This window comes from Leisingera sp. NJS204, from assembly GCF_004123675.1.
Classification (GTDB): Bacteria; Pseudomonadota; Alphaproteobacteria; order Rhodobacterales; family Rhodobacteraceae; genus Leisingera.
The window spans coordinates 2,292,729-3,194,544 of record NZ_CP035417.1; the positions used below are offsets into that span (position 1 = coordinate 2,292,729).

Here is a 901,816-nt window from a genome sequence, read left to right on the forward strand (position 1 = left end):
CACCTCCGGGTCGGTCACCGATTTGGTGGCGTCCAGCGCGTTACGCAAGAGGTTGACCATGACCTGTTCCAGCCGCATCCGGTCGCCCATCACCATAACAGGTTCTTCGGGCAAAATCCGGGTGATTTTCACATGCCGCTGACGCAGCTGCGGTTCCATCATCGACAGGCTGGAGGCCAGCGCATCGCCCACGTTTACAGGGCTGAACGTATCGCCGCCCTTGCGCGCGTAGGATTTCAGCTGACGGGTGATCGCCCCCATCCGTTCGATCAAGTCATCGATCCGGCCAAAGGAGGCCAGCGCCTCATCCGGGCGGTTGCGGTTAAGCAGCAGACGGGCGCCGGCCAGATAGGTTTTCATCGCTGCCAGCGGCTGGTTCAGCTCGTGGCTGACGGCAGCCGACATCTCACCCAAGGCGGCCAGTTTCGAGCTTTGCGCCAGGCTCTGTTCCGCCACTGCAAGGGTCTTTTGCATCCGCTCCCGCTCGGCAATTTCCCGCTGCAAGCGGGCGTTCAATACGCGAAGCTCTGCCGACTCGCGCTGGAACAAGGCCATCCGCAGCGCGGTTTTCCGGCTGAGCGCATAAAACGCCAGCGCCAGCAGGATGGCGAATCCCATAATTTCCAGCGCCAGCACTGCGTTAACCCGCTCGCGCACCGAGGAATAAGTGGTGAAGGACGCCATCCGCCAGCCCTGGAACGGCACCCGGGTTTCCAGCCGCATCACCGCCTCACCCTGAAGATAGGCGTCCGGCGGCAGCGCGGTCCAGTCGGTGGTGGCGCGGATCGCCCGCTGGATGGCGCCCTCGGGTGTCTGCAGGGTCAGCGCGTCGCCTTCCTGCAGCCCGCGCCAGCGCGCCTCGGTGGCCAGGATGATATTGCCGGTGCTGTCGGTGACCAGCACCGCATCGGAAATCCCGGCCCAGGCCCGCTCGAACTTCTGCAAGTCCACCTCGACCACAATCGCGCCCAGCACGCCGGTCGCATCAATCATCCGCCGGGAATAGGTGAAACGGTAGCCGCCCACTTCCCGCGGGATCACCGAAAAAACTGTCGATTTGGCCCGGATCGCATCGACAAAATAGGCAGCATTGCGATGGGTCTCGCCCAACCGGTTGCGGTCGGTTGCGGCCACCGTGCGGCCATCCTGCGCCAGCAGCATGATCGACGCCGCGCCAATCTCATCCACAAACGAGATCAGCCGCTGGGTGGACAGGGAAAAGTCATTGGATTGCAGTGCCGAAATCAGCGTCTGGTCGCGCGCCAGCAGCTGCGGCACAATTGCATGCTGGCGCAGCTCGCTCAGCAGGTTGCCCGAATACAGCGCCAGCCGCAGCTCGGCCCGGTTGCGGGTGCTTTCGGTAAAACGGTGGGTCAGCGCCCGGTTTGTGGTCCACACGGTGACAGCCGCCACCAGCATGAACAGCACAAGCGACAGCCGTGCGCGCCACGAAATCGTGCGCGAGCCGGTCTTCCGCTTGGGTTTGGTCACATCAAAGCGCGGGGCGGTCATAAACTATACCTATTGCGGCCGCCCCGCATCCTCAAGTCACGCCGCAGTGACCATGCCCGCCAATGCGCGGAACACTGCCGTGCCATCGGTGCCGCCGTGCCCTTCATCCGCGGCCCGTTCCGGGTGCGGCATCATGCCGAGCACGCGGCGGTTGTCCGACAGGATACCGGCAATATCAGCAACCGAACCATTGGGGTTGTCTGCATAGGTGAAGGCCACCCGGTCCTGGTCCTGCAACGCCTTGACGGTCTCGGCATCGGCAAAATAATTGCCATCATGGTGGGCAATCGGCACCCCGATCACGTCGCCCGCATTGTACCCTTGGGTAAAGACGCTCTCAGACGTCGCCACCTTCAGGTCCACAGTGCGGCAGATGTATTTCAGACCTGCGTTGCGCAGCAGTGCGCCCGGCAGCACGCCGGTTTCGGTCAGAATCTGGAAACCGTTGCAGACGCCAATGGCATAGCCGCCTCGATCTGCGTGCGCGACCACGGCCTTGCAGATCGGCGATTGCGCCGCGATAGCACCGCAGCGCAGGTAGTCGCCGTAGGAGAAACCGCCAGGAACGCCAACGATATCGACACCTTCCGGCAGCGCGCTGTCCTTATGCCAGACCATCGACACGTCGAAACCAGCCTGCTCAAACGCTACCGCCAAATCGCGATCACAGTTTGAACCCGGGAAGACTACTACCGCCGCCTTCATCACTGCAGCTCGATGCTGTAGGATTCGATCACGGTGTTGGCCAGCAGCTTTTCGCACATTGCGGTCACGTCAGCTTCGGTGGCGCCGTCTGTCAAATCCAGATCGATCACCTTGCCCTGCCGCACACCTTCAACCTTGTCAAAGCCCAGGGCCCCCAGCGCGTGGCGCACCGCCTCGCCCTGCGGATCCAGAACCCCGTTCTTCAGCATCACATGCACCCGTGCCTTCATCGCATCATCCCTCAGGTTTCGGTGGCAAAGCCCCATCCAGGCTTCATCTTTTAAAAATACTCAAAATCCCGCCCTATCCGCAGGGCGGGACCGGCTTAGTTCACCAGCGTCGGTTTGCCCGGCGCCGGCGGGTTGTTCGGCATCACGCCCAGTCGGCGCGCCACTTCCGAATATGCATCGGTCAGACTGCCCAGGTCGCGGCGGAACACGTCCTTGTCCAGCTTCTGGCCGGTCTTCACGTCCCACAGGCGGCAGCTGTCCGGGCTGATCTCGTCCGCAATCACCAGACGCTGGAAATCGCCCTCATAAACGCGGCCGATCTCGATCTTGAAGTCGACCAGACGGATGCCCACGGCCAGGAACACCCCGGACAGGAAGTCATTGACCCGCAGCGCCAGGCTCAGGATATCGTCCATGTCCTGCTGGCTGGCCCAGCCAAAGGCGGCGATGTGCTCTTCGGTGACCAGCGGATCGCCCAGACCGTCGTCCTTGTAGCAGTATTCCACAATCGGGCGCGGCAGCTGAGTGCCCTCGTCAATGCCCAGACGCTTGGAGATACTGCCGGCCGCATAGTTCCGCACGATCACTTCCAGCGGAATGATCTCGCAGCTGCGCACCAGCTGCTCGCGCATATTCAAACGCTTCAGAAAATGGGTCGGCACACCGATCTGACCCAAGCCCAGCATGAAAAACTCGCTCAGGATGTTGTTCAGAACGCCCTTGCCCTCGATCACGTCGTGCTTTTCAGCATTGAAGGCGGTGGCGTCGTCTTTGAAATACTGCACGATGGTTCCCGGCTCGGGGCCTTCATACAGTGTTTTGGCCTTGCCTTCGTAGATTTTCTTGCGACGCGCCATTGGGAGCCTTTCGGGTCAATGCCGGGAATCCGGCCCTGCGATGTGCCGCCCTCATAGTGCAAGGGGGCCTCAGCCGCAAGCTTGCTGCATGGGATCGCGCCCCTGCAGATGCAGCCCCCGTAAGCGGCAGCCGCCGCCCGGTGCAGCCCGCCCGCCTTGCAGCAGGCACAAAGGCTTTATCAAGAACAGTTTTTTCTTGCCCTCTGCAGGGATCATGCTCCTATCATTAGACAGGTGCAATCGGTTAATGAGGATCAGTCATGACTACATTTGACGAACGCGAACAGGCGTTTGAGGCCAAATTCGCGCATGATGAGGAAATGCAGTTCAAAGCCCGCGCGCGGCGCAACAAGCTGGTCGGCCTTTGGGCGGCAGAGCTGCTGGGGAAAAGCGGCTCATCTGCCGCCGATTACGCCCAGTCCGTCGTTGCTGCCGATCTTGAGGAAGCCGGCCATGAGGATGTCGTGCGCAAGCTGTCAGGCGACCTCGGCTCTCAGGCAAGCGAAACACAGATCCGCAGCAAACTGCAGGAACTGATGCCGCAGGCGCAGGAAGAAATTCTGAACGAAGCCGGCTGATCATCCAGCCGGACCGCCAAACCAGCCCGGCGTCTTCCGCCGCTTCCCGGCACGGTGCCCGCCGGCAGCGTTGCCATGCGGCTGCCGCAACAACCTGCCTGCCTTACCTATCCAATGATGGAAAGGCCGCTACGGCAATCAGCACAGTTTTAGCGGTTAACTGATCTGCAAACAGCACCCGGTACACTGGCAGCAAAGGGCCTTTTACGCTGCCTTTCAAGGATTGCCATGCTGTTATCAAAATCCACCGCCCCCAGGCCGGTTGTGCGGCTTATCCGGCTGACCGTTCCTTTTCTGGTCATGGGGGGCTGTCTTTGGCTGCTGCAAACACAGACCGAATTGCCGCCGATGCGGGAACTTGGCGCCATCCTGGGCAGTCTGCCCGCCTGGAAATGGGCTGCTGCTGTATTGGCCACCGGCCTCAGCTTTTGGGCGCTGGGGCGTTATGATTCCGTGGCCCACCGCCATCTTGGCACCGGCATGGATGGTCCCGCAGCGCGGCGCGCAGGCATGGCTGCCATCGCTTTTTCGCAGACCGCCGGGTTCGGCCTGATCACCGGCAGCTATGCCCGCTGGCGCCTGCTGCCCGGCCTGTCCCCGCTGCAGGCGGGCCAACTGACAGCATTGGTGGCCGTCACATTTTTGGCAGCACTTTCGGTAATCTGCGGTGCCGCGCTGATCCTGGCGCCGCCGTCGCCGGGCCTGGCCTGGGCTGGCAGTGTGATCCTGGCTGCCGCCGCTTGCGTTTCGGTCTTCAGCTTTCTGCATCCGCAAACACCGCTGTTCCGGCTGAGGCTGCGCTGGCCCTCCTTGACCGCGATGACCGCTTTGGGGTTCTGGGCGACCGCCGATGTCGCCGCCGCCGGCACCGCGTTATGGCTGCTGCTGCCGGGTGGAATTGATACATCCTGGGCGCAGCTCCTTACGGCCTATGCGATTGCGCTGGGGTTTGCAGTTGTGTCTTCGGCACCCGGCGGGGCCGGCCCGTTTGAACTGACTCTCTGCGCGCTGCTGCCTGCGGTCCCCGACCACAGTCTGATCGCCGGGCTGCTGGCCTTCCGTTTGGTCTATTATGCAGTGCCGGCGGTTCTGGCCGCCTTGCTGATGGTCTTTCCCGGACTGCTGCCGGCAAGGGTTCCAGCCGCCGGCGATACAGACCTGCTGGGCAGCCGCAGCCTGCCGCCAGCCGCCCTGTCCGGCAGCCGGGCATGCTCTGAAACCGGAATTATCCGGCAGAACGGCGGCCATGTGCAAGCGTTCGGCCTTAACCAGATTGCGCTGCTGGACAGCCCGCAGGCATCGATTGCGCTGTTTGACCCCCTGTCGGGCCTTGCAGCCGAGACCTTTGCTCCGCTGGCCCGCCACGCCCAAACCCGCAACGCCGCCGCCTGCTATTACAAATGCAGCGGACGCAGTGCGCTGCATGCCCGCAAGTCCGGCTGGCGCGTCCTGCGGATCGCCGAGGACGCGGTATTGAACCCGCTTAAGTTCTCCGAGGGCGGTTCCTCCCGCCGCCAGTTGCGCCGCAAACTGCGTCATGCCGAGAAAGCAGGCATTGAGGTCTGCCGCGCCGCGGCCCGTCTGCCCTTTGATCAGATGCGGGACGCCGACGCAGCCTGGCAATCGGCCCATGGCACCGCCTATGGCACCACGATGGGACGGTTTGAACCCGGCTATCTGGCCGCCCAGGAGGTGATCCTGGCGTTCCGGGACGGACAGCTGATCGGCTTTGCCAGCTTTCACACATCCGCCCGCGAATGGTGCCTGGATCTGATCCGGATGCGCCCTGATGTTCCGGACGGGACCGGCCATGCGCTGGTGCGGGCCGGCATAGCTGCCGCTGCAGCCGAAGAAATCCCGCGCTTGTCGCTGGCAGCCGTGCCCGGCCACCGCCTGGCCAAGGGCGTGGACCGGGGCCTGCGCCGGTTCAAGGCCTGCTTTGCACCAAGGTGGGAGCCGCGCTATATCGCAGCCCCCAGCTGGCTGCAAATGGCGCTTTGCATTGGGGAGCTGCTGCGCCTGGTGCACCGCCCGCCCGCCGTGCAGCCCGCAGCCGCCGTAGCGCCCGCTCATAATGAAGATGAAGAAAATGAAATTGCCCTTGCCCGCCCGGCATGAGACAGGGGACACAGACCGATTTGCCGCCCTGCCCGCCCGGACGGCCTGCTGACACGGGATGAAACCGATGACAAACACTTTCAAACAGCTGCTGGAAACCAAAGACGCCCTGCTGGCGGATGGTGCAACCGGCACCAATCTGTTCGCCATGGGTCTGCAGCCCGGCGATGCGCCGGAATTGTGGAACGTGGACGAACCGCAGAAAATTCTGGCACTGTACAAGGGCTCGGTCGATGCGGGCAGCGACCTGTTCCTGACCAACAGCTTCGGCGGCACCGCCGCGCGGCTGAAACTGCATGACGCTCAAAACCGCGTGCGCGAGTTGAACCGCATTGCGGCCGAACTGGGCCGCGAGGTGGCAGACAAGGCGGAACGCAAGATCGCCGTGGCCGGTTCCGTCGGCCCGACCGGAGAAATCTTTGAGCCTATCGGTGACATGTCCCATGCTCTGGCGGTTGAAATGTTCCATGAACAGGCCGATGCCCTGAAGGAGGGCGGCGCCGACGTTTTGTGGCTGGAAACCATTTCTGCACCGGAAGAATTCCGAGCCGCGGCTGAGGCCTTCAAGCTGGCAGACATGCCCTGGTGCGGCACCATGAGCTTTGATACCGCAGGGCGGACCATGATGGGTGTGACCTCAGCGGATCTCGCCCAGCTGGTGGAAGAATTCGACAATGCACCGCTGGCTTTTGGCGCCAATTGCGGCACCGGTGCGTCGGACATCCTGCGCACTGTGCTTGGCTTTGCGGCGCAGGGCACGGAACGCCCGATCATCTCCAAGGGCAATGCCGGAATTCCGAAATATGTCGACGGCCACATCCATTACGACGGCACGCCCGAGCTGATGGGGGAATACGCAGTGATGGCCCGCGACTCGGGTGCCAGGATCATTGGCGGCTGCTGCGGCACCATGCCGGATCATCTGCGCGCAATGCGCGACGCCCTGGACAGCCGCCCGCGCGGCGACCGCCCGGCTCTTGAGAAAATCGTCGAAGTGCTTGGCCCTTTCACCTCCGACAGCGACGGCACCGGTGAAGACGCAAACGCAGGCGGTGAGCGCCGCTCGCGCCGCCGCCGCCGCGCCTGATCTGCCGGGCCACCGCAACCGTGGACTTTCGGGCGGCCAGTGGAAGCACCGGAATGCAAATTAAGGGCGCCGCAATTGCCTTGCGGCGCCCTTAATTATGGCTCAGCCTGTTTTTTTGCCTCCAATGTGCCTTGCAAACCGTCAGGCCGGCCTGGCGATGCGCGCGTATTATTTGCGCGAACGCCCGTATCACTTTCGCCGCTAGCCCCGGCAAATGACGCCAGCCGATTGTTCACGCCGACCTAGCGGACGATTGTAAAGCCGCTCACTTCAGGGTCGGGAACTGTCCGTTCAGTCAGCACATCCTTCACCGCGGCGGCGCCAGGCCCGTGGCCCATCCGGCGCACCATATCAGCGACGCCGGCGGCCGGGCCCATCAGCAACGCCCGCACCGAGCCGTCCGGCTCATTCCGGATCCAGCCGGACAGGCCGTGGCGCAACGCCTCTGCCCTGGCCCAGGTGCGGAACGCCACACCCTGCACGCGGCCGGTGACACGTGCCTTCACTGCGACAGCAGTCATAGCACACCTTCCTTTCAATCATGAATGATCACAGCCTAGCACAAAAAGCCGCTCCGCAGGATCAAGGGCGGATCAAAACAACGCCAGCTGGTCGCCCGGCTGCGGCGGCCTGGCAAACAGATCGCATCGCAGATCCGGTGTTCGCTCCTTCAGCCCGAGCCGCCGGCAGGCTGCCTTAAACCGCTGCGCAATCATTTCGGCATAACGCCCCTCGCCGCGCATCCTGTGGCCCCAGCGCGGGTCATAGTCGCGCCCGCCATGCATTTCCCGCAACCGCGCCATCACCTTGGCCGCTCGGCCAGGCTCGTGCTTGCCCAGCCATTCCTGCCACAAACCCGACACCTCCCGCGGCAGCCGCAGCATGATCCAGCTGGCGGCATCCGCACCCGCCTCCGCCCCGGCTGCCAGCAGCGCCTCCAGCTCATGATCGGTCAGCCCCGGCACAACAGGGGAGGTCATCACCCGCACCGGCACACCCGCCTGCGTCAGCCGCCGGATCGCGGCCAGCCGCCGGGCCGGCAAAGGGGCCCGCGGCTCCATCCGGCGGGACAGTTCCGGGTCCAGCGTGGTAACGGAAACCCCCACCCGCACCAGACCTTTGGCTGCCATCGGCGCCAGGATATCCAGGTCCCGTTCCACCATCGCACCCTTGGTGACGATCGCCACAGGATGATTGAAATCCCGCAAAACCGCCAAGCAGCTGCGAGTGATACGATGGTCCCGCTCGCACGGCTGGTACGGGTCGGTGTTGGTGCCTAGCGCCAGCACGGCCGTCTTGTAACGCGGCGCCGACAGTTCGTTGCGCAGCACCGCGGCCGCATTGGGGCGTGCGACCAGCCGTGTCTCAAAGTCCAAACCCGGTGACAGGCCAAGATAAGCATGGCTGGGCCGTGCAAAGCAGTAGATGCAGCCATGCTCGCATCCCCGGTAAGGGTTGATGGACCGGTCAAACGGCAGATCCGGCGACCGGTTGTAACTGATCAGCGACCGTGCCGTTTCTTGCCGCACTTCGGTGGGAATCACTTCCGCTTCCGGCTCCTGAAACCAGCCGTCATCCGCTTGGCTGCGGTCCAAATCGAACCGTCCTGCCGCATTGCTGAGACTGGCGCGCCCTTTGCGGCGTGTGGCATGCTGGGTGTTTTCCTGCGGCATGGACGCAACGTAACCACCCGGTTAGAACAAATAAAGAACAAATGGGCAATTTCGAAGATTTCCATGTGAAATCTTCATTATTCTTGCGCCGAAATTGTCTCTATACGTCGGTTAGAAACGCGGCAATGTCGCAAATAATGCAGTTCACCGGCTGTATTCTGTCACAAAAGCCTCAGAAACAGGCCAACACCGGGGACTCCCCCGTCAGCAAGGATTAGGCGCATGTCGGACGAAGAAGACATCATCCTCTCGGAACTCGATGACGAGGAACTTGTTCAGCAGATGTTTGACGACCTCTATGACGGTCTCAAAGAGGAAATCGAAGAAGGCGTTGGCATTCTTCTCTCGCGCGACTGGGCGCCGTATGATGTTCTGACCAAGGCCCTGGTGGGCGGCATGACCATCGTTGGCGCCGACTTCCGCGACGGCATCCTGTTCGTGCCCGAGGTTCTGCTGGCCGCCAACGCGATGAAGGGCGGCATGGCCATCCTGAAACCGCTGCTGGCTGCAACCGGCGCACCGCAGGTCGGCTCAATGGTAATCGGCACCGTCAAAGGCGACATCCACGACATCGGCAAAAACCTGGTTTCGATGATGATGGAAGGCGCAGGCTTTGAAGTTGTCGATCTGGGTATCAACAACCCGGTTGAAAACTATCTGGAAGCCCTGGGCGAGCATAAGCCGGACATCCTTGGCATGTCGGCTCTGCTGACCACCACCATGCCCTACATGAAAGTCGTTATCGACACCATGGTCGAGCAAGGCCTGCGTGATGACTACATCGTGCTGGTTGGCGGCGCGCCGCTGAACGAAGAGTTCGGCAAGGCCATCGGCGCCGATGGCTATTGCCGTGACGCCGCCGTGGCTGTGGAAATGGCCAAGGATATGGTGGCGCGCAAGCACAACTCGATGAGCGCCTGATTTGGCACGCAAAGGACGCGCAGCCCGCTTGACCGAGCGGGCTGCCTTCCGCCCGCCGACAGGGCGGACACTTGAGGAAAGCTCCCTCACCGAACAGGGCCTGGCTGCCCCTGAAAAGAAGACCGGCCGTATCCTGCTGATTGCCTGCGGCGCCCTTGCGCGCGAGATCCTTGCCATTAAGGACGCAAACGGCATGGATCACATCGACCTCACTTGCCTGCCCGCAAAACTGCACCTTTACCCGGAGCAGATTGTCGATGCCGTGGACGGCGCCGTAGCCAAACACTCAGCCGTTTATGACAAGATCTTCGTGGTCTATGCTGATTGCGGAACCGGCGGTGCGCTGGAACGCAAATGCGCAGAGCTGGGCGTTGAAATGGTGGCAGGCCCGCATTGCTATTCCTTTTTTGAGGGCAATGAGGCCTTCGCCGCCCATGCGGATGCAGGCGAGATCACTGCCTTTTACTTGACCGATTTCCTGGTCAAGCAGTTCGACGCCTTTATCTGGCGCCCAATGGGCATAGACAAGAACCCCGAACTCAGGGACATGGTGTTCGGCAATTACACCAAACTGGTCTATCAGTCGCAGATCAGCGACCCCAAGCTGGTGGAAAAGGCGCGCGAATGCGCGGACCGCATGGGTCTGGAATTCGAACACCGCCACACCGGCTATGGCGATCTGGAAACCACCCTTTCAGGCTGGGCAGGCTAGACTTTCATCTTTTCTAAAATACTCCGGGGAGCGCGAGGGGCCGGCCCCTCGCCCTGCTGCCTCAGGCCTGGGCCATCGCGGTTTCGCGGATCCGCTCGATCATCGACCGCAGCCCGTTTGAGCGTTGCGAAGACAAATGTTCGTTCAGCCCCAGCCGTCCCAGCTCAGCCTTGGCATCCACGGCCACCACGTCCTTATGCCCCAGACCATTGTACAGGCAGCGCAGCACCGCAATCAGACCGCGCACAATCATCGCGTCGCTGTCGCCGTCGAACCGGAACTCTCCGCCGTCGATCGTGGCATGCAGCCAGACCTGGCTGGCACAGCCGTCGACCTTGGTTGCCGGCACTTTCAGCGCGTCGTCCAGCGGCTGCATCGCCTTGCCCAGATCAATGACATGGCGGTAGCGGTCCTCCCAGTCCTCCATGAACTCAAAGTCTTCCACGATCTCTTCAAAGGCGGCAGTGGCCATTATCGTCCATCCTCAAAACCCGCATCCGGTGCAGATCAGCACCTAAGCCCCTGCCCGCCCCATTTCAACCGCTTTTCAAGCCGCAGCCAATCGGGTAATCCGTTGCAAAGACATTTTGAATGGGCGGGGACAGATGCATAAACCATTGGCTCTTACATTGGCCTGCGCGCTGATGCTGGCAGGCTGCGGCGGCTGGAAACAGTCGCGGATCAACCCCTCCAACTGGTTCGGCAGCTCCGCGCCTGCGGAAGCGCCGGTGGCGGACAACACCAACCCGCTGCTGCCGCAAGACAGCAATGCCCGCGGTATCTTTGCCCGGCCTGAGCCCAAGGACACCACTGTCCTGGCCGGCCGGATCACCGAAATGCGGATCGAACGCACCGCATCCGGCGCCATCATCTATGCAACGGCCATTGCCAGCCGCCAGGGCGCCTATGACGTTGTTCTGCGGCCGGCCGACGGCAGTGAAGAGGGCGTCCTGAGCTTGGATTTCCGGGTGGTCTACCCGGAAACCAGCACCGCCACCGGCAGTGAATTCAGCCGCACCATCCATGCCGCCCGCACGGTCACAAACCAGGACTTGGCCGGTATCCGCACCGTGCGTGTGAATGGCGCGCAGAATGCCCGCGAAAGCCGCCGGCGCTGACTTCAAGACCGACCGATAAGAAAAACGCCCGCAGGATTTGCGGGCGTTTTTCTTTGTGAGGATTGCTTACAGCGGCTGGGGCGTCTTACAGCTCCACAACCTTTACGTCCTGACCCTTGGCAGCAAGACCGATCTTGCCGTCACACAGCCGCAGCGCATCGGCGCCGAACACCTCATGCCGCCAGCCGTTAAGGGCCGGGACATCGCGCAGCCCCGCTGCAATTGCGTCCAGGTCCGCGCTGGGTGCGATCAGCTTGGCCGCCACGCCCTCCGCTTCGGTCTTGGCCTTCAGCAGCACCCGCAAAAGATCTGCCAGCGCCGGGTTTACCTGCAGCTTTTCCTTGCTGCGGTCCATCTTGGGGTGGTCTTCGGGCGGGCAGTCAGCCCCCTTGGCCACGGCCGCCAGGATGCCTTCGGCAATCGCACCTTTGCGCGCCTCGCGCAGCAGCAGACGGGATCCGCCCAGATCGCCGGGATTGCGCGGTTTGGTCGAGGCCAGCTCCACCAGCGCGTCATCCTTGAACACCCGGTTGCGCGGCACATTGTTGGATTGCGCATAGGTTTCACGGAACGCCGCCAATTCGCGCACAACCGCCAGAAACTTGCCCGAGGAGGTCCGGGTTTTGACCCGTTTCCAAGCGTCCTGGGGCTGAATGTCATAGGTCGCCGGATCGGTCAGCACCTGCAGTTCCTCGGTCACCCAATGGGCGCGTCCGCTCTTTTGCAATTCCGCGGCCAGGAACTCATAAATCTTGCGCAGATGGGTCACATCGGCCAGCGCATAGGTCTTTTGCGCCTCGCTCAGGGGGCGGCGCGACCAGTCGGTAAAGCGCGATGTCTTGTCGACGCCCAGCTTGACGATCTTGCGCACCAGAGTTTCATAGCCCGCCTGATCGCCAAAGCCGCAGACCATCGCCGCCACCTGAGTGTCGAACAGCGGCTTGGGAAAGACGTTCGCATCGACCCAGAAGATTTCCAGATCCTGACGGGCAGCGTGGAACACCTTGACCACGTTCTCGTCACGGAACAGCGTATAAAGCGGCTCCAGAGAAATACCATCGGCCAGCGGATCAACCAGAACCGCATCATTTTCGCCGTCGCCGGCAAAGGCCAGCTGGATCAGGCAGAGCTTGGAATAATAGGTCCGTTCCCGCAAAAACTCGGTATCCACCGTGACATAAGGATACTGTGCGGCGGTTTCGCAAAAGGCCTGCAGGTCTTCGGTGGTGGTCAGAGTTTTCATAAATTCCGGCTTTTCAATCTCATGTGGGCCGGGACGTGATACGCGCTTGTCCCGGGCAATGCAATCAGCCGGGCTTCAGCCCAGCTGAACCGGCGTCTTATCTCCCGCGGCGAAGCGGCGCAGCACGGCCGGATACAGAAGATGCTCCTGCACCAGAACCCGGGCCGCCAGCGCATCCGGCGTGTCGTTTTCCAGAACCGGCACCCGTGCCTGGCCCAGAATGGGGCCGTCATCCAGGCGCGGCGTCACCTCATGAACGGTGCAGCCGTGCGCAACATCGCCGGCCTCCAGCGCGCGGGCATGGGTATGCAGGCCCTTGTACTTCGGCAGCAAGGAGGGGTGGATGTTCAGCATCCGGCCTTCGAACTGCGACACGAACCCGGCGGTCAGCACCCGCATGAAACCTGCGAGGCAGACGATATCGGCACCAGCCTCCAGAATCGGCTTCACCAGCTCCGCCTCAAAGGCAGCACGGTCGCCATCGAAAGGCCTATGATCCACAGCTGCGATGGCAATTCCGGCGGCGGCGGCCTTTTTAAGACCGCCCGCTTCGGCATCATTGGACAGCACCAGACAGGGCCGGGCCGGATGATCGCCAGTCATGCTTGCAACCAGGGACACCATGTTGGAGCCCCCGCCCGAAACCAGTATGGCGACCTTTTTATGGCTCACAGCAGCTTGCCGGTATAACGCATGCCGGCACCAGCGGTGACCGTTCCCAGGCGCGCAACGGTCTCGCCTTCGCCTTCCAGAATTTCTGTCAGCGCGTCAGCACGGTCGGCAGAAACCGACAGGATCATGCCGATGCCGCAGTTGAAGGTCTTCAGCATTTCCGCTTCGGCGATATTGCCGGTCTCTGCCATCCACTTGAACACGGGCGGCAGCTCCCAGGCGTTCAGGTCGATGTCGGCGCCCAGATCTTCGGGCAGAACCCGCGGCAGGTTTTCGGTCAGGCCGCCGCCGGTGATATGGGCCAGCGCATGCACGCCCCCTGCTCGCACCGCGGCCAGGCATTGTTTGACATAGAGCCGGGTCGGGGTCAGCAGTGCGGCGCCCAGGGTGCCTTCGCCAAACGGGCAGTCCGCATCCCAGCCGAGGCCGGAAACGTCTACCAGCTTGCGCACCAATGAGTAGCCGTTGGAATGCACCCCGTCAGAGGCCAGGCCCAGCAGCACGTCGCCCTCGGCCACGCCTTCGGGCAGCGCCGTGCCGCGCTCCATCGCGCCGACAGCAAAGCCTGCGAGGTCGAAATCGCCTTCCGGGTACATGCCGGGCATCTCAGCCGTCTCACCGCCAATCAGCGCGCAGCCCGAGCGCACGCAGCCCTCGGCAATGCCTTCGATGATGCGGGCGGCGGTTTCCGTTTCCAGCTTGCCAGTGGCAAAATAGTCGAGGAAGAACAGCGGCTCGGCGCCCTGGCAGACCAGATCATTGACGCACATCGCCACCAGGTCGATGCCAACGCCGTCCACCACGCCGGTGTCGATGGCGATCCGCAGCTTGGTGCCGACACCATCGGTGGCGCCGACCAGGATCGGGTCATTGTATCCAGCAGCCTTCAGGTCGAACAGCGCGCCAAAGCCGCCCAGCCCGCTGGCAACGCCAGAGCGGTTGGTGCGCTTGGCGGCCGGCTTGATCCGGTCAACCAGGGCGTTGCCCGCATCAATGTCCACACCTGCGTCTGCATAGGTCAAGCCTTTCTTGCCGCTGGTCATCACTTGGCTCCTTCAAATCGGTTGCGCAGCCTTTAGCGCAAGGCGCATCAGAAGGGAACTAGGGAATCTGCTGCGCCATCCCGGACGGCGCAGCGGGGTGGTTTTCACGACAGTACCGCCAATCTCAGATACCAAACTGCCAGGGTGCCGCCTGATAGGCATAGGCATCGCCTTGGCGCAGCACCCGGCCCAGCGCCGGGAAATCCAGATGCGCGCCGGTGACCAGCAGATTATCCGCTGCCGCCCGGTCCAGCATCTGCCGGCGGGTCGCCGCCGTCTGCGCGGGATCGGTGTCAAATGCGACGGTCCAGTCCGGCAGGGCAAATTGCAGCGCGGCGCTGTGAATCAGGTCACCCCAGAACAGCAGCCCCTCGCCGCCCGCATCCAGCATGAAGCCAGTGTGGCCCGGCGTGTGGCCCGGCAGCTCCAGCGCGGTGAAACCGGGGGCGGCCTCCTCCTCGCCCCGCAGCAATTTCAGCCGGCCGGCATAAGGCGCCACGGAATTGCGGGCCATGTCAAAGAAGCCGCGGTTGGCCTCGGGCACCCCGGCCAGGATCCCGTCATCATGCCAGAAATCCCATTCCCGCTGCGCGACCACCAGTTCGGCATTGGCAAAAACCCCGGCTCCGTCCGCGGTGATCAGCCCGCCGGAATGGTCCGGGTGGATATGGGTCAGCAGCACCGTGTTGATGCTCTCGGGCGCCACGCCCGCTGCCGCCAGCCCGGCGCCCAGCGCGCCAAGCCCCGGCCCCATCAACTCGGCTGTGCCGGTGTCGATCAGCAGCTTTTGCCCGCCGCGCTCCACCAGATAGCCGTTGACCGGGATCTGCAGCGCGCCGTCCTGCAACCGGTGCAGCCCCTGCGCCAGAACGGGTTCGGCTGCAGCAGCATCGTAATCGTTGAACAGCTGCGTCCCCAGGGGAAGATGCCCGTCCAGAAGAACCGTGATCCGGGCGTCCCCCAGGGTAAAGGAATGAATGACCGGCGCCGCTTCTGCTGCACTTTCTGCAGCCATGGCAGCGCCGCCGCCCCAAAACCCGCCTACCAGTGCCGCCGCCGGAGCCGCCGCCAGCCCGTTCAAAAATGCCCTGCGATTGATTGTCATAAGAAACTCCGATATCCAATTGAGGAGAATTTTCCTGTGAGCCGGAAATAGCCCTGATGGTCCGGTACTTACAGCCCAGCAGTTCCGATAGCAGTTATAAGCAACACTGATAGGCATCCGATGGACCGGTTCACTCTTCTTGAGACATTTACCATCGCCCTGGACGAAGGCAGCCTGAACCGGGCCGCCCAGCGCCGCGGTATCAGCCAATCCGCAGTCAGCCAGCAGATCAAGCAGCTTGAAACCCTGACAGGCCAGCAATTGCTGCACCGCACCGCCAAGGGCATTCACGCCACCCGTGCAGGCGATCTGGTCTACAGCCACGCGCAGGCGCTGCTGTCCGGCTACAACCGGATGACGGCAGAACTCGACGCGCTGGAGGGCAGTGTATCGGGCACCTTCCGCATCAGCGTGAATTCTTTTCTGGGCCGCAGCGTGATCGGCCCGATGCTGCTGGAGCTGAACCAGCAGCACCCCGACCTGAACATCGTGATGCGGCTCGAGGACCGGCTGGTCGATGTGGTACGCGAAGGCTACGATCTGGCGATCCGCACCGGGCGGCTGGGGGATACCGACGGGTTCGGTCGCAAGATCTCGACCTTGGAAACGGTGCTGTTTGCCACACCGGAATATCTGGACCGCGAAACCCGCCCGCAGAAACCGGAAGACCTGCAGCGGCTCAAGTTCATCCAGCACCACGAGGATCAGACCCGCGGTTTCTTTCCGCTGCGCCGCGGCGGGCAGGAATTTCCGGCGCCGGTGCGGGTCGGCTTTACCGCCGATGACCCGGATCTGATCATGCGGGCCGTCAGCAGCGGTACCGGATATACCCGCGCGCCCCGCTTCATGATCGAGGCGCAGCTTGCCTCTGGCGAATACGAACTGGTGCTGCCCGACTATGAGGCGCCGCTCAAAGAAGTCTTTGCCGTCTACCCCTCCCGCCGCACCCCGGACCGGCGCCGGGATCTGACCATCGAGAACACGGTGGCGCGGCTGGAGGCACTGCTCCAGCCGCGCACGGCAAATTCACCGGTGCGCCCTGCAATCACCGCTTGACCTCGCCCGCCCCATTTCCTAACCACAAACCCATGGCGGGCCTGTAGCTCAACGGTTAGAGCAGAGCGCTCATAACGCTTTGGTTGCAGGTTCGAATCCTGCCGGGCCTACCATCCTCCCCGCCCTGCCTCCGGTTCGGCTGCGCTGTTTTTGACCCTTCCCGATCCACTGATTTGCGTCCGGAATCGGCCGATGCCATTCCAATCCCCGGTCTGGCCAGAAGCTTTTGCTTTTTTCTAACCGCCTGAAGGCTAAAGTGGCCACTGAGCAGGCCGGCTTTATTCATTCCGTTGTGTTTCCAAGCTGTTTTTTGGCATTCGTCCGGCCACTAGACCTGTAGAGGCACGAGAGAGCACAATGGCAACCGAAAAACTCACAATCATCAAAGCAGACGTCAAGAACGAGGTGACCAAGGCTGTGAAGCCGAAGTTTGTTCAGCTCGGCAATATGAATTTTGCAGCCACCGTCGAAATCGACAAGAAAGTGGCTGCCGAACTGGATACCGACGCCCGTTTTGTCGCCAAGCTTTATGATGACGCCACCAAGGAATACAAAAAGCTTCTGGCCGAATGCAGCCTGCGGATCAGCCAGGCAAACGATCTGGGTTCGGTGCTGCCGCTGACTGAAAAGGAATGCAAAGAGCTGGACGCCGACATCAAGAAGATCTTTGCCAAATACGAAAAGTCGATTGAGCAGGTCGCGACCAAACATTTCGACAAGTGGAAGCAGGCCAACAAGGACCGCAAGAAATACCGGATCAAAGTTGTCAGCGCGATTGTCCTGGGCAGCGCCTGCGCCATCGGCAGCACGGCGTCATTGGCGGCTGGTGCGGTGACCGGCGGCGTGTCGATTGCCGCCAGCATCTACGGTATTGCGCAAAGCATCGTCTCGGTGGCGCGCGCTGTGCAAAAGGTGACGTCCGACATCGTCAAGATCCATGGCGAGCTGGAGAAGGCGCTGAAGCAGCTGGTGACCTCCTATGAGAAACAGTCCAAGGCCAAGGTTAAGGCCAAGGAGATCGGCAAGGAATTCCTGGCAGATTTTCTGATGATCGAAACCGCGGGCTTCAACCGGGTGGATAAGCATCTGGAGACCTATAAGGCGAAGCTCAAAAACATCGATCTGGAGATTGCGGGCCTCGGCAAGGAGCTGAACAAGCTGCTGGATAAGCAGGGCAAGCTCGACAAGGAGATCGAGAAGAAGCTGGGCAAAATGGCCAAGGACCGGGGCTACAAGAGCAAGAAACTGGATGGGCTGTTTACAGCCATGGAAGCGGCCCGCAAGGCCACGGCCAAGCTGATCAAGGATATCGAGGCTTATCATGTCAGCATCAAACCGGCCGAGAAATTCCGCGACAATGCACAGAAGGCCGTTGATGCCTTGCGCCACAAGGACCCGGTCTGGACCAAATGGGCAATCTGGATCGGCAGCCTCGGCCTTACAACCGCAGTGACCAGCATCGCATCGGGCGGCGAAAACCTGATCAAGGCAGCCTCGGCCATTGAACAGGGTTTCACCGCACTGTCCAAGGAACTTGCCTGAACCTGGAAGCACGCTTGCGGGCCGCTGAAGACAGCGGGCCGCAAGCAGCCTGTCCGGACCAGCCCTGGCAAGATATTGCACCCCCAGCCTCGCCCACGGTCATACCCCGCGCTTGCTATTGAGCCAGGCAGTCAGGCCTGCCGTCTCCGCTGCCGTCAGCGCCCTGTTGACCACACCATAGGCGTAAAGCTTTTGGCTGACCGGCAAATCCCGCAGCCCCGCGGCGATGGTCAGACCGCCGCTGATCACCACACCGGTTTCATCTGCGCGCCATTCTGTGGCCTGCGTTCCCAGATCCGGCAGCGGTACCGTCAAACGATCGTCAACCAGGTCGTGTGACAGATACCAGGCGCTGCTGGAGGGCTCCTGCATCAGCAGCGGCCTGAAACTGTCCCCTCCCTCCTGCAACGCATGGAGGCCGGGGACATTGCGCACCGAAACATTGCGCACCGATCCTTGGGTCGCGGGTGTGCCCTCGATCCAGAAGTTGCCGCCGGAGCCGTCGCCGCGCAGCAGAACCTCAACCGTGCCATTGGCGACCTGCCAGGGGCCAATCCCTGTATCATCCGCACTGGTCCCCACCCTGGCGCGGAAGCCCCCCGACAGAAAGCCGAAGGCTTCGTAAGAGACGAGATACCAGTCCCCCACCGTGATCCCGGCCCCATCCTTGTAGACATAGGACGTGCCGGAACCATCACCGGTGCAAGTAAAGCTGCCGTCGCCGTTGTCCGCGAATTTCCTGGTGGTTGAGAACGGTGCCGCGAACAGCTCCGTCCCCTGCCCGCTGAGGCGCTGCGCCAGCGGCCCGGCGCCCGCAGCGGCCATTACACCCTGTGCGCCATCCAGTATCAGCGCCACCGGATCGCCCGGGCCGCCCACCGGCACCCGGCCTTTGAGGTCCTGGAACATCCCGCCGGTGCTGGACGGATCCCAATAGCCGCCAAGCGCGCCGGGCGCGGCAAACAAGGCAGCGGGCGTGAACGGGTGCTGTGCAGCCGCCAGACCGGTCAGCCTGGTGGCGGAATGCCCCAGCCCCAGCATCAGTACCACCCAGCCACGGATGCGGTCGTACCGGTCGCTTCAATGCCCGCGGCGGAAAACCCGATGGTTTCACCGGCGGCAACCACATAGGTGATGATTGTGCCCGCCTCATCGCGCAGCACCAGATCCCCCGAGGCCAGCACCCGCAGCACCCGCGGCCGGACCGGCAGGTCGGTGCCGTCCTGCGGCGTGATCACCATGTGATGAGCAGCAGGGCTTTCCAGCCCGCGGCGGTGGTTGGAAAACGGATCAATCTGAGGCATGAGAGCTCTCCCAACAGTGTTTCTTTCCCGGACAAGCTGCCCGGGGCCCGATTGATAGCTGCAAAGAAAGAAGATTGGGAAAAGCAGGCGTGCGCTGCAGGCCGCCGCCGCGCAACACCTGACGGCATTCAGGCGCCCGCCCCGTGCGCCCGCCCCGCGCGGCGGCCAGTTCGTCTTAGCGGTCAGCGCGCGATTACGATGTCAGCCTTCAGCCCGCCCAGATCCGTGCTTTCGCCCAGCCGCAATGTGCCGCCATGGGCACGTGCTATGTCCGCCACAATCGCCAGCCCCAGACCAACACCAGACCCGCGGTCCTGGTTGCGGGCCGGATCCAGCCGGGTGAAGGGGCGGATGGCATCGCCGCGCTGGCTGGCTGGGATGCCGGGGCCGTCATCCTCGACCCGGATCCGCATGGAGCGTTCGGTCATCGCCACAGAAACCCGCGCTTGGGAGCCATAGCGCACGGCATTGGATATCAGGTTCTCCACTGCCCGCCGCAGCGGCTGGCGGCGCAGCATCACCTCTCCTTCGCCGGACATCTCTCCCAGCGCCACCTGTTTTTCCTGGCGCTGCCAATCGCTGATGATGGTGCGGACCAGCTCTTGCGGGTCCACCGGCTCCGGTTCGCTTATCGTCGCCCCCCGGGAAAAATCCAGAAATGCGTCCAGCAGTGCCTGCATTTCATCCACATCCCGCAGCATCGGTGCGGCGTCCTCCTCGTCCAGCATCGCCAGCTCCAGCTTCATCCGCGTCAGCGGCGTGCGCAGATCATGGCTAACCCCCGACAGCATCAGCGTGCGCTGCTCGATCTGGCGCTCCAGCCGGGCCCGCATGTCCAGAAAGGCGCTCCCGGCTGCCCGCACCTCCAGCGCGCCGGCGGGCGAATAGGGCACTGCCCGGCCGCGCCCGAAAGCCTCAGCCGCATTGGCCAGCCGCTTGATCGGGCGCAGCTGGTTGCGCATGTAAAGGAAGGAAATCAGCATCATCAGAAAGCCGAACAACAGCATGGTGACAATCAGCTGATGCGGAGCTGCCGCAGTCACCCGGCGGCGGTCAAAGCTGAGTTCCATCAGCCCATGCGCCGAGCCGAAATAGACCTGCACCCTGCGGTCCGCCGGGAACCGCGCCGCGAGAAACCCCGGAAACGTCTTTTCCAGCTCTTCGCGCACCACCCGGCCGGAAAACTCAATCAGGCTGAACTGATCCTCCGGCAGCGGCGCACCGGGCGGCAGAAACCGCGCCTGCATTTTCAGCGGCTGCAGCAGCGGCCCCATCTGCGCCAATGCGGCCTCCTGATCCGGTGCCGTATCCGCCACCTGGCGCAGCAGCTCGAACTCACGCTGGAGGGTGGCCGTCATCTGCACGGTCACATCCTCCAGGTCGCGTTTGATGAACACGACGGACACCACTATTTGCAATGCCACAATGGGCACCACCAGGATCAAAGCCGCACGGGCATAAAGACTGCGCGGCATATATCGTTTGAGCCATTTGAAGAACATGGGCTAAGCCTATAGGGCGGTTGGAAAAGAGGAAAGACGATCCAGGCGCGCACCGGCCAGGAAAACAGCAGCGGAGCAAGACCATGCAGGCACCGGATGAATTCAACCCGCAGGCAGGCCCGGCCGAGGAGCTGGAGCCAGGCCTGCGCCGCATCCTGGCGCCGAATCCCTCGCCGATGACTTATCGCGGCACCAATACCTATATGATCGGGACCGGCGGCCTGGCCGTCATTGATCCGGGGCCGGACTCTGCGCCGCATCTTGCCGCGATCCTGGCCGCCGTGCAGCCGGGCCAAATGATCACCCACATCATCGTGACCCACAGCCATCTGGACCACTCCCCGCTGTCCCGGGCGCTGGCCCGGGCAACCGGCGCGCCGGTCTATGCCTTTGGCGGCCCCGCAGCCGGGCGCAGCGCCGTCATGCACCAGCTGGCCGCCGACGGGTTGGCCGGCGGCGGCGAGGGCATCGACAGCGGATTCTCTCCAGACATCACCGTCGGTGACGGCGAAATGATCCGCGGCGACGGCTGGGAACTAGAAGTCATCCACACACCCGGCCACCTTGGCAATCACATTGCGCTGGCTTGGGGCGACGCCTGTTTCACCGCCGATCATGTGATGGGCTGGGCCAGTTCGCTGGTGTCGCCGCCGGATGGCGACCTGACGGAATTCATGGCCTCCTGCCGCCGCCTGCGCCAGCGCGGCTGGCGTGTTTTCCACCCAGGCCACGGCGCCCCGGTCCACGATCCTGCCGGAAGGCTCGACTGGCTGACCGCCCACCGCGAATCCCGCGAGGCCGCAATTCTGGACGCGCTTCAAATTGCGCCGGCCAGCGCAACCTCCTTAGCTCGGCAGATTTATACCGAGACCCCGTCGGCTTTGCTAAAGGCTGCTGAGCGCAACGTTTTTGCCCACCTTGTTGACCTCACCGGCCGCAAGTTGGCCGCGCCGCAGGGCGTCCTTTCTGCCACCGCTGTATTCGAACAGCGCGGCGGTTGATTTTTTTCGAAAAAGTCCTCCGAAGCCTCTGGACGCCTGATCCCGAGGGCGCTATACGGCACGGACCGTTCCGGCGTAGCTCAGCGGTAGAGCAGTTGACTGTTAATCAATTGGTCGTAGGTTCGATCCCTACCGCCGGAGCCAAAGAATTCAAGGACTTAGCGATTGCCCGCTAGGTCCTTTTTCTTTTCAAGCACAGAATAAGCACAGAAAACACTGCCCGGATCGGTGACATCGGATCTTTTGTCATCCATTTGCACATGTACGTCCTAACCATTGGCCTGCAAACGCTTTTTCTCCTCCGCCGCATATTGAAGGAGAGGCTTGCCCTTTTCCTTAGCTGTGGCAAGCACGCATGGTTTCGGCACCATCGGCAAAGACCTTGGTGGCTGCACCTCTGGGCCGCACGAACGTGTTTTTTGACGAATGCTCAGTCATCAGATGCTCCCCCAGCCTCCCGTGGCGTCCCCTGGACTGCTTCGGCATCAATCGTGTCGTGTCGCATAGACCATGTAGTCGGGTGATTGTTCGATGGGATGCGCCGTTAGATCATAGACCAATAATGCGAGTTGATCGCCGAGATCAGAGGCGTTCTCGACTTTGAGGTTTGCCGTGCTGTTCAAAACCGTGACTGTGACGGTTGCGGTCGCCCCGCCGGTAGAGGCGGAGAACGTCATGGCGTTCCTTTCATGGTGTTGCGCGCCCAAGAGCCAAGCCAGTCGAACCCGCCTTGAGTTTGATCTTCTCAATGCTCCGGCTCCCGCAGGGTGGGGGTAATCGGATGTGACCGAGGGTGTGCCCAGAACGACAAAAGCGCCCCGGCATGGAGCGCTTTGTCGTTTAATTCCAACTCCTTAAGGGGAAGTTGGCTCCGGCGGTAGGGATCGAACCTACGACCAATTGATTAACAGTCAACTGCTCTACCGCTGAGCTACGCCGGAATACGAGATGCGGTATAGGAATAACTCCAATGGACGTCCAGAGGGAATTTGCGGTTTTGAACAACTTTTTTCGCCCCCGCTTGAGGGGCCGTTTTTGCCGGGAAGAACCGCAAGTCCTCCAAGGCCTGCCAACCTCCAATCAGCCGCCGGGCAGGCCCCCGAATTGCACGCGCAAGACTGATGCCTGCGGTACGGCTAGTGCGTATCTTCAGGTGCATCCTTCGGGAACAATTCCTCCAAAAACGCCTGCAGCGGCGGGTTCTTTTCAGCCGCACCGGTTTGCTGAGCAGCAGAATGCGGCACGATAGCAAAATAAGCGTACGGCAGCGGCAGGCCAGGTTCACCAACCACGACGCCAAGATTGGCGGGATTTTTTGCCTGCGCCAGCATCTTTGGCACCAATGCAATCCCTGCCCCCTGTCTGGCGAGTTCCAGGGCAACCGCAGCGCCGCCGACACGCAGGCCTTTGCGCATGTTCGGGTTTCTGGCCAGACCAGCGGCCCGGAACCAGTTTGCCCAGGTCGGATGCGACGCATACTGCTCTCCCCAATCAGTATGTATCAGCAAAACGTCCGGCACTGCGGCAATCCCGGATCCTGCCACATGGCTGTCGTAAAACGCTTGTGTGCAATACGGATGGGCGACGTCTTTGAACAATGGCAGCTGGGTGTGCTGCGGATAAAGATGGCTCTCATACGTAATCCTAAGATCGGTACGCGTATTCAACAGGTCGACCGGATCAGCTTCGATCCGCAGCTCGATCCCGGTGCCGGGAAACGCCTCCCGAAAGCGCGAAATGGCGGGGGCAACCCAGTTTTCTGCCAAAGACTGGATTGTGCTGACTGCAAGGCCGGAGCGGGCCTCAGCTTCAATGAGGTTCTCCGTGGCCGTCGATATGGCCGTCAATGCTTCGGAAATTGCCGGGTAATAGGTCCGCCCGGCATCGGTCAGCAGCAGACGGTTATTCAAACGGTGAAACAGCGTTTTCCCAAGAAACGCTTCTGCATTCTTGACCTGCATACTGACTGCGGCAGGCGACACGCCAAGTTCGGACGCCGCAGGCGTGAACCCGCCCAAACGCACTGCAGCCTCGAATGCTTTGAGTGCATTCAATGGAGGAAGGAGCATGGAAGCGGCCCTTTCTGAATCAGAAAAACTTAGGCCAGCCTCACATTTTTCGATCTGTAAAGACATCACACAAACGCCATCATGCCCAAAACGGGAGTGACAGACATGGCGCGCATAGAGATCGAATACCTGGGACAGCCGGAAGTGGACCGGGTGGCTCTCAGCAATGACGACATACTGGATGCGGTTGAGCAGACTTTGGCTGCAGCCGGCCGGAACAAAACCGTCATCGAACCGCGGATGCATCTGACGCCGGATCCGGCGTTCAACGGGCACTTCAATGTGCTGCGCGGGTATGTGGCGCCGCTGGACTATGCAGGGGTCAAGATCGTGGGGGATTACGTCGACAATTACAAACAGGGCCTGCCGTCAGAGCTGGCGCTTTTGAACCTGTTTTGCCCCAGAACCGGGGCACCGCGCGCCGTGATCGACGCCGCCGGCATTACCGATATGCGCACTGGTGCGCTGACGGCCCTGGGTGCCAAATGGCTGGGGCCGAAGACCCCGAAGATCCTGGGCCATGTCGGCGCGCGCGGCACCTCGTACTGGAATGTGCGGCTGCTGGACCATCTGTTCGATTTCGAGGAAATCCGCATCCATTCGCGGCGCCCCGAAAGCCGGGAGGCCTTTGCCGAACGGCTGCGCCAGGATCTGGGCAAAGACGTGACCGTGACCACCAGCTGGCAAAGCTGCCTGGAGGGCGCTGATATTCTGGTCGAGGCAACGCGGCTTAGCACCCCAGCCCCGATTTTTAACCAGGCCTGGGTCAAGCCGGGTGCCTTTGTGGTGCCTTACGGAACCATGAGCACCCTGCCGTTGGATTTCATCGAGGGTTTTGACAAGCTTGTCATGGATGATCTGGGGCAGATGCGCGCCGGGCACCTTGGGGCGCTGAGACCGCACATCGATGCGGGCCTGGTCAGCGAAGAGACGTTTTATGCCGAGATCGGCGAAATCGCTGCAGGATTGAAACCGGGGCGCGAGGCGGACAGCGAAACAATTCTGTTCTGGCACCGCGGCATGTCCACAAGCGATATCGCCCTTGGGGCAAAGATACTGGAGCGCGCCAGGGAACTGGGGATCGTTCAGAACCTGCTGTACCGGGATGCCTGACATGAAAACGCTAAGACTGGATGGCACGTCGCTGACGGTTGCGGATCTTGACCGGGCCGCGCATGGGAACTGGCAGCTGGACCTCGCCCCGGAAGGGCTTGCCAGAATGAGCCGGACACATGCGCTGGTCGCGCGGGCCATCGCAGGAAAAATCCCGGTTTACGGCGTGACAACCGGATTGGGCGCGCGGGCGACCGAGGTATTAGGTGCAGACGCACTTGCTGATTTTTCACTGCAGACGCTGCGGGGACGTGCCCATGCCATCGGCCCATTGGCCGCGCCCGAAGTGGTGCGGGCAGGTTTGATCGTCCGGCTGAACACGATGCTCGGCGGTTACAGCGCAGCCCGGCCCGAGGTCGCCCGGCATATTGCCACCTGCCTGAATGCGGGTCTTGTCCCGGTGACCGGCTCCCTTGGGTCAATTGGTGCGGCGGATCTGGTGCTGAATGCCGCAACCGGGCTGGCGCTGATCGGCGAAGGCGAGATGTATGCCGGCGATGGCAGCATCGGCCCCAGCGCCGAACTGATGCAAGCTCATGGGATTACGCCCTTAAAGCTGGCACCGCGCGACGGGCTGGCGCTGGCCAATCACTCCTGTGCAACCGCCGCCAGGGCCGCGCTGACCGTGTCCAAAGCCGCAACCGCCTTTGAAGCGGTGCAGACTTCTGCCGCGATGTCGATGGAAGGGTTCCGGGCGAATACCGGTCCTTTGGACGAAACCATTTTGTCCATTAAACCCCATCCCGGCCATCTGAAGGCAGCATCGGGCCTGCGCAACCGGCTGGCTGGCAGTGCGCTGTTTGAAACCGGCCAGGCCCGGCGCCTGCAGGATCCGCTGTCGTTTCGCAATGTTGCGCAGATCCATGGCACCGCCAAAACTGCGCTGGACCGGGCCATGGACTGCGTGCAAATCGAGATCAGCAGTGCCAGCGACAATCCGGTTGCCCTGGCCGAACGCGAGAAATTGGTGTCTTGCGGCGCCTATTTCACATCCGAGATTACCAGTGCTGCCGAAACCCTAAGCCGGTCGTTTGTCCCATTGGCCATGGCACAGCTTGCCCGCGCCGCCAAACTTCTGAACCCCGAATTCAGCGGCTTGCCCAGTTTTCTGGCAATGCCGGACAGCGCCTCCAACGGGTTCGCCCCGGTCATGAAGGTGGCCGAATCCCTGGTCGCCGAGATCGCGCATGCCGCCCAATCGATACCGGTTTGGCCCAGCGTGAATGCAAATGGAGTGGAAGATTGCCTGACAGGTTCCCCGGCAGCCGTCAGCGCGCTGGACAGGATCGCTGACAATGTCTTTCACCTGACGTCGATTGAATTACTGATTGCCTGCCAAGCGATAGAGCTTCGCAAGCTCAGCAGCAATTGCGGTGGGTTTCTCGCTGGTATGAACTATCAGGTCCGAAAGATCTCGCCCGCGCTGCGCGACGACCGGCCGCTTGCCAAAGATATCGAAAACCTGTCAGCCACCCTGAAAGAAAATCGCATCGCTTTCTGCCCCCCTGACGCAAGCGAATGAACACTTCAGATGCGGCGACCTGATTGCAAAGGCACGATCCGGCCGGCAATCAGCCCCGCCCAGGCGACACAGGTTTTTGGAGTGGTGACTTAAAACATGGCTGAAATCTGCGGGGGCCGCTTTTGCAATTACCCTCGCCGCGGCTGCGTGCAGCAAACGGTATAGTTGTTTTTTGAAGCCTGAAGCGCGGTAAGGAGTTATTGCCGCGCCTCATTTTTGATCAAGCCCCTACGCGAAAGTAAGGTCGATATTTTCGATATTTGCGATATCCAGTGCGATTGTCGAGAAGCTGTAGCTTGATACAACACCATTGGTGTCATCCGCATTTGCAGCCAGCGACATCAGATAAGCATCAACTTCGACTTGCATCGCAGCAAAGTCCGCAGCAGCCACCTGCACCTCAAGCGTATCGATACCTGACTGCCCGTCGATCAGATCGCGCACGCCATCCGCCTGGAAGTCGCGCCAGACAAAAACGTCATCGCCATCACCGCCAAAGGCCCTGTCTGCACCCTCACCGATACGGTTGATTTCATCATCGCCTTGGCCTGCAAAGATCAGCTCGTTTCCAACATTGCCGTCGATCGTGTCATTGCCGGCGCCCGCGAAAATGAAGTCGTCGCCCGGATTGGCACTGATGTCGTCATCACCGTCGCCGCCCAGAATCTGGTCATTGTCACCGCTGCCCGCGATCGTGTCATTGCCGCCGCCGCCGGAAATGAGGTCATTGCCGCGGTTGCCCGACAGATCGTCATCCCCTTCTCCGCCGATGATCGTGTCATCGCCAGCCGAACCTTGGATCGAGTCGTTGCCGCCCGCCCCGTTGATGCCATCATTGCCGCCGCGGCCAGCGATGGTGTCGCCGCCGCTGCCGCCGATGATGATGTCATCAAGGCCTGAGCCTTCGAAGGTTTCGCCCCCGTCGCCCAATATCACGGCGCCCGGCGCTGACGCGTCCGGAGCCGCAATATCGCCCAACAGAAGCTCGGCTGTCGCCATCCGGCCCTGGCTGTCAACAACGGTATAGCTCACAACGTCAAACCCGCCGGTTGCTTCCGCAGTGGCGGTGTAGGTGATCTGGCCGTCCGGCTCGACTGACGCCGTGCCAAACTGCCCGTCTGTAACAGACATGACAACCGGCGTGCCGGGGGCCTGACCCGGATTGTCGTTGGCCAGCACGTCAACACTCACGCTGCCGTTCAGTGCTGGCAGATCAGCGGTATCATCACTGGCCGAAAGGATCAGGGAGGAGATCAGAACGTCCTGATCGTCAAACTGCAGCAGTTCCACATCAATCAACAGGTCTTCACCATCCGGCCCCGTCACTGTGAGCGAACTTCCGTCCAGTGCATTCAGTGTGATCGTGTAATCCGCAGCCGCACCGCCGAAGATTGCGGTGTCGAAATCGAAACTGCCGTCGATCGTGTCATTGCCGGCGCCTCCGATGGCTGTGTCATTGCCCCGGCCCAGGTCGATGAAGTCATCGCCGCCGCGCGCATCAACCAGATCATTGCCGGAGAACCCGCGGAAATTGTCATCCGTGTCGCAGCCGATGAGCACATCATCTACCCCCGACTCGCCGAAGATGTTTCCGCAGGGGCGGATACCGGCATCGACATCGCTGGCAGCCTCGCCTTTGCCGATTTCGATTATCTCGACCTTGCCAGCGGCAGTAACATCGGAGTCGATTGTATCATCGCCTCCCTGATCCTGAGCGACGAAGCCGAAGCCGTCGACCTCAGCAAACAAGACTTCATAAGTGCCCGGCTCCAGGTCAGTGAACGCATAGAAGCCATCGGCATCCGTCGTCGTGGTGGAAACCTCGCCCGTATCAAGGTTCGTCAAAGTGACTTCTGCGTTGGCCACACCTGGTTCGCCATTGTCAGTATCACTGCCATCCGTGTCTTCGAAATACCGGCCTGAGAGCGAGCCGGGCTGCGGGTCGACAACACCCAGGTCGATATCAGTTTCCGTGTTCGCACCAACAGTGATCACACCCGACATGCCGTTTTCATCAACATCTGAATCGACCGCATCGTCCGAGCCGGCGTCCTGAATGGTGAATTCGGTGCCGTCAGGCGCCACACCCATGATCTTGTAATCACCGGCTTCAATTCCGTCGAACCGGTAGTTCCCATCGGCATCGGTGGTGGTGGTTGCCACGACAACGCCGCCGGCATCAAGCAGCTTGATCGTGACATCAGCCTTGCCAGGCTCCGGGACCACTTCTTGCTGGTCCTGGCCTTCAAGAACGATGTTATCGATGCGCACATATTCGTAGCCATCGCCCTTGGTCTTGATCGTGATGTCTTCCCCATTGCTGATGGCAACATCCTTGATGACATAGGTTGAAAAGCCGCCATCATTCGACCCGCCGCCGTCTGAATCGGCATCCAGCCGGATTGCTTCGACTAACTGACCATCCACTTTCAGCTTGATCTTGCTTTGGCCGTCGTTTTCATCCTGCACGCGTATCTTTACGTCGTAGACACCGGTTTTGCCGTCAAAGGTGGTGCACAGCGTGCCGTAGCACCCTGGATAAGCCAGCTTGACAAGCTCACCGCCGGACGCCTGGTTGCCGTCCACCGTCTTAAAGCCGCTCTTGTGCATATTCTCGGCTTCGATCTTGTAATCGCAACCTGGGATGGTGGTCACCTCCCCGTTAATGCCGTCGCAATCCAAATCGCAGAAAACGGTGCCTGAAATGGATCCCGTTTCAATTTTGTCACCCGCGCCAAGGCATTTGTAGTCAACCCAGTTACCTTTGACGCCGCAGGTCTTGACCACAGTCAATTCAACCCCGGCCGGGGGAACATCATTGTAGAAGGTGAAATAGTCTTCGCCCTGTCCCGGGGCGTCATGGCCTTCAATCTCGATTTCGATCAGGTAATAGGTATTGCCGTCCGAGCCTTTCAGGACGTGATAGCTTTCGGCATACATCTTCCCGCCTGCCGGTTCACCATCGACATAAGCGTTTTGGCCGTACCTGTCATCCGCGCGTTCGTTACTGTAATAGTCGCCTGACAAAAAATAGTCGTTGTCTTTTGTAGACAGGCATACCGTGGCGCTTGCCGGCATGCTGAAGGTGTCACCGTACCCAAAGCTGGATCCATTTCCTCCTTGATCCAAAAGATCTGCTTCGGTAAATGCAGTCCATTCGTAATTCCGGTAATTGTAGGTCACTTTCACTTCCCCCGATCAGGCGCAACTCGTTACAAAAAACGCCCCGGGGAAAGGCCCGGCTTCCAGGCCGTTTAAACGCATTCCGCAACACAGACTGCCCGCAAAACCGGGTTCGACGAAACCGGCTGCGGCTCTCACTGAGTAATGGAATTTGTTCATTTCGGCCAAGTACGGCTCGGTCTGTCCCCCGGCAGCGTGTTTTCCCAATTCTTGACCACCGGAAACAACACTTCGCTTCTGGCAGCCACCTTCTAAACTAAAGCGCAAATTTTTTTGTCAATGGGAGAAAGCACCCAACCGGTTGCGCAAAACAATGGAGCGTGCCTCCAAATGCGGCCGGAGCCTTGTCAAACATGCTTTAAAAACAACCTCTATCGCCGTAACAGACCGGTCTTCCAATCGCTGCCAAAGGTCAAAAAAAGAACACCGTAAAAGCGGATCCCAATCTGTTTTCCAGATTAAACTGGAATGGGAGAGGCGCGCCCGGCGGTTTCTGCCCCAGCAGCCGCTGGCAAGGAAACCGGTTTATACGTGCAAATGAGGGGCCAGAACCAGTGCTGCGCTGGCCCAGGCCTGCTGAAACGGCGCAACCGGAGGCGTTCCCCCTTCTTCCGCCGTCTCGATCGCCAGCATCGCCGCGCGCAGGCCGGACAGGCCCAGAACTGCCGCCGACCCTGCCAGCCGGTGCGCCTCTTTGCGCTGGTCATCGTCTAGAACCGCGCAATCCTGCAGCCCGTCCTGGAGCTGATTTACCTCGTCGCAAAAGGAAGCCAGAAAGCTGCGTGCCCGGTCTTGCCCAAGGGCTTCAAAAAACTGGTGGATGTCCGACTGCGTTCCGGGCAGCACCTTGACCCCGCTGCCTGCCCGGCGGTCTATCACTTCAGCCAGCTCAGCCTTGTTGGCCGGTTTGGTAAGAACTTCGGCAAACCCGGCATCCAGAATGCGGGCGTGGTCCTCCGCGGCGGCATGCGCGGTGAGCGCCACAATGTCGGTGCCCTCGGCCAGCTGCTGGGCGCGGATCCGGCGCAGCGCCTCGATCCCGTCCACCTGCGGCATGCTGATGTCCATCAGAATCAGATCGAACCGCCCCTCTTCTGCGGCCTGCACAGCCTCGGCACCGCCCGGCACAGCCGTCACCTGATGTCCCTCCTGGCGCAGCATCGTGGCCAGAAGCTCCCGGTTGATGTCGTTATCCTCGGCGATCAGCAGACGGCAGGCGCCGTTCCGGCAGGGTTTGTCCTGTGCTGCCTGGCGCGGCGGCGCCTTGGCCGCCGGTAACGCCAGTGAGATGGTGAAAAGGCTGCCCTCACCCAGCTCGCTTTCGCATGCAATCGTACCGCCCATGGCCTGCACCAGGCGCTTGGTGATTGCCAGTCCCAGTCCCGTGCCCTCGCTGCCACGGCCATAGCTGGAATCCAGAGTGATAAAATCTTCGAAAATCCGGTCAAGGTCGCCAGGCGAGATGCCTTGGCCGGTGTCCGCGACATGGAATTCCACCGTTTCCCCGTCCGGCAGCCGCATTACATCCACACTCACCGCGCCATCGCTGGTGAACTTCAAAGCATTGCCAATCAGGTTCAAAAGCACCTGCTGCACAGCCCGCGGCCGCCCGGCCACCACCGGCTTGCCGCCCAGGCTGCAGTGCAGAGACAGATCGATCCCCCTGCCCTTGGCGCTGGCCTGCTGGCTTTCAATCAGACCGCTGATCAGCTCCTCCAGATCAAAGATCCGCCGTTTCTCAGTTTCGGCGCCGGCCTCCAGCCGCGACAGCTCCAGCACGTCATTCACATGCTGCAGCAGCAAGCCGCCCGAAACCCGCATCGCCTGCAAGTAGCGGCGCTGCTCCGGTGTCGGTCCGGTTCCCTCGATCAGATCGATAGCCCCCAGAACCCCGGTCAGCGGGGTGCGCATCTCGTGGCTCATCACCGTCAGCAGGTTTTGCTTGGCGCGCTCGCCGGCCAGTGCGTCGTCCCGCGCCCGCCGCAATTCCTCTTCCGCAGCGATCCGCTCGGAGATGTCGCGCAGGAAGCCAACAAAGACCAGTTCGTTTCCCGACTGGCTGACCGACACAGACAGCTCTACCGGGAACAGCTCGCCGGACTTACGCCGCGCTTCCAGCTGCAGCCGGCCTTTGCCGGCCACCTGCGCCTCACCGGTTTGCAGAAACCGTTTCATGCCGGCCTGATGCGCCTCCTGCAGGTGGTCCGGCACAATCAGGCTGACCATCTGCTGGCCCATGGCCTCAGCCTTGCTGTAGCCGAACACCGTTTCCGCCGCCCCGTTGAAGGCAAGAATGCTGCCGTCCGCACCAACCACCAGGATCGCATCCAGCGAGGAGGCAATCATCGCCTCCATCCGCGCGGCAGAGCGGCTGCGCTCCGCTGCCAGCCTGCGGCCTTTGCGGTAGAGCCGCCCAAGCAGCAGCGCCGCCAGCGCCAGCGCCAGCACCAGGGCCAGCACCACCCAGCCCAGACGCGTCAGGATGGTGAACAGTTTCAGCCGCTTATCCTTGGAATCCTCCACCTGCAGCACGACACCAAACAACGCAAGTTCACGCACATCACCGCTGTTTTGCGCCAGCTCGGCGGCAAGCTCCGGCAGGCTGTCCAGCAACGGCCGGCTGCCACTGTCAATAACCGCCGCCATGCGGTCCAGCCGGTCCTGCATCTGCTGCAGCAGGGCTGCACCTGCCGGGCTTTGGCGCAAATCCTCAAACAGCGGGCTTTCGCGGAACGTGGCAATCCGGCTGTAGTAAACATCGAACTGGCGCCGCAGGCGGCGCAGATCCCCAGGCGCGCTGGCCGTCAGAACCGCCGCCTCCAGCTTGAGATGCTCAACTTCGGCCTGGGACAGGTTCCATTGCATATTGTCTGTTGCCGCGGTCGACAGCCCGCCCAGCTGCTGCAGCACCTGATGCCCGAGCCGCACAGACTGCGCAGCCAGCGCTGCTGCAATTGCCAGCACCAGCGCTAAAACCCAGCGCGGCATCGTTGGAAATCCGCGCAGCATCACCTGACTGCTCCCTGCCTGCCATTCACGGCTGAATTACGATCCGGTCCAGTTGCCAAATACTGCGCGAAAAGACTTCTTCGGTGCGGTAGGCCGGGTTGCTGTCATAAGGATACACCACCCATAGCGGCCCCTTGTTGCGCAAGGACATTTCCGCGCCGTTACGCTCAAAGGCGACAATCGGGCCACCGTCAACCGCATCCGCAACAGGGATTTCCACCGCATAGTCATTCACCGCATACGCTACAAGCCGCCCGCTGCTGACATCCATCCGCCCGACCAGAACAGCCAGCGGCACGCCGGTGAACTGCTGCGGCCCGGTGGTCCAGATGGTCTCCGTCTCAAAGGTGACCGGAGCCAGCGCACGCAGATCCTCAATCGTGTACTGCGCTGCAGGTTCCGCCGCGCCCTCCACTCCGACCGACAGCAGCACCGGTTGCGCTTCATCCGCAAAAACTGCGGCTGCGCACGCCATGACTGCAAGCGAAGCCAAGGCCGCGACCTGCGAAATCAATCCTCTCATTCCAGCACTCCTCATTTGATGCCGTTTCCGTAACAGCCAGGCTAAGCATGGCACATCCGCTCCGCCCGAAAACCGGCACCTGAGGATAGGTTCATGACCTTTCGTATAGGGTGCACAACCGCCAGAGTAGCGCCATCAACCCTAATGTTGGCTTACCAGAGGCCGTCGGAACGTCGTAATATCGGTAAAATTTCCAGTACTCGCACAGGAGCAGCAGCAGATGTTCACACCCCAGACCAGTCCGCAATCCAAGGTTGACAGTTTTGAAACCCTTGTCGCTGTAGACTGGGACCGGGAAATAAAGAACAGGTCTAGTGGCTACATGCGCATTTTGCTGGCAGACGATCATGATATGGTCCGCGAAACAATCTCCGCCTACCTCAAATCCGAGGGCGGTGCTGAGGTCGCTTTGGCGACTGATCTGCCTGGTGCGATCGCGCAGATTTGCGAACTGGGCCCCTACGACCTGGTGCTTCTTGACTTCAATATGCCCGGCATGATGGGGCTCGACGGCCTGGCCAAGGCGCTGGAGGCCAATGGCGGCAAGGGCGTGGCCATACTGTCCGGCAGCGCGCCCGCCCGCACCGCGCAGGAGGCCCTGGATGCCGGCGCCATCGGCTTCATCCCCAAGACCATGGGCGCGCAGTCACTGCTCAATGCCGTGCGCTTCATGAGCGCGGGAGAGATCTATGTGCCTGTAGATCTGATGCGCGAAGACGCCTCGGCAAAAACCCATCCGCTGGCCGAAAAACTCAGCCCGCGTGAACTGGAAGTGCTGAACGGGTTATGCCGCGGCCTGTCGAACAAGGAAATCGCCCGCGAGCTGGAGCTGCAGGAAGTGACGATCAAACTGCATGTGCGCACGCTTTGCCGCAAGCTGGAGGCCAAAAACCGGACCCAGGCCGCGCTGACCGCCAAGGCGGCCGGGCTGTTCTGAGCCGGCCTGCCTGACAGCGCCCCTGTCGACCCTTATTCACTCCATTTCCGCCGGCAGTGCCGCATAGCCGCGAAAGCGGATTCGCCCGCCCGGCACCCGGCCGGGCAACAGGCGATAGCCCGGGAAACGGTGCAGCAGGCGTTCAATGGCGATCCTCCCCTCCAGCCGCGCCAGCGTCAGCCCGACGCAGACATGCGGCCCGCCGGCAAAGGCCAGATGCCGGTTCGGCGTCCGGTTAACATCAAAGACACCCGGCTTTTCAAACACCTCCGGATCGCGGTTCGCCGCCCCGATCAGCAGATGCAAGTTGGTCCCCGCAGAGACTTTCAGTCCGCCGAATTCCACATCCGCTGTGGTTTCCCGGTTGCCCAGCTGATTGGGCGACCGAAAGCGCAGAACCTCCTCGATGGCAGGTTTGATCAGCTCCGGCTGCTCCAGCAGCCGCTGCTTTTGGTCCGGATGGTCATTCAGCAGCGCCAACCCGTTGCCGATCAGATTGGTGGTGGTCTCGTGACCTGCATTCAGTATAAAGATGCAATTCTGGATCAGCTCAACCTCGCTGAGGGCGCTATCCGCCCCCTCGCCGTTGATCAGCCGTGTCAGCACGTCGGTGTCAATGTCCCCTGGTTTGGCCCGCCGCCGGGCGATCAAATCCTGCAGGTAGGCCTTGAACTCCTCCACCGCCCGGTGCCCTGCGGCCAGCTGATCAGCATTCAGCGCTGGCTCCAGCGCGCCCAGGATGGCCAGCGACCAGTCACGTAGCGGCGCCCGCTCCGCCATCGGCACGTCCAGCAGATTGCCGATAATCTGGATCGGAATGGAGGCGGCAAAATCCTCGATCAGGTCCACATTGGCTGCGCCCGCCATTCTGTCCAGCAAGCGGTCAACCGTCTCAACCAGCCCCGGTTCCATCCTGGCAATTGCCCGCGGCGTCAGCGCCGAGGTCATGATCCTGCGCACCCGCGTATGCAGCGGCGGATCGGAAAACACTAGCGAAGTGGTGTGATGCTCAAACAATGGCGAACCCGCGCCGAATTTTGGCGCAAAAGCTTTCTTCTTGTCCGAGGAAAACAGCGTGGTGTCCCGGTAAACCCTGTCCAGATCGGCATGGCGGCAGACCAGCAGTGACCCATCCGGCTGCGGCAGCACCGGCGCCTCGCGCAGCAAAGCATCGTAAATGGGAAAGGGATCCTCCAGAAAACCCTCAGGCGGGTTCGCCAGATTAAACTCCTCAATATTCACAGATACTTGCTCTCCGCTGCTCATCCGACACCCTCCCGCTGGCCATTCCGGTCAGGGTTTCTGCAGGAAATGCGACTGTCAATCCGCCATTGCGGCAAGAAACCCAGCGTCAGTACGATGCCCCGCAATATACGGCGACGCCCGATTACAGCGTGACAACGGCACCGGGAACAGGTAGAAACAAAACATGAACACACCAATTTCTTCCATCCGAAACCTTGGCCCCGCGTATGAGGAAGCCTGCCACCGGGCCGGCATTTCGTCCGCCGAGGATTTGCGTGCCATCGGCGCTGACGCGGCCTATGCCAAACTTCTGAAAACCGGTACCCGGCCGCATTTCATCGGCTACTACGTGCTGGTGATGGCGCTGCAGGGGCGGCCTTGGAATGATTGCAAAGGCAAGGAAAAAGAAGAGCTTCGCCAGCGCTTTGACGAGATCAAGGCCAGCAGCATTGACACCCATCAAGCAGCATTCGAGGCAACCTTGGACATGATCGGCGTTGTCGCGCGCAAATAGCTGGATGGAACCAAATGGGGTATCCGGGGGTTGGTTCATCAACGGGACATTAACCAAAGGAGATCCTCGATGGACCTGATCCGGATTATTTTTGCAGTCATTCTGCCGCCGCTTGGCGTGTTTCTGCAGGTCGGCCTGGGCAAGCATTTCTGGCTCAACATCCTGCTGACGATCCTCGGCTATATTCCGGGCATCGTGCACGCTGTGTGGATTATCGCGAAGACGCCTGAACATGCCTGACACCGCGCATCACGAAGACCGCCTACAATCATTGCAGCGCCTGGCACACCGCATGGACCGGGCATTCCGCATTCCCTTAATCGGAACGCGGATCGGCTGGGACAGCATTCTGGGTCTCATCCCGGGCGTGGGCGACGCGGTGGCGCTGCTGCCTGCGGGCTATATCCTGCTCTCGGGACACCGCATGGGTGCTTCAAAAGGAACGCTGGCGCGCATGGCCGCCAACATCGGCATTGATGCGCTTGTTGGCACGATCCCGCTGGCCGGCGATCTTTTCGACATTGGCTGGAAGGCCAATACCCGCAACGTCGCCCTGCTGCGCCGCCACTTGGAACAATCAGCCGCGCAGGATGAGCCGTTGGCGAAACGTCTTGCGCGGCGCGGCTTTTCCACCCTGGTTGCGCCCAAGGACTTGGCTGCCTTCAGCCGCTTCGCCACGCGGAAACGGCCCCGCAGACCGCGCAACCGGCAGCACAGCGGGCTTAGAACCGCTTTCTCCAACTCATAAAAAAACCGCGCCAGTCGCCCGGCGCGGCCTTCAGTCATCGCTAAGCCTGCGGCTTAGCCGACCAGCTCGAGGCCGGAGAAGAAATAGGCGATCTCGACAGCGGCGGTTTCCGGTGCGTCGGAACCGTGCACGGAGTTTTCGCCAACCGATTCAGCAAATTCGGCGCGAATGGTGCCGGCCGCGGCGTCCGCCGGGTTGGTGGCGCCCATCACTTCGCGGTTTTTGGCAATGGCGTTTTCGCCTTCCAGAACCTGCGCGACGATCGGAGCGGAGGCCATGAATTCGCACAGTTCGTCGTAGAAGGGACGCTCGGCGTGCACTTTGTAGAACTCGCCTGCCTGGGCTTTGGTCAGGTGAATGCGCTTTTGCGCCACAACGCGCAGGCCGGCTTCTTCGAATTTGGCGTTGATTGCGCCGGTCAGATTGCGGCGGGTTGCGTCGGGCTTGATGATCGAGAAAGTGCGTTCCAGTGCCATGGGGCAGACTCCTGTGCTGAAAAGCCGGACATCATGCCCGGCCCGTTACGAATTGCCGCCCCGATAGCATGGCTCTGTGACAGGATAAAGAGGGGATTACGCAGCTTTGACGCAGCAGCAAGGGCGGCGCGCAGCCCGTTGGCTTTGCCTCCTGAGCCTGCGCCGGTCTTGCCGCGCATCTGCAATAAGCCGGCCACAGCCAGCCACGTCCGGCACCCGCACATGGCCTGCCCCATTGACAAGGGCCAGACAGTACCCCAGTGCAAGGCCCATGTTACGTATCAGCGATATATCCTATGCGGTCGAAGGCCGTCTTTTGTTCGATGGCGCCAGCGCCACGATCCCCACTGGCCACAAGGTTGGATTGGTCGGCCGCAACGGCACCGGCAAAACCACGCTGTTCCGGCTGATCCGCAATGAGCTGTCGCTGGAATCCGGCGCCATTTCACTGCCCAGCAAAGCGCGGATCGGCGGCATTGCCCAGGAAGCGCCATCCTCCAACGTGTCGCTGATCGATACGGTGCTTGCCGCGGACACTGAACGCGCCGAATTGATGGCCGAGTCCGAGACCGCGCAGGATCCCGGACGGATTGCCGAAATTCAAACCCGGCTTTCAGATATCGACGCATGGTCGGCCGAGGCACGTGCCGCTGCCATCCTCAAAGGTCTCGGGTTTGATTTTGCCGCCCAGCAACGCCCTTGCTCCGACTATTCGGGCGGCTGGCGGATGCGGGTGGCCCTGGCTGCGGTGCTGTTTTCACAGCCTGACCTCTTGCTGCTGGACGAACCTACCAACTACCTGGACCTTGAGGGCGCGCTGTGGCTTGAGGCCTATCTGGTCAAATACCCGCACACCGTGATCATCATCAGCCACGACCGCGAGCTGCTGAACCGCTCGGTGAACGGCATTCTGCACCTCGAAGAGCTGGGCCTGACCTATTACTCCGGCAACTATGACCAGTTCGCCCGTCAGCGCGCCGCCAACCGGGCCAATCAGGCCGCACAGGCCAAGAAACAGGACGCCCGCCGCGCCCATCTGCAGGCCTTTGTCGACCGGTTCAAGGCCAAGGCGAGCAAAGCCAAACAGGCGCAAAGCCGGGTCAAGATGCTGGAGAAGATGGAGACCATCCGCGCACCCGAAGACGCCGCGCGCACCGTTTTCACCTTCCCCGAACCCGAGGAGCTGTCGCCGCCGATCATCGCGACCGAGGGCGCCTCGGTCGGCTATGACGGCACCCCGATCCTCAGTCGGCTGGATCTGCGCATTGATCAGGACGACCGTATCGCGCTGCTTGGCAAGAACGGAGAGGGCAAATCCACCCTGTCCAAAATGCTGTCAGGCCGTCTGGATGTGATGGCCGGCAAGATGACCCAGTCCGGCAAGCTGCGGATCGGTTTTTTTGCCCAGCACCAGGTGGATGAGCTGCACATTGACGAAACGCCGCTGCAGCATTTGCAGCGCGAACGCCCGAACGAAGGCCAGGCCCGCCTGCGCGCCCGGCTGGCCGGGTTCGGACTGGGGTCGGATCAGGCTGATACCGAGGTCGGCCGTCTCTCCGGCGGGCAGAAGGCGCGGCTGTCGCTGCTGCTGGCCACCCTGCCCGCTCCGCATCTGCTGATCCTCGATGAACCGACCAACCACCTGGACATCGAAAGCCGCGAGGCGCTGGTCGAAGCGCTGACCGCCTATTCCGGCGCGGTCATTCTGGTCAGCCATGACATGCACCTCCTTAGCCTGGTCGCGGACCGGCTGTGGCTGGTGTCCGGCGGCACAGTGAAACCGTTTGAGGGCGATCTGCCGGCCTACCGCGATCTGCTGCTGACGCGCGACAAACCCGCAGGCAAATCCAAGACCAAGGCCAAGGCCGAAAAACCAAAGCGCCCCAGCCGCGAAGCCATTCAGGCCCTGCGCGCCGAGGTCCGCAAAGGTGAGGCGCGCCTGGAAAAAGTCAGCGAAATGCGCGACAAGCTGGCCAAAAAACTGGCAGACCCTGCTCTTTATGACGATGGACGCAAAGACGAAGCCATTGTCTGGCAGCGCAAATATGCCGAAGTCATGGAAGCCCAGGACCGCGCCGAGGAGCTGTGGCTGAAAGCGGTGGAGAAACTGGAAAAAGCAGAGGCGCAATGATCGACACGGCCTTTCTGATCACCTCATTTGTCACGTTGTTTGTCATCGTTGACCCGATTGGGCTGACACCGATCTTTCTGGCGCTGACACAGGGCATGACGCCCGCACAGCGGCGTGCGATTGCCCTGCGTTCGACCATCACCGCAGCAATTCTGCTTGCGCTGTTTACGGCACTTGGCGAAGCGGTGCTTGGCTTTGCAGGCATTTCCATGGCTGCCTTCCGCATTGCCGGGGGTGTGCTGTTGTTCCTCACTGCGCTTGATATGCTGTTTGAACGCCGCAACAAGCGGCGCGAAGACCGCAGCGAAGAGGATGATTTTGACGACCCGTCCATCTTCCCGCTGGCGATCCCGCTGATTGCAGGCCCCGGCTCCATCGCCACTGTCATCCTGCTGGCGGGGCAGCAGCCTGGCATTGCAGGCTTTGCCATGGTGATGGGCGTGGTGGTCGCAGTGCTGGCGATCCTCTTGGTGATGTGCCTGTTTTCCGGCCTGTTCGAACGCTTGCTGGGCAAGACCGGCATCACCGTTGTGACCCGCCTTCTGGGCATGCTGCTGGCGGCGCTTTCTGTCCAGTTCGTGCTCGACGGACTGCGCGCTTTTGGATTTGCAGGCTAGCATAACGCCCCGGCCCGCCTACATTATATTCAGGAGGTGCGCAGATGGGCGAGTTTGAGATCGGGCGGGTTATCTATCTGGTTGTCCTGCTGGTTGCAGTGGGATCCTGGGTCTTTGTGCAGAACCGCCAATCCATCGGCAAGACACTGCAGATGTTTGCGGTCTGGGGATTTATCTTCCTTGGTGTGATCGCCTCTTACGGGCTGTGGGAGGACATTCGCCAAACCGTGCGCCCGCAGCAAAGCGTGGCGGTGGAGGCCGGACGGGTCGAAGTGCCGCGCGCGCCGGACGGGCATTATTATCTGACCCTTGAGGTGAACGGCGCTGCCGTCCCGTTCCTGGTAGACACCGGCGCCAGCGAAGTCGTGCTGAACGCGCGCGATGCAGAGCGTGCCGGCATTGACACCGGCAGCCTCGCCTATCTCGGCCGCGCCCGCACCGCCAATGGTGAGGTGCGCACAGCCTCGGTCTGGATCGAAGAAATGTCGCTGGGCGGCATCACCGACACGGATGTGCGTGTTTGGGTTAACCAGGGCGAGCTGGAGCAATCCCTTTTGGGCATGGGCTATCTGCAGCGCTGGTCCAGCATCGAAATCCGCAATGGCGCATTGGTGCTGACCCGCTGATCATGCGCCTTGCGGCGCAGGCCTCCGGCAGGGGTATTTCGAACCAGAAAGAAGCCAAGGCACCTTTCTTCCTTTGGCCAAGAGGGGCAGCGCCGCTGCGCTGCGATCACCCTTTGTCCGGAACCGGCAGAATGAAGCCGTTGATCGGATAGACCCGCCCGTAGGCCCCCGGATTGCTTTCCAAGCGAACGGCGGACCAGTCGTTTGCTGCAGACACGTCAATTACCGCCATGCCCAGCGACACCTTGTTGCGGCGCCAGTTGGCGTGATTGATCCGGATCCGGCGCGAATCCTCCACCTTGGAGACCACTGCCACATGGCCCAGCGGATTGGAGCGGGTCGCCCGGAACGCCATCACCGCGCCGGTTTGCGGCTGCTGGCCGCGGCTGAACTGTCCTTTGGCCTGTGCCCACCAGGTTTTGGCATTGCCGAAAATCTCAATCCCGCTGGCATTGCGGGCAAAGGGCACGCACCAGACACGGCTCCCTCTGGATTGCAAAGACTGGACTTCCTGAACCGCGTATTCCAGACGCGCGGCCTCAGCCTCGGCCCGGGCCACCGATCCGCCTTGAATATCACCGCAATTGGCAAGGAACAGCAGCCCAGCCCCAACAATCGGCAGCAGCCGCGCCCGACGGAACGCATGTGATACTTTCATCTGTCCCCCAGTGTCCTGGTCTTTTGTTCTGATCTTTTGACCCGGAGGATTACTGCGGCAGCGCCTTTTGCGCGAGCATTTCCTGCCAAGCTGAAACAAATCTGAAGGATATTGGCAAAATCCCGCCGATACCGCGGGTTAACAGGCCGGTTTCCCGGCCTATTTCTCGGCCTTCTTCTCCCAACGCCCGCCCTCTTCGGACCAGTATTGGGCGGAACAGCCAGCATCTGTCAGTGACTTCCACTGGCTGCGGGCGTGCTGCACAGCTTGCGGATCTGTGCCGTCGAACAGAATACAGACACGGCTCAGCGCCTGCACCTCATCGGCGCTGACTGCGGCGCCCTCCACCGCCATCACACAGTCCGGGGTATTGGCGGCCTCAGGCCCGGCGGTAAGCAGAACCGGCTGCAGCGCGTCGTGGGGGCCGCCCGCCAGGCCATGGGGCAGAAAGCTGTCCTCTGCCCCCAGCCACAGACGGTCATCCAGCCAGGCCATGCGCTCGGGGTCGCGCCCGCGCACCGCAATGCGCCAGCCCGCCCCGCGCGCCTTGTCCAGAAGGACCGGCAAGGTCTCCTCCAGCGGCCTGCGCGTCAGATGATAGAAATAGGCAGCCCCCATGAACGCTTATTCCGCCTCGAACTTATCCGCGACCAGACGGTTCAGCGCCATCACGCCCCAACCGGTGGCGCCTTTGGGCGCATAGTCCGTGTCCGCCTTGACCGAGGCCACACCGGCAATGTCCAGATGGATCCAGGGCATATCGTCCTTGATGAACCGCTGCAGGAACTGCGCTGCGGTGATGGAGCCCGCCGGGCGTCCGCCGATGTTTTTCATATCGGCAATCCGCGATTTCAGTTGTTCGTCATAGGCCTTGCCCAACGGCATCCGCCAGGCGCCTTCATCCTCGGAGCGCGCGGCCTTCAGGAAGGCATTGCACAGATCGTCATCGTTGGAGAATACGCCGGCATTTTCATGCCCGAGGCCAATAATGATCGCGCCGGTCAGGGTCGCCAGATCGATAACACCCGCAGGTTTGAACCGCTCCTGCGCGTACCACAGCACATCACACAGAACCAGACGGCCCTCGGCGTCGGTGTTGATGATCTCAACCGTGTCGCCCTTCATCGACTTCACCACATCGCCCGGACGGGTGGCATTGCCCGAGGGCATGTTTTCCACAAGGCCGACCAGCCCGACCACATTGGCCTGGGCTTTGCGCAGCGCCAAGGCCTTCATCGTGCCGGCTACAACGCCCGCGCCGCCCATGTCCATGGTCATGTCTTCCATGCCGCCCGCAGGCTTCAGCGAGATGCCGCCGGTATCAAACACCACGCCCTTGCCGACCAGCGCCAGCGGGGCTGCGTCCTTGGCGCCGCCTTTCCAGTGCATCACCGCCACTTTGGAGGGGCTGTCAGAACCTTGGCCAACACACAACAGCGTGCGCATGCCCAGCTTTTCCAGGTCCGCCTCTTCCAGGACCTCAACCTCAAGGCCGATCTCACTCATTTCTTCGATGCGGCGGGCGAATTCGGTGGTGGTCAGCACATTGGCAGGCTCATTGACCAGATCCCGGGTCATGTGAACGCCTTCGGCCACCGCCAGCAACGGTGCGCAGGCGGTCTCCAGATCGGACGGCATCTTGGAAGCGATCACCACCTCGCCTTCAGGCTTGTCTTCGGCGGGGGTCTTATGGTCATCAAAGCCATAGTCGCGCAGCGCCAGCCCCATGGTGAGGTCAGCAGCCTTGTTCATGCTGCCGGCCATCACCGTCAGCCGCTTGCCCGCTGCCGCCTTGGCCAGTTTTGCACCCGCTTGGCGTGCCTCTACCGGAGTCAGCTTGCGCGGCAGAACCAGCACATCCAGTGCCTCGGCCTGCATGCCTGCGGGCCAGCGGAGCGACACCACATCCCCCGCCTTGGCCTTCTTGAAGCCATCCGATTCGATCAGCCGGGCAATTGCGCCCTTGCTCAGCCGGTTGGCGGTGCGCGCGGCCTGATCCATGCTGCCCTCGGGCGTGACCATCACCGCCACACGGCCGGTCATTTCCGGCAGCGCCTTGGGGTCGTATTCGGCAAATCGGATCGGGGTAAGGCTGCTCATTCTCGCGCGCTCCTGCTGGTTTCATATGGTTCTTGGCATAAGAGGTATCCTGCGCAGGGGCGCTTGGCCAGACCCGGCTTTGCGCCCGCTGCGGCCGCGATCTGCCGCCGAATGAGGCGCCTTGCGAGAATGCAGTTTTCCCCGCCCGGCAAATCCACTAATGTCGCGCAAAATCACAATGGTCTGGGGGGATCGGGTGTCACGCTACGACAGATACGTGCTGTCACAATATCTGCTCTTCTTCGGCTTTTTTGCGCTGATTCTGGTGGCCGTGTTCTGGGTCAACCGGGCTGTCGTGCTGTTTGACCGGCTGATCGGCAACGGGCAGTCTGCTTTGGTATTCCTTGAGTTCACCGCGCTCACCCTGCCGAACCTCATCCGCATGGTGCTGCCGATTGCCGCCTTTGGCGCCTCGGTTTGGGTCACCAACCGGCTGAACAGCGAAAGCGAGCTGACAGTGCTGCGCGCCACCGGCACCAGCCCCTGGCAGATGGCGCGGCCGGCCCTCGCATTCGGCGTCATCACGGCACTGATGATGTCGGCGCTGACCCACTATCTGCTGCCGGCGTCGATCAGCCAGTTGGAAGTCCGTGAAAGCGAAGTCTCCCGCAACATCACCGCCAAGCTGCTGAGCGAGGGCGATTTCCTGCACCCGGCAGACGGTGTTACCTTCTATATCCGCCAGATCGACCCGGACGGCACCCTGCACGACGTCTTCCTGTCTGACCGCCGCGACCCGGCGACCACGGTGACCTATACCGGCGCCCGCGCCTTTCTGGTACGCGACGAAGGCAGCGCGCATCTGATCATGGTAGAAGGCATGGCGCAGCGGCTGGACAATCAGACGCAACGGCTTTCGACCACGTTCTTCTCGGATTTTTCGTATGATATCAGCGCACTGGCCCGGAAGTCTGAAAACCAGTCGCGCAACATCCGTGCGATCCCAAGCCTGGAGCTGATGACAAGCACCCAGGCCATCACCCGCAGCGATGGCTACTCCGCAGGCGCCCAGGCCGAGGAACTGCACCTGCGCTTTGCCCGTGCCCTGGTCTGTGTGGCCGTCGCCCTGATCGGGTTTTCCGCGCTGATGCTAGGAACATTCTCGCGGTTCGGCGTGTGGCGGCAAGCTTTCCTCGCCTTTGTTGTACTGATCTTTGTCGAGGGCTTGCGCGGAGTTGTCTCGGAGCCGGTTTTGCAAAACCCCAGCCTGTGGCCGCTGATTTACCTGCCGACCTTGCTGGGGCTTTTGGTGGCGCTGATCTTCCTGATTTTGTCAGTCCGGCCCAAACGGACCCGGGCGGAGGCGCCCGCATGAAGCTTGATCTCTATTATGCGCGCCGCTTTCTGCAGTGGTTCCTGGTGATTGTTGCGGTGCTGATGACACTGGTGGTGCTGATCGACCTGAACGAACAGGTCCGCCGGTTTGAGGCGATCGACCTCAGCCTGCCGCAATTGCTTGGCCTGACCCTGCTGAACGTTCCGGCCGCCCTCAGCGAGTTCCTGCCGCTGATCATGATCCTGTCGACCATCGTGCTGTTTGTCGGCCTTGCCCGCAGCAGCGAGCTGGTGGTGACCCGCGCCATCGGCCGGTCCGGCATCCGCGCGCTGGCGGCACCGGTGCTGGTGGCCGCGGCAATCGGCGCCTTGGCGGTCACCATGCTCAACCCGATCGCCTCGGCCACCGCCAACCGCTATCAGGACCTGGCCGAGACCTATCACAACGGCGGGCCGTCGGCGCTGTCGCTGTCCGGCGAAGGCCTGTGGCTGCGCCAGGGCGGCGCCAGGGGCCAGTCGGTCATCCACGCCAAAGGCTACAGCGGCGACGCGGCGGATATCACTTTGCTTGACGTGTCGATCCACGCCTATACCAGTGCCGGCGGCCTGGTCCGCCGCATCATTGCCGACAGCGCCCGGCTGGAGGGCAGCAACTGGATCCTGTCCAATGCCAAAACCTGGCCGCTGGCAGCCGGCATCAACCCCGATTCCAACGCCGCCCGGCATGACGAGCTGCATTTGCCCACAACACTGACCACCGACCGGATCCGCGATACCCTGGGCACGGCCAGCGGCATCTCGATCTACGATCTGCCCTCCACAATCCGCGAATTGTCTGCCGCAGGTTTTACCACCAAACGCTACGAGGTCCGCTATCAGGCGGAACTGGCCCGCCCCCTGTTTCTTATCGCCATGGTTCTGGTCGGTGCCTCCTTCACCATGCGGCACGCGCGCTTTGGCGGCACCGGCCTGGCGGTGCTGATGGCGGTCCTTTTGGGATTCGGGCTTTATTTCATCCGCAATTTCGCGCAAATCCTTGGCGAGAACGGGCAAATCCCTGTGGCCCTGGCCGCTTGGGCGCCGCCCGCCGCCGCGATACTTTTGACCTTGGGACTGCTTCTCCATGCCGAAGACGGGTAAATTGCGCCGCGCACTGCTTCTTTCGGCTGTGCTGCCCTGGCTCGCCCTGACAGCCCCGGCGCCGCAGGCGCAGACCGCGGCGCTGCCTGATCCGGCGCAGCCCGCGATGCTGGTTGCAGATCAGGTCTTCATCACCCCTGACCGCACCCTGGTGGCCGAAGGCAATGTCGAGGCGTTTCAAGGCGATATCCGGCTGCGCGCGCAAAAGATAACGTTTGATCAGACCACCGGCACCCTGCAGATCGAAGGCCCGATCCGCATCGACCAGCAAGGCGATATCACCATACTGGCCACCGCTGGCGAGCTGGACCGAGACCTGCGCAACGGATTGCTGACCGGCGCCCGCATGGTGTTCCAGCAGCAGCTGCAGCTGGCCTCGCTTCAAATGACCCGGGTCAGCGGCCGCTACACACAGCTGTACAAGACCGCCGTCACCTCCTGCCACGTCTGCGAGGATGGACGCCCGCCGCTCTGGCAGATCCGGGCTGAGCGGGTGACCCACGACCAGCAGGCACGCCAGCTCTATTTCGAAAGCGCCCAGCTGCGGGTGCTGGACGTGCCGGTGTTCTATTTTCCGGCGATCCGCCTGCCTGATCCTTCACTGGAGCGGGCCAGCGGATTTCTGGTGCCTTCGATACGCTCCACGTCGAATCTCGGCACCGGGGTCAAGGCGCCCTATTTCTTCACGCTTGGCCCGCACCGCGACCTGACGCTGGCGCCCTATATCTCGTCCAGCACCCAGACGCTGGACGTCCGCTACCGCCAGGCCTTCCGCCGCGGCAGGATCGAATTCAACGGGGCCTACACCCGCGACGATCTGTTTTCCGGCGAAGACCGCGGCTACATCTTTGGCGAAGGCCAGTTCGATCTGCCGCGGGACTTCCGCTTCACCTTTGATGTCAAAGCGGTCTCGGACGACGCCTATCTCGAGGACTACGGCCTGCCGGAACTGGACCGTTTGCGGTCGGAGGCGGTGCTGTCCCGCGCCAAACGCGACAGCCTGTTCCGCGCCTCCCTGACCCATTACAAAACCCTGCGTACCAGCGAAGAGCAGGCAAACATTCCTTCTGGAATCGCGGAAGCCTTCTATCAGACCCGCCATCATCCCGCCCTCACCGGCGGCGAGCTGCGGCTGACCCTGCAGGGCCATGGCCACCGCCGCAGCTCCAGCATCGACGGCACCGCCACTGACAGCAACGGGCGTGACCTTGCGCGGCTCACTGCCGACATCGACTGGCGCCGCAGCTGGCGCCTGGGCTATGGCATCCTGGCGGAATGGGAGCTCGGCGCCGCAGCAGACGCCTTCCGCGCTTATGACGACAGTTTCTTCAACGAAGAGGTCACCCGCCTGACGCCGCGCACCGCGCTGACCCTGCGTCTGCCGATGAGCCGCCGCGAGGCTGGCGGCGCCACCCAGTACCTGGAGCCGATCCTGCAGCTGGGCTGGCGCGACGAGGGCGGCGGCAGCGTGGTCACCGAGGAAAGTCGCTTTGTAGAGTTTGACCAGGGCAATCTGTTGTCACTGTCGCGGTTTCCCTCCACCGACGCCCGCGAGGACGGCCTGACACTGGTCTACGGCGCCAACTGGGCGCGTTATGCGCCCACTGGCTGGCAGGCCTATGCCACCGTCGGCCAGGTGCTGCGCAGCGACGGCGATGACCGGTTCACCAAAAGCTCCGGCCTCAGCGGCACCTCCTCGGATTTCCTGCTGGCAGGCCAAATCAAATTCGGCGACGGGCTGGCCCTCTCCACCCGCGGCTTGCTGAACGGTTCACTGAACTTCTCCAAGGCAGAACTGCGCGGCGACTGGCGCACCAGCCGCTCCAGCCTTTCCGGCACCTATCTGTGGCTCGGCACCGACCCCGATGAAGACCGGGCCGAGGAAAGTTCGGAGCTGTGGGTCGACGGCAGCTATGATTTCACCCCCAGCTGGTCCGCCAGTGCCCGGCTGCGCTATGATATTTCCGACGCCCGCGCCACCCGTGCAGGTCTCGGCGTGGCCTACAGCAACGAATGCGTGACGGTCGACCTTTCAGTCAACCGCCGCTATACCTCAACAACAAGTGTTGAGCCGACAACCGATTTCGGCTTTACCATCTCGCTCAGCGGATTTTCCGTAAAGAGCGGCAGCAAACAGTACAGGCGGTCATGCAGCAAGACGTGAATACCCGGTTCCCGGCTCCTTTCCTTTCCCGTGCTCTCAAAACCGCAGCCGCGCTGGCGCTGGCCGCGGGGCTGTCCTGGACCGGCCTGCCGGCAGGAGCACAAAACCTCTTTGCCCCGGCCATCACCGTGAATGACGAGGTCATCACCCGGTATGAGCTGGAACAGCGCGCCCGCTTCCAATCGGCGCTGCGGGTGCCCGGCGATCCTCTGGCCACCGCCCGCGAAGAGCTGATCAACGACCGGCTCAAACTCGCTGAACTGGAGCAGGCCGGGATCGAACTGGCCGAAGAAGATATCACCGCCGGCATGGAAGAGCTGGCCGCACGCGCCAACCTGTCGCTGAACGAATTTCTCACCGCCTTGCAGCAAAGCGGCGTGGAGCCGCAAACCCTGCGCGATTTCACCAAGGTCGGGCTGGGCTGGCGGGAATACACCCGCGCCCGCTTCCTGTCCCGCGCCCGCCCCACTCCGGAGGAGATTGACCGCGCCATGGGCTCGGCCGGCACCGGCAGCGTCCAGGTTCTGCTCAGCGAATTCATCGTTCCGATCAACGAACAGAACGCAGCGCAGGTCGAAGAGCTGATCGAACAGGTCGCCCGGCTGAAAGGCTACGACAGCTTCTCAGCTGCCGCTGCCCAGTATTCTGCTGCCGCCAGCCGCAACGAGGGCGGACGCCTGCCCTGGATGCCGCTGACCCAGCTGCCGCCGCAGCTGCAAGAAGTTGCGCTGGCGCTGAAACCCGGCGAGATTTCCGAACCGCTGCCGCTGCAAAGCGCTGTAGCCCTGTTCCAGATGCGCGGCGTGCGCGAGGTTGAGGGCGCAGCACCGCGCTTCACCGCGATCGAATACGCTGCCTATCATGTGCCCGGCGGCCGCACGCCCGAAGGGCTTGCCGCGGCGCAAAAGGTGGTGGACAGCGTCGACACCTGCGAAGATTTCTATGGGCTGGCCCAGGGTCAGGACCCCTCGGTGCTGGATGTGCAAAGCCTGCAGCCGTCAGAAATCCCCCGCGATATCGCGCTGGAACTGGCCAAACTGGACCCGGGTGAGACCTCCACTACGCTGACCCGCAACAACGGCCAGACACTGATGGTGCTGATGCTCTGCGGCCGCACTGCCGACCTGGGCGAGGACAGCTCGCGCGAGACCGTGGCCAATGCGCTGACGGCACAGCGGATGGCCTCTCTGGCCGGCAGCTACCTTGAACAGCTGCGCGCCGACGCCCGGATCAACATCAAATGAGCTTATCCGGGCCGATTGCCCTTAGCTGCGGCGAACCCGCAGGCATCGGCCCGGAAATTGCCGTCAAGGCTTGGGACGCACTGCGCAGCTCTTGCCCGTTCTTCTGGATCGGCGACCCGCGCCACCTGCCTGCGGGCACCCCGGTCAAGGAAATCACCGCCCCGGCCGAAGCCGCCACAACAAGTACAGACAGCTTCCCGGTACTGCCTCTCGCCTTCGGCGGCAGCGCAGCCAAGGGCGCTGCCGACCCGGCCAACGCCGCTGGCGTCATCCGGTCCATTGAGACCGCAGTCCAATTGGTCCAGACCGGCAAAGCCGCCGCAGTCTGCACCGCCCCGATCCACAAAAAGGCGCTGATTGACGGCGCCGGCTTTGCCTATCCCGGCCATACTGAATTTCTGGCGTCCCTCGCCGGCCGCAATCGCGTGGTAATGATGCTGGCCAGCGAGCAGCTGCGGGTTGTGCCCGCCACAATCCACATCGCTTTGTCCGAAGTCCCTAAGGCCTTGACCCAGGAGCTGCTGCGCGAAACCCTTGAGATCACCGCTGCCGGCCTTAGCGGTCAGTTCGGCATCGCAGCGCCCCGCATTGCGGTCGCCGGGCTCAACCCGCATGCAGGCGAAGGCGGCGCCATGGGCCATGAGGAATTGGATTGGATCAACGCCCTGATCCGTCAGATGCAGTCGGAAGGCCTGAATGTCACCGGCCCGCACCCGGCGGACACACTGTTCCATGCGGCCGCCCGCACCCGCTATGACGCGGCGGTCTGCATGTATCACGACCAGGCGCTGATCCCCATCAAGACGCTGGATTTCGACCGCGGCGTCAATGTAACCTTGGGCCTGCCCTTCATCCGCACCTCGCCCGATCACGGCACCGCCTTTGACATCGCAGGCACCGGCCAAGCCAACCCAACCAGCCTGATCGAAGCCCTGAAGCTGGCGCAGCGGATGGCTGCCAGCCCTTGATTCTTCCTCGGACGGCAAATATCCCCGCCGGAGGCATGAAATCTCTGGCGCGCCGCCCGCGCCATGTCCCAAGGTACAGATGATATGAGCGCTATCGATAGCCTTCCTCCCCTGCGTGACGTGATCGCAACGCATCAATTGTCGGCGCGCAAATCACTGGGCCAGAATTTCCTGCTGGACCTGAATCTCACCGCCAAGATCGCCCGCCAAGCCGGTGATCTGACGGGCTGTGATGTGCTGGAAATCGGCCCCGGCCCTGGCGGGTTGACACGCGGCTTGCTGGCCGAAGGCGCCCGGCGGGTGCTGGCAGTAGAGAAAGACAGCCGCTGCCTGCCCGCATTGCAGGAAATCGCAGATGCCTATCCGGGCCGGTTTGACGTCATCAACGGCGACGCGCTGGAGATAGACCCGCTGGCGCATTTGACCCCGCCGATCCGCATCGCCGCCAACCTGCCCTATAACGTCGGCACCGAACTGCTGGTGCGCTGGCTCACTCCCAAGGAGTGGCCGCCGTTCTGGCAGAGCCTCACCCTGATGTTCCAGCGCGAGGTGGCCGAGCGTATCGTGGCCCTGCCCGGCTCCAAGGCCTATGGCCGGCTGGCAATCCTGGCGCAATGGCGGGCCGATGCACGCATTGTGCTGTCGTTGCCGCCCGGCGCCTTCACCCCGCCGCCCAAAGTCTCCAGCGCAGTGGTGCATCTGGATGCCCTGCCCGAGCCGCGCTTCCCGGCTGATGCAGCCATCCTGTCGCGTGTCGTGGCCACGGCCTTCAACCAGCGCCGCAAAATGCTGCGCTCCTCGCTCAAAGGCGTCTCACCGGTGATCGAGGACCACCTCAACGCTGCCGGCATCCCGCCCACCGAACGCGCTGAACAGGTGAGTCTTGAGGCCTTCTGCGCGCTTGCCCGCGAACTGGCCAAAGCCTGAACAGAAACGGAAAAGACCCCCGGGCAGTCAGCGCCGGGGGTCTTTTTGATTGCCGGAGCTGGCGCTGATTACTCAGCCGCCTCTGCCGGGCCTTCTTCGGCCTTCGGCTTGGGCTTGGCGCGCGGACGGGCCGGTTTCTTCGGCGCCGGTGCCTCGCCGCCTTCACTTGCTGCAGGCGCATCGGCAGCCTTGGCCGCGGGTTTGCGCGGGCGGGGCTTGCGGGCCGGAGCCTTTTTGGCGGGTGCTTCAGCCGGCGCTTCAGCAGATGCTGCCGACTGGCTTTCCGGTGTTTCCACCAGGCCGCTGTCGCCGCCGTTGCCATTGTCGCCGCGCGGGTCGATCACCTCGGGCTGCGGGGCCGCTGCCGGATCAGCTGCGGGGGATGCCGCTGCGGCAGCCGCAGCTTCCCGCTCCTGGCGTTCCAGCCGCTCGGTGCGTTCGCGGTCGCGCTCGGCCTGGCGTTCGCGGTTCTGCCGCTCCTGCTCATCGCGGCGCGCATCGATTTCGCGCTGTGCTTCATTGAGCAGCCGCAGATAATGCTCTGCATGCTGCTGGAAATTCTCTGCCGCAACCCGGTCATTGCTCAGCTGCGCGTCCCGCGCCAGCTGATTGTATTTGTCAATGATCTGCTGCGGGGTTCCGCGCACCTTGCCTTCGGGACCGGAGCTGTCGAACACCCGGTTGACAACATTGACGCCATTCGGGCGATTCCGGTTGTTCGACTTGGAACGTGAACGTGATTTTGACGATCTCATATGCCTAGCGTAAGCCTTGAGTTAATGCGCCGTAGACCCTGTTCTACGCGTCTTAGCGCCGGATCATTAGCTTTTTTGGGCTTGATGCCGCGGGAAGGCTTGGAAAGCGTTCTCCTGAAGCGGCTCCTCTTGAGTAACCATGTTACGAAGCCCCAGACAAGGGGCACAACAGTGTTTTCTTTGATTTTTCTTCCGAAATTGTGAATCTTCGCGTTAAAAGCGGTGTTTTGCGCCGGAATGCGCCCGTACCACCCGGTCCCGGCCGTCCAAGTCCGGCAGCACAGCAATGCCGCTTAACCCTGCCATTTCCAGCAGCGCGCCGACCGCCTGCGCCTGCGTCGGGCCGATTTCCAACAGCACCCGCCCGCCCGGCGCCAGATGCGCCGCAGCCTGCGCAGCTATCCGCCGGTAGGCGCCCAGCCCGTCGCCGCCATCTGTCAGTGCAATGCCCGGCTCATGCCCGCGCACCTCTGCGGACAGCCCGTCCATCTCGTCCAGCGCAATATAGGGCGGGTTGGATACGATCAGATCAAACGTCCCCTCGACACTCTCAAACCAGTCCGACTGCTGAATATCCGCCCGCGCTTCAACCCGGTGCAAAACGGCATTGGCGCTGGCCTGCAGGCAGGCCGCCTCGCTGATGTCCACCCCCAGGCCTGTGGCCTCCTGCCGCTCAGCCAGCAGCGTCACCAGAATACAGCCCGAGCCAACGCCTAAGTCCAGCACCCGCGCGTATGGTTCCGCCAGTGCGGCCTCTATCAGGATCTCTGTTTCGGGGCGCGGATCCAGAACATCGCGCGACACTTTGAAACGGCGGCCATAGAATTCCCGCTCGCCGATCAGATGCGAGACCGGCACCCGCACCGCCCTAAGCGAAATCAGCTGCTCATACCGTTCTGCCACTTCCTGCGCCAGCTCCTCGGGCGCGATCAGCGTCACCCGGCTGGCTTCGATCCGCGCCGCATGGGCCAGCAGCACCCGCGCATCCCGCGCCGGGTCATGAACCCCGGCCGCGCGCAGCCGGGACGCCGCTGCTGCCATCGCCTGTGCCGCGGTTTCTGCCATGCTCACTGCCCCATCTCGGCCAGAAGCCGCGCCTGATTGTCTGCAGTCAGCGCATCGACAATCTCATCCAGATCGCCTCCCATCACCTGATCCAGCTTGTAAAGCGTCAGGTTGATGCGGTGATCGGTCATCCGCCCTTGCGGAAAATTATAGGTGCGGATGCGTTCCGACCGGTCGCCCGAGCCCACCTGACTTGCCCGGTCCGCAGACCGCTCATTGTCGATCCGCTGCCGTTCCAGATCATAGAGCCGGGTTTTCAGCACCTGCATGGCAATTTCGCGGTTTCGGTGCTGGGATTTCTCTGACGACGTCACGATCAGCCCGGTCGGCAGGTGGGTGATACGGACAGCCGAGTCGGTGGTGTTCACATGCTGCCCGCCCGCACCCGAGGCCCGCATGGTATCAATACGGATGTCGTTGGCATCAATATGAATGTCCACATCCTCGGCCTCCGGCAGCACCGCCACGGTGGCCGCCGAGGTATGTATGCGCCCTCCGCTTTCTGTGGTTGGCACCCGCTGCACCCGGTGGACGCCGGATTCATATTTCAGCCGGGCAAAGACATTCTCGCCCTTGATATGCGCCACCACTTCCTTGATGCCGCCCAGCTCGGTCGCCTGTTCCTCGATGATCTCGACTTTCCAGCCCTGCGCCTCGGCATAGCGCTGGTACATCCGCAGCAGATCGCCCGCAAACAGCGCCGCCTCGTCACCGCCGGTGCCGGGCCGGATTTCCAGCATCGCAGGGCGGCCATCGGCGGCGTCCTTGGGCAGCAAGGCCAGCTGCAGCGCCTGCTCAGCTTCGGGGATCGCCGCCTTCAGCGCCGGGATCTCTTCCTCGGCCAGATCCTTCATGTCCGGATCACCCAGCATCAGCTCGGCTTCCTCCAGATCGCTCAGCAGCTTGCGGTAGGCCGTCACCTGCTCCGCCACCGGGCGCAGGCCGGAATATTCCTTGGCCAGCGCCGCAATGTCCCCGCCCCCGGCACCATCCGCCATTGCGGCTTCAAGATACTGAAACCGCTGCAGGATCTGTTCCAGCCGCTCTTCGGGGACCATGGGCGCGCCTATTCTTGTTCATGTTTTGGCCAAATCTTGCCTCTGTGATATGCTAGAGCCATGAAACATGCCAGTGCCCTTGTCGTTTCCATTCTAATGGCTGCCTCCGGCAGTGCCTGGGCTGATGTGACCGGGCCGGGCGGCAAAACCATCGACTGCTACTGCACCGACAAGTCCGGCAGCCGCGTCGAGCTGGGCGAGCTGCGCTGCCTGCAGGTCGACGGGCGCATGTTCATGGCGCAATGCCAAATGTCGCTGAACGTGCCGATGTGGCGCGAGGTCCAAAGCAGCTGCCTGTCGGCGTCGCTGGGGGCAAACTCCGGTTCTTCGGACGCGCCATCAGACCTGCCGCGGCTCTGAGCCGCCCCGCCGGCTGTTCCGCTGCCCCTGCAACGTGAATACAGATGTCCGGCAAAGACGTCTTCATTGAGCTGGGCAGCCCGGGCATTCGCTAACCTTCACCCGGTCTGCAGCCACGCTTGATCAAGTAGTTACGCGACAGCTCATCTTTGTTGAGTTCACGGCAGAGCGTCTTATGACCGCCCCCCACGCTCAGCCCCTGCCGCGTTGAACGCGGAAGGGATGCCTGCGCCATCAATCCACAAACGGGGTGGAGCCGTCCCAAGCCGAACTGCTCGCCACTGGCGCCACTGCCGCCGCCGGGGCGGGCTGCGCGGTGACGATGTAGTCTTGCCCCACGCCTGCGACGGGGAAGCCATCGCCTCCGGATGCGCAAGAGCCGGAGAAAATCTTGTAGTCCGGTGCAGTTGGCAACACCCTCACATTGATGTCCGCAACAGATCCATTACCGCATATCTGGCCAGAGACCTGTGTTCTGATCTCTTGCGCCGTCCAACTGGCACCGGCACTGCCGCTGAAGCGGCCATTTCCATCCTTGTCGAATCGCAATTCATTGCTGGCAGGCGCGCCGCCGCAGGCCGCCAGCAGCGCACAACAGGCAAAGTACAGAACAGGTTTGGAAAAACTTAAGGCCACGAAATATTCTCCTTATTTTAATAAAACAGCGCTTTAGGTCAGAGCATGCGAATAACATCTGCTTTGGAAGATGCCACGAAGCACACCCAACAAACACCCTGCCGGGTCAAGGGTGGCGCAGCCACCGCGCGCCAGCGCGGCTTGCCCTTGACGCGGCAGAAACAAACACAATCGAAAGGGCGTCTTCAGGGGCAGTCCGGCCCCTGAAGCGCTTCTCAGCAAAAACCGTGGCTCATCGGCCATGGGCCGATGAGCCTGCGCCGCGCTTTGCGCGGCGCCCGGCCCAACTGTGAGGGGCTTTTCCCAAAAGCCCGCGAACAGGCGGGAGCCGCCGCTTACTCTCCGGCCGCAGCGGCCTGCGGCGCCGCTTCCATCTCGGCGAGCCAGCCGTTGATCCGCTCCTTGTTGGCGCCCAGATCCGACCGCCCGAACCGCAGCCGCGCATAGACCTTCAGCAGATCCCCGTCCTGCGCGGCGGTAGTATAATCCGGAAACCCCAGCACCTGGGTGCGGGTGATATAGGTCACCATTCCATCTGCCGGCCCGCCTGCCAGCACGCTGGTGCGCGGGGCGTGGCTGGCGATGCGATGGAACCGCTCCAGCCCGTCCGGGCCGCTGCGCACCACCCGGAACACGCCGCCTCGGAACTCCTTGTCTTCAGTGAACTCCGGCTGAGTGTTCCAATCCAGCGGATCGCTTGGCGCCAGCCGGACAAAGCCCAAGACAGCAATGCCTGCCGCCAATACCAGCCAAGCAAACAGCATCAGCCGCCTCATTGCGGTTTCAAGGTCAACCCTTGCCTCCTCCCTTTGCGGCCCTCCCCCGGCCTGACGTGCAGGCCGGACCGCTTATTTTGTCGTCACCCCCGGCAGCACGCACAGCAGCTCATAGAGCAGATTGGCACCCACCAAAGCCGTGTTGCCCGAGGGATCATACGGCGGCGACACCTCCACCAGGTCGCAGCCCACGATGTTCACCCCCTTCAGCGACCGGATCAGCTCCAGCGCCTGCGGCGTGGTCAGCCCGCCGATTTCCGGCGTGCCGGTTCCCGGTGCATAAGCCGGGTCCAGACTATCGATATCATAAGACACATAAACCGGCCTATTGCCGATATCGCGGCGAATTTCCGCACCCATCTGATGCAGCTGCCGCCCCCACAGCTCCGCCGCGGGAAAATGCTGAAAACCCCAGCTTTGCGCCTCGGTAAAATCGCTGGCGGCGTAACCTGTGCCGCGGATACCGATCTGATAAGTCTTGTCGGGGACAATCAGCCCTTCTTCAAAGGCGCGGCGGAACACGGTGCCATGGGTTTCGCGCTCACCGAACATCTCGTCGTTCACATCCGCATGGGCATCCACATGCACCAGCGCCACGGGGCCGTATTTCTTGGCAATCGCCCGCAGAATCGGCAGGGTGATCGAATGATCGCCGCCCATTGCCACCGGGATCACCCCGCCGGACAGGATCGCCTCATAGCTTTCCTGAATGATGCGCAGCGATTCCGGCAGCGAAAACGTGTTGATCGCCAGATCACCGATATCGCCAATGTTCAGACTGTCAAAGGGTGCTGCCCCCGTGGCCATGTTATAGGGCCGCAGCATCGCGCTTTCAGCACGGATCTGCTTGGGGCCGAAACGGGTGCCCGACCGCCAGGAGGTGCCAATGTCCATTGGAACCCCCAGAACGGCCACATCCAGGCCCTCCAGAGAGGTTGCCTGCGGCAGCCGCATAAAAGTGTTCGGCCCGGAGAACCGGGCCAGGTCATTGCCGCTGATCGGTTGATTGAAGTCAGTCATTGTCTCTCATGTTCCAGCCCAGTAGGCAGATGATTTCCGTCGCCACATGTGCCCCGGCAATAGCAGTTGCGCCAGTTGTGTCAAAGGGGGGAGAGACCTCCACCACGTCACCGCCCTTGATATTGATGCCGGCAATCTCCCGCAGAATGCGCGCCGCCTGCGCCGAGGTCAGCCCGCCCCAGACCGGCGTGCCGGTGCCGGGCGCATAAGCCGGGTCCAGGCAGTCGATGTCAAATGTCAGGTAAGCCGGCCGGTCGCCCAGGATCGCCTTGATCCGCTTCGCGGTCTTCACCGGGCCGATCTCATGCACTGTGGGGGCGTCAATGATGTTGACGCCCAGCGTATCGTCATTTGTGGTGCGGATCCCCACCTGAACGGATGTTGCAGGGTCAACGATCCCCAATTTCACCGCCTTATAGAACATGGTGCCGTGATCCACCCGGTCCATGTTGTCATCCGGCCAGGTGTCGGTATGGGCATCAAACTGCAGCAGCGAGATCGGCCCGTATTTCTCGGCATAGGCTTTCAGGATGGGAAAACTGATGTAGTGATCGCCGCCCAGCACAACCGATGCCGTGTCCTGTGCCAGAATGCCCCGGATATGCTCCGTCAGGGCGGTGGGAAATCCCGGCACATTGGCATGATCAAATGCCAGGTCGCCATAGTCGGCAATCGCCAGAGTGCTTAAGGGTTTATGCGGCCAGCCATAAGGTTCATCCGGGCTTTGCAACGTAGAGGCCTCGCGGATCGCCCGCGGCCCCAGCCGCGTGCCGGGCCGGTTGGTCACCGCCTGGTCAAACGGCACGCCGGTGACGGCAATATCCACGCCGGTCAGGTCCTTGGTGTATTTACGGCGCAAAAATGACACCGCCCCGCCAAAGGTGATCTCAAAACTCAAACCCTTCATGTCCTCGCGGGTGAAGGCGTGATCGATCATGTGTTTTGCGTCTTCCAGTGCCATGGCGATGCATCCCTGTCCTTCGGCTTCAGATTTTGATCAAATACCCGCTTTGCAGGCCCCTGTCATCTGCGCAGGCTTTAGCCGCCCACCGGCTGCGCCCGCTCCACCAGCCGGGCAAAGAACGACGCCCCGACCGGTGCGATCGCGTCGTTGAAATCATACTTGGGGTGGTGCAGCCCCGCACTGCTGCCCTGACCCAGAAACAGGTAGGAGCCGGGCCGCGCCTGCAGCATATAGGCAAAATCCTCCGCCCCCATCTCGCGGCCGCCATCAGGCACAACATTGCCCTCGCCCGCGATCTCCTTGGCAACCTCCACCGCAAATGCGGTCTTCTCCGCATCGTTGAATGTGGCCGGATACCCGATCTCATAGTCCAGTTCCGCCTCAACACCGTAACTGGCAGCCTGCCCCGCCACGATCTCCTTCATCCGCCGCCTCACCATCTTCTGCACCTCCGGGTTAAAGGTGCGCACGGTGCCGTTGATATAGGCGGTATCCGGGATCACATTATCGACAGTGCCGGTATGGATCTGAGTAACCGAGACCACCAGATCCTCCAGCGTGTGATGGTTCCGCGACACGATGGTCTGGATCGCCTGCGCCATACCGCAGGCCGCCATCACCGGATCACGGGTTTCATGCGGCATCGCACCATGGCCGCCCTGCCCCTGAATGTGAATGTGAAAGGTGTCCACCGCCGCCATCAGCGCCCCGGGCGTGGTCAGGAAATGCCCCGCCGGCAGCCCCGGCGCATTGTGCAGCGCATAGACCTCGCCGATATTAAACCGCTCCATGATGCCTTCTTCAACCATGATGCGCGCGCCGCCGATCGCCTCCTCGGCGGGTTGAAAGATCAGCGCCGCCCGGCCCATGAAGTTACGCGTCTCCGCCAGGTATTTCGCCGCCCCCAGCAGCATGGCGGTATGCCCGTCATGGCCGCAGGCATGCATATTGCCCGCATGACCCGAAACATACCCAACCCCGGTCTCCTCCGGGATCGGCAATGCGTCCATATCAGCCCGCAAGCCGATGGTCGGACCATCCCCACGCCCGTTGATGATCGCCACCATGCCGGTCTGCGCGATCCCCTCATGCAGCTCATCAACCCCGATTTCCCGCAACCGCTCCGCCACAAAGGCGGCGGTCTTGGGCAGGTCCAGCGCCAGCTCGGGGATCTGATGCAGATGCCGCCGCCAGGCCTTCATCTCCTCGGCGTAATCGGCAATACGGTTCACAACGGGCATTGGGGTGGACTCCTGCAGCAGACTCGGGATTGATGCATCAGACACTGGAACAAGAGCCGCCGCAATGCCCCAAACAGACCTGATTCACGATGAGACCGCAGGCATCGAACGCCTGCTTGAAATCATGGCGCGCCTGCGCGATCCCCAGACCGGCTGCCCCTGGGACGTCGAACAGGATTTTGCCAGCATCGCCCCCTATACCATTGAAGAGGCTTACGAAGTTGCCGATGCAATCGACCGCGGAGCCTGGGATGAGCTGAAGGGCGAACTCGGTGATCTGCTGTTCCAATCCGTCTTCCACGCCCAGATGGCGCAGGAGGCAGGTCACTTCACCTTTCAGGACGTGGTCCGGACCATGTCGGACAAGATGGTCTCACGCCATCCGCATGTGTTCGGGGATGAAAACCGCGAGAAATCCGCCGAACAGCAAACCCGGGATTGGGAAGCGATCAAGGCAGCGGAACGCGCCGGAAAGGAACAGAAAGGCACACTGGATGGCGTCGCCGTGGGCCTGCCTGCCCTCTTGCGTGCCTACAAGTTGCAAAAACGCGCCGCGCGCGTCGGCTTTGACTGGCCCTCCGCCGACAATGTCATCGCCAAGATCACCGAGGAATGCGCCGAACTGGTCGAGGCCCGCGACACCCTCACTCAGACAGAAGTCGAAGAAGAATTCGGCGACCTGATGTTTGTGATGGCCAATCTGGGCCGCCATCTGGGGGTTGAGCCCGAAGCCGCCCTGCGCGCCGCCAACGCCAAATTCACCCGCCGGTTCGAAGGCGTCGAAGCCAAGCTAACCGCCCGCGGCAAACGCCCCGAGGACAGCGATCTGGCCGAAATGGACGACCTCTGGGACGCGGTCAAGGCAGATGAACGTGCCTGAGCGCGCATCTTTCATTCATCTTTCTCCAAATACTCATATCCCGGCGGCGCAGCCGCCGGGCAGCCAAAGGCTTCAGGCCAGGCCGGCCTTCTTCAGGTTTCCCATGATGGTCTTGAAGTCCTGAATGATCTTTTCCTTCTTCATCAGATCTTTCCACAGCTTCTCGCCGGTCTTCTTGTCGCCAACAGCGATATTGACCATCACATCCTTCAGCTTTTTCACATCGGTGATGCCCAGCAGCTTGGCCGCCTTCTTGGGATCGCCCATCCGGTTTTCGGCCACGTATTTCTTGTATTCATCGCTGCCGGTGAAGCCCATCACATCCTTGTTCAGCATCAGGACGACTTCTTTTTTGCCGGTCTCGATGATCTTCTTCCAATCGCCGCTCTTGAAGTCCTTCTTCTCCGCCAGAAGCTTGGCCGCATTGTAGGTCTTCGAGGTGATATTGACCGGCTCCTTGCCCTTTTTCTGATCCATATAGCGGGCCCACAGCGATTCCGGGTTGCCCTTGTTCTGCGTGAACATGAACTCATTCAGACAGTAACGCCGCTTGCAGTACTCCATGTAAGAAGCGGTCATCTTCTTGTCCTTCAGAATGTCGCCGACAACTTTGGGATCATTGCTCATGTCTCTTATTCCTCATGAAAATCAAAATACATCTTCCGGCAAAACACCGCAGAACCAATACTTCCCGTCTCCGGGCTTCAAAAGCCGCTGCGCATCCGGGACCATCCCGCCCCGCCTGACGCTGCGTCAAGCAACCATAGAAAGCAAACGCCGCAACGGCAAACTTCCGTCGCAGAAAATGTCCGGAAATTTGCACCGCCGGTGCGGCAGCGGTTCAATCCCGGCTAAACTGCGCGTAGTCTCATGGCTCACCAGCAGCGGAGAGTGCCATGGCACCGAGAAAAATCATCATCGACACCGATCCCGGACAGGATGATGCAGTGGCCATCCTGCTGGCGCTGGCCAGCCCCGAAGACCTGGATCTGCTTGGCATCACCTGTGTCGCAGGCAATGTGCCGCTTGCGCTTACCAGCAAGAACGCCCGAATTGCCTGCGAAGCTGCAGGCAAGACGCATGTGCCGGTTTACGCGGGCAGCAAGGCGCCGCTTTGCCGGCCGCTGATCACCGCCGAACATGTGCACGGCCAAACCGGCCTCGACGGGCCAACGCTGTGGGAGCCGGACATGCCGCTTGCCGAAGGGCACGGCGTCGATTTCATCATCGACACCCTGCGCCGGGAGCCTGCAGGCACTGTCACCCTCTGCACGCTGGGGCCGCTCACGAACATTGCCGCCGCCTTCAACCGGGCGCCCGACATCATTGAACGGGTGCAGGACGTCGTGATGATGGGCGGCGCTTATTTCGAGGTCGGCAACATAACCCCGGCGGCTGAATTCAACATTTACGTCGACCCGGAAGCCGCTGAAATCCTGTTCAGATCCGGCGCGCCGATCACCGTGATGCCGCTGGACGTGACGCATAAGGTGCTGGCCACCAGACCCCGCATCGAAGCAATCCGCGCCCTGAATTCCCGCGTGGGCAGCTTCACCGCAGATATGCTCGATTTTTTCGAACGCTTCGATGTGGAAAAATACGGCTCCGAAGGCGGCCCGCTGCATGACCCCTGTGTCATTGCCTGGCTGTTGCAGCCCGGCCTGTTCGCCGGCCGTCATGTGAATGTCGAGATCGAAACACGTTCCGAACTCACCCTTGGCATGACCGTCGCCGACTGGTGGGGCGTCACCGGCCGAAAACCCAATGCCCTGTTTATCGGCGATGCCGACGCGGACGGTTTCTTTAAACTTCTGACCGAAAGGCTCGCCCGACTATGAGCGCCGCCCTGCATCTTGCCAAGCCTGAACACCTGGACCGGGTGCTGGCGCTGGTTGCCGCTTTCCATGCCGAATCCGGCCTGGAGACAACCGAGGACCACCGCCGCGCCGGGGTTGAGCCGCTGCTGAACGGGCACCCTTACGGCGCGGTCTACCTGATCGGCCCGACCCGCGCGCCGATCGGCTATATCGTCATCACCTTTGGCTGGTCGGTGGAATTCGGCGGCATGGACGGCTTTGTGGATGAACTGTACATCCGCCCCGCGGTGCGCGGCCGCGGCGTTGCCACCGAGGTGCTGACCGAACTGCCGAAAACCCTGGCCACGGCTGGATTGCGTGCCCTGCATCTGGAGGTGGACCGTGAAAACGAGACCGCCCGGCGGCTCTATCTGCGCACCCGGTTTAAGCCGCGCGACAGCTACATGCTGATGACCAAGGAGATGTAAGCCAAAAGGCACAGCCGTCAAGCTGCGCCTTCTGACCAGCTCTCCCCCCAAAGAGCCTGTTCTATCGCTGCCGAAATGGCAGTTGGAGCTGCGGCAGGCACGGTGGCAATTCAAAACAGCCAGACAAAACAATGTGCCAGTTCGCGCGGTGATGGAACCTCACGCACCGCGGCGGACTAAATGTGCCGCCGCACTCTCCTTAGGTCTGACGCTCCGCCCCCCGGCCAGGGCGCCAGCCATCCGGTCCTGAATTCCCGGATGGTAGATGAAACCGGCCGTTGCACTCACAACTTCTGACCGGATCCGGCGGTGCAGCGGCATCCCCGCCAAGCGGGGAGTATTCCGGGCTGCTGCACCCTGGTAGTATTGAAAGACCCGCTGGAATTGCCAATTTGCGAAAACCTTGTTTTGGCATGCTGGTCTCTCCTCTCCCGCGGTAACACCCGGACCGCGTAAGACTAAGGTAACATGTCCGTGAAAGCCCGTCTGTGAACCGGGCCACACAACCGCGGGCCCTGTTTTCCGTTCACCTTCTGCATCCTGCCCTGCCTGCGGGCGGAGCTAGAGAAAAGCAAAGTCGCGGAACGTCGCCGCCTCACCCAGTTTACTCCCATCCGCCCCCAGCAAGGGCCAGATGATAGCATTGCGGATCTCGAACCGCCGCCCCAGGGCACTGATCCGCACGCCTGTGTAATTGCTGATAAAGCCCTTTGCGCGCATCTCAGCGAACATCGCGTCCCGCTGGCCGCGGTGTGCAGGCTCCGCCGTCAGCCGCGACGGCATGGCTGTCAGCTTCTCCCAGCCCATCTCCCACAAGCGCTGCGCCGCCAGATTGCCATAGGTCAGCACCGGATCGGCGGCAGTGTTGTGCGACAGCACCGGGAAAGGCGCACGGTACAGCGCCTCGGCATCCGCCCCCTCCAGCAGCGGGCGGTCGGTGGCCTGGGCAAAGGACGTCAGCAGCAGGTCCGCGTGGGCGGTTTGATAGCTGTTTTTCGGAGAGGGTGTCTGCATCATTTATTTTTGACCTCTGCCGGTTCCGTCGTCGCTGCATGCGGGAAAGCCAATCACGCGGCTGTGTATCTGACCAATGGCAATTGAGCAGAAGCGGTGTTCTTTTCCTGCATCACCCGCAGCTGCCGCAAAGACACCGGGCGCTGGCTCGCAAAGTTGGTGTTCTCATTCAAATGGGTACGGACACACGCCTCCGGCCCGTTGTAAACGATTTCGGCCTTCAGCTTTTTATAGTCAAGCAACAGGACAATAAGAAAATCGGCACCAGTGTTATGCGGTCGAAAATGTGCCGCTCCTTTAGGGTCCCCAGTTGCCTTGATCTGAACAGTCCTTCCGTCGGCTATCGTCGCATCGATACCCGGACTATTGTTGGCCGTGATTTTGAGACCAAAGGCGCGGGAGGCGATTGCTTCTCCGATGTCGCCTACAAGCTTGCCATCCAGAGTAAACTTCAAACCTGAACCCGCGAATTCATCTTCCAGCTTTGCCCGTGCTTCGAATAGAGTTTTCACCGCTTCAGGCAGGTTCAAAAATACGCCCATCGAAAATGACTCCTCGAAAAAAGAAGGGCTGATTGACACCAGCCCTTCCGGATCATTCTTCGTAATGGAGGCGCTCAGCGCTTCAGGATCGAACGGCCTGCGTATTCGGCCACTTCGCCCAGCATTTCCTCAATCCGGATCAGCTGGTTGTACTTGGCGAGCCGGTCAGAGCGCGCCAGCGAGCCGGTCTTGATCTGGCCGCAGTTGGTGGCGACGGCGAGGTCGGCAATGGTCGCGTCCTCGGTCTCGCCCGAACGGTGCGACATCACGTTGGTGTAGCGCGCACGATGCGCCATATCGACCGCCTTCAGGGTCTCGGTCAGGGTGCCGATCTGGTTCACCTTCACCAGCATCGAGTTGGCGCAGCCGCGCTCGATGCCCTCGGCCAGGCGCGCCGGGTTGGTCACAAACAGGTCGTCGCCCACCAGCTGCACCTTGTCGCCGATCTCCTGGGTCAGGGCCTTCCAGCCGTCCCAGTCGTCTTCGCCCATGCCGTCTTCGATCGAAATGATCGGATAGTCGTTCACCAGCGCCGCCAGGTAGGCCACGTTTTCCTCGGACGACAGGGTTTTGCCTTCGCCGGACAGCACGTATTTACCGTCCTTGTAATACTCGGTCGCCGCGCAATCCAGCGCCAGATGGATTTCCTCACCCGGCTTATAACCCGCCTTCTCAATCGATTTCAGAACGAAGTCAAGCGCTTCGCGGGTCGAGGCAATGTTGGGGGCAAAGCCGCCCTCGTCGCCGATACCGGTCGAAAGACCCGCCGCCGACAGCTCTTTCTTCAGGGTGTGGAACACTTCTGACCCCATGCGCACCGCGTCGCGGATGTTCTCCGCGGCCACCGGCATGATCATGAATTCCTGAATGTCGATCGGGTTGTCGGCGTGCTCACCGCCGTTGATGATGTTCATCATCGGCACCGGCAGCACCCGCGCCGAAGTGCCGCCGATATAGCGGTACAGCGGCTGGGTGGTGAAATCGGCCGCAGCCTTGGCCACCGCCATCGACACGCCCAGGATCGCGTTGGCGCCCAGGCGGGCTTTGTTCTCGGTGCCGTCCAGCTCGATCATCGCCATATCCACGGCGACCTGCTCGCAGGCGTCAAAGCCGACCAGCTCCTCGGCGATCTCGCCGTTCACTGCGGCGACCGCTTCCAGCACGCCTTTTCCGAGGTAACGGGATTTGTCGCCGTCGCGCTTCTCTACTGCCTCATAGGCGCCGGTCGAGGCGCCCGAAGGCACGGCGGCGCGGCCCATTGTGCCGTCTTCCAGGATCACGTCGACCTCAACCGTCGGGTTGCCCCGGCTGTCGAGAATCTCACGGGCGTGAATGTCGATAATGGTGCTCATCTGTCCATCCTTGGTTTGGCCTGAAAGCGGCGCGTTCTGTTGCCAGCGTCATACCAGCCGCGGCGGAAATGTAAACCGGTCGCGTTATCGCTAACACACATGAAAGCGGCGGTTTAGGGCTAACATTGCTCTGTTTGCGCCAACAGGGTTGAACAATTGCACGCCGCGCTGCCGGCCTGAGACCTCAGGCCGCAGCAGCCGCCGCGCGCCGCGCCCGCCGGGCCAGCCGCTGCTCCCGGACAAAGGTATAAAGACCGGATGCGATAATCAGCGCCGACCCGGCCAGGGTCATCGTATCGGGACGTTCGCCGAAGACGATGACGCCTGCAAGGATCGAAAACAGCAGCCTTGTATAGCGGAACGGCGTCACCGCCGAAGCATCGCCAACCCGCGTCGCCGTCACGATGCCGTAATAGCCCAGCACCCCGAACAGCACACCGCCGGCCATCATCATCCACTCGCCGCCCGCCAGCGCCTGCGCATCGCCCGGTGTGAAGATCAGCAGCAAAACCCCCGCCGGGATGACCGCCATAAATGCCTGAAAACTCAACACCGTTGATGGCACACCGCTGTCCATTGTGCGGGTCATCAGATCGCGCGCCGCAACCCCCAGCACTGCAACAACAACCAGCAGCGCCGCTGGCTCAAACCCGTCCAGCCCGGGCCGGATGATCAGCAGAACGCCAGCAAAGCCCACGCAGATCGCCAGCCAGCGCCGCCAGCCCACGTCCTCCTTCAGAAACAACGCCGCCCCCATGGTGATCACCAAAGGCGTTGCCTGAAACACTGCGGCCACGGTCGAGATATCCACCAGCGCCAAAGCCGAGGCAAACCCCATCGCCGACACCGCTTCCATGGCGGCCCGCATCACCGGCTTTTTGCGCCAGGCCCGCGCCGCCATCAGCCGGTGCCCTTGCATCTTGGCCATGACCGCAAAGACAAGCCCGCTGCCCAGCCCCAGAAAAACCAGGATCTGCCCCACCGGCAAAGTGGCCGACAGACGCTTGATGAACATGTCTTCAAGCGTGAAAAAAGCCATTGAGGCAATGACCAGCAGAATACCATGCAGGTTGTTCATAAGCGCGCGTCCCGTATCCCGGTCCGGCAGTACGCCGGACCATCCGGGCAAAGAACATCAGCGCCCCGGCGCAGGCAACTCCGTTTGCGACCCGGTGTCATGACAAGACGTGAGCACAGATATCAATTTCCGTGATGCGCCGTGCGGCCCAGGCCGCCGGCGCAACCGGAGTTCTGCAAAATAATGGGGGCCGGGGCGGATGCTACTCCGCCTTGCGCGGCACCCCGTACAGTTCCAGCTTATGCCCGCGCAGCTCATAGCCCAGCTTGCGGGCGATCCGCTCCTGCAGTTCCTCGATCTCCGGGTCGCAGAACTCGATCACCTCGCCGGTGTTCATATCGATCAGATGGTCGTGGTGATCCCGCTCGGCATCCTCGTACCGCGCGCGCCCGTCGCCGAACTCCAGCCGTTCCAGAATGCCCGCCTCCTCGAACAGCTTCACCGTGCGATAGACGGTGGCGATGGAAATCGCCGCATCCATCGCACTGGCGCGGGCATACAGCTCCTCTACATCCGGGTGATCGCCGCTGTCCTGAAGCACCTGGGCAATCACCCGGCGCTGGCCGGTCATGCGCAGCCCCTTGGCTTCGCAACGGGCGATAATCGGCTTTGGCATCGAAGGTCCTCGCGGTTTTCTGGCTTTCCTCTTTAGCGGATGCAATCTGCGTCGAAAACAGGCTTTTCGCCGGCATCAACGGTTGACAATGCGCTTATCCACAGCCATTTGACGCCCAGGCATCCCTCCCTGCCGCGTGAGCAGAGACCAAGACCGGCCGCACCGCATGTGCGTGACAAGACACCCGGGGTCAAGTGATATGCCGACATTCCCAAAATCACGCGTGGGGATTGCAGAGGCCAGCGGCCTGGCATCCGGCCAGCGCGCGCCCGAGGTCCCTGCCCCGCAAGAAACCGCTGTTTGCAGCGGATCCGGCCCGTGCTGACGCAGGGCTGTGAAAGGACGATACGTGACTGAATTTTCGACCATGGGGCTTCCTGAAAAGCTCCTCACCCGGCTCCAGGACCTGGGCCTCAATGACCCCACCCCGATCCAGGCCCGCGCCATTCCGCATGCGCTGAACGGCCAGGACGTTCTGGGTCTCGCGCAGACCGGCACCGGCAAGACCGCCGCATTTGGCGTGCCGCTGATCGCGCAGATGATGCAATACGGCCGCAAGCCCGCTGCCAACACCGTGCGCGGCCTGGTGCTGGCGCCGACCCGCGAACTGGCCAACCAGATCGCAGCGACCCTGAAAGGCCTCACCGAAAACACCCCGATGAAGGTCGGCCTGGTTGTCGGCGGCGTGTCCATCAACCCGCAGATCTCCCGCATCGCCAAGGGCACCGACATCCTGGTTGCCACACCGGGCCGCCTGATTGACATCCTCGATCGCGGCGCACTGGATCTCGGCTCCTGCGACTTCCTGGTGCTGGACGAGGCCGACCAGATGCTGGACCTCGGCTTCATCCACACTCTGCGCAAGATCGCGGCGCTGCTGCCGGCCGAGCGCCAGACCATGCTGTTCTCGGCCACCATGCCCAAGCAGATGAACGAGATCGCCAACTCCTACCTGCAAAGCCCGGTCCGTATCGAAGTCTCGCCTCCGGGCAAAGCCGCCGACAAGGTCACCCAATCGGTGCATTTCATCGCCAAGGCCGAAAAGCTGAGCCTGCTCAAAGAGCTGCTGGCCGACCACAAGGACGAGCGCGCACTGGTCTTCGGCCGCACCAAACACGGCATGGAAAAGCTGATGAAGGTGCTGGACAAGGCAGGCTTTGCCGCCGCTGCCATTCACGGCAACAAATCCCAGGGCCAGCGCGAGCGCGCCCTTGCCGCCTTTAAATCCGGCGACATCAAGGTTCTGGTCGCCACCGATGTGGCCGCCCGAGGGCTGGACATTCCGGACGTGAAACACGTCTACAACTACGAGCTGCCCAATGTGCCGGACGCCTATGTGCACCGTATCGGCCGCACCGCGCGCGCGGGCAAGGATGGCGCTGCCATCGCCTTTTGCTCACCGGATGAAATGGAAGAGCTGAAGGCGATCCAGAAGGTGATGAAAACCACCATCCCCGTCGCCTCGGGCCGCGCCTGGGAGGCTTTGCCGGATCCGGCAGCGGCCGGCAAACCCGGCGGCCGTCCTGGCGCACGCCGCGGCGGCGGCGGTTTCGGCGGCGGCAAACCCGGCGGCCAGCGCCGCCGCGGCGGCGGTGGCTCGGGCGGCCAAGGCAAGCCCCAGGGCGCAAGCAACGGCCAGCGCGGCGGCCAAAAACAGCGCGCGCGCTAAGCCTGCCCCGCGCAGCTCCGGGTCAAGGACAGTAATGCCGCAGCGCGTCAGCGCTGCTCATCCTTGCCCCGGAACAGCAAAGCACCAGCCACATTCAAACAGCCACCTTCAGAGGCAAACTCTGCCCCTGAAGCAGTTCCCTGCAGTTGAAACCTGCAGAAAATTGTCCGGGGGGACAGTTCCGGCTGCAAACATGCGCCCCTCCCCTGCGTTGCGCAGCAACGCCCGGCCCAAGGCCGCCAAGGGGCTTCAGGCACAGCCTGACGCCCCTGCGGGCGCGGGAGCGCTCCCGCTTCACACCGCCTGCAAATCCGCCCAGACCGGCAAATGGTCCGAGGCAATATGCGCAGGCCGGGCACCATGCACCCCATGCGCAACGGCTTTCAACCGCTTGCAATACGCAATCCGATCCAGTGCCCCCAGGGGCCGCAGCGCCGGAAAGCTCGCCTTGGGCGGCAGGAAAGTCAGCGCCGGAGTGATATGCTCCAGCACCGCCCCCCGCGACCACTCATTGAAATCCCCCGCCAGCACCACCGCGCTGTCCTCGCGCTTTGCCGCATGGGCCAAGGCACGCATCTGTTCACGCCGCGCCCGTCCCGTCAGCCCCAGATGCGCGCCAATCACCCGCACCGGCCCCAAAACCGTCTTCAGCTGAACCCAGACCGCGCCGCGCGGCTCCAGCCCCGGCAAAACGATATGGCCTTTGGCCTGCAGCACCACGCCATTCCGGAACAGCACCGCATTGCCGTGCCAGCCCAGGGACCCCGCGCCGCCCAGGTCCGCCGCCTGCCAGCCGGTTTCCGCGACCAGAAAATGCGGCAGCGCCGCGGGCCGCGGCGGCAAGCGCTTGTCAGCCTCCTGCAGCACCACCACGTCCGCAGCCAGTCCGGCGATCACCTGCAAGACACGCTCAGGCCGGCGGCGCAGGTCCAGGCCGATACATTTCTGAATATTGTAAGTGGCAATCCGCAGCGTATCCTGCGGCGGTTGATTGGGCATCCGGTGCCTCCAGGTTTGTCCGGAGTTTGGCGCAGGACACATCTGAAACACAACCGTCATCCCGACGCAGGCGTGGCCGGGGGCTGCCCGCCCCCTCTTGAGCCTACGGCTCAATTCACCCCCGGGGAGTATTTGAAACCAGAAAGAAGCAGATCAGGTTCCGCAGAAAGTCGCCTGCACCACTTCCTCCGGCGCTGGCGGACGCTGCAGGTCTGTGTGTTCCGGCTTGTCCGCATAAGGGCTGGCCAGAACTGCGTTCAGCCGGTGAAACAGCGCATAGTCTCCCGCCACAGCGCCCGCAATTATCTCTTCGATGCGGTGGTTGCGCGGGATGAAGGCCGGATTGGCGGCCTGCATCACCGCTTGCGGGTCCGGCTCATCCGCCAGCCGCGCCTGCCAGCCTTCGGCCCAGCTGTCATATGCCGCTGGATCGGTGAATTGACCGCGCGCCGTGCCCGCCGCCAGCGCCCTGAAACTATTGGTGAAATCGCTTTGGTTTTCCGCCATCCGCTCCAACAGGCCAGTGACCAGCTCCAGGTCATCTTCCTGCGCCGAAGTGATCCCCAGCTTGGCACGGAACCGGGTCAGCCAAGCGTCCTCGGTCAGCTGCGGCATCGCATGAACGATTTCCGTGGCTTCCTCGACGCCTGCCTGCGGGTCGTCCAGCTGCTGGATCAGCGCAGTGGCCAGCTGCGCCAGGTTCCACACTGCAATATCGGGCTGGTTGGCATAGGCATACCGCCGCCCGCGGTCGATAGACGAGAACACCGTATGCGGGTGGTAGACGTCCATAAAGGCGCAAGGGCCATAGTCGATTGTCTCGCCCGAAATCGCGGAATTGTCAGTGTTCATCACCCCGTGGATAAAGCCCACGCCCATCCAGGCTGCAATCAGCTTGGCCTGCGCATCGCGCACCGCCCTCAGCAGGCCCATGGCTCCATCCGCATTCGGGTAATGGCGGGCAATCGCATAGTCCGTCAGCTGCCGCAGGCTGTGTTTGTCGCCGCGCGCCGCGAAGATCTGAAACGTCCCCACCCGCAGATGGCTGGAGGCCACCCGGGTCAGAACCGCACCGGGCAATCCCCCTTCGCGCCAGACAGTCTCGCCCGTCTCAACCGCCGCCAGCGCGCGGGTGGTCGGGATGCCAAGCGCATGCATTGCCTCGCTCACCACATATTCCCGCAGCACCGGGCCCAGCCAGGCACGGCCATCGCCGCTGCGGGAATAGGGTGTGCGCCCGGAGCCTTTCAGCTGGACATCCCGGCGCTTACCGTCGGCTCCCACCGTCTCGCCCAGTAGGATTGCCCGCCCGTCGCCAAGCTGCGGATTATAAGTGCCGAACTGGTGCCCGGCGTAAAGCTGCGCCAGCGGATCAGCCCCTTCCGGCACCAGATTGCCACCAAAGACCGCCGCCATCTCTGCCGCCTCACCCGGGCTTATGCGCATCAGCCGGGCCAGATCCTCGTTGAAAGCAATCAGCCTCGGCGCCTTCACCGCCTGCGGCGCCAGTTTGGAGTAGAACTGCCCCGGCAGGGCAGCATATGTGTTATCGAAGGGGAACGTGAAAGCCATTGCCCAAACATATGCTTGGTATACAGATTTACCAGCGCCAAAAGGGAGAGCCTGCAGTGACGGCAGATCAGATCATTGAACATTTGGGCTTGCAGCCGCACCCCGAAGGCGGATGGTACCGGGAAACCTGGCGGGCCGGGAATGAAGGCCGCCCCGCAGGCACCTGTATTTACTTTCTTTTAAAGGAAGGCGAAAACAGCCATTGGCACCGGGTCGATGCAACGGAGATCTGGCTTTTCCACGCCGGTGCACCGCTGGTGCTGTCGGTGGCGGAGACAAGGGAAGGCCCGGCACAGGACCACATACTGACCCCTGATCTGACCAAAGGCGCGCCGCAGCAGATCGTGCCTGAAGGTCACTGGCAGGCGGCTCGCACAACCGGAGACTGCACATTGGTAAGCTGCACCGTCTCGCCCGGTTTCCAGTTCGAAGGATTCGAACTTGCTGCGCCTGGCTTTGACATCCCGCGTGGCTGACCCCCGACTCTTGCAGCGAATCAGAAGACTGGACAAAACTGTCCATATGCCTGCACCTATGGATCACACCACCCTTATCAAGTCGCTGCCGCCGGAGACCAAAGCGTCCTTGACCACCCGTTCCGATGCTGCGGGGCTGCAGCATCTTGCGCTGTACATTGCCGCTTTGGCTGTCTGCACCACGGGCCTTGCGCTGCAAGTGCCCTTCTGGCCGCTTCTGATGCTGCCGCACGGGGTGTTGCTGGTCTTCCTGTTCACCCTCAGCCACGAATGCACCCACCAAACTCCGTTCCGCAGCAAGTGGCTGAACGAGGCCGCCGGCCATTTCTGCGCCCTGGCAATGGCGCTGCCCTTTGTCTGGTTCCGCTACTTTCACCTGGCGCATCACAAGTTCACCAACGACCCCGAACGCGACCCCGAGCTGGAACAAGGGCCGCGCCCGGAGACCATTCCCCAATGGCTGAAATACCTCAGCGGCTGGGGCTATTGGCGCGGCATGGCGGGGACCCTCTGGCGCAACGCCTTTGGCACCATTGATGCGCCGTACCTGCCGGAACGCCGCCACGCGCACATGCGGCTGGAGTCGCGGGTACTGTTGTCCGTCTACACAGCCGCCCTGCTGACCCTGCTGGTGTCACCACTGGTTTTGCGGCTATGGCTTGTGCCGCTGCTGATCGGCCAGCCGTTCCTGCGCGCCTATCTGTTGGCAGAACACGGGCTCTGCCCGCCAGTTGCCAACATGCTGGAAAACTCCCGCACCACCTTCACCAACCGGTTGGTGCGCTTTCTGGCCTGGAATATGCCTTATCATGCCGAGCATCATGCTTTTCCGAATGTGCCTTTCCACCAGCTGCCCGCTTTCCATGCCATCACACAGGCACACCTGAAGTCGGCTTCGGGAGGGTATGCAGAGTTCACATCAGACTACCTCCGGCAGATCTCCCGCTGACCGGTCGTCAAAGGCCGCACAAATTTCTTTGAAGAAATTTGACAAGAAACTTCGAAGTTTCTTGTCCCCTCGTCTCCATCTCACGCCCCCGGCACGCTCACCACCCCGCCGCCGACGCAGGCCCGCACGCCGGTGGTGCCAGGGCAGGACGTCGCCATCCCCCGCGCCACCCGCACCGCCAGATGGGCAAAGGCCTGCGCCTCCAGCATGTCGCCGTCCAGGCCTGCGTCCTCAACCGGTTTCACCGCACAATCCAGCGACACCCGCAGCATCTGCATCAGCACCGGGTTGTGCCGCCCGCCGCCAGTGACCAGCACTGCCTCCGGCGGCTCCGGGCAATGCTCCATCCCCTGCGCCACCGAGGCTGCGCACATGGCGATCAGTGTCGCCGCCGCATCCGCATCGCTCAGCTCATTGACCAGCCCGACCATCTCGGCAAAATCGTTCCGGTCCAGCGACTTGGGAGGCATCCTTGCAAAATACGGCTCGGCCAGGAACAGCTCCAGCGCACCGGTTTCCACGGTGCCGGAGCGCGCCACCTTGCCATCCGCATCCCAGGGAATGCCAAGCCGCTCCTGCACCAGATCATTAACCGGCGCATTGGCCGGGCCGGTGTCAAACGCCAGCAGCGCGCCGGGTCCCTCGGGCCGCTCAAACCGCGGATCCACATAGGTAAGATTGCCAACCCCGCCCAGGTTCAGGAAACACAGCGGCCGTTCGGCGCCGATGTATTTGGCGCAGGCAAAGTGAAAAAACGGCGCCAGCGGCGCGCCCTCGCCGCCCATCGACACATCGTCTGAACGGAAATCCCAGACCACCGGCTTGCCCAGGCGTTCGGCCAAAGCCGCGCCATCGCCCACCTGCAGCGTACCCTGCAGCCGCGGCGCATGGGCCAGGGTCTGGCCGTGAAAGCCGATGATCTCCACGTCCTCGAATTCTGCCAGCGCCGCCGCATGGGCCGCATCGCAAACCCCGGCAGCCGCTTCGACCTCCGGTCCGGTCCATTTGCCCAGCCCGGCCCGCAGCACGCTGCGCTCGGCTTCGGTATACTCGCGGTAACTGCTCTCGCCGAACCCGTGGATACGCTCGCCATCGGTCACCACAACCGCTGCATCCACCCCGTCCAGCGAAGTGCCGCTCATCGCCCCCAGCGCCCGCACCGGACCTGATTTTGCTATGGCCCTGCTCATGGCCTGCCCCCGTTCTTATGGCTCCGGGCCGTCCCGCCCGCTTGCGCCTGACTCTACAACGCATAAATTGCCGGGAAAACAGGTTCCAACCGGCATCAATGCGATTTATAGGGCATGGTGCAAAATCATAGACCGAGGCATGTTATGACCTACACACCGAAATCGGATTTCGTCGCAGTCATGATGGAACGCGGGTTCCTCGCGGACTGCACCGATTATCAGGGGCTGGATGACGCCCTGATCAGCGGTGTGCGCCCGGCCTATATCGGCTTTGACGCGACTGCAAAATCCTTGCACGTCGGCTCGCTGATCCAGATCATGATGCTGCGCTGGTTCCAGAAGACCGGCCACCAGCCGATCACCTTGATGGGCGGCGGCACCACCAAGGTGGGCGACCCCTCCTTTCGTGCCGATGAACGCCCGCTGCTGACCGAAGCCCAGATCGACGACAATATCGCCGGCATCAAGAAGGTGTTCTCGGCCTACATCGACTACGACACCGATGCGCCGAACAAGGCGCTGATGCTGAACAACGCCGAATGGCTGGACAGCTTGAACTACCTGGAATTCCTGCGCGACATCGGCCGCCATTTCTCGGTGAACCGGATGCTGGCATTCGAAAGCGTCAAATCACGCCTTGACCGCGAGCAGTCGCTCAGCTTCCTCGAGTTCAACTACATGATCCTGCAGGCCTATGATTTCATGGAGCTGAACAACCGCTACGGCTGCATCCTGCAGATGGGCGGCTCGGATCAATGGGGCAATATCGTCAACGGTATCGACCTCACCCGCCGCACCATCGACCATGAGGTCTATGGCCTGACTTCACCGCTGCTGACCACTTCGGACGGCAAGAAGATGGGCAAGTCGCAGGACGGCGCGGTCTGGTTGAATGCCGAAATGCGCAGCCCATACGAGTTCTGGCAATTCTGGCGCAACACCACCGATGCCGACGTGGGCCGGTTCCTGAAGCTTTATACCGAGCTGCCGGTTGATGAGTGCGACCGCCTGGGCGCGCTGGCCGGATCTGAAGTCAATGCTGCCAAGGTGATCCTGGCGAATGAAGTGACCACGCTGCTGCACGGTGCCGGGGCCGCCGCGGCAGCAGAAGCCACCGCCCGCGAAGTGTTTGAGAAGGGCGGTGTGGGCGACGACCTCCCGACCCTGTCGCTCACTCCGGCGGATCTGGGTGACGGGATTTCCATTGTGCAGCTGATCGTGAAATCCGGCCTCGCCAAATCCGGCAAGGACGCCAAACGGCTGATTTCCGAGAACGGTGCCAAAATCGACGACCAGCCGCTGACCGATGCCGGCCTGATGATCGACGCAGGCGCGCTCTCCTCGCCAATCAAACTGAGCGCCGGCAAAAAACGCCACGCTCTGGTGCGGCTGGACGGCTGAACAGGGCGGCAAAAACACGAGACAGGGGAGCCGCCGCGCTCCCCTTTTTCATTTACAGCAAGCCCTCCCGCCCATTCCGACCCCATCATAGATGGGCCGTCATGGTTGGGCATAGCGCCGCGCAGCCGCGCGGCGCGGTCGCGCTTCCTTTGAGACACACGCCAATACAGGCCAGCGCCGGGTCAAGGACGGCGCAGCCGCCGTGCGCAGCACGGTTTATCCTTGAGGCGGGGATGGCCAGGGTAAACTCAAACAGGCGCCTTGAGGGCAAACCTGCCCTTAAGCGCCTCTCAGCCAGCTTCCTTGCGCCGCAACGCGGCGCCTGCCCAGGGCTCCACCCGTACCTCGCTGAAATCCGTCCCCGGACGGTTTTCCGGGCGTTCGTCACCCCAAGGCCGCACAAAGGCGAATAGGCACGGCCAAGGCGGCTGCGGGCGCGGGGGGCGCTCCCGGCTGCCTCAGAGCAGAAACACCTCGACCAGCGTCAGCACCAGAAACACCGGCACCGACAGGCCGATGGCAATCAGCAGCGCCGCTGCCCTGGTCATCCGCGGGGCCGCAGCCGCCTGCCCCATAACCTGCCCCATAATCTGTTTCTTGTCCTTCATGCCCGAAGTTAACCATGAATTAGGTTTCCAGCGCGTTAATGGCCTCATGTTCGACAGTGCCCCCGATCCCGGTATGCCCCCATCGGCAACCCGCCGCCCTCCGCTCCGCGCCCTTCAGCAATCGCCGGAGTTTGCCCGCGCGCTGATGGCCTGCGGACAGGACCCGCTGTTGCTGGAGGGCACGCTGGTGCTGCAGCGCCGCCTGCCCGGCGGGCTGCGTCTGGCGATGGTGAACCGGGCGGATCTGAGCAACCCCGCCCCCCTGATGGCAGCCTTGCGCAGGCGTGGACTGGGCCATACGCCGCTGATCCTGTCGCCGGAAACACCGGCACCGCAACTCGCCCGCCTTGGTGCGGTACCGCTTGTCACCCCGGCGCATGCAGCGCTTTGGGACCTGACCGGCACCCCCGACCAGCGCCGGGCAGCTCTGCACCAGAAATGGCGCAACCGGCTGAACCACGGCGAATCCCAGGGCCTGCGCCTCACCCGCCAGAACCTGCCGCACGATGTGCGCCACTGGCTGTTCGCCGCCGACGCCAAACAGCAAACCGCCCGCGGCTACCGCAGCTGGCCCATCGCCCTCACCCTTGCCTATGCGCGTGAAAACAAGGGCCAGGCCAAACTGTTCCAGGCATTCGAGGGCAAAGACCATGTCGCCGCCATCCTGATCCTCACCCATGGCAGCAGCGCCACCTACCACATCGCCCATACCACCGCGCGCGGCAAACAGCTCAGCGCCCATCCCATGCTGATGTGGGAGGCCGCATCCTGGCTTGCCAACAAGGGCATCTGCCGCCTTGACCTTGGCCTGATCGACACAAGCCGCGCCGCTGGACTTGCCCGTTTCAAACTCGGCACCGGCGCCAAGGCGCACCGCCTGGGCGGAACCTGGGGCCTTTGGCCGCCGTTGGGCCGCCTCTTACGTCCCCTTGCGCTGCTGGACCGGCAGCAAATGGACGCTTGAGCGCCCGCGACGTCCCGTCCCGCTGGACAGATGCAGGCCGCCTCCATTATATGAACACACGTTCAGATAACCGGGAGGAGCCCCGCTCATGAAACTTGCAGACACCGCTGCCATTGTCACCGGCGCCGCCTCGGGCCTGGGCGAGGCCACCGCCCGCTACTTTGCCGGCCAAGGCGCCCAGGTGACAATCCTGGACCGCGACGCCGGCCGCGGAACCCGAGTTGCGGAAGAAATCGGCGGGCATTTCGCCCAGACCGACGTCACCAGCGAAGACTCGGTCTCCGCCGCCATCGCCCACGCCGCCGGGAAGATGGGCAAGATCACCGCTTGCGTGAACTGCGCCGGCATCGCCATCGGTGCTAAGACCGTCGGCAAGGACGGCGCGCATCCGCTGGACGCCTACAAGCGCACCATTGACATCAATCTGGTCGGCACTTTCAACGTGGCGCGCCTCGCCGCCGTGGAAATCGCCAAGAACACTCCGGACGCTGACGGCGCCCGCGGGGTGATCATCAACACCGCCTCGATCGCCGCCTTTGAAGGCCAAAAGGGCCAGGCGGCTTATGCGGCCTCCAAGGGCGGCGTGGCCGGCATGTGCCTGCCGATGGCGCGTGATCTGGCCTCTTCGGGCATCCGCGTGATGACCATCGCGCCCGGCATTTTCATGACGCCGATGCTGGCCGGCCTGCCGGAAGAAGTGCAGCAGCAATTGGCGGCAGATGTGCCCAACCCCGCCCGCCTGGGCGATCCCCGCGAATACGGCCGCCTCGCGGGCTTTATCGTCGAAATGGGCTACCTCAACGGCGAAGTCATCCGCATTGACGGCGCCCTGCGCATGCGCTGACACACCTGCTGTTGAGGCCGGGTCAAGGGCTGCACAGCAGCGGCGCCTGCGCCATTCACCCTTAAGGCGGTCTCAGCGGACTACACACTCGAAACGGCGTCTTGAGGGGCACACCGCCCCTTAAGCGCTTCTCAGCCAAACCTTTTTGCGTTGCGCAGCAACGCGCGGCCCAAGGCCGCACAAAGGTGCCTTGGCGCAGCCAGGGCTCCTGCGGGCGCGGGAGCACTGCCGCCGATTGACAATCCCTCCAGCCCACATTTCACTCCCATCAGGAGGTCTTGATGCGCAAAACCGAACGGCAGAAAATGCAGGCTGGCGAATGGTACTGTTGCCAGGACAGCGAACTTGGGGTGTTGCAGCACCAGGCCCGCGTTGCGGTGCATCAGCACAACACCACCCCGCCTGATCCCGCCGCGCAGCTCAGCCCGCCGCTGGCCGCTCTCTTTGCCGCCCACGGCGAAAACTGCCTGGTTGAGGCCCCCTTCCACTGCGCCTATGGCATCAACATCACCCTGGGCTGCAACGTCTACATGAACGCGGGCTGCACCATTCTGGACACCGCGCCGGTCACCATCGGCGACGGCGCCATGCTGGGGCCGAATGTGCAGATCTACTGCGCCCAGCACCACAAGGACAGGGCATTACGGGCGCAAGGGCTGGAGATCGCCCGCCCCGTTACTCTGGGCACGGACGTCTGGATCGGCGGCGGCGCAATCCTCCTGCCGGGTGTCACAATCGGCGACGGCGCCATCGTCGGCGCCGGGGCGGTAGTGACCAGGGATGTGGCTGCAGGCAAAACGGTGACAGGCAATCCCGCCCGCCCCCGGCGCCTGTAATCAAGCCGGTCGTCAGACGGTTAAGGCACCGCCCGCCGCCTTAACCCGCGCTTCATATTTCCTTATTAATTCCAAAGCATTATGGAAGAACCTTTGACCAAATGTTTCGCGCGCGAAACATTTGGTCAGCCTTACTGTCTTAACTGAAACCGCGGCCTCAGCCCTCGGCTTTTTCCTCCAGCAGCAACCATTCTTCCTCAGCCGCCGCCAGCTTTTCCTGCCGCTCCACCAGCGCTTCGGTCGCTTTCCTGAACTTGACCGGCTCGCGGGTGAACAGCGCTGGATCCGCCATCAATTCCTGCAGTTTGCCGATCTCCGCTTCCAGCCGCTCAATCTCTCCCGGCAGCGCCTCCAGCCGGTGCTTTTCCTTAAAGCTCAGCCCGTCCTTGGGCGGACTTTCCTGCTTGGGCTTCGGCTTCGCAACCTTCACCTTCTCAGACTTTTCCGCAATGTCCAGCGGCCCGCGCTGCGCCAGGTAGTCGCTCCATCCGCCGGCATAAGCCGTGGCCTTGCCGTCGCCTTCCATCGCAATGGTGGTGGTCGCCACCCGGTCCAGAAAATCCCGGTCATGGCTCACCAGCAGCACGGTGCCGTCGTAATTATCGAGCAGCTCCTGCAAGAGATCCAGCGTCTCCACATCCAGGTCGTTGGTCGGTTCATCCAGAACCAGAAGGTTCGAGGACCGCGCCAGCAGCCGCGCCAAAAGCAGCCGCGCCTTCTCGCCGCCCGACAAAGACCGAACCGGGGCACGCGCCTGGGCTTCATCAAACAGAAACTCCTTCAGATAGCCCACCACATGTTTCGGCTGCCCGCGCACCATCACCTGATCCGCCTTGCCGGAAACCCCCAGCAGGGGATCTGCGGTCAGATTCTCCCACAGGGTCGCATTGCCATCCAATTGATCCCGCGTCTGATCGAACAGCGCCAGCTCCAGATTGGTGCCCAGCTTCACCGACCCCGTATCCGGCTCTTCCAGCCCCAGCAGCATCTTCAACAGCGTGGTCTTGCCTGCGCCATTGGGCCCGACAAAAGCCACCCGGTCGCCGCGCTGCACCTTCAGCGAGAAGTCCTGCACGATCTGCTTACCGCCAAAGGCCTTGCCCAGCCCCTCGGCCTCAATCACCTTGCGGCCCGATTTCGGCCCCGAATCCAACGCCATCTCAGCTGCGCCCTGGCGCTTGATCTGGTTGCTGCGTTCGGATTTCAGATCCTGCAGCGCCCGCACCCGGCCCATGTTGCGCTTGCGGCGGGCGGAAATCCCCTCCACCGCCCAGCGGCTTTCGGATTTGATCAGCCGGTTCAGCTTGTGCCGCTGCTGGTCTTCTTCCTCCCACAGCTTGTCGCGCCAGGCTTCAAAGGCCTCAAACCCCTTTTCCTGCCGGCGCACCGCGCCGCGGTCCACCCACAGCGTCGCCTTCGTCAGCGCCCGCAAAAACGCCCGGTCGTGGCTGATCAGCACAAAACCCGCGCGGGTCGCCTTCAGCTCATTCTCCAGCCAGGTGATCGCTTCGATATCCAGATGGTTGGTCGGCTCGTCCAGCAGCATCAGATCCGGCGCCTCGGCCATCAGCTTGGCCAATGCGGCGCGGCGCCGTTCACCGCCGGATGCGGTTTCAACGGGACGCGCCGGATCGAACTTCAACCCTTCGCCCGCGCGCTCCACCTTGTACATCTCGCCAGGATCCAGCGCGCTGGCGGCAAAATCGCCCAGCGTCGCAAAACCCGTCATCTGCGGATCCTGCTCCATATAGCCCACCGATTTACCCGGCGGCACCACAATTGCGCCCTTATCCGCTTCAACAATCCCCGCCATCACCTTCATCAGCGTGGATTTCCCCGACCCGTTGCGGCCCACCAGGGCAACGCGGTCGCCGGGCTGAACCACCAGATCGAGATCGGAAAAAACCGGATCGCCCCCAAAGGTGAGGGAAATACCGGACATCTGCAAAAGAGGAATACGTGCCATGCCAGCCAGCTACCCCGGCGGCAGAATCGCGTCAACGCCGCTTCTTCATCTTTTCAAAAATACTCAAATTCACCCGGCCACCGCCCTGAGCAGCCGCTTGCGGGCAGCAGGAATGGCCCCGATCTCCAGCCCGGTGAACACATGCAGCGTGTTCATACAGGCATCGACCACCGCATGATCGCTGACCCAGCCGCCCATCAGCAGATAGGTCCGCAGCAGCGGCGGCATATGCAGCATCGCCTTTTTCACATCCGGTTTCCGCCGCAACCGCGCAGCAAAGCGGAACACATCGGGCGCCTTCACCTGCGGCCGCCAGCAAGGCGGCGCCAGATGCCGGTGTTTCAGCAATGCAAAAGCGTCCAGATATTCTGCCGTGGCGGTGCCGGCAAAAGACGTGCAGCCAAACAGCATCCGCACATCTTTTGCATCAACAAAGACCGTTACCGCCCCCCAGGCAATGCGCAGGATATCCGGGTCGTGCCAATCGGGATGGATGCAGAACCGGCCCAGCTCCGCCATCCGGCCCTGGAACCCCTGCAACCCCGGCAGATCATAGAACTGCGCCGAATAACTGCGGCCCAGTTCCGCGCCGCCCCTCAGCACCAGCAGCCGGAAGCAGCAGACCAAAGCACCAGTCCGCACCTCCTCCACCAGCACATGCACGCAGGCCGCATCATAAGCGTCGCAATCGGTGCCGCCGGTGCGAAAGCACAGCGCGCGCAGCGCCTGCGCCGCAGCCACATCCGCAGCCCCCGCCGCCAGGCGCGCGCGGTAACACCCCTTGTGCAATAGCACCTCCGGCACTACTGCCATCGCGGCCTCCCCCTTCTCCGGTTCAGCCCTTAACATAAGCGCTGTGACAGCCCGGTGAAGCCCGCTGGACCGGCAGCCCCCAGCCTTACTGGTCCTGCAGGAACTGATCGGGACCGAAGTTGCCCAGGCTGCCCAGCAGCTGGCGCAGGAACGTGTTGTCCTGCACGCTGGAACTGGTCACCCGGCGTTCCAGCGGCACCACTTTGCCGTCTTCCAGGCTGAACCGCTCAATCCCCTGCACCACTCCGGCGGTGTCAAAGCTGATCGCAACCAGATCGCGCGCCACCGGTTTCGGGGCTGCGGCGCCATAGTGGCGGAACCGGGTCGCCACGTAATAATAACCGCTGTCGTTCAGCACCCCGGTCGAGGACGGGATACCGACGCTTTCGGCCACCGAATCCCGGGTATCGATCCCCGGCACCACTTCGGCCAGCTGGTCCGGCGTGGGCACATACCCGTGCTTGCGGTAAACCGACGAACAGGCCGCCAGTGCCAGCCCCGCCGCGGCAAAAACCGCCCCGCGCATAACGGACTTAAAGTGAAATGCCTTAGCAACCATGACTGCCCCCCGGCCTTATGCCGCAATGCGCGGCTTGAATACGTCTTTGAACCCGATTACCTAATGACCGCTTCCGGTTCAAGAAACGAAAGTCCCCGATTATGTCTGACAGCACCGCACTGCGGGTGGCGGATCTGCCGCAAAACACCCCGACCGCCTTTGAAATTGTCCCGGATAAAGCAGATCTGGCCGCATTGGCAGCCGAGCTGGGCGTGACCGCCCTGCGCAAAACCCGCTTTAAAGGCGAGATCAAGGCGCGCGGCAAACGCGACTGGCAGCTGACCGGATCCTTGGGCGCCACTGTGGTGCAGGACTGTGTGGTGACACTGGAGCCGGTGACCACGCGGATTGAGGAGAACATCCGCCTCACCTACCTGTCCCGTATGGAGATTCCGGACGAAGCCGAGGCGGAAATGCCCGAGGATGACAGCACCGAGGCGCTTGGCAGCCATATTGATCCGGGCGCCGTGATGGCCGAGGCGCTGGCGCTGCATATCCCCGTCTACCCGCGCAAAGACGGCGCTGAGCTGGGCGAAGCGGTCTATACCAAGCCCGGCACGGCGCCGATGCGCGACGAGGATGCCCGCCCCTTTGCCGGTCTTGGCGCGCTGCGCGGGCTGCTGAAAGATGAGGATTAAGCCGGAATTTCCGCGCTTGCGGAAATTGCATCTGGAACCGGCGGCAAAGCTGCCCTAAAAAACACCTTGCGCCGCCGGAGATTCGCAGTATTTTCGCGCGCTCATCGGAATTTTTGGTTGGACAATGCTTGGGCAGGCGCCTAAACGCACGTCAGACTGATCGAACAGAACGCAATCGCGCCGCGGGGATGGCCCCAAGGCCCAAAAGACAAAGGTTGAGACATGGCCGTCCAACAGAATAAAGTATCCAAATCGCGCCGCAACAACCGCCGCGCGCACGATGCACTGGTTGCTGCAAACCCGAACGAATGCGGCAACTGCGGCGAGCTGAAGCGCCCGCACCACGTATGCCCCTCCTGCGGCCATTATGACGACAAAGAAATCGTCGCAGCGGCTGACGAGATCGAGATCGACGAAGACGCGGCATAAGCCACGGACAGGATTTGATGCCAGGCAGGCTTTCGCATGACGGGTAAACCCGATCAAAATCAGGCAAAAGCCGGCCGCATCACCATTTCTGTTGACGCCATGGGCGGAGACGCCGGCCCCGCTGTTGTGGTGGCCGGCATTGCCATGTCGGCGGATAAGAATCCCGATATCGGGTTCATCCTGCACGGCCCCGCCGAACAGCTGAAACCACTGGTCGCCAAAAAACGCATCCTTGAAGGCCGGGTTGAGATTCGCGACGTCCGCGACGTTGTCACCATGGAGGACAAACCCTCTCAGGTGATGCGCAACGGCAAGGGCACCTCGATGTGGTCGGCCCTGGATGCGGTCAAGAACGGCGAAGCGGGCGGCGCTGTATCCTGCGGCAACACCGGCGCGCTGATGGCGCTGTCGATGCTGCGCCTGCGCAAGCTGCCGGGGGTTAACCGGCCTGCCATTGCCATCCTGTGGCCGTCGCTGAACCCGCAGGGCTTCAACGTGATGCTGGATGTCGGCGCCGACGTGAAGGCGGATGCCGAGGACCTGCTGCAATACGCGCTGATGGGCACCTCATACGTGCGCAATTCCATGGACATTGCCTGCCCGCGGGTCGGCTTGCTGAACGTGGGCACCGAAGAGCACAAGGGCAGCGCCGTGCTGAAAGAGGCCCACGCGCTGATTGCGGAGAACGCCGCACAGTCCAATTATGAATTCACCGGCTTTGTCGAAGGCAGCGATATTCCCGGTGATACCGCAGATGTGATCGTCACCGACGGCTTTACCGGCAATGTGGCGATCAAGACTGGCGAAGGCACCGCGCGGGTAATGCGCACCGCCTTGCGGGAAGCCTTTGAATTTTCGTTTTTGTCCAAGATTGCCGCCCTTCTGGCGATGACCTCTTTGAAAAGACTGTCCAAACGGATGGATCCGCGCCGGGTCAACGGCGGCGTGTTCCTGGGGCTCAATGGCACTGTGGTCAAATCCCACGGCGGCGCCGATGCCATGGGGGTTTCCGCTGCGGTCAAGCTGGCGTTCCGCCTGGCAGAGCATGGATTCGCCGAAAAGCTGGCGGCACGGGTTGCATCTGCCGGTGCGCATACCCAAGATGATACTGCCCCCCGCGAGACGCGGGCGGCCACCGAAAAAGATTAAAATAGGCAGGCAATCGAATGACGCGACGCGCGGTAGTTGTTGGCACAGGACACTATCTCCCCGAACGGGTGGTTGAAAACGCGGAATTCGAAGCCACGCTGGATACCACGGACGAATGGATCCGCAGCCGGTCTGGCATCGAACGCCGCCATTTCGCCGCCGAGGGTGAGACCACATCGGATATGGCCGCCAAGGCAGCGGAACGCGCTTTGGCCGACGCCGGGCTGACGGCTGAAGATGTGGACGCCATCATCGTGGCAACCTCCACCGCCGACCTCACCTTTCCTTCCGCTGCCACTATGGTGCAGTCCAAGCTGGGCATGACAAAAGGCTTTGCCTTTGACGTCCAGGCGGTCTGCGCCGGCTTTGTCTATGCCCTCAGCAATGCCAACGCGCTGATCGCCTCGGGCCAGGCAGAGCGGGTGCTGGTGATCGGCGCCGAGACCTTCAGCCGGATCATGGACTGGACCGACCGCGGCACCTGCGTGCTGTTCGGCGACGGCGCCGGCGCGCTGCTGCTGGAAGGCCAGGAGCAGCCCGGCACCAACAGGGACCGCGGCATCCTGTCGACCGACCTCAACTCGGACGGGCGCTATAAGGATCTCTTGTATGTGGACGGCGGCGTCTCCACTCAGTCGACCGGCCATTTGCGGATGCAGGGCAACCAGGTGTTCCGCCACGCGGTGGAGAAACTCGCCTCTACCGCGAACACCGCGCTGGACAAGGCCGGGCTGGCGGCCGCGGATGTGGATTGGATCGTGCCGCATCAGGCCAATATCCGCATCATCCAGGGCACCGCCAAGAAAATGGGGCTCAGCATGGACAACGTGGTGGTAACCGTGCAGGATCACGGCAACACCTCTGCCGCCTCTATTCCGCTGGCCCTGTCCGTCGGCAAAGAGCGCGGCCAGATCAAAGAAGGCGATCTGATTGTGACCGAAGCCATCGGCGGCGGCCTCGCCTGGGGTGCCGTTGTGGTGCGCTGGTAACCCTGCAGTCTTAATTTCCGCCCGAAACACCCCGCGCAATTCATTGATATTGACAGGGAAATTCCCCGCGCCCTATGCTTTGGCAAACAACGGGGAATGGTATGGGCGAAAAAACACTTACACGAATGGATTTGAGTGAAGCAGTTTTCCGGGAAGTCGGCCTGTCGCGCAATGAAAGCGCGCAGCTGGTGGAAAGCATGCTGCAATACATGTCGGATGCCCTGGTGCGCGGTGAACAGGTGAAGATTTCCTCGTTCGGCACATTCAGCGTGCGGGACAAATCAGCCAGGGTCGGGCGCAACCCGAAAACCGGCGAAGAAGTGCCGATTCAGCCGCGCCGCGTGCTGACCTTCCGGCCCTCCCACCTGATGAAAGACCGCGTGGCAGACGGCAACCGTAAATAACGGGACCAATTGGCCATGTCGAAATCACCGGACGCGTTCCGCACCATTAGCGAAGTTGCGGAATGGCTGGGCGTGCAGGCCCATGTCCTGCGCTTCTGGGAGAGTAAGTTCACCCAGCTCAAACCTGTAAAGCGGGCCGGCGGGCGGCGCTACTACCGGCCTGCGGATATGCTGCTTCTGGGCGGCATCAAGAAACTGCTGCATGACGACGGGCTGCCGATCAAGGAGGTGCAGGCGCTGCTGCGTGAGCATGGAGCGGCGCATGTGTCCGGCTTTTCCCATTCGCTTGACGGCTCAGCCGCAGAGCGCCCCGAAGCCGTGCCGCCGGCCGATAAGCTTGGCGATGATTGGCAAAGCTCGCTGGAGCTGAGCCTTGACGCTGCCGCGCAGGATCCAGATCCAGGCAGCAATGTGGTCGGCTTCCCGCCCACGGCGGCAGCTGATGCAGCCACAGCTGAAACCCGCGCGCTGCCGGACAGCGGCCCGGCATCTGCCCCCGAAACTAGACCCGAATCCGGCCCCGGTTCCCCCTCCGAGCCGCAAAATCAGACGGACCCGGAGCCGCCCGCCGCTGACAACGGTGCAGAGGCCGGCTCAGAACAGCCAAAGCCCGGCCCCGGCGCCCTCCCTGTGGCAGAAGCCCCCGCAGACTTGCCCCTTGCCAGCGCCCCGGAACCCGAAGCCCCTGCCGCTTTGCCCGATACTGATGCGCCTGACTCTGCTGCATCGCTGGATCTGCCCGCCGCTGAGGCTGCTAAGGATGTTTCAGCCGATGCGCACAGCGCAGAGCCCTCAGTCGATCAGCCCGCCGCCGCCGCCCCGGCACCGGCACCGGAAGCACCCGTACAGGACCGCCCCGCCGCCATGCCGGCGATGGAAGACCCCACGCCTGCTGCAGAGGCTGAGATTTCCACCCCTGACGCCAAAGCGGAGCCGGCCGCGCCTGTGATGGACAGCCTTGCAGAAGATCCTGCCGCAGCGGAGCCGCCGCAAGCCGGTGCGGATCCCGCTGACCTCCCAGCTGCCTCCGGCCCGGCCGGGGACCAACCGGAAACCAAGGCCCCGGACCTGCCTCTGGAGCAGCCGACTGCAAAGCCGGAGGCGGCACCGCCTGCAAGCGACGCCGCGGCACTTGATCCGGGCACCGCAGCGCCAAAGACCGAGGAGGCGCAGCCCGCCGCCACGGATATCCCAGCCGCAGTGCCGGGTCTGCCCCCCGAAGCGGCAATCGAAGAGCCGCAAGAGTTTGTTTGGGAAACCGATGCGGCTGCGAATCCGGAACCCGTTCCGGAACAGCCCGCAGTCACGGAAGAATCGGACACCGCGCCAGCGCCAATAGCAGAGCCTGCCTCTGATCCCTCCGCCGCACCGCTGGACAAACCAGCCGCAGCAGCGGAACCGGAACAAGCCGCAGAGCCGGTTGCAGAACAAGCGCCCGAAACCGGGTCCGAATCGGCGGCCGGGCCCGCGCCGGAAGAACAACCGGTCCCGGCGGATGAGCCCGTTTCCAGCCAGACACCGGTGCCCGCAGAAGAACCAGCAGCTTTTGCAGCGGACGCACCGCCAGCGGATCCGGAGCCGGCCGGGGACACGCTGGTGGCCGCCGCAGGCCTGCAGCCGGAAGAGCCGCTGGACTTCGGCTTAGCCCCGCCCGAGGCAGCCTCTGCGCCTGCTTCAGAAGCGGATCCCGCGATGTCTTTCCCGCCGCATGATCTGGACGAGGCCGCCCGGCAAGTGGATGCACTGGAATTCTCCTCCGGCTTCGACCCTGCAGCCGAAGCGCCCCAGGACGGCCCGGCTGAAACGGAAACGCCGGCACCGCAAGAGGCTGCAACGGAAACCACGGCGCCCGGCGCGCCAGTCCAGCCTCCAGCCCAGCCGCCAGCCCGGCCGCCGGTGCCGCAGCCGGGTGTTCTGGCGCATCTCGCCGCCATCCGCAGCTTGCCGCCGCATGTATTGGGTGAAATTGCCGCCTGCGCGGAGGAACTGCGGGGCCTTACTGCAAGCAGCCACTGAACCGGAGTCCAGCCCGTCGCTGGCCCCAGGACGCGGCTGCCGCAGCTGGCCTGCTTTGCTCCCGCTTTCCTCTGCTGACTTTCTTTGCGGCGGCGAGAAAAATATTGCCGCCCCCTCTTGCCCCTGCCGCCAAAACGGTTAGAAGGCTCCTCAACGGGCTATGGCGCAGCCTGGTAGCGCGTCCGTCTGGGGGACGGAAGGTCGCAGGTTCGAGTCCTGCTAGCCCGACCATATGAAAAACGCCCGGGTGTTCACGCACCCGGGCGTTTTCGTATCCAGCGCAAGTCTTTGCCGATTGCGCAGCGCGGCCAATTCGGCCAGCATCGCCGCAAAGCCGGCACCGAGGGGGACAGGACATGACAGGCGTATTGCCCAGCCAAACCATTGAAAAGATGCTGGATCACGGTGAAATCGCCGTCAGCTCCCCGCTGGTCGAAGGCCAGGTGCAGCCCGCCAGCCTCGACCTGCGCCTGGGCAACGTGGCTTACCGGGTGCGCGCCTCGTTTCTGACCGGCCAGGGCCGCAGCGTTTCCGACCGCCTGACCGAGTTCGAGATGCACCGGATCAGCCTGGAAGGCGGCGCAGTGCTGGAAAAAGGCTGCGTCTATGTGGTGCCCTTGATGGAAAGCCTGGCGCTGCCAAAGGATGTCTCTGCGGTGGCCAATGCCAAAAGCTCCACCGGGCGGCTGGATCTTCTGACCCGCACCATCACCGATGGCGGCGAGGAATTCGACCGCATCAAACCCGGCTACACCGGCCCGCTTTATGCCGAGATCTGCCCCCGGTCCTTCTCGGTGCTGGTGCGGCCCGGCATGCGGCTCAATCAGATCCGGTTCCGCACCGGCCAGGCAGTCCTCAGCGATGCTGAGCTGAAAATGCTGCACGCAGGCTCGCCGCTGGTTGACGGTGACGCGGTGATCGAAGATGGCCTGGGCTTTTCAGTTGATCTGAAACTGCCCGGCAGTGATCTGGTCGGCTACCGCGCCAAGCCGCATACCGGCGTCATCGACCTGGACCGGATCGGCGAATACGACCCGCAGGAATACTGGGAGGAAGTGCGCACCAAGGACGGACGCATCATTCTGGACCCCGGTGCCTTTTACATTCTGGTCAGCCGCGAGGCAGTGCATATCCCGCCCGCCTTTGCCGCCGAGATGGCGCCCTATCTGGCCATGGTGGGTGAATTCCGGGTGCATTATGCGGGCTTCTTCGACCCTGGCTTTGGCCATGACGCGGCCGGCGGCACCGGTTCGCGCGGGGTGCTGGAGGTGCGCTGCCACGAGGCGCCTTTTGTGCTGGAGCACGGCCAGGTGGTCGGGCGTCTCGTCTATGAGAAGATGGCAGAGGTGCCCGAGCAGCTTTACGGCGCCGGGATTGCATCGAATTATCAAGGCCAAGGGCTGAAACTGTCAAAGCACTTCAAGACGCCTGCCTGATAGCAAATAGGGCAGCACCCGGTCCAAAAGCCGGGCTTCACTTCACTGGCCCGCCGTTCGCCAGTTCCTTCGTCGTGCCCGCCTGCACCGGCCGGTCCAGATGCGTCGACAGCACCGTATAGGTGCGGGTGGCACGCACACAGCCGACCTCGTAAATCCGCGCCAGCAGCCCCTCCAGCGCTTTGGGGGAGGCAACCCGCACCTTGAGAATCAGGTTGGTATCCCCGGCAGAGCTGTGCACCTCCTCCAGCTCCGGCATCTCTTGCAGCGCCAAAAGATCCGTGGTCACGCCCCAGCCCTCGGTGTCCACATGGATAAAGGCCAGCAGCGGCTTGCCCACTGCAGCGCCGTCCAGCCGCGCAACGGTCGACTCGATGGCACCAGAGGCACGCAGCCGCTTGACCCGCTCATGCACCGCGGGCGCCGACAGACCGACCTCCTGGCCGATGGCAGCATAAGACAGCGTCGCATCGACGCTCAGCGCGCCTAATATTCTTCGGTCCAAAGCATCCAGAACCCGGCCCGGCCCCGTATTCTTCCGAACCCCATCTGTTATTTCCGTTGCCATATCCAGCTGCCCTTCACAGAACGTCATTCAGCACATAGCAAAGTTACCTGAACATTTTCAAGGTAATCCCATGCGATCCCCTATTCTGATCCTGATGAGCGCAATTGGCGTGATTGGTGCAAACTCCCTGCTGCTGTCGCCTGTGGTGACGGCTGTCAGTGAAACCCTGGACGCCTCCACAACAGAGGTGATGCGGGCGGCCAGCGCCTATGGCCTCGGGGTGGCCGCGGCGGCGCTGCTGCTGGCGCCATTGGCAGACCGCATCGGCGCCGGGCGGCTGCTGCGCGCAGCCCTCATGCTGCTGGCCGCTGGACTGGCAGCCAGTGCCGCAGCACCGGATGTCCGGTGGCTGATGGCGGCGCAGGCGGTGTGCGGGCTGGCAGCGGGCGCCGCCCTGCCCTCGATCTATACGCTGGCGATGGTGATCGCCCCCAAAGGGCGCGAGGCGCAGGTGCTGGGCTATGTGCTGGCGGGTTGGACGGTGTCGATGGTGCTGGGCGTCAGCGTCAGCGCCTGGGCCACCGATCTGGCAGGCTGGCGGACGGTCTATGGCGCCCTGTCAGGCGTGGCGCTTGTGCTGTGGGGCGCGGCGCGCGCCCTGCGCGGAGCAGGCAGCCCCAGCGGCCAGGCAACCTCGCCGCTGACTGCGCTGCGGGTGCCGGGCATCATGCGCGGATTGCTGGCCACTGCGCTGCTGATGCTGGGCTTTTACAGCAGCTATTTCTTCACTGGTGCCCATATCACCCAAGCATTGGGGCACAGCACCACCCAGGCGGGCCTGCTGCCGCTGTTCTACGGCATCGGCTTTGGCCTGGCGGTGCTGCTGGATCCGCTGCTGGACCGGCTGGGACTGGCGCGGGCGACGCCGCCGGTGTTTCTGGGCGTCACTGCCAGCTATTTGCTGATGATGGTCCGGGCGGACCAATACATGCTGCTGCTGGGCCTCGCAGTGCTGTGGGGGATCTGCCAGCACCTGGCGCTGAACCTGGTGGTGGCGCGGGTGACACAGCTGGACCCGCAGCAGCGCGGTGCCATCATGGGGCTGTTCAGCACCGTGACCTACATGTGCGTCTTCGCAGCCCCCTTTTGCGGCGCTGCGGCCTATGCCGGCTGGGGACTGGCGGGCTGCTTAGCCGTCTCCGCCCTGCTGTCAGCCTGCGCTGCGCTTGAGGCCATGGGCCTGAGACGCAAGCGGGTCAGCCCTGGCGGCGCCCCGGCTTGACCGGCGGAATGCGCGAACTGCCCGCCTGCTGCGCGGGCGGTGCGCTGCGCGGCTGACCCTTGCCGCGTTTGGCTACCGCGCTGATGCCGGCATTAACGCCCGCATTGACTGCGCGGCTGACCAGCCGCCGCAGCACCATGTTGATGATCGAATTCAATGTCATGGCCTTGGCCCCGCTTCCTGACTGCCCGCGATCTTAAAGGTAAATTAAGACAATTCCGGGGCGCAGAACACCGCTAAACACCGCCGGGACAAGACACCGGCAGACACGATTGCGTAAACCGCGCCCTCAGGCGTCACTCTTCGAACAGTTCCGCCTGTTCTTCCGGTTCCTCGTCGTCGTCGCCCCCCTGGCCCATCGCAAAGGCCCCCGGCGGCGGCCGGTTCTCCAGCAGGCCCGCGGCGCGCAGCTCTTTCAATCCCGGCAGGTCGCGGGCACTTTCCAGGCCGAAGTGATCCAAAAAGACCGGCGTCACCACAAAGGTCACCGGGCGGCCCGGCGTCATCCGGCGGCGGCCCAGGCGGATCCAGTCCATCTCCATCAGCTGGTCAATGGTACCGCGCGACACCGACACGCCGCGGATCTCTTCGATCTCGGTGCGGGTGACCGGCTGGTGATAGGCGACAATCGCCAAAGTCTCAATCGCGGCGCGGCTCAGCTTGCGCAGCTCGGTGGTTTCCTTCTGCATCAGAAAGCCCAGATCGGGTGCTGTGCGGATCGCCCAGGCATCGCCCAGACGCACCACCCGCACGCCGCGCCCCTCATAGCGTTTGCGCAGATGCTCCACCGCCTCACGCGGGTTGCAGCCATGCGGCATACGGCCTTCCAGATCGCGCAGGGTGACAGGCTCAGGGCTGGCAAACAGCACCGCCTCGACCATCCGCTCCTGCTCCGCCATCGGCGGCGCATCAAACAGCGTGTCGCTCTCTTCGCGGACGGGAGCGCCGTGGCTGTCCATAAGCTGGTCTTCCATCAGGTATCCTCGTTCAGGCTGCGCAGCTGGATCGGCGCAAATATCTCACTCTGGCGCAGCTCAAGCCTGCCTTCCTTCACCAGCTGCAAAGACGCAGCAAAGGTGGAGGCAGTGGCCGAGCGGCGCTTGACCGGATCGCTGTGCCAGCCGTCCGGCAGATAGCTGATCAGATCGGTCCAGCCGCCGGTAAAACCCAGCAGCTGGCGCATCCGCTCCAGCGCTTCTTCCATCGTAAAGACCGACTCCCGGTCCATCACAAAGGGGCGGAAATCCTCCTTGGTGCGGATGCGGGCATAGGCCTGCATCAGATCCAGCAGGTTGGCAGTATAGGTAACGGTCTTGATCCGGGCGACGCTCTCTTCTTCGCCGCGGGCAAAGAAGTCGCGCCCCAGCCGGTCGCGGGCCAGCAGCCGGGCCGAAGCATCGCGCATCGCCTGCAGGCGTTCCAGCTGGAACGCCAGGTGTGCCGCCAGTTCCTCGCCCGAGGGGCCGTCTTCCGCCGGGTCGGGGGGCAGCAGCAGGCGGGATTTCAGGAACGCCAGCCAGGCCGCCATCACCAGGTAATCCGCGGCCAGCTCGATCCGCAGCTCCTTGGCCTTGTTGACAAAGGTCAGGTACTGCTTGGCCAGCTCCAGCACCGAGATCTTGCGCAGGTCCACTTTCTGGGTGCGCGACAGGGTCAAAAGCAGGTCAAGCGGGCCTTCGAACCCGTCCACATCCACGATCAGGGCTTCGGCTGCCAGCCGCTCCTCTACCGTCGTGTCCGTGTCTGAAAAAAGTGTCTGCTCAGCCATAAACCTGCCCGCCCATGAGGGCGGCAAGTTCTCTTTCAGCGCTCAGAATGTCAAGGGCAGCAGGCGGGCGGCGGGCCGCCAAAGCGCGTTCTGCGCGGGTCTGCGCCGCCGCTGTCATCGCCCCTGCAGCCTCAGCCACCGCGATCCGTTCTTCCAGCGAGGCATTGCACAAAAGCACAACATCGCAGCCTGCCGCGATCGAGGCGCGGGCATTGTCCGCCAGCGAGCCCTGCAGAGCCTTCATCGAGATGTCATCGGTCATAACCAGCCCGTCAAACCCGATGCGTTCGCGGATCAGACGCATCATCACCGGTGACGTTGTAGCGGGGCGGTCGTCATAGGCGTCATAGACCAGATGCGCGGTCATCCCCAGCGGCAGGTCGTTCAGTGCCTGGAACGCGGCAAAGTCGCTTTGCTCCAGCACGTCAGGGTGGTTCGCCACATGCGGCAGGTCCAGATGGCTGTCAGCAGCGGCGCGGCCATGGCCGGGGATATGCTTCAGCACCGGCAGCACGCCGCCATCAAGATGCGCGGTGGCCACTGCACGGGCAATCCGGACTACCGTTGCGGCGCTGGTGCCATAGCAGCGGTTCTTCAGAAATTCATGGGTTTCCATGCAGGCGACATCGGCAATCGGCGCACAGTTGCTATCGATGCCCAGCGTATACAGTTCATGGGCAATCAACCTATAGCGCAGGTACATTGCCCGCACGGCGTCCTCGCCCGCCAGTTGCACATGCTCCAGCGGCGGCAGCCAATTGCGTGCCAGCGGTTTGCGCAGCCGCTGCACCCGCCCGCCCTCCTGGTCGATGGTGATCGGGGCATCGCGGCCCACCGCCTCGCGGAAGTCACCGCACAGCGCCTGGATCTGTTCGACATCTCCCAGATTGCGGGCAAACAGGATGAATCCAAACGGATCGGCATCGCGGAAGAACGCCTTTTCATCGGCAGTCAGCCGCAGGCCCTCGGCGTCAAGGATGGTGGCTCCGTAGGTCATAAGATCCCTATCGCCCCTGAAAAGCGGGAGGGCAGCGTCCGGCCTTGGGGCGGGCCGGGCGCTGCGTTACCGTGTGGTTACCGGAATGCAATCGGCATTGCCAGCCACCAGCGCCGAGCAGAACCGGCGGGCGTCCGACAGGCCGGCAAAGCCCATCGCCCGCAGCCGGTAGAACGTGCGCCCGCCGCTTTCGGCGCGCTGAATCACCCGCTGCTTGCCCTCAAGATAGTCCGCGAAACGGGCATGGATGCGGTCCCATTCAGCGCGCGCCACCTCCGGGCTTTCATAGGCGCCAAGCTGCGCCAGCCGTGTGCCTGCCGCAAGGGTTGCCGGATCCACATCAACGGTCCCGGCACGTGCTGCCGGTGCGGCTGCGGCCGGAGCCGGGCTGAACCGTGCGGGCCGGGCCGATGGCCGCAGCGAGACCTTGACACCCGGCGCATTCAGAATTGCAGGCGACGGGACTGCGGCGGCAAGCGCCGGCTGCAGCGGTTCCGGCTGCACGATGGCAGGGGCCTGCGCCGATGCGGGCACAGCGGCGGAAAGCGGCTCGGCCTCACGCGCCAATTCGGCAACCAGCGCGTCGATATCGCCGTTCTGGAACGAGGCCACGGCCTCCTCGCTGACGCCGGGCACTGCGGGAACGCCGGGTTCAACCGGGGCCGCAGGCAGTTCAGCCGCCGGCGCGGCCTCGGCGGCCAGCTCGGGCAGCGGTTTGTCATCTTCGGTCAGCTCAATGGCGGCAGGCGCCAGGGTCAGCCGGTCGGCAGGGGCTTCAGCGCTGCCGCTGGCGGCAACCGCGTTGACAGCCAGCCCCTGGTGATCCGCCTGAGAGCCGCCCGGCAGCACAGGCTGTTCGCGCATCGGTCCTTCGGCTGCGCGCACCACTGGAACGCCGCTGACATCCCGCATCACCAACTTGTAGCCCCAAAAGCCCACCCCGGCGACCAGGGCAATCGACGCAACTGCTCCCAGAATGCTCAGCGATTTCGAGAATCGCGCCCGCAGCCCGGCAGGAGCAGCAAAAACGGCATAGTCCTGGGGGCCGTGGCCCTGCCCTTCGGGCTGATATCCATAGGCGGAGTCTTCATAGCCGTAATTCGGCTCGGCTCCTGGCCCGGAATAGTGCTGCCCCCCGGAGTTCTGGCCGGAATACTGCTGGCCAGAATATTGCTGTGTGTATGTGTTTTCCGAGGCAGCGTCCTGTTCGTGACCGCTGCCTTGTGCATAGGCGCGGCCTTGGCCCGCCTGCGCAAAATACGCCATTTTCCGCCTCACTGCCCGGTTTGGCGGCGCATGGGCTGCGCTGCCGCTGGGTCTCTTGAACTGCCTCAGTCCGGCGGACTGCGCGACTTATGCCCGCAGGGGCTGGCGCCCCATTGGTTATCGCATCTCTTCTGCCGGTTTCACGCCAAGAATACCAAGACCTGCGGAAATGACAACGGAAACGGCCCGGGCCAGCGCCAAATTCGCATGTGTTGCCGATTGGCTGCTCTCCTTAACAAATCGTAAACCTTCGTTCGATTTGCCCAGATGGTACAGCCCGTGCAACTCAGACGCGAGGTCATAGAGATAGAAGGCCACCCGGTGCGGTTCATTGCTGCGGGCGGCGATTTCCACCTGGCGCGGCCATTCGGCCAGCTTCTTGACCACTGCCAGCTGCGCCGGGTCGGCGATCAGGCTCAGATCCGCAGCGTTCAGCGTGGCATCATCGGCCGCAATATTCTGTTCCGCCGCCTTGCGCAGGGTCGAGCAGATCCGCGCGTTGGCATATTGCACATAGAACACCGGGTTATCCTTGGACTGCTCCAGCGCCTTATCGAGGTCAAAGTCGAAACCCTGATCGTTCTTGCGGGTCAGCAGCATGAACCGGGTCACGTCTGCGCCCACCGCATCGACAACATCGCGCAGGGTGACAAAGGTCCCTGCCCGCTTGGACATCTTGAATTCCTGACCGTCCTTGAACAGCTTCACCAGCTGGCACAGCTTGATATCCAGCGGCACCCGGCCATCCGACAGCGCCGACACGGCCGCCTTCATCCGTTTGACATAGCCGCCGTGGTCGGCGCCGAAAATGTCGATCAGCTCGTCAAAGCCGCGCTCGACCTTGTCATAGTGATAAGCAATGTCCGGTGCGAAATAGGTCCAGGCGCCATCGGATTTCTTCACCGCCCGGTCAACGTCGTCGCCATGGTCAGTGGATTTGAACAGGGTCTGCTCGCGCGGTTCCCAATCATCGGGCTTTTTGCCCTTGGGCGGCTCCAGCACGCCTTGATAGATCAGCCCCTTGGATTGCAGCGCCTCCAGCGCCGCCTCGATCTTGCCGGTGCCATAGAGGGATTTTTCCGAATAGAACACATCCATTTCGATGCCAAGCTGGGCCAGGTCCTCGCGGATCAGCACCATCATCGCCTCGGTGGAGAACTCCCGCACGTCCGCCAGCCAGACGTCCTCGCCCTTGCCGACATAAGCATCACCCACCTTGTCCTTCAGCGCCTGCCCCACCGGCTTCAGGTAATCACCCGGATAGGTGCCGTCGGCAAAGGCCACTTCCTGCCCGTGCGCTTCCAGGTAGCGCAGGTAGACAGACCGCGCCAGCACATCGACCTGGCCGCCGCCGTCGTTGATGTAGTATTCGCGGGTGACGTCATAGCCGGCATAAGCCAAGAGCGAGGCCAGCGCATCGCCGAACACCGCGCCTCGGGTATGGCCCACGTGCAGCGGGCCGGTCGGGTTGGCCGAGACATATTCCACGTTCACCCGCTTGCCCGCGCCCAGACCAGAGCGGCCGAAATCCGTGCCTGCGTCCAGGACCGATTTCAGAACGTTCTGCCAGATGCCGGGCGCAAGGCGCAGGTTCAAAAAGCCGGGGCCTGCGACCTCGGCCGACGTCACCCGCACATCCGCGGCCAGCCTGGCGGCCAGCGCTTCGGCGATATCGCGCGGCTTCATCCTGGCGGGCTTGGCCAGAACCATCGCCGCATTGGTTGCCATGTCGCCATGGGCGGCATCGCGTGGCGGCTCCACCGCGACATTGGCAAAATCAAGCCCCTCGGGCAGCGCGCCGTCCGCGGTCATCGCGGTCAGACTGTCAATCACAAGCGAGCGGATATCGGTAAAGAGGTTCATATCTGGCGTCCCATATGTTCAGCACTGCGGATACCGGGGGCCAAAGGCAGGGTCAACAGGATTGCAGGGGCTGCAGGGACCGGTAAGCGCACCGCACCGGAAAATTCAATTTTCCGGCCAATTTTCTTACTCAAGAAAATTGCGCCGCCATCCGCTGCGCCGGCCTCACAGGGTGGCGGTCTGGTCTTCCAGGATCTTGCCCCAGGTGAAGATCTCATAGGACCGGAAAGCAGGCACATAAAACGGATCACCATGGATCAGATGCTCCACCTCGACACGGTCCTCGGCCTCGACGATCCACAGCGCACCGCAGAAATCGCCATCGGTGTCCGGCTTCAGCCCGCCGCCGATCCGCAGTTCCGGGTGATCCCGGACATAAGCCACATGAGCATCGCGCCGGGATTGGCTGGCGCGCACATCCATCATTGCCGGCGCATCACGGAACATCACCGCCCAGCGGGTCAGCGCCGGCGCGGTCTTGCGGGTTTCCCGGGGAGCGGTCATGACAGCATTCCCTGAATGGCTGAGGCCGTGCCCCATTCGGTGATCTTGTAGGTGCGCAAAGAGGCCACGTAATAAGGATCCTGCAGGATCAGCCGTTCCACATCCTGACGGGTCTCCGCCTCCACATTCCAGATCGCGCCTGGGAAATCCTGCATCGGCCGCATCGCCAGCGCGCCGCCGATTTGCAGCCCGGACCTGGACCGCACAAAGGCGATATGCGCCTCGCGCCGCTTCTTGTCGCCGCGCACCCGGTCCATTTCGGGCTTGTCCGTGAATGTGACGGTCCAGCGTGCCATGGCTTTCCCCCTTGCTGCTCCTTTCGCGGATAACGCCAACGCCCCGCGGCATCATAGGGCCAGATCATAGCACGGCTTACGGCCAATTCGGGAACCTGACTAAGAGCATTCCGCACCCCGAACACACAACGGCAGGTCCGCGCCCGGCCTCGGGCCGTTGCGAATGTGCCGTCCCGAGGCGGAGGCCGGGCACAGGCCGGACCGCAAGCGGCCCGGCCTGAAGACTTGCCGCAGCTACGCCGGATGCCCCTCCGACTGCTTCGCACCGTCGCAAATCGCATACCAGCCCGGCTTCTCGCCCACAAACTCGTGGAAACTGTTCGCCACCTCCAGCGCCCCGTCCAGTGCATTTGCGGCGATCGGAAAACTGGCGTCCTGCGACAGGATCTCGCCCAGCGAGCTGCCGCAGATCCGGCAGAAACAACGGCCGTATTTATAGGGTGGCGCAGGCTGATACAGCGTCACCTCCTCCTTGCCGGCAATCCAGCGCAGGTCTTCCTTCTTCACAAACACAATGGTGCTGGCCCCCGCCTTGCGGCAGCGCGAGCAATGGCAGGTGCCCATCAGCGACGGCTGCGCCAGCAGCTCAAACTTCACCGCGCCGCAGCAACAGCTTCCCTCAATCATTCCAGCAATCCTTCCTATCATCCACTTGATAGGAACATTACGTGAACACATTCTGAAAAACAAGCCGCACTCACCCGTTGCGCAGCGACCATCCGCACCGCACGCCCGGCTTGCGCCGCCTTAACATGACTATGCGAAAGTCACTCCCGCTGCAGTACATGGCGCGGGTCTGGCACCCCTTGCGCACAGGAGGCCAGCCCCCCCAAGACCACCTCCGCAAAAGGTGCAGAGGCGTCTGACTGATGAAGCTATTGACCGGACACGTGGCGCGCTGGCGTTCCGGCCCTTCCCTCCGCCTGTCGTGGCTGCGCCGCCATCTCTGCCCTGCCCGTTTCACGGCCCGCAGGAACGGCCGGCAGCAAACAAGACAGACCTCAAGGAACACAAGGGAAGCCCTCAGACCTCAACCTTCACCCCGATCAGCCGCTCATGCTGCTGCAGGGCGAAACGGTCGGTCATGCCGGCAATGTAATCCGACACAATCCGCGCCAGCGCGGTGCGTCCCTGTGCAGCCGCGATATCGGCGTGCCAGCGCTCCGGCATGTCCTGCGGATTGTCCAGAAAGTAGGGAAACAGCGCCTCCACCACCTTGGCGACCTTGGCGCGTTTCTCCATCACCGAAGGGGCGCGGTACATGCGGGTGAACAGGAAGGCGCGGATGTCTTTCAGCCCGGCCCAAATTTCCGGCGAGAACTGCACCAGCGGATAATCCAGCGCCCGTACCTCCTCGACACTCTGTACAGCAGACTCCGCCAGCAGCATCCGGGCAGTGCCGATCACATCACCGACCATGACCCCGAAGAAACGCCGCAGTGCCTCGTGCCGGCGGCGGTTCGAGTCCAGACCCGGATACAGCCGGTCCACCGCGCCATACGCCTTGTCCAGCAGCGGCAGCCGTGCCAGATCATCATCGCCGAACAGCCCGGCCCGCAGCGCATCGTGCAGATCGTGGTTGTTGTAGGCAATGTCATCCGCCAGCGCCGCTACTTGCGCCTCGGCACTTGCGTGGGTGTGCAGTTCCAGATCCACCGCCGCGTTGCATTCCGCCAGCGCCCAGGGCAGCTCCCCCACCACCGGACCGTTGTGTTTCGCAATCGCTTCAAGGGTTTCCCAGGTGAGGTTCAACCCGTCGAATTCGGCGTAATGGCGCTCCAGACAGGTCACAATGCGGATCGCCTGGGCATTATGATCAAACCCGCCATAGGGTGCCATCAGCCCGTGCAGCGCATCCTCACCGGTGTGGCCGAACGGCGTGTGGCCCAAGTCATGCGCCAACGCCACCGCCTCGGTCAGCTCCTGGTTCAGCCCCAAGGCGCCGGCAATTGTCCGGCCCACCTGCCCCACTTCAATCGAATGAGTAAGGCGGGTGCGGTAATTGTCGCCCTCATGTTCGACAAACACCTGGGTCTTATGTTTCAACCTGCGGAACGCACTGGCGTGGATGATCCGGTCGCGGTCACGCTGATAGGGCGATCGGAAGGAGCTTTCCTCCTCGGTCACCTGCCGCCCGCGGCTGCGGTCCGGCATCGTGGCATAAGGCGCATGCATGTTAAATCTTTTCTCCAGCAAATCTTGCCGCATGAATTGCACCTTCATATATAAAGCCTTGCGCTGCAACTAACGCTGTGGAGAAACCTGATGAACCTGCCCCCGAAAGTCACTGACCGCGCCTTTGCCCGGCTGGCCGAGATCGGCGCCGCGGACCAGGGCCAGGCGCTGCGCGTCGCGGTCGAAGGCGGCGGCTGCTCGGGCTTTCAGTACGAGATCGCACTGGACGAGGCGAAACCCGAAGATCTGGTGCTTGAGGGCCAGGGCGAAATGGTCGTCGTCGACACGGTCTCCCTGCCGTTCCTGGAAAACGCAGTGATCGATTTCACCGAGGAGCTGATCGGCGCCCGCTTCACCATCGAGAACCCCAACGCCACCTCCAGCTGCGGCTGCGGCACCTCGTTTTCGATGTGACCCGGCGTCCAGCCGGCATCGCGCATCATGATCCCGCTTTGCCGCCAGGCAAGGCAGCGCCCGCCCTCATCTCAAGGGGCGGGCGCTTCGCCCGTTTGCAGGGCGCAACGTCTCAGACGCAACCCTGACCCGGCGCTAGGGATCGGTCTGCAGCCGTCCCTGGCCGCGCAGCCTTGGCAAGGCCGGGGCAAACTGATCCCAGACCAGATACAGACCGGACGCAATCACAATGGCACCGCCGATATAGGTGGTGGCTGGCGGAAACTCGCCAAAGAAGACTGAACCGATAACCGCCATCCAGATGAACTGCAGGTTCATCAGCGGAGTCACCGCATAAGAAGCCATAAGCCGCAACGCCACCACCAGCAGCCAGCGCGCGCCGAACAACAAGAAGGCATAGGCCGCAGCCCACACCACATCAGCAAGCGGCATCGGCACCCATACAAACGGCAGCGCCAGCAGCATTGCGCCGCACAGCGTCAGGTTGGGATAGAACACCTGCGCCAGTGCGTTGCTTTCATAACGGCCGATAAACCGTGCCATGGTCATGGAAAACGTGCCGGAAAGCACCGCACCAAAGGCCACGAAATGGCCCCAGGATGCATGCGCGTCCGCGTTGCCATGCGGCAGCAGAAACAACACGCCGCAAAATCCCGCGGCCAGCGCGATCCAGGCCGCCGGGCGCACAGGCTCTTTCAATACTGCTCCGGACATGGCGCCGGCCAGCAGCGGCATCAGGCCGATAAAGACAAACACTTCGGCAAAAGGCAGCAGCCGGAAAGCATAGAAGAAACAGACCGCAGCGATCAGCGTCGCCACTGACCTGAGAGCCATCGCCCGCGGGCAGCGGGTGCGGAAGCCGCCGCGCTGCGCCGGCAGCCGGTCCGCCAGCAGGCAGAACCCCACCACCATCGCACCGGACAGCGCATAAAGCTGCGCCGCCGCATACTGGCCCGCCAGCAATTTTGTGATCCCGTCGGCCGAAGCGATCAACCCGGTATAGGCCACCACCAGCAGCGCACCGCCCAAGGCCTGATTGCGGGTGCCGCCCATCACGCGGCCCCCGCGCTGCCCGCCCGGGCGAAACCTTCGAAAAATCCTGCGAACCTTGCACAGCTGCGCTCTGCCGCGGTGAGCAGCCCGTGCTCCTCCTCGCTCAGGACAGCCTCGGCGCGCGCTTTCACTGCGCTCCAGCTGTTGCGCGCCATCCCGGCGTCGAAAACCGCTTCTGACAGGCTCCTCAAAATACTCCCTCCCTGCTGCGCCGACACATGCATTCCGCCCATCGGGACCGCCTGCCGAAAGGCAGGACGCCCGGACATCAGCATGAGCCAGTTGACCACAAAATACTCGTGATACGCATCCTGATGTCCATAAAATTCTCCCTTAGCGAGCATATAGGCCGAAACCTGCCGGTCAAGCCACGCCTCCCAGGCCGCAGGCGGCTGCTGGCCGGCAAACCGCAGCGCGATGCAGATCTCTGCCAGCAGGTCGGCATTCTGATCCAAAAAGGCCACCAGACCGGCAAATTCCAGACTGGTGATCGCCGCCTCCGGCAGGTCCGGATCGCGGCGGCCGTATTCAGAGAGATAGAAAACGATATGGGTCAGCTCGTAAGCTGCCTTCTTGTTGGGAATGGCAAAGGTCTGAGGGTTTGAGATGAAACCGCGCAGCCGGTCGTCCAGCCCGTCATCACGCAGATCTATCCCGCGCCGCGCCAGCAGCCGCCGGGCCTCGGCGCGCTGCAAATCGGACAGCTCGGCCTGCGCCAGCCCCTGCTTTGACACCCAGCCTGCCAGTTGCGCCCCGGTCTGCCCCGGCAGGCCCAGATCCTCCAGGTCCAGGCAGATCGACAGGATAAAGCGGTAATACTGCCGGAAAAAACTGATATGACGCGCCGCACCATCGTAAAATTGCTGCAAGGGCTGCAGGGCATCAGCGGCAACATCCGCCCCGGTGCATTCCAGAATATTCAGCAGCTCGGCGTTCTCTTTGAGCCAGAACACGTCCTCCTGGCTGCGCCGGTGCGTTGCGAAACCGGCAATCAGCGTCTCTTGCGCACAGGCCCGGGACTGGCGGGCGGCAGGAGAGAAAAACGGGATGATCTGGGCCATGGGAACCTCGTTCGGAAAAATGCGGCGCGATACCGGCGGCCCCGGACACAGGGCCGCCCAAAGTCAGGGACCGGCAGCAAAACCGGCCCTGCCCGGATCAGCTGCCCGAGGAGAACAGCCGGGTGGCATCGCCCGCGCTGGTCCGTGCCGCCGTTGCGGGGGCAGAACCGGAAGAGAACAGATGCGTCCCCTCGCCCGCGCCCGTCCTGGCCGCGGCAGCCGGGGCTGAACCGGAGGAGAACATCTCTGTCAGATCGCCGGCACCGGTTTCGGCCTGCGCAGCGGGCGCCGAACCGGAGGAGAACATTTCCGTCAGATCACCTACCGCGGTTTCATGTGCCGCCGCAGGGGCTGAACCGGAAGAATACATTTCTGTCAAATCCCCGGACGCAATCTCTGATTGATCCGCAGGCGCTGACCCTGAGGAAAACATTTGCACCAGATCACCTGCGGCGGCATCGCTTTGAGCAACAGGAGCGGAGCCGGAAGAGAACATCTCTACCAGGTCGCCAGCTGCGGTTTCGCTGCGGGCCGCAGGCGCTGAACCGCTGGAGAACAACCCGGTTTCCCCGCCGGCCCAGCTTTGCGCGGCCTGCGGCATGGACCCGGAAGAAAACAACGAAACACCTTCACCCGCAGTCAGCTCCGCGAAACATTCAGGTGCTGAACCAGAGGAGAACATCTCTGCCCCGCCGCCCTCGAACAGGCTGGCGCCTGCGGTTTGACGGGCTGCATGGATGGTCTGGATTTTGTGCTGAGCAGTCATTTGGAACCCCATTCATTAAGGACAAAAGGCTCCACAACGCTGGCACGGACACCGCGCAGCGCAAACAGAAAATGCAATTTCACATTGTATTTTCCAGTGCGGATTACATTAACTTCAACTCGCTATTTTTTGTGCAATTTCAATTATTTCAATTCATCCACAGCTTATTCACCGCGTTATTCACACGTATATTATTGCAAAATAAAGAAACTCAACCTGAGGGATACTTTTCACCTGTGCAAAACAGCCATGATTCGCCGTGCCGCAAGTGATTCCCGAATCGTGCTTCGGGCTTGCCCCGCGACGCTGATTCAGCGATAGATCGGCCTCGGATAAAGCAATCTGTGCCGGAGGCAAGCCATGAAAATCGCCACATTCAATATCAATGGCATCAAGGCCCGGGCGCAGGCGCTGCCGGACTGGCTGGATGAAGCCCAGCCCGACGTGGCGGTGCTTCAGGAGATCAAATCGGTCGACGAAGCGTTTCCGCGCGAAATGCTGGAAGAGCGCGGCTATAACGTCGAAACCCACGGCCAGAAAAGCTTTAACGGGGTGGCAATCCTGTCAAAGCTGCCGCTGGAGGATGTGCGCCGCGGCCTGCCCGGTGATGACAGCGACGAACAGGCCCGCTGGATCGAGGCCACGGTGGTCGGCAAGCAGGCGATCCGCATCTGCGGCCTGTACCTGCCCAATGGCAACCCGGTTGAGCTGGAGCCGGACGGCAGCCCGGTGGCGGGCGGCAAATATGCCTATAAACTAGCCTGGATGGAACGGCTGAAGGCGCGCGCCGAAGCATTGCTGGCGGAGGAGATGCCGGCACTGATGGCCGGTGACTACAACATCATCCCGCAGGCCGAGGATGCCAAGCGCCCCGAAGCCTGGCTGGAGGACGCGCTGCACCGGCCCGAAAGCCGTGCCGCGTTTCAGCGGATCGTCAACCTTGGCTTCACCGAAGCCTTCCGCGCCCGGCACCAGGGGCCAGGGCATTATTCCTTCTGGGATTACCAGGCTGGTGCGTGGAACCGCGACGACGGCATCCGCATCGACCATTTCCTGCTGACCCCGCAGGCCGCGGATCTGCTGCTCGATTGCCAGATCGACAAGGATGTGCGCGGCCGGGAAAAACCCTCGGACCATGTGCCGGTCTGGGTCGAGCTGGATATCTAGCGCTATCCGCGCCGCGCACCAGCGCGGCGCCCGGCCCAACACTTTCGGGTTCATTTCAGATGAACCCGAAAAGGGGCGGGAGCCGCCCGCCGGCCCTGCTCAGGCGGTGACGTCGTGGCGGTAGATCCAGTCGAACTGGCTGACCATCTTGCCCGGTGCAAAGCGGCCGCCCAGCTTCAGCACCTGATGCGCAGGCCAGCTGAGCGGTGCGCGCAGATGGTATTTCCAGGCGTTTTTGCCGGCCGCCTGCACCACCTTTTCAGCCCGTTCGCGGCGGCGGGACTGGTAAACGGCCAAGCCGCGCGCGATATCCGGCGCTTCCTGCAGGGAGCGGGCCAGCACCCAGGCATCCTCCAGCGCCAGATTGGCGCCCTGCGCCATGAAGGGCAGCGTCGGATGCGCCGCATCGCCCAAGATGGCGGTGTTTTCGCCATGCCAGCTGGCCGCCACCGGGTGGCGGAACAGGCCCCACAGCAATACATCCTCCACTGCCTCCAGCAGCGCAGCGGCGGTGCCGCCGAAACCGGAAAAGGCGGCGCGCAGGTTGGCGGGATCATCCTTGAAATTCCAGCCCTCGTCGGCCCAGGCGCGGCGTTCCTGCACCGCAACCAGGTTCATCAGACTGCCATCGCGCAAGGGGTAAGCCACCAGATGCCGCCCCGGCCCCATGAACACCTGCGCCTCGGCTGGCTGGTTCAGATGGTTGGGCACAGTGGCGCGCCAGGCCACCTGGCCGGTGAAAGAAGGCGTTCGCTCGCCGTTCAGCGCCACGCGGGCTTTCGAGTGCAGCCCATCAGCGCCCACCACCAGATCACCGCCGCATTGCGCACCATTGCTGAGGTGGACGACAGGCTGCAGGCCCGGTTCGACCCGGTCCGCCCGTTGCAGCAGCCGCACCTGCACACCGTCGCGGCGGGCGGCACCGGCCAGAATGCCGACCAGGTCGGAGCGGTGGACAAAGTAGTACGGGTGCCCCGCTGAATATTCATCAAGATCCAATCGCAGCACCTGATCGCCGCGCCGGTGGCCGCGCAGCACCACGGCACGGGCGCGCTGCGAGCACCAGGCCAGATCATCGGCCAGCCCCAGCGCCTTCAGCACAGCCACGCCGTTGGGAGTGATCTGCAGGCCCGCGCCCACTTCGGAGATCGCCTCGGCCTGCTCCAGCACAGTGACGGATGCGCCAAAGCGGCGCAGCGCCAAGGCTGCGGTCAAGCCGCCGATCCCGGCGCCGATGACGGTTATTTTCAGGCCTTTGAGTTCCATGGGCTCCCGCAGATTCTCCGCTTGCACCCAATGAAACAAAAAACGCCGGAGCAAAAGGCCCCGGCGTCATGAATTCGCGCGTTTTCACTGCCAATGGCGGCGGTTAATCGTCGCGGTGGACTTTTTCGCGGCGCTCGTGGCGTTCCTGGGCCTCAAGGCTCATGGTTGCGATCGGACGTGCATCCAGACGTTTCAGCGAAATCGGATCGCCGGTCACTTCGCAGTAGCCGAATTCACCCTCGTCGATGCGGCGCAGGGCCGAGTCGATTTTGGCGACCAGCTTGCGCTGGCGGTCACGGGTGCGCAGTTCCAGCGCGCGGTCGGTCTCTTCGCTGGCACGGTCGGCAACATCCGGGATGTTGCGGGTGTTGTCCTGCAGCCCTTCGATGGTATCGCGGCTGTCGGACAGCAGATCCTGTTTCCATTCCAATAGTTTGCGTCGGAAATACTCAAGCTGCCGGTCGTTCATGAACGGCTCATCTTCAGCCGGTCGGTAGTCGTCCGGCAGAAACACTTCTTGCTTCATTTCGGCTCCTTCGGTCTGGCCCATAATGCTGGTCATAATTTGCACCTGAACATTTTGGCTCCCCCTCTGCCGCAGCGTTTATCCCCATCGGAAGGGAATGTCACTACACAATAGTGGCGCCGTTTGGTTAAAACCGTGATAACAACTTGGCGCCGTGGCACCGATCATGACTGGAACAGGAAAGATATGCAATTTCAGGGCACTAAAGAATATGTCGCAACAGATGATTTGAAAGTTGCGGTGAATGCGGCGGTGACGCTGGAGCGTCCCCTGCTGGTTAAGGGCGAGCCGGGCACGGGCAAGACCGAGCTGGCAAAACAGGTTGCCAGCGCCCTGGGGCTGCGGATGATCGAGTGGAACGTGAAGTCCACCACCCGCGCCCAGCAAGGCCTGTATGAATATGACGCCGTCAGCCGGTTGCGCGACAGCCAGCTGGGTGATGCGCGCGTGAATGATGTGAAAAACTACATCAAGAAGGGCAAGCTGTGGGAGGCCTTTGAAGCGGGTGAGAAGGTCGTGCTGCTGATCGACGAAATCGACAAGGCCGACATCGAGTTCCCGAACGACCTGTTGCAGGAGCTCGACAAGATGGAGTTCCACGTCTACGAGACCGGCGAGATGGTCAAGGCAAAGCACCGGCCCGTCATGATCATCACCTCGAACAATGAAAAAGAGCTGCCGGACGCCTTTTTGCGGCGCTGCTTCTTTCACTACATCCGCTTTCCGGATGCTGAAACGATGAAAAAGATCGTCGAGGTGCACCATCCCGGCATCAAGGACAGCCTGCTGACCGCCGCGCTGACCCAGTTCTACGAGATCCGCGAGACGCAAGGCCTGAAGAAGAAACCCTCGACCTCCGAGGTGATCGACTGGCTGAAGCTGCTGCTGGCCGAGGATCTGAGCCCTGAGGACATCGCCCGTGACGGCGCCGATGCGCTGCCGAAACTGCATGGGGCGCTGCTGAAGAACGAACAGGACGTGCATTTGTTCGAACGGCTGGCCTTCATGGCGCGCGGCCGCCGCTGAACGGCCTTGAGGCCGGAACAGGCAGGCGCATTGCCTGGCGGCTGCCTGTTTCGCTTCAAATTGCTGCCGCATTCCCCTATCAGAGGAAACAGAGCCGGGCAGCACAGCCCGGGCTGATAGGAGACGCCCCGAGTGCCCGCTGACGCTGCCCCGGATTCACACATCTCTGTCCGCCGCCTTGTTAGGCAGCCCGCCGCCAGGCCTGGCGGCCTGCGCGTTTTGCGGGGCGCGGTGGCCGGGCTTGCTGTGGCTGCGCTGGCTGCCTGCGCTACCCCCGGCGGGCGGGCCGCAGCGCCGACCCGCGCCGCAGCCGCGCCGGTTGCGCTGCCGCCGGTCAAGGTGTTCACCGCCGGCCGCGCGCAGCCGCCGCAGCGCTCCAATGCCGATATCGCGCGGGATTTTCTGGATCTGCACTTCAGGCTGGAAGGCGGCAGCACCCTGCCCCAGTTCACCCGGTTCGAGACCCCGATCACCCTGCGTGTGACCGGCACGCCCGCACCGGGGTTCAACCGCGATCTAAGCGCGCTGCTGACCCGGCTGCAGACCGAGGCCGGGATCCCGGTCCGCCGGGTGTCCGGCGGCGAAGCCAGTATCACCATTCAGTCGGTTTCCCGCGCCGAGATCCGCCGGGCCTTGCCCAAGGCCGCCTGTTTTGTGGTCCCCAATGTCTCGTCGCTGCGTGAATACCGCCGCAACCGGCGCAGCCCGCGCACCAATTGGTCGCTGCTGCGCAACCGCGAGAAGCTGGCGGTATTCATCCCCAATGACGTCAGCCCGCAGGAGGTGCGTGACTGCCTGCACGAGGAGCTGGCGCAGGCGCTTGGTCCGCTGAACGATCTCTACCGGCTGCCGGATTCCATTTTCAACGACGACAATATTCATGCGGTGCTGACCGGCTTTGACATGCTGATTCTGCGCGCAACCTATGCGCCCGAGCTGCGCACCGGCATGAGCCGGGCCGAGGTGGCCGCGCGGCTGCCTGCGGTGCTGGCGCGGCTGAACCCGCGCGGCGCGCGCACCGCGGCGCAGCGGCTGCCGGAAACCCCGCGCGCCTGGTCAGCCGCCTATGAGCAGGCTTTGGGCCCGCAAGCCTCGCTGCGGGACCGGCTGCGCGCCGCCAACAGGGCCGCGGAGATTGCCCGCGACCTGGGCTGGCAGGACCACCGCCGGGCCTTGAGCCATTACACATTGGGCCGGATGCTGCATGTCCGCGAGCCCGAGCTGGCATTGCAGCATTTCCTGACTGCACAGACATATCTGCAAGGTCTGCCCGGCACCCGGATGCACCAGGCCAAACTGGCAGTGCAGCTGGCGGCCTATGAGATTGCCACCGGCAACGGGGGCGCCGCGCTGGCGCGGCTGACCCCTGCTGTGACAGCCGCGGCCGAACATGAGAACGCCGCCCTGCTGTCGACCCTGCTGATGCTGCAGGCCGAAGCGCTGGAATTGCAGGGCCGCGTGGTGGAGGCGCGCCGGGTCAGGCTGGACAGCCTGGGATGGGCACGCTACGGGTTCGGCCCGGATTGGGTGGTCGAGGCCCGGCTGGAAGAGATCGCCGCGCTGCGCCCCTCGGCCCCTTGATCCTGAGCGTGCAGACTGGACCTGAAACACCGGGCCTGAAAGACTGATCTGAAAGACAGGAAACGGAAAACACCATGATTGTAATCGCCGGCTTGGTGCTGGGCGCCGTTATTGGCGCAACGAAGGCCCGCAAACGTGGCGGCAATACCCTGGACATGCTGCAATACGGGGCTGTCTATGCCATCGTATTTGGTATGATCGGGCTGCTGGCAACCATCCTGACCCACCGGGTGCTGGCGTAACTGCTCAGCAAAGGCGCCGCGATGTTCCAGCCCTTCTTTGAAAACCTGCGCAAGGCGGCCATTCCGGTGTCTTTGCGCGAATACCTGACCTTTCTCGAAGGCATGAAGGCGGGGCTGGCGACCTACGACATCGAGGCGTTCTACTTCCTCGCCCGAGCAGCGATGGTGAAGGACGAGCGCAACATCGACAAGTTCGACCGCGCCTTCGCCGCCACATTCAAAGGCCTGGAGGCGATCCCGGCCGAGGCCGTGATGGAGGCCGTGGACATTCCCGAAGACTGGCTGCGCAAGATGGCGGAAAAACATCTGAGCGCAGAGGAGAAAGCCGAAATCGAGGCGCTTGGCGGCTTTGAGAAATTGATGGAGACGCTGCAGGAGCGGCTTAAGGACCAACAGGGCCGCCATCAGGGCGGCAATAAGTGGATCGGCACCGCGGGCACCTCGCCCTTTGGCGCCTATGGCTACAACCCCGAAGGCGTGCGCATCGGCCAGAAGGAAAGCCGCCACCAGCGCGCGGTCAAGGTTTGGGACAAGCGCGAGTTCAAGAACCTGGACGGCGATGTCGAGCTTGGCACCCGCAACATCAAGGTGGCCCTGAAACGGCTGCGCCGCTGGGTCCGCCAGGGCGCGCATGAGGAGCTGGATCTGGACCGCACCATCCGCTCCACCGCCGAGCATGGCTATCTGGATGTAAAGACCCGGCCCGAGCGGCACAATGCGGTGAAGGTCCTGCTGTTCCTGGACGTGGGCGGCTCAATGGATCCGCATATCAAAGTGGTGGAGGAGCTGTTCTCGGCAGCGCGGACCGAGTTCAAGCACCTGGAGTACTATTACTTTCACAATTGCCTGTATGAAGGCGTGTGGCGCGACAACCGGCGGCGCTGGGGCGAGAAGACCCCGACCCATGAGGTGCTGCGCACCTACGGGCCGGACTATAAATGCATCTTTGTGGGTGACGCCTCGATGAGCCCATATGAGATCGCCTATGCCGGCGGCGCCAATGAGCATTGGAACGAGGAAGCAGGCCAGGTCTGGCTGCAACGCGCGCGTGACGCCTGGGGGGCAAACCTGTGGATCAACCCGGTGCCGGAGAAATACTGGGACTACACCCATTCGATCGGCATGATCCGCGAGATCTTCGAAGGCGCCATGGTGCCGATGACGCTGGACGGGCTGGAACGCGGCATGCGCGAGCTGTCGCGCTAGGCTTTTCTTCCTGACAGCCGGCGGGCCCAACCGGGCGCCGCAAGACTCAGCGGCCCTCCCGCGCCTGCAGATGCGCCGGCTGGCGCCAGCGCCCCTTGGCAGCCTTGGGCATGGCATCCTGCCAAGGCAGGATGCGCGCCGGACCTTAAGGTCCGGCGCCGGGCCCAACCGGGAGGCCGGCATTTCAGATGCAGGCCGGACGGGCGGGAGCCACGCTTTGCGACTCCGATTTGCGCTTTTCTGCTGCTAAACGCCCCAAAGCCCCCAACCGCCCAAAGCCGCGACCGGCACGAACAGCCAGCCTTGCGGCAGCAGCCCATAGCCCGTGCGGCGCAGCGGCGGCACCACGATGCCGATCACCGCAGTCACCGCCGCCAGAACTGTTCCCGCCAGCGCCATGTCAGCCGAGCCGCGGGCGCCGAGAAACAGGAACAGAGCCATCAGGCCCAGATAGCCGGTCACCAGATGCCAGCAGAACAAGGTGGTTTCGCGCACGACATCCGGCAGCTGACGGTCCTGTGCCAGCGGTACCGCACATTCCCGGCCCCCGATGCAAGCGTGAACACCCATCCACAGGGCCGCCAGCGCTGACGCCGCAAGTAAAGTCCACTGCATCGCAATTCTCCAATTTCTTAATAAAATCAATACCGCCGGTCAAATGTGCAACCTGGCAGCCTATTCAAACCATGCCAAGCCGGAGGGCACCACTGGCAAATACGCCGCAGAGGCTGCGGCTGGTGCGGCGTTACTCCGGCACTGCTGATTGCGCCCCGCGGCGCTGTGCCGCCGCCGCTGGTTCCAGAGGGCGGCTGGGCAATGCCCCCCTGTCCCGGCCGCGCGGACAGCAATCCTTTTTTGCACAACCTGAAGCAGTCTGCCCGCGGAATTCCGCCGCTGGGAACGGCATCCGGCGCATGTCCGCCGAAGCGGCTTCGGACCGGTTGAACGGGCCGCCCCGCAACCGCTATCCGTAAGGAAAAGAAGAAGCGGCAATACAAAGGCCGCAATCCCCGAGCAGGAGCCTCGCGTGAGCGTGCCGCATCAAGACATCCCTCCCCGTGGCGGTGCCCCCGCCGCTGCCATAAAGCCGTTTCAGATCCGCGGACGGTATTTCACCGCCGTTGCGCTGCGCCCCGAAGACGGGCCGCTGGACAAGGCGTTTTATACGGCCCTTGACGCGCAGCTGCGCTGGAGTCCGCATTTCTTTGACGGTGCGCCGCTAATCCTGGATCTGGCCCAGGCGCCGGGGCTGACCCGCCCGGCTGAGCTGCGGGCACTGACCGACAGCCTGCGCAGCCGCGGCCTGGCAGTGTTCGGGGTGCAAAACGCCTCGCCCTCGCAGGTGGCCGCCGCCGAAGGCGCCGGGCTGATCACCATTGCCAGCGGCAAGGATGCGCCGCTGAACACCGAAGGTCCGGCCCGGCCCGGTACCCGGCGGGAATTGCCCAAGAAATTGCGTCCGCCGCAAAACCGGCTGATCACCCAGCCGGTGCGGTCCGGCCAGACGGTTGTGGCCGAAGGCGGCGATCTGGTGGTGGTCGGGCCGGTCAGTTCCGGCGCCGAGCTGATTGCGCGCGGCAGCATTCATGTCTATGGCCGCCTGCGGGGCCGCGCCATGGCTGGTGCCGAGGGTGACGAGGAGGCGCGGATCTTCTGCAACAGCCTGGACGCCGAGCTGCTGGCAGTGGCCGGGCTGTACCGGACAAGCGAAAATTTGGAACCGGAGCTGTTGAACCGCCCTGTGCAGGTGTTCCTGCAGGATGGACGGCTTTGTGTGGAGACCCTGGGATGAGCGCAGGGATAAGGAAGGCAGAACGATGAGCAAGGACCTGAAACTGGAAGAGCCGCTGGGCAAGGTGATCGTGGTCACCTCGGGCAAGGGCGGCGTTGGCAAGACCACCACATCCGCTGCCGTCGGCGCCGAGCTGGCGCGGCGCGGCCACAAGACGGTGGTGATCGATTTTGACGTGGGTTTGCGCAACCTGGACATGATCATGGGCTGTGAACGCCGGGTGGTGTTCGACTTTATCAATGTCATTCAGGGCGACGCCAAGCTGAAGCAGGCGCTGATCCGCGACCGGCGTCTGGAGACGCTGTCGGTGCTGCCGACCTCGCAGACCCGCGACAAGGATGCGCTGACCAAGGATGGCGTCCAGAAGGTGCTGGAAGAGCTGCGTCAGGAGTTCGACTATATCATCTGCGACAGCCCTGCGGGCATTGAACGCGGCGCCCAGATGGCGATGCATTTTGCCGATGAAGCGATTGTGGTGACCAACCCCGAAGTGTCCTCGGTGCGCGACAGCGACCGGGTGCTGGGCCTGTTGAACAGCATCACCGACCGGGCGGGCAAGGCCGGTGCGGAGCCAATCAAGGCGCATGTGCTGATTACCCGTCACGACAAGTCCCGCATCAGCAACGGTGAAATGATGACGGTAGAGGACGTGCTGGAGGTTCTGGCAGAGCCGCTTTTGGGGATCATCCCTGAAAGCAAGGCAGTGCTGCGGGCCTCCAATCTCGGGGTGCCGGTGGTGCTGGATGACCCTTCTGCGGCGGCCACCGCCTATGAGGACGCGGTGGGCCGGCTGATTGGCGAGCAGATTGAGATGCGGATTGCCGCCGACCGGCGGCCCGGCCTGCTGCAGCGGCTGTTCGGACGGGCGGTGTAGGGCATGTTCGGTTTTTCCCTCCGCCCCCGCAAAGCCTCGGCCAGCACTGCCAAGGAACGGCTGCAGATCCTGCTGGCGCATGAACGCAGCAGCAGCGGCGGTGTCCGCCCCGACTGCCTGCCGCAATTGCAGCGCGAGATCCTGGAAGTGATCCGCCGCCATATGCAGATCGGCGACGAGGCGATCGACATCCGCATGGAACGCGGCGATGAGCTGTCGAGCCTGGAAATCAACATCGAGTTTCCCGGCAAGCTGGGCATGAACTGAACTGCCCGTCGGGGCAGTGCATGTCCCGGCAGTTTTATTAAATTCCGGCGCGAATTCCCCAACCCGTCCGCGCCGGGGTAAGGGCAGGTTAAGCCTGCCCGTGGTGTCATGGGCCTTCCGCATCTTTCGCGCAGAAGGCCCATGACTATCTTAAATCAGAATTCGCACCTCGCCGGTGCCGCCCCCCAGGAAACCTTGCGGCTGGGGGAGCTTCTTGGCGCGCTCAGCCATGCGCTGGACATGACCGAAGGCCAGCCCAAGGGGCATTGCCTGCGCTGCTGCTGGATCGGCATGCAGGTGGCCGCAGAGATGAGGATGGCGCCTCAGGCGCGCTCCGACCTCTATTTCACTTTGCTGATGAAGGATCTGGGCTGCAGTTCCAATGCCGCCCGCATCTGCCAGCTGTACAAGACCGACGACCTGTCCTTTAAGCGCGATTTCAAAACGGTGAACGGCCTGCGCCAGGGGCTGGGGTTCCTGTGGCGCAACACGGCCGGCGGCGCCGCGGCCTGGACCCGGCTGAAAACCCTGAAACAGGTGCTGGCAAGGAACAGCAGCATAGCCGCAGAGATGATCGACACCCGCTGCAACCGGGGCGCGGCAATTGCCCGGCAGATGCGGTTTTCCGAAGCTGTGGCCGAAGGCATCGCCGGCCTGGATGAGCATTGGGACGGCGGCGGCCTGCCGCTGGGCCTGGCGGGCGATGCAATCCCGCTGTTTTCGCGCATTGCGCTGATGGCGCAGGTGGTGGATGTCTTTGCCGCCGAGCGGGGAATCGAGGGTGCCGCAGCGGAGCTGGAGCGGCGTGCGGGCACATGGTTCGATCCGGATCTGGTGCCGGTCTTCACCTCGGTGATCCGCCGTCCGCGCTTTCTGCCGGATCTGTGGGATCCCGGGCTGGAAGCAGAAGTGCTTGCCACCCCGCAGGCCCGGCACATTCATCCGGTGGATGAGGATTACCTGGATGAAATCAGCGAGGCGTTTTCATTGGTGATCGACGCCAAAAGCCCCTTTACCCACGGCCATTCGCGGCGGGTTGCGCGCTATACCGGCATGATCTGCGATCAGCTGGGCTACTCCCCGGAACGGCGGCGCTGGATGGTGCGGGGGGCGCTACTGCACGACATTGGCAAGCTGGGTATCCCCAATACTATTCTGGACAAGCCGGACAAGATGACCGAGGCGGAAATTGCCAGGATGAAGCAGCATCCGGTGCTGGGTCATCAGGTGCTGAGCCGGATTTTCGCCTTCCGCGAACTGGCCGATGTGGGCGCGGCGCATCACGAGCGGCTGGATGGAAAAGGCTACCCTTACGGTCTGGACGCCGGCCGGCTGAGCCAGGAGATGCGGATTTTGGCAGTGGCCGATATCTTTGACGCGCTGACCGCGGACCGGCCCTATCGCGCTGCGCTGCCGCTGGATGAGGCTTATGCGATCATGGACAAACTGTCGGGGCCTGGAATTGATCCGGACTGCTATGCAGCACTGCAGGACGCGGTCACTGCCAGCGGCTGGCCGTCGGGCCAGGACAGGCTGCCGCAGGAAAGCGGATGGGCGGCAGCGGATCATGCAGAAACCGCTTGAGCCTGGCAGGGTCAGCCCCCATATCTGAAGCATGCTGCGCCTTCTGCCCATTCTGCTGGCCGTCGCTTACGGCCTTGTGATGTACCGGATTTCGATCTGGCGCACCCACCGTGAGCTGGACCAGCGCTCAACCGAGCTGGCGGATGCGCGGCTGAAAGGGCTGACCGACCGGCTGGCGGCGGCGCTGGAGATTGCCCGCATCCCGGTGCATATCTATGAGGTCGATCCGGTCAACGGGCTGGCGGCGCCGGACGGGCGGATCTTTATCACCCGCGGGTTTTACCGAAAGTATCAGAGCGGCGAGGTCAGCGCCGAGGAAATGGCATCGGTGATTGCCCATGAGCTGGGCCATGTGGCGCTGGGACATGCGAAGAAACGGATGATCGATTTCTCCGGCCAGAACGCGCTTCGCACGGCGCTGATGATGATCCTGGGCCGCTACATTCCCTTTATCGGGCCTTGGATAGCCGGGGTGCTGACCGGTTTGATCGCAGCGCGGCTGTCGCGCGGCGATGAGTATGAGGCAGATGAATATGCCGCCGCATTGCTGACCAAGGCGGGCATTGGCCTGGCGCCGCAGAAAAGCCTGTTCACCAAACTGGAAGAGCTGACCCAGGCACGCGCGGGCATGGCGCCGGCCTGGCTGATGAGCCATCCGAAAACCGAAGAACGCATCGCCGCGCTGGAGCGGCTGGAAGCGAAATGGGCCAAGGGCTGAGCTGGCTGAGGGCATGAGGGGCCTGCCCCTCATACTCCCCGGAGTATTTGCAGAAAGATGAAGAAACAGTCAGCCGGCCAAGGCTTTGGCCAGCCTTGGAAGCCGGGCTTTCTTCAGCAACGGGCGGATTTCCCAGCTGCCGCCGGAGAGGCGGTTGGCCTCGGCCAGGACTTGGCTGCCCAAGGCCTCCATGCCTGCGCCGTCCTGCAGCCAGAAGCGGTAGAGGAGTTCGTCAGCGCCGATACGCTCCAGGCCTTCCTCGGCCAGGGTGTGACGGGGGAAGTCCTTGTTGTTGAGGGTAACAATTGCGTCGGCGTGGCCGGTGATGGCGGCGGCCAGCACATGGATGTCGGCGCTGTCGGGCAGCCACAGGCGGGCTTCAACGCCCGGAGAAGCCGGCACTTCGGCCTTGGGCCAGCTGGCGCGGGCCAGCGCGGTCTCGGCCTTGGCCTGCGCCGCGCCTTCGGGGCCGAGTTTCAGCGCCGCGCGTTCCCATTCGCCCAGGATGCGCGCAGACCAGAGCGGGGTGAAATGCCCCAGCCTGGCCGCGCCCAGCAGCATCTCCCGCATCACGGTCGGGTACAGCACGCAGGTGTCCAGGAGCAGCTTCATCCCTGTCAGTCCAGCCGGAAGAACACGGCCTTAAGGTAGCCGCTTTCCGCCAGCTGCGGCAGCTGCGGGTGGTCGGGGCCGGCATAGCCGGTGTGGATCAGCGTGCCGCGGCGGCCGGATCTGCCGATACCGCGGGCCGAGGCGTTGCGGAATTTGGCGAGATCCGCCGCGTGCGAGCAGGAGCAAAGCCCAAGGTAGCCGCCGGGTTTCACCAGCGGGGCGGCCAGTTTGGCAATGCGTTCATAGGCCCGCAAGCCCGCCTCCAGCGCCTGTTTCGAGGGCGCAAAGGCGGGCGGGTCGCAGATAACCACGTCGAAGTTTTCGCCTTCCTTCTGCAGCGCGTCCAGCACGTCGAACGCATCGCCCTGGCGGGCGGTGAACCTGTCCTTGTGGCCGCTGGCTCCGGCGCCCCGGGCTGCCAGCTCAAGTGCGGCGGCAGAGCCGTCAACGCAGGTGGCGTGCGCGGCCCCCCCTGCCAGCATCGCCAGGCCAAAGCCGCCGACGTGGGAGAACACATCCAGCACCTTGGCGCCCTGCCCTGTGAGGCGGGCGGCGAAGGCATGGTTTTCACGCTGATCGAAGAACAGCCCGGTTTTCTGGCCGCCGGTCAGGTCGGCCATATAAGTGGCGCCGTTCATCTGCACCGGAACAGGTGCGGCGGGCGTTTCGCCCAGCAGGGTCTGGTTCTGATCGTCCAGCCCTTCCAGAGTGCGGGTGCGGCCAGCGGCGTTTTTCAGGATCACGTCTGCACCGGTCACATCCGCCAGCGCCGCGGTGAGTATGTCCAGATGCATTTCGGCCCAGGCGGCGTTGGGCTGGACCACGCAAGCGGCGCCGAACCGGTCGATGACCACGCCGGGCAACCCGTCGGATTCGGCATGGACCAACCGGTAGAAGGGCGCGTCATACAAGCGTTCGCGCATCTCCAGCGCGCGGGACAGGCGGGCAGCGAACCAGGCCTGATCAATCACCGCTTCCGGATCGCGGTCGAGCATCCGGGCGATGATCTTGCTGTCCGGGTTCACCGAGACCAGCCCCAGCGGGCGCTGCGCCTCATCCTCCAGCACCGCCAGGGTGCCAGGCGCCAGATTGCGGGTGCGGCGGTCGGTCACCAGTTCATTGGCATAAACCCAGGGAAACCCGTGCCGGATGGCGCGGGCGTTGGATTTGGGTTTCATTTTCACGCGGGGGCGCTGATGCGCATCTGAGGAGGCTGTCATAGGGTCCTCATAGCCTTAAGCCCGGAACAGGAAAAGGGGCCGCATGGCCCCTTCCCGCAGAACTTCGCCGCTGCGCATTGGCTTTATTGCAGCGCCTGCAGCAGCCCCAGACGCGGATTCCGGTAGCTGCCGGGTTTGGTCAGCTCCTGGCGGACCACATTGGCCAGGTGGCCGGTGATGCGGATTTTTTGGGTCTGGCCGCGCGACATGGCTTCCAGGGCGCGGGCGCCGCCAAAGGCTTTGAGATCGGCCTCGATGGTTTTTTCCGGGCGCAGCAGGGCGCCGGTGGCCGGATCGGTGAGCCGCATCTTGAAGGTGATGGCGTGAATGCCGCCGGTGGTGTAGCGCGCCTTTTGGGTCAGGGCGTGAAAGCGCTGCAGTTCGATATGCAGATCGGCCTCGATCGCGCCGCCCATGCCGGTGCTGCCGGCCTCCATGGCGCGCTGCACGATTGCCTGCACCTGGGCGTGGCGGTCGCCGTAAGGATCCTCGCGCCAGACAATATCGCCTTTGGGCAAATAGCTGTTGGCCTCGGAAACGGAGAGGCTGCGCGGCACATCGACGGTAACGCGGCTGACCCGCAAAGCCGGCACCGGATCCACCTGCGGCAGAGTTTCATAGCCGTCGGGCACGTGCACCGCCGCGTCGGGCACCGGCTCGAACGGCAAGTTGCGCGACGGCACGTCCACCGAGGCGCAGGCGGACACCATCAGCCCGAGGGAGACGAATGCGAGGCTGCGGAAGATGTTCATGGCTCTGCTCCTTACCGTTTTCAAGCCGCCGGATCAGGGACCGGAAGGCGGGTTCAACAGCAGGATGCGTGTCAATCGGGGCAGAATTGGGACAATTTAAGTCCAATTTAGCGAAAAATTAACGAATGTTTATGACCGGTCAACGATTGCCCCGGCCTGCCCCGTCGCTGCTATCAGCGCGCGCGCGAACGCCAGCCGCCGCGGCGGCGCGGTGTGGCGCTGCCTTCCAGCCCGTCGCGCAGCACTGCAGTCATCGGATGGTCCGGATCTGCGTTGCCGTACATCTCCAGCAATGCGTTGATATCTTTCCGGCTGTCGCGGGTAGCGTCCATGCCCAACGCCCAGTCAAAGAAAATGCTGCGGCATTGCGCGTCCGTAATGCCGTCGATCCGGTAGGATTCGTAGATCAGACCGCGCGGGTCCTGTTCAGTGCTGCCCTTCATCCGCCCCATCCCTTTCCAAGGCCTCTGCAATCAGCGCCGCACAGCGTTTGTAACGGGTCTGCAGCTCCTGCTCCAGCGCATCCAGCCGGGCGTATCCGGTGGTGCGGCAGAGGAACTGCGCACCGCCCTCCCCGATCGTCTCCGCCTCGATGGCTTTGCCGGAAAGCAGCCGCGCGGCACTTTGCACCGACCAGAATAGCCGGTAACTGGCGGTCAGGTATTCTGCATCCGCGTCATTCAGCCATCCGGCAGCGACAGCACCCAGCAGGCCGGAAGCCACATCGCGCGCCACCGAGTCGGAAGTAAGCGCGCCGGCTTGCGACAAAAGCTCGATATCCATCATCCGGCCGGCGCCGTTTTTGGCGTCCCACAGACCTGATGGCGCCTTGGCGGCGGCCAGCCGCACGCGCATTTCCGACACCTCCTGCAGCACCTTGGCCAGATTCCGCGGCTGGGCCAGGAAAGCGGCGCGGAAGGTTTCGATTTCGGCGGCAAGGGCGGTCTCGCCCGCAACCACCCGCGCCCGGGTCAGCGCCAAATGCTCCCACACCCAGGCCTCGTTCTGCTGGTAGTTGGTAAAACCGGCCAGGCTGACCGCCACCGGACCCTGATTGCCCGAAGGCCGCAGGCGCATGTCGACCTCGTAAAGCTTGCCCTGCGCCATCGGCGCCGAAAGCGCAGTGACAAAGGCCTGGGTCAGCCGGGCGAAATAGGGCCGCGTGGCCAGCGGGCGCTTACCCTCGGACATATCCGCATCGCCCGGGTCATAGATCACGATCATGTCGAGATCGGATTGCGAATTGATCTGCCCTGCCCCCAGCGATCCCATGGCCAGAACCGCCGCGCCGCGTCCCGGCGGGGGGCCGTGCTTGCGGGAAAACTGCGCCACCACTACCGGAGCGAGGCCGGCAATCACCACCTCGGCCAATTCGGCGTATTGGACACCCGCCCGATGGCCGTCGATCAGCCCGCGCAGGTGATGCACGCCGATGCGGAAGTGCCATTCCTTGCACCAGCGGCGGGTGGCATCAAGCCGGGCCTCATAGTCGCCTTCCTGCGCCAGCCGCTTTTTCAGTTCCGCCCGCAGCTGCTCTGCCCCTGGCCAGGGATCAAAGAAGGAACCGCCGATCACCGCATCAAACACCCCGGAATTGCGGGACAGGAAACTGGCCAGCTCGCGCGAGGTGCCGGCGATATCCACCAGCAGATCGATCAGCTGCGGGTTGGCGCCGAACAGCGAGAACAGCTGCACCCCGGCCGGCAGCCCGGACAGGAAACCGTCCAGCGCCACCAGGGTCTCGGCCGGTTTGGCGGTTTTGGCAACGCGCGACAGCAGCTCCGGTTTCAGCCGCTCAAATATCCGCGCCCCGCGGGAGGAGCGCAGCGCCGGATAAGTCGGCCAACGGGCGATGATGGCGCCGTCCAGATTGGCGGTGTCCTTTGCGGTGTCAGCTGCGGTCGGCGTGCCGCCGGGCGAGAAGAACCCCTCGGTCAGCTCATGCACTTCGGTCAGCCGGTCCCTGATTTGTGCTGTCAGCTCCGCCGGATCGCAGTCCATCAGGCAGGCGATACGGGCAATGCCGTCCTCGGATTTGGGCATCTGGTGGGTTTGCGCGTCATGCACCATCTGAATGCGGTGCTCGACCTCGCGGTGGGCGCGGTAATGGGCGGACAAGGTTTCAGCGGTGCCCGGCGGCACCCAGCCCTTGTCTGCAAGGGCGGCCAGCCCCTCGACGGTGCCGCGCAGGCGCAAGGCTTCGTCGCGCCCGCCGGCGATCAGTTGGCGGGTCTGGGTAAAGAACTCAATCTCGCGGATACCGCCGCGGCCCAGTTTCATATCGTGGCCCGGCACATGCAGGGCGCCGCCGGTGCCCTTGTTCTCGCGGATGCGCAGGCGGATGTCATGGGCGTCCTGGATGGCTGCGAAATCCAGGTGACGGCGCCAGATAAAGGGCCGCAGGGTGGTCAGGAACCGCTCTCCCGCCGCGATGTCGCCCGCACAGGGGCGTGCCTTGATGTAGGCGGCGCGTTCCCAGGTTCGGCCCAGGCTTTCGTAGTAACGCTCTGCCGCTTCCATCGCCAGGCAGACAGGGGTGACCGCCGGATCCGGGCGCAGACGCAGGTCGGTGCGGAACACATAGCCGTCGCCGGTGCGGTCGCTGAGGATGGCGCACATGTTCTTGGTTGCGCGCACCATGCCCTGACGCGCCTCAAAGAAGTCATCCGGGTCGAACCGGGTTTCATCGAACAGGCAGATGAGGTCGATGTCAGAGCTGTAGTTCAGCTCATGCGCGCCCATTTTACCCATCGCCAGAATAGTAAGCCCGCCTGCGGTTTCCACATCATCCCCGGTCAGGCCCGGCAGTTTCTTGCGGCGGATCAGGTTGGCGATTTCGGATTTTATGGCGACGTCTGCACACAGCGCCCCGAATTCCGTCAGCGCCCCGGTCACCTGTTCCAGGCTCCAGCCGCCGCTGAGATCGCACAGCGCCGTCAGCAGCGCCAGCCGCCGTTTGGCCTGGCGCAAGCCCGGTTTCAGCCCGCTGCCTTCGAGCGCCCGGCAGTCTGCAAAGACCGCCGCCAGCGCGGCATCAGGATCCTGCAGCGCCTGCGGCAGCCAGGCCGCCTCGCGCGCGGTCAGCTCCTTAAGATACGGGCTGGAACCGCAGGCGCCTGCCACCAGTTCAGCAAACGCGCCGGACAGTTCCGGCACCAGGCTGCGCGCCTCGGCGCCAAGGCCGGGATCAAAAGGGCGGGGAATGCGGGAGATGTTCAGGGCTGTGGTCATGCGCCGAGACTGTTCCCGCCGCAGCGGCGCGTCAATGGCCGAATTGCCGCTGCCCGGTACAGGTTTACCTAAGGTCAGGAAAACCTGAATGGATAAACAGTCCAAGTAAAGATATCGTTAATACACGGTCATGCTCCGGTTCCCGGGGCCGTTTCGATGTAAAGAGTATCTTGTTAACAGGGGATGCCGGGCTGCGCTGGCAATACCCCGGCTCTGCTTGGGACCTTGCGTATTTTGCAGTGCCGTCCCCTGCCCGGCTTGTGTATCCGGAGCATGACCGTGCGATCCTCTGCCAATCGCGGTCCTCTGCTGATCCTGAGCTTGGCGCTGTTTGCCAGAGTGTTTGCGATGTTTCGCAGAGCAATGAGCAGCAAGCGTCCGGGTGCGCATTTTCGAGCTATTGCGTAACTTCCTGTCAAACCCTTGGAATATATACGATAACGGGCCACTGGCAGTGAAGAAAACCATCCTCAAAACCGCATTCAAAGCACCCTTGGCCTACGACCGTCAAAACGGCGCTCGAACTCCGCAAGCACCTGTAATATTTGAGTTTTTGGGATTTTTTCATCTGAAAGTATAATGGTGCGGACGGCGGGACTCGAACCCGCACGGCCATAAGGCCAGGAGATTTTAAGTCTCCGGTGTCTACCATTCCACCACGTCCGCACAGGGCGCTGCCAAGCGGCGCCTTTGCAGCAGGTCTAGCCTTCTGAATTCATGCGGACAATCGGTTTTCAGCGTTTTGCTGGAATTTTTCCCGCGGTGCTGGCGCCGCTACAATTCCGTATCCCCCGCCCCTGCAGGTGCCAATGGCCCGCCCGGGTCAGCCAGATAACGCTCTGGCAGCCAGGGGTTCAACGCCAGCGCCTCGGCCAGAGCTGCGCGTGCTTCCTCCAGCCGCGACAGGCCGTAGAGCGACAGTGCCCGACCGCTCATCGCGGCAATATGGCGGGGCGACAGATGCAGCGCCCGGTCCAGATCACGAAGGGCAGCGGCAAAATCCCGGCGCAGGTAATGCACAAAGGCGCGCTGGTTGTAGCCCTCGGCATAATCCGGGCAGTAGGCGATCAGCTGATCGAAATCCTCCAAAGCCCCCAGAAAATCAAAGGACGTGCGCCTTGTCATCCCGCGGTCAAGCATCGCCTGAGCCTGCGCATCCGGCGCGTCGGCCCAGAACTCCCACATCCGGTTGGCAATTTCGCGCGCCTGATCCTCGGTGCCGGCCTTCTGTACCTCGTGCAGCAGCCCGTCCAGCCGGGCGCTGTGGTCTGGCGCTGCCGGACAATCGGACGCCTGCACCGGATCCGTCAGACCCAAAGTCAGAAAGAGCGCTGCGGCGCATGCAAGATTTTGAGGGGCGCGAAGCAAGGCAAAATACATACCCCATGCTGCCATATTTTGGCATTCAATCAAGTCAACTGCGCGTGCGCGCATTCCTTCTGCCTTACAAAGGCGCCAATGCACCGTCTTCCTTTACCGCTTCCATCGCCACATAGGTCGAGGTTGAGGCGACATGCGGCAGCGAGGAAATCTTTTCCCCCAGCACTGCCCGGTAATCGGTCATCGAGCGGGTCCGCACCTTCAGCAGGTAGTCGAAATGCGACGCCATCATATAGGCCTGTTCGATCTCCGGCAGTTTCGCCACCGCCGCGTTGAACTTGACCAGCGCCGCCTCGCGGGTGTCGTCCAGCTTCACCTCGACAAAGGCGACGTGATCCAGTCCCAGCCGGATCGGATCCACCAGGGCGCGGTAACCGGTAATGATGCCTTCCGCCTCCAGCCGCCTGAGCCGGGTCTGGGTGGGTGTTTTCGACAGGCCGATTTTGCGGGCCAGATCGGCAATGGAAATCCGGCCGTCCTCGCTCAACACATTCAGAATCGCCCGGTCGAACCGATCCAGTTCAGGAAAGTCCATCTGCACTTCTACCTTTCGTATTTTTCATGCTTTCGCCTAAGTATCCCCCATTTTTAGGCGATTGTCCCGCCGGAAAGGGTGTATCTTAAGCAAAAGCCCTGCACACCCTTTTGTGGAGTTCCCCGCATGACCACCCAACCAAAACTGCGCTACCGGATCGATGCCGGCACCTATGCCGACCAAACCGCGGTGCGTGACCAGCTGATTGCCCAGGCGGCCCTGTCTGACGCCGACCGTGTCCGGATCAGTTCCAGTGCTGCTGCCCTGGTGCGCGATATCCGCGGCCATTCGGCGCCGGGCCTTATGGAGGTGTTCCTGGCCGAATACGGGTTATCGACAGATGAAGGGGTCGCGCTGATGTGCCTCGCTGAGGCGCTGCTGCGGGTGCCCGATGCCGACACCATTGATGCGCTGATCGAGGACAAGATCGCGCCCTCCGACTGGGGCAAGCATCTGGGCAAGTCAACGTCTTCGCTGGTCAATGCCTCAACCTGGGCCTTGATGCTGACCGGCAAGGTGCTGGACGAGGATCGCAGCCCCATCGGGGCGCTGCGCGGCGCCATCAAGCGTCTGGGCGAGCCGGTGATCCGCACCGCCGTAAGCCGCGCGATGAAGGAAATGGGCCGCCAGTTTGTGCTGGGCGAGACCATCGAAAGCGCCATGGACCGCGCCGCCGGGATGGAAGCCAAAGGCTATACCTACTCCTACGACATGCTGGGCGAGGCCGCCCGCACCGAGGCTGACGCAGCCCGCTATCACCTGTCCTATTCCAAGGCGATCTCGGCAATTGCCGCTGCCTGCAATAGCGACGACATCCGTAAGAATCCCGGCATTTCGGTGAAGCTTTCCGCGCTGCACCCGCGTTACGAGCTGGCGCAGGAAAGCAGCGTGATGGAGCATCTGGTGCCGCGGCTGAAGGCGCTGGCGCTGCTGGCCAAAGCCGCGAAAATGGGCCTTAACATCGACGCCGAGGAGGCCGACCGCCTGTCGCTGTCGCTGGAGGTGATCGGCGCCGTGGTCTCGGACCCCTCTCTGGCCGGCTGGGACGGGTTTGGCGTGGTGGTGCAGGCCTATGGGCCGCGCACCGGACTGGCCATCGACGCACTGCATGAAATGGCTGAGAAATACGACCGCCGTTTCATGGTGCGGCTGGTGAAAGGCGCTTATTGGGATACCGAGATCAAGCAGGCGCAAGTCGAAGGCGTCGATGGCTTCCCGGTGTTCACCAACAAGGCGCTGACTGATGTGTCCTATATTTCCAACGCCCGCAAATTGCTTGGGATGACGGACCGGATTTATCCGCAGTTCGCAACTCACAATGCCCATACTGTTGCCGCCATCCTGCATATGGCCGCGGACAAGGACAACGCAACCTACGAATTCCAGCGCCTGCACGGGATGGGCGAAACCCTGCACCAGATGGTGCTGGAGCAGAACAAGACCAACTGCCGGATTTATGCGCCTGTTGGCGCGCACCGGGATCTATTGGCCTATCTGGTACGCCGCCTGCTGGAAAACGGCGCCAATAGCTCCTTCGTGAACCAGATCGTGGACGAGAATGTCTCTCCCGATGTCGTGGCCGCGGACCCTTTCGCGGCAGTTGCCGATATCAGCCGCAAGATCCCGACCGGGCCTGAGCTGTACGCGCCCGAGCGCCCGAATTCCAAAGGCTTCGACCTGGGTCACGCGCCGACGCTGGCCGCTATTGAAAAAGCCCGCGCGCCCTGGCGGACCCATCAATGGCAGGCCGGACCGCTGCTGGCAGGCGATGCCCGGCCTGAGACTGCCAAAGATGTGACCAACCCCGCCGACCTGAGTGTGACCGGCACCGTCAGCCAGTGCAGCCCCGAGGATGTCGAACTGGCGCTGGCGCTGGCCGACCCTTGGGACGCGCCTGCAGCAGAACGCACCGCGATCCTGAACAAGGCTGCCGACCTCTATGAGGAAAATTTTGGCGAGCTGTTCGCCATCCTCGCCCGTGAGGCCGGCAAGACCATCCCCGATGCTGTGGCCGAACTGCGCGAGGCGGTGGATTTCCTGCGTTACTATGCGGCGCGCAATTCTGATGCGCCGCCTGCAGGCATTTTCACCTGTATTTCACCCTGGAACTTCCCGCTGGCGATCTTCACCGGACAGGTTGCGGCAGCACTTGCCGCCGGCAACGCTGTGCTGGCCAAACCCGCCGACCAAACGCCGCTGATCGCCCACCGCGCCGTGCAACTGATGCATGAGGCTGGCGTGCCGCGCGCAGCCATGCAGCTGGTGCCGGGCCGTGGCAGCGTGGTTGGTGCCGCCATCACATCGGACCCGCGGGTCAATGGCGTTGCCTTCACCGGCTCCACCGCAACAGCGATGCGTATCCGCAAGGCGATGGCCGACAACCTGCAGCCCGGCGCGCCGCTGATTGCGGAAACCGGCGGTCTGAACGCGATGATTGTCGATTCAACCGCGCTGCCGGAACAGACAGTGCAAGCTGTGATCGAAAGCGCCTTCCAATCGGCCGGCCAGCGCTGCTCGGCGCTGCGCTGCCTTTACCTGCAGGAGGACATCGCCGACACCGTGCTGAAGATGCTGAAAGGGGCGATGGACTGCCTGCATCTGGATGATCCCTGGCATCTGTCGACTGACAGCGGTCCGGTGATAGACGAAGGCGCCCGCGCAGGCATCCTTGCCCATGTCGCCAAGGCCCGCGCTGAGGGCCGGGTGCTGAAGGAAATGCGCGCGCCGCAAGGCGGCACCTTTGTGGCGCCCACCATGATCGAAATCCCCGGCATCGGCGCACTGGAGGAAGAGATCTTTGGCCCCGTCCTGCATGTGGTCCGGTTCAAATCCCAACAGTTGGATCAGGTGATTTCAGACATCAATGCAACCGGTTACGGGCTGACCTTCGGGTTGCACACCCGTATCGACGACCGGGTGCAGCATGTCTGCGACCGGGTCCATGCGGGCAACATCTATGTGAACCGCAACCAGATCGGCGCCATTGTCGGCAGCCAGCCGTTCGGCGGCGAGGGTCTGTCCGGCACCGGCCCCAAGGCCGGCGGCCCCTATTACCTCAGCCGTTTCTGCGCGCCGGACCGGCAGCAAAGCAACGCGGTGTGGGAGACGACCTTTGCCGAACTGCCCGGGGAAAGCGGCGTGCCTGCGCGCGGCGTGACCACCTCCCTGCCCGGCCCGACCGGGGAATCGAACCGCCTGACCGTCTCGGCCCGTCCGCCGCTGTTGTGCATGGGACCGGGGCCCGAGGCTGCGGCGGAACAGGCCAAAGAGGTGATCAGCCTCGGCGGCACCGCGATTGAGGCGCATGGCATGTTCGACCTGCACCGGCTGGAGGCGATCCAGGGAATTGCCGGCGTGCTGTGGTGGGGCGACGAGGCGACAGGCCGCGAGATCGAACAGTGGCTGGCCAAGCGCGACGGCCCGATCATCCCGCTGATCCCGGGCAAGCCCGACCGCGCCCGAGTCCTGGCTGAACGCCACGTCTGCGTCGATACCACCGCATCAGGCGGCAATGCGGATCTGCTGGGCGGCAACGCCTGAGCTGCGCCCGATAAGTGCTTGACGCTGGGCCGTTTCCGGCCCAGCGTTCCCCCATGTTTCCGATCCGCGACCACAACCCGTCCGGGCGCAAGCCCTATGTCGTCTATGCGCTGATGGCGGCGAATATCCTGGCCTATGTCTACTACACGGCCAGCTATGCCAGCCCCCGCGCGCTCGCCTATTTCTATGACGCCTATGCGGTGGTGCCGGCCGAGATCAGCCACGGCTACGGGTTCGAGACCCTGTTCACCTCTATGTTCATCCACGCAGGGCTGATGCATCTGGGCGGCAACATGCTGTTCCTGTGGATCTTCGGCGACAATCTGGAAGATGAGATGGGCCACCTGCCCTTTCTTGTGTTCTACCTTGCCAGCGGTGTCGGCGCCGGGCTGATCCATGTGCTGTCCGCGCCAGGCTCGATGGTGCCCACAATCGGTGCCTCCGGCGCAATTGCGGGCGTGATGGGCGGCTACCTTCTGATGTATCCCAAGGCACGGGTCGATATCCTGCTGGTGCTGATCATCTATTTCCGCATCTTCACGATCCCCGCCTTTGTCATGCTGGGTGTCTGGCTGGCGATGCAATTCTTCGGCGGGCTTGGCTCTGATCCCGATCAGGGCGGCGTCGCCTACTGGGCCCATGCGGGCGGCTTTGCGGTCGGTCTGGTCCTGTGCCTGCCGCTGTGGCTGCGCCGCGGCGGCCCGGCGTTCTGGGACCGAACACATGGCACCCCGCCGCATCCTGAAAATGAGTATGAATACTCCGCAAGCCGCATCCCCAAACTGCCGCGCAAGAAGCGCAATCCGGGACCTTGGGGGAAGTAGAATGACGGCAAAGAGTTCGGATCAAGGAAATGCCGGAACTGATGTCCCCTCTGGCGGGCTCGATAAGCCAAGGCCGGATTGCAACGGCCGCAACGAAAAGCTGTTCTGTCAAAGACAAGAAAGGCTGACCTGAAACCGGAACGCAAAGCCTAACTGGCCAGTGCTTGGATTGAAGCTGTTCAACTGCAAAAGGCGCCCGTTGATCGTCAAGCGGCCTGCTGTGATAATAATCTAAAAGTAATGCAGGCCGCTCTAACCCGATTCCCCTCCCCCCAGAAGAAGACCGGGATGTCCGGGATGTAGGGCTGCAAAAGACTGTGTCCAGCAGAGGAACCCCAAATGCCCCAGCTCAAAGCCACCTGCCACTGCGGCGCCGTTGAGATTGAAGCAGAGTTTCCCGAGGGCCTCGCCTCGGCTGCGCGCTGCGACTGTTCATTCTGCCGCCGCCGCGGGGCGGCTGCAGTCACCGCCATTGCCGCCAGCCTGAAGGTGCTGAAAGGGGCAGAAAACCTCAGCCTCTACACCTGGGGCAGCCATACGGCGAAACACTATTTCTGCAAGACCTGCGGCATCTACACCCATCACCAGCGCCGATCAGATCCCAAGGAATGCGGTGTCAATCTGGGCTGTATCAAGGGCGCTAATCCGCGGACGCATCCCGAGACCTATGGCGAGATCCCGTGGAACGACGGAATAAATCACCCGTCTGATCAGCGATAACTTTTGCCCGGCCGATAGGCGGGCGCAGTCCTCGTCCAATCACACAAAACAAAAAACGCGGCGCAATGGCCGCGTTTCATATTCTCAATCTTACGGGCAATTCAGCCGCGGATCACCTTGGCGAAGCTATCAAAGATCGGCTCGTTCGAGCACACCACAGAACCGGAATCGATAATGCCCGCTTCGGGGTCGATTGCCTCGGCAAACCCGCCGGCTTCTTTCACGATGATGATGCCTGCGGCCAGATCCCAGGCGTTCAGGCGGCGTTCCCAAAAGCCCTCGTAACGGCCTGCGGCCACATAGGCCATGTCCAGCGCGGCAGAACCCCAGCGGCGCACACCGGCGCAGGCGGGCATCAAGCGGGCCAGATCCTGCAGCGTCAGCGGCAGATCGGCACGGCCGCCGAACGGTACGCCGGTGGCAAAAATCGATTCAATCATCCGGTGACGGCCCGAAACCCGGATACGGGTGTCATTCATCCAGGCACCGGCGCCCTTTTCGGCAAAGAACATCTCGTCCTTGGCAGCGTCATACACGACGCCTGCAACGATCTTGCCCTTATGCTCCAGCGCGATCGAGATCGCCCAGTGCGGCAGCCCGTGCAGGAAGTTGGTGGTGCCGTCCAGCGGATCGACGATCCAGCGGCGGGTCGGATCCTCGCCGTCTTCCTCACCGCCCTCTTCGGCCAGCCAGCCATAGGTCGGGCGCGCATTGCGCAGATCGTCCTTGATGATCTTTTCAGCGGCGATGTCGGCCTTGGAAACAAAATCGCCGGCACCTTTCATCGACACCTGCAGGTTCTCCACCTCGCGGAAGTCTTTCACCAGGGAACGGCCGGCCTTGCGGGCGGCCTTGATCATCACATTGAGGTTTGCGCTGCCAATCATGTCTGCAGAATCCTGTCACGTCGGGGAGATGCCGGTCAAACCGTGCCTATACGCCCCCTGCCCGCAGTTGCCAAGGGGCTTTGCCGCATTGAGGGTTCCGGGCCTGACGCCCGGTCACAGCTGTCAGGGCGGTTGAATTCCTGTGTTGCGGCGCCCAAACTCCAACGCAATCAGATCAAGGAACATTCCCATGCCCGACCAGATGCAGCGTATCGTGCTGGCCAGCCGCCCCGAAGCCCAGGCCAGCGAAGACAATTTCCGCCTTGAGGCGGTGGACCTGCCCCAACCCGGCGAAGGTGAAGTGGTTGTAAAAGTTCATTATATGTCGCTGGACCCCTATATGCGCGGCCGCATGAACGCGGGCAAATCCTATGCTCCGCCGGTCGAAATCGGGGAAACCATGACCGCGGGCGGTGTTGGCGAAGTGATTGCCTCAAACAGTCCGGAGTTTGCTCCCGGCGACTTTGCCCTGGGTATGTTCGGCTGGGCCAGCCATGCCTGCGCCCGCGCCTCAGAGCTCCGCAAGCTGGACCCGCAGATGGCGCCGCTCACCACCGCGCTCGGCGCTCTCGGCATGCCGGGGTTTACCGCTTGGCATGGCTTGGACGCTTATGGCCGCCCGCAGGCAGGTGAAACCCTGGTGGTCGCGGCTGCAACCGGCCCGGTGGGGTCAATGGTCGGGCAGCTGGCGAAACAGGCAGGCCTGCGCGTGGTCGGTGTCGCGGGCGGCGCAGACAAATGCAAGCTGGCGGTTGAGACCTTCGGCTTTGATGCCTGCCTGGACCACCGTGCCTATGCGGATGCCGGAGCGCTGAACGAGGCACTGGCCGCTGAATGCCCCGATGGCATCGACATCTACTATGAGAACGTCGGCGGCAAAGTGCTGGAAGCGGTGCTGCCCTTGATGAACCCCCATGGCCGGATCCCGGTCTGCGGCATGATCGCCTGGTACAACAGCGCAGAAACCGATCTGACCGCCCCCGCCGTCTGGCGCACGGTCCTGACCCAGTTCCTGTCGGTGAACGGTTTCATCATCTTCAACCACTACGACCGCTATCCGGAGTTCCAGAAGCAGGTCGCGCCAAAGATCGCCGGCGGCGATATCAAATACCTGGAAGACATCGCCGAAGGGCTGGAAAACGCCCCCAAGACCTTTCTGTCGATGATGCAGGGCGGCAATACCGGCAAACAGATCGTCAAACTGGTCTAAGGCCGGGCGCAGCGCTGACAGTATCACGCAACCGCGCGGAGCGGGCACGGAAGCCGGAACGGCGCCCGGCCGCTCCGCGCCTTGTCAAACATGCTGCAGCTTGCGCGCCTCGACCTTGGCCAGCCGGATCAGCTCCTGCATGTAAGGTTTCTCGCGGTCCTCCGCCCGGATCGCCGCATACAGCCTGCGGGTGATCCCCGATTTGGTCAGCGGCCGGGTCACATAATCCGACGAGTATTTCACCTCCCGCACCACCCAGTCCGGCAGCACCGACACACCGCGGTTGGACGCCACCAGCAGCAGGATCACCGCTGTCAGCTCAACCTGGCGGATCGACGCAGGTTCCACTCCCGCAGGGATCAGCAGCTGGCTGAACACATCCAGCCGGGTCTTGTCCACCGGGTAGGTGATCAGGTTCTGACCAATAAAATCCGCAGCCTCGACAAACGGTTTCTCCGCCAGGGGATGCTGGGCCGATGCAACAAACACAGCATTGTAATCAAACAGCTCAATAAACTCGACGCCGGCGATGTCCTCGGGATCGGAAGAGACCACCAGATCCACCTCCTCTTTCTGGAGCGCGGGCAAGGCATCAAAGGCCAGGCCGGGGCGGATATCCACATCCACATCGCCCCAGTTCTTGCGGAACCCCTCAAGCACCGGAAACAGCCATTCAAAACAGGCGTGGCATTCAATGGCGATGTGCATCCGCCCGGTACTGCCATCCCGCAAAGAGGAAAATTCCGCTTGTGCTGCCGCAAGTTGCGGCAAAACCTGTTCGGCCAGCCGCAACAGGCGCAGGCCCGCCGGTGACAGTTTCATTGGCTTGGACCGGCGGATAAACAGCTCCACCCCGGCCTGTTCCTCCAGCCCCTTCACCTGATGGCTCAATGCGCTTTGGGTGATGTTCAACTGATCCGCGGCGCGGGCCAGCCCGCCGGCCTCGTGGATGGCCTTGATGGTGCGGAGGTGACGGAACTCAATATGCATTCTTTAGTCGCGCTCATGTTGTTCTTGAGGATTATGAAATTGTCTCACAATGCTGCACATGCAACAAGAGCTGAAATCAACCTAGCGAGAGACCTGAGATGACGACGCCCAAGATTTCCTTTGAATTCTTCCCGCCGCAAAATCTCGAAGCCTCCTTCCGGCTTTGGGACACCGTGCAAGTCCTCGCCCCGATGGACCCGCGGTTTGTGTCCGTGACCTATGGCGCAGGCGGCACCACCCGCACCCTGACCCGCGACGCAGTGGCGACACTGCACAAATCCTCCGGTCTGAACGTGGCTGCGCATCTCACTTGCGTGAATGCTTCCAAGGCCGAAACGCTGGAGATCGCCGACCAGTTTGCCGAAGCCGGCGTGACCGAGATCGTCGCCCTGCGCGGCGATGCGCCCAAGGGCGAAAGCAAATTCACCCCGCATCCCGACGGTTTTGCCAATTCGGTGGAGCTGATCAAAGGGCTGGCGCTGCGCGGCAATTTCAACATCAAGGTCGGCGCCTACCCGGACCGCCACCCGGAAGCTGCGGATCAGGCAGCGGACGTGGAGTGGCTGAAGCGCAAGCTGGACGCAGGCGCGGATGAGGCGCTGACCCAGTTTTTCTTCGAGGCCGAGACCTTCTTCCGCTTCCGCGATGCCTGCGAAAAGGCCGGGATTGATGGCAGCAAGCTGACCCCCGGCATCCTGCCGATCGAAAACTGGAAAGGCGCGCGCAACTTTGCCAAGCGCTGCGGCACCATCATCCCGGATTGGGTTGAGAACGCTTTTGAAAAGGCGCTGCGCGATGACCGCGAGGAATTGCTGGCCACGGCGATCTGCACCGAACTGTGTTCGGACCTGCTGGAGGGCGGCGTCGACAAGCTGCATTTCTACACGCTGAACCGCCCTGAACTGACCCGGGATGTCTGCTTTGCCCTGGGCGTCATCCCCAAGGTCTCGCTTCAGAACGTGGCGTAAGCCTTGCGGGCTCCGGCGCGCGGTTTCAAATGGAGGGCACATCCCCTGCCAAGGACCCGCGCGCTATGTATTATGCTGAAAAACCCGCCGACCTGCTGACAGGGGAACAGATCACCCGGATATCCGGTCTGGACTTCATGCAAGGCATCCTGGACGGCCGCCTGCCCGGCCCGCCGATTGCCGAAACGCTGGGATATCATTTGCACAGCGTCGAAGACGGCCGGATTGTGTTCCGCGGCACGCCGGAATTTCCCGTCTGCAACCCGATGGGCACCGTGCATGGCGGCTGGTACGGCACACTTTTGGACAGCGCCATGGCCTGTGCGGTGATGACCAAGGTGCCTGCAGGGTCGGTCTACACAACGCTGGAATACAAGATCAACATCCTGCGGGCGATCCCGCTGGGTACCGCCATCGACTGCAGCGGCAGCATCGACCACGTGGGGCGGTCCACCGGTGTGGCGCATGGCGAAATCCGGGGAATTGAAGACGGACGCCTCTATGCCACCGGCTCCACCACCTGCATTGTGATGAAGATCGCCGCGTGATGAAGGTCGCCGCGGGCTGACCTTATTGTGCAAACGCCTTCCGGGCTTGCCCGCCGCCTTCATCTGTCTATGCTCCAGCAAGACACCCGCAGGACCGGAAAGAGGGCTGATCATGCCGCCAAACAGTCTCGGCCGGGCCGCCACAGCCCGCATTCAAATCCTTGCCCCTGCCAAGGAGCTGGATTTTCTGGATACCCAATCTGTTGTTCTGCCGGCGCCTGTCACCCCGCTGGAGGCCTGGAACATCATGCACGCAAAGCCATTGCCGGGCATCAAGCTGGCCTTCCGGCTGCGCGACGCCATTTCCGCATGTTTCGGGGTTAAACGCATCGGCGGCATTTCCCGGACACCAAAAGAGGCAGTGCAAACGGGCGACAAGCTGGATTTCTTTCTGGTGGAGGCCCTGTCGAATGAAGTGATGACTCTCACGGTCCGGGATCGGCATTTGGATGTCATGACCTGTGTTTCCTCCGGCAGCGGTGTTCTGTCAGTGACGTCCTCCGTCAAAACACATAATCTGTTTGGCCGGGTTTACATGATCCCGGTCCGGCCGGCCCACAAACTGATTGTGTGGCTGTCACTGAAACGGCTGCGCCGGGAGTTTGACCGGCGGGCAGCTGCCGATTGACATCGCCGCCTGCGCCCGGTTTCATCCGCTACCGGTTTACGGGAGAACGTCAGGACCGCCCTTCAGGTCTTGGAGAACCTGGTCAGCCAGCCGCCAGCCGACCCATCGGGGGTTTTGCCGGTGCTGACGCTGCTGTGCAACCGCTCACTGCCGTCCAGTCCAACCCGGCGGCGGCTGCGCAGCAGGAAAATCTTACCCCAGCCGCGCCAGGTGCCAACAGACGGCGCCTTGGGATCGACCGGAAACCGCATCCGCCAATCCAGCGGCAGCGGCAAGCCGCGGTCTTCGGCCTTTTCCAGCATCCACACCAAAGAGACGTTGGCCTTGGGCCGGGCTTCCTCATAGCCGCCAAGCTGGCCGCCGACGTCACCATGGGCGCCGCGGAACCAGACCTGCTCCACATGTCCGCCCCAGTCCTTTGGGCAATCCCACAACACTGGTTTGAAAACATCGCGTGTCTCGTCCAGCGCCAGCGCGTGGTAACCGCTTTTGACATGGTGGCCCAGGTGGTGGTTGTGGAAATTGTGCCGGTTCTCCGCCCAGCGCCACAGCAGCGGCAGGCGCAGCCCCAAAGCCTTGACCGTGTCCCAGGCGCCGACCATTTCAATCTCGACTTCTTCGTGGCAATGCGCTGCCGTAAATGCACTCGACGTCTTGGACCGCCCGTTCAGACGGTAATGCCGGTAGGCGGTGCGGATATTGCGCACGGTCGCATGTTCTGCCTGCAGCAGGCCGATCCGGTCGATCACCCCCGCCAGCGAACGCACCGCATAGGCGCCGCGGGAATAGCCGAACAGATAAATCCGGTCGCCGGGCCGGTAACGCGAAGCGAGATAGCCATAGGCCCGGCGGATCTGGCGGTTGATGCCGCGCCCCATCATCACATCGGGGGCGCTGCCCCAGCCTTTCCACTGAACGCCGGATTCATAAAAAACCGAGACCTGCCCGCCCATTTCGCGGCACAGACGGAACAGCTGGCCGGCATGGGTTTCATGCCCCTCTTCCAGCGTCGACATGGTGCCGTCCAGGATGATCACATGGGCATGCGGCCCGCGCAGCTTGGTTTCGCCGGAGTGTTCCGAGCGCAGCGGCCGTCCAAGCCACCCTAGAACCTTCTTACTCAGCTGCCTCAGAAACATCCCTAAGCACTTCCCAAACTCTCAGCGGGGTGAACGGCATGTCCACTTGCCGCACGCCGCAGTCCCAGACCGCGTCCTGCACCGCATTTGCAACAGCGGCCAGCGCGCCAACGGTGCCTGCCTCGCCGCAGCCTTTCATCCCCATCGGGTTCTGTGTCGACGGCACAGGCTCGGAGGTAAAACCAATCATGGGGACGCCATTGGCCCGCGGCAAGGCATAGTCCATGAACGAAGCTGTGAGCAGTTGTCCGTCAGAATCATAGACAACATGTTCCAGCATGGCCTGTCCCAGCCCCTGCGCCACCCCGCCATGCACCTGCCCTTCGGCCAGCATCGGGTTGATCAAATTACCAAAATCGTCAACTACAGTGTAGCGCACGACGTCGGATTGCCCAGTCTCCGGATCAATAACAATTTCGGCAATATGTGCGCCGTTCGGAAACGAGCGCCCCGGCAGCCGGGCCCGCGCCGCGTGACGCTGCAGATCGAGCCGGCCGTGCGCGCGGGCCATCTCTGCCGCTTCCAGCATCGTGGGGGTCAGGTTCGATCCAGGCGCCCGGAAGGTTTCGCCGTCAAACCCGACCGCCTCTTCGTCCACACCCATCTCCTCCGCCAGGAAGGGGATGAAGGCGGCAATCATCGTATCCACTGCGGCCAGTGTGGCGTTCGCCTGTGTCGTCACAGACCGCGACCCGCCGGTGCCGCCGCCCGTGGCAATGCGGTCACTGTCGCCTTGGATGACATGGATGTTTTCCGCCGGTATACCGCTTTGGTCGGCCAGGAACTGGGCATAGACGGTTTCATGCCCCTGCCCGTTGCTTTGCGTGCCGACATAGATATTCACCCGGCCACCCTCCAGAAACTCCACTTCCGCGCCTTCTGAAGGATCGCCCAAAATGCTTTCGATATAGTAACAGACCCCAACGCCCCGGTACTTGCCGCGTTTACCATCCGCGGCGCGGCGGGCAGCGAATCCCTTCAGGTCCGCCTCTTCCGCAGCCCGGCTCAGAACTCTGTCGAAGTCGCCGACGTCATAGGTCTCTCCTGTCACGGTGCCATAGGGGAAGGCCGCCGGTTTGATAAAGTTGCGCCGCCGCAGCTCCAGCGGGTCCACACCCAGCTCGCGCGCGGCGCGGTCCATCGCCCGCTCCAGTACATAGATCGCCTCGGGCCGCCCGGCGCCGCGATAGGCATCCACTTGCGTCGTGTTGGTATAGATCCCCTCCACCTGCAGCCAGGCGGTCTGAATTTCATAGACGCCCGCCAGCACCCGGCTGAACAACTGGGTCTGGATCGGCTGACCGAAATGCGAATTGTAAGCGCCAAGATTGCAACGGGTGCTGACCCTGTAGGCGGTGATTTTCAGATCCGCATCAAAGGCCAGTTCCGCCAGCGAGGTCAGATCGCGGCCGCCGTTGTCGCTCAGCATCGACTCGGTCCGGTCGGCGATCCAGAACACCGGGCGGCCCAGCGCGCGGGCGGCCTGGGCGACAACGAAATATTCCGGGTAGGGAAAAGCCTTCATGCCAAAGCCGCCGCCAACATCCGGGATCGTGACTTTGACGTCGGCCTCATCCAGACGCATCTTGGCCGCCAGCTGGGATTTGATCGCCCAGACCCCCTGCCCGCCAAAGGTGAAATGCAGCCGCCCGCCATGCCATTCGGCAAAGCAGCCGCGCGGCTCCATCGAGTTGACGATGATCCGGTTGTCATCGACCTGCAGCGCAACAGTATGCGCCGCAGTGCGGAAAGCCTCGGCCGTTGCGGCCTCATCCCCCAGCCCCCAGTCAAAGGCCGTGTTGTCCGGCACCTCCGAATGCAGCGTCTGACCGCCCGGCAAGACGTCCATCTTCGCAGGCAGATCGTCGATATCAAGCTCAATCAGCTCACCGGCATCACGGGCCTGGTCCAGCGTCCCGGCAATGACCACCGCCACCGGTTCCCCCACATAGCGCACCCGGTCCCGTGCCAGCATCGGCCGTTCCGGCGCGGCGCCGGCGGTGCCATCCCGGTTCTTCACTGTGGTGCCATCCATCGACACATCAAGGCCGGCGGCTTCAAGATCCGCCAGGGTGATCACCGCGTGAACGCCTTCACCTGCGCGGGCGTCCTCAACGTTCAGCGCCGTGATCACGCCATGCGCCACCGGGCTGCGCAATACCCAGGCGCGCAGGGCACCCGCTGGGGCCGCATCCTCGATGTACTGCCCCTGGCCGGTCAGAAAACGCAGGTCCTCGACCCGTTTCACCGGCTGACTTTTACCGAATTTGTCCATGCTTGCCCCCTTGTTCGCGCTGGCTGGCGTTCCGGGGGCGAGACTAACCTCAGCGGGCGGCTTGTCCAGACAGCTCGATCACCGTCGCCACGTCAGACAGGCCATAGCCGTTGAATTGCGTGCTCATGGCGGAAGAATAGGCGCCCAGCCCCGGGAACAGCACATAGTCGCCGGTCACGGCATCACAGGGCAGCGGCAGCCCGTCCGGCAAACGGTCCAGACTGTCACAGGTGGGCCCGAACACCACACGCGGCTTGCGCGCGCCCGTGCGATGGGCGCCATCCCCCCCGACAACTTCCACCCGGCCCGGCAGCCCCATGTCGCGGATATCCACCAACCCGCCATAGATGCCGTCATTCAGGAACACCACCTCACCGCCTTTGCGCATCCCCTTTATGCGGGCCGCCAAGGTAAAGCTTTCGGAGACCATCGCCCGGCCCGGCTCGCAGATCAGCGTGGGCTTGTCTGTGCCAAATGCCGTGTCCGCGGCTTTGGAAATGGCGGCAAAGACCTTCTCCAGATCCGGCGCCACACCATCCCGGTTGGCCGCAAAGCCGCCGCCCGCATTGAGACGGGCGATCTTCACCCCTGCCGCGTCCACAATCCGCTTGGCAGCGTGAACATATTCCACCCATGCGCTTTCATCCTCGCACTGGGTGCCCGGATGGAAACACAGCGCAGGTGTCCACCCCTCCGCCGCCACCTGTTTCAGCAGTTCTATCGCTTCTTCCGGGGCTGCGCCGAACTTGCTGCCAAAATCATAGGCCGCACCGGCCACCGGCAAGGCAAAGCGCACCGCAATCTCGCAAGAGCGCGGCACTGCGGCCAGTTTCTCCAACTCGCTCAGCTCATCCACCGACCAGCTGGCGACACCATGTTCGATGCCCGCCGCGACTTCGGCAGTGGAGCGCATCGGGTTGTTGTAATGCATCACCGCATCTGGGCTGGCAGCACGCACTGCAGCCATTTCCGCAGGCGAAGCGACATCAAATGCAGTGATCCCCGCCGCCACCAGATTGGACAGCACGGCAGGGTGCGGGTTGGCCTTCACCGCATAGGTCACCAGCCCTGGAAACCCTTCACGGAACCGCCATGCCACCTCGTGCAATACCCGCGGCGAGAAATACAGGATCGGGTGATCCGGTGCGCTGCGCGCCAGGTGGGATTCAGGGGAAAGCCAAAGCGGTGGAATTTGCTGCATCAGGAAAAGCCTCGTTTATTTTGCATATTTTCCGACAAATTCCCGTCGATTCCGCTCGTCACTTTTTCTATAGTGACGAGAATTGACGTCATATCGTAGGAACAACATGCAAACCGACGATACCGATCAGCGTCTTGTCACCCTGTTGCGGGAAAACGCCCGCCGTCCAGTGGCGGAACTTGCCCGGCATCTGGGGCTGGCCCGCACCACGGTACAGGCGCGGATAGAACGGCTGGAAACAACCGGTGTGATCACGGGCTATACGCTTAAATCCTCCGCCGCCTCCCGCCCGCCGCTGCAAGCCACGGTGCTGATGTCGATTGAGCCGCGCTCGGGCCCGGAAGTTCTTGCCCGCCTGCGCAGCCTGCCTGGGGTTGAGGTTGTACACACAACCTCAGGACGGTTTGATCTGCTGGCTCAGGTGGTGGCGCAAAGCACGACCGAGCTTGACAACACTATCGACCACATCGCCGAGGCCCGTGGTGTGCGCTCCTCTGAGAGCCTGATCCATCTGGCAACAAAACTGGACCGGACCGGGCAGTAAAGGTCAGCCGGTCCTCACATACTCCAGCAGCCAGTCCCGGAACAGCCGTGCTGCCGGGCGCAGGGCGCCGCGGTCGGGATAGATCAGGTGATAAGCCTCCTGCCCCGGCACCGCGACCTCCGGCAGGCAGCGCACCAGCCCGCTTGCGCTGACCGCCGCGTCCGACGCAGGTGCGCGCGCCAGCGCAATCCCCATACCCTGCGCTGAGAGTTCTGCCGCCATCAGGGAGTTGTCGGCAAAGAAATAACGCGCCTGCCCGTGCGAGAGCCGCAAGGCCCCGAACAGCTGCACCCAGCTGGCCCGATGGGTCGAGACTTCAATCAGCGGAAAGCGGAACAGATCCTGCGGTGTCCGGACCTGAGCCGCAATCTCTGGCGGAGCCACCGGATACAGCACCTCGCGCAACAGCTCGTCCCCTTCGGTGCCAAACAGTGACGGGTTGCCGAATACGATCTGCAAATCGGTGAACCGGTTGGCAAAATCCGCCGCCATATTGCCGGTGCTGAGCGCCAGGTTGATTTGGCTGTGCACCGCCTGGAACTGCGGCAGCCCCCGCGCCAGCACCCCATGGGCAAACAGCAGCACCGACTGCACAAACAGCCGCTGCTCGCGGCTTTCGCCGAACAGGCCGGTCGTGGCTGTTTCCAGCATCAGCAGCGATTGCTGCACCGACGGCAGATAGGCCCGCCCGGCCTCAGTCAATGTCACCGCCTGGGCGTGGCGGTGAAACAGCGGTGTGCCCAGCTGCGCCTCCAGTGCTTTCACCTGCTGGCTGACTGCAGCCGCCGACATGTTCAGCTGGGCTGCCGCACGGGCAAAGCTTTCGGTGCGCGCTGCCGCTTCAAACACGCGCAGCCAGTTGAGTGAGGGTATCCGGGCCGTCATGCACAAAGGCTAAGCAGAACTTAGCCTGACCGGCAAGACATACCGTGCTGGGATTGCCTCGGCCCGGACTAGGGTTCTCAGCAGCGAACAGCCGCGGCTACGGCCGCTCCTCCAAAAACCACATGAGAGACGAGACATGACACGTCCCGCCAGCACACCGCGCCCCAAACGCAAGATATGGAATTTCACCCCCCAGCTGCCGATCCAGACTTCCCCCTATTGGGACTGGCCACTACGGCCGATGGCCTCGATCAGATATCTGCTGCAAAGCTGGAACCCGCTGGCACTGCGGGCATTTCTTCTTGTCCTTGCCATTGTCACCTGGAATTTCTTCACCCCGTCACTGGACCGGATTGCCACGCTCAGCTGGGACTGGGTGTTTGAGATCTGGCTGCGCAACTTCTGCATTCTGATGGTTGTGGCCGGCGGGCTGCACTTGGCGTTGTGGAGGTTCCGCACGCAAAACGACGACTACCGCTATGACATGCGCCCGATGATGAAAGGCGCTAAGGTGTTCACCTTCAAGAACCAGGTCTGGGACAACATGTTCTGGACCCTTGGCCCGGCGCTTGCCTTCTGGACCTTCTGGGAGAGCTTCATCCTTTATGCCTATGCAAACGGCTGGATCACGATGATCACACTGGAAAGCAACCCCGTCACCATGATCCTGATGACCATCTTCATCCCGGTCTGGGCAGGCTTCCACTTTTACTGGCTGCACCGGCTGCTGCACGTGGGCGTGCTTTATACCAAGGTGCACGCATGGCATCACCGAAACATCAATACCGGCCCGTGGTCCGGCCTGGCAATGCACCCGGTGGAAAGCTTCTTTCTGATGTTCGATACCATGATTTTCTTCCTGCTGCCCTCGCACCCGGTTCTGGCGGTCTTCCTGCTGTTCCACCATGGCATCGGCGCGCCAACCTCGCACGCCGGGTTTGAGCATGTGAAATTCGGCAACAAGGCCAAGTTCCTGGTTGGCGATTTCTTCCACCAGCTGCACCACCGGTTCTTCGACTGCAACTACGGCACCTGGGAGACGCCCTGGGACGAGTGGTTCAACACTTTCCACGATGGCACCGATGCAGGCAACGAAATGGTCAAGGAACGCCGCCGCAAGATCTGGGCGTCAGAGTAACTGCGCACCACAGCACGCACAGTCGGGCACCCGGAATTCAAAACGGGCGGCCCGGCTTCCCTATTTGAAGACAGGGAAAAACGAGGAAGGGTATCTACACCTTCGGCCGCCGCCCGGCGCACCGCAAAGACATCGTCAAGGATCTGATCGGCCTGAAGAAAACCGGTGTACGTTTGACCATGTGCAACCCGGCCAACGAGACCGGAAACCAGGCCTGCGTTAATGCGGGCATCGATCTCCAGACTCTGTGGAACGTGCATCTGGACATGGCGCGCGCAACCGCACCGGGCCGCTTTGCCGACACCGCGATGAATTAGAGGCAATTCATCACCAAGAACGAGATTATGCGCCACGCCATCACTTGCATGGAAATCGGCTCCGGCATGTATTTCACCAACCGCTCATAGGGCGTGGTCGAAATCGTCGCCAAGAGAGGCATCCCGGTGCAGGTGCATATGGGTCTGATGCCGTCGCTCAGCCATTGGTGCGGCGGCCTGGGCCGGCCGCATAAGCAGATGTACCGGGAGTGGGTAGAGGCGTTGCAGGAATTCCAATCGGAAGTCTGCGCCAGGAAGTTCCCTTATAAGGCGCAGGCGATCTTCATGCACGAAGGCGAGCTGGAGAAACTGCTCGAAGCACTGGACAAGCTGTAAATTGGATAAGCTGTAACCGGAGCAAAGCTGAGCGCGCCCAAGGCGCGCGCGCTGGCTTTAGCGCCTCCGGCGCGGAATTTGGGTATTTGAGACCAGAAAGAAGCAGCAAGCGAAGCGCCCTTGCCCGCTGGCCGTCCGTCCGCCAAGGGATAATCCTGCCAGGAGCGAGGGCAGCTTCTTCCTGGTGCGGTCATCGGCTCCCCAGCCTGTACCGCATAAGAAGAGTGCCGTGATTCCAGTTAACGAAATCTTACCGCTTCTTTCTGGTCTTAAATACCCAATGGCGCTCTGCCAGCCGCAGACGGGACACTTGCGGGAAAATCCGCCTTCCCCTTCCTGCCGCCATTGGGTAATTGATCGGCCACTTGCATGAGGGATCACAGCGATGGCGATGGAAAAGACGTTCAACGCGGCGGAAGCCGAAAGCCGCCTTTACAAGGCCTGGGAAGAAGCGGGCTGTTTCAAGGCCGGCGCCAATGCCAAGCCGGAGGCCTCCGCCTATTGCATCATGATCCCGCCGCCGAATGTGACCGGTGTTCTGCACATGGGCCATGCCTTCAACAACACGCTTCAGGATATCCTGATCCGCTGGAAGCGTATGCAGGGGTTCGACACCCTTTGGCAGCCCGGCACCGACCATGCGGGTATCGCCACCCAAATGGTGGTCGAGCGGGAACTGGCCAAGACCCAGCAGCCCTCCCGCCGCGAACTGGGCCGCGAGAAATTCCTGGAGAAAGTCTGGGAGTGGAAAGAGAAATCCGGCGGCACCATTGTTGAGCAGCTGAAACGCCTCGGCGCGTCCTGCGATTTCTCCCGCACCGCCTTTACCATGGCGGGGGCGCATGGCGACACCCGCACCGGCCACGAGAACTCCTCCAACTTCCACGACGCCGTGATCAAGGTCTTTGTGGAAATGTACAACAAGGGGCTGATCTACCGCGGCAAGCGGCTGGTCAACTGGGACCCGCATTTCGAGACTGCGATCTCTGACCTTGAAGTCGAGAACCTGGAAGTCGCGGGCCATATGTGGCACTTCAAGTACCTGCTCGCAAATGGAGCGACATATGAGTATTTGGAGAAAGATGAAGAAGGCAAAGTGACCTTCCGCGAGGAACGCAATTACATCTCCATCGCCACCACCCGGCCCGAGACCATGCTGGGCGACGGCGCGGTGGCCGTGCATCCCTCAGACGAACGTTACGCGCCAATCGTTGGCATGCTGTGTGAAATCCCGGTCGGCCCCAAGGGACAGCGCCGCCTGATCCCGATCATTACGGACGAATACCCGGACAAGGACTTTGGCTCCGGCGCGGTGAAGATCACTGGCGCGCATGACTTTAACGACTATCAGGTCGCCAAGCGCGCACGAATTCCGATGTACCGGCTGATGGATATGCGCGGCCAGATGCGGGCTGACGGCGAAAGCTATGACGCTGCCGCCACCCTCGCCATGGCCGTGGCCGTGGCCAAGGGTGAGAAGACACTGTCTGAAAACGAAGCCGACGCCATCAATCTGGTGCCGGACGACCTGCGCGGTCTGGACCGGTTCGAGGCGCGCAAACTGGTGGTAGAGCAGATCACCAGCGAAGGCCTGGCGGTGATGCAGACCGTCACCAAGACCGATCCCGAGACCGGTGAAGACGTTGAAATGCAAGAGCCTTACGTCGAGAACAAGCCGATCATGCAGCCCTTTGGCGACCGTTCCAAGGTTGTGATCGAGCCGATGCTGACCGACCAGTGGTTTGTGGACGCGGAAAAGGTTGTCGGCCCGGCGCTGGATGCCGTGCGCAATGGTGACGTAAAGATCCTGCCGGAAAGCGGCGAGAAGACCTATTACCACTGGCTGGAGAACATCGAGCCCTGGTGCATCTCGCGCCAGCTGTGGTGGGGCCATCAAATCCCGGTTTGGTACGGGCCTAGCGTTGAAATCTTGGACGAACCCTACCTCGTCAAAAAGTATCCTGAGCCTTCGCTGGAGACCGACGAAGGGCCAATCGATTGGCCAGGTAGGAAAGACTTCGACGAAGAAGAGTACGAGACCCGCTGGCGGTACAACTTCGACAACCCGGTCGCGTTCTGTGCAGCAAGCGAAGAAGAGCTTTTTGAGCGTGCCTACGCATACTATGGGGAGCAACATGCCAAGTTGGCCGAAATCGGGGACAAGCTGTACTTGCACGGCTTCGTTTTGGACACCGATAGCGCCTCCACCGCACGCCCGATGCCTATGGTCCCGCTAAAACGCGACCCCGATGTGCTTGACACCTGGTTCTCCTCCGGTCTCTGGCCGATTGGCACTCTGGGCTGGCCGGAAGACACCGCCGAGATGCAGAAATACTTCCCGACCTCGACGCTGGTCACCGGTCAGGACATTCTGTTCTTCTGGGTTGCCCGGATGATGATGATGCAACTGGCGGTCGTCGACCAGATCCCGTTCGACACTGTCTACCTGCACGGGCTGGTGCGCGACGCCAAGGGCAAGAAGATGTCGAAATCCACTGGCAACGTGGTCGATCCACTGGAGATCATTGACGAGTTCGGCGCCGACGCGCTGCGCTTCTCCTCTGCCGCGATGGCGGCGCTTGGCGGCGTGCTGAAGCTGGATATGGAACGCCTCAAGGGCTACCGGAACTTTGGCACCAAGCTGTGGAATGCGGTGAACTTTGCCCATTTCAACAACGTCTATGATGAAAACACCCCGGCCTATGACTGCCCGGATGCCAAGGCAGCCGTAAACCAGTGGATCATTGGTGAGACCGCCAAGGTGCGGGTCGAAGTGGACGCAGCGCTGGAGGCCTACCGTTTCAACGACGCGGCCAATGCGCTTTATGCCTTTACCTGGGGCAAGGTCTGCGACTGGTACATTGAGCTGTCGAAACCGCTGTTCACCTCCGAGGATGAGGCGGTGATCACTGAGACCCGTCAGACGCTGGGCTGGGTGCTGGATCAGTGCATGATCCTGCTGCACCCGATCATGCCCTTCATCACCGAGGAGCTGTGGGGCAACACCGCCAAGCGCGAAAACATGCTGGTGCATGAAGACTGGCCAACCTATGGCACCGAGCTGGTCAATGCCGATGCGGATGCCGAAATGAACTGGGTGATCACCGCGATTGAGAACATCCGCTCCACCCGCGCGCAAATGCATGTGCCCGCTGGCGCCAAGATTCCGATGGTGGTGACCGAATTCTCCGATCAGGCGCGTTCCGCCTGGGAGAAGAACGAGGCGATGATCCAGAAACTGGCCCGCATCACATCGTTGGAGCAGGTGGAGAGCTTCCCCAAGGGCTGCGCTTCTGTTGCTGCCCCCGGCGCCGCCTTTGGCCTGCCGCTGGCGGATGTGATCGACGTCGATGCCGAAAAGGCGCGGCTGGAGAAAACCCTGGGCAAGCTCGCCAAGGAATTGGGAGGGCTGCGCGGGCGGCTGAACAACCCGAAGTTCGCGGCCTCGGCCCCGGAAGATGTGGTTGCCGAAGCACGCGAGAACCTCCGCCTGCGCGAGGAAGAGGAAGCCAAGATCAAAGAAGCCCTGGCGCGCCTGGCGGAGATCGGCTGAACCGGCTGTTAAGCATGTTTCAAACGCCCGCCCTCTCCGGCGGGCGTTTTGCATTCCGCGGCAAGCCCTTGAACCAGGCGCACTTTCGGCGGAACGGGGAAATTCTTAACAACCGCCCCATTGTCATTGCCGCGCTTTTGTATCAGCCTGCACTCAACCATAAAAAGAAGGGAGGCTGCAGCCCATGCCCAAAGGATACTGGGTGGCCCATGTGGATGTGCAGGACATGGAGCGCTATGAGAACTATAAGACTGCAGCCAGGCCGGTGCTGGCCGAGTTCGGTGCAAAGTTCCTGATACGCGGCGGCGAGCGCGAGGTGCGCGAAGGCGCGTTCCGATCGCGCACTGTTGTCCTTGAATTCAAGGATTTCGAAACTGCAAAAGCCTGCTATGATTCCATGGCTTATCAGGACGCCAAGGCCTTTCGCGATCTGGTCTCGTCGGGTGATATGCAAATCATAGAAGGGTACGGCGATTAACCCGCCCGCCCAGCCGCTTTGACCGAGGTCTGCTGATGCCCCTGCTTAAGAAATTCTTCCAAGCGTTCCGCCCGACTGAGCGCCCGGGATTGCCGGACCCGGATGCCGAATTGGCACTGGGTGCCCTGCTGGTGCGGGTGGCGCAGTCCGACCGCGATTATCAGCTGGAGGAAATCAGCCTGATCGACCGGATCCTTGCCCGGCTCTACCAGCACAACGCAATCGAGGCCGCCAAGGTGCGCGCCACCTGCGAAAAGCTGCATGCCGCGGCGCCGGAAACCGACACCTTCGGGCGGCTGATCCGCGAGACCACCGGGCTGGAGGAACGGCTCGCCGCGATGGACGCGCTGTGGGAAGTGGTGCTGGCCGACGGCAACGAGCACGCGGGCGAAGTCACCATCGTCGAAGAAGCCCGCAAAGCGATGGGGCTGTCTTATGCCGACAGCCAGAAAGCCCGCGCCCGCGCGGTCGGGAAATTCAGCGGCACAGTGGAGGAAACCTGATGTTCAAGGAACTCCTGCAGCGATTGCTGGACCCTGCGCCCGCGCCGCTGGATGATGAGGGCGCGCGGCTTGCCCTGACCGCCTTGCTGGTTCGGATTGCCCGCTCGGACCACAATTATTCCGAGGTGGAAAAGGACCGGATCGACCGGATCCTGTGCACCCGCTACCGCCTGGACACCGGCGGGGCTCTGATACTGCGCGAACAGGCTGAAGCGATGGAGGCCGAGGCGCCTGACACTGTGCGCTTCACCCGCGCGATCAAGGACGCCGTGGCTTATGAGGACCGCACGGGTGTGATTGAAGCGCTGTGGCAGGTGGCCCTGGCCGATGGCCACCGCGATGCAAATGAAGATGCTCTGCTGCGGCTGTCCGCCAGTCTGCTGGGAGTTTCGGATGTGGACAGCGCAATGGCGCGCAAACGGGCAGAGGCTGGTTTATGATTGCTCATCTTGGAATGTACGACCGTCCGGAAACGGCTGCGGCCAACGACCGGTTCTGGGCATTGATCCGCGCGCAACTGGGCCACGGGCCGGAACAGCTGACCCGTGGCGCCGATTTCTGGGAGGTCTGGAAATCGCCGGAGCTGCTGCTGTCACAGACCTGCGGCTGCCCGTACCGCACCCGGCTATATGGCGAGGTGGAGCTGGCGGGTACCCCGGACTACGGCCTGCCGGGCTGCCGGCCAGGCTATTACAACAGCGTCTTTATTGCCCGCAGCACGGACGCGGGTCGGCCGCTGTCTGCCTTTTCCGGGCGCCGCTTTGCTTTTAATGAAGGGCTGTCGCAATCCGGCTGGGCCGCACCGATGGTTCATCTGCACGACCGCAGCATCCTGCCAGGTGCGCTGCTGGAGACCGGCGGCCACAGCCTGTCGGCGCAAGCCGTTGCCGAGGGCCGGGCCGATTTTGCGGCCCTGGACGCGCTGACCTGGGAATTGGTCAAGACGCACGACGGGTTCGCCGAAGGGCTGACCGAAATTGAACGCACTGAGCCAACCCCGACCCTGCCCTACATCACCGCCCTGAACCAGGACCCGCAGCCGCTGTTTACTGCCATCGAAGCTGCAATCCGCGCGCTGGACGAAGACACCAAGACACTGTTGCATCTGAAAGGGCTGGTGCAGTTTGCTCCCAGCGACTACCTGGCGGTGCCGACACCGCCCGGCCCCGTGCTGACCGAACAGCGCATCCGTGCTGCGTAACTGACGCAGCGCCCGCTTCCGAAATGGCGGCTCATCCGGTCATTTCGGCGCCTGCGGCGCCGGCTTGTGCGGTTTGAACGTTGCATTCGGTCTTTTTTTCGGTCCAATAAGAACGAATTTCCACTTACAGGGACAAAGACACCTTGACCGATACTTCGCCCGTTCTGCAAATCCGCGGCCTGCATAAATCCTATGGCGAGCTGGAAGTGATCAAAGGCGTTGATATCACCGCCCACAAGGGCGACGTGGTCTCGCTGATCGGGTCTTCGGGATCAGGCAAGTCTACCCTGCTGCGCTGCTGCAACCTGCTGGAAGACAGCCAGCAAGGCGAAATCCGGTTCAAGGATGAGCCGATCACCTGGTCCGGCCAGGGATTGAACCGCCGCCCGGCGGACGCCAAACAGGTTCTGCGCATCCGAACCAATCTGTCGATGGTGTTCCAGCAATTCAACCTGTGGGCCCATATGACCATCCTGCAGAATGTGATGGAGGCGCCGGTCACAGTGCTGGGCCGCGACCGTTCTGAGGTCGAAGAAAAAGCCCGCCACTATCTGGCCAAGGTCGGCATCGGCGACAAATGCGATGTCTACCCGGCGCAGCTGTCGGGCGGCCAGCAGCAGCGCGCTGCCATCGCCCGGGGCCTGTGCATGGAACCCGAAGCACTGCTGTTCGACGAGCCCACCTCTGCGCTCGATCCCGAGCTGGAGCAGGAAGTCGTCAAGGTGATCAAGGACCTCGCCGCCGAGGGCCGCACCATGCTGATCGTGACCCATGACATGAACATGGCGGCGGATGTTTCCAGCCACATCGTGTTCCTGCACCAGGGGCTGATCGAAGAAGAAGGTTCGCCGGACGAATTGTTCGGCAACACCCGCTCACCGCGGCTGAGGGCGTTCCTGTCCTCGACCCGGCACGGCCAATAAGCAATAACAAACAGACCCAAAAACCAAACAGAACGGGAGTAAATACATGAAATCATTGATCCTTGGCACCGCCGCCCTGGCGCTGACCGCAGGCATGGGCCTGGCGGACACCGTGCGCCTGGGCACCGAGGGTGCCTATGCACCGTGGAACTTCGTCAATGACGCGGGCGAGATCGACGGCTTTGAGCGCGAGCTGGGCGATGAGCTGTGCAAGCGTGCCGAACTGACCTGCGAATGGGTTAAAAACGACTGGGATTCGATCATTCCGAACCTGGTTTCCGGCAACTACGACACCATCATCGCCGGTATGTCGATCACCGACGAGCGCGACGAAGTCATTGATTTCACACAGCCCTACACGCCGCCGGATCCGTCCGCTTATGTGGCCCAGTCGGCAGACGTTGACCTGACAAGCGGCGTGATTGCGGCCCAGGCGACCACCATTCAGGCCGCCTTTGTTGCCGAGCAGGGCTGGACCCTGGTTGAATTCGCCACCCCGGAAGAAACTGTCGCAGCCGTGCGCAACGGTGAAGCTGACGCGGTTCTGGCTGACAAAAGCTTCCTCGACACGGTTGTGGGCGACGATCTGGTGATGCTGGAGAAATCCGAAGCACTGGGCGGCGGCGTTGGCATGGGCTTCCGTGAATCCGACGCCGAGCTGCGCGGCACCTTCGACGCGGCGATCCAGACCATGAAAGACGACGGCACGCTGAACGAACTGATCGCCAAATGGGAAGTTTCCTCCCAGTGGTAATCTGATCCTGCTTCAGGATCTGCAGGCCCGCCGCCGCGGCGCGCGGGCCTCATTCATTCTCATCCGGTGCCGCGCGCCGGGCGTGAACAGAGAAAGACAGGCCCACTTATGTTTTCCTATTGCACGGACCCATCGACGCTTGAGGGGTTGAGCTGGCTCAGCTGCTACCTGACCACCGGCAAGCATTTGAACCTATATATCTCGGTCTTTGTGGTCCTGACCCTGCTGGCCATTACCGCCCCGGTTGCGCTGATGTTCGGATTTGGCGCTGCCAGTGCCGCCCGTTCCAAATTCCTGCCGCTGCGCTGGTTCGGCATGGGCTATACCAGCATTGTACGCGGCGTGCCCGATATTGCCTTCTTCCTGTTCTTCGTTATCGCGCTGGATCAGGCGTTCGAGTGGATGCGCCACAAGGTGAAATGCCCGGAGTGGGACGAACCAGTCCGGCAGGGTATCGACTTTGTGGTCTGCGACGCGGCGAAACTGCCGCTGTCCACCGCGCCGCAATGGGTGCATGAAACCTACGGCTTCTTTCTGGCGGTTCTGACCTTCTCGATCGTGTTTGGCGCCTTTGCTGCCAACGTCCTGTTTGGCGCCATGCGCGCCGTGCCGCGGGCGCAGATCGAAACCGCCGAGGCCTATGGCATGACCAGCCGACAGGCCTTCTGGCGCATTCTGGTGCCGCAGATGTGGGTCTATGCGCTGCCGGGCCTGTCAAACCTGTGGATGGTGCTGATCAAGGCTACGCCGCTTTTGTTCCTGCTGGGGGTCGAGGACATCGTTTATTGGGCGCGGGAGCTGGGCGGCACCAAGACCGCCAGGTTCACCGACTACCCGCATCCGAACTGGCATGTCTGGTATTTTGCTGCGCTGCTGGTGTTCTACCTGTGCTTTACCAAACTGTCCGAAGTCGCCTTGGACCGGATCATGAAGCGTCTGACCAAGGGCCAGGCAACCGCAGCAGGCGAAGCACAAAGAAAGGCCGCGGCATGAGTTGCGTTGAAACCATCCAGGCCTATGCCTTCCGTTCCCTGGGCTTTGGCGAACGGCTGCTGCCCAAGGGCGAATACACCCTGTGCGAGCACTTCACCCTGATCGGCTCCGGCATGATCTGGAATATCTATTTCGGCATCATTGCCCTGATGACCGGCTTTTTCCTGGCGGTGGCCCTGGCAGTTGGAAAATCCAGCCCCAACCCGCTGTTCCGCAAGCCGGCCGAGTGGTTCATCTTCGTGTTCCGCGGCAGCCCGCTGTTCATCCAGTTCTTCTTTGCCTACGCCTGCTTTCTCAGCCTTAAAAGCGTTTCCAGCTTCTTTGATCCGTTCACCTCGGCCTGGCTGGGCGCGCTGGTTGTGCTGTTCTTCAACACCGCGGCTTATTCGGGCGAGATCTTCTATGGCGCGCTTTTGTCGATCCCCAAGGGCGATATCGAGGCTGCGGACGCCTATGGCATGACCGGCTGGACCCGGTTCCGCCGCATCACCTTCCCGACCATGATGCGGCTGGCCTGGCCTGCCTACACCAACGAGGCGATCTTCCTGTTCCACGCCACCACGCTGGTGTTCTTTTCTGGCTTTCCGGCCTGGCAGCAAAAGGGCGATGCGCTGTACTACGCCAGCTATTTCGCGGACAAGACCTTTAACCCCTTTGTCCCCTACCCGATCCTGGCCTTCTACTTCATTCTGCTGACACTGGTTGTTATCTCGGTGTTCGGTTTTGTGAACAAACAGCTGAACCGGCATCTGCCGCAAGAGCGGCGCAGCCGCACCAGGCTGAAGATCAACCTGATCCGCTGATTGCAGAATGGCTCCTTCGGGAGCCATTTTTTTGGGGAACGCTGGATCATACGGGGCGCACTCGGTGCCACACACCGCAGGGTTTTCTCCTGCAAGACGGGGGCCGCCGGTGGAGCGCCTCAAACTTTTGATCAAATTATCTTGGCGAATGCAATTCTCTGCGCTAGGGTTGGCGCAACGCATTCATGGAGCCCCCTATGGACCTGTCCGGACTGAAGACCATACGCATTGCCGCCTGTGACATGAACGGCCAGATGCGCGGTAAGCGCCTGCCTGCGGGCATGGCCGCCAAGCTTGACAGCGGCGCGGCACGGATGCCGATCTCCACCCTCAATGTCGATCTCTGGGGCCGCGATGTGGAAGACAATCCGCTGGTGTTTGAAACCGGTGACGCCGATGGGGTGATGCTGCCGACTGAACGCGGCGCCGTTCCGATGCCCTGGCTCAAAAGCGCCTCGGCGCTGGTGCCGATGGCGATGTACTGGGAAGATGGCACTGCCTTCCTTGGCGATCCCCGGCATGTGCTGGCTGATGTGCTGTCGCGCTATGCGGCACGCGGCTGGAGCGTTGTGGCCGCCACTGAGATGGAGTTCAGCCTGCTGGATGACAGCGGCCCCCGCCCTGCCCCGCCAATCGACCCGCAGACCGGCCGTGAGCTGGATCAGCAGTCGGTGCTGTCGGTGGCAGAGCTGGACGCGTTCGACGACTTCTTCACGGATCTTTATGACGGCGCTGAGGCCATGGGCATACCTGCCCAATCGGCAATTTCCGAGGCGGGCCTGGGCCAGTTTGAGATCAACCTGAACCACCAGGAGGCGATGCGGGCTGCAGATGATGCCTGGCTGTTCAAGGCGTTGGTAAAAGGGCTTGCACGCAAACACGGCTTTGCCGCGACCTTCATGGCAAAGCCTTATGCTGAAGAAGCCGGCAATGGTATGCATGTGCATTTCTCGGTCGAGGATCAGGACGGCAGCAACGTCTTTGACGACGGCGGCGAAAAGGGTTCGGACCTGCTGATGCACGCGGTGGCGGGCTGTCTGGCGGCGATGCCCGCCAGCTCGCTGATCTTTGCCCCGCACGGTAATTCATATGACCGGCTGGTGCCTGGCGCCCATGCGCCCGTCAGCGCCGCCTGGGCCTACGAGAACCGCACCGCCGCCATCCGCATCCCCGGCGGCAGCCACAAGGCACGCCGCATCGAACACCGCGTCGCCGGCGGCGACATCAACCCTTATCTGATGCTCGCAACCGTGCTTGGCTCTGCCCTGGCCGGGATCGAAGATCAGATGCAGCCGCCCGCTCCGTCCGAGGGCAACATCTACGAGATCCAAGGCCTGCCGCAGCTGGCCGCCGACTGGGAGACCGCGATCAACTGGTTTGAGACCGACCCGCTGATCGCCCGTGTGCTGCCGGAACTTGCCATCCGGAACCTGGTGATGACCAAACGGCAAGAGCTGATAGGCTTTGCCGAGCGCCCCCGGGAGAGCCATTGGCTGTCCTGGCTGGAAGCGGTATAGAGCCGCCTTGCCAGCTTCAGCCCCCTCAGCTAGGCTCAATTTGATCAAATCTGGTGACTTATGAAAATCGGTATCCTGCAAACCGGCCACTCCCCCGAAGATCTGTTCGGCCCTTTCGGAGATTACGACGGCATGTTCCGCGATATGCTGGACGGCAACGGCTTTGAATTTCAAACCTGGGCCGTGGTGGACGGGGTGCTGCCGGACAGCGCCGATGAGGCCGACGCCTGGCTGATCACCGGCTCCAAGCATGGCGCCTATGAAGACCACGCCTGGATCCCGCCGCTGGAGGATCTGATCCGCGAGATCAACGCCAGGAAACAGCCGCTGGCCGGCATCTGTTTCGGCCATCAGATCATTGCCCAAGCGCTTGGCGGCAAGGTCAGGAAGTTCGAGGGCGGCTGGGCCGTGGGCCGTGTCACCTATCAGGTGGACGGCAAGGACCTGACCCTCAATGCCTGGCATCAGGATCAGGTGGTGGAACGGCCCCAAGGGGCCCGCGTGCTGGGCGGCAACGGCTTTTGCCAGAACGGTATCCTGGCCTATGGCGACCACATCATCTCCTGGCAGCCCCACCCCGAATTTCCCAGCGCCTTTGTCGGCGGCCTGATTGAAAAACGCGGCCGCGGCGTGGTGCCGGACGACCTGCTGGACCGTGCAGCCGCCGAGCTGGACGCCCCCGTGGACAACCAAGAAATCGCAACCCTCCTCGCAGAATTTTACAGGAAAGAGAGGACGTAATGTCAGCCTGGCTCGACGCCCTTCCCGAAGCAGCAAAAACCTATCTGGAGGGCCGTCGTCTCGACGAAGTTGAATGCGTTATCTCGGACCTTCCCGGTATCGCCCGTGGCAAGGCGGTACCGGCATCGAAATTCGCAAAAACCGACTATTTCCACCTGCCCGACAGCATCTTCTACCAGACCATCACCGGCGACTGGGCCGATGCCGCGGATGAGGACGGCTGGATCGAAAAGGACATGACGCTGAAGCCGGACATGTCCACGGCCACAGCGGCGCCCTGGACCGGCGACTGGACGCTACAGGTGATCCACGACGCCTATGACCGGCACGACAAACCAATCCCCTACAGCCCGCGCAATGTGCTGAAGCGGGTGGTGCAGCTTTACCACGACAAGGGCTGGAAGCCGGTAGTGGCGCCGGAAATGGAGTTTTTCCTGGTTGCCCGCAACATTGATCCTGCGCATGAGATCAAGCCGATGATGGGCCGCTCCGGCCGCCCGGCGGCGGCGCGTCAGGCCTATTCGATGACTGCGGTGGATGAATTCGGTCCGGTGATCGACGATATCTATGATTTCGCCGAGGCCCAGGGTTTTGAAATCGACGGCATCACCCAGGAAGGCGGCGCCGGCCAGCTGGAGATCAACCTGCTGCACGGCGACCCGGTCAAACTGGCAGATGAAGTCTTCTACTTCAAACGGCTGATCCGCGAAGCGGCGCTGCGCCACGACTGTTTTGCCACTTTCATGGCCAAGCCAATCGAAGATGAGCCGGGCTCAGCCATGCACATCCACCATTCGGTTCTGGATATGGAAACCGGCGAGAATATCTTTTCCGGCCCGCAGGGCGGTGAGACGGATGCGTTTTACAACTACATCGCAGGCTTCCAGAACCATCTGCCGGCGGGACTGGCAGTGATGGCGCCTTATGTGAACTCCTACCGCCGTTACGTGAAGGACCACGCCGCCCCGATCAATCTGGAATGGGCGCGCGACAATCGCACCACCGGCATCCGGATCCCGCTGTCGGGCCCCGCGGCGCGGCGGGTGGAAAACCGCATCGCCGGTATGGACTGCAATCCGTACCTGGGCATCGCCCTGTCGCTGGCCTGCGGCTATCTTGGCCTGATCAACGAGGAGCGCCCGCGCAAGCAGTTCAAGGGCGACGCCTATGAGGGCGAAGGCGATATCCCGCAAGTAATGGGTCAGGCGCTGGATCTTTTTGACGAGGCCACTGAATTGCATGAGGTTCTGGGCCCGGAATTCGCCCGCGTTTACTCCATCGTGAAACGCGCGGAATATGACGAATTCCTTCAGGTGATCTCCCCCTGGGAGCGCGAGCATCTGCTGATGAACGTGTAAACCTCCGGCGCTGCGCCCAGGTGCAGCGCCAATGCAATTGAGTATTTTTAGAAAGATGAAGTGCAGGCCGTCCCGGCGGACGACTGCGCCGGAAAGAGGTGTGCTATGGGCATGAACTTGCTCTATTCCAATGACCGGAAGGGCGAATATCCAAACAGCTGGTACGCGGTAACAGCCGCGCCTATGGATCGCTTCGCGGCTCTTGATGGCGACGTGACGGCCGATGTCTGCATCGTCGGCGGCGGCTATACCGGCCTGTCCGCTGCGCTGCATCTGGCCGAGGCCGGGCAGCGTGTTGTGCTGCTGGAAGCGCACCGCGTGGGCTTTGGTGCCTCGGGCCGCAATGGCGGCCAGCTTGGCAGCGGCCAGCGGATGGAACAGGACGGCCTGGAAGCGCTGATGGGCAAGGCCGACGCGCTAAAACTCTGGCAGCTGGGTGAAGATGCCAAGGATCTGGTGAAAGCGTTGATTTCCCGGCACAGCATCGACTGCCATCTGACCCCCGGCATTGCCCATGCCTGTTTCTCCAAAGGCGAAGCAGCCCATGAACACGCCTATGCCGAACATCTGCAAAACCGCTACGGCTACGATCAGATCGAACCGCTGGATGAGGCTGGATTGCACGCCATCTGCCCCTCGCCCGCCTATCAGGGCGGATCGCTGGACATGGGTGCCGCCCATTTGCACCCGCTGAACTATGCCCTGGGCCTGGCCCGGGCGGCCGCTGATGCGGGGGCGCAGATCTCTGAGCAAAGCGAGGTTCTGGACATCCAGGAAGGCGCGCAAATCCGGGTGCGGACTGCAAATGGAACGGTTACGGCCGGGCATTTGATCCTCGCCTGCAACGGCTATCTGGGCGGGTTGAACCGCCAAGTCGCCGCGCGGGTGATGCCGATCAACAATTTCATCGTTGCCACCGAACCGCTGGAAGAAGACGCGGCCCGGGTGCTTGCCCAGGACGTCGCCGTTGCGGACACGAAATTCGTGGTGAACTATTTCCGTCTCAGCCATGACAAACGGCTGCTGTTTGGCGGCGGCGAAAGCTATGGCTACCGGTTTCCCGCCGATATCGAGGCCACGGTGCGCAAACCGATGCAGCAGATCTTCCCGCATACCAAAGATATTCGCGTCGACTACGCCTGGGGCGGAACCCTGGGCATCACCATGAAACGGATGCCCTATCTTGCGCGGCTGGCGCCCAATGTGCTGACTGCCTCCGGTTACTCCGGCCATGGTGTCGGCACCGCCACCCATGCAGGCCAGCTGATGGCGCAGGCGATCCAGGGACAGGCAGAAGGGTTCGACACCCTGGCCCGCGTCCCTGCCCCGCGTTTCCCGGGCGGACCGCGGATGCGCTCGCCGCTCTTGGTGCTGGCAATGACTTGGTTTGCCTTGCGCGACCGGCTGGGGGTCTGACCCCAGGCCGGTTTCCGCGCAACTCCGCAACATTTCTGTGAAATTTCGCCTGCGCCTGCATTTTCCGCCGCGTCGCCTCTTGGCATTTCCGGCATCTAGTTTTACATTTCCTGAAGCAACAATTCAGGATTTTGAAATATGGCTCTGCCGCCCAACGTTCATGACGCTGAACCCATTCCCGCAGCTGCCCTTGAGGCAATCGAGGCCCTGATGCAGTCGGGCGACCTGTTCCGCTACACCGCGCCGGAAAACGCTCCGGTCACGCTGCTGGAACAGGAATATGCGGACCTTTTGGGCAGCAAATATGCGCTGGCAGTCTCCTCCTGCTCCGCCGCCTTGTTCCTGTCACTGAAAGCGCTTGGCCTGCCGCGCGACGCGCGCGTGCTGATCCCCGCTTTCACCTTTGCCGCCGTGCCGTCCTCGGTGGTGCACGCCGACTGCGTGCCGGTGCTGTGCGAGGTCGGCGGCAACTACCGTATCGACATGGCAGATTTCGAGACCAAGCTGGACAGCGTGCAGGCGGTGATCATCAGCCACATGCGCGGCCATACCTCCGACATGGATGCGATCATGGCGCTGTGCGATGCCCGCGGCATCCCGGTGGTCGAGGACGCGGCCCATTCGCTGGGCACCACCTGGAACGGCCGGAATATCGGCACTATCGGCAAGGTTGGCTGCTTCTCCTTCCAGTCCTACAAGATGGTTAACGCCGGCGAAGGCGGTATCCTGGTCACCGATGACGCCGATCTGATTGCCCGCGCCGTGATCATGTCCGGCGCCTATGAACACAATTGGAAAAAGCACAAGGGCCCGCATGGGGAAAACACCCCGGATCTGGAGCAGGCCTTTGCCAAGTGGCAGAACCAGCTGCCGCTGTATAACTTGCGGATGAGCAACCTGTCCGCCGTCGTGATCCGCCCGCAGCTGCCGGAACTGGCGCGCCGGGTGCGCGACGGGCTGGCCAACCATGACTATGTGGCCGAACGGCTGAATGCCTCCCCTTTCTTTGACGTGCCCGCACCGCTGGCCCCTGAACGCCGCGCGCCGGATTCGATCCAGTTCAATCTGGCAGGCCTCAGCGAGGCGCAGACCCGCGCCTTTGCCAGCGCGGCAGAAGCCAAGGGCGTCAAGGTGCAGGTCTTCGGCCTCTCTACCGACAACGCCCGCGCCTTCTGGAACTGGCAGTTCCTGCGCGATCAGCCCGATCTGCCGCAAACCCGCGCCATGCTGATGAAGGCTTGCGACGTGCGCTTGCCGGTGCGCCTGACCCATGCCGAACTGGATGTGATTGCAGACATTCTGCTGGCCGCGGCCGAGGAAACGATGGCCAAGGCTGCCGCCTGAAAACTACCAGTGTTTGAACACGCTGCAACCCCGGCCCTTGTGCCGGGGTTTTTCGTGATTGCAATCCAGGGCTGCGCCGTACAGTTTGCCGCCATGACCCCGCTTCCCGAATTTGAACGGCGCCCGGCCACAGCCCTGGTTGCGATGGCCAATGCGCTCAGCATGGGCGATCCCGTCAGCGAGGACGCGCTGACGCAAATCATCCGCGCGGTTTCCACCAGCAGCAGTGAACGGGCTGCGCTTTTGGCCGCCATCGGGGCCGCGAACGACCCGGAAACCGGACTTACCGTGGCGGATCTGCTGACTGCCTTCGCCACCCGGGCCGGAAATGCCGAAGCCCAGGCGCAGGATGCCGATCAGGTGATCGGACAATGGTCGCAACGCCTGGCAGCCGGCGCGCTTCTGGCCAGCTTCGGCGCCGCCATTGCCGGCACAGTAACGGGCGGGCTGGCCCTTGGCCTGACCCTTTTATCTTTTTCAGGTTTCATCTTCGCCACCGCATCCCGCCTCGGCGGACGGGCGCGGCGGCGGATCAAAACGCAAGAACGCGAAGCCGCGGAAACACTGGCCCGCCATGTGCTGGAAGCCGCAAAGAACACGGGCAGTGCAAAGTGATATGGAAATTTCAGCACTCCATGCCTATATTGGTCGTGAAACCGGAGAACAGCATGTTTGAAGCCATGGGAATGGAAACAGTCATCGTCAGCGCAATTGCCGGGGCCTGCACCCTGTCTTTTGCTGCAAGCGCCTACCTGTTTCATCGCTCCAAACCGCAGCCGGAAACCGGCGATTTGGACGAAATCGTCAGGAATGCGCCGTACCACCGGCTGCACAATGTCCTGAAAATCAAACCCGGCGCCTGACCGCCGATCCCGGCGTCTGGACCCCGGCGCAGCGCACGGGCGCTGCAAGTCTTGCGCTGAAACCGCATAAAAACAGAATGACACCGCACCGCGGTGCCACGCCCAACTGTAAGGAACAGTCGCAAACTGTTTGCGAACAGGCGGGAGCCCCTGTTGATCAGTCCCCCGCTGCCGCCAATCGCCTCACTTCATCCTGGACAGTTTTTCCTGCAGCTCAGCCAGCTGCTTCTTGATGTCGTCCAGGTCCTCGCCGCCTTCGGATTTCTCTTCCCCGGGTGCGCCGCCGGTCCAGCCGGCCCCGCCAAGGCCGCCGGTCATTGCCTTCAGAAACGCTTCCTGCTGCGCCTTCATCGCCTCAAACCCCGGCATCTTGGCCATCGGATTCATCGCGCTCATGTTTTCCATCATCTTGGACTGGCTTTCGCGCAGCATATCAAAGGAAGACTGCAGAAACTGCGGCATTACCCCGCCGCCGGGCACCATGTAACTGCGCACCAGGTCGTTCAGAACATTCACCGGCAGTACATTCTCGCCGCGGCTTTCATGCTCTGCAATGATCTGCAGTAGGTACTGCCGTGTCAGGTCATCGCCCGTTTTCAGGTCGACGATCTGCACTTCCCGCCCTTCCCGGATGAACCCCGCGATATCTTCCAGCGTGACGTAATCGCTGGTCTCGGTGTTATAAAGCCTGCGGCTCGCGTACCGCTTGATCAGCAAGGGTTTGTCCTGCTCTGCCATGTCTTCCCTCCCCGGTCATGACGCATTGCAGCAAAGCCTATGCCAGCGCAGAACAAAAGGGAAGCCTTCGCATGTTTTCCGCAACATTTGTTCCGGACAGCCCATTTGCACCGCCGTTGCAGCACCTGCAGGTTCAACTGCGGTGATCCACCCGGCGATGCTCTATCACCCGGATGGCGGCGTGTTTTTCGCTACTTGGAGGCTGCCCGTCATAGAATACCGTTTGAGATCCGGGGCAGTATCGCAACCCGCTGGCCCTTGGTCGAACGTGCGGATCTTGCCCGCGCCTACCGTCTGCTGATGGAGCCCCCCAAGCTAAAAGGCCACTTCAATGCCAGAGCGGAAACCGGCGTGCCAATGGCAAAGATCACCCGCGGGATTGCCCGGCGCCAGGACCATGACGCCAGCTATGTTGTGCGCAGCCTCAGCCACGTGCAGATCAAATACGGCGATTGGGCCGAGGGGCCGGCATTGGATCAGCAGATGGGGTCTGCAAAACTGCGCCAAATGACCGGCTGGGAGCCGCAATACACCAGTTTCCGCAATGCGCAGTTTTGACCTCAAGGCAGCTTTCCATGAACAAAAATCGAACATTTTGCAATTGAGGTGCAGAAAACAGGGCATGATGTGATACAATTCAGGCAGAGTCTTTTCGAGTCTGTGGTAGCGGGAATGATGGCTGACCAAGGGGACAGACAAAGACAAGCTGCTGTTTTAATCGCTGATGTGGCTGGGTTTTCCGCACTGGTTGAGACCGGGGAGGCGGAAGCGGTCGCTGCCGTTCGCACTCTTGCGGACGATATCGTCGTGCCAGCCGCACAGCAGTATTCAGGCCGGCTTGTCAAATCACAGGGCGACGGCTTTCTGCTGGAGTTCCAAACTTCCGTGCAAGCGGTCAAAGCCGCCTTGCTGATTGCCAAGCGGACCGCTGCCGCGGCGGCCAGCCATCCTCCGCCACATCTGCACCTGAGAATGGGAATTCACACAGGAACCGTCATTGCTGCCGGGGACGATCTGTTCGGCAATTGCGTCAATATCGCCGCCCGCCTCGAAAGCCTTGCAGGACCTGGTGAAATCTGTGTTTCCGGCACGGTTCAAGAACAGGTCCGCGGCAGGATCAATGCAGCCTTTGACGACCTCGGCCTGCAGGTTATCCGCAACATCTCAGACCCGGTGCGGATCTTCCGCATAGCCGAAAACCCGATGCCGCGCTTTGAGGCCGAAGGCCCTGCCTACGAAGTGTCCGTGGCCGTTCTGCCTTTCCTGAACAAATCCCCCGCTGCTCCCGGTGCAGACAGTCTGGGCGAAACCCTGACCGAAGACGTGACCATTGGCCTTTCCCGGTTCCGTGAGCTGCGTGTCATTTCCCGCACCACTGCACTCCGCTTTGCCGGCAGCGCATCTGAAACATCCCTGGCTGCAGTGGAATTGGGCGTCCGTTACCTGGTTGAGGGCACGGTGCGGCAACGGTCCGGACAATTGCGTGTCGCTGTTTCGCTGGCAGATGGCTACAGCGGCACAACGCTGCTTAGTGAACAATACGATCTGGAAAATCAGGCCGGGTTCAGCCTTCAGGACGCTTTGGCACGGCAAATCACCCAAACCCTGGCCGGACAGTTGCAGGCCACCGCAAAACGGATATCAGCCGAAGTTCTGGCCAGCGGCGGCCCTTGGACATCCAAGGAACTGGTCCTGCAAGCCAAAGCTCTGATCCTCGACACCCGGGACACACTGTATCAATGCAGGGAATTGTACCGGAGTGCCTGTGACAGCGATCCTGGGAACCCGTCGGCCTATTCCGGATTGGCGCTCACATTTCTGGTCGAATGGATGAGCGGCTGGGGCCTGTCCCCTGAAGCCACCCTGGATCAGGCCTTCCCGTATCTGCGCCGCGCCGCCCGTATCGACCCTCTGGACAGCGCCGTGCAGCGCCGCCTGGCCGTCATGCATCTGTTCAAGGGCGAATTTTCTCTGGCAGAAGACCATTTCCAGCGCGCCCTTGCCCTGAACCCGAACGACACTGACGCAATGGCTTTCCGCGGCCTGTCTTATGTGTACCGGGGCCAGCCCGAAAAGGCCCTTGCCGAATTGGATCAAGCCTCTGGCCGCAACCCGTTCCATCCAACCTACTTCCACTGGTTCAGGGGGCTGGCGCTGTATATGTGCCGGGAGTACCGCCCTGGCATATCAGAAGTGAACAAGGCTGTCGGGCTGTTTCCGGGCTTTCCGGCCCCGCACCGCCATCTGGCTGCCTGCTATGCACAACTGGGAGACAGGGCTGCGGCGGCACGGGAATGCGGGCGTATCCTTGGCCTGGAGCCGGAGTTTTCGCTCGCCCGCATCAGCAAGACCATGCCCTTTGTCAGAGCAGCAGATCTGGAGCACTACTGCGACGGTCTGCGGCGGGCCGGATTGCCGGACTGACCCCTGAACGGCAAAAGGGCAGGCCTTGCGGCCCGCCCTTTCTCACAGTCCGGCTCCGTCAGGGAGGAGAGCCAGGGCCGGTCTGTGGTCGATCTTACTTTGCAGTGGCCGAAGCTTTTTTCGCAGCGGAGGTCACTTCGTCGGTGGCCTTTTTCACAGCTGCGGTGGCTTCTTCGCCCATGTCTTTTCCGGCAGCCATCACCAGTTCAACGGTTTCCATCTGGACCTTCTTGGCGATCTCAGCAAAGGCAGCCATGTTTTCAGCAGCCACTTCAGCAGAAGCGGAGGCGAAATCGGTTGCGGCTTTGGCATAGTCGGCCGGGTCGGCTTTGACTTTGGACACATCGCCCAGCTTGGAGATGGTTTCTTTGGTCCACTTGTTCGAGAGCTCAGCGGATTTGCCGGCAGCGTCCAGCGCAACGGCGGACAGCTTCTCGTTCAGGGCTGCGGTGTTTTTGAATACGTCTTCCATCGCTTTGGTGTCGACCGGGAATGCGCCCATGAAGTCTTTCATCATCGCGGTGAAGTCTTGGGTCTTTGCCATAGTTCTAATTCCTCAGAAAGCTGCAGCAGGACCATCCTGCGCTCTTAGCATGAGAGGAATATGCGTGCCGCACTGCAGCATTTCAAGGTTTTTGATGCTGCAGTGCAGAAAAAAATCGCAAATCCTGTCAAATCAACGGTTTGCCTTGACCTTAACATAAGACCCAGGGGCCGGCATCAAAGACGGATAGCCCGAATCTCCCACGTCGCGGGCGGGAACCTGCTTGCCGGACCGCTTTTTAAGCCACTCATTCCAGCGCGGCCACCAGGAGCCTTCGTGGTATTCCGCCCCTGCCATCCAGGCTTCGCTATCGCCTTTCAGATCAGCGTTGGTGTAGTGGCCGTATTTCTTTTTGCTGGGCGGGTTGACGATACCCGCGATATGTCCGGACTCCGACACGATGAAGTTTTTGCTGCGCGATCCCATTTGCTGCACGCCGCGGTAGCAGTCTTTCCAGCGGGCGATATGGTCGGTCTCGCAGGTGATCGACATCAGCGGCACATCCACATCCTTGATATGCAGCTTGTGGCCCATCAGCTCGAACCCCTCGCCAACGAATTCATTATTCTGGCAAAGGCCCCGCAGATACTGCACCGCCATCCGGCCCGGCAGGTTGGCGCCATCGCCGTTCCAATAGAGCAGATCAAAGGCGGGCGGGGTCTCGCCCATCATGTAGCTTTTGACAGCGGGGCCATAGATCAGATCCTTGGAGCGCAGGAACGACATGGTGCGTGCAATCACCCAGGAGCGCAGCAGCCCTTCCTCTTCCACCTGCGCCTCTATCCCGTCAACGAAGTCATTCTGCAGGAACGGCGTGAATTCGCCCTGATCACCAAAGTCGGTAAGCGTGGTAAAGAAAGTCGCCGATTTCACCGAAGTGTCGCCGCGCTGCTTCAGCAGCGACAAGGTCAGGCTCAGCGTGCTGCCGGCGATGCAATAGCCCACGGCGTTCACCTGCTTGACCTTGCAGATCTCCTTGGCGGTCTCAATCGCGGTCAGGATGCCTTCTTGGATGTAATCCTCCATCCCCACCTCGGCATGGCTGGCATCCGCATTAACCCACGAGACGACAAACAGGGTATAGCCCTGCTCGGTCACCCATTTGATCATGCTGTTCTGTGCCTTCAGATCCAGGATGTAGAACTTATTGATCCATGGCGGGAACAGGACAATCGGGATCTCATGCACGGATTCCGTCGCGGGTTTGTACTGGATCAGCTCCATCATCCGGTTGCGGTAAACCACATCGCCGGGCGTGGTGGCGATATTGCCGCCCAGCTCAAAGGCGCTTTCATCCGCCAGCCGCACCACCAACTCGCCATTGTTGGCTTCCAGATCGGTGACCAGGTTCTCCAGCCCGTCGATCAGCGACTGGCCTTCGGTCGCAACAGCCTTTTCCAGCGCATCGGGGTTGGTGGGCAGAAAATTGGTCGGCGACATCATCTCTATGATCTGGTCGGCAAAATACGTCAGCCGCTGCTTGTCCTTGCCGTCCAATTCGTCCGCATCCTGCACCGCGTTGCGGATCGCATCGGCGTTGGTCATGTATTGCTGTTTCACAAAGTGGAAATACGGGCTGCTCTCCCACAGCGGATTCGAAAACCGGCGGTCCCTGACGCCGCCGTCATCCGTGCTTTGCGCTTGACCCGCCAGGGCCTTCTGCGCTTCGGCGAAATTCAGCACCGATTTGCTCCAGTATGCCACCTGCTGTTCCAGGATCTTGGCAGGGTTCTGCATCGCTTCGGTCCAGTACGCAGTTGCTGCACGCGCATAAAGCTCTTGATTCGGACCGTCCAAAGCGGCGTTATGCGGGGTCTTCCGGGACATGACATCAGCCAGACGCTTAGTCAGCTCCTCAACACGGCTCATGTTTTCCTTAAGCTTTTCAATGCTCTCAGAATCGGGTGCTGCGGATAATTCGTCACTAGTTGTCATATAAAAGAATCCCTCATAGGCTTTCTGCTATGCAGAATACTCTTCTGCATTTTTCAGGGCAAAGCGGCGATTGGTCCAATGTTCCGGATTTGACGATCCGATGACGCAGGGGCAGAACCCGAAGGAGACACGCATGCGATACATGATGACCTACGATCTGATGGAGACCGTCCGGAACACCAACCAATGGTTGGGCGCAACCGCCCTTTCCATGGCATCTTACCCGGTCTTTTCCGCCTTGCCAAACCCTGCGCTCAGCTGGATGGCCGCCTGGGGTGAAGTGACGGAACGTACTTACCAGCGGATGGTGGTGAAACCGGACTGGGGTATCCGCACTTACACCTGCGAAGACGGCAAGGACCATCTGGTGGACATCACCACTGTTGTCGAACGCCCGTTCGGCGATCTGATCCATTTCAAGGTCAACGGACGCGAGGAACAGCCGCGCAAGGTGCTGCTGGTTGCGCCGATGTCCGGTCATTACGCCACTCTCCTGCGGTCCACCGTCCAAAGCTTGATCGTCAATTGCGAAGTCTATGTGACGGACTGGCACAATGCCCGCGATATACCTGTTTCCGCAGGAAAATTCGACGTCGAGGATTACACGCTCTACCTCGTCGACTTCATGCGCGAATTGGGCCCCGACACCCATGTTGTCGCGGTTTGCCAGCCAGTGCCGCTGACCCTGGCAGCGACCGCTTATCTGGCCGAACAGGACCCCAAGGCGCAGCCGTCGTCGCTGACCCTGATCGGCGGCCCGGTGGACCCGGACGCCACCCCGACCGAGGTCACTGACTTTGGCCGGCGCGTCACCATGGGCCAGCTGGAGGAGACCATGATCCAGCGTGTCGGCTACAAAAACAAAGGTGTCGGGCGCAAGGTCTATCCGGGCCTGCTGCAGCTGTCCTCCTTCATGTCGATGAACGGCGAACGCCACTCCAAGGCATTCATGGACCAGATCCACCGTGTTTCCCGCGGCGAGGCTTCGGATCACGATGCCCACAACCGTTTCTACGACGAATATCTTGCCGTCATGGACATGACAGCCGAGTTCTACCTGTCCACCGTCGAGCGTGTCTTCAAAAGACGCGAGATCGCCCGCAACGAATTTGTGGTCAACGGCCACAAGGTCGATATCGGCAAGATCACCAATGTTGCGGTGAAAACTGTCGAAGGCGCCAAGGATGATATCTCTGCCCCCGGCCAATGCGTCGCGGCGCTGGATCTTTGCACCGGACTGCCTGAAAGCATGAAGGCCAGCCACCTGGAGCCGGGTGCCGGCCACTATGGCATCTTTGCCGGCCGCAGCTGGCGCGACAATATCCGTCCGCTGGTGATTGATTTCATGAACGCAAACAGCCGCAAGAAACCAGGCCGCAAACCGGCCAACAAGAACACGGCGGCCTGACGGCATGGGCGGCGGGCTGGCGTTTTCCTGCAACTGCGGGACCTTGCGTGGTGAAGTTTCCGCGCAAGGCATCAAGGGCGGCACCCGTGTTGTCTGCTACTGTGCCGATTGCCGCGCCAATGAGCTGTACCACGGCCAGCCCGACCCGGCGCCGGATCCGGTGGACCTGTTTCAGCTGGCACCGGACAGCATCACCATCACCCAAGGCGCGGCGCATCTGAAAGCGCTGCGCCTTGGCCCCCGCGGCCCGCTGCGCTGGTACGCCGCCTGCTGCGGCACGCCTTTTGCCAACACGCTGGCCAAACCCACGCTGCCCTTTGCCGGGATGCGCTCGGACTTATTCGAGGACAAATCCGCACTTGGCAAAATCCGCGCCAAGGCTTTCCTCCCAGTCACAGGCAAACAGTCCCGGACCAAGGGCGGCGGTGTCATGGCCTGGGGCATCCTCAGCCGGATGATCACATCGCGGCTGTCCGGCAAGTGGCGGGAAACGCCGTTCTTTAATGCCGAAACAGGCAAGCCGGCAGCTGAACCGGAATTGCTCAGCAAAGACCAGCGCGCAAAACTCTCCCCTTAAGAAACAGGCACCGCCAGCCAGTGCAGCAGCGCCCGGTTCACAGCATCCGGCTGTTCCAGCACCGGCATATGCCCGGCTTCGGGGATCACCTGCAGCTGCGCATCCGGGATCAGCTGCGCCAGCAACTGGTGTTTGGCAACCGGGGTGATCGTGTCATGCTCTCCCCCCAAAACCAGAGTGGGAACATGCGCCCGCCGCAGCGTTGCCTGCTGATCCGGCCGCCGCTGCAGCGCGCGGGCCTGCGCCACATACATTTCCGGCCCCAGCTCCATCCCCATGCGGCAGAACAGATTGTGGACCTCCAGCCGTCCCGGCCCCGGCGCCAGCGCCTCCATCGGCAGGGTGTCGCGCAGCACATCCTCCAGCCGTCCGGTCCGGGCTGCTATGATATGCGGTTCCCGGTCGGCAGCCTGCTCCGGCGTCTCTGCCAGCGGGCTGGCCCCCATGATGCACAACCGGCTGATCCGTTCCGGTGCGCGGCGCAGCAGCTCCATCGCCAGGAGTCCGCCCATCGACACACCCGCCAGAGAAAACCGCGGCGGCAGGTGTGCCAGCATCCGGACAGCGATCTTTTCCACCGTGTCGCCGCCCGCCAGCGGCAGCACCATCACCGGCATACTGCCGGAAAAACTCCGGACCTGAGCGTCAAAAATCCGGCCGTCGCACATCATCCCCGGCAGCAGAACCAATGGTTCGCGGCACGGTTGCTGGTCATAAGGCATATCCTGCCCTCGCGGTTTGCCTTCCACCCGATATTTCAACTCTGCGAAGATCCGCCCCCTGGATCAAGAAAAACCTCCCGGCAGCAGGGATTTAGAAAGCTGCTGCCGCCGCGGTGCCACGTCTAGTAGCCATTCCAGCAAAAAGCGCCATTCCCGGCCAGTTCTGAAAACGGGTTGAACGCGATTTCCCAAATGTGCCCGTCCGGGCTGCGGAAATAGCCGTGATGCCCGCCCCAGAACACATCCTGCGCAGGTTTCAGAACCTCTGCGCCAGCCGCCTCCGCTGCCGTCAGCAGCACAGCCACGTCCTCCTTGCTGCGGGTATTGTGGCTCAGCGTCACCGCACCGGTGCCCAGTTCCGCTTCCGACAGGCCTATCTCAGCTGCCAGCGCTGCCAGCGGATAAAGCCCCAAGGTCTGAGAGATCAGATCAAAGGCAATCACCCCGTCCGGGCTTTCAGCACGCTGCCAGCCCAATGCTTCGTAAAAGGCAGCAGCGCTTTCCATGTCCGGCACACCCAGCGTAATCAGGCTTACTCTCTGTTCCATAAATCAACCCATTGCTCTTTCAATCATTCTGCTATGCCCGCTGAACCAGCCGTCAGGCCGCTCCGGCGCGCGCCCGAACCGCCGCATCAGGTGCCGCCCAGAACGTCCAGCACCGCGTCTTCCATCATCTTCAGGCAAACCTCGTCCGAAAACCGGTGGTCGGCATCTTTCACCAGGTTAAGCCGCATATCCGGACAGGCCGCGTGATCCATCAGCCGCAGCGCGGTTTCCGTCGATACAGCCGTATCCGCGGTCCCCTGCAGGCAGCGGACTTTGAAGGGCAGGAACAGCGGCGTGCGCAGGACCAGCCGTTTGCGCCCGTCTTCGATCATCCGCTTGGAGATATGATAGGGTTCCATGTAATCACTGGGCAGCTCCACAGAGCCTTGGGTCTCCAGCTCAGCCTTCTGCGTATCCGAGAAATTGGCCCAATACCCGTCCTCGGTGAAATCCGGTGCCGCAGCGATGGTCACCAAACCTTTGATCCGTTCCGGCATTTCCCGCGCCAGCAGCAGCGCCTGCCAGCCGCCCATCGACGAGCCCACCGGCACGATGTCCCCTTCGGTCAGCTGCGCCACCGCCTCCAGCGTGTCCTCATGCCAGTCGCCGATGCAGCCTTCCTCAAACGTGCCCGAGCTTTCGCCGTGGCCGGAGTAATCGAACCGCAGAAAGGCCAGCCCGCGCGCCTTGGCCCAGGCTTCCAGATGCACCGCCTTGGTGCCCTCCATATCGGATTTCAGGCCGCCCAGGAACACCACGCACGGCCCCTGCCCCTCATTCTTGTGATAGGCAATCCGGCGGCCCTGGGCGGTCTCGAGAAAAGATGTGGCGGGCATGTCGTTGGTCTCCTGTCCTTTTCCCTAAGATGTGGCATGGCAGCGCCTGCCTCGCAAGCGCCGGCACTCCCCGCTTGCAAGCCCCCCGCCTGCCTCCTTATGGTCCGCAAAAATTTTCAAGGGACCTTGGGCATGTTCAGACTCATTAAGGGCATTGCGATCGCCACCGCCATTCTTGCCGTGGCCCTGGCCACCGCCTGGGCCGCCCTGGCGCTCTGGTACCGGCTGCCCTTTGGCGCAGTGCCGCGCGGCCTGCTGGCAGGCGGGTTTGCCTTCCTGGGCCTCACTGTTATTGCCGGTCTGTTCCGCAGGCGTGCCTTGCGCGCGCTGACCACATTCACTCTGGCGCTGGCCGCGGTGATCCTGTGGTGGTCCACCCTCACACCGCCGGACGCGCGCAACTGGTCCCCTGATGTGGCCCGCCAGGTCACCGGCCAGGTTGCCGGTGACACTCTCACGCTCACGGATGTACGCAATTTTTCCTGGCAAACTCCTGAAGACTACAGCGAAAGCTGGGAGACCCGCAGCTATGACCTGACCACGCTCGAAACGGTGGATCTGTTCATGTCCTATTGGGCCGGCCCGCAAATGGCGCATATGATCGTCAGCTTCGGATTTGAGAACGGCGATCATATCGCCTGGTCGGTCGAAGTGCGGCGCCAGGCAGGTGGCGGCTTCTCCCCCATTGCCGACCTGTTTAAATCCAACACCCTGGTGATCCTGGCCGCCGATGAACGCGACGTGGTGGGAACCCGCACCAACGCCCGCGGCGAAAACGTGCAGCTGTTCCGCATTAACGTCAGCCCCGAGACCGCCCGCGCCTTGCTGATGCAATATGTCGACGCCGCCAACAGCCTTGCCGCCCGGCCAGAGTGGTACAACTCGCTCACCACCAATTGCACCACTGTGGTGATGACAATGATCCGGGCATTCGCAGACGAAGTGCCGCTGGACTGGCGGGTGCTGGCCAATGGCTATCTGCCGGAATATGCATGGGAACAGCGCGTGCTGGACCAGACCCGCACGGTCGGCGAACTGCGCGCCCTGGGCAGCATCACCCCGATCGCCCAGGCCCACGGCGTGACCCCGGACTTCTCCGGGGTGATCCGCGAAGGCATCCCCGCTTTTGTATCGAACTGATCCAGCTTCTTTCTGGTCAAAAACACCCCGGGGAGCGCGAGGGGCCGGCCCCTCGCATCTTTTCTGTATTCAGGCGGGTTCAACACCCGCCGGCCGGCACAGTCACAAAACGCCGGCAGCCGGGCTTCTGACGATTTTCTGAGTGCTCAATCGCCCTAGCAAATCCTGTATCCGGGTCAATGCCTCGCCAGTAAGCCGCGCCTTCTCCCGGCTCGGCCCGCCTTCGACATGCGCGCAATGCTCATAGGACAGACGGCGCTGCGACAGGATCTCCCTGGACTGGCACAGCGCGGTTTCTATCAGGTCCACATCGTCAACCGTCAGGTCAAAGTTCGGGTTCGGGCGGGTCATCGGAACACTCCTGGTATGTCCATTGGGCCTAAGGTTTCGGCCACACTGCCCCGAACCCGGATTCGCAGCAACAGTTTTTTTGTTATTTTTCAAAAGCTTACCGGTATACACATATGTGCAATCGCATGCACAGGCACACAATCGGATTTTCCGGCGCAATAACAACTGCCTGCAAAGCCGCCTTGACTTGCCCCCGTATTGGCCGCAAAACGCGCAGACAAACACATACCCGCAACCGGGCGTTCTGTGGGCGCCAAACCGACGAGGAGCAGCCAGATCATGGCCCAAATCTCTCTCACCTTTCCCGATGGCAATGCACGATCCTATGACGCAGGCGTGACCCCTGCGCAGGTGGCTTCCAGCATTTCCACCTCGCTGGCCAAAAAAGCCATCTCCGCCACTGTCGACGGGCAGCACTGGGACCTGCAGTGGCCGATTGATGCAGATGCGGCCATCGCCATCCACACCATGAAGGACGAGGTTCAGGCCAATGAACTGATCCGCCACGATCTGGCGCATGTCATGGCGCGCGCGGTGCAGGAGATCTGGCCCGATACCAAGGTCACCATCGGCCCGGTGATCGACAACGGCTGGTACTACGACTTTGACCGCGCCGAGCCCTTCACCCCCGAAGACCTCAGCACCATCGAGAAAAAGATGAAGGAAATCATCAACAAGCGTGATGAAGTCCGGACCGAAGTGTGGGAACGCGACCGCGCGATCCAGCATTACACCGACTTGGGTGAGCCCTATAAGGTCGAGCTGATCGAAAGCATTCCAGGCGACGAACCGCTGCGGATGTACTGGCACGGCGGCTGGCAGGACCTCTGCCGCGGCCCGCACCTGCAGCACACCGGCCAGCTGCCGGGCGACGCGTTCAAGCTAATGAGCATCGCAGGCGCCTACTGGCGCGGCGACAGCTCCCGCGCGATGCTGCAGCGGATCTACGGCGTTGCCTTTACCGGCAAGGAAAAGCTGAAGGCGCATCTGCACATGCTGGAAGAGGCCGCCAAGCGCGACCACCGCAAGCTGGGCCGTGAGATGGACCTCTTTCACATGCAGGAAGAGGCCCCGGGCCAGATCTTCTGGCACCCGAACGGCTGGACCGTCTACACCCAGTTGCAGGACTACATGCGCCGCCAGCAGCGCAAAGGCGGCTATGTCGAGGTGAACACCCCGCAAGTGGTAGACCGCAAGCTGTGGGAACGCTCGGGCCACTGGGACAAATACCAGGAAAACATGTTCATCGTCGAAGTGGACGAGGAACACGCCCGTGAAAAGGCAGTGAACGCCCTGAAGCCGATGAATTGCCCCTGCCACGTGGAAATCTTCAAGCAGGGCCTGAAGTCCTACCGCGACCTGCCGCTGCGCATGGCCGAGTTTGGCTCCTGCAACCGATATGAGCCCTCGGGCGCGCTGCACGGCATCATGCGGGTGCGCGGCTTCACCCAGGATGACGCGCATATTTTCTGCTCGGAAGATCAGATCGAATCCGAAACTGCCACCTTCATCGACTTCCTGTCGACCATCTACAAGGATCTTGGATTCGAGAAGTTCTCGGTCAAATTCTCCGACCGCCCGGACACCCGCGCTGGTTCCGACGAGGTCTGGGACAAGGCCGAGGCGGCGCTTCTGTCCGCGACCCGCGCCGCCGGGATCGAACCGGAACTTAACCCGGGCGAAGGCGCCTTCTACGGCCCCAAGCTGGAGTTCGTGCTGACTGATGCCATCGGCCGTGACTGGCAGTGCGGCACCCATCAAGTGGACTTCGTTCTGCCCGAACGCCTGGACGCCACCTATGTCGGCGCCGACGGCGCCAAGCACCGCCCGGTCATGCTGCACCGCGCCACCCTAGGGTCTTTTGAGCGTTTCATCGGCATCCTGATCGAGGAACACGCAGGCAAGCTGCCGTTCTGGCTGGCGCCGCGTCAGGTGGTGGTCGCCTCGATCACCTCGGAGGCGGATGATTATGTGCAGGAGGTTGTTGCCAACCTGCAAAAGGCCGGCGTGCGCGCCGAGGCGGACATCCGCAACGAGAAGATCAACTACAAGGTCCGCGAACATTCGGTGGGCAAGGTTCCGGTGATTCTCGCCGTCGGCCACCGCGAAGTCGAGGAACGCACCGTCTCGGTGCGCCGTCTTGGCGAAAAGCAGACCAAGGTGGACAACCTCGAAAATGTTACAAAGGCACTGGCCGTGGAGGCGACCCCGCCGGACCTTCTGTAACATTTCCCGAAAAGAACAGCATCAGCGGCCCCCAATCGGGGGCCGTTTTGTTTCAAACGCAGGCAAAAAGGCTTGAAATCAGCTCTTTACCCGGCGTTCCGCTCTCACATACGCTGACGCAGGCGTGAGACACGGCCTCGTGACTTAAATTCCTGAAAACCTCAGGTTAGTGTTTGCCTGTCATCACGACACCGCATGTTAAACCGAAAGGAATTCACGAGATGTCGAACACCGCTAAGTCCCTGGCCGTTGCAGGCGCCGTTGCCGCCGCTCTGACCGCCGCTTCGACCATCCCCGCTGCCGCTGCCACCAAGGAAAAGTGCTACGGCGTTTCACTGGCCGGCCAGAATGATTGCGCCGCCGGCCCCGGCACCACCTGCGCCGGCACCTCGACCACCGACTATCAGGGCAACGCCTGGACGCTGGTTGACGCGGGCACCTGCGAAGGCCTGGAACTGCCAGCAACTGCAGACGGCTCCGCACGCAAGGGCTCGCTGGAACCGCTGGAGCGCGACCTGCCGGCATAATGGCCGCTTGAATTCTGGGGCGGGAGTGTGAATTCCCGCCCTTTTTGCACCCGGAAACAGGACTTCCCATGCTTGACGCTGCTGCACACAACAGGCTGCCCGCCGCCCCCGGCGTTGGCTACAAGCCGCAGCATTTCGCCCAGATCACAACAGATCCGGGCGCAGTCAAATGGCTGGAAATCCACGCGGAAAACTACATGGGGGACGGCGGCCGCCCGATTGCGCAGCTGCGTCACCTATCGGAACATTTTGCCATGTCAGTGCATGGCGTGGGTCTTTCCATCGGCGGCGAAGGACCGCTGGACGCAGACCATCTGGCCCGGCTCAAATATCTGGTGTCCTGGCTGAACCCCGCCAGCTTCTCCGAGCATCTGGCATGGTCCACCCACGACAGCCATTTCTACAACGACCTGCTGCCGCTGCCCTATACGGACGCCAGCCTGCAGCGGATCTGCGATCACATCGGCCAAGTGCAGGATACCATCGGGCGGCGGATGCTGCTGGAAAACCCCTCCAGCTATCTCGCCTTTACTGAGAGCACCTGGTCCGAGCCGGAGTTTCTGGCCGAAATCTCCCGCCGCACCGGCTGCGGGCTGCTGCTGGATGTGAACAACGTCTTTGTCTCGGCCACCAATCTCGACTTTTCGCCGCAGGGCTATATCGACGCCTTTCCGCTGGACAAGGTGGGTGAAATCCACCTCGGCGGCCATGACGAGGATCAGGACGAGCACGGCCATCCTCTGCTGATTGACAGCCATGGCGCCGAGGTAGTGGACCCGGTCTGGGCGCTCCTCGACTACACCCTCGCCAAATCCGGCCCCAAACCGGTGCTGATCGAATGGGACAACGATGTGCCGGACTGGCCGGTGCTGGCAGCCGAGGCCGCCCGCGCCGCAACCGCGCTGGAGCGCATCCCGGCATGAGTGTTTCCCAGGCAGATTTCACCCGCGCCATGATGGATGCGGGCCAGCAGGTGCCGGAAGGGCTGGTGGACCATCAGGCCCAGCCTGCCGGGCGCCGTTTCAGCGTTTACCGAAACAATATTGCTGTCTCACTGACCGAAGCCATGCACAGCGCCTTCCCGGTGATTGCCAAGCTTTTGGGCAAACAGAACATGGACGGGCTGGCCGGTATCTACCTGCGCCAGCATCCGCCGTCGTCGCCGCTGATGATGTTCTATGGCGACCATTTCCCCGCCTTCCTGGAGGGCATGGAGCAACTAAAGCACCTTGGTTATCTGGGGGATGTGGCCCGGTTGGAACTGGCCCTGCGCCGCGCCTACCACGCCGCGGATGCCGTGCCCGTTCCACCCGAGGACCTTGGCGCCTTGACTCCCGAGGACCTGATGAACACGCGCGTGGCCCTGGCCCCCGCGGTGCAGCTTCTGCGCTCGCCCTGGCCCATTCATGGCCTCTGGCAATACAATACCGAAGACGGCGCCCCCAAGCCGCAAGCCCAGGCGCAGGATGTGCTGATCACCCGCCCTGAATTTGATCCCATTCCCCAGCTCCTGCCGCCTGCGGGCGCACACTGGATCCGCGCCCTGGCGGGGGGCGCCAGCATCGGCGAAGCCTTGGAACAGGCCGCCGCCGAAGACGAAACATTCGACCTGGGTGCCACGCTGACCCTGCTGTTGCAGGGCGGCGCGATCACAGGACTGGACAGCAAAGGGTAAGACCATGCACGCACTTGTCTCCATTCACAACGCAGTTTTCGACCTGGTGGAAAAGGCCGGCGACTGGCTGATGCCGCTCGCGGCGCGTTTTGTCTTCGCCTCCACACTGCTGCTGTATTACTGGAATTCCGGCCTGACCAAACTGGGTGACGGCATCCTTGGCCTGTTCAGCCCCTCGATCGGTGCCTACAGCCAGATCTTTCCGAAACAGCTGGAAGCTGCGGGCTATGACGTCTCGCAATTCGGCCTGTTCCAGAAACTGGTGGTGCTTGCAGGCACCTATGCCGAATTCATCCTGCCGCTGATGATCGTGATAGGCCTGGCCACGCGCCTGGCGTCTTTCGGCATGATCGGTTTTATCATCGTTCAGTCCTTGACCGACATCGTCGGCCACGGCGCCACCGACGACAAGACACTTGGCGCCCTGTTCGACCGCTTCCCGGATGCCGTGATCCTGGACCAGCGGCTGTTCTGGATCTTCGTGCTGACCAATCTGGTGGTGAAAGGCGCAGGCGCCCTGTCGGTGGATGCGCTGCTGCGCCGCCGGATGGAGCCCGCAATCGCCTGACCCCGCCCTGACAGGAAAAAGGCGCCCTGCCCCCGGCAGCGGCGCCCTTTTTCATTTGACAGCAGCGCACCTTAGAAATGCGCCTTGGGTTCATCCGGCTTCCCGGCTGCCAGCGCCATCAGCCCGGCCGCCGCAGCAAAGCTAAGCGGGAAAATAGTAAAAACGTTGAGGCCGAACCCTGCATACATTCCCGCAGCTGATCCCAGCAGCAGGACTCCGCCCCACAATGCCCGCGCCCGCGCCATCGCACCGCCGGCAATCGCCAGAAGCGGCGACAGCACCGCCAGCAGCCGCAGCTGCTCCACGTTAACAACTTGTTCAGCCAGCCCTTCGATCTCGCCGAAATGCTCCACCGCCGCAGTGTAGCCATAGCCGAAAAAACCCACGATCATGCCGAAAACACCGGCGATGATCCCCAATACCAGGGCTGCGTTGCGCATGTTGCCTCTCCCTAAACAGACGATTACGACATAGGCAGCGGTTTAAGATCCGCCAAGAGCCGCCTGCACGTTCTGATCCCAGCCCAGGAATAATTCCCCGTCCCGGTCGATCAGCGGCCGCTTCATCAATGCAGGATGTTCACGCAAAAGGGCCAGCGGTTCGCTTGCCCGATCCTGCTCGCTCAAACCACGCCACGTGGCAGACCGCGTATTGACCAGTTTCGCACCAAATTGTGCATAAGCCGCCTCCAGCAGCCCTTCTGGCATGCCGCTTGTGCGGATATCGATCAGAGTTGATTTTTCAATACTCTTCAAAGCCTTACGGCAGGTATCGCAGTTTTTCAGCCCGTAGATTTTCATATATCCTCCATCCTCCCCGGGAGCCTCACACAATTTATGGTAGAATGCGCCGGTTTCTCTTGATTTTCGAGCAGCCCGTGTAAAACTTAAAGTTGTCTGGTCTTGCCTCACTCGCCTCAGACAACGGGACGGGCCGGATGTCTTGGGAAGCCTCAAGGCGACGTGCAAAGTAGAAGGAGACGCGGGAAATGCCAAGTGGCACCGTGAAGTGGTTCAACACCACCAAAGGGTATGGGTTTATTGAACCTGATCAAGGCGGCAAGGATGTGTTTGTGCACATCTCCGCGGTGGAACGGTCAGGCATGGCCGGCCTCGCGGACAATATGAAGGTCGGCTACGAGCTGTCCGAAGGCCGCGATGGCCGCCAAATGGCCGCAGAGCTGAAAGAGCTTTGACCGATTAATCTGCACTGCGCCCGGGATCAGACTGGGCGCAGGCAAAGACAGCCCGTCAGGCCCGCCGCAGATACTCAGCCATCACACAGGCCGGATCGCTGCCGCGCAGAACCGTTTCTCCGGCCTTGCCCCATTCGCCTGCCTGAAACTCCGGAAAAAAGGCATCTGCATCCTTGATGGTCAGATCCACTTCGGTGACAAGCAGCCGGTCGGCCATCTCCAGCATGCCGCGGTAAATACCTTCGCCGCCAATGCCATAGACCCGGCGATAGCCCTGCGCATAGGCCTCCTGCACCGCCGCCCCGATCGACGGCAGCACAATCTCTGCCGCCTCCGGGTTGGACGACACCACCAGATTAAGCCGGTTCTTCAGCGGTTTCACCGGCAGGCTGTCCCAGGTATTGCGGCCCATAATGATGGCGCCGCCCAGGGTCTCGCGCTGAAACGCTTTCAGATCCTCAGGCGCAAACCACGGGATATCATTGTCCTTGCCAATGGCCCCGTTGCGCGCCCGCGCAGCGATCAGAGTAATCATAAGTGTCTTCCTTGCTGTTCAGAGTGCAACCGGTGCCTTGACGTCCGGACCGGGATCATAGTTCAGAATTCACCGGCGGTGAAATCGAAGAATGCGCCGGCCTGCCGCTTGACCGGCAAATGATGCATATTCTGAACGGTTTTCCGGTCTCCCTCGAATTGGCTATTGCCGCCATGGCCCCATAACGGCCTGCGCTGGTCCGCTCTTCCTCTGAAGGATGCCTGCCACGGCCCGCACCCTGTCTGTCGGCCCTTCCAGCGCCCTGGCCGCCTGGTTCTGATCAAACCGGGCTTTTGCGTGTATGCGTTTCATAGCCGCCGGTTTTTGCACGAGCAAGCGCGGTTGGCGAGGGAAAGGGCGGATTGGCTGGTGCCGCCTGTGCTGGATTGCTGCAGGTTCGGCGGAATGCATCCGGGGCCGGTCGGCCGCAGCTGCACAACAGGTTCTAATTGGCGGGGAGGCCGGATGCTGACGCAGTTTCGCGCTCCTTTATACAAGCAGCCTGCATCCCGCATAAAAACCGTCACCTGGATCCGAAGCTGGAACCGGGCATTACCACCAAGTTTGTGCTGCTGGCAGATGCCAAGGTTACCGGGCCCAACACCAGGATCCTCCAGCTGAGCGCACCGTCTCCGTCGTATTGGTCTGCAAATCTGACCGACACCTCCGGCGCCAGCATTCCCAAGGCCGCGGCGGAAACCTCGGACAGGTATTTTGAGGCGGCACGGTCGTCCGGCTGGATATTGCCAACACCGCCAACCGGCCGTCATTGCGCAGGTCATTCAGGCGATGCGTTCTGAAACCAGTTTGATTGCCGGGCTGAACAGCCAGGACAAGGGCACCTCCCGCAGCAGCGATGCAACACGCGCTGCCGGCCTGGAATTGCATCAGAAATCCTGGACCGGCAATCCTAACGGGATCTGCACGATGCAGTATTTTGTCCCGGACCTGCCCGCCCGGATTTTCCTTCCAAGGAGCCGCCGGCTTGCTTGGTTATATTCTCCGCCGCACCTTTCATGGGGCGACTCCGCCAGCGCGATGCTGGGGCCACGGGCAACGCTTGCCATCAAGGCCGAGTTTGCCGAGCGGCTGGGGCTGGATCAGCCGATGCCGGTGCAGATCGTGAAATATCTGGGGGCAGTGGCCCAGGGCGATCTGGGCACCGATTTGCGCAGCCGCCGCCCTGTCAGCGAAGTGCTGATGGCGCATCTTCCGCATACTGTGCAGCTGATCACGGCAGCGATGCTGCTGGCGGCAGGCCTGGGTATTCCGCTGGGCTGCCTGGCGGCGGTGCGCCGCAACGGGCTGTTCGACCGGCTGATCGGGGTGCTGTCGGTCAGCGTCATCGCGGTGCCTTCGGTGATCATCGCAATCTACGGCATGCTGCTGTTCTCCGCCCGGCTGGGCTGGCTGCCGGCCATCGGTGCCGGCGAGGGCAGCTTCGGCTCCACACTGCATCATCTGATCATGCCCGCGGTGGCTGTCGGCATCGGCTGGGTCGGCTATCTGGCGCGGCTGGTGCGGGCCTCGATGATCGAGGTGCTGTCGGCAAACTACATCCGCAATGCCCGTTCTTTCGGGCTGACCGAGCCGCGCATTATCTACCGCTATGCGCTGCGGGTGGCGGTGGCGCCGACGATCACCGTTCTGGGGGTCGGGGTCGGCTACATGCTGGGCAGGCGATCCAGAAAATCCCGTCAAGAACAAGGCGGTGGTTGGTGGGTTTGCGCCCGTTCGGGGCACGGGCCGAAAGGATGAAGTGTTCAAAGAACGCCCAATCCTCGTCCGGCATCAGGTCTCGTGCCAAGCTGGTCTCCATCCCAGACCCCGGCTTGATGATGTGGACGCCCCTGCCACAGAGACTTGAGACAGATACGCTCAGGTCGACAATTCGCGGCAGAAAAGGAGCGGCCATTGTGAAGATCACAACGAGAGGGCTTGACCTGGCCAAGAGCGTTTTCCAGGCGCATGGCATAGATGAGAACAGCAAGACGGTTTTGGTGAAGCGTCTGCATCGAAAGCGGATGATCCCATTCTTCTCGAAACCACCGCCCTGCCTGATCCGTGCGGAGGCCTGCGCCACAGCGCATCACTGCGCGCGCACGCTGATCGCCATGGGGCACGAAGCCCGACTGATGCCGCCTTCGTTTGTGAAAGGGTACGTCAAGCGCGGTAAGGGTGACGCACTGGATGCGGAAGCGATCTGCGAAGCGGTTCAGCGTCCAACCATGCGCTTCGTGCCGGTGAAAACGGTCGAGCAGCAGGGTATTCTCGTGGCGCACCGGACCCGCTCACTGCTGGTTCGTCAGCGCACGATGGCTGCAAATGCACTGCGCGCCCATCTGGCCGAATTCGGCCTTGCCGCCAATCCTGGCATCGCCAATCTTGTGAAACTGGCTGACCGGGCATTCGCCGGTAACGACCTTCCGTCTTATGCCCGCCGAGCCTTTGAAATCCTGATCCGGCGACTTGCCGAACTGACCGAAGTGATCAGCATGCTCGACCGGGAACTGCGGGGCTGGCATGCCGAAAACGAAGCCAGCCGCAGGCTCGCGGCCATCCCCGGCGTCGGCGTCGGCGTGATCACCGCAACCGCCATTGCTGCCACTGTAACGGACCCCGGTCAGTTCCGCTCGGGCCGGCAGTTCGCTGCCTGGCTCGGTCTCACACCTCAGCAGCGCTCGACCGGCGGCAAAACCCGGCTCGGCGGCATCCCGAAGCAGGGCGGCCGATATCTACGAAGATTGCTGGTGGTCGGCGCGACTGCCGTGATGCGCCATGCGAAGAGGACACCGTCACCGATGACTGATCGGGTCAACAGCCTGCTGGAGAAAAAGCCATTCCGGCTTGTCTCTGTCGCGTTGGCCAACAAGCTCGCCCGCATCGCCTGGGCGATCCTGACGAGAGGAGACACCTGCCGGCCATAGGGGGTGCCCGCCTGAAAGGCATGCAGCCCAAACCCGAATTGGCAATGGCAGTCGATGATGCGTAACGACCGAGCCAATGGCGAGGAAAACCCGTCTGTTTCAATGCGCTTCGCAAACGCGCCAGCTTGATCAGGGACCTCACCGGCGGATTTCCATCAAGGCCAGCGGAACAGCACACCGCACAAACAGGCCGGACATATGAAAGCAACCGATCAACGCAACACGACAAAATCAGCCCTTGCCACAGGGGGCGGCCACATATGAAACACGTTCAGCGGGAGCTGTGAATCCCTTTTGTCAACACGGCCTAAGTCGCTCTCGCGGCACTGGCGCTTGTGGTTGGCATGGCGAAGCATTCTTGCGGCGCACCGATTTTGTGATGTGGCGGACCTGCCTGACGATTGAGGTTCTCAATCGGACAGGAGGTTCAAATGACACAGGAGAAGATGAGCCCGCTACGTGCGCGGATGATCGAGGATTTGCGTATTCGCGGGTTGGCGGAGACGACGCAGAAAGCCCATATCCGGGCACTTAAAGATTTCACCGCGTTTCTGGGTCGGTCGCCCGATACGGCGACGCCGGAAGAACTTCGCGCCTATCAGCTTTACATGACGGATACCGGGCTCACGCCTTCGGTCTACAACGCCCGGGTCGCCGGGCTGCGGTTCTTCTTCGGCATGACCTGCGATCGGGAGGACATGAAGAAGTATATCCAGTTCCGGACCGAACCCCGCAAACTGCCGATTGTGCTGAGCTTTGAAGAGGTCTCGGCGATTTTGGCCGCGGCGGCGGGACCCGGTCTCAAGTACCGGGCGGCATTGGGCATCGGCTATGGCGCGGGGTTGCGGGCATCCGAGGTCACCAATCTGAAGGTCCGCGATATCAACAGCGACCAGATGCTGATCCATGTCGAGCGCGGCAAAGGCGGCAAGGACAGGGACGTTATGTTGTCACCGTCGCTGCTGGAGCTGCTGCGGGCCTATTGGCGCGAGGCGGGGCCGCAGGGCTGGCTGTTTCCGGGGCAGAGCAGGGTTGAGCCCCTGTCACCGCGCTCCCTGAACCGCGCCTTCAACTCAGCCAAAGCGATGGCCGAGATCAAGAAGCCCGCGACGCTGCACTCGCTCCGGCACAGCTTTGCCACGCATCTTCTGGAGGCCGACACGGATGTCCGCGTGATCCAGGTGCTGCTCGGCCATGCCAAGCTGACGACGACGGCGCGATAGACCCATGTCGCCACCAAGACGCTGCGCAATGTCGCCAGCCCGTTTGAACACATGCGAGACGTGACCTGACGGAGCGATGGGCGTGCCACGGCACGCGCTGGAGGTTGCGGACATCTTCAGGTCTCATGGCCCCGCCTACCGGCGGGCCAATTCCGGCCATGTCAGCCTGAGCCAGTTGAAGGTCATGTCGGCGATCGAGACCTGCCGGACAGAGGCGCTCGTCGGGCATGTGGCGGCTTGCACCAAGTGTCAGCACCAGCATATCGAAAGCGTTGGGGTGGACGCCCCCCGGCGGCATCGAATGTGCCAAGGTAGCGGGTGTTGAAGCACTGCTAGGAGGAGAGCGTCCATGAACGAGGTTAGCATCATCGGCCTGGATTTGGCTAAGAACGTATTTCAAGCACATGGTGCCGGGGTGGACGGGTCCGTTATATTCAGGCGCAAGTTGTCGCGCGTGCAGCTGCTGAAGTTCATGAGCGAGCAGCCCTCCTGCGTCGTGGCGATGGAGGCATGCGCGAGTGCCCATTATTGAGGTCGGGCAATCAGCGATCTGGGTCACGGCCTCCGTCTGATCCCGCCCGCATACGTGAAGCCGTTCGTAAAACGCCAGAAGAATGACATGGCTGATGCAGAGGCCATAGCGCAAGCAGCATCGCGTCCGGCCATGCGGTTCGCGGCCGTGAAAAGCGAGGAACAGCAGGCGGCAGCGCTGGCATATCGCACCCGCGATCTCCTTGTCCGCCAGCGCACGCAGACGATCAACGCCCTTCGCGCCGCCAATGGAAACCTTCTCGAAAGGCCGGGATTTCGCGGCCTGGGTCGGGCTCACGCCGAAACAGCATTCGAGTGGCGGCAAGGAGCGGCTCGGGCGGACGTCGAAGATGGGTCAGCGCGACATTCGAAGGTTGCTGATTGTCGGCGCTGTGGCAGTTGTGCGATGGGCGGCACGCAAAGGCGCCCCAGAGGGCTCTTGGCTCGCACGAATGTTGGCGCGCAGGCCTAAGATGCTGGTTGCGGTGGCGCTGGCCAACCGCATGGCCCGAACGGCCTGGGCGCTGATGCGCAAGGGTGAGGATTACAGAGATCCGGCGATGGCGGCCGCATAGGTCGAGTTCGCCGGCGTGTCGCCGGGAATGTGAGCAGGACGGAGGAACGTAAGGGCAAACGGTCACGAGACTGGGCCGGGAGAACCATCATTGACGCCGATGCGCCTCCGAGCGCGGGTAAGCGAACTGGACCCGATCTGCATATCTCCATAAGGGCCCGCAGCTGTTGACAGGCTGCAACTTTGAGGCCGGACACACGACTGCACCTGACCACATGCACAAACAGTCTGAAAAAAGCTTGCATTCATCGGGGCGTCCACACACGGCGTCTCCACCTCACCCGGGATCAGCTTGACTGCTGGAAGTTCCATGGGAGGAGCTCAATGTGCCGATGTCAAAGTTTGCCAATCACCATTGTCGTAACGTAACCGTCGTTTGCGCCCCACGTTGTAGCGCCCATCCCGTGCTGCGAGATCTTGCACATCTCACAGTGGGGAGTGCGTTTCGCAATGTGCGCTACAAATTCGTTTCTCAAATCGTTGGGCGTGGAGATCTACGCGTCGGGCCACCGGCGGTGGCCGGATGAAGCCAAGGCCCAGGCAGTGGCGGACACGCTCCAGCCGGGTGCGACTGTGAATGGCGTGGCGGCGCGGTATGGAGTCTTGCCAAACCAGCTGTCGGCTTGGCGCCGGCTGGCGAAGCAGGGGAAGCTGGTGTTGCCAGCGGCGGAGCCGGACGAACCGGTCTTCGCCCGCTGGTGGTTTGTGATGTTCCGGAGGAGCAGCCGGAGCCGGACATTGCGGCATCCGATGAGGTGATCCGGATCGTCTCGGGCGAAGTCAGGATCGAGCTGGCGCCAGGCACGCCCGCAGCGCGGATCGCCGAGATTGTGCATGCGCTCGGGGCCACGCCATGCTGATGCCCTCACAGGGCGTCCGGATACTGGTGGCAACGAAGCCGGTGGCTCGCCATTGGGCTCGAACCAATGGCGTCCAAGGCTCGCTCCGCAAAGGCCATGACGGCCTGGCGGCGCTCGTGCAGTCAGCGCTGGCGGAAGATCCGTTCACGGGCACGGTCTTCGTGTTCCGCGCCAAACGGGCGGACAGGATGAAGATCCTGTTCTGAGAGTTTGCGCCGGCCTGCGTGAAACGCAGCAAACTGTCCGGGGGACAGTTTGAGGCAAGAACGGGCGGAGCCCAGCGGGCTTGTCATGGCACACAATGAATTAGTCTCGATGTGATCTGACACCGCCCCCATTTTTTCAAATTGGATTGGGGGCGGTGGTTCCCTTGAAGGGAGATGGTTGTCCGTTTTGATGGTGGTGCCAACCAAACCATCGAAACGAGGAAACCACGATGTTGAATACTACCGACAAGATCATCAAACACAAAACCGGCCTGCTGAATCTGGCCGAGGAACTGGGGAATGTCTCGAAAGCCTGTCAGGTGATGGGCTATAGCCGGGATACTTTCTATCGCTACAAGTCAGCCGTTGAAGAAGGCGGCGTGGAAGCGCTGTTTGAGCGCACCCGGCGCAAGCCCAATCTGGCAAACCGGGTGGACGACGCGACCGAGCAGGCCGTCATCAAATCCGCCACTGATTTCCCGGCCTACGGTCAGGCCCGCACTTCGAACGAGTTGCGTAAGCTGGGTGTCTTCGTCTCACCCTCGGGTGTCCGGTCGATCTGGCTGCGGCACGATCTGGCGAACTTCAAGGCCCGGCTGAGGGCGTTGGAAGCCAAGGTGGCCGAGGACGGCATGATCCTGACCGAGGCCCAGGTGCAGGCGCTGGAGAAGAAGAAGCTCGACGATGAAGCCTGCGGCGAGGTGGAAACAGCCCATCCCGGCTATCTGGGATCACAGGACACGTTTTATGTCGGCACCCTCAAGGGCGTCGGGCGGGTCTATCAGCAGACTTACGTGGACACCTATTGCAAGGTGGCGCATGCCAAGCTCTACACCACCAAAACACCGATCACCGCAGCCGACCTGCTCAATGACCGAGTGCTGCCATTCCATGACGAGCACGACCTGCCGGTGCTGCGGATCATGACAGATCGCGGGACGGAATACTGCGGGCGCGTCGACAAACACGATTTCCAGCTCTTCCTGGCGATCAACGATATCGACCACACCAAAACCAAGGTGAAATCACCGCAGACCAATGGCATCTGCGAACGGTTTCACAAGACGGTGTTGCAGGAGTTTTATCAGGTCGCGTTCCGCAAGAAGCTCTACGACAGCATCGAAGCCTTGCAGGCCGATCTGGACGAATGGCTGCACCACTACAACCACGAGCGCACTCATCAGGGCAAAATGTGTTGCGGCAGAACGCCGTTTCAGACCATGATCGAGGGCAAAGAAATCTGGAAGGAAAAGTTTCTGAACCAAACTTGACCTGACAGACGCCGCCGGAAAAACGGCCAACTGTCAGATCACATCGGAACCACTACACATACAAACGGCTGGAGGAAAGCACGTTCACCTGGCCCGCGATCCGCGACGGGGCGATGACCTTGACAGCTGCCTTCCACCTCGGTCCCGTAGTCGACCGGCTCGCCGAACACCTGAAAAGATCGGGCAAGCTGTTCATGCCCTCTCGGCAGCATGCTTCGCATGCGCCTGCCGGGTAATAGACGAGACCACGGCGCCGGTTCTGGACCCGGGCCGCGGCCGGACAAAGACCGGGTATCTCTGGGCGCTGGCCCGGGACGACCGCGGATGGGGCGGCGATGACCCGCCTAGCGTGGTCTTCACCTATGCCCCGGGCCGCGCCGGGAAGAACGCGGAACAGATCCTGCAGGGCTTCAATGGCATCCTGCAGCTGCCCTCCCGGCAGCATCCTGCGGATGCGCCTGCCGGGTGACAGACGGCTATACCGGCTGCAACCGGCTGACGCGCCCCTCGCGGAAAGGCGGCGCGCCGGTCACCGTCGCGCATTGCTGGGCGCAAGGTCCAGATCTTTGTCCGGCACCGCTTCCCCATCGCCCCTCTCGTGCATGTAGACATGCACTGCCGGGCAGTGGATGCGTCGAGATCCATTTGTTCAGCGTCGATACGCCAACGCCCAAGTCAGACGCCACCTGTTTGCGTGTCAGTCCGCTGGTCAACGCGATCCGCACCGCATCAGTGCGGAATTCGTCCGTCCGTTTCGTTCCCATAGCTCGTCTCCTTTGGTGCAATAAATGCTATCAAAGGAGCGGCATCAAACCGCGACACGTCCATATCTCCTCTTCCTCGAAGATCAGCAGACAGCAAATCCTAACTCACGTCAGCGTCCGAATATCGAGGAGCACCTCAATCACCGGGGTTACCCACCGGCTGGGCGGTGGCAGCTAAACCACCCAGATCCGGGGTGAACTGCCAATGAGTGAGGGATGAACTGGCTTGGGGATGTTCAAATTCACAATGCGCCTAAGGCAAAAAAATTCCGGGATCCAGGACACTGCCCTGGACCCTGGAGTATTTTTGCAAAGATGAAAAAGCGGGCAGGCTGAAGCAGGCCTGCGGGGTTATTCCGCAGCTTGAGCGGCCATTTCCGCTTCAATTTCCGAGGCCTTTTTCTCGACCTCTTCAACGATGTGGTCGACCATCTGTTCGTTGGACATCTTGTGGCTGGCCTTGCCCGCCAGATAGACCATGCCCGCACCCGCGCCGCCGCCAGTGAAGCCGACGTCGGTCATCAGCGCCTCACCCGGCCCGTTCACCACGCAGCCGATGATGCTGAGGCTCATCGGAGTGTGGATATGGGCAAGCCGTTCTTCCAGCGTTTCCACCGTCTTGATCACGTTGAACCCTTGGCGCGCGCAACTGGGGCAGGAGATGATATTGACGCCGCGGTGGCGCAGGCCGAGGGATTTGAGGATCTCAAAGCCGACTTTCACCTCCTCCACCGGATCGGCAGAAAGGCTGACGCGCAGGGTGTCGCCAATGCCCATCCACAGCAATTGACCCAGGCCGATTGCCGACTTGATGGTGCCGGAAACAAAGCCGCCCGCCTCGGTTATGCCGAGGTGGATCGGCGCGTCGGTCGCCTCTGCCAGCTGCTGGTATGCGGCGGCGGACATGAAAACATCCGATGCTTTCACCGAGATTTTGAATTCGTGGAAATCATGGTCTTGCAGGATGCGGATATGGTCGAGGCCGGACTCTACCATCGCTTCCGGGCAGGGCTCGCCGTATTTATCCAGGAGGTGCTTTTCCAGCGACCCGGCATTCACCCCGATGCGGATTGAGCAATTGTGATCTTTTGCGGCTTTGATCACTTCGGCCACGCGTTTTTCGTCGCCGATGTTACCCGGGTTGATGCGCAGACAGGCGGCACCCGCCTCGGCGGCCTCAATGCCGCGTTTGTAGTGGAAATGGATATCGGCCACGATCGGAACCGGGCTTTCGCGCACAATCTCCTTCAGCGCCTTGGAGGACGCCTCATCCGGGACCGAGACCCGGACCAGATCCGCGCCTGCCTCAGCCGCGGCCTGGATCTGGGCCACTGTGCCGGCCACATCGGTGGTCAGCGTGTTGGTCATCGTTTGCACCGCAATCGGGGCGTCGCCGCCGACGGGCACATTGCCGACATGGATCTGGCGGCTTTTGCGGCGCTCGATATGGCGCCAGGGGCGGATGTGGTTGATCGACATGAGGAATGCGTCCCGGCTGGATCCTGTTAGCAGCTAGATACGTGCTGAGAGGCGGCGCTGCAATGGCAGCCCGCCTCTTGCGGCGGGATTCGCCGGGCACAATCGCGGTAACAGTTACTCGGCCGGCTGGTCCGCCTGCAGCTCGGCGACCAGTGTTGCCAGTGCTTCATTGCTGCCATCGGCCAGATCAGCCAGTGCAAACCGGTTGGTGATCGCATCCATCGACAGGTCGATATTCTTGGATACCTGGCCGCGTTCGCCGACCGGGCCGAAATGTTCGCCGTTCACCGCGAAATAAATTGCACTGCTTTCGCCGGTGCGCAAACGCGGGGCGTCTTCGGTCAAAGGCACCTCAAACCGCTGGCCTGCGTCCATGATGGTTTCCAGGATCACGCTGCCATCTGCCGCGGTGACCTGCACCCAGGACGGGCGCACCGCAACCATTTCAACACCGGGTTCAACCTCGGCCACAACCTGCGGCACCAATTGCAGCGGCCCCCCGCCCTCATAGGGCAGGCTGGCTTCGGCAAAGGCCAGCGAGGGCACTTCGGGCGCAGCAAAATTGCCCAGAGCGGACGGATCCAGGGTTGAAATCGGTGCATCGCGCGCCACCAGCACAGGCACATCCAGAGCCTGCGGGCGGTAAAGCCGGTCCAGCGCCTCAGCTGCCGGATCCTGCGCGTCCCCGGCTGCATTCAAAACCGCGCTGTTAAGCGGATCAAGGTCAGCCAGCACCGCAGGAGTTTGATCCACTGGTGCGAACTGCACCTGCTGCACCTCTTTCAAGACAGCCCAGCCGCCATAGCCGATGCCGCCGATCAGCGCTGCCAGCACCATCAGCGAGCCAACAGCCCGCGGTTCGATCTGGCTGAGGAAACTGCTGGGGGCGGGAATAAACGGTGTGTTGGGCGAGGCAAAAGCATCGCCGCCCAGCCCGGTGGATGTGACTGCCGGGCCGGCGCCGTCTTTGGTCCGGCTGGAAGCCTCGGCAGACATGCCATGGGCAACAGTAAATCCGCTTTCGGTGCAGAAATCCTGAAAAGCTTCTTCTGCGTCCATATTCAGATAGCGAGCATAAGAACGCACATACCCGGCAATGAAGCCGGGCGTGTCAAAGGCGGAAGGGTCGGAATTCTCGATTGCGGCGATGTAGGACGCCTTGATCCGCAGCTCACGCTGCACATCAAGCAACGACTTACCCATCGTTGCCCGCTCACCGCGCATAATGTCGCCGAGCTTCAATTCGAAATCGTCAAAACCCTTCGGCTCTGCCGTTCCGCCATGCTCTTCTTGCTTGCGCTGGGTGAAGCGCCCGATCATGCCTGCTGTCCCATTTTTGCCTGCCGCAATCTGTTCAGGGCGGTGAAAGAATCACAATTGCGACTCAGATCCGCTCATTGATTAGCAACAGCGTAACACACTGAAGGTAAATTTACACTGATCAGTATGTTACCCGGCAAGTTCGGCACGATTCAGCGCACAATGCGACCACAATGCGTCCATCGCCTGGACCAGCGCGTCGATTTCCTTGGGGCCATGCACCGGCGACGGGGTAAAGCGCAAACGCTCGGTGCCGCGCGGCACAGTCGGATAGTTGATCGGCTGCACGTAGATGCCATAGTCCTCCAGCAGATGGTCGGACAGCACTTTTGTGTGGACCGGGTTGCCGACAATCACCGGCACGATGTGGCTGCCATGATCAATGATCGGCAGGCCAAGACCCTTAAGCCGCAATTTCAGCACCTTGGCCTGGTCCTGATGCTTGTCGCGCAGATCCTGCGCGCCCTTCAGATAGGCAACCGAGGCCGCCGCCCCTGCTGCCACAGAGGGGGCCAGCGAGGTGGTGAAGATGAAGCCCGGCGCATAAGAGCGGATTGCGTCGCACATCTTGGCCGAGGCCGCAATATAGCCGCCCATCACGCCATAGGCCTTTGCCAGCGTGCCGTTGATGATGTCGATACGATGCGACAGGCGGTCACGCTCAGTCACGCCGCCGCCGCGGGGGCCGTACATGCCAACTGCGTGAACTTCGTCGATATAGGTCAGCGCGCCGAATTCATCCGCCAGGTCGCAGATTTCCGCGATCGGGCCGAAGTCGCCGTCCATCGAATAGACCGATTCGAAGGCAATCAGCTTGGGTGCTGCGGGGTCGTCGGCTTCCAGCAGCTCGCGCAGGTGGGCCACATCGTTGTGGCGGAAGATGCGCTTAGCACCGCCATTGCGGCGCACGCCCTCGATCATCGAGGCATGGTTCAGTGCATCCGAATAGATAATCAGCCCCGGAAACAGCTTGGGCAGCGTGCTTAGCGTGGCGTCATTGGCGATGTAAGCCGAGGTGAACAGCAGCGAGGCTTCCTTGCCATGCAGATCAGCCAGTTCGGTCTCCAGCTGCTTGTGATATACCGTAGTGCCCGAGATGTTGCGGGTGCCGCCGGAGCCTGCACCGGTCGAATCGATGGCATCATGCATCGCCTCCAGCACAACCGGATGCTGGCCCATGCCCAGATAGTCATTGCCGCACCAGACGGTGATGTCCTGTTCGCCGCCGTCCGGACGGGTCCAGACCGCATGCGGGAAATGGCCCTTCTTGCGCTCGATGTCGATAAAGGTCCGGTAGCGGCCCTCGTCGTGAAGGCTGGCAATCGCTGCATCCAGTTTCGCGGTATAGTCCACCGGCATCTCCATGGCTTCATGCGGCCCCAGGGGCACGCGGGCTGTGTAAAGGGCACGGCCTGTCGGCGATGCGGCCACATTCACGGTCCGGAATGATTACCGCAGGCACCCCCTTTGATCAACTGCATACGCGCTGCCCTAGGTGCGCAACATTGATGCAGGTCAAATAAAACTTAAACAGGGGCTGGGCAAGGACAGCTGCGGCCAACCTGTGGCCGTTTGCGTCGTATATGCCGCGTGTTCAGGCGTCACTATGCGCAGGATCGGAAACCTGCCGCCCTGGAAAAACAAGCGAAACCCCGCCCTTCCCCCACTGGCCCCTGTTCAGGACCGCTGCTAGGGTCCGCGGCAAATTGCCCGCAACCGGACACGCAGGAGAATGAAAGATGGCACTGAATGATGTTCTGGACCGGATCGACACAGAGCTGGACGCCGCCACCGAACGGCTGATGGACCTGCTGCGGATCCAGACGATTTCCACTGATCCCGCCTTTAAGGCCGACTGTGACAAAGCCGCCGACTGGCTGGTGGCTGACCTCAACGCCATCGGTATCAAGGCAGAGAAACGCGAAACGCCGGGCCATCCGATGGTGGTCGGCCATGTGGGCGAGGAAAACGCGCAGGCCCCGCATGTGCTGTTCTACGGCCACTATGACGTGCAGCCGGTCGACCCGCTTGCCCTGTGGAACACGCCGCCGTTTGAACCGCAGCTGGAGGAAACCCCGAACGGCACCGTGATCCGCGGCCGCGGATCCTCGGACGACAAGGGCCAGCTGATGACCTTTGTCGAGGCCTGCCGTGCCTGGAAGGCCGTGAACGGCTCCCTGCCCTGCCGCATCACCTTTTTCTTTGAGGGTGAAGAGGAAAGCGGCTCCCCCTCGCTGATCCCCTTCATGGAAGCCAATGCCGGGGAGCTGAAGGCCGACCTCGCGCTGATCTGCGACACGTCGATGGTGTCGCGCGGGGTGCCGTCGATCTCCTCGCAGCTGCGCGGCATGCTGAAGGACGAATTCACCATCACCGGCCCGCGTATCGATTTGCATTCGGGCCACTACGGCGGCCCCGGCCTGAACCCGCTGCGCACGCTCTCGGAAATTGTTGCCTCCTTTTATGACAGTGACACCGGGCGCGTGGCCGTCGGGGGTTTCTATGACGGCGTGCATGAAGTCCCCGAGGACCAGCTGCGCCAATGGCAGACCTGCGGTTTTGACGAATCCGAATACCTGAGTTCGGTCGGCTACTCGCAGCCGCACGGCGAAAAAGCCTATTCCACCCTGGAACAGCAATGGGCCCGCCCGACGCTGGAGGTGAACGGGCTTTGGGGCGGCTACAACGGGGCCGGCTCCAAAACCGTGATCCCGTCCGAGGCGCATTGCAAGATCACCTGCCGCCTGGTCGGCGACATGGACCCGGATGCGCTGCGTGCCAAGATCCGCAAGCACGTCGAGGACCGCCTGCCCGTTGATGCCTCGGTAGCCTGGAACAACGACCTCGAAGGCTCCCCTGCCGCGGTAATGAACACGTCGCGCCCCGAGTTCGAGGCCGCCCGCGGCGCCCTGTCGGATGAATGGGAGCGCGAAGCGGTGTTCTGCGGCATGGGCGGCTCGATCCCGATTGCCGGCTTCTTCAAGTCGATCCTGGGCATGGACGCGATGCTGATCGGCTTTGCCAATGACGACGACGCCATCCACTCGCCGAATGAGAAGTACGACCTGAAGAGCTTCCATAAGGGCATCCGGTCCTGGGCCCGTGTCCTGGACGCCCTGTCGCGCAAGTAACCCCAGTTTCGGGCGGCGCACTTCGAAGCCCCGCCCGGATACTCCAATCCGGTCACCGCAAAGCAAGCCGGACAACGGGAAGCAGGCATGAACTCTCTCCTCAAGACGTGCGCAAGACTTACGGCAGTGATGGCACCGCTTCTCCCCGCTCCGCCCGGTGCCGCCCAATGCCACCGGATGCATTAGCCAGCAACGGCGCACTCCCGCCCGTCATCAAGTCTCTTGCGAGGCCTTCTTCCCGTTGGGCCTGGCGCCGTTGGCGCGGGAGCGTTCCGGCTCCGCCCGCTGCCCGCAGAACAGGTGGCATCGCCTGCAAACCCGCCGCACACGGGATTCTCCAGGATCTTGCAGCGCATTTTTTCCAACGTTTATCCCGGCCCCCCCTCCCGGATTAAGAGTTGGTTATCCGAACCATCCGATACTGTATGTGATTTCTGCCGCGACAGCGGACTACGATGGAGACAGCAGATGGCACAAAGCAGATTCAACCGCCCGCCCGGTTTCGAAGGCAACCAGACCGACCCGGAAGAAAGCTACCGCGCCGGCTATCAGCACGGCACCCGCGTGATGCTGCGGTATCTGGAAACCATCCCCAAGGCAGACCTGGAACGCCTCAAGAAATGGGTCGATTTCGAACTCACTGGCTGGCGCCACGACACCGGCGCGGACCCGAACCCTCCAGCCCTTTGACCCCCCGGCCCCGACTGCTTGCACCTGATGCGCCTGTTCGCCAATGTGGCGCCATGACGGAAAAGAATATGACCAAAGGCCCGCAGCTGGCCGAAATCCTTACCCTGGAAACCAAGGTCTGGGAGGCACTTGTTTCCGGCGACCCCGAGGCAGATGGCCGGATGCTGTCGGAGGACTTCCTAGGTGTCTATCCCAGCGGCTTTTCGGGCAAGGCAGGCCATTGCGATCAACTGAAGGACGGGCCGGTAATGGCGCAATTCCGGCTGAGTGATGCGCAGCTGCGCGTCATAACAGAAAAAGCTGTATTGCTGTCCTACCGGGCGCGGTACCGTCCCTCAGGCAGCTCGTGCTGGCAGGTCATGCTGATCTCTTCGCTTTGGGAAAAGAGCGCGCCAGGCTGGCTCAACACTTTCAGCCAGGACACCCCAGAAACAGCCGAATAACCATGCTGCAGCTGGGCTCATACCTAAAAGTAGGGAGAAAGTGGCGCGGTTGACGGGGCTCGAACCCGCGACCCCCGGCGTGACAGGCCGGTACTCTAACCAGCTGAGCTACAACCGCGCATTTGCCTTTCGGCGGCCGCTTCCGGCCAGTGTTCCCCTCCGGGGCGGACCCTGCAATGCCAGGGCGGCAGGCGAAAATGGCGCGGTTGACGGGGCTCGAACCCGCGACCCCCGGCGTGACAGGCCGGTACTCTAACCAACTGAGCTACAACCGCATTTTCGCCTTTCGGCGGATTGTTTCCAATCCAATTCCCCTCCGGGGCGGATCCTGTTTTACCCCAGGATGAGGTGCAGCGGTGGCGCGGTTGACGGGGCTCGAACCCGCGACCCCCGGCGTGACAGGCCGGTACTCTAACCAACTGAGCTACAACCGCCCGCTGCACGTTCAGCATCGCTGCTGAATGTTGGGCTGTAATATTCTCACCTCTTAGAACCGTCAAGAAGTGTTTTGCCTTTTTCGGGACTTTCCCTCAAAAAAAATTCTCCCTCACGGTAATCCCTTGAAACAGATGGAAAAAGCCCAAAGGCTACGTGCCAATCGGCACCTCAGAACGGTCAATCTGCAAGGTGGGGATGGTGGGTCGTGAGAGGCTCGAACTCCCGACATCTTCGGTGTAAACGAAGCGCTCTACCAACTGAGCTAACGACCCGGTAAGCGGGGATTTAGACAATGCCGCCGGGCAGCGCAAGAGGAAAACGAAGATTTTTCCACCCTGCCCGCCGGTTCACTCCAAAACGGTTTCCACCCCGTTCTCCAGCACATAAACGCACCCCTGTCCGTTCGGCAGCGCCGCCATGCTGTCGCGGGGCAGGCCGCAGATGATACCGCGCATCACTTGCCCCAAAAGCCCATGCGCCACCACCACAGACGGCCCGGTCAGCGACAGCATGAAGTCCAGAATGCGGCCATGAAAGCTGGCATAGCCTTCGCCGCCGGGGGCCTCGCAGAACAGATCCAGATTCCGCGGATTGGCGCCATGGATCTGCGGGTAACGCTGCGCGACATCCTGCAGCGTCATCCCCTGAAACACTCCGGCAAAGGCTTCCGCCAGGCGCGGGTCGGTCACAAACGGCGCCCCTCTCAACGCGATATCCGCCGTCTGCTGGGCACGGCCCAGCGGGGACGCATAGCAGGCCGGTTTCCGCTCCAGCACCGGCGCCATCAGACCGGCCTGCCGACGGGCATGTTCAATGCCCAGCGGTGTCAGCGGCGATTCCAGCTGGCCCTGAATGCGGTGCTCTGCATTCCACTCGGTCTGCCCGTGTCTCAGCAGCCAGATTTTCGGAAATTGCATCACATGTCCCCTGCCCGGTTCTATCGCCAAATTGGTAGCGGCAAGCCGGGGGCAACGGAACCCCGCAAACAAGAAAAGGCGCTCAACCTATTCAGGGAGCGCCTTTTGGAAAAAATGGTGGGTGATAAGAGATTTGAACTCCTGACATCTTCGATGTGAACGAAGCGCTCTACCACTGAGCTAATCACCCGTGAGGCAGGCTTCTACCCGTCCGATGCGGCCTCTGCAAGAGGGTCATTGGAAGAATTTCCGGCTTCCCCGGAATTTTCTGCCGCCGCGCTTTTTGCGAGGGCCGGCTGGCGCAGTTTGCATACGAACACTTTGCCATTGCTGCGCTCCTGGCTGCGGTTGATGCGCAGTTTCCCGAACGGCTTGAGGTTCAGTTCACGGCCTTCGGCCACAGCCTCGCCCAGCAGCGCCAGAACCGCCTCCACCACCGGCTTTGCGTCTCTCTTTTTGACACCAGAGCGTTCGACCGCCAGCTCCACCAGTTCCTTCTTGTTCAGTTCCGGTGCGGCAACAACCGGTGAAGCGGCTGTTACAACCACGGGTTCCGGTGCGGCAGTCGCTTCGGATGACGGGTTGGCCTCTGGCACGTCCCGCTGCATCGGTGCGTTCACATCTTCCGGCTTGTCTGTCGCAGGTTTCACAGCAGCCGTCCTGGCGGTGGACGCCTTCAGCGTGCCTGCCTTGCGGACAGGTGGCTTGCCTTCGCCGGGCTTGCGCCCGGATGTACTGCTTTTACTGGTTGCTCTTGCCATTTGTGCCCCGTGATCCTGTTATTTGCCCTGCATCGGTTTCTCAGCTGCGCCGCGCTGTTGCGATTGGCAGCCAGGCGTGCGGGCCTGCTCTGCGCAGCCAGCCTAACACAGGCCCCCTCCGGCGTGAACCGGTTAGCAGGCCGGCAGGGCATCGCGCTGAATCATAGTGCGCAAGGTAAAACTGGATCGGGTGTTGCGAATGCCCGGCACCCGCATCAGACGGTCCTCCAGAAACCGGTCGAAATCCGGCAGATCCTCGGCCACCACCCGCAGCAGGATATCGCGCGTGCCGGTCATTAGGTAGCACTCCATCACCTGATCGAACTGGCGCACCGCTTTTTCAAAAGCCTGCAGGGCGCCGGTCGATTGGCGCTCCAGCTCCACCGCCACAAAGATCGTGACCGGCAGCCCCATCTTGGCCTGATCCACCCGCGCGGAATAGCCGCTGATGACGCCGCTTTCCTCCAGATTGGCCACCCGGCGCGCACAGGGTGTTGGCGATAGCCCGACCTTCTCAGACAATTCGGAAATCTTCAGCCGCCCATTGCGCTGAAGCGCAGCCACAATCTTGCGATCAATTGAGTCCATGGAGTTTTCCTCTAAGATATTCTTCTTTTTTAGAGTATACCACCAAACACTACTGCCCTGGCAGGTCTATTTAGTGAAAACCGGCGCCCGCGCTCTAGTATTATCGGGAAAAGTTTTGGAGGAGCAATCCAGATGACAGTGACTGCCGTCGCATCGACCACCCATGAAGAGATCTACCGCGTCGAGGAGGCCTCCGCAGGGCTGCTTGGCTTCATCGCCATCCACTCCACCCGGCTGGGTCCCGCCGCCGGCGGTTTGCGGATGCGCCCCTATGCCAGCGAAGAAGAAGCACTGACCGACGTTCAGCGGCTCAGCGAAGGCATGACCTACAAGAACGCCGCAGCGGGACTGACGCTGGGCGGCGGCAAAGCGGTGATCATCGGCGACCCTGCCCGGGACAAATCGCCGGAGCTGCTGCGCGCCTTTGCCCGTGCCATCGAAAGCCTGGACGGCCGTTACATCACTGCCGAAGACATGGGGATGAGCCCTTCCGACATGGGGGTTCTGGCAGAGGAAACCCGGTTTGTGGCAGGTCTTGCCGATGGCGAATATGCCAGCGGCGATCCCTCACCCATCACCGCCCGCGGTATCTTCAACGCGATTTGCACCACGCGTGCCCACAAACACGGCAGCCGGGATCTGGGCGGCGTCACCGTTGCGGTGCAGGGCCTCGGCCATGTCGGCTGGTATCTTTGCCAGTTTCTGACCGAGGCCGGCGCCAAGCTGATTGTGACAGACATCGACGAGGCCCGTGTAGAACAGGCAATTGCCGAATTCGGCGCCAAAGCAGTGCCGCTGGACGGAATCTACGGTGTTGACGCAGACGTCTTTGCTCCCTGTGCCATCGGCGGCATCTTGAATGCCCGGACGATCCCGCAACTGAAGGCGGACATCGTCGCAGGCGGCGCCAACAACCAGCTGGCGACCGCTGCTGACGCCGCAGCCCTGCACGCGCGCGGCATCCTTTATGCGCCCGACTTTGTGGCCAATGGCGGCGGCATCATCAACGTCGCGACCGAAATCCAGCGAATCAAGGACCGTAAGGGATTTGTTGCCGAGAAACTCAAAGCGCTGGACGAAACGATGGCGTCGATCCTGATCCAGGCTGAGGCAGCAGATGTCAGCCCGGCCGAAATGGCCATTGCCACGGTACAGACCAGAATGGCCGGTTCCAGCAAGGCGGCCTGACCGACTTCCCAAGCGATACCGCAGGGCGCTCCCACACCCGCACGGACCCCGGCCTGCGGCAGGTCTCCATACGGGTTTTGGGCCCGGCGGCCTGCCCCGTCGGGGCAGGCCGCGCGCCGCACCCCAGGTGCGGCGCCCCGCCCAACTGCTGCTGAGGCGCATCAGCGCATCGCGCAGCGGGCGGGAGCCCTCCTCCCACATCTGAGGCCAGTCGGGAAAGACACACAGAAACCTGGAGCCATGCCCCGGCAAGAAGGGCCGGAACGGAAGATAAAACTGAAAAAGGGCGGCCCTGCGGGACCGCCCTTTCTATTTTCCATTCACTGCAGGCCTAGATCAGTGGGCTGTGGCGCCCGCCCCGTCCTCTGAGCCTTTCAGAGCCGCTTTGGCTGCTGCAGCTTCCTCGGCCTCCTGGTCCCATTCGATGGGGTCCGGCTGGGACACCAGCGCGTGGTTCAGAACCTCGGAAACATGGGACACAGGGATGATTTTCAACCCTTCTTTCACATTGTCCGGAATTTCCGGCAGATCCTTTTCATTTTCCTGCGGGATCAGCACGGTCTTGATGCCGCCGCGCAGGGCCGCCAGAAGCTTTTCCTTGAGCCCGCCAATGGCACTTGCATTGCCGCGTAGCGTGACCTCGCCCGTCATCGCAATATCCTTGCGCACCGGGATGCCGGTCAGCACCGACACAATCGCTGTAACCATCGCCAGGCCTGCGCTTGGGCCGTCCTTGGGCGTCGCGCCGTCGGGCACGTGCACATGGATGTCCAGCTTGTCGAACTGCGGCGGCTTGACCCCGATCTGCGGGCTGATCGAGCGCACATAACTGGACGCCGCTTCGATTGACTCCTTCATCACATCGCCCAGCTTGCCGGTGGTCTTCATCCGGCCCTTGCCCGGCAGCCGCAGCGCCTCGATCGACAGCAGCTCACCGCCAACCGATGTATAGGCGAGGCCGGTAACGACACCAACCTGATCTTCCATCTCGGCCAACCCGTAGCGGAACTTCTTGACGCCCAGGAAATCATCCAGATTGTCCGCCGTGACAGTCACGCTGCCGGCTTCTTTCTTGATGATCTTGGTCAGCGATTTCCGTGCCACCTTGGCGATCTCGCGCTCCAGGTTCCGCACACCGGCTTCCCGCGTATAGGTGCGGATCATCTCCGTCACCGCGTCCTCGGTCAGCTCAAACTCCTTGGCTTTCAACCCGTGGTTCTTCACCTGCTTGGAAATCAAGTGCTGCTTGGCGATCTCGCGCTTTTCGTCCTCGGTGTAGCCCGACAGCGGAATAATCTCCATCCGGTCCAGCAGCGGCCCGGGCATGTTGTAGCTGTTCGAGGTGGTCAGGAACATCACGTTCGAGAGGTCGTATTCGACCTCCAGATAGTGATCCATGAAGGTGTTGTTCTGTTCCGGATCCAGCACCTCCAGCATGGCGCTCGCAGGGTCGCCGCGGAAATCCTGGCCCATCTTGTCGATCTCATCAAGCAGGATCAGCGGGTTGGTGGTTTTCGCCTTCTTCAGCGCCTGGATGATCTTACCGGGCATCGAGCCGATATAGGTCCTGCGGTGGCCGCGGATCTCGGACTCGTCGCGCACGCCGCCCAGCGAAATGCGGATGAATTCGCGCCCGGTCGCCTTGGCAACCGATTTACCCAACGAGGTTTTACCCACGCCCGGCGGGCCGACGAGGCACAGGATCGGCCCCTTCAGCTTGATTGAACGCTGCTGCACCGCCAGGTATTCGACGATCCGCTCCTTGACCTTCTCCAGGCCATAGTGATCCTCATCGAGGATCTCCTGCGCCTTGTTCAGGTCTTTCTTGACGCGGGACTTGGTGCCCCACGGGATCGACAGCATCCAGTCCAGATAGTTGCGCACCACCGTGGCTTCGGCCGACATCGGCGACATGTTCTTGAGCTTCTTCAGCTCGGCATCCGCCTTTTCGCGCGCCTCTTTCGACAGTTTGGTGGCGGCGATTTTCTCTTCCAGCTCGGCGATTTCGCCAGCGCCCTCCTCGCCGTCGCCCAGCTCCTTCTGAATGGCCTTCATCTGCTCATTCAGATAATATTCGCGCTGGGTCTTCTCCATCTGGGATTTGACGCGGGTCTTGATCTTTTTCTCGACCTGCAGAACCGACATTTCGCCCTGCATCAGGCCATAGACCTTCTCCAGCCGTTCGCTGATGGACAGTGTTTCCAGCAGTTCCTGCTTGCGGTCCACCTCGATGCCCAGATGACCCGCAACCAGATCGGCCAGCTTGGCCGGCTCGGTGGTTTCCCCCACGGCGGACAGGGCCTCCTCGGGGATGTTCTTGCGGACCTTGGCGTAGCGCTCGAACTCGTCCCCCACAGTGCGCACCAGCGCCTCGGTGGTGGTGACGTCGCCGGGCATTTCCGGCAGTTCTTCGGCCTTGGCCTCAAAGAAATTGTCGTTTTCCAGGAATTCGGTGATCTTTACACGCGCCTGCCCCTCGACCAGCACCTTGACGGTGCCATCGGGCAGTTTCAGCAGCTGCAGCACATTGGCCAGCACGCCCACGGAATAGATGCTATCGGTTTCGGGATCGTCCTCGGAGGGGTCGATCTGGCTGGACAGCAGGATCTGCTTGTCATCCGCCATCACCTCTTCCAGGGCGCGCACCGATTTTTCCCGGCCCACAAACAGCGGCACGATCATGTGGGGAAAAACCACGATGTCGCGCAGCGGCAGGACTGGGTAGGAGGAATTGAGTGGCTCTTGCATACTCGGTCCTTTGATTTGGCAAGACGGTCCGGCCCCGATCCCGGCAGCTTTGGCCCGTCTCCTCAATTGATGTCTTTATCTGGGGGGATGGTTAACACTTTTCAACCGCCCTGCCCCAAGGTTTGCAGCCACCTTGCCCGCACCGCAGCCGGACCACAAGGGCGCAAATGGTGAAAGGGTGACCAAAGGCCTAACGGGCCCGCCGCAGCTGTAAGAGCCGCAGGTCACTGGCCGTTTAACAGCACATAGTTGCGCCCGGCCAGCCGTCATCCAGCAGCCATACGGGCGGGTTCCAACTGCTGGGCACAGGGTTCGCATCCAGCACCTTGAACAACTGCGCGCCGGCGCCTAAACTGCCCGGCGAATACCGGAGATTGTATGACCTGAGTCATCCGGGCCCGCGGCATGCCGGCCCAAACCAAACACAAAAACCTTCAGACCTGCAGCCAGCGGGCCGGTTTTGTTTGGCCGCATTTGAATATACCACGCCCGCCAAACGGGCTCTCCGAGAGTTTTAAGACATGAACCGCAGAAAACTTCCCGGCTTTCTGAACACCCCCGTGCGTCCCCAGGTCTCATCCGGTCTGAGCGAACTGGGTTTCAAACCCTTTTTTCAACAGCAGATGGCAGATGCCGCCGACGGTGCCGCCCCGGCCCGCATCACCGCCATTCACCGCAGCCAGTTCGACCTCATCAGCGCTGACGGCCCCCTCACCTGCCCGGCCATTGACGGCGCCGCTGTCGGGGACTGGCTGCTGCTTGACCCTGAAACAGGACTCAGCACGGCCATTCTGAAACGGGCCTCGCTGTTTAGACGGCGCGCGCCCGGCACCGGCCGCGAAACACAGCTGATTGCCGCCAACATCGACACGCTGTTTATCGTCACCTCCTGCAATCACGACTTCAACATCGCCCGGCTGGAACGCTTTCTGGCGCTGGCAAACGAAGCAAATACCACCCCGGTAATCATTCTGACCAAGGCCGACCTCACAGATGATCCCGACAGCTACCGAACACAGGCCCAATCCTTGCAGCCCGGCCTTGTTGCCGAAACCATCGACGCCACCAATGCTGCAGAGGTGAACCGCCTGCGCGCCTGGTGCGGGCTGGGGGAAACGGTGGCATTGGCCGGCTCCTCAGGTGTCGGCAAGTCCACGCTTGCCAACACTCTGGCCGGCGGCGGGCTGATGCAAACCGGCGCCATCCGCGAAGACGACAGCAAAGGCCGGCATACGACTTCGCACCGGCAAATGCTGCGGCTGCCCGGCGCCGGCTGGCTGATCGACACCCCCGGCATGCGCGAGCTGCAGATATCAGACGCGCAGGACGGTATTGACATGGTGTTTCAGGATCTTACCGATATCGCGGCGCACTGCCGTTTCAGGGACTGCCAGCATGAAAGCGAACCGGGCTGCGCCATCCAAGCAGCCGCCAAAGCCGGTCAGCTTGACACCGCCCGCATTGCGCGCTGGCAAAAGCTAAGATCCGAGGACGCCTTTAACGCGCAGTCTCCGTCTGAACGCCGCGCCGCCGGCAAAGCGCTTGGCAAGGTGATCAAACAGGCCAAACGCATCAAGCGCAAAAAGTAAGCCCCAAGACCCGAACCCGCCCCTGGCGCAGCAGCGCCGGGGGTATCGGGGCGCCGTTTACAGCGGCTCGATATCGCCCTGCGCGCGGGTATCGTGAAAATCCTTCTGCCAGGCTTCAAAACTGCCGGCGGCAATCGCCTCCCGCATACCTTGCATGATCTCCTGGAAATAATGCAGGTTGTGCCAGGTCAGCAGCATCCCCGAAATCATCTCGTTCGAGCGGAACACATGGTGCAGGTAAGCCCGCGAGTAACTTGAACAGGCCGGGCAGCTGCACTGCTCATCCAAGGGCCGCGGGTCGTCCTGATGGCGGGCGTTCTTGATGTTCACCACGCCATAGCGGGTAAAGGCCTGCCCGGTGCGGCCCGACCGCGACGGCAGCACGCAGTCCATCATGTCAATGCCGCGCGCCACAGCGCCGACGATGTCATCGGGCTTGCCCACGCCCATCAGATAGCGCGGCTTGTCTTCGGGCAGGAAACCGGGGGCGTAATCAAGGCAGTCAAACATCGCCTCCTGCCCCTCGCCCACCGCAAGGCCGCCAACGGCATAGCCCTCGAACCCGATTTTCTTCAGCGCCTCGGCGCTTTCTTCGCGCAGGTCCTGTTCCAGCCCGCCCTGCATGATCCCGAACAGCGCATGGCCGGGCCGGTCGCCGAATGCCTCACGCGACCGCTCGGCCCAGCGCATCGACAGGCGCATTGATTCCGCAATCCGGTCACGGTCCGCAGGCAGCGCCGGGCATTCGTCAAAACACATCACGATATCGGATCCCAGCAGCCGCTGGATCTCCATCGATCGTTCCGGTGTCAGCTCATGCTTGGAGCCGTCGATATGGCTTTTGAATGTCACGCCCTTTTCGGTCAGCTTGCGCAGACCCGCCAGCGACATCACCTGAAACCCGCCCGAGTCCGTCAGAATGGGCCGCTCCCAGTTCATGAACTTGTGCAAGCCCCCCAGCCGGTCGATGCGTTCGGCCGTCGGGCGCAGCATCAGGTGGTATGTATTGCCCAGCAGGATATCGGCCCCGGTCGCGCGCACGCTTTCCGGCATCATCGCCTTGACGGTCGCAGCGGTGCCGACCGGCATGAAAGCAGGCGTGCGGATTTCACCGCGCGGCGTATTGATGACACCTGTGCGCGCCGTGCCGTCGGTTGCCTTCAGTTCAAAGTTGAAAAGCTCTGCCATCTTCCATTCCTGCCGTTAAACTCAAACCGGCACACCGGTGATTCCCCCCTAATGCCAAGGAGCCAACTCCATGTCCACAGCCGACGCCGCACCGCAATTGAAACTCGGCTGGGAAGAATGGGTCAGCCTGCCCAACCTTGGTCTGCCTGCATTGCGCGTCAAGGTCGACACCGGCGCCCGCACCTCCTCGCTGCACGCCACCGGCATTGAAACATTTGGCCCGGCAAGCGCCCCCAAGGTGCGCTTCATGGTGCATCCCATCCCCGGTCAGTACGATCTGGAAATCCCCTGCTCTGCCCTGATCAAGGACCGGCGCGAGGTGACGTCGTCAAACGGCGAAAGCGAAATGCGCTTTGTGATCGAAACCCCGATGGAAATCGCAGGCCAGTCCTGGCCGGTGGAGCTGACGCTGACCGACCGGCGCGGCATGGCGAAACACATGCTGCTGGGCCGCCAGGCGCTGACCGAGAACGTGACAGTGGTGCCGGGCGAACGCCTGTGCCAGCCGGAACTGGATTATTCGGTCTATTCCTCTTCCAGCATCCGCAAATCCGCCCCGAAACGCTCGCTGCGCATTGCTGTGCTCAGCCGGGAGGACAATTACTCCACCCGCCGCCTGGTGGAAGAGGGTGAGAACCGCGGCCACACGGTCGAGGTGATCAATACCACCCGCTGCTACATGGCGCTGAACGCGCTGGCGCCCGAGGTCCATTATGACGGCAAGCGCCTGCCCCGCTATGATGCGGTGATCCCGCGCATCGGCGCCTCCGTCACCCAATACGGCACCGCCCTGCTGCGCCAGTTCGAAACCGTGGGCACCTATTGCGTCAACGGCGCCGAAGGCATCACCGCCAGCCGCGACAAGCTGCACGCGCATCAGATCCTGGCCCGCCACAAGATCGGCATGCCCGCCACCGCCTTTGCCGCCTCGCCCAAGGACACCGGCAGCCTGATCCAGATCGTGGGCGGCGCGCCGCTGATCGTTAAACTGCTCGAAAGCACCCAGGGCAAGGGTGTGGTGCTGGCGGAAACCACAAAGGCCGCCGAAAGCGTGATCACCGCCTTTCGCGGGCTCAAGGCCAACTTCCTGGTGCAGCAGTTTGTCAAGGAAGCCGCAGGTGTGGATATCCGCTGTCTGGTGGTCGGCTCCAAGGTGGTCGCATCGATGAAACGCTCCGGGGCGGAGGGTGACTTCCGCTCCAACCTGCATCTGGGCGGCAGCGCCGAAATCGTGCGTATCAGCAAGGAGGAACGCTCTACTGCGGTCCGCGCCGCCCGTGCCTTTGGCCTGAATGTGGCCGGCGTCGACCTGTTGCGGTCGGAAACCGGCCCCAAGGTGCTGGAGGTGAATTCCTCCCCCGGGTTGGAAGGGATCGAGAAGACCTCCTCCAAAAACATCGCCGCGCTGATCTATGCCGAGATCGAAGACCGGGTCCGCCCGGCCCCGATGCGGCGGCTCAAACCCTCCGCCTCTTGAGGCGCAGTTTATCTTGACCTGCCGGAACGGGCGCAGGATCCTGCCCGCAGGCGTTTGAAACAGAAAGAAAATTCATGAACGAAGACCTGATTCTGGACCTTCTCTCCAGTAACCTGCTGTACTTGCTGGGCGCGGTCCTGCTGATCATCGTGGTACTGAAGGGCGTGCGCATCGTGCCGCAGTCCGAAAAATACGTGATTGAACGGTTCGGCCGCCTGCATTCGGTGCTGGGGCCGGGCATTAACTTCATCGTGCCGTTCCTGGATGTGGCCCGCCACAAGGTGTCAATCCTGGAGCGCCAGCTGCCCAACGCCACCCAGGACGCGATCACCAAGGACAACGTGCTGGTGCAGATCGACACTTCGGTGTTCTACCGCATCCTGGAACCGGAAAAGACCGTCTACCGGATCCGCGACGTGGACGGCGCCATTGCCACCACCGTGGCCGGCATCGTGCGGGCCGAGATCGGCAAAATGGACCTGGACGAGGTGCAATCCAACCGCTCGCAGCTGATCGGGCAGATCCAGCATTCGGTCGAAAGCGCTGTTGACGACTGGGGCATCGAAGTAACCCGCGCCGAAATCCTGGACGTGAACCTTGATCAGGCCACCCGCGACGCGATGCTGCAGCAGCTGAATGCCGAGCGCGCCCGCCGCGCCCAGGTGACCGAGGCCGAGGGCGCGAAACGCGCGGTTGAGCTGAACGCCGATGCCGAGCTTTATGCCGCCGAACAGACCGCCAAGGCCCGCCGCATCCAGGCCGAGGCCGAGGCCTATGCCACCGAAGTCGTCGCCAAGGCGATCCGCGAAAACGGTATCGAGGCCGCGCAATACCAGGTCGCTCTGAAACAGGTGGAATCGCTGAACGCGCTCGGCAAGGGCGAGGGCAATCAGACCATCCTGGTCCCCGCCCACGCGCTGGAGGCCTTTGGCAACGCCTTCAACCTGCTGAAAGGGGGCAAGTGATGGACATGCCGTTCTGGGCCTTGTGGTGGGTGTGGGGCGCCGCGGCGCTGGTGCTAGCCATACTGGAGGTTCTGGTGCCCGGCTTTGTCTTTCTCGGCTTTGCCATCGGCGCCGCTGCGGTCAGCCTGCTGCTGCTGGCGGGCGCCGGTCTCAGCCTGCCGCCGCTGTTGCTGATCTTTGCGGTGCTGTCGCTGGCGGCCTGGCTGGTGATGCGCCGCTTTTTTGCCCTGCCCAAGGGCCAGGTGAAAACCTTCAACCACGACATCAACGACTGACTGACAACACCGACTGGCATCAGGCCGGGCTGCACATCACCGTGGCTCGGCCATTCGGTCAGGCCTTATGATACGGGCCATACGGCATGTCCCATGCGGTACGGCCGGCGTCAGAACCTGAAACCCACCCCCGCCAGCAGTCCGTGAGTCACCGCATCATGGCGGAAAAAGCTGTCCGTGCCGCGGATGCCGTCTTGATACTCCACCCCCAGCCCGCGGTACATCACATAGATCGAAGCCCGCTCCCAGCGGTCGTAAATCAGCCCGCCCATGGCCGACCAGCTTTGATCCGACCCGGCGCCAAAGCCGCCGATATCGCCCTCCAGGGAAACACTGAACCGCGGCGACAGCCGCCGCTCCCAGCGCAGCCCGGCAATCGGATCGGTCCATGTGCCGCCCCGCCGCACCGCGCCGCCCGGCAGATAGGCCGTCACATCCACATCCCAGTGGCGCAGTCCGCCAAAGACCTCAAACCGGTCCCGCCCCTGCCCGAAACGATAGGTCACCACTGCCTCAGCCATGTTCTGGTCATAGGCAGCAGCCACCGCACCGGCAAAGCTATCCGCTGTCCGGTCCGAATCCATCACCGCATAGCGCAGCCGGAAACCGAAACGGCTGCTGTGCTGCCCCTCAAATGCCAGCATCCCGCCGGCCTGCAGCTGATCAAAAACATCGCCCGCATCAATCGATACACCGCCGCCTGCCTGCCCCAGCTCTGTTGTCCCCTCCACCGATGGTGCCAGCACAAAGGGCGTCAGCTGCCAGCGCCATGCCCCCTGTGCCCGGGCATCGCCTGCAGTCCCGCCCAACGCCAGGCAGCTGCCCGCCAGCACAAGGGCAACAGAATTCGCGCATCTGCGGGTCGCAGTTTTCCCTGGCATGGCCTCTCTCCGCTCCTGCCCGCACGCAGCAGCTCCGTGGCCGGACAGCGGCGCACGGCCCGCATCCTTCGGGCAGCGTTTACTAAATCATCGTGGGGGAACCACAATTTAGCGCGCTCACCCCATCAAATCAAATTTTCACGAACAGGTGATTAACAGAACATTCCCGCTGCGGTGTGCGCCGCCTCTGGACGCCGGGCTGTACATTCCCTATATAAATCGTCGGAATATCAGACCGGGATCCCCATGACCAACCCTTCCGAACCGCTTGAAGGCGCACCGCTGATCGCGCCCTCCTCCGTCAGCCATCCGCTGTACGAGGCCGTGACCGACGCCTGCCGCTCCGTTTATGATCCGGAAATCCCGGTGAACATCTACGAGCTGGGCCTGATCTACACGATCGACATCAATGACGAGAACGACGTCAGGATCATCATGACCCTGACCGCGCCGGGCTGCCCGGTTGCGGGCGAGATGCCGGGCTGGCTCGTCGATGCCATCTCACCGGTGCCCGGTGTGAAAACGGTTGACGTCGAACTCACCTGGGAGCCGCCCTGGGGCATGGAGATGATGTCCGACGAGGCCCGCCTGGAACTGGGCTTCATGTAAGCCCGCACAGCCTGCGCCCGGATCCGGCCCCTGCATCTGCGGGGGCCTTTTCATTATTCGGCCCAAGTGTCTAATGTGCGGCAGCCCTAGACCCGGAGCCGCCCCATGCGCCAAGCCCTGCTGTCCGTTGCTTTGCTGTCCGCGGCCCTCGTGCTGCTTCCTGCTCCCGGCACTGCGGACCCTCCGGCCCTCAGCTACGGCCCGCGCCCCGCTTATCTGATCAGCCAGCTGCCCGAAGGTGCGCTTAAGGACAGGCTGCAGGCCTGCGCAGGCCAGACCCCGGCGCGCACGGATTTCTCAATCGGCCACCGCGGCGCGCCGCTGATGTTCCCCGAACACACCGCCGAAGGCCACCGGGCCGCCGCCGCCATGGGCGCGGGCATTCTGGAATGCGACGTCACCTTCACCCGCGACCTGGAACTGGTCTGCCGCCACGCGCAAAACGACCTGCACCGGACCACGGACATCCTGACCTCACCGCTGGCGGACCGCTGCATCCAGCCCTTCTCTCCGCATGCATTCTCGTCCCCCGCCAGCGCCGAATGCCGCAGCTCCGATCTGACGCTGGACGAATTCCGCCGCCTGCGTCCGAAAATGGACAGTGCCAACCCCTTTGCCGCCACGCCGCGGGACTATCAGGGAGGCCTTCCCTCGTGGCGCACCACGCTTTACGGCGGCAACGCCCAAACCCTGACCCATGCCGAGTCGATCGCCCTGCTGCACAGCCTCGGCACCAAATTCATGCCCGAGCTGAAGGCCCCCGCAGTCCCGATGCCCTTTAACGGCTTCACGCAACAGGATTTCGCGCAGAAACTAATCGATGACTATAAATCCGCCGGCATCGCCCCCGCCGACGTCTGGGTGCAAAGCTTCAGCCTGGACGATATCCTCTATTGGATCGAACACGAACCGGCGTTCGGCCGCCAGGCGGTGCTGCTCGACGGCAGCTACCGGCACGAGGGGTTTGATCACACCGATCCGGCAACATTCCCCTATGACTTCGCCGCGCTGAAGGCCCAGGGCGTCAATTATCTGGCACCGCCCCTTTGGATGCTGGTGACCGTGCAGGACGGCCGCATTGTCCCCTCCGCCTATGCCATTGCCGCAAAATCCGCCGGGCTGCGGCTGATCACCTGGACGCTGGAACGCTCCGGCCCGCTGCAGGGCGGCGATTGGTACTTTCAGTCGCTCGCAGGCCTCAGCCGCGGCGGCGGCGGCGGTGACGGCATGTATTACCAGCTGCTGGACGTTCTGGCACAGGACGCAGGTGTCGAAGGCGTTTTTTCCGACTGGCCTGCCACCGTCACCTACTATGCAAACTGCATGGGGCTTTGACACCATTGGCCTGTGATCGGCGGCAGCGCAGGTTTTAGGCCGCTCCCCCTTAAAAATCCGCATACTGAATACATGTTACCTGCCTGCCTGGACGTTTGCGGGGTTGAGCCGCGGCAGCACCAGCCCTAGATAGGGACTAAGTGTAAGGAGAAACCCATGTTCGGCATTCCCGGCAAACAAGCTGTGACCATGACGCCCAAGGCAGCAGCGCAGATCGCCAGGCTGATGGCCAAAGACGGCCATGCCGGCCTGCGCATCGGCGTCAAGAAAGGCGGCTGTGCGGGCATGGAATACACCATGGAATACGTCAACGAGCCCTCTGCCAACGATGAAGTGGTGGAACAGGACGGCGCCCGCATCCTGATCGCGCCGATGGCGCAGATGTTCCTGTTCGGCACCGAAATCGACTATGAGGTGACGCTGTTGGAAAGCGGTTTCAAGTTCAACAACCCCAATGTCGCGGATGCCTGCGGCTGCGGCGAATCGATCAGCTTCAAGGAACTGCCCGGCGCCTGATCCGGTCCAGACGGGACGCAATCAGCGGGCGGGGTTTTCCCCGCCCTTTTTGTGGCCGGTCCCCGGTCAAGCGAATTGCGCCACTCCGCCGCTGGTGTTACCTGTCACGCCCACATAACGAGGATCGGAGGCATCCCCCATGCGGCGGAAACTGGCAGCAGGCAACTGGAAAATGAACGGCACCGGCGGCAGCCTGGGTGAATTGGCAGCCCTGGCCGAAAGCCATGCCGGCCCGGCTGCGGACATCCTGATCTGCCCGCCGGCAACCCTGCTGTCGCGCGCAGCCGACATTGCCAAAGGCAGCGCCGTCGCTATCGGCGGCCAGGACTGCCACGCAAACGCCTCCGGCGCCCACACCGGCGATCTTTCAGCGGCCATGCTGAAAGACGCCGGCGCCTCCGCGGTGATCCTCGGCCATTCCGAGCGCCGCGCCGTTCACGGCGAAACTGACGCCCAGATCTGCGCCAAAGCCGAAGCCGCCCTAGCAGAAGGCCTAACTGCTGTGATCTGCATCGGTGAAACCCTGTCCGAGCGCGAAGGCGGCGACACGCTGAAGGTGGCTGGCACTCAGCTTGCAGGTTCCGTCCCGGACTCTGCCACAGGCGAAAACACTGTTGTGGCATACGAACCGGTCTGGGCCATCGGCACCGGCAAAGTGCCGACGCTGGAGCAAATTGCCGAAGTGCACAACTTCCTGCGCGCCGAACTCACCGCCCGCTTCGGGGCCGGGACCGCAGAGTCCATCCGCCTGCTCTACGGCGGCTCGGTCAAACCGTCGAACGCAGGTGAGATCTTTGCCGTCTCCAATGTCGATGGCGCGCTTGTGGGCGGTGCCAGTCTGAAGGCCGCGGATTTCTCCCCGATCATCACCGCGCTGGAAACCGCCTGAGCCAAGAAAATTTGAATTTTCTTGGCAAAATTCTTCCAAGAATTTTGCCGCAGAACGCAAAACGGCGCCCGAACATCCGGGCGCCGTTTTCGTTACTGCAAAGCCTTACTTGGTTATGATCTCCGGCCCCATCACCGCGTTTGGCAATACAGTGGAAAGCCAGGGAATATAGGTGATCATGATCAGGAAAACAAAGAGCACCGCCAGGAACGGCAAGGCTGCCCGCACCACCCCCATCATCGGCATCCCCGCCACGCCCGACGTCACAAACAGGTTCAGGCCAACCGGCGGAGTAATCATGCCGATCTCCATGTTCACCACCATGATGATGCCCAGATGGATGGGATCAATGCCCAGCTCAATCGCAATCGGGAACACCAGCGGTGCAACGATGACCAGCAGCCCCGACGGTTCCATGAACTGACCGCCGATCAGCAGGATCACATTGACCACGATCAGGAACATCACCGGGCCAAAGCCTGCCGACAGCATTGCCGTGGCAATCTGCTGCGGTACCTGCTCATCGGTCAGCACATGTTTCAGGATCAGCGCATTGGCAATCACGAACAGCAGCGTCACGGTCAATTTGCCCGCCTCGAACAGCGTGTGCTTGGTATCGCTGTGCAGGAATGCCGTCAGCAGTGCATAAGGCTTCCGCAACAGCGGCGTCTTTGCCTCGCCCTCACCATTCGACAGCGGTCCCATGTCCTTGTAGACAAAGCTGGCGATGAAGAAAGCATAGACCGCCGCCACCGCCGCCGCCTCGGTCGGAGTAAAGATGCCGCCATAGATGCCGCCCAGAATGATCACGATCAGGAACAACCCCCAGCCCGCGTCCCGCGCCGACTCAAAGATCTCACCCCAGCCTTTCCACTCGCCCTTGGGCAGGTTCTTGACCTTGGCCATCACATAGATGGTCACCATCAGCATCAGCCCGGCCATCAGCCCCGGAATGACGCCGGCCAGGAACATCCGGCCGACGGAAACTTCAACCGCTGCTGCATAGACCACCATCACAATCGACGGCGGGATCAGGATGCCAAGCGTCCCCGCGTTACAGATCACGCCTGCCGCGAATTCCTTGGAGTAGCCCACCTCGCGCATGCCAGCGATCACAATGGAACCAATTGCCACCACAGTTGCAGGCGACGAGCCCGAAAGCGCCGCAAACAGCATACAGGCAAACACGCCAGCGATGGCCAGACCGCCCGGAAGATGGCCAACGCAGGCGATGGAGAAGCGGATGATCCGCCGCGCCACGCCGCCCGTTGTCATGAAACTGGACGCCAGAATGAAAAACGGGATCGCCAGCAGGGTGAAATGCCCCTCAAAGGCCTCAAACAGCGTGCCCGCGACGCTCGCCAGCGAACTGTCAGAGTAAATCAGCAGGAAAATCGTCGAGCTGAGACCCAGCGACACCGCAATCGGCACCCCGATCAGCAACAGGCCGATCACCATCGCAAAGAGAATTACCACTTCCATCAGCCATGCTCCCCGCGCTGCGCCCGCACGGCGTCCAGCTCATCTTCCACTTCATGGCTGGCCACCAGCCGGTCCACATCACCGCGCGCGATCTGGAACGCCGCCTGGATAAAGCGGAACACCAAAAGCAGCATCGACACCGGCAGCACCACATAGGGCACCACTTTCGGCAGTTTCTCATAAGGATCGCCGTAGTTGATCAGGTCCTCAAGAAACTTGAAGACCGCCACCATCGGCACATCCTGCACCTCGTAAAAGCTCTGGCTGCGTGCCTTCATGTCAAACCCGGTCGGGAACCAGCGCCCCGAGGTCGGCGGCAGATCCGCAAACACCGCCCAATAGTCATAGGCGCCTTTCAGCAGCAGCAACGAGAACACGATGCAGCAGGCGGCAGCAAATAGCCCCACCGCGCGGCGCGCGCCCGGTGCCAGCATGTTCAAAATGGCATCGACGCCCAGATGCGCATGGGCCTTCACCGCATAAGAGGCGCCCAAAAGCACCAGCCAGGCAAACAGGAACACGGTCAGCTCCAGCGCCCATAAAATGTTGGAATTGAACACAAACCGCGCAATAACATTGGCAAATGTTATTGCCGTCATCAGCCCCAGCAGGAGCGCGATCAGGGTTTCTTCGAGTGAGTTGATGAGCCCGCTCGGGCCGGTTCTGGACCCCGCCATGGCTGCCTCCCAAATTTTGCGGAAAAGGGGTGCAGGCAGCTGATTTCCGCGCCGCCTGCGGTCAGGAGGCCCCGATACGGGCCTCCCGGATACGGCCTGAGTTACAGGCCTGCGTTAATGGCTTGCGCGGCGTCGATCTTCTCCTGGCCGACGTCGCCTGCAAATTTCTCCCACACGGGCTTCATTGCTTCGACCCAGGCCGCGCGCTGCCCAGGGCTCAGCTCACGCACAACGCCGCCGGCATCGATGATCGCCTGGCGGGCTTCGCCGTTCACCTTGGTCGACTCGGCGTTCCGGGTCGCGGTCACCTCGTTCAGGATGGTCAGGAACTGGTCGCGCACCGCCGGGTCCAGGCTGTCCAGCCAGTCCACGGACGTTACCACCAGATAGTCCAGCGCGCCGTGGTTGGTCTCGGTCACACCGTCCTGCACCTCAAAGAACTTCTTCCCATAGATGTTCGACCAGGTGTTCTCCTGCCCGTCCACAACACCTTGTTGCAGCGCGCCGTATACTTCCGAGAATGCCATCTTCTGTGGCGAGCCGCCGATCGCTTCCATCTGCGCCACCAGCACGTCCGAGGACTGCACCCGGAACTTCAGCCCATTGGCATCCGTGGGCTCGACCAGCGGCTTGTTGGCCGACATCTGCTTCATGCCGTTGTGCCAGTAGGCCAGCCCCTGCAGACCGCGGCGCTGCATCGAATCCAGCATCTCCTGGCCGGTTTCGGACCCCTGGAACGCATCCACGGCGTCGATGTTCTTGAACATGAACGGCAGGTCGAACAGGCGGAACTGCTTGGTGAACTTCTCAAACTTCGACAGGGACGGTGCTGCCAGCTGCACGTCGCCCTGCAGCATCGCTTCCAGCACCTTGTTGTCATTGTACAGTGTCGAGTTCGGATAGACCTCGATGCACATGGTGCCGTTCATCTCTTCGTTCACGCGGCTCTCCAGCAGCGACGCGGCAATCCCCTTGGGGTGCTTGTCGGTGTTGGTGACATGGCTGAACTTCACCACGATCTCGCCGTCGTCGCAAGCAGCACTTGCAGCGCCTGCGGTGACGGTCAGTGCCAGTGCGGTGGCGGCAGTGGTCAGGAATTTCATGGTCTTTTCCTCCCAGAAAAATCATCTCTAAATCCGATGTTGCATTCAGCGCATGGCTGAAGCCCGCCCAGAGCATCCCAAGTTGCAAGAATCCGCTCAAGAATTGATTCGGGACTCATCAGCCGTCAGTTTTTTCCGCATTCCGGCAATGACTTACCGGCAATTCCAAGCGCATCCAGGTGGAGACCGTCAAAGGCTGTGCGGAATCCCGCACAGGGTGCTTCCGGCTTTGTGCGGAATTTCGCACAAATGTTAGCGCAAGACAATTCTGCCGGGAGAATCGCCGCCCCTTCAACTTTTCAAAAATACTCCCGCCGGAGGCATCCTCACTATCCGCCGTGCGCCGCCCGCCGGGATGTTGCCCCCCCCTGCGTACGCCCCGCTTGCCCGGCCTTAACCCGGCCCTGCGATACTCTGACCTGTCGCGACACCGGAGCGGTCTGACACCCCGCACCATCAGGAGATCACAGGGTCCCCAAGACCACCTCTTCAACGGGTGCAGGGGCGTCCCGAACGAAGGCTTCATGCGGACATGGGCTTACCCCCGTCCTCCCTCCGCCCCCATGCCCCATTCCGGGGTTTCCGGCGGCGCCGCCTCCCTAATACTCCGGCAGCAGTGCCGGACCTGACCAATCGTAAGGCCCCGGCTGCCAGCGCACTCAGCGGCGGTAGTCTTCGGGCCGGATGCCATAGCGGGCCAGCTTGTCATAAAACGTCTTGCGCGGCAGCCTCAACGCTTCCGCGGCCGCAGCCGCGCGCCCGTTGGCCCGGCCCAGCGCCGCAATCAGCAGCGAGCGTTCGACCTGCGCCATCTGCTCCGCCAGACCCAGCCCTGCCGCTGCGGCGGCCTCTTCCGGCATGCCCAGCACAAACCGCATTGCCGCCGACATCAAGGATCGCGCATTGCCCGGCCAGTCCTGCGCCATCAGGGCTGCCAGATGGTCCTGCGAAATCTCCGGCACCTCGATCCCCGCCTGCTCTGCCGCCTGCGCCACGTAATGACGGAACAATACCGGAATATCGCCGGGGCGTTCGGCCAGCGAGGGGATCCGCACCCGCATCACATCCAGCCGGTAAAACAGATCCGGACTGAACCCACCCGCCTGCACCTTATCCGCCAGACCCGCACTGGAGCCCGCAATGATCCGCACCCCGCTGCCCTGTTCCAATTGGGCCAGCAGCGCAAATTGCGCCGCTTCCGGCAGCGCCTGCAGCTCATCCAGAAACAGCGAGCCGCCCGCCGCCTCCTGGCACAGCTCCGCCACCGTCTCTGCGGCCAGCCCTGCGGCGGGGCGTTTCACAAACGGCCCCTGCCCCGCAGGCGACATCAGGTGAATGACCTCCGCCACTTTGGAAATACCGCTGCCCGGCGCGCCGGTAACCAGCACCTCCGCCCCCGTCGGCGCCACTGCGCGCACCCGCTGGCGCATTTCCATGGCCTGGGGCGAGGTGCCGAACAACAGCCGCGCCGCCGGATCGCCGGTCTCCAGCTGATGCTTCAGCCGCCGGTTCTCCAGCACCAGCGCCCGAGTCTTCAAGGCGCGCTCCAGCACCGGCAGGAAATCTGCTGCGGCGCAGGGTTTTTCCAGAAAATCAAACGCCCCCTGCGACATCGCTTTGACCGCCATCGGAATGTCGCCCTCGCCGGTCAGCAGCACCACCGGCAGCTCCTCGTCGGCGCCACGGGCATACTCGAGCAGGTGAAACCCGTCCCGCCCCGGCATCCGGATGTCCGACACGATGATGCCGCCGAACGCCGGCGTGATATGATCCTTTGCCGCCACAAACGAGCCGCAGGCGACCACCTCCAGATCATTCAGCTCCAGCGTCTGCGCCAGCGCCTCGCGCACCGCCGCGTCGTCATCCACCAGCAGCACTTTGCGGGTCATGCGGCATTCCCCTTCCTGGCACCTTCGCGCCATGGTTCCAGTTCCACTGTGAACACCGCACCGCCGCCGGTATTGGCACCGCGGATGTTGCCGCCAAAGCTCTGCACCAATCCGTAAGAAATCGACAACCCCAGCCCCATGCCTTCGGAACTGCCCACCGCCTTGGTGGAATAAAACGGGTCGAACATCTTTTCCGGCTCCTTGATGCCAGGGCCGCTGTCCTGCACCCGCACCTGCAGCCGCGGGCCGCCTTCAACAGAGATTGAGATCACCTTCTCCAATTGCCCTTGCATCGCATCCGCCGCGTTATTGATCAGGTTCACAAACACCTGCGTCAGCCGCACCTCGCCGCCCCAGGCCGGCACCGGCGCCGCATAGGCCGCCTCGTCCCAGCGCAGATCTATATGATCCGCTTTCAGCCGCGGCGCGGTCAGCTCCACTGCCGTTTTGATCACCTGCACCAGATCGACCTGCCCCATCGGCTCGCTTTCATTGCGCGCAAAGGCGCGCAGGTTCTTGATGATCCGCGCCATCCGAACCGCCATGTCTGCAATCCGGTCCAGGTTCTCAGCCGTGCGCCCTGCCTTGCCCCGCTCCAGAAAGGCGGCGCCGTTTTCGGCAAATTGCTGGATCGCCATCAGGGGCTGGTTCAATTCATGGCTGATGCCCGCCGACATCTGCCCCAAAGCGGACAGCTTGCCCGCCTGCACCAGATCCTCCTGGGCACGTTTCAAAGCGGCTTCGGCTTCCTCGCGCTCGCCCACCTCGCGGCGCAGCTGATCATTGGCCAGAGACAAGGCCTTGGTCCGTTTTTCCACCCGGCTTTCCAGCACCGCATTGGCCTCGGCCAGGGTGCGGCGGCGCTCCATCACGATGAACAGCATGGCGCCCAGAGCCAGGCACACCGCCGCCAGCGCCGCCGCCTGCAAGGCTGCGATCCGCTGGGCCGGCGCCACATCCACCAGAATTTCGCCTGTCATCCCGATCAGCGGCAAATCCACTGAAAGATGCAATGCGCGGCCGGGCAGATACGGGCTGCCCTCAAGACTCCAGATTTCATGGTCAGCATAACGGTCCCTGCCGGTAACACTCGGGGTTTCCCCCGCCGCGCCTCGCTGCCAGAACAGCAATTCGGACCGGTTGGAAATGAACACCTCGCCGCTCATGCCGGTAAAGAACACCGCCGGCAGCGAACCGCGCCAGGTCTGCTCCACGTCATTCACATCCGCTGCAACCACCAGCGCCCCGCGCACACCGCCGGGCTGAAACACTGGCGCGGCATAGAAATACGACCGCCGCCCGCCCGGCTGCAAAACCGCGTGACCGGTTCCCATGGCCCCTTGCATGGCACGTATGAAATAGGCCTGATCCGCAACATCCGGCCCGGCCACCCCTTCGGCTGCCGCCAGCACTCGGCCGTCTGCGGCGGCAAAGAACACGTCCAGCGCCGCGGTTTTATCGGCAACCGCGCGCAGAAGCTCCGCCGCCGCCTCGCGCGCGCCAGGCGTGGACAAATCCGCCAGCGCCGGGTGTCCGGCGGTCAAAACCGCCAGCTCCTGATAGACCTGCAGCTGGGTGCTGACCCGGTCCGACGCCAAGGCCAGATCCGCCGCGCTGCGCTCTGCCAGGCTGTCCAGCGCTTGACGGTAGCCATAAGACCAGACCATCAGCGCCAATGCCGCCACGGCCAACAGGAACCCGGCAGGCAGGCTCCAGCGAAGTATTTGCTGTGTTTTCATTGCGGCACGTTATCAAAGCGCCCCTTGCATTGACCAGACGCAGCGGCAAAAACCGGTGTATGAAGACTTTAATCCAATCCCCCACCGATCCGGCCTTTGTGCAGGACCCCTATCCCTTCTATGCGGCGGCCCAGGCAGAGGGCCAGATGCACCACTGGCAGGATTACGGCATGGTCGCCGCCTTCGGCCATTCCGCGGTGCATATGCTGCTGCGCGACCGCCGCTTTGGCCGCGAGGTGCCGGAAGAGCTGCGCAAGGACGGCCCAGCCCATCTTGCCCCCTTCCTGGCAGTGGAGGCGCATTCGATGCTGGATGCCGAGCCGCCCCGCCACACCCGCCTGCGCCGCCTGGTGCTGCGCGCCTTCACCTCGCGCGAGATCGCGGCACTGGAGCCAGGCATCAAGGATCTGTGCCACCAGCTGATCGACGCTTTCCCGGACCAGCCGTTTGACCTGCTGGAGGCCTATTGCACCCAGGTGCCGGTGATCACCATCTGCCGCCTGCTAGGGGTGCCCGAGGACATGGCGCCGCAGTTGCTGGATTGGTCGCACAGGATGGTGGCGATGTATCAGGCGTCGCGCACCGAAGAGACCGGACACGCCGCCGCCAAAGCCGCGCATCAGTTCACAGAGTTCCTGCGCAGCTACATCAATGAGCGCCGCAATGATCCCCACGACGACCTCATCACCCGGCTGATCGCCGCCGAGGAGGAAGGTGACAAGCTGTCAACGGATGAGCTGATCGGCACCTGCATCCTGTTGCTGAATGCAGGCCACGAGGCCACCGTGCACTCCCTTGGCAATGGTATTAATACCATGCTGCAGCAGGGCTGGCAGCCCGAATGGCTGGCGCCGGAGGGGATCGACGGGCTGGTGGAGGAGATCCTGCGTTATGACCCGCCGCTGCATATGTTCACCCGCTACGCCTATGAGGAGGCCGAGGTCTTCGGCCACACATTCCAGCGCGGCGATCAGGTGGCCTTGCTGCTGGCCGCCGCCAACCGCGACCCGGCGGCACTGGGCGGCGCGGACCGCTTCGACCCGGCCCGCCCGCCCAAAGTGAACAAAAGCTTTGGCGGCGGTTTGCATTTCTGCGTCGGCGCGCCGCTGGCGCGGCTGGAGATGCAGATTGCCCTGCCGATCCTGTTCGGCCGCTGCCCGGATTTGAAACTGGCGGCAGCGCCGGAGTACTCAAATACCTACCACTTCCACGGGTTGACCCGGCTGTTGGTGACGGCCTGACTTGGAGCTCTGCCCAAACGCATGCTTAATATGCGGCTCTGCCCCAAACGCATATTAAACATGGGGCTCTGCCCCAAACCCCGGGGTACTTCAGGACCAGAAAGAAGCAGACCATCCTCTGCTGCTTCTTTCTGGACTTAAATACCCGAACCCTTAGGGTTGCAACGGCAGCATCGTTGTGGATTTGATCTCCTCCATCGACAATAGCGCCGTCACATTATGCACCCGCACTTCGGCAATCAGCGCCTGATAAAAGACGTCATAGGCGCGCGCGTTCTGCACCCGGACTTTCAGGATATAGTCGATGTCGCCCGCAAGCCTGTGCGCTTCCTGCACTTCGGGGCGGTCGCGCAGCGCCTGCAGGAATTTGGCCTGCCATTCCGCCTCATGCTCGGATGTGCGGATGAGAACAAAGAAACAGGCTTCAAACCCCAGCGCCTCGGCATCCAGCAGCACCGTCTGCTGGCCGATCACCCCGCCCTCTTTCAGCTTGCGGATGCGATTCCACACCGGGGTCTTGGAGGAGCCCACCTGACGGGCGATTTCGTCCAGCGACTGGCCCGCGTCGCGCTGCAGTTCAGCCAGAATTTTCCGGTCAGTGGCGTCGATCCGCACCGTCATTCCTGTTTTCTCCTATTGTGAGGACCAATCGGCCCCGTGTTCAGCTGCGGTAAAACCAGTGTTCTTATTTCCGCAGGTATATAGCGTAATACCGGGAATATTTCCTATATCTAACCTCAAGTCAAACACACTGGAGAGGCCGCCAAGATGCCTGCACATAATATACACGCTGCCAACGCCACCGCTTACACCCGCGGCAGCATGGCTTGTATGGTTGCAGGCCAGGTTGTTTTTGCAGGCTCCGGCCCCGGCGACGCGGATCTGTTGACCGTCAAAACCCTGCGTGCGCTGCAGGAGGCCGATGTCATCCTCTATGACCGTCTGGTCAGCGGTGAAATCATGGCGCTGGCCGGTCCGCAAGCGCTGCTGGAAAATGTCGGCAAGGAAGGCTTTGGTGCGCAGGTCAGCCAGGACGAGATCAACACGCGGCTGGTCGCCCATGCCAAGGCCGGCCGCAAGGTGCTGCGGCTGAAGGCCGGAGATCCCACTGTCTTTGCCCGGCTGGATGAAGAGCTGACCGCCTGCGAAGCGGCCGGCATTGCAACCCAGATCATTCCCGGCATCACTGCCGCTTCGGCTGCCGCGGCCGGCATCGGCCAGAGCCTGACGCAGCGCGGGCGCAACACCTCGGTCCGGTTTCTGACCGGCCACGCGATGAGCGGTTTTGCCGATCACGACTGGGCTGCCCTTGCGCGCCCCGGCGAGGTTGCCGCGATCTACATGGGCAAGAAATCCGCCCGTTTCGTGCAGGGCCGCCTGATCATGCATGGTGCTGACCGCGCCACGCCGGTGACCATTATCGAGAACGCCTCGCGCCCCGAACAGCGGGTGCTGGAAACCAATCTGGACCGTCTGCCTGCCGACCTTGATGCGGCTGGCTTTGACGGCCCGGCCCTCACCTTCCTGGGTCTTGCGCCGCGCAAAGCGGCCGCTGCCCTGAACGATCTGAAAACGGAGCTTGCATAATGGCCCGCGCCTTTACCCCCAAAGTCATCACCGCCAACGACCTGCTCGAGGGCGACGTGATCTATTTCACCGCTGACGACAGCTGGACCCGCGACCTGGCGCAAGCCGAGCTGATCACCGATGAGGCAGACGCCCAGCTGCGCCTGCTGGAAGCGGAGAAGCAGAACATCCGCATCGTCGGTGCCTATCTGGCCGACGCCAAGGCAGGCCCGAACGGCCCCGAGCCGACCCACTTCCGCGAGGATTTCCGCCGCACCGGCCCCTCGAACTATTTCCACGGCAAGCAGGAGGCTGAAGCCAATGTATAAGTACAACGAGTTCGACGAAGCCTTCCTGGCGGAACGCAACGCCCAGTTCCGCGCCCAGGTCGAGCGCCGCATCGACGGCTCCCTCACCGAGGATGAGTTCAAGCCGCTGCGCCTGATGAACGGCGTCTACCTGCAGCTGCACGCCTATATGCTGCGGGTCGCGGTGCCTTATGGCACCTTGAACTCCGCCCAGATGCGCACCCTGGCGCTGCTGGCGGAAAAGTGGGACAAGGGCTATGGCCATTTCACCACCCGTCAGAACATCCAGTACAACTGGCCGAAACTGCGCGACATTCCGGATATGCTGGACGCGCTGGGTGAGGCTGGCCTGCACGCCATCCAGACCTCGGGCAACACCATCCGCAACACCACCGCCGACCATTTCGCCGGTGCCGCGGCGGATGAGCTGACCGACCCCCGCCCCTATGCCGAGCTGATCCGCCAGTGGTCCACCGACCACCCGGAATTCCAGTTCCTGGGCCGCAAGTTCAAGATCGCCATCACCGGCAGCGGCAACGACCGCGCCGTGATCAAGGCGCATGACGTGGGCCTGCAGGTGGTGGAACAGGACGGCAAGGTGGGCTTCAAGGTTGTCGTCGGCGGCGGCCTGGGCCGCACCCCGATGATCGGCCAGGTGCTGCGCGAATTTCTGCCGCAGGCGGATCTGCTGCCCTATCTGGAGTCGGTTCTGACCGTCTACAACGTGCTTGGACGGCGCGACAACAAGTACAAGGCACGCATCAAGATCACCGTCTCCGAAAACGGCATCGAAACCTACCGCGCGATGACCGAAGAAGCATTTATGGCGATCCGCGGCCAGTACGACGGCACCGACCAGCAGCAGCTGGCCGAGATCAAGACGCATTTCCAGGCGCCGGAGTTCCGCTCCGGTTCCACCGAAGCCTTTGATGCGGCTTACGCAAACGACCCGGTGTTCCGCGCCTGGGCCGACACCAATCTGGCCGAACACCGCAAGGGCGACCACGCCATCGTGACCATCTCGATCAAGGCGCATGGGCAAACCCCGGGCGACGCGACTGCCGAGCAGATGCGGGTGATGGCTGATCTGGGTGAGCAATACGCCTATAACGAGCTGCGCATCAGCCACCAGCAGAACGTGATACTGCCGCATGTCCACAAGAACGACCTGCCCGCAATCCACGCCACGCTGAAGGCAAACGGTCTGGCCACTGCCAATATCGGCCTGATCTCGGATATCATCGCCTGCCCCGGCATGGATTATTGCGCGCTGGCGACCGCCCGCTCGATCCCGGTCGCACAGGAAATCGCAACCCGCTTTGACGAACTGAAGATGGAGCACGACATCGGCCATCTGCAGATCAAGATCTCGGGCTGCATCAACGCCTGCGGCCATCACCATGTTGCCCACATCGGCATCCTGGGCCTGGACCGTGCGGGGGTGGAGAACTACCAGATCACCCTGGGCGGCGACGCTACCGAGACGGCGGCCATCGGCACCCGCACCGGTCCTGGCTTTGCCTATGACGAGATTGTTCCCGCAGTAGAGCGCATCGTCGAGGTCTACATGGCCCAGCGTGAAGGAGCTGAGGAAACCTTCCTTGAGACCTACCGCCGGATCGGCATGGAGCCGTTCAAGGCAGCACTTTATCCCGAGGCCCAGAAAAAGGTCGCCTGACCCATGTTTCACACAGCCGGAAACAAACCCGCCGGGGAGCCTGTCAGCCCCCGGGACCGGGAACTGGCCGCCAAGGCGGAGGCGCTGAATGCGCGCTTCCGCCACCATTCGGCCACCTCGGTGATGCAGGGCGCATTGCAGGACGCGGGGCATATCGCTCTGGTCTCGTCTTTCGGTGCGGAATCTGTGGTGCTGCTGCATATGGCTGCGGTCATCGACCCGATGACCCCTGTCGTGTTTGTCGACACCGAACTGCTGTTCACCGAGACGCTGATCTATCAGCAGGAAGTGAGCGAGCGGCTGGGCCTGCGCAATCTGCGCATCATCCGCGCCGATGATATCGCCGAAAAGGACCCCTATGGGGCCCTCAAGTTCAGCGACAAGGACGCCTGCTGCGCCCTGCGCAAGACGATCCCGCTGCAAAAGGCGCTGGCGGGCTATGACGGCTGGATTACGGGCCGCAAACGGTTCCAGGCCGGCACCCGCGCAGCGCTGGAGTTCTTCGAGGTCGAAGAGGGCACCGGACGGCTCAAGATCAACCCGCTGGCCCATTGGGCGCCCGAGGACGTGCGCGCCTACATGGATGAAAACCGCCTGCCCCGCCATCCGCTGGTGGCCAAGGGCTATCCGTCGATCGGCTGCGCGCCCTGCACCAGCCCGGTCAAAGAAGGCGAAGACCCGCGCGCCGGCCGGTGGCGCGGGGAAAACAAAGAAGAATGCGGCATCCATGTTGTGGACGGCCAAATGGTACGCACAGGAGCGTGAGTGAGATGACTGTTATCGTGACCGACACGGGTTTTGCCCCCGACGACTGGACCACCGGCTTTGAAGGCGCTGAAGTGCTTGAACTGGCCTCCGACGCCAATCTGAACGACGTGTCGCTGGACGGCGTCGAGCTAGTGCGGGTTGCCTTCCCCAGCTTTGCCGACGGGCGCGGCTTTACCCTGGCCCGCCAGCTGCGGCTGCGGGGCTATCAGGGCCGCCTGCGCGCCTTTGGCCATGTGATTGCCGACCAGTATGCCATGGCCCGCCGCTCCGGCTTTGACGAGGTTGAGCTGTCCGACGATCTGGCCGCCCGCCAGCCCGAAGACCAGTGGCTCGCCCGTGCCAACTGGAAAGACCACAGCTATCAGGCCCGCCTGCGCGGCAGCACCGCTGCCCGCTAAGCCAGCCCTCCCGAGCCTGGGAAAACCCTTGCCAGACCGGTTCCGTTGCGTCCAGCGCGGGGCCGGTTTCGCAAAACAGGGGGTTTTCCTGACCTGTATCAAAGACTAATCAGAGGTGCCGGCTACTCCTCCGGCAGTGGACCCGATGAATGAGATGACACCCGTGACCGACATTGCAACCAACGCCGCGCCCGAAAAGGCAAAGCCCGCCCTGCCCGATGCCCAGACCGTCACTGAGGTGAAGCACTGGACCGACAAGCTGTTCTCCTTCAAGGTGACCCGCCCGGCCTCGCTGCGGTTCCGCTCGGGCGAATTTGTGATGATCGGCCTGATGAACGATCCCGATCCCAAGACCGGCAAGGTGAAACCCTTGCTGCGCGCCTATTCCATCGCCTCGCCCAGCTGGGACGAGGAAATGGAGTTCTACTCGATCAAGGTGGAAGACGGCCCGCTGACCTCGCGCTTGCAGCACATCCAGCCGGGCGATGAGATCATCCTGCGCCCCAAACCCGTCGGCACCCTGGTGCATGACGCGCTGCTGCCCGGCAAGCGGATCTGGTTCTTTGCCACCGGCACCGGTTTTGCGCCCTTTGCGAGCCTTCTGCGCGAGCCGCAGACCTACGAGGATTACGACGAGGTGATCATCACCCACACCTGCCGCACGGCGGGTGAGCTGACCTATGGCCGCGAACTGATCGAAAGCCTGAAGCAAGACGAGCTGCTGAACGAGGTGATCGGCGAAGGCTTCTGGAAGAAGATCAAATACTACCCGACCACCACCCGCGAAGAGAGCCCCAAGATGGGCCGGATCACCGACCTGATGCGCTCGGGCGAGGCGTTTGCCGAGCTTGGAGTGCCGCCGCTGAACCCGGAAAGCGACCGCGCAATGATCTGCGGCAACCTGGCCTTCAATCTGGAACTCAAGGACCTGTTCGAGAATACTTACGGGCTGGAAGAAGGTGCCAATTCGAAACCAGCGCATTTCGTGGTCGAAAAAGCCTTTCTCGACTGATCCTGCGCCGGAGAGCGGCTGCGGCTGCCCCGATTTTGACACTGTTTTGACGGGAGGCTGCCGCCTCCCGTTTATCTTTTGTTGGGGATGATTCTGTATTCCGGTTGCTGAGATCCAGAACGGAGCAGCAAGAAGTGCAGAACGAATTGACCTCGGGGCAGCCGCCTGTTTTCCAGTCCGTCAGAACAGAGGCTGGCAAAGCCCGCGTCAAGGCAGCTGTTGCAGGGTTCCAGGCCCGTCCCGGCCAGGTGCAGCCGACAGCCGCGGAGCGGATTGCCAGCGTCAAGGCCCGCTATGATGCGCGCGCCATTGCCCCCGGCGACATTGACGAAATGTTTGACGCGCTGGTGCAGGCCGGCCATCCGGTGACCTCGCCGATGCTGCTGCTGAATTCGATGGGCAAGCGGTTCCGCAGCCATCTGGCCACCATCACCGGCAGCGCCTATGACGGCGTCAAGCCGCTGGATCTGATCGGGGTGGCCCAGCTGCAAATCCAGCGCGCCCGCAAACAAGGCGGCAACAGTGCCGGCTGGGAGACCTTCCTGGCCTTCCTGGCGCCGCAGCCGCAGCCCGGCGGCCAGGCGCCGCTGGACCATATGGCCCGTGTTGCGCAGCAAGCGCAGGCCCGCCCCCACTGATCCGCGGCAGTCAATTCAGGCCGCAGACGTCCGGCGGCAGGCATGATGCCTGCCGCCGGATGCGTTTTGTGCCTTGCGGCCACACTTAGCTTACGGCCTGGCTCACTCGCTGCCTGCAGTGCTTTCGGTTTCCGCCGAACCGGGTTGGTTCAGCAGTTCCTGTGCGGTGCCGGCTGCATTGTCCAGCGCCTCGGATGCGGCGTCCTGGGCAGCCTCAGCCGCGCCGGCAGCGGTCTCTGCCGCGCCGGTGGCAGCCTCGCCCGCCTGATCCACAGCAGAGCCTGCGGCATCCGCAGCGTCATCCGCAACGCCGGCGGCGGCATCGGTGGCCGCGTCTGTGGTGTCCTGGACGGCATCCGATGCAGCACCCGCCGTGCCCTGGGCCGCATCAACCGCATCCCCTGCCGTTTCTGCCGCCGCTTCTGCGGCCTCGCTTACGGTGTCCTGCACCGCATCAACAGCTGCGCCGGCAGCTTCGGCACCGGATTCGATGGCGCCCTCAACGGCGTCCGCCGCATCTTCCACCGCCTGCTCGGCCGGCGCCGTGCTGTCCTCGTCTGCCGTTTCCGGCGCTGTGCTGCTCTGTTCTTCTTGCACGGCCGGCACCTCAGCAGGTGCCGGGTCCTGCGCGTCCTGGCCGTTCAGCAGCACATATCCGCCCACGGCAGCAGCTCCCAGCGCAATCAGGATCAATAACTGTTTCATAATACACTCCTTCCGTTTACCGGCTTGGCCGGCCTGGCCGCGCCATCCGCAGCATCTGCCTGCCAGATGGCGCGCGGCAGCGCAGCACTCAAGGGGGAAGTTTCCCAAGCCTGCATCACGGGCGGCCAGCTGCCGCCGGCCGGTCCCGCAACTGGCGGAACCCCGCCGCATTCCGGTCTTTTCAGGATGCTGTCCCGCAGCGCCACGCTGCCGTCCGGCCAGGGTTCGCGCCTGTTTTCGGGGCCATTTGCAATATGCGGCCTTGAAATGCGGCTTTCCTGCCGCCATACCGCCTATAAGCCTTGAATCACATGCGCGGGGGCAGTAGCGTTCCCGCACTTTTTGCAATGACAGAAGGATCGCAGTCATAGCCCGCAGACCTCATAACGCGCCGCCGCAACGCGACACCGGCCCGCGCGTCAACGAAAAAATCCGTGCCTCCGAAATCCGCCTGATTGGCGCCGATGGCGATAACGCAGGGGTTGTGACCCCCGCCAGAGCCATGGAAATGGCCGCCGAGGCCGGATTGGATCTGGTGGAAATCTCGCCCAATGCCAACCCGCCCGTGTGCAAGATCATGGACTTTGGCAAGTTCAAGTATGAACAGCAGAAACGCGAGAGCGAAGCCCGCAAGAAGCAAAAGATCATCGAGGTCAAAGAGGTCAAGTTCCGTCCCAACACGGACACTCATGACTATGATGTGAAGATGCGAAACGTCTACAAGTTCCTGGAAAACGGCGACAAGGTGAAAGTCACCCTGCGTTTCCGGGGCCGCGAGATGGCGCACCAGAACCTGGGCCGCGAGCTTTTGGAACGGGTTGCGGAAGACATCAAGGAATTGGGCAAGGTCGAGAACATGCCCAAGATGGAAGGCCGTCAGATGATCATGATGATCGGCCCGCTGCCGAACAAGTAATCCGGCCGCCTTCAAGACAGGTATCCAGCCCCGCAGTGCCGCTGCGGGGCTTTTCTTTTGCCAAAGCCATCGCAGTTAGCGCTGCCTTAACGCCTGCCCGGTAGAAGGGTCTGCATGGTCACTAAGGTGCAGGCATGAAAAGTTTATCCGACGTACAGAACACCGCTTTCATGGCCGTCGGCCCCAGCCGGATCGCCGCGCTGTCGCTGCTGGCCCTGGCCCAGGATCCGAAAGGCACGGATGCCGGCAGCGCCACGGACGTTCTGACCTTGTCGGTACAGCGCATTGCGGCGGCCCATGCGATGCTCAGCAGCGGCCTGGACAGCCTGTTGCAGGAGTGCAGCTACAGCCTGCCCAAGGATCTGGAAGCCAAACGCCAAGCCTGCCTGGACGTGCTCGGCCCCCTGCACAGCGCCACCTCCCGGCCCGAGGGCGGCCCGCTGGAAAATGTGCGCCGGATCCCGGACCTTGCGGGCCTCTGCCTTTACCGGCTGGAACCAGCTGTCTCCGGCTTTCTCAGCCAGATGGTCCAGACCTTATGCGACGCCCAGAAGATGCGCGAAGAAGAGCGCGAGCAGAACATGCGCACAACCATCGCCAATGCCGAAGGGGTCGGCCGCAACATCAAGTTCATCTCCTTCAACGCCTCGATCGAGGCGGCGCGGATCGGCGATATGGGCAAGGGGTTTGCGGTGATCGCAACCGAAATCCGCGAATTGTCAGGCAAGACCCAGACATTGCTGGAGGAAATCTCCGGCTACCTGCGGCACTAGCCGCCGCATTCGGCAGGCACCGGCATCCCGGTGCCTGCTTTGTTCAAACCATCAAGCAGCCGCCGCCACGGCGCGTTTGGCCATCACCCCGACCAGATGGGCGCGATAGGCTTTGGAGCCATGCAGATCCGCCATCATGCCGCCGGCATCCACGCTGAGGCCAGCAAGCGCCTCCGGCGCAAAATCCGCATCCAGCGCGGCTTCGGCCTCACTCCAGCGGAACACGCCCTCCTCTGAGGCGCCGGTCACCGCCACCCGTGCGCCCGCCGCATATTTCGCCGCAAACACCCCGACCAAGGCAAAGCGCGAGGCCGGCTGCAGGAACTTCTGGTAACTGGCCTTCTGCGGCACCGGAAAGCGTACCGCGGTGATGATCTCACCGTCTTCCAAAGCGGTCTCAAACAGCCCGCGAAAATAGTCATCCGCGGTGATCTCGCGCCGGTTGGTCATAATCGTTGCACCGCTGCCCAGCGCCGCCGCCGGATAACAGGCTGCGGGGTCGTTGTTGGCCAATGAGCCGCCGATGGTGCCGCGGTTCCGGACTGCCGGATCGCCGATTTGGCCCGCCAATGCCGCCAATGCCGGATAGGCATCTGCCGCAGTTTCAGCCACCTCCGCATGGGTGGTGGCGCCACCGATGCTCAGCACCCCGTCACCGCCGCTGACGCCCTTCATTCCCTCAATGCCCGCCAGGCTCACCAGTTTCGACGGCATCGCCAGCCGCTGTTTCAGCGTCGGGATCAGCGTCTGCCCGCCGCCCAGCGCCTGCGCGTCCTCATCCGCCAGCGCCGCCACCGCTTCAGCTATGGTCGCGGGTTTCTCGAACTCGAATTCATACATTTCGTATCCTTTCTGAAAACCGGCCCGCCGGCTTTCATCTTTCCGAAAAATACTCCGGGGGTATGGGGGCAGCGCCCCCATGAACCCTTACCCGTTCATCGCCGCCCAGACCCGCGAGGGCGACAGCGGCATGTCGATATGGGTGACATTCTTGCCTGCCGACTGCAGTGCATCGACCACCGCGTTGACAACCGCAGGCGGCGAGCCGATGGCACCGGCCTCACCGCAGCCCTTCACGCCCAATGGATTGTGGGTGCAGGGCGTCTGGCAGGAATGGTCCACCTGGTAGAACGGCACGTCATCAGCCCTGGGCATCGCGTAATCCATAAAGGACGCCGACAGCAACTGCCCGTCTTCGTCATAGGCAGCGTTTTCCAGCAAGGCCTGGCCAATACCCTGCCCCAGCCCGCCGTGGACTTGGCCGTCAACGATCATCGGGTTGATAATATTGCCAAAATCATCCGCCGCCGCAAAGCTTTGGATCGTCACCTTGCCGGTGTCGGGATCCACTTCCACCTCGCAGGCGTAGGCGCCGGCCGGATAGGTGAAGTTCGCGGGGTCGTAAAATGCGGTCTCCTCCAGCCCTGGCTCCAGTTCCTCTAACGGGTAGTTGTGCGGCACGTAAGCGGTCAGGGTCACGTCGCCCCAGGCCACTGATTTATCAGTGCCCGCAACAGTGAACTGGCCGTCCTTCAGCTCGATATCGGCATCAGATGCCTCCATCAGATGGGCAGCGATCTTCTTGGCCTTGCTGATGATCTTCTCGGTCGCCCGCACCATGGCCGAGCCGCAGACCGCAATCGAGCGCGAGCCATAGGTGCCCATGCCGAACGGCACCCTGCCAGTGTCGCCATGCACGATGTCGATCATGCTTTCATCGATGCCGATCATCTCGGCCACCACCTGCGGAAAGGACGTCTCATGCCCCTGCCCGTGGGAGTGCGCGCCGACAAAGACGCTGATGGTCCCGGTCGCATTCACCCGCACGGTGGCGGCGTCATACAGACCCGCCCGCGCGCCCAGCATGCCAACGATGTTCGAGGGTGCGATGCCGCAGGCCTCAATGTAGCAGTTCACACCAAAGCCGCGCAACTTGCCCTTGGCTTCGCTCGCCGCACGGCGGGCAGCAAAGCCTGCCACATCGGCGACCTGTTCCAGCTTATCCATGGTCGCAACGTAGTCGCCGGTGTCATAGGTCAGCGCCACCGGGGTTTCATAGGGGAACTCGGTGATGAAGTTCTGACGCCGCAGGGCAATCGGATCGGCGCCCAGCTCCCGCGCGGCCTTGTCGATAATACGCTCCAGCTGATAGGTCGCCTCGGGCCGGCCAGCACCGCGGTAGGCATCCACCGGCACTGTGTTGGTGAAGACGGATTTCACGTTCACCTGCACCACCGGCGTCTTGTAGTTGCCCGCCATCAGGGTGCCGTGCAGGTAGCTGGGCACCGAGGTTGAGAAGGTCGACAGGTAGGCGCCCATATTGGCCATCGTATTGGTGCGCAGCGCGGTAAAATTATTATCCGCATCCAGCGCCAATTCGATCTTGGTCACATGGTCGCGGCCATGGGCGTCCGAGATGAACGCTTCGGACCGGGTCGAGGTCCATTTCACCGCCCGCCCGCAGGCCTTGGCCGCATGGGTGCAAAAGGCCTCTTCGGCATAGTGAAAAATCTTGGAGCCGAAGCCGCCGCCGACATCCGGGGCCACCACGCGGACCTTGTGCTCCGGCAGGCCCAGCACAAAGGCGCACATCAAAAGCCGGATCACATGCGGGTTCTGACTGGTGGTGTGCAGCGTGTATTCATCGGTGCCGCGGGCGTATTCTCCGATTGCCACACGCGGCTCCATCGGGTTGGCGACCAGACGGTTGTTGATCAGCTCCAGCGTCGTCACATGCGCGGCGCTGTCAAAGGCTGCCTGCACAGCGTCGTCATCAGGATTGCCAAACACCCAGTCATAACAGAGATTTGAGGTAAGATCCTCATGCACCTTGGTGCTGCCGTCCGCCAATGCGCCAGCCATATTCACAACTGCGGGCTTGTCGCTGAGGTCCAGCTCAATCGCCTCTGCCGCATCGCGGGCCTGCTCGACTGTGTCGGCGACCACGGCGGCGACGATCTCGCCCACGTGGCGGATGGTGCCGTCGGCGATGATCGGGTGGCGCGGCTCCTGCTGCGGGTTGCCGTGGCGGTCGGTCACGCCCCAGCCGCAGGGGATGCCGCCAACCTCGGTGAAATCGGCGCCGGTGAAGATTTTCACCACGCCGGGCATCGCCTCGGCGGCGCTGGTGTCGATCGAATTGATGGCCGCATGGGCCACATCGGCGCGCAGGAAATGCACATGGGCCTGACCGTGCACGTTGATGTCATCGGTATAGTTTCCGGCTCCTGTCAGGAACCGCACGTCCTCGCGCCGCTTGGGGCTGGCGCCGATGCCGCTGTCATTGTCCTTGGGCATGTCTGGATCTTCCTCCCTGGAGGGTGCTGCCGTGGCGCACCTCTTGGTAATCACTCCTTGTTCAACTCAGGCCGCTCCCTGTCGGCCTGGGGTCGTCATCTGTCACTCTGCCGCGATGGCCGATACATCCTGGCCCGAGGCCGCCAGGATCGCCTTGACGATATTGTGGTAGCCGGTGCAGCGGCACAGGTTGCCCTCAAGGTAGTCGCGGATTTCCGCCTCGGTGGGTTTGGGGTTGTCCTTCAGCAGCGCTGCTGCCGACATCACCATGCCCGGCGTGCAAAAGCCGCATTGCAGCCCGTGGTGGTCCTGGAACGCTTGCTGGATTGTATTCAGCGAGCCGTCGGCATTGGCCTGCCCTTCGATGGTGGCGACCTGCGCGCCCTCGGCCTCCAGCGCCAGCATGGTGCAGGCTTTCACCGCCTGGCCGTCCACATGCACAACGCAGGCGCCGCACTGGCTGGTGTCGCAGCCCACATGGGTGCCGGTCAGGCCCAGCTCCTCGCGCAGGAATGCGGACAGCAGCGTGCGCCCTTCCACGTCGCCGCTGGCAGCCTTGCCGTTCACGGTCATTGAGACCTTGGCCATAGTACCCTCCCTTTAGCTTGTTTTTGTCTGGCTGGGGGGAGTTAACCACGGCGGCAGCGATCCGCGAAGTGTTTTCAGGGCGGTGCCGGCGGTAAAATTCGCGTCAGAGGGGCCTGCCTAGGGTTGTGACCTTGCGTCACAAATCACGTGCCGCAGCGCCGCATTCAACCTTCTGCATCGCGGCGCGGCATCGGGCGGGTGGGGATTTCCTTCAGCAGGCCGCCGACGCCCATCGCGGCAATATCGGCAGAGGTGACCGGAAGGCCGCAAATCACCCGCTCCAGCACCCAATCGGCGCCGTTGAGCGCCGGAGAGCGCGCGCAGCCCGGCAGGCCAATGACAGGCCTGTCCTGAAAGATGCCCAGAAACAACAGGTTGCCGGGATCGACCGGCATCCCGAACCGGGTGACGCTGCCGCCTGCTTTGCGCAAAGCCTCAGGTGCGACATCGTGGGTGTCAGAGGTCGCCGAGCCGGTCAGCACCAGCACCAGCTGCCCCGGTGCCCGGGTGATGGCCTCTGCCAGCGCGTCCTCTCGGTGCGGCACCACAATGCGCGGCGACAGGGGGATGCCCATCCGGTGCAGGCGCCCGGCCATCGCAGCGCGGCCTTTGTCCGGCGGCGTCTCGTCACTCACCTGCGTTTCAATCAGCGTGGCGGAGGAGAATACCGGCGGCAGCACCCGGATCGCATCCCCTGCGCCTTCGCTGGCGCGGCGGATGGCGTCGGCGGCGACGCCATAGGAGATGATCTTGATTGTGGCCAGCATCCCGTCCGCATCGGCGCGGTGATAATCCGGCACTGTGGCAACGGTGATCATCGGGTCCGCCGCATTGACGGCCTCCAGCTTGGCCCGGTCCAGCCGCACCAGACCAGAGCGGTCGGCATAGAGGTTCACCCGGCCCGTACCTGCACCGGAAATGCGAACGCCCTGCGCCGACGGGTCCGGTACCAGCGCATGTCCAAGCGCTGCTGCGGCGGCGTCCTCGTGCAGATCAGCTGGGTCGAGCCGGGCGACAGTCAGGGTTTCATGCCCCGCTGCGGCGAGGTCCTGGAGGTCATCTGCAGTCAGCACCGTGCCCTTGGCCACCTTGCAGGAGGCACCGCGCAGCGAATGCGCGAGGATGGCGCCCTTGGCCTGATGCAGCGGGACGGGTCCGAACCTCATGGCTGCTTGCCGCGCAGCACGGCAGTCATTTCGGCCAGAATGGACACGGCGATTTCCGCAGGGCCGGCGGCGCCGATATCAAGGCCGATAGGGCCGTGGATGCGGTTGATTTGGGTTTCGCTGAAGCCGGCGCCCTGCATCCGCGCCACCCGGGCGGCTTGTGTTTTCTTCGATCCCAGCGCGCCGATGTAGAACACATCTGCCTTCAGGGCCGCTTGCAGCGCCGGATCGTCCAATTTCGGATCATGGGTCAGCAGCACCAGCGCGGTGCGGCTGTCGAGACCGAGCTTTGCCAGCGCCTCGTCCGGCCAGTCGTCCATCAGCATCTCGCCGGGGAAGCGTTCCGGCGAGGCAAAGGCGGCGCGCGGGTCGATGATCACCACGTCATACCCCGCGATCCGCGCCATCGGCACCAGCGCCTGGGTGATGTGGACCGCGCCGACGCAGACCAGACGCAGCGGCGGGTTGTGAACGGCCACAAAGGTTTCGCCGTCGTCTTCCAGGCCTGAGCGGTCCAGGCGCATCCGGTCGGGGTATCCCTCGCGGACCAGGCGGCGGGCGCCGGTGGCAAGGTTCACCTCATAGGCCACGGGCGTGCGGTTGGCGCGGGCCTCTGCCAGTTCTTGCAGCAGGTCCGCGGGCAGCGCCGAGCCGGCCGGCTCCACCAGCACCTTGATGGTGCCGCCGCAGGCCAGGCCGACGGCAAAGGCGTCCGCGTCGCTGACGCCGAATTCCAGCAAGCGGTGGCGGCCGTCCTGCAGTGCGTCAAGTGCTTCGGCCACCACGGCGCCCTCGACGCAGCCGCCGGAGACGGAGCCTTCGATCTTGCCATCCCCTGAGACCGCCAGCTGCGAACCGGTGCGGCGCGGGGCGGATCCCCAGGTCTGCACCACGGTGGCCAGCGCCGCGCCTGAACCGGAACGGTGCCATTCCAGGGCTGTCTCAGGCGCGTTCTCAAACGGGTTTGCGGTATGCATGCGGCGTCCTCCCCGCCGGTTTGCCCGGCTTTGAACCTCAAAGGTCGGGGTTCGTTGGCTTGGATTCAAGCGGGAAGTTGCGGCGTCCAAACAGAAAACGCCCGCCGGGCCAGGCGGGCGCTTGGGGTTTGCTTGGGTGCGGTGGTTATTCCGCCGGCTGCAGTTCAGCCTTTTGCGGCACCAGCCGCTGCGGCAGGGCAAAGGCCAGTGCGATGAAACCAAGGCCCAGAAGGATGCCCAGCAGATTGCCGGGCAGCGCGGTCAACCCTTCGTATTTGGCGCCTGGAACGGTGCCGAGGGTGACCTTGCCGCCCGCGATGCTGTCCAGCAGGCCGCTGGCCTTCCACGACGGGTAGGTCGCCATATAGGCAGCCGCGCCCAAGAGCCCGCCCGCGATGAAGAACAGCGCGTCCTTGCGGCCCGAAGCGGCGGCGACAACGCCGGTGCCAGGGCAATAGCCCGACAACGCCCAGCCGGCACCCAGCATCAGCCCGCCGACGAAAACGCCGGCATAGGCGGTCTTCACAGACATATGGCCGACATCGACAAGCCCCGCCATCTGGCCGCCGAACATCAGAACCGATCCGGTGCCGATTGCCAGCAGGATGGCTTTGGCGAGGTTCAGATTGGTAAGGTTCAGCATCTTGCCGATAAAGCCGGGGTTCGACGCCCCGATCCGGTCCAGCACCGCACCAAAGGCGGCGCCGGTTACAATTGCCAATAAGATGGTTGTCATGGCTCAGGCCTCCTTTTTGAACAGCAGCAGCGAGACGGGGATGGCAGCGGCAAAGGCACCGGCCGCGAAGATATAGCCGGAGAGCGCGGTTTGCATCATGCCGGACATCATGTGCCCCGAGGTGCAGCCGCCAGCGAGGCGCGCGCCGTACAGCACGATGAATCCGCCCAGGAAAGCCGCGGCGTATCGTTTCATCCGGCAGCCGCCGAAGTTGGCGCGCCAGAGCGCAGGGATTGTCCGCTCAGCCTGCGGGATGCCGCCGCGCAGCCTGGCCGACAGCAACCCGCCCAGCGCCATCGCCAGCACAAAAACAAAGCTGTAGTTCAGCGGGCTGGAGACGGCCCTGGCATATTTGCCGCCGGATTTTGCCAGATAGGCGTTGGTGGAGGTGGTGCCTTCGGCGGTTTCTGTCACCAGTCCGGGGAACACCGCATCCGCGATAATGCCGTCCAGGATCACAAATTGCGTTGAAACCCCGATGGGTTTGACCAGCAGCACCGCCAGAAAGAACACCAGCCCCAGCATGAGGCCTCCGGCTTTCCAGTTGAGAGTCATGTCAGCTCCTTTCGCACGTTACATTCTGATTTCAGAATACAACGTGGACGCGGGGAGCGGGTTGATCCAGATCAATTGACATTCCGTTTCCGGAATTCGTTAATCGAGCATTGCCATCAGCCTGGCTTTCTCGCCCGCATCGGAGGGGCTGGAGATCACCTGTGCCAGATCCTGCAGCGAGGCGATGGAATGGCCGGCGCGGAAACTGTCGGTATAGGGCAGCATGGCGCGGATGCCCTGCGCCCTTGGGGCAAAACCGTCCCAGCGCAGCAGCGGGTTCAACCAGATCAGGCGGCGCGACGACAGCTGCAACCGCTGCATCTCGCGGGCCAAAGCCTCCGGGTCGCCGCGGTCCAGCCCGTCGGTGATCAAAAGCACCACCGCGCCCTGCCCCATCACCCGGCGCGACCAGTCCCGGTTGAAGGCGTGCAGGCAGTCGCCGATCCGGGTACCGCCCTCCCAGTCCTGCGCCTCTGATCCTGCTGCGGCCAGGGCCGCGTCCACGTCGCGCTGATGCAGATGGCGGGTGATATTTGTCAGCCGGGTGCCGAAAGTGAAGCCATGCACCCTGGCCCAGCCTTGTCCATTTGCATTGGCGGCGGCGTGCAGGAAATGCAGGATGATGCGGCTGTACTGGCTCATCGAGCCGGAGATATCGCAAAGCACCACCAGATTTGGCCAGCGGATGCGGCGCTTGGCGCGGGCGATCTGCTGCAATTCGCCGCCCTGGCGGGCTGTATTGCGCAAAGTGCGGCGCCAGTCGGGACGTGTCCCCTGCACTGAGGCCATCAAGCGGCGTGACTGGATCGGTGTCACCGGCAGGATGAGCTGCGCAAGGATGCGTTTGGCGGCGGCAATCTCTGACGTGCTCATCTGTTCGAAATCAAGGGTTCTGAGGCGTTCTTCGGCAGACATGGTGAGGGTGGTGTCCACCTCAACTTCGGTGCCGTCCTCATCCTTGTCCGGTGTCTCCGGCTGGTCCTGCATACCGTCCAGCAGCGCCTCGGCGGCGCGTTTTTCCGCCGGTTTGGCGGCGCGGTCCTCCTGCACGCCGCGGATAGCGGGCAGCATGGCGGCCATCATGTGTTCCAGATAGCGCGGGTCGCGCCAGAACAGGCGGAAGACCTGGGCGAAGACCGCCCGTTGCTCGGGCTTGGTCACGAAACAGGCGTGCAAGGCCCAGTAGAAATCCGTCCGGCTGGTGAATCCTGCGGCGGCCACCGCCTGTACCGCATCCAGCACCCGGCCCGGACCGATCGGCAGACCCGCCTTGCGCAGGGCGCGGGCGAAATGGGTGAGGTTCTGGACCAGCTTGGGGTGGTCCGGCAGGGTGAGCGGCGGAGTGTCAGGCACTAGGGCAGCTCATGGGGGCGCTGCCCCCAAACCCCCGGAGTATTTCTGGAAAGATGAACCATCAGGCCGCATCCAGGCTTGCCCGGGCCTGATCCAGGATGCGTTTGGCCTCGGAGCCGTGCAGGCGGGCGATGTCGTCCTGGTATTTGAGGATGGCGCCCAGGGTGTCTGCGATGACCTCGGGGCTGAGGGCGATCACGTCGAGGGCCAGCAGGCAATTGGCCCAGTCGATTGTTTCGGCGACCCCCGGTTTCTTGAACAGGTCTTCGGTGCGCAAGGATTGCACGAAGGCGACGATTTCGCGGCTGAGCTGCTGGCTGGCCCCGGGCGCGCGGGCGTTGAGGATTTCGACCTCGCGGGGGAAATCCGGGTAGTCGACCCAATGATAGAGACAGCGGCGTTTCAGCGCGTCATGCACTTCCCGCGTCCGGTTGGAGGTGAGGATGACGATCGGCGGCTCCGGCGCCTGGATGGTGCCAAGCTCGGGGATCGTCACCTGGAAATCGCTGAGCGCCTCCAGGAGGAAAGCCTCGAACGGTTCATCGGTGCGGTCGATTTCGTCGATCAGCAGGACGGGGGCGCCGTGCTCATCGGGGCGCATCGCCTGCAACAGCGGGCGTTCGATCAGGTAATCGGCGGAGAAGAGTTCCGCCTGCAGGGCGGCGCGTTCGGCGCTGCCTGCGGCCTCGGCGGTGCGGATGGCGACCATCTGGGCGGCGAAATTCCATTCATAGACGGCGCTGGCGGCATCCAGCCCCTCGTAGCATTGCAGCCGGATCAGGCGGCGGCCCAGTGCGGCGGCAATGGCCTTGGCGATCTCGGTTTTGCCGGTGCCGGCCTCGCCCTCCAGAAACAGCGGGCGGCCCAGTTTCAGCGATAGGAACACCACAGTGGCCAGAGACCTGCCGCAGACATAGCCCTGCTCTGCCAGCATCTGCTGAACCTGACCGATGGATTGCGCCTGCTGCATGTTGTGCCTCCCTTTGCCAAGGTCAAAAGGCCATGCAGCGCGCCGTCGGTCAAGCCGTGCGCTGCGAAGACGCTGCGGCGGCCGCGGGAAGGGTTTGTATTGCAGCGGCCTTTGGATAAGACTGGCGGCGAAGCGGAAAGAAAGCCGAGCCATGAAAAACCAATCCCTGAAGCGGTATCACCCGGCAGCGCAGCGCGGCGTCTTGGTCAGCGGGCAGGACTGAAGCCGATGCGGGTTCTGGCAATTCTGTGCGTGCGCAATGAGGGCGCGTTCCTGCTGGAATGGCTGGCCCATCACCGGGCTGCAGGGTTTACCGATTTCCTGGTGTTCTCAAACGATTGCCAGGACGGCACCGATCACATGCTGGACCGGTTGCAGGACATGGGTCAGCTCGTCCATGCCCGCAATGAAGGCCCGTATGACAAGGGCGGCATTCAGTTCACCGCATTGAAGCAGGCCGACCGGCATCCGCTGATGAAGCAGGCCGATTGGGTGCTGGTGCTGGATATCGACGAATTCGCCTGCATCAAGACCGGCGATGGCAAAGTGGCGGATCTGCTGGCGGCGCTGCCTGAGGCCGATGCGGTGACGCTGACCTGGCGGCTGTTCGGCAACGCAGGCGCCGTGCGGTATAAGGATGCGCCAGTGACCGCGCAATTCACCCGCTGCGCGCCGGAGGTCATTCACTGGCCATGGCGGGCGGTGATGTTCAAGACGCTGTACCGCAATGACGGCACCTACAGGAAATGCGGGGTTCACCGGCCCCGCGATATCCGCAGCGCGGCGCAGCTGGACAGCTTCCGCTGGTATGACTGCGAAGGCCGCGAACTGGGCAAGGCGTTTAAGACCAAGCGGCTGTTTTCCAATTACGGCCAGCCCAACGGGCGGCTGGCGCAGCTGAATCATTACCCGCTGGGGGCGATGGAAAGCTATGTGCTGAAGGCCGACCGCGGAAGGGTCAACCGGCAGGCGGAGCTGGGCATGGATTACTGGGTTGAGCGCAATTACTGCAGCGCCGAGGATACCTCTATCGCCCGTTACGGCACAGACTGCGCGGGTCTTCAGGCCGGGCTGATGGAGGATCCGGACCTGGCCCGGCTGCACCGCGGAGCAGTGGCCTGGCGCCATGCCCGGTTTGCCGGGCTGATGACACAGGAACCCTATCGGGCGCTGTTCGCGCGTCTGCTGATGACACCCCCTGCCCGCCCGATAAGCCCGGCAGCCGCCGATCTGCTGCGCAGCTTTGCCATTCCGGATCAAGCCGCTCCGCAGCCTCCGGAGGACAGCAGCTGAGGCATTGCTGCCGACACTGGCAAAAGGCCGCCGAAAGAACCGCGCGCTGCCTCATTCAGGCATGGGTTTTTCCAATTTTGGCCTTAATTGTCACCTAAATGTAAATCCAAACAGCAGGCAGGACCCCTTTGGGGCAAAGAGGACAGCAGGCATGCAGGACGGACTTGAAAATCTGGATGAAGACCTTTCCGGGCTGAAGCCTGCCCAGTGGAAGGCCCGGATGGCGGCCCTGGCCGAAGAGCATGGCATGTACCAGCCGCTTGGCGACAAGCATTTCGCCACTTTTATCGACCAGGGCAATACGCTTTTGGTGACGTTTGAGACCATGCAGGGCATTCATAACCTGTCGGATCAGGCGCAGCCGCTGGGGTTTGACCTGGTGAAGAACCTGGGCTGGTCGCATATGTGCGTGGTCTCGGACGGCGACACCTGGTTCCGCGAAGGCCGTATCTATGGTTTTTTCGACCAGCTGATCGACGACGGGTTTTTCGACGAGTTCGACAAAGTGATCTTTTACGGTGCGGGCCCCTGCGGTTATGCGGCGGCAGCCTATTCGGTGGCCTCGCCGGGTGCGGTGGTGGTTGCGGTGCAGCCGCAGGCGACGCTGGACCCGCGGATGACCGAATGGGATGACCGGTTTGCCGATATGCGGCGCCTGTCCTTCACCGACCGGTACGGCTATGCACCCGACATGCTGGACGCCGCTGATCAGGCCTATGTGATCTATGACCCGCAGGAACAGCTGGACGCCATGCATGCCTCGCTGTTTGCACGCAAGAACGTGACGCGGCTGCGGGTGCCGCATCTGGGCGATGCGGTGCAGACCCGGCTGATCGAGATGGAGATGCTGTATCACATCCTGTCGCTGGCAGGCAGCCGCAAGCTGACCGGCGGCGCCTTTCACAAGCTGCTGCGCAGCCGCCGCAACAATTCTTTCTTCCTGCGCAATCTGCTGAAAAACCTGGAACGGCAGGACCGCCCGTTCCTGATGGCGCTGTTGTGCCGCAATGTGACCGAGCGGATGCGGGCCCCGCGGTTCCGCCGCCGCCTGCAGGAACTGGAAACCCGCGCCGAAGACGGCGAGTTCACCTTTCCTGCAAAGCCCTGAGCGGCGCCTGCTCCGGGCGCATTCAGCCGCTTCTTTTCTGCCCGCCTCTGTGCTAGGCGGGCAGCATGACCCAGACGCTGACCATCCCCCGCCCCGACGATTGGCACCTGCATCTGCGCGATGGCGCGATGCTGGAGGCCGTGCTGCCCGAAACCGCCCGCCATTTCGGCCGCGCAATCATCATGCCGAACCTGGTGCCGCCAGTGGTGACCGGGGCGCAGGCCGCGGCCTACCGCGACCGCATTCTGGCGGCGCTGCCCGCGGACATGGCGTTTGAACCGCTGATGACACTGTACCTGACCGAGGACACCGACCCCGCGGACGTCGCCGCGGCGCACGCCAGCGGGCTGGTCAAGGCCGTGAAACTGTACCCGGCCGGCGCCACCACCAATTCGGCCTCGGGCGTCAGCGATTTCAGCAAGGTGCGCGGCGTGCTGGAGAAGATGGCTGAGATCGGCCTGCCGCTGTGCGTGCATGGCGAAGTGACTGACCCCGATATTGATATTTTCGACCGCGAGGCGGTGTTCATCGACCGGGTCCTGGACCCGATCCGCAAATCCACCCCCGGCCTGCGCGTGGTGATGGAGCATATCACCACCAAAAACGGCGTCGATTATGTGAAATCCAATGCCGCAGATCTGGGGGCGACGATCACCACGCACCATCTGATCATCAATCGCAACCACATCCTGGTGGGCGGCATCAAGCCGCATTACTATTGCCTGCCGGTCGCCAAGCGCGAAGAGCACCGTCTGGCGTTGCGCGCTGCCGCCACCTCGGGCGATGCGCGGTTTTTTCTGGGTACCGATTCCGCGCCCCATACCGATCCGAACAAGGAAAGCGGCTGCGGCTGTGCCGGCTGTTTCACCGCCACCAACACCATGTCCCTGCTGGCGCATGTGTTCGAGGAAGAGAGCGCGCTGGACAAGCTTGCGGGCTTTGCCTCGGAAAACGGTCCGGCGTTTTACGGCCTGCCGGTGAGCAGCGAGATACTGAGCTTAGCCAAGAGCGATGCACCGGTGGTCTTCCCGGAGAAGATTGAGACCGGCGATGGGCCTGTCACCGTGTTCGATCCGGGATTTGATGTTCACTGGCGTGCGGAATAGCAACACCTGTTCACTAATCCTTTACGATCTTACCCCTTGCCCTTGCCCGGAATCAGCGCGCCCACTCAATTACTGGGCCAATAGTTCCCGCCAGCAATTAGCGCTGGCAATTTTCCGGTAAAGGGCAAGGGTATGACAACATTTACGTTCAGCGGGCTTCGGGTTGATTACGAAAACGGCGATGCTGTAGCGGCAAAAGAGATCGACACATCGATTATCGTTTCCTCTGCGTCGTCGGCATTTTCCTATTCGATCACCGGCCATGATGCCGACGGTGTTGCGATCATCAATGTGTCGGACGATATTCAACAGGTCATCGCGGACGGAACGAACCTGGACGCACCGAATTTTCCGGTGGTATCGGAAGAAACCCAGATCACCCGTGTGACTTGGCCCGGCGGCACCAGCACGGTGCTGATCCTCGCCTTTGAAACCGGTGGAAACAGCGACACCGAGTTTTACTTTGTCATCGACGGGCCGCAGATACCGGATATCAGCACTCTGTCTGACTGGAATGATTTCGACGACTCGATCACCGGCCTGTCGGACCCCACCGGCGCCTATGGCCCGGGCCAGAGCATCGCTTGGTCGTCAATCGACGGCGCAACCACAAGCCAGGACGATGAATTCTGGGGCACCCCCGGCCGCAACATCTTTAACGGCGGCAAGGGAGACGACTATTTCTCCAGCTCCGACGGACGCGATACTTATAACGGCGGCGCTGGCAGTTTTGACCAGGTCTCCTTTACCGGGGACCCCAATGGCGTGACTGCGCATCTTGGCACCGGCAAGGCAACTGACGGCTGGGGCAGAACCGACACCCTGAAAAGCATCGAAGTGCTGCGGGGATCGGCTTTTGACGACAGTCTTAGCGGCAGCGGCAAAAACAACACCTTCCGCGGGGTCGAAGGCAACGACACCATCAAAGGCGGCAAAGGCCGCGATGAGGTCCGCTATGACCGCGACGAACGCTATGGCGGCGAGGATGGCGCAACTGTCAACCTGTCCAAAGGCTTTGCCATTGACGGCTTTGGCGACCGCGACACGCTGAAAAGCATCGAAAACGCGCGCGGTACTGACAGCGGCGACAAGATTACCGGCAGCAGCACCGGCAACCGCATTATGGGGCTGGCCGGCAACGACACCCTGTCCGGCAAGGACGGAAGTGACACGATTTTTGGCGGCGGCGGCAAGGACAGGATCAATGGTGACGGCGGCAACGATCTGTTGTCCGGCGAAGGCGGTGCAGACCGGTTCATTTTCAAAGGCACGTTTGGTGACGACACGGTATCCGACTTCTCGACGGCGGGGCGCAAAGAAAAGATCGACCTGTCTGATGTCGCAACCATCAAGCACTTCCGCGATCTGAAGAACAACCATCTGTCCGAAAATGATGACGGCGATGCGGTGATCCGCGACAACCGGGGCAATACAATCACCCTGGAAGACATCGCGGTGGCAGACCTGTCCGGCAACGACTTTCTGTTCTGATCCCGAACCGCAGGTGCCGGCCTGAAAAGCCGGCGACGAAAGACAGTAAAAAGGCCTGTGCTCCGGCACGGGCCTTTTGTTTGCTATTTCAAACAGCTGGCGCTTTACACTTGAAAGACGAGCCGGCAAGTGTAGTTTCAACTTTGATTTAAATAAGTTCTTTTTGGGGTGACCACCTATGACGACCTATACGCTTTCAGGCTTCGGCGTCGGTAAATTTTCTTTGTTCGATCCTGCCGGGGGGGGATGGGTGCAGACCGGTCTGAAACTCAGACTGACGGTTCCGGATGGCGAAGGGTTTACGTTTTCGCCAACCCGGGTTCACGAAGACAAGGTTGATATCGAACCCGGTGATCACGTTTCCGGCCTGACGCGGACCCAAGGCGAGGCCGCTGACGGAACGCACTATGGCACGCTGGACGCTGGATACTCGCTGTCGGAAATTTCGTGGGACGGCGGCAAGACCGTGGTTCTGACAATGCACAGCATGAGTGCTCATCAGGCTGTTTACGCGCTGAGCGGCGATCCGCTGCCGGAGATTGGCAGTTACAGCGACTACGCGGCCTTTGAAGGCTCGATCACCCAGCGATCCCCTGTCACCACCTCCCTGCAACCCGGTCAAGTCCTGGAGTGGGCCCTGGGCACGGTGGACGTTTCGCAACGCGACAGGCTCATCGGAACCGACCGGGATGATACGCTGAAGGGCGGTGCCGGGGCTGACACCATCAAAGGCGGCGCGGGCGACGACGTTGTGAAAGGCGGGTCCGGCAGCGACAAGCTGGCCGGAATTTCAGGCGATGACACGTTGTCCGGCCAAAGGGGCGAAGACAGGCTGAACGGCGGCAGAGGCAGGGACAGCCTGGATGGTGGCAGGGGGGACGACGCGCTGAAAGGCGGCAAAGGCCGGGATACGCTGGATGGCGGTGCAGGGTACGATACCCTGCATGGCGGCTCCGGGCGGGACAAGCTCAACGGCGGATCAGGCGACGACATTTTTGTGTTTTTTAGCCGCTTTGGCGACGACACTATTACCGACTTTGATGCCTCCAGCAGCGGCGAAAAGATTGACCTGAGCACGGTGTCCAGCATCACGGATATGACCGATCTGCTGGACAACCACATCCGGGAAGACGGCGAAAACGTCGTGATCGAGGACGTACACGGCAGCACCATCACGCTGGAAAATGTGCAGCTGGCGGATCTGGACGAAACGGATTTCAATTTCGAATTGCCCGAATGGGAGCCTGTACTCGTTTCAGCCAAGCAGCCTGCCGGCATCGACACCCCTGCCCCCATTGTTGAAAAACTCTGGGCCTGCGAAGACTACCCAGCCCCCCAGGAATGGAACTTGGTCTGATCTGAGCATCAGAGGGCAGCATTGGCCTGCTGCCCTTCCGGGGGTTCAAACCGGCGGCGTTCCGGTTTAAGGACAGCAAAACCGCTGCCGCAAAGGATGCCTGCCGCCATGATCCCATCGTCCTATCCGTCTCAAGAAGAAATCGCCCGCCTGTCGGCCCGGATGCTGCTGGAAATCGGTGCGGTGAACTTTAACACCGAGACACCTTATACGCTGGCCTCCGGCCTGCCCTCGCCCAGCTATATCGACTGCCGTAAGCTGATTTCCTTTCCGCGGATCCGCTCGACGCTGATGGATTTCATGACCGTTACCGTGATGCGCAACGCAGGCTTTGAAGCGTTCGACAATATCGCCGGCGGTGAGACTGCGGGCATTCCCTTTGCTGCCCTGGTCGCCGAACGCATGGCACTGCCGATGACCTATGTGCGCAAGAAGCCCAAGGGCTATGGCAAAAACGCCCGCATCGAGGGCGCGATGAGCGAAGGCGAACGGGTGCTGCTGGTCGAGGATCTGACCACCGATGGCGGATCGAAGCTGTCGTTTGTCGATGCGATCCGCGAGACCGGCGCCAGCTGCGGCCACACCGCAGTGATTTTCTATTACGACATCTTCCCGGAAACCACCAAGACCCTCGGCGATCACGGGGTGGAACTGCACTATCTGTGCACTTGGTGGGATGTGCTGGCCGAAGCCCGCGCGCAAGGCGCGTTCAGCACCGAGACGCTGGATGAGGTGGAAACCTTCCTGAAGGATCCGCGCGCCTGGCAGGACGCGCATAAATCCGCTTAACGCCAGGGAAAGCGTTACGGGGCGGCCTGTGGACAAAGCCGCCTCGAATCATATTCTGCGCCAATTGAAATGCAGATATAGACTTCTTCCCAGATCGCACCACATCATATAGTCTGCATAGGGCAGGCATACTGGCCTTTCCGGTAAACAGCCCACAGGCCCCGTGCGGATATCCACAAGGGATCCACAGAGATTCCCAGATAGGAGAAACGCCCTTGGCGCCCTATAAGGCGGGCTTAGTGACGAGAGCAGTGATGAACGAAATTACCCCTTTCGACGGCGATATGCCGCCTCCGGCCCCGATGCCGGAACCTGCCGCACCGCAATCTGCGATGCCGGACAATGAACTGCCGCATTCGGTGGAGGCGGAACAGCAGCTCTTGGGCGCGATCCTGACCAACAACGAGGTCTATGACAAGATCGCGCTGATCATCGACTCGTCGCATTTCTATGATCCGGTGCATGCCCGGATCTATGAAGTGGCCGCGGCGCGGATTTCCAAGAACGCGCTGGCCTCGCCAGTGACGCTGAAGGCGTTCCTGGAAGACCACGAAGGGCTGAAGGAGCTGGGCGGTCCGGCCTATCTGGCCAAACTGGCCGGCGCGTCGATCTCGGCCTTTGCGGTGCGGGATTACGCACAGATGATCTACGACCTGGCGATCCGGCGCGAGCTGATCGCCCTGGGCCACAGCATTGCAGAAAAGGCGCGCCGCGTTGACGTGGCATCAGAACCTAAAGAGCAGATCGTTGAGGCAGAACAATCGCTGTATCAGCTGGCCGAGCAGGGCCAGACCGAAAGCGGTTTCAAGTCGTTCCTGAAAGCCGTCACAGAAGCGGTTAATGTGACCAACGAGGCGTATCAGCGGGGTGGCGGCATGGCCGGCATCTCGACGGGCCTGATGGACCTCGACAAACAACTTGGCGGCCTGCATCCCTCGGACCTTCTGATCCTCGCGGGCCGCCCCTCTATGGGGAAGACGTCGCTGGCGACCAACATCGCCTTTAACGTCGCCAAGGCCTATAAACGCGGGATAAAACCCGACGGTTCGGAGGGCGCACTGGACGGCGGCGTGGTTGGCTTCTTCAGCCTCGAGATGAGCGCCGAGCAGCTGGCCGGGCGTATTCTGGCGGAAGCGTCTGAGATTTCATCGCACAAGATCCGCCAGGGCGACATGACCGAAGGCGAATTCCGCCGCTTTGTGCAGGCGGCCAAGGATCTGGAAAGCTGCCCGCTGTTCATTGACGACACGCCTGCAATTCCGATTTCGCAGCTGGCCGCACGGGCACGCCGCCTGAAACGGACGCATGGGCTGGACCTCCTGGTGATCGACTATCTGCAGCTGTGCCGCGGCATGGCCGAAAACCGGGTGAACGAGATTGCCGAAATCTCGATGGGGATGAAGGCGATTGCCAAGGAATTGAACATCCCGGTGATCGCGCTGTCGCAGCTGTCGCGTCAGGTGGAGAACCGCGAAGACAAGCGCCCGCAGCTGTCGGACCTGCGGGAATCCGGCTCGATCGAGCAGGACGCAGACGTGGTGATGTTTGTGTTCCGAGAGGAATATTACAAGGAACGGGAAAAGCCGGGCGACCACGAGCTGGACAGGATGGAAGAGTGGAAACAGGCGATGGAGAGCCTGCACGGCAAGGCGGATGTCATTGTCGGCAAACAGCGCCACGGCCCCATCGGCACCGTGACCCTGACATTCGAGGCGCAATTCACCCGCTTTGGCAACCTGGCCAAAGCCTGGCAGCAGGGGCAGGAAGACTACTGATCCCGGCCGGTTTGGACCGGTGTCCGGTCTACCTGTGCCAGGGCCTGGCAGGTAACAGGATTGTCAGTGCCCCGGCACCAGCCCGGTCCGCTCCCCCCCGCTGGACCGGGCTTATTTGTTTGATGGCGGCGGAGCTCTGCCGCCATTACGGTTTTTCCCACTTGACCTGCGGTCTCCCCATGTCATGAACACCGCATGAGCACGGCAAGATTGACAATCAACCTGGATGCGCTGGCCACCAACTGGCGGAATCTGGATGCGCTGACCACCTGCGAAACCGCAGCCGTGGTCAAGGCGAACGGCTATGGCCTGGATGCGGGCCGCGTCGGCAAGGCGCTGGCCAAGGCGGGCGCGCGCAATTTCTTTGTGGCGGCGGCGGAAGAAGGCGGCGCGTTGCGCCGTGCGCTTGGCCCCGGCCCCGGTATTTCGGTGTTTTCCGGCCATATGGCGGGTGACGCCAAGCTGTTGAAGGATTTCCAGCTGACGCCGATGCTGAACTCATTGGACCAGATGCTGCGCCATTTCGAGGCCCTGCCGGGCCATGCCTTCGGGGTGCAGCTGGACAGCGGCATGAACCGGCTGGGGATGGAGTATAGCGAATGGGCAGCGGTGGCCGAGATCGCCCTGGGCCAGAATCCGGTTCTGCTGATGTCGCATCTGGCCTGCGCCGATGAGCCCGGCCACGCGATGAACGCGCAGCAATTGCAAACCTTCCGCGATATGACCGACGGGCTGGAGATCCCCCGCTCGCTGGCCGCCACCGGCGGCATGCTGCTGGGGGCGGAATACCATTTCGACCTTTGCCGCCCCGGTATCGGGCTATATGGCGGGCTGCCGTTCAAGGACGCGCTGCCGGTTGTGCAGCTGGACCTTCCCGTCATTCAGCTGCGCGATCTGGAGCCGGGTGAGACTGCCGGTTACGGCAACAGCTGGACAGCCAAGCGCCCCAGCCGCATCGCCACCGTCGCCGCGGGCTATGCCGACGGGCTGCACCGGGCGATGGGCAATGGCGGCATCCAGGTTTTTGCGGGCCGCACCCCCTGCCCGGTCGTAGGCAGGGTCTCGATGGATCTGATAACCGTGGACGTGACCGATCTGGCTGAGGTGCCTGAGGCGCTGTCGATCCTCAATGAGCAGCAGACCGTGGACACGCTGGCCGATGCGGCCGGCACCATCGGCTATGAGATCCTGACCTCTACCGGTCACCGCTATGCACGGACTTATCAGGGATGAACCCTATTGCCCTTCTGGCCCGGCTGGGCCGCACCGCATTGGCCGGGCTGTCTGCTATTGGCCGCGCCGCACTGTTTGCGCTGCGCGCCTTCAGCCATATGGTCCGCCCGCCCTACTACCCGCGCGAGCTGCTGCAGGCGCTTTTGAACATCGGCTGGCTGTCGCTGCCGGTTGTCGGTCTGACAGCGATCTTCACCGGCGGCGCGCTGGCGCTGCAAATCTATGCCGGCGGCGCGCGCTTTAATGCCGAGGCGGTGGTGCCGCAGATCGTCGCCATCGGCATGGTGCGCGAGCTGGGCCCGGTGCTGGTCGGGCTGATGATCGCGGCACGGGTAACCTCATCCATCGCGGCGGAGATCGCCACCATGAAGGTGACCGAGCAGATCGACGCGCTGGTCACACTTTCGACCCATCCGATGAAATACCTGGTCGCACCCCGCGTGCTGGCGGCGCTGATCACCGTGCCGGTGCTGGTGGGGGTCGGCGACATTATCGGCATCATGGGCGGCTATACGGTGGCGGTGCAGAACCTCGGTTTCAATTCGGCGGCCTACCTGAAGAACACCGTAGATTTCCTGGAGCCGCTCGACATCATCTCCTCTCTGGTCAAGGGCGCCGCCTTTGGCACCATCGCGGCGATGATGGGCTGCTATTACGGCATGCAATCGGGCCGCGGCGCCCAGGGCGTGGGCCGCGCCACCAAGGGGTCTGTTGAATCCGCTGCAGTGCTGATACTGGCCGCCAACTTTGTTCTGACAGGGGTGTTCTTCTCGCTATGATCCGGACATGCGGGACACTCGCGTTAGCAGTCGTTCTGGCTGGCTGTGCTCAGCCGGAATATAGAATTGTGCGAGATAGCACTTTCAGCTCAAAAGCCCCTGCAGGTGTGAACGACGCCCGCCTCCGTTCAGTCGCCTTTGAAAAGTTGCACGGTTCCACTCGTTCTCAGGCCATTTCCTTCCTAGTGGAAGATGGCTTTCATTGCTCAAACGCAACTTGCACGTACGTCGCTAACTACAAGCGCAGCACTGCGGAAATCTGGTTTGGCCTCATCCCGCCCGGAGAGAAAGTGCTTGATGACCGGTATGCCTCCTAAATCACATATCAGGTCCAAGTTCTCAACGATGCCGTTCAAAGCCTTGAAGATGTCAGCGCGGATTTTCGCTTGGAACGAGGAAAAGTGCCATGGCATCGCAGCCCCCGCCCCACGGATTTTGAGGTGATCAATGATTAGAATGGAAAACGTTCGCAAATCCTTTGGCGACAATGCTGTGCTGAACGGCATGAACCTGGAGATCCCCAAGGGCACCTCGATGGTGATCATCGGCGGCTCCGGCACCGGAAAATCGGTGGCGCTGAAAAGCGTGCTGGGGCTGATCACCCCGGACTCAGGCGAGATCTATGTCGATGGCAGGCCGTCCGGATCCGGCGACCGCGACAAGTTCCTGGCGCGGTTCGGGATGCTGTTTCAGGGCGGTGCGCTGTTTGACTCGCTGCCGGTCTGGCAGAATGTGGCCTTCCGCCTGCTGCGCGGCGCGCTGAAACGCCCGGCTGAGGAAGCCCGCGGGATTGCAATTGAAAAACTGCGCCGGGTGGGGCTGAAATCAGACGTCGCCGACCGCCTGCCCGCCGAGCTGTCAGGGGGCATGCAGAAACGCGTCGGCCTGGCCCGCGCCATTGCAGCCGAACCCGAGATCATCTTTTTCGACGAGCCGACCACCGGTCTGGACCCGATCATGTCCGGCGTGATCAACGACCTGATCCGCGAGATCGTGGTGGAGATGGGTGCGACCGCGATGACCATCACCCACGACATGACCTCGGTGCGCGCCATTGCCGACAATGTGGCGATGCTGCACGGCGGGGTGATCCAATGGACCGGCCCGGTGGCCGAGATGGACGCCTCGGGTGATCCCTATATGGAGCAATTCATCCACGGCCGCGCGGAGGGGCCGATCGAGGCGGTGAGGTAATGGACTTCGGGATCGCATTTTGGTTTATTATCTTTCCTGCTTGCTTCGTCGCAAGCACATGTCTGACGGTGACCTTTGGCAAACGGTTGCGCCGTCATACAAAATTGCAAAGAACAGGCCTTCTGGCGATATTCTTCGGTTGTCTACCGCTCGGCCTCGACCTTATCTACAGTCTGGCTTATTGGCTTCTGGAATTGGGCCCTGCCCCGCTTGCCAAGGCCGTAATCTCAACGACGCGGGCAGTCACCGTCGGCATTCCGCTTAACTTGGCACTCTCATTTTACGCACTGACAAAGTGGACGTTGCCCTGGCACAGCGCTTCCATCATTTTCTGCAACACAATTTTCGGTATGCTCGCTTTGCTCTTTTTTGATATTTTCTAGCATCTGCAAAAAGGCCAGTCGCTTCCCAACCGGCAGGGCCTCCCCTTTTTATTTCACAAACACTCCGGCGAGAGGCATCCTTAGCCTCCATATATGCTGCCGCTACGGTTTTCAGGCCACTTGCCCGCTTTTAAATCCGGCCCCGCACACACAATTCCAAATGGGATAGCAGAAACGAGCCGCCATGATCCTCCGCCTCCTCACCCTGTCGCTGCTGATCCTTTACCCCGTCGCATGGTTCGCGCCGCTGATGCGGGCGGGGCTGCTGCCGATCTTCGGCCTCAGCGAAATCTCGGTGCTTACGGGGCTGCAGTCCTTGTGGGGCAGTGATGCGGTGCTGGCGCTGATCGTGACATTTTTTGCGATCTTTGCGCCCTACCTCAAAACCATCGGGCTGGCGCTGGTGCAGTGGGATCTGCTGGACAGCAAGGTGCAGCCGGTCCTGCATGTGTTGGGCAAACTGGCAATGGCTGATGTTTTCCTCATCGCGCTTTACATCACGCTGGCCAAGGGGATCGGCCTCGCGACCATTGAGACCGCCTGGGGGTTGTACCTGTTCACGGCATGCATCCTGGCCTCGCTGGGGCTGGGGATGCTGACTGAACGCACTGCAAAGATTGGCAAAACACCGGACTGAAAGCTTGATCCGGCGCTGAACCGCTCCATTTCGTAGGGCCGAACACCTGTATCGCAGGGGTCCGGCATGCTGCGCCCGGTTGACGGGCGTCCCCCGCAGCCTGCCGGCCCTGCATCTGTTGCATTGCTGCTGGAGGGGGACCTATGTCCGGCGTTCAATCAATTCTGTTCACTGCCCAGACCGTATTCATGCGGCTGACGTTCCTGCTGATCTGCTTTGGCGCGCTGGCGGCACTTGCGGCCACCGGACTGTCGGCCACGGGCATCTGGCCCTGGCTCAGCCTGCAGGCCGGGGTTGGCGCTGAAATTTACCCGCAGGCCGGGATTGCCGCACAGATCACCCTGACGGCGCTGGCGGTTATGCTGGCTTTTTTCCTGCCTGCCAACGGGCGTATCCTGGCGCTGGAAACCTCGCACCGGCGGTTTTCGCTGCAGATGGAGGACGTGCTGCAGGCCTATCAGCTGGCCCATGCCGCCGACCGCGCCGGGATCTTTACCCTGGCATCAGAGTTCGACGCGGTGAAGGAGCGGCTCGCCTTTCTGCGGTCGCACCCCGATCTGGCCGGGCTGGAACCGCAGGTGCTGGAGGTGGCGTCGCAGATGAGCCAGGTCAGCCACGAGCTGGCAGAAACCTATTCCGACGCCAAAGTATCCCGCGCCCGGCTGTTTCTGCAGCAGCGCCAGGAGGAGCTGGAGACCTTCAAGGCACGGCTGGAAGATGCCCAGATCGTCATGCATGAGCTGCGCCAGTGGTCCCGCGATGTGGAGATCGAGGAAAGCATCGCCAAATCGCATCTGGGGCGGCTGCGCGGCGAGCTGTTCGAATTGCTGCCGGAACTGTCGGCGCAACTGCAAAGCCCGCCGGACGGGTCTGATCCGCATTCCGGCAGCGTCGTGCCGATCCAGCCGCCCCGCCGCGCGGACTGACGCGCTCTGCGCTCCTTGCGGAGGACGCGTCAAAGGGGCGCTGCCCCCGGCCCTTGGAGGCCTCCCCCGGGGTATTTTCAACCAAAAAGAAGCCCGCTTCTTCTGGCCCCAGATATCCCGGAGCGCGAGGCAGAGCCTCGCTTTTGCCGTGACAGCCCGCACCAACCGCACGTCAAGGTTCACGGCCCTTGAACAAAACAGAAACATCTGCCACTGATCCGGCATGGCAAAAACATCTTTCTCCTGCTCGGCCTGCGGCGCGAGCTTCTCCAAATGGTCGGGCCGCTGCGAAGGCTGCGGCGAGTGGAACACGATTTCCGAGGACAAGGGGCTCAGCTCCGGCCCCTCGAAGAAGTCGCTGGGCGTCAAACGCGGGCGCACCATCCCGCTGAGTGATCTTGCAACCCGCGAAACCCCGCCGCCGCGCGCCTGCTGCGGCGTGGGGGAACTGGACCGGGTGCTGGGCGGCGGCCTGGTGGCGGCCTCGGCCATTCTGGTCGGTGGCGATCCGGGGATCGGCAAATCCACCCTTTTGCTGCAAGCGGCGGCGCGGTTTGCCAAGGCCGGTGTCAAGACCATCTATGTCAGCGGCGAGGAAGCCAGCGCCCAGGTACGGATGCGGGCGCAGCGGCTGGGGCTGACGGATGCGCCGGTGCAGCTGGCTGCCGAGACCAACCTGCGTGATATTCTGACGACGCTGGAAGCGGAGAAGCCGCAACTTGCTATCATCGACTCCATCCAGACCATGTGGTCCGACCACGTGGACAGCGCGCCGGGGTCGGTCAGCCAGGTGCGGGCTGCTGCGCATGAGCTGACCACCTTTGCCAAACGCAACGGGGTGTCGATCATCATGGTCGGCCATGTCACCAAGGACGGCCAGATCGCCGGCCCCCGCGTTGTTGAGCATATGGTCGACACGGTGCTCTATTTCGAGGGTGAGCGCGGCCATCAGTTCCGCATCCTGCGGGCGGTCAAAAACCGCTTTGGCCCGGCGGATGAGATCGGCGTGTTTGAAATGACCGGCGGCGGGCTGGCTGAGGTCATCAACCCCTCGGCCCTGTTTCTGTCCGAACGCGGCGAACCGTCGCCCGGCTCAGTGGTGTTTGCAGGGATCGAGGGCACCAGGCCCGTTCTGGTCGAGATGCAGGCACTGATTGCGCCCTCGCCCCATTCGCAGCCGCGCCGCGCTGTTGTCGGCTGGGATTCATCGCGGCTGGCGATGATACTGGCTGTCCTGGAAGCGCGCTGCGGCATCCCGTTTGCAGGTCTGGATGTCTATCTGAACGTGGCGGGCGGCATGAAGATCTCGGAGCCTGCGGCAGACCTTGCGGTGGCCGCAGCGCTGCTGAGCGCGCGGGAAGACGTGGCTTTGCCCGCCGATACGGTGGTTTTCGGAGAAATTTCGCTATCCGGAGCCCTGCGCCCGGCCCCGCAGACCGAAAACCGGTTGAAAGAGGCGCAAAAACTTGGTTTCACGGCGGCGATTGCCCCTGGCGGCAGTAAAACTGTGTCCGTGAACGGTCTGAACTTGCGAAAGTCCAGCGATCTGGCCGGTTTTGTTGGCGAATTCTTCGGGGCCGGCTAAGGTCGCAAAAAATTTATCGCAGGCAAACGGGCGAGGGACATGGAAGGTTTCACAATCATCGACGGGGTCGTGGCCCTGGTCATCGTCGTATCGGCGCTGCTGGCCTATTCACGCGGCTTCGTACGCGAAGCGATGGCCATTGCAGGCTGGATCGCCGCGGGCGTGCTCGCCTTTATCTTTGCGCCGCAGGTGGAACCGCTAATGGCGGAAATTCCAGTGATCGGTGAATTCATCGCCGACAGCTGCGAATTGTCGATCATCGCGGCCTTTGCCGCGGTGTTTGCCCTGGCGCTGATCGTGGTCTCCTTCTTTACGCCGCTGTTTTCCACCCTGGTGCAGCGCTCTGCGCTTGGCGGGCTGGATCAGGGCACGGGTTTCTTCTTTGGCGTCTTGCGCGGCATTCTTTTGGTGGCGATTGCCTTCTTCCTCTACAATGTGGTGATGACCGGGCAGAGCTTCACAATCGTTGACGAAAGCCGTTCGGCCGAAGTGTTTGAGCGTTTGATCGGCAAGATTGAGGACCGCAACCCGGAGCAGGCATTGGGCTGGGTCACCGAGCAGTATGAAGCGCTGATCGGGTCCTGCGGTCAGTAATACCTAAGGATTACCACCTTAAGACAGATACGCGGGCGCCCCTTGGGCGCCCGTTTTGCTTTGAATTCAAAGCGTTCACACAGTTATCCACAAGCAGCCGGGCTGGATGGTTAACGAGATAATTGATGGTTAACGTCTTGTTAACCAAAAGGAATCACGTGCAGAGCGAGCAAAATCCGGATCATCAAACTTGCGGTAAATCTTAACAAATCCTCAGCCTGCCCCGTCAAACAGTTAACAATCCTCCTGAAATGGCGGCTTTTGTCCCGGAAAAATCGCGCCATCCCGAAATGCGACGCACGGCCGCCCCAATTTGGTCCCAATTCCGGGGCCTGATGGCTTCAACGGCAAAACGCCGGGCTAAGACGCTCAGAAGGGACGACACAATGCAGCTGGACCACACCACAGATTTTGCTGACTACCAGCCGGTTGATGTGCTGCTGCTGACCAATCCGCTGCCGCACACACTGTCTGCGGCCCCTGCCCCGAAACGCAACCGTATCCGCAGCGGCGGCTTTCTGCCCGCAACGCTGGTGGAGACCGAAGAAGGCTTTAAGCAGGCCCGAGACGTGAAGCCCGGCGACAAGGTGTTCACCTTTGACGGCGGCGCCCAGGAAGTGAAGGCGGTCCGCCACGCAGTGCCGCGCCTGACCACATGCATGCATGTCCCGGCCGGCGCCCTGGGCAACGATACCGACCTGATGCTGCCCTCGGACCAGAAAGTGGCGCTGGAAATGGACACTGCCGAGCGCCTGTTCGGCCTGCCGGTGGTGGTCACCAAGCTGATTGCTCTGACCGGTTACAAAGGCATCACCGCAGTTGCGCCCGAGCGTCTGGGCCGCATCCATTTCGAGTTTGAAGAAGAAGAGCTGGTCTGGGCCGAAAGCGGCATGCTGCTGCCCGCAGGCGATGTTGCTGAAGACTCGGCCTTTCACCAGCTGTCGCTTTCCGAGACCCGCCAGGTGCTGGCCAGCGACGAAGGCCGCGCCCTTTCAGCAACCGGTATGGGTGAAACTGACGCCCGTCTGCCGTCCCCGCTGGACAACCTGCTGGACCGTATTCTGGCAGCCTGATCACCGGGGCCAAGCCCCCAAGACTTTCCCTCCCCCCCTCGGGCCCGTCTTTGTGCGGGCCTTTTCTTTGCAGGACGCGGCCACCGGGCGGGAAGAACAGCATCCTGACCGCAGAACGCAACTGGCTGACAATCGGCCGCATACCGCACATAACCGGGAAAATGTTTCGCGCAGCAGCGTCATTTCAAAAAAAATTGCCCGGAATTTGAATGTGTGCCAGCATCAGCGCAGGCGCCGAGACGCATGACAGAACAAATGGCGCCCGTTTCAGGGAGGATTTGACGATGAATTTGCGGCCCGACCCCACATTCCATGCCACCCCCAGGCTAGCCATGGAAGCCCCGGCCGAGACGCTGGCTTTTACCCTTATGCTCAGCCCCGATGGTTCGCAGCCTGACGGGCTGGCGGTTGTCGATGTGGATCCGAACTCGGACAGCTACGGCGACATCGTGCATCAGCTGATCATGCCCAACAAGGGCGACGAATTTCATCATTTCGGCTGGAACGCCTGTTCTTCGGCGCTGTCGCCGCTGACCGGACACGCGTTTCTGGAGCGGCGCTATCTGATCATTCCCGGCATCCGCTCCAGCCGTATTTACGTGATTGACGTGAAGGAGCCGCGAGAGGCGAAGATCCACAAGATCATCGAACCCGAAGAACTGTTTGCCAAAACCGGCTATTCCCGCCCGCACACCATTCATTGCGGGCCTGAGGGCATCTATGTCTCAACCCTGGGCGGCGGCGGCGAAGACGGCACTGACGGGCCGCCGGGCATCTTTATCATGGATTGCGAGACTTTCGACATTCTGGGCCGTTATGAGATGGACCGGGGCGCGCAGGACAAGCATTATGACTTCTGGTGGAACCTGCCGCGCGATTACATGGTGAGCTCCGAATGGGGCCTGCCGCCGCAGTTTGAAAACGGCATCGTGGCCGAAGATCTGCTGAGCAACAAATACGGCCATTCGATCCATTTCTGGAATCTGCGTGAGCGCAAGAACGTGCAGACCATCGACCTGGGTGAAAACCACCAAATGGCGCTGGAAATCCGGCCCGCGCATGATCCGTCCAAAGATTATGGCTTTTGCGGCGTGGTGGTGGATACCACCAACCTGCAGGGCGCGATTTTCACCTGGTGGCAGAAGGATGACGGCACATTCGAGGCCAAGAAGACCATCACCATCGACCCGCGGCCCGAAAAACCCGAAAACCTGCCGCCGCTGCTGCAGGGGTTTGAGGCGGTGCCGCCGTTGGTCACCGATATCGACCTGAGCCTGGATGACAAATACCTGTATGTGGCCTGCTGGGGGCTGGGGGAAATGCATCAGTATGATGTTTCTGACCCGATGAACCCCAAGCTGGCCGGCAAGGTAGAATTGGGCGGTATTGCCCGCGGCGCCAAGCATCCGAACGGCAAGGGCTTTGCCTATGGGCCGCAGATGGTTGAGATCAGCCGCGACGGCAAGCGGGTCTATTGGACCAATTCGCTTTATTCCACCTGGGACGACCAGTTCTATCCTGATGACGAAGGCGGCCAGATGGTGATGGCCAACGTGGGTGACGGCGGCGGGCTGGAATTGGATAAAGATTTCTATATCGACTTCCCCAAAGGCTACCGCAGCCATCAGATCCGGCTGGAGGGGGGCGACTGCTCTACCGACAGTTTCTGCTATCCCTCCGTCTGACGGGTGACGGAACTCTCAACGGCGGCGGCCCTGTGGTGGGCCGTCGTTGCCTCGGGGCTTTATCACGGGGTGAACCCGGGGATGGGATGGCCGCTGGCGGTCTCTTCTGCGTTGATGGAGCGCCGCAAAACCAGCCTGTTCAAGGCGCTGCTGGCGCTGGCCTTTGGCCATCTTCTGGCAATGACTGCGATCCTGCTGCCGTTTTCGGCGCTGCTGTGGCTGACGGAATGGCATGTGGAAATCCGCATCGGTGCGGCCTGTCTGGTGATTGCGCTGGGGGGGTATCTGCTGATCAACCGACGACATCCCCGCTTTCTGGCGCGGGTGCCGCCGTCGCGGCTGGCGCTGTGGTCGTTTCTGGCAGCGATGGCGCATGGCGCCGGGCTGATGCTGGTGCCGGTCTATCTGGGTCTTTGCGGCCCGGACGAAAGTGCAGGCCACGCCGCCGCCTTTACGCTGATGGGCCGCAATGCCGGTATCGCCGTCACCGTGGCCCTGGCCCATACCCTTGCCATGACCGCAGCCGGCGGCGCGCTGGCGCTTGGCGTTTACCACTGGCTGGGGCTGAAGTTCCTGTCCAAGGGCTGGTTCAACCTGGATCTGGTCTGGGCGCTGAGCCTTATTCTGGTGGGGGCTGTTTCATTGCTGACGCTGCATTGATGCCGCCGCCGGGAACATCCCTCCCCGTCCCCGTTGCCGCGGTGCGGCATCGGATTTGTGATCCTTTGATGACAGCCGCGGCGAAAGGCACTATGTGAGGGCCGGAACAGGAAACGGATTCGGAGCCACACCGCCTTGCCGCTGCTGCAGACGCTGCCCGCCTGCCCTTGTGGATCTGACCTGACGCGCATGGCGCCGGGATTTGGAGACGCATTCGGCGCCTTGGCTCCGGCCGGTTTGCCGGTATGGCCGCTTGGCGCGGCTGGGTCAGCCGGATTGGCGCAAGCGACGCAAAATGCGCTAGACTGCCATCCGAGCCGCTTCCTTCAGCAACCGAACAGCAAAGCCTAAGTGGGATTGGAGCCAGCCAATGTGCGGGATTTTGGGGATCGCAAGCCGGGACACAGATGTCTTTGCGGAGATATATGACGGGCTGTTGATGCTGCAGCACCGCGGCCAGGACGCCTCGGGGATTGTGACCTACACCGGTGAGTTCTTTCGCGAGCGCAAGGAAAACGGCCTGGTCAAGGATGTGTTCGGCCCGCAGGATGCCGACACCCTGACCGGCAAGACCGGCATCGGCCATGTCCGCTATCCCACCGCGGGCTCGCTGAGTGCGGCCGAAGCGCAGCCGTTCTTTGTGAACGCGCCTTATGGCATCTATCTGGTTCACAACGGCAATATCACCAATACCGCCGAGCAGCGCGAAAAGGTGACCGGTAAGTACAGCCGCCATCTGCGCACCACGTCCGATTCCGAAATCATGCTGAACGTGCTGGCCGACAAGGTGGCTGACGCGATCAAGGTCAATGGCAACGCCGAGCCGGTCCGCAACATCTTTGCCGGTGTGAAGATGACCATGGAGCGGATCCAGGGCGCCTATTCGGTGCTGTGCATGATCGCCGGTGTCGGCATGCTGGCGTTCCGCGACCCCAATGGCATCCGCCCGCTGTCCGTGGGCAGACGCCCGGCACAAAGCGGCGGCGAGGATTTCTGCTTTGCCTCCGAAGACGTGGCGTTCGGCATCAACGGGTTTGAAAAGATCCGCGACGTAAAGCCGGGCGAGGCCATTCTGGTTGATCTGGACGGCAACATGCACAGCTTCCAGGCGGTCGAGGGCAAGCTGACCCCCTGTATTTTCGAATATGTCTATCTGGCGCGGCCTGATTCGATGATGGACGGTGTGTCGGTCTACAAAACCCAGCTGCGCATGGGCCAAGCGCTGGCCAAGCAGATCCAGGACGCGGGACTGGAAATCGACAGCATCATCCCGGTACCTGATTCGGCGCGCCCCGTGGCGCTGGAAGTCGCCAACTCCACCGGTATCCGCTACCGCGAAGGGCTGGTGAAGAACCGCTATGTGGGCCGGACCTTTATCATGCCGGGCCAGGCAGAACGCCAGAAGTCGGTGCGCCGCAAGCTGAATGCCATCCCGCTGGAGTTCAAGGGCCGCAACGTGCTGCTGATCGACGATTCCATTGTGCGCGGCAACACGATTAAAAAGATCGTGCAAATGTGCCGCGATGCGGGCGCCAAGAAGGTCTATATCGCCTCTGCCTCACCGCCGGTGAAATACCCGAACGTCTATGGCATCGACATGCCGACCAAGCACGAGCTGATCGCAAACGGCCTCAGCATCGACGAAATCCGCGAAGAGCTGGGCGCCGATGCGCTGTTCTACCAAAAGCTCGACGACCTGATCTGGGCGGCGCAGGAAGGCAACCCGGACATCCAGGGCTTTGACTGCTCCTGCTTTGACGGCAACTACATCACCGGGGTGACAGCTGAATACCTGGATGCGCTGGAAGGCAGCAGCCGGGTCAGCGCCAAGATCCAGGACATGCCGGCCCCCGGCGCCTCCTGGAACGCCTCTAAACTGGCAACCGGCTGAGGCTGGCGTCCCCGCGTTCCATGGGGGTTTGAACTTCCGGCCTCATCCGCGTATGAGGGCCGCCAACAGTGCATGGGGAGGCGCTGGCCGTGACGGCCCGCGCCTTTTCCTATGCTTCCAGATGAAAGGCCGCCTTTTGGACGCGCATCTTGCCCGCATGCTGACCTCTCCGCGCCAGTGCCGCTGCTGCGGCGCTACCTTTGCGCAACTGCTGAGCCTCAGCTGCGACCGGCCCGACATCTGTTCCGAGGATATGGAGGTGGAGGACAACTCTGCTGTGCTGGCCACCCGCGGCGATATTCTGACGGATGATTTCTGCCGCCTTGGCGAATTGCGTTTTATCCGCGCGGTGCTGGCAGTGCCATTGGCAAACAGCCGCGGCGAGGAGTTCATCCTGGGCACCTGGGCCAGTCTCAGCCGCGATGATTTCGATGCCTATCTCGACTTGTTTGAGATGCGCGAGACGGAAAAGCTGGGCGACCGCCCGGCCTGGCTGGCCAATGCGATCCCGCCCGACATGCCGGTGCCTGCGGGCTGCATGCTGGAGATGCGTCCCGGCGGTGAATATCCTGAACTAAGGGTCACCGAGCAGAACCATCCGCTCTATCCGCTGCAAAAGGACGGCGCCGACCTGGAGGAGCTTCTGGAGCTGCTCTATGCCTATGGGCACGACCTGCCGTCGCTGGTTTATGACGCCTGAGCGGGCACTGCGGCACCGGGTCTCGCGGTCCCGTTGCAGCCGTCCGCGGCTTCCCGCCGATGCGGATGCCGCCGGGCCGGTTGCGGCTTGATACGCAGCCTGCGGCAGCCCAGATACGTCCGGATTAATGAGGAACGGACGGTATGTCGAACACAGAGACTGAGGCCGGCACCTCTGCCAAAGTGGCAGGGCTTGCGACTCAGACCAATGCAATGAACCGCGGCAACCTGAGCCTGCTGGGGCTGTTCGGTCCAGAGGACAGTATGACTGCACTGATCCGGCTGCCGTCGGGCCGCACCCGCAAGGTGTCGCGCGGCAGCCGCCTGTCATCGGGCCAGGTGGTGGCAATAGACGCCAAGGGGCTGATCCTGAATTCCAAAGGTGAAAGCCAACGCCTTTCCATGCCTGGCGGCTGAAGCAGCCCGGTTCCGCAGCACAAATTTCTTCGAAGAAATTTGCCAGGATTTTTCCAAAATTCCTGGCCTGGGCCGCCGCCCCTTGACCTGCCCGTGCGCGCAGCCCACAAGACGTGCCATGACAGATAAAATCGCTCTCATCACCGGCGCGTCGCGCGGCCTTGGCAACGCCCTGGCCGAGGCGCTTGCGCCCACCCATCACATTGTTGCCGTGGCCCGCACCACCGGCGCGCTGGAAGAGCTGGATGACCGCATCAAGGCCGCAGGCGGCTCTGCCACCCTGGCGCCGATGGATATCACCGTGCCCGAGGCGATGGCAACGCTCTGCCGTGGCATCCACGACCGCTGGGGCAAGCTGGACCTGTGGCTGCACACCGCGATCCACGCAACCGCGCTTTGCCCGGCGCCTTCTGTGGCAGCCAAGGACTGGACCAAGGCCGTGGCTGTCAACGCCACTGCGACCTCGGTGCTGATCCCCTATGTCGCGCCGCTTTTGGGCCAATCGGGCCGCGCAGTGTTCTTTGATGACGCACGCGCGGGCGAGAAGTTTTATGGCACCTATGGCGCCACCAAGGCGGCGCAGATGGCGCTGGCCCGCAGCTGGCAGGCGGAAACCGGCCGCACCGGCCCGCAGGTGCGGATCCTGGAGCCGCAGCCGATGGCCACAGCCCTGCGCGCCCGTTTCCACCCGGGCGAGAACCGCGATGCACTGACCCCGATCCAGGTCGAGGCCGCGCGCCTGCTGCCGCAGATCCTGGCAGACTGACGCTGACTGTCAGCCCGCGCCGCGCGCCAGCGCGGCGCCCGGCCCAACGCCCGGGACGGCATCTTTGATGCAGCCCCAGGGGGCGGGAGAGCACCCGGCTGGTCTGTTGCCTCCCTGCCCCGCTTTGCGGCTGATCCTGCTTCACTCCGCGAAAACCTTGCCCCGTTCCGGCACAGGTCCTATTCAATCGAAAACCCGGTTGAACACGGCAGGCAGACACCCCATGCGCATACTGATCACCAATGACGACGGCATCAGCGCCGAAGGGCTGAAGGTCCTGGACGCCATCGCCCATGAGGTCGCAGGCCCGGACGGCGAAGTCTGGACCGTGGCCCCGGCGTTTGAACAATCCGGCGTCGGCCATTGCATCAGCTACACCCGCCCCACCATGCTCAGCCAGCTGGGCGAGCGCCGCTTTGCCGCCGAAGGCTCTCCCGCCGATTGTGTGCTGGCGGGCGTTCATGTGGTGATGCAGGGCGTAAAACCCGACCTGGTGCTGTCCGGTGTGAACCGCGGCAACAACTCGGCTGAAAACGCGCTCTATTCCGGCACCCTTGGGGGCGCCATGGAAGCCGCACTGCAGGGCATCCCGGCGATGGCGCTGTCGCAGTATTACGGCCCTGCCAACCGCGAGACGGACAATCCGTTTGAGGCCGCCGCCGCGCATGGGGCTGCGCTGGTGAAAAAGATCCTGGCCGCCCAGCCGCAGGACCAGCAGGATTACAGGCTGTTTTACAATATCAACTTCCCGCCGGTCCCGGCCGCAGAGGTGAAGGGACCCCGTGTGGCCACCCAAGGGTTCCGTCGCGGCAGCCATTTTTCCGCGGAAGAACAGCTGTCGCCCACCGGGCGCCGCTGCCTGTGGATCCGCGGCGGCAACCAGCAGGTCGAGACCGCCGCCGGTTCGGACGCCGCGGTCAACCTCGACGGTTATATCTCTGTCACTCCGATGCGTGCCGACCTGACCGCGCGCGATGCATTTAACGCGCTGAAGGCAATTGAATGAGCGGTCCCGATCCCGAAACCAAGATGCAATTCCTGTTCTCTGTGCGTTCGCGCGGGGTGACGGAGCAGCGGGTGCTGGAAGCCATCGAAGCGATCGACCGCGGCATGTTTGTGCGCGGCATCTTTGCAGAACGCGCCTATGAGGACGTGCCGCTGCCGATTGCCTGCGGCCAGACCATCTCGCAGCCTTCTATCGTGGGCATGATGACCCAGGCGCTGCAGATCTCTCCGCGCGACACGGTGCTGGAGGTCGGCACCGGTTCCGGCTATCAGGCGGCGATCCTGTCAAAGCTGGCACGCCGGGTCTATACCATCGACCGCCACGCAAGGCTGGTGCGCGAGGCGCGGGCCGTGTTCGAGCAGCTGCAGCTTGCCAATGTGACCTCGCTGGTCGGCGACGGCAGCCACGGCCTGAGCGAACAGGCGCCGTTTGACCGGATCATCGTGACCGCTGCCGCCGAAGATCCGCCAAGCCCCCTGCTGGCGCAGCTCAAGACCGGCGGCATCATGGTGCTGCCGGTGGGGCAATCCGACCATGTGCAGACCCTGATCCGGGTGCGCAAAACCGAAGACGGGCTGGACTATGACGAGCTGCGCCCGGTGCGCTTTGTGCCGCTGCTTGAGGGATTGGGCAAGGACACGTAAACTACCGGCGGATTTCAGCCGCCCCCCGGACGGCATGGGCTATAGTGATTGACGCGAGCGAACCCCCGCGAAAAAGGGGAAGCGTGTTTTGAGGAGAGCAAAATGACCCGGACCCCCCCCAACCGGACCGCATTCCGCGGCCTGCCCCGTGCAAGGCTGCTGGCCGCATTGCCGCTGGCCGGGATGCTAACCGGGGTGCTGGCCGCCTGCCAGGGCCCGCTGGACTACGATCTGCGCGGCCAATTGGGCGCCTTTAACACGGCAGGCGCGGCGCAGTCTGCAACCGCGAACCGGCCTTCGCCGGATGCCCGCGGCCTGATCTCCTACCCCTCTTATCAGGTGGCGGTGGCGCAGCGCGGCGATACCGTTTCGGACGTCGCGGCCCGCATCGGCCTGCCGCCTGCGGAAGTGGCCCGGTTCAACGGCATGGAAACCAGTGACAAGATGCGCCAGGGCGAAGTGCTGGCGCTGCCGCGCCGCGCGCCGGACAGCCTGCCTGGCAGCGCCACTGCGGGATCCGTCGATATTGCAACGCTGGCGGGCCAGGCCATTGACACCGCGCCGCTGACCTCGCCCAACCCCGGTTCCGTCACCCCTACTGCAATCCAGCCGGTGCCCAAGCCGCAGCCGCCCAAGGTGCAGGCCGGCCCCGAGCCGGTGCGCCACAAGGTGAAACGCGGCGAGACCGCCTATACTATCTCAAGGCTTTACCAGGTGCCGGTGAAATCGCTGGCGGAATGGAACGGCCTGGGCAGCGATTTTGCGGTGCGCGAAGGCCAGTTCCTGCTGATTCCCTTGAAAGAAGAGCCCGCACCCCGGCCGACCCCGGCCGCTGCTGCCGTGGCAGTCACCGAACCGGGGGCCGGTTCCGAAACGCCGGTGCCGCCAAGCGCCAGCCAGCCGTTGCCGGAGGAAAAGGTCGAGCCCGCCGCTGTCAAACCTGCGGCGGAAACCCTGCCCAAGCCGGAGCTGCCCAAACCCACCCGCGCCAGCAGTGCTGCCATGGCCTATCCGGTGCAGGGCAAGATCGTCAAAACCTACTCCAAGGGGCGTAATGACGGTATCGACATCGCTGCCGCTGCCGGTGCGCCGGTGAATGCCGCCGAGGCCGGAACTGTGGCTGCGATCACTAAGGATTCCAATAATGTGCCGATTGTGGTGATCCGCCACAGCCAGAAACTGCTGACGGTCTATCAGAACGTTGGCAATATCACCGTGAAGAAGGGCGAAAGCGTGGTCCGCGGCCAGCGCATCGCCTCGCTGCGCGGCGGCGACGATGCCTATGTGCATTTCGAAGTGCGCGACGGATTTGAGAGTATCGACCCGCTGAGCTACTTGAACTGACGGCGGTAAGGATCTGCGAACAAACGAAAGCCCGGAAAAATCGCCGGGCTTTTCTTGTTTCGGGCATTACGGGCCCCGTTGCGGCCTATCGCAACGCCACCCCGTGCCGCCCGGCCAAGTCGGTAAAGAACTGCCAGGCCACCCGGCCCGACCGCGCGCCGCGGGTCGCCTGCCATTCAATCGCCGCCGCCCGCAACTCCTCTGCATCCGCCTCGACGCCATAAGCTGCGCAGTAGCCCGCAATCATCGCCAGATATTCGTCCTGATCACACGGATGGAAACCCAGCCACAGGCCGAACCGGTCCGACAGCGAAACCTTCTCCTCCACCGCTTCTGATGGATTGATGGCGCTGGAGCGTTCGTTCTCAATCATGTCCCGCGGCATCAGGTGGCGCCGGTTCGAGGTGGCGTAGAACACCACATTTTCCGGCCGCCCCTCGATACCGCCGTCCAGCACCGCCTTGAGGCTTTTGTAATGCTGGTCGTCATGGCTGAACGACAGGTCGTCGCAAAACAGGATAAACCGGTTCTCCGAGCCGCGCAGGTGGTTCAACAGACGCGCCACCGAGGGCAGATCCTCGCGCTGGAGTTCCACCAGTTTCAGCTTCGGGTGATCGGCCGCCAGCGCGCCATGCACGGCTTTGACAAGGCTGGATTTCCCCATCCCCCGCGCGCCCCACAACAACGCGTTGTTGGCCGCAAACCCTTGGGCAAACCGGCGGGTGTTTTCCAGCAGCGTATCGCGGGAGCGGTTGATGCCGACCAGCAGATCCAGATCAACCCGGTTGACCTGTTCCACCGCTTCCAGACGCTCCGGCCCAACATGCCAGACAAAGGCGCGGGCTGCGTCGAAATCAGGTGTATCCAAAGGTGCCGGCGCCATCCGCTCCAGCGCCTCGGCGATACGGGTCAATGCGATCTGGTCCATGGGGTGCCTCCGTCCGTCAGTTGCCGGATTTCAAAGCATGTTCCAGGCGGGGCGGCAAGAGCGGAGAGACAGGGAGCATGGCCGCAAGCCTAGGCCATGCTTTTTCTGCGTGCGGCCATTCTGCGGCCATCCCGGATGTTCAAGCCCATCATTGCAAGGTTCAGCGCACCGGCTAATAACTCAATGCCCTGCACGACGATGAAGGCAACGTCAAAATTTCCGGCGCTTGCCCGTGCCTCAAGAAAGAATGCTGCCGGCAGGAGAACCAGCACTCCATTTGCGGCAATAAGGGGCATGCGCTTCATTTTTGCACGGGCCGGGGCATCCTTGCGCCGGCGTCCGATCGCCATGCCAGAGCCCCCGGCAAGGACCATCGCCGGGATCAGCGCAAACATTCCCATTAGGATTCTGGATTTGACCAGAGCAATGGTTTCCGGTGTTCCCAAAATCTCGCTGAGCACTGTGGACGTCCAGAACGTCAGGATAATCAGGAAGGCGGCAACACCAGCGGCTGCATGGATTTTCTGTTTCATATCAATCTGATCCGGAATAAATCAAGCGACACAATGATTGGCGACAGCCAATTTTTTGAAGAGATGCGGCTTGGCGGTTGCGCTTTCCGGGTACTGTGCAATGCGGCGTTGGAATTCGGGGTGCATGAATGCCGCGCGAAAGCTTTGCACGTCCTGCCAGACAGCATAGTTCACATAGGTCGCGCTGCCAGCGATACCCTTGTGCATCTGTGTCGAAATGTACCCGGGCTGCGCCTTCATGAAATCAGCGTCATGCGCCCAGGCATCCAACAGGGCTTGCTCGTCAGCCGGGTCGATGGTGAACAGGTTCATCAGAACAACCGGGCCTTCTTCGGCATCCATCTGTTCGGCAAGTGTGACGGCGGCGTCAAGTTCTGCAATTCCAGGCATGCTGGCTCCTTTCACATCAACATAGCATGCTATGTATCATTGCATAGCATGCTATTCAAGTGCAGATCTGGCACATGAAATTCGAAAAACAAAACTCTGCCGGTTATCTGGTGAATTACACCGCCCGCCTGTTTGCCGCCGGCTTGCAGGAACGTATCATCCCGCTTGGGATTACCATTGGGCAATTCCCGATTCTGCTGGAACTCTGGGTCAAAGACGGGGTGACCCAGCGCGAGCTGCTTGAAAAACTGGCGTTGGAACAGGCGACCCTTGCAAACACGCTGAACCGCATGGAAAGAGACGGGCTGATCGTCAGGAAGAAACACCCGTCGGACGCGCGGTCACAGCAAATCTGGCTGACTGCAGCAGGACAGGCTCCGCGGGACAGCGCATATCAGGCCGCCAACGCACAGAACGAGCAATCCCTTGCCCCTTTGTCAAAGGAGGAGAGAGAACAGTTCAAGGGGCTGATGCGCAAGATAATCAGCGCTGCGAACAAGGGCTGACTGCGGACGTCAAGGCCGGAGACCTGATTTCACTGCCATAGATCAATTCTCGCAGAAAGGAAAAAGGCGCACCGTTGCCAGCGCGCCTTTCTGTTTCATGCCATCGCCGGCCTACTTGTCTTTGCCGTCTTCAGCTTCGAATTCAGCCATCATCGGATCGTCGGGATGGGCGTCCATCTCGTCCGCGCCGTCATCCTCATCGTCATAATACCCCTCGGCGCGCAGCTTGGCTTCACGCTTGACCTCAACCCGGCGGACCAGGAAGATCGAGATCTCGTAGAGGCCGTAGACCACCACAAACAGGATCACTTGCGTGATCACATCCGGCGGCGTCACCAATGCTGCCAGCACCAGAATCGCCACCACCGCATATTTGCGGACGGCGCCCAGGCCGTCGGCGCTGACCAGCCCGGCCTTGCCCATCAGCGTCAGCAGCACCGGCAGCTGGAAGCACAGGCCAAAGGCCACGATGAACTTGATGGTCAGGTTCAGATATTCCTGCGCCGAGCCCTGGAAGACCACGCTAAGGCCCTGGTTCACTTCCTCGCCGGTGACAGCTTCGCCACTGTTGCCGAACTGCTGGAACCCAAGGAAGAAGTCATAGGCCAGCGGTGTCACCACGTAGAAGGCAAAGCTGGCGCCCAGGATGAACATAAAGGGCGAGGCAATCATGAAGGGCAGGAACGCGCCCTTTTCATTCTTGTAAAGCCCCGGCGCCACAAAGCGCCACATCTGGAAGCCGATATAGGGAAATGCCAGGATAAAGCCGCCCAGGAAGGAGATCTTGATCGCGACAAAGAAACCCTCCTGCGGGCTGATGAAGATCAGCGCACAGTCCTGTCCGCCCTCGGCCAGCACCTGGCACAAGGGCGCAGTGAGAAAGTTGAACACCGGCGTCGCAACGGTGAAACAGATCACCATGCCGACGATAAAGGCCGCAACCGAATGAATCAGCCGGTTGCGCAGTTCGGCCAGATGCTCGATCAGCGGCGCGGTTGAGTCATCGATCTCATCCGTGTTGCTCATGATTTGGCCTCTTCTTCCGTTTTCGGCGCCGCAGGCTTCAGCGCCGCCTCGGCCTCCTCGGCCTTGGCCAGCGCCGCTTCGGCCTCGCGCGCCTTGCGTTCAGCTGCGGCACGCGCAGTAGACGCCTGAATCTTCTTGGCGTCCTCAGCCCGCTCAGCAGCCAGCTTGCCGGTTTCGCTTTCGGGGTCGAATTTGGTCGGGTCGATCGATTTGGCCATTTCCTGCGCTGCCTGTTTCACCCCGTCCATGGCAGAGCCCATGGGGTTCGATGCAGCCTTGAGGCCCTTGGCCATATCGTTGATCCCGGCCTCATCCGCCGCGTCATGCATCGCCCGGCTGAATTCGCGCGCCATCCCCTTGGCCTTGCCCACGAACCGTCCCACATTTCGGAACAGCACCGGCAGGTCCTTGGGGCCGACCACGATCAGCGCGACCACGCCAATGACCAGCAGTTCGGTCCACCCAAGATCAAACATAGACGGTTATGCCTTGTCTTTTTCGGTCTCGGGCGTGACGTCTTTCGCTTCGGCGGCGGTATCTTCTTCCAGCTCCTTGCTGCCTTCGCTGATGCCCTTCTTGAACGAGGTGATGCCTTTGCCGACTTCGCCCATCAGCGAGGAAATCTTGCCGCGGCCGAACAGGACCAGAACCACGACAGCGATAAGCAGAATGCCAGGCAGGCCGATGTTGTTGAGCATGAGAGTCTCTCCTTCTTGTTCCAGCGCGGATCAGCGGCGCCGGTGGAATTATTCGCTACGGGTTTAGCGCGGGCTGCGCGTTGAGCGAAAGCAACTCTGCGCGCGCAATGCACCCGCAAACCCCGGATTCCGCGTTTTTTGCAGGCAGCCCGCAGTCAACTGACATGTATATGTCAGTTGCAGCCCGGTAAATCCACCCCATCACAAACACCAAAGGAGAAACGTGATGAGCAAACATGTCGCCGAAATCGTGACTTTCAAACTGGCCGCAGGCGTGAGTCCCGAGAAATTCGTCTCTCTCAGTCAGGCAACCGAGGCTTTTGTCCGTGCCCAGGCAGGGTTTGTCCACCGGCAGCTGAGCCAGGGAGAGGACGGCAGCTGGACCGACTATGTGATCTGGAGGGACATGGAAACGGCCCGCAAGGTCGCGGCGGAATTCCACAATCAGGATTTTTGCGGCGATCTGATGGCAGCAATTGCTCCGGATACGGCCAATATGCGCCATGAAACCGTGCTGTGGGACATGGCGTCCTGATCTGAACCCGGCGGCGTCCGGCAGTCCTGCCGGGCGCTGCTCTTGACCTTGCACCCTGTCCCGCGCCAAGGGTTGTTCCCATGCGCCGCACCGACCGCCTTTTTGAAATCATCCAGATCCTGCGCGACGGGAAGCTGCACCGCGCCCTGGACATTGCCGAACGGCTGGAGGTCTCGACCCGCACCATCTACCGCGACATGGATACGCTGGCGGCTTCCGGCGTGCCGGTCGAAGGAGAGCGCGGTGTCGGCTATATGGTGCGCGAGCAGATCAGCCTGCCGCCGCTGACGCTGACCCCGGAAGAACTGGAGGCGCTGAATCTCGGCATGGCAATCGTGGCCGAGGCCGCCGACCCGGACCTCAAATCCGCAGCCCAGTCATTGGCGGCCAAGGTGGACGCGGTGCTGCCGGAACAGACCATCGCCGAAGCCGACGCCTGGAAATTCGCGGTCTACCCCTTCTCGGACGCAGCGCGCGCCCTTGCCCATATGCCGGCCCTGCGCGCCGCCATCAAAGCCCGCCAGAAACTGCAGCTCAGCTACCGCCGCATCGACGGCACCCTGACAGACCGCAGGATCCGCCCTCTGCACATGGAATACTGGGGCCGGGTCTGGACCCTTACCGCCTGGTGCGAGACCCGCGGCGCCTTCAGGGTGTTCCGCGTCGACCTGATCGAGGACGCCTCCGCCCTGCCGGAACTCTTCGTCGACGAACCCGGCAAACGCCTGCAGGACTATGACCCATACGGCTCCTGAGTCCCGGTATTCACCTTTGCAAAAATACTCCGGGGGAGGCCCGCAGGGCCGGGGGCAGCGCCCCCTATCCCAGCTCGAAACTGGTGACACCGTAGATCAGATCCGTTTCCAGCTGCGGCGCCGCACCGCGGTACATCCGGGCGGTTTCAAAAACCGGCGCCAATCCCAGGGAGCGCGCCAGATCCACCGCAGCAGCATGGGGTTCCGGCACATCCAGAAACACCTCCTGCCCTTCCGGCAGTTCTTGCAGCAGCCGCGCCACCACCGCTTCTGCCGCCGGGCGCGACGTGGCAACAAGCGGCCCGATCTTGCAGCCGCTGGCGCAGGGCCGCAGGGTGCCAAAAGCAGCAAGGCCGCCATGCTGATGCGCGGCGCAGGACACATGCCCCTCAGCCCCCAGCCAATGCTGCCAGAACCCCCGGCGCGGCGCTGGGAAGACGCGGGCATCCAGCGCCTCCAGCTCTGCCCCCGGTTCTGTCAGCGGTGTCACCTCATAATCCTGCGAAACCGCCAAGCCGCCGGACAGCACCCCGCCAAAGCGGATGTTGCGATAGGCCAGTTCAAAGCCGGAGCGGCGGTAGTTCCCCTGCTGGTCCACTACACCGTCCAGGCCAACAACCCGGCTCCCGGCGTGTTCCAGCGCCTTTTGCCACAGGGCATAGCCATACCCCTGCCCGCGATGCTGTGATGCAACGATGTAGAAACCGAGGAAGGCAAACGCCTGCCCGTAATTCACCACCGAGATGCAAGCAATCATCTGCCCGTCCAGGAAACCGCCCCAGAACCCTTTTGGATCGGCGGAGCCGAAACAGGCGGCGTCCCGATGGCCGGGGTTCCAGCCTTCACGCGCGGCCCAGTCAACGGCAATCTGGATTTCCGCGCCGCTCAATGCCCTGATCCGATAGCTATCCTGCAACTGCACCTCCTGTCTATTTGGAGACAAAAATGCCCTTCAACTATCACGCAGGAAAGACAAAACAGCGGTTGCGCCGCACCGTCAGCCACATCACCCGGCCTTTTTCCGGCAAGAACACATTGGGCACCGTGGCCCTCAGGATCGAGCCGTCAAACTCCATCCGGAACTCCACCAAGCTCTCGCTGCCCAGGAACCGCGCCCGTTCCACCACCGCGCGCGCAGGCACCCCGTCGCTGGGGGTAGGCAGCGGCCCCTTGCCCGCCCGGTCGAAATCAATCCGCAGATGCTGCGGGCGGAACACGATCTCGACCGCGGTTCCATCCGGCACGCCGGGGGCCAGAAACTGGCCGAATGCGGTCTCGGCCAATGCTCCGCGCACTTCGGCCTTCAGCACATTCACATCGCTGAAGAACGCAACTGCGGCCTTGTCCACCGGATGGGTATAGACGTTGTAGGGCGCGCCTTGCTGCACGATTTTCCCGCCGCGCATCAGCGCGATCTCGTCGGCCATGCGCATCGCCTCTTCCGGCTCATGGGTGACCAGCAGAACGGCGGTGTCTTCTTCTTTCAGCAGGCTCAGCGTCTCATCCCGGATACCGTCGCGCAGACGGTTATCGAGGCCGGAGAACGGCTCATCCATCAGCATGATCCTAGGGCGCGGCGCAATCGCGCGGGCCAGCGCCACCCGCTGCTGCTCGCCGCCTGACAGCTGGTGCGGGTAGCCGTCAATGAAACGTTTCAACGCCACCCGGTTCAGCAATTCCTCGACCCGGGCGCGTTTTTCGTCCTTGCTGCCCTTCAGGCCGAAACCGACGTTGTCGGCGACGCTCAGGTGCGGAAACAGGGCGAAATCCTGGAACATCAGCCCGATTTCGCGCCGTTCCGGCGGCACCCGGAACACGGTATCGCAGATCAGCTTGCCGTCGACATAAATCTCGCCGCTGTCCTGCATCTCCACTCCGGCGATCATCCGCAGCGTGGTGGATTTGCCGCAGCCCGAAGGCCCCAGCAGGCAGGTCACCTGCCCCGCCTGGATCTGCAGCGAAACGTCATCCACCACTGCGCGTCCCTCAAAGAAGCGCTTGATGCTGCGGATCTCCAGACGCGGCGGCGTTTGCGTGCTGATCAGGTCGGCGGGGGCAGTGTTCATGGGGCCTCGGGGCTGTTTTCCGCGCGAAACGCTGGGGTCACGCCGGGATAGCAACCCTGCCGCAAGGCCGCAAGCCGCTCTAGCAGCAGCCCTGCGCGGCACCGTCCTGTTCCAGCCCGTTGAAAGGCGAATTGCCACCGCAGCCCGCAAAGATCCCGTAGTGAGTGTCAAACGAGCCGATGAAGTCGAAATGCGCCGCCAGACGGCCGCCCTGCAGCATCATCCAGGTATTGCCGCAGACAGGAAACACCTTGCCCGCCTCGATCACATGATGATCATCCAGCGCAAAGACATGCGGCGCGTGTTCGATGGTGCCTTTGTAGATCACCGCCTGGCCGTAATCCTCGCAGGCCGGTTCAAGTGCGGCCAATTTGAACAGCCTGTAGGTGGCCGAGAGGAACTTCAGCGGCTGAACACGTGTCTCCAGCGCCGGGTTCTCGATCGTCAGCAGCCGCGAGGTCACCATGCGCGGGTCTTTGAATCCGGAATCCTTTGCAATGCTCAGGAAGTCGTTCCAATAGAGCGCGCCGGACAGGCATTCACCATAGAGCACCTCATCCTCCGCCATCGCCTGCGGCACCCGGCGGTCGGCATAGACGTCCGAGAAATACATCTCGCCGCCCTCTTTCAGCAGGTGATGCGCGCCGCGCAGCACCGCGCCCTTGTCGGTGGCCAGGTTGATCACGCAGTTGGAGACGATGATGTCAAACGAGCCCGGCTCCAGGTCCAGATCCTCCAGCTGTTCAATGTAGCCGTGATGAAATTCGACGTTCGACTTGGCATAGCCAAAGGCCTCGGCGTGGTAGTCCTGATGGCGGCGGGCGATGTCCAGCTGCGCCGGGGTCATATCGACACCGACAACCTTGCCAGCCTCCCCCACCAGTGCAGACAGCGCATAAACATCGCGGCCCGCGCCGCAGCCCAGATCGAGGATCCGCGCACCCGCCAGCGCTTCCGGCGCGATCAGCCCGCAGCCGTAATAGCGGGTCAGCACCTCGTCATGGATTTTCGACAGAACCGCCTTTACATGGTCCGGCATGTCATCCGGCGTGCAGCAAGCGTTGGTCTGGAGATCATCGCTGCCCTGCAGCACCTCGCCGTAATAGGTCTGCACGTTTTCATGTTTCATGGGGACGCCTTTCCTGTGGTTCCGGACCACTGGGATAGCGGCGTGCAAGATAGGCGGCAATCCGGGCAGCGGGCGGCCTGACGCAACTGTGATGGAGCGTGGGCGGCGGGATCGGCGCTGCCCGGTCTATCAACCGGGCGGAAGGAGAAGATTCAGCTTTCCGGCAGCAGCTCAAACGCGGCTCCGGCCCGTATTTTGCCGTTCACCATCAGCTCAATCCGGTGCGGCCCGGGCACCAGCTTGAACGTTGTGGCATCGCCTTTCAGCCTGTGTTTCTTGGCCAGCTCCAGCCTGCCATTGGTGATTTTTGCCTGTTTCAGCTTGAACACCTTGGCCGAGGCCTTGCCGCCAGGGCGCTGGAAATGCAGGATATAATCCACCAGAACCGGCGCGCCAGCCGCGCCTTCCAGCCGGCAGGTGAAATCCAAGGCCGCGCCGATACGCACCTTATCCGGCACCTCAATCAGCGCTTCCAATGCCAGTTCCGGGTCGTAGCCCAGCATCGCCATCGCCCGCGGATGGCCCGCCTTGACCAGCCCGCGCAAGGCATGGGAGGTCATCCAGTCCAATTCCTTGCGGTCCTGAACCCCTGCACCGTGCCAGCCCTGCAGCCGGTCCATCACCAGGTCCGGGTCCTTTTTGGCAATGTCGTTCAGATGGTTGGCGACCGACCGCGTGACATAGCGGGTGCCGTCGCCGTGCAGCTGGTCCAGCAGCGGCAGCGGATCCGACAGGGTCAGCCCCACTGCCTCGCCCCAGGGCAGGCGCGGCCGGGTGCCCTCGCTGACAAGGCGCCGTACATGATAGCTGGAATGGGTGGACCATTCCCCCAAGCGCGCCAGAACCACATCCGGCCAGCGGTTCAGAAAGGGGCGGATCGCCCACTCCATGGAAAACCGCTGGGTGATCTCCTCCAGCAGATCTAGCGACAGGCCGGGATGCGCCCCGGCGCCTTTGACCGCCACATACTCCCCCAGAGGCGCAAAGATGAAATCGCCGAAATCATCGTCGCTCTTGCCGGGATCCAATGGCGGCGGCAGTGCTTTCAACAGGATCGGTGCAGCCTCGGGCAAAGCCTGTGGCAGATGATCCGCCAGCACTTGCGCAATCAAAACGATCCGCTGTTTCAGCTCCAGCTCCGGCAGTTTTGCCATCACCTGGGCTTCAAACGCCTCAGCATCAAATCCAGCCTCAGCCGCTGAAAAAAGGCCCGCCAGATAGCGGACCTTGTCGCGGTTGAACAGCTGGTCCTTCAGGGAAAAGCCGCTGGCCATTTCTGGGTTCCTTACATCGTGGTGTTGGTGGCGCCGCCATCCAGAAGGATGTTCTGACCAACCATGAAACCGGCGTGCTGCGAACACATGAAGGCGCAGGTGGCGCCGAACTCGGCCCGGGTGCCATAGCGGCCTGCCGGTATGGTGGCACAGCGCTGTGTCTTGGCTTCTTCAGCCGTGATCCCCTGCGCCTTGGCCGCACCGCCATCCAGCGAAACGGCACGGTCAGTGGCATGAATGCCGGGCTGCAGGTTGTTGATGATGACGCCCTGGCCGGCCACCTGCCGCGCGGTGCCCGCGACATAGCCGGTCAGGCCCGCGCGCGCCGCGTTCGACAGCCCCAGCACCGGGATCGGCGATTTGACTGAAACCGAGGTGATGTTGACCACCCGGCCCCAGCCGCGGTCGATCATGCCGGGCACCAGCGCCTTGATCAGCGCAATCGGGGTCAGCATGTTGGCATCCAGCGCGCTGATGAAATCCTCGCGGTCCCAGTCGGTCCACATGCCCGGCGGCGGGCCGCCCGCGTTGGTCACCAGAATGTCCACGCCGCCAGCCGCATCCAGCACCTGTTTCCGACCGTCTTCGGTGGTCACATCCGCCGCGACGGTGACCACATCCACGCCGTACTGATCGCGGACCGCCTGCGCTGACACCTCCAGCGCCTCCGCACCGCGGGCGTTCATCACCAGGTTCACACCAGCCTCTGCCAGCGCCTCGGCGCAGCCCAGACCCAGCCCTTTGCTGCTGGCACAGACCAGCGCGCGCTTGCCCGAAATACCCAGATCCATCGTCGTTCTCCCTCGGGAATCTTGTCCGTTTCGCGGAGCTTGCACCGCCTGCACCCGGATGGCCAGCCCCGCGGCCGGCCGGACCGCAATCAGCCGGCAGCGTGAAACTGCCGGAAAATTTGCCCCTTCCCACCCCCTTTCCGCCACATTCTCACAGCAAATCTAATTGACGGCCCGGCCTGAGGGCCCGCATATGGAATCGAATACCGGCCGCACATGGGACAGATTTTGACCGCCAGCCTCTCCTCCGTCCAGGCCTACCCGGCCGAGCGTTTCCGCGTCGAATACGGCGCCAACATGGGCGATCCCCTGGGCGTGCTCGAAGACCTGGTGCTGGACGACATCTACCTGCTGAACAACCCGGTGCCGCCGCAGCGGCTGAGCATCGCCACCCATCACGATGGCAGTTTCCGCATCGCCGGCGACACCGCCCTGGGCACCCCGGGTGCGGCGCTGCATCTGGACTGCCTGCTGACGCTGATGCCCGATAGCGGCCCCAATACCGAGATCCTGGTAATGGTCGAAGTGGACGGTGACGGGCTGATTGCCGGTATCTTTCTGGTGCCGCTGGCCCCTTTGCAGGCGCATATGCCCTATACGCTGGTCAAGGCCGGGCGCAAATCGGCCCGGCGCAAGCTGGCGCAATCCGCCTGCGTCTCCTTTACCCGCGGCACCCGCATCACGCTGGCCACCGGCGCGCAGCGCCTGATCGAAGACATGCGCGCAGGCGACCGTGTCCTGACCCGGGACGACGGTATTCAGGAGGTGCGCTGGGTTGGCCAGTCCACCCTGCGCGCGGTTGGGGATCTGGCCCCGATCCTGATCCGCCAAGGCGCCTTGAACAACGCAAACGACCTGATAGTCAGCCCCGCCCACCGGCTGATGGTCTATCAGCGCAGCGACGAAATCGGCGCGGGCGCGCCGGAGGTCCTGGTCCGCGCCCGCGACCTGGTGAATGGCGGCACCGTGGTGGTGCTGGACGGCGGCTTTGCCGATTATTTCCAGATTCTGTTCGACCGTCACCACATCATCTATGCCGAGGGGATTGCGGCTGAGAGCACCTTCCTTGACCCGGTGACAAGCCCGGCTTTACCAGACGATTTCTGGACCTTGCGCCCCGGCACCCTGCCAGCGCAGCACAAGCGCGGCGCCCATGGCCTGGACGTGAGCCGGTCACTGCTGGACCGCCCCGATGCAGTGGGTCTGCTGAAGCGGGCCTCGCTGCGCTAGTTTTCTGCTTCCGCGTGTTCTCCGGGCAACATAATCCCGGATTGGGCTGCGCGTACAAACGAACCACAACCCAGATGCGAATTTATCGTTCATTAAGGACTGCAAAGATAGAATGCGCTGGACGCATAGCGGGCTGTGAGCACACCGATGAAGACGATTTCCCCTATTCAGAAATGGCGCTTATTCTTCAGGAACAGTCACATCTCGCTGATCCATGCACTGGTCATTGGCCTGTCGCTGATGATGACCATCGGCGCCTGGCTCTACGCCGAAACGCAGACGCAAAACCGTGTCGAAAATGCCTTTAATGCAGCCCGCGATCAGGCCGTCGGCTTGATTGCAGCCCGCATGGAGAAATACGAAGAAGCCCTATGGGCCGGTGTATCAGCCATCCAATCCAATGATGGCGACATGAGCTATGAGCAGTGGAAAATCTTCGCGCATTCCCTGCGGGTTGACGAAAGGTACCCGGGGATCAACGGGATCGGCGTCATTCACCATGTAGACCCGTCCCAATTTGACAGCTACCTGCGGACCCGGCGGACGGAACGGCCGGATTTTTCAGTCTATCCCGCGCATGGCAACAGCATTCACTTGCCGATCTCGTTCATTGAGCCGGAGGATCTGAATGCAGCGGCCGTGGGACTGGACGTTGCCCACGAACTCAACCGGCGGAATGCCGCATTGGACAGCCGCTCAAGTGGCGAAGCCAGGATTACCGGCCCCATTGTACTTGTTCAGGACGAAAGCAGCACGCCTGGTTTCCTGTTTTACGCCCCCTTTTATTCCGGAGGAGACGCTGACAGCCAATCAGAGCGCGAGCAGCGCTTTGACGGCATGGTCTACGCGCCGTTCGTGGTCCGGAAGCTGATGGCCGGCCTGCTGTCCAAGGAGCTGAGGAATGTGCGGTTCAGTATCAGCGACCAAGGAGAGCGGATCTATAATGAACATGACCCGGCAGATCCCCAGTTTGATCCCGCTCCCAAGTTTGCAGAGAAGGTGCTGCTGGAAATATACGGCAGAAAATGGACCATTGATATCCGCACCAATCTTGGGTTCCGCCAGGCAAACTCCTATTCTCAGCCGACTTTAATACTGATTGCCGGCCTGGTGATCGAAGCCTTGGTCATTTCGCTGTTGTTTTTCATGAGCCGGTCAAACCAGCGCGCCCAGGCTTATGCGGAAAGGGTTACGGCCGATCTGCAGCAGGAGACCGCGAAGCTGGCCAAGGCCAACGCGGAACTGGAACAGTTTGTCTACATCACCTCCCATGACTTAAAGACGCCCGTTCGCGGCATAAGCACGCTTACCGAGATGATCCTGGAAGATCTGGAAGACTATTTTCAATCCGCAAATGCAGACCCCGAGGTTGCTGCCAACCTGGCGCGGATCACTGAACGGGTGGGCCGGATGAACGATCTGACCCAAGGTGTGATGGAATTTTCGCGTATTGGAAAACATGAGGAATCTGAACAGATACTCAACCTTGGCGAGGTGATTGAAACACTGAAATCGGATTTCAGCCTTTCCGATGGCCAGCTTGAGCGGCTGGGAGACGTGGAAACCATTGCCACGGATACCTTCAACTTCCGCCGTGTCCTGGAAAACCTTGTTGGCAATGCGGTCAAGTATCATCCCGCGCCGGACACCGCGAAGATATCCGTCAGCATTGTGGACGCAGGCGACCGGTATGACATATCTGTAAGGGACGATGGCGACGGTATTGCGCCGGAATTCCATACTAAAATTTTCGAAGTCTTTCAAACTCTGCGGCGCCCGAACCAACCCGAAAGCACTGGCATTGGCTTGGCTATTGTGAAAAAAACGGTCGAACAGCATGGGTTTGGGGTTGAGTTGAAATCCGAGGTTGGACACGGCGCTGATTTCAGGTTTTGCTGGCCGAACAAAGGGGCTGCACACTCCTCTGCAAACCAAGAGAAAGCCGCCTGACGTGGAGAGCACGAAATGAATATCCTTTTGGTCGAGGACAATGACCTGGATGCGCTTATTCTGGAGCGCACTCTGAAGAAACTCTCCCCTGCTGCACAAATTGTCCGGGCATGCGATGGGCTGGAAGCGCTGGAAATCCTGACCACCGACAAGCTGCAGGACGTTCCGCACCCCTTTTTCATTCTGCTGGACATCAACATGCCGCGCATGAACGGGCATGAATTCCTGGACGCCCTGAGGGCAAAGGAAGATATTTCCAGCAACATCGTTTTCATGTTCACGACGTCCGAAAATCCGAAAGACATATCCCGGGCCTACGCCCGGAATGTGAGCGGCTACATTGTGAAGCCGATCTCTTCAGCCGGCACGCGGAAGGTATTGGGCGCGTTGCAGGATTTGTGGGATATCTGCACACCTCCTATCTACTGCAGCGCATAATCCGCACACACCGGCCGCAGGGCAAAACGGCTGAACATCTGAAGCGGGCGCCCGGTCTCTGGGCCTATCCTTCCCGTCACTGCCTGCAGCGGCTGTTGATACGGCCACAGCGAGCTGCGGGCGCGCGGCATATCCTTTATGATCCTGGATGCGGACACACAGGTGTGCGGCCCTTGAGATGCGCGGGATTGCGTTGGTGCAGCAGACCAGGCCGGCAGGCCCCGGTCCGGGAAACCTGCAGCAGGTATTTTGCGCAATTGCCCCCGCCTACCGCAGGATACGCGCCAAAAGCTCAGCCTTGCGGAAGGGTTTGGACAGAAAATCGTTCATCCCCACGGCCATGCAAGCCTCCACGTCGCTAGGCTGCGCATTGGCTGTCAGCGCAATGATCGGGCATTCCGGCAGCGCTGCGTCCTGCTCATACTGCCGGATTTTCCGAGTGGCCTCGAGCCCGCCCAGAACCGGCATCGACAGATCCATCAGGATCAGGTCGCAGCCGGCAGAGATATATGCCTCAAAGGCGAGCTGCCCGTTGGCCGCAAACTGCAGGTCTGCGCCAGTAGGTTTCAACATCTTCCTGACCACCAGCTGGTTGGTCCTGTTGTCTTCAGCGACAAGGATCTTCATCCCCTTCAACGCCTCTGCCGGCAGCTCTGACGGGGTGTTTGCCGCCTGAATATTCAACGCCAGTCTTTGATCCTGAACGCAGGAAACGCCGTCTTCCGGGCTGGCGGCGCCATCCTCTGCATCCGCCTGCCTTAAATCCAGATGGACCGTAAAGACCGCCCCCTGCCCCGGCACCGATGCCACGTCGATCCTGCCGCCCATCCGCTCAACCAGCGCCCGGGTGATCGCCAGTCCCAGGCCGGTGCCCTCTACCACCCTTGTGGTCTGGCGGTTGACCTGTTCGAATGCAGAAAAAATCTGTTCAATCTGCGATTGGTCGATCCCCGGGCCGGTGTCGCTTACAGAGATGCGCAGCGGCAGTTTCGCAGCGCCGGGGTCATAGGAAACACTGGCAGTGACATGGCCGGTGCCGGTGAATTTGATCGCATTACCCAGCAGGTTCATCAGGATTTGCCGGATCTTGCTGGCGTCCCCGATAAAAGCCCGCGGGGCGTCAGCGGGATAATCGGTGCGAAGATCGAGCCCCTTGTAGGCCGCCTTTGCCCACAGCAGGGTCCCCACATCCTGGACAAGGTCCAACAGGGAAAAGGGAGCATCCCGCAATGAGATTTTGTCCGCCTGAATTTTGGAAAAATCCAGGACGTCGTTGATCACGCTCAGCAAGGCGGTGGCCGAATTGAAAATCGTGTCCGCAAACAAAGCCTGCTGGTCGTCAAGTTCTGTTTCTTTCAGCAATTCACACATCCCGAGTATGCCGTTCATCGGGGTTCTGATTTCGTGGCTCATGTTGGCCAGAAACCGCTCTTTTGCCTGGCTTGCCTCCTCCGCCTTGTCCAGGGCCAGCCGGGTGAGTTCCAACGCCTCGTCCCGCTCACGCTCAGACGTGATATCAGTGGAGGAGCCAACGAGGTAAACCAGCCTGCCGTTATCATCGAAGACGGGCCGCAGCGTCGTGCTGAGGTATTTTGTTTTCTGAACAGCCGGAAGGACGATGTCGTAAGTGGATTCCCTGCCTGCAGCAATGACGTCAAGGTGGTGGTTCAAGGCGCGGCGGCCAGTCGCCCCGCCATAAAGCTCAAGCGCGGTTTTGCCGGCGAAATCGTCAAATCCGAGCTTGGTGAATTCCCGCGCCTTTGTATTCATTGCCACATAGCGCGGCAGGCCGTCGCCCCCCACTTTCAGGACGATCACTGCAATTTCGACTGAGTCCAGAACTTCAAAATGATCGGAAAATTCATCTTGTTGCACGAGTTATTCCTGCAGTGGCATTGTTTTCAAATCCGGTTGCCCGCATTCATTCAAATAGACTTACAAGATATTCGTTAGCGAAACATAGGCAAACCGGAATTTGGATCTGTTTGTTGCCGCTTGATGGCCGGCAGCTTGCCCGGCGGCGGCCCCTGTTTTCCTTGCCACGCTTGCGGATTCTGGATACAGCCACCCCCATGTTGGACACCGCTTCAAACCACCCCGAACTGCCGCCCGAAATTGCTCGGCGCCGGACCTTTGCGATCATTTCGCACCCTGACGCCGGCAAGACCACGCTGACTGAAAAGTTCCTGCTTTACGGCGGTGCGATTCAGATGGCCGGCCAGGTGCGCGCCAAGGGTGAGGCGCGGCGCACGCGTTCGGACTTCATGCAGATGGAAAAAGACCGCGGAATCTCGGTCTCTGCCTCGGCGATGTCGTTTGATTTCAGCGGCTTCCGCTTTAACCTGGTGGATACGCCCGGCCACTCGGACTTCTCCGAGGATACTTACCGCACGCTGACGGCGGTGGATGCGGCAGTGATGGTGATCGACGGCGCCAAGGGCGTGGAAAGCCAGACCCAGAAACTGTTTGAAGTCTGCCGCCTGCGCGACCTGCCGATCCTGACCTTCTGTAACAAGATGGACCGGGAAAGCCGGGACACCTTTGAGATCATCGATGAGATCCAGCAGAATCTGGCAATTGACGTGACACCTGCCAGCTGGCCGATCGGCGTCGGCCGCGAATTCATCGGCTGTTATGACATGCTGCGAGATCGGCTGGAGCTGATGGACCGCGCCGACCGCAACAAGGTTGCAGAAAGCATTGAAATCAACGGCTTGGATGACCCAAAGCTGGCTGAACATGTGCCGGAACACCTGCTGGAACAGCTGTTGGAAGAGGTCGAGATGGCCCGCGAACTGCTGCCCGCACTGGACCCTCAATCGGTGCTGGAGGGGCATATGACCCCGATCTGGTTCGGCTCGGCGATCAACTCGTTCGGTGTGAAAGAGCTGATGGACGGTATCGGCGCCTATGGCCCCGAACCGCAGCCGCAATCCGCCCAGCCCCGCCAGGTGGCGCCGGAAGAAAAAAAGGTCGCGGGTTTCGTTTTCAAGGTGCAGGCCAATATGGACCCCAAGCACCGCGACCGGGTGGCTTTTGTCCGCATGGCGTCGGGGCATTTCAAACGCGGCATGAAACTGACCCATGTGCGCACCAAAAAGCCGATGGCGATTTCCAACCCTGTGCTGTTCCTGGCCTCGGACCGCGAACTGGCGGAAGAGGCCTGGGCCGGCGATATCATCGGCATACCAAACCACGGCCAGCTGCGTATTGGCGATACGCTGACCGAGGGCGAGGCAATCAGGGTCACCGGCATCCCGTCGTTTGCACCGGAACTGCTGCAAGGTGTGCGGGCGGGCGATCCGATGAAGGCCAAGCATCTGGAAAAGGCGCTGATGCAGTTTGCCGAAGAAGGGGCTGCCAAAGTGTTCAAGCCCTCGATCGGCTCCGGCTTCATCGTCGGCGTTGTCGGCCAGTTGCAGTTCGAGGTTCTGGCCTCGAGAATCGAGATGGAATACGGCCTGCCGGTGCGGTTTGAGGCCAGCCAGTTCACCTCGGCCCGCTGGGTCAGCGGGGAGCGGGCAGCCGTGGACAAGTTCACCAACGCCAACAAGCAGCACATCGCCCATGATCACGACGGCGATGTTGTGTATCTGACGCGGCTGCAATGGGACATCGACCGGGTGGTGCGCGACTATCCGGACTTGAAACTGACCGCGACCAAGGAAATGATGGTCTGACAGAAACGCCGCATTTAGAAAAACAGCGCATTGAAACCCGTCATGGACCTGGATCAACAGAACTACCCTGGCGGTTTTTTTGCGCTGATGCGGCGGCTGGAGACACGCGAGGCGCCTTTCGACGATCCGCTGTCGGTGCTGCCGCCCCCGGACGTTGATCTGAATGCACTTAAGGCAGCGTTGGTCTCCTGCGCACCTGACATGACCAGCATGCCGGAAAACCGCAGGCACGCGTTGCGCAAGCAGGCGATTATACGCGCAGAGTTTGTTGGCCAGTCTGAACTTTGGGCGCTTCATGCAGTTTGCATTGCCATACTGCGCAGGCGCGCCGCCCCGCCGCAAGCGCGGCAGTTGTTTCTGCGGATCTGGTCGGAACAGGGCGGCGCGCTGGCCCGCGAACTGCCAGTGCGCTGGATGATATCGGCAGCGGCTACATTTGCCGATCATGGGGAAACCATGGACCAGCGCTTGGGCGGACAGGGATTGATGCTGCTGTTCGACCTGATCAAGCTTCACGACAGTGAGCGCCGTCAGAGCGGACAGAAAAACAGCGTTGGCTTTCCCCGGACCCGCGGCGGCTCAAAGCCGGATGATCTGGGCTTTGGCTTGGAGCCCTATTCGCTGCCAAACGGGGATTTGGACAAGAACATGCTGGCCCGGCTGTGGCGCTATGCCGAGAATGACGCGGTTCTTCGGCCTTTGGGAACACGCATGCTGCAGATGGTCATGAATGATCCGCGCAGCATCTTCGCCCGGATCCAACGCTATAAGAACAGGCCCGCCTCTGATGAGCGGTGAGCAGATCAAATGGGGTGTCGTCAGCACCATCAAGGCACACGCAGGCGATATCCTGACCTTTGCGGCCCATTACCTTGAGGCCGGGGCGCACAGGCTGTTTCTGTATCTGGACGCCCCCTGCCCGGACGCATTTCCGCATCTGAAAGCACATCCGAAGATCCGGGTCACCGAGTGCAACGAGACCTACTGGCGGCGGATGGGCCGACGGCCGGTCAAGCACCAGGTGCGGCAATCCGCGAATGCCAGCCGCGCCTACCAGCGTCAGGCCGGGGATGTGGACTGGCTGCTGCACTGCGACGTGGACGAATTCCTGTGGTCTGCAGGGTCTGTTGCCGCCCGGCTGGCGGCGCTGCCACCTGTCATCCGCTGTGCCCGGGTGCGCCCGGTTGAAGCCCTGGCGGGCGGCGGCGGCACGGCTTTCAAAGGATATCTCCCGGTCGCTGACCAGGACGCCCGTGCCGCGCGGCTGTACCCGCAATTCGGCAAGCATCTCAAAGGCGGTTTTCTGAGCCATGTCCAAGGCAAACTGCTTACCCGCACCGGCATCGACGGCCTGGAGATTCGGATTCACAATGTTTTGCTGGACGGCGGCATGAATCCCGGCCAGGCCGAACTGGACGGCATGGATCTGTGCCATTTCCATGCCGCGGACTGGCAAAGCTGGATCAGCCATTACCGGTACCGGCTGCAAAAAGGCTCTTACCGGGCCGGGCTTGCCCCCTCCCGGTCACGGGACACCGGGGGAATCACTGCGCACGAACTGCTCAGCACGATTGAAGCGGATCACGGAGAGGCCGGCCTGCGCGTCTTTTTTGACGAAGTTTGCGCCGATAGCCCTGACCTGCGGAACCGCCTGCAGGCTGAGGGGCTGCTAAAGATCCGAAAACTGGATTTGGACACAAAACGGCGGAAACACTTTCCCGAATTCGGCTGAATTGTCTCTCTGATGCAAATGGGCGGGACAAAAGAACAGCAAAACCCGGCAATAATTGACGATCACGCGGGATTTTGCTATGCCGCCACACGAGCCGGCAGCTGCCATCCCGCATGACCTTTGCGGAGCCGGTTGCAACACACACGCGCGGGCCAGGTCAGTGTCCGCAATGACGGATACATATGACAAAATTCTCCGATCTGAACCTTAATCCCAAGGTCCTCAAAGCTGTTGAGGAAGCTGGATATGAAACCCCCACTCCAATCCAGGCCGGGGCGATTCCATCCGCACTGGAGGGACGCGACGTTCTGGGAATCGCCCAGACCGGCACCGGCAAGACTGCGTCTTTCACGCTGCCGATGATCACCCTTCTGGCGCGCGGCCGCGCCCGCGCCCGGATGCCGCGCAGCCTGGTCCTTTGCCCCACCCGCGAGCTGGCGGCCCAGGTAGCGGAGAACTTCGACACCTATGCCAAACATGTAAAGCTCACCAAGGCACTGCTGATCGGCGGGGTTTCGTTCAAGGAACAGGACGCGTTGATTGACAAAGGCGTCGATGTCCTGATCGCTACCCCCGGCCGCCTGCTGGACCATTTTGAGCGCGGCAAGCTGCTGCTCACCGGCGTGCAGATCATGGTGGTGGACGAGGCCGACCGGATGCTCGACATGGGCTTTATCCCGGATATTGAGCGGATCTTCTCGCTGACGCCGTTCACCCGCCAGACGCTGTTCTTTTCGGCCACCATGGCGCCGGAGATCGAGCGGATCACTAACACATTCCTGTCAGGCCCGGCCCGGATTGAAGTGGCCCGCCAGGCCACTGCGTCGGAAACCATCGAACAGACCGTCGTGCAGTTCAAAGCGTCCCGCCGCGACCGCGAAGCAACGGAAAAACGCCGGGTACTGCGCGCGCTGATTGATGGCGAGGGTGACAAGCTCACCAATGGCATCATCTTCTGCAACCGTAAAACGGATGTGGATATCGTCGCCAAATCGCTCAAGAAATATGGTTATGACGCAGCGCCGATCCATGGCGATCTGGATCAAAGCCAGCGGACCAAGACTTTGGACGGTTTCCGCGAAGGGGCCTTGCGCATCCTGGTGGCGTCCGATGTGGCCGCGCGCGGCCTTGATGTGCCCAGCGTCAGCCATGTGTTCAATTTCGATGTGCCCGGCCATGCCGAGGATTACGTCCACCGGATCGGCCGCACAGGGCGCGCCGGCCGCGAGGGCAAGGCCATCACCATCTGTATTCCGCGCGATGACAAGGCGTTGGATGCGGTGGAAAAGCTGCTTCAGAAAGAGATCCCGCGTCTGGACAACCCGGTGAAGCCGGAACCCAAGGCGGAAAAACCCGCGCGCGCCGCCAAGCCGGCAGCGGACACCCGCACGGCCAAGCCGGAGGCGGAAGCCCGCGAGCCCCGCAAGGAGGCGCCCCGCGGCCCCCGCAAGGACGAAACGCCTGCGCAAAAGCCCGAACGCTCTTCGGGCCGCGGTAAATACGGTAAACGCGACGACAAATCCGTGGTCGGCATGGGTGACCATCTGCCCAGCTTCATCGCCCTCAGCTTTGCAGAGCGCCGGGCCGGCTGACCGGCACTGCCAGACATTTTTTGCAGGCCGCTCCTCCTCGGGGCGGCCTTTTTTCATTGCGGCTGCAGAAGGGCGACCCACCACGCAACTGCAGCATAACGACCTTTGCATTTGCAGCATAACGGGTCTTCGATCTTGGGTGGCGTCAATCCGTGCAGACAGGCGTATTGCTTCGGCAACACTGTAACGCGATTGAAGATGGGCTTCGCCATGAACACCACCGACACCAACACCCTGACCATTGCACAATTCCAGGCCATTGAAGCCCGCGCCCATGAGCTGCGCGCCGAGGCGTTTGCCAACGTGATGCGCCGCCTGTTCCGCGCTATGTTCAGCGCCCCGCGCAAGGTAGTTTCCTGCCCCAGCTGCGCCCGTCCGCTGCACGGCTGAGACCTCTCGCGGCTCTGCCGGACAAGTACCCGAATTGACAACGCCGCGTGCCTAAGAAGGCCGCGGCGTTGTTGTTTCTTGCACTGTTGTTTTGCGGCAGCGCCGCGGACCCGTCAGGGTGCGCGGCGCCTGGCCCAACGGGGCCTGCTGCATTTTAATGCGGCTAGGGCCGGGCGGGAGAACCGCCCGGCCCACGCAGGCTCAGCGCATGCGGCTGACGACCACCGTCACCTCGGGTTTTTTGCCGATCTCGCTATGGGCGCTTTGGCGGGCAATACGGCGCAGCTCCTGTTCCAGCTTCTCCTCATCGCGCAGCGTCTTGGCACCGGCGCGCATCAGGAACTGGTTCAGATCCGCTTCCATTATCTCGACCAGGGCGGCGTTAGAACTGCCGGTCTCAGGCAGGCCCTTGACGTCGCACCAGGGCTCGCCCAGCGGTTCGTCCTGCTCGTCCAGCAGCACTGTCACCACCACATGGCCGTTCAGCGCCATGCGGATACGGTCGCGGACAACACCGTCCATCGCACCGTATTTGACAGATCCGTCCAGATAGGTGCGGCCGGTATCGACATAGCCGGCGGACTTGGGCGCGTCGCCGCCGAGGTCCATCATCATTCCGTTGACCACAACCGCGCTGGCAATGCCCTTTGCCTCGCCCAGGCGGGCGTGTTGGCGCAAATGGCGGTGCTCGCCGTGCATCGGCACCAGCATTCTGGGCTTCAGCAGGGTATGCATGGTTTCCAGATCCGGCCCATTGGCGTGCCCCGACACATGGTAAAGGCCGGAGCTGTCATCAACCACATCCACACCCATTTCAGAGAACTGGTTGATAATGCGGATCACGCCCTTTTCATTGCCCGGGATGGTCTTTGAGGAGAACAGGAAGGTGTCGCCCTCCTTCAGCTCCAGCCCGCGGTATTTGCCGCGCGCCAGCTGCGCGGAGGCCGCACGGCGCTCGCCCTGGCTGCCGGTTGTGATCAGCATCAGATTGTCGCGCGGCACATTGTTTGCGTCTTCGGGGCTGATCACCTTGGGGAAGTCCGTCAAAACGCCGGTTTCCGTTGCCGCCTCGATCATCCGGCGCATCGCCCGGCCCAGCAGCACAATGGACCGCCCGGCCCGCACCCCGGCTTCAGCCAGGGTTTTCACACGGGCCACGTTGGAGGCAAATGTGGTGGCGGCAACCAGGCCCTTGGCCTCGGAAATCAGCCGGGTGATCTCATCCGGCAGCTCTGATTCCGAGCGGCCCGGATGGGTGGAGAACACATTGGTAGAATCGCAGACCAGCGTCTGGATGCCGTCCTTGGCGATCTCTGCCCACATCTCCGGATCAAACGGTTCGCCGACCAGCGGATTGGAATCCAGCTTGAAGTCGCCAGTATGCACCACCCGCCCTGCCGGGCTGTCAATCACCAGCGCGCCGCTTTCGGGGATTGAGTGGCTCATCGGGGCGACGCCAATGGTGAAGGGACCCAGCTTGGTCACTTCCGGCCAGGCTTCGACCGTGTGCACATTGGCCGGATCGTGACCCGCCTCCTCCATCTTGCGCCGCGCCAGATTGGCGGTGAAAGCACGGGCGTAGACCGGCACATTCAGGCTGGAATACATATGCGCGATGGCGCCGATGTGGTCCTCGTGCCCGTGGGTGACGAAAATCCCCTCCAGCCGGTCTACCCGCTCTTTCAGCCAGGTCATGTCCGGCATGATCAGATCAACGCCGGGGGTGGTGTCCATATCGGGGAAGGTTACGCCCAGGTCGACCAGGATCAGGCGTTCCTTGTTCTTCGGCCCGTAGCCGTAGACATAGGCATTCATGCCAATTTCACCCGCCCCGCCGAGGGGCAGATAGATCAATCTTTCACTGCTCATGCGTCAGTACCATTATCCTTGTTGTATTTATGAATGATCTGCAGGCCATGCATGGTGAGGTCATCCTCAAATGCGTCGAACAGATCAGCGGATTGCTGGAACAAAGGCGCCAGCCCGCCTGTCGAGATTACTTTCATCGCCACGCCGCGTTCCGCCTTGATTTGGGTGCAAATCTCGCGGACGAGGCCGACATAGCCCCAGAACACGCCGGACTGCATACAGGCGACGGTGTTGGTGCCGATGACATTTTCGGGTTTGGTGATGTCCACATGCGGCAGGGCGGCGGCAGCTTGGTGCAGGGCCTCCAGGCTCAGGTTCACGCCGGGCGCAATCACCCCGCCGACATAGGCGCCATCCTCGGCCACTACATCAAAGGTTGTTGCAGTTCCAAAATCCACCACAATCAGATTGCCGCCATAAAGGTCAAAGCCGGATACCGTGTTGACCAGCCGGTCGGGGCCAACGGCGGTGCCTTCGTCCACGCGCACCGCGACAGGCAGCAGGCAGCCGGGCTTACCCACCACCAGGGGGCGCGTGCTGAAATAGCGGTCCGCCAAAACCCGCAGATTGAACACCACCCGCGGCACGGTGGAGGAGATGATCATGTCGGTGATATCCGCCTCGATCCCCTGCAGCCGCATCAGCGTGTTCAGCCAGACATAATACTGGTCGGCAGTGCGCTGCCAGTCGGTGGCGGTGCGCCACATACCAACGAACTTTTCGCCGTCGTAGATCGAGAAGACGGTATTGGTATTGCCGCAGTCAACTGCCAGAAGCATTGCTGCCCCTTCCTAGAAATAGATGTCGGCCGCGGGAATGCTGACGCGGCCCTTGGCAGTGTTTAGGACAAGGTTGCCGCCGGCGTCCACTGTTTCAAAAGTGCCTTCGGTCTCGGAACTGGCGCTGCGGGCGGTGATCACTTCGCCCAGCTTGGCGGCGCGCGCCAGCCATGCGGTGCGAATCGGTTCAAAACCATAGGTGGTGAATTGCTGCTCATAGCGCGCAAAGGCCTCTGCCACGGCATCCAGAAACTCCTCAGGCGAGACCTGAACGCCGGTTTCCGACAACAGCGAAACCGGCCAGACCGCACCGGGTTCCAGCCATTCCTTCATCGGAGTTTCCACCAGATTGACACCGATGCCGACAAACAGATGGGTGACCCCCTGCCCGTTACCGGCACTTTCCAGCAGGATCCCCGCCAGCTTGCCGCCCTTCAGCAGCACATCGTTTGGCCATTTCAGCGACAGGCCTTCGGTGCGCCCGGTAACCGCAACACAGGCGTCATAAACCGCAAGTGCCGCGACAAAGCTGCGCAGCGCTGCCTGATCCGGCGCGCCTTGGGGCCGCATCACCAGCGTAGCGGCGAAATTGCCCTTGGGGTCCTTCCAGTCGCGCCCGCGGCGGCCCCGCCCCATGGTCTGCCGCAGCGCCAGGATCCACTCCGGGCCTGCCAGCTCGCCTGCGATGCGGGCGGCCTCGTTCAGGGTGCTGTCGACCTCGGCAAGCACCCGTTTTCCATATCCTGCTGGCCAGCTCATACGCGCTCCTTAAATGCGGAAAGGCCCGGTCACAAGACCGGGCCTTGTCAGCCTGCCTGAAAAGCAGATCAATTTACAAGCGTTGCTGCGGCAGCAGCTGCGGCGCCGTCGATGCCAAACTGGTAGACCACGCCCACCAGCATCAGCGCTGCAGAGGCCATCAGTGCCACGCCCAGGATCGGCGAGCCCTTTGCTTCTACATCGTCATCGCCCGTGCCGAAATACATGTAGAAGACGATGCGGATGTAGTAAAACGCACCGATCACCGAAGCCACGGCAGAGGCAATGACCAGCCCGATCAGCCCAGCATCAACACCCGCCTGCCAAACGCCCAGCTTGGCAAAGAAGCCCAGCATCGGCGGCACACCGGCCAGCGAGAACATCAGGATCAGCACCGCCAGCGCCTTGCCCGGCTCGCGCGCGGCGAACTGGTTCAGCGCCATGATATCGGTCACGGGCTTGCCGTCTTTCTCCAGCATCATGATAAAGGAGAATGTACCGATGTTCATGGTGACGTAGATCGCCAGATACACCAGCATCGCAGTGACGCCCTGTTCGGTGCCCGCTGCCAGACCGATCATCGCATAGCCCATATGGGCAATCGACGAGAAGGCCATCAGGCGTTTGATGTCGCGCTGGCCGATGGCGGCAATGGCGCCGAGGAACATCGACAGCACCGACAGCACCACGATGATCTGCTGCCAGTCGGAGATTGCACCGCCAAAGGCATCATGCAGGACGCGGGCAAACAGGCCCATCGCCGCAACCTTGGGCGCGGTGGCAAAGAAAGCGGTGACCGGGGTCGGCGCGCCCTCGTAGACGTCGGGGGTCCACATGTGGAAAGGCACCGCCGAGACTTTGAACGCCAGACCTGAGATCATGAAGACAAGCCCGAACAGCATTCCGATGGACATATGGCCCTGTTCGGCAACCTGGATGATGCCCGCAAACTGGGTGGTGCCGGCAAAGCCGTAGACAAGCGAGGCACCGTACAGCAGCAGGCCAGAGGACAAGGCACCCAGCACGAAGTACTTGAGGCCCGCCTCGGTCGACTTCACGCTGTCGCGGCGCATTGCAGCGACGACATAAAGCGACAGCGACTGCAGCTCCAGCCCCATGTAAAGGGACATCAGGTCGCCGGCGGAGACCATCATCATCATCCCCACAGCGCTGAGCGCCACCAGGATCGGGTATTCAAACCGCAGCATGCCGCGGCGCGCCATATAGTCCTGGCCGATCAGCAGCACTGCCGCTGCGCCCAGCAGCAGCGCCACCTTGGCAAAGCGGGCAAAGCCGTCGTTGATGAACATGCCGTTGAAGGCCGTCTGGGTGGTGGCCGGGCTGGCCGCGATCCAGAAGGCTACCGCCGCCAACAGCGCGGCGGTTGCCCAGACCAGCGGCACTGCCAGCTTGTCCTTGGTGGTGTAGACCGCGCCAAGCAGCGCGCCCATCGCGTAAAGCGCCAGAACGATCTCTGGCAGGATTACAGTAAGATCAGCTTGGATCATCTGCCTGATGCTCCCTTAATGCGAAGCAATCCGGGTGGCTGCCGAGATGTCGGCAGCCGCCAGAGACTGGTTGAAGTTTGCAATCAGCGCCTCGGTCGAGGGCGCGATGATGTCGGTGACCAGGGACGGATAGACGCCCAGCAGCAGGGTCATGACCACCAGCGGCGCAAAGACAAAGCGCTCGCGTGCGGTCATGTCACGGATGCCGGCCAGGCTGCCCTTGATCATGTCGCCGAACACCACCCTGCGGTAGAGCCACAGCGCATAGCCGGCCGAGAAGATCACCCCGGTTGCGGCCACGGCCGTCACCCAGGTGTTTTTCTGGAAGGCGCCCATCAGGGTCAGGAATTCACCGACAAAGCCAGAGGTGCCCGGCAGGCCGACGTTGCCCATGGTGAAGAACATAAACACCAAAGCGTATGCCGGCATCCGGATCACCAGGCCGCCATAGGCGTCGATGTCGCGGGTGTGCATCCGGTCATAGATCACCCCGACGCACAGGAACAGCGCAGCAGAGATGAAGCCGTGCGACAGCATCTGAAAGATGGCGCCGTCGATGCCCTGCTGGTTGGCGGCAAAGATGCCCATGGTCACAAAGCCCATGTGCGCGACTGACGAATAGGCGATCAGCTTTTTCATGTCCTCCTGCACCAGTGCCACCAGCGAGGTGTAGACCACCGCGATGGCTGACATCCACAGGACCATATCGGTCATTACATCCGCGCCCACCGGGAACATCGGCAGCGAGAACCGGAGGAAGCCGTAGCCACCCATTTTCAGCAGGATCGCAGCCAGCACCACGGAGCCCGCAGTCGGTGCCTGCACGTGCGCGTCCGGCAGCCAAGTGTGCACCGGCCACATAGGCATCTTCACCGCAAAGGAGGCAAAAAACGCCAGGAACATCAGCGTCTGGGCGCCGCCCACGACGTGAATGCCCAGCACTTCAAACGACGCCGCCGAGAAGCTGTGGGTCAGCAGGACCTCGATATCGGTAGTGCCGGCATCCACATACATGAAGACCATCGCCACCAGCATCAGCACCGAGCCAAAGAAGGTGTAGAGGAAGAACTTGAAGGAGGCGTAGATCCGCTCCTTGCCGCCCCAGATGCCGATAATAAGGAACATCGGGATGAGGCCGGCCTCAAAGAACAGGTAGAACAGCACCAGGTCCAGCGCCATGAAGACACCCAGCATCAGGGTTTCCAGCAGCAGGAAGGCGATCATGTATTCCTTCACACGGGTCGTGACCGACCAGCTGGCCAGAATGGTCAGCGGCATGATGAAGGTGGTCAGCATCACAAACAACACCGAGATGCCGTCGACGCCCATCTTGTACTTCAGCCCCAGGATCCAGGCCCGGTCTTCCACAAACTGAAAGCCGGTGTTGGCAGGGTCGAACTCGAAATAGATGCCAAGGCTCACCAGGAAGGTGATCGTGGTGGCAAAGAGCGCGACATACTTGGCGTTGCGCTGCGCCGCCTTATCCTCGCCGCGCAGGAACAAGGCCAGAATGCCTGCAGCCAGCGCCGGGATAAAGGTGACAATGGAAAGGAGATTGTCCATCAGTGCGTTCCTCCGCCGATCGACATCCAGGTGACCAGGGCTGCGATGCCCAGCACCATCCAGAAGGCGTAAGTGAAGATGTAGCCGGACTGTGCGCGTCCGGCGAGACGGGTGAAGAAGGGCACAACGCCCATGGCCAGACCATTGAGGAAGCCGTCGATGGTGCCCCCATCGCCGCGTTTCCACAGGAAGCGGCCAATGGCCAGGGCAGGTTTGACGAAGATCACGTTGTAGATCTCGTCAAAATACCACTTGTTCAACAGAAACAGGTAGAGCGGGCGTTGCTGTGCGGCCAGACGTGCCGGCAGCGACGGGTTCCAGATGTAGAACCACAGCGCCAGCACCAGACCTGCAACCATTGCCATGAACGGGGACAGCTTCACCCATTTCGGGGCCGCGTGGGCGTCCTCCAGGATGTGGTTGTCCTTGCCGATGTAGATACCGCCCTCACCCGGTTTGCCGGCAAACACATAGTGGTGCGCGCCTTCAGCCGCGGCTTCTTCGTGCGCAGCCTCTTCGCCGTGGCCGTCAGAGTCACCATGTCCAGCGTCCTCGCCGTGACCGGCGTCTTCGCCATGTGCCGCGGCTGCGGCTTCCGCAACCGGAATGCCGTAGAATTTGCCAACCTGATCAGCGTGGCCGAAGAAGCTGCTGTACCAGATCATGCCTGCGGTAACCGAACCCACCGCCAGCACGCCCAGCGGCACCAGCATGGTCCAGGGGCTTTCATGGGCGTGATCATGGGTGTGTTTGTCGCCGCGTGCCTCGCCGTAGAAGGTCATGAACATCAGGCGCCAAGAATAGAAAGAGGTCATGAAGGCCGCAATCACCAGCGCCCAGAAACCGAACATAGAGCCGCCCGCATAAGCGCTTTCGATAATCGCATCCTTTGAGACGAAGCCGGCAAAGCCGATCCAGCCGCTCAAGGGGATACCAACACCGGTGATGGCAAGCGTGCCGATCATCATTGCGCGGAAGGTCCACGGGATCTTTTTGCGCAGGTTGCCATAGTGGCGCATGTCCTGCTCGTGATGCATCGCGTGGATCACCGAACCGGCGCCCAGGAACAGCATCGCCTTGAAGAAGGCGTGGGTGAACAGGTGGAACATGGCAGCGGAATACATACCGACGCCAGCGGCCACGAACATATAGCCCAGCTGCGAACAGGTCGAGTACGCAATCACCCGTTTGATGTCGTTCTGCACCAGCCCGACGGTGGCCGCAAAGAAGGCAGTCGCTGCGCCCATGACGGTGATGAATGCAGTGGCTTCAGGCGCAAACTCCATCAGCGGCGACATGCGGCAGACCAGGAAAACGCCCGCGGTCACCATGGTTGCCGCGTGGATCAGCGCCGACACAGGGGTCGGGCCTTCCATCGCGTCCGGCAGCCAGGTGTGCAGGATCAGCTGCGCCGATTTGCCCATCGCGCCGACAAACAGCAGGAAAGCAATCAGGTTGGCAGCATTCCACTCGCTCCACAGGAACGACACTTGGGTTTCCGCCAGCGCCGGGGCGGCGGCAAAGATGTCCGCAAGGTTGATGCTGTCGGTCAGGAAGAACAGCCCGAAGATCCCTAGCGCAAAGCCGAAGTCGCCGACCCGGTTGACGATAAACGCTTTCATCGCTGCCGCGTTGGCGGTGGGCTTGCGGTAGTAAAAGCCGATCAGCAGGTAAGAGGCGACGCCGACGCCTTCCCAGCCAAAGAACATCTGCACCAGATTGTCAGAGGTCACCAGCATCAGCATCGCAAAGGTGAAAAACGACAGATAAGCAAAGAAGCGCGGCTTGTAGCTTTCGCCGTCTTTCCACTGCGGGTCATGCGACATGTAGCCGAAGCTGTACAGATGCACGAGCGACGACACCGTGGTGATTACGATCAGCATGATCGCGGTCAGCCGGTCCAGCCGGATAGCCCAGGAGGTCGACAGCGAGCCGCTTTCGATCCAGCGGAAGATTTCGATGTTTTCGGTCACCCCGTCAAACGACAGGAAGGTGATCCAGCTGAGAAGTGCCGCCAGGAACAGCAGCGATGTGGCCGTGACAGTGGCGGCTTTCTCACCGATGAATTTCCAGCCGAAGCCGCAGATCAGGGCGCCCGCCAGCGGGGCAAAGAGAAGGATGGTTTCCATGTTTCTTCAGCCCTTCATCACGTTGACGTCTTCGACGGCAATGGTGCCGCGGTTACGGAAGAAGCAGACCAGGATCGCCAGGCCGATGGCGGCCTCGGCGGCGGCCACGGTCAGCACAAACAGGGTAAAGACCTGCCCCACCAGATCGCCCAGGAAGCTGGAGAAAGCGACCAGATTGATGTTCACCGCCAGCAGCATCAGTTCGATGCTCATAAGCAGGATGATCACGTTCTTGCGGTTCAGGAAGAGCCCGAAGATGCCGATGACGAACAGCGTCGCCGCGACGGTCAAATAATGTTCAAGTCCGATCATGTGCTCACAGCCCCTGCCCCGGTTTCACGTCCTTGAGTTCCATTGCCACGGCCGGGTCGCGCATCATCTGGGCAACCACGTCCTGGCGCTTGACGTCGGTGCGGTGGCGCAGGGTCAGCACAATCGCGCCGATCATCGCCACCAGCAGGATCAGGCCTGACAATTGGAACAGAAGGAAATATTGGTCATAAATGATGAGGCCGAGCGCCTCGGTGTTGTGGCGGTCGGCGGGCACTGGGTTGGCCAGCAGCTCAGGCGCTTTGTGCGCGGTTTCCCAGACGCCAAAGGCCATCACGAACTGCATCAGGATGACCAGGCCGATCAGCAGCGCCAGCGGCAGGTACCGCGCCATCTCGGCCTTCAGCGCGGCAAAATCCACGTCGAGCATCATTACTACGAACAGGAACAGCACCGCGACCGCGCCTACATAGACGATGATCAGCAGCATGGCGACAAACTCCGCCCCCAAGAGCACAAACAGCCCGGCCGAAGAAATAAAGGCCAGGATCAGCCACAGCACCGAATGCACCGGCTGGCGGCTGATCACGGTGAACAGCCCGCCGGTGATGGCGCTGACGGCGAAGAGGTAGAAGGCAAAAACGCTCATGTCTCATCGTCCTTGTTGTCGTCCAGGACCGTCTGCGCCAGATCCAGCGCCCGGTTCATGGCCGGAATGCCGGCAAAGACCGACATCTGTCCGATCGTTTCCACGATCTCTTGTTTCTTTGCGCCTGCCGCCAGGGCGTGGCGCACGGTCTGGCGCACCGCTGAATCCGCCTGCGCGCCCTGCATTGTCAGCCCGGCCAGTGTCAGCAGCAGCCGAGTCTTGGCATCCAGCCCGTCCTTGTTGACGGTGTTGCCGAACATCATTTCCATGACCTCTTTGGGCATGGTGGGCCATAAGCTTTCGAACTCCTTGAAAGCCTCCGAGGGCGAGAAGTTCTCCAGCGCCGGATTGAAGGCCTTGGCCATCTCCTGCGCCTGGGTCTGCATCTGGGCCATCATGGCCTCAAACGGATTGGGCGGCTGTTTGGTCATGTCCTGTCCTCCGTCCAAGAATTTTCAAAAATTCTTGGCAAAAGTTTTTGAAAACTTTTGCGCTTCTCTCTCATCGGTACGGCGCGTCGATTTCCAGGTTGCGGGCAATCTCGGCTTCCCAGCGTTCACCGTTGGCCAGCAGCTTGTCCTTATCGTAGAACAGCTCCTCGCGGGTTTCGGTGGCGAACTCAAAGTTCGGGCCTTCGACGATGGCATCCACCGGGCAGGCTTCCTGGCAGAAGCCGCAGTAGATGCATTTGGTCATGTCGATGTCGTACCGCGTGGTGCGGCGGCTGCCATCCTCGCGCGGTTCCGCGTCGATGGTGATCGCCTGCGCGGGGCAGACCGCCTCGCACAGCTTGCAGGCAATACAGCGCTCTTCGCCGTTCGGATAGCGGCGCAGCGCGTGCTCGCCGCGGAAGCGGGGTGACAGCGGGCCCTTCTCATGCGGGTAGTTCAGGGTGGCCTTGGGGGCGAAGAAATACTTCATCCCCAGTTTGAAGCCGACCCAGAAATCCTGCAGCAGGAAGTATTTGGCGGCGCGGGTGTAGTCGATTTGGGTCATTGCGGAGCCATTTCGTCATCAAGCCGGGTTGCGCCGGCGTTTCCGTGGCTGTGCCACTTGGTTTCATAGTCGCTTTGCAGAACCAGGTCTTTCATCACTGAATCCTTGGTCTTTTCGATCTCGTAGTAGAGGTACATGCGCCCCTCCGGTATCTTGCCCTTAAGCCGCATCCGTTTGCCGGTCTCTGCGGGGTCCTGGAATTCGATATGGTAGTCGCCGCCGCGCGGCCGTTTGTGGATGCCGCGGCAATCATGCACCGTGCAGCCGCAGTTGCGTCCCCAAAACGTCCAGACCAGTTCCGGATTGAACTGGTAGATGCCATGCGCGGGCCAGCCGTTGAACCCGTTGGCGGAAATAAACCGCCCGCCCGGTTTCAGCATCCGGAATACGGTTTCCAGCGCCATCGGCACATTAAAGACATGCTCAATCGTACCGCCGTCAAAGATCAGATCGAACTGCCCTTCCAGCTCGGCAGCCACCGGGCGGTTCAGGTCATGGAGGATCGTCGCACCCTCATAATCCGAAAAGTCCATCGTCTCCATGTCGCCAAACCCCAGCTTCCGCATCAGGGTTTCGCAATAACCGTCCTCCTGCAGCAGTTCCGTATGGGTCAGATCGAGCCCCTTCTTGCGCAGGATCCGGTCAAACTTGTGTTTGATATGATCCTCCACCTGGAAGGAATGGCGCCCAAGCATGAGCGTCCGGCCTTCCGGCTGGAAGCGGGCCGACAAGTCGGCCAGCCGTTCGAAGAGCTCGATATCGACGCCCATCGCTGTTTAGCCCCCCACGGTCCAGCGGGCGAAGATGCCCCAGAACCAGTCGAATTTTGCGGCAAAGGACACGAAGACCACCCAGGCCAGCGAGAACGGCAGGAACACTTTCCAGCCCAGGCGCATCAGCTGGTCGTAGCGGTAGCGCGGGGTGATCGCCTTGACCATCGCGAAGAGGAAGAAGAAGAATGCCATCTTGGCAACCATCCACAGCACGCCGTCGGGCAAGCCGGGGATCGGCGACAGCCAGCCGCCGAAGAACAAGAGCGACGTCAGTGCGCACATCAGGAAGATGGCGATGTATTCACCGGCCATGAACAGAAGGAAAGGCGTTGCCGAGTATTCCACTTGGTAACCCGCAACCAGTTCCGATTCCGCTTCCGGCAGGTCGAACGGCGGGCGGTTAGTTTCTGCCAGCGCCGAGATGAAGAACAGGAAGACCATCGGGAAATGCGGGATCCAGTACCAGTTCAAGAGGCCCAGATCGCCGTCCTGCGCCCGCACGATGTCGCCAAAGTTCATCGAACCGGTGGAGATGATGATACCGATGATGATCAGCCCCAGCGATACTTCGTAGGAGATCATTTGTGCGGCCGACCGCAGCGATCCCAGGAACGGGTATTTCGAGTTCGAGGCCCAGCCGCCCATGATCACGCCGTAGACCTCAAGGCTGGAGACCGCAAAGACATAAAGAATGGCGACGTTGATGTCGCTGAGCACCCAGCCGTCGTTGAACGGGATCACCGCCCAGGCGATCATCGCCAGCACAAAAGACGTCAGCGGCGCCAGGATAAAGACCGGGCGGTCGGCGCCGGCCGGGATCACCACTTCCTTGACCACATATTTCAGCGCGTCGGCTACCGATTGCAGCAGGCCGAAGACGCCCACCACGTTCGGTCCCCGGCGCATCTGGACCGCGGCCCAGATCTTGCGGTCCCCGTAGACAAGGAACAGGAGCGAGATCATCACAAAGGCAACAACTGCAAGCACTTGCGCCAGGATCAGAACAGCGATGCCGCCTGGAGTGTTAAAGAAATCAGCCATAGGTCCTCACACCGTCGGTATTCCGTTTGCCGCGCAATCCGCAACCACGACTTCAGCGTCAATGGTGCGCAGCCCGCGCGGCAGAGAGGGCGAAATCAGATAGACCGCATCAGCGGTCCGGCTGCCCCCTGCCTGTTTCATTGTTGTGCGCACATGGCGTGCAAACCCGTAGTCCCGGATCAGCGCATATTGCGCGGCGGCACATTCCGCATAGTTGTCGAGGTCTTCCTGCACGGTTGCGCCGCGCATGGAGACGTGAAATTGCACCAGATCGCCCTCCAGCAGACTGGTTTCCACCCCTTCATAGATCGGGGCGGGCCGCCCGCCTTCGCTGCCGGGCGCCATTGCACAGGCGGCCAGCAGAAAGGGCGTTATGAGGGCAAAGCGGATCATTCGGCAGCCAGTTTCCCGGTTTCGCGGGCTTTCACACCCGCCGACAGTTCCGCCATCAGCTGCGAGGCGCGGGCAATCGGGTTGGTCAGGTAGAAGTCCTTGACCGCAGGCAGGAAGTCAGCCTTGCCAAGCTTGTCCAGCTCCAGCGCGTCGCCTGTTTTCTCAGCCACTTCGTCGATCCTGGCCAGATGCGGCACCTCGGCCACCAGCGCTTGGCGCAGCTGCGCCAGAGAGTCATAGCCCAGCGTGGCATCAACTTCGGCGCTGAGGGCGCGCAGGATGGCCCAGTTTTCCTTGGCTTCACCCGGTGCGAATGCTGCCCGCATCGCAAGCTGCGGACGGCCTTCGGTGTTTACGAACAAGCCGTTTTCTTCGGTATAGGCAGCGCCCGGCAGGATCACGTCAGCGCGATGTGCGCCGCGGTCGCCATGGGAGCCCTGGTAGATCACAAAGGCGCCCCCGCTTTCAGACCTGTCGATTTCGACCTCATCCGCACCCAGGTTATAGATCACCTCGGCGCCGTCGATGGCTGCTTCCATGCCGCCTTCGGTGACGGCCCCCACATCCATTGCCCCCACACGGGACGCAGCGGTGTGCAGGATCAGCAGCTTGCCGTTGGTGCGTTCGGCCGCATGCATGGCATGAGCCAGAACGGCAAGCCCGTCTGCTTCACGCAAAGCGCCGGCGCCCACGACAATTACCGACGGCTTTTCCAGGATGTCAGTGAACTCGTGCTTTTCCAGACCGGCAAGCGCGTCGCGCCCTGCCCCCATCTGGAACACGTCATAGGTCAGATCCGCCGGCTGGCCGATATTGCCGATCTTCGCGCCGTTCAGCCAGGCCTTGCGGATGCGCGCATTCAGCACCGGGGCTTCATCACGCGGGTTGGTGCCGACCAACAGAATGTATTCGGCGCTGTCGATGTCTTCGATGGCCGCGGTGCCGGCATAACCCGCCCGGTTGCCTATGGGCAGGCGGGCGTTGTCCGTGCGGCATTCCACTTTGCCGCCCAGGCCTTCGACCAGCTGTTTCAGGGCAAAGGCGGCCTCAACCGGTGCCAGATCGCCGATTAGACCGGCAACTTTCTTGCCCTTCATGGCATTGGCTGCGGCAGTAAGCGCTTCCGGCCAGGAGGCAGGTTTAAGCTTGCCGTCCACACGCACATAAGGACGGTCAAGGCGCTGGCGGCGCAACCCGTCCCAGACAAAGCGGGTCTTGTCGCTGATCCATTCCTCGTTCACACCGTCGTGGTTGCGCGGCAGGATACGCATCACTTCACGGCCCTTGGTGTCCACGCGGATGTTCGATCCCAGCGCGTCCATCACGTCGATGGTTTCGGTCTTGGTCAGCTCCCACGGACGGGCGGTGAAGGCATAAGGTTTCGACGTCAGCGCGCCAACCGGGCAAAGGTCGATGATATTGCCCTGCAGGTTCGATTGCAGCGTCTGGTTCAGGTAGGAGGTGATCTCTGCATCCTCGCCGCGCCCGGTCTGCCCCATCTGGGTGATGCCGGCCACCTCAGAGGTGAAGCGCACGCAGCGGGTGCAGCTGATGCAGCGGGTCATAGCGGTGCCGACCAGCGGGCCAAGGTCCGGATCATCCACCGCGCGCTTGGCTTCCTTGAAGCGGCTGGCAGAGATGCCATAGGCCATCGCCTGGTCCTGCAGGTCGCATTCGCCGCCCTGATCGCAGATCGGGCAGTCCAGCGGGTGGTTGATCAGCATGAATTCCATCACGCCTTCGCGGGCCTTTTTGACCATCGGCGAGTTGGTTTTCACCTGCGGCGCCTGTCCTTCCGGCCCGGGGCGCAGATCGCGCACCTGCATCGCGCAGGACGCCGCCGGCTTCGGCGGGCCGCCGACAACTTCAACAAGGCACATTCGGCAGTTGCCCGCAATCGACAGGCGCTCGTGGTAGCAGAAGCGCGGGATCTCGACACCGGCCTCCTCACAAGCCTGGATCAGGGTCATCGCCCCGTCCACCTCGATCTCGGTTCCGTCAATGTTGATCTTGCGGAGGTCAGACATGGTCTATTTCGCCCTCAGTAACACGCCGATCGCGCTGTTCTTTTCGATTTCCGCGCGGCCATAGGCGCAGAAGGTTTCCGGTTGTTCGTAAAAGACGCCGTTTTGCGCCAGCAGACGCTCGCCCTTGGCACGCATACGGGCCTTTTCAGCATCCGAGTCGATGTAGGCCCGGATTTCCGTGTCCGTGTATCCCAGCGCGTTTGCCCGCGCTTTGAGCCTGCGCAACTCGCCCAGCCCCTTGAAGTAGCGCGGCGCAAGGCGGTCGCAGTGGTCCGAGACCTCCTTGGCCATGGCCACCGCAAACAGGGGGTCTTCGATTTCGGCAACATCGCGCAGCGACGGTTTGGCCTGTGCCGAAACCGGCAGGGCAACAAAGGCAGACAGGGCAACAGCAATCAGGGCACGCATGGCAAAGAACTCCTTCAGTTTGAAGCTCCCACTGCTCAAGCGCGCGGCGCTGCTATTCAATAGCAGCCGGACCGGCCAGCCCTGATATGCCGGAAATCCGCTCACGGTGTGCAGGTTCCCTGGAATACGGCCTTGCCGTCGGTCAGTGTCAGCTGCGTATCCTGATCGGCAGGGTCCACCGCCCAATCGATTTTGGAAGAACCATAGTTCACAACGCAATAGGTAGTTCCGGCGTGGGCCGCAGCCGCGCGCGCACCGGTGACGGAGCGGTCGGCGCCCTTGATTTCAATGGAGAAATCAGCGCGGTTCACCTTCTTGTCCACCGGCTTGGCCTTAGCCTTGAACGGGATGCCGTCATACAGCTCGCGGTTTTTGTTGGTGGTTGAGGAACCGCAGGCCGTGACCAGCGCCGCAACTGCCAAACAGGCCACCGGCAGGGCCATCCGGTATGTCGTTAGAATGCTCAAAATACTGCCACCAAAGTCAAAATTGCCAGGCCGCCCATACAGGACCAGCCAATCACGTAGAAAATCGAGCGCAACCCGCCATGCGGTTTGCCGCTGCCGCGCAGGTGGATAAGGATCATGATCACCCGCGATACCAGCACCAGCGAGGCCAGGAAGTTTACCCAAAACGGCGCCGCGCCCGCCAGGATCGCCGCCAATGTCACTGTCAGGAAGGCAGGCAAAGTCTCGCAGCCATTGAGGTAGCACCGGTTCAGACGGTAGGCCTTTTCGGCATAGTCCTCTTGCGGCGTGGCGCCCGGCGCAAGGCCTGCCTTCTGCTTGGCCAGCGCCGAAAACGGCGACAGCGCCAGGATGATCAGGGTAAAGATCACCAGCGCGGCCAGAGCGTGGGAATATGCGTCAAAGGCTTCCATCAGTTACTCCGCCGCCATCGCGCCCATTCGGCCGGTCTTTTGGGCCTTGATGCGGTCTTCGATTTCCTCGCGGAAGTTCTTGATCAGGCCCTGGATCGGCCAGGCCGCCGCGTCGCCAAGGGCGCAGATGGTGTGGCCTTCGACCTGTTTGGTCACGTCCCACAGCATGTCGATCTCTTCCAGCTCGGCCTCGCCCTTTACCAGGCGGTCCATGACGCGCATCATCCAGCCGGTGCCTTCGCGGCACGGGGTGCATTGGCCGCAACTTTCGTGCTTGTAGAACTTGGCCAGGCGCCAGATCGCCTTGATGATGTCGGTCTGCTTGTCCATCACAATGACCGCCGCGGTGCCAAGGCCCGAGCCCAGCTCGCCGCGCAGGTAGTCGAAGTCCATGATTGCGTCGCGCATGTTCTCGCCGCGCACGCAAGGCACCGAGGAGCCGCCGGGGATCACCGCCAGCAGGTTGTCCCAGCCGCCGCGGATGCCGCCGCAGTGCTTTTCGATCAGTTCCTCGAATCCAATCGACATCGCCTCTTCAACCACACAGGGGTTTTTCACATGACCGGAGATCGCAAACAGCTTGGTGCCTGCGTTGTTCTGGCGGCCGAAGCCTGCGAACCAATCGGCACCGCGGCGCAGGATAGTCGGCACAACGGCAATGGATTCGACGTTGTTCACCGTGGTCGGACAGCCATAAAGACCCGCACCCGCCGGGAACGGCGGCTTCATCCGGGGCATGCCCTTCTTGCCCTCAAGGCTTTCAATCAGGGCAGTTTCCTCGCCGCAGATATAGGCCCCTGCCCCGTGGTGCAGGAAGACGTCGAAGTCCCAGCCAGAGCCGGCCGCGTTCCTGCCCAGCAGGCCCTGATCATAGCATTCGTCGATCGCGGCCTGCAGCGCCTCACGCTCGCGGATGTATTCGCCGCGCAGATAAATGTAGCAGGTATGCGCGTTCATCGCGAAACTGGCGATCAGTGCGCCCTCGATCAGCGTATGCGGATCATGGCGCATGATTTCGCGGTCTTTGCAGGTGCCAGGCTCGGATTCATCCGCGTTGATCACCAGAAAGGCCGGGCGGCCATCGCTTTCCTTGGGCATGAAGGACCACTTCAGACCGGTCGGGAAACCCGCACCGCCGCGGCCGCGCAGGCCGCTGTCTTTCATGGTCTGAATGATCCAGTCACGGCCCTTTTCAACGATGCCGGCGGTGCCATCCCAATGGCCGCGCGCCTTGGCGCCCGCCAGGTTACGTTCGTGCATCCCGTAAAGGTTGGTAAAGATCCGGTCCTGATCCTTCAGCATGTGTGCCTACCTTTGGTTTTCTTGTTCATTGGCCCGGCGCATGCGCCAGAGTTGAAATATGTTGACCAGGGCATAGATCATGCCTGCCAGCGCGGCGAAGTCGAACAGCAAGGCATAGCGCCCCGGCAGCCCCAGCATGGGGCCGATGAACAGCGACACAGCGATCCACAGCAAAATGGTCCCGGCAATCACAAGCGCAATATGCCGGCCCTTTGCAGCGATAGCCTGGTCCTGTTCCTTGCTCATCTGTTCCCTATCACCCAAGCGCGGCCTTGCAGAGCCGCATCCCGATCATTCGTCTTTGCCGTCGTCGTAGATGTGCTCTTCCTTGGCACGTCTGGCGAATTCGGTCTCGTCGCCCACCTGCAGCCGCTTGGCCTGTTCGATCCAGCCGTCGCGGGTGATCCGGCCCTTGAACTTGAGCCGCGCATCAACCCAAGACACCTCGGCCTCTGTCCAGTCGGCAATCTGGTCGAAATGGAAGAACCCCAGCTCGTTCAGGGTCTGCTCCAGCTTGGGGCCAACCCCTTTGAGCAGTTTCAGATCATCCGCCAGGCCGCCGCGGGCTTCCTTCAGGATTTCCGGCTGGGCTTCCTCGGGCTGGCTGTCCGCCGCAGGTTTTGCCGCCGCCCCTTCCGGAGAGGAAGGCTCAGCCGCGTCCGACTTTTTGGGGGCCGCCCTGGCAGCTTCTTCCGCCTGTTTCGCGGCAGGTTTGGGCGCTTCCGGTGCTTTGGGCGGCGCATCTGCCGCGGCCCGGCCGGCAACAACGCCGTCCTTGCCAACCCAAGGGGTCAGCAGCGGCACTTCATCACCCTGGATACGCTTGACGCCATCCTTGATGTCCATCGCCAGCTGCGCGCTTGCATTGTACTGGGTCTTGCCGCTGTCAAAGTCAGTCAGCGAGGTGAGGCCCGATTCAGGCTCAGCTGCGTACCGCCCGTTCTGAGGGCCCGGCGTCACCATTTTGCCTGCGGCCAGATTGTCCAGCAGCATGGTAAAGGTCTCAACCGTCAGGTCCTCGTAATAGTCCTTGCCGATCTGCGCCATCGGAGCGTTGGTGCAGGCGCCCAGGCACTCAACCTCTTCCCAGGAAAACTTGCCGTCCGCCGACAGGGTGTGCGGCTTTGCGGCGATTTTTTCCTTGCAGACCGCAACCAGGTCCTCAGCCCCGCATATCATGCAGGACGTGGTGCCGCAGATCTGAATATTGGCAACAGACCCTGTGGGTTGCATCTGGAACATGAAGTAGAAAGAGGTGACTTCCAGCACCCGGATATAAGCCATGCCCAGCATATCGGCGATGGCCTCAATAGCGGGTTTTGTGACCCAGCCTTCCTGTTCTTGCGCACGCCACAAGAGCGGAATGACCGCCGAGGCCTGGCGGCCTTCGGGATATTTGGTGATCTGCGCTTCAGCCCAGGCCTGATTGGCCGGAGTGAAGGCAAAGCTGTCGGGTTGTTCGTGGTGGAGACGGCGCAGCATCAGATCACCTTTTGGTGGGTGTTGCCCGCACGGATGCCTCCGGCGGGAGTATTTTTAGAAAGATGAAAAAGGGCGGGCAGGCTCAACGGTCGATCTCCCCGAACACGACGTCCATGGTGCCGATGATGGCGGCGACATCGGCCAGCTGGTGGCCGCCGGCCACGTGGTCCATCGCCTGCAGGTGCAGGAAACCCGGCGCGCGGATCTTGGAGCGGTAGGGTTTGTTTGACCCGTCCGCCACCAGATAGACGCCGAACTCGCCCTTGGGCGCCTCGACGGCGGCGTAGACCTCGCCCGCGGGGACGTGGAAGCCTTCGGTGTAGAGCTTGAAATGGTGGATCAGGCTTTCCATCGAGGTCTTCATGTCGCCGCGCTTGGGCGGGGACAGCTTGCCGCGGGCTATCACGTCGCCGGTGGCTTCGCGCAGTTTGACAATTGCCTGGCGGATGATCGAGGTCGATTGGCGCATCTCTTCCATCCGGCAGAGGTAGCGGTCGTAGCAGTCGCCGTTCTTGCCGACGGGGATCTGGAACTCAAACTCGTCATAGCATTCATAGGGCTGCGCGCGGCGCAGGTCCCAGGCGAGGCCGGAACCGCGCACCATGACACCCGAAAAGCCGTATTGCTGAATTTCTTCCTCGGTCACCACACCAATGTCGCAGTTGCGCTGCTTGAAGATGCGGTTTTCGGTCAGAAGACCGTCGATGTCGTCCAGCACCCTGGGAAACTCCAGCGCCCAGAGGTCGATATCGTCCAGCAGATCGTCCGGAATGTCCTGATGCACGCCGCCAGGGCGGAAATAGGCCGCGTGCAGGCGCGCACCGCAGGCGCGCTCGTAGAAGACCATCAGCTTTTCGCGTTCTTCAAAGCCCCACAGCGGCGGGGTCAGCGCGCCAACGTCCATTGCCTGTGTGGTGACATTCAGAAGGTGGTTCAGAACGCGGCCGATTTCCGAATAGAGCACCCGGATCAGCTGGCCGCGGCGGGGAACCTCGACACCGGTCAGTTTTTCGATGGCCAGGCACCAGGCATGTTCCTGGTTCATCGGCGCCACATAATCGAGGCGGTCGAAATACGGCAGGTTCTGCAGGTAGGTGCGGCTTTCCATCAGCTTCTCAGTACCGCGGTGCAAGAGGCCGATATGCGGATCGCAACGCTCGACAATTTCGCCGTCGAGTTCAAGCACCAGGCGCAAAACCCCATGCGCCGCAGGGTGCTGCGGGCCGAAGTTGATGTTGAAGTTGCGGATCTTCTGCTCGCCGCTCAGCGCATCAACGCTGCCGTCGTCAAATTTGGAGCCGTCCATCATTTCAGCCTCCTATCCGCCTTGTGCACCGAAACTACGCAATTTGAGTAATCTGAGGATTTTTTAAAAAAGGGCATCGCCACGCCCAGCATGGCCGCACAGCCCGCCAGCAAGGTTCCCACTTCGGCCAGAGGTTCAAACCACATCAGTTTGCACCCTCCTTCTTCTCGTCGCCGGGCAGGATGTATTCGGCACCTTCCCAGGGCGACATGAAATCAAACTGGCGGTATTCCTGCACCAGCTTCACCGGCTCGTAGACCACGCGTTTTTGCGCCTCGTCATAGCGCACTTCGGTATAGCCGGTGGTCGGGAAATCCTTGCGCAGCGGATAGCCGCGGAAGCCATAGTCGGTCAGGATCCGGCGCAGGTCCGGGTGGCCGGAGAACAGGATGCCGAACATGTCGTAGACTTCCCGCTCGAACCAGTTTGCCGAAGGGTGCACATCGACGATCGAGGGCACCATTTCATCTTCGCGCACCGCAGTGCGCAGGCGGATCCGCTGGTTCCGGTACATCGACAGGAAGTGATAGACGACATCGAACCTCTTGCCCCGTTCCGGGTAGTCCACCGCTGTAATATCCACCAGCGAGGAGAACTTGCAGTTCTGGTCCGATTTCAGGAACTCCACCAGACCGGCGATATTCGAGGGCGTCACGTCAATGTTCAGCTCGCCAAAGGACACGTCCCAGGCCACCACGCAATCAGGGCGCTTGGCTTCGATCTGGGCGCCGAGTTCATTCAGTGCTTCAGTCATCTGCTCTCTCCCGCCTTAGCGAACAAGGGTGCCGGTGCGGCGGATTTTGCGCTGCAGCTGCATCAGCCCATACAGCAGCGCTTCTGCCGTCGGCGGGCAGCCGGGCACATAAACGTCAACCGGCACAACCCGGTCGCAGCCGCGCACGACGGAATAGCTGTAATGATAATAGCCGCCGCCATTGGCGCAGGATCCCATCGAAATCACGTAGCGCGGCTCAGGCATCTGGTCATAGACCTTGCGCAGGGCCGGCGCCATCTTGTTGGTGAGGGTGCCCGCAACGATCATCACGTCCGATTGGCGCGGCGAGGCGCGTGGCGCGATGCCAAAACGCTCGGCATCATAGCGCGGCATCGAGGTGTGCATCATCTCCACCGCGCAGCAGGCCAGACCGAAGGTCATCCAGTGCAGCGAGCCGGTGCGCGCCCAATTGATGATGTCTTCTGCCGACGTCAGCAGGAAACCCTTGTCTTGCAATTCAGCATTCAGGGCCTGGGTGACAACTTCCTTGTCCACACCCGCGGTGTTGGCTCCGGTCATCACTGCCATTCCAGCGCCCCTTTCTTCCATTCATAGGCAAAGCCGATGGTCAGCACGCCCAGGAACACCATCATCGACCAGAACCCAGTGTCGCTGATGTCCTTAAAACCGACGGCCCAGGGAAACAGGAATGCGATTTCCAGGTCAAAAATGATGAAGAGAATCGACACCAGATAGAACCGGACGTCGAATTTCATACGGGCATCATCAAAGGCATTGAAGCCGCACTCATAAGCGCTGACCTTTTCCGGGTCCGGGTTGCGGACCGCCAGCACAACGGCTGCCAGGATAAGGACAATGCCCAATCCTGCCGCAACGGCCAGGAAAACCAGGATCGGCAGGTATTCCCTCAACATCTCTTCCAAGAGCAGCTCCTTTTCCCGGCGGTTTCCCGCGCGACGTCAATTGGCGTGTTGATTTGCCCTGTGCATACCCCCCCGCCCCCACAGCGTCAACTAAAGCAAGGTTAATCTACAAGGGTTTGTGACAGGAAAAAGCACAGCCGCAACATGCGCGTAATTCCTTAGTTATTTCATAAGGAAAGCGGCCGCAGGGGAAACCGCGGCCGCCATCAAAACATGACTCATTTTTACCGGTATTTCAGCCTTGCCAGGCAGGTTTGCGCTTTTCAAAAAATGCGCTGATGCCCTCCTGCGCCTCGTCGCCTTCCCAACGCGCCACCAGCGCCTTGATTGTATGGTCAATCACAGCGTCATCGAGTTGCGGCCCCAAGTCGCGGGCCAGCTTCTTGGCGGCAGCGACGGCGCCCGGCGCACAGTTCAGATAAGGTGCGACCTCCGCTTCGACCGCCTCTGCCAGCTGATCTGCGGGCACGGTTTTGGCCAGCAGCCCCAGCTCCACTGCCTCTGCCGCGCCGAACAGGCGGGCCGACATGAAGACACGCCTTGCTTTGGCTTCGCCCATGCGGGCAATGACATAAGGGCCGATGGTGGCGGGAATCAGTCCCAGTCTGGTCTCGGTCAGCCCCATCTTCAGATGGTCCGCGCCGATGGCAACGTCACAGACCGAGGCCATACCAACACCGCCGCCAAAGGCATTGCCTTGCACCGCGCCGATCACCGGCTTAGCCAGGGTGTTAAGCGCCATCAGCATCTCTGCCAGCACCCGCGCCTCGCGGCCACGGGTTTCGGCGTCCGCATCCATCTGATCCCGCATCCAGCCCAGATCGCCGCCGGCGCAAAAACTCTTGCCTGCACCGGTCAGCACCACAACACGGACGGTCTCATCTTCGTTCAGCCGCCGGGCCGCCAGAATCAACTCCTGCAGCATCTGGCCGGACATGGCGTTGTGTTTGTCCGGACGGTTCAGAGTAAGGGTGCAGACGCCACGGGCGTCAGTGTCCAGGGTGATTGTCTCAAACATCTTGCTTCTCCGCTGAATTCTATTGCAGGCCGCGCATCGAACGGGCCAGTGCCGCAGCCTTTTCCAGCACGTTACCGTCCAGCCCCGTGTCATAGCCCAACTCGGTCAGGCGCTTGTGCACCGCTTCCGTCGCCACGTTGCCCGCAGCCCCCGGCGCGTAAGGACAGCCGCCCAGACCGCCCACGGCAGCATCAAAGACCCGCACGCCCTGATCCAGCGAGACCTCGATATTGTCCAGCGCCCGGCCCGCGGTGTCGTGGTAATGCCCCGCAAGCCTGGCCGCAGGCACCCGTGCGGTGACGGCGCTCAGCATCGCGGTGATCGCCTCCGGAGTACCCTGCCCGATGGTGTCGCCCAGCGAGATCTCATAGCAACCGAGGGCGTACAGCCGTTCGGCCACCTCCGCCACTTTCTCCGGCGGTGTTGCCCCGTCAAAAGGACAGTCGGTCACGCAGGAGACATAGCCCCGCACCGGCAGCCCGTTCTCCTTGGCAGCCTCCAAAACGGGCAGAAAGCGTGTGATGCTTTCCTCGATTGTGGCGTTGATATTGGCCTTGGAGAACCCTTCGGAGGCGGAGGCAAAGACCGCGATTTCATCCGCCTTGGCAGCTACAGCATCCTCGTAACCGCGCATATTGGGTGTCAGTGCCGCATACCGCACGCCAGGCGCGCGGGTGATGCCCGCCAGCACCTGGGCGCTGCCCGCCATTTGCGGCACCCATTTGGGCGACACAAAGCTCGCCACCTCAATCCGCGAGAACCCGGCCCGGCTCAGGCAGTTTGTCAACGCGACCTTCTCCGCCACGGGGATTTCACGCTTTTCATTCTGCAGCCCGTCGCGCGGACCGACTTCGAAAATTTCGACACGCTCAGCCATCGCCGGGCCTCCTGCTTCTTTCTGGTCTTAAATACCCAATTCCGGACAGCTGCCGCAGGCGCACGGTCAGCCGCCTTCCTCTTCCAGCCGCACCAGCGCCGCGCCGGCCTCGACCTGGTCGCCAGCGTCGGCAAGCACCTCAGCCACCACACCGTCGCGGGCGGCCAGCAGCGAATGCTCCATCTTCATCGCCTCCAGAATGGCAAGCCTGTCACCTTCCGCCACCGGCTGGCCGGCTTTGGCAAATACGGCTTTGACCAGCCCCGGCATCGGCGCCTCAACCACGTTGCTGTCGCCGCCTGCAGCCGCATCACGATCCAGCGGATCCACAACGGCAAATTCCAGGCCGTAAGCGTCAAACACCGTGATCAGCGGGCCGGCCTGCGAGGTTACGGGCATCCGGCGCCCCTCAATGCGCCAATGGCCCTGGCTGCGCTCGGCCAGCACGGTTTCGCCATTCACCGTCCACAGCTGCCGGTCCGGCCCGTCCACCTGCACGTCAGCTGTGAACTCCTCCTCCAAATGGCTGAGCGTGATAGCGCGGTGCAGCGGCGCCCAAAGCGTGAAACCGGTTTCCTGCACGGCTTCCACCAGACCAAGTGCCACCATACCAGCGGCCGCTTTGTGGCGCAGCTCAGTCTTTGGCGCAGCCACCAGTGCCTCCAGATCGCGGGCGATCAGGCCGGTGTCGACGTCGCCCTGCGCAAACCCTTCGTGCGCTGCCAGCGCGCCGAGAAAAGCAAGGTTGGTGACGGTGCCGCCCACCTGGGTTTCTTCCAACGCACGGGCCAAACGGGACAGCGCCACTTTACGGGTGGAGCCATGCACAATCACCTTGGCAATCATCGGATCATACCAGGGGCTGATGGCGTCGCCTGCCCGCACGCCGCTGTCGGCACGGGCCTCCGCCGGGAAAGACAAATGCGTCAGCGTGCCGGTTGCAGGCAGAAAGCCCTTTGGTACATCTTCCGCATAAAGCCGCGCTTCAAACGCGTGGCCGCTGATCGTCAGATCCTCCTGCCGGGCAGGCAGGCGCTCACCTGAGGCGACCCGCAACTGCCACTCCACCAGATCGACACCGGTGATCAGTTCGGTCACCGGATGCTCCACCTGCAGGCGGGTGTTCATTTCCATGAACCAGAAGCCGTCGGTGCGCAGGCCGTCCGAGCCATCGACGATGAATTCGACGGTGCCTGCCCCCCTGTAGCCGATCGCCTCAGCCGCGCGCACGCCGGCCCGCCCCATTGCCTGACGCATCTCAGCCGTCATGCCCGGTGCGGGGGCCTCCTCGATCACTTTTTGGTGGCGGCGCTGCAGCGAACAGTCGCGTTCAAACAGATGCACCGCATGGGTGCCGTCGCCAAAGACCTGCACCTCAATATGACGCGGCTGCTGAATGTATTTCTCGATCAGCACATCCGGATTGCCGAAGGCCGTGGTGGCCTCACCCTGGGCGCTGTTCAGGGCATCTGCAAACTCCGCCGGGTTCTCGACCAGCCGCATGCCCTTGCCGCCGCCGCCGGCCACGGCCTTGATCAGCACCGGATACCCGATCTTGCCCGCTTCTTCCTGCAGGAAGCCCGCATCCTGATTGGCACCGTGATAGCCCGGCACCACTGGCACGCCGGCCTCTTCCATCAGCACCTTGGCGGCGTCCTTGAGGCCCATCTTGCGGATCGCGTCTGCGGACGGGCCGATGAAGGTGAGGCCCGCGGCCTCCACCGCCTCAACAAAGTCCGGATTTTCCGACAGGAAGCCATAACCGGGGTGGATCGCCTGGGCGCCGGTCGCCTTGGCCACGCGGATAATTTCCGCACCGCGCAGATAGCTGTCCGCAGGCGCCGGGCCGCCGATATGCACGGCCTCATCCGCCAGCGCCACATGTTTGGCGGCCGCATCGGCGTCTGAATAGACGGCCACGGTCCGCACTCCCATGGCGCGGGCACTTTCCATCACGCGGCAGGCAATCTCTCCGCGGTTGGCAATCAGAATCTTGTCAAACATGGGAGGTCCTCACATCCGGAACACGCCGAAGCGTGTGTCTTCAATCGGGGCATTCAGCGCGGCGCTGAGCGACAGCGCCAGCACATCGCGGCTCTTGCGCGGGTCGATGATGCCGTCGTCCCAGAGACGTGCAGAGGCATAAAGCGGGTGGCTCTGCTCCTCGAACATCTCAATGGTGGGGCGTTTGAAATCAGCTTCTTCCGCGGCGCTCCAACTGCCGCCCTGGCGTTCGATGGCATCGCGCTTGACCGTCGCCAGCACGCCTGCCGCCTGCTCGCCGCCCATCACCGAGATGCGGGAGTTGGGCCAGGACCACAGGAACCGCGGCTGGTAAGCCCGGCCTGACATGCCGTAATTGCCGGCTCCAAAGGAGCCGCCGACAAGCATTGTCACCTTCGGCACATTGGTGGTCGCCACCGCGGTCACCATCTTGGCGCCGTGACGGGCGATGCCTTCGTTTTCGTATTTACGGCCGACCATGAAACCGGTGATGTTTTGCAGGAACACCAGCGGGATCTTGCGCTGGCTGCACAGTTCCACAAAATGCGCGCCCTTCTGGGCAGCTTCCGAGAACAGCACACCGTTGTTGGCGATGATGCCTACAGGGCAGCCTTTGACATGGGCAAAACCAGTGACCAGAGTTTCGCCGAAACGCGGTTTGAATTCGTCAAAGCGGGAGCCATCGACCAGCCGCGCAATCACCTCGCGGATGTCGTAAGGCGTGCGCAGGTCACCTGGCACCACGCCAAGGATTTCCTCAGGGTCATAAGCGGGTTCCTCGGGGCTGGCCCAATTCACCGTCAGCGGCTTGGTGATGTTCAGGGACTGCACCGCGCGCCGCGCCAGCGCCAGCGCGTGGGCATCGTCTTCGGCCAGGTAATCGGCCACGCCGGACAGACGGGTGTGCACATCGCCGCCGCCCAGATCTTCGGCGCTTACGACCTCCCCCGTCGCGGCCTTCACCAGCGGCGGGCCTGCGAGGAAGATGGTCCCTTGTTCTTTCACAATGATGGTCACGTCGGACATGGCAGGAACGTAGGCCCCGCCTGCAGTGCAGGAGCCCATGACCACGGCGATTTGGGCAATACCCTTGGCCGACATCCGCGCCTGATTGTAGAAAATGCGTCCGAAATGGTCGCGGTCGGGGAAGACCTCATCCTGTTGCGGCAGGTTGGCACCGCCGCTGTCCACCAGATAGATGCAGGGGAGACGGTTCTCCTCGGCAATTTCCTGCGCCCGCAGGTGTTTCTTCACCGTCATCGGGAAATAGGTGCCGCCCTTCACGGTGGCGTCATTGCAGACCACCATGACCTCTTGGCCGTGCACCCGGCCTATGCCCGCGACCACACCCGCGCCGGGGGCGGCACCGTCATACATGGCATGGGCCGCAGTGGCACCGATTTCCAGGAACGGAGACCCCGGATCGAGGAGGTTCGCCACCCGGCGGCGCGGCAGCATCTTGCCGCGGCCTTCGTGGCGGGCGCGGGATTTCTCGCCGCCGCCCATGCGCGCGGCCTCTGCCGCCTCGCTGATCTGCCCGAGCGCATCCAGATGCGCCTCGCGGTTCTGCTTGAAACCTTCGGAGGAAGGCATCGCCTTGGATGTGAGTTTCATGTCCACTCTCCCGTGATAGGGTTGAGATCTTTATTTCCGGTTGGGGCAGCGTACGCCGGGTATGCAACACCATGGGTCATTGGCTTGCGGCGCCTGTCATTGCCTGACTGCGCATCATAGTTCTCAGCTTGAGCCATTCTGAAAGCGCATCTGAATAGCGGCACAGTATTTCCGACGTCAGACTGGGGTCTGACATCTTGGTGCAATCCGGTTCTGCACTCAATTCCGGCAGAGGCAGTGAAAGACCCGCAGCACCGCTGCTCTCAAGAACGCTTCTGTCAAAGCCCGGCATCTGACGGATGATTTTGTCTCCGTCCTCTTCCATCCAGACAGCGGTGCTTTCAACGCAGTACTGCTGAGCTTTCATTTCATGGCTCAAATTGCACATACGTACAGCCTGCGTGACACATTGACTGTCCATCGGGAGTGCAAAGGCACCGTTTGAGACGAACCCCGTACAGGCGTTGAGGAAACCAGCGGTATCAAAGAGCGCCTGCACTTCCCCCGCTGCTTGAATTGGAGACACAAGCGCAGCTGCTGCTCCTGCGGCTAAAAAGGAATTTTTCCATAGTCTCATCGATTTACCTCCCCCGCAGCCCGCGTCTTCAGTTCCTTACGGATAACCTTCCCCGTCACGGTCATCGGCAGCGCCTCAAGGAACGCCACCTCACGCGGGTAGGAGTACTGCGCGAGGCGCTCTTTGACGTAGTCCTGCAGTTCCTGTTCCGAGGCTTTGGCACCAGCTTTCAGCACCACATAGGCCTTGACGATCTCGGTGCGCAGAGGATCAGGCTTGCCAACCACGCCCACCGTCGCCACTGCCGGGTGGGTCATCAAGCAATCCTCGATCTCTGCCGGACCGATGCGGTAGCCGCCGGAGGTGATCACGTCATCCTCGCGGCCCACAAAGCGAAGATAATCCCCTTCCCAGATGCCGCGGTCGCCGGTGACCAGCCAGTCGCCCCGGAACTTCTCGGCAGTTTCCTCAGGCCGGTTCCAATATTCCAGCAGCATCGAGGCAGAGCCGCAGCGGATGGCGACGTCGCCCTCGGCACCTGTGATATTGCCCGCTTCGTCGATCACCGCCAGCTCATGCCCCGGCACCGGTTTGCCAATGCAGCCCGGACGCGGTTCAAAATCCGCTGCGCAGGAGGAGGCAACCATGTTGCACTCGGTCTGGCCGTAGAATTCATTAATCGTTACGCCCAGTTCCCGCCGGCCCCAGGCGAGCATCTCCGCGCCCAGGGGCTCTCCGCCGCTGGCAACCGAGCGCAGACCGTTGAGCCCCTGCCCGGCTGCCTTGAGCATCCTCAAGGCAGTTGGCGGGAAGAAGATATTGCGCACGCCGGCCGCTGCGATCAGATCTGCGCAGGCCTCTGGGGTGAACTTGTCCAGCCGTGCTGCCACCACCGGCACGCCCAGCGCCAAACCCGGCATCAGCACGTCGAACAATCCGCCAATCCAGGCCCAGTCGGCAGGCGTCCACAGGCAGTCGCCCGGCTGGCCCAGGTGGTCATGGCTGATCGAAACGCCCGGCAGATGGCCAGTCAGCACCCGGTGGCCGTGCAGCGCACCCTTTGGGCTGCCGGTGGTGCCCGAAGTGTATATCAGCACCGCGGGGGTTTCAGGCGCGGTATCGGCAAAAGCAACCGGCGGGCCGTCTATTCCAGCGGTATCAGCCATCACCGCTTCGGCCAGATCGCCGAGCAGCTCCGCGCCTTCTTGGTCCGTAAAGACAAAGCGCACACCAGCATCGCCAGCGCGGGAGGCCAGCGCGTCGCGTTTGAACAGCTTGAACAGCGGCACCGAGATGCCGCCCGCCTTCCAGATGGCCAGATGCGCTGCAGCACACCATGGCGATTGGCTCAGCAGCACACCGACGCGGTCGCCCGGCTGGATGCGGGTAAGCAGGTAGCGAGCCAGGCCATCCACCATCTCGGACAGCGCGCCATAAGAAAAGCTGCGGCGCGCAGGGCCGGTCATATCGATCAGCGCCAAAGCCTCAGCAGGATGCGACAGGCATTGGGCGGCCATGTTCAGCCGCTTCGGCAGGTCCCAGCTGCCATCGGCGCGCAGCCCGGGAATGTTACATAACTCATGCATATTCAGTCATTCCCGAAATGCATAGCTGACATGCATTTTTTCCTTGCTTTTTCAAAGGCAAAGCAGACGTCCCTTTGATCCAGATCAGGGTTTTCCTTTGCTTCCGGGTGCACCACGGCGGAGTAATCATAAGAAAAGGGACGCACCCCATGAAACGCATGGTTTCCGCTTTGGCATTGACCTCTGCCCTGGCCGCGCTGGCCGGCCCCGCGCTGGCCCAGCAGCAGGGCGATTGGACCGTTGGCGTCGGCATCGCCAACGTGAACCCGAAATCCGGCAACGGCACCCTTGCCGGCATGGCCGCTGATATCGACGATGGCACCGCGCTGTCGCTGACAGTTGAGTACTTCTTCCGCGACAACTGGGGTGTCGAGCTGCTGGCCGCTTCGCCGTTCGAGCATGATGTCACTCTGGCCGGTGCCGGTTATGCCGCCTCTGCCAAGCAGCTGCCGCCGACCATCTCGGTCAACTACCATTTCCCGACCCAGGGCAAGATCAAACCGTTTGTCGGCCTGGGCCTGAACTACACCACTTTCTTTGAAGAAAGCTCGCCGCTTGGTGTGATCGAAATGGACGACAGCTTTGGCGTGGCACTCAATGCCGGTGCGGACTGGCAGATCTCCGACCGCGGCGCGGTACGTTTCAATGTCCGCTACATCGACATCGAAAGCGACGTTACCCTGAACGGAGCCGCAATCGGCACCGCCGAGATCGACCCGGTTGTCCTGAACATTGCTTACGTGCACCGCTTCTGATCCTTTGTATCCCTATGCTGGCGGGCCAATGCGCGTCCGCCAGCGTCTCTTTCCGGCCTGCTATTCGCCGAGCCAGGCATCTTCCAGATAGAGCGCCTGCTCTCCGGTCAGCCGCATCAGGCAGCTGACCGTGGCCGGGCCGCCGCCAGTGCCGCCGCCCCATTGCGACCTTTCGAAATCACAGGTGGCGTCGCGATAGCTGATCCAGGCCCGCTGCATATCCCGGAGCGCCGGCGCTGTCTTTGGTGCGGCAGAACCAAGTTCCTCCATTTCGGCATCCAATTCTTCCGCCTTGGCCCGCAAAGACTTGTAGGCGCGGTTCAGCCGTTGATCCCAGTAGCTGCGCTCGCCATCCAAGCATCCCATCATACCAACGGTGGTAGAGCCATCCGGCGTCGCCCCCATGCAGTGCTGTGCCGAGGTGCCCACGCAGCTGCGCTTTGCGTCCTGATTGGCCGCTCCCGCGACGCAAGCCGCCGTCGCACCGGAGGAGAATTGAACCTCCTGTGCCATGACAGGCGTGCCTGCCATCAGCAGAGCAAACGGCAGAGCCGTTTTCATCACATGGTCCCCATCAGCTCGCGGCCGATCAGCATGCGGCGGATCTCAGAGGTGCCGGCGCCGATTTCCATCAGCTTGGCATCGCGGAAAATACGGCCCACCGGGTTGTCGGACAGGTAGCCGGCGCCGCCAAAGGCCTGCACCGCCTGATGCGCCTGGGTCATTGCCACTTCAGACGCGTAAAGGCAGCAGGCCGCCGCGTCCTGGCGGGTAACCGTGCCCTTGTCGCAGGATTTGGCCACCTCATAGACATAAGCCCGCGCCGAGTTCATCGCGGTGTACATATCGGCGATCTTGGCCTGCATCAGCTGGAAGTTCCCGATCGGCTGGCCGAACTGCTTGCGCTCAGCCACGTACGGCATCATTTCATCCATGCAGGAGGCCATGATGCCGGTGCCGATACCTGCCAGCACCACGCGTTCATAGTCCAGGCCGGACATCAGCACCCGCACGCCCTTGCCCTCCTCGCCGAGAATGTTCTCAAACGGCACTTCCACGTCTTCAAACACCAGCTCAGCCGTGTTGGAGCCGCGCATGCCCAGTTTGTCGAAGTGCTTGGAGGTGGAAAAGCCCTTCATCTCTTTTTCGATCAGGAAGGCCGTCATGCCTTTGGAACCGGCATCAGGATCGGTTTTGGCATAGACCACCAGAGTGTCGGCATCCGGACCGTTGGTGATCCAGTACTTGTTGCCGTTCAGGCGGAAGTGATCATTGCGCTTTTCCGCCCGCAGCGACATTGAAACGACGTCGGAACCCGCACCTGCTTCGGACATCGCCAGCGCACCGACATGCTCACCCGAGATCAGCCGCGGCAGATACTTGGCCTTTTGCTCGGCGTTGCCGTTCAGCTTGATCTGATTGACGCAGAGGTTGGAATGCGCGCCATAAGACAGCGAGACAGAGGCGCTGGCGCGGGCGATTTCCTCGACTGCGACGGTATGGGCCAGATAAGACATGCCGGCACCGCCGAACTCCTCCGGCACGGTGATCCCCAAAAGGCCAAGCTCGCCCATCTCTTTCCAAAGCTCCGCAGGAAACGCGTTACTCTGGTCGATTTCCTGCGCCATCGGCCTGACACGGTCCTGCGCCCAGCGGTGAATTACGTCGCGCAGCGCATTCACGTCATCGCCAAGATCAAAAGTCATGCTTGCATTGAACATCCCGCGGGACCTCCCGGTTAGAGCCGATTATATGAACAGTTGTTCAATTCAATAGACGAGGCCTCGATTCGGGTCAATCGTGTTCCGTGCCGGCGCCGCAAACAGCAACGGGCGGCCCCGACAGGGACCGCCCGCAAAATAGCTGCTTTGGATTGGATCAGCGGACCACGTAAACCACTGTGCGGTCGTCCGCCTCAACCAGCACAGGCAGGCCGTTCAGGTAGACATAGCGGTAATTGGTGTCCGGAACCTCGGTCAGCTGGACCTCTTCCGGGATCATGACGCCTGTCACCACCTCACCCTGCACGTAAACCGGTTCGGTGGCATTGCTGCGCACATAGGTCACCACTTTCTCGTCCGGCACCGCAGCCTCACCCGCGAGTGAACCCGCAATCGCCCCTGCGACAATGCCTGCCGGGCCTGCAATCAATCCGCCGGTGATGGCGCCGCCGACAGCGCCCAGCGCAGCATCGTCTTCGCCGGTTTCAGTGCTGGTGTATGTGACGGTGTTGAATTTGACCGGGTTGTCCTTGGCAACAACCGGCACATACTTGTCGGCCAGAGTGCCGGTCAGGTATTCGCCGTAAGCCCAGCCGTCCGCGCCATCAAATGCAACCTTGCACCAATTGCTTTCCTCAAGGCAGCCCTCAAGATCAACCGAGCCATCGGCAGAAATGACGCCAATGATCTTGTGCTGCGGCCCCGGGCCTGCGCGCAGGTTCAGGTCGGTCACAGCCTGCACTTGGGCGCCGGCCCAGACCGGTGCGGCCAGCAGGGCCAGAGCGGACGCGGTCAGGGCAGGAGCGGTCAGGGTGCGTTTGGACATAAACATTATGTTCTCCTCGATATCATTTCTGTCTGAGGGCGCGTTTTTTGCGCCGTTGTGCTGAAACAACGTCCGCTTGTTCAAAAAGGTTCCCCGGATCGTTTTGCCGATTGCGCGCGTTGGTTTAGCAGTAACCGGACAGACCGGCACAATTCAGATTACGAGGATAACAACTGATGAAACGATTGAACCGCACCGCGGCAGCCCTGACCTGCCTGCTGAGCCTGCCTGCCGCAGCGGAGGAAGTCGGGGAGATCGGCGTCGACTGGGTGGGAAACGACATCATAATCGAGGCTATCGCCGACCCCAAAGTCAGCGGCGTGACATGCCACATCGCCTATTTCGAACGGGGGCTGCTGGACCGCCTGTCCAACGGAAACTGGTTCGAGGATCCGTCCAACGCCTCAATCGCCTGCCGCCAGACCGGGCCGATCACAATAGGTGACATCGACCGCGGCCGCGATGGCGAGGACGTGTTCCGCGCGTCCCGCTCCATCATCCTGAAATCATTGCGGGTCAAGCGCATCTTCGACGAGGCCAACCAGACGCTGATCTATGCTGCCCACGCGGCAGAGCTGACCGATGGCTCGGCCAAGGTCTCGATCTCGACGGTGCCGCTCTATCAGGCGGACTGATAGACGGCAGAGACCTCGGCGCGGATAATACGGGCGATCTGGGCGCAGTCTTCCACACTGAATGTCAGCGGCACCCGCATGTCGATGATGCCCGCCAGGACACGATCGCTTTGCGGAAGACGCGGCGTCTGTGCATAGCGCCAGCTGTCATAGCGGGAGGTGAAGGCCACAGGTTCGGGCGTGCCGAACCATTTCAGCTCCACGCCGCGGGCAGCGCAGCGGCGCACCGCCTCCTGCACGGCCTCCTCGGACCAGTCCATCAGCAGGAACTGGATCGAGGAGCCGACGTAGATTTCCTGCGAAGGCCGCTCCACCACGGTCAGGCCCGGCGTGCCGCGCAGGCCGTTCTCAACTTCGCGGTAGCGGTCATTCCAGCGCTGCACCTGGGCTTCAAGGTCACTCAGCTGCGGCCGCAGGATGGCGGCACGCAGGTTATCCATCCGGCCCGAAATGTTGGGGGTCTCATATTTTACCCGCTCGAAAACTTCCGGCCCCGGCACCGCCAAGTGGCGGCCATAGAGCATATAGGATCCTGACATCATGATGGCACGGGCGGCGATCTCTTCATCGTCGGTGATGAGCAGCCCGCCTTCGCCCGAGTTCACATGTTTGTAAGTCTGGCAGGAATAGCACCCCACTGCCCCGTGCTTGCCCGAGAGCACACCATTCCAGGACGCCCCCATGGTGTGGGCGCAGTCTTCAATCACGGTGATGCCGGCGGCATTGCAGATCTCCATCAGACGGTCCATGTCGCACAGATGGCCGCGCATATGCGACAGCATCAGCACCCTGGCCTGATCCGCCTTTGCGGCCAGATCGTCGAGATCAATGGTCAGGTCTTCGGTGACCTCAACAAACACCGGCTCTGCCCCGACCGAAGCGATGGATCCCGGCACCGGTGCAAGTGTAAAGGCATTGGTCAGAACTTTATCGCCGGGCTTCACCCCGACCGCCCGCAGCGAGGTAGCCAGCGCATAACCGCCCGAGGCCACTGCCAGGCAGTATTTTGCGCCCATCTGCGCGGCGAATTCCTGCTCCAGCAGCGCAGTTTCCCCTGCCTCGCCCTCTGCCACGTTGTAACGGTGCAGCCGACCGCTGCGCAGCACCGCAAGTGCTGCCTCGATGGCGTCTTCGGGGATGGGTTCCTGCTGGGTGAAAGACCCGGAAAAAATCTCGCTCATGCGGCGTTTGTGAGCCGCCGCCCGGCAAGGGTCAAGAGGGAAGCCATTTGGCCGGGTTTCCCGAAACTAAGTTGCGGGATCACGCAATCAGCCGCTCCGCGATCTCCGGCAGGTCTTCGAACCGGTGCAGCAGCGCTTCGGGTTTGAGCGCTGCCATATCATCGCCCGACGGGCCGAAGGTCACCAGTACCGACGGCACGCCCGCATTGGCAGATGTATTGCGGTCAGTGTCGCTGTCACCCACCAGCAATGTGCGGGCCGGATCGCCGCCGGCCCGGCGCGCGGCCTCAAACAGCGGCTCAGGGTCGGGTTTGCGCACCGGCAGCGTGTCCGCGCCCACCAGCGATGCAAAGGCATCGCGCACCCCCAGGCTGCGCAGCAACTGTTCCGCCAGCCCCTCCGGCTTATTGGTGCAGATGCCGACGCCGAAGCCTGCGGTTTTCAGCGCCTCGACCGCGTCCATCGCGCCAGAGTACAGAACAGTGTGATGGTCAATAGCGCCGCGGTAGGCCTCCAGCAGCACTGGATAGAAATCGTTAACGATCGCCTCGTCGAAATTTTCCACCCGTTTCAAACCGGTGGCCAGCATGTTGCGCCCGCCGCGCAGGGCAACACCGGCATCTTCAGGATAACTCAGCACATCGCCCAGCCCCATCTGCCGGAAACAGGCATTGGCCGCCGCCAGCAGATCGCCGGAAGTATCCGCCAGCGTGCCGTCCAGATCGAAGATAACTGTTCGCATATCCTGCCCCTTCGGCGCATTTCCGCTGCCGCATGTTGCAGCCCGCAATCTTGTTTGATGGCGCTATCTCTTGCGCCCCGTCCCTCAGCGGATAAAACGGGAGCGATAAAAAGACAAAGAGAAAAGCGATTATGAGCATTGCCCTTGTCATCCTGGCGGCCGGAAAAGGCACCCGGATGAACTCTGACCTTCCCAAAGTCCTGCACCCGATTGCACAGGCGCCGATGCTGGAGCATGCCATGGCCGCGGGCCGCGCGCTGGCCCCTGAGCGCAGCATCATCGTCGCAGGCCACGGGGCAGAGGCGGTGCGCGTGGCCGTGGCCGCAATCGACGAAGACGCCGAAGTTGTGCTGCAGGAGGACCAGCTGGGCACCGCCCATGCTGTGGACCAGGCCCGCGCGACGCTGGACGGGTTCGAGGGCGACGTGGTGGTGCTTTATGGCGACACGCCGTTTGTCAGCGCGGACACGCTGGAGCGCATGGTCGAGGCCCGCCAGCGCGCCGATCTGGTGGTACTGGGGTTCGAGGCTGCGGATCCGGGCCGCTATGGCCGTCTGGTGATGGATGGCGACAGTCTGGAGCGGATTGCCGAATTCAAGGATGCCAGCGACGCGGAACGCGCCATTTCGTTCTGCAATTCCGGGCTGATGGCCTGCGACGCAAATACCATGTTCGACCTGATCGGCAAGGTCGGCAATAAAAACGCCTCGGGCGAATATTACCTGACTGACCTGGTGGAGCTGGCCCGGCGCGAAGACCTTAAAGTGACCGCTGTGTCCTGCGATGAGGCGCAGACGCTGGGCGTCAACTCCCGCGCGGAACTGGCGCAGGCGGATGCGCTGTTTCAGGCCCGCGCACGGGCCGAACTGCTGGATCTCGGCGTCACCCTGATGGCGCCGGAAACCGTCTATCTCGCCTTTGACACCATCATCGGGCGCGACACGGTGATCGAGCCCAACGTGGTTTTCGGCCCCGGCGTGACGGTGGAGAGCGGCGCATTGATCCGGGCGTTTTCGCATCTGGAGGGCTGCCATGTCAGCCGCGGCGCCAAGGTCGGTCCCTATGCCCGCTTGCGCCCCGGTGCGGAACTGGCCGAGGACACTCACGTTGGCAACTTTGTCGAGATCAAGAATGCTGAAATCGCCGCCGGCGCCAAGGTCAATCACCTCAGCTATATCGGCGATGCCTCGGTTGGCGAAGCCAGCAATATTGGCGCAGGCACAATTACCTGCAACTATGACGGGGTGATGAAGCACCGCACCGAAATCGGCGCCCGCGCCTTTATCGGATCGAACACCATGCTGGTGGCACCGGTCCGGGTCGGGAGTGAGGCGATGACCGCCACCGGTGCAGTGATCACAAAGAATGTCGAAGACGGCGCCCTGGCCCTTGCCCGCGCCGAACAGACCAACAAGCCGGGCCGGGCACGCAAGCTGATGGATATCCTGCGCGCCAAGAAAGCCCGCCTGCAGAAGGAAGCCAAGTGATGTGCGGAATTGTCGGCGTACTGGGTAATCACGAAGCGGCCCCGATCCTGGTCGAAGCGCTGAAGCGGCTGGAATACCGCGGCTATGACAGTGCCGGCATTGCCACCGTGAACAACGGCGCGCTGCGCCGCCGCCGCGCGGTGGGCAAGCTGGTGAACCTCAGCGACCTCCTGGTGCATGAACCGCTGGCCGGCAAATCCGGCATCGGCCACACCCGCTGGGCTACCCATGGCGCGCCTTCTGTCAGCAATGCGCACCCGCACCGCGCGGGCGCCGTCGCGGTCGTGCACAATGGCATCATCGAGAACTACAAGGAGCTGCGGGCTGAGCTGCTGGATTGCGGCATGGAGTTCCGGACAGAGACCGACACCGAAACCGTCGCCCTGATGACGGAACGCTACCTGCAGGAAGGGCTGGCGCCGGTGGATGCCGCTTTCAAGACGCTGGACCAGCTGCAAGGCGCGTTTGCGCTCGCCTTCCTGTTTGATGGCGAGGAAGACCTGATCATCGCTGCCCGCAAGGGCTCGCCGCTGGCAATCGGCCATGGCGATGGCGAGATGTTCGTGGGCTCCGATGCCATCGCCCTGGCGCCGCTCACCGACCGGATCACCTATCTGGAGGAAGGCGACCGCGCCGTCGTCACCCGCGCAGGCGCAGAAATCCGCAATGCAGACGGCGCCCTGGTGAACCGGGCGACCAAGACCATCCAGATCGATTCTGCCCAGGTCGACAAAGCCGGCCACAAGCATTTCATGGCCAAGGAAATCGCCGAGCAGCCGCATGTGATTGCCGAAGCAATCCGCCACTATCTGCCGGTTGAGGAAGACGCCGTGCGCCTGCCCGGCGAGGTGGACTTTTCGCAGGTCGAACGGCTGACCATGGTGGCCTGCGGCACCGCCTATTACGCCTGTGTGACCGCCAAATACTGGTTTGAACAGATCGCCCGGCTGCCGGTCGAGGTCGATATTGCGTCCGAGTTCCGCTACCGCGAGCCGCCGATCCCCGGCAAGACACTGGCGCTGTTTGTCTCCCAATCGGGCGAGACCGCCGACACTCTGGCTGCGCTGCGCTATTGCCAGGAAAAGGCGGACAAGATCCTGTCAGTGGTAAATGTTCCCGAAAGTTCCATCGCGCGGGAAAGCGATCTGGCACTGCCGATCTATGCCGGGCCGGAAATCGGCGTGGCGTCCACCAAGGCCTTTACCTGCCAGCTGACAGTTCTGCTGGCGCTGGCACTGAAAGCCGCCTGCGACCGCGGCCATCTGAGCGCCGGGGAGATGGCGGATTATGCCACCGCGATCCGCGGGTTGCCCAATGTGATGTCCTCCGCGCTGGAGCAGAACGAGGCAATCCGCCAAGCCGCGCAGAAGGTCAGCGAAGCCCGCGACGTGCTGTTCCTGGGCCGCGGCCTGATGTTCCCGCTGGCACTGGAAGGCGCGCTAAAGCTGAAGGAAATCAGCTACATCCACGCTGAAGCCTATGCGAGCGGCGAGTTGAAGCACGGCCCCATCGCACTGATCGACAAACATATGCCGGTGGTGGTGCTGTCCCCCAAGGATTCGCTGTTCGACAAATCGGTCTCCAACATGCAGGAGGTTCTGGCGCGCAAGGGCAAGGTGCTGATGATCTCCGATCAGAACGGCATTGACGAGGCCGGAGACGACGTCTGGTGCGCCATCCGGATGCCCCGGGTGAAGGAGGCGCTGACCCCGATCCTCTATGCTATCCCGGCGCAGCTGCTGGCCTATCACACCGCGGTGGCCAAGGGCACCGACGTGGACCAGCCGCGCAATCTGGCGAAATCCGTTACCGTGGAGTAGCAGCCGGTGGCCAAGCAATTCAACCGGATCAATGAGGATCACGCGCGTTTCATCGCTGCGCAGCATATCTTCTTTTCCGGGACCGCTGCGGCGCAAGGCCGGGTGAACATCTCTCCCAAGGGCATGGACAGCCTGCGGGTGATGGACCCGAACCGGATCGTTTGGCGCAACCTCACCGGCAGCGGCAACGAGACTGCGGGGCATTTGCGCCAGATGAACCGGATGACGCTGATGTGGTGCAGCTTCGAGACGCGGCCTCTGATACTGCGGGCCTATGGTTCGGCCCGCACCCTGCATCCCCGCGATCCGGAATTTGCGGAGCTCAACGCGCTGTTCCCTGCCAACCCAGGCCCGCGCCAGATCTATGACATGAGTGTGGAAATGGTTCAGACGTCCTGCGGCTACGCGGTGCCGTTCCTCGATTACGCCGGCGAACGGGACACATTGGACAGGATGACCGAACCGTTGGGCCAGGATGGGCTCCATACATTCTGGGCAGAGCGCAACATGACCACAATCGACGGGCAGCCGTCCAACATTTTCGGAGATACTGATGACGCTGGATGACGCTCTTGCCAGTTTGAAAGCGCAGGCAGAACCCGGCCACGCCGCGCAGATGGCCGCCTACCACAAGCAAACCCGCGAAATACTCGGCGTGCCCAATCCGGCCACCAATGACCTGACCAAGACCTGGCGGCAGGCGCTGCCGCTCGAAGAACGGGTCAACCTGGCACGCGCCCTGTGGGAGACGGATATCTTTGAGGCCCGCATCGCTGCCGCCAAGCTGCTGACCCAGGCGCGGATCAAAGAGGATGCGCCCGTTTGGGAACTGCTGCAGGCATGGGTGCCCGGGTTTGACAGCTGGGCCATTGCCGATCACGCCTGCTCGGCCGTTTCAAAGCGCCTGCAAGCCGCACCGGAACGCTTGGACACGGTCGAGGCCTGGACGCAGTCGGATCACATGTGGTCCCGCCGCGCCGCTCTGGTCGCCACCCTGCCCTGGGCCAAGATGAACAATTTGAAGCCTTCAGACCAGGAACAGCGCGAACGTATACTCGGCTGGGCGGCGGCTTATGTGCCGGACCGCAACTGGTTCATGCAAAAAGCCGTGGCTTGGTGGCTGCGCGACCTCAGCAAACATGACGCGGAGCGTACCCGCGCGTTTCTGGCCGAACATGGGGCAGCCATGAAAGCCTTCGCCCGCAAGGAAGCGGCAAAATACCTGAAAGAGGTTTAGGCCAGCCAAAACGTCCGCCCGGCGCCAGCCGGGCAGCGCACGCCCCCGCCCCAAGAGGGCGGGCGCTTCCCCGCTCTCAAGCAGGATCAACCGGCAGGCAGTACCTGTACCTCGGCCAATTCCGTCAGCGGCAGGCTTAATGCGCGCATGGCGCCGATCGACAGACGGCTGCCGCCGGACTCGGCCCCCGGGGCTGGCTTCAGCGTCAGCACCACCTGGGTGTTGCGGCTGGTGCGCACCAATGCCTGCTGTTCAGCAGCCACCAGCGGTGTTTCCATCCACAATCCCGGCAGCGACGGATCGCCCAGCGAGGCCACCGTGGTTGCAGAGCCGCGGAACGACGGCGCGGCGGGCAAGGCCGGATCCGCCTCGGCCGCATCAACGCCGGGGGCCGGCTGCAGCACCGGGTCCTGCAGCTCAGCTGCCGCCGGTGCCCCCTGGCCGCCAAGGATTGAAGAATTCAGCTGGATCCCGTTACAGGCGGCCAGCAGGGAAATCGAAGCAAGGGAAATGACTGTCATACGCATGAGGCGACCCTAGCTTTGCGCGAAACTCTTTGCCAGCGGTAAAAGCCGTCCCCCTCTTGCCGCGGGCGGTGCCCCGCTTTACCTAGGAGGCATGACAGCTCCGCTTATTGATCCCTTCGCCCGCGCAATCACTTATCTGCGTGTCTCGGTCACCGACCGCTGCGACTTCCGCTGCGTCTATTGCATGTCCGAGAATATGACCTTTTTGCCCAAGAAGGATCTCCTGACCCTGGAGGAGCTGGACCGGCTGTGTTCCACCTTCATCCGGCTCGGCGTTGAGAAGCTCAGGATCACCGGAGGTGAGCCGCTGGTCCGGCGCGGCATCCTGACTTTCTTCCAGTCGATGAGCCGCCATCTGGACACCGGCGCCCTTAAGGAGCTGACGCTGACCACCAATGGCTCGCAGCTGGCGAAATATGCCGATGACCTTTATGCCGCCGGGGTGCGCCGGGTGAATATCTCGCTCGACACGCTGGACGAACAGAAATTCGCCGATGTTACCCGCTGGGGCCGCCTGCCGCAGGTACTGAAGGGTATTGACGCCGCGCAGAAGGCCGGCCTGAAGGTCAAAATCAACGCCGTGGCGCTCAAGGGCTTCAACGAAGAAGAACTGCCGAGGATCACCGCGTGGTGCGCCGAACGCGGCCTGGATCTCACCTGGATTGAGGTCATGCCGATGGGCGAAGACATCGGCGCGATGGAGCGCATCGGCCAATACTGGTCGCTGAAGGACGTGCGTGCGGAATACGAAAACCACTATACCGTCACCGATCTGGCTGAGCGCACCGGCGGCCCGGCGCGATATGTGCAGCTGGAGGAAACCGGCCAGAAGATCGGCTTCATCACCCCGCTTTCCCATAACTTCTGCGAAAGCTGCAACCGGGTGCGGGTGACCTGCACCGGTGAAATTTACACCTGCCTGGGCCAGGAGGGCAAAGCCGACCTGCGTGCGCCCCTGCGCGCAAACGAGGAAGGCACCGGCGTCTTGGAGGCCGCGATCCGCGCCGCCATCGGCGACAAGCCCCGCGGGCATGACTTTGACTATTCCCGGCAGGAGGCCGGCGGCCAGATGTCCCGCCACATGAGCCACACCGGCGGCTGATCATGTCCAGTGACTCGCCCGTGCGGCCGACGCTGCTTTACTCCCTTTATTGCGGCGCCAGCGCCCTGATTGCGCCCTTTGCCTGGCGCAAGGTGGCGGGCAAGCTGCGTGATTACGGCCTGCCGGAGGCGCGCGTGCGCGAACGCCTTGGCCACGCCTCCCTGCCCCGTCCCGCCGGGCAGCTGATATGGTTCCATGCCGCCTCGGTCGGCGAGAGCTTATCGGTACTCACACTCATCAAGCGCATGGGAGAACAGGCGCCGGACGCGGAATTTCTGATCACTTCCGGCACGCCAACGTCTGCCGAGCTGATTGCCAAACGGATGCCGCCACGCTGCCGCCATCAGTTCCCGCCGCTGGACACAGCCTCGGCGGTGGACCGATTTCTGGCGCACTGGCGCCCCGATCTGGGGGTGTTTGTCGAAAGCGAACTGTGGCCGCAAATGCTGGTGCGGGCGCGCAAGGGCGGCTGCCCGCTGGTGCTGCTGAATGCGCGGCTGTCGGACCGGTCTGTGGAAGGCTGGAAGAAACGCCCGGAAACGGCGCGCTACATCCTGGGGCAATTCGACCTGCTGGTGACGCAAAATGCAAAGACCGCATCAAACCTGCAGGCGATGGGCGCCAACCCCAAGCGCGTCCGCCCCGGCAGCAACCTCAAGGCTGTCTCAGCGCCGTTGCCGGTCGACCGGGACAGCCTTGAAAAGCTGCGTAAAAACATCGGTGAACGCCCGGTCTGGATTGCGTCCTCTACCCACGAGGGCGAGGAAGAGACCGTGCTGGAGGCACATAAAACGCTGCTGAAGAAGCACCCAGACCTTTGCCTGCTGCTCGCTCCCCGCCACCCCGAACGCGGCGATGCGGCAGAAGCTCTGGTGAAGGGCGCAGGCCTGTCCTGCGCGCGGCGCAGCAAGGGCGTCATGCCCGGGACGGCCACCCAGGTCTATCTGGCTGACACTTTGGGCGAGGTCGGCACCTGGTATGCCCTCAGCCCGCTGGTATTCCTGGGCGGCTCCCTCCGCGAAATAGGCGGTCACAACCCGTTTGAGCCAATGCAGGCGGGCGCCACTGTGATCACCGGCACCGGACATTACAATTTCGCCGAAACCTATGCCGAACTGACCGCGCTTGGCGCCGCCGCTGAGGTGCGGTCCGCGGCAGAGTTGACCGATCAGGTTGCCACCTGGCTGGAGCAGCCGCAGGCCTTCCAGGCTGCCTGTGACGCCGCCCGGCAATTCATCTCCCGCCAATCGGATCAATTGGACAAGACGGTGGACGCCCTGCTGGCGATTCTGCCCCGCGATGGAGGCCATGATGGCAAAAACTGACGCCAATACGGTCGAAGTCATCGCGCCGAATTTCAAACGCCGCCTGTCCGGCGTCACCTCTACCATCGTGCGGCTGGTGCCGCTGCAGCGCCAGCAGATCGCCATTGCCACCGCCGGCAGCGGCCTGCCCGGCGGCATGCCGCATCTGTCGGTGCTGCAGCTCTTGTTCATGAAACGCAACGGCCCCGCCGGCGCCCGCGTCTGGCACGCCCGGCGCAATGTCGAAATGCTCGGCGGGCTGGCGTTGAAATACCTGCTGGGCAAGCGGCTGAAACTGTTGTTCACCTCGGCTTCCCAGCGCCATCACTCCGGTTACACCAAATGGCTGATTTCCAACATGGACCGGGTGATTGCAACCTCGGCCAAAGGTGCCGCCTATCTGCAGAACCCGGTGCAGGTGGTGCATCACGGGATCAATACCGAAGAATTTTCCCCGCCCGCTGACAAAGCCGCGTTGCGGCGTGAACTGGGCCTGCCTCAGGATGCAATCCTGATCGGTTGCTACGGCCGCATCCGGGCGCAAAAAGGCACAGACGTCTTTGTCGATGCCATGCTGGAGGTGCTGAAAGCGCATCCCCAAGCGGTGGGCCTGGTCATGGGCCGCGCCACCGAAAAGCATGTGGCGTTTGAAAAGGAGCTGCGCGCCAAGGTGGAGGCCGCAGGCCTGTCCGGCCGCCTGCTGTTCCCGCCTGAGGTGCCGGTCTGGGAGGTTTCCCGCTGGTATCAGGCGCTGGATCTCTATGTGGCACCGCAACGCTGGGAGGGGTTTGGCCTGACCCCTTTGGAAGCCATGTCTTGCGGGGTGCCTGCGGTTGCCACCCGCGTTGGCGCCTTTGAAGAGCTGATCGCCCCGGGTGAAACCGGCCTCTTGATCGACGCAGGCGAGACCCGGCAGATGGTGGAGGCGATCAATGAGGTGTTATCCACCGAAGGGCAGCTGGACGCTTGGTCAGAGGCAGCACGCAAGCACGCGATTACCAATTTCGCGTTGGAAAAGGAGGCCGGTGCGCTGGTCGCGATCTACCGCGAGATGCTGGAGCATTAGCTTCTTCCTTTATCCCAAAGTATCTACCGCCTAAGCTCACTCAATTCGCTGTCGCAACAAAAGCAAAGCTACCGTTCATGCGGCATGCGGCGAAAGCCGGCGCAGAGCCAACCTGTTTAATGCTGCATTGTCTCTCAATGTCCGCATCAGTTTGGTTAGGTAATGAAAATTGAAAAACCGGCATGTTTTGCCAGAATATTTTATTGAGAAACTCTAACTAGCGCGGTGTCATTCTGCGTTGCGCAAGGCTTCTGCAACCACTGCTCGTCGGCTTTCATCCGCAAACGCCATCACTTCTTCCATTTCTATGATGTCGGCGATCCGTACCGGCGAGAAAACTGCGCGCAGATATTGGGTTACGGTTTCCCCCTTGGCTTCCATACTTGATTCTAATTCCAACAAATGTTCAGCAAGCGGTGCGCCCGCTCCTTCAGTAAAAAACGCAACGTTAGAGGTGAAAGTGACAGGCGTCACGCCCTGCTCCAACAAGACGCGCCCCTCGTCTGCGCGGTAGAAGTCTGCCAAGGCAGCGATTTCCTCGGTCGTTAGCACCTCTTGGTAGACGGCGGCAACATTCCCACGGATCAACTTAAGAAGTTCAGCATCAAAGTCGCCTGCCAGTTCCTCCCAAAACCGGTCGGAGTTTATAATTTCGGCCCCCAAATCCGCAAAGCCCGGTTGCAGTTTAGTGTAAACCTCTTGTCTAAGGCTTGTTACCCTTTCTTCTGCATCTGACCAACGCATATGCGCATCTGCAACAAAGGCAACGTCCGCAGCCGCCTCCGAAAGGGCGGAAGTTACGGTGCCGAGCAAAAATATTGCAGCGATAAGAATCTGTTTCATTTGGGGCAGCGTATTGCTGGTTCATGGCGGAAATTTGACGCCGTGCACTGAAGGCTAAAGTCACCCTTGACCCAAAAGAAATTCCTCCCTTGGGCGTGCGCGGGATTTTGGAGTTTGGCCGCGCAGGAAGGTCTCGATGACACGCATCGCGCTGCCGCATTCCGGGCCAGCTCGAAGCTGGTCCTCTTCATCCGTGCCGGTGCGCTGATCGTTTTCGGCCGCCTGATCCGGGTTTTGCTCTTTGCCGAGCAAGCTCCTGATCCGTCCCGTCCTGTCGCGCCGGATACCATTGGCGAGGAAGCCAGCGTGTCTGATGCAGTGGAAGCCGGTGGGCAGGACAGGGTTGAGCAAGCGGCGGATGAACTCATCTGCCGGCAGGCGCATGACCTTCGTCCCCCATTCATGGTTTGAGATAGCCCCCCGGTGGGTATACCGGCTCACATAGGCAAGCACGGCATCCGGCCCGCCGAAGGGCGGTTTGGCATAAACGGCCCGGTTGGTTTTGCGCAGCGGCGCGGGATGGGCAGCGAAGGTATCCGGGTTTGCTCATCCCGCCAGAGCGCCGAAACAGCCTCGACAGGACCTTCACCGGCAGGAAAACCGCCTGGGCGGCAGGCGCTCCAGCGGGTGCCATCTGGCGGCAGCCCGCCTCCCGGCACGAAAACATGCACGTGCGGGTGATGGGTCATTGCCGAACCCCACGTCTGCAGAACCGATGTCATGCCGGTCTTCACACCCGGGTGTTTTGGACCGGCTGCGATGGTCAGGAGCGTTTGGGACGACACCTTGACCAGCAAGCCATAGGCCGCCGCCTTGTTCTGAAACGCAATACCCGCGATCCGGGCTGGCAGCGTAAAGACCGCGTGGAAGTATTCGACGGGCAGCATGCCCGCCGAGCGCTGCGGTCCGGCAGCTCTCAATCGCGGACATTACCTTCAACTGTGGCAGGTTCAGGTGTCCGGCATGGTCATGACGGCAGGCAGCACCGCGGGCGCGGAAGATATCCGCGACCTCCAGTCCGGGACGGGGCATCTGAGCCCTGCCTGACCGGGATTGGCCTCCCGTCTCATGAGCAGATCAAGGGGGCTGGCTACATCCTGAAAGGTGTTGGCCGCCACCTTTGGTGGTGGTCTCCGGCTTGGCGTGCCCGGGCAAAACCTGAATGACCCGGATATCAGTCCCGGCCCCCGGCAGATGGGTTGCAAAGCTGTGCCTCAGCCTGTGGGGTGGCACCTTCTTCCTGACCCCGGCGAAGCCGTGCGCCACGCCGAAAGCCACGCTAAAGGCAGCGCGGCATCGCAATCCAGGTCCGGGCGCGGTTTCCAGAAGGCGTGACACGTCCTCGGCGCTCAGCGCCACGGGGATCTTCTTGGCTGCCCGCTGATAACGCATGCGCCGCGTTCAGCGGGAAAACGAGTGACAGGATCGTTTTCCTTTCCGCCTTCACTCTCCGGGCGCAGACACCTGGTTGCATAGAAGAAGCTCAGCACCGTCAACCGGTTATTGAAGGTTGGCGCACCAACGCCCCGTTCCTTCATATCAAGCTGAAATGCCCGCAACTCCTCCGGCGTCGCGCTATTCGGCGCATGCCCCGGAAACCGGGCGAGGCCGCGCATCGCCCGCAAATTTACGCTTCCGCTCTTGGTTGTTGCCACGGCCACGCATGTGGTCCGGGCGGCAATTCAGCGATCGCAAGCTTCGACCGCGGAGATAAGCCGCGAGCTGGGCCCTTGCCTCGGCAAGTGAATTGAACCGCAGGCTCGTGAGGGGGCAAACAGCCCCCTCCCCGCATAAGGCTAAGCAGCCGGCATCCGCTGCTCGACGATCTCCGCCCACCAGCTGCAGCCTGCAGGGATCGCGTCATCGTTGAAGTTATACTCCGGATGATGCACCATCGCAGTATCGCCGTTGCCCATCAGAATATAAGCGCCCGGGCGCTCTTCCAGCATGAAGGCGAAATCCTCGCCGCCCATCACCAGCGGCGCGTCTTCGCAGGAACCGGAAACACTGGCGGCCACCTTGGCGGCGAACTCAGTCTGCGCGCCGTGGTTCGCCATCACCGGGTAACCGCGATGATAGGTGACATCTGCGGTGCCGCCAAAGGTCGCCGCGATACCCGTGCAGACCTCGTTGATCCGCTTCTCGGCCAGGTCGCGCATCTCCCCCGACATTGTGCGCACGGTGCCCTTGATCTGCACCTTTTGCGGGATCACGTTGAACGCCTTCGAGGACGTCTCAAACGAGGTCACCGAGACCACAATCTGATGCACCGGGTCGGCGTTGCGCGAGGCAATGGTCTGCAGCGCCAGCACGGCCTGGGCTGCCAGAACGGTGGTATCCACGGTTTCATGCGGCTTGGCAGCATGGCCGCCGCGGCCTTCGAAAGTGACGTCGAACTGGTCGGTGGCGGCAAAGAACGAACCGGGGCGGATGGCGAAGGAGCCCAGCGGCTGGCCCGGCCAATTGTGCAGGCCGTAGACTTCCTGGATGTTCCAGCGGTCCATCAGCCCGTCATCGCACATCACCTTGGCACCGCCGCCGCCTTCTTCGGCGGGTTGGAAGATCACCACCACGGTGCCGTCGAAATTCCGTGTCTCGGAAAGGTACTTAGCCGCGCCCAGCAGCATCGCGGTGTGGCCGTCGTGGCCGCAGGCATGCATCGCACCGGGGGTCTTGGAGGCATACTCCAGCCCGGTCTGCTCATGGATCGGCAGCGCGTCCATATCGGCGCGCAAGCCGATGACCTTGCCCGATGTGTCCGCCTTACCCTTGATCACGCCCACCACGCCGGTGCGGCCGATGCCGGTCACCACCTCGTCGCAACCGAATTCCTGCAGTTTTTCCGCGACCAGCGCGCTGGTACGGTGGGTTTCGAACAGGATTTCCGGGTTTTCGTGGATGTCACGGCGCCAGGCGGTGATTTCATCCTGCAGTTCGGCAAAGCGGTTCTTGACCGGCATTTCTCGCTCCTTTGGTTGTCTTTTCCCCGCAGCCTCAGGCCGCAGGCATTCTTCGTTCCACCAGCTCGGCAAACCAGCTGCATCCCAGCGGGATCGCCTCGTCGTCAAAGACATAGGCCGGGTGGTGGCACATCTGGGTGTCGCCGTTGCCGAGGAAGATATAGGCACCGGGGCGCTGCTCCAGCATGTAAGAGAAATCCTCGGATGGCATAATCGGCGGGGTCTCAGTGTCGACCTTGGCAGAGACCGCCTGCGCTGCCTCCACCGCATGGACGGTGCCGTTTTCATCATTGATTGTAACGGGGTAGCCTGGAACCCACTCGACCTCGGCTGTGGCGCCAAAGGCCGCCGCCGTGCTTTCGGCAACCCGGCGCACCCAATCCCCGGCCTGGGTGCGGCACTCCGGATCCAGGGTTCGGACGGTGCCTTGCAGCTTGGCGGTATGGGCAATCACGTTCGAAGCCGTGCTGTCGGTCTCAAACGTGCCGACGGTCAGCACCACCCGCTTTACCGGGTCGACGTTGCGCGAGACGATCGAATGCAGCGAGACCACGATCTGCGAGGCCGCAAGCGTCGTATCAATCGCCTCATGCGGGGCGGCGGCATGGCCGCCCTTGCCGGTGACGGTGATGACAAATTCATCCGAAGACGCCATCAGCGGGCCGGGGCGGATGGCAAATTCACCCACTGGCAGGCCGGGCATATTGTGCAGGCCATAGACCTCCTGGATGCCCCAGCGGTCCATCAGCCCGTCGTCGCACATCGCCTTGCCGCCTGCGCCGCCTTCTTCTGCGGGCTGAAATATCAGAACTGCCTTGCCGTCAAAATTCCGTGTCTCTGCAAGATACTTAGCCGCCCCCAGCAGGATCGAGGTGTGGCCGTCATGGCCGCAGGCGTGCATCACGCCGGGCGTCTTGGAGGCGTAGCCCACCCCCGAGGCTTCAGGGATTGGCAGCGCGTCCATATCAGCGCGCAGGCCGATAGCGCGGCCCGACGTATTGGTCCTGCCCTCGATCACCGCCACCACCCCGGTCTTACCCACGCCGGTGGTGATATCGGTGACGCCGAACTCCTTGAGCCGCTCCACCACAAAGGCGGCAGTCTCGTGCACCTCGTACATCAGTTCGGGGTTCTCGTGCAGGTGATGGCGCCAAGCGGTGATCTCCTGGTGCATCTCGGCAAAACGGTTCTTGGCCGGCATATTCCCCTCCCCTTTTTGTTTCAGGTTCCGTTGCGGCAGACTGTCCGCGAAAAAACTTAGCTTCGCAAGTATCCGGTCCCGCCGGGACGCGGCGGAACCCGCCAGGGCGGAGGCGGCATCCGCGCTCCCCCTGCAGCATCTGTACACCTTCAGCACCAATCCGAGCATGAAACGCCCGGATTCAAGGCAGCGGAAAGTTCCCGCTCAGCTTCTCCACCAGCTTGCGCATGAAGTCGTGACCCGCATTGAATTGGGCGATTGTGATAAATTCGTTGGGCTGATGCGCCTGCGCGATGTCGCCAGGACCGCAGATCACTGCGGAATAACCCGCCTGCTGAAACTGGCCCGCTTCAGTACCGTAGCTGACCACATGGGAGCCGTTGTCGCCGGTCACCCGGCGCACCAGCGCCTCTGCCTCGCCGTTTTGTTCCGGAACCAGTCCGGGCACGTCGAAATGCTTGGACACGTCAATGCGGGCGTCCGGGTGGATCATCTGCATCTCCGCTTCTATTTCGCGCACCTTGGCGAGATAGGCGGCTTCCCAATCACTGGCGCTCTCCCCCGGCACCACCCGGAAATCCATCATGAACCGGCAGTCCTTGGCGGTGATGTTGTGGGCGGTGCCGCCCTCGATCATGCCGACGTGGCAGGTCGTCCAAGGCGGGGAGAACATCGCCTGCACCTCGCCCGGCTCCTTGGCCATATTCTCAGCGTTCTTCAGGTTGGCCCAGTCGATCAGCCGGGCGCCCTGCATAATAGCGCTGACACCGGTGTGCATCAGCGACGAATGCACTTCGAACCCGACCAAATGAGTGTCATAGCCGGTGCCGCCCTTGTGGCCGGTGACGGCCTGCATCATCGACGGTTCGCCGACAATCACCGCCGCCCCCTTGGGCAGAACAGGCTGCATCGCGGCGATCATAGGCGGAGCGCCGGTGCAGCCGATCTCTTCGTCGAAACTCAGTGCCAGTTGCAGCGGTCGCTTAACGCCTTGGGTCTGCGCCTCCACCAGCGCCCAGATCGCCAGCGCGTCATAGCCCTTCATATCGCAGGTGCCGCGGCCGAAGTACTTGCCGTCTTTCTCGACCACTGTGAAAGGATCCGTGTCCCAGGGCTGGCCGTCCACAGGCACCACATCGGTGTGGCCCGAGAGCACCACGGCACCCTCCTCCCAAGGACCAACATGGGCAAAGACGGCGGCCTTGTGCGATTGCTGCGGATCCGTCCAGCGGTGGCTTTCGATACCGTGCAAGGACAGGTATTCCTGCACCCAATCCACCAGCGGCAGGTTGGTGTCGCGGCTCACGGTCGGGAAGGAGACCAGCGCTTGCATGATCTCCAAAGGCGTCAATCTGGCGGCCATGATCAGTAGCCGCTGTCTGTGGTCAGCACGAAATGGCCGGGTTCCAGCTCCAGGTACTCCGACGGTTCCGGCTCATACCCCACTTCGTGGATCGGCGAGGGGATCGGTTTGAAGTTCAGCTCTTTCTCCGATTTGCGCTGGCGCGGGTCGGCGATCGGCACAGCTTTCATCAGCGCCTGGGTGTAGGCGTGCAGCGGGTTTTCAAACACACGTTCGCGCGGACCGAGCTCAACGATGCGGCCCAGATACATGACGCCGACCTGATGGCTGACGCGTTCCACCACTGCCATGTCGTGGCTGATGAACAGGAACGACAGGCCCAGTTCCGCCTGCAGCTCCATCATCAGGTTCAGCACCTGCGCCTGCACCGACACGTCAAGCGCCGAGACCGCCTCGTCCGCGACAATGAGCTTGGGGTTCAGGGCCAGGGCGCGGGCGATGGCGATCCGCTGGCGCTGGCCGCCGGACATCTCATGCGGGTAGCGGCGCATGAAGCTGCGCGGCAAATGCACCCGGTCAAACAGGCCTGCGACCCGGTCGTGCAGTTCCGAGCCGGAGGCCAGCCCATAGTTGCGCAAGGGTTCCGCCACCTGATCCACCAGCTGCATTTGCGGATTCAGGGACGCAAAGGGATCCTGAAAGATCATCTGCATGTCCTGGCGCGCCTTGTGCATCTGGGAGGCGTTGAAACCCAGCACATCGCGGCCCTCAAACTCCACTTTGCCTGAATCAGGCTCCACCAGCCGCAGGATCGAGCGGCCGGCCGAGGATTTGCCGCAGCCGGATTCCCCAACCAGCGACAGGGTCTGGCCCTTGAACACCTTGAAAGAGACATCTTCTACTGCGTGGACATTAGAAATCGTGCGGCGAAACAGCCCGCCTTTGACCGGGAAACGGGTTGTAAGGTTCTGCACGTCCAGCAGCACCTCCTCCGTGCCCTTGATCGGTTCGATCTTCTGGCCTTCGACCCCCAGCAGCTTCATCGGCTCGGGGTATTTCTTGCCGCGCATCTCGCCGAGTTTTGGAACTGCGGCCAGCAGCGCCTTGGTGTAGTCGTGCTTGGGATTCTCAAAAATCTCCTCGACAGAGCCTTCCTCAACCTTGTTGCCGCGGAACATGACGACAACGCGGTCGGCCATCTGCGCCACAACGGCCATGTCGTGGGTGATGAACATCACTGCGGTGCCGGTCTCGCGTTTCAGGCGGTCCATCAGCGCCAGGATCTCGGCCTGGATAGTCACATCCAGCGCTGTTGTGGGTTCGTCGGCGATCAAAAGCCGCGGCTCGCAGGCCATGGCCATGGCAATCACCACCCGCTGACGCATGCCGCCGGACAATTCATGCGGGTATTGTTTCAGGCGCCGCTCCGGCTCGGGGATGCGGACCTGGCTCAGCAGTTCCAGCGCGCGTTCCTCGGCCTGGGACTTGGACATGTTCTTGTGGATGCGCAGACCCTCGGTCAGCTGGCGGCCCACCGTGAACACCGGGTTCAGCGCGGTCATCGGCTCCTGGAAGATCATGCCGATCTCGTTGCCTCGGATCTGCTTCATCATCTCCTGTTCGGTGCTGGCCAGATTGGTCTCGCCGCCCTCACGCCGGTTGAACAACAGCTCGCCGCCCGCGATCTCTCCACCGCCGAACTCCACCAGCCGCATCAGCGACAGCGAAGAGACCGATTTGCCCGACCCGGATTCGCCCACGATGCAAACGGTTTCGCCCGGGCTGACATCAAAGGAGACATCCTCAACGCCGGTGACAGGGCCGTCCTTGGTCTGAAACTCCACCCGCAGATTTCTTATGGACGCAATGGTGTTGTCCAGCATGACGGCTCCCCTGCCTTATTATTGCCAAGCCTGCCGGGAACGGAGGCCTCAGCTTTCAGAGTAAACTCTACTTTGCACAAAAATGCTCATGCAAATAATGCATAGGGTGATCGAAATTGGAATTTGCAATTTCCGGTGAACTGGTCTTCGATACCACCAGTGGCTGCCTGCAATGCGCCCCGCGCCGGTCTGCCCGGCAAAATGTTAAGACTGCTTAGTTTCTTCGTTTTTTGGCTGCCTGCAGGCGCGAATGCTACATTTCCGCAGTGATGCGGCAATCGTCCGGGCCAAAGAGTCCGGCCAACAAATAAGACACGAAACGTGTCCGACAAGGAGAGTGTGATGAAACTCAAATCCCTATTGATGGGGGCTGTTGCCACTGCCTCCCTCGCGCCGGCGGCCTTTGCCGAACGCGGGTCAGACGGCCAGGTCAACATCATTTATTGGCAGGCGCCGTCGATCCTGAACCCGTATCTGTCAAGCGGCACCAAGGACATCCAGTCCTCGTCGCTGGTGATTGAACCGCTGGCGCGCTACGACCCGCAGGGCAACATGGTTCCCTATCTGGCCGCAGAAATTCCAACTGTGGACAATGGCGGGGTCAGCGAGGATCTGACCTCTGTAACCTGGAAAATCGCGCCCGGCATGAAGTGGTCCGATGGCAGCGGTGTCACTGCGCATGACGTCAAGTTCACCGCAGACTACTGCATGCATCCCGAGGGCGGCTGCGCCCAGCTGACCAAATATGAAGGTGTCACAAATGTCGAAGCGCTGGATGATCTGACCGTCAAGGTCACCTTCGACAAGCCGACCCCCTTCCCCTACGGCCCGTTTGTGGGCGGCGAAGGCCCGATCCTGCAAAAGGCGCAGTTTGAAAACTGCACCGGTGCCCGGGCGCCGGAATGCACCGATGCCAACTTTGGCCCGATCGGCACCGGCCCGTTTGTGGTCGATGAGTTCAAGCCGAACGACGTGATCACCATGTCGGCCAACCAAAACTACCGCGACCCGGCCAAGCCGGCCTTTGCCAAGGTTCTGTTCAAAGGCGGCGGTGACGCAACCGCTGCGGGGCGTGCGGTAATGGAAACCGGCGAGTTCGACTATGCCTGGAACCTGCAACTGGCGCCGGAAGTGATCGCCCAGATGGAAGCGGGCGGTAAAGGCACACCGGTTGCGGGCTTCGGTTCGCTGGTGGAACGCATCATGCTGAACCAGACCGATCCGTCATCAAGCCTGCCCGAGGGCGAGCGCGCGACTGCCAAGCATCCGCATCCGTTCCTGAAGGACCCGGCTGTCTATAAGGCGATGTCGATGGCTATCGACCGTCCGCTGCTGGTGGAAATCGGCTATGGCAAAGCAGGCGCAGTCAGCTGCAACTGGGTGCCCGCACCTGCGGCCTTTGCCTCCGACACCTTTGACTGCTCCACTCAGGACATCGAAGGCGCCAAGGCGATGCTGGAGGAAGCCGGCTACAAGGACACCAATGGCGACGGCGTGCGGGAAACCCCTGACGGCAAGCCGATGAAAATCCTGTATCAGACCTCGACCAACGCTGTGCGTCAGGACTTCCAGGCGCTGATCAAGGAATGGTGGAGCCAGATCGGCATCGAATCCGAGCTGCGCAACATCAACGCTTCGGTGTTCTTCGGCGGCGACCCGGGTTCGCCCGACACTTTCCAGAAGTTCTATGCCGACGTCGAAATGTACGCCAACAACTTTGACGGCACCGACCCGCAGGCCTACCTGGGCAACGGTCTGTGCGATCAGGCTCCGCGTCCGGACACGCAGTGGCAGGGCCAGAACATCTCGCGCTTCTGCAACGAGGAGTTCGACCAGCTGCACGCCGAGCTGAGCAAGACAGCCGGTCTGGAAGCGCGTGCCGAGATCGGCCGCCGCCTGAACGACATTATGGTTGAAAACGGCGGCATGATCCCGCTGGTGCACCGCGGCCGCTTGTCGGCGCATTCCAATACCCTGGGCGGTGTGAACCTGAACGTCTGGGACAGCGAGCTGTGGAACGCAGCTGACTGGTACCGCATCAAGTAAGCCCGGCTTGCTTTTCCGGGGCCCCGGCACATGCCGGGGCCCCTTGCCATCCGGAAGGGCAGCGCCGCAGTCCCCCGCATGGCCTGGACGCGGGGCCTCTCTCCGCATGTTCCGAATTCAATACAAGTTGCAAAGGCGCTTAGCAGATGCTGACCTTTACAATCCGGCGGCTGATCCTGGCAGTTCCGACACTGCTGTTCATCAGCCTCGTGATCTTCCTGCTGCTGGAGCTCGCCCCCGGCGATCCAATGGCGCAGGTTCCCCTGACCGTCCCCGCTGAAGTCAAAGAAAAGATGCGCCTGGCCCTGGGCCTGGGCGAGCCGATGCATATCCGGTTCTGGAAATGGCTGGTGCAGTTCTTTTGGATCGAACCGCAGGTGCTGATCGACAACATCTTCGGCACCGGCCTGGCTGACGGCAAGCTCAGGGTGATTTCCTGGCAGACCCGCTCGCCAGTGATGGATATCGTGGTGCAGCGGATGCCGCAGACCCTGTGGGTGGTCGGCACCGCCTATGTGGTCGCCATCCTGATCGCGCTGCCGATCGGCATCTATTCCGCCTACCGTCAATACAGCTGGTTCGACCAGCTGGGCACATTCGTGTCGATGGTCGGCTTCTCGGTGCCGCCGTTCTTCTCCGGTGTGCTGGTGATCGTGATCTTTTCAGTGCAGCTTGGCTGGTTCCCGTCGATCTATGACACCACCCATGTGGTCGACAGCTGGGACAGCTTTGTCTACCAGCTGAAGCAGATGATCATGCCGGTGATGGTGCTGGCGCTGCAGATCACCGCACAGCTCAGCCGCTTTATGCGCGCCTCGATGCTGGACAACCTGAACCAGGATTATGTGCGTACCGCGCGGGCCAAGGGTCTCAGCGAATATGTCGTGGTAATGGTGCATGTTCTGCGCAATTCGATGATCCCGGTGGTCACCGTGATTGCGCTGGGGATTCCGGCGATCTTTGGTGGCGCCATCATCACCGAGCAGGTGTTCAAGGTGAATGGCATCGGCCAGCTGCTGATCGGCGCCATTCAGGCCAACGACCTGCCCATGGTGCAGACGCTGACCTTTATCTTTGCGGTGCTGATCGTGCTGTTCAATCTGATAGCCGACGTGCTGTACGGCATTCTTGACCCGAGGATCCGCTATGACTGAGTTGAGCAATCCGCAACCTGCGAAACCGCCGCGCAGCCAGTGGCTGGACGTGTGGGACCAGTTCAAATCCCACCGTGGTGCGCTGATGGGCGGAGCCTTGTTCCTGTTCATCATCCTGGCGGTCTATCTCGGCCCCTACCTGTGGGACCTTGAGGCCACCAAGATCGACATCCGCGCCCGTAACCAGGGCCCCACTTGGGCGCATCCCTTTGGCACCGATCAGCTGGGCCGCGACATGCTGGCCCGGATGATGGCGGGTGGCGCCACCTCGGTTTCCGTCGGTCTGACCGCGATGCTGCTGGCGCTGTTCCTGGGGTCATTCATCGGGGTTATGGCCGGTTTTTTCAAGAAGCTGGATGGGCCGCTGATGCGCCTCACCGACCTGTTCCTGGCGCTGCCGCTATTGCCGCTGCTGCTGGTCATGATGCTGCTGTTCCGCGAACCGCTGAATGCGGCCTTTGGGCCGGAACAGGGGATTTTCATCCTGATCGTGGTCTCCATCGGGGTGACCAGCTGGATGCCAACCGCACGGATCGTGCGCGGCGATGTGCTGGCCCTGAAGGAGCGCGAGTTTGTGATGGCGGCGCGATCCATCGGCACCACCAACAGCGGGCTGATCACCCGGCATATCCTGCCCAACGTGCTGTCGCCCATCATGGTCTCGGCCACGCTGGGGATTGCCACTGCGATCATCACCGAATCGTCGCTCTCCTTCCTCGGCCTCGGCTTCCCGCCGGACTTCCCGACCTGGGGGCGGTTGCTGTTTGATGCCACCGATTACCTGCAGCAACACCCCGAGCGGGTGTTCTGGCCCGGCATGGCGATCTCCTTGACGGTGCTGAGCGTGAACTACCTCGGCGACGGGTTGCGCGATGCGCTGGACCCGCGGATCCGCGGGCGCTGAGGCGCAACACACGCATACATTCAAATAAAAACATACCTTCTGGCCGCTTTCCCCAAAGCGGCCAGTTTGTTTTGCTGGCCGCGGTTTCTTGAAATCCGATTTTCCCCCGAACCGCATAAATTGGGAAAAGCGTCCCGACCTGACACCGCGAGCATGCCCAGCACCGCTTGCCTATGCAGTGAATACCCGCCATTTCGGGAAAACGTTCCGAATCCACAGCAGGAGAGCGCAATGTTCGAAACATTCGGTTTTGAAGACACCACAGCACGGGAGATTTCCGTCTTGTTCGCATTGGCCATCGGCGTGCTGTTCGGCGCGCTGGCGCAGTTGACCCGTTTCTGCTTCCGCCGTGCGCTTGCAGGGGACGACCGGCGCCGGGCTGCTGGTGTCTGGGCGATGGCTTTGGCGGTTGCGGTCCTTGGCACGCAAGCTGCCGTGGCGCAGGGCTGGATCAGTTTTGCGGACCACCGGTTGCTAACCGGAGATCTGCCGCTGCTGGCAATCGCCGCAGGCGGGCTGATGTTCGGAGGCGGCATGATCCTGACCCGCGGATGCGCGTCGCGGCTGGTGGTTCTGGCAGGCAGCGGCAATCTGCGGGCACTGCTGGTGATCGCAGTCTTCGCTGTTACGGCCCATACCACGCTCAAGGGCGTTCTGGCGCCGCTTCGAACCGCGCTTGGTTCCGTGACGCTGCCCTTGGGGGAGCAGGTTTCGCTGGCCGCCCTGCCCGGTGGAGCGCTGTTGTGGAGCGCATTGATCGCCGCTGCCGCGCTGGCTGTTGCGCTGCGTTCGGGAAACCGCCTGCTGACACTGGGCGGCGGCGCCTTGATCGGCTTGCTGGTGCCCCTGGCCTGGGTTGGCACCGGCTTTGTGCTGTTTGACGAATTCGACCCGATCGCAATGGAGAGCCTGTCGTTCACCTCTCCGGCTGCGGACACATTGTTCTTTGTTATCGCCTCCAGCTCCATTCCTGCAGGCTTTGGACCGGGGCTGATCGGCGGTGTGCTGCTGGGCGCCCTGGCGGCTTCACTGCTGAGCGGCAGCTTCCAATGGCAAAGCTTTGAAAGCCCGCGCCAAACAGGCCGCTATCTGACCGGCGCCGTGCTGATGGGAACCGGCGGCGTTTTGGCAGGCGGTTGCACTGTGGGTGCGGGGCTGGCCGGCATCCCGACGCTAAGCATCGCTGCTGTGCTGGCGCTGGCCTTTATCGCGCTTGGCGGCATCGGCATGAATGCCCTGCTTAATGCAGCTTCTTCCGAATCCGCTGGATCCCCAGCCACACCAGCCCGACAACCGGCAGAGTGACCGCCGCCATCAGCAGCTTTTTATTCAGCCCGTAACGTTCGGCCAGCGGCAGGAAGAAGTCGGACACCAACGAGACCGCATAATAGCTGACTGCCACCACTGACAGCCCCTCGACCGTGTGCTGCAGACGCAGTGCAAGATCGGCGCGGCGGTCCATACTGGCAAGCAGCGCCTGATTCTGCGCAGACCGTTCCACATCCACCCGGGTCCGCAGCAGCTCGCCTGCCCGGCGCGCCCTGCCCGCCAGCGCCTCCAGCCGTTTTTCCGCCGATTTCACCGTGCGCATGGCCGGCTCAAACCGCCGCAGCATGAATTCCGCCAGCGTCTGAAATCCTTCGTGGCGGCCTTCGCGCAGCAGGCTGACGCGCTGATTGACCAAAGCTTCGTAAGCACCCGTTGCGCCAAAGCGGAAGGCAGAGCGGGCTGCCATTGCCTCCAGCTCCGCCGATACTGTCAGCAGCTGCGACAGCGTTTGTTCGGCAGGCACGGTGCCGCTGGTCATCTCCACCATCATCTCGCTGAGATGCGTGTCCAGCGCACTGATGGTTGGTGTCAGGCCGCGGGCGCGGGAAAAGCCCAGCATCGCCATAGCCCGGTAGGTCTCGATCTCGCACAGCCGCTGCACAATCCGGCCGATGCGCTGGCTTCCGGTCCCCGCACCCGGCAGCACGGCAAACCGCATGTGCCCGGCGGGGTCAATGCGAAAGTCCCCGGCGACCACGGCGCTGTCATCCAGTACCGGCGACACCGCCACGCTTTCCGGCACAAACCAGTCGTGCAGGGTAGCCTTCAGCCTGGCCGGAGCCGTGCGCGGCACCACCCGGATCAGCGCAGAGGTGATCCGCTGCCCCGGCGCCTGTGCCAGCCAGTCCTCGGGGAAGACATCGAAATCCGCCGGATCAAAGGCACGTGTGCTGACGCCGTCCCGGTAGACCGTGTAGCTGACGAATTCCGTGTGCTGCTCCCATTTGATCATGTGCCGCCCGATTTGCGCCGTGTGATGCGTTGCCCCCGGCTGCGGATGCGCTGCGCCATGGCGGTCCAGAAGGTCCGTCAGATGCTGGACATCCTGTTGCCTGTCGCGATGTTCGGCTTCCTGCGGCTGTTTTACCGCCAGGTAAACCACTGTGCAGGGGCTGGACATCGCGGGAAAGGGCCGCGCGTGCAGCTCATTGGTGAGCTGATAACGTAAAGGGTGATCCTGGATCAGGCGCATTGGGGTCTCCCGGGCAATGCCGCGGACCATAAAGCCTGAGGAAATGCATGTAAAGAAAACTGGTATTTCAATATGTTATGTGGATGCCACGGTATACAGAGGCCATCCAAAGGGGCTCTGCCCCCAGCCTGCGGCTTCCCCCGGAGTATTTTGGACCAGAAAGAAGCAGCGCAGAAAAAAGGCGCCCCGGTTGGAGCGCCTTTTACAGGTTATCTGTTCTCTTAGCTGATCATGGTCAGCAGATTATCGAGGCTTGCCTTTGCGTCGCCGTAGAACATGCGGGTGTTTTCCTTGAAGAACAGCGGGTTCTCGATACCGGAATAGCCAGTGCCCTGGCCGCGTTTGGAGACAAACACCTGTTTCGCCTTCCAGCATTCCAGCACCGGCATGCCGGCGATGGGGGAGTTGGGGTCCTCCTGGGCGGCCGGGTTGACGATGTCGTTGGAGCCGATGACGATGGCCACGTCGGTATCCGGGAAGTCCTCGTTGATCTCGTCCATTTCCAGCACGATGTCGTAAGGCACTTTCGCTTCCGCCAGCAGCACGTTCATGTGCCCCGGCAGGCGGCCTGCGACCGGGTGGATGGCAAAGCGCACGGTCTTCCCTTTGGCGCGCAGACGGCGGGTCAGTTCGGCCACGTTCTGCTGCGCCTGCGCCACCGCCATGCCGTAGCCGGGGATGATCACCACAGAGTCGGCCTCGTCCAGCGCCGTCGCCACACCGTCGGCATCGATGGCGATCTGCTCGCCGTCGATTTCCATCGCCGGGCCCGCAGTGCCGCCGAAGCCGCCCAGGATCACCGACACGAAGGAGCGGTTCATCGCCTTGCACATGATGTAGGAGAGGATCGCACCCGAAGAGCCGACCAGCGCGCCGACCACGATCAGGAGATCATTGCCGAGGCTGAAGCCGATCGCCGCCGCGGCCCAGCCCGAGTAGCTGTTCAGCATCGACACCACCACCGGCATGTCGGCGCCGCCGATGCCCATGATCAGGTGGTAGCCGATGAACAGCGCCGCCAGGGTCATCAGGAACAGCGGGAAGAAGCCGCCCGTGTTGAAGTACCAGATCAGGCTGAGGAAGGAGAGGCCTGCGGCGCCGGCGTTCAGCATATGGCCGCCCGGCAATTTGGTGGCCGCCGAGGTGAGCTTGCCCGCCAGCTTGCCAAAGGCGACAACCGAGCCGGTGAAGGTGATCGCCCCGATGAAGATGCCCAGGAACAGCTCAACCCGCAAAAAGGCGATTTCCGCCGGGGTCTTTTTGGCGATCAGCTTGGCAAAGGTGCCGAGCTCTTCGGTGCTGCCTGCAGCAACCGCCGCCGCCACATTGCCGATCTCGAAATGGGCGATAAAGCCCACAAACACCGCGGCCAGGCCGACCAGCGAATGCATCGCTGCCACCAGCTGCGGCATCTCGGTCATCTGGACCTTCTTGGCGACATAGGTGCCGATGAGGCCGCCGCCGGCGATCAGCAGCAGCGACAACAGCCACAGGCCTGAGCCGGGGCCGATGATCGTGGCAAAAACCGCCAGCCCCATGCCGGCAATGCCGTACCAGACCGCGCGTTTGGCGCTTTCCTGGTTGGACAGGCCGCCCAAGGACAGGATGAAAAGAACTGCCGCAACAACATAGGCGGCGGTGGTGAAACCGTAATCCATTGTACCTGCCTCGCTTTAAGATTTCTGGAACATGGCAAGCATGCGCCGGGTGACGAGGAAGCCGCCGAAGATGTTGATCCCGGCCATGAAGACCGAAAGCGCCGCCAAGAGGATCACCAGCCAGCTGCCTGAGCCGATCTGCATCAAGGCGCCGAGGATGATGATCGAGGAGATCGCGTTGGTCACCGCCATCAGCGGTGTGTGCAAGCTGTGCGCCACGCCCCAGATCACCTGGAAGCCCACAAAGCAGGCCAGCGCAAAGACGATGAAATGCTGCATGAAGCTGACCGGAGCGAACAGCCCGACCAGCAGCAAGAGCGCGCCGCCGCCTGCCAGCAAAGTCACCTGGCTTTTGGTCTGCGCCGTGAAGGCCGCAACCTCCTGGGCGCGTTTTTCTTCCGGTGTCAGCTCCGGCACGGTTTCCTTGGGCTTGGCGGCAATTGCCTGCACTTTGGGCGGCGGCGGCGGGAAGGTGATCTCACCCGCAAAGGCCACGGTGGCGCCGCGGATCACGTCGTCCTCCATGTCGTGATTGACCTGGCCGTCTTTTTCCGGAGTCAGATCCGTCATCATATGGCGGATGTTGGTGGCATAAAGCGTCGAGGCCTGCGCCGCCATCCGGCTGGGGAAATCGGTATAGCCAATGATGGTGACGCCATTGTCTGTGACGATCTTGTCGTCCGCCACCGTCAGCTTGCAGTTGCCGCCCTTCTCCGCTGCCAGGTCGACAATGACCGAGCCGGGCTTCATCGCCGCGACCATATCCTCGGTCCACAGCTCAGGTGCTTCGCGGTTGGGGATCAGCGCGGTGGTGATGACGATGTCCACCTCAGGCGCCAGCTCGCGGAACTTGGCCAGCTGCGCTTCGCGGAATTCCGGCGAGGAGACCGAGGCATAGCCGCCGGTGGCGGCGCCGTCCTGCTGGGCTTCCTCAAAGTCGAGATAGACAAATTCGGCGCCCATGCTCTCGACCTGCTCGGCCACTTCCGGGCGCACGTCAAACGCCAGGGTGATCGCGCCAAGCGAGGTTGAGGTGCCGATGGCCGCCAGGCCGGCAACACCGGCGCCAACCACCAGAACCTTGGCCGGGGGCACCTTGCCCGCCGCGGTGATCTGACCGGTGAAGAAGCGGCCGAAGTTGTTGCCCGCCTCGATCACCGCGCGATAGCCCGCGATATTGGCCATTGAGCTCAGCGCATCCATCTTCTGCGCGCGGCTGATCCGCGGCACCATTTCCATGGCGATCACATTGGCGCCCTTGGACTTGGCCAGCTCCATGCCCTCTTCATTGCCCGCCGGGTTGAAGAAGGAGATCAGCGTCTTGCCCTTGGTCAGCCGCTTCAGCTCGGTCGCATCCGGCTGCCGCACCTTGGCGATGATATCGGATGCTTTCCACAACGCTGCCGGTGTCTTGATGATCTCGACGCCCGCCGCTTCATAAACTGCGTCAGAAAAACCTGCAGCCGCACCGGCCCCGGCTTCGATCGCGCAATCATAGCCGAGTTTCTGCAACTGCTTGGCAGAGTCCGGCGTCATGCCGACCCGGTTCTCGCCCGCAAATGTTTCTTTTGGTGTCCCTATTTTCACCTTATGGGTCCCCCTCGTCTTGCCCGTGCCAGCAATGCCTAGGTACGGATCACAATGATTTCCTTTACTATGCGCAAGATTGTTGCGCAAGGATTTTGCTGCATTGCCGCAAAGTCATGCTGCAATGCCGCGTTCCGATCAGATCCAGCGGCGCACCTTTTTCTCATAGCGGGCCCAGTCCGCCCGGAAGGTCCGCCGCAGCCTGTCTTCTTCGGGAATGACAAACCGCTTTTCCAGTAGCCACAGGAAGATGGGGATCAACGGCAGCGCCAGCACTGCGTCAAACCACAGCACAAGGCCCGCGAGGATCAGAACATCGCCCAAATAGATCGGGTTGCGGCTGCGGCTGAAGATCCCTGACTGCACCAGCCGGCTGGGTGTCTGGTGCGGAATGACCGTGGTTTTTTGCCGCCGCATCTCGGTTATGGCGAGCAGAGCCAGCAAGAGGCCGCCACCCAGCAGAATACCACCCAGGAACCCGGCCCATGCCCCCCCGAAAGAAAGCCCGAATGCGGCATGAACCGGCTGCAGCCAGGCCGTCAGAACAAAGCCTGCCAGCCAGACGGGCGGCACATCCAGCCACCGCATCACGCCCTGCTCACTTGCAGAATATGTCCTGAAATCATATGCATTTCGGGCAATCTTTCCTTATCCGGCTTGCTCGTCCAGACCTGTTCGGGCGGGACTATCAGAAAAGGACAAATTGCCCCCGATGCTGCAGAAACGACGAATCTGTTCCGGCTTGCGGCATGATCCTGCATAGTTTCGCCCGAAAGCCTACGTATATTTATGTGTACTGAAGCGGAGGGGCTTATTCCCATTCCATTTCCTCGAACACCCGGCCTGCGTTTTTGGTAGCCAGTTCCTCGAATGTGTCCAACCCCTTCCATTGCTCCTGATCCACATAGTAGGCGCTGGCGAGGTCTCCGCCGTCCTCGATATGGGCGCCGACCTTGGCCCGCAGGTCCACCAGATAGTCAAAGGTATAGCGGCGCAGCTGCGGCAAATTGGTCGGGTGGCCATGGCCCGGGATGACATAGGCGGGGTTGAGCGGTTCCAGCTTGTCCTGCCAGGTCTCAACCCAGCATTTGGTGCAGGTGTGCGGAAAGACCGGCAGCATCCGTTCATGAAAGGCGATGTCGCCGGCGATCATCAGGTTCCACGCGGGAATCCAGACCTGGATGTCGCCGGGATCATGCGCCGGGCCCAGGTGCAGAACCTGAATTTCCACCCCCCCAAGGCTAAGCTCATAGCGGTCGTCAAAGGACAGGTTGGCATGTTCCACCCGCGTATCGCCGGCCCGGTCCTTGTTGTAGCCGCGCATGCGCTGCAGGATCATATCGCTGTTTTCCTGCGTTTCTGCAATTGCCTCGGCATGGGCCAGTACATCCACGCCCTGGTCGCGCCAATAGCCATTGCCCAGCATGGCATGGCCCTGGCCGTTTTCATTGATCACCAGCACCACGGGCTGATCGGTCACTTGCCTGATTTCCTGATGCAGCGCCTTGGCCAGCGCGTCCGAGGCACCGGCATTCACCACCACCACTCCTTCGCCGGTCACGATGAAGGACAGGTTGTTGTTGTGGCCTGCATTCTCATAGGTCGGCGGGGCCGTGGCGCCGATGGCGGAGAACACATGCGGGATGACCTCCACCGGTTTGGAGTAGAGTTCGGACTGGGGGTATTGGTCGGCAATGTCTTCGCTTGCCTGCGCGGCAATGGGCATCAGCAGGGCTGCGCAGGCAGCGGCGGCAAAGGCTTTCATTGGTATCTCCCTGAACGTTTGCCGCAACATTCACACATGTGAATATAACTGTAAACGCCAGACCCATGCGGCGTGACGGCACGGCGGGCTTGCCTGAGCGCTCTGCCCGGATAGGCTGTGCCCCAAAACAGGGAGGCCGGACGTTCATGACATTGACAGGCAAACACGCGCTGGTGACCGGCGGCGGCACCGGGATCGGGCTGGCCATCGCCCAAGGGCTGGCAGCGGAGGGAGCACACGTCACCATCACCGGACGGCGGCAAGAGGTTCTGGAAGAAGCCGCAACGGAGAACCTGCATCCCCTGGCCATGGATGTACGCAGCGAGGAGGACGTGGCGGCCAGGATTGCCGCCGCGGTTGAGGCGCGCGGCCCCATTCAGATCTGCGTGGCCAATGCCGGCGTTGCCGAGGGCGCTGCGCTGCACAAGACAACGATGGAGTTCTGGCGCAACATGATGGCGACCAATCTGGACGGGGCCTTTCTGACCATCCGCGAATGTTTCAAATCGATGCGGCAGACCGATTGGGGCCGGGTCATCACCGTTTCCTCCATCGCCGGGCTGCGGGGGCTGAAAGGCGCCGCCTGCTATTCCGCCAGCAAACACGGGATGATCGGCCTCACCCGCGCGCTGAGCGAGGATTATCTGGGCACGCCCTTCACCTTTAACGCGCTATGCCCCGGATACGTGGACACGCCGATTGTCGAGCGCAACATCACATCAATCGCCCAGCGCGCCGGGATGAGCGCGGTGGAGGCGCTGGACGTGATGGTCAACGCCAACCGCCACAAGCGGTTGATCGAACCCGGCGAAGTCGCCGCTGCGGCGCTTTGGTTGTGCGGACCGGGGTCGGGATCCATCAATGGCCAGTGCATCGAGATTTCAGGAGGGCAGACCTGATGGACCGCAAGGAATTCAACACATTCTGCGCCACATTCCCCGCCGCTGAACATGTGGTCCAATGGGGTAACTCCGACGTCTGGAAAGCTGGCGGCAAGCTGTTTGCGGTCTGCGGCTGGGCGGACGGCAAGGATGCCTTCACATTCAAAGCAGGAGAAATTGCCTTTGAAGTGCTGCAGGAACGTCCCGGCGTTCGTCCGGCACCCTATTTGGCATCACGCGGGATGAAGTGGTTGCAGCATTTTGAAGCCCCCGGCCTGTCAGATGCTGAGCTGCAGGAACAGATCACCCTGTCCTACCAGATGGTCACTGCAGGATTGTCCAAACGCAAACGGGCTGAGCTCGGCATTCCCGATCCCCAGCCTGCCGCCGGTCAGGGCTGACGCAGGCAGCCGGCCTCTGGACAGAATGCAATGGATACTATAGCAAACCGCAAAGCTTTAAGCTTGAAATACCTACCTGACGCGAGGCCACGATGACCGATTTTGCAGCGACCAAGGCGATGTTCGACTTGCCGGAAGGCATGATCTATCTGGACGGAAACTCGCTGGGGCCGCTGCCCCGTGCCGCCAAGGACCGTGTTGGCGCGATGATGCAGGACGAATGGGGCCGGATGCTGATCACCGGCTGGAACAAGGCCGGCTGGATGGACAAGCCCAAGGCGCTGGGAGACCGCATCGGGCGGCTGATCGGGGCGGAGCCGGGCCATGTGGTGATGGGCGACACGCTGTCGATCAAAGTCTATCAGGCGGTGGCTTCGGCACTGGAGCTGAACCCGGGCCGCAAGGTGGTGCTGTCAGACAATGGCAACTTCCCCACCGATCTCTATATGGCGGGCGGGCTGCTGAAATCGCTGGGGCCGGACTATGAGCTGCGGGTGGTGGACCCGGAAGCGGTGGAGGAAAACATCACCGACGAGATCGCGGTGCTGATGATCACCGAGGTTGATTACCGCACCGGCCGCAAGCACGAGATGAAAGCGCTTACCGAAAAGGCCCATGCCAACGGCGTGCTGACGGTCTGGGATCTGGCCCACTCAGCCGGTGCTGTTCCCGTGGATCTGGCGGGTTGCCGCGCCGATTTTGCGGTTGGCTGCAGCTACAAATACCTCAATGGCGGCCCCGGCGCGCCGGCCTTCATTTATGTTGCCCCCCGCCACGCGGAACACGTCCGCCCGGCGCTGTCCGGCTGGCTGGGGCATGAAGCGCCTTTTGCCTTTGACCTCGACTACCGCCCCGGCAATGGCATCGACCGGATGCGCGTCGGTACTCCGCCGATCCTGCAACTGACCGCGCTGGAGGCGGCAATGGATATCTGGGACATGGCGGACATGGAAACCGTGCGCGCCAAATCCATCGCACTGTGCGATCTGTTCATCACCGAGGTAGAGAAAACCTGCCCGCAGCTTGAACTGGCCTCGCCGCGCGACCCGGAGTTCCGCGGCAGCCAGGTGTCGTTCAAATTCACTTACGGCTATGCCGCCATGCAGGCGCTGATCGGCCGCGGCGTGATCGGCGATTTCCGCGCACCCGATATTATGCGCTTCGGCTTTACGCCGCTCTACATTAACGAGGACGACGTGCGCGCAGCGGCCCGGATCATTGCCGATGTCATGAACAACGCCCTGTGGGACCGTGCCGAATACAAAGTGCGCAACGCGGTTACCTGATGCGAACCACCCGCTCATACCATCTGCCGCTGTGCCGCCCGGCGGGCTGGGTCGCGCTGTGGCGCCGGCTGGCCCAATGCGGCACCCTGAACCGGAGAAACCCTTCCTTTCCCTGAACCGTGATACACTTTGGAAAAGGAAGACTTTGATGACAAAACCCTATGATCCCGCCGACGACGGAGCGCAGATGTCCTTTGACGGGCGAATGTCTTATGGCGATTACCTGTCGCTGGACATGCTGCTGAACGCGCAGAAGACATGGACCAATACCCATGACGAGATGCTGTTCATCATTCAGCACCAGACCTCGGAACTGTGGATGCGGCTGGCCATTCACGAACTGACCGCCGCCCGTGAACGCCTGCTGGGCGGCAAGGCGCATCAGGCCTTCAAAATGCTGGCCCGTGTGGCGCGCATTTTTGAGCAGCTGAACTCTGCCTGGGACGTGCTGCGCACCATGACGCCCTCGGACTACACCGCGTTCCGGGACGAGCTGGGCCAAAGCTCCGGCTTCCAGTCGCACCAGTACCGGCAGATCGAATTCATGCTGGGCAACCGCAACACGGCGATGCTGCGCCCGCACGTCCACCGCCCGGACATCCTGGCACTGCTGGAGGCAGAGCTGGCGCAGCCCTCGCTGTATGACGTAGCGCTGAAGGCGCTGGCGCGCAGCTTCCCGCTACCGGACGAAGTGCTGAACCGGGATCTGGCCGGGGCATATGTACCGCATGAGGCCGTGCAAGCCGCCTGGACTGAAGTCTACCGCGACACCGAAACACATTGGGAGCTGTATGAACTGGCCGAGAAGCTGGTGGACTTCGAGGATTATTTCCGCCGCTGGCGCTTCAACCATGTGACCACGGTGGAGCGGGTGATCGGTTTCAAGCGCGGCACCGGCGGCACCGGCGGCGTCAGCTATCTGAAACGGATGCTGGAAGTGGAACTGTTCCCCGAGCTGTGGCACCTGCGCACCGAGCTTTGATGCGCACGCGGGCCGGTTCGTCCGGCCCGCCCGTCAGCGCGGCGTCAGCCCGGCACCGAACAGCGCCGCCAGCTGGCGCACGCCTTCCAGGTAGGTGGCGTAATCCCCGGCGGATTGCTTGATACCCTTGAGGGACGCGCAAATGGTCCGGGCAATCACTTCGGCCTGCCCGTTCAGCACCGCCTGCCCGGTCTCTGCCTGCTGTTGCAGCCAAGTGGCATAAAGCCCGCGCAAAGCTGCTTCGCCCTCTTCGATTTCCTTACCGGAGACGTTCTTAGTGACTTCGAACAGCTCCATTCCGTGCGGTGAGGCCATCATCGACTGAATCGCTTCGCCGCCCTGCCCCTCAAAGGCCGCCAAAAGGCGCTTGGCCAGGGTTCCTTCGGAGGCCAGCCCGGCCCGGACATTCTCCGCAGTATTGTCATAATACGCGGCGACAAGCGCCCGGAAAATCGCCTCTTTGTTCCTGAAATGCAAATACAGCGCCGGCCGCGACATGCCCGCACTCTTGGCAATGTCATCCATCGAGGTCTTGCGGAACCCATAGGTAGAGAACGCTGCCCATGCGGCGCCCAGGATTACCTGCTGTTTCGGATCAATGCCTGCCATGTTCATGTTTTTGCTTCTGACATTCTCAGCGCAAAATGTCAATTGACATTCTGACATAATTGGTACACTTTGTCAGGACCACAGCAAGGGAGCCCCGCCATGCCAACAGACCTGCGCATCAACGGAAAGAAACATCAAGTGGACCTGCCGGATAACGTGCCCCTCCTGTGGGTTCTGCGCGATGAGGTTGGCCTGACCGGAACCAAATTCGGCTGCGGTGTTGCCGCTTGCGGCGCCTGCACGGTGCATATCGACGGCGCGGCGGTGCGCTCGTGCCAAGTGGCGCTGTCGGATGTCTGGGGCGAGGTCACCACAATCGAAGGTCTCGGCACGCCCGATGCCATGGCGGCAATCCAGCAGGCCTGGGTTAAGCATCAGGTGGCGCAATGCGGCTATTGCCAGTCCGGCCAGATCATGCAGGCGGCCAGCCTATTGGCCGAAAACCCGGCGCCATCAGACGCGGATATTGACGAGGCAATGCAGGGCAACCTTTGCCGCTGCGGCACCTATCCGCGTATCCGGGCTGCCATCCATTCCGCCGCGAAACAGATGCAGGAGGCGTAATCCCATGGCCAGCATCGCAAAAATCGCCCGCCGGACCTTCCTCATCGGCTCTGCCGCTGTCGTCGGCGGCGTTGCTTTCGGCGCCTATTACGTCAGCCGTCCCGCCCCTAACCCGCTGCAACCGGGCGATGGCGAGGCAGCACTGAACCCGTTTGTTCTGATTGATCAGAACGGCATCACCCTGTTTGCCCCGCGTGCCGAAATGGGCCAGGGGGTGAAAACCAGCTGGGCGGCGCTGATCGCGGAAGAGCTGGATGTGGAACTGGATCAGGTGCGGGTGCTTCACGGGCCGGCCGCCAAGGCATATTACAACTCTGCATTCATGGCGGATGCGCTGCCGGGCAAAGGCTATGACAGCGGCACCTTCAAGCATTCCATCGGCGAGGCACTGGGGCATCTCGGCAAGGTGCTGAACCTGCATGGCACCGGCGGTTCCACCTCGATGAAGGACGGCTATAAGCGGATGCGCCAAGCCGGTGCAACAGCCCGCGAGACACTGAAACAGGCGGCAGCGGACCGGCTCGGCGTCAACCGCAGCCAGTTCTCCACCGCCAACGGGGCGGTGATTGCACCGGATGGCACGCAGATCCCCTACACCGAGCTCGCAATGGACGCCGCCAAGCTGGACCCGGTGGAAGCGGACCTCCGCCCGCGCCATGAATGGCGGCTGATCGGAAAATCCCAGCCCCGCGTCGACATGGCGGAAAAATCCACCGGCACCGCCGAATTCGGCATCGACGTGCGGCTGCCGGGTATAAAATTTGCCGCATTGCGCATGAACCCGCGCCAAGGCGGCGGTATGGCAGGCTTTGACGCCGCAGCCGCCGCAGCAATGCCGGGTGTGGAAAAGGTAATTGATATGGGCACCGGCGTCGCAGTGGTGGCCAGCAATACTTGGCTCGCCATGCAGGCGGTGGATGCCATCGAGGTAAACTGGCAGGACGCCCCCTATCCTCCGGAAACAGATCAGATCTTCGCCCGCATTGCATCGGCCTTTGAAGACGCTCCGAATTCGGTGCTGCGCGATGACGGCGATGCGGATCAGCTGCCCGCAGGCGCAACTGAACTGACGGCAGACTACCAGGTGCCCTATCTGGCGCATGCCACAATGGAGCCGATGAATGCCACTGCCCTGCTGGAGGATGGCAGGCTGACCGTCTGGTGCGGCAACCAGATGCCCACGTTCACCCAGTCAAAATGCGCCGCCGAGGCCGGACTGGACGCCGAACAGGTGGACATCCGCACCACCTATCTGGGCGGCGGGTTCGGGCGCCGGGTCGAGTTCGACTATGCAGTGTTCGCCACCCGCATCGCCAAGGACATGCCTGGCGTGCCGGTGCAGCTGACATGGAGCCGCGAGGAAGACATGCGGCACGACATGTACCGCCCCGGCGCCATGGCGCGGATGCGCGGCGCGGTAAAGGATGGCACGGCGGTGCTGATGGACGGCAAAGTGGCAGCGGCCTCGCCCACCGAACAGGCGATGAAACGGCTGGCGGATTTCACCCCCGCAGGCCCGGACAAGGTGCATGTCGAGGGGTTCTTCAACTCCCCATACGCGATCCCGAATTACCGGATGGCCGGCCATATCTCGGACCTGCAGATCCCGGTTGGTTTCTGGCGCTCTGTCGGCAACAGCTTCAACGCTTTCTTCGTCGAAAGTTTCATGGATGAGATGGCCCATGCGGCCGGCACCGATCCGCTGGAATTCCGCCTGGACCTTGCCCGCCGCGAATGGGCGCCCGCTGCCGGCGTGCTGGAGGCGGTCAGGGAGATGTCAGGCTGGGCCGGCAAAACACCCGATGGCGTGGGACGCGGCGTTGCCCTGTGCTACAGCTTTGGCACGCCGGTGGCCGAAGTAATTGAGGTGGCGGAGGAAGACGGCAGCATCCGCATCGCCAAGGCCTGGATCGCCTGCGACATGGGCCGGGTGATCGACCCGGAAATCGTCAAGGCGCAGATGTTCGGCGGTATGGCATACGGGCTGTCGGCAGCCTGCTTTGGCGAGATCACCTTTGCCGATGGCGCCGCCGAACAGGGCAACTTCCCCGACTATGACGCCCTGCGCATGCACACGATGCCCGAAACAGAGGTGCAGGTGCTGGAAACCCAGGCCCATATGGGCGGCGCCGGCGAGCCCGGCACCCCGCCAGCGGCGCCGGCGCTGGCCAACGCGCTGTTCGACCTCACTGGCAAACGCGCGCGTCGCCTGCCTTTGATGCACGAGTTTGATCTACTGGTCTGAAACAGTTTGCGGCCTGCCACGCGGGCGGGCCGCAGGTTCTTCGCCTAGTCCAGGATCTTAACCATCCGGTAGTTGTGAATTTTCACGCCGCCACGCTCAAATTCGCACCGTTTTTCCAAGGCAAATCCCATCCGCTCGAAAAAGCCGCGCGCCGCTTCGCTCGCCTCGGTATACAACAGTCCGATCCCCTGACGCAGCGCAGTCTCTTCCAGTTTGCCGTAGAGCATCGCCGCAACGCCCTGCCCTGCCGCACGGGGGTGGCAGAACAGCATGTCGATATGGCCGTCCGCCTCAAGATCAATGAAAGCCGCCGGCACATCCGCATCATCCGCCGCCACCCAGACTGCGCGGCCATCGGACAGCTTCCGCAGGAAAGCTTCGCTTGACGGCGCCTCCGGGCACCATGCGCGGATTTGCGCAGGAGAATAAAACCGGCTGGCAATACCATGAACAGCGGATGCAAAAACATCCGTCAACACCGCTGCATCACCGGCTCTGAATTGCCTGATTCCGCAGCATACAGGCCTGCCAGCGGCCTCAAACCGTGCATTGATTGCCATATTCGAACCTTTTACGCTGACCGCTGCAAACCAGCCTGCGCCTTGCCAGCCGCCCAGGCTCTGACCGCATCGCCGAACGCCTCGAACAGCGGGCGCGACACCGGATCGCTGGCCGCATCCCATTCCGGGTGCCACTGCACAGACATCGTAAACCCGGCTGCGTCCTTGATATAGACCGCTTCGGCTGTGCCATCGGGCGCCTGCCCGTCAATCACCACGCGGGTGCCCGGGCGTTTGATCCCTTGCCCGTGCAGCGTGTTGGTCATGACTTCTTCGGCCCCGAACAAGCGGTGAAACACTCCGCCGGAGCTGAATTTCACCGTGTGGCGCAGGGCAAATTTTTCTTCCAGCGTGCCATCCGGCGGCATCCGGTGGTTCATCCGCCCCGGCAGATCGCGGATCTCCGGGTGCAGCGTGCCCCCCATCGCCACGTTGACCTCCTGAAAGCCGCGGCAGATGCCCAGAAAGGGCTGGCCGCGGTCAACACAGGCGCGGATCAGCGGCAAAGTGATCGCATCACGCGCCCGGTCAAAGGCGCCATGCGCTTCGGTCTCGGCCTCGCCGTATTCATGCGGGTGCACGTTCGGGCGGCCGCCTGTCAGCAAGAAGCCGTCAAAACTCTCCAGCAGTTCCTCAACCGTTACAAAACGGGGGTCCGAAGGGATCATCAGCGGCATGCAACCCGCCACTTCGGCGATCGCCTCGGAGTTCATGGTTCCGCCCGCGTGGACAGGGTACTGATCGTTGATCAGGTAGGAATTTCCGATGATGCCAACTTTGGGTCGCGCCATTTTCCGCTCTTCTTGTGCTGTATAAAGAAGAACCTAGCCCCCTGCGGGCGCCACATCAACGGGGAGCACGGCGCAACAGACTGTTCAGGCGCGCACAACGCTGCGGAATGTCCGTGAGAAGTCAGATCTCGCCCTGCAAACCCGCCGCTTCGATACCGGCCATGGCCGCGACGGCATCATTGTCCGAGCTGTCGCCGGTCACACCAACCGCGCCGATCACAGCACCGTCCGCACCGCGTACCAGCACCCCGCCCGGCACCGGCACCACTTGGCCGCCATAGACCCCGTTCACCGCCGCCATGAAATAGGCCTGTGCTTCTGCCCGGGCCATCTGCGCGCTGCCGGCCATACCCAGCATGACCGAGCCATAGGCCTTGCCATGGGCAATGGGGAACCGGCCCGGTGCGGCGCCGTCCTCACGCTCGAATGCCCGCACATGGCCGCCCGCATCCAGCACCACTACCGACAGCGGTTTCAGCCCCATCTCATGCCCTTTGCCCAAGGCCGCACGGATGATTGTGCGGGCCTGATCCAGTGAAATCTCAGCCATGGGTGTCTTTCCTTCCGTTCGCGTGACGTCACGGAACAGAAAAGGAGGCCAAAAGGCCCCCTTTGACTACCCCATTTTGCAGGGAAACTGTTTCATCCGGTCAGTTTGCCGCGGTCAGTTCGACGCTTGCTGCGCCTTCAGCTCCAGCCGCCGGGCGTGCAGAACCGGCTCGGTATAGCCGGAAGGCTGCACCCGCCCCTGGAACACCAGATCGCAGGCCGCCTGGAAGGCGATGGTGTCGAACCCCGGCGCCATCGCGCGATAGGTGTTGTCGCCGCGGTTCTGCTCATCCACCACCTTGGCCATCTTGTGCAAGCTGCCCATCACCTCTTCTTCGCTGACCACACCGTGATGCAGCCAGTTGGCGATATGCTGGGCGGAAATCCGGCAGGTGGCGCGGTCCTCCATCAGCCCGACATCATTGATGTCCGGCACCTTGGAGCATCCCACCCCCTGATCGACCCAGCGCACCACATAGCCCAGGATGCCCTGCGCATTGTTTTCCACCTCACGCGCGATCTGGCGCGGCGTCCATTTGCGGTAAGTGGCCAGCGGGATTTCCAGAATGCCGTCCACATGGGCGCGGCGGCCGCCGGCCATAAGCCGTTCCTGCACCGCGAACACATCCACCTTGTGGTAATGCAGCGCATGCAGGGTCGCGGCGGTCGGGCTAGGCACCCAGGCACAGTTGGCGCCGGATTTCGGATGCTCGATCTTCTGCTCGAGCATCGCCGCCATCATGTCCGGCATTGCCCACATGCCTTTGCCGATCTGCGCCTTGCCGCTGAGGCCGCACTCCAGGCCGATATCCACATTCAGGTTCTCATAGGCACCGATCCAGCCCTTGCGCTTGATGAAATCCTTGCGGGAGAACGGGCCTGCCTCCATCGAGGTGTGGATCTCGTCACCGGTTCGGTCCAGGAAACCGGTGTTGATAAACGCCACCCGGTGCTTGGCCGCACGGATGCATTCCTTGAGGTTCACCGAGGTGCGGCGCTCTTCGTCCATGATGCCGATCTTCACGGTGTGGCGCGGCAGGCCCAGGATGTCCTCGACCTTGTCGAAAATGCGGTCAGTAAAGGCGACTTCGTCCGGCCCGTGCATCTTGGGCTTCACCACATAGACCGAGCCATGGGCCGAGTTGCCGCCCTCGCGTTTCAGGTCATGCTTGGCAATCATCACGGTGATCAGCGCATCGAGCAGCCCCTCGTAAGCCTCCTTGCCGTCCTGATCCAGCACCGCCGGGTTGGTCATCAGATGGCCGACATTGCGCACCCACAGCACCGCCCGGCCCTTTACGGACATCGCAGAGCCGTCCGGCGCAGTGAAGCCGAAATCCGGGTTCAGACGGCGGGTGATGGTCTTGCCACCCTTGTCCAGCTTCGCTTCCAGATCGCCCCGCATCAAGCCCAGCCAATTAGAGTAGGCCTGTGTCTTGTCCTCGGCATCAACGCAGGCGACCGAGTCCTCGCAGTCCATGATCGCCGACATTGCGCTTTCCAGCCGCACATCCGCCAACCCCGCCTGATCGCGGGCGCCAATCGCATGGGCGCGGTCGAATACCAGCTCAACATGCAGCCCGTTGTTGCGCAGCAGCACGGCTTCAGGCGCCTTGGGGTTGCCGCGGTATCCTGCGAATTTCTCCGGCTGCGCCAGCGGCAGGTCGTCGATCAGCAGCTGGCCGTCCTGCACGTAATAGCGGCGCACATCGGCATGGCTGGCGCCGTCAATCGGGAAGGCTTCATCCAGGAACACCCGCGCCCGCGCCACAACCCGCGCGCCGCGGCCCTTGTCATAGCCGCCCTTGGGCGCCGGGGTTCCCATCGCATCGGTGCCGTAAAACCCGTCATACAGGCTGCCCCAGCGCGCATTGGCCGCGTTCAGCGCATAGCGCGCATTGGTGATCGGAACCACCAGCTGCGGCCCCGGCACCAAAGCGATCTCCGGGTCCACGTTCTGCGTCTCAATCTCGAAATCGCCGCCCTCCGGCAGCAGATAGCCGATCTCACTCAGGAACGCCTTATACCCTTCGTGGTCATGGGGCTTGTCCCGGTTGGCAATATGCCAGGCATCAATTTCAGCCTGCATCTGTTCCCGCTTGGCCAGCAACGCACGGTTTTCCGGGCCGAACCCGTTCACCAGCTCCGCCAGGCCCGCCCAGAACGCCTCGGCCTCAACCCCGGTGCCCGGCAGCGCCTGCTTTTCGATGAATTCCGCCAGCTCCGGCGCGACCTGAATTCCCTGCTTTTCGACCCGGCTCATGACTTGCTCCTTTGGGCGGTACACCACTGTATGCTGTCTCTTAACTAGGGGAGAAGTTTCCGATCGGCAACAAAACAGCCTTCCTCTGAAACCGAACTCAATTTCTTGATTATCAAGAAAGTGCTGCGGATTTTTCCAGACCGCCCTTCAGGCCCCCCAATCCGCTTGCAGTCACCTGCCTATCCTCTACACCTTAAAAGGACGCAGCGCCGAGGAGAGCGAGAATGGCCAAAGACACGCCCCAGACCTTCTACCTGAAAGATTACACCCCTTTTGGATACGACGTTGAAAGCGTTCACCTGACCTTCCGCCTGTCGCCGGAAACCACCCGGGTTCTCAGCAAAATCCGCTTTGCGCCCAAGGCGGACGCGGCAGACAAGACATTCTTCCTGCACGGCGAAGACCTCCAGCTGATCTCAGCCAAGATCGATGGCCAGGAAGTTGCGCCGGAAGTGACAGACAAAGGCCTCAGTTGCGACGTTCCCGGCGCCCCCTTCACCTGGGAAGCCGAGGTGGAGATCAACCCGGCCGGCAATACCGCGCTCGAAGGGCTTTATATGTCCAACCGCATGTATTGCACCCAGTGCGAGGCTGAGGGTTTCCGCAAGATCACTTACTACCCCGACCGCCCAGACGTGATGTCCACCTTCACCGTCCGGATTGAAGGCGACGAGCCGGTGATGCTGTCGAACGGCAACCCCATGGGCCAGGGCGAAGGTTGGGCTGAATGGCACGATCCCTGGCCGAAACCGGCCTATCTGTTTGCTCTGGTTGCGGGCGATCTGGTCAACCATCCCGGCCAATTCACCACCAAATCCGGCAAAGAGGTGGAGCTGAACATCTGGGTCCGTCCCGGCCCTGATGAGGGCAAATGCGCCTTTGGCATGGAAGCACTGAAAAAGTCGATGACATGGGACGAGGAGGTCTATGACCTCGAATACGACCTGGAGCTGTTCAACATCGTCGCCGTGGACGACTTCAACATGGGTGCGATGGAGAACAAAGGGTTGAACATTTTCAACTCCTCCTGCGTCCTGGCGTCCCCGGAAACCTCCACAGATGCAAATTTCGAACGTATTGAGGCGATTATCGCGCATGAGTATTTTCACAACTGGACCGGGAACCGCATCACCTGCCGCGACTGGTTCCAACTGTGCCTGAAGGAAGGTTTGACGGTCTTCCGCGACGCCCAGTTTACCTCCGACATGCGTTCGGAACCGGTCAAACGGATCGAGGATGTGATTACCCTGCGTGCCCGCCAATTCCCCGAGGACGGCGGCCCCTTGGCCCATCCGCCGCGCCCCGAGGAGTTCCAGGAGATCAACAACTTCTATACCGCCACCGTCTATGAGAAAGGCGCCGAGGTTATCGGCATGCTCAAGCGTCTGGTAGGGGATGAGAATTACTACAAGGCGCTGAAACTCTATTTTGAGCGCCACGACGGCCAAGCCTGTACCATCGAGGACTGGCTTCAGGTGTTCGAGGACGCCACCGGCCGCGACCTGCAGCAATTCAAACTGTGGTACAGTCAGGCAGGCACCCCGCGGGTGAAAGTGTCCGAGGAATACGCCGACGGCACCTATACCCTGACGCTTGAACAATCGACGCCGCCGACGCCGGGCCAGCCGGACAAGGCGCCGCGGGTGATCCCGATGGCGGTGGGCCTGTTGTCCCCCAACGGCGACGAGGTCCGCGCGACAGAGGTGCTGGAGCTGACGGAAGCCAAGCAAAGCTTCACCTTCGACGGCCTCGCTGCCAAACCGGTGCCCTCGATCCTGCGCGAGTTTTCCGCCCCGGTGATCCTGGAGCGCGACACCACCAATGCCGAACGCGCCTTCCTGCTGGCCCATGACACCGACCCGTTCAACCGCTGGGAGGCAGGCAACGCGCTGGCCAAGGAGGTCCGCTTGGCGATGGTGCTGGACGGTGCCGCGCCCGATGGCGCCTATCTGGATGCGCTGGAAAAACTGGTGCGCGATGACGATCAGGACCCTGCCTTCCGCGCCCTGGTGCTGTCGCCGCCCAGCCAGGCCGACATCGCCCAGACCCTGTTTGAACGCGGCTATACCCCCGATCCGCAGAAAATCTATGACGCGGCTGAGACCTTTACCCAAACCCTGGCGCAGCAGCTGGAAACCAGCCTGCCCCGGCTTTATGCCGCCACCACAGTCGAAGGCCCTTATGCGCCGGACGCTGATAGCGCAGGCAAACGCGCCCTGAACGGCCGTATCCTGTCGCTGCTCACCCGTCTGGACGGCGGCGAACAGGCAGCGCGCCAATACGCAGCTGCGGATAACATGACCCAGCAATACACCGCTCTCGCCGCGCTGATGAAGGCTGAAAAAGGCGATGCCCAATCCCAGGCCTTCTTTGATCAGTGGCAGGACGACCGGCTGGTGATGGACAAGTGGTTTGCCCTGCAGATCGCCTGCGCGGCGCCACAGAAAACCGCAGCCACCGCAGCCGCCCTGACCAATCATGCGCTGTTCGACATGAAAAACCCCAACCGCTTCCGCGCAGTCTTTGGCGCATTGGCGGGCAACCACGCGGGCTTCCATCACGCCAGCGGCGAGGCCTATGCCCTGCTGGCAGAGAACCTGATTGCATTGGATAAACTGAACCCGCAGACCACTGCCCGCATGTGCGCCGCCTTCCAGACTTGGAAACGCTATGACGCCGGCCGCCAGTCGCTGATCCGCGCCCGGATGAGCCGCATTGCCGGCGCGCCGGGTCTCAGCCGGGACACCAATGAGATGATCACCCGGATCCTGGATGCCTGAAACACCGGAAACACGCTCTCCGGCGGCGGATTACAGCTTCTCGCGCCGGGGCCGCTCTCCCACGGCAATGCTGGCAACCGGCGGCTGGCTGGCGGCGCTGCTGGTGTTGTGGCTCTTGCTGGATGCGGCCGTTTGGCTGGTGATCCTGCTGGCCCTGCCGGTTGTTCCTGCGCTGCTGGACCTGATCCGCAACCCCCTGTCAGGCCTCATGTTTTCTGGAAACCAATTGGAATGGTTCACCGGAGGCCTGACCGGCAAGGCCGAGCTTGGAGAGATCGACCGCATGCGTTTTGACACCCGATGGGATTTCTCAGTCCGCGCCACATTGATCCTGCGCAACGGTAAACGCATCCGCTTGCCGCAAGAGGCCACCCCGCCGCACGCCGAAGCGGACGCCGCATTCCAGGCCCGCGGCATCAGGACCGAACGCCATCATTTCACTGCGTTTTGACGGCGCTGGTCTTGAACTTGCGCATCAGCTGCCATTGCCGCTGCCGCCACCCGCGATTGTTCCCATTGAGGCGTTAACTTCCCCAGTGCCGCCATCTTTGCGCCCCAATGCCTGACGACATTGGGAGCAACGATAAGCTGCCACTCATCAGGAAGCGCAAATGCTCACAACCTCACGACAGGCACGGGATTTTCTGTCCCGCATTTCAGGTCTGGTTTCCGACCGCTCCAAGCCTGCCGCCACTTCTGTTCCTGTTCCTGTTTCGTCCCTGGTCCCTGCCCCGGCAGAGGAACTGCTGAACCGCCGCCTGGAAGACAGCCTGTCGATCCCGGTCAGCCGCGAACAGGGTGATCCGGATTGCATCCAGGCCCAGGACCGCGGCCAGTTTCTGGCCCGTCAGGAGCGCTGGGACGAACTGTCCCGGCAAATCGGTGAAGCAGATCAATCCCGCGCCGCCGCACGCTGCGGACTGCCGCTGGCCGACCTCATCGCCTATGGTGCCCGGGCTGATGTTGTGAACGCAACCGAAGATGCGCTGACGGAAAACCCGGATGTCTGCAACCGCACATTGATCCGCGGCCTGATGGCGTTTGAAGCGTTGCGGGCCGAGAACCGCCACGACCCCTATCTGACAGCGCTGGTCGCCCTTGCCCATATCGACATCGGCTGGGCCTGGCGCGGATCTGAGGGACCCATTGCAGCCCCGCCGGCGAACCAGCGCCGCTGCGCCGCCCATTTCGACCGTGCCGCGGCCTTGCTGGATCCAATCGCAAACGATTGCCAGGACAGCCCGTTCCTGAAAGCCGCACACTGCGCACTGTTTGCCGGCCGCAATGCCGGGACGCTGCGGGTGGCCGATGAATTCGCCGCGCTGATCGATCTCGCTCCCGGCAACCACCGCCACATGCGCACACTCGGCACCCATATGCTGCCGCGCCGGTCCGGCTCCTATGCGGCCCTCGAACTGGAGGCCCGCCGCACCGCCTCGCGCACCGCTGAAACCTGGGGGGCCGGCGGCTACGCTTGGGTCTATTTCGACGCCATTGCCATCGACGATCAGGCCTGCGCCCGTGTTGACTCCCGGCTCTTCCTCGACGGGCTGAAGGACATCGTCAATGCCAACCCCGCGCAGGAAATGATCAACCTGCTGGCCGCCTATTGCACGGTTTCCCTGCGCAAGGGTCTGGGGCAAAACCTGCAAGCCGACCTGCCTCGGCTGAAGATTGCCGAGGCTGCAAACTGGCTGATCCGCGATCACCTGACGGAACTGCATCCGCTGGTCTGGGCGCATGCCGCCGAAGGCTTTGACAACAGCGCCCGCATCCGCTCTGTCAGCCGCTTTGCCGCCCGTGGCCATGCCGGCGCGCTTGCGGCCATCGCCGGGCAATTCCGCGAAGAGATCGAAGGCGGGCAACAAATCGCCTTTACCGGCCGGGGCCTGCAAGTCAGCCCGGCGTAACTGGCCGGTATCAAGGAAAAAGCGGGGCCATGGCCCCGCTTTGCTAAGTTTTCTTGAAGGCATCCATCAGCGCCGCGCCCAGCGCGCCTGTGCCCTGCCCCTTGCCTTGGCTGCCCTTGGGGCTGGCAGAGGTTTTGCCTTTTGCGCCGGCAGGCATGCCGCCCCGCCGCGGCCCCGCGCCCTTGGACGGACCGCGCGCGCTGCGGTCCTCCTTGGCCGAAGCACCGCCATCCTTGCGCATGGTCAATCCAATCCGTTTGCGCGGCACATCGACTTCGGTGACCGTCACCTTGACCACCTGGCCGGTCTTCACAACCTCATGCGGGTCCTTCACAAAACGGTCCGCCAACTGGCTGACATGCACCAGCCCGTCCTGATGCACGCCAATGTCCACAAAGGCGCCAAAGGCTGCCACATTTGTCACCGTGCCTTCAAGCACCATGCCCGGTTTCAGGTCGGTGATCTGCTCCACCCCGTCTTTGAAGGACGCCGTCACAAAAGAAGGACGCGGGTCGCGGCCCGGCTTTTCCAGCTCCTGCAAAATGTCCCGCACGGTGGGCAGACCGAAACTGTCGCTGACAAAATCCTCTGCCCGCAGCCCTTTCAAGGCGGTCTCATCGCCCATGATCTGGCGGATGTCGCGCCCGCAGGCCGCAACCACCCTGCGCGCCACATCATAGGCCTCGGGGTGAACCGAGGACGCATCCAGCGGTTCCTTGCCATCGCGGATGCGCAGGAAGCCCGCACATTGCTCAAACGCCTTGGGGCCCAGCCGCGCCACCTTCAGCAGCTCCTTACGGGACATAAACGCACCATTCACATCGCGGTGCGCCACAATCGCCTCCGCCAAGCCGGGGCCAAGACCCGAGACATGCGCCAGCAGCGGCGCCGATGCCATGTTGAGATCCACACCCACCCCGTTCACCACATCCTCGATCACCGCCTCCAGCGATTTCGAAAGTTTGTGCTGGTCCACATCGTGCTGATACTGGCCCACACCGATGCTTTTGGGTTCGATCTTCACCAGTTCCGCCAGCGGGTCCTGCAGGCGCCGCGCAATCGACACCGCGCCGCGCAAACTCACGTCCAGATCCGGGAATTCCCGCGCTGCCAGCTCGGACGCGGAATAGACCGATGCGCCAGCCTCAGACACCACCACCTTGGTCGGCGCCTTCACTTTCGCGGGCAGATGGTTCAGCACCTCCGCCACCATCCGCTCAGTCTCGCGGCTGGCAGTGCCGTTGCCAATGGCGATCAGCTCGACGCCATGCTCGGCGATCAGTTTCACAATCGATACCTGCGCGCCGCGCAGATCATTCTTTGGCTGAAACGGGTACAGCGTCTCGGTGGCCACCAGTTTGCCCGTAGCATCAACCACCGCCGCCTTGACGCCGGTGCGGATGCCCGGGTCCAACCCGAGGGTCGGCCGCGCACCGGCTGGCGCCGCAAACAGCAAGTCCTTCAGGTTGCGTGCAAACACCTGAATGGCATCCTCCTGCGCCCGTCCCCGCAGATCGCCCATCAGTTCCAGCATCATCGACAGGCTCAGCTTCACCCGCCAGGTCCAGCCTGCCACCTTGCGCAGCCAGATATCCCCCGGACCATTGCCGCCCGCGCCCAGCTCCGCTGCGACCATCGCCTCGGCCCTGGCCGCGCCTTCCTCCGGCTCCGGCCCCACATCCAGCGTCAGCACGCCTTCATTTGAGCCGCGCAGCATCGCCAGTGCCCGGTGTGACGGAACGTCCGCCCAGCGCTCGGTATGGGCAAAATAGTCCGAAAACTTGGCGCCTTCCTGTTCCTTGCCTTCGATCACCTTGGCTGTGAGCACCGCCTCCCGCTGCAGGAACTCCCGCAACCGCCCCAGCAGATGCGCCTTTTCCGTCAGACGCTCGGTCAGAATGTCCCGCGCCCCGTTCAGCGCATCCTTCACCGTTGCCACCGTCCCGGTCACATACCCGCCGGCCAGCTGTTCCGGGTCAGCACTCCGATCTGCCAGAATGGCATCGGCCAGCGGCTCCAGCCCGTTTTCGCGCGCAATCATTGCCTTGGTGCGCCGCTTGGGCTTGTAAGGCAGATAGATGTCTTCCAGCTGCGCCTTGGTCTCGGCCTTGGCAATTGAGGCCGCCAGATCTTCGGTCAGCTTATCCTGCCCCTTGATCGTGTCGAAGATAGCAGCCCGCCGCTTTTCCAGCTCGCGCAGATATTCCAGCCGCTCCGCCAAGGTGCGCAGCTGGGTATCATCCAACCCGCCCGTCGCCTCTTTCCGGTAGCGCGCGACAAAGGGCACCGTCGCGCCCTCGTCCAGCAGCGAAACCGCGGCGTTCACCTGTTTCGATGCGGCGCCGATTTCTGCGGCGATTGTCTGGCTGATGCGGGCGGATGTGTCCAATGCGGCCTCCTGAAATTCTGCTCGGGCATCTTTCTTAGCCGCGCTGGCGGGCACCGCCAAGCGAATGTTTCGCCCCCGGCGGAGGGCCGCACCCAAACCTTAGAGGCTGCGAACGCGCCCTCCCCTTTGCCGGAGGCAAACCTGCGGTTTGACGGGAGCAGCGGGCGCGGCCCGGTCTTTTAGCCCGCACCAAGTGCCCATTGCCCCCTTGCCCCTGCCCGCCAGCGGGCCTAGAACGCTTGCCAACATCGGACATTCGGATACGGCGGAAAACCATGCTCGACCTGACATATGAACTCCCCAAGCCCAAGGTGATCGCGGGCGCCAAGCATGACTGGGAACTGGTCATCGGCATGGAGGTGCATGCCCAGGTCAGCTCCAAGTCCAAGCTGTTCTCCGGCGCCTCCACCAAATTCGGCGCCGAGCCGAACTCCAATGTGGCCTTTGTGGACGCAGCAATGCCCGGCATGCTGCCCGTGATCAACGAATACTGCATTGAACAGGCGGTGCGCACCGGGCTGGGCCTGAAGGCGGATATCAACCTGTGGTCGGCCTTTGACCGCAAGAATTACTTCTACCCCGACCTGCCGCAGGGCTACCAGATTTCACAGCTCTACCACCCCATTGTGGGTGAGGGCGAAGTGCTGGTGGAACTGGGCGACGGCACCGCACGCAACGTGCGGGTCGAGCGCATCCACATGGAGCAGGACGCGGGCAAATCGATCCACGACATGGATCCCAACATGTCCTTTGTCGACCTGAACCGGACCGGCGTCTGCCTGATGGAGATCGTGTCGCGCCCCGACATCCGCGGGCCGGAAGAAGCCGCCGCCTATATCGCCAAGCTGCGCCAGATCATGCAGTATCTGGGCACCTGCGACGGCAACATGCAGAACGGTAATCTGCGCGCCGACGTGAACGTTTCGGTCTGCTTGCCGGGCCAGTACGAGAAGTACCAGGAAACCCAGGATTTCGATCATCTCGGCACCCGCTGCGAGATCAAGAACATGAACTCCATGCGCTTCATCCAGCAGGCCATCGAAGTCGAGGCCCGCCGCCAGATCGCCATCATCGAAGCGGGTGGCAAGATCGACCAGGAAACCCGCCTGTATGATCCGGACAAGGGCGAAACCCGCTCCATGCGGTCCAAGGAAGAAGCGCATGATTACCGCTATTTCCCCGACCCCGACCTGCTGCCGCTGGAGATCGAACAAGCCTGGGTCGATGACATCGCCGCCAATCTGCCGGAACTGCCGGACGAGAAAAAGGCGCGTTTCATCAAAGACTTCGGACTTAGCGACTATGACGCCTCGGTGCTGACCGCCGAGGTCGAGGCCGCGGCCTACTTTGAAGAAACCGCCAATGGCCGCAACGGCAAGCTGGCTGCCAACTGGGTGATCAACGAACTGTTCGGCCGCCTTAAGAAAGAAGATCACGCCATCAGCGATTCGCCGGTTTCCCCGGCGCAGCTCGGCGGTATCATTGATCTGATTTCCTCGGACGCCATCTCGGGCAAGATCGCCAAGGACCTGTTCGAGATCGTCTATACCGAAGGTGGCGACCCTGCGCAGATCGTCGAAGAGCGCGGCATGAAGCAGGTGACCGACACCGGCGCCATCGAAACCGCCCTGGACGAAATCATCGCCGCCAACCCGGCGCAGGTGGAAAAGGCCAAGGTGAACCCGAAACTGGCAGGCTGGTTTGTCGGCCAGGTGATGAAAGCCACCGGCGGCAAGGCCAACCCGGCTGCCGTGAACAAGCTGGTGGCCCAGAAACTGGGCGGCTGACCGCTTTCGGACGCAGTTTTTAAGAGGGGCGCCGCCGGCGCCCTTTTTGTTTGCCCCGGCGGGGTCTGAACAGACACCACTGGGCGGCTTCACGGCCTTCCGCCAGCGCATCCACGATTGCGTTCCGGCAGGCCGCCCCCGGTCATCAAGCCAATTACCTGTCTTGGCCCGCTCCAAATTGCTTGCTACAAGCCCTCAAGCAGGAAGAGTAAAGCAAATGCAAGCCTACGAATACAAAGTTGTCCCCGCCCCGGCCAAGGGCACCAAGGCGAAAGGGGTCAAGACTCCGGAGGCGCGCTTTGCCAATTCGGTTGAGAGTCTGCTGAATGAGATGGCTGCCGGCGGCTGGGAATTCCAGCGCGCCGAACTGCTGCCAAGCGAGGAGCGGTCCGGCCTTACAGGCTCCACCACCAACTGGCGCAATGTGATGGTTTTCCGCCGGGCGCTGGCCGCGGATCAGCCGGCAGAATTGCCGGCACCAGGCCGCAAGGAACCCGCTGCCCCCTCAGTCGAGTTCCGCCATTCCGAGCCGCACACACCGCCGCTCACCGCGGCGGCCGGCGATCCGGAGGCGCCGCCAGAGGCAACCCAGGTGCCCGGTCCGGGCGCCGCCAGGATGCAGTCGGATGATGGTGTCGAGGAACTCAGTCCGGTTGCCGGCATGACTGCCGCGCTGAAGAAACGCGCCGAACAGAAAGGCGACGGGGAGGACTGATCCTCCCGCGCCCGGGTGCCTAGACCCCGATATCCAGCGCCAGTGCGTGAATGCGCGGCACAATACCCCCCAGCGCCTTATGCACGGCGCGGTGCTGCGCCACCCGGTTCATACCCTCGAACGCTCCGGCGCGGATCATCACTGCAAAATGGCTCTCGCCCGAGCCATCGTCGCCTGCATGGCCTGCATGTTTATGGCTTTCGTTCACCACCTCCAGCGCGCTGGGGGCAAAGGCCGCCTGCAGCGCTGCTTCCATCTCTTTCTTCACGTTCATTTTCCGCTCATCCCCATAATTTTTTCGGCGCGCCCCCTTCTATCTGGCGCACCTTAGACTAAACTGCTGCCTCCGAGTCGAACAGATGCGTCTAGAAGGTGCGCCCCCATGAGCAAGTCCGATCCCTTTGGCTTTGATATGTCCATCCGCTCAGCCAAAAAGAAAAATCCGCGCGGACGCCGGGCCGCCACCGGCGCGTCCGAGACCTCCGTCCGCCAATGCGACAAGGACGGTTGCGAAGAAGCCGGTAAGTTCCGCGCGCCCAAGGCGCCGGATGTTCTGGATGATTTCTACTGGTTCTGCCAGGAGCACGTGCGCGAATACAACAACGGCTGGAACTTCTTTGAAGGCACCACCGAGGCCGAGCTGAACGCGCAGCAGTCCAAGGACAAGGTCTGGGAGCGCGAGACCAAGCCGATGGGCGACCCCGAGGCCCGCGCCTGGGCCCGTCTCGGCATTGAGGACCCGCATCAGGTGCTGGGCGTCAATGCGACGCAGAACCCGGGCCGGGCTGCCAAGGCGGGCCGCCGCCTGCCGCCCACCGAGCGCCGCGCGATCGAGATCCTGGAAGCCAAGGACGACTGGACCAAGGCCGATATCCGCAAGGCCTACAAGAAGCTGATCAAGGTGCTGCACCCCGACATCAACGGCGGCGACCGCAGCCAGGAAGAGCAGCTGCAAGAAGTCATGTGGGCCTGGGACCAGATCAAGGACAGCAAAAGCTTCAAATAGGCGGCCGGAACACGGATGCGCAAAGAGCGGCCTGGGGCCGCTCTTTTTTTGCCGAAGGCGGCCCCCGGCCATGGCATGGCAGGCGCCAAGGGTCAGGCAGCTATCCTTTGGGTCAGGCGGCAGCGCTTTTGCAGCCGCCGCAGTGGGGTTTCTATCCTTTTGCAGGCAGGCAGAGCGGGCATTTCCCGCGTAAATTGATCTCACCAGATCCGCTTACCTGCCCCAACAGGAGACAGCCCATGCACCGCCTCATCCTCACCGCCCGGCTGACCGCCGGAACCAGCCATCAGCAGATCGCCAAATTCATCAGCCGGAACCGCCCGGCCTTCCGCGATGCCGGCGCCACCGGCATGATGATCCGCAGCGGTGAACAGGTGCATTTCATCCTGGAAGGACCACAAGCCGCCTTGCAGAACACCGCCGGCCAAGCCAAATCCAGCCCGCTGTTCGCGTCTGCCGGCGTCACCAGCACGATGCCAGTCAGCTGCCGCGTCTTCGACAAAATCTGCCTGGCCTATGCGAGGCCGGAAAACCTCGGCGCCGGGATGCGCCGCGAAATCACCCTGCTGACCGGGCTGGAGTTCACCCCGCCGGCGCTGGCCGCCTGACGCCCTGCACCGGCCGCCCCGCGGCCCGTGTCACGGGAAACCGCCTCAGGCCAGGCTGCTATGGGCGGTCTTTCGCCGAAACGTTAAGATAGACTTTTTATTTCTTTGACGTGTGCTGCCACGACCGGTTACCCAAAGATGTGCCGGCCGCAGCCTACCCCCCCAAAGCTCAGCAAGAGCCGGCAAAACGCGCCCCCCGCTGCCCGGCTGGGGGCGCTGTGCGTCAGATGGGACGCTGCCAGCCTTTCCCCTCATGCCCGTCCAGATCCGGAACAATCGCAACCTCAGCTGGTTTCTGGCGTTACTTTCCCTTGCCCTTGCCCGCCAGATCAGGCACCAATCCCGCGAATTGACCCCTGACAGCAGGGATGAGGGATAAGGATCGACTGCGATGACCGACGGCTTTGTGGATATGGATGCGAAACCGACCGAAACAGTTTCGGTGCGCGATGTGTTCGGGATCGACACCGACATGACCGTCAAGGGCTTTGCCGAGACCTCGGACCGGGTGCCGGCCGTGGACCCCACCTACAAGTTTGATCCGGAAACCACGCTGGCCATCCTGGCAGGTTTCAGCCACAACCGCCGGGTGATGATCCAGGGCTATCACGGCACCGGCAAATCGACCCACATCGAACAGGTCGCGGCGCGCCTGAACTGGCCTTCCGTGCGGGTGAACCTCGACAGCCACATCAGCCGGATCGACCTCATCGGCAAGGATGCGATCAAGCTGCGCGACGGCAAGCAGGTCACTGAATTCCACGAAGGCATCCTGCCCTGGGCGCTGCGCAACCCGGTTGCGATTGTGTTCGACGAATATGACGCAGGCCGCGCCGACGTGATGTTTGTGATCCAGCGGGTGCTGGAGCATGACGGCAAGCTGACCCTTCTGGACCAGAACGAGATCATCACTCCGAACCCGTTCTTCCGCCTGTTTGCGACTGCCAACACCGTTGGCCTGGGCGACACCACGGGCCTGTACCACGGCACCCAGCAGATCAACCAGGCCCAGATGGACCGCTGGTCGCTGGTTTCGACCCTGAACTACCTGAGCCATGATGCCGAGGCCGCAATCATCCTGTCCAAGGCTCCGCATTACAACACCGCCGAAGGCCGCAAGACCATCAGCCAGATGGTCACCGTTGCCGACCTCACCCGCACCGCCTTCATGAACGGCGATCTGTCGACCGTGATGTCGCCGCGGACCGTGATCAACTGGGCCCAAAACGTCGAGATCTTCCGTAACGTGGGCTATGCCTTCCGTCTGTCGTTCCTGAACAAATGCGACGAGCTGGAGCGCCAGACCGTGGCCGAGTTCTACCAGCGCTGCTTTGACGAAGAGCTGCCGGAAAGCGCCGCGAGCGTTTCGCTGGGCTAACAGCAAAGTGCCGCCCGGCCGGCAGGCCGGGCAGTGCCCGACCGCCCTGCCGAACCAAAAGGTTCGCCTTCGGCAAAGCGGAGCGGGCGCTTCGTTTCCCGCCCGCGGCCGGGCACCGCCCTCAATCAGGTCCTGAGAGAATACTGGACAACGGCCGCGCAAGACGGAATGCTTGGACTAAGGATTGCTTGCGACCATGAAAAAGCCCAAAGACAACCCAGCCGATCCGTTCAAAAAGGCGCTGGCCGAAGCCACCAAGGTGATGGCCAACGACCCGGAACTGTCCGTCAGTTATACCGTTGACCCGTCAGGCTTGTCGGGTGATTCAATGCGGCTGCCGCAGGTCTCGCGCCGGATGTCCCGCGAAGAGGTTCTGCTGGCCCGCGGCACCGCCGACGCGCTGGCGCTGCGCCACAAATTCCACGACGACGCCACCCACGCCAAATATACTCCGCAGGGCGAAATGGCCCGCGACCTCTATGAGGCGATGGAAACCGCCCGCTGCGAGGCGATGGGCGCGCGCCACATGCCCGGCACCGCCTCTAACATCGACGTCAAGATCCGCAATGAGTCGATCCGCCGCGGCTATGATCAGATGAAGTCGTCTTCCGAGGCGCCGCTGGCCGCCTCAGCCGGCTATCTGATCCGCCATCTGGCCACTGGCCGCCCGCTGCCCGAAGGCGCCTCCAACATCATGGAGCTGTGGCGCGGTTTCATCGAATCCCAGGCTGGCGGCACGCTGGAAAACCTGGACGAGACGATTGCCGACCAGGCAGCATTCGCCAAACTGGCGCGGCAGGTGATTTCCGACCTCGGCTATGGTGACCAGTTGGGTGATGACCCGGATGAGCTGGACGACGACGCAAATGACGATGCTGAGGACAACGCCGAAGAGCAGGACGATCCGGACAGCACCGGCCAGGACGACAGCGAGGACGAACAGGCCGACGCCAGCCCCGAGCAATCCCAGGAACAGCAGCAGGACGAGAGCCAGGCCCAGGTCTCGATGGACGAGATGGCGGATGACGAGTTCGCCGAGGACACCGAAATGCCCGACGGCGAAGCGCCGCTGGAGCCGCCTGCCCCGCCGCCCGCATCCGAGGCCGATCCGGACTATAAGGTGTTTCAGGACGCCAATGATGAGGAAATTGCCGCCGAGGACCTGGCCGAGCCTGCCGAACTGGAACGCCTGCGCGCCTACCTCGACCAGCAGCTGGAGCCGCTGAAGGGCGCAGTTTCGCGCCTTGCCAACAAGCTGCAGCGCCGCCTGCAGGCGCAGCAGAACCGGTCATGGGAGTTTGATCTGGAGGAGGGCACGCTGGATGCCGGCCGCCTGGCCCGTGTCGTCGCCAACCCGACAACACCGCTCAGCTTCAAGCGCGAGAAGGACACTGAATTCCGCGACACCGTGGTGACGCTGCTGCTGGACAACTCCGGCTCGATGCGCGGCCGTCCGATCTCAATCGCGGCGATCTGCGCTGATGTGCTGGCGCGCACGCTTGAACGCTGCAACGTGAAGGTCGAAGTCCTTGGCTTCACCACCCGTGCCTGGAAAGGCGGGCTGGCGCGCGAGGGCTGGCTGAACGAGGGCCGCCCGCAGCAACCCGGCCGCCTCAACGATTTGCGCCACATCATCTACAAGGGCGCCGATGCGCCGATGCGCCGGACCCGCACCAATCTGGGCCTGATGATGAAAGAGGGCCTGTTGAAAGAAAACATCGACGGCGAGGCGCTGGAATGGGCGCACCGGCGGATGACGGCCCGGCAGGAGGCACGCAAGATCCTGATGGTGATCTCCGACGGCGCGCCGGTGGACGATTCGACGCTCTCTGTGAACCCGGCGAACTATCTGGAAAAGCACCTGCGCGACGTGATCGCCATGGTGGAGAAACGCAAACAGGTGGAGCTGCTGGCGATCGGCATCGGCCATGATGTGACCCGTTACTATGAACGCGCGGTCACGATCACCGACGTGGAGCAGCTGGCCGGCGCAATGACCGAGCAGCTGGCGGCGCTGTTCGACAGCGACCCGCGCGCCCGCGCCCGGGTGATGGGCATCAAACGCGCCAGCTGACCTCAGCCTTCTCCCTTCAGCCAAATGTGCCCTCCCGCGCCTTTGGCCAGCATCCAGGATGCTGCCCTCAGCCTTGGGCGTGGCCGCGCGCTGACGCGCGCGGCGGCACCGGATGCGCAGCATCTGGTGCCCGGCCCAACGGGGCGAAGGGCATCGCAAGATGACCTGACACCGGGCGGGAGCGCCCCGCTTGCCCTGTGCCGCAAGGTCTGCAGCAAACCCATGCTGTCAGGCTTGCCAGCAGCAAGGCGATTTGGGACAAGAAGGGGCGCACCGCTGCTGCGCCTTTTCATTTGCGCTGCCAGGGCCATCCGCCCCAATCCGCCCCGCCTTTCAGCAGGAGAGATACCCATGTTCCAGACATTCGATGTGACCGCCCGCCCGGAACAGGGCCCGCCCCGGCTGGCGGCCCTGCGCAGGGAGCTGGCAGCCGAAAATCTGGATGGTTTCCTGGTGCCCCGAGCCGACGCCCATCAGGGCGAATACGTGGCGCCGCGGGATGACCGGCTTGCCTGGCTCACCGGTTTCACCGGCTCGGCCGGCTTCTGTGCCGCCCTCACGGACATTGCCGGTGTATTTATCGACGGACGCTACCGCACCCAGGTGAAACGCCAGGTGGCCGCGGATTTCACGCCGGTGCCCTGGCCCGAGGTGCAGCTGGCCGGCTGGTTGAAGGCACAGCTTCCCGAAGGCGGCAAGATCGGATTTGACCCCTGGCTGCATGCAGCGGGCCAGATCACCGCGCTGACCCAGGATCTGAAGGGCAGCGGCATCACCCTGACACAATGCGGCAACCTGGTGGACCGGATCTGGCAGGACCAGCCCGCACCGCCGATGCAACCTGTTGCCGCGCACCCTCTTGATTACGCGGGCGAAAGCGCTGCTGAGAAATGCGCGCGGCTGGCCAAGGACCTGCACGGTGCAGGCCAGGCGGCGGCGGTCATTACCCTGCCCGACAGCATCATGTGGCTGCTGAACATCCGCGGCGCCGATGTGGCCCGCAACCCGGTGGCACACGGCTTTGCCATCCTGCACAGCGACGCGCGGGTGGATTTGTTCATGGCCGCGGACAAGCTGGCAGGACTGCAGGATCATTTTGGCAGCACCGTCACCCTGCACCCGCCCGAAGCGTTCCTCAAGGCCGCAGCGGCGCTCAACGGCTCCGTCGCCGCAGACGCCGGAACCCTGCCGCAGATCGTGGCGGACGCGTTAGGCAGCCGGATGGTGCCCGCAGGCGATCCCTGCGCCCTGCCCAAGGCGCGCAAAAACGCAGCCGAGATTGCAGGCAGCGCCGCCGCCCATCTGCGCGATGGCGCGGCAATTGTCGAAATGCTGGCCTGGCTCGACGCGCAGCTCCCTGGCACCATCACCGAAATCGGCGCGGTCACGAAACTGGAAGCGCTGCGCCGTGAAGACCAAGCTCTGCGCGACATCAGTTTCGAGACCATTGCAGGCACCGGAGAGAACGGCGCGGTGATGCACTACCGGGTGACCGAAGAAACCGACACGCGGCTGGAAGACGGGCATCTTTTGGTGCTGGACAGCGGCGGCCAGTATCTCGACGGCACCACCGACATCACCCGCACCATCGCCATCGGCACCCCCGGAGCCGAGGAACGCGACGCCTATACCCGCGTGCTGCAGGGCATGATCGCCATGTCCCGCCTGCGCTGGCCCAAGGGGCTGGCAGGCCGCGATATCGAATGCATCGGCCGGATGCCGCTGTGGCTGGCAGGCCAGGATTTCAACCACGGTCTTGGCCATGGCGTCGGCGCCTACCTCAGCGTGCATGAAGGCCCGCAGCGGCTGGCACGCACCAGCCACGTGCCGCTGGAACCCGGCATGATCCTGTCAAACGAGCCGGGGTATTACCGCGAAGGCGCCTTTGGCATCCGGATCGAGAACCTTCTGGTTGTTGAACAGGCCCCGGCCCTTGACACCAGCGACGCCGAGCGCGAAATGCTGTCCTGGCGCACGCTCACCTTTGCCCCCATTGACCGGCGGCTGGTGAACACCGCGATGCTGTCAGCCGCCGAGAAAGACTGGCTCGACAGCTATCACCAAGAGGTTTCGGCAAAGACCGGACCGCTGCTCAGCCCCGCCGCAAAGGCGTGGCTTGATGCCGCAACCGCCCCCTTGTGACACTGAGGTGTTACATAGGCTGCTACATAGACTGAACCAACGTCGACACGCACGAAGAGAATGGAAAAACACGCATGACCACTATCCGTATCCGTAAGGCCGAAGGCACCTGGACCGTCCGCTCCGGCGGCGCCGTACTGGGGGAAAGCTCCAATGCTTTGGAGCTGACAGAGGGCGATATGGATCCGGTCATCTATTTCCCGCGCGAAGACATCGCCATGGCCTTCCTGGACCGCACCAGCAAAACCGCCCAGTGCCGGCACAAGGGCGAGGCCAGCTATTTTTCGATCGCCAACAAGTCGTCTGTCACCGAAAACGCAGCGTGGAGCTATGAAGACCCGGCTGAAGCGGCGGCTGAAATCAAGGGCTGCCTGGCGTTCGTGCTGAGCGACTCTGTCAAGGTTGAACAAGTCTAAGCCGGTTATCCGGGTTGCGGGGCCGTTTCACGAAATGCACCGCACCCGGGCCGCAGGAGCAGAACGTCCCGTAAAGAAGATCCCCCACCGGTGCACCAGCGCCGGTGTTTTGCATTTGCGGGAACCCGTTCCCGCAGCCAGATGCCCGCTGCAGCAACAGCCGGCCCGGTTCCGCAACGGGAGCCGGCGCCGCTGGGGCAGCTATTGTACCGCAAAGGCCGGGGTTCAGGCCAAAACGGCGCGGCTGAGGTTCAGCCTGGCTTCCTCCAGCGCATCACCTGCGCCTAGAATGTCGGTTTCGCGGGCGCATTGGATCGCATAGTTGATCACTGCTTCCAGCGCTGCCCGTTCGTTTGCCCGTTCGTCTGCCTTGTTGTTCGCACCAGCCTCTTGCGAGCCGATTTCGAAATTGCGCATGATTCCCTACCGTTTGAGTAAGCTAAGCAATAATCCGCTTACAGTGTTGGTTCAGGCACCGCTGCGGGGCAATGGGGTTTTTAACTTTACCTTTACGTGTCACCGATATCGCACAGCTTTGGGGACGGAATCTGTGTTTTTCCCCGTATTAGACGATGGATGCACCGGTCGGGATGCGGTGATCAGATACACAGCAGCCCGGTCCCGCCTATCTGTGCTCCTCCGCTGCGGTTGCAGCCAAGGCACGGTTGTAGGCCTTTAACGCATCCACATGATACAGCGCGCCGATGATTTCCTCCGTCCCGCCCTCCTCCATCATCACTGGAAGAAAGGCCGCTTCGGCCCGGTCGAACACCGGCATTGCAGCCTCCAGAGACGCCGAAGCGCGGATGCACAGCCCTTCCTTAACCAGCGCTTGGCAGTCCTCCAGCGGCGCACAGCGGCTGTCGCCCATCGGCCGCATCACCGCACCGGCGCGGATCAGTGCCAGCAAATAGGCCTGCGGTCCGGCGGCACAATGAATATTGCGCTTTTCCAGCTGGGTCAGGAAGAAAGAGCGGTCCACCAGCCGCGAGGCCAGAGCCGTGGACATCGACACCGACACCATCACCGCCAGGCCGATCTGCCAGTCGCCGGTCAGCTCAAACACAATCAAGGTGGTGGAGATCGGCGCCCCCAGCACCGCAGCGGCAACAGCCCCCATGCCGGCAAAAGCATAAAGCGTGTGGGTGCCGGACACATCCGGCAGCACCGCAGTCGCGATCAGGCCAAAGGCCAGCCCGGTCAGCGCGCCGATCATCAGCGACGGCGAAAACACCCCGCCGCCCATGCGCCCGCCCATGGTGATCGCCACGGCGGCGGTTTTGACTGCGGTGAAAATCACCGCCTGCCCCAGCAGCAGCCCGCCGGTCAGCGCCAGCACGGTGGTTTCATAACCGACACCAATGATATGCGGATACCAGACAGCGATCACCCCCAGCATCGCGCCAGAGACCGCAGGCCGCAGCCAGCGCGGCAGGCCCAGCCGCTCTTGCACAGTGTTGCCCACCTTGTCGGCAAAGAAGATCGCCCGCATCAGCGCCACCGCCACCAGGCCGCAGATCAGGCCCAGGATCAGAAAGGCCGGCAGCTCCACATAGAACTGCAGCGCACCGGGGGTGTTCAGGGTGAATTCTGTAACATCGCCGTATTCCAGCCGGTTGATTACTGTTCCAGCAACCGAGGCCACCACGATCGGCGCAAAGGCGTTGACCGAGAAATGCCGCAGCACCACCTCCATCGCAAACAGCGCGCCAGCAATCGGCGCGTTGAAACTGGCCGAAACACCCGCCGCAACTGCACAGCCCAACAGGTCGCGCCCGGTAATGCCATCAGCGTTGATCCGGTTGCTGACCCAGGCCGAAATCACCCCCGCCATATGCACCACCGGCCCTTCCCGGCCCGTGGATCCGCCGGTGGACAGCGTAATGAAAGACGCCAGCGCCGAGGCCAGCCCCTCTTTGTGCTCGACCCTGCCGTCATGCAGTGCGGCGCCTTCGATCACATCCGCAACCGAGCGCACCCGCCCGTCCGGCGTAAAGCGGTCCAGGATCAGGCCGACCACTAGCCCGCCGCCGGCGGCAATGGCGACCAGAACATACCAGGGAAGCTCTTGCGCGTGGGAATGCAGATAATCAAGATCCGGCGCACCATAGACCCAGGCCTGCAATGCCGAGATCCCCTTGCGGAAGAACAGCGCGGCAAAACCGGCAGCGACGCCGATCAGCAGGGCGATCAGCCAGAACTGGAACTGGCTGGGGCCGCGATGGCGCAGCACCCGCCAGATGTCTTTCAGGCCAGCCAGCCATTGCACAGAAATTGAGGAAAGCGATGAACGGATTTCTTCTACCATAACCTGTCAGCGGGTCTTTTCTTATTTAATAGCCTACAACTGTCATAAGCCAGTTAAAGAACCCTCACCCGCAACAGTTTTCCGGTCGCAGTATTCCGGCTGGTTACCCGGCCAGCAAGGCACGGGCCGCAGCGCGGGCTTCTTCGGTGATAGTATCACCCGACACCATGCGGGCCAGCTCATCCACCCGCGCAGTATCGGCCAACGGCACCACCTGCGACAGGGTCATGCCGTCCACAACCTGTTTGCGCACCTGCCAGTGATGGCCGCCAAGCGCTGCCACCTGCGGCGAATGGGTCACCACCAGCACCTGGCCGCTGGCCGCCAGACTGCGCAGGCGGCGGCCCACGGCATCCGCAGTCGCACCGCCGACACCGCGGTCGATTTCATCGAAAATCAAGGTCTTGCTGGCATCTTCGCCGCGCAGGCAGACCTTCAGCGCCAGCAAAAACCGGCTAAGCTCGCCGCCCGAGGCGATCTTGTTCAAGGCCCCTGCCGGGGCGCCCGGATTGGTGGCGACGGTAAAGGCCACCGCGTCTATGCCCTCGGGCCCTGGCGCGCAGCTGGAAATGCGGGTTTCAAACACCGCCCGTTCCATCTTGAGCGGCGCCAGTTCCGCCATCACCGCCTGATCCAGCGCCGCAGCACTTTCCCGGCGGGCGGCGCTCAGCTGTTCTGCGGCTTGGGTATAGGCGGCCTCGGCGGCCTTCAAAGCGGCCTCCTGATCGGCCAGGTCCTGATCGCCGGCATCCAGTGCGGCCAGCTTGCTGCGCAGGGTTTCGGCATAGCCCGCCAGTTCGTCCGCTTGCACATCATGCTTGCGCGCCAGCCCGCGGATCGCAAAAAGCCGTTCTTCACAGTCTTCCAGCTCGCCCGGATTGAATTCCAGATAGCCCAGCACCCGCTCAACCCCGTCCTGGGCATCACCCAGTTCGATCATCGCGCGGCTAAGGGCTGCCAGCGGCTCCTCCAGCCCGGTATCGCTCTCCTGACTGGCAACACCCTCAAGCCAGCGCTGTGCTTCGCCCATGGCGCCCTCGGCACCCTCGCTCAGCAGGGCATGGGCGCGGCTGATGTCGCCGCGGATGCGCTCTGCCGCCTGCATCTGGCGGCGGCGGGTATCCAACGCATCGTCTTCGCCCGGCTGCGGGTCCAGCTTGTCCAGCTCGCCCACCGCATGGCGCAGGAATTCCTCCTCGGCCCGCACCGCATCCAGTGCCGCCCGCGTGGCCCCGACGGTCTTGCGCGCCTTGGCCGCGCCGGTCCAGGCCGCCCGCACCAAGGCCAGCAATCCCTGCACATTGGCATATTGGTCCAGCAGCGCCATATGCCCGCGCGGGTTCAGCAGCCCCCGGTCGTCATGCTGGCCGTGCAGCTCCACCAGGGTTTCCGACAGCGCCCGCAGCACCTCGCCCGAGCAGCGCCGGTCGTTGACCCAAGCGGTCTTGCGCCCCTCTGCCGTGTTCACCCGGCGCAGGATCAGTGTCTCGCCGCCGGGCAGGCCGGCCTCTTCCAGAATCGCATGCGCCGGATGACCCTCGGCCAGATCAAACTCAGCCAGAACCTCGCCCTGCGCGGCGCCCTGGCGCACCAGTTCGGCGCGGCCGCGCCAGCCCAGCACAAACCCCAGACTGTCCAGAAGAATGGATTTGCCGGCGCCGGTCTCACCGGTCAGCACATTGAGACCGGGCTGAAAATTCAGCTCCAGATGATCAATGATCAGGATATCCCGGATATCAAGCGCGCGCAGCATAGCCCCGCCTCCGTGCAGCAGCAGCCGTTACAGCCACTGCCCTTTGACCGTCTGACGGTAGATCTGGCTCAGCCAGTTATTGCCGCGGTCCCGCATTTTAAGCCCGTTTGCAGTCAGCAGTTTATAGCTGCTGTCATACCATTCGGTGGACTGGAAGTTATGACCCAGAATGGCACCCGCGGTCTGCGCCTCGTCGGTCAGGCCCAGCGACAAATACCCCTCAACCAGCCGGTGCAGCGCTTCGGCTGTGTGGCTGGTGGTCTGGAAATCCTCGACCACCACCCGGAACCGGTTGATGGCTGAGGTGTAATGGCCCCGGCGCAGATAATAGCGGCCGATCTCCATTTCCTTGCCCGCCAGATGGTCAAAGGCCAGGTCGAATTTCAGAATCGCCGAAGTGGCATATTCGCTATCGGGATAGACCTCGATCACCGTGCGCAGCGCCTGCAGCGCCTGAAAGGTCAGGCCCTGGTCGCGGCCAACCTCGTCGATCTGATCGTAATAGCTGAGGGCAAGCAGATACTGGGCATAAGCCGCATCTTCATCCGCCGGGTAAAAGTCGATGAACCGCTGCGCAGCGGCGCGGCTGTTCTCGTAATCCTTGGTGCTGTGATAGGCAAAGGCCTGCATGATCACCGCTTGCTTGGCCCATTCGGAATAGGGGTACAGGCGCTCAATCTCGGAGAAGTAATAGGCCGCGTCCTTGGGCTGTTTCTGGGCCAGCTCAAACTCGCCGCGCCCATAGATCTGCTCGGGCGTGAAGGCTTCCAGCGACTCGCCTTTCTTGACCGCGCCGCCGTCTCCGCCGCAGCCCGCAAGGGCCGCCATCAGAAGGACCGCGCCGAGGGTTTTGGCTCCCGCCCTGATGCCGTTCATAGTGCCTAACCTCACCGTCTTTACTTACGGGTGTCCGCCCCGGTTATGCCGTCTCTAGCACATTCAAATGGCGTGCAAAACGCCTTTCGCCACTTCCGCGTTCACATGGCAGAGAAAGCGGGCAATGGTCAAGTCCGCCCTGCTGTTCCCGCTCCCTTCTGCCGCCCTCAGCACAGGAAAAGACCCGGGACACTCACGCCCCGGGCCAGTCTGCCGCTCGTTCCTGGTTTTTTGCCTTATGCCACGCGCCGCTGTTCGGCCGGAATTTCCGACCAGATCAGACCCTGCCCCGGCAGCCGCGCAGTCATCGCCGCATCGCAGGCGACGGCCCGGACCGCGCCCGGCTCCGCAAACAAGGCACGCAGCAATGTGTTGGTCAGCGCATGCCCCGCGCGCTCGCCAACATACCGCCCCAAGATCGGCCCCCCAGCCAGCGCCAGATCCCCAAGGGCATCCAGCATCTTGTGGCGCACAGGCTCATCCGAATGGCGCAGACCCGCGCCGCTCTCAACCCGTTCTCCGTCAAACACAACCGCGTTTTCGCCCGGCACACCGCCTAGGGCGAGGCCGTTGGCCTGCATCGCTTCCACGTCTGCCTGACGGCAGAAGGTGCGGCTGTCGCACAGCTCGCGTGCAAAGCTGCCATTGCGCATATCCAAGGTTTTGCTCTGACGGCCGATGGCGGCCTCGGCAAAGTCGATATGGAATTCAATACTCAGCCGGTCGCTGGGCAGGAGGGTGGCACGGGCGCCGTCCTTCTCCACCGTCACCGGCTTCAGTACTTCATATGCCATGATCGGCACACCCAGCCGGCGCACGCCGTATTGCATGATGCCGCGCACAAACGGCGCCGAGGAGCCGTCAACGATCGGCACTTCCGGCCCGTCGATTTCAATCAGCGCGTTGTGCACGCCGCAACCGGCCAATGCGGCCATGATATGTTCGACGGTGGAAACGCTGACACCGGAGGTGTTGATCAGCCGGGTGCACAGCGGGCTGCGCTCGACCAGGTCCCAGCGCGCCGGAACCAGAGTGTTGCCCAATGCAATGTCGGTGCGCTTGAAGACGATGCCATGCCCTGCCGGAGCCGGGATCAGGACCATACGTGCAGGCTGGCCGGAATGCAGGCCGGGCCCTTCAAATGCTACCGATGCTTTGAGCGTATTCTGCACGTTGCGCCTCGTTCCACTGTTTCCGGCCTCATGGGACCGTGTTGCGAACGAGAGTTAAGGTTTTGCAAAAAAACCTACAACTCAATCTTTGTAACGGATTGAAACATGGCTGTAACAGATAAGCAAAACACCGCTCAAAATAGCCTAACTAGCTGAAATGAAAAAATAAAAAGCCGCCCGAAGGCGGCTTTTTAAATCTGTTTTGTGATCCGTCAGTTGGCCTGGCGGCGCAGGAAAGCGGGGATTTCGATGCGTTCCTGGTCCGGGTCATGCTGCTGCGCCTGCACCGGCTGCTGCTGGGCTGCGGCGGCCGGGGCCTGCATGGCCGGCTGCTGGCGTGCGGCCTGCGGCGGCTGTTTGCCTGCCGGAGCATCGGCTGTGCCGGTCATCCGGTGGATCAGCGAATTCAGCCCGAAGCGGCGCTGCCCGTCGGGCTGCTGCTGTGCATTCTGCTGCTGTTGCTGCTGCGGTGCCGGCGCGGCAGGGGCCGCCGCCGCACGCGGCTGCTGGACCCGCTGCGCTGCCGCCTGCAGGCGCTCCAGCGCTTGCGGCGACGGGGTGCCCGGAGCGGGGGCCCGCGGCGCCACAAAAGCATCGGGCTGCGGCTCGGCTGCTGTTGCCTGCGGGCGGAACTCCGGAACCTGCGGCTGATAGGCCGGCGGCGGCAGACCGTCATTGTCCACCAGTTCCGGCTCCTCAAAGATGTCTTCAGCCTGCTCCTGCGCGGCGGCCTGCTGCGCGTTCATCTCTTCGAACAGCGAAGGCTCTTCCAACTGCGCGGCAGCTTCGGGCTGAACAGGCTCCGGGGCCGGTGCGGCCGCAGCGGCGGGCTGGGCAACCGGTGTTTCCAGCTCGAGCGGCGCCGGACGGGTGTCTTCGACACTGACGGTTTGGCGCAGCGGTGCCGACATCGGACGGCGCGGCACCGGCATTTCGGTGTTCACATCCACAGCGTCGATACCGGTGGCAACAACGGAGACCCGCATCTTGCCTTCCATACCGGTATCCAGGGTCGAGCCGACGATGATGTTGGCGTCCGGATCCACTTCCTCGCGGATGCGGTTGGCGGCTTCGTCCAGTTCAAACAGGGTCAAATCATGCGAGCCGGTGATGTTGATCAGCACGCCGCGCGCACCGCGCAGGCTGATTTCGTCCAGCAGCGGGTTGGCAATCGCCTTTTCGGCGGCCTGGACCGCGCGATCCTCGCCCTCGCCTTCGCCGGTGCCCATCATCGCCTTGCCCATCTCGTCCATCACCGCGCGCACGTCGGCAAAGTCGAGGTTGATCAGGCCCGGGCGCACCATCAGGTCAGTCACGCCTTTGACGCCCTGATACAGCACATCATCCGCCATCGAGAACGCTTCGGTGAAGGTTGTCTTCTCATTGGCCAGACGGAACAGGTTCTGGTTCGGAATGATGATCAGCGTATCGACAACCTTCTGCAGGCTTTCGACACCCGCCTCAGCCTGGCGCATCCGCTTGAGACCCTCGAACTGGAACGGCTTGGTGACAACGCCGACGGTCAGCACGCCCAGTTCCCGCGCAGCCTGCGCAATGATCGGCGCCGCACCGGTGCCGGTGCCGCCGCCCATGCCGGCAGTGATAAAGCACATATGCGCGCCGGCCAGATGGTCGACGATCTGCTCAATGCTTTCCTCAGCCGCAGCCGAGCCCACCTGCGGACGGGCGCCTGCGCCCAGGCCTTCGGTGACCTTTACACCCAGCTGGATGCGGCTCTTGGCCGAGGCCTGCTGCAGCGCCTGCGCGTCGGTGTTGGCCACGACGAATTCAACGCCGTCCAACTCCTTGGCAATCATGTTGTTGACGGCGTTGCCGCCGGCCCCGCCGACACCAAATACCGTGATCTTCGGCTTTAACTCTTCTTGCCCGGGCATCGAAAGATTCAACGTCATGCTCATACCGCCTGTGTTACCCGCCCTTCCCGCAAAGGGCTTTTTCCTGTGCTATTCACCATAATCCTACCGCGCAGAGGGAGTTTCGTCATCCCAAAAAGCACAATGTGCCACAAAATACGGCCTCATTCTGAGGTCTAAACCGCGGTATTTCGCCGTCCCTAGCAGATATGGGGGATTCAACACAAGCCACACACAACACAGCTGTCACGCCCGCAAAATCACTTCTGCAGAAGGCATCTTTCCTGATACGTGGCTGGCCACTGCCCGGCCTGCTGAATCGCCGCGTTTGCCGCGGACGTTAAGAACAACCTAACGGGTCCTGCCGGCGCTGTCACGCCCTCTTTGACCCGTCAGGCAGAATTGAAAAGCGGCTTACCAGTTGTCCCGGAACCAGCGCACGGCGCGGCCTAAAGTGCCCGCCGGATGGCGGCTGGCGGGCATCTCGAAGTCCCACCATTCGTCCTGCGGATGCGCCGCAAACAGGCACAGACCCACGGCTGAGGCAAAGCCCGGCCCGGTCGCCGATTGCGGCAGGCCGTGAACGCGCAAGGGCCGCCCCAGACGCACCTGCTGGCCCAGGATACGGCTGGCCAGCCCGTCCAGCCCCATGATCTGGCTGGAGCCGCCGGTCAGCACGATCTGCTGGCTGGGGAGATACTCGAAACCCGCCGCATCCAGCCTTGCCCGCACCTCTTCCAGGATTTCTTCGACGCGGGGCCGCATGATGCCGATCAGCTCGGCCCGGCTGACAGTGCGCCGGTCATGCTCCCAATCGCCGGTATCACCGCCGATGTCGATCATGTCACGGTCGTCGGCACCGGTGGCATGCACCCCGCCGCAAAAGGTCTTGATCCGCTCCGCGTTGGTCAGCGGCACCCCCAGCCCCATCGAAATATCGCTGGTGATGTGATCGCCGCCCAGACGCACCGCATCGGCATAGATCATATGTTTCTTCATAAAGACCGAGATCGAGGTTGAGCCGCCGCCCATGTCGATACAGGCCGCTCCCAGCTCCTGCTCGTCCTCGACCAGCGCCGAAAACCCCGAGGCATAGGCCGAGGAGGCAATCCCCGCCAGCTCCAGATCGCAGCGCTGGATGCAGCGCACCAGGTTTTGCACCGCGATGGCATCCACCGTCAGCATATGCATGTCGACCGCCAGCGTCTGCCCCATCTGACCGCGCGGATCCCCCAGGCCGGACCGGTTATCCAGCGCAAAGTTCACCGGCTGCGCATGTATCACCTCGCGGCCCGCGCCGTATTCCGGCACCTCGCAGGACGCCAGCACCTGCGCCACCTCATGCTCCGAGACCACCTGGCCTTCAAGATCCAGCTTGGCATCCAGCCCGTAAGAGCGCGGATTGGCGCCCGAGAAACAGGCGATCACGTGGTCAACCCGCACTTCTGCCATCTTCTGCGCCGCCTGCACTGCGGTTCGGATGGCGCGTTCGGTTTCCTGCATGGCATTGATTTCGCCGAACTGGACCCCGCGCGACCGCGTGGTCGCCGCCCCGATAACCCGGAACCCCGACTGCCCGGCCAGCGCACCGATGGACCCGTCCTCGCTTAAGCGGCCGGTGCCGTCAAAGCGCAGCACCAGGCAAGCGATTTTAGAGCTGCCCACGTCCAGAATGGCCACCACGCCGCGCTGCATCGCCTGGCGCCGCATCTGCCGCATCGCCCGCTGCGATTGATAGAGATCTGTCATGCTACTGCCCGCCCCCATTCAGCTGCCGGATCCGCCACCAGTTTTCCACTGAGTTTTCGGTCATACGCACGGTCGGGCGCCCAGCCAGGCGCATATCCACCGCTGCCACATCGCGTTCCAGCAAATCCTGCACTTCACTTACCGCCAGCACCCGCTCCAGCGCCCGCACCGGCTGCTCTGCCGGCAGCATGATCCGCTGCTTGCGGTCGAGCACCACGTCCCAGCGCCGCTCGCCCACCCGGACCAGTCCGCGCAGCCGCGGCCCCAGCGGCTTGGCTGCAGCAAACAGCTGCAGCGCCTGTGACGCGTGTTGCCCGGCCCCCTTGCCCGCGATCAGCGGCAGGTCCGGGTGCAGGTTGCGGCGGCCCAGCTCGGCCACGTGAATGCCGTTCTCATCCAGCAGCGCTAGCCCCTCGCGGCTGCGCCAGATCAGCGCCGGCGTTCGTTCCTCGACGTCCACCTGCAGGATGCCGCCCGGGCGGATCCGCACGCTTGCAGTCTTGACCGGGTCCAGCCCGGTGATCACATCGCGGATCTGCTCCAGATCCAGATCAAAGGAGCTGACGGGAAAATCCGCCGGCACCACCACGCGGATGTCCTGCGCCACACTGGGGCCCGCCCCGTCCACCGCCATCACATTGACCATGAACTCGGGCCGCTCCTCGATTGCGGCGCGGGCATCGCTGACCAGCCCCTGCAGCGCGGCCCGGCGGCTCTCATCCGCAAGATAGGCGCTGCCGGCTGCAAAAATCAGGCAGAACGGTACCCCGACGCGCAGGCCGAACCGGATACCCGGCGTCAGCATCCAGCGCTGCAGCCGGTACTTCAGCCGCGACGGCGCCGGATCCGCCCGTCCCTCGCCGCCGCTGCTGCGGCGCAAGCGCCCCTTCAGCGGTTGCATGAGGCATCCTCCACCATCCAGGCGCAGAGTTCGCCGAATGTCATGCCCAGATGTGCTGCCTGCTCCGGCACCAGCGAGGTCGGCGTCATTCCGGGCTGGGTGTTGGTCTCCAACAGGATCAGCCCGCCGGCGCCGCGCGCCTCATCCCAGCGGAAATCGGTGCGGCTCACGCCGCGGCAGCCCAGCACCTCATGCGCCTTCAGCGCATATTCCAGGCACAGATCATGGATTTCCCGCGGCAGGTCGGCGGGCAGCACATGGCGCGATCCGCCCGGCTTGTATTTGGCGTCGTAATCATACCAGCCGTCGGTTAGAATATCGGTCACGGTCAGCGCCTTGTCCCCCACCACGGTGGTGGTCAGTTCGCGGCCCGGCGCGTAGGTTTCAACCATCACTTCGGCAGGCATCTGCTCCGACAGCAGCGGCGGGCCGTTGGCGGCCTCATGCACGATATAGATGCCAACACTTGAGCCTTCATTGTTGGGTTTCACCACATAGGGCGGCGCCATCACATGGCCCGCCATCACGTCGGCCTTGGCAAACAGCCCGCTTTCGACGACCGGCAGGCCGGCGGCGCGGTACACTTCCTTGGAGCGCTGCTTGTCCATTGCCAGCGCCGAGGCCAGCACCCCGGAATGGGTATAGGGCAGCCCCAGCCATTCCAGCACGCCCTGCACGCAGCCGTCCTCGCCCCAGCGCCCGTGCAACGCGTTGAACACCACATCCGGTTTGATATCCGCCAGACGCGCGTGCAGGTCCCGGCCTGCATCAATCTCAATGACCTCGAACCCCTCACCGCGCAAAGCAACCGTGCATTCACGGCCGCTGGACAGCGATACGTCGCGTTCGGCTGACGGGCCACCCATCAGCACCGCGACTTTCGGGAGTGTCCTGCTCGACTTACTCACCACGAAGCGCCTCAATACATGCGGGGCTTTGCGCCCCTGTTTCTTGGAGCCTGGAACTGGCCCGCATTATGTCTTTGCGCCGGTCAGGTCCGGCTGATTTTTGCGGGGCAGCCTGCTCCGGATTCTGCCGGGCATCCGCCCCGGATACTACCCGGCATCCGCCCCTTGGCATCGGCATAGCATTGCCGCCTCTTCGGCACCCTACCGCCGAAAATCTTACCGGGGCGTTAATAATGCCTTTACCACGTTTAACAATTACCGCTGCCCGCGCCCTTCCGGAGCTTTATTGCCACCCCTAGCTGCGACAAGCGAAGCCTTTGTCAGCACTCAAGTTTTCCAGCTATTCGGCCAGTTATTCGGGAAGCGGATCACCAATCCGCATGATCTCCCATTCTAGCGTGATGCCGGAATCTTCGTAAACCTTTTTCCGCACATCTTCGCCCAGACCTTCCAAATCTGCGGCAGTTGCGCCACCCGTGTTGATAAGGAAGTTGGAATGTTTCCCGCTCATCTGCGCACCGCCGCGCCTTGCGCCGCGCATGCCGGCGTTGTCGATCACCTTCCAGGCCTTCAGGTCATGCACGTCATCCGCACGGCCCGTGGATGAAAACCCCGCCGGATTGCGGAAGGTAGAGCCGGCCGAACGGTCGCGGGTCGGCTGGCTTTCATCGCGCTTCTGCAGCTGCGCCTCCATCCGGTCATGCAGGTCCTCTGGATCGCCTTTGGGACCGCGCAGGGTGGCATAGACCAGCACCGCGCCCTCCGGGAAAGCGGTCTGGCGGTACTGGAAATCCAGCTCCTGCGCAGTGATCTCGCGAATCTCGCCCTCGCGGGTCACGATGGTGGCCGACACAAACACATCCGCAGTATAGCTGCCGTAACAGCCCGCGTTCATCCGCACCGCACCGCCGATCGAACCGGGGATTGTGCGCAAAAAGGTCAGGTCAACACCTGCATCCGCCGCACGTTTTGCTACATGGGCATCCAGCGCCGCCGCACCGGCGGTGACGGTATCCCCGTCAACCGAAATTCCATTAAAGCCGCGGCCGAGACGGATCACCACCGCGCGCATGCCGCCGTCGCGCACAATCAGGTTCGACCCCACCCCCATAGGGAACACTGGCACCGCCGGATCCAGCCGGCGCAGGAATTCTGCCAGATCGTCTATATCCGCAGGCTGGAACAGATGGTCCGCCGGACCGCCAACCCGCAGCCAGGTCAGCTCCGCCAGCGGTTTCTGCCAGGAAAGCCGCCCACGAACCGCCGGAAGGATGATTTCAGTTTGCTCCGCCATCGTTTTTGCCGCCCCAGCTTCCAGCCAATAAACGCGCACAGTCCGTATACAAGATGGCCATCGAAATAAAGGGTGAACGCGGCGCCATGGTCATGATTTTCGTGAAACCGGTCCGGAGACAGCCAGATCAGCACAAGTCCCCAAAGCAACACCAATGCTTGCGCCAGCCGGTACCACTTGAACCGGGCCAGATAATAGAAGCCAATCAGCCAAACGGCGCCAAAGGCCATCCAAATTGCAACTACAGCGGTCACTACCAACCTCCACGTCCGGCAACACGCGCACCGAAGCAACAGCAGGAAACATAAACAATCTCCCGTAGGTAGCACTTGCTGTGAAAACAATCCGTAAACGCGCAGTGATTTCCTGCCCGGTCAGCGGCTCAGCGAGCGTTTGACCCAACGCCCCAGATAGATCACCGGCCAGCGCAGCACCGACATGCCTGCCAGCAGCACCGCCAGCCCCCACCAGGGGCCGTTTTCATATGTGACATAGCCAAGCAACGGAATGCCCAGCGCAATCAGCACATAGGCGCGCCGCCAATGGTTGTCCCGGCTCGGAATCATCGCCAGCACATTGGCCGCCAGCGCCCAGATGGCGGCAAGGGTCAGCGACACACTCATGCCCGGCCTCCCCGTCCCGCCTTTTCCTCTTGCCAAAAATATCCCGGGGGGCGCCGCCGCAGGCGGCGGGGGGCAGAGCCCCCGGCTGCACCTGCAACACTCATTTGCCCAGCCGTTCCGGCAGGCCGTTGGCCCAGGTGCTGATCGTACCCGCCCCCAGGCAGACAACCATGTCGCCGGGCCGCGCCTGCTCGCGCACCAGGCGCTCCAGATCTTCTTCGTTGAGGATGGCGCGGGCGTGGCGGTGGCCGTGGCGGATCAGCCCGGCAACCAGATCATCGCGGCCGGCGCCCTCGATCGGGTCTTCGCCTGCTGCGAACACCTCGGCAATCGCCACCACATCCGCCTCGTTGAAACAGGCGCAGAAATCGTCGAACAAGTTCGACAGGCGCGAATAGCGATGCGGCTGATGCACTGCGATCACCCGGCCCTCGCTGGCCTGACGCGCCGCCTTCAGCACCGCGGCGATCTCCACCGGGTGATGGCCGTAGTCGTCGATGATGGTGACGCCGTTCACCTCGCCCACCTTGGTGAAACGCCGGTTCACACCGCCAAAGGCCGCCAGGGCCTCACGGATCTCAGAACTGTTCATACCCAGATGCCGGGCCACCGCCACGGCAGACAGCGCGTTGGAGACATTGTGGTCCCCCGGCATCGGCAGGGTGCAGCCCTCGATCACCCGGTCTTCGGCCTGCAGATGCACGTCAAAATGCGCCACACCGCCCTTGTAGGTCAGGTTCTCGGCCCGCACATCGGCCTGGGCGTTGAAACCATAGGTCACAACCCGGCGGTCGGAAATCCGCCCGATCAGCGCCTGCACCTCGGGATGGTCAGTGCAGCAAACGGCGATACCGTAGAACGGAATGTTTGAGACAAACTCCAGGAACCCGTCGCGCAAAGTGTCAAAGTCGCCCCAATGCTCCATATGCTCGGGGTCGATATTGGTCACCACGGCGATGGTCGCAGGCAGCCGGTTGAACGAGCCGTCGCTCTCGTCCGCCTCGACCACCATCCATTCGCCCTGCCCCATCCGCGCGTTGGAGCCATAGGCGTGAATGATGCCGCCGTTGACGATGGTCGGGTCAAAGCCGCCGGCCACCATCAGTTCGGCCATCATAGTGGTGGTGGTGGTCTTGCCGTGAGTGCCGGCAATGGCGATGTTGGACTTGAGCCGCATCAGCTCCGCCAGCATATCGGCGCGGCGCACCACCGGCAGGCCGCGCAGGCGAGCCTCGTCCAGCTCCGGATTGCCCGGCTTAATGGCGGAAGAGATCACCACAACCGCGGCGTTCTCCAGATTTTCCGCCTTCTGGCCCACAAACACCCGCGCGCCCAGCTCTTCCAGCCGGCCGGTAATCTTGGAAGATTTCAGGTCCGACCCCTGCACCATATAGCCAAGGTTCAGCAGCACCTCGGCGATGCCCGACATGCCAATGCCGCCGATCCCCACAAAATGGATCGGGCCGACGTCTCCGGGCAGTTTGGTTGCAGGGTTCATGACAGTTATCCTTCTTCGGCCAGCTGCTCGACCAGTGCCACCAATCGTTCGGTGGCATCGGGAACCCCGGCGCTCAGTGCGGCTGCCGACATTTGCGTGGCAGCCCGCGGGTTACTCAGAATTGCGCCCATATGCTCTGCCAGCACCGGGATATCAAGAGCACTTTCCGGGATCACCACCGTGGCATTGGCGTCAACCAGCCCACGGGCATTGGCGCTTTGGTGGTCGCCCGCCGCAGCGGCAAAGGGGATCAGGACCGAGGGCCGCCCGATAATCGAGATATCGGCCACCGACGAGGCGCCCGAGCGCGAGACCACCAGCTGCGCCTCCGACATCCGCGCAGGCACGTCGGTAAAGAAGGTCTGCACATCGGCGTTGATGCCGTGTTCGGCATAGAACGCATTGACCCGGTCCAAATCCTCTGCCCGCGCCTGATGCGACACCCGCAGATAGCGGCGGATTTGATCCGGCAGCGCAGCCACTGCCCCGGGCACCACGTCGGACAGGATCCTCGCACCCTGGCTGCCGCCCATCACCAAGAGCGACATCGGATAGTCGCCCGGCGGAATATAGGCAGCCCCTGCCCGTTCCATTACCGCGCTGCGCACCGGGTTGCCAACGTGCTCATGCGCAACACCTTCGGGCAGCGCGGTTGGCCAGGTGCCGCAGGCAACCCCCGCAACCCGCTTGGCAAAGATCTGGTTCACCCGGCCCAGCACACCGTTCTGTTCATGGATCATCCGCGGCAGCTTCAGCAGCGTTGCCGCCCCCAAGGCCGGGATCGACGGGTAGCCGCCAAAACCGATGACGGCATCGGGGCGTTCGCGCCGCAGCTGCATCATCATCGACAACACACCGCCTGCAATCTTCGGACCCGCCAGCGCCTTGGCCAGCAGCCCGCCGCGGGCAAAGGTGGCCGAGGACACTTGCGAAATCTCAACCGCGCTTGGAAACGACGCGGTGTAACGCGCGCCCCGCGCGTCGGTCGACAGCTTCACCCGCCAGCCGCGCGCCAGCATCATCTCGGCCAGCGCCTGTGCCGGAAACATATGGCCGCCGGTTCCGCCAGCGGCCATCAAAAGCAATTTCTGTGCCATCCCAGGGGGTCTCTTTCACATCTCTCAGCGGCCGCGGCCGTTCAGGTAATCCGCAATCCCGCCCTGCGGACGCGTGCGGGTAAAGGCCAAGAGCATACCCACCGCAATCCCGGTGGCAATCAGCGAGGATCCGCCATAGCTGACAAACGGCAAAGTCATGCCTTTCGCGGGCAAGAGCCGCACCGCAACCCCCATGTTGATCATCGCCTGCACGCCGAACATGCAGACCAGTCCGGTGCCCGCGAGACGGATGAATATATCGCGCTCGCGCATCAGCCGGAACAGCGAACGCACCACGATCGAGGCGTAAAGCACGATCAGAACCGCCACCAGCACCAGCCCGTATTCCTCGGCTGCAACGGCAACGATGAAATCGGTATGGGCATCGGGCAGCGACCATTTCACCTGCCCCTCGCCAACGCCGACACCAAACAGCCCGCCCTCTCGGATCGCATTGGTGGCATAACCCAGCTGAGTGGTGGGATCGACATCAGGGTTCAAAAACCCATCAATGCGGCGGGCGAAATGCTCCGAGCTGTTATAGGCAAAGACACCGCCCATCACCACCACGGCGGCCATGCACACCAGCAGCAGCATCGGCGCCCCAGCCACAAAATACATCACCCCCCAGCCGAACAGGATCAGGCTGGCCTGGCCGAAATCCGGCTGCAAAACCAGCATCATAACTACCATCATGCACAGCGCGAAGGACATCAGCGTGCCGGGTGGCCCGTTGATCTGCTGGCTGGCGGCAATCATCCAGGCCGCAACCACAATAAAGCCGGGCTTCAGGAACTCCGACGGCTGCAGGGAGGCAAAGCCCAATGAGTACCAGCGCACAGCCCCCTTGCCAAAATCGGTGCCGAAAATCGGCAGGAACGCCAAGGCGACAAAGGCCAGGGCAAAGCCCAGCACCGCCAGCCGCCGCACCAGCGTCGGCGACATCACGGATGTCACCAGCATCGCCGTCAGCGCCGTCAGGCCAAAAACCGCCTGCCGCTGCACATAGTGGAAATTGCCGAACCCGTTGCGCTCCGCCAGCGGCACCGAGGCCGCCAGCCCCAGCAGCAATCCGATCACGAACAGCATCAGGATGCAGGACATTGTCCATTTATCCAGCGTCCGCCACCATTTCGGAAGAATCGGCTCACCTGCCTGCACGGGAACCGCGCCATAGACCATCTCAGTCATGGGAATACCGCCACTATATGCCTCGTTCCGCCCCATTTTTCGGGGTCTCACAGAAACTGTAACGAAACGTGAGCCGCGGCGCCAGAAAAAGAACACAGTTCGGCGGAAAACCACCGCCCCGCCGACCGCCCATCTTGACAGGCGGGAAGCTGCCAGCGGATGCCGACGCTCCGCGGGAACCCGCCGCCTGAACTATACAGTTGCCAGGCAGAAAGCCATTCAAGAGCCGGAAAATCACGGCTTTGCTCCGGCCAGCGGTCCGGCACGGGCTGCAGCCGCGGCAAATGTCCGGAAGGCCCCGCGCTGCGCATGAGTTCGTGCCCGACGCAGCAAAAGCTGACCTATCTTAGATCGGCTGCGGGTGCCCGATCCGGTGAACTGGCAGTCTAAGCCCATGCACGATGCCGCTCAGCAGTATGGGCGCCTTTGGCTGGCATGCGCGCGGAACCGGGAATAGTTTCGCAGTTTTCAACTTCGGGTTTGTGCTGTTGGCCGAGGTGATCTCACCTTGGTTGACAGAGGGTTTTGCCATGACCATTCAGCATCCTGCACCGGCGAAACCGCGTTGCGGCCGCATGACCGCGGTTACAGCATTCAGCCCCCAAGCCCCTCAGCAATCGCTGTTCCCGCTGCCCAGCCCGAAGACCACGCCCATTGAAAATTATAGCCGCCAAGCCAGCCGGTGACATCGACAGCCTCGCCGATGACATAAAGACCGGGCAAGTTCTTCGCTTCCATTGTGCGCGAGGACAGCGCCTCGGTGGAAATTCCTCCGACCGTCACCTCTGCCTTCGCAAAACCCTCGGTGCCAGTGGGGTGGAATGTCAGCTGCGACAGGTAGCCAGCGGCACGCTCGAGGTCTGCATCGGAACTGTTTCCCAGTTCCTTTGCCAATCCGATACGCGCTGACAACACCTCGGCCAGGCGGTTCGGAAGATGCTCGCTCAATGCGGATCTCAGCCGCGTGCGGGGGGCCCGCCGCCGAGCCTCGCGCAGCACCTCCAAGGCATTGTCGACAAGCGTCAGGACAACGGGTTCGCCGGGTGTCCAATAGGAGGACACCTGCAAGATAGCAGGCCCCGACAACCCCCGGTGCGTAAACAGCCCCGCTTCGGTGAAACTGGCCGTTCCGACCCGCGCCGTGATCGGGCTGGAAACGCCGGAAATGTCCCGGAACGCCTGCGCGTCCGGACCCAGTGTCAACGGCACCAGCGCGGGTCTCGGCGGCACCACCGTCAGGCCGAAGCGTTGCGCGATCTGATAGGCGATGCCGGTAGCCCCCATCTTCGGAATCGACGGGCCGCCGGTGGCGATGACCAGTTTCGCTGCTGTCGCTCCAGCAACGCGGAAAAGCCCGTCGCCATGGCCGATCTCGCCGATCTGCGTCGAGAGGCGGATATCAACGCCGCCACGGGCACACTCTTCGAGAAGCATCGCTACAATCTGCCGGGCAGAACCGTCGCAGAAGAGCTGTCCCAAGGTCTTCTCGTGCCAGGCGATGCCGTAGCGTTCGACCAGCGCGAGGAAATCCCACTGGGTATACCGTGCGAGAGCGGACTTGGAGAAATGCGGGTTCTCTGACAAAAAACATTCCGGCCCGGTCCTCATATTGGTGAAGTTGCACCGGCCTCCACCTGAAATCAGTATCTTCTTTCCTGCCTTGTCTGCATGATCCAGCAGGAGCACGCGCGCACCCGCCTGTCCGGCAATCGAGGCTGCCATCAGTCCGGCAGCACCGGCACCAAGCACAATTACGTCATATTTCATGCACGTCCTCTACGTCTCCCGGACAGAGGAGAAAAGGGACAATCGCACCTACGCCTCGCTCCAGGCACAACGGAGAAGCAGGAAATCTGCTTCCTCGACCGTGTCAGCTCTCAGGCATTCAAAAACGGACAGGTTAGTCGTCTTTCCACGCCCGCCCGTTCTTGCGGATTGGAATGGCCGGGATGGCGTCACGCATAAGGATGGCTGCGTGACAGCGGTGTGTGGCCTTGGCCAGTTCTGACTTGCCCGGAATCCGTGCCAGCTGCGCGGCCAGCCAGACCTCCAGTTCATCGAGCAAAGGTTTTGACGTAAGCGGCGCCTGGAGGGCACCGGGCATTCAACTTGACGGCTGGAAGTTCCAGGGGGGGAGCCGCCAGCCGGCTGGCAGGGTGACCTGCAGCGATGGCGTCATGGGCGGCCTTGAAGCAGGCGAACGGCGCGACGCCGTTGATCTTTACCTTGGCGAGGAGCGACGCAATGCGGCCCCAGGCGCGGCTGCCTTCGCCGTGACCGGCAAAAAGTGCGTTCTTCCTCGTCAGAGCGATCGACGGATCAGATTCTCGCACCACAGCCCGGCAGGCAATTGCGCAGCAATCTGCCAAGAGGGGCTGTGGAGCCGATCCCGATACGGCCATCGTGCAGAAAGGTGTGCAGACCGTCCTTCTGCCGGTGGATGCAGGCCGGCCTTTCTCCCAGACGTGACTTTGAGGAGATCCGGCGCGCTGGCTTTACATCCATTCTCCAAACCCGGCGGCCAGCGGCGGGGTGCGGGAGTGCCGGGCGCCAGCTTGATCCTGACAGCGCCCGAGACGATCCGGATCACTTTTTCTGATGCGGTAAGGTCTGGTTCCGGTGGCACCTCCGGCGCATCGCAGTCCCCTGCGGGGCGAAAACCGGTTCGTCCAGCTCCGCCGCTGGCAATACCAACCTCCCCTGTTTCGCCAGCCTGCGCCAGGCCGTCAGCTGGTTCGCTACGACTCCGTACCGTGCTGCCACGCCATTCACTGTCGCGCCCGGCTTAAGCGTATCCGCCATCGCAGCCCGCGCCTGAAGCCACCTTGACACTGCGCCCGGCGCCATTCAAATAATTATCATGGTAACATAAATGGAGAAACACCATGACCGCCCCCTTCCAACTGGTCGCCAGGATCACTCCGAAACCGGAACACATGCAGGATGTGCGCCAAAGCCTGCTGGATATTCTGGAACCGACCCGCGCCGAACCCGGCTGCCTGAAGTTTCTGCTGGCCGAAGGCCGCGATGGCGATTGCTTTTATCTCGACGAAGAATGGGCCAGCGACGACGCCCTGGCGGCGCATTACGCGGCGGACTACATCACGCCGGTCTTCGCCAAATACGAGGCTTGGCTTGCAGCACCGGTGGAAATCCACAAGATGACCCCGCTGGCCTGAGCCTCATGTTTTTCCTCAAGGACCTGCCGTCTCAGCAGATGGTCGGCACCTACGCCAAGGCCTACGGCGCCGACCCGGACCATATCACCAGCGCGCTTTTGATGATGCGCCGCGCCAGCCTGCTGATCCGCAGCCTCGACGCCTATTTTGCCCTCCACGGGCTGTCACAGCTGCGGTTCCTGGTGCTGATCGTGATCGACCGCGAACCGGACCGCACCTCGCTGGCCCCGAATGAGATCGCCCAACGGATCGACGTGTCAAAACCGGTGATGACCCGCACCCTGCAATCGCTGCAGAAAGACGGGCTGATAACCCTTTCGAACAACCCATCCGACGGGCGCTCCAAAGCAGCCGCGCTGACACCCGACGGCCATCAGCGGCTGCAAGACGCCCTTCCCGGCTATTTCAAACTCCTGTCAGAGGAGATGGCCAAGCCGTCCACTGCCAGCAGCTGACCCTCAAGGAATTTCCGCTTAGGTGAGACCTGAAACCCCCATTACCCCAGCCGCGCCCACACTTCGGCGATGAAATCCTCACCGCGCTGTTCAAAATTGTCATACTGATCGAAACTCGCCGCAGCCGGCGCCAGCAGCACGGTGTCACCATCCTGCGAGTCCTGAATGGCCCGCTCCACTGCCGCCGCCATAGTGGTACAGACTTCTGCCTGCACATCCAGCTGCAGCGCAAATCCCGCCGCCTCGCGGCCGATGACATAGGCTTTCACCACATTGCCAGCCCGCCCTTTCAAGGCCTCCAGCCCGCCATCCTTTTCCAACCCGCCGCAGATCCAGCGGATGTTCTTGAACGCACTCAGCGCCTTTGCCGCGCTGTCCACGTTGGTTGCCTTGCTGTCATTCACAAACCGCACGCCGCCGGCCTCAGTGACAGTCTGGCTGCGGTGCGGCAGGCCGGGGAATGTCGCCATGGCATCGCCGATCAGCCGCGGCGCCAGCCCCAGGGTGCGCGCCGCCGCATAGGCCGCGCAGGCGTTCTGGTGGTTGTGCGCACCCGGCAGCCCGGTCATTTCCCGCAGATCGATCGAGGCCGCCTGCCGCCCCTTGCGGTATTCCGACAGGAACCCCTTGCGGGCAAAAACCTGCCAGCCCGCCCCCGTAAGCTTGCGCGCGGCGGACACCCGGATCACCCGGTCATCGCCTGCCCCTTCCGACAGCTGACCCGCCAGAAACAGCCCCTCATCCTCGTCGATGCCAATCACCGCGCGGTCCGGCCCGCCCTCGGCAAACAGCCGCCGCTTGGCGGCGAAGTATCCGCCCATGCCGCCATGCCGGTCCAGATGGTCCGGGCTGAGATTGGTGAACACCGCCACATCCGGCGTCAGCGCCCGGGCCAGCTCGGTCTGATAGCTCGACAGCTCCAGCACCACCACGCCGCCATTGCCGGGCGCGTCGATATCCAGCACACCGCGGCCGATATTGCCCGCCAGCTGGCTCTCGCGGCCCGCCTCCTGCAGGATGTGATGCAGCAGCGCCACCGTGGTTGATTTGCCGTTTGACCCCGTTACCGCCACCACCCGCGGCGGCTGATCATGCATCTGCCATTCGGCATCCGCAAACGAGCGGAAGAACAGACCGATGTCATTGTCCACCGGCACCCCTGCCTCCATCGCCGCACGGATCACCGGGTTCGGCTTGGGGTAAAGATGCGGGATGCCGGGCGAAGTGATCAAGGCCGCAACCCCGTCAAAGGCACCGGGTTTATGCAGGTCGCAGCAGGCAAAGCCTTCCGCCTCCGCCGTCTCCCGCGCGTTTGGATTGTCATCCCAGCAGACCGCCTCCGCCCCGCCTGCCCGCAAGGCACGCGCCGTCGCCAGCCCCGAACGGCCCAGCCCCAGCACCGCCACCTTGGCGCCCTCATATCCTTTGACCGGGATCATTGCCTGCCCTCATCTTGATGAATTTGCTTCCGCGGCACATTGCACAGGTGCAAGCCGGGCTTCAAGCGCTGCCCCTGCACAGGCAGCAGGCATGGGCCGCAGGCCCGTGCCACGCCCAACAATTGGCAGGCAGGCAAAGCCTGCCGAAATTGGCGGGAGCATCCCCCCGTTGCGCATCCACCGTACGCTGCCCGCACCGCATCTTCACTCGGCCGGGCTACCCTCTACCCCGTTGCAACAACAAGACCAGGAGACCGGCCCCCTCAAACCACCTCTTCATCGGGTTCAGGGCGGATCCCCAAGAAGCCGCTAGACGGACATGGCCCCCGACAAAGGACATCCGGTGCTCCGCCCCCCTTGGTGGCGCCGCCTTCTAATAAAAGAAAAACCGCGCCAAGCCTGAAGCCCCGCGCGGTTCACATAATAAAGGAAAGCCTCACCACCCGCCGCAAACTCCGGCGCGGCGGGTAAAACCGCGCGCCTCAGCGCACTTTCAGCGTCGCCAGCCCGATCATCGCCAGGATCAGCGAGATGATCCAGAAGCGGATCACGATCTGCGGCTCGGCCCAGCCTTTCTTTTCATAGTGGTGATGGATCGGCGCCATCAGGAACACCCGGCGCCCGGTGCGCTTGAAATAAAGAACCTGAATGATCACTGACAGCGCCTCGACCACAAACAACCCGCCGACGATGGCCAGCACCAGCTCGTGCTTGGTGGCAACCGCAATGGCCCCCAGCGCGCCGCCCAGGGCCAGCGAGCCGGTATCGCCCATGAACACAGCCGCCGGCGGCGCATTGTACCACAGAAAGCCCAGGCCTGCGCCAAACAGCGCCGCGCTGAAAATCAGGATCTCGCCGGTGCCGGGCACGTAATGCACGTCCAGATATTCGGTAAAGTCGACCCGCCCCACCGCATAGGCAATGACACCCAGGGTGCCGGCCGCAATCATCACCGGCATGATCGCAAGGCCATCCAGCCCATCGGTCAGGTTCACCGCATTGGCGGCGCCGACAATGACACAGATCGAAAACGGCACATAGAACAGACCAAGATTGATCAGCGTGTCCTTGAACACCGGCAGCGCCAGCTGGTTCTGCAACGCCTCCGGGTGGAACCGCGCCGCCAGAACCGAACACAGGGCCGCAATCGCAATCCCCAAGGCCAGCCGCAGCTTGCCCGAAACACCTGCCGTGGTCTGTTTTGAAACCTTGGCATAATCATCAGCAAAGCCGATCAGCGCAAAGGCCAGCGTGACCAGCAGCACCATCCAGACAAAGGGGTTATCCAGCCGCGCCCACAACAGCGTCGACGACAGCAGCGCGCCGACAATCAGCAGCCCGCCCATCGTGGGTGTGCCCGCCTTGGAAAAATGCCCCTCCGGCCCGTCATCGCGGATCGGCTGGCCCTTGCCCTGCTTGCGGCGCAGCACGTTGATCAGCGGTTTGCCGAACAAAAAGCCAAAGATCAGCGCGGTCATAAAGGCGCCGCCAGCGCGGAATGTAATATAGCGGAAGAGGTTGAAAAAATCCCCTCCGTCCGACAACGCGGTCAGCCAATAGAGCATCTGGGCCCTTCCCTCGTTCTTTTATGCGTTTTCTTGTGTGGGGGTGGATTGGCCCATTTCGCGGATGCCGTCAACGATCTTGGCCAGCCCCATGCTGTTGGATCCTTTTGCCAGCACGATGTCGCCGCCTTTGATGGCGGCTTTCAAACCCGGCAGGGCTTCGGCACTGGTTTCATGCCAGCCGCCGCGTTTTGCCTCTGGCAGAGCCGCATAAAGCGACTTCATCAACGGGCCGACACAGTGGATTTTCTCAATGCCCGCAACGGCCTGCAGCGCAGCCAGCCCGGCATGCAGGTCCTTTTCCTGCACCCCCAGCTCTCCCATATCGCCAAGATAGGCAATCCGGCGTCCCGCGCCGGGTGTTGCCGCCAGCACCGCCAGCGCCGCCGCCATCGAGGTCGGGTTGGCGTTGTAGCTGTCGTCCAGCAAAGTAACCTCGCCGCTGTCCAGCCGGATGGTTTCCCGCACGCCGCGGCCCTTGACCGGCGACCACAGCGCCAGGCTTTCAACAGCTTTCGCCACATCCGCACCCAGCGCCTCGACACAGGCCAGCGCCCCCAGCGCATTCATCGCAAAATGTGCGCCAAGGGATTGGATATGCATCTCAACCTCGCCGCCCCCCGCCGTGGCACGGGCAACAAGCCCGTCGCCTTTGTTGTCAGATGACAACAATTGGTAATCCCCGGCGCTTTCGCCGAACCAGCGGGCAGTGATGTCCAGATCTTCCGCTGCGCCGCGCAGCACATGGGCCTCGGCAATATCCGCGTTCAGCACCGCAACACCGCCTGGCTCCAGCCCCTGCATGATCGCGGCCTTCTCACGGGCGATGCCCTCAACGTTCTCAAATGCCTCCAGATGCACCGCGGCCACCGTTGTCACCATCGCCACATGCGGGCGGGCTTGCCTGGCCAAAGGCGCGATCTCACCCGGATGGTTCATACCGATCTCAATCACCGCAAATTCAGTGTCACGCGGCATCCGCGCCAGCGTCAGCGGCACGCCCCAGTGGTTGTTATAGCTGGCAACAGCAGCATGGGTGCGGCCCTGATCCGACAGCATCCGCGCCAGCATTTCCTTGGTCGAGGTCTTGCCGACCGAACCGGTCACCGCAACAACCTTGGCCCTGGTGCGGGCACGGGACGCCCGGCCAAGGGCCTCAAGCCCCGCCTGCACGTCGTCCACGATCAGCAGCGGCGCATCGGCGGGAACCCCTTCTGGAATGCGCGAGACCAGCGCAGCGCCCGCCCCCTTTGCCAAAGCCTGCGCCACGAAATCATGACCGTCACGCGCGGCCTTCAAGGCCACGAACATATCACCCGCCTCGATGGTGCGGGTGTCAATCGACAGGCCGGAGACAGCCCAAGCGCCCTGCGCCTGCCCGCCGGTGGCGGCAGCGGCCTCGGTTGCGGTCCAAAGCGTCATGCCAGCCTCCCGTCCAGTGCGGCTGCAGCAATGCTGGCCTGCTCCACATCGTCAAACGGCAGAACCTGATCGCCCACGGTCTGGCCGGTCTCATGCCCCTTGCCGCAGACAATCAGCGCATCGCCCGCCTGCAGCATGTCGGCGCCGCGCAGGATCGCCTCGGCGCGGTCGCCGACCTCGATGCAATCCGGCGCGCCGCCCTTGACGGCAGCACGGATCACCGCCGGGTCCTCGCTGCGGGGGTTGTCATCCGTCACGATCACCACATCGGCGTTCCGATGCGCCGCCTGCCCCATCAAGGGCCGCTTGCTGGTGTCGCGGTCGCCGCCCGCACCGACGATGGCAATCAGCCGGCCCAGCACATGCGGGCGCAACGCCTTGATGGCGCTGGCCACAGCATCGGGCGTATGGGCGTAGTCAACAAACACGGCTGAGCCATTGTCACGAGACGCCGCCAGCTGCATCCGCCCACGGACGGTGGTCAGATGCGGCAGGGTTTCAAACACCCGCTCCGGATCCTCGCCGCCGGCAATCACCAGCCCGCAGGCCAAGAGCACGTTTTCCGCCTGAAAGCCGCCAATCAGGTTCAGCCGCACCTGATACGGCTTATCATGCCAGGAGAACCGCACATCCTGCCCGGTGCCGTCATAACGCAGCCCCATCAGGTTCAGATCGCCAAGCCCGCGGCCCACGGAAATCACCTCCTGCCCGCGGGCAGCGGCCACCGCACGCATCTCAGCGCCGCGGGGGTCGTTCAAGTTGATGACGGCGACGCCTTCGTCCGGCAGCACACGGCGGAACAGGCCCGCCTTGGCGTTGAAATAGGCGTCAAACGTCTCGTGATAATCCAGATGGTCCTGGGTGAAATTGGTGAACCCCGCCGCCGCCAGCTGCACCCCGTCCAGACGGCGCTGGTCCAGCCCGTGCGAGGATGCCTCCATCGCCGCATGTGTCACCCCTGCGGCGGCAGCCTCAGCGAGGGCGCGGTGCAGGGTGACCGGCTCCGGCGTGGTATGGGCCAGCGGATAGCTCCAGGCGCCCTCAATTCCGGTGGTGCCCATATTGACGGCCTCATGGCCCAGCTCAGTCCAGATCTGGCGCACAAAGGTGGCTACAGAGGTCTTGCCATTGGTGCCGGTCACCGCAACCACGGTCTGCGGCTGGCCGCCGGACCACAGCGCGGCGGCATAGGCCAGCGTCTGGCGCGGATCCTCGACCACCACAAGTGCTGCGTGGCTTTCGTCCAGCAGTTTGGCGGCGATGCCCGCACCCGCTGCATCGGTCAGAATGGCGGTGGCGCCCTTATCCAGCGCGGCAGGGATGAATTTCGCGCCATGCACCTGGCTGCCCGGAAGGGCTGCAAACAGGAACCCCTCGCGCACGTCGCGGCTGTCTACCGCCAGGCCGCGGATCTGCGGGTCGGCGCCGCCCCGGGCGGTCAGCCCCAATTGGCTTAGCGGCTGGTCTGGTCTGCTGCTGCTCATGGCGGCCCTCTGCCCTGGTTCAGTTCGAGGTGAGGGTTATACCAGTCACCTCTGCGGGTTCAACTTGCGGACGCAGGCCCAACAGCGGCGCGACCCGGCCGATCATCTCAGCCGCAACCGGGGTCGCGGTCCAGCCTGCGGTGCGGCGCTCCTCGCCATGGGCAATGATAGAGGGTTCGTCCAGCGTCACGATCAGCACGTATTTCGGGTCATGTGCCGGAAAAATAGAGGCAAAAGTGGCAATTACCTTGTCATCATAATAGCCGCCCTGCGGCTTGGGCTTGTCAGCCGTGCCGGTCTTGCCGCCCACCTGATAGCCCTCGACCTCGGCAAACGACGCGGTGCCTTCGCTGACCACCTTGCGCAACATTTTGCGCGCGGCGGCGGCGGTGCTTTCGCTCAGCACCCGTTCACCCGGCTGCGGTGCCGCCTGTTTCAGAATCGTCGGCGCCACATAACGCCCGCCATTGGCAATCGCCGCATAACCCGCCGCCAGATGCATCGGCGTGGTGGAAATGCCGTGGCCATAGGAAATGGTCATCGCCGACAGTTCGGACCAGTTGGCGGGCAGCAGCGGCTTGCCGCCCTTGGCCTCGGAAATCTCAAACGGGGTCGGCTCCAGCATGCCCAGCGTATCAAGGAAGCTTTTCTGCCGCTCCACCCCGATCTGCTGCGCCAGCCGTGCGGTGCCGATGTTGGAGGATTTGACGATGATCTTGGTCACCGACAACTCGTTGCCGTAGTTGCGGAAATCACGGATCGCAAAGCGGCCCCAACGCAACGGGCCGCGGGTGTCGATCACGGTGTCGGCGCCAACCAGCCCCAGCTCCATCGCTTGCGCTGCAGTGAAGATCTTGAAGGTGGAGCCAAGCTCGTACACCCCCTGCACCGCGCGGTTGAACAGCGGGCTGACCGACGGATCAAAGCCCGAGGCCGGCGGGCGCGGACGGTCGTTGGGATCGAAATCCGGGAAGGACACAACCGAGATCACCTCTCCGGTATGGGCATCCATCAGGATCGAAGTTGCGCCTTTGGCGTTCATCAGCTTCATGCCGCCATACAGTACCTGCTCGGCTGCGGCCTGCACGGTGAGGTCCAGCGACAGTTGCAGCGGCTTGCCCGCATTGGCCGGGTTGCGCAGGTAGCTGTCGAACTGGCGTTCAACGCCTGCCACACCGATCACTTCGGCGGCGTTCACGCCCTCCTTGCCGAATCCGGCACCTCCCAGCACATGGGCAGCCAGGCTGCCATTGGGGTACAGACGCATCTCGCGCGGGCCGAACATCAGGCCGGGATCGCCGATGTCATGCACCGCCTGAAGCTGCTCGGGGCTGATTTTCTTCTTTACCCACAGGAACTTGCGCTTGCCCGTAAAATCCCGGATCAAACGGTCGAGTTCAAGGTCCGGGAAGATCTGCACCAACTGCTCTGCCGCGCCGATGGGATCAATCATCTGCGGCGGCTGGGCATACAGGGAATGGGTCTCGAAATTGGTGGCCAGCAGGCTGCCGTTGCGGTCAACAATGTCGGCCCGCTGCGCGGCGATGACGCTGCCGGCAACGCTGGCGACGGGCTCGGACGGCTCCGACACCGCCGTCATGCCCATGCGCGCAGTGATGGCGCCAAAGGCACAGACAAAGAACAGCCCCAGCACCAGCAGCCGCCCCTCGGCGCGCTGACGGGACTGCACCTGCATTTCCTGATGCCGCAGGCTGATGTTTTCTTCTTCGATCACATCCGGGTTTTCGCCGGTTGCGCGGGCATGAAGAACCCGCGCCAGCGGGCGGAGCGGGGTGCGGATCATGGCTGGCTCCTCAGGTTCAAGCCCGACACCTCAACGCCTTCGGTGATCACCAGCTCTTCGGGTTCGGGATATGAAACCTCATCCACCCGGCCGAACTGATCAGGGCGCAGCGGCAACAGGCCCAGGCTGTCGAAATTGATATCCGCCAGCTCGCGCAGCCGCTGCGGCCGGTTGAGATAGGCCCATTCGGCGCGCAGCACGCTAAGCCGCACCTGCGCCGCACCGATCTGGCCCTGCAGGGCGCGGGTATCCTTCAGCACCTGCTGGGTGGCGTAGTTTTCGCGGTAGGCCCAGAAGGCCAGGCCAAAGACGGCCAGGCAGGTTGCGGCATACAGCAGGGTCTTCATTTGCGCGCCTCTTTCAGCTGCGGCATTCCAAGTTCCTTGGCCGAGATCGGTCCGGGTTCAGCAGCCGTGCGGCGTCCGACCCGCAGGCGGGCGGAGCGGGAGCGGGGGTTTTCCGCCAGTTCCTGATCGTCGGGGCCGACGGCCTTGCGGGTGACCAGTTCGAACTGGTTGGGCGTATCTTCCTGCTCCGGCGCATAGCGGTTGGCGCGGCCGGTTTTGCCCGCGCGGTGCTGAAAGAAGCGTTTGACCATCCGGTCCTCGACCGAGTGAAAGGTGACCACAGCCAGCAATCCGCCGGGTTTCAGCGCGCGCTCGGCGGCCAGCATCCCCTCGAACAGCTCGTCATATTCGGCGTTTACTGCGATGCGCAGGCCCTGAAAGCTGCGGGTCGCCGGGTGCGACTGGTTGGGCTTGGGGCGCGGCAGGCAGCTTTCAATGATCTTGGCAAGGCGCAAAGTGCTGGTGATCGGTTCAATCGTGCGTTCACGGACAATCGCCTTGGCGATGCGGCGGCTGGCGCGTTCTTCGCCGTAGTGGAACAGGATGTCAGCGATCTGCACCTCATCCAGCTCGGCAATCAGATCGGCGGCTGAAGGTCCCGACTGCGACATCCGCATGTCCAGCGGCCCGTCCCGCATAAAGGAGAAGCCGCGCTCGGCCAGGTCCAGCTGCATAGAAGAGACACCAAGGTCCAGCACCACACCATCGAGACCTTGCGCATATTCATCCATGCGGGAGAACACCCCCTGCTGCAGGATCAGGCGGTCGCCGTAATCCGCGGCCCAGGGTTTGGCCATCTCAAACGCCAGCGGGTCGCGGTCAACCCCGGTAACTTCGTCAGCGCCGGCCTCAAGCAGCCCGCGGGTATAGCCGCCCGCACCGAATGTGCCATCCAGCCAGCGGCCCGTGACCGGAGCCACGGCCTGCAGCAGCGGGCGCAGAAGGACGGGAATGTGGGGACCATTGGCAGCGTTTTGGTCCTGGGTCATAAGTCAAACGCCTCCGGCGCCATCTAGGAATTCCAGGGGATCGAAATCCTCGGGCAGGTCTTCCATCAGTTTCTCGGCTTCCGCCATTTCGACCTCTTCATAGGTCCCGGGGTTCCAGATCTGGAAGGTATCGCCGGACGCAATAAAGAAAGCTTCGCCATCCAGGCCGATCTTCTGACGCAGCTTGGCAGGCAGCACAAGGCGGCCGGTGTCATCCACGTTGGTCGGCAAGGATTGGCCGTTGAACATGCGTTCCAGGATCTTGCGCGGTTTGGAGCCGCGCGGCAGGGCGGCGATCTTGGCGTCCACCTCGTCGATGGCTTCCATTGTATAGCATTCCAGGAACGGGCGGCGGTGATCGCCGTAAACGATGACCAGTTCGGGGCTGTCGCCGGATTTCCAGTTGGGGTCGGCGGCCTCCAGCACACGGCGGAAAGAGGCCGGAATTGACACCCGCCCCTTACTGTCCACCTTGTGGTGGCTTTCGCCTCTGAACCTGCGGCCCAACTTACCGTTCCTTTTCCGCGCGTCCCTCGCGTAAATCCGATCCCCAGAATGAAAAGGGGCGGGTTGATCTGCTGCCACTGATCAACCCGCCGCCTTGGCCCGCTATGCGGGATGTCCGACTGCGCACGCCACCTGGGGGGATGTCTGCTCGCTCGCGCGCCGGATCTCTTGGTTCGATGAAAGCGAAGGCCTGTATGAAACCTGCTCTTTTAGTTTGGCTTGGGGTCGTTTGGCGCCCCGTCCCTCGTCTCATTCGATGTAATAGGGATACTATGGGAAATGATGGTCCTGCAACTGTTTTCTGCGGGAAATCATCGAACGGCTGCCAACAGCAACAGGGATTCGCAAGAGATTCGTGACCTAATTGAGGCAAAATCGCAAACTTGTTGTGCATCAATCAATCGTGAACACCATATATAGGGGCCAGTTGCACCTGCTATTTTTTTCCCATAGTTTCCCGCGATTCGACACGAAGACTCGCTTCAGCCACGAATATTCCCCTTACGTTCGCATCCATCCGCAAAGAAGGCGGCGGAATACTCCGGTATCAACGCCTCAATACCGCGTGATTCGCACCTTCAAGAGAGGTGCGGGGCAATTCGGGCCATGATTTCCCATGGCGCCCATGAATTCCCGCAGGCCCCGTGAATTCCCGGCTGCCCCATACACGCCCGCCGGTCCCATGCGGTCCGATGCGGGACAGGCTGCCGCACTGACGCCCAAACCGGGCGGGCAATCCCATCTGCACCCGATCAAGGGGACCAAACAGCAAAAGGCCCGCCAATCAGGCGGGCCATCCAGGACATTGCATCGGGAACGAGACAGAAGCCTGCCGGGGTCAGGCCATGCCGCCGCCGATCAGACCCTCGGCAATCCGCGCATAGGCCTGCGCCATTGGCCCCTCGCCCGCAGCGATGGGTGTGCCGCTGTCGCCGGCCAGCCGGGTTTCCAGGTCAATCGGCAGGGCACCCAGAAGCGGCAGGCCAAGCGCCTCCGCCTCAGCCGCAACACCGCCATGGCCAAAAATGTGATGCTCGCCGCCGCAATCGGGGCAGGTGAAAAAGGACATGTTCTCGATCAGGCCCAGCACCGGGGTTTTCAGCGTCTTGAACATATCCATTGCCTTGCGTGCATCCAGCAGCGCCACATCCTGCGGGGTGGAAACCACGATGGTGCCGGTCAGCTCTGTTTTGGTGCAAAGCGTCAGCTGCACATCGCCGGTGCCGGGCGGCAGGTCGACGATCAGCACATCCAGCTCACCCCAGTTCACCTGCCCCAGCATCTGCTGCAGCGCCCCCATCAGCATCGGGCCGCGCCAGACCACCGCCTTGCCCTCCTCCAGCATAAAGCCGATCGACATCAGGGTGACGCCGTGGGCGTGCAGCGGTTCAATATTCTTGCCGTCAGGGCTGGCAGGGCGGCCTGTTGCGCCCATCATCCGCGGCTGGGAGGGGCCGTAGATATCGGCGTCCAAGAGGCCGACCTTGCGGCCCTGCCTGGCCAGCGCCACGGCAAGGTTTGACGACACGGTGGATTTCCCCACCCCGCCCTTGCCGGACCCAATCGCCAGGATGCGCTGGACGCCCGCGGGTTTCAGCGGCCCGGCCTGCGGTTTCGGGTGGCCGCCGACCTTAAGGCTGGGCGCGGGCTGCTGCGCGGCATGGGCGGTGAGCGCGGCAGAGACAGCCTCAACCCCGTCCAGCGATAGCACCGCGGCCTCGGCGGCTTTGCGCAAAGGCTCCATCAGCTTGGCGATCTCGGGGCTGGGCGCTTCGATCACAAAGCTCACCTTGCTGCCGTCGATGCGCAAAGCGCGCAGCATGTCGCGCGACACCAGCGTGCCGCCGTCCGGCAAGGCCAGCCGCTCCAGTATTTCGCGAATCTGATCCTGAGTGACCGCCATGACTGCTCTCCTGCGTGTTGTCCGGCCCTATATATGTGTCCGCCATACGCCTTGGAACCCGTGTTGCGTGATTGCCGCGGCCCCGGCTGCGGGGCCAAGGGCCGCATCCGTCAACAGACCGCGCCGCCAGCCATGCGCGGACTGCAGCCCCGCGCATGAAAATTATACATCTGCGCAACGGCACGCTGAATTTAGTGACCCTTTACAAAGGCATACCCTAGGGTCACCCATGCAAATGCTGCATAGCAGCATTGACGACGCACGGGATTGCGACTCTGCGCAAGATCCCTAAATTACCCCTCAAGCGGCGCCGGGATGGTGCCGGACGGATACGACGATACGGTCAGACGAAGGAACAGAACGATGGCAGCAGCACAACAGATCTCCGCGGTGAACATTGCATCCCCGGTTGGCTTCCTGGATGCGCTGATGGTGAAATTCGTTCGCTATCGGCTGTACCGCAAGACCGTCAATGAACTGTCGGCGCTGACAGCACGCGATCTGGCGGATCTGGGCCTGAACCGGTCTGAGATCCAGCGCGTCGCCTATCAGGCCGCTTACGAGAACAACTAATAGAGATCAGGCCTTTTCTCCTCCTCCCTTGAAGGGCCTGGCTTTGGCGGTGGCATCCTCCTCCTCCCTGATGCCGCCGCACCTTATACCGGTTAACAGCCGGGCTTGGATCACCGGGATCTCCTCCTCCCTGAATTCCGGTGTTTGACAGAACGGCGGTGCCCCTCCTCCTCCCTGGGCACCGCCGTTTTTGCGTTCTGAACACCCGGACACCCCACCCGCAGGCCGCAAGCATTTGCAGCCAGGCCTTTGCCTGTCCGTTTTGCGTAAACCGGGAAGGAAGGGGCGGCGCAGGCGCGGCGGGCAGCAAAGCTGCCCGCCGCGCCTGCGCCCGGATCGGATCGCTGCGCGATCCGATCCGCCGGTCAATCCGGCGTTAAGGGGTTAATCAGAAAGGCACGTCGTCGGTGGCCGAGATGAAACGGGCGACCACTTTCTTGATGCCTGCCTTCTCAAAGTCCACTTCCAGCTTGTCGCCCTCGATACCGGTGATCGCGCCATAACCGAATTTCTGGTGGAACACGCGTTCGCCCAGGGTGAAGCTGGACGTGGCAGTGAGGTCGATCACCTGATGCTTGTTCTCCTTGGGCTGCGACATCCCGCGCTCGCCTGCGCGGGCCTGCATCCGCTTCCAGCCAGGTGAGTTGTAGCCATCGGCCTGTGCCATTTTCTCTTCGATGGTGGCGCGGACCTGCCCGCCGCCCATAGTACTGCCCATAGTACCACCCGGTGCCGCAGCACCATAACCGCCGCCGTATAGGCCCGGCGGAGTCAGTACTTCGACGTGTTCCTCCGGCAGCTCGTCGATGAAACGCGAGGGCAGCTGTGATTGCCATTGGCCGAACACCCGGCGGTTGCCGGCAAAAGAGATGGTGCAGATCTGCTCGGCCCGTGTGATGCCCACATAGGCCAGCCTGCGTTCTTCCTCGAGCCCCTTCTGGCCGCTTTCATCCATTGAGCGCTGCGAGGGGAACAATCCGTCCTCCCAGCCCGGCAGGAACACGGCGGGGAATTCCAGGCCCTTGGCGGCGTGCAGGGTCATGATCGAGACCTTCTCGTCGGCGTCCTGCTTGTCATTGTCCATCACCAGGCTGACGTGTTCGAGGAAGCCCTGCAGGTTCTCGAAGTTTTCCAGCGCCTTCACCAGTTCCTTGAGGTTTTCCAGACGGCCGGGTGAATCCGGGTTTTTGTCGTTCTGCCACATGGTTGTGTAGCCGCTCTCATCCAGGATGATTTCGGCCAGTTCCATATGGGTGATGTCGGCGTCGCCGGCCATGCGGCCCCAGCGGGCAATGCCCTCGACCAGCTGGCGCAGCGCGCCGCCGCCCTTGCCCTTGATATACCCGCCCTCAACCGCCAGCCGCGCCCCTTCGACCAAGGACACACCGTTTTCACGGGCGAGGCCCTGGATGGTCTGCTGCGCCTTGTCGCCAAGGCCGCGTTTCGGCGTGTTGACGATGCGTTCAAACGCCAGATCGTCGTCGGGGGAGACCACAACGCGGAAATATCCCATCGCATCGCGGATTTCGAGCCGCTCATAGAAACGCGGGCCGCCGATCACACGGTATGGCAGGCCGATGGTCAGAAACCGGTCCTCAAACGCGCGCATTTGGTGCGAGGCGCGCACGAGAATAGCCATGCTGTTCAGACCAATCGGAGCCTGGCCGCGGGTGCCGCGCTGCTGCGCCTCGATCTCTTCACCGATCCAGCGGGCTTCTTCTTCGCCGTCCCAATGGCCGATCAAGCGGAGTTTTTCGCCGTCGCCGGCAGCCGTCCACAGTTCCTTGCCCAGGCGGCCCTGATTGCCGCGGATCACGTTTGAGGCGGCAGCGAGGATATGCCCGGTGGAGCGGTAGTTCTGTTCCAGCCGCACCACCATGGCACCAGGAAAATCCTTTTCAAACCGTAGGATGTTGCCGACCTCGGCGCCGCGCCAGCCATAGATCGACTGGTCGTCGTCGCCAACGCAGCAGACGTTCTTGTGCTTGCCCGCCAGCAGCCGCAGCCACAGGTACTGCGCCACGTTGGTATCCTGATATTCATCCACCATGATGTAGCGGAACCAGCGCTGGTATTGCTCCAGCACGTCCGGGTGGTTCTGGAAGATCGTCACCATGTGCAGCAGCAGGTCGCCGAAATCGACGGCGTTCAGCTCGCGCAGGCGGGTCTGGTATTGGGCATAAAATTCCGTGCCCCGGTTGTTGTAGGCGCTGGCGTCGCCGGCCGGAACCTTGTCCGGTGTCAGCGCCCGGTTTTTCCAGTCGTCAATGATATTTGCCAGCATCCGCGCGGGCCAGCGCTTGTCGTCGATGCCTTCCGCCTTGATCAGCTGTTTCAGCAGCCGGATCTGGTCATCGGTATCGAGAATGGTGAAATTCGATTTCAGGCCCGCCAGTTCGGCATGGCGGCGCAGCAGTTTCACGCAGACCGAATGGAAGGTGCCAAGCCACGGCATGCCTTCGACCGCCTGCCCCAGCATACCGCCCACGCGTTCCTTCATCTCGCGGGCGGCCTTGTTGGTGAAGGTGACCGACAGGATCTCGTTCGGGCGCACCCGGCCGGTGCTGAGCAGATGCACAATCCGCGTCGTCAGCGCCTTGGTCTTGCCGGTGCCGGCCCCCGCCAGCATCAGCACGGGACCATCCAGGCACTCCACCGCTTCGCGCTGCGCCGGGTTAAGGCTGTCCAGATAAGGCATCGGCCGCGCACCCATGGCGCGGGCCGACAATGATGCGCCTTCAAAGGCGTCCATTTCGTCAAAGCTGCTCATGCGGGTGATCCTAGCCTGATTCAAGCGCGGCGGAAAGAGGACGTTCACAGTCTGTTCACGGGTCAATGTCGGTCCCGGCCAGACCCGTTTCAAGCCCCGCCCAAGGATGCTGCCACAGAAAAATTCCTTAACGCTTATGTCAGGTTAACGGTACCGCAATCAATCCCGCCTACACTCGCAGGAGCGCACAACCGCATTAATACTAACTACTTTTGGCACCGGAATATGAAAAATAATTTGAGATCCAGCCTTGCGGAAAAGATCCGCAGCATGTCGCTGATCCTTGTCCTGATCGTGGCCACGGCTGCGTCTATCTGGGCCGTTTTCGCAGTACCGGCTCCAATTGTGGACCGGATGCTGGAGGACGACATTCGCAAGCAAGCCCAGCATTGGCAGCAGCGGGTTATCCTGCACCTGGCCGATGTCGAGGACTCCTTTGAAGAGGGCAGCGTCCAGCCTCATGATGCCCACATGCTGTCACTGCTGCCACAGGAGACGGATGTTTTCCGCTACCGCCTGCTGACAGCCGCAGGTGAGATTTTCTGGTCCTCGCGCAGCGACGAGATCGGGGAATATGAAACCAATGCGTTTTTTTCCACACAGGTTGCACGCGGCGAGTCTTACTACATGCACAACGCACTGCCGGCGTATGAGGTGGACGGCTTCCCTTTGCAAAGCAACGGATACGACAGCAGTATCACACGGGAAGTTGCACAGGTCTATGTGCCTTTGATGCATAACGGGCATTTCGACGGGGCCATCGACTTTTACACCGACATCACCGACCTGCGGCAGACCTTCATCCGCCGCGCCCAGCTGTCGCTGATCGTGCTGACCTCAATTGCACTACTGGCTATGACCATTGCGGTCTATGTGGTGTTCAAAACCAACCGGTTCAGCATGAATCAGCTGCGCCAGCGCAATGAGACCGAGCGCGGCATTCTGGATGAACAGCTGCGGCTGGCGCGCGAAGTTCAGCTGCTGGGGGAGCTGAATGAATGGCTGCAGTCCAGCCGCTCCTTGGATGAGCTGTTTGATATGGTCGCCCGCTTTATGACCCATATTCTGCCAACCGCTGAGGGCAGTGTTTATGTCTACTCCAATTCGCGCGATGTGCTGGACGGCTGCGCCAGCTGGAACGGCGGCAGCCACAAGGACCACATCCACCCCGAGGAATGCTGGGGCCTGCGCCGGGGCCGGACCTATGAATTCGGCTCCTCGGAGATTGAATTTGTCTGCGAGCACGCCGAGCCGCATGATGGCAGGCGCTATTACTGCTTTCCGATCCTGGCCCATGGCGAGACCGTCGGTCTGATGCACCTGCAGGCGATCAAGGACGAATGCCCGGAATTCGTCAGCAGCAAGAAGCTGGCCCAGATGTGCGCCGAGCAGATCTCGATGGCGATTGCCAATGTGCGGATGCGCGACCAGTTGCATGACCAGTCGGTGCGCGATCCGCTCACCGGGCTGTTCAACCGCCGCCACATGACGGAGACCTTGCGCAAAAGCATCAATGCCAGCCAAAGCAGCGGCCAGCGGCTGAGCATTATTTCTATCGATGTGGATCACTTCAAGAAATTCAACGACAACCACGGCCATGACGCCGGCGACATGGTGCTGCGCGCGGTGGGGTCGGTGCTGGAACAGGCCTGCGACGGCGACGAGGTGGCCTGCCGCCCCGGCGGCGAGGAATTCACGCTGATCGTGCCGGGCGCCAGCCAGGAAGATGTGATGACCAAGGCCGAGATGGTGCGCCAGGCCGTGGAAGACGTTGTTGTGCGCTATGGCGAAAAGGCACTGCCGCGGATCACCATATCACTGGGTGTTGCGCATTATCCGGCCCATGGCACCATGCCGCAGGATCTGCTGCGCGCCTCGGATGAAGCGCTGTATGACGCCAAGGCAAAGGGCCGCAACCAGGTCTGTGTTGCCGAAAGCGCCGCACCGGTGCCCCGCAATCCGGCTGCCCGTTCTGATACCGGCGGCGCGCAGGACGATGCCAAGGGCGCGGCTGCATAAGGCCTGATTTGGTGGTGCCTGCGGGCGGCGGCGCTTTTTCTTGCGGAATCCGCATCGCCGCGTACCAATGCCCGCATGGATCTGCATCAGCGATACCCCGGCCTTGAAGACCTGAAGCGCCGCGCCAAGCGGCGGCTGCCCCGCTTTGTCTGGGACTATCTGGACAGCGGCACCGGGGCTGAGGCGGCGCGGGCCCGGAACCGGACGGGCTTGGACCGCATAGGGTTTCTGCCCTCGGTGCTACATGGCCCGATGGAGCCGGACCTTGCGGTGCCGTGTCTCGGCCGCCGCCCTGCCCTGCCATTTGGCATTGCGCCCGTGGGCATGTCCGGCTTGATCTGGCCCGATGCCGAAGCTACCCTGGCCCGCAGCGCCGCTGCGGCCGGTATTCCTTATTGCCTGTCAACGGTTGCCAGCCAATCGCCCGAGGATCTGGCGCCGCATCTGGGCGATGATGCCTGGTTTCAGCTCTACCCGCCCAAGGACGAGACCATCCGCGGCGACCTGCTGGCGCGGGCGCGGGATGCCGGCTTCAAGACGTTGGTGCTGACGGTGGATGTGCCAGCAGCGTCGCGCCGCGAACGGCAGACCCGCTCCGGCCTGACCCAGCCGCCGCGGCTGACCCCGCGGCTGCTGGCGCAGATCGCGCAGCGCCCGGCCTGGGCGCTGGGAATGGCGCGCCGGCGTCTTGAAGGGCGGGGCATGCCGCGGATGCGGACGCTGGACAAATACATCTCAGGCGAGCAGGTGAATTTGCCGCCAACCGCCCATATCGGATATCTGCTGCGCACTTCGCCGGACTGGGACTATGTGCATTGGCTGCGGCGCAACTGGGACGGCACCTTTATCATCAAAGGGGTGCTGCGCGCCGAAGATGCCGTGCAGCTGCAGGAGGCCGGCGCCGATGCGGTCTGGATATCCAACCACGGCGGCCGTCAGTTCGACGGCTGCCCCGCCGCCATCGATCTGCTGCCGGACATCCGCGCCGCGGTGGATCTGCCGCTGATCTTTGACAGCGGTATCGAAGGCGGGCTGGATATCCTGCGGGCGCTGGCGCTGGGGGCGGATTTTGTCATGCTGGGCCGCGCCTTCCACTATGCGCTGGCGGCACTTGGCACTGTGGGACCGGACCACCTGATTGATATGCTTGCCAAAGATATGCAGGCGAATATGAGCCAGCTTGGCCTGCCCTGCCTTGGTGAAATCCGCAACCTGCAGCAGCGTGAACTGGACTGATTGCACGCAGATTTGGCGCAATTCGGACAAAATCCGAGGAATTGCGCGAAAATGACGCAGCAGTTGCATCATTTGCCCGCTGCGACGCAGAAAAATAGTTACAAAATCATGCTGCAAGTGCAGAATTCCAGCAGAATCTGCACCTGTTAGCGCCATGCCCCCAATCCCCCGATTAGACCGGGCAGCGGGCAAACAGCAGATGAGGAATGACAAAAGAGGCCGCTTGAGAGCGCAATCATGCCGGAAATACCCAGAACTACGGTTGTGCGGTTCGTTAGTATCCGCCTAACACTGCACCAACTTGCACGGACCCCGAGGGTGAAATGACCGACTTCAAAAAGATCCTGATTGCCAACCGTGGTGAGATCGCCATCCGCGTGATGCGCGCCGCCAACGAAATGGGCAAACGCACCGTCGCTGTCTATGCCGAGGAAGACAAGCTCGGCCTGCACCGGTTCAAGGCGGACGAGGCCTACCGGATCGGCGAAGGCATGGGCCCGGTGGCCGCCTATCTGTCGATTGACGAAATCATCCGTGTTGCCAAGGAATGCGGCGCCGATGCGATCCACCCCGGATACGGCCTGCTGTCGGAAAACCCGGAGTTTGTCGATGCCTGTGCGCGCAACGGCATCACATTCATTGGCCCCAAGGCTGAAACCATGCGCGCGCTGGGTGACAAGGCCAGTGCGCGCCGGGTTGCGGTTGAAGCCGGCGTGCCGGTCATTCCCGCCACCGAGGTGCTGGGCAATGACATGGACGCGATCCGCAAGGAAGCGGCTGAGGTCGGATACCCCTTGATGCTGAAAGCGTCCTGGGGCGGCGGCGGCCGCGGCATGCGGCCGATCCACAGCGAGGATGAGCTGGAAGAGAAAGTGCTGGAAGGCCGCCGCGAAGCGGAAGCCGCCTTTGGCAACGGCGAGGGTTATCTGGAGAAGATGATCATCCGCGCCCGCCACGTCGAGGTGCAGATCCTGGGCGACAAGCATGGTGAGATCTACCACCTGTTTGAGCGCGACTGCTCGGTGCAGCGCCGCAACCAGAAAGTTGTCGAACGCGCGCCTGCCCCCTATTTGACCGATGAGCAGCGCTCCGAGATCTGCGATCTGGGCCGCAAGATCTGCCAGCATGTGAATTATGAATGTGCCGGCACTGTCGAATTCCTGATGGATATGAATGACGGCAAGTTCTACTTCATCGAAGTGAACCCGCGGGTGCAGGTGGAACACACCGTGACCGAAGAGGTCACCGGCATCGACATCGTGCAGGCGCAGATCCTGATCGCCGAAGGCAAAACCCTGGCCGAGGCCACCGGCAAAGCCAGCCAGGATGACATCCGCCTCAACGGCCACGCGCTGCAGACCCGGGTGACCACCGAGGATCCGCTGAACAACTTCATCCCCGATTATGGCCGCATCACCGCCTACCGGTCCGCGACCGGCATGGGCATCCGCCTGGATGGCGGCACCGCCTATGCGGGCGGCGTGATCACCCGCTATTATGACTCGCTCTTGACCAAGGTCACCGCCTCGGCGCAGACCCCGGAAAAAGCGATTGCCCGAATGGACCGCGCGCTGCGCGAGTTCCGGGTGCGCGGAGTGTCGACCAACATTGCCTTTGTCGAGAACCTGCTGAAGCACCCGACCTTCCTCGACAACACCTATACCACCAAGTTCATCGACGAGACGCCGGAGCTGTTCCAGTTCAAGCGCCGCCGCGACCGCGGTACCAAGGTGCTGACCTATATTGCCGACATTTCGGTGAACGGCCACCCGGAGACCGAAGGCCGCGCCGCCCCTGCCGCCGACCTGAAAGAGCCGCGCGCGCCGCATGCGGAGCCGGGCAATCAGCCCTATGGCACCCGCAACCTGCTGGAGCAAAAGGGCGCGCAAGCCGTTGCTGACTGGATGAAGGCGCAGCGCCAGCTGCTGCTCACCGACACCACCATGCGCGACGGGCATCAGTCGCTGCTGGCGACCCGGATGCGCTCGATCGATATGATCAAGGTGGCGCCGGCCTATGCGCAGAACCTCAGCCAGCTGTTCTCGGTGGAATGCTGGGGCGGCGCGACGTTTGATGTGGCCTACCGCTTCCTGCAGGAATGCCCCTGGCAGCGCCTGCGCGATCTGCGCGAGCGGATGCCGAACGTGATGACCCAGATGCTGCTGCGCGCCTCCAACGGCGTCGGCTATACCAACTATCCGGACAATGTGGTGCAGGAATTCGTGCGCCAGGCCGCAAAGACCGGCGTCGATGTGTTCCGCGTCTTCGATAGCTTGAACTGGGTTGAAAACATGCGCGTCGCGATGGACGCCGTGGTCGAGAGCGGCAAGGTCTGCGAAGGCACCATCTGCTATACCGGCGACATCCTGGACCCGAACCGCGCCAAATACGACCTGAAGTATTATGTCGGCATGGCCAAGGAGCTGGAGGCCGCAGGCGCCCATGTTCTGGGCCTGAAAGACATGGCGGGCCTGCTGAAACCCGCCGCGGCCCGCCAGCTGGTCAAGGCGCTGAAGGAAGAGGTCGGCCTGCCGGTCCATTTCCACACTCATGACACTTCGGGCATTGCCGGGGCGACCATTCTGGCCGCTGCGGATGCCGGTGTAGACGCTGTAGACGCGGCGATGGACGCGTTTTCCGGCGGCACCTCGCAGCCCTGCCTGGGTTCCATCGTCGAAGGCCTGCGCAACACCGACCGCGATACCGGCATCGACATCGCAGCAGTGCGCGAAATCTCCGGTTACTGGGAACAGGTGCGGGCGCAGTATGCGGCCTTTGAATCGGGCCTCGCGGCGCCGGCTTCTGAAGTGTACCTGCACGAGATGCCGGGCGGCCAGTTCACCAACCTGAAAGCGCAGGCCCGCAGTCTGGGTCTGGAAGAGAAGTGGTCTGATGTGGCGCAGACCTATGCTGACGTGAACCAGATGTTCGGCGATATCGTCAAGGTGACACCGTCGTCCAAGGTGGTTGGCGACATGGCGCTGATGATGGTCAGCCAGGGCCTGACCCGCGATGAGGTCGAGAACCCGGAAAGCGATGTGGCCTTCCCCGACTCGGTTGTCGACATGATGCGCGGCAACCTGGGCCAGCCTCCGGGCGGCTTCCCTGCGGGCATCGTCTCCAAGGTGCTGAAAGGCGAAGCGCCCAATGTCGAACGCCCCGGCGCGCATCTGGACGCGGTGGACCTAGAAGCGGTCCGCGCCGAGCTGTCGAAAGAGCTGGAAGGCTTCACCGTCGATGACGAGGACCTGAACGGCTACCTGATGTACCCGAAGGTGTTCCTGGATTACATGGGCCGCCACCGCCAGTACGGCCCGGTGCGCAGCCTGCCGACCCGCACGTTCTTTTACGGCATGGAGCCAGGCGAGGAGATCACCGCCGAGATCGATCCGGGCAAGACCCTGGAGATCCGCTTGCAGGCGATTTCCGAGACCGACGTGAAGGGCGAAGTGAAGGTCTTCTTTGAACTGAACGGCCAGCCCCGCGTGATCCGGGTGCCGAACCGTCTGGTCAAGGCCTCGACCGAACAGCGCGCCAAGGCCGAAGTTGGCAATGCAAACCATGTCGGTGCGCCAATGCCGGGGGTTGTCGCCTCGGTCGCGGTGCAGGTCGGCCAGCAGGTCCACGAGGGCGACATGCTGCTGACCATCGAAGCGATGAAGATGGAAACCGGCATCCACGCCGAACGCGACGCGGTGGTCAAGGCCGTGCACGTCCAGGCCGGCACCCAGATCGACGCCAAGGACCTTTTGGTCGAGCTGGAGTAAACTTCTCAGCTGGCACAAAGAAAGAAGGGGCGCCCTGCCGGTTGGAGGGGCGCCCTTTTTCTATTGCGCGGCCAATGCGGAATTGCGCGGGAAGTCAGGCCGGTTTTCCGGCCAGTTTTTCCGCCCGGAAAACCGGGGCGGTCCGCAACTGGGATCACCCGAAAATCCTCGCAGGATTTTTGGCCGTTTACCGAGCCGGGAAACGGTTTGCCTCAATGTCAGGCGTTGAATGCTTCAGGGTCCGGCAAGGTTACGGTTTCAACCTGCACTGGCTTTATCCCATCAATCTGGCCGGCCCAGCTGTCCGCTTGCGGTGTGCTGTGGCGCTGCACGCCGTGCGCAAGCAAGCCCAAGGCAATTGCCGCACCCAGGCCAGTGATCCGCAGGCAGTCCTTCCAAAGCATGATCCAATCCCTCCTGAAAAGTTCCGCTGGTTTGTGAGTGAAACGCACAGTCTGGCCGCTTCCGTCGCGGCGGGTGCAGATTTTTTTCATCTGCCGCCGGTTTTCCTCTTGCAGCGCGGACGGCGACGCCCTAAATCACCGCTCACCGGATGGCAGCGCGGGCGTAGCTCAGGGGTAGAGCATAACCTTGCCAAGGTTAGGGTCGGGCGTTCGAATCGCCTCGCCCGCTCCATCTGGAACCGAACAGGCCGTCCCTCGGGGCGGCCTTTCGCTTTTGGCGATTTGCGCGTACCCTGCCCCGAGCAGAAATCCTTGTGCGGAATCACCTTTGCGCATAGGAACAGAGCAAGAACACGAACACACGGGCAGAGCAGAATGCTGACATCGGTAGAACTATGCGCAGGCGCGGGCGGCCAGGCCTTGGGGCTGGAGGCGGCGGGCTTTGACCACACGGCGCTGGTTGAGATCGACAAGCATTGCTGCGCCACCCTGCGCCACAACCGCCCCGCCTGGAATGTGCTGGAAGAAGACGTGCGTAAATTCAAAGACGTGGCGGGCGACTATAAAGGCATCGATCTGCTGGCCGGCGGCCTGCCCTGCCCGCCGTTTTCCGTAGCGGGCAAGCAGTTGGGCGAAAAGGACGAGCGCAACCTGTTTGACGACGCGATCGAGATTGTCGATGCCACCCGCCCCCGCGCGGTGATGATCGAAAACGTGCGCGGTTTTCTGGATGCGGTGTTCCATGACTACCGCGAAAAGCTGAAGAAGCAGTTGTCGAAACTGGGATATGAGACCGATTGGCGGCTGCTGAATGCATCGGATTACGGCGTGCCGCAGCTGCGGCCGCGGGTTGCGATTGTTGCGTTGCGCAAAGAGTTCGCCGGCCAGTTCAACTGGCCTGAACCGTTGCCGTACAACCCGCCGACCGTTGGTGCCACCCTCATCGACCTGATGAAGGAACGCGGCTGGCGCGGGGCGGAGGACTGGGCCGCCAAGGCGGATGAAATTGCTCCCACCATCGTCGGCGGTTCCAAGAAACACGGCGGGCCTGATCTGGGTCCGACCCGGGCGCGGCGGGCCTGGGCGGCCTTGGGGGTTGAAGGGCGCACAATCGCCTATGAGGCGCCGGACCCGTTCCACAACGACATGCCGCGCCTCACGGTGCGGATGGTAGCGCGTATTCAGGGCTTCCCGGATGCGTGGCATTTCACCGGCGCGAAAACCAATGCCTACCGCCAGGTCGGCAACGCCTTTCCACCGCCGGTGGCCGAAGCTGTTGCACGCGAGCTGAGGGCGGCAATTGCCAAGCCGAAGCTGCATGCTGTGCGGGCCTAAAGCCTCCCCGTCAGTCCAGAGCCAAGGGCAGCGCCCGGCCTTGGGCGGGAGCGAAGCGTCTTCCCGTGGGCAGGGTCGGGCGCTGCCCGGCCTATTGTCCGGGCGGAACGCTGTATGAAACAGAAACTTCCCGACAGTCTTGTCCGTCCCGGCCACCCGGATTTCACAGTCCTTTGCGAACTGGCGGAGGAGATCACGACGCGTGCAGGCGGTGCCTTGGCGCTGGAACACGACGTGCCGCAGATGCTGCGCCAGTGCATTGACGATGTGATCATGACGCCCAAGACCGGGCGGCGCGCCTATGAAGAACTTGAGAAGACCGAAAAGACCTATATCGGCACCAGGGTCGAGATTGAGCTGCGGGCGCTGCTGCGCTTGCGCAAGGGGCGGCTGGATACCGAGATCCTGGGCCGGGACGTGGACATCAAGCACACGATGGGCAGCAATTGGATGATCCCGACCGAGGCGCTGGATTGCGCCTGCCTGCTGGTGGCGGCGGATGAGGTGCGGGCGCGCTGCTATCTGGGGCTGGTCATTGCCCGGCGTGAATACCTGACAGCTGGTCAGAACAAGGACGCCAAGCGCAGCATTTCGGCGGAAGGGTTCCGCCATATCCTGTGGCTGCTGAAGGATCAGCCTTACCCCGCCAATTTCTGGCGTATCGCGGACGAGGCGGCGGTGGAGCAGATCTTTGCGGGCGCCACGGGCAATGAACGGATGGCGCAGCTGTTCCGGCTGATCCGAGGGCGCCCGATTCCGCGCGACGTGGTGGAGGCGGTGGCGCAGCAGAAGGACTTCATGCGCCGGATCCGGGCCGATGGCGGCCATGGCACCCGCGATGTTCTGGCCCGCGAGCAGATCGTGCTGCTGGAGGGTCAGAAGGACGCCCAGCTGATCAAGGCGCTGGAGCTGCCGCCCTGCCCGGCCAGTGCTTTTGTTTCCTGCCGGATTGAAAGCAGCTACCATGCCCGCATGGTGGAACAATCCAGGCATCACGTGGAATGGCCGACAGCCTGACACCCGAGCGGCGCAGTGCCAATATGGCAAAGATCCGCGGCAAGCACACCAAGCCGGAGATGCTGGTGCGGCGGATGGTGCACGGGCTTGGCTTTCGCTACCGGCTGCACCGCAAAGACCTGCCCGGCAAGCCTGATCTGGTGTTCGGCCCGCGTCGCAAAGTGATCTTTGTGCATGGCTGTTTCTGGCATCTGCATGAGTGCCGCGACGGGCGCATTCCAGCATCGCGCCGCGACTATTGGGAACCCAAATTGCTGCGCAACACCCAGCGCGACGCGGAGCAGCTGGCCGCCCTGCAGGCCGCGGGCTGGCAGGTGCTGACCGTCTGGGAATGCGAAACCAAGGATCGGGATGCCTTGCGAATCCGGCTCAGGTCATTTCTGGAAAATGAAGAATAACGCTTATCCACAGATACCTGCGCAAACCTTCAAATTTCCTCTTGCGGCCTGTTTGGGAACGCCCTAAACACCGGCTCATCGAATGGCAGCGCGGGCGTAGCTCAGGGGTAGAGCATAACCTTGCCAAGGTTAGGGTCGGGCGTTCGAATCGCCTCGCCCGCTCCATTCGACAGCCGAAAAGGCCGCCCTTCGGGGCGGTCTTTCGCGTTTTGCAGCCCCTCGGCCTGCAGCACTTTCTTTACCGTTCCGTCATTTTCCGCTTGCAGCAACCTCGCGGATTTCCTATTCACCGCCTCACCGAATGGCAGCGCGGGCGTAGCTCAGGGGTAGAGCATAACCTTGCCAAGGTTAGGGTCGGGCGTTCGAATCGCCTCGCCCGCTCCATTTGGAACCGAACAGGCCGTCCCTCGGGGCGGCCTTTCGCTTTTCTGCCATTTGCCGCTTTAATTTGATCAAATTCCTTTGACGCGACTCGTGAAACGCGACAATTCTATCGGCAATAGGCCCCATGGGACGTTCATGGGTGTTTCGCGCAAGGAGTTTGGCCATGGCCCCTGTCATCTATCCCACCACCAATTTCACCGCGACCGAGCAGCTGTGCCTGGAGCGCGGCGAAGGTATTTATGTCTACGACACGGACGGCAACAAATACATCGAAGGGCTGGCGGGCCTGTGGTGCACCTCGCTGGGCTACAGCAACACCGAAGTGGTGGATGCGATCACCGAACAGCTGCACAAGCTGCCGTTTTCGCACACTTTCGGCGGCAAGACCCATGCGCCGATCATGCAGCTGGCCGAGAAACTGCGCGCGATGGTGCCGGTGGAGGATGCCTATATCTTCTTTGGCAACTCAGGCTCGGACGCCAATGATACCCACGTGAAGATGCTGCGCTATTACTTCAACGCCATCGGCAAGCCGGAAAAGCGCAAGATCATCACCCGCGAGCGCGGCTATCACGGGGTAACGGTGGCGGCGGGGTCGCTGACCTCGCTGCCCGCGAACTTGGCACACTTCGATGCACCGCTGGAGGCGCTGTCGATCCTGCGCTCGGATTCGCCGCATTACTACACCGGGCGCCAGGGCAATGAGACGGAGGCGCAGTTTGTTGACCGGATCATCAATAACCTTGAAGAACAGATCCTGGCCGAAGGCCCCGAAACCATCGCCGCGATGATTGTGGAGCCGATCACCGGCGCGTCGGGCGTAATCGTGCCGCCGGAGGGGTATTACGAGAAGCTGCAGGCGCTGCTGCGCAAACACGGCATTCTGGTCTGGGCGGATGAGGTGATCTGCGGGTTCGGGCGCACCGGGGCGGATTTCGGCTGTACTACGATGGGCATCAAGCCGGACCTGATGACATTCGCCAAACAGCTGAGCTCAGCCTATTTCCCGATTTCGGCTTCGGTCATCCCCGGCTGGATGTATGAGGCGATGATTGATCAGACCAACGAGGTGGGCGTGTTCGGCCACGGCTACACCTATTCCGGCCACCCGGCGGCCTGTGCGGCCGCACTGAAAACGCTGGAGATCTATGAGCGCGACAACCTGTTTCAGCACGCAGCGGATGTGGGTGCCTATATGCAGGCGCAGCTGCGCGAAATCTTCACCGATCATCCGCTGGTCGGCGAGGTGCGCGGCAAGGGGCTGATTGCGGCGCTGGAGCTGGTGTCGAACAAGACCACTGGTGCGGGCTTTGACAAAGGCGCCGCGGGGGCTGCGGCGCAGAAGGCCTGCGAAGCAAACGGGCTGATCCTGCGGGCGGTGGCAGGCAATGCTGTGGCGCTCTGCCCGCCTATCATCATCACCAAGGATGAGGTTGACGACATGCTGGCGCGGTTGAAAACTGCCATCGGCACGGCCTATGAACAGCTCAAGGACAACGGGCTGATCGCCGCCTGAGCTAATCAAAAAAACGCCCCGGTTTGCGGGGCGTTTTCTGTTTCAGAACACCTTGTAGGTCATCGTTGTCAGCGAGCGTTCAATCCCGTCGATCTGCAGCAGCTGGTCATTGATGTATTTGCCAACGTCCTCGCCGGTGGGGATGTAGAGCTTCATCAAAAGGTCGAAATTGCCGCTGGTGGAGTAAAGTTCGGAGTGGATTTCCCGCAGGGCGATTTCCTCGGCCACCTTGTAGGTGGTGCCGGGTTTGCAGCGGATCTGGACAAAGACGCAGGTGGACATGGGTGCCCCTTTTGGATGGTCAGGAATTTGCGCCCAAGCTCGCACGGCGGCGGAGGCGGCGCAAGAGACCGGGATTGCTGCAACAGATTGGCCCCCATGCACAATGCCGCACTTGAGCCACGCCCCCTGCCCGCCCTATAAGCGCCCCTGCAGCTTGACGAAGGACAGCCCGCAGATGCGTACCGCCACAGTGACCCGCCAGACCGCGGAAACCGATATCTCGGTCGAAATCAATCTCGACGGCACCGGGATCTATGACAACCGGACCGGGGTCGGATTTTTCGACCACATGCTGGACCAGCTGGCGCGTCATTCGCTGATCGACATGACCATCCGCGCCAAGGGCGATTACCACATCGACGACCACCACACAGTGGAGGACACCGGCATCGCGCTGGGTCAGGCGCTGGTGCAGGCGCTGGGGGATAAAAAGGGCATCCGGCGCTATGGCGAATGCCACTTGCCGATGGATGACGCGCAGGTGCGCTGCGCACTGGACCTGTCGGCGCGCCCGTTCCTGATCTGGAACGTCGAGCTGCCGACCCAGAAAATCGGCGCTTTTGACACCGAACTGGTACGCGAATTTTTCCAAGCGCTCAGCACTCACGGCGGCATCACCCTGCACATCGACCAGCTGCACGGGTTCAACAGCCACCACATTGCCGAGGCGGCGTTCAAGGCTGTCGCCCGCGCGCTGCGGCTGGCGGTGGAGACCGATCCGCGCAAGGCGGATGCGATTCCCTCGACCAAGGGCGCGCTGTGACATGCTGACCGCGATTATTGATTACGAATCCGGCAACCTGCACTCGGCTGAAAAGGCCTTTCAGCGCATGGCGCGGGAGATGGACGCGGGCGAGGTTGTGGTGACCTCCGACGCCGATGCGGTGGCGCGGGCGGACCGGCTGGTGCTGCCCGGCGACGGCGCCTTTCCGGCCTGCGCGGCTGAACTGCGCGGCCACAAGGGTATTTATGACGCCATGGTCGAGGCGGTGGAGCAGAAGGGCCGCCCGTTCCTGGGCATCTGTGTCGGCATGCAGCTGATGGCCACCACCGGGCATGAATACCAGGAAACACCGGGCCTTGGCTGGGTCGGCGGCGATGTGGTGAAGATCACGCCTGCGGATACATCTTTGAAGGTGCCGCATATGGGCTGGAACGATCTGGTGATCGAGACGGACCACCCGGTGTTTGACGGCATCGAAAGCGGCGATCACGTGTATTTTGTGCATTCCTACCACTTCCGCGCCGCCGATCCGGCGGAGCGGCTGGCGCATGTGGATTATGCAGGCGACGTGACCGCGGTTATTGGCCGGGACACGATGCTGGGCATGCAGTTCCACCCTGAAAAAAGCCAGGCGACAGGGTTGCGGATGATCGGCAACTTCCTGGCCTGGAAACCGTAAGGGGACGGCGCTGCGCGCCGTTGCCTCCGGCGGGAGTACTTTAGGAAAGATGAAAGCTGCGGCGTTCAAGCAGCCGCGGTGCGCAGGGAGACCGGCGCAACGCCGTACGCCTTGCGGAAGGCGCGGGTGAAGCCTTCGGGGCTGCTGTAGGCGTAGCGGCGCGCCACCGCCTCGACCCGGTCGCCGCGGATGAGGTCCTGATGCGCCAGGATCAGCCGCCAGCGGCGCAGGTACCCCATCGGGGTTTCCCCCACCTCCGACGCAAACAGTTCCGCAAAACGCGACAGTGACAGGCCTGCTTCCTGCGCCAGATCGGCGTTGGCCCAAAGCCGGCCCGGATGGTCGTGCATTGCGACAATGGCCCTGCTGAGGCGCGGGTCCGAGAGGCCTGCCAGCAGCCCCGGTTCAGTGGCGCCTTTCTGGATCTGGTTGCGCAGGAGGCGCACCATCAGCACCTCCCCCAGCCGGTTGATCACCGATTGCGCGCCGCAATGCCGGCCCTCTGCCTCGTCCCGCATCAGACGCACCAGCCCCTGTGCTTCGGCATTGCTGCTGATGCCGTAGTCCACCACCGATGGCAGGGCCGCCAGGAACGGATTGCTGTTGCCCGACCAATCCACCCGCGCTGCCCACATGATCGCACCGGGGTCCGGATCCGCCAGCGGGCCGCACGGGCGATAGAGGATCCGCACCGGCTGCCCCGCCGCATCTGCCAGCGCAATCAGATTGGCCTCGCCAGGCCCGGCGGCCAGCACGGCGAGCTGAAAGCGGTCCATCAAGGTGGTAAGGCGGTCCAAACTCCGGTGTTCCAGTCAGGTTTTTCGGATTTATGAGACAGTAGCCTGCGCGATACGTTTGATCAACCACCACTCGCACCACTACTCACGAAGGACCAATGCCATGCTGATCCCCCGCCAGAAGACCCCGGAGCTGACCCTGCCGACGCTGGACCACGGCCTGTTCGACCTGTCTGCGGAGACCTCCGAACGCGGCACTGTGATCTGCTTTTACCGCGGCCTGCATTGCCCGATCTGCGCCACTTATTTGAAGGAGTTCGACAAAAAGGCCGCAGCCTTTGCCGAGCGCGGTGTTGATTGCATCGCCATCAGCTCGGACGGCGAAGAACGCACCCGCGCGATGGCCGACAAGATCGAAGCCAAAGACCTGCGATTTGGGTACGGCCTGCCTCTCCCGGCGGCCAAGGACTGGGGGCTCTATATCTCGACCTCGCGCGGCAAGACATCGATCGGAATCGAAGAACCCGCGCTGTTCTCGGAACCCGGCCTGTTCCTGGTGACGCCTGAGCAGACGCTGTATTACGGCGCGGTGCAGACCATGCCGTTTGTGCGCCCCCATTTCGCGGAACTGGTGGCGGCGCTGGATTTTGCCATTCCCAACAACTACCCGGCGCGCGGCGAATACACCGGTGATGTGTAGCACCGGCGCCAGCCCTTAAAATCGGCTGCGTCCGGTAATGGACAAGGGGTCCGCTTCCATGCATACGGGGCGGACCTTTTTCGCGTTTCAGGTCCCCCATTGCACATCCGTTTCGAGAAATACGACCATACTGAAGGCAAGCACCGCTATTGCCAGCTGAGCCTGACGCCAACCCTGTTCGGCGACTGGTGTGTTGAGCGTGTGTCGGGACCGCTGAATGCGCCGGGCGGCGTTCAGAAGCGGACGTATTTCGCCGCCCAAGCAGAGGCGCTGGCGATTTTTGAACGCTTCCGGGACCGGCAGATGAAACGCGGCTATGCGCCGATCCCGGTGCAGCTGGGGCTGCTGTAGGGTCACGCCCTCTCAGGCTTATTTGATCCGGGTCCAGGTCTGTTTTGAACAGATCAGCCCGCCCGCCACACATCCGCGCAGGGCAAGAGAGCGACCCGTAACATCCATCTTGCCGATGTAGATTTTATCATTGGAGGGCCGCCAGACCTTGCCCTCGTAAGAGCCATCGCCGTTCGGCACCATGCCGATCACCAGCGTCTTGCCGATATTCGGGGACTTGTATTCGCCCTCACTGTTGAAGGTGCGGGCAATCTTGCCGCAGACGGCAGCGCCGCATTTTTCCATCTGGATATGCGCATAAGAGCCGTCATCCGCTTGCGTCTTCCAGACGCCCAGTACCGGGTCCGCCGCTGCCGCGCCCGTAAGCCCTATTGCAACGGCCAGACCTGCCAGTAGATGTTTCATTCCATGTCCTCCCTGTTTTTCAGGCAGCCTGTCCCTGATGCGCCCGCTGAGGCAAGGTTGACTTCGGGTCGCGTTGCAATTCGGCCCCGCCTTGTGCAAAAGACCGCCAGCTTGATTTCACGAAGGACCGCCCCGATGATCCTCTACCCCGCGATTGACCTCAAAGACGGCCAGGCCGTGCGCCTGCTGCATGGCGAGATGGACAAGACCACCGTGTTCAACGACAACCCCGCCGCCCAGGCGCTGGAGTTTGTCGAGGCGGGCTGCGAGTGGCTGCATCTGGTGGACCTCAATGGCGCCTTTGCCGGTGAGCCGGTGAATGCCGCGCCGGTCGAGGAGATCCTGAAGCAGACCAAAGTGCCGGCACAGCTGGGCGGCGGCATCCGCGACATGGCAACCATCGCGCGCTGGATCGACAAGGGCCTGGCACGGGTCATTCTGGGCACCGTGGCGGTAGAAAACCCGGACCTGGTGCGCGAGGCGGCGCGGGAATTCCCCGGTAAAGTCGCCGTCGGCATCGACGCCCGCAATGGCCGCGTTGCAACCAAAGGCTGGGCCGAAGAAACCGACGTGATGGTCACCGACCTCGCCAAATCGTTTGAGGACGCGGGCGTAGCCGCGATCATCTACACCGACATCCTGCGCGACGGCGCAATGAAGGGACCGAATGTGGAGGCGACTGCGGATCTGGCCAATGCGGTCAGCATCCCGGTGATTGCCTCGGGCGGCGTGTCCTCGCTGGACGATCTCAGGGCGCTGAAATCCTGCGGTGCGCCGCTGAACGGTGCCATTTCGGGCCGCGCACTGTATGATGGGGCGATTGATCTGAAAGAGGCGCTGGCGGTTCTGAAAGCCTGAGGCGTCTACAGAACCGGGAGGCCAAATGCGCCTGATCCGCCGAATTCTTGCCATTCTGGCCCTGGGGCCCATTGCCCTGTGGCTGCTGTGCATTGCCTTGGTAATACTGCTGGGGTTCGGCTTTGGCTGCGAAATCAACGAAGGTTTTGCCAACCCTTGCGTTGTGCTGGGCCGGGACCTGAGCGAGACTGCCTATTCCATGGGCATCCTTGCCGCCTGGGGGCCGCTTATCTTCGGCCCGGTCTCAATGGGGGCCGGGCTTCTTTGGGCGATTGCCGTTGCGATTGACCGCCACCGGTCCCGCCCGCGCCAATAAGGCACGGGAGGGCCGGTCCGGCTCCTTGGCTTACTGCGCGGCGGCAGCCGTCAGCTTGCCCAGGGCGCCCTGCATCTTGGCGATAAAGTCGGCATCTGCAGGGATATCGAGGGTAGAGAGCATCTCTGCCGGATCCTCATAGGTCAGCCAGACCTGACCTTCCGCATCTTCATAGGCCAGCACCTTCAGCGGCAGATAGAGCCCCGCGCGCGGGTCCGCCTGCATTGCCGGGGTGCCCAGCTTGGGGTTGCCGAAAATCAACAGCTGCGAGGCCCCCAGCTCCAGCTCTGCCTTCTGCGCACCTGCAGCATGGTCGACGCGGGCAAAGACGGTGGCGCCTGCGCCCTCAACCGCTGCCTGCAGCGCATCCATGGTCTCAGCCACGAGTTTCTGGCTGGGTAACTTCATCAGTTCGGCGGCGGCGGGCAATGCGGACATAAGGGCGATGGCTCCGGCAAGAATAGGGGGTTTTGTCATAACAACTGCTCCGAAAATGTACTGTGATAGGATGAAAACAAGGCAACAGACCCCGGCTGGCAATTCACGTCTTCGGCATCGGCAGTTCTTTGCTGCCAGCCTGCGGCCGCACAAGCCGCAACGTGTGATTGCAGCACCAGTCAATTTGAAGCACTAATTCAAAAGCTGCTGCACCTGCGCTTACGTTCCGCAAGTTTTAGGCAACTATGCCTATTCCCTGATGATCTGGGGTTTTGTTTACATCGCCACCATTCTTCTACCCGCGTTGGTGCTCTTTGGGGTAACAGAAGCGGCCTACCGGATACGCCTTAAGAACGCACCCACCAGCTGAAACATACGCCCTCCCGGACCAAAACGCGCATCCACCGCCATATCTGTTGCGATTCCAGCGTCCATTGCGTACCCACGAGCCAAGCAGTCCGAAAGGCCCGATCCATGCTGAAGACCCGTATCATTCCCTGTCTCGACGTCGCCGACGGGCGCGTGGTCAAGGGTGTCAACTTTGTCGGCCTGCGCGATGCGGGCGACCCGGTGGAATCGGCCAAGGCCTATGATGCGGCCGGCGCGGATGAGATCTGCTTTCTCGACATTCACGCCACCCATGAAAACCGCGGCACCATGTTCGATGTGGTGCGCCGCACCGCCGAGCAGTGCTTTGTGCCGCTGACCGTGGGCGGCGGGGTGCGGACCAAGGACGATGTGCGTGCGCTGCTGCTGGCCGGGGCTGACAAGGTCTCGTTCAACTCGGCTGCCGTGGCCAACCCGGATGTGATTGCCGAGGCCGCAGATCAGTTCGGCAGCCAGTGCATCGTCTGCGCCATCGACGCCAAGACGGTGGAATCGGGCCGCTGGGAGATTTTCACCCATGGCGGGCGCAAGGAAACCGGCATCGACGCGGTGGAATTCGCGCGCACGGTGGTGGCAAAGGGCGCCGGGGAAATCCTGCTGACTTCGATGGACCGCGATGGCACCAAATCCGGTTTTAACCTGCCGCTGACGCGGGCGATTTCCGATGCGGTGGACGTGCCGGTGATCGCATCGGGCGGCGTCGGCAACCTGGATCACCTGGTGGAAGGTGTGACCAAGGGCGGCGCAAGCGCGGTGCTGGCGGCCTCGATTTTTCACTTCGGGGAATACAGCATCCAGGAAGCCAAGAACCACATGGCCGCCGCCGGCATCCCGATGCGGCTGAACTGAAGGGGCACGTGATGAGCCTGCTGCACGATCTTGAAGCCACCATCCTGTCCCGCAAGGGATCTGACCCTGACAGCAGCTGGACCGCCAGGCTGCTGGCAAAGGGGCCGGAGAAATGCGCCGAGAAATTCGGCGAGGAAGCCATCGAGGCGATCATCGAAGCGGTGAAGGGCGACAGCGGCAAGCTGGCCTCGGAAGGCGCCGATGTGCTCTATCATTTCCTGGTGATGCTGGCGGCCCGCGACGTGGCACTGGACGATGTGCTGCAGGTGCTGGCCGAACGCCAGGGCCTCAGCGGCATTGCCGAGAAGGCCGCACGCCCCAAAGGCTGATCCCAGGGCCGCTTCTGCAGCGGCGGGTCAAGGGAGGCGCAGCCTCCGCGCGCCAGCGCGGCTTGCCCTTGACGCGCACTCTTATACACCCTCAGCAAGGCCCTGACGGGCAAACTTGCCCTTCCGGGCCTCTCAGCAAAATCTTCTTCTTGCGCCGCGCAGCGGCGCTACGCCCAACCGTGGAGGCTGTCCAAAGGACGGCCGGAACGGGCGGGAGCACCTCCGCCCCGCCGCCGCCTCAAAGCTTCGAGGATATGATCCCGGTGGCGAAACCGCCAAAACGCAACTCTCCGAACAGGCGCTGGTATTCGATCTTGGGACAGCGGTTCTGGATCACCGTGACACCGCGTGCTTCAGCCTTTGCGGCGGCTTCGGCATGTTCCACACCAATCTGCATCCAAATTGTCGGCAGCTCAGGAAATGCCTCCAGCGCCTCGTCCGCAATGGGCGGCACCGCCTCTGAGCGGCGGAAGATATCGACCATGTCCACCGGGACGTCTATTTCAGAAAGACTGGCCCGCACCGTTTCGCCAAACAGCATCTTGCCTGCATGGCCGGGGTTCACCGGAATCACCCGGTAACCCTTGAGCCCCAGATAGCGCGCCACGTAATAGCTGGGGCGCACCGGGTTCATCGACACGCCGGCCACCGCCACCACTTTGGTCCGTTGCAGGATCGTTTTCAGATGCTCATCGCTGTATTCTGTCATGGCCCGCACCCTAGCTGCGGCGCCCGCTTTGGCAAAGGTGGATTCGCTGCAGGGCAAACAAAAAAGCGCCCGGACGAACCGGGCGCTAGGTATGGAACGAGGGACAGTGAAAAAGATCTGCGGTGGTTCCACTCCGCAGTCCCTATTGAATATGGGCCACAGTCTGGAAAATAAAAGAGCACCTCTCGCAATCGTGAGGTGACAGGCTATTTCCTTAGAACCGCAGGCCAATGCGCGCGGCCGTCCGCAATCATCTGCACGGTGTCCGCCTGCCACAGATGGTGGACACCGCGGTTGTTCAGAAGAAACAGCTCTCCGTCCACGATGGCCCAGATTCGCGGGTTTCCATCATGAAGCCGCCCCTGCGACATCGCATAGGCGCAGTAGCCGCCAAAGGCCGGCGCATAGGCCCGCGGGTTGGCCTCGAACTGCGCCTGATTGCGGGCTGATGCAAACCGCCAGACAACGCCTTTCCACATCACCGCATGGCCGCGCCGTCCGGGTTCTGCCGTGCCATGTTCGAAAAACGCAACCGCATCATACCCGCCGATAGCAACGCCCGCACGGGAAGAGAAAACAGCAGCATCAGCCCGCGCCATATCCGGCAGGGACACAAACATCACCGCAACGGCCATCAGGACCAGACGCAAGGCCACATTGCACTCCATTCACTTCTTGCAACAGACTTCCGACTCTGCCGCACCGCCGTGCTCTTGCAAAGACGGCATACGCAGATGTGATCAGCCCGTGACGGCCGGCGCCGCGGCCCTACCGGGCGATGGAGGCGTAAAGCGCGATGGCCGCTGCATTGGAGACATTGAGCGAGCCAAAACCGCCCGCGGCGTCAATCTTAACCAGCCCGTCAACAGTTTCCTTGGTCTTCTGGCGCAGGCCCGGGCCTTCGGCGCCCAGAACCAGTGCTACCGGCAGGTGCTTTTTGCCGTCCAGTGCGGTCTCAATGGTGTCCTCCGCCTCGCCGTCCAGGCCCAGTACGACAAAGCCCATGTTCTGCAGTTCAGCGATGGTATCAGCAAGGTTGCGCATCCGCAGATAGGGCTGGCGTTCCAGCGCGCCGCTGGCGGTCTTGGCCAGCGCCCCGGTTTCAGGTGCCGAATGGTGGCGTGTGCCAATGACGGCGCTGGCGCCCAGCACCTCGGCCGAGCGCAGGATGGCGCCGACGTTGTGCGGATCCGTCACCCGGTCCAGCAGCAGCACCCGCGGCGCCTCGCGGCCGATGCAATTGTCGGCCAGCCCGCCCCAGTTCAAGGGCTTCACTTCCAGTGCCGCGCCCTGATGCACCGACTGTGCGTCAATCGGAGGGTTGAACTTGCGCGGGTCGATCACCTCGGCCTCGACGCCCGAGGCTGCGATGGCGTCCGCCAGTTTCACTTCGGCGTTCATGGTCACCATCAGGCGCAGTTTCTCGCGCTGGGGATTCATCAGCGCATCGCGCACCGCATGCAGCCCGAACAGCCAAACGGTTTCTGCCGAGGCGGCCTTTTTGGACTGTTCTTTTGCGACGACCCATTTGGGCTTCTTGGTCATTTTACTCTCCGGCAGAAAGAATTTTCAAGGCGTGCTGAAAACTTGCGTTTTTCCGGTTGACGCCCCTTTGGCCTGCTTGTAATCACGCCTCCACATCAGGTGCAACATGCAACTGACAGTGGGCGACAGGCCGCAAGGTGTGGCAGGGGACTGTAACTCCCTCGCGGAGACGCACGCCTGGTTCGATTCCAGGGTCGCCCACCATCTTCTCTTCTATTCAGACCGGACGATGGTGGCCCAGCTGCAGACCGGATGGGCTGCGCGCCGCCCCTGTGCTGTCCGGCGCAGCAAAAAACCCGCGTGAAGTTCGCGGGCTTTCCGTTTGATTTGAAATGGGAATGCGCCAGTCAGGCGGTTTCAGAAACGGCCTGTTCCGCCCAGGCAACCAGCGCGTCCAGATCCGGTCCCGCCTCCACGGCCATACCGTCGGCAAAGGTCTGGAACGGCTCCACATTCATCTGGTTTACGCCGGAAATCACCGGAATGCCCAATGCCAGCGCCTCGCCGATTATGGGCCGCATGCCGCGCCCGTCGGCCTCGTGCTTGCCGAATTTATTGACGATCATCAGCTGCGGTGCCGGGTCCGTTTGCAGCGTGGCAGAGACCTGCCCGACCGCTTGTTCCAGCGCTTCCGGGTTCAGGCGGCAGCCGCGGGCGCCCGCGCCCAGGGATTGCGAAATCCGGATGGTTTCGCCTGAAGGCAGCACCCGCACATCCATGTCGCACAGTTCCTTGTCGTAGCATTCGACATTGGTCTGCACGATGCCGGCCAGGCGGATGCCCTTGGCCTGCAGCCGTTCGGCAAGCTCGCTCAGCAAACGGTCAGTGGCACCGCGTTCTTGAGTCATCACATAGGCCAGGTGCATCGGTCATTCTCTCCAGTCTCGTCTCAGTTAATAGGTGGTCATGCAGCGGGCTGGGTCAACCCCTACCACGGCAACGGGCTGTAGCCGATGACCGGGGTGTGCAGGATCAGCAGGGCCAGAAACACCGCGCCCGCCAGCCCGGCCTCAGCCGCAGAGGGGCGCAGGCGGGCCAAGCTCAGCCGCGCGGTATTGCGGTTGAGGCGGGTCCATTCGCCCTGCCCCATCCGCCGCTGTGTGCGCCGGTCGATCAATGCCATGCCGGTCCAGGCAAAGCCGCCAAACAGGCCAAACAGGATCACATGTGCCAAATCGCCATTGGCCAGCAGATGCGCCCCGGCCCAGAGCGCCATGGCCGCAAGCAAAGGGTGGCGGCTGACACCCAGGATGCCGGGATCAGCCGGATCAAAGGCCCGCAGCCCCAGGCCGCCAAAGCTGAACGGGTTCTGCCGCATCATGCCCGCCACCGCCAGCAGGCAGGCCAGCGGCATCAGCAGAAGCGGCGCCCAGCGGAAGATGTCCCAATAGGGCAGCACGCCGACATAAGGCGCCCGTGCCGCCGCCACGACCAGCCAGGCCAGAATTACCAATGACAGCAGGCTGTAGGCGATGATGTAGCCGCGCTGGCCCAGGCGGCCCACCAGCCAGGGCCGCACCGGCGGACGCACCGGGATGGCGTGGCTGGCCAGAAACAGCATCAGCGCGGCGGTGAATTCTAGCCAGCCCATCGGGGTCTCTCCTGCCTTAGATCAGTCTGTCATGCAGCTATAGGCGGGCGGGCAGTGCAGAACGTTGCCCCAGATCAAAAAAGGCGCCGCTGGGGCGCCCTTCTCACTTTGCGGCAGCCAGACCTACAGCCCCAGCGCCTTGCGCCTCTCCTCGGCAAAGCCCTGCACCATGCGGTCGGCGATCAAGGCGAGGATCGCCATCGCCGCCCCGGCCGAGATGCCAAGCCCCACATCCGCCTGCCCAAGCGCCAGATAGATCGACTGGCCCAGGCCGGTGGTGCCGATCAGCGCCGCAATCACCAGCATTGCAAAGGCATAGAGGATGGTCTGGTTCAGACCCAGCAGGATCGACGGCGCCGCATAAGGCGCCCGGATATCCTTGAGCATCTGCCATGTGGTGGCACCTGAGGCTGTTGCGGCTTCTATCATCTCCTCTGGTGTCGAGACCAGCCCGTGCCGGGTGTAGCGGATCATCGGCACGATGGCATAGGCAATAATCGCCAGGAAGGCCGAGAACTCGCCGATCTGAAACACCATCAGCACCGGGATCAGGAAGACAAACAACGGAATCGTCTGCAGCATGTCGCAGATGGGCCGCACCAGCCGCCAGAGACCGGGCGACACCGCTGAGGCAAGCCCGATCGCGCCGCCCATTACCGCGCAGGCAAAGACAGCCGCACCCGACAAATACAGCGACAGCAACGCCCGTTCCCACAGGCCGGAGACCAGAATGGTGCCCAGCAGTAAAACCGTCATGATGGCCAGACCGCGCCCGCCGGCAACCCAGGCCAGCGCGCCTGCACCGATCAGCACAAAGGGCCAGGGCAGCTGCGAAATACCCGTCTCCAGCATGCCGGCGGCAATCAGCAGCATCACGCCCAGCGCCAGCTGGCCGCGCAATGCAAAGACCAGACCGGCAGCTGCACCCGCCGCAAACACCCCCAGGCTCATCGCCGGGGTCCAGGAGAAACCCCAGGTGAAGGGCAGCACCGCCTGGTCCAGCCCGATCCGCAACGGCAGCAGCACATAAAACAGCACGTTGTTTTTGAACGCTGTCAGCGCATCGGCATTGGCAGTGGTAAAGGCCGACAGCCCCCTGTCGACGCTGTCCGCGACCGGGTTGAACAGCGCATAGGCGCCGGGTTGCTGAATGTAGCCCCAAAACACGGCGCTGGCTGCGGCGCCCACGGCCAGAATGCCCCAGGCAATGCGCGGATCATGCTTCTCCCGCCGCTCTTCGGTCAGGGTGCCGCTCATCCGGTCGATTAGGATAGCAAAGACCACAATCACCGAGCCGGCCAGCAGGCTTTGACCGAACTGCGCCTTGCGCATGGTCAAAAGGACCTCCCAGCCGATGTCGTCAAAGCCGCCGATTACTGCTGCGATGATCACCATCGACAGCGCCGCCATCAGGCATTGATTGACGCCCACCATGATCTGCTGCCCGGCCGAGGGGATCTCGCATTGAAACAGCTGCTGCAGCCGGGTGCCGCCGGCCATGATAGCGGCTTCCTTGATCTCCGGCTCGACCCGCTCCAGTCCCAAAAGCACATTGCGCGCCATTGGCGGCGCGGCATAGATGGCCGAGGCGATGAGGCCCACAACCGGGCCAAAGCCGAACAGCACCAGCAAGGGCGTAAGATAGGCAAAGGTCGGCACCGTCTGCATGATGTCCAGCAGCGCCTGCACCGGTTTGCGGACGCGCGGGTATTCATTGGCCAGGATGCCGATGCCGCCGCCGATGATCAGCGCCAGCGGTACTGAAACAGCAACCAGCGCCAGCGTGTTCATGCTTTCGGGCCAGTACCCCGACGCCAGCACAAACCCGAGCCCCACAAGGGCCATCAGCGCCATCCGCACCCCGCCCAGGATCCAGGCCAGCGCCGTGGTAGCGCAGATGACCAGCGGCCAGGGCGTGTTGCTCAGCACATAATTCGCCGCTTCCATCGGGTAGAACATCAGCGCCGAAAATCCACGCGCAGTGGGTTTGATCAGCGCCAGCAGCCACTCCATCACCGCGCCGGCCCAATCGGTTGCGGGCAGCATCCAGGCGGCAGGGAATTTGACCAGCCACGGCAGGCTGCTTTCCAGCAGAAGGCACAGGGCGCCCGCCGCCGCCGCGATCAGCGCCGCCACGGATCCTTTTGTCAGAACCGCCATTACCCCTGCTCCACCTGCAGCGCCGCCGCCAGATTTGCCGGGTTCACTACCCCAACCACGTTGCCTTCGGGAGAGCGCACCGGCACCGGCTCGTACAGTTCCATGCAGCGCGCCAGGGCCGCGTCCAGCGTCATGTCCTGGCGCAGGCCGGGATCATCGGCGCCATAGGCCAGCCCCGCGCCGGTCTCCATCACCGAGGCCACACGGGCGTGCCGGCCCTTGGCCACATCCTTGGAGAACTCGCGCACGTAATCATCCGCCGGGCGCAGCACGATATCGGCGGGGGTGCCGATCTGCACAATCCTGCCGTCCCGCATAATGGCGATACGGTCGGCCAGTTTCAGCGCCTCGTTGATGTCATGGGTGATAAAGACGATGGTGGTTTTCAGCTTGCCCTGGATCTCAAGGAATTCATCCTGCAGCTGACGCCGGATCAGCGGGTCCAGTGCCGAGAACGGCTCATCCAGGAACCAGACCGAGCAATCCGCCACCAATGAGCGGGCAATGCCGACACGCTGGCGCTGGCCGCCGGACAGTTCGCGCGGATAATGGTTTTCACGTCCGCGCAGGCCGACCAGATTGATCACCTCTTCCGCCTTGGCCTGACGTTGCTTTTTCTTCACCCCCTGCACCCGCAAGGGATAGGCGACGTTTTCGGCCACCGTCATATGCGGGAACAGGCCGAAATGCTGGAACACCATGCCCAGCTTCTTGCGGCGCAGTTCGATCAGCCGTTTGGGGCTGGCCTCAACGATATTTTCGCCGTCGATGCGGATTTCGCCGCCGGTTGCGTGCAGCAGATGCGAAATGCAGCGGATCAGGGTTGATTTGCCGGACCCCGACAGCCCCATGATCACAAACAGCTCGCCCTCCTGGACTTGGAAGGACACATTCTGAACCGCCGGGATCAACCCCTTGCGGCGCAGCTCTCCGGCGGCGTCATGCGGCGAGTGATGGTTTGCCAGCACCTCTTTCAAGGCGCTGCCTGCGTCGTTGCCAAACACCTGCCAGACATTCTGGCAGGTAATGGCCGGCGTGTTCGTGCCAGTTTCAGAGCCACTCACTGGGCGCGGCTCACTTGATGGCGGCGTCGACAACCGGGCGCCATTTGCCCTCGTTTTCGGCCATCCATTCGGCGACAACTTCCTCGACCTTGCCGCCGTCCACATCGACCGCGCCCATCATTGGCTGCTGGTCTTCCACTGCCAGAGTGTAGTTCGACAGGATCTCATAGGCAGCGGGCCAGGTTTCCTCAGTGCCGGACCAGGCTGCCTTGAAGATGCGCGAGGGCGAGAAGTCGCAGTCATTCACCGCATTCGGGTTCGGACCCCAGGCCGGATCCGAGAAACAGGCCTCCTCACCCGCCGGGAGATCGACGAATTGCACATCATAAGCCGACATCGCCCAATGCGGCTGCCAAAAGGTGACCAGCAGCGGTGTCTTGCGCTCGGTCGCGGCGCGCAGTTCGACAATCAATGCGGCCTCGGAACCCGCAGGCACCGCCTTGAACGGCAGGTCCAGCCCGGTCATACGGTCGGCGCCCGGCGTGCCCCAGTCGGCGGGGTAATCCACCAGGCGGCCATTGGGCAGTGTTTCCGCGGTGGCGAACTGCATCGCGCAGTCCTTCAGCGCCTCCCAGGCCGGCAGGCCGGGACACAGCTCGGCCACATGGGCCGGATAGGCGATGCCTTCGCGCGCGTTCAGCTCCAGATCGCCGAGTTCAACAACAGTGCCCTCGTCGATCTTCTTGGCGTATTCATCCGAGACGTTCGAGGACCAGATTTCCAGCGTCGCGTGGATGTCGCCGTCAGCAATCGCCTGGAACTGGTTCATCATCCCGGCCGAGACAAATTCCACCTCATAGCCCGCGGCCTTCAGCATCCCGGCGGCAATATGGGTGGTCACATGCTGGCCGGTCCATTCGTTCACAGCCAGCTTGATCGGTTTGCTGGTATCACCAAGTTCCGCCGCCGAAGCAAAGCCCGCGGCAACCGTCATTGATGCGGCGCTCAGCGCCAGCGCATATCCTTTGAAGTTCATTATTCTACTCCCTGTCAGTGTACTTGCGCCGCCGATTGTCCGGCTTGGCGCGTCCTTTTTGGAACCCGGCGGTTCATGGCGTCTGCCTGGCCTTGCGGCTGGTCTTGTTCTTGTCAGCAAGCACCCATGGTCCAAGTGTGGCCGGGGATAATGCAAGTATTGGAACATATTACGACTGTTTGTCGAGCGATTGCGGCATAAACTGTGAAAAATTTTGATTGATGGTTCAAGTTTCTGTCCAATCGGACAAGTTCCGGAATCACCCTGCCCCGCGCGGCAAACGCCCGCACCCGGCATAGCGCGGCCGGGACCCCGGCTTCAAGACCTGCCCCTCACGCAAAGACAGCGCCCCCGCCTGGGGCGGGAGCGCCGAAATCGAAACCCGGACCTTGCGGGTCAGGACCGGCCTTTGCCAGTGGCTTCCTCGATAACGGGCATCCATTTGGCCCGGTTCACCGCAAGCCAGCCGCGGGCGGCCCCCTGCACGGTTTCGCCGCGGACATCCACCAGGCCGATCAGCGGCTGCTGGTCCCAGATGCTCAGCTGATAGTTCTTCAGGATCTCATGGGCGGCCGGCCAGCGGTCTTTCAGGCCCTTCCAGGCCGCCTTGGCAACCCCCCCGCGCTGAAAATCGCAATCTCCGGTCTCTTTCGGGTTTGGCCCCCAGGCCGGGTCCGTATGGCATACCGGGTCGTACTTCGGCAGGCGCACGAATTGCAGCGCATAGGTCGACATGGCCCAATGCGGTTGCCAGAAAGTGGCGATAACCGGACGTTTTTCCCTATAGGCATTCTGGAATTCTTCGATCATCGCGGCCTCGGATTCGGCTGCGACCACATCGAACGGCAGCCCAAGCGCCCGGATCCGGTCACCACCGGGAGACCCCCAGGATTCAGGGTAGGCCAAGTAACGGCCTTTCTTGCCCTTGCCGTCGGCAGAAAAGATCGCCGCGCAGTCCCGAAGCGCTTCCCAATCCGGCAGCCCGGGGCACATCTGAGCGACATAAGGCGGCACAACGACGCCGTTACGCGCATCAAGCCCAAGGTCTCCCAGATCGACCATATCCCCGCCTTCCAGCGCCTCAACATAGCCTTCAGGCGAACTGGATGTCCAAACCTCCATGATGGCGTGCAGCTCACCGGATTCAATCTGCGGGAAAACCCCGCCGAGGCTGGCCTCGACATATTCAACCGTATACCCCGCCTCCTCCAGCATGCCGCCGGCGATGTAAGTAGAAAGATGCTGGCCGGTCCAATTGTTGAGTGCCAGCCGGATCGGCGTTCCGGTATCTCCCATATCGGCTGCTTCAGCGGTTCCCGATACCGCCAGCGCCGCCAGTGCAGCGGCAAAGGCTTTGATTTTCATCGGCGTAACTCCCGTACTGCCAGTCGTCCCACATGCTGCGCTCTGACGCAGCCCTTTTCCCGGGATAACAGGCGGGAGTTGACAAAGATTAATACGCGGCCGGATGCGGCAGTACTTTGGCTGGGAAAAAATCTAAAACTTGCCTCAAGTGCGGACTGCGCACGCCAGCCGCTATGACCGGTCAGCCGGTCTTGCGCGCCACTAGCAGGACCGGATCATAGGTCAGCGGCAGTTTGCCGCCAACGCCGAAACGCTGCCGGTAAGCACTTTCAAAGTCCTGCAGCCGCCTGCGGCTCCAGCTTTGCTGGGCGTGGCCGTTGACACCGGTCCGGCGCAGGTGTTTCAGCAGTTCCAGCGCGGTATCGAATTCCAGCACGGCAGGGCGTTGCTCAATGGCCAGAATCTCCAGGTCTTGCGGCAGCACGGACGGCCACTCCCCGGCATCCAGGTAGCTGGGCGCCGCGGCGGATGACCCCAGCGCCGCCAGTTCGCGGAACTGGCCCCGGCCAAAGCCGGACAGCGCCAGCCAGCCGCCGGGCTTCAGCCGCGCCGCCAGCCGGGCGGTCAAGGCCGGCAGATCCGGGATCCACTGCACGGTCGAGGCTGAGGCAATCAGGTCCAGCTGCTGCGGCAGCGGCAGGGTCTCAACCGGGCCGCCCTCAAACCGGGACTGCGCCGGGGCTGCGCTGCCCAGTGCCTGCAGCACCTGCGCCGCCTCCGGCACCAGGTCATTCAGCAACAGGCTGCCAGCCGTGAACCGCTGCAGCAGGTGCCGGGTCAGATGACCGGTGCCGCAGCCGAACTCCAATACCGCCCCGAACCGGCGGGGTGCGCCCTGTGCTTGCAGCAGACCTGCAAGCTGCGCCGCAATATCCGCCTGCACAGAGGCGGTGCCGTGATAGCTGTTCAGCCCGCGGCGGAAGCTTTGGCGCACGCGGGTCTGATCCAGCTGAGGCGGCAGCGTGTCTTTCACTGGAACAGCTCCTCCCACTGCGAGAAGCGGCCAAAGGGGGCGTGCGGCGCGTCGATCTGTGTCACGTTCTGCCCCGCCCAGGCGCGTGCCAGATTGGCGGGCGGAAAGATCTTGTCGCCGGAGCTGATCCAGACCTTGTCAAAGCGAATCTGCGGCGCGTCGCCGCGCTGCTCTACAGCCAGCAGCTCAGCCCGCCGCGCAGGCACATCCAGCGGTTCTGCCTCTTGCGGGGCACCGAATACACGGGTCAGAAAGTCCTGGTAGCTTTCCAGGCTCAGCGTTTCCATTGTTCTGCGGAAGACCGCAGGCGGAATACCGGCGCCGCGGTTCACCGGCTGCAGGCTGCCGTTCACCGCCGCCTTGCGCTGGAACACCACATCCGCCCGTCCCTGCTGCCAGTGGGCATAAGAAGCCACACCAAAGGACCAGGCCAAGACGCTGACCCGGCTGTAACCGGACAGATCCGGCAGCTCTGCGTTCAGATCGGTATAATCGCCGGCAAACAGAATGTCCTGCGGACCGTCCAGATGCCAGAACACCTCCGGCCCCACAGCCCAGCCGCCGAAGACCACGATGGCCTCGGCTGCATTGTTCTGTTTGATCCAGCGGAACTCCATTGCTTACAGCTCCCGCGCCAGCCGCAGCATGCCTGCGGTGATCCGGCTCAGCTGATCCGGAGACGTGATGAACGGCGGCATGGTATAGATGTTTTTGCCAAAGGGACGCAGGAACACGCCCATATCATGCGCACGGGCGTGGGCCTCATCCGCGGACACCGCGTGTTTCATCTCGATGACGCCAATGGCGCCCAGAACCCGCACATCCGCCACATTGGGCAGATCGCGCGCCGGTGCCAGTTCAGACTGCATCTGCTCTGCAATCCCCGAGACCGCGCCACGCCAGTCCTGCCCGGTCAGCAGATCCAGCGAGGCCTTGGCCGCCGCACAGGCCAGCGGATTGGCCATATAGGTCGGCCCATGCATGAAAATACCTGGGTTGCCGCCGCCCACACCCTCGGCGACGCGGTCGTTCGTCATGGTGCAGGCAAAGGAGATATGGCCGCCGGTCAGCCCCTTGCCGAGACAGATGATATCCGGCTGAGCGGTGCAGAAATCGGTCGCAAACAGTTCGCCGGTACGGCCAAAGCCGGTGGCAATCTCGTCGAAAATCAGCAGGATGCCCAGTTCATCACACAAGGCACGGGCCTGGTTCAGGTATTCCGGGTGATAGAAATACATACCGCCAGTGCCCTGCACCACGGGTTCCAGGATGAAGGCGGCGATCTTGTCCTGCCCGGCCTCCAGCACGCTGCGCAGCTCGCCCAGGCCGTTCTGCGCCGGGTCGTCGATCCAGTCCTCATGGATGCGGATGGGCGGACGGGAGACGAAATGCTGCACGCTTAGCGCGCCCTGGAACAGGTGGTGCATGCCGGTGTCCGGGTCGCAGACGCTCATCGCCTTCCAGGTGTCGCCGTGATAGCCGGAGCGGATGGTGGCAAACTCCTTACGCGCCGGCTGGCCGATGGCGTGCTGGTATTGCACCGCCATTTTCATCGCCACCTCAACCGATACCGAACCGCTGTCGCAGTAGAAGATCCGCGTCAGGCTGTCGGGGGTGATCTCCAGCAGCTTGCGGCCCAGGTCGATGGCCGGGTCGTGCGTCAGCCCGCCGAACATCACATGCGGCAGGGTGTCGAGCTGGGCGTGGATAGCCGATGTGATCGCCGGGTGCCTGTGGCCATGCATCATGCACCACCAGGACGACATCGCGTCGATCAGCCGGGTGCCATCGTCGAGCGTGATGTGGACGCCCTCGCTTTCCTTAACCACAAAGGTCGGGCCGGGTTTGGCCACATTGGTGTAGGGGTGCCAGAGGTGCTGCTGGTCGAATTCCAGCTGGGTGAGGCCGGATGCGCTCATGCCAAAGCCTCCGTGATCAGGTCTACCCGGATACTGGCCTGAAAGGCCACGGCCAAAGCGTCAGAGGTCAGCTCGCCCAGTACCGGCAGACGGCCCAGATGCGCCACCTGACCGAACTGGCAGATGGTTTCTTCCACCGCAGGCTCCGCATCGCCGATAAAGGCCACGCCCACCACCGAGCAGCCCGCATCGCGCAGCGCCTTCAGCGACAACAGCGTGTGGTTGATCGTGCCCAGCTGGGTCCGCGCACAGAGGATCACCGGCGCGCGCCAGCGGGCAAACAGGTCGAGATACAGAACCTCACGGTTCAGCGGCACCATCAGACCGCCGGCGCCTTCGGCGACCAGCACGCCATCGGCCTCAGGCAGGGGCAACGCGTCCGGGTCGATCTCCACGCCTTCGGCCTCTGCCGACAGATGCGGCGAGGCTGGCAGTTGCAGAAGATACCCTTCAGGCAGCGCCGGGCGGCCTGACAAGCGCGCAACAATCTGGCTGTCGGTCTCCTCCTCCAGCCCCGATTGCACCGGCTTCCAATAGGTCGCACCCAGCGCCTGCACCAAGCCGGCCGAGAAGATGGTCTTGCCGATGCCGGTGTCGGTTCCGGTGACGATCAGCGCGTTCATGCAGCACTCTCCATTTCCCGGGCGAGGTCTTGGAACATCCGGGTGACGACCTCTGCCCCTGTGTTCAGCGTGATTGACAACCGCAGCCGCGAGGTGCCGCGCGGCACCGTCGGCGGGCGGATACCGCGAATGTCATAGCCGCGGGTTTGCATCGCGGCGGCCAGCGCCATGGTGCGCTTGTCTTCACCGATCACCACCGGCAGGATCTGGCTTTGGAAACCGTCCAGCCCGCAGAGGCGTTTGGCCTCGCCTTGGGCATGGGTGATCCCCTGCCACGCTTGTTCGCGGCGGCCCGTGTTCTGCTGCAGTTCCTGCAAAGCCGCTCGCACCAAAGCCGCATTCAAGGGCGACGGAGCGGTCGCAAAGATAAACCCGCGCGCCTTGTTGATCAGCGTCTCGATCAGCACCCGCTGGCCGCAGATCAGCGCACCAGAGGCACCCAGCGCCTTACCGCAAGTGTGCAGGCTCAGGACGTTTGGCCGGTGGGCAATGCCGTGTGCCAGCCCGCGGCCCAGATCGCCGAACACACCTGTGGAATGCGCCTCATCCACCACCAGCACCGCGCCGTCCGCATCACACAGCGCCATCAGCGCATCCAGCGGCGCCAGGTCGCCATCCATGGAATAGACCGCCTCAACCGCGATCCAGACCTGGCCGGTGCCACCAGCAGCGCGCCAGTCCGTCAGCACCCGCGAAGCGTCTTCCACGTCGCCATGAGCAAAGCTGCGGTTCTCGGCCCGGCCCAGCCGCATACCGTCATGGGTGCTGGCATGGATCAGCGCATCATAAAGCACCAGATCGCCCTGCTGCGGCAGGGTCGAGAAAATCGCCTGATTGGCAGTGAAGCCGCCACCCATGAACAGCGCCGCCTCGGTTCCAAAGAACGCCGCCGCTTCAGCCTCCAGCAACTGATGTTCATCGTCATTGCCGCGCAGCAGGCGCGAACCGCCTGCGCCCACTGGCACACCGCGCGCCAGCGCGTCTGCGGCGGCGGCGCGCAGCACATCGCTGCCCGCCAGCCCAAGATAGTCGTTGGAGGCAAAATCATGCCCGTCCCGCGGCATCAGCTGCCGGTAACGCCCGCGATTGCGCAGCGCTTCCAACGATGTCTCATGCCTCGGGAAGGCCCCCGCCATCAGCGGCTGCCGTCACATCCCACCGCCATTGCGGTGATGCCCAGACGGTCGAACAGCTGCTGGTCCTTGTCCTCTTCCGGGTTGTCGGCGGTCAGCAGCGTGTCACCCACAAAGATCGAGTTGGCCCCGGCAAAGAAGCACATCGCCTGCATCTCGTCCGACATGTCGGTGCGGCCTGCGGACAGGCGCACATGCGATTTCGGCATCAGAATGCGGGCCAGCGCCACCGAACGGACGAATTCGATCGGGTCCAGCTTTTCCACATCCGCCAGCGGCGTGTCGGCAATCGGGATCAGCATGTTCACGGGCACCGAGTCGGGATGCACCTCCAGCGTCGCCAGCGCCAGCATCATGTCGATGCGGTCCAGCTGCTGCTCGCCCATGCCGACGATGCCGCCGGAGCAGACTTTGATGCCCGCTTCGCGCACCCGGTTCAGGGTGTCGATCCGGTCGGCAAAGGTGCGGGTGGTGATGATCTCGGAGTAATACCGCTCCGACGTGTCGATGTTGTGGTTGTAATAATCCAGCCCGGCATCGCGCAGACGGAACACCTGGTCTTCCTCCAGCATGCCCAAGGTCATGCAGGTCTCCATCCCAAGATCCTTGACCCCCTGCACCATCGCCTCAAGTGCGGCCATGTCGCGGTCCTTGGGCGAGCGCCAGGCCGCCCCCATGCAATAGCGCGTGGCGCCGCCTTCCTTGGCTTTCCTGGCTTCGGCAATCACCCGCTGCACTTCGATCAGCTTGGAGGCCGACAGCTGCGCGCCGTTGCGGGCCGACTGCGAGCAATAGGCGCAATCCTCGGCGCAGCCGCCGGTCTTAATGCTGAGAAGCTTGGATTTCTGCACCTGATTGGGGTCGAAATACTGCCGGTGCACAGAGTGCGCCTGAAACAGCAAGTCCATGAAAGGCTTGTTGTAAATCGCTTCCGCTTCTTCGCGGGTCCAGTCGGTGCGGATGGGTGCAGCGTCCAGCATGCTGTCTCCTGTTCTCGTATACCAGTTGGCCATACGCGGATGGCGTTGCGGATTTTTATAGATAATTTCACCACCCTCGATCAAGCATCAAAGCTGCGCTGCAGCGATTTGACCCGCTTTTGCGTCCATAGTACCAGTACCAATCTGATTTTAATGCCAAAAAATAATCTACAAAGATTCCGGTTGACGCGAACCCTATGCCTCCCCTACCCCTAAAGCCACGCAGGGGAGTCCCGCCCAAGGGACTGAGAGGCGTCAAGGTGCGGGGCAACCCGGGCCGGCGGCGCGACCCTTTGAACCTGACCCAGTTGATACTGGCGTAGGAAGCAAGGACGCGCCTTTTGTCCCCGTGTCCCCGCGGGGACAGCCGTTTGAAACAGGCGCATTCCGGTAAAGCAGGCCTCTTTGCCTGCCGGTTTCCCAGCCAAAACTCATCTGGTGTCTTTTCTGAGTTTTCGGCTTTGAGGAGCACCAAAATGAACGTCCCCAACCCCAAGATCACCACGGGCGCCCTGCCCGCGTCGCGCAAGATCTATGTCGCAGGCGAAGTCCATAAGGATATCCGCGTGCCGATGCGGGAAATCGCCACCCACCCCACGGCGGGCGAGGCACCGCTGCCGGTCTATGACAGCTCCGGCCCCTATACCGACCCGGATGTTCTGACCGACATCCGCCAGGGCCTGCCGCAGTTGCGCCGCGACTGGATCGAGGCGCGCGGCGACGTTGAGGAATACCAGGGCCGCGATGTGACACCTGCGGACAACGGCTTTGTCGCGGGCGACCGGCTGACGCCCGAATTCCCGGTGAAACCCGCGCCGCTGCGCGCCAAGGACGGCAAGGCGGTGACCCAGCTGGCCTATGCCCGCGCCGGGATCATCACGCCCGAGATGGAATTCATCGCCATCCGCGAAAACCAGCTGCGCGAATTGTCCCCTTGCCACCGCGATGGCAACGACTTTGGTGCCAATATCCCCGATTACGTGACGCCGGAGTTTGTCCGCGATGAAATCGCCGCCGGCCGCGCCATCATCCCCGCCAACATCAACCACCCGGAAATCGAGCCGATGATCATCGGGCGCAATTTCCTGGTCAAGATCAACGCCAACATGGGCACCTCTGCCGTCACCTCCTCGATGGAGGAAGAAGTGGACAAACTGGTCTGGTCGATCCGCTGGGGCGCTGACACGGTGATGGATCTGTCGACGGGCCGCAACATCCACAACACCCGCGAATGGATCATCCGCAACAGCCCCGTGCCGATTGGCACCGTGCCGATGTATCAGGCGCTGGAGAAGGTGAACGGCATCGCCGAAGACCTGACCTGGGAAGTGTTCCGCGACACCCTGATTGAGCAGGCAGAGCAAGGCGTCGATTACTTTACCATCCATGCCGGCGTGCGCCTGCACATGGTGCCGATGACTGTTGAGCGGGTGACCGGGATTGTGTCGCGCGGCGGCTCGATCATGGCCAAGTGGTGCCTGCATCACCACAAAGAGTCGTTCCTGTACGAGCATTTCGAGGAGATCTGCGACATCTGCCGCCAGTATGATGTGTCCTTCTCGCTGGGCGATGGCTTGCGCCCCGGCTCCATCGCTGATGCCAATGACGAAGCGCAGTTTGCCGAGCTGGAAACCCTGGGCGAGCTGACCAAAATCGCCTGGGCCAAGGATTGCCAGGTGATGATCGAAGGGCCGGGCCATGTCGCCATGCACAAGATCAAGGAGAACATGGACAAGCAGCTGGAATGCTGCCACGAGGCGCCGTTCTACACGCTTGGACCGCTGACCACCGACATTGCGCCGGGCTATGACCACATCACCAGCGGCATCGGCGCGGCGATGATCGGCTGGTTCGGTTGTGCGATGCTGTGCTACGTGACGCCCAAAGAACACCTCGGCCTGCCCGACCGCGACGACGTCAAGGTGGGTGTGATCACCTATAAGATCGCCGCCCATGCGGCCGACCTCGCCAAGGGTCTGCCGGGTGCGCAGCGCCGCGATGATGCGCTCAGCCGCGCGCGGTTCGAATTCCGCTGGGAGGACCAGTTCAACCTGTCTCTGGACCCGGACACCGCGCGCGAGTTCCACGACCAGACCCTGCCGAAAGAGGCGCATAAGGTGGCGCATTTCTGCTCCATGTGCGGGCCCAAGTTCTGCTCGATGCGGATCAGCCATGACATCCGCGCCGAGGCGCAGAAGGAAGGCATGGAGGCGATGGCCGCCAAGTTCCGCGAGGGCGGCGAGCTGTATGTGCCTGCGCCCGACGAAGCTGGGAAAGCGGCGGAACCGGCGGAATGATCACCATCGCAGGCGCAGGCCTTGCTGGCCTCGCCTGCGCCTTTGAACTGGCGCAGCGCGGGGCCAAGGTCACGGTCTATGAACGGGGGAATACGCCCGGGGACAGCAGCGTCGCGCGCTTTGCCGGCGGCATGCTGGCGCCCTGGTGCGAACGCGAAAGCGCCGAGGAGCAAGTGATAACTCTCGGCAGCCGCGCCTTCGGCTGGTGGGCCAGGGTCACACCGGTGCACAGGCGCGGCACGCTGGTGGTGGCGCCGGCCCGGGACCGGGCAGAACTTACCCGTTTTGCCCGCCGCACCACAGGCCACCGGGGGGTTGACGGGGCAGAGATCACCGGGCTGGAGCCCGCGCTGGAGGGGCGGTTTTCGCAAGGATTGTTCTTTGATGGCGAGGCCCATCTGGATCCGCGCCGCGCCTTGCGAGACCTCAACGCCAAGGTACAGGCGATGGGGGTGGATATCCGCTATGGCACCCCCGCCCCGGCCGGCGTCACGCTGGATTGCACCGGCATCGCCGCACCCCTGCCTGGCCTGCGCCCGGTGCGCGGCGAGATGGCCATTCTGCATTGCCCCGAGGTGGAAATCCACCGCACCCTGCGGCTGCTGCACCCGCGGATGCCACTGTATCTGGTGCCCCGCGGGGACGGGCATTTCATGATCGGTGGCACCATGATCGAAAGCAGCTCGGACCGGGCCATCACCCTGCGCTCACTCAGCGAACTGCTGAATGCCGCCTTTACCCTGCACCCCGCATTCGCCGAGGCCAGCGTGGCGGAGACCGGCGCAGGCCTGCGCCCGGCCTATCCCGACAACCTGCCGCGGCTGATCGAACAGGACGGCACGCTCTACCTCAACGGGCTTTACCGCCACGGCTTTCTGCTGGCGCCCGCAATGGCGCAGCAAGCCGCGGACCAACTGTTACAGGAGACCACAGATGAAAATCATCGTGAACGCCAGACCGCATGACGTATCCGCAACCGACCTCCAGTCTGCGCTGCATGAGCTGGGCTTTGCCTGCTCCTCGGTTGCGACCGCGCTGAACGGCCGTTTTGTGGCCCGCAGCAACCGGGACAGCGTACAGCTGACTGAGGGCGACCAACTGGAAGTCCTGGCACCGATGCAAGGAGGCTGAGATGCAATTCTACGGAACAGAGATTGGTTCACGCCTGCTGCTGGGCACTGCGCAATACCCCTCGCCTGCCGTGCTGGCGGAGGCAGTGAAATCCAGCGGCACCGGGATCATCACCGTCAGCTTGCGCCGCGAAACCGCTGATGGCACGGGCGCCGGCTTTTGGGAGACCTTGCGCGAAACCGGCTGCCGGATCCTGCCCAACACTGCCGGCTGTCATTCGGTGCAGGAGGCGGTGACCACGGCGCATATGGCGCGGGAGCTGTTTGATACCCCATGGATAAAGCTGGAGGTGATCGGCCATTCCGACACCCTGCAGCCGGACGTATTCGGGCTGGTTGAGGCGGCGCGGATCCTGAGCAATGAGGGCTTTCAGGTCTTTCCCTACACCACCGATGATCTGGTGGTGGGCGAGCGGTTGCTGGCGGCGGGTTGCGAGGTTCTGATGCCCTGGGGGGCGCCGATCGGCTCGGGCCAGGGGTTGCGCAATCCGGATGCCTTGCGGGCGATGCGGGCGCATTTTCCCGGCGTGCCGCTGATTGTGGATGCCGGCATCGGGCGGCCCTCGGACGCCGCACAGGCGATGGAACTGGGTATGGATGCGGTGCTGCTGAATACAGCCGTGGCCAAGGCCGGCCGCCCGGCAGCGATGGCCGCAGCCATGGCGCTGGCAATTGAGGCCGGGCGCGCGGGCTATGAGGCCGACCCGATGGAGCGGCGTGACATGGCGGTGCCCTCAACCCCTGTACTTGGCTTGGCGGAGTTTGCCTGATGGAACGTTTCTACCTGATCACAGGCCACGTCGGCCGGCTGGAACTGCTGGTGCCCCAAGGGGCCAAGCTGGTGCAACTGCGCATCAAGGACGAACCTGAGACTGAGGTGCGGCGCCAGATTGCCCGGGCGCGGGATTTCTGCGCAGTGCATGACGCGCAGCTGGTGGTGAATGACTATTGGCAGGCGGCGCTGGATCTGAACTGCAACTTTGTGCACCTGGGGCAGGAAGACATGGACACGGCGGATTTCGCTGCGCTGCGCCGCAAGGGCGTCCGCTTTGGCCTGTCCACCCATGACGAAAGCGAGCTGGAACGCGCGCTGTCGTTGGGGCCGGAATATGTGGCGCTGGGGCCGGTTTATCCGACGCTGCTGAAAAAGATGAAATGGGACCCGCAGGGGCTGGAGCGGGTGACGCGCTGGAAACAGATGGCCGGGGATACGCCGCTGGTGGCGATTGGCGGCCTGACGCCCGAGCGGTTGCCCGGCGTCTTTGCTGCCGGTGCGGACAGCGCTGCGGTGGTGACAGACATCCAACTGGCTGATGACCCCGAAGCGCGCACCCGCGAATGGGTGGCGGCCTGCCGGCGCAAGGCGGCAGCATGAGCCGCTACGCCCGCCAGACGGTCCTGCCGGAGGTCGGTGCTGAGGGGCAGGAACGGCTGGCCCGATCGCATGTTCTGGTTGTGGGCGCCGGGGGTCTCGGCTGTCCGGTGCTGCAGTATCTCGGCGGCGCAGGCGTGGGGTGCATCACCGTGATCGACGGCGATAAGGTGGAAGAAAGCAACCTGCACCGGCAGGTTCTTTATACTATGGGCGACCTTGGCCAGCCCAAGGCAGAGGCCGCCCGGCGGCACCTGCTGGAGGCCAATCCGTCCTTGCACGTGACAGCGCGGGTTGACTGCCTGGATGCGGCCAATGCCGCCGCGATGGTGGATGCGGCGGATCTGGTGGTGGATGCGGCGGATAGTTTTGCGGTGTCCTATATCCTGTCGGATGCATGCCGGGCGCAGGGCAAGATGCTGATCTCGGCCTCGGCGCTGGGGCAGTCAGGCTATGCCGGGGGATTTTGCGGCGGCGGGCCATCCTTGCGTGCTGTATTCCCGGACCTGCCCGCGCAGGCGGCGACCTGTGCAACTGCAGGCGTGATGGGGCCGGCCGTTGGCATGATCGGTGCGCTTCAGGCACAGCTGGCACTGAAGTCCCTGCTGGATCACCAGCCGTCCCCGCGGGGACAGTTGTTTGTTTTCCGGCTCCAGGACCTGCAGGTCAGCAGCTTCCGCTTTGATGAGGCGGAAGAACCGGCGGACGCCCTGCCCTTTGTCGCGGCCTCGCATATCACTGCCGCGGATACGGTGATCGAACTGCGCGATGCCGCTGAGGCGCCCGGATTGCCCGCATCCCAGGCCCGCCGGATTGCCCGCGCCGATCTGCTGGCGGCAGAGCTGCCGCGCAAGGGTCGTATCGTGCTGTGCTGCCGCACCGGCCTGCGCGCCTGGGGCGCGGCCTCGGATCTGAAGGCTGCGGGCTATGGCGACCTCGCCCTGCTGGCGGCTGGCGGCAGCGCATGACCGCGATCCTGGCGATTGGCGGAACCGACAGCAGCGGCGGCGCCGGCCTCACCCGCGATACAGCCATGGCTGCAGAGTTCGGGGTGACGCTGCGCCCGGTGGTGACGGCTGTGACGGTGCAGACCGATGCAGCAGTCCTGGCCATTCACCCCAGCACGCCGCAAGCCGTTGCAGACCAGGCGCAGGCAGCCTTGGCCGCATTGCCTGCACCCGCGGCAGCCAAGATCGGAATGCTGGGGTCTGCCGCAGCGGCCAGCGCGGTTGACGCGGCCCTGCCCCGGGAGATGCCTATCGTGCTGGATCCGGTTCTGAAAGCAAGTTCCGGCGGCAGGCTGATGGCGGCAGACGGCTTTGGCGCATTGCTGCAGCGGGCGGCCTTAGTCACCCCGAACCTGGCAGAGCTGGAAGTGCTTTCCGGCTCAGCCGGCAGCATTGAGGCGCAGGCGGCGCAGCTGCTGGCACGGGGAGTGCGGGCGGTGCTGGTCAAGGGCGGCCATGGCACCGGTGCTGAAAGCACTGATGTGCTGTTTACCGCCGGTGGCGCGGCAACACCTTTTGCCGCGGCGCGGTTGCCGGGTTCCAAACGCGGCACGGGATGCAGCCTGGCCACCGCAATCGCCTGCTGCCTGGCCAGGGGAGAGACCCTGCCGGAGGCCTGCCGCCTGGGCAAAGCCGCCGTCCGCCGCTGGCTTGGCCGCTGAAGCCTGGCAGGTCGCTGACAGACGGTTTTGCGGCTGGTTCGGAACGGAGCCGCCGGACACAGTTTTTTAGTCTGGCAAGCGTGCCTTAACTGCCAGCACCGGAAACCAGCCGAATGACCGACATCACCGCCCTTACCGCCGAGGACATGGCCGCCAGGCTGCGCAGCCGCAGCCTGAGTGCCCGCGAGGTTCTGGCCGCGCATAAGGTGCAGACCGAGGCGCGCAACAGCACTGTCAACGCCTTTGTCACCCTGGACTGGGACGCGGCAGAGGCGCGCGCCGCAGAACTGGACGCGATGGCGGCATCGGGCGCATTTGCCGGACCGCTGCACGGCTTGCCGGTTGCCATCAAGGATTGCTTTGAGACCAAGGGCTTGCGCACCACCTGGGGGTCCAGGAGCTTTGAAACCCATGTGCCGGGTTATGATGCCCTGCACGTGGCCCGCCTGCGCGCGGCAGGCGCAGTGATCACCGGCAAAAGCAACACGCCTGAGTTCACCTTTTCCGGCCAGACCAGCAATCTGCTGGCCGGCACCACCCGCAACCCGCTGGATCCGGAAAAGACAGTGGCCGGCAGCTCCGGTGGCGCGGCGGCGGCGCTGGCGGCAAAAATGGTGGCGCTGGCCGATGGCTCGGATCTGGGCGGCAGCACCCGCACCCCCGCCGCCTGGTGCGGTGTCGTGGGCTACCGGCCGACCCCGGGCCTTATCCCCTATGACCCGAACCCGGCGCCGTTTGACGGGCTGTCGGTGCCCGGTCCGATGGCGCGGAGCGTGCGCGATCTGGTGCTGATGCTGGAAACCATGCAGGGCAATACACCCCGCCAGCCGCTGGGCTTCTGGCAGGACCTGCCGCGGCTTGCCGGCCTGGAAGAGGCGCCGCCCCGCAGCGCAGGCAGGGTTGCCCTGTCGCTGTCCCCTTTTGGCGCCTGCGTTGACGCGTCGGTGCAGGCAGCAATTGCCCCGGCGGAGGCTCTGTGCCGGGGCCTCGGCTGGCAGGTCGCGGCGGACGCCCCCGGTCTGGCGCCGCTTTTGGCGCATGGCGGTATTATCCGCGGCCAATGCGCGCTGCAGATCCAAACGCAGCTGCAGCCGGACATGGCACTGGCAGGCGAGAGTTTCCGCACCGCCTGCGCCCAGGCCGAAGGACGCAGCCTGGCGGAGCTGATCGCCTACCAGAAGACCCGCGCCGCGGTTTGGGCGGATGTCACCAGCTTTTTCGAGCGCTACGACTTTGCCCTCTGGCCCACGGCCACTGGGATGCCCTTCTCTGCCCGCCTGCGTGACGGCGAATTGACCGAAGACTGGCGCACCGTGACGCTTACCCCGCCGCTGGAGCTGCCTTCCATTTCGATCCCCTTTGGCACCTCGTCGGACGGAATGCCTGCCGGGCTGCATATCACCGGCCCCAAGGGCTCGGATGCGCGGCTGCTGCAATTCGCCCGCAGTATTGAGCGTGCGGGCCGGACCTGAGCCACTGGCAACAAATGCAGGAGGGCAAGCCGTTTCATTGCAATCACGGCAAATTTCACGCTGCCTTGTCTGAGGGAACAGCGGCCGTTCACACAGGCCGCAGTGAAAGAGAAATGGGCGGTAACCGAAGTCTAAAACAACCTCCTGGCCATCGTGCTCACCGGTGACTTCCTGTCGGAGGGTCAAGCCGGATTCACCCCCCAAACCGCACCCAAGTGCCAGGGCGATATCACCGGTGATCTTACGGTCGTTTCCAGTGCTGGGGCCTTGCTGGCAAGCGAGGTACGCAAGTCATGATCCAGCCCTTCCGTAAGAAGCCCGAAATTGAACAGCGCAGCCTGCAAACAGGCCTGACGCCGCAACACATCGGCATGCGCCGCCGCAACCTTGTCTCGGATGGCTCAGCGGCTCTGTCAGCCATGGTTCAGGTAATCACCAGCCTTCTAACTGTAGGTGCTGCTCCGAGTGCCTAAGACGAATTTTGTCGGTCTTTGGTCGAAGCCGGCGTAGGTCAAATTCAATTGCCGTAAGAGCAATCTACAACGTCACACCTAAGTCTTTGAAAAGATGGTGCCCCCACACGGACTCGAACCGCGGACCTACTGATTACAAATCAGTTGCTCTACCAGCTGAGCTATAGGGGCACTCACATTCACAGGCGTCCAGATCCGGGGCCGGCGCGCGACCATGAAGCTAGCGTGTCCGGTGGAAAAGATCTCCCCGCCGGGCCTGCTGGGCGACTGGTACTAAAGTACAGAATGACCGTCAAGCCGGTTTGAAACCCAAATCGCGAAACTGCGAAAACCTCCCGCCAGGCTGCGCAGAACCAAACCCAGCAGTCCTCCGGGGGGAACGCCGTCAGCCGGGACTGGCCGCCACGGCAGCGCGGCAGCCCCCGTAACGCAAAACCGGCGCAATCCCAGCGCAAACCGCAGGTTTGACCTCCCTGCTGCGGCGCATTACTTCTGAAGGCAATAAACCCGGATAAACAGGTCGGATCATGCAGGTCATCATTCACTGCGGGGCGCACGCCACTGAAGAAGATCTGCTGCTGAAGGCGCTGCTGAAAAATGCCGGTGCCTTGTCGGAACAGGGCACGGCGGTGCCAGGGCCCGGCCGCTACCGGTCCTTGCTGAAAGACTGCCTGGCGGCGATGAAAAACGGCAGCGCCGCCAAGGACGCGCCGGAGATGCTGTGGGACGCGATCCTGGATGACCGCCAGGCGGACCGGGTGATTCTCTCCAATCCGCATTTCTTCGGCTCGCCGCGGCATGCGCTGCAGGACGGACGCCTGTATCCTGAGGCCGGGGACCGGCTGCAGGCGCTGCAGGCGCTGTTTCCCTATGATCAGCCGGAAATCTTCATGGCGCTGCGCAACCCGGCGACATTCCTGCCCGCGATGTTTGCAAAGTCCAGCCGGTCCATCGTGCAGAACGCATTGCAGGGCAGCGACCCGGTGCAGCTTCGCTGGTCCGGACTGCTGGCGCAGATGCGGGATATGGTGCCCGGCATGCCGGTCACCGTCTGGTGCTATGAGGATCTGCCGCTGATCTGGGGCCAGGTGCTGCGGGACCTCGGCGGGATGGAGATCAATGCGCCGGTCAAAGGCGGGATGGACCTGCTGGCCACCCTGATGCAGCCTGCCGGCATGGAGCGGTTGCGCGCCTATCTTGCAGAAAATCCGGATCTTACGGAAATCCACAAACGCCGTGTCTATGCCGCCTTTCTGGACAAGTTTGCGATGGAAGACGCGCTGGAGGAGGAGCTGGACCTTCCCGGCTGGACCACCGTGCTGGTGGAAGAGATGAGCGAGCGGTACGAAGAAGATCTCTATCTCATCCAGCGGATGCCCGGCGTCACCCTGATTGCGCCCTGATTGCTGCCAGGCGGGCTGGCCTGCCTGGCCTGCCTCTGCGAGGCGGAACGCGCATAGCAGAATTGGATTGCGTTACCGCCGCCGGGGGCCCTGAGGAGCAGGACCCCGCGCCAGGCTCACTGCTGGGGTTGGCCGTTGCGTCCGAAAACCAAATCTTCAGTGCTCAGGTCATCATAGGTAACCTCGACCGCGATCTGCTGGATGGAACCCAGAGGATAGCTGCGGTAGGGCATCCCGTCTTCGTCCTTGATCATATTCGGAAAGCCTTCCTCCAGGTGGCAGTCCGGCAGCGGCCAGATTTCCGGCGGATTGCCGTTGATCCCCAGCTTGACCTGCACCAGCCCGCAGCGCCAGGACCACAGGTGGGTCACATAGAGCAGATCCTGGCCATTGAATTCGCGCACATGGATCCAGTTGGCCCGGGTCGCTGCCAGAATCGGCTTCACTTCCAACGCAGTCGTAAAACGCCCGGTGGCCTGCTGCGGCTCAGCGGCCAGTGCCGTTTGGGCTGATGCTGTTTGCACCGCCTCCAAAGCAGCTGCAGCTTCCGGAACACCGGGCTGCGCCGCTGGCAGCACTGTTGCCGCAAGAAGGGCCAGGATCACGCTATTCATCTTTGTCTCTCCCCGGTTTGCGCCTCTGGCGGCACAGACCGTCTGAAATTGTCTGCAGGCCGGTTGCGCGGCGCCTTGCAGGCTTGTAGCTAATCTATCAGGCAGTCCTATCCGCCCGGAAGAGACGGAACACGGGGAAAACCATGGCAAATGCCCCCTTCAATGTGATGATCGTCGGCCAGGCCGGCCGGCTGCAGTATGAGGCGCTTCTGTTTGCCGCTTCGCTGCGCCATTGCTCGCCCGGTTTTTCCGGACGGCTGTTTGTGGCAGTGCCGCAGCAAGGGCCGCTGTGGGAGAAGGACCCCGGGATCCGCAATCAGGAGGTGCTGCAGGCGCTGGCGGACCTCGGAGTCGAAATTCTGCCGTTCGAGAGCAAGGCCTTTGGCGCCGCCTACCCTTATGGCAACAAGATCGAAGCGCTGCAGGCGATGCCAAAGGGCGAGCCGTTTGTGTTTTTCGACACCGACACGCTGATCACTGGCGAGCTGGCCGATGTGCCGTTTGATTTCAGCCGTCCTTCGGCGTCGCTGCGGGTTGAGGGCACCTGGCCCAAGCCGACATTGTACGGACCGGGCTACAGCGGCATCTGGCAATCGCTCTACAGCCGGTTCGGCCTCGACTTCCTGTCCAGTCTCGACCTCGGCCAGCCGGATGAGTACTGGAAACGCTATCTCTATTTCAACGCAGGCTTCTTTTACGGCGCCTGCCCGCGCGCCTTTGGCAAGCGGTTTCTGGTCTACGCGCAATCGGTTCGCAACGACCCGCCGCTTGAGCTGGTTGGCCAGGTGCTGGAGCCCTGGCTGGACCAGATCGTGCTGCCGCTGGTGATCCACTCGTTCGGCGGCGGCCGCGATGCGCTGCCCGGCGGGTTTCTGGACGGGCAGACCAGCTGCCATTACCGGCTGTTTCCGCTGCTCTATGCGCGCGAAAGCGACCGGGTGGTGGAGTTGCTGCATCAGATTGCAGCACCGAACCGGATCAAGAAGGTGCTGAAAGGCTACGAGCCGATCAAGCGGATGGTCTATCAGGGCCGCGGCGAAAAGGTGCGGGCGCTGTTTGACCGCGAAAACCTGCCCCGCCGCGAACAGGCGATCCGCAACCGGATCAAATCCGAAGGCTTCTGGATGCGCTGACCGCGCCCTTCGGGTCGTTAAGAACGCAGGGCTCCCGCCCGCTCACGGGCCTCTGGCGGAGGCCCTTCGCAGTTGGGCCCGGCGCCGCGCTGCGCGCGGCGCGCGCCATGCCCAGCATGGCGCCACGCCCAACGGGCGCAGGCACCGCCAGGGGCCGGCGGCGGGCGGGAGCCTTTTGCTGCGGCATTCCCGCAATTGCCTTCCCGGCGCAGCCATGCTGTTGTGCGCCCGGAATAACAGAGCTTTCAGGGAGACCCATTCATGACCGACGCTCCGACATACGGTTTTGACACCTTGCAGATCCATGCCGGCGCCAAGCCGGACCCGGCAACCGGTGCGCGGCAGACGCCGATCTACCAAAGCACCGCCTATGTGTTCCGCGATGCCGAGCACGCCGCCGCGCTGTTCAATCTGCAGGAAGTCGGTTTCATCTATTCGCGCCTGACCAACCCCACTGTCGCAGTGCTGCAGGAACGTCTGGCAACACTCGAAGGCGGCGTTGGCGCGGTCTGCTGTTCGTCGGGCCACGCGGCCCAGATCATGGCGTTGTTTCCGCTGATGGCACCGGGCTGCAATGTGGTCGCCTCGACCCGGCTTTACGGCGGTACCATCACCCAGTTCAGCCAGACAATCAAACGTTTCGGCTGGTCCGCCAAATTCGTCGACACCGACGATCTGGACGCCGTGAGTGCTGCCATCGACGAAAACACCCGCGCCGTGTTCTGCGAATCCATCGCCAACCCCGGCGGCTATGTGACCGACATCCGCGCCCTGGCGGATATCACCGACGGCGCAGGTATCCCGCTGATCGTCGACAACACCTCAGCCACGCCTTACCTGTGCAAACCGGTTGACCACGGCGCGTCTCTGGTGGTGCACTCCACCACCAAATACCTGACTGGCAACGGCACCGTGACCGGCGGCTGCGTCGTTGACAGCGGCAATTTCGACTGGTCGGCGAATGACAAGTTCCCGTCCCTGTCAGCACCCGAGGACGCCTATCACGGTCTCAAATTCCACGAAACCTTCGGCCCGCTGGCATTCACCTTCCACAGCATTGCAATCGGCCTGCGCGACCTTGGCATGACGATGAACCCGCAAGGGGCGCATTACACGCTGATGGGGGTTGAGACGCTGTCCTTGCGGATGCAGAAACACTGCGAGAACGCCGAGAAAATCGCCGCCTGGCTCGAAAACGACAGCCGCGTTGACTACGTGACCTATGCAGGCCTGCCCTCCTCTCCCTATTACGAGCGCGCTCAGGCCTGCTATCCCAAGGGCACCGGCGGCTTGTTCACCTTTGCGGTCAAGGGCGGCTATGAGGCCTGCACCAAACTGGTGGATGCGCTGGAGATCTTCAGCCATGTAGCCAACCTCGGCGACACCCGGTCGCTGATCATCCATTCGGCCTCCACCACCCACCGGCAGCTGTCACCGGAGCAGCAGGAAGCCGCAGGTGCCGGTCCGAATGTGGTGCGCATCTCCATCGGCATCGAGGATGCAGACGACCTGATCCGCGATCTGGACCAGGCACTGGCCAAAGCCTGCGGCTGAGGACCAACAACCGTCATACAGAAAGGCCGGGCGCCCTGCCCGGCCTTTTTTGTTGCCGCAGATTACTCGCTGTCCGGCACGGACATGTCGAAGACAACCGAGACATTGTGGCTGAACGTCAGCTCGCCTGCCTCAATCGGCATCGCGTCGCTGCGGGCCATTTCCATCGCCATCATCGGGCGTCCGCCACCGCCGCCGTGCTCATTGATCGAGCGTACCGGTCCCAGCTCCATGCCCGCCGCGTCTGCCAGCTGCTGCGCCTTGCGGATGGCATCCTTGACGGCTTCACCGCGGATTTGATCGGTGACCGCAGACGGATCTGCCACCCCGAAACTCAGCCCTTGGAACTGATTGGCGCCAGCCGTCAGCACCGCATCCAGAACCGGGCCAAGCCGGTCCAGGTCGCGCACCCGCACCATCAGGGTGTTCGACGCCTGAAAGCCGGTGATCTCACGCCGGCCACCGCTGTCGTAAGACCGGTCCTGCGACCAGACCGGATGCATTGAGATCTGCCGGGTCTGCATGTCCTCGGCGGCAATACCGCCGTCCTTCAGCCGTCCAATCACCGCGCCCATTGCGTCAGATACGGCGGCCATTGCGACGGCGGCTTCTTCGGCCTCCTCGGTGACACCCAGCGTGATTGTCGCAAGTTCCGGCGCCACCTGCAGCGTGCTTTCGCCGTTCACGGTGATTTGGCGCAACGCCGCGGTCTCGCTTGCCGCCAGGGTCCCGGCGCCCATCGACAGCATCAGCGCGGCTGCCAGAATTTTCTTTGCCTTCATACGGAAAAGCTCCTTTTGCAATGCCTTCTAGATGGGGATGGCAAACTGCCGCCTGCAAGTCCTGGCAGACGTCTTTTCCTTTAACTCGGCAGGTTCCTGCTTTAAGGTCCGCGTCAAAACACCGGGCGCGTCAGGCGGCCCCGGGCAGTATGGATTTTGATGGTTTGACCCAAGGCATGAAACCGGCTTTTGCTCTTTCACTTTCCGCTGACGGCATTGCGCTGCTATTTCGCGCTGAAGACGGCTGGCGGAGTGTGGCCAGCACGCCGTTTGACACTGAAGACCTGCCTGCGGCACTGGCCGCGATGCGCGCGGATGCGCTGCGGCTGGCCCCCGGGGGCATCTTCTGCAAGCTGATCCTGCCCGACGATCAGATCCGCTATTTGACTGCGGTGACCGGTGATCTGCCTGTCGAGGCGCGGATTGAAGCGGCCCGGCAGGCGCTGGAAGGGGCCACGCCTTATCCGGTGGATGAGCTGGCCTTTGATATCTCCATCGAGGGCAGCCGGACCCATGTTGCGGCGGTGGCGCTGGAAACCCTGGACGAGGCCGAGACCTTTGCCGTCGAACACGGGTTCGGGCCGGTCAGTTTTGTTGCGGCGCCGGAAGACAGCGGCTTTCAGGGAGAGCCGTTCTTTGGCACCACCCGGGCAATCCGCGGCACCGAGGTTGAGCCGGACGATACTGTGGTTAAGGCGATCGGGCCTGCAGCGCTGCCAGCCCTCTTGACCGAAGACACCGCGGATGACCCAGCCGCCTTAGCACTGGCGGAAGACAGCCCAATACCGGCAGCGATTGCCGCTATTACGGAACCCCTGGCAGAGCCAGCAGAACCGGCGGTTCTTGCTGAGGCAGAAGATATGGCTGCCGCCGCCAAACAAGCACCTAAGCAGGACGGCACGCCGCTGGCTGCCCCCAAGGACACTCCGGTACCGCCGTCTGCCAAGGCAGCCGGGGCCGAGGAGCCTGCAAGCCTGCCACCGCTTGTTTCGCCGTCTTCTGACGCATCTGGCGCTTCTGATGCGCCGCTACCGGATGTTTCAGGCCTTCTCAGCCAAGGGGACAAGGCAGCCCCTGCTGAAAGCGCATCCGCGCCGTCCGCGCAAGCCTCCGCGCCGCTGGCCGCCGGGCGCCAAGTGCCAAAAGCTCCAGCCGCCGTAAAGCCCGTAGGCGCAGCAATTCCGGTCCGGAAACCTGACACCGCGGACACTCCGGCGGCCCATTTGCCAGTACCGCCAGCTTCGTTGCCAACTGATGCGGCTTCTCCATTGGCAATTCCGCCAGCGCCGGCAGCATTGCGCGACAGTACCCCGGCAGCCGCCGCGCCCGCGGCGTCACAGTCCCCGGCCCCCGAAAAGGCCGCCAAGGGCAAGCCGCGCTACCTTGGGGTGATCCTGACAGCGGTGCTGCTGCTGTTCATGGCAACAGTTGCGGTCTGGGCAGTGTTTGGCAAAGGCGGATTTTTTTCCGCGGCCCCGGATCAGGGTCCCGGCCTGGCACCCGCCCCTGCGGTCAGCTCCGAAGACGGGCAGCCGGAGGAAGGTGCCCCCCGGCCGGCGCGTGCCCCTGCGGCTGGAAGCCCCGGTTCAGAAACCGCCCCTGCCGCCATCGCACCGCAGGTGAGCGTCCTGGCAGACCAGCCCGATCCCGGGCTGCAGGAGACCGGCGCAGCGCCTGCAGAGGGGGAGCCGCAGGAAAACACCGCCCTGGCTGAGACCGGCGGCAAAGGCGTGCTCCCTTCGGTCGAGGATGAAGCCGCCGCCGATGGTGTGAAACTGCCCGAAGAGGGCACGGACACCGCCTTTTTGGACCCTTCCGCCCTGCAGCCTGGCGGTGCTGAGGCCACCCAACCGGCCCCGGCGCCGGCTGAGGCTCTGACAGCAGAGCCGCTGGATGACTTGGCCCAGGCCGCGCGCTATGCCGCAACCGGGGTCTGGCCGGTTGCCCCCGGCCTGGGTGGCATCCCCGCCGCGCCCCGCCTGGACGAGCTTTACACGGCATCCGTCGACCGCACTGAAATCGCCGCCGACGCGGTGGCCCTGCCGCAGCCGGAAACTTTTGCCGGGGATGACGAACCCGGCGCCGTTGCCTCTCCTGCTGCGGCAGGGTCTGCGTTTGATCTGGACGCGCGCGGACTGGTCAAGGCCACCCCCGGAGGCACGCTGAACCCCGATGGCATCACTGTCTACCTTGGCCGCCCGAAAAAGCTGCCGCCGCCCGCGCCGGATCGCAGCGACCCCGCCGCCGAAGCGCTGGCTGAAGAAGTGGCCCGCAATCAGGTCTTGTCGCGCAAACGCCCCAAGGCGCGGCCTGCAGATCTGGAGGAACAGGTGGAACGCGCACAGCTTGGCGGTCTCAGCCGGACAGAACTGGCCGGCATGCGCCCGCGCCAACGCCCCGCCAGCCTGAAGCCCGCCGGGGAAGAGCAGCTGCCGGTCACAGCCCAAGCCATCGCCGCCTCGGCTGTTCCGCGCGCCCGGCCCGCCAATTTCGCCAATCTGGTCGACCGCGCCCGGCGCAATCCGCAGAACCAGGTGCAAACCGCCGCTGCCGTGCCCACCGCTGCAGCCGCGGCGGCCCCCCGCATCCCGACAGCCGCATCGGTTGCCCGCCGCGCCACCGTCAGCAACGCCATCAACCTGCGCAAGCTGAACCTGATCGGAGTTTATGGCACCGCCTCGGACCGCCGCGCATTGGTCCGGCTGCCCTCGGGACGTTACAAGAAGGTGCAGGTCGGCGACCGTATCGACGGCGGCCGGGTGATTGCCATTGGTGAAAGCCGGCTGCAGTACCAGAAAGGCGGCCGCAACCGCACCCTGGAAATGCCCAAGGGATAGGATCAAGCCCTTCCCTTCCCGCGCTTAACTCCTAAAACTGCAGCTCCGGCGAATGGGCCTGGTGCAGACCGTCTTGCCGCCGCACGCAAAAAGGCCGGACCCGCGTGGCAGGCCCGGCCTTTTTGCGTTTCTCAGGTTATTTATTCCGCAGCCTGGATCTCGCCGTTTTCGATCTGCTCGCGTTCGATCGATTCAAACAGCGCCTTGAAGTTGCCCTCGCCAAAGCCGTCATCGCCCTTGCGCTGGATGAATTCAAAGAAGATCGGCCCGATCACGGTTTTTGAGAAGATCTGCAGCAGGATCCGGGTTTCGCCACCGTCCACAACCCCCTCGCCGTCGATCAGGATGCCGTGTTTCTTCATCCGCTCCAGCGGTTCGTCATGGCCCTGCACCCGCTCCTTGGACATCTCATAGTAGGCGTCATTCGGGCCGGGCATGAACTTCAGGCCCTTTTCCGCAATTGCATCGGTGCTGGCATAAATGTCGTCCGAGCCGACCGCGATATGCTGGATACCTTCGCCGTTGTATTTTTTCAGATATGAAACGATCTGGCCTGTTTCGCCCCGGTCCTCGTTGATCGGGATCCGGATCCGGCCGCAGGGCGAGGTCAGCGCGCGGCTGAGAAGGCCGGTGAACTTGCCCTGGATGTCAAAGAATCGGATCTCCTTGAAGTTGAACAGCTCCTCGTAGAACTTGAACCACTTGTCCATGTTGCCTTTGTAAACGTTGTGGGTCAGGTGATCGAGATAGAAGAACCCGTCGCCGCGCGGCTTGGACTGTTTCAGCCAGGTGAATTCCGCGTTGTAGGGCGAGGTGTCGTAATACTGGTCGATGAAGTAGATCAGCGAGCCGCCGATCCCCTTGATCGCGGGCACGTCCATCACCTTGCCCGGCCCGTCATAGGCCTCGGCGCCTTTGGACACCGCGTGTTCGAATGCCTTCTGAGCATCCGCAACCCGCCAGCCCATCGCCGGGGCGCAGGGGCCGTGCTGTTCCACAAATCCGGCGGCAAAGCTCTCGGGGTCGGCGTTCAGGATATAGGTGACATCGCCCTGCTGCCACAGTTCCACCAGCGGCTGATCCTTGCGGTGGCCAGTCAACTCATAGCCCATACGGGTGAACAGCGCCCGCAGCTCGTCCGGGTCGGGGCTGGCAAATTCAACAAACTCAAAGCCATCGGTGCCAGCCGGGTTTTCCGGGGTAATTTCGGATTTCGGGGCGTTATGCGGGAACGGACCCATTGCGTGTCTCCTTCGGATCATGCGGAAAGCCAAGTGAATTCTTGCATCAAGAATACCGCATATCCGGCGCAGGTTTTCCGCGTTGTTTCGCACCGGAAACTTGAAATGTGCGTATCATTCGCGCCATGGTGGTCAAAAGTGGAAAAAACACGCATGCTGGACCCAACAGATACCAAGCTGCTTGCAGCGCTTCAGAAAAATGCCCATCTCACCGCGCAGGAATTGGGCGAGATGCTCAACCTTTCCCCCAGCCAGGCCGGACGGCGGCGGCAGCGGCTGGAGGCAGAAGGGTATATCCAAGGGTATTCGGCCCGGCTTGACCCCGCCAGGCTGGGGCTGTCGGTGCAGGGGTTTGTGCAGGTTCATCTGGGCAGTCACGGCCCCGAACAATCCAAGGGGTTCGCCCGGCTGGTGGCCAGCCAGCCGGAAATCACCTCGGCCTGGACGATGACCGGAGAGGCCGATTACCTGCTGCGCGTCTATTGCGCCGATCTGGAGGCGCTGAATACGCTCATCCACGGCATCCTGCTGCCCCATCCCGCGGTTTCCAGGGTCCAGAGCCAGATCGTAATGGCACAATTAAAACGCGATGCGCCACTGCCGACTTAACCATCCGGGAAGGAATTGGCGGTAAAGATGCACTAACGAATTTTGTAACCGAAAGTGGAACGTGCCGTGTCTTTTGTTGACCGCCGAGTTGAAACGCGCCCGACCAGCGGCGAGGCCCCGTTTGGCCTAAATGAGGTGTTCTTTTCCAGGACCAACGACCGCGGCATAATCCAAGCCGGCAACTATGTGTTCCGCCGGGTCGGCGCCTACCCTTGGGAAGAGCTGCTCGGCGCTCCGCACAAGGTGATCCGCCATCCGGACATGCCCAAGGGGGTGTTCTCACTGTTCTGGGACACCATCCAGCGCGGCGATTTCATGGGTGCCTACGTCAAGAACAAGTCCAAGGACGGGCTGTACTACTGGGTATTTGCCGTGGTGGTGCCCTGCCAGGACGGCTATCTTTCCGCCCGCATCAAGCCAAGCAGCGCATTGTTCACCGAGGTGCGCAATCTTTATGCGACGATGCTCAAGCGGGAGACCGAAGAGGCCGTCACCCCGCAGGACAGCGCCCAGTATCTGCTCGATTGGCTGAACAGCCAGGGCTACGAGAGCTACCACCAGTTTGCCGCTCACGCGCTGAGCCAAGAGCTGATCTCGCGCGATAAGGGTCTGAACCAGCCGCCCCACGCCCGGATCCAAGAGCTGACGGGCATGCTGCGCAACGCTGAAACCCTGGTGGAAGAGACCGAAGGGCTGATCACCGATTTCGACGCAATGCACACGATTCCGCATAACCTGCGGGTGCTGGCGTCGCGGATTGAACCTTCGGGCGGCCCGGTCACGGTGCTGTCACAGAACTACGGCTCCATGTCACGCGAGATGTCGGATTGGTTCGGCGCCCATGTGATGGGCGAAAACAGCAATTTCGCCAAAATCAAGGCTTCGGTGAACAGCAGCCTGTTTGTCGAAGGCATGGCGCGTATTCTGGTCGAATGCGACAATCAGCTGCAGAAGGAACGCCGCGATCTGGGCGAGGCTGAAATGGAAACCGAGCGCCAGATCCTGGGCGATCTGGTAAAAGACCAGGTCAAGCGTTCGCAGGACGGCATGAAGGAAGTCGACGAAGAAGCCGCGCGCATCACCAGCGCCTGCCAGATCATGCACCGGCATTTTCTTGGTCTCAGCTCCACCCGGGTGCTGCTTAAGATCGAAAGCGCAAGGCTGACCGATTCCGGCGAAACACTGGCTGATATCATTGATCAGCTGGGCGGTTTCCAGGAACGGATTTCGCGGCGGCTTGACCGGATCGGCAAGCTGAGCGAAGAGATCCGCCTGCTCGAGCAATAGCAGTCCCGGAGAATAGCAAGCCCGCTCAAAAAGCCGTCAATGACTGCTGCTGGCAGGCACCGGATTGCCGTAACAGACCGCCGCGGCCGGCAAAGCCATTGCCAAGGCACCGGCAGGCTTGCGATACCTGAAAGATGGAAGAGTTTTTTTACCAAGCAACCATTTATCTGGGCGCCGCAGTCATTGCGGTGCCTCTGGCTGCGCGCCTTGGGCTAGGATCAGTTCTGGGGTACCTTGCGGCAGGCATTGCCATTGGCCCGATCTTCGGCCTGACCGGCACCGAAACCGAGGATTTGCGCCACTTCGCCGAGTTCGGCGTGGTGATGATGCTGTTTCTGATCGGGCTGGAGCTGGAACCGCGCGCCCTCTGGGCAATGCGGGATAAGCTGATCGGCTTGGGCGGCATGCAGGTCACGGCCTCAACGGCTGTCCTGATGGGCGCAGCCATGGCCGCGGGCGAACCCTGGCATGTCAGCCTGGCGGTCGGGCTGGCGCTGTCGCTGTCTTCCACGGCGATTGTTCTGCAGACACTGTCGGAAAAGGGGCTGATGCGCACCGGCGGCGGCCGTTCTGCCTTTTCGGTGCTGCTGACCCAGGATATCGCAGTGATCCCGATCCTCGCTTTCCTGCCGCTGCTGGGCAGCTATGCGATCCCCCAGTTTGCTTCTGATGGCTCCATCAGCCGGGATAGCGCAGACGGCCATGGCGGCGGCCACGGGTCGCTGTCGCTGGTGGACGGGCTGCCCGGCTGGGCGGTGGCGCTGGTCACTCTGGCCGCCATCGCCTTTATCATCCTGGCGGGCATTTACCTGACGCGGCCGCTGTTCCGGTTCATCCACGCCTCCAACCTGCGTGAAATGTACACAGCACTGGCGCTGATGATTGTGGTCAGCATCTCCTTCCTGATGACGCTGGTCGGCCTTTCCCCGGCGCTTGGCGCCTTTCTGGCCGGGGTGGTTCTGGCCAACTCCGAATTCCGGCACGAGATGGAAAGCGACCTTAACCCCTTCAAGGGGCTGCTCTTGGGGCTGTTCTTCATCACCGTCGGCGCGGGCATCAACTACCGCCAGTTTCTGGCCGACCCTGGCGATCTGATCGGCCTGGCGCTGCTGGTGATCTTTGCCAAGGGGGCGGTGCTGTTTGCCGTCGGCCGCGCCTTTGGCCTGCGCCGCCGCCGCTTGTGGCTGTTTACCCTCAGCCTGGCCCAGGCCGGCGAGTTCGGCTTTGTGCTGCTGGCTTTTTCCACCCAGTTGAACGTGATTCCAGCGGCGCTTTCAGAAAAGCTGTTGCTGGTGATTGCCTTGTCGATGCTGATCACCCCGCTGTTGTTCATCGCCTATGACCTGTTGTCCAAACGCATGGGCGACGCCCGGCAGGAGCATGAACCCGACGAGATTGACGAGGAAGGACCGGTGATCATCGCGGGCATCGGCCGTTTCGGCCAGATCGTCAACCGGCTGGTGCAGGCCAGCGGTTTCAAAACCGTGGTGCTGGACCATGATATGGAGGCGGTGCAGCTGATGCGCCGCTTCGGGGTCAAAAGCTTCCTGGGCGACCCCACCCGGCCGGAACTTCTGAAAGCCGCCGGCATTGCCAAAGCCAAGGTTTTTGTGGTGGCGCTGGATGACCCGGAAGGCGTGGTCAAGATGGTCACCTATGTGCGCCGGGCCTATCCGGATTTGCACATCATCGCCCGCGCCAAAGACCGCAACCACGTCTATGAGCTGTACAAGGCCGGCGCTGATGACATCGTGCGCGAGATGTTCGACAGCTCGGTGCGTGCAGGCCGCTATGTGCTGGAGAACGTCGGCCTCAGCGAATATGAAGCGGCGCAGGCGGCGCAGACCTTTTATGCGCATGACCGCGCCAACCTGCGCGACCTTGCCCAGCACTGGATCCCCGGTGTGCCCGCCAGCCAGAACCCGGCCTATATAGACCGCGCGCGGGAGCTGGAGAAAGCCATCGAAAGCGCGATTTTCGAGATGGCCGAACGCAAGCGCAAGAAGTCCGCAAAAGCCGCGGAATGACCAAAGGCCCGGGGTGGATCCGGGCCTTGCGGAAAAAATCTGGACGGGGCTGTTCAGCCGTCCGTCACCCCCGCCTCGGCAAAGGTTGCCATACCGCTGTGGCAGGCGATCGCGCCTTTCAGCACTTGGATCGCCAGCGCCGCGCCGGAGGCCTCGCCCAGACGCAGGCCCAGCGACAACAGCGGCTGCTTGCCCAGTTTCGCCAGCAGCGCCGGATGCGCCCCCTCGGCGCTTTGATGGCCGGCCACTGCGTGGTCCAGCGCGCCGTCTGCGGTTTGCATCAGACAGGCCGCAGCAGCGCAGCAGATAAATCCGTCAAGGATCACCGGGATATGCAGCACGCGCGCGGCAGCAATGGCGCCCGCCATGGCAGCAATTTCGCGTCCGCCCAGGCAGGCCAGCGCATCCAGCCCATCGTTGATCCTGTCCCGATGCAGTGCAACGCCTTCGGCCACCACGCGGATTTTATTCGCAAGCCCGGCTTCATCCACACCGGTGCCGCGCCCGGTCCAATCCGCCGCCTCGCCGCCGAACAGCGCACAGGCCAGGGCGGCGGCAGGGGTGGTATTGCCGATGCCCATTTCGCCGACCACCAGCAGGTCAGCGCTTGGGTCCACCGCGTCCCAGCCGGTTTTCAGCGAAGCCAGCAGGTCAATCTGGTTCATCGCCGGCCCTTGGGTGAAATCAGCGGCCGGGCGCTCCAGCTCCAGCGCATGCACATCCATGCGGGCGCCGGCCAGCCTGGCCAGCTGGTTGATGGCCGCGCCGCCGTGTTCGAAGTTGATTACCATCTGGGCGGTGACTTCCGGCGGAAAGGCGGAAACCCCCTGTGCCGTCACGCCGTGGTTGCCGGCAAAGACGATCACCTGCGGTGCGGTGATTTCCGGCCTATCGCTGCCGCGCCAGCCGCCGTACCAGATGGCCAGCTCCTCCAACCGGCCCAAGGCACCGGGCGGTTTGGTCAGCTGGGTGTTGCGCGCAGCCGCACCGTCCAGCGCGGCCTGGTCCTGCGCGGGCGCGCTGGCCAGTGCGGCGCGGAAGTCATCAAGAGAGGAAAGCTGTGGCAGCATGAGAAAGCCTCGTTGCATCAGGTCGGGGGACGCGGATAAAGCGGATGGCAATCTGTTTAACGGCTGGCGGCAGTGCCGCAAGCCCCGCAATAGGCCCGTAAATGCGAAAAAACGACATCCAGGCAAAAGACATCCTGCTGGCGCTGGTGCTGCTGACCCGTCTGCCCTTGCCGCATCTGCCTGCGGAGGCTTTTCAGCGGCAGGCCAAGGCGGTCTGGGCATTTCCGCTGGCCGGGCTTGCCGTCAGCCTGCCGGCGGCGCTGGTTGCATCTTTTGCGTTGCACATGAGCCTGCCCGCCGCGGTCGCCGCGGGCCTGGCGCTGGCGGTTCAGGTGATGCTGTCAGGCGCCATGCATGAGGACGGGCTGGCCGATACTGCCGACGGACTATGGGGCGGGTTCACCCGGGACCGGCGGCTGGAGATTATGAAGGACAGCCGCATCGGTGCTTACGGCGTGATTGCCCTGATCCTTGGGTTCGGCCTGCGCTGGAGCGCGCTGGCTGCGGTGTTCGCGGCAGCTGGCGTCTGGCCCCTTCTGGCGCTGGCTATGATGAGCCGCGCTGTGATGCCTGCACTGATGTCTGCACTGCCGAACGCACGGACGGCAGGGCTGTCGCAAACCGTGGGCCGTCCCCGCGCCCTGCCCTGTTTTCTGGCGGCTTCGCTGGCCGTCGTCCTGTCGCTGCCGCTGATTGGCTCAACGGCCTTTGCGGCTGCCTTGGCCATGGGCGTGGCGGTCCTGGGTTTGGGCGCGTTGGCCAAGGTCAAAATCGGCGGCCAGACGGGGGACATTCTGGGAGCGTCGCAGCAAATCGCCGAGATTGCCGGCTTGCTCACGCTTCTCGCTCTCTGCAGCTAAGCCGGGCCGCGGCATAAAAAAAGGCCGCGCCCTAGGGGGCACGGCCTTTCAATGACTGACTAATGCAGATGCTTATGCTGCAACGCGGGAGGTCAGAACCTCATCCACCTGCTTGGCTGCCGCAATTTCGTCGTTGCCGGACACAGCCGCAACTTCGCGGGTCAGACGCTCAAGTGCGGCTTCGTACAACTGACGCTCGGAGTAGCTTTGTTCGCGCTGATCATCGGTGCGGTGCAGGTCGCGCACCACTTCGGCGATCGAGATCAGATCACCGGAGTTGATCTTTTGCTCATATTCCTGAGCGCGGCGCGACCACATGGCGCGTTTGACCTTGGCCTTGCCCTTCAGCGTTTTCATCGCCTGGGCAATCACGTCCGGCGAGCTGAGCGAGCGCATGCCAACTTCGGTTGCCTTGTTGGTCGGCACCCGCAGGGTCATCTTGTCTTTTTCAAAGGTGATCACGAAAAGCTCCAGCGCAAAGCCGGCCACTTCCTGCTCCTCGATCGAGATGATCTGGCCCACGCCATGCGCCGGGTAGACTACATACTCATTGGGGCGGAATTCGAGCTTCTTCGATTTGGTCATACAGGTTATTCCTTACTCATAGCCGGGCGGCTCCGGCATTTTAGCGAACAAAATGCCCGGCCCCGGTCAGTTTGATTTGACCAGCCCCCAGGACATTTTTTCCGCAGAAATACCGCCCAATCTGCGCACCACTGCTGGCGTGCGCCAGGGGCGGACTCCGATTGTTTATGTCTTTTGTGCTTTTAGCATACCACAAAAAAGGGCCGCCCGAAAGGCGGCCAGCTGAACAGGCTTCGTTAAAACCCCATGCAATGCGGCAGTTTCCCGCAAATTTGCGGCACCGGACGCAGTGGACAGAGAATCAGCCGCCTTCGCCGGGCGCCTCAGAGAAATACTTCTCCATCTTGCCCTCTTCGCCGTCGCGTTCCTCGTAGCCCGGCATCGGGTCTTTTTTGGAGACGATGACCGGCCACAGTTCAGAGTATTTGCGGTTGAACTCGACCCATTTGTCCATGTCCGGTTCGGTATCCGGGCGGATTGCATCTGCTGGGCATTCCGGTTCGCAGACGCCGCAATCGATGCATTCGTCGGGGTGGATCACCAGGGTGTTCTCGCCCTCGTAAAAGCAATCCACCGGGCATACCTCGACACAGTCGGTGTATTTGCAGGCGATGCAGTTTTCCGTCACGACATAGGTCATAGTACCGAGTCCCGTTTTCCGTTTGCGCCTAGCTAATCCAGACCGGCGACGGCTTCAAGCCGTCAAAGGGTATCCTGCTTGCGAGTAAGATCAAGCGCTCTGCGGGCTTTTTTGTCCGGCCGGCCTTTTCCTTCGAACCTGGGATTGGCCGGAATTTTTTCCTGCTTTTCCGTCATGTCGAAGTACAGTGCCTGCGCCTCAGGTGCCGGGCCGCGGCGTTCGCCAATGGCCTCTACCCGGACCACGCGGATCACTTTGGCCTGGGCAAAGGTCAGAACGTCACCCGGGGCGACGTTCTGAGCCGGTTTTAAGGTCTTGGTACCGTTGAGGCGCACATGGCCCGCACTGACCTGTTTGGCGGCCAGGCTGCGGGTTTTGAAAAACCGCGCATGCCATAGCCACTTGTCGATGCGGATCTTGGGCGCGCCCCCAGTCATGGCAGGATCAGTCGCCCTGTTTCAGCCCCATCAGCGCGGCGGCAAAGGGGTTGTCGGGGTCGATCTGCTTTTCCTTCCTGGCAGGGCGCGCGGAATAGGTCTTGGCGCCCTGGTCCTGACGCGGACCGCCCTTGCGGCCCGGTTTGCCGCGCGGGCCGCCGTCACGGTCGCCGCCTTTGGCGCCGCGCGGTTTGCCCTTGCCGGCAGGTTTGCCGTCGCCCTGCGGGCGGCGGTTCTGCTGGCGCTGGCCGCCCTGGCGTCCGCCCCGGTTGCCGCCCCAGGTGAAAGTGAAGAACACTTCCATTTCCGGTTCAGCAGCAGCAGCCTCCGCCTCAGCAGCCGCTTCGGGCTTGGCTTCTGCATTATCTTCCGCAGGTGCCGTGTCTTGTGCAGATGCGGCCTCGGCCTCAGCGGCGGCGGGAGTTTCGGCAGCGGCGTCTTCAGCAGGTGCTGTATCCGCAGCTTCAGCAGCCGGCTCTTCCGTCGCAGGTGCCGCTTCAGCAGCTGCCTCAGCAGGTTTGGCTTCCGCTTCCGCCGCAACCGGCTTCACCTTCTGGCGCTCGCCCTTTTCGGCCTTGTAGCCCAGCCCCTGCATCAGGTCGGCGAACTGCTCCAGCGTCATGCCGGTGATCGACAGCATGTCAGCCTTGGCTTCAAAGCCGCCGCGGCTGTCTTCGCCGCGCAGCATGTCGGCCAGGCGTTCCAGCATGTCGATGCGGATCATCCGCTCACCCGCCGCGCGATAGCCGGACATGGTGTCATAGCCGTCGGGCGCGCCCTTGGCGGACGGCACCGTGACCAGACCGGGAGGCGGAGATTCGGGGAAATCCTGAAGACCGTTGGCCAGCGACCACAGCACCAGCCGCAGACGGGTCGGCGCGGGCTTCAGCAAGAGCGGCATGAAAATGGTGAACTGGCCGAAACGGATGCCATGCTTGCGCAGCGCGCCCCGGGCGTCCTGGTCCAGGTCTTTCACCTCTTGCGCGATGCTTGCGCGCGGCAGCACGCCAAGGTTTTCGACCATGCGGAAGGCAAAACCACGGGCCAGGCCGGTCAGCTCTTCGTCCTTTTGCAAGGCCAGCAGCGGCTCGAACAGCGCGTTGATCTTGCGGGTGATGAAATGCAGCAGGCGGCGTTCCACCTTCTGGGCGACATCCGGCCCGGCGGACTCGTCCACAAAGACCTCGATCTGCGGGGTCAGCGCATCGGCACCGGCAACCAGCTTGCCCACCGCATGTTCGCCCCACATCAGGCCGCCCTGTTCGGTGTAATCGATCTCGGTATCGGGCGCGTTATAGAACCGGTCCGCACGCAGATGGAATTGCGGCGCCAGCGCCTGCAGCGAGGCCGCCTTCAAGGCCTTGGCCTCGGCACCCTGCGCGCTTTTATCCGGGCTGAACCGGAACCCCTCGAGACGGCCGACGAATTCGCCTTCAACCGTCACTTCACCCTTGTCATTCACTTCGGCCAAAAGGGCCTCCTTCTGTTTGAGCCGGCGCAGCAGCACTGAAGTGCGCCGGTCCACAAATCGCTGAGTCAAACGCTCGTGCAGAGCATCCGACAACCTGTCTTCTACAGCGCGCGTCTCTCCGCGCCAATGGCTTTCGTCACGCAGCCAGCCATTCCTTTGCGCGACATAAGTCCACGTGCGGATAAATGCCAGCCGCTTGGACAATGTGTCGATGTTGCCGTCGGTGCGGTCAATTCGCTTTATCTGGCGAGCCATCCAGTCGTCCGGCACCACGCCGCCGCCATGCAGATGTTCAAAAATCACCCCCAGAAGCGAGGCATGTTCGGCGTGGGAAATGCCGCGGAAATCGGGAATCCGGCAGATATCCCACAACAGCCGCACCGATTGCGCGTTGGTGGTGCGCGAGATCACGGCGGATTCGCGCGACAGCATTTTCAGCGCGCCCAGGTCGTCCGCCTCGCGCGCTTTGATCAGGTTTTCATCCGAAGGGCTTGATTCGAGCGAGTGGATCAACGTTTCAACCGTGCCGAACTGCAGATCCGCAGACCGCCAGTTCAGCTTTTTCAGCGGCGTGAACTGGTGGTTCATGATGGCAGACGCCGTGCCCTCGTCCAGGGGCCGCGCATCGCCGGTCACGCCAAACGTGCCGTGGCTCATCCCGCGGCCCGCCCGGCCTGCGATCTGGGCCAGCTCATTCGGGGCCAGCTCGCGCATCCGGCGGCCGTCGAATTTGGCGGTCGAGGAAAACGCCACATGGTCGATATCCAGGTTCAGCCCCATGCCGATGGCATCGGTGGCGACCAGGTAATCCACCTCGCCATTCTGGTACAGTTCCACCTGCGCATTGCGTGTGCGGGGGCTGAGCGCCCCCATCACCACCGCCGCGCCGCCCTTCTGACGGCGGATCAGTTCGGCAATCGCATAGACATTATCAACCGAAAACCCGACAATTGCAGTGCGAGGCGGCATCCTGCTTATCTTTTTCGAACCTGCATAGACCAGATCCGACATCCGCTCGCGGCGATGGAACTCTACCCCGGGCACCAGCGCCGAAATCGGCCCGCGCATGGTATCGGCGCCCAGGAACAGTGTCTCAAGCGTGCCGCGGGCGCGCAGCAGGCGGTTGGTGAAGACATGTCCGCGCTCAGGATCGGCGCAGAGCTGGATTTCGTCGATCGCCAGGAAGTCGCAGCCCATGCCCTCGGGCATCGCCTCCACCGTGCAGATCCAGTATTTCGCGCGCGGCGGCACGATGCGTTCCTCGCCGGTGACCAGCGCCACCACCGACGGCCCGCGCGCCGCCACCACCTTGTCATAGACCTCGCGCGCCAAAAGCCGCAGCGGAAACCCCATGACGCCGGTGCGGTAGCCCAGCATCCGTTCGATGGCGTAATGTGTTTTGCCGGTATTGGTCGGGCCCAGAACGGCCACGATCCGCGATGCGCTTGCCATTGCTTCAGCCCCCGCCCCGATGGGGCTTACAGTTCCCGGCCCTCGGCCAAGGGCGCCAATCGTTCAAGGGCGCTGCTTACTTCCTCGTGGTGCGGATGTATAGCCTTGGCCCGCTGGTAGGCCTGATAGGCGCGTTCGGGTTTACGGAATTGTTCGAACAACGCGCCCAGCGCGTAGATCGCGTTGTAATCCATCGGGTTCAGCGCCAGCGCGCGTTCCAGATCCGCCACCGAAGGCCCGTAAAGCCCCAGCGCGAAATAGACGCGGGCCCGTTCGTACCAGCCGCGGGCAAATTCCGGCGCATGATCGGTCAGCGCGGTCAAATGCTCCGCTGCCCGCTGCAAATCGCCCCGCTCCAGCGCGTCGGTGCCGCGCCGCAGCAGCAGATCCATCGCAGGCGAGCCGCTTTTGGCCCAAAGCGCCTGCAGCTCGCGGTCGATGGCCGCCGCCTCGGAGAGTTCCGACACGGCCAGGTCCTGCAGCAGCGCATCGGCGGAATGCTGCTGTGCCGCGCCGGCCCCAGGCAAGGAATACGTGACTGTGACTGCCGTTGCCGCCACGATAGCTTTGAGCTTTGGGAGATTTGCCAGCATGATGCCCCCAGTGTAATCCAGCGCGCGGCAATTTCCAGTATTGGATGCAAATGCTTCACAGATTTGTGCTATGAAGCGCGCAAAACAGATTGAGGACTGACATGAGCGATACCCTGGCACAGGCGGCAGAGACCCTGAACAGCAAACTGGACGCAGGCGAATTCGACGCCTCCGCAAAATTCGAGATCGAGGGGCTGGGCTCCATCGTGCTTGACGGCGCAGGCGCCCGCGTCGGCGACGAAGACACCGATGTCACCATGAAAGCCGACGCCGACACGTTCCAGTCGATCCTTGAGGGCGATTTGAACCCCACCGCCGCCTTCATGTCCGGCAAGCTGACCATCGATGGTGACATGGGCACCGCGATGAAGCTGGCCTCGGCCCTGTCCTGATGGACGGCGCCCCGGTGGAGCTGCAGCCTGCCCCCTTGTTTGCGGATATCGCGCAGGGGCCTGCGGGCGGTCAGGCCCATTGGGTGCACACCTCGGACGGCCTGCGTATCCGCGCAGGCCACTGGCGACCCGAAGGAGCGGCAAAGGGCACCGTCCTGCTGTTTCCCGGTCGCACGGAATATATCGAAAAATACGGGCTGGCCGCGGCGGAATTTGCCGATCGCGGTTTTGCGACCCTCACCGTGGACTGGCGCGGCCAGGGGCTGGCGGACCGGACCCTGGCAGAACGCCGCCTGGGCCATGTCGAAGACTTCAGCGACTTCCAGAAGGACGTGCAGGCGCTGACCGGGCTGGCCGAACAGCTGGATCTGCCGGAACCCTGGTTTCTGGTCGGCCACTCCATGGGCGGCGCCATCGGGTTGCGCGCGCTGATGCAGGGGCTGAAGGTCAATGCCTGCTGTTTTACCGGCCCGATGTGGGGCATCCAGATCCCGCCGCTGCTGCGCCCTTTGGCCAGCTTTCTAAGCGGCGTTGCGCCGTTTTTGCGTCTGGACAAATTGCTGCTGCCGACCACGGCGCTGGAGCAATATGTGCAGATCACGCCCTTTGACGGCAACACGCTGACCACCGATCCGGACATGTACCGGATGATGCATGCCCAGCTGGCGGCACAGCCCGATCTGGCGCTTGGCGGCCCCACCGTCCAATGGCTGCGCGTCAGCCTGCAGGACTGCGCCTGGCTGGCCGGGCAGCCCTCGCCCGCCCTGCCCTGCATCACCTTTGTTGGCTCGGACGAGCAGATCGTCAACACCGAGGCCATCCACGACCGGATGGCGCGCTGGCCGGGCGGCGAGCTGGACCTGATCAAGGGAGCCCGGCACGAGGTGCTGATGGAAACCCCGGAAATCCGCGCACATGTGTTTTCCAGCATGTGCCGCCTGTTTGAACAGTACCGCGGCTGATCGCCCGGCGTTGCGCCGACTAAGCGCCGTGCCTTTACCTGCCCCTTACCAGCTTTCGTTAAACTCCCGATGATCTGCAGATGATCAACGCCCGCCTGCTTGTGATCCAGCAAGCCGCCGCTTAGATGTTGGGTCAACGAATTTCTCATGACAGGAGCCCCCATGTTCCAGCTTCCCTTCCCCGTTCGCGACGCAAACGCCTCAGCCGGTTCCGGCGGTCTTGGCAACTTGCCGGAATGGGACCTCAGCGATCTTTACGCGTCTGAGGACGCCCCCGAACTGGCCCGCGATCTGGACTGGCTGGAGCAGGAATGCGCCGCTTTTGCTGCCGATTACGAGGGCAAGCTGGCCGGTCTGGACGCCGCCGGTCTGCTGGACTGTGTTGAGCGCAACGAGAAGATCAACAATATCGCCGGCCGCATCATGTCTTTTGCGGGCCTGCGCTATTACCAGCTGACCACCGATGCCGACCGCGCCGCCTTTTTGTCGGACTGCCAGGAAAAGGTGACGGTGGCCACCACGCCGCTGGTATTCTTCACGCTGGAGCTGAACCGCATTGACGACGGCGCGATGCAGGCGCATCTGGCCGCCAATGCAGACCTTGCCCGCTATGCCAGTGTGTTCCGCCGTATCCGCGCGATGAAGCCCTATCAGCTGTCGGATGAATTGGAACGGTTCATGCATGACCTCGGCATTGTCGGCGATGCCTGGGAGAAACTGTTTGATGAAACCATCGCCGGTTTGCAATTCACCGTCGATGGTGAAGAGCTGACCATAGAGGGCACCCTGAACCTGCTGACCGACCCGGACCGCGCCAAACGCGAAGCGGCGGCGCGGGAGCTGGCCGCAGTCTTTGCCGAAAACGTCAAAACCTTTGCCCGCGTCCACAACACCCAGGCCAAGGAAAAGGAAATCATTGACCGTTGGCGCGGCATGCCCAGCGCCCAGACCGGCCGCCACCTGTCCAACGACGTGGAGCCCGAGGTGGTCGAGGCCCTGCGCGAAGCCGTGGTTGCCGCCTACCCCAAACTTTCCCACCGCTATTATGAGCTGAAGCGCAAATGGCTGGGTCTCGACGTGATGCAGGTCTGGGACCGCAACGCGCCGCTGCCGCTGGAAGACCCCCGCACCATCAGCTGGGAGCAGGCGGAAAAGACCGTGATGGACGCCTATAACGCCTTTGATCCCCGTATGGGTGAAATCGCCGCGCCGTTCTTCTCGGACGGCTGGATCGACGCAGGTGTCAAACCCGGCAAGGCACCGGGCGCCTTTGCCCACCCCACCGTCACCAATGTGCACCCATACGTGATGCTCAACTACCTGGGCAAACCGCGCGACGTTATGACCCTGGCGCATGAGCTGGGCCACGGCGTGCATCAGGTGCTGGCGGCGGAACAGGGTGAGATGCTGTCCTCCACCCCGCTGACCCTGGCGGAAACCGCGTCTGTGTTCGGCGAAATGCTGACCTTCCGCAAGATGCTGGACGGGGCCGAGACCCAGGAACAGCGCAAGGTGCTGCTGGCGGGCAAGGTCGAGGACATGATCAACACGGTTGTGCGCCAGATCGCGTTCTATGACTTTGAATGCAAACTGCACGCAGCCCGCGCCGAGGGCGAGCTGACACCCGATGACATCAACGCCATCTGGATGTCGGTGCAGGCCGAAAGCCTGGGCGAGGCGTTCGAGTACATGGACGGCTACGAGACCTTCTGGGCCTATATCCCGCATTTCGTGCATTCACCCTTCTACGTCTACGCTTATGCCTTTGGTGACGGGCTGGTGAATGCGCTTTACTCGGTCTACGCCTCCGGCGCCGAAGGGTTCGAGGACAAGTATTTCGAGATGCTCAAGGCAGGCGGCTCCAAACACCATAAGGAACTGCTGGCACCCTTCGGCCTTGATGCCACTGACCCCGAATTCTGGGACAAGGGCCTGTCGATGATCTCCGGCTTTATCGATGAACTGGAAGCGATGGAGGGGTGATGCCCATCAGCCTGCGACCGGTGCCGCGAAACGAATTTGATCTGGTCTCCCATATTCAGGTGGAGCCGGATCAGATCCGCTATTCCGGCACCGTTGCGCAGGCGTTTGAAGAGAATGAGGACGGCGTGGATTTTCACGCCATCCTTGACGGCAGTCGCGCGGTGGGCTTCTTCAAGATCGACCGGCTGTATCACGAAACCTACAGTTTTGCCGGTCCGGATGAGCTGGGTTTGCGCGCCTTCATGATCGACCGCGAAGAGCAAGGCAAAGGCTACGCAACGGCTGCCGTTGCCGCGCTGACACCCTATCTGGCTGCACAGTATCCGGCGCGGCGCGCGGTGGTGCTGACCGTCAATATGCAGAATTTCGGCGCCATCCGCTGTTACTGCAAGGGCGGTTTTGCAGACACCGGCGGCATCCATCCCCACGGCATCGCCGGCCCGCAGCACATTCTGCGGATGGGGTTCGGCACGGCAAAATAAGTTATCTGCTTGCGAAAATGCCGCGGCATGCCTTACCCGCTTCGCAATTGGTCCAGATGTTGCTTCTGGACAGGGTGACACTTGGCTCATCAGCCCAAGGAGAAAGCCATGCGCGGACGCTGCCTTTGCGGATCGGTCACATTCGACGTCGACCTGCCGGTCCTTTCCACCGTGAACTGCCATTGTGAAAGCTGCCGCCGCCAGTGTTCGGCGCCGATGACTACCTACTTCGGGGTTGAAGACGGTCAATGGCGCTGGACCGGGGAGCATCCAAAATTGTTCTGTTCCTCGGTCGACGTCGAGCGCACATTCTGTGGAAACTGCGGCTCACCCATGTCATTCCGTTCGCAAACAATGTCTGGCACCATGCATTTTTATGTGGCGGCGCTGGAAGATCCGGAAGCATTTGCCCCTACCTTGCATGTCGCGCATGAGGAGAAACTCTGCTGGCTGAACAGTGATGACGGGCTTCCCAAGCGCACTGGGCCGGAATATCTGTAACTGGCAGCGTGCCCTACTTCAACTGGCTGTCCTTGGAGCCGCGCCGGTTGAAGCCCCCGCGTGCCTGGTGGGCACCGTCGCGCTCCTGCTGGCAGTCGATACACAGCTTCACGCCAGGAATGGCCACACGGCGTTTCTCAGGGATCGGTTCCTCGCATTCCGCGCAATGGGTCAGGCTTTCGCCCACCGGGCGCCGCACCGCCTTCAGCCGCGCCAATTCATCATTGATCGACGCTTCTATCTGTTCATTCACCGCGCCGTCCTGCGCCCAGCCGCCTGCCATGGACCGTCCTCCTGTGCCAGAGGGGGTGAATGTAAGGCCGTACAGGCGCTCTGCCTAGGGCTGCCTGAAAGCAATTCCCGAGCAAATCTATCAACTATTTGATTTCATTACATTTTCTGTTGACCTGCGGCGTAGGCACGGCTAAACAGAATACAGAAATTGCACGCAAGCCAGAATCACCAGGCCGCAAGCAGCCAGCACTCCAGCCATCCCCCGGGACAGCCAGACCGCAAGCAACGCCAGCAACCAGAGTGATTTCAGCCAGCCACGCGCATGTCTGCCAGCCAGCATTTTTGCCAGCCTCCCATTCAGCCGCGTACCCAGCATTTTGCCAGGCCCATGCCAGACAGGTTTCACAGCCAGCTTCCGCCAGCTTTTCAGGTCAGTTTTTTGACCCGATGTTTCGCGCGCGAAACAGTCCGGCAGGACTGCTGCCGTAAAGCCAGCATCATTGTCAGCTGACAAAAAAAGGCGGCGCCAAGCACCGCCTTTACAGTCTGCTGCCGGGCGCGGGGATCAGGCGCCGGTCAGCATTCCCTTCTCCATCGCCAATTCGCGCATCTTCTTCTGCAGCTTTTCAAACGCCCGCACCTCGATCTGGCGGATCCGCTCGCGGCTGACATTGTATTGCGCGCTCAGCTCCTCCAGGGTCACCACCTGGTCCATCAGGCGGCGCTGGGTCAGGATGTCCTTTTCGCGGTCGTTCAGCACGTCCAGTGCCGCAGCCAGCAACTCCCGACGGGCTTCCAATTCGTCGCGGGCCTCGTAATCGCCGGCCTGGTCGGCATCTTCGTCTTCCAGCCAGTCCTGCCATTGCATCGTGCCCTCGCCCTCGGAGCCGACGGTGGCATTAAGCGACGCATCACCGCCCGACATGCGGCGGTTCATCGAGATCACCTCGTCCTCGGTCACGCCAAGGTCGGTTGCGATCCGTTTGACGTTCTCGGGGCGCAGATCGCCATCTTCCAGAGCGCCGATGCGGGCCTTGGCCTTGCGCAGATTGAAGAACAGTTTTTTCTGCGCCGACGTTGTGCCCAGTTTGACCATCGACCAGGACCGCAGGACATATTCCTGGATCGACGCGCGGATCCACCACATCGCATAAGTCGCCAGCCGGAAACCTTTTTCCGGATCGAATTTCTTAACCGCCTGCATCAGGCCGACGTTCGCCTCGGAGATCACTTCGGCCTGCGGCAGGCCATAGCCGCGGTACCCCATGGCGATCTTGGCCGCGAGCCGCAGATGGGACGTCACCATCCTGTGCGCCGAGGCCGCATCCTGTTCTTCGACCCAGCGCTTGGCCAGCATGTATTCCTCTTCCGGCTCCAGCAGTGGAAACTTGCGGATTTCCTGGAGATACCGGTTCAGACCGCCTTCGGGCGTCGGGGCAGGCAGGTTTGCATAATTCGCCATATAAAGTGTCCCTCCCAAAATGTATAAGGACTTAACATTAGCGCATATGTGTTAGCGCCAAATCCTTTTCAAGGACCGCTTAAGGAATTGTTGTATGTTACCCCGGCGGAATGCGTCTGTGAATTGCATCACAAGCGTGAACACGCTTATTTGCCGGCAATTTACTGGCGCAACGCCGCCAGCAATTCCGTCATATCCTGCGGCAACGGCGCCTCAAACCTGAGCGGCGCGCCCGTCACCGGGTGGTTGAATCCCAAAACAGCGGCGTGAAGCGCCTGGCGCGGAAAGTGCTGGACGGCCGCATGCGCGGCTTCGCTCAAGGCCTTGGCCGCCAGTTTGCGGCGCCCGCCATAGGTGGGATCCCCCACCAGCCCGTGACCGGCGTGGGCCATATGCACCCGGATCTGGTGGGTACGGCCGGTTTCCAGCCAGCATTCAACCAGCGCCGCGCAGGCCGGGTTGCCGAAACCCTCGCAGATGCGGGCCCGGGTCACCGCATGGCGGCCGCCCTGAAACAGCACCGCCTGGCGCTGGCGGTCGGTCTTATGGCGGGCCAGCTGGGTGGTGAGCTTGAGGATATTGCCCGGCTCGAAGCTAGCCCCCTTGACGCCGCGCAGCCGCGGGTCGTTGCCGTCCGGCACGCCGTAGCAGACCGCCTGATAATAGCGCTCTACCGTGTGTTTTTCGAATTGCACCGCCAGCCCCTGGTGGGCGGCGTCGGATTTGGCCACCACCAGCAGGCCGCTGGTCTCCTTGTCGATCCGGTGCACGATGCCAGGGCGCTTGACGCCGCCTACTCCCGAAAGGTTGCCGCCGAAATGATGCAGCAGCGCATTGACCAAAGTGCCGGAGGGGGAGCCCGGCGCCGGATGCACCACCATGCCGGAGGGTTTATTGATGACAATCAGGTCATCGTCTTCAAAGACAATCTCCAGCGGGATGTCCTCGGGGCCGATATGGCTGTCCTCGGCTTCCTCCACGGTGATCGCGATCTGCGCGCCGGCCTCGACCTTGGCCTTGGCGTCCTGCACCACGGCGCCGTCCACCGTAAGCGCGCCCTCTTCGATCAGCCGGGCCAGACGGGTGCGCGACAAAGACGCCTCCTCTGGCACATCGCGCGAAACCGCTTTATCAAGCCGCTTAGGCGGGTTTTCCGCGATGACAAATTCAATCCGGCGGCTGCCCATGACTGATCCTTCCGAGACCGAAATCCAAACGGAGCCGCCGCAGATCCGGTTCCTGCGGCGGCTGGTGACCACGCTGACCGTGGTGATGATTGGCGGGCTTGTAGTGATAATCTCGCTGCTTGTCATCCGCTTGCAGGCAGGTGATACGCCGCTGCCCGCAGAAATCGCCCTGCCCGACGGGGTAAAGGCCGAGGCGGTCACACTGGGACGCGGCTGGATAGCTGTGGTCAGCCAGGACAACCGCATCCTGATTTTCGACCGCGAGTCCGGCGCGCTGCGCCAGGAAGTGCGGATCAAGGACTAGCCCCGCGGGTCAGGACCTGAGCAGAACCTTGTTGGAATCAATCGCCGCGGCGATCTGGGCATACTGCGCTTGCCGTTCCTGCGCGGATTCCGCGCTGCGCAGCAAAACTGTGCCTGCGTCTTCAAATATGCGGACAGCTTCCCGGTTCACTGCAGCCTGCGCGGACGGTCTGACAGGCGTCAGCGGCCGGGTGGTGCGTTCAGCCGGGTTTGCGGAACTGGTGACGCTGACCCGGCTCCGGCCCGGGTCGCTGTTCTGGCGGGCCAGCCGCTTGAGCCGGGCCGAGGTGTCCTGCAGCACGTCGCGCACCTCGTCGTAATCGGTGCCCGCAGGGATGCCATCTGCAGCTGCTTCCAGCCGTTCCGAGAGGCAATCGACCTGAAGCGCCGAATCACCGGTGGCGCGGCAGAAGGCCTTGGCAGCGGACAGGGTGCCCAGCAGCTCGGTCAGAAAGGCAGCCGAACCGAATTCTCCGGCCGGAACCACGACTGTATAAGTCAGGGGTCCGGCGCCCTGTGCCAGTGCAGGTGCTGCGGCCAGACCCAGACAGGAAACCCCTGCGGTCAAGCTCTTGGCGGCTGTCTTAAACATATCGTTACCCTCGCATATCCCCGAAGAACCACGCATAGCGGTGCGGCAGCTGCGCGGCATCTCGCCGGAACATCGCCGCTGCAGCGCCGCCGTGTTGCCTGGCGCCCGGGCCTTCATTAACCTTAAGATGTTCCAAAGCATAAGGTTGTTTTATCATGTACACCAGTATCTTGCGGGCAGCGGCATTGATTATCCCCCTGTCTCTTGCCGCACAGCCCGTATTTGCCCAGACCGCGGACGCCGCATTGAACGAAGCCAAGCGGCGCGTGGCCTGCGGTGCCGGTGTTCCGGTCTCCGCCACCTATCTGGCAAACGGCACGCTGCAGGTGACCTGCCAGGCACAGGGCGCCGAGGCCGTGGCCCAGGCCGCCGCAAGCGGCTTGCCCGAAACCGGACTGTCCGCCGGAGCCGCCGCCGGAGCGGTTGCAGGGGTGCTGTTCCTGGTTCTGATCGCCGATGACGATAATGGCACATCGACCACAACAACGACCACAACCACAAGCACAACCGATTGAGGCCAGGTCCCTTTTGCCCGTTCTGCTGGAGCACATCCATTGCGTACTCCAGCAGTATGGCATGCAGCGGCCGGCACAGCGCCACTGCTTTTGCCTGCCCCGCTTGCAGAAGATCTAAGGACCGCGCGGAATTGCGCGGCCCAAAGGCAAATCCCTGAATACAGCACCACAACCGCGGTCCCGGCTGCTGGCGCCCGACGGGAGGCATGAACAGGCCGGCCGTTCAGCGGCCAGGAAAACCTGGGCTAGCGGCGGGAACCCGCAATAGAATTGAGACTGCAAAAACCGTACCCGGCAGAAACGCCGGACTGCTGCCGCAGCTGGGATGACCCAAGGTGTTTGATTGAGTGGTACCACCTCCCCGGCTCGAACGGGGGACCTCCTGATCCACAATCAGGCGCTCTAACCAACTGAGCTAAGGCGGCACTGTGGGGTCATTTATAGCACGTCCCGGAGGCGCGCAAGAAGTTTTTTTGCCTTTCCGCTGCAGAAATCCGCCACTTCCGATTGCCCGGTTCAATGGCCCGGATCCGGCCATAACGCCGGCTGAAAGTTATCCACAACCGCTTGCAATCATGCGCAATTTCCCGCTTCACTCAGAGCGGTCCGCCCTTTGGTTCCGGGAAAGACAACCGCCAGGTCTGCTCTACCAGGTCCTGGCCATAGCTGTGCACCGGATGGCTGTCCGTCAACTGCCAGCCGAAAGCCCGGTAAAGCGCGCAAGCGGTCTGGTGGCTTTCATGGGTTTTCAGCATCATGCCCCGGTACCCGGCTGCACGGGCAAACTCCATGCATTCCCGCAGCAACCGCTTGCCCAGCCCCTTGCCGCGCGCCGCAGGCGTCAGCAGGAACAGACGCAGCTGCGCTGTGGCGGCATCCTTTTTCATGCAAAATACCGAGCCCAGCCGCTCGCCGCCGCTTTCCGCCAACCAGCCGCGTTCGCAGGCCGGATCGTGGCCTGCGCAGAAACTGTGCAGAATATCGGCGACCAGCGGTCCGAAAGTTTCATCAAACCCGGCCTCGCGGGCGTACAGATCCTGGTGGCGGGCGGCCAGCCAGTGCATGTCGGTAGGAGCGAATCGGCGCAGGGTCACATCCATCATGCGAACAGCATAGCGTAAAGCCGGCTTGCCTTTCAGCCTGCCCCGGGCTAGCACCAGCTGCAATCCGCTGACCGGCATTGGAGTGTGCAATGAGTATCAACACCGAACGCGACATTGAGGCAAACATGCAAATCGGTCCGACCGATCAGGGTATGGTGCGGATTTTCATTGATACCGGCAGCGTTGAAATCCCGATGGACTTTGACCCGGAAGAAGCCGAGGAGATCGCCGAAGAGATCCGCGCCGCTGCACAAGCCGCGCGCAGCGTCAAGTAGCGCAGCCTTTCCGGCACTCCGCACCCGCCCTTCCGCGCTGAACCCGATGGCCGGGCAAAGCGGCGCAACAAGCGCCGGCAAGGGGTTCCGGCGCAGCCGGGGCACCTGCGGGCGCGGGAGTTGCCGCCAGCGCTCAATCCTCAGGCTCTTGATCTCCGGCCCCGCCCAGCAGCTGCCTGTCCCGGCCCGGGCGCGGGTCACGCAGGGCCTGCAGGCGGCGGGCGGAATCCATCGCGAATTTCTGGATCAGCTTTCTGCGGCGCGCCGGCGGCAGTTTGTCCTCCGGCGCCATGCGGATGATTTCGGCATCATACGGGTCAGCAATAATCAGCCCGGTGCCGTCCGGCAGCAGCTCGGTTGGAAACGCCAGATCCACCGCCCAGAAATAGCGGTCGCACCACTCCAAATAGCCCTCCCACTTGCTGTCGGACTGGAAATCAGCGCGGCTGGACTTGCACTCGATCACCCACAGCTCCCCCTTGGGACCCAGCGCCATCACATCGACGCGCAGGCCGCGGGCCGGCGCAAACTCCTCCAGCGGTGCATAGCCCAGCGAGCGCAGATAGCGCGACACCCCGCGGGCGAGTTTCTGTCCAGGCTGCAGATCATTCATCATACGGGCAAATGTGAACAATTAGGGAACAAGTTGCAATCCCGCGGTTTTAACCGGAAACAACCCGCCAGCACTCCGTTCCCCTTGTAACAGCGCGCCGGGCAGACTATTTACGGCCTTGGCGGGTTCTGCCCTTCTTGTGACAGGCAGCATTCCAGTGGCCTTAAGCAATTCCACGGGAGCTGGCTCTGTTCGGACCCTGGTCCGTTTACCTGGCGCCCACCTGTACAAACAGGTCCCCGGGAATCAAAGCCGCACGGTTGATTGGTGGTCCCGCCGCATTTTCCCTTACCGCCAAAGAAAAAACGCGCCTTCCGGATGGAAAGCGCGGGCGGATTGCGTTTTGCAATGTTTCAGCGGCGGCTGCGCAGCTGGCGCTCACGCTGGGAAAGCTCGTCAGCCGGAACACGCACCGGCTGGAGTTCATTAACCACAGGAGTGCCGCGGCGGGGCCCGCCGTCCTTTTCAGCCATGGCCATCACCGCCCAGGCAAACTGCACACCGGCAAAGACGATGCCATGCATGAACCATAATAGGAACACCGCCAAGAGGCCCGCGTCGGATGTGGAAACCAGCCCCCAAAGGTTCATCACATTGAACCAAAGCAGCATCGCCACAAATACGGCAGCAATCCCAAAGCCGGTCACGACGTTGCGGATATACATCTTCACCAGTTCAGGCATCTGAGTCCTCCAGATATGCAATAGGAGGTTATCAGTCTTTACAGCGCCGTCCAGCGCTTCCGGAGAAATAAGCGGAATTTGCCGCACCCTTTGCGATTGGCCGTTTCCCAAAGAAAAAGGCGCACTCTACAGCGCGCCCTTTCTCCATCGAAGTCGGAACTACCGCCTCAGAAGGCTTCCGGTTTGGCTTCGCGTGCCATGTGGTCCAGCACGGCGTTGACGAATTTCGCCTCCTTGCCTTCGGGAAAAAAGGCACGTGCGATATCGACAAACTCGTTTATCACCACTTTGGGCGGGGTGTCGGACTGGCTCAACTCGGCCCCGGCCGCGCGGAACAGCGCGCGCAAGGTGGGATCGATCCGGGCAATCGGCCATTTCGCCACCAGGGCGCGGTCGGTCATCTGGTCGATCTGCGCCTGATGGTTCACGGCTTCGCGTATCAGCTTGCGGAAGATCTTGTTATCCCCCTCCGCCATCTCGTCACCCTCATAGACAGCGCCAAAGCGGTGGTCCTCAAACTCGACGATCACCTTGTCAAAGGTGAGGCCGCTGTGTTCCATTTGGAACAGCGCCTGCACAGCATAAAGCCGCGCTGCCGATCTCATCTGATTCTTGCCATTGCCCTTGGGGCGGCTGTCCTGGGTGCTCATACGCTGGTGGATCCGTTGTCTGTACCGGCGACCTGGTACGCCCCGGTGGGCGCCTTGAAACCGATGCCTTTGGTCTGGGCGCCCCACTTACGCGTGAGTGCGATCAGATGCAAGGCCGCAGCTGCCGCGCCGCCACCTTTGTTCTGATCGGCTGTATCTGCCCGCACTTCGGCTTGTTTGCGGTTCTCCACTGTCAGGATGCCGTTGCCGATGCACAGCCCCTGCAGGCCCATCAGCTGGATCGCGCGGCTGCTGTCGTTGCAGACGGTGTCATAATGGGTGGTTTCACCGCGGATCACGCAGCCCAGCGCCACGTAGCCGTCGAAATTCGAGGTCCGGTCGGCAATTGCAATCGCTGTCGGCACTTCCAATGCGCCGGGCACTTCGACGATCTCGAAAGTTCCGCCTGCGGCTTCGATCTCGGCTGCGGCGCCGGTGACCAGATTGTCGGCGATATCCTTGTAATAAGGCGCCACAACAATCAGCATCTTCACCGGCTTGTCGAATTCCGCACGCGGCAGGGTGTAATGGGTTTCATGTCCAGCCATATCAATCGTCCTTCAGAATGGGGCGGCTGCCGGTGATGGACAGCCCATAGGCATCCAGCCCGACATATTTGGTCGAGGGCGAGTCGGTCAGCAGAACCAATTCGTTCAAACCCAGGCTTGACAGGATCTGCGCGCCGATGCCGGTCTGTTTGATGGTCACTGTCCGCGCGCCGTCTTCCTCATTGGCATAAAGCGCATTGCGGGGCTGGCGGAACAGGGTCACCACACCGCGGCCCTCTTCGGCAATGATCTCCATCGCGCGGGGCAGCTGGCGGGCCGATTTCGGGCCAAGTCCCAGAATATCGGTCGCCTCATGCAGCGCATGGGTACGCACCAGCACCGGCTCCGGCGTGGTGATGTCGCCCTTGATCATCACCACATGCTCGATGCCATGGGTCTGGTCGGTGAACAGCCGCATTTCCCACTCGCCGCCGATTTCCGAGGTCACGGTCTCGCGCGAGGTTTCCGTCACCAGATTGTCGTTGCGGGCGCGGTAGGTGATCAGGTCGGAAATGGTGCCGATCTTCAGCCCGTGCGTCGCGGCGTACTCCACCAGATCGGGCAGCCGTGCCATGGTGCCGTCTTCCTTCATGATCTCGCAGATCACCGACGACGGGTACTGACCGGCAAGCCGGGCCACGTCGCAGCCGGCCTCGGTATGGCCTGCACGCACCAGCACCCCGCCCCGGCGCGCGCGCAGCGGGAAGACATGACCGGGGGTGGCAATATCGGCAGCAGTATTGTCGGGGTCGATGGCGGTGGCCACGGTCAGCGCCCGGTCGGCGGCAGAGATGCCGGTGGAAACGCCTTCGCGCGCCTCGATCGAAACTGTGAAAGCAGTCTCATGGCGCGACGAATTGTGCAGCGCCATCATCGGCAGGCCCAGCTCTTCGATTCGATCAGCAGGCAGGGTCAGGCAGATCAGCCCGCGGCCATGGGTGGCCATGAAATTGATCGCCGCCGCATCCGCAGCTTGCGCCGGAATCACCAGATCGCCTTCGTTCTCGCGGTCCTCGTGATCGACAAGGATGAACATGCGGCCCTGGCGGGCCTCCTCAATGATGTCTTCAATCGGGCTGATGGCGTCGCGCAATTGCGCCTCAACCGGCCCCGGTGTTTCAAAGCTCATGTAGCAGCCTTTCGATGCGCAAAGGCAGCACGCCTGGCGCTGCGGGTTCTTTCCCTGCCAGATAGCCCACAGACGGGGCAAATGCCAGTCCCGCAAACGGCACAGAGGGGTCTGGACGCGGCTTGTGCATCTGTGCACAAATGATTTTGGATCCAATCCATAGGGCCAGGGCTTCATCGGGAAGGGAAAGACAGATGCGCGCATCCCGCATTATCCAGGCGGTTGAGGCACATGCCGAGGGCGAGCCGGGCCGGGTGATCACCGGCGGCATGCCGCTGTTGCGCGGCAATTCGGTGTTTGAAAAGATGCAGGATATGGCGGCCAATCATGATGATATCCGCCTGCAAATGCTGCGCGAACCGCGCGGCAATCCCGGGCTCTGCGGCAATGCGATTGTGCCGCCCTGCCATCCGGAAGCGGACGCCGGTTTTATCATCTTCGAGCAGACCGAGTATCCGCCGATGTCGGGCTCCAACACGATCTGCGTGGTGACGGTCCTGCTGGAGACCGGCGTGGTGGCGATGGTGGAACCGGTGACCGAGCTGGTGCTGGAGGCACCCGCCGGGCTGATCCGGGTGCGGGCCGAATGCCGGAATGGCAAGGTGACGCGGGTGGAGTTCGAGAATGTGCCGGCCTTTGCGGTGCATCTGGACGCGCCGGTGGAGGTTGCAGGTCTTGGCACGGTCACCGTGGATGTGGCCTGGGGCGGGATGTTCTTTGTGCTGGCTGAGGCCGGGAGGCTGGGGATTACCCTTGATGCAGACAACGGCGCAGAGATCGTGCGGGTGTCGGAAGCGATCCGCCATGCCACTGCCGAGCAGCTGCCCGTAGCGCATCCTGAAAATCCGGAAATCACCGGCCCTACGATCACCAACCTGTGGGGCGCTCCGGTGGCAGATGGCACCCACGGCCGCGGGGCGGTCACCATCTCGACTGGTCCGTTCGACCCGGAGCAACCGCAGGACGCCAGCGGCATCTTGGACCGCTCACCTTGCGGCACCGGCACCTGCGCCAAGATGGCGGTGCTGCATGCGCGCGGCAAGCTGGGGATTGGGCAGGGTTATGTGAATGCCGGACCACTGGGCACCACGTTCACCGGGCGCATCACAGCGGAGACGCAAGTCGGACCGTACAAGGCCATCATCCCCGCCCTGTCCGGCCAAGGATGGATCTACGGGCTGAGCCATTACACGCTGGACCCCAGCGACCCGTTCCCATTGGGCTATACCGTCGGCGACATGTGGTGACGCGCGCCGCCCCGCGGCGCGCCACGCCCAACGCCTTGGGGAGCACTTCAGTGCTGCTCAAGGGGGCGGGAGCTTATGAGTGTGGCGGGATGAGGGGCGCTGCCCCTCGGCCTTGCGGCCTCACCCCGGAGTATTTTTGGAAAGATGAAGAGGCTGCGCCGTTTTATCCGGCTTCCTGCAGACGCGCGACGTAGCGGGCCAGGGTGTCGATTTCCAGGTTGATGCGGCTGCCCAGCTTCACATCGCCCCAGGTGGTGACCTCCTTGGTGTGCGGAATGAAATTGATGCCGAAATCACAGCCATCCACATCATTCACTGTCAAGGAAGTGCCGTTCAGGGCAACCGATCCTTTGGAGGCTATGAAGCGGGCCAGGTCCTGCGGTGCGCGCAGGGTAACGCGGGTACTGTCGCCCTCGTCTTTCAGCTCCACAACTTCAGCGACGCCGTCCACATGGCCGGACACGATATGGCCGCCCAGCTCGTCGCCCACCTTCAAAGCGCGCTCGAGGTTGATCCGCTTGCCCGTGGTCCAGCTGTCCAGGTTGGTCTTGGAGACAGTCTCGGCCGAAATCTGCACGTCGTACCAGTCCTCGCCCAGCGCAATCACTGTCAGGCAGACCCCGTCAGAAGCGATGGAGGCGCCGATATCGATGCTGGCAGTGTCATAGCTGGTACGGATGCGGGCGCGAAGGTCGCCTTGCTGCTCCAGTTCGGCGATGGTGCCAACGTCCGTGATAATGCCTGTAAACATGGGTCCGCTCCCCGCAGATGATGTGCCGATGCTGCCGCAGAGGTAGCCAAGCCGCGCGCGCTCCACAAGCCCCGGCTTGCCTTACCGCCCTTCGCGGCCATAGTTTCGCCCCAGTCAATTGTTAATCAATCCTTGAGACTGCCACCGTATTTCTGACACCGGGATGTCACGCCACCTGATGAAACACCGCAGCTTTCTGTTCCTGCAAGGCCCGCATGGGCCGTTTTTCGCCGCCCTTGGACGATTGCTGCGGGCTGCGGGCTGTGATGTGGCCCGGGTGGGGTTCAATGCGGGCGATCAGGCCTTCTGGCGCGGCAAAGACAGTTATTTGCCCTTTACCGGCAGCCCTGAAGATTGGCCGGAGGTGTTGGCCGGACTGCTGGAAAGCCGCGGCATCACCGACATCGTGCTGTATGGCGACACCCGCCCTATTCACGCCAGCGCGATCAAAGCCGCGCAGCAACGCGGTATCACCGTGCATGTTTTCGAGGAAGGCTATCTTCGCCCCTATTGGGTGACTTACGAGCGCGGCGGCGCCAATGGCCATTCGCGGCTGATGGAGATGGACGTTCCGGACATGCAGGAGGCGCTGGCGCTGTCCGACATGGAAGCACCGCTGCCCCCCGCACACTGGGGCGACATGCGACAGCATGTGTTTTACGGTGCGTTGTACCATTGGTTCGTGATGTTCCGGAACCGCAAGTACCGCAATTTCCGGCCGCACCGTTCATTGACGGTGACCAAGGAGTTCCGGCTGTATTTGAAACGGTTGCTGCTGATGCCCGTTCAGGCACTGGAGCGGCGGCTGGCGGAGCGGCGCATCCGCAATGGCGGGTTTCCCTATCATCTGGCGCTCTTGCAGCTGGAGCATGACAGCTCGTTTCAGATGCATTCGCCATTCTCCAGCATGGGCGAGTTTCTGGAGGAGGTGATCCGCGGCTTTGCCGAAGGCGCCCCGCGCCACCATCATCTGGTGATCAAGGCGCATCCGCTTGAGGACGGCCGTGCCCAAGTGCGCCGCACGCTGCGCCGGCTGGCGCACGAGCACAGCATCGAAGACCGGGTGCATTATGTGCGCGGCGGCAAGCTGGCGCAACTGCTGAACGAAGCACGCACCGCGGTGACCGTCAATTCCACTGCCGGCCAGCAGGTGCTGTGGCGCGGCATTCCGTTGCGGGTGTTTGGGCGCGCGGTTTACGGCAAGCCGGAGTTTGTATCCGAGCAGCCCCTGCCGGAGTTTTTTGCCGCTGCCTGCCGCCCGGACAGCCGCGCTTACAAGGATTACCGGCGGTTCCTGCTGGAAACCTCGCAGGTGCCCGGCGGCTACTACTCCCGCGAGGGGCGGCGCCAGCTGCTGCGCCAAGTGGCGGACATGATGCTGGCGGACGAAGACCCCTATGACGCGCTGCGCCTGGGCACAGCGGCACCGCGGCAACAGTTGCGTCTGGTGACCTGACTCAGCTGCGCCCAAAGACTGGATTTTTCCCTGCTGGCAGGTTAGGTTGCCCCTAAAACTTGAGGCAAACAATAATTGGTCGAGGAGACCGAGCAGTGAAATCCGTTCCCCTTCGCTGGGCGCGTCCAGTGGCGATGCTCGCAGCATTGACCCTTGCGGCCTCATGCGGCCTGCCCAAGGTCGGCCCCAACAAGCGCCAGATCTTTGCCGGTTCCGTGCAGCGGGAAGGCGATGCCTTCATCGTCTCCGTCAACGACCGCGTCGCCCGTGCCACCGCCGTGGTGCCGGCCCTTGGCTTTTCGTCAGGCTTTACGTCTGCCGGCCGGCTGACCTCGGACACCATCCGTCCCGGCGATGTGCTGGGCCTGACGGTCTGGGAAAACGTGGATGACGGGCTGCTGGCCGCCGAGGCGACCAATTCCACCGTGCTGGAAGAGGTGCAGGTCGACAGCGCAGGCTATATCTTCGTGCCCTACGCGGGCCGCCTGCGCGCCTCCGGCAACACACCGGACCAGCTGCGCGAGACCATCACCAAAAAGCTTGAAGACCAGACCCCCGACCCGCAGGTGCAGGTGCGCCGTCTGGCCGGTGACGGTGCCACCGTTAGCCTGACAGGCGCCGTGGGCGGCCAGGGCGTCTATCCGATCGAACGCCCGACCCGCACCCTGTCGTCGATGCTGGCCCAGGCCGGCGGTGTGACGATCCAGCCGGAAATTGCCCAGGTCACCGTGATTCGCGGCCAGGAAAAGGGCAAGATCTGGTTCCAGGACCTGTTCGACCATCCGGAGCTGGATGTAGCCCTGCGCGGCGGCGACCGTATTCTGGTTGAGGAAGACACCCGCTCCTTCACCGCCTTGGGGGCGACCTCGGCCCAGGCGCGGGTGCCATTTGAAAGCCAGGACCTGTCAGCGCTGGAAGCGATTGCCCAGGTTGGCGGGCTGATTTCCACCGCCTCTGATCCGACTGGCGTCTTTGTGCTGCGCAATGAGCCGGCCGAGATTGCCAACCAGGTGCTGGGCCGCGATGATCTGATCGGGGCGCAGCGTTTGGTCTATGTGTTGAACCTGACTCAGCCGAACGGATTGTTTGTCGCCCGGGATTTCGTGATCCGCGACGATGACACCCTGTATGTGACTGAGGCGCCGTATACCCAGTGGACCAAGACCATTTCGCTGCTGGTGACACCAGTGGGGTCGCTGTCAAGCGTTTCCAGCGCCGTTGGCGGTTAAACCGCCGTGCGTCAAAGCGCTGGCCAGCACAAAGCCGGGAGCACTGCGTCCCGGCTTTTTGTTTACAATGGCGGTTTTCTGACCCAGCGCCGGGTGCGGCGGATCCTGCAGCTTTGCGGCTACCACATCCGGCTGGGACTGCCGCAGGCCGAAGATCTGGTTGGCATCTGGGGCGCCTCGCCCACAGCGCACCGGGGCCTTGCAGTCGCCGAACAGCGCGGCTGCGGTCTGCTGCGGGTCGAGGATGCCTTTCTGCGCTCGCTTCACCCCGGCCGGGCCGGCGAGCCGCCCATGGGGCTGCTGCTGGACCACTCGGGCATGCATTTCGATGCGGCGCAGCCGTCAGAACTGGAACAGCTGCTGGCCAGCCATCCGCTGGATGATGCCGATCTGATGCGCCGGGCACGTGATGCGATTGCCCGGCTCAAGAACGCGCATCTCAGCAAATATAACGCCTTTGATCCTGCGGCGGCGGCGCCGGATCCGGGCTATGTGCTGGTTGCGGACCAGGCACGCGACGATGCCTCAGTCACTGCATCGCGCGGCGACCGGGCGCGGTTTCTGGAAATGCTCGCCTTTGCCCAGGAGGAGCACCCCGGCGCGCGGGTGCTGATCAAGACGCATCCAGAGACGCTGCGCGGCTACCGGGCGGGGTATTATGAGGCCGCAGATGCAAGCGCGCGGGTGGAACTGTTCACGGGCAGCGTGTCGCCCTGGGCGCTGCTTGAGGGGGCCGTGGGCGTCTATACTGTCTCTTCGCAACTGGGGTTCGAAGCGATCCTGGCAGGCCACAAGCCACGGGTCTTCGGCCAGCCGTTTTACGCGGGCTGGGGGCTGAGCATTGACGATGCCCCGCCCGCCCGCAGACAGCGGCGGCTGACGCGGGCACAGCTGTTCGCAGCAGCGATGATCCTTTATCCGAAGTGGTACGATCCCTTCCGGGACGAGTTGTGCGGGCTGGAGACAGTCCTGGATAACCTGGAGGCACGGGTGCGGGCCTGGCGGGACGACCATCCCGGCTGGGCCGCTTCCGGTATGCGGATGTGGAAGCGCAAGCCGCTGCAGAAATTCTTTGGCGCCGAGACGCGGGTGCTGTTCACCGAAGATCCGGCCAAGGCACAAGCCAGCGGACGCAAGCGGTTGGTCTGGGCCGGCAAGGCGAACGCGGCGCATGACGGTGCGGTCCGGGTAGAGGACGGCTTTCTGCGGTCCCGCGGGCTGGGGGCGGAACTGGTGCCGCCCCTGTCGCTGGTGGCTGACCGCCAGGGGATCTACTATGACCCGCGCCAGCCCTCGGATCTGGACACGCTGATTGCCCGCAGGGTTGAGATGACCCAGGCCGAGGAGTTGCGGGCCGAGCATCTGGTGCGGTCTCTGATCCAGCACGGGGTGTCGAAATACAATCTTGGCGGCATCGCCCCTGCCCTGCCCGAGGGCCGCCGTATCCTGGTGCCGGGCCAGGTGGAGGATGACGCCTCAATCCAGTGCGGAGCGGGAGCCGTGAAGACTAACCTGGATCTGCTGCGCGCGGTGCGGCAGGCCAACCCGGACGCGGTGATTGTCTACAAGCCGCATCCGGACGTGGAGACGGGCCTGCGCAAAGGCCGGGTTTCAGCAGAGGGGCTGGCGGATGCGGTTGCGTCCCACGCGGACCCCATGGCCCTGCTGGCTGACGTGCAGGAGGTCTGGACGATGACCTCCCTTCTGGGGTTCGAAGCGCTGCTGCGCGGGGTGCCGGTGACAACGCTGGGAACACCGTTTTATGCAGGCTGGGGCCTGACGGCCGATCTGGCTCCGGCGCCGCCGTGGCGGCAAGCCCGTGTCACGCTACTGGGCCTCGCCCATGCGGCGCTGATCGACTACCCGCGCTACTTCGACCCGGTGACCGCCCAGCCCTGTCCGGTGGAGGTTGCAGTGATGCGCCTGCGCCAAGGCCATCTGCCGCATCCGGGGCTAAGCAACCGGCTGCTGTCCAAGCTGCAGGGGCTGTTTGCCACCTACGCCCATCTCTGGCGTTGAACGGCGGCCAGTTGATCGGGAGCCCTCCCGCACCCGCAGGACATCCTGGCTGACGCCAGCCCGCCCTTGGCGGCCTTGGGCGTGGCCCGGCGCGCAGCGCCGGGCCACGCCCAACGGGAGCGGAGCATGAAACATGCTCCAGTGACGGGCGGGAGAGCCGGTTCTGCACGGCATAGGATGGTCAGCGCAGCGCGCGGGTCCAGCGGTGCAGGATGTCTTTGCCGAGGGGACGGGTTTCAACCAGCTCAAACCGCGGCGCTTCCTCCAGCCGGCCGATGCCGAGCGCACCGATCGACGGCAGACCCTCGGCACCAATCCCCAGACCAGCAGTGAAGCCGATCAGCTCATCCACCAGATCAAACGCCAGCAGCGAGGCTGCCAGCGCGCTGCCGCCTTCGCAGAACACCCGCGTCAGCCCCGCCTGCCCCAGCTGCTGCAGCACATCCGCCGCGTCCAGCTGTACTCCGTGCGACGCACAGGGGATCAGATTGGCACCCAGCCCTTCCCAGGCCTGAATGCGCTCATGATCAGCGCCGTGGCCATGGCAGAGCCAGACCGGCACGTCTTTGGCTGTGCGGGCCAGCTGACCCATCAGCGGCAAGTCCAGATGGCGCGAGATCACCACTCGCACAGGCTGGTGCTCCACCCCCAGATCGCGCACGGTCAGCGAGGGATCATCAGCCCGCGCAGTCCCGCCGCCCACCATCACCGCATCATGGCGCGCGCGCATCGCGTGCACGGCGCGGCGGGCCTCCGGTCCTGTGATCCATTTGCTTTGGCCCGATCCGGTTGCAATGCGCCCGTCGAAACTGGCGGCCAGCTTCAGGGTCACCAGCGGGCGGCCCTGCTCAGTCTTCAGAAAGAAACCAGCATGATCCCGCGCTGCCTGTGCCCCCCATATTCCGGTGGCCACCTCAATGCCCGCATTGCGCAGCATCTGAAATCCATGCCCTGACACCCGCGGATCGCTGTCCTCGATCGCGGCGACAACCCGCGCCACACCGGCGTCAATCAGCGCCTGCGCGCAAGGCGGCGTTTCGCCGTGATGGGCGCAAGGTTCCAGCGTCACATAAGCCGTGGCGCCGCGCGCCGCCCCGCCGGCCTGCGCCAGCGCTTCGGTTTCTGCATGAGGGCGGCCGCCCGGCCTGGTCCAGCCGCGGCCCAAAACGCGGCCGCCCTGCACGATAACACAGCCCACTGCCGGGTTAGGCCAGCAGTTGCCCTGCCCGCGCCGACCCAGGGACAGCGCCAGCGCCATGAAACGGTGATCAGCGTCCATTATTCTTCCGGTGCAACTGGCGGGCGCAGCTCGTGAACAAAATCCTCGAAATCATCCGCCGCCTGGAAATTTTTGTAAACGCTGGCAAAGCGCACGTAAGCCACGGTGTCGATCCGGGCCAGCGCCTCCATCACGATTTCGCCGATTTTCTTCGACCCGATATCAGTCTCGCCCATGCTTTCCAGCCGCCGCACGATACCGGAGATCATCTGATCAATGCGCTCGGGTTCTATCGGGCGTTTCTGCATCGAAATGCGGATCGAGCGTTCCAGCTTGTCGCGGTCGAAATCCTCGCGCTTGCCGCTGGTTTTGATCACCACAAGATCGCGCAGCTGCACCCGTTCGTAGGTGGTGAAACGGCCGCCGCAGGCCGGGCAGAACCGGCGCCGCCGGATCGAAACATGATCTTCGGCGGGGCGTGAATCCTTGACCTGAGTGTCGATATTTCCGCAAAATGGGCAGCGCATCCGCCTGCTCCCTCAATCCTGTCAGCCTATTGTTTGTGCCGGTGTTTGCCCGGTTATCCACAACTATAGGCTACCCTCCAGAATTTGGGTAGTGGTGATTTATGGCCGCTAGATAAAGAGGTTCAGGCCAGATGCGCGGCCACATGCCGCTGGTGCGGACGATCGCGGTGTTCAAACAGGTAGATCCCCTGCCAGGTGCCCAGCACCAGTACTCCGCGGCTGACAGGGACCGGCAGGCTGACTGGCATCATCGCCGCTTTGATATGGGCGGGCATGTCGTCCGGCCCCTCATAGGTGTGGCGCAGATAGGCCATTGCGGGATCGGAGGAAGGCGGCACCAGGCGCGAAAAGAAGGCCCTAAGGTCGGTCTGCACCTCGGGGTCGGCATTTTCCTGGATCAGCAGCGAGCAGGAGGTATGGCGGACAAACAGGGTCAGCAGCCCATTCTGCAGGCCGGACCCGGAAACCCAGGCCTGCACGTCACGGGTGAACTCATAAAGGCCCTGCCCGCGCGTCGGAATGGTGAACTCATGCATCATGCAGATCTTTTGGCTGAACACAGCCCGGCCGGCAACAGTGTCAGCCGGTGAAGCTGGAAATCAAGGCAACCAGCGGTCCCGCCCGGGCAGCCGGTCATAACAATAGGTTTGCGCAGCCGACACATGCAGATTGTCACCTGCCTCGCGCACATTCAGCGACAGGCTGGAGGACCGGTCAGGAACACCAGGCGGCAGGCCAAAGGCAAATTGCACCGCTTTGCGCCCCGGCCGGTTGACCGAAGGCCCGACCCCGCGCCAGACATAAATCCGCTGGCTCACCGGCGCCCGCAGCTGGCGGATCGCAAAATCACCGATACCGCACCAATAATCCTGCGCGCCGGTCCCGACCCGGGCCACCACTTCCCAGACGCCTTCGGACACTGGCAGCACCTCGTGGCGGTTAATCGCCCGCCAGGCAGCGCTTGCTTCAGGCAATAGGAGAAGCGCCCCGGTCAGACCGGCAATGGCTGCAATGCGTATGGTCATCTAGTTCTCCTTGTTTCAAGTGCCGCCAGGTATCAGGCAGGCCCTAGCTCAGGGTCGCCCCGGCAGCCTGTCGCAATAACCAAAAGCCCGCTGCACACTCATGCTTTGGCCTGCCCTCAGGCTATTGATATTGCCACGGCTTGCCGCCGGCGCCAAACCCGCATTCAGGGTGAACTGAACCGCTGATACGCGGTTTGTTGTCTCGCTTGCCCCCAACCCGCGGGTGATAAACAGATCCGCCTTCCACGGCGCTCCTAGGTTCCGCTGAGCATGATCAGCTGCAGCACACCAGAAGAATGCACCGGCTGAGATTTTCGGCACTACCTCAAAGACATCCTGCGATACTGCATTGATATGCGCCGCCCTGCGGTCATTCCAGGCCGCGGCCGGCTCTGGCTGTAAAAACGGCAGAGCAGTGGCGAGAGACAGGACAGATATCCAGATTTTCATGTCGGACCCCTTTCAGTTTTGGTGCGCCGCCCGGCAACCAGGCAGATACCGAGAAGTGTAAGGAGAATTGAAACACAAACGACTCACACTGCTGTGCGGTCGCTATTGCAAGTCACGCCCTGGCTCCTTCACACCGTTCTCAAGGCCATCTGCATTTGAGAAAACTCCGCTTTGTCAGCTCCCTAGCCGCAGCACGGCAGGGACAAGCAAGAGCTACGATTGTAGCTGGAACGTTACTCCGACGTAAACGCAGCCGGGGCTCTCTCCGGGCAGCAGCTCACGCTAGATGACACTGTGTTGCGAAGCATGTTGCAGAAGAACTGGCCTCCCATTGCTACAAGCGGATTGCGCAGCTACTGGAGCGACCGGCACCAGAACACCGCCAATTGCCACCATACAACATCACATCCGCGCGAGTTCAGATGCTTCGGATCCACTACAACGCCGGTTCATTCACGCAATAGCCATATCCCTGCTGCACTGACATGCTTTCCCCGGGGCGAAAACCCAGCGACAGCCAGCCTGTCTTGGGTTCGACACCGCTGCGCTTCGGGTAGAGCGTGAACTGCACCGAGGACCGGCGCCCGGTGGTGACGCTGACATCCCGGCCCCGCACCACGTAAAACCGGTCCATCCAACCAGCGCCCAGCTCGCGGCGGGCGTATTCGGCAGCTGCGCACCAGTAATCCCAGGTGCCGCCCGATCCGCGCGGCACCACCTCATAGACCGTGTCATTGACCGGCAGCACCCGCACACCGCGGTTGGTTAAGAAGGCATCCGCAGCTGCGGGGATGGAAGAAAGACAAGCCAGGCCTGCTGCGCAAAGGAGGTTTTTCATTCGGAAATATCCCTGTGTTCGCTTCAACATAGGGATGTGCCGCAGCGGCTCCAATAGACCGGCAGCACCTTTGTAACGACCTCTCGCAGATGTGTGAACGCCCGGCTTAGGCGCGGGGCGGGAATGGAATGATCTCTGCACTGTCCCGCTGATGGCTCAGCACGCCTTCAAGAATGGCAAGCGCTGCAGCATTCGGCACGGTGCCAGTGTCAGGGTGGAACTTTTCGCGCGCCTGCCGGCGCAGCATATCCTTGGTCCCGGCTCCATCCATTTGCTTAAGCGCATCCCCCTGATCCGCCAAAACCTCGACCATGAACTGGTTGGCAGTCACCAGATCATTCAACGATTGAAGCTTTGCAGTCAGCGCCAGCAGTGCCGTGTTCATATTGGTATGTGCAGACATTTTCTTCCCCCCGGAAGGCCAATGGGCAACAGCACCGATTTTAAGGGGGGATGCCGCGCCGGGCAATGACAGGGTTAGCAAATGGTTAACGTCTGAGATCCAGCTCGGGCAGCACCAGAAACCCGCTGTAACGTACCAGCAGACCGATGCGCGGCAGGCTGGCAGAGATGTCAAATCCCAAGTGCCCCTCCGGCGTCTCAAATTCGGCAGCGGCGCTTTGCGGGCAAAGGGCCTGGGGCAGCGGCAGGCCGAACAGCCGGGCCCTCTCCACCGAGACCACCATTGCGCCTTGCTGAACCGAGACGGTCAGGTCCAGCTCGACCATGCCGAAACGTTCCACCGCCCTGCCTGTTTGCGGATCGTAGCGCAGGTGCGAGCGGGTCAGGAATTTGCCGAAACTGCGCCGCCAGACATGGCCCTTGCCCTGCGGCGCGACGTCCAGCCGGAACCGGGTTTCTGCCATCGGCGGCGGAAACCCTGCAAGCGCCGCCAGCAGCCGCGCCCAGCGGTTGCCGCCCTCAACCTTGACCATGCCGTGGCTGCGTTGCGGCGGTTGCGCATGGAACCGCAGCAGGACCGGCGGCACCTCCAGGTCTTGCGCCGCGATAATGTCGCCAAAGGCATCCCTCATAGCTCAAAGCCTCCGTCGGCAAACCGGGCGCGAACCTCTGGGCCAGGGATCAGGCACGTATCAAAGCGGCCGAACAGCCGGTACCGGTTGCGGGCGACACTGAAGTAGAGCGCGTCCTTCAGCCGCCCCGGCAGGAACCGGCAGACAGACAAGGCCGGCCAAGGCAAGGGCAGCGCCCGCATTGCGGCGGCAAAGGCATCCAGCCGCTGATAGGTGCGGCCATCCACAATCACCAGATTGGTCTCGTACGCATCCGTCGGCAGGCCATGCTGGCGGTAAAGTTGCTGCCCCAGCGGCGACTGCGCGGTGGCAAAGCGGAACCGTCCGGCCCGGTCATGGCGCAGCATGAAGCGGAAGAAGCCCGAGCACAGCACGCATTCGCCGTCGAAGACGATGAGGTCTGTGCTCTCTTCCTTCTTTTTCATTCAAGTCATGCCCCAATATTGGTCAGCGTTCGGGGAAAATGTTGGTGTCAGGCCCAAACACCACATCATCGCCGGAAGCATACAAAAAACATCGCCTGCGATTACCATCATTTTCTTCGCATTTACTAAGCGCAACCTGTTCAGCCTCGCGCATGGTCAAGCGCCCCGACGCATAAGCCCAAGCTCCGTTCCGGCTGAGCGCCAGCGCCTTATTCCGTCTGGCCGCAGAATAGCGGGACACCACGTCCCTGCCCCACAAATCAGCAACAAACGGAATAGTCTCAGGACTTACGGTCCCGGCATAGACCAAGGAAGGACTTGCCTGCCAATCCGGTATGTTCTGCCCCTTTGCGATGGCCATGCCGCAAGCCTGACCCGCCGCGTGCTCGCACTTTTGCAATACAACACGGGTTATTGTCGACGACAGCTTGTTGCCGCTGCAGCGGGACGCCCAATGCCCGTTCGGCGACACGGCCACCATATAGGTCTGCTTGCAGCGGACCCGTTCATAATCCCTTTGAATACTGGCGCTGGCGACATCCGATAGGAAGGGGATCTGAAAGAAATCGGGAACGTCTGCCCGCGCGGAATGAGCACTGGCCGCCAGCGCAACTAACACGAATCTAAGCAACATCTTCTGAATTCCCCAAACTAATCTGTTGGGCAGATTACAGGTCAATCAGGCAAGAAAAAGGCGCCCCGCGGGGCGCCCTTTGATTACTGATCCAGGAAGCTGCGCAGTTTGCGGCTGCGGCTGGGGTGCTTCAACTTCCTGAGCGCTTTCGCTTCGATCTGGCGGATCCGTTCGCGGGTCACGCTGAACTGCTGGCCGACCTCCTCCAGCGTGTGGTCGGTGTTCATGCCGATGCCGAAGCGCATCCGCAGAACCCGTTCCTCGCGCGGGGTGAGCGACGCCAGAACCCGGGTGGTGGTTTCCTTGAGGTTTTCCTGAATGGCGCTGTCCAAGGGCAGCACGGCATTCTTGTCCTCGATGAAATCACCCAGCTGGCTGTCTTCCTCGTCCCCGATCGGGGTTTCAAGGCTGATCGGCTCCTTGGCGATCTTCATCACCTTGCGGACCTTCTCCAGCGGCATCTGCAGCTTTTCCGCCAGCTCTTCCGGGGTCGGCTCGCGGCCGATCTCATGCAGCATCTGGCGGCCGGTGCGGACCAGCTTGTTGATGGTCTCGATCATGTGGACCGGAATCCGGATGGTGCGTGCCTGATCCGCGATCGAGCGGGTGATGGCCTGACGGATCCACCAGGTGGCGTAGGTCGAGAACTTGTAGCCGCGGCGGTATTCGAATTTGTCCACCGCCTTCATCAGGCCGATGTTGCCTTCCTGGATCAGGTCCAGGAACTGCAGGCCGCGGTTGGTGTATTTCTTGGCAATCGAGATTACCAGGCGCAGGTTCGCCTCGACCATTTCCTTCTTGGCCTGGCGGGCTTCTTTTTCGCCCTTTTGAACCTGCTGCACAATGCGGCGGAATTCCGAGATATCCAGACCAACATACTGGCCGACCTGGGCCATGTCGGCGCGCAGTTCTTCGACCTTGTCGGTAGAGCGTTCGATGAACATCTGCCAGCCGCGGCCGGGCTTGCCGCCCATGTCGGCCAGCCAGTTCGGGTCCAGCTCGCGGCCGCGGTAGGCATCAATGAACTCGCGGCGGTTGATGCGGGCCTGGTCGGCCAGCTTGACCATCGCGCTGTCAATCTGCATCACCCGGCGGTTGATGCCGTAAAGCTGGTCAATCAGCGCTTCGATCCGGTTGTTGTGCAGATGCAGCCCGTTCACCAGTTCGACGATTTCCGAGCGCAGCGCCTGATAGGTCGCCTCGTCCTGAGTGCTGAAGGAGCCGTCCTCGTTCAGGGTTGCCGAGATCCGGCTGTCCTGCATTTCGGACAGCTGCGCAAAGTCAGTCGAGATCCGCTCCAGCGTGACCAGAACACGGTCCTTGAGAGCGGCCTCCATCGCGGCCAGCGACATGTTGGCCTGTTCATCCTCGTCATCGTCGTCATCGCTGGCAATCGGATTGCCGTCGGCGTCCAGCTCGGGACCTTCGTCTTTAACCGGCTTGGCCGCAGCCACAGCGGATGTATCGACGACCGGCGCTTCCTCCTCGCCGTCTTCGTCCAATTGGTTGCCAAAGGTGGCCTCCAGGTCGATGACGTCGCGCAGCAGGATGTCCTCGGACAGCAGTTCGTCGTGCCAGATGGTGATCGCCTGGAAGGTCAGTGGGCTTTCGCATAGCCCCAGGATCATCGTATTGCGGCCGGCTTCGATCCGCTTGGCGATGGCAATCTCGCCTTCACGGCTCAGCAGCTCAACCGAGCCCATCTCGCGCAGGTACATGCGCACCGGGTCATCGGTGCGGTCCAGCTTTTCAGCCTGGGCGCCGGCCAGCGCAACCTCGCGCGGGCCTTCGGTGGTCACAAGGTCGGTGGTGCCCTTGTTCTCTTCTTCTTCGGCCTCTTCGTCCTCGATGATGTTGATGCCCATTTCGCTGAGCATCGACATCACGTCTTCGATCTGTTCCGAACTGACCTGATCCGGCGGCAGAACCTGATTGAGCTGATCGTAGGTGATGTAGCCTTTCTCGCGGGCCTCCGCGATCATCTTCTTGACCTGAGTCTGGCTCATGTCGAGTGAGATTTCGGCGTCCTGATCATCAGGTTTGCGGTCGTCGGTGTCTTTGGCGGCCATTCATTGCTCCTACTCAGGGGCTGCGGGGCGATTCGGGTCGCGCGAATCATTAGCGCGATTCTCTGATTCGTCACCCCGTTTACCCAATTTTCCTGTGCTCTTCCTTAGCAAAACGCAGAATCAGGCAATCTGTGTCATTTACCGGAAAAGCCGATCCGATCCAAAAGGGCGCCGAACGCGTCGCGCTCATCCCGGCTGAGCCGCGCGCCGTTCTCGCCCACATCATACTGCGCCTGGTCTTCATTCTCGCTGCGCACTGCCTTGTTCTTGGCCTCGGCTGCCTGCCGCAACCGCCAGGTCAGCGCCTCATCTGCAAGGCCGTCCAGATCTTCTTCGGCCTCTGCCAGTTCCGCGTCCAGCCCGCGCCGCGCCTCAAGCTTTGCCAGCTCCTCGGCCAGGGTCATGCTGGCCAGTTCGGTGTCGCCGGGTTTGCGCAGGCAGGGGGTGATTGCGACATGGCGAAGGCCAAAGAGGTTTTCAAGGGCATGAGGTCCCAAAGACCAGTCGATTTCTTCGCGCAGACGCTCTGGCGCGCCGATGCCATAGCGCAGCACCATATCCCGCAGCACCGCCAGATCCGGATCGGCGCATTGCAGGCGCTCAAGGCTGGTCTCGAATTCGGGGATCACAGCCGGGGTGGTGATTGCCGTGGCCAGGATCACCGCTTCGCGCATGGCGGCAAAAAACTCGTCTTCGGCACCTGCCACCAGCGAGGCACGGGTGGTTGCGCGCGGCTGCGGAATCGGGCCAAAGCCCTTGCCGGGTTTCCACGGCGGACGGCTGCCATCGCGAAAGCCGCCGCTGCGGGACCCGCGCTGCTGGAAACCGCCGTCGCCGCCGTCGCGGTTACTGCGGTTGCCGCGAAACAGCTGCCAGCGCATCTCCTTGACGTCTTCGCCGTAATGCTTGCGGATCGACGGGTCGCGGATCAGCTTGATCTTCTCGCGCAAGGATTTGTCCAGCGACGCCTTGCGTTCGGGGCTGTCGAAAACTTTGCCCTCGGTCTCGCGCTGCCACAGCAGCTTGACCATCGGCATCGCCTGATCCAGCACCGCCTGCACCGCCTCCGGGCCTTTACTGCGGATCAGGTCGTCGGGGTCCTTGCCTTCGGGCATGATGGCAAAGCGCAGGGATTTCCCGGCCTCTAGCAAGGGCAGCGCCAGATCAATCAGCCGCATGGCGGCGCGGATGCCCGCCTTGTCGCCGTCCAGCGCGATGATCGGCTCATCCGACATCCGCCACAGCATCTGCAGCTGGTTTTCGGTGATCGCAGTGCCCAGCGGCGCCACCGACGACTGAAACCCGCCTTCGGCCAGCGCAATCACATCCATATAGCCCTCAGCCACGACCAGCGAGGACCCCCGCCCCGAAGCCGCCCGCGCGGGCCCGTGGTTATACAGGCTGCGGCCCTTGTCGAACAGCTCGGTCTCGGGCGAGTTCAGGTATTTGGCGTTGTCATTGGGGTCCATCGCCCGGCCGCCAAAGGCAATTGCGCGGCCGCGCGCATCGCGGATCGGGAACATGATCCGGTTGCGGAAAGTGTCATAAGGCTTGCCGCCCTTGTTCGAGGGTTTGGCCAGCCCGGCGCCGATGATCAGATCCTCGGGCACGTTCTTGCCACGCAACCCGTCCCACAAGGCCTGCCAGCCATCAGGGGCAAAGCCGATTTCCCAGCGGTCCAGCGCCGGCGGCGTCAGGCCGCGGCGCTGCAAGTATGTACGGGCGTCATGGGCAGCGTTGGTTTTCAGCTGCAAGCGGAAGAACTGTACCGCCTGCTCCATCACTTCGGCCAGCAGTGCCCTGCGGTCCTGCTTTTCCTGCGCGCGCGGGTCGCGCTTGGGCATTTCCATGCCAGCCTCTTGCGCCAGGATCTCCACCGCCTCCATGAAACCGACGTTCTCGGTCTCCTGGATGAATTTCAGCGCGTCGCCTTTGGCGTGGCAGCCGAAGCAGTAATAGAACCCCTTGCGGTCCTCTACATGGAAGGATGCGGTTTTTTCATGGTGAAAGGGGCACGGGCTCCAATAGTCACCCTTGCCCGGCTGCGACTTGCGCTGATCCCACATGACCTTGCGCCCGACAACATCAGAGATACTGACTCGGGTGCGCAATTCATCCAGAAAGCCGGGCGGCAGGGACATATCAGTTCGACTTCAGCTGTTTCTGCATCGCCTGGATCTGATCCCAGTTCTGCAGGCACTGTTCCTCGAAGGCCGCACCAAGATCAACGTCGCGCAGGTCGCGCCGTTTCATCGCATAGACATGGTTTGTCAGCTGCGGAATCGCCTTGGAATAGGTCTCAGGCCAGTCCGGTTCGCTGTCCAGCACCGCCTGCTCCACCTCTTCCTGTTTCACCCGGTCCAGCCGCGCCTGCTGCACCGCGGCCATGACTTGGCCCTGGTACTTGCAGCTTTGTTCTTTGGTTTCAGAAGCATAGGCCGGAGCCGCCAGTAGGGCGGCTGCTAGGGCGATGCGGATCATAGATGCGCTCCGGGAATCAGTTGGTGATCCCCAAAGGTTACCCCCGCGCCGCGACAGCTTCCATCGCTGTTTTCAAATCATGCACAAGCGTTTTTGCCATCGAGCGGAACACCATGATCTGAAACGCCTGCGGCCCGGTGCGGGTCACCGAGGCCATCATGTGCTTCAGCTCGGTCCGTGCAGTATGGCCGCGCTTGAACACCTGGTTCCGCAGATCAACCGGCACCAGCCGCGCCAGCACGTCCTCAGCGCCAGCGCCTTCCAGCCGCACCACGGCCCAGGCGTCGCTCTGATCCGTCAGCGCGGCGTGCCCCGCTAGCTTGGCATCCGGCGCAAGCCCCATCAGCAATGCCATGTCCCGCCCGAACCAGACCGCGCGGCTGCCGGCCTTGCCAGTCGCACGGTTTGCCGCCGGGAAGGCCATGCCATGGGCCGTTTCCAGCGCTTTGCTCAGCGCCTCCTGCTGGCCCTTGAACGGGGCCACGGTCCACATCGCACCGGGATGTTCCTCGGTCAGGCTCATGCCGCCGATGGTTGCCGGAACCAGTCCTTCACAGGGACTTTTTGCAATCAGTTCAGCCACGGGCACGCCCTCCTTCGGGGTCAAAGAACACAGGCGGCACAACTTCGCACAGGGTATCAACACCGCGCATGTGGTCAACCAGACGCACAGTTTCGCCGATCCGCTCCGGTCCTTCTTTCAGAAAGGCCAGGCCAATCGGGCACCCCAGCGCCGGCGAATAACCGGCCGAGGTCACGTAACCCTGATCATAGATCCGCTCGACCGGGTCGCCCGGCGTGAACAGATGGGCCCCGGCAGTGATCTCCTTAGCCGCACCAACCGGCTTCAGGCCCACAAGGCGCATCCGGTCCTCGGCCATCAGCCCCTCGCGGGTGGACATCGGCTTGCCCAGAAAATCCTTCTTCCTGGACATCATTCCCTGCAGCCCCAGGTCAATGGCGGTCACCGTGCCGTTGATCTCGGCATGGGTGATCAGACCCTTTTCGATCCGCAGCACGTTCAGCGCTTCCATCCCATAGGCACCGCCGCCCATCGCCTCGGCCCGCTTCAGCAGCTCGCGGAACAGGCTTTCACCATAGCGCGCAGGAACGGCCACCTCATAGGCGTGCTCGCCCGAGAAAGAGATCCGGAACAGCCGCCCCTTAACGCCCAGCACAGTCGCCTCGCCACAGCCCATGAACGGCCAGGTTTCACCATTCACATCTTCGCCGATCAGCCCGTTCAGCAGCTCCCTTGATTTTGGCCCGGCCACGGCAAACTGTGCCCATTGCTCGGTCACCGAGGTAAACCGCACGTCCCATTCAGGACGAAGCACCTGGCTGACATACTCCATATGCGCCATCACCTGCCCCGCGGCGGCGGTTGTGGTGGTCATGACATAATGGTTTTCACCCAGCCGCGCGGTGGTGCCGTCATCCATGACAAAGCCGTCTTCGCGCAGCATCAGCCCATAGCGGACCTTGCCAACTTTCAGCGTGCTGAAGGTGTTGGTATAAAGATGATCCAGGAACTTGCCTGCATCGGCGCCCTGAATGTCGATCTTGCCCAGGGTGGAGACATCGCAGATGCCCACCGCATTGCGCACGCACGTCACTTCCCGGTCGCAGGACTGGCGCCAATTGGTCTCCCCCGGCTTCGGATAATAGGCGGCGCGGTACCACAGCCCGACCTCCAGCTGATGCGCGCCGCGGGTGTCGCTCTCGCCGTGCGACGTCAGGAAGCGCTGCGGTTTAAAGCCCTCATCCGTGGCCCCTGCCCCAATGGCACCAATGGCCACCGGCACAAACGGCGGCCGGAAGGTGGTGGTGCCGGTCTCGGGGATCGTCCGCCCCGTCGCATCCGCCAGCACCGCCAGCGCTGCAACGTTTGAGTTCTTGCCCTGATCGGTTGCCATCCCTTGGGTGGTGTAGCGCTTCATATGCTCGACCGAGCGGAAATTCTCGACCGCTGCCTGCTTCACATCCTTGACGGTGACGTCGTTCTGGAAATCGAGCCAGGCGCGGCCCTTGCCCGGCACCGCCCAGAGCGCCGCAATACGGTAAGGATCATCCTCCGCATCCGGCAGATCACCGGCAGCGGGTTTCAGGCCCAGCGCTTCCAGTACCTTAGCCGCAGCATCCGCGCCTTCGCGCAGCGCGCCTGCGGTGGAGAACGTACCGTTACAGGCGCCCGCCGTAACCATCCCCGGCACGGCGCCCTCTGCGGGAACAAAGGCCAGCGCATCGCGTTTCCAAACGGGGCGGCTGTTCAGGTGGCAGGTCAGATGCACCGAAGGGTTCCAGCCGCCGGACATCGCCAGGCAGTCGGTCTGGATCTTCTCCTCGCCCTTGACCGAGCGCACAGTGATGCTGTCCACCCGATGCCGTCCGGCGGAACCGCAAACCTGCGCGCCCTTGATCACCTGATACGGGCCGCTGTCCGGCGCCTCATGGCGGCTGTCGATCACCGCCGCGATGTGGACGCCTGCATCATGCAGGTCGCGTGCGGTGCGGTGCGCCTGATCGTTGTTGGCAAAGACGGTGACCCGCTCCCCCGGCGCCACACCCCAGCGGTTCAGATAGGCGCGCACGGCGCCCGCCATCATGATGCCAGGCCGGTCATTGTTGCGGAACGCCACGGGACGCTCGATCGCGCCTGCTGCCAGCACCGCATGTTTGGCAGCGATCCGCCAGAAGCATTCGCGCGGCAGGTGGCTGCCTTTCAGCGAATGGCGCCGCGGCAAATGGTGCGAAACCCGCTCCAGCGCGCCATAAGTGCCCTGATCATAGGCGCCGGTGACAGCAGTGCGGGTCATCAGCCGCACATTGTCCATCGCCTCAAGCTCAGCCAGCACGTCCGCGGCCCACTCATGGCCCGGCTTGCCGCTGACGTCTTCGCGTTCCGCCAAAAGACGCCCGCCCATGCGGCTGTCTTCCTCTGCCAAAATCACATCGGCCCCGGCCCGGCCCGCAGTCAGCGCCGCCATCAGCCCGGCAGGACCCGAACCGATCACCAGCACATCGCAAAAGGCAAAGGCTTTCTCGTACCGGTCCTGATCCGCCTCGCCCGACAGCGCACCAAGCCCTGCCGCATTGCGGATCATCGGCTCATAGAGCTTTTCCCAGAACGCAGCCGGCCACATGAAAGTCTTGTAATAGAACCCTGCAGTAAAAAACGGCGCCGCCAGGTCATTGACCGCCATCACGTCACGTTCGACCGAGGGCCAGCAGTTCTGGCTGCGCGCCTCCAGCCCCTCGAATATTTCTTGCTGGGTCGCGCGGACGTTCGGATCCTGCTGGCCGCCGGTGCCGGTGGTCACCAGTGCGTTCGGCTCTTCGCTGCCCGCGGTCAGCACCCCGCGCGGACGGTGGTATTTGAACGACCGCGCCATCAGATGCACATCATTGGCCAGCAAGGCAGCGGCCAGCGTGTCCCCTTCCAGCCCCATCAGATGGCGGCCATTAAATGAGAACGTAACCGGCTTCGCACCCTGGTTCAGCCCCTTGCCTGGAAGTCTCATGCCTTACCTCCCAGCCCGGCCTCGGACGCCAGCTGCACCGCCAGAATCTCATGGGTCGACGTATTGCGAGTGACCTTCAGCCAGGAATTGCAGCCCATCTCGTGATACCACAGCTCATCCAGCGGTCCCGCCGGGTTTTGCCGCAGGTTCACATACTCGTGCCAGGCATCCAGACCAGCGCCTTCAGCCGGGCGCACTACTGCTGCACCTTTGTAATAGAATTCGCGGCGGTCCCTTTCGCCGCAGAGCGGACAGGCAATCCTCATGACCAGCGCCCTTTCATCTTTCTGAAAAAACTCCCGCCGGAGGCAAACCCGGCGCATTCAAAACGCTTAGTGCAAGTTATGCTGCGCACCGGTCCCCTCCTCATCCATCAGGCCATGACCGCTGCGGAAACGGTCGAGCTTCAGTTTGGTTGCTGCCCCATGCGGGCGGTCCGTGGCGATCAGATGGGCATAGACATGGCCTGACGCCGGCGTCGCCTTAAAGCCGCCGTAACACCAGCCGCAATTCAGATAGAGGCCGCCAACCGGCGAATGATCGATAATGGGCGAGCCATCCGGCGTCATATCCATAATGCCGCCCCAGCTGCGCAAGAGCCGCGCCTTGCTGACCGCCGGCACCATCGCCACAAAGCTCTCCATCGTGTGCTCCACCATCGGCAGGTTCCCCCGCGCGGCGTAAGAGCTGTAGAAATCCAGGTAGCTGCCAAACACCAGCCCGCCCTTATCCGACTGGCTGATGTAGAGATGCCCTTCGGCAAAGGTGATCACATGATCCACGATGGGTTTCAGCCCTTCGGAAACAAAGGCCTGCAGCACGTGGCTTTCAATCGGCAGGGTCAGACCCGCCATCGCCGCCACCTGGCCGGAGCGCCCCGCAGCGGCCAGCGCCACCTTCTTGGCCCGGATCGGTCCGCGTGCAGTCTGCACGCCAACAACCTTGCCGTTCTCCACGTCGATGCCGGTGACTTCGCAGTTCTGGATCAGATCCACCCCGCGCATATCGGCACCGCGGGCATACCCCCAGGCCACCGCGTCATGTCGCGCAGTGCCCGCCCGGCGCTGCATCAGCCCGCCCATGATCGGGAAGCGGTTGCTGTCAAAATTCAGGAACGGCGCCAGCGCGCGCACCTGTTCGCGGCTCAGGATCTCAGCATCATCACCCTGGTTGATGATCGCGTTGCCCCGCCGCACTGCGGCGTCGCGCTGACCGTCATTGTGGTAGAGGTTGAGGATGCCGCGCTGCGACATCATCGCGTTGTAATTCAGGTCCTGCTCCATCCCTTCCCACAGTTTCAGCGAGTGGGAATAAAACTCGGAATTGCCCGGCAGGTAGTAGTTGGCGCGCACGATTGTGGTGTTGCGCCCCACATTGCCGCCGCCGAGATAACCCTTTTCCAGCACTGCAACATTGGTAATGCCGTGTTCTTTGGCCAGGTAATAGGCGGTCGCCAGACCGTGGCCGCCGCCGCCGATGATCACCACGTCATATTCGGACTTGGGCGCGGGGTCGCGCCAGTGCGGCGTCCAGCCCTTGTTTCCGGTGAGCCCCTCTTTGAGCACACGCCATCCCGAAAACCGCATGTCGTCCCTCCCCGTCAAATCACTTCCGGTGCCCGGAAAAAAGGTGACCCGGACCCTGGCGGCATTGCTACCCGCTTTCGCCTGCTGCTCATAGCCCCAAGGATCAATTTGCGGCAGTCCAGCCCGGCTTCGCTGCAAAACACACGAACTAATCACATGTGTCTAGTAGTAATTGCGACAGGTCGTGACGTATTCCGATTCACTAGCGAATAAAAACGGGGCGGAGAGTTTTCCCTCCGCCCCGGCTTTAATCAAAGTGCCCGCTGGCTGGTCAGAGACCCTTGGCGTGATAACTTTTGGCGACCTTGTCGATCGACACCAGATAGGCGGCAGTACGAAGGTCGGTGACATCGTCCCGGCTGTGCCAGACCTCACGCATCGACTGGTAGGCCACCCGCATAGTGTCATCGAGGCCCGAGCGCACAAGTTCCAGCTCACCCGCGCCCTTAAGGTACTTGTCCTTGAAATTCGGCGACATCGACCAGGTATTGCCCATCACGTCGTCCAGACGCTGCAGCTCGTCGATCACCAGCTGGTGGCGCGCCTCTTCCTGGCGGCGCTGCATGCGTCCGAAACGGATGTGGGACAGGTTCTTCACCCACTCGAAGTATGACACCGTCACACCGCCCGCGTTGGCATACATGTCGGGAATGATCACGGTGCCTTTCTTGCGCAGAATGTCATCCGCACCGGCAGTCACCGGACCGTTTGCAGCCTCGATGATCAGCGGCGCCTTCACGCGTTCGGCGTTGGACAGGTTGATCACCCCCTCCAGCGCCGCCGGGATCAGGATGTCGCAGTCTTCTTCCAGCAGCAGCGCGCCGTCTTCCACATACTGGGCATCCGGGTAGCCAGCCACGCCGCCATGCTTGACGATCCAATTGCGCACCGCCTCGACGTCCAGGCCATCGGGGTTCGACAATCCGCCGTCCCGTTCGATGATACCGGTGATCCGCGAACCATCTTCCTCGGACAGGAATTTGGCCGCGTGATAGCCCACGTTGCCAAGCCCCTGAACGATGACCCGCTTGCCATCCAGCTTGCCGCTCAGGCCAGCTGCTGCCTTGTCTTCCTCGTAACGGAAGAATTCCTGCAGCGCATATTGCACGCCGCGGCCCGTGGCCTCGACCCGGCCCGAGATGCCGCCGGCATTCAGCGGCTTGCCGGTGACACAGGCCTTGGCGTTGATGTCGGTGGTGTTCATGCGCGCATACTGGTCCGCAATCCAGGCCATCTCACGCTCGCCGGTGCCCATGTCGGGCGCTGGAACGTTCTGAGAGGGATGGATCAGGTCGCGCTTGGCCAGTTCATAGGCAAAGCGGCGGGTGATCAATTCCAGTTCGTGCTCTTCATATTCGCGCGGATCAATGCAAAGCCCGCCCTTGGAGCCGCCGAACGGCGCCTCCACCAGGGCGCATTTATAGGTCATCAGCGCCGCCAGCGCTTCGACCTCGTCCTGGTTGACACCGGTGGCATAACGGATGCCGCCTTTGACGGGCTCCATATGTTCGGAATGGACCGAGCGGTAGCCGGTGAATGTATGCATGGCGCCACGCAGGCGCACCCCGAACCGTACCGTATAGGTCGCGTTGCAGACCCGGATCTTTTCCTCCAGCCCCGGCGGCAAATCCATCAGGGACACGGCCCGGTTAAACATCAGGTCCACGCTCTCGCGGAAGCTCGGCTCTGTGCGGCTGCTCATCTAAAATCTTCTCCGTGCTCAAACATCGACTCGATGCCGATGATGCCTTCACTCTATGCAGAGAAGATTAAGGAGTGCGACCTTTTTGACCATTCCCTGCCAAAAAGATTCGCATTTTAGCGAAAGACTCACGATTCGCCGCTTGCCCGGAACCATTGTTCCGCAGACTGCAACAACTCCGCAGGATACCCGGCAATTGAAACCCCAAATCACTACAATCACATGTTTTTCGGCGCAAACCCGCCCCAATTCCGCCACGTTCGGCAGCCATTAATTATGTGTAAATTCCGCGTCTAGAGCCGGGCTGATCTGTTCAAGAACCGGCGGGGGGTGTTTAAATGCATAGACGTCACAAGGGGTCCACAGCGCTGAGCAGCCCGCTCATGCAGCGGTGTCTGGCCGGTGCTCAAACCTACCTGCGGGAAGAAGATGGTGTTCTGGCCAAACCGATGATCGGTACTTTCCTGGCTATGGTTGCGGTGGGCGGAATTGGCGTGGACCTGATGCGGATGGAACGCGACCGCACCATGCTGCAGTACACGCTTGACCGGGCGGCACTGGCAGCGGCGGACCTGGATCAAGAGAAGTTACCTGATGCAGTCGTGCTGGACTATCTCTCGAAATCCGGTCTTCAGGAGTACTATCAGGCACCCTGGTGGGAAGCCGGCTTGGGTTTCAAGAAAGTGCAGGCCACGATCGACACAACCTTTCCCACCCACATGCTGGGTTTCGCCGGTGTCGATGAAATGCCGCTATATGCCACCTCCCGAGCTGAAGAGAGCATCGACGGTCTGGAAATTTCACTGGTACTGGACGTATCCGGTTCGATGACCCGTAACAGCCGCCTGACCAATCTGAAGGCTGCGGCCAAGGATTTCATCGACACCATGGTGGCAAACACCACCGATGGCAAAATGTCGATCTCAATCGTGCCTTACGCCACCCAAGTTTCGGTCCCGGAAAACCTGATCGGCCAATACGCTTTGGACGAGTTGCACGACTATTCGTATTGCGTGAACTTTGATGGCTCGGATTTCAGCACAACCAGCCTGTCCACCACCGCACCGCTGGAGCAAACAATGCATTTCTCGCCCTGGTCCAGCAATGACCGGCGCGATAACGGCGATTTGGTTCAATCCCCTGTCTGCGTTGCCGCTTCGGATAGCTCCCGGGCGATCCTTCCCTTTCAGAAGGATGCCGCAGCTCTCAAAGCCTTCATCGATGGTCTTTGGGGTGGCGGCAACACCTCCATCGACATTGGGATGAAATGGGGTACGACCCTGCTGGATCCTTCAGCCCGGCCCGCGATAAACGCCCTGACCGCCGGTCCGGATGCGTCTATTCCAAGTGATTTCTCAACCCGTCCCTCGGAATACACAGACTCGGATACCGTCAAAGTGATCGTGCTGATGACAGATGGCCAGAACACCTCGCAGTACTATGTCGAAAGCGACCATCGCGAGGGCGACTCCTACGTCTGGTATACGGAAACGAGTCCCGGCAGTGGCGTTTACTCAACACTCAGGCCATCGACCGGCAGCTATTACTGGCACAATGGCGGCGGCTGGCAGGACCATCCGTTCGGTGCCGGGAACGACACAGTCTGCACCAACTCTTATAATGGCTACTGTTATGGTTACACAACCGAAAGCGGCACGCCGGTCCGGCTCTCCTATTCCGATTTGTTCGCGCAGACGCCGCTCAAATATCTGTACAAATATATCTACGCCGACTGGATGGGCACATCTTCCGCCCGCAGCGAGTGGTATTACGGCGTTTACGACTCCTACGGCAACTCGGAAAAGAACACCCGCACCCGCAGCATCTGCGAAGCCGCCAAGGATCAGGGCATCATCGTCTACACTATCGGCTTTGAGGCGCCCAGCAACGGGGTGGCGGTGCTGCAGGACTGCGCCAGTTCTGACTCCCATTATTTTGACGTGCAAGGCCTGGAGATCGCCGATGCCTTTGCCTCCATCGCAACCTCAATCCGCCAATTGAGGCTGACCCAATGATCCGCTGCATCACACAAAAACTGCGCCGGTTCAGGGCACACGACGATGGCAACGCCTCTGTTGAGTTCGCCATCGTCATCCCCGCCTTCCTGCTGGCACTGATGTCGACCGTGGAGCTGGGGCTGATCAATCTGCGCCACTCGCAGCTGGAACGCGCCCTGGACCTGACTGTGCGTGACATTCGCCTGAATACCGGCGCCAATAAAGACCACGCGCAAATCCGCGACGAAATCTGCGAACTTTCCGGGTTCATAGACGACTGCGCGTCATCTCTGAAGCTTGAAATGGTGCGAGCCGACCCGTTCAATTGGACAGGGATTGATCCAGATCCGGATTGCATCAACCGGATCGAAGAAGTGAACCCAGACGTAACCTTCGAACATGGGCAATCCAATGAGCTGATGCTGATCCGTGCCTGCATGAAGTTTAAGCCCATCCTGCCAACCTGGGGATTGGGACAAAGCCTATCCAAGGATGATGACGGCCGGATCAGCCTGACCGCCGCATCCGCATTTGTTCAGGAACCGAGGTGAGCCATGCTGACTGCCCTGATACCGAAATTTTCCGGCCAAGCCCTGCCCCGCAATCTGCGCATCTTCCGCTGCAGAACCGAGGGGAGCGTATCGGTCGAATTCGCACTCTATGCCCCCCTGTTATTGGCCCTGTTTGCCTCCATCTACACGTTCTTTGACGCCTTCCGCCGCGACAGTGTCAATCTCAAAGCTGCTTACACCATCTCAGACCTGATCTCGCGTGAAACAACGGCGATCAACGACGACTATATCGACAGCATGTACGAAATGGCGCAACTCCTGATCCGGCAGGATTCACAGCTTGGCCTTCGGGTTTCAGTGGTTCGCTGGGACGACGATGACGCCAAATACTATGTAGATTGGTCCGAAGTCCGCGGCACGTCCGATATCACATGGACTGACACCACCATCAACACTGTCGCCGGCAAACTTCCGGACATGCCGGATCAGGAACGGGTCATTCTGGTGGAGACCTTCAACGAGATGGAGCCTGCCTTCAATGTCGGCCTGCCGACGCTGAACCTGGACAATTTCATCTTCACCCGCCCGCGTTTTGCCCCGCTTGTCGTTTTCGAAGGCAGCGCCACCGGTTCCGGCAGCCACAATGATGGCGGTGAAAGTACCGACTGAGCCAGAAGCGCGGCCTTATTGGCCGCGCTGCGCCATCATCGCCGCCAGGATTTCCGACATCGCCTTGCCTTGCGATCCCGGCGTTACCCCGCCAATGCCGATCCGGCGGCCCGACCGCCACCACAGCCCGGGCATCCAGATCCTGGAGCCTTGCGCACCGGTCCGGATCAAAAACCCGTTGGACGGCTTAAAGGCAAAAAAGCCGCGGTCGATGGCTTTGATATCTTCAACCCTGGCAATCAGCTGGCCATTTGAACAGCGCAGCTCCTCTGCTGTCAGCTCGATCCGGTGCACGGTTGCCTGCCACATCCGCACCGCCAGCCACAGTGCCGCTGCGCCAACCGCCAGCAGAAACACCAGCCATGCCGGAGACGGCGGCGCCGCGAAGGCGACATAAAGCAGCAGGCAGCCGGTCAATCCCAGCATCGCCGTGCCCATGATCCGCCGCCCGCCGGAGGCTTCTATTGTGGCCAGGACCTCATTGCTCATCCGCTGCTCCCCTTGCTGCTGCGCCGGCATAAACCGGATTTGCCAAAGAAAACAGCCCCCGCCGGAGCAGGGGCTGGATGCGGCCGTGCAAGCGGGGAAACTTATTCCGCAGCAGCGCGGCGCACGACCACCTCATAGCCCGGCTCTTCCGGTTCGTCGTCAATCAATTCCTGCGGGAAACCCGGCGCGGTGACGGAGAGGCCGGTGGCCTCTTCCAGACGCTCGATCATCCGGTCGGACTGCGCCCGCTCGCCATAACGGCGCTGGCCGTCCTTCATCATCTCGATCATCAGCGGCGACAGCTCCAGCGGCACATTGCTGCGGTCCGCCAGGGTCTGGAACAGGCCGATGTCCTTCATCACCAGATCCATGGTGAAGTTCACATTGCGTGATCCGGACAGGATCAGCTGGCTTTCGGTCTCATGCGCAAAAGAGGTGCCCGACGACATCGAAATCGCCTCAAACGTCATGCCCAGATCCATGCCGCTGGCCTTCATCACCGTCAGCGCCTCGCAGACCGCCAGCATGTTGATATTGGCCAGATAGTTGGTCATCACTTTCAGAACCGACGAATTGCCGACCTCGCCCACGTGCAGAATGCGGCGCCCCATGGTTGTCAGGATCGGCAGAATACGGTCGAACGTCGCGCGCTCGCAGCCCGCATAGATCGATATATTACCGGTGTCAGCCCGATGGCAGCCGCCGGACACAGGGCAGTCGACCGGCTGACCGCCGCGTTCGGCAATCAAGGCGCCCAAGCGCTTTACCTCAGCCACATCGGTGGTGGACATTTCCATCCAGACCTTGCCGGGCTGCACATGCGGTAGCATCTCGGTGACCACCGCATCGGATGCCGCCGGGCTTGGCAGGCAGGTGATGACCGCATCGCAATCCTGCATCATTTGCGCCGGGCTGCCGCCTGCTTTGGCACCGCGCGCCACAAAGGACTGCACCAGATCCGCATCCAGATCGTGCACGGTCACGTCCAGACCGTTGCGCACCAGGCTGCCGGCCAGTTTGCCGCCAACGTTGCCAAGGCCGATAAAGCCGACTTTCATGTCCGTCGCCATGTCGAATGTCTCCTCCCGGGGTATGTCTTTGCGATATGGCTAGCTTGACCTCCGCCAAAATTAAAACGAATAATAAAGCGGTCTGACCCTAGGAAAATTTGCAGCACTAATGTCCGACCTGCCCAATCTCGTCTGGCTGCGCGCGTTTGAGGCCGCCGCCCGTCTGAAAAGCTTCACCGCTGCGGCAGAGGAGCTGGGGCTGACCCAGGCCGCCGTCAGCCATCAGGTGCGCAGCCTGGAGAAAAGCTTTGGCATCACTTTTTTTACCCGCCGGTCGCGCCATCTGGAACTGACAGAGCTGGGCCATGCCTATTACCCTTCGGTGGCGCAGGCGCTGACCGACATCGCGTATTCCACCCGCGGGCTGCTGGGGCATGCGCAGACCCGCACGGTGACGATACGGGCACCGGTCTCGACTGCTGTCCTATGGGTGGCGCCGCGGCTGGGGGTGTTCCACGCCGCCAATCCGCATATCCGCATCCGGCTTATCTCTGCCGTCTGGGCCGACAGCACCCAGGACGAGGACGTGGATATCGACCTGCGGCTCGGGCCATCCGGCTGGTTCGGCCGCCGTGCGCATCTGCTTTCAGCTGAGACCGTGATCCCCGTGGCGCAGCCGCAGCTGGCAGGACGGATGCGGTCCGTGGACCAGCTGTTCGACCAGACGCTGATCCATATCCATGGCTATCAGGACCATTGGCTGCGGTTGTCCGAACAAGAAGGCGTGCCGCTGAAGGACCGCACCGCGCCGCTCTATGTGGACACATCTTTGGCAGCGATAGAAATGACGGCCTCTGGTGCTGGTGTAGCCATGCTGATGCGCCGCTATGCCGAACTGCCTCTGTCGCAGGGCCGGCTGGCACGGGTTCTTGATGCAGAAATCCCCATGGGTCAGGGCCACTATTTGATGCCCGCCGCCGGAGAGGCCCCGAACAGCGCCGAAGTATCCCTGGTACGCGATTGGATTGTATCGCTGTTCGGCTGAACAGCGGCGGCCCCTTGCCCGGCCTTGGCGCCTGCGGCGCCGCGCCCCGTCGGGCCGGGCAGCCCTGCGGGCTGGAACGCTCCGTTCGCACACGCACAGAAGCCGTGTTTCAACGCCCGTTTTCCAGCGGCACCGCACAGCCTATCTTGCCGTCAGTCAATAAAACCCAGGAGACAGGCAGATGTCCCTTAGACCGATACTCGAAACCCGTCCGGCGCAGCCCCATACCGAGGGCGCCGGCGTGAAACTGCACCGCGCATTCGGATTTCAGGATCCGTCCGAGCTGGACCCGTTCCTGCTGTTCGACGATTTCCGCAATGAAAACCCCGAAGACTATCTGCGCGGCTTCCCCTGGCATCCGCACCGGGGCATCGAGACCATAACTTATGTGCTGTCCGGCACGGTCGAACATGGCGACTCGCTGGGAAATGCGGGCACCCTGGGTGCAGGCGACGTGCAGTGGATGACCGCCGGCTCCGGCATCCTGCATCAGGAGATGCCGTCGGGCAACGCGCAAGGCCAGATGCATGGTTTCCAGCTTTGGGGCAACCTGCCTGCCAGCGAGAAAATGACCGCGCCGCGCTACCAGGATGTGAGCGGCACCGAGATCCCTGAAATCATCGACGACGACGGCACACGGGTGAAAGTGATTGTCGGAGATTTCTGGGGCAAGCGCGGCCCGGTGGACGGTATTGCCGCCGATCCGCAGTATCTGGATGTGTTTATTCCGGCGGGCGTGAAAAAGACCCTGCCGATCGACACCTACCGCCGCGCCTTTGCCTATGTGTTCGAAGGCCAGGCGGCTTTTGCTGACGCTTCAGCGCCGCAAGGGGTATTGCTGGAAAAAGAAGTGGCAGGCGAAGAGGTCAACATCCGCGACCTGTCCGGCGACCGTACCCTGATCCGCTTTGGCACCGGCGATGAGATCACCGTCCAGGCGGGTCCCGAGGGCGTGCGCTTCCTGCTGATCTCCGGCGCGCCGATCCACGAGCCGGTGGCCTGGCACGGGCCCATTGTGATGAATACCCAGGCAGAGCTGCAACAGGCCTTCCGCGACCTGCGCAACGGGACATTTATAAAGCCCGCGCACTGATCCGGAAAACCGGTGCCCACTTTTCCCTGTGCGCGGCGCAGGCCCGCGCACTGATCCGGAAAACCGGTGCCCACTTTTCCCTGTGCGCGGCGCAGGCCCGCGCACTGACCCGGAAAACCGCTGCCCGCTATTCCCTGTGCGCGGCGCAGGCCCGCGCACAGGGAAAACCGCGTCCGCCAAAACGGACGCGGTATGCTATACTCCCTGCGCCAATAAGCGTTGGGGGGAGTGATGATTATCCGGGTGTTCCGTGCCACCGTCCGCGAGGACAGGATCGAGGACTTCAAGGCCTTTCTGACCGGCAGCGCCATTCCGCATGTGCGCCGCCAGCCGGGGCTGGTCTCGGTCACCGCCGGGCTGCCGCGGCCGGACTCGCCTGCCACCTTCTGCGTCGTCATGGTCTGGGAGAGCATCGAGGCGCTGCAGGCCTTTGCAGGCGAGAACTGGGAGCAACCGCATGTGCTGCCGGAGGAAGACCCGATGGTGCTAAGCCGCCAGATCGACCATTACGATATGATCGGGCTGTTGAGCTGACAGACCTGCCGCAGTCAGCCGCCGGCACGCCAGCTGTAAACAGTTTCGGTGCCCGACGGCCCGGGTGTGAAACCGGCTTTTTCCAGCACCCTGGCCGAGGCCGCGTTCTGCTGCATGACCCCGCCGCTGATCGTCACGCCGCTGCCGCGGAAATGAGCCTGCAAGCCCCCAAGCAGCTCGCTGGCCAGCCCTTGGCCCCAGGCAGCTTCGGCAAACAGATAGCCAAGGTTCCGGATGGCTGCGCCTTTGTCAGGAAAAGAAAGAATAACCAGCCCGATACCCTGCCCCGCAGTTTCGCGCAGGGCAATCACCTCGGCTTGCTGCGAGACCGCCTCCAGAAACGCCCGGCGGGCGCCATCGTCTTCTGGGGTCTGAAACCCCGAGGGCAGCCATTGCACCACTTTCGGCGCAAAGAGCTCCGCCATTTCGGCATCAGTCAGATTCCGCCATGGCACCGCCCGCAGACGGCTGGTTTGCAGATCCAGCAAGCTCATGCGCTGACCGCTTTTTGCACCATGTCCCAATAGACCTTCTCTACCTCATCCAGCGTCAGGCGCCCCTCGGAACGGTACCATGTGTTGACCCCGTTCAGCATCGCAATCACCGCCAGTGTGGCGATTTTGGTATCGGGAATACGGAACACACGCTGCTCCACCCCCTCTTTCAGGATCGCCTCCACGCCGTTCTCATAATCCCGGCGCAGCGATTCGAGGGCGGAGAAATTTTCCTCCGTCAGGTTGCGCAGCTCCATATAGGCGATGAACACCGCATCCGGGCGCTCCAGGTGAAAGCGGATGTGAAAGCCGGTAAAGGCCCGCAGCCGCTCTGCCGCGCCCGCGGCCCGCGGCACCGCGTCCCACGCCGCCTGCAGCTCCACCATATGTCCCTGCATCAGGTTGAACAGCAGGCTTTGCTTGTCCGGTGTGTAGTTATACAGCGCACCGGCCTGCACCCCCACCTCCTTGGCGATCTGACGCATTGAGACGGCGGCATAGCCATGCTGCGCAAACAGCCGCAATGCGGCCTCGCGGATTTTGGGTCCGGTGATATCGGAATGTGAGCCTTGGGTACGTGCCATACCCGGACCGTAACTGAACACGCGTTCAGAAAAAAGAGAGAGAATGCCCGAAAGATGTCCTGTTCCTGAACCCGGCGGCCCGGCCAAGCCAATCCCGGCACATACAGGCGGGAAAGCAATTGTACGGCGGCCCCGGACACCTTAGAACCTCCAGGATAAAACACAGGATTTCGTACAATGCAGGTTTGGGTCCGGATTACATGTCTTCTGGTTTTGGCAACCGCGGCCGCTTGCACCCGCGTGCCCGAGCTGGAGGACCGGCTGACCCCGGATCTGCGCGGCGCGGGATACCCGGAACTGCTGCCGCTGGATGACGCGCTGGAACCGCTCGACCCGCCGCAGCAGGCCGGCGCAGACCTGCAGGATGAGCTTGACGCCCGAAGCGCCCGGCTGAAACGCCGCGCCGAGGCGGTGAAAAACGCCGGATCTTAGGCCTTTCCCGGCTTTCCCTTCCGCATGTGCTGCAGGCAGGCGGCAGCAGCGTTGCACGCCCGCGCCGAACCCGCTAAGGCGGGGCCTGAGCATTTCGGAACAAAGGACCTCCAGCTATGACAGAACCGCTTCGTCTTGGGATTGCAGGTTTGGGCACGGTTGGCATCGGCGTGGTGAAAATCATCCGCCGCCATGCTGCGCTGCTGGAGGCACGGACCGGACGCCCCGTTGTGATCACTGCGGTGTCTGCCCGCGACGCCAATAAGGACCGTGGTGTATCGCTTAAGGATTACGCTTGGGAAACCGACCCGGTGGCGCTGGCCGTGCGCGACGACGTGGATGTGTTTGTCGAGCTGATGGGCGGCCATGAAGGCGCCGCCAAAGCCGCAACCGAGGCCGCACTTGCCGCGGGCAAAGATGTGGTCACCGCCAACAAGGCGCTGCTGGCGATCCATGGCCAAGCGCTGGCCGAACAGGCCGAGACCGCAGGCCGGGTGATCCGGTTCGAGGCTGCAGTGGCCGGCGGCATCCCGGTGATCAAATCGCTGACCGAAGGTCTGGCCGGCAATGAGATTACCCGCGTCATGGGCGTGATGAACGGCACCTGCAACTTTATCCTTACCCAGATGCAGGCCACCGGCCAGGGCTACAATGCCCTGTTTGAGGAATGCGGCCGTCTCGGCTATCTGGAGGCCGATCCGAACCTGGACGTGGGCGGCATCGACGCAGGCCACAAGCTGGCGCTGCTGTCCTCGATCGCATTCGGCACCAAGCCCGCCTTTGACGACGTGCAGCTGGAAGGCATCCAGCGCATCCAGCTGGAAGACATCCACGCCGCCGCCGACATGGGCTACCGCATCAAACTGCTGGGTGTGGCGCAACGCACCGCCCGCGGTCTGGAACAGCGCATGTCGCCCTGCCTGGTGCCTGCGAATTCCCCGCTCGGCCAGCTGGAAGGCGGCACCAATATGGTGGTGATCGAGGGTGATTCCATCGAACAAGTGGTGCTGCGCGGCCCCGGTGCCGGCGAAGGTCCGACGGCCAGCGCGGTGATGGGCGATGTCCTGGACCTGGCCCGCGGCCTGCGGATTGCAACCTTCGGCCAGCCCGCCGAAACGCTGCAGGAAGTGCCCGCCGCCCAGACCGGCCTGCCCGCACCGTTCTATCTGCGCATGGGGTTGCTGGACAAACCCGGCGCGCTGGCCAAAGTTGCCGCAGTGCTGGGCGATGCCGGTGTTTCCATCGACCGGATGCGCCAGTACGGCCATTCTGAACCAACCGCACCGGTGCTGATTGTCACCCACAAATGCACCCGCGCTGCACTGGATGCGGCACTGGACGGCCTCACCGCCACCGATGTGGTCGACGGCACCCCGGTTGCGCTGCGCATTGAAGAGGTTTGAGCCTCGCGATAGGACGGAAATCAGCGGTTTTGGTCCCTGCGGCTGGATTTTCCTGCCGCAGTGAACGCTATCGCCCCTTGCGAGCCTGCCCTGCCCCGCGCTATTCGGCTTTAAACGCCCAATTCACATCTGACCCGTTGAGACAGGATTTCCGGTATGACATCGAACACTTCTGACGCGCCTTTTCATGACCGCATGCTGTCGCTGGGCCTCGCCCGCGTTGCCGAGCAGGCCGCGCTGGCCTCTGCCTCGCTGATCGGCCGCGGCGACGAGAAGGCTGCCGACCAGGCGGCTGTGAACGCCATGCGCGAGCAGCTGAACCTGCTGGACATCGCCGGCGTCGTGGTGATCGGCGAAGGTGAACGCGACGAGGCGCCGATGCTGTACATCGGCGAAGAAGTCGGCTCCGGCAACGGTCCCGGCGTCGACATCGCGCTGGACCCTCTGGAAGGCACCACGCTGACCGCCAAAGACATGCCGAACGCGCTGACGGTGATTGCCATGGGCCCGCGCGGCTCGATGCTGCACGCGCCGGACACCTATATGGACAAACTGGCAATCGGCCCGGGCTATGAAGACGGCGTTGTGTCTCTGGATATGTCCCCGCGCGAACGGGTTGAGGCGCTGGCCGCGGCCAAGGGCTGCGCGCCCTCCGACATCACCGTCTGCATTCTGGAACGCCCGCGCCATGAAGCGATGATCGCCGAGGTGCGCGAAACCGGCGCTTCGATCCGCCTGATCACCGACGGCGATGTGGCCGGCGTCATGCATTGCGCCGAATCTGAGATTACCGGTATCGACATGTATATGGGCCAGGGCGGCGCGCCTGAGGGCGTGCTGGCAGCCGCAGCATTGAAATGCATGGGCGGCCAGATTTTCGGCCGCCTCCTGTTCCGCAATGACGACGAAAAGGGCCGCGCCGCCAAGGCGGGCATCACCGACCTGGACCGCGTCTATACCCGCGACGAGATGGTCACCCAGGACGTGATCTTTGCCGCCACCGGCGTCACCGGCGGCTCGCTGCTGCCCAGCATCAAGCGCACACCGGGCTGGGTTGAGACCACCACCCTCTTGATGCGCTCAAAAACCGGTTCGGTGCGGCGCATGTCCTACCGCACGCCCCTGGCGCCGCATCAGGGCTAAGCGTTGCGCTTGGTAGCGGCTTGCGCCGCTGCCTCCGGCGGGAGTATTTGAAGAAAGATGAAAGGGCCGGGTCCGTTTGGGTCCGGCCTTTGCATATGGGGGGAAACGCATGAGCTTTTTGGGTGTTGAGCAGTCCTTGACCGGACGGCGCTGGATCGGCCCCGGTGTGGAGATGGACCGCGCCTCCGAGATGATGACGCAGCAGACCGGCCTGCCCCGGTCTGTCTGCCAGGTGCTGGCCCGGCGCGGGGTTCCCGCGATGGAGGCCAAGGGGTTTTTGGAACCCCGGCTGAAGGAGCTGCTGCCCGATCCGCGTGAAATGAAGGACATGGAAGCGGCAGCTTCCCGGTTTCTGAACGCGGTGCGGCGCAAGGAGCGGATTGCGGTTTTTGCCGATTATGACGTCGATGGCGGCAGCTCGGCCGCGCTGCTGCTGGTCTGGCTGCGGCAGATGGGGCTGCAGGCCACGCTCTATATCCCCGACCGCATTGACGAGGGCTATGGCCCCAATGTGCCCGCCATGCAGGCGCTGGCCGCCGCCCACGACCTGATCCTCTGCGTGGATTGCGGCACCCTTAGCCATGAGCCGATTGCTGCCGCCAAAGGCGCGGATGTGATCGTGCTGGACCACCACCTGGGCGGTGAGACGCTGCCGGACTGCGTGGCAGTGGTGAATCCCAACCGCCAGGACGAAAGCGGCGACCTTGGATATTTCTGCGCCGCAGGTGTGGTGTTTCTGATGCTGGTTGAGGCCGGGCGGCAGCTGCGCCAAGCAGGCGCCAAGGGGCCGGATCTGATGGCCATGCTGGATCTGGTGGCATTGGCCACCGTGGCAGATGTGGCGCCGCTGATCGGCGCCAACCGGGCGCTGGTGCGCCAGGGGCTGAAGGTCATGGGCGCGCGCAAACGCCCCGGCCTGGTGGCCCTGTCCGATGTCAGCCGCATGGATTCGGCGCCCTCGACCTATCACCTCGGTTTTCTGCTGGGACCGCGGGTCAATGCCGGCGGGCGGATCGGCAAGGCCGATCTTGGCGCACGGTTATTGTCAACGGACAACCCGCATGAGGCTGCTGCCCTGGCCGAACGGCTGGATGAGCTGAACACCGAACGCCGTGACATTGAAAACGCCGTGCGTGCCGCCGCCCTGGAACAAGCGGAAGACCGCGGGCTGGAGGCTCCGCTGGTCTGGGCCGCTGGCGAAGGCTGGCATCCCGGCGTGGTCGGCATCGTCGCCTCGCGCCTGAAAGAAGCCGCCAACCGCCCCGCCGTTGTGATCGGTTTTGATGGCGAGGAAGGCAAGGGATCCGGCCGGTCCGTGTCCGGCGTCGACCTGGGCGCCTCGATCCAGCGGCTTGCAGCCGAGGGGCTGCTGGTCAAAGGCGGCGGCCACAAGATGGCGGCAGGCCTGACTGTCATGCGGGACAAGCTGGAGCCGGCGATGGCACGGCTGTCGGAGCTGTTGGAAAGACAAGGCGCCGGACAGGGCGGCCCGGCCGGTCTGAAGCTGGACGGCGCCCTGATGCCCGGTGCCGCGACGGTAGACCTGATCGAACAGATCGAACAGGCAGGCCCCTTTGGCGCCGGCGCCCATGCCCCGCGCTATGCGCTGCCGGATCTGCAGGTGCGCTTTGCCAAGAAGGTGGGGGAAAGCCATCTGAAGATTTCCCTCAGCGACGGTATGGGCGGCGGATTGGACGGGATCTGCTTTGGCGCCTTTGACACCGCGCTTGGTCCCCGCCTGCTGGAACACGGCGGCGCCCGCTTCCACTTTGCCGGACGGCTGGAGGTGAACAGTTGGGGCGGTCGCCAAAGCCCTCAGCTGCGCCTGGAAGATGCCGCCGAAGCCTGATTTTTCAAAGACTTACCCTCTGCGGGCAAGAAACTTCACTAAGGCCCGCTTTTTCCCTTGCGGGATCCGGCTGTTGCGACTAAATACCCGCTCACACATAGAGTGGCCCGTTCGTCTATCGGTTAGGACGCCAGGTTTTCAACCTGGAAAGAGGGGTTCGATTCCCCTACGGGCTGCCACTTTCCCCACATATGAATGACGCCTTCCCCAAGCCGCTAGAGCATGGCTTTTTCCTGTTCTTTCATCCACTTAGAAACTGAACACGGGCGGTGGAAAAACTTTGCACCTTCGGCAAAAAACCTCTTGCGCCCGGTCATGGCAATCAGTAAACACCGCCTCACAGACAGCGTGGCCCGTTCGTCTATCGGTTAGGACGCCAGGTTTTCAACCTGGAAAGAGGGGTTCGATTCCCCTACGGGCTGCCACTTCTCCTGACATGTATACCTAAGCTGAACACGTACAGCAGCCAGCCGGTTGGTGCAGAAGTGCCTGACTGCTTTATAGTTCAAGAAACTGTCCTAGCCCAATAAGACACTGTGTGCATGACACTGCGGCGGATCACGCCATGCGGTCTTGCCTCCCTGGCCTCCCTGGCTCATTCGGGGCACTTTCGGTGCCTGCGTCTGACCTAGTACCGGGTGTTCTCAATACTGGAAACCAGCACAGCCCGAAACCTTCCATAAGGAGAATGGCATGCCGCATTCAGCGCAAGGCTTGCCATCGCACACCCCGATGGCGCGCAAAACGCGGCCGCCAATTGCACCCCGGCGGCTGAGATTCAGGAAAATCGCTCTCCTCCCAGGCCCTGGAATCAAGGAGCGGGGCAGACAGCCGCTGCACTGCCTGCTCGCAATCTCATAAACCGGTAACCTTCAGGCTGCCGGGCCCCGTGCCGCTGCTTGCGGCTGAGCAGCCTCGCTGATGCCGCATGCGTCTTCTTTTTCCATGCCTTCGCGGTAAAAAAAGTGCTGCGCCCGTCCGGCGCGCTTGGCGGCATACAGCGCCATATCCGCCTGATTCAGCAGTTGATGAGCATCCGGAACTTTTTGCCAAGTGGACAGCGTTGTGCCGGCACTGGCCGAGATCCGGCACGTCAAGGCGCCAAACGGAACCGGCTCTTCCAGCCGCTGGATCAGCCGTTTGGCAATAGCAGCCAGCCTGGCCGTGTCCAGAACACCTTCGAGAATCATGACAAATTCATCGCCGCCGACACGAGCAACGGTATCGGACTGACGGGTGCATTCCACCATGATCCGCGCCGCCTGCTGCAGCACCGCATCCCCAGCCGCGTGGCCCATCGTGTCATTGACCTGCTTGAAATAGTCCAGGTCCAAATGCATCAGCGCAAATTCGCGGCCGCCATTGATCAGCCGGCCCAGCACATGATCCATCGCCCGGCGGTTCTTCAACCCTGTCAGCGTGTCGGTAAAGGCTTGTTCCTCGGCTGCGATCTTGGCCCCTTGCAACCGCGTGTTCAACTGGCGCGACGCCTCCATCGCGGCCGATTTTGCCTCCACCAGATATAACATCTCGATGGTCAGATCCGTTGGCGAAAAATCAGCGCTGGTCAGATCGTAATCGCGCACCGCCTCCAGCACGGAGATCCCGAAGGACAGATTGATGAAAGCGCCCTGACCGCCGGGCAGCGGCGTGCAAACGCCTTTCAGGCCGGTTTGCGGCCCGTCCCGGAACTGCAGATGCAGCTTGCTCCCCGAGGTCCTCACCAGATCCTCTATCGACCGCACCGAACGCGGCCGCGACAGGTCGAACACCCGGAAGAACCGCCGCCCTTCCCAGGTCAGCTGCGGGCGCAGTTTTTTCAGCGTCGGCCCGGCAGAGGTGATCCGCCCCTTGGCATCGGCAATCACGTACATCGGGCAGACCACGCCTGCCATCTGTGTCAGCTGCTCGAGAGTCATCATAAGGAATGCGCCCCCAGATCAAATTCACGCCCGGCGGCGAACTCGGTTTCGATAAGGGTGATCGCAATCACCTCTGCCCCGTCCTGACTGCCGCTGTGATCCAGAAAAACAAGATCACCGTAATCATCGGCCATCGCCCGCAGAACCCCCATCAGAACATAGGCATAGCCTGGCAGTCCAGGCTGGCAGACCAGCTCGAACTGTTCCGGTGCCTGTTCCAGAAGCTCCAGCCCCGGCAGGTGCAAATCCGACACTGCCAGCCGGGCCCGGTCCGGCAAGTCGTCCAGCGAATGCAAAAACTCGACGTAATTCACGCCGCCGAAACGCAGCAGCCGCCGCAATGCCTCCACTTGCGGATTGGACACTAGAAACGTGCCCATATCCTCCAGCATTTCCGGCAGCGGGCGCGCCAGAACCTTTTCCATCGCCGTCAGCATCTGGCTCGATTGCTCTTCAGAATAGAACAGCATCGCCTCGAACTCGGTAAACCCAAGCCCTGCCTCTTCCATAACCTCTTCCCAGCGGTCGGCCCCGTAGGTACTGGTCACAAAAGCCTGAATCGCCCTATTGATCAGACCGTGCATACAATGGCCCCTCTTTGCCTTTGCCACAGTCTTGACGCCTGCAGGTTAAGAAAGAACCAACAAAGCGAGCTTGTGTGATAAGCCGCGCGCGTTTCTTCTGACATTATCAACTCTTGCACGAACCCTACACCCCCGGCAGCAGAGACCGGCCCAATACGCAGCGCGGCCATAGTCCGGCAGCCGGCCCTGCGGCCAGCCGCATCTGATACCAACTTCAAATTTGCACGCACCTGCACTGCCGCATTGGACCGTTCAGGCGCTTTTCCCTACTGGACCGGCTGGCGCCAGGAGGCAAGCCTGCTGCTGTGCATGCGCGCCGAACCGGCGGCTTCCAACCTGCCGCCGGCACGCTGTGTTCGAAACCTGCAGCCCGTGCATAAACGCGCACAAAAAAAAGCGGAGGGGCTGCCTCCGCTTTTCCTGCTGGTGATAGGCCCGGTGGCTCAGAAATCTGTCGGTGCGCCGCCCTCGGCCTTGCGGCGGGCGACGAAATCCGCAAGTTCGTCACGGACCGCTGCATCCATCGGCGGCTCCTCGAAATCGGCGATGATCTCCTTGAACAGCCTGTGGGCGCGCTCAGCAGTCCAGGTCGCACCTGCCGCCTCCCAGGCCTCGTAGTTGCGCCAGTCGCTCAGGAACGGCTGATAGAAGGCCTCGGAATAGCGGTCCTGGGTGTGCTGAATGCCGAAGAAATGGCCGTCATTGCCGACCTCCCTGATTGCATCCAGGGCAATCTCTTCCGGTCCGGTGGCCGAAATCTGCGGCTGCATATAGCGTTCGATCTGCTGCAGGATCTCGCAATCCATGATGAATTTCTCGGGGCTGGCAATCAGCCCGCCCTCCAGCCAGCCAGCCGCGTGATAGACCATATTGGTGCCCGACTGTACCGCCGCCCACAGCGAATTCGAGGTCTCCCAGATCGCCTGCCCGTCCGGCACATTGGCGGCGCAAACGCCTGAAGACCGCATCGGCAAGCCATAAAACCGTGCCATCTGCCCGGTCATCTGGGTCGAGCGCATATATTCCGGAGTACCAAAGGCCGGCGCGCCGGATTTCATGTCCACATTCGACGTAAACGTGCCGATCACGCAAGGAGTGCCGGGGCGCACATATTGGAACAGCGCAATGGCACAAAGGCTCTCGGCAATCGACTGCGCCACCGCACCGGCCATGGTCACCGGCGCCATCGCGCCTGCCAGCGTGAACGGCGACACCACAATTGCCTGGCCGCGCCGCGCCAGCCGCAGACAGCCGTCGATCATCGGAAAGTCGTGCTTCAGCGGCGAGGTGGAATTGATGTTGGTGTACATATGCGGCTTGGCGTCGAACTCCTCATGGCTGAGCCCGCCGGCAATCCGCACCATCTCCATCACGTCTTCGACCCGCTCCTTGCCCAAAGAATAGGCGTGCATCGCTTTGTCGGTCAGGGTCAGCTTGTCGTAAAGCACATCCAGATGCCGGGTTGAGGCATGCAGGTCCACCGGCTCCACCGGATAGCCGCCGGCAAAGTGGATGCAGTTGAAATACTGGGTCAGTTTCAGCAGGTTACGGCATTGCTCGCGGTTGCCTGCCACCTTTTTGTTCAACTCCATGTCCCAGTAGTTCGGCGGCGAAGACACATTGCCGAACAGGATGTGGTTGCCGCCCAGCGGGATTGTCCGGTCCGGGTTGCGCGGCGTGATCGAGAATTCGCGCGGGGCCTTGCCCACCATTTCCATCACAAAGTCCCGGTCCATTTTGACCAGTTCGCCCTCGACCTTGACGCCGGCCTGCTTGAAGATCTCCAGCGCTTCCGGGTTCAGGAAAACCACGCCGATCTCTTCCAGGATACGCATGGCGCCCTCGTGGATCGCCATCACGCTTTCCTCGCTCAATGGCTCGGTCGGCCGGTCGATATTGACCGGGATCTGCCAGGGCATTTGCTCCAGCGCAGCACTGCCGCGCCGGGCCGCTGCGCCTGCCCTGCCTCCGCCCCGCCTCTTGCGCGTGCCTGTGTCTGCCATGCCGGTCTCCCTGGATCCGAATTTCAAAAATGCCGATAGCCACCCACTGTGCCAATCCCGCCCGCCGAAAACAGTCCAAACCCGACTATCGCTGTCGTTTTTGCCGTGCGATCCGGCGGTTCAGGATATTTCTGTACACTTGTGCCCAGTATGCCGCAGCAAAAACCGGCGTACAAGACTGCACGCTGGCAAAAACGGGCGCCCCCGTTTCAAAACGCGGGAATCAATGGAGGATCAGCGGTCCATCCAGGCCGGGATATGGCCGATATCGGGCAGAACGATATCGGCGTGCGGCGCCAGCTCATCGCGCAGGGCCATGCCGGTCAGCACGCCGATCCGCTGCATTCCCGCCGCCGCGCCTGCTTCCAGATCATGGCGGCTGTCGCCGACCATGGCCGTCCGGCCGGGAGAGACGCCCGCAGCCTTGCAAAAGGCCAAAAGCGGATCCGGCGCCGGCTTGGCCCCATGGCCGCTGTCGCATCCTGCGACAAAGGCAAAACGGTCCAGCACGCCTGCCCGCTGCAGCTGGCTCTTGGCAGAGCTCTCGGCGTCATTGGTCATCACCCCCAGCACCTTGCCGCGCGCCAGCAGGCTGTCGAGAAATGCTGCCAGCGGCACTGCCGGCGTCAGCTCTGCCCCGGCAGCACTTTCCGCCAGGAAATCCGTCAGCTCCGCCAGATCCATATGCGCAACGTAAGGCGCAAGGGCTTCTGCCACTTCATCGTTGGAACAGGCAATCACCAGGCTGTCCGGATTGAATGCCGCACGCTCCAGGTCGTAACTGATCGCCTTGGCCATTGCCTGTTTGGCGCCCCGATCGCCCTTGGACAGGGTTTCCAGCAGGTCTGCAGCCCAGCCGTCCCAAGTCGCTGCAAAGTCAAACAAGGTCCCGTCTTTATCAAACAGAAGAGCATCAACAGGCATGGCGGGTCCTTTTTCCGCTGGATTCGGACCGGACCCTAGGCACAGGGCCGGTCAATCTCAAGTCCAGTTCACCTGCTCACCGCCCGGAAGCGACATCCGCGCCTGCATCGGCGCCTCATAGGCCAGGCCCTCGGAATCGCAGAACTGCATCACCCAATTGTCGTCCATCGTTAAGAAATCGAGCACCGACCCCAGAAACGCCGGCTCGGACGCCTGTGCGCGCAGATCCGCCTCGCTGGCGCCGGTTGCGCCCAGAAACACCGGTAAAAGCTCGTCATTCCCGGCCAGCCAGGCCAAAGCTTTCAGCGCCAGCGTCTCTGCTCCATCGGCGGAATTCCGCATGTTCTCCACACTCCTGCCGCATTGCGGCCAATTTAGTAAAAATCCGAAAGGGTTTCTTAACCAGTCTCAGCAAAAACTGTAAGGCATAGGATTTGCAAGAGGCGAAAGGACACCGCGTGCAAGGCACCATCCTGGTCATCGACGGCGTCTCCACCAACCGCATCATGCTGAAGGTGCAGCTGGCGGCTGCCTATTACGATGTGGTCCAGGCCGGCAGCATCGCTGAAGTGCTGCAGGCCGCCCGCCGCCACCGCCCCGATCTGGTGCTTTGCGCGATGTCGCTGCCCGATGGAAGCGCTGCGGATGTGAAACGCGAGTTAGCCGGGGATGAAACACTGGGCGATCTGCCGGTGATCGCAGTCTCCGACTGGGAAGGCTCTAAGGCCCGGCTGGCCGCACTGGCCGCCGGCATCGACGATGTGCTGCAGCAGCCGGTCGATGACGTGATCCTGCAGGCCCGTATCCGCAGCCTGCTGCGCGCCCGCAGCAGCACCGAGGAGCTGAACCTGCAGCGCGACGCATCGAACGGCTTCATCCTGCCGCTCAGCGACCGCACCTGCGCCGAGGATCTGCGCAGTGCTTCCGTTGCCCTGGTGGCGCAGGATCCCCGCAACGCAATGGCCTGGCGCGACCGGCTCGCCACCCGCCTGCCCTATGACCTGCGCACCCATTCCATCAGCGACATCCAAGGGTTGATGCAGGCGCCGGTTGCCGATGCCATCATCATCGAACTGACCGAGGCTTCGGCCGGCCCCGGCCTGCGCCTGCTGGCTGACCTGCGCGCCCGCGCCGCCACCCGCAAATCGGTGGTGATTGCCGTGCCCAACCCGGCTGACCCGCATATCGCCGCCGAGGCCCTGGACCGCGGCGCCCATGACGTGCTGCAGTCCGGCTTTGATGCCGAGGAGCTGCAGCTGCGCCTTACTGCCCAGTTGCAGCAAAAAGCCCGCAAGGACCGGCTGCGCGACAGTGTCCGAAACGGATTGCGGGCAGCCGTGCTGGACCCGATGACAGGCCTTTACAACCGCCGCTATGCCAAACCTTTCCTGGACCGGGTAGCCCATTCCGCCGCTGCGAATGGCGAAAAATTTGCCGTCATGCTGGCCGATCTCGATCACTTCAAGCGGATCAACGATCTTTATGGCCACCCGGCCGGGGACGCCGTGCTGATCGAGGCCGCCCGCCGGATGCAGGCGGTGCTGCGCCCGGCAGACCTGCTGGCCCGCGTCGGCGGCGAGGAGTTCATGGCGGTGCTGCCCGGCGCCACCGAGGCCGAGGCAGGCCTGGCCGCCATTGCCCTGTGCAATGCCATCAACAGCACCCCGTTCCAGGTGCCCGGCGCCGGCGATCCGGTCAGGATCACCATCAGCATCGGCGCCGTCATGGGCGGCGGCGGCAATGAAGACAGCACCGCCGCACTGGTCGAAAAAGCCGATCAGGCGCTCTACAACGCCAAGGATGCGGGCCGCAATCAGGTGACCTTGTCGCCAGAGTGCATCCAGGCCGCTTAAGGCCCTTGGACGGTGTAACTATGCCGGCCTGAAAAAGGCAGCCCAAACGGGCTGCCTTCTGTGTATAAGACACACAGGGGGGGAAGGGGGAAACGGCTGCGCTGCACGCCTGCGGGCTTAATCGCGTCCCTTCCGCCGCTCATGCCAGCGCCCGCCGCGCCGCTGCATCCGCTCTTCCATGCGATCGGCAAAGGCAACCCGCTCCTGCGCGGTCATCGCTTCAAGCTTGCGCACCCAGGCCTCCTGCACTTTGGTATGGAACACATGGCGCGCGTCTGACTGGGTCCGCAGCACCGCCAGCAATGCAGCAGCATCAAAATCCGCGCTGCGCAGCGCGCCGATCACCGCCGCGCCTTCAGCATGGCGGCGCTTGAAATAGCTGCCATGCCCGCCGCCCGCCTCCGCCCGCAAGGCCTTGCGGGTGTCGCGGTCCAGTTCGCGAAAGATCATCGCCCCGACCGTTGGCGGCCGTTGCCAGTGCCGGTCCTTGCCGCTGTACCGCCAGGCCGCCCCCGCCGCGATGCCGATCACTGCCAGGTTCAGCGCCAGCGACGCCGCCAGCAGCAGTTTCAGCCATAGCTTCATTCCGGGTTGGCCCCCGGTGTTCGATGCAGTGCTCATTGCAGATCCCCGCTCAACATCACCGCCATGTCATAGCTGTCATCGGGCAGCGCGGTGCGGCTGTCCTCATACCCCGCCAGCGCCACGGGGTCGGGCACAAAGGAGGGCGGCGCAATGCCGATCCACAACCCCGCCGCGCTGGCCGCCGCCAGCCCGCCCAGCGCGGGCCAGCCGCCCAGCGCCTCGATCAGCTGCCGCCACAGCGGCTGCCGGGGCGCCTGCACCGGCGCCGCAGCCTGAAAGCCCGCTTGCACCCGCTCCGCATCAGCCAGGATGGCCGCATTCAGACGGTCCGCTGGCACCGGCGGCTGACTGCGTGCGGCGGCAAACAGATTGTCCAGCTCTTGCAGTGTTTTATCCGTGTCAGCCATCATTATACCCCAATTCTTCGCGCCGCCCGGCCAAAGCCGCGGCCAGCGCCCGCTTGCCCCGGGCGGTCAGACTTTCGACCGCCTCGACGCTGATGTCCATGATCCCGGCGATCTCCGGGTTGGACAGTTCCTCCAGATGCCGCAGCACCACTGCCTGACGCTGCCGCTCGGGCAGTTGCATCAGCGCCGTCTGCAACGCATCCTGCCGCGCCCCCTCCTGCAGCGCCTCGGCAGCGGAACGCGCCGGGTCCGGCGGCTCGGGCACCGCATCCAGATCCACATAGCCGCCACGGGCGCGCCGTTTGCGGTCAATGCACAGGTTCATCGCCACCCGGTACAGCCAGGTGGAGACCTGCGCCTCTCCCGGCCGCCACTCCGGCGCCATCTTCCATAAGCGAAGCATCGCCTCCTGGGCCACGTCCTCGGCCTCGGCGCGGATCCCCATCACCCGCATCGCCACGCCAAAGACCCGCGGCCCCAGCCGTGCCGTCAGCTCTGCCGCTGCCCGCCCGTCGCCATTGGCAAACAGCACCAAAAGCGCATCGTCAGAGACCTCCTCTGCCGTGGCGCTCATGGCTGCCGGGCCCGCATCAGGGGCCCGGCGCCGGGAAATTTCCGTTTTGTGCAGCACGTCTCAGCGATCAGTTCTGCTCCGTTTCGTCCCCATTCCCCTGGCCATGACGGTGCTTGCCGCCGTGGCGCATCCGGGCCTCGTCGAATTCCTGCTTCGAGATCCCGCCGCTGCCGTCCGCATCCATCCGGTCAAACATCCTGCCCGCCCGGCGCGGCCCTGGCAGTTCGTCTTTACTCAACGCGCCATCGCCGTCCGTGTCAAAGCGTTCAAGCATCCGGGCGGCGCGTTCACTGGCCCGTTCCTGCGCCCGCGCCTGCATTTCCTCAAGCGTCAGCTTGCCGTCGCCGTCAGCATCCGCCTTGCTGAAACGGGCTTCTTTCATGGCCTGGATCTCTGCCTTGGTGACCTCGCCATTGCCGTCTGTGTCGATTTCCTCAAAGGACATCTTCGGCCCGTGGTGGCCATAGCCCTTGGCCAGGGCCGCGCCGCCCGCGGCCACACCTGCGGCGGCAACAATCACGGCGATGAAGTTGACGTGTTTCATGTCGTCTTTCCTTTGTTCTGCGGCAGCCTCTTGCTGCCCGATGCATAGGAAAAACGCAGCTGCCCGGCAGATCCGTCGCGGAAATCCCAAATAATTCTTCCGTCCCGCACGTTGCGGCAAACCGGCGCAATGCCAGGGCTTTCCCCTTTCACCGCGGCGGTGAAGCGCGCAATGATATGCTCAGCACACAGGATATCTTCATGACCGAGTCGCAGGCCAAACCCCAGGCCGCAATAACCTCAGACGCAGAGAGTGAACGCCCGGCTATGCCCGCCCTGGCCAAGGGCTGGCGCTGCAAATGCCCCCAATGCGGCGAGGGCAAGCTGCTGCATTCCTATCTCAAGGTGAACAGCAGCTGCAGCAGCTGCGGGTTGGACTTGACCCATGCACGCGCCGATGACGGGCCTGCATATCTGACGATCCTGATCGTCGGCCACATCATGGCGCCTTTGATGCATGTGGTCTATTTCTCCTGGCGGCCCGAACCGCTGGTGATGTTCACGGTTTTCACGATAGGCTGCGTCGCCTCCTCTTTGTATCTGCTGCCGCGGATGAAGGGGATTGTCATTGCCTATCAATGGGCGCGGCGCATGCATGGGTTCGACAAGGGCAACCCGGCAGTAAAAGGGCAGTAAAACGATGAGCAAGACATTTCCCAGCGGTGAGACCACCACCGACAAGACCGCAATCCGCAATGCGGCAACCGTCATTGCCATGCGCGGCCGGATGTCCGATGACCCGCAGGTGCTGATGGGCCAGCGCGGCGCCAAGGCTGCCTTTATGCCGAATAAATTTGTCTTTCCCGGCGGTGCCGTCGATCTGGCAGATGCCGGGATCCCTCTGGCCTCGCCGCTCTCCCCCCTCTGCCAGGAACGCCTCGCAGATAAGGCGCCCGCTGGCGTGCATCACCCCCTCAGCGTCGCCGCGGTGCGCGAGCTGTGGGAGGAAACCGGCCTGATCCTGGGCGAACCAGGCGAGTGGCAGGGAGACGTTCCCGAAGACTGGCAGGAGTTTGCCGCCACCGGCCATCTGCCATCAGCCAAGGCGATGCAGTTCGTGTTCCGCGCCCTCACCCCGCCGGGCCGCCCGCGCCGGTTTGATGCGCGGTTCTTTCTGATTGATGCCGATCAGATCACCGGCGATCTGGATGACTTCTCCCGCGCCGCGGATGAGCTGTCGCATCTGCAATGGATCCCGCTCAGCCAGGTGCGCAGCTTTGATCTGCCCTTCATCACCGAGGTGGTGCTGGCCGAAGTCACCGCCCGCGTCCGCGACGCCGAGCCGCCGCAAAGCGTGCCCTATTTCCACAACAACGACGAAGCCAGCCTGTTCCTGCGTCTCAAAGGCTACCCGATGCCAGCCGACGGGTAATCTTTTCCGGCGCCCCTGCCGCTGGCGCCTCCGCTCACAGGGCCAGAACAAGCACCAGGATCGACACGATCAGCAGCGCCATGCCCGCCAGCTCGCGCCCCGTGACCTTCTCCTTGAAGAACAGCACCGAAGCCAAAAGCGACAGCAGCAGCTCCACCTGCCCCACCGCCTTCACATAGGCAGCGTTCTGCAGCGTGAATGCCCAGAACCAGCAGAACGAGCCGCCCATGCTGGTCAGCCCCACCCAGACCGCCACCCGGCGGGCGGCCCAGACCCGGGCAAGCTCGCCCCGGTCCCGCACCCCCAACCAGACAGTCATGAACAGCGTCTGCAAGCTGACCACCGCCGCCAAGGTCACTCCGGCGCGAAACACCGGTTCCAGATCACCCAGCTGCAAGGACGCCCCGCGGTAGCTGACGGCGGAAAAGGCAAACAGCACCCCTGATCCCAGTCCCAGCTGTGCGGCGCGGTTGGTCAGATGGCGCCACCAGGCGCCCGTTGCATCCGGCGCCCGGGACAGAACCAGCACTGCCGCCAGCCCGATCAGGATTGCCGCCCAGCCGCCAAGGCTGACCGGATCGCCCAGCACTGCCAGCCCGACAATGGCGGTCTGGATGACTTCGGTTTTCTTGAAGGTGATGCCCACCGCAAAATTGCGCTGCTTGAACAGGGCAACCACACAGACGGTCGCCAGGATCTGCGAGGTGCCGCCAATGGCGGCAAACATCCAGAACGCGGGCGGCAGAACTGGCAAGGACCGGCCCGAGACGGCCAGATACACCGCCAGCCCCGCCAGGATGAATGGCGCGGAATAGACAAACCGGGCGAAGGTGGCTCCGCCCGGCGACAGTGTCACGCTGCTCAGGACCTTCTGCAGCATGAACCGCACGGTCTGAAAGGAGGCAGCGGCGATGGAAACGGGGATCCAGGCTAACATGCTCCCGCTTATGCGCGCTTATTCCCCCTGCTGCCAGAGCGGATGCGGCACCGGGTCCTTGGCCCGCAGCAGATAGTTGCGGAAAACCTGCAGGTAGTTGCGGTAGACATAGCCGTCATTCGCGGCTAGGAACTCCGCCCGGCGGGTGCGGTAAAGGCGCGGCAGCGCATGCCAGGGAACGCCGGGGTGCATGTGATGCACCACATGCAGATTGTTGTTCAGGAACAGAAAGGCCAGCGGCCCCTTGTCCTCGATCACCACAGTGCGGCCTTGGGCGGTGTCATGCGCCCGGTGCTCCAAATAGGTGCGGATCTTGAGGATGGCGAGACCCAGATAGGCCCCCAGCACCGCCGCCCACAGCGGCGCCGGCGATTGCAGCACCACCCAGATCACCGGCACCAGCCCCAGGACATGCAGGATCCAATCGCGGGCAATCCCCGGAACGCCCCTGCGCGCCTGCCGCCAGTCGCCCGCCATGAAGCAAATCTGCCCCATCAGCGGCCCCAGCACCACCCGGCCCAAAAGCGTGTTGTTGATCCGCAGCAGCACCTTGCGCCAGCCGGGCAGCCGGGCCCAGACCGCCGGATCCTGAAAATTGCTTTCCGGATCATCATAGGGGTCGGTCAGCGCCTCGTCCTCGTGATGCGCCAGATGGGTGTCGCGAAAGCGGCCGTAAGGGATCGCCAGGCTCAGCGGGAAGAACATCAAGGCCTCGTTCAGCCAGCGGCTGCGGAACGGGTGCCCGTGCAGCGCCTCATGGGTCAGCGAGGAATGCAGCGCCGCCATCAGGCCAACTGCGGCAACCGTCAGGGCCGGACTGACCGAAGGCAGCAGCCACAACGCCGCCAGCCAGCCGCCGTGGCAGGCCAGGATCAGCGCCAGTGTGCTCCACTCAACGCCGCGCGGCATGTAGTCCCGGCATCCTTCAGACATGGCTGCGCCCCCATTGGATCTTCGACCAGGCGCGCTCGTAGATCAGATAAACAGTGAAGCCAATGGCCGTATTGACCAGCGCCATCATGCCGCCCGCCTTGACCGACCCGGTCGCGATCAGCCCCACCAGTGTCATCATCACCAGCCCGAGGATGTTCCAAATCACCGCCTTCACAATTGAACGCCTGCGCGTTTCCATTCTGCCTCCTGCTGTTTTCCGATAAGTGCTTGTTTCCAAACTACCCCGGACCGCAGCTGTGCAAAATTCCGAATGCGGTTAACAAAATCCAGCAGATGTGATAATTTCAAACATATGATAGAAAATATCGACAAACGGGTGCGGGCCGCACAGTTCCGGCAAAGACTGAACCGGGCGCTGCGCGACAGCGGCCTCAGCCAAAGCGCCTTGGCCCGCGCCGTTGGCGTCGACCGCTCCACGATTTCGCAGCTTTTGACGGACGAGGGCGCGCGCCTGCCCAACGCCCATGTGGTCGGCGCCTGTGCAGGCGCCCTAGGGGTCTCTGCCGACTGGCTGCTCAGCCTCTCCGACCGGCCCGAAAGCGCGGCGGAACTGCTGGCCTCCAGCCTGTCGCTGACCGAAGCGCCGCGCGCCCTGGTGGATGAGCGGATCTTTGAGTGGCATCAGGAGGCGCTTGGCTACAAGATCCGCCACGTGCCCGCCGCCCTGCCCGACATGCTGAAAACCCGGGCGCTGCTGGAATGGGAATACTCCCCCCATCTGGGCCGCACCGCCGATCAGGCCATCGGCGCCTCCGAGGACCGCCTCACCTGGATGCGCCAGTCGCCCTCGGACTATGAAATCGCCATGCCGCTTTATGAGCTCGACAGCTTTGCCCATGGCGTAGGATACTACGAAGGCCTGCCGCTGGCGATCCGGCTGGAACAGCTGCAGCAGTTCGAGCGCCTTTGCGAGCAGCTCTACCCCCGCCTGCGCATCTACCTGTTTGATGCCAAGCGGCTTTATTCGGCACCGGTTACGCTCTTCGGCCCGCTTCTATGCGTGTTCTATGCCGGCACGCATTACCTGGCCTTTCGCGACAAAGAGCGGATCGCGACCTTCACCAGTCATTTCGACAATCTGGTGCGCGAGGCGGACATTACGGCACGGCAATTGCCGGGGCGGCTCCGGGCGCTGCGGGCGGCAATCAGCGGCTAGCAAGCGCTTCACAGGCGGTCCGTCCAACAGCCGGGCCGCGCCCCGCAGGGGCGCCCAGGCTCGAGATGCGCCAGCATCTTGAGCCACCGGCAGCCCGCGCCCCTCCAGGGGCGCGCCTCACACTTTCGGATCCGGGTTCTCGGTATGGCCGTCCACCGCGATCACCTGCCCCGACACCAGCCGCGCCGCATCGGACCCGAGAAACACCGCCATATTGGCAATGTCCCGCGCCTCGACAAACCGCCCCATCGAGGTACCCGCGGCATAACCCGCATAAACCTCATCCCGGGTCATGCCCTTGGCCGCCGCCTCGCGCTCCAGCACGCCCTCCATCCGAGGGCCTTCCACCGCGCCGGGGCAGATTACATTGGCGCGGATACCAAAAGGGCCAAGCTCCATCGCCAAGGTCTTCATCAGCCCGATCACCGCCCATTTCGCCGAAGCATACGGCGCCCGGTTGGGATAGCCGTACTGCCCGGCGGTCGAAGACGTCACGATGATCGACCCGGCCTTGGCGGCCTTCATCAAAGGCGCCGCATATTTCGCCGCCAGAAAACAGCCCTCCAGGTTGACGCTGACGCATTTGCGCCAATCCTCCAGCGCGATATCCTCAATCAGCGCGGTCGGTCCGGCAACACCTGCATTGGCGCACAGCACATCCAGCCCGCCCCACTCCCCGGCGATCTCCGCAAACAGCGCCTTGACCCCGGCCTCGTCGGTGGCGTCCACAGCGGTGCTGCGCCAGCCCGCCGGAAGATCCGACAGGCTGACCGCACTCACATCCGTGACCCAGACCTGATGCCCGGCAGCAGCAAAGCCCTCGGCCATCGCGCGGCCGATGCCGGAGCCCCCGGCCGTGACCAGAACCCGGCTCACCCGGTCCGCACTCATCTCGGCGCTCCAATCGCGCGGCCCAGCCCCTCCGGCGCGGGCAAGACGGCATGCGCCTCAGCCAGTTTCACCAGATTGGCCTCGATATGTGCCGCAGGCGGGGCCGAGCGGCGGGTCGCAAGATCCACGTGCAGCAGCATATGCTCGCCCGTCGCCAGCAGCCGCTCGCCGGAATACATCTCATGCCACAGATGCATTTTCTTACCCGCGCCCATAATCACCCGCGTCCGCACCTGGATCGCATCACCCGCATGCACCTCGTCGATGTGGCGGATATGGGTTTCGGCGGTGAAATAGCTGCCGCCGTTGGCGATGTATTCAGCATCGCAACCGATGATCATCATCAGCCGGTCGGTGGATTGCGCAAAGGCATCCAGATAGCGGCTTTCGGTCATATGGCCGTTGTAGTCGGTCCAATCCAGCGGCACCACGCGGCTCTGGGTCAGAACCGGCTGGCTCAGGTCCTCCAGTTCCGCAACCGAGCGCACCAGCCCGGCCTCGCCCTCGCGGCCTCTGTCATGGGCGTTCTGCAACGCGCCTGCACCCCAGTCGTTGTTGCCCAGTGCGCGCATCATGCCGACCAGATTGTCGTCGCGGATCTGCTCCATCTTGCGGATCGGCAGATGGCCGGATTGCACATCCGACTGGCCTGCGATCAGATCCACCAGCTCGTCATTGAACTCCGGCACGTCCATCAGCTTGGTCCAGGGCCACGACAGGCAAGGGCCGAACTGCGCCATGAAATGCTTCATGCCGGCCTCACCACCCGCAACGCGGTAGGTGTCAAACAGCCCCATCTGCGCCCAGCGGATGCCAAAGCCGTAGCGGATCGCGTTGTCGATCTCCTCGGTGGTGGCGATGCCGTCCTTCACCAGCCACAGCGCCTCGCGCCAGACCGCCTCAAGGAAACGATCGGCCACATGCGCGTCGATCTCTTTCTTCAGATGCAGCGGGTACATGCCCAGGCCCGAGAGGATCTCCTTGGCCCGTTCAATAACACCTGCCGGATTGGCTGCCGTTGTGACCAGTTCCACCAGCGGCAGCAGGTAAACCGGGTTGAAGGGATGCGTCACCACGATCTGCCCCGGCGCCTCGCGCCCGTCCTGCAGCTGCGACGGTTTAAAGCCCGAAGTGGATGACCCGATCACCGCATCCGGCGCGCAACAAGCCTGCAACTGCGCATAGACCTTCTGCTTCAGATCCAGCCGCTCCGGCACGCTTTCCTGGATCCACTCCGCGCCGTCCACGGCTTCGGCAATGGTCTCATGGAACGTCAGGCTGCCCTCGGGCGGCAGCGCCACATTGCCCAGACCGGGCAAGGAGCGCCGCGCATTGTCCAGCACTTCGCTGATCTTGCGCTCCGCCTCCGGGTCCGGGTCAAAGACCCGCACATCCCAGCCGTTCAGAAGGAACCGCGCGGCCCAGCCGCCGCCGATTACGCCGCCGCCAATGATTGCTGCTGTCTTCATCTGCTTCCCTTTGAGAACCGCCCGGCTCTTCTTCTGGCCCCAAATATCCTGGGGGCTTGGGGGGTAGCCCCCAATTCCTTCAATTCAACGAAACCGCTGGCCGCCGCTTACTGCGCCTCCGGCGCGCGCTTGGTCAGCCCCAGCTTTTCGCGCACCTCCGCCGGTCCCATCAGCTTACTGCCCATGTTCTCGATGATGGTGCCAGCCCGCTCCACCAGCTGCCAGTTCTCCGCCAGCTGACCTTTGCCGAGCCACAGATTGTCCTCCAGCCCGACCCGCACATTGCCGCCCGCCAGAACAGACGCCGCCACATAGGCCATCTGATCCCGGCCCAGCGAGAACGCCGACCAGTTCCAATCGCCGGGCACATTGTTGACCATCGCCATGAAAGTATTCAGATCATTCGGCGCGCCCCAAGGCACCCCCATGCACAGCTGCACCAGGGCGGGGCTGTCCAGAATACCTTCCTTCACCAGTTCCTTGGCAAACCACAGATGGCCGGTGTCAAAGGCCTCGATCTCGGGCTTCACCCCCAGATCAGTCATCATCTGCCCCATCGCCCTCAGCATCCCCGGCGTGTTGGTCATTACGTAATCGGCTTCGGCAAAATTCATCGTGCCGCAGTCCAGAGTGCAGATTTCCGGCAGGCATTCCGCCACATGCGCCATCCGTTCGGTTGCACCCACCATATCGGTGCCCGCCGGGTTCACCGGCAGCGGATTTTCAGTATCTCCAAACACCATGTCGCCGCCCATGCCCGCGGTCAGGTTCAGCACCATATCAATCTCAGCGTCGCGGATCCGGTCGGTGACTTCGCGGTACAGCGCCAGATCACGGCTCGGCGCGCCGGTCTCCGGATCGCGCACATGGCAATGCACCACGGCGGCGCCGGCCTTGGCCGCGGCAATGGCGCTGCCGGCGATCTGCGCAGGCGAGCGCGGCACATGCGGGCTGCGGTCCTGGGTGCCGCCAGAGCCGGTCACAGCACAGGTGATAAAGACGTCCCGGTTCATTTCCAGAGGCATTTTGCTTTTCCCTTCAATGTACAGGGTTTTGCCGCGGGTTATCCCCAGGCTCTTCCCCAGATTCTGATTTGCGCTAAGGGCGACCTTGCCGCAGCCTTTGGGCCTGAACTTTACACCAGGCGAATCGAAGTTGATGAAATCCGCAAAAAACATCCTGCAGCCCGAGCATCAGCCGCTGAAAACCGCGGTGCTGGTCTTGGATGAATGCAACACGCTGTCCTTTGCGGCTGCCGTTGACCCGATGCGCGCCGCCAACCGGCTGGCCGGGCGCGCGGCCTTCGACTGGGATTATGTCAGCGCCGCAAATGAGCCGCCGATGCTGACCAGCGGTCTCACCGTGCCCAGCTTTCCGCTGGCCCGGCTGCAGGGCTGCGAGCTTTTGATCGTCGTGGCCGGCTTTCAGCTGGCGCGCCACGCAACCCCCAGCCTGCTGGCAGGCCTGCGCCGCATCGCCGCCACCGGCGCCACCATCGCAGGCATCGACGGCGGCCCCTGGCTGTTGGCCGAAGCCGGGCTGCTGGACGGCCACCCTGCCACCAATCATTGGGAAGACCTGGAAAACTTCGCCAGCCGCTTCCCCGAGGTTGACGTCCGCAACGACCGTTTCACCGTCTCCGATGGCCGCCTGACCTCCGGCGGCGCCACCCCCGCGATTGAGATGATGCTGCATATCATCGGCGCCCGCCACGGTGCCGGCTTTGCCGCCCGCGTCGCCGGGCTGTTCCTATACGATGGCCCCGCCGCAGAACCGCGCCCGCAAAGCCGCCTGGGCGGCCACAAGCACAATGCGCTCACCGCCAAGGCCAACGCGCTGATGGAGGCCGCCCTGGACGAGCCGCTGCCGCTCAGCGCCCTGGCCGAGACCCTCGGCACCAGCCCGCGCAGCCTGCAGCAGCAGTTCCGGCTTAGGCTCAACACCACGCCGCAGGACCACTACCTGCAGCTGCGCCTGGCCGAAGCCCGCCGTCTGGTGACCGACACCGATCTGCCGCTGATGGAAGTGGCGATTGCCACCGGATTCACCTCGCAGTCAAGCTTCGCCCGCGCCTTCCGCACCGCCCACGGCACCTCTGCCCGCGACCTGCGCCAGGAACAGGCCCGGCCGACGGCGCATTGACCGGCAGCCGTGCCCCGCGGGTCAAGGGCCGCGCAGCGGCGGTGCGCCAGCACCGTTCACCCTTGACGCGCACCCCTTGAATACCCTGGCAAAGGCGCTTCAGGGCAAACCTGCACCTGAAGCGCTTCTCAGCCATCTTTCCGCGCTGCGCAGCAGCGCCCGGCCCAACCGGCCAAGGGCATTTCAATGCACGCAGGCCGGGCGGGAGAGCCTCCGCCCCTAGGCGCAGGACCTCAGCTCAAAACGGCATCGGATGCGCCCGGTGCGTGGCATTGATCTCGTCCAGCACGTCCTGGCTCAGCTCCAGTTCCACCGATTTCAACGCATGCTCCAGCTGCGGCAGATGCGTGGCACCAAAGATCGCCGAGGCCATGAACGGCCGTGTGCGGCACCACGCCAGCGCCATATGCACAGGATCCAACCCGTGCCGGTTGGCAATCTCCAGATAAGCCGCCACAGCGTCATAGACCCGCGGCGAATGCCGCCCGCCCAGGTCCGGATTGATCGACTTGCGCGAGCCGTCCGGCACCGCCCCGTCCTGATACTTGCCGGTCAGCAGCCCGGTGCCCAGCGGTGAAAACGCCATCAGCCCCACATCTTCATTCACACTCAGCTCTGCCAGATCAGTGTCATACATCCGGCAAACCAATGAGTATTCATTCTGGATCGAAGCCACCCGCGGCCCGCCGCGCGCTTCTGCGATGCGCAGCCATTGCGCGGTGCCCCAGGCGCTCTCGTTCGACAGGCCAAAGGCGCGGATGGTGCCGCGCTCCACCTCGCGCTGCAGCGCCTCCAGGCAATCCTCCATATGGACCAGCGTCGCTTCCCGGTTCTGGGAGGACGGATCATAGCTCCAGTTCTGCCGGAACATGTAACTGCCCCGGTTCGGCCAGTGGAATTGATAGAGGTCGATGTAATCGGTCTTGAGCCGCTTCAGCGACGCTTCAATTGTGGGCGCGATAGTCCTGGACGAAATCGGCGCCCCGTCCCGCACATGCTGCATCCCCGCGCCGGAATGCTTGGTGGCCAGGATGTACTCGCCCCGCCGCCCGGTCTGCGCATTCCAATTGCCGATGATCCGCTCGCTGTTGCCCAGGGTCTCCGCACTCACCGGGTTCACCGGATACATCTCGGCGGTATCGACAAAATTCACGCCGCCCTCCAGCGCCCGGCCGATCTGCGCATGGGCCTCGGCCTCCGGCGTCTGAGTGCCGAATGTCATCGTGCCCAGGCACAGTTCGGACACCATCATACCGGTGCGTCCCAATGGGTTCAGTTTCATGCCGCGCGCTCCCCTGTCCTGGATTTGCCTGCGACCCTAAGGCCCTGCCCGGGAAGTGCAAGCCGCTTGCACATAGGCGGCAAACCGGCCAGCCTCTGTGCAACCTAAGGAAAGGATACCCGATGCCGCAGACCATAACCAAGGGCGTCAAGGCGCTGCTGGCCGAGGCAAACAGCCTGGTGGAAACCATGGCTGTCGAGGAGGCCAAGCAGAAGGTTCTGGACGAGGATTACGTCTTCATCGACCTGCGCGACATCCGCGAGCTGCAGCGCAGCGGCATGATCCCCGGCGCGTTTTCCTGCCCGCGCGGCATGCTGGAATTCTGGATCGATCCCGACAGCCCCTATCACAAGCCGGTGTTCAACCAGGACAAAACCTATGTGTTCTACTGCGCCAGCGCCTGGCGCTCAGCCCTTAGCGCCAAAGCCGCGATTGAGATGGGCCTGAAACCGGTTGTGCATCTGGAGGGCGGCTTTACCGAATGGGCCAAACAGGGCGGCCCGGTTGTCCCCCGCGAGGGTTAAGACCTGCCGGGGCCGCCTGCAGTGAAACCTGCCATCGATACCATCCGGCGGCATGGCAACCCGCCCTTTTCAGTTGCCGTGCTGCATGGCGGCCCCGGCGCGGCCGGAGAAATGGCGCCGGTTGCCCAAGAGCTGGCAACCCGCGGGCATGGCGTGCTTGAGCTGTTGCAAACGAAAGCATCCATTGCCGGCCAGACATCCGAATTGCGGCAGCAGCTGGAAGCAGCCTGTGCCGGCCCGGCGGTTCTGATCGGCTTTTCCTGGGGGGCATGGCTGGCCTGCCTGCTGGCAGCCCGGCATCCGGCTCTGGTTTCGAAGCTGTTGCTGATTGGCAGCGCGCCGTTTTCGGATGAATTCACCGCAGGCATCCAGGCAGTCCGGCAATCACGGCTGCCGCCTGCGGAATGGCAGGAGCTGAGCGCATTGTTTCGCGGTTCCGGTCTCGAGACCCCCGTGGGCCTGTCGCGCGCGCTAGAGCTGCTTGAAAAAGCCGAGGCCCATGCGCCTGCCGGGCTTCATCCTGCGCCCATCGCCTTTGATCGCAGCATTTTCGAAGGCGTTTGGCCGGAAGCAACCCGGATGCGGCGCTCAGGCGAACTCCTGCGCACGGTTGCAAAAATCCGCTGCCCCGTGGCGGCCCTTCATGGTGATCATGACCCCCACCCGGCAACAGGCGTGGAACTGCCGCTGCGGGGCATCCTCCCCGATTTCAGCTTTCGCCTGCTGCAGCGCTGCGGCCACAAACCATGGATCGAGAAACATGCCAGGGCTGACTTCTTCCAGGCGCTGGAAGAGACGCTTGCCTGGCCTGGCGGCCTTTGAACCGGCCTGCCGCAAGAACCCAGGATGCCCAGCTCACGGCTTGAGAACAAATAGTGAACATACTAATCTAACCCCATGCCGACTCACCTGCTCACCCGCCGCCGCCACAGATCCCGCCCGGCCCTGTCCCTGATGGAGGGGGTTGCGCTGGAGCATGGCCGCGTGCACGAGGCCTGCGGCCCCGCCCGCCACAGTTTTGCGCTGTGGCTGGCCGCCGCCGCGCAGGACATTGCGCCGGGGCCGGTCCTGTGGCTGCCGCCGCCGCAGGGCGGCAAGCAGCTGAACCCGGACGGGATGGCGGAATTTGCCAGCCCCGCCCGGTTCCTGTTCCTGCAAGCCGCCCGGACCGAGGATCAGCTTTGGGCCATGGAGGAAGCCTTGCGCAGCGGTGCTGCGGCGCTGGTGGTGGCAGAACTGGCTGAGCCGCCCGCCATCACCCCGGTGCGGCGGCTGCATCTGGCGGCAGAGGCAGGCGGGCGCTTCGGCCCGGCGCCGTTGGGCCTGCTGCTGACCCCCGGCACAGGCGGCGCCCAGGGCATCGAAAGCCGCTGGCACCTGGCGCCTGCCCCTCCCCCTTTGCCCCATGATCTCTTCCCCCCTGACGTGCCTGCACACAGCCTCCCGCCCGGCCCCGCGCCCGGCCCGGCCGGGGATGGCGCAGCAAAGACCCGGAAGTTCTGGACCTTGCAGCGCCTGCGCGCCCGCACCCTGCCGCCCCGCAGCTGGCAGATCACCCAGGCCGCTGGCAGCTGCCTGCTCCGCTCTGCTTCGTGCCGCCCTGCCACCCGCACCGCAGACCCGCACGCCCAAGACGAGCCCCAGCGCCTAGACCGGCCCCAGCGCCTTGACGATGACCTCCCGCGCCCGCAGGCGGACCTGGCTGCGCCAGCACCGCCTTAGCGGCCTTGGGCCCGGCACCGGGCTATGCCCGGTGCCGGGCCCAACAGGCAGAGGCTTTTGCCAAAAAGCTGATGCCTGGCGGGAGCCCGCCGCCGCGTCACAGGCTCCCCCCGCGAAAGTGAGCAGCCTGCGGCGGAAAATCCGGATAAGCTCAAGCTGCGGCATCGCAAACGCCATGTAAAAAACGCTATGCAACCGGAGAAGAAGCCCCCATGAGCAACCACAGGATGCACCGGCGGAGCCTGATCGCCTGCCTTGCGGCCAGCCTGCTGGCCCCGCAAAGGCTGCCCGCAGCGATCCTGCCTTACCGCCTCATTCCCGATGCCACAGACGTGCGCTTTACCTTCCGGCTCAGCGGCCAGCCGCAGCAGGGGCGGATCCCGGTCCGGTCCGCCCGCATCCGGATCGATCCGCAGAACCTTGCCCGCAGCCAGGCCGATATCACGCTTGACGCCAGCCGCGCCCGGACCGGGCTGATCTTTGCCACCGAGGCGTTGAAAAGCCCCGGCGTGCTCAACACCGCGCGCTTCCCGGAAATCCGTTTCCGCTCCACCCGTGTCCGTCTCGGGCCTGACGGACGGCTTTCAGGCGGCGCGCAGATCGGCGGCGAACTGACCCTGCGCGGAACCACCCGGCCGCTGACCTTGCAGGCGGCGCTCTACCGCCGGCCCGGCACCGCCGCCAGCGATCTGCGCGAACTCGACGTGCATCTCAGCGGCAGCCTTAGCCGCGCGGCCTTTGGCGCCACCGGCTATCCGGATCTGGTCGCCGACCGGGTCACCCTCGCCATCAAAGCCCGCATCCGCCAGGCGGGCTGAACCCCGGACCGCGCCCGGTGCCGAAAAACACCGCCGCGCAAGAATACGACACCGCAATGACGGAAACCGGCTGGCAATGCAGCCGCAGCCTGTCATGGTCGCAGCGTTATGCGCCTGATCATCTCCTTTGCCGCCCTGTTCCTCTCCGTCATCCTGCTGCAGCTGTCGACCGGAGGCGTCGGCCCGCTCGATGCGATCTCGGGTCTGACGCTGAATTTCACCAAGGAGCAGATCGGCCTGCTTGGCTCGGCCCATTTCTTTGGCTTCTTCATCGGCTGCTGGTGGGCGCCACGGCTGATGGGCAATGTCGGCCATTCCCGCGCCTTTGCGGTCTGCACAGCCCTTGGGGCGATGGGGCTCTTGGGCCATACGCTGACAGAAAACCCCTATGCCTGGGCGGCGATGCGGATTGCCTCGGGCCTGTGCGTAGCCGGCGCCTACACGGTGATCGAGGCCTGGCTTAACGCCAAAGTCACCAACGAGAACCGCGGCCGCGCCATGGGCACCTACCGGATTGCCGATATGAGCGCCTCGCTGGCGGCGCAGCTGATCATCGCGGTGCTGCCGCCTGCGGTCTATATATCCTACAATCTGCTGGCGGTGATTTGCTGCGCGGCACTGCTGCCCCTGACCCTGACCAAGGCCAGCCAGCCGGAAACCCCCGATGCGCCGCGGCTGCGCCCCAAACTGGCCTGGCGCTGTTCGCCGCTGGCGGTGGCGGGGGTGATCGTGGCGGCACTCAGCTCGGCCTCGTTCCGGATGGTCGGCCCGGTCTATGGCCAGGAAGTCGGCCTGGAAATCGGCCAGATCGCCTTTTTCCTTGCCGCCTTTGTGCTGGGCGGCGCGCTGGCGCAGTACCCGATGGGCTGGCTGGCCGACAAATACGATCGCCGCTGGGTGCTCATCTGGCTTTCCGTGGCTGCCATCTTCAGTTGCGCTGTCACCATGGCTGCCAGCGGCACCGGCACTCTGGGGGTGATGCTGGCGGCAGGGTTCTTCGGCTTCACCACCTTCCCGATCTTTTCGGTTTCCGCCGCGCACGCCAACGACTTTGCAACAACGGAAGAGCGGGTGGAGCTGGCAGCAGCGCTGATGTTCTTCTTTGCCTTGGGCGCCATCGCCAGCCCCTATGTATCTTCAACGCTGATCAGCTTTTACGGGCCGCCTGCCCTGTTTGCCTATGTGGCCTGCGGCCATGTGCTGCTGATCGCCTTTGGTCTCAGCCGGATGAAAGTGCGCCCGACGCCCGAAGAACGCACCAATTATGTCTACGCGCCACGCACCTCCTTCACCATCGGCCGGCTGCTGAAACGCTCGCGCAAGAGGAAGTGAAACGGGTCAGCATCTCTGCCTGATTGTTTCGCGCGCGAAACATTCGGACAGCAGCATTGACCCTTTAAGGATCTGCTTACGAATGCAAAAAGGGGCCGGAAAACTCCGGCCCCTATAAATATTCCGGGAAGCTGAACAATCAGCTTTCAGCCGCGGCGTCATTTGGCGCCGGACCTGCCGCAGCGCCATTCAGCAGCGGCACATCAGAACCTTCAACCGCCTCCGGCTCAACGCCCAGCGCCTGGCTGGCAACACCGCTGACACCGTTTTCCATCGACAGGCCCAGCTCCTCGCCCAGCTTCTTCAGCGCGGGCATCTGCACCGCCATGCCCATGATCGAGTCGAGCGCCTGATTGACCACCGGTCTCTCGGCGCCAGCGCCGCCCCCAGCCGCCGCATAAGGCGCGCCGCCGCCGATGCCGCTGACCTGATGGATCTTGATCGAATCGATCTTCTCGGCCGGTTTCACCATCTCGGTGATGATCGCAGGCATCGCCTCGATCCGCGCCATGTCGATCTTCATCCGGATCAGCTCAGCCGACAGCGCGTTCTCGGATTCAACAATCGCGCGCTTGCCTTCCGCCTCGGCCAGCATGTCGTTCTTCTTGGCCTCGGCCCGGATGTTAAGCGCATCAGCCTCGGCCTGGGCTTCTTCACGCCGCGCTTCGGCCCGGTCAGCCGCCGCGTCTTTCTCAGCCTGAGCTGCCAAGCGGATGCCGGTTGCCTGGCGTTCGGCTTCGCGGGTGGCTTCGATCAGCGTGATCTGCTTCTGGCGTTCCGCCTCAGCAACTTCACGGGCGGTTGCCACTGCCTCAGTCGCCTTGGTGGCCTCGGCCCGCGCCAGATCCGCCGACGCACGGGCGCGGCTTTCCTCCTCGGATTTCTGCTGGATGATGATCTGGCGTTCCTGTTCGGCAACCTCCAGCTCGCGCTCCTTGGTGATTTCGGCGTCGCGGATCTTGCGCTCCCGTTCAATCTCGGCAGAGCGGATGGCCTCTTCGCGTGCAATCCGCGCACGCTCGCTCTCGCGCATCGAATCCTCGCGCCGCTGCGCCACTTCGGACTCCTGCGCGGCCTTCATGGTTTCGATCTGCTGCAGCTGCGAGATCTTGGCCTGTTCTTCATCCTGTTCAATGGTCAGACGCTGACGCTCAGCCTCCATCGCGGCACGGCGCACCGAGACCTGGGTATCCGCATCAATTTGCGCGCGCTCCTTTTTGGACTGGGCAATCACCTCGGCCAGTTTGCGCATGCCAACGGCGTTAAAGGCGTTGTTTTCGTCCAGTGCCTCAAACGGCGTCTGGTCCAATGCGGTGAGCGAGACAGACTCCAGCGACAAACCGTTTTTCAGCAGGTCCTCAGAGACCGCATTCTGCACCTCCTGCACAAAGTCGGCGCGTTTTTCGTGCAGGCCGTCCATGGTCATCTGCGCAGCCACCGCGCGCAGGCCGTCGATCAGCTTGCCCTCGATCATTTCGCGCAGCTGTTCGACATCAAACGTACGGTCGCCCAGGGTCTGCGCGGCGCGGGCAATGCCCTCAGCCGTGGCCATCACCGAGACGTAGAATTCAACGCCAACATCCACCCGCATCCGGTCCTGGGTGATCAGCGCGGCGTCGCCGTCCCGCTTCACTTCCAGGCGCAGGGTTTTCATGTTGACGGGGCTGACCTCATGCAGCAGCGGCACGACAATGGTGCCCCCGTCCATGATCACCTTCTTGCCGCCGGCACCGGTTTTGACCAGGCTGATTTCACGGGTGGCCCGGCGGTAGAGACGGCCAAGAACCAGGCCGAAGATGAGAAGAAAGATAAGAATGCTCGCCACGACGATGAGCAGGAATTGAAATTCCATGCGGAATACTCCCTTGGATAATTGGATTTATAAGTTTTGGTTCCGGTTATTCAGACAGCGCGATCAGCACAAACCGGTCCTTGCGGCGGTCGCGCATCACCAGCACTTCGGTGCCCTGGGACAGTTCCTCGCCCGCGGCAAAGGGTTCGGCGCGCAGGTAGTGGGCGTTGCCGTAGCCATCAGTGACCCGCACCTCGGCCGGGCGGCCCTGCGCAGCGGTGCCTTGGGTGATCACACCGCGGCGGCGGCCCAGGCTGCGCACCGACAGGGCCTCGGTCTCGGTCTGCGGCAGCAGCCGGGCAAACATCCCGCCAAAGCCGCGCGCGAACCACAGGCCGAAGGCGCCGGCAGGCAGCCCCGCCATCCAGGCCGGTGCGGCAAAACCCAGATAAGACGTCAAAACCATCTGCAGGCCAATACCGCTGAGGCCAAAACCCATCAGCACCGCCGCCAGCCAGATCAGCGTCGGCATCCGCCCCAGCCCCAGCCACGACGCCAGGCTGCCCGTGGCATCCGCCGCCCCGGCGCCATCCAGCCCTTCGGCCCCGTCCAGATCCGCAAGATCCATGTCTCCCAGATCACCCAATGCGTCCGCAGCGGCATCAGCGCCCAAATCACCCAAATCACCCAGGTCGCCGGCATCCGGGAACTCCCCGATATCTCCGCCATCCATGCCGTCCAGACCCGCGCCGCTATCGCCGCCGATCAGACTGCCGCCCAGCAAAAGCGCCAGCAGCTCCAGAACTGCCAGTCCGCCCAACAGGGCCAGGGCAAGGGTAAACGGCGCAAATGCGCTATCGAGAAGAAAGTCAAACACCTATGGGCAGTCCCTAATTGTATGCACCGGTATACAATGCAGATGGTAACGCCCTCGTGAACTTTCAAGGGTTTGAAACCGGTTTTCGCAACCAATGAGTGCGCCAGCCCCCTGTTCAGTTCAAGCGGGAACTGCCGCTGTTTCTCCAATTTCCAGGGAAAACCGCAGCCGGGGTTTCCGCCGCCTGCGCCATGCGGTAGACGGGCGTTTGACACATTACCTGGATGGATAGCATGGCACGCATTCTGATCACTTCCGCGATCCCCTATATCAACGGGATCAAGCATCTGGGCAACCTGGTGGGTTCGCAGCTGCCGGCCGACCTTTATGCCCGGTTCCAGCGCGGACGCGGCAACGAGGTGATGTTCCTCTGCGCCACTGACGAGCACGGCACCCCGGCGGAACTGGCCGCCGCCAAGGCGGACAAGCCGGTGGCGGAATACTGCGCTGAAATGCATGGTATCCAGTCGGAAATCGCCAAGGGCTTTGCGCTGTCGTTTGATCACTTCGGCCGCTCCTCCAGCCCGCAGAACCACGCGCTGACCCAGCATTTCGCAGGCAAGCTGGCCGAGGCCGGGCTGATCCGCGAAGTAACCGAGAAACAGGTATATTCCAATGCTGACGGCCGCTTCCTGCCCGACCGCTATATCGAGGGCACCTGCCCCAACTGCGGCTATGAGCGCGCCCGCGGCGACCAGTGCGAGGAATGCACCAAGCAGCTGGACCCGACCGACCTGATCAACCCGCGCTCCGCCGTGTCCGGCTCCACCGATCTGGAAGTGCGCGAGACCAAGCATCTGTATCTGTGCCAGTCGCAGCTGAAGGACCAGCTGGACGCCTGGATCGACAGCAAACACGACTGGCCGATCCTGACCACCTCGATTGCCAAGAAGTGGCTGCATGACGGTGACGGGCTGCAGGACCGCGGCATCACCCGCGATCTGGACTGGGGCGTGCCGGTCAAAAAGGGCGGCGCAGACTGGCCGGGCATGGAGGGCAAGGTGTTCTACGTCTGGTTCGACGCGCCGATTGAATACATCGCCGCCGCTGGCGAATGGGCCGAGGCGAATGGCAAATCCGACGCCGACTGGCAGCGCTGGTGGCGCACCGACAAGGGCGCCGAGGACGTGAAATACGTCCAGTTCATGGGCAAGGACAACGTCCCCTTCCACACCCTGTCGTTCCCGGCCACAATTCTGGGATCGGGCGAGCCGTGGAAAATGGTCGACCACCTGAAGTCGTTCAACTACCTGAACTATGACGGCGGCCAGTTCTCCACCAGCCAGGGGCGCGGCGTGTTCATGGATCAGGCGCTGGAGATCCTGCCGGCCGATTACTGGCGCTGGTGGCTCCTCAGCCATGCGCCGGAAAGCAGCGATTCCGAATTCACCTGGGAGAACTTCCAGCAGTCGGTGAACAAGGATCTGGCCGACGTGCTGGGCAATTTTGTCAGCCGCATCACCAAATTCTGCCGTTCCAAGTTCGGCGAGGAAGTTCCCGCAGCCGGTGAATACGGCGAACAGGAACAGGCGCTGATTGCTGAACTTACCACCCGCATCCGCGCCTATGAGGGCCACATGGAAGCGATGGAGGTCCGCAAATCGGCGCAGGAGCTGCGGGCGATCTGGGTCGCGGGCAATGAATACCTGCAGTCCGCAGCACCCTGGTCGGTGTTCAAGCAAGATCCCGACCGCGCCGCAGCCCAGGTGCGTCTGGGACTGAACCTGATCCGGCTTTACGCCGTACTGTCGGCCCCCTTCATCCCGCAGGCCTCAGACACGCTGATGGCGGCGATGAATTCGGACGACCGCAACTGGCCCGAAGATGCGGCGGCTGCCCTGTCCGCCCTGCCCGCAGGCCACAGCTTCACCGTGCCAGAGGTGCTGTTTGCCAAGATCACCGACGAGCAGCGCGAGGACTGGCAGGCGCGGTTTTCCGGCACCCGCGCCTGATCCGTTGCACATAGAATTCTGAAAGGCCGCCCATTGGGCGGCCTTTTCTGTTCCCCTATCCTCTTCTGCCATCGCAAAAATTATTTCTTACTAAAAAACTCGGATTGACATACCTGAGTGAATAATTCAGGTATACGGCATTCCAGCCAGCCTGACTCGGATCAGGCGAGCCCGAGTGACATTTCATCAACCGAGATCGCCCCCATGCCGACCAGAGACAGCCGCCACCGCGGCCCGCAGACCCAAGAGCTGGAACCCGAGGACATGCGCCAATTGTGGCCGCAGGTCTTTGCGCCGTCCGGCGCTCTGTCCGGTTTTTGTCTGGAATGGCTTCTGGACAGGGCGGAATTCAGCAATGGGCGGAAGATATGAACCAGATTGCCTCCAAGCCGGTGCCGGCCACCGCAACCACCGCAACCACCGAAGTGTTCCCCACCTACCACGCCGAGGATCTGACCCGCGGCGGCGTGCAGGCCCGTATTCTGCTGAACGGGCAGATCTATTCGCTGCGCATCACCCGCGCAGGCAAGCTGATCCTGACCAAGTGAGCGGACGGCCATGAGCACTGCGCACCCTTCGCCCCGCGGCGGCGTGACCGTCGGCACCCTGTCCGAGCTGCCGCCGCTGGAAGCCGGCGCGGTGATCTATCTGCGCCACTGGTTTTCCGGCTCCGAGACCCGCGACCAGATGCGCCGGGATTTCGAGGTGAACTTCGGCCCCGAAATGGCCGATGCCGCGTTTGAGGCCTTTGGCACTCTTTGCAACTTCTGCGCCACCCATGGCCGCCGCCCGCTGGTGCGCCACGGCATGACCTGCAAATGCCTGGGCGCGGATGAGAACTGCTTTGCCAATCTTCTGGCCTGTGCTGCCGAAGGCCAGCAGGACGATGCGCAAATCCTTGCCTCGCTGATCGTCACCCCGCGCAAAGCGTCCGAGCTGACGCAGCTGGCATCTGACTGCGGCTTGCTGATGCAACAGATCATGGCACCGCGCCCGCCGCTGCAACCGGCCCGGCCCGCCACCGCCACCCTTCACTGAATTCACTATATAACTAAGGACTTAGCTGATGAAATCCCTGTTTCTCACGGGCACTGCCCTTGCCGGTCTCGCCTTTGGCGCCACCACAGCCTTTGCCGCCGACAAGGCCGCAGTGCTGACCAACTATGCCAATATCGCCGAGGCCAAATACCAGGACAGCCTGGCCACCGCGCAGGTGCTGAAAGCCGCTGTAGACGCGCTGGTCTCGCATCCCTCAGCCGAAAACCTGGAGGCTGCCCGCGCCGCCTGGATCGCCGCCCGCGTGCCCTATCAGCAGTCCGAAGTCTTCCGTTTCGGCAACGCCATCGTCGACGATTGGGAAGGCAAGGTGAACGCCTGGCCGCTGGACGAAGGCCTGATCGACTATGTGGACGCCTCTTATGGCGGGCCGACCGACGAGAACACCCTGGCATCGCTGAACATCATCGCCAATCCCAGCTTTGAGCTGTCCGGCAAAGCCATCGACGCCGCCAAGATCACTCCTGAACTTCTGGAAGGCGCCCTGCACGAGGCCGACGGGGTCGAGGCCAATGTGGCTACCGGCTATCATGCCATCGAATTCCTGCTGTGGGGCCAGGATCTGAAGGGCACCGAACATGGCGCCGGCGACCGCCCGTGGACCGACTATGCCACCGGCGACGCCTGCACCGGCGGCAACTGCAACCGCCGCGGCGAGTACCTGCAGGCCGCCACCGAGCTGCTGATCACCGACCTGGAATGGATCGCCGCGCAGTGGGGCGCCGAAGGCGAAGCCCGCACCACGCTGCTGGGCGATGAAAACGCCGGCATTACCGCGATGCTGACCGGCATGGGCTCGCTGTCTTACGGCGAACAGGCGGGTGAACGGATGCGTCTGGGCTTGATGCTGAACGACCCCGAGGAAGAGCACGATTGTTTTTCCGACAACACCCACAACAGCCACTACTACGACGGCTTGGGCGTGCAGAACGTCTATCTGGGCGAATATGTGCGGGTGAACGGCGAGCTGGTCTCGGGCGCGTCGCTGGCCGATCTGGTGGCCGCCAAGGACGCGGATCTGGACGCCGAGATGCGCAGCAAGCTGGCGGGCACCATGCAGGCGCTTGGCCGGATCAAGACCGCAGCCGAAGCAGGCCTGTCCTATGACCAGATGCTGGCGCAGGGCAACAAAGCCGGCGAAGCGCTGGTGATGGGCGGCGTCAACGGGCTGATCGACCAGACCCGCTCTATCGAACGCGTGGTCTCTACCCTGGATCTGGGCGGCGTTGCCATCGAAGGCTCTGACAGCCTTGATAATCCCTCGGCGGTCTTCGAATAAAACACTGCAAATTCAATAACAAAATCAAAGCAAAGGGACCTGGCCGCCATCAGCGGCCAGGCCCCTCAACAGAAAGAAAAACCCCCATGAAAATCAAACCCTCTGCGGCGCTGGCCCTCAGCGCGCCCGTCTTCCTGTGCGCAAACGCCGCCCTGGCCCAGGGCTTCAGCTGGGAAGGCGAGATCGAGATCGCCAATGAAAGCGTGCTGTCGTCTGATGACGCCACTGCCGAGATCCGCGACACTTTTGCCGTGATCACCGCTTCCGGCGCCTATACATTCGGCAATGGCGTTGAACTTTTTGCCACTGTCACCGCCGAGTCGCTGACGGACGCCGCCGATGACCGCACCTTTGATGACATGGGCGTCTATATCGAAGAACTCGGCGTCTCCTTCGGTATCGGCAGCGCCACCACCGTCTCAGTTGGCAAACTGCACCCGGTGTTTGGTACCGCCTGGGACGACGCCGCAGGTTATTTCGGCAGCTCCATCGCCGAAGATTACGAGCTGGTCGAACAGATCGGTATCCTGGCGGACGTAGAGCTGAACGGCGCGGGCACCCTGTCCTTCGGAGTGTTTTACGCCGATGATTCCGGCCTCAGCCGCTCTGTTGGCTATAACCGCGGCCGCACCGCCACGGCTGACGGCGGCGCTGGCAACACTGGCGAGCTGGACAATTTTGCCATCCAATGGACGCAGGAAACCGGCAATACCCGCTACCACATCGGCGCCCGCCACCTGAGCGCCGGCACAGGCGACGTGGATGACGAACAGGGTTTTGTCGCAGGCCTCGCCCATGCCTTTGATGGCGGTTTCGACGTCTATGGCGAGGTGGCCTCCTTCTCGAACGCGGGCGGCTCGGCGGATGATGCGTTGTATGCCACCCTGACCGGCGCCTACACCATCGGCAACGTGACCCTGTCCGGCGGGCTGGTGCATCGCGATCTGGACAGCGCGGGCGAAACCGACCTGATCACCATCGGCGCGGATTACGAATTTGAAAATGGCTTCACGTTGGGCGGCGGCCTGGCCCGCGTTGATGAGGCCGGCACCAAAAGCACGGTTCTGGGCGTGAACCTGATCATCCCGCTTGGTGCATGAGATTTCCCTCGGTGACGTTTGGCATCCCCTGAACAGAACCACACCTTGGGGCCGCGTATTGCGGCCCCTTTTTTTGCCAGTCCGGGTCCCGCCCGGCACATATTCCCAAGTATTTTACTCTGGATACCCCTTGAAAACCCAGTAATTCTGTCGGATATATTTCCCAACGGAATCACTTGGCCTTGGCGCCACCGGGCAAGGACGCGAGCAGCATGATCGTTTGCCACTGCACACAGATCTCGGACCACGACATCCGCGCAGCCATCGACTGGATGCGAAATGCCGATCCCGAAACGATAATCACCCCTGGCAAGATTTATCACGCCCTGGGAAAAACCGCCGATTGCGGCGGATGCATGCCGCTTTTCCTCGACACCATGCGCGCGAATGCTAATCTGGAAGTCCCTGCGCAGCTTCAGAATTTAGGCGCAGGCCGAATTCAGGAGAGTGAATATGCAGGGCGACGCCAAGGTCATCGACTATCTCAACAAAGCATTGCGACATGAGCTGACAGCGGTCAGCCAGTACTGGCTGCATTACCGGCTGCAGGACGATTGGGGCCTGGGCAGCATGGCCAAGAAAAGCCGCGAAGAATCCATCGAAGAGATGGAGCACGCGGACAAATTGATTGAAAGGATTCTGTTCCTCGGCGGCCATCCGAACCTGCAGAAGCTTGACCCGCTGCGGATCGGACAGACCCCGAAAGAAACCCTCGAATGCGACCTTGCCGCCGAAGTGGACGCCCGCGCGCTTTACAAGGAAGCCCGCGACGCCTGCAACAAAGCGGGTGACTACGTCACGCAAAAGCTGTTTGAAGACTTGATGGCGGATGAAGAAGGCCACATTGATTTCCTCGAAACGCAGCTTGAACTGCACGACCGGATCGGCGCCGAAAACTATGCCCAGCTCAACGCCACCAAGATGGCAGAGATCGAAGACTAAACTGTTTCTGGCTGCCGCATTTGCGGCGGCCACCCCCGTTGCGGCGCTGGACCTGGCCAGCCAGTATCAGGCAGAGCCGCACCTCTCTCCCCTCCCCCGCACTGACGCCGAACGCACCCGGATCGAGGCCGTCACCGCACCGGCCACGGATTTCTCCGCCCCCGAACGCTTCGAAGACCTGCCCGCAGGCGCCGCCACCGTGCGCGCCAGGGAAGATGACGAGGCGTTCTCGCAGCACTCTGCCAACCTCAGCTTCGAGCAGGAACTGGAGTTCAAACTGGGCAATGGGCTGTTCAAGAAGATCTGGGTGTTCTCGCCATCGTCCACCAAGGCGTCCGACGGGCTTGGCCCGCTCTATAACGCGCGCTCCTGCCAGCGCTGCCACTTGAAGGACGGGCGCGGCCATGTGGTGGCGCAGCCGGATTACGCCTCCACCACCATGTTCCTGCGGGTTTCCATTCCCGGCCCGGTTCCGGCGGAACTGCAGGAAGTCCATGACTACATCGGCACTGCGCCCGATCCGGATTATGGCTCCCAGCTGCAGGACTTCTCCGCCCCCGGCATCGCGCCGGAGTACAAGCTGCAGGTCGAGTATGAGGAGTTCGAGGTTGCCCTGAACGGCGGTGAAACAGCCACCCTGCGCCGTCCCGGCTACACGGCTGCAAACCTCGGCTACGGCCCATTGGCTGATGGCGCCATGCTGTCACCCCGCGTCGCGCCGCCGATGATCGGCCTTGGCCTGCTGGAGGCGATCCCCGCCGCCGATATCCTTGCCCATGCGGATGAGGAAGACACCGACGGCGATGGCATTTCCGGCCGCGCCAATCTGGTCTGGTCGCGCGAATTCAACCGGGTCATGCTGGGCCGCTTTGGCCTGAAGGCCGGAATGCCGACCGTCCACGAACAATCCGCCGGTGCGTTTTCCGGCGATATCGGCATCTCCACCCCGCTGTTCCCGGCCCATGCGGGCGAATGCACCGATCTGCAAACCGCCTGCCAATCCGCCCCGCATGGCGGCGCTGATTCCCGTGAAACCGAGATCGACCAGCCGAACATGGATCTGGTCACCTTCTACAGCCGCAACCTCGGCGTTCCCGCACGGCGCAACACCAGCGACGCCCAGGTGCTGCGCGGCAAGCAGGTGTTCTACAACACCGGCTGTGCGTCCTGCCACGTGCCGAAATACGTGACCCACCGGCTGCGGGACCGCCCCGAGCAAAGCTTTCAACTGATCTGGCCCTACAGCGACCTGTTGCTGCACGACATGGGCGAAGGCCTGGCCGACAACCGCCCCGAGGCCCGCGCAACGGGGCGCGAATGGCGCACCGCGCCGCTGTGGGGTATCGGCCTCACCCAGCAGGTCTCGCCCCGTGCCACCTTCCTGCATGACGGCCGCGCCCGCACCCTGCTGGAGGCCATCCTGTGGCACGGCGGCGAAGCGGAGGCGGCCAAAACCCGCGTGGTAAAGCTGCGGCCGGAAGACCGCGCTGCCCTGATCGCCTTTCTGGAGAGCCTCTGATGCGCGCCTTTGCCCCGTCCCTGCACCTTGCCCTGCCCCTCGTCCTGACCTTTGCGCTGGCCGCAGCCCCTGCCGCCGCATCAGAGCTGTCCGGCAGCATCACCGATCAACTGATCCTCCCGACCTTTCAGGAACTTGCAGAGGACGCGCAAACACTAGCGGAAACCGCACAGGCGGATTGCAATCCGCAATCACCCCCCCTGCGCGCAGCTTACAGCGATGCCTTCGATGCCTGGATCGCCGCCAGCCATTACCGCTTTGGTCCAACCGAAACAGACAGCCGCGCCTTTGCGCTGGCTTTCTGGCCCGACAGCCGCAGCAAAACGCCCAAGGCACTTGGGAATCTGATCCGCAGCGAAGACCCCGGCATCTCTGACCCGGCGCAATTCGCCAGCTACTCCATTGCGTCCCGTGGCTTTTATGCGCTGGAATACCTGCTGTATGATCCGCAGCTTTCCACCACCGGAAGCGCAGACTACCGCTGCGCCCTGACCCGCGCCATCAGCGTCGACATCGCGGCCACAACCCAATCCATCAAAGTTGATTGGGAACAGACCTACGCCGCCGAAATGCACAGCCCCGCCATCCGCTACCAAAGAGACGAGGAAATCACCCAGGAGCTGCTCAAGGCGCTCACCACCGGGTTGCAAGTGCTGGACGACATGCGCCTGGGCCGCCCGCTTGGCACCTTTGACCGTCCGCGTCCCAACCGCGCCGAGGCCCGCCGCTCGGGGCGCAGCCTGCGCCATGTGCAGGTGTCGCTGAACGCGCTGGAACCGTTGGCCCTGGCGCTGGCAGACAGCCGCGCGGACCTGCAAGCCAAGATCACTGCCGCTTTTGCCAAAGCCCGCAAGAAGGCCGGGACCCTGAACGATCCGGTCTTTGCCGGCGTGGCGGATCCCGCCAGCCGCTTCCGCATCGAATCCCTGCAGCAGGAGATCAAGAACCTGCGCGCGCTGGTGACCGGCGAACTGGGGCCGGCCCTGGGTGTTGCGGCAGGCTTTAATTCCCTGGACGGCGATTGATATGGCCACCCGCCGCGGCTTTCTGGCCGGTCTTCTGGCCACAGGCCTTGCCCCGCAGGCCAGTTGGGCCAACGCCGGCAGCCCCGCTTTTCTGTCTGCCGGCAAGGACGCCAGCGGCGCCTTCCTGCTTGCGGGTCTTACAGAAGACGGCGAAATCCTGTTCCGCCACCCATTGCCTGCCCGCGGCCACGCCGCCGCGGCGCATCCGGTCCGGCCCGAAGCCGTCGCCTTTGCCCGCCGCCCCGGCCGCTTTGCCGATGTGATCGACTGCCGCACGGGCACCGCCCTCGCCCGGCTGGAGCCGCCTGCGGGGCACCATTTCTATGGCCACGGCACATTCTCCGCCGATGGCGGCCGCCTGTTCACCACGGAAAACGATTTCTGGTATGCACGCGGTGTGATCGGCGTTTGGGACGCAACGGACGGCTACAAGCGCATTGCCGCCTTCGCCTCCGGCGGCATTGGCCCGCACGATATGCTGCTGCGCCGGGACGCGCCGGGACTGGTCATCGCCAATGGCGGCATTGAGACCCACCCCGATAGCGGCCGCGCCAAGCTGAACCTCCCGGACATGCGCCCGAACCTCGCTTACTTGGGCTTTGACGGCACCCTGCAGGAGCAGATGGAACTGCCGCAAGAGCTGCACCTGAATTCCATCCGTCACCTCGCCATGCGTGCCGACGGCACCGTTGGTTTTGCCATGCAATGGCAGGGGGATCCGGGCGAGGCCCTGCCTATCGTGGGCCTGCACCAGCCCGGCAGCCCGCCCCGCCTGATGGCCGATGGCGACCCGCGGGTGCTGAACCTCAATGGCTATGGCGGTTCCATCGCCTTCTCAGCGGACGGAGCGCAGATCGGTGTCACCTCTCCGCGCGGCGGGGTGCTGCAGGTCATGGATACCGGAACCGGGGATCTGCTGCAGGAACACCGCATGACGGATGTCTGCGGCCTTGCAATGTCCAATGCAGGCTTTACCGCAAGCACCGGCAGCGGGCAGTTTTTCGGGGTTTCAGCATCCGGCAAACACCAGCTGCACCGGTCGGATCTGGCCTGGGACAACCACCTGATCCCGCTCACCTGAGAAGACCCTGGCTGACAGCAGCCCCGGCGTGCCCGCAACCGCGCGCCGTTTCGTTTTGCGTATCATCGAATTCAGAACGAAAACACAACGTGACATTTCACCCGTACTTCGCTATGGAATCGCGGTGAAAGGAAAGCAAATGGATGCCACGGCCCGTCAGAACGAAATCATCACCTTGCTGAACCGGCAGGACCGGGTCGAGGTTGACGACCTGTCCCAGCGCTTTGGCGTCTCTTTACAGACGGTCCGCGCAGACCTGCGCGACCTGTCTGCGCGCGGCGCCTTGTCCCGCGTGCATGGCGGTGCCGTCCGGATAAGCTCTGCCGCCAGCCAGGGATACGAGGACCGGCGCAAGCTGAACGCGGGCAACAAGCTGGCGATGGCCGCACTGGCGGCTGAGCTGATCCCCGACAATTGCTCCCTCACCCTTAACATCGGCACTTCGACCGAACAGGTAGCGCGGGCGCTTTCCGGCCACAGCGGCCTGACGGTGATTTCCAATAATATCAACATTATAAACTTGATGATGGGCGGCCAGGCCAAGGAATTGATCCTGGCCGGCGGCACAGTGCGGCAAAACGACGGCGCTATTGTGGGCGAGGATGCGGTTGAATTCCTGTCCCGCTACAAGGTCGATTTCGCCGTCATCGGCGCCTCGGCACTGGATCCCGACGGCGCCGTGATGGACCATGACGCCCGAGAGGTTTCGGTCGCCCGCGCCATCCTCAAGAACGCCCGGCAAAAGGTGCTGGTCTGCGACGGCAGCAAGTTCGCCCGCTCCGCCCCGGTGCGTATTTGCGATGTCTCCGATCTGGATATCGTCATAACCGACCGCCCGGTTCCCGCAGAATTTGCCGAGGCCGCGCAGGCCGCCGGCACCCGGATCCTGACCGCAGGACAAAACGAAAGCAACGAAAATGACTGACACGCCTGTTACGGACCTTTTCATCATCGGCGGCGGCATCAACGGCTGCGGCATCGCCCGCGACGCCGCCGGCCGCGGCCTGTCGGTTACATTGGCCGAAATGAACGATCTGGCCTCCGCCACCTCCTCGGCCTCGACCAAACTGTTCCACGGCGGTTTGCGCTATCTGGAATACTTTGAATTCCGCCTGGTGCGTGAGGCGCTGATCGAGCGCGAAGTACTGCTGAAGGCGATGCCGCATATCTCCTGGCCGATGCGCTTTGTGCTGCCGTTCCACAAGGACATGCGGTTTGACAGCGAAACCCCGACATCCAAGCTGCTGACGACCTTCATGCCCTGGATGAAGGGTCGCCGCCCCGCATGGCTGATCCGGCTGGGGCTGTTTCTGTATGACTCCTTGGGCAAACGCGGCATCCTGCCTGGCACCGCGAAACTGGACCTGTCGCACGACCCCGCAGGCAGGCCGCTGAAGGACAAGTTTCAGACCGCGTTCGAATACTCCGACTGCTGGATCGAAGACGCCCGCCTGGTGGTACTGAACGCCCGCGATGCGCAGGCCCGCGGTGCCGAAATCCTGACCCGGACCGAGGTAGTTTCAGCCGAACGCCTTGCAGACCATTGGGTGATCCGCACCAAGGATCACGCCACCGGCGCCGAACAGCAGCACCGCGCAAAAATGCTGGTCAACGCCGGCGGGCCGTGGGTGGCCGACGTGCTGCACCAGAAGCTGGGCCAGAACAGCCGCGAAAACGTCCGCCTGGTGCGCGGCAGCCATATCGTGGTGCCGAAATTGTTCGACCATGGCCGCTGCTACTTCTTCCAGGGCACCGACGGGCGGATCATCTTTGCGATTCCATACGAGACGGATTTCACCCTGATCGGCACAACGGACGCCGACCATCCCGATCCGGAAACCAAACCGCACTGCACCGAGGCCGAGCAGGACTATCTGGTTGATTTCGCATCGCAATACTTCGAACAGCCGCTCAGCTGCGAAGACATCGTCTGGACCTATTCCGGCGTGCGCCCGCTCTATGACGACGGCGCCAGCTCGGCCACTGCGGCCACCCGCGAATATGTGCTGACGCTGGACCGCGCGCAGGCGCCGCTGCTGAATGTCTTTGGCGGCAAGATCACCACCTACCGCAAGCTGGCCGAGGCCGCGCTGGCGAAAATCGGCGAGGTGTTCCCGCAAGTGCCGTCTGACTGGACCGCAGGCGTGGCCCTGCCCGGCGGTGATTTTGCAGTGGCGGATGTTGAGACGCTGAAAACGAAACTGGCGGCAGACTATCCGTTCCTGACGCCCTATTGGACCGCCCGGATGATCCGTGCTTACGGCACCGAAGCCTGGGACGTGCTGGGGGACGCCAAATCCGCCGGTGATCTGGGGCGGGATTTTGGCGCTACCATCACCGCGCAGGAACTCGACTGGGCGATAGCCCGCGAATGGGTGCGGTCAGGCGACGACTACCTGTGGCGGCGCACCAAGCTGGGCCTGCGGCTGGACGAGGCGCAGCGCGCGGCAGTGGATGCCTATATCAGCAAGAAAGCCGCCAGGCTGGCGGCTTAGAGCTAAGGGACGGGCCAACCCGAGGGGAGGCGCAATCGCGCCGCCCCGTGGGGGCGGGTTGGCGCGGCCCGGCCTATCGGCCGGGCGGGACATTCTGAAAGCGTCTTAAAACTCCACGCCCTTCTGCGCCTTCACACCGGCGCGGAACGGGTGTTTGACCTGCCCCATCTCGGTCACCAGATCGGCAATCTCGATCAGCTCTTCCTTGGCGTTGCGCCCGGTCAGCACCACATGGGTCATCGGCGGCTTCTGCTCCACCAGGAACTCCAGCACTTCTTCGAGGTCCAGATAGTCATAGCGCAGCGCGATGTTGATCTCGTCCAGCAGCACCATGGTGTTGCGCTCATCCAGGATCATCTCCTTGGCCTTTTCCCAGCCCTTCTGCGCGGCAGCGATGTCCCGCGCCTTGTCCTGGGTCTCCCAGGTAAAGCCTTCGCCCATTGCATAGAACTGGCACCGATCGCTGAAATTCTCCTCGATCAATGTCCGCTCGCCGGTCTGCCAGGCGCCCTTGATGAACTGCACCACGGCTGACGGCATCCCATGCGCGATGCAGCGCATGATCATCCCGAACCCGGAGGAGGATTTGCCCTTGCCTGGCCCGGTGTGGACGATAATCAGGCCCTTTTCGCCCTCCTTAGTCTTCATCATCCGGTCGCGCGCGGCCTTTTTCTTGGCCATCTTGGACGTATGACGGGCGGCTTCTTCTTCTGAGATGCCGGTTTCAGACTTTTCGCTCATTGGGGGCTCTCCAGCTGTTTGACCCATGTCTTGACAAAGAAGGGCACGATAGCGCAAGGGGGTTCAGCTGGTTCCTGTGAAAACAGGCGAAGAGGGAATGTGAAGGCTTTCGGGCCGAAGCACAGCCGCCCCCGCGACCGTGACCGGATGAGGCCGCCATGCCACTGGGTGATCCCCGGGAAGGCAGGATGGCCGGCAAGGCGCACGCCTTGGCATCCGCAAGCCGGGAGACCTGCCAGCGAAGGAGAGATCAACGGGCAGACGGGGTGTTCTGCGACCGGGTAAGGGGCTCGCACGACTGGCCCCTTTTCGGCCATCCCGCACGCCCTGCCGCGACAGGAGACGCGCCAATGGCTGACGACATGGCAGGCCAATCTGCCAGCACCCCGGGACCGGTCACCCTGACCGTTTGCCTCACCTGCCGCCGCGAGGGCGCCGACCCCGAGGCAGCACGCCCCGGCGCCATCCTGCATGCAGCCTTGGAAGAAGCCGGAATGCCCGAAGGCGTCCGTCTGCGTGGCGTCGAATGCCTGTCGTCGTGCAAGCGCGGCTGCGCTGTTGCGCTGATCGGCGGCGAAGAACGCTGGACTTATGTCTACGGCGACCTCGACCCGGACCAGCATGTCCCCGAAATTCTGGAAGGTGCTGCGGCTTATGCCGGCACCGCTGATGGCGTCGTGCCGTGGCGCCAGCGCCCGCAGACCTTCCGCAAACAATCCGTTGCCCGCATCCCGCCGGCCAAGTTCTTCTCCGAGGAGTAATCATGAGCGATCTCAACAAGATCCCCGTCACCGTCATCACCGGCTTTCTGGGCGCAGGCAAGACCACGCTGATCCGCCATCTGATGCAGAACCCGCAGGGCAAGCGTCTGGCCGTGGTGGTGAACGAATTCGGCACTGCCGGCGTGGACGGCGACATCCTGAAATCCTGCGCCGATGACAACTGCCCGGCGGAAAACATCATGGAGCTGGCCAACGGCTGCATCTGCTGCACCGTGGCCGATGACTTCATCCCCACCATCGAACAGCTGATGGCCCTGCCCGAAAAACCCGACCATATCGTGATTGAGACCTCCGGCCTGGCCCTGCCGAAGCCGCTCTTGAAGGCGTTTGACTGGCCCGCGATCCGCTCCCGCATCACCGTCGACGGGGTGATTGCCCTGGCGGACGCCGAGGCGGTTGCCAAAGGCCAGTTCGCCCCTGATCTGGACGCCGTTCAGGCCCAGCGCGAGGCGGATGACAGCATCGACCACGAAACGCCGCTGTCCGAAGTGTTCGAGGACCAGATCTCCTGCGCTGACATCGTGCTGTTGTCCAAGGCCGATCTGGCCGGCGACGCAGGCGTCGAGAAGGCCCGTGCCGTGATCGAGGCCGAGGCACCCCGCAAGCTACCGATCCTGCCGATGAGCGAAGGCGTCATCGACCCGCGCATCATCCTGGGTCTGGGTGCTGCTGCCGAAGACGATCTGGACGCCCGCCCCAGCCACCACGACGGCCACCACGACCACGAGCATGACGATTTTGAAAGCATCGTTGTCGAAATGGGCGAAGTCTCCGACCCCGAAGCGCTGCAGAATGCCATCGTGAAACTCGCCCGCGAGCGCAACATCCTGCGCGTCAAAGGCTATGTCGCGGTGGAAGGAAAACCGATGCGGATGCTGGTTCAGGCCGTGGGCGAGCGCCTGCGCGCCCAATACGATCAGCCATGGGGCGCGCAGCCGCGCAAGACCGCCCTTGTGGTCATCGCCGAGCATGACGATATCGACGAACAGGCCATCCGCGCCGAGCTGGGGGCCTCAAGCTGATGCCCCAAGGCGAAACTTTAAAGGTTTCGCCCGGCGGCAACGCCGGGCAGCGCCCGACCTCCCCCACGGGAGGGCGCTTCGCTTCCTCCCGAGGCCGGGCACTGCCCTCTGCTCTTCTTTCCGAAAGGGCCTGACCCATGCATGTTGTCTTCCGCGAAAGCCACGGCCTTGACGAGACCGATACCCCGCAGGATCTCGGGCAGACGCCCGGCGACCTTGTGGTGCTGTCCTTCTCCGACAGCGACCTCGGCGCTTTTGCGGCGGGATGGCACCGCGCGGACGGCGCGCTGCCCTCCTTGCGCGTCGCCAATCTGGTGGCGCTCAAGCACCCGCTCTCGGTTGACGTCTATGCAGAACAGACGCTGGAGGGCGCCAAGGGCATCCTGGTCCGCCTGATCGGCGGCGAAAGCTATTGGTCCTACGGGCTTGCCACCCTGCAGGACCTCGCCCGCCGCAAGGGCATTGCCCTGGCGATCCTGCCTGCTGACGGGCGCGAGGATGCCCGGCTGGATGAGCTGTCCACCCTGCCGGTCTCCACCCTGCGCCGCCTTCAGGCGCTGTGCGACGCTGGCGGCGCCGTTGCTGCACAGGCCGCTCTGGCCCAGCTGTCCCTCGCTGCAGGGCTTTATGCCGGCCCGGTTCTGGGCCTCAAATCCATGCCGCAGCATGGCTTTTACGACCCAGCCAAAGGCGTGCTGGCCAACCTTCCGGCACCTGACAAACCGCTGGTTCTGGTCAGCTTCTACCGTTCTTACCTCACCGCCGCCGACACCGCCCCGGTGGATGCGCTGATCGCAGATCTGCGCGCCCGCGGCTATGCTGCCTATGGTCTCGTTGCCGCCAGCCTCAAGGCCCCCGCCGCCGCAGACTGGCTGCGCGAGAGGCTCCCCGAACTGAACCCTGCCGCAATCGTCAACGCCACTGCGTTTTCGGCCCAAGGCACCGACGGCAGCGCCTCGCCGCTTTCAACCACCGGCTGCCCGGTGTTCCAGGTCGCCCTATCCACCGCCCGCAAGAAAGACTGGGCCGGGGCCGACCGGGGTCTGTCGCCTGCTGACCTCGCCATGCATGTCGTCCTGCCCGAAGTCGACGGCCGCATCTTCGCAGGCGTTATCAGCTTCAAATCCCCAGGCCGGAAAGACCCGGACCTGCAGTATTCCCGCTTTGCCCACCGCGCCGATGCGGACCGCGTAACAGCCGCTGTTGACCGCGTCGACGGCTGGCTGCGGCTGGCAAAACTGCCGAATGCAGAGAAACGCCTCGCTCTGATCCTCTCCACTTACCCCGGCAGAGACCACAACCTCGCCCATGCCGTCGGCCTCGACGCGCTGGCCTCCTGCGACGAAATCCTGCGCGCGCTGTGGGATCAGGGCTATACCGTGGAGCCGCAGGAGAATACCGGCCTGCGGCTGATGGATGAGACCCTCAGCGTCCCGCTGGCCGACTACAAAACCGCCCTCGCCACCTTGCCGCAAGACCTGCAAAACACTCTGGCAGAGGCCTGGGGCAGCCCGGACCAAGACGCGGATTGCCGCAACGGCGCCTTTCATTTCAAGGCTCTGCGCGCTGGCAAAGCCCTGATCGCGCTGCAACCCGAACGCGGCGAGGTAAAGACCCGCGTCGACGATTACCACGACCTCGACCGCACCCCGCGCCACGCCTATGTGGCCTTTTATCTCTGGCTGCGCTCCCAGTCCGATGCGCTGATCCACATCGGCGCCCATGGCACCCTGGAATGGCTGCCGGGCAAGGCGGTGGCGCTCTCCGGCGCCTGCTGGCCCGAGGTTCTGACCGGCCCGCTGCCTGTCGCCTACCCGTTCATCGTCAACGACCCCGGCGAGGCAGCACAGGCCAAGCGCCGCATCGGCGCCGTCACCATCGGCCACCTGCCCCCGCCACTGGCACAAACCACCCTGCCTGAGGGCATGGCCCGGCTCGAAAGCCTGCTGGATGAATACTCCACCGCCGACGGCCTTGATCCGGCGCGCCGCGACCGGCTGATCGATGATATCCGCGCCGAGGCGCAAGGCACCGGCGTCGAGGCTGACCTTGGCCTCACCCCCGGCACCTCCCCCGCCGAGGCGATCACCCGCATCGACGCCTTTGTTTGCGACATCAAGGAAAGCCAGTACGGCGAGGGCCTGCATATCTTCGGCACCGGCCAATGCGGCGCCGAAGAACGCGCAGGGCTGATCACCGCCCTTGATGGCCGGATCGTAACGCCCGGCCCCTCCGGCTCGCCCTTCCGCGGCCGCTCGGACGTGATCCCGACGGGGCGCAACCTCTTTACCACCGATCCGCGGGCGGTGCCGTCGCGGGCGGCGCATGCACAAGGGGTCAAACTGGCGGAAGAGCTGCTGCGCCGCCACCTTCAGGACCACGGCGACTGGCCCAAGGGGCTGGTGATCGACCTCTGGGGCTCCGCCACCATGCGCACCGCGGGCGAGGAGTTTGCCATGGCGCTGCATCTCGCAGGGCTGGCACCGAAGTGGGACGAAGGCTCCGAACGCGTCTCCGGCTTCGAGGTGCTGCCGCTGTCGATGCTGAACCGCCCCCGCATTGATGTGACCCTGCGGGTCTCCGGGTTGTTCCGCGACGTGTTCCCGGGGCTGGCGCAAATGTTCGAAAGTGCCGCCGCCGCCCTCGCCCAGCGCGAGGAAGCGCAAACAGACAACCCCTATCTCACCGAAATCCCGCGCGTCTTCGGTCCCAAACCGGGCCAGTACGGCCTCTCGATGAACCCGCATCTGGACGACTACACCGACGAGGCCCGCGCTGCCGCAGGCGAAGCCTGGCTCAACGCCTCCTCCCACGCCATCGACGCCAAGGGCGCCATAAGCGACGCCCGCGAGGCACTGGAGACCCGTCTGCAAGGCGCCGACAGCTTTGTGCATTTGCAGGATCTGCCGGAAACCGACCTGCTGGTGGCCTCGGACTATGCCGCGCATGAGGCGGGCTTTGCTGCCGCAATGGCCCGCATCGGCCAGAAAACGCCCGCTCTCTACCACATGGACGCGACCCGCCCGGACAAGCCGCAAGCGCGCAGCTTGGGCGAGGAGATTGCCCGCGTCACCCGCGCCCGTGCTGCCAACCCGGACTGGGCCACTTCGATGATGAACCACGGTTTCCGCGGTGCGGCAGAGGTTGCGGCAACTCTCGACCACATGGCCGCCTTTGCCCATTTGGCGCAGGTGGTGCAGCCGCATCTGTTTGACCTCTATTTCGAGGCAACGCTGGGCCGCGATGATCTGGTGGACTTTATGGAGCGTGAAAACCCGGAGGCGCTCGCCGCCATGCGCGACCGCTTCCGCGCGCTGTATGACGCGGGCCTCTGGAGCACCCGGCGCAACTCGATCATGGCCGGTCTGGAGGGCGCCGCATGAGCGGCGCGCCCGAACCCAAGGTCTACGGCTGGTGCCCCGGCGCGCTGCGGCCGATGATGTCCGGCGACGGTCTGGTGGTGCGGGTGCGTGCGCCGCTTAGTAAACTTTCCGTAACCCAGGCGCGCGGTGTGGCAAGACTTTCGCAAGAATTCGGCAACGGCCTGCTGGACATTTCCGCCCGCGCCAACCTGCAGATGCGCGGCATCCGCGAAGACGCCCACGCAGAGCTGATCGAAGCCTTGCGCGATCTTGGCCTGATCGACCCGGACGCTAGCGCCGAAGCCCGCCGCAATGTCCTCCCCGCCCCTTTTTGGGCAACGGGCGACGACACCCACGCCATCGCCACTGATCTCAGCGCCGCACTGACCGCCGCCGCAGACCTCACCCTGCCCGGCAAGTTCGGCTTTGCTGTCGACTGCGGCGCGGCGCCGGTCCTGCAGGACACCGCCGCCGACATCCGCGTTGAGCGCACAGGCGGGGCCCTCATCCTGCGCGCCGACGGTTGCGGCACCGGCCTGCCCGTCACACGTGAATCCGCCGCCCCCGAAGCCCTCGCCCTTGCCCGCTGGTTCCTGAAACAAGGCGGCGCACCCGAGGGCCGTGGCAGGATGCGCCGTCTCATTGCGCGCCGCGGGCCGCCGGCGGCGCATGCCGCACCGGTGGCAGGGGCCGGATTCACCGCAAAACCGGGCGCTGTCCCCGCGGGGACACTCGCCGCTTTGGAATTCGGCCAGATGCCCGCCGCCACATTGGCAGACCTTGCGGATCACGGCGAAATCCGCCTGACCCCCTGGCGCGCGCTGCTGGTGGAAGGGGCCGCCAGCCTGCCGCCCCTACCCGGCCTGATCCTGGATGCAACGGATCCGCGCCTGCAGGTCATCGCCTGCACCGGCGCACCCGGCTGCCTGCAGGCGCTGTCTTCCACCCGTGATCTGGCACGGCAATTGGCACCGCATGTCCCCGCGGGGACGCGTCTGCATGTCTCCGGCTGTGCCAAGGGCTGTGCCTGTCCCGGTCCGGCGCCGCTCACCCTGACCGCAACCTCCCAAGACGACTTCTCCCTGATCCGCCATGGCACCGCCGCGGATCAGCCGCTAAAGACCCACCTGAGCGCCGATGCCTTGCGCGCCGCTCCCGAACTTCTGACAGAGGGCAGCTGACATGCGCCACACCTATGAAACCAACGGCGCGGCGATCTACGCCGAAAGCTTTGCCACCATCCGCCGCGAGGCCGATCTGGCCCGCTTCAACAAGGACGAGGAAAGCGTCGTCGTGCGCATGATCCACGCCGCCGGCATGGTGGGGCTGGAAGAGCATGTGCGCTTTTCCGACGGCATGGCCGAGACCGCCCGCGCAGCACTTGCCAAAGGCGCGCCGATCCTATGCGACGCCTATATGGTCAGCGAAGGCATCACCCGCCCGCGCCTGCCCGCGGACAACGAGGTGATCTGCACCCTGCGCGACCCCAAGGTGCCTGAGATGGCCAAGGAGATGTCCAACACCCGCTCGGCGGCGGCGCTGGAACTGTGGCGCCCGAAACTGGAAGGCGCCGTGGTCGCCATCGGCAACGCCCCCACCGCGCTGTTCCATCTGCTGAATATGCTGCAAGACCCCGCCTGCCCCCGCCCTGCCGCGATCATCGGCTGCCCGGTGGGTTTTGTCGGTGCGATGGAATCCAAGGATGCGCTGATGCAGGACCTGCCGGTGCCGTCAATGATCGTCAAAGGCCGCCTTGGCGGCTCCGCAATCACCGTCGCCGCCGTTAACGCGCTGGCGAGCTGGAAAGAGTAACCCATGACCGTTTCCAAGGGTAAAGTCATCTGCGCCGGGCTTGGCCCCGGGGATCCCGACCTGATGAGCGTGCGGTCGCACCGGGTGATCTCCGGCGCGCGCCACATCGCCTATTTCCGCAAAGCCGGCCGTCAGGGCCAGGCCCGCGCCATCGTCGAGGGGATGCTGGCAGACGGGGTCACCGAACACGCGATGGAATACCCGGTGACGACCGAGATCCATTTCTCGGACCCCGAGTACAACCGGGTTCTGTCGGAGTTTTATGATCAGTGGGCAGACACTCTGGCCGAGATTGCCAAAGGCGAGGACGTGGTGGTGCTCTGTGAGGGCGATCCGTTCCTTTATGGCTCTTATATGCATCTCTACACCCGCCTGCAGTGCCGCGCCGCGCAGGAGATTATCCCCGGCATCACCGGCATGTCCGGCTGCTGGACCGCCTCCGGCCAGCCGATTACCTGGGGGGACGATGTGCTGACCGTGGCAATGGCGACCCTCAGCGAGGATGAGCTGGCCAAGCGCGCAGCGGAAACCGACGCGCTGGTGGTGATGAAGATCGGCCGCAACCTGCCCAAGCTGCGCCGGGCGCTGGAGCGTGCGGGCCGCGCAGATGACGCCTGGCTGGTTGAACGCGGCACCATGCCGGGGCAGACTGTGCAGAAGCTGTCGGAGATCGACGGTGAGGTGCCTTACTTCTCCATCGTATTGGTTCACGGACAGGGGCGCCGGCCATGAAACTATCGCAAAACGGTTGGGTGGTGATTGCCGGCCTCGGCCCCGGAAACGACGCGCTGGTGACGCAGGAAGTGCGCGACATCATTGACGAAGCTACTGATATCGTTGGCTATATTCCCTATGTCAAACGCATCGAGCCGCGTGAGGGGCTGACCCTGCACGCCACTGACAACCGGGTCGAGGTCGACCGCGCCACCCATGCGCTGGAGATGGCCGCCGAAGGCAAGCGCGTTGTCGTGGTTTCCTCCGGCGATCCGGGGGTCTTCGCGATGGCCTCTGCCGTGTTCGAGGCGCTGGAAAACAGTGCGGAAGCCCACCCCGAGTGGCTGGATCTGGAAATCAAGGTGCTGCCCGGAATCACCGCCATGCTGGCTGCCGCGGCCGCCATTGGCGCGCCCTTGGGGCATGATTTTGCCGCCATCAACCTCAGCGACAACCTGAAACCCTGGAGCCTGATTGAGAAGCGTCTGCAGCTGGTCGGTGAGGCTGGTCTGGCGATGGCGTTTTACAACCCGCGCTCGAAGTCGCGGCCGCATCAGTTTGCCCGCGCTTTGGAAATCCTGCGCGAAGCCTGCGGCGCGGAGACGCTGATCACCTTTGCCCGTGATGTGACCAAGCCGGGGCAAGAGCTACTGACGGTGCCGCTGAAGGATGCAACACCCGAGATGGCCGACATGCGCACCGTGGTGATTGTCGGGAACCGCGACACGCGGCGGGTCGGCAATTACGTCTACACCCCCCGCTTCGCAGCTGAGGGTTAAACGGGGGAATGGGACAGCCAGGCCATAACCTCTGCCACGCTGCCCTTTATGGGCCGCACGGGCACCTGTGGCCTGCCGATCATGATGACCGGCAGGCCGAGGTCGCGCGCGGCAGTGAGCTTGGCCGCCGCGCCCGCGCCGCCGGCATTCTTGGCGATCACATGAGTGATACCATGGCGCTGCATCAGGCCGGTGTCACCCGCCGCGTCAAACGGTCCGCGGGCGATTTCGACAGTGGCATGCGGCAGCGGCAGAGGGGCCTCCGGCGCATCCACCAGCCGCAGCAGGTAATGATGCTGAGGCTTGGCTGCGAACTGGGTGAGGTTCTGCTTGCCGATCGCCAGAAACACCCGCGCCGCTGCCGTGGGCAGAGCGTTCACCGCGCCTTCGATGCAGTCCGTGTGGATCCAGCGGTCATCTTTCCCCGCCTGCCAGGCCGGGCGTTCAAAAGCACACAGGGGCGTGCCTGCCGCCGTGCACGCGTGAACCGCATTGGTGCTCATCTGTGCCGCAAAAGGATGCGTGGCATCCACCACATGGGTGATGCTTTCGGCCTTCAGATAGGCAGACAGCCCTTCCACGCCGCCGAAACCGCCCACGCGGGTGGGCAGCGGCTGGCTGACCGGCTTGGCGGTGCGCCCCGCATAAGAGAACACCGCATCCGCGCCGCCCTCGGCGAGGGTCTTGGCCAGTGCCGAGGCCTCGGTGGTGCCGCCCAGAAGAAGGATGCGTGTCATGTCTGATGGCCCTTTGAGACAGTGGCTTACGATCATCGGTCTGGGCGAAAATGGACTGGAAGGCCTGAGTGATGCAAGCCGGAAGGCGCTGGCCGGGGCCGAAGTTATCTTTGGCGGCCCAAGGCACCTGGAGCTGGTGGAGGCTAGCGCCAAAGGGCAGCCCTGGCCGGTGCCGTTTTCCACTGAACCCGTCCTGGCCGCACGCGGACGGCGTGTCGCCGTGCTGGCTTCGGGTGATCCATTCTGGCATGGCGCTGGTGGCTCGCTGATGCGGGATCTGGAGGCAGGTGAATGGGTGTCGCACCCGGCGCCATCGTGTTTTGCGCTGGCGGCAAACCGGCTGGGCTGGAAGCTGGAAGAGGTCCTGTGCCTGGGGTTGCATGCAGCACCTTACACGCGGCTGCTGCCGCTGCTGGGCCGGGGTGTGCGGGTGATCTGCACCCTGCGGGATGGGGCGGCGCCTGCGGAATTGGCGGCCTGGCTGGTTGCGAATGGCCAGCCGGATGCGCAGCTGTGTGTGATGGAGCGGCTTGGCGGCCCCAAGGAACGGCTGTTCCTTACCACTGCCGGGGAATGGGATTTGGCGCCGGGGGGGCTCCGGTCCTTATGGCCATCGAGGCCATGCGGCCCGGGCTGCCGCAGGCTTCGGGTCTAGCGGATGCGCATTTCATCAGCGATGGGCAGATCACCAAGCGGCCCATCCGGGCGCTGACGCTGTCGGCGCTGGCGCCGCGTGCGGGAGAGCTGTTGTGGGATATTGGCGGCGGCTCCGGCTCGGTCTCGGTCGAGTGGTGCCTGGCCGCCCCCGGTGCACGGGCCATTACCTTTGAGCCGCGCGAGAGCCGGCTGGAGAACATCCGCGCCAATGCGTCCGCCTTTGGTCTGGACCACAGAATGACCGCGGTGCCGGGCAAGGCGCCGGATGTGCTGGACGGCCACTCCCTGCCCGATTGTGTGTTCATTGGCGGCGGCGGCTCGCAAGAGCTGCTGGACCACCTGTGGGACATGCTGCCCGAGGGCACCCGGCTGGTGGCCAATGGTGTCACGTTGGAAACGGAAACGCTGCTGATGCAGGCCCATGCGACGCGCGGCGGTCATCTGCTGAAGGCCGAGATCGCCGAGGCCGGCCCCTTGGGAACCATGCGCGACTGGCGACGGGCGCGGCCCGTTATTCAGTGGAGCGTCACGCGATGAAAGTGGCGGGGATCGGCTTTCGCGCCGCCGCCACGGCGGCGGATTTGCAGGCCGCGCTGGCGCTGACCGGGGAGCGTGTGGATGCGTTGGCTTCGGTTGCGGAGAAAGCCGCTGCGCCTGTCATGCAAGCGTTTGCCCAAACCATCGGCCTGCCAGTGATTTCACTGCAGGAACAGGATATTGCCGGGGAGCAGACGCTGACTTGCTCGCCCCGGATCAAGGCGCGGTTCGGCACCGGGTCGCTGGCGGAAGCCGCGGCGCTGGCCGGGGCGCGCCATGGGGCAGCGGGCGCAAAATCACGCCTGCTCGCCCCCAGAGTTGTCACCGCGGATGGGCTTGCCACCGCGGCCATAGCAGAGAGACTTGAGCCATGACCGTTCACTTCATTGGCGCCGGACCGGGCGCTGCCGATCTTCTGACCCTGCGCGGGCGCGATATCCTCGCTTCCTGCCCCGTGTGCCTGTATGCGGGTTCGCTGGTGCCGGAGGAAATCCTGAGTCACTGCCCGGCGGACGCCAAGGTGGTGAACACGGCGGCGATGGATCTGGACACCATTGTGGGTGAAATCAAGGCGGCGCACGCGGCGGGTCAGGATGTGGCACGGCTGCATTCCGGCGATCTGTCGGTGTGGTCCGCAATGGGTGAGCAGATCCGGCGGCTGAAGGCCGAGGGCATTCCAGTCAGCGTCACCCCCGGTGTTCCGTCCTTTGCCGCGGCGGCTGCGGCGCTGGGAACCGAGCTGACACTGCCCGGCCTTGGCCAGTCGGTGGTGCTGACACGGACACCGGGGCGGGCGTCTTCGATGCCCGCGGGCGAGTCGCTGGAGAATTTCGCGCGGACCGGCACCACGCTGGCGATCCACCTGTCGATCGGCAATCTGGATCATGTGGTGGAGAGCCTCACGCCCCACTACGGCGCAGACTGCCCGGTCGCGGTGGTTTACCGCGCCAGCTGGCCGGATCAGCAGATCATCCGGGCGACACTGGAAACCCTGAAGGCCTCGCTGGACGAGAAGATCTCGCGCACTGCGCTGATCCTGGTGGGACCGGTGCTGAAGGGCGAAGGTTTTGACGAGAGCTGTCTTTACGCCGCCGAATACGACCGCCGCTACCGGCCGCAAAGCGCCGAAAGCCCGTGGTCGAGCTGGACCCATGGCGACGATTGAGGGGACGATTGAGACCATGACAGATATGAACCCTCCCGGATTGATGATCTCGGCGCCGTCTTCGGGCACCGGCAAGACCACCGTGATGCTGGGCCTGCTGCGCGCCCTGGCCGAAGACGGCCTTGCGGTGCAGCCCTACAAGAGCGGGCCGGACTATATAGACCCGGCTTTCCATCTGGCAGCGGCCAAGCGCCCCAGCTTCAATCTTGATACCTGGGCGATGGACGCACGCCTGCTGGATGCGGTCACCAGTCAGGCGGCGGGTGCTGAAATCTGCATCGGTGAAGGCTCGATGGGGCTTTATGACGGTGTTGCCACGCGCGGGCAGTCGGGTTTCGGCTCCTCTGCCGAGACCGCCAAGCGCATGGGCTGGCCGGTGGTGCTGGTGGTGGATGTGGGCGGACAGGCGCAATCGGCAGCGGCCACCGCTTTGGGTTTTAAGAATTATGACACCGAAGTGCCCTTTGCCGGGGTCATTCTGAACCGGGTGGCCAGCCCGCGGCATGAGCGGCTGACCCGTCTGGGGATGGAAAAGGCCGGCATCAAGGTGCTGGGCTCCCTGCCCCGGCGCGGCGATCTGGCGCTGCCGGAGCGGCATTTGGGGCTGATCCAGGCGGTGGAGCATCCCGATCTGGAAGCGGCGATTGCAGGCTATGCGGCGTTTCTGCGCGAGAATGTCGATCTGGAGGCAATCAAGGCTGCAGCCCTGGCCGGTCAGGCGCCTGCACCGGCCAGCCTGCCCCAGCCGCCCGCACAGCGGATTGCGCTGGCACGGGATGCGGCGTTTTCCTTTACTTACCCGCATCTGCTGACCGGCTGGCGCGCGGCGGGGGCAGAAATCCTGCCGTTCTCGCCGCTCGCGGATGAGGCGCCCGCGGCGGACGCCGATCTGGTCTGGCTGCCCGGCGGCTATCCGGAACTGCACGGCGGCACACTGGCGGCGGCAGAGACCTTTCGCGCAGGGCTTCGCAAACACGCGCAGAGCAAGCCGGTGCATGGCGAATGCGGCGGCTACATGGCCCTGGGCGAAGCGCTGATCGACAAGGAAGGCAACCGCCACCGGATGCTGGGCCTCCTGGGTCTTGTGACGTCTTACGAGAAGCGCAAGTTTCACCTCGGCTACCGCCGGGCGATCCTGCAGGCGGGCATGCCGGGCTTTGACGCAGGTACTGCGCTGCGCGGGCATGAGTTCCACTATTCCACCATTCTGGAAGAACCCGACGCGCCCTTGGCCAACGTCATGGATGCTGACGGCGGGCCAGTGCCCGAGACCGGCTCGATCAAAGGCAATGTCACCGGCACCTTCTTTCACCTGATCACCGGAGAGCAGGCATGAGCGGCTTTGTCAGCTTTGTCTCTTCCGGCCCCGGTGATCCGGAGCTGCTGACCGTGAAGGCGGTCAAACGGCTGGAGGCGGCGGATGCGGTGCTGTTTGACGATCTGTCGTCGGGGCCGATCCTGAGCCATGCCCGCGAAGACGCCGATCTGGTCGGCGTCGGCAAACGGGCCGGCCGCCCCTCGCCCAAACAGGACCATGTGAGCCGGCTTTTGGTGGATTATGCCTCCTCCGGTCTCAATGTGGTGCGGCTGAAGTCGGGCGACGCGGGCGTTTTCGGGCGGCTTGAGGAGGAAATGACAGCGCTGCGCGAAGCAGGCATTGCGTTTGAGATCGTGCCCGGTGTGACCGCAGCCTCGGCGGCGGCGGCGGCGGCAAACATCCCGCTCACCCGGCGCAAGACGGCACGGCGGCTGCAATTCATCACCGGCCATGACGTGACCGGCGGATTGCCGGATGACCTGAACATGGCAGCCCTTGCAGATGGCGAAGCCACCACGGTTGTGTATATGGGCAAGCGCACCTTTGCCGACCTGTCGGAAAAGCTGATGGAAGCCGGCCTGCCGGACGCCACACCGGCGCTGGTGGCGCTTGGCGTCTCGACGCCGGAACAGTCGCTGCACCGCCACACTGTGGGCGAGCTGCCCGGTCTGCTGCGGGAGATGAAAACCTCTGCGCCGGTGCTGATCCTTTACGGCCCGCTGGCAGAGCCGGAATGAGACCGGACCTTGAGAAAGACACAGCCATGATAGAGCTTAGCCTGATCGGCATCGGCACCGGCAACCCGCAGCACATGACGCTGCAGGCGATCGACGCGCTGAATGCGCAGGACCTGATCCTGATCCCCAACAAAGGTGCCGGCAAGGACGATCTGGCCGGCCTGCGGCGCGCTATCTGCAACCGGGCATTCAAGGGCGATGGCCCGAAGATTGTCGAATTCGCCCTGCCGGTCCGCGACGAGGCCACCCAAAGCTACCGCCAGCGGGTGGATGACTGGCACGACGCCATTGCCGGGATCTGGTGGCAGACCATCACCGCCAATCTGCCTGCGGGCGGCAAGGCCGGGTTTCTGGTCTGGGGCGATCCGTCGCTGTATGACAGCACCATGCGGATCGCCGAGCGGCTGAAGACCCAGGCGGACATCAAACTGACCGTGATCCCCGGCATCACCTCGGTCCAGGCGCTGACCGCGGCGCACGCGATTCCGGTGAATGAGATCGGCGCCCCCTTCACCATCACCACCGGGCGGCAACTGCGCGAGGCCGGCTGGCCGGACAGCGCTGATACGCTGGTGATCATGCTGGACGGGGAATGTTCGTTCCAGTCCATTGATGCGCAGGGGGTGGAAATCTTCTGGACCGCCTACGCGGGCATGGAAAACCAGATTTCCGTTGCCGGCCCGCTGGCGGAGGTTGCGGAGCAGATCATTGAAACCCGCGCCAAGGCACGGGCCGAACATGGCTGGATCATGGACATCTACCTGCTGCGGCAAGGCTAGTCCGCCTCCGGGGCTGGCGGCTGGCTTTCTGCTGGGGGAGGCTAGTTCATGTTGACAAATGGCGGATCCAGAGGCGGATTGATGTGATGTCGACGAAGCCGAGGAAGCTTTCAGCCGTTTTGTCGTAGCGGGTCGCGACGCGGCGGGCATTCTTGAGCTTGTTGAAGCATCTCTCCACCAGGTTCCGCAGTCGATACAGTGGGCGATCAACGCCAACACGCTTCTTTCGCGACTTCCGCATGGGGATCACTGGTTGAATGGCCCGTTCCCGCATCTCGTCGCGAATGCGGTCAGCATCATAGCCTTTGTCGGCCAGTAACACGAATGGTTCGGGGAGATTGTCGTCCATGACAAGATCGAACCCGAGATAGTCTGATGTCTGGCCAGGGGTGATGTCCGTTCGCATCGGCAGGCCGGCGGCATTCACCCGGAGGTGGATCTTGGTCGTGAAGCCACCCTTTGAACGGCCAAAACCCTGTCGCGGGGGCCCCCTTTAGCGCCCGCTGCCTGATGATGGGCGCGGACCACGGTGCTATCGACCATTTGCAGGGCGTCAGGGACGATCCGGCTTTCGGTCAGCGCCTCGAGGATCTGTTCCCAGAGACCTGCGAGCGTCCAGCGGCGGAACTGCCGATAGACACTTGACCACTTTCCGAATTCTTCGGGCAAGTCCCGCCATGGTGCCCCTGTCCGAGCAATCCAGAAAACACCATCAAGAACAAGCCGGTGGTTTGTGGGTTTGCGCCCATTCGGGGCGCGAACAGACAAGATGAACCGCTCAAAGAACGCCCACTCCTCGTCCGACATCAGGTCTCGTGCCAAGCTGGTCTCCATCGCAGATACCAGCTTGAATCACGATCAGAGAGCGGCGTGAATCCCTTTTGTCAACACAACCTAGCTATCAAGGAGGCGAATTTGATCCTTGGGCTAAGAACTCCCATTGGAAATGCCATCACCCAGTTGGCGTTGAGCGCCTTGCTAAAGCAGGTCGGTTGGCCCTGCCTTCTACTGCTTCAATTGCCTATCTCAGATACATGGATGACTTTCCTGTCCAAGCGATCTCAAATGTTTGGATGGATACTCAAACAGGCGTCTTTACTGACGAAAAGACCTATGTCGTCCAGACCAATCTGAAAGTCATCGAACGCTGCCTCCTGATGACCACCGATCCCGGCGATCTGGAGCTCGATCCCACCTGCGGCTCCGGCACCACCGCTTTCGTCGCCGAGAAATGAGGGCGGCGCTGGATCACCTGCGACACCTCTCGCGTGGCGATCACACTGGCCAAACAGCGGCTGATGACCGCCTCTTTCGACCACTACGCCCTGCGCTATCCACATGAGGGGCTGAAAGGCGGGTTCGATTATCAAACCGTGCCGCATATCACGCTGAAAAGCATCGCCAACAACCCCGACATCGACACGATTTATGACGTGGATCATCCCAAGATCACGGTCGCACTCGACGCCCTCAACACCGCGTTGACTGCCTCCCCGCCCAAACCGATCAAGCCCACCCAAGGCGTGCGCAAGGGCAAGCCGGCGGACTTTGCCAAGGGCGACTCCCTGCATGAATGGGAGGTCCCCTTCGGTCTGCCTGACGACTGGCCAGACAGCGCCAAACAACCCTTCGAGGCTTTCCACACTGCGCGCCAAGCCATGCAGCGCCGCATGGACCGGTCCATCGCAGATCATGCCGATCAGGAGACGCTGTATGACAAGCCCCGCATCGACAAGAACCGCCTGCGCATCACCGGCCCGTTCAGCGTTGAGGCCGTGCCCGCGCCTACTGTGCTGTCGCTCGACGAAAGCGTGCCACCGTAAGAGGCGGATGAAACCGTCGCCCGTTCCGGCGAAACCTCGCGCCAATCGCTCTGGCGCGACGAGCTGCTGAAAACCGGCGTGCGCGGCAAGGGCAGCGCGATGCTGCGTTTTGCCGAATTCGAGACCCTGCCGGGCCTGAAATACATCCATGCGAGTGGATCATTGGCCGACACCGGCGAACGCGTCGTCGTCAGCTTCGGCCCCGAGCACGCGAGCCTGGAACAGCGACAGGTGGAACTGGCCCTGACCGAGGCCGAGACCCTGCGTCCGTCGCCGAAATTCATCCTGTTCTGCGCCTTCACCTTCGACCCCGAAGCAGCCAAGGACATCGACGAAGTGAACTGGCCCGGCGTGACGTTGCTCAAGGCGCAGATGAACACCGATCTGTTGACCGAGGATTTGAAGAAGAAGCGCGCCTCCAACCAGTCGTTCTGGCTGATGGGCCAGCCGGACGTGGACCTGCGGCGGCGCAAAGACGGGATGTGGGAGGTTGAGGTCAACGGCTTCGACTATTTTGATCCGAAGGCGGGCGATCTGGTGTCTGGTGGCAAAAACCAGATCGCCATGTGGTCGCTGGACGTGGATTACGACCAGCGCTCGCTGATGCCGCATCAGGTGTTCTTTCCCATGGCCGACGCCAAGGGCGGCTGGAACCGCCTGTGCAAGACGATCCGCGCGGAGTTGGACGAGGACCTGCTGGAGCAGTCCCACGGCACTGTGTCACTGCCGTTCGAGGCCGGAGACAACAAGCGGATCGCGGTGAAGATCGTCGATGATCGCGGGATCGAGTCCCTCAAGATCATGCCGCTGGAGGGGTAAGCCCATGTCCCTCATCATCAACACACCCCTCGTCTGCCCCGCCCAACATTGGGTCGAAGCCAAGGGCGGCAAGCTGGAGATCAAGACCGAGCGACGTCCGGCAAGCTACGAGGTCTTCGACGCCCGCAACAACACCAAGCGGACCGAGGTGCTGGATCTGGTGAACACCATCCACACCCGCGTCGACGCCTGGCGCGAGGCGGGCTGGCCCGGCGTGACCATCGTCACCCGCAAACTGCTAGAGCACTGGCATGACCGCGATGCGCGGCAGTACCCGTTCTATTTTTGCCAGCTGGAGGCCATCGAGACACTTATCTGGTGGGTCGAAGGGGCCGAAGCGTTCAAGCAGGATATAGCGATCCCCGGCGATGGCGGGACGTGGGAACGCCTGTGCAACAAGATGGCCACGGGCGCGGGCAAGACTACGGTGATGGCGATGATCATCACCTGGCAGGTGCTGAACGCGCTGACCTATCCGAAGCGGAACAAGGATTTCAGCCGCGCCGTATTCATCGTGGCTCCCGGGCTGACCGTGAAAGAACGGTTGCAGGTGCTGCTGCCAAGCGAGGGCAGCTACTACGATGAGTTCAATCTGTGCCCGTCCGAGGCGCTGCGGGCGAGGTTGAACCAGGCCGAAGTGCTGATCGACAACTGGCATTCACTGATGCCGCTGAAGGAAGCAGATCGCTCGGTCGTCAAGAAGGGCCTCGAGTCCGACGAGGCATACACGCGGCGGGTGCTGGGCAAGCTGGCCACTCACAAGGACATCATCGTCATCAATGACGAGGCGCACCACGCCTATCGCAAGCCGCCCGAGGTGAAGATCAGCAAGAAGCAGGCCGCCGAACAGGGCATCGACCTGGACGAGGCGACCCGCTGGATCGAAGGGTTGGACCGTATCCACAAGACCCGCCGGATCCAGCGCTGCTTCGATCTTTCGGCCACGCCCTTCGCGCCCACCGGAAAGAAAAGCACCGACACGGCGCTGTTTGACTGGATCATCTCGGACTTTGGCCTGAATGACGCCATCGAGGCCGGGCTTGTGAAGACGCCGCGCGTGGTGGTGCGCGACGATGCCCTGCCGGACGCCAAGACGCTGCGGTCAAAACTCTACCATATCTACCGTGATCCCTCGGTGTCCGAGGATCTCAACCGGGCGAAGGCAGAGCCGCACGAGGCCCTGCCGAAGCTGGTGCAGGACGCCTACACGCTCCTCGGTGCCGACTGGCGGGAGACGCGAGCCCAGTGGCGGGATGTCGGGCATCACTCGCCTCCGGTCATGCTGACGGTGTGCAACCGTACGGAAACGGCTGCCCGCATCGAGAATTATTTCAACAAGGGTGACGCCCACTGGCCGGAACTGCACGCCATCGCTCGAACACTGCGGGTGGATTCAAAAGTCCTCGACAAGGCCAAGATTGGCGAGACAGCGACGTCAGACAAGGATTACGAAGCGCGGCTGAAGGAAATCATCGAAGCCGCCGACATTCCCGAAACCCGGAAGCAGCGCTTCCCCTGAAAAAAGAAGAGCTTCTGCGCGAGATCGTCGACAATGTCGGCAAGCGCGGAGCCGCTGGGCAGGATCTGCAAAACGTTATCTCAGTCGCAATGCTCTCAGAGGGATGGGATGCCAAGAATGTGACCCATATCATGGGCTTGCGTGCATTCACGTCGCAATTGCTGTGCGAGCAGGTCGTTGGGCGAGGCCTGCGCCGGGTTTCGTACGATACCGACGAAAACGGCCTGTTCCTGCCCGAGTACGTTAACGTGTTCGGCGTGCCGCTTTCCATCTCGGAGACTGGAGAAGGCGGTGATGCGCCCCCGCCGCCAAGGCCGACGACGCAAATCGAGGTTATCCCGGAACGGGCGCACCTCGAGATCAAATGGCCAAACGTCTTGCGTGTGGAAACCGTCGTGAAACCGCAACTGACCGTTGCCTGGGACAAGGTGCCACCTCTGCTGCTTGACCCCGCCAGCACACCGATCAGTGCGGAATTGGCTCCTGCGCTCGGCGGCGCGACGGACATGGGCAAGGTCACAGCGATCGATCTGGAAAAGCTGCCGGATGGTTTCCGGTTGCAGCGCCTTGTCTTTCAGGCCGCCCGGAAGGCGTTTGCCGAACTGAGCCACGGTTTCTCTGGGACACCCGAATACTTGGCTGCGCAGTTGGTCAGGATCGTCGAGACATTTTTGCAATCCGACCGCCTCGAAATCCCATCCCTGTTTCACTCCGACCCGCTCCGTCGGCGGATCCTCATCGCACTGAACATCGATCTTGTGGTCCAAAATGTCCTGAGCAACGTGGCAGAGCAGAACACGGAGCGCCTGACACCTGTCTTCGACGAGGAAAACCCGATCGGTGCAACCGGTCAGATGCGAACCTGGTACACGACCAAGCCATGCTTCCCCTCAAACAAGTCTCACAGTCGGGGATTCGTCCTGGGAGGGCCATGCAGCCAATGTCTTTGAGACCCGGGATGACGTGGAAGCCTATGCCAAGAACGACCATCTCGGCTTCCAAGTCTATTACATGTGGGCAGGCTCTCGGCGGCGATACGTCCCGGACTTTCTCGTTCGTCTCGCGGGCGGCAAGCTCCTGGCCCTCGAGATCAAAGGAACGGACACCCCGCAGAACAAGGTCAAACGCGAGGCACTGAACGAATGGGTCAAAGCGATCAACGCGGCCGGAGGCTTCGGACGCTGGGATTGGGATGTGGCGTTCAAGCCGGGCGAGGTTCAGGACATCATCACGAGGCACGCTTCCGTTGCTGAGCCGGCCGAGTAGAGCAGAGAGGCGTTTCTGGGACACCTGATCGGGCCAAGCGCATCCTGACTATACCGGCCGCTCGGATTCTTTGTTATCGCCAATCACCGCCAGCAGGGCTTCGTCCAGCTTCGGATCATCCCATGCTACGGAAATCGCCAGCCAGCGATCGAGGTGGTCACGAAACTGCGGATCGTCCCGGTTCATATGGAATGTGTAGAGCCGGTTAGTGATTTGCCGCATCACGTCGCGCATCGCGCCATCGTCCATGTGGCTGACATCGGTCCACGCTATCCGGCGGCCGTCTGCGTCGGTCACAAAGACATCGGAAAAGTCGCCAGTGTGAGTGACCGGAACGATCCCGGCATGAAGATCCTCAATGCCGGTGTTGCGCGCACAGATCATCGCCATCAACTTGGCCAGCCTGGCAGCGATGCGTTCCTCATCCGCTTTCTTCATGGATCGGTGCCTTGCGCGCCATCGTGCCGCTTCGCAAACTCCGCCAGCAGGACTGCCTCGGCGCGTGCAAGCCCGTCCTCGGTCAACATCAGGGACTTTGCCTTGCCGACAGGATCAGCGATCAACCCTTTGGCATGAAGCCGGTCAGTGATGGCCCAGTCGAGGCCTTTCCAGACGCGATTTCCATCATGAAGTGACAGGCTGAGGATCGCCAGCGCGACGTCGTCAAGCTTCTCAGTATTGAGGTCCAGTTCCGCCATTTTTGCCCCCTCCCAGAGCAGCATGGCGGCTGGGTGGAAATTTCTCAATGGCACAAAGGGCTTGCAAGCGTCGAATGAGGAATGAGAAAGTTCGATTTCGGTCCGTTTAAAGAGCCGCGACCGACGTCGAAGCGTTCAGGTTGACCGAGACCCCATCCCAACAACTTCAATAGGTTACAGGCTTTGCACCAAATCCGCGCAGTCGAGAGGTCCAGAGAATATCGGCCCGGAGAGAACACCTTTGGGCATGCTGGCCCAGGTGCCGGTTTACAGCCCCTCCCGCATAACCCTTTAATATAACGGAAAAATCTGGCCGCAGCCGGATCTGGAGAAACGTTTCTCTAGGGCAAGTGGCGGGGAGACAGGGATTCGAACCCTGGGAACGCTCTCACGTTCAACGGTTTTCAAGACCGCCGCATTCGACCACTCTGCCACCTCCCCGGTCCGTTCAGCGGTTTAGGACGCAAAACCGGATGAGGCAAGGGGAAATCCACAGCGCAAGGGAAATCTCAGCCCAGCCCCGGCCGCGCGGATTCATGCCGTCCTTGCGGGTTTCCCTTGTGCCGCGGCCCGTCAGGGTTTTCATGGCCGTATGCGCAGGCTATCATGCCGCCAAATCAAGAAGACCGGGCATTCCGGCGGGGGCGCAAAAGCGCCGCGGGCACAGGCAAGGATGAGAGCATGAAAGACACCATGTCGACAGCAAAGACGGCCCCGCGGATTGCCGCGGCGGTCTTGGGCCTGCTGTTGATGGCAGGCTGTGAAGACGGTTCGAAACTGGCCTTTTTGCAGCCCAAAGCCAAAGCCGGGGGGGAGGTTCAGGCCTCCAGCAGCACCAAGCTGGTCGAGCGCGACGTGGAAGCCCCTGATGTGTTCCAAGTGACCGAAGCGGGGCTGTGGGACGGGCGCCCGTCGATCGGCGGGGTCTGGGTCGCGCATCCCGACACCAAGGACCCGGAGCGGGTGATCATCCGCAACAATGCCAATGGCCAGTTTGTGATCGGCGCCCTGTTCCGGCGCGAACGGGAAATACCGGGTCCGCGGCTGCAAGTGTCCTCCGACGCGGCCGCCGCGCTGGGAATGCTGGCAGGCGCCCCGGCTGAGCTGAACGTCACCGCCCTGCGGCGCGAAGAAGTCAGCAACGAGCCCCCGGTTGAGGATCAGACAGCTGAGCTGCCTGCAGCAGAGGCAGACGCCGAGGCGGATCCTGCCGCGGTACTGGCCGCAGCCGCCGGACAGGAAATCTCTGAAACACCGCTGGATCCGATTGCAGGCGCCGCCGCCGCGATTGAAGCCTCTGCCCCGGCCGTTCCGGCGCAAACAGCGCCCGCACAGGCAAAGCCTGCTGCCGCGCCGGCAGCCAGCGCGCAAAAATCCGCCCTGGACAAACCCTACATCCAGATCGGCATCTTCAGCGTTGAAGCCAATGCCAAACGGACGGCCAACATGATGCGCAGCGCCGGCATGGTGCCAGTGGTGCGCGAGCAAGCCTCCAGCGGCAAAGCGTTCTGGCGGGTTCTGGTTGGCCCGGCGCAGAACAAGACTGAACGCAGCCAGCTGTTGAAAAGCGTAAAGGAAACCGGATTTGCGGATGCCTATGCTGTCACCAATTGATCCCGGCGCCAAGCGCCTGGGGCGCACTCTGATCTCTTCGCTGCAGCTGGCTTTGGCCACGGGACTGGCGGTCAGCCTGCCGGCGTTGCCGGCCGCCGCCTTTGATACCAAAGCGCGCGCCGCCTATGTTCTGGACGCAGGCACCGACACGGTGCTTCTGTCCAAGAACGCCGATGTGCCGCTGCCGCCTGCCTCGATGTCCAAGCTGATGACGCTGTATGTGGCGTTTGAGGCCCTGCGCGACGGGCGGCTGACGCTGGACGAGACGCTGCCGGTCAGCGAGCACGCGATGAGCTACAAAGGCTCCACCATGTTCCTGGACACCCAGGACCGGGTGCGGGTTGAGGACCTGTTGCGCGGCATCATCGTGCTGTCCGGCAATGACGCCTGTGTGGTGATCGCCGAGGCGTTGAGCCCGGACGGAACCGAGGCCGGCTTTGCCCGCTATATGACCAAGCGCGGCCAGGATCTGGGCATGACCGCCTCGACCTTTGCCAACTCCAACGGCTGGCCTGCTGCCGGGCACCGGATGTCGGTGCATGATCTGGCAATTCTGGCCGAGCGGATGATAGAGGACTTCCCGGAATATTACCCGCTGTTTGCCGAAACCAAGTTCGAATTCGATGGCCGTGCGCCGTCCAACATCCGCAACCGCAATCCGCTGCTGAAGCTGGGCATCGGCGCGGACGGGCTGAAGACAGGCCATACCGAAGAAGCAGGCTATGGCCTGGTCGGCTCTGCCCAGCAGGGCGACCGGCGGGTGATCTTTGTGGTCTCCGGGCTGGACAGCGAGCGCGGGCGCGCAGAGGAGGCCGAGGCCCTGGTTAACTGGTCGTTTCGCCAATTTACCAAAAAAACCGTTGCCCAGGAGGGCGTCGCCATCGCCGAAGCCGAAATTTGGCGCGGGGCCGAGCAATCGGTAGGGCTGGTGCCGGCCAAGGATCTGGAGATCCTGCTGCCGTCGCTGTCGGCCAAGACCATTCAAGGCGAAGTCGTCTATAACGGCCCGATCGAGGCGCCGGTCGCGAAGGGCCAGCGCCTGGCAGAATTGGTTTTGCAGCCCGAGGAGCTGCCGGAGGTCCGGCTGCCGCTGGTGGCCGAAGCTGACGTGCCCGCCGGCGGTTTTGTAGTCCGTGTGAAAACCGCGGCACAGGTGCTGATCAAGCAGTTTCTGACCGGTCCCGAGGGGGCGCTGTGACAGCTGGCGCAGAGCGCGGCCTGTTCATCACCTTTGAAGGCATCGACGGGTCCGGGAAATCAACGCAGTGCCGCTTGCTGGCGGAAACCTTGCGCGACGCAGGCCGCGACGTTGTGCTGACACGGGAGCCGGGCGGCTCTCCCGGCGCCGAGGAAATCCGCCGCCTGGTGCTGGAAGGTGATCCCGACCGCTGGTCGGCTGAAACTGAACTGCTGTTGTTCATGGCAGCGCGGCGCGACCATCTGGAGCGCACCATTGAGCCTGCTCTGACGGCGGGCAAGGTGGTGATCTGCGACCGTTTTGCAGACAGCACGCGAATGTATCAGGGGTTGTCCCGTGGTGATTTGCGTGCGGCAGTGGACCAGATGCACAAGCTGATGATCACACGCGAGCCGGACCTGACCCTGCTTATCGACATGGACCCGGCCACAGGCCTTGCCCGTGCCAAGGGGCGGCAGGGCAAGGAAGAACGCTTTGAGGATTTCGGCATCGGGCTGCAGGAGAAGATGCGCGCGGGTTTCCTGGCGCTGGCGCAGGAGTTTTCGGACCGCTTCCGGGTTGTCAATGGCGCCCGCCCGGTGGAGGCCGTTGCCGCAGATGTGCGCCGGCTGGCGGATGCGGCCTTGGAAGGATCCCGGGTATGAGCACCGATGACGACCTGCCGCGCGCAGATCAGGCCGAAGGCGCCCCGCATCCGCGCGAAACCCAGCAGCTGATCGGACAGGACGCGGCGGAGCAGGATTTTCTGACCGCCTACACCTCCGGCCGGCTGCACCACGGCTGGCTGCTGACCGGCCCGCAGGGCGTCGGCAAAGCCACGCTGGCCTGGCGGATAGCCCGTTTTCTGCTGGCCACCCCCCCGGCGGAGGAAGGCCTGTTCGGCGCCCCGCCCCCGCCGCAGACATTGGACATTGATCCCGAACACCCGGTCTCGCACCGCATTCAGGCGCTGGCGGAACCGGGGCTGGCACCGATCACCCGCTCTTATGACGACAAGGGCAAGTTGCGCAGCCAGATTGTGGTGGACGATATCCGCAAGCTGAACCGTTTCTTCGGCCTGTCGGCGACGGATGGCGGGCGCCGGGTGGTCATTGTCGATGCCGCCGACGATATGAACATCAGCGCTGCCAACGCGCTGCTGAAGATGCTGGAGGAGCCGCCCGCGCGGACGACCATCCTGCTGATCTCGCACCAGCCCTCGCGCCTGCTGCCCACCATCCGTTCGCGCTGCCGCACCTTGCGGCTGGGGCCTTTGTCAGCTCCGGATATGGAGGCTGCGCTGGCGCAATCCGGCGTTGAACTGCCTCAGAATATGGAAAATCTCGCCGCTTTGGCCGGCGGCTCGGTCGGGGCTGCGCTGCGGCTGATCAATCTTGGCGGACTCAGGATCTATGCCGAGCTGGTGCAGATCCTTGCTTCCATGCCGCAGCTGGACCGCCAGCGCGCCATGGCACTGGCCGAAGCGGCCGCTCAGCGCGGGGCATCCGCGCGTTTTGAACTGCTGCTCACGCTGACTGAGATGGCGCTGGCCCGGCTCGCGCGTACAGGCGCCACCGGTGCGCCGCCAGCGCCGGAAGCAGCACCGCAGGAGGCAGCGATGCTGTCGCGGCTGTCGCCTGACACGCGCAAGGCGCGCGCCTGGGCTGACCTCGCAGCAGAAGTGACCGCCCGCGCCCGCCATGGGCAGGCGGTGAACCTTGACCCTGCCGCGCTTGTCCTAGATACGGTTTTCAAGATGCAGGAAACCGCGTCGCGCTGAGGCCGGAAAGGCCCCGCGGCACTTACGGCGGCAGAGGATAGATGACCGAAGCGACCCCCCAGATAACGGACAGCCATTGCCACCTGGACTTCCCCGATTTCGAAGGCCGGCTGGATGAGGTGATTGCCAGCGCAGCAGAGGCCGGCGTGACCAGGATGGTGACGATTTGCACCAAGATGAAGAATGAACCCGCGGTGCGTGCCATTGCCGATGCGCATGCGCCGGTGTTCTATGCTGCGGGCACCCACCCGATGAGCGCGGCGGAAGAGCCGATGGTCCCGGTGGATGAACTGGTTGCCCTTGCCAAACACCCCAAATTTGTCGGCATCGGTGAAACGGGCCTCGATTACCACTACACCGCCGACAGCAAGGACGTGCAGCAGGAGTCTTTGCGCATTCATATCGCGGCCGCCCGCGAAACCGGCCTGCCGCTGATCATCCACGCCCGCGCGGCGGATGACGATATGGCCCGCATTCTGGGCGAGGAGATGAAGAACGGCGCATATTCTTGCGTGATGCACTGCTTCTCCTCCTCGGCCGGGCTGGCCAGGGCAGCACTGGATCTGGGGTTCTACCTGTCGATGTCCGGCATTGCTGCCTTCCCCAAAAGCCAGGAGCTGCGCGATATCTTTGCCGCCGCTCCGGTGGAGCGCATTCTGGTTGAGACCGACGCCCCCTATCTGGCACCGCCGCCCTATCGCGGCAAACGCAATGAACCGGCCTATTCCGCCTTTACCGCCAAGGCGGGCGCGGAGGTTTTCGGCATGGACTACGCCGATTTTGCTGCGCAGACGCAGGCAAATTTCGACCGGCTGTTCTGGAAGGCTGCCCAGTATGAGGCCGCCGCCTGATGGCTGAGATGCGGTTCACCATCCTCGGCTCGGGGTCTTCGGGCGGGGTGCCGAGGATCGGCGGCCATTGGGGCGACTGCGACCCCGAGAACCCGAAGAACCGGCGCCAGCGGTGTTCAATGCTGGTGGAGCGTGTTGATGAGGGCGGCACCACATCCGTTCTGATCGACACAACACCAGACATGCGAAGCCAATTGCTGGATGCAGACGTCAGCCGCCTGGATGCGGTGGTTTACACACACTCCCACGCTGACCATCTGCATGGCATCGACGATCTGCGCATGGTCTATTTCAATATGCGCCAGCGCATCCCTGTCTATGCCGATGGTGCCACTCAGAACGACCTTCTGAACCGCTTCGGCTATGCCTTTGCGCAGCCGGATGGCTCTCCCTATCCGCCGATCCTGGACCTGAAGACCATTGGCGGGCCGTTCACAATAGACGGCCCCGGCGGCGAAATCACCTTTCGCCCGTTCGAGGTCAGCCATGGCTCGATCGACGCACTGGGGTTCCGGATCGGCGGGTTGGCCTATTTGCCGGATGTGTCCAGAATTCCCGACGCCGCCCTGCCAGAGCTGGAGGCGCTGGATACTTGGATCCTGGACGGGCTGCGGCGCACGCCGCATCCTACGCATTTCAGTTATTCCGAAGCGCTGGAGTGGTTCGCGAAGATGTCCCCCAAACGCGGCATCATAACCAATATGCATATCGACATGGATTACGCCACGGTCGAAGCCGAGACTCCGGACCACATCACGCCGGCCTATGACGGCATGGTGATCCGGGTTGAGCTATAGCGCAATGCCCAGGTCTGCCGCCGTGCGCCCAGGCCGTTTGGGCAGACCACAGACTTCATCTTTGCAAAAATACTCCCGCCGGAGGCATCTGCGGCCAGAAGCCGGACAAGCCCCCCTGAACGGCAGCATCCCTTGCCGTCAAGGAACAGGCTGATGTTTCAAAGCCTGATCGACGTCATCCTGCCGGTATTTCTGGTCGTCGGCGCGGGTTACGCCGCCACCGCGCGGGGCGTGCTGACCCAGACACATATCGAAGGCGTGATGAAATTCGCGCAGGGCTTTGCCATCCCCTGCCTGCTGTTCAAGGCGATGGCGAAGCTGGATCTGTCATCCAGCTTTGACCCGCGGTTGCTGGCGAGCTTTTATACCGGCGCCTTCACCTGCTTCCTGATTGGCGTGTTCGGCGCGCGGATACTGTTCAAGCGGGAGTGGGAGGACTGCATTGCCATCGGGTTCTGCTGCCTGTTCTCCAACTCGGTGCTGTTGGGCCTGCCGATCACTGAACGCGCCTTTGGGCCGGAGAACCTGACTGGCAACTACGCGATCATCGCCTTCCATTCGCCGTTCTGCTATGGCGTCGGGATCACCGTGATGGAGATCGTGCGCAATCGCGGCGCGGGCGGGATCAAGACCGTCTCGGCTGTGCTGAACGCAATGTTCCGCAATGTGCTGATCCTGGGCATCGCGCTGGGGTTTGCGGTGAACCTTTCAGGGCTGGCCATTCCGATGGTTGTGAGTGAAGCCCTGTCGCTGATCATCCGGGCCGCCCTGCCCTGCGCGCTGTTTGCCCTTGGCGGCGTGCTGGTGAAATACCGCCCCGAGGGCGATCTGCGGGCAATCCTGTTTGTCTGCTTCACCTCTTTGATGATCCATCCGGCGATCGTCTGGCTGCTGGGCTCGGCCTTGGCCTTGCCGCAGGATCTGTTCCGTTCGGGTGTTTTGAACGCGGCAATGGCGACCGGGTTCAACGGTTACATCTTTGCCAATATGTACGGGCGGGCCAAGCGGGTTGCGGCGTCTTCGGTACTGATTGCCACCGGGGCGAGCATCCTGACCGTGTGGTTCTGGCTTCTGGTGCTGAGCTGACAGCCGCAGCGCAGCAGCGTTGCGCCCGGCATCAGCCGGGCAGCGCCCGCCGTCACAGTGTCGGCGGGCGCTCGCGCAGGTGACAGGTCACCAGCGCGGGTCGTCCAATTCCAGCGGGAAGCCTTTGGGCAGCAGGCCGGCCTGGAACCAGTTCACAAAGGTGTGGATAGAGAACACCGGCAGCCCGGTGGCTTTGCGCACGTCGCGGGCATAGGGCACCATATTGGTGCATTCCAGCACGATGGCGCCAAGATCCGGAATGTCCGCAACCATCGCGCGGGCGGCGTCGATCATATCCAGCCGGCAGGCTGCAAAGTCTATTTCCAGCGCATCGCCCAGGATATCGCGGGTAAAACAGCGCAGACCGTCAGTGCCGGCAATCGGCGTGTCCAGCGGCACGCCTGCGGCCTCAAGATGCGCAGGCGTCAGAGTGGCCCTGGAAATCGTCAGGATGCCGCAGCGCTTGCCTGCGGGCAGCAGGGTCTGCACCATCGGAACCTGCATCAGCGAGGATGTCGCCACCGGCACCCCCAGCGCCTGTTTCACTTCGTCCTGGATCAGCGCCAGAAAGCCGCAGTTGGTGGTAATGCCGTCGGCGCCCATGGCGACCAGATCGCGGCCCGCATCCACAAACAGATCAACCAGTTCCTTGGGGTTGCCGCGCACCACGTTTTCGGGATTGGCACCGCGCACCACCTTGTAATGCACCGGAAAGTCCCAGGTCATTGCATTGCCCATATCGCCATGGATGCGGGGAAAACGGGTTTCCAGCATCAGGATGCCGACCGCTGCGCCAAAAACCGTTTTACCACCGTGTTCCATGGGGTCCCCTATTCATCCGGCACGTAAAGCTGAGAGAATGCGATGCGGACGGCTTCCGTCGCCTCTTCGCGGCGTTTTTCGATGTGGCTGCGCATGGCCGCTGTGGCAGCATCAGTATTGCGGGCAGCGATGCCTTCAACAATCTGGCGGTGAGCCGAGATATCGCCCGGCGCCTTGCCCCCTGCCCGGTCGCGCATGCGCTTGAGGTCAATCAGGCGGATATAGCGGATCCGGCCATTGAGATTGTTGAGGATCCGCTGCAATTCGCTGTTGCCCGAAAGTTGCGCCAGGCGGGCGTGAAAGCTTTCATCCATCGCCAGGAGCGCTTCCGGATCCGTCGCGCTTTGATACTCCGGCTCCATCCGGTTGAGGTAATCCGCCAGCGCCGCGATGTCGTCATCCGATGCGCGGGTGCAGGCGAGCCGGGTCGCCTCGCATTCCACCGCCACCCTGGCCTCGTAGAGGTCCATGATATAGCTGGGCGTCAGCGGGCGGCAGAAGAATCCGCGGTTGTTCTGAAAGGTCAGGAACCCTTCGGCCACCAGCCGGTTCAGCGCCTCGCGCAGCGGCGTGCGGCTGGCACCCAGCACCTCGGACAAGGCGCTTTCGTTGATCCGCTGGTCGGGCTTAAAGGCAAAATCCGCTGCCATCCGGCGCAGCGCCTCATAGACCCTGTCCACATTGCTTTCGCGTTTGGCCATGTTCCCGCCATTCGTTCATTCCGCGGTGCAGACTAGGTGAGCCATCAACCTCGTGCAATATTGAATTCTGGTTTGCATACAATTTACACGGCCGTCTGGGCACCGCCTGCAGTATATGGCGCCAGTTCCTGCTTCAGAAGCGCCAGGAACTCCTGCCCCACCGCAGACAGCGGCCGGGACCTGGATGTGATCACCGCCATTTCCATCATGATCCGCGGCCGGAACGGGCGGGAGATAAAGCCGCCGCCGATCTCGAAATCCAGCACAAAGGGATCAAGGATCGAAACCCCCATGCCTTCCTGCACAAAGCTGAGGAGGTTCTTGAACAAATGCGAATGCACACGGGTTTTCAGCGGAATGCCCGCCTGCTGAAATACCTCGCGGGTGCGGCGATGGGTCATGTGATCGGGACCCATGACGATGAACGGCACGCCTTCCAACAGTTCAGGCGTCAGCACGTCATGTTCAGCCAGCGGACTGTCAGCGGGCATCGCCAGCAGGGTTTCGACGTTGATAGGATGCGCCTCCAGCCCGTCGTGGATCAGGGGCATTTCGCAAACACCGATTTCGAAAAGACCCGCGATCACCCATTCCTGGATCTTCAGCGAATACTGCGCCTGAAAGGAGATCGACAGGTCCGGCCTTGTACGGGCGAAGCGGGCGATCAGCGCGGGCATGAATCCGAAGGACAAGGAGTGCTGCGAGGCGACCTGCAGCTGCCCTGCCTGTTTGTTCTGCAGGTCGGTTACCGCCTGTGCCACATGATCAAAACCGCGCACCACGGTATCGACCTCCTGAAACAGGACGCCTGCTTCGGGTGTCGGGATCAGACGGCCTTTGCTGCGCTCGAACAGTTTGAGGCGGGTCTGGCGTTCAAGCTGGTACAGCAGGTTGGAAATACCGGGCTGCGAGATACCCAGCTGCTCGGCCGCGCCGGTGACGGTGCCGGTTTCGACAATCGCGTGGAATGCCTGCAACTGGCGGAAGCGGAGGGACATCGGCAGCACATCATTTTTTATGATACTCTATTGAATTCTTTGTATTGGTAATGATGAACAAGTCAAGGCAAGCTTTGCCCAGCTTCTGGGAGGAAGAGCAAAGTGCTGGAACAAAAGATTGCCGGGATGGATCTGTGGCATCTCGCGCTGCCGGTGATGTCGCGCCGCGACCATGGGATCGGCTCTGTCGAGGGCTTTTGCGAGGTTGTGATCCTGCGGCTGCGCAGTGAAGGCGGGGCGGAAGGGTTCGGCGAGGCGTCGACCTGGTCGGTGTTCACCGGCACGCCGGAAGCGAGCCTGGCAGCACTTGACCGCTACATCCGCCCGCTAGTGGAGGGCCGCCGGGTGGCAGACCGCGCAGCGATCATGGAGGATGCTGCCAAGGCCGTCGCCCATTGCACCGAGGCCAAGGCGGCGCTGGAAAGCGCCCTGCTGGACCTGACCGGGCGGATCACCGGTGCGCCGGTTTGGGCGCTGCTAGGCGGCAAGTGCCGCGATACCATCCCGCTCAGCTGTTCGATTGCCGATCCGGATTTTGACAAGGACATCGAGCTGCTGCACAGGCTGCGCGCCGACAAGGTGGGGCTGATCAAGCTGAAAACCGGATTCAAGGATCACGCGTTCGACATCATGCGATTGGAACGGATCGCCAAGGATTTCCCGGAATTCCGGGTGCGGGTGGATTATAATCAGGGCCTGAGCATTGAAGATGCGCCGAACCAGGTGCGGGATATCGCGCAGTTCAAGCCGGATTTCATCGAGCAGCCAGTGCGGTTCCATCATTTTGGCATGATGGCCAAATTGCGCGGGATGATCGACGTGCCGCTGCTGGCGGACGAAAGCGTATTCGGCCCCGAGGACATGGTGCGGGCCGCGCGTGAGGGCATATGCGACGGCGTCTCTGTCAAGATCATGAAATCGGGCGGGCTGACCCGCGGTCAGACGGTGGCGCGGATTGCTGCGGCAAACGGGCTGTCGGCCTATGGCGGCGACATGTTCGAGGCGGGTCTCGCGCATCTGGCAGGCACCCACATGATTGCAGCGACGCCGGAGATCCGGCTGGGCTGCGAGTTCTATCAGGCGAGCTATTTCCTGAAGGAAGACATTCTGGAAACGCCTTTCCAGGTGGTGGACGGCCAGGTGGTGGTACCGGACGGGGCTGGACTGGGCATCAAACCTGACGTGGGTAAGCTGAACCGCTATGCGGTTTCCAAGAAAGTCTCGGCATGACACGGGAGAAGAAAACTGTTGCCATCATCGGCGCCGGTATTGTCGGTGTTTCGGCAGCGATTGAGCTGCAACGCGACGGGCATGATGTGATCCTGATCGACGGCAAGGGACCGGGTGAAGGCACCAGTCACGGCAATGGCGGCATTCTGGCCTCCTGCTCGATCGTGCCGGTGACGGGTCCGGGGTTGTGGAAAAAAGCGCCGAAGATGCTGCTGGACTCGAACCAGCCCCTGTTCATGCGCTGGGGATACCTGCCCAGGCTGGCGCCCTGGCTGATGAAATACATGAGCCATGCCAATGCCGAGGACACCAGCCGCATTGCTGCGGCCCTCGCGCCGGTTGTAGGCGATGCGCTGGCCGATCATCAGGCGCTGGCGGCGGGAACCGCGGCGGAACGGCACTTAAAGCCGTCCGATTACCTGTTCCTCTACAATGACCGGGCGCATTTCGCAGAGGACGCCTTTGGCTGGGGTTTGCGCAAGACGCACGGCTTTGACTGGGATGAACTGGAGGGTGCGGATGTCCGGGCTTATGATGATATCTATGCGCCGGAACTTGGCTTTGCCGCGCGGCTGAAGGATCACGGGATCATCTCGGATCCCGGCCGGTATGTGAAGGATCTGGCGGCACATGTGGTGGCCAACGGCGGCCAGTTGATCCAGGCTTTTGTTACTGATGTGGCCCGCGAGAACGGACAAGTGACCGGCGTGCGGGCGGGCGGTGAGACCATTCCCTGCGATGCCGTTGTTGTTGCCACCGGCGTCTGGTCCAAGCCGCTGGCAGAGAGATTGGGAATTTCCGTACCACTGGAAGCAGAACGCGGCTATCATCTTGAATTATGGGAGCCTTCGGCGATGCCAAAGGCGCCTGTGATGGTGGCAGCGGCCAAATGCGTGGTGACCCCGATGGAGGGAAGGATCCGGATTGCGGGCATTGTGGAATTCGGCGGGCTGGAGGCCGGGCCGTCAAAAGCCCCGCTTGAGCTGTTGCGCAGGAACGCGCGGCGGATCCTGCCCGGTGTCACCTGGAAGCACGAAGAGGAATGGCTGGGCTACCGCCCGGCGCCGGCAGATTCGATCCCGGTGATCGGCGAAGTGCCGGGCCTGAGAGGCGCCTTTGTCGGCTTTGGCCATCATCACATCGGCCTAACCGGCGGGCCAAAGACAGGCCGCCTGCTGGCGCAGATGATTTCGGGCCGCACCCCGAACATGGATATGGGCGCCTATGACCCGGCGCGCTATGCGATTTGAAACCAACCAGTGCCCCTGAAGGGGCCGAAACTGAAACAGGGAGAAGACCATGAAGAAATTGACCAGACTGCTTGCCGCCACCGCGTTGACGGCGGCTGCCGCCCTGCCCGCCGCTGCGGAGACCTGGGACATGCCGATGGCCTATTCGGCCTCCAACTTCCACTCGGCCACAGGTGCCGAGTTTGCTGAATGCGTGACCACCGGCACCGGCGGCGAAGTTGAGATCAAGACGCATCCGTCTGGCGCGCTGTTCAAAGGCGCCGACATCAAACGCGCGGTGCAGACCGGCCAGGCACCGATTGGCGAGCGGCTGCTGTCCGGCCACCAGAATGAGAACGCGTTGTTCGGCTTTGACTCGATCCCGTTCCTGGCGACCTCGTTTGATGACAGCGACAAGCTGTGGAAAGCCGCCAAACCAGCGATTGAGACGCTGCTGGCCGAGCAGAACCTGACACTGCTTTATGCCGTGCCGTGGCCGCCGCAGGGGCTGTATTTCAAAAACGAGGTGAATTCGGTAGCCGAGATGAAGGGCATCAAGTTCCGCTCCTACAACAATGCCACCTCGCGGCTTGCAGAGCTGACGGGCATGCTGCCGGTGACCATCGAGGCGGCTGAGATCAGCCAGGCCTTTGCCACTGGTGTTGCGGAATCCATGGTCTCGTCCGGCTCCACCGGTTACGACCGCAAAGTCTGGGAAAGCCTGAGCTATTTCTATGAAGTGGACGCCTGGCTGCCGCGCAACTACGTGTTTGTGAACACCGAAATCTGGAACGGCACATCCCCGGCCAACCGGAACGTGATCCAGGGCTGCGCCAAGCTGGCCGAATACGCGGGCAACTGGCGCGCCAAGGAATACACCGGGTTCACCCTGCAAGGTCTGCGTGATGGCGGCATGACTGTCGGCCCGGCTTCGGATCAGATGGCGGGCGAGCTGAAGGAAATCGGCGTCACCATGACCAATGAATGGCTGGAAGCCGCAGGTGACGAGGGCAAGGCCATCGTCGACGCCTTCCGCGCCGACTAATCAGACCGATTGATACGGGCGGCGCGGCAGGTGCCGCCCGTATTCTCATAAAAGAACGACTGATGGGGATGATATGACTGTGCTCAGGGGGCTGCGCTCCGGACTCGATTTTCTGTATTTTGCGGCGGGGGTGCTGGCCGCCTTTTGCCTGATTGCCATTTTAGGCCTGATCGTTGTCCAGATGCTGGCCCGCTGGACCGGTGAAGTCTTCCCTGGCGCGCCGGATTACGCTGGCTATGCAATGGCCGCGGCGTCTTTCCTGGCTTTTGCCAATGCGCTGAACCGGGGCAGCCATATCCGGGTGTCGATCCTGCTGAATGCAGTGCCCGATGGTTTCCGCCGGATGCTGGAGATCTGGTGTTTTGGCATCGGCACTGGGGTGATGTGGTATTTCACCTATTACGCCTACCGCTTTGTCTACTGGAGCTGGAAATTCAACGACGTGAGCCAGGGCCAGGACCGCACGCCCTTGTGGATACCGCAAAGCGTGATGCTGTTCGGCGGCGCCGTTCTGGCCGTCGCCCTCACCGACCATCTGATCCATGTGATTTTTCGCGGCGACCACCGCATCACCCGGGATCTGGACGACCAGAGCCACGCGGAGTAAGCCCCATGGAAAATATCTCAGTCATCATTCTGTTTCTCTTCGTGCTGTTCACCCTTCTGGGGTCCGGCGTCTGGGTTGGCCTGGCGCTGATGGGCGTGGCCTGGGTCGGCATGGAGCTGTTCACCACACGGCCCGTGGGCGATGTCATGCTGACCACGATCTGGTCGGCGTCTTCCAGCTGGACCTTGACGGCACTGCCGATGTTCATCTGGATGGGGGAAATCCTCTATCGGACGCGATTGTCCGAGGACATGTTCAAAGGGCTGGCGCCCTGGATGGCGCCTTTGCCCGGCGGGCTGGTGCATACCAATATCGTCGGCTGCACGGTGTTTGCCGCGGTCTCCGGCTCCTCTGCGGCAACACTGACCACCGTGGGCAAGATGTCGATCCCCGAACTGCGCAAGCGCAACTATCCTGAAACCATGGTGATCGGCACGCTGACGGGTGCTGCAACGCTGGGGCTGATGATCCCGCCGTCGCTGACACTGATTGTCTATGGCGTCACCATCAATGAATCGATCACCAAGCTGTTCTTTGCCGGCATCCTGCCGGGGCTGGTGCTGGCAGCGATGTTCATGGGCTATGTGGCGATCTATTCCAAGGTCGGCAAGGACTGGAACCCAACCCCCGAGGCCAAGCTGAGCTTTGCCGAGAAGGTGAAGAACTCCCGCTTCCTGGCGCCGGTGATTGCGCTGATCATTGTGGTGATCGGGTCAATGTACCTAGGCATTGCCACCGCGACCGAGGCCGCAGCATTCGGGGTCATCGGTTCGCTGCTGCTGGCATTGGGCCAAGGCTCGCTGAACTGGAAGACCTTCACCGAAAGCCTGATGGGCGCCACCCGCACCAGTGCGATGATTGCGCTGATCCTGGCCGGCGCGGCCTTCCTGTCGCTGTCGATGGGGTTCACCGGCCTGCCGCGCGGGCTGGCGGATCTGATTGCCGGCTGGGAGCTCACGCGGCTGGAGCTTTTGATGGTGCTGCTGGTGTTCTACATCGTGCTGGGCTGCTTCCTGGATGGCATCTCTTCGGTGGTGCTGACCATGGCGGTGGTAGAGCCGATGATCCGGCAGGCGGGCATCGACCTGATCTGGTTCGGCATCTTCATCGTGGTTGTGGTGGAAATGGCGCAGATCACCCCGCCGATCGGCTTCAACCTGTTTGTGATGCAGGGCATGACCCACCACGAGATGAGCTATATCGCCCGTGCCGCGATTCCGATGTTTCTGATCATGGTGCTGATGGTGTTTGTGCTGATCGCCTTCCCGGAGCTGGCGACCTACCTGCCGAACAACCTGCGGCCAGGGCCTGCCTAGCCTCATGCTGCGCGCGCTCGCCTTTGCCGCCCGGCATGGGCGGGCCGCGCTGGTTCTGGGGCTATTGGCCGGGCTGTTGCTGCCCGGTCTTGCCGCAACGCTTCAGCCCTGGCTGCCGGAAATGGTGGCCGGGCTTTTGTTTTTGAACGCCTACAGGATCGGCTTGCGCAAGGCTGCCGGCGGGCTGGCGGACGGGATTGGCACCGTCAAAGCCATTGCGCTGCTGCAAGTGGGGCTGCCGCTGCTGGCCTTGGGGCTGGCATCATTGTTCGGCGTGGCGCAGACCCCCGCCGCTGTGGCGCTGATCCTGATGCTGAGCGCGCCTTCGGTCACCGGCAGCCCCAATATCACCGCGCTGATGGGGCATGCGCCGGAACCTGCCTTCCGCTTGCTGATCCTTGGCACCGCGCTGATGCCGCTGACAGTAATTCCAGTATTTCTGCTGGCCCCCGGCCTGGGAGGCCTTGGGGATGTGCTGCGCGCGGCAGGGCGGCTCATTGGCGTGATTGGCATCACCGTGGTCTGCGCCTTCCTGCTGCGCCGCCTGACCCTGCCGCAACTGCGCGAGGATCAGGCCAAGGCTATCGACGGGCTGACAGTGATCGCGCTGGCAGTGATCGTGGTTGGCCTGATGGCGGCGCTGGGGCCTGCGTTGCGCGCCATGCCTTTGCTGGTGCTGCAATGGCTGGGCTTTGCGCTGGCTGCCAACCTCGGCCTGCAGGCGCTGACATTCGCAGTGATGCGCCGCCGCGCGGGCAGTGGGGCCGTGCCAGTCTCCGTTGTCGCCGGCAACCGGAACTTCGCTCTGTTTCTGATCGCCCTGCCCGCAGCCACAACCGATCCGCTGCTGATCTTTCTGGGCTGCTACCAGATCCCGATGTATCTGACCGCAATCCTGATGAAGCCGCTATACGGTCGCGCAGCACTCAGGACAGAAATGTAACGCCAGTCATCCGGCGGATCAGCTCGGCATCAGCCTGGTAGCTTTCACTCATCTCATCCACCAGCGGCTGCGACCAGCCCGGCAGATCGATTTCCTCCTCCACCGCCTCCTCCGAGTGGAAGTAGCTGAGGAACAGTGCGCGCACCCGTTCACGCTGGTCTTCCGACAGGCCGGGACGGTTTGCCAGATAGGCCTCCAGCCGCTCGTATCCCGCCTCCGAAATGATGCCGCGGGTAATATCCAGTTCGCCGTCAAAACGGAAACCGTCGCCCAAACCCGTCACCTGCCCCAAAATGTTGGGCCAGATCACCGGCGTTTCCTCGTTGCACCAGACCGTGATGCGGCAGCCGGGGTTGCTGTCCTGAATATCTGCAACCACGTCCGACCAGCGCAGATTCAGAAAATCCGTGCCTGCGGCAAACTGCTCCCAGGTGCGGTTGGACTGGGATTTAAACACCGGTCCGATCAGCGTGGCCGGATTGCGCAGGCCCAGGAAAAACTCGCACGGATTGCCCGGGAAGACTGTTCTCAGCGCCGCGGCATTGCTGCCCGCATTGCGATAGAGCCGCCCGCCGTTGAGCATCCAGCCCGGCACCCCGAGAAAACCGGAGTTGGTCAGGATGATCCGCGAAACACTCTGATCCTTGACCATGCCGTCCAGCAGCGCCGCGCGTTCCTGGTCGGTGACGGTGTCCTGGTTCTGCTTGCGCAGCATTTGATTGAGCGCTGCCATGTAGGTGCCCGGGCGGCGGATCATCACGCCCTGCGCCAGAAGCCGCTGCGCATCCTTGCGCAACGACCAGGTCAGCTGGCCGTTGTCGGTGTTTGGCGCCCCGACGTGGAAAGCAAGGGTTATGTCCCGCATGTCAGTTTCTGCCTGGTTCATCGTCCTGTCCGGTCTTCGCCCTTTCCCTGCTCAGCATTTGGTCCCGGCGCGCGGTCCGGCGGATTTCACATGTCATAGCCGCGCCTTCATCCGGCGGAAGAACCTGTCATCCCGTTGGCGCAAAACATACTCGCAGGCTTGTTTCGCAAGACGCGGATGGCCGCGGTCCAAGGCCAGATTGGCCAGCTCCCGCTGAAACCGGGGGAATTCGTGGCGTTTGCGCAGCAGGCCATGAAACTGGTGCGGTGTCAGGTCACCGGAAATGGCGCCGCGGGCAATCTCCTGCAGGACGCCCATCTGCTGCAGCGAGGATCCCAGCCGGTGGCCCAGCAGCGGGCAGCGCCAGAAGGTGACATTTGCCCCGGAAAACCGCGCCGCATGGGCCGCGTCCGGCGCCACGTATGGGTCGAACATGATATGCACATCGCCCGCCGCCTGGCTGGCCAGGGAGGCATCCCCGAATGGTCCGGAAAAATCCCTGTCCCACACTTTCTTGTAGCGCATTTCCCAAGGCACCAAGGTCTTGTCGAGGGTGGATTGCGGGCTGATTGCAAACACCGTCGATCCGGGCGCCGCCGCCGCAAAGGCCGCCGCTGCATAGCCGCCCATCGAGGCGCCGTAGAACACCACCCGTGAAAACTGCGCAAAGAAACCACTGTCGCGCAGTTCCTCGAACTTGGCGGACACTTCCTGATGGCGGAACCAGGTCCAGCCATTGGCCATCACCCCCAGCATCGACCAGCCCTGCGCCTCAATGAAGCTGAAGCCCCAGGGCCGCCGGTCATCGCGTTTGGTCATCGCAATATCAAGGTTGTCGAAGGTCACCACCAGCGTTTCGCCACGCGGCATGAACAAAAAGGAATGTTCTTCCAGCTCGTCAAAGAAGCCTTCCTTGCCGGCCAGCTGGCGGGCCACCTTGGACCACTCACCCGAGGGCGGCAGCACCTCCTGCGGTTCGGCGGAGAGGATTGCGAGGCCGTTCTTGCCAGCCTCCGGCGGCACCAGCGTATTGCAGCTGCCATAGGCCTTGAGGAACGGGTAGCTGCCCGACCCTTTGCGGATTTCAATCACCAGACGGCTAAGCGGATGCAGCGCGCGGTCCAATATGGGCGCGGCGTTCTGGATCTTGTGGCGCGCGCCAAAGCTGTTCAGCGTCAGGATAACGTCATAGCTGCCCAAGTCCTGCGAAGGTGCCACAACCCGGATCGCGTCCCGGTCCACGCCGCCCTGTTCAAGCCGCGCCTTCCAGGTTTGCAGCTGCGCCGCATCGGGTTGTTTGGCCTGCCCCTTGCGGTCGCAGGAAACCAAATCAATGGTGCAGCCGTAGCGCTGATACAGAAGGATGCACAACTCCGGTGCCTGACCGTTGATATCGGCGACCGTGCGAACGTCGTCGGCATCCAGTGCCGGCAGCACGCCTTTGAAATCAAATCCTTCACTCATCATCCGTCGTCAACTGCCCTTCAGGGACTCCCCGGCACCGGGCCGCCCCGTGCCGGCAGCCATCTGCCCGTGGAAAACACCGCAATTCCGCAGCCTTCTTTTGCGCTGCTCTATCCGAAAAAGATTAAGGATCCGGTTACCGGTCACGCCTCTTGTCCGGCACGGGTCAGAACTGTGGAATATTTGCCGTGCTTGGCCAGGACCTTGACAGTGCCGAAACTTTTCATGGCGCCAATGCCGCCGGACCCCTTGCGGATATCCAGAACAATCCCGCCGCCAGGGCTGATCTGGCTGTTGAACAGATCCTGATAGGTGCCGACGGGATAGTGGAACCCGCAAGACGCAAGGCTGATCACCAGATCAAAGGCACCAAGCGCTGCGGTGTCTTCGGTCTTGGGATTGATGGTGGTGATTTTTCCGGCCGGCACGCCGTTCTTTTCCAGAAACGCGCGGGCGGTCTCAAGGCTGGTATAGCCTGCGCCCTCCCCCTCAAAGCCGAAATGACGGCTGTTGCCCTCTTCGATATCAATCAGCGCGATGCTGCAGCCATAGCGGCGGTGCAGCAGCAGGCTGGCAAAGGCATACCCGCAGCCGATGTCCGCGGCCCGTTCGGGCGCTATGGGATCGGTGGCCTTCAGAAAGAAATCACATTCCCGTTCCGCGATCCGGATCGATTCATGCAGAATGTGCTGCCGCTGCGACCGGGCTTCTGCCAGCAGCAGTTCTTCGTCACCTGCCATCCAGTCCTTGATGGTCTGGCCGGAACTTGCCAATTCCGAGCGTTGCAGCAGGATGTTGGCGACGTCCTGGTCGCTGAACATCGAGTAATCCAGCGCTGCCGGGTCGGTTTTTTCCACGGGTATTTCTTCCGGTTCAGGGGCCGGTTGCAGCAGGTGGCGGGTTTTTTCCGCATCAATCCCATGCTGGGCCAGCAAATCATGGACATAGCAGCCTTCGGCGGGCACGCCGCCGTATTTGGCCGCGATGTTGCGGAAGCGGCGGCCCCAGAAGTGGATCGACAGCGTGTCGCTGCGGATATGGCCGCGTGCCTGGTTCGGGCGGTTCGGGTTCAGCACCACACCGGCCCGCTTGAACGGTACAGGATAAATCACATGGCCAGGACGGGAATTCTTGACCTCTCCGGTTTCCTGAAGGAACCAGGTGAGCGCGTCCGGCCCCCAGACCCCCCAGGGCAAAAGCGAGACATGAACCCCCTGCCCGCTGTCCTTAAGCGCCTGCAGTTCGGCCTGTTTTTCAGCGCTGTACCAGGGCGGTATGGGATATTCATCGCTGGTGAAGCGCAGCATCGCCGCCAGGGTCTTGGAGGTTTTGGGCAGCCGCAGAACCCCGTTGTTGACCATCGGTTTGTCGTCTGAGATCCAGCCATGGAAATGCTTGCCCTTGATGTTCCAGGGCTGGCAGCAATAGGCATCGGTATCAGCCCAGATGTAATTGGTCTTGCGCAGCAAATGCAGGCGGAAGACATCGGCATGATAGGCCGGGCTGCCGGTGCGGGCGTGGCGGATGATGCGGTCGGCAGGCAGGATCTCATTGGCATCCGCTACTTGCACCCCGTCTGGCACGCCCTTGACCTCGTCATAGGTGAATAGCACCACCTCGTGGCCGTGATCCAGAAAGGACTGCAGGCAAAGCTGCTCCAGCCAGCTGAGTTCTGGACCCACCCATAGTGACGCAATGGCCGGAAGTGCCATGATGACTGCCCCTCAAAAAACTAATTAATGCAGCTGTTTATCAGTGCTTCTTTGTTAACGGAATTTAGCCCGCGGCCCGGAGTCCTGTCAATGTGCAGACCACCGGGATCAATGGTTGGTTTCGCCCCGCTCTACCGTGAACCAGAAATCGCTGCCCGGCTCCTTTTCGGCGATCTCGTCAGGGATAACTCCGGGGCCGCTCAGAAAGACATTGGCGCCGAAATGCGCGTGCATCCGAGACAGCTTGCACAGCTTACCGCCGGTCAGCTCCTGGAACAGCTCCAGCATGTCATCGCGGAGTTTCAACTCCTCAATCTTCTCGCGGTGTTTGCGGCTGGCGTATTCATGTGCTGTGGCGATATCCGGGTCTGCCAGCAGCCGCGCCATCTCTGCCTCCAGCGCCGGGATCATGCGCTGGATTGACCTCTCATCCTCAGCGTTGTTGTTCATCCGGAACCAATAAGACAGCCCCTGATCGCGGTCCACGTGGTTCACCCGGCCGCGGTCGCGCTTGACCAGAAAGCTTTCGGCGCTGCGCACGGCGTAATGATTGAGCTGCACCAGGTCATAGCCATAGGTATCCATCGACGAACGCCAGCCGTTGCGGAACATCTCCCGCGGCATGTCCTGGCCGGAGCCGTTGACCCAGCGGATGTCCTCCCACAGCTGCGGTTTCAACCCCTTGGGGCGGTGGACCCCCAGCTTCTTGAAGATACCGGTGTTGCGGAACAGGGTTTTGAACCCCCAGGCCTGGTGCGGTTTGCGGGTCATTTCAAAGGCACAGCGGGTGAATTCCCGGGTGATCAGATCGCGGGTGAAATCGCGCACGTCATTGTTGCCGAACAGCCGCCAGGTCATTGCGATCATATTGGCGTTGCCCACGGCCTGAAACAGGTCGGACAGCCGGCCATCGCCGCATTTGATGTTGATGAACTCATCCACATCCATACAGACCAGCCAGTCTGCGTCCCGGATCACCGGCTCTTCCTCCGCCGCCTGCAAGGCCGCGTGCTGCGGCTTCAGATCCGTATTGCGGAACGGGTTTTCGCGGTGCTGGACGATGCCCTTGTCCTGCAGCAGCTGCAGCATCGTATCGGTACCATCGGTGCAGTCATTGGTGTAGACTAGAAAATCATCCACCCCGATTGCGCGGTGGTAGGCCAGCCATTCCAGAATGAACGGACCTTCGTTTTTCATCGTGGTGACGATGGCGGTCCTGGGCTTGCCACGGCGCCGCTTAATCGCATCCTCAGGAGGGATACGCACAGGCTTGGCGTTGAAATAGCCCGTGGCCAGCGCCAGCAGTTCCGGTGTTTCCACCAGGCTGGTCTTTGGCACGATCTTGGACACCGTGTCGGTTGGATGCCGCAGAGCCATGCAACGATAGAACCGCAGATCCTCTGCCGGATCAGGCTCTGCCCCGACCACCCGGATCAGCCGCCAAATGCAGTTCCCGCCGGCTGTGGCCGGTGCCACGCACCAGCGCGGCCGCAGCCCTGTGGCATCAAACTGCGTGCAGATGTGATCCGCAAAAGACGCCTGGTCGCCCCTGCGCACCCGCCATGGATAGGCCTGCACTCCGCCCAGCCGCAGACAGCCCGTCGGCGCGGCGACGGCCCGGTCAAAGACATTCGGCCCCTCATCCGGCGCCAGCAGGTCGAATAGGTCGATGTTGGCCACTGCCCGTGCCCGCGCCAAGAAGCGGGCACGCAGGATCTCATAGATCAGAAACTCACCCAGCGGTGCCCGCCAGGGATCGGCAGGCGGGATCTCCATCCGGTCTTTGCCTGGCGCCCCCGGCACGTTGAACGGATGCGCCTCTACCGGCAGATTATCCTTGCCCAGGGGCAGTTTGGAATGCACTACCACGACCCGTTCAAGCCCCTTGATGGAGCCAGCAAGCGTTTGCAATTCCTCTATAAAACGGCGGCTGTCTTGCGGATGCGCCCGGTCGAGGATGACAGCCCCCTGCAGACCATGCTGCGCCGTATGGAACCGCAGCCATTCGGCCGCAGTTCGGGCCGTTTCACCATTGCGGACAGCGGCCAGTACATTGAGCCCGGCAAACAGGTCTGTCTCCTCCGGGTGGAGCGGAACGTTGTAAAGCGCCCCTTCAGCAGAAACCGTGACCACGCTGGGGCCGTCCGGAATCTCAGCCTCCAGAACCGGCGCGCCGCCATAGTTGTGCAGGGCTGTCTTGTCCGCCGGGGACGCAATACCCAGCCCTTCCCGCGCGGTTCCGGATTTGAAGAACAGGCGGGCAACCCGTCCGTTGGACGCACGCAGTTCCACGGCGTCCAGCAGGGTATTTCCCGCCAGGGACAACGCGCTGAGTTCGCGTTCAAGGATCATGCCGTCGCAATTTCCGGGGTCTGAACTGGACATACTGCTGCATCACGTTTTTGCGTTGTTGGCTCCGAATGCCAGGCACAAGGAACGCAGCCGTTTATAGCCGGCCCGCAGATCTGCCGGAACCGGGAAACGCCGCCAGCACCCGCCAAAGGGTCCGGCAGCTGATATTCCCGCAACAGACCGGCGCGCGTATACAGCTGACGCACAATCGCATCGGCGTTTCAACAAATTTTCAGGTATAAGTTGGTGCGGTCGAGAAGACTCGAACTTCCACTCCGGTTAAGGAACAGCGACCTCAACGCTGCGCGTCTACCAATTCCGCCACGACCGCACTGTCTTAGGCTTGGTGTCGAGGCGTATAGACCAGCCCGGATGCGATGTGAAGCTGAAAATCATCTTTTTTGAACAGAATATGCGCCCCGGCAGGCGACGCAGCATAAGCGTTGGAAAACAGCCGGGTATCCGGCTGCCTCCGGTTTCTCAGCACCCCCTGGAAGCAGCCTCAGTTGCCCTGGGCTGCCAGCTGGCGGCGCAGCACCATCTCGCCCGACATCTGGTCATAATAAGCCGGGAACTGATTGTGATTCACAGTGGCGGCCAGATCCTGCACATCCCGGCGCACCTGTTTGGCCAGCTGGTGCAGCGTCATGCCCGGCTGGTTCAGGCGCGACAGCAGCGCCCGGGTGAACACCGAATTCGGATTGGCGTCATTGTCCGACAACCGGTCCAGCGCGGTTTGCCCTGCCCCGGCGGAATACAGAATAAAGGCGCCCTCCGGCGGCTCCATCCGCACCAGGCCGCGGGTGCCGCCGACCGAACGCTGGCCGTCCTTCGGGAAGGGATTGTTGCGGCAGGCGTCCAGGATCATGATGGTTGAACGCGCACCTTTGCGCTGGAAAGTGCCAAGCACCCGGTCGGCGGCAATGCTTTCCCCGGTCAGGAAGCTTTCATCGCCGAAATTCACCATCGGCACATCAGAAGGCAGCAGGTAATTGCGACCGTCGATCTCAACCCCGTGGCCGGCAAAGTAAAATAGAACTTCATCCCCCGGCTTGATCTGATTGGCAAAGGCCGAGACCGCGCTGTTGATGTCGCGGCGCCCCGCGTCATACAGCGTGGTCACCTCAAAACCGAGCGCCCCAAGCGTATTGCTGACCGCCAGAGCATCGTTGCGCGCCTTTTGCAAGGCGGTGAGGTTCTGGTAGCCGTCAACACCGATCACCAATGCGCGGCGGCTGATCAGAGGGGCAGCACTATCGTTTTGCTGCAGCAGAACCGGGGTTGCTGCAGTTCCGCTGCCCTGGACGACCGCGCCGTTCTGGATCAGCGCCTGCCCCTGTGCGGCGGCCATTACCTGCCCCTGCGGCACGAACTGCCCCTGCTGCATGAACTGGCCCTGCTGCTGGCCTTGCGGCATAAATTGGCCTTGCACTTGTGACCGCGGCACGAACTGCCCTTGCTGGCCCTGAAACTGAGGCTGCTGCGGAATGCCGTATGTCTGGGCGGTGGCTGCAAACCCCATCTGCTGCTGGCCGTATTGCTGCTGCGCACTCTGCCCGTATTGCTGCGGCACGCCATAGGTGCCGGTGCTGTTCCCGGCCATGGTGGCCTGGGGCAAGCCATAGGGCTGCTGCGGCTGTGGCTGCGGTGCCATCCGCTCGGCCAAATAGATCTTCAGCAGCCCGCGCGGCCCGTCGGGATGTGCCATCGCTTGCTGGCTGGCGAGATAGCCGCTGGTTTGCGCCCGCTGAAAGGAACTGATCAGAAGGTCTTTCTCGAACTCATTCAACTGCCCGGTGACAGGGTAACCCAGATAAGCCTGATAGGTGGAAGCCGCCTCACGCGTTTTACGGCCCAGCTGACCGTCGACTGCACCCGCGGGGAAGCCGAAGTAGTTCAGCGATTCCTGAATTTGGCGGCCTTCCTGAGTAGACGGCAGCCGGGAACGCCGGGGCGCCTTACTGCCCGAGCGCCTTTGATTCTTGGACAGGGCGCCGCCGATGATGCCGCCAAGGATGGCGCCGGCAGCAAAATCACCCGCATCAGCAGAAACACGGGTGGCCGGCGTCATTGCCAGCGCAGAACAGATAATGAATGTGGAAAGCAGCTTGAACCGCATAAACACCCCCTAAGACAATGCACTTTTTGATTGCATAAATTGCATTCAAGACCGCGCGGTGTCAAAGGCTGAAATCCAGCATTTAATGGAAAAAACCGGCCACAGCCGCCAGGACGCCCCAGGGTCCCGGCAGTATAGAAATTCTATGCAAAAAAATGGCCGGCAATTCTGCCGGCCACTTGCATTCAACAGCTGCGGCAAACAGCGGTCAGTCAGTGGAGAACGACGGCAGGGCCGTACTGCCGGAGGCCTGCACCGGCTGCACCCGGCCGCCTGCCAGCTTGGCCGAGGCTGTCTTGATCAGCTCTGCCCGCTCAGGCTGTCCCGGAGCAAAGACAGGTGCCGCGCCGCTTTCCAGCGAAATCACGGCCATGCCGTACCAGTCCTGCGCCCGCTCTGCCGTGACCGGCGCGCCAAAACCCAGAGCCAGATGGTGGCCGATCAGCTCAGCATAGGGACGCTGGCCGGTGCCGGTCAGGATCAGCGCAGCGCCCAGCGCCACGTCCATGTCATCGCGGCGGTAGCCGGAGAACAGGCAAATACCAGCGGTATTGGCCAGCTGCTCTAGCGACATGCCGGACTGCAGCACGAACTTTTGCACATCGCCCATCACTTCGCCGCTGCCCGCGGTTCCCAGTTTGGCCAGGAAGGGCTGCACAGCCGGGCCGAATGCATCGCATTGGCTGTCGATTTGCGCTTGCGAAACGCCCTGAACCTTGCCGGCCCGGGTCTCGCCCGCGTTGATGGCATAGGTGCGGGCAAGGCAGAACTGCTCACCCAGCGCCAGTTCCGGATCGGTCATGCTTGCGGCCGTCATGAAGCCGCCGTTGGAGCTGGTCAGCAGGCTGACCTTGCTGCAATAGCTGGTGAGCGAGGCGCTTTGCGCCGACTGGTCAAACAGGGTGATGCCGCCCAGCGAGGCGCTTTCCTGCCCGGCAAAGGCTGTCACTGTGCTGCGGTTTTGCTGTGCGGCCTGGACCGGAGCGGTTTCACCCGTATCCGCCATTCTGCAGGTGCCCTGATGGCAGGCAAAACTGGCGGGTGTCACGCCGCGCGCCAGGAAGTCATTGCGCTGATAACCCTGCGGGGTGGAGGCAAACACCATCACCGAACAGTTCGAGGCACCGCACCAGAAGGAGGAGCCGGAGACCGAAGTGTCGAGCACATAATCGTTCCGGCCATCGCCGTTCAAATCCGCCAGCTGCATGAAGCCGGTGCGCTGCAGCAACTGTTCCCCGGTCGGCTCGGAGCTGGCGGCGATCTCATCCACCGCCTGGCTGACTTCGGACGGCAACCCGCCGTAGCCGCCGCCGCTGTAGCCGCTTCCTGCGGTCCTGACGCCCGCAGCTTCATTCCGCCAGCTGTGCAGCAATCCCCGCACTCCGTTGGGGCCTTGCATCGCCTTGATCACCTGCGGGCCGCCGATTTGCGCCCGGCTGTAGGAGCTGACCAGGAAATTGCGTTCATACGGGGCCAGATAACCCGTGGCCGGATAGCCCATGTGAACCTGATACTGTGAAATGGCCGCGCGGGACCGCCTGCCCAGCACCCCATCCGGTGTACCGGAATGGAAACCGAAGTAATTCAAGGCAACCTGGGTTTCACGGTTCTGCGCCCTGGTGGCGGAACTTGCCGGCGCGCGGCGGTAAGTGGTGGCACGGCGCTGGCGCTGTTTATTCCTGTGAACTTCATTGACGATAACCCCGCCAATCACCCCTCCGACAATTGCGGCGCCCAAATCGCTCGCGGTCGCAGGGCTGGTGAATGACGTTGCCAGAAAAGCGGCCGTCAATGCCGGCTTAAGCGGCTTGGAAAGCATGATACTCGCCCCCTATAGATACAAACAATGGAATCACGATACCCCACAGTCAGGGCTGCCACCTAGGGATTTTACGATCACTTTTCCGGCGGGCCTCCAAGGCGGGACGGAAAAGGACGGCAGAAACCATGGTTGAATGGATCGCATCGGACGGTCTTGTTGAATATGATCAAGCGGTTGCCTTCATGGAGGAGCGCGCGGCTTTGATTGCTGCGGGCACGGCGGAAGAGTGCATCTGGCTGGTCGAACATCCGCCGCTTTACACCGCCGGCACCTCGGCCAAGCGCGAGGACCTGACCGATCCGGACCGTTTCCCGGTCTATGACAGCAAACGGGGCGGCCAATACACCTATCACGGGCCGGGCCAGCGGGTGGTCTATGTGATGTTGAACGTGGGCCAGCGCGGCCACGACGTGCGCCGGTTCGTGCAGCAGCTGGAAAGCTGGGTGATCGCCGCCCTGGATGAGTTCAATATCAAGGGCCATATCCGCGACGGCCGGGTCGGCGTCTGGGTCGAACGCCCGGACAAGCCGCAAACCGTTGCGGGCGGCATGGCCGAGGACAAGATTGCCGCGATCGGCATCCGCCTGCGCAAATGGGTCAGCTTCCACGGCATCTCGATCAACGTGGAGCCGGAGCTGGAGCATTTCACCGGCATCGTGCCCTGCGGCATTACTGAATACGGGGTAACCAGCCTGGTGGACCTGGGTTTGCCGGTCACCATGGCGGATGTGGACGTCGCCCTGAAGCGCAGTTTTGAGCAGGTGTTCGGCGGCTAACCCTTGCCCTGCGCCGCCGAAACGCAGTCCTGCAGCGCCGTCAGCACCAGTTCCGGAAGGGTGTAGAACAGCAATGCGCCCGCCTCCTGGCTGACACAGAGCTGAGCGTTTTGCTGACCGCCGAAAGTATCGCGGATATCGGAAAGCGGTGCGACGTGGTCCTCGCCGCCATGCACAAAGACCGCCCGCGTATGCCGTGTCAGCGCCATCTTCTGCGTTCCCTGCCGAATCATTTGCACATCTGCCAGGAAACCGGCACCGCCCTGCTGCCGGAACAGCAGCTGGCTTTGCTTAAGCAGCGGCAGCAGGCCCAGCTGATCCAGCATGGCCCTTTCGCGGCTGTTGCGCACAGTCTGGAACTTCAGCAGCGCCTTGTGCCCGTACCAGTGCAGGGCGCCCGACCAGGCCTTCATCAGCACCGGCAGCATCCAGCGGGCACGGGCAGCGGAAAAGGCCACCAGCCAGGCATAACCGCTGAGCCCGGAGAACTGCCGCGGCGAAGTAATTGAACAATTCGAGGCGACAGCCACCAGCCCGGAGATCCGGCTGTGCAGCCGGTTGGCCGCCGCGCAGCCGTACAATGCGCCGCCACGGTGGCTGAGCAATACCGGTCTTTGCAGATTTTCGCGGGTGATCAGCGCATCCAGCTGTTGCACAAAGGCATCCGCCGGGTCCTGCCCCCGCTGCAGCGGCACCGAGCCGCCGTAGCCCGCGCGCATCGGCGCATAGACCCGGAACCCAAGGGTTCTAAGCTGCGGCTGCAGGCGCTGCAGCGGCACGATCCCGTCCAGCACCCCGTGCACAAATATAACCGGCTGTCCGGTTTCCGCACCAAACCGGAAAAACTGGCTGCGCCGCCCGCTTCTGTCCTCAATCTCCTCAGAGGGCGGCGGCAGCTCACCCCGGGCAATTTTCAAGTCCCGCACATGCTCGTTGATCAGGAACGCGGCCAGCCGGATCAACTCGGCTGTTCCTGGTGCTCCGGCCCTTGCTGCAATCTGTTCCAGCTCCGCTGCCACCCGGCCGCCGGCGCCGCTCATCACCGCCTTCAGCGGGTCAAGATCAGATTTCTGCAGTCCGAAAGCAGACGCCACGGGGCCTGCGGCCTCTGCGCTCCATTCGCAATCCAGCCGCTCTGCCATGACGGCTGCGACAGGGCCGCCTGCCCCCTTCAGCCGGACAGGGCGGCATAAATACCGCTCGCCCGGGCGGCCGGTGCCGAGAAGCAGAACGTCCTGCCAGGAAAACTCCCCCTCGCGCACCTGCTCCAGAAAGATGCTCCAGCGGTCTGTTGCGGCCCGCGTCAGCCCCATGGCTGCGGCAAGATCGCCGCCGCTGACAAGCTGCCGGGCAGCGCGCTGCGACGCATTCAGCAGGCGTCCCTCGGATCCGCCACCAGCCAACAGCCAGAACCGGCAGCATTCGCCCGAGTATTCACCGGGGTGCGGCCGCCCTGCCCGCTCCCACTGCTGTTCCTGGATCTGGGCCGCCCGCGAGAAATGCGCCTTGAGTGCCGGCACGGGCCTGGGCTGCCCAAAGGCGCGCCAGCGTCCATCGCCCTCTCCGGCGCGCCCCCCGGTTGGCGGACCAGCAGAAAACCGGTCGAATTGCTCCGCCCGGATCATCGTTTCATAAATTGCGGCAACAACCTGGTCCTGCGACAAGGCCTGCGCGCGGCACAAGAGCGTCACTTCGCTCCCTCCAATACTGCTTTCCGCGTCAATGCGACGGCGCGCCCTGCAAGCATACGATCTGGCACGGGCGTTTTGCCCGCATGTTTCAGGCTGTCAGCCTGTCAACTGAAAATTCCCGGCTGATGCCGCCCAAATCCGGGCTGGCATACCGTGCCGGACCACCCAATTCTTGGGTCCCCATACGCTTGGGCGCGGGCGCCCTCTTTGACCTACAACTAATTTGCGAAACAGCTATGATCAAATTCAACTAAAATTCAACATTTATTTCGAATGCACAAATTCACATTGGAATCACCGCTCTAATTACAGAGGTGATTTCATTTTCTCAAAGGTCCTGCCGCCAAGCCGGCATCAATGTCCGGCGAGTGCTGCGCGGATCTGTTCCGCCTGGGCCTGGATCAGCGCCTGGTCGCCCATCGTTCCCGGCGGGCGCAGCCGGTCGCCCTCCTTGCGCGGCAGCACATGCAAATGAAGGTGAAAGACTTCCTGCCCGCCCGCGGCCTCGTTGAACTGCTGCACGGTCACCCCGTCCGCGCCAAAGGCCTTGATCACCGCATGCGACAATTTCTGAACCGTCTGCATCACTGCTGCCAACTGCGCAGGGCTGGCGTCCAGCAGGTTGCGGCACGGGGTTTTCGGGATCACCAGAAGATGCCCGTCGCTGCGCGGCATGATATCCATGAAGGCCAGCGTATCGTCATCTTCATAGACACGGGCCGAGGGAATCTCACCGCGCAACAGCTTGGCAAAGATATTGTCGGGATCATAAGCGGGCATGCGTCCGGCCTCCTGATTTTGGCATTGTTCCGGTTGTGCGCGTGCCGTGCGGCCAGGTCAAGCACCCTGCGGCGCCGCAGCCTGCCTGGCATTCAAGCCCCTGCGGCAATAAATCTTGATCCAGATCAAACTCCGCCATTGAAGGCTCTGGCGGGCCACACTAATACTCCGAAGGAATCCAGGCCGCCCGGAGTCCGTCTCCGGGGGCCTTTCGTTATGCAGCAGGAGGCACCTAAATGGCAGACGCAGCCATTCATGGTCACGGCCACGAGGACGAGCGGACTTTCTTCACCCGCTGGTTCATGAGCACGAACCATAAAGACATCGGCATTCTCTACCTGATCGTTTCGGCGTTCGCCGGTCTTATCTCTGTCATCTTCACCGTCTATATGCGGCTGGAACTGATGGATCCCGGCGTTCAGTACATGTGCCTGGAGGGCGCGCGCATGTTCGCAGACGCCTCTGCGGAATGCACCCCGAACGGCCATCTCTGGAACGTGATGATCACCGCCCACGGCATCCTGATGATGTTCTTCGTGGTGATTCCGGCGCTGTTCGGCGGTTTCGGCAACTATTTCATGCCGCTGCAGATCGGCGCGCCGGACATGGCGTTCCCGCGGATGAACAACCTCAGCTTCTGGATGTATGTCACAGGCACCTCGCTGGCGGTCCTCTCGGTTGTCTCCCCGGGCGGCAATGACCAGCTGGGCTCCGGCGTGGGCTGGGTTCTTTACCCGCCGCTGTCGGTGAACGAGGGCGGCTACTCGATGGATCTGGCGATCTTTGCCGTGCACGTCTCGGGCGCGTCCTCGATCCTGGGTGCGATCAATATGATCACCACCTTCCTGAACATGCGCGCCCCGGGCATGACCCTGTTCAAGGTGCCGCTGTTCTCCTGGTCGATCTTCGTCACCTCCTGGCTGATCCTGCTGTCCCTGCCGGTTCTGGCCGGCGCCATCACCATGCTGCTGATGGACCGCAACTTCGGCTTCACCTTCTTTGATGCAGCCGGCGGCGGCGACCCGATCCTGTACCAGCACATCCTGTGGTTCTTCGGCCACCCGGAAGTCTACATCGTGATCCTGCCGGGCTTTGGCATCATCTCCCACGTCATCGCCACCTTCGCGCGCAAGCCTGTCTTCGGCTATCTGCCGATGGTCTGGGCGATCATCGCGATCGGTGTTCTGGGCTTTGTTGTCTGGGCGCACCACATGTACACCGTCGGCATGTCGCTGAACCAGCAGGCCTACTTCATGCTGGCCACAATGGTCATCGCGGTTCCGACCGGGGTTAAGGTGTTCAGCTGGATCGCCACAATGTGGGGCGGCTCGATCGAATTCAAAGCTCCGATGATGTTTGCTTTCGGCTTCCTGTTCCTGTTCACCGTCGGCGGTGTGACCGGTGTGGTGCTGTCGCAGGCCTCCGTCGACCGCGCCTATCACGACACCTATTATGTGGTTGCGCACTTCCACTACGTGATGAGCTTGGGCGCTGTCTTTGCGATCTTCTCGGGCATCTACTTCTACTTCGGCAAGATGACCGGCCGTCAGTACAACGAGCTGGGCGCCCAGATCCACTTCTGGATGTTCTTCATCGGCGCCAACCTGACGTTTTTCCCGCAGCACTTCCTGGGCCGCCAGGGCATGCCGCGCCGGTACATCGACTATCCGGAAGGCTTCGCCTACTGGAACAAGATCTCGTCCTATGGCGCGTTCCTGTCCTTTGCATCCTTCCTGCTGTTCTTCGGCGTGGTGATCTATTCGCTGCTGCGCGGCGCCCGCATCACCCAGAACAACTACTGGAACGAATACGCGGATACCCTGGAGTGGACCCTGCCCTGCCCGCCGCCCGAGCACACCTTTGAAATCCTGCCCAAGCAGGAAGACTGGGACCGCTCGCATTCGCACTAAGCGGCTACGACACTGACATCAAAAAAAGGCCCCGGCGCAGATGCTCCGGGGCCTTTTTCATGCGCGCGCCCCGCGGTAATAACCCGCAGTGGAAATCCGGACTTTCCGGCACATCATTTATGAGGAACCCACTTTGCGCAGCAGGCGTTGAACAGATGCCCTACAACTGGACCCGACCGCAGCAAGACGCCGAACGCGAGCTGCACCTTTGGCCGCATCAATCGCTGCCACCGCAGGGCTATGTGCGGTTCCTTGGCTTGACAGCGGCACTGATCTGCGTGCCGCTGATCCCTGTCCTGGGATCTTTCCTGCTGTGGGGGCTGCTGCCGTTCCTGCTGCTGGCCCTGTTCGGCATGAAATGGGCGCTGGACCGCAGCCGCCATGACCATCAGATCCTGGAGGTGCTGACCATCGGAAAAGAAGAGGCCCATCTGGAGCGGATCAATCCCGATGGCGGCCGTCAAAACTGGCGCTGCAACCGCTACTGGACCCGCGTCGAGATGCACGACCACGACGGCCCGGTGCCGCATTATGTCACCCTGCAAGGCGGCGGCCGCGAAGTGGAGATCGGAGCGTTCCTGTCTGAAGACGAACGGGTCGCGCTTTATGGCGACCTCAAGTCTGCTTTTTCGCATTGACCGGAAAAGCAAAAGGCCCGCAACGCGGACCTGCCCGTTTCATCTTTGCAAAAATACTCCCGCCGGAGGCAGCGCGCGCCAGCGCGCCTTTCTATCAGCAGTCGCCTTTGCTGCAAAGCTGGTCCTTGACCAGGGGCCCGGCTTTGCCGAAATCCATCTGGCCGGTGTATTTCGCCTTCAGCGCCCCCATCACCTTGCCCATGTCGCGAATCGATTCGGCGCCGGTTTCCGCCACCGCCGCAGTGATCGCCTCGCCGGCTTCCTCGTCGCTCAGCTGCTGCGGCAGGAATTCCTCGATGATGGCGATTTCGCCCAGTTCCCGCTCCGCAAGATCCAGCCGCCCGCCTTCTTCATAGGCGCGTGCGCTTTCGTTGCGCTGCTTGGTCATCTTTCCCAGGATGGCAAGGATTTCCCCTTCCCCGATACCGCCCTCTTCACCATCGGCGCGGGCGGCGATTTCCCGGTCCTTGATTGCCGCGTTGATCAGCCGCAGCGTACACAGCCGCTCCGCCGCCTTGTCTTTCATCGCTTGCTTCAAGGCCTGATTGACCTGTGTGCGCGTATCCATCGTAGTAAGCATCCCATGGTTGCCGGACACCGATGGTTATCCATTCTGCACCCGCTGTGCAAGTTTACTATAAATTCCCTATTCCTGACCCCGCGTCTGCCTGCCCGCCGCTGCAGGCTTGACCCGCTTGGGCGCTCCCCTTACAAGCCGATGAATTTCACCGCATGGAGACTCGCGCAATGGCCGCTTCCGCCCCGTCCAAGCCCACCGCATGCCTGGCGCTCGCCGATGGCACCGTCTTTTACGGCACCGGTTTCGGCGCCACCGGCGACACTGTGGCCGAGCTCTGCTTCAACACTGCAATGACCGGCTATCAGGAGATCATGACCGATCCTTCCTACGCCGGTCAGATCGTCACCTTCACCTTCCCGCATATCGGCAACACCGGCGTGACGCCCGAGGATGACGAGACCGGTGACCCCGTCGCGGCCGGCATGGTAGTGAAGTGGGATCCGACCCTGGCTTCCAACTGGCGCGCCACCGAAGAGCTGAAATCCTGGCTGACCCGCACCGGCCGCATCGCAATTGGCGGCATCGACACCCGCCGCCTGACCCGCGCGATCCGCCAGCAGGGCGCGCCGCATGTCGCCCTGGCGCATGACCCCGACGGCAACTTCGATGTCGAAGCGCTGGTTGCCAAGGCGCGTGAATGGCCGGGTCTTGTCGGCCTCGATCTGGCCAAAGACGTCTCCTGCGCGCAAAGCTACCGCTGGGACGAAATGCGCTGGGCCTGGCCGGACGGCTATGCCCGCCAGGAAGCGCCCGCGCATAAGGTTGTGGCCATCGACTATGGCGCCAAGCGCAACATCCTGCGCTGCCTGGCCAGCGCGGGATGCGACGTCACAGTGCTGCCCGCCACCGCCACCGCCGAGGAAGTACTGGCGCATAATCCCGACGGGGTGTTCCTGTCCAACGGCCCTGGCGACCCCGCCGCGACAGGTGAATATGCGGTGCCGATGATCAAGGACGTCCTGAAGACAGAATTGCCGGTTTTCGGCATCTGCCTGGGCCACCAGATGCTGGCACTGGCACTGGGAGCCAACACCATCAAGATGAACCACGGCCACCACGGCGCCAACCATCCGGTCAAGGAGCATTCCACCGGCAAGGTTGAGATCACCTCGATGAACCACGGCTTTGCGGTGGACGCGCAGACCCTGCCGGAAGGCGTGGAAGAAACCCATGTTTCGCTGTTTGACGGCTCCAACTGCGGTATCCGCATTTCCGGCCGCCCGGTCTATTCAGTGCAGCACCACCCCGAGGCCAGCCCCGGCCCGCAGGACAGCTTTTATCTGTTCGAACGCTTTGCCGAGGCCATGGCCGCACGCAAATCTGCGTAAAAAAGCTGTTAACCATGCTGCCGGACGGCATGGTTAACACTGCATTTACCAATTCTTAAACCCCCGCCGCCAGCCTGAAGCCCTCAGGTGTTTTTGTTACGGGGTGGCGATGGGTTTTGTGTCTCAACCGTTGCGGCAGTTCCGCCCGCCGCGGCCCGCCGGGGAGTATTCTCCGGGGCCGCCGCCGCCGGTAAATGGCCGCGGCATGATGAAGGCGCTGGTGCTGCGCCAGCACCAGAAGGCCGCCCTTGGGCGTGTGCTGGTGGCCGAGGGGCTGGCCAGTGAAGACCAGGTCCAGGACACGCTGGCCCGGCAATACCGGATGCAGCGCGCCGACCTCAGCGGCCAGGTCGTCAATCCCCGGCTGCTAGCCCGCAAACCCGCCCAGTTCTGGTTGCGCCACTCTGCACTTCCGTGGATGCAATTCGGCCAAACCGTCACCGTTGCCATTGCCCACCCGGACCAATTCGAGATGCTGCGCGGCGAACTGCAGGACAGTTTTGGCTGCATCACGCCAGTGCTGGCCTGCGAAGCGCAGATCACCGCTTTGCTGACCGCGCATTTCAGCCCCGCCCTGGTGCGCCAGGCCTGCTGCAGCGTGGCTCCGCGGCAAAGCTGCCGCAGCCTGCAGCCTGCACGGGGCCGCGCACTGCTGACAGTCTGTGCCCTGCCCGCGCTTTACCTAAGCTGGACCGCCCCTGCGGCGGTCTTCACCGCTCTCAGCCTGCTGGCGCTGCTGTCGGTGCTGCTGTTCACCATGCTGAAGCTTTGCGGGCTTGCAGCCTATTGGTCCGGCCGGACCCGCTGCCGGCCTCCGGCGCAGATGCCCCTGGCCTGTCAAACCGGCTTGGGCAACCGGCCCGTCATCTCGATCCTGGTGCCGCTTTACCAGGAGGCCGAGATCAGCCGTGCACTGCTTGCCCGCATCCGCAAACTCAGCTACCCTCCGGCCCTGACCGATGTGATCCTGGTGCTGGAGGAACATGACGCCGTCACTCGGGCAGCCCTTGCAGGCACCCGCCTGCCGCCTTGGATCCGGGTGGTTGAGGTTCCGGCCTTTGGCGGGCTGACCACCAAGCCGCGGGCGCTGAACTATGCGCTGAACTTCTGCTGTGGCGACATCATCGGTGTTTGGGATGCCGAGGATGCGCCGCAGGCGGATCAGCTGGACCAGGTGGCGCAGGCCTTTGCCCGCGCCGACAGAAACACGGCGTGTTTTCAGGGTGTTCTTGACTACTACAACCCCGCCACCAATTGGATCTCCCGCTGCTTCACGCTGGAGTACGCCAGCTGGTTCCGCATTGTTCTGCACGGAATTTCCCGGCTTGGCCTGGTGGTGCCGCTGGGCGGCACGACAATGTTCATCCGCCGCAAGGTGCTGGAGGAACTGGGCGGCTGGGATGCCCATAACGTCACCGAGGATGCGGATCTGGGTGTCCGCCTCTACCGCGCCGGCTACCGCACCGGCATGCTGCCCAGCACCACTTTTGAGGAAGCCAACTGCCGTCCCTGGCCCTGGGTTAAGCAGCGCTCGCGCTGGCTGAAAGGGTTCATGGTGACCTATCTGGTGCATATGCGCCAGCCGCTGCGGCTGCTGGGTGACCTTGGCTGGAAACGGTTCCTGGGTTTTCAGGCGTTCTTCCTGGGCACCATCGGGCAGTTCCTGTTTGCGCCGGTTTTGTGGTCGTTCTGGCTGATAGCGCTTGGCCTGCCGCACCCCAGCGCCGGGACGGCTTCGCCGCTGCTGCTGTCGCTGGCGGCCGCGGCGCTGGTGTTTTTCGAGTTACTGGGACTGGTCATCAGCGTCACCGCCGCCTTTGCCATGGGTCGGCCCAGGCTGGCGGCCTGGGCGCCTGCGATGATCCTCTACTATCCGATGGGCGCCATTGCTGTCACCAAAGCCGCGCATGAGCTGCTTGTCCGGCCGTTTTTCTGGGACAAGACGGCGCACGGCATCAAACCCGCATCCAAATGCCGCGGTGCATGGCTTGGGCTCTGGCGGTTTATCCCCGCCCGCTGGCGTCCTGCTTCAGCCGGGTCATGAAGGCGATCGAGATATGTTCCTTCAGCGCCTCGCCCGCCGCCGCCTCATCGCGGCGGCCGATCGCATCAACAATGCCCTTGTGCTCTGACTGGGCAATCTCGCTGCGCCCTTCGGCGGCCAGAGATGTGGTCGCCATCAGCGCCATGGTCCGGTGCACCAGGTCCAGCTGCTGCACCAGATAGCGGTTGTGCGACGCCAAATGGATCTGTTCATGGAACCGGCGGTTGGCCTTGGACAGCGCCGACGGATCGCCGATCAGCTGATCATCGGCCTCGACCATTTCCTTCAGCACCTTAATCTCTTCTTCGGTAGCATGGCGTGCCGCCAGCTGTGCTGCCAGCCCTTCCAGCTCGCGCCGGACCACATACAGTTCGGCCATCTGATTGTGGTCAAGCGAGGCGACAATCAGCGACCGCCCGTCGCGCTCCAGCAGCGATTGCGTCTCCAGCCGCTGCAGCGCCTCGCGGATCGGAGTGCGCGAGACGCCAAAGCGTTCGGCAAGATCGCTCTCCACCAGCCGGTCGCCGGGCTTGTAAACGCCAACGTCGATCGCCTCGAGGATCAGCGCATAAGCATCTTTCTGGTTGCTGCGGCTCTGGCTCATGGGTCTTCCTGTCTTTTTCAGTTGGCCAATCTCTACAGCGCAAGGGGCAGCAATCAACCCTGATGGCGCTAAAGCGCTGAAAACCCGCAGTCAAAATGCGCTTTTGATTGCAATAGCGGCATCCGCCCCCTAATCCGGCACCATGCCCAAGCACTCCTTTTCCCATGTCACCCAATGGGTGTTCGACCTCGACAACACCCTGTATCCGCCGTCGGCACGGCTGTTTGACCAGATTGAGGTCAAGATGACGGCCTATGTGATGGCAGCCCTTGGCGTGGACAAGGCCAAGGCCGACCACCTGCGCAGCCATTACTGGCGCGAACACGGCACCACATTGGCCGGGCTGATGCGCGAGCATGATCTGGACCCGGAACCCTATCTGGTTGCGGTGCATGACATCTCGATGGAGCCTCTTGAAAAGGACGCCGGCCTGGCGGCGAACATCCGCAATCTGCCTGGCCGGAAGTTCGTCTATACCAATGGCACTGCCCCTTATGCAGAGCGGGTGCTGGCCGCACGCGGGCTGTCGGGGCTGTTTGACGGCGTCTATGGCGTGGAACACGCGGACTACCACCCCAAGCCGGAGCGGCGCGCCTTTGACCGGGTCTTTGCCCGCGCCGGCGTAACCCCGGAACAAGCGGCAATGTTCGAGGATGACGCCCGCAACCTTGCCGCCCCGCACCAGATGGGAATGCGCACGGTGCATGTGGCGCCGGAACCGGTCAGGGCCGCGCACATTCATCATCATTCGGAAGATTTGACGGGTTTTCTGGCTGCTCTGACCTGAGTTCCCGTCTTTGCAGGCGGCGCATTCAGACGTCTTTTGCCCCCTTCAGGGATGTGTACAACTGCACACCGGCAAATCTTTGCAACTGCGGCAAAATATACCTGTTTGCCGCATGTTTTCCTCCCTATATGCGCCCCGAAACCGAATGCTTGGAGCCCGACCGATGAGCGCATATGCCCTTCCCGAACGCCTGACCCTGATCCAGCGCATGCTGTTTGCCGTGCCGCTGCTGGGACGGATGATCAAAGAGGTCGCTTACGGCCCGGATGAAAACCTCTATTACGCCATTGCAACGCTGGTCAGCCTTTGGGGCTGTTCGATCCTGCTGTTCGGCATTCCCGGCCTCTACATCCCGGCGGTCTGCATGGTACCGGTGGTGTTCACGCTGCTGATCTCCATCACCCGCGGCTAAGCGCCCTATCTGCCGCTATCGGCTTGTCTTCCCCCGCTGTCCGGGCCTATTTCTGGCGGCAGAACGGAGGGCTGAGACGATGGCCAATACCTGCGATATCCTGATTTCCGGCGGCGGCATTGCGGGTCTGACCGCGGCCGCCGCTTTTGCCTCCAGCGGCTTCAGCGTGATTTGCGCCGATCCCGCCCCGCCGGTGACAGAGCGTGACGCCGAAGGCTCCGACCTGCGCACCACCGCGTTTCTGCAGCCCGCCCAGGCACTGCTGGAGCGCTGCGGGATCTGGGCGCGGCTGGCGGACCACGCTGCGCCGTTGCAGGTCATGCGCATCGTCGATGCCGGCGGTGCGCGCCCCGAGCCGCGGGTGGTCAAGGATTTCAACGCCGCCGATATCTCCGGCCAGCCATTTGGCTGGAACCTGCCCAACTGGCTGTTGCGGCGCGAGATGATTGCCCGGCTGGCGGAACTGCCCAATGTGGATCTGCGGTTCGGCACCGCCACCACCGCCCTGTTCACCCGCACCGATGAGGCGCGCGTCAGCCTCAGCGATGGCAGCCAGGTGACCGCGAAACTGGTGGTGGCTTGCGACGGCCGCAACTCGCCGATGCGCCAGGCCGCGGCAATTCCGGTCAAGACAACCCGCTACGGGCAAAAGGCGCTGGCCTTTGCCGTCACCCACCCGGTGCCGCATGAAAATATCTCAACCGAGATCCACCGCTCCGGCGGGCCCTTCACCCTGGTACCGTTGCCCGACTACCAGGGCCAGCCGTCTTCAGCCATTGTCTGGATGGAGCGCGGCCCCAAGGCGCAGGAACTCTTGAACCTGGAACCCGCCGCCTTTGAGGCCGCGATGACGACACGCAGCTGCGGATTGTTCGGTGATCTGAAACTGGCCTCGCGCCGCACCATTTGGCCGATCATCAGCCAGTCGGCAGAGCGGCTGAATGGCGAACGGCTGGCGCTGATGGCCGAAGCCGCCCATGTGGTGCCGCCAATCGGCGCGCAAGGGCTGAACATGTCGCTGGGCGATCTGCGCAGCCTGCTGGAGCTGGCCGAGGCCCGCCCCGAAGGTCTGGGGGATGCGCAGATGCTGGCGGCCTACCACAAGGCCCGCCACAATGAGATCATGCTGCGGGTGAAAGGCATCGACCTGCTCAATCGCACATCGATGCTGGCGCCGCGCCCCTTGCGTGACCTGCGCGCCTTTGGCCTCAACGCGCTTTATTCGCTGGCGCCGGTGCGCAAGACGCTGATGCAGATGGGTCTGGGTGTTAAATGATGGGTGCCAAGTAACATGCGGGCTGCCGGACGTTTCCTCAAAGGCCACTGGCAGCTCCTTTGTCTGGCGCTGGCAATTGCCGCCCTTTGGCAAACCCCGGCGCTGCTGCCCTTGCGCATTCTGACCGTATTTCTGCACGAGCTGTCGCACGCAGCCGCCACCCTGCTCACCGGCGGTGATGTGGTCAGCCTTACCATCGACCCGTATGAGGGTGGTATGGTTGTCTCGCGCGGCGGCAGCCGGTTCCTGACGCTGTCCGCAGGCTACACGGGATCGCTGCTGACTGGCGCCGCCCTATTTGTGATCGCCCTTCGCACCGACTGGGACAGGAAAGTTCTTGCCCTCTTCGGCGCCTTCACGCTGGCTGTAGCGGTCTTCTATGTCCGGGATCTGTTTGCACTTGGCTTCACCCTCGCAACCGGCGCACTGATGCTGGCGGCTTCGCGCTACCTCAGCCTCAACATCAACGACATGATCCTGCGGGTGATCGGCATCAGCAGCATGATCTATGCGCCGCTCGACATCTGGGACGACACGATTGCGCGCTCTTACCTGCGCTCCGACGCGCGGATGATGGCCGAGGAATTCGGCGGCACCGCCATGCTGTGGGGCGGGGTTTGGCTGGCCATCAGCCTTGGCGTGATCTGCCTCACCCTGCGCCATGGGCTGGGCCGCACAAGCAATATTCCCTTGCGCAGCCCAATCCGGTTTCTTCGTTAAAGCACCTGATCCACGACCGATTGCAGCCGCGCAATGGTGGCATCCACGCCGTACAGCTTGTCGAGGCCAAACAGCCCCAGCCGGAAGGTGCGGAAATCCGAAGGCTCATCGCACTGCAACGGCACGCCCGCGGCAATCTGAGTGCCCAGCGCCAGAAACTTCTTACCGTTCTGCACCTCCGGATCGCTGGTATAGCTCACCACCACGCCCGGCGCGCCAAAACCGTCAGCGGCAACCGAGGTGATGTCCTTGTCCTTCAGCAGCGCCCGCACGCCATTGCCCAGCGCCCATTGCGCGTCGCGCAGGCGGTCGAAACCGTATTCCTTGGTCTCCAGCATGGTATCGCGGAACGCCTTCAGCGCATCGGTCGGCATGGTGGCATGATAGGCGTGGCCGCCGTCCTCATAGGCCTTCATGATGGTGCGCCACTGTTTCAGGTTCAGGGCAAAGCTGTCCGAAGCGGTCTCCTCCAGCCGCGCCAGCGCGCGTTCCGAGAACATCACCAGCCCGGCAGAGGGCGAGGCGCTCCAGCCCTTCTGCGGCGCGGAGATCAACACGTCCACACCGGTTGCCTTCATGTCGACCCAAGCACAGCCCGAGGCAATGCAATCGAGCACCACCAGCGCGCCAACCTCATGCGCAGCGGCCGCCATGGCGGTCACATAGTCATCGGGCAGGATCACACCCGCGGCGGTTTCCACGTGCGGGGCAAAGACGATATCCGGTTTCTGCTCCCTGATTGCAGCCACCACATCACCAATCGGTGCAGGCTCAAACGGCGAGGCGCTCTCATTGCCGGTGCGGCGCGCCTTCATCACGGTCGAGGACGCAGAAAAGCCGCCGGCCTCGAATATCTGGCTCCAGCGGTAGGAGAACCAGCCATTGCGCACCACCAGCGCGTTTGCACCGCGGGCAAACTGGCGCGCTACCGCCTCCATCGCGTAGGTGCCGCCGCCCGGCACCAGCGCCACGGCATCGGCGTTATAGACTTCTTTCAGCATCCCGTTGATGTCCAGCATCACCTGCTGGAAGGTCTTGGACATGTGATTGAGCGAGCGGTCGGTGAAAACCACTGAAAATTCATCCAGACCCTGCGGGTCCACGGTATCGAGCAGTGCCATCTGGGCCTCCCTAGTATTCCTAATGAAACGGCTAGCCGGTGCCGATGGATTTGGCAAAGCCTACCTTGGCATACAGCGCGGGCCGTTCTCCGGAGGGGGATACTGACGGCAGCTTGGCAAAAAGACAGCTCAGTCACGACAAAAACCACCCGGATTTGCGCCAAGCGGGTTTCCCATTGGAAACAAGTGTCAGCCCAGCGGCCCCGGCCTGCGCTCCTCACTCAGCAGCACGTTGGCCTCGACATTGCCCACTCCCGGCAGGGTCATCACCCGGCGGCGCAAGACGCGCTCAAAGTCGGAAATGTCCCGCGCCGTCACCCGCAGGCGGTAGTCATACATGCCCAGCACATGTTCCACCGTCTGCACCTCGGGAATGGCAGAGACCGCGCGCTCAAAATCCTCCAAGGACACCCGCCCCTTGGTGGCCAGTTTGACGCCCAGAAAGACAGTGACGCCGAACCCCAGCTTCTCCTTATCGAGATCCAGCTTGCGGCCCGCGATGATCCCCGCCTCCTGCAGCCGCTTGATCCGCCGCCAGGTGGCAGGCTGGCTGAGGCCCAGCTGCCGCCCCAGCGCGCCTGCCGACAGGGTCGCATCCTCCGACAGCGCCCGCAAAATGGCAAAATCCAGATCATCCAGCGCGCTCATACCGGCAGCACCTCATCCGACTTGATCCGCGCCACATGCATCAGCGCCTCGATATCGGTGATGTGCGGCAGGTTCAGAATGGCAGCCCGGTAGATCTGCTGGTAATGCGGCATGTCGCGCGCAATCACCGAAAGCCGCACATCGACCTGTCCCAGAAAGGTCTGGATCTCGATCACCTCGGCAATGCCGCGGGCGGATTCAATGAATTCATCAAAGGCGCGCGGATTGGTCTTGTCCAGCGTCACCCGCAGCGACACCTCGACCTCATACCCCAGGGCCCGCCAGTCGATCACCGCACGCTGGCCCAGGATCACGCGTGCCTCACGAAGCTTCTCCAGCCGCCGCGACAGGCGCGAGGCCGTGAGGCCCAGCCGTTCGGCCAGATCCGGAATCGATTGCTCCGGGTCGCTTTGCATATAGCGCAGAATGCGCCTGTCGAGATCATCAAGCATGATTTCTTCACTATCAGGCGAAACAGCGAATGACTACTGCAAAGAAAACGCGAAATTCATGTACAACAGCAATCGCGTTCGCCGCCCACATGCCTATGATGCCCTCAAACACCAATGGAAAGGAAGTGGATCATGCGCGTTTATTACGACCGCGATTGCGATGTGAACCTGATCAAGGACAAGAAAGTGGCCATTCTGGGCTATGGCTCCCAGGGCCACGCCCACGCGCTGAACCTGCGCGATAGCGGCGCCAAGAACCTTGTCGTTGCCCTGCGCGAAGGCTCCCCCTCGGCCAAGAAAGCCGAAGGCGAAGGCCTGCAGGTCATGGGCATCGCAGAAGCGGCCGCCTGGTGCGACGTGATCATGTTCACCATGCCCGACGAACTGCAGGCTGAGACCTACAAGAAATACGTCCACGACAACATCCGTCCGGGCGCAGCCATTGCCTTCGCCCACGGCCTGAACGTGCACTTCGGCCTGATTGAGCCGAAAGAAGGCGTCGACGTCATCATGATGGCGCCCAAAGGCCCCGGCCACACCGTGCGCGGCGAATACACCAAAGGCGGCGGCGTGCCCTGCCTTGTTGCGGTTCACAACGACGCCACCGGCAAAGCGCTGGAAACCGGCCTGTCCTACTGCTCCGCCATTGGCGGCGGCCGCTCGGGCATCATCGAGACCAACTTCCGCGAAGAATGCGAAACCGACCTGTTCGGCGAGCAGGCGGTTCTGTGCGGCGGCCTGGTTGAGCTGATCCGCTGCGGTTTCGAGACCCTGGTCGAAGCCGGTTACGCACCGGAAATGGCCTATTTCGAGTGCCTGCACGAAGTGAAGCTGATCGTCGACCTGATCTATGAAGGCGGCATCGCCAACATGGACTACTCGATCTCCAACACTGCAGAGTACGGCCAGTACGTCACCGGCCCGCGCATCCTGAAGTACGACGAAACCAAAGCCCGCATGAAAGAAGTGCTGAACGACATTCAGCAGGGCAAGTTCGTCCGCGACTTCATGCTGGAAAACGCGGTTGGCCAGCCGACCATCAAAGCGTCCCGCCGTGCCAACGACGAGCACGCGATCGAGGCAACCGGCGCCAAGCTGCGCGGCATGATGCCGTGGATCTCGGCCGGCAAGATGGTCGACAAAGAGAAGAACTAAGGCGCCCGCGGACATTTCCGCTGACCTTACCTCTGCAGGGCGCTCCACTTTGGGGCGCCCTTTTTTGCTCCGAGACATTGAGACATTGAGACATTTCCATGCCAGACTCTCCCGGCGCCGCCAATTGGGCCAAACTTCTGTTCCTCGGAGTGATCTGGGGTGCTTCCTTCATGGCGGTGTCGCTGGCGCTGCGGGGCTTTCCGCCAATGACCATCGCCGCGCTGCGGATTTCCATTGGCGCGTTTTGCCTTCTCGGTGTGATCACCGCCATGGGGATCGGATTGCCCACCCTGCGCAACCGCGAGGACCGGATCATTTGGGCCTGCGCCATTGGCATGGGTTTTTTCACCAACGCCCTGCCGTTCACCCTGCTCAGCTGGGGGCAGACTTATGTGGCCAGCGGCTTTGCCGGAGTCTGCATGGCCGTTGTGCCGCTGTTTGTGCTGCCGCTGGCGCATGTGCTGGTGCCGGGTGAGCATATGACCCTGCGCCGCACCCTCAGCTTCCTGATCGGCTTTGCCGGCGTTGTGGTGCTGATCGGTCTTGACGCCTTCCGCTCTGCCGGAACCGATTTTGAATCGCTGGCCCGCCTCGCCTGTCTTGGCGCCTCGCTGTGTTATGCTATCGGCTCCATCATCACCCGGCTTTGCCCGCAAGTGAACATGCTGTCGCTCTCTGCCGCGGCGCTGCTGTGCGGTGCTGCGATGATGACCCCGGCAGCCCTCTGGGCCGAAGGCGTGCCGGAACTGCCCGCCGCGCTGCCGCTGGGCGCCGTCATCTACCTCGGCCTGCTGCCCACGGCGCTGGCGCAGGTGCTGCTGGTCCAGGTCGCCCGCAGCGCAGGTCCTGCGTTCCTGTCGACCGTGAACTATCAGGTGCCGGTCTGGTCGGTGATCTTTGGCGCAGCCCTTCTGGGGGAAACCCTGCCGCCGCAGCTGTTTGCAGCTTTGGCTTTGATTCTCGGCGGGCTGCTCCTCAGCCGCAACCGCCGCCCGCGCGCGGTCTAGTGTCAAAAACACTTCGATCGATAACAAAGAAATTACCATTGACCCCGTCCGCCCAGCGGGGTCTTTTCGCCCCGTGAACCGCAGGAGAAACCCATGCCCGGCATCGCCCCGCGCTACTGGCTGATGATTGCCACACTTGGCTTGGTCTGGGGGGCCACCTTTCTGCTGATCAAGCTGGCACTGGAAGGCATCACACCGTTCTGGCTGGCCGCCGGGCGGATCGGATTTGCGGCCCTTTTGCTCGGCGCAATCTGGGGCTGGCGCGGGTTCAAGCTGTTCCGGGGCGAGGCCAACTGGCCCTCTATCATCATCATCGGCATCCTTAGCACCGCCCTGCCTTTCATGCTGATCTCCTGGGGCCAGCAGCATGTCTCCTCGGGCTTTACCGGCGTCAGCATGGCGGCGATCCCGCTGATGGTGCTGCCGCTGGCGCATTTCTTTGTGCCAGGAGAGCAGATGACCCTGCGCCGCCTGATTGGTTTTACAATCGGTTTTGCCGGTGTGGCACTGCTGATCGGCGGCAAGGCGTTTGAGACCAGCGGCGCCGCGCTGGAGCCCTATGGCCGGGCCGCCTGCCTGTCTGCCGCCGCTTGTTACTCGGTAAGCTCGATCCTGACCCGCCGCCTGCCGTCGGCGGACCCGTTGGGGCTGGCGGCAATTTTCCTGGTGATCGGCTGCTTCATCATCTTCCCTGTGGCCTGGCTCACCGAAGGCCCGCCAGTGATGCCGGACACAAAGACACTGGCGATTGCCGCCATCCTCGGCCTGATCCCCACTGCTGCTGCCAACCTGCTGCGGGTCATCGTGGTCCGGGAAGCGGGACCAACCTTCATGACCTTGACCAACTATCAGGTGCCGGTTTGGGCCGTGGTGCTGGGTGCTGTCTTCCTGGGCGAGGACCTGCCGCCCTCGATGCTGCTGGCAATGGGGATGATCCTGGGCGGTCTCGGCCTCAGCCAGTTCGGCAAGCTAAGCCGTCTGTTCACCAAAGGCGGCTAAGCGCCCCCAGCCAAGTTACTCTGCGACGGCGGCCTCAACCGCAGCCACCACGCTGTCAACTGCCAGCGCCATCAGCCCCGCGTCCTCGCATTCCGCCATTACCCGCACCAGAGGTTCGGTTCCGGACTTGCGGATCAAAAGACGCCCCTGACCGGTCAGTGCTTTCTCGGCAGCGGCAATCGCCTCCTGCACGCGCTCATTTTCCAATGGCGCCTGGCCGGACTGAAAGCGCACGTTGCGCAGCCGCTGCGGCACGGTCTGGAACTGATGCGCCAGCTCAGACGCCAATTTGCCGGTCTGTACCATCTCAGCCAGGAAATGCAGCCCCGCCATCAGACCGTCGCCGGTGGTGGCGTAATCACTCATCACGATATGGCCCGACTGCTCGCCGCCCAGGTTAAAGCCGCCCTCGCGCATCCGCTCCACCACATAGCGGTCGCCGACGGAAGTGCGCTCCAGTCCCAGCCCCTTGCTTTCCAGGTGCCGTTCCAGCCCCAGGTTCGACATCACCGTCGCGACCAGCGCGCCGCCTGCCAGCTGGCCCTGTTCCGCCCAGCGGGTGGCCAGCAAGGCCATCAGCTGATCGCCATCGGCCACGGTGCCGGTCTCATCAATCACAATCACCCGGTCGGCATCGCCATCCAGGCAAATACCGGCATGGGCACCATGTGCCACAACTGCCTCAGCGGCGGTCTGCGGCTGGGTCGAGCCGCAGCCGCGATTGATGTTCAAACCATCCGGCGAGACGCCAACCGGAATGACCTCGGCGCCCAGCTCCCACAGGACCTCGGGCGCCGCCCGGTGGGCCGCACCATTGGCGCAGTCGATCACCACCTTCAGCCCGTTCAGGCCAAGATTGCGCGGCAGCGAGCTTTTGACCCGTTCGCCGTAACGGAAGCGGGCATCGTCAATCCGCTTGGCACGGCCGATATTGGCGGCCTGCGCGGCTTCGACTCCCGCATCGATGAGGGCTTCGATCTCCATCTCGGCGCTGTCCGACAGTTTGAACCCGTCGGGGCCGAAGAACTTGATGCCGTTATCCTCGGAAGGGTTGTGGCTGGCCGATATCATCACCCCCAGGTCGGCCCGCATCGACCGTGTCATCAGCCCCACCGCGGGCGTCGGCACCGGACCCAGCAACAGCACGTTCATGCCTGTGGAGGTCAGGCCCGCCGTCAGCGCGTTCTCGAACATGTAGCCGGACAGCCGGGTGTCCTTGCCGATCACCACCCGGTGCACACCAGTGCCATCACGCCGGAAGTAACGCCCGACGGCGGCGCCGATGCGCAGCGCCATCTCGGCGGTCATGGGATGGGTATTGGCAGTGCCGCGCACGCCATCAGTGCCAAAGAGTTTACGCATTATGCTTTTCCTGCCAAAAGCCTCAGCGGACGGCCTGCCAAAGTCGCAGTGCCTGAACCGTTTCAGCAACGTCATGCACCCGCAGGAATTGCACGCCTTGCCCCAGGGCCGCAAGCCCCACGGCGATTGAGCCGGGCGCACGGGCATCCGCGCGCGGCTCCTTGCCGATTTTACCGATGAAACCTTTGCGGGACACGCCCAGCAAAATAGGGCAGCCAAGCCCGTGGAACAGGCTGAGATTGCGCAACAGCGTCAGGTTATGCGCCTGCGTCTTGCCAAAGCCGATGCCGGGATCAATCACGATCTGTTCGCGGACCACGCCAATGGCTTCCAGCCGGTCGATCTGATCGCTCAGGAAGTCATAAACGTCCAGCAGCACATTGGCGTAATGCGGGTCCTGTTGCATGGTGGCCGGATCGCCCTGCGCATGCATGATGCAGACCGGCACGCTGGCCTGGGCCGCCAACGGTGCCAGCGCCGGATCGAACGTAAAGCCTGAGACGTCGTTCAGCAGGTTGGCCCCCGCCTCCATCGCTTCCATGCCCACAGTGGCCTTGCGGGTATCAATGGAGACCGGCACCGGGCTTGCCGCCCGGATTGCGGCGATTACCGGCGCGGTGCGGTCTATTTCCTCAGCCTCGGAAACCTCTTCGGCGCCCGGGCGGGTGGATTCGCCGCCCACGTCGATGATCGCGGCGCCCTCCTCCACCATCCGCAAGGCAGCCGCCTTGCCGGCCTCGACACCGGAATGCCGGCCGCCGTCCGAAAAACTGTCCGGAGTCGCATTGAGAATGCCCATGATCTGCGGCTGGGTCATATCCAGCCCGGCGATCGACGCACGCCGCGCGCTTAAGCGGCGGCGCTCCTTCTCAGGCACCAGCCCTACCGGTGCAATCCGCGGCGGTGCGTCGCGGCTCAGGATTTCAACCTCGGTAAACCACAGGGCACTGCCTGCCAGCGGGACCGCACCTTCGGAGCGCGCCTCGCCATGCTGAACCAATGGCCGGTAATATATCACAGTTGTGTTTGCTCCACGCTGACGGCCCGCAAGGGGACACCGGGATTATCAGGCAAATCCCCGCCAAGCACAATCATTTCACCCGCCTCAAAGGTCGCCGCAAACCAGGCCGCCAGCGCAACCGAGTTCGACGGCGGCGCCGAGGGGCCTTCCACCGCGTCCAGCACGATCTTGGACGGCGCCCAGACGCAAATCTGGCCGTTCTTCATCGCCCAGTCCAGCTCGGTCCGGGTCGAGACCACCACGCAACGGTCATCCTTGGCGGCAAGGCGCCAGGCATTCTGTTCAATTGCCAGCAGATCGATCCGGCGCTGTGTCCATTTGTGGCCGGTGGTGGGAACCTCCAGCAGGTGGGCGCCAACGCACAGGATCAGCGGCCGCTGGCGGCATTCCATCTGGTCGATCCAGGCAGTCAGGTTACCGCTGTTGATTGCTTCGTTAGACAGATACATCAGCCGCGGATGCGGGCGCTCTTCCTCGTCCACCGGATGGGTGATCTGATCCTTGGAGCGCACCACCTCGACGCCCAGCGCCCCGGGTCCGCGGTCCAGTTTCTCGATCCGCACAAAGGCACGCACGGCCTGATGCTCCAGCAGGATCCGCTCGGCCACGCGTTCGGCCAGGGTTTCCAGCAGGTTCAGCCGTTCGGCCGCCAGCTCATGCGCGATTGCCTCGGATACTTTGTCATAAGACAGGATCCGGTCGACATCGTCGTCCAGGTCCTTCGGCAGCGGCGAGATTTCCACCACCACATTGAAACAGATCCGCTGGGTGGTGCCGCGCTCGGCCTGAAACGCGCCGATCTCCACCTCGACAGTGTGATCCCGCAAGGATATGCGGTCCAGCGGTCCGGGCGCAGCAGTGGCCACGGAACGCTCGGACGGGTGCGCAAAGGCAAGGCGGATTTCAGAGGGCATGGGAAAACGGGCCTTTGGCTGGCAGTGTCAGGTGATGGGACCCAACAATAGTATTTCAGCGCCGTCATAACAGGCCCGCAAACGCCACGCCAGTGGCTGAAAGCGGCACTGGCGTGCCGCCTTCAGGCGGTCAGTTGCTCAGCGCCGTCCGGTAACGTTCGTCCCGGTAGAACAGATGCACACCAATGCGCGTGGTGTTTGTAAAGGTGCGGCTCCAGCGCGGCCGGACCGCGGTGGTATGATAGTAGGTCGCACCGCCGGTCAGCTCTGACTTCAGCCCGTTCAGCGCGGCGCGTGCTACCTTGGCCACCCGCTGATACGCCTTCTTTTCGTTGATCACTTCCTTGTGGCCATCGCAGGTGTAGGTGAACTGGCACTGGTACTTGCGCCCGGTTCCCTGCTTGATCACACCGCAAAGCGAATTCGGGAACTGCGCGCTCTTGACCCGGTTCAGGATCACTTCGGCGACTGCGAACTGGCCCTTTACGGTTTCGCCGCGGGCTTCGAAATACAGCGCTTCGGCCAGACAGGCGAATTGCTCGCCGCCGGCAGCTTTCGGCTGGGCATCCAGCCAGGCCTTGCTGTATTCGATCTGCGGCCGTGCCTTGCGGCTCTTGAACGCGTTGTTGCGGATCCCGAAAAATCCGCTGAACTTCCGCGCAGGAACTGCACTCAAACTGGCCTGTTCACGCTCGATCAGCGTACCCAGACCGGTTTCGGCAGCAACACTCTTACCCATCGCGATGGTGGCAGCCATCACGGCAATCATAGTCAACAATTTCATTCAGGGTTCCCCCGTCCTAGCAGCTTGTGCCCGGTTCCCCCGGCACATGCGGTCGCATCCCTTAAGGTAAAAGACCCGAAACGTCCAGCGTTCGGGCAGCAACCGCACTCACGAGGAACACAAGCCCACCGCCGGTGTTACATCGGCGGCTGCTGGATGGCCCAATTTTTCTTAATATTTTGTGTATGTTGGCGCTGTCTGCCCGGTTATTCCGGAAATTGCCAGCTGGGCTGCGGCCAAACGCGCAACCGGTACCCGGAACGGGGAACATGAAACGTAATCAAAGCCCGCGTCACGGCAAAAGGCAATCGATTCGGGGTTGCCGCCGTGCTCGCCGCAGATTGAAAGAGTGATCTCCCCGTTTTCCGCCCGGCCGCGCTGAACGCCCAGTTTCAGCAGCTCTCCCACCCCGTCGGTGTCCAGCACATGGAACGGATCCTCGGGAAATACCCCCTGGTTCACGTAGTCCGACATGAACCGCCCGGCATCGTCGCGCGACAGCCCATAGGTCATCTGGGTGAGGTCATTGGTGCCAAAGCTGAGGAACGCGGTATGCGGTGAAATCTCGCCCGCCCTGAGCGCCGCGCGCGGTGTTTCCACCATGACGCCCAGCCGGTAGGTAAAGTCCTCGCCGCGCTCTGCCTTGACCGCCGCGGCCACCGCATCGATGCGGGCCTTGACCAGCTCCACCTCGCGCTTGGCCGAGACCAGCGGGATCATGATCTCTGGCACCACAGGCTCGCCTTCTTCCGAGGCTTCCAATGTGGCTTCAAAAATCGCCCGCGCCTGCATGTCGTAGATTTCCGGCACCGTGACCCCCAGCCGCACACCGCGCAGGCCCAGCATAGGGTTGTATTCGCCCATTTCCTCAACCCGGCGGGTGACATCGCTGACCGGGATGCCCAACGCTTCGGACAATTCCCGCTGGCCGGATTTGGTGGCAGGCAGGAATTCATGCAGCGGCGGGTCGAACAGGCGGATGCAGACCGGCATCCCCTCCATGATCCGGAACAGTTCTCGGAAGTCGTCACGCTGCATCGGCAGCAGCCGCTCCAGCACCGCAGCCCGCCCTGACGGTGTCTCGGCAAAAATCATCTCCCGCATCACCGTCAGGCGGCCGGGCTCAAAAAACATGTGTTCCGTGCGGCAGAGCCCGATGCCCTGCGCATTGAATTTCCGTGCGGTTTCAGCATCTTCCGGCGTATCAGCATTGGCGCGAATGCCAATATCGCGGGCATCGTCCGCCCAGGCCAGCAAGGTTTGCAGCGCCCCGTCCTGGGCCGCCTCCAGCATCGCCGGCTGGCCCGCCAGCACATGGCCGCTGCTGCCGTCGATCGTGATGATGTCACCAGCCCGGAACACCCGGCCATCCGCCGCCTCCAGCATCTTGCGCTTGCTGTGGAACTTCATGTTCAGGGCGCCGACAATACACGGCAGCCCCAGCCCGCGGCCGATCACCGCAGCGTGGCTGGTCATGCCGCCCTTTTCGGTCAGCACCCCGGCAGCGGCATGCATCCCCCGCACATCTTCAGGAGAGGTTTCCCGGCGCACCAGAATGCAGGGCTCCCCGCGGGACGCGCTGGCCTGCGCCCCGGCGGCGGTAAAGACCAGCTTGCCCGTGGCAGCCCCCGGACTGGCGGCGATGCCGCTGCCAATCACATCCCGTTCCGCATCCGGCGCCACCTGGCGGTGCAGCATCTCGTTCAGGATATGCGCATCCACCCGCAACAGCGCCTCTTCCTGCGGGATAATGCCGTCTTCGGCCAGCGCCACAGCAATCCGCACCGCAGCCTGCGCCGAGCGCGCCACCCGCACCCCGTCCAGGATATGCACACGCCCGTTTTCAATGACAAACTCCAGCTGCATTTCCTCACGCAGCTTCTCACGCATCAGCGCGGCATGGGATTGAATGTCCGCAAAAGCCTCCGGCGCCAGCTCCTCCAGCGACAGTCCGCGCGTGTCCCTGGCCAGATACAGCGCCTTGGCCCCTGCCCCCAGCGCATCGCGCCCCTGGCTTTGGCTCAGGTAGCGTCCGGTCAGCCGCGGACTGCCGGTGGTCGAATTCACCAGCTGCAGCACGCCGGAGCCGCATTCGCCCTGGCCGACACCGGGGATCATTTCCTGCACCACCAGCCCCAGGCCTGCATCAGCAGGTGCGCCCTTGGCCTGGCGCAACAGCCGCGCCGAGGTGCCTTCCCAGGCACGCGCCATCGACCGCAGCACCGCCGCCAGTTGTTCGCCTGGATCCTGCGGGAAAGGCTCATCCGTTTCCGCCTCGTAAGCGTGCAGGATCTCGCTCAGCGCGTCCGGGCCGCCATCCTCGACATCGTCGAACACATCCGGGTCCAGCCGCGCCACATGCACTGCGTAAGATTGCACAAAGCGCAGGAACAAAGCCGCGGCGGCCTCCCGCCCCAGACTGTCGCAAAGGTCCACATAGCGCGCGTCGTTCATGCCGATGTTCAGGATCGCGCCCGGTCCGCCCCAATCCGGATCCTCGGAAGACGGGCGCACGCACAGCAGCGCCTCCGGGTCGAATTCGCTCAGCACTGCTGTCAGGTCCGGCATTTGGCCTTCGGCAATGGAATGCACCGCGTCAAAAGACAGCGCCACTGTGCGCGGCACCGGCAGGTCCAGCCGCTCCAGCCGCTGCAGGCATTTCGCCCGCCCGCCATGGGTGGTGGCGGCAATCGGTGCGGTCGCGGTGATAAGGGAAGCCGGCGGGATCTGTTCGAAATCTTTCTGCACTGCAGCACGTCTCCTTTGCAAGTCACCATAAGGACAAGACATGATCGCGCAAGGGGCTTGTAACCGCCCTCCGGCAACTGAGCGCGGTTCTGCAAAAGAAAACCGGCCTTCCCTTGCGGCAAGGCCGGCGCCTCCGGCGGGAGTATTTTTGGAAAGGTGAAAGAGCGGGCGGCTCTCTCAGCCTTCGATCTTGGTGAGATCCGCCACCTGGCCGCAAACCTGGCGGATCTGGCTGAGGAGGTTCAGGCGGTTGCGGCGGACCACTTCGCTGTCCGCATTCACCTGCACTGCCTCAAAGAACGCATCGATCGGCGCGCGCAGGGCGGCCATGCCCCGCATGGCTGCCGCGAAATCTTCGGCCTCGATGGCCGGAGAGATCGCCGCCCCGCCAGCCTCCAGCGCATCAAACAGGGCTTTTTCCGCGTCATCCTCGGCAAATTTGCGGTCGGCGCCATAGGAGTATTCGACGCCGTCCTTTTCCTCCGCCTGGGACAGGATGTTGTTGGCGCGTTTGAAGCCCTGCAGGAGGTTGGTGCCGTCCTCGGTCTTCATGAAGTCTTCGAGTGCCCGGGCGCGTTTGACCAGCAGGGTCAGGTCATCGTTTCCGTCCATGGCGATGCAGGCGTCGATCACGTCGTGGCGGATGCCCTGATCACGCAGGAAGACCTTGAGGCGGTCGTGGAAGAAAGAGAGGAGGTCTTCTGCGTCACCCCAAGCCTTTTTTAGACCCGTGTCTTCAACGGCCTTTTCAAACATTCCCTTCGTTGCTTCCAACGCCTTTCGGATCACCCCAGAGTCCGTAGATGGGTTACGCCGTTCAGAATCGATGGCTTTTGCCAGCGCTTCCACAGGCAATTCAAGCTCCCCAGCGATTTTCCCCAACCGAGCATCATGCTGTTTGCCCAGCAAAAAGTTTTGCTGCCGGCTCAGCCCCAGAAGAGCATCGACATAAATGGCGTCTAGACCAGCCCGCACATCATTCTCCAGCACCAGCCGGATCACCCCCAGCGCAGCGCGGCGCAACGCAAACGGGTCTTTCGACCCGGTAGGCTTTTCATCAATCGCCCAGAAGCCGGTCAGCGTGTCCAGCTTGTCGGCCAGCGCTACGGCCACGGAAACCGGCTCCGCCGGCACATCATCGCCCGGACCCAGCGGCGAGTAATGCGCTTCGCAGGCGTTTGCCACTTCCTGCGGCAGACCCGCGGCCTGGGCATAGTAGCGGCCCATCAGGCCCTGCAGTTCCGGGAACTCATAAACCATTTCAGAGCTGAGATCGGCCTTGGCCATCCGCGCGGCCTGCTCTGCCAGATCCGCATCGGCGCCAACCACCGGTGCGATTTCGCGGGCCAGCGCGGCGATGCGGTCAATCCGCGCCGCCTGGGTGCCCAGTTTGTTGTGAAAGGTCACATTGCCGAGGTTTTCGACCCAAGCGCTCATGCCAGCCTCGGACTTGGCGGTGCGCAGATCGTTCTCCCAGAAGAACTTGGCATCGGCCAGCCGCGCCGACAGCACCTTTTGGTTGCCCGCCAGAATGGTGGCGCCATTGTCCGCCGTCTCGCGGTTGGCAACGGTAATGAATTTCTCGATCCGCCCTGTCTTGGGGTTTTTGACCGAGAAGAACTTCTGGTGCTCCTTCATGGACGTCTGCAGCACTTCGGCCGGCAGCTCCAGGAATTCGGCGTCGATGGCGCCCATCAGCACCACCGGGCATTCCACCAATCCGGCGACCTCGGCCAAAAGGCCCTTGTCTTCGACCACCTCCAGGCCGCTGGCAAAGGCCTGATTGGTGGCCTCCTGCCAGATCGCCTCGGCCCGTTCGCGGGGGTCCAGCACCACATGCCCGCGCTTCAGCTTGGCGGCATAGTCGTCAAAGCCGGTGACGGTGATCTGGTCCGGCGCCATGAAGCGGTGGCCGCGGGTGGTGTTGCCGGATTTAATACCGTCGATGTCCAGATCCACCACGGTCGCGCCTGCCTCATCCGACAAGATGCAGAGGATCGAATGCAAGGGGCGCACCCAGCGCAAAGTTCCGGCGCCCCAGCGCATGGACTTGGGCCAGGGGAAGGTGCGGATGGTGGCTTCCAGCACCTCGGCAATGATTTCTGCCGCCGCACGCCCCGGCTTTTCGATCAGGGCGAAATAGACCGCGCCCTTGGGGGTTTCGCGTTCTTCCAGCTGATCACGGGTCAGGCCTGCGCCGCGCAGGAAGCCCTCGATTGCCTTGTCCGGCGCGCCGACCTTGGGGCCTTTGCGTTCTTCGCGGATGGTGGGGCTTTCCGCCAGCAGGCCGTCGACGGCCAGTGTCAGACGGCGCGGTGTCGACAGCGCTGCGGCACCGGCATAGGTGAGACCCGCCTCGACCAAGCCATCGGTCACGCGTTTCTTCAGGTCCTCAGCCGCACGCGCCTGCATGCGGGCCGGGATTTCTTCGGAAAAGAGTTCAATCAGCAGATCGGGCATCGGGGGTCCTCAGAAATTCACAATCGCCTGGATGACGATGGCATTGGCGATATCAACAAAGAAGGCGGATACAAGGGGGAGCACAACAAAGGCAATAGGCGACGGCCCGTAGCGTTTGGTCACAGCGGTCATATTGGCGATGGCAGTGGGGGTGGCGCCCAGGGCAAAGCCGCCGAACCCGGCGGCCAGCACCGCAGCCCGGTAGCCGCGTCCCAGCAGCGGAAACAGAACAAACAGCACAAAGGCCACGGTGAACAGCGTCTGTGCCAGCATGATGACGGCAATGGCCAATCCCAGCCCCGCGATGGTCCACAGCTGCAGGGCCATCAGCGACAGGGCCAGAAAGGCGCCCAACGAGAACTCCGAGATCAAAGCAAGCGCCGGGGTGCGGGCGACAGGGTCCGCAGCGGGCGCCAGCAGGCTGCGCAGGTTCGCCAGCAGAATGCCCGCGATCAGGCAGGGCACAAATAGCGGCAGCTTCACCCCCGCGGCGTCCAGGCTGATCGAGGCGGCATATCCCAGGATTATGGCAAGGTTCAGGTACAGCATCACCCGCATCAGGTCGAGGTGGCCGACGCTTGCTGTCTCCGCCTCGTCATGCCCAAGGCCGACTGTCTGTTCCTCCTCCGGGCGCGCAGGCGTCAACCCATGGCGGTTGATCAGGTGGCGGGCAACCGGCCCGCCTACCAGTGCTGCCAGCACCAGCCCAAGGGTGGCCACCGCCACGCCCAATTCGGCAGCCCCGTCCAGCCCTGCCGCGGCAGCCACATCGGGCGCCCAGGCAATGGCCGTTCCGTGCCCGCCGATGAGTGCGGCCGAGCCGAACAGAACGCCTGCCTGAACCGGATATCCGAATAGCACGGCCCCGGTCGCGCCGATCACGTTCTGGGCCAGAATGGCCAGCAGGGTCAGCACCAGCAGGATAACCAGCGGCCTGCCACCGGCGACCAGGTCGGAAAGCCGCGCGTTAAGGCCGATACCGGCAAAGAACAGCACCAGAAGGTAGTCGCGGCTTTGCATTTCGAACTCGATTTGCAGACCGGTCAGGCCGTAGACCAGCAGCACCGCAACCGAGGCCGCCAGCCCGCCAGTCACCGGCTCCGGGATGTTGAACCGGCGCAGCACCGCAACCTTGGCATTCAGGCGTGCGCCCAGCAGAAAGACCGCAAACCCCAGCGTTACCGAGATGAAGTCAGGTATGGTGATATGGGTTTCCATGTCCCGCGCGGGATTTACCTCTGAACGTTCCGGTTATTCGCCTGTTGCCGGCCGGGGCGGGCATTCCTCGCCCACCACAGTGCCGTCATAGGCTTTCTGGCCGCATTTGTTCAGCTCGTGCCAGACATAACCGCGGCCATCGTCAGTGACGGCAACAACCCGGTCGACGCCAAAGGAGATGTTCTTGACCGACAGAAAGGATTTGGCCGAGCCATCCGCCAGCCTGGCGCCGATGGCTGCGGCATCAAAACACTCAAACCAGCCCGGCGCGTTGCGCGGTTCCAGCTTGTCCGTCAGGGTGAAGATCTGCGCCAACTCGTCCGGCGAAACCCTGGTGGTGAAACAGGCGCGGTAGCGGATCGGCGAGCTGCCGGCGTCAATCGCCTCAAAATCCGAATAGGCCACGGGCTGCGGCTCACCGCCGTCCAGCGGCATCAGCATCACGTCGCGGCCCGGCTGCAGCTCGACGTTATCGTAGAACCCGTAGATCTGCAGGTAATACATCGCCCCGCCGGCAGCGAGCGCCGACAGGATCAGGACCAGAGCAAGAACTTTCCCCATACCGTGCTATCCCTGCTCAGGCTGCGGCGCCGGCGGTATGCCCGCCAGCTTCGGTCAGCACAAAGGCATCGGCGCATTGCTTGGCCAGCGCCCGGACCCGGCCGATATAGGCCTGCCGTTCGGTAACCGAGATCACACCGCGCGCATCCAGCAGGTTGAAGATATGCGAAGCCTTGATGCACTGGTCATAGGCGGGATGCGCCATGATGATGCGCTTGCCGGTCTTGGGGTCCATATGCTCCTGCGCCAGGATGGCGGCGCATTCGGCCTCGGCTTCCTCGAAATGGCGCAGCAGCACTTCGGTATTGGCCACGTCAAAGTTCCAGCGGGCGTATTCTTCTTCGGTCTGTTTGAACACATCGCCATAGGTCAGCGGGATCAGCGCATCCGGATCGTTGTAGGGCATGTCCATCACGTGATCGACACCCAGCACATACATCGCCAGACGCTCCAGACCATAGGTCAGCTCGCCCGACACAGGATGGCAGTCATGGCCGCCGACCTGCTGGAAATAGGTGAACTGCGAAACTTCCATGCCGTCGCACCAGACTTCCCAGCCCAGTCCCCAGGCGCCCAGCGTCGGGCTTTCCCAGTCGTCCTCGACAAAGCGGATGTCATGCATCGCCATATCAACGCCGATGGCCTCAAGACTGCCCAGATACAGCTCTTGCAGGTTCGGCGGCGAGGGTTTGATCAGCACCTGGTACTGGTAATAATGCTGCAGCCGGTTCGGGTTTTCACCATAGCGCCCGTCGGTGGGGCGGCGCGAGGGCTGCACATAAGCAGCGGCCCAGGCTTTGGACCCCAACGAGCGCAGCGTGGTCGCCGGGTGGAAGGTGCCGGCGCCGACTTCCATGTCATAGGGCTGCATCACCGCGCAGCCTTTGGCGGCCCAGTAATTCTGAAGCCTCAGGATAATCTCTTGGAAGGAGCGCGGCGCGCCGTTGGTCTGGGTCATCTCGTATCCCTTTTGGGGCAGCTGGGGCAGCAATTGCGGGGATCTTCCTATGCAAGGCGATGGGCAGGGTCAACGCCCTGCGGGGGCTTACACCGCAGCGGCTGCCCTGCGCTGTGCAGCGCATTGGCAACAAAAGTGCGGGAATGCGGCAACGGGGCGGGAATTCCCCCTGCGATGAGGAGTTCCCTTTGCCGTGCCAAAATGCTTAACCTCCGCGGCAAAGAATAAGAGACCTTCCGGGATACGAGGCCCTGACAATGAAAAAACTGTTTGCCGCTCTGGCGCTGCCGCTGATTGCGCTGGCCATTGCGTTCACCGCGCCGGTTTCGGCGCAAAGCAGCCGCGATGCAGTGTGGATCCAGATCGCCGCCCGCCCCTCCCTGCGCGAGGCCGAGACCGAGGCCCGCACCTATGCCGCCCGCCTGCCCGACGTCTCCGGTTATGCGCTTGGCGGCGGCTGGTACGGGGTGGTGATCGGCCCCTACGCCCGCGAAGATGCCGAACGGGTGCTGCAAGTCTACCGCGCCGAAAACCAGATCCCGCGCGACAGCTTCATCGCGTTCCGCCGCAACCTGCGCAACCAGTTCTACCCGGTGGCGGCAGATGCAACCGCCCCGGCGCAACCAGCGCCTGCCCCTGCACCGGCGGCCCCTGCGGCGGCGGATCCCGCGCCGCAACAGCAGGCAGCCGTGCAGTCGAACCTGCCGGATGAGACCCCCGCCGAGGCGCGGCGCAGCGAACGCGTGCTGTCGCGTGAACAGCGGATGGAACTGCAGGTCGCCCTGAAGGCCGCAGGCTTCTACAGCTCGTCCATTGACGGCGCCTTTGGCCGCGGCACCCGCGGCTCGATGAGCGACTGGCAAACGGCGCGCGGATTTGAACCCACCGGCGTGCTGACCACCGCCCAGCGCCAGGTGCTGATGGATGAATACAACGCGCCGCTGATCTCGGTCGGCATGGCCCGCGTGGAAGACGCCAAAGCCGGCATCGCCCTGCAGATCCCTGCGGATGAGGTCGCGTTCGACCGTTATGAATCGCCCTTTGCCCATTACGCCGCCAAGGGCAGCCTGGGCGCTGAGGTGCTGCTGATCAGCCAGCCCGGCGACAAACGCACCCTTTTCGGCCTTTATGACATTATGCAGACGCTGGCGATTGTGCCGCTGGAAGGCCCGCGCCAGCGCGGCAAGGACAGCTTCACCATCGAAGGCCGCAACAGCAAGATCGTCTCCTTTACCCAAGCCAGCCTGAAAAACGGCGAAGTGAAGGGCTTTACCCTGATCTGGCCAGCCGGTGACGAAGACCGCCGCGCCCGCGTTCTGGCGGCAATGCAAGCCAGCTTCACCCGCCTCGACGGCGTGCTGGACCCGGCAGCTGGCGGCGATGCTGTGCAGAACATCGACCTGGTTTCCGGCCTGGAAATCCGTAAGCCGAAACTGTCGCGCTCCGGCTTCTTTGTCGATGGCGACGGCAGTGTGCTGACCACCTCAGACGTGGTGGCGGGCTGTACCCGCATCACCTTGGACCACGGCTACAGGGCCGAAGTGGCGGCCAACAACACCGCCGACGGCATCGCCATCCTGCGCCCGGTCCAGGCGCTGGCGCCTGCCGCAGTTGGTGAACTCAGCACCGCCTCGCCGCGGCTGCAGTCTGAGATCGCTGTTTCCGGCTTCTCCTATGAGGGTGTGCTGGGCGCACCAAGCCTGACCTGGGGCAAAGTCGCAGACGTCAAAAGCCTGGATGGCAACACCGGCGTTGCCCGGCTGGAACTGTCAGCCCAACCCGGCGATGCGGGCGGCCCGGTTCTGGACAGCAGCGGCGCTGTTCTGGGGATGCTGCTGCCGCGCCAGATCGAGGGCAAGCAACTGCCCGAAGGCGTCAGCTTTGCCGTCAACGCCGAAGCCATCCGCAGCGCGTTGAACACCGCAGGCATGACCCCGGCAGCACAGAGCGCGCCGGCAGGCAGCCTGCCCAATGCGGCAATGACCCGGCTGGCGTCCGGCATGACCGTGCTGGTCAGCTGCTGGGAGTGACCGGCTGGCCGTCACTCGCGGCAGGCCTGACCGACAAGACAAAAGCCGGCGCAGGTTCTGCGCCGGTTTTTTCATGCAAGCTGTACCTTTAATGCGCGGCAGCTTGAGCACAGGCAGGCACTCCCGCCCGGCAACGGGCCTTATCAGGCCCTATGCCCGTTGGGCATAGCACCGTGCCAATGCACGGTGCCGCGCCGCCCATCCGCGCGGCGCCCGGCCCAAGCCCGCCAACGGGGCTGGCGCAGCCAGGCCTCTGCGGATGGGGAGCCTCGGCCTTCTGTGCGGCAGCAAAGTCAGTAAGGTTGAATACGGCCGTCCCAGGTGTGGAAACAGCCAGTGGTGTCCAGGTTCAGCACTGCGAATTCATTGATCAGCCCGGCGACGGACTCTTCCACCGTGATATCGCCTTCATAACCGCCCATGTCAGTGCGTACCCAGCCCGGGTGATAGATGCCGACGGCAATTCCTTCCGGCTGGAGATCAGTGGCCAGGTTGCGGCCGATGTTCAGCGCCGCGGCCTTGGACGCGCGGTAGGCATAGCTGCCGCCGGGTGCGCGCGACTGGCTGGCCATCTGCGAGGACAGGATGGCGATCTTCGGCTCTTCTGCCAGCCGCAAATTAGGCAACATCGCCTGCACCGTCAGAAACACGCCGGTCACATTGGCGGCCAGAGTCTTGGCCCAGACCTCGGCCGAGTAGTCCTCAAGCCCCATCGCCTTGTCGATATAGACCCCGGCATTGCACACCAGCAGATCCACCGGCCGGTTCTTGATCTGGGCCGCAAAGCGCGCCTGCTGGCCAGGGTCGGAGACATCCAGCTTGACGCCCGAGGAGTGATCGCGCGAGGTGCCTGTCACCTCATAGCCCGCCTCCTGCAACCGTTTCACCAGCTCCTTGCCGATGCCGCGGCTGGTTCCTGTTACAACTGCATGCATTTTTGCTCTGCCCTTCAGTTTGTTTTGCGCCCGGGACGGAACGGCAGCGGCATGACCGGCACGCCTTCCTCGATCAGCTCCCGCGCATCTTCCAGCTTGGCCTCGCCATGGATCGCCCGCTCCGGCGCCTCGCCCAGGTGCATTGCGCGTGCTTCCTGAACAAAACTGCCGCCGACGTAATCGGAGTTCTCCTCAACCTTCTTGCGCAGATCAGCAATCGCTTTTTCCACCGCGCCCGCAGGGCGGCTCAGCATGCCGGGTCCTGCAGCCGCCGCCGGCGCAGCTGCGGGGAGCGCAGCCGGAGCGGCGGGCGCAGCAGCCTGCGGTTCCGGTTCCCCGACAGCAGACACCGCCTTGCGCCCGGGGCGGACCCGTGGCGCCATAATCGCCTTCTCCACCTGTGCGCCACCGCAGACAGCGCAGGACACCAGACCCGCCGCTGCCAGCTTGTCAAAGGCCGCCGCCGATTGGAACCAGCTGTCGAACCTGTGGCCATCGGTGCATTTGAGGCTGTATTGAATCATGCTTTCCCTCTTAGCAGGAAGGGTTGATTAAATCTCCCGCCGCGGCAAGTGCAAGAGGTCTGTTGTATCTACTGTGCCGCACCTGGGCTGTGCAGCCGCTGCCGCAGCTTTGCGGCCAGCTCCTCCTGCGGCAGATCTGCATCCACCGCCAGCCGCCGAAGCCCGAAATGCACATGCGCCATCTCGCGGTAATAGCCCGCAAAGACGTAATTCACCGCGGCCCCGGCCACGGCCCCGGCGATCGGCACCGCCTGGGCTGCCAGCTTTTGCCCCAGCACTGCACCCAGCTTGGGCGCCACCTGGGCAATCAGCTTGTGCAAGCCTCCCGGCAGCCCCAGCCGAACCGAGACAAAGCCCAGATCCGCACCGTCATCTTCGGCCAATGGGCCAGCCGCTGCAAACACCTGAATGCAATCAAAACGCACGCTGTCGGCCTCCGGGTCGAACCCCTCCGCAGCTGCGGCGCCCTGGATGGTCCGGAGCAAAAACGCGGTTGTCGCAGGCAGCTCTACCAATGCGCCCGGCAGGCCCGCGGCGCCGCCCGCAGCGCCCATGGCTGCGCTCACCATCCGGTCGACGCCCGGTTTCTGATCCGCCACCAGGCGGCGTGACTGGCTGGCCCCCTTCATGGCAACCCGGAGGGCGGTCTCAGTGGCGCCTGTCAGCCCGGCCCGCACTGGCTCCGGCAGCCGCTCCAGCAGGCTTTCGCCGCTGCCGCCCAGCCGGTTCAAAAGGTCCACGCCAAAGCCGCCCGCCGCCCGGTGCCGCTGAGCCAGCGCCTCCAGTTCAGCTTCAATATCCTGCGGGGTGAATACCCGTGCTGTTGATAAAACGTCCGCCACAAGCGCCTCCTCTGCCCTTCTTAAAGATCGGCAGCCAGGGGCGGGAATTCAACCCCGCCAGCGGCGCACCTGCCCCTGGATGCCGTCCCAGGCCGCATCTTGCAGCGCCATTCCCAAAACCCGGTCCGGGTTGGTGGGCGGCGGCATTTCAACCCCGGTCAGTTTCGTAAAACCAAAGCGCCGGTAATAGGGCGCATCGCCCACAAGCATCACCCGTGCCCATCCGGTTTCCTCTGCCTTGGCGAGGCTGTCGCGAATCAAAGACCCGCCCAGCCCCTCGCCCTGCCGTGTCGGATGCACCGCAACCGGCCCCAGCAGCAGCGCAGGCGCCGTGCCAATAAGAACCGGCCAATACCGGATGGCTGCGGCCAGGATGCCGTCACTGTCGCGCGCCACCTCGCTGAGACCTGCAACCGGCGGCACCCCGTCGCGCAACCGGTAGGACGACAACGCCTCGCGGCCCGGCGCAAAGCACAGGTCATACAGCGCCTCAACCTCCCACCGGTCTTCCGGCTGCTCTGCCATCAATTCGATCACGCCGCCATGTCCCTGTTCCGGCCTCCGCATTTTCCCCCTGCAGGCTGGCATTCGGCCTAACACGGGCGTAAGCCTTGGGCAAACACCTAAGCCCCTGAAATCCCCTGAGCAGGAAGCACGAATGTTCTACCGACCCGAGGACGGCCACGGCCTGCCCCACAACCCGTTTAATGCCATCGTCACACCGCGGCCAATCGGCTGGATCTCTTCGCGCTCCGCCGGCGGGGTGAACAATCTGGCGCCTTATTCCTTTTTCAACGCAGTGGCTTACAGCCCGCCGCAGGTGATGTTTGCCTCCACCAGCAGCAAGCCCGACCAAGAGGGCACCAAGGACAGCGTTGCCAATATCGAGGAAACCGGCGTGTTCTGCGTCAATGTGGTGTCTTACGCGCTGCGGGAGGCTATGAACGCCAGCTCCGCCGCGCTGCCCAAGGAGGCGGACGAATTCGCCCATGCAGGGCTTGAAGCCACAGACTGCGAAACCATCGCCTGTTCCCGTGTGGCCAAAGCGCCGGCCGCGCTGGAGTGCAAACTGACCCGGATCGTGACCCTGCCGGGCGAGGCGAACAAGGTGGTGTTCGGCGAGGTGACCGGCGTGCATCTGCGCGATGATTGCCTGCGCGACGGCACCTTTGATGTCACCGCATTCCAGCCGCTGGCCCGCCTCGGCTACCGCGACTATTCAGTGGTGCGCGAGTTGTTCCCGCTCACCCGCCCCGATGATTGAGACCCGACATGCCATTGCCTGACCCGAAAAAACGCAATCCGATCACGTTGCCGGACGGCAGCGCCCATGCCGGCACCGTAATGCTGTCCGAAGCGGTTGATCACCCGAATTTTTCCATCGGCGCCTTTACCTATGCCTCCGCCTTTGAGCCGCCAAAGGACTGGGCCGGCCATCTTGCGCCCTACCTCTTTCCCGGTTCGCGCGAGCGTGTGGTGATCGGAAAGTTCTGCCAGATCGCGGACGGTGTGCGCTTCATCACCGCCTCAGCCAACCACGCCCAGGACGGGCTCAGCTGCTTTCCCTTCCCGGTGTTCGATCAGACGCAGATGACCGGGTTTCAGCCGGACACCCGCGACACGGTGATCGGCAACGACGTCTGGATCGGCTATGGCGCGCTGATCCTGCCCGGCGCCCGTATCGGCGACGGAGCTATCATCGGCGCGGGCGCGGTGGTGCGCGGCTCTGTCCCGCCCTATGCCGTCATCACCGGCAACCCCGGCACGGTGCACAGCTTCCGCTTCCCCAAGCCGCAGATCGCCCGGCTGCTGAGCCTCAAATGGTGGGATTGGCCGCCTGAGCTGATCGCCGCCGCTGAACCCGCGCTTCTTTCCGGCGACCTCGACATGCTGGAAACCCTCGCCCCCGACTAAGCCCTGCCACTGGTATTTGCTGGTATGGTGAGCCAGAGCCCATTTCAAAAAAACCCGCGGCTCGCCAGACCCGCGGGTTTCTCTTTCAAACGATCAGGCGTCAATGGCCGCCCAGAACCCCGGTTTTGACCGAGTAGTCCACCGCAACCTCATAGTCCGGGTCATCATCGCTATCGACCATCAGATGTCCCGCCTTGGTCAGCAGCTGGTGGCAATCCCGGCTCAGATGGCGCAGCACCACAGATTTGCCCTCGGCCTCATACTTGCCCGCCAATGCCTCGATTGCCTGCAAGGCTGATTGGTCGACAACCCGGCTGCGGGCAAAATCCACAATCACATGATCCGGATCACCTGCCACATCAAACAGCTCGATGAACCCATCGGTAGAGCCAAAGAACAGCGGCCCTTCGATTTCATAGACTTTGGCGCCCTTGTCGCTCTCAGATTCGCGGGTATAGGCGTGAATGCGGCGTGCATTGTTCCAGGCATAGGCCAGCGCCGAGACGATCACGCCCACCACAACCGCAATCGCCAGGTCGGTCATCACCGTCACCACGGTCACCAGCACGATGACAAAGGCATCCATCAGCGGCACTTTGGTCATCACCTTGAAGCTGTTCCAGGCAAAGGTGCCGATCACCACCATGAACATCACGCCCACCAGTGCGGCCAGCGGGATCTGTTCAATCAGCGGAGAGGCCACAACGATGAACGCCAGCAGGAACAGCGCCGCAGTAATGCCCGCAATCCGCGTCCGGCCGCCGGATTTCACGTTGATCATCGACTGACCGATCATCGCACAGCCGCCCATGCCGCCAAAAAAGCCGGTCACCACATTCGACGCGCCCTGCGCGATGCACTCCTGGCTGGCACCGCCGCGCTTGCCGGTGATCTCGCCCACCAGGTTCAGCGTCAGCAGGCTCTCAATCAGGCCAATCGCCGCCAGGATCACCGCATAAGGCAGGATGATCCACAGTGTCTCCAGCGTGAACGGCGCCAAAGCAGTGCCATAAAGCCCCTCGCCGGTGCCAAACGGATTATGGAAGGACGGGAACCCGCCCTTGATTGAGGCCATGTCGCCCACGGTCGGCACATTGATCCCAAAGGCAATCACCAGCGCTGCCACAATGCCGATCCCGGCCAGCGGCGCCGGAATGATCGCGGTGATCTTGGGCGTGCCCCAGATGATCAACATGGTCAGCCCCACCAGCCCCAGCATCATCACCAGCTGCGAGCTTGCCAGCCAGGCTTCGGTGTTTTCCGGGTCCTTGAACTGGGTCAGCTGCGCCAGGAAGATCACAATCGCCAGACCGTTCACAAAGCCAAGCATCACCGGATGCGGCACCAGGCGGATGAACTTGCCCCAATGCATGACACCCGCGATGATCTGCAAAATCCCCATAAGCACCACTGTGACAAACAGATACTCGACCCCGTGCTGCGCCACCAGCGCCACCATCACCACCGCCAGCGCACCCGTAGCGCCCGAGATCATCCCCGGCCGGCCGCCAAACACCGCGGTGATCAGCCCCACCATAAAGGCCGCATAAAGCCCGACCAGCGGATGCACGCCCGCGACAAAGGCAAAGGCCACCGCCTCGGGCACAAGCGCCAGCGCCACGGTGAGGCCGGACAGCAATTCGGTGCGCACGCGGGCCACGGTAAAGCCCTCGTCCTGCATGATGGAGAGGTTGGGCGGGGAAATCTGCTTGGCCAGCAAAGCCATGGCTGCGCGTCTCATTGGGTGTACCTGTACTTGGAAGGGGAGTGTCCGCAGCCCGCCCCTAGCGGAAATACGCCAATGGGGCAAGGGTGCGGGATATTCACGGCACCCGGCCAATGCCTGGACACGGCCCTTTGCCCGGACCTGAAGCGCCTCCAGCGGTTTTTCGCAGCCCTCTGGGAACCGAACACCCCTGCCGGGCGTTTTTCCACCGAGTGCTCACCCACGAGCCACTTTAGATTAAGGAAGAATGGTCATGAAAAAGCTGCTACTTTCCACGGCGCTGGCCGCCGTGACAACTTTCCCTGCCTTCGCATCCGATACGGCCACCGAAGAGGCTGCCGAGGCAATCTCCGAACAAGGCGCAGAGATTGCTGCAGAAGCCGGGGCTGCGGCAGAAGGGGCCGCCGATACGGTTGCCGAGGAAGCAGGCGAGCTCGCCGCGGAAGCTGAAGCCGCAGCTGAAGAAGCCGCAGATGCCGCAGCCGAAGCAGAGGTTGAAGCAGAGGCTGAGGTAACCGGCACCGCAGAAACCGGGTCCACTGAACACATGACCGACACTGAAGCCACAGCGGCCATGCAGCCCCGGGTGCCGGTAGAGCGCGACGGCTACATGACTGCGGAAGAGACCGATCTGACCGCCGAGAAGCTGACTGGTGCAGCAGCCTATGACTCCAATGACGAGTGGATCGGTGAAGTCTCCGAACTGCTGCTGACTGATGCCGGCGAGGTCAAAGCCGCCGTTATCGACGTTGGCGGTTTCCTCGGCTTGGGCGAAAAACCGGTTGAGCTGGAACTGTCGAAGATCGACATCCTGCGTGCCGACGACGGCTCGGACCTGCGCGTCTACATTTCGATGACCGAAGACGAGCTGAAAGCCCTGCCCGACTACGAAGGCTGAGCCGGGGATGTGCGAAACCGGAGAACCCGCCAGATGGCGGGTTTTCGTCTTTGCCTGCCGAACGCCACCGCAACCGCGCCGCTGACCACAGACGGCCATTTGGCTTTCCTGTGATTGAGGTTCGGCCCTGCGACACCTCAAATAGGTCAACTTTTCTGCCGCAATGTTTCGCGCGCGAAACATTTGGTCAAAAGGGCTGACGCTTAACTTTAGCGCTTGTTAAGATTTGGGCGTTCGCTTTGTCCCTCTCCTCGCGCTGCCCGCGCCGCAGCGCTTGCCGGGATTATACGGCGCGAATAGCTCCCGCTGTTTCATCTTTTCAAAAATACTCCCGCCGGAGGCTCCCGCGCCATCGGCACACACCGGTGCACAGGGGGCCACACCTGCCGTCCCCTGTTGATCACCTTGCTCTTGCCAAATCCGGCCCCGCTTGTGCATATCCCAACGAACAGCATCAGGAGGGCAGCACGTGACCGCATCAGAACCCCGTGAAACTATGATTGCCGTGATCGGCGGCTCGGGCATATACGAGATCGACGGGCTGGAAGGCGCCGGGTGGGTCTCGGTCGAAACGCCTTGGGGGGCGCCATCGGATCAGATCCTGACCGGCTCCCTGGACGGAGTGAAAATGGCCTTCCTGCCCCGCCACGGCCGCGGCCATGTGCATTCCCCGACCGAAGTTCCCTACCGCGCCAATATCGACGCGCTGAAGCGGCTGGGGGTGACAGACGTGTTCTCGGTCTCTGCCTGCGGGTCGTTTCGCGAAGAAATGGCGCCGGGCGATTTTGTTGTTGTGGATCAGTTCATTGACCGGACCTTCGCGCGCGAAAAAAGCTTCTTCGGGACCGGCTGCGTGGCCCATGTGAGCGTGGCGCATCCGACCTGCGAGCGGCTCTCGGACGCCGCCGAAGCAGCGGGCAAGGATGCAGGCATAAACATCCACCGCGGCGGCACCTACCTGTGCATGGAGGGGCCGCAGTTTTCGTCCATGGCGGAAAGCAAGATGTACCGCGCGCAATGGGGCTGCGATGTGATCGGCATGACCAACATGCCCGAAGCCAAACTCGCCCGCGAGGCGGAGCTATGCTATGCCTCGGTGGCAATGGTCACCGATTACGACAGCTGGCATCCGGAACACGGCGCGGTGGAAATCACTGATATCATTGCAACATTGCAGGGCAACTCTGCCAATGCCCGCGAACTGGTCCGCCGCCTGCCCGGTCTGCTGGGCCAGGATCGTGCGGATTGCCCGCATGGCTGCGACAAGGCGCTGGAATATGCGATCATGACTGCACCCGGGAAACGCGATCCTGCTCTGCTGGCCAAACTGGATGCAGTGGCGGGCCGGGTTCTGGGCTGATCCAAGGCTGCAACAGTTTTGAACTATCGGGGCGGTCTTTTCAGGGCCGCCTCTTTTCTTTACCGGGCTGCGTTCCTTTATCGTGCAGCAGACCTTGCTTCGACGTTGCTGATTTCAGGACCTCTTTCATGCGCCTTCACGGATTGGACATCGCCCGCTTCCTTGCCTTTTGCGGCATGGTGCTGGTCAACTTCCGCATTGCGGCGCAGGTGGCGCCGGGAACCGATGCAATCTCTCTGTTCACCAACAGCCTGGAGGGCCGCGCAGCCGCGCTGTTTGTGGTGCTGGCAGGAATCGGGGTGTCGCTGGGCAAGCCGGACCGGGCAACGATGTTCCGGCGCGCTGTGTTCCTGTTTGCGATCGGCCTTTTGAACCTGACCATATTCGACGCCGACATCCTGCACTTCTATGCGCTGTATTTCCTGGTGGCGCTGCCGTTCCTGACCGTCTCCAGCCGGATGCTGCTTTGGGCCGCCGCGGGCACGCTGGCAATCGGGCTGGCAGGGCTGCTGTTGCTGGATTACGAGGCGCATTGGAACTGGGACACGCTGACCTACGCGGAGTTCTGGACGCTGGAAGGCTTTCTGCGCCATTCCTTCTTCAACGGCTGGCATCCGGCGTTTCCCTGGGCCGCGTTCCTGTTTCTGGGCATGTGGATCGGGCGCCTGGATCTGGCCAGCCGCCGGGTTCAGGCCCGCATGATCGTCTGGGGCGTGGCAGCGGCAGTGCTGGGCGCCCTGCCCGGGATGCTGCTGCAGGATCCTGAGCTGGCCGAACTCTTCGGCACCAGCGCCATTCCCCCTGGCCCGTTCTACATTATCGCAGCCTCCGGCACCGCGGTTGCCGTGACCGGGCTGATGCTGGCGATCGGCCCGGCGCTGGACAAGGCTGGGCTGGGGGAATGGCTGGCAGCACCAGGGCGGCAAGCGCTGAGCCTCTATGCGGCGCATATCCTGTTGGGCATGGGCACATTGGAAGCCATGGGCCAGCTGGACGGTTCGCTCGGCACCTCCCGGATCTTCGGCTACTCGCTTGGCTTCTGCGCCCTGTCGATGGTGCTGGTCTGGATCTGGAACATCTTTGCGAGAAACGGACCGTTGGAAGCGCTGATGCGCTGGAGCACCCGTTTTCCCCGGTGACCTATCCCCGCGCTGCTGCCCCGCCCGCGGCCAGTGCCAGCAGGCCTCCTGCGGCAGCCCCGAACCGCATGCTCACGGTTCCCCCTTGCATGACAGCGCTGCATCGGCCAAACCGCCAATGGCCCGGCGGCACTGCCGGGCTGCTGTCACAATTGCGCCAAGGGGAGCCTGACCGATGCCCAAGAAGCCCGCCGTCCAGGATTACATCCGCACCATCGTTGATTTCCCCCATGAAGGGATCCTGTTCCGCGATGTGACCACGCTGTTTGCCGATCCGCGCGGTTTCCGCATGGCGATCGACCAGATGCTGCATCCCTATGCGGGTGAACGGATCGACAAAGTGGTGGGGCTTGAAGCACGCGGTTTTATCCTGGGCGGCGCGATTGCCCATCAGCTGAGCGTCGGCTTTGTGCCCGTCCGCAAGAAAGGCAAGCTGCCCGGCACCACCATCAGCGAAGAGTACAAGCTGGAATACGGCGAGGCGATTGTCGAGATCCACGACGACGCCATCAAGCCGGGCGAGAAGATCCTGGTAGTTGATGACCTCTTGGCAACCGGCGGCACTGCGGGCGCGGGAATTAAGCTGATCGAGCGGCTGGGCGGCGAGATTGTCTCTTGCTCCTTCATCGTGGACCTGCCGGAACTGGGTGGCCGCAAGCTGTTGGAGAGCATGGGCATGGATGTGCATGTGCTGTGCGAATTCGACGGCCTCTGAGCACTGTAAGGACAGCGTCCGGGCCGGGGGCTCCCGCCGGTCAAACGCCATTCTTGCGAACGGCTCTTCCCGTTGGGCATAGCCCTTTCCAGCCCGCAAGGGCCAGAAAGGGCACGCCGCGCAGATGCGCGGCGCCGGGCCCAAAGCCGCCAGGCGGTCCGGCGCAGCCGGGCTGATGCGGCTGCGGGAGATCTTGGAAATGCCCGGACGGGTCAGCCGGCCTTCAGCACCGCGCCAGGATTCATGATGCCGTTGGGATCCAGTGCCTGCTTGATTGCCCGCATGGCCGCCAGCTTGACCGGGTCGCCATAGCGTTCCAGGTCGCCCGTTTTCATCCGCCCGACCCCGTGCTCAGCACTGAAAGAGCCGCCAAAGGCATGAACCAGATCATGCACCGCCGTTTTAACTGCTTCACGCATGTGCCTGAATTGGTCGCGGGATTGCCCCTTTGGCGGGAACACATTGTAGTGCAGGTTGCCGTCCCCCAGATGGCCAAAGCAGTTGATGCGGAAATCACCAAGGCCTGCGACCATCTCTCTGCCCCGTTCGATGAAGGCAGGAATATCCGAGATCGGCACCGAGATGTCGTGGCTGGAAACCGATCCGATTGCCTTGTTGGCCAGCGGAATATTCTCGCGCACCGCCCACAGCGCCTGCCGCTGGGATCCGGACTGGGCAATCACGCCATCCGCAACCAGTCCTGCCGCCTCTGCGGCTTCGAACAACTCTGCCAGAGTGTCCTCAGCAACCACGCCCTGCGGCAAGCCCAATTCGATCAGCACGCACCACTCAGGCGTGTCGTCAAACGGCTGGCGGATCTCCGGCAGAGCCTCCGCCAGAAACGCCAGACCTTGCCGGTGGATCAGTTCAAAAGCACTGACGGATTCGCCGGCGTGGCCGCGGGCCAGAGCCAGCAGCGCAATGGCAGCAGCAGGGTCCTTCACTGTGAAAAGCGCGGTTCCCTGCGTGACAGGGATCGGCGACAGCTTCAGCGCGGCGGCAGTGATAACCCCCAGCGTGCCCTCGGCGCCGATCAGCAGGTTTTTCAGGTCATAACCCGTGTTGTCTTTGCGCAAACGCGACAGCCCGTGCCAGATGTCTCCAGAAGGCAGCACCGCCTCCAGCCCCAGGCAGAGGTCGCGTGCATTGCCATAGCGCAGCACGTTGACGCCGCCGGCATTCGTCGAAAGGTTGCCGCCGATCCTGGCTGATCCCTCTGCTGCCAGAGACAGGGGAAACAGCCGCCCTGCCCCTTCCGCCGCTGTCTGGACATCCGCCAGAATGGCCCCCGCTTCGGCAATCAGGACATTTTCCTGCGGGTGGACCGACCGGATTGCCTTCATCCGTTCCAGCGACAGCACCAGCGGCGCCGGGCCATCCGGCATCACCTGGCCGCCGACCAGGCTGGTGCCGCCGCCATAGGGCACAACCGGCACCCGGGCGGCATTGGCCTCGCGGATCAACCGTGAGACCTGCTCCACCGTCTGCGGCAAGGCCAGCACCCCTGCCTGCCCCTGGTAGCGGCCGCGCGGTTCCTCAAGATATCGCGGCTCCGGCGGCCGCAGCACGCCTTCCGGCAGCAGGTTCGAGAGGCGGTTGGCAAAAGCAGTATCTGCAGAGTTCAGCATCATGCCTCATCCATGCCGGAAGCGGCACCGGCTGGCAAGGCAGGTCACTCTTCTTCAGCTAGATACTTCGGCTGCAGCACATGGATCGTCGGACGGCCAGGCAGGCTGCGCAGGGAGACCGTAAGGGCGCTATTGCCTTCATTCACGACATCAAACTCAGGGCCGGCCCGGGCCAGGAAGCGCTGCAGCGATGCGTCGCTGAACCAATGCATCGGGATAATGACGGAGGAACGCAACCGCCCCAGCACCTCCAGCATTTGATCCAGCGGCAGGGTAATGCCGCCATCCACCGCCGCCATCACCACATCCAGCCGCCCCAGCGCCGCATATTGTTCCGGGGTTGGCACGTGGTGAAGATGACCCAGATGGCCGATGCAGAGGCCAGCCGCCTCAAAAACGAAGATCGAATTGCCGTGCGCTGCCACGCCTCCGAACATGTTGCGGATGTCAGTGGAGACATTGCGGATCAGCATTTCGCCAAGGTCCAGATGGTGTTTTATCCCGTCCTCAAGCGGCCCCCAGCCCCGTAGCACATGGGGAATGGCTGGATCGGGATGCGCCGTCCAATGGGTTTCATGGGCGTGGTTCATGGTGACCACATCCGGGACCAGCGGCGCAGCGCCGGTGAAGCCGGTGAAATCGGTGACCACATTCAGCCCGCCTTCGGTGCGCAGCAGGAAGGAAGCATGCGCGATATAGCGGACCTGCACGCTGTCCAGGGCAACAGGATCCTGCCAGCCGGCTTGGTGCAGATACTCCAGACCAGGGGTTGCCCCGGCCAGCGCGATACAATGGCTCGCCCGCCGCTCCTGGGCCTGGAGGGCAGTGGCACAGAGGATCAGCCAAAGGAGACAGCAAAAGCCGCGCATGAAGCAGGTTCTAGGGCGCAAACCGCAGTTGTCAGCCCCCGGGGCGAAAAATTGCGCCGGGCACGCTCCCGCCTGTTCCAGCAGAATTGAAAATTCCGCCTCTCAGTTGGGCGTGGCGCCGGGCCTGCGGCCCGGCGCTGCCCCCAACGGGAGCGGTGCATTTCAATGCACCAGCGACGGGCGGGAGTTCCCGGCTGCCTGTGCGCCTGCGGTCATGCCTGGCCCGTCAGGGTTTTGCCGCGGCGGTCGTGGCGCAGCGAAGCGTACAGAACATGGGTCCGCCAGCGGCCGTTGATCTGCAAATAGGACTGGGCGACGCCTTCGTATTTGAAGCCGGATTTCTCCAGCAGCCCGCGGGAAGCTTGGTTTTCCGGCAGGCATGCAGCCTCAATCCGGCTGAGATCCAGTTTGCTGAAGGCGTGATGCACCACCGCGCCGATCGCCTCGCGCATGTAACCGTGACGGGCAAAGGGCAACCCGGTCCAGTACCCCAATGTTCCGGCCTGGGCCGGCCCGCGGCGGATATTGTCCAGCGTGATCGCGCCCATCAGCATATTGTCGGACCGCCGGATCAGGAACAGCGGCAGCGCCGTGCCCCCAGACACCGACCGGCGGGCCCAATAGACCCGGTTGGTGAACGACTTGCGGCTGAGATGATCCGCCGCCCAGCTGGGCTCCCACGGCGTCAGATACGGCTGGCTCTGCAACCGCAGCGCCGCCCAGCCGTGAAAATCCGCATGCACCGGCGGCCTGAGAGTCAGGCGCTCGGTTTCAATGCGGACCTTGCGGCGGTTCAGCAGCATCAGGCGGCGCGCCTCTCCTGCAGCCTCTCCAGCGCCGGTGCGTCTGCAACCGGACCATATAGCGCAAGTGCCGCCGGTGCGGAAACCGCCATCTCCTCGGCCATGCCGCGCACATCCTTGGTGGTCACAGCCTCAATCCGCTCAACCGTGTGCTCCAGCGACGGAACATTGCCCCAGATCTGCACCAGTCGCGCCAGACGTTCAGCCCGGTTCGACGGGCTTTCCAGACCCATCAGCATCCCGGCCTTCATCTGGGCGCGGGCGCGTTCGACCTCGGCCTCAGTCATGTCGTCCGCGGCGCGTTTCATCTCGTCGATGGTGATGCCTGCCAGTTCCTCCAGCTGCTCGCCAGAAGTGCCGGCATAGACCGTCATCGCGCCGGTATCGGCATAAGACCCGGCCTGCGCAAAGATCGTGTAGCACAGACCGCGTTTTTCACGCACTTCCTGGAACAGCCGGGAGGACATGCCGCCGCCAAGTGCGCTGGCGTAGATCTGCGAGGTATACATCGACTGGTCGCGATAGCTGGGGCCCTCAAACGCCAGAGCGAAATGCGCCTGCTCCAGATCCTTGACCTGCCGCGCCTCGCCGCCGGTGAACCGCGCGCCTTCAGCGGTGAAATCGGGCTTGGCTTCCATGTGGCCGAACAGCCGCTCGGCCAACTTGACTAGAACATCGTGATCGACGCCGCCGGCCGCAGCCAGAATCATCTGGCCAGGGCCGTAATGCTCAGCCACGAAACTCTGCAGATCTTCGCGGTTGAAGCTGCTGACGCGCTCTGCCGGACCCAGGATGGTGCGGCCCAAAGGCTGGCCGCGGTAGCTTTCTTCCTGCAACCAGTCAAAGATCACATCGTCCGGCGTGTCCAGCGACTGGCCGATTTCCTGCAGGATCACCCCGCGCTCGATCTCGATCTCGCGGGCATCAAACACCGGGTTCAGCAGGATGTCCCCGATCACATCCACCGCCAGCGGCACGTCCCCCTTGAGCACGCGGGCGTAATATGCCGTCACCTCACGCGAGGTGTAGGCGTTGATATAGCCGCCCACATCCTCGATCTCCTCGGCGATCTGAAGGGCCGAGCGGGTCTTGGTGCCCTTAAAGGCCATGTGCTCCAGGAAATGGGCGATGCCGTTCTGCTCAAGCCGCTCGTGGCGGCCGCCGGCGTTGACCCAGATCCCGACCGCCGCGGATTCCAGTCCCGGCATGTGTTCGGAGACGATGCGGAACCCGTTGGCGAGTGTGTGCTGCTGAACTGTCAATTCGCGATATTCTTTCTGATGTGATCCTCGAGGGCGGCCAGATCGTTGGCGATCCGGGTCACCCGTTCCGGCCTGTCATACAGGTCGCCCATGCGCGGGGGAAGAGGCGGATGGATGCCGCTGGCATCTTCGACCGCTGCCGGGAATTTCGCCGGGTGCGCTGTGGCCAGCGTGATCATCGGCACATCGGCCGTGCGGTGCTCATTTGCAACCTTCACAGCCACGGCGCCATGCGGGCACAGCAGTTCACCCGAGGCGGCCAGTTCGGACTTGATGGTCGCCAGGGTCTCCTCTTCGGAGGTACGGCCCGAGACGTAGGTCTCGCTCAGCGCCTGCATCGCGCCCTGGGAGACGTCAAAACCGCCGTTCCTCAGCTCATCCATCAACAGCGCCACAGCCTTGCTCTCCTGGCCGTAGGCATAGAACAGCGCGCGCTCGAAGTTGGACGACACCTGGATGTCCATTGAGGGTGAGATCGAGGGCGCGGTATCGCCCTTGTAGTAGCCCTGCCCCGACAGGCAGCGGTGCAGGATATCGTTCTGGTTGGTGGCGACCACCAGCTGGTCGATGGGCAGGCCCATCTGCTTGGCGATGAAGCCTGCAAAGATGTCGCCGAAATTGCCGGTGGGCACGGTGAAGCTGACCTTGCGCTGCGGCGCGCCCAAGGAGACAGCGGCGGAGAAATAGTAGACCACCTGCGCCAGCACGCGGGCGATGTTGATCGAGTTCACGCCGGCCAGTTTCACGCCGTCGCGGAAATCGAAGTCGTTGAACATGTCCTTTACGCGGGCCTGGCAATCGTCAAAATCGCCATCGACAGCCAGCGCGTGGACGTTGGCATCCGCAGGCGTGGTCATCTGACGGCGCTGCACCTCGGACACGCGGCCATGCGGGTAGAGGATGAACACATCCACATTGCTGAGACCGCGGAAAGCCTCCATCGCCGCCGAGCCGGTATCGCCCGAGGTGGCGCCTGCGATGGTCACCCGGTCGCCGCGGCGTTCCAGTGCGGTCTGGAACAGCTGGCCGATCAGCTGCATGGCGAAATCCTTGAACGCCAGCGTCGGGCCGTGGAACAACTCCAGCAGGAAATGGTTCGGCGCCAGCTGTTTCAGCGGCGCGCGGGCAGCGTGGCCAAAGCCCTGATAAGCGCGGGCGATGATGGCGCGGAATTCCTCGTCGGTGAAACAATCGCCAAGGAAGGGGCGCATCACGCGAAAGGCGGTTTCCTCATAGGAGAGACCGGCCAGTGCGGCGATGTCATCCTGTGACATCTGCGGGATTTCGGCCGGCACATAGAGGCCGCCGTCACGGGCAAGCCCGGTCAGCATCGCGTCTTCAAAGGTCAGCTCGGGCGCTTGGCCCCGGGTCGAGATATATTTCATCGCCTTGGCTCTCTAGGAATTGGCGCGGTTGCGCCGCAGGAAGTAGACAGTCATCGCAGCCCAGATGAAGGCCAGCGAAAACCAGGTGATCGCATATTGCAAGTGGTTGTTCGGGATGGTGCTGGTGCTGATCCCCATCGGCCGGACATTTTCCCCGAGAGGCTCGCGTGAGATCACCAGCACCGGTTCTGTCTTCAGCGCGGCGGCCATCTCGGCCAGATCGCGCGCGTACCAGAAATTGTTGTCCGGATCATTCTGCGGGGTAAAACTGTCGCGCTCAACCGGCCAATGCAGGTTGCCGGCGACATAGACCGTGCCGGTGCTGCGCTCGGCGTTCTTTGCTGCCTCGGGCACGAAACCGCGTTCCAGCAGGATACGGCGGCCTGTCTTGTCTTCCGTCAGGGCCTGAATGATCCGGAAACCGGTCCCGGTTTCCTTGGAGCTGACCAAAACGTGCAGCTCCGCACCGGAGATTGTCCCGAACAGATCCACAGCTTGGTACTTGTGCTCTGCCGCATCGGGGGAGGCTGGCAAGGGTTCAGGCAATCCGGCCAGCCGGAAGATTATATCCTCGATGACCTGCTCTTTCCACGCCAGCCGCTGCAGCTGCCAGGTGCCAAGGCCCAGCAGGATCGCGATCCCCAGACCGCTGACCACCACCAAAAAACCGACATGCCGCATCCGGGCCGCTCCGCTTCAACAGTAAAGGCGCGCAGAGCGTGATGCCCTGCGCGCCTTGCTCATTAAGGTCTGTCTGCGGCTTTTGGAACCGCAAACATGTAACCGTTACAAACCGTCCGTTAGAGGCCGCCCATTAAAGGCCGGAAGTGCCCCAGATGTAGACAGCGACAAACAGGAACAGCCAGACGACGTCCACAAAGTGCCAGTACCAGGCAGCGGCCTCGAAGCCAACGTGCTGCTCAGGGGTAAAGTCGCCCTTCATCGCGCGGATCAGGCAGACGGTCAGGAAGATGGTGCCGATCACAACGTGGAAACCGTGGAAGCCAGTCGCCATGAAGAAGTTCGAGTAGAACTCATCGCCGCCGAACTGCCAGCCTTCGTGCAGCAGGTGGGCATATTCATAGCCCTGCAGGAAGGTGAAGAGGATGCCGAAGAGGATGCCGATGGACAGGCCCTGGATCAGCGCCTTGCGGTCGTTGTTGTGAACCAGCGCGTGGTGCGCCCAGGTCACGGCACAGCCCGACAGCAGCAGGACCAGGGTGTTGATCAGCGGCAGGTGGAACGGGTCGACCGGCAGGATCTCCGGCGCCACGTATTCGGTGCCGATATAGGTCTCCATCGGGTAGATGGCATGTTTGAAGAATGACCAGAACCAGGCGAAGAAGAACATCACCTCGGACATCACAAACAGGATGAAGCCATAACGCAAGCCGATCCGCACCACATTGGTGTGATCGCCGACCTTGCTTTCGGCGACAACTTCGGACCACCAGGCGAAGGCCGAGTAGAGAACTGCAACCAGGCCGATCCAGAACGCCCAGGCAGTGATGCCCTTCATCCAGAAGACCGCGCCGACCAGCATGACAAAAGTGCCCAGCGATGCGGCCAGCGGCCAGATCGACGGCGGCAGAATATGATAATCGTGATTTTTAGCGTGCGCCATTCAAGTGTCCCTCACCAAAGCGGCCTAGTTCGTGGTTGCCCCTGCCCCGGTGTTATTCCCGGTGTCGAGGGCGGCATAGCCCTCGGGCAGATCGATTTCATGAAACGTGTACGAAAGCGTGATCGTATGCACGTATTTTGCGTCCCGGTCGTCAATGATTTCGGGATCGACAAAGAAGGTCACGGGCATCTGCACCCGCTCCCCCGGCTGAAGCACCTGCTCGGTAAAGCAGAAGCAGTCTATTTTTTCAAAGAACCCGCCGGCCTGATAGGGCGTCACATTGTAAGACGCCTGCCCTGCCACGGGGCGGTCTGTCGGGTTGTAGGCCTCGTAAAAGGCCAGTCCGGTTTCCCCCAGCTTGATCTCCATCTCGCGCTGGGACGGCTTGAACTCCCACGGCATGCCGCGCTGTTTCGAGCCATCAAAGCGCACAGTGATGGTCTGATCCACAATCCTGTCCGAACCGGTGCTGGCAACGCCGGTAACGCCGCCAAAGCCAGTGACCCGGCAGAACCAGTCATAAAACGGAACCGAGGCCCACGAGAGGCCGCCCATCAGGACAACAACGCCCACCAGCTGGACAACAGTTTTCTGCGGCCCCTGCAGCGCCATCAGTTCTGCTCTCCCTGGGCGTCCGGGAATTTGAAAGTGGCCGAGGTCACCTTGGCCATGGTCAGCGCCATCACCAGCACCACAAAGGCGCCCAGCAGGATGCCGACCCCTTTGTTGAGGCCGGAGCGGCGCTTGTGGATTTCATGCTCTTTGCGCAATGCCATCTTACCAGCCTCCCAGCCCGTAGGGCTTCAGCAGGGCTTCGGCCAGGATCGCACCGAAATGCAGGAACAGATACAGCAACGACAGCTTGAAGAAGCTGCGCTCCACCTTGAAGTTGTCGTTCTCGGAATCGTCCTCATCGCGGCGGGTGATCTTCCAGGCGCCATGCAGGAACAGCGCGTTCATGACCAGCGCTGCGGCCAGATACAGCGGGCCGCCGATACCCGAGAACGCGGTGCCAATGGCCAGAACCGCCAGCAGGACTGTATATACCAGAATATGGACGCGGGTGGCGCGGCGGCCGTGGGTCACGGTCAGCATCGGCACGCCGGCATCGTCATAGTCCGAGCGCATGAACAGCGCCAGCGCCCAGAAATGCGGCGGCGTCCACATGAAGGTCAGCAGGAACATCAGCCAGGGTTCCACCGACATTGTGCCGGTGGCGGCAATCCAGCCGATCACCGGCGGGAAAGCCCCCGCAGCGCCGCCGATCACGATGTTCTGCGGCGTCGCGCGCTTGAGCCACATGGTGTAGACCACCACGTAAAAGAAGATGGTGAAGGCCAGGAAGACGCCGGCAAAAACATTCGCCGCCAGCGCCAGCATGATCACCGACAGGCCCGACAGCGCCAGACCAAGTGCCAATGCCTCGCCCGGCTCCACCTTGCCGGCCGGGATCGGGCGGCCCCGGGTGCGTTTCATCACCTTGTCGATGTCAGCGTCCCACCACATGTTGAGCGCACCGGACGCACCGCCGCCGATGGCGATGAACAGGATGGCACAGAAACCGATGACGGGGTGCACGGAAACGGGCGCGGCCAGCAGCCCGACCAGAGCGGTGAACACCACCAGCGACATGACACGGGGTTTCAGCAGGGCGAAGTAGTCGCCGAAACTGGCCTCGTCTTCATATGCACGGCTTGCGTTGATGCTTGCGTCGCTCATCTTGGGTCCTTTGGCAGCAACAGGTGCGCATTGCTGCGCACCCCGGTCTTTTGACTATACCACACGAAGCGCTCTTAAGCTCCGCAAGGCCAGGTCTCAGTTGGAGGCGACCTGATAGGTCTGCGGCAGGCCCGCGTATTCTTCTTTGGCGCCTGCCAGCCAGGCGTCATATTCCGCCTGGGTCACAACCTTGACGGTGATCGGCATATAGGCGTGGTCCTTGCCGCACAGCTCGGAGCACTGACCGAAGTAGATGCCTTCCTTGCCTTCGTCGACGTTGAACCACAGTTCCGCCAGACGGCCGGGAACCGCGTCCTGTTTCACGCCGAATGCGGGAATGGTCCAGGAGTGGATCACGTCAGCCGCAGTCACCTGCATCACAACGGTCTTGCCCGACGGCACAACAACAGCCGTGTCGGTGGCCAGCAGCCATTCGTCCTCGGCATAGCCGTTTGCAGCCAGCTGGTCCTTGGGCAGCAGGAAGCTCTCAAAGCCGAATTCGTGGTCGGTGTATTCGTAGCCCCAGTACCACTGGTAGCCGGTCACTTTGATGGTGATGTCGGCCTTGGGGATTTCCTGCTGGGCAAACAGCTGCGGCAGCGAGAAGGAACCGATAAACACCAGAACCAGGATCGGTATAATGGTCCAGGCGATCTCAACCGGGGTGTGGTGGGTGAACTTGGCCGGGGTCGGATTGGCGCGCTTGTTAAAGCGGACAATGGCGTAAAGCATCAGACCGGCAACAAAAACACAGATCACGGTAATGATCACCAGGATCATGTAATCCAGTCTCTGCAAGCCATCCGCCAGCGAAGTCGCCGCCGGCTGGAAGTTCAGGCCGCCGTCAACCGGCTTGCCAATGGTTTTCAGACCTTCTTGCGCCATTGCTGGAAGGCTTGAAAGGCCGGCGAAAAGGCCCGAAAGCATCAAAGCGTTTTTCATGTTCTGTCCTGATCGGTTGATCGCATTGTTCCTGCGGCAGCACGAAATACGGGGGAATCGATTGATTCCCACAAAACGCACCTGCCCCGTTGTCTTTGACGCTGGTTAAAATCATATTCGGGGACACAGATAAAGAGGCAGCCAAGCGTCAAACCGTCGCTTTCTTGATTTAGATCAAAAAAATCCGAGGACCGTGCCATGGAAAACCCAGCCTTCCGTCCCTTTGAAACCGCGCTCCCCGAGGATGAGGCCCTCGCCAGCCTGCGCGATGCGCTGAATGGTGCGGAGGATGGCGAGATCTTTGCAGAGCGCCGCAAATCCGAAGCGCTGTCCTTTGACGACGGGCGGCTGCGCAGTGCCAGCTATGACGCCTCCGAGGGCTTTGGCCTGCGCGCTGTGAACGGCGATGTGGCCGGATATGCCCATTCCACCGACGTCTCTATTGCGTCACTGAAGCGGGCGTCAGAAACGGCCAAGCTGGCAGTCGGCACCGGCGGCGGCACCTATTCGGATGCGCCGCAGGCGACCAACGCCAAGCTGTACACCGATGCCGACCCGATCAGCGCTATGCCCTTTCCAGTGAAGGTGGAGACCCTGCGCGAGGTTGACGCCTATGCGCGAGATCTGGACCAGCGCGTGGTGCAAGTCTCTGCATCGTTGGCCGCCTCGCTGCAGGAGGTAGAGATCCTGCGGGCGGACGGAACCCGGGTGCGCGACATCCGCCCCATGGCGCGGTTCAACGTGTCGGTGATCGTCGAAAAGGACGGCCGCCGCGAAAGCGGCTCGGCCGGCGGCGGCGGGCGGCTGGGGCTGGACGGGCTGGTCGATCCCAAGCACTGGCAGGCCCAGGTGCAGGAGGCATTGCGGATTGCGCTGGTGAACCTGGATGCGGTGCCAGCGCCTGCGGGCGAGATGGATGTGGTGCTTGGCCCCGGCTGGCCTGGCATCCTGCTGCACGAGGCAATCGGCCATGGGCTGGAGGGCGACTTCAACCGCAAGGGCTCCTCCGCGTTTGCCGGTCTGATGGGGCAGCAGATCGCCGCCAAGGGCGTTACGGTACTGGACGATGGCACCATCCCCGACCGGCGCGGATCAATCACCGTGGATGACGAGGGCACGCCCAGCCAGAAAACCACACTGATCGAGGATGGTGTTCTGGTGGGCTTCATGCAGGACCGCCAGAACGCACGGCTGATGGGGGTTTCCCCCACCGGCAACGGGCGGCGTCAAAGCTACGCCCACGCGCCGATGCCGCGGATGACCAATACCTATATGCTGGGCGGCGAGGCCGATCCCGGTGATCTGGTCGCAGGCATCAAGGACGGCATCTGGGCTGTGGGATTTGGCGGCGGCCAGGTGGATATTACAAATGGCAAGTTCGTGTTCTCCTGCACCGAGGCTTACCGGGTGAAGGACGGCAAGGTCGGCGCACCGGTTAAAGGCGCCACGCTGATCGGCGACGGCGCCACCGCGCTGAAGCAGATTCGCGGGCTTGGCAACGACATGGCGCTGGACCCCGGCATGGGCAATTGCGGCAAGGCAGGCCAATGGGTGCCGGTCGGCGTCGGCCAGCCTTCGGTGCTGATGGGCGGTCTGACGGTGGGCGGCTCGGCGGCCTGAGGCAGCGCAAATTCTCGGTAAAACCATGTTATGACCGTAAAAATCCGGGCCGCCCGCCAGTGCTGCCGGCCCGGATTACGGCAATGCCTCCCCGTTCGAACTGTGAGCAAAAGGTAATTTTCCCCATTTTCCGGCTACTTAAGAAAATTTTCGGGGAATTGGCCGAAAACCCTCCGGCGTTCACCACCTGTTAACCCCCTTAAGGTTAATTCTGGTTCTGCAAACAGGCGGAGCTGCGGATGACCGAAGAAGCACATTCTTCCACTCACCCCCCACTCCCACCCACCACGGAAGATACCCGGTTTTCCTGGCTTCGCCTTTTGCGCTCTAAACGGGTTGGCCCGGTGACCTTTCACAGGCTGCTCGCTGAATATGGTTCAGCGCAGAACGCGCTGGATGCGTTGCCCGAAGTGGCACGTTCCGCAGGTATCAAAGGGTATGAAACATGCCCCGCCAAGGCGGTAGACGCTGAAATTAGGACCGCAAAAGCCGCCAAAGCGCGGCTTTTGTGCTTTTCCGACCCGGAATACCCTGAGCTCCTGCGCAGCCTGAAAGATGCGCCGCCGCTGTTGTGGGCCATTGGCGACCTTGCGGCAGTGCGGCGTCCGATGATTTCCATGGTCGGCGCCCGCAACGCGTCTTCGCTGGGGTTGCGCATGGCCAGATCGCTGGCGCAAAACTTGGGCGAGGCCGGCTATACCGTTGTTTCCGGCATGGCCCGCGGCATCGACACTGCCGCGCATCAATCAGCGCTGCAAACGGGAACAATTGCGATTCTGGCGGGCGGCGCCGATGTGATTTATCCGGCAGAAAACGCCCGGCTTGCCGAAGAAATAAGCGAAACCGGGCTGCGCCTGTCAGAGCAGCCGATGGGCAAGACACCGCAGGCCCGCGACTTCCCCAAACGCAACCGGATCATTGCCGGCATGTCCCGCGCCGTTGTGGTGGTTGAGGCGGCCGCTAAATCCGGCAGCCTGATCACCGCCCGGGACGCGCTGGACTACGGCCGCGAGGTGCTGGCGGTGCCTGGCCATCCCTTTGATGCGCGCAGTTCCGGCTGCAACAGGCTGATCCGCGACGGCGCCCTGCTGGTCCGCAGTGCCGCTGACGTGCTGGAGGCGCTGCCGCCGCAAGACCTGCCGCAGGAACAGGCGCCGGCAGCTGGCAGCCCTCAGCAGGCCCTGGCCGGCCTGCCGCAGCAACCGCCCGAACGGCGCAGCCTTGCGCAGACCAACGCCCTGCATCAGCAGATCCTCGGCAGGCTCGGGCCCTCCCCCACATCTGAGTCCGACCTGCTGCGCGAACTTTCCTTGCCGCCGCAGCTGCTGGCCCCGGCGCTGACGGATCTGGAGCTGGAAGGCGCGATCCGGCGCCAGCCGGGCGGGTTGCTGTCCAAGGCCTTTCCGGAAAATGAAGACTGACCCTGCGTGCCTTGCCTTGCCCCTGCCTGCCGCGCCGGACCGCAGGAACAGGCTGCCGCGAACCGTCGGAATATCACCGTAAACATCCCGCTTCCCGCCGCGTCCAATGCACCTGGATTGACATTCTCCCCTTGCGCCCCACATCCTGCCCCGCCATAGAACCCGCAGAAGCGGTCCGAAGAGGTTACAGAATTTATGCCAGTAGTCGTTGTCGAATCCCCGGCCAAAGCAAAGACAATCAACAAATATCTTGGCTCAAACTATACGGTTCTGGCGTCTTACGGGCATGTGCGCGACCTGCCGGCCAAGGATGGTTCGGTCGATACTGACGCCGATTTCGACATGACCTGGGAGGTCGGCAATGATTCCCGCAAGCACGTCAAGGCGATTGCCGACGCGCTGAAAGAGGACAATGCGCTGATTCTCGCTACCGACCCCGACCGCGAGGGAGAGGCGATCAGCTGGCACCTGCAGGAGGCGTTGACCAAACGGCGCTCGATCAAGAAGGACACGCCGGTCAGCCGGGTGACCTTCAACGCGATCACCAAAGAAGCGGTGACCGAAGCGATGCAGAACCCGCGCCAGGTCGACATGCCGCTGGTCGAGGCCTATCTGGCCCGCCGCGCGCTGGACTACCTCGTGGGCTTCAACCTGTCGCCGGTTCTGTGGCGCAAGCTGCCGGGCGCGCGGTCCGCGGGCCGGGTGCAATCCGTCTGCCTGCGCCTGATCGTCGAGCGCGAGATGGAGATCGAAGCTTTCAACGCCCAGGAATACTGGTCCGTGCGCGCCCAGATGGCGACCCCGCGCGGCCAGGAGTTCGAAGCCCGCCTGACGGTGCTGGGCGGTGACAAGCTGGACAAATACAGCCTGAAGAATTCCACCGCTGCCGAACTCGCGGTGCAGGCCGTGGCCTCGCGCCAGCTGTCGGTACTGTCGGTCGAAGCAAAACCCGCTTCCCGCAACCCCTCTGCCCCGTTCATGACCTCGACCCTGCAGCAGGAAGCCAGCCGCAAATTCGGCATGGGTGCGCGCCAGACCATGAACGCCGCGCAGCGCTTGTATGAGGCGGGCCACATCACCTATATGCGGACCGATGGCATCGACATGGCGCCTGAGGCAGTGCAGGCCGCCCGCGCCGAGATCGAAACGCGGTATGGAGCTGAGTATGTGCCCTCCTCCCCGCGGATCTATAAAAACAAGGCGAAGAATGCCCAGGAAGCGCACGAATGTATCCGCCCCACGGATATGAGCCGCGACGCGGCCAGCCTGAAGGTGACGGACGACGATCAGCGCAAGCTCTATGACCTGATCTGGAAGCGCACGCTGTCGTGCCAGATGGAAGGTGCCCGTCTGGAGCGCACCACCGTCGACATCGGCTCGGAAGACAAACAGGTGGTGCTGCGCGCCACTGGCCAGGTGATGCTGTTTGACGGTTTCATGCGCGTTTACGAAGAAGGCCGCGATGATGTGGCCGACGAAGATGACAAGCGCCTGCCGCAGATCATGCAGGGCGAAGCGTTGAAATTTGCGTCTTCGCTGGCCGCGCAGGCTGACAAGGCCGGCAAAGAGGCCTCCGTGCTCTCCGAGGACGGCGCTGTGCTGGCACTGCAGCACCATACCCAGCCGCCGCCGCGCTATACCGAGGCGACACTGGTCAAACGGATGGAAGAGCTGGGCATCGGCCGCCCCTCGACCTATGCCTCCGTGATCACCACAATCCAGGACCGCGAATATGTCCGCAAGGACAAGAACCGCCTGTTCCCCGAGGACAAAGGCCGGATCGTCACCATCTTCCTGCTGAATTTCTTCCGCAAATACGTGGGCTATGAATTTACCGCCAATCTGGAAGAAGAACTGGATGACGTCAGTGCCGGCAACGGCGACTATAAGGAACTGCTGGGCAAGTTCTGGCGCGATTTCTCGGCTGCCATTTCGGAAACCTCCGAGTTGCGGATCACCGAAGTGCTGGATGTGCTGGATGACGCCCTGGCACCGCAGCTCTATCCGCCGCGCGAAGACGGCACCGATCCGCGCGTCTGCCCTAAATGCGGGGCGGGCCAGCTGCACTTGAAAACCTCGCGCACCGGCGGCTTTGTCGGCTGCGGCAATTACCCGGAATGCACCTACACCCGCCCCATCGCCGGCGAAGGCGCTGATGGCGATGAGCGGCTGCTGGGGATGGATGGCGAAGATGAGATCCATCTGAAGGCCGGCCGCTTTGGGCCTTACGTCCAGCGCGGCGAAGCAACGCCGGAAAACAAAAAGCCGCCGCGCGCCAGCCTGCCCAAGGGCTGGAGCAAGGACGATATGGACCTGGCAAAAGCGCTGACCCTGCTCAGCCTGCCGCGCCAGATCGGCGACCACCCCGAAGGCGGTGTGATCGCCTCCAACTTCGGCCGCTTCGGCCCCTATTTGATGCACCAGCTGCCAGATGAGGAAAAACCGGTCTACGCCAACCTCAAGGACCCCAACGACGTCTTTGAAATCGGCATGAACCGGGCGGTGGAACTGCTGGCGGAAAAGCGCGCCAATCCGGGCCGCCGCGGCAGCCGGGCTGCTGCCAAACCGTTGAAGGAGCTGGGGGATCACCCCGACAGCGGCGGTGCTATCAACATCATGGACGGCCGCTACGGGCCTTACGTCAAATGGGAGAAGGTGAACGCCACCCTGCCCAAGGACGTGGAACCCAAGGACGTGACCATGGAGATGGCGATGGAGCTGATTGCGGAAAAATCCGCAAAGGGCGGCAAGAAGAAAACCGCCGCCAAAAAGCCCGCAGCCAAGAAAAAGGCCGCCCCTAAAAAGGCCGCAGCGAAAGACTGACAACCGGCGGCGTGGATTTGGGTGGGGTGCTCCCGCCGGTTCCAGGCGCATTGACATGCGCCCTCACCGTTGGGCCCGGCGCCGCTAACGCGGCGCGGGTCATGTCCTGCGCGCGTCCTTCTCTGTTCTGCGCCGCAAAGCGGCGCCACGCCCAAGGCTGATGGAGCATCTGCCGAAGGCAAATGCTCCGGGAGGGCGCGGGAGCTTTGCCCTTTCTAGTTCTCCGTAGAAATACGTGCCCGTCTCCGTATTCATTGACTCTGCTCCAGCAGGCAGCCAGAAATCCCGCAACCGGCATACTGGGAGAACTCCATGAAGAAGGTATATTCCAACGCTGCTGAAGCGCTCGACGGGCTGCTTCACGACGGCATGTACATCGCTGCGGGCGGTTTCGGCCTCTGCGGCATCCCCGAACTGCTGCTGCAGGCGATCAAGGACGCTGGCACCAAGGATCTGACCTTTGCCTCCAACAACGCCGGTGTCGATGATTTCGGCATTGGTATCCTGCTGCAGACCCGGCAGGTGAAAAAGATGATCTCGTCCTATGTGGGTGAAAACGCGGAATTCATGCGCCAGTACCTGAGCGGCGAGCTGGAACTGGAATTCAACCCGCAGGGCACCCTGGCGGAGCGCATGCGCGCGGGCGGCGCAGGCATTCCGGGCTTCTTCACCAAGACCGGCGTTGGCACCGTGATCGCCGACGGCAAGTTTGAAAAGCAGTTCCCCACCGGTGCGGACGGCGCCATGGAGGACTACATCATGGAAGAAGGCATCTTTGCCGACCTCGCCATCGTTAAGGCCTGGAAGGCGGATGAGACCGGCAATCTGGTGTTCCGCAAGACGGCCCGCAACTTTAACGCGCCTGCCGCCACTTGCGGCAAGGTCTGTGTCGTTGAAGTGGAGGAGATCGTGCCGACCGGCTCGCTGGATCCGGATTCGATTCACCTGCCCGGCATTTATGTGCACCGCATCATCCAAGGCCAGCACGAGAAACGCATCGAACAGCGCACCGTGCGCAAGCGGGAGGAAGCATAATGCCTGCAGATACTAATGGCTGGGACCGTAATCAAATGGCAGCACGCGCCGCGCAGGAGCTGCAGGACGGCTGGTATGTGAACCTTGGCATCGGCATCCCGACCCTGGTCTCCAACTACATCCCCGAAGGTGTGGAAGTGACCCTGCAGTCGGAGAACGGCATGCTGGGCATGGGTCCCTTTCCGATCGAGGGGGAAGAGGACGCCGACCTGATCAACGCGGGCAAGCAAACCATAACCGAGCTGCCGCAGACCGCCTATTTCGATTCTGCGCAGTCCTTCGCGATGATCCGCGGCGGCAAGATTGCCATGGCGATCCTGGGTGCGATGGAAGTGGCCGAGAACGGCGATCTGGCAAATTGGATGATCCCCGGCAAGCTGGTAAAGGGCATGGGCGGCGCCATGGATCTGGTCGCGGGTGTCGGCCGTGTGGTGGTCGTGATGGATCACACCAACAAACACGGCGACAGCAAGGTTCTGAAGGATTGCACCCTGCCGCTGACCGGCAAGGGCGTGGTCGACCGGATCATCACCAACCTGGGCGTTCTGGACGTCGTGGACGGCGGCCTGAAGATCGTTGAGTTGGCGGATGGTGTCAGCGAAGACGAGATCCGCAGCGCGACCCAGGCCACCCTGGTGGACTGATCCCGGACCAGTTCTGACAACCAGGGCCCGCCGGTTTCCGGCGGGCCTTTTCTTTGCACATCCGGTTGGTTTGCAGTCAAACCCCGGCAGCAGACCCAGGCCGGGCGCGCGGGCGCTGCGTGTGCCAGATGGCGCCTTCGGGCGGGTTGACGATTTCATACATGTAAACACGCTTATCGTACCAATTGACGATCTTCTCCTGGCCGTCTTCGAACACCACCACGCAAAAACTGCCCCTGGCCGGATCACAGCTGTCGCGGCCAAGCAAGGTAACGATGACCGGATCCACCAAATGCCGGTTGAACAGCACGATTGCCTTGGTCTGTTTGCCCGAAACATACAAAGCACCTGCAAACAGGCCCGCGGCCAGCAGCACAAAACCCAGGCCCGAGAAATTCCGGAACGGGTTGACCTTTGCAAGCCCCGGAGCAAATGCGACAAACATCATCCGCCCGAAAATCCCGGTAAAAGCGATCAGGCCGAGCATTGCAAGTGTGCTGGTGGCCTCTTGCGAACCCGCGGCAAGAGCCGCCGGATCAATTCCCAATTCCAATTCTTGTCTCCAATTTCTCAAAGCCAAATGATGCGGCTCAATCCTGTCAATTGCTGCACCATAGCCGCGGTGGCAGGAAAAGAAGAAAAAACTTTGCAGAAAACACACCATTTCAAGACGTTGCGGACAGGCCGCTGGGCAGGCTGGCAGAACTCCGGTTATGCCCTGCTTTCGCTTGTTAAATTGATTTGAGTTGCCAGCCCCTTCCTTCGCCAAAATGAACAGACCAGTACACATAGAGATGAATCGCGCGCCCGCACAAACGGGACGAATTGGTCCGCAAAGCCCTGGACGTGTTCTACCGCAGCGGATTTCACGCGACGGAAATGGACAAGCCGGTCGGGGAAACCGGCGTCTCAAAGACTTCCATGTACAAGCAATTCCGCACCAAGGATGACCTGATCATTGCTGTTCTGCAGCTGCGCGACGAGAACTTCCGCAACGGGCTCTATGGCCGTATGGAGGACCTGTCGGACACACCGGCGGGACAGCTTACCGCGCCTTACTTGCCCAACCTGAAAACGCATCCGTCGGACAAAAACTGCGGCGGTGTCATGCATAGGCCGCGCGCCACCTGATAGGCGGCCAGAACCTTGGGCACGTAGTCGCGTGTCTCGGCAAAGGGCGGCACCCCTTGGTGCGAGCGCACAGCCCCTTCGCCGGCATTATAGCCAGCCAGCACCAAAATCGGATCGCCGCCGAACTCCCCCATCAGCCAGTCGAGATACTGAATACCGCCAGCAATGTTCTGCCGCGCTTCCAGCGCGTCACTCACCCCGAAACGTTTGGCAGTATCGGGCATCAGCTGCATCAGCCCCTGCGCCCCGGCAGAGCTGACCGCATCGGACTTGCCGGCGGATTCGACAGCGATCACTGCCAGGACCAAGGCCGGCGACACCTCGGTGCCCAGGCTTTCGGTCAGGATCTGCACCCCGCGTTCCTGCACAATATCCTGCATCAGTTGCAACCTCGGGGCCGCCGGGCCTTTGGCTCCGCTCAAGGCCTGCAGGGCGTCATCCAGACGCCCCGGCCCCGATCCCTCTAGTCCAAAGGCAACCTTATCCCAGAACCACCCATAACGGCCGGCCGGCTTTGCGCTGCTGTCTGCGGCTGCTTTCAACGCAGGCGCCGGGGGGGCTGGCTCAGGTTCCGGCTCAATCTGTATGGTTATGCGCTTGCCTCTTCCGGGCGCCGGCGGCTTGATGCGTTTGGCCTCAAACTGCGGAAAAGGCCGGGGCTGCACCTCCTCAGCCACTGCAGCCAGTGGCATGGCACAGGCTGCCAGCGCCAATACAGTGTTCCCGAACGACATTGCCCTGCCTGCCTGCGGTTTCAGTTCACTCCAGTCTGTGAAAATTGACGCCCGAAGGCCAGTATTCCTGCCCCGGAATCTGGCGCAACCGCCTTATTTGCCCTGGACTGGCGCTGAAATATCACGGGACACGCCGCGGTAACAAAAAATTAATACCGCAAAAACAATGAGATGGATAAGGTATTGCCGAAAAGTAAAAATTGGGCAGCAATTTCCGGGATTCAGCCCAAATCCTGCCACGCTGCACTGGCTATATGTATTCATCCAAGCCGGACAGTGGTCGAGCAGGTGAGAGAGCAGACCCTGGCGAGATGGCGGGATTACACATTCAGAGATCCTTTGGAGGGACCGAACCATGATCAAGTTTTTCAAAAGCTTCCGCAAAGACTTCCGCAAAGACGAATCCGGCGCTGTGACCGTTGACTGGGTTGTGCTGACCGCAGCTGTCGCCGCACTGGGCGGCGTGGTTTACACCGCTGTGCAGGATGGCGCTTCCACCTTGTCGAGCGACACCGGTTCCTACCTGAAGACCAAAAAGCCGACCTGATCGCGGCGGCGGCGTATATACCGCATCGCGACACCGCAATTCGGGCCGCTCTCTTCGGAGGGCGGCCTTTTCCGTTTCCGCTCCACTGCGGGACAGTCCGGACCTGCATCTTCAACCAGCTGGAACTTTAAAAGCCCCGGCACGCGGGAAGATCCGTCAATCCCGGAATATTTCTTCAGCTAGCCGCAGAAGACGCCCTTCCTGACACATGCCATTTCTTGCCAAAAAGTTAAAATTGGGCAGCCAATTCCGAATTCTCGCCCCAATCCTGACATGCTCTGCTGGCTATATGTACCTACCCAAGCCGGTCAGTGGTCCCGCAGATGAGAGAGCAGACCCTGACGCAACGGTGAGACAACACCTATTCAGAGATCCTTTGGAGGGACCGAACCATGATCAAGTTTTTCAAAAGCTTCCGCAAAGACTTCCGCAAAGACGAATCCGGCGCCGTGACCGTTGACTGGGTTGTGCTGACCGCAGCTGTCGCCGCACTGGGCGGCGTGGTTTACACCGCTGTGCAGGATGGTGCATCGACCCTGGCCAGCGACACCGGCTCCTACCTGAAAGGCAAGAAGCCGACCTGATCGCAGGCGCTGGTATCCAACCCGCACTGCAACACAGTAATTCGGGCCGCTCTCTTCGGAGGGCGGCCCTTTTCATTCGGCACTTCTGTAATGAGGCCGGTCCCGAGTAAAGTTATCTGGCGAAATCTACCGGCTTTAATGAACTTGGGAAGTGGAAAGCGAGGCAAACCCTGCGCCAAAAAACGCTTCCTTCCTGCCCCCTCGCATTAATAGGTTATTAGGCAAAAAGCACTGAATTACGCCCCATTGACGCCCCATTCATGAAGCTTAATGATACTAACACGGGATTGCTTTCAGCAGGCGATCCTATCCCTTGACCCCCTTTGGGCAGCGAGGTCCGCAACATGAAGAAACTATGGTCATTCATTGCCAGTGACGACGGAGCGATAACCGTTGACTGGGTTATCCTGGCCGCCGCCGCAATCGGGCTGGCCGTATTGATTGCCGGGATGACGCAAGACGGCGCGCTTGGCCTGGCCCAGGGGCTGGCAGATTTTATGAGCAACTGGAACTTTGGCTGAGGCTTGGCGGACACCATCAATTGCCGCCGCAGTTCGAGTGATCCAGCAGCCGGTTCCGCCCCGCGGGGCGCCGGCTGAAATCTATGAGAGGTAACACAATGCGTGCAGTTTTCGGACTGGTGCTGATCGTCGGTGTGGCCCTCGCGGGCGGCGCCGTCATGATGGCAAAAAACTATATCTCGGCCTATCAGAATGAACTGGCCCGCGAGCGCGCGGCCCGCGCCGAAGCGGTGCCGCTGGTGGATGTTTTTGTCGCCACCAAACCCTTGAAATACGGCGAGCGGCTGTCCCAGGACGCAGTGCGCACCGTGCGCTGGCCCGAAGATGCCATTCCCGAAGGTGCCTTTATCACCCATGAAGAGTTGTTTCCGCCGCATGCCGGTGATCAGCTGAGAGTGGTTCTGCGCGCCATGGAAACGGATGAAGCCATCATGGCGCTCAAGGTCACGGCACCTGGCGAAGACGCCGGCATCACCTCGCGGTTGCAGCGCGGTATGCGCGCCTTTGCAATCAAGGTCGATGTCTCCTCAGGTGTTTCGGGTTTCCTGCGGCCTGGCGACAAAGTGGACGTCTACTGGACCGGCATGATGCCTGGATCGGCCGGTAGCCGCGGCGAGGTCACCCGTCTGATTCAGACCAATGTGGAACTGGTGGCCATTGACCAAAGCGCCGGCGGCGATATCAACGAAGCCGTCATCGCCCGCACCGTCACTGTTGCGGCCCACCCCAGGCAGGTCGCCGCGCTGGCACAGGCGCAAACCACCGGACGGCTGTCGCTGGCCCTGGTCGGCGCCGGCGATGACACCATCGCCTCGGTTGTCGAAGTGGACCAGCGCAGCTTGCTCGGCCTGGGGGCATTGGAAGCGCCGCAAGAAGTGGAAAAGGAAAAAGTCTGCACCATCCGCACCCGCCGCGGCGCCGAGGTTGTGGAAATTCCGATCCCCTGCACAAACTAGGAATTTCATTTCCGCGCAGACCGTTAACAGGCTCAGCCGCCCCACTCAAACGAAGGGCGGCTGTTTTGCCTGTTGCGCAGGCCCCACAATAGCCTTTGGTCAGGAACACCCCCGAAGCCATTGATTCTTGCAATAATTCGGGATCTGCACCACAGTGCCCGAAAGAGCGGGCGAAAAGACCCGGATTTTGAGGCGTGATCGGAAAGGCAGGTCACATGGCAATTGGACGGTTCGTAGCGGCGGCCCTGGTGGGGCTATCGCTTATTGGTATGCCACAGGCAGATGGGGCATCAGCGCAATCCTTGCGGGTAGTTAAAAAAGGCACGGCTTCACGACTGGACGTGCCGATGAACCGCGCCGTGGTGGTGGAAAGCGAAACCCCTTTTGCTGAGCTCAGCATCGCCAACCCCGGCATTGCAGATATCTCCTCCCTGTCCGACCGCACGATTTATGTGCTGGGCAAGTCGCCCGGCCTGACCACGCTGACGCTGCTTGATGGTTCCGGCCGGCTGATCACCAATGTGGACGTGCGGGTGGCGGCAGATGTGACCGAATTCAAAGAACGTCTGCGCCAGATCCTGCCCAATGAAAAAATCGAAGTCCGCACCGCCAACGACGGCATTGTTTTGTCCGGCACCGTGTCCAGCGCAGCGCGGCTGCAGCGGGCGCTGGACCTGGCCGAACGCTATGCGCCGGAGCGGGTCAGCAATCTGATGTCGGTCGGCGGTGTGCAGCAGGTCATGCTTAAGGTCCGCTTTGCCGAAATGCAGCGCTCGGTCTCAAAATCGCTGAGCGCCTCGCTGGGCTTTAACGGCGGCACCGGCAATGGCCGCACCGGCGGCATCAACACACTGAACACATCCGGCGCACTGGCCAACTCGCTGGCCGGCAACATCCCTGCAGCCAACGAAAACACCGGCGCATTCCTGTTCGGCTTCAACGCAGGTTCCGTCCAGGTCAGCCTGCTGCTGGAAGCACTTGAGCAAAAAGGCGTTGTCCGCACCCTGGCGGAACCCAACCTTTCCGCCCTGTCAGGTCAGGAGGCGAAATTCCTGGCTGGCGGCGAATACCCGGTTCCGATTGCTCAAGAAGGCGGCGTCATCACTGTTGAATTCAAACCCTTCGGGATTGAGCTGAATTTCATTCCCAGGGTGATCGACGGCGACCTGATCAATCTGGAACTGAATGCCGCTGTGTCGGCCATCGACCCCTCCAATGCGCTGGAGCTGAGCGGCCTGACCATCGACGCCTTCACGCGCCGGGAAACGTCCACCACGGTAGAAATGCGCGACGGCGAAAGCTTTGCCATCGCCGGTTTGATCCGTGATGAATTTCTCGACAACTCTTCACAGTTGCCCTGGCTTGGCGACGTGCCAGTGCTGGGCGCGCTGTTCCGCAGCGCCGATTACCAGCGCGAACAGACCGAGCTGGTGATCATCGTCAGCGCCCACCTGGTGACCCCGACCCGCGGCGAGGCGCTGACCCTGCCGACCGACCGGGTGGCGCCGCCAAGCGAAAAGGACCTGTTCCTGTTCGGGCGCACCTCCCGCACCAAAAACGGACCGGCGGCCGAAGTGGCCAAGCAGGACTTCAACGGCTCATACGGCTACGTGCTGGACTGATAGGGAGTGGCACAGATGATCAGAACCGCTGCAATTTTCGCTATTCTTCTGGCCGCAGCCGCCTGCGAACGGGAGGCCGGCCGCGAGCTGAACCGCTCAGGCGACTTTGGCGAGGCGACCCTTAGCAATGCGGCGGTGATGAGCGGGGAACGCAACTTTGCCATCCAATTGGCCAGCCGGTTCGCCAAAGAAGTGCCCACGACGATCAACTTCGATTTTGACAGCGCCCGGCTGGATCAGACGGCGCGGACGGTTCTGGACCGCCAGGCGGTCTGGATCAAGCAATTCCCCGAGGTGCGATTCCGCGTCTTCGGCCACACCGACGCGGTCGGCAGCAACGGCTATAACAAATCCCTCGGCTTGCGCCGGGCCCGCGCGGCTGTGAACTATCTGGTTTCCCGCGGCATCAGCCGCAGCCGGCTGGAAGCAGTGGTGTCGCACGGTGAAACCCAGCCGTTGGTCCCGACACCTGAGCGCGAACGCCGCAACCGCCGGACGGTGACCGAGGTCAGCGGTTTCCTTAAGCGCCACCCGACGGTGCTGGACGGGAAATACGCCCAGATCATCTATCGCGAATATCTGGAAAGCGCGATTCCGGGCACCACCCTGACCGAACAGCAGTCGCTGGAGCGCACGCTGCAGTAGGCAGAAGACGCGGCCAGCTGGTTACGAAGTAGTAACAATTCCCCAGATTTGGGGATTTTTGGCCCCAATATCGCCTAGATTGCCACCGACATTGTTTCCAAGAGGCGGACTGTGCCCAAAGCCCGGTCTGCCCAAGTGAACAAGGATGATGGCGATGAGCAGCGGAATGCCGCAAACAGACACACCTGCGATTGTTGCCTGCACGATCAGCCGGGACGTGCAGAATTTCGACCTCCTTATCGAAGATATGGAAGCCGTCCTGGGCGAGGCCTGGGGCGATCTGGGCTTTACCGAAGCGCTGGCTTTCTTTGGCCAGACCGAGGCAGAGCCGCTGCAGTTTGTGGCCCTGGCCATCGACAGCGCCGATGAGGGCGATCTGCCGCTGATGGGAGAGATTATCAACCAGGCAAAGGCGCGCGGCATCAAGGTGATCCTGATCGCCGAGGACGTGACCCCGGCGGCACTGCATACGCTGCTGCGCCAGGGCGCGGACGAGTTTGTGCCCTACCCGCTGCCTGAACAGGAATTGCAGGCTGCCATCGAACGGCTGCAGGCGCCGGAACCGGAAGTTGCGCAGAACCCGCACCAGCTGCAGTCCGGCAGCCAGCGCGAAGGCGCGGTGATTGTCTGTCACGGGCTGGCAGGCGGTACCGGATCGACCACCATGGCTGTCAACCTGGCCTGGGAGCTTGCAGCGCTCAGCGAACATGACGAGCCCAGCGTGTGCCTGCTGGATCTGGATCTGCAGCACGGTTCGGTCTCGACCTACCTTGACCTGCCCCGCCGCGAGGTGGTGATGGAAATGCTCAGCGAAACTGAAAGCATGGACGCGGATCTGTTCGGCCAGGCGCTGCTGCCGTTTCAGGAAAAGCTGCAGGTTCTGACGGCACCGTCCGAGCTGGTGCCGCTGGATCTGCTGTCGCCCGAGGATATCACACGGGTGATCGGGATGGCGCGCAGCCACTTCGACTTTGTTGTCGTCGATATGCCCCATACGCTGGTGCAATGGTCTGAAACCGTTCTGAACATGGCGCATGTTTACTTCGCGATGATCGAACTGGACATGCGTTCGGCACAGAATGCGCTGCGCATGAAGCGGGCGCTGCAGTCCGAGGACCTGCCGTTCGAAAAACTGCGCTTTGCCCTGAACCGGGCACCGAAGTTCACCGATCTTGCCGGCAAAAGCCGGGTCAAACGGATGGCCGAATCCCTGAGCATCTCCATCGACCTGCAGCTGCCCGATGGCGGCAAGCAGGTTCTGCAGAGCTGCGACCACGGGCTGCCGCTGGCCGTTTCGGCAGCGAAGAATCCCTTGCGCAAAGAAATCGCCAAGCTTGCAGCCTCGCTGCACGCATTGGGCCGAAGTGAAGCCGAAGCCGCCTGAGCGGCTGAACCGGGGGTGAGTTGATGTTTTCCAAGTACAAAAAGCAAGCGGCCAAACCTGCCGCACCTGCGCCTGCGCCGGTTCCGGTCGCGGCGGCTGCTGCCGCGCCTGCTGCCAGTCTGCGGCGGCCGGTCCAGCGCAAGGCCGCCGAGGCGCAGCCGATGGATAAGGACCGCAAGCGCAAGGAGCGTTTGGGCGAGATCAAGATCCAGCTGCACCGGGAGCTTTTGGAGAACCTGAACCTGGCCGCGCTGGAACGCGCAGGCGAGGCAGAACTGCGATCTGAGATCGCCACGATTGCAACCGAGATTCTGGCGGAAAAAGGCATCGTCCTGAACCGCGAAGACCGCCAGCAGCTGAACAAGGAGCTGTATGACGAGGTCACCGGCCTTGGCCCGCTTGAGGCGCTGCTGCAGGACGACACGGTCAGCGATATCCTGGTGAACGGCCCGCAGCAGATCTTTGTTGAACGCGATGGCAAGCTGCAGATCAGCGACATCACCTTCAAGGATGAGAAGCATCTGATGCGGATCATCGACAAGATCGTGTCGGCTGTGGGCCGCCGTGTTGATGAGAGCAACCCCTATGTGGACGCCCGCCTCGCCGATGGCTCGCGTTTCAACGCGATGGTGCCGCCGGTTGCGGTGGATGGCTCGCTGGTGTCGATCCGGAAATTCAAAAAAGACAAGCTGGGCATCGACGACCTGGTGAATTTCGGCGCCTTCACCGAGGAGATGGCCGCCTTTCTGCAGGCCGCAGTTTCGACCCGGCTGAATGTCATCGTCTCGGGCGGGACCGGTTCGGGTAAAACCACCACACTGAATGCGCTGTCCAGCTTCATCGACAATTCCGAGCGGATCCTGACGATCGAGGATACCGCGGAACTGCAGCTGCAGCAGACCCATGTGGGCCGGATGGAAAGCCGCCCGCCCAATGTTGAAGGCAAGGGCGAGGTCTCCCCTCGCGACTGTCTGAAGAACGCTTTGCGGATGCGCCCTGACCGCATCATCGTCGGCGAGACCCGCGGCGAGGAAGTCATCGACATGCTGCAGGCGATGAATACCGGCCATGACGGCTCGATGACCACGATCCATGCCAACTCAGCCCGCGACGGGATTTCACGCCTGGAAAACATGATTGCGATGGCAGGCATTGAAATGCCGCTCAAAGCAGTGCGCAGCCAGATCTCTTCGGCTGTGAACCTCATTGTGCAAGCCTCGCGTCTGCAGGACGGTTCCCGCCGGATGACCTCCATCACCGAAATCACCGGCATGGAGGGCGACGTGATCTCGATGCAGGAAATCTTCCGTTTCCAGCGGGTCGGGCTGACCCCGGACAACAAGATCATCGGCCATTTCACCGCCACCGGCGTGCGCAGCCATTACTCTGAGCGCTTCCGCCTGTGGGGCTTTGATCTGCCGCCGTCGATCTATGAACCCACTGTGATGGAGGCACGCTGATGCAACTGAGTGCCGAGCCGCTTATTTATGGCGCGATCTTCTTTGGGGTTCTGGCCCTGGTCGAAGGCCTGTATCTGTTCACCTTCGGCAAATCCATCAGCCTCAACAGCAAGGTGAACCGCCGGCTGGAGATGATGGAGAAGGGCAGCAACCGCGAACAGGTGCTGGAGCAGCTGCGTAAAGAGCTGGGCCAGCACGCCAAATCGCAGTCTATCCCGCTCTATTCACTGCTGTCGGAGCGGGCGCAGAAAGCCGCGATTGCCTTTTCGCCCAAGCAGCTGATCCTGATCATGGCCGCCCTTGCTGCCGTTGCTTTTGCCGGCCTCAGCATCGGTACTTCGGCCCCCCTGCCCGTCCGGATCCTGGGATCCGTCATCATCGGCGTTGGTGCGGTGTTCTTCTGGGTTAACAAGAAAGCCGCCAAGCGGATGGCCATGATCGAAGAACAGCTGCCGGATGCGGTGGAACTGATGGTGCGCAGCTTGCGCGTCGGCCATCCGTTCACCTCGGCCGTGCAGATCGTCGCAAATGAGGTTGAAGACCCCTTGGCGACCGAGTTCGGCATTATCTCCGACGAATGCGCTTATGGCCGCGATGTCGGCGAATCGCTCAAGGAAATGGCGGAACGGCTGGACATGCAGGACATGCGCTTTCTGGCTGTTGCCGTCACCATCCAGCAGCAATCAGGCGGCAACCTGGCCGAAGTTCTGGCAGGCCTGGCCAAAGTGATCCGCGCCCGCTTCCGCCTGTTCCGCCGGGTCAAGGCCATCACCGCCGAGGCGCAGTGGTCGGGCAAATTCCTGTCGGGGTTCCCGCTGTTCTGCCTGATCGGGATCCTGGTTAAGGATCCCAATTATTATGACGGCGTGCTGGACCATCCCTGGTTCATCCCCGCCTGTTTTGCGGTGGGTGTGATGCTGACTGCCAATCTGATCGTCATGCGCGTGCTGACCAACATCAAAGTGTAAGGAGGGGACCGTGGAATTTCTGACCGGAATAAACGATTACCTGACGTCGCAATTCGGCGAGTTCGGCCCGCTCCTGGCGCTTGGCATTGCCGGGCTGTTCATGATCCTGCTGGCGGTTCCGCTGCTGCTGAACCAGCCCGAGGATCCGCTGAAGAAGCTGCAAAAGAACATGGCGCCCGAAACCCGGAACAAACCGCAAAAGCAGCGGTTGCGCCAGGCCGACCGCAACGAGCAGTTGCAAAAATTCGCAGGCTTTCTGGAACCGCAGAACGAAGACGAACTGTCAGCGATGGAACTGAAGCTGCGCCAGGCGGGGTATCACTCCAAGGACTCGGTACGCCTGTTTCATTTCCTGCAGTTTGCTCTGGGCATTCTGGGTCTGCTGGCGGGGCTGTTCTTTGTCTATGTGCTGAAGGCCGATATCGATTATGACAGCCAGCAAATGGCGATCCGCATCATCGGCCCCGGTGCGGCCGGCTATTTGCTGCCGAAATACTGGATCACCCGCCGGATTGAAGAGCGCAAGCAAAAGATCACCGAAGGCTTCCCGGATGCGCTGGACATGATGCTGGTCTGTGTCGAAGCCGGCCAGTCGCTGGACCAGGCGATTGTTCGCGTCGCCAAGGAGCTGCACGCCTCTTTCCCGGATCTGGCCGAAGAATTCGAGGTTGTCGCGCAAGAAATGAAGGCAGGCAAGGAAAAGGACAAGGTCCTGCGGGACATGGCCACCCGCTGCGGGGTGCAGGATGTCTCCTCCTTTGTGACTGTAATGATTCAGTCCGCCAGCTTCGGCACCTCGATCGCAGACGCTTTGCGGGTTTATGCCGGGGAAATGCGCGACAAGCGTGTGATGCGCGCGGAAGAGGCCGCAAACAAGTTGCCCGTGAAGATGACCCTTGCCACAATGGGCCTGACAGTCCCGCCGCTGCTGATCATTCTGGTCGGCCCGTCGGTGCAGGGCATCATGAACATGGGCAACTGAGGCAACCGAACATGAACTCATCAGGACGGGCCGGGCCGGGCCGTCTCTGCCGTGCTATTGCCGCCGCCAGCGTTGTTGCGCTGGCGGCGGCCTGCGCGCCGGGCGGGCTGAAACAGGACAAGGGCAGCCCTTGGGCGCCAGGCGGCAATCACCGCCAGCAGGCCGAGGACGGGCTGGTAGTCGGCCACCGGCTGATGGCAGCGGGCCAGCATGAACTGGCATTGGACGCCTTCACCCGCGCGGCCCTTGACCACGGGCTCACGCCCGAAGTTCTGACCGGCATGGGCAGTGCCAAACTGGGCCTCAGGCGGCTTGGCCAGGCAGAAGAGCTGCTGCGCCAGGCGGTGGATGCGGACGGCACCTGGCCTGAACCGATGAACAACCTGGGCGTCGTGCTGATGGAGCGCGGCAAAACCGCCGAAGCCGTGCAGGTGTTCCAGCGCGCCTATGCGCTTGACAATGGCGAAAGTGACGCAATCCGCGATAATTTACGCCTTGCTCTCGCAAAGCTTGAAAATCCTGCGCATACTGACCCTCAAAATCAAGACTATAAATTGGTGCGGCAAGGCGGCGGCAGCTACCTGATAAGCCAAGCACCATGACAGAGGCAGAGCAGTAAAAAGGACGCACCAATGCGCCAGCAGTATTTCCTATCCGCTTCTCTGGCAGGGGCGCTGCTTTTGTCGGCCTGCGCAGAGAAAGCCGATGAAACCGTGGAACGGGCTTTTCAGGAAGTGAATGTCATCGACGAGAGCAATCTGAATGACGTCATGCTCTCGGTCGCCGACCCGAACGAGGCGGTTGCCCATTTCCAGCGGACGCTGAAGAACAGCCCGGACCGGATTGAACTGCAACGCGGGCTGGCCTATTCGCTGATCCGCGCCAAGCGCACCACCGAAGGCACCACCGCCTGGAAAAAAGTTGTCTCGATGAAGGGGGCCACCAGCGAGGATCATGTTCAGCTGGCCGGCGCGCTTGTGCGCAGCGGCGAATGGGACGGGGCCAAGGCAGAACTGGACAGGGTTCCCCCAACCCATGAGACCTATGAGCGCTACCGCCTGGAGGCAGTTGTGGCGGATGCCGCCAAAGATTGGAAACGCGCGGACAGCTTTTATGAAATTGCCGTGGGTTTGACGACAAAACCCGCAAAAGTGATGAACAATTGGGGCTATTCCAAGCTGACCCGCGGCGATTTCGCCGGCTCTGAGCGGTTGTTCGGCGAAGCAATCCGCCAGGATCAACGCCTGTTCACAGCCAAGAACAACCTGGTTCTGGCCCGCGGCGCGCAACGCAATTACACCCTGCCGGTAATTCCGATGGATCAGACTGAACGCGCACTGCTGCTGCACACGCTGGCGCTGTCGGCAGTAAAGCAAGGCGACGTCAAGACCGGCGAGAATCTGCTGCGCGAAGCGATTGACACCCACCCGCAGCACTTTGAGGAAGCCTCGCGCTCGCTGGCGGCCCTGGAGAACGGCTGATCCATGCAGTTCCCGGCCCATGCTGCCCTGTGGTTCCTGCCCTTTGTGCTGCCGCTGTGCTACACAGTCGCGCTGACAGATCTGCGCGGCATGCGCATCCCCAACTGGGCCGTCGATTTGCTAGCCGTGATCTATGTGGTTGCAGGCGCGATGCTGATGCCCAGCTGGGCGGACTACGGCTGGCATCTGCTGCACCTGCCGGTCGGCATCGGCCTGGGCTACTTGTTCTATGCAGCCGGTGCGGTCGGCGCGGGCGACGCCAAATTTGCAGGTGCCGCCGCCCCCTTCTTTGCGCTTGGCGACCTGCGGCTGTTGATGATTATCTTTGCTGCCACCCTGCTGGCCGGGTTCACCGCCCACCGGATCGCCAAATACACCCCCCTGCGCCGGCTGGCGCCGCAATGGCAAAGCTGGGACACCGGCAAAAGCTTCCCGATGGGCCTGTGCCTGGGCGGCACCCTGGCCCTCTACCTGGTGCTGGCAGCGCGCTTTGGCAGCTGACTGCATCCGCTGTAAAAACTTCGCTGGAAATCCGCCGCCTCCGCGGAATTGCTGCAGCTCTGCCCCGCTGTTGCCACAGTCCTGAATAGTCTGTTTCCTTGAACGCCCCGGCTGCCGGGGCACGGATCCGATCTCAGGGACAGGCACCGCCATGAACATGCAGAACCTCACCGTGATGGCCCCGCCCGCCCCCAAGGGACTGGCGCAGATGCAGCTGCCGCTGGTGATGATGCGGGACATCCTGCTGAAGACCATCTTCCGCAAAAACGTCGAGAACGTCACGGAAATCGCCGAGGCAATCTGCCTGCCTGGCGCCGTCACCCAGGAACTGGTGGATATCGCCCGTGAGCAAAAGCTGCTGGAAGCCACCGGCACGCTCAACGCCAACAGCGGCAACGAAATGGGCTACCAGCTGACCGATGCGGGTAAATCGCGGGCGCTGGATGCGCTCAGCCAGTCGGAATACTTCGGGGCGATGCCGGTGCCGCTGGACGTCTACCGCGAGCAGGTGAAACGCCAGTCGATCCGCAACATCCAAGTGTCCCGCGACCAGCTGACCAATGCCATGGGGCATCTGATCCTGCCAAACAGCCTGCTGGACCACCTTGGCCCGGCCGTCAGCGCGGGCCGTTCGATCCTGATGTACGGTCCGCCGGGCAACGGTAAGTCTTCAATCTCCAACGGTATCCGCGACGCCCTGGGGGACCACGTCTATGTGCCGCGCGCCATTGAATATTCGGGCCAGGTGATCACGGTCTATGACCCGATCGTCCACACCGAAGTCGCGCAGGAACCGGAAGACCCCAACGCGTTGCGCCGCCGCCGCAGATTCGACGAACGCTATGTCATGTGCCAGCGCCCCACCGTAATCACCGGCGGCGAACTGTCTCTGGACATGCTGGATCTGGTCTATAACCCCACCGCACGCACCTATCAGGCGCCCTTGCAGCTGAAATCCACCGGCGGCATTTTCATCGTCGACGACCTTGGACGCCAGGCGGAACCGCCGCAGTCGCTGGTCAACCGCTGGATTGTGCCGCTGGAGGAAAGCAAGGACATCCTGGCATTGCAGTCAGGCGAGAAGTTCGAAGTCCCCTTTGACACGCTGGTGATCTTCTCCACCAACTTCCACCCGAACAAAATCTTTGACCAGGCAGCCCTGCGGCGGATCTTTTTCAAGATCAAAATCGACGGCCCGGACCAGGAAAACTACCTCAAGATCTTTGCTATGGTTGCCCGCAAGAAAGGCATGCCGCTGGACGAAGGCGCATTGGTACACCTGCTGAAAAGGAAATACCCGTCGATCGATAACGTCTATGCGAACTACCAGCCGGTGTTTCTGATCGACCAGATCATCGCAATCTGCGAATTTGAGGGCATCCCTTATCAGATGTCCCCCGAGCTGATCGACCGCGCCTGGGCTAACATGTTCGTCAAGGACGAAGATATCGTGAAGTGATCCCCGCCGGCAGACAGGCGGCAGCAAGAGTTTTCAAAAACTCTTGCAAAACTTTTCGAAAAGTTTTGGGCCTTCCCCTAAAAGGAAGGGATGAGCAAACTTCCCAAGGTCATTTTAGGCTGGTTTACCGCCCGCGGCTGGTCCATCCACCCGCACCAGCATACCATGCTGGACCGTGCCGGGGATCCGGCAACCCTGCTGATCGCCCCCACCGGCGGCGGCAAGACCATGGCCGGCTTTCTGCCCACCCTCGCCGATCTGGCAGAAAGCCCTCATGACGGGCTGCACACTCTCTATATTTCACCGCTCAAGGCCCTTGCTTCAGACATCAAACGCAACCTGCGCACCCCGGTCGAGGAAATGGGCCTGCCCATCCGCATTGACGACCGCACCGGCGACACGCCGTCTTCCCGCAAAAGGCGCCAGCGCGCCGATCCGCCGCATATTCTGCTGACCACACCGGAAAGCCTGGCGCTGCTCACCTCCTACGAGGATGCGGCCCGCACTTTCAAAGGGCTGAAGCGGGTGGTGGTGGATGAAATCCATGCGCTGGCCGAAAGCAAACGAGGCGACCAGCTGATGCTGGCCCTGGCGCGGTTGCAAACGCTCTGCCCTGATCTGCGCCGGGTGGGCCTGTCAGCTACCGTGGACGACCCGCAGGCCATTGCCAGCTATCTGGCCTGCCACCCGGACCCCTGCAATATCGTGCAGGCCGACCCCGGCCCCGCCCCGGACATCCGGATGCTGGAAACCGCAGAAGCCCCGCCCTGGGCCGGCGGCGGCGCGGCCTATGCCATCGCGGCGGTGATGGAACAGATCCAGGCGCATAAAACCACGCTGATTTTTCACAACACCCGCGCCCAGGCCGAGATATTCTTTCGCAATCTCTGGCTCGCCAATGACGATGCGCTGCCAATCGGGATCCATCACGGCTCGCTCGACCGGGGCCAGCGCGACCGGGTCGAGGCCGCCATGGTCCGCGGCGAGCTGCGCGCCATTGTCTGCACCGGTTCACTGGACCTCGGCATCGACTGGGGCGATGTGGATCTGGTGATCCAGATCGGCGCACCGAAGAACGTGAAACGCCTGGTCCAGCGCATCGGCCGCGCCAACCACAGCTACAACGTCCCGTCCAAGGCGCTTTTGGTCCCCGCCAACCGGTTTGAGGTGGTGGAATGCCATGCCGCGCTGAACGCCGTCCGTGCAGGGGATCTGGACGGCGAGGCACGCGGCCCCGCCCCCCGCGATGTCCTTTGCCAGCACATTCTGGTTACGGCCTGTGCCGGGCCGTTTGATGCGGAAGAACTCTACACCGAAATAACCAGCGCCGGCGCCTATGCCACCCTCACCCGCGCCGGTTTCGATGCCTGTCTCGATTTCTGTGCCACCGGCGGCTACGCGCTGAAAGCCTACGACCAGTGGCAGCGCCTGTTGCAACGCCCGGACGGCAAATGGCAGCTGCGCGATCCGCGCGCCGCCCAACGCATCCGCATGAACCTGGGCACCATTCAGGACGCCGACCTCATCAAGGTGCGCCTGAAGCGCAGCCGCGGCGGCAAGCCCCTGGGCGAGATCGAAGAGGCCTTTGCCGCCACCCTCACCCCCGGCGACACATTCCTGATCGGCGGCCGGACCGTGCGATACGAGGGCTTGCGCGAAATGACCGTCGAGGTTACCCGCACCCCCGGCAGGAAACCTAAGATCGCAGTGTTCTCCGGCACCAAATTCGCCACCTCCACCCAGCTCAGCGCCCGCATCCTGGAGATGTTCAAACAGGACAGCTGGCCAGATCTGCCCCGCCACACCGCCGAATGGCTGGAACTGCAGCGCGAAGTCTCGGACCTTCCCCGCGCAGGCTCGCTGCTGATCGAAAGCTTCCCCCGCGACGGGCGCGAGCATGCTTGCATTTACGGCTTTGCCGGCCGTAACGCTCAGCAAACGCTGGGGCTGCTCCTGACCAAGCGGATGGAGGAGCTTGGCCTCGATCCGCTTGGCTTTGTCTCGACCGACTACGCCACATTGATCTGGGGTCTGGAGCCGCTGACCGACCCGGCCCCGCTGTTCGATGTCACTGCCCTGCGCGAGGGGCTGGACGGCTGGCTGGCCGGCAACGCAGTAATGAAACGCGCCTTCCGCGGCGCGGCGACCATTGCCGGGCTGATTGAACGCAACACACCCGGGCAGCGCAAGAACGGGCGCCAAGCAACATTCTCCTCCGACATCCTCTATGACACGCTCAGGAAATACGACCCGGACCACCTGCTGATGAGCATCACCCGCGACGAAGCCCTGCGCGGGCTGGTGGACTTTGGCCGCGTCGAGCAGATGCTGGCTCGGATCAATGGCCGGATCACCCTGCGGCGGCTGGACCGGATCTCGCCGCTTGCAGCGCCGCTTTTGCTGGAGGCTGGCAAGGTTCCGGTCAAAGGCGCAGCGCAGGAAAAGCTGCTGCAACGCGAGGCCGAAGCGCTGATGCGGCTATCCGGACTGGACCGGCTGGTGCAATAGCGCTTGCCTGTTCGGCCAGCGCGTCTAAGACCACAGCATGAACGGATTTGATTTCAACCTCGCAGGCACCCGCCTGACCGCGCTCGGCTCCGGCGCGCTCTTGTGGGCGGACCACCGGCTGCTTTGCGTCTCCGACCTGCATCTTGGAAAATCCGCACGCCATGCGCGGCGCGGCGGCAGTGCCCTGCCCCCTTACGAAGGCCGTGACACCCTCAACCGCCTTGAGAGACTGGTCGCAGACCTCAACCCGGCAACTGTGGTTTGCCTCGGCGACAGTTTCGACGATGATACCGCAGCCACAGAATTGCCGGCCCCTGAAAGGATCCAAACCCAAGACCTGATGCAAAACCGCCGCTGGATCTGGATCGAGGGAAACCACGACCCCGCCCCCACCAGTCTAGGCGGGGAGCACTTGGCGGACTTGCGGGTTGGCCCCCTCACCTTCCGCCACATTGCTGATCCGCCGGAAACGGCGGAAATCTCCGGCCACTACCATCCCAAGGCCCGCGTCCGCAGCAATTCACGCCCCTGTTTCCTGCTGGACGCCTCCCGCCTGATCCTGCCCGCCTTCGGCACCTATACCGGCGGATTGCGCAGCACCGATCCGGCGCTTGCATCATTGATGGCGCCGAATGCCTTGGCCATTCTGACCGGTCCGCATGCCCTGCCGATACCGATGCCCCGCTAAGTGGCGCAGCGTCACCGACATGGGACCGCCCCTTCTCTTCTATGCTTGGCCTCAGCAAAAGAAGGACACTCAAAATGGAACACCGCATCCGCAGCAGTTTCGCCAAGCAAAGCATGATGCAAACCCTGGGCGCAAACATCCAAAGCGTCTCGGATGGTGAAGTGGTGATCACTGCGCCGATCCTGCCCGGCAGCCGCCAGCAGCACGATGCGGCACATGCAGCGCTGAGCTTTGCCATCGGCGACACCGCTGCCGGATATGCAGCGCTTACAAAAATGCCGGAAGACAGCGAAGTGATGACAGCTGAGATGAAGATCAACCTGCTGGCGCCGGGTGCCGGAGACTCTTTACGGGCGACCGGCAAGGTCATCAAACCGGGACGCCGACTGGTCATTGTCACGGCTGAGGTCCACGCACTGCAGGGCAGCCAGGAGAAGCTGATTGCCATCCTCCAGGGCACGATGGTGCCCGTCCCGGCCTGAGGAACCGCCCCCCGTTCTTCACGTATCCACAGAGGTGCAGACAGGCTCTGGAATGAACGCCCGGCCCCTTTTTCATCTTTCCAAAAATACTCCCGCCGGAGGCGTCCGGCGGGAGCTGTTTGGTACAGGTTTCAGCGTTCTGCGCTGCCTCAGGCGGTCAGGCCTTCGGGCTCTTTCAGACCGTTGGCGCGGCAGCAGGCGGTGACGGTGTTCGCAAGCAGGCAGGCGATGGTCATCGGGCCGACACCGCCCGGCACCGGGGTGATGGCGCCGGCGCGCTCAGCGGCACTGGCAAAATCGACGTCGCCGACCAGCTTCATCTTGCCTTCGCCTTTTTCGGGCGCATCAATCCGGTTGATGCCGACATCGATGACGGTGGCGCCTTCCTTGATCCAGTCGCCCGGCACCATTTCCGGGCGGCCCACGGCGGCCACCACGATGTCGGCGCGGCGCACCACTTCGGCCAGGTCCTTGGTGCGCGAATGCGCGATGGTCACCGTGCAGCTGTCGCCCAGCAAGAGCTGCGCCATCGGCTTGCCGACGATGTTGGAACGGCCGATCACAACCGCATCCATGCCCGACAGCGACCCATGATGGTCGCGCAGCATCATCAGGCAGCCCAAGGGCGTGCAGGGCACCATCGATTTCTGACCGGTGCCCAGAAGGCCGACGTTGGAGATGTGGAACCCGTCCACGTCCTTTTCCGGCGCGATCGAATTGATCACCAGATCCTCGTTCATATGCCCCGGCAGCGGCAGCTGCACCAGAATGCCGTGGATCGAGGGGTCGTTGTTCAGCTGATCAACCACCGCCAGCAGATCCGCCTCGGACGTGTCCGCATCCAGCTTGTGCTCAACCGAGTTCATGCCGACCTCAACGGTCTGCTTGCCCTTGGAGCGCACATAGACCTGGCTTGCCGGGTCTTCGCCGACCAGAACCACGGCCAGGCCGGGGGTGATGCCGTGCTCTTCTTTCAGCCGCGCCACGTGTTCGGCCACCTGGCCGCGCACCTTGGCCGCAAAGGCCTTGCCGTCAATCAGAGTTGCTGCCATTTGATCTCTTCCTTTTTACCGCAGGCCTGAGACCTGCCTTCGTCAGTCCGTTTTCAGGGTCGCGATGCCCGGGCCGCAGGGTCCCTGCCCAGCATCACTCTTCCCGGATCACCCGCGCCTCGCGGGCAATCGACCAGTCCACCAGCTGCCGCCACAAACGCTCTGTCAGGTCCGGGTCCAGCCCCTGGGCCTCAGCTGCGGCGCGGGCATTCATGACCACTTCCTCGACCCGGCTAGGGATCCGCGCAGGCCAGCCGTTTGCCTGCTTCAGCGCGATGGCCCGGTCGATATAGCCGGCACGAAGGGCCAGCAGCGCGATCAGTTCCCGGTCCAGATCGTCGATCTGCAACCTGAGGCTGGCCATATCTGCGCAGGCGTCCGGCGGGGTGCGTGTGCTCATGTCTAAAAACTCTCACGGCCCGGGATGGGTCCCGGGCCGTGAGTGCCGCATATCCTGTCTTAGAACAAGCCTTCGATCTGGCCGTCGTCATTCAGACGGATGGTTTCCGAGGCCGGTTTGCGCGGCAGGCCCGGCATCGTCATGATCTCGCCGCAGACCGCAACGATGAAGCCCGCACCGGCTGACAGGCGGACCTCACGCACCGGAACCGAATGGCCGGTGGGCGCGCCGCGCAAGCTCGGGTCGGTCGAGAAGGAATACTGGGTTTTCGCCATGCAGACCGGCAGATTGCCGTAGCCTGCGTCTTCCCATTCCTTCAGCTGATTGCGGATCTTGTTGTCGGCCAGCACCTCGTCGGCGCGGTAGATGCGCTTGGCGATGGTGTCGATCTTGTCGAACAGCGACATCTCGTCCGGGTAGATCGGCGCAAAGTTGGCCTGGCCCGCATCGACGATTTCCACAACCTTCTCGGCGAGCGGCGCCGAGCCTTCCGAGCCCAGCTCCCAGTGGCGCGACAACACCGCCTCGACGCCATGGGTGGCGGCGTAGGCTTTGACGGCGTCCACTTCGGCATCGGTGTCGGTGACGAAGTGGTTGATCGCAACCACAACCGGCACGCCGAAGGATTTGATGTTCTCGATGTGGCGGCCCAGGTTGGCGCAGCCGTTGTTCACAGCCTCGACGTTCTCGGCGCCCAGATCCGCCTTGGCAACGCCGCCGTTCATCTTCATCGCGCGCACGGTGGCAACCAGCACCACTGCCGACGGCGCAATGCCTGCCTTGCGGCATTTGATGTTCATGAACTTCTCGGCGCCGAGGTCAGCGCCAAAGCCTGCCTCAGTCACCACATAGTCTGCGACTTTCAGCGCGGTCTTGGTGGCAATCACCGAGTTGCAGCCATGCGCGATGTTGGCGAACGGGCCGCCGTGCACAAACGCCGGGTTGTTTTCCAGGGTCTGCACCAGGTTCGGCTGCATCGCGTCCTTCAGCAGAACGGTCATTGCGCCCTCTGCCTTGATGTCGCGGCAGTAGACCGGGGTCTTGTCGCGGCGGTAGGCCACGATGATGTCGCCAAGGCGCTTTTCCAGGTCCTTCAGATCGTTCGCGAGGCACAGGATCGCCATCACTTCGGAGGCCACGGTGATGTCAAAACCGGCTTCGCGCGGGAAACCGTTGGACACACCGCCCAGAGACGCGGTGATGGTGCGCAGGGCCCGGTCGTTCATGTCCACAACCCGGCGCCATGCAACGCGGCGGGTGTCGATCTCGCACTCATTGCCCCAGTAGATGTGGTTGTCGATCATCGCCGACAGCAGCGAGTGGGCCGAGGTGATGGCGTGGAAGTCGCCGGTGAAGTGGAGGTTCATTTCCTCCATCGGCACCACTTGCGCGTAACCGCCGCCTGCAGCGCCGCCCTTCATGCCGAAGTTCGGGCCCAAGGACGCCTCGCGGATACAGATCATCGCGTTCTTGCCGATCCGGTTCAGACCGTCGCCCAGACCCACGGTGGTGGTGGTCTTGCCTTCGCCCGCGGGCGTCGGGTTGATCGCGGTCACCAGGATCAGCTTGCCGTCTTCCTTGGACTGAACCGAGTTGATGAACGACTGGGACACCTTTGCCTTGTCGTGGCCGTAGGGCAGCAGGTCATCGCTGGAAATCCCGATCTTCGCACCAATCTCCTGGATCGGCTTCTTCTGCGCTTCACGCGCAATCTCGATGTCACTCTTGTAGCTCATGGCAAGGTTCCTGCTGAGTTTGCATACAATCGCCGGCACAGAGATGCCGGTTTCGCGATAGACTTAGCCAATATGCGGCAAAACACGCGCGTGATTTCCGACATTATCCTGCCTTGAAGCGGCGTGAGGTCTCTCGCAGGCCCTGCAAAGGTTCCTTAAAGGAAACGCTTTCCCTTTAAGGAAGGGTTTCACGGCGCCCAGGCGCGTTGATCCGGCACAAAGAGGGCAAATTTGCTGCCCAGGTCCACACTTCCCGGCCGTTCAACCCAGGCGGTGATTCCCCGGCGGTTCTTTGCGGCAGGCTTGAACCGGGCGCCACATCCGCTGTGATCTTTTTCAATCTCCCGCCCTGGCAGCACGCAAGGCCGGTTTTCCATGTCGACAGTCAAGGTCACCCCATCCGGTCCCTGCAGCCGGGAACCAGGCGGCACAAAGGTAAAGTCCGGGATGCCGCGCAGGATGATAGTGGCGCCCAGATGGGCCGGGTCGAGCCGCTCCATTCCCATTTCCGCGGCAATCACAGCCAGCTCTTCCTCGGACAGGATCGTCAGCTGGCGGACATTGCGGATTTCGGTGCCTTCCGGATAGAGATTGCGGACCCGCACGCAGGAGGCGCGGTTTTCCCCTTCGTGGCGCCCGCCGGCAATGCCGGAAAACCCAAGCTGCAACTGGCCGGCCGGTTCCGCCCGCAGACTATCGCCAGCCGGAACCATGCCCAGCCAGATGATTTCCCCTTTGAATCCGCTGTCCCGCAATACCGGCATTGCCTGTTTCTCCTGCTGAAGTTTGATCAATCCCGGCGAAGGCTACACGCTCTGACAACGGTTGCCAGCGCGAAAATGCCTGATACCCCTTTGTTTCCGGATGAGGAAATCGCGCAGCCGGCCAAAGGATCGGATCGCGATAGCGATCCGATCCGGGCGGGGGCCGCGGCGGGCAGCAAAGCTGCCCGCCGCGGCCCCCGCCACCCGTCCCAAAAACAAACGTCCCGGAAACCGCAGCTGGTTTCCGGGACGTTTCATTTTCAGGTTAGGATCCTCACGCTGTCGGCTCAGGCTCCATGCCGCCTTCCGGCGGGGATTTTTTCGGCTTGGCCTTGGGGATTGCGGTGACCGAGGCATTACCCTCATCCTCGCCGCCATCTTCGTCATCACCGGCTTGCGGCGGCTCGCCATTCATGACGCGCTTGATCTCTTCACCGGTCAGCGTCTCGTACTCCAGCAGGCCCTGCGCCAGGCGTTCCCACTCATCATGATGGTCGGTCAGGATCTGGAACGCGCGGTCATAGCCGGCTTGGATGAAGCTCTTTACCTCTTCCTCGATCATCTCCTTGGTATTTGCGGAGACCGAGAAGCCGGCAGTGTTGCCCGAATAGCCCTCATGCGCTTCGGCATAGTCGATATTGCCGACTTTGTCGGACATGCCCCAGCGCATCACCATGGCGCGGGCCAATTGGCTGGCCTGCTGGATGTCGCCGGCCGGGCCGTTGGACACATGGTCCTCGCCGTATTTGATCACTTCAGCCGCTTTGCCTGCCATCGTCATGGCCAGCTTCTGCTGGCATTCATCACGGTGCCAGTTCAGCCGGTCCATTTCAGGCAAGGACACCACCATCCCCAGCGCGCCGCCGCGCGGAATGATTGTCGCCTTATAAACCGGATCGCATTCCGGCAGTATATGGCCGACAACCGCATGGCCGGCTTCGTGATAGGCGGTCTTTTCCTTCTGATCCTGGGTCAGCACCATCGAGCGGCGCTCGGCCCCCATCATCACCTTGTCCTTGGCCGATTCGAAATCTTCCATGGTGACAAAGCGGCGTCCGACGCGGGCCGCCATCAGTGCCGCCTCATTCACCAGGTTGGCCAGATCCGCACCCGAGAAACCAGGCGTGCCACGGGCGATGATGCGCAGATCCACATCCGGCCCCAGCGGCGTCTTGCGGGCATGCACGCCCAGGATCTTTTCGCGGCCCTTAATATCCGGGTTGCCAACGGTGACGTTGCGGTCAAATCGGCCCGGACGCAACAACGCGGGATCAAGAACGTCCTTACGGTTGGTCGCGGCCAGGATGATCACGCCCTCATTGGCCTCAAAACCATCCATCTCAACCAGCAGCTGGTTGAGCGTCTGCTCACGCTCATCATTGCCGCCGCCATAACCGGCGCCACGATGGCGGCCCACGGCGTCGATCTCGTCGATGAAGACGATGCAGGGGGCGTTTTTCTTCGCCTGCTCGAACATGTCGCGCACACGGGACGCGCCGACACCAACGAACATTTCCACAAAGTCGGAGCCAGAGATGGTGAAGAACGGCACACCGGCCTCGCCAGCAATCGCGCGCGCCAGCAGCGTCTTGCCGGTGCCCGGAGGGCCGACCAGCAGCGCCCCCTTGGGGATCTTACCGCCGAGGCGCGAAAATTTCTGCGGGTTGCGCAGGAATTCGACGATCTCTTCCAGCTCTTCCTTGGCCTCATCAATGCCGGCCACATCGTCAAAGGTCACCCGGCCATGCTTTTCGGTCAGCATCTTGGCCTTGGACTTGCCGAATCCCATGGCACCGCCTTTGCCGCCGCCCTGCATCCGGTTCATGAAATAGATCCAGACGCCAATCAGCAGAATGAAAGGGAGCAGCGTGATCAGGAAGGACTGAAAGCCCGACTGCTGCTGTTTTTCGGCGCGCACTGGAATGTTCTTGTCGATCAGAAGTGCTGTGACTTCGGCATCGGCCGGTTTGATGGTGACATAGTTCTGCCCATCGGTCGTGGTGTAGCGCACCTGTTCCCCGTCCAGAGTGACGGTGCTGACCTTGCCGGTCTCAACCGAGCTGACGAAGTCCGAGAAAGTGCGTTCACGGCTCTGCATCGTGCTGCCGGAACCGCTGAACAAATTGAACAGCGCCAGAATCAGCAGAAACAGAACAACCCAGAAGGCGATATTGCGAGCGTTGCCCAAGGAAAGTTCTCCCTATCAGATAGGCGCGCCACACGGGCCGCCTGCGTTGTGCTTAAAATAAGGATCATTCGAGCAGGTTCAATGCGATAAAAGGGATGCAAAGAACTCTTCTTCGGTTCCGGCGGTTTCCGCCGACCAGCCATTGGCAAATCCAGCCGCTGGTGCAGCCGCCAATTCCCCGCCCCGCCACACTGCCGGAGTGGCCTGCAGCACGGCGCCCGGCATCCCTGCAGCACGCCAGTCCGGGCATAGTTGCAGACCCTTTTGGCCTAGCGCGCGAATCTCGCAACCCTTTGCGTCGCCGCCAAAAACCTTCCACCTGCCGTCCCAGGCCTGCCCCGGCAGCGAGGCCTCGCCGCGCACGGAATTATATTCGCGGCAGATCCATATTTGTTTGCTGGTGGTGACCAGACGGCAGCCCGCCAATGTGGCCGATCCGCCGTTGCGGGCCGCCAGAACGGCTTTTTCCATCGGCACGCGGCGCGGCGGGTAAGCAGTGCCGGAAATCCACTGAATGGAGCGCACCAGCAGCCGGTGGCTGATTTCACTGGGCAAAGTGCGGAATTTGCGCTGGCACAGGACAACGGCCCCCGCCTGAACATGCGCCAGGTCGCGGGCGGCAAGGAACACGTACCAGTCCAGCGCTTCACGGGCTTTGGCCATGTTGCGGGCAATCTTGGCAAAAACCGCAGGGGTCAGGCCCAGCGGCGCCAGTTCCTGCAGTGCCCGGCGCACCCGGACCCGTTCGAATCTGGTATCCTCGTTGCTCGGGTCTTCTGACCATGCAATGCCACGGCCTTCCAGATATTCCCGCAATTCGCAGCGGGTTACATCCAGCAGCGGCCGCAGCAGCGTCACGCCGTTGTGCGTGCGCCGCTCTGCCATGCCCGACAGCCCGGTCACACCCGAGGCACGCGCCATCCGCATCAGCACCGTTTCAGCCTGATCATCGGCAGTGTGGCCCAGTGCCAGCACCGGGATGCCGTGGCGCCGTGCCCAGCCGGTCAGCAGATCATAGCGCGCCTCGCGGGCCTGATTCTGCAGATTGCCCTCTTGCGGCCCGTCTTCCCAGCGCAGCACCGCATGACTGATGCCAAGCCGGGCTGCCGCCGCCCCTGCAACCTCTGCCTCTGCCGCCGCTTCCGGACGCAGCCCGTGATCCACAGTGGCTGCAAACAACGTGACCTCGCCGCCGGCGAAACAGTCGTGCAGCAGATGCAGCAGCGCCATCGAATCACCGCCGCCCGAGACAGCGATTCCCAGCCGGTCAGGAAGGGCGGAGCGGAACTGGCTCTGCACCAGGGGCAGGATATCGCGCCGCACGCCCGTCAAGAACAGCCCAGCTTGGCCATTTCCGCCGCGGCCTCGGCCTCTTCTGCCGCACCCGGAAAGCGCACGCCGACCTCGGTCAGCGTCACGCAGGCCTGATCGGTCTGGCCAAGGCGGCCCAGTGCCGAGCCCAGCTCAAACAGCGCCTTGGGGGCCACCGGCCCGACGGAATTGCCGGAGAACGCCGCCAGATAGGCCCGCGCGGCCTCGCGGGTGTCGCCCAGCCCGTCCAACGCCTTGCCGCGGCTGAATTCGGCGGCCGGCGCCAACGGGCTGCCCGGATAGACCTGATTGAAGGCCGCGAATTTCTCCGCCGCATCCTGGTAAAGCCCCTCGGACAGCAGTTTTTCAGCAGCGTCAAAGTCCGCCTGCTCGCCGATTGCCAGCTCACCTGATGCCGGGCCGCCCGTGCCCTCCGTCTCAATGGCGCCGGCGCCTGCAACCGGCAGCTCACCGCCGCCCAGCGTGGTCGTCTCGCCCAGGGCGCCGATGTCGCCGCCTTCCAGCTCGACCAGCCGGAATTCAAGATCACCGATCCGGTTGGTGCCATCGCTGACAATCCGGTCGATCCGGTGATTCATCTCCTCGGTTTGAAGGGTCAGCCGCTGCAGCTCGCTTTCAATCGCGCCGACCCGGTCCAGAACGGTATTACCGGATAGATCCGCCGAGGGCGCGCCGGTAGTCGACAGCTCCCGCTTCAATCGCTGGATCTCGACGTGCAATACAGTCAGCTCCTGACGGATATCAGCGAGGGTCTGCTGATTCTGCGCCGCCAGCGGCAGCGGCAGCAGCAGTACAGAGGCCAAAAGCGCAATGCGCAAAGATTTCATGGCGTTACCCCGTCAACCCGCCTGCCAGAACCGTCACCGCGCGGCGGTTCTTGGAATAGCAGACCTCGTCCGAGCAGATTTCCAGCGGGCGTTCCTTGCCGAAGCTTACCACCTTGATGCGGCTGCCGGCGACACCTTGGGACATCAGGTATTCGCGGGCGGCATTGGCGCGTTTCGCACCCAGGCCAAGGTTGTATTCGCGGGTGCCCTGCTCGTCCGCGTGGCCTTCGATGGTGACCACATAATCGGCGTTCCGGGCCAGCCACTGCGACTGCCCTTGCAGCGTTGCCTGGGCTGCAGGCGACAGGGTGGACTGGTCGATTGCAAACAATACCCGGTCGCCCACGGTCTGCTGGAAATAGGCCGGGCTGGCCGGATCCAGCGCGCCTGCACCGGCGCCTGCACCGCCTGCCCCGGCCCCGCCGCCGTTCAAATCGTCGTTCCATGGATTGCTGCTGCAAGCTGTCAGCCCCAGCACGGCCACCGCCGCCATTGCCAATTTCAAACCGCTCATATCGTCTGCCTATCCCTTTGCGTTTCTTAACCCGAAACTAGCATAAGCCCGGGGGTGGTACTATGCGGGTATCCCCGCCTTAACGGCCCATTTACTGCTGCAGCGGAGACCAGGCCGGGTCCGAGGCCCCGTCCGGTGTCCTTACCGGCTTCAGATTGCGCCCCGTAATGTCCACCGAATAGAGCAACGCCCGCCCAGTGCTGCCCTGGCTTTCACGGGTGAACATGATCACCCGGCCATTGGGTGCCCAGGTCGGCCCTTCGTCCAGGAACGAGGCAGTCAGCAAGCGCTCCTCGCTGCCGTCGGTGCGCATCACGCCGATATGGAACCGGCCCTTGTTCTGTTTGGTAAAGGCAATCATGTCGCCGCGCGGCGACCATACGGGCGTGCCATAGCGCCCCTGGCCAAAGCTGATCCGGCGCGCCTCGCCGCCGCTTGCGGGCATCACATAAAGCTGCTGACTGCCCGAGCGGTCGCTTTCAAAGACAACCTGCGACCCGTCGGGCGAAAACGACGGCGCGGTCTCGATCGAGGGCGCCGAGGTCAGCCGGGTCTTGCCCCCGGTTCCGATATCCATCGAGAACAAATCGGTGTTGCCGCCCTGGGTTTGCGAGTAAACCACCGTGCGCCCGTCCGGCGCAAACCGCGGCGCAAAGCTCATGATGCCGTCGCCGCTGGACAGGATTTTGCGCTGCACCTGGCCGACATCCAGCACATGGATCTGCGGAAAGCCGCTCTCATAGCTGGTGTACAGCACCCGGTCGCCAGTGGGCGAAAACCGCGGTGCCAGCACAAGAGACGCACTGTTGGTCAGATACTGCACATTGGCGCCGTCGTAATCCATGATCGCCAGCCGCTTGCGGCGGTCGTTCTTGGGGCCGCTTTCAGAGACATAGACCACCCGGCTGTCGAAATAGCCGCTTTCGCCGGTGATTTCGCTGTAGATCGCATCAGCCACCTTATGCGCCATCCGCCGCCAGCCGCCGGTGGTGCCGGAGAATTGCAGCGCGCTTTCCAGTTCCTTTTCCGCAAACACGTCATAGCCGCGGAACCGCACCGTCAGCCGGTTGCCGGTGACGCTGACGGCGCCAGTGATCAGCGCCTGGGCGTTCACCGCTTTCCAGTCGGCGTATTTCACCGCATCGTCAAAGCCGGTCACCTTGGAGATATGGGCGCTGGCGGGCACTTCCCGGAACAACCCGGTGCCGCTGAGATCCGCCGCCACCACCCGCGCGATCTGCGCCGCATGCTCCGCAGCCGAAGGGGTCTCGGGCACAAAATCCGGCACCGCATAGGGCAATGGCTCAATCACACCCTGATCGATCTCGATACGGAGCGGGCCGGTCTGCGCCGCAACGGCGCCCGCCCCGGCCAGTGCCGAAGCCCCGATCAGCACAGCTGCCAGAATTTTCCTCATTTGATCCGCATCCTTTCCGGATTGAATGTCATCTCAATATCACGCCATTGCGCGTATTTTTCAGGGGGAAGCTGAAACCCCTTGGCTCCGCAGCGGATTATTGCCCGCCGAGCGGCCCCAAAGGCCTGTTGTGCCGCCGATGACGACCCGCCGGTGCTTGACAGCATCCGGATGCTGCCGCTGTCCGGCTTGCCGTCCTGTGCCAGCGACACCGTCACCACCACCGTGGTGTTCAACGCATCCGTCGACAGCGACCCCACATTCCAGCACTGCGACACCGCAACCCGCAGGGCATCTTTTTCGCCCAGCGTCAGCGGCGGGCCGGATGGTTCCGGCGCCTCAACATCGGCACCACCTGCCAGGGCTTCTGCCAAGGCATCCTCCACTGCGGAAGGCGTATCCGCCGTCTCCGTCTCCGGCTGCGCCTGCCCGGCCGGCTGGGCCGCTTCCACGGCCTCTTCCGGTTGCGGCTGCGGCCGGGCCGGCCGTGTCCTGGGCCGCACCGATACTGCCGGCGCAGCGGAGGCTGCAACGTCCTCGCCTTCGTTTTCCTCAGTCACAATCCGGTCGCTGGCAGCCTCGGGCGCAGTGGCCTCCTGCACCTCCTGTTCGGTTTCGGCGCCCTCTTCCGGTGCCACTTCCGGCTGGGCAGCATCGTCAACCCTGGTGTCCGGTTCTGGTGGCGCAACAGGCTCAGGCGCGACACGCTCCACCGGGCGCGGCGCAGTTTCAGGGCGCACCTGCGGCACCAGCGCAGCTATCTCCGGCTCCTCAGCCGCTGCAGGCGGCGTGTCCGGCACATCCGGCTCGGGCTGCGGCTCGGGGATCTCTGTCACTTGCGGATCCGGCGCCGCCGGCGCGACCGGTTCGGGCTGAACGGTTTCCGGCTCCGGGTCCGGCTGCGGCGCGGGCTCGGGTGCGGGCTGCACTTCGGCCGGTTCATTCAACGGTGCAGGTTCGGGGGCGACTTGCGGCGCCTGGCGCTGCTGGCTGAGCTTTTCAAACTGCTCCGCCGATATCAGCGCCACCTGCTGAACCCGGGACGGCAAAGGTTCGGAGGGGAACCAGGCGCCAAAGACAACCCATCCCATCAACAGCCCATGTCCGGCAAGAGAGATCCTGGTTCCGGTCTGCACCGCCCGCGTCCCCGCTTACTGCCCTGCACCCTCAGACGGCTGCCCGTCCAGGGCCGGGCCGCCGGTGTCCGTCACCAGCCCCACGTTGGAAAACCCGCCTGCGTTCAGCGCGCCCATCACCTGCATGACATCCGCATAGGCGATCCTGCCATCCGCCCGCAGAAACACCCGGTCCGAGCTGCGCTCGGCCGCAATCGCCCGCAGCTTGGGCACCAGTTCATCGCGCGAAACCGGCGTGGTCTGGATTTCAACACCACCCTCGGCGGTCATCGTGACAGTCAGCGGCTCTTCCTCATCACCGGGCAAGGCGCCCGCTGCAGTCTTGGGCAGCTCTACCGGCACGCCGACCGTCATCAGCGGTGCCGCCACCATAAAGATAATCAGCAGCACCAGCATCACATCCACAAAAGGCGTGACATTGATTTCAGACATCACCCTGCCGCGTCCGCGGCGGCGTCCGCGGCGGCGGTTGCTGCCTCCTGAAGGCTGCTGGACTGCGGCACCCATAGCTCAGGAATCCAACTGGCGGCTGAGGATGGTGGCGAACTCATCGGCAAAGCCCTCATAGCCGCCAATGATGCGGTCGCTGTCCGCGCTCAGCTTATTGTAGAAAACCACTGCCGGAATGGCCGCCAGCAGGCCCAGCCCGGTCGCCATCAGCGCCTCGGCAATGCCGGGCGCCACCACGGCAAGGTTGGTGTTCTGCTGTTCTGCAATCTCGATAAAGGCGGTCATGATGCCCCAGACAGTACCGAACAGCCCCACAAACGGCGCGGTGGAGCCAACGGTAGCCAGAACCGACAAGCCGCTTTGCAGCCCTTCGGTTTCCTTGGCGATGGCCACATCCATCGACCGGTCAATGCGTGCCTGCGCGCCAGGGATCAGCCCGCCGTCGCTGCGGTGGCTGCGCCGCCATTCGGTCATGCCTGCGGAAAAGATCCGGGCCGCCTGACCCGGCGGCCTTGCCCCGACCTGGTCGAACAGCTCATCCAGCGGATTGCCGGACCAGAAGGCGCGGTCAAAGGCATCCGCCTCGCCGCGCGCCTTGCGGTAGTTGATGGTTTTCTGAATGATGATGCCCCACGACCAGACCGAAGCCCCGATCAGCATCAGCATCACCAGTTTCACGGTTACGGTGGCCCGCGCGAAAAGGCCCCACATGGAGAAATCAATCTCCTGCGCCAGCGCCAGAGTTTCTGCTTCCATTCGCCTGCTCTACGATTTCCCGGCCGTTTCTCCGGCCTTATTTGGCCAAAGGCTAGCCCAGTTCAATGTCAAAGGCCATTAAAACAGGCGCTACTGCGCCAAATGTTACTGCAATGCGCGAATCTCTGCCGGAAGCCGCGCAGGCTTGCCGCCTGTGGTGATGCAGACAATGGTGACCTGGGCCCGGAACAGCGGCTGGCCGCCGCGCGTGACCTCTTGAAGCAGCACCATCCGGGCCGGTGTCACATTGTGCAGCGCGGTGGCGACAAGCAGCTCCTCGTCGAATTTGGCGGGCGCCAGGTAATCCGCCTCAATCCGGCGCACAACATAGATCCGCCCGGCCTCGCGCATGGCGTTCTGATCGACACCGATGCCGCGCACCCAGTCGCTGCGCGCACGTTCAATAAACCGCAGGTAGTTGGCGTGATAGACGATCCCGCCCATGTCGGTGTCCTCGTAGTAGACCCGCACCGGGAATTCGTGGATCATGCTCTGCACTCCTGTGATTTGGCGGGCAATCTATGGCTGGGGCCGGGCCGCCGCAAGCGCCTCAGCTCTCCAGCGGGTATTCCGCCAAAACATCATAGCGCGCGCCTTCGGGGGCCAGCGTAGACTGGTATAGCGCAAAGCATTCCGCATCGGTCTGCAGCCGGAAGCCCGCCGCCGCTTGCAGGAAGCCGGCGATCTTCTCCAGCTGACCCGGCTGCAGATACCGCGGGAACCGGGCCAGCGTCACATGCGGGCGGAACCGTTCCCGCGCCAAAGCAATTCCCGCCGCCTGACAGGCACTGCGCACTTGGTTCCGCAGGCGGCTCAGCTCCGGTGTCTTTTGCACCGCGGCAGCCAGCACCCGCGGCTGCCTGCCGCCAAAGGTCTCCAGCCCCTGAATGCTGAGGGTCAGAACCGGAGCGCGGATGGCGGCGAGTTCCTGATGCAAGGCTTGCAGCATTTGTTCCGGCTGATCATCCAGAAATGCCAGCGTCAGATGCATATTCTCTGAAGGCACCGGCCGCCCTGCGGTCAGCTCTTCTTGCACGCGCTCCAACGCAATCCGGGCTGCATCAGACAGCGGCAAGCCCGCGAAAGACCGCATCAGGACTGCGGTTGCCCCGCCGCCGGCGCTTGCAACCGTGCAAACAAGCGCAGGGCGTGGGACTTGTCGTCCGCCGCCAGCGGCATCATCCGGTCATAAGCTGCCGCGATGATCCCTGCAATTTCGGGGCGCAGGATAGTGGCGCCGGTCTCCGGCAGCACCGCCAAGGGGGAGGTTTCAGCAAAGGCCGCATCGCCCCACATCAGCGCCACCTGCACCGCCTGGGTCAGCGCCAGTGTCTCGGCGGGCATCTGCGCCATCGCCCCCTGCATCCGCAGGAACACAAACGCCGCCTTGATGCCCCCCTGATCGTCAAACCGGAACGCCCGGTACTGGCTGGCATCCGCCGCCTTCAGCCGTGCCACCAGCGGCGCCAGCCCGGGGATCAGCCGGTCCAGATCAGGCACTTCCAGCAGTTCATCCCAATCCAGGAAAAAGAAGAACATCAGGTTCGAGCCCAGCTCAGGGTCGGTCTCCGCCATCTGATGGCCCGCCAGCGTCATCACTGCCTCCAACGCACCCTTGACGGTTTTCAGCGTCTCGTCCTGAACGCCAAAAACGATCGGCGCTACCGGCCGGCCCCAGCGGGCACAAGCGTATGCGCCGTCTTGGCGGGTGAACATGGCTTCGATCTGTTCGGGCGTCAGGTCTGGCAGCTGGGCGGTCATATGCGTCTCCTTGATCCTGTTCTGTCTATGCCGACTGTGCCGCGCATCGGCAAGGGGGAGGCTCCCGCGCCTGTCCGGCCCCCTGGCTGCGCCAAGCCGCCGCAAACAGCCTTGGGCCGTGCGCCGCTGGTGCGGCGCATCCAGCATTGCGTCAAACAGATGCGGTCCGGCTTCTTTCTGGTCAAAAACACCCCCGCCGGAGGCAACGCCGCGCTGCAGCTCAGCACCTGGCCTGAGCATCACACAGGCACATCGCCTCCACCTTCCGCCCCCACAGTATAGGTAAGCACGGTGGGTACAGCTTAATGGTAGATACTCCGCCGCCTACCCGAACAGATCGTTCCGGGAACGCGGCGGCGCCATCCCCAGGTGGGTCCAGGCCTTTTGCGCCAGCATCCGCCCGCGCGGGGTGCGCTGTATCAGCCCTTGCTGCAGAAGGAAGGGTTCAATCACCTCTTCCAGCGCGTCGCGGCTTTCGGACAAGGCCGCGGAGATCGTCTCGATCCCCACTGGCCCGCCACCGTAATTCTCGGCCACCAGGTTCAGATACCGCCGGTCGGCGCCATCCAGCCCCAGCTGATCCACCCCCAGCCGGGTCAGCGCGCCATCGGCCAGTTCGCGGGAGATCCTGCCATCGCCCTCCACAACCGCAAAGTCTACAACGCGGCGCAAGAGCCGCCCGGCGATCCTGGGGGTGCCGCGGGCGCGCCGCGCGATCTCGCGGGCGCCTGCATCATCCGCAGGCGCACCCAGCTTGCGGGCATTGCGGCGGACAATCTCGAACAGCTCGTCAATGGTATAGAACTGCAGCCGGGTCGGGATGCCGAAGCGGTCGCGCAGCGGTGTGGTCAGCAGGCCCATCCGGGTGGTGGCCCCGACCAGGGTAAAGGGCTGCAACTCGATCCGCACGGTGCGCGCCGCAGGGCCTTCACCGATCACCAGATCCAGCTCGAAATCCTCCATCGCCGGATAAAGCACCTCCTCCACCGCCGGGTTGAGCCGGTGGATTTCGTCGATGAACAGCACATCGCTGGCTTCAAGATTCGTAAGGATCGCTGCCAGGTCGCCGGCCTTGGCCAGAACCGGGCCGGAGGTCATGCGGAAATTCACCCCCAGTTCACGGGCAATAATCTGGGCCAAAGTGGTCTTGCCAAGGCCGGGAGGGCCGTGGAACAGCGTGTGGTCCATCGCCTCGCCGCGGCGGCGGGCGGATTCAATAAAGACCTTCAGGTTGGCGCGGGCTTCGGCCTGGCCGATGAATTCACCAAGACCCTGCGGACGCAAGGCACGGTCGTTTTCGGCTGAACTGTCCTCAGGCAGCGGTTCGGGGCGCAGAGCGGGGTCGGCGTCAATCATGGTACAGGTCTCTCTGATATGTCCCACCCGGCTGAAGGCCGGGCAGCGCCCGACCCTCCCGTTTTGCCGAAGGCAAACCTTTGGTTTGACGGGAGGGCGCTTCGCACCCGCCCAGCGTCGGGCGCTGCCCTTGGTGTTTCATCTTCACCCCTTCGGCGCCAGCAGCCGCAGCGCCGCGCGGATCAGCTCTGCTTCATCCGCATCCGGATAGGTGGCCGCAGCCTCAGCCACCGCTGCCGCCGCGTCCGACGGACCATAGCCGAGATTGCCCAACGCCGACAGCGCCCCGGCCGACGCCGCAGCGGCACCAGTGGGTTTCTTTGGCGGCGCCTTGCGGGCCGGTTTGGCAGCAGGTGCCGGCCCGGCGTCCTCGACCACCTCCAGCCCGGGGCCGTCCATCGCATCCGCCACAGCGCCCCCCATGGCCATCACACCCGGCGCCTTGTCCTTGAGGTCCAGCACGATGCGCTGCGCGGTCTTGGGGCCGACGCCCTTGGCCGCCTTCACCGACGCCCAGTCGCCTAAAGCAATCGCCCGGCTGACCCCGTCCGGCCCCAGCGTGCCGAGAATGGCCAGCGAAACCTTGGCCCCGACCCCCTGCACCGAGGTCAGCAGCCGGTGCCATTCCTTCTCCACCAAAGAGGTGAAACCATAAAGCTGCATCAGGTCTTCGCGCACCACCATCTCGGTATAAAGCGCGATCGCTTCGCCTGTGCCCGGCAGCGCCGCCATGGTGCGGTCGGAGCAATAGACGATATAGCCGACACCGCGCACGTCGATCAGCACGTGGTCCTGCGACCGGTAGTCGAGGCGGCCTGTCAGTTTGCCGATCATGCCAGCCTGCCAATCATGCGCGTTTCTCCTTCAGCTGCCGTTGCGACGTGCCGCCGTAATAAGCATGGCAGATGGCAATCGCCAGTGCATCCGCTGCATCGGCACCCTTGGGCGCACAGCCGGGCAGCTGCAGTTTGACCATATGCATGACCTGCTCCTTTTCGGCGTGCCCCACGCCGACCACAGTCTTTTTGACCCGGTTGGGGGCATATTCGCCCACCGGCAAGCCTGCCTTGGCGAGCGTCAGCAGCGCAACTCCGCGCGCCTGACCCAGTTTCAGGGTGCCGGCACCGTCCTTGTTCACAAAGGTCTGTTCGATCGCGGCCTGATCCGGGGCATAGGCCTCAATGATTTCGGTGACCTGATTGTGCAGCGACAGAAGACGCTCGCCCAGATCATCGCCATCCGAGCAGCAATGGCCGTTGGCAACATGGCTCAGCCGCGGGCCATTTGATTCGATGACCCCCCATCCAAGGGTGCGCAGCCCCGGATCAATTCCCAGAATCCGCATGATGTGCCCGGTCCCCGTCTGCTCTTTGCAATTATTTTTCCAACGATTAGCACAAAACGCGAACATGTCCAATTGCTTTCCCTGCGCGCCGCGCGCCGCCAGGGAAGCAAATCCTGTCCTGAAACCGACCTTCCGCAATAGGCGGAACGACATTTCCCGGCAAAAGCAGCGCGCAGGCAAAGCGCCCTTGTTATTAAGGCGCAAAGCTATGCGCACTGTGCATATGACGCATGCAATTTCGGATCTTGCCGGGTTGGATTTTCCTCACTAGATGCCCGCCATCGCAACATAGCGACGAAGCCAACACCAGATCAGAGGACACGGATATGGCCGCATTTGACACTACCCGCACCACCTATGGCTCCACCGGCCTGTTTGGCCGCTTCGGCGCACTGGTTGCAACCGCAACCGGCATGTTTGCTGCCTGGAATGACGCCCGTGCAACCCGCAACGCCCTGTCGGGCCTGACCGACCGCGAGCTGGCCGACATCGGCATGTCGCGCGGCGACATCGAAGCCGTTGCCACTGGCAAAACTGCTTTCTGAGCCCCCTTTTTCCGCCCTGCCTCCTCCCTCGGGGCGACTAGGGAAACGCCGCGGACCTGACAAGGCCGCGGCGTTTTTTGTTGCCGGATTGCACGGCAAGACCGCGCCGCAAAAAGGCCGCCGGCTCCCCCTACCAGCGGCCTTTTTGCCCCCTGCCCGCATTGCTGTCAGCGCAGAACGGGCCCGATTTTCCGGGCCAAGAAGACTGACACCGGGTCTGCCTGCATCAGGAAGGCGCCCGCGCGTTCAATGCCGCTGCCGCCGGCCAGCGTCTGCACCCGCGCGTCATAGCTGCCAAAGCCAAGCGCCGCCATCAGGAAGCCCTTGAACAGCAAAAACGCCGCCGCGAAGAAAATCAGCGAGCGTCCTGAAATCCGGGATTGCAGCCGTTGCGGCTTTACCACCAGCAGCCCGTCCGGCCGCAGATTTGCGGAATAGCCCGCGGAAAGGGCTTCATGTTTGCGGTTGATGTGCTTCAAACGCGCCTGGAACTGATCACGATGTTCGCCCATTACGAGCCTCCGAACTGGCCCCCACCAGCGGATGGCCCATCTTTGGCTCGAATTGGGGCGAAAATGCGGCAAACCATTCAAATTCGCCGCAAAGTTAAGTCAATCAGCCCGCTTTACGGAGAAGTAACGTTGTCCATTCACCAATTTCATCCCGGCGCTCGGGATTGATGCCGTTCTGCGCATAAACGTTAACCACGTCCTCGGCCTGCTCGTTCAAAATGCCCGAGAGAATCGCATAGCCGCCGGGCCGCAGATTCGCAGCGACATCCGGCGCCAATGCCACCAGAGGGCCCTTCAGAATATTGGCGAAGATGAGGTCGAACGGCGCCTGCGCCTGCAGATCCGGGTGATCAAAACCAGCGGCTTCCACACAGGCAACCTGGCCTTCCATGCCATTGGCCTTAAGGTTTGCTTCGGCGACTTCAACCGCCACCTGGTCGATGTCGCTGGCCAGAATGGTGCCGTCCCAGACCCGGGCTGCCGCCATTGCCAGCACCGCGGTGCCGCAGCCGATGTCGGCCACCTTTTCGCCATGAAAGCCTTGATCCAACAGATGATCCAGCGCCTTGAGGCAGCCCAGCGTGGTGCCGTGGTGGCCGGTGCCAAAGGCCATCGCCGCCTCGATCAGCAGCGGGATCCGGTCCGCAGGCAGCTTGTCCGCGTCATGCGAGCCATAGACAAAAAAGCGCCCCGCTTCGACCGGCGCCAGTTCGCGGCGCACATGGGCGACCCAGTCGGTTTCCGGCAGTTCCGAAACCACAAAGGGCTTGGCTTCATGCATCGAGGCCAGCAGTGCAAGACCGGCCGCATCCGGAGCATCGGTAAAGTAGCCGCCAACTTCCCACAGGCCCGAGCCGTCCTCCATCTCAAAGACGCCCACACCGCTGGGTTCCGGGGTCAGGCGTTCCATGGCTTCGCCCAGCGCTTCGGCCTGGGTTTTTCCGGTGAGCGTGGTGAGGGCAGTGAATGTGGGCATGGCGTCTCTCCTGAAACTGTTGCCCAGCGCCTAGGTCGCCGCGCCGCCCGCGTCAAGCACCCCGGCCTGGCCGCAGGCCAGGCAGCGCCCGCGCACACAGTGAGCGCGGGCGCTCGCCCCGCGGCTGGCGCCACGGGGCTGCTGGACTATTCTGCCGGCGCCGGGCTTGCGTATTTGCTGAAAATGGTCTCATTGCCAGGTTCCGGATGGCGCGGGATCAGCAGCGACAGGGACAGCGACACCAGCGCCATGGCCGCCGCCAGCACAAAGACCATTCCGGGCGACAGTACCCACAAAAGACCCAGCAGCACCGGCAGAAACACCGCTGCAATATGGTTAATGGTAAAGGCCACCGCTGCGGTTGGTGCGATATCCCCGGGATCGGCGATTTTCTGGAAATAGGTTTTCAGCGCCAGCGCCAAGGCAAACAGCACATGGTCGATCACGTAGAGCACCGCCGCAACCGCCACCCCCCAGCCGAACCAGTAGATCCCGCCATAGGCCGCAAAGACAATCGCCAGCCCGGTGTATTCGAAAATCAGCGTCCGGCGCTCGCCGAACATGGCCACTGCCTTGCCCAGCATTGGCGCCAAGACAATGTTGATCACCAGGTTGATCAGGTAAAGCCCGGTCAACTCATGCACATCAAAGCCGAATTTTTCGACCATCATGAAGCCAGCAAAAACCACAAAGATCTGCCGCCGCGCGCCGGCCATGAACTGCAGCGCATAGTACAGCCAATAGCGTTTGCGCAGGATCAGCTTCTTGGTCTGCGGATGCGGCGCATCAAACTGCGGGTAGGCAACCAGCGCAAACAGCGCGATCAGCGCCGTTGCCCCGCCTGCGGCCAGAAAGACAGTATTATAGGCCAGATCAAACCGGTCCCAGGTCAGCACGATGAGGCCGTAGACCACCAGCGTCGCCGCTGATCCAGCAGCCACCAGCCAGCCCAGCGTCTGCGGCGCCTTTTCCTTGGACAGCCACTGCAGCTGCAGCGACTGGTTCACCGTCTCATAATAATGAAAGCCGATGGAGCTGAGCAGCGTCACCATCAGCAACCCGCCCAGAGACGGGAACCAGGCGGTGACAGCTGTGGCCACTCCCAGCAAGGCAAGCGAGATCAGCCCCAGCACCTGCTCGCGCACAAACAGGATCACCGCAATCACGCCGACGGCCAGGAAACCCGGGATCTCCCGCACCGTATGCAACAGGCCAATATCGGCGCCGTCGAATTGCGCTGCCTCGATTACGAAATTGTTGAGCAATGCGCTCCAGGCATTGAAGGCGATCGGCATCGCCAGCGCCATCACAAACAGCAGCACCATGGGACGGCGCCAGAAGGGGAGGCTTTGCGCCTCAAGCAGGGGCATGGGCTTGAACATATCCAGCATCTACGCTCCCCAACGGGGTTTGGCGAGAGGGCAGCGGCCAATGCACATCTGATCTGCATCAATGCAGAGGTGGCCGCATAAACATATCACCATTCGTGAATGGGAGATTTGTGATGGATCTGGTTCCTTTGGTTGAACATATCGGTGAGGCCCCTGCCGCCGCGTTGTTCGGGCTTCTGACCGGCGCTGTCTTCGGGATGGCGGCGCAAAGATCGCGCTTCTGCCTGCGGGCAGCTACGGTCGAATTCGCCAGCGGCCGCCTGGGGGACAAGGTTGCGGTTTGGCTGCTGACCTTCTCCACGGCTGTTGTCTGGGTGCAGGCGGCGCAGATGCTTGACCTGATGGACAGCGCCGATGCAAGGATGATGGCGGTGCCCGGCAGTTGGTCCGGTGCCATTCTGGGCGGGCTGATGTTCGGCGGCGGCATGGTGCTGGCGCGCGGCTGTTCAGGGCGGCTGCTGGTGCTGGCAGCCACCGGCAACCTGCGCTCGGTTGTGTCGGGGCTGATCTTCGCCGTTGTCGCGCAAATGAGCCTGTCCGGCCAGCTGTCGCCTTCCCGGGACTGGCTTGCCGGGCTCTGGATTACCGAAGGCGGGCGCAATCTGGATCTCCTGGCCGCGCTGGGGCTGCCAAAGGCGGGCGGGCTGGCACTGGGCCTAGCCACCGCCGCTTTGGCGCTGGTGTTAGCGCAGCGCAACCGGATCGGCGCAAAAAGACTGATCTTTGCCTCCGGCGTTGGGTTTGCTGTCGCGCTGGGGTGGGTGCTGACTTATGCGCTCAGTCAGGTCAGCTTTGATCCGGTGCAAATCGAGAGCGCCACCTTCACCGGACCATCGGCGCGCACATTGATGTTCTTCCTTGACCGCAATGCAGTTCTCGAGTTTGACATCGGCCTGGTTCCCGGCGTGTTCATCGGCGCAATGCTGGCCGCGGCGCTGGCCGGAGAAATGAAACTGCAGGCCTTTGACAGCCCCTCCACCATGCGCAAGGCAATGATTGGCGCGGCTTTGATGGGTTTTGGCGGCATGCTGGCCGGCGGCTGCGCGATCGGAGCAGGTGTCACCGGCGGTTCGATTTTCACTGGCACCGCCTGGGCCGCGCTGTTCTGCATGTGGGCCGGGGCGGTCGCTACCAGCTTGCTGATCAGAGATCACGCCGAAATTCTGCGGGTTTGATCAAACGATAGATGCGAGGCTCTGCCTCGCGCTCCGGGATATTTTAAACCAGAAGAACAAGGGGGCCAGCCTTCTTCTTGCTCAAAATATCCCGGGGGAGGCCGCAGGCCGGGGGCGGAGCCCCCCTTTCATCCCGGCATCAAAAGAAACTCTGAGGATCAATATCAATGCTCAGCCGCAAGTCCCCTTTGAGACGCAAGGGCGCGGTCCAGCGGGCGATCGCCGCTTGCAACGGCACGCCCTTTGCCGCCTTGATCAGCAGCCGCACCCGGTGGCGGCCGCGGACGCGGGCGATGGGTGCTGGGGCCGGGCCGAATACCTGCGCACCGATCTGGCGCAACGGACCGTCGTTGCGGGCCATCGCATTGCCCAGGTCAAAGACTGCTGCCAAGTCCGGCCCCGACAGAATGATGCCTGCCATCCGCCCATAAGGCGGCACGCCGGCGGCCTGGCGCTCAGCAGCCTCGGCTTTCCAGAAGCTCTCCTCGTCCCCCGACAGAATTGCCCGGATCACCGGATGTTCAGGCTGAAAGGTCTGCATCAATGCTTCCCCGGGCCGCTCTGCCCGCCCGGCCCGGCCTGCCACCTGGCGCATCAGCTGAAAAGTGCGCTCGGCTGCACGCAAGTCCGAACCTTGCAGGCCCAGGTCGGCGTCGATCACCCCCACCAGCGTCAACAGCGGAAAGTTGTGCCCCTTGGCTACCAGCTGGGTGCCGAGGATGATGTCGGCCTCCCCCTTCGCAATTTCCTCGATCCGGCTCTTCAGGGCACGGGCGGAGCTGAACAGATCGGAGCTCAGCACCGCGATCCGGGCCTCGGGGAACAGGGCAGTGGCTTCCTCTGCCAGCCGCTCGATGCCGGGGCCGACGGGGGCCATCTTGCCCTCTACCTCGCAGGTCGGGCAGGCCTCCGGCACCGGTTTGGTTTCACCGCATTGATGGCACATCAGCCGTTTCATGAAACGGTGCTCGACCATCCGCGCGTCGCAATGGTCGCAAGCCACCTGGGCGCCGCAGGCGCGGCAGATGGTGACCGGGGCAAAGCCGCGGCGGTTCAGGAACAGCAGCGACTGTTCGCCCCGTTCCATCCGCAATTTCATCGCCCGTTTCAGAGTGGGCGAGATCCAGGTGGCGGGCAGCAGATCCTCTGACCGCATATCGACGCTGCGCATCTCAGGCAGCACCGCGGCACCAAAGCGAGCTGTCAGGTCCAAACGTTTGTATTTGCCCGCCTCAGCGTTGACCCAGCTTTCCAGGCTGGGTGTAGCGGAGGCCAGCACCACCTGCGCCGAGCACATCGCCGCCCGCAGCACCGCCATGTCGCGGGCGTTATAAAGAACTCCATCTTCTTGCTTGTAGGAGGTGTCGTGCTCCTCATCGACGATGATCAGGCCCAGATCGCGGAACGGCAGAAAAAGCGCCGAGCGGGCACCGATCACCAGCTGCGCTGCCCCCTGCCCCGCCATTTTCCAGACCCGGCGGCGCTCGGTCATTGTGGCGCCGGAATGCCATTCCGCAGGATTGGCGCCGAACCGCGCCTCAACGCGGGTGAGAAATTCGGCTGTCAGCGCGATCTCCGGCAGCAGCACCAGCGCCTGCCGCCCGGCGCGCAAGGCGGCGGCGACCGCTTCCAAATAAACCTCGGTCTTGCCCGACCCGGTAACACCTTTCAGCAGCGTGGTGCCGTAGCGCCCGCTGTGGACGCCTTCGGCCAAGGCGGCGGCGGCACTTGCCTGATCCTCGGTCAGCTGTTTGCCGGGCAGCTCCGGGTCCAGCTGCGGATAGGGCGTGTCACGCGGCGCTTCCTCCTCGCGCAAGGCGCCCTGCTTCACCAGCCCCTTCACCACCGAGGGCGTCACATCGGCCATATCCGCCAGCTCGCGCGGGGTGAAGGCAAGGCCGCCGTATTGCTCCAGCACCTCCAGCACCCTTGTGCGGGCATCGGTCATCCGGTCCGGCACGCCCTCGCCCCGGCGCAGGATCTTGCGCATCGACGGCGGATCGCTGAGGCCCGGCGCCCGGGTCGCCAGCCGCAGCATCGCGGGCATCGGGGTAAGCGTATAGTCAGCCGCCTTGCCCAGAAACTGGCGCATCTCGGTCCGCATCGGAGCCACGTCCAGAACCCGGATCACCGCACGCAGCTTGGCCGAATCGAAATCGCCCGCACCCGGCCCCCAGACCACGCCCAGAACTTTGCGCGGCCCCAGCGGCACCTCGACATAGGCGCCTAAGTAACAGCCGCCCTCCGGTGCGCGGTAATCCAGAAGCCGGTCAAGGGGTTGCGTCGTCAGCACCCCGACCCGTTCGCCTGCCTGAAAGAACTCCTGCCCGCTCATGCTGCTGCCCATGTTGCCGCCCGTAATCCCATGAGGTAAAGGCAGAAGCGACAGAGGCCAACCCATCCAAAGGACTGCCCCATGAAATTCTTCGTAGATACCGCCGAGATCGACGCGATTGCCGAGCTGAACGATCTGGGCATGGTGGACGGTGTCACCACCAACCCGTCGCTGATCAAGAAATCCGGCCGCGACATCATCGAAGTGACCAAGGAAATCTGCGCCCTGGTTGACGGCCCGGTCTCTGCCGAGGTCACCGCAACCGATGCCGAGACGATGATTGCCGAAGGCCGCAAGCTGGTGGAGATTGCAGAGAACATCGCGGTGAAGGTGCCGCTGACCTGGGATGGCCTGAAAGCATGCAAAACGCTTTCCGATGACGGCCATATGGTGAACGTAACCCTGTGCTTTTCGGCCAATCAGGCGCTGCTGGCGGCCAAGGCGGGTGCCACCTTTATCTCCCCTTTCATCGGGCGTCTGGACGACATCAACCTGGACGGCATGGAAGTGATCGAAGACATCCGCACCATCTATGACAACTATGGCTTTGAAACCCAGATCCTGGCCGCCTCGATCCGTTCGGTGAACCACGTGCTGGACTCGGCCCGCATCGGCGCCGATGTGATCACTGCGCCGCCGGCCGTGATCAAGTCGATGGTGAACCATCCGCTCACCGACAAAGGCCTGGATGCATTCCTCGCCGATATCAAGGCGGCGGAGATCAAGATCCTCTGATCCCGCTTAGTGGATCCAGGACCGTGAAAGGCGCCCCTGATCGAGGCGCCTTTTTCTTTGCAAACTTTAGTACCAGTGTTTTTACAAGCACCTTCATAACCGCAGCGAAGCACTCCCGCGTCCCCGCACGCCCCGGCTGACGCCGGACCGCATGGGGTCTTGGGCCCGGCAGCGCGCCTGCGACGCGCTGCCGCGGCGTTTCACGCCGCCGCGCCGGGCACCTGCCCGGCGCCCCGCCCAACGGACGCTGTGCATGCCAATGCACTGCCGGCGGGCGGGAGCAGCGCCGCCGCTGCAATTTCCGCTGCAACTGCATTTTTCCGCAGCAAAGCCCGGCTCCCATGCTATACACGTCACCAAACCCGTCAGAGGTCCGGATCCGCAAGAGTTTTTGACATGAGCAGTTCAGCCAACCTGGAAACCCAGTTGCGCGAGGCGATCCTCGCCAAACCCGATGCCGTGCTGCAAGACCAGCACCTGATGAATGCCCTTGTCGCCGCCAATGAGCGGGCAATGGGCTCCAACGTCGTCGATCTGCGCGGCATCGCGATGGAGCGGATGGCGGCACGGCTAGACCGGCTGGAGGATACCCACCGCTCGGTGATTGCCGCGGCTTATGACAATTTGGCCGGCACCAACCTGATTCACCGCGCCGTCCTGCGGCTGCTGGAACCGCAGGACTTCGCCGGCTTTCTGGCCTGCCTGGAACAGGAGATGCCGGAGATCCTGCGCGTGCAGTCCCTGGCGCTGGTGCTTGAGACCGCCCAGCCCGGCGGTGCCGAGATTGAACGCAAGTCCGGCGCCCTGAAGCTGTCAGGCCCCGGTTTTACCGAAAGCTATGCCGGCCAGCCCGGCAGCCAGCGCATTGTGACCCTGCGCCAGACCCAAAGCGGCAGCCCACGTGTTTACGGAGCAAAAGCCGAATGGATCCGCTCCGAGGCCTGCCTGATGCTGGATCTGGGCGAGGGCCGCCTGCCCGGAATGCTGGTGATGGGTTCCGAAGACCCGCATCAGTTCTCGCCGATGCAGGGCACCGATCTGCTCGCTTTCTTTGCCGGCGTCTTTGAACGCGCGATGCGCTGCTGGCTGTCATGACATTGATCTCCCCGGCCTGCCGCGATGCCCTGCAGCTTTGGCTGGAGCGGTTGGGCGGGCTGGAGGCTGCCTCGGCCAACACGCTGGCCGCCTACCGCAGCGATGTCAGCGCTTTCCTGGCCTTCATGACCGAACACTCCGGCGGCCCGCAAGGGCTGGGTGCGCTGGCGCGGATCACCACAGCCGATATGCGTGCCTGGATGGCCTCGGAGCGCGGTTCGGGCACCGGTGCCCGCTCGCTGGCGCGCAAGCTATCGGCAGTGAAAACCTTCTACCGCTGGCTGGCGGAGCGCGAAGGGTTTGAACCTGCCGCGGTGCTTTCTGCCAGGGCGCCGAAATTCCAAAAGAAACTGCCCCGCCCGCTGGCGCCGGATGCCGCCAAGGCGGTGCTGGAAACGGTGGAGCTGCAATCGCAAACCGATTGGGTTGCAGCCCGTGACGTGGCGGTAGTCACACTGCTGTACGGCTGCGGGTTGCGGATCTCAGAAGCACTGAACCTGACAGGCTCCGACGCGCCGCTGCCGCCGGTGCTACGTATCCTGGGCAAGGGTAAAAAGGAACGGATTGTGCCGGTTCTGCCAGCAGCGCGCGACTCGGTGGACCGCTACCTTGCGCTCTGCCCGCATCCGCAGGAGGCACAAGCACCGCTGTTCCGCGGTGTGCGGGGCGGTGCGCTGAACCCGCGCCAGATCCAAGGGGTGATGGCCCGGACCCGCGCCCAGCTGGGGCTGCCCGCAACGGCAACGCCGCACGCGCTGCGCCACAGCTTTGCCACCCATCTGCTGGAGGCAGGCGGCGATTTGCGGGCCATTCAGGAGTTGCTGGGGCACGCGTCCCTGTCGACCACCCAGGCCTATACGGCGGTGGATACCACGCATCTGATGGACGTCTACATGCGGTCGCACCCCAAGGCATGACTTGACCCCAAAGCCTGACTGGCCTTTGCTGAAGCCAGGGAGGCCTGCCGCATGTCTGCAACTGAACCCGCAACACCCGTTTTGACCAGTGTTCTCACCTGTCCTGCGTGCTGGCATGAGGCCGCAGAAGAGATGCCGCAAGACGCATGCCAATGGTTTCATGAATGCCCGGCCTGCCGCGCCCTGCTGCGGCCAAAACATGGGGATTGCTGCGTTTTCTGCTCCTACGGCAGCATTCCGTGCCCGCCGGTACAGACAGGCGGCAACTGTTGCGGCTAGCGTGGCCGCGCATATGCATTCGCTAAAATGCGTTCTATTTTCGCGGCAGCGGGAAAGCTGCTGTTAAGGCGCTGCGGGCTTGATGGCAGAAACCGATCCAGAAAGGATTCTGCTATGACCTGTTACGGCTATTCAGCCTTGTTTGCCGATGGCGCCCCTGCGGCCCCTGCCCCGCCGCCCGGGACGCAACCCTGGGAGCGGGCACGCGATATGCCTTCCAAAGCCCCCTTTTCCTCGCCTGACATCACCGCTCCAGCCCCCTTTGGCCAGCGCATGGCCCGCATCCAGTTCTCCAACGGTACGGATTTCCGCCCAAAGCTGCATTGAATGCTTGCGGGATTCGGCCAAATTCGCCATCAGGGGCGCATGACACCTCAGATCCGTGCCCTCTCCGTTCATCTGCTGACTGCAACCGGTGCCGTGTTCGCCATGCTGGCGATGCTGGCAGCGGCGGACGGCAAGTGGAGCCTGATGTTCGTCTGGCTGGTGATCGCATTTGCCGTTGACGGCGTCGATGGCCCGCTGGCCCGGCATTACCATGTCAAACGCTACTCGCCGGAATTCGACGGGGTGCTGCTGGATCTGATCATCGACTACCTGACCTATGTCTTCATTCCGGCCTTTGCGCTGTTCCAATCGGGATTGATGGCAGGCTGGACCGGCTGGTTTGCCATCATCGTCATCACCTTTGGCAGCGCAATGTACTTTGCCGACACAAGGATGAAGACCAAGGACAATTCCTTTGCCGGCTTTCCCGGCTGCTGGAACATGCTGGTGCTGGTGATCTTTGCGCTGGAGCCGAGCCATTGGACCATCCTGGTGCTGGTGACCCTGCTGTCCGCCGCCATGTTCCTGCCGCTGAAGTTCATTCACCCGGTGCGCACCGCGCGCTGGCGCAAGGTGTCATTGCCCATGGCGCTGGCCTGGACCTTCTTTGCAGGCTGGGCCGCCTGGGTTGATTTCCACCCCGCCAGCTGGGCGCATTGGGGGTTGGTGGTGACGTCGGTCTACCTGCTGTTTGTCGGCATTGCCCAGCAGATCGTGCCGGAACGGCGGCGCAAATCCACAGCGGTTTGATGCGTCGCTGACAATGGGGCGCTGCCCCTCTGCGCCCTTGGCAGGACGCATTCACCCTGGGATACTTCCGGCCGGAAAAAGCAGCAGGAACGCTGCAGGCCGGACCCTGCGTTCAGATCAGCAGGCCCGCAGCGCTTTCATGTTTCAAAAGCGCGACTTTGGTTTCCACCCCGCCCTGGCCCGAAAAGCCGCCCAGGCCCGTGGCGCTCAGCACCCGGTGGCAGGGAATGATCACCGGGATCGGATTGGCGCCGCAAGCATTGCCAACCGGCTGCGGCGGAGCGCCCAGATCCTTGGCGATTTCTCCATAAGTGCGGGTTTCGCCAAGCGGGATCGCCAGCATCGCATCACAGACCGCGCGCTGAAAATCCGAGCCCTCTACAAACAGCGGCAGATCGAAGCCCGTCAGCTCACCGGAAAAATAGGCACGCAACTGCGCCAGCGCGCTGTCCAGAAGCGCCGACTGCCCGTCCGCCTGATCTGACCAGGCAAGACGCACAATGGCGCCGTCCCTCTCTGTCACGCTGAGCGCACCCACGGGTGTATCAAGGCTCGCTGAAATCATGGGTCCTCTCCGGAGCGTCTACTGGCTGCGCATCTTCTGCAGGAATAGCATCAGAAGCAAGGGCATCTCCGCCGGGCCGGCCGGCCCCCGCCGCACCGCATTAACACTATATTAACCAGTGTTAAGGTTTCGCCGCCACATTGCATCAAATTATAATAAAGTGAGTTTCAAGAACGATCCTAAAGGTCAGCAAGATGATTACTGCAGTTTCCAGCACCGCCAGCCTGTACAACAGCATGAAACAGATGCAGGCCGCCTATCAGCGCCAGCCGGCAGTCGCGCAAGCAGGCGGCCAGCCGGCGGATACACCGCTGATCGAGGGCACTGCCCAAGGGATCGCCCGGGCTGCTGCCCGCGAACAGGCGCTGAGCGGCGAACGCCCGGATGCCCTGACAGCCCAGTACGTCGGCCCTGCCCGCGCAGCAGCCCGCACCGCGGCGCTGGACCTCAGACAGATGAATGGTATCGACATGGCTGCCTATTTCCTGGATCTGGCCAGCGGCTGCCAGGCCGGCCCCAAGCCGGTCAGTGCCCTGGAGGCGGAAAACCAGTATGCCGAAGCCCGGCGTATCACCGGCTGATCCGCCCTGCGGACCGCATTAACCCGCTGTTAAACACGCTATGTTAACTTTCCTGCAAGACCGGTTCTCAGCCACCGCGAAGGTTCCGCTCAATGTTTATACCAGTTTCAGGACGGGTAAGTCCTGCCAAACCGAACCGCGGTCTTTTGACCGCCCGCCCGGTTGTCCGCTCGGACGATCCGGAGCGCAGCGAATCTGCCAGCACCAGTCCGCGTGACCGGCACCCGGACGGCCATACGCAAGACCCGCCCGGCGATCAGGGCAGCCGCCGTATCCGGGTGGGAGAGCACCAGCGCGATACAGACCGGAAACCGGCCCTGTTTCAGGAAAACGACGTTCTGGCTGCCCATCTGCTGCTGCAGCGTGCGGGGCAAGACCCGCATCCCGAGGCAGGATCCGAAGCTGCCTATCATGGCTATGAAGCCGCCAGGTCCATGTCGGCCTGGCGGCCTGAAGTTACTGCAGCTGAGCCCAGAACAGCTCCAGATGGCGTGACATGATCTCCTCGAAGCGGCCGCTGTCGCGGAGCTTTTTCAGCCCTGCGTTGATCCGGTATAGATGCGACGTGCCGCGCCAGTGACGCTTGGAAATCACCACGTGCAAGCCCTCTTCGGAGAGCGGTTTTTCCAGCGGCAGCACGGTGTCGCGCAGACCTTCCCGGACAATGGTGCTGGCGCCCAGGAACAAGTTCACCGCCACCGCATCCACCTGGCCCTCGGACACCATGCGGAAACAGTCGGCCGGTGATTGCGGCTGCACCAGGGTGATTTTGCCGTCATCCAGCCAGCGGCGCCCCTGCCGGTTCAAATCGTGGGTGAAATAGCCCTTGGGGCGGCACAGGGTCTTGCCCTCGATATCCCTGTCTTCCGCATAGACGAACTGGTCCTGCACCCGCACAAACAGCATGATCGGCAACGCCATCACCGGTTCGGAAAAGTGAAAGTTCACGCAGCGCTCATTGTCCGGCTCTGCCGCGCAATCGGGCTTATACCAGGGAAAGCCCATATCGAACTCTTTTTGGTCCAGCATCGGGAACAGATGCTTGGACCAGTCGTCCTCCCAGTTGATCGCATAAGACACCGGCGAAGGCGCCAGTTCCAGCGCCGCATTGACCAGCTCGGTCACCATGCCCTGGCCCGGCAGCCCGCGGTCGGTAAAGGGCGCATAGCCGCCGCCGGTCAGCAGCGTCATCTCGGCCTCCTGCCTGCGCAGCGGGGTGGCGTCCGGGGCGGTCGCCTGTTTGATGCAGGGTATCTGCAGCTTGCGGCCCGGCACCACCGACGAGCCGACAAGAACATCCTGGTTGCGGTAGTAAATCATGGTCCAGCGCTCGCGGTCGCCGTAATGGGTCTCGGCGATCGAAAACAGGTTGTCCCCCGGCTGCACGACATAGTCCACATCGCAGATCGCCAGGGCCGCCGAGGGCAGCAGCCCCAGCAGCAGCCCCAGGCCCAGCAAGTGGCGGCAGAAGCTGTTCAGCATGCTTTTCCCCCTCAAAATCCGGCCCAGACCCGGGCCATGTGGTCTTCGATGATCGCCTGATAGGTGCCGTCCTCGCGGATACCCTGCAGCGACGCGTTGACCATCTCCATCAGCTGCTGTGCCTGGGGGTGGGTTTTGTGGACAATCACGTGCAGTGCCTGGATCGAGATCGGCTCGGGCACCACATCAAAGCGGTCCGACAGGCCCAGCTCCTTGATCTGCGCGCGGCCGGTGAATTCGTTCATCACGACCGCATCCGCCTTGCCCTCAAGCACCATCTCGTAGCATTCGGCTGTGGTCAGCGGCTGCACCACCTCAACCTTGCCGTCGCGCAGCCAGTGGCGGCCCTGCTGTTCGAACAGATACGTCTCATAGCCTTGCGGGCGGCAGAATGTCTTGCCGAACAGGTCTTCGTCCTTGGTGAAGGTCAGGGGCCGCGTCTTGTCGGTGAACATCAGCACCAGCACTTCGAACATCGGGTCCGAGAACAGGAAGTTCTTGCAGCGCGGCTCTTCGGGGCTGTTTTCGCAGTTGGGCTTGTACCAGGGAAAGCCCGCGTCCAGCAGTGCATTGGACAGCAGCGGCTCTTCATGCGACGTCCACAGGTCGACCCAATGAACGGCGTATCCCTGCTCAGGATTGGCATGGCGCATTGCCGCGTTCAGCACGTCGGTCATCATGCCGCCGTTGTGCAGGTCCTTGCCGGTAAAGGGGGCAAAGTCATCCGCTGTCAGCAGGTTGATGCGGTGGCGCACCTCGGCGCTGCCTGAGGCGATCTGCACCGGTTTGGCGGCCACCGGCACGCTGGCAGAGATTTCCTTGCCGCCTTCCAGGCCCAGGGGCAGACCCTCAAGACAGGCCAGCGACAGCTTCATGCCGACGCGCAGGGCACTGGGTTTGGGGCCAATGGTATCAATGTTGCGGCTGTGGATCGCGCTCCATTTGCCCGCATCCTTATACAGCTTATCAGCGATCACCGACAGGCTGTCGCCCGGCTGCACGGAATAGACCCCGCCGCAAGTCTCAGCCGCAGCAGAATTGGCTGCAAAGGCAAACAGGCCCATGGCAGCGGCTGCAATGTATGTCTTCATAGTCCCCCCGGGAAATAGTCTGCACCGCAGCCGGTTCCGGTCTGCGGCGCCCGTCGTTCTGGTTGTTATGAGAGGTCCCCGGCCGGCACCGGCAGCGCGCCCAAGGGGCAAACGGGAACGGCCCCGGCGCAGCCGCCGGAGCAAAAAGATCAGTTGCCGACAAACAGGGCCAGCAGCGTCGCCGTGTCAACCCGCCCGTCAGCCCCGATCAGGCTGGCGGGCACGGTGATTTCCTTGCGCTCATAAGCGCCGTTCACCAGCTGGTCGATATAGGCTTCGGACTGGCCCTGGGCCGCGGCGGTCAGCACCATTTTATAGAGCGCAGTTCCTGCCGCCGGCCCCGCAGCTGCCGCCTGGTTCAGGCTTTCCGGATTTGCCTGTTTGCTGCGCAGCGCGGCCAGGGTTCCGGCAGTGATGCGGGCGACCATGGCGTCTTCGGCGCCGGCATCGTCCTTCTGCAGCCCCGCCGCCGCAGCGGCACCGGCCGGCTGCACGGTACCGGCAGAAAGCTCCGCTTCTGCCGCCGTTTGCAGACTGGCCTGTTCAGCCGTTTCAACCGGAGTTCCGCCACTGAATTGGAAATACAGAAGCATCGCCGCAGCCACCGCCAGACCAGCTGCCGCGAGTCCCAGCTTTGGCAGCGCACTGCCGCCGTCCGCGGGTACCGGTGCAAAGGGCTGCGGACCTGGCACAATTTTCCGTTCATCCGCTGCGGCACTGGCAGGTTTCGCCGCCTTGGCGGTTTTGGCCGCTTTGACAGCAGCGGTTTTGGGCGCGGGAGGCTTTGCAATTTCTGCCGCGGGTTCCGGTTTAGCCCCGGTGCTGTCCGCGACCAGCCCGATTTTCATGTTCTTTGGGGCCGATACCCCGTCTATCCGGATAGATGCACTGCGCGGCTTGCCCGGCTCACCTGCCGGTTGCGCATCCGCTTTCCACTTCAGCATAATAAACTGCCCCCCTGCCCCATGCCATATTTTTAAGTCGGGTGAAAACCTACATGGAATTAACGAATTCTTAACCAATTGTAGAAAATCGGTCAACATCTAGAGGAATTCAATTTGCCAACACACAAGGCCGCACCCGGAAAAAGTGCAGGAAATCCCGCAACAATAGCGTAAAAATGACAGCGCCCGGCAATTAGGCCGGGCGCAAATCACAATTCAAAGCTGAAAGCCGGGTTATCCCAGCGCGCTATCGCATCGGCCGCAAACACCGTCATGGACGTGATTGCCCACATCCGGCAGGATCTTCCAGCAGCGCTGGCACTTGCCGCCGTCGGCTTTCTCAAACACCACCGAAACACCGTCGACCTCGGGCATACGGAAAGCTTCGGCCGGGGCCGGATCATTGGTCAGCATGATGTCCGAGGTAATGCAGATATCGGCGAAGTTCACCGATTTCAGCGCCTCCAGCGCCTCGCCGTCGCGCACATGCACCACCGGGGCGGCCTCAAGCGAGGCACCGATCACCTTGTCGGTGCGTTGCACTTCAAGCGCTGCCGTCACCACCCGGCGGGCCTGGCGGATCTTGGACCATTTCGCCGCCAGCGGCTCATTCAGCCAGTCAGCGGGGGTGTTGGGAATGTCCTGCAAATGGATTGAGCTGCCCTCGCCCGGGTATTTCTCCAGCCAGACCTCTTCCATGGTGAACACCAGAACCGGTGCCAGCCATGTGGTCAGCCGGTGGAACAGGATATCCAGCACCGTGCGCGCGGCGCGGGCGTTCAGGGTGTCGCCATCGCAATAGAGCGCATCCTTGCGGACGTCGAAATAGAAGGCCGACAAATCCACAGTGGCAAAGTTGAACACCGCCGAGAACACACCCTGGAAGTCAAAGGTCTGATAACCGGTACGCACCTTGTGATCGAGTTCCGCCAGCCGGTGCAGCACCCATTGCTCCAGCTCCGGCATATCCGCCGGCTCCACGCGCTGTTCTTCAGTGAAATCCTTCAAGCTGCCCAGCAGGAAGCGCATGGTGTTACGCAGACGGCGGTAGCTGTCGGCAGTGCCTTTCAGGATTTCCGGTCCGATCCGCTGGTCCGAAGTATAATCGGTCTGGGCCACCCACAGGCGCAGGATATCGGCGCCGTACTGCTGCACGATCTTTTCCGGCACGATGGTGTTGCCCAGCGATTTGGACATCTTCATGCCCTTCTCGTCCAGCGTGAACCCGTGGGTCACCACGTTGCGGTAAGGTGCGCGCCCCTTGGTGCCGCAGGCCTGCAGCAGCGAGGAGTGGAACCAGCCGCGGTGCTGGTCGGTGCCCTCCATATAGACGTCGGCAATGCCGTCTTCGGTGCCGTCCTCGCGGTCGCGCAGCACAAAGGCATGGGTCGAGCCGCTATCGAACCACACATCCAGAACGTCGAACACCTGATCATAGGCGTCCGGATCCACGGAGTTGCCCAGCACCCTGGCCTTGAAGCCGTCCTGATACCAAACGTCTGCACCATGCGCGTCGAACTCAGCCACGATACGCGTGTTCACCTCGTCATTGCGCAGCAAAAAGTCAGCGTCGGTCGGCAGCGCGCCCTTCTTGGTGAAGCAGGTGAGCGGCACGCCCCAGGCGCGCTGGCGGCTCAGCACCCAGTCGGGGCGGCTTTCGATCATCGAATGCAGGCGGTTGCGGCCGGTCTGCGGGTACCATTTCACCAGCTCATCGATCGAGCGCAGCGCGCGTTCGCGGATGGTATCACCCATCTGGTCCATTCCGTCGTCCATCTTGCGGTCGACAGAGGCAAACCACTGCGGCGTGTTGCGGTAGATGATCGGCGCCTTGGAGCGCCAGGAATGCGGGTAGCTGTGCTTGATCTTGCCGCGCGCCAACAGGCCGCCGACCTCGGTCAGCTTATCAATCACCGCCTTGTTGGCATCGCCCTCGCCGCCCTTGCGGTTCAGGATGTATTTGCCGCCGAAAAACGGCAGATCGGCGCGGAAGCCGCCGTCGTCCATCACGTTATAGGTGATGACCTGCTCCAGCATGCCCAGATCGCGGTACAGCTCGAATTCCTCCATCCCGTGCGACGGCGCGCAGTGGACAAAGCCGGTGCCTTCGGTGTCGGTGACAAATTCAGCGGCGCGGAAGTCGCGGATATCGTCCCATTCACAGTTGGAGCCCTCAGCGCCGTGCAGCGGGTGGGTCAGGCCGATGCCTGCCAGATCAGAGGCCGGAACATCAGAGACGCGGGTGTACTGATCCTCAGACAGGCGCGCGCGCTTGAACACATCTGCCGCCAGATTGTCGGCCAGAATGTATTTCTCGCCCGCAGCAGCCCAGCACTCGTCCGGGGTGCCGGTGACTTCATAGAGGCCATAGGCGATCTCTTCGCCGTAAACCACGGCCTTGTTCGATGGCATGGTCCAGGGCGTGGTGGTCCAGATCACGACATTGGCGCCGGCCAGTTTGTGATCAGCAGGCTCAGCCACCTTGAACTTCACCCAGATGGTGAAGCTTTCCTTGTCGTGGTATTCGACCTCGGCCTCGGCCAGGGCGGTTTTCTCAACCGGCGACCACATCACGGGTTTCGAACCCTGGTACAGCGTGCCGTTCATCAGGAATTTCATGAACTCATCCGCGATCACCGCCTCGGCGTGGTAGTTCATGGTCAGATACGGGTCATCCCAGTTGCCGGTGATGCCCAGCCGCTTGAACTCCTCGCGCTGGATATCGACCCAGCTGTCGGCAAAGGCGCGGCATTCCTGGCGGAATTCAACCACCGGCACCGCATCCTTGTTCTTGCCCTTCTTGCGGTACTGCTCCTCGATCTTCCACTCGATCGGCAGGCCGTGGCAATCCCAGCCCGGCACATAGCGCGCGTCAAACCCCATCATCTGATGCGAGCGCACGATCATGTCCTTGATGGTCTTGTTCAGCGCGTGGCCGATGTGCAGGTGGCCGTTGGCGTAAGGAGGGCCGTCATGCAGGGTGAAGGGCTGGCGCTCGGCGTCACTGCCCTTGGCTGCGGCGGCCTTATCACGCAAGCGGTCATAGACCCCGATCTGCGCCCAGCGCTCCAGCCATGAAGGCTCGCGCTTGGGCAGGCCTGCGCGCATCGGGAAATCGGTTTTCGGCAGGTTCAGGGTGTCTTTATAGTCAGGCGTCTGGGGCGTGTCGGCGCACATGCGTTGCGTCCTTTGGATGATCAAGGCTGGAAATCGGGATATTCGGTTCGGCGCGATGGCTCAAGCGCCTTTGCCCGGCGGCTCGATGCTTTCAGAGCGCCGGGGATATAATTCGAATAATGATGGCCGCGAATAGGGACATGAACCGCCTTATAGGATGGTCCCGCCGGAGGGTAAAGCGGCAGATATGCCGCATTGGGATGAGGGCTGCGGCGGGCGGAATAGCCCGCCCTCCGTCAGCGTATCAACCAGATACCCAGATCCGGGCGCGCCAGCATCAGCCAGATGATTGCAAGCACCGCCGCAAAGGCAGGAATGCCGCAAAAAAACCAGATGGCGAACAGGCGGTGGTAGCGCCCGGGCAGTTCCTCGCCTGCCGCAGCGGCTGCCCGCGCCAGATCGCGCAGCTTCAGCTGGATCCAGATAACCGGCAGCCAGAATGCTCCTGTCAGCACATATAGCCCCAGCGACAGCGCCAGCCAGCCTTCGCTGAACGGCCAACCCAACCGCCAGGCCAGCAATCCGCCGGTGACGGGCTGTGCAATCACCGCCGTGGCGGTGAACAGCAGGTCCGCCAGCACCACCACGCCTGCGGTATGGGCAATCAGCCGTGCATCAAAGGTGCGGTGCGCCATCAGCATGAAAAAGGCGATGCCTGCCCCGGTGCCCAGCAGCACACAGGCACCGATCACATGCAGCCAGCGCAGGATCAGATCCACATCCATCTCAGCGCTCCTGCAGCAATTGATGGGTGATCAGCGACAGAAGGGTGCCCGGCAGCACCTTGACCAGAGACCCCAGCGGATCCGCCCACATCTGCGGTGCTATGACGCTTGCTGCCAGCACATAGAACAACGAGACCCCTGCCATCCCCAGGCAGGCCCACGCCGCCCAGGGCCTCCAAAGGATCGCCAGCCCCAGGGCAATATCTGCGAGCGACCAGAAGACAACACTTGTCTTGGCCGGGAAACTTCCCCAGCCCCTGGCCAGCAGCACATTCGCCGCCGCCTCCAGCTGCCACAGGCCAATCAGGCCCGACGCCAGCCAAAACAGGCTCAGCACCGCCACAGCAATTGGCATAATCAGTGCCATCCGCGCATCCAGCCGCTGTTCCCGGCCCGCAGGCAGCGATTGATAGATAGACTGCAAAGGGGCCAATCCCTGCCCCATCGCCGCGCGGTAGGGTTGCGGATCACCGCGCACGCCGTTCTGAATTTCGGCAATCGCTGTTTTGCGCAGTGGCGAGCGCCAGCCGAGGCGGCCCAGAGCATCAGCGCAGCCTGCAATCGGCGGCAGCAGCCAATCCGGCATCCGCAGTGCCATCCGGGCAGGCGCAAATGCCAGCCACTTGCGGGTCTCTGTCAGCACCTCTTCCAGCGTATTCACCTGATCCTCCACCAGATCATAAGTGCCTTGAGGCAGCTTGCCGCCGAGTGCCGCACCCACCGCTGCGGGCAAGTCCGCCATCCCGGTGCATTGAACCGGTGCCTGGCCCAGCGCAACCGGCTGCACCAGCGGCACCGCTGCCAGCATCCGCAACAGCCGGGTGCCGCCAAAGGCGCCCTGTCCGATCACCAGCCCGGGGCGCAGGATCCAGGCCGCCGCTCCAGAGGCCCGCAAGGCCGCATCGCCCCGGCCCTTGCTGCGCATGAACTCTGTTGCGGCCCCCGGCCCTGCCCCGGCAGCGGAGACCTGCACCACCTTTGTCCCGCGGTCAGCGCAAGCCGCAGCAAGGGCGGCAATAGCTAAGTGATGCACAGCCTCCAGCTCTCCTGGTGCCATGTCCTGCAAGACGCCGGCGCAATTCACTACCGCGTCCACGCCCTGCAACAACGGCGTCCAGTCTTCGGGCTGCAGCAGTTGCAGCAAATTGCCCGCCACGAACGGCACGCCCGGCAACACCCGCGCCGCCTGTTCAGCACTGCGGCCAAGACCCGTCACAGCAAACCCGGAGGTTTGCAAGGACCGGACCACTTCAGCGCCGATAAAGCCATATGCACCTAGAACCAGAACCCGCCCGATTTTCTCCGCCATAATTCAATACCTTTTGGCAAATTCCCCGCCCACCATAGCGCCAATGCCGCCCGGTGCCAGCGAGGCCGTCTCCCGTTTCTACGGCAGATGCGCCCGGCCTCTTCCTCTTTCCCCGCCTTTCGCCTATTTCTGCCTCTGGCCACTCAGACCGGAGCATCCAATGACCGACGCAGATACCGCAAACCCGCTGGCGCGGTTCGATATCGGCCCAGAAGAGATCTCGCGCGTGGTGGCCGTCTTCTACACCCGCGTGCGGACCCATGAGGTGCTGGGGCCGGTGTTTGCCGCGCATGTCGCCGATTGGCCGGAGCATGAGGAAAAGATCGCCGGCTTCTGGCGCAATGCGATTCTGCGGCAGCGGAGCTACAGCGGCAATCCAATGCGGGTGCATGTCTCACGGCCGGACGTGAAAGCGGAGCATTTCCCGCTGTGGCTGGGCCTGTTCCACGAGGTGCTGCGGGCCGAACTGCCGGAGCGCACTGCGCTGCAATGGGGTGCCCTGGCCGACCGGATCGGCGAAGGTTTCCGCACCGGCATCGTGGCGATGCGCCAGCCCGCAGACCAGCCGCCGAAACTGTTCTGAGCACCGGCAGCGGGGCGCTCCCGTGCCTGCCGGTGTTCTGGCCTTGCCAGAACACCTCAGCAGCCTTGGGCATGGCTCATGCTGCGCATGAGCCTGGAAGCGCGCTACTTATCCTTGGAAAACAGACCGGTCAGCGCCCGCTGAATCACCTTGCGCGTCCCAGGTCTGTGCTGCGCTGAAAACGGCATCGGGCGGCAGACCTCCATTGCAGCTATGCCGACCCGCGCTGACAACGCGCCATTGACCAGCCCCTCGCCGAAGCGGCGGGAGAGTTTCGACAGCACCGATCCGCCCAGCACCGGCTCCAAGAGGTCATCACCCGCAGCCACCGCGCCGGTGGCGGCCAGATGCGCCAGCACCGCGCGGGTCAGCCGCCAGGAGCTGAAGAAGCCGGGCCGGCCGCCATAGATCCCCGCCACCCGGCGGATCATGCGCAGTGAAGAGACCAGCGCCGTCAGAATGTCCGCCAGCGCCATCGGCACCAGCGCGGTCACCGTGGCGACCTGCCGGGCGGCGGCCTCGACCTCGCGCAGGGCCAGCGCGTCCAGCGGCACCAGCAGCTCTTCCTCGGCCAGCATCAGCAGGGCATCGGCGTCCATGACTTCTGCCTTGCGCTCAGCCAGCCGCGCCTGATGCCAGCCGAGATCCTCGCGGGCCTTGTAGAAGTTTTCCAGCCGGGCCGTGAAGGCGCGGGCCGCAGCCAGGTCTGCGGCCTCCTCTGCCTGATGCCGCAAGGCATCGACGCGCCGCAGCCGGGACAGCGCCGCCAGTTCACGCAGCGCCATCGCAAGGGCCAGCAGCAGCAGAACCCCCAGCCCGGCACTTACTGCCCAGCCCAGCAGCGGAACCCTTGCCATCAGCCCGGCCGCAAAATCCCAGGCCGCGACCGAGGCGATGGCGCCAATGACCGCAACCAGCAGCGCCCAGAACCAGCGGGCCAGCCGCGACGGGCGGCGGGCGGCAATTCGGGCCGCCTGCTCCATCGCTGACGGCTGGGGTGCGGCGGGTTGCGGCTCGGGCACCGGCGGCGCCTCAGTTACGGAAGGTGCATCCGTCTCGTCCTCAAGGTCAAACAGAACCGGCTTCTTGCTCATGCCGCCGCCTCCAGGCTGCTGCGCCATTCATAGGCGATGTCGGGCAAGCCTTCCTCGTTGTCTGTGCCGTCACCGCGGCCTGTCTCGGCAAAGCCCTCGCGCCGGTAGAACCGCTGCGCCATTTCATTGGCTGCGAAGGTCCGCAGCGTCAGCCGCGGCACGGCGGCCTTGGCAGCGTCCAGCAGTGCCTTGCCCGCCCCCCGCCCGCAGGCGCCGGGCGCCAGGTAGAGGGAGCAGACCTCCGCGCCGTCACGGGCCAGAAAACCCTGCACGCGGCCATCCCGCACGGCCACCGTGACCCAGCCGCGGTCAATCATGACGCCGCAAAAGGCGATCGCCTCGGCCCAGGTATAGAGTTCAGGCATCCATTCCGTGCCCTGCTGGAAGCGGTAGAGGATCCCGCCGGCGGTTCCGGCATCCAGAGGGTTTGCGGGGCGCAGGGAGAGTGTCACAGGGTGTCTCCGATCAGAAATTCAGCGGCGCGGTCCAGCCGGATATGCGGCGGGCCGCTGCCGTGCTTCAGGGTAAGCGGTGCAGGCGCAAAACCCATCGCCTGATAGTCGCCTTCCAGCCATTTCTCAGCCCCTTGCCGCGCCGGGGTGAGCAGCTGCGCGGGATCTTCGGGCAAGGCTCCAGGATAGAATGCCGCCTGTTTGCCGCTGTCCAGCAGAGTGCCGCGCACGCAGGGCAGATCAGTTCCGTTGTGGGTGCGCATCTCTTCGGTTGTGGTGCGCAAGGAAGCCATCGCCAGCGCCGCGGTTCCGGCGCCTGCAAAACGGGCGCGGTCCTGCGCTTCGCGGGTCAGCGCCTCGATGATGGCGGTCATTTGCGGGTGCTGGGCGTGGTGCAGGTGGTCGGCTTTGGTGGCGGCAAACAGGATCTTCTCCACCCGTTTGCCGCCCAGAAGCCGGGTCAGAAAGTGATTGCGGCCCGGTTTGAACGTGCTGAGGATGTCCGCCATCGCAAGGCGCAGATCCTCCACCGCCTGCGGACCGGAATGGATCGCCGACAGCGCATCCACCAGCACCACCTGGCGGTCGATGCGGGCAAAGTGGTCGCGGAAGAAGGGTTTGACGACCTTGGATTTATAGGCCTCATACCGCCGCTCCATCTCGCGCCACAGGCAGCCGCGCGGCGGGCTGGCCTCAGGCGGCAGCGGCGCGAAGGTCAGTACGGGCGAGCCCTCAAGATCGCCGGGCAACAGGAAGCGGCCCGGCGTGCAGTCATAGAACCCGGCGGCGCGGGCGGCGGCCAGATACTGCGTGAAGGCGGCAGCAAGCGCCTGGGCTTGCGGTTCGTCATGTGTTCCCGCAGGGGCAGCCTTGGCTTTCTCCGCCAGAAACCCCTGTGCCTGCGGGCGGCGGGCAAGACGGGAGAGCACATCGGCGGACCATTCGCTGTAGGACTTGTCCAGCAGTGCCAGATCCAGCAGCCATTCACCGGGGTAGTCGACAATATCCAAATGCAGCGTGCGCGGCCCCTGAAATCCGGCCAGCAGGCCGGCGGGCCGCACCTTCAGACTGAGACGCAGCTCAGACACCGCCCTTGTGCTGTCCGGCCAATGGGGTGACGGCCCGGTCAGGGCTGCCAGGTGGTTTTCATAGTCAAACCGCGGCACGGTGTCGTCAGGCTGGGGCTGCAGAAATGCGGCCTCAATCCGTCCCTCACGCGCGGCGCCCAGTTGCAGCATCCGGCCCCGGTCCATCAGGTTGGCCACCAGCGAGGTGATGAACACGGTCTTGCCGGAGCGTGCGAGGCCGGTGACGCCCAGCCGCAAGGGCCGGTCGAACAGCGCCGCCGAAACACCGCTGGCGGCACGTTCCACACTGCTCATCACCCCATCAGCGAGGGAAGTTATCACCAAGGCCCTGATCCTGCTCTGTTCTTGCTGCTGACAAGATAGGCAGCATGGTGCTGAGATACCAGAGCGCACACGGGGCTTGCCCCGGCCCGGCCCTGTTGCTAGGTGCCCGTCCATGCCGCGTTTTGCTTTGAAAGTCGAATATCACGGAAAGCCTTTTGCCGGCTGGCAAAGGCAGAAGGACCAGCCCTCGGTGCAGGGCGCGATCGAGGCTGCGCTGGCGCGGCTGGAGCCGGGGGAGCATACGATTGCTGCCGCCGGGCGCACCGACACCGGCGTGCATGGGCTGGGACAGGTGGCGCATTGCGACCTGGCCAAGGACTGGGACCCTTTCCGGCTGTCGGAGGCGCTGAATTACCATCTGAAACCCGATCCTGTCGCAATTGTGGACTGCGCGCGGGTGGACGGCGACTGGCACGCGCGGTTCTCGGCCATTGAACGGCAGTATCTGTTCCGCATTCTGATCCGCCGCGCGCCGGCCACCCATGAGGCAGGCCAGGTCTGGCAGCTGAGCCATGATCTGGACGCCGGCGCCATGCAGAAAGCCGCCAGCCATCTGATCGGCAACCATGATTTCACCACCTTCCGGTCTTCGATCTGCCAGGCGGCAAGCCCGGTCAAGACGCTGGATGAGCTGACGGTGGAACGTGTACAGGGCTTTTCCGGGCCGGAGATCCATTTCCACGTCCGCGCCCGCAGCTTCCTGCACAACCAGGTCCGCAGCTTTGTCGGCACGCTGGAACGGGTCGGCGCAGGGGCCTGGGAGCCGGAGGATGTAAAGACCGCGCTGGAGGCCTGCGACCGCGCCGCTTGCGGACCGGTTTGCCCCGGACACGGCCTCTATCTGGCGCGGGTGGGATACCCGGAAGACCCCTTTGCCTGAAACGCCGCCGGGGACGGGCAACTCTTGCGCACCCCGGGCATTGACTGAACCCGCTGAAAGCAGCAGCCACAGCCGCAGCCCGCTTGCATAACCGCGGGCACACCGCATAATCAGCGCAACCTCCCCATCAGGGCCTTTCGGCAGCTCAATCGCTGGCGGTCTGCCCGCAAAACACACAGGCAGACATCCGCAATGGCAAACCCAACCAAACCGCCGCTTCTGGCCGTCCTGATCGACGCCGACAATATTTCGGCCAAATTCGCCGAGGCGATGTTCGAGGAAATCGCCTCCTTCGGCGAGGCCAGCATCCGCCGCATCTATGGCGATTTTGCGGGCGGCAGCCCGCAGGGGTGGAACAAGGAAAAACTGGCAGCCCTGGCGATTGTGCCGCATCAGCAATTTGCCAATACCACCGGCAAGAACGCCTCGGACATTGCCTTGGTGATCGACGCGATGGACATCCTGCACTCGGGCCGGTTCGACGGGTTTGTGCTGATCTCATCCGACAGCGATTTCACCCGGCTGGCCAGCCGCATCCGCGAACAAGGCGTGGATGTCTTCGGCATGGGCATGCGCAAGACACCGGCGGCCTTTGTACAGGCCTGCAAGCGGTTCATCTATGTGGAAAACCTGCTGGAAGAGCCGGGCAAACCGAAGCCTAAGCCCAAGAAAGAAGACGGCGCTGGCAACGGCAATGCTCCGTCGGAACTGGCGGATCCAACCAAGCTGGTGGTCCGGGCGATGGATGCGATCGACCAGGATGACGAATGGTTCACGCTGGGCCAGATCGGCCAGTACATCACCGCAGCCGCGCCGGATTTCGACACCCGCAGCTATGGCAAACGCAAGCTGAGCGACCTGATTGCCTCGCTGAAACTGTTTGAGACCAAGCGCGGCGACGGCAACCAGATCCTGGTGCGGCGGCTGGACTGAAGCGCCCGGCAAGGTCAGCCCAAACGCGAAATCCGGCTTTCCCTTGGTCCTGAACCGTGGCTTAGTCCGGCAAAAGGGACGCGGACAGGGAGAACGCGCATGGCATTGCTGATCAGCATCGGCCACGACGGCTGGTACACCGGTGAACAGCTGGCAGATGAGCTTCGCTCGGTGGCCCCCGGGACCGACATCCGGCCTATCTCTGACCCCGGCAATCTGGAAGACATCACCATGCTGGCGGTGTCCGCACTGAAGGGCGATCTGGCCGCGCAGCTGCCGAACCTGCAGCTGGTGCAAAAGCTGGGCGCCGGGGTGGACAGCATCGTGGCGCACCCCAGCGTCGCACCGCATGTGCGTGTGACCCGCCTGAAACCGCAAGAGCCGGCGTATGAGATTGCAGATTACTGCCTGGCTTATGTGCTGCGCGGCCAGCGCAACTTGTCCGCCCACGCAGCCTCCCAATCCCGCAGCGCCTGGGAGCCACGGGCGCCGGGGCGCCCGGCGGAAACCACCATAGGCGTGCTGGGGCTTGGCCATATCGGCGGCGTGACCGCGCGGCTGATGCGGGACATGCGGTTCCGGGTGCTGGGCTGGAGCCGCTCCCCCAAGGAGATCGACGGGGTGGACTGCCGCCATGGCGCAGAGGCGCTGCCGCAGATGCTGGGGATATGCGACTATGTCTGCTCAATCCTGCCGTCCACCCCGGCAACCCGCGGGCTGATGGATGCGGAAATGCTGGCCGCAATGAAACCGGGCGCGACGCTGATCAACGCAGGCCGCGGCGATCTGGTCGATGAGCCTGCCTTGCTGACAGCACTGGACAAAGGCACGCCGGGCCATGCGGTGCTGGATGTGGTCAGCAAGGAACCGTTGCCCGCAGACAGCCCGCTGTGGACGCATCCGCAGGTGACGATCACCCCGCATGTGTCGGGCTGGCATCTGGGCGATGCGCTGCGCGATGTGGTGGAGAACTACCGGCGGCTGGAAGCCGGGAAAGATCTGCTGCACGAGGTGGACCGGCAGCGGGGCTACTGATCCGGTCTGCAGCCGCCCGCCCCCTGCTTCTTTCGGACCTCGAATACTCCCGCCCGGGCCACCGCCTTTTTTCCGGCAGGGAACAAGGCGGCCAACTGCGCCAGCCGCAAACGCAGCGGGCCGGCTAGGAGCGGTAGTCCGGGTTTTCATAGTCGAACCGGCAGCCGGCAGACCAGGCATTTCGGTCGTTGCCCTCATTCGGATAGCCGCCGGCATCGCGCAGCATCGCCGCCAGATGCATCAGGTTCCAAGTCATGATCGTGGTGTTGCGCTGGGTGAACTCGTTTTCAAAGCCGGCGGGCTTGCCCTCCACCTCGTCGCCATAAGATGGTCCCGGCCCGGCCTCGCCGATCCAGCCGCAATCGGCCTGCGGCGGGATGGTAAAGCCCAAGTGACTGAGCGCATAACACAGCGTCATCGCGGTATGCTTGATGCCGTCCTCGTTGCCGGTGATGACGGTGCCGCCGGTTTTGCCGTAGAAAATCGACTGCCCTTTATCGTTCAGCTCGCCGCTCATACCGTAAAGGCGTTCAATGAGAATGCGGCAGACCGAACTTTCCTCGCCCAGCCAGATCGGGGTGCCGACCACCAGGATCTGTGCTGCCAGTACCTTCTGCCACAGCTCCGGCCAATCGTCTTGCGGCCAGCCATGCTCTGTCATGTCCGGATAGACGCCGGGCGGCACAATGTGGTCCAGGATATGCAGATGCTCCACCTCCACGCCGTTCTTTTCCATAATGGAGGATGACGCCTCCATCAGCAGGCGGGTGTGGCTTTTGCTGCCGTCTTTCTTGAGGGAGGTGTTGATGAAAAGGGCTTTGAGGCCCGGGAAACCGGTCATAGCGCGTCTCCTGTCTGGATTGCAGGTATGGACCGGATGATAGGACATCGCCTGCGGCTGCACAGGCGCGCTGGCGGGATCGTGATGCCAGACGGAAACCGCCCGCCAGTCGGAAAACACGGCGGGCGGGAAAATCAGCTGATAAACTTCTTATAGCCGGCTTCATCCATGTAGTCGTCCATCGGCGACAGATCCGATGGCTTCAGCTTGAAGAACCAGGCGCCGCCTTCGGGGTCTTCGTTCACCTTGCCGGGATCATCGGTCAGCGCCTCGTTCACCTCGACCACTTCACCGTCCAGCGGCGACAGGATGTCGGAGGCGGCTTTGACCGATTCAATCACCACGATTTCTTCATCCTTGGAAACCTCGGTGCCCACTTCCGGCAGTTCCACAAAGACCACTTCGCCCAGCTGCTCGGCAGCATGGGCGGTGATGCCAACAGTGATCAGATCGTCTTCGGGCAGCAGCCACTCGTGTTCTTCGGTGTATTTCATCATCGTGTATTCCCTTGGAAGAGGCTTGGGTTTTCAGTGCAGGTTGGTATTCAGTGCAGGTTGTGCCGCCGTAACGGATACCGCGGGAAGAAGAAAGCCGGTCCTGCCGGGCCCTGCATGCGCGGATATACGCTACCAACGGTGCCGGTCTCCGATCAAGATGGCAAATCATGGGATTCTTGCGTTTTTATGGGCACAGGTCCCCAATGCCCAGTGCGGCCCTGTGCGGTCAGAACAGATTGAAATACTCCGCCTGCTCCCATTCGCTGACAGTGTCCAGGTAACGTTCCCATTCGAACTGCTTGAGCTGCTGGAAATAGCTGACGGTCTCTTCCCCCAGCGCTGCACGGCACATCTGCGAGCCGCCGAAACCCTCCAGCGCCTGGCCCAGCGAACGCGGCAGACGCTCGGCGTTTTCACTATAGGGCGACACTGTGGGCTTGGGCGCCTCCAGCCCTTCTTTGATGCCGGCCATGCCTGCGATGATCTGGGCGGCCAGCGCGTAATAGGGGTTGGCAGTGCTGTCCGGCGCGCGGTTTTCGATCCGGCTGGCGGTATCGCCCGGCTGCATCAGCGCCCGCAGCATGGCGCCGCGGTTGTCCTCGCCCCAGCCGATGCGGTTCGGGGCCAGCTGGAAGGGCAGATAGCGTTTGTAGCTGTTCACCGTCGGCGCGATCAGCAGCGAGGTCTCAGGGGCGTATTTCAACAGGCCCGCCATCCAGGCACTGGCGTGCGGGCTCAGCAGCCCGGGCGCTTCCGGCATGAACAGATTGCGCCCTGTGCCCGGGTCCAGCAGCGACTGATGCACGTGCCAGCCGTTGGCCATTGCACCCGCCAGCCGCGGTTTGGCCATGAAGCTGGCGTGCAACCCGTTGCGGGCGCAGACCTCCTTGACCATCGTGCGGAACATCACCATCGCGTCGGCCTGGGCCATGGCGCCATCCGGGGCAAAGGTGAATTCAACCTGGCTGGGACCCATTTCTATTTCCACCGAACGCACCACCAGCCCCAGTTTCTGGGCGTTGCGGCGCAACAGGTCCAGCACCCCCTCCGCTTCGCCATAGCGGGTTTCGCTCAGGTACTGATACCCTTGCGTCAGGTTGCGGGTTTGAACCGGCGCGCCGGGACGGGTGGCCTGTTCATGGGCCGATGCCTTGTCCGCCAGTTCGAAAATGTGGAATTCCACCTCCAAGCCAAAGATGGCCGCCATCCCCTGCACCTCCAGCGCATCGACTGCCCGCTGCAGCACGCCGCAGGACGCAAACGGGACCGGGCTGCCATCCGGATAGACCGGCGTGCAGAATATCCAGGCGGAATGGCCGGACCAGGGCAGCGCGCGAAAGGTTTCGGGGCGCGGCACCAGCAGCACGTCGCCGGCACCCTGCATCGGGCCGGACAGGCCGGTGCCGCCGTCCCAGACCGGAAAGGCATTGCGGTGGGAGGTGTCTTTCAGCAGCAAGGTTGCCGGCATGTTGAGACCACGGTCAAAGACGCTGGCAAAGGCCTCGGCCATCATTGTCTTGCCGCGCAGGATCCCGTGCTGGTCGGGGAACAGCACCCGCACGGTTTCTATCCCGTCAAACTGCGCGCGGGAGGTGATCTCGGCTGCTTTGCGGCAATCTTCGGGCGACAGCAGCCCCAGGCGGGCCAGTTTACCGGATGTGAAATCTTGTGCCATGGGCGGCCTCCTGGGTAGCGAGCTGTTTGAAATTGCACCGGAAATACCCCGGCGTCCAGTCCACGGCAGATTTTGACGCAACCCGGTGCGCAATCCGGATATTGCGGGGGTTTTGCGCCTTGACAGCATTCGCAGGGCGAACATTGTGTCGAACATTCGCACAAAGCCACTGCCCCGAGCGGTGCCATTCAAGATCAGGACAGCGGTTTCAGATGACAGCAGTTGAACAGGACAGGAATATTTCGTCGAGCTTTGCCAAAGGGCTGGCAGTTCTGGCGGTGTTTGACGCGGCCTCCCCCAGCATGACCCTGGCCGAGATCGCCCGGCGCACCGGCCAGGACCGGGCCACTGCCCGGCGCGGGGCGCTGACGCTGGTGCAGGCAGGCTATCTGCGCCAGGACGGGCGGATGCTGTCATTGACTCCGCGGGTGCTGGCGCTGGCGGGCGGTTTCCTGCAGGCCAATCAGTTCGGGCGCCGGGTGCAGCCGGTTCTGAACCGCCACGCGCGGCAAATGGAAATCGAGGTGACGCTGGCAATGCTGGATCAGGGCCGGGTGCTGCTGCTGGCGCAATCCACCGTCGAGCATGGCCATATAACTTATGGCTTCACCGCAGGTTCCCATATTCCGCTGGCCCATACCAGCCTGGGGCGGATGCTGCTGGCCGGGCTGCCGGAGACCGCGGCGGCCGCGGTGCTGGCCGCAACAGAAATCCCGCGCCATACCGAGGCCTCGATCACCGATCCCGGCCGCATTCTGGACTGCGTGGATGAGGCCCGCACGCAGGGTTATTGCCTCACCAGCGGCGAATTCGAGGCCGGGATCACCGGTTACGCCGTGCCCGTCTCGCGGCCCGGGCAGACGCCGATTGTCGCCGGTTGTTCAGCGCCGCGCGGGTTGCAGCCGGAGGCGGATGCCGAACGGTTGTTGCGCGGATTGCAGCTCTGCGCCGCAGAGCTGCGCCAGGCCGAGGCCGTGGACCACCTGTAACCGCGCCTTGCGGGAAAGCCTGCTTTGCATTGCACGCCGCCCTTGCTAGGCTGAATCAAGATATTTCCGCAGGAGCAATTTTGATGATCAAACAGACTGCATTGGCAGCGGCCCTGTGCGCCGCGCTTGCCCCGGCTGCATCGGCCGCGGACGCCGAAGGCACCATGGTCACCGTTCTGGGCCGCGATTGGGCGGTTTTCCCGGTCGCGGACACACCGGGCCGCTACAGCGCCACGCGGATGAATCTTGAGCATTTGCCGTTCCGCCCGCCTGCGGTGCTGACCGCCCGCCAGGCAGTGCAGGCCCTGCGCACCGCCACCGGTTGCAGCGTCAACATGGACACGATGGTGCGCAGCATCAACAGCACCTATTACGCCCACGTGATCTGCCGCAAATAGGGGCATGGCTGACGGCCCTGCTGTATTGCGGCGTATTTCTGAAACATCCTCTTGGGAAATGTGATCATTTTCCGGGAGGCCATGGATTGAGCGGCCCCGGCGCGCCTGCCATAGATTGCGCATGAGACTTGCAATCAACGGATTCGGCCGCATTGGCCGCGCCATCCTGCGCCAGATTCTGACGACCCCGCGCGGAGACGGCATCGACGTGGTGCGGATCAACGATATCGCACCCTTGGATATGTGCGCCTATCTGTTCCAGTACGACAGCACCTTCGGCCCCTTTGCCCACCCAGTGGAGCATGGCGGCAGGGCGCTGCAGGTAATGGGGCGCTCAATCCCCGTCAGTCATGCGCCGGATCTGACATCGGTGGACCTCTCCGGCGTTGACCTGGTGCTGGAATGCACCGGCATCGCGCGGACGTCTGATGTGGCCGAGCGCGGCATCAAGGCAGGTGCGTCCAAGGTTCTGATCTCCGGCCCCTCCCCCGCCGCCGAGCTGACCGTGGTGCTGGGCGCCAACGAGGAGCAGCTGGGCGATGCGCGCATTGTCTCCAACGCCTCCTGCACCACCAATGGCCTCACTCCGCTGGTCAAGCTGCTGGACCGGATCGCCGGAATCGATACGGCACATATGACCACCATCCATTGCTATACAAACTCGCAGCCGATGGTGGACGCGCCGCGCGGCGATTTTGCCCGCTCGCGCGGCGGCGCGCAATCAATGGTGCCCACAACGACTTCGGCGACGCATCTGATCGACGAGGTGCTGCCGCATCTGAAAGGCCGGGTCAGCGGTGCCGCAGTGCGGGTGCCGACGGCCAGCGTTTCCGCCGTGGATCTGGTGGCGCAGCTGAAGACCCCGATGAGCGAAGACGCGTTCACCGCTGCCCTGCGCGAAGGCGTGGCAGTATCCAAGGTGCTGGGCTGGACCGATATGCCGCTGGTATCCTCTGACCTGCGGGCGCGGCCTGAATCGCTGGTGATTGCCGGGCCGGAAACCCGCATGGCCGGCGAGCATCAGGCGCGGGTGTTCGGCTGGTATGACAATGAATGGGGCTTTTCGGCCCGGATGCTGGATGTGGCCAGGCTGATGGCGGGATAAGATCCGCCCTTGTCCGCAGACCGGTTTGCAGGCCCGCTATTGGCGGGCTTTGCTATTCCTGCGGTTTCCGCCCTGCTCCAGACAGCCGGATCCAGCGGAAAATCAGCATCAGCGCAACCATGCAGACCGCAAGGCCGATCAGATCGCCAGCCGCATAAACAGCCATGACCGGCAGCTGATCTCTGGGAAAGATCAGACCGGAGAACACCACCGATTGCCCCAGCGAATTGATGACAGAGGCCAGCGCCCCCACGGCCAGCAGCCCGGTCCAGGCGATCCGGCGCGCTTGGCCGGCATAAAGATCCCAACCGAATAGCCATGCGATTTCAAAACCCGCAAATGCGGCAAAGGCGCCAACCGCGATGGATTCCAGCAGAACCGGCTCCATCAGTTGCTGAACATTGGCTGACGTGAACATCAGCTCGGACAGAAACGCGCCACTGGCGAGAGGCAAAACCGCTCTCCAGCCGAACAGCCAGACGCTAAGCACCCGCACCCCGTGCGGCAAGTAGATCAGGCTGGCAAAGACGGTGATCTCCGGCAGAAACATATTCTGCACCGGCGTGACGGCCCAGGCCGTCAGACCATGGCAAATGACATAAGCCGCGGTGATCACCGCAAAACTCTGAAAACCGGGCAGGAACTGCAATACGCGTATCATGCCGCCCGTTTAGACAGCGCGCAAAGAAGCTGCAATCGGATGTTGGTCCGCCGGCGGGTGCGGTCACCTTGCGGCGGGATCAAAGCAAACCACGTAATGCTTGGCCTTGCTGCCGCCCGCCCGCTCCAGCAATCCTAAGGCCAGCAGCGACTTCAGTGTCCTGTGAAAAGTCGCCTGGGCAATTTCCGTCACCAGCCGGTGGCTGCGGATTTGCTCGGACTGAACCGGGGCGCCTGGCACGCTGGTCAGCGCATGCGCGGCCAGCAGCACATCCCGTTCAGCCCGGTTCAACCGGTCCAGACCGATGTCGCGTTCCATTTTATGGAGCATATCCCGAAGTTCAAAAATTGACTTTAACCGATCCACAATTGCACCTCCGGGGAACACAAGCTGCTGCTCCAGCACCATTTAATCTGCCAGTATAAGATGACACCACGCGAAAATTATCAATCCGACAATTATCTGGACAGTTCAATTCCGCGTGGTATCATTCCCGTCAGGCTGGGCTGCATTGTGAGTGGTGGCTGCGCCTGACGTTACTCGAAGTAGCTTTGTTAACCAGTGCCGGCTCCGGCAGTTTCAACTGCCGGAGCTGAACTGAATAGTACAGTTTCCTTACCAGTTGCCAATCACCTTTGCAGCCAATTTCACCGCGCACACGCCAAACCGGCAGGATTGTGCGCGCGGCCTTGCACTCCCCTTCCAGTGCCGCGGCCTGCCAGCTGCCACCATGCGCGGCAATCCGCTGCCAGCCGGTAGAGACCGAACCCCGGCGGAAAGCTGCTGCTTTACCGGTTCCATCCTGCATTTTTCCCGTGTTAGGCTTTGACCCAGCCGCCTGCGGCCCTGCCGGGCTTAGAGGCCGATTTTCCGCCCGCCGCCGGGAGCAGACATGAATTTTCCTTTCCGCCCGCGACTATTGGCGAGCACCCTTGCTTTCAACCTGCTGACATTGCTGCCGCCTGCCGCCTTTGGCGCCGAGGCCACGCTGCAGGCGCCCGGTGCGGATGAAGCCCTGGCCGGACGGCTGCGCGGCGCCTCGTCTTCGGTGGCCGCCAGCGGCGAGACCAATGTGCAGGAACTGCTGGCGGCGGCCCTGTCGGATTACCGCACACTGGTGCAGGTGCTGTATGACGCGGGTCATTTTTCACCGGTCGTGAATATCCGCCTGGACGGGCGCGAGGCGGCGCGGATCCAGCCGCTGAACCCGCCAAAGAACGTCAGCAAGGTGGAAATCACCGTAAAGCCCGGCCCGCGGTTCGCTTTTGGCCGGGCCGAGCTGGCGCCGCTGCCGCAAACCAGCGACGTGGAGATCCCTGCGGGCTTTGCCCCTGGCCAGCCCGCCAGCACCGGCGCGATCCGCGACGCGGCGATTGCCGGCGTGCGGGCCTGGCGCCGCAACGGCCACGCCAAGGCAACAGTGGCGGATCAGAAGATCACCGCCAACCACGTGCAAGCCCGGCTTGATGCAGAACTCCGGCTGGCGCCGGGTCCGCAGCTTCAGTTCGGGCAGTTGCGGATCACTGGCGAAACCAACGTCCGCGAGGATGCCATCCGCCGGATCGCCGGGTTCCCGGAAGGCGGCGCGTTCCACCCTGATCTGGTCTCCAAATCCGCGACCCGGTTGCGCCGCACCGGCACTTTTTCCACCGTGGTCCTGCGCGAGGCCGAGCAGCCGAACCCGGACGGCACCTTGGATTTTACAGCCCGGGTCGAAGATCTGCCGCCGCGCCGCCTGACCTTCGGGGCCGAGATCAGCTCCTCCGACGGAATTGAACTGTCGGGCAGCTGGATGCATCGCAACCTGTTCGGTGCCGCAGAGAAGCTGCGGATCGAGGCGCGGCTCAGCGGTATCGGCAGCAGCAATGACATTGACGGCCGTATCGCCATTCGCCTGGACCGGCCCGCAGCGCTGGGGCCGGATGACAGTATCTTCTATCTGGCCGAGGCCGAACGGCTGGACGAGGAACACTACAGCGCCACCCAGGTGCTGGGGGCCATCGGCGTGCGGCGGACGTTTTCGGACCAGTTTTATGCCGAGGCCGCCTTGGGCGTGACGTCCATCCTGGCTGAGGACGTCTTCGGCAAGCGGCGCTTCAAATATCTGGCAGGCCGGATCCGTGCGGAATACGACGGCCGCGACAGCCGGGTGAATCCGGCAAGCGGCTATTTCCTTCAGGGCGGCGCAACCCCTTTCATCGGCATTGACGGCAACGACTCCGGCCTGCAAATCAAAGCTGACGGGCGTGCCTATTACGGGCTGGGCGCCGATGACCGGATCGTGCTGGCCGGGCGGCTGCAGATGGGGTCGGTGATCGGACCGTCCCTAAGCGGGACCGCCCCCACCCTGCTGTTCTTTTCCGGCGGCGCGGGGTCGGTGCGCGGGCATGAATTCCAGTCGCTGGGCGTGCCCGCCAATGGCGGCATCGCCGGCGGGCGCGGTTTTCTGGCGCTTTCGGGCGAAGTCCGGGGCAAAGTCACCGACAAGATTTCCCTGGTCGGGTTTTACGACCTTGGTTTTGTCGATGCAGACAGTTTTGTCTCCGGCTCATCTGCGCGCCATGCCGGCGCGGGCTTTGGCCTGCGCTATGATGTGGCAGGCATCGGCCCGATCCGGCTTGACCTCGCCTATCCGGTGGACGGCGGGTCCGAGGACGGGCTGCAATTCTATATCGGGATCGGACAAGCGTTTTGAGACAGTTTCTTGGCCTTGCCCTGGCCCTTGGGCTGACGATTGCGCCCGCAGCGGCACAGGACACCACGACGGAGGACGCCGGCGGGCTGCTGGTCGATTTCCTGGAGGATACGCTGTCCGGCGACAGCCGCTATATCAGCGTGACAGGTCTTGAGGGCGCGTTTTCCTCGCAGGCCAAGATCAAGCAGATCACGGTGGCGGATGAAGACGGCATCTGGCTGACCGTTGAGGGCGCCGAACTGGACTGGAACCGGCTGGCGCTGCTGCGCGGACGGTTCTCGGTCAATGAGCTGTCGGCTGAACGCATCGAAGTGGCGCGCGCGCCCAAACCGCTGCCGCCGGACCCCGAACTGCCAGAGCCTGAGGCCACGCCGTTTGCCCTTCCGGAACTGCCGGTGGCAATTGAGCTGGGCCGGATCAAGGCAGCCCGGATCGAACTGGGCGAGGAATTGGCCGGTTCGGCGGCCAGCCTGTCGGTCGAAGGCTCGCTGATGCTGGCGGACGGGGCACTGGATACCAAACTGGCAGCAACCCGGCTGGACAAACCCGGCGACCATTTCCGGCTGGAGGCGGGGTTTGCCAATGAAACCCGGCAAATCACCCTGGATCTGGCAGTGGAGGAAAGCGCGGGCGGTCTGATCTCGCGCAGCCTGGATCTGCCGGGCAGCCCCGAGTTGCAACTGACCGCCCAAGGCAGCGGCCCGGTCAGTGACTTCACCGCCGATATCCGGTTCAGCACCAATGGCGCGGAACGGCTGGCAGGCCAGGTGGTGCTGGCGGCTGTGCCTCTGCCCGCAGACGCCGCGCCGGACGCTCCGCGCGATATCGGCTTCTCTGCCGACCTGGGGGGCAATATCGACGTGCTGCTGCCGCCGGTGCACCGGCCGTTCTTTGGCCCCGGTCTGCGGCTTAATGTAAAGGGCACGCGCGCAGGCAGCGGCGCGGTGGCGCTGGACACGCTGGCCTTGCGCAGCAATGCGCTGCAAGTTACCGGCGCAGCAGCGCTGGATGCGGGCGGCAAGCTGGACACTGCAAACCTGAAAACCGCCATCACCCCGCCCCCAGGCCAGGCCGCCGTCGCCCTGCCCTTTGGCGGCGGGCAGACGACGCTGGCGGCGGCAGACCTGCAACTGAAAAAGACCGCCGGGGGCAACTGGACCCTGGACGGGGTGCTGGACCAGCTGAGCCACCCCGGCGCCCTGGTGGGCCGGGCCGAGATTTCCGGACGGGGCACGCTGGACCAAAGCACCGGCTTTGCACTGACGGGACGGCTGACTGCCGGCCTCAGCAGTTTGCAGCCGCGCGATCCGGCGCTGGCCAAGGCCACCGGCAATGAAATCCGCTTTGAAGGCACGCTCACCACCGAAGGCCCCGGCGCGCTGCAGATCACGGATATGGAACTGCGGGGCAGCGATTACCAAGCCGCGGGGGATGTGGGTTTTGACGGGTTGGAAGACGGCCTGAAAGTCAGCGCTGACCTGACTGCGGACCTGGCTGATCTGGCCCGGTTCTCGGACCTGGCCGGGCACTCGTTGGGCGGCGCGGTACAGGCCGCGGTCAAAGGTTCCTTTACCCCTCTTTCGGGGGCGTTTGACACCGACCTTTCTATGCAGGCGCAGGACCTGTCGGCAGGCATTGCTCAGGCGGATGAGCTGCTGAAGGGCACAACCACGCTGGCGCTGAAGTCGGCGCGGGATGAGAACGGCATTGCAATCGACCGCTTTGAGCTGGCAGGCAGCGCGCTGCTGGCCAGCGCCGCAGGCACGCTCAACAGCGATGCCGGACGGATGGAGATCACCGCCAAGCTGAACCGGCTGGAGGTGCTGCTGCCGCAAACACCCGGCGCGCTGGAACTGGCGACCACCCTCACCCGCAATGGCGATACCCTGAATGGGGTGGCAGAGCTGAAGGGACCGCACACCTCCAGCGCCAAACTGGATGGCTCGGTCACGCTGGAAGGCGATGCCGATTTCACCTTTGCCGCCGCCCTGAACGAGATGGAGCGCTTTGTGCCGCAGCTGGCGGGCAAGCTGACCGCCCAAGGCACCGCCGCGCGCCGCAACGGGGAATGGCAGATTGCGGGCAAAGCGGCGGGTCCAGCCGCCATCACCGCGGATATCGAGGGCCGCTTTACCGAAAACAACGGCAGCACAGATCTGCGCTTTGATGCGGCGATCGGCCAGCTGCAGCGGCTGGTCCCTGATCTTCCCGGCCGCCTCGCCGCCAAGGGCACTGCGGCGCGGCGGGACGGCACCTGGACCATCGACAGCACCGCCAGCGGCCCCGCCGGCATCGACAGCCGCGTTGCCGGCAGCTGGAGCGAGGCCAAAGGCACCGCAGATGTGACTGCCAAGGGCACGCTCCGGCTGGAAGGGCTGAACCCGTTCATCTCCCCCAACCTGATGCAGGGCCCTGCGAATTTCGACATGGCCTTGCGGGGCGTCCCGGCACTGGATGGCTTAAGCGGCACTATCTCGGTACCCGGCGCCTCGCTTGCCATCCCGTCGGCGGCACAGCGGGTGGATGATATCAACGCCACCGTTTCCATCGCCCGCTCCAGCGCGCAGCTGCAGGTCTCGGCCCGCCCGCGCGACGGCGGCACGGTGCGGATCAGCGGCCCGGTCGGGCTGCAGCCGCCGTTCAACGGCAACCTGCAGATTGCCATCGGCGATGTGGTGGTGACCGACCACCTGTCTTATGAAACCCTGCTGAACGGCAGCCTGGCGATGTCAGGTGCGATGGCGGGCAACAACCGGATTGAGGGGCGGATCGATGTGGGCGAGACCAATATAAACCTGAACACCGCCGGCGGTTCGGTCTCAGCGGCACCGATCCCGCCAATCCGCCATGTCGGAACCCCGCGCGATGTGCGCCGGACACTGGCCCGCGCCGGGCTGACCGGCAGCAGCGGCGGCGGTGGCGGCTCCGGCAGAACCGAACTGGACATTCTGATCAGCGCGCCCTCCAGGATCTTTGCCCGCGGCCGCGGGTTGCGCTCGGAATTGGGCGGCGAGATCCGCCTGCGCGGCACCACCGCGCGGCTGTCGCCCTCCGGCCAGATCAGCCTGATCCGCGGCACCTTTGATATTCTGGGGCGGCGGCTGGAGCTGGATGAAGGCCGGATCACCCTGCTGGGGGATCTGAAACCCTATCTGGAGTTCAAATCCTCGGCGGCCACGGATCAAGGCACCGCAACGCTGGAAATCTCGGGCCGGGTCGATGCGCCCGAGATCAAAGTCACCTCGGACCCGCCCCGCCCCAGCGAGGAAGCCCTGGCGCTGCTGCTGTTCGGCGACAATATCCAGGACATCTCACCGCTGGCGCTGGCCCGTCTGGCGGGGTCAGCGCTGACCCTCAGCGGGCGCGGCGGCGGTGCGCAGAACAAGCTGCGCAATGCCACCGGTGCGGATGACGTCGATATCGGCGCCGATAATCTGGGGGCCGGGCAGCTGGGCCTCGGCGGCTATGTGGCGGAAAACGTCTATACCGATTTCAACGTCAACACCCGTGGCGACAGCGAGCTGAGCATCAACCTTGACATGACCGACAGCCTGACGGTGCAAGGCACGGTGGACAGCGAGGGCGAAACCGGGTTTGGCCTGTTCTTCAAACGCGACTACTGACGTCTGCCCCGGCGGAGTGTTTCACACGTCTGCCCCGGCGGCGGCCAGCGCCACCCGCGCAGCCCCGCCGACACCTGCCGCATCATCCGTGATCAGCCACAACGGCGTCCCGGCACAGACAGTCCCAAGCTGGCCGCCCGGCGCCGTATAACTCTCCAGGAAATGCGACCGCGCGGGGGAGTTCAGCACACCGCGCGCGACGCTTCCGGCAAAGAACAAACCCTGCGCCGGCAGGTAGGCCGCTGTCAGCTCGCGCGCCATCAGACCTAGCAAATGCGCCCATTCGCAGACCGTCCGTGCCTCGGGCGAGTCCGGGCTTGCCAGACAGGCGGCCACGATCCCCTCGGCACTGCTGGCTGCCGAGCCGGTCAGGGCTTGGTGAAACCGCACCAGTCCAGCACCCGAGAACAGCATTTCGGTGCTGGCCGCATTCTCCGGCTCATGGTCCAGCACCCCCTGCAGGCGGCGGTGCACGGCTTGCGGCAGGCTGGTGCGGCCAAGTTCGGCTGCCAGCACCTCGCCGTTCAGCGCGGCTGAGACATTGAACCCGGTGCCGATGCCGGCAACCAGTGCTTGGCCGCCGCTATGCCGCCCCGGGTCAAGACAGGACAGCTGTCCCCGGATCAGCGCAGGCAAGGCATGGCACAGGGCTGCAAGATCGTTAACTACATTGGCCTTGGCACTTGCCGGCAGTTGCAATGCGGCGGCTATGCTGCCTCCATCGCCCTGCCAATTGCGGTTACTGAGGTGAAACTGCCCTTCCCGGACCGGACCTGCCACGGCCAGGCAAGCCCCCTGCAGGGGCGGAAACCCCGGCTGCGCGCAATAGGCCTTCAGCACATCCTCCAAACTGGTGAAACTGCTATTGGCGAAGCTCTGCAATGCTGTGACCCCGATGCCAGGGGCCGCCAGGGCCAGCCGGGTCCGGCTGCCACCAACATCGCCAGCCAAAACGGTCAGCTCAGCCGCCATCTGCCGCGGTCCTTTTCTGATCACTTTCGTACGATCAAGACTGCAGCAATCCCGCCGCAATTGCAATTGAGCGCACCCGCAGTGCTTGCGGCCATCGGCGGAAGTCTGCACTTTGACAGGAAAATTCCAGGCAACCGCAACACGGAACGCATTGTGCAAAGAACATTCGTCCAAAGGCTGGCTGCCCGCAGCGGGCGCATGGCGCATGCCGCAAGGTTCCGCGCGTCGCTGCGCCATCTGTATGGGCCAGCCCGCCGCTTTGCCGCAGCGGATCAGGTGGTGCTGATCGCCCTGGTGCGCAACGGCGCCTTTTACCTTGATGTGTTCTTTGAGCATTACCGGAGGCTGGGCGTTTCGGCTTTTGTGTTCTTCGACAATGGCTCAACCGATGGCACGCTGAACCGCATCCGGCAGGAACCGGACACGGCGGTGCTGCGCTCGCCCCTGCCCTGGCTGGAATACGAGAACACCTTCCGCGCATATGCCGCCAACCGCTATGGCCGGGACCGCTGGTGCCTGTTTGCAGATATGGACGAGCTGTTTGAATTCGAAGGCAGCCGCACCGCGGGGCTGGCCGGGCTGACCCGCTACCTGACACGGAAAAACTATACCGCCTTGCAGGCGCAAATGCTGGAGATGTTTCCCAAAGGCCCGCTGGCGGCAGCCTGCGGTCTCAGCTACGCCGAGGCTGTGGACGCCTTCCGCTATGCCGACATCAGTGCGGTGCGGGCGGTGGACTACGGGTCTAAGGACACGCGCCTGGCCTATTATCTGCGCCAGAACCGCCTGCCGCCGGGCGGCGCAAGGATGCTGTACGGCGGCGTGCGCGGCAAGGTTTTCGGCGAGAATTGCTGTCTAAGCAAGCACCCGCTGATCTTCAACGGGCCGGGCGTGCAAGCGGCAGTGCATCCGCATCTCTCTGCCGGTCTGCGGCTGGCGGATATGGACGGCTTGATCCGCCACTACAAATTTGCCGGCGACAGCCTGGCGCGCGACTTGCAATCCCAGGCCGAGGCCCGGTCCGAACATGGCGAGGACAGGCTGCGTTCCGGTGTTCTTCAGGCCCGGCCTGAGGTAAGCCTGTGGTCGGATGCAGCCCTGCAAAACGCCGGTATCGAAACCCTCCAGCAACGCGGGTTCCTGCGCCGGTCGGCTGACTACAGCGCCTTTCTGGCGGGCGGCAGCACATGACCGCGCCCTCCGTCGCTGCAGTGGTCATTGGCCGCAACGAGGGCGAACGCCTGATCCGCTGCCTGCGCTCCTTGCAAGGCCAGGCGCAGCCGCTGATCTATGTGGACAGCGGCTCCAGCGACGGCTCGGCAGCTGCAGCCCGGGCGATTGGCGCCGAAGTGGTGGATCTGGACCTCAGCCGGCCCTTCACTGCGGCGCGTGCCCGCAATGCCGGGCTGGCAGTTTTGGATGACAGAGCCGGCTACGTGCAGTTCGTGGACGGCGATTGCGAGGTGGACCCGGATTGGATCACCACCGCAGCAGCGTTTCTGCAGGCGCACCCCCAGACGGCCGTGGTTTGCGGGCGGCGGCGGGAGCGGTTTCCCGATGTCTCGGTCTACAACCGGCTGTGCGATGCGGAATGGGACACCCCACTGGGCGAAGCCAAGGCCTGCGGCGGCGATGCGCTGATGCGGGTTGCGGCGGTGCGGGCGGCGGGCGGATACCGCGAAAGCCTGATCGCCGGGGAAGAGCCGGAACTGTGCCTGCGGTTGCGGCGGGACGGTTGGCGGATCTGGCGGATAGATGCGGAGATGACCCTGCATGACGCGCAGATGCAGCATTTTGGCCAGTGGTGGCGGCGCAGCCGCCGGGCCGGCCATGCTTTCGCCGAAGGCGCGGCCTTGCATGGGGCGGGACCGGAACGCCATTGGGCCGCCGAAACCCGCCGCGCGCTGTTCTGGGGCGCGGCACTGCCGGCGGGCATCATTCTGGCTGGTCTGATGAACCCGTTCTTGATGACTGCTATATTGATCTACCCGGCGCAATTTCTGCGCCTGGCCCGTCGCATGGGATACACGCAGGCGCTGTTTGCCGTCATCGGAAAATTCGCCGAAGCTGCTGGAGCTGTAGAGTTCTACTGGCGCCGCTTGCATGGCAGGGCTCGCGGCATTCTCGAGTATAAGTAGCGCCGGCCGGGGCTTTGCCCCTCTTGGCCTTGCGGCCAGAAGAATAAGGGATCCAGTTCTCATCTGGCCCTTAAATGTCCCTAAGCACGCGGCATAATCCCGCCGAAAGACCGGGCATTGCCGCCCGTTACCGCGCCCGGATGCGCCAAGCCCTGAGCATCTGGCCAGGCAGGATCATCAGGCATTTGGCATAGCGCGGCAGCAGCCGCGCCGGGCTGGACAGCGCCCGCCACAGCCACTCCATCGCCACCGCCCGCACCCAGGCAGGCGCCCGTTTTTGATGACCGCCAAGGAAATCCAGCCCGGCTCCGACGGAGGCAAACCCCGTGCGCGGCGACATCCGGCGGCCGCGTTGGGCAAACCGTTCCTGCTTTGGCGCGCCCAGCGCCAGGAAGCACAATGCAATGCCGGTCCCTTCCAGGCGATGCAGGATCTGATCCGCTTCTGGCCCGTCCGGGTCAAACCGGCCTGATGGCGCATGGACCCAGGCGAGTTCCAGTCCCGGCACCTGTGCCAGCAAAGCGGCCTTGGCGTCCTGCAGCGCCGCATCCGTACTGCCCACGAGGGCCACCGGAACCCCGGCCTCTGCCGCCAGGCGGCACAGCGGCAATACCATGTCCGAGCCGGGCATCAGCTCCACCGGGCGGCGGGCAAGCCGCGACAGCCAGACAACCGGACGCCCGTCTGCAACCACCAGATCCTGCGCCTGATAGGCCGCCAGGAAGCCCGGGGACTCTGCCATCTTGACCAGGTGGTCCAGATTTACCGTGGCCAGCGCAAACCCCTGCGAGGCCTTGAACCGGGCCCGGACCTCGGCCTCAAGCATGGAACGCGCCGGCATGGTCACCGCAACCCGGCGGCCGTGAAATTCGAAATACAATGCAGCCTCCAACGACAATGCCGTTTCCTCATACCGCCGGCACGGCGGCCAGGCCAGCAGACCCGCGTCCGCTGCGCCCTGAGCGTGGCAAAGCTGCACGCTGTTTACCTCTTCTTGCAAATCCGCGGGACAGGGACGTCCGCAACCGGTAAACTTTGACGCAAATCCGGGGAATTGAGGGGGCACGAAGGCTTTGCCCAACGCTTTGGCCTATCTGATGCTGCTGGCTTGGCCGCTGGCCAGCCTGATCCTGTTCCGGCGCCTGCCGCTGGAGCGGGCAATCCTGTGGTGCATCATCGCAGGCTATCTGCTGCTGCCGCCGCTGGCCGAGTTCGACCTGCCGCTGGTGCCGGATATGGACAAATTCGCCATTCCATCCGTGATGGCATTCCTGTTGTGCCTGCTGCTGCTGCGCAGGCCGGTGCCGCTGCTGCCGCGGCATCCGGCGGTGCGGGTTCTGGCGCTATTGTTTGTGTTCGGCGTTATTCCAACAGTGCTGACCAATGGCGAGCCGATCCTGTTCCGCAGGATCGCCAATTCCGATCCGATTGTCTTTCTGACCGATCAGCTGCCAGGACTGCGCTGGCGCGACCTGGGATCCGTGATCATCAACCAGATGATCGTGCTGATACCTTTTTTGCTGGCGCGGCGTTACCTCTCCACCCCCGAAGCGCAGCGCGAGCTGCTGCTGGCGCTGATGATCGGCGGGCTTGCCTATACCGTCCCGTCGCTGATTGAAATCCGGCTCAGCCCGCAGATGAACGTCTGGATATACGGCTTCTTCCAGCATGACTTCAGCCAGATGATCCGCCAGGGCGGCTTCCGCCCCATCGTATTCCTGCCGCATGCCCTGTGGCTGGCGTTTTTCATGCTGTCGGCGCTGCTGGCCGCCACGTCCCTGGCCCGCGCGGCCGCTTCCGGCCAAAGGCTTCGCCTGATCCTTGCGGCGGTATATCTGTTTGCCGTTCTGGTGCTGTGCAAGAGCCTCGCCGCGCTGGCCTATGCGCTGGCCTTCACGCCTGTGGTGGCGCTGGCGCCCCTGCGCTGGCAGCTGCGGGCGGCGCTGTTGCTGGCGCTGATCGCAGTGGTCTATCCGATGCTGCGCAACACCGGGCTGGTGCCGACGGAGGCGCTGGTGGCGCAGGCCGAGGCAATCAGCGCCGAGCGGGCGCAGTCGCTGAACTACCGGTTCGAGAACGAGACACAGCTGCTGGCGCGGGCGGCGGAGAAACCCTGGTTCGGCTGGGGCGGCTGGGGCCGCAACCTGGTGCGCCACGCCGAGACCGGACAGATCCTGTCGATCCCGGACGGGCGCTGGATCATTGTGTTCGGCACCTTCGGCTGGCTGGGCTATATTGCCGAGATGGGCTTGCTGGCAGCGCCGCTGGTTCTGCTGGCACAAGCCGCGCGGCGCGCGCCGCAGGGCAGTGTCTCGCCGTTTGCCGCGCCGATTGCCCTCATCCTGGCCGCAACCATGGTGGATATGCTGCTCAACGCCACCCTGATCCCGATCACCTGGATGTGCGCCGGCTCGGTGCTGGGCTACGCCGAGCGGTTGCTCTACCCGAATCTGTTCAGCCGGAAACCAGCCCTGTTCGGCGGGGCGCAGGCGCTGATGCCTGACACCGCCGGGCCAGAGAAGCGAAATATTCTGTGATGCCGCAATCTTTCCGCTTTTCAGGCCCAATTCAACACATTGCGTCCACAGGCTGGCCCTATGGATTGACGAAATTAAACTGAATAAATCCGGTTTGCAGCACAGATGGGGATCTGGTGCTGCCAGACCGGGACAACCCGCCGGGGAGAACTCCGGCACCAAAAACCAACCCGTCCGGCGGGCGCCTGCCAGCTCTGCAAAGCAGTCTGGCACCGTTGTGCCGGACTGTTTTTAAGGGGCCAGTGGGTCAGGTATTGGCGATGCAGGATGGGAAACCCGCAGCGGGGGGCGCTGCCGGAGATATAGCAATTGTCGGGTTGTCAGTGACAGTCCCCGGCGCAACTTCTGCTGACGCCTTCTGGCAGAACCTGCGCGACGGCATTGAATCGATTGAGGTTCTGGACCGCGACACCCTGCTGGCGGCTGGTGAACGGGCGTCTGTGCTGGCCGACCCGGACTATGTGCCTGCCGCAGCCCGGCTGCAGGGGTTTGATGAATTCGATGCCGAGTTCTTTGGCTTCAGCCCCAAGGAAGCCGCCATCCTCGACCCCCAGCACCGCAAATTCCTGGAAGTGGCCTGGGGAGCCATGGAGAACGCGGGCCACCCGCCCGAAAGCATCGCTGGCCCCATCGGCGTTTATGCAGGCTGCGGCATGGGCAGCTATTTCTATTTCAACATCTGCTCGAATCCGGCCCTTGTGGACGATGTCGGCATGTTCCTGCTGCGCCATACCGGCAACGACAAGGACTTCCTGTCGACCCGCGTCAGCCATGTGTTCGACCTGCACGGGCCCTCGGTCAACGTGCAGACCGCCTGCTCCACCTCGCTGGTTGCGGTGCATTACGCCTGCAAGGCCCTGCGCGAAGGCGAGTGCGATATGGCACTGGCCGGCGGTGTCACCATCGAGCTGCCGCAGAGCCGCGGCTACCTCTACAAGGAAAACGAAATCCTCAGCCCGGACGGCCACTGCCACGCCTTTGATCACCGGGCGCAAGGAACGGTTTTCGGCTCCGGCGCAGGCGCGGTGGCGCTGAGGCGGCTGGAGGATGCGATTGCCGATGGCGACCACATCTGGGCCGTCATCAAAGGCTCCGCCATCAATAACGACGGTGCGGACAAGGCCGGGTATCTGGCGCCCTCGGTTGGCGGCCAATCGGCAGCGGTGCAGGCTGCGCTGCAGGCCGCAGGCACCCCGGCAGAGACCATTGATTACGTCGAATGCCATGGCACCGGCACCTATCTGGGCGACCCGATCGAGGTCACAGCCCTGACCGACGCCTACCGCGCCACCACCCAGGACAACGGTTTTTGCCGCATCGGCTCGGTCAAGACCAACATCGGCCATCTGGACACCGCCGCCGGTGTCGCCAGCCTGACCAAAACCGCGCTGGCGCTGCATCATCAGGAAATACCGCCCTCGCTAGGGTTTGAGGCGCCGAACCCCGCAATAGATTTCGAGACGTCACCCTTCAAAGTCAACGCCGCCCTCACGCCATGGGAACCGCACAAGGGACCGCGCCGCGCCGGCATCAACTCACTGGGCGTCGGCGGCACCAATGCCCATGTGATCCTCGAGGAAGCGCCAGAGCGTGCAGCCTCGGAAGAAAGCGATTTTCCGTTCCAGATCCTCTGTGTTTCCGGCCAATCCAAGGCCGCGCTGGATGCCAACACGCAGTCCCTTGCAGAGTACCTGAAGGCAAACCCGGATGCCGATCTGGCCGACGTGGCCTATACGCTGAAGGAAGGCCGCCGCGGCTTTGCCAAACGCCGCGTGCTGGTGGCGGAAACCACCGCTGAAGCGATTGATATTCTGACAGAAAACGACCCGCGCAAGGTCTTTACTCATGACCGTCTCGGCGACACCCCCGAGGTGGTCTTCCTGTTTCCCGGCGGCGGCGCGCAATATGCCGGCATGGCCCGCGATCTGTACGAGACTGAACCGGTCTTTGCCGATTGGATGGACCGCGGGCTGGACCACCTGCAACAGGGCCTGGATTACGACATCCGCGCCATCTGGCTGCCCGAAGCGGGCGAAGAGGACGCGGCAAACGCCAGGCTGCAACAGCCCTCGGTGCAGCTGCCGCTGGTCATGATCGTGGAATACGCGCTGGCGCAGCTGTGGATCAGCTGGGGCGTCAAACCCGCGGCACTTGCGGGCCATTCTATGGGCGAAAACACCGCCGCCTGCCTGGCCGGCGTTATACGTTTCGAGGACTGCATTGATCTGGTCCTGTTGCGCGGACGGCTGTTTGATACCGTTCCCGCAGGCGGCATGCTGTCCATTGCCCTGCCGCTGGCCGAAGTTGAGGCGATCATCGGCGATGATCTGGACATTGCCAGCGTCAACGCGCCCGCGCTGACGGCCGTTTCCGGCCCGCAAGAGGCGCTGGACCGGTTGTCCGCCGACCTGACCGCCCGCGAGGTGGAGCACCAGCGCATCCAGATCGACATTGCCGCCCATTCGCGGATGCTGGACGGCATCCTGCAGCAGTATGGCGATTTCATCCGCTCGCTGACCCTGTCAGCGCCGAACCTGCCGGTGATCTCCAACCGCACCGGCGCCGCCCTGACCGCCGAACAGGCCACCAGCGCCGATTACTGGGTCGGCCAGTTGCGCAACACCGTGCGCTATGCCGATTGCATTGAAACCCTCGCCAAGACCCCGAACCGTGTGTTCCTTGAGACCGGCCCCGGCAAGGCCCTCAGCGCGCTGGCGCAAATGTCGCCCGTGGTGCAACCGGGCCAGGTGCTCAGCTCGTTGCGCCACCCGGATCAGGACGTGATGGATGACAGTTACTTCTTCGGCGTCATCGGCCGGCTTTGGGCTTGCGGGGTCGAGGCCGACTGGCAGCAGATTTGGGGCGAAGCGCGGCGCAACCGCCTGCCCCTGCCCGGTTACGCCTTTCAGCGCAGCCGCTATTTCATCGAACCCGGCAAACCTGCCGTGGAAGAAGACACGCCCCCCGCCCGGCGCGAAGACCTGGCCGATTGGGGCTACCGCCCTGCCTGGCGGCCCAGGTTCGCCGATTGCACCCTGGACGTGGAACATGAACTGGACCAGGCACCGCAAACCTGGCTGATTTTCGAGGATGAAACAGGCCACGCGGCCCGCGCCGCAGACCAGCTGCAGGCCGCTGGCCACAGCGTCACCCGCGTCCGCGCCGGCGACACTTATGCGCAGCTGTCCCCGGTCTCATACATCCTGCCGCCGGAACAGGGCCGCGCCGCCTATGGCGCATTGCTGGCAGACTTGGCAGGCGCCGGGCTGCTGCCGGACCGCATCGCCCATTTCTGGCTGGTGACCGGGGAAGAAACCTATCGCCCCGGCTCTTCCTTCTTTGACCGCAATCTGGAGATGGGCTTTCACTCCCTCACCGCATTGGCGCAGGAACTGGGCAATGCCGGTCTGCCCGGCCCGCTGCATATCAGCGTCTTCACCACTGGCGCAGCACAGGTCCGCAGCGAAGCACTGCCCTATCCCGAAAAAACGATGATCGCGGGGCCGCTGGGGGTGATCCCGCGTGAGCTGCCCGGCATCACCTGCGCCGCCATCGACATCGAACTGCCAAAGCCGCCCAAGGCGCTGTTTACGCGCCGCAAACCGGTACAAGCAGACATTACCCCGCGCCTGCTGGAAGAGCTGATGGCGGATCCCGCAAACACCTCTGCCGCCTGGCGCGGTGAAAAGCGGCTAGAACTCACGTGGCGCCCGCTGCCGCTGCCCGCGCCGGAAACGCCGCCCTTTAAACAGGGCGGCCACTATCTGGTAACCGGCGGCTATGGGGGTATCGGCCTGACCGTCGCGGGCCATCTGATGCGCGAATACGGCGCCAAAATCTCACTGATCTCCCGCGAAGGACTGCCCCCGCGCGCCGCCTGGGAGCGCTACTTGCGCAGCCACAGCCCGGCCAACCGCACCGCTTTGCGCATCCGCGCGGTAATGGCGCTTGAGGAGACCGGCAAAGGCCGGATCCTGCCGCTGGCCGCCGACGTCTGCAACAGCGGCGAGCTGCGCCGCACCCGCGCGCAAGGCGAAGCCGCCTTTGGTCCCGTCACCGGCGTGATCCACGGCGCCGGTATCATCGATGACGGCCCGCTGCTGGCCAAAGACGAGAACCGGATCGCCCAGGTGCTGGCGCCCAAGGTCAGCGGGCTGCGGGCGCTTGATGCGGTCTTCCCCGATGGCAGCCTGGAGCTGATGGTGCTGTTTTCCTCCTCCTCCGCCGTGACCCGGCCTGCGGGCCAAGTGGATTACATTGCCGCCAATGAATTCCTCAACGCCTGGGCCAAGCACCGCACCGGCGGCCTCACCCGTGTGATGGCAGTGGATTGGGGTGTCTGGTCCGATACCGGCATGGCCGCCGACGCCATGGCCAGCCGCAACGGCGCCACCGCCGCCGGCACGATGGCCCCCTGTCCCCAGCCGCTGTTACAGCAATGCGGCTATGACACGGCCGGCAACCGCATCTTCACACCGCGTTTTGAAACCGCGGATTGGCTTCTGGACGAACACCGGACCGCCGATGGAACCGCCCTGGTGCCCGGCACCGGCTACATCGAAATGGCGGCAGAGGCGCTGGCAGAAACCGGTTTTGAAGGGCCAATCGAAATCCGCGACCTCTACTTCATGCGCCCTCTGGTTGCAAAAAGTGAAGCCCCGGAAAAGCTTGCGGTAAAACTCGAAGCTAATGAAAATGGTTATGAACTGTTTGTTTACTCGGCATGTACAAATGGTTACTCTCTAAATTGTCAGGCTATGCTGGCCTCAGCGGCGGCGGCAGAATGCCCCGCCGCACTCAACCTCCAGAAGATTTTCACCCGTTGCCCGGAGGAGCAGGCGCCAATTAACGGGCGCTTGCGCTCCGCGCAGGAGGCGCATCTGCGCTTTGGTCCGCGCTGGCATGTGCTAAGGCGCGCGGCACTGGGCAATGGCGAGGGCCTCGCCACTCTCTCACTCCCGGACATCGCGGCGCAGGACGGCTGTCTGCTGCATCCCGGCCTGCTGGACCTGGCCACCGGCTGGGCGATTGGCCTGATCCCCGGATACGACGCCAGCGCGCTTTGGGTGCCGGTGTCCTACCACCTGATCCGGGTTTTCGCACCGCTCACCTCCAGCATCTGCAGCCATGTGCGGCTGACGGATGCGCCGGATGGCCGCTCTGCCGGTTTTGACGTCACCCTGACAGATCCGCACGGCACTGTTCTGGTCCGGATCGAAGGTTTCCGGATGCAGCGCCTGACCGGCGGATTCGACGCCGCAGCAGCCGAAGGGCAAGCCGACGCCACCGCCGCTGAGCTGGGCCTGGAACCTGCCGCCGGCACGCAGCCTCTGTCTCCCGAGGAACGGCGCCTGCAGCTGAACATCTCCAACGGCATCAAAGCCGCTGAAGGCGGCGAGGCGCTGGCCCGCGCCCTTGCCACCGGTCTGCCGCAGGTGGTGGTCTCCTCGCTGGACCTGCCCGCTTTGATCGCACAGGCAGGGCAGACTGCCGCCGCGGAGGACACCCAGACGTTCGAGCGCCCGCAACTGGATACTGACTACGTCGCCCCCCGCAACCCGGTAGAGGAGGAACTGGCCGGCCTCTTTGCCGCCCTCGTTGGGGTGTCGCAAGTGGGGATCGAGGACAGTTTCTTTGACCTTGGCGGCCACTCGCTGATTGCGGTGCGGCTGTTTGCCCAGGTCAAACGCGGCTTTGGTGTGGAATTCCCCCTGTCGGTGCTGTTTGAGGCCCCCAGCGTCGCCGCGCTGGCAGAACGGATCATAGACCGCACCGGCGGCGGTATCGCTGCGGAACCAGGGAAACCCGCCGCAGCTGCAGAAAACACACCATCCTTCACCCATCTGGTGCCGCTGCATCCGGGCGACGGCACCGGACGGCGGCCCTTCTTTCTGGTGGCAGGCATGTTCGGCAATGTGCTGAATCTGCGCCAACTGGCCTTGCTCGTGGGTAAGGACCGCCCGGTCTATGGCCTGCAGGCCAAGGGGCTGGTCGGCAATGACGCCCCGCACTCCCGGATCGAGGACGCAGCCCGAAGCTGCCTGGACGAGATCCGCCGGATCCAGCCCGAGGGTCCCTATCTTCTGGGCGGCTTTTCCGGCGGCGGCATCACCGCCTATGAGATGGCGCAGCAGCTGAAGGATCAGGCCCAGGAAACCGCCGCGCTGATCCTGCTGGACACGCCTTTGCCCATGCGCCCGCCGCTCAGCCGCCGCGACAAGGCACTGATCAAACTGGCAGAACTGCGCAGCAAAGGGGCCGGCTACTTTGGCGAATGGGCCAGAAACCGCATCGCCTGGGAGATTGAAAAACGCCGCGCCGCTCCGGTTGAGACCGGCGCCCTGCCCGAATTCAACAACCGCAAGATTGAGCTGGCCTTCCGCACCGCCGTTGAAACTTACGCCCTGCGCCCCTGGACCGGCCCCCTCACGCTGTTCCGCCCGCCGCTGGACCGCAATTGGCAGGTCAGCGGCGGCAACTGGGTCAGCACTGCCCGCGAATATGTGTTTGATGACAACAACTGGACCCGCTGGGCCGCACAGACCGAGGTGGCCGAAGTGCCGGGCGACCACGACAGCATGGTGCTGGTGCCGAATGTCAGCGTGCTGGCCGCCGGTGTCAAAGCCCGGCTCGACGCCGCCGATATGGCGGCTGGCCGGCCCCGCTATGCCACGGCCGCGGAGTGATGCCGATGAACCCGCAGCGCATCCTTACCATCCTCCTCAACTACCGCACGCCGGAGATGACCCTGCAGGCCGCCGAGGCCGCCCTGCGCGAAATGGAGGACCTGCCGGGCGAACTGCTGATCATCGACAATGGATCCGGCGACGGCTCCTATGATCAGATCCGCGCCGAAGCAGACAAACGCGGCTGGCTCGGCAGCGGGCGGTTGCGGGTGATCGCCTCGCCTGTGAACGGCGGCTTTGGCGCGGGCATGAACTTGGGGCTGAAAACCGGCCTGTCGGGCGGCAGCGCGCCGGAATTCTACTACTTGCTGAACTCCGACGCCTTTGTGCAGGGCAGCACCATCGGCACCCTGCGCGACTTCCTGCTGGAACGTCCCGGCGCCGGGCTGGCCGGCTCTTTTGTGCGCGGCACCGACGGCGCGCCGCACCGCACCGCCTTCCGCTATCCCTCAATCGCGGGTGAGTTCGAGGCCAGCGTGCGCACCGGCATTTTCACCCGCCTGCTGAAACCCTGGGTGGTCGCCATGGACATGCCGCAGGACGAGCTGCAGGTTGACTGGACCGCCGGCGCCAGCCTGATGATCCGCCGCGAAGTCATCGAGGCCGTTGGCGGCTTTGACGAGACCTTCTTTCTGTATTTTGAGGAAACCGACCTCTGCCGCCGTGCCGCCCGTGCGGGCTGGCGCACCCACTATGTGCCAACGAGCGAAATCGCCCACGTGGGGTCGGCGTCCACCGGGATGAAAGCCTGGCAGCGCACGCCGCAATACTGGTTCAACTCGCGGCGGCATTACTTCGTCAAGCACCACGGGCACGCCTATGCCGCCGCCGCAACGCTGGCGCGGATCACTGGCAGCCTGATCTATGGGCTGCGCCGCCTGATCTCGGATAAACCACAGGCGGATCCGCCGCATTTCCTGCGCGATCTGGTCCTGTACAGCCTGCGTGCGGTATTTGCGCCGCAGCCAAAAACATCACCAAAAACGCGCGCGCCCTCTCCGATTGCAAAGGAGCAGAAATGACGTTCTTCACATGTGCCCTGATTGGCAATGAATCCCTTCTGATCGGCTGTGCCGAGGCGCTGCTGGCACGCGGCCACCAGATCCGGGCCGTGGTGTCGCAAGACCCCGATATCCGCAGCTGGGCCGATGGCAAGGGCCTGCCCCTGCTGGACACCCAGCAGCAGCTGCAAGGCGGCTTCGACTGGCTGCTGTCAATCGCCAACCTGACAGTGATCCCTGATGAGGTTCTGGCACTGGCCGCCAAAGGCGCGGTGAACTTCCACGACGGTCCCCTGCCCCATTACGCGGGCCTCAACACCCCGAATTGGGCGCTGATCAATGGCGAAACACAGCATGGCATCACCTGGCACCTGATGACCAGCGGCGTCGATGAGGGCGACATCCTGGCCCGGCGGCTGTTCGATGTAGCGGCGGATGAAACTGCGTTCAGCCTGAACTCCAAATGCTACGCCGCCGCGATGGACAGCTTTGACGAGGTGATGGCGCAGCTGGAAACCGGCGAGTTGAACCGCCAGCCGCAGGACCTGAGCCAGCGCCGCGTGTTTGCCAGATCCGACCGCCCCGCCGCAGGGGGACTGCTGGACGTCTCCCGCCCCGCCGCCGAACTGGCGCGGCTGGTCCGTGCCTTGGACACCGGCGGATACTGGAACCCGCTGTGCGCCGCCAAATTGCGGATTGGCGGGCAGGTCGCTCTCACTGGGGCCGCGGAAACAGCAGAAGGCTCCGGCGCCCCCGGCACAGTGCTTGACGTCCGCAAAGACAGCGTGACAATCGCCACCGCGGACGGCGCGCTGATGCTGTCGCGGCTGACCACGCCGGCAGGCAAACCGCTGGACGTATCCGGGCTGGTCAAAGCCGGCGATTTGCTGCCGGCGCTGACCGCGGAAGACGCCGGGTCCCTCACTGCACAGATGGCCGCCGTGCAGGGTGGCGAAAGCCACTGGCGCAAGGCGCTTGCCGCGATGCAGCCGGTCCAGGTACCGCTTGCAACAGATACCGGCAGCGCAGGGGTAACCCGCCGGAAGATCGCCATGCCTGCCGCCCTCAGCGAAGAACAGGCCGCCGCCGGGGTGCTGGCCTGGGCCTTGCTCAGCAGCGGCGAGAAATCCGCTGATGTGGCGCTGTCCATCGCCGGTATGAACGCGGTTCCTGGGCTGATCTCCGATTGGGTTCCGCTGCAGGCGCGGCGGGAACAAACCGTGTCCGATCTCAAAGCGAAAGCAATTCAGGGCATTGAAAAAGCGCGTAAATACGGCGGATTTGCCGAGGATTTGGCCGCGCGGGCACCCGAGATTCCGGCGTTCTCTCAACCAGCCATAGGCCTGTCTCTGGACAGGGACGGCCCGGTTTCAGGCTGCGCCGCCACCGTCGCTTTCTGCGATGGCGCACTGGCGCTGCACACGGACGCCCAGCTGGACGAACAGGCCGCAGAATTGCTGGCCGCGCGGCTGGCTCTGGTGCTGGGCGCCCTGGCCGGTGATGCGGACCTAGCGGTCGCAGACCTCCCCATCCTGCCCGAAGCCGAGCGCAAGCTGCTGCTGGAGGATTGGAATCAGACCGCCGCGGACTATCCCGCAGATCTGACCATTCACGCCGCTTTCGAGGCCCAGGCCGCCAGCACCCCTGACGCCGCTGCACTGGTGTTCGAGGACCAGAGCTTCACCTATGCCCAGGTCAACGCCCTCGCCAATGCCGTGGCCCGGCGCCTGCGTGAAATGGGCGTGAAACCTGGAGTTCATGTAGGCATCCATATCCGCCGCGCACCCGAGCTGGTGTTTGCCGCCCTGGGCGTGATGAAGGCCGGCGGCGCCTATGTGCCGCTCGACCCGGCCTATCCTGCGGACCGGATTGCCCATTACATCAGCGACAGCCGGGCGCAGGTGATCGTGACACAATCCGCACTGGCCGGCGCCCTGCCCGCCTCCGGGGCACAGGTGCTGGAAATGGAAACCGTCCCCGCGGGGACAGCCAACGATAACATCAATGGCGGCGCCACGGGCAGCGATCCGGCCTATCTGATCTACACCTCCGGCTCGACCGGTCTGCCCAAGGGGGTGATGGTCACCCACGCCAATGTCTCGAACGTCTTCACCGGCATGGATCAGCGCATCCCGCATCAGCCCGGCGATGCCTGGCTGGCGGTCACCAGCCTTAGCTTTGACATCTCGGTGCTGGAGCTGTTCTGGACCCTGTCGCGCGGGCTGAAGCTGGTCTTGTCCAGCGATGAAAGCCGGCTGGAGCTGTCCAAGGGCCCGGTTGCGAAATCGGACCGCAGAATGGATTTCAACCTGTTCTACTGGGGCAATGACGATGGGCCGGGGCCGCAGAAATACCATCTGCTGCTGGAAGGCGCCAAGTTTGCCGATAGCCACGGTTTCAACGCGGTCTGGACGCCGGAACGGCATTTCCACGCTTTTGGCGGCCCCTATCCGAACCCGTCGGTTACCGGTGCTGCCGTTGCGGCGGTGACGCAGAACATCGGCGTGCGGGCCGGTTCTTGCGTGGCCCCCTTGCACCATTGTGCACGGATTGCCGAGGAATGGGCGGTGATCGACAACCTGACAGCAGGCCGCGCCGGGATCGGTTTTGCCTCAGGCTGGCAACCGGATGATTTCATCCTGCGGCCTGAAAATACGCCGCCTGCAAATAAACCTGCCTTGTTTGAGAGCATTGAAACCGTGCGCAAACTCTGGCGCGGCGAGGAGGTTGCCTTTGCCCGCAAAGACGGCAGCGATCACGCCGTTGTCACCCAGCCCCGTCCCGTCTCAGCCGAACTGCCGGTCTGGGTCACGACTGCTGGCAACCCGGAAACCTGGCGCGAGGCCGGGGCGATCGGGGCAAATGTGCTGACCCATCTCTTGGGCCAGAGCATCGACGAGGTCGCGGGCAAAATCCGTATATATCATGACGCTTTGCGCAAAGCCGGCCATGACCCTGCGGATTTCAAGGTTACCCTGATGCTGCACAGCTATCTGGCAGCAACCCGCGAGCAAGCCCGCCAAGTGGCGCGCGAGCCAATGAAGGACTACCTGCGCTCGGCCGCCGGGCTGATCAAGCAATATGCCTGGGCCTTCCCGGCGTTCAAGAAACCCGAAGGCGTAAAGAACCCGTTTGAGATGGATCTGGGATCGCTGTCTGAGGAGGAGCTGGAAGCGATACTCGACTTCGCCTTTGAACGGTATTTTGAGGACTCGGGCCTGTTCGGCACCATTCAGGATGCCTGCCAGCGGGTCGAGCAACTGAAACACATCGGTGTGGATGAGATCGCCTGCCTGATCGACTACGGCATCGCGCCGGACGTGGTGCTGGAGGGGCTGAAACCCTTGGCCGAAGTGCTGCGCCTGTCCAACGCCCCGCAAGAGCTGGCGGCGGATGACTTCTCTTTGGCTGCACAGATCGTGCGCCATGGGGTCAGCCACATGCAGTGCACCCCGTCGATGGCGCGGATGATTGCCGCGGATGAAGACGCCAGCGCCTGTTTGGCACAATTGCAGCATCTGCTGGTTGGGGGCGAGGCGCTGCCCGGAGATCTGGTGCAGGCGCTGCGCGAGGCTACCCCCGCCGGAATCCACAACATGTACGGCCCGACCGAGACGACGATCTGGTCGACAGTGGAGAAAGTCACGGCTGTCCCGGCGGGGACAACAGGGATCGGCACGCCGATTGCCAACACGCAGGTTTACGTTCTGGACGAAAAACAGATGCCTGTCCCCGCGGGGACAGCCGGGGAATTGTATATCGGCGGCGCGGGTGTCACGGCGGGCTACTGGCAACGGCAAGAGCTGACTGCTGAACGGTTCGTAAACACAGCGTTCGCTGATACCCCCCTTTACCGCACCGGGGATCTGGTGCGCTGGACAGCCGGCGGCACGCTGGCCTTTCTGGGCCGCACCGACCATCAGGTTAAGATCCGCGGCCAGCGGATTGAGCTGGGCGAGATCGAAGCCGCGATGGCCGCCTTCCCCGGTGTGACGGGGGCTGTGGTTGTGCCGCGCGGCGAAAGCGGCGCCGGGCAATTGGTAGGTTATGTCACCACCGCTGCACCTGTTGACGAGAGCCTTGTGAAACAAGCCTTGGCGGCCAGACTGGCCGAGGCGATGGTGCCTGCACGGATCGTCACGCTGGAGGCCTTCCCGCTGACACCAAACAAGAAAATCGACCGCAAGGCACTGCCTGATCCGCAGCCGCCACGGGCCGAAGCCCCTGCGGCTGTTGCGCTGGATGCAGGCGCGCAAGCCAGGATCGCAACCGTCTGGAGCCGCATTCTGGGAATCAGCGGCATCGGCGCACAGGACAATTTCTTTGCGCTTGGCGGCCATTCGCTGCTGGCGGTGCAGGCGCACCGGGAATTGCGCGACGAACTGGGCGAAGCACTGGGGACTGCCAGCCTGTCGATCACGGATATCTTCCGCTTCCCGACGCTGGCGGGGCTGGCAGCCCATATCGAAGGGCTTGCAGGCACACCTGCAAATGCGGAACAACAGCCGCAGGACAGCGAAGGGCCCGACCGCGCCGGCACCATGTCGAAACGGCGGGCCATGCGTGCAAACCGCAAAGCAAGGACCGGATGACAGAGGCCGAAAACAAACTGGCAAAGCGGCTGGCACTGGTCCGGCCGCTTTTTGCCGCCGATGTGGCGCTGGCCGGGGCAGATCCGCTGGGCGCCCCGTCCGCACCGCTGGCAGAGGAAGCCGCGGGGCTGTCGCCGAACGCGGTGATCAAACGGCGCACCGAATTTGCCGCTGGACGCAGTGCCGCGCATCAGGCGATGCGGCAGCTTGGGCTGACTCCTGCACCTGTGCCCGTGGGCCGCGACCGGGCGCCGGTCTGGCCCAAGGGGCTGGTCGGCTCGATCACCCATACCAAAAGCTGCGCCATGGCCGTGCTGGCCCATGAGGGCGACGTTCAGGGTCTGGGGATCGACGTGGAAGAGGACACGCCGCTGAAGGACGAACTGCTGCCTGCAATCTGCTCGGAGCGGGAACAGGCCTGGCTGAAACGGCAGGACAACCCCGGACAGATGGCCAAGGTGATCTTTTCCGCCAAGGAAGCGGCCTACAAATGCCAATACACGCTGAGCCGGGCTTTTTATGGCTTTGACGGGATGGAGCTGGAGTTTGATCTGGCGGCAGCTGCGTACCGGGCCGTGTTTACCGCTGACAGGCCGCCTTTTGTGCGCGGAGAAGCTGTCAGCGGGCGCTTTGCTATTGGTGCCGGCCTGATCATCACCACGGCGGAAATCCGGGGGCGCGGATGATGGGGCGGCGCGGATTTCTGGTTTTTGGCGCGCTGAGTGCGGCGCTGGGGCTGATGGGGTTTGCAACACGCAGCCGCGGCGTGCCGGTTCCACCGCCGCTGGCGCCGTCTGAGGCACCCTTGAAGGTTTTCCATCTGGGTCATTCGCTGGTCGGGTCTGACATGCCGCATATGCTGGCGCAGCTGGCGCCTGCGGGGCATGGGTTCAACAGCCAGCTGGGCTCGGGCACATCGCTGCGGGCGCATTGGGAGCCGGGGGAAGATATCCTCGATTTTGAGACCGCCAATCAGCCGCCCGCTTACCGGGACGCGCGGGAGGCCGTCAAATCCGGTGAATACGGTGCCTTGGTGCTGACCGAGATGGTCGAACTGCGCGACGCCCTCCGCTATTTCAGCGCCGCCGAATACCTGACGAATTGGGCAGGGCTTGTGCGGCAGGCCTCGCCTGGCACACGTATGTATCTCTATGAGACCTGGCACAGGCTGGACGACCCGGACGGCTGGCTGGAACGGATCGACGGCGATCTTGAGGCGCTGTGGGTGGGCAAACTGCTGGGTCCGGACAGCCGCAGCAACCCGCAGCACCCGGTCTATCTGATCCCCGGCGGGCAGGTACTGGCGGCACTGGCGCGGGCGGCGGAGGCCAGAGGGATCCCTGGCCTGGCTTCACGTGAATCGCTGTTTGCCCGCACGCCCGCGGGGGAATTGGACACGATACATGTCAATGATCTGGGCGCCTATGCGGTTGCGCTGACCCACTATGCGGTGCTGTACCAGCGCTCGCCCCTGGGGCTGCCGCATCAGCTGACCCGCGCCGATGGCAGCCCGGCGCAGGCGTTTTCAGCTGAGGCCGCCGCCAAAGTGCAGCAGATTGTCTGGGACGTGGTGCGCGCCCTGCCCCGTACAGGTATCGCCACCGGGGGAGCACCGTCATGAAGCTGGAGGCGCTGATTACCTCCGTGGTCATGATCGGCCATTCGCTGTTCGGGCCGGACAACCCGCAGATGCTGGACCAGCTTTTGAATGCGCGCGGGCAGGCCACGGTCGAGGCGCAGATCATCAATGGCGCGCCGCTGAGCTATAACTGGCAGCACAGCAGCACCGCCGAAGGTTTTGATTCACGTGAAAGGCTGCGCCGCCCGGCGGAGGCGGTGATTGTGACCGAAGCCATTCCGCTGGCCAATCACTTGAAGTGGAGCGATACCGAAGGCGCTGTCACCCAATTCTACCAGCTGGCGCGGGCCGCGAACCCGGATGTGGACTTTTACCTGCAGGAAACCTGGCACAGTCTGGACAGCGGCACCGGCGCCGAGGTGCCCTTTGACAAGGGTGCCGATATTCCCTGGCGCGAGAGGATCAGCCAGGACCTGCCGCGCTGGCAAGCGGTAGTAGATGAGGTCAACACAGCCACCAGCGGCACCGTGAAACTGCTGCCTGCGGGGCAGGCCATGGCGCGGCTGGAGGATGCAATCCTGGCCGGCACCATGCCCGGCCTCAGCAGCATCCGCGATGTGTTTGCCGATGACATCCATCCCAATGCCACTGGTTTCTATTTCCTGGCGCTGCTGCAATTTGCGGTGCTGACCGGGCAGGACCCGGCTGGCCTGCCGCATCAGCTGAGCGACCGCTGGGGCAAGCCCTATTCCGCGCCGCCGCCGGACCTGGCGGCACGGCTGCAGGACATTGCCTGGGCTGCGGCTCAAGGAACCGATGTGCGCACCGCCGCTTTGCCGCCGGATCCTGCCGCGCTGCCGCGGGAGCCTGCCCTGCCTGCGCTCAACTCGGTGATGGCCGCTGACAGGGCTGACAGTTCCGCACCGATGGCCAGCCCCAACCGGCAACCCGTCGCCATCAACCTGGCAGCCATTGCCGACTGGAGCACCCAGGCGCCGTTTCTGGACCATTTTAAAACTGCGCGCCCCTGGATCGGGCATCTGCCGAAACGCTGGGGCGGTGCGGACCACCAGGATCTGCTGGCCGCCGGGTATCTGGACCCGGAGGGCTGGCCCACTGCTATCCCGCCTGAGCTGACATCAATCGGCACGGTGATCCTGACCGACCTGCCAGAGGAGGCCGGTTCGCTTGCGGGCCGCTATGTGCTGCGGTTCGACGGTCAGGGCATTGTCGAGGTTGCCGGCCGTGCTGAGAATGTGCGCTACGGCAAGGGCGAAGTGCGGTTTGACTATGCCCCCGGCCCCGGTCCGGTGGAAATCCGCATCCAGCGGACAGGACGGCGCGGCGGCAGCGGCGATGACTATGTGCGCAACATCCGGGTGGTGAAGGAAGAGCACCTGGAGGCCTATGAGCAAGGCGCGCTGTTCAACCCGCTGTGGCTGGACCGGCTGGACGGGTTTGCCGCGCTACGGTTCATGGATTGGATGGCCGCCAATGATTCAGAGCAAACCGGCTGGGAGGACCGGCCGCGGGTTCCTGAATACACTTGGGCGCTGAAGGGCGTTCCGGCCGAGATCATGCTGGCGCTGGCCAACACGCTGGGGGCCGATCCCTGGTTCACCATGCCGCATATGGCGGATGACACTTATGTCCGGCAGTTTGCACGGACAGCAGAGCGCGGCTTGGATGAGGATCTGCGCGCCTATGTGGAGTATTCCAACGAGGTCTGGAACTGGCAGTTCCAGCAGGCGGCCTGGGCTGATGCGCAGGCGCAGGCACGCTGGGGCGGCGATGGGTTGTGGATGCAGTTCTACGGCGGCCGTGCCGCCGAGATTGCGCAGATCTGGACGCAGATTTTCGGTGCTGACAGCAAGCGTCTGGTGCGGGTGATCTCCTCGCAGACCGGCTGGCTGGGATTGGAAGAGCAGGTTCTGACGGCGCCGCTGTGGAAGGCGGAACAGGCGGGGCGCCAAGCGCCTGCTGCCTATTTCGATGCCTATGCGGTAACGGGGTACTTCGGCGGCATCCTTGGCATCCCGGAACGCGCCGGGCACGTCCGCGCCTGGATCGCCGACAGCCGGGAGCAGGCCCGGGCGGTGGCGGAGGAACGCGGGCTGTCTGGCCCGGCGGCAAGCGCATTTGCAAAGGAACATCAATATGATGCAGCCTCTGCCCAGGCCGGAGCGGAGTTGCGCGACGGGCTGATCTCGGGGGACGGCACCGATACATTGACCGATTTGCTGGGGCGTGTGCTGCCCTATCATGCCCAGGTTGCGCAGAAACACGGGCTGGAGCTGATCATGTATGAGGGCGGCAGCCATGTGGTCGGTATCGGCCCATTGGTGGAGGATGAGACACTGACCGGGTTCTTCACCCATTTCAACTATACGCCCGAGATGGGCAGGCTGTACCAGGAACTTCTGACAGGCTGGAGCACACTTGGCGGGGGCATGTTCACCGCCTATGCCGATGTTGGCGTGCCTGGAAAGTGGGGGAGCTGGGGCGCCTTGCGGGTGCTGAGCGACGAAAACCCGCGCTGGAACGCGTTGGAGGCCGTGAAGTGACCAGAGGTGTTTCGGTCCTGATCCCGGCCCATGATGAAGCGGTGTATATCGCGGGGTGCCTGCAAGCGGTTTTTGCCTCGGATCCGCTGCCTGCGGGTATGGCCGCTGAGGTTCTGGTGCTGGCAAATGGCTGCCGCGATGAAACGGCCGCGCTGGCGCGGGTTCAGCAGCCTCCCGCTGGCTGGGATCTGCGGGTTCTGGAATTGCCGGAGTGCGGCAAGCTTGGGGCGCTGAATGCCGGCGATGCGGCAGCCCGCGGCGGTATCCTGATCTATCTGGATGCGGATGTTGCAGTCAGCCCGGCGCTGATCCCGCAACTTGCCGCAGCACTGCCGCAGGACGTGCCGCGTTATGCCAGCGGCTGCCCGCAAGTGGCACTGGCGCGCAGTGCGGTGACCCGCGCCTATGCACGGCTCTGGACCCGGCTGCCGTTTGTCACCGGCGGCGTGCCCGGATTTGGTGTCTTCGCCATGACCTGCGCGGGACGGCAGCGCTGGGGGGACTGGCCGGATATCATCGCCGATGACATTTTTGCCCGGCTGAATTTTGCACCGTCTGAACGGGTGAAAGTGCCTGCGGTTTACAGCTGGCCGATGGTGGAGGGTTTCCGCAATCTGGTCCGGGTGCGGCGGCGGCAAAACGCAGGCGTGGCTGAGGTGGCAAGCAAATTCGCAGGCCTGCTGCAGAACGAGGACAAAATCCCGCCAAGCGCCGGCGCCGTGCTGAAGCTGCTGCTGTCGGATCCAGCCGGTTTTGCGGTCTATGCGATGGTCGGCCTGGCCACAAAAACACCGCTGTTTGCGTCCCGCAGCCGCTGGACCCGCGGCCGTTGAAGCCTGGGGTTTGCTGCTGATCTGTCCCGGTGGTGCTCCCGCGCCCGCAGGGTGCCCTGGCTGCGCCAGCGTACCCTTGGCTGCCTTGGGCGTGGCCCGGCGCCTTGGCGCCGGGCCACGCCCAACGGAAGCGGTGCATCTGCAGATGCGTCGGCGACGGGCGGGAGTGCGCCGGTTTTACCCGGCGATGGCCTTGCGGAAATGGGCGGCGAGTTTGGCGGCCTCTGCGGCACTGTCATGACGGTCCAGCACGCGCCTGCGGCCCGCCTGGCCCAAAGCGTTCAGCTGCGAGGGCGGTGTCTGTGCAAGCTTGATAATAACCTGCGCCAGGGCGTCTTCATCCCCGGCCGGCAGCAGCCAGCCGGTTTGCCCCGGCACCACCAGCTCGGGCGTGCCCGCGATAAATGTCGCGATCACCGGGCGCGCGGCGGCCATTGCCTCCATCACCACCATCGGCAGGCCTTCGGCAAAAGATGGCATCACCAGCGCATGGGAACTTGCCAGCTCTGCCTGCACCTCGGTTTCGGCAAGCCAGCCGGTCAAGGTGACGCTGCCCTGCAAACCATGCGCTGCAATTGCGGCCTCCAGCGCAGGCCGCATACCGCCGTCTCCAACCAGCGACAGATACAAATCCGGAATTTCCTGCACCAGCCGTGCCATGGCGTTCACCAGCACCATCTGACCTTTCTGCTCCACAAACCGCCCGATCGCCACCAGCCGCAGCGGCCCCTGCGGCAACGGTGCAGGATCGGCAAACCGTTCCGGCTCAATCCCGCAATGCACCACCTTGAGACTGTCCCATTTACCGAAAGCGGCCCAGCGGCTCAGCTGGCTTTTGCCAAAGCTGCTGACCGCCACAGTAAAAGCCGCACGGTTGATTTTCTCGCCCAGTGACAGCGCCTGCGGCGCGTCGAACTCCTCGGGCCCGTGCACGGTAAAGCTGTAGCCAGGCCCTCCCAGCGCATGGGCCAGCATCGCCACCGCCGCGGCATTGGTGCCAAAATGGGCGTGCATATGCTGTACGCCTGCCGCAGCGCAGCGCTGTTTCACATAGGCGGCTTCGCCGAGATAGATCAGGTGCCGCAGGAGGCCTGTGCCGGCGGCATGCGCCAGTTTCAGCGCCAGCCGCAGCGCTTGGGCAAATCGAACAGGTGACGCTGCCTCCCTGGCGAGTGCTGCAAGCAGGCGCCCGGCGCCGGCCTGCAGCACGTAGCCGGTGCGGGCTGCCTCAGCCTGATCCTGCGGATCCGCCAAAGCCGCAGCCGAGGGGCGCATTGCCAGGCGCAGGATCTCCACGCCCTGATGTTCCAGCGCCTGCAGCTCACGCCGGATGAAACTGTGCGAGGGCTGGGGATACGTGTTCAGGACATAGGCAATTTTCAACGCGGCTTGTTCCGTGCAAATCTTGGGTCTGCGGCAGGTTAACGGCGGTTGAGCAGCTTGCCCAGCGTCCTGTTGCGCTTGTCGCACAGATGTGGAGAATGGGCTGCGGGGGCCATGATTGTTAAAGTATTTCCACCCCTGTATCCCGCATTCCTGTTGCAAGCGGCCCTGTGATTGACGCCCCCTGCCCTGCCGCCTAGCCTGCGGAACCGGACGTTTGGGGATTGGCGCGGACATGCAGCGGGTTGCTTCGCTATTTACCGGTCAGGGGATGATGGCGCGGGTTCTGCGCTCAGCTTCCTGGCTGATGATCGGATATGGCGGCAGCCAGGCCTTGCGGCTGGCCTCAAACCTGATCCTGACCCGCCTCCTGTTTCCCGAGGCCTTTGGTCTGATGGCGCTGGTCTCGGTGGTGACGGTGGGGCTGTCGCTGTTTTCAGACGTTGGCATCGGCCCGTCGATTGCCCAGAACAAGCGCGGTGATGATCCGGAATTCTTGGACACGGCCTGGACCATTCAGGTGATGCGGGGTTTTGGCCTGTGGGCATTAACGGCGCTGCTGGCCTGGCCTGCGGCACAGTTTTATGGCGCCCCGGAGCTGCTGATCTATCTGCCCATTGCCGGTGCCGGGTTGGCGATTGCCGGCTTTAACCCGACAAGGATCGAGACCGCGCACCGGCATCTGCTGGCGGGACGGGTCACGGTGCTGGATCTGGCGGGCCAGGTCATTGGGCTGGCAGCAATGGTTGCGCTGGCACTGGCCACGCAGTCGGTGATCGCGCTGGTGCTGGGCGGGGTGATCCAGGCGGCGGCCAAGCTGATTTTGTGCCATTACGGCCTGCCCGGTGCTGCAAACCGGTTCCGCTGGGAGACGGCGGCCGCAGGGGAATTGATCCATTTCGGTAAATGGATATTCCTGTCGACCGCCTTCTGGTTTCTGACCTCGCAAGGCGACCGGGCGATCCTGGGCAAGTTCGTCCCGCTGGAGGTGCTGGGCATTTACAACATCGGCTATTTCCTGGCGAGCTTTCCGATGCTGCTGGGCCATGCGGTGAACCAGCGGCTGATGATCCCGGTCTATCGCGACAAACCAGCCAGGGAGGCGCCGGAAAACCTGCAGCGGCAGCGGCAGCTGCGCGGCGGGCTGACGGCGGGAATTCTGGCGATGCTGATTGCGATGGCCTGGGCCGGACCCTGGCTGGTGCAGTTCCTGTATGATGACCGGTACCTGCAAGCGGGGCCGATGATCGTGCTGATTGCGCTGGCGCTGGCGCCGGCCGTGATCACCATGACCTATGATCAGGCAGCCTTGGCAGCAGGCGACAGCCGCGGGTTCTTTGTGTTCTCGGCTGCGCGGGCCTGCTTGCAAACCGGCATGTTCCTGGGCGGGGTGGCCTGGTTCGGGCTGGCGGGCGGCATTGCGGCGCTGGGGCTGGCAATGCTGGCGGCCTATCCGGTGCTGGTGCGGCTGGCGCGCAGGCATCATGTCTGGGATCCGCTGCATGATGCGGGCTATGGGCTGCTGACCCTTGCGGCCGGGGGGGCAGCCCTGCTCTGGCACTGGGATGCTGTAACGGCCATGGCAGCCGCGATGAGCTTTTCCTGACCTCAGGCCCCGCGCCTGAACAGTCTGGACAGCCCGCGCTGGGGCCGCCGGGCGCCCATAACCGGGATTGAGACCACCGGTATCAGGCCGGTTTCCCGCTCCATCTGCGCGGCAGTGCGCAAAACCGGGTGGCGCAGCTCTTGCAGGAAGGCCGCCAGAAGCGCCGCGATTACACTGGCCGCGGCGCCCAGCAGGGCCTTGGTCTTGCGGGCGCCGGTTACAGGAAAGTCCGGCAGCGGCGCGGGTTCGATCACTGTCAGCCGCTCGGCCTGACGGCCGGTTTCCAGGCGAAACCCGACCTCGGCCTCGTTGCGGCGGGCGGTCATTTGCGACAATTCCCCCTGCGCCTGCTCCAGGCGGCGGTCATAAGCACCCAGCCGGCGTTCAACCTCGGGCGTGGTCTGCAAGGAGGCCTCAAGCCCGGTCTTGCGCTGGGACAAGAGCTGCTCCTGGGCGTCCAGCGTGGCCAATTGCTGGTCCGCCTCCGCCAGCAACCGGCGGGCCGTGGCCGGGCGTTCCGTGGCCTGGGCCTGATCGGCTGCGCGGCGGATTTCGATGCGTTCGCGGGCAATTTCCAGCAGCCCCTCGTTCATCGTGGCGATTTCGGCGCGGCGGAATTCGATAGTGCCGGGCAAGGTCACGTCGTTTTCATTCCGGTAGGCCGCGATTTCGTCTTCCAGAGCCGCGACCTGATCCGCAAGTGCGGCCTCCTTTTCGGCAAAGAAGCTGAGGGTCTCGCGGGCCTGGTCAATGCGGGTGGCGACGCTGAGTTCGATGGTGCGGCGGCCGAACTCGCTGGCGACTTGCTGCGCCTGCACGGCGGTGGGCATCCGGGCGGTGATGGTCAGCACCGAAATAGTGCCGTCATCGGCAAAGCCTTCACGCGCGGCGGCGACACCGGTGATGCGGACCGAGTCCCGCAGCAGCGCCACCTTCTGCAAGGGGGTCAGCGCGGCCATGTCCGCGTACAGGCCGAATTTTTCGATGATTTCCAGCACCGTGCCGCGCGCCATCAGACGTTGTTCAATCAGCTGCATCCGGCGGGCAGAGGAGCCTTCGACCGTTGACTTGGCCAGTTCACCGGCGATCTGCGGCTGGGTGATCTGCAACACTTCAGCAGTTTCAAATTCATGCTGCTGCCGGGCGGCAAACCAAAGCGACAGCAGGCAGCCCAGAATGAAGACGCAAGCGATGGTGAACAGCCTGCGCCGCACCATGTCCAGGAAATCGCCAAGCGTGTATATCGGCCCCATCTGTCTGCTCTCTTGCGGCTGATGCGTGCCAGCCGGTTGCCATCCATGCCTTCAGACGGCCCGTCGGCCGCCATTACCCGGATTTTGACCACAGCAACCGGGCAAAACTATGACCCCCGGCTGCGTGGCCGTCAATTCAGCGAGCAGTCCGCCTTGCGGGCCCGGTTCAATACAACGCCCAGCATTTGCGTATGGCCCGCCAGCATCTTCTCGCAGGCGGCCAATTGGGCTGCAGTGGTACGGGTGCCGTCCGCAATCAGCAGCACCCCGTCCACCTGCGGCAGGAAGGCGGCGGTGTCGTCATGCTCCAGCACCGGCGGCAGGTCGAACAGAGCGGTATCGGCGCCCAACCGCAGCATCATGTCGTCCAGCACCCCGGCACAGCTGCGGCCATGCAGTATTTCGGCGGCGTCCTGATCCACGGCACCGTTCAGACCAACGGCCAGCGAGGGCAGCGGGCGCAGCAGCTGATCCTCCATTTGAACGCGGCCGGACAAAAAGCCCGCCAGTTCCCCAGGTGCTGTCATTCCCAAGGCCCGCGCGGCACCGGGGCGGCGGAAGTTCATATCCATCAGCACCGTGCGGCTGTCCGGCACCCGTGCCAGGCTCAGCGCCAGGTTCACTGCCGTAAAGGTGGTGCCGCAGCCGGCGGCGGGCGCCGTCAGGGCAACCCGTTTCCAGCCGCGGGCCTTCAGCGTGTGCAACAGCCGGGTGCGCAGCAGGTCAAACGACTTGGCCGCAGGATCTGCGCGGAACCGGCTGACCAGAGGCAGCCGCGCCTGTGCCTGTGCTGCGGCGTCGAATGGCACCTGGCGGACCCTGTCCCAGGGTTCTGGCAGGGTCGCGGGCAATTGCGCAGGCGGCGCAGCAGCAGTGGCAGCGAGAGGCGCTGATGAAGGCTGGCTGCCGCCATCGTCAGCGGCAAAAGGCATGGCACCCGCCGGAGCGCCGCGGCGGCGGAACCGTTTGAAGCCCTGCTCGCTCATGCCGTTTTGTTCTCCCTCCTGCGGGCTGCCTGCCGGACTGGCAGCACATGCCCCTGATCGTGCAAAATGCTTCACAACCGCGTTCCCCGCAATGGCTGACCGGGCTGCAGCGGGCACTCGGACTGAGGCCTGCAGCGGACCAGACAATAATTAATATCCCGTCCCTTTCAGCACCACGCCGGCCGTCCGCCAGATCAGCCCCAGATCCCGGCTCAGCGACAGGCTGCGCCGGTATTCGAAATCCGCATGCATGCGGCTGGCAAAACCGGCTTCATTGCGGACCGAGACCTGCCAGATGCCGGTGATACCCGGACGCAGTTCGTTATAGGCGCCGGCATCGCCATACAGCGGCAGCTGCTCCGGCATCATCGGGCGCGGGCCGACCAGGCTCATATCTCCAGTCGCCACGTTCCACAGCTGCGGCAGCTCGTCCAGCGAGGTCGCACGCAGAAAGCGGCCAACCTCTGTGATACGCGGATCGTTCTTCAGCTTTTGAGTGTCGTCCCATTCCCGCCGCAGCGCCGGGTCGGTCTCAAGATAATACTGCAGCAGGTGGTCCGCATCGCGCACCATGGTGCGCAGCTTCAAGATGCGGAAGACCCGCCCGCCGCGGCCCAGACGGGCCTGCGTGTAAAACGGCCGGCCGCCCTCCAGCCAAAGCGCTGCCGCACACAGCGCAATCAGCGGCAGCACCAGCGGCAGGCTTAGAATCACCAGCAGCAGATCCAGCCCCCGCTTGCCTGCTACGGCATAGGCACCGCGTGACCCCTGCCTGGGCCGTCGCGCCTGCGCGATGCCCTTCAAAGCCGCATTTATGTTGGCTGCTTGCATCTGGTGCGCGGCCATTGCTGGCCGCTGCCGTTCGATTTCAGCCCGCATAAAAGACAGCCCCGCCCCTCCGGGAACCATGTCTTTCATTCGAAAACCCCCGCTCTCCAGCCTTAAATCCTGCTGGACCGCCGCCTCAATAGACGGCCGTTCAAACTCAACCCTGCATTCCGCAAGTCTTTGACAGCGAAATGCCATTACTGATTTTCAGATTCCGAACCGGCCACGCCCCCACGCGCCCGCACCTATTTTGGAAACCGCCCAATTCCCCGGCGGCAGTTCAGTGCTGCGCCTTTCTGCAGCCCGTCTTATTTAAAGCAAATTTTAGAAATTCCGCACAAAATGTGAAAACAGGCCGGAAAAAACCCGGAAACCCCATTTGAATACAGATTGCCCGGAGACAATTCGCACCTATTGCAAGCCATTGTTTACGCGGGAGCGCGATGCCTGTTCTGGACTGCGGGGATCTGCGGAGCCTCGGGCCGGTTTATTTACCCCGGAACTGCCCCGGGCTTTGGCCTGTCCAGCGCCGGAACGCATCGCTGAAACTATTCAGCCCGGAGTAGCCCAGGAGAAAGGCGATTTCGGCCAGGGCCAGGCCGCTTTCGCGCAGATAGCGAATTGCCAGCGCCTTGCGCAGTTCCTCAAGAATGGTGAAATAGCTGGTCCCCGTTTGCGCCAATTTGCGCGACAGGGTCCGCGGGCTCATCCCCAGGTCCGCCGCCACAGTGCCAAGCGTCGCCGATCCGCTGGACAGCCGCGCAGAAACCGCGTCTTCGACCTGTGCTGCAAGACCTGTATTTTTGCGGCCCCGAGCCTGGCCCTCCAGAAGCTGATCCCCATAAGACCGCAGCACGCGCAGCAGAACCCCGTCGGCGCTGATCAGCGGCAGCTCCAGATCTTCCGGCCTGAAGACAAACCGGCTGACCGGGGCGCCGAATTCCACCGGGCAGCCGTAGAATGCCGAGACTTCATCCCTTCCGCCGCTGCGCTGATGGCTGAAGGCTGCCTTTTGCGGTTCAATCCGGGATTCAGTTCCATCACGAAGGGCGGCAAAGAACACCGCTGCCAGAAATTCAATGTACTGATGCGCATGCAAACCGGGCTCCGCTCTGCACGTCCAGGTGAACTCGCCGTGCGAGGCAAGCCGGGAGGTCTCCAATTCCCAGACCTCGCTCATGACGCCGGCATAGCGCGCGATGTTGCGCAAAAAACAGCCTGCAGTCGGCGAACTCCGCGCGATGTAGCCCAATAGTCCAGCCTGCCGCAAATCCGTTGCACAGCCGAGATGGAAGCCGAATAACGGGTCGCCGGTCAGTTCCGCCGCGTGTTCAAAGAAGCCCGCGATTGCCGAAAACGGTGCTGCGGGGTCTTCCTTGCTCAGCAGTGCCTGGCCGAAACCGGTTCCCGTAAATACTGCCGCAGGTGTATAGTCGCGGGCCAGAAGATGGCGCGCGGCCAACTGGGCAAAAATCGCATTATGCGGTGCCGGAGTGCCGGGCATATTTGCAGTACCTCCTGTCACTGTTACGCGTGCGCCGCCTTGTTCCGGCGCAGCACAAGCCACCGGGCTGCCGGTTCCCGTATTCCGCGCCGCCGTCCCTGGCGGGACCGATGGGCCGAAGGGCCGCCGATGCCTGAACTCTAATGGATTTTGGGGACCGGGCGCAGAGCTGGATAGGCTGTCTTTTGCACAAATCCTGCGCGCGTTAGCCCATGACGCGCATACGTTCGGACAGTACCTTCGCCATACGGGTATTCAGCCCCATACCGGCGGGCGGGGCGCCCGCTTGCCGGTGCAGAGAATCAGCGCCATAAGCCCGGTAACGCAATGGCAAAGGAAGTGAGGACATCATGCAGTCTCCCCGCAACGGCACCGGCTGGCTGGCCGCGAATCTGGACGGAGACACGCTTTCAGCCTGGGAAATGGCCGGCAGCACAGCGGGGCCGGCTCAAATGCTGCGCCTGCAGGACAGCCGTCCGCCCGCGCTGGCGGCGGCGTTGCGGCAGGTGCTGGGCGGCGCGCCGCGCCCGGTGCTGCTGGGCGGCACTGCTCTGGCGCCGCCGCATCCGGTTCCGGTGCAGCCGGCCAAGCTGCCCGTGACAAAAACGGTGTTGGACGGCATGCCGGTTCATGTCCTGCCAGGGCTAAGCCAGGCCGCACCCTGCGGGTTGATGCAGGGCGTCGCGGCTACGGTCAGCGGCTTCCTGCAGCTGAACCCGGAGTGGGACGGGGTGATCTGCCTGCCGGGCATTGTGACCCATTGGGTGCAGGTCAGCGCCCGCGAAGCTGTCAGTTTTCAAAGCGCTTTGACCGCCCAGCTGGCACAGGTTGCGATACAGGGCATGGCGCCGGAGGCGGCAGGAACCTGGGACAAGGCAGTATTGGCAGAGGCGGTGGCAGACGGCATTGCCAAACCCGAGCAGCTGGCAGCGCGGCTGGCATCGGTTCAGGCGGCGGCGGCGCTGGGGCAACTGCCTGAAGAAGCTGCGCGGGCGCAGATTTGGGGCCATCTTCTGGGCGCCGAACTGGCAGCCGCCCGGCCTTACTGGCTGGGTCAGAACCTGGCCTTGATCGCCGATCCAACTCTGCAGGCTTTTTATGCCGCGGCATTGGACGCGCAAGCGCTGCCGGTCACCCTGGCGGATCCTGGCCGCATGACACTGCAAGGGCTGATTGGCGCCTGGCCAGGTTAGGTGTACCGCCTGCCAGCCTTCGCTGCCGCGGCAACCGGCGTCCAAGACTGTTTCATGAGGGCAGCAAACCCGGAAGTTCCAAGACAAACCGAAGCTCTCCCGCGCCTGCAGGTGTCCCGGCTGTGCCGGGGCCCCTTGGCAGCCTTGGGCGTGGCGCCGCACAAAGTGCGGCGCCACGCCCAACGGGCACAGGATTTCCGTCAGGAAGGCCGAAGCCGGGCGGGAGCGCTCCGCGGATGCCGGGACTATTCAAGCTTCTGTCTTGTAACGAATTCCCTTGCCGGGCGGAGTTTCCGGCGGGCCTGCAAAACACTGGGCGATGTTCATCCAGCTGGCGGCAGTTTCGCCTGACAACTGCAGCCCGCTGTCTGCAATGCTGCGCACCTGCGTGACCACCTGGGCAAATTCCACCGCCGAACCTTTGACAAATTCCCTGTCCTGCGGCGCGTTCCAGTCCCAGACTGCTCCGGACGGCCCGGTCAGCTGCACATAAGGCGCAGGCTCCGGCACCGCCAGCCCGCGGTTGCGGAAACTCCAGCCGTAGGTCGCCACGCCCAGATGCGCGATGTTGCGGATGCGGTCCGGCTCTTGCCGCTCCAGCCCCAAGAGATCGAACACCTCCTGGCCATGCGCCCAGGTCTCCATCTGCCGGGCAGTGACCGAACTGAGCGCGCTCATGTCCGGCCCGATCCATTTCAACCGCTGTTTTGGATTCGCCTTGGCAAAGGCATCGGCGCAGGACTCCGCCCCAAGCCGCCAAGCTTCAAACAGCGCCCGGCCTGACAGGCCGTTCAACCAGGGGAATTGACAGTCCAGGATGGGCTGGCCCGCCTGCATGTGCCGCAGCACCGGGGCGATGAAGGCGGCAAATGCCTCGTCTCCTTGCAACGCCGCCTCCGCTGCGGCGTTGAACAGGTGCAGATGCCCCAGCACATGATCAATGGTCCACCCCTTGAACTGGGTCGCGCGGTGGAACTCCGCCTCTGGCAGATCCTCCAGAATGGCCGCCAAGGCGCGGCTTTCGGCACGGAAATCTTCGGCCTGCTGCATATCTGTTCCCCGGTTGTGTCCGGCCGCAGACTAGCGGCCGGGCCACCAGGCCAGAACCCTGGACCGCACGTCACAAACGGAAGAAAGGCGTTCAGACCCCGGACATTGACTGGAACGCGCGCCCGGCAGCCTCGAAGTTGCGGCAAAGCGGCGCGGTCAGCTTGGACTGCGCGGCATAGTAGGCACCGGTGCGGCACAGCTGCGCGGCAAACTCCGGGTGCACCCCGGCATCATCGTACTTGCGCACCCGCTCCTGGCTGAGCCAGCCGCGGCTCTTGACCTCTTTCTGGATCAGCTCCAGCCGCTGGATGCAATGCAAGGCGGTATAGGCCGAGAGATATTCAAGATAAGCGCCGATCTCATGGCCGCAGCCAGGGTCAAAAGTCTCGATCATCACATCGGCCATTTGATCGGGAGCGATGGGCCAGGTCTCATCGCCGATCAGCCAGGCGAAATCCTCGGCCCCGTGGCGCAGGCCCGCATATTCGAAATCAAACCAGCGCACGAACCCGTCTTCCCCGATCGCGGCGTTGCCTGCGCGGCAGTCCCATTTCAGAAACTGAACTCCGGGCTGCTCCATGAATTCGGCGACTGCCGGATAGTCGAATGAATCGGGGATGCCCATGGAAAAGGCTTCAAGTGCCCCGACCGAGCTGACAAAATTGCGGATCCAGCTGCGGTTGGCACCAAGATGCGGCAGGACGCTGTGCAGTTCGGTTTTGCGGGCTGCTGCCTGGATCCGGAAGATTGCGGCGCAGGCCTCTGCCGCCAGTTCCAGCTGGTCGCCCGGCGCATGTTCGATAATTTCTTCGCTGAGCCGGACCTGACCGGTGTCTGATTGAAACAGCACATCGTTGTGAACACCCAGCACCCGCGGAATGTCATCGCAATGGGGCGCCAGCTGCTCAAGCACAAAGGCCTCCAGATGGGTGCGGCGGAAGTTGGCACGCAGAGTGGCGATTACGGTGCGGTCCGTGAAATGCAGCCGCAAGGAGGACCGCGACTTCCCCCCCGGTGCCGAGATTTCCCGCGGCTCTTCGCCCAGAACCTCCCAGGCCGCCCCCGCAATATATGCTGAGCGTTCGTCAAATCTGCCATCAGCCATTCCCGGTCCCCATTCCAAGCCTGCCGCCCGAAACCGGTGCGGATTCCCTTTTGTGAGTTAACACCCTGGCAGTAAAAGGCGGCGCTTTTCGGGACAGATTTGGGCAATTCCCGCGCTCCACTGGCTGATTCGGACGGCAGCAACCGGGACGCACGGGTCAATTGGAGGCTTTAATAAAACAATGACGCCCCCATCGGTCCATTTGTTTCCGCACCCGGCCTCCTTCGTTGAAATATTGACTAAAATGCGGTGGAAGTTTGGCCCCTCCGGCCGGTTTTCCTACTCTCATGCAATTCGCGTTTGCGGCTGGCGGAAAGCTGCAGCGCCACTGTGATTCAAGATTTTTCTGGGGGTAGAAAAACATGGGCCGGGGACATTTTTCATATGGCTGGGGGCGCGGGAATGCGTCCTGGGGCGGCAAGCAGGCTTGCGGCGGCAACAGTTATTACAACGGCGGCGTGCAAGGCGGGCATTTCGGCCGCTGGTACGACAGCAACCTGTCTGACCGCTATGGCTGGAAGGGCAAGGGCAGCAAAACCTGGTGGCAAGACAAGGACCAGGACGGAACCGGTGGCACCAAGGGATCCGGTGGGACAAAGGGGTCTGGCGGCACAAAGGGATCTGGCGGCTCCTATGGGTCTGGCGGCACAAAAGGGTCCGGCGGCACCAAGGGCTCCGGTGGCACAAAAGGATCGGGCGGCACAAAAGGCTGTGGTGGTTCCAAAGGCTGGGGCGGCAAGGGCCATCACGGCAAGAAGCATTGGTGGCACCGCGAAGAAGACGATTGGAACAGCAATGGAAGCGGAGGATCGGGCGGCACCGGCGGTTCCGGTGGATCAGGCGGCACGCATGGGTGCGGCTCCGGCACCAAGGGTACGGGCACAGGTGGTTCGGGCACGGGCGGTTCGGGTACGGGCGGCACCAAAGGGAGCGGCGGGACTAAGGGAACAGGCGGAACCAAGGGCACCGGAGACGGCGGTGGCAATGGCGGCGGCGATACCGGCAAAACCTCGGTCACATTTGAGATCGGCGGCAATGGCGACCCCAGCGTCTCGGTCGAGGTGCTGCAGACTCCGCAGGGGCAGCTGTTCATCAAGATGGAGCCGACCTCCTGGGATGGCGAGGTTGCCGATATCGACGGGTTGTTCTTCAACATGGCGGATGACGCCAGCGTCGACGGTTTGAACTTCTTTCCGGATGAGAACGCGCTGCCGGTCACCGGTCATGCGGCCAGCGCCAATGCGGTCAATGCGCTGGACACCGGCACCACCGTGCCCGGCAATTTTGACGGCATGGTGCAATTCGGCCAGGCGCCGGACAGCACCGATGGCACCGTCACCAATGCCAACTTCACCCTGTGGTCCGATGCCGGGCTGACGCTGGACGATATCGACCTTAGCAGCATGTCGCTGGTGGTCAGCAACCCGGACGGCTCGCAGCACGTTCTGGAGGGCGGCTATGATCCGGCAGCTGCGGCCAGCAGCGGTGCGTCTTATGCCAATGGCGGGGTGACCGGCGACGGGCTGAGCAATTGGTATGACGCCAATCTGGGCGGCCAGTTCCAGGGCGGCAGCGAACCCGGCACCGAGGATATCATGGCGCTGATGAACCAGCCGGTGGGCGGCACCATGCCCGGCAGCGGAACCGAGGGCGGGGCCGAAGATATGTATGAGTTCGCCTGAGCCGGCCTGACCTGTTCCACACATCCAGCAGGAGGGCGCAACAGAGCGCCCTCTTTACGTTAAAGCCCTGTCAGGGCAGCGGACCCGTCTTGAACAGGCGGATTTTCAAGCCGCCATGCGCCACAGGGGCACCAAAGGGCAGGAACGGCAGGTTTGCAGCCTTTGCCAGCCCGGTTTCCGAGGTGACAATGCCGACGCGCCAGCCGGAGAACCGTTCCTTGAGTACCTGCCCCAATGCCCCATAAAGGGCAAAGAGCAGCTTTTTGTTGCCGATCCGGGCACCATAAGGCGGGTTGACGATGACCAGGCCCGGCGGGCCGTCCGGGCGCTGCAGGTCACTGACTGCGGCTTGGGCAAAACGGGTGCAATCCGCCACGCTGGCGCGGTCCGCATTGGCTGCGGCCATCTCAACTGCGCCTTCGTTGCGGTCGGAGCCGTGGAACAGCAGATCTGTTCCGCGGGCCTCACCTTGCTGTTTCAGCGCAGCCCAGGCCGCCGCATCAAAGGTGGCCAGCTGTTCAAACGCAAAGCTGCGGCTGCGGCCGGGCAGCAGGCCCTTGGCGATCTCGGCCGCCTCGATCACGAAGGTGCCGGAACCGCACATCGGGTCCACCACAGGTTCATTTCCGTCAAATCCGCATTCCCGCAGGAACATCGCCGCAAGGTTTTCGCGCATCGGCGCCTTGCCGACAGCGGATTTGTGGCCGCGCTTGTGCAGCCCCTCGCCCGAGGTATCGACGCTGAAGACGCAAAGGTTGTCCTCGATCCGCAGCTTCACCGTCAGTTCCGCATCTTTGGTGACCGGCGCGCCGAGAGTCTCGGCAATGGCCTTTTCCACCCGCTGGGCGGCGGCGCCGGCGTGGTAGATCTTGGACTTTTTGTTGGTGGACACTTCCACCTTGACCGGCACATCCGGGCGCAGCACGTCGCTCCAGGGAAACTTGCGCGACCGTTTGTCGAGCTGGGCCAAGTGGAAGGCGCGGAATTCGCCGATCCGGGCCAGCACCCGCGCGGCGCCGCGCACCGACAGGTTGGCGCGCCAGACATCCGCCCAGCCGCCCTGCACCGTGACCCCGCCCGGCACTGCCTTGGGCGCGGCAAATCCCAGCTCCTTGGCCTCGGCCAGCAGCGCCTGTTCCAGTCCCGGCGGTGCGGTCAGGAAGATCTCAAATGTGCTTTCTTGCGTCATGCCGCCTCCTTAGCTGCAAAGCCTGCACACGGCGACTGTTTTTTCCGCAACCGCATAAGCGGAAAGTACCGTGGCGTCACAACCGCTGATGCTGCAATGCGGCATTCTTTTTACCATCTTTCCCGACCGGAGGTGGTTCAAAATTCCCTGTAAAAACTGATGCATACGCATTACTAAAAAATTAGTTTGACAAGATATTCCAACCTATGAAAGCTCTATAGCAGTCAGGTGCAGATCACGCACAACTGGCCTTAAGCGACTTTCAGGGAGGAAAAGATGCGTAAGTATCTTTTGTCCGCAGCCGCCGTTTGCGCGATGGTTGCCGGATCAAATGGCTATGCCGACGAAATGGCAGCCAAAAAATGGATTGATGAAGAATTCCAGCCGTCGGTGCTGACCAAGGATGAACAGCTGTCTGAGATGCAGTGGTTCATTCAGGCGGCCCAGCCGTTCAGCGGCATGGAAATCAACGTGCTGTCGGAAGGTATCCCGACACACTCCTACGAATCCGAAGTGCTGACCAAAGCCTTTGAGGAAATCACCGGCATCAAGGTGAATCACCAGATCCTGGGTGAAGGCGAGGTCGTTCAGGCCGTGCAGACCCAGATGCAGACCAAGCGGAATCTCTATGACGCCTATGTCAATGACTCCGACCTGATCGGCACCCACTCGCGTCTGCAGCTGGCCTATAACCTGACCGACATGATGGCAGGCGACTTCAAGGACGTGACCAACCCGGATCTGGACCTGGATGACTTCATGGGCACCCAGTTCACCACTGGCCCGGACGGCGATCTGTACCAGATGCCCGACCAGCAGTTTGCGAACCTCTACTGGTTCCGCAAGGACTGGTTCGACCGCGAAGACCTGCAGGCGGCCTTCAAGGAAAAATACGGCTATGACCTGGGTGTGCCGGTCAACTGGTCGGCCTATGAGGACATCGCCGAGTTTTTCAGCGATCATGTCAAGGAAATCGACGGCACCGCGATCTATGGCCACATGGATTACGGCAAACGCGCGCCGGACCTTGGCTGGCGGATGACCGATGCCTGGCTGTCAATGGCCGGTGCAGGATCGAAGGGTGAGCCGAACGGCGTGCCGATCGACGAATGGGGCATCCGTATGGATGAAGGCACCTGCAACCCGCAGGGTGCCAGCGTCACCCGCGGCGGTGCTGCCAACGGCCCGGCGGCTGTTTATGCGATCCGCAAATGGGACGAATGGCTGCGCAAATACGCGCCTCCGGGCGCTGCATCCTATGACTTTTACCAGTCGCTGCCGGCACTGGCACAGGGCAACGTTGCGCAGCAGATCTTCTGGTACACCGCATTCACCGCCGACATGGTGAAGCCGCAGTCCGAAGGCAACAACACTGTCGACGCCGAGGGCACGCCGCTGTGGCGGATGGCGCCCAGCCCGCATGGCCCCTATTGGGAAGAAGGCCAGAAGGTTGGTTATCAGGACGTGGGTTCCTGGACCTTCCTGAAGTCCACCCCGGTGGACCGTGCGCAGGCGGCCTGGCTTTATGCCCAGTTCGTGGTGTCGAAAACCGTGGACGTGAAGAAATCGCATGTGGGTCTGACCTTCATCCGCGACAGTTCGATCAACCACGAAAGCTTCACCGAGCGTGCCCCCAAGCTGGGCGGCCTGGTTGAGTTCTACCGCTCGCCCGACCGTGTGGCTTGGTCGCCGACCGGCGTGAACGTGCCTGACTATCCGAAGCTGGCCCAAATCTGGTGGCAGCAGATCGGTGACGTCAACTCTGGCGCCTTCACCCCGCAGGAAGCGATGAACCGTCTGGCCGAGGAAATGGACATCACCATGGCCCGGATGCAGCGTGCGGACGAGCAGGCCAGCGTCTATGGCGGCTGCGGCCCGCGCCTGAACGAAGAGAAAGACGCGGAGTGGTGGTATGCCAATGGCGGCGCCAAGCCGCCGCTGGAGAACGAGAAACCCGCAGGCCAGACCGTCAACTATGACGAGCTGGTGGCCCGCTGGGCGACTGAGTAAAGCTCTCCTCCCGGTCCGGCCAGGCTCCCCATCGCCCGGCCGGGCTGAACCCAGGCCCCGGAGACACTTTCCCGTCTTCCGGGGCCTTCTTCCCCAAAAGACTGCGCGCCCCTGCCCCCATTCGCACCTGGGCGCAAACAGGCCGCCTGCCAGAAAGTCAAAGCAAGATGGCACTCGAACTTAAGGGTGTGACCAAGCGCGTCGGCGCGATCCAGCACATCAAGGACACCTCATTGGTGCTGGAACCCGGTCATTTTAACGTTCTCCTCGGCGCCACCGGCTCCGGTAAGACCTCACTGATCAAACTGATGGCGGGCCTCGATCCGATGGCCAGCGGACAGGTGATAATGGACGGCGAGGATGTCAGCCGTCTTAGCACCCAGAAACGCAACATCAGCCTGGTGCATCAGTTTTTCATCAACTACCCGCATATGACGGTGTATGAAAACATCGCCTCACCGCTGAAAGTGGCCGGGATGGCCAAGTCGGAAGTTGCCGGCCGGGTTGAGGAAGCCGCAGACATTCTGCAGCTGAAGCCGATGCTGCACCGCCGCCCGCATGAGCTGTCGGGCGGCCAGCAGCAGCGCTGCGCGCTGGCCCGCGCGATTGCCAAGGAAAGCCGCGCGGTGTTCCTGGATGAGCCGCTGGCCAACCTCGATTACAAGTTGCGAGAGGAGCTGCGCGACCAGCTGCCCGAGCTGTTTGCAGGCCGCGGCGCCGTGGTGGTCTATGCGACCTCGGAACCCGAAGAGGCGCTGCTGCTGGGCGGCAAGACCGCGCTGATGCGTGACGGCCGCGTCACCCAGTTCGGCCCCACCGCCGAGATCTACCGCAACCCCGGCAATGTCGATGCGGCGCGGGTGTTCTCCGACCCGCCGATCAACACCGCCGAGATCATCAAGCAGGGCAGCACGGCCCGCCTTGGCGCAGGCGTCACCTGGGAGCTGAGCGGTGATGCTGCGAACCTCAACGATGGCACCTATACCATCGCAATCCGCCCGCACCACGTGCTGCCCGTCGCCAAAAACGGCGCTCAGGTGCGGCTGTCAGGCCAGGTTCAGGTGACCGAGCTTTCCGGCTCTGAAAGCTCGGCCCATTTCGACATGGGTTCCGGCCCAGCTGCCGGCAGCTGGGTATCGCTGGCCCACGGCGTTCACCCCTACCGCGTGGGTGAGTTGCACGACTTTTACATGGACCCCGCGCAGGCATATTTCTTTGCCCCCGACGGCAGCCGCGCGGCGTGAGGCATCAATGGCTAAAATAACACTCTCAAAACTGCGCCACAGCTATCTTTCAACGCCAAAGACCGACTCGGACTACGCGCTGAAGGAAATCGATCTGGATTGGAACGATGGCGGCGCCTATGCGCTGCTGGGTCCGTCGGGCTGCGGCAAATCCACCTTGCTCAACATCATCTCGGGCCTGCTGGTGCCCTCCGAGGGCCAGATCCTGTTTGACGGCAACGACGTGACCGCGCTGCCGCCGGACCAGCGCAACATCGCCCAGGTGTTCCAGTTCCCGGTGATCTACGACACCATGACGGTCTACGACAACCTGGCCTTCCCGCTGCGCAACCGCGGCCGGGATGAGGCCACCGTGCACCAGCGTGTAATGGCAATTGCCGAAATGCTGGAAGTCACCGAGATGCTGGAGCAAAAAGCAGCCGGCCTGTCGCCCGACAACAAGCAGAAAATCTCCATGGGCCGCGGGCTGGTACGCGAGGATGTCAACGTGGTGATGTTCGACGAACCGCTCACCGTCATTGACCCGCATCTGAAGTGGAAGCTGCGCTCCAAGCTGAAAGAGCTGCACCAGCGGGTTAAGGCGACGATGATCTACGTCACCCACGACCAGACCGAGGCGCTGACATTCGCCGATCAGGTGGTGGTGATGCAACTGGGTGAAGTGGTGCAGATCGGCACCCCCGTCGAGCTGTTCGAACGCCCTGCCCATACATTCGTGGGTCACTTCATCGGCTCGCCGGGGATGAACATCCTGCCCTGCGAGCTGCGGAATGGCGCTGCGATGTTTGCCGGCAAGGCCGTTGCGCTGGAAGGCCCCGTTCAGGGCGCTGCGCAAGGCCGGACTGAAATCGGCATCCGCCCGGAGTTTGTCGCGCTGGCGGACCACGGCCTGCCCGCCACGGTCACCAAGGTTTCCGACGTGGGCCGCCATACGGTGGTGGAATGCGAGGCCGGCGGCCAGCGCGTCAATGCCGTTGTCGAAGCCAACGCCCCGGCCAAGGGCAGCGCCGTGCACCTTGCCTTCCGCCAGGACATGACCCGGCTTTACGTGGATGGCTGGCTTGCCACCTCCCCCGCTGCAGACGAACAAGGAGCAGCCTGATGAAAACCGAAAACCAGAAAGCCTGGTTCTTTGTGCTGCCGGTGCTGCTGCTGGTCGCCTTTAACGCACTGATCCCGATGATGACGGTGGTCAACTACTCGGTGCAGGAAACCTTTGGCGACAACGTGTTCTTCTGGCAGGGGCTGGACTGGTTCCAGCAGATCCTGCGGTCGGACCGCTTCCATGCAGCGCTTGGCCGCCAGTTCATGTTCACCTTCCTGATCCTGATCATCGAGGTGCCGCTGGGCATCGCCATTGCCCTGTCGATGCCGCGCAGCGGCTTCTGGGTGCCCGTGTGCTTGGTGCTGATGGCGCTGCCGATGCTGATCCCGTGGAACGTGGTTGGCGCGATGTGGAACATCTTCACCCTGCCCGACATCGGCCTGCTGGGGTATTTCCTGAACCACACGCTGGGCATCAACTATGACATGACACAGGATCCCATTGCCGCCTGGGTCACCATCGTCACCATGGATGTCTGGCACTGGACCTCGCTGGTGGTGCTGCTGTCCTACGCGGGCCTGGTCTCGATCCCCGACGCCTATTACCAGGCGGCCAAGATCGACGGTGCCTCCAACTGGGCGGTGTTCCGGTTCATCCAGTTGCCGAAGATGAAAACGGTGCTGACCATCGCGATCCTGTTGCGCTTCATGGACAGTTTCAACATCTACACCGAGCCGTTCGTGCTCACTGGTGGCGGCCCCGGCAACTCCACCACGCTGTTGTCCATCGATCTGGTGAAAATTGCACTTGGCCAGTTTGATCTCGGCCCCGCAGCCGCCATGTCGCTCATCTATTTCGCAATCACGCTCCTGGTCTCCTGGCTGTTCTACACGCTGATGACCAAGGACGATCTGAACTAAAGGAGGGGAACATGCAGAAACGATCCATCGTCCCCATTATCTATATCCTGTTCCTCATGCTGCCGATCTATTGGCTGGTAGCGATGAGCTTCAAGACCACTAACGAAATCCTGTCGGGCTTCTCGCTGTTCCCGCAGACCTTCACGTTGGAGAATTACGCGACCATCTTCACCGATCCCAGCTGGTACTGGGGCTATATCAACTCGATCCTTTACGTCACGATCAACACAGGCATCTCGATCGCCGTGGCGCTGCCGGCGGCCTATGCGTTCAGCCGCTACCGGTTTTTGGGCGACAAGCAGCTGTTCTTCTGGCTCTTGACCAACCGGATGGCACCGGCGGCGGTGTTTGCCCTGCCGTTCTTCCAGCTCTACTCCGCGGTGGAGCTGTTCGATACCCACCTGGCGGTGGCGCTGGCACACTGCCTGTTCAACATCCCGCTGGCGGTCTGGATCCTTGAGGGCTTCATGGGCGGCATTCCGAAAGAATTGGACGAAACCGCCTTTGTCGACGGCTATTCCTTCCCGCGCTTCTTTGCGACGATCTTTATCCCGTCGATCAAGGCGGGCGTGGGCGTGGCGGCGTTCTTCTGCTTCATGTTCTCCTGGGTGGAGCTGCTGCTGGCCAAAACGCTTACCGCTGTCGCCGCCAAGCCGATTGCCGCCACCATGACCAAAACCGCGTCCTCCGCGGGCTATGAACTGGGCCTGCTGGCGGCTGCGGGAACTCTGACAATTATTCCGGGCGCCATCGTGATCTGGTTTGTCCGCAACTACATCGCGAAGGGTTTCGCGATGGGGAGGGTGTAATGTTTTCATGGATGGCCTGGACCTGGCCCACTGCCCTGCTGTTCATCGGTATCTTCAGCGCCATCGGCGTGCTGATCGCGGTGGAAATCCGCCACCCCGGCGGCGCGGCCCGCAAGGGTGTGCTCGGCCTTACCACCACCCGCGGCGACCGGCTGTTCATCAGCTTGCTTGGCACCTCCTATATCTTCCTGGCATGGCTGGGCCTGGTGGGAATGCCGCTCTGGTGGCCCTTGGGACTGGCAATCGCCTGGGGCGTCTTCTGCTTCTGGAAGGTCTGACTGCCCCGCGGGTCAGTTCCGGTACTGCCCCTGCGGGTCAAGGGGGCCAAAGGCCCCGCCGCAGGCGGCTTGCCCTTGACGCGCGAAACCAAACACAATCGGAACAGGCCTTGAAGGCAAACCTGCCCTTCAAGGCCTTCTCAGCCAAAACACCAACGGACACGCCAAGCCCCGCCCCCAAGGCCGGCGCGTCACGTCTCAACACTCAGAATAAGAGCGCGCGGAAGCGCTCAATTTGACACCTTAGGCCCCAGCCGCCGCACGCCTCCTAAAAAAATAGTTTTCACCAGCCTCCCCTTCCCCTAGCATGACTGGAACCATCAAATGAGCCGGACAGCCGAGGCAATGCGCAAGAAACACGACAATTCCCTGCTCACCGAAGTGGAGCTGGAATTCATGACCGCCGTCTGGGACATGGGCGGCGGCACCGTGCGCGATATCCTGGCCAAGCTGAACCAGGTACAGGAACGCGCCTATACCTCGGTGGCCACGGTTCTTAAAATCATGGAGCAAAAGGGCTTCCTGACCAGCGAGCGCAAGGACCGCTCTTTGGTTTACCGCCCCGTCGTTCCCAAGGCAGAGTATCAGAAAACATCTCTGAAAAACCTTTCGAGCAAGCTTTTCAACGGCGCGCCCGCCGCCCTGGTGGCGCGGCTGGTCGATGATGAGGATGTGACCGACGAGATGCTCGAGGAGATGCGGGCGCTCTTGGAGGAAAGGCTGGGGGACAATGCCAACTGATGCTCTGCTGAATGCCTATTTTGACCTGAATATCCTGCTGCTGGCAGGGGTTGCGTTGTGGTTCTTAGCCCGCAAGCTGCTGGCGCGCAGCAAACTTGGCCGCGCTTACCGGCCGCAATTGCGGTTGCTGAACGGGATGACGGTGCTGCTGGCGGCGACGCCATTGCTGATCATTGCCTTCACGCATTTCGTCACCCCCCATCCGCCGAATTTCTCCGACATGCTGGTCTCGCAATACTTGCAGGGCAATGTCAGCATGAGCGCAGGCACGTTTGAGACGCTTCTGGGCTTGCGTGAGGATGCCATGCGCGGCCTCACCAGTCTGCAGCCGTTTTGGGCCCAGGCCCTGTCCGCCGCGTTTGCCGCCGGAGCGCTGTTCTGTCTCGCCCATGTGGCTGTTTCCATCTTCCGCCTGCGCCAGAACCTGGGCTGCGCCTTTGTCTGGAAACGGATCGGCCGGGTGCAGCTGATGGTCTCTGACACCGTCCGTGTTGCCTATTCCACCCGCGGGCTGTTTTGCCGCTATGTGGTGCTGCCTTCGGCTCTGCTGAGCGATCCGCGCGATCTGCGCCTGACCGTTGCGCATGAGCTGCAGCACTTCCGCCAGCGGGATATCGAATGTGAATTCCTGCTGGAGATGCTGCGCCCGCTGCTGTTCTGGAATCCGGCGTTTTATCTGTGGCGGCACGAGGTGCGGCTGCTGCGCGAGTTTGCCTGCGATCAGGCGCTGATGGCGCGGCCCCGGTTTGAAGTTCGTGCTTATTGCGAGTGCCTGATCCGCGCCTGCGCCCATGCCGCCCGCGGCCCGGCCTTGTTTACCCGCCGCAGCCCGGCGGTGGCCCTGGTCGACCGCCGCGAAACCCGCCGCGGCGCCTCGCTGCAACGCCGTATCATTGCGGTTACTGCCGCTCAGCCGCAGGGGCAAAACTCGCTGGGCTGGGGCCTGGTGTACCTGACCATGGCCGGGGCGGTGCTGGCCACGGCCATGCTGCTGCAGCGGCCCAGCGACTGGAGCCATGACCGCATCATGCTGTCGACCATCGTCAACCTGGAACGCATGGCCAGCCGTAACACGTCACCTGCACTTGCCGTCAGCGCGCTGAACGGCGGTTTTGCTGTCCCCGCCCAGTAGGCAGCCGGTTTCAGGTACCGGCCGGTACAGTCGCCCAGTTTTTCTGAAATGCACCGCCTGGTCGGCCATTAGTGACCGGCAACGGCTGCTTGGCGCCCCCGTCTCCCGGACAGGGCACGGCAGTTCCCCGCTCTTAGATTTCAAGACGCGAACAGGTATCGCAGCCGGCACAGGCAGATTTCTGCAGGACCGGCTGCGGCGCTTGAGCGGAGAAAGGACCAGGAAGAATCCAGGGCGGCAAAGCGCCTAGGAGACAGGCCGGTTCTGGCAGTCCGGCGCCGGAAATTGCGCCTATGGCTCAAGGGGATAGAACCTGGCTCTGCGGCAGCCTAGCTCTATGCCACGGCACACGGAACACCGTGGCCGCTGGTAACGATCCAAACAAATAAATGGAGTGTCTCACATGAAAAAATTCGCACTGACCGCCGCCGCCTTTGCTGTTCTGACCGCTGCGCCGCTGGCCGCAATGGAATCCATCACCGAGGCCGACGTGGACGGTAACGGCACCTATTCGCTGGAAGAGCTGCAGGTGGCCTTTCCTGATCTGACTGCAGAAACCTTTGCCACCATTGACGCCAATGCCGATGGCGAGGCTGACCTGGCCGAGGTGAAGGCAGCGGCGGATGCCGGCCTGCTGGCAGCGGCCGGCTGAACCCGCGGCAAGGCGGCTCTCCCCCCGAAACCGGGCCGCCTTGCCACATTGTGTCTCCCCCACTGTTAAATGGTGCCACGGCCCCGCGTTGCGGGGCCTTTTTACGTGTGATGATGCTGCTTAGCCTTTGTCTGCCTGTTGCATCAGCCGGGCGATGTGACGGGCGAAGATATATGTGGCGGGCAGGCCCAGAAGCAGACCCCATGCGACCGATTCATAGGGGGTCAGCACCCGCCAACCGATCCAGCTGCCAATCAGCGAGGCAAAGAAGATATTGACCGCGGCAGCCCCCGCCCCGAACGGGTAGAGCGCCGCCAGCAGCCGCCAGGAGGGCTGCGGTGTCATCGCCGGCTCACCAGGTACTGGACAAACCCCAGGCTGATGATCAGCGCGATGGAGCCCACCAGGAACCAGAACTCCGCGGTTTCGGTCTGCGGCTGCGGGATCGGGCGCTCGAATGCGGCGGCAATGGCGCTGGAGGGGGCCAGCAAGGGCAGGCAGAGGGAAAGAGTAGGGGCGAGGATGCGTTTCATCTCAGTGCTCCATGGTCAGGGATTGATAGATTTCCGGCAAGGCGCGCGGCAGCCGGGCCGGGTCGGGCAAGAGAGTAAAGCCGGCACGGCCAAAGATGCGGGCAAACCAGTCCTGCCCGTCGGCGTCGATCACCACGCCATGCACCGACTGGCCCAGGGCGCGGGCCTCGCGCACCGCCATTCGGCTGTCCTCAATGCCGTGCACGCCTTCGTAATGGTCCAGATCATTGGGCTTGCCGTCCGTGATGACCAGCAGCAGGCGGCGCTCGGCGCCTTCTGCTGACAGCTGGGCCGAGGCATGGCGGATCGCGGCGCCAAGCCGGGTGTAGTGGCCGGGTTTGAAGCCGCCGATGCGGGCGGTGACCGCCTCGGACATCCCGTCCTCGAAGCCTTTGGCGCGGGTCAGGAACACCCGGTCGCGGCGCAGGGAGGAAAACCCCCAAATGCCCAGCCGGTCCCCCGCGGTGGCAATGCCGCCTGCCAGCGCCGCAAGCGACTCGCGCGCGGTCTCAATCACCGGGCGGTCGCCGACCGTGGCCTCGGTGGATCGCGAGCAGTCCATCAGCACTGCCACGCTCAGGTCGCGGGCCATCGGGCGGCTGGCTTGCCAGACCCGGTCGCTGCCCTGCTGGCCGCAGGCCAGATCGACATGGGATTTCACCACCGCTTCCAGATCCAGCTCGTCGCCGTCCAGCTGCCGCGGCAGCATCACCCGGCGCGGGTGCAGCGGTGCGAACTGGCGGCGCACCCGGGCAACCAGCCTGGGGTCTGGCAGAAAGCTGTCGGCGGGCTTGCCCTCGGCCTCCAGCACACAGGTGTGATCAGGCATGTGCTTGCCCAGGCGGTGGTTCCATTCGGGATAGGTGAACTGCCCCGCCAGCCGTTCGTGTTCGGCGTCCTGCGGCGACAGGTCCAGCGAGATCCGAAGGCGCGAGGCAGCCCGCTTCATATGCTGCGAGAGGGTGAGATTGTCCTGATCCTCTGCCGCTTTCTGGGCGTTCTCGTTATCGTCGTCATCCACCATCCGGTTGATATTCAGGCTTTCAGCCCAGGACAGGATGGATTCAAACCGGTGGACGATGAAGCTGTCCTTGCGGGTGGTCTGGTCCTGATCCTGCCGCTTGGCCGTTTTGCGGGTGGAGACGGCGAGGCCGGGGGTTTTCATCTCTTCCGCCTCAGGCGCTGCCCCCCTGCCCGCCTGCGGAACTGGCAGGCGCAGCCAGAAAGGCACCGGCTGATAGGTCCGGTAGCCGCGCGGTTCGGTGCAGGTGCAGGGTTCGGCGATCCGGCAGTCGGAACCGATCTGATCCAGCACCATCCGTTCAATCCGCGCCTCGGACCGCGGCAGGCCGCTGCGCTTGCGGGTCTCGGCCATATGGGCGCAGAACGCCCCATAGGCAGACCGCAGCCCCGGACAGGCGGCAAACACCCGATCGGCTGCGCGGGCATTGGCCGCGATCTCCAGCTGGTCGGCCTGATAGCGGTCCTCGTTGCGTTCCGGCAGGTCTATCGTGGCGGCCATCGCCGCCAGCCACAGATAGGCCTTGCGGTTCAGCGCCCTGCTGGGAAAGGCAGCCATTTCCGGCGGCAGGCGCAAGCGCTCGCCGTCGAAGCTGGCCATATGCGCCATCTCCCGCGGAGTGCCGATGCGGCGCAGCCGGTCCGGACGGTGGTCCGACAGCACCGAGGGCGCCGGTTGGATTTCCACGCCCCCGGCCCCGCCCAGCGCCCGGAACAGCGCTGCCAGGCTGGCGCGCATGTCCTCAAACCGGACGGTGTGTTCCGCTTCGTCCCCGGCGGCGCCGATCCGTGTGGCCATGCCATGCCACAGGTTGCCAACCGTTTCTTCGGGTTCCAGAAGGTCGAGAGCGTGGATCATGGCATCACCCGTAGACGCTGGCGGCAAGGTCGCGCAGCGCTTGGCTCACGTCAGCCTCGTCGCTGAGGGGTTCGATGATGGCGGCCTCTACCGCGCGCTCCACGCTCATGCCTTTGGCAATCAGCGTGGCGGCATAGATCAAGAGGCGGGTGGAAACCCCCTCCTCCAGGTCCATGCCCGACAGCTTGCGGATATGGCCCGCCAACCGCACCAGTGCGGCAGAGCGGTCCGCGTCCAGCCCGCTTTCAGACGCGACCACGGCGGTTTCGGCAGTGGCTTCGGGGAAATCAAAGCTGATAGACAGGAACCGCTGCCGGGTCGAAGGTTTCAGCTTTTTCAGGATGTTCTGGTAGCCGGGGTTGTAGCTGGCGACCAGCATAAAGGGTTTGGGGGCTGACAGTTCTTCGCCCGTGCGGTCGATCACCAGGCGGCGGCGGTCGTCGGTCAAAGGGTGCAGCACCACGGCCACGTCTTTGCGCGCCTCAACCACTTCATCCAGGTAGCAGATGCCGCCCTCGCGCACGGCGCGGGTCAACGGCCCGTCGACCCAGACGGTTTCGCCGCCCTTCAGCAGGTAGCGCCCGATCAGGTCAGCGGCGGACAGGTCATCGTGGCAGGCAACGGTGTGCAGCGGCAGGCCCAGACGGGCTGCCATATGTTCCACAAACCGCGTCTTGCCGCAGCCGGTCGGCCCCTTCAGAAGAAGGGGCAGACCGTTGGCTTGGGCCATCTCGAAGACGGTGCATTCATCGCCTGCGGGACGGTAGAAGGGCACGGAAGGCATGTTCATCGCATTCATGGCTTACTCTCCCGGTACGGCCGCGGGGCCGGGTTTGATGACTTCGCGGCGGACCACGACGGTTGCGTAGATGAACAAGAGCGCGCCCAAAACCACCACCACGCCAGAGCCGAGACGCATCAGATAGAACAGTCCCAGCTGGTCCTGCACATCCATGTAGTAGTCGCCGACAATGCGCTGCATGTGGGTCTGGATGGTGCCGGCAAAGGTCAGCACAAAGGTCATAAAGGCCATGCCGCCGGTCATCAGCCAGAAGGACGCCATGTTCAGCACCTGGTTATAGGGATCGCGGTTGCGCAGATGCGGCATCGCATAGGTGAACATCGCCAGGTTCATCGCCACATAGGCGCCGTAGAACGCGAGGTGCCCGTGGGCGGCGGTGATCTGGGTGCCGTGGGTATAGTAGTTCACCCCGTGCAGCGTGTGCAGGAAACCCCAGACGCCGGCGCCAAAGAAAGCCACGGTCGATGCACCCAGCGACCACAGCAGTGCGGCCTTGTTCGGGTGGTTCTTGCGGCCTTTCCAGACCATGACAAAGGCAAAGCTCATCATCGCGAAGAAGGGGATCACCTCAAGAGTTGAGAAGATAGAGCCGACCCACTGCCAGTAACCCGGTGTGCCGATCCAGAGGAAATGGTGGCCAGTGCCCAGGATGCCGGAGAACAGCGCCAGGGCAACGATGACATAGAGCCATTTTTCCACCACTTCGCGGTCCACACCGGTGAGTTTCAGCATCAGGTAACCAAGGATTGCGGCCATCACCAGTTCCCAGGTGGCTTCCACCCAGAGGTGCACAACAAACCACCAGTACATTTTATCAAGGCTGAGGTTGTCCGGGTTGATGAAGGCAAAGACCCACAGCAAGGACAGCAGCCACAGGCCCATCAGCAGGATGTTGGTGATCGCGGTTTTGCGGCCCGCCAGCACGGTCAGCGAGATGTTCACGAGGAATATCACCGCCGCGACAAGAATGCCGAACTTGACCCACAGGGGCTGTTCCAGGAACTCCCGCCCGCCGTGGATGCCCACGAGGTAAGAGCCGACCGCGCCCAGAGTGCCGACGACAAGAATGGCCAGCTGGATATAGGCGAGTTTCACCGAGAAAATCTCGCGTTCGGACTCCTCGGGGATCAGGTAATAGGCGGCGCCGAAGAAGCCCAGCAGCAGCCAGACAATCAGCGCGTTGGTATGCAGCATGCGCACGATGTTGAAGGGCAGCAGCTCGCTCAGCGTGTTGGGCCAGACATAGATCCAGCCCGCCAAAAGCCCGCCAAGGACCTGGATTGCAAACAGGCCCATTGCCACCATGAAATAGGCATAGGCCACCTTTTGTGATTGATACTTCATTGTTTTTCTCCCTCAGCCCGCGTCATTCGGAGGCCAGTTCTGGGTATCGGTCTGATCCGCCCAGCGCAGGAATTCAGAAAGGCCGCGCATTTCTTCCTCGGTGATCTCGAAATGCGGCATCTGGCGGCGGCCCTCGACACCGGACGGCTGGGCTTCCATCCAGCCGTTCAGCATTTCATAGGCGTCCTCGGGTTCGTCCAGCACGCCCCAGCGGGTCATTACGTTGCCGACTTCAGGGGCGAAATAAGCGCCCTCGCCATGCAGGGTGTGACAGTTGATGCAGGAGTGACGCTCCCACACATGTTTTCCCAGCCGCACCGCGTCGGTCAGTTCCATGCCAGCAGTGGAGGTCTTGACGATGTAGCGGTGGCTGTGCGCGGTCATGGCCACGAACACGACAACGAAGAACAAGGAGCCCCCGTAGAACACGTTCCTGGCCCGCGACTTGGTAAGTATCTCTGACATATCGCGGTCCTGAGTACAGTTGCGGATAGGGTCTGCCTAAACCCGCGCACCGCCGCGTATGTTGTTAAAGCGCAAAGACCGGACCCATTGCTGCACGCAAGATGCAAGAAAAGGAGGACACGCCATGCGACGCCCCGATTTCGACAACCCGGATTTGCCCCTGGCAGACCTGTTTCACCACTGGCCCGCCTGCGCGGCCGAGTTCATGCGCCGCCAGATGATCTGCCCCGGCTGCCCGATCGCCCCCTTTCACACGCTGATCGATGCCTGCGGCGAATACGGGCTGGAGGAGATGGATTTCCGGGAGCAGTTGCGGGGAATGATAGGAGCCAAGTAAAACTATTTGCAAGATATCGCTGCAGCTCTCTTGCAATCATGGATCGCATACCCCATCTCGGTCCAGCAAAGCTTCTTCTTAGACCTTCTGTTTCCTAACGGCCCCAGTTGTTCCTATGTCGACACTGGGCCGGGCTATCGCGTGTTGCGGATAGCATTTATCAAGGAGACGACACGATGGCCAATGGCACCGTGAAATGGTTCAACTCGCAAAAAGGTTTTGGTTTCATCGCGCCCGAGCAGGGATCGCGGGACATCTTTGTCCACATTTCCGCTTTGGAACGCGCTGGCATCCAGCAGCTTGACGATGGCCAAGCCGTGACTTTCGACATCGAAAGCGGCCGCGACGGACGTGAGTCCGCCAGCAATCTTGCACTTGCGTAAGCCATTGCAGGCATGAAACTATTGACGGGAGCATTCTTGCGATGCCCCCGTTTCCTGCATCTGCCCTGTTTAAACTGCAGATGCGGTTCTCTTCCAAAAATTACCGAAAGAACAATCTTGATAGAAATCTCTTGGGGTTCTCCCATGACCATTTTCCTGCCCTCGGAAGGCCGGACACAAAAAATCTCGACGATTGAACAAGCCCACTTCTGGCTGCAGAAAGCCTGGCCGGTTTCCGATCGCAACAGAAACATTGCGCTTGAGAAAATTGATGCCGTCATGGACTGTCTCGCCCCCGTCGGCGCCGCACGCGCAGCTTTCCTCTCTGCTGTTGACACTGCTGGGTTTCAAACGGACTCCCGCACCGCCGCTTAGACCGCCGCGCCTTACTCATCCGGTCCCTGCCGCACTTGAGAGACAAAATATACTGAACGTTCGTCCGCTAAAATAAATCCTGCCCCGGAATCAATCCAGTTAGAGTGACCAGATGACCAAGCTAAACATCGAAGAATTGGGCCTGGCCGGTCTGTCCCGCAAGGAAACAGCGATCGAAAAGACCTCACGTGCAGCGCGTGAAATCCTCGACGACGAAAACGAGCTTCGGCGCAGAAAAATTGAGCGTCTTAAACGGACCCGGCTTCAATATGAGCACGGTAGTCAGCAGCCCGAAGACACTCAGCAATAATAACACCGGCCAAGAAGTATCGTGCCTGCTGAACACCGGGCATAGCCTGCCCGCAGGCCGGCCAGGCGGCAATCGCAGCGAATGGCTTGTGCAGTTTCTGTGTGCAACGTGTGCCTGCGCATCAAGGAAACCTGCCCCGCTTGGCGTTCCGGCCTCTTGCCCTAATAGTTACCTGCTGCCAGCGGGACACCTCCCGGTCTTTCAGCCGCCCCTACCCCTGTGCGCCGCTCAGGACCACCAGCCGGTGCGGGTCGGTGACAACAATATGCTTGCGGGTGGAGTGAACGATGCCGTCCTTTTCCCAGGCCGACAGCAGGCGGCTGACGGTGTGCAGCGTGGTGCCGGTCATCTCCGAGATATTGCGGCGGGTCACTGGAAAAGCGATCTCGATCCCTTCCTCCACCTTGCGGCCCGACTGGGTCACCATCCGCAAAAGCGCTGCCGCCACCCGTTGCTCCACTGCTTGCGTCGCCAGTTCGGTGATCCTTGTCTGCATCTCCCCCAGGCGCTGGCCCAGGGTGCTGTAGCTTTCGGTGGCAAAGCCCTGGTACTTGGCGGTGAACTCAGCCCACAGCCGCACCGGCCAGGACAGCGCCAGCGATTCCGAAGCCGCCACAGCCGTCGCCGGATAGGTGTCGCGGTTCAGCGCGGGCGCTATGCCGAACAACTGGCCCGGCGAGATATGCAGCGCGATGATCTGCTCGCCGCCTTCGGTGGTTTTCACAACACGGATGTAGCCGTCCAGCAGCAGGTGGAAGCGGTCGGCGTCATGGCCTTCGTGAAAAACCTCATTGCCCTCGTCATAGCGCCTGGGCAGGGCTTGATCGAGGATCTCGCGGATCTGGCCGCGCTCCAGGAGGTTGAAGGGCGGCAGCCCGGTCAGGAGGCTTTCGTCGAGCTTGGACAAGAATGCACCGCAAGTTTGCTGAAGGACAAAGAGATGACCCCGCCGTTATCGCATAGTGACGCCAGAGGAAACAACCGTGCGGGAAAAACGGGAACCCGGATCCGGGGGAGCCTCCCTCCCCCCTGCCTGCCGGTGCTGATCCACGGGGTTCGGCGAAAGATTGCGTCCCTTGCGCCGAACCGGCGGGCGGCACCTGACCAGTGCCGCCCGTCTTTCTTTGATTGGACACTTGGAGGCCGAAATGGCTGCGCGAACCGACTATTCTGGACCCGTCCTTTTTTCCTTTGGCTTCAGGCCGTTCTTTCTTGGGGCCTGCCTGTTTGCCCTGCTGGCGATCCCCGCCTGGCTGCTGATCTGGCAGGGCACGCTGGAGTACAGCGGGCCGTTTCTGCCAACCGACTGGCACATTCATGAGATGATCTTTGGCTACGGCGCGGCGGTCGTGGCGGGTTTCCTGTTCACCGCAGTGCCCAACTGGACCGGGCGGATGCCTGCGCGCGGCTGGCCGCTGGCGCTGCTTTCAGGCCTTTGGCTGCTGGGCCGGATCGCCGCTGCCGGCTGGCTGGGGCTGTCGGCGCTTGGGGTGATGGTTGCGGACTGCGCCTTTCTGGCCGCTGTGGTTGTGATGATCGCGCGCGAAATCATCGCGGGTGAAAACTGGCGCAACCTCAAGGTTCTGGTGCCGATCACCCTGCTGGGCCTGGCCAATGCCTGCTTCCATATTGAGGCGATGACCGAGGGGGCGGCTGATATCTCGCGCCGTTTGGGAATTGCCGTGCTGATCTTTCTGATCATGCTGATCGGCGGGCGGATCATCCCCAGTTTCACCCGCAATTGGCTGGCCAAGAACGGCGCAGAGAAGATGCCGGTGCCATTCGGCAAATTCGATGCCGTGACCCTCGCGTCGGGTGCTGCCGCTTTGCTCGCCTGGACCGCAGCGCCCTGGGCTGCCGTCAGCGGTGTGCTGCTATTGGCAGCCGGGCTGCTGCACGTCCTGCGATTGGCACGCTGGTGCGGGCTGGCCAGCCTGGGTGAGCCGCTGCTGTTCATGCTGCATGCGGCCTATGCGCTGGTGCCTGCAGGGCTGATCGCCGCCGCGGCAGTGCCATTTGGCTTGCTCGAACCCGCCGCAGCCGCGCATATTCTGGGTATCGGTGCTGTTGGCGGCATGACATTGGCCGTCATGATGCGCGCCACCATGGGTCACAGCGGCCGGCCGCTGGTTGCAGGCCCGGCTTTGACCGCTGCCTTTGCGCTGGTCATTGCGTCTGCCTCCTTGCGGGTTGCAGGCAGCACTGAACTGGCCGCGGGCTGGACCGGCATCACCGTTTCCGGAGGTTTATGGACCGCAGGGTTTGCGTTGATGGTGCTGAAAACCGGGCCTTGGCTGGCAACCCGGAGTGCGGGATCCAAGAAAGTGTCAGGACCGCAGGCCCACAACCGGACCTAGAGCACATGTAAGGCCTTAAAGACGGCAAAGCTTACGCAAATTTAACAGCCTTCTCAGAGAGTGTTATTCCGGGTAACTAGGCTTTGGATAGTGTGGGGAGGTCCTAAATGCAGTGGAAAGCTGCTGCCGCTGCTGTAGTGCCGCTGCTGCTATGGGCCGTCCAAAGCCTGGCGCAACCCGCCGGGCTTGACGCATTCAAGCGGCCCGCTGCCGTGCCATTCCCGGAGGCTGCGCCCTACAGCCGTGAAATTGCCACCTTAGGCAAAATGCTGTTCTTTGATCCGCGCCTGTCCGGCGGCCAGAACATCAGTTGCTCAAGCTGCCACAACCCTTCTTTCGGCTGGGAAACCCCGGTACCCAAGGCCATCGGCGCTGCAAACAAACCCGTGCGCCGCCATGCGCCGACACTCCTGAACGCGGCCTGGATCACCCCGCTGTTCTGGGACGGGCGCGCGGACAGCCTGGAAACGCAGGCCATTGGGCCGATCACCGCTCCGGATGAGATGAACGCAACCTTTGACGGCATCACCGCCCGCCTGACTGCGGTGCATGAATACAAAACCTGGTTCGATCGCCTGTTCCCTGGGCGGGGGATCCGCAAGGAGACCGTCCTGACCGCACTCGCCACCTACCAGCGCACGATTGTCAGCGGCGTGGCCAGTTTCGACCGCTGGGTAAGCGGGGATGCAACTGCAGTGCCGGAGGCCGCCAAACGCGGCTTTGCGCTGTTTAACGGGCGGGCGAATTGCGTGTCCTGTCATTCCGGCTGGATGTTCACGGACAACCAGCTGCATGACATCGGAATTCAAACAACCGACCTTGGCGGCGGCGGCCTGACACCGCCGGACCCGGAGATGAACTACCGCTTCAAGACCCCCGGACTGCGCAACATCGCTCTGCGGGCGCCGTATATGCACGACGGTTCGCTCACCTCGTTGCGGGAGGTGGTCCGCCATTATGCCGACGGCGGCAGCGCCAAGGCATCCCGAATGCCGGATATCGAAGGTTTTGCCGCCACCGAAGCGGACATCACCGACCTGATTGCCTTTCTGCAGACGCTGACGGATACCGGAACCAATGTGCCAACCCCTATTCTGCCGGCAAACTGATGCGCATGGCTGAGGGTCCCCGCTTATGAATATCAAACGGTCCACCGTGCTGCCGGTTCTGGTGATTGCGGTTGCGGCACTGCTTGCGGCACTGCTGATCGGCAGCATGGCGATGTATGCCTCCAGCCGGAAAGACGCGGTGCTGGAAGCCTCGCTTGAGGTGACCCGGCGCGCCAGCGGCGTCAGCACCGGCATCACGGCCGCCGAAGTTTATGCCCAAGACGTTCTGGCGATGACGCGGCTGATCCCGCAGGAAGACGTGGCCAGCCAGTTTCAATCTTACCTCAAGGAAATCAACAGCGATCTCAGCGCCTTGCTGAAGCAACCGCTGCCTGGGCCGCTGCGGGCTGAGGCTGAAGCCCTGAATCAGACGCTGACGGAGTGGTGCGAATTGGCGGTTGTGCTTTTGGGCATCAAACCTGCAAAGGACATTCCCACTCTCAGCACATTGATGATGAGCAGCGAGGCGGTTACCCGGCAAGCTGCCACTGTGACCGGTCTGGCGGCTGTGCATGCGGAACAGGCCATCGCGGCGGCGAACCGGGCGTTGTCCCGTATTTTTGTTCTGGGGCTGACCGGCACCGCGCTGCTTATGCTTGCAGCACTGATTTTTGCCTTTCGCAAGGCGCACGCCGTCTCCGGCGCGATGCAATTGGCGGCTTCCAAGCTGCGGCGGCTGGCAAGCCGCGAGCAATTTGCGCCCTCACAGGAAGCAAGTGAGATTTCTGCCGTATTTGCGGCGCTGGACACATTGGAAACCAGTCTGGAGGAAAAGAAGCGGATCGCCGAGCGGCTGCAGCAGGAAAAAGCCCGGGCGGAAGCTGCCACCGAGACCAAATCCCGCTTCCTGGCAACCATGAGCCACGAGATCCGCACGCCGATCAACGGGGTCCTGGGGATGGCGGAAGTGCTGAATGAAACCAGCCTCACATCTGAACAGCAATCCTGCACCGGAACCATTCTGGCATCGTCCGAGGCGCTGCTGCGCATCGTCAACGACATTCTCGATTTCTCCAAGCTGGAGGCCGGAAAAGAGCAGATGCTGGAGCAGCCCTTTAACCTGCGCGACGTGATTTATGACGTCGCCACGCTGATGTCGCCCAGCGCATCCGCCAAGGGGCTGGAAATCTGTATCGACATCCCGGAAAACACGCCTGCCGTCTTTACCGGCGACAGCGGCCGGGTGCGGCAGATTCTGATGAACCTGGTGGGCAACGCGGTAAAGTTCACTCTGGAAGGTTTTATCAGTATCACACTCAACTACGACGCCGGCCATGCTATTCCACTGTGCATTGATGTGCGCGACACCGGGGTCGGCATCCCCAATGACTGTATCGGCCAGATCTTTCATGCCTTCGAGCAAGTAGAAAGCACCACCGCCCGGCGATTTGAGGGCACCGGTCTGGGCCTGGCCATCTCGTCCCGTTTGGCGCAGGCCATGGGCGGGCGGATCGATGTGGACTCGGAGAGCGGCACAGGGTCCTGTTTCACTGTCTGCCTGACGCTGCCTGTTGCCGCTCCTGCGCCGGTCCTTTCCCGGCCGCTTGCGGGCAAACTGGTGGCTGTGGCCGCGGATCTGGCCTTTGCCCGCGACGTGCGGCAGCGCCAGCTGGCTCTTTGGGGGGCAGACACAATCGCGCTTCACGGCATGGACGGGCTGCTGGAAAAAGTGGCGGCAATGGCTGCGGAACAGCGGCAGCCGGATCTGGTGCTGGTTGAAACCAGCCTGCCGCTGGAGCAAGCCAGAAACCTTTGCCGGAGCCTGCACAGCTTGCCCGGGTGCCGGGAGATGCCGATCGTTTTCTGCACCGGCGGTCAGATGCTGGCCGAATACGAAGTGTTGAAGGAGTGCAAGACGTTGCGTGTGCTGATGAAACCGGCGCGCAACAAACTGCTTTTGCAGACCCTGCAGGAGGTCTTGAACTCCGGTGCGCCGCAGGCTGCCGCCGCGGTGCCGCCCAGCGCCGGGCAAACAGCCGGGCAATTCAGCCACTTGCGCCTTCTGGCGGCTGAGGACAACCGTACCAACCAACTGGTTTTGCAGAAAATGCTGGCCCCTTCCGGCATTCAGCTGACCATTTGCAGCAATGGGCAGGAGGCGGTGGACACCTTCGCCGCACATCATTTCGATCTGGTGCTGATGGACATGTCGATGCCGGTGATGGATGGCATTGAAGCCACCCGCCGCCTGCGGGCCTGGGAACAGGAAAACGGCCGGGCGCCCTGCCCTGTCCTTGCGCTGACCGCCAATGTGCTGAGCACCGACGAAGCGGCCTGCCGCGCTGCAGGCATGGTTGAATTTCTTTCCAAGCCGATGCGCAAGCAGCTGCTGCTGGAACAAATTGCCAAGTGGACTGATACGCCGTCTGCCACTGATGCAACGCTGCAGGCCCGGCAAGCCTGACACGCAGGGTCCCGGCCTATTGCTTTACCTGTGACGCGATGGCGCTGATCCGCCATGAAAATCACGACAATACACAAAATCACACTAAATCGTGATATAATGGGCGCCTGCCTGTGTCCCGGTTTGAGTGCATTTCCGGAACCTGGGAAGGCGTTTACCGGCACCGCTCGCACAGGGATGGCGCGCCGCACACAATGGCAGTTTTGGTGAAAGTTAATGAGTGATTGGGGGATCACATGTCCAGTTTACAGATCGGGGCCGCACGCCCCGCCGATGGCTATGCCGCACATTCCGAAAATCCAGACTGGGGGGCAACCGGCACCGGCCTGCTGCATTTAGCGCCCAGCGGCCTGACTTCTGACGGCGGCATGGCCGGGGCGGACCGGCCCAACCCGCGTGAGATTTCCAATATCCTGTCTGCGCAAGACGGCAGCACTGTGAATGCTGCAGGCGCGTCGGACTTCCTGTGGATCTGGGGGCAGTTTCTGGATCATGATCTGTCGCTGACCGGGACCGAAAGCGAGACCGGGGCAGATATCGAAGTCCCGGCGGGAGATCCGTTTTTTGATCCTTTCGGCACCGGTGAGGCGGTCATTCCCTTTACCCGGATAGCGCAGCAGGACGGTGAGTATCTCAATGAGATCACAGCATTTATTGATGCCTCCATGATCTATGGCTCGACGGTGGAAACTGTCGCAGCAATGCGGGACGAAGGCGGCAGGCTGCGGATGACCAAGGACGGGTATCTGGGCCGGGATGGCGACGGCTTCCTGACCGGAGACGTCCGCGCCGCGGAAAATGTGGCCCTGTCCTCGATGCACACGATTTTCACCCGCGAGCACAACCGGCTGGTTGAGGAACTGGCCGCAAGGGATCCAGGCCTGACAGACGACCAGCTGTTTGAGGCGGCCCGCGCCCGGGTCGAAGCGCTGGTGCAAAGTGTCACCTTCAAGGAGTTTCTCCCCCTTTTGATCGGCCAAGACGCGCTTGGGGCCTATCAGGGCTATGACCCGGACGTGAACCCCGGCATTGCTATCGAGTTTTCTACTGCCGTGTTCCGGCTGGGGCATACGCTTTTGCCGGCCAATCTGCAGCTGGTGGCAGCTGACGGAACCGCCGGTCTGCTGGCGTTGCGGGACGCGTTCTTTCAGCCGCATCTGCTGAAGGAACCGGACATGATCGAAAACGTCATGCGCGGTGCTGCAACCCAAGCAGCCGAAGCTGTAGACACTATGGTGGTCGAGGATGTGCGCTCATTCCTGTTCGGGCCGCCTGGCGCAGGCGGGCTGGACCTGGCAGCGCTGAACATTCAACGCGGGCGCGATCTGGGTGTCGCCAGCTATAATGACCTGCGCGAAGCGCTTGGCCTTGCCCGGGCAGAAAGCTTTACCGATATCACGAAGGATGCCGGTCTGGCGGCCAGACTGGAAGATGCCTATGGCGACACCGATCTGGTCGATGCCTGGATTGGCGGGCTGGCCGAAGACCCGTCCGGCGACCGGCTGCTTGGGGAAACCTTTACCACGGTCATGGTGGACCAGTTCACCCGCCTGCGCGACGGCGATCCATTCTGGAGTGAAGGACGCGAGGGTATTCCCGCCAGCGAGATGAAGGCGCTATGGGAGACAAGCCTGTCCGATATCATTGTGCGTAACACCGATATCAGCGCCATTCAAAAAGACATCTTCATGGCGATGGACAGGGCTGCCGGCACAATGGGCGATGACACCCTTGAAGGCGGTGCCGGACGCGATTTCATGTTCGGCAATGATGGCGCAGACAGCCTGGCTGGCCAGGCCGGCGGCGATGACCTTCAGGGAGGCCGCGGCAAGGACACCCTTGCTGGCAACCAGGGGAACGACTGCCTGGACGGCGGCGCTGGCCGGGACCGCTTGAATGGCGGATCCGGGGAAGACTTCATCTTTGGCGGCACTGGAAAAGATCAACTCACAGGGGGGCAGGACAACGACGAGCTGTCAGGCGGGCGCGGCATGGACAGGCTGTCCGGGAACAAGGGCAACGACACGCTTGACGGCGGCCTGCATGCCGACACTCTGAGCGGCGGCGCCGGGAATGACCTGCTGACCGGCGGCGCCGGCGGCGACTGTTTTCTGTTCCGGACCCGGCACCATGGGGATGACACCATTACGGATTTCGAACTGGGCCTTGATGAAATCAAAGTGACAGGCCCAATGCGCCGCACATTGTCTATTGAGGACACAGAAGGCGGCCTGAAATTCTCGGATGGTGAAAACTGGTCCGTGTTGCTGGAGGACATCAGCATGGGCGACTGGTTTCAATCCGGCGACAGCCTGTTCTGACCGCAACCGGGCTGATGCACGGCCATCTGGATGAGACCCGCCGCCCGCCGCATCGGCAACAGCCGGCCGCCGATCGGAAACTTCGCCACGGCCCGCGGGGCGTGATGTCGTATGTCCCCCATCCGCTGACGCAATCAAAGGACAGGCGCCGTCTGGCCCGCGGCTAGAATGCCCGATCAGTTTCCGCAAAGCCGCAAAGCCCAAGCGGAAGGCGACAGGCATCGGGGAGGACGCGCCGCCATGAAAGACAAGACAACCACCACCGAACAGGCCATGGCACTGATCCGGGACGGGGATGTCGTGACCACCACCGGGTTTGTGCAAAGCTGCATCCCGGAAATGCTGCACGCGGCCTTGGAAAAGCGGTTCATCGAGGAGGGCGCGCCCCGCGACCTGACGCTGATCATGTGCGCAGGCGCCGGCGACAGCAAGGGATTGGGGACCGGACGGCTGCACCACGACGGGCTGCTGCGACGGGTGATTGCCGGCAATTTCGGCCGCATGCCCAAGGTTGCGCAAGCAGCACAAGAGAACAAGATCTGCGGCTACAACCTGCCGCAGGGGGTAATCTCGCAGCTTTACCGGGCCTGCGCGGCGGGCCAGCCGGGGCTGTTCTCCAAGGTCGGCCTGCACACCTATGTCGATCCCCGCCATGGCGGCGGCAAGGTCAACAAAGTGACCGAGGAGGACATTGTCCGCTACCACGAGGTCGATGGCGAGGAATGGCTGTTCTACAAGGCCACCAAGATCGACGTCGCCTTCATCCGCGGCACCAGCGCCGACCGCTCCGGCAACATCAGCATGGAGCGCGAGGCGTTGACACTGGACTGCCTGGCCCAGGCAATGGCCGCCCATAACAACGGCGGCATTGTCATCGCCCAGGTGGAGCGCATCGTCGAGGACGGCTCGATCAAGCCGAAGGACGTGAAGATTCCCGGCTTGCTGGTGGACTGCGTCTGCTTGGCGGACGATCCGGACATGCACCGGATGAATTACGGCGTGCAGCACAACCCTGCCCTGTCCGGAGAGATCCGGGTGCCGGTGGAGGGCATCGCCAAGATGCCGCTGGATCAGCGCAAGATCATCGCCCGCCGCGCCGCCTTTGAACTGCCGCCCAACGGCGCTGTGAACCTCGGCGTCGGTGCGCCCGACGGCGTCGCGGCGGTAGCAAACGAGGAAAAGGCCACCCCCTATATCACCCTCACAACTGAGGCCGGCGCGGTCGGCGGTGTGCTGGCAGGCGGTTCCAGCTTCGGCTCCTCAGCCAATGCCGATGCCATCATCGACCAGAACCAGATGTTCGATTTCTACGACGGCGGCGGGCTCGACCTCACCTGCCTTGGCATGGCGGAATGCGACGCCGAAGGCAGTGTCAATGCCTCCCGTTTCGGCGGCCGCCTGAATGGCTGCGGCGGCTTCATCAACATCTCGCAGAACTCGCGCGCGGTGGTCTTTGCCGGCACGTTCACCGCTGGCGGGCTGAAGGTTGCGGTTGAGGGCGGCAACCTGCGCATCGTCCAGGAAGGCCGCAACAAGAAGTTCGTCCGCCTGATCGAACAGATCACCTTCTCCGGCCCTTACGCCTCGCAGCGCTCGCAGCCGGTGCTTTACGTAACCGAACGCTGCGTGCTGCAGCTGACGCCCAAGGGACTGGAACTGATCGAGATTGCGCCCGGCATCGACCTGCAGCGCGATATCCTGGATCAGATGGAGTTCAAGCCGATCATCGAGAACGTCAGCCCGATGGATCCGCGCATTTTCCAGGATGAGCAGATGGGGCTGATGAATGACCTGCTGAACCTGAACCTGTCGGAGCGGGTCACTTATGATGCCGCACGCCACACCATGTTCCTCAACCTCGAAGGCTGGAGCGTCAAGAAGAAGCGCGACATCGAGGACCTGACCCGTGTCTTGCAGGATGCCTTTGTCAAAAGCGGCCAGGATGTGAACATGGTGATAAACCAGAACGGCTTCCGCATTGCCGAGGATCTGCAGGATGCCTATGCGGCATCGGTCGGCCGGACACTGGAGCGCCACAGCGCCTCGATTGCCCACTACACCACCAGCGCCTTCATGCGCCTGAAGATGCAAGGCACCCTCGCCAGCCGCAGCGTGCAACCGCATATTTTTGAGAGCGGCGAAGAAGCGCATCAGGCCATTTGGGGGTCCTGAAGCGGACACAAGCCCGCGCCAGCCCGTATCGGGCTGGCCACCCCTTCCGCACCCATCCGCGCGCGCCGGAGAACCGGTCCGGCCGTTCGTTCCAGCACTTGGCAGGCGCACAAAACCTTTCATGCAAAAGATCCGTAAGTCCTTAAGGTAAATACGGTTTCCAAGGGCACCGGGTTGCCGCCAGCTGATGAAAGCCCGGGGCCATGCAGATTTTCTAACGAGAGCTGGACAGGAACTGCATTTTTTTTAAAAACCCTCTTGCACCCCCTCGCAACAAACTTTAGACAGCGCCTCACCGATGGGGTGTAGCCAAGTGGTAAGGCAGCAGTTTTTGGTACTGTGTATCGTAGGTTCGAATCCTACCACCCCAGCCATCGGCCTTTCACACAAGAAAATAAGCACCCGGCGCACCCACTAGCCCCGGAACTGCCCCCGGTTTCGGCCCCAGTGTTCCTGGACGATTTCGGTAAGCTGACGAGGCCGCTTCCCCATGGCTTGAGAGTTGCTGGCGGGGCCGCTAGCTAGCTCAGATCTTGGGTAAGGCTGTACTTGGATCTGACCTCCCCCTAGTCGCGGGAGAGGCCGTTGGCGTTATGGCTGAGTATAGTCGGCATAGGGATAAGTAATGGAAGCGAACCGTTATCCCGGGAAATACCAACCAGAACAAACCACAAGTTCTTCCTTATCAAAGAACCAAAGAATCGAGGAGCTCAAGACGTTCCTGGAAGCGGCGCTGACGGCCCAGATAACCGGGTGAGCGGGGAATATGGCGAACCTCCAAGTAATCATCCTCTCGATCCGGGGTTAGCTCCCGCACCTCATCCAGCCCCCGAATGTTATGCGACATTTCCACGAACTGCCCGAGCACCCTTAGAGCCGACGCTTTCATCCCGGCCTTCAACCGCTTGGCATAGGCGTAGTTGATGATGAAGCTGTCATGGACGCACAGGGCCGGTATTTCTATTCGCGTGAACGCCCTGATCAGCATGTTCGCCATGATGCTATCAATGTTCATCAGATAGATCCCTCGGTCAGCGCAGATATCGTCCCTGAGGAAGGGGTGTTTCTCCACGAAGGCATCCAGCACCTTGAACAACTCGGCATTCTTCATGGACTTCTCCTGGGAGCCAGTCGGCGCATCGTTCCTGAAAGCACTGCAGGCCTTGTTCCTCGAAGATGCATTCAAAGCCATTAGAACGAGAGACTTGACCAGCTTGCGTTGCTTGGCCGGATCCATGTCCTTAATCAGACCATCCTCCAGAACGTAGGGGTCGCTCTCGAGCTGAACGCCATGCTTCGCAGCCAGGATGGCTACGTGCAGGGCTCGGTAATCCACTTCGACGGTCGGCTGATCGTTGATGTGGATGCGTTGTCTCAACTCGCTTCCGCAGTTCTGCCACCAACCCCCAAAGAAACGCCCGCCACACCTCCAGTCATTCCGGTTGAATATGCGAACGACGTGATGATCAAAGCCGCCGATGGCAAGCCGCGCCATTTGACCGGTTCGCGGGCCTTCCTCGATTGGCCTGTCGATCCAAGGCTGCTCCAGATCAGGGATGTCGATAAAGGTGCGCTGCAGAAGCCAGTTATACCTCTCCAACTCCGCCCGCATCTTCACTGAATCCGGCGTGTCCACGTATTCGAGGTTGCGCTGAGACTTCTCGAGCCCTCGCATCACGACGCTTTCTTTCTTGGGATGGATAAGGATGTGCTGCTGCCCAAACTTAACCTGACGGAACAGTCGGCAAAGTGATTCAGCTGCCCGGATGCGTGTGGTTCGGTTCGTGCTAGCTCTGGGTCCTGAGTAGCTACCAGCGGCGAACGCAATGAAGCCGCCATCATGCAGGCTATGAACAAGCTTGGGGGCCGCACGAGACAGGCCAAACCAATTATAGCGGCTGCTAGCTGTCCACGCGGTGTTGTTCATGTCCACGGCAATGCTGAGCTCTGGATCTCTATCCCATGCTTCAAACAGATTTAGCAGTAGGATTTCTAGCTGTTGTCTTCGGGTGGCCTTTGGTTTCACACCTCCTTTCTTGAGGGCAGTTGCTTCTGGCTCCCCAATGCACTGCTTCCAGACCAGATTGGTTAGCTTCGATACGTCAGGGTGCTTCGAAAAGCGGTGGATGTTGAGGGTCCGCGAGTAATACGGATCTGCGATGATCAGGTCATTGAGTTGCACTTCTGAGCGAAAGTTGTTCATCAGGTTTCCTCATGGCAGTTTGCTCTTGCTCCAAACCGGTAATGGCTTGGACACGAAGGTGATTTCACTCAGACCGCGAGCGACGATTACCCGCCCGCGACCCACCTTTTCGGCTTTAATATTGGCTAGTTAGCAATCCGGGAGGCTGCCCAGCCGTGGGGCAGCTGGACGATCTACCCAGAGCCCAGACAGCGGCGGCGGTTTCTCCTGAGCCTTCGAGCCGGTCATTCCTATCGGTATTGCTCGCTGGGTCCGGAGCAGAGTTTCCAAGTGTTTCGAGCTTGCCGCATCGCGTCGGAACGCTCCTATTTCTTCCCGATGCCCACGCAACTTCCGCTGCAACCTCTTCCAGTCTCTCGGTATTCTATTTTCGCACCAAGAAAACGGTTTGCCGTGTGCCATGTTCACTCCATTCAAGCTGTAAGGCGCACGAGGAGTCGAACCCCTCGAACGCATTCGTTCAGAGGAGGAAATTTTCATCACGGAGACTAAGTCACGCACGCGAACAGCTAAGCCTGCGATCGAGGCTCTAGCGGCGTATGCGAGATTAGCCGTAGCTCACCAGACAACTGGTAAACACGTGGCTGTAGCCTCGTTTATGTGATGTATTCTAAGCGGAAGACCGAATACACGTATCCCGATAGAATAGCCCTTCCCACAGGGGCTTCAGTAGGACCTTACTTAAGGCCTTCAAAATCCGAAGAAATCTTAGTGGGAGGCTAACTCATCAGGGATCCTTGCCGTGTTATCTCTGGGACTTGCTTGTTACCGCTAAGGGCTCTCAGAGGTCAACCACGATTTCTACCACCCCTTCCTCAGGGACGATATCTGCGCTGACCGAGGGATCTATCTGATGAACATTGATAGCATCATGGCGAACATGCTGATCAGGGCGTTCACGCGAATAGAAATACCGGTCCTGTGCGTCCATGACAGCTTCATCATCAACTACGCCTATGCCAAGCGGTTGAAGGCCGGGATGAAAGCGTCGGCTCTAAGGGTGCTCGGGCAGTTCGTGGAAATGTCGCATAACATTCGGGGGCTGGATGAGGTGCGGGAGCTAACCCCGGATCGAGAGGATGATTACTTGGAGGTTCGCCATATTCCCCGCTCACCCGGTTATCTGGGCCGTCAGCGCCGCTTCCAGGAACGTCTTGAGCTCCTCGATTCTTTGGTTCTTTGATAAGGAAGAACTTGTGGTTTGTTCTGGTTGGTATTTCCCGGGATAACGGTTCGCTTCCATTACTTATCCCTATGCCGACTATACTCAGCCATAACGCCAACGGCCTCTCCCGCGACTAGGGGGAGGTCAGATCCAAGCACATCCTTACCCAAGATCTGATCCTGCTAGCGGCCCCGCCAGCGGTTTTCAAGCCAAGGGAAATCAGTCCCGCCAGCGCTCCGAAACTGCCCAGAAAAACGGGGGCCGAAAACGGGGGCAGTTCGGCTCTTTCGAGCTCGTCAGCGTCTTATTCTATTGGAGGAAAGGCCGATGGCTGGGGTGGTAGGACGCCTTGCCCACCGATCCGCTTCATCGCCTTAGCCGCCCCGTCAGCAAACCTGGGGCCGTTCCTGGGGCGGTTCGGTAGCTAATGACCCGTCTCCGGGCAGCTAGCGACCTGCCAACAAAAGATCCCAGCCTAGAACCGTTGCCGAGCCGCTGCCAACTTCCCAGCCTGCCGCTATCGATCCGCTGACGAGAGGGGACGGTGGAGACCCGATGGTGGCGAGGCGTGGTGTGGGTGGAGATATGCGCTTGAAGCCCAGAGACAAGGTGCTAGGCTTTGGCAAGTCATTGATGGCAATGCAGAAAGCCTTCACTGTTTTACTTTTTTCGTCGGAAGTTTGCCAATGCCAGGGAAATTCGAACTCTACGAGGATAATGCAGGTGAGTTTCGCTTCCGGCTAAAAGCTCGCAGCGGCGAGAACATTCTGGCTAGCGAAGGCTACAAGCAAAAGGCTAGTGCCGAGAACGGCATCGAGTCGGTCAGGAAGAACGCCGGAGACGATGCGTGCTACGAGCGCAAGGAAACCTCCGCCGGAAAGCACATGTTCAACCTGAAAGCCAGCAACGGTCAGGTGATCGGCACCTCGCAGAGCTACGCCAATGCGTCGGGACGGGACAACGGCATCGAGTCGGTCAAGAGGAATGCGCAGGACGCAGGTGTCGACGATCTGAGTAGCGATCTGAGTCGGAACCGAATTGCTCAAGTCAGGTCCCTTGCACAAGCTCTTCCTGATCAAAGTGACATCGTCAAATTTGGCCTCACCGAGAAGGGCAAGGTACAACTCGTTGCCGTTCCGAATACGGCTGATGACGTGGAAAGGATCATCACCATTCGCGAAGAGCTGATTTCAGCAGATGGTCCAATAGCTGCCTTGAGCACTCGCTACTCTCGGAATCCTAATGCCCCCCAAGCCGCCTTGCTCGAGAGGGTCATAGGGAGCTATGCAAAGGAGCTCAGCAAAGACATACACGACATCAACTTTGCTGTTCTGTTTGTAAGAGGCACCCGGCTAGTGTCCGCCTCAAATACAGCTCAGCACAATATTCAAACTGGAGAATGGCCTGACTTCGAGCCCGAGGAACAAGAAGCGCTGGATTCCCTGATCGCTCTTCATGGCCCATTGATGATGGCTACGCCAGTCGGCAGAGACCTAGTGGCAGCTTCTAACGAGTTTGATGGCACGCCGGAGAAAAGCAAAGAAGAGGAAGGGCTTTTCCAAGAGCTTGCTGAAACGGTTGCTGACGAGACCGAAGTGTTTGAAGCCGAAACGCTGGATGCTATCCATGACATCACAACACCCGTTGAATTCGACCTTCATCCAGCAAGAACCCGCCGTCTCCGCGTTCTACTCGCAGGGTCCTTACTAACTTCCGTTGCTGGGGCCTCTGCCTGGCTCGCTTCTCTGGGATCCTCTTTGGCACTGATACCGGCCGTAGGAGGAATGTTCATCTGGGAGGTGGTCAAAAAAACTGATGATTTTAAGTCTGTCACTGATTTGCTTGCGAAGGGCTATGATGGCATGCCCGATCAAGCGGCGGAACAGCTGAAGAATCTGAAGCGCATGTCGAAGCTGCTCGAGAAAAGGCGTGCGATGTTCACGAAGCTGGCTGACCTTCGCCCGGAATTTGGATGGGCAAAACGCTACATCAAACCCGAAGAAACAGTCGACGACGGCGAAGAGTGAGTTTTCACCAGCCGCTTTCAACTGCTAGCGGCGCTCTGACTGGTGCTATTGGGGAGACCCGCCAGGCAACAGATCTCTCCAGGATTATACGGGGGCGTTCTTGAACTCGTCGGTAGGGACGAGAAGAAGGAACACTAGGAGCGCGAGGTTAGCTGGCGGAACGAGAACCAGCAGGAACCACCATTGATTTACTCCGGTGTCTCGGGTTCGGCGAACCCCGAAAGCGAGGAGAACCGCTGCGACTGCTCCAATTGCCAGAAGCGACAGGACGCCTAACCAGCTATCAGGCTCCGTCAGAAACAGCGCGACCAACACCAGCGTCAGCAGACCGGTCACCACTTGCACGATCAAATACTCTCTTCGGGACACACGGCCAGAGAACCCGAAAATGTAGTTCAGCAATGGTGCTGCGGCGGTATTCAATTCAGTTGCAGAGTGTTTACCGGTCCGAATGAGCTCTTCAGACGCCTCCGATGCTTGCGTTGCCGCCTGCTCAGCAGCCTTCTTCACTTTTGCATTTAGCGCTGGGTCGGTGATTGCCTTGTGAGCTCTTTTCACGCCCAACTCAGTCAGACGGATCAAAAATAGTCCACTGATGCCGATAGATACGATTGCCAACCAAACTGGATACGGCGGGTTGACAACGTACCATATGGTTGCGCCAGCAGCGGCTGTAGCGAGCAGCGAAAGTAGTGAAAGAAAACGATCCATTATCTACTCATTCAGTTGTTCAAGTCAGTTTCGTGATCGTGCCCAAATTGCCAATCGAATGCGCCGCGTAGTTTTGAAGCGCCCAGCAAATGAGACTCATAGTCTGTAGATTATAAGTCTACAAGGTTGCTCTGTCCGATCATGGCGATACGCAGGCTTGTAGGGCAAAATCTCAAAAGGTTCCGGGAGGAAGCCGGGTTCTCGCAGGAGGCCCTGGCCTTCGAGTGCGGCCTTCATCGAACCTACGTAAGCGGCGTGGAGAGGGGGGTGCGCAACCCCACGGTACTGGTTCTTGAGAAGCTTGCCGAGCCGTTGGGGGTGCCCCCATGGAGGCTTCTGGTGCCACCTGATGATCAGCCAAACTAAGAATTATCCTCTGATAAAAAAAGCAAAGTGAAAGCCCCGGCGAACCTGCCAAGGCCCGCCGAGGTTAGGATCATGGTATCTTCCGGGTCAACACGTATTCCGCGAGCCAAGCCCAGTATGCCGCCGCATTAGTGAAGCTCTGAGCCCGAGCTGCCAGATCTTCAGCGGCCCTACGAGAAAGACCGCCATCGTATTCAGCGATAGCGGCCCTTTCTTCGAACTCCTCAATGTTGGGTGGTCTCATCCCGGCACCGGCAACCTGATCTGGTCTATGATGGACCGCTTCTGTTCGTCTGAGATGCCTGCGGAATAGATGCCGTAGGTGATCCCGTTCTCCGACCGCGCTGACTTATGACCCACCAGTGAAGCCGTGAAGTGCTCCGGGACACCTGTACGCTCGCATTGAGTGATGAACCACTTCCGGGTCGAATGAAACACCAACCCTGGACGCTCCAGCCGCAACCGCTGCCGGGCCTTGGCAAACGCCTTGGTGATTTGGTTGACGGTCAAGTCAGGGAACAACGGGCCGAACTCAGGCAACTCTCTGAAAAGGTCCTGCAACACTGGGTGCACCGGAACCAGTCTCTCCGCAGCATCCGTTTTCAACAGCCGCAGCTCATTTGGACGAACCCAAGCAAAGGTCCCGAGGTTGCCCTTCGACACCAGATCCTCGCGAAGCAGGCCAGCCGCTTCCCCGGCACGCATCCCTGACAGTAGGCAGGTCAGAAACACCGGGTGCAGATCACCGCTTCGGTCAGCCAGCAGTCTCTGCACTTCCTCGTCCGTCGGCACTGCATAGGGTTTGGGCCGAACCTTCTGGTCAAACAGCACTGACTTGAAGGGATTGGCTTCCAAGGCCCCCTCATAGACGCACCAGTCGAGGAAATGGTTCACCTGCGACCAGATACGCTTCTGGGTCCGCACGGTTATCTTGGCTGCGCAGTTCTCCGAGAAAGACAGCAGACCGTCTAGGCTCAACCCTCTCGTTGACGCTGACTTGCCAACTAGCGGGGACAGCTTGGCGATCAAACCAAGAAACTCCCTGCCGTCATCTCGCCCAAGGCTGCAGAGCGACCGTTCACCATACCGGCTAGCGAACAGCTCCACCGAATAGCGCACCGACTTGAACCCGCCATGGCGAAGCTGGCTGCTCCGGTGCCTCAAGTACATGTCAGCGCGGTCACCGATCAGAATCTTCTGCTTTGCGGCCAACCGGTTGAAGTCAGGCCGGTCAATAACTGCTCCGGAGTCTGCCAGAGAGGCCCGCAGGCGGTCGAGAGCGCCTTCTGGATTAGCTGCCCATGCAGAGGCAGTTCTGCTGTTCCTTGGAGCGCTCAGTGCTTCCTCTGCGAGTGACCGAACCTCAGCCACCTGCGTTTCATAGCGAGCGTTCAATTCAGCTGCCCGGACGCGGGCGGTAGCGGCGTCTCTCGTCTTCAACGATTGTTTCAGAGCTTGCTGGCCGAGAGCCAGAGCTACGTCTTTCGGGTAATGGCGTCGATAGAGCCACGTGTGACCCTTCAAATACGCATACTTGATCTGAGCAGACATAGCGTCTCCTCCTTTTGGTTTTGAGATTGGGGAAAAGGGCTTCAGTCGCCCTCGTAGACCCGCAGGATCAGGTCGAAGTCGGGCTCGCCGTATTCGCCTTCCAGTGGTCCCGTAAGGGAGTAGCCACCCACGCAGTCGTCGAAGACTTCGGTGATCCGGAACAGATGCTCCGGCCAGTCTTCAGATGCGCGGATGATCACAATGTCGTCGGGTTGATACTCGACCATCAGTCGATCCTGGCAAACAGGACGATGATGATCTTGCCGATGACGATTTCACCGCTGCTGGACCGTCTGGCCTTGATCGGCTTGGACGCTAGCAGGTACTTCGCAAGTATATGAGACAGCATGATAAACCTCCGTAGTTGCTATCGATTTAGATACGGAGTGGCTCTCGGTTTTTGGAGGCTCTCAGGTGGGTCAATTGCAAGGAAGAGTTCTCATCAGAAACAAATGGCCATTTACTTTGTTCCCCAATTGTTCCACTGTAGATTATGGCAACAGGAATCTACCATAGCTTGCAGATTCAGACGCAGACAGAGACTTGCATGCCAAAGAGATTTTTCGAAGAACGTGGCGACCAGTCAGTAGTTAAAGCCCGTATAGTCCAGAAATACTTCGCCGCATGGGCGAACATCGTTGTCGGAACCGCAAGTAGATATGGTAGCGGGAAAATCGCTTACATTGACCTTTATGCTGGTCCGGGTCGGTATAGAGACGGAGCGGCTTCAACGCCCTTGTTGGTTCTCGAGGAAGCAATCAGAAATCCACGTGTACGCGGCGCCCTCGTTGCATTGTTCAACGATTTGGATGAGAATAACTCAGCAACGCTACAAGGTGAAATCGACGCGTTACCAGGCATTGATCAACTAAGGTATAAACCTACGGTTCAATGCAATGCTGTTGGGAAGGACGCAGAGGACTATTTCTCAAAAGCTGAGCTCGTACCCTCGTTCACGTTCTTCGACCCGTTCGGATACAAGGGCCTGTCTCTTCGCTTGATCAATGGAGTGATCAAGGATTGGGGGTGTGATTGCGTGTTCTTCTTTAACTACAATCGGATCAACGCAGGCCTCACAAATGATAAGGTCAAAGAGCATCTAGACGCTTTGTTCGGTGAAGATCGAGCGAAGCGGCTGAGAGACAAAGTGGATGGTGCAAGCCCACTGGTTCGCCAAGAGCTGATTTTGGAGGAGCTGGCCAACGCGCTGACGGAAATGGGGGCGAATTTCGTTCTACCCTTCCGCTTTAAGAATGAGCAAGATCGGCTCACTCATCATCTTGTGTTTGTTTCAAAGGATTTCACCGGCTACCGAGTGATGAAGGAAATCATGCACAAGGAAAGCTCAACTGCAGACCAAGGTGTAGCTTCCTTCGCTTATTCGCCTGCTGACGAAAGCATGCCGTTGCTTTTTGAACTCACCCGCCCTCTTGATGACTTGGAGGGTATGCTATTGGAAGAATATGCAGGTCGGACTCTAACTATGGACCAGATCTTTCGCGACCATAGCGTTGGGCGTCCTTACATCGCTAAGAACTACAAGGATGTTCTGACGAAACTAGAGAAGGATGGAAAAATAGCTGTTACTGATCCTGAGAACAAGAAGCGTCGAGGGTTTGCAGGTAGGCTAGTCGTCACCTTCCCAAAGGCGGAAAATTAATGGGAACAAACTCAAAAATCGAATGGACTGAGGCTACCTGGAACCCGGTTGCAGGCTGCAGTATCATATCCCCAGGCTGCACCAACTGTTACGCGATGCGGATGGCTGAGCGCCTGGAAGCAATGGGACAGCCAAAGTATATGGCGCTTACCCGGCGATCGGGTGGGCGAGCAAAATGGAATGGCAAAGTCCGCCTCGACAGCGCCTCACTAGCCATTCCCTCCACATGGAAGAAGGGGCGAACGATCTTCGTCAACTCCATGTCGGATCTATTCCACGAAGAAGTTCCGTTAGCCTTCATTCAACAAGTTTTTGGCGTAATGAGGGACTGCCCTCAACACACATTCCAAGTTTTGACAAAGCGTTCGGAGCGTGTTGCCGAACTCTCATCAAGCTTGGACTGGTCTCCAAACATCTGGATGGGCGTTAGTGTTGAAAATGCCGATTACACTTTCCGTATAGACGATCTTCGTCGAACTGATGCCCTAGTAAAGTTTCTCTCTCTGGAACCTCTAGTTGGCGATTTAGGTCAGTTAAGGTTGCAGGGCATTGACTGGGCTATAGCAGGTGGTGAAAGCGGTCCAGGCGCTCGATTTATGGACCCAGAGTGGGTGCGTTCGATCAGAGATCAGTGCGTTGCTGGCAGCGTTGCATTTCATTTCAAGCAATGGGGCGGCGTTAACAAGAAAAAGTCAGGACGGACCCTTGATGGAAGGACATGGGACGAGCTTCCTGAACGAGCCGTTGCATAACCTAACCCATCCCTCCACACACCACGCCTCGCCACCATCGGGTCTCCACCGTCCCCTCTCGTCAGCGGATCGATAGCGGCAGGCTGGGAAGTTGGCAGCGGCTCGGCAACGGTTCTAGGCTGGGATCTTTTGTTGGCAGGTCGCTAGCTGCCCGGAGACGGGTCATTAGCTACCGAACCGCCCCAGGAACGGCCCCAGGTTTGCTGACGGGGCGGCTAAGGCGATGAAGCGGATCGGTGGGCAAGGCGTCCTACCACCCCAGCCATCGGCCTCTCACACAAGAAAACAAGCACCCGGCGCACCCGTTAGCCCCGAAAGGGCCCCCGGTTTCGGCCCCAGTGTTTTGGCGTGCTGCTAGAGGCTTCAAACGGGTGTTCAGGGTGGGTCGGGAGGCCCCCAGTCAACCGCTGGAGGCCATCGCCACGGGTTAGAGCAGGCTGAAGTACACACCGTTTGCCCAGTGATCCCAGTCGTCGCGCTTGTTATCCGCCGCTGACCCCTCCACCAGATGCTCTGGCCGACAGCATAGTTCGTTACCGCACCGGTGCCGAACCATCGTCGTCGTCCCGATGACCGCTCGGTTGGCGACACAGTAGACGAACCTCGCCGCCGCTACCTGCCGCCCTCGGAACCGCATCTTGGGCCGTTGCTGAGTGGCTTTTACCCAGCATCCGTTCTCATCCTCCTGGACGTGTCGCGGTTTGATGCCGCTCCTTTGATAGCATTTATTGCAGCAAAGGAGACGAACTATGGGACTGAAACGGACAGAAGAATTCCGGGCCGATGCGGTGCGGATTGCGCTGACGCGCGGGCTGAGCAGGAAGCAAGTGGCCTCTGATTTGGGTGTTGGCCTTTCGACCCTGAACAAGTGGATCACAGCGCATCGCGACACCGAGGTGGTATCCGACAAAGACCTCGACCTTGCCCGAGAGAATGAACGGCTTCGACGGGAGAACCGCATTCTCAAGGAGGAGAGGGAGATCTTAAAAAAGGCAACGCAGTTCTTCGCGGGCCAAAAGCCATGAGGTTCAGGTTCATCGAAGAACACACTGATACCTTCAGCGCCAAGCGGATGTGCAATGTGCTGGATGTCAGTGAGCGCGGTCTACGGGCCTATCGCAGCCGCCCGGCCAGTCAAAGGCAGCGCACTGACATGGTCGTTCTGGCGCATATCAAGGAACAATCTCGCCTCAGCCTGGGCAGTTATGGCCGCCCACGGATGACCGAGGAACTGAAGGAGTTGGGCCTGAACATTGGCCATCGTCGCGTCGGGCGTTTGATGCGTGAGAATGGCATCCGTGTCGAACGATCTAAGAAATACAAGGTGACGACCATTGCCCGGCAGACGATTGCGAAGCAATCAGCCGAGAGGGGGACAGCAACCACGCCTTCAACATCGCACCCAATCTGCTGAACCGGGATTTCTGCGCAGATGCGCCCAATCAGAAATGGGCAGGTGACATAAGTTACGTGTGGACGCGCGAGGGCTGGCTCTACCTGGCGGTGATCCTTGATCTGCATTCCCGGCGGGTGATCGGTTGGGCCATCAGCAATCGGATGAAGCGGGACTTGGCGATCCGGGCGCTGAACATGGCTATAGCCTTCAGATCACCGCCTATGGGCTGCATTCATCATACGGATCGTGGATCGCAATACTGTTCTCATGACTATCAGATAATCCTGCGACAACACGGGTTCAGCGTGTCCCCCTCTCATGCATGTAAACATGCACTGCCGGGGCAGTGGATGAGCGGCAAAGGAAATTGCTATGACAATGCGGCCATCGAGACCTTCTTCAAGACGATCAAGGCAGAGCTGATCTGGCGAAGGTCGTGGCCAACGCGTAGGGCCGTTGAACTGGCCATCTTCAACTACATCAATGGCTTCTACAATCCGCGACGGCGGCACTCAGCATTGGGCTGGAAAAGCCCCGTCGCATTCGAACGGAAAGTGGCCTAAACGAGCACTTGGAGCGGCACGAAAACGGGACACGTCCAGCGGGCAATCGAACCATTTACGTGTTTGAGCTGCTGCAGGCTCGGAGGCAACTTCATCCCAACACAGCTTGTACAGCCCGCAGCGCGGCTGCCACCACCTGATCAGCTTCCGCGCGGCTGAGACAGAACGGCGGCGCAAAGCCCAGGATATCCCCCTGCGGCATGGCGCGGGCGATGACCTTGTCCTGCTCCAGCAGTTTGGCCGAGATCTGCGGTCCGATCTTGTCTGCTGAATCAAAGAAAGTGCGGCTGCCCTTGTCCTTCACAAATTCCACGGCACACAGCATTCCCTCGCCGCGCACGTCGCCCACATTGGCGTGACCGGACAGTGCCTCTGCCATGGTGGCGTTCAGATAGGCGCCGGTCTCGCCTGCGTTCTGCACCAGGTTCAGCTCATCGATCAGCTTGAGGTTGGCAACACCCGCTGCCGCACCGATCGGGTGCGCCGAATAGGTCCAGCCGTGGCCGATCGGGCCGTTTTCATCGGTGCCCTGTTCCAGCACCTTCCAGACCTTGTCCGAAATGATGGAGCCGGACAGCGGCGCATAAGCCGAAGTGAGGCCCTTGGCGATGGTGATGATATCAGCCTCGATACCATAGTGATCCGAACCGAACATGCTGCCGAGACGGCCAAAGCCGGTGACAACCTCATCCGCAACCAGCAGGATGTCGTGCTTCTTGAGCACCGCCTGAATGGCGGACCAGTAGCCTGCGGGCGGCGGTACGATGCCGCCGGTGCCCAGAACCGGCTCACCGATGAAGGCAGCGATTGTATCTGCGCCCTCACGCTCGATCAGTGCCTCCAGTTCGGCGGCGCAATGGGCGACGAACTGCTCCTCGGTCTGGTCCAGGTTGTTGCGGCGGAAATAGTACGGCGCCTCGGTGTGGATCACCTGTTCGATCGGCAGGTCGAACTTCTTATGGAACAGCTCCAGCCCGGTCAATGAGCCGGTGACCAGCCCCGAGCCGTGATAGCCCCGCCAGCGGGAGATGATCTTTTTCTTTTCCGGGCGGCCCAGGATGTTGTTGTAGTACCAGATCAGCTTGACGTTGGTTTCATTGGCGTCCGAACCGCCGAGGCCGAAATAGACCTTGGACATGTTCGCAGGCGCCCGGTCCAGGATCATCTTGGACAATGTGATCGAGGCTTCGGTACCGTGGCCTACATAGGAATGATAATAAGCCAGTTCCTTGGCCTGATCCCCGATCGCCTCGGCGATTTCCTTGCGGCCATAGCCCACGTTCACGCAATAAAGACCGGCAAAGGCATCCAGCAGCTTGTTGCCGTCGCGGTCTTCGATGAAGACACCGGATGCGGTCTTGATCACCCGGTTCGGGCTTTCCCCGCGGGCGTGCTGGGCCAGATGAGTCGAGGGGTGGAAAAAATTCTCGCGGTCCCACTGGTCGAGTTGGTCGTTCTTCAGCATCGTTCTTCCTCTCTCTTGCCTGCGGGGCTCAGGCCCAGTCGCGGCATATGTACTTGATTTCGGTAAATTCTTCCATGCCCAGACGGGCGCCTTCGCGGCCAAGGCCGGATTGCTTGGTGCCGCCAAAGGGGATCGGCGCGCCGGTAACTTTGGTGCGGTTCACAGCAACCATGCCGTACTGCAGCGCCCGGCTGAGGCGGTAGATCCGGCGCGGGTCGTGGCTGTGGAGATAGGCCACCAGCCCGTACTCGCTGTCATTGGCCCGGGCCACCACTTCTTCCTCGGTATCGAAAGGGGTGACGGGCGCGACCGGGCCAAAGGTTTCCTCGGACATGATCAGCGCATCTGCGGGAACATCGGTCAGCACGGTGGGTTCATAAAACAACGGCCCAAGTGGGTGGCGCTTGCCGCCGCAAGCCAATGTTGCGCCCTTGGCCAGCGCATCCGCCACATGCTGCTCCTGCTTTTGCAGCGCCTTTTCGTTCATCAGCGGCCCGAGATCGCAGTCATCCATACCTTTGCCGACGCTCAGTGCCTTGGCAGCCTCAATGAACTTCGCGCAGAACTCCGCATAGACCGGGCGTTCGACAAAGATCCGGTTGGCGCCCAGGCAGTCCTGACCGGAGGTGGCGAATTTCGCCTTGATCGCTTCATCCACCGCCTTGTCCAGATTACAGCCTTTGAAGACGATCACCGGCGCATGGCCGCCCAGCTCCATCACCAGCCGCTTCACGGTGTCGGCCGACTGGCGGTACAGAAGCTTGCCGGTATTGGTGGAGCCGGTGAAGGATAGCGCCCGCACCCTTGTGTCGCGGGTCCAGGGTTCGACGATGGCAGGGGCATGGCCAGTCACCACGTTGAACACGCCTGCAGGGACGCCTGCACGCTCGGCCAGCTCCGCCAGCGCCAGCGCGCTGAACGGGGTCTCACCCGAAGGATGCGCCACCACGGTGCAGCCCGCCGCCAGCGCCGCCGCTGCTTTGCGGGTCAGCATGGCAGAGGGGAAGTTCCAGGGCGTGATCAACGCCGCCACGCCCACCGGCTCACGCCACAGTTCCACTTCGGCGTCGGGCAAATGGCTGGTCACGCCTTCGATGTTTGGGCGTTTGGCCTCTTCGGCGTAGAATTCCACAAAGGCGGCGCCATAGTCTATCTCGCCGCGCGCCTCGGAAAGGGGCTTGCCTTGTTCCAGCACCATGATGCGGGCAAGGTCTTCCTTGTGTTCCAGCTGCAACTCATACCAGCGCCGCAGGATGGCGGCGCGCTGCTGCGGCAAAAGACCTGCCCAGGCCGGGAAAGCTGCCTGCGCCGCGTCCACGGCGGCACAGGATTCTTCTGCAGACAGACTGGCGACGTGGCCAAGTTCAGCACCATCCGCCGGATCGCTGACCGGGAAGGTTTCGCTGCTTACCGCGGCGCGCCACTTTCCATTTATGTAGGAAAATGAACGAACTAACGCCTTGTCAACAATGTCCGCGCGGGCAGAGAGAGCAGTCGCTGTCATGGAAGTTCTCCTGTGCTTTACAGGAGAGCTTGTCTGATGCTGACAGACGAAGTGTCTGAAGTTTCCTGAAACAGCAGAAGAAACAGCTGGCTTTTGCGCCAACCAGCTTGATTTGAAGATATCACCCGCCGGACGGGTTCATCTGCCGCTTGATGACGCCGGCTCCCATGAAGCCGCCATCGATCGGCAGCACAACTCCGCTGACGTAAGCGGCCCCGGAACTCAGGAGGAACTCCGCCGCAGCACCAACTTCATCCGGGGCTCCGTAGCGGTTGGCAGGAATACCGCTGCAATAGGCGGTTCTGGTCTCCGCGTCATGCATGCGGCTGACCAGCTCGGTCTCAATGGCGCCGGGTGCCATGGCATTGACCGTGATCCCTAGTTCGGCCAGCTCGACCGCCATAACCCGGGTCAATGCATGAACGCCCCCCTTGCTGGCCCCGTAAGCAGAGCGCCCGGTTCCTCCGCGTTCACCGGCGGCGGAGCCCATCAGCAGGATGCGGCCATAGCCTTGACCAGCCATCATCCGCGCCGCGCCGCGCGCGCACAGGAATGTCCCGGTCAAGTTGATGCCGATCAGCCGGTTCCAATCATCCAGCGAGGTGTCGAGGATGGTTTTTTCCACACCGATCCCGGCGCAATGCGCCATTCCGTGCAGTGGGCCGCCAAATTGCTGAACCGCCGCGAACATCGCCTCGACGTCGGCTTCGCGGCTGATATCAGCCTCAATCGCCAAGGCTTCGGCGCCTGCATCGCGCAATTCGGAAGCCGTGGCTTCGGCTGTGCCCGCGTTGCGGTCCGCAATGACCAGTTTGGCACCGGCACCTGCAAGCCGACGGGCAATTGCCTGCCCGATCCCGCTTCCGCCGCCTGTTATCAGAATATTTTGCCCCGAAAACGTGCCCATGCCGCAGCCTCCTCCACTCCTCTGACACCCAGCCTAACCTGCTGCCCGCAAGCTGTTTGGGTCTGCATACGACTGGATTCCACCTGAAACTGCCGTTTCAGTCCTGCCGCAGCAGAACATCCAGAGGCGGTGCGCCAGCCCCTTTTACAGGTTTGGTCACAACATAGGTGAAGTATCGGGAAAGTCCGATGCGGGCGTCCAGCATCTCATCAATCAGCCGCTGGTAAGCATCGATGTCGCGGGTGACTATCTGCAGCAGATAGTCAAAGCCGCCTGCCAGCGCCCAGCAGGCGGTGACCTCGTCATAGCGCTGCATCGCCGTTTCAAACGCGTGGAAACTGGCAGCGGTGTGGTCAGCAATCTCAGCGGCGACAAACACAGTCAGATGCGGCGCCAGTTTCTTGAGGTTGATGCGGGCGCCGTAGCCCTCAATCAGACCGGCCTGTTCCAGCTTTTTCAGCCGGTCCCAGCAGGGGGTCGGCGACAGGCCGATCCGGTCGGCCAGCGCGGCCTTGGTGATGCGGCCCTCGGTTGAGAGCACGCGCAGAATGTCGAGATCGCGCTGGTCCAGTTGCATAGGCTTGCCCTATCAGGCGCCGGTGACGCCGACAACTGCCACACAGTCACCGGATTTGATCAGGCCGGGGAAATGGCGGCTGATCACCAGCCCCGCGCGGCGGGCGCGGTATTCCACCGGCCGCTGCCCGGTGCGGTCGAGCGGCCACACACGGGCCACGAGATCCCCCTTGGCAACTGTTTCGCCCAAATCGGCCATCATCTCATAAAGGCCGTCGCCTTCGCTGAACAGGAAGCAGTCGTCATCCGGCATCGTCAGGTTCACGGTCTCTTCCAGCTGCATCTCCCCCTGCAGGATGCCGAAGTGGATCAGCACATTGCGCAGCCCCTTCTTGGCGATGGCATTGCTGCGCGCGGAGGACGATCCGCCGCCGCCCAGCTCCGTGGTGACCAGAACTTTGCCCATTTCCTCGACCGCGGTGTCATACATGCCGCCGCTGTCGATCTCCAAAAGCTCCACCGAATAAGGCGCGTTGAACGCCTTCATCGCGGCAAAGCAGGCCTCCTGCGCAGCCTTGTCCTCCAGGATATGCGCCGCGGCAAAAGGCACGAAATCCAGCGTTTTGCCGCCAGAGTGGAAGTCCACCGCCAGATCCGCCATCGGCAAAAGCGTGCGCTGGAAATAATCGGCGATCTTCTCGGTCACGGTGCCGTCGGGCCGGCCCGGGAACGACCGGTTCATATTGCCCTTGTCGATCGGCGAGGTGCGGGTGCCGGCCCGGAATGCCGGATAGTTGAAGGCCGGCACAATGATCAGCCGCCCGGTCACATCCTCTGCCGCCGTCGTGGCAGCCAGCTCGTGCAGGGCAATCGGGCCTTCATACTCGTCGCCGTGGTTGGCGCCAGTCAGCAGCGCCGTCGGCCCCTCGCCGTTCTTGATCACCGTCAGCGGGATCATCACTGATCCCCAGGCCGAGTCATCCCGGCTGTAGGGCAGTTTCAGAAATCCGTGATGCACGCCGTCCTGATCCAGCGCGATGGTGGGGGAAATCGGGTTTGCCTTCATGGGTCAGTCCTTAACGAACATTTTGCGCGGCACATCCGACAGGCACTCCGGCCCGTCCACCCCGATGCGGATGCTTTCAGTGATCTCGAAACCCCAATCCTCCATCCAGAGGCCGGTCATGAAGTGGAAGGTCATGTTTTCTTCCAGAACGGTGGTGTCGCCCGGACGCAGCGACATGGTGCGCTCGCCCCAGTCCGGCGGGTAGCTGACGCCGATCGGATAGCCGGTGCGGTTATCCTTTTCGATGCCGTATTTCTTCAGCACCTTGAAGAACGCCTTGGCAATGTCCTCGCAAGTATTGCCGGTTTTTGCCATTTCCAGACCCGCTTCCATGCCTTCCAGCACCGCCTTTTCCGCGTCAAGAAAGGTCTGTGTCGGCTTGCCTAGAAACACCGTGCGCGACAACGGGCAGTGGTAGCGGTGCACAACACCAGCGATTTCAAAGAAAGTACCCTCGCCGGATTTCATCGGCAGATCGTCCCAGGTCAGATGCGGCGCGGCTGCATCCGGTCCTGACGGCAGCAGCGGCACGATGGCGGGATAGTCGCCGCCAAAGCCCAGACCCTCGTCATAACGCAGGGCGGCGTCATAGATATCTGCCACCAGATCGCATTTGCGCATCCCTGGCTCAACCTTGTCGAAAATCCGCTGATGCATGCGCTCGACGATCTTGCCGGCCTGGCGCATATAGGCGAGTTCAGCCTCGGATTTCACCGCGCGCTGCCAGTTGACCAGCGCGTTGGTGTTGGCAAAACGGGCATTCGGCAGATGCGCCTGCAGGGAGGCATAGGCAGCTGCGGTAAAATAGTAGTTGTCCATTTCAACGCCGATAGTGCCGCCGTCCAGCCCGCGATCCGCCAGCTGCGCCGACAGGTAATCCATCGGGTGGCGGTCAGTCGATTGCACGTAATGGTCCGGATAGCCAATGATACTGGCGGGGGCCATGAAGCAGGTGCGCAAAGCGCCATTGGCATCCTGGCCGCGGCCGTACCAGAGCGGCTCACCCTCGAGGCTCAGCACGACGCATTGATGGACATAGAAGGACCAGCCGTCATAGCCGGTCAGCCAGTTCATGTTCGAAGGATCCGTGACGATCAGAAGGTCGATGCCGCGGCGGGCCATCTCGGACCGGGTTTTGTCTATACGCGCCTGGTATTCGGAGCGGGAGAAATACAGCTTGGGGTCTGCCATATGCGTGGTTCCTGGTTGATCAGCTGGTGAAAGTGGCGCCTGCCCCCGCCGCATCTGCGCGGGAGCCTGCAAGGGTTGCGATGGCGGTGTCCTGAACGCCGGTGCCGGTCAGGTCGGCAATGATCAGATCACTGTCCGCCTGGCGCCCGGCGGCCTTGCCTGAAGTGACATCTCCCAGTTCGGTGAAACTGCGGTCATTTGCGATCAGCCCCGCCCCGATGGCACTGCGCAGCTCGCCCTTGACGGCACACTGCGCCTGGCTGTCAGGCACGTATAAGTCTGCCTTGGCCAGGCAAGCGGGGTCCAATTCACACTTGTGCTCCTGATCCGACCCCATGGCGATGACCAATTGGCCAGGCCGCAACCACTCCGCTTGGATCACGGGGTCAGCAGCGGGGGTGGTGGTGACCACAATGTCAGCTGACAATACTGCCTCTCCGATGTCAGTGCTGGCCGAGATTTCCAGCCCAAGCTCTTCGCGCAGGATTGCAGCAGCGGCCTCAGCCCTGGTGCTGTCCCGCGCCCAGATGACGGCGCTTTTGATTTCGCGCACCAGGGTCATCGCCTTCAGCTGCATCTTCGCCTGCACGCCCGCGCCAATGATGCACACACGCGCGGCATCCTCCCGCGCCAAATGGCGCGCCGCAACCGCCCCGGCGGCGGCGGTACGCACGTCGGTAAGGTAGCCATTGTCCAAAAGCAGCGCCTCCAAAAGGCCGGTCTTGCTGGAAAACACCACCATCAGTCCCGTGGTGCTGGGCAGCCCAAGCTTGGGGTTATCGAAAAACCCCGGGCTCATCTTCATCGCAAAGCTGCCGATCCCCGGCACATAGGCGGTTTTGACGCAGACCTCGCCGTTATGATCCGGCACAGGCAGCGTCATGATCGGCGGCATCACCACCTTGCCCCCGGCCAGCGTGGTAAAGCCCTGCTCAATGCAATCCACTGCATCGCCGTCCAGTGGCACCAAATCGCGCAGCTCCGTCTCAGTCAGGATCTTGATGTCAGGCATCTGCGCCCCCCTTGGTTTCGGCCGCCACGTCGACATCTTCTCCGTTGATGATGCGTTTGTGCAGCGCCATGTCGATGTTCTGACCACTGACCAATGAGACGCAGCAGCCCAGATTTTCGATCTTGCCCGCCAGCAGGGCAGCGATGCCAACGCTGCCGGAACCTTCGATCACCTGGCGTTCTTCGAAATACGCGTGGCGGATGGCGGCGGCAATTTCCGTCTCGGAAACCAGCACCACATCATCGACAAAAGCCTTGGTCATTTCAAAGGTATAGGCATTATCCAGCCCGATGCCACCACCCAGAGAATCCGCAAGCGTGGCTTTTTCTTCTACCAGGACCGGTTTGCCGGCCTGCAGGCATTCATACATCGCCGCGCCGCGTTCCATCGAGATGCCGATAACACGGATCGCCGGATTTGCCGCCTTCATCACCATCGCCACGCCGGAAATCAGCCCGCCGCCGGACAGCGGCACCAGCACAGTGTCCAGATCCGGCGCCTGTTCCAGCATTTCCAGCGCCACGGTGCTTTGGCCCGCGATGATGTCGCGGTGGTCAAATGGCGGCAGCATGGTCATGCCGTCCGCCACCAGCCTGTCGACCTCAACCTGGGCATCGTCCTGCGAGCGGCCCGCAATGCGCACTTCGGCGCCGTGGGATTTGATGCCCTCGATCTTGTTTTGCGGCACCAGCTCCGACATGCAGATGATGCAGCGCACCCCGGCCTGCGCCGCGGCATAGGCCAGCCCGCGCCCGTGGTTGCCGGTGGAGACGCCAACAACCCCCGCCGCGCGCTGTTCATCGGTCAGCGACAAGACCGCGTTGGTGGCGCCGCGCAGTTTGAAACTGCCGGTGATCTGGGTGCTTTCCAGCTTCAACGAAACCTCTCCGCCGCAAAGCGCGCTGAGAGAGGGCGAAGGTACCAGTGCCGTCTGCCGGATTTTCCCGCCGATCCGCGCCCGGGCCTGATAGCTGTCCTGAAGGGTGATTTTGTCAGTCATTGGATCTGTTTAGCCTATTTAGAGTTCAAAAAGCCTGCCGTAGCCCGGCACCGGATCCGTGATCCCGGCCAGGCGCAGGCAGCGCCAGACCATTGCCTGGTTGGAGCTGACAACCGGCTTGCCCAGGTGGTCCTCGATCCGCTCAATGCAGACAGCCGCCCGCAGCGCGGTGCAAGACAGGAAAAGCGCATCGGCTGATGAATCACAGGCGGCGATCCCGGCCTCAATGATGCTGTCCTCGGAAATCCGCGCCATCTGGCGGTCGTCGGTCAGCCCGAAACAGGCGGCACTGACCACCGCTGGGCCATGCGCCGCAAAATACTGCGCCATCTCATCGGTGACCGCCGGGCTGTAGGGTGTCAACAGCGACACCCGCCCGGCCCCAAGTGCGGCAAACGCATCAAAGGCGGCAGAGCTTGGGGTGACGCAAGGCGCGCCCGGCTTGGCCGTGTTCAGAGAGCGGGCGACCGCATCATTGCCCAAAACGATGGAAGCCGCGGTGCAGCCATAGGCCACCACATCCACCGCCTCCTCCGGCAGGATCTGCGCTGCGGCCTCAGTCAGCCGCGGTCCGGTCTTCAGCAGCGTTTCCCGGGTGGTCGGGTTCTCGAATGCGATCCGGTTCACATAGACGCCCACCCGGTCCGGGTCGCAGATCCGGGCAAAGTCGCGCTCGGACGTGTGGTCGGTTGCCAGCGCCACCAGCGCGATCCGTTTCTTCACGGGGCGGTGGTCCAGCCGGGCCGGAACCCGCGAGGGCGTGGCATGGATATCAAAGGCCATTTTCTGCCTTCCTAAACAACTAGAACCGGGGTTTCGGCCAGGCTCGTTACCTTGTGAGAGACACTCCCCAGCAGCGCCCCTTCCAGCGAGCCAAGACCCCGGCTGCCGATCACGATCAGGTCTTGCCCATGCTCCCTGGCAAACCCCGTGATGGTGCGCGCCACCGGCCCGGCTTTGACAAAGGCGCGGGGGTTTGAAACGCCGCCCTCTGCCGCCAGCACCTTGCCGCGCTCGGCCACCTCGCGGGCGTGGCCGCGCATGACCTCGTCCAGGTCGTCCGGCTGATCCGGGCGCACCATATGCATCGAGGCCTCCAGCAGCGAGTGGTGGCGATAGACCGTCAGCAGCGTCAGCCCAGCCCCGCACAGCTCCGCCGCCTTGGCCAGCGCGGCCTCCGCCCCTTGCGAGCCGTCAAAGGGCACCAGAATGGATGTGAACATCGCCGCGCCTCCTTATTTGGCAAAGGCCAGGTCGCGCAGAAACAGCGCAATCTGCGGGAAGAAGATCAGCGCCACCGACACCCCCAGCAGCATCAGGATGAAGGGCGGCGTACCGCGCACCACCTCGGCATAGGGGCGTTTGAACACGGCAATCGCGGTGAAGATATCGCAGCCAAAGGGCGGCGTGGCCGATCCGATAGCCACCTGCAGGGTGATGATTGTGCCAACCAGAACCGGGTCCAGCCCCACCGACTTCACCACCGGCGCAAAAACCGGCACCAGCACCAGGATCACCACGATGGGATCGACAAACATGCAGCCGATGAAAAACGCGATGGAGATCACGAACAGCACCCCGATGGCGCCCATCTCGGCAATGCCGATGGCGCCAAGGATCTGATGTGGCACCTGCGCGAATGAGATAACCCAGGAAAACGCAGCCCCTGCCCCCACCAGAATGAACACGATTGCGGTGACCAGCCCGGTGGATTTTGCGGTTTCATAGACATCCGCCAGCGACATCGAGCGGAACACGGCGACCTCCAGGATCAGCGCATATAGAACGCAGGCCGCCGCCGCCTCGGTCGGGCTGAAGACGCCGCCATAGATGCCGCCGATGATGATCACCGGAAACCCCATCGGCCAAAGCGCCTGCCGCATGGTCTGAAACCGCTGGCGCCAGGTCGCCTTGGGCTCGGTCGGCACGTTGTTACGCACCGCATAGATATAGGCATAGCCCGAAAACAGCAGCAGGATCAGCAGGCCGGGACCGATGCCCGCAATGAACAGCTCGGCAATCGAGGTGCTGGACACCACGCCATAAATGATCATGCCGATGGAGGGCGGGATGAGAAAGGCGATGTCGCTGGCATTGACGATCAGCGCCAGCACAAAGCTGTCCTTGTAGCCCGCCTGCAGCATCCGCGGGCGCAGCGGCGAACCGATGGCCACAACGGTCGCCTGGGTCGAGCCGGAAACGGCGCCGAACATGGTGCAAGCGGCAGCGGTGGAAATCGCCAGCCCGCCGCGGATATGGCCGATATAGGCCATCACCACATTGATCAGCCGCCCTGCCGACTGGCCCCGGGTCATGATGTCGGCGGCAAAGATGAACATCGGCACCGCAATCAGCGAGGCGGGCCGGATACCGGCCATCATCTGCTGCACCATGGTTTCGGTCCGGGCCAGATCGCCGAACAGCATCAAGAAGCCGATGAAAGCGCCGGCAATCAGCGGGATCATCATCGGAAAGCCCAGCAGCAGCAGGACAATCATGGTCAGGAAAATAGTTGCAGCCATGGGTCCGTCCTCAGATTTCGGTTTCTTCCGCGTCCTCGTACCCCTCTTGCACATGGGTCGAGAGGTAGATGCCGGAGGACGTCAGGTTGCGCACCGCGGTCAGCAGGTACTGGGCACCGGTCATGAAGAACCCCGCAGGCACCCAGACCAGGATCACCCAGACCGGGATTTGCAACGCCGGCAGCACCCGCCCGCGCGACGCCTGCGAGCCGATGTATTTCACCGCGTAAAAGCACAGCAGGAACATGAACCCGGCGGTGATCACCGAAATCACCACCACCATCACCTTGCGCAGATGCGGCGGCAGCAGGTCATAGATCGCCGACATCCGGATATGGCGGGCATTGCGCGCCGCATAGCTGATGCCGGCAAAGGTGATCAGGATGATCAGAATCCGGTTCAGCTCTTCGGTGAAGAAGATGGAATTGCCCAGCACGAACCGCCCCACCACATTGGCCACGGTATTGGCCGCCATCAGCAGCACGCCGGCGGCCAGCAGGAACGACTCGGTGCGGCTGATGGCGCTGTCGATCACGCCCAGGAAACCGGGCAGCGCGGACTCATGTGTCTGGTGCATTCCGTCCTCCCAGGGTCTGCGGGGCGCTGAGCGGGCAGCACCCGCTCAGCGGTGACTTCAGAGCAGGCGTCAGTTGGCAGTTGCTGCCAGGTCCGCTTTCATCTGCTCCAGGATCACAGCGCCGCTGTCGCCGGTCATCTCAATGAACTTGGCCTCAACCTCTGCCGCCGCCTCCTTGAAGCAGCTGCGCTGTTCGTTGGTCAGCACCGTCACATTCATCTCAGGCTTGGCCTCCATGATCTTGGCCAGCTCGGTTTCTGCGGCCTGCTGCTGGTAAACCACGGTGTGGTCATAGGCGGCCTGCGCCGCGTTCTGCACCAGCTGCTGATCCTCGGGGCTCAGGCCGTCATAGAAATCCTTGTTGGCCATCACCGCGGTGGTGAAGTTGTTGTGGCCGGCATAGGTGATGTAATCGGTGACCTCATAGATCTTGGTCGAGTACAGGAAGAACGTCGGGTTCTCCTGCCCCTGGATCACATTGGTCTGCAGCCCGCCGTAAACCTCGCCCCAGGGCAGCGGCGTCGGGGTGGCGCCAAAGGCCTTGTAGCTTTCGACCAGCAGCGGGTTGGTCATCACCCGGAACTTCACCTCGTCCAGATCGGCGCAGGTGGCCACCGGAGTCTTGGTGGTCATCGCCACTTCGCCCTCGGGGAACATGTTCAAAAGCTCCAGCCCCTGATCGGCATAGAGCGGCTTGAACATGCCGTTGATCGCCTTGCTTTCCTTGTAAAAGCGCGCCAGGTGGTCCTGATCGGTCGGCAGCAGGTAGGGTACAAAGAAAACCTGCGCCTCTGGGATCAGCGAGCCGGTAAAACCCGGTGATTGGTCTACGAACTGCAGAATGCCGTCCTGAGTCTGCTCCATGATGTCGGCGGATTCACCCAATGTGCCATAGGGGAACAGCTGGATCTCGTGATCCGAGTTTGCCTCGATCTCTGCCTTGAATTTCTGCGCATAGACGCCCTGCACATCGGTCATCGCCTCCTCAAAGGCATAGCGCCAGGTGTCCGCCTGCGCCGCGCTGCCTGCCAGGGCAATCCCCGCCGCCGCCAGGGCCGCGAAGGTGATTTTGACTGTCTGAGCCATGATTTCCTCCCAAGTCTCACCGGTGCCTGCGCACCGCTGCGGCAGGTTTGAGAAGAATTGTACTGCATGTCAATTTTTTTATTGTTGCAGGACAATCAGTATGTGAAAGGCGCAACCCCCTCCGGCGGGCGGCCCAGCATTCCGGCGATCAGCTCCAAGGCTTGCCTGAAACGCCCCAGATCCTGGATGCTGCCAAGCGACAGACGCACAGCATTCTGCGGCGGCGTCTTGGGGGGCAGGAACGGCGCATCCGGCGCCACCGCGACTTTCAACTCACGTGCGTAAGACACGAAACTGCTGGTGCTCCAGCCCTTGGGCAGCGGCAGCCATAGATGCAATGCCGAAGGGTGGCCCTGCCAGTGCCAGTCTTTCAGCACCTCAGCGGCGATGCCATGGCGCTCGGCCAGTGCAGACCGCTGCCACTGCGCCAGCTCCAACGCGGTGCCGTCAAGCACCCAGCGGGTGGCCAGTTCGCACATCAGCGGCGTGGCCATCCAACCGAACACGACAATCCGTCCGGTTAGCGCCGGCAGCAGATGCTCCGGCGCTGCCATATAACCTGCGCGCAACCCTGACACAGTGCATTTGGTAAAGGTGGTCAAGTAGATTGAACGCTCCGGCGCGAGGGCAGTAACCGCCACCGGACGCCCCTCGGCCACCGGACCAAAGGCATCGTTTTCGATGATGTGCAGATCATGTTTGCGGGCAACCCCCACCAACGCACGGCGGCGTTCCTCAGGCATCATGCCCGCCGTCGTACTGGCCAAGGACGGAAGCAAAAACAACACTTTAGGGTTGCTTTCCTGACAATACCGCTCAAGCGCATCCGGGAGGATACCATCCGCATCCACATCAACCCCCGCAAGGTTCAAACCCAAATAAGAACACCCCGAAACCAGCAAATGATGCGTGACCTTGTCTGATACCACCGTGTCGCCTGGCCGGGTCAGCGCCGACAGCGCCGCTGACATGCCATGACTGACCCCATTGGTCATAATGATCCGCTCCGGCGGCACCTCCAAACCGCAGTGCCGCAGCCATTGCGACCCCGCGGCACGATGGGCGTCATGACCGATATTCGGGCGGCAGGACAGATAGTAGCTCGGATCCAACCCCTCCGGCAGCTCCCTCAGCGCTTGTTCGAACCGCTCAGCGTGCTGCTGCGAGAATGCCGGGCGTGAAATCGACAAGTCGAAACCGCCGCCGCGCTCAGAGCTCAGCTGAAACGGCTGATCATTGGACTTGTCAGGATCCAGAACGTAGCTGCCCCGGCCGACCTGGCCGTCAATCAGCCTTTGCCGCCGCAAACTTTCATATGCCTTGCTGACGGTGTGGACACTGAGGCCGAGATCATCAGCCATCTTGCGATGAGTCGGCAGCTGCGTCCCCTTCGGCAGCTTGCCGTCTGAGATTGCCTTGGCAATGGCCAGCGCAAGGCTCGCATGCAGGGGGGAGGTCAAGGCGGAGGGATCAGGATGCCAAATTGTCATGCGACATTTTACAAGTGACGGCCCCGATTTCGCAATACAATTTCCACGCAGCTGCATTCCAAACGCAGGCAATGATCCAACTGCTGGCTTTGCAATGGTCAGTTTCGGCTGCCATTTGGTGCGATAACCCGCTCTCCCGTGCGCCATCCTAGCCCGCCGACAGCTCCAATGCGCGAGGTATCAGAAAACCCGGCCGCGCCGGTCACGCCAGTTTCAGCACCTGCTCGACTACATATTCGGTCTGCGCTTCAGTCTGAGCAGGCCCGATCGGCAGGCTGATCACCTGCGCAGCCAACGTCTCAGAAACAGGGAACGCACCCTTGCCATAGCCAAGCCCGGCATAGGCGTTCTGCAGATGCGGCGGTTTGGGGTAGTGGATGACAGTGCCGACTCCTGCAGCCTCCAGCCGGGTGCGGAAAGCATCCCTGTCCGGATGGCGCACCACAAAGAGATGCCAGACCGGGTCCGCCCATTCCGGCACCGCAGGCAGTACCAGTCCCGCCGCAGACAGTGCCTCCAGGTAACGGGCGGCGATGGCCTGGCGGCGGGTGTTCCAATCATCGAGCACTTGCAGTTTCACTTGCAGCGCCGCTGCCTGCATCGGATCCAAACGGCTGTTCTGACCGGCCAGCTCATGCTCGTATTTAACCGCCGAGCCATAGTTGCGCAGCATCGAGACTCGCTCTGCCAGCTCCGGCGAGGTGGTGGTAAACCCGCCGCCATCCCCAAGCGCACCCAGGTTCTTACCCGGGTAAAAGCTCCAGCAAGCGGCCTCGCCGAAGCTGCCGATCCGCTTGCCTTTGTATTTGGCGCCATGCGCTTGGGCGGCGTCCTCCAGCAGGTGCAACCCGTGCTGTCCGGCCAGCTCAATCAGCGGATCCATGTCGGCTGGCTGACCATAAAGATGGACCGGAATGATCGCCTTGGTGCGGGACGTGATGGCAGCGGCCACCGCCTCCGGGCCGATGTTGTGGGTGGCTTCCAGCGGTTCCACCGGAACGATGGTTGCACCGCAAAAGCTGACTGCCAGCCAGGTCGCAATATATGTGTTCGCGGGCACTATGACCTCGTCCCCCGGACCGATCCCCATTGCCTTCAGCGCAAGGATCAGCGCGTCCAGGCCGTTTCCAGTGCCCAGGCAGCGCGGCGCACCGGTATAGCGGGCGAAATCCGCTTCAAACGCCTCCACTTCGGGACCTAGAATAAAGTGACCCGAGCGCGTAACCCGCAGCACAGCTGCCTCCAGCTGGTCCTGAATTTCGGCATGGGCGCCCGCAATATCGAGGAAAGAAACCTTCACGCTGCACCTGCCGCAGCTTTGAATTCATCATAGTCGCGGATGTAATCCGCTTCGTCATAAACTTCGGAGGTCAGCACCATACAAACCGCCCCGGAGGAGAAGTTGTCGAGATAGCGCCACATCATTGGGCAAACATACAGCCCGTAGTAGGAGCGGTTCAGGTGGAAACGCTTGGTCGCAAAGCCGTCGTCCAGCAGGATATCGAAACTGCCCGACATGCAGATAATGAACTGATGCAGCGCCTTATGCGCGTGCTCGCCGCGGTCGGCCCCGCCCGGCACGTCATACAGGTAATATACCCGTTTGATATCAAAGGGGATATGGTTGCCGCCCTCAACAAAGGTCAGGTTGCCCCGCACGTCTGTTATTTTGGGCAAGTCAATGATTTTGCAGTCAGTCAGAGGCACGGAAACCGCCTTCGCATTTGAATGTCCCTTGTGTATATGCATATCTGAACCGGACCAGCAAGCAGCGCCGGCCGACAGGGCCGCCTCAATCAAGGACAACGTCCCTCCCATGAGCAAAAAGCTACTGATCATCGGTGCGGGTGAATTCGCCGACATCGCCTATGAATACTTTACCGTCGATAGCGACTATGAGGTCGCGGGTTTTGCGGTGGAGGCAGAGTTTCTGACCGGGGATGAGAAATTCGGCCTGCCGGTGGTAGCACTGGAAACCGTGGAAACCGTGTTCCCCGCCTCCGAGGTTGAAGCGCATGTGGCGGTGACCTCAACCAAACTGAACCGGATCCGCGCACGGCTGATCGAGATCGCCCGCAGCAAGGGTTACACGCTGGCCAACTTCATCAGCCCCCATGCCATGGTTTGGCGCACAGCAGAGCTGGGCGACAATGTTTTCATCTTTGAAAACAACGTTGTGCAGCACGGCGTCAAAATCGAAAGCGGTTGCGTCCTGTGGTCGGGCAACCATATCGGCCACCAGACCCGGATCCGCGAGCACTGTTTCCTGGCGTCGCATGTGGTGGTCTCGGGCTATTGCGATATCGGCGCACGCAGCTTTGTCGGGGTCAATGCGACCTTTGCTGACAACGTGAAAATCGGGGAGGACAGCTTTGTCGGCATGGCAGCCGCCGTGAACAAGAGCTTTGACACACCGGGCCAGATCCTGAACGGCAACCCGGCCGAGCCTGCAAAAGTTTCCTCCTACCGTTATTTCCGGATCAAACAGTAAGATGGGCTGGGTTAAGAAAGGGCTGGTATTTGCCCCGGACGGAAGCCAGGACTGGGCCAGGCATTCCTTTATGACACCCTGCCCCTGGCAGCGGGACGCGGACACCATCCGTCTGTTCGGCGGGATGCGGGATGATCAGGGGATCAGCCGGATTGGCTGGGTGGACGTCGATGCCTCCGACCCCCTGCAGGTCAAGGCTGTGTCCGAACAGCCGGCGATCGGGCTGGGGGCGCCAGGCATGTTCGATGACAACGGCATGATCCTGGGTGATGTGCTGGAGGTCGCAGAGGATGAGCTGCGGCTGTACTATGTCGGGTTTCAGCTGGTGGAAAAAGCCAAGTTCCTGGCCTTCAGCGGGCTGGCCATCAGCCGCGACCGGGGCGACAGTTTCGAACGGGTGCAGCAGACACCGGTCATCGACCGCTGCCCCGAAGGTGCCTTCATCGGTGCGCTTCATTCTATCGCCACGCTTCCCGATGGCTCCTACCGGGCTTGGATTTCCCGCGGCTTTGGCTGGCAGGACATCGGCGGCCGGCTGTTCCCGCAATATGACTGCTGGACGCTGACCAGCGAAGACGGCGTGCGCTTTGACAACGCAACCGCGCAGCGGATCATCCCCCCTGCCCCGGAGGAATACCGCATCGGCCGCCCGCGTGCGAACCAGCTGCCGGACGGATCATGGGAGTTGCGCGCGACCTCCGACACTCTGTCAAAGCAATATGCCAGCTTCCGGTTCACTTCTCCTGACGGGGTTAGCTTTGCCCGGACCAGTGACGAGGAACTGCCGCGCGGCACTGCAGGTTCCTGGGACGGCGAGATGACCTGTTATCCGGCACGGATCGACACCACCCAGGGCCGCAGCTTTCTGTTTTACAACGGCAACAACATGGGCGCGACCGGCGTGGGTGTTGCCATGCTTGAGGATTGACCCGTGGCGATTGAGGTACAGCGCTACGCAGCTGAAAACGCCAGCCACTGGGACGATTTCCTGAAGGTATCGAAAAACGGCACCTTTCTGCTGCAGCGCGGGTTCATGGACTATCACGCCGACCGGTTTCAGGATCATTCTTTGATGATCCATGAAGACGGCAAGCTGCTGGCGGTGCTGCCGGCCAATGCCGATGGCACGGTGCTGAATTCCCATGGCGGGCTGACCTATGGCGGGGTCATTTCCGGCACCAAGATGAGTGCGGAGCGCATGCTTATGGTTTTTGACGCGCTTGCCGCCTATCTGCGCCCCGCCGGGTTCACCGAAGTGAACTACAAAGCCATCCCCTATATCTATCACCGCCAGCCGGCCGATGAAGACATCTATGCGCTGTTCCGGCAAGGTGCGCAGGTTGTACGCACGGATGTGTCAGCCACCATCGCAGTACCGCACCGCCTGCCCTTTGGCAGCGGCAAAAAAGACGGGCTGCGCAAGGCGCGCAAGGCCGGTCTGGAAATCCGCGAAAGCACCGATTGGAGCGCCTGCTGGGCTTTGCTTACCCAAGTTCTGGACGACCGGCATAATGCGCGGCCTGTGCATAGCGAGGCGGAGATCCAGCTGCTTGCGGGCCGTTTTCCTGATCGGGTCCGGATGTTCGGCGCCTTTGACAGTGATCAGATGATCTCCGCCCTGGTGATCTTTGACTGCGGCCAGACCGTGCATGTGCAATATATCGCCTCGTCTGCCCCAGGCCGGCAGAATGGCGGTGTCGACATGATCGTCCACCACTTGCTGGACGCTGTTTTCACCGGCAGGACATGGTTTGACTTTGGCATATCCACCACTGATCAGGGGCGGGAACTGAATACCGGCCTGGCCCGGCAGAAAGAGATGTTCGGCGCCCGCAGCACGGTGTATCAGCAGTACCGCTGGCAACTCACCTGACGAACGCTTCTGCCGTCCGGACCTCTGACAGAGGAGGCGGCCGGCGGAACAAAAGGACAAGCAATGACACAGACCCCCGCCGCCAGTTTCATCCTGCTGTCCTATTGCCAGGAAGACACTATCGCCGAAGCGGTGCAGTCCTTGCTGGACCAGAATTGCGAACCGATCGAGATCATCATCTCGGATGATGCCTCCGCCGACGGAACGTTTGAGAAGATCAAGCAGCTGGCCGGCACCTATTCCGGTCCGCACAGGATTGTGGCCCGGCGGAACGAAAGCAATATGGGCGTCAATCGGCATATCGAACATGCTATCTCCCTCGCCACTTCCGACCTGATGATCTGGACCGCCGGCGATGACCGCAATGCCCCCAACCGTGCACAGCGGGTTATCGACAGCCACCGGGAAACCGGCGCCAAACTGCTCTATTCGGATGCGGAAACCGTCGGCCCGGACGGAGAACCCGGCGAGAACGCCTACCGCCGCGCCCTGTTCTACAAGGACTTCAGCACCGAGGATGCGGCCACCGCCTTTTCGCTCTACCTGGGGGCAACTGCTGCATGGCACAAAGACCTCTATCGCAAATACGGCGGCTTTCCCAAAGACCGTGCCTATGAGGATCTGATCCTCGGCTTCCGCGCCCTGCTGGAGGACGGCCTGCACTATATTCCCGAGAAGCTGGTGACCTACAAAGAAGACGTCGGCATCTCAGCCCAGCTGACCAAGAAGATCAGCACTCTGACCAATCAGGAGCGCCGGACAAGGATGCTGAAAGGGCAACTGGCCGTCTTGGAGCAGCGACTTGCGGATGCCAGAACCTTTGGCCTAGCGGAAAATTCGCCGGTTGTCAGGAAGATGACACAAGCAGCCGGCAAGATCCATGCCCGGTTGGATTTCTATGACGGTATCGGCGCCGTGCTGGCCAGCCGGCACTATGGCTGGGGGGCAAAGCTGCAGGGCATCGCCAGCGAAGGCATGCGCAGGCTGCGCAACAGGTAACGGGGCAGGCCCAAAACGCCGGCCAGCGGGCAGGCCGCAGTTTGTCAGGCTTGCAGCCTCCAGGGATCTTCCTGTTCCAGACTACCTGAAACCGCCTCCGACTCTGTATTTGTCCTGAAGGCGCCGATGGCCCCGGCCATGGCCTGCGCTTCTTTGGACAGACCCAGGCTTGAGGAGGTGACCTCTTCGAACAGGGCCGCATTGCGGGTGGTGGCATCGTCAAGATTTGACATTGCCGAATTGATTTCCTGCAGGCTGCCGGATTGCTCTGAAGAGGCCTGGGAGATAGTTTTCATCAGATCTGCTGCGCTGTCGACAGAGGCGGAGATTTCACCAATTGCCGTGCGGGTCTGTTCAACCAGATCCGCACCAAGTTCGACATTCTGGCCGGCTTCATCCACCAGAGCCGAAATTTCAGTCGCAGCTTCTTTCGACCGGTGCGCCAAGGTCCGCACTTCCGAGGCCACCACCGCAAAGCCCTTGCCAACAGTGCCGGCACGTGCCGCCTCGACCCCGGCATTCAACGCCAGAAGGTTGGTCTGCTGGGCAATCGCCTCGATCATGCCGATGATCCGTGAGATTTTGTCTGAGCTTTCCTTGATTGCTTCCATTGCGCCGTAAGTCCGCTTCACCACCTCAATACTGGCGCTGGCATTCTCGCGTGCCGCTTCAACAGAGGCTGATGCCTCCCCCGAGGCCTGGGCGGTGCCGGTAATGGAAACCGAGAGCTGGTTCACGGCAGCAGCCGTGCCTGCCAGTGTCTGCGCAGTACGCTCCGAGCGTTCGGACAAATCGCGGGAGGCCGAAGAGATTTCGGTGCTGCCGCCGGCAATCGACTGGCCGCTGGTGCTAAGGCTGCTGACCGACGCCTCCAGTTTTTCCAGCGCCGCATTGAAATCATCCCGCAGCTTGGTATAGCCCTCGCCCATTTCCCCGTGGATCCGGGCTGTCAGATCGCCCTGCGACAGCTGCTCCAGACCCTCGCCAATGGCCGTCACTGCCGCCGTCTGCTCTGCCAGGCGGGCGTCACGTTCCGCATCCGCTGCGGCCTCGACTTCTGCTTTCTCCACCAGCCCGTCGCGAAACACCGAGAGCGCCGTGGCAATCCGGAAGATTTCATCACTCGACCGGTCGTACCCTGTTACCGGGCGCAGATTGCCGGCAGCCAGCCGCTCGGTTGTGCCGCTGATATCAGCCAGAGGGTGCAGGATAAGGATCCGGGTCAAAAACAGAGACGCCAGGAAGACACCGGCAGCCACAGCCGCCAGGATTTGCAGCTGTTGCTGCGCTGCCTTCACCTCAGCCGCAAGACCGTCGGCAATGGACGCGATTTCCAGCCGGCTTTCGGCCCCAAGACTGGTTGCGTGATGTGCAAATTCCAGCACCGCATCCACAGTAGCTTGCGACGCCGCAGCAGCCGCAGCTGTGGCCTCCAGCGACGCCACCTTGAAGACCGGCAATCCCTCCGACGGATCGGCCAGGCCAACCAGGTCCTTAAGCTCCTGCGCAAATACCCCGTTATTGAAACCGGCATAACCCTGCAGCGCCTTGGCAGCGTCCTGAAGCGGGGCAGCAGCGGCATCTGCGGCATCAATATCATGCGCAGCCGCCACATCCAGCGCCGCCACCTGGAAGGCGCTGATCCAGCCATTGATCTCCAGCAGCTGCTGCAGCACGCCGACCTGGTTGTCCAGCAGCCCCTGGATCGCCGACCGGTTATCAGAGCTGGCCTGGGTTGCCGCAACAGACAGGGTGAACACCATACGCTCCATCGCCTGGGTCAGCGGGCGCACGCTGGCATTGCGGGCGCTCAGAACTTCCTTGCGGCTGTCCTTCAGCTCCTTGCGGCTAGCGGTAAGGGTATAGCGGAACAGCTCCACACCCGCGCGGACCTTTTTGGCCCTGAATGTATCCAGGCCCAGCTCTTCCAGCCGCCCCATGACCGGCTCCAGCCGGCTCAAAGCGTCATTCGCCATTTTCTTGAGCGCCCGCTTGGTGGGCACGTCGCGCACGTGGCCCAGCGCCAGTGCCGCACCGGACAAAATGCTGATATCAGCGCGGGCTTCCAGCAGCGTTTGCAAGCTGCCGAACTGTTGCTCAACCAGGTTTTTGAGGACCTCATCAACCTGGCCGATTGTGTCTTCGCCGCCTGCCATCAAACTGTCGCTGGCCTCCGACGCGACCTGCACAAGCTTTTCCTGCACCGTTTGGCTAAGAGTCTGCAGGCTGCCGGTCTGGGAGTCGATCCAGGCCTGGTTTCGAAAGGCGCTTTTGCGGGCCGCGATCAGATTGCTGAGCATTTCGGAGGCCGCGTCCGCCTCCGGCCTAAACATGGCCCGCTCTGCCGCAGGCAGTTCAGCCAGGCTGTTTTCAAGATGCGCAATCGCTGCAACCGCCTCAGTCTCGGCCTGGACCAGCTCGTCAACTGATCCAGCTTGCAAGACCGCGATCATCGCATCCTTTGCCCGGCTTCCCGCCTTGACAAGACGGCCGCTCAGCTCCAGCCGGGGCACCTTCTGTTCCGTCAAAACCTCCATTTGGCGGCCGGTCTGGGAAAAGACCAGCGTAACCATGACACCGCCAACAGCAATAGCAGCCCCCATTGCCATCAGGATCAGCGTGATTTTTGCGCCAATGCTGGAGAACAATCGGAAACCGCGCTTGGCGGGAAGTTTTTTCTTTGCAGTCATAGTATCACCCAAGGCATCCGCCCATATTCCGTGCCAAGACCGGACTAGCAGCCGGCCTCACCGCCGTTATCGGCCGGTCAGGCATTCAATGGTGCAGGACCGCTGCCGCACAGCTGCCCGCATCTCCCAAACAAAAGGGACGCAAGAATGTAAAAAAAATATGAGCGGTAATCGGGAAATCTGTTGAATTTTATCGACCGGCAGTGAAAGCAGCCCGCTGCAAAGGCCGCTTCAACACTACCGGTCAGATCTCTCCGGAGAGACGGCGCGCCGCGTGCAGGGGCAAATTTGTGGTTTCGGTAACAGGCCGGTAACCGGAAAGCGGATCAAATATATGCCGGATCTGCCCGCCCTCGCGGCACGTGGTCAGCAACACCGGACGGCCATTCACCTGCTGGCCCGAGACAGTAACCGGCAAGGTGCCTGTCAACCAGCCGCCATAGCTGACGGCCCCGCTGCCGCTGCGGATGACAATCTCGAAGTAGTCCAGCGCTGCCATTCTGAAGATCAGATCCGGCACCTCGCTTGGCCCGCCGCCCAGATGCTCAACCGTCAGATCGGCACCGATAAGGTTTTGCACCGAATAACCCCAGCGGTGCATGAAATCCTCAACAACGTCCAGGATCTCTTGCGTCCGCTCCTCTGGCTGCACGCCCGGGCCGTATTCCGAAAACCGGCGTTCGAAAGACAGATTTTCTGGCACTCCGCCTCCTAGACCTTGGTTCAGGGCCAAACTGCCCGATTTGCTGCTGGTTCCGGCAAAGCCTAGCACGCACAACTGCTTCCTGCACAAAAGATATTTTTGAAATACAAGTTACACAGCGTCACCGTGGCTTTTGCACAATCGCTTGACCGGCTATTCCGGTACGCCCGCCTGCCGCAAGGCAGAAGCCCATTCCTGCCCCGCCGGGCTCATCGCTGCAGGATTGTCGCGCTGGAACTGCGACAGGCAGAACTCCGGCGCGGCCTCAAGCAGTTTTTGGACTGTGCTGCGGGCTTCAGCACCCCGTCCGGACATTTGCAGGGCGATCGCCTTGGACCGCAGCGGCACCGGAAAGGCGCCCTTGGCTTCAAGCGACCGCTCGGAAAGTTCAATGGCACGGGCAAAGTTGCGGGCAGACAGATACGCCAGCGCCGAGAGCGCATCAAAATAGTACCGCTGCGGTCCTAAAGGCGTCAGCCGCCGGGCCGCGTCGGTCATTTGCACCGCCTCATCCGGCATGTCCTGATAGGCCAGCGTCGCCCCTTTCAAAAGCAGCGCCAGCGCTTCGTTGGGATTGTCGCGCAGCGCCAGGTCATAGGCGTCTTGTGCCAGATCGAAGCGGAACGTCAGATGGCTGGAGATAAGCCCCTTAAGCGTATGAGCCAATGAGAAACCAGGTGCAGCTTCGATGGCGGCCTCTGCCATCCGGCTGGCCAGGCGGCTGTCCTCTCCACGGTTCGGAGACAAGCCCTTTTCAACCCGCATCACATGCCAGAATCCCATCCAGGTCAGCGGCAGCACATGTTTTGGCTCCCGTTCAAGCAGATGCGACAGGATTTCATGTGCTTGCTGGAATTTGCGCGCGTCCATTTCCTGCATCAGCGAAATCGCCGCCATCAACAGGGTATGGCTTTCCAGGGTGGACAGCGGCTTGAAGCCCGCCAGCCGGACAGCTTCGCCCGCAGCGGTCTGTCCGATTTGCTGGGTGGCATTGCGCAGCACAGCACTGCGGCCCTCCATCAGGCTGCCTTTGCTGCCCTCGAAACTGCGCGACCAGATTACTTTTTCGCGGACTGCATCATGCAGATCGATCTCAACCCGGAACCGGTTGCCGTCGCAGCTGACGGTGCCCGACACCAAGTAATCCACGCCCGCGACCGAAGACACTTCGGCTGGACGCACTGTTTCCGGATCAAACTGGCGCGAGGCCAGATAGGAGGTGACCGAAAACGCCCAGCTGCGCGACAAGTACCGTGACAATTCTTCAGACATCAGCGATCCCAGCGGCACAACCGCGTCGCCAGGGGCACGATGCACAAAAGGCAGCACCGCAATCGAAGGCAGCAGCCCATCCAGGATTACACGGCCCGGCGATGTTCCTGCTTGCGGTCCAGGCCGGGCAGCACCACGGGCGAACTCCGCCCGGGCTTCGTTCAGCCAAGCGTTAAAAGCGGTCTCATGAGGCAGTTCAAACCCTTCCATGAAAACCGCATTGCCTGCGCAACTGTCCAACTCCACCCGGGTCAGGTCGAGGATAACCCGCTCCCGGTTTGCATACAGCAGCTTGGCCGCTTCGGGACCCAGATGCCGGCGCAGCGTCGACAAGGCTGTCCGCAGGCTTGCCTTTGCCTGTTCGGGCTGTGCCAGGCACCACAAGGTCTTCTCCAGAAACGCCCGCGTGCGGATCCCGCCATCAGCTGAGGACAAAAGCGCCAGCAGCGCCTGATGTTTCGCCCCAAGCTGAACATTGGTTCCATCTGCGTGAAAGACGCCAAACGCGCCAAACCGACATATCTTCAGAAGGACAGTCATCCGTAAACCCCACAAAAATCCGCGTCGCACTTGAAATTAAAGTAACGTTACATTGCATTGCCGCAATATGTTTTGCAATTACTGATTGCATTAACTTCGCAATTCATTTCAAAAGCAACGCCTGACAACCTTCGGGCATATCTGAGGGCGATCATAACTGTGCACACGACATGGCACCGCAAACTGACCACAGGCAGCAGCCTGTTTTAGTGCAGCTGAGCAGGTCCTTCGCAACAACCATGACCTGATCTGCTAAAAAGAACAACCACACACGCAAAAACTGTAATTCATTATCTAATTGGAACAACGGGACTGACTGCCAGTATCGATTTTCAATCCTTCAACCCTCGGCCTGTGTTGTTTTGATACCTGCCCCTAAACCGCTGGCACAAAGCGGTAGCCGCTGCCAATGCGCTCTGCCCGCCCGATACCGCCGCCAGGCAGATGATAGCCGATCAGCTGCATTTGCTCGGCGGCAAGCCGGTCCAGCAAACGCATACGTGTCGCAGCAGCCGTTTGCGGCTCCTGGTCGGCACCAACCGGCCTGCCAGGGTCAGCAAAGCTCACATGATGATTACCCACTGCATCCCCTAGAACCAGGACACTGTTACTGCCATCCCGGACTTCAAATGACATATGCCCCGGCGTGTGGCCTGGCGTGGCATGAGCTGCGACACCCGGCAGGATCTCCTCGCCGTCCCGGAAAAGCTGCACCTTGTCTTCCAACTGCTCCATCCGGCGCCGGGCCCCAATGGCCATGGCTGTCCTGTTGCTGCCGATACTGTCTGCAGTCTCCGGGTCGAACCAGTAATCCCATTCTCCCTGCCCCATCAGATAGGCCGCGCCAGGGAACAGCAGATCGTCAAAATCATCCAGCACCCCCCACAGGTGATCCGGATGGCAATGTGTAAAGACCACGTGCGTCACCTCGTCAGGAGTGACGCCAAGAACATCCAGCGCGCCAGACAGATTTCCCGCACTATCCTGAAACCCCGGCCCAGCGCCGGCATCGAACAGGACAACTCTGCCTTCTTCGCGCAGCAGCGTTACATTCACCTCCGGCGTCAGCGGCCCGGCTGCAAGCCCGTACTGCTCCAACGCCTGCTGCAAAGCGTCCGGTTCAAGCCCGTCAAACAGAAACTCCGGCGGCAGAGTGAGATACCCGTCTGAAACTGTCTCAATCCGCTTGTTGCCCAAATTGATCCGCGCCGAAGCCCAGCCGGGAACAGCAGCAGCAGCCAGCCCCGCTGCAGCCGACAAGCCAAATTCACGCCTGGTGAACCCCATACCGTTTCCTTTCCCTATCGCCGCGCAATCAAATGCATAAATATTGTTTGATGAATATTACTTCATCACGGCACTAAGGGAAACACTCGGCGATGCCGCAACCCGGCATGCCGGAGTACTGGCGGCACCTAGGCCAGCCCCTGCGCGGTGCAAGCCCTGCGCAGGGCCGCACAAAACCGCTGTGCGGCGGCCGAAAGCCGGTGCTCCCGCCGGACACACAGACCCACGGGGCCAAGGGTGCTGTCCGTATTCAAGGGCAACACTGCCATGCTGCCAGCCTCCAGCTCCGGCCGCACCACACCGTGGCTGATGATCCAGATCGCCTGATGCGCCAGGACAAAGCGCCTTCCGAATGTGGCGGAAACGGTTTCGATCGGAAACCTGGGCAGTGCCAGCCCCTGCTCAAGAAACATCCGCTCGACCATCGGCCGGATTATCGATCCTTCAGACGGCATCAGCACCGGGTAGTCCTCAAATGCTGTAGGCGGCACATGCACGGCGCCGGCCAAAGGATGGTCCCGCGCGACAACAACGGCCACCCGCTCGCGGTACAGCGGGTCGAACTCCACACCCGCCATGGCTTCCGGCGCAGGCATCCTGCCAACCACCAAATCAAGCCCGCCGCGGCGCAGCTGGTCGATCAGGTACTGATTGCCCCCGGACATTACCATGAACCGCCCCGGCGCGCCGCCGCCGCGCAGTTGCGCCAGCGTGTCAGGGACCAGATCGGCGGCGACAGTGGGCAGTGCGCCAATGGAAACCAGCGGTCCATCTGCCGCGTCCAGGCCGCGCAACAGCGCCACCCCGTCGCGAGCCAGCGCCAGGCTGCGCCCGGCATGGTCCCGGAACAGCTCGCCATACCCGCTGAGCCGGATACCGCGGCCATGCTTTTCGACCAACGGCTTGCCGCAAACTTCCTCCAGTTCGCGCAGTGCCCGTGTCACCGCGGGCTGGGTCATGCCCAAGGCCGCGGCCGCCTGGGTGACGCTCATCTTGCGGGCCACCTCTACGAAGACCTCAAGATGGCGCAGTTTCAATGAAGACGATAGCCGCATATCACTCCGGTTATGATTACATGTATGTTTCAAGATTATACAGATCAGCTCCGGTATGCGATACTTTATCCAGCACGGGGAGACCAGGATGACGCAGCAGAACCGGTACAGCCAAGGCATGCAAATCAGGCGCAAGGTGCTTGGCGATGCCCATGTGGAGCGCGCCGAAGCTGCCAAAACCGCGCTGGACGCCCCCTTTCAGGAGCTGATCACCGAAGCTGCCTGGGGCACGGTCTGGGCCTCTGACCGGATTTCGCTGCGGGAACGGTCCATGCTGACACTGGCACTGCTGGCTGCCACTGGGAATTTCGACGAGATTCCGATGCACATCCGCGCCACCGCCCGCACCGGCGCCAGCCAGGAAGATGTGCTGGAGGCCTTCCAGCATGCGGCCATCTATGCCGGGGTGCCGTGCGCGAACCGTGCCCTGAAGCTGGCCAAGCAAACCTATGCAGAAATGGAAAGCGAGGGAGGGGAAACCCCATGACCAAGCCGCAACCCGGGGAGTTCTACCAGAGGGACCGCCGATGGCACCCGCCTGCCCTGTCGCGGGACTACAAAACCTCGGTCACCCGCGCGCCGCAATACCCGCTGATCAGCCTGGAAAACACCGCCAGCGAGATCACCGGCCCGGCGTTTGGCCACAACGACATCGCCGCTACCGACAATGACCTGCTGGCCAACTTTGCCCAGCCCGGTGAAAGCCCGATCGGTGAGCGCATCATCGTGCATGGCCGGGTGCTGGATGAAAACGCGCGGCCGGTGCCGAATACGCTGGTAGAGATCTGGCAGGCCAACGCTTCTGGCCGCTACCGGCACAAGAAGGACAGCTATCTGGGCGCACTGGATCCGAATTTCGGCGGTTGCGGGCGGGTCCTGACGGATGAAAACGGATGCTATCATTTCCGCACCGTGAAACCCGGCGCCTACCCCTGGCGCAACCGGGTGAACGACTGGCGGCCCGCGCATATCCATGTCTCGGTCTTTGGCACCGGCTTTGCCCAACGGCTGATCACCCAGCTGTATTTCGAGGGCGACCCGCTGATCGTCCGCTGCCCGATTGTGAACACCATTCCGGACCCGGAGGCGGTGCAGATGCTGATCGCGCGGCTCGACATGAATGCAACCATTCCGCTCGACACCATCGCCTACCGCTTTGACATTGTGCTGCGCGGACGGCGGTCCACCCTGTTTGAAAACCGGCTGGAGGGGAATTGATGCGTCAGCGTTTTGATTATCTGAAAGAAACCCCTTCGCAAACCGCCGGGCCTTATGTCCATATCGGCCTCGCTCCCGGCGCTGCGGGATTTGAGATCTATGATCAGGAACTTGGCTGGGACATTGCCGGGCATAACGCCAAGGGCGAGCACATCCGGGTCGAGGGCATGGTCATCGACGGCACTGGCTCGCCGGTCAAGGACGTGCTGCTGGAGGTCTGGCAGGCCAATGCGAACGGCATCTATGCCCACCCCGAAAATGGCGGCACGGTTGAGGACGGTTTTCGCGGCTGGGGCCGGGTGATCTCCGATTTTGAGACCGGAGAATGGGGGTTCGGCACAGTAAAGCCCGGGCCGGCTATGGGCCGGGGCGGCCAGATGATGGCGCCGCATATCAACCTGTGGATTGTGGCGCGCGGCATCAATGTGGGGCTGAACACCCGGGTCTACTTTGAGGACGAGGCAGAGGCCAATGCCACCGACCCCGTGCTGAATGTGATAGAATGGGAGCGCCGCCGCGCCACCCTGATTGCCAGGCGCAGCGAACGGGACGGTTTGGCGATTTACCGCTTCGACATCCGCCTGCAGGGCGACGATGAAACAGTGTTTTTCGACATCTGAAGGGGAGCAATCATGAGTAAACCCTGCATCATCTGCGTGGCCATCACCGGCTCGGTTCCGACCAAGAAAAACAACCCGGCAGTGCCCGTCACCATCGCCGAGCAGATCGAAAGCACCCAGGAGGCGTTTGAAGCCGGCGCCTCCATCGCTCATTGCCATGTGCGCAACGACGACCAGACGCCGACCTCGGACCCGGAACGGTTCGCCCGCCTGATGGAAGGCCTGCACAAACACTGCCCCGGCATGATCGTGCAGCTGTCGACCGGCGGCCGCTCCGGCGCCGGACACGAGCGCGGCGGCATGCTGCCCCTGCGCCCCGACATGGCCTCGTTGTCGGTGGGATCGAACAATTTCCCGGCGCGGGTTTATGAAAACGCACCCGATCTGGTGGACTGGCTGGCCTCGGAGATGCGTGCGCATGAGGTGAAGCCCGAGATCGAGGCCTTTGACCTGTCGCACATACATCAGGCGGTAAAAATGAACCGGGAGGGGCGCATTGCCGGCACGCTTTACGTGCAGTTCGTGATGGGCGTTAAGAACGCGATGCCGGTCGACAGGGACGTGTTCGATTACTACGTCAAAACCATGCAGCGGCTGGCACCGGAGGCCCAGTGGTGCGGCGCCGGTGTCGGGCCGGGGCAGATCCTGGTCAACGAATGGTCCATCGCCGCGGGCGGCCATACCCGCACCGGGCTGGAGGACAATATGCGGCTCGACCGCGACACCCTTGCGCCCTCCAATGCCGCGCTGGTGAGGCGGGCAGCGGCGCTTTGCGAAACCTACGAACGCCCTGTCGCCACCTGGCAGCAGGCCCGCAAGATCCTGGAACTCCGGCCCGGTTGATGCCGCCCGCTTCGGGCCGCAGGGCCGAAGCCACGCCCAAGGCCGCCAGGCGGCCCGTCAGGGCAACCGCGGGCGCGGGAGCCCCCCCCCTTCCGCCCGGCCGGCCAACTGGCGCCGGTCAACTCCCGCCGGAAAGGTCCTTGAGAATCGGGCAATCCGGACGGCTGTCGCCTGCACAGCCTTTGACCAGCTCTCTCAATGTGCCGCGCATCGCCTGCAGATCGGCGATCTTCTCCTCGATCTTGCCCAGATGCTCCAGCGCCAACTGCTTCACATCGGCGCTGGCGCGGGTTTCGTCCTCGTAAAGCGCCATCAGGGTACGGCAGTCCTCGATGGTGAAACCCAGCGCCCGGGCGCGACCCAAAAAGGCCAGCTTATGCAGATCAGTCTCGGCAAAGCAGCGATAGCCATTGGCGCTGCGATGCGGTTTGATCAGGCCGATATCCTCGTAATAGCGGATGGTCTTGGCCGGCAGGCCGGAGCGGCGGGATACATCTCCGATATTCATGCGCGCGCCTCCTGCTTGCCGGCCGCAAGGACCGCCGGCCCGGCCTGTCCTTCATCCATGGCCGGTTTCAGGCGGCGCAAGCGCAGGGCATTGAACAGGACAAACACGCTCGACAGTGCCATTGCGCCTGCCGCAAGTGCCGGCGACAAAAGAGGCCCCCCAAAAGGGTACAGAACCCCGGCCGCCACCGGTACCAGCAGCACGTTATAGCCAAAAGCCCAGCCCAGGTTCTGGCGGATGTTGCGCATGGTGGCGCGGCTGACTGTCAGCGCGTTCACCACCCCGCGCAGATCACCCGAGACCAGCACCACATCCGCCGCCTCGATCGCCACATCGGTGCCGGTGCCGATGGCAATTCCAGCATCCGCCGCCGCCAGCGCCGGGGCGTCGTTTATGCCGTCGCCCACAAATGCCAGCACGCCATGCTCTGCCTGCAGCTCCTGGATCGCGGCAACCTTATCAGCAGGCAGGCATTCGGCCTTCACTGCATCAATACCCAGCCGCGCGGCAATCGCCTGCGCCGTCGCCAAAGCATCACCGGTGATCATTGCCACCTTCAATCCTTGGTCATGAAAGGCTTTAATTGCCGCCGGGGTACCCGGCTTGACCGGATCCGCCACCGCAATCACCGCCGCCGCCTGGCCGTCAACGGCGGCGAAAAGCGGGGTTTCGCCGCGCTCTGCCAGTTTCAGCCCCTCCGCCTCCAGCGGGCCAAGCGCAATGCCTTCGCGCGCCATCAGCCGGGCGGCACCGGCCAGCACCACGCGGCCCTCGACCTCGGCGCGCAGGCCATAGCCCGGGATTGCTTCAAACGTATCGGGTTCGGGCAGCCCCTTGCCTGCCGCTGCCGTGACGGCGCGGGCGATGGGGTGTTCCGACTGCGCCTCAGCGGCGCCGGTCAAGCGCAGCACCTCTTCGCGGGTGAATCCTTTGGCGCAGATCAATTCGGTCAGCACCGGCCGGCCCTCAGTCAATGTGCCGGTCTTGTCGAGCGCCACCACGCGCACTTCCTGCAAGTGCTGCAGTGCATCGCCCTTGCGGAACAGAACCCCCATCTGCGCCGCGCGGCCGATGCCGACCATGATAGAAGTCGGCGTCGCCAGCCCCATGGCGCAGGGACAGGCGATAATCAGCACCGAAACACCGGCCACCAGGGCCAGCGGCAGGGCGGGCGCAGGGCCGAGCAGAGACCAAACCAGCACGGTCAGCGCCGCAACCGCGATCACTGCGGGTACGAACCACAGGGTGATACGGTCGACCAGCCCTTGCACCGGCAGCTTGGCGCCCTGCGCCTGCTCGACCATGCGGATGATCTGCGCCAGTACTGTGTCGCGGCCAACGCGGGTGGCCCGGAATTCCAGCGCAGAATTGCCGTTGATGGTGCCCGTCGTCACTTCATCACCGCGGGACTTGGCGACGGGCACCGGCTCACCGCTGATCATGCTTTCGTCGATGTAGGAGCTGCCGGAGGTGATCTCGCCGTCCACCGCGATGCGCTCTCCCGGACGGACGCGGATCAGGTCGCCTGGGCCGATTTCTTCCACCGGAGTTTCAATTGCATCCCCGCCCGAGACCACCATGGCGGTTTTCGGCTGCAGCCCGGCCAGCTTGCGGATCGCGGCGCCGGTGCGGCCCTTGGCGCGGGCCTCCAGGAAGCGGCCCGTGAGAATAAGGGCGACGATCACCACCGCCGCCTCGTAATAGACATTGGCGGTGCCCGCGGGCAACAGCCTGGGCGCGAAGGTGGAAATCACCGAGAATCCATAGGCCGCGGAGGTCCCCAGCGCCACCAGCGCGTTCATGTCGGGAGCGCCGCGGAGCAAGGCCGGAAAGCCCTTAGCATAGAATTGCCGACCCGGCCCGGCCAGCACCGCGGTAGTCAGGGCGAATTGCAACAAGTAGCTGTTTTGCGTGCCTATATTTTCCATAACCCAATGATGCAGCGCCGGGACCATGTGGCCGCCCATTTCGATCAAGAACACCGGCAGTGTCAGAAGCGCGGCGATCAGCACCTGCCGGCCCAGTGCGGAAATCTCACCCGCGTTACGGCGGCCGGTCTGCTCCGCTTCATCCTCTGCCGCACCGCTGAGACGGGCCGGATAGCCGGTATCCGTCAATGTGCGGGCGAGATCGGCGGCGCGGGCCATGCCGGTTAAATAACGGATTTGTGCCGTCTCATTTGCCAGGTTCACGCTGGCCGATAGCACCCCCGGCACCGCCAGCAGCGCCCGTTCCACCCGGCCCACGCAGGACGCGCAGCTCATGCCGCTGACCACCAGGGAAGCTTGCGCCTCTGCCGCCGGATACCCCGCAGAGGCCAATGCGCTGGTCAGATCCATCAGCGGAACCTCCGCCGCAGCCTCCACCTGGCCGGTGGCATTGGCAAGGTTGACGGAGGCGCTCTGCACGCCTTCGACCGCCGCCAAGGCGCGCTCAGCACGCCCTGCACAGCCCGCACAGCTGAGGCCGGTGATATTCAGTGAAATCCTGCTAAGTTCAGACATCGGAATCCTGCCGCTTCTGGTCCTTTGACAAGAGATATGAGGGTTCCAGCGAGGGGAAGGTCAAGACCCGGCATTCAATTTCCTTCCCATAACTGGAATCTTTCGAGCAAGCTGCTGGGAACCGGCAGTTTTTCATCACGCGGGAATGGCGCGGACCGTTGGCCGGCTGTCGCATTCAGGGCAAGGCCCGGCACCCTGCTCCTGATAATGTGCCGAGGCAAAGCTTGCGTGCGCCAGCCTGCAAATGTAACGCTGGGTCATTCCGGCCCGCGGCCCTGCTGCTGGCTACGCATTCAACCGGATCCGCTTCGCGGCGGCCCGGCCCCGCAGAATTTGGACGAAGGACCAGTCACATGATCAAGACCCGCGCCGCCGTTGCGGTTGCCCCCGGCAAACCGCTGGAAATCATGGAAGTGAACCTCGAAGGCCCGAAAGCGGGTGAGGTTCTGGTGGAAATCAAGGCAACCGGCCTGTGCCACACCGACGAATTCACCCGTTCGGGCGACGACCCCGAAGGCATTTTCCCGGCGATCCTGGGCCATGAGGGCGCAGGCGTCGTGGTTGAGGTCGGCGAAGGCGTCACCAGCCTGAAACCGGGCGATCATGTGATCCCGCTGTATACGCCCGAGTGCCGCGAGTGCGACTATTGCCTCAACCCGAAAACCAACCTGTGCCAGGCGATCCGCTCGACCCAAGGGCAAGGCCTGCTGCCGGACGGCACCACCCGTTTCTCGATGCAGGACGGCACCCCGATCCACCACTACATGGGCTGCTCGACCTTCGCCAACCACACCGTGGTGCCGGAAATCGCGCTGGCGAAAATCCGTGAGGACGCGCCGTTCGACAAGGTCTGCTATATCGGCTGCGGCGTCACCACCGGTATCGGTGCGGTGATCAACACCGCCAAGGTGGAAATCGGCTCGCGGGCTATCGTGTTCGGCCTCGGCGGCATCGGCCTCAACGTGATCCAGGGCCTGCGGCTGGCCGGGGCTGACCAGATCGTCGGTGTCGACCTGAACCCCGGTAAGGTGGAAATGGCCACAAAGTTCGGCATGACCGATTTCGTCAATCCTGCCGAGGTCGAGGGCGACTTGGTGGCGCATCTGGTCGAAGTGACCGGGGGCGGTGCCGATTACACTTTTGACGCGACCGGCAACGTCAACGTCATGCGCACCGCATTGGAAGCGGCGCATAAGGGCTGGGGGGAATCCATCATCATCGGTGTGGCGCCTGCCGGTGCCGAGATTTCGACCCGGCCGTTCCAGCTGGTCACCGGCCGCTCCTGGCGCGGCACCGCCTTCGGTGGCGCCTCGGGCCGCACTGACGTGCCCAAGATCGTGGACTGGTACATGGACGGCAAGATCGAGATCGATCCGATGATCACCCACAAGCTGACGCTGGATCAGATCAACGAAGGCTTTGAACTGATGCACGAAGGCAAGTCCATCCGCGCCGTGGTGGAATTCTAAGCCCTATCCAGTTCGCAAATAGCAAAACGCAGGCCCTGGGGCCTGCGTTCTCGTTTCTGCGGCAAGGCTGAAAAGCTGCCGCCAAAAGCCGGACCCAGCCCTGTGGAGTGCGTCAGTTTTCAAAGGCGGTCTCCACCGCGTCCAAGCTGACGTCATACCCCCAAAGACGGCGCAAGTGCTTCAGCACCTCTTCCTGATCCTCCTCATCCAAATGAATGCCATCCCGCACAGTATGGGTCAGCTTCAATTCCCGGTCACCGCGCAGATCCGCGTCTGTCACCTGAATATCAGGTTCCAGGTAAGCCAGATCATACTGCTTTGCCAAATCGCGGCGGATCGCCTTGTATCCCGCGCGGTTATGGATCTGACTCACCACCAGATTGGGCAGGTCGGCGTCATTGGTCAGCGTGAACAGCTTGAACTTACGGATCAGATGCGGCGACAGGAACTGCTGGATAAAGCTTTCATCGCGGTAATTCGCCCATGCATCGCGCATCACTTTCCGCCAGTCGGGATCACCGGCGAAATCGGGGAACCACTCGCGGTCCTCATCAGTCGGGTCCTGACAGATCCGGCGGATGTCCTGCATCATCGCAAACCCCAGCGCATAAGGATTGAGGCCGGAGAAACGCGGATCGTCAAACTCAGGCTGCAGCACCACATTGGTATGGCTGTGCATTATCTCCATAAAGGCGCCTTCGGTGATTTGGCCCTGCTCATAAAGTTTGTTTATGATGTAGTAGTGCACGAAGGTCGCGCAGCCCTCGTTCATCACTTTGGTCTGTTTCTGCGGGTAAAAATACTGCGCCAGCATCCGCACGATGCGCAGCAGCTCACACTGCCAGGCCTCCAGCACCGGACTGTGCTTTTCCAGGAAATAAAGCACGTTCTCCTGCGGCAGGTTCATCTGCTTGCGGCGCGCGCTGAAATCAGCATCCTCGACCAGTTCCAGCTTGTCGCGACCCAGGGTTGTATCAGTCCAGATATCCAGCACGCTTTGGCCGCTTTCATAGCCTTCGCGCACCTTCTGCATCGCCACCAGTTCCTCGGTGGTCGGCTTGGGCGGGCGTCCGTAGCGGAACACGCCTTGGGATTGCAGCGCATGGGCCGCGTCCAGAATCTCTTCGACCGCACAAGGGCCGTACCGTTCCTCGCAAGCGGCGATGTAATTTTTGGCAAAGGCCAAGTAATCATGAATACCAGCTGCATCTGTCCACTGCTGAAACAAATAATTGTTCTTGAAGAAATGGTTATGTCCGAATGCCGCATGCGCCATCACCAGCGTCTGCATCGCCATGGTGTTTTCTTCCATGTTGTAGCTGATGCAGGGGTTCGAATTGATGACGATCTCATAGGCCAGACCCTGGCGGCCGGTGCGGTACAGCGCCTCGTCGCGGGCGAAATGCTTGCCGAATGACCAATGCTGATACATCAGCGGCAGGCCGACACAGGAATAGGCATCCAGCATCTGCTCAGCCGAAATGATTTCGATCTGATTGGGATAAACATCCAGCCCAAGGTCGCCCAGCGCGATCTCCTCAATCGCGTCGCGCGCTGTTTCCATCAGTTCAAAGGTCCATTCCGGCCCGTCGAACAGCGGCTTGCGCGCCTTTTCAGCTGCCTGCATACTGCGCCCCTTTCACCTTGGGGAGGAAGAACTCCCGGAAAATCGGATAGATGTGGCCGGGTTGCGAGACACGCTGCATTTCAAAATGCTGCGCCTGGCCCTTCACGTCACGGTAGTTCTGCCACAGGTCTTCGCCTGCTTCGGGATTGTTCAGCAGCATTTCCGCCGCCTCATCGACGATTTCCACATAGGCATAAAACTGGCTGACCGGCAGCAGGTCGTTCAGCAGCAGATTTTTGCAGCGCACCGAGTCATTGCCGAAATTCTCGCCGTCGGAGGCCTGCGCGCCGTAGATGTTCCACTCATCCGGCGGGTAGCGCTCTTCGATGATCTCCTTCATTTTCTCCAGCGCGGTGGACACAATGGTGCCGCCGGTTTCCCGGGCATAGAAGAAGGTTTCCTCGTCGACTTCCTGGGCGTGGTGAGTGTGCCGCACGAACACCAGTTCGGTGTGTTCATAGCAACGCTCCAGGAATAGGTGCAGCAGCAGGAAGAAGCGTTTGGCCAAGTCCTTTTCGCGCTCCTGCATGGAGCCTGAGACATCCATCAGGCAGAAGACCACAGCGCGGGAATTGCGGATCTTTTCCGGTACAAAGGTATCGTACCGCAGGTCCAGCGGGTCGATATAGCCGACGACCTTGCGCTTGCGGAGGATGCCTTCGAGTTTCTTTTGCAATTCGGCCAGAAATGCCTCTTGCGGCGGGCTGCGTTCCTCCAGCGCTTCCAGTTCGGCGATCTGCTCTTCCAAATCCCGCTGCGACTTGGTGGTCGGGCGCTGCAATGCAATCCGGCGCCCCAGAGAGTTGCGCATGGTGCGCACCAGATTGAGGTTGTTGGGCGTGCCCGCAGTGGTCAGGCCGGCCCGGCGGGTGCCGATGGTTTCGGTCTCCACCGTAGCCTTTTCCACCAGGTCCGGCAGCTCCAGCCCCTCAAACAGGATTTCCAGGTATTCTTCCTGCGTGAGTGTGAAGGAAAATTCGTCCGCACCATCCCCGTCCTCGGAGGCCTTGCGGCCACCCTCGCCCGCACCGCCGTCCGGGCGTTTGATGGTGTCGCCGACAACAAAATCCTTGTTGCCGGGCAGAACATGACGGCGCAGGCCGCCCTTGGAAGAGTGAAAGAACCGCGGCTCCTTCAGCCCTCTGGTCGGGATAGTGACCTTTTCGCCTTCGTCCGGGACACCGCTTCCGCTTTGGATCGATTTTCCCCGGACCGATTGGTCGACGCGTTCCTTAATATTCTCCCGGGCCCGCCGCAGGAACCGCTGGCGGTTCCCGAGGCTCTTGCCCTTCGGATTGGCGCGCCTGTCGATGAAATGATGCATATGCCACAGCGCTCCTCTTTAGCCCGCCTTGTTAACGCGCATGTACCATTCGACCAGACGCCGCACTTGGCGGTCGGTATAGCCATGGCCGCGCATACGCTCGACGAACTCCTGATGTTTGCCTTCGGTCTTGCTGTCCTTCTTGCTGCCGAAACTGATCACCGGAAGCAGCTCCTCGACCTGGCTGAACATGTGTTTTTCGATCACATCGCGCAGCTTTTCATAGGAATTCCAGGCCGGGTTTCTGCCCGTGTTTGCGCGATGGCGCAGGGCAAATTTCACGACCTCGTTGCGGAAGTCCTTGGGATTGGCGATGCCAACCGGCTTTTCGATCTTTGAAAGCTCCGAATCCAGCACTTCGCGGTTATAGAGCTGACCGGTGTCGGGATCCTTGTAATCCTGTTCTTCGATCCAGGCATCGGCGTAGGAGATATAGCGGTCAAAGACATTCTGGCCGTATTCCGTATAGCTTTCGAGGTACGCCTTCTGGATCTCGTTGCCGATGAACTCTTCATAACGCGGCGCCAGTTCCGTCTTGATGAACTCAAGGTACTTCTGCTCGGTCTCCTGCGGAAACTGCTCGCGCTTGATCATCTGCTCGAGCACATACATCAGATGCACCGGGTCCGCTGCCACTTCATCCGTGTCGAAGTTGAAAGTGGTGGACAGCACCTTGAAAGCGAAGCGGGTTGAGATGCCGTTCATCCCCTCGTCCACGCCGGCGCGGTCCTGATACTCCTGCACCGTCTTGGCTTTGGGGTCGGTGTCCTTCAGGCTTTCGCCGTCATAGACCCGCATCTTGGAGTAAAGGTTTGAGTTCTCATGCGGCTTCAGGCGGGTCAGCACCGAGAAGCGGCTAAGAATCTTCAGCGTCTCCGGCGCACAGGGCGCATCACGCAGCTCGCTGAACTCGATCAGTTTTTCGTAGATTGAGGATTCATCCGAGACCCGCAGGCAATACGGCACCTTGACGATAGACACCCGGTCGATGAAGGCCTCGTTGTTCTTGTTATTCTTGAACGACTGCCATTCGCTCTCGTTGGAGTGCGCCAGGATCAGGCCGTTGAAGGGGATCGCACCAAAGCTTTCGGTGCCCATATAGTTGCCTTCCTGGGTCGCCGTCAGCAGCGGGTGCAGCATCTTGATCGGCGCCTTGAACATCTCGACAAATTCCAGAACACCCTGGCTCGCCCGGTTCAAGCCGCCGGAGAAGCTGTAGGCATCCGGGTTGTCCTGGCTGAAATGCTCCAGCTGGCGGATATCAACCTTGCCAACCAGGGTGGAGATGTCCTGGTTGTTCTCATCACCCGGCTCCACTTTGGCCACGCAGATGCGGCGCAGGCGGGAAGGGTACATGCGAACAACGGAGAATTTGTTGATATCGCCGTCGAATTCATCCAGCCGCTGGACGGCCCAAGGCGACATCAGCCCTGGCAGGCGGTGCTGGACAATGCCGTATTCCTCTTCCAGAACCTTGCCCATGCGGACTGGATCAAACAGGCCCAGCGGACTTTCGAAAATCGGCGAGATCTGATCGCCGGCTTTCAGCACATAGATCGGCTGTTCTTCGACCAGGCGCTTCAGCCGCTCCGCCAGAGACGATTTGCCGCCGCCGACCGGACCCAAGAGGTAAAGGATCTGCTTTCGCTCTTCCAGGCCTTGCGCGGCGTGGCGGAAATAGCCGACGATCCGTTCGATGGTGTCTTCCATGCCGTAGAAGTCGTGGAAAGCGCTGTAGCGCTTGATTGTCCGGTTCTGAAAGATCGGACCGAGCCGCGCGTCCTTGGACGTGTCTACCAGCTCCTCTTCGCCAATTGCCTTCAACATCCTCTCGGCGACGTTCGCGTACATGCTTGGATCGTCGCGGCAGGCGTTCAAATAATCCTGCAGCGGCATCTCCTGCTCGCGGGTTTCGCCGTACTGCTCTGCAAAAAGTTCGGCAATGTCTTTCATCTTGAATCAAGCCTCCTGGTTATCTGGCGCCGTTCCTCCTGGCGTTTTAGTTCGCGGACAGACAGACTGCGCCCGGTACGTGGGCATGGATGTCCGCGTTAGTGTTGAGTTCTGATTTCTGCTCGGCGCCGTTTCTGGCGTTATACGTCCGGCTGGCCGCTCTTTGCGGCGGCCTGCGCCCGGATACCAGGCTGGCGGCGTGTTGCTTACTCTCAAGCTTACACCAAATACGTACTTCTTACTATCTGAAAGTGGTGTACTTTTAATTAATTGCCAGAAACTTTTGCGGGAAATTTTCATCACATCGCGGCGATCACTGTTGTTGCGGCCGCCTTACGCGCCACGGCAAATCAAGTGCCTCCAGCCGCGCGTCCACTGTTGATGAGAGGGATGCAAGGGGCTTTCCCCTTCTGCTTCTGAAGTCCAGACAACAGGGTTAGCAGTGCATACGGCAAGGCAAGACGGCCAATTCTCCGGCGCCGGCCATCCGCCCGCCCCGTATCACGGCTGCGTGAAAAACCTTAGAAATTCTGCGGCACTCAGGACACGGTTGCCGCCCAAACTGCATAAATCCCGTCCATGACGCACTGGACAGGACAATAAAAATCATCACAGTATGGCCTCAAAATGGCCGCAAAAGACGGTCGATGGGCAAACGTACAGGCAACGGAACGACGCAGCACCCGCCAGATTGCGGCGGCGCAGCGCACAGATGAGTGGTATTACAATGAGCACGGTCGCATTTATTACCCGCGATATGGCGGGCACTACACAGCATGGGAACTTTTCCGAAGGCACCCCGGCACGTATTGACGCCTCCCATGCCAAGGATATCTCGCTGAACCTCAGCCCTGCAGATGTCGAAAGCTATTCCCGCCAGGGCGGCAACCTGCACATCACCCTGGCCGATGGCCAGGAACTGGTGATTGAGAACTACTATTCCTACGGCTCATCCGGCGGGAAAAACCTGTTCCTAAGCCAGGACGGCGAATTCACCGAAGTTGTCCTGGAAGACAAATCCAGCGGCATGCTCTTTGCCACATACGAGCCGCTGGATCTGACCGGAAAATGGAGCGCCTACGATGAGATGGTGTTCCTGGACGTTGACCGCATCGAACCGGTGGTTGCACCGCTGGCCGCGCCGCTGTTCGGCGGGCTGGGTGCGGCCGGGGCCGCAGCCGGTGTCGTCGGCGCGGCTGTAATTGCCGGCGGCGGCGGCGGTGACGGCGGCGGCGGAACGGATGGCATTATTCCAGCGGTCGATGACCCCGATGCCACCTACCCGGTTTCTGACTCCACCACCGAACCGGTGGTTATCACCGGCACCGGCGCACCGGGTTCCGAAGTGATTGTCAATGTCGGCACCTCTACAGCCACCACAACCGTCGATGACGACGGCAATTGGAGCGTCAGCTTCCCGGTCAATGATCTGCCAGAGGACGGCAATTATGACACAACTGTGCATGTCGTTGACCCCAACGGGACCGAGTTCGACCTGGATGGCCCCGCTGTCGTAATCGACACGGTTGCCACTGTCGGCCTCGACGAGGGCCAGGCAGGCGGCGACGACATGATCAATGCCGCCGAGGCAGCTGACGGGGTGACCCTGACCGGAACCGCCGAAGCGGGCGCCACAGTGGAAGTCACTTTCCAGGGTGTGACCCGGACGATTACCGCGACCGAAAGCGGGACTTGGAGCGCTGACTTCGCTGCTTCGGAAATCGCCTCCGGTGAATACGACTCAGAAGTCAGCGTCACCGCGACCGACGCTTTCGGCAATACTGACAGCGTCACCGGTACAATCCGCGTAGACACGACCACGGCCGTGGAAATCGACAATGGCCAAGCGGGCGGCGATGACATTGTCAACAACGCCGAAGCTACCGCTGGTCTGACATTGACCGGAACCGGCGAGGCCGGCGCAAGTGTCAGCGTCACGGTTGAGGGCGTGACCCGCACCGCGACCGTGGATGCAGACGGCAACTGGGCCGCAGAATTCGAAGCCGGCTCGCTGCCTGCCGGTGAATACGACACCACTGTCAGCGTGACCTCCACTGACGAAGCCGGCAACACGGCAACCGCCACGGCGGATCTGCATGTGGACACTGTGGTCGATCCCCTCACCCTGAATTCCGGCAGCATCGAAGGCGACAATATCGTCAACGAGACCGAACGCAGCGACGGGGTAACCCTGACCGGCACGGTTGAGCCAGGCTCGACGGTTGTTGTGCAACTGGGTGATGCAACCAAAACTGCCACAGTTGATGCCGATGGCAACTGGAGCGCATCCTTTGCTGCCGCTGACATTGCCGAGGGCAGCTACAATGCGGCCGTGGTTGTGTCCGCCACGGACGCCGTGGGCAACACGTCGGAAATCACTGACACCCTGGCCATAGACACCGAGGTGGTGCCTTTCACTTCGGACAGCGTGACCGATGATGATGTGGTGAGCCTCGCGGAAAGTGCCGCGGGCCTCTCGATGTCCGGCACCGTCGAACCCGGATCGGCAGTACAAGTCACCATTCAAGGTGTAACCCGGAACGCGCTGGTGGATGCGGACGGCAATTGGACAGCCGAGTTTGAACCCGGCGACCTGCGCGAGGGCACCTATGAGGCCACAGCCGAAATCACGGCCACGGACCCGGCGGGCAACACACAGACCCTGACCGAAGGCTTCAGCGTCGACACTGAATACGACGCCCCCAACATTGGCGACGTGATCAGCACCGGCACCAGTGTCAGCGGTGTTTTCAGCGACGATTTCGAGGCCGGTGACACAATCCATGAGCTGACCAGCACTGGCAGTGTCTCAGATGTCAGCGGCACCGAAACCGATCTTGGCAACGGCCAGACCCTGTACGACTTCGATGCAGACGTGCCGGACGGCTCGCATCTTGTTGTGAACCGGGTGGATGACGCCGGCAACAGCTCTGGTACAATGGTGGTGCTTGAAGACGGCGCCGGCGCATCTGTGCTGGATCATGCGGGCCTCTCGCAGTTCAACATCGACGAGCTGAACCTGGTTCATGCCGACGCTGTCGACCTGACCCTGACCGAGGCCGATATCAATGCGCTGTCGGGCAATTCCGACAAGCTCACTGTGCATGGGGAAGCTGACGACACGCTCACCATTACCGGGGCCACCGCCGCGGGAACCGAGACTGTCGATGGCGAGACGTACAATGTCTACACAATCGGCGATGACGGCACCACGCTGTCCGTGGATGAAGACGTCAACGTTGTGATCTGATCTATCGGCCCGGCGGTCATTGCCGCCGGGCCCAATACATCAAAAGCCTAAAACAAAAGGGCATATGGCAGGATGCAACCGGGACGCTTTTTTTGCGCCATCGCAGTGATGTGCAGCCTGTCGGCCTGCGCCCGGACGCTGCCGTTCGGCGGCGGAGAAAGCGCGGAAACCGCGCCGCGCAGCAATTTCGCACAATCCGGCGAGACTTCCTCCGAGGTGATCCACGATCTGATGGGGCGCCGCTCCCTGCTGGCGCAGGACAGCGCCTATGGGCAAGTGGCCGAGGCCGCAATTGCCGCCTCTTCCCGCGCTGCCGAAGCAGAGCTGATCGGCGCCAAGCTGCGCGCCGAGGCTGCCTCAAAGAACTGGCTGCCAACCCTTGGCCCATCCGTCAGCCTGACCGATCTGGGGGATTTGGTGGCCGGCCTGCTGATTGAGCAGGTTCTGTTTGACAATGGCCGCCGCAAGGCCGAACGCGCCTTTGCCGCCGCCGATGTCGAAGTGGCCGCCGTCAGCCTGTCCCAGGACATGAACAGCCGCGTCGAAACCGCTGTCGGGCTGTATGCGGCTGCATTGCGCGGCGATGAAAAGGCCGCCTATGGCAACCGTGCTCTGCGCCGGATGCAGGAATTCCGCCGCATCGTTCAGGGACGCGTCGACGGCGGCGTGTCGGACCGCGCCGACCTCAATGTGGTAGACAGCAAGATCAGCGGCATCCGCACGGCCACGGCCACCGCCCATGACGCAGCTGCAACCGCACGCGCCGAGCTGCAGGCGATGACCGGCCAGTCCTTTGCGCGGAAACCCTCGCATCTGGGCATAGCCACGCCGCCGGAACAGGTACAGTTCCTGGCCGTGCTGAAGGCCAGCGCCGAAGCGGACCGTACCATCGCCCAGGCCAAGTCCGGCCGCGCCGGGCTGCTGCCCCAGATTGCCGCCTCGGGCAATGTGACCTCCGACGGGTCCGGTGCCGGGCTGACGCTGGGCGTTGGCCAGCCGCTGGGATTGGGCACGCCTGCCGCCATTCAAGCGCTGGAAGCCACCAAGGAGGCCGCCACCCGCCAGATTGGCGAAACCGAAGAGATTGCCCGCCGCACTTACAGCCGCCAGGTCCAGCAAATTGCGTCCTACCGGCGTCAAGAGGGCGAGACCGCCGCGCTGGTGCGCCGCAGCCGCGAGACTTACGGCCTGTTCCAGAAGCAATTCGAAGCGGGCCAGCGCCCGGTGATGGAGGTGATCCAGGTCTATGAGGAGCTGGTGCGCCGTGAACAGGCCTATATCGAGGCGAAATATGAGGTTGTGCTGATCCAGCTGCAGCTGGCACGCGACCTGGGGCTGCTGGCCGATGGGGACAAGATTTGACCGACATGACCCAAAAGCCGCCCCGTCCCCTGCCCGCCTCCGGCAAAAAGCCGGTGCTGCGGGCGGTGCCTGTATCCGGAACCGGAGCACCGGAAGCGATGCAGCCGGCCAACACACCCGCCCCTGCACCGGTCCCCGCTCCGGACGCCAATCCGCTGCCAAAAGCCCCGCCGCAGGACGTCCAGCCCGAAGTCGGCTCGCTGCTGGAGGGCGCAGCAACGCGTATTCAGCACCGCGCCAGCCTGATTGCCACCCTGGCCGCTCTGAAGGGCAGCGAAGTGCCAGTCAGCGACGTCGCCGCCTTCCTGTGGAGTGAAACACCGGGCGACCTGTCGCTGCATTCCCTGGCCAAGGCGTTGCACACGACCGGGCTGCAGCCGAAGATCCTGGAAAAACAAACCTTGAACCCGGCCCTCTGGCCCGCGCTTGCGGTCATGTCCGGCGGCCAATGCGTGCTGGTGCTGAGCCAAACCGAAGAAACACTGACCATCTACGACACCGCCTGCGCGGACAACCGCACCGAAGTGCCGCTGGGTGAATTCAGCCCCTATTTCACCGGCACCGTGCTGTCGGCCCGCCCCTCGCTCAAGCAGATGGCAGCGAAACACACACCGCAGATCGACCCCGGCCATTGGTTCTGGAGCGAATTCCCGAAATACCGCCGCCAGGTGGGCGAGATCATGCTGGGATCGCTGGTCGCCAATATCCTGGCGGTTTCGGTCGCGCTGTTCTCGCTTCAGGTCTACGACCGCGTGGTGCCGCATCAGTCGCAAGCCACGCTGTGGGTGCTTGCAGTTGGTGCCTTTTTGGCAATTGCGCTGGAGGCGATGCTGAAGCTGGCCCGCGCCCGGCTGACCGATGCCGCCGGCCGCCAGATCGAGCTGTCGGTGCAGCACAATCTGATGCGCCGCCTGATCGGCATGCGTTCCGACAAAAAGCCGCTGCCGCCGTCCGGCCTGTTTGCTGCAATGCGCGATTTCGGTTCGGTTCGGGAATTCTTTACTTCCTCCACCATCTCGACCCTGGCCGATATCCCGTTCATCGCCGTCTTCCTGCTGCTGGTCGCTTCGATTGCCGGGCCGGTGGTCTGGGTGATTGTTGCCGGCGGCATCCTGATGCTGCTGCCTGCCTATTTCATGCAGAAGAAGATGATCGCCCTGACCCGCCAGACCCAGGGCGCCAATGCCAAGGCCGGGCGCCTGCTGCATGAGGTGGTCACCGAACTCGACACCGTAAAAACCCAGCGCGGCGAGGAACGGGTGCTGCGGTTGTGGGATGAGCTGAACACGCTGTCCTCGCATTCCGCGACCGAGCAGCGCAAGCTGTCCAGCGCCCTCACCTATTGGTCGCAAGGGGTACAGCAGGCCACCTATATCACCGCCGTGGTGCTGGGCACCCTGCTGGTTTTCGCTGGTGAATTCACCGTCGGCACCATTATCGCCACCGGCATCCTGACCAGCCGCACCTTGGCGCCGCTGACGCAATTTGCCGGCACTTTGGCCCGCTGGAGCAACGTCAAGGCCGCACTCGAAGGGCTGGATGCGATTGCCCAGGCTCCGCAGGAAAAAGAAAAAGAACGCACCTACCTGCGCCGTCAGAAAATCGAGGGCCGGTTCGAACTCCGCGACATCCTGTTCCGCTATGAAGACGACGCCGCACCGACGCTGGATGTGCAAGCCGTGGCGGTCACCCCCGGCCAGCGGGTCGCTGTTCTGGGTGTCAATGGCTCAGGTAAGTCCACCCTGCTCAAGCTGCTGTCGGGGCTTTATGCGCCCGATCATGGCCGGATCCTGCTGGATGGCACAGACATGGCGCAGATCGACCCGCGCGACCTGCGTGCAAACATTGGATATCTCAGCCAGGACGTGCGCCTGTTTGCCGGCACCCTGCGCGACAACCTGAACCTTAACCAGCTGGAACGCGATGATGACCGGCTGATGGAAGCGCTGGAGTTTGCCGGCCTCGGCGCCCATGTGCGCAACCACCACAAGGGTCTGGATCTGGAAATCAGCGATGGCGGCCATGGTCTGTCGATCGGCCAGCGCCAGTCCATCGGCTGGGCACAGCTGTGGCTGCAGGATCCGTCCGTGGTACTGCTGGACGAGCCCACCGCTGCGTTGGACCAAACACTGGAGCGCACCCTTGTCAGCCGCCTGGAAACCTGGCTGGAAGGCCGCACCGCAGTGGTCGCCACCCACCGGATGCCGATCCTGTCGCTGACCAACCGCACCCTGATCCTGCAGTCAGGCCGGATGGTTGTGGACGGGCCGCGGGACCAGGTCCTGGCCCATCTGGCCGCCGGGGAAGGCAAATGACCATGTCTCTGCATGACCCCTACGGCAACGCCGAGACGCCGCGCAGCGCCAGCCGCATCATCTACCTGGTGCTTGCCGCCCTGCTCACGTTTCTGATCTGGGCGGCTTTTGCCTCGATTGACGAAATTGTACGCGGCGAGGGCCAAGTGGTTTCTTCGTCCCGCGCCCAGATCGTTCAGAACCTCGAAGGCGGCATCCTGGCTGAACTCCAGGTACGCCAGGGCGACATCGTCACCGCAGGCCAGGTGCTGGCCAAGTTGCAGGACACCAAATTCCGCGCCGCAGCTGATGAGCTGCAAAACCAGATCGATGCGCTGGAGATCAAACGCTTCCGGCTGGAGGCGCAAATGAAAGGCGCCTTTGAATTTGCCGTGCCGGAGATGCTGGCGCAGCGCTCCCCCGGCATCCTGTCCTCTGAACGCGGGCTGCTGACGGCCCGCCAGACCGATTTCACCAGCCGCCGCGACAGCGCCAAACAGATCCTCGACCAGCAGAATGCCGAGCTTGCCAATATGGAGCGGCTCTACAAGCAGAAGATCGTGGCCTTGATCGAAGTGAACAAGGCCCGCAAACTGTCCACCGACGCTCGCGCCAAATACAACGAGATCGGCACCCAGGCAGAGCTGGAACAGGCCGAGGAATACTCCCGGACCTTGCGCGAACTGACCACGCTGCGCCAGGAGCAGCGTTTGGCGGTGGATCAGCTGAACCGCACTATCATCACCTCGCCGATGGCCGGCATTGTCAACAGCCTGTCGGTCACAACCATCGGCGGTGTGATCCGTCCCGGCGAAGAGATCCTGGAAATCATCCCGCTGGGCGAAGAGCTGTTTGTCGAGGCCCGCATCAAGCCTGAGAATATCGCCAGTGTGCAGCCCGGCCAGGACGCCACAATCAAGCTTTCAGCCTATGATTACACCATCTACGGCTCCCTGCGCGGCAAGGTGGATTTCGTTTCCGCCGACACTTTTGAGGACGAGCGCAATCCGCGCGCCGAACCTTATTACCGGGTAACTGTCCGGGTCGACAAATCCGGCTTTACCGAACGCCAGCAAACCATCGAAATCCGCCCGGGAATGCGGGCAACCGCAGAACTGCAGACCGGCGCCAAGACCGTGCTGCAATACCTGCTGAAGCCGCTCTACAAGTCCCGCGAGGCCCTGCGCGAGCCTTGATGCAATGGAAAACGCCTGCCCCCAGTACGGCGGCAGGCGGAAAAGCGGTCCTGTCTCTGAATGGGGTCCTTAGCCCGCCCGCCGCATCAGATCCCGCAGCGTCGAATCCAGCGCCGTTCCAATCGACACCCGGCGGTTGCCCATCGCAGCCTTGGCCGAGATGACCGAAACCAGCCGCGGCGGCAATCCCGGGCGCATTTCCAGCACCGGCGAGCCTGAAGCACCGAAATCCACCAGGCAGGACATCACCAAGGTCCGGCTCTGCCGCGCCAGGACGCTGCAGGAGCGCTCCAGATTGGGCCGGGTTGCGTGCCTGCGGGTATAGGACAGAACCCCCAGTATATCCCCCCGCGCGGCACCGCTGGACATAGTCAGAGGCTGAACCTGGCTGCGGCTGATCGGCCGGTCAAGTTTCAGCACCGCCAGATCGCTGCCGATCTGATGGGTGCCTCCAGGCCGGTAGCGGTACTGCGGGTGCATCACCGCTTTCACCACTTGCCGCAGGGCCACGGCCTGCCGCCCGGACAGGCCCGCTTCGAACCGGATCGTGGACGGGTCAACCCGCGCCCCCGTCCTGGGATCGAATAGGCAATGCGCCGCTGTCAGCACCAAGTCCGGCGCAACCAGCGCCCCGGTGCACATGTTCTTGTTGGAGATGTTCAGCCGTCCCACGGCCTCCCACCCTTCCATTGATCTGACGTTGGACCGCGAATCATCCGCAGCCACGCCATCGGGCATGCCCAATGACAGGCACGCCGCAATCGCAGCAATTAGAAGTCTCATTATCCACTCCAGCTTCCCACAGACGCATCGTTATTCAGGCGTGCGGCTGGAATGAGGCCCAATGTTGCCAGGCTGAGACGGATTCATGGACAGAATGTGGCAGCGTTAACAATTCCCTAACCCCCCGGTTATTGATGCTTAACCATGGCAAAAAAGCCCCCCGAAGCGCCAGAGAAAGTAAACAATTCGTTAATATTTTTTCCAAACCATGAACAAACAAGGAGAATTCCGCAGCCGTTCACCGGCCTGAGATCCCTGGTTCCGGACTGCACCCCCCCGAATCGAGGCTCCAAATTCTCTGATACGTTAGCGTTTTCCGCGCTTTCGAAGCAGAACGGTGCACTGGGCACATCAGCCCGCTGGCTGCGATGCCGCCCAAATGGTTAATGCGCATCGTCCGGGACCGATGCTGCATGCCCAACTCACCCCTGGAAACTGCAGGTGTCTTAACAGATCGAAAATCTATCTGGCGTTGTATAGGGAACAATATCAATGCCTGCATCCACTGCCCGGCGGATGCGTTCCGGAGGTCGCAAACTTAGAAATGTTCCGTTCCTTGAAACTGGCTCACAAGCTGCCAATGCTTGTCATCGGCTCTGCACTTACCCTGACAATTGTCCTGATTGCTTTCAGCAGCAGCTACTTCCGGCGCAGTGTTGTTCACGATGCCGAAATTTTCATGCAATCGATGATTCAGGACCGCGAGGCGGCGCTCCAATCCTATCTCGCCTCTATCGAGGCCGCGATCCTGACAATTTCTTCAGTCCCATCGACCGCCAAGGCAATGAAAGACCTAGGCGTGACCTGGACCACCCGTGAAGGATCCGGTCAAAAAGAGGTTCAGAACCTTTCGATGTTTGCCTCCGCCGCGTCGCCTTATGACATTCACTTCGAACGCAGCCACCCAGCCTTCAAAAAGATGATGGAGCGGCTTGGATTTTACGACATATTCCTGATCAGCCCGTCGGGCGACGTTATCTTTTCTGTCGCCAAGGAGGCCGATTACACGACGAACTTGTCTGCCGGCCCCTTCAAGGATTCTGGTCTTGCCCAGGCTTTCCAGCTGGCTGCCGCTGGGGAGAAGGACACGGTCTATTTTTCCGACATCGCATCTTATGAGCCCAGTGCTGGTGCTCCTGCGGCATTTGCTGCCACCCGTATCTTGGACAGCGGCGGGCGCTACATCGGCGTCTTTGCGCTGCAGGCCGCAATTGACGGCATCGCTGGAATCACCTCCAGCTATACCGGGGAGCTGAACACGCTGGACGTCTACCTTGCCGGGCAAGACCTCAAGGCCCGGACTCCTTCCCGGCTTGAAGACGGGCATGCTCTGCTGGAGAAATTGCCGCCTCTGCCCCATATACAAGGTGCCTTTGCCGCAGCGTCCCTGCCGGCCGGAGACGAAGAACCCACAGCTGCCGGAACATTTTACCCTTCAATTGCCCGGGCCGATGGCCGGGAAATTGCCGCAGTTTCAATGCCGGTGGCCTTTCGCAACCTCCAGTGGGCGCTGGTCGCGGAGCTTGACCGGGCCGAAATTCTGACCCCGGCAGTAACGCAACGGCGGTTGATGATCCTGATATCCCTCAGCTGTGCAGCCTTGGTTTCATTGGCGGGCTGGCTGTTGGCGCGTTCAGTCACCAAGCCGATCGACCGTATTTGCGCCGATATGGAAGCGGTTTCGTCAGGAAACCTGGACACCGATGTCGAAGCGGCCCACCGGTCCGATGAAATCGGCAAAATCGGCAAGACGCTTGTTTCGATGCAATCAGACCTTAGACAGGCCCGCAGCGCCGAGGAGCATCGCAACAAGCTGCAGCTGGATCAGCAAATGGTGGTCGAAAGCCTCAGCGCCGGACTGGTCAGACTATCGGCCGGGGATTTTTCCCACCCGATAACTGAAACGTTTCCCAAAGATCACGAGCAACTGCGCCATGACTATAATCTGACGCTCGAAACCCTGAACGAGACTGTGCAGAGGGTTGTCGAAGCTGCCGCCAGTATCCGCAGCGGCGCTGCCGAGATCAGTCAAGCGTCTGACGACCTGTCGCACCGTACCGAAAGCCAGGCCGCAACGCTGGAACAGACAGCCGCGGCGCTGGATGAGCTGACTGCGTCGGTAAAATCCGCCGCCGACGGCGCCCGCAGCGTCGAGTCCACCATGGACGAAGCGCGTTCGGAAGCTGAGACCAGCGACTCCGTTGTTCAGAACGCCGTTTCCGCCATGACCGAGATCGAGCAGAGTTCGAACCACATTTCCCAGATCATTTCCGTCATCGACGACATCGCCTTCCAGACCAACTTGCTGGCCTTGAATGCAGGCGTCGAGGCCGCGCGGGCAGGCGAAGCCGGCAAGGGGTTTGCCGTGGTCGCCTCTGAAGTGCGCGCGCTGGCGCAGCGGTCTTCGGACGCGGCAATGGAGATCAAAACGCTGATCGGCGACAGTTCCCAACAGGTGAAGCGCGGGGTCGATCTGGTCGGCAAGGCCGGCGAGGCGCTGCAGAGCATTGTCACGCGGGTTGCTCATATCACAGAGCTTGTATCCGGCATTGCCGAAGGGGCTGCGGAGCAGTCGACAGGACTGCATGAGATCAACACTGGTGTTACTCAGCTGGATCAGGTGACCCAGCAAAACGCGGCAATGGTGGAACAGGCAACCGCCGCAGGTCACATGCTGAACAGCGATGCGGGCAAACTGGCAGAACTTGTGGCGCATTTCACGATCAATAGCCAATCCCGGGCTGCACAGGGCATTCAGCTGCCTGTCCGGAACAGCATCTCCGCTGACAACTCTGCGGCGGATATGGCTGCCACAGACCCGCCAGCCCCGTCTGCAGCAACAGGAACAGACGGTCTAGCCAAGTGGGAGAATTTCTAACCCCAGCCGAAAGAACAGAGCATCATGAAGGCCAGCAAAGGCCAGACTTCATGTGTTCCCGCCTTTCAAATGCGGTGTGTCCGGACTTCGGACATGCCGCTTTCTGCCAAAAAAACTGTAACCCGCGGACTGGCATACCGACTGCACAATTCTGAACAGTGCTCAATCAAACGGGCGAGGCCGTCCTTGCAGAGGCAATTCTGCCCAAATTGCAGAAAATTCTCCTCATTCCCGCTCGGCAGCGGAGCTGTTTCCAATCCGCTCACATTCCGAAACGCAAAGATTTCACAAAATGGGCTGTCACAACGCAATTTGGCGCAAAAAACCCAAACTCTATCCACAGCTTCGGATTTCTTAAGTCAAATTCGTCAGGGTAATTAACCTATGCGACAGTCAATATGTGGTAAGTTACCCTTATACGAGTGGACCCGGATACTCACTCCCCGGGCAAAATGTGTTTCACAAGGGGAAGATAATGAGAAATGCTAGCTATTCGGACATGACTGCCCCGCCGGCGCTGCAGCCGGTCATACTCAACATCCTGTCTGTGGATGATGATGAAATCGACAGGCTACGCTTGAGCAAACTATGCCGCAAAGCCGGGATGAAAGCTGAATTCTTTGAGGCTGCCAATCTGGAAGAAATGCGCCAGCAGCTGGAGATAGAGCAATTTGACCTGGTGTTTCTGGATCATAACCTTGGCATGGACACCGGGCTTGACGCACTCAAAATTCTGCTGACACATGAAGAGCAAGTCCAGGCTGTGCCGATCATGCTGACGAGCATGACCAACTATCAAATTGCCGTTGAAGCCATGCGGCGCGGCTGCGCCGACTACATAGTCAAGGAAGAGCTGTCCGCCGACACGCTGATCAAATCCATCGCCTCCGCGATTGAACGGCGGGCGCTCTATGGCCAGCTCAGCAGCGCGCGCGCATCTGAAAAAGAGCTCCGGCGGATATTCAAGCGCTTCATTGTCGGCTGCGGCCCAGACCTTCGGCTGCTGCTGAGCCGCACGCTTGCCGGTGTCCGAATGATCAAGACACAAGCCCGGCAGGATGACACCGTGCCTTCCGCCATTTTATCCGACGTCTCACTTCTTGAGCGAAGCTGCAAGGATCTGGTTGTGTTCATGGATGACCTGGACAGCGTCATTTCAGACACCCGGGAAATCACTGCGAAGGCGAATCCCAGCCTGCTCCAATAGCATTCCGCTTCACGGGTCTGCGCAAATGAATCTTAGGCATGTCCAGGGCGTTCATGAAACTGAAGGTCAAAATTGTGTTCATTTTCTTTTGTGCCATCCGGGGCAGTCGCCCACGGCATTCCCTTGCCGGCCGCCCCGTTCCAAGCCGGGTTCAGAGTCAGGCTGCTATGATGCCGGGCCCCAACCAGGACTGCCCAGAAGGACCTTCTGCAGGGTGAAGTGGTCGAAGGAAGCGCCAAAAAGGACATGACGATATGATTTCCAGTTCTCAAACCGCTAGCCGCCCGGCCCTGAATATTATCCTTGTCGAAGATGACGACGGTGATGCAAAAGCCCTGAACCGCGCATTCGACCGGGCCCGGATTGCCAACCCGATCAAACGGTTCGTGGACGGAGTTGAGGCTCTGGCGTTCCTGCGCGGTGAAATGCACCAAGTGCCGCCGCCCAACTTTGTTGTGTTGAGCGATATCAACATGCCCCGCAAGAACGGGATTGAGCTTCTGAAGGAAATCCGCGCTGATCCGGTGCTGCACAAGGTCCTTTTTATCGTGCTGACAACCTCTGCCGACGAACGGGATATTTCCGCCGCCTACGCCAACAATGTCGCTGGATACATTCTCAAATCCAATGCCGGCGGCATGTTTGTCGACTTGATGGCAACCCTCGACAACTACTGGCGCATAGTAGAACTGCCCGATATCCACGTCAGAAAGGTGTCCGATGACGGTCCTCAACATTCTGGTCATTGATGATGACGCCGGTGATCGGAAACTAGCGCGCAGACTGCTGCAGCATCTGTATCCGGATGCCAATGTCATTGAGGCCGACTGTGGAGAGGCCGCCTTGTCTCACTCCGGCCTTCCTGTAGAAGTGATCCTGCTGGACTATCTCCTGCCTGATGGCACCGGACTCGACCTGATTGCGCGGCTGACCGAAACCTGGCCGCGGGCGGTTTTGTTCATGACGACCGGTCAGGGGGATGAGGAAATCGCCAAAAGCGTCATTTTGGCCGGCGCAAGTGACTACATCCCAAAATCTGCGATCACTTCTGAAGCCTTGATGCGGATGATCAAGAACGGGCAGAAGGTTGCAGACATGCGCTGGCGGATCCAGGAACAGCAGAACGAGCTGCGCCTTTTCTCCGATGTGCTGGTACATGACATGCGGGCGCCAATCCGGGCCATAAAATTTCTTAGCGATCAGATACACGAGGATTACCAGAACGGCGATCTTGAGGAGGTGGCCCGGCAATTCGAGCTGATGAAAAAATCGGTGCGCAAAACGTCTGAACTGATCGAAGGGCTGGCATCCCATATCAACCCGCACAGCAATGGCAAGCCTGCCCATGTGACCGTCGAAAGCCTCTTTGACAGTCTGCGGGCAGTCATGGCGCAGGATCTTGTGCAATCCGGCGTCCGGATAGGATGGCATTCCGGCGGGCTGGCCGGCTTGTGCTTCCCGCCGGACATCGTGCAATTGCTGCAAAACCTGATCGGCAATGCGATCAAATACAGCGGTGGCAAAACCGCTGAGATTTCCGTGACTGCGGAACGTGCCGGGTCCGGATTGATGATATCCGTTGCCGACAACGGTATCGGCGTTCCAGCGCAATACCGGGAAAAGATTTTTGAGCCGTTCAAGCGGCTGCAGCGTGGCAGTGATCAACCAGGCAGCGGTCTGGGCCTGGCGACCTGCGCCAAGATCGCCAAGCGTCACAACGGAACGATCTGGTGCGATCCGGAGGCGGACGCAGGCACCACAATCCGCTTCACAATCGACCTTGAGGCCGGACTGGCACGGGAAACGGCCTGATTGCTATAGTGCTCCCTCCCGCGGCAGGCAGCACTATACAGGGGAAGGCAGATCACGGTTGCCCCCCGCCCGGTGCCTGCAGAACCAAAGAGCATTCAGATGTCCGTCGCCCAGCCCCTTCAGCGCGGATAGCAAATACGCGGCTTCCTGCTCTGGGATACAGTAAAAAACTCTGATGTAATCCGGCCGCCCCAAGGGGCCCGGCACATTACCACAATAGTGATCGGCCGTGCAGGGATCCCGCTTGCGCATCCGCTGTTTCGGCAACAGTCATCCCGGCGGGGACGGTCGCCAGCGGATGCGCAAAGAAGGCCGCTCAGGAAGCCGCATTTCCATGGCGGCATTGTTGTAATAGCGATCCGCTCATCTTCCCTGTTCTGCGCATGATTTCCTCCACAGTCATCAGCTAAGAGCAAACTATGATTATTGAACTCATTGAGGTCAGGCTTCTTCAGCAACCTCTTAATGGATGTTGCCGCAGGTCCGGCAATGCGCGTAAGGCCAAAATGATCCCGCAGATGGGACTATGGAAAGACAGGCCATGCGCCCCCTGCTCCTCCGCCCCAGCACCTGGATGCACCCTGGCGCGGCCTGCCTTGATACCGCGTTCGCATTTTACGTCCGGCAGTTCGAGCTGCTTGCAGACCTTTGCAGAAGTTCATTCTACCTGCCTGCAAGAAAAGGCAACTCGCCCGCCGGCGCACCGGAGACATTGACCGTCGCGATGATCACAGAGGCCGGTCCGGTGATACGAGCGGCCTTTGAGGTGAAAATTGTTCTTTAATGCCCTTTTTGGCGAACCTGCTTCCGGCACGCATTCTTAAGCCTGCTCGGCGTTCAAATGAAACGGGCCCGAATTTCGTCCAGCGCGTTGCGATTACACGGTCTATCAGACTTCTAATTACCTGCCGCGTCCTTGATCAGTGCCGCAAGACGAAAGAACCCATGCGCCATCTTGGTGTAGGGTATCAGCAGAAAAAAGGTCAGCACCGCGCCAAGATGCAACGGCAGCAAACCCGCAACCGCCGCAGTGCCCGGAGCAGCATAAAGCAACAAGCCGCTGAGCGATACAAACCCCAGCAGCAACACAAACCCCATTTCTCCGGCCCATGCCCGTCTGGCTCCCAAGGCCGGATCAGCCTTAAGCTTCAGCCGGGCCCGTTCCAGGCAGCCTGCTGTCAGCAGCAGCCCGTAGGGTGCAGGCCAATCGAAAATGTAATGCATAACGGTGCCCGATGCGGTTGACCCGAAGCACATGAAGAACCCCCACACTACCGCCTGATGTGCGTATCTGCGTGAGTTGGAAAAGCGGTCTTCGTCTTCGAAATTGCACCCCTGCCCTTGACCGCCTGACAGGTCCTTCATGTGTGCGGCGCGGCGCAATGCCTGTCGGATTTGGGACATTCCTATCCCCTGCCCGCCCACATGGCGCCAATATCGCCGTAAGGACACAAACAGCGCCAGAAGCGGCAGCAGGAAGGCGGGCATGAAGATCGCGGCCATCAACCCGTGACTCATCACTGCATAATGGCCTTTGCCGCTTTCGGGGCGCATCGCCTGGGCCGCCCAGAACAGCTCTGCAAACCTTAGCATCAGGGCCACGGCCAGCGCCGTGCCGCTACGCTGGAACAGCCGGGCCAGGACGCCGGGCCAGACGAAGCGCTCCCAGCTTTCGGTGCGCAACTCGGCCAGAATACCGGGCAAGTTCAGGTCGAACTCATGCGGTTCGGTGTATTGGCAGGCGTAATAGCAACCGCGGCAGTTGTGGCAGAGGTTGGCAAACAGGGTGATATCGGCTTCGGAAAAACTGCGCTGGCGCATGATCGCTAGAAAGACTGAACAATAGCCCTCGCAGTAACGGCAGGCATTGCAGATCTCGATCTGGCGGCGGGCTTCGTCGATCCGGGTCGCCGCCTTGCGCTCCATTTGGCTCTGTTCAAACATATCGGGCGGCCTCCCGGCCTGCGATGCGGCCGAATACCGTGCCGATGGTAATGCCGAAGCCGGCCAGATAGCCCTGGCCCAGGATCGAGCCGGCCAGGGTCTCGCCTGCGGCCCAAAGGTTTTCAACCGGGCCGCAGGCGCCTTGCACCTGGGCGGTCTCGTCCACCTTGAAACCCAGATAGGTAAAGGTCGCGCCGGGGCGCAGCGAGTAGCCGTGGAACGGCGGTTCCGCAATCGGACGGGCCCAGTTGGTTTTCGGCGGGGCCAGGCCTTCGGTCGCCAGACTGTCCAGCTCAGCCGGGTGAAAATTGCCGGGGCGGCAGGCGGCGTTAAAGGCTTCGATAGTCTCCGAAAGTTTCTGCGGCTCCAGTCCCAGCTTGCCCGCCAGTTCCGGGATCGTGTCCGCGGTTACCGGCGGAAAGACGGAGGGCATGAACAGGTCCTTGAACTTCGAGTCGATGATCGAATAGGCCACCTGCTCCGGTTCGGCAGCCACCAGCCGTCCCCAGATTGCATAGCGCTTGGGCCAAACGTCCTCGCCCTCGTGATAGAAGCGGTCGCCATGTTTGTTCACCACCACTGAGAACGGCACGCAGTCGAGCCGGGTGACAATGCCGCCGTCGAACTTGGGCGCGCGGCCGTCGATCGCCACCGCGTGGCATTGGGTCGGGTCGCCGATGGGCTGCCCCCCCTGCCCCAGCAGGTCGAACAGCACATCGCCGTGGTTGTAAGGCCTGCCGCGGATCAGGAAGTTCTCCGCCTCCGGCCCCCAGGCCTCCACCAGCCGTTCGATATTGCCCTGGAAGCCACCAGAGGCCGCCGCCACCGCCGGCGGGCTGAGACTGTGGCGCGCGCCGCCATGGGTGAAATCAACCCTTGTGATCCGATCGCCGTTCAGCTCGATATGGGTGACCGGCGCCTCATAAAGCACCTCAACCCCCAGCGCCTCTGCAGTGCGGTAGTACGCATTCACCAGCGCCTTGCCGCCGCCAAGGGAAAAGGCGTTGGTGCGGCTCAGCGACAAGGCGCCTGACAGTGAAGGCTGGAAACGAACCCCGCGCGCTTCCATCCAGGGCTGGCTTTCCTGACTGCCGCGGATGGCAAGGCGGGCCAAATTTTCATCCGTGTTGCCCTTGGTCACCAAAAGAAGGTCCTTGTAGTACTCTTCCTCGCCATAGGTGCCGGTCAGCACCGACAGAGGCCCGTCATGCATGCAGCGGAAGTTGCGGGTGTGGCGCGAGTTGCCGCCGCGGCAGGGTTTGGGTGCGGCCTCCAGCATCAGCACGCGCTTGCCCGCCTCCGCCGCGGTGATCGCAGCGCAAAGGGCGGCATTGCCGCCGCCCGCCACAACGATATCGGGATTGCTCATCATCGGGGCAGCTTTGGCGCCTTGAACAGATCCTTGCGCAGGGTCATCAGCGCGCCGGGGTCGATTTTGCCCTGGATGATGGTGGTCTCATTGCTGGCAAGGGCTGCCTCCAGCGCCGGGTCCATTCCGCCAGGTCCATCAACCCAGATACCCTTGCCGCCGCAGAGTTCCGCAAATCTGTCATAGCGGGGCGAGGTGATCTCAGCCCCCAAGAAACGCCCGCCATAAAAATCCTGCTGATAGGCTTTCTCGGCGCCCCAGGCCTCGTTGTCCAAGACCACCACCACAATCGGCAGCTTTTATTGAATGGCGGTCTGGATTTCGATCATCGTGTAACCGGCAGCGCCATCGCCCATTACTGCGACCACCGGACGCTCCGGGCTGGCAGCCTTGGCGCCGATCGCAGCAGCCAGGCCAAAACCCACCAGGCCAAAGTCCAACGGGGTGATCAGGCTCATCGGCTGATAATGCGCCAGCCGGTCGGCCGCCTGCAGGCAGGATTTGCCGGTGTCCAGGGTGACGATTGCGTTTTCGGGCAGTGCGGCGCGGATTTCAGCCAGCGCCCAACGGCAGATCCGTCGATGTCCACATGCGCGATACGGGTGTCCGCGCCGACATAGTCATTGCTGTGAAAGGTGGAGTTGAAGCCCAGCCGCGCGCCCAGCACCACCATCACGTCGGCATGACCGGTCGAGGCCACCACCGGCACCTCAAGCGTTTCCGCCAGAGCGGTCAGCGCCCCGCGCCCCTTGCCCCATTTAAGGCCGCCGCCCGCAAAGATCACCGGGCGCTGCGCGGTTGCGAGCAGGGTTGCGATGGCGCTGATGTCATCCGGCGCCACAGGCCCCGGGCGGGCGATGTTCACTGGCTTGGGGTCGATGGCGGGAACGCCGGCGGCAAACAGATCGCGCGGCACATGCAGCACCACCGGCCCGCGGCGGCCCGAGTTAGCCAGCCGGATCGCGTCCTCCAGCATCGGCGCCAGGCGTGCCGGATCCGTGACCATGACCATGACCGAACGTTTCGAGATCGGCGCGAACAAGGCAACCTGATCAACTTCCTGAAAGGTATCCTTGGCCTGATCGCAGCGGCTGATGGCCCCGGCGATTACCACCAGCGGTGAATAGGCCAGCTGCGCCTCGGCTACCGCAGTCACGATGTTGACCACGCCGGGGCCCGCCTGCGCCCCCAGCACCACACCGGGTTTGCCGGTCATCCGCGCCCAGGCATCGGCCATATGGCCCGCCGCGCGCTCATCCCGCGCGCCGACATACCCGATGCCGCCGCCCTGATAAACCGCGTCGGAAAGTTCCAGCATCGAGCCGCCCAACAGGCCGAACACAGAGCCGATGCCATTTGCCTGCAGCACGCGGTAGACAGCCTCGCCTCCGGTGATCTTGGTGTTGGTCTTGGTCATGGTGTCAATCCTCAGATCGCGGCCGCAGGTTCTGCGGATCAAAAATTGCGTTCTGGTGGACGGTCACGGGAAATTCGCGGTTCAGGATCTGCACACATAGGCCCTCACGCGGGGTGCCCTTGCGGACAAACAGCCAGCCCAGCGATTTGCCAACAGTATAGCCATAGCCGCCCGAAGTGGTCAGGCCGACGGGTTTGCCATCCAGCAGCACCGGTTCGCCGCCGTGGATATCGATATCCTCCGCGTGCAGCTCGGCATAGAACAGCTCCCACTCCGGATCGTGGGCCAGCAGGGCGTCCTTGCCCAGGAAATCGCGCCCCTCCGCCACGACGAAACGGTCCAGCCCCGCGTCCAGCGGCCCCACATCGGTGGTCAGTTCGCCAGATGCACGATAAGCCTTTTCCATCCGCATCCCGTTGAAGGCATAGGAGCCCAAATCGGTCAGCCCGTGTTTTTCACCAGCACCAAAGAGCGCGTCATAGAGTTCACCGATCTGCTCCAGCGGCGCGTGCAGCTCCCAGCCAAGTTCACCGGCGAAGGAAACGCGCAAGGCATAGCAGGGTATTCCCGTCACGGTGGTCTCCCGCCCGGACAGCCAGGGGAACGCCTGGTTCGAGAGGTCCGCACCCGTCAGCTCCGTCATAATCCGCCGCGAGGCCGGGCCGGAGAGCGCCAGCATGCCTCAATCGTGGGAGCGGTTGACCATCTGCACGTCTTCGCCCTCGCGGATGTGCGATTTGATCCAGTCGAAATCCGAATTGGCGCGGGCAATGGGCGAACCGGTGAAATAGCGGTCCTCAGCCATGCGCCAGATGGTGATCTCAGTCTCGAACCGGCCCTTTTCGGTCAGCCGGTCATAAAGCACATGGCGGTTCAGCGGGCGCAAGCTGTTGAACTGCTTGCCAGGGCACGGGGTATCATGGCGGCGCATGAACTCATCCTTGATGCGCACGACGATGAAATGCCCGGTCGAGAAACTGCCATAGCGGCGCGGATCCATGCCGCGGGTGTTGATCGGTGTTTCGCCATGCACCATCCAGTCGGCCAGTACCTTGCCCGCGCCGCCACCCCATGCGAGGCCAATGGAAGACCCGCAGGACAGCCAGACATTCGGCGCACCGGACGGCCCCACCAGCATGCCGCCATCCGGCGTATGGGTGATCGCGCCGCGCACCACGCGCTTGATACCCAGATCCGCCAGCACCGGCATCTTGCCGAACGCCACCATCAGAAAATCACCGATGGAGTCGTAATCCGCCTCAAACAAATCATTTTCTGCGGCCCAAGGCGCGCCGCCCGGCATCTCCCAGACCGTAGGGCAGACGTGGCCCTCATAGATGCCGATCAGGCCGGATTTCTGCTCCTGCCGGATATAGCCGCCATAGGCGTTGTCGCGCATCACCGGCAGTTCCGGGCGGCCGAAAAATTCAGGCACCGTATCCGTGACCAGATAGTGGTGCAGGCAGCTGACCGAGGGGATCTTCAGCCCGAACCACTCGCCCACCTGATTGGCATAGGAACCTGCAGCAATCACCACATGTTCGGCCAGCACATCGCCCTTTTCCGTGCGCAACAGCCACATGTCTCCCTTCCGGGAGGCGCCCAGAACCTGATTGCGGCGTTCAATCCTGGCGCGCGCGGGTGGCTGCGGCCAGCGCCATGGTGACGGATGAGGGGTCGATATGGCCGTCCTCATAGGTGCGCACAGCCGCTTTGACATCATCCGTCTTGTAGAAAGGGTTCACGCGGGCGACCTCCTCCGGGCCGACCAGTTCCATCGGCAGGTCCAGCAGCTTGCCGGCGCCCATAATGGACTTCATCCAATCCACCTCGTCATCACTGGCGGCAATGCGGAAGCCGCCGACCTCATGCCAGCCGATGGATTGGCCGGTTTCCTTTTCAACCCGTTTGTAGGTCTCGATCGAGGTTTTGTTGATCCAGCCCGCCAGACGGCTGCCCACCGCATGGGCGATCTGCCCCGCCGCGTGCCAGGTGGAGCCGGAGGTGAGTTCCGCCTTCTCAAACAGAATGGTATCAGTCCAGCCGTTCTCGGCCAGCTGGAAATGGGCGGCCACGCCCATGATGCCGCCGCCGATGATGGCGGCCTGCGTGGTGCGAGGGATGTCAGTCAAGCGCAAACACCTCTTTGGCAGGTTTCAGCGGCGCCCTGGCGGAATAGCGGGTGCAGGCGATTTCAACCTCAAATCCCGGGACAACGGTGTTTTTGGAAAGCAGGCCCAGAGGCGCATCAATCATCGCCAATGCCAACGAACGCCCGTAGCGATAGCTCCACGCGGCCGAGGTGATCTGCCCCACCACATCGCCGCCGAAATAGACCGGCTCGTCGTGGATCGGTATGGCCTGCGGATCATCAAACAGGATTGAGACAATCCGGCGTTTCGGAGTGTGCGACTTCAATGCCTCTTCGCCTACAAACCCGGTGCCAAAGGCGCAGAAAGCGCCCAGGCCCGCCTCCTGCGGCGGGAGGCCGGGGCTGAGCTCATGGCCAAAGGCGCAAAAGCCGCTTTTGATCCTGAGCGAGCCGCTGGCGTACAGACCTGCATGGCTTGCACCTGCTGCCAACAGTGCCTCATCGGCGGCCATGGCCATGTCGGCGGGGATGTACAGCTCATACCCCTCCTCGCCGGTGACACTCAGCCGCCCGGCCCAGCCGCGGGCCAGGCCGATCTCAACGGGCGTGAACTGGAAGCGTTTCAAATCCGGCGCCAGGCTGTTCGATGTGTCCTGCAACACGTCACCGGCCTTGGCACCGGCGAGGCCAAAAATTGCATACCCGCTGGTGACATCGGTGAATTCCACGTGAAACGAACCTTTGGCCTCGCGCATCCGCTTCAGGTAGTGCACCACCTCACCGGCGCCGATGACCATGAAGTAAGTGTTTGCCCCGTGCCGTTGCACGGTGATGTCGCTTTCCACTCCGCCTTTGCGGTTCAGGACTTGGGTATAAACGATGCGGCCCTCGGCGATATCCATCTGCGCCGCGCACAGGCGGTTGAGGAAAGCGCAGGCATCCGGCTCCTGCACCATGATCTTGCCAAAAGCGCTCTGGTCCAGGATGGCGGCACCGTTGCGGCAGGCCTCTACCTCGCGGCCCACTTGGTCGCGCCAGGCAGGCGCGCCAAAGGTCAGCGGCAGATGCGCAGCCTCCCCGCCGAAATGCACCGCACTCTCCCAGCCGCTGCGGGGCTCAAAACGGGCGCCTGCCGCGACAAGGCCTGCATGAATGGGTGAGCGACGCTGGCCGCGGGCGGTCTCCATCGAGCGGCCCGGATAGGGGTTGTCATAGTGACGGCCCGGTACCTCGGGGATCCGTGCCTCCAGCGCGCCCAGCACGTTCATCTCAGGGCTGAAGCGGCGGATGTCGGCCTCGTTCAGCTCCATCGCCGGCTCACCCGCAATGATCCACTCCGCCATCGCGCGCCCTGCTCCGCCGGCCAGTGCGATGCCGGTGGAGTTCATGCCGCCCAACAGGAACAGGCCCGGCACCTCGGGGCTTTCGCCCAGCATGAACTGGCTGTCGAGGGTGAAGCTCTCGGAACCGTTCAGCAGCATCCGAACCTCGGCCTTCTCCATGGCCGGGATGCGCCGCAGGGCGTTCTTCATCATCGGCATGAAATAGTCCCAGTCCTCGTCCAGCAGGTCGAACGAGAAGTCCTTGGGCAGACGGTCCAGGGACAGCCCTTTGGCGTGGGGTTCGAAACAGCCAACCATCAGCCCCTCTACATCATCGCGGGCATAGAGGAAGGCGTCCTGGTCATTCAGCGTCGGCAGATGCGCACCCTTGCCCAGCGCCTGCACCTCCTGCAACGGCTTGGTCAGGATGTAGAAATGCTCGCAAGCATAGAGCGGCATATGGGCGCCTGCCATGGCTGCAACCTCGCGGGACCAAAGACCATAGGCGATGACCACCTCGTCCGCCTTGATCAGATGGCCGTCCACTTCAACGCCGGAAATCCGCCCGCCCTGCTTTTGCAGACCCGTTACGGCGGTATCTTCAAAGATCTGCACCCCCGCGCCCGCGCGCCCTTGGACAGCGCCAAAACCACGTCTGATGGGTTCACCCGGCCATCGGCAGGCGACCAGACCGCACCGATCACATCATCGGCTTCAATCAACGGCCACAGCTCTTTGGCGCGGGCGCCATCCACCACTTTCGCCTCCAGACCAAAGGCGCGGCCCAGCGAGATCTGGCGTTTGATGTTGGTCAGCCGGTCGGGGTCGGTGGCCAGAGTCAGCGAACCCGTCTGGGTCCAGCCGGTGGCCTGGCCGGTCTCCACCTCCAGCTCTCCGTACAGATCAATGGAATAGTTGATTAGCTTGGTCAGCGTTCCCGAAGGCCGCAGGCGGCGTACCAGCCCGGCGGCGTGCCAAGTGGTGCCGGAGGTGAGTTTCGAGCGTTCCAGTACCACGATTTCCTTCCGCCCTTCGCGGGCCAAGTGATAGGCGATGGAACAGCCGATGATACCGCCGCCGATAATGACGGTGCAGGCGTGGGAGGGGAGGCTCATTGCAATACTCCATCACGGATGAGCGCAGAAATGGCGCCGCGGAAATGCTCCACAGCCTCGTCGATCAATTCCGGGGTAGCGGCAGGCCGGTCACGCAAGAGGTGGAAGACATGAAATCCACTCCCCGCTCCAGCAGCCCGTCGCGCAGGTCTTTGACGATGGCGGGCGGGGTTTTTCGGATAGCCGCTGTGTCCAGCCCGTCGCGCGCCTGGTGTCCGCCGGGCGACCAGCGGAGCCCGGTGATCACCTCGTCAAAGATCAGCACATGGCCGCTTTGATCTGCCAGCGCGCGGATGTCTTGCAGGAACCCCTCAGGCAACGGCACCGAGCCGTAGTTGGCGCCCGAAGCCTCGACAAACACCGTTCCGATCTGCGTGTCGCTATCCAACAGCGCGGCAATGGCGTCCAGATCCGGCGGGGCCACCACGGTCAGGTCGCAGACCGCCTGCGGCACCCCCAGCGAGGGCGCGGTATTGGTGCCGGGTTTGGCGCCCTTGAGCAGCATGTCGTGCCAGCCATGGAAATGGCCGTCGATGCGCAGCACCTTGTCGCGGCGCGAGTGCGCCCGGCCCAGCCGCAGCGCCAGCATAGTGGACTCGGTGCCGGACCCGGTGAAGCGCACCCGCTCTGCCGAGGGGAACAGACGGTTCAGCCACTCGGCCCATTCCACCTCCAGCGGGTGGCAATCGCCGGTATAGGGCATACGCCCCATCTGGGCTGCCACCGCGGCGGCGATCTCAGGGTGGGCATGGCCCAGGATCTGGCTGGCCGCGCCCAGCTTAAAACCGATTTAGCGCTTGCCGTCCGCGTCCCATTTTCCAGCCCCCTTGGCGCGGATGAAATAGACCGGATGCGGGGACTTGTAGCGCAGCTCATGGCTGACGCCGCCCGGCATGACGAGGCGGGCGCGCTCAGCAAGGGATTGGCTGGTGTTCATGCCGGCTCCTAAGGTTTCAAAACGGTGGATTTCACCGCGCAATAGGCACTGACGCCCAGAAACCCCTTTTCACGCCCGAAGCCGCTGTCCTTGACATTGCCGAAGGGGATCGTGCCGCCGCCTATTAGGAAGCCATTGACGAACACCTGCCCGGCCTTCGCCTTGCGAGCAATGCGCATGGCCAGGGTGGTATCCGCGTCCCGGCATTCTGTAATGCACCGCCTGGCGGCCGCACCGTCTGTCCAGCAATCCTGTATGAGGTCCAGCTGCCGGGGAAAAAGCGCGTGGTCCTGCATCATGCCCGCCCGATTTGCGCCCGGCTCAGGCAAACATTGAACCGCGCGCGCAGTTCCTGGTCCTTGCCGTCCGGAATATGGGCGGGGAAGTGGCCGGCCAGCAGTTCCCGCGCCTTGTCCCTGGCCACCTCGCCAATCGCGCGCGCCCTGCTCTGCCCACTCCCGCGGGGTCTGGCGGTCACCCAGATGCGGATAGAAGTAATCGGATTTCATCCGGCTGAAGGTGTGGCGGTGGCCCAGGTAATGGCCTTAGCCGCGGCCGACCTCAGCGATCACCTCAGCGCCGGTATTTTCCGCATTCACCTCCACCCCGCGCAGGGTCCGCAGAATGTTGCCGATCATGTCGTTGTCGACCACATAAGCCTCCAGCGACACGCCCAGAAGGCTTGCCTGCATGCCGCAGGCCTGGGTGATCAGGTTGGAACCGGCATGGGCGGCGGAAGACACGGCCAGGTTCTTCTCGCTGCCATACTGGGCATCCAGCGTCTTGGAGCCGGTGATGCCGGCAATCTAGGTCACGGGCAGGTTATAGAACCGCCCCATCTGCGCGGCGGCTGCCATCAGGATCGCCTGTTCGCCGCCGCCTGCGCACATTGACCCGGTGCGCAGGTCGGAAATCAGCGGCTTTGCACCATAGTCGCGGCGGCATTCGGGTCGACGAGCCGGGCAAACACCAGCCCGGCCAGGGTTTCCGCCACAGCCTACCCTGCACCAGCGAGCCCGCAATGGTTGCCGGGCTGGTGGCGCCTGCTTGGCCTGCCGAGATCAGCTGCACCGGGAAGCCTGCCAGAACCGCGGCCTCCAACGTGTCCAGCGCCCCCTCGGCAAAGCGCATCGGCGGCACCGTCTGGCGACCGCACCGTCAGGAAGGGACGCGCGCGAAAGGCCTCTTCGGATCCGGCCAGCGCATAGCACAGCTCCGCCAGCTGCTGCACATTTCCAGGTTCGGAAACCGACACCGATACATGCTTGGAGGTGCCCATCAGGCCGGCATAAGCGGTGTTCAGGTCCATATCCGCCACGTTCCCAACATCGCAGGCCACCACCGAGCGGCTGAAATGGTGAATGCTCTCCATCGCATCGCAAATGCGCGCCGCGTCATAGAGGTCTTTCAGCGTGCAATCCCGGTAGCGCCCGTCCTCAAGGTCAAAGACCCCGGGCGCGCCGCCGCCCGAGCTCATGTGGACGCGATGGCCGGACAGGTTCAGGTCATTGCGCGGATCCTGGCCAAATAGCACCACATCGCGGCGGGCTTCCTTGATGGTTTTCAGAACCAGCGCCCGTGGGAACAGCAGCCGCTTGTCTTGCGTGCAGCTGCCACCCGCAGCGCAGATTTTCGCGATCATCGAAGGTGTTGCCTGGCTCAGTCCCAGTGTCTCCAGCAGCAACAGTTCCGCCTCGTTGATCTAAGCCTCATCCGCATCGCTCAGGGGCCGGAACCGGCCGCCCTCAATACCGCCCCAGACCGGCGGGTTGTCTTCTGCCGGTGCGCTTTCGGCTTCGATCCGGGCTTCTCTGCCGCGGCGGCGCGCTCTTGCAGCCATTTTCTGCCCCGGGCGGAATTCCTTTGCAAATAGGCGTCTCACCCACCGCCGTCAGCCATCACATTCGCGGGCTGGAGGCCTATTTGAACACCCGGCTTTTCACCCGTGATGGCCGCCAGGTGCAGCTGACGGACGACGGCACGCGGCTGGCGGACGGCGCCTCGCAGGCATTCAGGATCCTGGAGGCCAAAGTGAACTCAGTGGCCCGCTGGCCCGAGAAAACCACGATCCGCATTGCCTTGGGCCCCAGCTTTGCCACCCGCTGGCTGCTGCCCCGCTTTGCCGGTTTCTGTGCGGAATTCCCGGATGTAGAACTGAAGCTGGTGCGGACCCCGCTGCAAGTCGCGCCGCAGAATGTGGACGCCGACATCTTTATCACCTGGGGCGACGGGCGCTTTCCCGGCATGATTTCCGAACCATTGGTCAGCATGCTGTCGGCCCCTGTGGCCAGCCCGGCGCTGCTGGAGCGGCTGGGGCATCCGCAGTCACCTGCCGACCTGATGCGCTTTCCGCTGATCCACCAGCGCGACACACTGGGCTGGAACGCCTGGTTCATGCAGGCCGGGGTCCGGCTGGACGGCACGCTGCCCGGTCCGGTCATTGAGGACACAAATGTGGTGCTGCAGGCCGCTGCGTCCGGGCAGGGTATCGTAATGGGGTGGATTCCGCTGATCAACATCGATCTGCAAAGCGGAGTGCTGGTGCAGCTGTTCGATACAACCGTCAGCGAGAACCGCGCCTATTACCTGGTCCGGCTGGAAGCAGGCCTGAATGAAGGTGTCACCAGCGCTATCAGCGGCTGGCTGCTTGCCCAGACACTCCCAGCACCGGCAGCCTGAGAACAGGTATCAGGACCGGGTCAGAACGGGAAAATGCGCCAGCAACGAGGTTTTGGCCGCTTGAACATGCGCTTTGGTCAGTTCTGCAGCACGAGTGGCATCGCCCTCTTCGCAGGCCGCCAGGATCGCGATATGCTCCCGCTCGGCACGCTCCATACCGTCGCTCATGACCAGCTGCGCACGGATGTAGCGGTCGATCCGGTCCATCGCGCTGCGGGCTGCTTCGCGAAAATAGGTCAGCGCACTGGCACTGTAGAGCGCGTCGTGGAACTCCCGGTTCAGAACACCCCACTCCATCGGGTTCTTGCAGCCGGCAAAGGCCTCGCAATGCAACCGCGCGCTGGCCAGAAGCTCCTGTGACATCCGCGGGACCGCATCACGGATGATCTCCGGCTCCAGCAGCGCGCGGAAATCAAAGATCTCCGCCGCTTCATCCGCCGACAGCCCGGCGACAACCGCGCCCTTGAAGCGCTGTGTCTTGACCAGCCCGTATTCCTCCAGCCGCGAAATTGCCTCCCGCACCGGGATCCGGCTGGTATTGAAGCGGCGTGCAATTTCTTCTTGGCGGAGCGGTTCGCCCTCCTCCAGCCGGCCATCGATGATCGCACTGCGCAACGCCTCAAACACTGCAGCGGAAGCCGAAGCAGCTGTTGAGATATCAATCGGGTCCAGTTTCATCGCAATGCCTCTCCTTTCAGACAGATGTACGTGAACCTGCCCGTCCGGAAAAGCGGCATAACCGTCAGCCCGGGCTTACGGACCTGCGGGCGGTTTTCCCCGTCACACTTCCAGCGACACCCACAGCACCCTGGCGTCTTCCTTGCTGACCGACACACAGCCGTGGCCCATACCGCTGTCATAATAGACTGAGTCCCCCGCCCCCATGCGAAGCGGCCGGTAGTGTTCCGTGTAAAGGATCAGTTCGCCGCTCAGCACAAACATGAATTCTTCGCCCTGGTGGCGGACCCAATTGTCGAACTCCGTCACGTCGCGTGCCTTGATGGTGCTGATATAGGGCACCATGCGCTTGCTGGTCAGCTCGCTGCACAGCAGTTCATGATCATAGGTCGAAGTTTCCTTGTGCTCACCCAACCCGGTGCGGGTGAAATCCCGGCGCCCGGTGACGCCGCTTTGCCCGGACTGCACAAACAACTGCGGCGTTTCCAGTTCCAGCGTCTGCATCAGGCGGCGGATGATCTCGAAACTGGGCCGGGTCTGGTTGTTCTCGATCTTCGACAAGGTCGAGCGCCCGATGGCGGCGGCACGCGCTGCTTCCTCCAGCGTCAGCCCCTTTTCCTTGCGGGCGTCGCGAATCATTTTCCCCAGCACTTCGCCGTCCGGAGCCTCCATCGCCTCCGGGCCCAGCCCTGTTTCTTCTGAGGGAATTGGTTCCATTCGTGCAAATTCTCCTGTTCCGCAAACAGCTTAGCTTTGATGTATTCACGGGTCAAAATTTCCGTGACGGAACTTTTTGTTTGCAAGGGGGGAAAAGTTTCCTATAGGAGACGAAACGTCGTATACGGAAGCATACGTGACGGTCCTGAACCGCATTTCGGAGGAGAATCCACATGAGCGCATATGATCTGATTGTGATCGGGGCCGGTCCGGGCGGTTATGTCGCAGCAATCCGAGCCGCACAACTGGGCCTTAAGGTCGCCTGCGTCGAAGGCCGCGGATCGCTGGGCGGCACCTGCCTCAATGTTGGCTGCATCCCCTCCAAAGCGCTGCTGACCTCCTCCGGTAAGTATGCCGAACTGTCCCATCTGGCCGCGCATGGCATTGCCGTTGAGGGCGCCAGCCTGGATCTGGGCGCGCTGATGGCGCGCAAGGACAAGATTGTCGGCGACCTGACCAAGGGCATCGCCTTTCTGTTCAAGAAGAACGGTGTCGACCATATCGAAGGCTGGGCCAGCATTCCGGCCCCAGGCCAGGTGCAGGTCGGCGAAGCGACTTACGCCGCAAAGAACATCCTGATTGCCACTGGTTCGGAACCCAGCCCCCTCCCCGGCGTGGATATCGACGAGGTGGACGTGCTGAGCAGCACCGGTGCGCTGGCGCTTGAAGCCGCGCCAGAGCACCTGGTGGTGATTGGCGCCGGCGTGATCGGGCTTGAACTCGGTCAGGTCTGGTCACGTCTCGGATCCAAGGTGACGGTTGTGGAATACCTTGACCGAATCCTGCCCGGCATCGACGGCGAGATCGCCAAGCTGTCCCAGCGGGCGCTGTCCAAGCGCGGGCTGAAGTTCCAGCTGGGCCGCGCGCTGAAATCCATTGCGAAGGGTGAGACCGGCCTGACGCTGACCCTGGACCGTGTCGGCAAGGACAAGGAAGAGCAGATCGAGGCCGACAAGGTGCTGATCGCCATCGGCCGCCGCCCGGTGACCCGCGGTCTGGGTCTTGAAAACCTCGGTGTCTCGATCAACGCCCGCGGCTTTATCGAGGTGGATGAAACGTTCCAGACCTCAGTGCCCGGCATCTTTGCCATCGGCGACTGCGTGCCCGGCCCGATGCTGGCCCACAAGGCTGAGGAAGACGGTGTTGCCTGTGTCGAACTATTGGCCGGCGAGCACGGCCATGTGGATTACAACACCGTCCCCGGCGTTGTGTACACCGACCCCGAAGTTGCCTCGGTCGGTCTGACCGAAGAAGCGCTGAAAGAGGCCGGTGTCGAATACATCACTGGCAAGTTTGCCTTTATGGCCAACTCCCGCGCGCGTTCCACCGGCGATACCGACGGCGCCGTCAAAGTTCTGGCAACGCCCGGGGGCAAGATCCTTGGCGCCCATATCTGCGGCGCGCATGGCGGTGATTTAATTGCCGAATTGGTGCTTGCGATGACAAAAGATGCTACTATCGAGGAGGTTGCACGGACTTGCCATGCGCATCCTGCGATGGGTGAGGCGGTGAAAGAAGCCTGCCTTGACGCACTTGGCCGTGCCATCCACGCCTGACCTGGAGGGATATGCGAGATGACGATCCAGCTAAGACCCCGCCACCCGGAAAAGGCCCATAAGACCGACAGCGCTATCCCGCGAAAGCCCCAGTGGATCCGCAAGAAAAAGATCGAAAGCGCCGAGTATTACGAGACCCGCAAACTGATGCGGGAGCATGAGCTGGCCACTGTCTGCGAAGAGGCCGCCTGCCCCAATATCGGCGAGTGCTGGTCCAAGCGTCACGCCACCATGATGATCATGGGCGAGGTCTGCACCCGCGGCTGTTCCTTTTGCAATGTGACCACCGGCAGGCCGGACACACTGGACGCGTTTGAGCCGGGCCGGGTGGCGACTGCGGTCAAAAAGCTGGGCCTGCGCCATGTGGTGATCACCTCCGTTGACCGGGATGATCTGGAGGACGGCGGTGCCGGGCACATCGCCCAGACCATCCGTGCCACCCGCCATCAGAACCCCGGCACTACAATCGAGGTGCTGACCCCGGATTTCCTGGGCAAGGGCGACGCAGCGGAGGCCGTGTTCGAAGCCGCCCCGGATGTATTCAATCACAACCTGGAAACCGTGCCACGGCTGTACCCGCGTGTGCGTCCCGGTGCGCGCTATTACACCTCGCTGCGGCTGCTGGACGACGCCAAACGCGCCAACCCGCAGCTGTTCACCAAGTCGGGCATCATGGTCGGCCTTGGCGAGACCCTGGAGGATGTGCGCCAGGTGATGGACGACCTGCGCGCGGCACAGGTCGATTTCCTGACCGTGGGCCAGTACCTGCAGCCCACCGCCAAACACCACCCGATCGACCGGTTCTGGTCGCCGGAAGAATTCGCGCAGCTGGAACAGATTGCCCGGTCCAAGGGCTTTCTTCACGTGTCGGCCACGCCGCTGACCCGTTCATCGTTCCACGCGGATGAAGATTTTGCCGCCCTGAAAGAGGCCCGTCAGATGGCCTTGGCAAAGGGTATTTAACTAAAACGCAATCGGGAGGAGACCCATGGAAGCGTTAAACTCAGTAGTCGGCTGGCTAAATGGTGTTGTGTGGGGCGTACCCATGCTCGTCATGATACTCGGCGTCGGCTTTTTCCTGCAGGTAGGCCTGAAGTTCATGCCAATCCTGAAAATCGGCACCGGCTTCAGCCTGCTGTTCAAAGGCCGTGAAGGCCAAGGCGAAGGCCAGATCAGCCCGTTCAACGCGCTGATGACCTCACTGTCGGCCACCATCGGTACCGGCAACATCGCCGGTGTTGCCACCGCGGTGTTCCTGGGCGGCCCCGGCGCGCTTTTCTGGATGTGGATGACCGCTCTGGTCGGCATGGCCACCAAATACGCCGAAGCTGTCTGCGCGGTGAAATACCGTGAAAAAGACGAGCTGGGCAATTTCGTCGGCGGCCCGATGTACTACATCAAAAACGGCCTCGGCGCGAAATGGGCCTGGCTGGGCGTTGCGTTCGCATTGTTCGGCGGTGTGGCTGCTTTCGGCATCGGCAACGGTGTGCAGGCCAATGGTGTGGCCCAGGTTCTGGAAACGAACTTTGGTGTGAACACCTCGGTCACCGGCGTGATCCTGATGGTTCTGACCGCAGCCGTTATCCTGGGCGGCATCACCCGCATCGGTGCGGTTGCCGGCAAACTGGTTCCGTTCATGGCGATTGCATACATCATTGCAGGCCTGTTGGTTCTGCTGCTGAATGCTGGTGCAATCGGCAATGCGATCAGCCAAGTCTTTACCTATGCCTTTACACCCTGGGCCGCAAAAGGTGGCGCAGCAGGTGCGGCTGTCTGGCTGGCGATCCGCTTTGGCGTGGCTCGCGGCGTTTTCTCGAACGAAGCGGGCCTCGGCTCGGCTCCGATCGCCCACGCGGCGGCTGAGACCAAAGGTCCAGTTAACCAGGGCCTGATCGCGATGCTGGGAACCTTCATCGACACCATCATCGTGTGCTCGATCACCGGTTTGGCGATTATCGCTTCTGGCGCTCTCGACGCATCTGTGGCTGATTTCCTGGCCAACGGTGAAACTGAAGGGTTCAAGGCCATTTCCGGTGCGGCACTGACCTCGCTGGCATTCGAAACCACCTTGCCCGGCATCGGCGGCTCACTGATTGCAGTCGCCCTGTCGATTTTTGCCTTCACCACCATTCTGGGCTGGTCCTTCTACGGCGAGAAATGCATCGAATTCCTGCTGGGTGTGAAGTCGCTGATCCCCTACCGTGTCCTGTGGATCGTCATGATCTACTTCGGCGCAACTGCTGATCTAGGCTTCATCTGGCTGCTGGCGGATACGCTGAACGCCATGATGGCCATTCCTAACCTGATCGCCCTGGCCCTGCTGAGCCCGATCGTCTTCAAACTGACGAAAGAGTTCTTTGCCACCGGCGGCAAGTCGGAAGAAGCCGGCACAGCCGCCAAGTAACCGACCTCTTTGGGGGGCTGTAACGGCCCCCCAGCCCCTTGCACTCATTTTACCACCTGAGGTGATGACAGATGGCCACGAAAATCCTGCTGACACTTGATCACAACGATGACCGGTCCTGGAAAAAGGCGCTTCCGCTTGCTTTGGAGCAGGCCAAGTTCTACGGCGCGGAGCTGCACGCTGTTTCGGTCATCCCCGAGATCATTCAACTGCCCAACCTGCCCGCCAACTATGGCGCCGGCGCCAAGGACCATGTGCGCAAGGCCGTGCAGGCGATCCTGGACAACGACAGCGCTTCCGATGTGCCGGTGCATATCGAAGAAGGCAGCGTTTACCGCGAAATTCTCAAGCTTGCCCACAAAGAAGGCTTTGACATGATTGTCATGGCATCGGCCAAGGGCGACTTCCCGAACTATGAAATCGGCCCGAACCTGGCACGTGTCGTGCGCAACGCGCATTGCACCGTTCTGGTTGTCCGTGACTGATCCCGTTTGAAAGGCTCAAAACTATGACCGACGCACCCAAACGCACCCCGCTGTATGACCTGCACGTCGAGCTTGGCGGCAAGATCGTCGATTTCGCCGGCTGGGAAATGCCGGTGCAGTATCCCATGGGCATCATGGGCGAGCACAAGCAGTGCCGCGAGAAAGCCGCGCTGTTTGACGTCTCCCACATGGGCCAGGTGATCCTGCGCGGCGACAATGTGGGCGAGAAGCTGGAAACGCTCTGCCCGCAGGCCTTTGCCACCCTGAAAGAAGGCAAGGCCCGCTACGGCTTTTTCACCAACGAGGACGGCGGCATCATGGACGATCTGATCGTCTCCAACGCCGGTGACCACTACTTTGTTGTGGTGAACGCGGCGCTGCGCCACCAGGACATCCCGCATATGCAGGCAAACCTGGACGGCGTCGAAGTCACCGAGATCTTCGACCGCGCGCTGGTTGCCGTCCAAGGCCCCAAGGCCGAGGACGTTGTGGGCGAATTGTGCCCTGCCGCCCGTGAGCTGAAATTCATGGAAACCGTCCTGGCCGATATCGGCGGTGTAGAATGCCGCATCTCGCGCCTCGGCTACACCGGCGAGGACGGCTACGAGATTTCGATCCCGGACGCGGACGCCATCCGCGTCTCCAAACTGTTCCTGGCCCATGACGACTGCGAACCCGCAGGCCTTGGCGCCCGCGACAGCCTGCGCCTTGAGGCCGGTCTGTGCCTCTATGGCAACGACATCGACCAGTCGACCTCCCCGATCGAGGCCTCGCTGAACTGGGCCATCCAAAAGCGCCGCCGCGAAGAAGGCGGCTTCCCCGGTGCCGCCCGCATCCAGAAAGAACTGGCCGAAGGCACGGCCAAAAAGCTGGTCGGCATCAAGCCCGAAGGCCGGGCACCGGCCCGCCAAGGCGTGGAAGTCCAGAGCGAAGGCGGCGATACTCTTGGTGCCATCACCTCGGGCAGCTTCGGCCCCACAGTCGGCGGCCCGGTTGCCATGGGCTATGTTGCGGCAGATCATAGCGCAGCAGGCACCAAGGTGAACCTCATCATCCGCGGCAAGGCACAGCCGGCTGAAATCACCGCCCTGCCCTTCGTCACACAGAACTACAAACGCTAAGACATCATCAGGAGAGTCAAAATGGCCACCTATTATTCCGAAGACCATGAATGGATCACCGTTGAAGGCGATGTGGCAACCCTGGGCATCACCCAGCACGCCGCCGATCAGCTGGGCGAAGTTGTCTTTGTCGAGCAGCGCGAAACCGGCGACGAGTTCGAAAAAGGCGGCGAAATCGGCGTGATCGAGTCGGTGAAAGCAGCCTCCGAAATCTACGCACCGCTGGACGGTGAAGTGGTCGAGGTGAACGAAACCCTGGCCGACAACCCCGGCGCCCTGAACGAAAGCCCGGAAGGCGACGCCTGGATTTACAAGATCAAGCTGTCGGACGCGTCCCAGCTGGATGATCTGATGGATCTGGACGGCTACAAGGCCCTGATTGGCTGAACCTGTCTGCGGATCCGCTGCCGTTTGCGCGGATCCGCCCCTTCTTCTGGCTGAAAATATCCCCGCCGGAGGCTCCCGTGCTTCCGGCCGGACGTGACCCTTTCAAAGGAACGCTGCAATGGCCTTCAAACTTACCGATTACGAAGCCTATGACTTTGCCAACCGGCGCCACATCGGCCCGTCTCCGCAAGAGATGGCCGACATGCTGCAGGTGATCGGCTTTAAAACCCTGGACGAGCTGATCGACGCCACCGTGCCGCCCGCCATCCGCCAGAAAGAGGCGCTGGACTGGGGCCCGGCAATGACCGAGCGCGACGCCCTCTTCCACATGAAAGAAGTGGCCTCCAAGAACAAGGTTCTGACCACGCTGATCGGTCAGGGCTATTACGGCACCACCACTCCGGCGCCGATCTTGCGCAACATCCTGGAAAACCCGGCCTGGTACACCGCCTATACGCCCTATCAGCCGGAAATTTCCCAGGGCCGGCTCGAGGCGCTCTTGAACTTCCAGACCATGGTCAGCGACCTGACCGGCCTGGACATCGCCAACGCCTCGCTGCTGGACGAAGCAACCGCCGCGGCTGAGGCCATGTCGATGGCGCACCGCGGTTCGCGCTCCAAGGCAAACAACGCCGCCTTCTTCGTCGACAAGAACTGCCACCCGCAGACCGTCGCCGTGATCCAGACCCGCGCCGAGCCTCTGGGCATCGACGTGGTGGTAGCCGATCCCGACGATCTGGATCCGGGCGCGGTCTTCGGCGCCATCTTCCAGTACCCCGGCACCTACGGCCATGTGCGCGACTTCACATCGGAAATCGAAGCCATCCACGCGCACAAGGGCATCGCCGTTGTCGCCGCCGACATCCTGTCGCTGGCCCTGCTGAAATCGCCGGGTGAAATGGGTGCTGATATTGCCATCGGCTCGACCCAGCGTTTTGGCGTTCCGATGGGTTATGGCGGCCCTCACGCAGCCTATATGGCGACCACCGACAAGCTGAAGCGCGCCATGCCCGGCCGCATCATCGGTGTGTCCGTCGATGCGCGCGGCAACAAGGCCTACCGCCTGGCGCTGCAAACCCGCGAACAGCACATCCGCCGCGAAAAGGCCAACTCGAACGTCTGTACCGCACAGGCGCTGCTGGCTGTTATCGCGTCGATGTATGCTGTCTACCACGGCCCCGACGGCATCAAGGCGATTGCTCAGTCGGTGCACCGCAAGACCTCGCGCCTGGCCGCCGGTCTGGAGGAGAACGGTTTCAAGGTGGAACCGGAAGTCTTCTTCGACACCATCACTGTCGACGTTGGCCCGCTGCAGAAAACCGTCATGGAAGCAGCCGTTGCCCGCGGCGTCAACCTGCGCAAAGTGGGTGAAGACCGCATCGGCATCTCGCTGGACGAACAGACCCGCGCCGGGACCATCGAAGCCGTCTGGGCAGCCTTTGGCATCGACAAGAAAGACGATAGCGTCGCAAACCGCGCCTACCGTCTGCCCGACTATGCGCTGCGCGAAAGCGAGTATCTGACCCACCCGATCTTCCACAAAAACCGGGCCGAAGCAGAAATCACCCGCTACATGCGCCGTCTGGCCGACCGCGACCTGGCGCTGGACCGTGCGATGATCCCGCTCGGCTCCTGCACCATGAAGCTCAATGCGACCATCGAAATGATCCCGGTCACCTGGCCGGAATTCGGCAACCTACACCCCTTCTGCCCCGAAGATCAGGCGCAGGGCTACCACCAGATGATCGACGATCTGAACGACAAACTGTGCCAGATCACCGGCTATGATGCGATCTCCCAGCAGCCGAACTCCGGTGCGCAGGGCGAATACGCGGGCCTTTTGACCATCCGCAACTACCATGCGTCGCGCGGCGAAGCGCACCGCAACATCTGCCTGATCCCAACCTCCGCACATGGCACCAACCCGGCGTCGGCGCAGATGGTCGGCTACAAGGTGATCCCTGTGAAAGCGGACGACAGCGGCAACATCGACGTCGCCGACTTCCGTGCCAAGGCAGAGCAGCACAGTGACAACCTTGCGGCTTGCATGATCACCTACCCGTCGACCCACGGCGTGTTTGAAGAAACCGTTCAGGACGTCTGCCAGATCACCCATGATCACGGCGGCCAGGTCTATATCGACGGCGCCAACATGAATGCCATGGTGGGCCTTGCCCAGCCGGGCAAGATCGGCGGCGACGTTTCGCACCTGAACCTGCACAAGACCTTCTGCATTCCGCACGGCGGCGGCGGCCCCGGCATGGGTCCGATCGGCGTCAAGGCGCATTTGACCGAGCACCTGCCGGGCCACCCGGAATACGGCACCGCAGTTGGTCCGGTTTCGGCGGCTCCGTTCGGCTCGCCTTCGATCCTGCCGGTCAGCTGGGCCTACTGCCTGCTGATGGGCGGTTCGGGCCTGACCCAGGCGACCAAGGTTGCGATCCTGAACGCCAACTACATCGCAGCGCGCCTCAAGGATGCCTACAAGATCCTCTACACCTCGGAAACGGGCCGTGTGGCGCATGAATGTATCCTGGACACCCGCCCATTGGCTGATGACGGCAATGTCACCGTCGACGACGTTGCCAAACGTCTGGTCGATTCGGGCTTCCACGCCCCGACCATGTCCTGGCCGGTGGCTGGCACGCTGATGGTGGAGCCGACCGAATCCGAGCCCAAGGACGAGCTGGACCGCTTCTGCGACGCCATGCTGTCGATCCGCTCGGAGGCGCAGGACATCATCGACGGCAAGATCGATCCTGAAAACAACCCGCTGAAGCACGCGCCGCACACGGTGCGCGACCTGGTGGGTGAATGGGACCGTCCCTACAGCCGCGAACAGGCCTGCTTCCCTCCGGGCAACCTTGGCGTCGACAAATACTGGCCGGCTGTGAACCGGGTGGACAACGCCTATGGCGACCGCCACCTGATCTGCACCTGCCCGCCGATGTCGGACTACGAAGAAAACGAAGCCTGATCCTTTCAGGCTCCGCGCCCTGCCGGCCCCGCCCGGCAGGGCACCCCCGCATGACCCGCTCAGAGGAGAGAATGATGTCCCGTCTCGAACCGCTGACCGTGCCAGCTTCCCAGCACTCCGCTGACAGCGCGGCACTCGCCCGCTTCCACGACGTCGAAATCATCCTGCCGCAGGCCGAACCCCCTGCCGCGGCGCAGATGATTTGCGAAGTTTTCCGCGCCGCCAATGATCTTTTTCCGGACAGCGGCTACCGAACAGCCGTGCGCAACCTCAGCTCGCAAATGCGCGCCGTGCCCGCGGGTTGGAAACCGCAGACGGTCATTTTCCTGGGTGGTATCTCCAGCCGCTGGCCGCTCAACTCAGGTGAAAAGGCCAGCCTGCAGCGGATCTGCCGCCAGGCACAACGCTGCCTGTTTGCCGGCAGCGCCATCTTCCTGCTGGCCGAGTCCGGTCTGCAGGCGGCATTCGAGACTGCGGTGCATTCGAATTTCGCCGCCGCCGCAGAGGAAGAGCAGCTGACCTGCGCCCCGGCCGGCACGCTGACCACCGCTGCTGGCCGCATCAACACTGCCGTCAGCAGCTTTGCCGCCCTGCGCCTGCTGGCCGGTTTCCTGCGCGCCGACCGCGGGCCGTTCATCGCCGATGCGGTCTGCGACTATCTCGGCCTGGCTTTTGGCCCGGCATCGGAACAATCCAGAATATCGCTGCAACTGCGCCAGACCGCCGGCGGCGACGCGCTGATCGTCAAGATCCTCGACCTGATGCAGCAGAACCTCGAAGAACCGCTGCTGATCCGCGACATTGCCCAGCAGGCCGGGGTCTCTCCGCGCAAGCTGGAGCGCCGCTTTCAGCAAAAAACCCGCACCAGCCCGCTGGCTGCCTATCGCAGGCTGCGGATAGAGAAGGCCCGTCAGCTGTTGCTGCACACCACCCTGCCGCTGGCCGAGATCGTCGCCGCCACCGGCTTTGGCTCGCGCAGCAACCTCACCGAATGGTTCAAGCGGGAATACAAAACCAGCCCGCTGGCTTTCCGCAAACAATACTACGCAGACAGCCACCCGGCAGGATCCGCCGCCTGAGAACAAGCTGGATCATGCATGTAAAAAGGCGGCCCTAAAGCCGCCTTTTGTCTGTTTGGGCCAGGTTCAATTGCCTGATCCGCTGTCCTCGCCGTCATTTGAGAGGGCGCCGGGGTCAAAGACATTGCCGAAACCGGAGCTGTTGCCCTGCGGCTCCTGCTCGGCCTCCGCGCCGTCCTCTTCATCCCCCGACAGGCTGCCGGGCGCAAAGACGCCGCCAAAACCCGAGTTATTGCCGGTGCCGGTGGCGGGCGCCGATTGGGCCGGGGCGCCGCCCTGCTCTTCCTGCTGCTGCTGGCGGCGCAGTTCACGCTGTCGGCGCAGCTCCTGGATGCGCTCTTCAGTCTCCAGGCGCTTTTGCTCCTGAATGTCGGCAATGCACTGCTGCGGGCTGTAGACCGTGGCGGTCCCCACCACTGCTACCGTTGCACAGGCCACAACAACCAGCGCCACCGCCGCAACATTGGAACTAAGGAACCCGGGCAGCCGCAGCTTGCCGTTTTCCAGTTCCTCCACCGTCGCCTTCTTACGGGCAGCCGCGACCAGTTCCTTGCGGCGGATGCCGGCCTCGTTCGCCAGCGCTGCAAACACCGTCAGCACCACGATGATAAAGGCCAGCGCCGAGATCGCCGGGGTGATGCCATAACGCACCTTCTGCGCCAGTTCGATGGTCAGCGTCGGGTATTCGCCGAAGGTGAAGGTGGTGGTGTTGTAGTTCTCGAAACTGGCCAGGAACGCCAGCACCGCCGCGGAGGCAATCGCAGGCCGCATGAACGGCAACAGCACTTTGCGGAAGGCCTGGGCATGGGTGGCGCCCAGATCCAGTGCCGCCTCGGTCAGCGCAATGTCGTAGCGCTGCAGGCGCGCCACCAAGACCAGCATGCAGTAGCTGGCTATGAAGGTCGACTGGCCGATGATGGTCAGGAACAGGCCGTTCGACAGCCAGCTGTCCGCGCCCAGCCCCAGCATCCGGTTGATCCGGTCCCAGAACACCAGGGTCGAGATACCAATGACCACGCCGGGGATCAGGATCGGCGCGATGATGATGGTGTAATAGGTCGCGCGCAGCTTAGGCCAGATCTGGGTCAGCATCAGCGCCCCTGCCAGCCCCATCGACACCGACAGCACAATCGTGCCCGCCCCCACCAGGACAGAGTTCCAGATCCCGTTCAAAATCCGTTCGTCCTGGAACAGGGCCGAGAACCATTCAAAAGTCAGGCACTCCCAGGGAGTCATCCGCGGAAACGAAGGCGAGTTGAAGGCAGTCGCCGACATGATCACCAGCGGCCCCAGCAGGTAGGCAAAGAAGATCGCCAGATAGACCCAGAGGCTTATGCGCATAAAGGAGAAGTTCTTCATTTGCCGATATCCCCCATGTTGACCTTGAACAGCCGCATGATGGCCAGCACCAGCAGGATACAGGTGACCAGCAGCACCACCGCGTAAGCCGCGCCCTGCGGCCAGTCGGAGTTGTCATTGAACTGCTGATAGATCAGCTGGGTGAACCACAAGGAAGACGGTCCGCCAAGGATCTGCGGTGCCGCCAGCGCGCCTGCCGACAGCATGAACACCATGGTGCAGCCCGAGGAAATACCCGGTTTAGCGTAGGGAATGACCACCCGCTGGTGGATCTTGGTCCAACTGGCGCCCATATCCCGCGCCGCCTCGATCTGATTGCGGTCCAGGCTTTCGATCACGTTGTAGATCGGGAAGATCATCAAGAGGATGTAGGCATAGCCCAAACCGGCATAGAGCGCGATATCATTGCGGATAAAGTCAAACGGGGTGTCGAATACCCCCAGCCCCACCAGCATGTTATTAAGCACGCCGGTCTCGCCGAAGATGATGCGCAGCGCAAAGGCGCGCAGGATCTCGTTGATCCAGTAAGGGATGATCAGCATCAGTGCGAAGATGCGGATGTGATTGCCCTTGGTCTGGGCCAGATAATAGGCGATCGGGTAGCACAGGATCAGGTTGAAGATGGTGACGCAGACCGCTGCCACCAGGGTGCGGAAGAAGACATTGAGGTCGACAGCGTTGTAGCTCTGGCTG

General features: G+C 62.5%; 849 protein-coding genes, 21 tRNA genes, 14 pseudogenes and 2 riboswitches (2 of these 886 only partly in view). Of the genes and pseudogenes, 432 read left to right on the forward strand and 452 right to left on the reverse strand.

Annotated features, from left to right (window positions below):
• The 4 genes from ETW24_RS11210 to purC all read right to left on the reverse strand — a co-directional run.
• Window positions 1-1,512: the 5' portion of an ATP-binding protein gene (locus ETW24_RS11210; RefSeq protein ID WP_129371136.1), read on the reverse strand. Its footprint begins 261 nt before the window's first position; 1,512 of the gene's 1,773 nt are visible here — the first part of the coding sequence; the start codon lies at window positions 1,510-1,512; its stop codon lies beyond the left edge, outside the window.
• A 36-nt stretch (window positions 1,513-1,548) separates the two neighbouring features.
• The gene (gene purQ / locus ETW24_RS11215; protein WP_129371137.1) at window positions 1,549-2,217 is read right to left on the reverse strand and encodes a phosphoribosylformylglycinamidine synthase subunit PurQ; all 669 of its coding nucleotides are present in this window, start codon (window positions 2,215-2,217) and stop codon (window positions 1,549-1,551) included.
• The gene (gene purS / locus ETW24_RS11220) at window positions 2,217-2,447 is read right to left on the reverse strand and encodes a phosphoribosylformylglycinamidine synthase subunit PurS (RefSeq protein WP_129371138.1); all 231 of its coding nucleotides are present in this window, start codon (window positions 2,445-2,447) and stop codon (window positions 2,217-2,219) included. The genes purQ and purS overlap by 1 nt, the downstream gene beginning before the upstream one ends.
• Window positions 2,448-2,542: 95 nt before the next feature.
• Complete coding sequence (purC, locus tag ETW24_RS11225; protein ID WP_129371139.1) at window positions 2,543-3,304, reverse strand: phosphoribosylaminoimidazolesuccinocarboxamide synthase; 762 nt, start codon at window positions 3,302-3,304, stop codon at window positions 2,543-2,545.
• 260 nt (window positions 3,305-3,564) lie between these two features.
• Between purC and ETW24_RS11230 the strand changes: the two genes are divergently transcribed.
• From ETW24_RS11230 to bmt, 3 genes are all read left to right on the forward strand, one after another.
• Window positions 3,565-3,882, forward strand: coding sequence for a DUF1476 domain-containing protein (locus ETW24_RS11230; protein ID WP_129371140.1), 318 nt, complete (start codon window positions 3,565-3,567; stop codon window positions 3,880-3,882).
• Between the two features lie 228 nt (window positions 3,883-4,110).
• Window positions 4,111-6,000 (forward strand): phosphatidylglycerol lysyltransferase domain-containing protein, encoded by a 1,890-nt coding sequence (locus ETW24_RS11235; RefSeq protein WP_129371141.1) that lies wholly within the window; start codon window positions 4,111-4,113, stop codon window positions 5,998-6,000.
• A gap of 67 nt (window positions 6,001-6,067) precedes the next feature.
• On the forward strand, window positions 6,068-7,087 hold the full coding sequence (gene bmt / locus ETW24_RS11240; protein ID WP_129371142.1) for a betaine--homocysteine S-methyltransferase: 1,020 nt from the start codon (window positions 6,068-6,070) through the stop codon (window positions 7,085-7,087).
• A 242-nt stretch (window positions 7,088-7,329) separates the two neighbouring features.
• Here bmt and ETW24_RS11245 read toward each other — a convergent pair whose 3' ends face one another.
• A complete protein-coding gene (locus tag ETW24_RS11245) occupies window positions 7,330-7,608 on the reverse strand; it encodes an acylphosphatase (protein WP_129371143.1) in 279 nt (92 codons plus the stop codon).
• Window positions 7,609-7,680: 72 nt separating this feature from the next.
• Window positions 7,681-8,760 (reverse strand): PA0069 family radical SAM protein, encoded by a 1,080-nt coding sequence (locus ETW24_RS11250; RefSeq protein ID WP_129371144.1) that lies wholly within the window; start codon window positions 8,758-8,760, stop codon window positions 7,681-7,683.
• Window positions 8,761-8,982: 222 nt separating this feature from the next.
• Between ETW24_RS11250 and ETW24_RS11255 the strand changes: the two genes are divergently transcribed.
• Window positions 8,983-9,681, forward strand: coding sequence for a corrinoid protein (locus ETW24_RS11255; protein ID WP_129371145.1), 699 nt, complete (start codon window positions 8,983-8,985; stop codon window positions 9,679-9,681).
• Window position 9,682: 1 nt separating this feature from the next.
• A complete protein-coding gene (locus tag ETW24_RS11260) occupies window positions 9,683-10,393 on the forward strand; it encodes a DUF1638 domain-containing protein (RefSeq protein ID WP_129371146.1) in 711 nt (236 codons plus the stop codon).
• A gap of 61 nt (window positions 10,394-10,454) precedes the next feature.
• On the opposite strand, the gene ETW24_RS11265 is transcribed toward ETW24_RS11260, so the two are convergent.
• Window positions 10,455-10,865 (reverse strand): SufE family protein, encoded by a 411-nt coding sequence (locus tag ETW24_RS11265; RefSeq protein WP_129371147.1) that lies wholly within the window; start codon window positions 10,863-10,865, stop codon window positions 10,455-10,457.
• 133 nt (window positions 10,866-10,998) lie between these two features.
• On the opposite strand from ETW24_RS11265, the gene ETW24_RS11270 reads away from it, so the two are divergent.
• Window positions 10,999-11,511, forward strand: coding sequence for a hypothetical protein (locus ETW24_RS11270; protein WP_129371148.1), 513 nt, complete (start codon window positions 10,999-11,001; stop codon window positions 11,509-11,511).
• A gap of 85 nt (window positions 11,512-11,596) precedes the next feature.
• On the opposite strand, the gene rnd is transcribed toward ETW24_RS11270, so the two are convergent.
• From rnd to ETW24_RS11290, 4 genes are all read right to left on the reverse strand, one after another.
• The gene (rnd, locus tag ETW24_RS11275) at window positions 11,597-12,754 is read right to left on the reverse strand and encodes a ribonuclease D (RefSeq protein ID WP_129371149.1); all 1,158 of its coding nucleotides are present in this window, start codon (window positions 12,752-12,754) and stop codon (window positions 11,597-11,599) included.
• Window positions 12,755-12,829: 75 nt separating this feature from the next.
• A complete protein-coding gene (purN, locus tag ETW24_RS11280) occupies window positions 12,830-13,426 on the reverse strand; it encodes a phosphoribosylglycinamide formyltransferase (protein ID WP_129371150.1) in 597 nt (198 codons plus the stop codon).
• Complete coding sequence (purM, locus tag ETW24_RS11285) at window positions 13,423-14,469, reverse strand: phosphoribosylformylglycinamidine cyclo-ligase (RefSeq protein ID WP_129371151.1); 1,047 nt, start codon at window positions 14,467-14,469, stop codon at window positions 13,423-13,425. Before purM ends, purN begins: the two co-directional genes overlap by 4 nt.
• Before the next feature lie 124 nt (window positions 14,470-14,593).
• On the reverse strand, window positions 14,594-15,574 hold the full coding sequence (locus ETW24_RS11290) for an MBL fold metallo-hydrolase (protein WP_129371152.1): 981 nt from the start codon (window positions 15,572-15,574) through the stop codon (window positions 14,594-14,596).
• A gap of 120 nt (window positions 15,575-15,694) precedes the next feature.
• On the opposite strand from ETW24_RS11290, the gene ETW24_RS11295 reads away from it, so the two are divergent.
• The 3 genes from ETW24_RS11295 to ETW24_RS11305 all read left to right on the forward strand — a co-directional run bounded on the left by ETW24_RS11295 (window position 15,695) and on the right by ETW24_RS11305 (window position 18,172).
• On the forward strand, window positions 15,695-16,630 hold the full coding sequence (locus ETW24_RS11295) for a LysR family transcriptional regulator (protein ID WP_129371153.1): 936 nt from the start codon (window positions 15,695-15,697) through the stop codon (window positions 16,628-16,630).
• Window positions 16,631-16,667: 37 nt separating this feature from the next.
• Window positions 16,668-16,743, forward strand: a tRNA-Ile gene (locus ETW24_RS11300).
• A 244-nt stretch (window positions 16,744-16,987) separates the two neighbouring features.
• Window positions 16,988-18,172 (forward strand): hypothetical protein, encoded by a 1,185-nt coding sequence (locus ETW24_RS11305; RefSeq protein WP_129371154.1) that lies wholly within the window; start codon window positions 16,988-16,990, stop codon window positions 18,170-18,172.
• Window positions 18,173-18,271: 99 nt separating this feature from the next.
• On the opposite strand, the gene ETW24_RS11310 is transcribed toward ETW24_RS11305, so the two are convergent.
• From ETW24_RS11310 to ETW24_RS11320, 3 genes are all read right to left on the reverse strand, one after another.
• Window positions 18,272-19,213 (reverse strand): hypothetical protein, encoded by a 942-nt coding sequence (locus tag ETW24_RS11310; protein WP_164982736.1) that lies wholly within the window; start codon window positions 19,211-19,213, stop codon window positions 18,272-18,274.
• Entirely contained in the window at window positions 19,213-19,476 is a 264-nt protein-coding gene (locus ETW24_RS11315; RefSeq protein WP_129371156.1) for a spike base protein, RCAP_Rcc01079 family, read from the reverse strand. Before ETW24_RS11315 ends, ETW24_RS11310 begins: the two co-directional genes overlap by 1 nt.
• 182 nt (window positions 19,477-19,658) lie before the next feature.
• Window positions 19,659-20,978: an ATP-binding protein gene (locus tag ETW24_RS11320; protein ID WP_129371157.1), complete on the reverse strand. Its 1,320-nt coding sequence runs from the start codon at window positions 20,976-20,978 to the stop codon at window positions 19,659-19,661.
• Window positions 20,979-21,061: 83 nt separating this feature from the next.
• Between ETW24_RS11320 and ETW24_RS11325 the strand changes: the two genes are divergently transcribed.
• Both ETW24_RS11325 and ETW24_RS11330 read left to right on the forward strand, forming a co-directional pair.
• Window positions 21,062-21,979 carry an MBL fold metallo-hydrolase gene (locus ETW24_RS11325; protein WP_129371158.1) on the forward strand — a complete coding sequence of 306 codons (918 nt, stop codon included), beginning with the start codon at window positions 21,062-21,064 and terminating at the stop codon, window positions 21,977-21,979.
• Between the two features lie 69 nt (window positions 21,980-22,048).
• A tRNA-Asn gene (locus tag ETW24_RS11330) sits at window positions 22,049-22,123 on the forward strand.
• A gap of 341 nt (window positions 22,124-22,464) precedes the next feature.
• On the opposite strand, the gene ETW24_RS11335 is transcribed toward ETW24_RS11330, so the two are convergent.
• The 3 genes from ETW24_RS11335 to ETW24_RS11345 form a co-directional block, all read right to left on the reverse strand.
• A complete protein-coding gene (locus ETW24_RS11335) occupies window positions 22,465-22,656 on the reverse strand; it encodes a hypothetical protein (RefSeq protein ID WP_129371159.1) in 192 nt (63 codons plus the stop codon).
• A gap of 189 nt (window positions 22,657-22,845) precedes the next feature.
• Window positions 22,846-22,920, reverse strand: a tRNA-Asn gene (locus ETW24_RS11340).
• Window positions 22,921-23,115: 195 nt separating this feature from the next.
• On the reverse strand, window positions 23,116-24,114 hold the full coding sequence (locus tag ETW24_RS11345) for a LysR substrate-binding domain-containing protein (protein ID WP_129371160.1): 999 nt from the start codon (window positions 24,112-24,114) through the stop codon (window positions 23,116-23,118).
• Window positions 24,115-24,153: 39 nt separating this feature from the next.
• On the opposite strand from ETW24_RS11345, the gene ETW24_RS11350 reads away from it, so the two are divergent.
• Both ETW24_RS11350 and ETW24_RS11355 read left to right on the forward strand, forming a co-directional pair.
• Complete coding sequence (locus ETW24_RS11350) at window positions 24,154-25,161, forward strand: ornithine cyclodeaminase family protein (protein WP_129371161.1); 1,008 nt, start codon at window positions 24,154-24,156, stop codon at window positions 25,159-25,161.
• A gap of 1 nt (window position 25,162) precedes the next feature.
• On the forward strand, window positions 25,163-26,683 hold the full coding sequence (locus ETW24_RS11355; protein WP_164982737.1) for an aromatic amino acid ammonia-lyase: 1,521 nt from the start codon (window positions 25,163-25,165) through the stop codon (window positions 26,681-26,683).
• 228 nt (window positions 26,684-26,911) lie between these two features.
• On the opposite strand, the gene ETW24_RS11360 is transcribed toward ETW24_RS11355, so the two are convergent.
• The 3 genes from ETW24_RS11360 to ETW24_RS11370 form a co-directional block, all read right to left on the reverse strand.
• Complete coding sequence (locus tag ETW24_RS11360; protein ID WP_129371163.1) at window positions 26,912-29,866, reverse strand: SdrD B-like domain-containing protein; 2,955 nt, start codon at window positions 29,864-29,866, stop codon at window positions 26,912-26,914.
• A 525-nt stretch (window positions 29,867-30,391) separates the two neighbouring features.
• Entirely contained in the window at window positions 30,392-32,875 is a 2,484-nt protein-coding gene (locus tag ETW24_RS11365) for a PAS domain-containing hybrid sensor histidine kinase/response regulator (RefSeq protein WP_129371164.1), read from the reverse strand.
• A 25-nt stretch (window positions 32,876-32,900) separates the two neighbouring features.
• A complete protein-coding gene (locus ETW24_RS11370; RefSeq protein ID WP_164982738.1) occupies window positions 32,901-33,398 on the reverse strand; it encodes a molybdopterin-dependent oxidoreductase in 498 nt (165 codons plus the stop codon).
• 322 nt (window positions 33,399-33,720) lie between these two features.
• On the opposite strand from ETW24_RS11370, the gene ETW24_RS11375 reads away from it, so the two are divergent.
• Window positions 33,721-34,335, forward strand: a complete 615-nt coding sequence (locus tag ETW24_RS11375) for a response regulator (RefSeq protein ID WP_129372909.1) — start codon at window positions 33,721-33,723, stop codon at window positions 34,333-34,335.
• Window positions 34,336-34,371: 36 nt separating this feature from the next.
• Here the strand turns inward: ETW24_RS11375 and ETW24_RS11380 are convergent, their stop codons facing one another.
• The gene (locus ETW24_RS11380) at window positions 34,372-35,601 is read right to left on the reverse strand and encodes a cytochrome P450 (protein ID WP_129371165.1); all 1,230 of its coding nucleotides are present in this window, start codon (window positions 35,599-35,601) and stop codon (window positions 34,372-34,374) included.
• A 163-nt stretch (window positions 35,602-35,764) separates the two neighbouring features.
• Here ETW24_RS11380 and ETW24_RS11385 point away from each other — a divergent pair, with 163 nt between their 5' ends.
• The 3 genes from ETW24_RS11385 (at window position 35,765) to ETW24_RS11395 (ending at window position 36,842) form a co-directional block, all read left to right on the forward strand.
• Window positions 35,765-36,094, forward strand: a complete 330-nt coding sequence (locus ETW24_RS11385; protein WP_129371166.1) for a TfoX/Sxy family protein — start codon at window positions 35,765-35,767, stop codon at window positions 36,092-36,094.
• Window positions 36,095-36,163: 69 nt separating this feature from the next.
• Complete coding sequence (locus ETW24_RS11390) at window positions 36,164-36,334, forward strand: YqaE/Pmp3 family membrane protein (protein ID WP_129371167.1); 171 nt, start codon at window positions 36,164-36,166, stop codon at window positions 36,332-36,334.
• Window positions 36,327-36,842 carry a DUF4112 domain-containing protein gene (locus ETW24_RS11395; RefSeq protein ID WP_129371168.1) on the forward strand — a complete coding sequence of 172 codons (516 nt, stop codon included), beginning with the start codon at window positions 36,327-36,329 and terminating at the stop codon, window positions 36,840-36,842. Before ETW24_RS11390 ends, ETW24_RS11395 begins: the two co-directional genes overlap by 8 nt.
• Window positions 36,843-36,895: 53 nt before the next feature.
• Here the strand turns inward: ETW24_RS11395 and ndk are convergent, their stop codons facing one another.
• Complete coding sequence (gene ndk, locus ETW24_RS11400) at window positions 36,896-37,318, reverse strand: nucleoside-diphosphate kinase (RefSeq protein WP_019298521.1); 423 nt, start codon at window positions 37,316-37,318, stop codon at window positions 36,896-36,898.
• A 271-nt stretch (window positions 37,319-37,589) separates the two neighbouring features.
• Here ndk and ETW24_RS11405 point away from each other — a divergent pair, with 271 nt between their 5' ends.
• Genes ETW24_RS11405 through ETW24_RS11415 form a run of 3 tightly spaced genes read left to right on the forward strand, consistent with a single transcriptional unit; the run spans window position 37,590 to window position 40,692 of the window.
• Window positions 37,590-39,449 (forward strand): ABC-F family ATP-binding cassette domain-containing protein, encoded by a 1,860-nt coding sequence (locus ETW24_RS11405; RefSeq protein WP_129371169.1) that lies wholly within the window; start codon window positions 37,590-37,592, stop codon window positions 39,447-39,449.
• Window positions 39,446-40,066 (forward strand): MarC family protein, encoded by a 621-nt coding sequence (locus ETW24_RS11410; RefSeq protein WP_129371170.1) that lies wholly within the window; start codon window positions 39,446-39,448, stop codon window positions 40,064-40,066. The genes ETW24_RS11405 and ETW24_RS11410 overlap by 4 nt, the downstream gene beginning before the upstream one ends.
• 44 nt (window positions 40,067-40,110) lie before the next feature.
• The gene (locus ETW24_RS11415; protein WP_129371171.1) at window positions 40,111-40,692 is read left to right on the forward strand and encodes a retropepsin-like aspartic protease family protein; all 582 of its coding nucleotides are present in this window, start codon (window positions 40,111-40,113) and stop codon (window positions 40,690-40,692) included.
• Between the two features lie 106 nt (window positions 40,693-40,798).
• Here ETW24_RS11415 and ETW24_RS11420 read toward each other — a convergent pair whose 3' ends face one another.
• The 3 genes from ETW24_RS11420 to ETW24_RS11430 form a co-directional block, all read right to left on the reverse strand.
• Window positions 40,799-41,350, reverse strand: coding sequence for a CHAP domain-containing protein (locus ETW24_RS11420; RefSeq protein ID WP_129371172.1), 552 nt, complete (start codon window positions 41,348-41,350; stop codon window positions 40,799-40,801).
• Between the two features lie 159 nt (window positions 41,351-41,509).
• Window positions 41,510-41,968, reverse strand: coding sequence for a DNA polymerase III subunit chi (locus tag ETW24_RS11425; RefSeq protein ID WP_129371173.1), 459 nt, complete (start codon window positions 41,966-41,968; stop codon window positions 41,510-41,512).
• 6 nt (window positions 41,969-41,974) lie between these two features.
• Window positions 41,975-43,450 (reverse strand): leucyl aminopeptidase, encoded by a 1,476-nt coding sequence (locus ETW24_RS11430; protein WP_129371174.1) that lies wholly within the window; start codon window positions 43,448-43,450, stop codon window positions 41,975-41,977.
• A gap of 196 nt (window positions 43,451-43,646) precedes the next feature.
• On the opposite strand from ETW24_RS11430, the gene lptF reads away from it, so the two are divergent.
• From lptF to rsmA, 6 genes are all read left to right on the forward strand, one after another.
• Complete coding sequence (gene lptF, locus ETW24_RS11435; RefSeq protein WP_129372910.1) at window positions 43,647-44,765, forward strand: LPS export ABC transporter permease LptF; 1,119 nt, start codon at window positions 43,647-43,649, stop codon at window positions 44,763-44,765.
• A complete protein-coding gene (gene lptG, locus ETW24_RS11440) occupies window positions 44,762-45,865 on the forward strand; it encodes an LPS export ABC transporter permease LptG (protein WP_129371175.1) in 1,104 nt (367 codons plus the stop codon). The genes lptF and lptG overlap by 4 nt, the downstream gene beginning before the upstream one ends.
• Window positions 45,849-48,029, forward strand: a complete 2,181-nt coding sequence (locus ETW24_RS11445; protein WP_205877243.1) for an LPS-assembly protein LptD — start codon at window positions 45,849-45,851, stop codon at window positions 48,027-48,029. Before lptG ends, ETW24_RS11445 begins: the two co-directional genes overlap by 17 nt.
• Window positions 48,014-49,273, forward strand: a complete 1,260-nt coding sequence (locus ETW24_RS11450) for a peptidylprolyl isomerase (RefSeq protein WP_129371176.1) — start codon at window positions 48,014-48,016, stop codon at window positions 49,271-49,273. Before ETW24_RS11445 ends, ETW24_RS11450 begins: the two co-directional genes overlap by 16 nt.
• Window positions 49,270-50,241, forward strand: a complete 972-nt coding sequence (gene pdxA / locus ETW24_RS11455; RefSeq protein ID WP_129371177.1) for a 4-hydroxythreonine-4-phosphate dehydrogenase PdxA — start codon at window positions 49,270-49,272, stop codon at window positions 50,239-50,241. The genes ETW24_RS11450 and pdxA overlap by 4 nt, the downstream gene beginning before the upstream one ends.
• Window positions 50,242-50,325: 84 nt before the next feature.
• Window positions 50,326-51,168, forward strand: coding sequence for a 16S rRNA (adenine(1518)-N(6)/adenine(1519)-N(6))-dimethyltransferase RsmA (gene rsmA / locus ETW24_RS11460; RefSeq protein ID WP_129371178.1), 843 nt, complete (start codon window positions 50,326-50,328; stop codon window positions 51,166-51,168).
• A gap of 68 nt (window positions 51,169-51,236) precedes the next feature.
• Here rsmA and ETW24_RS11465 read toward each other — a convergent pair whose 3' ends face one another.
• The 3 genes from ETW24_RS11465 to prfA form a co-directional block, all read right to left on the reverse strand.
• Complete coding sequence (locus ETW24_RS11465) at window positions 51,237-51,923, reverse strand: DUF4167 domain-containing protein (protein WP_129371179.1); 687 nt, start codon at window positions 51,921-51,923, stop codon at window positions 51,237-51,239.
• Window positions 51,924-52,136: 213 nt separating this feature from the next.
• Complete coding sequence (gene prmC / locus ETW24_RS11470; protein WP_205877245.1) at window positions 52,137-52,988, reverse strand: peptide chain release factor N(5)-glutamine methyltransferase; 852 nt, start codon at window positions 52,986-52,988, stop codon at window positions 52,137-52,139.
• Between the two features lie 2 nt (window positions 52,989-52,990).
• Window positions 52,991-54,046, reverse strand: a complete 1,056-nt coding sequence (gene prfA, locus ETW24_RS11475; RefSeq protein ID WP_129371181.1) for a peptide chain release factor 1 — start codon at window positions 54,044-54,046, stop codon at window positions 52,991-52,993.
• Window positions 54,047-54,106: 60 nt separating this feature from the next.
• Here prfA and ETW24_RS11480 point away from each other — a divergent pair, with 60 nt between their 5' ends.
• Complete coding sequence (locus ETW24_RS11480) at window positions 54,107-54,406, forward strand: hypothetical protein (RefSeq protein ID WP_129371182.1); 300 nt, start codon at window positions 54,107-54,109, stop codon at window positions 54,404-54,406.
• Between the two features lie 234 nt (window positions 54,407-54,640).
• Here the strand turns inward: ETW24_RS11480 and ETW24_RS11485 are convergent, their stop codons facing one another.
• The 5 genes from ETW24_RS11485 to ETW24_RS11505 all read right to left on the reverse strand — a co-directional run bounded on the left by ETW24_RS11485 (window position 54,641) and on the right by ETW24_RS11505 (window position 59,043).
• Window positions 54,641-55,042: a hypothetical protein gene (locus ETW24_RS11485; protein ID WP_129371183.1), complete on the reverse strand. Its 402-nt coding sequence runs from the start codon at window positions 55,040-55,042 to the stop codon at window positions 54,641-54,643.
• 335 nt (window positions 55,043-55,377) lie between these two features.
• Window positions 55,378-55,818, reverse strand: coding sequence for a DUF1499 domain-containing protein (locus ETW24_RS11490; RefSeq protein ID WP_129371184.1), 441 nt, complete (start codon window positions 55,816-55,818; stop codon window positions 55,378-55,380).
• Between the two features lie 72 nt (window positions 55,819-55,890).
• Window positions 55,891-56,838, reverse strand: coding sequence for an agmatinase (gene speB, locus ETW24_RS11495; protein WP_129371185.1), 948 nt, complete (start codon window positions 56,836-56,838; stop codon window positions 55,891-55,893).
• The gene (gene speB / locus ETW24_RS11500) at window positions 56,831-57,799 is read right to left on the reverse strand and encodes an agmatinase (protein WP_129371186.1); all 969 of its coding nucleotides are present in this window, start codon (window positions 57,797-57,799) and stop codon (window positions 56,831-56,833) included. The genes speB (ETW24_RS11495) and speB (ETW24_RS11500) overlap by 8 nt, the downstream gene beginning before the upstream one ends.
• A 77-nt stretch (window positions 57,800-57,876) precedes the next feature.
• Window positions 57,877-59,043 (reverse strand): M20 aminoacylase family protein, encoded by a 1,167-nt coding sequence (locus ETW24_RS11505; protein WP_129371187.1) that lies wholly within the window; start codon window positions 59,041-59,043, stop codon window positions 57,877-57,879.
• A 64-nt stretch (window positions 59,044-59,107) separates the two neighbouring features.
• Here ETW24_RS11505 and mazG point away from each other — a divergent pair, with 64 nt between their 5' ends.
• On the forward strand, window positions 59,108-59,923 hold the full coding sequence (gene mazG / locus ETW24_RS11510) for a nucleoside triphosphate pyrophosphohydrolase (protein ID WP_129371188.1): 816 nt from the start codon (window positions 59,108-59,110) through the stop codon (window positions 59,921-59,923).
• 72 nt (window positions 59,924-59,995) lie between these two features.
• Here the strand turns inward: mazG and ETW24_RS11515 are convergent, their stop codons facing one another.
• On the reverse strand, window positions 59,996-60,550 hold the full coding sequence (locus ETW24_RS11515; protein WP_129371189.1) for a hypothetical protein: 555 nt from the start codon (window positions 60,548-60,550) through the stop codon (window positions 59,996-59,998).
• A 269-nt stretch (window positions 60,551-60,819) separates the two neighbouring features.
• On the opposite strand from ETW24_RS11515, the gene ETW24_RS11520 reads away from it, so the two are divergent.
• Together ETW24_RS11520 and ETW24_RS11525 are read left to right on the forward strand one after the other, a co-directional pair.
• The gene (locus tag ETW24_RS11520; RefSeq protein ID WP_129371190.1) at window positions 60,820-61,761 is read left to right on the forward strand and encodes a nucleoside hydrolase; all 942 of its coding nucleotides are present in this window, start codon (window positions 60,820-60,822) and stop codon (window positions 61,759-61,761) included.
• Entirely contained in the window at window positions 61,758-62,207 is a 450-nt protein-coding gene (locus ETW24_RS11525; protein WP_129371191.1) for a GNAT family N-acetyltransferase, read from the forward strand. Before ETW24_RS11520 ends, ETW24_RS11525 begins: the two co-directional genes overlap by 4 nt.
• Before the next feature lie 561 nt (window positions 62,208-62,768).
• Here the strand turns inward: ETW24_RS11525 and ETW24_RS11535 are convergent.
• From ETW24_RS11535 to ETW24_RS11555, 5 genes are all read right to left on the reverse strand, one after another.
• Complete coding sequence (locus ETW24_RS11535) at window positions 62,769-63,224, reverse strand: MEKHLA domain-containing protein (protein WP_254695601.1); 456 nt, start codon at window positions 63,222-63,224, stop codon at window positions 62,769-62,771.
• Between the two features lie 50 nt (window positions 63,225-63,274).
• Window positions 63,275-63,763 carry a DUF6998 domain-containing protein gene (locus ETW24_RS11540; RefSeq protein ID WP_129371192.1) on the reverse strand — a complete coding sequence of 163 codons (489 nt, stop codon included), beginning with the start codon at window positions 63,761-63,763 and terminating at the stop codon, window positions 63,275-63,277.
• A gap of 74 nt (window positions 63,764-63,837) precedes the next feature.
• A complete protein-coding gene (eno, locus tag ETW24_RS11545) occupies window positions 63,838-65,115 on the reverse strand; it encodes a phosphopyruvate hydratase (protein WP_129371193.1) in 1,278 nt (425 codons plus the stop codon).
• A gap of 184 nt (window positions 65,116-65,299) precedes the next feature.
• Complete coding sequence (locus ETW24_RS11550) at window positions 65,300-66,193, reverse strand: DMT family transporter (protein ID WP_129371194.1); 894 nt, start codon at window positions 66,191-66,193, stop codon at window positions 65,300-65,302.
• Window positions 66,194-66,395: 202 nt separating this feature from the next.
• Complete coding sequence (locus ETW24_RS11555; RefSeq protein WP_129371195.1) at window positions 66,396-66,809, reverse strand: Fur family transcriptional regulator; 414 nt, start codon at window positions 66,807-66,809, stop codon at window positions 66,396-66,398.
• A gap of 349 nt (window positions 66,810-67,158) precedes the next feature.
• On the opposite strand from ETW24_RS11555, the gene ETW24_RS11560 reads away from it, so the two are divergent.
• Window positions 67,159-68,478 (forward strand): DEAD/DEAH box helicase, encoded by a 1,320-nt coding sequence (locus ETW24_RS11560; RefSeq protein WP_237454670.1) that lies wholly within the window; start codon window positions 67,159-67,161, stop codon window positions 68,476-68,478.
• 294 nt (window positions 68,479-68,772) lie between these two features.
• On the opposite strand, the gene ETW24_RS11565 is transcribed toward ETW24_RS11560, so the two are convergent.
• Together ETW24_RS11565 and ETW24_RS11570 are read right to left on the reverse strand one after the other, a co-directional pair.
• Window positions 68,773-69,477, reverse strand: coding sequence for an endonuclease/exonuclease/phosphatase family protein (locus tag ETW24_RS11565; RefSeq protein WP_129371196.1), 705 nt, complete (start codon window positions 69,475-69,477; stop codon window positions 68,773-68,775).
• A gap of 153 nt (window positions 69,478-69,630) precedes the next feature.
• Entirely contained in the window at window positions 69,631-71,049 is a 1,419-nt protein-coding gene (locus ETW24_RS11570) for a protein adenylyltransferase SelO (RefSeq protein ID WP_129371197.1), read from the reverse strand.
• 56 nt (window positions 71,050-71,105) lie between these two features.
• On the opposite strand from ETW24_RS11570, the gene ETW24_RS11575 reads away from it, so the two are divergent.
• Window positions 71,106-71,525 (forward strand): cupin domain-containing protein, encoded by a 420-nt coding sequence (locus tag ETW24_RS11575; protein ID WP_129371198.1) that lies wholly within the window; start codon window positions 71,106-71,108, stop codon window positions 71,523-71,525.
• Window positions 71,526-71,571: 46 nt separating this feature from the next.
• Window positions 71,572-72,474: a fatty acid desaturase gene (locus ETW24_RS11580; RefSeq protein ID WP_129371199.1), complete on the forward strand. Its 903-nt coding sequence runs from the start codon at window positions 71,572-71,574 to the stop codon at window positions 72,472-72,474.
• An 80-nt stretch (window positions 72,475-72,554) separates the two neighbouring features.
• Here ETW24_RS11580 and ETW24_RS11585 read toward each other — a convergent pair whose 3' ends face one another.
• Window positions 72,555-73,664, reverse strand: coding sequence for an anhydro-N-acetylmuramic acid kinase (locus tag ETW24_RS11585; protein WP_129371200.1), 1,110 nt, complete (start codon window positions 73,662-73,664; stop codon window positions 72,555-72,557).
• A 144-nt stretch (window positions 73,665-73,808) separates the two neighbouring features.
• On the opposite strand from ETW24_RS11585, the gene tyrS reads away from it, so the two are divergent.
• Window positions 73,809-75,065 carry a tyrosine--tRNA ligase gene (tyrS, locus tag ETW24_RS11590; protein ID WP_129371201.1) on the forward strand — a complete coding sequence of 419 codons (1,257 nt, stop codon included), beginning with the start codon at window positions 73,809-73,811 and terminating at the stop codon, window positions 75,063-75,065.
• Window positions 75,066-75,523: 458 nt separating this feature from the next.
• On the opposite strand, the gene ETW24_RS24280 is transcribed toward tyrS, so the two are convergent.
• Window positions 75,524-75,673 (reverse strand): hypothetical protein, encoded by a 150-nt coding sequence (locus tag ETW24_RS24280; RefSeq protein WP_164982739.1) that lies wholly within the window; start codon window positions 75,671-75,673, stop codon window positions 75,524-75,526.
• Between the two features lie 46 nt (window positions 75,674-75,719).
• Here ETW24_RS24280 and ETW24_RS11595 point away from each other — a divergent pair, with 46 nt between their 5' ends.
• From ETW24_RS11595 to ETW24_RS11605, 3 genes are all read left to right on the forward strand, one after another.
• Window positions 75,720-76,637: a GNAT family N-acetyltransferase gene (locus ETW24_RS11595; RefSeq protein ID WP_129372914.1), complete on the forward strand. Its 918-nt coding sequence runs from the start codon at window positions 75,720-75,722 to the stop codon at window positions 76,635-76,637.
• A gap of 88 nt (window positions 76,638-76,725) precedes the next feature.
• Window positions 76,726-77,481: an SDR family NAD(P)-dependent oxidoreductase gene (locus ETW24_RS11600; protein WP_129371202.1), complete on the forward strand. Its 756-nt coding sequence runs from the start codon at window positions 76,726-76,728 to the stop codon at window positions 77,479-77,481.
• A 281-nt stretch (window positions 77,482-77,762) separates the two neighbouring features.
• Window positions 77,763-78,317 (forward strand): sugar O-acetyltransferase, encoded by a 555-nt coding sequence (locus tag ETW24_RS11605; RefSeq protein ID WP_129371203.1) that lies wholly within the window; start codon window positions 77,763-77,765, stop codon window positions 78,315-78,317.
• Window positions 78,318-78,474: 157 nt separating this feature from the next.
• Here the strand turns inward: ETW24_RS11605 and ETW24_RS11610 are convergent, their stop codons facing one another.
• From ETW24_RS11610 to ETW24_RS11620, 3 genes are all read right to left on the reverse strand, one after another.
• Window positions 78,475-80,283: an ABC-F family ATP-binding cassette domain-containing protein gene (locus ETW24_RS11610; RefSeq protein ID WP_129371204.1), complete on the reverse strand. Its 1,809-nt coding sequence runs from the start codon at window positions 80,281-80,283 to the stop codon at window positions 78,475-78,477.
• 69 nt (window positions 80,284-80,352) lie between these two features.
• Window positions 80,353-81,096, reverse strand: coding sequence for a GNAT family N-acetyltransferase (locus ETW24_RS11615; RefSeq protein WP_129371205.1), 744 nt, complete (start codon window positions 81,094-81,096; stop codon window positions 80,353-80,355).
• 85 nt (window positions 81,097-81,181) lie between these two features.
• On the reverse strand, window positions 81,182-81,655 hold the full coding sequence (locus ETW24_RS11620; RefSeq protein ID WP_129371206.1) for an outer membrane protein assembly factor BamE: 474 nt from the start codon (window positions 81,653-81,655) through the stop codon (window positions 81,182-81,184).
• A gap of 101 nt (window positions 81,656-81,756) precedes the next feature.
• Between ETW24_RS11620 and ETW24_RS11625 the strand changes: the two genes are divergently transcribed.
• The 8 genes from ETW24_RS11625 to ETW24_RS11660 all read left to right on the forward strand — a co-directional run bounded on the left by ETW24_RS11625 (window position 81,757) and on the right by ETW24_RS11660 (window position 88,716).
• On the forward strand, window positions 81,757-82,293 hold the full coding sequence (locus tag ETW24_RS11625) for a YceD family protein (protein ID WP_129371207.1): 537 nt from the start codon (window positions 81,757-81,759) through the stop codon (window positions 82,291-82,293).
• A 222-nt stretch (window positions 82,294-82,515) separates the two neighbouring features.
• Window positions 82,516-82,722 (forward strand): 50S ribosomal protein L32, encoded by a 207-nt coding sequence (gene rpmF, locus ETW24_RS11630; protein WP_008558107.1) that lies wholly within the window; start codon window positions 82,516-82,518, stop codon window positions 82,720-82,722.
• A gap of 36 nt (window positions 82,723-82,758) precedes the next feature.
• On the forward strand, window positions 82,759-83,871 hold the full coding sequence (gene plsX, locus ETW24_RS11635) for a phosphate acyltransferase PlsX (RefSeq protein ID WP_129371208.1): 1,113 nt from the start codon (window positions 82,759-82,761) through the stop codon (window positions 83,869-83,871).
• Window positions 83,872-83,888: 17 nt separating this feature from the next.
• A complete protein-coding gene (locus ETW24_RS11640) occupies window positions 83,889-84,860 on the forward strand; it encodes a beta-ketoacyl-ACP synthase III (RefSeq protein WP_129371209.1) in 972 nt (323 codons plus the stop codon).
• 101 nt (window positions 84,861-84,961) lie between these two features.
• Window positions 84,962-85,264, forward strand: coding sequence for an integration host factor subunit alpha (ihfA, locus tag ETW24_RS11645; RefSeq protein WP_024090431.1), 303 nt, complete (start codon window positions 84,962-84,964; stop codon window positions 85,262-85,264).
• Between the two features lie 15 nt (window positions 85,265-85,279).
• On the forward strand, window positions 85,280-87,280 hold the full coding sequence (locus tag ETW24_RS24835; RefSeq protein WP_254695602.1) for a MerR family transcriptional regulator: 2,001 nt from the start codon (window positions 85,280-85,282) through the stop codon (window positions 87,278-87,280).
• Window positions 87,281-87,434: 154 nt separating this feature from the next.
• Window positions 87,435-87,511: transfer RNA gene (locus tag ETW24_RS11655), tRNA-Pro, on the forward strand.
• Window positions 87,512-87,636: 125 nt separating this feature from the next.
• The gene (locus tag ETW24_RS11660) at window positions 87,637-88,716 is read left to right on the forward strand and encodes a 2'-deoxycytidine 5'-triphosphate deaminase (protein WP_129371210.1); all 1,080 of its coding nucleotides are present in this window, start codon (window positions 87,637-87,639) and stop codon (window positions 88,714-88,716) included.
• 37 nt (window positions 88,717-88,753) lie between these two features.
• Here the strand turns inward: ETW24_RS11660 and ETW24_RS11665 are convergent, their stop codons facing one another.
• Window positions 88,754-89,284: an Lrp/AsnC family transcriptional regulator gene (locus ETW24_RS11665; RefSeq protein WP_129372915.1), complete on the reverse strand. Its 531-nt coding sequence runs from the start codon at window positions 89,282-89,284 to the stop codon at window positions 88,754-88,756.
• Window positions 89,285-89,354: 70 nt separating this feature from the next.
• Between ETW24_RS11665 and ETW24_RS11670 the strand changes: the two genes are divergently transcribed.
• Window positions 89,355-90,506, forward strand: coding sequence for an MFS transporter (locus tag ETW24_RS11670; RefSeq protein ID WP_129371211.1), 1,152 nt, complete (start codon window positions 89,355-89,357; stop codon window positions 90,504-90,506).
• On the opposite strand, the gene ETW24_RS11675 is transcribed toward ETW24_RS11670, so the two are convergent.
• The 10 genes from ETW24_RS11675 to ETW24_RS11720 all read right to left on the reverse strand — a co-directional run bounded on the left by ETW24_RS11675 (window position 90,481) and on the right by ETW24_RS11720 (window position 99,375).
• Complete coding sequence (locus ETW24_RS11675) at window positions 90,481-90,669, reverse strand: hypothetical protein (RefSeq protein ID WP_129371212.1); 189 nt, start codon at window positions 90,667-90,669, stop codon at window positions 90,481-90,483. The two genes, ETW24_RS11670 and ETW24_RS11675, sit on opposite strands and share 26 nt — an antisense overlap.
• A gap of 133 nt (window positions 90,670-90,802) precedes the next feature.
• On the reverse strand, window positions 90,803-91,480 hold the full coding sequence (gene scpB / locus ETW24_RS11680) for an SMC-Scp complex subunit ScpB (protein WP_205877247.1): 678 nt from the start codon (window positions 91,478-91,480) through the stop codon (window positions 90,803-90,805).
• The gene (locus tag ETW24_RS11685) at window positions 91,480-92,274 is read right to left on the reverse strand and encodes a segregation and condensation protein A (protein WP_129371213.1); all 795 of its coding nucleotides are present in this window, start codon (window positions 92,272-92,274) and stop codon (window positions 91,480-91,482) included. The genes scpB and ETW24_RS11685 overlap by 1 nt, the downstream gene beginning before the upstream one ends.
• Window positions 92,267-93,271, reverse strand: a complete 1,005-nt coding sequence (gene nagZ / locus ETW24_RS11690; RefSeq protein WP_129371214.1) for a beta-N-acetylhexosaminidase — start codon at window positions 93,269-93,271, stop codon at window positions 92,267-92,269. Before nagZ ends, ETW24_RS11685 begins: the two co-directional genes overlap by 8 nt.
• Before the next feature lie 66 nt (window positions 93,272-93,337).
• Window positions 93,338-94,537, reverse strand: coding sequence for an SPOR domain-containing protein (locus ETW24_RS11695; protein WP_129371215.1), 1,200 nt, complete (start codon window positions 94,535-94,537; stop codon window positions 93,338-93,340).
• 117 nt (window positions 94,538-94,654) lie between these two features.
• Window positions 94,655-96,400 (reverse strand): arginine--tRNA ligase, encoded by a 1,746-nt coding sequence (gene argS / locus ETW24_RS11700; protein WP_129371216.1) that lies wholly within the window; start codon window positions 96,398-96,400, stop codon window positions 94,655-94,657.
• A 165-nt stretch (window positions 96,401-96,565) separates the two neighbouring features.
• Window positions 96,566-96,904 carry a YciI family protein gene (locus ETW24_RS11705; RefSeq protein WP_129371217.1) on the reverse strand — a complete coding sequence of 113 codons (339 nt, stop codon included), beginning with the start codon at window positions 96,902-96,904 and terminating at the stop codon, window positions 96,566-96,568.
• Entirely contained in the window at window positions 96,901-97,200 is a 300-nt protein-coding gene (locus ETW24_RS11710; protein WP_129371218.1) for a YciI family protein, read from the reverse strand. The genes ETW24_RS11705 and ETW24_RS11710 overlap by 4 nt, the downstream gene beginning before the upstream one ends.
• Window positions 97,201-97,434: 234 nt before the next feature.
• A complete protein-coding gene (locus ETW24_RS11715; protein WP_129371219.1) occupies window positions 97,435-97,827 on the reverse strand; it encodes a GFA family protein in 393 nt (130 codons plus the stop codon).
• 396 nt (window positions 97,828-98,223) lie between these two features.
• Entirely contained in the window at window positions 98,224-99,375 is a 1,152-nt protein-coding gene (locus tag ETW24_RS11720; RefSeq protein ID WP_254695754.1) for a deoxyguanosinetriphosphate triphosphohydrolase, read from the reverse strand.
• Window positions 99,376-99,465: 90 nt separating this feature from the next.
• On the opposite strand from ETW24_RS11720, the gene ETW24_RS11725 reads away from it, so the two are divergent.
• Window positions 99,466-99,789 (forward strand): HesB/IscA family protein, encoded by a 324-nt coding sequence (locus ETW24_RS11725; RefSeq protein ID WP_129371221.1) that lies wholly within the window; start codon window positions 99,466-99,468, stop codon window positions 99,787-99,789.
• A 135-nt stretch (window positions 99,790-99,924) separates the two neighbouring features.
• On the opposite strand, the gene ETW24_RS11730 is transcribed toward ETW24_RS11725, so the two are convergent.
• From ETW24_RS11730 to ETW24_RS11740, 3 genes are all read right to left on the reverse strand, one after another.
• On the reverse strand, window positions 99,925-100,842 hold the full coding sequence (locus ETW24_RS11730; protein WP_129371222.1) for a DMT family transporter: 918 nt from the start codon (window positions 100,840-100,842) through the stop codon (window positions 99,925-99,927).
• Window positions 100,842-101,903 carry a DUF6902 family protein gene (locus tag ETW24_RS11735; protein ID WP_129371223.1) on the reverse strand — a complete coding sequence of 354 codons (1,062 nt, stop codon included), beginning with the start codon at window positions 101,901-101,903 and terminating at the stop codon, window positions 100,842-100,844. Before ETW24_RS11735 ends, ETW24_RS11730 begins: the two co-directional genes overlap by 1 nt.
• A 97-nt stretch (window positions 101,904-102,000) precedes the next feature.
• Window positions 102,001-102,669, reverse strand: coding sequence for a DUF6749 family protein (locus ETW24_RS11740; RefSeq protein ID WP_129371224.1), 669 nt, complete (start codon window positions 102,667-102,669; stop codon window positions 102,001-102,003).
• 360 nt (window positions 102,670-103,029) lie between these two features.
• On the opposite strand from ETW24_RS11740, the gene xth reads away from it, so the two are divergent.
• Window positions 103,030-103,836 carry an exodeoxyribonuclease III gene (gene xth / locus ETW24_RS11745; RefSeq protein WP_129371225.1) on the forward strand — a complete coding sequence of 269 codons (807 nt, stop codon included), beginning with the start codon at window positions 103,030-103,032 and terminating at the stop codon, window positions 103,834-103,836.
• A gap of 99 nt (window positions 103,837-103,935) precedes the next feature.
• On the opposite strand, the gene ETW24_RS11750 is transcribed toward xth, so the two are convergent.
• Both ETW24_RS11750 and dksA read right to left on the reverse strand, forming a co-directional pair.
• Window positions 103,936-105,102, reverse strand: a complete 1,167-nt coding sequence (locus ETW24_RS11750) for an FAD-dependent monooxygenase (RefSeq protein ID WP_129371226.1) — start codon at window positions 105,100-105,102, stop codon at window positions 103,936-103,938.
• A gap of 103 nt (window positions 105,103-105,205) precedes the next feature.
• The gene (gene dksA / locus ETW24_RS11755) at window positions 105,206-105,628 is read right to left on the reverse strand and encodes an RNA polymerase-binding protein DksA (RefSeq protein ID WP_129372917.1); all 423 of its coding nucleotides are present in this window, start codon (window positions 105,626-105,628) and stop codon (window positions 105,206-105,208) included.
• Window positions 105,629-105,814: 186 nt separating this feature from the next.
• Here dksA and ETW24_RS11760 point away from each other — a divergent pair, with 186 nt between their 5' ends.
• From ETW24_RS11760 to ETW24_RS11775, 4 genes are all read left to right on the forward strand, one after another.
• A complete protein-coding gene (locus tag ETW24_RS11760) occupies window positions 105,815-106,654 on the forward strand; it encodes an AAA family ATPase (RefSeq protein WP_129371227.1) in 840 nt (279 codons plus the stop codon).
• 231 nt (window positions 106,655-106,885) lie between these two features.
• A complete protein-coding gene (locus tag ETW24_RS11765) occupies window positions 106,886-108,235 on the forward strand; it encodes a DUF2927 domain-containing protein (RefSeq protein WP_368075926.1) in 1,350 nt (449 codons plus the stop codon).
• 74 nt (window positions 108,236-108,309) lie between these two features.
• A complete protein-coding gene (locus tag ETW24_RS11770) occupies window positions 108,310-108,477 on the forward strand; it encodes a hypothetical protein (protein ID WP_129371228.1) in 168 nt (55 codons plus the stop codon).
• Between the two features lie 21 nt (window positions 108,478-108,498).
• Window positions 108,499-109,683 (forward strand): vWA domain-containing protein, encoded by a 1,185-nt coding sequence (locus ETW24_RS11775; RefSeq protein WP_129371229.1) that lies wholly within the window; start codon window positions 108,499-108,501, stop codon window positions 109,681-109,683.
• Window positions 109,684-109,929: 246 nt separating this feature from the next.
• Here the strand turns inward: ETW24_RS11775 and ETW24_RS11780 are convergent, their stop codons facing one another.
• Window positions 109,930-110,298 carry a hypothetical protein gene (locus ETW24_RS11780; protein ID WP_129371230.1) on the reverse strand — a complete coding sequence of 123 codons (369 nt, stop codon included), beginning with the start codon at window positions 110,296-110,298 and terminating at the stop codon, window positions 109,930-109,932.
• A 412-nt stretch (window positions 110,299-110,710) separates the two neighbouring features.
• Here ETW24_RS11780 and minC point away from each other — a divergent pair, with 412 nt between their 5' ends.
• The 5 genes from minC (at window position 110,711) to ETW24_RS11805 (ending at window position 114,918) form a co-directional block, all read left to right on the forward strand.
• On the forward strand, window positions 110,711-111,475 hold the full coding sequence (minC, locus tag ETW24_RS11785; protein WP_129371231.1) for a septum site-determining protein MinC: 765 nt from the start codon (window positions 110,711-110,713) through the stop codon (window positions 111,473-111,475).
• A 25-nt stretch (window positions 111,476-111,500) separates the two neighbouring features.
• Window positions 111,501-112,349: a septum site-determining protein MinD gene (gene minD / locus ETW24_RS11790; protein ID WP_129371232.1), complete on the forward strand. Its 849-nt coding sequence runs from the start codon at window positions 111,501-111,503 to the stop codon at window positions 112,347-112,349.
• A gap of 3 nt (window positions 112,350-112,352) precedes the next feature.
• Window positions 112,353-112,616 (forward strand): cell division topological specificity factor MinE, encoded by a 264-nt coding sequence (gene minE, locus ETW24_RS11795; RefSeq protein WP_129371233.1) that lies wholly within the window; start codon window positions 112,353-112,355, stop codon window positions 112,614-112,616.
• 141 nt (window positions 112,617-112,757) lie between these two features.
• A complete protein-coding gene (locus tag ETW24_RS11800; protein ID WP_205877249.1) occupies window positions 112,758-114,200 on the forward strand; it encodes an HD-GYP domain-containing protein in 1,443 nt (480 codons plus the stop codon).
• A gap of 31 nt (window positions 114,201-114,231) precedes the next feature.
• Window positions 114,232-114,918 (forward strand): M48 family metallopeptidase, encoded by a 687-nt coding sequence (locus ETW24_RS11805; protein ID WP_129371235.1) that lies wholly within the window; start codon window positions 114,232-114,234, stop codon window positions 114,916-114,918.
• 69 nt (window positions 114,919-114,987) lie between these two features.
• Here the strand turns inward: ETW24_RS11805 and ETW24_RS11810 are convergent, their stop codons facing one another.
• The 8 genes from ETW24_RS11810 to ETW24_RS11845 form a co-directional block, all read right to left on the reverse strand.
• Complete coding sequence (locus ETW24_RS11810) at window positions 114,988-115,530, reverse strand: RSP_2648 family PIN domain-containing protein (RefSeq protein WP_129371236.1); 543 nt, start codon at window positions 115,528-115,530, stop codon at window positions 114,988-114,990.
• A 5-nt stretch (window positions 115,531-115,535) separates the two neighbouring features.
• Complete coding sequence (locus ETW24_RS11815) at window positions 115,536-116,750, reverse strand: RSP_2647 family RNA methyltransferase (protein ID WP_129371237.1); 1,215 nt, start codon at window positions 116,748-116,750, stop codon at window positions 115,536-115,538.
• A gap of 83 nt (window positions 116,751-116,833) precedes the next feature.
• The gene (locus ETW24_RS11820; protein WP_237454701.1) at window positions 116,834-117,502 is read right to left on the reverse strand and encodes a DUF6778 family protein; all 669 of its coding nucleotides are present in this window, start codon (window positions 117,500-117,502) and stop codon (window positions 116,834-116,836) included.
• Window positions 117,503-117,675: 173 nt separating this feature from the next.
• A complete protein-coding gene (locus tag ETW24_RS11825; protein WP_129371238.1) occupies window positions 117,676-117,945 on the reverse strand; it encodes a hypothetical protein in 270 nt (89 codons plus the stop codon).
• Entirely contained in the window at window positions 117,929-120,733 is a 2,805-nt protein-coding gene (locus ETW24_RS11830; protein ID WP_129371239.1) for a glutamine-synthetase adenylyltransferase, read from the reverse strand. The genes ETW24_RS11825 and ETW24_RS11830 overlap by 17 nt, the downstream gene beginning before the upstream one ends.
• A 580-nt stretch (window positions 120,734-121,313) precedes the next feature.
• Window positions 121,314-121,399 (reverse strand) — tRNA-Leu (locus tag ETW24_RS11835).
• Window positions 121,400-121,507: 108 nt separating this feature from the next.
• Window positions 121,508-122,128 carry a tetratricopeptide repeat protein gene (locus ETW24_RS11840; RefSeq protein ID WP_254695603.1) on the reverse strand — a complete coding sequence of 207 codons (621 nt, stop codon included), beginning with the start codon at window positions 122,126-122,128 and terminating at the stop codon, window positions 121,508-121,510.
• A 49-nt stretch (window positions 122,129-122,177) separates the two neighbouring features.
• Window positions 122,178-122,648, reverse strand: a complete 471-nt coding sequence (locus tag ETW24_RS11845) for an Lrp/AsnC family transcriptional regulator (protein WP_129371240.1) — start codon at window positions 122,646-122,648, stop codon at window positions 122,178-122,180.
• Between the two features lie 126 nt (window positions 122,649-122,774).
• On the opposite strand from ETW24_RS11845, the gene putA reads away from it, so the two are divergent.
• From putA to ETW24_RS11860, 3 genes are all read left to right on the forward strand, one after another.
• Entirely contained in the window at window positions 122,775-126,188 is a 3,414-nt protein-coding gene (putA, locus tag ETW24_RS11850; RefSeq protein WP_129371241.1) for a bifunctional proline dehydrogenase/L-glutamate gamma-semialdehyde dehydrogenase PutA, read from the forward strand.
• 53 nt (window positions 126,189-126,241) lie between these two features.
• Complete coding sequence (locus ETW24_RS11855) at window positions 126,242-127,012, forward strand: rhomboid family intramembrane serine protease (protein WP_129371242.1); 771 nt, start codon at window positions 126,242-126,244, stop codon at window positions 127,010-127,012.
• Window positions 127,013-127,351: 339 nt separating this feature from the next.
• Window positions 127,352-127,732 (forward strand): GFA family protein, encoded by a 381-nt coding sequence (locus ETW24_RS11860; protein WP_129371243.1) that lies wholly within the window; start codon window positions 127,352-127,354, stop codon window positions 127,730-127,732.
• Between the two features lie 101 nt (window positions 127,733-127,833).
• On the opposite strand, the gene ETW24_RS11865 is transcribed toward ETW24_RS11860, so the two are convergent.
• The gene (locus ETW24_RS11865) at window positions 127,834-128,619 is read right to left on the reverse strand and encodes an inositol monophosphatase family protein (protein WP_129371244.1); all 786 of its coding nucleotides are present in this window, start codon (window positions 128,617-128,619) and stop codon (window positions 127,834-127,836) included.
• 190 nt (window positions 128,620-128,809) lie between these two features.
• Here ETW24_RS11865 and ETW24_RS11870 point away from each other — a divergent pair, with 190 nt between their 5' ends.
• The gene (locus ETW24_RS11870; protein ID WP_129371245.1) at window positions 128,810-129,829 is read left to right on the forward strand and encodes an NADP-dependent oxidoreductase; all 1,020 of its coding nucleotides are present in this window, start codon (window positions 128,810-128,812) and stop codon (window positions 129,827-129,829) included.
• A gap of 84 nt (window positions 129,830-129,913) precedes the next feature.
• Here the strand turns inward: ETW24_RS11870 and ETW24_RS11875 are convergent, their stop codons facing one another.
• Window positions 129,914-130,819 (reverse strand): LysR family transcriptional regulator, encoded by a 906-nt coding sequence (locus ETW24_RS11875; RefSeq protein ID WP_129371246.1) that lies wholly within the window; start codon window positions 130,817-130,819, stop codon window positions 129,914-129,916.
• 98 nt (window positions 130,820-130,917) lie between these two features.
• Here ETW24_RS11875 and metF point away from each other — a divergent pair, with 98 nt between their 5' ends.
• The 3 genes from metF (at window position 130,918) to ETW24_RS11890 (ending at window position 132,963) form a co-directional block, all read left to right on the forward strand.
• Window positions 130,918-131,787, forward strand: a complete 870-nt coding sequence (metF, locus tag ETW24_RS11880; protein WP_129371247.1) for a methylenetetrahydrofolate reductase [NAD(P)H] — start codon at window positions 130,918-130,920, stop codon at window positions 131,785-131,787.
• A gap of 65 nt (window positions 131,788-131,852) precedes the next feature.
• Window positions 131,853-132,335 carry a PaaI family thioesterase gene (locus tag ETW24_RS11885; RefSeq protein WP_129371248.1) on the forward strand — a complete coding sequence of 161 codons (483 nt, stop codon included), beginning with the start codon at window positions 131,853-131,855 and terminating at the stop codon, window positions 132,333-132,335.
• A 112-nt stretch (window positions 132,336-132,447) separates the two neighbouring features.
• On the forward strand, window positions 132,448-132,963 hold the full coding sequence (locus ETW24_RS11890) for a DUF2867 domain-containing protein (protein WP_129371249.1): 516 nt from the start codon (window positions 132,448-132,450) through the stop codon (window positions 132,961-132,963).
• 62 nt (window positions 132,964-133,025) lie between these two features.
• Here ETW24_RS11890 and ETW24_RS11895 read toward each other — a convergent pair whose 3' ends face one another.
• From ETW24_RS11895 to ETW24_RS11905, 3 genes are read right to left on the reverse strand one after another with little or no spacing between them, the layout of a single operon-like run.
• Window positions 133,026-134,102, reverse strand: coding sequence for a DUF2235 domain-containing protein (locus tag ETW24_RS11895; protein WP_129371250.1), 1,077 nt, complete (start codon window positions 134,100-134,102; stop codon window positions 133,026-133,028).
• Window positions 134,080-136,377, reverse strand: a complete 2,298-nt coding sequence (locus tag ETW24_RS11900) for a xanthine dehydrogenase family protein molybdopterin-binding subunit (RefSeq protein ID WP_129371251.1) — start codon at window positions 136,375-136,377, stop codon at window positions 134,080-134,082. The genes ETW24_RS11895 and ETW24_RS11900 overlap by 23 nt, the downstream gene beginning before the upstream one ends.
• A 49-nt stretch (window positions 136,378-136,426) precedes the next feature.
• Window positions 136,427-137,578 carry a type III PLP-dependent enzyme gene (locus ETW24_RS11905; protein WP_129371252.1) on the reverse strand — a complete coding sequence of 384 codons (1,152 nt, stop codon included), beginning with the start codon at window positions 137,576-137,578 and terminating at the stop codon, window positions 136,427-136,429.
• 106 nt (window positions 137,579-137,684) lie between these two features.
• Here ETW24_RS11905 and ETW24_RS11910 point away from each other — a divergent pair, with 106 nt between their 5' ends.
• Entirely contained in the window at window positions 137,685-138,122 is a 438-nt protein-coding gene (locus ETW24_RS11910) for an Lrp/AsnC family transcriptional regulator (protein WP_027259373.1), read from the forward strand.
• A gap of 3 nt (window positions 138,123-138,125) precedes the next feature.
• Here the strand turns inward: ETW24_RS11910 and ETW24_RS11915 are convergent, their stop codons facing one another.
• Entirely contained in the window at window positions 138,126-139,007 is an 882-nt protein-coding gene (locus ETW24_RS11915) for a LysR family transcriptional regulator (protein ID WP_129371253.1), read from the reverse strand.
• A 136-nt stretch (window positions 139,008-139,143) separates the two neighbouring features.
• Here ETW24_RS11915 and ETW24_RS11920 point away from each other — a divergent pair, with 136 nt between their 5' ends.
• From ETW24_RS11920 to ETW24_RS12005, 19 genes are all read left to right on the forward strand, one after another.
• Window positions 139,144-140,145 carry a sterol desaturase family protein gene (locus tag ETW24_RS11920; protein WP_129371254.1) on the forward strand — a complete coding sequence of 334 codons (1,002 nt, stop codon included), beginning with the start codon at window positions 139,144-139,146 and terminating at the stop codon, window positions 140,143-140,145.
• A gap of 179 nt (window positions 140,146-140,324) precedes the next feature.
• Window positions 140,325-140,462 (forward strand): hypothetical protein, encoded by a 138-nt coding sequence (locus tag ETW24_RS24285; RefSeq protein WP_164982740.1) that lies wholly within the window; start codon window positions 140,325-140,327, stop codon window positions 140,460-140,462.
• Between the two features lie 93 nt (window positions 140,463-140,555).
• A complete protein-coding gene (locus ETW24_RS11925) occupies window positions 140,556-140,798 on the forward strand; it encodes a hypothetical protein (protein ID WP_129371255.1) in 243 nt (80 codons plus the stop codon).
• Between the two features lie 385 nt (window positions 140,799-141,183).
• Complete coding sequence (locus tag ETW24_RS11930) at window positions 141,184-144,351, forward strand: valine--tRNA ligase (protein WP_129371256.1); 3,168 nt, start codon at window positions 141,184-141,186, stop codon at window positions 144,349-144,351.
• A 184-nt stretch (window positions 144,352-144,535) separates the two neighbouring features.
• A complete protein-coding gene (locus tag ETW24_RS11935) occupies window positions 144,536-144,829 on the forward strand; it encodes a DUF1330 domain-containing protein (protein ID WP_129371257.1) in 294 nt (97 codons plus the stop codon).
• Window positions 144,830-144,870: 41 nt separating this feature from the next.
• Window positions 144,871-145,332, forward strand: a complete 462-nt coding sequence (locus ETW24_RS11940; RefSeq protein WP_129372921.1) for a TerB family tellurite resistance protein — start codon at window positions 144,871-144,873, stop codon at window positions 145,330-145,332.
• Window positions 145,332-145,772: a TerB family tellurite resistance protein gene (locus ETW24_RS11945; protein WP_129371258.1), complete on the forward strand. Its 441-nt coding sequence runs from the start codon at window positions 145,332-145,334 to the stop codon at window positions 145,770-145,772. The genes ETW24_RS11940 and ETW24_RS11945 overlap by 1 nt, the downstream gene beginning before the upstream one ends.
• On the forward strand, window positions 145,769-146,533 hold the full coding sequence (locus tag ETW24_RS11950; RefSeq protein ID WP_129371259.1) for a phosphate/phosphite/phosphonate ABC transporter substrate-binding protein: 765 nt from the start codon (window positions 145,769-145,771) through the stop codon (window positions 146,531-146,533). The genes ETW24_RS11945 and ETW24_RS11950 overlap by 4 nt, the downstream gene beginning before the upstream one ends.
• A gap of 143 nt (window positions 146,534-146,676) precedes the next feature.
• On the forward strand, window positions 146,677-147,456 hold the full coding sequence (locus ETW24_RS11955) for an ABC transporter ATP-binding protein (protein WP_129371260.1): 780 nt from the start codon (window positions 146,677-146,679) through the stop codon (window positions 147,454-147,456).
• Between the two features lie 46 nt (window positions 147,457-147,502).
• The gene (locus ETW24_RS11960; protein WP_129371261.1) at window positions 147,503-148,210 is read left to right on the forward strand and encodes a transporter substrate-binding domain-containing protein; all 708 of its coding nucleotides are present in this window, start codon (window positions 147,503-147,505) and stop codon (window positions 148,208-148,210) included.
• A gap of 108 nt (window positions 148,211-148,318) precedes the next feature.
• Window positions 148,319-149,203, forward strand: coding sequence for an ABC transporter permease (locus ETW24_RS11965; protein WP_129371262.1), 885 nt, complete (start codon window positions 148,319-148,321; stop codon window positions 149,201-149,203).
• Complete coding sequence (locus tag ETW24_RS11970) at window positions 149,200-150,006, forward strand: ABC transporter permease (RefSeq protein ID WP_129371263.1); 807 nt, start codon at window positions 149,200-149,202, stop codon at window positions 150,004-150,006. The genes ETW24_RS11965 and ETW24_RS11970 overlap by 4 nt, the downstream gene beginning before the upstream one ends.
• A gap of 197 nt (window positions 150,007-150,203) precedes the next feature.
• Window positions 150,204-151,523, forward strand: coding sequence for a glutamine synthetase family protein (locus tag ETW24_RS11975; RefSeq protein ID WP_129371264.1), 1,320 nt, complete (start codon window positions 150,204-150,206; stop codon window positions 151,521-151,523).
• A 60-nt stretch (window positions 151,524-151,583) separates the two neighbouring features.
• Window positions 151,584-152,264: a type 1 glutamine amidotransferase gene (locus ETW24_RS11980; RefSeq protein ID WP_129371265.1), complete on the forward strand. Its 681-nt coding sequence runs from the start codon at window positions 151,584-151,586 to the stop codon at window positions 152,262-152,264.
• A complete protein-coding gene (locus ETW24_RS11985; protein ID WP_129371266.1) occupies window positions 152,264-153,622 on the forward strand; it encodes a glutamine synthetase family protein in 1,359 nt (452 codons plus the stop codon). The genes ETW24_RS11980 and ETW24_RS11985 overlap by 1 nt, the downstream gene beginning before the upstream one ends.
• Window positions 153,623-153,727: 105 nt before the next feature.
• Window positions 153,728-155,038: an NAD(P)/FAD-dependent oxidoreductase gene (locus ETW24_RS11990; protein ID WP_205877252.1), complete on the forward strand. Its 1,311-nt coding sequence runs from the start codon at window positions 153,728-153,730 to the stop codon at window positions 155,036-155,038.
• Window positions 155,039-155,176: 138 nt separating this feature from the next.
• Entirely contained in the window at window positions 155,177-156,382 is a 1,206-nt protein-coding gene (locus ETW24_RS11995; protein ID WP_129371268.1) for a DegT/DnrJ/EryC1/StrS family aminotransferase, read from the forward strand.
• A 9-nt stretch (window positions 156,383-156,391) separates the two neighbouring features.
• A complete protein-coding gene (locus ETW24_RS12000) occupies window positions 156,392-156,997 on the forward strand; it encodes a hypothetical protein (protein ID WP_254695604.1) in 606 nt (201 codons plus the stop codon).
• A 53-nt stretch (window positions 156,998-157,050) separates the two neighbouring features.
• Window positions 157,051-157,245: a hypothetical protein gene (locus ETW24_RS12005; RefSeq protein WP_129371270.1), complete on the forward strand. Its 195-nt coding sequence runs from the start codon at window positions 157,051-157,053 to the stop codon at window positions 157,243-157,245.
• 183 nt (window positions 157,246-157,428) lie between these two features.
• On the opposite strand, the gene phaR is transcribed toward ETW24_RS12005, so the two are convergent.
• The gene (gene phaR / locus ETW24_RS12010) at window positions 157,429-157,983 is read right to left on the reverse strand and encodes a polyhydroxyalkanoate synthesis repressor PhaR (RefSeq protein WP_129371271.1); all 555 of its coding nucleotides are present in this window, start codon (window positions 157,981-157,983) and stop codon (window positions 157,429-157,431) included.
• A gap of 357 nt (window positions 157,984-158,340) precedes the next feature.
• Between phaR and ETW24_RS12015 the strand changes: the two genes are divergently transcribed.
• Entirely contained in the window at window positions 158,341-158,541 is a 201-nt protein-coding gene (locus ETW24_RS12015; RefSeq protein ID WP_164982741.1) for a hypothetical protein, read from the forward strand.
• Window positions 158,542-158,655: 114 nt separating this feature from the next.
• Window positions 158,656-160,407, forward strand: coding sequence for an adenylate/guanylate cyclase domain-containing protein (locus tag ETW24_RS12020; protein ID WP_254695605.1), 1,752 nt, complete (start codon window positions 158,656-158,658; stop codon window positions 160,405-160,407).
• 94 nt (window positions 160,408-160,501) lie between these two features.
• On the opposite strand, the gene ETW24_RS12025 is transcribed toward ETW24_RS12020, so the two are convergent.
• On the reverse strand, window positions 160,502-160,951 hold the full coding sequence (locus tag ETW24_RS12025; protein ID WP_129371274.1) for a phasin family protein: 450 nt from the start codon (window positions 160,949-160,951) through the stop codon (window positions 160,502-160,504).
• A gap of 132 nt (window positions 160,952-161,083) precedes the next feature.
• Entirely contained in the window at window positions 161,084-162,886 is a 1,803-nt protein-coding gene (phaC, locus tag ETW24_RS12030) for a class I poly(R)-hydroxyalkanoic acid synthase (protein WP_129371275.1), read from the reverse strand.
• Between the two features lie 133 nt (window positions 162,887-163,019).
• On the opposite strand from phaC, the gene phaZ reads away from it, so the two are divergent.
• Both phaZ and ETW24_RS12040 read left to right on the forward strand, forming a co-directional pair.
• Window positions 163,020-164,294 (forward strand): polyhydroxyalkanoate depolymerase, encoded by a 1,275-nt coding sequence (phaZ, locus tag ETW24_RS12035; RefSeq protein WP_129371276.1) that lies wholly within the window; start codon window positions 163,020-163,022, stop codon window positions 164,292-164,294.
• A 4-nt stretch (window positions 164,295-164,298) separates the two neighbouring features.
• Window positions 164,299-164,871 carry a DUF6151 family protein gene (locus tag ETW24_RS12040; RefSeq protein ID WP_129371277.1) on the forward strand — a complete coding sequence of 191 codons (573 nt, stop codon included), beginning with the start codon at window positions 164,299-164,301 and terminating at the stop codon, window positions 164,869-164,871.
• Here ETW24_RS12040 and ETW24_RS12045 read toward each other — a convergent pair.
• The 3 genes from ETW24_RS12045 to ETW24_RS12055 form a co-directional block, all read right to left on the reverse strand.
• Window positions 164,868-165,593 (reverse strand): alpha/beta fold hydrolase, encoded by a 726-nt coding sequence (locus tag ETW24_RS12045; RefSeq protein ID WP_129371278.1) that lies wholly within the window; start codon window positions 165,591-165,593, stop codon window positions 164,868-164,870. The genes ETW24_RS12040 and ETW24_RS12045 overlap by 4 nt on opposite strands.
• Before the next feature lie 122 nt (window positions 165,594-165,715).
• Complete coding sequence (locus ETW24_RS12050) at window positions 165,716-166,141, reverse strand: VOC family protein (protein ID WP_129371279.1); 426 nt, start codon at window positions 166,139-166,141, stop codon at window positions 165,716-165,718.
• Between the two features lie 86 nt (window positions 166,142-166,227).
• Window positions 166,228-166,977: an alpha/beta hydrolase gene (locus tag ETW24_RS12055; RefSeq protein WP_129371280.1), complete on the reverse strand. Its 750-nt coding sequence runs from the start codon at window positions 166,975-166,977 to the stop codon at window positions 166,228-166,230.
• 132 nt (window positions 166,978-167,109) lie between these two features.
• Between ETW24_RS12055 and ETW24_RS12060 the strand changes: the two genes are divergently transcribed.
• A complete protein-coding gene (locus ETW24_RS12060; protein WP_129371281.1) occupies window positions 167,110-168,117 on the forward strand; it encodes an Lnb N-terminal periplasmic domain-containing protein in 1,008 nt (335 codons plus the stop codon).
• A gap of 102 nt (window positions 168,118-168,219) precedes the next feature.
• Here the strand turns inward: ETW24_RS12060 and ETW24_RS12065 are convergent, their stop codons facing one another.
• A complete protein-coding gene (locus ETW24_RS12065; protein WP_129371282.1) occupies window positions 168,220-168,468 on the reverse strand; it encodes a hypothetical protein in 249 nt (82 codons plus the stop codon).
• 279 nt (window positions 168,469-168,747) lie between these two features.
• Between ETW24_RS12065 and thrS the strand changes: the two genes are divergently transcribed.
• From thrS to ETW24_RS12090, 5 genes are all read left to right on the forward strand, one after another.
• Window positions 168,748-170,694, forward strand: a complete 1,947-nt coding sequence (gene thrS / locus ETW24_RS12070) for a threonine--tRNA ligase (RefSeq protein ID WP_129371283.1) — start codon at window positions 168,748-168,750, stop codon at window positions 170,692-170,694.
• Window positions 170,695-170,915: 221 nt separating this feature from the next.
• On the forward strand, window positions 170,916-171,221 hold the full coding sequence (locus ETW24_RS12075) for a BufA1 family periplasmic bufferin-type metallophore (RefSeq protein ID WP_129371284.1): 306 nt from the start codon (window positions 170,916-170,918) through the stop codon (window positions 171,219-171,221).
• Between the two features lie 68 nt (window positions 171,222-171,289).
• Window positions 171,290-172,144 carry an MNIO family bufferin maturase gene (gene bufB / locus ETW24_RS12080; RefSeq protein ID WP_129371285.1) on the forward strand — a complete coding sequence of 285 codons (855 nt, stop codon included), beginning with the start codon at window positions 171,290-171,292 and terminating at the stop codon, window positions 172,142-172,144.
• The gene (locus ETW24_RS12085) at window positions 172,141-172,896 is read left to right on the forward strand and encodes an HvfC/BufC N-terminal domain-containing protein (protein ID WP_129371286.1); all 756 of its coding nucleotides are present in this window, start codon (window positions 172,141-172,143) and stop codon (window positions 172,894-172,896) included. The genes bufB and ETW24_RS12085 overlap by 4 nt, the downstream gene beginning before the upstream one ends.
• Window positions 172,897-172,900: 4 nt before the next feature.
• Window positions 172,901-173,464 carry a DoxX family protein gene (locus ETW24_RS12090; RefSeq protein WP_129371287.1) on the forward strand — a complete coding sequence of 188 codons (564 nt, stop codon included), beginning with the start codon at window positions 172,901-172,903 and terminating at the stop codon, window positions 173,462-173,464.
• Window positions 173,465-173,535: 71 nt separating this feature from the next.
• Here the strand turns inward: ETW24_RS12090 and ETW24_RS12095 are convergent, their stop codons facing one another.
• Window positions 173,536-173,904, reverse strand: coding sequence for a hypothetical protein (locus ETW24_RS12095; protein WP_129371288.1), 369 nt, complete (start codon window positions 173,902-173,904; stop codon window positions 173,536-173,538).
• Window positions 173,905-173,946: 42 nt separating this feature from the next.
• Window positions 173,947-174,264 (reverse strand): arsenate reductase family protein, encoded by a 318-nt coding sequence (locus ETW24_RS12100; RefSeq protein WP_129371289.1) that lies wholly within the window; start codon window positions 174,262-174,264, stop codon window positions 173,947-173,949.
• 188 nt (window positions 174,265-174,452) lie between these two features.
• On the opposite strand from ETW24_RS12100, the gene ETW24_RS12105 reads away from it, so the two are divergent.
• The gene (locus ETW24_RS12105; protein WP_027259410.1) at window positions 174,453-174,659 is read left to right on the forward strand and encodes a cold-shock protein; all 207 of its coding nucleotides are present in this window, start codon (window positions 174,453-174,455) and stop codon (window positions 174,657-174,659) included.
• Window positions 174,660-174,714: 55 nt separating this feature from the next.
• Here the strand turns inward: ETW24_RS12105 and ETW24_RS12110 are convergent, their stop codons facing one another.
• Window positions 174,715-175,194, reverse strand: coding sequence for a dihydrofolate reductase (locus ETW24_RS12110; protein WP_129371290.1), 480 nt, complete (start codon window positions 175,192-175,194; stop codon window positions 174,715-174,717).
• Between the two features lie 1,242 nt (window positions 175,195-176,436).
• Between ETW24_RS12110 and ETW24_RS24840 the strand changes: the two are divergent.
• A pseudogene (locus ETW24_RS24840) lies at window positions 176,437-176,811 on the forward strand (ABC transporter permease subunit); the annotation flags it as partial.
• Window positions 176,812-176,872: 61 nt separating this feature from the next.
• Here the strand turns inward: ETW24_RS24840 and ETW24_RS12125 are convergent.
• Window positions 176,873-177,013, reverse strand: a pseudogene (locus ETW24_RS12125) (IS5/IS1182 family transposase); the annotation flags it as partial.
• A gap of 97 nt (window positions 177,014-177,110) precedes the next feature.
• Between ETW24_RS12125 and ETW24_RS12130 the strand changes: the two are divergent.
• The 9 genes and pseudogenes from ETW24_RS12130 to ETW24_RS25400 all read left to right on the forward strand — a co-directional run.
• Window positions 177,111-178,121: an IS110 family transposase gene (locus ETW24_RS12130; RefSeq protein ID WP_129371293.1), complete on the forward strand. Its 1,011-nt coding sequence runs from the start codon at window positions 177,111-177,113 to the stop codon at window positions 178,119-178,121.
• 431 nt (window positions 178,122-178,552) lie between these two features.
• Window positions 178,553-179,344: a tyrosine-type recombinase/integrase gene (locus ETW24_RS12135; protein WP_129371294.1), complete on the forward strand. Its 792-nt coding sequence runs from the start codon at window positions 178,553-178,555 to the stop codon at window positions 179,342-179,344.
• A gap of 82 nt (window positions 179,345-179,426) precedes the next feature.
• Window positions 179,427-179,609, forward strand: a pseudogene (locus ETW24_RS12140) (transposase zinc-binding domain-containing protein); the annotation flags it as partial.
• A gap of 84 nt (window positions 179,610-179,693) precedes the next feature.
• Window positions 179,694-180,450, forward strand: a pseudogene (locus ETW24_RS12145) (IS110 family transposase).
• 449 nt (window positions 180,451-180,899) lie between these two features.
• Entirely contained in the window at window positions 180,900-181,208 is a 309-nt protein-coding gene (locus ETW24_RS12150; RefSeq protein ID WP_129372843.1) for a transposase, read from the forward strand.
• Complete coding sequence (locus tag ETW24_RS24845; RefSeq protein ID WP_164982653.1) at window positions 181,148-181,309, forward strand: hypothetical protein; 162 nt, start codon at window positions 181,148-181,150, stop codon at window positions 181,307-181,309. Before ETW24_RS12150 ends, ETW24_RS24845 begins: the two co-directional genes overlap by 61 nt.
• On the forward strand, window positions 181,303-181,515 hold the full coding sequence (tnpB, locus tag ETW24_RS12155; protein WP_129371295.1) for an IS66 family insertion sequence element accessory protein TnpB: 213 nt from the start codon (window positions 181,303-181,305) through the stop codon (window positions 181,513-181,515). The genes ETW24_RS24845 and tnpB overlap by 7 nt, the downstream gene beginning before the upstream one ends.
• 230 nt (window positions 181,516-181,745) lie before the next feature.
• Complete coding sequence (locus ETW24_RS12160; protein ID WP_129369363.1) at window positions 181,746-182,786, forward strand: IS481 family transposase; 1,041 nt, start codon at window positions 181,746-181,748, stop codon at window positions 182,784-182,786.
• 125 nt (window positions 182,787-182,911) lie between these two features.
• A pseudogene (locus tag ETW24_RS25400) lies at window positions 182,912-183,344 on the forward strand (IS66 family transposase); the annotation flags it as partial.
• 71 nt (window positions 183,345-183,415) lie between these two features.
• On the opposite strand, the pseudogene ETW24_RS12170 reads toward ETW24_RS25400, so the two are convergent.
• The 4 genes and pseudogenes from ETW24_RS12170 to hemA form a co-directional block, all read right to left on the reverse strand.
• Window positions 183,416-183,550: pseudogene (locus ETW24_RS12170) on the reverse strand (transposase); the annotation flags it as partial.
• A gap of 351 nt (window positions 183,551-183,901) precedes the next feature.
• The gene (gene ispG, locus ETW24_RS12175; protein WP_129371296.1) at window positions 183,902-185,029 is read right to left on the reverse strand and encodes a flavodoxin-dependent (E)-4-hydroxy-3-methylbut-2-enyl-diphosphate synthase; all 1,128 of its coding nucleotides are present in this window, start codon (window positions 185,027-185,029) and stop codon (window positions 183,902-183,904) included.
• Window positions 185,030-185,143: 114 nt separating this feature from the next.
• The gene (locus ETW24_RS12180; RefSeq protein ID WP_129371297.1) at window positions 185,144-186,349 is read right to left on the reverse strand and encodes a helix-turn-helix domain-containing protein; all 1,206 of its coding nucleotides are present in this window, start codon (window positions 186,347-186,349) and stop codon (window positions 185,144-185,146) included.
• A 129-nt stretch (window positions 186,350-186,478) separates the two neighbouring features.
• Complete coding sequence (gene hemA / locus ETW24_RS12185; RefSeq protein WP_129372922.1) at window positions 186,479-187,714, reverse strand: 5-aminolevulinate synthase; 1,236 nt, start codon at window positions 187,712-187,714, stop codon at window positions 186,479-186,481.
• 374 nt (window positions 187,715-188,088) lie between these two features.
• Here hemA and ETW24_RS12190 point away from each other — a divergent pair, with 374 nt between their 5' ends.
• The 3 genes from ETW24_RS12190 (at window position 188,089) to ETW24_RS12200 (ending at window position 190,613) form a co-directional block, all read left to right on the forward strand.
• Entirely contained in the window at window positions 188,089-189,480 is a 1,392-nt protein-coding gene (locus ETW24_RS12190; protein WP_129371298.1) for a M20/M25/M40 family metallo-hydrolase, read from the forward strand.
• 468 nt (window positions 189,481-189,948) lie between these two features.
• Window positions 189,949-190,170 (forward strand): hypothetical protein, encoded by a 222-nt coding sequence (locus tag ETW24_RS12195; protein WP_129371299.1) that lies wholly within the window; start codon window positions 189,949-189,951, stop codon window positions 190,168-190,170.
• 68 nt (window positions 190,171-190,238) lie between these two features.
• Window positions 190,239-190,613 (forward strand): nuclear transport factor 2 family protein, encoded by a 375-nt coding sequence (locus ETW24_RS12200; RefSeq protein ID WP_254695606.1) that lies wholly within the window; start codon window positions 190,239-190,241, stop codon window positions 190,611-190,613.
• A 41-nt stretch (window positions 190,614-190,654) separates the two neighbouring features.
• On the opposite strand, the gene ETW24_RS12205 is transcribed toward ETW24_RS12200, so the two are convergent.
• The 8 genes from ETW24_RS12205 to ETW24_RS12240 all read right to left on the reverse strand — a co-directional run bounded on the left by ETW24_RS12205 (window position 190,655) and on the right by ETW24_RS12240 (window position 193,317).
• Window positions 190,655-190,731: transfer RNA gene (locus tag ETW24_RS12205), tRNA-Asp, on the reverse strand.
• Between the two features lie 80 nt (window positions 190,732-190,811).
• Window positions 190,812-190,888: transfer RNA gene (locus ETW24_RS12210), tRNA-Asp, on the reverse strand.
• Window positions 190,889-190,970: 82 nt separating this feature from the next.
• Window positions 190,971-191,047, reverse strand: a tRNA-Asp gene (locus ETW24_RS12215).
• A 200-nt stretch (window positions 191,048-191,247) separates the two neighbouring features.
• Window positions 191,248-191,323 (reverse strand) — tRNA-Val (locus tag ETW24_RS12220).
• A gap of 75 nt (window positions 191,324-191,398) precedes the next feature.
• Window positions 191,399-191,968, reverse strand: coding sequence for a histidine phosphatase family protein (locus tag ETW24_RS12225; RefSeq protein ID WP_129371301.1), 570 nt, complete (start codon window positions 191,966-191,968; stop codon window positions 191,399-191,401).
• A 115-nt stretch (window positions 191,969-192,083) separates the two neighbouring features.
• A tRNA-Val gene (locus ETW24_RS12230) sits at window positions 192,084-192,158 on the reverse strand.
• A 13-nt stretch (window positions 192,159-192,171) separates the two neighbouring features.
• Complete coding sequence (locus ETW24_RS12235) at window positions 192,172-192,729, reverse strand: HU family DNA-binding protein (RefSeq protein ID WP_254695607.1); 558 nt, start codon at window positions 192,727-192,729, stop codon at window positions 192,172-192,174.
• A 132-nt stretch (window positions 192,730-192,861) separates the two neighbouring features.
• Window positions 192,862-193,317 (reverse strand): Lrp/AsnC family transcriptional regulator, encoded by a 456-nt coding sequence (locus ETW24_RS12240; protein WP_129371302.1) that lies wholly within the window; start codon window positions 193,315-193,317, stop codon window positions 192,862-192,864.
• A gap of 132 nt (window positions 193,318-193,449) precedes the next feature.
• On the opposite strand from ETW24_RS12240, the gene ETW24_RS12245 reads away from it, so the two are divergent.
• Entirely contained in the window at window positions 193,450-194,505 is a 1,056-nt protein-coding gene (locus ETW24_RS12245; RefSeq protein ID WP_205877257.1) for a Glu/Leu/Phe/Val family dehydrogenase, read from the forward strand.
• Window positions 194,506-194,841: 336 nt separating this feature from the next.
• On the opposite strand, the gene lon is transcribed toward ETW24_RS12245, so the two are convergent.
• Complete coding sequence (gene lon, locus ETW24_RS12250; RefSeq protein WP_129371304.1) at window positions 194,842-197,253, reverse strand: endopeptidase La; 2,412 nt, start codon at window positions 197,251-197,253, stop codon at window positions 194,842-194,844.
• 521 nt (window positions 197,254-197,774) lie between these two features.
• Between lon and rsgA the strand changes: the two genes are divergently transcribed.
• Entirely contained in the window at window positions 197,775-198,842 is a 1,068-nt protein-coding gene (gene rsgA / locus ETW24_RS12255; protein WP_129371305.1) for a ribosome small subunit-dependent GTPase A, read from the forward strand.
• Between the two features lie 57 nt (window positions 198,843-198,899).
• On the opposite strand, the gene tgt is transcribed toward rsgA, so the two are convergent.
• Window positions 198,900-200,030, reverse strand: a complete 1,131-nt coding sequence (tgt, locus tag ETW24_RS12260; protein ID WP_129371306.1) for a tRNA guanosine(34) transglycosylase Tgt — start codon at window positions 200,028-200,030, stop codon at window positions 198,900-198,902.
• A 70-nt stretch (window positions 200,031-200,100) separates the two neighbouring features.
• Here tgt and rimK point away from each other — a divergent pair, with 70 nt between their 5' ends.
• The 3 genes from rimK (at window position 200,101) to ETW24_RS12275 (ending at window position 202,747) form a co-directional block, all read left to right on the forward strand.
• Window positions 200,101-201,507, forward strand: a complete 1,407-nt coding sequence (rimK, locus tag ETW24_RS12265; protein ID WP_129371307.1) for a 30S ribosomal protein S6--L-glutamate ligase — start codon at window positions 200,101-200,103, stop codon at window positions 201,505-201,507.
• A 74-nt stretch (window positions 201,508-201,581) separates the two neighbouring features.
• A complete protein-coding gene (locus ETW24_RS12270) occupies window positions 201,582-202,472 on the forward strand; it encodes an SPFH domain-containing protein (protein ID WP_129371308.1) in 891 nt (296 codons plus the stop codon).
• Window positions 202,472-202,747, forward strand: a complete 276-nt coding sequence (locus ETW24_RS12275) for an NfeD family protein (protein ID WP_129371309.1) — start codon at window positions 202,472-202,474, stop codon at window positions 202,745-202,747. Before ETW24_RS12270 ends, ETW24_RS12275 begins: the two co-directional genes overlap by 1 nt.
• 110 nt (window positions 202,748-202,857) lie before the next feature.
• Here ETW24_RS12275 and ETW24_RS12280 read toward each other — a convergent pair whose 3' ends face one another.
• Window positions 202,858-203,628 carry a hypothetical protein gene (locus ETW24_RS12280; RefSeq protein ID WP_129371310.1) on the reverse strand — a complete coding sequence of 257 codons (771 nt, stop codon included), beginning with the start codon at window positions 203,626-203,628 and terminating at the stop codon, window positions 202,858-202,860.
• 246 nt (window positions 203,629-203,874) lie between these two features.
• On the opposite strand from ETW24_RS12280, the gene ETW24_RS12285 reads away from it, so the two are divergent.
• From ETW24_RS12285 to tpiA, 4 genes are all read left to right on the forward strand, one after another.
• Window positions 203,875-204,237 carry an SUF system Fe-S cluster assembly protein gene (locus ETW24_RS12285; protein ID WP_129371311.1) on the forward strand — a complete coding sequence of 121 codons (363 nt, stop codon included), beginning with the start codon at window positions 203,875-203,877 and terminating at the stop codon, window positions 204,235-204,237.
• Between the two features lie 105 nt (window positions 204,238-204,342).
• On the forward strand, window positions 204,343-205,572 hold the full coding sequence (locus ETW24_RS12290; RefSeq protein WP_129371312.1) for a glycerophosphodiester phosphodiesterase family protein: 1,230 nt from the start codon (window positions 204,343-204,345) through the stop codon (window positions 205,570-205,572).
• 156 nt (window positions 205,573-205,728) lie between these two features.
• The gene (locus ETW24_RS12295; RefSeq protein ID WP_129371313.1) at window positions 205,729-206,088 is read left to right on the forward strand and encodes a HesB/IscA family protein; all 360 of its coding nucleotides are present in this window, start codon (window positions 205,729-205,731) and stop codon (window positions 206,086-206,088) included.
• A 139-nt stretch (window positions 206,089-206,227) separates the two neighbouring features.
• Complete coding sequence (tpiA, locus tag ETW24_RS12300) at window positions 206,228-206,977, forward strand: triose-phosphate isomerase (RefSeq protein ID WP_129371314.1); 750 nt, start codon at window positions 206,228-206,230, stop codon at window positions 206,975-206,977.
• A 105-nt stretch (window positions 206,978-207,082) separates the two neighbouring features.
• On the opposite strand, the gene ETW24_RS12305 is transcribed toward tpiA, so the two are convergent.
• The 5 genes from ETW24_RS12305 to ETW24_RS12325 form a co-directional block, all read right to left on the reverse strand.
• Complete coding sequence (locus ETW24_RS12305; protein WP_129371315.1) at window positions 207,083-208,459, reverse strand: TRAP transporter large permease; 1,377 nt, start codon at window positions 208,457-208,459, stop codon at window positions 207,083-207,085.
• Window positions 208,459-209,136 carry a TRAP transporter small permease gene (locus ETW24_RS12310; protein ID WP_129371316.1) on the reverse strand — a complete coding sequence of 226 codons (678 nt, stop codon included), beginning with the start codon at window positions 209,134-209,136 and terminating at the stop codon, window positions 208,459-208,461. Before ETW24_RS12310 ends, ETW24_RS12305 begins: the two co-directional genes overlap by 1 nt.
• A 101-nt stretch (window positions 209,137-209,237) precedes the next feature.
• Complete coding sequence (locus tag ETW24_RS12315; RefSeq protein ID WP_129371317.1) at window positions 209,238-210,239, reverse strand: DctP family TRAP transporter solute-binding subunit; 1,002 nt, start codon at window positions 210,237-210,239, stop codon at window positions 209,238-209,240.
• 659 nt (window positions 210,240-210,898) lie between these two features.
• Window positions 210,899-212,128 carry a sigma-54-dependent transcriptional regulator gene (locus tag ETW24_RS12320; protein WP_129371318.1) on the reverse strand — a complete coding sequence of 410 codons (1,230 nt, stop codon included), beginning with the start codon at window positions 212,126-212,128 and terminating at the stop codon, window positions 210,899-210,901.
• Window positions 212,125-213,867 (reverse strand): sensor histidine kinase, encoded by a 1,743-nt coding sequence (locus tag ETW24_RS12325; RefSeq protein WP_129371319.1) that lies wholly within the window; start codon window positions 213,865-213,867, stop codon window positions 212,125-212,127. The genes ETW24_RS12320 and ETW24_RS12325 overlap by 4 nt, the downstream gene beginning before the upstream one ends.
• A gap of 59 nt (window positions 213,868-213,926) precedes the next feature.
• Between ETW24_RS12325 and ETW24_RS12330 the strand changes: the two genes are divergently transcribed.
• A complete protein-coding gene (locus ETW24_RS12330; protein WP_129371320.1) occupies window positions 213,927-215,108 on the forward strand; it encodes a cytochrome P450 in 1,182 nt (393 codons plus the stop codon).
• Window positions 215,109-215,261: 153 nt separating this feature from the next.
• On the opposite strand, the gene ETW24_RS12335 is transcribed toward ETW24_RS12330, so the two are convergent.
• Window positions 215,262-215,729: an Lrp/AsnC family transcriptional regulator gene (locus tag ETW24_RS12335; protein WP_129371321.1), complete on the reverse strand. Its 468-nt coding sequence runs from the start codon at window positions 215,727-215,729 to the stop codon at window positions 215,262-215,264.
• A gap of 210 nt (window positions 215,730-215,939) precedes the next feature.
• Here ETW24_RS12335 and cobA (ETW24_RS12340) point away from each other — a divergent pair, with 210 nt between their 5' ends.
• The 7 genes from cobA (ETW24_RS12340) (at window position 215,940) to ETW24_RS12370 (ending at window position 221,476) form a co-directional block, all read left to right on the forward strand.
• On the forward strand, window positions 215,940-216,695 hold the full coding sequence (cobA, locus tag ETW24_RS12340) for a uroporphyrinogen-III C-methyltransferase (protein ID WP_129372924.1): 756 nt from the start codon (window positions 215,940-215,942) through the stop codon (window positions 216,693-216,695).
• The gene (locus tag ETW24_RS12345; RefSeq protein WP_129371322.1) at window positions 216,695-217,003 is read left to right on the forward strand and encodes a DUF2849 domain-containing protein; all 309 of its coding nucleotides are present in this window, start codon (window positions 216,695-216,697) and stop codon (window positions 217,001-217,003) included. Before cobA (ETW24_RS12340) ends, ETW24_RS12345 begins: the two co-directional genes overlap by 1 nt.
• Window positions 216,996-218,660, forward strand: a complete 1,665-nt coding sequence (locus ETW24_RS12350; RefSeq protein WP_129371323.1) for a nitrite/sulfite reductase — start codon at window positions 216,996-216,998, stop codon at window positions 218,658-218,660. The genes ETW24_RS12345 and ETW24_RS12350 overlap by 8 nt, the downstream gene beginning before the upstream one ends.
• Window positions 218,661-218,663: 3 nt before the next feature.
• On the forward strand, window positions 218,664-219,425 hold the full coding sequence (locus ETW24_RS12355; RefSeq protein ID WP_129371324.1) for a phosphoadenylyl-sulfate reductase: 762 nt from the start codon (window positions 218,664-218,666) through the stop codon (window positions 219,423-219,425).
• A 5-nt stretch (window positions 219,426-219,430) separates the two neighbouring features.
• Window positions 219,431-219,826 carry a DUF934 domain-containing protein gene (locus tag ETW24_RS12360; RefSeq protein WP_129372925.1) on the forward strand — a complete coding sequence of 132 codons (396 nt, stop codon included), beginning with the start codon at window positions 219,431-219,433 and terminating at the stop codon, window positions 219,824-219,826.
• Between the two features lie 145 nt (window positions 219,827-219,971).
• Window positions 219,972-220,838, forward strand: a complete 867-nt coding sequence (locus ETW24_RS12365; protein WP_129371325.1) for a ferredoxin--NADP reductase — start codon at window positions 219,972-219,974, stop codon at window positions 220,836-220,838.
• A gap of 134 nt (window positions 220,839-220,972) precedes the next feature.
• Entirely contained in the window at window positions 220,973-221,476 is a 504-nt protein-coding gene (locus tag ETW24_RS12370) for a hypothetical protein (RefSeq protein ID WP_129371326.1), read from the forward strand.
• A gap of 102 nt (window positions 221,477-221,578) precedes the next feature.
• On the opposite strand, the gene ETW24_RS12375 is transcribed toward ETW24_RS12370, so the two are convergent.
• Window positions 221,579-222,181, reverse strand: coding sequence for a translation initiation factor 3 (locus tag ETW24_RS12375; protein ID WP_129371327.1), 603 nt, complete (start codon window positions 222,179-222,181; stop codon window positions 221,579-221,581).
• A gap of 454 nt (window positions 222,182-222,635) precedes the next feature.
• Between ETW24_RS12375 and infC the strand changes: the two genes are divergently transcribed.
• Together infC and ETW24_RS25110 are read left to right on the forward strand one after the other, a co-directional pair.
• The gene (gene infC / locus ETW24_RS12380) at window positions 222,636-223,097 is read left to right on the forward strand and encodes a translation initiation factor IF-3 (RefSeq protein ID WP_311198504.1); all 462 of its coding nucleotides are present in this window, start codon (window positions 222,636-222,638) and stop codon (window positions 223,095-223,097) included.
• A gap of 134 nt (window positions 223,098-223,231) precedes the next feature.
• Window positions 223,232-223,870, forward strand: coding sequence for a methyl-accepting chemotaxis protein (locus ETW24_RS25110; RefSeq protein ID WP_129371328.1), 639 nt, complete (start codon window positions 223,232-223,234; stop codon window positions 223,868-223,870).
• A 51-nt stretch (window positions 223,871-223,921) separates the two neighbouring features.
• Here the strand turns inward: ETW24_RS25110 and ETW24_RS12390 are convergent, their stop codons facing one another.
• From ETW24_RS12390 to ETW24_RS12430, 9 genes are all read right to left on the reverse strand, one after another.
• On the reverse strand, window positions 223,922-224,710 hold the full coding sequence (locus ETW24_RS12390; RefSeq protein ID WP_129371329.1) for an FAD binding domain-containing protein: 789 nt from the start codon (window positions 224,708-224,710) through the stop codon (window positions 223,922-223,924).
• Window positions 224,711-224,797: 87 nt separating this feature from the next.
• Window positions 224,798-227,167 carry a xanthine dehydrogenase family protein molybdopterin-binding subunit gene (locus tag ETW24_RS12395; protein ID WP_129371330.1) on the reverse strand — a complete coding sequence of 790 codons (2,370 nt, stop codon included), beginning with the start codon at window positions 227,165-227,167 and terminating at the stop codon, window positions 224,798-224,800.
• A 102-nt stretch (window positions 227,168-227,269) separates the two neighbouring features.
• On the reverse strand, window positions 227,270-227,755 hold the full coding sequence (locus ETW24_RS12400; protein ID WP_129371331.1) for a (2Fe-2S)-binding protein: 486 nt from the start codon (window positions 227,753-227,755) through the stop codon (window positions 227,270-227,272).
• 164 nt (window positions 227,756-227,919) lie between these two features.
• Complete coding sequence (locus ETW24_RS12405; protein ID WP_129371332.1) at window positions 227,920-228,921, reverse strand: molybdopterin-binding protein; 1,002 nt, start codon at window positions 228,919-228,921, stop codon at window positions 227,920-227,922.
• Window positions 228,918-229,898, reverse strand: a complete 981-nt coding sequence (locus ETW24_RS12410) for an XdhC family protein (RefSeq protein ID WP_129371333.1) — start codon at window positions 229,896-229,898, stop codon at window positions 228,918-228,920. Before ETW24_RS12410 ends, ETW24_RS12405 begins: the two co-directional genes overlap by 4 nt.
• 145 nt (window positions 229,899-230,043) lie before the next feature.
• On the reverse strand, window positions 230,044-230,634 hold the full coding sequence (locus ETW24_RS12415) for a YeeE/YedE thiosulfate transporter family protein (RefSeq protein WP_129371334.1): 591 nt from the start codon (window positions 230,632-230,634) through the stop codon (window positions 230,044-230,046).
• 3 nt (window positions 230,635-230,637) lie between these two features.
• Entirely contained in the window at window positions 230,638-231,189 is a 552-nt protein-coding gene (locus tag ETW24_RS12420; protein ID WP_129371335.1) for a YeeE/YedE thiosulfate transporter family protein, read from the reverse strand.
• 99 nt (window positions 231,190-231,288) lie between these two features.
• The gene (locus tag ETW24_RS12425; RefSeq protein WP_129371336.1) at window positions 231,289-232,542 is read right to left on the reverse strand and encodes a vWA domain-containing protein; all 1,254 of its coding nucleotides are present in this window, start codon (window positions 232,540-232,542) and stop codon (window positions 231,289-231,291) included.
• Between the two features lie 61 nt (window positions 232,543-232,603).
• Window positions 232,604-233,512 carry an AAA family ATPase gene (locus ETW24_RS12430; protein ID WP_129371337.1) on the reverse strand — a complete coding sequence of 303 codons (909 nt, stop codon included), beginning with the start codon at window positions 233,510-233,512 and terminating at the stop codon, window positions 232,604-232,606.
• Between the two features lie 228 nt (window positions 233,513-233,740).
• Here ETW24_RS12430 and ETW24_RS12435 point away from each other — a divergent pair, with 228 nt between their 5' ends.
• The 25 genes from ETW24_RS12435 (at window position 233,741) to ETW24_RS12555 (ending at window position 259,947) form a co-directional block, all read left to right on the forward strand.
• A complete protein-coding gene (locus ETW24_RS12435; protein ID WP_129371338.1) occupies window positions 233,741-234,805 on the forward strand; it encodes a glycosyltransferase family 2 protein in 1,065 nt (354 codons plus the stop codon).
• Between the two features lie 151 nt (window positions 234,806-234,956).
• Window positions 234,957-235,913 carry a phosphoadenosine phosphosulfate reductase gene (locus ETW24_RS12440; RefSeq protein ID WP_129371339.1) on the forward strand — a complete coding sequence of 319 codons (957 nt, stop codon included), beginning with the start codon at window positions 234,957-234,959 and terminating at the stop codon, window positions 235,911-235,913.
• Window positions 235,914-235,978: 65 nt separating this feature from the next.
• On the forward strand, window positions 235,979-237,019 hold the full coding sequence (gene pyrC / locus ETW24_RS12445; RefSeq protein ID WP_129371340.1) for a dihydroorotase: 1,041 nt from the start codon (window positions 235,979-235,981) through the stop codon (window positions 237,017-237,019).
• Window positions 237,020-237,151: 132 nt separating this feature from the next.
• On the forward strand, window positions 237,152-238,510 hold the full coding sequence (locus ETW24_RS12450) for a calcium-binding protein (protein WP_129371341.1): 1,359 nt from the start codon (window positions 237,152-237,154) through the stop codon (window positions 238,508-238,510).
• A gap of 178 nt (window positions 238,511-238,688) precedes the next feature.
• Window positions 238,689-239,867, forward strand: a complete 1,179-nt coding sequence (locus ETW24_RS24295) for a calcium-binding protein (RefSeq protein WP_205877259.1) — start codon at window positions 238,689-238,691, stop codon at window positions 239,865-239,867.
• 108 nt (window positions 239,868-239,975) lie between these two features.
• Entirely contained in the window at window positions 239,976-240,656 is a 681-nt protein-coding gene (locus tag ETW24_RS12460) for an orotate phosphoribosyltransferase (protein ID WP_129371342.1), read from the forward strand.
• Window positions 240,657-240,910: 254 nt separating this feature from the next.
• Window positions 240,911-242,431 (forward strand): replicative DNA helicase, encoded by a 1,521-nt coding sequence (locus ETW24_RS12465; RefSeq protein WP_205877261.1) that lies wholly within the window; start codon window positions 240,911-240,913, stop codon window positions 242,429-242,431.
• Window positions 242,432-242,626: 195 nt separating this feature from the next.
• Window positions 242,627-243,664, forward strand: coding sequence for an alanine racemase (gene alr / locus ETW24_RS12470; protein ID WP_129371343.1), 1,038 nt, complete (start codon window positions 242,627-242,629; stop codon window positions 243,662-243,664).
• Window positions 243,661-244,443: an MlaE family ABC transporter permease gene (locus ETW24_RS12475; RefSeq protein ID WP_129371344.1), complete on the forward strand. Its 783-nt coding sequence runs from the start codon at window positions 243,661-243,663 to the stop codon at window positions 244,441-244,443. The genes alr and ETW24_RS12475 overlap by 4 nt, the downstream gene beginning before the upstream one ends.
• 447 nt (window positions 244,444-244,890) lie before the next feature.
• Window positions 244,891-245,637, forward strand: coding sequence for an ABC transporter ATP-binding protein (locus ETW24_RS12480; RefSeq protein WP_129371345.1), 747 nt, complete (start codon window positions 244,891-244,893; stop codon window positions 245,635-245,637).
• On the forward strand, window positions 245,637-246,020 hold the full coding sequence (locus ETW24_RS12485; protein WP_129371346.1) for a hypothetical protein: 384 nt from the start codon (window positions 245,637-245,639) through the stop codon (window positions 246,018-246,020). Before ETW24_RS12480 ends, ETW24_RS12485 begins: the two co-directional genes overlap by 1 nt.
• Window positions 246,021-246,204: 184 nt before the next feature.
• Window positions 246,205-246,657 (forward strand): paraquat-inducible protein A, encoded by a 453-nt coding sequence (locus ETW24_RS12490; RefSeq protein WP_129371347.1) that lies wholly within the window; start codon window positions 246,205-246,207, stop codon window positions 246,655-246,657.
• A 143-nt stretch (window positions 246,658-246,800) separates the two neighbouring features.
• Window positions 246,801-247,583: a DNA repair protein gene (locus ETW24_RS12495; RefSeq protein ID WP_129371348.1), complete on the forward strand. Its 783-nt coding sequence runs from the start codon at window positions 246,801-246,803 to the stop codon at window positions 247,581-247,583.
• 223 nt (window positions 247,584-247,806) lie between these two features.
• Window positions 247,807-249,168 carry a DNA repair protein RadA gene (gene radA / locus ETW24_RS12500; protein ID WP_129371349.1) on the forward strand — a complete coding sequence of 454 codons (1,362 nt, stop codon included), beginning with the start codon at window positions 247,807-247,809 and terminating at the stop codon, window positions 249,166-249,168.
• A 39-nt stretch (window positions 249,169-249,207) separates the two neighbouring features.
• Window positions 249,208-249,762 (forward strand): CvpA family protein, encoded by a 555-nt coding sequence (locus tag ETW24_RS12505; RefSeq protein ID WP_129371350.1) that lies wholly within the window; start codon window positions 249,208-249,210, stop codon window positions 249,760-249,762.
• 386 nt (window positions 249,763-250,148) lie between these two features.
• Window positions 250,149-250,835, forward strand: coding sequence for a Hint domain-containing protein (locus ETW24_RS12510; protein WP_129371351.1), 687 nt, complete (start codon window positions 250,149-250,151; stop codon window positions 250,833-250,835).
• 284 nt (window positions 250,836-251,119) lie between these two features.
• Window positions 251,120-252,520, forward strand: coding sequence for a selenium-binding protein SBP56-related protein (locus tag ETW24_RS12515; RefSeq protein WP_129371352.1), 1,401 nt, complete (start codon window positions 251,120-251,122; stop codon window positions 252,518-252,520).
• 3 nt (window positions 252,521-252,523) lie between these two features.
• Complete coding sequence (locus tag ETW24_RS12520) at window positions 252,524-253,180, forward strand: hypothetical protein (protein ID WP_129371353.1); 657 nt, start codon at window positions 252,524-252,526, stop codon at window positions 253,178-253,180.
• 370 nt (window positions 253,181-253,550) lie between these two features.
• Window positions 253,551-255,071 (forward strand): amidophosphoribosyltransferase, encoded by a 1,521-nt coding sequence (gene purF, locus ETW24_RS12525; protein ID WP_129371354.1) that lies wholly within the window; start codon window positions 253,551-253,553, stop codon window positions 255,069-255,071.
• A 157-nt stretch (window positions 255,072-255,228) separates the two neighbouring features.
• Window positions 255,229-255,771 carry a DUF2199 domain-containing protein gene (locus ETW24_RS12530; protein WP_129372927.1) on the forward strand — a complete coding sequence of 181 codons (543 nt, stop codon included), beginning with the start codon at window positions 255,229-255,231 and terminating at the stop codon, window positions 255,769-255,771.
• Window positions 255,772-255,914: 143 nt separating this feature from the next.
• On the forward strand, window positions 255,915-256,187 hold the full coding sequence (locus tag ETW24_RS12535) for a hypothetical protein (protein WP_129371355.1): 273 nt from the start codon (window positions 255,915-255,917) through the stop codon (window positions 256,185-256,187).
• A gap of 118 nt (window positions 256,188-256,305) precedes the next feature.
• Complete coding sequence (locus tag ETW24_RS12540) at window positions 256,306-256,953, forward strand: SDR family NAD(P)-dependent oxidoreductase (RefSeq protein ID WP_129371356.1); 648 nt, start codon at window positions 256,306-256,308, stop codon at window positions 256,951-256,953.
• 223 nt (window positions 256,954-257,176) lie between these two features.
• Entirely contained in the window at window positions 257,177-257,959 is a 783-nt protein-coding gene (surE, locus tag ETW24_RS12545) for a 5'/3'-nucleotidase SurE (RefSeq protein WP_129371357.1), read from the forward strand.
• Window positions 257,956-258,603 (forward strand): protein-L-isoaspartate(D-aspartate) O-methyltransferase, encoded by a 648-nt coding sequence (locus ETW24_RS12550; protein WP_129371358.1) that lies wholly within the window; start codon window positions 257,956-257,958, stop codon window positions 258,601-258,603. The genes surE and ETW24_RS12550 overlap by 4 nt, the downstream gene beginning before the upstream one ends.
• A gap of 102 nt (window positions 258,604-258,705) precedes the next feature.
• Entirely contained in the window at window positions 258,706-259,947 is a 1,242-nt protein-coding gene (locus ETW24_RS12555) for a peptidoglycan DD-metalloendopeptidase family protein (RefSeq protein WP_129371359.1), read from the forward strand.
• Between the two features lie 85 nt (window positions 259,948-260,032).
• Here ETW24_RS12555 and ETW24_RS12560 read toward each other — a convergent pair whose 3' ends face one another.
• The 3 genes from ETW24_RS12560 to ETW24_RS12570 all read right to left on the reverse strand — a co-directional run bounded on the left by ETW24_RS12560 (window position 260,033) and on the right by ETW24_RS12570 (window position 261,798).
• Complete coding sequence (locus ETW24_RS12560; protein WP_129371360.1) at window positions 260,033-260,875, reverse strand: ATP-binding protein; 843 nt, start codon at window positions 260,873-260,875, stop codon at window positions 260,033-260,035.
• Between the two features lie 89 nt (window positions 260,876-260,964).
• Window positions 260,965-261,408 carry a hypothetical protein gene (locus ETW24_RS12565; protein WP_129371361.1) on the reverse strand — a complete coding sequence of 148 codons (444 nt, stop codon included), beginning with the start codon at window positions 261,406-261,408 and terminating at the stop codon, window positions 260,965-260,967.
• A 21-nt stretch (window positions 261,409-261,429) separates the two neighbouring features.
• The gene (locus ETW24_RS12570; protein WP_129371362.1) at window positions 261,430-261,798 is read right to left on the reverse strand and encodes an antibiotic biosynthesis monooxygenase family protein; all 369 of its coding nucleotides are present in this window, start codon (window positions 261,796-261,798) and stop codon (window positions 261,430-261,432) included.
• A gap of 74 nt (window positions 261,799-261,872) precedes the next feature.
• Here ETW24_RS12570 and ETW24_RS12575 point away from each other — a divergent pair, with 74 nt between their 5' ends.
• On the forward strand, window positions 261,873-262,304 hold the full coding sequence (locus ETW24_RS12575; protein WP_129371363.1) for a MarR family winged helix-turn-helix transcriptional regulator: 432 nt from the start codon (window positions 261,873-261,875) through the stop codon (window positions 262,302-262,304).
• Window positions 262,305-262,415: 111 nt separating this feature from the next.
• Here ETW24_RS12575 and tatC read toward each other — a convergent pair whose 3' ends face one another.
• From tatC to ETW24_RS12590, 3 genes are read right to left on the reverse strand one after another with little or no spacing between them, the layout of a single operon-like run.
• A complete protein-coding gene (tatC, locus tag ETW24_RS12580; protein ID WP_129371364.1) occupies window positions 262,416-263,330 on the reverse strand; it encodes a twin-arginine translocase subunit TatC in 915 nt (304 codons plus the stop codon).
• Window positions 263,327-263,806 (reverse strand): Sec-independent protein translocase protein TatB, encoded by a 480-nt coding sequence (gene tatB, locus ETW24_RS12585; RefSeq protein WP_129371365.1) that lies wholly within the window; start codon window positions 263,804-263,806, stop codon window positions 263,327-263,329. The genes tatC and tatB overlap by 4 nt, the downstream gene beginning before the upstream one ends.
• 6 nt (window positions 263,807-263,812) lie before the next feature.
• The gene (locus ETW24_RS12590; RefSeq protein ID WP_129371366.1) at window positions 263,813-264,028 is read right to left on the reverse strand and encodes a twin-arginine translocase TatA/TatE family subunit; all 216 of its coding nucleotides are present in this window, start codon (window positions 264,026-264,028) and stop codon (window positions 263,813-263,815) included.
• A gap of 226 nt (window positions 264,029-264,254) precedes the next feature.
• Between ETW24_RS12590 and ETW24_RS12595 the strand changes: the two genes are divergently transcribed.
• Window positions 264,255-264,563, forward strand: a complete 309-nt coding sequence (locus ETW24_RS12595) for a hypothetical protein (RefSeq protein WP_129371367.1) — start codon at window positions 264,255-264,257, stop codon at window positions 264,561-264,563.
• 80 nt (window positions 264,564-264,643) lie between these two features.
• A complete protein-coding gene (locus ETW24_RS12600) occupies window positions 264,644-265,318 on the forward strand; it encodes a helix-turn-helix transcriptional regulator (protein ID WP_129371368.1) in 675 nt (224 codons plus the stop codon).
• A 64-nt stretch (window positions 265,319-265,382) separates the two neighbouring features.
• On the opposite strand, the gene ETW24_RS12605 is transcribed toward ETW24_RS12600, so the two are convergent.
• The 5 genes from ETW24_RS12605 to ETW24_RS12625 form a co-directional block, all read right to left on the reverse strand.
• Window positions 265,383-266,234, reverse strand: coding sequence for a GNAT family N-acetyltransferase (locus ETW24_RS12605; protein WP_129371369.1), 852 nt, complete (start codon window positions 266,232-266,234; stop codon window positions 265,383-265,385).
• A 43-nt stretch (window positions 266,235-266,277) separates the two neighbouring features.
• Entirely contained in the window at window positions 266,278-267,384 is a 1,107-nt protein-coding gene (locus ETW24_RS12610) for an ABC transporter ATP-binding protein (protein ID WP_129371370.1), read from the reverse strand.
• Between the two features lie 79 nt (window positions 267,385-267,463).
• Complete coding sequence (locus ETW24_RS12615; RefSeq protein WP_129371371.1) at window positions 267,464-268,513, reverse strand: methyltransferase domain-containing protein; 1,050 nt, start codon at window positions 268,511-268,513, stop codon at window positions 267,464-267,466.
• 152 nt (window positions 268,514-268,665) lie between these two features.
• Window positions 268,666-269,787, reverse strand: coding sequence for a hypothetical protein (locus ETW24_RS12620; protein WP_129371372.1), 1,122 nt, complete (start codon window positions 269,785-269,787; stop codon window positions 268,666-268,668).
• 11 nt (window positions 269,788-269,798) lie between these two features.
• Window positions 269,799-270,578 (reverse strand): SDR family oxidoreductase, encoded by a 780-nt coding sequence (locus tag ETW24_RS12625; RefSeq protein WP_129371373.1) that lies wholly within the window; start codon window positions 270,576-270,578, stop codon window positions 269,799-269,801.
• A 216-nt stretch (window positions 270,579-270,794) separates the two neighbouring features.
• Here ETW24_RS12625 and ETW24_RS12630 point away from each other — a divergent pair, with 216 nt between their 5' ends.
• The 3 genes from ETW24_RS12630 (at window position 270,795) to ETW24_RS12640 (ending at window position 274,196) form a co-directional block, all read left to right on the forward strand.
• The gene (locus ETW24_RS12630) at window positions 270,795-271,808 is read left to right on the forward strand and encodes a Hint domain-containing protein (RefSeq protein ID WP_129371374.1); all 1,014 of its coding nucleotides are present in this window, start codon (window positions 270,795-270,797) and stop codon (window positions 271,806-271,808) included.
• Between the two features lie 147 nt (window positions 271,809-271,955).
• Window positions 271,956-273,758 carry a CHASE domain-containing protein gene (locus tag ETW24_RS12635; protein WP_129372928.1) on the forward strand — a complete coding sequence of 601 codons (1,803 nt, stop codon included), beginning with the start codon at window positions 271,956-271,958 and terminating at the stop codon, window positions 273,756-273,758.
• A gap of 15 nt (window positions 273,759-273,773) precedes the next feature.
• On the forward strand, window positions 273,774-274,196 hold the full coding sequence (locus tag ETW24_RS12640) for a response regulator (RefSeq protein WP_129371375.1): 423 nt from the start codon (window positions 273,774-273,776) through the stop codon (window positions 274,194-274,196).
• 267 nt (window positions 274,197-274,463) lie between these two features.
• Here ETW24_RS12640 and ETW24_RS12645 read toward each other — a convergent pair whose 3' ends face one another.
• Entirely contained in the window at window positions 274,464-276,071 is a 1,608-nt protein-coding gene (locus tag ETW24_RS12645) for an ATP-binding protein (protein WP_129371376.1), read from the reverse strand.
• Between the two features lie 197 nt (window positions 276,072-276,268).
• On the opposite strand from ETW24_RS12645, the gene ETW24_RS12650 reads away from it, so the two are divergent.
• The 5 genes from ETW24_RS12650 to ETW24_RS12670 all read left to right on the forward strand — a co-directional run bounded on the left by ETW24_RS12650 (window position 276,269) and on the right by ETW24_RS12670 (window position 281,590).
• Window positions 276,269-277,876: a peptide chain release factor 3 gene (locus tag ETW24_RS12650; protein WP_129371377.1), complete on the forward strand. Its 1,608-nt coding sequence runs from the start codon at window positions 276,269-276,271 to the stop codon at window positions 277,874-277,876.
• Window positions 277,877-277,918: 42 nt separating this feature from the next.
• Window positions 277,919-278,674, forward strand: coding sequence for a hypothetical protein (locus ETW24_RS12655; protein WP_129371378.1), 756 nt, complete (start codon window positions 277,919-277,921; stop codon window positions 278,672-278,674).
• Window positions 278,664-279,608 carry a glycosyltransferase family 2 protein gene (locus ETW24_RS12660; RefSeq protein ID WP_129371379.1) on the forward strand — a complete coding sequence of 315 codons (945 nt, stop codon included), beginning with the start codon at window positions 278,664-278,666 and terminating at the stop codon, window positions 279,606-279,608. The genes ETW24_RS12655 and ETW24_RS12660 overlap by 11 nt, the downstream gene beginning before the upstream one ends.
• Window positions 279,609-279,790: 182 nt before the next feature.
• Window positions 279,791-281,200, forward strand: coding sequence for a DEAD/DEAH box helicase (locus ETW24_RS12665; protein ID WP_129371380.1), 1,410 nt, complete (start codon window positions 279,791-279,793; stop codon window positions 281,198-281,200).
• A gap of 210 nt (window positions 281,201-281,410) precedes the next feature.
• Window positions 281,411-281,590, forward strand: a complete 180-nt coding sequence (locus ETW24_RS12670) for an RSP_7527 family protein (RefSeq protein ID WP_129371381.1) — start codon at window positions 281,411-281,413, stop codon at window positions 281,588-281,590.
• Window positions 281,591-281,791: 201 nt separating this feature from the next.
• Here ETW24_RS12670 and ETW24_RS12675 read toward each other — a convergent pair whose 3' ends face one another.
• From ETW24_RS12675 to ETW24_RS12820, 31 genes are all read right to left on the reverse strand, one after another.
• Complete coding sequence (locus ETW24_RS12675) at window positions 281,792-283,459, reverse strand: ribonuclease J (protein ID WP_129371382.1); 1,668 nt, start codon at window positions 283,457-283,459, stop codon at window positions 281,792-281,794.
• Window positions 283,456-284,238: a type III pantothenate kinase gene (locus tag ETW24_RS12680; RefSeq protein WP_129371383.1), complete on the reverse strand. Its 783-nt coding sequence runs from the start codon at window positions 284,236-284,238 to the stop codon at window positions 283,456-283,458. Before ETW24_RS12680 ends, ETW24_RS12675 begins: the two co-directional genes overlap by 4 nt.
• A gap of 12 nt (window positions 284,239-284,250) precedes the next feature.
• Window positions 284,251-284,997 carry a biotin--[acetyl-CoA-carboxylase] ligase gene (locus ETW24_RS12685; RefSeq protein WP_129371384.1) on the reverse strand — a complete coding sequence of 249 codons (747 nt, stop codon included), beginning with the start codon at window positions 284,995-284,997 and terminating at the stop codon, window positions 284,251-284,253.
• 68 nt (window positions 284,998-285,065) lie between these two features.
• Window positions 285,066-286,505 (reverse strand): NADH-quinone oxidoreductase subunit NuoN, encoded by a 1,440-nt coding sequence (gene nuoN / locus ETW24_RS12690; RefSeq protein ID WP_129371385.1) that lies wholly within the window; start codon window positions 286,503-286,505, stop codon window positions 285,066-285,068.
• Window positions 286,506-286,520: 15 nt separating this feature from the next.
• A complete protein-coding gene (locus tag ETW24_RS12695) occupies window positions 286,521-288,068 on the reverse strand; it encodes an NADH-quinone oxidoreductase subunit M (RefSeq protein ID WP_129371386.1) in 1,548 nt (515 codons plus the stop codon).
• A complete protein-coding gene (nuoL, locus tag ETW24_RS12700) occupies window positions 288,068-290,197 on the reverse strand; it encodes an NADH-quinone oxidoreductase subunit L (RefSeq protein WP_129371387.1) in 2,130 nt (709 codons plus the stop codon). Before nuoL ends, ETW24_RS12695 begins: the two co-directional genes overlap by 1 nt.
• A gap of 6 nt (window positions 290,198-290,203) precedes the next feature.
• The gene (nuoK, locus tag ETW24_RS12705) at window positions 290,204-290,509 is read right to left on the reverse strand and encodes an NADH-quinone oxidoreductase subunit NuoK (RefSeq protein WP_008553673.1); all 306 of its coding nucleotides are present in this window, start codon (window positions 290,507-290,509) and stop codon (window positions 290,204-290,206) included.
• Window positions 290,510-290,513: 4 nt separating this feature from the next.
• Window positions 290,514-291,116 carry an NADH-quinone oxidoreductase subunit J gene (locus ETW24_RS12710; RefSeq protein ID WP_129371388.1) on the reverse strand — a complete coding sequence of 201 codons (603 nt, stop codon included), beginning with the start codon at window positions 291,114-291,116 and terminating at the stop codon, window positions 290,514-290,516.
• The gene (locus ETW24_RS12715) at window positions 291,113-291,547 is read right to left on the reverse strand and encodes a carboxymuconolactone decarboxylase family protein (protein WP_129371389.1); all 435 of its coding nucleotides are present in this window, start codon (window positions 291,545-291,547) and stop codon (window positions 291,113-291,115) included. The genes ETW24_RS12710 and ETW24_RS12715 overlap by 4 nt, the downstream gene beginning before the upstream one ends.
• Window positions 291,548-291,617: 70 nt before the next feature.
• Entirely contained in the window at window positions 291,618-292,112 is a 495-nt protein-coding gene (nuoI, locus tag ETW24_RS12720; RefSeq protein ID WP_129371390.1) for an NADH-quinone oxidoreductase subunit NuoI, read from the reverse strand.
• Window positions 292,109-292,882, reverse strand: coding sequence for a methyltransferase domain-containing protein (locus tag ETW24_RS12725; RefSeq protein ID WP_129371391.1), 774 nt, complete (start codon window positions 292,880-292,882; stop codon window positions 292,109-292,111). Before ETW24_RS12725 ends, nuoI begins: the two co-directional genes overlap by 4 nt.
• A gap of 6 nt (window positions 292,883-292,888) precedes the next feature.
• Window positions 292,889-293,926 carry an NADH-quinone oxidoreductase subunit NuoH gene (gene nuoH, locus ETW24_RS12730; protein ID WP_129371392.1) on the reverse strand — a complete coding sequence of 346 codons (1,038 nt, stop codon included), beginning with the start codon at window positions 293,924-293,926 and terminating at the stop codon, window positions 292,889-292,891.
• Between the two features lie 6 nt (window positions 293,927-293,932).
• On the reverse strand, window positions 293,933-294,319 hold the full coding sequence (locus tag ETW24_RS12735) for a hypothetical protein (RefSeq protein WP_129371393.1): 387 nt from the start codon (window positions 294,317-294,319) through the stop codon (window positions 293,933-293,935).
• Window positions 294,316-296,346: an NADH-quinone oxidoreductase subunit NuoG gene (gene nuoG / locus ETW24_RS12740; protein WP_129371394.1), complete on the reverse strand. Its 2,031-nt coding sequence runs from the start codon at window positions 296,344-296,346 to the stop codon at window positions 294,316-294,318. The genes ETW24_RS12735 and nuoG overlap by 4 nt, the downstream gene beginning before the upstream one ends.
• Window positions 296,347-296,349: 3 nt before the next feature.
• A complete protein-coding gene (locus tag ETW24_RS12745) occupies window positions 296,350-296,754 on the reverse strand; it encodes a DUF5333 domain-containing protein (protein WP_129371395.1) in 405 nt (134 codons plus the stop codon).
• A 101-nt stretch (window positions 296,755-296,855) separates the two neighbouring features.
• Window positions 296,856-297,221 carry a hypothetical protein gene (locus ETW24_RS12750; RefSeq protein WP_237454885.1) on the reverse strand — a complete coding sequence of 122 codons (366 nt, stop codon included), beginning with the start codon at window positions 297,219-297,221 and terminating at the stop codon, window positions 296,856-296,858.
• Window positions 297,218-297,634 carry an MAPEG family protein gene (locus tag ETW24_RS12755; RefSeq protein ID WP_129371396.1) on the reverse strand — a complete coding sequence of 139 codons (417 nt, stop codon included), beginning with the start codon at window positions 297,632-297,634 and terminating at the stop codon, window positions 297,218-297,220. The genes ETW24_RS12750 and ETW24_RS12755 overlap by 4 nt, the downstream gene beginning before the upstream one ends.
• A 3-nt stretch (window positions 297,635-297,637) precedes the next feature.
• Window positions 297,638-298,936, reverse strand: a complete 1,299-nt coding sequence (gene nuoF, locus ETW24_RS12760; RefSeq protein WP_129371397.1) for an NADH-quinone oxidoreductase subunit NuoF — start codon at window positions 298,934-298,936, stop codon at window positions 297,638-297,640.
• Window positions 298,937-298,942: 6 nt separating this feature from the next.
• Window positions 298,943-299,182, reverse strand: coding sequence for a DUF5337 domain-containing protein (locus ETW24_RS12765; RefSeq protein ID WP_129371398.1), 240 nt, complete (start codon window positions 299,180-299,182; stop codon window positions 298,943-298,945).
• Window positions 299,183-299,227: 45 nt separating this feature from the next.
• Complete coding sequence (locus ETW24_RS12770) at window positions 299,228-300,418, reverse strand: NADH-quinone oxidoreductase subunit E (protein ID WP_129371399.1); 1,191 nt, start codon at window positions 300,416-300,418, stop codon at window positions 299,228-299,230.
• 82 nt (window positions 300,419-300,500) lie between these two features.
• A complete protein-coding gene (locus tag ETW24_RS12775) occupies window positions 300,501-301,724 on the reverse strand; it encodes an NADH-quinone oxidoreductase subunit D (protein ID WP_205877263.1) in 1,224 nt (407 codons plus the stop codon).
• Window positions 301,724-301,870: a hypothetical protein gene (locus ETW24_RS24300; RefSeq protein ID WP_164982742.1), complete on the reverse strand. Its 147-nt coding sequence runs from the start codon at window positions 301,868-301,870 to the stop codon at window positions 301,724-301,726. Before ETW24_RS24300 ends, ETW24_RS12775 begins: the two co-directional genes overlap by 1 nt.
• The gene (locus tag ETW24_RS12780; protein ID WP_441328139.1) at window positions 301,870-302,421 is read right to left on the reverse strand and encodes an NADH-quinone oxidoreductase subunit C; all 552 of its coding nucleotides are present in this window, start codon (window positions 302,419-302,421) and stop codon (window positions 301,870-301,872) included. Before ETW24_RS12780 ends, ETW24_RS24300 begins: the two co-directional genes overlap by 1 nt.
• A gap of 72 nt (window positions 302,422-302,493) precedes the next feature.
• A complete protein-coding gene (locus tag ETW24_RS12785) occupies window positions 302,494-303,027 on the reverse strand; it encodes a NuoB/complex I 20 kDa subunit family protein (protein ID WP_027258414.1) in 534 nt (177 codons plus the stop codon).
• Window positions 303,018-303,383 (reverse strand): NADH-quinone oxidoreductase subunit A, encoded by a 366-nt coding sequence (locus tag ETW24_RS12790; RefSeq protein ID WP_024090668.1) that lies wholly within the window; start codon window positions 303,381-303,383, stop codon window positions 303,018-303,020. Before ETW24_RS12790 ends, ETW24_RS12785 begins: the two co-directional genes overlap by 10 nt.
• 235 nt (window positions 303,384-303,618) lie before the next feature.
• On the reverse strand, window positions 303,619-304,401 hold the full coding sequence (locus tag ETW24_RS12795) for a crotonase/enoyl-CoA hydratase family protein (protein ID WP_129371402.1): 783 nt from the start codon (window positions 304,399-304,401) through the stop codon (window positions 303,619-303,621).
• A gap of 19 nt (window positions 304,402-304,420) precedes the next feature.
• On the reverse strand, window positions 304,421-305,278 hold the full coding sequence (locus tag ETW24_RS12800) for a hydroxymethylglutaryl-CoA lyase (protein WP_129371403.1): 858 nt from the start codon (window positions 305,276-305,278) through the stop codon (window positions 304,421-304,423).
• Window positions 305,279-305,344: 66 nt separating this feature from the next.
• Window positions 305,345-307,282 (reverse strand): acetyl/propionyl/methylcrotonyl-CoA carboxylase subunit alpha, encoded by a 1,938-nt coding sequence (locus ETW24_RS12805; protein ID WP_129371404.1) that lies wholly within the window; start codon window positions 307,280-307,282, stop codon window positions 305,345-305,347.
• A 9-nt stretch (window positions 307,283-307,291) separates the two neighbouring features.
• Window positions 307,292-308,896: a carboxyl transferase domain-containing protein gene (locus ETW24_RS12810; protein ID WP_129371405.1), complete on the reverse strand. Its 1,605-nt coding sequence runs from the start codon at window positions 308,894-308,896 to the stop codon at window positions 307,292-307,294.
• A 76-nt stretch (window positions 308,897-308,972) separates the two neighbouring features.
• Entirely contained in the window at window positions 308,973-309,473 is a 501-nt protein-coding gene (locus ETW24_RS12815; RefSeq protein WP_129371406.1) for a hypothetical protein, read from the reverse strand.
• Complete coding sequence (locus ETW24_RS12820) at window positions 309,470-310,999, reverse strand: AMP-binding protein (RefSeq protein WP_129371407.1); 1,530 nt, start codon at window positions 310,997-310,999, stop codon at window positions 309,470-309,472. Before ETW24_RS12820 ends, ETW24_RS12815 begins: the two co-directional genes overlap by 4 nt.
• 149 nt (window positions 311,000-311,148) lie before the next feature.
• Here ETW24_RS12820 and ETW24_RS12825 point away from each other — a divergent pair, with 149 nt between their 5' ends.
• On the forward strand, window positions 311,149-311,754 hold the full coding sequence (locus tag ETW24_RS12825; protein WP_129371408.1) for an OmpW/AlkL family protein: 606 nt from the start codon (window positions 311,149-311,151) through the stop codon (window positions 311,752-311,754).
• A gap of 60 nt (window positions 311,755-311,814) precedes the next feature.
• Here ETW24_RS12825 and ETW24_RS12830 read toward each other — a convergent pair whose 3' ends face one another.
• The 3 genes from ETW24_RS12830 to ETW24_RS12840 form a co-directional block, all read right to left on the reverse strand.
• A complete protein-coding gene (locus ETW24_RS12830; RefSeq protein WP_129371409.1) occupies window positions 311,815-312,315 on the reverse strand; it encodes a lysozyme inhibitor LprI family protein in 501 nt (166 codons plus the stop codon).
• Complete coding sequence (locus ETW24_RS12835; protein ID WP_129371410.1) at window positions 312,315-313,475, reverse strand: isovaleryl-CoA dehydrogenase; 1,161 nt, start codon at window positions 313,473-313,475, stop codon at window positions 312,315-312,317. The genes ETW24_RS12830 and ETW24_RS12835 overlap by 1 nt, the downstream gene beginning before the upstream one ends.
• Window positions 313,476-313,632: 157 nt before the next feature.
• Window positions 313,633-314,307, reverse strand: coding sequence for a DUF1236 domain-containing protein (locus ETW24_RS12840; protein WP_254695608.1), 675 nt, complete (start codon window positions 314,305-314,307; stop codon window positions 313,633-313,635).
• Window positions 314,308-314,477: 170 nt separating this feature from the next.
• Between ETW24_RS12840 and ETW24_RS12845 the strand changes: the two genes are divergently transcribed.
• Window positions 314,478-314,936, forward strand: a complete 459-nt coding sequence (locus ETW24_RS12845) for a CreA family protein (RefSeq protein ID WP_129371411.1) — start codon at window positions 314,478-314,480, stop codon at window positions 314,934-314,936.
• Here the strand turns inward: ETW24_RS12845 and ETW24_RS12850 are convergent.
• Window positions 314,924-316,117, reverse strand: coding sequence for a DegT/DnrJ/EryC1/StrS family aminotransferase (locus ETW24_RS12850; protein WP_129371412.1), 1,194 nt, complete (start codon window positions 316,115-316,117; stop codon window positions 314,924-314,926). The genes ETW24_RS12845 and ETW24_RS12850 overlap by 13 nt on opposite strands.
• A gap of 79 nt (window positions 316,118-316,196) precedes the next feature.
• Window positions 316,197-316,859, reverse strand: a complete 663-nt coding sequence (locus ETW24_RS12855) for an HAD-IA family hydrolase (protein WP_129371413.1) — start codon at window positions 316,857-316,859, stop codon at window positions 316,197-316,199.
• Between the two features lie 131 nt (window positions 316,860-316,990).
• Between ETW24_RS12855 and glmU the strand changes: the two genes are divergently transcribed.
• The 4 genes from glmU to ETW24_RS12875 are packed head-to-tail and all read left to right on the forward strand — an operon-like array spanning window position 316,991 to window position 321,403.
• Entirely contained in the window at window positions 316,991-318,346 is a 1,356-nt protein-coding gene (gene glmU, locus ETW24_RS12860; RefSeq protein WP_129371414.1) for a bifunctional UDP-N-acetylglucosamine diphosphorylase/glucosamine-1-phosphate N-acetyltransferase GlmU, read from the forward strand.
• The gene (gene glmS, locus ETW24_RS12865; protein WP_129371415.1) at window positions 318,346-320,166 is read left to right on the forward strand and encodes a glutamine--fructose-6-phosphate transaminase (isomerizing); all 1,821 of its coding nucleotides are present in this window, start codon (window positions 318,346-318,348) and stop codon (window positions 320,164-320,166) included. The genes glmU and glmS overlap by 1 nt, the downstream gene beginning before the upstream one ends.
• Before the next feature lie 6 nt (window positions 320,167-320,172).
• Window positions 320,173-320,733, forward strand: a complete 561-nt coding sequence (locus ETW24_RS12870) for a pyridoxamine 5'-phosphate oxidase family protein (protein WP_129371416.1) — start codon at window positions 320,173-320,175, stop codon at window positions 320,731-320,733.
• Window positions 320,720-321,403, forward strand: a complete 684-nt coding sequence (locus ETW24_RS12875; RefSeq protein WP_129371417.1) for a DNA alkylation repair protein — start codon at window positions 320,720-320,722, stop codon at window positions 321,401-321,403. Before ETW24_RS12870 ends, ETW24_RS12875 begins: the two co-directional genes overlap by 14 nt.
• Window positions 321,404-321,489: 86 nt before the next feature.
• Here ETW24_RS12875 and ETW24_RS12880 read toward each other — a convergent pair whose 3' ends face one another.
• The gene (locus tag ETW24_RS12880) at window positions 321,490-321,930 is read right to left on the reverse strand and encodes a hypothetical protein (RefSeq protein ID WP_129371418.1); all 441 of its coding nucleotides are present in this window, start codon (window positions 321,928-321,930) and stop codon (window positions 321,490-321,492) included.
• A 91-nt stretch (window positions 321,931-322,021) separates the two neighbouring features.
• On the opposite strand from ETW24_RS12880, the gene moaA reads away from it, so the two are divergent.
• From moaA to ETW24_RS12895, 3 genes are read left to right on the forward strand one after another with little or no spacing between them, the layout of a single operon-like run.
• On the forward strand, window positions 322,022-323,032 hold the full coding sequence (gene moaA, locus ETW24_RS12885) for a GTP 3',8-cyclase MoaA (RefSeq protein WP_129371419.1): 1,011 nt from the start codon (window positions 322,022-322,024) through the stop codon (window positions 323,030-323,032).
• Between the two features lie 2 nt (window positions 323,033-323,034).
• Complete coding sequence (locus ETW24_RS12890) at window positions 323,035-324,357, forward strand: 3-deoxy-D-manno-octulosonic acid transferase (protein ID WP_129371420.1); 1,323 nt, start codon at window positions 323,035-323,037, stop codon at window positions 324,355-324,357.
• Window positions 324,344-325,402, forward strand: a complete 1,059-nt coding sequence (locus ETW24_RS12895; protein WP_129371421.1) for a glycosyltransferase family 4 protein — start codon at window positions 324,344-324,346, stop codon at window positions 325,400-325,402. The genes ETW24_RS12890 and ETW24_RS12895 overlap by 14 nt, the downstream gene beginning before the upstream one ends.
• Window positions 325,403-325,630: 228 nt before the next feature.
• Here ETW24_RS12895 and ETW24_RS12900 read toward each other — a convergent pair whose 3' ends face one another.
• From ETW24_RS12900 to ETW24_RS12935, 7 genes and pseudogenes are all read right to left on the reverse strand, one after another.
• Window positions 325,631-326,245: a DUF2059 domain-containing protein gene (locus tag ETW24_RS12900; RefSeq protein ID WP_129371422.1), complete on the reverse strand. Its 615-nt coding sequence runs from the start codon at window positions 326,243-326,245 to the stop codon at window positions 325,631-325,633.
• 60 nt (window positions 326,246-326,305) lie between these two features.
• Window positions 326,306-327,277: pseudogene (locus ETW24_RS12905) on the reverse strand (IS91 family transposase).
• Between the two features lie 45 nt (window positions 327,278-327,322).
• Complete coding sequence (locus ETW24_RS25115) at window positions 327,323-327,637, reverse strand: tyrosine-type recombinase/integrase (RefSeq protein ID WP_302664660.1); 315 nt, start codon at window positions 327,635-327,637, stop codon at window positions 327,323-327,325.
• Window positions 327,638-328,041: 404 nt separating this feature from the next.
• Complete coding sequence (locus ETW24_RS12920) at window positions 328,042-329,205, reverse strand: M20 aminoacylase family protein (RefSeq protein WP_129371424.1); 1,164 nt, start codon at window positions 329,203-329,205, stop codon at window positions 328,042-328,044.
• A gap of 34 nt (window positions 329,206-329,239) precedes the next feature.
• Complete coding sequence (locus tag ETW24_RS12925; RefSeq protein ID WP_129371425.1) at window positions 329,240-330,406, reverse strand: M20 aminoacylase family protein; 1,167 nt, start codon at window positions 330,404-330,406, stop codon at window positions 329,240-329,242.
• A gap of 181 nt (window positions 330,407-330,587) precedes the next feature.
• On the reverse strand, window positions 330,588-331,769 hold the full coding sequence (gene argE / locus ETW24_RS12930) for an acetylornithine deacetylase (protein ID WP_129371426.1): 1,182 nt from the start codon (window positions 331,767-331,769) through the stop codon (window positions 330,588-330,590).
• A gap of 2 nt (window positions 331,770-331,771) precedes the next feature.
• A complete protein-coding gene (locus tag ETW24_RS12935; protein WP_129371427.1) occupies window positions 331,772-333,592 on the reverse strand; it encodes an ABC transporter ATP-binding protein in 1,821 nt (606 codons plus the stop codon).
• A 342-nt stretch (window positions 333,593-333,934) separates the two neighbouring features.
• Here ETW24_RS12935 and ETW24_RS12940 point away from each other — a divergent pair, with 342 nt between their 5' ends.
• The 4 genes from ETW24_RS12940 to ETW24_RS12955 all read left to right on the forward strand — a co-directional run bounded on the left by ETW24_RS12940 (window position 333,935) and on the right by ETW24_RS12955 (window position 339,001).
• On the forward strand, window positions 333,935-335,638 hold the full coding sequence (locus ETW24_RS12940; protein WP_129371428.1) for a peptide ABC transporter substrate-binding protein: 1,704 nt from the start codon (window positions 333,935-333,937) through the stop codon (window positions 335,636-335,638).
• 146 nt (window positions 335,639-335,784) lie between these two features.
• The gene (locus ETW24_RS12945) at window positions 335,785-336,792 is read left to right on the forward strand and encodes an ABC transporter permease (RefSeq protein WP_129371429.1); all 1,008 of its coding nucleotides are present in this window, start codon (window positions 335,785-335,787) and stop codon (window positions 336,790-336,792) included.
• Window positions 336,785-337,696, forward strand: coding sequence for an ABC transporter permease (locus ETW24_RS12950; protein WP_129371430.1), 912 nt, complete (start codon window positions 336,785-336,787; stop codon window positions 337,694-337,696). The genes ETW24_RS12945 and ETW24_RS12950 overlap by 8 nt, the downstream gene beginning before the upstream one ends.
• A 231-nt stretch (window positions 337,697-337,927) precedes the next feature.
• Complete coding sequence (locus ETW24_RS12955; protein ID WP_129371431.1) at window positions 337,928-339,001, forward strand: YeeE/YedE family protein; 1,074 nt, start codon at window positions 337,928-337,930, stop codon at window positions 338,999-339,001.
• Here ETW24_RS12955 and ETW24_RS12960 read toward each other — a convergent pair.
• From ETW24_RS12960 to ETW24_RS12980, 5 genes are all read right to left on the reverse strand, one after another.
• Entirely contained in the window at window positions 338,937-340,217 is a 1,281-nt protein-coding gene (locus ETW24_RS12960) for a DUF3422 family protein (RefSeq protein ID WP_129371432.1), read from the reverse strand. The genes ETW24_RS12955 and ETW24_RS12960 overlap by 65 nt on opposite strands.
• A gap of 221 nt (window positions 340,218-340,438) precedes the next feature.
• Window positions 340,439-341,875, reverse strand: coding sequence for an NAD(P)(+) transhydrogenase (Re/Si-specific) subunit beta (locus ETW24_RS12965; protein WP_129371433.1), 1,437 nt, complete (start codon window positions 341,873-341,875; stop codon window positions 340,439-340,441).
• A 15-nt stretch (window positions 341,876-341,890) separates the two neighbouring features.
• The gene (locus tag ETW24_RS12970; RefSeq protein WP_129371434.1) at window positions 341,891-343,462 is read right to left on the reverse strand and encodes a Re/Si-specific NAD(P)(+) transhydrogenase subunit alpha; all 1,572 of its coding nucleotides are present in this window, start codon (window positions 343,460-343,462) and stop codon (window positions 341,891-341,893) included.
• A 138-nt stretch (window positions 343,463-343,600) separates the two neighbouring features.
• Window positions 343,601-344,050 (reverse strand): methyltransferase family protein, encoded by a 450-nt coding sequence (locus tag ETW24_RS12975; RefSeq protein ID WP_129371435.1) that lies wholly within the window; start codon window positions 344,048-344,050, stop codon window positions 343,601-343,603.
• Window positions 344,051-344,273: 223 nt separating this feature from the next.
• Window positions 344,274-345,227 carry an MBL fold metallo-hydrolase gene (locus tag ETW24_RS12980; RefSeq protein WP_129371436.1) on the reverse strand — a complete coding sequence of 318 codons (954 nt, stop codon included), beginning with the start codon at window positions 345,225-345,227 and terminating at the stop codon, window positions 344,274-344,276.
• Between the two features lie 146 nt (window positions 345,228-345,373).
• Between ETW24_RS12980 and ETW24_RS12985 the strand changes: the two genes are divergently transcribed.
• The 4 genes from ETW24_RS12985 to kynA all read left to right on the forward strand — a co-directional run bounded on the left by ETW24_RS12985 (window position 345,374) and on the right by kynA (window position 348,777).
• Window positions 345,374-346,126, forward strand: a complete 753-nt coding sequence (locus ETW24_RS12985) for an SDR family NAD(P)-dependent oxidoreductase (protein ID WP_129371437.1) — start codon at window positions 345,374-345,376, stop codon at window positions 346,124-346,126.
• Window positions 346,126-346,509: an MmcQ/YjbR family DNA-binding protein gene (locus ETW24_RS12990; RefSeq protein WP_129371438.1), complete on the forward strand. Its 384-nt coding sequence runs from the start codon at window positions 346,126-346,128 to the stop codon at window positions 346,507-346,509. The genes ETW24_RS12985 and ETW24_RS12990 overlap by 1 nt, the downstream gene beginning before the upstream one ends.
• A 92-nt stretch (window positions 346,510-346,601) precedes the next feature.
• Entirely contained in the window at window positions 346,602-347,795 is a 1,194-nt protein-coding gene (gene kynU, locus ETW24_RS12995) for a kynureninase (protein WP_129371439.1), read from the forward strand.
• Window positions 347,796-347,943: 148 nt separating this feature from the next.
• Window positions 347,944-348,777, forward strand: a complete 834-nt coding sequence (gene kynA, locus ETW24_RS13000) for a tryptophan 2,3-dioxygenase (RefSeq protein ID WP_129371440.1) — start codon at window positions 347,944-347,946, stop codon at window positions 348,775-348,777.
• 33 nt (window positions 348,778-348,810) lie between these two features.
• Here the strand turns inward: kynA and ETW24_RS13005 are convergent, their stop codons facing one another.
• Window positions 348,811-349,392, reverse strand: a complete 582-nt coding sequence (locus ETW24_RS13005) for a TetR/AcrR family transcriptional regulator (protein WP_129371441.1) — start codon at window positions 349,390-349,392, stop codon at window positions 348,811-348,813.
• Window positions 349,393-349,485: 93 nt separating this feature from the next.
• On the opposite strand from ETW24_RS13005, the gene ETW24_RS13010 reads away from it, so the two are divergent.
• Entirely contained in the window at window positions 349,486-349,950 is a 465-nt protein-coding gene (locus ETW24_RS13010) for a (2Fe-2S)-binding protein (protein WP_129371442.1), read from the forward strand.
• 4 nt (window positions 349,951-349,954) lie between these two features.
• Entirely contained in the window at window positions 349,955-352,195 is a 2,241-nt protein-coding gene (locus ETW24_RS13015) for a xanthine dehydrogenase family protein molybdopterin-binding subunit (protein ID WP_129371443.1), read from the forward strand.
• A 44-nt stretch (window positions 352,196-352,239) separates the two neighbouring features.
• On the opposite strand, the gene ETW24_RS13020 is transcribed toward ETW24_RS13015, so the two are convergent.
• The 4 genes from ETW24_RS13020 to ETW24_RS13035 form a co-directional block, all read right to left on the reverse strand.
• A complete protein-coding gene (locus ETW24_RS13020; RefSeq protein WP_254695163.1) occupies window positions 352,240-352,674 on the reverse strand; it encodes a GNAT family N-acetyltransferase in 435 nt (144 codons plus the stop codon).
• A gap of 92 nt (window positions 352,675-352,766) precedes the next feature.
• Window positions 352,767-353,546, reverse strand: coding sequence for a gamma-glutamyl-gamma-aminobutyrate hydrolase family protein (locus tag ETW24_RS13025; protein ID WP_129371445.1), 780 nt, complete (start codon window positions 353,544-353,546; stop codon window positions 352,767-352,769).
• 121 nt (window positions 353,547-353,667) lie between these two features.
• On the reverse strand, window positions 353,668-354,096 hold the full coding sequence (locus tag ETW24_RS13030; protein WP_129371446.1) for a GlcG/HbpS family heme-binding protein: 429 nt from the start codon (window positions 354,094-354,096) through the stop codon (window positions 353,668-353,670).
• Window positions 354,097-354,210: 114 nt separating this feature from the next.
• On the reverse strand, window positions 354,211-356,358 hold the full coding sequence (locus tag ETW24_RS13035) for a malate synthase G (protein ID WP_129371447.1): 2,148 nt from the start codon (window positions 356,356-356,358) through the stop codon (window positions 354,211-354,213).
• 224 nt (window positions 356,359-356,582) lie between these two features.
• Here ETW24_RS13035 and pepN point away from each other — a divergent pair, with 224 nt between their 5' ends.
• The 3 genes from pepN to ETW24_RS13050 all read left to right on the forward strand — a co-directional run bounded on the left by pepN (window position 356,583) and on the right by ETW24_RS13050 (window position 361,048).
• On the forward strand, window positions 356,583-359,138 hold the full coding sequence (pepN, locus tag ETW24_RS13040; protein WP_129371448.1) for an aminopeptidase N: 2,556 nt from the start codon (window positions 356,583-356,585) through the stop codon (window positions 359,136-359,138).
• Entirely contained in the window at window positions 359,131-359,589 is a 459-nt protein-coding gene (locus tag ETW24_RS13045) for a hypothetical protein (RefSeq protein ID WP_129371449.1), read from the forward strand. The genes pepN and ETW24_RS13045 overlap by 8 nt, the downstream gene beginning before the upstream one ends.
• A gap of 160 nt (window positions 359,590-359,749) precedes the next feature.
• The gene (locus ETW24_RS13050) at window positions 359,750-361,048 is read left to right on the forward strand and encodes a hypothetical protein (RefSeq protein ID WP_129371450.1); all 1,299 of its coding nucleotides are present in this window, start codon (window positions 359,750-359,752) and stop codon (window positions 361,046-361,048) included.
• A gap of 43 nt (window positions 361,049-361,091) precedes the next feature.
• On the opposite strand, the gene ETW24_RS13055 is transcribed toward ETW24_RS13050, so the two are convergent.
• Window positions 361,092-363,437: a Tex family protein gene (locus ETW24_RS13055; protein WP_129371451.1), complete on the reverse strand. Its 2,346-nt coding sequence runs from the start codon at window positions 363,435-363,437 to the stop codon at window positions 361,092-361,094.
• 275 nt (window positions 363,438-363,712) lie between these two features.
• Here ETW24_RS13055 and gatB point away from each other — a divergent pair, with 275 nt between their 5' ends.
• Window positions 363,713-365,224, forward strand: coding sequence for an Asp-tRNA(Asn)/Glu-tRNA(Gln) amidotransferase subunit GatB (gene gatB, locus ETW24_RS13060; RefSeq protein WP_129371452.1), 1,512 nt, complete (start codon window positions 363,713-363,715; stop codon window positions 365,222-365,224).
• A 217-nt stretch (window positions 365,225-365,441) separates the two neighbouring features.
• The gene (locus tag ETW24_RS13065) at window positions 365,442-365,939 is read left to right on the forward strand and encodes a DUF4177 domain-containing protein (RefSeq protein ID WP_129371453.1); all 498 of its coding nucleotides are present in this window, start codon (window positions 365,442-365,444) and stop codon (window positions 365,937-365,939) included.
• A 19-nt stretch (window positions 365,940-365,958) separates the two neighbouring features.
• Here ETW24_RS13065 and ETW24_RS13070 read toward each other — a convergent pair whose 3' ends face one another.
• Entirely contained in the window at window positions 365,959-366,213 is a 255-nt protein-coding gene (locus ETW24_RS13070) for a BolA family protein (RefSeq protein ID WP_129371454.1), read from the reverse strand.
• A gap of 108 nt (window positions 366,214-366,321) precedes the next feature.
• Between ETW24_RS13070 and ETW24_RS13075 the strand changes: the two genes are divergently transcribed.
• From ETW24_RS13075 to ETW24_RS13100, 6 genes are all read left to right on the forward strand, one after another.
• The gene (locus ETW24_RS13075; RefSeq protein ID WP_027258359.1) at window positions 366,322-366,945 is read left to right on the forward strand and encodes a DnaJ domain-containing protein; all 624 of its coding nucleotides are present in this window, start codon (window positions 366,322-366,324) and stop codon (window positions 366,943-366,945) included.
• A gap of 239 nt (window positions 366,946-367,184) precedes the next feature.
• Window positions 367,185-367,553, forward strand: coding sequence for a hypothetical protein (locus tag ETW24_RS13080; protein WP_129371455.1), 369 nt, complete (start codon window positions 367,185-367,187; stop codon window positions 367,551-367,553).
• A 391-nt stretch (window positions 367,554-367,944) separates the two neighbouring features.
• Window positions 367,945-368,931, forward strand: coding sequence for a cobaltochelatase subunit CobS (cobS, locus tag ETW24_RS13085; RefSeq protein ID WP_129371456.1), 987 nt, complete (start codon window positions 367,945-367,947; stop codon window positions 368,929-368,931).
• A gap of 196 nt (window positions 368,932-369,127) precedes the next feature.
• Window positions 369,128-371,005, forward strand: coding sequence for a cobaltochelatase subunit CobT (gene cobT / locus ETW24_RS13090; RefSeq protein ID WP_129371457.1), 1,878 nt, complete (start codon window positions 369,128-369,130; stop codon window positions 371,003-371,005).
• Window positions 371,006-371,356: 351 nt separating this feature from the next.
• Window positions 371,357-373,147: an aminopeptidase P family protein gene (locus tag ETW24_RS13095; protein WP_129371458.1), complete on the forward strand. Its 1,791-nt coding sequence runs from the start codon at window positions 371,357-371,359 to the stop codon at window positions 373,145-373,147.
• Window positions 373,148-373,221: 74 nt separating this feature from the next.
• The gene (locus ETW24_RS13100; protein ID WP_129371459.1) at window positions 373,222-373,563 is read left to right on the forward strand and encodes a DUF427 domain-containing protein; all 342 of its coding nucleotides are present in this window, start codon (window positions 373,222-373,224) and stop codon (window positions 373,561-373,563) included.
• Window positions 373,564-373,788: 225 nt separating this feature from the next.
• Here the strand turns inward: ETW24_RS13100 and ETW24_RS13105 are convergent, their stop codons facing one another.
• The 18 genes from ETW24_RS13105 to ETW24_RS13190 all read right to left on the reverse strand — a co-directional run bounded on the left by ETW24_RS13105 (window position 373,789) and on the right by ETW24_RS13190 (window position 393,654).
• A complete protein-coding gene (locus ETW24_RS13105) occupies window positions 373,789-373,980 on the reverse strand; it encodes a hypothetical protein (protein WP_129371460.1) in 192 nt (63 codons plus the stop codon).
• Window positions 373,981-374,188: 208 nt separating this feature from the next.
• Entirely contained in the window at window positions 374,189-375,871 is a 1,683-nt protein-coding gene (locus ETW24_RS13110) for a chloride channel protein (RefSeq protein WP_129371461.1), read from the reverse strand.
• Between the two features lie 103 nt (window positions 375,872-375,974).
• Window positions 375,975-377,624 (reverse strand): DNA repair protein RecN, encoded by a 1,650-nt coding sequence (gene recN / locus ETW24_RS13115; protein ID WP_129371462.1) that lies wholly within the window; start codon window positions 377,622-377,624, stop codon window positions 375,975-375,977.
• Between the two features lie 27 nt (window positions 377,625-377,651).
• Window positions 377,652-378,500, reverse strand: a complete 849-nt coding sequence (locus tag ETW24_RS13120; protein ID WP_129371463.1) for an outer membrane protein assembly factor BamD — start codon at window positions 378,498-378,500, stop codon at window positions 377,652-377,654.
• A gap of 236 nt (window positions 378,501-378,736) precedes the next feature.
• Window positions 378,737-379,672, reverse strand: a complete 936-nt coding sequence (lpxC, locus tag ETW24_RS13125) for a UDP-3-O-acyl-N-acetylglucosamine deacetylase (RefSeq protein WP_129371464.1) — start codon at window positions 379,670-379,672, stop codon at window positions 378,737-378,739.
• Window positions 379,673-379,884: 212 nt separating this feature from the next.
• A complete protein-coding gene (gene ftsZ / locus ETW24_RS13130) occupies window positions 379,885-381,585 on the reverse strand; it encodes a cell division protein FtsZ (protein ID WP_129371465.1) in 1,701 nt (566 codons plus the stop codon).
• Window positions 381,586-381,960: 375 nt separating this feature from the next.
• Window positions 381,961-383,295, reverse strand: a complete 1,335-nt coding sequence (gene ftsA, locus ETW24_RS13135) for a cell division protein FtsA (protein ID WP_129371466.1) — start codon at window positions 383,293-383,295, stop codon at window positions 381,961-381,963.
• Between the two features lies 1 nt (window position 383,296).
• Window positions 383,297-384,196, reverse strand: coding sequence for a cell division protein FtsQ/DivIB (locus tag ETW24_RS13140; RefSeq protein ID WP_129371467.1), 900 nt, complete (start codon window positions 384,194-384,196; stop codon window positions 383,297-383,299).
• Window positions 384,184-385,104: a D-alanine--D-alanine ligase gene (locus tag ETW24_RS13145; protein WP_129371468.1), complete on the reverse strand. Its 921-nt coding sequence runs from the start codon at window positions 385,102-385,104 to the stop codon at window positions 384,184-384,186. The genes ETW24_RS13140 and ETW24_RS13145 overlap by 13 nt, the downstream gene beginning before the upstream one ends.
• A gap of 352 nt (window positions 385,105-385,456) precedes the next feature.
• Entirely contained in the window at window positions 385,457-386,398 is a 942-nt protein-coding gene (murB, locus tag ETW24_RS13150) for a UDP-N-acetylmuramate dehydrogenase (protein WP_129371469.1), read from the reverse strand.
• Window positions 386,323-386,628, reverse strand: a complete 306-nt coding sequence (locus ETW24_RS24305; RefSeq protein ID WP_164982745.1) for a hypothetical protein — start codon at window positions 386,626-386,628, stop codon at window positions 386,323-386,325. The genes murB and ETW24_RS24305 overlap by 76 nt, the downstream gene beginning before the upstream one ends.
• Before the next feature lie 144 nt (window positions 386,629-386,772).
• Window positions 386,773-387,021 carry a DUF2484 family protein gene (locus tag ETW24_RS13155; RefSeq protein WP_129371470.1) on the reverse strand — a complete coding sequence of 83 codons (249 nt, stop codon included), beginning with the start codon at window positions 387,019-387,021 and terminating at the stop codon, window positions 386,773-386,775.
• A gap of 100 nt (window positions 387,022-387,121) precedes the next feature.
• The gene (gene murC, locus ETW24_RS13160; RefSeq protein WP_129371471.1) at window positions 387,122-388,519 is read right to left on the reverse strand and encodes a UDP-N-acetylmuramate--L-alanine ligase; all 1,398 of its coding nucleotides are present in this window, start codon (window positions 388,517-388,519) and stop codon (window positions 387,122-387,124) included.
• A gap of 5 nt (window positions 388,520-388,524) precedes the next feature.
• On the reverse strand, window positions 388,525-389,616 hold the full coding sequence (locus tag ETW24_RS13165) for a UDP-N-acetylglucosamine--N-acetylmuramyl-(pentapeptide) pyrophosphoryl-undecaprenol N-acetylglucosamine transferase (RefSeq protein WP_129371472.1): 1,092 nt from the start codon (window positions 389,614-389,616) through the stop codon (window positions 388,525-388,527).
• A 24-nt stretch (window positions 389,617-389,640) separates the two neighbouring features.
• Window positions 389,641-390,807, reverse strand: a complete 1,167-nt coding sequence (gene ftsW / locus ETW24_RS13170; RefSeq protein WP_129371473.1) for a putative lipid II flippase FtsW — start codon at window positions 390,805-390,807, stop codon at window positions 389,641-389,643.
• Window positions 390,808-391,401: 594 nt separating this feature from the next.
• Window positions 391,402-392,574: an NAD(P)/FAD-dependent oxidoreductase gene (locus tag ETW24_RS13175; protein WP_129371474.1), complete on the reverse strand. Its 1,173-nt coding sequence runs from the start codon at window positions 392,572-392,574 to the stop codon at window positions 391,402-391,404.
• Between the two features lie 133 nt (window positions 392,575-392,707).
• Window positions 392,708-392,911 carry a hypothetical protein gene (locus ETW24_RS13180; protein WP_129371475.1) on the reverse strand — a complete coding sequence of 68 codons (204 nt, stop codon included), beginning with the start codon at window positions 392,909-392,911 and terminating at the stop codon, window positions 392,708-392,710.
• 482 nt (window positions 392,912-393,393) lie between these two features.
• Window positions 393,394-393,654 (reverse strand): transposase, encoded by a 261-nt coding sequence (locus ETW24_RS13190; RefSeq protein WP_368075927.1) that lies wholly within the window; start codon window positions 393,652-393,654, stop codon window positions 393,394-393,396.
• A 38-nt stretch (window positions 393,655-393,692) separates the two neighbouring features.
• Between ETW24_RS13190 and ETW24_RS13195 the strand changes: the two genes are divergently transcribed.
• Entirely contained in the window at window positions 393,693-393,986 is a 294-nt protein-coding gene (locus ETW24_RS13195) for a putative quinol monooxygenase (protein WP_129371478.1), read from the forward strand.
• Window positions 393,987-393,991: 5 nt separating this feature from the next.
• Entirely contained in the window at window positions 393,992-394,441 is a 450-nt protein-coding gene (locus tag ETW24_RS13200) for a MarR family winged helix-turn-helix transcriptional regulator (RefSeq protein ID WP_129371479.1), read from the forward strand.
• A 41-nt stretch (window positions 394,442-394,482) separates the two neighbouring features.
• On the opposite strand, the gene murD is transcribed toward ETW24_RS13200, so the two are convergent.
• From murD to ETW24_RS13245, 9 genes are all read right to left on the reverse strand, one after another.
• Window positions 394,483-395,880, reverse strand: coding sequence for a UDP-N-acetylmuramoyl-L-alanine--D-glutamate ligase (gene murD / locus ETW24_RS13205; protein WP_129371480.1), 1,398 nt, complete (start codon window positions 395,878-395,880; stop codon window positions 394,483-394,485).
• A gap of 482 nt (window positions 395,881-396,362) precedes the next feature.
• Entirely contained in the window at window positions 396,363-397,445 is a 1,083-nt protein-coding gene (gene mraY / locus ETW24_RS13210; RefSeq protein WP_129371481.1) for a phospho-N-acetylmuramoyl-pentapeptide-transferase, read from the reverse strand.
• A 21-nt stretch (window positions 397,446-397,466) separates the two neighbouring features.
• Entirely contained in the window at window positions 397,467-398,867 is a 1,401-nt protein-coding gene (locus tag ETW24_RS13215) for a UDP-N-acetylmuramoyl-tripeptide--D-alanyl-D-alanine ligase (protein WP_129371482.1), read from the reverse strand.
• The gene (locus ETW24_RS13220) at window positions 398,864-400,351 is read right to left on the reverse strand and encodes a UDP-N-acetylmuramoyl-L-alanyl-D-glutamate--2,6-diaminopimelate ligase (RefSeq protein ID WP_129371483.1); all 1,488 of its coding nucleotides are present in this window, start codon (window positions 400,349-400,351) and stop codon (window positions 398,864-398,866) included. The genes ETW24_RS13215 and ETW24_RS13220 overlap by 4 nt, the downstream gene beginning before the upstream one ends.
• A gap of 19 nt (window positions 400,352-400,370) precedes the next feature.
• Entirely contained in the window at window positions 400,371-402,155 is a 1,785-nt protein-coding gene (locus ETW24_RS13225) for a peptidoglycan D,D-transpeptidase FtsI family protein (RefSeq protein WP_129371484.1), read from the reverse strand.
• Window positions 402,152-402,502, reverse strand: a complete 351-nt coding sequence (ftsL, locus tag ETW24_RS13230) for a cell division protein FtsL (protein WP_129371485.1) — start codon at window positions 402,500-402,502, stop codon at window positions 402,152-402,154. Before ftsL ends, ETW24_RS13225 begins: the two co-directional genes overlap by 4 nt.
• Window positions 402,499-403,491: a 16S rRNA (cytosine(1402)-N(4))-methyltransferase RsmH gene (rsmH, locus tag ETW24_RS13235; RefSeq protein ID WP_129371486.1), complete on the reverse strand. Its 993-nt coding sequence runs from the start codon at window positions 403,489-403,491 to the stop codon at window positions 402,499-402,501. Before rsmH ends, ftsL begins: the two co-directional genes overlap by 4 nt.
• 3 nt (window positions 403,492-403,494) lie before the next feature.
• Window positions 403,495-403,998 (reverse strand): division/cell wall cluster transcriptional repressor MraZ, encoded by a 504-nt coding sequence (gene mraZ, locus ETW24_RS13240; RefSeq protein ID WP_129371487.1) that lies wholly within the window; start codon window positions 403,996-403,998, stop codon window positions 403,495-403,497.
• An 838-nt stretch (window positions 403,999-404,836) separates the two neighbouring features.
• Complete coding sequence (locus ETW24_RS13245; protein WP_129371488.1) at window positions 404,837-405,901, reverse strand: Mrp/NBP35 family ATP-binding protein; 1,065 nt, start codon at window positions 405,899-405,901, stop codon at window positions 404,837-404,839.
• Window positions 405,902-406,264: 363 nt separating this feature from the next.
• On the opposite strand from ETW24_RS13245, the gene ETW24_RS13250 reads away from it, so the two are divergent.
• Window positions 406,265-406,474, forward strand: coding sequence for a DUF1127 domain-containing protein (locus ETW24_RS13250; protein ID WP_129371489.1), 210 nt, complete (start codon window positions 406,265-406,267; stop codon window positions 406,472-406,474).
• Window positions 406,475-406,862: 388 nt separating this feature from the next.
• Here ETW24_RS13250 and ETW24_RS13255 read toward each other — a convergent pair whose 3' ends face one another.
• Window positions 406,863-409,244, reverse strand: a complete 2,382-nt coding sequence (locus tag ETW24_RS13255) for an ATP-dependent helicase (protein ID WP_129371490.1) — start codon at window positions 409,242-409,244, stop codon at window positions 406,863-406,865.
• A gap of 225 nt (window positions 409,245-409,469) precedes the next feature.
• Here ETW24_RS13255 and ETW24_RS13260 point away from each other — a divergent pair, with 225 nt between their 5' ends.
• The 3 genes from ETW24_RS13260 (at window position 409,470) to ETW24_RS13270 (ending at window position 416,266) form a co-directional block, all read left to right on the forward strand.
• Window positions 409,470-411,263 (forward strand): sensor domain-containing diguanylate cyclase, encoded by a 1,794-nt coding sequence (locus ETW24_RS13260; RefSeq protein ID WP_129371491.1) that lies wholly within the window; start codon window positions 409,470-409,472, stop codon window positions 411,261-411,263.
• 75 nt (window positions 411,264-411,338) lie between these two features.
• Window positions 411,339-412,499: an alpha-hydroxy acid oxidase gene (locus ETW24_RS13265; protein WP_129371492.1), complete on the forward strand. Its 1,161-nt coding sequence runs from the start codon at window positions 411,339-411,341 to the stop codon at window positions 412,497-412,499.
• Between the two features lie 323 nt (window positions 412,500-412,822).
• Window positions 412,823-416,266, forward strand: coding sequence for a pyruvate carboxylase (locus ETW24_RS13270; protein ID WP_129371493.1), 3,444 nt, complete (start codon window positions 412,823-412,825; stop codon window positions 416,264-416,266).
• 218 nt (window positions 416,267-416,484) lie between these two features.
• Here ETW24_RS13270 and ETW24_RS13275 read toward each other — a convergent pair whose 3' ends face one another.
• The gene (locus ETW24_RS13275; RefSeq protein WP_129371494.1) at window positions 416,485-416,670 is read right to left on the reverse strand and encodes a hypothetical protein; all 186 of its coding nucleotides are present in this window, start codon (window positions 416,668-416,670) and stop codon (window positions 416,485-416,487) included.
• Between the two features lie 157 nt (window positions 416,671-416,827).
• Between ETW24_RS13275 and ETW24_RS13280 the strand changes: the two genes are divergently transcribed.
• The 7 genes from ETW24_RS13280 to ETW24_RS13310 all read left to right on the forward strand — a co-directional run bounded on the left by ETW24_RS13280 (window position 416,828) and on the right by ETW24_RS13310 (window position 421,320).
• Window positions 416,828-416,902, forward strand: a tRNA-Gly gene (locus ETW24_RS13280).
• 143 nt (window positions 416,903-417,045) lie between these two features.
• The gene (locus ETW24_RS13285; protein ID WP_129371495.1) at window positions 417,046-418,005 is read left to right on the forward strand and encodes a DNA cytosine methyltransferase; all 960 of its coding nucleotides are present in this window, start codon (window positions 417,046-417,048) and stop codon (window positions 418,003-418,005) included.
• 114 nt (window positions 418,006-418,119) lie between these two features.
• Window positions 418,120-419,022, forward strand: a complete 903-nt coding sequence (locus ETW24_RS13290; RefSeq protein WP_129371496.1) for a NaeI family type II restriction endonuclease — start codon at window positions 418,120-418,122, stop codon at window positions 419,020-419,022.
• Window positions 419,007-419,420 (forward strand): very short patch repair endonuclease, encoded by a 414-nt coding sequence (locus ETW24_RS13295; RefSeq protein ID WP_129371497.1) that lies wholly within the window; start codon window positions 419,007-419,009, stop codon window positions 419,418-419,420. The genes ETW24_RS13290 and ETW24_RS13295 overlap by 16 nt, the downstream gene beginning before the upstream one ends.
• 90 nt (window positions 419,421-419,510) lie before the next feature.
• Window positions 419,511-419,585 (forward strand) — tRNA-Gly (locus ETW24_RS13300).
• Between the two features lie 144 nt (window positions 419,586-419,729).
• A tRNA-Gly gene (locus ETW24_RS13305) sits at window positions 419,730-419,804 on the forward strand.
• A gap of 163 nt (window positions 419,805-419,967) precedes the next feature.
• On the forward strand, window positions 419,968-421,320 hold the full coding sequence (locus tag ETW24_RS13310) for an aminotransferase (protein ID WP_129371498.1): 1,353 nt from the start codon (window positions 419,968-419,970) through the stop codon (window positions 421,318-421,320).
• Window positions 421,321-421,362: 42 nt separating this feature from the next.
• On the opposite strand, the gene ETW24_RS13315 is transcribed toward ETW24_RS13310, so the two are convergent.
• Complete coding sequence (locus ETW24_RS13315) at window positions 421,363-421,602, reverse strand: Lrp/AsnC family transcriptional regulator (protein ID WP_129371499.1); 240 nt, start codon at window positions 421,600-421,602, stop codon at window positions 421,363-421,365.
• A gap of 175 nt (window positions 421,603-421,777) precedes the next feature.
• On the opposite strand from ETW24_RS13315, the gene hisB reads away from it, so the two are divergent.
• Together hisB and hisH are read left to right on the forward strand one after the other, a co-directional pair.
• Window positions 421,778-422,365: an imidazoleglycerol-phosphate dehydratase HisB gene (gene hisB / locus ETW24_RS13320; protein WP_129371500.1), complete on the forward strand. Its 588-nt coding sequence runs from the start codon at window positions 421,778-421,780 to the stop codon at window positions 422,363-422,365.
• A 1-nt stretch (window position 422,366) separates the two neighbouring features.
• Window positions 422,367-423,005, forward strand: coding sequence for an imidazole glycerol phosphate synthase subunit HisH (gene hisH, locus ETW24_RS13325; protein WP_129371501.1), 639 nt, complete (start codon window positions 422,367-422,369; stop codon window positions 423,003-423,005).
• Between the two features lie 65 nt (window positions 423,006-423,070).
• Here the strand turns inward: hisH and ETW24_RS13330 are convergent, their stop codons facing one another.
• The gene (locus tag ETW24_RS13330; protein WP_129371502.1) at window positions 423,071-423,802 is read right to left on the reverse strand and encodes an AraC family transcriptional regulator; all 732 of its coding nucleotides are present in this window, start codon (window positions 423,800-423,802) and stop codon (window positions 423,071-423,073) included.
• A gap of 103 nt (window positions 423,803-423,905) precedes the next feature.
• Between ETW24_RS13330 and ETW24_RS13335 the strand changes: the two genes are divergently transcribed.
• Entirely contained in the window at window positions 423,906-424,442 is a 537-nt protein-coding gene (locus ETW24_RS13335) for a peroxiredoxin-like family protein (RefSeq protein ID WP_129371503.1), read from the forward strand.
• 99 nt (window positions 424,443-424,541) lie between these two features.
• Window positions 424,542-424,793, forward strand: a complete 252-nt coding sequence (locus ETW24_RS13340; protein WP_129371504.1) for a WGR domain-containing protein — start codon at window positions 424,542-424,544, stop codon at window positions 424,791-424,793.
• A gap of 18 nt (window positions 424,794-424,811) precedes the next feature.
• On the opposite strand, the gene ETW24_RS13345 is transcribed toward ETW24_RS13340, so the two are convergent.
• Window positions 424,812-425,198, reverse strand: a complete 387-nt coding sequence (locus ETW24_RS13345) for a DUF2147 domain-containing protein (RefSeq protein WP_129371505.1) — start codon at window positions 425,196-425,198, stop codon at window positions 424,812-424,814.
• 135 nt (window positions 425,199-425,333) lie between these two features.
• Between ETW24_RS13345 and hisA the strand changes: the two genes are divergently transcribed.
• Together hisA and ETW24_RS13355 are read left to right on the forward strand one after the other, a co-directional pair.
• Window positions 425,334-426,056, forward strand: coding sequence for a 1-(5-phosphoribosyl)-5-[(5-phosphoribosylamino)methylideneamino]imidazole-4-carboxamide isomerase (gene hisA / locus ETW24_RS13350; protein WP_129371506.1), 723 nt, complete (start codon window positions 425,334-425,336; stop codon window positions 426,054-426,056).
• 25 nt (window positions 426,057-426,081) lie between these two features.
• Complete coding sequence (locus ETW24_RS13355) at window positions 426,082-426,372, forward strand: hypothetical protein (protein ID WP_129371507.1); 291 nt, start codon at window positions 426,082-426,084, stop codon at window positions 426,370-426,372.
• A gap of 30 nt (window positions 426,373-426,402) precedes the next feature.
• Here ETW24_RS13355 and ETW24_RS13360 read toward each other — a convergent pair whose 3' ends face one another.
• Entirely contained in the window at window positions 426,403-426,849 is a 447-nt protein-coding gene (locus tag ETW24_RS13360) for a DUF302 domain-containing protein (RefSeq protein ID WP_129371508.1), read from the reverse strand.
• A gap of 435 nt (window positions 426,850-427,284) precedes the next feature.
• On the opposite strand from ETW24_RS13360, the gene hisF reads away from it, so the two are divergent.
• Both hisF and ETW24_RS13370 read left to right on the forward strand, forming a co-directional pair.
• Window positions 427,285-428,046, forward strand: a complete 762-nt coding sequence (gene hisF, locus ETW24_RS13365; RefSeq protein ID WP_129371509.1) for an imidazole glycerol phosphate synthase subunit HisF — start codon at window positions 427,285-427,287, stop codon at window positions 428,044-428,046.
• 11 nt (window positions 428,047-428,057) lie between these two features.
• Window positions 428,058-428,375, forward strand: coding sequence for a phosphoribosyl-ATP diphosphatase (locus ETW24_RS13370; RefSeq protein ID WP_129371510.1), 318 nt, complete (start codon window positions 428,058-428,060; stop codon window positions 428,373-428,375).
• A gap of 238 nt (window positions 428,376-428,613) precedes the next feature.
• Here the strand turns inward: ETW24_RS13370 and ETW24_RS13375 are convergent, their stop codons facing one another.
• From ETW24_RS13375 to rlmB, 3 genes are all read right to left on the reverse strand, one after another.
• The gene (locus ETW24_RS13375; protein WP_129371511.1) at window positions 428,614-429,084 is read right to left on the reverse strand and encodes a CoA-binding protein; all 471 of its coding nucleotides are present in this window, start codon (window positions 429,082-429,084) and stop codon (window positions 428,614-428,616) included.
• A 206-nt stretch (window positions 429,085-429,290) separates the two neighbouring features.
• Complete coding sequence (locus tag ETW24_RS13380; RefSeq protein WP_254695609.1) at window positions 429,291-429,740, reverse strand: YHS domain-containing (seleno)protein; 450 nt, start codon at window positions 429,738-429,740, stop codon at window positions 429,291-429,293.
• A gap of 112 nt (window positions 429,741-429,852) precedes the next feature.
• On the reverse strand, window positions 429,853-430,629 hold the full coding sequence (rlmB, locus tag ETW24_RS13385; protein ID WP_129371513.1) for a 23S rRNA (guanosine(2251)-2'-O)-methyltransferase RlmB: 777 nt from the start codon (window positions 430,627-430,629) through the stop codon (window positions 429,853-429,855).
• Between the two features lie 120 nt (window positions 430,630-430,749).
• Between rlmB and ETW24_RS24310 the strand changes: the two genes are divergently transcribed.
• Window positions 430,750-430,833, forward strand: a tRNA-Tyr gene (locus ETW24_RS24310).
• Between the two features lie 143 nt (window positions 430,834-430,976).
• Here the strand turns inward: ETW24_RS24310 and ETW24_RS13390 are convergent.
• From ETW24_RS13390 to bioB, 12 genes are all read right to left on the reverse strand, one after another.
• Window positions 430,977-431,495, reverse strand: a complete 519-nt coding sequence (locus tag ETW24_RS13390; RefSeq protein ID WP_129371514.1) for a DUF2478 domain-containing protein — start codon at window positions 431,493-431,495, stop codon at window positions 430,977-430,979.
• A 62-nt stretch (window positions 431,496-431,557) separates the two neighbouring features.
• Window positions 431,558-432,220: an NnrU family protein gene (locus ETW24_RS13395; RefSeq protein ID WP_129371515.1), complete on the reverse strand. Its 663-nt coding sequence runs from the start codon at window positions 432,218-432,220 to the stop codon at window positions 431,558-431,560.
• 123 nt (window positions 432,221-432,343) lie between these two features.
• Entirely contained in the window at window positions 432,344-434,380 is a 2,037-nt protein-coding gene (locus ETW24_RS13400) for an ABC transporter permease (RefSeq protein WP_129371516.1), read from the reverse strand.
• Complete coding sequence (locus ETW24_RS13405; protein ID WP_254695610.1) at window positions 434,380-435,444, reverse strand: quaternary amine ABC transporter ATP-binding protein; 1,065 nt, start codon at window positions 435,442-435,444, stop codon at window positions 434,380-434,382. Before ETW24_RS13405 ends, ETW24_RS13400 begins: the two co-directional genes overlap by 1 nt.
• A 10-nt stretch (window positions 435,445-435,454) precedes the next feature.
• Window positions 435,455-436,420 carry an ABC transporter substrate-binding protein gene (locus ETW24_RS13410; protein WP_129371518.1) on the reverse strand — a complete coding sequence of 322 codons (966 nt, stop codon included), beginning with the start codon at window positions 436,418-436,420 and terminating at the stop codon, window positions 435,455-435,457.
• A gap of 396 nt (window positions 436,421-436,816) precedes the next feature.
• Window positions 436,817-437,785: an ABC transporter substrate-binding protein gene (locus tag ETW24_RS13415; protein ID WP_129371519.1), complete on the reverse strand. Its 969-nt coding sequence runs from the start codon at window positions 437,783-437,785 to the stop codon at window positions 436,817-436,819.
• 181 nt (window positions 437,786-437,966) lie between these two features.
• Window positions 437,967-438,758, reverse strand: a complete 792-nt coding sequence (gene bioC, locus ETW24_RS13420; protein ID WP_129371520.1) for a malonyl-ACP O-methyltransferase BioC — start codon at window positions 438,756-438,758, stop codon at window positions 437,967-437,969.
• Entirely contained in the window at window positions 438,755-439,375 is a 621-nt protein-coding gene (locus tag ETW24_RS13425; RefSeq protein ID WP_129371521.1) for a pimeloyl-ACP methyl esterase BioG family protein, read from the reverse strand. Before ETW24_RS13425 ends, bioC begins: the two co-directional genes overlap by 4 nt.
• Before the next feature lie 3 nt (window positions 439,376-439,378).
• Window positions 439,379-440,677 carry an adenosylmethionine--8-amino-7-oxononanoate transaminase gene (gene bioA / locus ETW24_RS13430; protein WP_129371522.1) on the reverse strand — a complete coding sequence of 433 codons (1,299 nt, stop codon included), beginning with the start codon at window positions 440,675-440,677 and terminating at the stop codon, window positions 439,379-439,381.
• Complete coding sequence (gene bioD / locus ETW24_RS13435) at window positions 440,674-441,300, reverse strand: dethiobiotin synthase (RefSeq protein ID WP_129371523.1); 627 nt, start codon at window positions 441,298-441,300, stop codon at window positions 440,674-440,676. The genes bioA and bioD overlap by 4 nt, the downstream gene beginning before the upstream one ends.
• Window positions 441,297-442,436 carry an 8-amino-7-oxononanoate synthase gene (locus ETW24_RS13440; RefSeq protein ID WP_129371524.1) on the reverse strand — a complete coding sequence of 380 codons (1,140 nt, stop codon included), beginning with the start codon at window positions 442,434-442,436 and terminating at the stop codon, window positions 441,297-441,299. The genes bioD and ETW24_RS13440 overlap by 4 nt, the downstream gene beginning before the upstream one ends.
• Window positions 442,436-443,413, reverse strand: coding sequence for a biotin synthase BioB (gene bioB, locus ETW24_RS13445; protein ID WP_129371525.1), 978 nt, complete (start codon window positions 443,411-443,413; stop codon window positions 442,436-442,438). The genes ETW24_RS13440 and bioB overlap by 1 nt, the downstream gene beginning before the upstream one ends.
• A 214-nt stretch (window positions 443,414-443,627) precedes the next feature.
• Window positions 443,628-443,756, forward strand: a riboswitch (TPP riboswitch).
• A 133-nt stretch (window positions 443,757-443,889) separates the two neighbouring features.
• Here bioB and thiC point away from each other — a divergent pair.
• The 8 genes from thiC to ETW24_RS13485 all read left to right on the forward strand — a co-directional run bounded on the left by thiC (window position 443,890) and on the right by ETW24_RS13485 (window position 451,353).
• Window positions 443,890-445,710 carry a phosphomethylpyrimidine synthase ThiC gene (gene thiC / locus ETW24_RS13450; RefSeq protein WP_129371526.1) on the forward strand — a complete coding sequence of 607 codons (1,821 nt, stop codon included), beginning with the start codon at window positions 443,890-443,892 and terminating at the stop codon, window positions 445,708-445,710.
• Complete coding sequence (locus ETW24_RS13455) at window positions 445,707-446,675, forward strand: FAD-dependent oxidoreductase (protein WP_129371527.1); 969 nt, start codon at window positions 445,707-445,709, stop codon at window positions 446,673-446,675. The genes thiC and ETW24_RS13455 overlap by 4 nt, the downstream gene beginning before the upstream one ends.
• The gene (gene thiS / locus ETW24_RS13460; RefSeq protein WP_129371528.1) at window positions 446,644-446,841 is read left to right on the forward strand and encodes a sulfur carrier protein ThiS; all 198 of its coding nucleotides are present in this window, start codon (window positions 446,644-446,646) and stop codon (window positions 446,839-446,841) included. Before ETW24_RS13455 ends, thiS begins: the two co-directional genes overlap by 32 nt.
• Window position 446,842: 1 nt before the next feature.
• A complete protein-coding gene (locus tag ETW24_RS13465; protein ID WP_129371529.1) occupies window positions 446,843-447,610 on the forward strand; it encodes a thiazole synthase in 768 nt (255 codons plus the stop codon).
• Window positions 447,610-448,215 carry a thiamine phosphate synthase gene (locus tag ETW24_RS13470; protein WP_129371530.1) on the forward strand — a complete coding sequence of 202 codons (606 nt, stop codon included), beginning with the start codon at window positions 447,610-447,612 and terminating at the stop codon, window positions 448,213-448,215. Before ETW24_RS13465 ends, ETW24_RS13470 begins: the two co-directional genes overlap by 1 nt.
• Window positions 448,212-449,180: a HesA/MoeB/ThiF family protein gene (locus tag ETW24_RS13475; protein WP_129371531.1), complete on the forward strand. Its 969-nt coding sequence runs from the start codon at window positions 448,212-448,214 to the stop codon at window positions 449,178-449,180. Before ETW24_RS13470 ends, ETW24_RS13475 begins: the two co-directional genes overlap by 4 nt.
• The gene (gene thiD, locus ETW24_RS13480) at window positions 449,177-449,881 is read left to right on the forward strand and encodes a bifunctional hydroxymethylpyrimidine kinase/phosphomethylpyrimidine kinase (RefSeq protein ID WP_129371532.1); all 705 of its coding nucleotides are present in this window, start codon (window positions 449,177-449,179) and stop codon (window positions 449,879-449,881) included. Before ETW24_RS13475 ends, thiD begins: the two co-directional genes overlap by 4 nt.
• A 113-nt stretch (window positions 449,882-449,994) precedes the next feature.
• Entirely contained in the window at window positions 449,995-451,353 is a 1,359-nt protein-coding gene (locus ETW24_RS13485) for an amidase (protein ID WP_129371533.1), read from the forward strand.
• Between the two features lie 568 nt (window positions 451,354-451,921).
• Here the strand turns inward: ETW24_RS13485 and ETW24_RS13495 are convergent.
• Window positions 451,922-451,997, reverse strand: a tRNA-Thr gene (locus ETW24_RS13495).
• Between the two features lie 356 nt (window positions 451,998-452,353).
• Here ETW24_RS13495 and ETW24_RS13500 point away from each other — a divergent pair.
• Complete coding sequence (locus ETW24_RS13500) at window positions 452,354-453,229, forward strand: hypothetical protein (RefSeq protein WP_129371535.1); 876 nt, start codon at window positions 452,354-452,356, stop codon at window positions 453,227-453,229.
• 116 nt (window positions 453,230-453,345) lie between these two features.
• Here the strand turns inward: ETW24_RS13500 and ETW24_RS13505 are convergent, their stop codons facing one another.
• Window positions 453,346-453,843 (reverse strand): hypothetical protein, encoded by a 498-nt coding sequence (locus ETW24_RS13505; protein ID WP_129371536.1) that lies wholly within the window; start codon window positions 453,841-453,843, stop codon window positions 453,346-453,348.
• 143 nt (window positions 453,844-453,986) lie between these two features.
• Between ETW24_RS13505 and ETW24_RS13510 the strand changes: the two genes are divergently transcribed.
• Both ETW24_RS13510 and ETW24_RS13515 read left to right on the forward strand, forming a co-directional pair.
• Window positions 453,987-454,976: a hypothetical protein gene (locus tag ETW24_RS13510; RefSeq protein ID WP_129371537.1), complete on the forward strand. Its 990-nt coding sequence runs from the start codon at window positions 453,987-453,989 to the stop codon at window positions 454,974-454,976.
• Window positions 454,977-455,237: 261 nt separating this feature from the next.
• Entirely contained in the window at window positions 455,238-456,530 is a 1,293-nt protein-coding gene (locus tag ETW24_RS13515; protein WP_129371538.1) for an O-acetylhomoserine aminocarboxypropyltransferase/cysteine synthase family protein, read from the forward strand.
• Window positions 456,531-456,592: 62 nt separating this feature from the next.
• Here ETW24_RS13515 and ETW24_RS13520 read toward each other — a convergent pair whose 3' ends face one another.
• Entirely contained in the window at window positions 456,593-457,312 is a 720-nt protein-coding gene (locus tag ETW24_RS13520; RefSeq protein WP_129371539.1) for an SIMPL domain-containing protein, read from the reverse strand.
• 176 nt (window positions 457,313-457,488) lie between these two features.
• Between ETW24_RS13520 and ETW24_RS13525 the strand changes: the two genes are divergently transcribed.
• Complete coding sequence (locus tag ETW24_RS13525; protein ID WP_254695611.1) at window positions 457,489-460,149, forward strand: hypothetical protein; 2,661 nt, start codon at window positions 457,489-457,491, stop codon at window positions 460,147-460,149.
• 140 nt (window positions 460,150-460,289) lie between these two features.
• Here ETW24_RS13525 and hppD read toward each other — a convergent pair whose 3' ends face one another.
• On the reverse strand, window positions 460,290-461,390 hold the full coding sequence (gene hppD, locus ETW24_RS13530; RefSeq protein ID WP_129371540.1) for a 4-hydroxyphenylpyruvate dioxygenase: 1,101 nt from the start codon (window positions 461,388-461,390) through the stop codon (window positions 460,290-460,292).
• A 153-nt stretch (window positions 461,391-461,543) separates the two neighbouring features.
• On the opposite strand from hppD, the gene ETW24_RS13535 reads away from it, so the two are divergent.
• The 3 genes from ETW24_RS13535 to ETW24_RS13545 all read left to right on the forward strand — a co-directional run bounded on the left by ETW24_RS13535 (window position 461,544) and on the right by ETW24_RS13545 (window position 465,313).
• Entirely contained in the window at window positions 461,544-461,999 is a 456-nt protein-coding gene (locus tag ETW24_RS13535; RefSeq protein ID WP_027259655.1) for an Lrp/AsnC family transcriptional regulator, read from the forward strand.
• Window positions 462,000-462,065: 66 nt separating this feature from the next.
• Window positions 462,066-463,286, forward strand: coding sequence for a PAS domain-containing protein (locus tag ETW24_RS13540; protein ID WP_129371541.1), 1,221 nt, complete (start codon window positions 462,066-462,068; stop codon window positions 463,284-463,286).
• A gap of 134 nt (window positions 463,287-463,420) precedes the next feature.
• Entirely contained in the window at window positions 463,421-465,313 is a 1,893-nt protein-coding gene (locus ETW24_RS13545) for a cation:proton antiporter domain-containing protein (protein ID WP_129371542.1), read from the forward strand.
• 53 nt (window positions 465,314-465,366) lie between these two features.
• On the opposite strand, the gene cobT (ETW24_RS13550) is transcribed toward ETW24_RS13545, so the two are convergent.
• Complete coding sequence (cobT, locus tag ETW24_RS13550; RefSeq protein ID WP_129371543.1) at window positions 465,367-466,383, reverse strand: nicotinate-nucleotide--dimethylbenzimidazole phosphoribosyltransferase; 1,017 nt, start codon at window positions 466,381-466,383, stop codon at window positions 465,367-465,369.
• 101 nt (window positions 466,384-466,484) lie between these two features.
• Between cobT (ETW24_RS13550) and cobS (ETW24_RS13555) the strand changes: the two genes are divergently transcribed.
• Window positions 466,485-467,243: an adenosylcobinamide-GDP ribazoletransferase gene (gene cobS, locus ETW24_RS13555; RefSeq protein ID WP_129371544.1), complete on the forward strand. Its 759-nt coding sequence runs from the start codon at window positions 466,485-466,487 to the stop codon at window positions 467,241-467,243.
• 72 nt (window positions 467,244-467,315) lie between these two features.
• On the opposite strand, the gene ETW24_RS13560 is transcribed toward cobS (ETW24_RS13555), so the two are convergent.
• The 5 genes from ETW24_RS13560 to ETW24_RS13580 all read right to left on the reverse strand — a co-directional run bounded on the left by ETW24_RS13560 (window position 467,316) and on the right by ETW24_RS13580 (window position 472,421).
• Window positions 467,316-467,828: a CarD family transcriptional regulator gene (locus ETW24_RS13560; RefSeq protein ID WP_024090807.1), complete on the reverse strand. Its 513-nt coding sequence runs from the start codon at window positions 467,826-467,828 to the stop codon at window positions 467,316-467,318.
• Between the two features lie 301 nt (window positions 467,829-468,129).
• Entirely contained in the window at window positions 468,130-468,468 is a 339-nt protein-coding gene (gene fdxA, locus ETW24_RS13565; protein ID WP_024090808.1) for a ferredoxin FdxA, read from the reverse strand.
• 62 nt (window positions 468,469-468,530) lie between these two features.
• A complete protein-coding gene (locus tag ETW24_RS13570) occupies window positions 468,531-468,905 on the reverse strand; it encodes an RNA-binding S4 domain-containing protein (protein WP_129371545.1) in 375 nt (124 codons plus the stop codon).
• 7 nt (window positions 468,906-468,912) lie between these two features.
• The gene (locus tag ETW24_RS13575; protein WP_129371546.1) at window positions 468,913-471,828 is read right to left on the reverse strand and encodes a helicase-related protein; all 2,916 of its coding nucleotides are present in this window, start codon (window positions 471,826-471,828) and stop codon (window positions 468,913-468,915) included.
• Between the two features lie 26 nt (window positions 471,829-471,854).
• Window positions 471,855-472,421 (reverse strand): tetratricopeptide repeat protein, encoded by a 567-nt coding sequence (locus tag ETW24_RS13580; RefSeq protein ID WP_129371547.1) that lies wholly within the window; start codon window positions 472,419-472,421, stop codon window positions 471,855-471,857.
• 101 nt (window positions 472,422-472,522) lie between these two features.
• On the opposite strand from ETW24_RS13580, the gene ETW24_RS13585 reads away from it, so the two are divergent.
• From ETW24_RS13585 to ETW24_RS13605, 5 genes are all read left to right on the forward strand, one after another.
• Window positions 472,523-472,813 (forward strand): SCP2 sterol-binding domain-containing protein, encoded by a 291-nt coding sequence (locus tag ETW24_RS13585; RefSeq protein ID WP_129371548.1) that lies wholly within the window; start codon window positions 472,523-472,525, stop codon window positions 472,811-472,813.
• Window positions 472,813-473,775, forward strand: a complete 963-nt coding sequence (locus ETW24_RS13590; protein ID WP_129371549.1) for an alpha/beta fold hydrolase — start codon at window positions 472,813-472,815, stop codon at window positions 473,773-473,775. The genes ETW24_RS13585 and ETW24_RS13590 overlap by 1 nt, the downstream gene beginning before the upstream one ends.
• 162 nt (window positions 473,776-473,937) lie before the next feature.
• Window positions 473,938-475,758 carry a M3 family oligoendopeptidase gene (locus ETW24_RS13595; protein WP_129371550.1) on the forward strand — a complete coding sequence of 607 codons (1,821 nt, stop codon included), beginning with the start codon at window positions 473,938-473,940 and terminating at the stop codon, window positions 475,756-475,758.
• Window positions 475,758-476,240 (forward strand): GNAT family N-acetyltransferase, encoded by a 483-nt coding sequence (locus ETW24_RS13600; protein WP_129371551.1) that lies wholly within the window; start codon window positions 475,758-475,760, stop codon window positions 476,238-476,240. Before ETW24_RS13595 ends, ETW24_RS13600 begins: the two co-directional genes overlap by 1 nt.
• Before the next feature lie 108 nt (window positions 476,241-476,348).
• Window positions 476,349-476,741, forward strand: coding sequence for a GFA family protein (locus ETW24_RS13605; RefSeq protein ID WP_129371552.1), 393 nt, complete (start codon window positions 476,349-476,351; stop codon window positions 476,739-476,741).
• A 13-nt stretch (window positions 476,742-476,754) separates the two neighbouring features.
• On the opposite strand, the gene ETW24_RS13610 is transcribed toward ETW24_RS13605, so the two are convergent.
• The 3 genes from ETW24_RS13610 to ETW24_RS13620 all read right to left on the reverse strand — a co-directional run bounded on the left by ETW24_RS13610 (window position 476,755) and on the right by ETW24_RS13620 (window position 479,624).
• A complete protein-coding gene (locus ETW24_RS13610; protein ID WP_129371553.1) occupies window positions 476,755-477,024 on the reverse strand; it encodes a DksA/TraR family C4-type zinc finger protein in 270 nt (89 codons plus the stop codon).
• Between the two features lie 516 nt (window positions 477,025-477,540).
• Window positions 477,541-478,437: an RNA polymerase sigma factor RpoH gene (gene rpoH, locus ETW24_RS13615; protein ID WP_129371554.1), complete on the reverse strand. Its 897-nt coding sequence runs from the start codon at window positions 478,435-478,437 to the stop codon at window positions 477,541-477,543.
• Window positions 478,438-478,598: 161 nt separating this feature from the next.
• The gene (locus ETW24_RS13620) at window positions 478,599-479,624 is read right to left on the reverse strand and encodes an RluA family pseudouridine synthase (RefSeq protein ID WP_129371555.1); all 1,026 of its coding nucleotides are present in this window, start codon (window positions 479,622-479,624) and stop codon (window positions 478,599-478,601) included.
• Here ETW24_RS13620 and ETW24_RS13625 point away from each other — a divergent pair.
• Window positions 479,623-479,928: a DUF6476 family protein gene (locus ETW24_RS13625; protein WP_129371556.1), complete on the forward strand. Its 306-nt coding sequence runs from the start codon at window positions 479,623-479,625 to the stop codon at window positions 479,926-479,928. The two genes, ETW24_RS13620 and ETW24_RS13625, sit on opposite strands and share 2 nt — an antisense overlap.
• Before the next feature lie 9 nt (window positions 479,929-479,937).
• On the opposite strand, the gene ETW24_RS13630 is transcribed toward ETW24_RS13625, so the two are convergent.
• On the reverse strand, window positions 479,938-480,519 hold the full coding sequence (locus tag ETW24_RS13630; RefSeq protein WP_129371557.1) for a hypothetical protein: 582 nt from the start codon (window positions 480,517-480,519) through the stop codon (window positions 479,938-479,940).
• A gap of 155 nt (window positions 480,520-480,674) precedes the next feature.
• On the opposite strand from ETW24_RS13630, the gene ETW24_RS13635 reads away from it, so the two are divergent.
• A complete protein-coding gene (locus ETW24_RS13635) occupies window positions 480,675-481,034 on the forward strand; it encodes a hypothetical protein (protein WP_129371558.1) in 360 nt (119 codons plus the stop codon).
• Between the two features lie 348 nt (window positions 481,035-481,382).
• On the opposite strand, the gene ETW24_RS13640 is transcribed toward ETW24_RS13635, so the two are convergent.
• Together ETW24_RS13640 and ETW24_RS13645 are read right to left on the reverse strand one after the other, a co-directional pair.
• A tRNA-His gene (locus ETW24_RS13640) sits at window positions 481,383-481,459 on the reverse strand.
• A gap of 171 nt (window positions 481,460-481,630) precedes the next feature.
• Entirely contained in the window at window positions 481,631-482,137 is a 507-nt protein-coding gene (locus ETW24_RS13645) for a GNAT family N-acetyltransferase (RefSeq protein ID WP_254695612.1), read from the reverse strand.
• A gap of 89 nt (window positions 482,138-482,226) precedes the next feature.
• Here ETW24_RS13645 and ETW24_RS13650 point away from each other — a divergent pair, with 89 nt between their 5' ends.
• Window positions 482,227-482,412, forward strand: coding sequence for a DUF6324 family protein (locus ETW24_RS13650; RefSeq protein WP_044008416.1), 186 nt, complete (start codon window positions 482,227-482,229; stop codon window positions 482,410-482,412).
• 133 nt (window positions 482,413-482,545) lie between these two features.
• Here the strand turns inward: ETW24_RS13650 and ETW24_RS13655 are convergent, their stop codons facing one another.
• From ETW24_RS13655 to ribB, 5 genes are all read right to left on the reverse strand, one after another.
• Complete coding sequence (locus ETW24_RS13655) at window positions 482,546-483,028, reverse strand: MmcB family DNA repair protein (protein ID WP_129371560.1); 483 nt, start codon at window positions 483,026-483,028, stop codon at window positions 482,546-482,548.
• Window positions 483,029-483,378: 350 nt separating this feature from the next.
• Entirely contained in the window at window positions 483,379-483,708 is a 330-nt protein-coding gene (locus ETW24_RS13660) for a hypothetical protein (protein WP_129371561.1), read from the reverse strand.
• Window positions 483,709-483,875: 167 nt separating this feature from the next.
• Window positions 483,876-484,358: a transcription antitermination factor NusB gene (gene nusB / locus ETW24_RS13665; protein WP_129371562.1), complete on the reverse strand. Its 483-nt coding sequence runs from the start codon at window positions 484,356-484,358 to the stop codon at window positions 483,876-483,878.
• Window positions 484,355-484,906, reverse strand: a complete 552-nt coding sequence (locus ETW24_RS13670; protein WP_129371563.1) for a 6,7-dimethyl-8-ribityllumazine synthase — start codon at window positions 484,904-484,906, stop codon at window positions 484,355-484,357. Before ETW24_RS13670 ends, nusB begins: the two co-directional genes overlap by 4 nt.
• A gap of 1 nt (window position 484,907) precedes the next feature.
• Window positions 484,908-486,035, reverse strand: a complete 1,128-nt coding sequence (gene ribB / locus ETW24_RS13675; protein WP_129371564.1) for a 3,4-dihydroxy-2-butanone-4-phosphate synthase — start codon at window positions 486,033-486,035, stop codon at window positions 484,908-484,910.
• 194 nt (window positions 486,036-486,229) lie between these two features.
• Between ribB and ETW24_RS13680 the strand changes: the two genes are divergently transcribed.
• Window positions 486,230-487,282 carry a proline racemase family protein gene (locus tag ETW24_RS13680; protein WP_129371565.1) on the forward strand — a complete coding sequence of 351 codons (1,053 nt, stop codon included), beginning with the start codon at window positions 486,230-486,232 and terminating at the stop codon, window positions 487,280-487,282.
• Window positions 487,283-487,445: 163 nt separating this feature from the next.
• On the opposite strand, the gene ETW24_RS13685 is transcribed toward ETW24_RS13680, so the two are convergent.
• Window positions 487,446-488,033 carry a riboflavin synthase gene (locus ETW24_RS13685; protein WP_129371566.1) on the reverse strand — a complete coding sequence of 196 codons (588 nt, stop codon included), beginning with the start codon at window positions 488,031-488,033 and terminating at the stop codon, window positions 487,446-487,448.
• A 163-nt stretch (window positions 488,034-488,196) separates the two neighbouring features.
• Between ETW24_RS13685 and ETW24_RS13690 the strand changes: the two genes are divergently transcribed.
• The 3 genes from ETW24_RS13690 (at window position 488,197) to ETW24_RS13700 (ending at window position 492,737) form a co-directional block, all read left to right on the forward strand.
• Window positions 488,197-489,489 (forward strand): capsule biosynthesis protein, encoded by a 1,293-nt coding sequence (locus ETW24_RS13690; RefSeq protein WP_129371567.1) that lies wholly within the window; start codon window positions 488,197-488,199, stop codon window positions 489,487-489,489.
• 95 nt (window positions 489,490-489,584) lie between these two features.
• A complete protein-coding gene (locus tag ETW24_RS13695; protein WP_129371568.1) occupies window positions 489,585-490,718 on the forward strand; it encodes a polysaccharide biosynthesis/export family protein in 1,134 nt (377 codons plus the stop codon).
• 6 nt (window positions 490,719-490,724) lie between these two features.
• The gene (locus ETW24_RS13700; protein WP_129371569.1) at window positions 490,725-492,737 is read left to right on the forward strand and encodes a capsular polysaccharide biosynthesis protein; all 2,013 of its coding nucleotides are present in this window, start codon (window positions 490,725-490,727) and stop codon (window positions 492,735-492,737) included.
• A gap of 181 nt (window positions 492,738-492,918) precedes the next feature.
• Here the strand turns inward: ETW24_RS13700 and ribD are convergent, their stop codons facing one another.
• The 17 genes from ribD to ETW24_RS13785 all read right to left on the reverse strand — a co-directional run bounded on the left by ribD (window position 492,919) and on the right by ETW24_RS13785 (window position 510,248).
• A complete protein-coding gene (ribD, locus tag ETW24_RS13705; RefSeq protein WP_247676920.1) occupies window positions 492,919-493,995 on the reverse strand; it encodes a bifunctional diaminohydroxyphosphoribosylaminopyrimidine deaminase/5-amino-6-(5-phosphoribosylamino)uracil reductase RibD in 1,077 nt (358 codons plus the stop codon).
• Window positions 493,996-494,015: 20 nt separating this feature from the next.
• Window positions 494,016-494,483: a transcriptional regulator NrdR gene (nrdR, locus tag ETW24_RS13710; RefSeq protein ID WP_027259687.1), complete on the reverse strand. Its 468-nt coding sequence runs from the start codon at window positions 494,481-494,483 to the stop codon at window positions 494,016-494,018.
• Window positions 494,484-494,605: 122 nt separating this feature from the next.
• The gene (locus ETW24_RS13715; protein WP_129371571.1) at window positions 494,606-495,022 is read right to left on the reverse strand and encodes a secondary thiamine-phosphate synthase enzyme YjbQ; all 417 of its coding nucleotides are present in this window, start codon (window positions 495,020-495,022) and stop codon (window positions 494,606-494,608) included.
• 60 nt (window positions 495,023-495,082) lie between these two features.
• The gene (locus tag ETW24_RS13720; protein WP_129371572.1) at window positions 495,083-495,508 is read right to left on the reverse strand and encodes a hypothetical protein; all 426 of its coding nucleotides are present in this window, start codon (window positions 495,506-495,508) and stop codon (window positions 495,083-495,085) included.
• An 886-nt stretch (window positions 495,509-496,394) separates the two neighbouring features.
• Window positions 496,395-496,796, reverse strand: a complete 402-nt coding sequence (locus tag ETW24_RS13725) for a hypothetical protein (RefSeq protein WP_129371573.1) — start codon at window positions 496,794-496,796, stop codon at window positions 496,395-496,397.
• Window positions 496,797-496,902: 106 nt separating this feature from the next.
• Window positions 496,903-497,199 (reverse strand): hypothetical protein, encoded by a 297-nt coding sequence (locus tag ETW24_RS13730; RefSeq protein ID WP_129371574.1) that lies wholly within the window; start codon window positions 497,197-497,199, stop codon window positions 496,903-496,905.
• Window positions 497,200-497,284: 85 nt separating this feature from the next.
• Window positions 497,285-497,830 (reverse strand): DUF4166 domain-containing protein, encoded by a 546-nt coding sequence (locus tag ETW24_RS13735; protein ID WP_129371575.1) that lies wholly within the window; start codon window positions 497,828-497,830, stop codon window positions 497,285-497,287.
• A complete protein-coding gene (locus tag ETW24_RS13740; RefSeq protein ID WP_129371576.1) occupies window positions 497,827-498,255 on the reverse strand; it encodes a thiol-disulfide oxidoreductase DCC family protein in 429 nt (142 codons plus the stop codon). The genes ETW24_RS13735 and ETW24_RS13740 overlap by 4 nt, the downstream gene beginning before the upstream one ends.
• 22 nt (window positions 498,256-498,277) lie before the next feature.
• Window positions 498,278-498,889 (reverse strand): hypothetical protein, encoded by a 612-nt coding sequence (locus ETW24_RS13745; protein ID WP_164982746.1) that lies wholly within the window; start codon window positions 498,887-498,889, stop codon window positions 498,278-498,280.
• Between the two features lie 83 nt (window positions 498,890-498,972).
• Window positions 498,973-500,958: an RNA polymerase sigma factor RpoD gene (gene rpoD / locus ETW24_RS13750; protein ID WP_129371578.1), complete on the reverse strand. Its 1,986-nt coding sequence runs from the start codon at window positions 500,956-500,958 to the stop codon at window positions 498,973-498,975.
• Between the two features lie 134 nt (window positions 500,959-501,092).
• Window positions 501,093-503,099 (reverse strand): DNA primase, encoded by a 2,007-nt coding sequence (gene dnaG / locus ETW24_RS13755; protein ID WP_129371579.1) that lies wholly within the window; start codon window positions 503,097-503,099, stop codon window positions 501,093-501,095.
• A 1-nt stretch (window position 503,100) separates the two neighbouring features.
• Complete coding sequence (locus ETW24_RS13760; RefSeq protein WP_129371580.1) at window positions 503,101-503,439, reverse strand: hypothetical protein; 339 nt, start codon at window positions 503,437-503,439, stop codon at window positions 503,101-503,103.
• A gap of 37 nt (window positions 503,440-503,476) precedes the next feature.
• Entirely contained in the window at window positions 503,477-504,022 is a 546-nt protein-coding gene (locus ETW24_RS13765) for a sarcosine oxidase subunit gamma (RefSeq protein WP_129371581.1), read from the reverse strand.
• Entirely contained in the window at window positions 504,015-506,960 is a 2,946-nt protein-coding gene (locus tag ETW24_RS13770; protein WP_129371582.1) for a sarcosine oxidase subunit alpha family protein, read from the reverse strand. Before ETW24_RS13770 ends, ETW24_RS13765 begins: the two co-directional genes overlap by 8 nt.
• Window positions 506,957-507,226 carry a sarcosine oxidase subunit delta gene (locus tag ETW24_RS13775; protein WP_129371583.1) on the reverse strand — a complete coding sequence of 90 codons (270 nt, stop codon included), beginning with the start codon at window positions 507,224-507,226 and terminating at the stop codon, window positions 506,957-506,959. Before ETW24_RS13775 ends, ETW24_RS13770 begins: the two co-directional genes overlap by 4 nt.
• A gap of 66 nt (window positions 507,227-507,292) precedes the next feature.
• A complete protein-coding gene (locus ETW24_RS13780) occupies window positions 507,293-508,546 on the reverse strand; it encodes a sarcosine oxidase subunit beta family protein (RefSeq protein WP_129371584.1) in 1,254 nt (417 codons plus the stop codon).
• A gap of 271 nt (window positions 508,547-508,817) precedes the next feature.
• The gene (locus ETW24_RS13785; protein ID WP_129371585.1) at window positions 508,818-510,248 is read right to left on the reverse strand and encodes a Glu/Leu/Phe/Val family dehydrogenase; all 1,431 of its coding nucleotides are present in this window, start codon (window positions 510,246-510,248) and stop codon (window positions 508,818-508,820) included.
• Window positions 510,249-510,631: 383 nt separating this feature from the next.
• Between ETW24_RS13785 and ETW24_RS13790 the strand changes: the two genes are divergently transcribed.
• From ETW24_RS13790 to ETW24_RS13800, 3 genes are read left to right on the forward strand one after another with little or no spacing between them, the layout of a single operon-like run.
• Window positions 510,632-512,263, forward strand: coding sequence for a pilus assembly protein TadG-related protein (locus ETW24_RS13790; RefSeq protein WP_254695613.1), 1,632 nt, complete (start codon window positions 510,632-510,634; stop codon window positions 512,261-512,263).
• Window positions 512,260-512,796, forward strand: a complete 537-nt coding sequence (locus ETW24_RS13795) for a TadE/TadG family type IV pilus assembly protein (RefSeq protein WP_129371587.1) — start codon at window positions 512,260-512,262, stop codon at window positions 512,794-512,796. Before ETW24_RS13790 ends, ETW24_RS13795 begins: the two co-directional genes overlap by 4 nt.
• 3 nt (window positions 512,797-512,799) lie before the next feature.
• Window positions 512,800-513,426, forward strand: a complete 627-nt coding sequence (locus tag ETW24_RS13800; protein WP_129371588.1) for a pilus assembly protein — start codon at window positions 512,800-512,802, stop codon at window positions 513,424-513,426.
• 15 nt (window positions 513,427-513,441) lie between these two features.
• Here ETW24_RS13800 and ETW24_RS13805 read toward each other — a convergent pair whose 3' ends face one another.
• Window positions 513,442-513,915: a hypothetical protein gene (locus ETW24_RS13805; RefSeq protein WP_129371589.1), complete on the reverse strand. Its 474-nt coding sequence runs from the start codon at window positions 513,913-513,915 to the stop codon at window positions 513,442-513,444.
• Between the two features lie 101 nt (window positions 513,916-514,016).
• Window positions 514,017-514,973, reverse strand: coding sequence for an NAD(P)-dependent oxidoreductase (locus ETW24_RS13810; RefSeq protein ID WP_129372932.1), 957 nt, complete (start codon window positions 514,971-514,973; stop codon window positions 514,017-514,019).
• Between the two features lie 121 nt (window positions 514,974-515,094).
• On the opposite strand from ETW24_RS13810, the gene ETW24_RS13815 reads away from it, so the two are divergent.
• The 3 genes from ETW24_RS13815 to ETW24_RS13825 all read left to right on the forward strand — a co-directional run bounded on the left by ETW24_RS13815 (window position 515,095) and on the right by ETW24_RS13825 (window position 517,597).
• Entirely contained in the window at window positions 515,095-515,970 is an 876-nt protein-coding gene (locus tag ETW24_RS13815) for a LysR substrate-binding domain-containing protein (RefSeq protein WP_129371590.1), read from the forward strand.
• Window positions 515,971-516,151: 181 nt separating this feature from the next.
• Complete coding sequence (locus ETW24_RS13820) at window positions 516,152-517,063, forward strand: pirin family protein (protein ID WP_129371591.1); 912 nt, start codon at window positions 516,152-516,154, stop codon at window positions 517,061-517,063.
• Window positions 517,064-517,294: 231 nt separating this feature from the next.
• Window positions 517,295-517,597, forward strand: coding sequence for an antibiotic biosynthesis monooxygenase family protein (locus tag ETW24_RS13825; protein WP_129371592.1), 303 nt, complete (start codon window positions 517,295-517,297; stop codon window positions 517,595-517,597).
• Window positions 517,598-517,611: 14 nt separating this feature from the next.
• On the opposite strand, the gene ETW24_RS13830 is transcribed toward ETW24_RS13825, so the two are convergent.
• Together ETW24_RS13830 and ETW24_RS13835 are read right to left on the reverse strand one after the other, a co-directional pair.
• Window positions 517,612-518,091: a GNAT family N-acetyltransferase gene (locus ETW24_RS13830; protein WP_129371593.1), complete on the reverse strand. Its 480-nt coding sequence runs from the start codon at window positions 518,089-518,091 to the stop codon at window positions 517,612-517,614.
• Complete coding sequence (locus ETW24_RS13835; RefSeq protein WP_129371594.1) at window positions 518,088-518,675, reverse strand: TetR/AcrR family transcriptional regulator; 588 nt, start codon at window positions 518,673-518,675, stop codon at window positions 518,088-518,090. Before ETW24_RS13835 ends, ETW24_RS13830 begins: the two co-directional genes overlap by 4 nt.
• Window positions 518,676-518,852: 177 nt before the next feature.
• Between ETW24_RS13835 and ETW24_RS13840 the strand changes: the two genes are divergently transcribed.
• From ETW24_RS13840 to ETW24_RS13865, 6 genes are all read left to right on the forward strand, one after another.
• Entirely contained in the window at window positions 518,853-519,107 is a 255-nt protein-coding gene (locus ETW24_RS13840) for a hypothetical protein (protein ID WP_129371595.1), read from the forward strand.
• A 116-nt stretch (window positions 519,108-519,223) separates the two neighbouring features.
• Window positions 519,224-520,510, forward strand: a complete 1,287-nt coding sequence (locus tag ETW24_RS13845) for a homoserine dehydrogenase (protein ID WP_129371596.1) — start codon at window positions 519,224-519,226, stop codon at window positions 520,508-520,510.
• A gap of 156 nt (window positions 520,511-520,666) precedes the next feature.
• On the forward strand, window positions 520,667-521,653 hold the full coding sequence (glpX, locus tag ETW24_RS13850; RefSeq protein WP_129371597.1) for a class II fructose-bisphosphatase: 987 nt from the start codon (window positions 520,667-520,669) through the stop codon (window positions 521,651-521,653).
• A 109-nt stretch (window positions 521,654-521,762) separates the two neighbouring features.
• Window positions 521,763-523,502 (forward strand): single-stranded-DNA-specific exonuclease RecJ, encoded by a 1,740-nt coding sequence (gene recJ / locus ETW24_RS13855; protein WP_129371598.1) that lies wholly within the window; start codon window positions 521,763-521,765, stop codon window positions 523,500-523,502.
• A gap of 104 nt (window positions 523,503-523,606) precedes the next feature.
• Window positions 523,607-523,681, forward strand: a tRNA-Glu gene (locus tag ETW24_RS13860).
• Window positions 523,682-523,852: 171 nt separating this feature from the next.
• Window positions 523,853-523,927: transfer RNA gene (locus ETW24_RS13865), tRNA-Glu, on the forward strand.
• A 447-nt stretch (window positions 523,928-524,374) separates the two neighbouring features.
• Here ETW24_RS13865 and ETW24_RS13870 read toward each other — a convergent pair.
• The 5 genes from ETW24_RS13870 to ETW24_RS13890 all read right to left on the reverse strand — a co-directional run bounded on the left by ETW24_RS13870 (window position 524,375) and on the right by ETW24_RS13890 (window position 529,277).
• Complete coding sequence (locus ETW24_RS13870) at window positions 524,375-525,424, reverse strand: GGDEF domain-containing protein (RefSeq protein WP_129371599.1); 1,050 nt, start codon at window positions 525,422-525,424, stop codon at window positions 524,375-524,377.
• Complete coding sequence (locus tag ETW24_RS13875; protein WP_129371600.1) at window positions 525,421-526,008, reverse strand: heme NO-binding domain-containing protein; 588 nt, start codon at window positions 526,006-526,008, stop codon at window positions 525,421-525,423. The genes ETW24_RS13870 and ETW24_RS13875 overlap by 4 nt, the downstream gene beginning before the upstream one ends.
• 443 nt (window positions 526,009-526,451) lie before the next feature.
• Entirely contained in the window at window positions 526,452-528,011 is a 1,560-nt protein-coding gene (locus ETW24_RS13880) for a trimethylamine methyltransferase family protein (RefSeq protein ID WP_129371601.1), read from the reverse strand.
• A 234-nt stretch (window positions 528,012-528,245) separates the two neighbouring features.
• Entirely contained in the window at window positions 528,246-528,935 is a 690-nt protein-coding gene (locus ETW24_RS13885; protein ID WP_129371602.1) for an HAD family hydrolase, read from the reverse strand.
• 57 nt (window positions 528,936-528,992) lie between these two features.
• The gene (locus ETW24_RS13890; RefSeq protein WP_129371603.1) at window positions 528,993-529,277 is read right to left on the reverse strand and encodes a DUF3572 domain-containing protein; all 285 of its coding nucleotides are present in this window, start codon (window positions 529,275-529,277) and stop codon (window positions 528,993-528,995) included.
• A gap of 116 nt (window positions 529,278-529,393) precedes the next feature.
• On the opposite strand from ETW24_RS13890, the gene ETW24_RS13895 reads away from it, so the two are divergent.
• A complete protein-coding gene (locus ETW24_RS13895) occupies window positions 529,394-530,788 on the forward strand; it encodes a diguanylate cyclase domain-containing protein (RefSeq protein WP_129371604.1) in 1,395 nt (464 codons plus the stop codon).
• 117 nt (window positions 530,789-530,905) lie between these two features.
• Here the strand turns inward: ETW24_RS13895 and ETW24_RS13900 are convergent, their stop codons facing one another.
• The 4 genes from ETW24_RS13900 to ETW24_RS13915 all read right to left on the reverse strand — a co-directional run bounded on the left by ETW24_RS13900 (window position 530,906) and on the right by ETW24_RS13915 (window position 532,898).
• The gene (locus ETW24_RS13900) at window positions 530,906-531,409 is read right to left on the reverse strand and encodes a periplasmic heavy metal sensor (protein WP_129371605.1); all 504 of its coding nucleotides are present in this window, start codon (window positions 531,407-531,409) and stop codon (window positions 530,906-530,908) included.
• Window positions 531,406-531,780 carry a hypothetical protein gene (locus ETW24_RS13905; RefSeq protein ID WP_129371606.1) on the reverse strand — a complete coding sequence of 125 codons (375 nt, stop codon included), beginning with the start codon at window positions 531,778-531,780 and terminating at the stop codon, window positions 531,406-531,408. The genes ETW24_RS13900 and ETW24_RS13905 overlap by 4 nt, the downstream gene beginning before the upstream one ends.
• Window positions 531,773-532,354: an RNA polymerase sigma factor gene (locus ETW24_RS13910; protein ID WP_129371607.1), complete on the reverse strand. Its 582-nt coding sequence runs from the start codon at window positions 532,352-532,354 to the stop codon at window positions 531,773-531,775. Before ETW24_RS13910 ends, ETW24_RS13905 begins: the two co-directional genes overlap by 8 nt.
• Before the next feature lie 67 nt (window positions 532,355-532,421).
• Window positions 532,422-532,898 carry an EF-hand domain-containing protein gene (locus ETW24_RS13915; RefSeq protein ID WP_129371608.1) on the reverse strand — a complete coding sequence of 159 codons (477 nt, stop codon included), beginning with the start codon at window positions 532,896-532,898 and terminating at the stop codon, window positions 532,422-532,424.
• 200 nt (window positions 532,899-533,098) lie between these two features.
• Between ETW24_RS13915 and ETW24_RS13920 the strand changes: the two genes are divergently transcribed.
• Entirely contained in the window at window positions 533,099-533,533 is a 435-nt protein-coding gene (locus tag ETW24_RS13920) for a DUF983 domain-containing protein (protein WP_129371609.1), read from the forward strand.
• Between the two features lie 4 nt (window positions 533,534-533,537).
• On the forward strand, window positions 533,538-534,269 hold the full coding sequence (locus ETW24_RS13925) for an NUDIX hydrolase (RefSeq protein WP_129371610.1): 732 nt from the start codon (window positions 533,538-533,540) through the stop codon (window positions 534,267-534,269).
• 34 nt (window positions 534,270-534,303) lie between these two features.
• Here the strand turns inward: ETW24_RS13925 and ETW24_RS13930 are convergent, their stop codons facing one another.
• The 3 genes from ETW24_RS13930 to ETW24_RS13940 are packed head-to-tail and all read right to left on the reverse strand — an operon-like array spanning window position 534,304 to window position 536,338.
• A complete protein-coding gene (locus ETW24_RS13930; protein ID WP_129371611.1) occupies window positions 534,304-535,206 on the reverse strand; it encodes a DMT family transporter in 903 nt (300 codons plus the stop codon).
• 18 nt (window positions 535,207-535,224) lie between these two features.
• Window positions 535,225-536,139 carry a fatty acid desaturase gene (locus ETW24_RS13935; RefSeq protein WP_129371612.1) on the reverse strand — a complete coding sequence of 305 codons (915 nt, stop codon included), beginning with the start codon at window positions 536,137-536,139 and terminating at the stop codon, window positions 535,225-535,227.
• On the reverse strand, window positions 536,132-536,338 hold the full coding sequence (locus ETW24_RS13940) for a DUF2061 domain-containing protein (protein WP_129371613.1): 207 nt from the start codon (window positions 536,336-536,338) through the stop codon (window positions 536,132-536,134). Before ETW24_RS13940 ends, ETW24_RS13935 begins: the two co-directional genes overlap by 8 nt.
• A 114-nt stretch (window positions 536,339-536,452) precedes the next feature.
• Here ETW24_RS13940 and ETW24_RS13945 point away from each other — a divergent pair, with 114 nt between their 5' ends.
• A complete protein-coding gene (locus ETW24_RS13945; protein WP_129371614.1) occupies window positions 536,453-537,316 on the forward strand; it encodes a helix-turn-helix domain-containing protein in 864 nt (287 codons plus the stop codon).
• A gap of 117 nt (window positions 537,317-537,433) precedes the next feature.
• On the opposite strand, the gene ETW24_RS13950 is transcribed toward ETW24_RS13945, so the two are convergent.
• The 3 genes from ETW24_RS13950 to ETW24_RS13960 form a co-directional block, all read right to left on the reverse strand.
• Window positions 537,434-538,207 carry an SDR family oxidoreductase gene (locus ETW24_RS13950; RefSeq protein WP_129371615.1) on the reverse strand — a complete coding sequence of 258 codons (774 nt, stop codon included), beginning with the start codon at window positions 538,205-538,207 and terminating at the stop codon, window positions 537,434-537,436.
• Complete coding sequence (locus ETW24_RS13955) at window positions 538,204-539,676, reverse strand: carnitine 3-dehydrogenase (RefSeq protein WP_129371616.1); 1,473 nt, start codon at window positions 539,674-539,676, stop codon at window positions 538,204-538,206. The genes ETW24_RS13950 and ETW24_RS13955 overlap by 4 nt, the downstream gene beginning before the upstream one ends.
• A gap of 107 nt (window positions 539,677-539,783) precedes the next feature.
• On the reverse strand, window positions 539,784-540,701 hold the full coding sequence (locus ETW24_RS13960; RefSeq protein WP_129371617.1) for a 3-keto-5-aminohexanoate cleavage protein: 918 nt from the start codon (window positions 540,699-540,701) through the stop codon (window positions 539,784-539,786).
• 133 nt (window positions 540,702-540,834) lie between these two features.
• On the opposite strand from ETW24_RS13960, the gene ETW24_RS13965 reads away from it, so the two are divergent.
• Entirely contained in the window at window positions 540,835-541,818 is a 984-nt protein-coding gene (locus tag ETW24_RS13965; RefSeq protein WP_129371618.1) for a GlxA family transcriptional regulator, read from the forward strand.
• A gap of 238 nt (window positions 541,819-542,056) precedes the next feature.
• Here ETW24_RS13965 and ETW24_RS13970 read toward each other — a convergent pair whose 3' ends face one another.
• Window positions 542,057-543,100, reverse strand: a complete 1,044-nt coding sequence (locus ETW24_RS13970) for an aldo/keto reductase (protein ID WP_129371619.1) — start codon at window positions 543,098-543,100, stop codon at window positions 542,057-542,059.
• Between the two features lie 122 nt (window positions 543,101-543,222).
• Here ETW24_RS13970 and ETW24_RS13975 point away from each other — a divergent pair, with 122 nt between their 5' ends.
• From ETW24_RS13975 to ETW24_RS13995, 5 genes are all read left to right on the forward strand, one after another.
• On the forward strand, window positions 543,223-543,624 hold the full coding sequence (locus ETW24_RS13975) for a rhodanese-like domain-containing protein (RefSeq protein WP_129371620.1): 402 nt from the start codon (window positions 543,223-543,225) through the stop codon (window positions 543,622-543,624).
• 21 nt (window positions 543,625-543,645) lie between these two features.
• Complete coding sequence (locus ETW24_RS13980) at window positions 543,646-544,446, forward strand: alpha/beta fold hydrolase (RefSeq protein WP_205877269.1); 801 nt, start codon at window positions 543,646-543,648, stop codon at window positions 544,444-544,446.
• Between the two features lie 75 nt (window positions 544,447-544,521).
• Complete coding sequence (locus ETW24_RS13985) at window positions 544,522-545,346, forward strand: hypothetical protein (RefSeq protein WP_205877271.1); 825 nt, start codon at window positions 544,522-544,524, stop codon at window positions 545,344-545,346.
• 212 nt (window positions 545,347-545,558) lie between these two features.
• A complete protein-coding gene (locus ETW24_RS13990) occupies window positions 545,559-546,164 on the forward strand; it encodes a YceI family protein (RefSeq protein ID WP_254695614.1) in 606 nt (201 codons plus the stop codon).
• 108 nt (window positions 546,165-546,272) lie between these two features.
• Window positions 546,273-547,496: an MFS transporter gene (locus tag ETW24_RS13995; protein ID WP_129371621.1), complete on the forward strand. Its 1,224-nt coding sequence runs from the start codon at window positions 546,273-546,275 to the stop codon at window positions 547,494-547,496.
• Window positions 547,497-547,635: 139 nt separating this feature from the next.
• Here the strand turns inward: ETW24_RS13995 and ETW24_RS14000 are convergent, their stop codons facing one another.
• Both ETW24_RS14000 and ETW24_RS14005 read right to left on the reverse strand, forming a co-directional pair.
• A complete protein-coding gene (locus ETW24_RS14000) occupies window positions 547,636-549,348 on the reverse strand; it encodes a flotillin family protein (protein WP_129371622.1) in 1,713 nt (570 codons plus the stop codon).
• Between the two features lie 46 nt (window positions 549,349-549,394).
• On the reverse strand, window positions 549,395-550,165 hold the full coding sequence (locus ETW24_RS14005) for an OB-fold-containig protein (RefSeq protein WP_129371623.1): 771 nt from the start codon (window positions 550,163-550,165) through the stop codon (window positions 549,395-549,397).
• Window positions 550,166-550,398: 233 nt separating this feature from the next.
• Between ETW24_RS14005 and metG the strand changes: the two genes are divergently transcribed.
• The 12 genes from metG (at window position 550,399) to glpD (ending at window position 562,614) form a co-directional block, all read left to right on the forward strand.
• A complete protein-coding gene (gene metG / locus ETW24_RS14010; RefSeq protein ID WP_205877273.1) occupies window positions 550,399-552,117 on the forward strand; it encodes a methionine--tRNA ligase in 1,719 nt (572 codons plus the stop codon).
• 368 nt (window positions 552,118-552,485) lie between these two features.
• A complete protein-coding gene (gene hemP / locus ETW24_RS14015) occupies window positions 552,486-552,665 on the forward strand; it encodes a hemin uptake protein HemP (RefSeq protein ID WP_129371625.1) in 180 nt (59 codons plus the stop codon).
• 10 nt (window positions 552,666-552,675) lie between these two features.
• Window positions 552,676-553,155 carry a hypothetical protein gene (locus ETW24_RS14020; protein ID WP_129371626.1) on the forward strand — a complete coding sequence of 160 codons (480 nt, stop codon included), beginning with the start codon at window positions 552,676-552,678 and terminating at the stop codon, window positions 553,153-553,155.
• Window positions 553,156-553,183: 28 nt separating this feature from the next.
• Complete coding sequence (locus ETW24_RS14025; RefSeq protein ID WP_129371627.1) at window positions 553,184-554,452, forward strand: imelysin family protein; 1,269 nt, start codon at window positions 553,184-553,186, stop codon at window positions 554,450-554,452.
• A gap of 86 nt (window positions 554,453-554,538) precedes the next feature.
• Window positions 554,539-555,552, forward strand: coding sequence for a porin (locus ETW24_RS14030; protein WP_129371628.1), 1,014 nt, complete (start codon window positions 554,539-554,541; stop codon window positions 555,550-555,552).
• Between the two features lie 212 nt (window positions 555,553-555,764).
• Window positions 555,765-556,058 (forward strand): (2Fe-2S)-binding protein, encoded by a 294-nt coding sequence (locus ETW24_RS14035; RefSeq protein WP_129371629.1) that lies wholly within the window; start codon window positions 555,765-555,767, stop codon window positions 556,056-556,058.
• The gene (gene bfr, locus ETW24_RS14040) at window positions 556,006-556,494 is read left to right on the forward strand and encodes a bacterioferritin (RefSeq protein WP_027259753.1); all 489 of its coding nucleotides are present in this window, start codon (window positions 556,006-556,008) and stop codon (window positions 556,492-556,494) included. The genes ETW24_RS14035 and bfr overlap by 53 nt, the downstream gene beginning before the upstream one ends.
• Window positions 556,451-558,013, forward strand: coding sequence for a di-heme oxidoreductase family protein (locus ETW24_RS14045; protein WP_129371630.1), 1,563 nt, complete (start codon window positions 556,451-556,453; stop codon window positions 558,011-558,013). Before bfr ends, ETW24_RS14045 begins: the two co-directional genes overlap by 44 nt.
• Window positions 558,013-559,038 carry an imelysin family protein gene (locus ETW24_RS14050; protein ID WP_129371631.1) on the forward strand — a complete coding sequence of 342 codons (1,026 nt, stop codon included), beginning with the start codon at window positions 558,013-558,015 and terminating at the stop codon, window positions 559,036-559,038. Before ETW24_RS14045 ends, ETW24_RS14050 begins: the two co-directional genes overlap by 1 nt.
• 1 nt (window position 559,039) lies before the next feature.
• On the forward strand, window positions 559,040-560,119 hold the full coding sequence (locus ETW24_RS14055) for a DUF1513 domain-containing protein (RefSeq protein WP_129371632.1): 1,080 nt from the start codon (window positions 559,040-559,042) through the stop codon (window positions 560,117-560,119).
• A 139-nt stretch (window positions 560,120-560,258) separates the two neighbouring features.
• Window positions 560,259-561,044, forward strand: a complete 786-nt coding sequence (locus ETW24_RS14060; RefSeq protein WP_129371633.1) for a DeoR/GlpR family DNA-binding transcription regulator — start codon at window positions 560,259-560,261, stop codon at window positions 561,042-561,044.
• The gene (gene glpD / locus ETW24_RS14065) at window positions 561,037-562,614 is read left to right on the forward strand and encodes a glycerol-3-phosphate dehydrogenase (protein WP_129371634.1); all 1,578 of its coding nucleotides are present in this window, start codon (window positions 561,037-561,039) and stop codon (window positions 562,612-562,614) included. Before ETW24_RS14060 ends, glpD begins: the two co-directional genes overlap by 8 nt.
• A 105-nt stretch (window positions 562,615-562,719) precedes the next feature.
• On the opposite strand, the gene cobO is transcribed toward glpD, so the two are convergent.
• Window positions 562,720-563,355 (reverse strand): cob(I)yrinic acid a,c-diamide adenosyltransferase, encoded by a 636-nt coding sequence (gene cobO, locus ETW24_RS14070; protein WP_129371635.1) that lies wholly within the window; start codon window positions 563,353-563,355, stop codon window positions 562,720-562,722.
• 53 nt (window positions 563,356-563,408) lie between these two features.
• Window positions 563,409-563,609, forward strand: a riboswitch (cobalamin riboswitch).
• Between the two features lie 96 nt (window positions 563,610-563,705).
• Between cobO and ETW24_RS14075 the strand changes: the two genes are divergently transcribed.
• The 7 genes from ETW24_RS14075 (at window position 563,706) to cobJ (ending at window position 571,826) form a co-directional block, all read left to right on the forward strand.
• Window positions 563,706-564,116 (forward strand): DUF1636 family protein, encoded by a 411-nt coding sequence (locus ETW24_RS14075; protein ID WP_129371636.1) that lies wholly within the window; start codon window positions 563,706-563,708, stop codon window positions 564,114-564,116.
• A gap of 2 nt (window positions 564,117-564,118) precedes the next feature.
• On the forward strand, window positions 564,119-565,159 hold the full coding sequence (gene cobW / locus ETW24_RS14080; RefSeq protein ID WP_129371637.1) for a cobalamin biosynthesis protein CobW: 1,041 nt from the start codon (window positions 564,119-564,121) through the stop codon (window positions 565,157-565,159).
• A gap of 137 nt (window positions 565,160-565,296) precedes the next feature.
• Window positions 565,297-568,542 (forward strand): cobaltochelatase subunit CobN, encoded by a 3,246-nt coding sequence (cobN, locus tag ETW24_RS14085; protein ID WP_129371638.1) that lies wholly within the window; start codon window positions 565,297-565,299, stop codon window positions 568,540-568,542.
• A complete protein-coding gene (gene cobG, locus ETW24_RS14090; RefSeq protein WP_129371639.1) occupies window positions 568,539-569,702 on the forward strand; it encodes a precorrin-3B synthase in 1,164 nt (387 codons plus the stop codon). Before cobN ends, cobG begins: the two co-directional genes overlap by 4 nt.
• A gap of 1 nt (window position 569,703) precedes the next feature.
• Entirely contained in the window at window positions 569,704-570,333 is a 630-nt protein-coding gene (locus tag ETW24_RS14095) for a precorrin-8X methylmutase (RefSeq protein ID WP_129371640.1), read from the forward strand.
• A gap of 3 nt (window positions 570,334-570,336) precedes the next feature.
• A complete protein-coding gene (locus tag ETW24_RS14100; protein WP_129371641.1) occupies window positions 570,337-571,065 on the forward strand; it encodes a precorrin-2 C(20)-methyltransferase in 729 nt (242 codons plus the stop codon).
• Window positions 571,062-571,826 (forward strand): precorrin-3B C(17)-methyltransferase, encoded by a 765-nt coding sequence (gene cobJ / locus ETW24_RS14105; RefSeq protein ID WP_129371642.1) that lies wholly within the window; start codon window positions 571,062-571,064, stop codon window positions 571,824-571,826. Before ETW24_RS14100 ends, cobJ begins: the two co-directional genes overlap by 4 nt.
• Here the strand turns inward: cobJ and ETW24_RS14110 are convergent.
• Window positions 571,823-572,563 carry a cobalt-precorrin-6A reductase gene (locus ETW24_RS14110; RefSeq protein ID WP_129371643.1) on the reverse strand — a complete coding sequence of 247 codons (741 nt, stop codon included), beginning with the start codon at window positions 572,561-572,563 and terminating at the stop codon, window positions 571,823-571,825. The two genes, cobJ and ETW24_RS14110, sit on opposite strands and share 4 nt — an antisense overlap.
• Here ETW24_RS14110 and cbiE point away from each other — a divergent pair.
• From cbiE to cobF, 6 genes and pseudogenes are all read left to right on the forward strand, one after another.
• Window positions 572,562-573,757 (forward strand): annotated as a pseudogene (cbiE, locus tag ETW24_RS14115) (precorrin-6y C5,15-methyltransferase (decarboxylating) subunit CbiE). The gene ETW24_RS14110 and the pseudogene cbiE overlap by 2 nt on opposite strands.
• Window positions 573,754-574,131: a cobalamin biosynthesis protein gene (locus ETW24_RS14120; protein ID WP_129371644.1), complete on the forward strand. Its 378-nt coding sequence runs from the start codon at window positions 573,754-573,756 to the stop codon at window positions 574,129-574,131. Before cbiE ends, ETW24_RS14120 begins: the two are co-directional and overlap by 4 nt.
• Window positions 574,128-574,922 (forward strand): precorrin-4 C(11)-methyltransferase, encoded by a 795-nt coding sequence (gene cobM / locus ETW24_RS14125; protein WP_129371645.1) that lies wholly within the window; start codon window positions 574,128-574,130, stop codon window positions 574,920-574,922. The genes ETW24_RS14120 and cobM overlap by 4 nt, the downstream gene beginning before the upstream one ends.
• Window positions 574,923-574,938: 16 nt before the next feature.
• Window positions 574,939-576,258 (forward strand): cobyrinate a,c-diamide synthase, encoded by a 1,320-nt coding sequence (locus tag ETW24_RS14130; RefSeq protein WP_129372935.1) that lies wholly within the window; start codon window positions 574,939-574,941, stop codon window positions 576,256-576,258.
• A complete protein-coding gene (cobA, locus tag ETW24_RS14135; protein WP_129371646.1) occupies window positions 576,255-576,977 on the forward strand; it encodes a uroporphyrinogen-III C-methyltransferase in 723 nt (240 codons plus the stop codon). The genes ETW24_RS14130 and cobA (ETW24_RS14135) overlap by 4 nt, the downstream gene beginning before the upstream one ends.
• A gap of 26 nt (window positions 576,978-577,003) precedes the next feature.
• Complete coding sequence (gene cobF, locus ETW24_RS14140; protein ID WP_129372936.1) at window positions 577,004-577,756, forward strand: precorrin-6A synthase (deacetylating); 753 nt, start codon at window positions 577,004-577,006, stop codon at window positions 577,754-577,756.
• Between the two features lie 46 nt (window positions 577,757-577,802).
• On the opposite strand, the gene ETW24_RS14145 is transcribed toward cobF, so the two are convergent.
• A protein-coding gene (locus ETW24_RS14145; RefSeq protein ID WP_129371647.1) for an IS5 family transposase occupies window positions 577,803-578,590 on the reverse strand; the annotation gives its coding sequence in 2 pieces (ribosomal slippage) (window positions 577,803-578,251 and window positions 578,251-578,590; 789 coding nt in all).
• Between the two features lie 239 nt (window positions 578,591-578,829).
• Here ETW24_RS14145 and ETW24_RS24495 point away from each other — a divergent pair.
• From ETW24_RS24495 to ETW24_RS25220, 4 genes and pseudogenes are all read left to right on the forward strand, one after another.
• Window positions 578,830-578,991, forward strand: coding sequence for a DNA methyltransferase (locus ETW24_RS24495; RefSeq protein ID WP_205877275.1), 162 nt, complete (start codon window positions 578,830-578,832; stop codon window positions 578,989-578,991).
• 33 nt (window positions 578,992-579,024) lie between these two features.
• Window positions 579,025-579,579, forward strand: coding sequence for a hypothetical protein (locus ETW24_RS24500; protein WP_205877277.1), 555 nt, complete (start codon window positions 579,025-579,027; stop codon window positions 579,577-579,579).
• 99 nt (window positions 579,580-579,678) lie between these two features.
• Entirely contained in the window at window positions 579,679-580,398 is a 720-nt protein-coding gene (locus ETW24_RS24505) for a hypothetical protein (RefSeq protein ID WP_205877279.1), read from the forward strand.
• Window positions 580,399-580,402: 4 nt separating this feature from the next.
• Window positions 580,403-583,183: pseudogene (locus ETW24_RS25220) on the forward strand (BPTD_3080 family restriction endonuclease).
• A gap of 48 nt (window positions 583,184-583,231) precedes the next feature.
• Here ETW24_RS25220 and ETW24_RS14160 read toward each other — a convergent pair.
• The 3 genes from ETW24_RS14160 to ETW24_RS14170 form a co-directional block, all read right to left on the reverse strand.
• The gene (locus ETW24_RS14160; RefSeq protein ID WP_129371648.1) at window positions 583,232-583,621 is read right to left on the reverse strand and encodes a hypothetical protein; all 390 of its coding nucleotides are present in this window, start codon (window positions 583,619-583,621) and stop codon (window positions 583,232-583,234) included.
• Window positions 583,618-583,881 (reverse strand): DUF6429 family protein, encoded by a 264-nt coding sequence (locus ETW24_RS14165; RefSeq protein WP_254695615.1) that lies wholly within the window; start codon window positions 583,879-583,881, stop codon window positions 583,618-583,620. Before ETW24_RS14165 ends, ETW24_RS14160 begins: the two co-directional genes overlap by 4 nt.
• Before the next feature lie 351 nt (window positions 583,882-584,232).
• Window positions 584,233-584,322, reverse strand: a tRNA-Ser gene (locus ETW24_RS14170).
• A gap of 240 nt (window positions 584,323-584,562) precedes the next feature.
• Here ETW24_RS14170 and ETW24_RS14175 point away from each other — a divergent pair.
• The 7 genes from ETW24_RS14175 to ETW24_RS14205 all read left to right on the forward strand — a co-directional run bounded on the left by ETW24_RS14175 (window position 584,563) and on the right by ETW24_RS14205 (window position 591,186).
• Entirely contained in the window at window positions 584,563-585,495 is a 933-nt protein-coding gene (locus ETW24_RS14175) for an SPOR domain-containing protein (protein WP_129371649.1), read from the forward strand.
• Window positions 585,473-586,693, forward strand: coding sequence for a D-alanyl-D-alanine carboxypeptidase family protein (locus tag ETW24_RS14180; protein ID WP_254695755.1), 1,221 nt, complete (start codon window positions 585,473-585,475; stop codon window positions 586,691-586,693). The genes ETW24_RS14175 and ETW24_RS14180 overlap by 23 nt, the downstream gene beginning before the upstream one ends.
• Window positions 586,690-587,337: a dTMP kinase gene (gene tmk / locus ETW24_RS14185; protein ID WP_129371651.1), complete on the forward strand. Its 648-nt coding sequence runs from the start codon at window positions 586,690-586,692 to the stop codon at window positions 587,335-587,337. Before ETW24_RS14180 ends, tmk begins: the two co-directional genes overlap by 4 nt.
• Window positions 587,334-588,452, forward strand: a complete 1,119-nt coding sequence (locus tag ETW24_RS14190; RefSeq protein ID WP_129371652.1) for a DNA polymerase III subunit delta' — start codon at window positions 587,334-587,336, stop codon at window positions 588,450-588,452. Before tmk ends, ETW24_RS14190 begins: the two co-directional genes overlap by 4 nt.
• Window positions 588,453-588,493: 41 nt before the next feature.
• Window positions 588,494-589,303 (forward strand): TatD family hydrolase, encoded by an 810-nt coding sequence (locus tag ETW24_RS14195; RefSeq protein WP_129371653.1) that lies wholly within the window; start codon window positions 588,494-588,496, stop codon window positions 589,301-589,303.
• A complete protein-coding gene (locus ETW24_RS14200; RefSeq protein WP_129371654.1) occupies window positions 589,303-590,100 on the forward strand; it encodes an MBL fold metallo-hydrolase in 798 nt (265 codons plus the stop codon). The genes ETW24_RS14195 and ETW24_RS14200 overlap by 1 nt, the downstream gene beginning before the upstream one ends.
• Window positions 590,101-590,253: 153 nt before the next feature.
• Window positions 590,254-591,186 (forward strand): AEC family transporter, encoded by a 933-nt coding sequence (locus ETW24_RS14205; protein WP_129371655.1) that lies wholly within the window; start codon window positions 590,254-590,256, stop codon window positions 591,184-591,186.
• 87 nt (window positions 591,187-591,273) lie between these two features.
• Here ETW24_RS14205 and ETW24_RS14210 read toward each other — a convergent pair whose 3' ends face one another.
• The 3 genes from ETW24_RS14210 to ETW24_RS14220 form a co-directional block, all read right to left on the reverse strand.
• Complete coding sequence (locus tag ETW24_RS14210; RefSeq protein WP_129371656.1) at window positions 591,274-592,008, reverse strand: aspartate/glutamate racemase family protein; 735 nt, start codon at window positions 592,006-592,008, stop codon at window positions 591,274-591,276.
• 8 nt (window positions 592,009-592,016) lie between these two features.
• The gene (locus ETW24_RS14215; RefSeq protein ID WP_129371657.1) at window positions 592,017-592,709 is read right to left on the reverse strand and encodes a GntR family transcriptional regulator; all 693 of its coding nucleotides are present in this window, start codon (window positions 592,707-592,709) and stop codon (window positions 592,017-592,019) included.
• Between the two features lie 83 nt (window positions 592,710-592,792).
• Window positions 592,793-593,707 carry a LysR family transcriptional regulator gene (locus ETW24_RS14220; RefSeq protein WP_129371658.1) on the reverse strand — a complete coding sequence of 305 codons (915 nt, stop codon included), beginning with the start codon at window positions 593,705-593,707 and terminating at the stop codon, window positions 592,793-592,795.
• Between the two features lie 102 nt (window positions 593,708-593,809).
• On the opposite strand from ETW24_RS14220, the gene ETW24_RS14225 reads away from it, so the two are divergent.
• The 6 genes from ETW24_RS14225 (at window position 593,810) to ETW24_RS14250 (ending at window position 600,077) form a co-directional block, all read left to right on the forward strand.
• Window positions 593,810-594,937: an enolase C-terminal domain-like protein gene (locus ETW24_RS14225; protein WP_254695616.1), complete on the forward strand. Its 1,128-nt coding sequence runs from the start codon at window positions 593,810-593,812 to the stop codon at window positions 594,935-594,937.
• Window positions 594,934-596,187 carry an NAD(P)/FAD-dependent oxidoreductase gene (locus ETW24_RS14230; RefSeq protein ID WP_129371659.1) on the forward strand — a complete coding sequence of 418 codons (1,254 nt, stop codon included), beginning with the start codon at window positions 594,934-594,936 and terminating at the stop codon, window positions 596,185-596,187. The genes ETW24_RS14225 and ETW24_RS14230 overlap by 4 nt, the downstream gene beginning before the upstream one ends.
• A gap of 49 nt (window positions 596,188-596,236) precedes the next feature.
• A complete protein-coding gene (locus tag ETW24_RS14235) occupies window positions 596,237-597,211 on the forward strand; it encodes a TRAP transporter substrate-binding protein (protein ID WP_129371660.1) in 975 nt (324 codons plus the stop codon).
• Window positions 597,212-597,284: 73 nt separating this feature from the next.
• Window positions 597,285-597,818, forward strand: coding sequence for a TRAP transporter small permease (locus ETW24_RS14240; protein WP_129371661.1), 534 nt, complete (start codon window positions 597,285-597,287; stop codon window positions 597,816-597,818).
• 5 nt (window positions 597,819-597,823) lie between these two features.
• Window positions 597,824-599,134: a TRAP transporter large permease gene (locus ETW24_RS14245; protein ID WP_129371662.1), complete on the forward strand. Its 1,311-nt coding sequence runs from the start codon at window positions 597,824-597,826 to the stop codon at window positions 599,132-599,134.
• A gap of 4 nt (window positions 599,135-599,138) precedes the next feature.
• On the forward strand, window positions 599,139-600,077 hold the full coding sequence (locus ETW24_RS14250; RefSeq protein WP_129371663.1) for a hypothetical protein: 939 nt from the start codon (window positions 599,139-599,141) through the stop codon (window positions 600,075-600,077).
• Here ETW24_RS14250 and ETW24_RS14255 read toward each other — a convergent pair.
• The 7 genes from ETW24_RS14255 to ETW24_RS14285 all read right to left on the reverse strand — a co-directional run bounded on the left by ETW24_RS14255 (window position 600,061) and on the right by ETW24_RS14285 (window position 610,408).
• Window positions 600,061-600,963 (reverse strand): hypothetical protein, encoded by a 903-nt coding sequence (locus ETW24_RS14255; protein WP_129371664.1) that lies wholly within the window; start codon window positions 600,961-600,963, stop codon window positions 600,061-600,063. The two genes, ETW24_RS14250 and ETW24_RS14255, sit on opposite strands and share 17 nt — an antisense overlap.
• Window positions 600,964-601,035: 72 nt before the next feature.
• On the reverse strand, window positions 601,036-602,406 hold the full coding sequence (locus ETW24_RS14260) for a hypothetical protein (protein ID WP_254695617.1): 1,371 nt from the start codon (window positions 602,404-602,406) through the stop codon (window positions 601,036-601,038).
• A gap of 143 nt (window positions 602,407-602,549) precedes the next feature.
• Complete coding sequence (locus ETW24_RS14265) at window positions 602,550-604,118, reverse strand: class I SAM-dependent methyltransferase (protein ID WP_129371666.1); 1,569 nt, start codon at window positions 604,116-604,118, stop codon at window positions 602,550-602,552.
• 108 nt (window positions 604,119-604,226) lie between these two features.
• Window positions 604,227-606,503 carry a glycosyltransferase family 2 protein gene (locus ETW24_RS14270; protein ID WP_129371667.1) on the reverse strand — a complete coding sequence of 759 codons (2,277 nt, stop codon included), beginning with the start codon at window positions 606,501-606,503 and terminating at the stop codon, window positions 604,227-604,229.
• A gap of 211 nt (window positions 606,504-606,714) precedes the next feature.
• A tRNA-Leu gene (locus tag ETW24_RS14275) sits at window positions 606,715-606,801 on the reverse strand.
• Window positions 606,802-606,972: 171 nt separating this feature from the next.
• Window positions 606,973-608,589 (reverse strand): caspase family protein, encoded by a 1,617-nt coding sequence (locus ETW24_RS14280; protein WP_129371668.1) that lies wholly within the window; start codon window positions 608,587-608,589, stop codon window positions 606,973-606,975.
• Window positions 608,590-608,797: 208 nt separating this feature from the next.
• Window positions 608,798-610,408, reverse strand: a complete 1,611-nt coding sequence (locus ETW24_RS14285) for a peptidoglycan-binding domain-containing protein (protein WP_129371669.1) — start codon at window positions 610,406-610,408, stop codon at window positions 608,798-608,800.
• Between the two features lie 128 nt (window positions 610,409-610,536).
• Between ETW24_RS14285 and lipB the strand changes: the two genes are divergently transcribed.
• Window positions 610,537-611,187, forward strand: a complete 651-nt coding sequence (lipB, locus tag ETW24_RS14290) for a lipoyl(octanoyl) transferase LipB (protein WP_129371670.1) — start codon at window positions 610,537-610,539, stop codon at window positions 611,185-611,187.
• Here lipB and ETW24_RS14295 read toward each other — a convergent pair.
• Together ETW24_RS14295 and ETW24_RS14300 are read right to left on the reverse strand one after the other, a co-directional pair.
• Entirely contained in the window at window positions 611,184-612,878 is a 1,695-nt protein-coding gene (locus ETW24_RS14295; protein ID WP_129371671.1) for an alpha/beta fold hydrolase, read from the reverse strand. The two genes, lipB and ETW24_RS14295, sit on opposite strands and share 4 nt — an antisense overlap.
• A 354-nt stretch (window positions 612,879-613,232) precedes the next feature.
• Window positions 613,233-613,658, reverse strand: a complete 426-nt coding sequence (locus ETW24_RS14300) for an HIT family protein (protein WP_129371672.1) — start codon at window positions 613,656-613,658, stop codon at window positions 613,233-613,235.
• A 236-nt stretch (window positions 613,659-613,894) separates the two neighbouring features.
• On the opposite strand from ETW24_RS14300, the gene ETW24_RS14305 reads away from it, so the two are divergent.
• Together ETW24_RS14305 and ETW24_RS14310 are read left to right on the forward strand one after the other, a co-directional pair.
• The gene (locus ETW24_RS14305; RefSeq protein WP_129371673.1) at window positions 613,895-615,568 is read left to right on the forward strand and encodes a cytochrome c oxidase subunit I; all 1,674 of its coding nucleotides are present in this window, start codon (window positions 613,895-613,897) and stop codon (window positions 615,566-615,568) included.
• 155 nt (window positions 615,569-615,723) lie between these two features.
• Window positions 615,724-616,206, forward strand: a complete 483-nt coding sequence (locus tag ETW24_RS14310) for a DUF2244 domain-containing protein (protein ID WP_129372939.1) — start codon at window positions 615,724-615,726, stop codon at window positions 616,204-616,206.
• Between the two features lie 94 nt (window positions 616,207-616,300).
• Here ETW24_RS14310 and ETW24_RS14315 read toward each other — a convergent pair whose 3' ends face one another.
• Window positions 616,301-616,774 carry a GatB/YqeY domain-containing protein gene (locus ETW24_RS14315; protein ID WP_129371674.1) on the reverse strand — a complete coding sequence of 158 codons (474 nt, stop codon included), beginning with the start codon at window positions 616,772-616,774 and terminating at the stop codon, window positions 616,301-616,303.
• Window positions 616,775-616,953: 179 nt separating this feature from the next.
• On the opposite strand from ETW24_RS14315, the gene carA reads away from it, so the two are divergent.
• Both carA and ETW24_RS14325 read left to right on the forward strand, forming a co-directional pair.
• The gene (gene carA, locus ETW24_RS14320; protein WP_129371675.1) at window positions 616,954-618,114 is read left to right on the forward strand and encodes a glutamine-hydrolyzing carbamoyl-phosphate synthase small subunit; all 1,161 of its coding nucleotides are present in this window, start codon (window positions 616,954-616,956) and stop codon (window positions 618,112-618,114) included.
• A gap of 205 nt (window positions 618,115-618,319) precedes the next feature.
• On the forward strand, window positions 618,320-620,158 hold the full coding sequence (locus tag ETW24_RS14325) for a glycosyltransferase (RefSeq protein WP_441328122.1): 1,839 nt from the start codon (window positions 618,320-618,322) through the stop codon (window positions 620,156-620,158).
• Here ETW24_RS14325 and ETW24_RS14330 read toward each other — a convergent pair.
• Complete coding sequence (locus ETW24_RS14330; RefSeq protein ID WP_027259808.1) at window positions 620,118-620,762, reverse strand: GntR family transcriptional regulator; 645 nt, start codon at window positions 620,760-620,762, stop codon at window positions 620,118-620,120. The genes ETW24_RS14325 and ETW24_RS14330 overlap by 41 nt on opposite strands.
• A gap of 142 nt (window positions 620,763-620,904) precedes the next feature.
• On the opposite strand from ETW24_RS14330, the gene ETW24_RS14335 reads away from it, so the two are divergent.
• From ETW24_RS14335 to ETW24_RS14350, 4 genes are all read left to right on the forward strand, one after another.
• A complete protein-coding gene (locus ETW24_RS14335) occupies window positions 620,905-621,549 on the forward strand; it encodes a pyrimidine 5'-nucleotidase (RefSeq protein ID WP_129371677.1) in 645 nt (214 codons plus the stop codon).
• A 163-nt stretch (window positions 621,550-621,712) separates the two neighbouring features.
• The gene (locus tag ETW24_RS14340) at window positions 621,713-621,961 is read left to right on the forward strand and encodes a hypothetical protein (protein ID WP_129371678.1); all 249 of its coding nucleotides are present in this window, start codon (window positions 621,713-621,715) and stop codon (window positions 621,959-621,961) included.
• A 79-nt stretch (window positions 621,962-622,040) separates the two neighbouring features.
• Window positions 622,041-623,237: a UbiH/UbiF family hydroxylase gene (locus ETW24_RS14345; RefSeq protein WP_129371679.1), complete on the forward strand. Its 1,197-nt coding sequence runs from the start codon at window positions 622,041-622,043 to the stop codon at window positions 623,235-623,237.
• A gap of 15 nt (window positions 623,238-623,252) precedes the next feature.
• On the forward strand, window positions 623,253-623,957 hold the full coding sequence (locus ETW24_RS14350) for a M50 family metallopeptidase (protein WP_129371680.1): 705 nt from the start codon (window positions 623,253-623,255) through the stop codon (window positions 623,955-623,957).
• Here ETW24_RS14350 and ETW24_RS14355 read toward each other — a convergent pair.
• The 3 genes from ETW24_RS14355 to ETW24_RS14365 all read right to left on the reverse strand — a co-directional run bounded on the left by ETW24_RS14355 (window position 623,954) and on the right by ETW24_RS14365 (window position 626,178).
• The gene (locus ETW24_RS14355) at window positions 623,954-625,078 is read right to left on the reverse strand and encodes an aminotransferase class V-fold PLP-dependent enzyme (RefSeq protein ID WP_129371681.1); all 1,125 of its coding nucleotides are present in this window, start codon (window positions 625,076-625,078) and stop codon (window positions 623,954-623,956) included. The genes ETW24_RS14350 and ETW24_RS14355 overlap by 4 nt on opposite strands.
• A gap of 189 nt (window positions 625,079-625,267) precedes the next feature.
• Window positions 625,268-625,726, reverse strand: coding sequence for an Lrp/AsnC family transcriptional regulator (locus ETW24_RS14360; protein WP_129371682.1), 459 nt, complete (start codon window positions 625,724-625,726; stop codon window positions 625,268-625,270).
• Window positions 625,723-626,178 (reverse strand): Lrp/AsnC family transcriptional regulator, encoded by a 456-nt coding sequence (locus ETW24_RS14365; protein ID WP_129371683.1) that lies wholly within the window; start codon window positions 626,176-626,178, stop codon window positions 625,723-625,725. Before ETW24_RS14365 ends, ETW24_RS14360 begins: the two co-directional genes overlap by 4 nt.
• Window positions 626,179-626,310: 132 nt before the next feature.
• On the opposite strand from ETW24_RS14365, the gene ilvC reads away from it, so the two are divergent.
• From ilvC to ETW24_RS14380, 3 genes are all read left to right on the forward strand, one after another.
• Window positions 626,311-627,333: a ketol-acid reductoisomerase gene (gene ilvC, locus ETW24_RS14370; protein WP_027259816.1), complete on the forward strand. Its 1,023-nt coding sequence runs from the start codon at window positions 626,311-626,313 to the stop codon at window positions 627,331-627,333.
• Between the two features lie 98 nt (window positions 627,334-627,431).
• Window positions 627,432-628,340, forward strand: a complete 909-nt coding sequence (locus tag ETW24_RS14375; RefSeq protein ID WP_129371684.1) for a DMT family transporter — start codon at window positions 627,432-627,434, stop codon at window positions 628,338-628,340.
• 93 nt (window positions 628,341-628,433) lie between these two features.
• Window positions 628,434-629,339, forward strand: a complete 906-nt coding sequence (locus ETW24_RS14380) for a DMT family transporter (RefSeq protein WP_129371685.1) — start codon at window positions 628,434-628,436, stop codon at window positions 629,337-629,339.
• A 15-nt stretch (window positions 629,340-629,354) separates the two neighbouring features.
• Here the strand turns inward: ETW24_RS14380 and glmM are convergent, their stop codons facing one another.
• From glmM to ETW24_RS14425, 9 genes are all read right to left on the reverse strand, one after another.
• Window positions 629,355-630,701 (reverse strand): phosphoglucosamine mutase, encoded by a 1,347-nt coding sequence (glmM, locus tag ETW24_RS14385; RefSeq protein WP_129371686.1) that lies wholly within the window; start codon window positions 630,699-630,701, stop codon window positions 629,355-629,357.
• A gap of 22 nt (window positions 630,702-630,723) precedes the next feature.
• The gene (gene folP / locus ETW24_RS14390; RefSeq protein WP_129371687.1) at window positions 630,724-631,719 is read right to left on the reverse strand and encodes a dihydropteroate synthase; all 996 of its coding nucleotides are present in this window, start codon (window positions 631,717-631,719) and stop codon (window positions 630,724-630,726) included.
• Entirely contained in the window at window positions 631,716-632,636 is a 921-nt protein-coding gene (locus tag ETW24_RS14395) for a dihydroneopterin aldolase (protein WP_129371688.1), read from the reverse strand. The genes folP and ETW24_RS14395 overlap by 4 nt, the downstream gene beginning before the upstream one ends.
• Before the next feature lie 130 nt (window positions 632,637-632,766).
• Window positions 632,767-633,420 carry a cell wall hydrolase gene (locus tag ETW24_RS14400; protein WP_237455669.1) on the reverse strand — a complete coding sequence of 218 codons (654 nt, stop codon included), beginning with the start codon at window positions 633,418-633,420 and terminating at the stop codon, window positions 632,767-632,769.
• A 171-nt stretch (window positions 633,421-633,591) separates the two neighbouring features.
• Window positions 633,592-636,210 carry a putative PEP-binding protein gene (locus ETW24_RS14405; RefSeq protein ID WP_254695618.1) on the reverse strand — a complete coding sequence of 873 codons (2,619 nt, stop codon included), beginning with the start codon at window positions 636,208-636,210 and terminating at the stop codon, window positions 633,592-633,594.
• Between the two features lie 135 nt (window positions 636,211-636,345).
• A complete protein-coding gene (gene glyS / locus ETW24_RS14410; RefSeq protein WP_129371690.1) occupies window positions 636,346-638,628 on the reverse strand; it encodes a glycine--tRNA ligase subunit beta in 2,283 nt (760 codons plus the stop codon).
• A 9-nt stretch (window positions 638,629-638,637) separates the two neighbouring features.
• A complete protein-coding gene (gene gltS / locus ETW24_RS14415) occupies window positions 638,638-639,846 on the reverse strand; it encodes a sodium/glutamate symporter (RefSeq protein ID WP_129371691.1) in 1,209 nt (402 codons plus the stop codon).
• Between the two features lie 33 nt (window positions 639,847-639,879).
• Window positions 639,880-640,407 (reverse strand): DUF6446 family protein, encoded by a 528-nt coding sequence (locus ETW24_RS14420; RefSeq protein WP_129371692.1) that lies wholly within the window; start codon window positions 640,405-640,407, stop codon window positions 639,880-639,882.
• Window positions 640,408-640,423: 16 nt separating this feature from the next.
• A complete protein-coding gene (locus ETW24_RS14425; protein WP_129371693.1) occupies window positions 640,424-641,365 on the reverse strand; it encodes a glycine--tRNA ligase subunit alpha in 942 nt (313 codons plus the stop codon).
• 257 nt (window positions 641,366-641,622) lie between these two features.
• Between ETW24_RS14425 and ETW24_RS14430 the strand changes: the two genes are divergently transcribed.
• Window positions 641,623-643,395 (forward strand): trypsin-like peptidase domain-containing protein, encoded by a 1,773-nt coding sequence (locus tag ETW24_RS14430; RefSeq protein ID WP_129371694.1) that lies wholly within the window; start codon window positions 641,623-641,625, stop codon window positions 643,393-643,395.
• Window positions 643,396-643,688: 293 nt separating this feature from the next.
• Here ETW24_RS14430 and ETW24_RS14435 read toward each other — a convergent pair whose 3' ends face one another.
• From ETW24_RS14435 to ETW24_RS14450, 4 genes are all read right to left on the reverse strand, one after another.
• On the reverse strand, window positions 643,689-644,330 hold the full coding sequence (locus ETW24_RS14435; RefSeq protein WP_129371695.1) for an SDR family oxidoreductase: 642 nt from the start codon (window positions 644,328-644,330) through the stop codon (window positions 643,689-643,691).
• Window positions 644,331-644,344: 14 nt separating this feature from the next.
• The gene (locus ETW24_RS14440; RefSeq protein ID WP_129371696.1) at window positions 644,345-644,854 is read right to left on the reverse strand and encodes a DUF1178 family protein; all 510 of its coding nucleotides are present in this window, start codon (window positions 644,852-644,854) and stop codon (window positions 644,345-644,347) included.
• Window positions 644,855-644,922: 68 nt separating this feature from the next.
• Window positions 644,923-645,696 carry an EcsC family protein gene (locus ETW24_RS14445; RefSeq protein ID WP_129371697.1) on the reverse strand — a complete coding sequence of 258 codons (774 nt, stop codon included), beginning with the start codon at window positions 645,694-645,696 and terminating at the stop codon, window positions 644,923-644,925.
• A gap of 48 nt (window positions 645,697-645,744) precedes the next feature.
• The gene (locus ETW24_RS14450; RefSeq protein WP_129371698.1) at window positions 645,745-646,233 is read right to left on the reverse strand and encodes a GNAT family N-acetyltransferase; all 489 of its coding nucleotides are present in this window, start codon (window positions 646,231-646,233) and stop codon (window positions 645,745-645,747) included.
• A 121-nt stretch (window positions 646,234-646,354) separates the two neighbouring features.
• On the opposite strand from ETW24_RS14450, the gene ETW24_RS14455 reads away from it, so the two are divergent.
• Together ETW24_RS14455 and ETW24_RS14460 are read left to right on the forward strand one after the other, a co-directional pair.
• Entirely contained in the window at window positions 646,355-646,960 is a 606-nt protein-coding gene (locus ETW24_RS14455) for a flavin reductase family protein (protein WP_129371699.1), read from the forward strand.
• Between the two features lie 8 nt (window positions 646,961-646,968).
• A complete protein-coding gene (locus tag ETW24_RS14460) occupies window positions 646,969-647,610 on the forward strand; it encodes a CatB-related O-acetyltransferase (protein WP_129371700.1) in 642 nt (213 codons plus the stop codon).
• 100 nt (window positions 647,611-647,710) lie between these two features.
• On the opposite strand, the gene ETW24_RS14465 is transcribed toward ETW24_RS14460, so the two are convergent.
• Complete coding sequence (locus tag ETW24_RS14465) at window positions 647,711-649,351, reverse strand: SulP family inorganic anion transporter (RefSeq protein ID WP_129371701.1); 1,641 nt, start codon at window positions 649,349-649,351, stop codon at window positions 647,711-647,713.
• 238 nt (window positions 649,352-649,589) lie between these two features.
• Between ETW24_RS14465 and ETW24_RS14470 the strand changes: the two genes are divergently transcribed.
• The 4 genes from ETW24_RS14470 (at window position 649,590) to ETW24_RS14485 (ending at window position 653,448) form a co-directional block, all read left to right on the forward strand.
• Window positions 649,590-650,234 carry a PRC-barrel domain-containing protein gene (locus ETW24_RS14470; RefSeq protein ID WP_164982747.1) on the forward strand — a complete coding sequence of 215 codons (645 nt, stop codon included), beginning with the start codon at window positions 649,590-649,592 and terminating at the stop codon, window positions 650,232-650,234.
• A 496-nt stretch (window positions 650,235-650,730) separates the two neighbouring features.
• Window positions 650,731-651,594, forward strand: a complete 864-nt coding sequence (locus ETW24_RS14475) for an S-methyl-5'-thioadenosine phosphorylase (RefSeq protein WP_129372941.1) — start codon at window positions 650,731-650,733, stop codon at window positions 651,592-651,594.
• A 128-nt stretch (window positions 651,595-651,722) separates the two neighbouring features.
• Window positions 651,723-652,733: a DUF418 domain-containing protein gene (locus ETW24_RS14480; protein ID WP_129371703.1), complete on the forward strand. Its 1,011-nt coding sequence runs from the start codon at window positions 651,723-651,725 to the stop codon at window positions 652,731-652,733.
• Between the two features lie 175 nt (window positions 652,734-652,908).
• Window positions 652,909-653,448, forward strand: a complete 540-nt coding sequence (locus ETW24_RS14485) for an adenine phosphoribosyltransferase (RefSeq protein ID WP_129371704.1) — start codon at window positions 652,909-652,911, stop codon at window positions 653,446-653,448.
• Window positions 653,449-653,660: 212 nt separating this feature from the next.
• On the opposite strand, the gene ETW24_RS14495 is transcribed toward ETW24_RS14485, so the two are convergent.
• The 11 genes from ETW24_RS14495 to coxB form a co-directional block, all read right to left on the reverse strand.
• The gene (locus ETW24_RS14495; protein ID WP_129371706.1) at window positions 653,661-655,079 is read right to left on the reverse strand and encodes an FAD-binding oxidoreductase; all 1,419 of its coding nucleotides are present in this window, start codon (window positions 655,077-655,079) and stop codon (window positions 653,661-653,663) included.
• 41 nt (window positions 655,080-655,120) lie between these two features.
• On the reverse strand, window positions 655,121-655,945 hold the full coding sequence (locus ETW24_RS14500) for an MBL fold metallo-hydrolase (protein WP_129371707.1): 825 nt from the start codon (window positions 655,943-655,945) through the stop codon (window positions 655,121-655,123).
• Between the two features lie 212 nt (window positions 655,946-656,157).
• Entirely contained in the window at window positions 656,158-656,748 is a 591-nt protein-coding gene (locus ETW24_RS14505) for a GNAT family N-acetyltransferase (protein WP_129371708.1), read from the reverse strand.
• Window positions 656,748-658,010, reverse strand: coding sequence for a M16 family metallopeptidase (locus tag ETW24_RS14510; RefSeq protein WP_129371709.1), 1,263 nt, complete (start codon window positions 658,008-658,010; stop codon window positions 656,748-656,750). Before ETW24_RS14510 ends, ETW24_RS14505 begins: the two co-directional genes overlap by 1 nt.
• Window positions 658,007-659,395 carry a threonine synthase gene (gene thrC / locus ETW24_RS14515; RefSeq protein WP_129371710.1) on the reverse strand — a complete coding sequence of 463 codons (1,389 nt, stop codon included), beginning with the start codon at window positions 659,393-659,395 and terminating at the stop codon, window positions 658,007-658,009. Before thrC ends, ETW24_RS14510 begins: the two co-directional genes overlap by 4 nt.
• Before the next feature lie 12 nt (window positions 659,396-659,407).
• Window positions 659,408-660,076, reverse strand: a complete 669-nt coding sequence (locus ETW24_RS14520) for an SURF1 family protein (protein ID WP_129371711.1) — start codon at window positions 660,074-660,076, stop codon at window positions 659,408-659,410.
• A 133-nt stretch (window positions 660,077-660,209) separates the two neighbouring features.
• Entirely contained in the window at window positions 660,210-661,019 is an 810-nt protein-coding gene (locus ETW24_RS14525; protein ID WP_129371712.1) for a cytochrome c oxidase subunit 3, read from the reverse strand.
• A 24-nt stretch (window positions 661,020-661,043) separates the two neighbouring features.
• Complete coding sequence (locus ETW24_RS14530; protein WP_129371713.1) at window positions 661,044-661,631, reverse strand: cytochrome c oxidase assembly protein; 588 nt, start codon at window positions 661,629-661,631, stop codon at window positions 661,044-661,046.
• Window positions 661,631-661,795, reverse strand: a complete 165-nt coding sequence (locus ETW24_RS14535) for a cytochrome C oxidase assembly protein (protein ID WP_129371714.1) — start codon at window positions 661,793-661,795, stop codon at window positions 661,631-661,633. Before ETW24_RS14535 ends, ETW24_RS14530 begins: the two co-directional genes overlap by 1 nt.
• Window position 661,796: 1 nt before the next feature.
• Window positions 661,797-662,738: a heme o synthase gene (cyoE, locus tag ETW24_RS14540; RefSeq protein ID WP_129371715.1), complete on the reverse strand. Its 942-nt coding sequence runs from the start codon at window positions 662,736-662,738 to the stop codon at window positions 661,797-661,799.
• A 96-nt stretch (window positions 662,739-662,834) separates the two neighbouring features.
• On the reverse strand, window positions 662,835-663,680 hold the full coding sequence (gene coxB, locus ETW24_RS14545; RefSeq protein ID WP_129371716.1) for a cytochrome c oxidase subunit II: 846 nt from the start codon (window positions 663,678-663,680) through the stop codon (window positions 662,835-662,837).
• Between the two features lie 198 nt (window positions 663,681-663,878).
• Here coxB and tldD point away from each other — a divergent pair, with 198 nt between their 5' ends.
• The 5 genes from tldD to ETW24_RS14570 all read left to right on the forward strand — a co-directional run bounded on the left by tldD (window position 663,879) and on the right by ETW24_RS14570 (window position 671,223).
• Entirely contained in the window at window positions 663,879-665,300 is a 1,422-nt protein-coding gene (gene tldD, locus ETW24_RS14550; protein WP_129371717.1) for a metalloprotease TldD, read from the forward strand.
• Window positions 665,301-665,539: 239 nt separating this feature from the next.
• Window positions 665,540-666,721, forward strand: a complete 1,182-nt coding sequence (gene dprA, locus ETW24_RS14555; RefSeq protein WP_129371718.1) for a DNA-processing protein DprA — start codon at window positions 665,540-665,542, stop codon at window positions 666,719-666,721.
• A gap of 195 nt (window positions 666,722-666,916) precedes the next feature.
• Window positions 666,917-669,544, forward strand: coding sequence for a type I DNA topoisomerase (topA, locus tag ETW24_RS14560; protein ID WP_129371719.1), 2,628 nt, complete (start codon window positions 666,917-666,919; stop codon window positions 669,542-669,544).
• Between the two features lie 312 nt (window positions 669,545-669,856).
• Window positions 669,857-670,579 carry a CoA transferase subunit A gene (locus ETW24_RS14565; protein WP_129371720.1) on the forward strand — a complete coding sequence of 241 codons (723 nt, stop codon included), beginning with the start codon at window positions 669,857-669,859 and terminating at the stop codon, window positions 670,577-670,579.
• The gene (locus ETW24_RS14570; protein WP_129371721.1) at window positions 670,579-671,223 is read left to right on the forward strand and encodes a 3-oxoacid CoA-transferase subunit B; all 645 of its coding nucleotides are present in this window, start codon (window positions 670,579-670,581) and stop codon (window positions 671,221-671,223) included. Before ETW24_RS14565 ends, ETW24_RS14570 begins: the two co-directional genes overlap by 1 nt.
• Window positions 671,224-671,299: 76 nt before the next feature.
• Here ETW24_RS14570 and ETW24_RS14575 read toward each other — a convergent pair whose 3' ends face one another.
• Window positions 671,300-671,776, reverse strand: a complete 477-nt coding sequence (locus tag ETW24_RS14575; RefSeq protein ID WP_129371722.1) for a hypothetical protein — start codon at window positions 671,774-671,776, stop codon at window positions 671,300-671,302.
• 272 nt (window positions 671,777-672,048) lie between these two features.
• On the opposite strand from ETW24_RS14575, the gene ETW24_RS14580 reads away from it, so the two are divergent.
• Window positions 672,049-672,354: a TetR/AcrR family transcriptional regulator gene (locus ETW24_RS14580; protein WP_254695619.1), complete on the forward strand. Its 306-nt coding sequence runs from the start codon at window positions 672,049-672,051 to the stop codon at window positions 672,352-672,354.
• On the opposite strand, the gene ETW24_RS14585 is transcribed toward ETW24_RS14580, so the two are convergent.
• Complete coding sequence (locus ETW24_RS14585) at window positions 672,279-673,046, reverse strand: lytic transglycosylase domain-containing protein (RefSeq protein WP_247676754.1); 768 nt, start codon at window positions 673,044-673,046, stop codon at window positions 672,279-672,281. The two genes, ETW24_RS14580 and ETW24_RS14585, sit on opposite strands and share 76 nt — an antisense overlap.
• A gap of 397 nt (window positions 673,047-673,443) precedes the next feature.
• On the opposite strand from ETW24_RS14585, the gene ETW24_RS14590 reads away from it, so the two are divergent.
• The 17 genes from ETW24_RS14590 (at window position 673,444) to ETW24_RS14665 (ending at window position 689,876) form a co-directional block, all read left to right on the forward strand.
• On the forward strand, window positions 673,444-673,635 hold the full coding sequence (locus ETW24_RS14590; protein ID WP_129371725.1) for a Flp family type IVb pilin: 192 nt from the start codon (window positions 673,444-673,446) through the stop codon (window positions 673,633-673,635).
• 392 nt (window positions 673,636-674,027) lie between these two features.
• Window positions 674,028-674,219, forward strand: coding sequence for a Flp family type IVb pilin (locus ETW24_RS14595; protein ID WP_129371726.1), 192 nt, complete (start codon window positions 674,028-674,030; stop codon window positions 674,217-674,219).
• A 344-nt stretch (window positions 674,220-674,563) separates the two neighbouring features.
• Window positions 674,564-674,740, forward strand: a complete 177-nt coding sequence (locus ETW24_RS24315; RefSeq protein ID WP_164982748.1) for a hypothetical protein — start codon at window positions 674,564-674,566, stop codon at window positions 674,738-674,740.
• A gap of 98 nt (window positions 674,741-674,838) precedes the next feature.
• Window positions 674,839-675,696, forward strand: a complete 858-nt coding sequence (cpaB, locus tag ETW24_RS14600) for a Flp pilus assembly protein CpaB (RefSeq protein WP_129371727.1) — start codon at window positions 674,839-674,841, stop codon at window positions 675,694-675,696.
• 215 nt (window positions 675,697-675,911) lie between these two features.
• Complete coding sequence (locus tag ETW24_RS14605) at window positions 675,912-677,318, forward strand: type II and III secretion system protein family protein (RefSeq protein WP_129371728.1); 1,407 nt, start codon at window positions 675,912-675,914, stop codon at window positions 677,316-677,318.
• Window positions 677,319-677,333: 15 nt separating this feature from the next.
• Complete coding sequence (locus tag ETW24_RS14610) at window positions 677,334-677,963, forward strand: OmpA family protein (RefSeq protein WP_129371729.1); 630 nt, start codon at window positions 677,334-677,336, stop codon at window positions 677,961-677,963.
• A 154-nt stretch (window positions 677,964-678,117) separates the two neighbouring features.
• Entirely contained in the window at window positions 678,118-679,347 is a 1,230-nt protein-coding gene (locus ETW24_RS14615) for an AAA family ATPase (protein ID WP_164982749.1), read from the forward strand.
• Window positions 679,348-679,370: 23 nt separating this feature from the next.
• A complete protein-coding gene (locus ETW24_RS14620; RefSeq protein ID WP_129371731.1) occupies window positions 679,371-680,807 on the forward strand; it encodes a CpaF family protein in 1,437 nt (478 codons plus the stop codon).
• Entirely contained in the window at window positions 680,807-681,775 is a 969-nt protein-coding gene (locus ETW24_RS14625) for a type II secretion system F family protein (RefSeq protein ID WP_129371732.1), read from the forward strand. Before ETW24_RS14620 ends, ETW24_RS14625 begins: the two co-directional genes overlap by 1 nt.
• Before the next feature lie 10 nt (window positions 681,776-681,785).
• Complete coding sequence (locus ETW24_RS14630; protein WP_129371733.1) at window positions 681,786-682,757, forward strand: type II secretion system F family protein; 972 nt, start codon at window positions 681,786-681,788, stop codon at window positions 682,755-682,757.
• 11 nt (window positions 682,758-682,768) lie between these two features.
• On the forward strand, window positions 682,769-683,359 hold the full coding sequence (locus ETW24_RS14635; protein WP_129371734.1) for a tetratricopeptide repeat protein: 591 nt from the start codon (window positions 682,769-682,771) through the stop codon (window positions 683,357-683,359).
• A 30-nt stretch (window positions 683,360-683,389) separates the two neighbouring features.
• Window positions 683,390-684,238, forward strand: a complete 849-nt coding sequence (locus tag ETW24_RS14640; protein WP_129371735.1) for a tetratricopeptide repeat protein — start codon at window positions 683,390-683,392, stop codon at window positions 684,236-684,238.
• A gap of 3 nt (window positions 684,239-684,241) precedes the next feature.
• A complete protein-coding gene (locus tag ETW24_RS14645) occupies window positions 684,242-684,739 on the forward strand; it encodes a prepilin peptidase (protein WP_129371736.1) in 498 nt (165 codons plus the stop codon).
• A gap of 151 nt (window positions 684,740-684,890) precedes the next feature.
• Entirely contained in the window at window positions 684,891-686,198 is a 1,308-nt protein-coding gene (locus ETW24_RS14650; RefSeq protein ID WP_129371737.1) for an ATPase, read from the forward strand.
• Between the two features lie 90 nt (window positions 686,199-686,288).
• The gene (locus ETW24_RS14655; protein ID WP_129371738.1) at window positions 686,289-688,706 is read left to right on the forward strand and encodes a ligase-associated DNA damage response DEXH box helicase; all 2,418 of its coding nucleotides are present in this window, start codon (window positions 686,289-686,291) and stop codon (window positions 688,704-688,706) included.
• 37 nt (window positions 688,707-688,743) lie between these two features.
• The gene (pdeM, locus tag ETW24_RS14660) at window positions 688,744-689,394 is read left to right on the forward strand and encodes a ligase-associated DNA damage response endonuclease PdeM (RefSeq protein WP_129371739.1); all 651 of its coding nucleotides are present in this window, start codon (window positions 688,744-688,746) and stop codon (window positions 689,392-689,394) included.
• A gap of 74 nt (window positions 689,395-689,468) precedes the next feature.
• The gene (locus ETW24_RS14665) at window positions 689,469-689,876 is read left to right on the forward strand and encodes a PaaI family thioesterase (protein ID WP_129371740.1); all 408 of its coding nucleotides are present in this window, start codon (window positions 689,469-689,471) and stop codon (window positions 689,874-689,876) included.
• A 149-nt stretch (window positions 689,877-690,025) separates the two neighbouring features.
• Here the strand turns inward: ETW24_RS14665 and folD are convergent, their stop codons facing one another.
• The 18 genes from folD to ruvC all read right to left on the reverse strand — a co-directional run bounded on the left by folD (window position 690,026) and on the right by ruvC (window position 706,910).
• Window positions 690,026-690,928, reverse strand: a complete 903-nt coding sequence (gene folD, locus ETW24_RS14670) for a bifunctional methylenetetrahydrofolate dehydrogenase/methenyltetrahydrofolate cyclohydrolase FolD (RefSeq protein WP_129371741.1) — start codon at window positions 690,926-690,928, stop codon at window positions 690,026-690,028.
• Between the two features lie 94 nt (window positions 690,929-691,022).
• Window positions 691,023-691,328, reverse strand: a complete 306-nt coding sequence (locus ETW24_RS14675) for a chorismate mutase (protein WP_129371742.1) — start codon at window positions 691,326-691,328, stop codon at window positions 691,023-691,025.
• A 59-nt stretch (window positions 691,329-691,387) separates the two neighbouring features.
• Window positions 691,388-693,064, reverse strand: coding sequence for a formate--tetrahydrofolate ligase (locus ETW24_RS14680; protein WP_129371743.1), 1,677 nt, complete (start codon window positions 693,062-693,064; stop codon window positions 691,388-691,390).
• Window positions 693,065-693,252: 188 nt separating this feature from the next.
• Window positions 693,253-693,828, reverse strand: a complete 576-nt coding sequence (locus ETW24_RS14685) for an MOSC domain-containing protein (RefSeq protein WP_129371744.1) — start codon at window positions 693,826-693,828, stop codon at window positions 693,253-693,255.
• Between the two features lie 274 nt (window positions 693,829-694,102).
• Complete coding sequence (gene ftsH, locus ETW24_RS14690; RefSeq protein ID WP_129371745.1) at window positions 694,103-696,016, reverse strand: ATP-dependent zinc metalloprotease FtsH; 1,914 nt, start codon at window positions 696,014-696,016, stop codon at window positions 694,103-694,105.
• Between the two features lie 78 nt (window positions 696,017-696,094).
• Window positions 696,095-697,348 carry a tRNA lysidine(34) synthetase TilS gene (gene tilS, locus ETW24_RS14695; RefSeq protein ID WP_129371746.1) on the reverse strand — a complete coding sequence of 418 codons (1,254 nt, stop codon included), beginning with the start codon at window positions 697,346-697,348 and terminating at the stop codon, window positions 696,095-696,097.
• Window positions 697,345-698,175 (reverse strand): tol-pal system protein YbgF, encoded by an 831-nt coding sequence (ybgF, locus tag ETW24_RS14700; RefSeq protein ID WP_129371747.1) that lies wholly within the window; start codon window positions 698,173-698,175, stop codon window positions 697,345-697,347. The genes tilS and ybgF overlap by 4 nt, the downstream gene beginning before the upstream one ends.
• Before the next feature lie 4 nt (window positions 698,176-698,179).
• Entirely contained in the window at window positions 698,180-698,689 is a 510-nt protein-coding gene (gene pal / locus ETW24_RS14705; protein ID WP_027259881.1) for a peptidoglycan-associated lipoprotein Pal, read from the reverse strand.
• A 91-nt stretch (window positions 698,690-698,780) separates the two neighbouring features.
• Complete coding sequence (gene tolB / locus ETW24_RS14710; protein ID WP_129371748.1) at window positions 698,781-700,106, reverse strand: Tol-Pal system beta propeller repeat protein TolB; 1,326 nt, start codon at window positions 700,104-700,106, stop codon at window positions 698,781-698,783.
• On the reverse strand, window positions 700,103-701,242 hold the full coding sequence (locus ETW24_RS14715) for an energy transducer TonB (RefSeq protein ID WP_129371749.1): 1,140 nt from the start codon (window positions 701,240-701,242) through the stop codon (window positions 700,103-700,105). Before ETW24_RS14715 ends, tolB begins: the two co-directional genes overlap by 4 nt.
• A gap of 15 nt (window positions 701,243-701,257) precedes the next feature.
• The gene (tolR, locus tag ETW24_RS14720) at window positions 701,258-701,749 is read right to left on the reverse strand and encodes a protein TolR (RefSeq protein ID WP_129371750.1); all 492 of its coding nucleotides are present in this window, start codon (window positions 701,747-701,749) and stop codon (window positions 701,258-701,260) included.
• A 3-nt stretch (window positions 701,750-701,752) separates the two neighbouring features.
• Complete coding sequence (gene tolQ, locus ETW24_RS14725) at window positions 701,753-702,448, reverse strand: protein TolQ (RefSeq protein ID WP_129371751.1); 696 nt, start codon at window positions 702,446-702,448, stop codon at window positions 701,753-701,755.
• A 105-nt stretch (window positions 702,449-702,553) separates the two neighbouring features.
• Window positions 702,554-702,937 carry a tol-pal system-associated acyl-CoA thioesterase gene (gene ybgC / locus ETW24_RS14730; RefSeq protein WP_129371752.1) on the reverse strand — a complete coding sequence of 128 codons (384 nt, stop codon included), beginning with the start codon at window positions 702,935-702,937 and terminating at the stop codon, window positions 702,554-702,556.
• Window positions 702,938-702,998: 61 nt separating this feature from the next.
• The gene (gene thpR / locus ETW24_RS14735) at window positions 702,999-703,541 is read right to left on the reverse strand and encodes an RNA 2',3'-cyclic phosphodiesterase (RefSeq protein ID WP_129371753.1); all 543 of its coding nucleotides are present in this window, start codon (window positions 703,539-703,541) and stop codon (window positions 702,999-703,001) included.
• A complete protein-coding gene (locus ETW24_RS14740) occupies window positions 703,541-704,209 on the reverse strand; it encodes a hypothetical protein (protein ID WP_129371754.1) in 669 nt (222 codons plus the stop codon). Before ETW24_RS14740 ends, thpR begins: the two co-directional genes overlap by 1 nt.
• Before the next feature lie 324 nt (window positions 704,210-704,533).
• Window positions 704,534-705,565, reverse strand: a complete 1,032-nt coding sequence (gene ruvB, locus ETW24_RS14745) for a Holliday junction branch migration DNA helicase RuvB (RefSeq protein WP_129371755.1) — start codon at window positions 705,563-705,565, stop codon at window positions 704,534-704,536.
• 144 nt (window positions 705,566-705,709) lie between these two features.
• A complete protein-coding gene (gene ruvA, locus ETW24_RS14750; protein ID WP_129371756.1) occupies window positions 705,710-706,399 on the reverse strand; it encodes a Holliday junction branch migration protein RuvA in 690 nt (229 codons plus the stop codon).
• A gap of 13 nt (window positions 706,400-706,412) precedes the next feature.
• Window positions 706,413-706,910, reverse strand: a complete 498-nt coding sequence (gene ruvC / locus ETW24_RS14755; protein ID WP_129371757.1) for a crossover junction endodeoxyribonuclease RuvC — start codon at window positions 706,908-706,910, stop codon at window positions 706,413-706,415.
• Window positions 706,911-707,236: 326 nt separating this feature from the next.
• Here ruvC and ETW24_RS14760 point away from each other — a divergent pair, with 326 nt between their 5' ends.
• Complete coding sequence (locus ETW24_RS14760; protein WP_129371758.1) at window positions 707,237-707,455, forward strand: DUF1127 domain-containing protein; 219 nt, start codon at window positions 707,237-707,239, stop codon at window positions 707,453-707,455.
• Between the two features lie 167 nt (window positions 707,456-707,622).
• Here the strand turns inward: ETW24_RS14760 and ETW24_RS14765 are convergent, their stop codons facing one another.
• The 3 genes from ETW24_RS14765 to ETW24_RS14775 form a co-directional block, all read right to left on the reverse strand.
• Window positions 707,623-707,967: a hypothetical protein gene (locus ETW24_RS14765; protein WP_129371759.1), complete on the reverse strand. Its 345-nt coding sequence runs from the start codon at window positions 707,965-707,967 to the stop codon at window positions 707,623-707,625.
• A gap of 103 nt (window positions 707,968-708,070) precedes the next feature.
• Window positions 708,071-708,943 (reverse strand): 50S ribosomal protein L11 methyltransferase, encoded by an 873-nt coding sequence (locus ETW24_RS14770; protein WP_129371760.1) that lies wholly within the window; start codon window positions 708,941-708,943, stop codon window positions 708,071-708,073.
• Between the two features lie 146 nt (window positions 708,944-709,089).
• A complete protein-coding gene (locus ETW24_RS14775) occupies window positions 709,090-710,325 on the reverse strand; it encodes an MFS transporter (RefSeq protein WP_129371761.1) in 1,236 nt (411 codons plus the stop codon).
• 122 nt (window positions 710,326-710,447) lie between these two features.
• On the opposite strand from ETW24_RS14775, the gene ETW24_RS14780 reads away from it, so the two are divergent.
• Window positions 710,448-711,509, forward strand: coding sequence for a YeeE/YedE family protein (locus ETW24_RS14780; protein ID WP_129371762.1), 1,062 nt, complete (start codon window positions 710,448-710,450; stop codon window positions 711,507-711,509).
• 139 nt (window positions 711,510-711,648) lie between these two features.
• Here the strand turns inward: ETW24_RS14780 and ETW24_RS14785 are convergent, their stop codons facing one another.
• Window positions 711,649-713,844: a primosomal protein N' gene (locus tag ETW24_RS14785; protein ID WP_129371763.1), complete on the reverse strand. Its 2,196-nt coding sequence runs from the start codon at window positions 713,842-713,844 to the stop codon at window positions 711,649-711,651.
• Window positions 713,845-713,925: 81 nt separating this feature from the next.
• On the opposite strand from ETW24_RS14785, the gene fsa reads away from it, so the two are divergent.
• The 5 genes from fsa to ETW24_RS14815 all read left to right on the forward strand — a co-directional run bounded on the left by fsa (window position 713,926) and on the right by ETW24_RS14815 (window position 717,947).
• Window positions 713,926-714,579, forward strand: a complete 654-nt coding sequence (fsa, locus tag ETW24_RS14790) for a fructose-6-phosphate aldolase (RefSeq protein ID WP_129371764.1) — start codon at window positions 713,926-713,928, stop codon at window positions 714,577-714,579.
• Window positions 714,580-714,975: 396 nt separating this feature from the next.
• Window positions 714,976-715,674: a DUF484 family protein gene (locus tag ETW24_RS14795; protein WP_129371765.1), complete on the forward strand. Its 699-nt coding sequence runs from the start codon at window positions 714,976-714,978 to the stop codon at window positions 715,672-715,674.
• Window positions 715,671-716,591, forward strand: coding sequence for a tyrosine recombinase XerC (locus ETW24_RS14800; RefSeq protein WP_129371766.1), 921 nt, complete (start codon window positions 715,671-715,673; stop codon window positions 716,589-716,591). The genes ETW24_RS14795 and ETW24_RS14800 overlap by 4 nt, the downstream gene beginning before the upstream one ends.
• A 51-nt stretch (window positions 716,592-716,642) precedes the next feature.
• The gene (locus tag ETW24_RS24860; protein ID WP_129371767.1) at window positions 716,643-716,870 is read left to right on the forward strand and encodes a GDCCVxC domain-containing (seleno)protein; all 228 of its coding nucleotides are present in this window, start codon (window positions 716,643-716,645) and stop codon (window positions 716,868-716,870) included.
• Between the two features lie 366 nt (window positions 716,871-717,236).
• The gene (locus ETW24_RS14815) at window positions 717,237-717,947 is read left to right on the forward strand and encodes a CDP-alcohol phosphatidyltransferase family protein (protein WP_129371769.1); all 711 of its coding nucleotides are present in this window, start codon (window positions 717,237-717,239) and stop codon (window positions 717,945-717,947) included.
• A gap of 112 nt (window positions 717,948-718,059) precedes the next feature.
• Here the strand turns inward: ETW24_RS14815 and ETW24_RS14820 are convergent, their stop codons facing one another.
• Window positions 718,060-718,512, reverse strand: coding sequence for a methylated-DNA--[protein]-cysteine S-methyltransferase (locus ETW24_RS14820; RefSeq protein WP_129371770.1), 453 nt, complete (start codon window positions 718,510-718,512; stop codon window positions 718,060-718,062).
• A 194-nt stretch (window positions 718,513-718,706) separates the two neighbouring features.
• Here ETW24_RS14820 and ETW24_RS14825 point away from each other — a divergent pair, with 194 nt between their 5' ends.
• Window positions 718,707-719,093: a hypothetical protein gene (locus ETW24_RS14825; protein WP_129371771.1), complete on the forward strand. Its 387-nt coding sequence runs from the start codon at window positions 718,707-718,709 to the stop codon at window positions 719,091-719,093.
• Between the two features lie 92 nt (window positions 719,094-719,185).
• Window positions 719,186-719,593, forward strand: coding sequence for a hypothetical protein (locus ETW24_RS14830; protein WP_164982750.1), 408 nt, complete (start codon window positions 719,186-719,188; stop codon window positions 719,591-719,593).
• Here the strand turns inward: ETW24_RS14830 and ETW24_RS14835 are convergent.
• The 6 genes from ETW24_RS14835 to ETW24_RS14860 all read right to left on the reverse strand — a co-directional run bounded on the left by ETW24_RS14835 (window position 719,550) and on the right by ETW24_RS14860 (window position 727,821).
• Window positions 719,550-720,575: a transporter substrate-binding domain-containing protein gene (locus tag ETW24_RS14835; protein ID WP_129371773.1), complete on the reverse strand. Its 1,026-nt coding sequence runs from the start codon at window positions 720,573-720,575 to the stop codon at window positions 719,550-719,552. The genes ETW24_RS14830 and ETW24_RS14835 overlap by 44 nt on opposite strands.
• 11 nt (window positions 720,576-720,586) lie before the next feature.
• A complete protein-coding gene (locus ETW24_RS14840; protein WP_129371774.1) occupies window positions 720,587-721,666 on the reverse strand; it encodes a transporter substrate-binding domain-containing protein in 1,080 nt (359 codons plus the stop codon).
• Window positions 721,667-721,815: 149 nt separating this feature from the next.
• Window positions 721,816-722,709, reverse strand: a complete 894-nt coding sequence (locus tag ETW24_RS14845; RefSeq protein WP_254695620.1) for a hypothetical protein — start codon at window positions 722,707-722,709, stop codon at window positions 721,816-721,818.
• Between the two features lie 135 nt (window positions 722,710-722,844).
• Window positions 722,845-725,787 (reverse strand): isoleucine--tRNA ligase, encoded by a 2,943-nt coding sequence (gene ileS / locus ETW24_RS14850; RefSeq protein WP_129371775.1) that lies wholly within the window; start codon window positions 725,785-725,787, stop codon window positions 722,845-722,847.
• A 236-nt stretch (window positions 725,788-726,023) separates the two neighbouring features.
• Complete coding sequence (locus ETW24_RS14855; protein WP_129371776.1) at window positions 726,024-726,512, reverse strand: DUF2269 family protein; 489 nt, start codon at window positions 726,510-726,512, stop codon at window positions 726,024-726,026.
• 1 nt (window position 726,513) lies between these two features.
• Window positions 726,514-727,821: an SDR family oxidoreductase gene (locus ETW24_RS14860; protein WP_129371777.1), complete on the reverse strand. Its 1,308-nt coding sequence runs from the start codon at window positions 727,819-727,821 to the stop codon at window positions 726,514-726,516.
• 160 nt (window positions 727,822-727,981) lie between these two features.
• Here ETW24_RS14860 and ETW24_RS14865 point away from each other — a divergent pair, with 160 nt between their 5' ends.
• Window positions 727,982-728,404 carry a group III truncated hemoglobin gene (locus ETW24_RS14865; RefSeq protein WP_129371778.1) on the forward strand — a complete coding sequence of 141 codons (423 nt, stop codon included), beginning with the start codon at window positions 727,982-727,984 and terminating at the stop codon, window positions 728,402-728,404.
• A 104-nt stretch (window positions 728,405-728,508) separates the two neighbouring features.
• Here ETW24_RS14865 and ETW24_RS14870 read toward each other — a convergent pair whose 3' ends face one another.
• Genes ETW24_RS14870 through ETW24_RS14880 form a run of 3 tightly spaced genes read right to left on the reverse strand, consistent with a single transcriptional unit; the run spans window position 728,509 to window position 731,362 of the window.
• Complete coding sequence (locus tag ETW24_RS14870) at window positions 728,509-729,498, reverse strand: YcjF family protein (protein WP_129371779.1); 990 nt, start codon at window positions 729,496-729,498, stop codon at window positions 728,509-728,511.
• Window positions 729,495-729,950, reverse strand: coding sequence for a GNAT family N-acetyltransferase (locus ETW24_RS14875; RefSeq protein WP_129371780.1), 456 nt, complete (start codon window positions 729,948-729,950; stop codon window positions 729,495-729,497). The genes ETW24_RS14870 and ETW24_RS14875 overlap by 4 nt, the downstream gene beginning before the upstream one ends.
• Window positions 729,947-731,362 (reverse strand): YcjX family protein, encoded by a 1,416-nt coding sequence (locus ETW24_RS14880; RefSeq protein ID WP_129371781.1) that lies wholly within the window; start codon window positions 731,360-731,362, stop codon window positions 729,947-729,949. Before ETW24_RS14880 ends, ETW24_RS14875 begins: the two co-directional genes overlap by 4 nt.
• A gap of 112 nt (window positions 731,363-731,474) precedes the next feature.
• Here ETW24_RS14880 and truA point away from each other — a divergent pair, with 112 nt between their 5' ends.
• The 3 genes from truA (at window position 731,475) to ETW24_RS14895 (ending at window position 734,210) form a co-directional block, all read left to right on the forward strand.
• Window positions 731,475-732,242: a tRNA pseudouridine(38-40) synthase TruA gene (gene truA / locus ETW24_RS14885; protein WP_129371782.1), complete on the forward strand. Its 768-nt coding sequence runs from the start codon at window positions 731,475-731,477 to the stop codon at window positions 732,240-732,242.
• A 192-nt stretch (window positions 732,243-732,434) separates the two neighbouring features.
• Window positions 732,435-733,175, forward strand: a complete 741-nt coding sequence (locus tag ETW24_RS14890) for an NYN domain-containing protein (RefSeq protein WP_129371783.1) — start codon at window positions 732,435-732,437, stop codon at window positions 733,173-733,175.
• A 99-nt stretch (window positions 733,176-733,274) separates the two neighbouring features.
• Window positions 733,275-734,210, forward strand: coding sequence for a 2-hydroxyacid dehydrogenase (locus ETW24_RS14895; RefSeq protein ID WP_129371784.1), 936 nt, complete (start codon window positions 733,275-733,277; stop codon window positions 734,208-734,210).
• A gap of 124 nt (window positions 734,211-734,334) precedes the next feature.
• On the opposite strand, the gene ETW24_RS14900 is transcribed toward ETW24_RS14895, so the two are convergent.
• The 3 genes from ETW24_RS14900 to ETW24_RS14910 all read right to left on the reverse strand — a co-directional run bounded on the left by ETW24_RS14900 (window position 734,335) and on the right by ETW24_RS14910 (window position 737,223).
• On the reverse strand, window positions 734,335-735,051 hold the full coding sequence (locus tag ETW24_RS14900; RefSeq protein ID WP_129371785.1) for a flavodoxin family protein: 717 nt from the start codon (window positions 735,049-735,051) through the stop codon (window positions 734,335-734,337).
• A 134-nt stretch (window positions 735,052-735,185) separates the two neighbouring features.
• Window positions 735,186-735,545 (reverse strand): glycine cleavage system protein GcvH, encoded by a 360-nt coding sequence (gene gcvH, locus ETW24_RS14905; RefSeq protein ID WP_129372943.1) that lies wholly within the window; start codon window positions 735,543-735,545, stop codon window positions 735,186-735,188.
• A 229-nt stretch (window positions 735,546-735,774) separates the two neighbouring features.
• A complete protein-coding gene (locus ETW24_RS14910; RefSeq protein WP_129371786.1) occupies window positions 735,775-737,223 on the reverse strand; it encodes a glutamine synthetase family protein in 1,449 nt (482 codons plus the stop codon).
• A gap of 212 nt (window positions 737,224-737,435) precedes the next feature.
• Between ETW24_RS14910 and ETW24_RS14915 the strand changes: the two genes are divergently transcribed.
• The 3 genes from ETW24_RS14915 to ETW24_RS14925 all read left to right on the forward strand — a co-directional run bounded on the left by ETW24_RS14915 (window position 737,436) and on the right by ETW24_RS14925 (window position 739,715).
• Window positions 737,436-738,212: an IclR family transcriptional regulator domain-containing protein gene (locus ETW24_RS14915; protein WP_129371787.1), complete on the forward strand. Its 777-nt coding sequence runs from the start codon at window positions 737,436-737,438 to the stop codon at window positions 738,210-738,212.
• A gap of 83 nt (window positions 738,213-738,295) precedes the next feature.
• On the forward strand, window positions 738,296-738,610 hold the full coding sequence (locus tag ETW24_RS14920; RefSeq protein ID WP_129371788.1) for a hypothetical protein: 315 nt from the start codon (window positions 738,296-738,298) through the stop codon (window positions 738,608-738,610).
• A gap of 121 nt (window positions 738,611-738,731) precedes the next feature.
• Complete coding sequence (locus ETW24_RS14925; RefSeq protein WP_205877288.1) at window positions 738,732-739,715, forward strand: type I glyceraldehyde-3-phosphate dehydrogenase; 984 nt, start codon at window positions 738,732-738,734, stop codon at window positions 739,713-739,715.
• A 52-nt stretch (window positions 739,716-739,767) separates the two neighbouring features.
• Here ETW24_RS14925 and ETW24_RS14930 read toward each other — a convergent pair whose 3' ends face one another.
• Window positions 739,768-740,376 carry a hypothetical protein gene (locus ETW24_RS14930; protein WP_129371790.1) on the reverse strand — a complete coding sequence of 203 codons (609 nt, stop codon included), beginning with the start codon at window positions 740,374-740,376 and terminating at the stop codon, window positions 739,768-739,770.
• 63 nt (window positions 740,377-740,439) lie between these two features.
• Complete coding sequence (locus tag ETW24_RS14935; protein WP_247676846.1) at window positions 740,440-740,706, reverse strand: hypothetical protein; 267 nt, start codon at window positions 740,704-740,706, stop codon at window positions 740,440-740,442.
• Between the two features lie 562 nt (window positions 740,707-741,268).
• Here ETW24_RS14935 and ETW24_RS14940 point away from each other — a divergent pair.
• Together ETW24_RS14940 and ETW24_RS14945 are read left to right on the forward strand one after the other, a co-directional pair.
• Complete coding sequence (locus tag ETW24_RS14940; protein ID WP_129371791.1) at window positions 741,269-743,071, forward strand: autotransporter assembly complex protein TamA; 1,803 nt, start codon at window positions 741,269-741,271, stop codon at window positions 743,069-743,071.
• Window positions 743,068-746,694, forward strand: a complete 3,627-nt coding sequence (locus ETW24_RS14945) for a translocation/assembly module TamB domain-containing protein (RefSeq protein WP_129371792.1) — start codon at window positions 743,068-743,070, stop codon at window positions 746,692-746,694. The genes ETW24_RS14940 and ETW24_RS14945 overlap by 4 nt, the downstream gene beginning before the upstream one ends.
• A 21-nt stretch (window positions 746,695-746,715) precedes the next feature.
• Here the strand turns inward: ETW24_RS14945 and ETW24_RS14950 are convergent, their stop codons facing one another.
• On the reverse strand, window positions 746,716-747,666 hold the full coding sequence (locus ETW24_RS14950) for a glucokinase (RefSeq protein WP_129371793.1): 951 nt from the start codon (window positions 747,664-747,666) through the stop codon (window positions 746,716-746,718).
• Window positions 747,667-747,864: 198 nt separating this feature from the next.
• Here ETW24_RS14950 and ETW24_RS14955 point away from each other — a divergent pair, with 198 nt between their 5' ends.
• Window positions 747,865-748,857 carry a glycosyltransferase family 2 protein gene (locus tag ETW24_RS14955; RefSeq protein WP_129371794.1) on the forward strand — a complete coding sequence of 331 codons (993 nt, stop codon included), beginning with the start codon at window positions 747,865-747,867 and terminating at the stop codon, window positions 748,855-748,857.
• Window positions 748,854-749,804 (forward strand): glycosyltransferase, encoded by a 951-nt coding sequence (locus ETW24_RS14960; protein ID WP_129371795.1) that lies wholly within the window; start codon window positions 748,854-748,856, stop codon window positions 749,802-749,804. Before ETW24_RS14955 ends, ETW24_RS14960 begins: the two co-directional genes overlap by 4 nt.
• Before the next feature lie 127 nt (window positions 749,805-749,931).
• Here the strand turns inward: ETW24_RS14960 and ETW24_RS14965 are convergent, their stop codons facing one another.
• Window positions 749,932-750,684, reverse strand: coding sequence for a WecB/TagA/CpsF family glycosyltransferase (locus ETW24_RS14965; protein ID WP_129371796.1), 753 nt, complete (start codon window positions 750,682-750,684; stop codon window positions 749,932-749,934).
• A 193-nt stretch (window positions 750,685-750,877) separates the two neighbouring features.
• On the opposite strand from ETW24_RS14965, the gene ETW24_RS14970 reads away from it, so the two are divergent.
• The 8 genes from ETW24_RS14970 (at window position 750,878) to ETW24_RS15005 (ending at window position 769,596) form a co-directional block, all read left to right on the forward strand.
• Window positions 750,878-752,341, forward strand: coding sequence for a hypothetical protein (locus ETW24_RS14970; protein ID WP_129371797.1), 1,464 nt, complete (start codon window positions 750,878-750,880; stop codon window positions 752,339-752,341).
• Between the two features lie 260 nt (window positions 752,342-752,601).
• A complete protein-coding gene (locus ETW24_RS14975; RefSeq protein ID WP_129371798.1) occupies window positions 752,602-759,027 on the forward strand; it encodes a type I polyketide synthase in 6,426 nt (2,141 codons plus the stop codon).
• Window positions 759,028-759,032: 5 nt separating this feature from the next.
• Window positions 759,033-760,049, forward strand: a complete 1,017-nt coding sequence (locus tag ETW24_RS14980) for a glycosyltransferase family 2 protein (protein WP_129371799.1) — start codon at window positions 759,033-759,035, stop codon at window positions 760,047-760,049.
• Window positions 760,046-764,620 carry a MupA/Atu3671 family FMN-dependent luciferase-like monooxygenase gene (locus tag ETW24_RS14985; RefSeq protein WP_129371800.1) on the forward strand — a complete coding sequence of 1,525 codons (4,575 nt, stop codon included), beginning with the start codon at window positions 760,046-760,048 and terminating at the stop codon, window positions 764,618-764,620. Before ETW24_RS14980 ends, ETW24_RS14985 begins: the two co-directional genes overlap by 4 nt.
• Window positions 764,617-765,306 (forward strand): 4'-phosphopantetheinyl transferase family protein, encoded by a 690-nt coding sequence (locus tag ETW24_RS14990; protein WP_129371801.1) that lies wholly within the window; start codon window positions 764,617-764,619, stop codon window positions 765,304-765,306. Before ETW24_RS14985 ends, ETW24_RS14990 begins: the two co-directional genes overlap by 4 nt.
• Window positions 765,303-766,241, forward strand: a complete 939-nt coding sequence (locus tag ETW24_RS14995) for a hypothetical protein (protein ID WP_254695621.1) — start codon at window positions 765,303-765,305, stop codon at window positions 766,239-766,241. Before ETW24_RS14990 ends, ETW24_RS14995 begins: the two co-directional genes overlap by 4 nt.
• Entirely contained in the window at window positions 766,238-768,763 is a 2,526-nt protein-coding gene (locus ETW24_RS15000; RefSeq protein ID WP_129371803.1) for a hypothetical protein, read from the forward strand. Before ETW24_RS14995 ends, ETW24_RS15000 begins: the two co-directional genes overlap by 4 nt.
• A complete protein-coding gene (locus ETW24_RS15005) occupies window positions 768,760-769,596 on the forward strand; it encodes a glycosyltransferase family 2 protein (RefSeq protein ID WP_129371804.1) in 837 nt (278 codons plus the stop codon). The genes ETW24_RS15000 and ETW24_RS15005 overlap by 4 nt, the downstream gene beginning before the upstream one ends.
• 177 nt (window positions 769,597-769,773) lie before the next feature.
• Here ETW24_RS15005 and ETW24_RS15010 read toward each other — a convergent pair whose 3' ends face one another.
• The gene (locus tag ETW24_RS15010; protein ID WP_129371805.1) at window positions 769,774-770,979 is read right to left on the reverse strand and encodes a glycosyltransferase; all 1,206 of its coding nucleotides are present in this window, start codon (window positions 770,977-770,979) and stop codon (window positions 769,774-769,776) included.
• Between the two features lie 235 nt (window positions 770,980-771,214).
• On the opposite strand from ETW24_RS15010, the gene ETW24_RS15015 reads away from it, so the two are divergent.
• Window positions 771,215-772,585, forward strand: a complete 1,371-nt coding sequence (locus ETW24_RS15015; protein ID WP_129371806.1) for an oligosaccharide flippase family protein — start codon at window positions 771,215-771,217, stop codon at window positions 772,583-772,585.
• Window positions 772,586-772,587: 2 nt separating this feature from the next.
• Here ETW24_RS15015 and ETW24_RS15020 read toward each other — a convergent pair whose 3' ends face one another.
• From ETW24_RS15020 to ETW24_RS15035, 4 genes are all read right to left on the reverse strand, one after another.
• Window positions 772,588-773,838 (reverse strand): DUF874 domain-containing protein, encoded by a 1,251-nt coding sequence (locus tag ETW24_RS15020; RefSeq protein ID WP_129371807.1) that lies wholly within the window; start codon window positions 773,836-773,838, stop codon window positions 772,588-772,590.
• 131 nt (window positions 773,839-773,969) lie between these two features.
• Complete coding sequence (locus ETW24_RS15025; protein WP_368075930.1) at window positions 773,970-774,824, reverse strand: CpsD/CapB family tyrosine-protein kinase; 855 nt, start codon at window positions 774,822-774,824, stop codon at window positions 773,970-773,972.
• A gap of 150 nt (window positions 774,825-774,974) precedes the next feature.
• Window positions 774,975-775,742: a sugar transferase gene (locus ETW24_RS15030; RefSeq protein WP_129371809.1), complete on the reverse strand. Its 768-nt coding sequence runs from the start codon at window positions 775,740-775,742 to the stop codon at window positions 774,975-774,977.
• Between the two features lie 397 nt (window positions 775,743-776,139).
• Entirely contained in the window at window positions 776,140-777,156 is a 1,017-nt protein-coding gene (locus tag ETW24_RS15035; protein ID WP_129371810.1) for an AraC family transcriptional regulator ligand-binding domain-containing protein, read from the reverse strand.
• A gap of 350 nt (window positions 777,157-777,506) precedes the next feature.
• Here ETW24_RS15035 and ETW24_RS15040 point away from each other — a divergent pair, with 350 nt between their 5' ends.
• A complete protein-coding gene (locus tag ETW24_RS15040; protein ID WP_129371811.1) occupies window positions 777,507-778,349 on the forward strand; it encodes a 2-dehydro-3-deoxygalactonokinase in 843 nt (280 codons plus the stop codon).
• 249 nt (window positions 778,350-778,598) lie between these two features.
• On the opposite strand, the gene ETW24_RS15045 is transcribed toward ETW24_RS15040, so the two are convergent.
• On the reverse strand, window positions 778,599-779,399 hold the full coding sequence (locus ETW24_RS15045) for a TIGR03084 family metal-binding protein (RefSeq protein WP_129371812.1): 801 nt from the start codon (window positions 779,397-779,399) through the stop codon (window positions 778,599-778,601).
• A 91-nt stretch (window positions 779,400-779,490) separates the two neighbouring features.
• Window positions 779,491-780,504, reverse strand: a complete 1,014-nt coding sequence (locus ETW24_RS15050) for a hypothetical protein (RefSeq protein ID WP_129371813.1) — start codon at window positions 780,502-780,504, stop codon at window positions 779,491-779,493.
• A gap of 362 nt (window positions 780,505-780,866) precedes the next feature.
• On the opposite strand from ETW24_RS15050, the gene ETW24_RS24320 reads away from it, so the two are divergent.
• On the forward strand, window positions 780,867-782,186 hold the full coding sequence (locus ETW24_RS24320; RefSeq protein WP_164982751.1) for a hypothetical protein: 1,320 nt from the start codon (window positions 780,867-780,869) through the stop codon (window positions 782,184-782,186).
• 70 nt (window positions 782,187-782,256) lie between these two features.
• On the opposite strand, the gene ETW24_RS15060 is transcribed toward ETW24_RS24320, so the two are convergent.
• Complete coding sequence (locus tag ETW24_RS15060) at window positions 782,257-783,375, reverse strand: THUMP domain-containing class I SAM-dependent RNA methyltransferase (RefSeq protein ID WP_129371815.1); 1,119 nt, start codon at window positions 783,373-783,375, stop codon at window positions 782,257-782,259.
• A gap of 276 nt (window positions 783,376-783,651) precedes the next feature.
• Between ETW24_RS15060 and ETW24_RS15065 the strand changes: the two genes are divergently transcribed.
• From ETW24_RS15065 to ETW24_RS15105, 9 genes are all read left to right on the forward strand, one after another.
• Window positions 783,652-785,385 (forward strand): ABC transporter substrate-binding protein, encoded by a 1,734-nt coding sequence (locus ETW24_RS15065; RefSeq protein WP_129371816.1) that lies wholly within the window; start codon window positions 783,652-783,654, stop codon window positions 785,383-785,385.
• A gap of 167 nt (window positions 785,386-785,552) precedes the next feature.
• Complete coding sequence (locus tag ETW24_RS15070) at window positions 785,553-786,629, forward strand: ABC transporter ATP-binding protein (protein ID WP_129371817.1); 1,077 nt, start codon at window positions 785,553-785,555, stop codon at window positions 786,627-786,629.
• Between the two features lie 7 nt (window positions 786,630-786,636).
• Window positions 786,637-787,731: an ABC transporter ATP-binding protein gene (locus ETW24_RS15075; protein WP_129371818.1), complete on the forward strand. Its 1,095-nt coding sequence runs from the start codon at window positions 786,637-786,639 to the stop codon at window positions 787,729-787,731.
• Entirely contained in the window at window positions 787,731-788,594 is an 864-nt protein-coding gene (locus ETW24_RS15080; RefSeq protein ID WP_129371819.1) for a carbohydrate ABC transporter permease, read from the forward strand. Before ETW24_RS15075 ends, ETW24_RS15080 begins: the two co-directional genes overlap by 1 nt.
• A gap of 11 nt (window positions 788,595-788,605) precedes the next feature.
• Window positions 788,606-789,403, forward strand: coding sequence for a carbohydrate ABC transporter permease (locus ETW24_RS15085; RefSeq protein ID WP_129371820.1), 798 nt, complete (start codon window positions 788,606-788,608; stop codon window positions 789,401-789,403).
• A complete protein-coding gene (locus tag ETW24_RS15090; RefSeq protein WP_027259960.1) occupies window positions 789,403-789,681 on the forward strand; it encodes a DUF2160 domain-containing protein in 279 nt (92 codons plus the stop codon). Before ETW24_RS15085 ends, ETW24_RS15090 begins: the two co-directional genes overlap by 1 nt.
• Before the next feature lie 324 nt (window positions 789,682-790,005).
• Window positions 790,006-790,422, forward strand: a complete 417-nt coding sequence (locus ETW24_RS15095; protein WP_237456562.1) for a BlaI/MecI/CopY family transcriptional regulator — start codon at window positions 790,006-790,008, stop codon at window positions 790,420-790,422.
• Window positions 790,412-791,554 carry a M56 family metallopeptidase gene (locus tag ETW24_RS15100; protein ID WP_129371821.1) on the forward strand — a complete coding sequence of 381 codons (1,143 nt, stop codon included), beginning with the start codon at window positions 790,412-790,414 and terminating at the stop codon, window positions 791,552-791,554. Before ETW24_RS15095 ends, ETW24_RS15100 begins: the two co-directional genes overlap by 11 nt.
• A 403-nt stretch (window positions 791,555-791,957) precedes the next feature.
• Window positions 791,958-792,206: an EF-hand domain-containing protein gene (locus tag ETW24_RS15105; RefSeq protein WP_129371822.1), complete on the forward strand. Its 249-nt coding sequence runs from the start codon at window positions 791,958-791,960 to the stop codon at window positions 792,204-792,206.
• Window positions 792,207-792,326: 120 nt separating this feature from the next.
• On the opposite strand, the gene ETW24_RS15110 is transcribed toward ETW24_RS15105, so the two are convergent.
• The 6 genes from ETW24_RS15110 to ETW24_RS15135 are packed head-to-tail and all read right to left on the reverse strand — an operon-like array spanning window position 792,327 to window position 797,229.
• Complete coding sequence (locus tag ETW24_RS15110) at window positions 792,327-792,551, reverse strand: NnrT protein (RefSeq protein WP_129371823.1); 225 nt, start codon at window positions 792,549-792,551, stop codon at window positions 792,327-792,329.
• The gene (locus tag ETW24_RS15115; protein WP_129371824.1) at window positions 792,548-792,739 is read right to left on the reverse strand and encodes a hypothetical protein; all 192 of its coding nucleotides are present in this window, start codon (window positions 792,737-792,739) and stop codon (window positions 792,548-792,550) included. The genes ETW24_RS15110 and ETW24_RS15115 overlap by 4 nt, the downstream gene beginning before the upstream one ends.
• Before the next feature lies 1 nt (window position 792,740).
• Entirely contained in the window at window positions 792,741-794,618 is a 1,878-nt protein-coding gene (locus tag ETW24_RS15120) for a nitric oxide reductase activation protein NorD (protein WP_129371825.1), read from the reverse strand.
• Between the two features lie 4 nt (window positions 794,619-794,622).
• Entirely contained in the window at window positions 794,623-795,417 is a 795-nt protein-coding gene (locus ETW24_RS15125) for a CbbQ/NirQ/NorQ/GpvN family protein (protein WP_129371826.1), read from the reverse strand.
• Window positions 795,418-795,420: 3 nt separating this feature from the next.
• Window positions 795,421-796,764 (reverse strand): cbb3-type cytochrome c oxidase subunit I, encoded by a 1,344-nt coding sequence (locus ETW24_RS15130; protein ID WP_129371827.1) that lies wholly within the window; start codon window positions 796,762-796,764, stop codon window positions 795,421-795,423.
• Window positions 796,765-796,776: 12 nt separating this feature from the next.
• Window positions 796,777-797,229: a c-type cytochrome gene (locus tag ETW24_RS15135; protein WP_129371828.1), complete on the reverse strand. Its 453-nt coding sequence runs from the start codon at window positions 797,227-797,229 to the stop codon at window positions 796,777-796,779.
• A gap of 124 nt (window positions 797,230-797,353) precedes the next feature.
• Between ETW24_RS15135 and ETW24_RS15140 the strand changes: the two genes are divergently transcribed.
• The 4 genes from ETW24_RS15140 (at window position 797,354) to ETW24_RS15155 (ending at window position 798,634) form a co-directional block, all read left to right on the forward strand.
• Window positions 797,354-797,566 (forward strand): hypothetical protein, encoded by a 213-nt coding sequence (locus ETW24_RS15140; protein ID WP_129371829.1) that lies wholly within the window; start codon window positions 797,354-797,356, stop codon window positions 797,564-797,566.
• 176 nt (window positions 797,567-797,742) lie between these two features.
• A complete protein-coding gene (locus tag ETW24_RS15145) occupies window positions 797,743-797,949 on the forward strand; it encodes a cold-shock protein (RefSeq protein ID WP_129371830.1) in 207 nt (68 codons plus the stop codon).
• A gap of 144 nt (window positions 797,950-798,093) precedes the next feature.
• Window positions 798,094-798,324 (forward strand): DUF982 domain-containing protein, encoded by a 231-nt coding sequence (locus ETW24_RS15150; protein WP_129371831.1) that lies wholly within the window; start codon window positions 798,094-798,096, stop codon window positions 798,322-798,324.
• 112 nt (window positions 798,325-798,436) lie between these two features.
• Window positions 798,437-798,634 carry a hypothetical protein gene (locus ETW24_RS15155; RefSeq protein WP_129371832.1) on the forward strand — a complete coding sequence of 66 codons (198 nt, stop codon included), beginning with the start codon at window positions 798,437-798,439 and terminating at the stop codon, window positions 798,632-798,634.
• 211 nt (window positions 798,635-798,845) lie between these two features.
• Here the strand turns inward: ETW24_RS15155 and ETW24_RS15160 are convergent, their stop codons facing one another.
• Window positions 798,846-799,541 (reverse strand): Crp/Fnr family transcriptional regulator, encoded by a 696-nt coding sequence (locus ETW24_RS15160; protein ID WP_129371833.1) that lies wholly within the window; start codon window positions 799,539-799,541, stop codon window positions 798,846-798,848.
• Window positions 799,542-799,782: 241 nt separating this feature from the next.
• On the opposite strand from ETW24_RS15160, the gene ETW24_RS15165 reads away from it, so the two are divergent.
• From ETW24_RS15165 to ETW24_RS15190, 6 genes are all read left to right on the forward strand, one after another.
• Window positions 799,783-800,991 carry an NnrS family protein gene (locus ETW24_RS15165; protein WP_129371834.1) on the forward strand — a complete coding sequence of 403 codons (1,209 nt, stop codon included), beginning with the start codon at window positions 799,783-799,785 and terminating at the stop codon, window positions 800,989-800,991.
• A 107-nt stretch (window positions 800,992-801,098) separates the two neighbouring features.
• The gene (locus tag ETW24_RS15170; RefSeq protein WP_129371835.1) at window positions 801,099-802,100 is read left to right on the forward strand and encodes a cytochrome-c peroxidase; all 1,002 of its coding nucleotides are present in this window, start codon (window positions 801,099-801,101) and stop codon (window positions 802,098-802,100) included.
• Between the two features lie 25 nt (window positions 802,101-802,125).
• Entirely contained in the window at window positions 802,126-804,504 is a 2,379-nt protein-coding gene (locus ETW24_RS15175; RefSeq protein ID WP_129371836.1) for a response regulator, read from the forward strand.
• Window positions 804,505-804,740: 236 nt separating this feature from the next.
• Window positions 804,741-806,825, forward strand: coding sequence for a peroxidase family protein (locus ETW24_RS15180; protein ID WP_129371837.1), 2,085 nt, complete (start codon window positions 804,741-804,743; stop codon window positions 806,823-806,825).
• Between the two features lie 240 nt (window positions 806,826-807,065).
• Window positions 807,066-808,997 (forward strand): acyl CoA:acetate/3-ketoacid CoA transferase, encoded by a 1,932-nt coding sequence (locus ETW24_RS15185; RefSeq protein WP_129371838.1) that lies wholly within the window; start codon window positions 807,066-807,068, stop codon window positions 808,995-808,997.
• Window positions 808,998-809,296: 299 nt separating this feature from the next.
• A tRNA-Gln gene (locus ETW24_RS15190) sits at window positions 809,297-809,371 on the forward strand.
• Window positions 809,372-809,682: 311 nt separating this feature from the next.
• Here ETW24_RS15190 and ETW24_RS15195 read toward each other — a convergent pair.
• On the reverse strand, window positions 809,683-811,200 hold the full coding sequence (locus ETW24_RS15195) for a hypothetical protein (RefSeq protein ID WP_129371839.1): 1,518 nt from the start codon (window positions 811,198-811,200) through the stop codon (window positions 809,683-809,685).
• 853 nt (window positions 811,201-812,053) lie between these two features.
• On the opposite strand from ETW24_RS15195, the gene ETW24_RS15200 reads away from it, so the two are divergent.
• Window positions 812,054-812,383 carry a hypothetical protein gene (locus tag ETW24_RS15200; RefSeq protein ID WP_129371840.1) on the forward strand — a complete coding sequence of 110 codons (330 nt, stop codon included), beginning with the start codon at window positions 812,054-812,056 and terminating at the stop codon, window positions 812,381-812,383.
• A gap of 668 nt (window positions 812,384-813,051) precedes the next feature.
• Window positions 813,052-814,392 carry a YegP family protein gene (locus tag ETW24_RS25405; protein WP_254695622.1) on the forward strand — a complete coding sequence of 447 codons (1,341 nt, stop codon included), beginning with the start codon at window positions 813,052-813,054 and terminating at the stop codon, window positions 814,390-814,392.
• An 84-nt stretch (window positions 814,393-814,476) separates the two neighbouring features.
• Here ETW24_RS25405 and ETW24_RS15210 read toward each other — a convergent pair whose 3' ends face one another.
• Entirely contained in the window at window positions 814,477-815,103 is a 627-nt protein-coding gene (locus ETW24_RS15210) for a DUF805 domain-containing protein (RefSeq protein WP_129371841.1), read from the reverse strand.
• A 141-nt stretch (window positions 815,104-815,244) separates the two neighbouring features.
• On the opposite strand from ETW24_RS15210, the gene ETW24_RS15215 reads away from it, so the two are divergent.
• Window positions 815,245-815,469, forward strand: a complete 225-nt coding sequence (locus ETW24_RS15215) for a helix-turn-helix domain-containing protein (RefSeq protein ID WP_129371842.1) — start codon at window positions 815,245-815,247, stop codon at window positions 815,467-815,469.
• Window positions 815,470-815,709: 240 nt separating this feature from the next.
• Here ETW24_RS15215 and ETW24_RS15220 read toward each other — a convergent pair whose 3' ends face one another.
• From ETW24_RS15220 to ETW24_RS25120, 3 genes are read right to left on the reverse strand one after another with little or no spacing between them, the layout of a single operon-like run.
• Entirely contained in the window at window positions 815,710-817,020 is a 1,311-nt protein-coding gene (locus tag ETW24_RS15220) for a DUF6538 domain-containing protein (protein ID WP_129371843.1), read from the reverse strand.
• 41 nt (window positions 817,021-817,061) lie between these two features.
• Window positions 817,062-817,247: a hypothetical protein gene (locus tag ETW24_RS15225; protein ID WP_129371844.1), complete on the reverse strand. Its 186-nt coding sequence runs from the start codon at window positions 817,245-817,247 to the stop codon at window positions 817,062-817,064.
• Window positions 817,247-817,369: a hypothetical protein gene (locus ETW24_RS25120; RefSeq protein WP_302664661.1), complete on the reverse strand. Its 123-nt coding sequence runs from the start codon at window positions 817,367-817,369 to the stop codon at window positions 817,247-817,249. Before ETW24_RS25120 ends, ETW24_RS15225 begins: the two co-directional genes overlap by 1 nt.
• A gap of 198 nt (window positions 817,370-817,567) precedes the next feature.
• Here ETW24_RS25120 and ETW24_RS15230 point away from each other — a divergent pair, with 198 nt between their 5' ends.
• Window positions 817,568-818,680: a three-Cys-motif partner protein TcmP gene (locus tag ETW24_RS15230; protein WP_129371845.1), complete on the forward strand. Its 1,113-nt coding sequence runs from the start codon at window positions 817,568-817,570 to the stop codon at window positions 818,678-818,680.
• Window positions 818,680-819,432, forward strand: coding sequence for a DUF5131 family protein (locus ETW24_RS15235; protein ID WP_129371846.1), 753 nt, complete (start codon window positions 818,680-818,682; stop codon window positions 819,430-819,432). Before ETW24_RS15230 ends, ETW24_RS15235 begins: the two co-directional genes overlap by 1 nt.
• 427 nt (window positions 819,433-819,859) lie before the next feature.
• On the opposite strand, the gene ETW24_RS25230 is transcribed toward ETW24_RS15235, so the two are convergent.
• A complete protein-coding gene (locus ETW24_RS25230; RefSeq protein WP_368075931.1) occupies window positions 819,860-820,069 on the reverse strand; it encodes an HNH endonuclease in 210 nt (69 codons plus the stop codon).
• A 112-nt stretch (window positions 820,070-820,181) separates the two neighbouring features.
• On the opposite strand from ETW24_RS25230, the pseudogene ETW24_RS15240 reads away from it, so the two are divergent.
• Window positions 820,182-821,391: pseudogene (locus ETW24_RS15240) on the forward strand (IS3 family transposase).
• 91 nt (window positions 821,392-821,482) lie between these two features.
• Here ETW24_RS15240 and ETW24_RS15245 read toward each other — a convergent pair.
• From ETW24_RS15245 to ETW24_RS15320, 16 genes are all read right to left on the reverse strand, one after another.
• A complete protein-coding gene (locus tag ETW24_RS15245) occupies window positions 821,483-822,856 on the reverse strand; it encodes an aspartate aminotransferase family protein (RefSeq protein WP_129371847.1) in 1,374 nt (457 codons plus the stop codon).
• Window positions 822,857-822,884: 28 nt separating this feature from the next.
• Entirely contained in the window at window positions 822,885-824,360 is a 1,476-nt protein-coding gene (locus ETW24_RS15250; protein ID WP_129371848.1) for an NAD-dependent succinate-semialdehyde dehydrogenase, read from the reverse strand.
• Between the two features lie 121 nt (window positions 824,361-824,481).
• Entirely contained in the window at window positions 824,482-825,267 is a 786-nt protein-coding gene (locus ETW24_RS15255) for an SDR family NAD(P)-dependent oxidoreductase (RefSeq protein ID WP_129371849.1), read from the reverse strand.
• Window positions 825,268-825,364: 97 nt separating this feature from the next.
• On the reverse strand, window positions 825,365-825,844 hold the full coding sequence (locus tag ETW24_RS15260; RefSeq protein ID WP_129371850.1) for an Lrp/AsnC family transcriptional regulator: 480 nt from the start codon (window positions 825,842-825,844) through the stop codon (window positions 825,365-825,367).
• A gap of 12 nt (window positions 825,845-825,856) precedes the next feature.
• On the reverse strand, window positions 825,857-826,849 hold the full coding sequence (gene doeB / locus ETW24_RS15265; protein ID WP_129371851.1) for a N(2)-acetyl-L-2,4-diaminobutanoate deacetylase DoeB: 993 nt from the start codon (window positions 826,847-826,849) through the stop codon (window positions 825,857-825,859).
• Window positions 826,850-826,852: 3 nt separating this feature from the next.
• Window positions 826,853-828,040, reverse strand: a complete 1,188-nt coding sequence (doeA, locus tag ETW24_RS15270) for an ectoine hydrolase DoeA (protein ID WP_129371852.1) — start codon at window positions 828,038-828,040, stop codon at window positions 826,853-826,855.
• 19 nt (window positions 828,041-828,059) lie between these two features.
• Window positions 828,060-829,052, reverse strand: a complete 993-nt coding sequence (gene eutC, locus ETW24_RS15275) for an ectoine utilization protein EutC (RefSeq protein ID WP_129371853.1) — start codon at window positions 829,050-829,052, stop codon at window positions 828,060-828,062.
• Entirely contained in the window at window positions 829,045-830,052 is a 1,008-nt protein-coding gene (eutB, locus tag ETW24_RS15280) for a hydroxyectoine utilization dehydratase EutB (RefSeq protein ID WP_129371854.1), read from the reverse strand. Before eutB ends, eutC begins: the two co-directional genes overlap by 8 nt.
• 18 nt (window positions 830,053-830,070) lie before the next feature.
• Window positions 830,071-830,835 (reverse strand): ectoine utilization protein EutA, encoded by a 765-nt coding sequence (eutA, locus tag ETW24_RS15285; RefSeq protein ID WP_129371855.1) that lies wholly within the window; start codon window positions 830,833-830,835, stop codon window positions 830,071-830,073.
• Window positions 830,836-830,846: 11 nt separating this feature from the next.
• Window positions 830,847-831,275, reverse strand: coding sequence for a universal stress protein (locus ETW24_RS15290; RefSeq protein ID WP_129371856.1), 429 nt, complete (start codon window positions 831,273-831,275; stop codon window positions 830,847-830,849).
• Window positions 831,276-831,287: 12 nt separating this feature from the next.
• Entirely contained in the window at window positions 831,288-832,574 is a 1,287-nt protein-coding gene (locus ETW24_RS15295) for a TRAP transporter large permease (RefSeq protein ID WP_129371857.1), read from the reverse strand.
• Between the two features lie 10 nt (window positions 832,575-832,584).
• Window positions 832,585-833,151 carry a TRAP transporter small permease gene (locus ETW24_RS15300; protein WP_129371858.1) on the reverse strand — a complete coding sequence of 189 codons (567 nt, stop codon included), beginning with the start codon at window positions 833,149-833,151 and terminating at the stop codon, window positions 832,585-832,587.
• Between the two features lie 69 nt (window positions 833,152-833,220).
• Window positions 833,221-834,237, reverse strand: coding sequence for a TRAP transporter substrate-binding protein (locus ETW24_RS15305; protein ID WP_129371859.1), 1,017 nt, complete (start codon window positions 834,235-834,237; stop codon window positions 833,221-833,223).
• Between the two features lie 95 nt (window positions 834,238-834,332).
• The gene (gene ehuR, locus ETW24_RS15310; protein WP_129371860.1) at window positions 834,333-835,727 is read right to left on the reverse strand and encodes a MocR-like ectoine utilization transcription factor EhuR; all 1,395 of its coding nucleotides are present in this window, start codon (window positions 835,725-835,727) and stop codon (window positions 834,333-834,335) included.
• Window positions 835,728-835,929: 202 nt separating this feature from the next.
• A complete protein-coding gene (locus ETW24_RS15315) occupies window positions 835,930-837,027 on the reverse strand; it encodes a DegT/DnrJ/EryC1/StrS family aminotransferase (RefSeq protein ID WP_129371861.1) in 1,098 nt (365 codons plus the stop codon).
• Window positions 837,024-837,476 carry a sugar 3,4-ketoisomerase gene (locus ETW24_RS15320; protein ID WP_129372946.1) on the reverse strand — a complete coding sequence of 151 codons (453 nt, stop codon included), beginning with the start codon at window positions 837,474-837,476 and terminating at the stop codon, window positions 837,024-837,026. Before ETW24_RS15320 ends, ETW24_RS15315 begins: the two co-directional genes overlap by 4 nt.
• Window positions 837,477-837,543: 67 nt before the next feature.
• Here ETW24_RS15320 and ETW24_RS15325 point away from each other — a divergent pair, with 67 nt between their 5' ends.
• The 4 genes from ETW24_RS15325 (at window position 837,544) to ETW24_RS15340 (ending at window position 841,090) form a co-directional block, all read left to right on the forward strand.
• A complete protein-coding gene (locus ETW24_RS15325) occupies window positions 837,544-838,218 on the forward strand; it encodes an acetyltransferase (RefSeq protein WP_129371862.1) in 675 nt (224 codons plus the stop codon).
• Between the two features lie 70 nt (window positions 838,219-838,288).
• Window positions 838,289-839,146 (forward strand): hypothetical protein, encoded by an 858-nt coding sequence (locus ETW24_RS15330; protein ID WP_129371863.1) that lies wholly within the window; start codon window positions 838,289-838,291, stop codon window positions 839,144-839,146.
• Window positions 839,147-839,149: 3 nt separating this feature from the next.
• Window positions 839,150-840,091 carry a GNAT family N-acetyltransferase gene (locus ETW24_RS15335; protein ID WP_254695623.1) on the forward strand — a complete coding sequence of 314 codons (942 nt, stop codon included), beginning with the start codon at window positions 839,150-839,152 and terminating at the stop codon, window positions 840,089-840,091.
• A gap of 63 nt (window positions 840,092-840,154) precedes the next feature.
• Complete coding sequence (locus ETW24_RS15340; protein WP_129371864.1) at window positions 840,155-841,090, forward strand: glycosyltransferase family 2 protein; 936 nt, start codon at window positions 840,155-840,157, stop codon at window positions 841,088-841,090.
• A 44-nt stretch (window positions 841,091-841,134) separates the two neighbouring features.
• Here ETW24_RS15340 and ETW24_RS15345 read toward each other — a convergent pair whose 3' ends face one another.
• The 5 genes from ETW24_RS15345 to pcaQ form a co-directional block, all read right to left on the reverse strand.
• The gene (locus ETW24_RS15345) at window positions 841,135-843,780 is read right to left on the reverse strand and encodes a methyl-accepting chemotaxis protein (protein WP_129371865.1); all 2,646 of its coding nucleotides are present in this window, start codon (window positions 843,778-843,780) and stop codon (window positions 841,135-841,137) included.
• A gap of 244 nt (window positions 843,781-844,024) precedes the next feature.
• Window positions 844,025-844,483: a hypothetical protein gene (locus ETW24_RS15350; protein WP_129371866.1), complete on the reverse strand. Its 459-nt coding sequence runs from the start codon at window positions 844,481-844,483 to the stop codon at window positions 844,025-844,027.
• A gap of 153 nt (window positions 844,484-844,636) precedes the next feature.
• The gene (locus ETW24_RS15355) at window positions 844,637-846,295 is read right to left on the reverse strand and encodes a transcriptional regulator (RefSeq protein WP_129371867.1); all 1,659 of its coding nucleotides are present in this window, start codon (window positions 846,293-846,295) and stop codon (window positions 844,637-844,639) included.
• Window positions 846,296-846,670: 375 nt separating this feature from the next.
• A complete protein-coding gene (locus tag ETW24_RS15360; RefSeq protein WP_129371868.1) occupies window positions 846,671-847,582 on the reverse strand; it encodes an MBL fold metallo-hydrolase in 912 nt (303 codons plus the stop codon).
• Window positions 847,583-847,710: 128 nt separating this feature from the next.
• Entirely contained in the window at window positions 847,711-848,637 is a 927-nt protein-coding gene (gene pcaQ, locus ETW24_RS15365) for a pca operon transcription factor PcaQ (RefSeq protein WP_129371869.1), read from the reverse strand.
• A gap of 88 nt (window positions 848,638-848,725) precedes the next feature.
• Here pcaQ and pcaC point away from each other — a divergent pair, with 88 nt between their 5' ends.
• Genes pcaC through ETW24_RS15385 form a run of 4 tightly spaced genes read left to right on the forward strand, consistent with a single transcriptional unit; the run spans window position 848,726 to window position 851,318 of the window.
• Window positions 848,726-849,124, forward strand: coding sequence for a 4-carboxymuconolactone decarboxylase (pcaC, locus tag ETW24_RS15370; protein ID WP_129371870.1), 399 nt, complete (start codon window positions 848,726-848,728; stop codon window positions 849,122-849,124).
• Complete coding sequence (pcaH, locus tag ETW24_RS15375; protein ID WP_129371871.1) at window positions 849,121-849,855, forward strand: protocatechuate 3,4-dioxygenase subunit beta; 735 nt, start codon at window positions 849,121-849,123, stop codon at window positions 849,853-849,855. Before pcaC ends, pcaH begins: the two co-directional genes overlap by 4 nt.
• On the forward strand, window positions 849,855-850,475 hold the full coding sequence (pcaG, locus tag ETW24_RS15380) for a protocatechuate 3,4-dioxygenase subunit alpha (protein ID WP_129371872.1): 621 nt from the start codon (window positions 849,855-849,857) through the stop codon (window positions 850,473-850,475). The genes pcaH and pcaG overlap by 1 nt, the downstream gene beginning before the upstream one ends.
• Window positions 850,476-850,487: 12 nt before the next feature.
• Window positions 850,488-851,318, forward strand: coding sequence for a 3-keto-5-aminohexanoate cleavage protein (locus tag ETW24_RS15385; RefSeq protein ID WP_129371873.1), 831 nt, complete (start codon window positions 850,488-850,490; stop codon window positions 851,316-851,318).
• A gap of 118 nt (window positions 851,319-851,436) precedes the next feature.
• On the opposite strand, the gene cueR is transcribed toward ETW24_RS15385, so the two are convergent.
• A complete protein-coding gene (gene cueR, locus ETW24_RS15390) occupies window positions 851,437-851,826 on the reverse strand; it encodes a Cu(I)-responsive transcriptional regulator (protein WP_129371874.1) in 390 nt (129 codons plus the stop codon).
• Entirely contained in the window at window positions 851,823-854,330 is a 2,508-nt protein-coding gene (locus ETW24_RS15395; protein ID WP_129371875.1) for a heavy metal translocating P-type ATPase, read from the reverse strand. Before ETW24_RS15395 ends, cueR begins: the two co-directional genes overlap by 4 nt.
• Before the next feature lie 356 nt (window positions 854,331-854,686).
• Between ETW24_RS15395 and ETW24_RS15400 the strand changes: the two genes are divergently transcribed.
• Window positions 854,687-855,799: an S-(hydroxymethyl)glutathione dehydrogenase/class III alcohol dehydrogenase gene (locus tag ETW24_RS15400; protein WP_129372948.1), complete on the forward strand. Its 1,113-nt coding sequence runs from the start codon at window positions 854,687-854,689 to the stop codon at window positions 855,797-855,799.
• Window positions 855,800-855,911: 112 nt separating this feature from the next.
• Here the strand turns inward: ETW24_RS15400 and ETW24_RS15405 are convergent, their stop codons facing one another.
• Genes ETW24_RS15405 through ETW24_RS15415 form a run of 3 tightly spaced genes read right to left on the reverse strand, consistent with a single transcriptional unit; the run spans window position 855,912 to window position 860,703 of the window.
• Complete coding sequence (locus tag ETW24_RS15405) at window positions 855,912-857,426, reverse strand: SpoVR family protein (RefSeq protein ID WP_129371876.1); 1,515 nt, start codon at window positions 857,424-857,426, stop codon at window positions 855,912-855,914.
• Window positions 857,413-858,750, reverse strand: coding sequence for a YeaH/YhbH family protein (locus tag ETW24_RS15410; RefSeq protein WP_129371877.1), 1,338 nt, complete (start codon window positions 858,748-858,750; stop codon window positions 857,413-857,415). The genes ETW24_RS15405 and ETW24_RS15410 overlap by 14 nt, the downstream gene beginning before the upstream one ends.
• An 18-nt stretch (window positions 858,751-858,768) precedes the next feature.
• Window positions 858,769-860,703 (reverse strand): PrkA family serine protein kinase, encoded by a 1,935-nt coding sequence (locus ETW24_RS15415; RefSeq protein ID WP_129371878.1) that lies wholly within the window; start codon window positions 860,701-860,703, stop codon window positions 858,769-858,771.
• A gap of 727 nt (window positions 860,704-861,430) precedes the next feature.
• Here ETW24_RS15415 and ETW24_RS15420 point away from each other — a divergent pair.
• From ETW24_RS15420 to ETW24_RS15435, 4 genes are all read left to right on the forward strand, one after another.
• A complete protein-coding gene (locus tag ETW24_RS15420; RefSeq protein WP_129371879.1) occupies window positions 861,431-863,953 on the forward strand; it encodes an Ig-like domain-containing protein in 2,523 nt (840 codons plus the stop codon).
• A gap of 72 nt (window positions 863,954-864,025) precedes the next feature.
• On the forward strand, window positions 864,026-865,315 hold the full coding sequence (locus ETW24_RS15425) for a TolC family protein (protein ID WP_129371880.1): 1,290 nt from the start codon (window positions 864,026-864,028) through the stop codon (window positions 865,313-865,315).
• Window positions 865,316-865,320: 5 nt separating this feature from the next.
• Window positions 865,321-867,630, forward strand: a complete 2,310-nt coding sequence (locus tag ETW24_RS15430) for an ATP-binding cassette domain-containing protein (protein ID WP_129371881.1) — start codon at window positions 865,321-865,323, stop codon at window positions 867,628-867,630.
• The gene (locus tag ETW24_RS15435; RefSeq protein WP_129371882.1) at window positions 867,627-868,805 is read left to right on the forward strand and encodes an HlyD family type I secretion periplasmic adaptor subunit; all 1,179 of its coding nucleotides are present in this window, start codon (window positions 867,627-867,629) and stop codon (window positions 868,803-868,805) included. Before ETW24_RS15430 ends, ETW24_RS15435 begins: the two co-directional genes overlap by 4 nt.
• A 69-nt stretch (window positions 868,806-868,874) precedes the next feature.
• Here ETW24_RS15435 and ETW24_RS15440 read toward each other — a convergent pair whose 3' ends face one another.
• Window positions 868,875-869,588 carry a trypsin-like serine peptidase gene (locus tag ETW24_RS15440; RefSeq protein WP_129371883.1) on the reverse strand — a complete coding sequence of 238 codons (714 nt, stop codon included), beginning with the start codon at window positions 869,586-869,588 and terminating at the stop codon, window positions 868,875-868,877.
• A gap of 544 nt (window positions 869,589-870,132) precedes the next feature.
• On the opposite strand from ETW24_RS15440, the gene ETW24_RS15445 reads away from it, so the two are divergent.
• The 5 genes from ETW24_RS15445 (at window position 870,133) to ETW24_RS15465 (ending at window position 876,269) form a co-directional block, all read left to right on the forward strand.
• Window positions 870,133-872,466, forward strand: coding sequence for a methyl-accepting chemotaxis protein (locus tag ETW24_RS15445; RefSeq protein WP_129371884.1), 2,334 nt, complete (start codon window positions 870,133-870,135; stop codon window positions 872,464-872,466).
• A 547-nt stretch (window positions 872,467-873,013) separates the two neighbouring features.
• Entirely contained in the window at window positions 873,014-873,673 is a 660-nt protein-coding gene (locus ETW24_RS15450; RefSeq protein WP_254695624.1) for a response regulator, read from the forward strand.
• Window positions 873,674-873,927: 254 nt separating this feature from the next.
• Window positions 873,928-874,422, forward strand: a complete 495-nt coding sequence (locus ETW24_RS15455) for a response regulator (RefSeq protein ID WP_129371885.1) — start codon at window positions 873,928-873,930, stop codon at window positions 874,420-874,422.
• Complete coding sequence (locus ETW24_RS15460) at window positions 874,394-875,485, forward strand: sensor histidine kinase (protein ID WP_129371886.1); 1,092 nt, start codon at window positions 874,394-874,396, stop codon at window positions 875,483-875,485. Before ETW24_RS15455 ends, ETW24_RS15460 begins: the two co-directional genes overlap by 29 nt.
• Window positions 875,486-876,026: 541 nt before the next feature.
• Window positions 876,027-876,269, forward strand: coding sequence for a hypothetical protein (locus ETW24_RS15465; protein ID WP_164982753.1), 243 nt, complete (start codon window positions 876,027-876,029; stop codon window positions 876,267-876,269).
• 113 nt (window positions 876,270-876,382) lie between these two features.
• Here the strand turns inward: ETW24_RS15465 and tcuB are convergent, their stop codons facing one another.
• The 15 genes and pseudogenes from tcuB to ETW24_RS24905 all read right to left on the reverse strand — a co-directional run bounded on the left by tcuB (window position 876,383) and on the right by ETW24_RS24905 (window position 887,521).
• On the reverse strand, window positions 876,383-877,429 hold the full coding sequence (tcuB, locus tag ETW24_RS15470; RefSeq protein WP_254695625.1) for a tricarballylate utilization 4Fe-4S protein TcuB: 1,047 nt from the start codon (window positions 877,427-877,429) through the stop codon (window positions 876,383-876,385).
• Entirely contained in the window at window positions 877,422-878,798 is a 1,377-nt protein-coding gene (gene tcuA / locus ETW24_RS15475; RefSeq protein WP_129371888.1) for an FAD-dependent tricarballylate dehydrogenase TcuA, read from the reverse strand. Before tcuA ends, tcuB begins: the two co-directional genes overlap by 8 nt.
• A pseudogene (locus ETW24_RS15480) lies at window positions 878,798-879,256 on the reverse strand (thiamine pyrophosphate-dependent enzyme). The gene tcuA and the pseudogene ETW24_RS15480 overlap by 1 nt, the downstream one beginning before the upstream one ends.
• Complete coding sequence (locus tag ETW24_RS15485) at window positions 879,253-880,215, reverse strand: thiamine pyrophosphate-binding protein (protein WP_254695626.1); 963 nt, start codon at window positions 880,213-880,215, stop codon at window positions 879,253-879,255. Before ETW24_RS15485 ends, ETW24_RS15480 begins: the two are co-directional and overlap by 4 nt.
• Window positions 880,216-880,219: 4 nt before the next feature.
• Complete coding sequence (locus tag ETW24_RS24870) at window positions 880,220-880,627, reverse strand: glycine cleavage T C-terminal barrel domain-containing protein (protein ID WP_368075963.1); 408 nt, start codon at window positions 880,625-880,627, stop codon at window positions 880,220-880,222.
• Window positions 880,610-882,296: pseudogene (locus tag ETW24_RS15490) on the reverse strand (FAD-dependent oxidoreductase); the annotation flags it as partial. The pseudogene ETW24_RS15490 and the gene ETW24_RS24870, both read right to left, overlap by 18 nt.
• Window positions 882,297-882,339: 43 nt before the next feature.
• Window positions 882,340-883,695 (reverse strand): glycine cleavage T C-terminal barrel domain-containing protein, encoded by a 1,356-nt coding sequence (locus tag ETW24_RS15495; protein ID WP_368075964.1) that lies wholly within the window; start codon window positions 883,693-883,695, stop codon window positions 882,340-882,342.
• Between the two features lie 3 nt (window positions 883,696-883,698).
• Window positions 883,699-884,744 (reverse strand): annotated as a pseudogene (locus ETW24_RS25235) (NAD(P)/FAD-dependent oxidoreductase); the annotation flags it as partial.
• Window positions 884,745-884,808: 64 nt separating this feature from the next.
• A complete protein-coding gene (locus tag ETW24_RS15500; protein ID WP_254695629.1) occupies window positions 884,809-885,468 on the reverse strand; it encodes an aminotransferase class III-fold pyridoxal phosphate-dependent enzyme in 660 nt (219 codons plus the stop codon).
• A gap of 66 nt (window positions 885,469-885,534) precedes the next feature.
• Window positions 885,535-885,681 (reverse strand): hypothetical protein, encoded by a 147-nt coding sequence (locus ETW24_RS24880; protein ID WP_254695630.1) that lies wholly within the window; start codon window positions 885,679-885,681, stop codon window positions 885,535-885,537.
• Between the two features lie 8 nt (window positions 885,682-885,689).
• On the reverse strand, window positions 885,690-885,860 hold the full coding sequence (locus ETW24_RS24885; protein WP_254695757.1) for an aldehyde dehydrogenase family protein: 171 nt from the start codon (window positions 885,858-885,860) through the stop codon (window positions 885,690-885,692).
• A gap of 309 nt (window positions 885,861-886,169) precedes the next feature.
• A pseudogene (locus ETW24_RS24890) lies at window positions 886,170-886,598 on the reverse strand (trimethylamine methyltransferase family protein); the annotation flags it as partial.
• Window positions 886,504-886,782: a trimethylamine methyltransferase family protein gene (locus ETW24_RS24895; protein WP_254695631.1), complete on the reverse strand. Its 279-nt coding sequence runs from the start codon at window positions 886,780-886,782 to the stop codon at window positions 886,504-886,506. The pseudogene ETW24_RS24890 and the gene ETW24_RS24895, both read right to left, overlap by 95 nt.
• The gene (locus ETW24_RS24900; RefSeq protein ID WP_254695632.1) at window positions 886,679-887,365 is read right to left on the reverse strand and encodes a trimethylamine methyltransferase family protein; all 687 of its coding nucleotides are present in this window, start codon (window positions 887,363-887,365) and stop codon (window positions 886,679-886,681) included. Before ETW24_RS24900 ends, ETW24_RS24895 begins: the two co-directional genes overlap by 104 nt.
• A gap of 18 nt (window positions 887,366-887,383) precedes the next feature.
• Window positions 887,384-887,521 carry a hypothetical protein gene (locus ETW24_RS24905; protein WP_254695765.1) on the reverse strand — a complete coding sequence of 46 codons (138 nt, stop codon included), beginning with the start codon at window positions 887,519-887,521 and terminating at the stop codon, window positions 887,384-887,386.
• On the opposite strand from ETW24_RS24905, the gene ETW24_RS15515 reads away from it, so the two are divergent.
• The gene (locus ETW24_RS15515; protein ID WP_254695633.1) at window positions 887,464-888,360 is read left to right on the forward strand and encodes a LysR substrate-binding domain-containing protein; all 897 of its coding nucleotides are present in this window, start codon (window positions 887,464-887,466) and stop codon (window positions 888,358-888,360) included. The two genes, ETW24_RS24905 and ETW24_RS15515, sit on opposite strands and share 58 nt — an antisense overlap.
• A gap of 9 nt (window positions 888,361-888,369) precedes the next feature.
• Here the strand turns inward: ETW24_RS15515 and ETW24_RS15520 are convergent, their stop codons facing one another.
• Both ETW24_RS15520 and ETW24_RS15525 read right to left on the reverse strand, forming a co-directional pair.
• Entirely contained in the window at window positions 888,370-889,038 is a 669-nt protein-coding gene (locus tag ETW24_RS15520) for a GntR family transcriptional regulator (RefSeq protein WP_129371890.1), read from the reverse strand.
• Window positions 889,039-889,140: 102 nt separating this feature from the next.
• Window positions 889,141-889,755, reverse strand: a complete 615-nt coding sequence (locus ETW24_RS15525; RefSeq protein ID WP_129371891.1) for a helix-turn-helix domain-containing protein — start codon at window positions 889,753-889,755, stop codon at window positions 889,141-889,143.
• A gap of 173 nt (window positions 889,756-889,928) precedes the next feature.
• On the opposite strand from ETW24_RS15525, the gene lpdA reads away from it, so the two are divergent.
• The 8 genes from lpdA to ETW24_RS15565 all read left to right on the forward strand — a co-directional run bounded on the left by lpdA (window position 889,929) and on the right by ETW24_RS15565 (window position 899,764).
• Entirely contained in the window at window positions 889,929-891,311 is a 1,383-nt protein-coding gene (lpdA, locus tag ETW24_RS15530; protein WP_129371892.1) for a dihydrolipoyl dehydrogenase, read from the forward strand.
• An 18-nt stretch (window positions 891,312-891,329) separates the two neighbouring features.
• Window positions 891,330-892,274 (forward strand): lipoyl synthase, encoded by a 945-nt coding sequence (gene lipA, locus ETW24_RS15535; RefSeq protein WP_129371893.1) that lies wholly within the window; start codon window positions 891,330-891,332, stop codon window positions 892,272-892,274.
• 25 nt (window positions 892,275-892,299) lie between these two features.
• Window positions 892,300-893,715: an alanine/glycine:cation symporter family protein gene (locus ETW24_RS15540; protein WP_129371894.1), complete on the forward strand. Its 1,416-nt coding sequence runs from the start codon at window positions 892,300-892,302 to the stop codon at window positions 893,713-893,715.
• Between the two features lie 71 nt (window positions 893,716-893,786).
• A complete protein-coding gene (locus tag ETW24_RS15545; protein WP_129371895.1) occupies window positions 893,787-894,200 on the forward strand; it encodes a universal stress protein in 414 nt (137 codons plus the stop codon).
• Between the two features lie 23 nt (window positions 894,201-894,223).
• A complete protein-coding gene (gene gcvT, locus ETW24_RS15550; RefSeq protein ID WP_129371896.1) occupies window positions 894,224-895,321 on the forward strand; it encodes a glycine cleavage system aminomethyltransferase GcvT in 1,098 nt (365 codons plus the stop codon).
• 21 nt (window positions 895,322-895,342) lie between these two features.
• Window positions 895,343-895,708, forward strand: a complete 366-nt coding sequence (gene gcvH, locus ETW24_RS15555) for a glycine cleavage system protein GcvH (RefSeq protein ID WP_129371897.1) — start codon at window positions 895,343-895,345, stop codon at window positions 895,706-895,708.
• 118 nt (window positions 895,709-895,826) lie between these two features.
• Window positions 895,827-898,685, forward strand: coding sequence for an aminomethyl-transferring glycine dehydrogenase (gcvP, locus tag ETW24_RS15560; RefSeq protein ID WP_129371898.1), 2,859 nt, complete (start codon window positions 895,827-895,829; stop codon window positions 898,683-898,685).
• 74 nt (window positions 898,686-898,759) lie between these two features.
• The gene (locus ETW24_RS15565; protein ID WP_237455376.1) at window positions 898,760-899,764 is read left to right on the forward strand and encodes a helix-turn-helix domain-containing protein; all 1,005 of its coding nucleotides are present in this window, start codon (window positions 898,760-898,762) and stop codon (window positions 899,762-899,764) included.
• Between the two features lie 66 nt (window positions 899,765-899,830).
• On the opposite strand, the gene ETW24_RS15570 is transcribed toward ETW24_RS15565, so the two are convergent.
• Both ETW24_RS15570 and ETW24_RS15575 read right to left on the reverse strand, forming a co-directional pair.
• Window positions 899,831-901,123, reverse strand: a complete 1,293-nt coding sequence (locus ETW24_RS15570) for an ABC transporter permease (RefSeq protein WP_129371899.1) — start codon at window positions 901,121-901,123, stop codon at window positions 899,831-899,833.
• On the reverse strand, window positions 901,120-901,816 hold the 3' portion of the coding sequence (locus tag ETW24_RS15575) for an ABC transporter permease (protein ID WP_129371900.1). Its footprint extends 224 nt past the window's final position; the window shows 697 of its 921 coding nt (coding positions 225-921); its start codon lies beyond the right edge, outside the window — the gene reads right to left on this strand; it ends in the stop codon at window positions 901,120-901,122. The genes ETW24_RS15570 and ETW24_RS15575 overlap by 4 nt, the downstream gene beginning before the upstream one ends.

Excerpts from the sequence above, each read along its gene's own strand:
- purQ (WP_129371137.1), bottom strand. The coding sequence starts at position 2,217 with ATGAAGGCGGCGGTAGTAGTCTTCCCGGGTTCAAACTGTGATCGCGAT.
- purS (WP_129371138.1), bottom strand. The coding sequence starts at position 2,447 with ATGAAGGCACGGGTGCATGTGATGCTGAAGAACGGGGTTCTGGATCCG.
- purC (WP_129371139.1), bottom strand. The coding sequence starts at position 3,304 with ATGGCGCGTCGCAAGAAAATCTACGAAGGCAAGGCCAAAACACTGTAT.
- ETW24_RS11230 (WP_129371140.1), top strand. The coding sequence starts at position 3,565 with ATGACTACATTTGACGAACGCGAACAGGCGTTTGAGGCCAAATTCGCG.
- ETW24_RS11235 (WP_129371141.1), top strand. The coding sequence starts at position 4,111 with ATGCTGTTATCAAAATCCACCGCCCCCAGGCCGGTTGTGCGGCTTATC.
- bmt (WP_129371142.1), top strand. The coding sequence starts at position 6,068 with ATGACAAACACTTTCAAACAGCTGCTGGAAACCAAAGACGCCCTGCTG.
- ETW24_RS11245 (WP_129371143.1), bottom strand. The coding sequence starts at position 7,608 with ATGACTGCTGTCGCAGTGAAGGCACGTGTCACCGGCCGCGTGCAGGGT.
- ETW24_RS11250 (WP_129371144.1), bottom strand. The coding sequence starts at position 8,760 with ATGCCGCAGGAAAACACCCAGCATGCCACACGCCGCAAAGGGCGCGCC.
- ETW24_RS11255 (WP_129371145.1), top strand. The coding sequence starts at position 8,983 with ATGTCGGACGAAGAAGACATCATCCTCTCGGAACTCGATGACGAGGAA.
- ETW24_RS11265 (WP_129371147.1), bottom strand. The coding sequence starts at position 10,865 with ATGGCCACTGCCGCCTTTGAAGAGATCGTGGAAGACTTTGAGTTCATG.
- ETW24_RS11270 (WP_129371148.1), top strand. The coding sequence starts at position 10,999 with ATGCATAAACCATTGGCTCTTACATTGGCCTGCGCGCTGATGCTGGCA.
- rnd (WP_129371149.1), bottom strand. The coding sequence starts at position 12,754 with ATGAAAACTCTGACCACCACCGAAGACCTGCAGGCCTTTTGCGAAACC.
- purM (WP_129371151.1), bottom strand. The coding sequence starts at position 14,469 with ATGACCAGCGGCAAGAAAGGCTTGACCTATGCAGACGCAGGTGTGGAC.
- ETW24_RS11290 (WP_129371152.1), bottom strand. The coding sequence starts at position 15,574 with ATGACAATCAATCGCAGGGCATTTTTGAACGGGCTGGCGGCGGCTCCG.
- ETW24_RS11295 (WP_129371153.1), top strand. The coding sequence starts at position 15,695 with ATGGACCGGTTCACTCTTCTTGAGACATTTACCATCGCCCTGGACGAA.
- ETW24_RS11305 (WP_129371154.1), top strand. The coding sequence starts at position 16,988 with ATGGCAACCGAAAAACTCACAATCATCAAAGCAGACGTCAAGAACGAG.
- ETW24_RS11310 (WP_164982736.1), bottom strand. The coding sequence starts at position 19,213 with ATGCTGGGGCTGGGGCATTCCGCCACCAGGCTGACCGGTCTGGCGGCT.
- ETW24_RS11315 (WP_129371156.1), bottom strand. The coding sequence starts at position 19,476 with ATGCCTCAGATTGATCCGTTTTCCAACCACCGCCGCGGGCTGGAAAGC.
- ETW24_RS11320 (WP_129371157.1), bottom strand. The coding sequence starts at position 20,978 with ATGTTCTTCAAATGGCTCAAACGATATATGCCGCGCAGTCTTTATGCC.
- ETW24_RS11325 (WP_129371158.1), top strand. The coding sequence starts at position 21,062 with ATGCAGGCACCGGATGAATTCAACCCGCAGGCAGGCCCGGCCGAGGAG.
- ETW24_RS11335 (WP_129371159.1), bottom strand. The coding sequence starts at position 22,656 with ATGACGTTCTCCGCCTCTACCGGCGGGGCGACCGCAACCGTCACAGTC.
- ETW24_RS11345 (WP_129371160.1), bottom strand. The coding sequence starts at position 24,114 with ATGTCTTTACAGATCGAAAAATGTGAGGCTGGCCTAAGTTTTTCTGAT.
- ETW24_RS11350 (WP_129371161.1), top strand. The coding sequence starts at position 24,154 with ATGGCGCGCATAGAGATCGAATACCTGGGACAGCCGGAAGTGGACCGG.
- ETW24_RS11355 (WP_164982737.1), top strand. The coding sequence starts at position 25,163 with ATGAAAACGCTAAGACTGGATGGCACGTCGCTGACGGTTGCGGATCTT.
- ETW24_RS11365 (WP_129371164.1), bottom strand. The coding sequence starts at position 32,875 with ATGCTGCGCGGATTTCCAACGATGCCGCGCTGGGTTTTAGCGCTGGTG.
- ETW24_RS11370 (WP_164982738.1), bottom strand. The coding sequence starts at position 33,398 with ATGAGAGGATTGATTTCGCAGGTCGCGGCCTTGGCTTCGCTTGCAGTC.
- ETW24_RS11375 (WP_129372909.1), top strand. The coding sequence starts at position 33,721 with ATGCGCATTTTGCTGGCAGACGATCATGATATGGTCCGCGAAACAATC.
- ETW24_RS11380 (WP_129371165.1), bottom strand. The coding sequence starts at position 35,601 with ATGAGCAGCGGAGAGCAAGTATCTGTGAATATTGAGGAGTTTAATCTG.
- ETW24_RS11385 (WP_129371166.1), top strand. The coding sequence starts at position 35,765 with ATGAACACACCAATTTCTTCCATCCGAAACCTTGGCCCCGCGTATGAG.
- ETW24_RS11390 (WP_129371167.1), top strand. The coding sequence starts at position 36,164 with ATGGACCTGATCCGGATTATTTTTGCAGTCATTCTGCCGCCGCTTGGC.
- ETW24_RS11395 (WP_129371168.1), top strand. The coding sequence starts at position 36,327 with ATGCCTGACACCGCGCATCACGAAGACCGCCTACAATCATTGCAGCGC.
- ndk (WP_019298521.1), bottom strand. The coding sequence starts at position 37,318 with ATGGCACTGGAACGCACTTTCTCGATCATCAAGCCCGACGCAACCCGC.
- ETW24_RS11405 (WP_129371169.1), top strand. The coding sequence starts at position 37,590 with ATGTTACGTATCAGCGATATATCCTATGCGGTCGAAGGCCGTCTTTTG.
- ETW24_RS11410 (WP_129371170.1), top strand. The coding sequence starts at position 39,446 with ATGATCGACACGGCCTTTCTGATCACCTCATTTGTCACGTTGTTTGTC.
- ETW24_RS11415 (WP_129371171.1), top strand. The coding sequence starts at position 40,111 with ATGGGCGAGTTTGAGATCGGGCGGGTTATCTATCTGGTTGTCCTGCTG.
- ETW24_RS11420 (WP_129371172.1), bottom strand. The coding sequence starts at position 41,350 with ATGAAAGTATCACATGCGTTCCGTCGGGCGCGGCTGCTGCCGATTGTT.
- ETW24_RS11425 (WP_129371173.1), bottom strand. The coding sequence starts at position 41,968 with ATGGGGGCTGCCTATTTCTATCATCTGACGCGCAGGCCGCTGGAGGAG.
- ETW24_RS11430 (WP_129371174.1), bottom strand. The coding sequence starts at position 43,450 with ATGAGCAGCCTTACCCCGATCCGATTTGCCGAATACGACCCCAAGGCG.
- lptG (WP_129371175.1), top strand. The coding sequence starts at position 44,762 with ATGAAGCTTGATCTCTATTATGCGCGCCGCTTTCTGCAGTGGTTCCTG.
- ETW24_RS11445 (WP_205877243.1), top strand. The coding sequence starts at position 45,849 with ATGCCGAAGACGGGTAAATTGCGCCGCGCACTGCTTCTTTCGGCTGTG.
- ETW24_RS11450 (WP_129371176.1), top strand. The coding sequence starts at position 48,014 with ATGCAGCAAGACGTGAATACCCGGTTCCCGGCTCCTTTCCTTTCCCGT.
- pdxA (WP_129371177.1), top strand. The coding sequence starts at position 49,270 with ATGAGCTTATCCGGGCCGATTGCCCTTAGCTGCGGCGAACCCGCAGGC.
- rsmA (WP_129371178.1), top strand. The coding sequence starts at position 50,326 with ATGAGCGCTATCGATAGCCTTCCTCCCCTGCGTGACGTGATCGCAACG.
- ETW24_RS11465 (WP_129371179.1), bottom strand. The coding sequence starts at position 51,923 with ATGAGATCGTCAAAATCACGTTCACGTTCCAAGTCGAACAACCGGAAT.
- prmC (WP_205877245.1), bottom strand. The coding sequence starts at position 52,988 with ATGGCAGAAACCGCGGCACAGGCGATGGCAGCAGCGGCGTCCCGGCTG.
- prfA (WP_129371181.1), bottom strand. The coding sequence starts at position 54,046 with ATGGTCCCCGAAGAGCGGCTGGAACAGATCCTGCAGCGGTTTCAGTAT.
- ETW24_RS11480 (WP_129371182.1), top strand. The coding sequence starts at position 54,107 with ATGAAACATGCCAGTGCCCTTGTCGTTTCCATTCTAATGGCTGCCTCC.
- ETW24_RS11490 (WP_129371184.1), bottom strand. The coding sequence starts at position 55,818 with ATGAGGCGGCTGATGCTGTTTGCTTGGCTGGTATTGGCGGCAGGCATT.
- speB (WP_129371185.1), bottom strand. The coding sequence starts at position 56,838 with ATGACTGACTTCAATCAACCGATCAGCGGCAATGACCTGGCCCGGTTC.
- speB (WP_129371186.1), bottom strand. The coding sequence starts at position 57,799 with ATGGCACTGGAAGACGCAAAACACATGATCGATCACGCCTTCACCCGC.
- ETW24_RS11505 (WP_129371187.1), bottom strand. The coding sequence starts at position 59,043 with ATGCCCGTTGTGAACCGTATTGCCGATTACGCCGAGGAGATGAAGGCC.
- mazG (WP_129371188.1), top strand. The coding sequence starts at position 59,108 with ATGCCCCAAACAGACCTGATTCACGATGAGACCGCAGGCATCGAACGC.
- ETW24_RS11515 (WP_129371189.1), bottom strand. The coding sequence starts at position 60,550 with ATGAGCAATGATCCCAAAGTTGTCGGCGACATTCTGAAGGACAAGAAG.
- ETW24_RS11520 (WP_129371190.1), top strand. The coding sequence starts at position 60,820 with ATGGCACCGAGAAAAATCATCATCGACACCGATCCCGGACAGGATGAT.
- ETW24_RS11525 (WP_129371191.1), top strand. The coding sequence starts at position 61,758 with ATGAGCGCCGCCCTGCATCTTGCCAAGCCTGAACACCTGGACCGGGTG.
- ETW24_RS11535 (WP_254695601.1), bottom strand. The coding sequence starts at position 63,224 with ATGATGCAGACACCCTCTCCGAAAAACAGCTATCAAACCGCCCACGCG.
- ETW24_RS11540 (WP_129371192.1), bottom strand. The coding sequence starts at position 63,763 with ATGGGCGTATTTTTGAACCTGCCTGAAGCGGTGAAAACTCTATTCGAA.
- eno (WP_129371193.1), bottom strand. The coding sequence starts at position 65,115 with ATGAGCACCATTATCGACATTCACGCCCGTGAGATTCTCGACAGCCGG.
- ETW24_RS11550 (WP_129371194.1), bottom strand. The coding sequence starts at position 66,193 with ATGAACAACCTGCATGGTATTCTGCTGGTCATTGCCTCAATGGCTTTT.
- ETW24_RS11555 (WP_129371195.1), bottom strand. The coding sequence starts at position 66,809 with ATGCCAAAGCCGATTATCGCCCGTTGCGAAGCCAAGGGGCTGCGCATG.
- ETW24_RS11565 (WP_129371196.1), bottom strand. The coding sequence starts at position 69,477 with ATGCCCAATCAACCGCCGCAGGATACGCTGCGGATTGCCACTTACAAT.
- ETW24_RS11570 (WP_129371197.1), bottom strand. The coding sequence starts at position 71,049 with ATGGCTTTCACGTTCCCCTTCGATAACACATATGCTGCCCTGCCGGGG.
- ETW24_RS11580 (WP_129371199.1), top strand. The coding sequence starts at position 71,572 with ATGCCTGCACCTATGGATCACACCACCCTTATCAAGTCGCTGCCGCCG.
- ETW24_RS11585 (WP_129371200.1), bottom strand. The coding sequence starts at position 73,664 with ATGAGCAGGGCCATAGCAAAATCAGGTCCGGTGCGGGCGCTGGGGGCG.
- tyrS (WP_129371201.1), top strand. The coding sequence starts at position 73,809 with ATGACCTACACACCGAAATCGGATTTCGTCGCAGTCATGATGGAACGC.
- ETW24_RS24280 (WP_164982739.1), bottom strand. The coding sequence starts at position 75,673 with ATGAAGGACAAGAAACAGATTATGGGGCAGGTTATGGGGCAGGCGGCT.
- ETW24_RS11595 (WP_129372914.1), top strand. The coding sequence starts at position 75,720 with ATGTTCGACAGTGCCCCCGATCCCGGTATGCCCCCATCGGCAACCCGC.
- ETW24_RS11600 (WP_129371202.1), top strand. The coding sequence starts at position 76,726 with ATGAAACTTGCAGACACCGCTGCCATTGTCACCGGCGCCGCCTCGGGC.
- ETW24_RS11605 (WP_129371203.1), top strand. The coding sequence starts at position 77,763 with ATGCGCAAAACCGAACGGCAGAAAATGCAGGCTGGCGAATGGTACTGT.
- ETW24_RS11610 (WP_129371204.1), bottom strand. The coding sequence starts at position 80,283 with ATGGCACGTATTCCTCTTTTGCAGATGTCCGGTATTTCCCTCACCTTT.
- ETW24_RS11615 (WP_129371205.1), bottom strand. The coding sequence starts at position 81,096 with ATGGCAGTAGTGCCGGAGGTGCTATTGCACAAGGGGTGTTACCGCGCG.
- ETW24_RS11620 (WP_129371206.1), bottom strand. The coding sequence starts at position 81,655 with ATGGTTGCTAAGGCATTTCACTTTAAGTCCGTTATGCGCGGGGCGGTT.
- ETW24_RS11625 (WP_129371207.1), top strand. The coding sequence starts at position 81,757 with ATGTCTGACAGCACCGCACTGCGGGTGGCGGATCTGCCGCAAAACACC.
- rpmF (WP_008558107.1), top strand. The coding sequence starts at position 82,516 with ATGGCCGTCCAACAGAATAAAGTATCCAAATCGCGCCGCAACAACCGC.
- plsX (WP_129371208.1), top strand. The coding sequence starts at position 82,759 with ATGACGGGTAAACCCGATCAAAATCAGGCAAAAGCCGGCCGCATCACC.
- ETW24_RS11640 (WP_129371209.1), top strand. The coding sequence starts at position 83,889 with ATGACGCGACGCGCGGTAGTTGTTGGCACAGGACACTATCTCCCCGAA.
- ihfA (WP_024090431.1), top strand. The coding sequence starts at position 84,962 with ATGGGCGAAAAAACACTTACACGAATGGATTTGAGTGAAGCAGTTTTC.
- ETW24_RS24835 (WP_254695602.1), top strand. The coding sequence starts at position 85,280 with ATGTCGAAATCACCGGACGCGTTCCGCACCATTAGCGAAGTTGCGGAA.
- ETW24_RS11660 (WP_129371210.1), top strand. The coding sequence starts at position 87,637 with ATGACAGGCGTATTGCCCAGCCAAACCATTGAAAAGATGCTGGATCAC.
- ETW24_RS11665 (WP_129372915.1), bottom strand. The coding sequence starts at position 89,284 with ATGGCAACGGAAATAACAGATGGGGTTCGGAAGAATACGGGGCCGGGC.
- ETW24_RS11670 (WP_129371211.1), top strand. The coding sequence starts at position 89,355 with ATGCGATCCCCTATTCTGATCCTGATGAGCGCAATTGGCGTGATTGGT.
- ETW24_RS11675 (WP_129371212.1), bottom strand. The coding sequence starts at position 90,669 with ATGACATTGAATTCGATCATCAACATGGTGCTGCGGCGGCTGGTCAGC.
- scpB (WP_205877247.1), bottom strand. The coding sequence starts at position 91,480 with ATGGAAGACCAGCTTATGGACAGCCACGGCGCTCCCGTCCGCGAAGAG.
- ETW24_RS11685 (WP_129371213.1), bottom strand. The coding sequence starts at position 92,274 with ATGGCTGAGCAGACACTTTTTTCAGACACGGACACGACGGTAGAGGAG.
- nagZ (WP_129371214.1), bottom strand. The coding sequence starts at position 93,271 with ATGACCTACGGAGCCACCATCCTTGACGCCGAGGGCCTGCGGCTGACT.
- ETW24_RS11695 (WP_129371215.1), bottom strand. The coding sequence starts at position 94,537 with ATGGCGTATTTTGCGCAGGCGGGCCAAGGCCGCGCCTATGCACAAGGC.
- argS (WP_129371216.1), bottom strand. The coding sequence starts at position 96,400 with ATGAACCTCTTTACCGATATCCGCTCGCTTGTGATTGACAGTCTGACC.
- ETW24_RS11705 (WP_129371217.1), bottom strand. The coding sequence starts at position 96,904 with ATGACCGCTCCCCGGGAAACCCGCAAGACCGCGCCGGCGCTGACCCGC.
- ETW24_RS11710 (WP_129371218.1), bottom strand. The coding sequence starts at position 97,200 with ATGGCACGCTGGACCGTCACATTCACGGACAAGCCCGAAATGGACCGG.
- ETW24_RS11715 (WP_129371219.1), bottom strand. The coding sequence starts at position 97,827 with ATGATTGAGGGAAGCTGTTGCTGCGGCGCGGTGAAGTTTGAGCTGCTG.
- ETW24_RS11720 (WP_254695754.1), bottom strand. The coding sequence starts at position 99,375 with ATGCATGCGCCTTATGCCACGATGCCGGACCGCAGCCGCGGGCGGCAG.
- ETW24_RS11725 (WP_129371221.1), top strand. The coding sequence starts at position 99,466 with ATGAACCTGCCCCCGAAAGTCACTGACCGCGCCTTTGCCCGGCTGGCC.
- ETW24_RS11730 (WP_129371222.1), bottom strand. The coding sequence starts at position 100,842 with ATGGGCGGCACCCGCAATCAGGCCTTGGGCGGTGCGCTGCTGGTGGTG.
- ETW24_RS11735 (WP_129371223.1), bottom strand. The coding sequence starts at position 101,903 with ATGGCCCAGATCATCCCGTTTTTCTCTCCTGCCGCCCGCCAGTCCCGG.
- ETW24_RS11740 (WP_129371224.1), bottom strand. The coding sequence starts at position 102,669 with ATGACTGCTCAGCACAAAATCCAGACCATCCATGCAGCCCGTCAAACC.
- xth (WP_129371225.1), top strand. The coding sequence starts at position 103,030 with ATGAAAATCGCCACATTCAATATCAATGGCATCAAGGCCCGGGCGCAG.
- ETW24_RS11750 (WP_129371226.1), bottom strand. The coding sequence starts at position 105,102 with ATGGAACTCAAAGGCCTGAAAATAACCGTCATCGGCGCCGGGATCGGC.
- dksA (WP_129372917.1), bottom strand. The coding sequence starts at position 105,628 with ATGAAGCAAGAAGTGTTTCTGCCGGACGACTACCGACCGGCTGAAGAT.
- ETW24_RS11760 (WP_129371227.1), top strand. The coding sequence starts at position 105,815 with ATGCAATTTCAGGGCACTAAAGAATATGTCGCAACAGATGATTTGAAA.
- ETW24_RS11770 (WP_129371228.1), top strand. The coding sequence starts at position 108,310 with ATGATTGTAATCGCCGGCTTGGTGCTGGGCGCCGTTATTGGCGCAACG.
- ETW24_RS11775 (WP_129371229.1), top strand. The coding sequence starts at position 108,499 with ATGTTCCAGCCCTTCTTTGAAAACCTGCGCAAGGCGGCCATTCCGGTG.
- ETW24_RS11780 (WP_129371230.1), bottom strand. The coding sequence starts at position 110,298 with ATGCAGTGGACTTTACTTGCGGCGTCAGCGCTGGCGGCCCTGTGGATG.
- minD (WP_129371232.1), top strand. The coding sequence starts at position 111,501 with ATGAGCAAGGACCTGAAACTGGAAGAGCCGCTGGGCAAGGTGATCGTG.
- minE (WP_129371233.1), top strand. The coding sequence starts at position 112,353 with ATGTTCGGTTTTTCCCTCCGCCCCCGCAAAGCCTCGGCCAGCACTGCC.
- ETW24_RS11800 (WP_205877249.1), top strand. The coding sequence starts at position 112,758 with ATGACTATCTTAAATCAGAATTCGCACCTCGCCGGTGCCGCCCCCCAG.
- ETW24_RS11805 (WP_129371235.1), top strand. The coding sequence starts at position 114,232 with ATGCTGCGCCTTCTGCCCATTCTGCTGGCCGTCGCTTACGGCCTTGTG.
- ETW24_RS11810 (WP_129371236.1), bottom strand. The coding sequence starts at position 115,530 with ATGAAGCTGCTCCTGGACACCTGCGTGCTGTACCCGACCGTGATGCGG.
- ETW24_RS11815 (WP_129371237.1), bottom strand. The coding sequence starts at position 116,750 with ATGACAGCCTCCTCAGATGCGCATCAGCGCCCCCGCGTGAAAATGAAA.
- ETW24_RS11820 (WP_237454701.1), bottom strand. The coding sequence starts at position 117,502 with ATGAACATCTTCCGCAGCCTCGCATTCGTCTCCCTCGGGCTGATGGTG.
- ETW24_RS11825 (WP_129371238.1), bottom strand. The coding sequence starts at position 117,945 with ATGAAGGGCAGCACTGAACAGGACCCGCGCGGTCTGATCTACGAATCC.
- ETW24_RS11830 (WP_129371239.1), bottom strand. The coding sequence starts at position 120,733 with ATGACCACAGCCCTGAACATCTCCCGCATTCCCCGCCCTTTTGATCCC.
- ETW24_RS11840 (WP_254695603.1), bottom strand. The coding sequence starts at position 122,128 with ATGGCAGCATGGGGTATGTATTTTGCCTTGCTTCGCGCCCCTCAAAAT.
- ETW24_RS11845 (WP_129371240.1), bottom strand. The coding sequence starts at position 122,648 with ATGGACTTTCCTGAACTGGATCGGTTCGACCGGGCGATTCTGAATGTG.
- putA (WP_129371241.1), top strand. The coding sequence starts at position 122,775 with ATGACCACCCAACCAAAACTGCGCTACCGGATCGATGCCGGCACCTAT.
- ETW24_RS11855 (WP_129371242.1), top strand. The coding sequence starts at position 126,242 with ATGTTTCCGATCCGCGACCACAACCCGTCCGGGCGCAAGCCCTATGTC.
- ETW24_RS11860 (WP_129371243.1), top strand. The coding sequence starts at position 127,352 with ATGCCCCAGCTCAAAGCCACCTGCCACTGCGGCGCCGTTGAGATTGAA.
- ETW24_RS11865 (WP_129371244.1), bottom strand. The coding sequence starts at position 128,619 with ATGATTGGCAGCGCAAACCTCAATGTGATGATCAAGGCCGCCCGCAAG.
- ETW24_RS11870 (WP_129371245.1), top strand. The coding sequence starts at position 128,810 with ATGCCCGACCAGATGCAGCGTATCGTGCTGGCCAGCCGCCCCGAAGCC.
- ETW24_RS11875 (WP_129371246.1), bottom strand. The coding sequence starts at position 130,819 with ATGCATATTGAGTTCCGTCACCTCCGCACCATCAAGGCCATCCACGAG.
- metF (WP_129371247.1), top strand. The coding sequence starts at position 130,918 with ATGACGACGCCCAAGATTTCCTTTGAATTCTTCCCGCCGCAAAATCTC.
- ETW24_RS11885 (WP_129371248.1), top strand. The coding sequence starts at position 131,853 with ATGTATTATGCTGAAAAACCCGCCGACCTGCTGACAGGGGAACAGATC.
- ETW24_RS11890 (WP_129371249.1), top strand. The coding sequence starts at position 132,448 with ATGCCGCCAAACAGTCTCGGCCGGGCCGCCACAGCCCGCATTCAAATC.
- ETW24_RS11895 (WP_129371250.1), bottom strand. The coding sequence starts at position 134,102 with ATGTTTCTGAGGCAGCTGAGTAAGAAGGTTCTAGGGTGGCTTGGACGG.
- ETW24_RS11900 (WP_129371251.1), bottom strand. The coding sequence starts at position 136,377 with ATGGACAAATTCGGTAAAAGTCAGCCGGTGAAACGGGTCGAGGACCTG.
- ETW24_RS11905 (WP_129371252.1), bottom strand. The coding sequence starts at position 137,578 with ATGCAGCAAATTCCACCGCTTTGGCTTTCCCCTGAATCCCACCTGGCG.
- ETW24_RS11910 (WP_027259373.1), top strand. The coding sequence starts at position 137,685 with ATGCAAACCGACGATACCGATCAGCGTCTTGTCACCCTGTTGCGGGAA.
- ETW24_RS11915 (WP_129371253.1), bottom strand. The coding sequence starts at position 139,007 with ATGACGGCCCGGATACCCTCACTCAACTGGCTGCGCGTGTTTGAAGCG.
- ETW24_RS11920 (WP_129371254.1), top strand. The coding sequence starts at position 139,144 with ATGACACGTCCCGCCAGCACACCGCGCCCCAAACGCAAGATATGGAAT.
- ETW24_RS24285 (WP_164982740.1), top strand. The coding sequence starts at position 140,325 with ATGTGCAACCCGGCCAACGAGACCGGAAACCAGGCCTGCGTTAATGCG.
- ETW24_RS11930 (WP_129371256.1), top strand. The coding sequence starts at position 141,184 with ATGGCGATGGAAAAGACGTTCAACGCGGCGGAAGCCGAAAGCCGCCTT.
- ETW24_RS11935 (WP_129371257.1), top strand. The coding sequence starts at position 144,536 with ATGCCCAAAGGATACTGGGTGGCCCATGTGGATGTGCAGGACATGGAG.
- ETW24_RS11945 (WP_129371258.1), top strand. The coding sequence starts at position 145,332 with ATGTTCAAGGAACTCCTGCAGCGATTGCTGGACCCTGCGCCCGCGCCG.
- ETW24_RS11950 (WP_129371259.1), top strand. The coding sequence starts at position 145,769 with ATGATTGCTCATCTTGGAATGTACGACCGTCCGGAAACGGCTGCGGCC.
- ETW24_RS11960 (WP_129371261.1), top strand. The coding sequence starts at position 147,503 with ATGAAATCATTGATCCTTGGCACCGCCGCCCTGGCGCTGACCGCAGGC.
- ETW24_RS11965 (WP_129371262.1), top strand. The coding sequence starts at position 148,319 with ATGTTTTCCTATTGCACGGACCCATCGACGCTTGAGGGGTTGAGCTGG.
- ETW24_RS11970 (WP_129371263.1), top strand. The coding sequence starts at position 149,200 with ATGAGTTGCGTTGAAACCATCCAGGCCTATGCCTTCCGTTCCCTGGGC.
- ETW24_RS11975 (WP_129371264.1), top strand. The coding sequence starts at position 150,204 with ATGGACCTGTCCGGACTGAAGACCATACGCATTGCCGCCTGTGACATG.
- ETW24_RS11980 (WP_129371265.1), top strand. The coding sequence starts at position 151,584 with ATGAAAATCGGTATCCTGCAAACCGGCCACTCCCCCGAAGATCTGTTC.
- ETW24_RS11985 (WP_129371266.1), top strand. The coding sequence starts at position 152,264 with ATGTCAGCCTGGCTCGACGCCCTTCCCGAAGCAGCAAAAACCTATCTG.
- ETW24_RS11990 (WP_205877252.1), top strand. The coding sequence starts at position 153,728 with ATGGGCATGAACTTGCTCTATTCCAATGACCGGAAGGGCGAATATCCA.
- ETW24_RS11995 (WP_129371268.1), top strand. The coding sequence starts at position 155,177 with ATGGCTCTGCCGCCCAACGTTCATGACGCTGAACCCATTCCCGCAGCT.
- ETW24_RS12005 (WP_129371270.1), top strand. The coding sequence starts at position 157,051 with ATGTTTGAAGCCATGGGAATGGAAACAGTCATCGTCAGCGCAATTGCC.
- phaR (WP_129371271.1), bottom strand. The coding sequence starts at position 157,983 with ATGGCAGAGCAGGACAAACCCTTGCTGATCAAGCGGTACGCGAGCCGC.
- ETW24_RS12015 (WP_164982741.1), top strand. The coding sequence starts at position 158,341 with ATGGCAAAGATCACCCGCGGGATTGCCCGGCGCCAGGACCATGACGCC.
- ETW24_RS12020 (WP_254695605.1), top strand. The coding sequence starts at position 158,656 with ATGATGGCTGACCAAGGGGACAGACAAAGACAAGCTGCTGTTTTAATC.
- ETW24_RS12025 (WP_129371274.1), bottom strand. The coding sequence starts at position 160,951 with ATGGCAAAGACCCAAGACTTCACCGCGATGATGAAAGACTTCATGGGC.
- phaC (WP_129371275.1), bottom strand. The coding sequence starts at position 162,886 with ATGACAACTAGTGACGAATTATCCGCAGCACCCGATTCTGAGAGCATT.
- phaZ (WP_129371276.1), top strand. The coding sequence starts at position 163,020 with ATGCGATACATGATGACCTACGATCTGATGGAGACCGTCCGGAACACC.
- ETW24_RS12040 (WP_129371277.1), top strand. The coding sequence starts at position 164,299 with ATGGGCGGCGGGCTGGCGTTTTCCTGCAACTGCGGGACCTTGCGTGGT.
- ETW24_RS12045 (WP_129371278.1), bottom strand. The coding sequence starts at position 165,593 with ATGCCTTATGACCAGCAACCGTGCCGCGAACCATTGGTTCTGCTGCCG.
- ETW24_RS12050 (WP_129371279.1), bottom strand. The coding sequence starts at position 166,141 with ATGGAACAGAGAGTAAGCCTGATTACGCTGGGTGTGCCGGACATGGAA.
- ETW24_RS12055 (WP_129371280.1), bottom strand. The coding sequence starts at position 166,977 with ATGCCCGCCACATCTTTTCTCGAGACCGCCCAGGGCCGCCGGATTGCC.
- ETW24_RS12060 (WP_129371281.1), top strand. The coding sequence starts at position 167,110 with ATGTTCAGACTCATTAAGGGCATTGCGATCGCCACCGCCATTCTTGCC.
- ETW24_RS12065 (WP_129371282.1), bottom strand. The coding sequence starts at position 168,468 with ATGACCCGCCCGAACCCGAACTTTGACCTGACGGTTGACGATGTGGAC.
- thrS (WP_129371283.1), top strand. The coding sequence starts at position 168,748 with ATGGCCCAAATCTCTCTCACCTTTCCCGATGGCAATGCACGATCCTAT.
- ETW24_RS12075 (WP_129371284.1), top strand. The coding sequence starts at position 170,916 with ATGTCGAACACCGCTAAGTCCCTGGCCGTTGCAGGCGCCGTTGCCGCC.
- bufB (WP_129371285.1), top strand. The coding sequence starts at position 171,290 with ATGCTTGACGCTGCTGCACACAACAGGCTGCCCGCCGCCCCCGGCGTT.
- ETW24_RS12085 (WP_129371286.1), top strand. The coding sequence starts at position 172,141 with ATGAGTGTTTCCCAGGCAGATTTCACCCGCGCCATGATGGATGCGGGC.
- ETW24_RS12090 (WP_129371287.1), top strand. The coding sequence starts at position 172,901 with ATGCACGCACTTGTCTCCATTCACAACGCAGTTTTCGACCTGGTGGAA.
- ETW24_RS12095 (WP_129371288.1), bottom strand. The coding sequence starts at position 173,904 with ATGCGCAACGCAGCCCTGGTATTGGGGATCATCGCCGGTGTTTTCGGC.
- ETW24_RS12100 (WP_129371289.1), bottom strand. The coding sequence starts at position 174,264 with ATGAAAATCTACGGGCTGAAAAACTGCGATACCTGCCGTAAGGCTTTG.
- ETW24_RS12105 (WP_027259410.1), top strand. The coding sequence starts at position 174,453 with ATGCCAAGTGGCACCGTGAAGTGGTTCAACACCACCAAAGGGTATGGG.
- ETW24_RS12110 (WP_129371290.1), bottom strand. The coding sequence starts at position 175,194 with ATGATTACTCTGATCGCTGCGCGGGCGCGCAACGGGGCCATTGGCAAG.
- ETW24_RS12135 (WP_129371294.1), top strand. The coding sequence starts at position 178,553 with ATGACACAGGAGAAGATGAGCCCGCTACGTGCGCGGATGATCGAGGAT.
- ETW24_RS12150 (WP_129372843.1), top strand. The coding sequence starts at position 180,900 with ATGTGCGCTACAAATTCGTTTCTCAAATCGTTGGGCGTGGAGATCTAC.
- tnpB (WP_129371295.1), top strand. The coding sequence starts at position 181,303 with ATGCTGATGCCCTCACAGGGCGTCCGGATACTGGTGGCAACGAAGCCG.
- ETW24_RS12160 (WP_129369363.1), top strand. The coding sequence starts at position 181,746 with ATGTTGAATACTACCGACAAGATCATCAAACACAAAACCGGCCTGCTG.
- ispG (WP_129371296.1), bottom strand. The coding sequence starts at position 185,029 with ATGTCGATCAACCACATCCGCCCCTGGCGCCATATCGAGCGCCGCAAA.
- ETW24_RS12180 (WP_129371297.1), bottom strand. The coding sequence starts at position 186,349 with ATGATCGGGCGCTTCACCCAGCGCAAGCAAGAAGAGCATGGCGGAACG.
- hemA (WP_129372922.1), bottom strand. The coding sequence starts at position 187,714 with ATGGAGATGCCGGTGGACTATACCGCGAAACTGGATGCAGCGATTGCC.
- ETW24_RS12190 (WP_129371298.1), top strand. The coding sequence starts at position 188,089 with ATGGCACTGAATGATGTTCTGGACCGGATCGACACAGAGCTGGACGCC.
- ETW24_RS12195 (WP_129371299.1), top strand. The coding sequence starts at position 189,949 with ATGGCACAAAGCAGATTCAACCGCCCGCCCGGTTTCGAAGGCAACCAG.
- ETW24_RS12200 (WP_254695606.1), top strand. The coding sequence starts at position 190,239 with ATGACCAAAGGCCCGCAGCTGGCCGAAATCCTTACCCTGGAAACCAAG.
- ETW24_RS12225 (WP_129371301.1), bottom strand. The coding sequence starts at position 191,968 with ATGCAATTTCCGAAAATCTGGCTGCTGAGACACGGGCAGACCGAGTGG.
- ETW24_RS12235 (WP_254695607.1), bottom strand. The coding sequence starts at position 192,729 with ATGGCAAGAGCAACCAGTAAAAGCAGTACATCCGGGCGCAAGCCCGGC.
- ETW24_RS12240 (WP_129371302.1), bottom strand. The coding sequence starts at position 193,317 with ATGGACTCAATTGATCGCAAGATTGTGGCTGCGCTTCAGCGCAATGGG.
- ETW24_RS12245 (WP_205877257.1), top strand. The coding sequence starts at position 193,450 with ATGACAGTGACTGCCGTCGCATCGACCACCCATGAAGAGATCTACCGC.
- lon (WP_129371304.1), bottom strand. The coding sequence starts at position 197,253 with ATGCAAGAGCCACTCAATTCCTCCTACCCAGTCCTGCCGCTGCGCGAC.
- rsgA (WP_129371305.1), top strand. The coding sequence starts at position 197,775 with ATGAACCGCAGAAAACTTCCCGGCTTTCTGAACACCCCCGTGCGTCCC.
- tgt (WP_129371306.1), bottom strand. The coding sequence starts at position 200,030 with ATGGCAGAGCTTTTCAACTTTGAACTGAAGGCAACCGACGGCACGGCG.
- rimK (WP_129371307.1), top strand. The coding sequence starts at position 200,101 with ATGTCCACAGCCGACGCCGCACCGCAATTGAAACTCGGCTGGGAAGAA.
- ETW24_RS12270 (WP_129371308.1), top strand. The coding sequence starts at position 201,582 with ATGAACGAAGACCTGATTCTGGACCTTCTCTCCAGTAACCTGCTGTAC.
- ETW24_RS12275 (WP_129371309.1), top strand. The coding sequence starts at position 202,472 with ATGGACATGCCGTTCTGGGCCTTGTGGTGGGTGTGGGGCGCCGCGGCG.
- ETW24_RS12280 (WP_129371310.1), bottom strand. The coding sequence starts at position 203,628 with ATGCCAGGGAAAACTGCGACCCGCAGATGCGCGAATTCTGTTGCCCTT.
- ETW24_RS12285 (WP_129371311.1), top strand. The coding sequence starts at position 203,875 with ATGACCAACCCTTCCGAACCGCTTGAAGGCGCACCGCTGATCGCGCCC.
- ETW24_RS12290 (WP_129371312.1), top strand. The coding sequence starts at position 204,343 with ATGCGCCAAGCCCTGCTGTCCGTTGCTTTGCTGTCCGCGGCCCTCGTG.
- ETW24_RS12295 (WP_129371313.1), top strand. The coding sequence starts at position 205,729 with ATGTTCGGCATTCCCGGCAAACAAGCTGTGACCATGACGCCCAAGGCA.
- tpiA (WP_129371314.1), top strand. The coding sequence starts at position 206,228 with ATGCGGCGGAAACTGGCAGCAGGCAACTGGAAAATGAACGGCACCGGC.
- ETW24_RS12305 (WP_129371315.1), bottom strand. The coding sequence starts at position 208,459 with ATGGAAGTGGTAATTCTCTTTGCGATGGTGATCGGCCTGTTGCTGATC.
- ETW24_RS12310 (WP_129371316.1), bottom strand. The coding sequence starts at position 209,136 with ATGGCGGGGTCCAGAACCGGCCCGAGCGGGCTCATCAACTCACTCGAA.
- ETW24_RS12315 (WP_129371317.1), bottom strand. The coding sequence starts at position 210,239 with ATGAAATTCCTGACCACTGCCGCCACCGCACTGGCACTGACCGTCACC.
- ETW24_RS12320 (WP_129371318.1), bottom strand. The coding sequence starts at position 212,128 with ATGACCCGCAAAGTGCTGCTGGTGGATGACGACGCGGCGGTGCGCGAG.
- ETW24_RS12325 (WP_129371319.1), bottom strand. The coding sequence starts at position 213,867 with ATGAAAACACAGCAAATACTTCGCTGGAGCCTGCCTGCCGGGTTCCTG.
- ETW24_RS12330 (WP_129371320.1), top strand. The coding sequence starts at position 213,927 with ATGAAGACTTTAATCCAATCCCCCACCGATCCGGCCTTTGTGCAGGAC.
- ETW24_RS12335 (WP_129371321.1), bottom strand. The coding sequence starts at position 215,729 with ATGACGGTGCGGATCGACGCCACTGACCGGAAAATTCTGGCTGAACTG.
- cobA (WP_129372924.1), top strand. The coding sequence starts at position 215,940 with ATGGTTGCAGGCCAGGTTGTTTTTGCAGGCTCCGGCCCCGGCGACGCG.
- ETW24_RS12345 (WP_129371322.1), top strand. The coding sequence starts at position 216,695 with ATGGCCCGCGCCTTTACCCCCAAAGTCATCACCGCCAACGACCTGCTC.
- ETW24_RS12350 (WP_129371323.1), top strand. The coding sequence starts at position 216,996 with ATGTATAAGTACAACGAGTTCGACGAAGCCTTCCTGGCGGAACGCAAC.
- ETW24_RS12355 (WP_129371324.1), top strand. The coding sequence starts at position 218,664 with ATGTTTCACACAGCCGGAAACAAACCCGCCGGGGAGCCTGTCAGCCCC.
- ETW24_RS12360 (WP_129372925.1), top strand. The coding sequence starts at position 219,431 with ATGACTGTTATCGTGACCGACACGGGTTTTGCCCCCGACGACTGGACC.
- ETW24_RS12365 (WP_129371325.1), top strand. The coding sequence starts at position 219,972 with ATGAATGAGATGACACCCGTGACCGACATTGCAACCAACGCCGCGCCC.
- ETW24_RS12375 (WP_129371327.1), bottom strand. The coding sequence starts at position 222,181 with ATGAAACAGTTATTGATCCTGATTGCGCTGGGAGCTGCTGCCGTGGGC.
- ETW24_RS25110 (WP_129371328.1), top strand. The coding sequence starts at position 223,232 with ATGAAAAGTTTATCCGACGTACAGAACACCGCTTTCATGGCCGTCGGC.
- ETW24_RS12390 (WP_129371329.1), bottom strand. The coding sequence starts at position 224,710 with ATGTATGAATTCGAGTTCGAGAAACCCGCGACCATAGCTGAAGCGGTG.
- ETW24_RS12395 (WP_129371330.1), bottom strand. The coding sequence starts at position 227,167 with ATGCCCAAGGACAATGACAGCGGCATCGGCGCCAGCCCCAAGCGGCGC.
- ETW24_RS12400 (WP_129371331.1), bottom strand. The coding sequence starts at position 227,755 with ATGGCCAAGGTCTCAATGACCGTGAACGGCAAGGCTGCCAGCGGCGAC.
- ETW24_RS12405 (WP_129371332.1), bottom strand. The coding sequence starts at position 228,921 with ATGAGGTTCGGACCCGTCCCGCTGCATCAGGCCAAGGGCGCCATCCTC.
- ETW24_RS12410 (WP_129371333.1), bottom strand. The coding sequence starts at position 229,898 with ATGCATACCGCAAACCCGTTTGAGAACGCGCCTGAGACAGCCCTGGAA.
- ETW24_RS12415 (WP_129371334.1), bottom strand. The coding sequence starts at position 230,634 with ATGACAACCATCTTATTGGCAATTGTAACCGGCGCCGCCTTTGGTGCG.
- ETW24_RS12420 (WP_129371335.1), bottom strand. The coding sequence starts at position 231,189 with ATGACTCTCAACTGGAAAGCCGGAGGCCTCATGCTGGGGCTGGTGTTC.
- ETW24_RS12430 (WP_129371337.1), bottom strand. The coding sequence starts at position 233,512 with ATGCAGCAGGCGCAATCCATCGGTCAGGTTCAGCAGATGCTGGCAGAG.
- ETW24_RS12435 (WP_129371338.1), top strand. The coding sequence starts at position 233,741 with ATGCGGGTTCTGGCAATTCTGTGCGTGCGCAATGAGGGCGCGTTCCTG.
- ETW24_RS12440 (WP_129371339.1), top strand. The coding sequence starts at position 234,957 with ATGCAGGACGGACTTGAAAATCTGGATGAAGACCTTTCCGGGCTGAAG.
- pyrC (WP_129371340.1), top strand. The coding sequence starts at position 235,979 with ATGACCCAGACGCTGACCATCCCCCGCCCCGACGATTGGCACCTGCAT.
- ETW24_RS12450 (WP_129371341.1), top strand. The coding sequence starts at position 237,152 with ATGACAACATTTACGTTCAGCGGGCTTCGGGTTGATTACGAAAACGGC.
- ETW24_RS24295 (WP_205877259.1), top strand. The coding sequence starts at position 238,689 with ATGACGACCTATACGCTTTCAGGCTTCGGCGTCGGTAAATTTTCTTTG.
- ETW24_RS12460 (WP_129371342.1), top strand. The coding sequence starts at position 239,976 with ATGATCCCATCGTCCTATCCGTCTCAAGAAGAAATCGCCCGCCTGTCG.
- ETW24_RS12465 (WP_205877261.1), top strand. The coding sequence starts at position 240,911 with ATGAACGAAATTACCCCTTTCGACGGCGATATGCCGCCTCCGGCCCCG.
- alr (WP_129371343.1), top strand. The coding sequence starts at position 242,627 with ATGAGCACGGCAAGATTGACAATCAACCTGGATGCGCTGGCCACCAAC.
- ETW24_RS12475 (WP_129371344.1), top strand. The coding sequence starts at position 243,661 with ATGAACCCTATTGCCCTTCTGGCCCGGCTGGGCCGCACCGCATTGGCC.
- ETW24_RS12480 (WP_129371345.1), top strand. The coding sequence starts at position 244,891 with ATGATTAGAATGGAAAACGTTCGCAAATCCTTTGGCGACAATGCTGTG.
- ETW24_RS12485 (WP_129371346.1), top strand. The coding sequence starts at position 245,637 with ATGGACTTCGGGATCGCATTTTGGTTTATTATCTTTCCTGCTTGCTTC.
- ETW24_RS12490 (WP_129371347.1), top strand. The coding sequence starts at position 246,205 with ATGATCCTCCGCCTCCTCACCCTGTCGCTGCTGATCCTTTACCCCGTC.
- ETW24_RS12495 (WP_129371348.1), top strand. The coding sequence starts at position 246,801 with ATGTCCGGCGTTCAATCAATTCTGTTCACTGCCCAGACCGTATTCATG.
- radA (WP_129371349.1), top strand. The coding sequence starts at position 247,807 with ATGGCAAAAACATCTTTCTCCTGCTCGGCCTGCGGCGCGAGCTTCTCC.
- ETW24_RS12505 (WP_129371350.1), top strand. The coding sequence starts at position 249,208 with ATGGAAGGTTTCACAATCATCGACGGGGTCGTGGCCCTGGTCATCGTC.
- ETW24_RS12510 (WP_129371351.1), top strand. The coding sequence starts at position 250,149 with ATGCAGCTGGACCACACCACAGATTTTGCTGACTACCAGCCGGTTGAT.
- ETW24_RS12515 (WP_129371352.1), top strand. The coding sequence starts at position 251,120 with ATGAATTTGCGGCCCGACCCCACATTCCATGCCACCCCCAGGCTAGCC.
- purF (WP_129371354.1), top strand. The coding sequence starts at position 253,551 with ATGTGCGGGATTTTGGGGATCGCAAGCCGGGACACAGATGTCTTTGCG.
- ETW24_RS12530 (WP_129372927.1), top strand. The coding sequence starts at position 255,229 with ATGCTGACCTCTCCGCGCCAGTGCCGCTGCTGCGGCGCTACCTTTGCG.
- ETW24_RS12535 (WP_129371355.1), top strand. The coding sequence starts at position 255,915 with ATGTCGAACACAGAGACTGAGGCCGGCACCTCTGCCAAAGTGGCAGGG.
- ETW24_RS12540 (WP_129371356.1), top strand. The coding sequence starts at position 256,306 with ATGACAGATAAAATCGCTCTCATCACCGGCGCGTCGCGCGGCCTTGGC.
- surE (WP_129371357.1), top strand. The coding sequence starts at position 257,177 with ATGCGCATACTGATCACCAATGACGACGGCATCAGCGCCGAAGGGCTG.
- ETW24_RS12550 (WP_129371358.1), top strand. The coding sequence starts at position 257,956 with ATGAGCGGTCCCGATCCCGAAACCAAGATGCAATTCCTGTTCTCTGTG.
- ETW24_RS12555 (WP_129371359.1), top strand. The coding sequence starts at position 258,706 with ATGACCCGGACCCCCCCCAACCGGACCGCATTCCGCGGCCTGCCCCGT.
- ETW24_RS12560 (WP_129371360.1), bottom strand. The coding sequence starts at position 260,875 with ATGGACCAGATCGCATTGACCCGTATCGCCGAGGCGCTGGAGCGGATG.
- ETW24_RS12565 (WP_129371361.1), bottom strand. The coding sequence starts at position 261,408 with ATGAAACAGAAAATCCATGCAGCCGCTGGTGTTGCCGCCTTCCTGATT.
- ETW24_RS12570 (WP_129371362.1), bottom strand. The coding sequence starts at position 261,798 with ATGCCTGGAATTGCAGAACTTGACGCCGCCGTCACACTTGCCGAACAG.
- ETW24_RS12575 (WP_129371363.1), top strand. The coding sequence starts at position 261,873 with ATGAAATTCGAAAAACAAAACTCTGCCGGTTATCTGGTGAATTACACC.
- tatC (WP_129371364.1), bottom strand. The coding sequence starts at position 263,330 with ATGAGCAACACGGATGAGATCGATGACTCAACCGCGCCGCTGATCGAG.
- tatB (WP_129371365.1), bottom strand. The coding sequence starts at position 263,806 with ATGTTTGATCTTGGGTGGACCGAACTGCTGGTCATTGGCGTGGTCGCG.
- ETW24_RS12590 (WP_129371366.1), bottom strand. The coding sequence starts at position 264,028 with ATGCTCAACAACATCGGCCTGCCTGGCATTCTGCTTATCGCTGTCGTG.
- ETW24_RS12595 (WP_129371367.1), top strand. The coding sequence starts at position 264,255 with ATGAGCAAACATGTCGCCGAAATCGTGACTTTCAAACTGGCCGCAGGC.
- ETW24_RS12600 (WP_129371368.1), top strand. The coding sequence starts at position 264,644 with ATGCGCCGCACCGACCGCCTTTTTGAAATCATCCAGATCCTGCGCGAC.
- ETW24_RS12610 (WP_129371370.1), bottom strand. The coding sequence starts at position 267,384 with ATGAACACTGCCCCCGCCGACCTGATCAGCACGCAAACGCCGCCGCGT.
- ETW24_RS12615 (WP_129371371.1), bottom strand. The coding sequence starts at position 268,513 with ATGAAACATGAAAACGTGCAGACCTATTACGGCGAGGTGCTGCAGGGC.
- ETW24_RS12620 (WP_129371372.1), bottom strand. The coding sequence starts at position 269,787 with ATGGCCAGCGGCTTTTCCCTGAAGGACCAGCTGTTCAACCGCGACAAG.
- ETW24_RS12625 (WP_129371373.1), bottom strand. The coding sequence starts at position 270,578 with ATGGATCTGGGTATTTCGGGCAAGCGCGCGCTGGTCTGTGCCAGCAGC.
- ETW24_RS12630 (WP_129371374.1), top strand. The coding sequence starts at position 270,795 with ATGGGACAGATTTTGACCGCCAGCCTCTCCTCCGTCCAGGCCTACCCG.
- ETW24_RS12635 (WP_129372928.1), top strand. The coding sequence starts at position 271,956 with ATGAAGACGATTTCCCCTATTCAGAAATGGCGCTTATTCTTCAGGAAC.
- ETW24_RS12640 (WP_129371375.1), top strand. The coding sequence starts at position 273,774 with ATGAATATCCTTTTGGTCGAGGACAATGACCTGGATGCGCTTATTCTG.
- ETW24_RS12650 (WP_129371377.1), top strand. The coding sequence starts at position 276,269 with ATGTTGGACACCGCTTCAAACCACCCCGAACTGCCGCCCGAAATTGCT.
- ETW24_RS12655 (WP_129371378.1), top strand. The coding sequence starts at position 277,919 with ATGGACCTGGATCAACAGAACTACCCTGGCGGTTTTTTTGCGCTGATG.
- ETW24_RS12660 (WP_129371379.1), top strand. The coding sequence starts at position 278,664 with ATGAGCGGTGAGCAGATCAAATGGGGTGTCGTCAGCACCATCAAGGCA.
- ETW24_RS12665 (WP_129371380.1), top strand. The coding sequence starts at position 279,791 with ATGACAAAATTCTCCGATCTGAACCTTAATCCCAAGGTCCTCAAAGCT.
- ETW24_RS12670 (WP_129371381.1), top strand. The coding sequence starts at position 281,411 with ATGAACACCACCGACACCAACACCCTGACCATTGCACAATTCCAGGCC.
- ETW24_RS12675 (WP_129371382.1), bottom strand. The coding sequence starts at position 283,459 with ATGAGCAGTGAAAGATTGATCTATCTGCCCCTCGGCGGGGCGGGTGAA.
- ETW24_RS12680 (WP_129371383.1), bottom strand. The coding sequence starts at position 284,238 with ATGCTTCTGGCAGTTGACTGCGGCAATACCAATACCGTCTTCTCGATC.
- ETW24_RS12685 (WP_129371384.1), bottom strand. The coding sequence starts at position 284,997 with ATGAGCTGGCCAGCAGGATATGGAAAACGGGTGCTTGCCGAGGTCGAC.
- nuoN (WP_129371385.1), bottom strand. The coding sequence starts at position 286,505 with ATGATCCAAGCTGATCTTACTGTAATCCTGCCAGAGATCGTTCTGGCG.
- ETW24_RS12695 (WP_129371386.1), bottom strand. The coding sequence starts at position 288,068 with ATGGACAATCTCCTTTCCATTGTCACCTTTATCCCGGCGCTGGCTGCA.
- nuoL (WP_129371387.1), bottom strand. The coding sequence starts at position 290,197 with ATGGAAACCATCCTTCTCTTTGCCCCGCTGGCGGGCGCCCTGATCTGC.
- nuoK (WP_008553673.1), bottom strand. The coding sequence starts at position 290,509 with ATGATCGGACTTGAACATTATTTGACCGTCGCGGCGACGCTGTTCGTC.
- ETW24_RS12710 (WP_129371388.1), bottom strand. The coding sequence starts at position 291,116 with ATGAGCGTTTTTGCCTTCTACCTCTTCGCCGTCAGCGCCATCACCGGC.
- ETW24_RS12715 (WP_129371389.1), bottom strand. The coding sequence starts at position 291,547 with ATGACCAAACAGCCGCCCAATCCGTTTGAGGCCATGATGGCCCAGATG.
- nuoI (WP_129371390.1), bottom strand. The coding sequence starts at position 292,112 with ATGACCCAAATCGACTACACCCGCGCCGCCAAATACTTCCTGCTGCAG.
- ETW24_RS12725 (WP_129371391.1), bottom strand. The coding sequence starts at position 292,882 with ATGGGCGTCGATATCGAGCTCTTCGAACGGCTGGCCGACTTGTCGGCC.
- nuoH (WP_129371392.1), bottom strand. The coding sequence starts at position 293,926 with ATGGCTGATTTCTTTAACACTCCAGGCGGCATCGCTGTTCTGATCCTG.
- ETW24_RS12735 (WP_129371393.1), bottom strand. The coding sequence starts at position 294,319 with ATGATCCGCTTTGCCCTCATAACGCCCTTTCTGCTGGCCGCCTGTGCA.
- nuoG (WP_129371394.1), bottom strand. The coding sequence starts at position 296,346 with ATGTCTGACCTCCGCAAGATCAACATTGACGGAACCGAGATCGAGGTG.
- ETW24_RS12745 (WP_129371395.1), bottom strand. The coding sequence starts at position 296,754 with ATGCGTGCCCTGATTGCTGTTGCCCTGTCTGCCTTTGTTGCCCTGCCG.
- ETW24_RS12755 (WP_129371396.1), bottom strand. The coding sequence starts at position 297,634 with ATGGAAGCCTTTGACGCATATTCCCACGCTCTGGCCGCGCTGGTGATC.
- nuoF (WP_129371397.1), bottom strand. The coding sequence starts at position 298,936 with ATGCTGAAGGATCAGGACCGGATCTTTACCAACCTTTACGGGATGCAC.
- ETW24_RS12765 (WP_129371398.1), bottom strand. The coding sequence starts at position 299,182 with ATGAGCAAGGAACAGGACCAGGCTATCGCTGCAAAGGGCCGGCATATT.
- ETW24_RS12770 (WP_129371399.1), bottom strand. The coding sequence starts at position 300,418 with ATGCTGCGCCGTCTCCACCACGAACAACCCGACAGCTTTGCCTTCACT.
- ETW24_RS12775 (WP_205877263.1), bottom strand. The coding sequence starts at position 301,724 with ATGGACGGCTCCAAATTTGACGACGGCAGCGTTGATGCGCTGAGCGGC.
- ETW24_RS24300 (WP_164982742.1), bottom strand. The coding sequence starts at position 301,870 with ATGTGGTTTGAACCTCTGGCCGAAGTGGGAACCTTGCTGGCGGGCTGT.
- ETW24_RS12785 (WP_027258414.1), bottom strand. The coding sequence starts at position 303,027 with ATGGCAGTGATGACCGGAGCCAACACCGCGGGTGTGGACAAGGAAGTT.
- ETW24_RS12795 (WP_129371402.1), bottom strand. The coding sequence starts at position 304,401 with ATGTTTGAGACAATCACCCTGGACACTGACGCCCGTGGCGTCTGCACC.
- ETW24_RS12800 (WP_129371403.1), bottom strand. The coding sequence starts at position 305,278 with ATGGCTGAGCGTGTCGAAATTTTCGAAGTCGGTCCGCGCGACGGGCTG.
- ETW24_RS12805 (WP_129371404.1), bottom strand. The coding sequence starts at position 307,282 with ATGTTTGACAAGATTCTGATTGCCAACCGCGGAGAGATTGCCTGCCGC.
- ETW24_RS12810 (WP_129371405.1), bottom strand. The coding sequence starts at position 308,896 with ATGAAACTCACATCCAAGGCGATGCCTTCCTCCGAAGGTTTCAAGCAG.
- ETW24_RS12815 (WP_129371406.1), bottom strand. The coding sequence starts at position 309,473 with ATGAGACTATGGAAAAATTCCTTTTTAGCCGCAGGAGCAGCAGCTGCG.
- ETW24_RS12820 (WP_129371407.1), bottom strand. The coding sequence starts at position 310,999 with ATGCATGAGTTATGTAACATTCCCGGGCTGCGCGCCGATGGCAGCTGG.
- ETW24_RS12825 (WP_129371408.1), top strand. The coding sequence starts at position 311,149 with ATGAAACGCATGGTTTCCGCTTTGGCATTGACCTCTGCCCTGGCCGCG.
- ETW24_RS12830 (WP_129371409.1), bottom strand. The coding sequence starts at position 312,315 with ATGAAAACGGCTCTGCCGTTTGCTCTGCTGATGGCAGGCACGCCTGTC.
- ETW24_RS12835 (WP_129371410.1), bottom strand. The coding sequence starts at position 313,475 with ATGTTCAATGCAAGCATGACTTTTGATCTTGGCGATGACGTGAATGCG.
- ETW24_RS12840 (WP_254695608.1), bottom strand. The coding sequence starts at position 314,307 with ATGTTTATGTCCAAACGCACCCTGACCGCTCCTGCCCTGACCGCGTCC.
- ETW24_RS12845 (WP_129371411.1), top strand. The coding sequence starts at position 314,478 with ATGAAACGATTGAACCGCACCGCGGCAGCCCTGACCTGCCTGCTGAGC.
- ETW24_RS12850 (WP_129371412.1), bottom strand. The coding sequence starts at position 316,117 with ATGAGCGAGATTTTTTCCGGGTCTTTCACCCAGCAGGAACCCATCCCC.
- ETW24_RS12855 (WP_129371413.1), bottom strand. The coding sequence starts at position 316,859 with ATGCGAACAGTTATCTTCGATCTGGACGGCACGCTGGCGGATACTTCC.
- glmU (WP_129371414.1), top strand. The coding sequence starts at position 316,991 with ATGAGCATTGCCCTTGTCATCCTGGCGGCCGGAAAAGGCACCCGGATG.
- glmS (WP_129371415.1), top strand. The coding sequence starts at position 318,346 with ATGTGCGGAATTGTCGGCGTACTGGGTAATCACGAAGCGGCCCCGATC.
- ETW24_RS12875 (WP_129371417.1), top strand. The coding sequence starts at position 320,720 with ATGACGCTGGATGACGCTCTTGCCAGTTTGAAAGCGCAGGCAGAACCC.
- ETW24_RS12880 (WP_129371418.1), bottom strand. The coding sequence starts at position 321,930 with ATGCGTATGACAGTCATTTCCCTTGCTTCGATTTCCCTGCTGGCCGCC.
- moaA (WP_129371419.1), top strand. The coding sequence starts at position 322,022 with ATGACAGCTCCGCTTATTGATCCCTTCGCCCGCGCAATCACTTATCTG.
- ETW24_RS12890 (WP_129371420.1), top strand. The coding sequence starts at position 323,035 with ATGTCCAGTGACTCGCCCGTGCGGCCGACGCTGCTTTACTCCCTTTAT.
- ETW24_RS12895 (WP_129371421.1), top strand. The coding sequence starts at position 324,344 with ATGGCAAAAACTGACGCCAATACGGTCGAAGTCATCGCGCCGAATTTC.
- ETW24_RS12900 (WP_129371422.1), bottom strand. The coding sequence starts at position 326,245 with ATGAAACAGATTCTTATCGCTGCAATATTTTTGCTCGGCACCGTAACT.
- ETW24_RS25115 (WP_302664660.1), bottom strand. The coding sequence starts at position 327,637 with ATGCGTTATCAGCGGGCAGCCAAGAAGATCCCCGTGGCGCTGAGCGCC.
- ETW24_RS12920 (WP_129371424.1), bottom strand. The coding sequence starts at position 329,205 with ATGCCGGTCAAGAACCGCTTTGCCGAACTGCAGGATGAAATCACCGCC.
- ETW24_RS12925 (WP_129371425.1), bottom strand. The coding sequence starts at position 330,406 with ATGCCGGCCAAGAACCGTTTTGCCGAGATGCACCAGGAGATCACCGCT.
- argE (WP_129371426.1), bottom strand. The coding sequence starts at position 331,769 with ATGGCCGCCAGATTGACGCCTTTGGAGATCATGCAAGCGCTGGTCTCC.
- ETW24_RS12935 (WP_129371427.1), bottom strand. The coding sequence starts at position 333,592 with ATGCTGGACAACACCATTGCGTCCATAAGAAATCTGCGGGTGGAGTTT.
- ETW24_RS12940 (WP_129371428.1), top strand. The coding sequence starts at position 333,935 with ATGAAACTCAAATCCCTATTGATGGGGGCTGTTGCCACTGCCTCCCTC.
- ETW24_RS12945 (WP_129371429.1), top strand. The coding sequence starts at position 335,785 with ATGCTGACCTTTACAATCCGGCGGCTGATCCTGGCAGTTCCGACACTG.
- ETW24_RS12950 (WP_129371430.1), top strand. The coding sequence starts at position 336,785 with ATGACTGAGTTGAGCAATCCGCAACCTGCGAAACCGCCGCGCAGCCAG.
- ETW24_RS12955 (WP_129371431.1), top strand. The coding sequence starts at position 337,928 with ATGTTCGAAACATTCGGTTTTGAAGACACCACAGCACGGGAGATTTCC.
- ETW24_RS12960 (WP_129371432.1), bottom strand. The coding sequence starts at position 340,217 with ATGCGCCTGATCCAGGATCACCCTTTACGTTATCAGCTCACCAATGAG.
- ETW24_RS12965 (WP_129371433.1), bottom strand. The coding sequence starts at position 341,875 with ATGGATTACGGTTTCACCACCGCCGCCTATGTTGTTGCGGCAGTTCTT.
- ETW24_RS12975 (WP_129371435.1), bottom strand. The coding sequence starts at position 344,050 with ATGCGGTGGCTGGATGTGCCGCCCGTCTGGCTGGCAGGCTTTGTTCTG.
- ETW24_RS12980 (WP_129371436.1), bottom strand. The coding sequence starts at position 345,227 with ATGAAAGCCTTTGCCGCCGCTGCCTGCGCAGCCCTGCTGATGCCCATT.
- ETW24_RS12985 (WP_129371437.1), top strand. The coding sequence starts at position 345,374 with ATGACATTGACAGGCAAACACGCGCTGGTGACCGGCGGCGGCACCGGG.
- ETW24_RS12990 (WP_129371438.1), top strand. The coding sequence starts at position 346,126 with ATGGACCGCAAGGAATTCAACACATTCTGCGCCACATTCCCCGCCGCT.
- kynU (WP_129371439.1), top strand. The coding sequence starts at position 346,602 with ATGACCGATTTTGCAGCGACCAAGGCGATGTTCGACTTGCCGGAAGGC.
- kynA (WP_129371440.1), top strand. The coding sequence starts at position 347,944 with ATGACAAAACCCTATGATCCCGCCGACGACGGAGCGCAGATGTCCTTT.
- ETW24_RS13005 (WP_129371441.1), bottom strand. The coding sequence starts at position 349,392 with ATGAACATGGCAGGCATTGATCCGAAACAGCAGGTAATCCTGGGCGCC.
- ETW24_RS13010 (WP_129371442.1), top strand. The coding sequence starts at position 349,486 with ATGCCAACAGACCTGCGCATCAACGGAAAGAAACATCAAGTGGACCTG.
- ETW24_RS13015 (WP_129371443.1), top strand. The coding sequence starts at position 349,955 with ATGGCCAGCATCGCAAAAATCGCCCGCCGGACCTTCCTCATCGGCTCT.
- ETW24_RS13025 (WP_129371445.1), bottom strand. The coding sequence starts at position 353,546 with ATGGCGCGACCCAAAGTTGGCATCATCGGAAATTCCTACCTGATCAAC.
- ETW24_RS13030 (WP_129371446.1), bottom strand. The coding sequence starts at position 354,096 with ATGGCTGAGATTTCACTGGATCAGGCCCGCACAATCATCCGTGCGGCC.
- ETW24_RS13035 (WP_129371447.1), bottom strand. The coding sequence starts at position 356,358 with ATGAGCCGGGTCGAAAAGCAGGGAATTCAGGTCGCGCCGGAGCTGGCG.
- pepN (WP_129371448.1), top strand. The coding sequence starts at position 356,583 with ATGGCCAAAGACACGCCCCAGACCTTCTACCTGAAAGATTACACCCCT.
- ETW24_RS13045 (WP_129371449.1), top strand. The coding sequence starts at position 359,131 with ATGCCTGAAACACCGGAAACACGCTCTCCGGCGGCGGATTACAGCTTC.
- ETW24_RS13050 (WP_129371450.1), top strand. The coding sequence starts at position 359,750 with ATGCTCACAACCTCACGACAGGCACGGGATTTTCTGTCCCGCATTTCA.
- gatB (WP_129371452.1), top strand. The coding sequence starts at position 363,713 with ATGCTCGACCTGACATATGAACTCCCCAAGCCCAAGGTGATCGCGGGC.
- ETW24_RS13065 (WP_129371453.1), top strand. The coding sequence starts at position 365,442 with ATGCAAGCCTACGAATACAAAGTTGTCCCCGCCCCGGCCAAGGGCACC.
- ETW24_RS13070 (WP_129371454.1), bottom strand. The coding sequence starts at position 366,213 with ATGAACGTGAAGAAAGAGATGGAAGCAGCGCTGCAGGCGGCCTTTGCC.
- ETW24_RS13075 (WP_027258359.1), top strand. The coding sequence starts at position 366,322 with ATGAGCAAGTCCGATCCCTTTGGCTTTGATATGTCCATCCGCTCAGCC.
- ETW24_RS13080 (WP_129371455.1), top strand. The coding sequence starts at position 367,185 with ATGCACCGCCTCATCCTCACCGCCCGGCTGACCGCCGGAACCAGCCAT.
- cobS (WP_129371456.1), top strand. The coding sequence starts at position 367,945 with ATGACCGACGGCTTTGTGGATATGGATGCGAAACCGACCGAAACAGTT.
- cobT (WP_129371457.1), top strand. The coding sequence starts at position 369,128 with ATGAAAAAGCCCAAAGACAACCCAGCCGATCCGTTCAAAAAGGCGCTG.
- ETW24_RS13095 (WP_129371458.1), top strand. The coding sequence starts at position 371,357 with ATGTTCCAGACATTCGATGTGACCGCCCGCCCGGAACAGGGCCCGCCC.
- ETW24_RS13100 (WP_129371459.1), top strand. The coding sequence starts at position 373,222 with ATGACCACTATCCGTATCCGTAAGGCCGAAGGCACCTGGACCGTCCGC.
- ETW24_RS13105 (WP_129371460.1), bottom strand. The coding sequence starts at position 373,980 with ATGCGCAATTTCGAAATCGGCTCGCAAGAGGCTGGTGCGAACAACAAG.
- ETW24_RS13110 (WP_129371461.1), bottom strand. The coding sequence starts at position 375,871 with ATGGTAGAAGAAATCCGTTCATCGCTTTCCTCAATTTCTGTGCAATGG.
- recN (WP_129371462.1), bottom strand. The coding sequence starts at position 377,624 with ATGCTGCGCGCGCTTGATATCCGGGATATCCTGATCATTGATCATCTG.
- ETW24_RS13120 (WP_129371463.1), bottom strand. The coding sequence starts at position 378,500 with ATGAACGGCATCAGGGCGGGAGCCAAAACCCTCGGCGCGGTCCTTCTG.
- ftsZ (WP_129371465.1), bottom strand. The coding sequence starts at position 381,585 with ATGACGTTGAATCTTTCGATGCCCGGGCAAGAAGAGTTAAAGCCGAAG.
- ftsA (WP_129371466.1), bottom strand. The coding sequence starts at position 383,295 with ATGACAGATCTCTATCAATCGCAGCGGGCGATGCGGCAGATGCGGCGC.
- ETW24_RS13140 (WP_129371467.1), bottom strand. The coding sequence starts at position 384,196 with ATGCAACCGCTGAAGGGGCGCTTGCGCCGCAGCAGCGGCGGCGAGGGA.
- murB (WP_129371469.1), bottom strand. The coding sequence starts at position 386,398 with ATGGCGGAGCAAACTGAAATCATCCTTCCGGCGGTTCGTGGGCGGCTT.
- ETW24_RS24305 (WP_164982745.1), bottom strand. The coding sequence starts at position 386,628 with ATGGCCTTTGGCGCCGTTTGGCTGATTGGCTTCTATTATCTGGCCCGG.
- ETW24_RS13155 (WP_129371470.1), bottom strand. The coding sequence starts at position 387,021 with ATGAGTGTGTCGCTGACCCTTGCCGCCATCTGGGCGCTGGCGGCCAAT.
- murC (WP_129371471.1), bottom strand. The coding sequence starts at position 388,519 with ATGAACCCTGCAACCAAACTGCCCGGAGACGTCGGCCCGATCCATTTT.
- ETW24_RS13165 (WP_129371472.1), bottom strand. The coding sequence starts at position 389,616 with ATGGCACAGAAATTGCTTTTGATGGCCGCTGGCGGAACCGGCGGCCAT.
- ftsW (WP_129371473.1), bottom strand. The coding sequence starts at position 390,807 with ATGACTGAGATGGTCTATGGCGCGGTTCCCGTGCAGGCAGGTGAGCCG.
- ETW24_RS13175 (WP_129371474.1), bottom strand. The coding sequence starts at position 392,574 with ATGAAATATGACGTAATTGTGCTTGGTGCCGGTGCTGCCGGACTGATG.
- ETW24_RS13180 (WP_129371475.1), bottom strand. The coding sequence starts at position 392,911 with ATGCCCGGTGCCCTCCAGGCGCCGCTTACGTCAAAACCTTTGCTCGAT.
- ETW24_RS13190 (WP_368075927.1), bottom strand. The coding sequence starts at position 393,654 with ATGGCGCCGGGCGCAGTGTCAAGGTGGCTTCAGGCGCGGGCTGCGATG.
- ETW24_RS13195 (WP_129371478.1), top strand. The coding sequence starts at position 393,693 with ATGACCGCCCCCTTCCAACTGGTCGCCAGGATCACTCCGAAACCGGAA.
- ETW24_RS13200 (WP_129371479.1), top strand. The coding sequence starts at position 393,992 with ATGTTTTTCCTCAAGGACCTGCCGTCTCAGCAGATGGTCGGCACCTAC.
- murD (WP_129371480.1), bottom strand. The coding sequence starts at position 395,880 with ATGATCCCGGTCAAAGGATATGAGGGCGCCAAGGTGGCGGTGCTGGGG.
- mraY (WP_129371481.1), bottom strand. The coding sequence starts at position 397,445 with ATGCTCTATTGGCTGACCGCGTTGTCGGACGGAGGGGATTTTTTCAAC.
- ETW24_RS13215 (WP_129371482.1), bottom strand. The coding sequence starts at position 398,867 with ATGACGCTTTGGACCGCAACCGAGGCCGCTGCCGCCACCGGCGGGCAG.
- ETW24_RS13220 (WP_129371483.1), bottom strand. The coding sequence starts at position 400,351 with ATGAGCAGCAGCAGACCAGACCAGCCGCTAAGCCAATTGGGGCTGACC.
- ETW24_RS13225 (WP_129371484.1), bottom strand. The coding sequence starts at position 402,155 with ATGATCCGCACCCCGCTCCGCCCGCTGGCGCGGGTTCTTCATGCCCGC.
- ftsL (WP_129371485.1), bottom strand. The coding sequence starts at position 402,502 with ATGAAGACCCTGCTGTATGCCGCAACCTGCCTGGCCGTCTTTGGCCTG.
- rsmH (WP_129371486.1), bottom strand. The coding sequence starts at position 403,491 with ATGACCCAGGACCAAAACGCTGCCAATGGTCCCCACATTCCCGTCCTT.
- ETW24_RS13245 (WP_129371488.1), bottom strand. The coding sequence starts at position 405,901 with ATGGCGGTCACTCAGGATCAGATTCGCGAAATACTGGAGCGGCTGGCC.
- ETW24_RS13250 (WP_129371489.1), top strand. The coding sequence starts at position 406,265 with ATGGCAGCAGCACAACAGATCTCCGCGGTGAACATTGCATCCCCGGTT.
- ETW24_RS13255 (WP_129371490.1), bottom strand. The coding sequence starts at position 409,244 with ATGAGCAGCTTTGACGAAATGGACGCCTTTGAAGGCGCATCATTGTCG.
- ETW24_RS13260 (WP_129371491.1), top strand. The coding sequence starts at position 409,470 with ATGAAAAATAATTTGAGATCCAGCCTTGCGGAAAAGATCCGCAGCATG.
- ETW24_RS13265 (WP_129371492.1), top strand. The coding sequence starts at position 411,339 with ATGGATCTGCATCAGCGATACCCCGGCCTTGAAGACCTGAAGCGCCGC.
- ETW24_RS13270 (WP_129371493.1), top strand. The coding sequence starts at position 412,823 with ATGACCGACTTCAAAAAGATCCTGATTGCCAACCGTGGTGAGATCGCC.
- ETW24_RS13275 (WP_129371494.1), bottom strand. The coding sequence starts at position 416,670 with ATGCTTTGGAAGGACTGCCTGCGGATCACTGGCCTGGGTGCGGCAATT.
- ETW24_RS13285 (WP_129371495.1), top strand. The coding sequence starts at position 417,046 with ATGCTGACATCGGTAGAACTATGCGCAGGCGCGGGCGGCCAGGCCTTG.
- ETW24_RS13290 (WP_129371496.1), top strand. The coding sequence starts at position 418,120 with ATGAAACAGAAACTTCCCGACAGTCTTGTCCGTCCCGGCCACCCGGAT.
- ETW24_RS13295 (WP_129371497.1), top strand. The coding sequence starts at position 419,007 with ATGGCCGACAGCCTGACACCCGAGCGGCGCAGTGCCAATATGGCAAAG.
- ETW24_RS13310 (WP_129371498.1), top strand. The coding sequence starts at position 419,968 with ATGGCCCCTGTCATCTATCCCACCACCAATTTCACCGCGACCGAGCAG.
- ETW24_RS13315 (WP_129371499.1), bottom strand. The coding sequence starts at position 421,602 with ATGTCCACCTGCGTCTTTGTCCAGATCCGCTGCAAACCCGGCACCACC.
- hisB (WP_129371500.1), top strand. The coding sequence starts at position 421,778 with ATGCGTACCGCCACAGTGACCCGCCAGACCGCGGAAACCGATATCTCG.
- hisH (WP_129371501.1), top strand. The coding sequence starts at position 422,367 with ATGCTGACCGCGATTATTGATTACGAATCCGGCAACCTGCACTCGGCT.
- ETW24_RS13335 (WP_129371503.1), top strand. The coding sequence starts at position 423,906 with ATGCTGATCCCCCGCCAGAAGACCCCGGAGCTGACCCTGCCGACGCTG.
- ETW24_RS13345 (WP_129371505.1), bottom strand. The coding sequence starts at position 425,198 with ATGAAACATCTACTGGCAGGTCTGGCCGTTGCAATAGGGCTTACGGGC.
- hisA (WP_129371506.1), top strand. The coding sequence starts at position 425,334 with ATGATCCTCTACCCCGCGATTGACCTCAAAGACGGCCAGGCCGTGCGC.
- ETW24_RS13355 (WP_129371507.1), top strand. The coding sequence starts at position 426,082 with ATGCGCCTGATCCGCCGAATTCTTGCCATTCTGGCCCTGGGGCCCATT.
- ETW24_RS13360 (WP_129371508.1), bottom strand. The coding sequence starts at position 426,849 with ATGACAAAACCCCCTATTCTTGCCGGAGCCATCGCCCTTATGTCCGCA.
- hisF (WP_129371509.1), top strand. The coding sequence starts at position 427,285 with ATGCTGAAGACCCGTATCATTCCCTGTCTCGACGTCGCCGACGGGCGC.
- ETW24_RS13370 (WP_129371510.1), top strand. The coding sequence starts at position 428,058 with ATGAGCCTGCTGCACGATCTTGAAGCCACCATCCTGTCCCGCAAGGGA.
- ETW24_RS13375 (WP_129371511.1), bottom strand. The coding sequence starts at position 429,084 with ATGACAGAATACAGCGATGAGCATCTGAAAACGATCCTGCAACGGACC.
- rlmB (WP_129371513.1), bottom strand. The coding sequence starts at position 430,629 with ATGACCAAGAAGCCCAAATGGGTCGTCGCAAAAGAACAGTCCAAAAAG.
- ETW24_RS13390 (WP_129371514.1), bottom strand. The coding sequence starts at position 431,495 with ATGCACCTGGCCTATGTGATGACTCAAGAACGCGGTGCCACTGACCGT.
- ETW24_RS13395 (WP_129371515.1), bottom strand. The coding sequence starts at position 432,220 with ATGGGCTGGCTAGAATTCACCGCCGCGCTGATGCTGTTTCTGGCCAGC.
- ETW24_RS13400 (WP_129371516.1), bottom strand. The coding sequence starts at position 434,380 with ATGGCGGTTCTGACAAAAGGATCCGTGGCGGCGCTGATCGCGGCGGCG.
- ETW24_RS13410 (WP_129371518.1), bottom strand. The coding sequence starts at position 436,420 with ATGAACTTCAAAGGATATGCGCTGGCGCTGAGCGCCGCATCAATGACG.
- ETW24_RS13415 (WP_129371519.1), bottom strand. The coding sequence starts at position 437,785 with ATGAAAATCAAAGCCTTTGCCGCTGCACTGGCGGCGCTGGCGGTATCG.
- ETW24_RS13425 (WP_129371521.1), bottom strand. The coding sequence starts at position 439,375 with ATGGAGTTCCGCTGGATCAAACAGAACAATGCAGCCGAGGCCATCGTG.
- bioA (WP_129371522.1), bottom strand. The coding sequence starts at position 440,677 with ATGAGCGCATCCGGCCTCACCCAGCTGGAATTCGACCAGCAGCACCTC.
- bioD (WP_129371523.1), bottom strand. The coding sequence starts at position 441,300 with ATGAACGCGCTGATCGTCACCGGAACCGACACCGGCATCGGCAAGACC.
- ETW24_RS13440 (WP_129371524.1), bottom strand. The coding sequence starts at position 442,436 with ATGGCGGGGGCCTTCCCGAGGCATGAGACATCGTTGGAAGCGCTGCGC.
- bioB (WP_129371525.1), bottom strand. The coding sequence starts at position 443,413 with ATGCTGGACGCTGCACCCATCCGCACCGACTGGACCCGCGAAGAAGCG.
- thiC (WP_129371526.1), top strand. The coding sequence starts at position 443,890 with ATGAACGTCCCCAACCCCAAGATCACCACGGGCGCCCTGCCCGCGTCG.
- ETW24_RS13455 (WP_129371527.1), top strand. The coding sequence starts at position 445,707 with ATGATCACCATCGCAGGCGCAGGCCTTGCTGGCCTCGCCTGCGCCTTT.
- thiS (WP_129371528.1), top strand. The coding sequence starts at position 446,644 with ATGAAAATCATCGTGAACGCCAGACCGCATGACGTATCCGCAACCGAC.
- ETW24_RS13465 (WP_129371529.1), top strand. The coding sequence starts at position 446,843 with ATGCAATTCTACGGAACAGAGATTGGTTCACGCCTGCTGCTGGGCACT.
- ETW24_RS13470 (WP_129371530.1), top strand. The coding sequence starts at position 447,610 with ATGGAACGTTTCTACCTGATCACAGGCCACGTCGGCCGGCTGGAACTG.
- ETW24_RS13475 (WP_129371531.1), top strand. The coding sequence starts at position 448,212 with ATGAGCCGCTACGCCCGCCAGACGGTCCTGCCGGAGGTCGGTGCTGAG.
- thiD (WP_129371532.1), top strand. The coding sequence starts at position 449,177 with ATGACCGCGATCCTGGCGATTGGCGGAACCGACAGCAGCGGCGGCGCC.
- ETW24_RS13485 (WP_129371533.1), top strand. The coding sequence starts at position 449,995 with ATGACCGACATCACCGCCCTTACCGCCGAGGACATGGCCGCCAGGCTG.
- ETW24_RS13500 (WP_129371535.1), top strand. The coding sequence starts at position 452,354 with ATGCAGGTCATCATTCACTGCGGGGCGCACGCCACTGAAGAAGATCTG.
- ETW24_RS13505 (WP_129371536.1), bottom strand. The coding sequence starts at position 453,843 with ATGAATAGCGTGATCCTGGCCCTTCTTGCGGCAACAGTGCTGCCAGCG.
- ETW24_RS13510 (WP_129371537.1), top strand. The coding sequence starts at position 453,987 with ATGGCAAATGCCCCCTTCAATGTGATGATCGTCGGCCAGGCCGGCCGG.
- ETW24_RS13515 (WP_129371538.1), top strand. The coding sequence starts at position 455,238 with ATGACCGACGCTCCGACATACGGTTTTGACACCTTGCAGATCCATGCC.
- ETW24_RS13520 (WP_129371539.1), bottom strand. The coding sequence starts at position 457,312 with ATGAAGGCAAAGAAAATTCTGGCAGCCGCGCTGATGCTGTCGATGGGC.
- ETW24_RS13525 (WP_254695611.1), top strand. The coding sequence starts at position 457,489 with ATGAAACCGGCTTTTGCTCTTTCACTTTCCGCTGACGGCATTGCGCTG.
- hppD (WP_129371540.1), bottom strand. The coding sequence starts at position 461,390 with ATGGGTCCGTTCCCGCATAACGCCCCGAAATCCGAAATTACCCCGGAA.
- ETW24_RS13535 (WP_027259655.1), top strand. The coding sequence starts at position 461,544 with ATGCTGGACCCAACAGATACCAAGCTGCTTGCAGCGCTTCAGAAAAAT.
- ETW24_RS13545 (WP_129371542.1), top strand. The coding sequence starts at position 463,421 with ATGGAAGAGTTTTTTTACCAAGCAACCATTTATCTGGGCGCCGCAGTC.
- cobT (WP_129371543.1), bottom strand. The coding sequence starts at position 466,383 with ATGCTGCCACAGCTTTCCTCTCTTGATGACTTCCGCGCCGCACTGGCC.
- cobS (WP_129371544.1), top strand. The coding sequence starts at position 466,485 with ATGCGAAAAAACGACATCCAGGCAAAAGACATCCTGCTGGCGCTGGTG.
- ETW24_RS13560 (WP_024090807.1), bottom strand. The coding sequence starts at position 467,828 with ATGACCAAATCGAAGAAGCTCGAATTCCGCCCCAATGAGTATGTAGTC.
- fdxA (WP_024090808.1), bottom strand. The coding sequence starts at position 468,468 with ATGACCTATGTCGTGACGGAAAACTGCATCGCCTGCAAATACACCGAC.
- ETW24_RS13570 (WP_129371545.1), bottom strand. The coding sequence starts at position 468,905 with ATGACTGGGGGCGCGCCCAAGATCCGCATCGACAAGTGGCTATGGCAT.
- ETW24_RS13575 (WP_129371546.1), bottom strand. The coding sequence starts at position 471,828 with ATGGCAAGCGCATCGCGGATCGTGGCCGTTCTGGGCCCGACCAATACC.
- ETW24_RS13580 (WP_129371547.1), bottom strand. The coding sequence starts at position 472,421 with ATGCTGGCAAATCTCCCAAAGCTCAAAGCTATCGTGGCGGCAACGGCA.
- ETW24_RS13585 (WP_129371548.1), top strand. The coding sequence starts at position 472,523 with ATGAGCGATACCCTGGCACAGGCGGCAGAGACCCTGAACAGCAAACTG.
- ETW24_RS13590 (WP_129371549.1), top strand. The coding sequence starts at position 472,813 with ATGGACGGCGCCCCGGTGGAGCTGCAGCCTGCCCCCTTGTTTGCGGAT.
- ETW24_RS13595 (WP_129371550.1), top strand. The coding sequence starts at position 473,938 with ATGTTCCAGCTTCCCTTCCCCGTTCGCGACGCAAACGCCTCAGCCGGT.
- ETW24_RS13600 (WP_129371551.1), top strand. The coding sequence starts at position 475,758 with ATGCCCATCAGCCTGCGACCGGTGCCGCGAAACGAATTTGATCTGGTC.
- ETW24_RS13605 (WP_129371552.1), top strand. The coding sequence starts at position 476,349 with ATGCGCGGACGCTGCCTTTGCGGATCGGTCACATTCGACGTCGACCTG.
- ETW24_RS13610 (WP_129371553.1), bottom strand. The coding sequence starts at position 477,024 with ATGGCAGGCGGCTGGGCGCAGGACGGCGCGGTGAATGAACAGATAGAA.
- rpoH (WP_129371554.1), bottom strand. The coding sequence starts at position 478,437 with ATGGCGAATTATGCAAACCTGCCTGCCCCGACGCCCGAAGGCGGTCTG.
- ETW24_RS13625 (WP_129371556.1), top strand. The coding sequence starts at position 479,623 with ATGACTGATCCTTCCGAGACCGAAATCCAAACGGAGCCGCCGCAGATC.
- ETW24_RS13620 (WP_129371555.1), bottom strand. The coding sequence starts at position 479,624 with ATGGGCAGCCGCCGGATTGAATTTGTCATCGCGGAAAACCCGCCTAAG.
- ETW24_RS13630 (WP_129371557.1), bottom strand. The coding sequence starts at position 480,519 with ATGTTTAAGACAGCCGCCAAGAGCTTGACCGCAGGGGTTTCCTGTCTG.
- ETW24_RS13635 (WP_129371558.1), top strand. The coding sequence starts at position 480,675 with ATGTACACCAGTATCTTGCGGGCAGCGGCATTGATTATCCCCCTGTCT.
- ETW24_RS13645 (WP_254695612.1), bottom strand. The coding sequence starts at position 482,137 with ATGATGGATGTGACCCTGCGCCGATTCGCTCCTACCGACATGCACTGG.
- ETW24_RS13650 (WP_044008416.1), top strand. The coding sequence starts at position 482,227 with ATGAGTATCAACACCGAACGCGACATTGAGGCAAACATGCAAATCGGT.
- ETW24_RS13655 (WP_129371560.1), bottom strand. The coding sequence starts at position 483,028 with ATGATGAATGATCTGCAGCCTGGACAGAAACTCGCCCGCGGGGTGTCG.
- ETW24_RS13660 (WP_129371561.1), bottom strand. The coding sequence starts at position 483,708 with ATGCCTGAACTGGTGAAGATGTATATCCGCAACGTCGTGACCGGCTTT.
- nusB (WP_129371562.1), bottom strand. The coding sequence starts at position 484,358 with ATGAGCACCCAGGACAGCCGCCCCAAGGGCAATGGCAAGAATCAGATG.
- ETW24_RS13670 (WP_129371563.1), bottom strand. The coding sequence starts at position 484,906 with ATGGCTGGACATGAAACCCATTACACCCTGCCGCGTGCGGAATTCGAC.
- ribB (WP_129371564.1), bottom strand. The coding sequence starts at position 486,035 with ATGAGCTTTGAAACACCGGGGCCGGTTGAGGCGCAATTGCGCGACGCC.
- ETW24_RS13680 (WP_129371565.1), top strand. The coding sequence starts at position 486,230 with ATGCGCGCATCCCGCATTATCCAGGCGGTTGAGGCACATGCCGAGGGC.
- ETW24_RS13685 (WP_129371566.1), bottom strand. The coding sequence starts at position 488,033 with ATGTTTACAGGCATTATCACGGACGTTGGCACCATCGCCGAACTGGAG.
- ETW24_RS13690 (WP_129371567.1), top strand. The coding sequence starts at position 488,197 with ATGTCACGCCACCTGATGAAACACCGCAGCTTTCTGTTCCTGCAAGGC.
- ribD (WP_247676920.1), bottom strand. The coding sequence starts at position 493,995 with ATGGCGCTGGCGCTGTCCCTGGGTCGGCGCGGGCAGGGCAACTGCTGG.
- nrdR (WP_027259687.1), bottom strand. The coding sequence starts at position 494,483 with ATGCGCTGCCCATTTTGCGGAAATATCGACACTCAGGTCAAGGATTCA.
- ETW24_RS13715 (WP_129371571.1), bottom strand. The coding sequence starts at position 495,022 with ATGATGCATGAGTTCACCATTCCGACGCGCGGGCAGGGCCTTTATGAG.
- ETW24_RS13720 (WP_129371572.1), bottom strand. The coding sequence starts at position 495,508 with ATGACCATACGCATTGCAGCCATTGCCGGTCTGACCGGGGCGCTTCTC.
- ETW24_RS13725 (WP_129371573.1), bottom strand. The coding sequence starts at position 496,796 with ATGAAAAACCTCCTTTGCGCAGCAGGCCTGGCTTGTCTTTCTTCCATC.
- ETW24_RS13730 (WP_129371574.1), bottom strand. The coding sequence starts at position 497,199 with ATGTCTGCACATACCAATATGAACACGGCACTGCTGGCGCTGACTGCA.
- ETW24_RS13735 (WP_129371575.1), bottom strand. The coding sequence starts at position 497,830 with ATGAGGGATGCCTTTGGCGACATTATCGCGGCGCAAGACCTGGAGGTG.
- ETW24_RS13740 (WP_129371576.1), bottom strand. The coding sequence starts at position 498,255 with ATGAAAAAGAAGGAAGAGAGCACAGACCTCATCGTCTTCGACGGCGAA.
- ETW24_RS13745 (WP_164982746.1), bottom strand. The coding sequence starts at position 498,889 with ATGTTGCTTAGATTCGTGTTAGTTGCGCTGGCGGCCAGTGCTCATTCC.
- rpoD (WP_129371578.1), bottom strand. The coding sequence starts at position 500,958 with ATGGCCGCCAAAGACACCGACGACCGCAAACCTGATGATCAGGACGCC.
- dnaG (WP_129371579.1), bottom strand. The coding sequence starts at position 503,099 with ATGTCCCTGCCGCCCGGCTTTCTGGATGAATTGCGCACCCGAGTCAGT.
- ETW24_RS13760 (WP_129371580.1), bottom strand. The coding sequence starts at position 503,439 with ATGATCCGCATCGCCCTAGCAGCCGCCCTACTGGCGGCTCCGGCCTAT.
- ETW24_RS13770 (WP_129371582.1), bottom strand. The coding sequence starts at position 506,960 with ATGAGACTTCCAGGCAAGGGGCTGAACCAGGGTGCGAAGCCGGTTACG.
- ETW24_RS13775 (WP_129371583.1), bottom strand. The coding sequence starts at position 507,226 with ATGAGGATTGCCTGTCCGCTCTGCGGCGAAAGGGACCGCCGCGAATTC.
- ETW24_RS13780 (WP_129371584.1), bottom strand. The coding sequence starts at position 508,546 with ATGCGGTTTTCGGGATGGCGTGTGCTCAAAGAGGGGCTCACCGGAAAC.
- ETW24_RS13785 (WP_129371585.1), bottom strand. The coding sequence starts at position 510,248 with ATGAGCAGCCGCACAGAGCCGAGCTTCCGCGAGAGCGTGGACCTGATG.
- ETW24_RS13790 (WP_254695613.1), top strand. The coding sequence starts at position 510,632 with ATGCAGCGGTGTCTGGCCGGTGCTCAAACCTACCTGCGGGAAGAAGAT.
- ETW24_RS13795 (WP_129371587.1), top strand. The coding sequence starts at position 512,260 with ATGATCCGCTGCATCACACAAAAACTGCGCCGGTTCAGGGCACACGAC.
- ETW24_RS13800 (WP_129371588.1), top strand. The coding sequence starts at position 512,800 with ATGCTGACTGCCCTGATACCGAAATTTTCCGGCCAAGCCCTGCCCCGC.
- ETW24_RS13805 (WP_129371589.1), bottom strand. The coding sequence starts at position 513,915 with ATGAGCAATGAGGTCCTGGCCACAATAGAAGCCTCCGGCGGGCGGCGG.
- ETW24_RS13810 (WP_129372932.1), bottom strand. The coding sequence starts at position 514,973 with ATGAAAGTCGGCTTTATCGGCCTTGGCAACGTTGGCGGCAAACTGGCC.
- ETW24_RS13815 (WP_129371590.1), top strand. The coding sequence starts at position 515,095 with ATGTCCGACCTGCCCAATCTCGTCTGGCTGCGCGCGTTTGAGGCCGCC.
- ETW24_RS13820 (WP_129371591.1), top strand. The coding sequence starts at position 516,152 with ATGTCCCTTAGACCGATACTCGAAACCCGTCCGGCGCAGCCCCATACC.
- ETW24_RS13825 (WP_129371592.1), top strand. The coding sequence starts at position 517,295 with ATGATTATCCGGGTGTTCCGTGCCACCGTCCGCGAGGACAGGATCGAG.
- ETW24_RS13830 (WP_129371593.1), bottom strand. The coding sequence starts at position 518,091 with ATGAGCTTGCTGGATCTGCAAACCAGCCGTCTGCGGGCGGTGCCATGG.
- ETW24_RS13835 (WP_129371594.1), bottom strand. The coding sequence starts at position 518,675 with ATGGCACGTACCCAAGGCTCACATTCCGATATCACCGGACCCAAAATC.
- ETW24_RS13840 (WP_129371595.1), top strand. The coding sequence starts at position 518,853 with ATGCAGGTTTGGGTCCGGATTACATGTCTTCTGGTTTTGGCAACCGCG.
- ETW24_RS13845 (WP_129371596.1), top strand. The coding sequence starts at position 519,224 with ATGACAGAACCGCTTCGTCTTGGGATTGCAGGTTTGGGCACGGTTGGC.
- glpX (WP_129371597.1), top strand. The coding sequence starts at position 520,667 with ATGACATCGAACACTTCTGACGCGCCTTTTCATGACCGCATGCTGTCG.
- recJ (WP_129371598.1), top strand. The coding sequence starts at position 521,763 with ATGAGCTTTTTGGGTGTTGAGCAGTCCTTGACCGGACGGCGCTGGATC.
- ETW24_RS13870 (WP_129371599.1), bottom strand. The coding sequence starts at position 525,424 with ATGATGACTCTCGAGCAGCTGACACAGATGGCAGGCGTGGTCTGCCCG.
- ETW24_RS13875 (WP_129371600.1), bottom strand. The coding sequence starts at position 526,008 with ATGCACGGTCTGATCAATAGGGCGATTCAGGCTTTTGTGACCAGTACC.
- ETW24_RS13880 (WP_129371601.1), bottom strand. The coding sequence starts at position 528,011 with ATGGCAGACACAGGCACGCGCAAGAGGCGGGGCGGAGGCAGGGCAGGC.
- ETW24_RS13885 (WP_129371602.1), bottom strand. The coding sequence starts at position 528,935 with ATGCCTGTTGATGCTCTTCTGTTTGATAAAGACGGGACCTTGTTTGAC.
- ETW24_RS13890 (WP_129371603.1), bottom strand. The coding sequence starts at position 529,277 with ATGCGGAATTCCGCCGATGGAGCAGAGACGCTGGCGCTGAAAGCTTTG.
- ETW24_RS13900 (WP_129371605.1), bottom strand. The coding sequence starts at position 531,409 with ATGAGCACTGCATCGAACACCGGGGGCCAACCCGGAATGAAGCTATGG.
- ETW24_RS13905 (WP_129371606.1), bottom strand. The coding sequence starts at position 531,780 with ATGGCTGACACGGATAAAACACTGCAAGAGCTGGACAATCTGTTTGCC.
- ETW24_RS13910 (WP_129371607.1), bottom strand. The coding sequence starts at position 532,354 with ATGAGCGCCACGGCAGAGGAGGTCTCTGACGATGCGCTTTTGGTGCTG.
- ETW24_RS13915 (WP_129371608.1), bottom strand. The coding sequence starts at position 532,898 with ATGAAACACGTCAACTTCATCGCCGTGATTGTTGCCGCCGCAGGTGTG.
- ETW24_RS13920 (WP_129371609.1), top strand. The coding sequence starts at position 533,099 with ATGACCGAGTCGCAGGCCAAACCCCAGGCCGCAATAACCTCAGACGCA.
- ETW24_RS13925 (WP_129371610.1), top strand. The coding sequence starts at position 533,538 with ATGAGCAAGACATTTCCCAGCGGTGAGACCACCACCGACAAGACCGCA.
- ETW24_RS13930 (WP_129371611.1), bottom strand. The coding sequence starts at position 535,206 with ATGTTAGCCTGGATCCCCGTTTCCATCGCCGCTGCCTCCTTTCAGACC.
- ETW24_RS13935 (WP_129371612.1), bottom strand. The coding sequence starts at position 536,139 with ATGTCTGAAGGATGCCGGGACTACATGCCGCGCGGCGTTGAGTGGAGC.
- ETW24_RS13940 (WP_129371613.1), bottom strand. The coding sequence starts at position 536,338 with ATGGAAACGCGCAGGCGTTCAATTGTGAAGGCGGTGATTTGGAACATC.
- ETW24_RS13945 (WP_129371614.1), top strand. The coding sequence starts at position 536,453 with ATGATAGAAAATATCGACAAACGGGTGCGGGCCGCACAGTTCCGGCAA.
- ETW24_RS13950 (WP_129371615.1), bottom strand. The coding sequence starts at position 538,207 with ATGAGTGCGGACCGGGTGAGCCGGGTTCTGGTCACGGCCGGGGGCTCC.
- ETW24_RS13955 (WP_129371616.1), bottom strand. The coding sequence starts at position 539,676 with ATGAAGACAGCAGCAATCATTGGCGGCGGCGTAATCGGCGGCGGCTGG.
- ETW24_RS13960 (WP_129371617.1), bottom strand. The coding sequence starts at position 540,701 with ATGCCTCTGGAAATGAACCGGGACGTCTTTATCACCTGTGCTGTGACC.
- ETW24_RS13965 (WP_129371618.1), top strand. The coding sequence starts at position 540,835 with ATGAAATCCGCAAAAAACATCCTGCAGCCCGAGCATCAGCCGCTGAAA.
- ETW24_RS13970 (WP_129371619.1), bottom strand. The coding sequence starts at position 543,100 with ATGAAACTGAACCCATTGGGACGCACCGGTATGATGGTGTCCGAACTG.
- ETW24_RS13975 (WP_129371620.1), top strand. The coding sequence starts at position 543,223 with ATGCCGCAGACCATAACCAAGGGCGTCAAGGCGCTGCTGGCCGAGGCA.
- ETW24_RS13985 (WP_205877271.1), top strand. The coding sequence starts at position 544,522 with ATGCCGACTCACCTGCTCACCCGCCGCCGCCACAGATCCCGCCCGGCC.
- ETW24_RS13990 (WP_254695614.1), top strand. The coding sequence starts at position 545,559 with ATGAGCAACCACAGGATGCACCGGCGGAGCCTGATCGCCTGCCTTGCG.
- ETW24_RS13995 (WP_129371621.1), top strand. The coding sequence starts at position 546,273 with ATGCGCCTGATCATCTCCTTTGCCGCCCTGTTCCTCTCCGTCATCCTG.
- ETW24_RS14000 (WP_129371622.1), bottom strand. The coding sequence starts at position 549,348 with ATGGAATTTCAATTCCTGCTCATCGTCGTGGCGAGCATTCTTATCTTT.
- metG (WP_205877273.1), top strand. The coding sequence starts at position 550,399 with ATGGCACGCATTCTGATCACTTCCGCGATCCCCTATATCAACGGGATC.
- hemP (WP_129371625.1), top strand. The coding sequence starts at position 552,486 with ATGAACCAGATTGCCTCCAAGCCGGTGCCGGCCACCGCAACCACCGCA.
- ETW24_RS14020 (WP_129371626.1), top strand. The coding sequence starts at position 552,676 with ATGAGCACTGCGCACCCTTCGCCCCGCGGCGGCGTGACCGTCGGCACC.
- ETW24_RS14025 (WP_129371627.1), top strand. The coding sequence starts at position 553,184 with ATGAAATCCCTGTTTCTCACGGGCACTGCCCTTGCCGGTCTCGCCTTT.
- ETW24_RS14030 (WP_129371628.1), top strand. The coding sequence starts at position 554,539 with ATGAAAATCAAACCCTCTGCGGCGCTGGCCCTCAGCGCGCCCGTCTTC.
- ETW24_RS14035 (WP_129371629.1), top strand. The coding sequence starts at position 555,765 with ATGATCGTTTGCCACTGCACACAGATCTCGGACCACGACATCCGCGCA.
- bfr (WP_027259753.1), top strand. The coding sequence starts at position 556,006 with ATGCAGGGCGACGCCAAGGTCATCGACTATCTCAACAAAGCATTGCGA.
- ETW24_RS14045 (WP_129371630.1), top strand. The coding sequence starts at position 556,451 with ATGCCCAGCTCAACGCCACCAAGATGGCAGAGATCGAAGACTAAACTG.
- ETW24_RS14050 (WP_129371631.1), top strand. The coding sequence starts at position 558,013 with ATGCGCGCCTTTGCCCCGTCCCTGCACCTTGCCCTGCCCCTCGTCCTG.
- ETW24_RS14055 (WP_129371632.1), top strand. The coding sequence starts at position 559,040 with ATGGCCACCCGCCGCGGCTTTCTGGCCGGTCTTCTGGCCACAGGCCTT.
- ETW24_RS14060 (WP_129371633.1), top strand. The coding sequence starts at position 560,259 with ATGGATGCCACGGCCCGTCAGAACGAAATCATCACCTTGCTGAACCGG.
- glpD (WP_129371634.1), top strand. The coding sequence starts at position 561,037 with ATGACTGACACGCCTGTTACGGACCTTTTCATCATCGGCGGCGGCATC.
- cobO (WP_129371635.1), bottom strand. The coding sequence starts at position 563,355 with ATGAGCGAAAAGTCTGAAACCGGCATCTCAGAAGAAGAAGCCGCCCGT.
- ETW24_RS14075 (WP_129371636.1), top strand. The coding sequence starts at position 563,706 with ATGGCTGACGACATGGCAGGCCAATCTGCCAGCACCCCGGGACCGGTC.
- cobW (WP_129371637.1), top strand. The coding sequence starts at position 564,119 with ATGAGCGATCTCAACAAGATCCCCGTCACCGTCATCACCGGCTTTCTG.
- cobN (WP_129371638.1), top strand. The coding sequence starts at position 565,297 with ATGCATGTTGTCTTCCGCGAAAGCCACGGCCTTGACGAGACCGATACC.
- cobG (WP_129371639.1), top strand. The coding sequence starts at position 568,539 with ATGAGCGGCGCGCCCGAACCCAAGGTCTACGGCTGGTGCCCCGGCGCG.
- ETW24_RS14095 (WP_129371640.1), top strand. The coding sequence starts at position 569,704 with ATGCGCCACACCTATGAAACCAACGGCGCGGCGATCTACGCCGAAAGC.
- ETW24_RS14100 (WP_129371641.1), top strand. The coding sequence starts at position 570,337 with ATGACCGTTTCCAAGGGTAAAGTCATCTGCGCCGGGCTTGGCCCCGGG.
- cobJ (WP_129371642.1), top strand. The coding sequence starts at position 571,062 with ATGAAACTATCGCAAAACGGTTGGGTGGTGATTGCCGGCCTCGGCCCC.
- ETW24_RS14110 (WP_129371643.1), bottom strand. The coding sequence starts at position 572,563 with ATGACACGCATCCTTCTTCTGGGCGGCACCACCGAGGCCTCGGCACTG.
- ETW24_RS14120 (WP_129371644.1), top strand. The coding sequence starts at position 573,754 with ATGAAAGTGGCGGGGATCGGCTTTCGCGCCGCCGCCACGGCGGCGGAT.
- cobM (WP_129371645.1), top strand. The coding sequence starts at position 574,128 with ATGACCGTTCACTTCATTGGCGCCGGACCGGGCGCTGCCGATCTTCTG.
- ETW24_RS14130 (WP_129372935.1), top strand. The coding sequence starts at position 574,939 with ATGACAGATATGAACCCTCCCGGATTGATGATCTCGGCGCCGTCTTCG.
- cobA (WP_129371646.1), top strand. The coding sequence starts at position 576,255 with ATGAGCGGCTTTGTCAGCTTTGTCTCTTCCGGCCCCGGTGATCCGGAG.
- cobF (WP_129372936.1), top strand. The coding sequence starts at position 577,004 with ATGATAGAGCTTAGCCTGATCGGCATCGGCACCGGCAACCCGCAGCAC.
- ETW24_RS24495 (WP_205877275.1), top strand. The coding sequence starts at position 578,830 with ATGGATACTCAAACAGGCGTCTTTACTGACGAAAAGACCTATGTCGTC.
- ETW24_RS24505 (WP_205877279.1), top strand. The coding sequence starts at position 579,679 with ATGCTGCGTTTTGCCGAATTCGAGACCCTGCCGGGCCTGAAATACATC.
- ETW24_RS14160 (WP_129371648.1), bottom strand. The coding sequence starts at position 583,621 with ATGAAGAAAGCGGATGAGGAACGCATCGCTGCCAGGCTGGCCAAGTTG.
- ETW24_RS14165 (WP_254695615.1), bottom strand. The coding sequence starts at position 583,881 with ATGGCGGAACTGGACCTCAATACTGAGAAGCTTGACGACGTCGCGCTG.
- ETW24_RS14175 (WP_129371649.1), top strand. The coding sequence starts at position 584,563 with ATGAAAGACACCATGTCGACAGCAAAGACGGCCCCGCGGATTGCCGCG.
- ETW24_RS14180 (WP_254695755.1), top strand. The coding sequence starts at position 585,473 with ATGCCTATGCTGTCACCAATTGATCCCGGCGCCAAGCGCCTGGGGCGC.
- ETW24_RS14190 (WP_129371652.1), top strand. The coding sequence starts at position 587,334 with ATGAGCACCGATGACGACCTGCCGCGCGCAGATCAGGCCGAAGGCGCC.
- ETW24_RS14195 (WP_129371653.1), top strand. The coding sequence starts at position 588,494 with ATGACCGAAGCGACCCCCCAGATAACGGACAGCCATTGCCACCTGGAC.
- ETW24_RS14200 (WP_129371654.1), top strand. The coding sequence starts at position 589,303 with ATGGCTGAGATGCGGTTCACCATCCTCGGCTCGGGGTCTTCGGGCGGG.
- ETW24_RS14205 (WP_129371655.1), top strand. The coding sequence starts at position 590,254 with ATGTTTCAAAGCCTGATCGACGTCATCCTGCCGGTATTTCTGGTCGTC.
- ETW24_RS14210 (WP_129371656.1), bottom strand. The coding sequence starts at position 592,008 with ATGGAACACGGTGGTAAAACGGTTTTTGGCGCAGCGGTCGGCATCCTG.
- ETW24_RS14215 (WP_129371657.1), bottom strand. The coding sequence starts at position 592,709 with ATGGCCAAACGCGAAAGCAATGTGGACAGGGTCTATGAGGCGCTGCGC.
- ETW24_RS14220 (WP_129371658.1), bottom strand. The coding sequence starts at position 593,707 with ATGTCCCTCCGCTTCCGCCAGTTGCAGGCATTCCACGCGATTGTCGAA.
- ETW24_RS14230 (WP_129371659.1), top strand. The coding sequence starts at position 594,934 with ATGACACGGGAGAAGAAAACTGTTGCCATCATCGGCGCCGGTATTGTC.
- ETW24_RS14235 (WP_129371660.1), top strand. The coding sequence starts at position 596,237 with ATGAAGAAATTGACCAGACTGCTTGCCGCCACCGCGTTGACGGCGGCT.
- ETW24_RS14240 (WP_129371661.1), top strand. The coding sequence starts at position 597,285 with ATGACTGTGCTCAGGGGGCTGCGCTCCGGACTCGATTTTCTGTATTTT.
- ETW24_RS14245 (WP_129371662.1), top strand. The coding sequence starts at position 597,824 with ATGGAAAATATCTCAGTCATCATTCTGTTTCTCTTCGTGCTGTTCACC.
- ETW24_RS14250 (WP_129371663.1), top strand. The coding sequence starts at position 599,139 with ATGCTGCGCGCGCTCGCCTTTGCCGCCCGGCATGGGCGGGCCGCGCTG.
- ETW24_RS14255 (WP_129371664.1), bottom strand. The coding sequence starts at position 600,963 with ATGAACCAGGCAGAAACTGACATGCGGGACATAACCCTTGCTTTCCAC.
- ETW24_RS14260 (WP_254695617.1), bottom strand. The coding sequence starts at position 602,406 with ATGAGTGAAGGATTTGATTTCAAAGGCGTGCTGCCGGCACTGGATGCC.
- ETW24_RS14265 (WP_129371666.1), bottom strand. The coding sequence starts at position 604,118 with ATGGCACTTCCGGCCATTGCGTCACTATGGGTGGGTCCAGAACTCAGC.
- ETW24_RS14270 (WP_129371667.1), bottom strand. The coding sequence starts at position 606,503 with ATGTCCAGTTCAGACCCCGGAAATTGCGACGGCATGATCCTTGAACGC.
- ETW24_RS14280 (WP_129371668.1), bottom strand. The coding sequence starts at position 608,589 with ATGCGGTTCAAGCTGCTTTCCACATTCATTATCTGTTCTGCGCTGGCA.
- ETW24_RS14285 (WP_129371669.1), bottom strand. The coding sequence starts at position 610,408 with ATGCTTTCCAAGCCGCTTAAGCCGGCATTGACGGCCGCTTTTCTGGCA.
- lipB (WP_129371670.1), top strand. The coding sequence starts at position 610,537 with ATGGTTGAATGGATCGCATCGGACGGTCTTGTTGAATATGATCAAGCG.
- ETW24_RS14300 (WP_129371672.1), bottom strand. The coding sequence starts at position 613,658 with ATGCCCGCTTATGATCCCGACAATATCTTTGCCAAGCTGTTGCGCGGT.
- ETW24_RS14305 (WP_129371673.1), top strand. The coding sequence starts at position 613,895 with ATGGCAGACGCAGCCATTCATGGTCACGGCCACGAGGACGAGCGGACT.
- ETW24_RS14310 (WP_129372939.1), top strand. The coding sequence starts at position 615,724 with ATGCCCTACAACTGGACCCGACCGCAGCAAGACGCCGAACGCGAGCTG.
- ETW24_RS14315 (WP_129371674.1), bottom strand. The coding sequence starts at position 616,774 with ATGGATACGCGCACACAGGTCAATCAGGCCTTGAAGCAAGCGATGAAA.
- carA (WP_129371675.1), top strand. The coding sequence starts at position 616,954 with ATGGCCGCTTCCGCCCCGTCCAAGCCCACCGCATGCCTGGCGCTCGCC.
- ETW24_RS14325 (WP_441328122.1), top strand. The coding sequence starts at position 618,320 with ATGATGAAGGCGCTGGTGCTGCGCCAGCACCAGAAGGCCGCCCTTGGG.
- ETW24_RS14330 (WP_027259808.1), bottom strand. The coding sequence starts at position 620,762 with ATGAGCCAGAGCCGCAGCAACCAGAAAGATGCTTATGCGCTGATCCTC.
- ETW24_RS14335 (WP_129371677.1), top strand. The coding sequence starts at position 620,905 with ATGCCCAAGCACTCCTTTTCCCATGTCACCCAATGGGTGTTCGACCTC.
- ETW24_RS14340 (WP_129371678.1), top strand. The coding sequence starts at position 621,713 with ATGAGCGCATATGCCCTTCCCGAACGCCTGACCCTGATCCAGCGCATG.
- ETW24_RS14345 (WP_129371679.1), top strand. The coding sequence starts at position 622,041 with ATGGCCAATACCTGCGATATCCTGATTTCCGGCGGCGGCATTGCGGGT.
- ETW24_RS14350 (WP_129371680.1), top strand. The coding sequence starts at position 623,253 with ATGCGGGCTGCCGGACGTTTCCTCAAAGGCCACTGGCAGCTCCTTTGT.
- ETW24_RS14355 (WP_129371681.1), bottom strand. The coding sequence starts at position 625,078 with ATGGCACTGCTCGATACCGTGGACCCGCAGGGTCTGGATGAATTTTCA.
- ETW24_RS14360 (WP_129371682.1), bottom strand. The coding sequence starts at position 625,726 with ATGAGCGCGCTGGATGATCTGGATTTTGCCATTTTGCGGGCGCTGTCG.
- ETW24_RS14365 (WP_129371683.1), bottom strand. The coding sequence starts at position 626,178 with ATGCTTGATGATCTCGACAGGCGCATTCTGCGCTATATGCAAAGCGAC.
- ilvC (WP_027259816.1), top strand. The coding sequence starts at position 626,311 with ATGCGCGTTTATTACGACCGCGATTGCGATGTGAACCTGATCAAGGAC.
- ETW24_RS14375 (WP_129371684.1), top strand. The coding sequence starts at position 627,432 with ATGCCAGACTCTCCCGGCGCCGCCAATTGGGCCAAACTTCTGTTCCTC.
- ETW24_RS14380 (WP_129371685.1), top strand. The coding sequence starts at position 628,434 with ATGCCCGGCATCGCCCCGCGCTACTGGCTGATGATTGCCACACTTGGC.
- glmM (WP_129371686.1), bottom strand. The coding sequence starts at position 630,701 with ATGCGTAAACTCTTTGGCACTGATGGCGTGCGCGGCACTGCCAATACC.
- ETW24_RS14395 (WP_129371688.1), bottom strand. The coding sequence starts at position 632,636 with ATGCCCTCTGAAATCCGCCTTGCCTTTGCGCACCCGTCCGAGCGTTCC.
- ETW24_RS14400 (WP_237455669.1), bottom strand. The coding sequence starts at position 633,420 with ATGAAATTGTTGACTATGATTGCCGTGATGGCTGCCACCATCGCGATG.
- ETW24_RS14405 (WP_254695618.1), bottom strand. The coding sequence starts at position 636,210 with ATGTCTTGTCCTTATGGTGACTTGCAAAGGAGACGTGCTGCAGTGCAG.
- glyS (WP_129371690.1), bottom strand. The coding sequence starts at position 638,628 with ATGCCCGATCTGCTGATTGAACTCTTTTCCGAAGAAATCCCGGCCCGC.
- gltS (WP_129371691.1), bottom strand. The coding sequence starts at position 639,846 with ATGGAAACCCATATCACCATACCTGACTTCATCTCGGTAACGCTGGGG.
- ETW24_RS14420 (WP_129371692.1), bottom strand. The coding sequence starts at position 640,407 with ATGGGGAAAGTTCTTGCTCTGGTCCTGATCCTGTCGGCGCTCGCTGCC.
- ETW24_RS14425 (WP_129371693.1), bottom strand. The coding sequence starts at position 641,365 with ATGACCCAGACCAACGGCGCGCCGCGCTCCTTCCAAGAGATTATCCTG.
- ETW24_RS14430 (WP_129371694.1), top strand. The coding sequence starts at position 641,623 with ATGAAAAAACTGTTTGCCGCTCTGGCGCTGCCGCTGATTGCGCTGGCC.
- ETW24_RS14435 (WP_129371695.1), bottom strand. The coding sequence starts at position 644,330 with ATGCATGCAGTTGTAACAGGAACCAGCCGCGGCATCGGCAAGGAGCTG.
- ETW24_RS14440 (WP_129371696.1), bottom strand. The coding sequence starts at position 644,854 with ATGATTCAATACAGCCTCAAATGCACCGATGGCCACAGGTTCGACAGC.
- ETW24_RS14455 (WP_129371699.1), top strand. The coding sequence starts at position 646,355 with ATGTTCTACCGACCCGAGGACGGCCACGGCCTGCCCCACAACCCGTTT.
- ETW24_RS14460 (WP_129371700.1), top strand. The coding sequence starts at position 646,969 with ATGCCATTGCCTGACCCGAAAAAACGCAATCCGATCACGTTGCCGGAC.
- ETW24_RS14465 (WP_129371701.1), bottom strand. The coding sequence starts at position 649,351 with ATGAGACGCGCAGCCATGGCTTTGCTGGCCAAGCAGATTTCCCCGCCC.
- ETW24_RS14470 (WP_164982747.1), top strand. The coding sequence starts at position 649,590 with ATGAAAAAGCTGCTACTTTCCACGGCGCTGGCCGCCGTGACAACTTTC.
- ETW24_RS14475 (WP_129372941.1), top strand. The coding sequence starts at position 650,731 with ATGATTGCCGTGATCGGCGGCTCGGGCATATACGAGATCGACGGGCTG.
- ETW24_RS14480 (WP_129371703.1), top strand. The coding sequence starts at position 651,723 with ATGCGCCTTCACGGATTGGACATCGCCCGCTTCCTTGCCTTTTGCGGC.
- ETW24_RS14485 (WP_129371704.1), top strand. The coding sequence starts at position 652,909 with ATGCCCAAGAAGCCCGCCGTCCAGGATTACATCCGCACCATCGTTGAT.
- ETW24_RS14495 (WP_129371706.1), bottom strand. The coding sequence starts at position 655,079 with ATGATGCTGAACTCTGCAGATACTGCTTTTGCCAACCGCCTCTCGAAC.
- ETW24_RS14500 (WP_129371707.1), bottom strand. The coding sequence starts at position 655,945 with ATGCGCGGCTTTTGCTGTCTCCTTTGGCTGATCCTCTGTGCCACTGCC.
- ETW24_RS14505 (WP_129371708.1), bottom strand. The coding sequence starts at position 656,748 with ATGCTGCTGAACCGCCGCAAGGTCCGCATTGAAACCGAGCGCCTGACT.
- thrC (WP_129371710.1), bottom strand. The coding sequence starts at position 659,395 with ATGAAATATATCTCGACCCGGGGCCAAGCGCCCGAGCTGACCTTTGAA.
- ETW24_RS14520 (WP_129371711.1), bottom strand. The coding sequence starts at position 660,076 with ATGCGGCATGTCGGTTTTTTGGTGGTGGTCAGCGGTCTGGGGATCGCG.
- ETW24_RS14525 (WP_129371712.1), bottom strand. The coding sequence starts at position 661,019 with ATGGCGCACGCTAAAAATCACGATTATCATATTCTGCCGCCGTCGATC.
- ETW24_RS14530 (WP_129371713.1), bottom strand. The coding sequence starts at position 661,631 with ATGGCGCTGCAGGGGCCGCAGAAAACTGTTGTCCAGCTGGTGGGCGTT.
- ETW24_RS14535 (WP_129371714.1), bottom strand. The coding sequence starts at position 661,795 with ATGGCATTGCGCAAAGAGCATGAAATCCACAAGCGCCGCTCCGGCCTC.
- cyoE (WP_129371715.1), bottom strand. The coding sequence starts at position 662,738 with ATGAGCGACGCAAGCATCAACGCAAGCCGTGCATATGAAGACGAGGCC.
- coxB (WP_129371716.1), bottom strand. The coding sequence starts at position 663,680 with ATGAAAAACGCTTTGATGCTTTCGGGCCTTTTCGCCGGCCTTTCAAGC.
- tldD (WP_129371717.1), top strand. The coding sequence starts at position 663,879 with ATGGAAAACCCAGCCTTCCGTCCCTTTGAAACCGCGCTCCCCGAGGAT.
- dprA (WP_129371718.1), top strand. The coding sequence starts at position 665,540 with ATGACCGAAGAAGCACATTCTTCCACTCACCCCCCACTCCCACCCACC.
- topA (WP_129371719.1), top strand. The coding sequence starts at position 666,917 with ATGCCAGTAGTCGTTGTCGAATCCCCGGCCAAAGCAAAGACAATCAAC.
- ETW24_RS14565 (WP_129371720.1), top strand. The coding sequence starts at position 669,857 with ATGAAGAAGGTATATTCCAACGCTGCTGAAGCGCTCGACGGGCTGCTT.
- ETW24_RS14570 (WP_129371721.1), top strand. The coding sequence starts at position 670,579 with ATGCCTGCAGATACTAATGGCTGGGACCGTAATCAAATGGCAGCACGC.
- ETW24_RS14585 (WP_247676754.1), bottom strand. The coding sequence starts at position 673,046 with ATGCCACTGGCTGCAGTGGCTGAGGAGGTGCAGCCCCGGCCTTTTCCG.
- ETW24_RS14590 (WP_129371725.1), top strand. The coding sequence starts at position 673,444 with ATGATCAAGTTTTTCAAAAGCTTCCGCAAAGACTTCCGCAAAGACGAA.
- ETW24_RS14595 (WP_129371726.1), top strand. The coding sequence starts at position 674,028 with ATGATCAAGTTTTTCAAAAGCTTCCGCAAAGACTTCCGCAAAGACGAA.
- ETW24_RS24315 (WP_164982748.1), top strand. The coding sequence starts at position 674,564 with ATGAAGAAACTATGGTCATTCATTGCCAGTGACGACGGAGCGATAACC.
- cpaB (WP_129371727.1), top strand. The coding sequence starts at position 674,839 with ATGCGTGCAGTTTTCGGACTGGTGCTGATCGTCGGTGTGGCCCTCGCG.
- ETW24_RS14605 (WP_129371728.1), top strand. The coding sequence starts at position 675,912 with ATGGCAATTGGACGGTTCGTAGCGGCGGCCCTGGTGGGGCTATCGCTT.
- ETW24_RS14610 (WP_129371729.1), top strand. The coding sequence starts at position 677,334 with ATGATCAGAACCGCTGCAATTTTCGCTATTCTTCTGGCCGCAGCCGCC.
- ETW24_RS14615 (WP_164982749.1), top strand. The coding sequence starts at position 678,118 with ATGAGCAGCGGAATGCCGCAAACAGACACACCTGCGATTGTTGCCTGC.
- ETW24_RS14620 (WP_129371731.1), top strand. The coding sequence starts at position 679,371 with ATGTTTTCCAAGTACAAAAAGCAAGCGGCCAAACCTGCCGCACCTGCG.
- ETW24_RS14625 (WP_129371732.1), top strand. The coding sequence starts at position 680,807 with ATGCAACTGAGTGCCGAGCCGCTTATTTATGGCGCGATCTTCTTTGGG.
- ETW24_RS14635 (WP_129371734.1), top strand. The coding sequence starts at position 682,769 with ATGAACTCATCAGGACGGGCCGGGCCGGGCCGTCTCTGCCGTGCTATT.
- ETW24_RS14640 (WP_129371735.1), top strand. The coding sequence starts at position 683,390 with ATGCGCCAGCAGTATTTCCTATCCGCTTCTCTGGCAGGGGCGCTGCTT.
- ETW24_RS14645 (WP_129371736.1), top strand. The coding sequence starts at position 684,242 with ATGCAGTTCCCGGCCCATGCTGCCCTGTGGTTCCTGCCCTTTGTGCTG.
- ETW24_RS14650 (WP_129371737.1), top strand. The coding sequence starts at position 684,891 with ATGAACATGCAGAACCTCACCGTGATGGCCCCGCCCGCCCCCAAGGGA.
- ETW24_RS14655 (WP_129371738.1), top strand. The coding sequence starts at position 686,289 with ATGAGCAAACTTCCCAAGGTCATTTTAGGCTGGTTTACCGCCCGCGGC.
- pdeM (WP_129371739.1), top strand. The coding sequence starts at position 688,744 with ATGAACGGATTTGATTTCAACCTCGCAGGCACCCGCCTGACCGCGCTC.
- ETW24_RS14665 (WP_129371740.1), top strand. The coding sequence starts at position 689,469 with ATGGAACACCGCATCCGCAGCAGTTTCGCCAAGCAAAGCATGATGCAA.
- folD (WP_129371741.1), bottom strand. The coding sequence starts at position 690,928 with ATGGCAGCAACTCTGATTGACGGCAAGGCCTTTGCGGCCAAGGTGCGC.
- ETW24_RS14675 (WP_129371742.1), bottom strand. The coding sequence starts at position 691,328 with ATGAGCACACGCACCCCGCCGGACGCCTGCGCAGATATGGCCAGCCTC.
- ETW24_RS14680 (WP_129371743.1), bottom strand. The coding sequence starts at position 693,064 with ATGAGCTACAAGAGTGACATCGAGATTGCGCGTGAAGCGCAGAAGAAG.
- ETW24_RS14685 (WP_129371744.1), bottom strand. The coding sequence starts at position 693,828 with ATGCCGGTATTGCGGGACAGCGGATTCAAAGGGGAAATCATCTGGCTG.
- ybgF (WP_129371747.1), bottom strand. The coding sequence starts at position 698,175 with ATGAAATCTTTGCGCATTGCGCTTTTGGCCTCTGTACTGCTGCTGCCG.
- pal (WP_027259881.1), bottom strand. The coding sequence starts at position 698,689 with ATGAGCGGTTTGAAATTGGCAATGGCGGCGGTGGCCGTGCTGGGGCTG.
- tolB (WP_129371748.1), bottom strand. The coding sequence starts at position 700,106 with ATGAGGAAAATTCTGGCAGCTGTGCTGATCGGGGCTTCGGCACTGGCC.
- tolR (WP_129371750.1), bottom strand. The coding sequence starts at position 701,749 with ATGGGTGCCGCAGTCCAGCAGCCTTCAGGAGGCAGCAACCGCCGCCGC.
- tolQ (WP_129371751.1), bottom strand. The coding sequence starts at position 702,448 with ATGGAAGCAGAAACTCTGGCGCTGGCGCAGGAGATTGATTTCTCCATG.
- ybgC (WP_129371752.1), bottom strand. The coding sequence starts at position 702,937 with ATGATCCACGAATTCCCGGTGCGGGTCTACTACGAGGACACCGACATG.
- thpR (WP_129371753.1), bottom strand. The coding sequence starts at position 703,541 with ATGCGGTCTTTCGCGGGCTTGCCGCTGTCTGATGCAGCCCGGATTGCG.
- ETW24_RS14740 (WP_129371754.1), bottom strand. The coding sequence starts at position 704,209 with ATGACCGCCCAGCTGCCAGACCTGACGCCCGAACAGATCGAAGCCATG.
- ruvB (WP_129371755.1), bottom strand. The coding sequence starts at position 705,565 with ATGATTGACGCCGACCCCGCTCTGCGCCCCGAACCGCTGCCTGAGGAC.
- ruvA (WP_129371756.1), bottom strand. The coding sequence starts at position 706,399 with ATGATCGGCAAACTGACAGGCCGCCTCGACTACCGGTCGCAGGACCAC.
- ruvC (WP_129371757.1), bottom strand. The coding sequence starts at position 706,910 with ATGCGGATTCTGGGAATTGATCCGGGGCTGCGCACCCTTGGATGGGGG.
- ETW24_RS14760 (WP_129371758.1), top strand. The coding sequence starts at position 707,237 with ATGGCCGCATTTGACACTACCCGCACCACCTATGGCTCCACCGGCCTG.
- ETW24_RS14765 (WP_129371759.1), bottom strand. The coding sequence starts at position 707,967 with ATGGGCGAACATCGTGATCAGTTCCAGGCGCGTTTGAAGCACATCAAC.
- ETW24_RS14770 (WP_129371760.1), bottom strand. The coding sequence starts at position 708,943 with ATGCCCACATTCACTGCCCTCACCACGCTCACCGGAAAAACCCAGGCC.
- ETW24_RS14775 (WP_129371761.1), bottom strand. The coding sequence starts at position 710,325 with ATGTTCAAGCCCATGCCCCTGCTTGAGGCGCAAAGCCTCCCCTTCTGG.
- ETW24_RS14780 (WP_129371762.1), top strand. The coding sequence starts at position 710,448 with ATGGATCTGGTTCCTTTGGTTGAACATATCGGTGAGGCCCCTGCCGCC.
- ETW24_RS14785 (WP_129371763.1), bottom strand. The coding sequence starts at position 713,844 with ATGAGCGGGCAGGAGTTCTTTCAGGCAGGCGAACGGGTCGGGGTGCTG.
- fsa (WP_129371764.1), top strand. The coding sequence starts at position 713,926 with ATGAAATTCTTCGTAGATACCGCCGAGATCGACGCGATTGCCGAGCTG.
- ETW24_RS14795 (WP_129371765.1), top strand. The coding sequence starts at position 714,976 with ATGAGCAGTTCAGCCAACCTGGAAACCCAGTTGCGCGAGGCGATCCTC.
- ETW24_RS14800 (WP_129371766.1), top strand. The coding sequence starts at position 715,671 with ATGACATTGATCTCCCCGGCCTGCCGCGATGCCCTGCAGCTTTGGCTG.
- ETW24_RS24860 (WP_129371767.1), top strand. The coding sequence starts at position 716,643 with ATGTCTGCAACTGAACCCGCAACACCCGTTTTGACCAGTGTTCTCACC.
- ETW24_RS14815 (WP_129371769.1), top strand. The coding sequence starts at position 717,237 with ATGACACCTCAGATCCGTGCCCTCTCCGTTCATCTGCTGACTGCAACC.
- ETW24_RS14820 (WP_129371770.1), bottom strand. The coding sequence starts at position 718,512 with ATGATTTCAGCGAGCCTTGATACACCCGTGGGTGCGCTCAGCGTGACA.
- ETW24_RS14825 (WP_129371771.1), top strand. The coding sequence starts at position 718,707 with ATGATTACTGCAGTTTCCAGCACCGCCAGCCTGTACAACAGCATGAAA.
- ETW24_RS14830 (WP_164982750.1), top strand. The coding sequence starts at position 719,186 with ATGTTTATACCAGTTTCAGGACGGGTAAGTCCTGCCAAACCGAACCGC.
- ETW24_RS14835 (WP_129371773.1), bottom strand. The coding sequence starts at position 720,575 with ATGCTGAACAGCTTCTGCCGCCACTTGCTGGGCCTGGGGCTGCTGCTG.
- ETW24_RS14840 (WP_129371774.1), bottom strand. The coding sequence starts at position 721,666 with ATGAAGACATACATTGCAGCCGCTGCCATGGGCCTGTTTGCCTTTGCA.
- ETW24_RS14845 (WP_254695620.1), bottom strand. The coding sequence starts at position 722,709 with ATGTTGACCGATTTTCTACAATTGGTTAAGAATTCGTTAATTCCATGT.
- ileS (WP_129371775.1), bottom strand. The coding sequence starts at position 725,787 with ATGTGCGCCGACACGCCCCAGACGCCTGACTATAAAGACACCCTGAAC.
- ETW24_RS14855 (WP_129371776.1), bottom strand. The coding sequence starts at position 726,512 with ATGGATGTGGATCTGATCCTGCGCTGGCTGCATGTGATCGGTGCCTGT.
- ETW24_RS14860 (WP_129371777.1), bottom strand. The coding sequence starts at position 727,821 with ATGGCGGAGAAAATCGGGCGGGTTCTGGTTCTAGGTGCATATGGCTTT.
- ETW24_RS14865 (WP_129371778.1), top strand. The coding sequence starts at position 727,982 with ATGACCGACGCAGATACCGCAAACCCGCTGGCGCGGTTCGATATCGGC.
- ETW24_RS14870 (WP_129371779.1), bottom strand. The coding sequence starts at position 729,498 with ATGAGCAAGAAGCCGGTTCTGTTTGACCTTGAGGACGAGACGGATGCA.
- truA (WP_129371782.1), top strand. The coding sequence starts at position 731,475 with ATGCCGCGTTTTGCTTTGAAAGTCGAATATCACGGAAAGCCTTTTGCC.
- ETW24_RS14890 (WP_129371783.1), top strand. The coding sequence starts at position 732,435 with ATGGCAAACCCAACCAAACCGCCGCTTCTGGCCGTCCTGATCGACGCC.
- ETW24_RS14895 (WP_129371784.1), top strand. The coding sequence starts at position 733,275 with ATGGCATTGCTGATCAGCATCGGCCACGACGGCTGGTACACCGGTGAA.
- ETW24_RS14900 (WP_129371785.1), bottom strand. The coding sequence starts at position 735,051 with ATGACCGGTTTCCCGGGCCTCAAAGCCCTTTTCATCAACACCTCCCTC.
- gcvH (WP_129372943.1), bottom strand. The coding sequence starts at position 735,545 with ATGAAATACACCGAAGAACACGAGTGGCTGCTGCCCGAAGACGATCTG.
- ETW24_RS14910 (WP_129371786.1), bottom strand. The coding sequence starts at position 737,223 with ATGGCACAAGATTTCACATCCGGTAAACTGGCCCGCCTGGGGCTGCTG.
- ETW24_RS14915 (WP_129371787.1), top strand. The coding sequence starts at position 737,436 with ATGACAGCAGTTGAACAGGACAGGAATATTTCGTCGAGCTTTGCCAAA.
- ETW24_RS14920 (WP_129371788.1), top strand. The coding sequence starts at position 738,296 with ATGATCAAACAGACTGCATTGGCAGCGGCCCTGTGCGCCGCGCTTGCC.
- ETW24_RS14925 (WP_205877288.1), top strand. The coding sequence starts at position 738,732 with ATGAGACTTGCAATCAACGGATTCGGCCGCATTGGCCGCGCCATCCTG.
- ETW24_RS14930 (WP_129371790.1), bottom strand. The coding sequence starts at position 740,376 with ATGATACGCGTATTGCAGTTCCTGCCCGGTTTTCAGAGTTTTGCGGTG.
- ETW24_RS14935 (WP_247676846.1), bottom strand. The coding sequence starts at position 740,706 with ATGCTCCATAAAATGGAACGCGACATCGGTCTGGACCGGTTGAACCGG.
- ETW24_RS14940 (WP_129371791.1), top strand. The coding sequence starts at position 741,269 with ATGAATTTTCCTTTCCGCCCGCGACTATTGGCGAGCACCCTTGCTTTC.
- ETW24_RS14950 (WP_129371793.1), bottom strand. The coding sequence starts at position 747,666 with ATGGCGGCTGAGCTGACCGTTTTGGCTGGCGATGTTGGTGGCAGCCGG.
- ETW24_RS14955 (WP_129371794.1), top strand. The coding sequence starts at position 747,865 with ATGGCGCATGCCGCAAGGTTCCGCGCGTCGCTGCGCCATCTGTATGGG.
- ETW24_RS14960 (WP_129371795.1), top strand. The coding sequence starts at position 748,854 with ATGACCGCGCCCTCCGTCGCTGCAGTGGTCATTGGCCGCAACGAGGGC.
- ETW24_RS14975 (WP_129371798.1), top strand. The coding sequence starts at position 752,602 with ATGCAGGATGGGAAACCCGCAGCGGGGGGCGCTGCCGGAGATATAGCA.
- ETW24_RS14980 (WP_129371799.1), top strand. The coding sequence starts at position 759,033 with ATGAACCCGCAGCGCATCCTTACCATCCTCCTCAACTACCGCACGCCG.
- ETW24_RS14985 (WP_129371800.1), top strand. The coding sequence starts at position 760,046 with ATGACGTTCTTCACATGTGCCCTGATTGGCAATGAATCCCTTCTGATC.
- ETW24_RS14990 (WP_129371801.1), top strand. The coding sequence starts at position 764,617 with ATGACAGAGGCCGAAAACAAACTGGCAAAGCGGCTGGCACTGGTCCGG.
- ETW24_RS14995 (WP_254695621.1), top strand. The coding sequence starts at position 765,303 with ATGATGGGGCGGCGCGGATTTCTGGTTTTTGGCGCGCTGAGTGCGGCG.
- ETW24_RS15000 (WP_129371803.1), top strand. The coding sequence starts at position 766,238 with ATGAAGCTGGAGGCGCTGATTACCTCCGTGGTCATGATCGGCCATTCG.
- ETW24_RS15015 (WP_129371806.1), top strand. The coding sequence starts at position 771,215 with ATGCAGCGGGTTGCTTCGCTATTTACCGGTCAGGGGATGATGGCGCGG.
- ETW24_RS15020 (WP_129371807.1), bottom strand. The coding sequence starts at position 773,838 with ATGGGGCCGATATACACGCTTGGCGATTTCCTGGACATGGTGCGGCGC.
- ETW24_RS15025 (WP_368075930.1), bottom strand. The coding sequence starts at position 774,824 with ATGAGCGAGCAGGGCTTCAAACGGTTCCGCCGCCGCGGCGCTCCGGCG.
- ETW24_RS15030 (WP_129371809.1), bottom strand. The coding sequence starts at position 775,742 with ATGAAAGACATGGTTCCCGGAGGGGCGGGGCTGTCTTTTATGCGGGCT.
- ETW24_RS15035 (WP_129371810.1), bottom strand. The coding sequence starts at position 777,156 with ATGCCCGGCACTCCGGCACCGCATAATGCGATTTTTGCCCAGTTGGCC.
- ETW24_RS15040 (WP_129371811.1), top strand. The coding sequence starts at position 777,507 with ATGCAGTCTCCCCGCAACGGCACCGGCTGGCTGGCCGCGAATCTGGAC.
- ETW24_RS15045 (WP_129371812.1), bottom strand. The coding sequence starts at position 779,399 with ATGCAGCAGGCCGAAGATTTCCGTGCCGAAAGCCGCGCCTTGGCGGCC.
- ETW24_RS15050 (WP_129371813.1), bottom strand. The coding sequence starts at position 780,504 with ATGGCTGATGGCAGATTTGACGAACGCTCAGCATATATTGCGGGGGCG.
- ETW24_RS24320 (WP_164982751.1), top strand. The coding sequence starts at position 780,867 with ATGGGCCGGGGACATTTTTCATATGGCTGGGGGCGCGGGAATGCGTCC.
- ETW24_RS15060 (WP_129371815.1), bottom strand. The coding sequence starts at position 783,375 with ATGACGCAAGAAAGCACATTTGAGATCTTCCTGACCGCACCGCCGGGA.
- ETW24_RS15065 (WP_129371816.1), top strand. The coding sequence starts at position 783,652 with ATGCGTAAGTATCTTTTGTCCGCAGCCGCCGTTTGCGCGATGGTTGCC.
- ETW24_RS15070 (WP_129371817.1), top strand. The coding sequence starts at position 785,553 with ATGGCACTCGAACTTAAGGGTGTGACCAAGCGCGTCGGCGCGATCCAG.
- ETW24_RS15075 (WP_129371818.1), top strand. The coding sequence starts at position 786,637 with ATGGCTAAAATAACACTCTCAAAACTGCGCCACAGCTATCTTTCAACG.
- ETW24_RS15080 (WP_129371819.1), top strand. The coding sequence starts at position 787,731 with ATGAAAACCGAAAACCAGAAAGCCTGGTTCTTTGTGCTGCCGGTGCTG.
- ETW24_RS15085 (WP_129371820.1), top strand. The coding sequence starts at position 788,606 with ATGCAGAAACGATCCATCGTCCCCATTATCTATATCCTGTTCCTCATG.
- ETW24_RS15090 (WP_027259960.1), top strand. The coding sequence starts at position 789,403 with ATGTTTTCATGGATGGCCTGGACCTGGCCCACTGCCCTGCTGTTCATC.
- ETW24_RS15095 (WP_237456562.1), top strand. The coding sequence starts at position 790,006 with ATGAGCCGGACAGCCGAGGCAATGCGCAAGAAACACGACAATTCCCTG.
- ETW24_RS15100 (WP_129371821.1), top strand. The coding sequence starts at position 790,412 with ATGCCAACTGATGCTCTGCTGAATGCCTATTTTGACCTGAATATCCTG.
- ETW24_RS15105 (WP_129371822.1), top strand. The coding sequence starts at position 791,958 with ATGAAAAAATTCGCACTGACCGCCGCCGCCTTTGCTGTTCTGACCGCT.
- ETW24_RS15110 (WP_129371823.1), bottom strand. The coding sequence starts at position 792,551 with ATGACACCGCAGCCCTCCTGGCGGCTGCTGGCGGCGCTCTACCCGTTC.
- ETW24_RS15115 (WP_129371824.1), bottom strand. The coding sequence starts at position 792,739 with ATGAAACGCATCCTCGCCCCTACTCTTTCCCTCTGCCTGCCCTTGCTG.
- ETW24_RS15120 (WP_129371825.1), bottom strand. The coding sequence starts at position 794,618 with ATGATCCACGCTCTCGACCTTCTGGAACCCGAAGAAACGGTTGGCAAC.
- ETW24_RS15125 (WP_129371826.1), bottom strand. The coding sequence starts at position 795,417 with ATGAATGCGATGAACATGCCTTCCGTGCCCTTCTACCGTCCCGCAGGC.
- ETW24_RS15130 (WP_129371827.1), bottom strand. The coding sequence starts at position 796,764 with ATGAAGTATCAATCACAAAAGGTGGCCTATGCCTATTTCATGGTGGCA.
- ETW24_RS15135 (WP_129371828.1), bottom strand. The coding sequence starts at position 797,229 with ATGTCAGAGATACTTACCAAGTCGCGGGCCAGGAACGTGTTCTACGGG.
- ETW24_RS15140 (WP_129371829.1), top strand. The coding sequence starts at position 797,354 with ATGCGACGCCCCGATTTCGACAACCCGGATTTGCCCCTGGCAGACCTG.
- ETW24_RS15145 (WP_129371830.1), top strand. The coding sequence starts at position 797,743 with ATGGCCAATGGCACCGTGAAATGGTTCAACTCGCAAAAAGGTTTTGGT.
- ETW24_RS15150 (WP_129371831.1), top strand. The coding sequence starts at position 798,094 with ATGACCATTTTCCTGCCCTCGGAAGGCCGGACACAAAAAATCTCGACG.
- ETW24_RS15155 (WP_129371832.1), top strand. The coding sequence starts at position 798,437 with ATGACCAAGCTAAACATCGAAGAATTGGGCCTGGCCGGTCTGTCCCGC.
- ETW24_RS15165 (WP_129371834.1), top strand. The coding sequence starts at position 799,783 with ATGGCTGCGCGAACCGACTATTCTGGACCCGTCCTTTTTTCCTTTGGC.
- ETW24_RS15170 (WP_129371835.1), top strand. The coding sequence starts at position 801,099 with ATGCAGTGGAAAGCTGCTGCCGCTGCTGTAGTGCCGCTGCTGCTATGG.
- ETW24_RS15175 (WP_129371836.1), top strand. The coding sequence starts at position 802,126 with ATGAATATCAAACGGTCCACCGTGCTGCCGGTTCTGGTGATTGCGGTT.
- ETW24_RS15180 (WP_129371837.1), top strand. The coding sequence starts at position 804,741 with ATGTCCAGTTTACAGATCGGGGCCGCACGCCCCGCCGATGGCTATGCC.
- ETW24_RS15185 (WP_129371838.1), top strand. The coding sequence starts at position 807,066 with ATGAAAGACAAGACAACCACCACCGAACAGGCCATGGCACTGATCCGG.
- ETW24_RS15195 (WP_129371839.1), bottom strand. The coding sequence starts at position 811,200 with ATGAACAACTTTCGCTCAGAAGTGCAACTCAATGACCTGATCATCGCA.
- ETW24_RS15200 (WP_129371840.1), top strand. The coding sequence starts at position 812,054 with ATGAACATTGATAGCATCATGGCGAACATGCTGATCAGGGCGTTCACG.
- ETW24_RS25405 (WP_254695622.1), top strand. The coding sequence starts at position 813,052 with ATGCCAGGGAAATTCGAACTCTACGAGGATAATGCAGGTGAGTTTCGC.
- ETW24_RS15210 (WP_129371841.1), bottom strand. The coding sequence starts at position 815,103 with ATGGATCGTTTTCTTTCACTACTTTCGCTGCTCGCTACAGCCGCTGCT.
- ETW24_RS15215 (WP_129371842.1), top strand. The coding sequence starts at position 815,245 with ATGGCGATACGCAGGCTTGTAGGGCAAAATCTCAAAAGGTTCCGGGAG.
- ETW24_RS15220 (WP_129371843.1), bottom strand. The coding sequence starts at position 817,020 with ATGTCTGCTCAGATCAAGTATGCGTATTTGAAGGGTCACACGTGGCTC.
- ETW24_RS15225 (WP_129371844.1), bottom strand. The coding sequence starts at position 817,247 with ATGGTCGAGTATCAACCCGACGACATTGTGATCATCCGCGCATCTGAA.
- ETW24_RS25120 (WP_302664661.1), bottom strand. The coding sequence starts at position 817,369 with ATGCTGTCTCATATACTTGCGAAGTACCTGCTAGCGTCCAAGCCGATC.
- ETW24_RS15230 (WP_129371845.1), top strand. The coding sequence starts at position 817,568 with ATGCCAAAGAGATTTTTCGAAGAACGTGGCGACCAGTCAGTAGTTAAA.
- ETW24_RS15235 (WP_129371846.1), top strand. The coding sequence starts at position 818,680 with ATGGGAACAAACTCAAAAATCGAATGGACTGAGGCTACCTGGAACCCG.
- ETW24_RS25230 (WP_368075931.1), bottom strand. The coding sequence starts at position 820,069 with ATGCGGTTCCGAGGGCGGCAGGTAGCGGCGGCGAGGTTCGTCTACTGT.
- ETW24_RS15245 (WP_129371847.1), bottom strand. The coding sequence starts at position 822,856 with ATGCTGAAGAACGACCAACTCGACCAGTGGGACCGCGAGAATTTTTTC.
- ETW24_RS15250 (WP_129371848.1), bottom strand. The coding sequence starts at position 824,360 with ATGACAGCGACTGCTCTCTCTGCCCGCGCGGACATTGTTGACAAGGCG.
- ETW24_RS15255 (WP_129371849.1), bottom strand. The coding sequence starts at position 825,267 with ATGGGCACGTTTTCGGGGCAAAATATTCTGATAACAGGCGGCGGAAGC.
- ETW24_RS15260 (WP_129371850.1), bottom strand. The coding sequence starts at position 825,844 with ATGCAACTGGACCAGCGCGATCTCGACATTCTGCGCGTGCTCTCAACC.
- doeB (WP_129371851.1), bottom strand. The coding sequence starts at position 826,849 with ATGAAGGCAAACCCGATTTCCCCCACCATCGCGCTGGATCAGGACGGC.
- doeA (WP_129371852.1), bottom strand. The coding sequence starts at position 828,040 with ATGGCAGACCCCAAGCTGTATTTCTCCCGCTCCGAATACCAGGCGCGT.
- eutC (WP_129371853.1), bottom strand. The coding sequence starts at position 829,052 with ATGCCTGACATCAAGATCCTGACTGAGACGGAGCTGCGCGATTTGGTG.
- eutB (WP_129371854.1), bottom strand. The coding sequence starts at position 830,052 with ATGACTGACAAAATCACCCTTCAGGACAGCTATCAGGCCCGGGCGCGG.
- eutA (WP_129371855.1), bottom strand. The coding sequence starts at position 830,835 with ATGGCCTTTGATATCCATGCCACGCCCTCGCGGGTTCCGGCCCGGCTG.
- ETW24_RS15290 (WP_129371856.1), bottom strand. The coding sequence starts at position 831,275 with ATGTTCACATCCATTCTGGTGCCCTTTGACGGCTCGCAAGGGGCGGAG.
- ETW24_RS15295 (WP_129371857.1), bottom strand. The coding sequence starts at position 832,574 with ATGGCTGCAACTATTTTCCTGACCATGATTGTCCTGCTGCTGCTGGGC.
- ETW24_RS15300 (WP_129371858.1), bottom strand. The coding sequence starts at position 833,151 with ATGCACCAGACACATGAGTCCGCGCTGCCCGGTTTCCTGGGCGTGATC.
- ETW24_RS15305 (WP_129371859.1), bottom strand. The coding sequence starts at position 834,237 with ATGGCTCAGACAGTCAAAATCACCTTCGCGGCCCTGGCGGCGGCGGGG.
- ehuR (WP_129371860.1), bottom strand. The coding sequence starts at position 835,727 with ATGACAATTTGGCATCCTGATCCCTCCGCCTTGACCTCCCCCCTGCAT.
- ETW24_RS15320 (WP_129372946.1), bottom strand. The coding sequence starts at position 837,476 with ATGCATATACACAAGGGACATTCAAATGCGAAGGCGGTTTCCGTGCCT.
- ETW24_RS15325 (WP_129371862.1), top strand. The coding sequence starts at position 837,544 with ATGAGCAAAAAGCTACTGATCATCGGTGCGGGTGAATTCGCCGACATC.
- ETW24_RS15330 (WP_129371863.1), top strand. The coding sequence starts at position 838,289 with ATGACACCCTGCCCCTGGCAGCGGGACGCGGACACCATCCGTCTGTTC.
- ETW24_RS15340 (WP_129371864.1), top strand. The coding sequence starts at position 840,155 with ATGACACAGACCCCCGCCGCCAGTTTCATCCTGCTGTCCTATTGCCAG.
- ETW24_RS15345 (WP_129371865.1), bottom strand. The coding sequence starts at position 843,780 with ATGACTGCAAAGAAAAAACTTCCCGCCAAGCGCGGTTTCCGATTGTTC.
- ETW24_RS15355 (WP_129371867.1), bottom strand. The coding sequence starts at position 846,295 with ATGACTGTCCTTCTGAAGATATGTCGGTTTGGCGCGTTTGGCGTCTTT.
- ETW24_RS15360 (WP_129371868.1), bottom strand. The coding sequence starts at position 847,582 with ATGGGGTTCACCAGGCGTGAATTTGGCTTGTCGGCTGCAGCGGGGCTG.
- pcaQ (WP_129371869.1), bottom strand. The coding sequence starts at position 848,637 with ATGCGGCTATCGTCTTCATTGAAACTGCGCCATCTTGAGGTCTTCGTA.
- pcaC (WP_129371870.1), top strand. The coding sequence starts at position 848,726 with ATGACGCAGCAGAACCGGTACAGCCAAGGCATGCAAATCAGGCGCAAG.
- pcaH (WP_129371871.1), top strand. The coding sequence starts at position 849,121 with ATGACCAAGCCGCAACCCGGGGAGTTCTACCAGAGGGACCGCCGATGG.
- pcaG (WP_129371872.1), top strand. The coding sequence starts at position 849,855 with ATGCGTCAGCGTTTTGATTATCTGAAAGAAACCCCTTCGCAAACCGCC.
- ETW24_RS15385 (WP_129371873.1), top strand. The coding sequence starts at position 850,488 with ATGAGTAAACCCTGCATCATCTGCGTGGCCATCACCGGCTCGGTTCCG.
- cueR (WP_129371874.1), bottom strand. The coding sequence starts at position 851,826 with ATGAATATCGGAGATGTATCCCGCCGCTCCGGCCTGCCGGCCAAGACC.
- ETW24_RS15395 (WP_129371875.1), bottom strand. The coding sequence starts at position 854,330 with ATGTCTGAACTTAGCAGGATTTCACTGAATATCACCGGCCTCAGCTGT.
- ETW24_RS15405 (WP_129371876.1), bottom strand. The coding sequence starts at position 857,426 with ATGCAGGCAGCTGAAAAGGCGCGCAAGCCGCTGTTCGACGGGCCGGAA.
- ETW24_RS15410 (WP_129371877.1), bottom strand. The coding sequence starts at position 858,750 with ATGCATCATTTCATCGACAGGCGCGCCAATCCGAAGGGCAAGAGCCTC.
- ETW24_RS15415 (WP_129371878.1), bottom strand. The coding sequence starts at position 860,703 with ATGAAAGACATTGCCGAACTTTTTGCAGAGCAGTACGGCGAAACCCGC.
- ETW24_RS15420 (WP_129371879.1), top strand. The coding sequence starts at position 861,431 with ATGAGCACGGTCGCATTTATTACCCGCGATATGGCGGGCACTACACAG.
- ETW24_RS15425 (WP_129371880.1), top strand. The coding sequence starts at position 864,026 with ATGCAACCGGGACGCTTTTTTTGCGCCATCGCAGTGATGTGCAGCCTG.
- ETW24_RS15430 (WP_129371881.1), top strand. The coding sequence starts at position 865,321 with ATGACCCAAAAGCCGCCCCGTCCCCTGCCCGCCTCCGGCAAAAAGCCG.
- ETW24_RS15435 (WP_129371882.1), top strand. The coding sequence starts at position 867,627 with ATGACCATGTCTCTGCATGACCCCTACGGCAACGCCGAGACGCCGCGC.
- ETW24_RS15440 (WP_129371883.1), bottom strand. The coding sequence starts at position 869,588 with ATGAGACTTCTAATTGCTGCGATTGCGGCGTGCCTGTCATTGGGCATG.
- ETW24_RS15445 (WP_129371884.1), top strand. The coding sequence starts at position 870,133 with ATGTTCCGTTCCTTGAAACTGGCTCACAAGCTGCCAATGCTTGTCATC.
- ETW24_RS15455 (WP_129371885.1), top strand. The coding sequence starts at position 873,928 with ATGATTTCCAGTTCTCAAACCGCTAGCCGCCCGGCCCTGAATATTATC.
- ETW24_RS15460 (WP_129371886.1), top strand. The coding sequence starts at position 874,394 with ATGACGGTCCTCAACATTCTGGTCATTGATGATGACGCCGGTGATCGG.
- ETW24_RS15465 (WP_164982753.1), top strand. The coding sequence starts at position 876,027 with ATGCGCCCCCTGCTCCTCCGCCCCAGCACCTGGATGCACCCTGGCGCG.
- tcuB (WP_254695625.1), bottom strand. The coding sequence starts at position 877,429 with ATGTTTGAACAGAGCCAAATGGAGCGCAAGGCGGCGACCCGGATCGAC.
- tcuA (WP_129371888.1), bottom strand. The coding sequence starts at position 878,798 with ATGAGCAATCCCGATATCGTTGTGGCGGGCGGCGGCAATGCCGCCCTT.
- ETW24_RS15485 (WP_254695626.1), bottom strand. The coding sequence starts at position 880,215 with ATGACCAAGACCAACACCAAGATCACCGGAGGCGAGGCTGTCTACCGC.
- ETW24_RS24870 (WP_368075963.1), bottom strand. The coding sequence starts at position 880,627 with ATGCGGATGGAAAAGGCTTATCGTGCATCTGGCGAACTGACCACCGAT.
- ETW24_RS15495 (WP_368075964.1), bottom strand. The coding sequence starts at position 883,695 with ATGAACTCCACCGGCATCGCACTGGCCGGCGGAGCAGGGCGCGCGATG.
- ETW24_RS24880 (WP_254695630.1), bottom strand. The coding sequence starts at position 885,681 with ATGAACACCAGCCAATCCCTTGCTGAGCGCGCCCGCCTCGTCATGCCG.
- ETW24_RS24885 (WP_254695757.1), bottom strand. The coding sequence starts at position 885,860 with ATGCGCATTGCTCGCAAGGCGAAGGCCGGGCAGGTGTTCGTCAATGGC.
- ETW24_RS24905 (WP_254695765.1), bottom strand. The coding sequence starts at position 887,521 with ATGGCTGCAAGAGCGCGCCGCCGCGGCAGAGAAGCCCGGATCGAAGCC.
- ETW24_RS15520 (WP_129371890.1), bottom strand. The coding sequence starts at position 889,038 with ATGAAACTGGACCCGATTGATATCTCAACAGCTGCTTCGGCTTCCGCT.
- ETW24_RS15525 (WP_129371891.1), bottom strand. The coding sequence starts at position 889,755 with ATGGAACCAATTCCCTCAGAAGAAACAGGGCTGGGCCCGGAGGCGATG.
- lpdA (WP_129371892.1), top strand. The coding sequence starts at position 889,929 with ATGAGCGCATATGATCTGATTGTGATCGGGGCCGGTCCGGGCGGTTAT.
- lipA (WP_129371893.1), top strand. The coding sequence starts at position 891,330 with ATGACGATCCAGCTAAGACCCCGCCACCCGGAAAAGGCCCATAAGACC.
- ETW24_RS15540 (WP_129371894.1), top strand. The coding sequence starts at position 892,300 with ATGGAAGCGTTAAACTCAGTAGTCGGCTGGCTAAATGGTGTTGTGTGG.
- ETW24_RS15545 (WP_129371895.1), top strand. The coding sequence starts at position 893,787 with ATGGCCACGAAAATCCTGCTGACACTTGATCACAACGATGACCGGTCC.
- gcvT (WP_129371896.1), top strand. The coding sequence starts at position 894,224 with ATGACCGACGCACCCAAACGCACCCCGCTGTATGACCTGCACGTCGAG.
- gcvH (WP_129371897.1), top strand. The coding sequence starts at position 895,343 with ATGGCCACCTATTATTCCGAAGACCATGAATGGATCACCGTTGAAGGC.
- gcvP (WP_129371898.1), top strand. The coding sequence starts at position 895,827 with ATGGCCTTCAAACTTACCGATTACGAAGCCTATGACTTTGCCAACCGG.
- ETW24_RS15565 (WP_237455376.1), top strand. The coding sequence starts at position 898,760 with ATGTCCCGTCTCGAACCGCTGACCGTGCCAGCTTCCCAGCACTCCGCT.
- ETW24_RS15570 (WP_129371899.1), bottom strand. The coding sequence starts at position 901,123 with ATGAAGAACTTCTCCTTTATGCGCATAAGCCTCTGGGTCTATCTGGCG.